The 902937-nt window shown below is 66.2% G+C and carries 832 protein-coding genes, 13 tRNA genes, 6 pseudogenes and 2 riboswitches (1 of these 853 only partly in view); of the genes and pseudogenes, 485 read left to right on the top strand and 366 right to left on the bottom strand.

The window, feature by feature from the left end; genetic code table 11:
- Window positions 1-178: 178 nt before the first annotated feature.
- From mscL to ACZK5G_RS17830, 3 genes are all read right to left on the bottom strand, one after another.
- Window positions 179-583 (bottom strand): large-conductance mechanosensitive channel protein MscL, encoded by a 405-nt coding sequence (gene mscL / locus ACZK5G_RS17840; RefSeq protein WP_032130206.1) that lies wholly within the window; start codon window positions 581-583, stop codon window positions 179-181.
- Window positions 584-638: 55 nt separating this feature from the next.
- Entirely contained in the window at window positions 639-1355 is a 717-nt protein-coding gene (locus tag ACZK5G_RS17835; RefSeq protein ID WP_032130205.1) for a fumarylacetoacetate hydrolase family protein, read from the bottom strand.
- 75 nt (window positions 1356-1430) lie between these two features.
- Window positions 1431-1712, bottom strand: coding sequence for a hypothetical protein (locus ACZK5G_RS17830; protein WP_005410817.1), 282 nt, complete (start codon window positions 1710-1712; stop codon window positions 1431-1433).
- A gap of 178 nt (window positions 1713-1890) precedes the next feature.
- On the opposite strand from ACZK5G_RS17830, the gene ACZK5G_RS17825 reads away from it, so the two are divergent.
- Window positions 1891-2226 (top strand): Rieske (2Fe-2S) protein, encoded by a 336-nt coding sequence (locus tag ACZK5G_RS17825; RefSeq protein ID WP_012511947.1) that lies wholly within the window; start codon window positions 1891-1893, stop codon window positions 2224-2226.
- Between the two features lie 500 nt (window positions 2227-2726).
- On the opposite strand, the gene ACZK5G_RS17820 is transcribed toward ACZK5G_RS17825, so the two are convergent.
- The 4 genes from ACZK5G_RS17820 to thiS all read right to left on the bottom strand — a co-directional run bounded on the left by ACZK5G_RS17820 (window position 2727) and on the right by thiS (window position 6484).
- Window positions 2727-4574, bottom strand: coding sequence for an SLC13 family permease (locus ACZK5G_RS17820; RefSeq protein WP_010481466.1), 1848 nt, complete (start codon window positions 4572-4574; stop codon window positions 2727-2729).
- Between the two features lie 27 nt (window positions 4575-4601).
- Window positions 4602-5336: a tRNA (guanosine(46)-N7)-methyltransferase TrmB gene (gene trmB, locus ACZK5G_RS17815; RefSeq protein WP_010481468.1), complete on the bottom strand. Its 735-nt coding sequence runs from the start codon at window positions 5334-5336 to the stop codon at window positions 4602-4604.
- Complete coding sequence (locus ACZK5G_RS17810; RefSeq protein WP_478464267.1) at window positions 5336-6130, bottom strand: thiazole synthase; 795 nt, start codon at window positions 6128-6130, stop codon at window positions 5336-5338. Before ACZK5G_RS17810 ends, trmB begins: the two co-directional genes overlap by 1 nt.
- A gap of 153 nt (window positions 6131-6283) precedes the next feature.
- Window positions 6284-6484, bottom strand: a complete 201-nt coding sequence (thiS, locus tag ACZK5G_RS17805; RefSeq protein WP_049401605.1) for a sulfur carrier protein ThiS — start codon at window positions 6482-6484, stop codon at window positions 6284-6286.
- 207 nt (window positions 6485-6691) lie between these two features.
- Between thiS and ACZK5G_RS17800 the strand changes: the two genes are divergently transcribed.
- The 3 genes from ACZK5G_RS17800 (at window position 6692) to ACZK5G_RS17790 (ending at window position 9455) form a co-directional block, all read left to right on the top strand.
- Window positions 6692-8545 carry an autotransporter domain-containing esterase gene (locus ACZK5G_RS17800; RefSeq protein ID WP_032128836.1) on the top strand — a complete coding sequence of 618 codons (1854 nt, stop codon included), beginning with the start codon at window positions 6692-6694 and terminating at the stop codon, window positions 8543-8545.
- Between the two features lie 128 nt (window positions 8546-8673).
- Window positions 8674-8747 (top strand) — tRNA-Gly (locus ACZK5G_RS17795).
- 303 nt (window positions 8748-9050) lie between these two features.
- Entirely contained in the window at window positions 9051-9455 is a 405-nt protein-coding gene (locus tag ACZK5G_RS17790; RefSeq protein WP_049425112.1) for a DUF805 domain-containing protein, read from the top strand.
- Window position 9456: 1 nt separating this feature from the next.
- On the opposite strand, the gene ACZK5G_RS17785 is transcribed toward ACZK5G_RS17790, so the two are convergent.
- A complete protein-coding gene (locus ACZK5G_RS17785) occupies window positions 9457-10431 on the bottom strand; it encodes a PoNe immunity protein domain-containing protein (protein WP_478464265.1) in 975 nt (324 codons plus the stop codon).
- Between ACZK5G_RS17785 and ACZK5G_RS17780 the strand changes: the two genes are divergently transcribed.
- On the top strand, window positions 10430-11611 hold the full coding sequence (locus tag ACZK5G_RS17780; RefSeq protein ID WP_478464263.1) for a hypothetical protein: 1182 nt from the start codon (window positions 10430-10432) through the stop codon (window positions 11609-11611). The two genes, ACZK5G_RS17785 and ACZK5G_RS17780, sit on opposite strands and share 2 nt — an antisense overlap.
- A gap of 125 nt (window positions 11612-11736) precedes the next feature.
- Here ACZK5G_RS17780 and ACZK5G_RS17775 read toward each other — a convergent pair whose 3' ends face one another.
- Window positions 11737-12159, bottom strand: coding sequence for an acyl-CoA thioesterase (locus ACZK5G_RS17775; protein WP_032128832.1), 423 nt, complete (start codon window positions 12157-12159; stop codon window positions 11737-11739).
- A 79-nt stretch (window positions 12160-12238) separates the two neighbouring features.
- A complete protein-coding gene (locus tag ACZK5G_RS17770; protein WP_223224661.1) occupies window positions 12239-12604 on the bottom strand; it encodes a hypothetical protein in 366 nt (121 codons plus the stop codon).
- 167 nt (window positions 12605-12771) lie between these two features.
- On the opposite strand from ACZK5G_RS17770, the gene rimK reads away from it, so the two are divergent.
- The 5 genes from rimK to ACZK5G_RS17745 all read left to right on the top strand — a co-directional run bounded on the left by rimK (window position 12772) and on the right by ACZK5G_RS17745 (window position 16951).
- Window positions 12772-13650 (top strand): 30S ribosomal protein S6--L-glutamate ligase, encoded by an 879-nt coding sequence (rimK, locus tag ACZK5G_RS17765; RefSeq protein ID WP_071229673.1) that lies wholly within the window; start codon window positions 12772-12774, stop codon window positions 13648-13650.
- 245 nt (window positions 13651-13895) lie between these two features.
- Window positions 13896-14372: a hypothetical protein gene (locus ACZK5G_RS17760; protein WP_010481495.1), complete on the top strand. Its 477-nt coding sequence runs from the start codon at window positions 13896-13898 to the stop codon at window positions 14370-14372.
- Window positions 14373-14461: 89 nt separating this feature from the next.
- Window positions 14462-14935, top strand: coding sequence for a hypothetical protein (locus tag ACZK5G_RS17755; RefSeq protein ID WP_032128830.1), 474 nt, complete (start codon window positions 14462-14464; stop codon window positions 14933-14935).
- Window positions 14936-14943: 8 nt separating this feature from the next.
- On the top strand, window positions 14944-15621 hold the full coding sequence (locus ACZK5G_RS17750) for a response regulator transcription factor (protein ID WP_005410804.1): 678 nt from the start codon (window positions 14944-14946) through the stop codon (window positions 15619-15621).
- Window positions 15584-16951 carry a sensor histidine kinase gene (locus ACZK5G_RS17745; RefSeq protein WP_032128829.1) on the top strand — a complete coding sequence of 456 codons (1368 nt, stop codon included), beginning with the start codon at window positions 15584-15586 and terminating at the stop codon, window positions 16949-16951. Before ACZK5G_RS17750 ends, ACZK5G_RS17745 begins: the two co-directional genes overlap by 38 nt.
- Before the next feature lie 161 nt (window positions 16952-17112).
- Here the strand turns inward: ACZK5G_RS17745 and coaE are convergent, their stop codons facing one another.
- Genes coaE through ACZK5G_RS17730 form a run of 3 tightly spaced genes read right to left on the bottom strand, consistent with a single transcriptional unit; the run spans window position 17113 to window position 19867 of the window.
- Window positions 17113-17724: a dephospho-CoA kinase gene (gene coaE / locus ACZK5G_RS17740; protein ID WP_049401612.1), complete on the bottom strand. Its 612-nt coding sequence runs from the start codon at window positions 17722-17724 to the stop codon at window positions 17113-17115.
- An 11-nt stretch (window positions 17725-17735) separates the two neighbouring features.
- Complete coding sequence (locus tag ACZK5G_RS17735; protein ID WP_032128827.1) at window positions 17736-18599, bottom strand: prepilin peptidase; 864 nt, start codon at window positions 18597-18599, stop codon at window positions 17736-17738.
- An 8-nt stretch (window positions 18600-18607) separates the two neighbouring features.
- Complete coding sequence (locus tag ACZK5G_RS17730; RefSeq protein ID WP_478464261.1) at window positions 18608-19867, bottom strand: type II secretion system F family protein; 1260 nt, start codon at window positions 19865-19867, stop codon at window positions 18608-18610.
- Between the two features lie 356 nt (window positions 19868-20223).
- Here ACZK5G_RS17730 and ACZK5G_RS17725 point away from each other — a divergent pair, with 356 nt between their 5' ends.
- From ACZK5G_RS17725 to pilB, 3 genes are all read left to right on the top strand, one after another.
- Window positions 20224-20652, top strand: coding sequence for a pilin (locus ACZK5G_RS17725; RefSeq protein WP_478464259.1), 429 nt, complete (start codon window positions 20224-20226; stop codon window positions 20650-20652).
- Window positions 20653-20739: 87 nt separating this feature from the next.
- The gene (locus ACZK5G_RS17720; RefSeq protein ID WP_478464257.1) at window positions 20740-21147 is read left to right on the top strand and encodes a pilin; all 408 of its coding nucleotides are present in this window, start codon (window positions 20740-20742) and stop codon (window positions 21145-21147) included.
- A 221-nt stretch (window positions 21148-21368) separates the two neighbouring features.
- Window positions 21369-23102 (top strand): type IV-A pilus assembly ATPase PilB, encoded by a 1734-nt coding sequence (gene pilB, locus ACZK5G_RS17715; RefSeq protein ID WP_478464255.1) that lies wholly within the window; start codon window positions 21369-21371, stop codon window positions 23100-23102.
- A 673-nt stretch (window positions 23103-23775) separates the two neighbouring features.
- Here the strand turns inward: pilB and ACZK5G_RS17710 are convergent.
- Both ACZK5G_RS17710 and ACZK5G_RS17705 read right to left on the bottom strand, forming a co-directional pair.
- Window positions 23776-25149 carry a sigma-54-dependent transcriptional regulator gene (locus ACZK5G_RS17710; protein ID WP_032128822.1) on the bottom strand — a complete coding sequence of 458 codons (1374 nt, stop codon included), beginning with the start codon at window positions 25147-25149 and terminating at the stop codon, window positions 23776-23778.
- 60 nt (window positions 25150-25209) lie between these two features.
- On the bottom strand, window positions 25210-26823 hold the full coding sequence (locus ACZK5G_RS17705) for a sensor histidine kinase (RefSeq protein ID WP_049401617.1): 1614 nt from the start codon (window positions 26821-26823) through the stop codon (window positions 25210-25212).
- A gap of 405 nt (window positions 26824-27228) precedes the next feature.
- Between ACZK5G_RS17705 and sucC the strand changes: the two genes are divergently transcribed.
- The 3 genes from sucC to ACZK5G_RS17690 all read left to right on the top strand — a co-directional run bounded on the left by sucC (window position 27229) and on the right by ACZK5G_RS17690 (window position 31152).
- Window positions 27229-28398, top strand: coding sequence for an ADP-forming succinate--CoA ligase subunit beta (sucC, locus tag ACZK5G_RS17700; RefSeq protein ID WP_004154430.1), 1170 nt, complete (start codon window positions 27229-27231; stop codon window positions 28396-28398).
- Between the two features lie 20 nt (window positions 28399-28418).
- Window positions 28419-29294 carry a succinate--CoA ligase subunit alpha gene (gene sucD, locus ACZK5G_RS17695; RefSeq protein ID WP_005410793.1) on the top strand — a complete coding sequence of 292 codons (876 nt, stop codon included), beginning with the start codon at window positions 28419-28421 and terminating at the stop codon, window positions 29292-29294.
- 223 nt (window positions 29295-29517) lie between these two features.
- Window positions 29518-31152: an NAD+ synthase gene (locus ACZK5G_RS17690; protein ID WP_032128820.1), complete on the top strand. Its 1635-nt coding sequence runs from the start codon at window positions 29518-29520 to the stop codon at window positions 31150-31152.
- A gap of 489 nt (window positions 31153-31641) precedes the next feature.
- On the opposite strand, the gene ACZK5G_RS17685 is transcribed toward ACZK5G_RS17690, so the two are convergent.
- Together ACZK5G_RS17685 and ACZK5G_RS17680 are read right to left on the bottom strand one after the other, a co-directional pair.
- Window positions 31642-32844 carry a lipase family protein gene (locus ACZK5G_RS17685; protein WP_478464254.1) on the bottom strand — a complete coding sequence of 401 codons (1203 nt, stop codon included), beginning with the start codon at window positions 32842-32844 and terminating at the stop codon, window positions 31642-31644.
- Window positions 32845-33034: 190 nt separating this feature from the next.
- Entirely contained in the window at window positions 33035-33922 is an 888-nt protein-coding gene (locus ACZK5G_RS17680; protein WP_029379759.1) for an outer membrane protein assembly factor BamD, read from the bottom strand.
- A 113-nt stretch (window positions 33923-34035) separates the two neighbouring features.
- Between ACZK5G_RS17680 and rluD the strand changes: the two genes are divergently transcribed.
- The 4 genes from rluD to ACZK5G_RS17660 are packed head-to-tail and all read left to right on the top strand — an operon-like array spanning window position 34036 to window position 36734.
- A complete protein-coding gene (gene rluD, locus ACZK5G_RS17675) occupies window positions 34036-35025 on the top strand; it encodes a 23S rRNA pseudouridine(1911/1915/1917) synthase RluD (protein WP_080291790.1) in 990 nt (329 codons plus the stop codon).
- A complete protein-coding gene (gene pgeF / locus ACZK5G_RS17670; RefSeq protein ID WP_478464252.1) occupies window positions 35025-35795 on the top strand; it encodes a peptidoglycan editing factor PgeF in 771 nt (256 codons plus the stop codon). The genes rluD and pgeF overlap by 1 nt, the downstream gene beginning before the upstream one ends.
- A 20-nt stretch (window positions 35796-35815) precedes the next feature.
- Window positions 35816-36322, top strand: a complete 507-nt coding sequence (locus ACZK5G_RS17665; RefSeq protein WP_478466531.1) for a DUF4166 domain-containing protein — start codon at window positions 35816-35818, stop codon at window positions 36320-36322.
- Entirely contained in the window at window positions 36297-36734 is a 438-nt protein-coding gene (locus ACZK5G_RS17660) for a thiol-disulfide oxidoreductase DCC family protein (RefSeq protein ID WP_132810675.1), read from the top strand. Before ACZK5G_RS17665 ends, ACZK5G_RS17660 begins: the two co-directional genes overlap by 26 nt.
- A gap of 72 nt (window positions 36735-36806) precedes the next feature.
- On the opposite strand, the gene otsA is transcribed toward ACZK5G_RS17660, so the two are convergent.
- From otsA to ACZK5G_RS17640, 4 genes are all read right to left on the bottom strand, one after another.
- Entirely contained in the window at window positions 36807-38171 is a 1365-nt protein-coding gene (gene otsA / locus ACZK5G_RS17655) for an alpha,alpha-trehalose-phosphate synthase (UDP-forming) (protein WP_032128815.1), read from the bottom strand.
- Window positions 38168-39949 carry a glycoside hydrolase family 15 protein gene (locus ACZK5G_RS17650; RefSeq protein ID WP_049398205.1) on the bottom strand — a complete coding sequence of 594 codons (1782 nt, stop codon included), beginning with the start codon at window positions 39947-39949 and terminating at the stop codon, window positions 38168-38170. Before ACZK5G_RS17650 ends, otsA begins: the two co-directional genes overlap by 4 nt.
- 39 nt (window positions 39950-39988) lie before the next feature.
- On the bottom strand, window positions 39989-40747 hold the full coding sequence (gene otsB / locus ACZK5G_RS17645; protein ID WP_032128814.1) for a trehalose-phosphatase: 759 nt from the start codon (window positions 40745-40747) through the stop codon (window positions 39989-39991).
- Window positions 40748-40893: 146 nt separating this feature from the next.
- Window positions 40894-43329, bottom strand: coding sequence for a TonB-dependent receptor plug domain-containing protein (locus tag ACZK5G_RS17640; RefSeq protein ID WP_478464249.1), 2436 nt, complete (start codon window positions 43327-43329; stop codon window positions 40894-40896).
- Window positions 43330-43543: 214 nt separating this feature from the next.
- On the opposite strand from ACZK5G_RS17640, the gene ACZK5G_RS17635 reads away from it, so the two are divergent.
- From ACZK5G_RS17635 to ACZK5G_RS17620, 4 genes are all read left to right on the top strand, one after another.
- Window positions 43544-44026 (top strand): DUF3574 domain-containing protein, encoded by a 483-nt coding sequence (locus ACZK5G_RS17635; protein WP_478464248.1) that lies wholly within the window; start codon window positions 43544-43546, stop codon window positions 44024-44026.
- A 36-nt stretch (window positions 44027-44062) separates the two neighbouring features.
- Complete coding sequence (locus ACZK5G_RS17630; RefSeq protein ID WP_478464246.1) at window positions 44063-44920, top strand: SH3 domain-containing protein; 858 nt, start codon at window positions 44063-44065, stop codon at window positions 44918-44920.
- Window positions 44921-45029: 109 nt separating this feature from the next.
- On the top strand, window positions 45030-46748 hold the full coding sequence (locus ACZK5G_RS17625; protein WP_478464245.1) for a thiamine pyrophosphate-dependent enzyme: 1719 nt from the start codon (window positions 45030-45032) through the stop codon (window positions 46746-46748).
- Window positions 46749-47385: 637 nt separating this feature from the next.
- Window positions 47386-48990, top strand: a complete 1605-nt coding sequence (locus ACZK5G_RS17620; protein WP_478464243.1) for a SulP family inorganic anion transporter — start codon at window positions 47386-47388, stop codon at window positions 48988-48990.
- Between the two features lie 78 nt (window positions 48991-49068).
- Here ACZK5G_RS17620 and ACZK5G_RS17615 read toward each other — a convergent pair whose 3' ends face one another.
- Both ACZK5G_RS17615 and ACZK5G_RS17610 read right to left on the bottom strand, forming a co-directional pair.
- Entirely contained in the window at window positions 49069-49779 is a 711-nt protein-coding gene (locus ACZK5G_RS17615) for a glutathione S-transferase (RefSeq protein ID WP_478464242.1), read from the bottom strand.
- Between the two features lie 95 nt (window positions 49780-49874).
- Entirely contained in the window at window positions 49875-50366 is a 492-nt protein-coding gene (locus tag ACZK5G_RS17610; RefSeq protein ID WP_049400792.1) for a hypothetical protein, read from the bottom strand.
- Window positions 50367-50520: 154 nt separating this feature from the next.
- Between ACZK5G_RS17610 and ACZK5G_RS17605 the strand changes: the two genes are divergently transcribed.
- Window positions 50521-51345 carry a DUF3014 domain-containing protein gene (locus ACZK5G_RS17605; RefSeq protein WP_478464240.1) on the top strand — a complete coding sequence of 275 codons (825 nt, stop codon included), beginning with the start codon at window positions 50521-50523 and terminating at the stop codon, window positions 51343-51345.
- An 11-nt stretch (window positions 51346-51356) separates the two neighbouring features.
- Here ACZK5G_RS17605 and ACZK5G_RS17600 read toward each other — a convergent pair whose 3' ends face one another.
- The 4 genes from ACZK5G_RS17600 to ACZK5G_RS17585 form a co-directional block, all read right to left on the bottom strand.
- Entirely contained in the window at window positions 51357-52481 is a 1125-nt protein-coding gene (locus tag ACZK5G_RS17600) for a cytochrome-c peroxidase (RefSeq protein ID WP_459001933.1), read from the bottom strand.
- A 40-nt stretch (window positions 52482-52521) separates the two neighbouring features.
- Entirely contained in the window at window positions 52522-55320 is a 2799-nt protein-coding gene (locus tag ACZK5G_RS17595; RefSeq protein ID WP_478464238.1) for a hypothetical protein, read from the bottom strand.
- Window positions 55321-55383: 63 nt separating this feature from the next.
- On the bottom strand, window positions 55384-56352 hold the full coding sequence (locus ACZK5G_RS17590; protein WP_459001929.1) for a FecR domain-containing protein: 969 nt from the start codon (window positions 56350-56352) through the stop codon (window positions 55384-55386).
- Entirely contained in the window at window positions 56342-56836 is a 495-nt protein-coding gene (locus tag ACZK5G_RS17585) for a sigma-70 family RNA polymerase sigma factor (RefSeq protein ID WP_478464235.1), read from the bottom strand. Before ACZK5G_RS17585 ends, ACZK5G_RS17590 begins: the two co-directional genes overlap by 11 nt.
- Window positions 56837-57089: 253 nt before the next feature.
- On the opposite strand from ACZK5G_RS17585, the gene clpB reads away from it, so the two are divergent.
- Window positions 57090-59675, top strand: a complete 2586-nt coding sequence (clpB, locus tag ACZK5G_RS17580; protein WP_049422955.1) for an ATP-dependent chaperone ClpB — start codon at window positions 57090-57092, stop codon at window positions 59673-59675.
- A gap of 72 nt (window positions 59676-59747) precedes the next feature.
- Here the strand turns inward: clpB and ACZK5G_RS17575 are convergent, their stop codons facing one another.
- The 3 genes from ACZK5G_RS17575 to ACZK5G_RS17565 form a co-directional block, all read right to left on the bottom strand.
- Window positions 59748-60548 carry a MipA/OmpV family protein gene (locus tag ACZK5G_RS17575; RefSeq protein WP_478464233.1) on the bottom strand — a complete coding sequence of 267 codons (801 nt, stop codon included), beginning with the start codon at window positions 60546-60548 and terminating at the stop codon, window positions 59748-59750.
- 140 nt (window positions 60549-60688) lie between these two features.
- Window positions 60689-61984, bottom strand: coding sequence for an ATP-binding protein (locus tag ACZK5G_RS17570; protein ID WP_478464231.1), 1296 nt, complete (start codon window positions 61982-61984; stop codon window positions 60689-60691).
- Complete coding sequence (locus ACZK5G_RS17565) at window positions 61981-62718, bottom strand: winged helix-turn-helix domain-containing protein (protein ID WP_478464229.1); 738 nt, start codon at window positions 62716-62718, stop codon at window positions 61981-61983. Before ACZK5G_RS17565 ends, ACZK5G_RS17570 begins: the two co-directional genes overlap by 4 nt.
- Window positions 62719-62899: 181 nt before the next feature.
- Between ACZK5G_RS17565 and ACZK5G_RS17560 the strand changes: the two genes are divergently transcribed.
- The gene (locus ACZK5G_RS17560) at window positions 62900-64186 is read left to right on the top strand and encodes an O-acetylhomoserine aminocarboxypropyltransferase/cysteine synthase family protein (protein ID WP_478464227.1); all 1287 of its coding nucleotides are present in this window, start codon (window positions 62900-62902) and stop codon (window positions 64184-64186) included.
- 391 nt (window positions 64187-64577) lie between these two features.
- On the opposite strand, the gene ybaL is transcribed toward ACZK5G_RS17560, so the two are convergent.
- Both ybaL and ACZK5G_RS17550 read right to left on the bottom strand, forming a co-directional pair.
- Complete coding sequence (ybaL, locus tag ACZK5G_RS17555) at window positions 64578-66275, bottom strand: YbaL family putative K(+) efflux transporter (protein ID WP_107431474.1); 1698 nt, start codon at window positions 66273-66275, stop codon at window positions 64578-64580.
- 169 nt (window positions 66276-66444) lie between these two features.
- Window positions 66445-68832 (bottom strand): TonB-dependent receptor plug domain-containing protein, encoded by a 2388-nt coding sequence (locus ACZK5G_RS17550; protein ID WP_032128541.1) that lies wholly within the window; start codon window positions 68830-68832, stop codon window positions 66445-66447.
- A 336-nt stretch (window positions 68833-69168) separates the two neighbouring features.
- Between ACZK5G_RS17550 and ACZK5G_RS17545 the strand changes: the two genes are divergently transcribed.
- Window positions 69169-71034, top strand: a complete 1866-nt coding sequence (locus ACZK5G_RS17545) for an ABC-F family ATP-binding cassette domain-containing protein (protein WP_478464225.1) — start codon at window positions 69169-69171, stop codon at window positions 71032-71034.
- 74 nt (window positions 71035-71108) lie between these two features.
- Here the strand turns inward: ACZK5G_RS17545 and ampR are convergent, their stop codons facing one another.
- A complete protein-coding gene (gene ampR / locus ACZK5G_RS17540) occupies window positions 71109-71972 on the bottom strand; it encodes a LysR family transcriptional regulator AmpR (protein ID WP_012511908.1) in 864 nt (287 codons plus the stop codon).
- Between the two features lie 175 nt (window positions 71973-72147).
- Between ampR and blaL2 the strand changes: the two genes are divergently transcribed.
- From blaL2 to ACZK5G_RS17525, 3 genes are all read left to right on the top strand, one after another.
- On the top strand, window positions 72148-73059 hold the full coding sequence (gene blaL2 / locus ACZK5G_RS17535; protein WP_049400784.1) for a L2 family extended-spectrum class A beta-lactamase: 912 nt from the start codon (window positions 72148-72150) through the stop codon (window positions 73057-73059).
- 85 nt (window positions 73060-73144) lie between these two features.
- Window positions 73145-74359: a cation:proton antiporter gene (locus ACZK5G_RS17530; RefSeq protein ID WP_478464223.1), complete on the top strand. Its 1215-nt coding sequence runs from the start codon at window positions 73145-73147 to the stop codon at window positions 74357-74359.
- 55 nt (window positions 74360-74414) lie between these two features.
- Window positions 74415-75056, top strand: coding sequence for a hypothetical protein (locus tag ACZK5G_RS17525; RefSeq protein ID WP_049422905.1), 642 nt, complete (start codon window positions 74415-74417; stop codon window positions 75054-75056).
- A 133-nt stretch (window positions 75057-75189) separates the two neighbouring features.
- Here ACZK5G_RS17525 and ACZK5G_RS17520 read toward each other — a convergent pair whose 3' ends face one another.
- Window positions 75190-75933: a DUF3011 domain-containing protein gene (locus ACZK5G_RS17520; protein WP_032128536.1), complete on the bottom strand. Its 744-nt coding sequence runs from the start codon at window positions 75931-75933 to the stop codon at window positions 75190-75192.
- A 158-nt stretch (window positions 75934-76091) separates the two neighbouring features.
- Here ACZK5G_RS17520 and aspS point away from each other — a divergent pair, with 158 nt between their 5' ends.
- From aspS to queC, 18 genes are all read left to right on the top strand, one after another.
- Entirely contained in the window at window positions 76092-77843 is a 1752-nt protein-coding gene (aspS, locus tag ACZK5G_RS17515) for an aspartate--tRNA ligase (RefSeq protein WP_478464222.1), read from the top strand.
- A 16-nt stretch (window positions 77844-77859) separates the two neighbouring features.
- The gene (locus ACZK5G_RS17510) at window positions 77860-78177 is read left to right on the top strand and encodes a hypothetical protein (protein WP_032128534.1); all 318 of its coding nucleotides are present in this window, start codon (window positions 77860-77862) and stop codon (window positions 78175-78177) included.
- A gap of 31 nt (window positions 78178-78208) precedes the next feature.
- Entirely contained in the window at window positions 78209-78730 is a 522-nt protein-coding gene (locus tag ACZK5G_RS17505; RefSeq protein ID WP_032128533.1) for a GNAT family N-acetyltransferase, read from the top strand.
- Between the two features lie 75 nt (window positions 78731-78805).
- Window positions 78806-79438, top strand: coding sequence for an esterase/lipase family protein (locus ACZK5G_RS17500; RefSeq protein WP_032128532.1), 633 nt, complete (start codon window positions 78806-78808; stop codon window positions 79436-79438).
- Between the two features lie 179 nt (window positions 79439-79617).
- Window positions 79618-80349, top strand: a complete 732-nt coding sequence (locus tag ACZK5G_RS17495; protein WP_032128531.1) for a YebC/PmpR family DNA-binding transcriptional regulator — start codon at window positions 79618-79620, stop codon at window positions 80347-80349.
- A gap of 105 nt (window positions 80350-80454) precedes the next feature.
- Window positions 80455-80976, top strand: coding sequence for a crossover junction endodeoxyribonuclease RuvC (gene ruvC / locus ACZK5G_RS17490; protein WP_032128530.1), 522 nt, complete (start codon window positions 80455-80457; stop codon window positions 80974-80976).
- A 13-nt stretch (window positions 80977-80989) separates the two neighbouring features.
- Window positions 80990-81583, top strand: coding sequence for a Holliday junction branch migration protein RuvA (ruvA, locus tag ACZK5G_RS17485; protein WP_005410756.1), 594 nt, complete (start codon window positions 80990-80992; stop codon window positions 81581-81583).
- Window positions 81584-81631: 48 nt separating this feature from the next.
- Window positions 81632-83551: a potassium transporter Kup gene (locus ACZK5G_RS17480; protein WP_032128529.1), complete on the top strand. Its 1920-nt coding sequence runs from the start codon at window positions 81632-81634 to the stop codon at window positions 83549-83551.
- 546 nt (window positions 83552-84097) lie between these two features.
- Window positions 84098-85138, top strand: a complete 1041-nt coding sequence (gene ruvB, locus ACZK5G_RS17475) for a Holliday junction branch migration DNA helicase RuvB (RefSeq protein ID WP_010481595.1) — start codon at window positions 84098-84100, stop codon at window positions 85136-85138.
- Window positions 85128-85559 (top strand): tol-pal system-associated acyl-CoA thioesterase, encoded by a 432-nt coding sequence (gene ybgC / locus ACZK5G_RS17470; RefSeq protein WP_071229045.1) that lies wholly within the window; start codon window positions 85128-85130, stop codon window positions 85557-85559. The genes ruvB and ybgC overlap by 11 nt, the downstream gene beginning before the upstream one ends.
- Before the next feature lie 10 nt (window positions 85560-85569).
- Window positions 85570-86349, top strand: coding sequence for a protein TolQ (tolQ, locus tag ACZK5G_RS17465; protein WP_006438802.1), 780 nt, complete (start codon window positions 85570-85572; stop codon window positions 86347-86349).
- 24 nt (window positions 86350-86373) lie between these two features.
- Window positions 86374-86802 carry a protein TolR gene (gene tolR, locus ACZK5G_RS17460; protein ID WP_049400778.1) on the top strand — a complete coding sequence of 143 codons (429 nt, stop codon included), beginning with the start codon at window positions 86374-86376 and terminating at the stop codon, window positions 86800-86802.
- On the top strand, window positions 86792-87847 hold the full coding sequence (gene tolA, locus ACZK5G_RS17455) for a cell envelope integrity protein TolA (protein WP_478464221.1): 1056 nt from the start codon (window positions 86792-86794) through the stop codon (window positions 87845-87847). The genes tolR and tolA overlap by 11 nt, the downstream gene beginning before the upstream one ends.
- 284 nt (window positions 87848-88131) lie before the next feature.
- Complete coding sequence (gene tolB, locus ACZK5G_RS17450; RefSeq protein ID WP_032128528.1) at window positions 88132-89451, top strand: Tol-Pal system beta propeller repeat protein TolB; 1320 nt, start codon at window positions 88132-88134, stop codon at window positions 89449-89451.
- Between the two features lie 64 nt (window positions 89452-89515).
- Window positions 89516-90034, top strand: coding sequence for a peptidoglycan-associated lipoprotein Pal (gene pal, locus ACZK5G_RS17445; RefSeq protein ID WP_032128527.1), 519 nt, complete (start codon window positions 89516-89518; stop codon window positions 90032-90034).
- A gap of 3 nt (window positions 90035-90037) precedes the next feature.
- Window positions 90038-90856, top strand: coding sequence for a tol-pal system protein YbgF (gene ybgF / locus ACZK5G_RS17440; RefSeq protein WP_010481611.1), 819 nt, complete (start codon window positions 90038-90040; stop codon window positions 90854-90856).
- A 217-nt stretch (window positions 90857-91073) separates the two neighbouring features.
- Window positions 91074-91775, top strand: a complete 702-nt coding sequence (gene queE / locus ACZK5G_RS17435; RefSeq protein WP_478464219.1) for a 7-carboxy-7-deazaguanine synthase QueE — start codon at window positions 91074-91076, stop codon at window positions 91773-91775.
- A 78-nt stretch (window positions 91776-91853) separates the two neighbouring features.
- Window positions 91854-92519 carry a 7-cyano-7-deazaguanine synthase QueC gene (gene queC, locus ACZK5G_RS17430; protein ID WP_032128525.1) on the top strand — a complete coding sequence of 222 codons (666 nt, stop codon included), beginning with the start codon at window positions 91854-91856 and terminating at the stop codon, window positions 92517-92519.
- Between the two features lie 52 nt (window positions 92520-92571).
- Here the strand turns inward: queC and ACZK5G_RS17425 are convergent, their stop codons facing one another.
- Window positions 92572-93528 (bottom strand): DUF2268 domain-containing putative Zn-dependent protease, encoded by a 957-nt coding sequence (locus ACZK5G_RS17425; RefSeq protein WP_478464218.1) that lies wholly within the window; start codon window positions 93526-93528, stop codon window positions 92572-92574.
- Window positions 93529-93705: 177 nt separating this feature from the next.
- Here ACZK5G_RS17425 and ACZK5G_RS17420 point away from each other — a divergent pair.
- Both ACZK5G_RS17420 and ACZK5G_RS17415 read left to right on the top strand, forming a co-directional pair.
- Window positions 93706-93781 (top strand) — tRNA-Lys (locus ACZK5G_RS17420).
- A gap of 162 nt (window positions 93782-93943) precedes the next feature.
- Window positions 93944-94921, top strand: a complete 978-nt coding sequence (locus tag ACZK5G_RS17415) for a DUF2971 domain-containing protein (RefSeq protein ID WP_478464216.1) — start codon at window positions 93944-93946, stop codon at window positions 94919-94921.
- 55 nt (window positions 94922-94976) lie between these two features.
- Here ACZK5G_RS17415 and ACZK5G_RS17410 read toward each other — a convergent pair whose 3' ends face one another.
- The 3 genes from ACZK5G_RS17410 to ACZK5G_RS17400 are packed head-to-tail and all read right to left on the bottom strand — an operon-like array spanning window position 94977 to window position 96545.
- Complete coding sequence (locus ACZK5G_RS17410) at window positions 94977-96029, bottom strand: tyrosine-type recombinase/integrase (protein WP_478466529.1); 1053 nt, start codon at window positions 96027-96029, stop codon at window positions 94977-94979.
- Window positions 96029-96241, bottom strand: a complete 213-nt coding sequence (locus ACZK5G_RS17405) for a DUF4224 domain-containing protein (protein ID WP_478466527.1) — start codon at window positions 96239-96241, stop codon at window positions 96029-96031. Before ACZK5G_RS17405 ends, ACZK5G_RS17410 begins: the two co-directional genes overlap by 1 nt.
- A gap of 7 nt (window positions 96242-96248) precedes the next feature.
- Window positions 96249-96545, bottom strand: a complete 297-nt coding sequence (locus tag ACZK5G_RS17400; protein WP_478464214.1) for a hypothetical protein — start codon at window positions 96543-96545, stop codon at window positions 96249-96251.
- On the opposite strand from ACZK5G_RS17400, the gene ACZK5G_RS17395 reads away from it, so the two are divergent.
- Genes ACZK5G_RS17395 through ACZK5G_RS17385 form a run of 3 tightly spaced genes read left to right on the top strand, consistent with a single transcriptional unit; the run spans window position 96511 to window position 98464 of the window.
- A complete protein-coding gene (locus ACZK5G_RS17395; RefSeq protein WP_478464212.1) occupies window positions 96511-97425 on the top strand; it encodes a hypothetical protein in 915 nt (304 codons plus the stop codon). The genes ACZK5G_RS17400 and ACZK5G_RS17395 overlap by 35 nt on opposite strands.
- A gap of 51 nt (window positions 97426-97476) precedes the next feature.
- The gene (locus ACZK5G_RS17390; RefSeq protein ID WP_121504505.1) at window positions 97477-97776 is read left to right on the top strand and encodes a hypothetical protein; all 300 of its coding nucleotides are present in this window, start codon (window positions 97477-97479) and stop codon (window positions 97774-97776) included.
- 43 nt (window positions 97777-97819) lie between these two features.
- Window positions 97820-98464: a hypothetical protein gene (locus tag ACZK5G_RS17385; protein ID WP_478464211.1), complete on the top strand. Its 645-nt coding sequence runs from the start codon at window positions 97820-97822 to the stop codon at window positions 98462-98464.
- Window positions 98465-99186: 722 nt separating this feature from the next.
- Here ACZK5G_RS17385 and ACZK5G_RS17380 read toward each other — a convergent pair.
- Window positions 99187-100077 (bottom strand): hypothetical protein, encoded by an 891-nt coding sequence (locus tag ACZK5G_RS17380; RefSeq protein WP_478464210.1) that lies wholly within the window; start codon window positions 100075-100077, stop codon window positions 99187-99189.
- A 425-nt stretch (window positions 100078-100502) separates the two neighbouring features.
- On the opposite strand from ACZK5G_RS17380, the gene ACZK5G_RS17375 reads away from it, so the two are divergent.
- Window positions 100503-100847 (top strand): hypothetical protein, encoded by a 345-nt coding sequence (locus tag ACZK5G_RS17375; RefSeq protein ID WP_478464208.1) that lies wholly within the window; start codon window positions 100503-100505, stop codon window positions 100845-100847.
- A gap of 269 nt (window positions 100848-101116) precedes the next feature.
- Here ACZK5G_RS17375 and ACZK5G_RS17370 read toward each other — a convergent pair whose 3' ends face one another.
- Complete coding sequence (locus ACZK5G_RS17370; RefSeq protein ID WP_032128523.1) at window positions 101117-101434, bottom strand: hypothetical protein; 318 nt, start codon at window positions 101432-101434, stop codon at window positions 101117-101119.
- A gap of 585 nt (window positions 101435-102019) precedes the next feature.
- On the opposite strand from ACZK5G_RS17370, the gene ACZK5G_RS17365 reads away from it, so the two are divergent.
- The gene (locus ACZK5G_RS17365; RefSeq protein WP_478464207.1) at window positions 102020-102871 is read left to right on the top strand and encodes an alpha/beta hydrolase; all 852 of its coding nucleotides are present in this window, start codon (window positions 102020-102022) and stop codon (window positions 102869-102871) included.
- A gap of 84 nt (window positions 102872-102955) precedes the next feature.
- Window positions 102956-103894, top strand: coding sequence for an alpha/beta hydrolase (locus ACZK5G_RS17360; protein WP_478464206.1), 939 nt, complete (start codon window positions 102956-102958; stop codon window positions 103892-103894).
- 107 nt (window positions 103895-104001) lie between these two features.
- On the opposite strand, the gene ACZK5G_RS17355 is transcribed toward ACZK5G_RS17360, so the two are convergent.
- The gene (locus tag ACZK5G_RS17355) at window positions 104002-104427 is read right to left on the bottom strand and encodes a response regulator (protein WP_478464205.1); all 426 of its coding nucleotides are present in this window, start codon (window positions 104425-104427) and stop codon (window positions 104002-104004) included.
- A gap of 94 nt (window positions 104428-104521) precedes the next feature.
- Window positions 104522-105289 (bottom strand): CPBP family glutamic-type intramembrane protease, encoded by a 768-nt coding sequence (locus tag ACZK5G_RS17350; protein WP_478464203.1) that lies wholly within the window; start codon window positions 105287-105289, stop codon window positions 104522-104524.
- Window positions 105290-105438: 149 nt separating this feature from the next.
- Here ACZK5G_RS17350 and ACZK5G_RS17345 point away from each other — a divergent pair, with 149 nt between their 5' ends.
- Window positions 105439-105759: a TFIIB-type zinc ribbon-containing protein gene (locus tag ACZK5G_RS17345; RefSeq protein WP_049463260.1), complete on the top strand. Its 321-nt coding sequence runs from the start codon at window positions 105439-105441 to the stop codon at window positions 105757-105759.
- Between the two features lie 113 nt (window positions 105760-105872).
- Here ACZK5G_RS17345 and ACZK5G_RS17340 read toward each other — a convergent pair whose 3' ends face one another.
- The 6 genes from ACZK5G_RS17340 to ACZK5G_RS17315 form a co-directional block, all read right to left on the bottom strand.
- Entirely contained in the window at window positions 105873-106385 is a 513-nt protein-coding gene (locus ACZK5G_RS17340) for a GNAT family N-acetyltransferase (protein WP_032128517.1), read from the bottom strand.
- A gap of 81 nt (window positions 106386-106466) precedes the next feature.
- A complete protein-coding gene (locus tag ACZK5G_RS17335; protein WP_478464201.1) occupies window positions 106467-107507 on the bottom strand; it encodes a copper resistance protein B in 1041 nt (346 codons plus the stop codon).
- The gene (locus tag ACZK5G_RS17330) at window positions 107504-109315 is read right to left on the bottom strand and encodes a copper resistance system multicopper oxidase (RefSeq protein ID WP_107431695.1); all 1812 of its coding nucleotides are present in this window, start codon (window positions 109313-109315) and stop codon (window positions 107504-107506) included. The genes ACZK5G_RS17335 and ACZK5G_RS17330 overlap by 4 nt, the downstream gene beginning before the upstream one ends.
- Window positions 109316-109390: 75 nt before the next feature.
- The gene (locus ACZK5G_RS17325) at window positions 109391-109774 is read right to left on the bottom strand and encodes a CopL family metal-binding regulatory protein (RefSeq protein WP_317218261.1); all 384 of its coding nucleotides are present in this window, start codon (window positions 109772-109774) and stop codon (window positions 109391-109393) included.
- 85 nt (window positions 109775-109859) lie between these two features.
- On the bottom strand, window positions 109860-111665 hold the full coding sequence (recQ, locus tag ACZK5G_RS17320) for a DNA helicase RecQ (RefSeq protein ID WP_478464199.1): 1806 nt from the start codon (window positions 111663-111665) through the stop codon (window positions 109860-109862).
- A gap of 425 nt (window positions 111666-112090) precedes the next feature.
- Window positions 112091-112639, bottom strand: a complete 549-nt coding sequence (locus ACZK5G_RS17315; RefSeq protein WP_006439098.1) for a Dps family protein — start codon at window positions 112637-112639, stop codon at window positions 112091-112093.
- An 86-nt stretch (window positions 112640-112725) separates the two neighbouring features.
- On the opposite strand from ACZK5G_RS17315, the gene hrpA reads away from it, so the two are divergent.
- Window positions 112726-116808 (top strand): ATP-dependent RNA helicase HrpA, encoded by a 4083-nt coding sequence (gene hrpA / locus ACZK5G_RS17310; RefSeq protein ID WP_478464198.1) that lies wholly within the window; start codon window positions 112726-112728, stop codon window positions 116806-116808.
- 53 nt (window positions 116809-116861) lie between these two features.
- Here the strand turns inward: hrpA and ACZK5G_RS17305 are convergent, their stop codons facing one another.
- Window positions 116862-117398, bottom strand: a complete 537-nt coding sequence (locus ACZK5G_RS17305) for a hypothetical protein (RefSeq protein WP_032130197.1) — start codon at window positions 117396-117398, stop codon at window positions 116862-116864.
- A 130-nt stretch (window positions 117399-117528) separates the two neighbouring features.
- On the opposite strand from ACZK5G_RS17305, the gene ACZK5G_RS17300 reads away from it, so the two are divergent.
- Window positions 117529-119685 (top strand): RelA/SpoT family protein, encoded by a 2157-nt coding sequence (locus ACZK5G_RS17300; protein WP_071229588.1) that lies wholly within the window; start codon window positions 117529-117531, stop codon window positions 119683-119685.
- 30 nt (window positions 119686-119715) lie between these two features.
- Window positions 119716-121281, top strand: a complete 1566-nt coding sequence (locus ACZK5G_RS17295; protein WP_478464197.1) for a tetratricopeptide repeat protein — start codon at window positions 119716-119718, stop codon at window positions 121279-121281.
- Here ACZK5G_RS17295 and ACZK5G_RS17290 read toward each other — a convergent pair.
- Window positions 121278-123377: a glycosyltransferase gene (locus tag ACZK5G_RS17290; protein ID WP_478464195.1), complete on the bottom strand. Its 2100-nt coding sequence runs from the start codon at window positions 123375-123377 to the stop codon at window positions 121278-121280. The genes ACZK5G_RS17295 and ACZK5G_RS17290 overlap by 4 nt on opposite strands.
- A 96-nt stretch (window positions 123378-123473) precedes the next feature.
- Here ACZK5G_RS17290 and mrcB point away from each other — a divergent pair, with 96 nt between their 5' ends.
- The 4 genes from mrcB (at window position 123474) to tsaB (ending at window position 129777) form a co-directional block, all read left to right on the top strand.
- Window positions 123474-125912 (top strand): penicillin-binding protein 1B, encoded by a 2439-nt coding sequence (gene mrcB / locus ACZK5G_RS17285; protein WP_049462627.1) that lies wholly within the window; start codon window positions 123474-123476, stop codon window positions 125910-125912.
- Window positions 125909-126448, top strand: coding sequence for a hypothetical protein (locus ACZK5G_RS17280; protein WP_080355139.1), 540 nt, complete (start codon window positions 125909-125911; stop codon window positions 126446-126448). The genes mrcB and ACZK5G_RS17280 overlap by 4 nt, the downstream gene beginning before the upstream one ends.
- A gap of 557 nt (window positions 126449-127005) precedes the next feature.
- Entirely contained in the window at window positions 127006-129054 is a 2049-nt protein-coding gene (locus tag ACZK5G_RS17275) for a DNA repair helicase YoaA (RefSeq protein ID WP_164081507.1), read from the top strand.
- A 9-nt stretch (window positions 129055-129063) separates the two neighbouring features.
- Window positions 129064-129777, top strand: coding sequence for a tRNA (adenosine(37)-N6)-threonylcarbamoyltransferase complex dimerization subunit type 1 TsaB (gene tsaB, locus ACZK5G_RS17270; protein ID WP_134950714.1), 714 nt, complete (start codon window positions 129064-129066; stop codon window positions 129775-129777).
- Window positions 129778-130286: 509 nt separating this feature from the next.
- Here tsaB and ACZK5G_RS17265 read toward each other — a convergent pair.
- Window positions 130287-131171, bottom strand: a complete 885-nt coding sequence (locus ACZK5G_RS17265) for a TonB family protein (RefSeq protein WP_032130099.1) — start codon at window positions 131169-131171, stop codon at window positions 130287-130289.
- On the bottom strand, window positions 131171-132118 hold the full coding sequence (gene gshB / locus ACZK5G_RS17260; RefSeq protein WP_121504664.1) for a glutathione synthase: 948 nt from the start codon (window positions 132116-132118) through the stop codon (window positions 131171-131173). The genes ACZK5G_RS17265 and gshB overlap by 1 nt, the downstream gene beginning before the upstream one ends.
- A gap of 240 nt (window positions 132119-132358) precedes the next feature.
- Here gshB and pilG point away from each other — a divergent pair, with 240 nt between their 5' ends.
- The 7 genes from pilG (at window position 132359) to ACZK5G_RS17225 (ending at window position 144329) form a co-directional block, all read left to right on the top strand.
- Complete coding sequence (gene pilG, locus ACZK5G_RS17255) at window positions 132359-132760, top strand: twitching motility response regulator PilG (RefSeq protein ID WP_005418455.1); 402 nt, start codon at window positions 132359-132361, stop codon at window positions 132758-132760.
- 17 nt (window positions 132761-132777) lie between these two features.
- Complete coding sequence (locus tag ACZK5G_RS17250; protein WP_478464192.1) at window positions 132778-133140, top strand: response regulator; 363 nt, start codon at window positions 132778-132780, stop codon at window positions 133138-133140.
- Window positions 133140-133670, top strand: a complete 531-nt coding sequence (locus ACZK5G_RS17245; protein WP_005410716.1) for a chemotaxis protein CheW — start codon at window positions 133140-133142, stop codon at window positions 133668-133670. Before ACZK5G_RS17250 ends, ACZK5G_RS17245 begins: the two co-directional genes overlap by 1 nt.
- 41 nt (window positions 133671-133711) lie before the next feature.
- Entirely contained in the window at window positions 133712-135748 is a 2037-nt protein-coding gene (locus ACZK5G_RS17240) for a methyl-accepting chemotaxis protein (protein WP_032130100.1), read from the top strand.
- A 100-nt stretch (window positions 135749-135848) separates the two neighbouring features.
- The gene (locus ACZK5G_RS17235; RefSeq protein ID WP_478464190.1) at window positions 135849-142541 is read left to right on the top strand and encodes an Hpt domain-containing protein; all 6693 of its coding nucleotides are present in this window, start codon (window positions 135849-135851) and stop codon (window positions 142539-142541) included.
- On the top strand, window positions 142528-143868 hold the full coding sequence (locus ACZK5G_RS17230) for a chemotaxis protein CheB (RefSeq protein WP_478464188.1): 1341 nt from the start codon (window positions 142528-142530) through the stop codon (window positions 143866-143868). Before ACZK5G_RS17235 ends, ACZK5G_RS17230 begins: the two co-directional genes overlap by 14 nt.
- On the top strand, window positions 143865-144329 hold the full coding sequence (locus ACZK5G_RS17225; protein WP_006385148.1) for a chemotaxis protein CheW: 465 nt from the start codon (window positions 143865-143867) through the stop codon (window positions 144327-144329). The genes ACZK5G_RS17230 and ACZK5G_RS17225 overlap by 4 nt, the downstream gene beginning before the upstream one ends.
- Window positions 144330-144437: 108 nt before the next feature.
- Here the strand turns inward: ACZK5G_RS17225 and ACZK5G_RS17220 are convergent, their stop codons facing one another.
- Both ACZK5G_RS17220 and bioA read right to left on the bottom strand, forming a co-directional pair.
- Window positions 144438-145175, bottom strand: coding sequence for a 16S rRNA (uracil(1498)-N(3))-methyltransferase (locus ACZK5G_RS17220; protein WP_478464186.1), 738 nt, complete (start codon window positions 145173-145175; stop codon window positions 144438-144440).
- On the bottom strand, window positions 145166-146557 hold the full coding sequence (bioA, locus tag ACZK5G_RS17215) for an adenosylmethionine--8-amino-7-oxononanoate transaminase (protein WP_478464184.1): 1392 nt from the start codon (window positions 146555-146557) through the stop codon (window positions 145166-145168). Before bioA ends, ACZK5G_RS17220 begins: the two co-directional genes overlap by 10 nt.
- A gap of 77 nt (window positions 146558-146634) precedes the next feature.
- Between bioA and nudE the strand changes: the two genes are divergently transcribed.
- From nudE to gcvH, 9 genes are all read left to right on the top strand, one after another.
- A complete protein-coding gene (nudE, locus tag ACZK5G_RS17210; protein WP_478464182.1) occupies window positions 146635-147198 on the top strand; it encodes an ADP compounds hydrolase NudE in 564 nt (187 codons plus the stop codon).
- On the top strand, window positions 147195-147998 hold the full coding sequence (gene cysQ, locus ACZK5G_RS17205; RefSeq protein WP_478464181.1) for a 3'(2'),5'-bisphosphate nucleotidase CysQ: 804 nt from the start codon (window positions 147195-147197) through the stop codon (window positions 147996-147998). Before nudE ends, cysQ begins: the two co-directional genes overlap by 4 nt.
- Window positions 147999-148011: 13 nt before the next feature.
- Entirely contained in the window at window positions 148012-148851 is an 840-nt protein-coding gene (gene mazG, locus ACZK5G_RS17200) for a nucleoside triphosphate pyrophosphohydrolase (RefSeq protein WP_049422149.1), read from the top strand.
- On the top strand, window positions 148848-149177 hold the full coding sequence (locus tag ACZK5G_RS17195) for a YnfA family protein (protein WP_032130110.1): 330 nt from the start codon (window positions 148848-148850) through the stop codon (window positions 149175-149177). The genes mazG and ACZK5G_RS17195 overlap by 4 nt, the downstream gene beginning before the upstream one ends.
- A gap of 245 nt (window positions 149178-149422) precedes the next feature.
- Window positions 149423-149725, top strand: a complete 303-nt coding sequence (locus ACZK5G_RS17190) for an Mpo1-like protein (protein WP_049422150.1) — start codon at window positions 149423-149425, stop codon at window positions 149723-149725.
- 66 nt (window positions 149726-149791) lie between these two features.
- Entirely contained in the window at window positions 149792-150751 is a 960-nt protein-coding gene (locus tag ACZK5G_RS17185) for an SPFH domain-containing protein (protein ID WP_478464179.1), read from the top strand.
- Between the two features lies 1 nt (window position 150752).
- Window positions 150753-151187, top strand: a complete 435-nt coding sequence (locus ACZK5G_RS17180; RefSeq protein WP_125895565.1) for an NfeD family protein — start codon at window positions 150753-150755, stop codon at window positions 151185-151187.
- A 488-nt stretch (window positions 151188-151675) separates the two neighbouring features.
- Window positions 151676-152788 (top strand): glycine cleavage system aminomethyltransferase GcvT, encoded by a 1113-nt coding sequence (gene gcvT, locus ACZK5G_RS17175; protein ID WP_032130056.1) that lies wholly within the window; start codon window positions 151676-151678, stop codon window positions 152786-152788.
- Between the two features lie 93 nt (window positions 152789-152881).
- Window positions 152882-153277, top strand: coding sequence for a glycine cleavage system protein GcvH (gene gcvH, locus ACZK5G_RS17170; RefSeq protein ID WP_005410701.1), 396 nt, complete (start codon window positions 152882-152884; stop codon window positions 153275-153277).
- Between the two features lie 292 nt (window positions 153278-153569).
- On the opposite strand, the gene ACZK5G_RS17165 is transcribed toward gcvH, so the two are convergent.
- Complete coding sequence (locus tag ACZK5G_RS17165; RefSeq protein ID WP_182266553.1) at window positions 153570-153869, bottom strand: hypothetical protein; 300 nt, start codon at window positions 153867-153869, stop codon at window positions 153570-153572.
- Between the two features lie 21 nt (window positions 153870-153890).
- Here ACZK5G_RS17165 and ACZK5G_RS17160 point away from each other — a divergent pair, with 21 nt between their 5' ends.
- Entirely contained in the window at window positions 153891-154571 is a 681-nt protein-coding gene (locus ACZK5G_RS17160; protein WP_182266552.1) for a histone, read from the top strand.
- A 119-nt stretch (window positions 154572-154690) separates the two neighbouring features.
- Here the strand turns inward: ACZK5G_RS17160 and ACZK5G_RS17155 are convergent, their stop codons facing one another.
- A complete protein-coding gene (locus ACZK5G_RS17155; protein ID WP_478464177.1) occupies window positions 154691-155584 on the bottom strand; it encodes a LysR family transcriptional regulator in 894 nt (297 codons plus the stop codon).
- A 114-nt stretch (window positions 155585-155698) separates the two neighbouring features.
- On the opposite strand from ACZK5G_RS17155, the gene ACZK5G_RS17150 reads away from it, so the two are divergent.
- Window positions 155699-156457 (top strand): SDR family NAD(P)-dependent oxidoreductase, encoded by a 759-nt coding sequence (locus ACZK5G_RS17150; protein ID WP_478464175.1) that lies wholly within the window; start codon window positions 155699-155701, stop codon window positions 156455-156457.
- 107 nt (window positions 156458-156564) lie between these two features.
- Here the strand turns inward: ACZK5G_RS17150 and ACZK5G_RS17145 are convergent, their stop codons facing one another.
- A complete protein-coding gene (locus tag ACZK5G_RS17145) occupies window positions 156565-157962 on the bottom strand; it encodes a serine hydrolase domain-containing protein (protein WP_032130059.1) in 1398 nt (465 codons plus the stop codon).
- 286 nt (window positions 157963-158248) lie between these two features.
- Between ACZK5G_RS17145 and ACZK5G_RS17140 the strand changes: the two genes are divergently transcribed.
- Both ACZK5G_RS17140 and ACZK5G_RS17135 read left to right on the top strand, forming a co-directional pair.
- Entirely contained in the window at window positions 158249-159577 is a 1329-nt protein-coding gene (locus ACZK5G_RS17140) for an NTP/NDP exchange transporter (RefSeq protein WP_478464173.1), read from the top strand.
- Window positions 159578-159655: 78 nt separating this feature from the next.
- Window positions 159656-160006 (top strand): DUF1304 domain-containing protein, encoded by a 351-nt coding sequence (locus ACZK5G_RS17135; protein WP_049401423.1) that lies wholly within the window; start codon window positions 159656-159658, stop codon window positions 160004-160006.
- 503 nt (window positions 160007-160509) lie between these two features.
- Here the strand turns inward: ACZK5G_RS17135 and ACZK5G_RS17130 are convergent.
- The 3 genes from ACZK5G_RS17130 to ACZK5G_RS17120 all read right to left on the bottom strand — a co-directional run bounded on the left by ACZK5G_RS17130 (window position 160510) and on the right by ACZK5G_RS17120 (window position 164444).
- Window positions 160510-160977, bottom strand: coding sequence for a hotdog fold domain-containing protein (locus tag ACZK5G_RS17130; RefSeq protein ID WP_049401422.1), 468 nt, complete (start codon window positions 160975-160977; stop codon window positions 160510-160512).
- Window positions 160978-161052: 75 nt separating this feature from the next.
- Complete coding sequence (locus tag ACZK5G_RS17125) at window positions 161053-163530, bottom strand: acyl-CoA dehydrogenase (RefSeq protein ID WP_032130064.1); 2478 nt, start codon at window positions 163528-163530, stop codon at window positions 161053-161055.
- Window positions 163527-164444: an alpha/beta fold hydrolase gene (locus ACZK5G_RS17120; protein ID WP_032130065.1), complete on the bottom strand. Its 918-nt coding sequence runs from the start codon at window positions 164442-164444 to the stop codon at window positions 163527-163529. The genes ACZK5G_RS17125 and ACZK5G_RS17120 overlap by 4 nt, the downstream gene beginning before the upstream one ends.
- 141 nt (window positions 164445-164585) lie before the next feature.
- Here ACZK5G_RS17120 and ACZK5G_RS17115 point away from each other — a divergent pair, with 141 nt between their 5' ends.
- Complete coding sequence (locus ACZK5G_RS17115) at window positions 164586-165188, top strand: TetR/AcrR family transcriptional regulator (protein ID WP_006464233.1); 603 nt, start codon at window positions 164586-164588, stop codon at window positions 165186-165188.
- A 137-nt stretch (window positions 165189-165325) separates the two neighbouring features.
- On the opposite strand, the gene ACZK5G_RS17110 is transcribed toward ACZK5G_RS17115, so the two are convergent.
- The 3 genes from ACZK5G_RS17110 to hslO all read right to left on the bottom strand — a co-directional run bounded on the left by ACZK5G_RS17110 (window position 165326) and on the right by hslO (window position 170320).
- On the bottom strand, window positions 165326-168079 hold the full coding sequence (locus ACZK5G_RS17110; protein ID WP_049420961.1) for a TonB-dependent receptor plug domain-containing protein: 2754 nt from the start codon (window positions 168077-168079) through the stop codon (window positions 165326-165328).
- A gap of 382 nt (window positions 168080-168461) precedes the next feature.
- Window positions 168462-169310 carry an XOO1806 family protein gene (locus ACZK5G_RS17105; RefSeq protein WP_049420960.1) on the bottom strand — a complete coding sequence of 283 codons (849 nt, stop codon included), beginning with the start codon at window positions 169308-169310 and terminating at the stop codon, window positions 168462-168464.
- Window positions 169311-169426: 116 nt separating this feature from the next.
- Window positions 169427-170320 carry an Hsp33 family molecular chaperone HslO gene (hslO, locus tag ACZK5G_RS17100; protein ID WP_071228203.1) on the bottom strand — a complete coding sequence of 298 codons (894 nt, stop codon included), beginning with the start codon at window positions 170318-170320 and terminating at the stop codon, window positions 169427-169429.
- Window positions 170321-170397: 77 nt separating this feature from the next.
- Between hslO and mtgA the strand changes: the two genes are divergently transcribed.
- Genes mtgA through ACZK5G_RS17085 form a run of 3 tightly spaced genes read left to right on the top strand, consistent with a single transcriptional unit; the run spans window position 170398 to window position 172615 of the window.
- A complete protein-coding gene (mtgA, locus tag ACZK5G_RS17095; protein ID WP_121504651.1) occupies window positions 170398-171147 on the top strand; it encodes a monofunctional biosynthetic peptidoglycan transglycosylase in 750 nt (249 codons plus the stop codon).
- A 57-nt stretch (window positions 171148-171204) separates the two neighbouring features.
- The gene (locus tag ACZK5G_RS17090; RefSeq protein ID WP_032130071.1) at window positions 171205-172224 is read left to right on the top strand and encodes a glycosyltransferase family 2 protein; all 1020 of its coding nucleotides are present in this window, start codon (window positions 171205-171207) and stop codon (window positions 172222-172224) included.
- Complete coding sequence (locus tag ACZK5G_RS17085; protein ID WP_019336409.1) at window positions 172184-172615, top strand: CBS domain-containing protein; 432 nt, start codon at window positions 172184-172186, stop codon at window positions 172613-172615. Before ACZK5G_RS17090 ends, ACZK5G_RS17085 begins: the two co-directional genes overlap by 41 nt.
- Before the next feature lie 491 nt (window positions 172616-173106).
- On the opposite strand, the gene ACZK5G_RS17080 is transcribed toward ACZK5G_RS17085, so the two are convergent.
- The 4 genes from ACZK5G_RS17080 to ACZK5G_RS17065 form a co-directional block, all read right to left on the bottom strand.
- Window positions 173107-175080: an AsmA family protein gene (locus ACZK5G_RS17080; protein WP_478464170.1), complete on the bottom strand. Its 1974-nt coding sequence runs from the start codon at window positions 175078-175080 to the stop codon at window positions 173107-173109.
- A gap of 83 nt (window positions 175081-175163) precedes the next feature.
- The gene (gene trhA / locus ACZK5G_RS17075) at window positions 175164-175802 is read right to left on the bottom strand and encodes a PAQR family membrane homeostasis protein TrhA (RefSeq protein WP_478464168.1); all 639 of its coding nucleotides are present in this window, start codon (window positions 175800-175802) and stop codon (window positions 175164-175166) included.
- 214 nt (window positions 175803-176016) lie between these two features.
- Entirely contained in the window at window positions 176017-177621 is a 1605-nt protein-coding gene (locus tag ACZK5G_RS17070) for a peptide chain release factor 3 (RefSeq protein WP_014038155.1), read from the bottom strand.
- Between the two features lie 66 nt (window positions 177622-177687).
- The gene (locus ACZK5G_RS17065; protein ID WP_478464167.1) at window positions 177688-178581 is read right to left on the bottom strand and encodes a M23 family metallopeptidase; all 894 of its coding nucleotides are present in this window, start codon (window positions 178579-178581) and stop codon (window positions 177688-177690) included.
- A gap of 149 nt (window positions 178582-178730) precedes the next feature.
- Window positions 178731-178849: riboswitch (SAM riboswitch) on the top strand.
- A 77-nt stretch (window positions 178850-178926) separates the two neighbouring features.
- On the opposite strand from ACZK5G_RS17065, the gene metX (ACZK5G_RS17060) reads away from it, so the two are divergent.
- From metX (ACZK5G_RS17060) to ACZK5G_RS17050, 3 genes are read left to right on the top strand one after another with little or no spacing between them, the layout of a single operon-like run.
- Entirely contained in the window at window positions 178927-179958 is a 1032-nt protein-coding gene (metX, locus tag ACZK5G_RS17060) for a homoserine O-succinyltransferase MetX (protein ID WP_049401407.1), read from the top strand.
- Entirely contained in the window at window positions 179955-181190 is a 1236-nt protein-coding gene (locus ACZK5G_RS17055) for an O-succinylhomoserine (thiol)-lyase (protein ID WP_478464165.1), read from the top strand. Before metX (ACZK5G_RS17060) ends, ACZK5G_RS17055 begins: the two co-directional genes overlap by 4 nt.
- Window positions 181187-182254: a homoserine dehydrogenase family protein gene (locus tag ACZK5G_RS17050; protein WP_032127793.1), complete on the top strand. Its 1068-nt coding sequence runs from the start codon at window positions 181187-181189 to the stop codon at window positions 182252-182254. Before ACZK5G_RS17055 ends, ACZK5G_RS17050 begins: the two co-directional genes overlap by 4 nt.
- A 48-nt stretch (window positions 182255-182302) precedes the next feature.
- On the opposite strand, the gene ACZK5G_RS17045 is transcribed toward ACZK5G_RS17050, so the two are convergent.
- Together ACZK5G_RS17045 and ACZK5G_RS17040 are read right to left on the bottom strand one after the other, a co-directional pair.
- Window positions 182303-183298 carry an alpha/beta fold hydrolase gene (locus ACZK5G_RS17045; protein WP_478464162.1) on the bottom strand — a complete coding sequence of 332 codons (996 nt, stop codon included), beginning with the start codon at window positions 183296-183298 and terminating at the stop codon, window positions 182303-182305.
- Window positions 183299-183420: 122 nt separating this feature from the next.
- Window positions 183421-184803, bottom strand: coding sequence for an L-serine ammonia-lyase (locus tag ACZK5G_RS17040; protein WP_049456519.1), 1383 nt, complete (start codon window positions 184801-184803; stop codon window positions 183421-183423).
- Between the two features lie 100 nt (window positions 184804-184903).
- Between ACZK5G_RS17040 and ACZK5G_RS17035 the strand changes: the two genes are divergently transcribed.
- Window positions 184904-185134, top strand: coding sequence for a glutaredoxin family protein (locus ACZK5G_RS17035; protein WP_032127830.1), 231 nt, complete (start codon window positions 184904-184906; stop codon window positions 185132-185134).
- Between the two features lie 60 nt (window positions 185135-185194).
- On the opposite strand, the gene ACZK5G_RS17030 is transcribed toward ACZK5G_RS17035, so the two are convergent.
- From ACZK5G_RS17030 to ACZK5G_RS17020, 3 genes are read right to left on the bottom strand one after another with little or no spacing between them, the layout of a single operon-like run.
- Window positions 185195-185767: a YceI family protein gene (locus ACZK5G_RS17030; protein WP_010482754.1), complete on the bottom strand. Its 573-nt coding sequence runs from the start codon at window positions 185765-185767 to the stop codon at window positions 185195-185197.
- A 3-nt stretch (window positions 185768-185770) separates the two neighbouring features.
- Window positions 185771-186343: a cytochrome b gene (locus tag ACZK5G_RS17025; protein ID WP_005410672.1), complete on the bottom strand. Its 573-nt coding sequence runs from the start codon at window positions 186341-186343 to the stop codon at window positions 185771-185773.
- A gap of 10 nt (window positions 186344-186353) precedes the next feature.
- Entirely contained in the window at window positions 186354-186986 is a 633-nt protein-coding gene (locus ACZK5G_RS17020) for a YceI family protein (protein ID WP_032127796.1), read from the bottom strand.
- A 165-nt stretch (window positions 186987-187151) separates the two neighbouring features.
- Between ACZK5G_RS17020 and ACZK5G_RS17015 the strand changes: the two genes are divergently transcribed.
- Together ACZK5G_RS17015 and ACZK5G_RS17010 are read left to right on the top strand one after the other, a co-directional pair.
- Window positions 187152-190697 carry a hybrid sensor histidine kinase/response regulator gene (locus ACZK5G_RS17015; protein ID WP_478464160.1) on the top strand — a complete coding sequence of 1182 codons (3546 nt, stop codon included), beginning with the start codon at window positions 187152-187154 and terminating at the stop codon, window positions 190695-190697.
- Window positions 190698-190793: 96 nt separating this feature from the next.
- Complete coding sequence (locus ACZK5G_RS17010; protein ID WP_107431908.1) at window positions 190794-194321, top strand: hybrid sensor histidine kinase/response regulator; 3528 nt, start codon at window positions 190794-190796, stop codon at window positions 194319-194321.
- A 470-nt stretch (window positions 194322-194791) separates the two neighbouring features.
- Here ACZK5G_RS17010 and mdtD read toward each other — a convergent pair whose 3' ends face one another.
- The 5 genes from mdtD to ACZK5G_RS16985 all read right to left on the bottom strand — a co-directional run bounded on the left by mdtD (window position 194792) and on the right by ACZK5G_RS16985 (window position 199437).
- Window positions 194792-196201 carry a multidrug transporter subunit MdtD gene (gene mdtD / locus ACZK5G_RS17005; protein WP_010482759.1) on the bottom strand — a complete coding sequence of 470 codons (1410 nt, stop codon included), beginning with the start codon at window positions 196199-196201 and terminating at the stop codon, window positions 194792-194794.
- 92 nt (window positions 196202-196293) lie between these two features.
- Entirely contained in the window at window positions 196294-197376 is a 1083-nt protein-coding gene (gene hemE / locus ACZK5G_RS17000; protein ID WP_019336385.1) for a uroporphyrinogen decarboxylase, read from the bottom strand.
- Window positions 197377-197402: 26 nt separating this feature from the next.
- A complete protein-coding gene (locus ACZK5G_RS16995) occupies window positions 197403-197642 on the bottom strand; it encodes a WGR domain-containing protein (RefSeq protein WP_329893292.1) in 240 nt (79 codons plus the stop codon).
- Between the two features lie 143 nt (window positions 197643-197785).
- Entirely contained in the window at window positions 197786-198898 is a 1113-nt protein-coding gene (gene aroB / locus ACZK5G_RS16990) for a 3-dehydroquinate synthase (protein ID WP_478464158.1), read from the bottom strand.
- Window positions 198895-199437 carry a shikimate kinase gene (locus ACZK5G_RS16985; protein ID WP_032127802.1) on the bottom strand — a complete coding sequence of 181 codons (543 nt, stop codon included), beginning with the start codon at window positions 199435-199437 and terminating at the stop codon, window positions 198895-198897. The genes aroB and ACZK5G_RS16985 overlap by 4 nt, the downstream gene beginning before the upstream one ends.
- Window positions 199438-199535: 98 nt before the next feature.
- On the opposite strand from ACZK5G_RS16985, the gene ACZK5G_RS16980 reads away from it, so the two are divergent.
- A complete protein-coding gene (locus ACZK5G_RS16980; RefSeq protein WP_005410663.1) occupies window positions 199536-199739 on the top strand; it encodes a dodecin family protein in 204 nt (67 codons plus the stop codon).
- Window positions 199740-199745: 6 nt separating this feature from the next.
- Here ACZK5G_RS16980 and ACZK5G_RS16975 read toward each other — a convergent pair whose 3' ends face one another.
- Window positions 199746-200573: a kinase gene (locus ACZK5G_RS16975; RefSeq protein ID WP_110713189.1), complete on the bottom strand. Its 828-nt coding sequence runs from the start codon at window positions 200571-200573 to the stop codon at window positions 199746-199748.
- A 40-nt stretch (window positions 200574-200613) separates the two neighbouring features.
- On the opposite strand from ACZK5G_RS16975, the gene pdxH reads away from it, so the two are divergent.
- From pdxH to ACZK5G_RS16955, 4 genes are all read left to right on the top strand, one after another.
- Window positions 200614-201213 (top strand): pyridoxamine 5'-phosphate oxidase, encoded by a 600-nt coding sequence (gene pdxH, locus ACZK5G_RS16970; RefSeq protein WP_180847988.1) that lies wholly within the window; start codon window positions 200614-200616, stop codon window positions 201211-201213.
- Window positions 201210-201677: an aminoglycoside 6'-N-acetyltransferase gene (gene aacA / locus ACZK5G_RS16965; protein WP_478464156.1), complete on the top strand. Its 468-nt coding sequence runs from the start codon at window positions 201210-201212 to the stop codon at window positions 201675-201677. The genes pdxH and aacA overlap by 4 nt, the downstream gene beginning before the upstream one ends.
- A gap of 358 nt (window positions 201678-202035) precedes the next feature.
- Window positions 202036-202449: a hypothetical protein gene (locus ACZK5G_RS16960; protein WP_182266533.1), complete on the top strand. Its 414-nt coding sequence runs from the start codon at window positions 202036-202038 to the stop codon at window positions 202447-202449.
- 153 nt (window positions 202450-202602) lie between these two features.
- Window positions 202603-203064 (top strand): DoxX family protein, encoded by a 462-nt coding sequence (locus ACZK5G_RS16955; protein ID WP_182266532.1) that lies wholly within the window; start codon window positions 202603-202605, stop codon window positions 203062-203064.
- A gap of 136 nt (window positions 203065-203200) precedes the next feature.
- Here the strand turns inward: ACZK5G_RS16955 and prpR are convergent, their stop codons facing one another.
- Window positions 203201-204784, bottom strand: a complete 1584-nt coding sequence (prpR, locus tag ACZK5G_RS16950; RefSeq protein ID WP_478464154.1) for a propionate catabolism operon regulatory protein PrpR — start codon at window positions 204782-204784, stop codon at window positions 203201-203203.
- Between the two features lie 153 nt (window positions 204785-204937).
- Here prpR and prpB point away from each other — a divergent pair, with 153 nt between their 5' ends.
- The 9 genes from prpB (at window position 204938) to pbpC (ending at window position 220804) form a co-directional block, all read left to right on the top strand.
- Entirely contained in the window at window positions 204938-205831 is an 894-nt protein-coding gene (gene prpB, locus ACZK5G_RS16945) for a methylisocitrate lyase (RefSeq protein WP_010482769.1), read from the top strand.
- A gap of 36 nt (window positions 205832-205867) precedes the next feature.
- On the top strand, window positions 205868-207025 hold the full coding sequence (gene prpC / locus ACZK5G_RS16940; RefSeq protein ID WP_014038133.1) for a bifunctional 2-methylcitrate synthase/citrate synthase: 1158 nt from the start codon (window positions 205868-205870) through the stop codon (window positions 207023-207025).
- A gap of 97 nt (window positions 207026-207122) precedes the next feature.
- Window positions 207123-209741: a Fe/S-dependent 2-methylisocitrate dehydratase AcnD gene (gene acnD / locus ACZK5G_RS16935; RefSeq protein ID WP_478464153.1), complete on the top strand. Its 2619-nt coding sequence runs from the start codon at window positions 207123-207125 to the stop codon at window positions 209739-209741.
- A gap of 100 nt (window positions 209742-209841) precedes the next feature.
- On the top strand, window positions 209842-210099 hold the full coding sequence (locus ACZK5G_RS16930) for a type II toxin-antitoxin system ParD family antitoxin (RefSeq protein ID WP_032127809.1): 258 nt from the start codon (window positions 209842-209844) through the stop codon (window positions 210097-210099).
- On the top strand, window positions 210086-210412 hold the full coding sequence (locus tag ACZK5G_RS16925; protein WP_317217258.1) for a type II toxin-antitoxin system RelE/ParE family toxin: 327 nt from the start codon (window positions 210086-210088) through the stop codon (window positions 210410-210412). The genes ACZK5G_RS16930 and ACZK5G_RS16925 overlap by 14 nt, the downstream gene beginning before the upstream one ends.
- 23 nt (window positions 210413-210435) lie before the next feature.
- On the top strand, window positions 210436-211614 hold the full coding sequence (prpF, locus tag ACZK5G_RS16920) for a 2-methylaconitate cis-trans isomerase PrpF (protein WP_478464152.1): 1179 nt from the start codon (window positions 210436-210438) through the stop codon (window positions 211612-211614).
- Window positions 211615-211765: 151 nt separating this feature from the next.
- Window positions 211766-213226 carry a bifunctional 2-methylcitrate dehydratase/aconitate hydratase gene (locus ACZK5G_RS16915; RefSeq protein WP_478464150.1) on the top strand — a complete coding sequence of 487 codons (1461 nt, stop codon included), beginning with the start codon at window positions 211766-211768 and terminating at the stop codon, window positions 213224-213226.
- A gap of 224 nt (window positions 213227-213450) precedes the next feature.
- Window positions 213451-218358: an alpha-2-macroglobulin family protein gene (locus tag ACZK5G_RS16910; RefSeq protein WP_478464148.1), complete on the top strand. Its 4908-nt coding sequence runs from the start codon at window positions 213451-213453 to the stop codon at window positions 218356-218358.
- Between the two features lie 64 nt (window positions 218359-218422).
- A complete protein-coding gene (gene pbpC, locus ACZK5G_RS16905) occupies window positions 218423-220804 on the top strand; it encodes a penicillin-binding protein 1C (protein WP_478464146.1) in 2382 nt (793 codons plus the stop codon).
- Between the two features lie 129 nt (window positions 220805-220933).
- Here pbpC and ACZK5G_RS16900 read toward each other — a convergent pair whose 3' ends face one another.
- Both ACZK5G_RS16900 and ACZK5G_RS16895 read right to left on the bottom strand, forming a co-directional pair.
- Entirely contained in the window at window positions 220934-221509 is a 576-nt protein-coding gene (locus tag ACZK5G_RS16900; protein ID WP_049421227.1) for a ferritin-like domain-containing protein, read from the bottom strand.
- Between the two features lie 29 nt (window positions 221510-221538).
- A complete protein-coding gene (locus ACZK5G_RS16895) occupies window positions 221539-222021 on the bottom strand; it encodes a peroxiredoxin (protein ID WP_032127816.1) in 483 nt (160 codons plus the stop codon).
- Between the two features lie 261 nt (window positions 222022-222282).
- Between ACZK5G_RS16895 and ACZK5G_RS16890 the strand changes: the two genes are divergently transcribed.
- On the top strand, window positions 222283-223176 hold the full coding sequence (locus ACZK5G_RS16890) for a DnaJ C-terminal domain-containing protein (RefSeq protein ID WP_106468840.1): 894 nt from the start codon (window positions 222283-222285) through the stop codon (window positions 223174-223176).
- A gap of 88 nt (window positions 223177-223264) precedes the next feature.
- On the opposite strand, the gene pilH is transcribed toward ACZK5G_RS16890, so the two are convergent.
- Window positions 223265-223636, bottom strand: a complete 372-nt coding sequence (pilH, locus tag ACZK5G_RS16885; protein WP_005410644.1) for a twitching motility response regulator PilH — start codon at window positions 223634-223636, stop codon at window positions 223265-223267.
- Window positions 223637-223724: 88 nt separating this feature from the next.
- On the bottom strand, window positions 223725-224720 hold the full coding sequence (locus ACZK5G_RS16880; RefSeq protein ID WP_478464144.1) for a YhdH/YhfP family quinone oxidoreductase: 996 nt from the start codon (window positions 224718-224720) through the stop codon (window positions 223725-223727).
- A 153-nt stretch (window positions 224721-224873) separates the two neighbouring features.
- Between ACZK5G_RS16880 and hflK the strand changes: the two genes are divergently transcribed.
- The 5 genes from hflK (at window position 224874) to ACZK5G_RS16855 (ending at window position 229851) form a co-directional block, all read left to right on the top strand.
- On the top strand, window positions 224874-226007 hold the full coding sequence (gene hflK / locus ACZK5G_RS16875; RefSeq protein WP_049401370.1) for an FtsH protease activity modulator HflK: 1134 nt from the start codon (window positions 224874-224876) through the stop codon (window positions 226005-226007).
- Entirely contained in the window at window positions 226004-226867 is an 864-nt protein-coding gene (gene hflC, locus ACZK5G_RS16870; protein ID WP_010482785.1) for a protease modulator HflC, read from the top strand. Before hflK ends, hflC begins: the two co-directional genes overlap by 4 nt.
- 67 nt (window positions 226868-226934) lie before the next feature.
- Window positions 226935-227120 (top strand): DUF2065 domain-containing protein, encoded by a 186-nt coding sequence (locus ACZK5G_RS16865; RefSeq protein WP_005410640.1) that lies wholly within the window; start codon window positions 226935-226937, stop codon window positions 227118-227120.
- Window positions 227121-227772: 652 nt separating this feature from the next.
- The gene (locus tag ACZK5G_RS16860) at window positions 227773-229065 is read left to right on the top strand and encodes an adenylosuccinate synthase (protein WP_014038120.1); all 1293 of its coding nucleotides are present in this window, start codon (window positions 227773-227775) and stop codon (window positions 229063-229065) included.
- 117 nt (window positions 229066-229182) lie between these two features.
- A complete protein-coding gene (locus tag ACZK5G_RS16855; protein WP_478464143.1) occupies window positions 229183-229851 on the top strand; it encodes a hypothetical protein in 669 nt (222 codons plus the stop codon).
- Here the strand turns inward: ACZK5G_RS16855 and ACZK5G_RS16850 are convergent.
- Window positions 229787-230461, bottom strand: coding sequence for a M23 family metallopeptidase (locus ACZK5G_RS16850; RefSeq protein WP_478464141.1), 675 nt, complete (start codon window positions 230459-230461; stop codon window positions 229787-229789). The two genes, ACZK5G_RS16855 and ACZK5G_RS16850, sit on opposite strands and share 65 nt — an antisense overlap.
- Window positions 230462-230465: 4 nt before the next feature.
- Window positions 230466-231428, bottom strand: coding sequence for a L,D-transpeptidase family protein (locus ACZK5G_RS16845; RefSeq protein ID WP_478464139.1), 963 nt, complete (start codon window positions 231426-231428; stop codon window positions 230466-230468).
- Window positions 231429-231663: 235 nt separating this feature from the next.
- Between ACZK5G_RS16845 and ACZK5G_RS16840 the strand changes: the two genes are divergently transcribed.
- Window positions 231664-233787, top strand: coding sequence for a methyl-accepting chemotaxis protein (locus ACZK5G_RS16840; RefSeq protein WP_478464138.1), 2124 nt, complete (start codon window positions 231664-231666; stop codon window positions 233785-233787).
- Between the two features lie 86 nt (window positions 233788-233873).
- Here ACZK5G_RS16840 and ACZK5G_RS16835 read toward each other — a convergent pair whose 3' ends face one another.
- Complete coding sequence (locus ACZK5G_RS16835; RefSeq protein ID WP_012511830.1) at window positions 233874-234161, bottom strand: hypothetical protein; 288 nt, start codon at window positions 234159-234161, stop codon at window positions 233874-233876.
- 132 nt (window positions 234162-234293) lie between these two features.
- Here ACZK5G_RS16835 and ACZK5G_RS16830 point away from each other — a divergent pair, with 132 nt between their 5' ends.
- A complete protein-coding gene (locus tag ACZK5G_RS16830; RefSeq protein ID WP_478466525.1) occupies window positions 234294-234995 on the top strand; it encodes an alpha/beta fold hydrolase in 702 nt (233 codons plus the stop codon).
- 9 nt (window positions 234996-235004) lie between these two features.
- Here ACZK5G_RS16830 and ACZK5G_RS16825 read toward each other — a convergent pair whose 3' ends face one another.
- Window positions 235005-235394 (bottom strand): hypothetical protein, encoded by a 390-nt coding sequence (locus ACZK5G_RS16825; protein ID WP_329893309.1) that lies wholly within the window; start codon window positions 235392-235394, stop codon window positions 235005-235007.
- 107 nt (window positions 235395-235501) lie between these two features.
- On the opposite strand from ACZK5G_RS16825, the gene ACZK5G_RS16820 reads away from it, so the two are divergent.
- The 3 genes from ACZK5G_RS16820 to ACZK5G_RS16810 all read left to right on the top strand — a co-directional run bounded on the left by ACZK5G_RS16820 (window position 235502) and on the right by ACZK5G_RS16810 (window position 238188).
- Complete coding sequence (locus ACZK5G_RS16820) at window positions 235502-236224, top strand: AraC family transcriptional regulator (protein WP_032127825.1); 723 nt, start codon at window positions 235502-235504, stop codon at window positions 236222-236224.
- An 82-nt stretch (window positions 236225-236306) separates the two neighbouring features.
- Window positions 236307-237674, top strand: a complete 1368-nt coding sequence (locus tag ACZK5G_RS16815) for an amino acid permease (RefSeq protein WP_121504626.1) — start codon at window positions 236307-236309, stop codon at window positions 237672-237674.
- A 103-nt stretch (window positions 237675-237777) separates the two neighbouring features.
- Window positions 237778-238188, top strand: a complete 411-nt coding sequence (locus ACZK5G_RS16810; protein WP_478464135.1) for a VOC family protein — start codon at window positions 237778-237780, stop codon at window positions 238186-238188.
- A gap of 92 nt (window positions 238189-238280) precedes the next feature.
- Here ACZK5G_RS16810 and gcvP read toward each other — a convergent pair whose 3' ends face one another.
- A complete protein-coding gene (gcvP, locus tag ACZK5G_RS16805) occupies window positions 238281-241148 on the bottom strand; it encodes an aminomethyl-transferring glycine dehydrogenase (RefSeq protein ID WP_478464133.1) in 2868 nt (955 codons plus the stop codon).
- Between the two features lie 62 nt (window positions 241149-241210).
- A riboswitch (glycine riboswitch) is annotated at window positions 241211-241313 on the bottom strand.
- A gap of 315 nt (window positions 241314-241628) precedes the next feature.
- Between gcvP and ACZK5G_RS16800 the strand changes: the two genes are divergently transcribed.
- From ACZK5G_RS16800 to ACZK5G_RS16790, 3 genes are all read left to right on the top strand, one after another.
- A complete protein-coding gene (locus ACZK5G_RS16800; RefSeq protein ID WP_049421272.1) occupies window positions 241629-242855 on the top strand; it encodes a multidrug effflux MFS transporter in 1227 nt (408 codons plus the stop codon).
- A gap of 141 nt (window positions 242856-242996) precedes the next feature.
- Window positions 242997-243893, top strand: a complete 897-nt coding sequence (locus ACZK5G_RS16795) for a siderophore-interacting protein (protein WP_478464131.1) — start codon at window positions 242997-242999, stop codon at window positions 243891-243893.
- A 69-nt stretch (window positions 243894-243962) separates the two neighbouring features.
- Window positions 243963-244355 (top strand): hypothetical protein, encoded by a 393-nt coding sequence (locus ACZK5G_RS16790; protein ID WP_008265644.1) that lies wholly within the window; start codon window positions 243963-243965, stop codon window positions 244353-244355.
- 119 nt (window positions 244356-244474) lie between these two features.
- On the opposite strand, the gene ACZK5G_RS16785 is transcribed toward ACZK5G_RS16790, so the two are convergent.
- The 4 genes from ACZK5G_RS16785 to ACZK5G_RS16770 all read right to left on the bottom strand — a co-directional run bounded on the left by ACZK5G_RS16785 (window position 244475) and on the right by ACZK5G_RS16770 (window position 251233).
- On the bottom strand, window positions 244475-246439 hold the full coding sequence (locus tag ACZK5G_RS16785) for a M2 family metallopeptidase (protein ID WP_111151353.1): 1965 nt from the start codon (window positions 246437-246439) through the stop codon (window positions 244475-244477).
- Between the two features lie 565 nt (window positions 246440-247004).
- A complete protein-coding gene (locus tag ACZK5G_RS16780; RefSeq protein WP_478464129.1) occupies window positions 247005-248654 on the bottom strand; it encodes a phosphoethanolamine transferase in 1650 nt (549 codons plus the stop codon).
- Complete coding sequence (locus ACZK5G_RS16775) at window positions 248651-249418, bottom strand: phosphatase PAP2 family protein (RefSeq protein ID WP_071229549.1); 768 nt, start codon at window positions 249416-249418, stop codon at window positions 248651-248653. The genes ACZK5G_RS16780 and ACZK5G_RS16775 overlap by 4 nt, the downstream gene beginning before the upstream one ends.
- A gap of 111 nt (window positions 249419-249529) precedes the next feature.
- Window positions 249530-251233: an ArnT family glycosyltransferase gene (locus ACZK5G_RS16770; RefSeq protein ID WP_285303557.1), complete on the bottom strand. Its 1704-nt coding sequence runs from the start codon at window positions 251231-251233 to the stop codon at window positions 249530-249532.
- 130 nt (window positions 251234-251363) lie between these two features.
- Between ACZK5G_RS16770 and ACZK5G_RS16765 the strand changes: the two genes are divergently transcribed.
- Entirely contained in the window at window positions 251364-252077 is a 714-nt protein-coding gene (locus ACZK5G_RS16765; protein ID WP_032129861.1) for a response regulator transcription factor, read from the top strand.
- Complete coding sequence (locus ACZK5G_RS16760) at window positions 252064-253350, top strand: sensor histidine kinase (RefSeq protein WP_478464127.1); 1287 nt, start codon at window positions 252064-252066, stop codon at window positions 253348-253350. Before ACZK5G_RS16765 ends, ACZK5G_RS16760 begins: the two co-directional genes overlap by 14 nt.
- Window positions 253351-253616: 266 nt before the next feature.
- Here the strand turns inward: ACZK5G_RS16760 and ACZK5G_RS16755 are convergent, their stop codons facing one another.
- Entirely contained in the window at window positions 253617-254006 is a 390-nt protein-coding gene (locus ACZK5G_RS16755; protein WP_049401346.1) for a VOC family protein, read from the bottom strand.
- A gap of 133 nt (window positions 254007-254139) precedes the next feature.
- Here ACZK5G_RS16755 and ACZK5G_RS16750 point away from each other — a divergent pair, with 133 nt between their 5' ends.
- Window positions 254140-255390, top strand: coding sequence for a DUF819 family protein (locus ACZK5G_RS16750; RefSeq protein ID WP_049421249.1), 1251 nt, complete (start codon window positions 254140-254142; stop codon window positions 255388-255390).
- A gap of 204 nt (window positions 255391-255594) precedes the next feature.
- Here the strand turns inward: ACZK5G_RS16750 and ACZK5G_RS16745 are convergent, their stop codons facing one another.
- Together ACZK5G_RS16745 and ACZK5G_RS16740 are read right to left on the bottom strand one after the other, a co-directional pair.
- Window positions 255595-255819, bottom strand: coding sequence for a YbdD/YjiX family protein (locus ACZK5G_RS16745; RefSeq protein ID WP_005410613.1), 225 nt, complete (start codon window positions 255817-255819; stop codon window positions 255595-255597).
- Window positions 255819-257900 carry a carbon starvation CstA family protein gene (locus tag ACZK5G_RS16740; RefSeq protein WP_049401342.1) on the bottom strand — a complete coding sequence of 694 codons (2082 nt, stop codon included), beginning with the start codon at window positions 257898-257900 and terminating at the stop codon, window positions 255819-255821. The genes ACZK5G_RS16745 and ACZK5G_RS16740 overlap by 1 nt, the downstream gene beginning before the upstream one ends.
- A gap of 215 nt (window positions 257901-258115) precedes the next feature.
- Between ACZK5G_RS16740 and ACZK5G_RS16735 the strand changes: the two genes are divergently transcribed.
- Window positions 258116-258967, top strand: coding sequence for a pirin family protein (locus tag ACZK5G_RS16735; RefSeq protein WP_478464125.1), 852 nt, complete (start codon window positions 258116-258118; stop codon window positions 258965-258967).
- 128 nt (window positions 258968-259095) lie between these two features.
- On the opposite strand, the gene ACZK5G_RS16730 is transcribed toward ACZK5G_RS16735, so the two are convergent.
- The 4 genes from ACZK5G_RS16730 to ACZK5G_RS16715 form a co-directional block, all read right to left on the bottom strand.
- On the bottom strand, window positions 259096-259554 hold the full coding sequence (locus tag ACZK5G_RS16730) for a hypothetical protein (RefSeq protein ID WP_032129855.1): 459 nt from the start codon (window positions 259552-259554) through the stop codon (window positions 259096-259098).
- 196 nt (window positions 259555-259750) lie between these two features.
- Window positions 259751-260470 (bottom strand): aquaporin Z, encoded by a 720-nt coding sequence (aqpZ, locus tag ACZK5G_RS16725; RefSeq protein ID WP_032129854.1) that lies wholly within the window; start codon window positions 260468-260470, stop codon window positions 259751-259753.
- Between the two features lie 121 nt (window positions 260471-260591).
- Complete coding sequence (locus ACZK5G_RS16720; RefSeq protein ID WP_032129853.1) at window positions 260592-261455, bottom strand: pirin family protein; 864 nt, start codon at window positions 261453-261455, stop codon at window positions 260592-260594.
- Between the two features lie 518 nt (window positions 261456-261973).
- Window positions 261974-264037: a 3-hydroxyacyl-CoA dehydrogenase NAD-binding domain-containing protein gene (locus tag ACZK5G_RS16715; protein ID WP_478464123.1), complete on the bottom strand. Its 2064-nt coding sequence runs from the start codon at window positions 264035-264037 to the stop codon at window positions 261974-261976.
- Between the two features lie 235 nt (window positions 264038-264272).
- Here ACZK5G_RS16715 and rpoE point away from each other — a divergent pair, with 235 nt between their 5' ends.
- From rpoE to recO, 9 genes are all read left to right on the top strand, one after another.
- Window positions 264273-264893 carry an RNA polymerase sigma factor RpoE gene (gene rpoE / locus ACZK5G_RS16710; protein ID WP_010482816.1) on the top strand — a complete coding sequence of 207 codons (621 nt, stop codon included), beginning with the start codon at window positions 264273-264275 and terminating at the stop codon, window positions 264891-264893.
- Window positions 264890-265771: a sigma-E factor negative regulatory protein gene (locus tag ACZK5G_RS16705; protein WP_032129851.1), complete on the top strand. Its 882-nt coding sequence runs from the start codon at window positions 264890-264892 to the stop codon at window positions 265769-265771. Before rpoE ends, ACZK5G_RS16705 begins: the two co-directional genes overlap by 4 nt.
- 74 nt (window positions 265772-265845) lie before the next feature.
- On the top strand, window positions 265846-267381 hold the full coding sequence (locus ACZK5G_RS16700) for a DegQ family serine endoprotease (RefSeq protein WP_032129850.1): 1536 nt from the start codon (window positions 265846-265848) through the stop codon (window positions 267379-267381).
- Window positions 267382-267560: 179 nt separating this feature from the next.
- Complete coding sequence (gene lepA, locus ACZK5G_RS16695) at window positions 267561-269354, top strand: translation elongation factor 4 (RefSeq protein WP_032129849.1); 1794 nt, start codon at window positions 267561-267563, stop codon at window positions 269352-269354.
- Window positions 269355-269408: 54 nt separating this feature from the next.
- Window positions 269409-270203, top strand: a complete 795-nt coding sequence (gene lepB, locus ACZK5G_RS16690) for a signal peptidase I (RefSeq protein ID WP_032129848.1) — start codon at window positions 269409-269411, stop codon at window positions 270201-270203.
- A 52-nt stretch (window positions 270204-270255) separates the two neighbouring features.
- The gene (locus tag ACZK5G_RS16685; RefSeq protein WP_010482821.1) at window positions 270256-270639 is read left to right on the top strand and encodes a DUF4845 domain-containing protein; all 384 of its coding nucleotides are present in this window, start codon (window positions 270256-270258) and stop codon (window positions 270637-270639) included.
- Window positions 270629-271309: a ribonuclease III gene (rnc, locus tag ACZK5G_RS16680; protein ID WP_032129847.1), complete on the top strand. Its 681-nt coding sequence runs from the start codon at window positions 270629-270631 to the stop codon at window positions 271307-271309. Before ACZK5G_RS16685 ends, rnc begins: the two co-directional genes overlap by 11 nt.
- Window positions 271306-272202: a GTPase Era gene (gene era, locus ACZK5G_RS16675; protein WP_010482823.1), complete on the top strand. Its 897-nt coding sequence runs from the start codon at window positions 271306-271308 to the stop codon at window positions 272200-272202. Before rnc ends, era begins: the two co-directional genes overlap by 4 nt.
- A gap of 18 nt (window positions 272203-272220) precedes the next feature.
- Entirely contained in the window at window positions 272221-272940 is a 720-nt protein-coding gene (gene recO / locus ACZK5G_RS16670) for a DNA repair protein RecO (RefSeq protein ID WP_032129846.1), read from the top strand.
- 575 nt (window positions 272941-273515) lie between these two features.
- On the opposite strand, the gene ACZK5G_RS16665 is transcribed toward recO, so the two are convergent.
- The gene (locus ACZK5G_RS16665) at window positions 273516-274244 is read right to left on the bottom strand and encodes a response regulator (protein WP_032129364.1); all 729 of its coding nucleotides are present in this window, start codon (window positions 274242-274244) and stop codon (window positions 273516-273518) included.
- Window positions 274245-274371: 127 nt separating this feature from the next.
- Here ACZK5G_RS16665 and rlmD point away from each other — a divergent pair, with 127 nt between their 5' ends.
- The 9 genes from rlmD (at window position 274372) to ACZK5G_RS16620 (ending at window position 281705) form a co-directional block, all read left to right on the top strand.
- The gene (gene rlmD / locus ACZK5G_RS16660) at window positions 274372-275706 is read left to right on the top strand and encodes a 23S rRNA (uracil(1939)-C(5))-methyltransferase RlmD (protein ID WP_049421257.1); all 1335 of its coding nucleotides are present in this window, start codon (window positions 274372-274374) and stop codon (window positions 275704-275706) included.
- 33 nt (window positions 275707-275739) lie between these two features.
- On the top strand, window positions 275740-276225 hold the full coding sequence (locus tag ACZK5G_RS16655; protein ID WP_478466524.1) for a CYTH domain-containing protein: 486 nt from the start codon (window positions 275740-275742) through the stop codon (window positions 276223-276225).
- 114 nt (window positions 276226-276339) lie between these two features.
- Window positions 276340-277035, top strand: a complete 696-nt coding sequence (locus tag ACZK5G_RS16650) for a DsbA family oxidoreductase (protein WP_049398295.1) — start codon at window positions 276340-276342, stop codon at window positions 277033-277035.
- 163 nt (window positions 277036-277198) lie between these two features.
- Window positions 277199-278206 (top strand): beta-N-acetylhexosaminidase, encoded by a 1008-nt coding sequence (gene nagZ / locus ACZK5G_RS16645; RefSeq protein WP_032129343.1) that lies wholly within the window; start codon window positions 277199-277201, stop codon window positions 278204-278206.
- Window positions 278206-278760: a hypoxanthine-guanine phosphoribosyltransferase gene (locus ACZK5G_RS16640; RefSeq protein ID WP_005410592.1), complete on the top strand. Its 555-nt coding sequence runs from the start codon at window positions 278206-278208 to the stop codon at window positions 278758-278760. Before nagZ ends, ACZK5G_RS16640 begins: the two co-directional genes overlap by 1 nt.
- A gap of 82 nt (window positions 278761-278842) precedes the next feature.
- On the top strand, window positions 278843-279589 hold the full coding sequence (locus ACZK5G_RS16635) for an S-methyl-5'-thioinosine phosphorylase (protein WP_010482830.1): 747 nt from the start codon (window positions 278843-278845) through the stop codon (window positions 279587-279589).
- An 88-nt stretch (window positions 279590-279677) separates the two neighbouring features.
- A complete protein-coding gene (locus ACZK5G_RS16630; protein WP_005410590.1) occupies window positions 279678-279884 on the top strand; it encodes a cold-shock protein in 207 nt (68 codons plus the stop codon).
- 102 nt (window positions 279885-279986) lie between these two features.
- Window positions 279987-281255, top strand: a complete 1269-nt coding sequence (locus ACZK5G_RS16625; protein ID WP_478464121.1) for an FAD-dependent oxidoreductase — start codon at window positions 279987-279989, stop codon at window positions 281253-281255.
- A gap of 180 nt (window positions 281256-281435) precedes the next feature.
- Window positions 281436-281705 (top strand): hypothetical protein, encoded by a 270-nt coding sequence (locus ACZK5G_RS16620; protein WP_032129345.1) that lies wholly within the window; start codon window positions 281436-281438, stop codon window positions 281703-281705.
- 1 nt (window position 281706) lies between these two features.
- Here ACZK5G_RS16620 and pdeM read toward each other — a convergent pair whose 3' ends face one another.
- The 4 genes from pdeM to ACZK5G_RS16600 are packed head-to-tail and all read right to left on the bottom strand — an operon-like array spanning window position 281707 to window position 287396.
- Complete coding sequence (pdeM, locus tag ACZK5G_RS16615; RefSeq protein ID WP_478464119.1) at window positions 281707-282348, bottom strand: ligase-associated DNA damage response endonuclease PdeM; 642 nt, start codon at window positions 282346-282348, stop codon at window positions 281707-281709.
- Complete coding sequence (locus ACZK5G_RS16610) at window positions 282338-284797, bottom strand: ligase-associated DNA damage response DEXH box helicase (RefSeq protein ID WP_478464117.1); 2460 nt, start codon at window positions 284795-284797, stop codon at window positions 282338-282340. The genes pdeM and ACZK5G_RS16610 overlap by 11 nt, the downstream gene beginning before the upstream one ends.
- On the bottom strand, window positions 284794-286401 hold the full coding sequence (locus ACZK5G_RS16605; protein WP_478464116.1) for an ATP-dependent DNA ligase: 1608 nt from the start codon (window positions 286399-286401) through the stop codon (window positions 284794-284796). Before ACZK5G_RS16605 ends, ACZK5G_RS16610 begins: the two co-directional genes overlap by 4 nt.
- A complete protein-coding gene (locus ACZK5G_RS16600) occupies window positions 286398-287396 on the bottom strand; it encodes a ligase-associated DNA damage response exonuclease (RefSeq protein ID WP_049421265.1) in 999 nt (332 codons plus the stop codon). Before ACZK5G_RS16600 ends, ACZK5G_RS16605 begins: the two co-directional genes overlap by 4 nt.
- A 113-nt stretch (window positions 287397-287509) precedes the next feature.
- Here ACZK5G_RS16600 and ACZK5G_RS16595 point away from each other — a divergent pair, with 113 nt between their 5' ends.
- Window positions 287510-289147: an acyl-CoA dehydrogenase family protein gene (locus tag ACZK5G_RS16595; RefSeq protein WP_049398306.1), complete on the top strand. Its 1638-nt coding sequence runs from the start codon at window positions 287510-287512 to the stop codon at window positions 289145-289147.
- Window positions 289148-289455: 308 nt separating this feature from the next.
- Here the strand turns inward: ACZK5G_RS16595 and ACZK5G_RS16590 are convergent, their stop codons facing one another.
- The 3 genes from ACZK5G_RS16590 to ACZK5G_RS16580 all read right to left on the bottom strand — a co-directional run bounded on the left by ACZK5G_RS16590 (window position 289456) and on the right by ACZK5G_RS16580 (window position 291665).
- Complete coding sequence (locus tag ACZK5G_RS16590; RefSeq protein ID WP_014647982.1) at window positions 289456-289866, bottom strand: hypothetical protein; 411 nt, start codon at window positions 289864-289866, stop codon at window positions 289456-289458.
- A 157-nt stretch (window positions 289867-290023) separates the two neighbouring features.
- Window positions 290024-290365 carry a hypothetical protein gene (locus ACZK5G_RS16585; RefSeq protein ID WP_004153024.1) on the bottom strand — a complete coding sequence of 114 codons (342 nt, stop codon included), beginning with the start codon at window positions 290363-290365 and terminating at the stop codon, window positions 290024-290026.
- 124 nt (window positions 290366-290489) lie between these two features.
- Window positions 290490-291665, bottom strand: coding sequence for a thiolase family protein (locus ACZK5G_RS16580; protein ID WP_032129351.1), 1176 nt, complete (start codon window positions 291663-291665; stop codon window positions 290490-290492).
- Between the two features lie 183 nt (window positions 291666-291848).
- Between ACZK5G_RS16580 and ACZK5G_RS16575 the strand changes: the two genes are divergently transcribed.
- Window positions 291849-294689 (top strand): S8 family serine peptidase, encoded by a 2841-nt coding sequence (locus ACZK5G_RS16575; RefSeq protein ID WP_182266504.1) that lies wholly within the window; start codon window positions 291849-291851, stop codon window positions 294687-294689.
- A gap of 44 nt (window positions 294690-294733) precedes the next feature.
- On the opposite strand, the gene ACZK5G_RS16570 is transcribed toward ACZK5G_RS16575, so the two are convergent.
- Window positions 294734-295831, bottom strand: a complete 1098-nt coding sequence (locus ACZK5G_RS16570; RefSeq protein ID WP_010482852.1) for a Glu/Leu/Phe/Val dehydrogenase dimerization domain-containing protein — start codon at window positions 295829-295831, stop codon at window positions 294734-294736.
- 278 nt (window positions 295832-296109) lie between these two features.
- Here ACZK5G_RS16570 and ACZK5G_RS16565 point away from each other — a divergent pair, with 278 nt between their 5' ends.
- Entirely contained in the window at window positions 296110-297186 is a 1077-nt protein-coding gene (locus ACZK5G_RS16565; RefSeq protein ID WP_478464114.1) for an HDOD domain-containing protein, read from the top strand.
- 3 nt (window positions 297187-297189) lie between these two features.
- On the opposite strand, the gene ACZK5G_RS16560 is transcribed toward ACZK5G_RS16565, so the two are convergent.
- From ACZK5G_RS16560 to ACZK5G_RS16550, 3 genes are all read right to left on the bottom strand, one after another.
- Entirely contained in the window at window positions 297190-298755 is a 1566-nt protein-coding gene (locus tag ACZK5G_RS16560; RefSeq protein WP_478464112.1) for a phospholipase D family protein, read from the bottom strand.
- A 93-nt stretch (window positions 298756-298848) separates the two neighbouring features.
- Complete coding sequence (locus tag ACZK5G_RS16555; RefSeq protein ID WP_032129355.1) at window positions 298849-299547, bottom strand: RNA pseudouridine synthase; 699 nt, start codon at window positions 299545-299547, stop codon at window positions 298849-298851.
- A 47-nt stretch (window positions 299548-299594) separates the two neighbouring features.
- Window positions 299595-300095: a M48 metallopeptidase family protein gene (locus ACZK5G_RS16550; RefSeq protein ID WP_005414217.1), complete on the bottom strand. Its 501-nt coding sequence runs from the start codon at window positions 300093-300095 to the stop codon at window positions 299595-299597.
- A gap of 62 nt (window positions 300096-300157) precedes the next feature.
- Between ACZK5G_RS16550 and ACZK5G_RS16545 the strand changes: the two genes are divergently transcribed.
- Complete coding sequence (locus tag ACZK5G_RS16545; RefSeq protein ID WP_032129357.1) at window positions 300158-300715, top strand: DUF2058 domain-containing protein; 558 nt, start codon at window positions 300158-300160, stop codon at window positions 300713-300715.
- Window positions 300716-300874: 159 nt separating this feature from the next.
- Window positions 300875-301141 carry a DksA/TraR family C4-type zinc finger protein gene (locus ACZK5G_RS16540; RefSeq protein ID WP_032129365.1) on the top strand — a complete coding sequence of 89 codons (267 nt, stop codon included), beginning with the start codon at window positions 300875-300877 and terminating at the stop codon, window positions 301139-301141.
- Window positions 301142-301288: 147 nt separating this feature from the next.
- On the opposite strand, the gene ACZK5G_RS16535 is transcribed toward ACZK5G_RS16540, so the two are convergent.
- Window positions 301289-302640 (bottom strand): IS3-like element ISStma2 family transposase gene (locus tag ACZK5G_RS16535; protein ID WP_478463888.1). Its coding sequence is split into 2 segments (ribosomal slippage): window positions 301289-302193 and window positions 302193-302640, totalling 1353 coding nucleotides; the frame shifts between segments, so codons are not numbered across the junction.
- 369 nt (window positions 302641-303009) lie between these two features.
- Between ACZK5G_RS16535 and ACZK5G_RS16530 the strand changes: the two genes are divergently transcribed.
- A protein-coding gene (locus tag ACZK5G_RS16530; RefSeq protein WP_478463888.1) for an IS3-like element ISStma2 family transposase occupies window positions 303010-304361 on the top strand; the annotation gives its coding sequence in 2 pieces (ribosomal slippage) (window positions 303010-303457 and window positions 303457-304361; 1353 coding nt in all).
- Window positions 304362-304516: 155 nt separating this feature from the next.
- Here ACZK5G_RS16530 and ACZK5G_RS16525 read toward each other — a convergent pair.
- Both ACZK5G_RS16525 and ACZK5G_RS16520 read right to left on the bottom strand, forming a co-directional pair.
- Window positions 304517-305110 (bottom strand): mechanosensitive ion channel family protein, encoded by a 594-nt coding sequence (locus tag ACZK5G_RS16525; protein WP_080291803.1) that lies wholly within the window; start codon window positions 305108-305110, stop codon window positions 304517-304519.
- A 35-nt stretch (window positions 305111-305145) separates the two neighbouring features.
- Complete coding sequence (locus tag ACZK5G_RS16520; protein ID WP_049398314.1) at window positions 305146-305325, bottom strand: hypothetical protein; 180 nt, start codon at window positions 305323-305325, stop codon at window positions 305146-305148.
- 126 nt (window positions 305326-305451) lie between these two features.
- Between ACZK5G_RS16520 and ACZK5G_RS16515 the strand changes: the two genes are divergently transcribed.
- The 3 genes from ACZK5G_RS16515 to ACZK5G_RS16505 are packed head-to-tail and all read left to right on the top strand — an operon-like array spanning window position 305452 to window position 307452.
- Complete coding sequence (locus ACZK5G_RS16515) at window positions 305452-306030, top strand: RNA polymerase sigma factor (RefSeq protein WP_032129359.1); 579 nt, start codon at window positions 305452-305454, stop codon at window positions 306028-306030.
- Complete coding sequence (locus tag ACZK5G_RS16510; RefSeq protein WP_285302907.1) at window positions 306027-306560, top strand: hypothetical protein; 534 nt, start codon at window positions 306027-306029, stop codon at window positions 306558-306560. Before ACZK5G_RS16515 ends, ACZK5G_RS16510 begins: the two co-directional genes overlap by 4 nt.
- 10 nt (window positions 306561-306570) lie before the next feature.
- Complete coding sequence (locus ACZK5G_RS16505; protein ID WP_478464111.1) at window positions 306571-307452, top strand: DUF4097 family beta strand repeat-containing protein; 882 nt, start codon at window positions 306571-306573, stop codon at window positions 307450-307452.
- A gap of 49 nt (window positions 307453-307501) precedes the next feature.
- On the opposite strand, the gene ACZK5G_RS16500 is transcribed toward ACZK5G_RS16505, so the two are convergent.
- The 3 genes from ACZK5G_RS16500 to ACZK5G_RS16490 all read right to left on the bottom strand — a co-directional run bounded on the left by ACZK5G_RS16500 (window position 307502) and on the right by ACZK5G_RS16490 (window position 309580).
- Complete coding sequence (locus ACZK5G_RS16500) at window positions 307502-307684, bottom strand: hypothetical protein (RefSeq protein ID WP_005410566.1); 183 nt, start codon at window positions 307682-307684, stop codon at window positions 307502-307504.
- A gap of 11 nt (window positions 307685-307695) precedes the next feature.
- Window positions 307696-307947 (bottom strand): YkgJ family cysteine cluster protein, encoded by a 252-nt coding sequence (locus ACZK5G_RS16495; RefSeq protein ID WP_005410565.1) that lies wholly within the window; start codon window positions 307945-307947, stop codon window positions 307696-307698.
- 271 nt (window positions 307948-308218) lie between these two features.
- Window positions 308219-309580: an Hsp70 family protein gene (locus tag ACZK5G_RS16490; RefSeq protein WP_032129362.1), complete on the bottom strand. Its 1362-nt coding sequence runs from the start codon at window positions 309578-309580 to the stop codon at window positions 308219-308221.
- A 192-nt stretch (window positions 309581-309772) separates the two neighbouring features.
- Here ACZK5G_RS16490 and ACZK5G_RS16485 point away from each other — a divergent pair, with 192 nt between their 5' ends.
- Window positions 309773-310108: a zinc ribbon domain-containing protein YjdM gene (locus tag ACZK5G_RS16485; protein ID WP_010482882.1), complete on the top strand. Its 336-nt coding sequence runs from the start codon at window positions 309773-309775 to the stop codon at window positions 310106-310108.
- A 6-nt stretch (window positions 310109-310114) separates the two neighbouring features.
- Here ACZK5G_RS16485 and ACZK5G_RS16480 read toward each other — a convergent pair whose 3' ends face one another.
- The gene (locus ACZK5G_RS16480) at window positions 310115-311269 is read right to left on the bottom strand and encodes a tetratricopeptide repeat protein (protein ID WP_478464109.1); all 1155 of its coding nucleotides are present in this window, start codon (window positions 311267-311269) and stop codon (window positions 310115-310117) included.
- A 228-nt stretch (window positions 311270-311497) separates the two neighbouring features.
- On the opposite strand from ACZK5G_RS16480, the gene ACZK5G_RS16475 reads away from it, so the two are divergent.
- From ACZK5G_RS16475 to ACZK5G_RS16460, 4 genes are all read left to right on the top strand, one after another.
- Window positions 311498-312100 (top strand): HD domain-containing protein, encoded by a 603-nt coding sequence (locus ACZK5G_RS16475; RefSeq protein WP_478464108.1) that lies wholly within the window; start codon window positions 311498-311500, stop codon window positions 312098-312100.
- A gap of 50 nt (window positions 312101-312150) precedes the next feature.
- Window positions 312151-312324: an oxidoreductase-like domain-containing protein gene (locus ACZK5G_RS16470; RefSeq protein ID WP_049398321.1), complete on the top strand. Its 174-nt coding sequence runs from the start codon at window positions 312151-312153 to the stop codon at window positions 312322-312324.
- Entirely contained in the window at window positions 312321-312938 is a 618-nt protein-coding gene (locus tag ACZK5G_RS16465) for a DUF998 domain-containing protein (protein WP_032130397.1), read from the top strand. Before ACZK5G_RS16470 ends, ACZK5G_RS16465 begins: the two co-directional genes overlap by 4 nt.
- Before the next feature lie 78 nt (window positions 312939-313016).
- Window positions 313017-314363: a virulence factor family protein gene (locus ACZK5G_RS16460; protein ID WP_478464106.1), complete on the top strand. Its 1347-nt coding sequence runs from the start codon at window positions 313017-313019 to the stop codon at window positions 314361-314363.
- 1150 nt (window positions 314364-315513) lie between these two features.
- Here ACZK5G_RS16460 and mprF read toward each other — a convergent pair.
- Window positions 315514-318078, bottom strand: coding sequence for a bifunctional lysylphosphatidylglycerol flippase/synthetase MprF (gene mprF / locus ACZK5G_RS16455; RefSeq protein WP_478464104.1), 2565 nt, complete (start codon window positions 318076-318078; stop codon window positions 315514-315516).
- Window positions 318079-318270: 192 nt separating this feature from the next.
- Between mprF and ACZK5G_RS16450 the strand changes: the two genes are divergently transcribed.
- Complete coding sequence (locus ACZK5G_RS16450) at window positions 318271-318618, top strand: RidA family protein (protein ID WP_005410556.1); 348 nt, start codon at window positions 318271-318273, stop codon at window positions 318616-318618.
- 151 nt (window positions 318619-318769) lie between these two features.
- On the opposite strand, the gene rnfB is transcribed toward ACZK5G_RS16450, so the two are convergent.
- The 9 genes from rnfB to ACZK5G_RS16405 all read right to left on the bottom strand — a co-directional run bounded on the left by rnfB (window position 318770) and on the right by ACZK5G_RS16405 (window position 327700).
- The gene (rnfB, locus tag ACZK5G_RS16445) at window positions 318770-319183 is read right to left on the bottom strand and encodes an Rnf electron transport complex subunit RnfB (RefSeq protein WP_080291848.1); all 414 of its coding nucleotides are present in this window, start codon (window positions 319181-319183) and stop codon (window positions 318770-318772) included.
- 25 nt (window positions 319184-319208) lie between these two features.
- Window positions 319209-319799 carry an HAD family hydrolase gene (locus ACZK5G_RS16440; RefSeq protein WP_049463206.1) on the bottom strand — a complete coding sequence of 197 codons (591 nt, stop codon included), beginning with the start codon at window positions 319797-319799 and terminating at the stop codon, window positions 319209-319211.
- Between the two features lie 76 nt (window positions 319800-319875).
- Window positions 319876-321957: a methionine--tRNA ligase gene (gene metG, locus ACZK5G_RS16435; RefSeq protein ID WP_478464103.1), complete on the bottom strand. Its 2082-nt coding sequence runs from the start codon at window positions 321955-321957 to the stop codon at window positions 319876-319878.
- 102 nt (window positions 321958-322059) lie between these two features.
- Complete coding sequence (locus tag ACZK5G_RS16430; protein ID WP_032130402.1) at window positions 322060-322503, bottom strand: DUF2147 domain-containing protein; 444 nt, start codon at window positions 322501-322503, stop codon at window positions 322060-322062.
- A 196-nt stretch (window positions 322504-322699) separates the two neighbouring features.
- On the bottom strand, window positions 322700-323104 hold the full coding sequence (gene gloA2 / locus ACZK5G_RS16425) for an SMU1112c/YaeR family gloxylase I-like metalloprotein (RefSeq protein WP_049463208.1): 405 nt from the start codon (window positions 323102-323104) through the stop codon (window positions 322700-322702).
- On the bottom strand, window positions 323101-324171 hold the full coding sequence (locus ACZK5G_RS16420) for a serine hydrolase domain-containing protein (RefSeq protein WP_478464101.1): 1071 nt from the start codon (window positions 324169-324171) through the stop codon (window positions 323101-323103). The genes gloA2 and ACZK5G_RS16420 overlap by 4 nt, the downstream gene beginning before the upstream one ends.
- Window positions 324172-324187: 16 nt before the next feature.
- A complete protein-coding gene (locus ACZK5G_RS16415; protein WP_478464099.1) occupies window positions 324188-326128 on the bottom strand; it encodes a DUF885 domain-containing protein in 1941 nt (646 codons plus the stop codon).
- Window positions 326129-326222: 94 nt separating this feature from the next.
- On the bottom strand, window positions 326223-327008 hold the full coding sequence (locus ACZK5G_RS16410) for a queuosine precursor transporter (RefSeq protein ID WP_049437362.1): 786 nt from the start codon (window positions 327006-327008) through the stop codon (window positions 326223-326225).
- On the bottom strand, window positions 327005-327700 hold the full coding sequence (locus ACZK5G_RS16405) for a DUF502 domain-containing protein (protein ID WP_005414135.1): 696 nt from the start codon (window positions 327698-327700) through the stop codon (window positions 327005-327007). The genes ACZK5G_RS16410 and ACZK5G_RS16405 overlap by 4 nt, the downstream gene beginning before the upstream one ends.
- Before the next feature lie 76 nt (window positions 327701-327776).
- Here ACZK5G_RS16405 and ACZK5G_RS16400 point away from each other — a divergent pair, with 76 nt between their 5' ends.
- On the top strand, window positions 327777-329093 hold the full coding sequence (locus ACZK5G_RS16400; RefSeq protein ID WP_478464098.1) for a hypothetical protein: 1317 nt from the start codon (window positions 327777-327779) through the stop codon (window positions 329091-329093).
- A 7-nt stretch (window positions 329094-329100) separates the two neighbouring features.
- On the opposite strand, the gene ACZK5G_RS16395 is transcribed toward ACZK5G_RS16400, so the two are convergent.
- The gene (locus ACZK5G_RS16395) at window positions 329101-329553 is read right to left on the bottom strand and encodes a DUF4442 domain-containing protein (RefSeq protein ID WP_032128978.1); all 453 of its coding nucleotides are present in this window, start codon (window positions 329551-329553) and stop codon (window positions 329101-329103) included.
- A gap of 223 nt (window positions 329554-329776) precedes the next feature.
- Here ACZK5G_RS16395 and ACZK5G_RS16390 point away from each other — a divergent pair, with 223 nt between their 5' ends.
- Both ACZK5G_RS16390 and ACZK5G_RS16385 read left to right on the top strand, forming a co-directional pair.
- On the top strand, window positions 329777-330229 hold the full coding sequence (locus ACZK5G_RS16390) for an REP-associated tyrosine transposase (protein WP_071228707.1): 453 nt from the start codon (window positions 329777-329779) through the stop codon (window positions 330227-330229).
- 267 nt (window positions 330230-330496) lie between these two features.
- On the top strand, window positions 330497-331462 hold the full coding sequence (locus ACZK5G_RS16385) for an IS110-like element ISStma4 family transposase (RefSeq protein ID WP_032130373.1): 966 nt from the start codon (window positions 330497-330499) through the stop codon (window positions 331460-331462).
- Between the two features lie 43 nt (window positions 331463-331505).
- On the opposite strand, the gene ACZK5G_RS16380 is transcribed toward ACZK5G_RS16385, so the two are convergent.
- The 3 genes from ACZK5G_RS16380 to trxA form a co-directional block, all read right to left on the bottom strand.
- On the bottom strand, window positions 331506-333128 hold the full coding sequence (locus ACZK5G_RS16380) for a CHASE2 domain-containing protein (RefSeq protein ID WP_049398692.1): 1623 nt from the start codon (window positions 333126-333128) through the stop codon (window positions 331506-331508).
- Window positions 333125-334825, bottom strand: coding sequence for a FecR family protein (locus ACZK5G_RS16375; protein WP_032128980.1), 1701 nt, complete (start codon window positions 334823-334825; stop codon window positions 333125-333127). The genes ACZK5G_RS16380 and ACZK5G_RS16375 overlap by 4 nt, the downstream gene beginning before the upstream one ends.
- Before the next feature lie 107 nt (window positions 334826-334932).
- Window positions 334933-335790, bottom strand: a complete 858-nt coding sequence (gene trxA, locus ACZK5G_RS16370) for a thioredoxin (RefSeq protein ID WP_049463215.1) — start codon at window positions 335788-335790, stop codon at window positions 334933-334935.
- A gap of 125 nt (window positions 335791-335915) precedes the next feature.
- Between trxA and ACZK5G_RS16365 the strand changes: the two genes are divergently transcribed.
- The 8 genes from ACZK5G_RS16365 to ACZK5G_RS16330 all read left to right on the top strand — a co-directional run bounded on the left by ACZK5G_RS16365 (window position 335916) and on the right by ACZK5G_RS16330 (window position 342806).
- Window positions 335916-336518, top strand: a complete 603-nt coding sequence (locus ACZK5G_RS16365; protein WP_164080896.1) for a DUF998 domain-containing protein — start codon at window positions 335916-335918, stop codon at window positions 336516-336518.
- A gap of 105 nt (window positions 336519-336623) precedes the next feature.
- Entirely contained in the window at window positions 336624-339266 is a 2643-nt protein-coding gene (leuS, locus tag ACZK5G_RS16360) for a leucine--tRNA ligase (protein WP_032128983.1), read from the top strand.
- Between the two features lie 136 nt (window positions 339267-339402).
- On the top strand, window positions 339403-339987 hold the full coding sequence (locus ACZK5G_RS16355; protein WP_032128984.1) for an LPS-assembly lipoprotein LptE: 585 nt from the start codon (window positions 339403-339405) through the stop codon (window positions 339985-339987).
- Window positions 339988-339996: 9 nt separating this feature from the next.
- Window positions 339997-341034, top strand: a complete 1038-nt coding sequence (holA, locus tag ACZK5G_RS16350; protein WP_032128985.1) for a DNA polymerase III subunit delta — start codon at window positions 339997-339999, stop codon at window positions 341032-341034.
- 3 nt (window positions 341035-341037) lie between these two features.
- Window positions 341038-341703, top strand: coding sequence for a nicotinate-nucleotide adenylyltransferase (gene nadD / locus ACZK5G_RS16345; protein WP_478464096.1), 666 nt, complete (start codon window positions 341038-341040; stop codon window positions 341701-341703).
- Between the two features lie 58 nt (window positions 341704-341761).
- Window positions 341762-342172, top strand: a complete 411-nt coding sequence (gene rsfS, locus ACZK5G_RS16340) for a ribosome silencing factor (RefSeq protein ID WP_005418109.1) — start codon at window positions 341762-341764, stop codon at window positions 342170-342172.
- A gap of 64 nt (window positions 342173-342236) precedes the next feature.
- On the top strand, window positions 342237-342707 hold the full coding sequence (gene rlmH, locus ACZK5G_RS16335) for a 23S rRNA (pseudouridine(1915)-N(3))-methyltransferase RlmH (protein WP_005418108.1): 471 nt from the start codon (window positions 342237-342239) through the stop codon (window positions 342705-342707).
- A gap of 22 nt (window positions 342708-342729) precedes the next feature.
- Window positions 342730-342806 (top strand) — tRNA-Asn (locus ACZK5G_RS16330).
- Window positions 342807-342938: 132 nt separating this feature from the next.
- On the opposite strand, the gene ACZK5G_RS16325 is transcribed toward ACZK5G_RS16330, so the two are convergent.
- The 4 genes from ACZK5G_RS16325 to ACZK5G_RS16310 all read right to left on the bottom strand — a co-directional run bounded on the left by ACZK5G_RS16325 (window position 342939) and on the right by ACZK5G_RS16310 (window position 349111).
- Window positions 342939-344360, bottom strand: a complete 1422-nt coding sequence (locus ACZK5G_RS16325) for a basic amino acid/polyamine antiporter (RefSeq protein ID WP_478464094.1) — start codon at window positions 344358-344360, stop codon at window positions 342939-342941.
- Window positions 344361-344498: 138 nt separating this feature from the next.
- Complete coding sequence (locus ACZK5G_RS16320; RefSeq protein ID WP_049482172.1) at window positions 344499-347315, bottom strand: TonB-dependent receptor domain-containing protein; 2817 nt, start codon at window positions 347313-347315, stop codon at window positions 344499-344501.
- Between the two features lie 191 nt (window positions 347316-347506).
- On the bottom strand, window positions 347507-348157 hold the full coding sequence (locus tag ACZK5G_RS16315; RefSeq protein WP_478464093.1) for an energy transducer TonB: 651 nt from the start codon (window positions 348155-348157) through the stop codon (window positions 347507-347509).
- 216 nt (window positions 348158-348373) lie between these two features.
- Complete coding sequence (locus ACZK5G_RS16310) at window positions 348374-349111, bottom strand: SIMPL domain-containing protein (protein WP_075677026.1); 738 nt, start codon at window positions 349109-349111, stop codon at window positions 348374-348376.
- Window positions 349112-349241: 130 nt separating this feature from the next.
- Here ACZK5G_RS16310 and ACZK5G_RS16305 point away from each other — a divergent pair, with 130 nt between their 5' ends.
- The 4 genes from ACZK5G_RS16305 to tldD are packed head-to-tail and all read left to right on the top strand — an operon-like array spanning window position 349242 to window position 356721.
- Window positions 349242-349850: a Maf family nucleotide pyrophosphatase gene (locus ACZK5G_RS16305; protein ID WP_478464092.1), complete on the top strand. Its 609-nt coding sequence runs from the start codon at window positions 349242-349244 to the stop codon at window positions 349848-349850.
- Entirely contained in the window at window positions 349843-351330 is a 1488-nt protein-coding gene (gene rng / locus ACZK5G_RS16300) for a ribonuclease G (protein WP_010482960.1), read from the top strand. Before ACZK5G_RS16305 ends, rng begins: the two co-directional genes overlap by 8 nt.
- A 30-nt stretch (window positions 351331-351360) precedes the next feature.
- Window positions 351361-355215 carry a YhdP family protein gene (locus ACZK5G_RS16295; RefSeq protein ID WP_478464091.1) on the top strand — a complete coding sequence of 1285 codons (3855 nt, stop codon included), beginning with the start codon at window positions 351361-351363 and terminating at the stop codon, window positions 355213-355215.
- Window positions 355216-355275: 60 nt separating this feature from the next.
- On the top strand, window positions 355276-356721 hold the full coding sequence (gene tldD, locus ACZK5G_RS16290; protein ID WP_277779229.1) for a metalloprotease TldD: 1446 nt from the start codon (window positions 355276-355278) through the stop codon (window positions 356719-356721).
- A 41-nt stretch (window positions 356722-356762) separates the two neighbouring features.
- On the opposite strand, the gene yjgA is transcribed toward tldD, so the two are convergent.
- Entirely contained in the window at window positions 356763-357350 is a 588-nt protein-coding gene (yjgA, locus tag ACZK5G_RS16285) for a ribosome biogenesis factor YjgA (protein WP_317218116.1), read from the bottom strand.
- 68 nt (window positions 357351-357418) lie between these two features.
- On the opposite strand from yjgA, the gene pmbA reads away from it, so the two are divergent.
- Both pmbA and ACZK5G_RS16275 read left to right on the top strand, forming a co-directional pair.
- The gene (pmbA, locus tag ACZK5G_RS16280; protein WP_414577665.1) at window positions 357419-358786 is read left to right on the top strand and encodes a metalloprotease PmbA; all 1368 of its coding nucleotides are present in this window, start codon (window positions 357419-357421) and stop codon (window positions 358784-358786) included.
- An 87-nt stretch (window positions 358787-358873) separates the two neighbouring features.
- Window positions 358874-359245, top strand: a complete 372-nt coding sequence (locus ACZK5G_RS16275; RefSeq protein ID WP_010482972.1) for a DUF4870 domain-containing protein — start codon at window positions 358874-358876, stop codon at window positions 359243-359245.
- 85 nt (window positions 359246-359330) lie between these two features.
- On the opposite strand, the gene ACZK5G_RS16270 is transcribed toward ACZK5G_RS16275, so the two are convergent.
- The 5 genes from ACZK5G_RS16270 to ACZK5G_RS16250 form a co-directional block, all read right to left on the bottom strand.
- Complete coding sequence (locus tag ACZK5G_RS16270) at window positions 359331-360209, bottom strand: polyprenyl synthetase family protein (RefSeq protein WP_049462723.1); 879 nt, start codon at window positions 360207-360209, stop codon at window positions 359331-359333.
- The gene (locus ACZK5G_RS16265) at window positions 360199-360459 is read right to left on the bottom strand and encodes an exodeoxyribonuclease VII small subunit (protein ID WP_005410522.1); all 261 of its coding nucleotides are present in this window, start codon (window positions 360457-360459) and stop codon (window positions 360199-360201) included. The genes ACZK5G_RS16270 and ACZK5G_RS16265 overlap by 11 nt, the downstream gene beginning before the upstream one ends.
- 36 nt (window positions 360460-360495) lie before the next feature.
- Window positions 360496-361782, bottom strand: coding sequence for a tRNA lysidine(34) synthetase TilS (tilS, locus tag ACZK5G_RS16260; protein WP_478464088.1), 1287 nt, complete (start codon window positions 361780-361782; stop codon window positions 360496-360498).
- 706 nt (window positions 361783-362488) lie between these two features.
- The gene (locus ACZK5G_RS16255; RefSeq protein WP_164080556.1) at window positions 362489-363034 is read right to left on the bottom strand and encodes a WG repeat-containing protein; all 546 of its coding nucleotides are present in this window, start codon (window positions 363032-363034) and stop codon (window positions 362489-362491) included.
- Complete coding sequence (locus ACZK5G_RS16250; protein WP_478464086.1) at window positions 363031-364737, bottom strand: alkaline phosphatase; 1707 nt, start codon at window positions 364735-364737, stop codon at window positions 363031-363033. The genes ACZK5G_RS16255 and ACZK5G_RS16250 overlap by 4 nt, the downstream gene beginning before the upstream one ends.
- A 154-nt stretch (window positions 364738-364891) precedes the next feature.
- Between ACZK5G_RS16250 and ACZK5G_RS16245 the strand changes: the two genes are divergently transcribed.
- Complete coding sequence (locus tag ACZK5G_RS16245) at window positions 364892-366226, top strand: dicarboxylate/amino acid:cation symporter (RefSeq protein WP_006381938.1); 1335 nt, start codon at window positions 364892-364894, stop codon at window positions 366224-366226.
- Window positions 366227-366482: 256 nt separating this feature from the next.
- On the opposite strand, the gene ACZK5G_RS16240 is transcribed toward ACZK5G_RS16245, so the two are convergent.
- Entirely contained in the window at window positions 366483-367256 is a 774-nt protein-coding gene (locus ACZK5G_RS16240) for a C40 family peptidase (RefSeq protein WP_014038011.1), read from the bottom strand.
- 131 nt (window positions 367257-367387) lie between these two features.
- On the bottom strand, window positions 367388-367966 hold the full coding sequence (locus ACZK5G_RS16235) for a C40 family peptidase (protein WP_065428014.1): 579 nt from the start codon (window positions 367964-367966) through the stop codon (window positions 367388-367390).
- Between the two features lie 73 nt (window positions 367967-368039).
- Between ACZK5G_RS16235 and ACZK5G_RS16230 the strand changes: the two genes are divergently transcribed.
- The 7 genes from ACZK5G_RS16230 to ACZK5G_RS16200 all read left to right on the top strand — a co-directional run bounded on the left by ACZK5G_RS16230 (window position 368040) and on the right by ACZK5G_RS16200 (window position 374704).
- On the top strand, window positions 368040-368522 hold the full coding sequence (locus ACZK5G_RS16230) for an FKBP-type peptidyl-prolyl cis-trans isomerase (protein ID WP_049398704.1): 483 nt from the start codon (window positions 368040-368042) through the stop codon (window positions 368520-368522).
- 116 nt (window positions 368523-368638) lie between these two features.
- On the top strand, window positions 368639-369883 hold the full coding sequence (locus ACZK5G_RS16225; RefSeq protein WP_478464085.1) for a DUF418 domain-containing protein: 1245 nt from the start codon (window positions 368639-368641) through the stop codon (window positions 369881-369883).
- Between the two features lie 3 nt (window positions 369884-369886).
- Complete coding sequence (locus tag ACZK5G_RS16220) at window positions 369887-371137, top strand: NAD(P)/FAD-dependent oxidoreductase (RefSeq protein ID WP_478464084.1); 1251 nt, start codon at window positions 369887-369889, stop codon at window positions 371135-371137.
- The gene (gene gorA / locus ACZK5G_RS16215; RefSeq protein WP_478464083.1) at window positions 371134-372492 is read left to right on the top strand and encodes a glutathione-disulfide reductase; all 1359 of its coding nucleotides are present in this window, start codon (window positions 371134-371136) and stop codon (window positions 372490-372492) included. The genes ACZK5G_RS16220 and gorA overlap by 4 nt, the downstream gene beginning before the upstream one ends.
- Window positions 372493-372680: 188 nt before the next feature.
- Window positions 372681-373601, top strand: a complete 921-nt coding sequence (locus ACZK5G_RS16210; protein WP_478464081.1) for a DMT family transporter — start codon at window positions 372681-372683, stop codon at window positions 373599-373601.
- Window positions 373508-373936, top strand: a complete 429-nt coding sequence (locus ACZK5G_RS16205; RefSeq protein ID WP_423173770.1) for an MGMT family protein — start codon at window positions 373508-373510, stop codon at window positions 373934-373936. Before ACZK5G_RS16210 ends, ACZK5G_RS16205 begins: the two co-directional genes overlap by 94 nt.
- 93 nt (window positions 373937-374029) lie before the next feature.
- Window positions 374030-374704, top strand: coding sequence for a rhomboid family intramembrane serine protease (locus ACZK5G_RS16200; RefSeq protein ID WP_032128229.1), 675 nt, complete (start codon window positions 374030-374032; stop codon window positions 374702-374704).
- 302 nt (window positions 374705-375006) lie between these two features.
- Here the strand turns inward: ACZK5G_RS16200 and ACZK5G_RS16195 are convergent, their stop codons facing one another.
- The 8 genes from ACZK5G_RS16195 to ACZK5G_RS16160 all read right to left on the bottom strand — a co-directional run bounded on the left by ACZK5G_RS16195 (window position 375007) and on the right by ACZK5G_RS16160 (window position 393073).
- Window positions 375007-376590, bottom strand: a complete 1584-nt coding sequence (locus ACZK5G_RS16195; protein ID WP_478464080.1) for a phytoene desaturase family protein — start codon at window positions 376588-376590, stop codon at window positions 375007-375009.
- 77 nt (window positions 376591-376667) lie between these two features.
- Complete coding sequence (locus ACZK5G_RS16190; protein WP_032128230.1) at window positions 376668-377162, bottom strand: VOC family protein; 495 nt, start codon at window positions 377160-377162, stop codon at window positions 376668-376670.
- A gap of 126 nt (window positions 377163-377288) precedes the next feature.
- Window positions 377289-379295, bottom strand: a complete 2007-nt coding sequence (locus tag ACZK5G_RS16185; RefSeq protein ID WP_049460715.1) for a M13 family metallopeptidase — start codon at window positions 379293-379295, stop codon at window positions 377289-377291.
- Between the two features lie 309 nt (window positions 379296-379604).
- Window positions 379605-381707, bottom strand: a complete 2103-nt coding sequence (locus ACZK5G_RS16180) for a M13 family metallopeptidase (protein WP_049398732.1) — start codon at window positions 381705-381707, stop codon at window positions 379605-379607.
- Window positions 381708-381897: 190 nt separating this feature from the next.
- Entirely contained in the window at window positions 381898-384750 is a 2853-nt protein-coding gene (locus ACZK5G_RS16175; protein WP_107431284.1) for a TonB-dependent receptor plug domain-containing protein, read from the bottom strand.
- A gap of 186 nt (window positions 384751-384936) precedes the next feature.
- Entirely contained in the window at window positions 384937-386964 is a 2028-nt protein-coding gene (locus ACZK5G_RS16170) for an alpha/beta hydrolase family protein (RefSeq protein ID WP_107431283.1), read from the bottom strand.
- A 169-nt stretch (window positions 386965-387133) separates the two neighbouring features.
- Window positions 387134-389941 carry a TonB-dependent receptor domain-containing protein gene (locus ACZK5G_RS16165; protein WP_049460709.1) on the bottom strand — a complete coding sequence of 936 codons (2808 nt, stop codon included), beginning with the start codon at window positions 389939-389941 and terminating at the stop codon, window positions 387134-387136.
- Between the two features lie 342 nt (window positions 389942-390283).
- Window positions 390284-393073, bottom strand: coding sequence for a TonB-dependent receptor plug domain-containing protein (locus ACZK5G_RS16160; RefSeq protein WP_478464078.1), 2790 nt, complete (start codon window positions 393071-393073; stop codon window positions 390284-390286).
- Between the two features lie 214 nt (window positions 393074-393287).
- Between ACZK5G_RS16160 and apbC the strand changes: the two genes are divergently transcribed.
- Together apbC and dcd are read left to right on the top strand one after the other, a co-directional pair.
- Entirely contained in the window at window positions 393288-394142 is an 855-nt protein-coding gene (gene apbC, locus ACZK5G_RS16155; RefSeq protein WP_026347084.1) for an iron-sulfur cluster carrier protein ApbC, read from the top strand.
- 77 nt (window positions 394143-394219) lie between these two features.
- Complete coding sequence (gene dcd, locus ACZK5G_RS16150; RefSeq protein ID WP_010483020.1) at window positions 394220-394792, top strand: dCTP deaminase; 573 nt, start codon at window positions 394220-394222, stop codon at window positions 394790-394792.
- 96 nt (window positions 394793-394888) lie between these two features.
- Here the strand turns inward: dcd and ACZK5G_RS16145 are convergent, their stop codons facing one another.
- Genes ACZK5G_RS16145 through ACZK5G_RS16135 form a run of 3 tightly spaced genes read right to left on the bottom strand, consistent with a single transcriptional unit; the run spans window position 394889 to window position 396162 of the window.
- Window positions 394889-395056: a LiaI-LiaF-like domain-containing protein gene (locus ACZK5G_RS16145; protein WP_005418011.1), complete on the bottom strand. Its 168-nt coding sequence runs from the start codon at window positions 395054-395056 to the stop codon at window positions 394889-394891.
- 15 nt (window positions 395057-395071) lie between these two features.
- Window positions 395072-395494, bottom strand: coding sequence for an HIT domain-containing protein (locus ACZK5G_RS16140; protein WP_049423811.1), 423 nt, complete (start codon window positions 395492-395494; stop codon window positions 395072-395074).
- The gene (locus tag ACZK5G_RS16135; RefSeq protein WP_478464076.1) at window positions 395491-396162 is read right to left on the bottom strand and encodes a dienelactone hydrolase family protein; all 672 of its coding nucleotides are present in this window, start codon (window positions 396160-396162) and stop codon (window positions 395491-395493) included. The genes ACZK5G_RS16140 and ACZK5G_RS16135 overlap by 4 nt, the downstream gene beginning before the upstream one ends.
- Window positions 396163-396478: 316 nt before the next feature.
- Here ACZK5G_RS16135 and ACZK5G_RS16130 point away from each other — a divergent pair, with 316 nt between their 5' ends.
- On the top strand, window positions 396479-396937 hold the full coding sequence (locus ACZK5G_RS16130) for a hypothetical protein (RefSeq protein WP_478464074.1): 459 nt from the start codon (window positions 396479-396481) through the stop codon (window positions 396935-396937).
- Window positions 396938-397182: 245 nt separating this feature from the next.
- On the opposite strand, the gene ACZK5G_RS16125 is transcribed toward ACZK5G_RS16130, so the two are convergent.
- The 18 genes from ACZK5G_RS16125 to ACZK5G_RS16040 form a co-directional block, all read right to left on the bottom strand.
- A complete protein-coding gene (locus ACZK5G_RS16125) occupies window positions 397183-397497 on the bottom strand; it encodes a hypothetical protein (protein WP_279907074.1) in 315 nt (104 codons plus the stop codon).
- Complete coding sequence (locus tag ACZK5G_RS16120; protein ID WP_478464072.1) at window positions 397494-398081, bottom strand: hypothetical protein; 588 nt, start codon at window positions 398079-398081, stop codon at window positions 397494-397496. Before ACZK5G_RS16120 ends, ACZK5G_RS16125 begins: the two co-directional genes overlap by 4 nt.
- Window positions 398078-398407 (bottom strand): hypothetical protein, encoded by a 330-nt coding sequence (locus ACZK5G_RS16115; protein ID WP_478464070.1) that lies wholly within the window; start codon window positions 398405-398407, stop codon window positions 398078-398080. Before ACZK5G_RS16115 ends, ACZK5G_RS16120 begins: the two co-directional genes overlap by 4 nt.
- A complete protein-coding gene (locus ACZK5G_RS16110) occupies window positions 398400-398750 on the bottom strand; it encodes an HNH endonuclease signature motif containing protein (protein ID WP_478466523.1) in 351 nt (116 codons plus the stop codon). Before ACZK5G_RS16110 ends, ACZK5G_RS16115 begins: the two co-directional genes overlap by 8 nt.
- A 128-nt stretch (window positions 398751-398878) precedes the next feature.
- Window positions 398879-399745 (bottom strand): phiTE_015 family protein, encoded by an 867-nt coding sequence (locus tag ACZK5G_RS16105; RefSeq protein WP_478464069.1) that lies wholly within the window; start codon window positions 399743-399745, stop codon window positions 398879-398881.
- Window positions 399742-401109, bottom strand: coding sequence for a reverse transcriptase domain-containing protein (locus ACZK5G_RS16100; protein ID WP_478464067.1), 1368 nt, complete (start codon window positions 401107-401109; stop codon window positions 399742-399744). The genes ACZK5G_RS16105 and ACZK5G_RS16100 overlap by 4 nt, the downstream gene beginning before the upstream one ends.
- Window positions 401106-401549 (bottom strand): four helix bundle protein, encoded by a 444-nt coding sequence (locus ACZK5G_RS16095; protein WP_478464065.1) that lies wholly within the window; start codon window positions 401547-401549, stop codon window positions 401106-401108. Before ACZK5G_RS16095 ends, ACZK5G_RS16100 begins: the two co-directional genes overlap by 4 nt.
- 26 nt (window positions 401550-401575) lie before the next feature.
- On the bottom strand, window positions 401576-402001 hold the full coding sequence (locus tag ACZK5G_RS16090) for an Lcl C-terminal domain-containing protein (protein WP_478464064.1): 426 nt from the start codon (window positions 401999-402001) through the stop codon (window positions 401576-401578).
- Between the two features lie 32 nt (window positions 402002-402033).
- Entirely contained in the window at window positions 402034-402594 is a 561-nt protein-coding gene (locus tag ACZK5G_RS16085) for an Lcl C-terminal domain-containing protein (protein ID WP_478464063.1), read from the bottom strand.
- Between the two features lie 27 nt (window positions 402595-402621).
- Window positions 402622-402816, bottom strand: coding sequence for a hypothetical protein (locus ACZK5G_RS16080; protein WP_478464062.1), 195 nt, complete (start codon window positions 402814-402816; stop codon window positions 402622-402624).
- Window positions 402817-402895: 79 nt separating this feature from the next.
- The gene (locus ACZK5G_RS16075; RefSeq protein WP_478464060.1) at window positions 402896-403132 is read right to left on the bottom strand and encodes a hypothetical protein; all 237 of its coding nucleotides are present in this window, start codon (window positions 403130-403132) and stop codon (window positions 402896-402898) included.
- Window positions 403132-403518 carry a hypothetical protein gene (locus tag ACZK5G_RS16070; RefSeq protein ID WP_478464059.1) on the bottom strand — a complete coding sequence of 129 codons (387 nt, stop codon included), beginning with the start codon at window positions 403516-403518 and terminating at the stop codon, window positions 403132-403134. Before ACZK5G_RS16070 ends, ACZK5G_RS16075 begins: the two co-directional genes overlap by 1 nt.
- Entirely contained in the window at window positions 403511-403678 is a 168-nt protein-coding gene (locus ACZK5G_RS16065; protein WP_478464057.1) for a hypothetical protein, read from the bottom strand. Before ACZK5G_RS16065 ends, ACZK5G_RS16070 begins: the two co-directional genes overlap by 8 nt.
- Window positions 403675-404001, bottom strand: coding sequence for a hypothetical protein (locus tag ACZK5G_RS16060; RefSeq protein WP_478464055.1), 327 nt, complete (start codon window positions 403999-404001; stop codon window positions 403675-403677). Before ACZK5G_RS16060 ends, ACZK5G_RS16065 begins: the two co-directional genes overlap by 4 nt.
- Window positions 403998-404219 carry a hypothetical protein gene (locus ACZK5G_RS16055; protein ID WP_478464053.1) on the bottom strand — a complete coding sequence of 74 codons (222 nt, stop codon included), beginning with the start codon at window positions 404217-404219 and terminating at the stop codon, window positions 403998-404000. Before ACZK5G_RS16055 ends, ACZK5G_RS16060 begins: the two co-directional genes overlap by 4 nt.
- On the bottom strand, window positions 404216-404431 hold the full coding sequence (locus ACZK5G_RS16050; RefSeq protein WP_032129802.1) for a hypothetical protein: 216 nt from the start codon (window positions 404429-404431) through the stop codon (window positions 404216-404218). The genes ACZK5G_RS16055 and ACZK5G_RS16050 overlap by 4 nt, the downstream gene beginning before the upstream one ends.
- Window positions 404428-404619: a hypothetical protein gene (locus ACZK5G_RS16045; RefSeq protein ID WP_180832851.1), complete on the bottom strand. Its 192-nt coding sequence runs from the start codon at window positions 404617-404619 to the stop codon at window positions 404428-404430. The genes ACZK5G_RS16050 and ACZK5G_RS16045 overlap by 4 nt, the downstream gene beginning before the upstream one ends.
- 434 nt (window positions 404620-405053) lie before the next feature.
- Window positions 405054-405551: a helix-turn-helix domain-containing protein gene (locus tag ACZK5G_RS16040; RefSeq protein WP_423167861.1), complete on the bottom strand. Its 498-nt coding sequence runs from the start codon at window positions 405549-405551 to the stop codon at window positions 405054-405056.
- A gap of 81 nt (window positions 405552-405632) precedes the next feature.
- Between ACZK5G_RS16040 and ACZK5G_RS16035 the strand changes: the two genes are divergently transcribed.
- The 15 genes from ACZK5G_RS16035 (at window position 405633) to ACZK5G_RS15965 (ending at window position 412647) form a co-directional block, all read left to right on the top strand.
- Window positions 405633-406064: a YdaS family helix-turn-helix protein gene (locus tag ACZK5G_RS16035; protein ID WP_478464051.1), complete on the top strand. Its 432-nt coding sequence runs from the start codon at window positions 405633-405635 to the stop codon at window positions 406062-406064.
- A gap of 109 nt (window positions 406065-406173) precedes the next feature.
- Window positions 406174-406704: a phage regulatory CII family protein gene (locus ACZK5G_RS16030; protein ID WP_478464049.1), complete on the top strand. Its 531-nt coding sequence runs from the start codon at window positions 406174-406176 to the stop codon at window positions 406702-406704.
- Window positions 406701-407012: a winged helix-turn-helix domain-containing protein gene (locus ACZK5G_RS16025; RefSeq protein WP_478464047.1), complete on the top strand. Its 312-nt coding sequence runs from the start codon at window positions 406701-406703 to the stop codon at window positions 407010-407012. Before ACZK5G_RS16030 ends, ACZK5G_RS16025 begins: the two co-directional genes overlap by 4 nt.
- A 1-nt stretch (window position 407013) precedes the next feature.
- Window positions 407014-407907 (top strand): helix-turn-helix domain-containing protein, encoded by an 894-nt coding sequence (locus tag ACZK5G_RS16020; RefSeq protein WP_032129810.1) that lies wholly within the window; start codon window positions 407014-407016, stop codon window positions 407905-407907.
- A complete protein-coding gene (locus ACZK5G_RS16015) occupies window positions 407897-408568 on the top strand; it encodes a hypothetical protein (protein ID WP_478464045.1) in 672 nt (223 codons plus the stop codon). The genes ACZK5G_RS16020 and ACZK5G_RS16015 overlap by 11 nt, the downstream gene beginning before the upstream one ends.
- On the top strand, window positions 408565-408759 hold the full coding sequence (locus ACZK5G_RS16010; RefSeq protein WP_164088793.1) for a hypothetical protein: 195 nt from the start codon (window positions 408565-408567) through the stop codon (window positions 408757-408759). Before ACZK5G_RS16015 ends, ACZK5G_RS16010 begins: the two co-directional genes overlap by 4 nt.
- 48 nt (window positions 408760-408807) lie before the next feature.
- Window positions 408808-409725 carry a DHHA1 domain-containing protein gene (locus tag ACZK5G_RS16005; protein WP_478464043.1) on the top strand — a complete coding sequence of 306 codons (918 nt, stop codon included), beginning with the start codon at window positions 408808-408810 and terminating at the stop codon, window positions 409723-409725.
- Window positions 409725-409943 (top strand): hypothetical protein, encoded by a 219-nt coding sequence (locus ACZK5G_RS16000; RefSeq protein WP_478464042.1) that lies wholly within the window; start codon window positions 409725-409727, stop codon window positions 409941-409943. The genes ACZK5G_RS16005 and ACZK5G_RS16000 overlap by 1 nt, the downstream gene beginning before the upstream one ends.
- The gene (locus ACZK5G_RS15995; protein ID WP_478464041.1) at window positions 409943-410320 is read left to right on the top strand and encodes a Ref family recombination enhancement nuclease; all 378 of its coding nucleotides are present in this window, start codon (window positions 409943-409945) and stop codon (window positions 410318-410320) included. Before ACZK5G_RS16000 ends, ACZK5G_RS15995 begins: the two co-directional genes overlap by 1 nt.
- Window positions 410317-410520: a hypothetical protein gene (locus ACZK5G_RS15990; protein ID WP_478464039.1), complete on the top strand. Its 204-nt coding sequence runs from the start codon at window positions 410317-410319 to the stop codon at window positions 410518-410520. Before ACZK5G_RS15995 ends, ACZK5G_RS15990 begins: the two co-directional genes overlap by 4 nt.
- A complete protein-coding gene (locus ACZK5G_RS15985) occupies window positions 410517-411131 on the top strand; it encodes a Lar family restriction alleviation protein (RefSeq protein WP_478464038.1) in 615 nt (204 codons plus the stop codon). The genes ACZK5G_RS15990 and ACZK5G_RS15985 overlap by 4 nt, the downstream gene beginning before the upstream one ends.
- Window positions 411131-411559: a hypothetical protein gene (locus ACZK5G_RS15980; RefSeq protein WP_478464037.1), complete on the top strand. Its 429-nt coding sequence runs from the start codon at window positions 411131-411133 to the stop codon at window positions 411557-411559. The genes ACZK5G_RS15985 and ACZK5G_RS15980 overlap by 1 nt, the downstream gene beginning before the upstream one ends.
- A 169-nt stretch (window positions 411560-411728) precedes the next feature.
- A complete protein-coding gene (locus tag ACZK5G_RS15975; RefSeq protein ID WP_478464036.1) occupies window positions 411729-412217 on the top strand; it encodes a glycoside hydrolase family 24 protein in 489 nt (162 codons plus the stop codon).
- A complete protein-coding gene (locus tag ACZK5G_RS15970; RefSeq protein ID WP_478464035.1) occupies window positions 412214-412528 on the top strand; it encodes a hypothetical protein in 315 nt (104 codons plus the stop codon). The genes ACZK5G_RS15975 and ACZK5G_RS15970 overlap by 4 nt, the downstream gene beginning before the upstream one ends.
- Complete coding sequence (locus ACZK5G_RS15965) at window positions 412525-412647, top strand: hypothetical protein (protein ID WP_262984405.1); 123 nt, start codon at window positions 412525-412527, stop codon at window positions 412645-412647. The genes ACZK5G_RS15970 and ACZK5G_RS15965 overlap by 4 nt, the downstream gene beginning before the upstream one ends.
- A 5-nt stretch (window positions 412648-412652) precedes the next feature.
- Here the strand turns inward: ACZK5G_RS15965 and ACZK5G_RS15960 are convergent, their stop codons facing one another.
- On the bottom strand, window positions 412653-412874 hold the full coding sequence (locus ACZK5G_RS15960) for a hypothetical protein (RefSeq protein WP_189719894.1): 222 nt from the start codon (window positions 412872-412874) through the stop codon (window positions 412653-412655).
- A gap of 75 nt (window positions 412875-412949) precedes the next feature.
- Between ACZK5G_RS15960 and ACZK5G_RS15955 the strand changes: the two genes are divergently transcribed.
- The 26 genes from ACZK5G_RS15955 (at window position 412950) to ACZK5G_RS15830 (ending at window position 438418) form a co-directional block, all read left to right on the top strand.
- Window positions 412950-413378: a hypothetical protein gene (locus ACZK5G_RS15955; RefSeq protein ID WP_478464034.1), complete on the top strand. Its 429-nt coding sequence runs from the start codon at window positions 412950-412952 to the stop codon at window positions 413376-413378.
- Window positions 413354-413632, top strand: coding sequence for an Rz1-like lysis system protein LysC (lysC, locus tag ACZK5G_RS15950; protein WP_189719893.1), 279 nt, complete (start codon window positions 413354-413356; stop codon window positions 413630-413632). The genes ACZK5G_RS15955 and lysC overlap by 25 nt, the downstream gene beginning before the upstream one ends.
- Entirely contained in the window at window positions 413629-413994 is a 366-nt protein-coding gene (locus ACZK5G_RS15945) for a DUF1064 domain-containing protein (protein WP_223276842.1), read from the top strand. Before lysC ends, ACZK5G_RS15945 begins: the two co-directional genes overlap by 4 nt.
- A gap of 162 nt (window positions 413995-414156) precedes the next feature.
- Complete coding sequence (locus ACZK5G_RS15940; protein WP_478464032.1) at window positions 414157-414447, top strand: hypothetical protein; 291 nt, start codon at window positions 414157-414159, stop codon at window positions 414445-414447.
- Complete coding sequence (locus tag ACZK5G_RS15935; protein WP_279923448.1) at window positions 414447-414770, top strand: HNH endonuclease; 324 nt, start codon at window positions 414447-414449, stop codon at window positions 414768-414770. Before ACZK5G_RS15940 ends, ACZK5G_RS15935 begins: the two co-directional genes overlap by 1 nt.
- A 151-nt stretch (window positions 414771-414921) precedes the next feature.
- Window positions 414922-415299 (top strand): hypothetical protein, encoded by a 378-nt coding sequence (locus ACZK5G_RS15930; RefSeq protein ID WP_235202906.1) that lies wholly within the window; start codon window positions 414922-414924, stop codon window positions 415297-415299.
- On the top strand, window positions 415256-417136 hold the full coding sequence (locus tag ACZK5G_RS15925) for a terminase large subunit (protein WP_478464029.1): 1881 nt from the start codon (window positions 415256-415258) through the stop codon (window positions 417134-417136). Before ACZK5G_RS15930 ends, ACZK5G_RS15925 begins: the two co-directional genes overlap by 44 nt.
- A gap of 8 nt (window positions 417137-417144) precedes the next feature.
- Complete coding sequence (locus ACZK5G_RS15920; RefSeq protein ID WP_201118937.1) at window positions 417145-418407, top strand: phage portal protein; 1263 nt, start codon at window positions 417145-417147, stop codon at window positions 418405-418407.
- Window positions 418385-419227: a head maturation protease, ClpP-related gene (locus ACZK5G_RS15915; RefSeq protein WP_478464028.1), complete on the top strand. Its 843-nt coding sequence runs from the start codon at window positions 418385-418387 to the stop codon at window positions 419225-419227. Before ACZK5G_RS15920 ends, ACZK5G_RS15915 begins: the two co-directional genes overlap by 23 nt.
- Before the next feature lie 11 nt (window positions 419228-419238).
- Window positions 419239-420489 (top strand): phage major capsid protein, encoded by a 1251-nt coding sequence (locus ACZK5G_RS15910; RefSeq protein WP_121504516.1) that lies wholly within the window; start codon window positions 419239-419241, stop codon window positions 420487-420489.
- Window positions 420490-420550: 61 nt separating this feature from the next.
- Window positions 420551-421021, top strand: coding sequence for a hypothetical protein (locus tag ACZK5G_RS15905; protein WP_478464026.1), 471 nt, complete (start codon window positions 420551-420553; stop codon window positions 421019-421021).
- 1 nt (window position 421022) lies between these two features.
- Window positions 421023-421502, top strand: coding sequence for a head-tail connector protein (locus ACZK5G_RS15900; protein WP_121504514.1), 480 nt, complete (start codon window positions 421023-421025; stop codon window positions 421500-421502).
- Window positions 421499-421834, top strand: a complete 336-nt coding sequence (locus ACZK5G_RS15895; RefSeq protein WP_189719887.1) for a phage head closure protein — start codon at window positions 421499-421501, stop codon at window positions 421832-421834. The genes ACZK5G_RS15900 and ACZK5G_RS15895 overlap by 4 nt, the downstream gene beginning before the upstream one ends.
- Window positions 421827-422330, top strand: coding sequence for an HK97-gp10 family putative phage morphogenesis protein (locus ACZK5G_RS15890; RefSeq protein WP_478464025.1), 504 nt, complete (start codon window positions 421827-421829; stop codon window positions 422328-422330). Before ACZK5G_RS15895 ends, ACZK5G_RS15890 begins: the two co-directional genes overlap by 8 nt.
- Complete coding sequence (gp17, locus tag ACZK5G_RS15885; protein WP_478464023.1) at window positions 422327-422689, top strand: tail completion protein gp17; 363 nt, start codon at window positions 422327-422329, stop codon at window positions 422687-422689. Before ACZK5G_RS15890 ends, gp17 begins: the two co-directional genes overlap by 4 nt.
- A gap of 78 nt (window positions 422690-422767) precedes the next feature.
- Entirely contained in the window at window positions 422768-423247 is a 480-nt protein-coding gene (locus tag ACZK5G_RS15880) for a phage tail tube protein (RefSeq protein ID WP_478464022.1), read from the top strand.
- Between the two features lie 124 nt (window positions 423248-423371).
- The gene (locus tag ACZK5G_RS15875) at window positions 423372-423746 is read left to right on the top strand and encodes a hypothetical protein (protein WP_478464020.1); all 375 of its coding nucleotides are present in this window, start codon (window positions 423372-423374) and stop codon (window positions 423744-423746) included.
- A gap of 77 nt (window positions 423747-423823) precedes the next feature.
- Window positions 423824-424039 (top strand): hypothetical protein, encoded by a 216-nt coding sequence (locus ACZK5G_RS15870; RefSeq protein WP_012511474.1) that lies wholly within the window; start codon window positions 423824-423826, stop codon window positions 424037-424039.
- Between the two features lie 2 nt (window positions 424040-424041).
- A complete protein-coding gene (locus ACZK5G_RS15865) occupies window positions 424042-426009 on the top strand; it encodes a hypothetical protein (protein ID WP_478464019.1) in 1968 nt (655 codons plus the stop codon).
- A 22-nt stretch (window positions 426010-426031) separates the two neighbouring features.
- On the top strand, window positions 426032-426775 hold the full coding sequence (locus tag ACZK5G_RS15860; protein ID WP_478464018.1) for a hypothetical protein: 744 nt from the start codon (window positions 426032-426034) through the stop codon (window positions 426773-426775).
- A 74-nt stretch (window positions 426776-426849) separates the two neighbouring features.
- Window positions 426850-427200, top strand: coding sequence for a hypothetical protein (locus ACZK5G_RS15855; RefSeq protein WP_478464016.1), 351 nt, complete (start codon window positions 426850-426852; stop codon window positions 427198-427200).
- Between the two features lie 83 nt (window positions 427201-427283).
- Complete coding sequence (locus tag ACZK5G_RS15850) at window positions 427284-431876, top strand: tape measure protein (protein ID WP_478464014.1); 4593 nt, start codon at window positions 427284-427286, stop codon at window positions 431874-431876.
- Window positions 431877-431882: 6 nt separating this feature from the next.
- The gene (locus ACZK5G_RS15845) at window positions 431883-436322 is read left to right on the top strand and encodes a hypothetical protein (RefSeq protein ID WP_478464013.1); all 4440 of its coding nucleotides are present in this window, start codon (window positions 431883-431885) and stop codon (window positions 436320-436322) included.
- 54 nt (window positions 436323-436376) lie between these two features.
- Entirely contained in the window at window positions 436377-436676 is a 300-nt protein-coding gene (locus ACZK5G_RS15840; protein ID WP_191862519.1) for a hypothetical protein, read from the top strand.
- A 43-nt stretch (window positions 436677-436719) separates the two neighbouring features.
- Window positions 436720-437364, top strand: a complete 645-nt coding sequence (locus ACZK5G_RS15835) for a hypothetical protein (protein ID WP_478464012.1) — start codon at window positions 436720-436722, stop codon at window positions 437362-437364.
- Between the two features lie 541 nt (window positions 437365-437905).
- The gene (locus ACZK5G_RS15830) at window positions 437906-438418 is read left to right on the top strand and encodes a hypothetical protein (protein ID WP_478464010.1); all 513 of its coding nucleotides are present in this window, start codon (window positions 437906-437908) and stop codon (window positions 438416-438418) included.
- Window positions 438419-438442: 24 nt separating this feature from the next.
- Here ACZK5G_RS15830 and ACZK5G_RS15825 read toward each other — a convergent pair whose 3' ends face one another.
- Window positions 438443-440068 carry a recombinase family protein gene (locus ACZK5G_RS15825; protein WP_478464008.1) on the bottom strand — a complete coding sequence of 542 codons (1626 nt, stop codon included), beginning with the start codon at window positions 440066-440068 and terminating at the stop codon, window positions 438443-438445.
- Window positions 440069-440114: 46 nt separating this feature from the next.
- Here ACZK5G_RS15825 and rimO point away from each other — a divergent pair, with 46 nt between their 5' ends.
- Window positions 440115-441473, top strand: coding sequence for a 30S ribosomal protein S12 methylthiotransferase RimO (rimO, locus tag ACZK5G_RS15820; protein ID WP_201116929.1), 1359 nt, complete (start codon window positions 440115-440117; stop codon window positions 441471-441473).
- A complete protein-coding gene (locus ACZK5G_RS15815; RefSeq protein WP_478464007.1) occupies window positions 441470-442306 on the top strand; it encodes a DUF3025 domain-containing protein in 837 nt (278 codons plus the stop codon). Before rimO ends, ACZK5G_RS15815 begins: the two co-directional genes overlap by 4 nt.
- A gap of 158 nt (window positions 442307-442464) precedes the next feature.
- Here the strand turns inward: ACZK5G_RS15815 and greB are convergent, their stop codons facing one another.
- Window positions 442465-442971, bottom strand: coding sequence for a transcription elongation factor GreB (gene greB, locus ACZK5G_RS15810; RefSeq protein ID WP_032128239.1), 507 nt, complete (start codon window positions 442969-442971; stop codon window positions 442465-442467).
- 78 nt (window positions 442972-443049) lie between these two features.
- Window positions 443050-444555: a helicase HerA-like domain-containing protein gene (locus ACZK5G_RS15805; protein WP_478056999.1), complete on the bottom strand. Its 1506-nt coding sequence runs from the start codon at window positions 444553-444555 to the stop codon at window positions 443050-443052.
- 122 nt (window positions 444556-444677) lie between these two features.
- Here ACZK5G_RS15805 and ACZK5G_RS15800 point away from each other — a divergent pair, with 122 nt between their 5' ends.
- Together ACZK5G_RS15800 and ACZK5G_RS15795 are read left to right on the top strand one after the other, a co-directional pair.
- Window positions 444678-446282: a transglycosylase SLT domain-containing protein gene (locus ACZK5G_RS15800; protein WP_071228772.1), complete on the top strand. Its 1605-nt coding sequence runs from the start codon at window positions 444678-444680 to the stop codon at window positions 446280-446282.
- A 24-nt stretch (window positions 446283-446306) separates the two neighbouring features.
- Window positions 446307-446654, top strand: coding sequence for a ribonuclease E inhibitor RraB (locus ACZK5G_RS15795; RefSeq protein WP_032128242.1), 348 nt, complete (start codon window positions 446307-446309; stop codon window positions 446652-446654).
- A gap of 91 nt (window positions 446655-446745) precedes the next feature.
- On the opposite strand, the gene asd is transcribed toward ACZK5G_RS15795, so the two are convergent.
- On the bottom strand, window positions 446746-447588 hold the full coding sequence (gene asd / locus ACZK5G_RS15790; RefSeq protein WP_006381472.1) for an archaetidylserine decarboxylase: 843 nt from the start codon (window positions 447586-447588) through the stop codon (window positions 446746-446748).
- Window positions 447585-448235, bottom strand: a complete 651-nt coding sequence (locus tag ACZK5G_RS15785) for an SCO family protein (RefSeq protein ID WP_006381470.1) — start codon at window positions 448233-448235, stop codon at window positions 447585-447587. Before ACZK5G_RS15785 ends, asd begins: the two co-directional genes overlap by 4 nt.
- Before the next feature lie 122 nt (window positions 448236-448357).
- On the opposite strand from ACZK5G_RS15785, the gene prmB reads away from it, so the two are divergent.
- The 10 genes from prmB to ACZK5G_RS15735 all read left to right on the top strand — a co-directional run bounded on the left by prmB (window position 448358) and on the right by ACZK5G_RS15735 (window position 459440).
- Complete coding sequence (prmB, locus tag ACZK5G_RS15780; RefSeq protein ID WP_478464005.1) at window positions 448358-449287, top strand: 50S ribosomal protein L3 N(5)-glutamine methyltransferase; 930 nt, start codon at window positions 448358-448360, stop codon at window positions 449285-449287.
- Entirely contained in the window at window positions 449284-450387 is a 1104-nt protein-coding gene (gene aroC / locus ACZK5G_RS15775; RefSeq protein ID WP_478464004.1) for a chorismate synthase, read from the top strand. Before prmB ends, aroC begins: the two co-directional genes overlap by 4 nt.
- A complete protein-coding gene (locus tag ACZK5G_RS15770; RefSeq protein ID WP_478464002.1) occupies window positions 450380-451417 on the top strand; it encodes a 2-hydroxyacid dehydrogenase in 1038 nt (345 codons plus the stop codon). Before aroC ends, ACZK5G_RS15770 begins: the two co-directional genes overlap by 8 nt.
- A gap of 92 nt (window positions 451418-451509) precedes the next feature.
- Window positions 451510-452538, top strand: a complete 1029-nt coding sequence (locus tag ACZK5G_RS15765; RefSeq protein ID WP_012511725.1) for an aspartate-semialdehyde dehydrogenase — start codon at window positions 451510-451512, stop codon at window positions 452536-452538.
- Between the two features lie 148 nt (window positions 452539-452686).
- Window positions 452687-454747 (top strand): FimV/HubP family polar landmark protein, encoded by a 2061-nt coding sequence (locus ACZK5G_RS15760; RefSeq protein ID WP_478464000.1) that lies wholly within the window; start codon window positions 452687-452689, stop codon window positions 454745-454747.
- Between the two features lie 26 nt (window positions 454748-454773).
- A complete protein-coding gene (locus ACZK5G_RS15755; protein WP_032128247.1) occupies window positions 454774-455136 on the top strand; it encodes a VOC family protein in 363 nt (120 codons plus the stop codon).
- Between the two features lie 32 nt (window positions 455137-455168).
- Window positions 455169-455939 carry a tRNA pseudouridine(38-40) synthase TruA gene (gene truA, locus ACZK5G_RS15750; RefSeq protein WP_478463999.1) on the top strand — a complete coding sequence of 257 codons (771 nt, stop codon included), beginning with the start codon at window positions 455169-455171 and terminating at the stop codon, window positions 455937-455939.
- Window positions 455936-456592, top strand: a complete 657-nt coding sequence (locus ACZK5G_RS15745) for a phosphoribosylanthranilate isomerase (RefSeq protein ID WP_019660598.1) — start codon at window positions 455936-455938, stop codon at window positions 456590-456592. The genes truA and ACZK5G_RS15745 overlap by 4 nt, the downstream gene beginning before the upstream one ends.
- A gap of 253 nt (window positions 456593-456845) precedes the next feature.
- The gene (locus ACZK5G_RS15740) at window positions 456846-457535 is read left to right on the top strand and encodes a hypothetical protein (RefSeq protein ID WP_478463998.1); all 690 of its coding nucleotides are present in this window, start codon (window positions 456846-456848) and stop codon (window positions 457533-457535) included.
- 48 nt (window positions 457536-457583) lie between these two features.
- Window positions 457584-459440 (top strand): C40 family peptidase, encoded by a 1857-nt coding sequence (locus tag ACZK5G_RS15735; RefSeq protein ID WP_478463996.1) that lies wholly within the window; start codon window positions 457584-457586, stop codon window positions 459438-459440.
- Window positions 459441-459488: 48 nt separating this feature from the next.
- Here the strand turns inward: ACZK5G_RS15735 and ACZK5G_RS15730 are convergent, their stop codons facing one another.
- Window positions 459489-460376 carry a LysR family transcriptional regulator gene (locus ACZK5G_RS15730; RefSeq protein ID WP_478463995.1) on the bottom strand — a complete coding sequence of 296 codons (888 nt, stop codon included), beginning with the start codon at window positions 460374-460376 and terminating at the stop codon, window positions 459489-459491.
- Between the two features lie 97 nt (window positions 460377-460473).
- Here ACZK5G_RS15730 and trpB point away from each other — a divergent pair, with 97 nt between their 5' ends.
- From trpB to glmM, 5 genes are all read left to right on the top strand, one after another.
- Window positions 460474-461691, top strand: coding sequence for a tryptophan synthase subunit beta (gene trpB, locus ACZK5G_RS15725; protein ID WP_032128250.1), 1218 nt, complete (start codon window positions 460474-460476; stop codon window positions 461689-461691).
- On the top strand, window positions 461688-462365 hold the full coding sequence (locus tag ACZK5G_RS15720; protein ID WP_032128251.1) for a hypothetical protein: 678 nt from the start codon (window positions 461688-461690) through the stop codon (window positions 462363-462365). Before trpB ends, ACZK5G_RS15720 begins: the two co-directional genes overlap by 4 nt.
- A gap of 1 nt (window position 462366) precedes the next feature.
- Window positions 462367-463176: a tryptophan synthase subunit alpha gene (trpA, locus tag ACZK5G_RS15715; protein ID WP_032128252.1), complete on the top strand. Its 810-nt coding sequence runs from the start codon at window positions 462367-462369 to the stop codon at window positions 463174-463176.
- A gap of 218 nt (window positions 463177-463394) precedes the next feature.
- Complete coding sequence (accD, locus tag ACZK5G_RS15710; protein WP_005410473.1) at window positions 463395-464270, top strand: acetyl-CoA carboxylase, carboxyltransferase subunit beta; 876 nt, start codon at window positions 463395-463397, stop codon at window positions 464268-464270.
- Complete coding sequence (gene glmM / locus ACZK5G_RS15705; RefSeq protein WP_010483073.1) at window positions 464270-465631, top strand: phosphoglucosamine mutase; 1362 nt, start codon at window positions 464270-464272, stop codon at window positions 465629-465631. The genes accD and glmM overlap by 1 nt, the downstream gene beginning before the upstream one ends.
- 81 nt (window positions 465632-465712) lie before the next feature.
- Here glmM and ACZK5G_RS15700 read toward each other — a convergent pair whose 3' ends face one another.
- The 3 genes from ACZK5G_RS15700 to ACZK5G_RS15690 are packed head-to-tail and all read right to left on the bottom strand — an operon-like array spanning window position 465713 to window position 469615.
- Entirely contained in the window at window positions 465713-466570 is an 858-nt protein-coding gene (locus tag ACZK5G_RS15700) for a polysaccharide deacetylase family protein (RefSeq protein ID WP_478463992.1), read from the bottom strand.
- A complete protein-coding gene (locus ACZK5G_RS15695; RefSeq protein WP_478463990.1) occupies window positions 466563-467708 on the bottom strand; it encodes a glycosyltransferase family 4 protein in 1146 nt (381 codons plus the stop codon). The genes ACZK5G_RS15700 and ACZK5G_RS15695 overlap by 8 nt, the downstream gene beginning before the upstream one ends.
- Window positions 467709-467728: 20 nt before the next feature.
- Complete coding sequence (locus ACZK5G_RS15690) at window positions 467729-469615, bottom strand: DUF3413 domain-containing protein (protein ID WP_478463988.1); 1887 nt, start codon at window positions 469613-469615, stop codon at window positions 467729-467731.
- A 195-nt stretch (window positions 469616-469810) separates the two neighbouring features.
- Here ACZK5G_RS15690 and ACZK5G_RS15685 point away from each other — a divergent pair, with 195 nt between their 5' ends.
- From ACZK5G_RS15685 to pnp, 28 genes are all read left to right on the top strand, one after another.
- Complete coding sequence (locus ACZK5G_RS15685) at window positions 469811-470746, top strand: isopenicillin N synthase family dioxygenase (RefSeq protein ID WP_032128257.1); 936 nt, start codon at window positions 469811-469813, stop codon at window positions 470744-470746.
- Window positions 470747-470840: 94 nt separating this feature from the next.
- A protein-coding gene (locus ACZK5G_RS15680) for an IS3 family transposase (protein WP_478463987.1) occupies window positions 470841-472075 on the top strand; the annotation gives its coding sequence in 2 pieces (ribosomal slippage) (window positions 470841-471192 and window positions 471192-472075; 1236 coding nt in all).
- A 537-nt stretch (window positions 472076-472612) separates the two neighbouring features.
- A complete protein-coding gene (gene tpiA / locus ACZK5G_RS15675; RefSeq protein ID WP_032128643.1) occupies window positions 472613-473368 on the top strand; it encodes a triose-phosphate isomerase in 756 nt (251 codons plus the stop codon).
- Window positions 473369-473399: 31 nt separating this feature from the next.
- A complete protein-coding gene (gene secG / locus ACZK5G_RS15670) occupies window positions 473400-473837 on the top strand; it encodes a preprotein translocase subunit SecG (RefSeq protein WP_010486424.1) in 438 nt (145 codons plus the stop codon).
- A gap of 51 nt (window positions 473838-473888) precedes the next feature.
- Window positions 473889-473973, top strand: a tRNA-Leu gene (locus tag ACZK5G_RS15665).
- Between the two features lie 111 nt (window positions 473974-474084).
- Window positions 474085-474441: an NADH-quinone oxidoreductase subunit A gene (locus tag ACZK5G_RS15660; RefSeq protein ID WP_008265012.1), complete on the top strand. Its 357-nt coding sequence runs from the start codon at window positions 474085-474087 to the stop codon at window positions 474439-474441.
- On the top strand, window positions 474432-474986 hold the full coding sequence (locus tag ACZK5G_RS15655; protein WP_005410463.1) for a NuoB/complex I 20 kDa subunit family protein: 555 nt from the start codon (window positions 474432-474434) through the stop codon (window positions 474984-474986). The genes ACZK5G_RS15660 and ACZK5G_RS15655 overlap by 10 nt, the downstream gene beginning before the upstream one ends.
- A gap of 33 nt (window positions 474987-475019) precedes the next feature.
- Window positions 475020-475769, top strand: a complete 750-nt coding sequence (locus ACZK5G_RS15650; protein WP_005410462.1) for an NADH-quinone oxidoreductase subunit C — start codon at window positions 475020-475022, stop codon at window positions 475767-475769.
- Window positions 475766-477073 (top strand): NADH-quinone oxidoreductase subunit D, encoded by a 1308-nt coding sequence (locus tag ACZK5G_RS15645; protein ID WP_006458796.1) that lies wholly within the window; start codon window positions 475766-475768, stop codon window positions 477071-477073. Before ACZK5G_RS15650 ends, ACZK5G_RS15645 begins: the two co-directional genes overlap by 4 nt.
- A 97-nt stretch (window positions 477074-477170) precedes the next feature.
- On the top strand, window positions 477171-477698 hold the full coding sequence (gene nuoE / locus ACZK5G_RS15640; RefSeq protein ID WP_006381132.1) for an NADH-quinone oxidoreductase subunit NuoE: 528 nt from the start codon (window positions 477171-477173) through the stop codon (window positions 477696-477698).
- A 4-nt stretch (window positions 477699-477702) separates the two neighbouring features.
- Window positions 477703-479043, top strand: coding sequence for an NADH-quinone oxidoreductase subunit NuoF (gene nuoF, locus ACZK5G_RS15635; RefSeq protein ID WP_006381131.1), 1341 nt, complete (start codon window positions 477703-477705; stop codon window positions 479041-479043).
- On the top strand, window positions 479040-481274 hold the full coding sequence (nuoG, locus tag ACZK5G_RS15630; protein WP_478463985.1) for an NADH-quinone oxidoreductase subunit NuoG: 2235 nt from the start codon (window positions 479040-479042) through the stop codon (window positions 481272-481274). The genes nuoF and nuoG overlap by 4 nt, the downstream gene beginning before the upstream one ends.
- Entirely contained in the window at window positions 481271-482365 is a 1095-nt protein-coding gene (nuoH, locus tag ACZK5G_RS15625) for an NADH-quinone oxidoreductase subunit NuoH (RefSeq protein ID WP_006381129.1), read from the top strand. Before nuoG ends, nuoH begins: the two co-directional genes overlap by 4 nt.
- A gap of 3 nt (window positions 482366-482368) precedes the next feature.
- Window positions 482369-482857, top strand: coding sequence for an NADH-quinone oxidoreductase subunit NuoI (gene nuoI, locus ACZK5G_RS15620; protein WP_006381128.1), 489 nt, complete (start codon window positions 482369-482371; stop codon window positions 482855-482857).
- A gap of 9 nt (window positions 482858-482866) precedes the next feature.
- Window positions 482867-483523, top strand: a complete 657-nt coding sequence (locus tag ACZK5G_RS15615) for an NADH-quinone oxidoreductase subunit J (protein WP_032128645.1) — start codon at window positions 482867-482869, stop codon at window positions 483521-483523.
- On the top strand, window positions 483520-483825 hold the full coding sequence (gene nuoK, locus ACZK5G_RS15610; protein WP_005417921.1) for an NADH-quinone oxidoreductase subunit NuoK: 306 nt from the start codon (window positions 483520-483522) through the stop codon (window positions 483823-483825). The genes ACZK5G_RS15615 and nuoK overlap by 4 nt, the downstream gene beginning before the upstream one ends.
- Before the next feature lie 7 nt (window positions 483826-483832).
- Entirely contained in the window at window positions 483833-486010 is a 2178-nt protein-coding gene (gene nuoL, locus ACZK5G_RS15605; protein WP_478463983.1) for an NADH-quinone oxidoreductase subunit L, read from the top strand.
- 23 nt (window positions 486011-486033) lie between these two features.
- Window positions 486034-487542, top strand: a complete 1509-nt coding sequence (locus ACZK5G_RS15600) for an NADH-quinone oxidoreductase subunit M (protein WP_032128647.1) — start codon at window positions 486034-486036, stop codon at window positions 487540-487542.
- Between the two features lie 15 nt (window positions 487543-487557).
- Entirely contained in the window at window positions 487558-489018 is a 1461-nt protein-coding gene (nuoN, locus tag ACZK5G_RS15595; protein WP_032128648.1) for an NADH-quinone oxidoreductase subunit NuoN, read from the top strand.
- A gap of 127 nt (window positions 489019-489145) precedes the next feature.
- A tRNA-Met gene (locus ACZK5G_RS15590) sits at window positions 489146-489222 on the top strand.
- An 84-nt stretch (window positions 489223-489306) separates the two neighbouring features.
- Window positions 489307-489383: transfer RNA gene (locus ACZK5G_RS15585), tRNA-Met, on the top strand.
- 356 nt (window positions 489384-489739) lie between these two features.
- Window positions 489740-490330, top strand: a complete 591-nt coding sequence (gene rimP, locus ACZK5G_RS15580) for a ribosome maturation factor RimP (protein WP_164080648.1) — start codon at window positions 489740-489742, stop codon at window positions 490328-490330.
- Between the two features lie 4 nt (window positions 490331-490334).
- Window positions 490335-491846, top strand: coding sequence for a transcription termination factor NusA (gene nusA, locus ACZK5G_RS15575; RefSeq protein ID WP_005410449.1), 1512 nt, complete (start codon window positions 490335-490337; stop codon window positions 491844-491846).
- Between the two features lie 92 nt (window positions 491847-491938).
- Window positions 491939-494584: a translation initiation factor IF-2 gene (gene infB / locus ACZK5G_RS15570; RefSeq protein ID WP_032128650.1), complete on the top strand. Its 2646-nt coding sequence runs from the start codon at window positions 491939-491941 to the stop codon at window positions 494582-494584.
- A 125-nt stretch (window positions 494585-494709) separates the two neighbouring features.
- Window positions 494710-495093: a 30S ribosome-binding factor RbfA gene (rbfA, locus tag ACZK5G_RS15565; RefSeq protein ID WP_005410447.1), complete on the top strand. Its 384-nt coding sequence runs from the start codon at window positions 494710-494712 to the stop codon at window positions 495091-495093.
- 107 nt (window positions 495094-495200) lie between these two features.
- Window positions 495201-496109, top strand: a complete 909-nt coding sequence (truB, locus tag ACZK5G_RS15560) for a tRNA pseudouridine(55) synthase TruB (RefSeq protein ID WP_478463981.1) — start codon at window positions 495201-495203, stop codon at window positions 496107-496109.
- A gap of 173 nt (window positions 496110-496282) precedes the next feature.
- Entirely contained in the window at window positions 496283-496543 is a 261-nt protein-coding gene (rpsO, locus tag ACZK5G_RS15555; RefSeq protein WP_005410445.1) for a 30S ribosomal protein S15, read from the top strand.
- Between the two features lie 151 nt (window positions 496544-496694).
- Window positions 496695-498803, top strand: a complete 2109-nt coding sequence (gene pnp / locus ACZK5G_RS15550; protein ID WP_125427128.1) for a polyribonucleotide nucleotidyltransferase — start codon at window positions 496695-496697, stop codon at window positions 498801-498803.
- Between the two features lie 120 nt (window positions 498804-498923).
- Here the strand turns inward: pnp and ACZK5G_RS15545 are convergent, their stop codons facing one another.
- Window positions 498924-499910 carry a tetratricopeptide repeat protein gene (locus ACZK5G_RS15545; protein WP_235202879.1) on the bottom strand — a complete coding sequence of 329 codons (987 nt, stop codon included), beginning with the start codon at window positions 499908-499910 and terminating at the stop codon, window positions 498924-498926.
- A 222-nt stretch (window positions 499911-500132) separates the two neighbouring features.
- On the opposite strand from ACZK5G_RS15545, the gene ACZK5G_RS15540 reads away from it, so the two are divergent.
- Complete coding sequence (locus ACZK5G_RS15540; RefSeq protein ID WP_164080650.1) at window positions 500133-501323, top strand: glycoside hydrolase family 18 protein; 1191 nt, start codon at window positions 500133-500135, stop codon at window positions 501321-501323.
- A gap of 90 nt (window positions 501324-501413) precedes the next feature.
- On the top strand, window positions 501414-501815 hold the full coding sequence (locus tag ACZK5G_RS15535) for a VOC family protein (protein ID WP_478463979.1): 402 nt from the start codon (window positions 501414-501416) through the stop codon (window positions 501813-501815).
- A 24-nt stretch (window positions 501816-501839) separates the two neighbouring features.
- On the opposite strand, the gene ACZK5G_RS15530 is transcribed toward ACZK5G_RS15535, so the two are convergent.
- Genes ACZK5G_RS15530 through ACZK5G_RS15520 form a run of 3 tightly spaced genes read right to left on the bottom strand, consistent with a single transcriptional unit; the run spans window position 501840 to window position 503969 of the window.
- On the bottom strand, window positions 501840-503399 hold the full coding sequence (locus ACZK5G_RS15530) for a PepSY-associated TM helix domain-containing protein (RefSeq protein ID WP_478463978.1): 1560 nt from the start codon (window positions 503397-503399) through the stop codon (window positions 501840-501842).
- 10 nt (window positions 503400-503409) lie between these two features.
- Window positions 503410-503673: a membrane protein gene (locus tag ACZK5G_RS15525; RefSeq protein WP_032128657.1), complete on the bottom strand. Its 264-nt coding sequence runs from the start codon at window positions 503671-503673 to the stop codon at window positions 503410-503412.
- Window positions 503673-503969: a hypothetical protein gene (locus ACZK5G_RS15520; protein ID WP_005410439.1), complete on the bottom strand. Its 297-nt coding sequence runs from the start codon at window positions 503967-503969 to the stop codon at window positions 503673-503675. Before ACZK5G_RS15520 ends, ACZK5G_RS15525 begins: the two co-directional genes overlap by 1 nt.
- 429 nt (window positions 503970-504398) lie before the next feature.
- On the opposite strand from ACZK5G_RS15520, the gene thrS reads away from it, so the two are divergent.
- From thrS to ACZK5G_RS15465, 11 genes are all read left to right on the top strand, one after another.
- A complete protein-coding gene (gene thrS / locus ACZK5G_RS15515) occupies window positions 504399-506300 on the top strand; it encodes a threonine--tRNA ligase (protein ID WP_478463977.1) in 1902 nt (633 codons plus the stop codon).
- 48 nt (window positions 506301-506348) lie between these two features.
- Window positions 506349-506891, top strand: a complete 543-nt coding sequence (gene infC, locus ACZK5G_RS15510) for a translation initiation factor IF-3 (RefSeq protein WP_005410437.1) — start codon at window positions 506349-506351, stop codon at window positions 506889-506891.
- Between the two features lie 266 nt (window positions 506892-507157).
- Window positions 507158-507355 (top strand): 50S ribosomal protein L35, encoded by a 198-nt coding sequence (gene rpmI / locus ACZK5G_RS15505; protein WP_005410436.1) that lies wholly within the window; start codon window positions 507158-507160, stop codon window positions 507353-507355.
- 11 nt (window positions 507356-507366) lie between these two features.
- Complete coding sequence (gene rplT / locus ACZK5G_RS15500) at window positions 507367-507726, top strand: 50S ribosomal protein L20 (RefSeq protein ID WP_006380762.1); 360 nt, start codon at window positions 507367-507369, stop codon at window positions 507724-507726.
- A gap of 193 nt (window positions 507727-507919) precedes the next feature.
- Window positions 507920-508915, top strand: coding sequence for a phenylalanine--tRNA ligase subunit alpha (locus ACZK5G_RS15495; protein WP_005417865.1), 996 nt, complete (start codon window positions 507920-507922; stop codon window positions 508913-508915).
- A gap of 85 nt (window positions 508916-509000) precedes the next feature.
- Window positions 509001-511397, top strand: a complete 2397-nt coding sequence (gene pheT / locus ACZK5G_RS15490) for a phenylalanine--tRNA ligase subunit beta (RefSeq protein ID WP_478463975.1) — start codon at window positions 509001-509003, stop codon at window positions 511395-511397.
- A 27-nt stretch (window positions 511398-511424) separates the two neighbouring features.
- Window positions 511425-511724, top strand: a complete 300-nt coding sequence (locus ACZK5G_RS15485; protein ID WP_005410432.1) for an integration host factor subunit alpha — start codon at window positions 511425-511427, stop codon at window positions 511722-511724.
- Window positions 511705-512061 (top strand): MerR family transcriptional regulator, encoded by a 357-nt coding sequence (locus ACZK5G_RS15480; RefSeq protein ID WP_005410431.1) that lies wholly within the window; start codon window positions 511705-511707, stop codon window positions 512059-512061. The genes ACZK5G_RS15485 and ACZK5G_RS15480 overlap by 20 nt, the downstream gene beginning before the upstream one ends.
- Before the next feature lie 68 nt (window positions 512062-512129).
- Window positions 512130-512206: transfer RNA gene (locus ACZK5G_RS15475), tRNA-Pro, on the top strand.
- A 117-nt stretch (window positions 512207-512323) separates the two neighbouring features.
- On the top strand, window positions 512324-512524 hold the full coding sequence (locus ACZK5G_RS15470; protein WP_014037933.1) for a hypothetical protein: 201 nt from the start codon (window positions 512324-512326) through the stop codon (window positions 512522-512524).
- Window positions 512521-512862 carry a low molecular weight protein tyrosine phosphatase family protein gene (locus ACZK5G_RS15465; RefSeq protein WP_032128660.1) on the top strand — a complete coding sequence of 114 codons (342 nt, stop codon included), beginning with the start codon at window positions 512521-512523 and terminating at the stop codon, window positions 512860-512862. Before ACZK5G_RS15470 ends, ACZK5G_RS15465 begins: the two co-directional genes overlap by 4 nt.
- On the opposite strand, the gene ACZK5G_RS15460 is transcribed toward ACZK5G_RS15465, so the two are convergent.
- Together ACZK5G_RS15460 and ACZK5G_RS15455 are read right to left on the bottom strand one after the other, a co-directional pair.
- Window positions 512841-513278, bottom strand: a complete 438-nt coding sequence (locus tag ACZK5G_RS15460; RefSeq protein WP_032128661.1) for a GNAT family N-acetyltransferase — start codon at window positions 513276-513278, stop codon at window positions 512841-512843. The genes ACZK5G_RS15465 and ACZK5G_RS15460 overlap by 22 nt on opposite strands.
- 58 nt (window positions 513279-513336) lie before the next feature.
- Entirely contained in the window at window positions 513337-513846 is a 510-nt protein-coding gene (locus tag ACZK5G_RS15455; RefSeq protein ID WP_478463973.1) for a DUF3011 domain-containing protein, read from the bottom strand.
- Window positions 513847-514086: 240 nt separating this feature from the next.
- Here ACZK5G_RS15455 and ACZK5G_RS15450 point away from each other — a divergent pair, with 240 nt between their 5' ends.
- Window positions 514087-514482: a hypothetical protein gene (locus tag ACZK5G_RS15450; RefSeq protein WP_012511691.1), complete on the top strand. Its 396-nt coding sequence runs from the start codon at window positions 514087-514089 to the stop codon at window positions 514480-514482.
- A gap of 24 nt (window positions 514483-514506) precedes the next feature.
- On the opposite strand, the gene ACZK5G_RS15445 is transcribed toward ACZK5G_RS15450, so the two are convergent.
- On the bottom strand, window positions 514507-515199 hold the full coding sequence (locus ACZK5G_RS15445) for an aspartate/glutamate racemase family protein (protein WP_478463972.1): 693 nt from the start codon (window positions 515197-515199) through the stop codon (window positions 514507-514509).
- Between the two features lie 86 nt (window positions 515200-515285).
- On the opposite strand from ACZK5G_RS15445, the gene ACZK5G_RS15440 reads away from it, so the two are divergent.
- The 5 genes from ACZK5G_RS15440 (at window position 515286) to ACZK5G_RS15420 (ending at window position 517601) form a co-directional block, all read left to right on the top strand.
- Complete coding sequence (locus ACZK5G_RS15440) at window positions 515286-515597, top strand: ArsR/SmtB family transcription factor (protein ID WP_042358872.1); 312 nt, start codon at window positions 515286-515288, stop codon at window positions 515595-515597.
- Window positions 515597-515947, top strand: coding sequence for an SRPBCC family protein (locus ACZK5G_RS15435; protein WP_478463971.1), 351 nt, complete (start codon window positions 515597-515599; stop codon window positions 515945-515947). The genes ACZK5G_RS15440 and ACZK5G_RS15435 overlap by 1 nt, the downstream gene beginning before the upstream one ends.
- A 37-nt stretch (window positions 515948-515984) precedes the next feature.
- Window positions 515985-516593, top strand: coding sequence for an ATP-dependent Clp protease proteolytic subunit (locus ACZK5G_RS15430; RefSeq protein WP_032128666.1), 609 nt, complete (start codon window positions 515985-515987; stop codon window positions 516591-516593).
- 98 nt (window positions 516594-516691) lie between these two features.
- A complete protein-coding gene (locus ACZK5G_RS15425) occupies window positions 516692-517333 on the top strand; it encodes a LysE family translocator (protein WP_032128667.1) in 642 nt (213 codons plus the stop codon).
- Window positions 517334-517427: 94 nt separating this feature from the next.
- Window positions 517428-517601: a DUF1328 domain-containing protein gene (locus ACZK5G_RS15420; RefSeq protein ID WP_006380555.1), complete on the top strand. Its 174-nt coding sequence runs from the start codon at window positions 517428-517430 to the stop codon at window positions 517599-517601.
- A gap of 22 nt (window positions 517602-517623) precedes the next feature.
- Here the strand turns inward: ACZK5G_RS15420 and ACZK5G_RS15415 are convergent, their stop codons facing one another.
- From ACZK5G_RS15415 to ACZK5G_RS15400, 4 genes are all read right to left on the bottom strand, one after another.
- The gene (locus tag ACZK5G_RS15415) at window positions 517624-517956 is read right to left on the bottom strand and encodes an SMR family transporter (protein WP_005410423.1); all 333 of its coding nucleotides are present in this window, start codon (window positions 517954-517956) and stop codon (window positions 517624-517626) included.
- A 13-nt stretch (window positions 517957-517969) separates the two neighbouring features.
- A complete protein-coding gene (locus ACZK5G_RS15410) occupies window positions 517970-518542 on the bottom strand; it encodes a TetR/AcrR family transcriptional regulator (protein WP_032128668.1) in 573 nt (190 codons plus the stop codon).
- Between the two features lie 86 nt (window positions 518543-518628).
- A complete protein-coding gene (locus tag ACZK5G_RS15405) occupies window positions 518629-518862 on the bottom strand; it encodes a DUF1653 domain-containing protein (protein WP_478463969.1) in 234 nt (77 codons plus the stop codon).
- Between the two features lie 12 nt (window positions 518863-518874).
- Complete coding sequence (locus ACZK5G_RS15400) at window positions 518875-519159, bottom strand: hypothetical protein (RefSeq protein WP_125894318.1); 285 nt, start codon at window positions 519157-519159, stop codon at window positions 518875-518877.
- A gap of 404 nt (window positions 519160-519563) precedes the next feature.
- Between ACZK5G_RS15400 and ACZK5G_RS15395 the strand changes: the two genes are divergently transcribed.
- The 3 genes from ACZK5G_RS15395 to ACZK5G_RS15385 all read left to right on the top strand — a co-directional run bounded on the left by ACZK5G_RS15395 (window position 519564) and on the right by ACZK5G_RS15385 (window position 520837).
- Window positions 519564-519770, top strand: coding sequence for a hypothetical protein (locus tag ACZK5G_RS15395; protein WP_049423877.1), 207 nt, complete (start codon window positions 519564-519566; stop codon window positions 519768-519770).
- Window positions 519771-519902: 132 nt separating this feature from the next.
- Window positions 519903-520466, top strand: coding sequence for a DUF3011 domain-containing protein (locus ACZK5G_RS15390; RefSeq protein ID WP_049401711.1), 564 nt, complete (start codon window positions 519903-519905; stop codon window positions 520464-520466).
- A 167-nt stretch (window positions 520467-520633) separates the two neighbouring features.
- Window positions 520634-520837: a hypothetical protein gene (locus ACZK5G_RS15385; RefSeq protein ID WP_005417823.1), complete on the top strand. Its 204-nt coding sequence runs from the start codon at window positions 520634-520636 to the stop codon at window positions 520835-520837.
- Window positions 520838-520989: 152 nt separating this feature from the next.
- On the opposite strand, the gene dxs is transcribed toward ACZK5G_RS15385, so the two are convergent.
- The 8 genes from dxs to ACZK5G_RS15345 all read right to left on the bottom strand — a co-directional run bounded on the left by dxs (window position 520990) and on the right by ACZK5G_RS15345 (window position 528115).
- Complete coding sequence (gene dxs, locus ACZK5G_RS15380) at window positions 520990-522897, bottom strand: 1-deoxy-D-xylulose-5-phosphate synthase (RefSeq protein WP_049462121.1); 1908 nt, start codon at window positions 522895-522897, stop codon at window positions 520990-520992.
- 105 nt (window positions 522898-523002) lie between these two features.
- On the bottom strand, window positions 523003-523668 hold the full coding sequence (locus tag ACZK5G_RS15375) for an HNH endonuclease (RefSeq protein WP_019336875.1): 666 nt from the start codon (window positions 523666-523668) through the stop codon (window positions 523003-523005).
- Between the two features lie 404 nt (window positions 523669-524072).
- Window positions 524073-525863, bottom strand: a complete 1791-nt coding sequence (locus tag ACZK5G_RS15370) for an acyl-CoA dehydrogenase C-terminal domain-containing protein (protein WP_478463967.1) — start codon at window positions 525861-525863, stop codon at window positions 524073-524075.
- Window positions 525864-525928: 65 nt separating this feature from the next.
- Entirely contained in the window at window positions 525929-526405 is a 477-nt protein-coding gene (locus tag ACZK5G_RS15365) for an LEA/WHy family protein (RefSeq protein WP_049401709.1), read from the bottom strand.
- 162 nt (window positions 526406-526567) lie between these two features.
- Window positions 526568-527119 (bottom strand): lipocalin family protein, encoded by a 552-nt coding sequence (locus ACZK5G_RS15360; protein WP_049401708.1) that lies wholly within the window; start codon window positions 527117-527119, stop codon window positions 526568-526570.
- Between the two features lie 96 nt (window positions 527120-527215).
- The gene (locus tag ACZK5G_RS15355) at window positions 527216-527791 is read right to left on the bottom strand and encodes a hypothetical protein (protein WP_107432594.1); all 576 of its coding nucleotides are present in this window, start codon (window positions 527789-527791) and stop codon (window positions 527216-527218) included.
- 99 nt (window positions 527792-527890) lie between these two features.
- A tRNA-Phe gene (locus tag ACZK5G_RS15350) sits at window positions 527891-527966 on the bottom strand.
- A gap of 73 nt (window positions 527967-528039) precedes the next feature.
- Window positions 528040-528115 (bottom strand) — tRNA-Phe (locus tag ACZK5G_RS15345).
- A gap of 334 nt (window positions 528116-528449) precedes the next feature.
- On the opposite strand from ACZK5G_RS15345, the gene ACZK5G_RS15340 reads away from it, so the two are divergent.
- Window positions 528450-529475, top strand: a complete 1026-nt coding sequence (locus ACZK5G_RS15340; protein ID WP_478463966.1) for an NADP-dependent oxidoreductase — start codon at window positions 528450-528452, stop codon at window positions 529473-529475.
- Window positions 529476-529554: 79 nt separating this feature from the next.
- On the opposite strand, the gene ACZK5G_RS15335 is transcribed toward ACZK5G_RS15340, so the two are convergent.
- The gene (locus tag ACZK5G_RS15335) at window positions 529555-530397 is read right to left on the bottom strand and encodes a bifunctional transcriptional activator/DNA repair enzyme AdaA (RefSeq protein WP_478463964.1); all 843 of its coding nucleotides are present in this window, start codon (window positions 530395-530397) and stop codon (window positions 529555-529557) included.
- Between the two features lie 132 nt (window positions 530398-530529).
- Between ACZK5G_RS15335 and ACZK5G_RS15330 the strand changes: the two genes are divergently transcribed.
- Entirely contained in the window at window positions 530530-531291 is a 762-nt protein-coding gene (locus ACZK5G_RS15330; protein ID WP_121504549.1) for an SDR family oxidoreductase, read from the top strand.
- Window positions 531292-531297: 6 nt separating this feature from the next.
- Here the strand turns inward: ACZK5G_RS15330 and ACZK5G_RS15325 are convergent, their stop codons facing one another.
- Window positions 531298-531783, bottom strand: coding sequence for a hypothetical protein (locus tag ACZK5G_RS15325; RefSeq protein ID WP_478463962.1), 486 nt, complete (start codon window positions 531781-531783; stop codon window positions 531298-531300).
- 161 nt (window positions 531784-531944) lie between these two features.
- Between ACZK5G_RS15325 and ACZK5G_RS15320 the strand changes: the two genes are divergently transcribed.
- A complete protein-coding gene (locus ACZK5G_RS15320) occupies window positions 531945-532115 on the top strand; it encodes a hypothetical protein (RefSeq protein WP_165929940.1) in 171 nt (56 codons plus the stop codon).
- Between the two features lie 62 nt (window positions 532116-532177).
- Here ACZK5G_RS15320 and ACZK5G_RS15315 read toward each other — a convergent pair.
- The 4 genes from ACZK5G_RS15315 to ACZK5G_RS15300 form a co-directional block, all read right to left on the bottom strand.
- A tRNA-Ala gene (locus tag ACZK5G_RS15315) sits at window positions 532178-532253 on the bottom strand.
- Between the two features lie 95 nt (window positions 532254-532348).
- The gene (locus ACZK5G_RS15310) at window positions 532349-533281 is read right to left on the bottom strand and encodes an alpha/beta hydrolase (RefSeq protein WP_478463960.1); all 933 of its coding nucleotides are present in this window, start codon (window positions 533279-533281) and stop codon (window positions 532349-532351) included.
- Window positions 533271-534164 (bottom strand): alpha/beta fold hydrolase, encoded by an 894-nt coding sequence (locus tag ACZK5G_RS15305; protein ID WP_478463958.1) that lies wholly within the window; start codon window positions 534162-534164, stop codon window positions 533271-533273. The genes ACZK5G_RS15310 and ACZK5G_RS15305 overlap by 11 nt, the downstream gene beginning before the upstream one ends.
- A gap of 20 nt (window positions 534165-534184) precedes the next feature.
- Window positions 534185-535240: a sugar phosphate isomerase/epimerase family protein gene (locus tag ACZK5G_RS15300; protein ID WP_478463957.1), complete on the bottom strand. Its 1056-nt coding sequence runs from the start codon at window positions 535238-535240 to the stop codon at window positions 534185-534187.
- Between the two features lie 101 nt (window positions 535241-535341).
- Between ACZK5G_RS15300 and ACZK5G_RS15295 the strand changes: the two genes are divergently transcribed.
- Window positions 535342-535923: a TetR/AcrR family transcriptional regulator gene (locus ACZK5G_RS15295; RefSeq protein ID WP_478463955.1), complete on the top strand. Its 582-nt coding sequence runs from the start codon at window positions 535342-535344 to the stop codon at window positions 535921-535923.
- 180 nt (window positions 535924-536103) lie between these two features.
- The gene (locus tag ACZK5G_RS15290; RefSeq protein ID WP_478463954.1) at window positions 536104-538434 is read left to right on the top strand and encodes a TonB-dependent receptor; all 2331 of its coding nucleotides are present in this window, start codon (window positions 536104-536106) and stop codon (window positions 538432-538434) included.
- Between the two features lie 88 nt (window positions 538435-538522).
- Here the strand turns inward: ACZK5G_RS15290 and ACZK5G_RS15285 are convergent, their stop codons facing one another.
- Together ACZK5G_RS15285 and rnd are read right to left on the bottom strand one after the other, a co-directional pair.
- The gene (locus ACZK5G_RS15285; RefSeq protein ID WP_478463952.1) at window positions 538523-540595 is read right to left on the bottom strand and encodes a DUF4034 domain-containing protein; all 2073 of its coding nucleotides are present in this window, start codon (window positions 540593-540595) and stop codon (window positions 538523-538525) included.
- Between the two features lie 119 nt (window positions 540596-540714).
- Window positions 540715-541794: a ribonuclease D gene (gene rnd, locus ACZK5G_RS15280; RefSeq protein WP_478463951.1), complete on the bottom strand. Its 1080-nt coding sequence runs from the start codon at window positions 541792-541794 to the stop codon at window positions 540715-540717.
- Window positions 541795-541878: 84 nt separating this feature from the next.
- Between rnd and ACZK5G_RS15275 the strand changes: the two genes are divergently transcribed.
- Both ACZK5G_RS15275 and ACZK5G_RS15270 read left to right on the top strand, forming a co-directional pair.
- Entirely contained in the window at window positions 541879-543765 is a 1887-nt protein-coding gene (locus tag ACZK5G_RS15275) for a formylglycine-generating enzyme family protein (RefSeq protein ID WP_049423890.1), read from the top strand.
- Between the two features lie 89 nt (window positions 543766-543854).
- On the top strand, window positions 543855-544751 hold the full coding sequence (locus ACZK5G_RS15270; protein ID WP_478463950.1) for a M48 family metallopeptidase: 897 nt from the start codon (window positions 543855-543857) through the stop codon (window positions 544749-544751).
- 139 nt (window positions 544752-544890) lie between these two features.
- Here the strand turns inward: ACZK5G_RS15270 and ACZK5G_RS15265 are convergent.
- The 3 genes from ACZK5G_RS15265 to queG form a co-directional block, all read right to left on the bottom strand.
- Window positions 544891-546242 (bottom strand): IS3-like element ISStma2 family transposase gene (locus ACZK5G_RS15265; RefSeq protein ID WP_478463888.1). Its coding sequence is split into 2 segments (ribosomal slippage): window positions 544891-545795 and window positions 545795-546242, totalling 1353 coding nucleotides; the frame shifts between segments, so codons are not numbered across the junction.
- Between the two features lie 469 nt (window positions 546243-546711).
- A complete protein-coding gene (gene xseA / locus ACZK5G_RS15260; protein ID WP_478463948.1) occupies window positions 546712-548043 on the bottom strand; it encodes an exodeoxyribonuclease VII large subunit in 1332 nt (443 codons plus the stop codon).
- 44 nt (window positions 548044-548087) lie between these two features.
- On the bottom strand, window positions 548088-549158 hold the full coding sequence (queG, locus tag ACZK5G_RS15255) for a tRNA epoxyqueuosine(34) reductase QueG (protein WP_478463947.1): 1071 nt from the start codon (window positions 549156-549158) through the stop codon (window positions 548088-548090).
- A 23-nt stretch (window positions 549159-549181) separates the two neighbouring features.
- Here queG and ACZK5G_RS15250 point away from each other — a divergent pair, with 23 nt between their 5' ends.
- The 6 genes from ACZK5G_RS15250 (at window position 549182) to ACZK5G_RS15225 (ending at window position 556718) form a co-directional block, all read left to right on the top strand.
- Window positions 549182-550666, top strand: coding sequence for an NAD(P)H-hydrate dehydratase (locus tag ACZK5G_RS15250; protein WP_478463945.1), 1485 nt, complete (start codon window positions 549182-549184; stop codon window positions 550664-550666).
- The gene (gene tsaE, locus ACZK5G_RS15245) at window positions 550663-551145 is read left to right on the top strand and encodes a tRNA (adenosine(37)-N6)-threonylcarbamoyltransferase complex ATPase subunit type 1 TsaE (RefSeq protein WP_478463943.1); all 483 of its coding nucleotides are present in this window, start codon (window positions 550663-550665) and stop codon (window positions 551143-551145) included. The genes ACZK5G_RS15250 and tsaE overlap by 4 nt, the downstream gene beginning before the upstream one ends.
- Window positions 551146-551227: 82 nt before the next feature.
- Window positions 551228-552790, top strand: a complete 1563-nt coding sequence (locus ACZK5G_RS15240; protein ID WP_032130507.1) for an N-acetylmuramoyl-L-alanine amidase — start codon at window positions 551228-551230, stop codon at window positions 552788-552790.
- A gap of 121 nt (window positions 552791-552911) precedes the next feature.
- Window positions 552912-554819, top strand: coding sequence for a DNA mismatch repair endonuclease MutL (gene mutL / locus ACZK5G_RS15235; RefSeq protein ID WP_478463941.1), 1908 nt, complete (start codon window positions 552912-552914; stop codon window positions 554817-554819).
- An 11-nt stretch (window positions 554820-554830) separates the two neighbouring features.
- Window positions 554831-555763 (top strand): DUF1684 domain-containing protein, encoded by a 933-nt coding sequence (locus ACZK5G_RS15230; protein ID WP_049401240.1) that lies wholly within the window; start codon window positions 554831-554833, stop codon window positions 555761-555763.
- Between the two features lies 1 nt (window position 555764).
- On the top strand, window positions 555765-556718 hold the full coding sequence (locus ACZK5G_RS15225) for a TraB/GumN family protein (RefSeq protein WP_285301632.1): 954 nt from the start codon (window positions 555765-555767) through the stop codon (window positions 556716-556718).
- Window positions 556719-556792: 74 nt separating this feature from the next.
- On the opposite strand, the gene phaR is transcribed toward ACZK5G_RS15225, so the two are convergent.
- The 3 genes from phaR to gluQRS form a co-directional block, all read right to left on the bottom strand.
- Window positions 556793-557332 carry a polyhydroxyalkanoate synthesis repressor PhaR gene (gene phaR, locus ACZK5G_RS15220; RefSeq protein WP_032130258.1) on the bottom strand — a complete coding sequence of 180 codons (540 nt, stop codon included), beginning with the start codon at window positions 557330-557332 and terminating at the stop codon, window positions 556793-556795.
- Between the two features lie 183 nt (window positions 557333-557515).
- On the bottom strand, window positions 557516-558256 hold the full coding sequence (phbB, locus tag ACZK5G_RS15215) for an acetoacetyl-CoA reductase (RefSeq protein ID WP_049423910.1): 741 nt from the start codon (window positions 558254-558256) through the stop codon (window positions 557516-557518).
- A gap of 17 nt (window positions 558257-558273) precedes the next feature.
- Window positions 558274-559194: a tRNA glutamyl-Q(34) synthetase GluQRS gene (gene gluQRS, locus ACZK5G_RS15210; protein ID WP_478463939.1), complete on the bottom strand. Its 921-nt coding sequence runs from the start codon at window positions 559192-559194 to the stop codon at window positions 558274-558276.
- A 93-nt stretch (window positions 559195-559287) separates the two neighbouring features.
- Here gluQRS and htpX point away from each other — a divergent pair, with 93 nt between their 5' ends.
- On the top strand, window positions 559288-560154 hold the full coding sequence (gene htpX, locus ACZK5G_RS15205) for a protease HtpX (RefSeq protein WP_053443316.1): 867 nt from the start codon (window positions 559288-559290) through the stop codon (window positions 560152-560154).
- Between the two features lie 749 nt (window positions 560155-560903).
- On the opposite strand, the gene ACZK5G_RS15200 is transcribed toward htpX, so the two are convergent.
- Window positions 560904-561731 carry an inositol monophosphatase family protein gene (locus tag ACZK5G_RS15200; protein WP_049401244.1) on the bottom strand — a complete coding sequence of 276 codons (828 nt, stop codon included), beginning with the start codon at window positions 561729-561731 and terminating at the stop codon, window positions 560904-560906.
- Between the two features lie 120 nt (window positions 561732-561851).
- On the opposite strand from ACZK5G_RS15200, the gene ACZK5G_RS15195 reads away from it, so the two are divergent.
- The 3 genes from ACZK5G_RS15195 (at window position 561852) to ACZK5G_RS15185 (ending at window position 565724) form a co-directional block, all read left to right on the top strand.
- On the top strand, window positions 561852-562622 hold the full coding sequence (locus ACZK5G_RS15195) for an RNA methyltransferase (RefSeq protein ID WP_049423915.1): 771 nt from the start codon (window positions 561852-561854) through the stop codon (window positions 562620-562622).
- 76 nt (window positions 562623-562698) lie between these two features.
- Window positions 562699-563601 (top strand): phosphate/phosphite/phosphonate ABC transporter substrate-binding protein, encoded by a 903-nt coding sequence (locus ACZK5G_RS15190; protein ID WP_032952775.1) that lies wholly within the window; start codon window positions 562699-562701, stop codon window positions 563599-563601.
- Window positions 563598-565724: a putative bifunctional diguanylate cyclase/phosphodiesterase gene (locus ACZK5G_RS15185; protein ID WP_032130248.1), complete on the top strand. Its 2127-nt coding sequence runs from the start codon at window positions 563598-563600 to the stop codon at window positions 565722-565724. Before ACZK5G_RS15190 ends, ACZK5G_RS15185 begins: the two co-directional genes overlap by 4 nt.
- Window positions 565725-565797: 73 nt before the next feature.
- Here the strand turns inward: ACZK5G_RS15185 and epmB are convergent, their stop codons facing one another.
- Window positions 565798-566814: an EF-P beta-lysylation protein EpmB gene (gene epmB, locus ACZK5G_RS15180; protein ID WP_049401246.1), complete on the bottom strand. Its 1017-nt coding sequence runs from the start codon at window positions 566812-566814 to the stop codon at window positions 565798-565800.
- Window positions 566815-566934: 120 nt separating this feature from the next.
- Between epmB and efp the strand changes: the two genes are divergently transcribed.
- The 5 genes from efp to ACZK5G_RS15155 all read left to right on the top strand — a co-directional run bounded on the left by efp (window position 566935) and on the right by ACZK5G_RS15155 (window position 571191).
- On the top strand, window positions 566935-567501 hold the full coding sequence (gene efp / locus ACZK5G_RS15175) for an elongation factor P (RefSeq protein WP_014037874.1): 567 nt from the start codon (window positions 566935-566937) through the stop codon (window positions 567499-567501).
- Window positions 567502-567698: 197 nt separating this feature from the next.
- Complete coding sequence (locus tag ACZK5G_RS15170) at window positions 567699-569042, top strand: TRZ/ATZ family hydrolase (protein ID WP_014037873.1); 1344 nt, start codon at window positions 567699-567701, stop codon at window positions 569040-569042.
- A 24-nt stretch (window positions 569043-569066) separates the two neighbouring features.
- Entirely contained in the window at window positions 569067-569783 is a 717-nt protein-coding gene (ubiG, locus tag ACZK5G_RS15165) for a bifunctional 2-polyprenyl-6-hydroxyphenol methylase/3-demethylubiquinol 3-O-methyltransferase UbiG (RefSeq protein ID WP_049401248.1), read from the top strand.
- Window positions 569780-570475, top strand: a complete 696-nt coding sequence (locus tag ACZK5G_RS15160; RefSeq protein ID WP_110712927.1) for a phosphoglycolate phosphatase — start codon at window positions 569780-569782, stop codon at window positions 570473-570475. The genes ubiG and ACZK5G_RS15160 overlap by 4 nt, the downstream gene beginning before the upstream one ends.
- Window positions 570476-570486: 11 nt before the next feature.
- A complete protein-coding gene (locus ACZK5G_RS15155) occupies window positions 570487-571191 on the top strand; it encodes a squalene/phytoene synthase family protein (protein ID WP_049401251.1) in 705 nt (234 codons plus the stop codon).
- A 97-nt stretch (window positions 571192-571288) separates the two neighbouring features.
- Here ACZK5G_RS15155 and ACZK5G_RS15150 read toward each other — a convergent pair whose 3' ends face one another.
- From ACZK5G_RS15150 to yidD, 4 genes are all read right to left on the bottom strand, one after another.
- Entirely contained in the window at window positions 571289-572809 is a 1521-nt protein-coding gene (locus ACZK5G_RS15150; protein WP_478463938.1) for a hypothetical protein, read from the bottom strand.
- A 112-nt stretch (window positions 572810-572921) separates the two neighbouring features.
- On the bottom strand, window positions 572922-573770 hold the full coding sequence (locus ACZK5G_RS15145; RefSeq protein ID WP_478463936.1) for a M23 family metallopeptidase: 849 nt from the start codon (window positions 573768-573770) through the stop codon (window positions 572922-572924).
- Window positions 573770-575116, bottom strand: coding sequence for a dihydroorotase (locus ACZK5G_RS15140; RefSeq protein ID WP_107432037.1), 1347 nt, complete (start codon window positions 575114-575116; stop codon window positions 573770-573772). Before ACZK5G_RS15140 ends, ACZK5G_RS15145 begins: the two co-directional genes overlap by 1 nt.
- Before the next feature lies 1 nt (window position 575117).
- Complete coding sequence (yidD, locus tag ACZK5G_RS15135; RefSeq protein WP_014037867.1) at window positions 575118-575372, bottom strand: membrane protein insertion efficiency factor YidD; 255 nt, start codon at window positions 575370-575372, stop codon at window positions 575118-575120.
- Between the two features lie 272 nt (window positions 575373-575644).
- Between yidD and dksA the strand changes: the two genes are divergently transcribed.
- On the top strand, window positions 575645-576874 hold the full coding sequence (gene dksA / locus ACZK5G_RS15130) for an RNA polymerase-binding protein DksA (protein ID WP_049401259.1): 1230 nt from the start codon (window positions 575645-575647) through the stop codon (window positions 576872-576874).
- Window positions 576875-577488: 614 nt separating this feature from the next.
- On the opposite strand, the gene ACZK5G_RS15125 is transcribed toward dksA, so the two are convergent.
- The 3 genes from ACZK5G_RS15125 to cysS are packed head-to-tail and all read right to left on the bottom strand — an operon-like array spanning window position 577489 to window position 580614.
- Window positions 577489-578736, bottom strand: a complete 1248-nt coding sequence (locus ACZK5G_RS15125; RefSeq protein WP_032129395.1) for an MFS transporter — start codon at window positions 578734-578736, stop codon at window positions 577489-577491.
- The gene (locus ACZK5G_RS15120; protein WP_005410372.1) at window positions 578733-579185 is read right to left on the bottom strand and encodes a SufE family protein; all 453 of its coding nucleotides are present in this window, start codon (window positions 579183-579185) and stop codon (window positions 578733-578735) included. Before ACZK5G_RS15120 ends, ACZK5G_RS15125 begins: the two co-directional genes overlap by 4 nt.
- A gap of 52 nt (window positions 579186-579237) precedes the next feature.
- Window positions 579238-580614 (bottom strand): cysteine--tRNA ligase, encoded by a 1377-nt coding sequence (gene cysS / locus ACZK5G_RS15115; RefSeq protein ID WP_032129396.1) that lies wholly within the window; start codon window positions 580612-580614, stop codon window positions 579238-579240.
- A gap of 188 nt (window positions 580615-580802) precedes the next feature.
- Between cysS and ACZK5G_RS15110 the strand changes: the two genes are divergently transcribed.
- From ACZK5G_RS15110 to ACZK5G_RS15060, 11 genes are all read left to right on the top strand, one after another.
- On the top strand, window positions 580803-581372 hold the full coding sequence (locus ACZK5G_RS15110) for a glycine zipper 2TM domain-containing protein (protein ID WP_032129397.1): 570 nt from the start codon (window positions 580803-580805) through the stop codon (window positions 581370-581372).
- A 318-nt stretch (window positions 581373-581690) separates the two neighbouring features.
- Window positions 581691-582701, top strand: a complete 1011-nt coding sequence (locus ACZK5G_RS15105; protein WP_032129398.1) for an N-acetylornithine carbamoyltransferase — start codon at window positions 581691-581693, stop codon at window positions 582699-582701.
- A gap of 119 nt (window positions 582702-582820) precedes the next feature.
- Entirely contained in the window at window positions 582821-584017 is a 1197-nt protein-coding gene (locus ACZK5G_RS15100; protein ID WP_478463935.1) for an argininosuccinate synthase, read from the top strand.
- Between the two features lie 152 nt (window positions 584018-584169).
- Window positions 584170-585258, top strand: coding sequence for an acetylornithine deacetylase (locus tag ACZK5G_RS15095; protein WP_049401151.1), 1089 nt, complete (start codon window positions 584170-584172; stop codon window positions 585256-585258).
- 75 nt (window positions 585259-585333) lie between these two features.
- The gene (locus tag ACZK5G_RS15090; protein WP_478463934.1) at window positions 585334-586662 is read left to right on the top strand and encodes an acetylglutamate kinase; all 1329 of its coding nucleotides are present in this window, start codon (window positions 585334-585336) and stop codon (window positions 586660-586662) included.
- A 3-nt stretch (window positions 586663-586665) separates the two neighbouring features.
- On the top strand, window positions 586666-587268 hold the full coding sequence (locus ACZK5G_RS15085; protein ID WP_197616056.1) for a GNAT family N-acetyltransferase: 603 nt from the start codon (window positions 586666-586668) through the stop codon (window positions 587266-587268).
- A complete protein-coding gene (gene argC / locus ACZK5G_RS15080; RefSeq protein ID WP_153855930.1) occupies window positions 587265-588218 on the top strand; it encodes an N-acetyl-gamma-glutamyl-phosphate reductase in 954 nt (317 codons plus the stop codon). The genes ACZK5G_RS15085 and argC overlap by 4 nt, the downstream gene beginning before the upstream one ends.
- 20 nt (window positions 588219-588238) lie before the next feature.
- Window positions 588239-589534 (top strand): argininosuccinate lyase, encoded by a 1296-nt coding sequence (argH, locus tag ACZK5G_RS15075; RefSeq protein WP_049461415.1) that lies wholly within the window; start codon window positions 588239-588241, stop codon window positions 589532-589534.
- Window positions 589534-589797, top strand: coding sequence for a YciI family protein (locus ACZK5G_RS15070; protein ID WP_032129404.1), 264 nt, complete (start codon window positions 589534-589536; stop codon window positions 589795-589797). The genes argH and ACZK5G_RS15070 overlap by 1 nt, the downstream gene beginning before the upstream one ends.
- Before the next feature lie 11 nt (window positions 589798-589808).
- Window positions 589809-590966 carry a glutamate 5-kinase gene (gene proB, locus ACZK5G_RS15065; RefSeq protein ID WP_478463932.1) on the top strand — a complete coding sequence of 386 codons (1158 nt, stop codon included), beginning with the start codon at window positions 589809-589811 and terminating at the stop codon, window positions 590964-590966.
- Complete coding sequence (locus tag ACZK5G_RS15060; RefSeq protein WP_478463930.1) at window positions 590963-592234, top strand: glutamate-5-semialdehyde dehydrogenase; 1272 nt, start codon at window positions 590963-590965, stop codon at window positions 592232-592234. The genes proB and ACZK5G_RS15060 overlap by 4 nt, the downstream gene beginning before the upstream one ends.
- Window positions 592235-592403: 169 nt before the next feature.
- Here ACZK5G_RS15060 and pgaD read toward each other — a convergent pair whose 3' ends face one another.
- The 10 genes from pgaD to ACZK5G_RS15010 form a co-directional block, all read right to left on the bottom strand.
- Window positions 592404-592874 carry a poly-beta-1,6-N-acetyl-D-glucosamine biosynthesis protein PgaD gene (gene pgaD / locus ACZK5G_RS15055; RefSeq protein WP_032129407.1) on the bottom strand — a complete coding sequence of 157 codons (471 nt, stop codon included), beginning with the start codon at window positions 592872-592874 and terminating at the stop codon, window positions 592404-592406.
- Window positions 592871-594127, bottom strand: coding sequence for a poly-beta-1,6-N-acetyl-D-glucosamine synthase (gene pgaC, locus ACZK5G_RS15050; RefSeq protein ID WP_010486660.1), 1257 nt, complete (start codon window positions 594125-594127; stop codon window positions 592871-592873). Before pgaC ends, pgaD begins: the two co-directional genes overlap by 4 nt.
- Window position 594128: 1 nt before the next feature.
- The gene (gene pgaB / locus ACZK5G_RS15045; RefSeq protein WP_478463929.1) at window positions 594129-596015 is read right to left on the bottom strand and encodes a poly-beta-1,6-N-acetyl-D-glucosamine N-deacetylase PgaB; all 1887 of its coding nucleotides are present in this window, start codon (window positions 596013-596015) and stop codon (window positions 594129-594131) included.
- 1 nt (window position 596016) lies between these two features.
- Window positions 596017-598044, bottom strand: a complete 2028-nt coding sequence (gene pgaA, locus ACZK5G_RS15040; RefSeq protein ID WP_478463928.1) for a poly-beta-1,6 N-acetyl-D-glucosamine export porin PgaA — start codon at window positions 598042-598044, stop codon at window positions 596017-596019.
- Window positions 598045-598387: 343 nt separating this feature from the next.
- Window positions 598388-599593 carry a CynX/NimT family MFS transporter gene (locus ACZK5G_RS15035; RefSeq protein ID WP_478463927.1) on the bottom strand — a complete coding sequence of 402 codons (1206 nt, stop codon included), beginning with the start codon at window positions 599591-599593 and terminating at the stop codon, window positions 598388-598390.
- A gap of 222 nt (window positions 599594-599815) precedes the next feature.
- Window positions 599816-599892 (bottom strand) — tRNA-Pro (locus tag ACZK5G_RS15030).
- Between the two features lie 140 nt (window positions 599893-600032).
- Window positions 600033-600109 (bottom strand) — tRNA-Pro (locus ACZK5G_RS15025).
- A 56-nt stretch (window positions 600110-600165) separates the two neighbouring features.
- A complete protein-coding gene (cydX, locus tag ACZK5G_RS15020; RefSeq protein WP_032129411.1) occupies window positions 600166-600279 on the bottom strand; it encodes a cytochrome bd-I oxidase subunit CydX in 114 nt (37 codons plus the stop codon).
- 54 nt (window positions 600280-600333) lie between these two features.
- Window positions 600334-601488 carry a cytochrome d ubiquinol oxidase subunit II gene (gene cydB / locus ACZK5G_RS15015; RefSeq protein WP_049401140.1) on the bottom strand — a complete coding sequence of 385 codons (1155 nt, stop codon included), beginning with the start codon at window positions 601486-601488 and terminating at the stop codon, window positions 600334-600336.
- Window positions 601489-601503: 15 nt separating this feature from the next.
- Entirely contained in the window at window positions 601504-603087 is a 1584-nt protein-coding gene (locus ACZK5G_RS15010) for a cytochrome ubiquinol oxidase subunit I (RefSeq protein WP_032129413.1), read from the bottom strand.
- A 228-nt stretch (window positions 603088-603315) separates the two neighbouring features.
- Between ACZK5G_RS15010 and cydD the strand changes: the two genes are divergently transcribed.
- Both cydD and cydC read left to right on the top strand, forming a co-directional pair.
- Window positions 603316-605061: a thiol reductant ABC exporter subunit CydD gene (gene cydD / locus ACZK5G_RS15005; RefSeq protein ID WP_478463925.1), complete on the top strand. Its 1746-nt coding sequence runs from the start codon at window positions 603316-603318 to the stop codon at window positions 605059-605061.
- On the top strand, window positions 605058-606731 hold the full coding sequence (gene cydC, locus ACZK5G_RS15000; RefSeq protein ID WP_132810503.1) for a thiol reductant ABC exporter subunit CydC: 1674 nt from the start codon (window positions 605058-605060) through the stop codon (window positions 606729-606731). The genes cydD and cydC overlap by 4 nt, the downstream gene beginning before the upstream one ends.
- 91 nt (window positions 606732-606822) lie before the next feature.
- On the opposite strand, the gene ACZK5G_RS14995 is transcribed toward cydC, so the two are convergent.
- The 11 genes from ACZK5G_RS14995 to ccmA all read right to left on the bottom strand — a co-directional run bounded on the left by ACZK5G_RS14995 (window position 606823) and on the right by ccmA (window position 615171).
- On the bottom strand, window positions 606823-607167 hold the full coding sequence (locus tag ACZK5G_RS14995; RefSeq protein WP_071229728.1) for a DUF1294 domain-containing protein: 345 nt from the start codon (window positions 607165-607167) through the stop codon (window positions 606823-606825).
- On the bottom strand, window positions 607168-608280 hold the full coding sequence (gene metX, locus ACZK5G_RS14990; protein WP_478463924.1) for a homoserine O-acetyltransferase MetX: 1113 nt from the start codon (window positions 608278-608280) through the stop codon (window positions 607168-607170).
- A gap of 138 nt (window positions 608281-608418) precedes the next feature.
- Window positions 608419-609399 (bottom strand): tetratricopeptide repeat protein, encoded by a 981-nt coding sequence (locus ACZK5G_RS14985; protein ID WP_478463922.1) that lies wholly within the window; start codon window positions 609397-609399, stop codon window positions 608419-608421.
- Window positions 609393-609842: a cytochrome c-type biogenesis protein gene (locus tag ACZK5G_RS14980; RefSeq protein ID WP_032129419.1), complete on the bottom strand. Its 450-nt coding sequence runs from the start codon at window positions 609840-609842 to the stop codon at window positions 609393-609395. The genes ACZK5G_RS14985 and ACZK5G_RS14980 overlap by 7 nt, the downstream gene beginning before the upstream one ends.
- A 4-nt stretch (window positions 609843-609846) precedes the next feature.
- Window positions 609847-610464, bottom strand: a complete 618-nt coding sequence (locus tag ACZK5G_RS14975; protein WP_134950781.1) for a DsbE family thiol:disulfide interchange protein — start codon at window positions 610462-610464, stop codon at window positions 609847-609849.
- An 8-nt stretch (window positions 610465-610472) separates the two neighbouring features.
- The gene (locus tag ACZK5G_RS14970; protein WP_071229731.1) at window positions 610473-612392 is read right to left on the bottom strand and encodes a heme lyase CcmF/NrfE family subunit; all 1920 of its coding nucleotides are present in this window, start codon (window positions 612390-612392) and stop codon (window positions 610473-610475) included.
- On the bottom strand, window positions 612393-612854 hold the full coding sequence (gene ccmE / locus ACZK5G_RS14965; RefSeq protein WP_014647764.1) for a cytochrome c maturation protein CcmE: 462 nt from the start codon (window positions 612852-612854) through the stop codon (window positions 612393-612395).
- Entirely contained in the window at window positions 612851-613039 is a 189-nt protein-coding gene (locus ACZK5G_RS14960; protein WP_032129786.1) for a heme exporter protein CcmD, read from the bottom strand. The genes ccmE and ACZK5G_RS14960 overlap by 4 nt, the downstream gene beginning before the upstream one ends.
- On the bottom strand, window positions 613036-613806 hold the full coding sequence (ccmC, locus tag ACZK5G_RS14955) for a heme ABC transporter permease CcmC (protein ID WP_049460760.1): 771 nt from the start codon (window positions 613804-613806) through the stop codon (window positions 613036-613038). The genes ACZK5G_RS14960 and ccmC overlap by 4 nt, the downstream gene beginning before the upstream one ends.
- Window positions 613807-613849: 43 nt before the next feature.
- Window positions 613850-614545 (bottom strand): heme exporter protein CcmB, encoded by a 696-nt coding sequence (ccmB, locus tag ACZK5G_RS14950; protein WP_032129785.1) that lies wholly within the window; start codon window positions 614543-614545, stop codon window positions 613850-613852.
- Window positions 614542-615171: a heme ABC exporter ATP-binding protein CcmA gene (ccmA, locus tag ACZK5G_RS14945; protein ID WP_032129784.1), complete on the bottom strand. Its 630-nt coding sequence runs from the start codon at window positions 615169-615171 to the stop codon at window positions 614542-614544. The genes ccmB and ccmA overlap by 4 nt, the downstream gene beginning before the upstream one ends.
- 188 nt (window positions 615172-615359) lie before the next feature.
- On the opposite strand from ccmA, the gene ACZK5G_RS14940 reads away from it, so the two are divergent.
- The 3 genes from ACZK5G_RS14940 (at window position 615360) to ACZK5G_RS14930 (ending at window position 617867) form a co-directional block, all read left to right on the top strand.
- Window positions 615360-616508 carry a pyridoxal phosphate-dependent aminotransferase gene (locus tag ACZK5G_RS14940; RefSeq protein WP_164135957.1) on the top strand — a complete coding sequence of 383 codons (1149 nt, stop codon included), beginning with the start codon at window positions 615360-615362 and terminating at the stop codon, window positions 616506-616508.
- Between the two features lie 14 nt (window positions 616509-616522).
- Complete coding sequence (locus ACZK5G_RS14935; protein ID WP_478463921.1) at window positions 616523-617329, top strand: amidohydrolase; 807 nt, start codon at window positions 616523-616525, stop codon at window positions 617327-617329.
- A 103-nt stretch (window positions 617330-617432) separates the two neighbouring features.
- Complete coding sequence (locus ACZK5G_RS14930) at window positions 617433-617867, top strand: hypothetical protein (RefSeq protein WP_032129781.1); 435 nt, start codon at window positions 617433-617435, stop codon at window positions 617865-617867.
- Here the strand turns inward: ACZK5G_RS14930 and ACZK5G_RS14925 are convergent.
- Window positions 617854-618147 (bottom strand): hypothetical protein, encoded by a 294-nt coding sequence (locus ACZK5G_RS14925; RefSeq protein WP_032129780.1) that lies wholly within the window; start codon window positions 618145-618147, stop codon window positions 617854-617856. The genes ACZK5G_RS14930 and ACZK5G_RS14925 overlap by 14 nt on opposite strands.
- 372 nt (window positions 618148-618519) lie before the next feature.
- On the opposite strand from ACZK5G_RS14925, the gene ACZK5G_RS14920 reads away from it, so the two are divergent.
- Window positions 618520-618909 (top strand): hypothetical protein, encoded by a 390-nt coding sequence (locus tag ACZK5G_RS14920; protein WP_230080608.1) that lies wholly within the window; start codon window positions 618520-618522, stop codon window positions 618907-618909.
- Between the two features lie 84 nt (window positions 618910-618993).
- On the opposite strand, the gene ACZK5G_RS14915 is transcribed toward ACZK5G_RS14920, so the two are convergent.
- Window positions 618994-620142, bottom strand: coding sequence for an MFS transporter (locus ACZK5G_RS14915; RefSeq protein ID WP_197615989.1), 1149 nt, complete (start codon window positions 620140-620142; stop codon window positions 618994-618996).
- Between the two features lie 90 nt (window positions 620143-620232).
- On the opposite strand from ACZK5G_RS14915, the gene ACZK5G_RS14910 reads away from it, so the two are divergent.
- On the top strand, window positions 620233-621021 hold the full coding sequence (locus ACZK5G_RS14910) for an AraC family transcriptional regulator (RefSeq protein ID WP_071229736.1): 789 nt from the start codon (window positions 620233-620235) through the stop codon (window positions 621019-621021).
- A 106-nt stretch (window positions 621022-621127) separates the two neighbouring features.
- Here ACZK5G_RS14910 and ACZK5G_RS14905 read toward each other — a convergent pair whose 3' ends face one another.
- From ACZK5G_RS14905 to ACZK5G_RS14895, 3 genes are read right to left on the bottom strand one after another with little or no spacing between them, the layout of a single operon-like run.
- A complete protein-coding gene (locus tag ACZK5G_RS14905; RefSeq protein ID WP_049401107.1) occupies window positions 621128-622777 on the bottom strand; it encodes a pseudouridine synthase in 1650 nt (549 codons plus the stop codon).
- Window positions 622770-623645, bottom strand: coding sequence for an SMC-Scp complex subunit ScpB (scpB, locus tag ACZK5G_RS14900; RefSeq protein WP_478463919.1), 876 nt, complete (start codon window positions 623643-623645; stop codon window positions 622770-622772). The genes ACZK5G_RS14905 and scpB overlap by 8 nt, the downstream gene beginning before the upstream one ends.
- A 13-nt stretch (window positions 623646-623658) precedes the next feature.
- Window positions 623659-624564 (bottom strand): segregation and condensation protein A, encoded by a 906-nt coding sequence (locus ACZK5G_RS14895; protein WP_006456456.1) that lies wholly within the window; start codon window positions 624562-624564, stop codon window positions 623659-623661.
- A gap of 375 nt (window positions 624565-624939) precedes the next feature.
- Between ACZK5G_RS14895 and ACZK5G_RS14890 the strand changes: the two genes are divergently transcribed.
- The 10 genes from ACZK5G_RS14890 to ACZK5G_RS14845 all read left to right on the top strand — a co-directional run bounded on the left by ACZK5G_RS14890 (window position 624940) and on the right by ACZK5G_RS14845 (window position 638826).
- On the top strand, window positions 624940-625239 hold the full coding sequence (locus ACZK5G_RS14890; RefSeq protein WP_032129789.1) for a YciI family protein: 300 nt from the start codon (window positions 624940-624942) through the stop codon (window positions 625237-625239).
- Window positions 625236-625511 (top strand): BolA family protein, encoded by a 276-nt coding sequence (locus tag ACZK5G_RS14885; RefSeq protein WP_434060509.1) that lies wholly within the window; start codon window positions 625236-625238, stop codon window positions 625509-625511. The genes ACZK5G_RS14890 and ACZK5G_RS14885 overlap by 4 nt, the downstream gene beginning before the upstream one ends.
- Before the next feature lie 149 nt (window positions 625512-625660).
- The gene (locus ACZK5G_RS14880; RefSeq protein ID WP_032129774.1) at window positions 625661-626698 is read left to right on the top strand and encodes a LacI family DNA-binding transcriptional regulator; all 1038 of its coding nucleotides are present in this window, start codon (window positions 625661-625663) and stop codon (window positions 626696-626698) included.
- A 76-nt stretch (window positions 626699-626774) separates the two neighbouring features.
- Window positions 626775-629861: a TonB-dependent receptor gene (locus ACZK5G_RS14875; protein ID WP_423175017.1), complete on the top strand. Its 3087-nt coding sequence runs from the start codon at window positions 626775-626777 to the stop codon at window positions 629859-629861.
- A gap of 250 nt (window positions 629862-630111) precedes the next feature.
- Window positions 630112-631716 (top strand): glucoamylase family protein, encoded by a 1605-nt coding sequence (locus ACZK5G_RS14870; RefSeq protein ID WP_032129772.1) that lies wholly within the window; start codon window positions 630112-630114, stop codon window positions 631714-631716.
- Between the two features lie 4 nt (window positions 631717-631720).
- Entirely contained in the window at window positions 631721-633061 is a 1341-nt protein-coding gene (locus tag ACZK5G_RS14865; RefSeq protein ID WP_478463918.1) for a sugar ABC transporter substrate-binding protein, read from the top strand.
- Window positions 633058-633939 carry a carbohydrate ABC transporter permease gene (locus ACZK5G_RS14860; protein WP_032129770.1) on the top strand — a complete coding sequence of 294 codons (882 nt, stop codon included), beginning with the start codon at window positions 633058-633060 and terminating at the stop codon, window positions 633937-633939. Before ACZK5G_RS14865 ends, ACZK5G_RS14860 begins: the two co-directional genes overlap by 4 nt.
- The gene (locus tag ACZK5G_RS14855) at window positions 633936-634772 is read left to right on the top strand and encodes a carbohydrate ABC transporter permease (protein ID WP_006378064.1); all 837 of its coding nucleotides are present in this window, start codon (window positions 633936-633938) and stop codon (window positions 634770-634772) included. Before ACZK5G_RS14860 ends, ACZK5G_RS14855 begins: the two co-directional genes overlap by 4 nt.
- Window positions 634769-637936 (top strand): discoidin domain-containing protein, encoded by a 3168-nt coding sequence (locus ACZK5G_RS14850; RefSeq protein WP_478463917.1) that lies wholly within the window; start codon window positions 634769-634771, stop codon window positions 637934-637936. The genes ACZK5G_RS14855 and ACZK5G_RS14850 overlap by 4 nt, the downstream gene beginning before the upstream one ends.
- Window positions 637937-637938: 2 nt before the next feature.
- Window positions 637939-638826: an endonuclease/exonuclease/phosphatase family protein gene (locus ACZK5G_RS14845; RefSeq protein WP_478463915.1), complete on the top strand. Its 888-nt coding sequence runs from the start codon at window positions 637939-637941 to the stop codon at window positions 638824-638826.
- Between the two features lie 545 nt (window positions 638827-639371).
- Here the strand turns inward: ACZK5G_RS14845 and ACZK5G_RS14840 are convergent.
- The gene (locus tag ACZK5G_RS14840) at window positions 639372-642656 is read right to left on the bottom strand and encodes an Rne/Rng family ribonuclease (RefSeq protein WP_478463914.1); all 3285 of its coding nucleotides are present in this window, start codon (window positions 642654-642656) and stop codon (window positions 639372-639374) included.
- A gap of 407 nt (window positions 642657-643063) precedes the next feature.
- Between ACZK5G_RS14840 and ACZK5G_RS14835 the strand changes: the two genes are divergently transcribed.
- Window positions 643064-644038, top strand: a complete 975-nt coding sequence (locus ACZK5G_RS14835) for an RluA family pseudouridine synthase (protein WP_049401092.1) — start codon at window positions 643064-643066, stop codon at window positions 644036-644038.
- Between the two features lie 504 nt (window positions 644039-644542).
- Here ACZK5G_RS14835 and zupT read toward each other — a convergent pair.
- From zupT to ACZK5G_RS14820, 3 genes are all read right to left on the bottom strand, one after another.
- A complete protein-coding gene (zupT, locus tag ACZK5G_RS14830; protein WP_006456115.1) occupies window positions 644543-645352 on the bottom strand; it encodes a zinc transporter ZupT in 810 nt (269 codons plus the stop codon).
- 98 nt (window positions 645353-645450) lie between these two features.
- Window positions 645451-645867 carry an energy transducer TonB gene (locus ACZK5G_RS14825; RefSeq protein ID WP_032129663.1) on the bottom strand — a complete coding sequence of 139 codons (417 nt, stop codon included), beginning with the start codon at window positions 645865-645867 and terminating at the stop codon, window positions 645451-645453.
- Window positions 645864-646214 (bottom strand): 4a-hydroxytetrahydrobiopterin dehydratase, encoded by a 351-nt coding sequence (locus tag ACZK5G_RS14820; RefSeq protein ID WP_006456031.1) that lies wholly within the window; start codon window positions 646212-646214, stop codon window positions 645864-645866. The genes ACZK5G_RS14825 and ACZK5G_RS14820 overlap by 4 nt, the downstream gene beginning before the upstream one ends.
- A 90-nt stretch (window positions 646215-646304) precedes the next feature.
- On the opposite strand from ACZK5G_RS14820, the gene ACZK5G_RS14815 reads away from it, so the two are divergent.
- Both ACZK5G_RS14815 and ACZK5G_RS14810 read left to right on the top strand, forming a co-directional pair.
- Complete coding sequence (locus ACZK5G_RS14815; protein WP_032129662.1) at window positions 646305-646904, top strand: NfuA family Fe-S biogenesis protein; 600 nt, start codon at window positions 646305-646307, stop codon at window positions 646902-646904.
- 10 nt (window positions 646905-646914) lie between these two features.
- Window positions 646915-648681 carry a hypothetical protein gene (locus ACZK5G_RS14810; protein WP_478463912.1) on the top strand — a complete coding sequence of 589 codons (1767 nt, stop codon included), beginning with the start codon at window positions 646915-646917 and terminating at the stop codon, window positions 648679-648681.
- Between the two features lie 833 nt (window positions 648682-649514).
- On the opposite strand, the gene ACZK5G_RS14805 is transcribed toward ACZK5G_RS14810, so the two are convergent.
- The gene (locus tag ACZK5G_RS14805; protein WP_368850381.1) at window positions 649515-649928 is read right to left on the bottom strand and encodes a barstar family protein; all 414 of its coding nucleotides are present in this window, start codon (window positions 649926-649928) and stop codon (window positions 649515-649517) included.
- Complete coding sequence (locus tag ACZK5G_RS14800) at window positions 649928-650386, bottom strand: guanyl-specific ribonuclease (protein WP_478463911.1); 459 nt, start codon at window positions 650384-650386, stop codon at window positions 649928-649930. The genes ACZK5G_RS14805 and ACZK5G_RS14800 overlap by 1 nt, the downstream gene beginning before the upstream one ends.
- A 219-nt stretch (window positions 650387-650605) precedes the next feature.
- Here ACZK5G_RS14800 and ACZK5G_RS14795 point away from each other — a divergent pair, with 219 nt between their 5' ends.
- Window positions 650606-651217, top strand: a complete 612-nt coding sequence (locus ACZK5G_RS14795; RefSeq protein ID WP_005410310.1) for a superoxide dismutase — start codon at window positions 650606-650608, stop codon at window positions 651215-651217.
- A 132-nt stretch (window positions 651218-651349) separates the two neighbouring features.
- Here the strand turns inward: ACZK5G_RS14795 and ACZK5G_RS14790 are convergent, their stop codons facing one another.
- Window positions 651350-652195, bottom strand: coding sequence for an endonuclease/exonuclease/phosphatase family protein (locus tag ACZK5G_RS14790; protein WP_478463909.1), 846 nt, complete (start codon window positions 652193-652195; stop codon window positions 651350-651352).
- 163 nt (window positions 652196-652358) lie between these two features.
- Here ACZK5G_RS14790 and ACZK5G_RS14785 point away from each other — a divergent pair, with 163 nt between their 5' ends.
- Window positions 652359-653924 (top strand): POT-type proton-dependent oligopeptide transporter, encoded by a 1566-nt coding sequence (locus ACZK5G_RS14785; RefSeq protein ID WP_032129657.1) that lies wholly within the window; start codon window positions 652359-652361, stop codon window positions 653922-653924.
- A gap of 7 nt (window positions 653925-653931) precedes the next feature.
- Complete coding sequence (locus ACZK5G_RS14780) at window positions 653932-654558, top strand: rhomboid family intramembrane serine protease (protein ID WP_010486760.1); 627 nt, start codon at window positions 653932-653934, stop codon at window positions 654556-654558.
- Window positions 654559-654601: 43 nt separating this feature from the next.
- On the opposite strand, the gene ACZK5G_RS14775 is transcribed toward ACZK5G_RS14780, so the two are convergent.
- Window positions 654602-654763: a hypothetical protein gene (locus ACZK5G_RS14775; RefSeq protein ID WP_165929939.1), complete on the bottom strand. Its 162-nt coding sequence runs from the start codon at window positions 654761-654763 to the stop codon at window positions 654602-654604.
- 209 nt (window positions 654764-654972) lie between these two features.
- Here ACZK5G_RS14775 and ACZK5G_RS14770 point away from each other — a divergent pair, with 209 nt between their 5' ends.
- The 3 genes from ACZK5G_RS14770 to cfa are packed head-to-tail and all read left to right on the top strand — an operon-like array spanning window position 654973 to window position 657329.
- Complete coding sequence (locus ACZK5G_RS14770; RefSeq protein ID WP_006455911.1) at window positions 654973-655275, top strand: GNAT family N-acetyltransferase; 303 nt, start codon at window positions 654973-654975, stop codon at window positions 655273-655275.
- A gap of 37 nt (window positions 655276-655312) precedes the next feature.
- On the top strand, window positions 655313-656194 hold the full coding sequence (locus ACZK5G_RS14765) for a DUF3298 and DUF4163 domain-containing protein (RefSeq protein WP_478463908.1): 882 nt from the start codon (window positions 655313-655315) through the stop codon (window positions 656192-656194).
- A 19-nt stretch (window positions 656195-656213) separates the two neighbouring features.
- Window positions 656214-657329, top strand: a complete 1116-nt coding sequence (gene cfa / locus ACZK5G_RS14760; protein ID WP_049398775.1) for a cyclopropane fatty acyl phospholipid synthase — start codon at window positions 656214-656216, stop codon at window positions 657327-657329.
- Between the two features lie 91 nt (window positions 657330-657420).
- Here the strand turns inward: cfa and ACZK5G_RS14755 are convergent, their stop codons facing one another.
- On the bottom strand, window positions 657421-659589 hold the full coding sequence (locus tag ACZK5G_RS14755) for a M3 family metallopeptidase (RefSeq protein WP_180846706.1): 2169 nt from the start codon (window positions 659587-659589) through the stop codon (window positions 657421-657423).
- Window positions 659590-659719: 130 nt separating this feature from the next.
- Between ACZK5G_RS14755 and ACZK5G_RS14750 the strand changes: the two genes are divergently transcribed.
- On the top strand, window positions 659720-660199 hold the full coding sequence (locus ACZK5G_RS14750; RefSeq protein ID WP_012511597.1) for a glutathione peroxidase: 480 nt from the start codon (window positions 659720-659722) through the stop codon (window positions 660197-660199).
- Between the two features lie 79 nt (window positions 660200-660278).
- On the opposite strand, the gene ACZK5G_RS14745 is transcribed toward ACZK5G_RS14750, so the two are convergent.
- The 5 genes from ACZK5G_RS14745 to ACZK5G_RS14725 form a co-directional block, all read right to left on the bottom strand.
- Window positions 660279-661058: a ferredoxin--NADP reductase gene (locus ACZK5G_RS14745; protein ID WP_478463907.1), complete on the bottom strand. Its 780-nt coding sequence runs from the start codon at window positions 661056-661058 to the stop codon at window positions 660279-660281.
- A gap of 79 nt (window positions 661059-661137) precedes the next feature.
- Window positions 661138-663009, bottom strand: coding sequence for an ABC transporter ATP-binding protein (locus ACZK5G_RS14740; RefSeq protein ID WP_285301831.1), 1872 nt, complete (start codon window positions 663007-663009; stop codon window positions 661138-661140).
- Between the two features lie 96 nt (window positions 663010-663105).
- Window positions 663106-663927, bottom strand: coding sequence for a hypothetical protein (locus ACZK5G_RS14735; RefSeq protein WP_478463906.1), 822 nt, complete (start codon window positions 663925-663927; stop codon window positions 663106-663108).
- 66 nt (window positions 663928-663993) lie between these two features.
- Window positions 663994-664443 (bottom strand): carboxymuconolactone decarboxylase family protein, encoded by a 450-nt coding sequence (locus ACZK5G_RS14730; protein WP_049398766.1) that lies wholly within the window; start codon window positions 664441-664443, stop codon window positions 663994-663996.
- 36 nt (window positions 664444-664479) lie between these two features.
- Window positions 664480-665376: an RNA polymerase sigma-70 factor gene (locus ACZK5G_RS14725; RefSeq protein WP_329893511.1), complete on the bottom strand. Its 897-nt coding sequence runs from the start codon at window positions 665374-665376 to the stop codon at window positions 664480-664482.
- A 147-nt stretch (window positions 665377-665523) separates the two neighbouring features.
- Here ACZK5G_RS14725 and ACZK5G_RS14720 point away from each other — a divergent pair, with 147 nt between their 5' ends.
- The 4 genes from ACZK5G_RS14720 (at window position 665524) to ACZK5G_RS14705 (ending at window position 668660) form a co-directional block, all read left to right on the top strand.
- Window positions 665524-667041 (top strand): fumarate hydratase, encoded by a 1518-nt coding sequence (locus tag ACZK5G_RS14720; protein WP_006377486.1) that lies wholly within the window; start codon window positions 665524-665526, stop codon window positions 667039-667041.
- Between the two features lie 119 nt (window positions 667042-667160).
- Window positions 667161-667556 (top strand): hypothetical protein, encoded by a 396-nt coding sequence (locus tag ACZK5G_RS14715; protein WP_478463905.1) that lies wholly within the window; start codon window positions 667161-667163, stop codon window positions 667554-667556.
- Between the two features lie 71 nt (window positions 667557-667627).
- Window positions 667628-667966 (top strand): hypothetical protein, encoded by a 339-nt coding sequence (locus ACZK5G_RS14710; RefSeq protein ID WP_121505096.1) that lies wholly within the window; start codon window positions 667628-667630, stop codon window positions 667964-667966.
- 58 nt (window positions 667967-668024) lie between these two features.
- Window positions 668025-668660: a glutathione S-transferase family protein gene (locus ACZK5G_RS14705; RefSeq protein WP_134952157.1), complete on the top strand. Its 636-nt coding sequence runs from the start codon at window positions 668025-668027 to the stop codon at window positions 668658-668660.
- A 71-nt stretch (window positions 668661-668731) separates the two neighbouring features.
- Here ACZK5G_RS14705 and arsC read toward each other — a convergent pair whose 3' ends face one another.
- The 3 genes from arsC to ACZK5G_RS14690 form a co-directional block, all read right to left on the bottom strand.
- Entirely contained in the window at window positions 668732-669073 is a 342-nt protein-coding gene (gene arsC, locus ACZK5G_RS14700; protein ID WP_478463904.1) for an arsenate reductase (glutaredoxin), read from the bottom strand.
- Window positions 669073-670233: a phospholipase A gene (locus tag ACZK5G_RS14695; protein ID WP_241888039.1), complete on the bottom strand. Its 1161-nt coding sequence runs from the start codon at window positions 670231-670233 to the stop codon at window positions 669073-669075. Before ACZK5G_RS14695 ends, arsC begins: the two co-directional genes overlap by 1 nt.
- Before the next feature lie 119 nt (window positions 670234-670352).
- A complete protein-coding gene (locus ACZK5G_RS14690; RefSeq protein ID WP_049398758.1) occupies window positions 670353-670838 on the bottom strand; it encodes a DUF456 domain-containing protein in 486 nt (161 codons plus the stop codon).
- A 236-nt stretch (window positions 670839-671074) separates the two neighbouring features.
- Between ACZK5G_RS14690 and ACZK5G_RS14685 the strand changes: the two genes are divergently transcribed.
- Entirely contained in the window at window positions 671075-671284 is a 210-nt protein-coding gene (locus ACZK5G_RS14685; protein ID WP_005410290.1) for a cold-shock protein, read from the top strand.
- Between the two features lie 71 nt (window positions 671285-671355).
- Here ACZK5G_RS14685 and ACZK5G_RS14680 read toward each other — a convergent pair whose 3' ends face one another.
- On the bottom strand, window positions 671356-671850 hold the full coding sequence (locus ACZK5G_RS14680) for a glycine zipper 2TM domain-containing protein (protein ID WP_010486804.1): 495 nt from the start codon (window positions 671848-671850) through the stop codon (window positions 671356-671358).
- A gap of 136 nt (window positions 671851-671986) precedes the next feature.
- Window positions 671987-672421, bottom strand: coding sequence for a cytochrome c (locus ACZK5G_RS14675; protein WP_049398757.1), 435 nt, complete (start codon window positions 672419-672421; stop codon window positions 671987-671989).
- A gap of 80 nt (window positions 672422-672501) precedes the next feature.
- On the opposite strand from ACZK5G_RS14675, the gene ACZK5G_RS14670 reads away from it, so the two are divergent.
- Window positions 672502-673329, top strand: a complete 828-nt coding sequence (locus tag ACZK5G_RS14670) for a tRNA threonylcarbamoyladenosine dehydratase (RefSeq protein WP_107433047.1) — start codon at window positions 672502-672504, stop codon at window positions 673327-673329.
- A gap of 72 nt (window positions 673330-673401) precedes the next feature.
- Here ACZK5G_RS14670 and ACZK5G_RS14665 read toward each other — a convergent pair whose 3' ends face one another.
- Entirely contained in the window at window positions 673402-674181 is a 780-nt protein-coding gene (locus tag ACZK5G_RS14665; RefSeq protein WP_478463903.1) for a TatD family hydrolase, read from the bottom strand.
- Entirely contained in the window at window positions 674178-674393 is a 216-nt protein-coding gene (locus ACZK5G_RS14660; RefSeq protein WP_040007412.1) for a DUF6116 family protein, read from the bottom strand. Before ACZK5G_RS14660 ends, ACZK5G_RS14665 begins: the two co-directional genes overlap by 4 nt.
- Window positions 674394-674556: 163 nt before the next feature.
- Here ACZK5G_RS14660 and ACZK5G_RS14655 point away from each other — a divergent pair, with 163 nt between their 5' ends.
- The 11 genes from ACZK5G_RS14655 to ACZK5G_RS14605 all read left to right on the top strand — a co-directional run bounded on the left by ACZK5G_RS14655 (window position 674557) and on the right by ACZK5G_RS14605 (window position 688111).
- Window positions 674557-675402: a glycine zipper 2TM domain-containing protein gene (locus ACZK5G_RS14655; RefSeq protein WP_478463901.1), complete on the top strand. Its 846-nt coding sequence runs from the start codon at window positions 674557-674559 to the stop codon at window positions 675400-675402.
- Between the two features lie 126 nt (window positions 675403-675528).
- Entirely contained in the window at window positions 675529-676071 is a 543-nt protein-coding gene (locus ACZK5G_RS14650; RefSeq protein WP_097049296.1) for a GNAT family N-acetyltransferase, read from the top strand.
- Window positions 676072-676246: 175 nt separating this feature from the next.
- Entirely contained in the window at window positions 676247-676903 is a 657-nt protein-coding gene (locus ACZK5G_RS14645; protein WP_094001026.1) for a glutathione S-transferase family protein, read from the top strand.
- 78 nt (window positions 676904-676981) lie between these two features.
- On the top strand, window positions 676982-679261 hold the full coding sequence (locus tag ACZK5G_RS14640; RefSeq protein WP_478463899.1) for a thiamine pyrophosphate-dependent enzyme: 2280 nt from the start codon (window positions 676982-676984) through the stop codon (window positions 679259-679261).
- Between the two features lie 3 nt (window positions 679262-679264).
- The gene (asnB, locus tag ACZK5G_RS14635) at window positions 679265-681208 is read left to right on the top strand and encodes an asparagine synthase (glutamine-hydrolyzing) (RefSeq protein WP_154264005.1); all 1944 of its coding nucleotides are present in this window, start codon (window positions 679265-679267) and stop codon (window positions 681206-681208) included.
- A gap of 66 nt (window positions 681209-681274) precedes the next feature.
- Window positions 681275-681835: an NADPH-dependent FMN reductase gene (locus tag ACZK5G_RS14630; protein ID WP_478463898.1), complete on the top strand. Its 561-nt coding sequence runs from the start codon at window positions 681275-681277 to the stop codon at window positions 681833-681835.
- 212 nt (window positions 681836-682047) lie between these two features.
- A complete protein-coding gene (locus ACZK5G_RS14625) occupies window positions 682048-683478 on the top strand; it encodes a replicative DNA helicase (protein WP_049398749.1) in 1431 nt (476 codons plus the stop codon).
- A gap of 173 nt (window positions 683479-683651) precedes the next feature.
- Window positions 683652-685895 carry a TonB-dependent receptor family protein gene (locus ACZK5G_RS14620; protein ID WP_478463896.1) on the top strand — a complete coding sequence of 748 codons (2244 nt, stop codon included), beginning with the start codon at window positions 683652-683654 and terminating at the stop codon, window positions 685893-685895.
- A complete protein-coding gene (locus tag ACZK5G_RS14615; RefSeq protein ID WP_478463895.1) occupies window positions 685895-687484 on the top strand; it encodes an alkaline phosphatase D family protein in 1590 nt (529 codons plus the stop codon). The genes ACZK5G_RS14620 and ACZK5G_RS14615 overlap by 1 nt, the downstream gene beginning before the upstream one ends.
- A gap of 169 nt (window positions 687485-687653) precedes the next feature.
- On the top strand, window positions 687654-687866 hold the full coding sequence (locus tag ACZK5G_RS14610; RefSeq protein ID WP_010486834.1) for a hypothetical protein: 213 nt from the start codon (window positions 687654-687656) through the stop codon (window positions 687864-687866).
- Entirely contained in the window at window positions 687863-688111 is a 249-nt protein-coding gene (locus ACZK5G_RS14605) for a hypothetical protein (protein ID WP_478463893.1), read from the top strand. The genes ACZK5G_RS14610 and ACZK5G_RS14605 overlap by 4 nt, the downstream gene beginning before the upstream one ends.
- A gap of 146 nt (window positions 688112-688257) precedes the next feature.
- Here ACZK5G_RS14605 and lpdA read toward each other — a convergent pair whose 3' ends face one another.
- The 7 genes from lpdA to purB all read right to left on the bottom strand — a co-directional run bounded on the left by lpdA (window position 688258) and on the right by purB (window position 699870).
- Window positions 688258-689694: a dihydrolipoyl dehydrogenase gene (lpdA, locus tag ACZK5G_RS14600; RefSeq protein ID WP_008264626.1), complete on the bottom strand. Its 1437-nt coding sequence runs from the start codon at window positions 689692-689694 to the stop codon at window positions 688258-688260.
- Between the two features lie 63 nt (window positions 689695-689757).
- Window positions 689758-690957, bottom strand: coding sequence for a dihydrolipoyllysine-residue succinyltransferase (gene sucB / locus ACZK5G_RS14595; RefSeq protein ID WP_189720887.1), 1200 nt, complete (start codon window positions 690955-690957; stop codon window positions 689758-689760).
- Window positions 690958-690997: 40 nt separating this feature from the next.
- Window positions 690998-693829, bottom strand: coding sequence for a 2-oxoglutarate dehydrogenase E1 component (locus ACZK5G_RS14590; protein ID WP_032129626.1), 2832 nt, complete (start codon window positions 693827-693829; stop codon window positions 690998-691000).
- A gap of 186 nt (window positions 693830-694015) precedes the next feature.
- Window positions 694016-694912, bottom strand: coding sequence for a GNAT family N-acetyltransferase (locus ACZK5G_RS14585; protein WP_478463890.1), 897 nt, complete (start codon window positions 694910-694912; stop codon window positions 694016-694018).
- A gap of 9 nt (window positions 694913-694921) precedes the next feature.
- The gene (locus tag ACZK5G_RS14580) at window positions 694922-696337 is read right to left on the bottom strand and encodes a ribosomal protein uL16 3-hydroxylase (protein WP_121505109.1); all 1416 of its coding nucleotides are present in this window, start codon (window positions 696335-696337) and stop codon (window positions 694922-694924) included.
- 248 nt (window positions 696338-696585) lie between these two features.
- Window positions 696586-697937, bottom strand: a protein-coding gene (locus ACZK5G_RS14575) for an IS3-like element ISStma2 family transposase (protein ID WP_478463888.1) whose coding sequence is annotated in 2 segments (ribosomal slippage) — window positions 696586-697490 and window positions 697490-697937 — 1353 coding nt in all. Because the reading frame shifts where the segments join, the coding sequence is not laid out codon by codon here.
- A gap of 565 nt (window positions 697938-698502) precedes the next feature.
- Window positions 698503-699870, bottom strand: a complete 1368-nt coding sequence (gene purB, locus ACZK5G_RS14570) for an adenylosuccinate lyase (RefSeq protein ID WP_478463887.1) — start codon at window positions 699868-699870, stop codon at window positions 698503-698505.
- A gap of 294 nt (window positions 699871-700164) precedes the next feature.
- Between purB and ACZK5G_RS14565 the strand changes: the two genes are divergently transcribed.
- The gene (locus tag ACZK5G_RS14565) at window positions 700165-701592 is read left to right on the top strand and encodes a class II fumarate hydratase (RefSeq protein WP_478463886.1); all 1428 of its coding nucleotides are present in this window, start codon (window positions 700165-700167) and stop codon (window positions 701590-701592) included.
- Window positions 701593-701671: 79 nt separating this feature from the next.
- Here the strand turns inward: ACZK5G_RS14565 and ACZK5G_RS14560 are convergent, their stop codons facing one another.
- From ACZK5G_RS14560 to ACZK5G_RS14535, 6 genes are all read right to left on the bottom strand, one after another.
- Entirely contained in the window at window positions 701672-702097 is a 426-nt protein-coding gene (locus ACZK5G_RS14560) for a hypothetical protein (RefSeq protein WP_125892130.1), read from the bottom strand.
- Between the two features lie 106 nt (window positions 702098-702203).
- Window positions 702204-702809, bottom strand: a complete 606-nt coding sequence (locus ACZK5G_RS14555) for a YggN family protein (protein WP_010480405.1) — start codon at window positions 702807-702809, stop codon at window positions 702204-702206.
- A 31-nt stretch (window positions 702810-702840) separates the two neighbouring features.
- The gene (locus ACZK5G_RS14550; protein WP_032130457.1) at window positions 702841-703728 is read right to left on the bottom strand and encodes a DUF4097 family beta strand repeat-containing protein; all 888 of its coding nucleotides are present in this window, start codon (window positions 703726-703728) and stop codon (window positions 702841-702843) included.
- Between the two features lie 25 nt (window positions 703729-703753).
- Entirely contained in the window at window positions 703754-704782 is a 1029-nt protein-coding gene (locus ACZK5G_RS14545; RefSeq protein ID WP_478463884.1) for a hypothetical protein, read from the bottom strand.
- Window positions 704779-705654 carry an ABC transporter ATP-binding protein gene (locus tag ACZK5G_RS14540; protein WP_032130455.1) on the bottom strand — a complete coding sequence of 292 codons (876 nt, stop codon included), beginning with the start codon at window positions 705652-705654 and terminating at the stop codon, window positions 704779-704781. The genes ACZK5G_RS14545 and ACZK5G_RS14540 overlap by 4 nt, the downstream gene beginning before the upstream one ends.
- On the bottom strand, window positions 705654-706013 hold the full coding sequence (locus ACZK5G_RS14535; RefSeq protein WP_006453095.1) for a GntR family transcriptional regulator: 360 nt from the start codon (window positions 706011-706013) through the stop codon (window positions 705654-705656). The genes ACZK5G_RS14540 and ACZK5G_RS14535 overlap by 1 nt, the downstream gene beginning before the upstream one ends.
- A 612-nt stretch (window positions 706014-706625) precedes the next feature.
- On the opposite strand from ACZK5G_RS14535, the gene ACZK5G_RS14530 reads away from it, so the two are divergent.
- From ACZK5G_RS14530 to ACZK5G_RS14505, 6 genes and pseudogenes are all read left to right on the top strand, one after another.
- A complete protein-coding gene (locus ACZK5G_RS14530) occupies window positions 706626-707213 on the top strand; it encodes a glutathione peroxidase (RefSeq protein ID WP_019337359.1) in 588 nt (195 codons plus the stop codon).
- A 96-nt stretch (window positions 707214-707309) separates the two neighbouring features.
- Window positions 707310-708287 (top strand): FKBP-type peptidyl-prolyl cis-trans isomerase N-terminal domain-containing protein, encoded by a 978-nt coding sequence (locus ACZK5G_RS14525; protein WP_478463883.1) that lies wholly within the window; start codon window positions 707310-707312, stop codon window positions 708285-708287.
- Window positions 708288-708310: 23 nt separating this feature from the next.
- A complete protein-coding gene (locus ACZK5G_RS14520; protein WP_478463881.1) occupies window positions 708311-709660 on the top strand; it encodes a UDP-glucose dehydrogenase family protein in 1350 nt (449 codons plus the stop codon).
- A complete protein-coding gene (locus tag ACZK5G_RS14515; protein WP_019660397.1) occupies window positions 709653-709892 on the top strand; it encodes a SlyX family protein in 240 nt (79 codons plus the stop codon). Before ACZK5G_RS14520 ends, ACZK5G_RS14515 begins: the two co-directional genes overlap by 8 nt.
- Before the next feature lie 10 nt (window positions 709893-709902).
- Window positions 709903-710592, top strand: coding sequence for a DUF2058 domain-containing protein (locus ACZK5G_RS14510; RefSeq protein ID WP_032127660.1), 690 nt, complete (start codon window positions 709903-709905; stop codon window positions 710590-710592).
- A gap of 47 nt (window positions 710593-710639) precedes the next feature.
- Window positions 710640-712712, top strand: a pseudogene (locus ACZK5G_RS14505) (acyltransferase family protein).
- A gap of 189 nt (window positions 712713-712901) precedes the next feature.
- On the opposite strand, the gene metH reads toward ACZK5G_RS14505, so the two are convergent.
- Genes metH through ACZK5G_RS14490 form a run of 3 tightly spaced genes read right to left on the bottom strand, consistent with a single transcriptional unit; the run spans window position 712902 to window position 717678 of the window.
- Window positions 712902-715586 (bottom strand): methionine synthase, encoded by a 2685-nt coding sequence (metH, locus tag ACZK5G_RS14500; RefSeq protein WP_478463879.1) that lies wholly within the window; start codon window positions 715584-715586, stop codon window positions 712902-712904.
- Window positions 715587-715643: 57 nt separating this feature from the next.
- On the bottom strand, window positions 715644-716735 hold the full coding sequence (locus tag ACZK5G_RS14495) for a homocysteine S-methyltransferase family protein (protein WP_478463877.1): 1092 nt from the start codon (window positions 716733-716735) through the stop codon (window positions 715644-715646).
- A 13-nt stretch (window positions 716736-716748) separates the two neighbouring features.
- Window positions 716749-717678 carry an ArsR/SmtB family transcription factor gene (locus ACZK5G_RS14490; protein WP_010480432.1) on the bottom strand — a complete coding sequence of 310 codons (930 nt, stop codon included), beginning with the start codon at window positions 717676-717678 and terminating at the stop codon, window positions 716749-716751.
- Window positions 717679-717831: 153 nt separating this feature from the next.
- Here ACZK5G_RS14490 and ACZK5G_RS14485 point away from each other — a divergent pair, with 153 nt between their 5' ends.
- Window positions 717832-718980, top strand: a complete 1149-nt coding sequence (locus ACZK5G_RS14485) for an acyl-CoA dehydrogenase family protein (protein ID WP_032127665.1) — start codon at window positions 717832-717834, stop codon at window positions 718978-718980.
- A gap of 45 nt (window positions 718981-719025) precedes the next feature.
- On the opposite strand, the gene ACZK5G_RS14480 is transcribed toward ACZK5G_RS14485, so the two are convergent.
- The 4 genes from ACZK5G_RS14480 to ACZK5G_RS14465 form a co-directional block, all read right to left on the bottom strand.
- Window positions 719026-719943 (bottom strand): hypothetical protein, encoded by a 918-nt coding sequence (locus tag ACZK5G_RS14480; RefSeq protein ID WP_285302645.1) that lies wholly within the window; start codon window positions 719941-719943, stop codon window positions 719026-719028.
- A 403-nt stretch (window positions 719944-720346) separates the two neighbouring features.
- The gene (locus ACZK5G_RS14475) at window positions 720347-723520 is read right to left on the bottom strand and encodes a multidrug efflux RND transporter permease subunit (protein ID WP_107433071.1); all 3174 of its coding nucleotides are present in this window, start codon (window positions 723518-723520) and stop codon (window positions 720347-720349) included.
- A gap of 15 nt (window positions 723521-723535) precedes the next feature.
- On the bottom strand, window positions 723536-724804 hold the full coding sequence (locus ACZK5G_RS14470; RefSeq protein WP_049422071.1) for an efflux RND transporter periplasmic adaptor subunit: 1269 nt from the start codon (window positions 724802-724804) through the stop codon (window positions 723536-723538).
- Complete coding sequence (locus tag ACZK5G_RS14465) at window positions 724804-725460, bottom strand: TetR/AcrR family transcriptional regulator (protein WP_032127669.1); 657 nt, start codon at window positions 725458-725460, stop codon at window positions 724804-724806. Before ACZK5G_RS14465 ends, ACZK5G_RS14470 begins: the two co-directional genes overlap by 1 nt.
- Before the next feature lie 250 nt (window positions 725461-725710).
- Here ACZK5G_RS14465 and ACZK5G_RS14460 point away from each other — a divergent pair, with 250 nt between their 5' ends.
- Window positions 725711-730687, top strand: coding sequence for an NAD-glutamate dehydrogenase (locus tag ACZK5G_RS14460; RefSeq protein WP_149909403.1), 4977 nt, complete (start codon window positions 725711-725713; stop codon window positions 730685-730687).
- Between the two features lie 111 nt (window positions 730688-730798).
- Here the strand turns inward: ACZK5G_RS14460 and ACZK5G_RS14455 are convergent, their stop codons facing one another.
- Complete coding sequence (locus tag ACZK5G_RS14455; RefSeq protein WP_478463875.1) at window positions 730799-732604, bottom strand: hypothetical protein; 1806 nt, start codon at window positions 732602-732604, stop codon at window positions 730799-730801.
- A gap of 284 nt (window positions 732605-732888) precedes the next feature.
- Here ACZK5G_RS14455 and ACZK5G_RS14450 point away from each other — a divergent pair, with 284 nt between their 5' ends.
- Together ACZK5G_RS14450 and ACZK5G_RS14445 are read left to right on the top strand one after the other, a co-directional pair.
- Window positions 732889-733662, top strand: coding sequence for an NAD kinase (locus tag ACZK5G_RS14450; RefSeq protein ID WP_006376667.1), 774 nt, complete (start codon window positions 732889-732891; stop codon window positions 733660-733662).
- A gap of 47 nt (window positions 733663-733709) precedes the next feature.
- Window positions 733710-734654: a 5'-nucleotidase gene (locus tag ACZK5G_RS14445; protein ID WP_005417414.1), complete on the top strand. Its 945-nt coding sequence runs from the start codon at window positions 733710-733712 to the stop codon at window positions 734652-734654.
- A gap of 135 nt (window positions 734655-734789) precedes the next feature.
- On the opposite strand, the gene ACZK5G_RS14440 is transcribed toward ACZK5G_RS14445, so the two are convergent.
- From ACZK5G_RS14440 to asnS, 12 genes are all read right to left on the bottom strand, one after another.
- Window positions 734790-735341 (bottom strand): DUF2939 domain-containing protein, encoded by a 552-nt coding sequence (locus tag ACZK5G_RS14440; RefSeq protein WP_071227460.1) that lies wholly within the window; start codon window positions 735339-735341, stop codon window positions 734790-734792.
- Between the two features lie 42 nt (window positions 735342-735383).
- The gene (locus ACZK5G_RS14435) at window positions 735384-736364 is read right to left on the bottom strand and encodes an aldo/keto reductase (protein ID WP_478463874.1); all 981 of its coding nucleotides are present in this window, start codon (window positions 736362-736364) and stop codon (window positions 735384-735386) included.
- Window positions 736364-737050 carry a DUF2461 domain-containing protein gene (locus ACZK5G_RS14430; protein ID WP_032127674.1) on the bottom strand — a complete coding sequence of 229 codons (687 nt, stop codon included), beginning with the start codon at window positions 737048-737050 and terminating at the stop codon, window positions 736364-736366. Before ACZK5G_RS14430 ends, ACZK5G_RS14435 begins: the two co-directional genes overlap by 1 nt.
- Entirely contained in the window at window positions 737047-738486 is a 1440-nt protein-coding gene (gene sbcB / locus ACZK5G_RS14425) for an exodeoxyribonuclease I (RefSeq protein WP_478056908.1), read from the bottom strand. The genes ACZK5G_RS14430 and sbcB overlap by 4 nt, the downstream gene beginning before the upstream one ends.
- Entirely contained in the window at window positions 738486-739853 is a 1368-nt protein-coding gene (locus ACZK5G_RS14420) for an FAD-dependent oxidoreductase (protein WP_049422075.1), read from the bottom strand. The genes sbcB and ACZK5G_RS14420 overlap by 1 nt, the downstream gene beginning before the upstream one ends.
- A gap of 31 nt (window positions 739854-739884) precedes the next feature.
- Window positions 739885-741159 (bottom strand): kynureninase, encoded by a 1275-nt coding sequence (kynU, locus tag ACZK5G_RS14415; RefSeq protein ID WP_032127677.1) that lies wholly within the window; start codon window positions 741157-741159, stop codon window positions 739885-739887.
- 219 nt (window positions 741160-741378) lie between these two features.
- Window positions 741379-741900 carry a 3-hydroxyanthranilate 3,4-dioxygenase gene (locus ACZK5G_RS14410; protein WP_032127723.1) on the bottom strand — a complete coding sequence of 174 codons (522 nt, stop codon included), beginning with the start codon at window positions 741898-741900 and terminating at the stop codon, window positions 741379-741381.
- A 19-nt stretch (window positions 741901-741919) separates the two neighbouring features.
- Complete coding sequence (gene can / locus ACZK5G_RS14405) at window positions 741920-742582, bottom strand: carbonate dehydratase (RefSeq protein ID WP_014037740.1); 663 nt, start codon at window positions 742580-742582, stop codon at window positions 741920-741922.
- A 72-nt stretch (window positions 742583-742654) separates the two neighbouring features.
- Window positions 742655-743293, bottom strand: coding sequence for an FMN-binding negative transcriptional regulator (locus ACZK5G_RS14400; protein ID WP_478463873.1), 639 nt, complete (start codon window positions 743291-743293; stop codon window positions 742655-742657).
- Window positions 743294-743300: 7 nt separating this feature from the next.
- The gene (locus tag ACZK5G_RS14395) at window positions 743301-743615 is read right to left on the bottom strand and encodes a hypothetical protein (RefSeq protein WP_478463872.1); all 315 of its coding nucleotides are present in this window, start codon (window positions 743613-743615) and stop codon (window positions 743301-743303) included.
- Window positions 743616-743622: 7 nt separating this feature from the next.
- Window positions 743623-743922 carry a hypothetical protein gene (locus ACZK5G_RS14390; protein WP_005417403.1) on the bottom strand — a complete coding sequence of 100 codons (300 nt, stop codon included), beginning with the start codon at window positions 743920-743922 and terminating at the stop codon, window positions 743623-743625.
- A gap of 30 nt (window positions 743923-743952) precedes the next feature.
- Window positions 743953-745347 carry an asparagine--tRNA ligase gene (gene asnS, locus ACZK5G_RS14385; RefSeq protein WP_049400203.1) on the bottom strand — a complete coding sequence of 465 codons (1395 nt, stop codon included), beginning with the start codon at window positions 745345-745347 and terminating at the stop codon, window positions 743953-743955.
- A gap of 128 nt (window positions 745348-745475) precedes the next feature.
- Between asnS and ACZK5G_RS14380 the strand changes: the two genes are divergently transcribed.
- The 7 genes from ACZK5G_RS14380 to zipA all read left to right on the top strand — a co-directional run bounded on the left by ACZK5G_RS14380 (window position 745476) and on the right by zipA (window position 752377).
- A complete protein-coding gene (locus ACZK5G_RS14380; protein WP_006376495.1) occupies window positions 745476-745814 on the top strand; it encodes a HesB/IscA family protein in 339 nt (112 codons plus the stop codon).
- A gap of 78 nt (window positions 745815-745892) precedes the next feature.
- Window positions 745893-746435 (top strand): CbrC family protein, encoded by a 543-nt coding sequence (locus ACZK5G_RS14375; protein ID WP_110712808.1) that lies wholly within the window; start codon window positions 745893-745895, stop codon window positions 746433-746435.
- A gap of 160 nt (window positions 746436-746595) precedes the next feature.
- Window positions 746596-747033, top strand: coding sequence for a 30S ribosomal protein S6 (gene rpsF / locus ACZK5G_RS14370; RefSeq protein ID WP_006452997.1), 438 nt, complete (start codon window positions 746596-746598; stop codon window positions 747031-747033).
- A gap of 11 nt (window positions 747034-747044) precedes the next feature.
- Complete coding sequence (gene rpsR, locus ACZK5G_RS14365) at window positions 747045-747275, top strand: 30S ribosomal protein S18 (protein ID WP_002804494.1); 231 nt, start codon at window positions 747045-747047, stop codon at window positions 747273-747275.
- Window positions 747276-747380: 105 nt separating this feature from the next.
- Window positions 747381-747830: a 50S ribosomal protein L9 gene (rplI, locus tag ACZK5G_RS14360; RefSeq protein WP_014037734.1), complete on the top strand. Its 450-nt coding sequence runs from the start codon at window positions 747381-747383 to the stop codon at window positions 747828-747830.
- Between the two features lie 259 nt (window positions 747831-748089).
- Complete coding sequence (gene smc, locus ACZK5G_RS14355) at window positions 748090-751593, top strand: chromosome segregation protein SMC (RefSeq protein WP_478463870.1); 3504 nt, start codon at window positions 748090-748092, stop codon at window positions 751591-751593.
- Window positions 751594-751639: 46 nt separating this feature from the next.
- Entirely contained in the window at window positions 751640-752377 is a 738-nt protein-coding gene (gene zipA / locus ACZK5G_RS14350; protein ID WP_006376490.1) for a cell division protein ZipA, read from the top strand.
- A 100-nt stretch (window positions 752378-752477) separates the two neighbouring features.
- Here the strand turns inward: zipA and ACZK5G_RS14345 are convergent, their stop codons facing one another.
- Entirely contained in the window at window positions 752478-753602 is a 1125-nt protein-coding gene (locus ACZK5G_RS14345; RefSeq protein WP_478463868.1) for a pyridoxal phosphate-dependent aminotransferase, read from the bottom strand.
- Between the two features lie 203 nt (window positions 753603-753805).
- Between ACZK5G_RS14345 and ligA the strand changes: the two genes are divergently transcribed.
- The 7 genes from ligA to ACZK5G_RS14310 all read left to right on the top strand — a co-directional run bounded on the left by ligA (window position 753806) and on the right by ACZK5G_RS14310 (window position 765341).
- Complete coding sequence (ligA, locus tag ACZK5G_RS14340) at window positions 753806-756277, top strand: NAD-dependent DNA ligase LigA (RefSeq protein ID WP_478466522.1); 2472 nt, start codon at window positions 753806-753808, stop codon at window positions 756275-756277.
- A 49-nt stretch (window positions 756278-756326) separates the two neighbouring features.
- Window positions 756327-756812: a GNAT family N-acetyltransferase gene (locus tag ACZK5G_RS14335; RefSeq protein ID WP_032127684.1), complete on the top strand. Its 486-nt coding sequence runs from the start codon at window positions 756327-756329 to the stop codon at window positions 756810-756812.
- Window positions 756809-757765 (top strand): EF-P lysine aminoacylase EpmA, encoded by a 957-nt coding sequence (epmA, locus tag ACZK5G_RS14330; protein WP_279912691.1) that lies wholly within the window; start codon window positions 756809-756811, stop codon window positions 757763-757765. Before ACZK5G_RS14335 ends, epmA begins: the two co-directional genes overlap by 4 nt.
- Before the next feature lie 142 nt (window positions 757766-757907).
- On the top strand, window positions 757908-758636 hold the full coding sequence (locus ACZK5G_RS14325; protein WP_032127686.1) for a DUF3011 domain-containing protein: 729 nt from the start codon (window positions 757908-757910) through the stop codon (window positions 758634-758636).
- 47 nt (window positions 758637-758683) lie between these two features.
- Window positions 758684-759748, top strand: coding sequence for an S-methyl-5-thioribose-1-phosphate isomerase (mtnA, locus tag ACZK5G_RS14320; protein ID WP_049400195.1), 1065 nt, complete (start codon window positions 758684-758686; stop codon window positions 759746-759748).
- Between the two features lie 218 nt (window positions 759749-759966).
- Window positions 759967-762681, top strand: coding sequence for a DNA gyrase subunit A (gyrA, locus tag ACZK5G_RS14315; protein ID WP_049400193.1), 2715 nt, complete (start codon window positions 759967-759969; stop codon window positions 762679-762681).
- Between the two features lie 131 nt (window positions 762682-762812).
- Window positions 762813-765341 carry a membrane-bound PQQ-dependent dehydrogenase, glucose/quinate/shikimate family gene (locus ACZK5G_RS14310; RefSeq protein WP_478463866.1) on the top strand — a complete coding sequence of 843 codons (2529 nt, stop codon included), beginning with the start codon at window positions 762813-762815 and terminating at the stop codon, window positions 765339-765341.
- Between the two features lie 43 nt (window positions 765342-765384).
- On the opposite strand, the gene ACZK5G_RS14305 is transcribed toward ACZK5G_RS14310, so the two are convergent.
- The gene (locus tag ACZK5G_RS14305; protein WP_032127690.1) at window positions 765385-766374 is read right to left on the bottom strand and encodes a zinc-dependent alcohol dehydrogenase family protein; all 990 of its coding nucleotides are present in this window, start codon (window positions 766372-766374) and stop codon (window positions 765385-765387) included.
- 119 nt (window positions 766375-766493) lie between these two features.
- Here ACZK5G_RS14305 and ACZK5G_RS14300 point away from each other — a divergent pair, with 119 nt between their 5' ends.
- From ACZK5G_RS14300 to ACZK5G_RS14290, 3 genes are all read left to right on the top strand, one after another.
- Window positions 766494-767399, top strand: coding sequence for a LysR family transcriptional regulator (locus tag ACZK5G_RS14300; RefSeq protein ID WP_164080416.1), 906 nt, complete (start codon window positions 766494-766496; stop codon window positions 767397-767399).
- Between the two features lie 219 nt (window positions 767400-767618).
- On the top strand, window positions 767619-769049 hold the full coding sequence (locus tag ACZK5G_RS14295; protein ID WP_478463865.1) for a serine hydrolase domain-containing protein: 1431 nt from the start codon (window positions 767619-767621) through the stop codon (window positions 769047-769049).
- Between the two features lie 62 nt (window positions 769050-769111).
- Window positions 769112-769336 (top strand): hypothetical protein, encoded by a 225-nt coding sequence (locus ACZK5G_RS14290; protein ID WP_285302566.1) that lies wholly within the window; start codon window positions 769112-769114, stop codon window positions 769334-769336.
- A 12-nt stretch (window positions 769337-769348) separates the two neighbouring features.
- Here the strand turns inward: ACZK5G_RS14290 and ACZK5G_RS14285 are convergent, their stop codons facing one another.
- The 4 genes from ACZK5G_RS14285 to ACZK5G_RS14270 form a co-directional block, all read right to left on the bottom strand.
- Window positions 769349-769741, bottom strand: a complete 393-nt coding sequence (locus tag ACZK5G_RS14285) for a DUF3037 domain-containing protein (protein ID WP_049400180.1) — start codon at window positions 769739-769741, stop codon at window positions 769349-769351.
- Window positions 769719-770495: a HipA family kinase gene (locus ACZK5G_RS14280; RefSeq protein ID WP_478463863.1), complete on the bottom strand. Its 777-nt coding sequence runs from the start codon at window positions 770493-770495 to the stop codon at window positions 769719-769721. The genes ACZK5G_RS14285 and ACZK5G_RS14280 overlap by 23 nt, the downstream gene beginning before the upstream one ends.
- Before the next feature lie 70 nt (window positions 770496-770565).
- Window positions 770566-771987 (bottom strand): XVIPCD domain-containing protein, encoded by a 1422-nt coding sequence (locus ACZK5G_RS14275; RefSeq protein WP_478463861.1) that lies wholly within the window; start codon window positions 771985-771987, stop codon window positions 770566-770568.
- Between the two features lie 12 nt (window positions 771988-771999).
- The gene (locus ACZK5G_RS14270; RefSeq protein ID WP_223224724.1) at window positions 772000-772506 is read right to left on the bottom strand and encodes a hypothetical protein; all 507 of its coding nucleotides are present in this window, start codon (window positions 772504-772506) and stop codon (window positions 772000-772002) included.
- 572 nt (window positions 772507-773078) lie between these two features.
- Here ACZK5G_RS14270 and ACZK5G_RS14265 point away from each other — a divergent pair.
- The 3 genes from ACZK5G_RS14265 to ACZK5G_RS14255 all read left to right on the top strand — a co-directional run bounded on the left by ACZK5G_RS14265 (window position 773079) and on the right by ACZK5G_RS14255 (window position 776574).
- Window positions 773079-773408 (top strand): hypothetical protein, encoded by a 330-nt coding sequence (locus ACZK5G_RS14265; protein WP_006376346.1) that lies wholly within the window; start codon window positions 773079-773081, stop codon window positions 773406-773408.
- Between the two features lie 167 nt (window positions 773409-773575).
- Window positions 773576-776038, top strand: a complete 2463-nt coding sequence (locus ACZK5G_RS14260) for a S9 family peptidase (protein ID WP_478463860.1) — start codon at window positions 773576-773578, stop codon at window positions 776036-776038.
- Window positions 776039-776253: 215 nt separating this feature from the next.
- Window positions 776254-776574: a hypothetical protein gene (locus ACZK5G_RS14255; protein WP_182266377.1), complete on the top strand. Its 321-nt coding sequence runs from the start codon at window positions 776254-776256 to the stop codon at window positions 776572-776574.
- 10 nt (window positions 776575-776584) lie between these two features.
- On the opposite strand, the gene ACZK5G_RS14250 is transcribed toward ACZK5G_RS14255, so the two are convergent.
- Window positions 776585-777568: a hypothetical protein gene (locus tag ACZK5G_RS14250; protein WP_478463859.1), complete on the bottom strand. Its 984-nt coding sequence runs from the start codon at window positions 777566-777568 to the stop codon at window positions 776585-776587.
- 138 nt (window positions 777569-777706) lie between these two features.
- On the opposite strand from ACZK5G_RS14250, the gene ACZK5G_RS14245 reads away from it, so the two are divergent.
- Together ACZK5G_RS14245 and ACZK5G_RS14240 are read left to right on the top strand one after the other, a co-directional pair.
- Window positions 777707-778672, top strand: a complete 966-nt coding sequence (locus tag ACZK5G_RS14245; protein WP_032127700.1) for a DUF2268 domain-containing putative Zn-dependent protease — start codon at window positions 777707-777709, stop codon at window positions 778670-778672.
- 49 nt (window positions 778673-778721) lie between these two features.
- On the top strand, window positions 778722-779510 hold the full coding sequence (locus ACZK5G_RS14240; protein ID WP_279912471.1) for an SGNH/GDSL hydrolase family protein: 789 nt from the start codon (window positions 778722-778724) through the stop codon (window positions 779508-779510).
- Here ACZK5G_RS14240 and ACZK5G_RS14235 read toward each other — a convergent pair.
- Window positions 779485-780369: a LysR family transcriptional regulator gene (locus ACZK5G_RS14235; protein ID WP_478463856.1), complete on the bottom strand. Its 885-nt coding sequence runs from the start codon at window positions 780367-780369 to the stop codon at window positions 779485-779487. The genes ACZK5G_RS14240 and ACZK5G_RS14235 overlap by 26 nt on opposite strands.
- A 105-nt stretch (window positions 780370-780474) precedes the next feature.
- Here ACZK5G_RS14235 and ACZK5G_RS14230 point away from each other — a divergent pair, with 105 nt between their 5' ends.
- Both ACZK5G_RS14230 and ACZK5G_RS14225 read left to right on the top strand, forming a co-directional pair.
- Window positions 780475-781605 carry an agmatine deiminase family protein gene (locus ACZK5G_RS14230; protein ID WP_478463854.1) on the top strand — a complete coding sequence of 377 codons (1131 nt, stop codon included), beginning with the start codon at window positions 780475-780477 and terminating at the stop codon, window positions 781603-781605.
- A gap of 68 nt (window positions 781606-781673) precedes the next feature.
- The gene (locus ACZK5G_RS14225; protein WP_183080245.1) at window positions 781674-782105 is read left to right on the top strand and encodes a hypothetical protein; all 432 of its coding nucleotides are present in this window, start codon (window positions 781674-781676) and stop codon (window positions 782103-782105) included.
- 37 nt (window positions 782106-782142) lie between these two features.
- Here the strand turns inward: ACZK5G_RS14225 and ACZK5G_RS14220 are convergent, their stop codons facing one another.
- Window positions 782143-782688 carry a thioesterase family protein gene (locus tag ACZK5G_RS14220; protein ID WP_049397600.1) on the bottom strand — a complete coding sequence of 182 codons (546 nt, stop codon included), beginning with the start codon at window positions 782686-782688 and terminating at the stop codon, window positions 782143-782145.
- Between the two features lie 69 nt (window positions 782689-782757).
- Here ACZK5G_RS14220 and ACZK5G_RS14215 point away from each other — a divergent pair, with 69 nt between their 5' ends.
- The 6 genes from ACZK5G_RS14215 to ACZK5G_RS14190 all read left to right on the top strand — a co-directional run bounded on the left by ACZK5G_RS14215 (window position 782758) and on the right by ACZK5G_RS14190 (window position 787004).
- Complete coding sequence (locus tag ACZK5G_RS14215; protein WP_049422101.1) at window positions 782758-783333, top strand: TetR/AcrR family transcriptional regulator; 576 nt, start codon at window positions 782758-782760, stop codon at window positions 783331-783333.
- Between the two features lie 52 nt (window positions 783334-783385).
- Entirely contained in the window at window positions 783386-783769 is a 384-nt protein-coding gene (locus tag ACZK5G_RS14210) for a nuclear transport factor 2 family protein (RefSeq protein WP_478463852.1), read from the top strand.
- Between the two features lie 153 nt (window positions 783770-783922).
- Complete coding sequence (locus tag ACZK5G_RS14205; RefSeq protein ID WP_197615087.1) at window positions 783923-784702, top strand: hypothetical protein; 780 nt, start codon at window positions 783923-783925, stop codon at window positions 784700-784702.
- 52 nt (window positions 784703-784754) lie between these two features.
- On the top strand, window positions 784755-785600 hold the full coding sequence (locus ACZK5G_RS14200) for an energy transducer TonB (RefSeq protein ID WP_478463851.1): 846 nt from the start codon (window positions 784755-784757) through the stop codon (window positions 785598-785600).
- Complete coding sequence (locus ACZK5G_RS14195) at window positions 785600-786472, top strand: hypothetical protein (protein ID WP_478463850.1); 873 nt, start codon at window positions 785600-785602, stop codon at window positions 786470-786472. Before ACZK5G_RS14200 ends, ACZK5G_RS14195 begins: the two co-directional genes overlap by 1 nt.
- A gap of 13 nt (window positions 786473-786485) precedes the next feature.
- Window positions 786486-787004 (top strand): hypothetical protein, encoded by a 519-nt coding sequence (locus tag ACZK5G_RS14190; RefSeq protein WP_478463848.1) that lies wholly within the window; start codon window positions 786486-786488, stop codon window positions 787002-787004.
- 46 nt (window positions 787005-787050) lie between these two features.
- Here the strand turns inward: ACZK5G_RS14190 and ACZK5G_RS14185 are convergent, their stop codons facing one another.
- The 6 genes and pseudogenes from ACZK5G_RS14185 to hutI all read right to left on the bottom strand — a co-directional run bounded on the left by ACZK5G_RS14185 (window position 787051) and on the right by hutI (window position 796222).
- Window positions 787051-789162 carry a TonB-dependent receptor family protein gene (locus ACZK5G_RS14185; protein WP_478463846.1) on the bottom strand — a complete coding sequence of 704 codons (2112 nt, stop codon included), beginning with the start codon at window positions 789160-789162 and terminating at the stop codon, window positions 787051-787053.
- A gap of 187 nt (window positions 789163-789349) precedes the next feature.
- Window positions 789350-790796: pseudogene (locus tag ACZK5G_RS14180) on the bottom strand (serine hydrolase domain-containing protein).
- 149 nt (window positions 790797-790945) lie between these two features.
- On the bottom strand, window positions 790946-792613 hold the full coding sequence (hutU, locus tag ACZK5G_RS14175) for a urocanate hydratase (protein WP_049399643.1): 1668 nt from the start codon (window positions 792611-792613) through the stop codon (window positions 790946-790948).
- Entirely contained in the window at window positions 792610-793464 is an 855-nt protein-coding gene (gene hutG, locus ACZK5G_RS14170) for an N-formylglutamate deformylase (protein WP_478463844.1), read from the bottom strand. Before hutG ends, hutU begins: the two co-directional genes overlap by 4 nt.
- Complete coding sequence (gene hutH, locus ACZK5G_RS14165) at window positions 793461-795002, bottom strand: histidine ammonia-lyase (protein WP_478463842.1); 1542 nt, start codon at window positions 795000-795002, stop codon at window positions 793461-793463. The genes hutG and hutH overlap by 4 nt, the downstream gene beginning before the upstream one ends.
- Entirely contained in the window at window positions 794999-796222 is a 1224-nt protein-coding gene (gene hutI, locus ACZK5G_RS14160) for an imidazolonepropionase (protein ID WP_478463840.1), read from the bottom strand. The genes hutH and hutI overlap by 4 nt, the downstream gene beginning before the upstream one ends.
- A gap of 67 nt (window positions 796223-796289) precedes the next feature.
- Here hutI and ACZK5G_RS14155 point away from each other — a divergent pair, with 67 nt between their 5' ends.
- The 4 genes from ACZK5G_RS14155 to ACZK5G_RS14140 all read left to right on the top strand — a co-directional run bounded on the left by ACZK5G_RS14155 (window position 796290) and on the right by ACZK5G_RS14140 (window position 799073).
- Window positions 796290-797660 carry a formimidoylglutamate deiminase gene (locus ACZK5G_RS14155; RefSeq protein ID WP_478463839.1) on the top strand — a complete coding sequence of 457 codons (1371 nt, stop codon included), beginning with the start codon at window positions 796290-796292 and terminating at the stop codon, window positions 797658-797660.
- Window positions 797661-797688: 28 nt separating this feature from the next.
- On the top strand, window positions 797689-798417 hold the full coding sequence (gene hutC, locus ACZK5G_RS14150) for a histidine utilization repressor (protein WP_049422110.1): 729 nt from the start codon (window positions 797689-797691) through the stop codon (window positions 798415-798417).
- 73 nt (window positions 798418-798490) lie between these two features.
- Entirely contained in the window at window positions 798491-798667 is a 177-nt protein-coding gene (locus tag ACZK5G_RS14145; protein ID WP_223224646.1) for a type II toxin-antitoxin system HicA family toxin, read from the top strand.
- Between the two features lie 28 nt (window positions 798668-798695).
- Window positions 798696-799073 (top strand): type II toxin-antitoxin system HicB family antitoxin, encoded by a 378-nt coding sequence (locus ACZK5G_RS14140; protein WP_232273989.1) that lies wholly within the window; start codon window positions 798696-798698, stop codon window positions 799071-799073.
- Between the two features lie 119 nt (window positions 799074-799192).
- On the opposite strand, the gene ACZK5G_RS14135 is transcribed toward ACZK5G_RS14140, so the two are convergent.
- From ACZK5G_RS14135 to ACZK5G_RS14125, 3 genes are all read right to left on the bottom strand, one after another.
- Window positions 799193-800203 (bottom strand): restriction endonuclease, encoded by a 1011-nt coding sequence (locus ACZK5G_RS14135; protein WP_478463836.1) that lies wholly within the window; start codon window positions 800201-800203, stop codon window positions 799193-799195.
- Window positions 800204-800439: 236 nt separating this feature from the next.
- Complete coding sequence (locus tag ACZK5G_RS14130) at window positions 800440-800931, bottom strand: phasin family protein (RefSeq protein WP_478463835.1); 492 nt, start codon at window positions 800929-800931, stop codon at window positions 800440-800442.
- An 80-nt stretch (window positions 800932-801011) separates the two neighbouring features.
- Window positions 801012-801287 (bottom strand): polyhydroxyalkanoic acid system family protein, encoded by a 276-nt coding sequence (locus tag ACZK5G_RS14125; RefSeq protein WP_005417302.1) that lies wholly within the window; start codon window positions 801285-801287, stop codon window positions 801012-801014.
- 125 nt (window positions 801288-801412) lie between these two features.
- Between ACZK5G_RS14125 and ACZK5G_RS14120 the strand changes: the two genes are divergently transcribed.
- The 4 genes from ACZK5G_RS14120 to aroA all read left to right on the top strand — a co-directional run bounded on the left by ACZK5G_RS14120 (window position 801413) and on the right by aroA (window position 806888).
- Window positions 801413-802219, top strand: a complete 807-nt coding sequence (locus ACZK5G_RS14120) for an FHA domain-containing protein (protein ID WP_478463833.1) — start codon at window positions 801413-801415, stop codon at window positions 802217-802219.
- Between the two features lie 942 nt (window positions 802220-803161).
- Entirely contained in the window at window positions 803162-804247 is a 1086-nt protein-coding gene (gene serC / locus ACZK5G_RS14115) for a 3-phosphoserine/phosphohydroxythreonine transaminase (protein WP_478463831.1), read from the top strand.
- A gap of 51 nt (window positions 804248-804298) precedes the next feature.
- Window positions 804299-805504 carry a prephenate dehydratase gene (gene pheA / locus ACZK5G_RS14110; protein WP_024956386.1) on the top strand — a complete coding sequence of 402 codons (1206 nt, stop codon included), beginning with the start codon at window positions 804299-804301 and terminating at the stop codon, window positions 805502-805504.
- A 76-nt stretch (window positions 805505-805580) separates the two neighbouring features.
- Window positions 805581-806888 (top strand): 3-phosphoshikimate 1-carboxyvinyltransferase, encoded by a 1308-nt coding sequence (gene aroA / locus ACZK5G_RS14105; protein WP_107432862.1) that lies wholly within the window; start codon window positions 805581-805583, stop codon window positions 806886-806888.
- A 326-nt stretch (window positions 806889-807214) separates the two neighbouring features.
- On the opposite strand, the gene ACZK5G_RS14100 is transcribed toward aroA, so the two are convergent.
- Complete coding sequence (locus ACZK5G_RS14100; RefSeq protein ID WP_478463829.1) at window positions 807215-807787, bottom strand: energy transducer TonB; 573 nt, start codon at window positions 807785-807787, stop codon at window positions 807215-807217.
- Window positions 807788-807906: 119 nt separating this feature from the next.
- Window positions 807907-808545 carry an energy transducer TonB gene (locus ACZK5G_RS14095; protein ID WP_121503608.1) on the bottom strand — a complete coding sequence of 213 codons (639 nt, stop codon included), beginning with the start codon at window positions 808543-808545 and terminating at the stop codon, window positions 807907-807909.
- A gap of 113 nt (window positions 808546-808658) precedes the next feature.
- Here ACZK5G_RS14095 and serS point away from each other — a divergent pair, with 113 nt between their 5' ends.
- Entirely contained in the window at window positions 808659-809939 is a 1281-nt protein-coding gene (serS, locus tag ACZK5G_RS14090; RefSeq protein ID WP_478463827.1) for a serine--tRNA ligase, read from the top strand.
- Window positions 809940-810081: 142 nt separating this feature from the next.
- On the opposite strand, the gene ACZK5G_RS14085 is transcribed toward serS, so the two are convergent.
- Both ACZK5G_RS14085 and ACZK5G_RS14080 read right to left on the bottom strand, forming a co-directional pair.
- Window positions 810082-810432 carry an SH3 domain-containing protein gene (locus ACZK5G_RS14085; RefSeq protein ID WP_478463825.1) on the bottom strand — a complete coding sequence of 117 codons (351 nt, stop codon included), beginning with the start codon at window positions 810430-810432 and terminating at the stop codon, window positions 810082-810084.
- Window positions 810433-810655: 223 nt separating this feature from the next.
- Window positions 810656-811243: an FMN-dependent NADH-azoreductase gene (locus ACZK5G_RS14080; protein WP_329893673.1), complete on the bottom strand. Its 588-nt coding sequence runs from the start codon at window positions 811241-811243 to the stop codon at window positions 810656-810658.
- A 122-nt stretch (window positions 811244-811365) separates the two neighbouring features.
- On the opposite strand from ACZK5G_RS14080, the gene ACZK5G_RS14075 reads away from it, so the two are divergent.
- The gene (locus ACZK5G_RS14075) at window positions 811366-812358 is read left to right on the top strand and encodes a LysR family transcriptional regulator (protein ID WP_005410175.1); all 993 of its coding nucleotides are present in this window, start codon (window positions 811366-811368) and stop codon (window positions 812356-812358) included.
- 81 nt (window positions 812359-812439) lie between these two features.
- On the opposite strand, the gene ACZK5G_RS14070 is transcribed toward ACZK5G_RS14075, so the two are convergent.
- Entirely contained in the window at window positions 812440-813510 is a 1071-nt protein-coding gene (locus ACZK5G_RS14070) for a DUF4241 domain-containing protein (RefSeq protein ID WP_478466521.1), read from the bottom strand.
- A gap of 124 nt (window positions 813511-813634) precedes the next feature.
- Between ACZK5G_RS14070 and ACZK5G_RS14065 the strand changes: the two genes are divergently transcribed.
- Window positions 813635-813724, top strand: a tRNA-Ser gene (locus tag ACZK5G_RS14065).
- Window positions 813725-813861: 137 nt separating this feature from the next.
- Here ACZK5G_RS14065 and ACZK5G_RS14060 read toward each other — a convergent pair.
- A pseudogene (locus ACZK5G_RS14060) lies at window positions 813862-814292 on the bottom strand (IS3 family transposase); the annotation flags it as partial.
- A 194-nt stretch (window positions 814293-814486) separates the two neighbouring features.
- On the opposite strand from ACZK5G_RS14060, the gene ACZK5G_RS14055 reads away from it, so the two are divergent.
- A complete protein-coding gene (locus tag ACZK5G_RS14055; protein WP_478463823.1) occupies window positions 814487-814741 on the top strand; it encodes a hypothetical protein in 255 nt (84 codons plus the stop codon).
- 15 nt (window positions 814742-814756) lie between these two features.
- Here the strand turns inward: ACZK5G_RS14055 and ACZK5G_RS14050 are convergent.
- The 3 genes and pseudogenes from ACZK5G_RS14050 to ACZK5G_RS14040 form a co-directional block, all read right to left on the bottom strand.
- Window positions 814757-815859 (bottom strand): IS3 family transposase gene (locus tag ACZK5G_RS14050; protein ID WP_181859227.1). Its coding sequence is split into 2 segments (ribosomal slippage): window positions 814757-815601 and window positions 815601-815859, totalling 1104 coding nucleotides; the frame shifts between segments, so codons are not numbered across the junction.
- 623 nt (window positions 815860-816482) lie between these two features.
- Window positions 816483-816656: pseudogene (locus ACZK5G_RS14045) on the bottom strand (integrase core domain-containing protein); the annotation flags it as partial.
- A gap of 32 nt (window positions 816657-816688) precedes the next feature.
- Window positions 816689-819439 (bottom strand): UvrD-helicase domain-containing protein, encoded by a 2751-nt coding sequence (locus ACZK5G_RS14040; RefSeq protein ID WP_478466520.1) that lies wholly within the window; start codon window positions 819437-819439, stop codon window positions 816689-816691.
- Window positions 819440-819618: 179 nt separating this feature from the next.
- Here ACZK5G_RS14040 and ACZK5G_RS14035 point away from each other — a divergent pair, with 179 nt between their 5' ends.
- Window positions 819619-820353 (top strand): hypothetical protein, encoded by a 735-nt coding sequence (locus ACZK5G_RS14035; RefSeq protein WP_478463821.1) that lies wholly within the window; start codon window positions 819619-819621, stop codon window positions 820351-820353.
- Window positions 820354-820421: 68 nt separating this feature from the next.
- Here the strand turns inward: ACZK5G_RS14035 and acuI are convergent, their stop codons facing one another.
- Window positions 820422-821411: an acrylyl-CoA reductase (NADPH) gene (acuI, locus tag ACZK5G_RS14030; protein WP_049398250.1), complete on the bottom strand. Its 990-nt coding sequence runs from the start codon at window positions 821409-821411 to the stop codon at window positions 820422-820424.
- Window positions 821412-821513: 102 nt separating this feature from the next.
- On the opposite strand from acuI, the gene ACZK5G_RS14025 reads away from it, so the two are divergent.
- The 3 genes from ACZK5G_RS14025 (at window position 821514) to ACZK5G_RS14015 (ending at window position 824539) form a co-directional block, all read left to right on the top strand.
- Window positions 821514-821861 (top strand): winged helix-turn-helix transcriptional regulator, encoded by a 348-nt coding sequence (locus tag ACZK5G_RS14025; RefSeq protein ID WP_049398249.1) that lies wholly within the window; start codon window positions 821514-821516, stop codon window positions 821859-821861.
- 460 nt (window positions 821862-822321) lie between these two features.
- Window positions 822322-823185 (top strand): Smlt3025 familytype IV secretion system inhibitor, encoded by an 864-nt coding sequence (locus tag ACZK5G_RS14020; RefSeq protein WP_032128614.1) that lies wholly within the window; start codon window positions 822322-822324, stop codon window positions 823183-823185.
- 31 nt (window positions 823186-823216) lie between these two features.
- Entirely contained in the window at window positions 823217-824539 is a 1323-nt protein-coding gene (locus tag ACZK5G_RS14015) for a Smlt3024 family type IV secretion system effector (protein ID WP_478463818.1), read from the top strand.
- Between the two features lie 71 nt (window positions 824540-824610).
- On the opposite strand, the gene ACZK5G_RS14010 is transcribed toward ACZK5G_RS14015, so the two are convergent.
- The 8 genes from ACZK5G_RS14010 to ACZK5G_RS13975 form a co-directional block, all read right to left on the bottom strand.
- Window positions 824611-824808 carry a hypothetical protein gene (locus ACZK5G_RS14010; protein WP_032128612.1) on the bottom strand — a complete coding sequence of 66 codons (198 nt, stop codon included), beginning with the start codon at window positions 824806-824808 and terminating at the stop codon, window positions 824611-824613.
- A gap of 62 nt (window positions 824809-824870) precedes the next feature.
- The gene (locus tag ACZK5G_RS14005) at window positions 824871-825302 is read right to left on the bottom strand and encodes an EF-hand domain-containing protein (protein WP_478463816.1); all 432 of its coding nucleotides are present in this window, start codon (window positions 825300-825302) and stop codon (window positions 824871-824873) included.
- A 26-nt stretch (window positions 825303-825328) separates the two neighbouring features.
- Window positions 825329-825724, bottom strand: a complete 396-nt coding sequence (locus tag ACZK5G_RS14000; protein ID WP_049398244.1) for a hypothetical protein — start codon at window positions 825722-825724, stop codon at window positions 825329-825331.
- Between the two features lie 90 nt (window positions 825725-825814).
- Window positions 825815-827779, bottom strand: a complete 1965-nt coding sequence (locus ACZK5G_RS13995; protein ID WP_478463815.1) for a MacB family efflux pump subunit — start codon at window positions 827777-827779, stop codon at window positions 825815-825817.
- Window positions 827776-828966, bottom strand: coding sequence for an efflux RND transporter periplasmic adaptor subunit (locus ACZK5G_RS13990; protein WP_478463813.1), 1191 nt, complete (start codon window positions 828964-828966; stop codon window positions 827776-827778). The genes ACZK5G_RS13995 and ACZK5G_RS13990 overlap by 4 nt, the downstream gene beginning before the upstream one ends.
- Window positions 828967-829101: 135 nt before the next feature.
- Complete coding sequence (locus ACZK5G_RS13985; protein ID WP_478463811.1) at window positions 829102-829518, bottom strand: hypothetical protein; 417 nt, start codon at window positions 829516-829518, stop codon at window positions 829102-829104.
- A gap of 323 nt (window positions 829519-829841) precedes the next feature.
- The gene (locus ACZK5G_RS13980; protein ID WP_032128607.1) at window positions 829842-831191 is read right to left on the bottom strand and encodes a sensor histidine kinase; all 1350 of its coding nucleotides are present in this window, start codon (window positions 831189-831191) and stop codon (window positions 829842-829844) included.
- Window positions 831191-831865, bottom strand: a complete 675-nt coding sequence (locus ACZK5G_RS13975; protein WP_032128606.1) for a response regulator transcription factor — start codon at window positions 831863-831865, stop codon at window positions 831191-831193. Before ACZK5G_RS13975 ends, ACZK5G_RS13980 begins: the two co-directional genes overlap by 1 nt.
- A 208-nt stretch (window positions 831866-832073) precedes the next feature.
- On the opposite strand from ACZK5G_RS13975, the gene ACZK5G_RS13970 reads away from it, so the two are divergent.
- On the top strand, window positions 832074-832355 hold the full coding sequence (locus ACZK5G_RS13970) for a hypothetical protein (protein ID WP_478463809.1): 282 nt from the start codon (window positions 832074-832076) through the stop codon (window positions 832353-832355).
- 56 nt (window positions 832356-832411) lie between these two features.
- Here ACZK5G_RS13970 and ACZK5G_RS13965 read toward each other — a convergent pair whose 3' ends face one another.
- On the bottom strand, window positions 832412-834553 hold the full coding sequence (locus ACZK5G_RS13965) for a TonB-dependent siderophore receptor (protein ID WP_478463807.1): 2142 nt from the start codon (window positions 834551-834553) through the stop codon (window positions 832412-832414).
- A gap of 73 nt (window positions 834554-834626) precedes the next feature.
- Window positions 834627-835271 (bottom strand): TetR/AcrR family transcriptional regulator, encoded by a 645-nt coding sequence (locus ACZK5G_RS13960; protein ID WP_049398239.1) that lies wholly within the window; start codon window positions 835269-835271, stop codon window positions 834627-834629.
- Window positions 835272-835353: 82 nt separating this feature from the next.
- Between ACZK5G_RS13960 and ACZK5G_RS13955 the strand changes: the two genes are divergently transcribed.
- On the top strand, window positions 835354-836883 hold the full coding sequence (locus ACZK5G_RS13955; protein ID WP_478463805.1) for an FAD-dependent monooxygenase: 1530 nt from the start codon (window positions 835354-835356) through the stop codon (window positions 836881-836883).
- 45 nt (window positions 836884-836928) lie between these two features.
- On the opposite strand, the gene ACZK5G_RS13950 is transcribed toward ACZK5G_RS13955, so the two are convergent.
- The 4 genes from ACZK5G_RS13950 to ACZK5G_RS13935 form a co-directional block, all read right to left on the bottom strand.
- Window positions 836929-837174, bottom strand: a complete 246-nt coding sequence (locus tag ACZK5G_RS13950; protein WP_049398237.1) for a hypothetical protein — start codon at window positions 837172-837174, stop codon at window positions 836929-836931.
- A 125-nt stretch (window positions 837175-837299) separates the two neighbouring features.
- Complete coding sequence (locus ACZK5G_RS13945) at window positions 837300-837569, bottom strand: hypothetical protein (protein WP_010484830.1); 270 nt, start codon at window positions 837567-837569, stop codon at window positions 837300-837302.
- Between the two features lie 103 nt (window positions 837570-837672).
- Window positions 837673-838149: a hypothetical protein gene (locus tag ACZK5G_RS13940; RefSeq protein ID WP_049398236.1), complete on the bottom strand. Its 477-nt coding sequence runs from the start codon at window positions 838147-838149 to the stop codon at window positions 837673-837675.
- Between the two features lie 93 nt (window positions 838150-838242).
- Window positions 838243-839481 (bottom strand): NADH:flavin oxidoreductase/NADH oxidase family protein, encoded by a 1239-nt coding sequence (locus ACZK5G_RS13935; RefSeq protein WP_478463803.1) that lies wholly within the window; start codon window positions 839479-839481, stop codon window positions 838243-838245.
- 89 nt (window positions 839482-839570) lie between these two features.
- On the opposite strand from ACZK5G_RS13935, the gene ACZK5G_RS13930 reads away from it, so the two are divergent.
- A complete protein-coding gene (locus tag ACZK5G_RS13930; protein WP_132810395.1) occupies window positions 839571-840050 on the top strand; it encodes a MerR family transcriptional regulator in 480 nt (159 codons plus the stop codon).
- A gap of 16 nt (window positions 840051-840066) precedes the next feature.
- Here the strand turns inward: ACZK5G_RS13930 and ACZK5G_RS13925 are convergent, their stop codons facing one another.
- Window positions 840067-841278: an MFS transporter gene (locus ACZK5G_RS13925; protein WP_478463801.1), complete on the bottom strand. Its 1212-nt coding sequence runs from the start codon at window positions 841276-841278 to the stop codon at window positions 840067-840069.
- 235 nt (window positions 841279-841513) lie between these two features.
- On the opposite strand from ACZK5G_RS13925, the gene ACZK5G_RS13920 reads away from it, so the two are divergent.
- The 14 genes from ACZK5G_RS13920 (at window position 841514) to ACZK5G_RS13855 (ending at window position 855546) form a co-directional block, all read left to right on the top strand.
- Window positions 841514-841771 (top strand): hypothetical protein, encoded by a 258-nt coding sequence (locus ACZK5G_RS13920; RefSeq protein WP_006374755.1) that lies wholly within the window; start codon window positions 841514-841516, stop codon window positions 841769-841771.
- 36 nt (window positions 841772-841807) lie between these two features.
- Window positions 841808-843487, top strand: a complete 1680-nt coding sequence (locus ACZK5G_RS13915) for a type IV secretory system conjugative DNA transfer family protein (RefSeq protein WP_121503589.1) — start codon at window positions 841808-841810, stop codon at window positions 843485-843487.
- A gap of 427 nt (window positions 843488-843914) precedes the next feature.
- Window positions 843915-844361, top strand: coding sequence for a hypothetical protein (locus ACZK5G_RS13910; protein ID WP_032129529.1), 447 nt, complete (start codon window positions 843915-843917; stop codon window positions 844359-844361).
- An 89-nt stretch (window positions 844362-844450) separates the two neighbouring features.
- Window positions 844451-845521 (top strand): VirB8 family type IV secretion system protein, encoded by a 1071-nt coding sequence (locus ACZK5G_RS13905; protein WP_107431646.1) that lies wholly within the window; start codon window positions 844451-844453, stop codon window positions 845519-845521.
- Window positions 845518-846297: a TrbG/VirB9 family P-type conjugative transfer protein gene (locus tag ACZK5G_RS13900; protein ID WP_106549093.1), complete on the top strand. Its 780-nt coding sequence runs from the start codon at window positions 845518-845520 to the stop codon at window positions 846295-846297. The genes ACZK5G_RS13905 and ACZK5G_RS13900 overlap by 4 nt, the downstream gene beginning before the upstream one ends.
- Window positions 846294-847559, top strand: coding sequence for a TrbI/VirB10 family protein (locus ACZK5G_RS13895; protein ID WP_478463799.1), 1266 nt, complete (start codon window positions 846294-846296; stop codon window positions 847557-847559). The genes ACZK5G_RS13900 and ACZK5G_RS13895 overlap by 4 nt, the downstream gene beginning before the upstream one ends.
- Window positions 847560-847573: 14 nt before the next feature.
- Window positions 847574-848617 carry a P-type DNA transfer ATPase VirB11 gene (virB11, locus tag ACZK5G_RS13890; RefSeq protein ID WP_478463797.1) on the top strand — a complete coding sequence of 348 codons (1044 nt, stop codon included), beginning with the start codon at window positions 847574-847576 and terminating at the stop codon, window positions 848615-848617.
- 3 nt (window positions 848618-848620) lie between these two features.
- Entirely contained in the window at window positions 848621-849604 is a 984-nt protein-coding gene (locus ACZK5G_RS13885) for a lytic transglycosylase domain-containing protein (RefSeq protein WP_071227599.1), read from the top strand.
- A gap of 73 nt (window positions 849605-849677) precedes the next feature.
- Complete coding sequence (locus ACZK5G_RS13880; protein ID WP_006374697.1) at window positions 849678-850088, top strand: TrbC/VirB2 family protein; 411 nt, start codon at window positions 849678-849680, stop codon at window positions 850086-850088.
- Window positions 850081-850389, top strand: a complete 309-nt coding sequence (locus ACZK5G_RS13875; protein WP_006374695.1) for a VirB3 family type IV secretion system protein — start codon at window positions 850081-850083, stop codon at window positions 850387-850389. The genes ACZK5G_RS13880 and ACZK5G_RS13875 overlap by 8 nt, the downstream gene beginning before the upstream one ends.
- Window positions 850390-850470: 81 nt before the next feature.
- Window positions 850471-852909: a VirB4 family type IV secretion/conjugal transfer ATPase gene (locus ACZK5G_RS13870; protein ID WP_032129524.1), complete on the top strand. Its 2439-nt coding sequence runs from the start codon at window positions 850471-850473 to the stop codon at window positions 852907-852909.
- Between the two features lie 59 nt (window positions 852910-852968).
- Window positions 852969-853766, top strand: coding sequence for a hypothetical protein (locus ACZK5G_RS13865; protein WP_478463795.1), 798 nt, complete (start codon window positions 852969-852971; stop codon window positions 853764-853766).
- A gap of 79 nt (window positions 853767-853845) precedes the next feature.
- Window positions 853846-854988 carry a TrbL/VirB6 family protein gene (locus tag ACZK5G_RS13860; protein ID WP_478463794.1) on the top strand — a complete coding sequence of 381 codons (1143 nt, stop codon included), beginning with the start codon at window positions 853846-853848 and terminating at the stop codon, window positions 854986-854988.
- A 24-nt stretch (window positions 854989-855012) separates the two neighbouring features.
- On the top strand, window positions 855013-855546 hold the full coding sequence (locus ACZK5G_RS13855) for a DUF4189 domain-containing protein (protein WP_478463792.1): 534 nt from the start codon (window positions 855013-855015) through the stop codon (window positions 855544-855546).
- A 472-nt stretch (window positions 855547-856018) separates the two neighbouring features.
- On the opposite strand, the gene ACZK5G_RS13850 is transcribed toward ACZK5G_RS13855, so the two are convergent.
- On the bottom strand, window positions 856019-856204 hold the full coding sequence (locus ACZK5G_RS13850; RefSeq protein ID WP_175392836.1) for a hypothetical protein: 186 nt from the start codon (window positions 856202-856204) through the stop codon (window positions 856019-856021).
- 229 nt (window positions 856205-856433) lie between these two features.
- Between ACZK5G_RS13850 and ACZK5G_RS13845 the strand changes: the two genes are divergently transcribed.
- The 7 genes and pseudogenes from ACZK5G_RS13845 to ACZK5G_RS13815 all read left to right on the top strand — a co-directional run bounded on the left by ACZK5G_RS13845 (window position 856434) and on the right by ACZK5G_RS13815 (window position 861451).
- Window positions 856434-856970, top strand: coding sequence for a DUF4189 domain-containing protein (locus ACZK5G_RS13845; protein ID WP_478463790.1), 537 nt, complete (start codon window positions 856434-856436; stop codon window positions 856968-856970).
- Window positions 856971-857014: 44 nt separating this feature from the next.
- Window positions 857015-857776, top strand: a pseudogene (locus tag ACZK5G_RS13840) (type IV secretion system protein); the annotation flags it as partial.
- 41 nt (window positions 857777-857817) lie between these two features.
- Entirely contained in the window at window positions 857818-858333 is a 516-nt protein-coding gene (locus tag ACZK5G_RS13835; RefSeq protein ID WP_126930121.1) for a DUF4189 domain-containing protein, read from the top strand.
- 493 nt (window positions 858334-858826) lie between these two features.
- Window positions 858827-859755 (top strand): annotated as a pseudogene (locus ACZK5G_RS13830) (TrbL/VirB6 family protein); the annotation flags it as partial.
- A gap of 276 nt (window positions 859756-860031) precedes the next feature.
- Window positions 860032-860331 (top strand): DUF4189 domain-containing protein, encoded by a 300-nt coding sequence (locus ACZK5G_RS13825; RefSeq protein ID WP_478466519.1) that lies wholly within the window; start codon window positions 860032-860034, stop codon window positions 860329-860331.
- A 163-nt stretch (window positions 860332-860494) separates the two neighbouring features.
- Window positions 860495-860896: a hypothetical protein gene (locus tag ACZK5G_RS13820; RefSeq protein WP_478463788.1), complete on the top strand. Its 402-nt coding sequence runs from the start codon at window positions 860495-860497 to the stop codon at window positions 860894-860896.
- A gap of 267 nt (window positions 860897-861163) precedes the next feature.
- Window positions 861164-861451 carry a DUF4189 domain-containing protein gene (locus tag ACZK5G_RS13815; protein WP_332838308.1) on the top strand — a complete coding sequence of 96 codons (288 nt, stop codon included), beginning with the start codon at window positions 861164-861166 and terminating at the stop codon, window positions 861449-861451.
- A 67-nt stretch (window positions 861452-861518) separates the two neighbouring features.
- Here ACZK5G_RS13815 and ACZK5G_RS13810 read toward each other — a convergent pair whose 3' ends face one another.
- Window positions 861519-861809, bottom strand: coding sequence for a hypothetical protein (locus tag ACZK5G_RS13810; protein ID WP_478463787.1), 291 nt, complete (start codon window positions 861807-861809; stop codon window positions 861519-861521).
- 268 nt (window positions 861810-862077) lie between these two features.
- Here ACZK5G_RS13810 and ACZK5G_RS13805 point away from each other — a divergent pair, with 268 nt between their 5' ends.
- The 3 genes from ACZK5G_RS13805 (at window position 862078) to ACZK5G_RS13795 (ending at window position 865051) form a co-directional block, all read left to right on the top strand.
- Window positions 862078-862614 (top strand): hypothetical protein, encoded by a 537-nt coding sequence (locus ACZK5G_RS13805; protein ID WP_032129521.1) that lies wholly within the window; start codon window positions 862078-862080, stop codon window positions 862612-862614.
- 57 nt (window positions 862615-862671) lie between these two features.
- Window positions 862672-863679, top strand: a complete 1008-nt coding sequence (locus tag ACZK5G_RS13800) for an XVIPCD domain-containing protein (protein WP_478463786.1) — start codon at window positions 862672-862674, stop codon at window positions 863677-863679.
- A gap of 97 nt (window positions 863680-863776) precedes the next feature.
- On the top strand, window positions 863777-865051 hold the full coding sequence (locus ACZK5G_RS13795; protein ID WP_478463785.1) for a hypothetical protein: 1275 nt from the start codon (window positions 863777-863779) through the stop codon (window positions 865049-865051).
- Between the two features lie 54 nt (window positions 865052-865105).
- Here ACZK5G_RS13795 and ACZK5G_RS13790 read toward each other — a convergent pair whose 3' ends face one another.
- Genes ACZK5G_RS13790 through ACZK5G_RS13780 form a run of 3 tightly spaced genes read right to left on the bottom strand, consistent with a single transcriptional unit; the run spans window position 865106 to window position 867781 of the window.
- The gene (locus tag ACZK5G_RS13790) at window positions 865106-866434 is read right to left on the bottom strand and encodes an XVIPCD domain-containing protein (protein WP_478463783.1); all 1329 of its coding nucleotides are present in this window, start codon (window positions 866432-866434) and stop codon (window positions 865106-865108) included.
- Window positions 866431-867084 (bottom strand): hypothetical protein, encoded by a 654-nt coding sequence (locus tag ACZK5G_RS13785; protein ID WP_423163059.1) that lies wholly within the window; start codon window positions 867082-867084, stop codon window positions 866431-866433. The genes ACZK5G_RS13790 and ACZK5G_RS13785 overlap by 4 nt, the downstream gene beginning before the upstream one ends.
- A 40-nt stretch (window positions 867085-867124) precedes the next feature.
- Window positions 867125-867781, bottom strand: a complete 657-nt coding sequence (locus tag ACZK5G_RS13780; RefSeq protein ID WP_478463782.1) for a hypothetical protein — start codon at window positions 867779-867781, stop codon at window positions 867125-867127.
- A gap of 258 nt (window positions 867782-868039) precedes the next feature.
- Here ACZK5G_RS13780 and ACZK5G_RS13775 point away from each other — a divergent pair, with 258 nt between their 5' ends.
- A complete protein-coding gene (locus tag ACZK5G_RS13775) occupies window positions 868040-868546 on the top strand; it encodes a GNAT family N-acetyltransferase (protein WP_478463781.1) in 507 nt (168 codons plus the stop codon).
- A gap of 22 nt (window positions 868547-868568) precedes the next feature.
- Here ACZK5G_RS13775 and ACZK5G_RS13770 read toward each other — a convergent pair whose 3' ends face one another.
- The 3 genes from ACZK5G_RS13770 to ACZK5G_RS13760 all read right to left on the bottom strand — a co-directional run bounded on the left by ACZK5G_RS13770 (window position 868569) and on the right by ACZK5G_RS13760 (window position 870107).
- Entirely contained in the window at window positions 868569-868775 is a 207-nt protein-coding gene (locus ACZK5G_RS13770) for a hypothetical protein (protein WP_478463780.1), read from the bottom strand.
- Window positions 868776-868833: 58 nt separating this feature from the next.
- A complete protein-coding gene (locus tag ACZK5G_RS13765) occupies window positions 868834-869271 on the bottom strand; it encodes an acetyltransferase (RefSeq protein ID WP_032129515.1) in 438 nt (145 codons plus the stop codon).
- Between the two features lie 68 nt (window positions 869272-869339).
- Window positions 869340-870107: an NAD(P)H-dependent oxidoreductase gene (locus ACZK5G_RS13760; RefSeq protein WP_478463778.1), complete on the bottom strand. Its 768-nt coding sequence runs from the start codon at window positions 870105-870107 to the stop codon at window positions 869340-869342.
- 78 nt (window positions 870108-870185) lie between these two features.
- Here ACZK5G_RS13760 and ACZK5G_RS13755 point away from each other — a divergent pair, with 78 nt between their 5' ends.
- The 5 genes from ACZK5G_RS13755 (at window position 870186) to ACZK5G_RS13735 (ending at window position 874082) form a co-directional block, all read left to right on the top strand.
- On the top strand, window positions 870186-870545 hold the full coding sequence (locus ACZK5G_RS13755) for a winged helix-turn-helix transcriptional regulator (protein ID WP_121503573.1): 360 nt from the start codon (window positions 870186-870188) through the stop codon (window positions 870543-870545).
- A gap of 75 nt (window positions 870546-870620) precedes the next feature.
- A complete protein-coding gene (tadA, locus tag ACZK5G_RS13750; protein WP_049422446.1) occupies window positions 870621-871145 on the top strand; it encodes a tRNA adenosine(34) deaminase TadA in 525 nt (174 codons plus the stop codon).
- 74 nt (window positions 871146-871219) lie between these two features.
- Complete coding sequence (gene orn, locus ACZK5G_RS13745) at window positions 871220-871792, top strand: oligoribonuclease (protein ID WP_012511426.1); 573 nt, start codon at window positions 871220-871222, stop codon at window positions 871790-871792.
- 159 nt (window positions 871793-871951) lie between these two features.
- Complete coding sequence (locus tag ACZK5G_RS13740; protein WP_478463776.1) at window positions 871952-872827, top strand: EcsC family protein; 876 nt, start codon at window positions 871952-871954, stop codon at window positions 872825-872827.
- 139 nt (window positions 872828-872966) lie between these two features.
- Window positions 872967-874082, top strand: coding sequence for an alkene reductase (locus ACZK5G_RS13735; protein ID WP_478463774.1), 1116 nt, complete (start codon window positions 872967-872969; stop codon window positions 874080-874082).
- 87 nt (window positions 874083-874169) lie between these two features.
- Here the strand turns inward: ACZK5G_RS13735 and ACZK5G_RS13730 are convergent, their stop codons facing one another.
- Together ACZK5G_RS13730 and ppsA are read right to left on the bottom strand one after the other, a co-directional pair.
- The gene (locus ACZK5G_RS13730; RefSeq protein ID WP_049462143.1) at window positions 874170-875063 is read right to left on the bottom strand and encodes a mechanosensitive ion channel family protein; all 894 of its coding nucleotides are present in this window, start codon (window positions 875061-875063) and stop codon (window positions 874170-874172) included.
- 136 nt (window positions 875064-875199) lie between these two features.
- Entirely contained in the window at window positions 875200-877578 is a 2379-nt protein-coding gene (gene ppsA / locus ACZK5G_RS13725; RefSeq protein WP_014037623.1) for a phosphoenolpyruvate synthase, read from the bottom strand.
- A 145-nt stretch (window positions 877579-877723) separates the two neighbouring features.
- Between ppsA and ppsR the strand changes: the two genes are divergently transcribed.
- From ppsR to ACZK5G_RS13700, 5 genes are all read left to right on the top strand, one after another.
- Window positions 877724-878545 carry a posphoenolpyruvate synthetase regulatory kinase/phosphorylase PpsR gene (gene ppsR, locus ACZK5G_RS13720; RefSeq protein WP_006452040.1) on the top strand — a complete coding sequence of 274 codons (822 nt, stop codon included), beginning with the start codon at window positions 877724-877726 and terminating at the stop codon, window positions 878543-878545.
- Between the two features lie 148 nt (window positions 878546-878693).
- A complete protein-coding gene (locus tag ACZK5G_RS13715) occupies window positions 878694-879203 on the top strand; it encodes a DUF1249 domain-containing protein (RefSeq protein ID WP_032130357.1) in 510 nt (169 codons plus the stop codon).
- A gap of 42 nt (window positions 879204-879245) precedes the next feature.
- Window positions 879246-879734, top strand: coding sequence for an NUDIX hydrolase (locus tag ACZK5G_RS13710; RefSeq protein WP_049462146.1), 489 nt, complete (start codon window positions 879246-879248; stop codon window positions 879732-879734).
- A 125-nt stretch (window positions 879735-879859) separates the two neighbouring features.
- A complete protein-coding gene (locus tag ACZK5G_RS13705; protein WP_478463773.1) occupies window positions 879860-880489 on the top strand; it encodes a DUF2239 family protein in 630 nt (209 codons plus the stop codon).
- A gap of 118 nt (window positions 880490-880607) precedes the next feature.
- Window positions 880608-881972, top strand: a complete 1365-nt coding sequence (locus tag ACZK5G_RS13700) for an MATE family efflux transporter (protein WP_478463772.1) — start codon at window positions 880608-880610, stop codon at window positions 881970-881972.
- 384 nt (window positions 881973-882356) lie between these two features.
- Here the strand turns inward: ACZK5G_RS13700 and ACZK5G_RS13695 are convergent, their stop codons facing one another.
- Window positions 882357-883007 carry a class I SAM-dependent methyltransferase gene (locus ACZK5G_RS13695; protein WP_182266321.1) on the bottom strand — a complete coding sequence of 217 codons (651 nt, stop codon included), beginning with the start codon at window positions 883005-883007 and terminating at the stop codon, window positions 882357-882359.
- Window positions 883008-883351: 344 nt separating this feature from the next.
- Between ACZK5G_RS13695 and ACZK5G_RS13690 the strand changes: the two genes are divergently transcribed.
- The 10 genes from ACZK5G_RS13690 to ACZK5G_RS13645 all read left to right on the top strand — a co-directional run bounded on the left by ACZK5G_RS13690 (window position 883352) and on the right by ACZK5G_RS13645 (window position 893529).
- Window positions 883352-883966, top strand: a complete 615-nt coding sequence (locus ACZK5G_RS13690; RefSeq protein ID WP_032130352.1) for a CDP-alcohol phosphatidyltransferase family protein — start codon at window positions 883352-883354, stop codon at window positions 883964-883966.
- 22 nt (window positions 883967-883988) lie between these two features.
- Window positions 883989-885065, top strand: a complete 1077-nt coding sequence (gene phaE / locus ACZK5G_RS13685) for a class III poly(R)-hydroxyalkanoic acid synthase subunit PhaE (RefSeq protein ID WP_478463770.1) — start codon at window positions 883989-883991, stop codon at window positions 885063-885065.
- On the top strand, window positions 885062-886129 hold the full coding sequence (locus ACZK5G_RS13680) for a class III poly(R)-hydroxyalkanoic acid synthase subunit PhaC (protein ID WP_182266320.1): 1068 nt from the start codon (window positions 885062-885064) through the stop codon (window positions 886127-886129). The genes phaE and ACZK5G_RS13680 overlap by 4 nt, the downstream gene beginning before the upstream one ends.
- A gap of 54 nt (window positions 886130-886183) precedes the next feature.
- Window positions 886184-886555 (top strand): YfeK family protein, encoded by a 372-nt coding sequence (locus ACZK5G_RS13675; RefSeq protein WP_478463769.1) that lies wholly within the window; start codon window positions 886184-886186, stop codon window positions 886553-886555.
- A 64-nt stretch (window positions 886556-886619) separates the two neighbouring features.
- Complete coding sequence (locus ACZK5G_RS13670) at window positions 886620-886823, top strand: PspC domain-containing protein (protein ID WP_108765471.1); 204 nt, start codon at window positions 886620-886622, stop codon at window positions 886821-886823.
- The gene (locus ACZK5G_RS13665; protein ID WP_134952084.1) at window positions 886820-887272 is read left to right on the top strand and encodes a hypothetical protein; all 453 of its coding nucleotides are present in this window, start codon (window positions 886820-886822) and stop codon (window positions 887270-887272) included. The genes ACZK5G_RS13670 and ACZK5G_RS13665 overlap by 4 nt, the downstream gene beginning before the upstream one ends.
- Window positions 887273-888028: 756 nt before the next feature.
- Window positions 888029-888244: a hypothetical protein gene (locus ACZK5G_RS13660; RefSeq protein ID WP_005410085.1), complete on the top strand. Its 216-nt coding sequence runs from the start codon at window positions 888029-888031 to the stop codon at window positions 888242-888244.
- A 207-nt stretch (window positions 888245-888451) separates the two neighbouring features.
- Entirely contained in the window at window positions 888452-890839 is a 2388-nt protein-coding gene (locus tag ACZK5G_RS13655; RefSeq protein WP_478463767.1) for a Tex family protein, read from the top strand.
- A 207-nt stretch (window positions 890840-891046) separates the two neighbouring features.
- The gene (locus ACZK5G_RS13650; protein ID WP_478463765.1) at window positions 891047-893236 is read left to right on the top strand and encodes a PAS domain S-box protein; all 2190 of its coding nucleotides are present in this window, start codon (window positions 891047-891049) and stop codon (window positions 893234-893236) included.
- A 62-nt stretch (window positions 893237-893298) separates the two neighbouring features.
- Window positions 893299-893529 carry a hypothetical protein gene (locus ACZK5G_RS13645; protein WP_049400551.1) on the top strand — a complete coding sequence of 77 codons (231 nt, stop codon included), beginning with the start codon at window positions 893299-893301 and terminating at the stop codon, window positions 893527-893529.
- Window positions 893530-893568: 39 nt separating this feature from the next.
- On the opposite strand, the gene ACZK5G_RS13640 is transcribed toward ACZK5G_RS13645, so the two are convergent.
- Window positions 893569-894657: a DUF5694 domain-containing protein gene (locus tag ACZK5G_RS13640; RefSeq protein ID WP_049461920.1), complete on the bottom strand. Its 1089-nt coding sequence runs from the start codon at window positions 894655-894657 to the stop codon at window positions 893569-893571.
- Between the two features lie 95 nt (window positions 894658-894752).
- Between ACZK5G_RS13640 and ACZK5G_RS13635 the strand changes: the two genes are divergently transcribed.
- Together ACZK5G_RS13635 and ACZK5G_RS13630 are read left to right on the top strand one after the other, a co-directional pair.
- Window positions 894753-895355 (top strand): GNAT family N-acetyltransferase, encoded by a 603-nt coding sequence (locus tag ACZK5G_RS13635; protein WP_478463764.1) that lies wholly within the window; start codon window positions 894753-894755, stop codon window positions 895353-895355.
- A gap of 255 nt (window positions 895356-895610) precedes the next feature.
- Window positions 895611-897437 (top strand): methyl-accepting chemotaxis protein, encoded by a 1827-nt coding sequence (locus ACZK5G_RS13630; RefSeq protein ID WP_478463762.1) that lies wholly within the window; start codon window positions 895611-895613, stop codon window positions 897435-897437.
- On the opposite strand, the gene ACZK5G_RS13625 is transcribed toward ACZK5G_RS13630, so the two are convergent.
- Both ACZK5G_RS13625 and ACZK5G_RS13620 read right to left on the bottom strand, forming a co-directional pair.
- Window positions 897434-898870, bottom strand: coding sequence for a GGDEF domain-containing protein (locus ACZK5G_RS13625; RefSeq protein WP_478463761.1), 1437 nt, complete (start codon window positions 898868-898870; stop codon window positions 897434-897436). The two genes, ACZK5G_RS13630 and ACZK5G_RS13625, sit on opposite strands and share 4 nt — an antisense overlap.
- A gap of 115 nt (window positions 898871-898985) precedes the next feature.
- Window positions 898986-899528 carry a GNAT family N-acetyltransferase gene (locus ACZK5G_RS13620; RefSeq protein WP_478463759.1) on the bottom strand — a complete coding sequence of 181 codons (543 nt, stop codon included), beginning with the start codon at window positions 899526-899528 and terminating at the stop codon, window positions 898986-898988.
- Between the two features lie 245 nt (window positions 899529-899773).
- On the opposite strand from ACZK5G_RS13620, the gene ACZK5G_RS13615 reads away from it, so the two are divergent.
- On the top strand, window positions 899774-900736 hold the full coding sequence (locus ACZK5G_RS13615; protein WP_478463758.1) for a tyrosine-type recombinase/integrase: 963 nt from the start codon (window positions 899774-899776) through the stop codon (window positions 900734-900736).
- Window positions 900737-900931: 195 nt separating this feature from the next.
- On the opposite strand, the gene ACZK5G_RS13610 is transcribed toward ACZK5G_RS13615, so the two are convergent.
- A complete protein-coding gene (locus tag ACZK5G_RS13610) occupies window positions 900932-901240 on the bottom strand; it encodes a hypothetical protein (RefSeq protein ID WP_478463757.1) in 309 nt (102 codons plus the stop codon).
- A 50-nt stretch (window positions 901241-901290) separates the two neighbouring features.
- On the opposite strand from ACZK5G_RS13610, the gene ACZK5G_RS13605 reads away from it, so the two are divergent.
- Window positions 901291-901773 (top strand): hypothetical protein, encoded by a 483-nt coding sequence (locus tag ACZK5G_RS13605; RefSeq protein ID WP_478463756.1) that lies wholly within the window; start codon window positions 901291-901293, stop codon window positions 901771-901773.
- A 5-nt stretch (window positions 901774-901778) separates the two neighbouring features.
- Here the strand turns inward: ACZK5G_RS13605 and ACZK5G_RS13600 are convergent, their stop codons facing one another.
- The 3 genes in view from ACZK5G_RS13600 to ACZK5G_RS13590 are tightly spaced (each overlapping or abutting the next) and all read right to left on the bottom strand, a layout consistent with a single transcriptional unit that may run on beyond the window.
- Entirely contained in the window at window positions 901779-901976 is a 198-nt protein-coding gene (locus tag ACZK5G_RS13600; RefSeq protein WP_478463755.1) for a hypothetical protein, read from the bottom strand.
- A complete protein-coding gene (locus tag ACZK5G_RS13595) occupies window positions 901969-902217 on the bottom strand; it encodes a hypothetical protein (RefSeq protein WP_478463754.1) in 249 nt (82 codons plus the stop codon). The genes ACZK5G_RS13600 and ACZK5G_RS13595 overlap by 8 nt, the downstream gene beginning before the upstream one ends.
- Window positions 902210-902937, bottom strand: the 3' portion of a protein-coding gene (locus ACZK5G_RS13590) for a hypothetical protein (protein WP_478463752.1). Its footprint extends 88 nt past the window's final position; the window shows 728 of its 816 coding nt (coding positions 89-816); its start codon lies beyond the right edge, outside the window; the stop codon is at window positions 902210-902212. Before ACZK5G_RS13590 ends, ACZK5G_RS13595 begins: the two co-directional genes overlap by 8 nt.

Below are 902937 nucleotides of genomic sequence, written 5' to 3'. Positions count from 1 at the left end.
AGCCCGGCGCATGGGCGGGAGGTCATGGCTGCTGCGAACGCTGTTTTCCGCCATGTCCGGCAAAGCGAAAGCCCCGCCGGGGCGGGGCCTTCGTGCAGTCGCGGTAGTGCCGGCCGCTGGCCGGCACCCGCATGTTCCGATGTTGCCGGCCAGCGGCCGGCACTACCGTTCTGCGACCTTACTTCTTCAGGCTGTCGCGGATCTCGCGCAGCAGCACCACTTCCTCGGCCGGTGCGGCCGGGGCGGCTTCCTGCTTGCGCGACAGGCGGTTGATCGTCTTGACCACCAGGAAGATGGCGAAGGCCACGATCACGAACTGGATCAGCGTATTGATGAAGTCGCCATAGCCGATCACCACGGCCGGGATTTCCTTGCCGTCGGCACCGATGCTGGCCGGTGACAACGTCCAGGCCAGCTGCGAGAAATCCACCTTGCCGATCAGCATGCCCAGCGGCGGCATGATGATCTTCTCGACCAGTGCGGTCACGATCTTGCCGAAGGCCGCGCCGATCACCACGCCGACGGCGAGGTCGATGACGTTGCCGCGCATCGCGAATTCCTTGAACTCGGTGAGCATTCCCATTGTTGTTTTTCTCCGGTGGGGGAAGTGGACAGCGCGCAGGGTAGCGCAGGTGATGTCAGCCGGCGATCACGCCGTGGCGCTCGGCCACGTTTTCCAGGCGGGCACTGAAGCGGTCGCCGGGCTTCAGCGCGGCCACTCCGGACGGGGTACCCATGAACACCAGGTCGCCGGCACGCAGCTGCCACAGCTTGGACAGCTCGTGCAGGATCTCCGGCACGTTCCAGATCATCTGGTCCAGCAGCGCCTGCTGGCGCACTTCGCCGTTGACCTCCAGCGACAGGTTCAGCGCGGCCAGGTCGCCGACTTCCTCGGCGTGGACGATTTCACTGATCGGCGCGGAAGCATCGAAGCCCTTGGCCGCATCCCACGGGTGGCCCTTGTCCTTGGCGGCGGCCTGCAGGTCGCGGCGGGTCAGGTCCAGTCCCACGGCATAGCCGTAGACCAGTGCCTCGGCGTCGGCCATGGCCAGCTCGCCCACGGGCGCGTCACGGCCAATCGCCACCACCAGCTCCACTTCGTGGTGCAGGTTGGCGGTTGCCGGGGGATAGGGAATGGCATCGTCGTGGCCGACCACGATCGCATCGGCCGGCTTGCTGAAGAACATCGGACGGCCGCGATCGTCGGCCGCCGGCACTGCTGCGCCCATTTCGCGGGCATGGTCGGCGAAGTTGCGGCCGACGCAGTAGATACGGTGCACGGGGAAGCTGCCGCCACCGGCTACCGGCACACGCGGCAGGGCTACGGCAGGGATCACATCGGAGACATCGGACATGCGGGCATCCAGGAAGGGCGTGCCCGCAGTCTAGAACGCATGGCGCCCGCCGTCAGCGGGCGCGGAGGCCGTGGATCAACGCGAGGCCGGCAGCACCGGCTTGCGCACCACGCGGTACTCGCCTTCGACCACGGTCGGATCGACCGGACGGGCAACGCCCGGCTTGCGCGAGGCCAGCAGCTTCCACGCCAGGCCGACCAGGATCATCGCCGCACCGACGAACACGCCGATGAACACCATCGCGGCCAGGATCGCCAGGCCGAGCAGGCCCACGGCAACACGCACCAGCGGGTGACGCGGCTTGCGCGGCGCGAACAGGGTGCGGAACTGGTTGAAGGCGGATGCGCGATTGAACATGGCGGCTCGATAGGCTGGGATCAGCGAAACCAGAGTATCGGGAGGTGCCACTGTCATTGAGTGAAAAACTCGTTAAATATAGCCTATGCTTATTACGAATCAATGACTTGTGTTCATGTTGCAGCCAGTCACCTGAGCGGGCGTGCGACAATGCGCGTTTACTGTCCGAGCCTTCGCCATGACTGCCGCCGCTGCCCTGATCGCCCTTGATGCCATTGCCGATGGCGCGTTTGCCGAGGTCGAGGCGGTGGTTGATGGCGATGCCGAATCGCTGGTGCTGTACCGCGACGGCGCGCAGGTGCGCGCGTTCCTGAACATCTGCCCGCACGCCGGCCGTCGCCTGGACTGGGCGCCGGGCCAGTTCCTGAAGAGCCGCGAGGGCCACCTGGTGTGCGCCGCCCACGGCGCCTCGTTCGCGCTGGACAGCGGCGACTGCATCGCCGGCCCCTGCAAGGGCGACCGCCTGCGCGCCGTGCCGGTGGACGTGCGCGACGGGCAGGTCTATCTGGCCTGAGGCCGGAAGCAGTCGAGCATGGCTCGACTCTACAAAGGCATCCACGAGCATCCACGCATGGCGTGGATCTACTGTGTCGACCAAGGTCGACACCTACCAAAGCGGTGCACGACGCCAGCGGTGCACGACGCCGTTCCGACAGATCGCAGAAATCTGTCGAAGGCGGGGTGGGTCCGGTTGCGGGGGCGTGAGCCGCATGGGCCCGAGGCATGCCTCGGGCGGGTTGGGCAGGACGCCCAACCCCGGTCTTGCCGTGTGCGCAGGAACGCGCACACGAGCAAGCGGCGACCGAGCTTACATGGGTGAGGGCGCTTTGCTTGCGAAGCACTGCTTCGCAAGCGCCCGAACGCACAGCCGCCAGCGGCTGGGCCGGGCCCCGGAGGGGGACTTGCAGCGTCCCCCGCAACCGGACCCACCCCGCCATCCCCCAGGAAACCAGCTTTTGACGTTGACGTTGCTTCTGCAGGTGCAGGGCGCAGCCCTGCCAACAAACCTCAACCTCAGAACATCAGGTTGATCATCAGCACCACTACGCAGGTGTAGATCAGTGACAACGGTCCGCCGACCCGCCACATCTCGCGCGGGGTGTAGTTGGCCGGGCCGGTGATCATCGAAATCACCGGGTTGGAGGCCGTCATCAGATTGTTGGACGCCGACAGCGCCACGATCAGCGCGAACGCCGTCGGGTTGCCGCCCGCCGCCAGCGCAAGGTTCACCGCAATGGGCACCATCACGATGGTGGCGCCCACATGGCTGATCACCAGCGAGAACGCCGTGGTCAGCAGCGCCAGCGCCACCTCCAGCACCCACACCGGGATGCCGGTGGGCAGCTTGTCGATGGTATGGCCGGCCACCCATGCCGCCGCGCCACTGGAATCCATCGCCCAGCCGAGCGGGATCAGCCCGGCCATCATGAACACCGTCTTCCAGTTGATCGAGGCGTAGGCCTCGTCCATGCGCAGCACGCCGGTCAGCAGCATGCCGGCCACGCCGGTCATCAGCGTCAGCGCCACCGGCAGCTTGCTGGTCAGCGCGATCAGGATGGTCAAGGCGAAGATCGCCATCGCGATCTTGAACTTGTGCGGGCGCTGCTCGCCGGTCGGGTAGTCGGTCACCACCACGAAGTCACGGCTGCGGGCGGCCTGCGCCAGGTCGGTCCAGATGCTGTGGAAGACCAGCATGTCGCCGGCGCGCAGCTGCACGTCGCGCACGTCCTCGCGGATCACCTGCTTGTCGCGGTTGATCGCCAGCAGGCTGATGCCGCGCTCCTTGCGCAGGCGCAGGTCGGCCGCGCTTTTGCCGATCACGTTCGAGGTCGGCGGCACCACGGCCTCGGAAATGCCGGCGCGGCTGGGGTTGAACAGGTCGCCCAGATGCTTCAGCCGCGAAGACATGCGCAGGAACTGGTTCTGCGCGAAATCGTTGATCTGCTCGCGCGGGCCCATCGCGCCGAGCACGCTGCCGACCCAGATGCGCATCTCCGCCGGTGGCGCCAGGCGGGTGTCATTGCCGGTTTTCAGGGCCAGCAGCAGCGGGGCATCGTGCAGGTTCTCGGCCTCGCCCAGGGTCATGCCCACCAGCGGGCTTTCGGCACTGACCACCAGCTCGAACACATCGCCTTCGATGCCATAGGTCTTGGCGAAGTAGCTCTCGGTGCGTGCGGGCGTGACCCCGTCGTTGACCAGGTTCTCTTCTTCGATCAGCTTGCGGTCGCCGTAGTAGCGGAAATACAGCAGCGAAGCGATCAGCAGCGCCACGCCGATCGGCAGCGGTGCGAACATGCGCAGCGGCTCGATGGTGGCCAGGCCGGAAGGCAGGTTGTTGTTGGCCGAGGCCAGCAGATCGTTCAGCAGGATCAGCGGTGAATTGCCGACCATGGTCAGCGCACCACCCATCACGATTGCCGCCGAAATGGGCAGCAGCAGGCGCTGCAGGGTCAACCCGGTGCGCGCGGCCAGTCGCGAGGCAACGGGCAGGTACAGCGCCATCACCGACGGGTTCTGCATGAAAGAGGAATTCAGGCCGGCAATTGCCGTGGTCATCATCAGCAGCCGCTGCTCGACGCCATGGCCGCGCCGCAGCAGCCACGCGGCCAGCCGGTTCAGCGCCCCGGTGCGGTCCAGGCCCGCACCGAGGATGGTGGTGGCGATGATGCTCATCACCGCGTTACCGGAGAAGCCGCCGAAGATTTCCTCCGGCGCGATCAGCCCGGTGACACCGAGCACCACCAGGACCACCAGCGCGACCACGTCGGCGCGGATGCGCTCGAACAGGAACATCGCCATCGTGAAGCCGACCAGCCCGAGCACGAGCTTCATGTCGTTGGTCAGCGTCAGCGCGGTATCCATGTGGGGCGCGGTGTCCTCAGGCGATCGTCAGGTGCGGTCGTACAGCAGGTCCCAGACGCCGTGGCCGAGCTTCTGGCCGCGGGTCTCGAAGTGCGTCTGCGGCCGCCAGTCCGGGCGCGGCACGCTGCCACGCGGGCCGGCGCGGTTGACCAGGCCAGCGGTGGCGTCGAGCACGTCCCACATCTGCTCGGCGTAGTCTTCCCAGTCGGTGGCGCAGTGCAGGCGGCCGCCCGGGCGCAGCTTGCGCACCAGCAGCTCGGCAAATGCAGGCTGCAGCAGGCGGCGCTTGTTGTGGCGCTTCTTGTGCCACGGGTCCGGGAAGTAGATGCGCACTTCATCCAGCGCGCCATCGGCAATCTCGTTCTGCAGCACTTCCACCGCATCGTGGTGGTACAGGCGCACGTGGTCGGCGTTGTCGTCGGCCAGCGCGTTCAGCAGCCGGCCCACGCCGGGCGCGTGCACTTCGATGCCGATGTAGTCACGCGACGGATCATGCTGGGCGGCGAAGCGCAGCGCGGCACCGTTACCGAAGCCGATTTCCAGCACCTTGTGCGCCGGGCGGCCGAAGGTGGCGTCCAGATCACGCGGCTGGCCGTTGTAGTCGATGCCGAAGCGCGGCCAGCGTTCGTCGAACGCGCGCTGCTGGGCAGGCGTGAAGCGGCCCTGGCGCAACACGAAGCTGCGCACCTCGCGGCGGCCCTCGCTCACGGTGAAGGGCTTGGGCGGGGCCTTGGAACCGGCGCTGTCGAAGGGATTGGTCATCAGCCGATCAACCCATCCACCGGGGAGGAGGCGCTGGCGTAGCGCTTGCGCGGGATGCGCCCGGCCAGGAAGGCCTCGCGGCCGGCCTCGACCGCCTTGCGCATGGCGCTGGCCATCAGCACCGGGCTGCGCGCACCGGCAATGGCGGTGTTCATCAGCACGCCGCCGCAGCCCAGCTCCATCGCGATCGCCGCATCCGACGCGGTGCCCACGCCGGCGTCGACGATGATCGGCACCTTGGCGTCTTCGATGATCTGCAGCAGGTTGTACTTGTTCTGGATACCCAGGCCCGAACCGATCGGCGCGGCCAGCGGCATCACCGCAGCGCAGCCGATCTCTTCCAGGCGCTTGGCCAGGATCGGGTCGTCGGAGGTGTAGACCATCACCTCGAAGCCGTCCTTGACCAGCTGTTCGGCGGCCTTGAGGGTCTGCACCACGTCCGGGTACAGCGACTTCTGGTCGCCCAGCACTTCCAGCTTGGTCAGGTTGTGGCCGTCCAGCAGTTCGCGCGCCAGCCGGCAGGTGCGCACCGCGTCTTCGGCGGTGTAGCAGCCGGCGGTGTTGGGCAGGATGGTGTAGCGCTCCGGCGGCAGCACGTCGAGCAGGTTCGGCTCGCCCGGGTTCTGCCCGATGTTGGTGCGGCGGATGGCCACGGTGACGATCTGGGCGCCTGCAGCCTCGGTGGCCAGGCGGGTTTCTTCCAGATCCTTGAACTTGCCGGTGCCGGTGAGCAGCCGCGAGCCATAGGTCTTGCCGGCGATCACCAGCGAATCGGGGGAGACATGAACGTTCATGGCGCGATTATCGCTTATCCGCCTGAAGATGGGATCACGCAATGGCGTGCAGCCAGCAGAAGGGTAAAGGTAGTGCCGGCCGCTGGCCGGCAGATGCAGGGTGCCTGACGGCGTCGGATTGCCGGCCAGCGGCCGGCACTACCCGGGATGGCCTCAGCCCCCGCCCAGCGCGTGCACGATCTCCACCACGTCGCCTTCGGCCAGGAGATGCTCGCCATGGCGGCTGCGGCTGACGATCTCGCCGTTGACCTCCACCGCCACCCGGCGCTGCAGCAGCTGCTCGGCCTCAAGCAGGTCGTGGAGGGTCGCCGAGGCGGGCAGGGTGCGGGGTTCGCCGTTGAGCTGGATGTTCATCCCCGCATTGTCGCTGATAGCCCGTCGGGATCGGAACGTTTGTAATTTGAACCGGGCGCCAGCTCCGGCACAGCAGGGTTCGGCGTGGTCAGGCGACAATCCATGCGGCGGCGCAGCGTGAGCAAACGGCGGCGCGGTGAAACCATTGACCGTGCGCCGGCGTACGTGCGCCGGATTCCAACTTGTTTACCCCACAGGAGTTCCTAGATGCAGCTCAGCAAACACCCGATCCGCTCCCTCATGGCGGCTGCGATCGCACTGGCCGCGCTGCCGGCCATGGCAGGCGAAAATCCGTACTCCAAGGCGGTGTTCTTCGGTGACAGCCTCACCGACGCCGGTTACTTCCGCCCGCTGCTGCCCGAGGCCACGCAGGGGCTCTCCGGCCAGTTCACCACCAACCCGGGCTGGGTGTGGTCGCAGCAGGTCGCCAATTACTACGGCCTCAACAAGGACCCCAACGGCAATGGCCAGAACGGCGACAACTACGCTGTCGGCGGCGCCCGCGTGTCGGTCGAAGGCAGCGGTGCCCTCGGCGCGATCCCGTCGTTGAAGTCGCAGGCGGCCCGCTACCTGGCGGCAAACGGTGGCAAGGCTGACCGCAACGCCCTGTATACCGTCTGGGGTGGCGCAAACGACCTGTTTGCCGCCGCCGGCGCTGCCGGTGCGGGTGCGCCGCCAGCCCAGGTGCAGGGCATCATTGGCGCGGCGGTCACCGACCAGATCGCGCTGGTCGGCGCCCTGAAGCAGGCCGGTGCCCAGTACGTGCTGGTGCCGAACCTGCCGGACGTGGGCATCACCCCGCAGTTCCGCGGCCCGAACGCGGCGGCTGCCACCGCCATGTCGGTCGGCTACAACAAGGCGCTGTATGGCGGCCTGAAGCAGGCGGGCATCGAGTTCATTCCGCTCGATACCTTCAGCATCCTGCGTGAAGTGACCGCCAACCCGGGCATGTACGGTTTCACCAACGTCACCGGCACCGCCTGCAAGATCAACCCGGCCAACACCACGGGCAGCATCATCGGCTGCAACCCGACCACCTACGTCAGCCCCGATGCGTACCAGACCTATCTGTTCGCCGATGGCGTGCATCCCACCGTTACCGGTCACCAGCTGCTGGGCCAGTACGCCGTCTCGGTGCTGGAGGCTCCGCGCCTGCAGCAGGTGCTGAGCCACTCGGCACAGACCGTCGGCCGTTCGCGTGCCGACCAGGTCAGCAACCACCTGGGCGCCCGTCCGGCCGATGGCCTGTCGTGGTGGGGTGGCGTGCGCGGTGACCTGCAGCGCTATGACCACGCCGACCTGTACGACGGCGTGGCGCCGGCCGGCCTGTTCGGTGTCGACTGGGCACGCAACGGCGTGGTGGTCGGCGGCTTCGCCGGCTTCGGTCGCATGAGTGCCGACTTCGGCAACAGCCGTGGCGACTTCACCCAGAAGGACACCACCGCCGGCCTGTTCGCTGCCTGGTATGGCGACCGCGTCTGGGTCAACGGCCAGGTCAGCTACACCTGGTTGTCGTATGACGTGAACCGCAAGGTCCAGCTGGGCCCGGCTACCCGCGAACACGGTGGCTCGCCGGACGGCAGCAACCTGACCGCTGCACTGAATGCCGGTTACGAGTTCGGCACCGAAGGTGGCTTCCGCCACGGCCCGATCGCTGCGGTGATCTGGCAGAAGGTCAAGATCGACGGTTACAGCGAAAGTGCTGCTGCGGGCACGCTGGCCACCGCGCTGGGCTACGACCGCCAGAACGTCGACTCGACCGTCGGCCGCATCGGCTGGCAGGCCCGCTTCGATGGCGGCACCGTCAAGCCGTACGTGCAGGTGACCTACGACCACGAGTTCGAGGACACCAAGCAGGCCAGCGCGTGGCTGCAGACCCTGCCGGAACTGGGCAGCTACCGCGTGCCGGGCCTGGACTTCGACAAGAACTACGCCACTGCCGTACTGGGTGCGCGCATGGACCTGTTCGGCCTGCAGGGCAACGTTGGCCTGAGCACCACGGCCGCGCAGAAGCGTGCCCGTGACGCGACGATCTTCGCCACCGTGGGTGGCAGCTTCTGATGAATGCAACATCCCGGGTACCGCAAGGTGCCTGGGATGCCTGCACGGCAGCGCCGGGCCATGCCCGGCGGGTGCGGCGACTACCATTGCGCAACACCGGCCGCTCCGCATAGACTTTCACCCGCAATGCGGGCGTAGCTCAATGGTAGAGCTGTAGCTTCCCAAGCTACTGACGTGGGTTCGATTCCCATCGCCCGCTCCATGTCTCCAGGGTGTTCACCCCAGGCAGACGCGGCGCAATCGTTGAACCACACCGAAGTCCAGCGTGTGGCTGCAGCGCCCTGATTTCTCTCTTCAATGCGTTGGACTGTGGCTTCTCCGAACCGCAGCCCAAGTGACTTGTTTACAAGGCGCATTGCAATCGCGTTCGAATCGTCGACGCTGGCTCCTGCAACCTCCGCTGTCTGCCGGGTCCGCCGGGCCGCAGGGTTCAGTTGGTGCTGGGCTTGGGGATGCTAAAAGATCGTTAACCCTTGCCTCCCATCGTCCGCTGCCCGGAGCGCGAATGATCCCCGCACTTTTGCCCCTCAGGCGTTGCTTTGATTTTTCAGGGCGATCCAACCGGAAGGAGTTCTGGTCGTACTCCCTGTCTGCTGCCCTTGTGGTGGCAGTGGGCTACACCTTGATGGACGGCGGATACTGGCTGACGGGCACCGTGCTGCTCGATGGGGAGGCCTTCGAGCCGTTCCGGACGCTGGGGTGGGTCATGACGGTCTGCGCGGTCATCGTCCTCCTTCCGCCCATGCTGGCCCTGGCCGTTCGACGACTGCACGACATCGACGAGTCCGGCTGGTACGTCGTGATCGCCTTCATCCCGTTGGGTGTGTTCGTCCTCTTCCCGGTCATGCTTCTGCCGGGCAACGAGGAAGAGAATCGATTCGGCGGTGTTTCCGGCCTGCCGGGTGCCTGACTCAACGCCGGGCGAAGTCCACCAGGTCGGAAGGGTAGTGGGGGCAGGTGCGTAGCGTGGCGTCGTCACCGCCATACAGCACCACCAGCGCAGCCACTTCAAATGCCCAGTAGCCCCACGCGTTCGGCCCGATCAGGCGCCGGGTCCGCTTCTGAGCCTTTGGCGGCAGCAGGAAGAAGTCGCGGTACTGCACCTGCAGGTAGCCGGCCAGCAGTGAAGGGTCGAACGCTTCACCGTCGCGCAGCGGCGCGAACAGCTCAGCGAACGGTCGCGGATGAAAGACCTCATCACTGGCTTCCACCAGGCCCAGCGCCGGCGCGCTGAGGTAGTCCAGCACGCGGTCGGTGTCGAAACAGAGCACCTTCTCCACCAGCGCCGGCAGGCGTTCCTGCGCATCCAGCAGCACGCCCAGTGACAACAGCTGCAGTGCGTATTCGTAGTGCTGCGTTGTACGCGATTGCAACGACGCAGCCAGCGCGATGTCGTGGCCTTGCTGTTGCAGGCTGTCCCGGGCAAGGGCCAGCAAACGCGCATGCTCGAGCCAGAGATCTGCTACGTCGGCATGCATCTGCTGCAACGCCGTGGGGGCGAAGCCGCGGTCAACGCCTTTCAGCAGCAGGTTGCTGCCGGTTTGTGCAACCGTCTCCCAGCCGTAGGCATGCTCCAGGGCCGCATGTCCCTGCAGCGGTTCCTCCATAGATTCACCGCCATTGCGCGCATGGCGTGCAAGCAAGGCCATGCCTGCGTTCCAGTCCGCCTGCCAATCCGGCAGGCGAAGCGTGCGGCGCGGCTGGCCCGGGGCCTTGGCCAGTGCTCTCCATCGCGGCAGCACGTCCTGCAGCAGATTCCGGCGATTCACGGCAGTCATCGATTCCATCATCAGCGAGAGTCTAGCGGCATTGCCGGCTCGAACCCCATTGCCTGGCAGAGCGTTGAAGGTTTGAATGGTGCACAGTCGCCGCCGCCCAGCCTGCATGACCGTTGATCGAATCGCCCTCCGCCGTTTCACCCAGTGGCTGCCGTTCCTGATATGGGTAGCGATCTGCGTGGTGTGGTGGTCGCCTTGGGGTGTGGTCGTTGGCCTGGCCGCATGCCTTGCCCTGGGCGGCGTGCTGCAGCACTTCGATCTGGTCGGCGATGCCGTAGGGGGCGCACTGCTGCGCTCGCGGGCGAAGCTGCCCTTCGCCCCCCGGCCGCCCACGCATGATGTCCTGTTGGATTGGGGCGAGCTGGGCATGGGCGGGCCGGCCTACGGCACCCTGATGCTGCGCGATGGCGCCATTGTCGAGGGCGTATCCACCGCAGGCAGCCACGATGCCAGCGGCGAGTGGCTGGCGCTGGCGGGCAGCGCGCTGCGTGTGGCCAGTGGCTACAGTGATCGCAGCGAAGCGGTGATCGTCTACGACGAAGCGGACAAGAGGGTGATGCACCTGCTGGCGATTGTTCCCAGCCTGTTCTGGCAGGAACTGCACGAGCGCCGGCAGCTTGGCGGGGATGCCGAAGCCGCGATGTGGTTGCGGGATATTCCCAGTCGATCGACCACGCTGCGCCCCTGCCGGGGTTTATGGCTGGAACAGGAGCATCCGGCGCTGGCCGCCGGGGTGCCGCAGGTGTTGCGGCATGTCCTGCCTGATGCCCGGGTGCTGCAGGCCATCCCGCTGCTTCCCGACGACCTGCGCCTGACTGCGCATCCGACCTTGTTCGCACGCATCTGCCCGTACGCGCTCTGTCTTGATGGCGAGCCCAGTGACCGTCACGCCTGCGATCTGGAGACGGTCATTGCCAGCCCGTCCGGACGATGCGTGGTGGTGGCGGGCAGCGTGCTTGATGGGGATCTGCGTCCCATCGAGGGCGTATGGCTCGTCCACTGGCAGGGGCGTTGGCAGGCCATTGGCCGCCGTGCGATGGGCGGCAGCGGCAAGACCCGGAGTGGGGCCTGGATCGATGTCATCGCGGTCGGCGATGACGGAACGCTTCGCTGCGAAGCCTATGAGGAACACTGGACGTTCGAGGCGATCAAACGCATCCCCACGCCACATACGGCATTGGCGCTGCCTGTGGAATGGCGGGAAACCGCATTGGCCGTGCGTGTCCGTGATGGGTGCTTCTCGCTGCGCCTGCCCCGCGCGGATCAGCGGCCCTCAGTCACGGGTTAGACTGCGTCGAATCAAACAAGGAGGTTCCGGCATGCGTCGTCGATGCAGGCCGGGAAAGCGCTGGAAAAGCTGAAGAAATGGGCTGCGGGCAGTACCGGGTGCGGATGACCGGCCTTCCGTATGGCTCATGCGCCTGCCGCCTGCACCTGTTGCGCATACTCCTCGGTAAACAGCCCTGACAATGCCCGGCGCTGCTCTGCATCGATGGCGCGCGAGGCGTTGGTTGTGTAGTCGAAATGCACCATCACGCAGCGCCCGCTGGCCACCAGGGCCTCGAACTGGAACGCCTGCTGCACGATCGACAGCGAGGAGCGGCCGATGTTTTCGATGCGGGTCTCGATGCGCACTTCGTGTCCCGGCTGTATCTGCTGCAGGAAGTCGATCTCGTAGCGGCGCAGGATCAGCGTCAGGTCGCGCATGCTGGCCTCGCGACTGAAATGACGGAAGATCTCCTGGCGACCTTCCTCGAACCAGACGGGCAGGGCGGTGTTGGTGACGTGGCCGAGTACATCCACTTCGGAGAAACGCGGAAGGATCGTCAACGGCATGAAGTCTCCGGGGTGTAGTGGGCGGGGTCTCCGGCGACGATGCTGCCATCGCCGGAGACAGTGCGGCGACTACCGGCTTTCAGTCTGAGTAGAAGCCGTTGCCGAGGGTGCCGGGCAGGCCGGGTTCCGGCCACGGCATCAGTGACGTGCAGGCGTCATACAGCGTGCAGAAGTCCTGCCGCAGTTGTGCAGGCACCCAGCTGCCATAGGAAACGTCGGTCGAGTCGCCCTGGCAGGCGTAGGAAACATCGATCCAGCGGGTATTGGCGTGTGAGGCAACGCCCTGGTGCTGTGTCTTGCCCGTGCAGTAGCGCAGGCCCTGGCCGATCAGGGTGTTGTTGGCATCGAAGTAGAGCCGGGAGACTGCGTGGGTGGGCGCAGCCTGTACGTGTGCGGCGCTCCCCATCAGGCCAAACAGCAACAACAGCGGAATTCCCATTCGCATCTGTGGTTCTCCTTGGGTTGTGCAAGCCGGCCGTGTCCTGTCCTGTAGCCGGCAACAACCATCTTCGCACAGCCCCGGCAGGCACGCAGATACGGCGGCCTGCAGGGCATCATCCGCCCGCCACACGCCCGCGCTATGCTGCGCGCCTGCCGTCCGATCCTGCCGCGATGAAGCTCGCCATCCTGTCCCGCAACAGCTCCCTGTACTCCACCCGCCGGCTGGTCGAGGCGGCGCGCGCGCGCGGCCACACCGTTCGCATCCTCGACCCGCTGCGCTGCTACATGCGCATCGCCGCCGATGGTTTTTCGATGCACTACAAGGGCCGGCCGATGACCGGCGTGGACATGGTCATCCCGCGCATCGGCGCCTCGATCACCCGCTATGGCACCGCCGTGCTGCGCCAGTTCGAGCTGATGGGCGCGCGTACTCCCAACCCGTCCGATGCGATCCTGCGTTCGCGCGACAAGCTGCGCGCGCACCAGTTGCTGGCAGCCAAGGGCATCGACATGCCGGTCACCGTGTTCGGCGACAACCCCGATGACACCGTCGACCTGCTGTCCATGCTCGGCCCGCCGCCGCACGTGGTGAAGCTCAACGAGGGCACCCAGGGACGGGGCGTGATCCTCACCGAGAAGGCCAGCGCTTCGCGTGGCATCGTCGAGGCCCTGCGGGGCCTGTACGCCAACTTCCTGATGCAGGAGTTCATCGGCGAAGCCAAGGGCGCCGACCTGCGCTGCTTCGTGGTCGGTGACCAGGTGGTGGCGTCGATGCAGCGCCAGGCGCCGGAAGGTGACTTCCGCTCCAACCTGCATGCCGGCGGCACCGCGGTGGCGGCCAAGGCCAGCCGCGCCGAACAGCAGGTGGCGGTGCGTTCGGCCAAGGCGCTGGGCTTGTCGGTCTGTGGCGTGGACCTGATCCGCTCCGCGCGTGGCCCGCTGGTGCTGGAGGTCAACTCCACGCCCGGGCTGGAGGGCATCGAAGCCGCCTGCGGGGTGGATGTGGCCACGCGTATCATCGAGCACGTCGAGAAGATCAAAAAATCATGATTAATCAATGACTTGAAATTCTCATGGGCAAATGAGGCCGGCTTTAACACGCCTTTAATCGGCGTCGGCGTAGCCTTCAGCGAACCGCAGCTCTGCCTCTCAGCAGGATCGGTATCGGGATACGACTTCAGACCCAGGCGGGGCACCGCCTGGGTCTTTTTTATGCCGCCGGAAGTCCCTTGTGGAGGCAGCGTGACGGCCGTAGAGTGGCGCCCATCGTTCCTGGATGGATCCGGAGGCTGGCGATGTACCGCATCACGATGATCGCGTTGTTGCTGGGGCTGTCTGGCGCTGTCTCCGCCAAGCCGGAGAAGACCGCCATACAGATGGACGGGCAGGCACCGGTGGCCGAGCAGGTCCGGCGCGTTGAGAAGGCCCTCGATGACGGCGAGTACAGCGAGATTTCCGCCGATGACCGCGCCCAGGTGCAGCAGGCACTGGCGCGCATCACCCAACGCATGGGCGACCACCGCACGCTTCAGGAGCTCCCGCCGCAGGTCCAGGCGGAGGTGTTCAACGACCAGGAGCGGATCAATACCGTTCTTGTCCGCGCCCACGAGGACAGCCGCCAGATCTGCCAGCACACCCGCACCACCGGCAGCAACATGCCTAAAAGCCGCTGCCTGACCGTGGCCGAGCGCCGCCGGATCGAAGAAAAGGGCAAGGCACTGCTCAACGACCAGCGCACCTTCAATAACTTCAACCCCGCCACCAACCACTAGGCCGTCCGGTGCCCCTGCGCGTGGCACTTGCTGGCGTGAAGGTGGTGCGAATACAGTCAACACTCAACTCAAACAAGGATTCGTTTGTCATGAAGTCCCTCCTGATGTCGGCGGTCCTGATCTCGGGCCTGACCCTGGCCACCGCCGCCTCTGCATCGAACCAGTCCGGTGAGGTCTTTGTCCCCGGCAAGCCGCTGCAGCAGCAGATCGAGCGCATCGAAATCGAACTCAACGATGGCGAGACCTACAGCGAACTGAAGCAGACCGACCGCAGCCGCGTACGCGAGGCGCTGGTGCGCATGCGTACGGCCGTCGAGCAGCATCCTGACCGCGATTCCATGCCTGAACAGGTACGAACCGATGTCTTCAACGACCAGCAGATCGTGAACACGGTTTTGACACAGGCACGTGAAGATAGTCGTCTAATATGCCAACGTGAAAAGGCCACGGGTTCGAACCGGTCCACGACGCAGTGCACTACCGTTGCCGAGCGCGCCCGGCGGAAGGACAAGGCACAGCGTGATATGGGCCAGGCCCAGCGCATCGGCAAATTCGTAAATTAGAGGTGACAGTGAGAATCCTGGTAATCGAAGACAACAGCGACATTGCGGCCAACCTGGGCGACTACCTGGAGGACCGGGGCCACACCGTGGACTTCGCGGCTGACGGGGTTACCGGTCTGCACCTGGCCGTGGTGCACGAGTTCGACGCGATCGTGCTGGATCTCAATCTGCCAGGCATGGACGGCATCGAGGTCTGCCGCAAGTTGCGCAATGAAGCGCGCAAGCAGACCCCGGTACTGATGCTCACCGCCCGCGATTCGCTGGACAACAAGCTGGCCGGCTTCGATTCCGGCGCGGACGACTACCTGATCAAGCCGTTCGCGCTGCAGGAAGTGGAAGTGCGTCTGAACGCCCTGTCGCGACGCGGCAAGGGCGTGCAGACCCGCGTGCTGGAAACCGGCGATCTGGAATACAACCTGGATACGCTGGAAGTGCGCCGCCAGGGCAAGCTGCTGCAGCTCAACCCGACCGCGCTGAAGATCCTGCAGGCGCTGATGGAAGCGGCCCCGGCCGTGGTGACCCGCCAGGAGCTGGAAACCCGTGTGTGGGGTGAAGAACTGCCCGATTCGGATTCCCTGCGCGTGCACATCCACGGCCTGCGTGCGGTGGTCGACAAGCCGTTTGAAGTGCCGCTGATCCAGACCCGCCATGGCATCGGATACCGCATCGCCACCCCGGAAGCCTGATTCGGTGGCAACCAAGGGGGAGCGCCGGCGCACGCCTTATCGGCGGCGCCTGCGCAGCCGCATCATCGTTTCGTTCGTGTTGTTGGGCTTCTGCCTGACGACACTGTTTGCGTTCGCCACCAACTGGGCCCGCCTGCGCGTGGAAAACCAGCTGGTGGAAGAGCTGATGAACCGCAACATCGACGAGTATGCGCGCCGCTATTACGAGCACCCCGGGCATAACCCGGACGCACCGGTACTGCAGATCAAGGCCTATGCCTATTCGAAGGACAAGTTCGACCGGGTGCGCGAAGAGCGCGCGCAGTGGGCGGGCTTCTCCGATGGCATCCACAGCGTCAGCGGCGATGAGCACGGCGAGCCGTACTCCTACAAGCTGGCCGTACGCAAGACGCCCGACGCCTGGTTCTTCCTCGCCTATGACATGACCGACAGCGTGCGCGGCGGCAAGCAGCTCAACCGCGCGCTGGTGCTGTCGGTGCTGGTGTTCAGCGTGCTGTCGCTGGTGCTGGGCTGGTGGTCGGCCTCGAAGGTGATGAAGCCGGTGTCGGATCTGGCCGCGCGGCTGCGTGCCTATCGCGGCGGCACCAGTGACCCCGAGCCGTTGGCGCCACGCTTCCCCGACGACGAAGTGGGGCAGCTGGCGCAGGCGCTGGACGACTATTCCTCGCGGCTGACCGAAGTGGTGCAGCGCGACCGTGAATTCAATGCAGACGTCAGCCATGAGCTGCGCACGCCGCTGGCAGTGATCCGTGGCGCCACCGAGCTGCTGCTGACCCGGCCCGGCCTGGACGAGAAGGTGCTGCAGCGCCTGCAGCGCATCCAGCGCGCCGAACAGCAGTGCAGCGATCTGATTGGCGCACTGCTGCTGCTGTCGCGCAACGAGCGCGGGCAGGGCACCAGCAACGTCGCCCGCGTGGCCGAGCAGCTGCTGGATGCACACCGTGCGCAGCTGGGGGGCAAGCCGCTGGAGCTGCTGCTGGAAGGTGAGCGCAATCTGGTGATCGACGCGCCCGAGGCGGCGTTGTCGGTGGCACTGGGCAACCTGATCGGCAACGCTGTGAAGTACTCGCAGGACGGCGAGGTGCGCGTGTTCGTCGGCACCAACTCGGTGTCGGTAACCGACAGTGGCCCGGGCCTGAGCGAGGAAGACGCGGCCAAGCTGTTCCAGCGTGGCTACCGCGGCACGCATGCCGGCCACTCGCAGGGCGGCGGCATCGGCCTGTCGATCGTCAGCCGCCTGTGCGACCTGTACGGCTGGCAGGTAAGCGTGCGCCCCGGCGGCCAGCGTGGCGTGATCGCCACCCTGACGTTCTCGCCGAAGCCGTTGTAAGCGGTAGGTGCCGACCTTGGTCGGCACAAACCCTGCGACCTTGCATCGCGCCCTGTGTCGCTTGTGCCACCACCGTGATCGCTGCCGCGCCCCGCGCGTGTAGATCCACGCCATGCGTAGATACGCTTCGGTAGTGCCGGCCGCTGGCCGGCAACCAGGCCTCAACCCCCGGCCAACCCCAGATACCGCGCATGCAGCTGTTCCACCTGCACCTGCAGGTCCTCCGGCTGCCCATCATTGACCACCACGTCATCGGCCAGCGCCAACCGCTGTGCGCGGCTGGCCTGCGCAGCAATCATCCGGTCGGCCAGCGCGGCATCAATGCCATCGCGCTGCATCAGCCGCGCATGCTGCACGGCTTCGGGCGCATCCACCAGCAGCACCCGGTCCAGCCACGGGTAGGCCTTCCGCCCACCGACCTCGGTCAGCAGCGGAATCGCGGCAATCGCATAGGGGCTCTCAGCCTGCTCGCACTGCTGTTGCATCAGCAGGCGGATGGCGGGGTGGGTGATGGCTTCCAGCGCCGTCCGCTCGGCCGGGTCGGCAAACACGTGGGCGCGCAGGCGCCCCCGGTCCAGGCTGCCATCGGCCAGCAGCATGTCGGCGCCGAAACGCTCGGCAATGCGGGCCAGGGCGGGGCTGCCGGCGGCCACCACGGCCCGTGCGGCCAGATCGGCGTCGGCCACCACGATCCCCAGCGCCTCAAAGCGCCGGGTCACCTCACTCTTGCCCGAGGCGATGCCCCCGGTCAGGCCAACCACATAGCGGCTCATGGGGACTCCCCTCAGCGCAGCCCGCTCATCACCAGGTATTGCTCCACCAGCGGCGCACCCCACATGAAGTACAGCCAGCCGGCGATGGCCAGATAGGGGCCGAACGGGATGGGCGTGGCCCGGTCACGGCCCCGGCTGTACAGCCAGATCGAGCCGATGATGGCGCCCAGCACCGACGACAACAGGATGATCGGCAGGATGCCCTTCAGCCCGCACCAGGCGCCCAGCGCCGCCAGCAGCTTGAAGTCGCCGTGGCCCATGCCTTCCTTGCCGGTCAGCTGCTTGAACAGCCACCAGACCGTCCACAGCGACAGGTAACCCACCGCCGCACCCACCAGGGCGGGCTTGGCCGGCATGTACAGGTTGTCGATGCTGCCTATCAGCCCCAGCCACATCAGCGGCAGGGTCAGCTGGTCGGGCAGCAGCTGGGTGCGCAGGTCGATGCCGGACAGGGCGATCAGGAAGCAGGTCAGCACGATGGCGCCGAAGCCCTGCCAGCCGAAGCCGAACTGCCAGACGCAGGCCAGCACCAGTACCGAGGTCAGCGCCTCCACCAGCGGGTACTGCAGCGAGATCGGCGCCTTGCAGTGGCGGCACTTGCCCCCCTGGATGATCCAGCTGAACAGCGGGATGTTCTCGTACCAGCTCAGCTTGTGCTTGCAGTGCGGGCAGTGCGACGGCTCCACCACGATCCCCGGAGGCGGGGGCTCATAGAAGTCCGGTTCCTCCAGGACTTCGCGCGCATCGCGCTTCCACTGCCATTCCAGCCGCTTGGGCAGCCGCAGGATGACCACGTTCAGGAAACTGCCCAGCAGCAGTCCCAGGGCGGCCGCGGCGGGGTAGCCGAGGCCGGGATGCTGGTCGAGAAATGCCATTGATACCTTTAGCCGACGACGGCGCCGAGTTTGAAGATGGGCAGGTACATGCCGACAACGATGCCGCCGACGATGGTGCCAATGAACACCATGATCATCGGTTCAAGCAAGCTGCTCAAGGCATCCACCGCATTGCTGACCTCCTGTTCATAATACTCGGCCACTTTGAATAGCATGGCATCCAAGGCGCCGGCCTCTTCGCCGATGCCGGTCATCTGGATCACCATGTGCGGGAACAGGTTGGTCTGCTTCATGGCCATATTGACCGGGTAGCCCACCGAGACATCGTCTCGCATGCGCAGCACGGATTCTTCATAGACTTTGTTGCCGGTGGCGCCAGCGACGATGCCCAATGCCTCCACCAAAGGTACGCCTGCCTTGAACGTCACTGCGGTGGTGCGGGAGAAGCGGGCGATGGCGCTGTTGTGCATGATCTGGCCGATCACCGGCACCTTCAGGATCAACCTGTCCATGGAGTGCCGCATCTTGGGCGAACGCTTGTAGGCCGCGATGAAGGTTACAACTGCAGCGGCCAGTATCAGTACCATCAACCACCACCATGACACCATGAACCGCGATAGATTGACGATCATCTGGGTGAAGGCGGGAAGCTCTGCGCCGAAGCCCTTGAACACGTCTTCGAACTGCGGCACCACCCATACAAGCAGGATGCCGCTGACAATCAAGGCCACTGCCAGCACCATGACCGGGTAGAATAGCGCCTTCTTGATCTTGCCCTTCAGAGACTCAATGTTCTCTTTATAGGTGGCGACGGTGTCGAGCACCGTTTCCAGCACGCCGGCGCCTTCACCAGCGCGGACCAGATTGCGGTAGAGGTCGTCAAACTGCACCGGATGCCTGCTTACTGCCTCATAGAGTGAAGAGCCGCCCTCGATATCTGTCCGAACCGTTTCCACCATCTTCTTCATGCGGGGGTTTTTATGCCCGCTGCCGATGATGTCCAAGGCGCCGACGATCGGAACGCCGGACTTCATCATGGTCGCCATCTGTCGGCTGAAGAACGCGATGTCCTTCGACGATATCTTGCTGCCGGCTGCGCCGAACAGTGGCTTGGGCTTGGGTTTGACGGTGCCGGGATTTATGCCCTGACGTCGCAGCTCTGCCCGAAGCAGATTCGCGTTCTTCGCGGCCTGCTCCCCCTTCATCTTCATACCCCGCTTGTCGGTCCCTTCCCAGACAAACGGCTGCAACTCCGTGGTGCTGCGCGCCACGGGCTCCTTCTTGATCGCACTGCGACTGACAGACATGTTGGCTCCCCAAGACCCGCCATCCCCAGGCGGGCGTCTAGCCGTTGATGGTAGCGGGTTCATTGCCGTCTGGGCAGGTTGTCAGCAGCCCAACTAGCAATTTCGTGCCCAGCGCCGACCAAAGGTGACGCACTGCGTCACATTGCCGCGTCCATCGCAGATTCGGATGCGGGGGGTTCCCATCCGCAAAATTGCTGCCATCATGGGCGCGGGGGAAATCTAGGGGGAGGCGTGCCGGGTTGGCACGCAACCTGCGTTGATCCACCCGCAGGGGGCAGGAGCCCGCTCAATCGGCTCCGGCCGGGACCGATCCTGCCTTCCGAAATCAACCACCACTATCTTGGGGATGTACCAATATGAAGAACCAGAAGGGCTTCACCCTTATCGAGCTGATGATCGTTGTTGCGATCATCGCTATTCTGGCTGCCATTGCGCTGCCGCAGTACCAGAACTATGTGGCTAGGTCGCAGTTTACCGCTGGCATGGCTGAGGTCTCGGCCGGCAAGACCGCTTACGAAACCAAGGTGAACGATGGTGTTACCACCGCGGCTGAGTACACCGATGTTTCTAATCTGGGCCTGAAGAATAGTGATCGTTGCACGATGAGCGCGACTGCTCCGAGCAACACCGGCGTTGGCACTCTGGTTTGCACCCTGAAGGGCAATCCGAAGGTGCTCGGCAAGAAGATCACTTTGGATCGCGATGCCAACGGCAATTGGTCCTGCAAATCTGATCTGGTCGCTGCTGACAAGCCGAAGTACGCTCCGGCCACCTGCCAGGGCTGATACGTAGCAACGAGTGAAGGAAGGCCCCGCATAGTCGGGGCCTTCTTAGTTTGTGGGGAATCCTGTTCGAGCCTATGGGGAGGCGCGATGCGTTGGCATGCCGGCTTTACTTTGATTGAACTCATGATCGTAGTTGCGATCATCGCAGTTCTGACCGCAATTGCCGTTCCTGTGTATCAAACCTACGTCGCCAGATCGCAGGTTGCGGCTGCCTTGGCCGATATTCGGCCCGGCAAGACTACGGTGGAATCTGTAGCCCAGGATAGTCGTAACGCAAATCTGGTCGATGCGGTTTTTGTTGGCCTGCACCCCACATCTCGATGCACTGCGGTGTCTGCAGTACTTGACGAGGCTGGGGTAGCCAGTATTGGCTGCACGGCCTCGGGAGCGCCTCCTGTGAAAGGAAAGATTCTGTTGCTGAAGCGAGGCGCCGATGGCATCTGGACCTGCGACGGCAGCGCCTTCGAAGCGCGCTATCGCCCAACGGGCTGCTGATCACACTTCAGCACTATGCTGGGATGTTGGCCGTCCCTTGACGGAGCTATCATCCCCGGGGGAGTCAGGATCGTGCCTGCCGGGCTGGGAGTGCCGGGCAAGGCAGTGTTGCTCATGGATTGGCGATGCCGTCGGCCGTTGGGTCGTGGCAGGTTCTGCTGCCCGGTGCCGTGCCCTTGGAAAGTGCCCGGTACTGCCAGACCCATGAGCCAAGGATTTCTATGAACGCCGTAACCACCGCCAATCTCGTCGGCATCACCGGTCTGGCCCGCCGCCTGGTCCAGGATGGTGCACTCGACGAGGCCTCCGCCCGCGACGCGATGGCCAAGGCCGCCGCGGCTCGACAGCCGCTGCCCACCTGGTTCGCGCAGAACAAGGTGGTTGGGGCGGCCCAGCTGGCAGCCGCCAACGCGGTCGAGTTCGGCATGCCGCTGTTCGACGTATCCACGTTCGACGCCAGCCAGAACGCCATGAGTCTGGTCAGCGAGGAGCTGCTGCGCAAGCACAACGTGCTGCCGCTGTTCAAACGGGGTGGCAAGCTGTTTGTTGGCACCAGCAATCCGACCCACTCGCTGGACGAAATCAAGTTCCACACCAATCTGGTGGTGGAGCCGATCCTGGTCGATGAGGACCAGATCCGCCGCACGCTTGAGCAGTGGCACGCCAGCCACGATGCCATCGGAAACGCACTGGGTGGCGATGACGAGGGCATGGGCAACCTGGATGTCGCGGCCGGTGACGAAGATCTCGGCGCCAGCAGCGGCGACTCCGGCATCGACGCCAAGGGCGACGACACCCCGGTGGTGAAGTTCGTCAACAAGGTGTTGGTCGATGCCATCCGCAAGGGCGCATCGGACATCCACTTCGAGCCCTACGAAGACGATTACCGCGTGCGCCTGCGCATCGACGGTCTGCTGAAGATGGTGGCGCGCGCGCCGGTGAAGTTGAACCAGCGCATCGCTGCGCGCCTGAAGGTGATGGCGCAGCTGGACATCGCTGAGAAGCGGGTGCCGCAGGACGGGCGCATCAAGCTGAACCTGTCCAAGACCAAGCAGATCGATTTCCGCGTCAGCACGCTGCCGACCCTGTTCGGTGAAAAGGTGGTGCTGCGTATCCTGGATGGCAGCGCGGCCAAGCTGGGCATCGACAAGCTGGGCTACGAGCCGGACCAGCAGAAGCTGTTCCACGACGCCATCCACAAGCCCTATGGGATGGTGCTGGTGACCGGCCCGACCGGATCCGGCAAGACGGTGTCGCTGTATACCGCGCTGGGCATCCTGAACGATGAGACGCGCAACATCTCCACCGCCGAAGACCCGGTGGAAATCCGCTTGCCCGGCGTCAACCAGGTGCAGCAGAACAACAAGCGCGGCATGACCTTCGCTGCGGCGCTGCGCTCGTTCCTGCGACAGGATCCGGACATCATCATGGTCGGCGAAATCCGCGACCTGGAGACGGCCGAGATTGCGATCAAGGCGGCGCAGACCGGCCACATGGTGCTGTCCACGCTGCATACCAACGATGCGCCGCAGACCATCGCGCGTCTGATGAACATGGGTATCGCGCCGTACAACATCACCAGCTCGGTGACGCTGGTGATCGCCCAGCGCCTGGCACGCCGGTTGTGCGGCAACTGCAAGCGACCGGCGAACCTGCCGGAGCACGCGCTGCTGGCCGAGGGCTTCACTCAGGCGCAGCTGGATGCGGGCATCCAGTTGTACGAGGCGGTGGGCTGCGATGAGTGCACCGAGGGCTACAAGGGCCGAACCGGTATCTACCAGGTGATGCCGATGACCGATGAGATCGCCACGATCGTGCTGGCCGGTGGCAACGCACTGCAGATTGCCGAGGCGGCGCAGCAGATCGGGGTGAATGACCTGCGGCAGTCGGCGTTGAAGAAGGCGGCAGCGGGTGTGACCAGCCTGGCCGAGATCAATCGCGTTACCAAGGATTGAGGTAAATCCACGCCATGCGTGGATGACGCGATGCATGGGGGTTGCCGGCCAGCGGCCGGCACTACCACGTTGGTGGGTAGATCCACTCCATGCGTGGATGGCGCGATGCATTGGGTTGCCGGCCAGCGGCCGGCACTACCGCGTTGGTGGGTAGATCCACGCCATGCGCGGATGGCGCGATGCATGGGGGTTGCCGGCCAGCGGCCGGCACTACCACGTTGGTGGGTAGATCCACTCCATGCGTGGATGGCGCGATGCATTGGGTTGCCGGCCAGCGGCCGGCACTACCGCGTTGGTGGGTAGATCCACGCCATGCGCGGATGGCGCGATGCATGGGGGTTGCCGGCCAGCGGCCGGCACTACCACGTTGGTGGGTAGATCCACGCCATGCGTGGATGACGCGATGCATGGGGGTTGCCGGCCAGCGGCCGGCACTACCGCGTTGGTGGGTAGATCCACGCCATGCGTGGATGACGCGATGCATGAGGTTGCCGGCCAGCGGCCGGCACTACCACGTTGGTGGGTAGATCCACGCCATGCGTGGATGACGCGATGTATTGAGTTGCCGACCAGCGGCCGGCACTACCGCGTTGGAGGGTGGATCCACGCCATGCGTGGATGCCGCGGCGGCGCACGCCAACCAAGGTTGGCGCCTACCAGGGCCGTTCGGCCCTTACTCCATCCCCAGCTTCTTCAGCTTGTAGCGCAGCGCGCGGAAGGTAATCCCCAGCTGCGCAGCCGTGCGGGTCTTGTTCCAGCGGTTCTCTTCCAGCGCGCGCTGGATGGCGCTGCGCTCCAGCTGCTCGATGTACGAGGGCAGGGCGGCACCGCCCGGCTGCAGGTCGGCCACGGCTTCGGCGGGAGCAGCGCCGCCGGGCGCACGCGGGGCGTGCTGCGGCAGGCGCAGGTCGTCGGCACCGATGCGGTCTTCTTCGGCCAGTGCAAGCGCGCGCTCCAGAATGTTCTCCAGCTCGCGCACATTGCCCGGGAACGCATAGTGGGCCAGCGCTTCCAGCGCCGACGGCGCCAGCAGCGGGGTGGCACGGCCGTGGCTGCGGGCCAGGCGTGCCAGCACGGCGGCTGCCAGCTCGGGCAGGTCCTGGCGGCGCTCGCGCAGCGGCGGCACCTTCAGTTCGATCACGTTGATGCGGTAGTACAGGTCGTGGCGGAAGCGCCCGTCCTCGACCAGCTCGGCCAGGTCACGGTGCGTGGCCGAGAGAATGCGCACGTCCACCGGTTCTTCGTTGGCCGCACCCACCGCACGCACCGACTTTTCCTGGATCGCGCGCAGCAGCTTCACCTGCATCTGCAGCGGCAGCTCGGCCACTTCGTCCAGGAACAGGGTGCCGCCGTGTGCAGCCTGGAACAGGCCCGGCTTGTCGGCATGGGCGCCGCTGAAGCTGCCTTTGCGGTGGCCGAAGAATTCGCTTTCCATCAGCTCGCCGGGAATGGCACCGCAGTTGACCGGCACGAACGGACCAGCCGCACGCGCGCCCTGGGCGTGGATGGTGCGCGCGACCAGTTCCTTGCCTACGCCCGATTCACCGAGGATGTAGACCGGCGCCTGGCTGCGCGCGACCTTGCCGATGGTGGTGCGCAGAACGTCCATGGCCGGCGAAGCGCCGAGCAGGCGTGCAGCCTGTTCGGTGGCGGGGCCGGGCGCAGGGCGTTCGGTGTTGTTGAGTTCCAGCGCGTGCTTGACCAGGCCGCGCAGCACCGAGATGTCCACCGGCTTGCTGACGAAGTCGAAGGCGCCGGCCTTCAGCGCTTCCACGGCCAGGTCCATGCTGCCGAATGCGGTGATCATCGCCACCGGTGTGCGCGGGTAGTGCTGGGCGATCTCGCTGACCAGCTCGATGCCGTTGCCATCCGGAAGGCGCATGTCGGTGATGCACAGGTCGTACGGGTTGCTGGCCAGCAGCTCGCGCGCTTCGGCCAGGTTGGCGGCGGTACTGATGCGCAGCCCCATGCGGCCGAGGGTCAGTACCAGCAGTTCGCGGATGTCGCGTTCATCGTCGACGACGAGGGCGCTGCGGGTTTCGTTCATGGGCGTGAAAGATAAACGAGGGGGCTGGAAGCGACAAATGTTTGACGCACAGAATTGGAATCAGGTGGGCAACAGCGTGTGCGGGCCGGGAAGCACCAGGCGGAAGCACGAGCCTCCTGCCGGCACCGGGATGTAGTCGAGCCGTGCCTGGTTGGCGCGGCACAACTCGCGGGCGATGTACAGGCCCAGCCCGGTGCCGTGCTCGGAGGTGGTGAAGAACGGACGGAACAGCTGTGCGGCCACGCTCTCGGGAATGCCGGGACCACGGTCCATCACGTCTATCACCGCGCTGCGCTCGTGCTGCGCCACGCGCAGGCGCACCCGTGCCGGTTGCTGGCCGATGCGGCCGTATTTCAGTGCGTTGTGCACCAGCACGGTGAGCACCTGGTACAGGTGTTTGCTGTCGACCTGCGCCATCACCGCCGTGTCGCTGATGATCGGTTCGATGCTGTCGGTTTCCAGCGTCTGGCCCTGCTTGTACTCCAGCACGAAGCGGCGCACGAAGGCGACCAGGTCGACGTTCTCGGGTGTGGCGCGCTCGCGCCGTGCCAGCCCCAGCACGCTCTCGACGATGCCGTTGGTGCGCTGGCATTGCTGGCGGATGATCTGCAGCAGGCGGCGGTCGCTTTCGTTGAAACCGGTGCCTTCCTCCAGCAGCTGCACGGCGTAGTTGATCGCCGCCAGCGGATTGCGGATTTCATGGGCGAGGCTGGCCGAGAAGCGGCCCATCGCCGACAGGGTGAGCGATTCGGCGCGCCGCGAGACCACGCTGGAGTCGTCCAGGAATACCAGCGCCAGTTCGCTGCCGGCCAGCAGGCGGGCGAAGCGCGGTTGCACTTCCGGCTGGTCGGGGTTGAGCTGCAGCGGCAGTTCGTCCTGCGCCCAGCCGTTGCGCCAGCGCTGCAGGCGGCGCGCCAGTTCCGGCGCGGCACTGGCCAGATCCAGGCGTCCCGTCTCACCGATGCCGTCGTTGTCGCCGAGCAGCATCGAGGCCGCTTCATTGGCCAGGGTGATGCGGTTGTCGGCGTCCACCACCAGCACGCCGGTGCGCATGCGGCGGATGATCAGTTCGTTGATCTGGAACAGGTTGGCCACTTCGTCGCCGCGCTGGTTGGCCAGCTGCTGGTTGCGGCGCGCGCGGTTGCCCACCTGGTAGCTGATGAAGGCCAGCGCCAGGTAGCTGGTGGCGAACATGGCCAGCTCGGCCAGCGTGCGGGTGGGATCACCGCCTTCGAGCACCTTCCAGAGGTATTCGGTACCGGTGGCCAGGCTGGCCGCAACCGCCAGGCCCAGGCCCCAGCTCAGCGGCAGCAGGGTGGCGGCGGCGGCGATGTTGAACAGCAGCGACATCGAGATGCCGGCGCTGGCACCGGGCAGGGCATGCGCCAGCAGGGTGGCGGCGATGATGTCCACCAGCACGCTGCTGACCACGATCGGGCGCAGCCAACGTTCGTTGCGGCCGATCGCCAGGGCCAGCAGCGACAGCAGCAGATAGATCGCCGCGACGGTATCGGCCAGACGCGGGTGATGGGCCTCGCCGACCATGCCGGACAGGGGGCTGTAGAGCAGGCCGGCGATGACCGCGGCGATCAGCACCCGGTACAGCGCGAAGAAGTACAGCTCACGCCGCGGAATCGATTCGATGCGGTCGATCAATGAAGCACTGGGTGACACGCCGGAACTCCCCTTCTGGCTGCCTGGGTCTGGAATCTGCGGCGGCCCTGCCTGGCATCCCCTGAAGCCGGGCGGGTTCGTCGCTTCTATGTGGCCTGCGGTGGAAGCCGCCGGGCAAGCCCGACACTACACACCTTGGTTGACCAGTATAGGGCCCCCGGCAGGACGCCGCCGGAGCCGCCCGGATCGCGCATTTGGCCTGCCGTGGATACCGGTGGTCAGCGCCGGCCCGGGCGCAACTGCCTGAATGGCGGTGGAAATCTGGCCGGGTGTGGCGTTTTGTACAGACTTCTTTGCGCCCCGGCGCCGGCTCGGCCACAATAGTGGGCCCGCCGCGGTCCATGCCGGCGCCCCGCCGGGGCCCTGAGGAATTGCGTGCGGTCGTTCCTATTCCCACGGTGACGCATGAATTTCCACGAATACCAGTCAAAACAACTGCTTGCCGAGTACGGCATCCCGGTCCCGGCCGGCAAGGTCGCTGCGACCCCGGACGAAGCGGTTGCCGCTGCCAACTCCCTGGGCCAGGGCCCCTGGATGGTCAAGGCGCAGATCCACGCTGGCGGCCGCGGCAAGGCTGGCGGCGTCAAGTTCTGCAAGACCACCGACGACGTGAAGGCCGCTGCGGCCAAGATGCTCGGCACCAAGATGGCCACCTACCAGACCGCTGGCGTTGAACTGCCGGTCAACCTGGTGCTGGTGACCACCGCCGGCGAGATCGTCAAGGAACTGTACCTGTCGGTGCTGGTCGACCGTGGCACCAAGACCATCACCTACATCGCCTCTTCGGAAGGCGGCGTGGAGATCGAGCAGGTCGCCGCTGAAACCCCGGAGCTGATCCACTCGCTGAACGTCGACTTCGTCGAAGGCGTGCAGGGTTACCACGGCCGTGATTTCGGCTTCAAGCTGGGCCTGACCGCCAAGCAGGCCGGCCAGTTCGCCAGCATCATGGTGAACCTGTACCGCCTGTTCAACGAAAAGGACCTGGCGCTGGTTGAAATCAACCCGCTGGCCATCCTGGACGACGGCAACCTGTACGCGCTGGACGGCAAGTTCGACAGCGACGACAACGCCGCCTTCCGCCAGAAGGCCCTGGTCGCCATGCGCGACAAGACCCAGGAAGATCCGACCGAAGTGATCGCTTCGGAGCTGGACATCAACTACGTCACCATGGACGGCAACATCGGCTGCATGGTCAACGGCGCAGGCCTGGCCATGGCCACCATGGACGTCATCAAGCTCAACGGCGGCGAGCCGGCGAACTTCCTGGACGTGGGCGGCGGTGCCAACAAGCAGCGCGTCATCGAAGCGTTCAAGCTGATCCTGTCCTCGGACAAGGTCGAAGGCATCTTCGTCAACATCTTCGGCGGCATCGTCCGCTGCGACATGATTGCCGAAGGCATCATCGCCGCCGTGAAGGAAGTGGGCGTCAAGGTTCCGGTCGTGGTGCGCCTGGAAGGCACCAACGTGGAAGAAGGCAAGCAGCTGCTGCGTGACAGCGGCATGGCCATCATCCCGGCTGACAACATCAACGATGGCGCCAAGAAGATCGTTGAAGCTGTCAAGAACGCTGCCTGATTCGACACCAAGGAATTCCCATGTCTGTTTTGATTAACAAGAACACCAAGGTGATCGTGCAGGGCTTCACCGGCCAGCAGGGCACCTTCCACGCCACTCAGATGATCGAGTACGGCACCCAGGTTGTTGGCGGCGTGACCCCGGGCAAGGGTGGCACCACCCATATCGACCTGCCGGTCTTCAACACCGTTGCCGACGCCGTGCAGAGCACCGGCGCCAACGCTTCGGTCATCTACGTGCCGCCGCCGTACGCGGCCGACGCGATCCTGGAAGCCGCTGCTGCCGGCATCAAGGTCATCGTCTGCATCACCGAAGGCATCCCGGTGCTGGACATGCTGCGCGTCAAGAACGTGCTGACCCGTTCGCATCCGGACACCGTGCTGATCGGGCCGAACTGCCCGGGCGTCATCACCCCGGGTGAGTGCAAGATCGGCATCATGCCGGGCCACATCCACCAGCCGGGCAAGATCGGCATCGTGTCGCGTTCGGGCACCCTGACCTATGAAGCGGTCAAGCAGACCACTGAAGTCGGCCTGGGCCAGTCCACCTGCATCGGCATCGGTGGTGACCCGATCAACGGCCTGAACTTCGTCGACTGCCTGAAGCTGTTCAACGAAGACCCGCAGACCGAAGGCATCATCATGGTTGGCGAAATCGGCGGTGACGCTGAAGAAGCCGGCGCCGAGTACATCAAGAACCACGTGAAGAAGCCGGTCGTCGGTTTCATCGCCGGTGCGTCGGCTCCGGCCGGCAAGCGCATGGGCCACGCCGGTGCGATCGCCTCGGGCGGCAAGGGCACTGCTGAAGGCAAGTTCGCCGCCATGGAAGCTGCCGGTGTTGTCACCGTCCGCTCGCCGGGCGACCTGGGCGCTGCCATCGCCAAGCTGGTGAAATAAGACCGCTTGTGTAGAGTCGAGCCATGCTCGACTGACGCTCTTGCTTCAAACAGAAAGGCCGCCTCCGGGCGGCCTTTCTGCGTCTGGTGCCCGGCCATCCAGGAAAGCCCATCCACGCATGGCGTGGATCTACTGAGCCGGGGCTGTCCACGCAGTGAGCGCGCCCGGCGCGCGCATGGCGCAGCGCTACAATGGGCACATTGCAACCACAGGCTGGATTCCCATGGCTTCGATCCGCATCGCGATGGCGCAGTTCGACTTCCCGGTCGGCGATGTCGCCGGCAACACCGAGCGCATCATCGAGATGATCGGCCAGGCGCGCGACGAGTACGGCGCCGAGCTGGTGATGTTCCCCGAGCTGGCGGTGAGTGGTTATCCGCCGGAAGACCTGCTGCTGCGCCCGGGCTTCCTGTACGAGTGCGAGCAGGCGATGGCCCGCATCGCTGCTGCCTGCCGTGGCATCACAGCCGTGGTTGGTTGGCCGCAGGCGGCCGGTGCGGTGGTCTACAACGCCGCCAGCGTGCTGCGCGATGGCCTGGTCGAGCAGACCTACCGCAAGCGCGAGCTGCCCAACTATGCGGTGTTCGACGAGCGCCGCTACTTCGATGTCGATCCGGATGGCGGCAGCTGCGTGTTCGAGGTCAACGGCATTCCGGTCGGCCTGCTGATCTGCGAGGACCTGTGGTTCGCCGAGCCGCTGGCCGACACCGTGCGCGCCGGTGCGCAGCTGGTGGTGGTGCCGAACGCCTCGCCCTACGAGCGTGGCAAGCATGCCCAGCGCGATGCGGTGCTGGCCGCACGCACCCGTGAGAGCGGGGCGGCGATCGCCTACCTCAACGTGGTCGGTGGCCAGGACGCGCTGGTGTTCGACGGCGCCTCGGTGGTGGCCGATGGCGACGGTACCGTGCACCCGGCCGCCGCCGCCTTCGTCGACCAGTGGCTGGTGGTGGAGTACGACGGTGAAAGCCGCCGCTTCATGCCGCACGTGTGGATGGACGATGGCGACGAGAGCATGGACGCGCTAGCCTGGCGTGCGGTGACCCGTGGCATCCAGGACTACTGCCGCAAGAACGGCTTCAAGAAGGTGTGGCTGGGCTTGTCCGGCGGCATCGATTCGGCGCTGGTGCTGGCCATGGCCGTGGACGCGATGGGCGCGGAAAACGTCACCGCCGTGCGGTTGCCGTCGCGCTATACCGCGGGCCTGTCCAACGACCTGGCCGCCGAACAGTGCCAGGCACTGGGCGTGAAGCTGGAGGCGGTATCGATCGAGCCGGCGTTCAAGGGCCTGATGGAATCGCTGGCGCCGATGTTCGAAGGCACTGCGCCGGACGTGACCGAAGAGAACCTGCAGTCGCGCAGCCGTGGCGTGATCCTGATGGCGCTGGCCAACAAGTTCGGTGGCCTGCTGCTGACCACCGGCAACAAAAGCGAATACGCGGTCGGTTACGCCACCATCTACGGCGACATGTGCGGTGGCTATGCGCCGCTGAAGGACCTGTACAAGACCGAAGTGTTCGGGCTGTCCAAGTGGCGCAACACCGTGGGCGGCGCGCCGGTGATCCCACCGGCCGTGATCAGCCGCCCGCCGTCGGCCGAGCTGCGCGAGAACCAGCTGGACCAGGATTCGCTGCCGGCCTATGACGTGCTGGACGGCATCCTGTACCGCTACATCGACCAGGAGCAGTCGCGCACGGAGATCGTTGCGGCCGGCTACGACGCGGCCGTGGTCGACCGGGTGCTGCGCCTGGTGCGCATCAGCGAGTGGAAGCGGCACCAGGCCGCGCCGGGGCCGAAGGTCTCGCGCCGGGCATTTGGCCGCGAGCGTCGTTACCCGATCAGCAACGGCTACAAGGGCTGAAGCTGCGGTTGGCGGGTAGTGCCGGCCGCTGGCCGGCAACCCCGCATACCGCGTATCCACGCATGGTGTGGCTCTACTGCGTTCGGTAGTGCCGGCCGCTGGCCGGCAACCCGCATACCGCGCATCCACGCATGGCGTGGATCTACTGCGTTCGGTAGTGCCGGCCGCTGGCCGGCAACCCGTATACCGCGCATCCACGCATGGCGTGGCTCTACTGCGTTCGGTAGTGCCGGCCGCTGGCCGGCAACCCCGCATACCGCGTATCCACGCATGGCGTAGCTCTACTCCGTTCGGTAGTGCCGGCCGCTGGCCGGCAACCCGCATACCGCGTATCCACGCATGGCGTGGCTCTACTGCGTTCGGTAGTGCCGGCCGCTGGCCGGCAACCCCGTACACCGCGCATCCACGCATGGCGTGGATCTACTGCGTTCGGTAGTGCCGGCCGCTGGCCGGCAACCCGCATACCGCGTATCCACGCATGGCGTGGATCTACCGGGCGTCCTCAAGCAGCTGTTCGAGGCTGGCAGTTTCCGCAGCGTCGTTGAAGCGTCCGTCCCCCAGCCGTGCCCGCACAAACGCCAGGCCATCCGCCGCCGCCGCGTCCAGCGTGCCGCGGTGGTCGACCGGGTAACGCCGGAACGCGACCGGCTCGCCTCGCAGGGCCAGGCCTGCGGCATACAGCAGGGTGGTCAGATAGGGCACATCGCGGTCCTCGCTGCCGTGGCCGAGCATCAGCGGTTGGCTGAAGCCGCGGCGCGGTACGCCGAGATAGTCGTACAGCACCGCCCAGATGCCCGGCACGCTGGTCAGCGGTGCAGTGAACATGCTGCCGGTATCCGCACCGTCCAGCGTGGCGGCCAGTTCGCCCAGGCACTGCTCGCGTGCCACTGCCACGCGGGCGCGGCCGGTGTCGCTGAGGACGCGGTCGATCTGCGGCGCGACCTGCAGCAGGCCATCAAGCAGGTACGCGTGATAGGCGTTGAGCGCGCCAGGATTGGCGGTGCGGTTGTCGGGCTTCATCACCAGCGCGGTCAGCTCGACTGCGGTAGGCGTGCCGGTGGTGAAGCTGCCACGGTAGTGCAGGGAAGGACCACCATAGGTGGGCGCCAGATGCCCGGCTGTGAGGGCTGCAGCGCCACCCTGTGAATGACCAACAGAGACCCAGCGCGGCGACAGCGCTGCGTTGCCCAGGTACTGGCGGCTGGCCTTGACCAGGTCGATGGCATTGCGCGCGGCCGTGCGGACGTGCAGATAGGCATGCTCGCCGGGGCTGCCGAGCCCCTGGTAGTCCGCGGCGACCACCGCATAGCCCAGGGCCAGGAACTGATCGAGGAAGCGCCCGTCGCGTTCGGGTTGGTAGGGGCCGGACACCGAGGGCGCGCAGCGATCGGCGATGCCCTGGGTGCCATGTGCCCAGGACACCACCGGCCAGCCGCCCGCTGGAGCCGCTCCGGCGGGCAGGTACAGCAGGCCGGTGCCTTCGGCCAGCTGGCCGCGAAGATCCGGGGTGCGGTAGTGGAGCTTGTAGGCCTGCGCAGCCTTGGACGGCACCCATGACGCGCGATAGGGGGCAGCAGACAGCAGATCACCCGGTGCACCCGGTGCGGCAGCCAGGGGGCCCGAGGACAGCGCCAGCACGGCGGTGGCGAGGAGGCAGGCGAGGGGGCGGAAACGGCGGGGCGGTAGGGTCATGGGGCGCTCCTTCACGGCCGGGATGGCCGTTGCGCCGCAGTGTGGAGGGCGTCGCCGGAGCGGGATGCGACCGGCGTCGCATCCGCCGGGAATTCGTAGAATTCCTAGTGTCGTGGTCCATGGGCGTACGAACCATCCACGCATGGCGTGGATCTACCGACAAAGAAAAGGCCCCTTTCGGGGCCCTCTCTTACTTCTTTTCCAGTCGCGCGTTGCGCTGGCCGGTGCTGGCGGATTTCTCGCCGGCGAACGGGTTCAGCTTGCGGATCATCCACGGGTACTTCGGCCACTTGCCTTCCAGCCACGGGTGGTCCGGCTGGTTCAGCTGCAGGACGCGGCGGGCATCGTCGGCCAGGGTCTTGTTGCCCAGGTGGGTGTAGGAATCGGCCAGCACAGCCACGGCGTCGTACTGGAACGCGCTCTGCGGGTAGGTTTCCAACAGGTAGTTGGCGCGGCCGGCGGCCGAGACCCAGGCGCCGCGGCGCATGTAGTACAGGGCGTTGTCCAGCTCATGCTGGGCGAACACGTCACGCAGCTCCAGCATGCGCTGGCGCGCATCGGCGGCGTAGCGGCTGTTCGGGTAGCGGTCCACCACGATGTTGAAGTCCGAATACGCCTGGTGCGGCGTGGACAGGTCGCGACGGCTGGCATCCAGAGACCATACGCGGCGCAGGAAAACCGTACTGCGGTTGGAGTTGGCCAGGCCGCGCAGGTAGTACAGGTACGCGATGTTGCGATGGGTCGGGTAGGTACGGATGAAGCGGTCGATGCTGGACACCGCGTCATCGTGCTTGCCGGCCTTGTACTGGGCGTAGGCGGTCTCGATCATCGCCTGCTCGGTGTACGGACCGTACGGATACTGGGCCACCAGGCGGCGGAAGCTGGCTTCGGCGCCGCTCCAGTTGCCACCCTGCATCAGCTTGTGGCTCTTCTCGTACAACTGTTCGACCGGCGTCCCTTCATCGGGGCGATCGCCCTTCTTGGCACCACGGTGGCAGCCGGTGGCGGCGATGACCAGCACCAGCAGCAGGGCGGTGAGGCGGACGGGCGCGGAGAGCATGGCGGAGCGTCGGATCATGGGGTCGAGGCGGGACGCGGCTGGAATACGAAGGGTCGATGATAGCCTAGTGTCCTGTCCAGCGACTGAAACCGGCCGCCGGGACCCCAAAATTTCAAAGAATGCCCCCTGCCATGTCTGAACAACCCTCTGAATCGGCCCGCCAGGCCATCGTCCCCGACACCGCTGCCGGCCGTCGTTTCGACGCCGTGGTGGCCGAACTGTTCCCCGAATACTCGCGTTCGCGCCTGACCGAGTGGATCAAGGCCGGTGAGGTGCTGCTGGACGGCGCCCAGGTGCGCCCGCGCGATCCGCTGCGCGGCGGCGAGCTCGTGACCCTCAATGTGGTGCTCGAGACCCAGACCGACGCCCAGCCGGAGGACATCCCGCTGGACGTGCTGTTCGAGGACGAGCACCTGCTGGTGATCAACAAGCCGGTCGGCCTGGTGGTGCACCCGGGCGCGGGCAACCACAGCGGCACCCTGGTCAACGCCCTGCTGTTCCGCGACCCGTCGGTGGCGGTGCTGCCGCGCGCCGGCATCGTGCACCGCCTGGACAAGGACACCAGCGGCGTGATGGTGGTGGCCAAGACCCTGGAAGCGCAGACCGCACTGGTCGAGCAGCTGGCCGCGCGCGACGTGCACCGCCAGTACCTGGCCATCGTGATGGGTGCGCTGGTGGCCGGCGGTACCGCCGATGCCCCGATCGACCGCCACCCACGCGACCGCCTGAAGATGGCCGTGCGCGAGGACGGCAAGGAAGCGATCACCCATTACCGCCTGCGCGAGCGCTTCCGTGCGCACACTGCGCTGGAGTGCCGCCTGGAAACCGGCCGTACCCATCAGATCCGCGTGCACATGGCGCACGTGCGCCATCCGATCATCGGTGACCCGCTGTACGGCGGTGCGCTGAAGCTGCCCAAGGGCGCCAGCGATGAGCTGGTAGCCGCGCTGCGCGGCTTCAAGCGCCAGGCCCTGCACGCCGAGACCCTGGAGTTCACGCACCCGATCACCGGTGAGCCGGTGCGCAACACCGCGCCGGTGCCGGACGACATGCTGCACCTGATGAAGGTGCTGCGTGAAGACAGCGAAGCCTTCGCCGCACGCGAGCGGGACCGCTGGTGATGGCCGCCGCGTTGCCTTTGCTGCAGGCGGACTGGCCGGCGCCTCCGGGCGTCCATGCGCTGACCACGCGTCGGCACGGTGCGGGCATTTCGCCGGCGCCGTTCGCGCAGTTCAACCTGGGCAACCGGCACGCGGCCGATGGTGATACCCCGGCCAACGTGGAGCACAACCGCCAGCTGCTGCTGCAGGGGCTGGCGCTGCCGTCGGCACCGCACTGGCTGCGCCAGGTGCACAGCAGTACCGTGCTGCGCTTCACAACGCCGCCAGTGCCAGGCGCAAGCGAACCGGTGGCCGACGCTGCGGTGACCTCGGTGCCCGGCGTGGTGCTGGCGATCCTGACCGCCGACTGCCTGCCGGTGGTGTTCGCCGCTGCCGACGGTAGCGAGGTGGGCGCCGCTCACGCTGGATGGCGCGGGCTGGCCGACGGCATGCTGGAAGCCACCGTGGCCACCATGCAGACCCCGCCCGCGCAGCTTCGCGCGTGGCTGGGCCCGGCGGCCGGGCCGGCCGACTACGAGATCGGCGAAGAGGTCTTCCACGCCTTCGTCGGCCATGATCCGGCGGCTGAGGCGGCGTTTGTGGCGACACGCCAGGGGCACTGGAAGGTGGACCTGTTCGCCCTGGCACGTCAGCGCCTGCAGGCGGCGGGCATGGACCCGGCGCAGGTGTATGGCGGCACGGTGTCGACGATGGCCGATCCCGACCTGTATTCGCACCGGCGCGACCGTCGCACCGGGCGCATGGCGACCCTGGCCTGGATCGCGCCCTGACCACGCCGTTGTTCGCGCGCGTGCTGGGGCCGGCCTTCGCCACCTTGGCCGCGCCGGTGCAGGCGCTGCATGCCGCGCCGTTGCCTTGCCGCTACGTGGGGCAGGCGCGCATCGTGAGAGGGCGGCACTGGCTGGTGCCGCTGCTGGCCGCGTTGGCGCAGTTGCCGAAGGACGGCGACGCGCTGCCCACCGAAGTGGCGTTCAGTGCCCACGGGCAGGGCGAGCAGTGGGCGAGGCGGTTTGGCCGCTGGCCGATGGTGTCGCGGCTGTGGGCGCACGAGGGGTACCTGCGCGAGCAGTTGGGCGCGGTGCGCTTCGAATTTGATCTGCAGGCCCGCGACGGTGGCATCGACTGGTCGGTGCGGCGGGTCTGGGCGTTCGGGCTGCTGCCGCTGCCGAGGCGCTGGTTTGGTGGTGTGCGTTGCCGCGAAGCCTGGCAGGGTGAGCGTTACACTTTCCTAGTCGATGTGACCTTGCCCTGGGCCGGAGCCCTGATCCGCTATGAAGGCTGGCTCGAACCGCAGTGATTCCGCCGCCGAGGCCGGCAGCGCGGTGATCGTGTTCGATGGCGTGTGCGCGCTGTGCAACCGCTGGGTGCGCTTCCTGCTGCGTTTCGACCGCAAGGGCCGCTACCGCTTTGCGGCGATGCAGGGCGCGCAGGGCAGCGCGATGTTGCGCGCGCACGGTCTGGACCCGCAGGACCCGATGTCGTTCCTGTTGCTGGACGAACAGGGCGCCTGGACCGATACCGATGCGATCCTGCGCGTGCTGGCGGGGCTGGGCGGCGTCTGGCGTCTGACCGGTGCATTGCGCGTGCTGCCGCGCAGCTGGCGTGATGCCGCGTACCGCGCGCTGGCCCGCAACCGCTACCGCTGGTTCGGGCGGCATGACGCCTGTTACCTGCCCGCACCGGAGCAGGCCGCGCGGTTCCTGGATTGAAGAAAAAAGGGGACGGAGGGGATTAAGTCGTTTGTGCACAAACGACTTAATCCCCTCCGTCCCCTTTTTCCCTCAACCCTCCAGCGCGTCCAGGTAGCTGCGTCGCCAGTGGTTGATGTCGTAGGTGCGCAGGTGCTCCATCATCGCGTGCCAGCGTTCCTTGCGCCTGCGCAGCGACATCGTTGCCGCGGTGGCGATGGCGTCGGCCACGCCGTCCAGATCATGCGGGTTCACCAGCAGCGCCTGCTTGAGTTCGTCGGCGGCGCCGGCCAGCAGCGACAGCACCAGCACGCCGGGGTCTTCCGGGTCCTGCGAGGCCACGTACTCCTTGGCTACCAGGTTCATGCCATCGCGCAGCGGCGTGACCAGGCCTACCGCCGCCGCCCGGTAGAAGCCGGTGAGGGTGGCGTGGGTGAAGTTCTGGTTGACGTAGCGCAGCGGCGTCCAGTCCGGTTCGGCGTGGCCACCGTTGATGTGCCCGGCGATCTGTTCCAGCTGGCTGCGCAGCTGCCGGTACTCGGTGACATCGCCGCGCGAGACCGGGGCGATCTGCAGGTAGGTCAGCGAGCCGCGCTGATCCGGATGGCGCTCCAGATAGCGCTCGAAGCCGAGGAAGCGTTCGGGCAGGCCCTTGGAATAGTCCAGGCGATCCACGCCGATCGCCAGCTGGCGGTCACGCAGGCTGTTGCGCAGGTTCTTCACAGCGGCCTTGGTGGCGGCGGTGCCGGCCTGTCGCGCGATCAGCTCGGTGTCGATGCCGATCGGGAACGCCGCCGCACGGAAGCGGCGCCCGCCCGGTGCTTCCAGCTCGCCGTTGTCGAGCACGCGGCCGCCGCCGAACAGGCGCAGGTAGGTCTGGAAGCGATCGGCGTCGCGCTGGGTCTGGAAGCCGACCAGATCGTAGGCATACAGCGCGGAAAACAGCCGCAGGTGGTCGGGCATGGCCTGCAGCAGATCGGCCGACGGCATCGGGATGTGCAGGAAGAAACCGATGCGGCAGCCGATGCCACGCTCGCGCAGCAGCGCACCAAGCGGGATCAGGTGGTAGTCGTGGATCCAGACGATGTCGTCCTCGCGCAGCAGCGGCGCGAGCTTGTCGGCGAACAGCGCGTTGACCTTATGGTAGGTCTCGCGGGTGCCCCGGTCGTAGTCGACCAGATCCAGGCGGAAGTGCAGCAACGGCCAGAGGGTGCGATTGGCGAAACCGTTGTAGTAGCCATCCACCTCGCGCTTGCTCAGGTCCAGGGTGACGAATTCGATGTCACCGTCCTTCTGTGTGTGCAGCGTGCCGCTGCCGTCGCGCACGCTCTTGCCGCTCCAGCCGAACCACATGCCGCCACGTTCCTTCAGCGCGGCCAGCAGGCCCACCGCCAGGCCGCCGGCGCGGTTCTCGCCCGGCACCGCCACGCGGTTTGAAACCACCACCAGACGACTCACGATGCCTCCTGCCAGGACCGCGACAGGCGCATTGCGGCGGTGATCAGGCCGACGTGCGAATAGGTCTGCGGGAAATTGCCCCAGGCCTCGCCGCTGTCGAAGGCCAGATCCTCCGACAGCAGGCCCAGGTGGTTGCGCTGTTTCAGCAGCAGCTCGAACATCCCGCGTGCTTCGTCCATGCGCCCAATCGCCGCCAGCGCATCGATGTACCAGAAGGTGCAGATGGTGAAGCTGGTTTCCGGCTCACCGAAGTCATCCGGCGCGACATAGCGGTACAGCGAGTTGCCATGCTTGAGGTCGCGCCCGATGGCGTCGACGGTGGCGATGAAGCGCGCATCCATCGCGTCGATGAAGCCGATGTCGGCCAGCAGCAGCAACGAGGCATCCAGCCGATGGCCACCAAAGGTATCGGTGAAGTGGCCCAGCTCCTCGCTCCAGGACTCGGCCATGATGCGCGCGTGGATGGTGTCGGCACGCTCGCGCCAGTAGTGGGCGCGGTCATCGCGCTTCAGGCGCACGGCGATCTTGCACAGGCGATCGCACGCCGCCCAGCACATCGCGCTGGTGTAGGTGTGCACCTCGGTGCGGCCGCGGAACTCCCACAGGCCGGCATCGGGTACGTCGTGCAGGGCGAACGCCTGTTCGCCCAAGGGTTCCAGGCGGGCGAAGGTATGCGCATCCCCGGGGTCCTGCAGGCGGCGGTCGAAGAACAACTGCGTGGACGCCAGCACCACGCTGCCGTAGACATCGTGCTGGCGCTGCACCCAGGCCAGGTTGCCGCGCCGCACCGGGCCCATGCCACGGTAGCCGGACAGGCTGGGTACTTCGTCCTCGTCCAGCTTGGCCTCGAAGCCGATGCCATACAGCGGCTGCAACGTGCCATCGGTGGTGGCCAGGTTGAAGATGTAGCCGAGGAACTGTTCCATCGTGCGCGTTGCGCCGAGGCGGTTCAGTGCGCGCACCACGAACGCGGCATCACGCAGCCAGCAGTAACGGTAGTCCCAGTTGCGCACGCTGCCGGGCGCTTCCGGAATGGAGGTGGTCATCGCCGCGATGATCGCGCCGCTGTCCTCGTACTGGCACAGCTTCAGGGTGATCGCACTGCGGATCACCGCGTCCTGCCATTCCAGTGGAATGGACAGGTAGCGCACCCATTCGCGCCAGTAGTCGCGGGTGCGCTGGAAGGCTTCCTGCACATAGCCACTGATCGAGCGGTTGAGCGATTCATCCACGCCCAGGATCAGGTGGATGGGATGGTTGAGCACGAACGGCAGGCCATCGCGGATGAAGCGCACCGGCACGTCGGTGGTCAGCCGCAGCACGTGTTCGGGCAGGATCCAGCGCACGTGGTTGCTGCCCCAGGTGGACTCGGGCACGCGTGCGCCCCAGTCGGCCAGTGGCCGTGCGTGCACGGTGATGCGTGGGCTGCCGGCCAGTGGTCGTACCTGGCGGATCAGGCTGACCGGTCGGTAGAAACGGTCGTTCTGGCGCCAGCGCGGGGCGAAATCAAGGATTTCCAGTTCACCACCGTGCGCGTCGCGCAGCACGGTACGCAGGATCGCGGTGTTGGTCAGGTATTCCTGCTCGCTGCTCGCGAAGTCCTCCAGCTCGATGGCGAAGTCGCCACCCGTCTGCTGGTTGGGGCCGAGCAGGGCACAGAAGGTGGGGTCGCCGTCGAAGGTGGGCAGGCAGCTCCAGACAACGCGGGCACGTTTGTCGACCAGGGCGCCGAAGCTGCCGTTGCCGACCACGCCCAGATCAAGATCGGGTTGGGTCATCACGCGGTACATCTCGGTTGCGGCCGTGGGGTGGCCGGGTCAATAGGCATTCTCACGCAGCCAGGCGTGCACACTGCGTATGTCGGGCAGCGCGAACACGGCTTTGCTGGGTTCCCGTTCGCCTACCAGTACGCTCCAGCCATGCTGGCCATTGGCGGCGTCGAAGCCGAACTCATCGGTCAGGTCATCGCCGAGGAACACCGGCAGGCGGCCGCGGAACGGCAGGTACTGCATCATCCGGCGCACGGCACGTCCCTTGTCGGTGCCGACCGGAACGAACTCGACCACATGGTCACCGGGCTGCAGGCGATAGCTGGCACGGCCACGCACATGGCGGTCGGCGAAGGCGCGCACATCACTTGCCGCGTGCGGCGCACCGCGCCAATGCAGCGCCAGGCCGACGCCCTTGTCTTCCACCAGCACGCCGGGATGGCCATGGGCAAAGCGCATCGCCTGCTGGTGCAGCGCGTGCAGCCACTCGGCGGTGTCGTCGTCGTGTTCGTCGCGCAGGACGCGACCGTCTTCGCCGCGCAGTTCGTGGCCATGCAGGCCGGCGGCGGGCAATTTCAGGGGAGCGAACAGTTGATCCAGCTGCTCAAGCGGGCGACCACTGACCAGTGCCACGGCACCTTCCAGGCGGTCGCTGATGCGGCCGATGGCTTCACGCACATCCGGCAGCAACTGCACGGCATCTGGGCGTGCAGCGAATTCGATCAGGGTGCCGTCGACATCGAGGAACAACGCGCAGGCGTCATCCAGCAATGGCGGTGGCGGACGCAGGGGGAGCGGTTCAGCCATGACGCCCAGCTTGCCAGCGTGGGCGTGTACGTGGGGTCGAGGGCAGGCTACGGATCTGGTAGTGCCGGCCGCTGGCCGGCACCGTCATGGCCCCTGGATGCACCCTGAGGTTGCCGGCCAGCGGCCGGCACTACCGGACTGATGAATCAGAACGTATAGCGGACGCGGCCGTAGTAGTACGCGCCATTGCTGCCGATCGGCGACAGCACGTCGTACGGCAGGTTGCCGAAGTAGTGGATATCGCTGTTGGATCGATCCGGGTAGTTGTCGGTCAGGTTCTGGCCGCCGATGGCCACGCTCCATTGCGGGGTGATGCGGTACTCCACTTCCGCATCCAGCTGCCATTCGGCCTGGTAGGTCTGGCGCGGGATGTAGCCATCACCGAAGTTGAACACGCGGGTGGCGCTGCCATAGCGGTTCACGCGGGTGCTAAGCGACCAGTGGTCGTTGCTCCATGCGGCCGAGAGACTGCCGCGCGTACGCGGGGTGGCATCGGTGAGGGTGTTGGTCTCTTCGATGCCGAACAGCATATAGTCCGGGTTCAGCGCGCGCAGCTGCGCCGGCGTGGCCAGCACGTTCTTCAGCGTGGTCTTCGTGTACGCATAGGTGCCGGTCAACAGCAGCTGGCCATCGCCCAGCGACTGGCGCCAGTTGCTCACCAGTTCGGCGCCGCGGGTGCGGGTGTCGGCGGCGTTGACGAAGAAACTGGCGCTCTGCAGGCCGCTGACGCCGTAGTTGGCCGCCACGTAGTCGGTCAATGCATCACCGGTGATGCTCTCCGACAGCGCGATGCGGTCGTCGATGTCGATCTGGAAGAAGTCCAGCGACAGGTCGAAGTGCTCGCCGATGCGGCTGGTGAAGCCCAGCGAGGTATTGATCGACTTTTCCGGCTTCAGGTTCTGCGCACCCAGGCCACGGGCGATCGGATTGTTGACCGACAACAGGCGGCCCTGCACCAGCTGGCCGCCGGCGTTGTAGCCGGTGGAGGTGGATTCGTAGCCGATCTGCGCCAGCGACGGTGCGCGGAAGTTGTTGGAGATGGCGCCGCGCAACGCGAACGCCGGGGTGAATTCATAGCGCAGTCCGAGCTTGCCGGTCAGTTCACCGCCGAAATCGTCGTTGTGCTCGTAGCGTGCGGCCAGATCGGTGGAGAACTTCTCGCCGAACTGGCTGGACAGGCTGGCGTAGGCGCTGGCCACGTCGCGCGACAGGCGCGCCGCATCCTGCGGGGTCAGGCCGCCACCGGCCTGCGAGCCGGTCGGGCGATCGGTGTAAGGGCCGGCGGCGTAGCTGGCCGGGTCGCCGGGACGGGTCTGGTAGCGCTCGTGCCGTGCTTCCACGCCCAGGCCCAGGGTGTGGCTGATGCTGTCGCTCTGGGTGAACACACGACTCAGGTCGAGGTTGCCCACGGTCTGTGCGTATTCGTAGTCGGCGGTCTTGAAGCGGGTCGGGCTGGTCGGGCCCAGCGACGCGTTGAGCGAATCACGCAGGCGGTAGGTGAAGTCGTTCTGGCCGTAATCCAGGCTGCCGTCGTAGCTCCATTCACCCCACTGGCCGCGCACGCCGGCCACGGCCTGCACGTCGCGGTTCTCGCCTTCGGAGATCGGCCGGTAACCGTTCGGATAGACCTGCTTCCAGTTGGCATCGCCATCGGGGTAGCGGAAGTAGTTCGCACCTTCGGTATCACGCTGGTTGAAGGTGCCGAACGCGTAGAACGTCGACGTCTGGCCTACCGGAATCTCAGTGTTCAGCCACAGGTTGATGTCCTTGCTCTTGCCATCGCCCAGCACGTAGTTGCGCTTGCCCTGCAGCGCCAGGTTGTCCGGCGTCTGGTCCCACGGCGGAATCTGGTCGAAGCCGGCGCGGTTGGTGCCGTTGCGGTGCTTGTACTCCAGGCCGACACGCAGGAAGCCGCCGTCCTCACCCAGCGAGGTGCCGACCTTGGCGCTGATGTTGCCGGTCTGGCCGTCGGTGAGGGTGCGGCCGATCGGCTTGAGGTCGGTGTGGTTGGCGCCGTAGCTGGCCTCGATCTCGCCACCGTCGCCGCCGTTGTCGAGGATCACGTTGATCACGCCGGCCACGGCGTCCGAGCCGTACAGCGCACCGGCGCCGTCGCGCAGCACTTCGATGCGCTTGATCGCGCTGACCGGGATCGAATTGAAGTCGACCGGCGTGGTGCCCTTGCCGATCTTGCTGTCGGTGTTGACCAGCGCGGTGTGGTGGCGGCGCTTGCCATTGACCAGCACCAGCACCTGGTCCGGCGACAGGCCACGCAGCTGTGCGGCGCGCACGTGGTCGGCGCCGCCGGAGTTGGACTGGCGCGGGAAGTTGAACGACGGCAGCAGGGCCTGCAGCGCACTGCCCAGCTCACCGTTGACCACGCCCGCCTTGCGGATGTCCTCGGCGGTGAGCACGTCCACCGGCGAGGTGGATTCGAGCACGGTGCGGTCGGCGGCACGGGTGCCGGTGACGATCACGGTGTCGAGGTTGGTAGCGTCCTGGGCCAGAGCCGGGACGGCGGTGGAGGAAAGCGCGAGGGCGATGGCGAGGCCGAGCGGCGACGCGGGCAGGCGGATGGACATGGGGGCTCCAGCAACAACGACGACGGGGAAGGGGGAGATAGTTTCACTTACATCCATCCGGATGAAGCGATATATTATCTTCGCGTGATGGCCGGTGCCGATGCAAGTCCCTGCCGGTCCGGCATGAGTTGATGCCCCGTTGGCATCAGCACGCCGGACCGGTGGCGCTGTACGCTGCCGGCTCGCCTTGTCCCCCTTCCCCGGAGCTGTACCAATGAAACACCTTGGCCTCGTCTTCGCCGTGCTGCTGGCCACCAGTGGCTGCGCCAGCCTGTCCTCTCAGGCGCCCAGCGCCTATGCCACGGCCACCACCGCCGAACTGAAGGGTGATGCCGCACGCCCGTCCGCCGGCCACGGCTGGGTGCGCAGTGAGCTGTACTTCGGCGTGGGCGAGGAGCAGGGCGCCGGCAAGCGTCCGCAGGCCGACACCATCAGCGAGACGCAGTGGCGCGCTTTCCTGGACAAGGAAGTGACCCCGCGCTTCCCGGATGGCCTGACCGTGTTCGATGCCTATGGCCAGTGGCTGTTCCGCGGCGATGCCTCGCCCAACCGCCTGCGCACCAAGGTGCTGGTGGTGCTGCACGAGGACACCCCGCAGCGCCGTGCTGATATCGAAGCGATCCGCCTGGCGTGGAAGCAGCAGACCAAGCATCAATCGGTGCTGTGGTCGCGGCAAGCGGTCGAGGTATCGTTCTGAGTTGAAGGTGCCGCCGCGGTGCCGCAGGGAGCGATGATGAACTACAGGGAATGCCTGCTGGGCCTGGTATTGGCAGGTGTGCTGGCACCGACGGCGCAGGCGCGTGGGGACGATAGCGAAACGCTACGCTTCCAGGTGGCCGCGCATGTGCAGGCGCATGCCGATCCCCAGCAGGACGGCAGCATCGCAGTGCAGCTGTCACCGTCAGGCAAGCGCCAGACGCTGGCGGGTGCGGCGGATGCCGATGGCAATTCGCGCTGGTCGCTGGAAGACGTCGATTTCGATGGATACCCGGAACTGGTCGCGCGTGCATCGGTGGGCATGGTCAACGAGGCGGTGGCGGTGTACCGCTTCGACCCGGCCAGTGCCGGGTTCCGCGCGCTGCAGGCCGACACCCACGGCAAGGACAGTTGCGGTGACCTGATGGGGTTGAGCGTGGATGCTGCCACTCGAACCCTGACCAGCAGCTGCCGCAGTGGCCCGATGTGGTACGCCGACCAGTACCGGTTTGCAGGTGCGAAGCTCTATCTCTACCGCAGCGAAAGCGTGCTGATGCTGGGCGACACGGTGAACGCCGCGCTGCATTGGGAACAGACCGACGAGCAGGGCCCGCTGGCGGTCTGGCGCACCTATGATCCCGCTGGTCGTGTGTTGGAGAGCGCCATCGGCGATGGCCTGGGCGCACCGCCGGATGGGCCGCTGCGTGGCCAGCAGGCCACCGTGGTGCCAGCGCGCCTGTTCCTGTTCGACCGACCCGGTGCGTCGAGCACCAAGCGTTACCTGGTGCAGGGGGACCGCGTAGAACTGCTGGATGAACAGGACGGTTGGGTGAAGCTGCGCTACCGCAACCCGAAGCAGGGCGCGGTGGTGGGCTGGATCAACGTTAAAGATTGACGAGACGTCTACCCGCAGTTTGCACATCGAGGCGATGGGCAACTTGCCCACAGGGGCATCACTTCTACGGGTCTAGCCTCGGATGCTCCCCCGTTCGAGGATGTATCCGATGAGCAAGCGCGTGGCAGAAATCGTGGTGGACGCCCTGCAGCAGGCTGGTGTCCGCCGTTGCTACGGCATCGTGGGCGATACGCTCAATCATGTGACTGATGCGATGCATGGCAGTGACATCGCCTGGGTGCACGTACGACATGAGGAAGTGGCCGCATTCGCCGCAGGCGCGGATTCGCTGGTCAGCGGCCAGTTGACTGCGTGTGCTGGCTCCTGCGGCCCGGGAGGCCTGCATTTCATCAATGGCATCTTCGAGAGCAATCGCAACCGCGCGCCGATGGTGCTGATCGCCAGCCAGATCGTCACCAGCGAGCTGGGCATGGAGTTCCCGCAGGAAGTGGACTTCAAGGCGGTGTATGGCAGCTGCACGGTGTTCTGCGAGCAGGTGCACAGTGCCGAACAGGCGCGCCGCGTGGTCACGCTGGCCTGCCAGGCCGCGATCAGTCGCCGCGGCGTAGCGGTGGTGATCCTGCCCGCCGATATCAGCCAGGCCGAAGTGAAGCACGACGTGCCGTTCTCGGTGCACTACACCCAGCCTGTGCTGCGTCCCTCCGACGCGGAACTGCAGCGTATCGCCGAGTTGTTGGGGCAGGGCAAGCGCATTGGTGTCTACGCTGGTGCCGGTTGCCAGGGCGCGCACGCGCAACTGCTGGAACTGGCCCGGCGCCTGCAGGCGCCGGTGGCGCACACCTCGCGCGCCAAGGATTTCGTCGAGCCGGACAACCCGTACAACATGGGCATGACCGGCATCTTCGGCATCGAATCCGGCTTCCACACGCTGATGGAGTGCGACACGCTGCTGCTGCTCGGCGCTGATTTCGCTTGGGGCCAGTTCTATCCGGACAAGGCCACGATCATCCAGGTCGACCGCGATGGCAGCCACCTCGGCCGCCGCCATCCGGTGAACCTTGGCGTGGTCGGTGATATCGCGCCGACGCTGGACGCCTTGCTGCCGATGCTGCCGCCGCGCGAGGACAGCAGTTTCCTGGACGAGTGCATCGAGCGCCGTGACAAGGCACTGAAGAAGCGCGAGAAGGAAGAGCAGCCCGGTGAGGGCGAGTTGATCCATCCGCAGCACCTGACCGCGCTGCTGTCGAAATATGCCACCGATGATGCGCTGTTCACTGCCGACGGTGGCTCGCCGATGGTGTGGGTGTTGCGCCACATCCGTGTCAACGGCCGCCGCCGCACGCTGACCAGCCTGCTGCACGGCACGATGGCCAATGCGATGCCACAGGCACTGGGCCTGCAGAAGGCGTTCCCGGGCCGGCAGGTGATCTCGCTGTCCGGCGATGGTGGCCTGGCAATGCTGCTGGGCGACCTGCTGACGGCGGTACAGGAGAATCTGCCGATCAAGGTGGTGGTGTTCAACAACGGTTCGCTGAATTTCGTCGAGCTGGAGCAGAAGGTGGAGGGGCTGCTGGACAACTACACCGACCTGAAGAACCCGGACTTCGGCCGCCTGGCCGAGGTGATCGGCTTCCACGGCCGCACGGTGACGCGCAGCGAGGATCTGGAGGAGGCGGTGCAGGACTTCCTGGCGCAGCGCGGCCCGGCGCTGCTGGACGTGCATACCAGCCGCGCCGAGCTGGTGATGCCGCCGCAGATCGAGGCCAAGCAGGTGGCCGGCACTGCGTTGTACGCGGCCAAGGCGGTGTTGAACGGCCGCTTCGACGACGTGAAGCATCTGCTGGTGGACAACTTCCTGAAGAAGTAGGGGGTTGGTTGATGCAGGGCTGCGCCCTGCACCCGCGGTAGTGCCGGCCGCTGGCCGGCAACACCAACAGCAGGAGCAGGTTTCTGAGGGATGGCGGGGTGGGTCCGGTTGCGGGGGACGCTGCAAGTACATCCATGTAAGCTCGGTCGCGCCATCCATGGCGCTCACGCCCCCGCAACCGGACCCACCCCGCCTTCGACAGATCATCGCTGCTGTTGGTAGGTGTCGACCTTGGTCGACACAGTAGATCCACGCCATGCGTGGATAGCGTGGAAATGATCGAATTGTTCTCGTAGAGCCGAGCCATGCTCGGCTCAGCGCGAAGCGACCCGCTTTTGCTTTTGATCTTTTGATTCTCTTCCGTGGCTGGCACGCGCAGGAAACTGTCAGGGGCCGTTCGGGATGGGCTGCGCAGGACCGTTGGCGCCATGGATGGCGCCATCGAGCCCCCAGGGACGGGTTTACGGCGTGTCCTGCGCAGCCCATCCCGACCGGCCCAACCCAGAAATCGCTGTCCGCGACCAACCCAGCCACGAGGGGCCCCGCCGTTGGCTGGAACCCATCATTCCACGACGGAATTGGCGCCCGGGCCCCGCTGGGCCTACCATCGGCGGTCCCCACCCCCACCACCCCTTCCATGTCCGCTCCCGCTTCCGCCGCACCGCGTCGCTGGTTCGTCTCCGGCGACTTCAACGGCTTCTTCGGCCTGGTCGTCGACAACCTCTCCATCCTCGGCTTCATCGCCATGGCCCTGGTCGGGATCTTCCAGTTCCCCGCCGACGTGGTGTTCGGCCGCATGTTCCCCGGCACCGCCTTCGGTGTGCTGGTGGGCAACCTGCTGTACACCCTGATGGCCCGCCGGCTGGCTGCGCGTACCGGTCGCGACGATGTCACTGCCATGCCGCTCGGCCTGGATGCACCGACCAGCATCGGCATGGCGTTGCTGGTGCTCGGCCCGGCCTTCATCGCCTTCAAGCAGCAGGGCATGGATCCGCACGAGGCGGGCATCGCCACCTGGCAGCTGGGCATGGCTGCGCTGGTCATCATGGGCGTGCTCAAGTTCGTGCTGTCGTTCTTTGGCGAAGCGGTCACTCGCGCGCTGCCGCGGGCCGCGCTGCTGGGCTCCATCGCCGGCATCGCGCTGGTGCTGATGGGCCTGCTGCCGCTGCTGGAAACGCTGCGCTCGCCGCTGGTCGGCTTCACCACGCTGGGCTTGCTGCTGTATGTGCTGATCGCCAAGGGCAAGCTGCCGGTGCGTGGCCCGGGCGTGCTGCTGGCCTTCGTGTTCGGCACCGTGCTGTATTACGGCCTTGGCCTGGCCGGGCTGGGCGCACCGGGCTTCCACGTGCCGGCGTGGGTGCCGCCGCAGGTGGTGCTGCCGCTGCCGACGCTGGGCTTCCTCGACGGCCTGCCCACCGCGATGACCTACCTGCCGCTGCTGCTGCCGTTCGGCCTGCTGATGGTGGTCGGTGGCATCAACGTGTCCGAAAGCGCACGCGCGGCCGGTGATGACTACCGCACCCGTGACATCCTGCTGGTGGAAGCGGTGGCTACGCTGGTGGCCGGTGTCTGCGGTGGCGTGGCGCAGACCACGCCGTACATCGGCCAGCCGGCCTACAAGCACATGGGCGCGCGCAGCGGCTACACGCTGCTGACCGGCCTGTTCGTCGGCATCGGCGGCATGCTCGGCATCATCTCCGGGCTGGTGCAGTGGCTGCCGCTGGCGGTGCTGGCACCGATCATCGTGTACGTGGCCATCGACATCACCACCCAGGCCTTCCAGGCCACGCCGCGCCACCATACCGGTGCGATGGTGTTCGGTTTCCTGCCGTCGGTGGCCTACCTGCTGGCGATCAAGGCGCCGGGTTGGATCGCCCCGGACCAGCTGCCGCAGCTGCTGACCAAGCTCGACGGCCATGGCCTGCCTGAGCTGGCGGTGATCTTCACGCTCGGCAACGGCTTCATCATCACCTCGATGCTGTGGATCTCGGCGGTGGCGGCGATGGTCGATGGTCGCCTGCGCCGCGCCTGCGGTTTCCTGCTGGTGGCGGCGGTGCTGACCCTGTTCGGCCTGATCCACTCGGTGGACCCGCGCGGTGGCATCTACCTGCCGTGGGATCTGGACGGCCTGGCGCGCATCATCAGCTGGCAGTTCGCCGGCGCCTATGTGGCATTGGCGCTGCTGCTGGGCCTGCTGTCACTGCAGAAGCAGGCGGTGAAGCCGCTGGGTGAAAACAGCTGACCCGTGGTAGTGCCGGCCGCTGGCCGGCATGCTCATGGAGCTCGGACGCATCGTGCAGTTGCCGGCCAGCGGCCGGCACTACCGCTCCCCATCCAGCTCGGGGTAATGGCGGAAGATGCCGTTGGTGTTGAACGGCAATCGCCGTTCCGAGTCCAGATAGGCGGCGATGTTCGGCCGCTTCGCCACCCGCTCCTGCAGCGCACGCAGCAGGGGCAGGGTCGGCGCCAGTGCCTGCATCCGGCGCGGGAACATGTAGTCCAGCCCGCTCAGCAGCTGGAACAGCGACAGATCCACATACGAATGTTCGCGCAGTGCATGACGGCCACCGTTGGCGGCCAGCACCTGCTCGAAGTAGCCGAGGAACTTCGGCAGCCGTTCGCTGCGCAGCGACGCGGCACGTGCCTTGGCCTCGGTCTTCTGCTCTTCGTAGTACTTCGATGCAGCGATCGGATGGTGGGTGTCATGCACCTCGGCCACCAGGTCGGCGATGGTCAGCTGCAACTGCAGCGCCTGCATCCGCCGCGAGGCTGCCTGTGGCACCAGGTCCAGCGTCGGGCCCAGGAAATCCAGGATTGCCGCGACCTGCGCGATGACCTGGCGACCGGCCTTCAGGAACGGCGGCGCGAAGGGCTGCGCACCTTCACTGCTGCCATCGAGAAACGGCTGCATCACTGCATCGCCGTGCACCCGCGCCATGTCGATGTAGTCGGCACCGGCATCTTCCAGCGCCAGCCGCACGAACTCGCCACGGCCCTGGATGCCGGTCCAGTAATACAGCGCGTACTGCATGGCTGTGTCTCCACGGGACAGGATGCATAGCGTCGCGCTGCTCGCGCAAAGCGGGCGTGAGTGCAATGCCTACCTGGCGTTGGATGTCGGAGTGTTCAGGCCGATGGCGCGACGGTGATGATGTCGTGTTCATTGACGCTGCCAGCCAGCGTGTAGCGATATCCCTTGGCCAGGACTTCAACGTAGCTGTCATGTGCGGCAAGGATGAAAAGCTGCAGGTCGTGGACATTGCGGGGATCGTAGTGCGCGAGCAGTGCCGCCAGGCCAGGATCGTGGATGACCCGGTAGAAGCCGGGGAAAGGGCAGAGACCGGTTTGCCGCCAGTGCGCGGTTTCATCGGCTGGTCCGGTTTCCTCGACGATCTCACCGTGGCGCATCTCGTGAAAATTTCCGCCCCGGCAACGCGCTTCATGGACAAGTTCGAAATCCACCTGCAGTGAGCGGTAACGCATGCCCGGCTGCGCTGCATAGTCCTCCAGCGTCTGTGCCTCCACGTTCACCTGTGCGCTCGCGTTCTGCTCTCGATACACCAGTGTCAGGTCGAGCGTGCTGATGCGGAAAGGCACCGGTTCCGGGCGAAGCTCCATGGGTCGTTCGTCGAAGGGGCTGGACTGCTCATTGGGCCGCCCGTCGCACTGCGCTGTCAACGCGTTTCCCGAACCTTACCGGAACGGGTGGGGAACCCACGGAAATCAGCCGGGTCACACCTTGTCCATGCGTGTGAGATCGAGGTGCTGCATCATGCAGAGTGGAAAAGCGGTTTGGCCCTGGGTGTTGGGCGTGGTGGTGATCGGTGGCGCGGGCGGTTGGCTGTTCCGCGACCAGCTGAAGAGCCTGGCGGACGGAGTTTCGGTGCCGGTGCAATCAACCCCGGCCAGTACCGGCGCACCGGCACAACCGAAGGCGGCCGCAGAACCCGCCCCAACACCACCCCCGATCAAGCATCCGCTGGATACCGAGGCGGCGGCCGACCCTGCGTTGCCCAAGCTGGCTGACAGCGATGCGGCGGCCTGGGGCGCGCTGAGCCAGTTGTTCCAGGGCGAAGGGCCGCTGACCCTGCTGCTGCGCGACCACCTGATCCAACGCCTGGTCACCCAGGTCGACAACCTGGACAAGCCCAGCGTGCCGCCGACCGCGCTGGCCGCGCGCCCGCTGCCGGGCAACCTGCAGGTCGAGCCCGGTGAGGGCGGCGAGCGGATCGCCGCCAGCAACGCGGCGCGCTATGCGCCCTACGTACAGGCCTTCACCGCGCTGGACCCGGCGGCAACGGCCACGTCCTACAAGCGCTTCTATCCGCTGATCCAGCAGGCTTACGTGGACCTTGGCCGGCCCGAGGGCTATTTCAACGACCGTCTGGTCACGGTGATCGACCACCTGCTGGAGACCCCGGAACTGGCCCAGGCGCCGCTGGTGCAGCGCGACGAACGGGGCCGCTATCGCTTCGTCGATCCCACCCTGCAGTCCCGCTCGATCGGGCAGAAGGCCCTGCTGCGCATGGATGTGGCGCAGGCAAGGGCCATCAAGCAGCAGCTGCGGGCGATCCGTACTGCGATCACCCGCGGCTGAGCCTGCAGGCGTCAGAGGGCCTGCAGGAAGGCTTCGATGTCCTGCAGGTCCCGCCTGCTGAGCCCGCGCGGACGCAGCAACGGATCGGGTGCCGGGAAGGGGGCTGCGTCTGGCGGGAGACCCGCCGGAGCCCGCGGTCGGGCACCGCCCACGTTGTAGAACGCCAGTACGCCAGACAATTTCGGGATCATGCCGTTGTGCATGTAGGGCGCTGTGGCGGCAACGCCACGCAGCGACGGTGTACGAAAACGGCCGCTGTCGGCGGGATCACCGGTGACCTCATAACGTCCCAGATCCTGCCGCGAACGCCCGTGGAAATGCAGGCCCAGGTTGTGGAAGCCGTTGTCGGTCAGCGCCGGTCCGTTGTGGCAGTTCATGCAACCGGCCTGCGTGCGGAACAGGTGCAGGCCACGCAGCTGGGCATCGTCCAGCGCACGCGCATTGCCAAGCAGGAAGCGATCGAAGCGACTGTTGCGTGGCGACAGGCTGCGTTCGAACGCGGCGATGGCCTGGCCGAGCTGCGCGGCATCGATGCGCGGCTGCGCGAACACCTCGTTGAACGCACGGCGATAGGACGCATCACGGCGCAGGCGACGTACCGCTCCCTGGGACGTGAAGCCCATTTCGATGGGATCGGAAATGGGATGCAGGGCCTGTTCCTCCAGCGACGCTGCGCGACCATCCCAGAACAAGGGCGCCGCATGCGCACTGGCCACCACGCTGGGTGCATTGCGGCGACCGGGCTGGCGGTCGTGGCCGAATGACACGCGACGGCCATCGGCCCAGCCCAGGTCCGGGTCATGGCAACTGGCACAGGCCAACTGTCGCGAGCGGGACAGGATCGGATCAAAGAACAGTCGACGGCCCAGCGCTACTTTTGCGGGCGACGATGGATTGTCTGGCGCATCAGCCGGGGCAGGCAACGGAGCCAGTTCCTGCCAGGCGACGCCGGGTTCCACCTCTGGCGCTGGCCACCGCATGCTGGGGTTGCTGTAGAGCGCGCGCAGGCAGGCGCTGTCCGGACGCGCGGGAAGCACGTCGGGGCACGGGGTATGACGCGCAGGTGCAGGCATGCCCGCGCCGCCCAGCAACAGGGCGGTGACGGGCAGTAACAGGTGCAGAGGATGCGGGCGCATCGTCAGCAGCGGCCCGGTGCGGGCACACTGGGCCGCCGGCTCAGAACGAGTAGCCCAGTTCCAGCCAGTAGCTACGGCCGGGCTCGTAGTAGGTCGTGGTTGCCGTGGTGCCGGAGATGCGGTTGCTGCGGTTGAGCACGTTCTGCACTTCCACCCGCACATAGACCTCCTGGTTGGCCTTTGCTGCGAACGCATACTGCAAGGTCGCATCCCACGTCCAGCCGCTGGGATTGCGGATGTCCTCGTAGACCACCAGCAGATCGTCGCCATGTGGCTCGTACCGGCTTGTCTTCAGCAGTCCCTCATAACCCGCACGGAAACTGAAGAAATTGGACCAGGTCAGGCCCGCAGCGGGAATTTCGGTGCGGGTGGCCAGTCGGGCCGACCACGGGCGCACGTAGTCGCGGGCTGGCAGGTCGTACCGATGGATGGCCTTGCCGTGGTAACTGATCAGCTCGTAGAAGTCGCCGATGGACGTGGGGGTGGTGGCGTCTTCGTAGGTGTTGTAGCTGCGGCGCGACTCGGTGTGGTCCAGGGCCAGCTGCGCCGTGGACTGCGTGCCCCACAGCGTCAGCGGTTGTTGCGGCGAAACAGATAGGGTGTAGGTGCTGCTGCGGCTGCGCCCGGCGTTGGCGTATTCGTACAGCACCGCCTTGTAGACGCCCTTGTCGTAGGTGTCGGTGATGCGCTGGCGGACGATGTCATCGCGGTTGCTGCGATCGACGTACTTGACGTTGATGTCCAGTCCGGCGAACTGCTGCCGCCATGCCAGCGACCACTCATCAGTGTAGGGTGTATCCAGGTCGGACACGCGATTTGCCGTGGTCGCGCGGGTGCCGGTCAGGCTCTCCCAAGGAGTGCTGCTGCTGGTGCGGGTCAGGTCTTCCTGCAGGCGCTCGCGGCCTTCGCTCAGCAGGTAGGTGAAGAAGTTGCGACCATAGTAGCGGTTGCGGCCCACGGTCAGCACGCTGTTGCCGGTGCCACCGACGTCCCACGACGCGGCAAATCGCGGCGAGATGTGGGTGCCTTTCCAGAAATCATTGCGGTCCAGGCGCACGCCCGGGCGCAGGCTGACATCGCCGATGCGGATGTCGTCCTGGACATAGGCATCCCATTCGGTGCCCGACACCTCGAACGCTCCGGCGTGGTAGAGCACCAGCTTGGAAAAGTACTGGCCTTTTCCCGCGGCGAGCACCGACGTTCTGGTGAACACGGGCGACAGCGAGCAGGAATCGGTGTCCTCCACGCCCGTGGTCAGCATGCAGCTGGTGGCGGTGCGTGGCGTCTGGTAGTTGTAGTGATCGTTCAGCCGCTCGTAGTCGGCGTTGCGTCGTTGCACACCCGCGCCGAACGTCAGGTGGTGCTCGGCCGTGCCCCACTGGAAACGTTCGCGGCTGGCAGAGAAGCGGTAGCCGATCTTGCGGTCGCGCTGGTCGATGTTGCCCCAGCTGCCTTCCTGGCTGTAGTTGCCGACACCCCAGTTCTTGTCTTCCGACGGAGCCCAGGTCTTGAAGTAGTCGTAATCGCTGCGGCGCGAGCTTTCCAGATCACTGTAGGTCAACGCGTTGCCGAACGACCACGTGCCGGTATCGTAGTCGGCGCGCAGTGATGCCACCGGCCCGCCCGACTTCAGGTTGAACCACGAATTGCGCGAGCTGTGAATGAAGTAGGCATCGTCGGTAGGCGAATAGCTGACGTTGGCGCGCAGCGTCAGTCCCTCGCCGTTGCTCCAGTCGGCGGCCAGCGTGGCGGCGGTGCTTTCACGCACCTGGGTACGTTTGAAGTCGTCGTTCGGACTCACCTTGCCGCCGTTGTAGGCGCGTAGCGGAATTTCCGAACGGGTGCGGGTGACCGTGCCGATCAGGCCGATGCCATTACGACTGCGCCCCTCCAGGCGTGCGCCGATCTTGTACTTGTCGTACTGCTGCTGGAAGGTGGGTAGCGCCGATTCCTCGAAATTCTCGGCTTGGCCCGGATGCATGATCAGTTCGTTCCACGCCGAACGGGCCATGCGGAACCACACCTTGCCCGACAGGCTGTCACCGGCGGTGCGGCTGCTCGCATCGATGACGCCACCGGTGAAGCCGCCGTAGGCCGCAGGCACGTTGCTGTCATAGACGGTGACTTTTTCCAGTAGGTCGGGGTCGACGGTGATGCCCTGTGCGGCGCTGGGAACGTTGATGGACGAGTAGGCATCGCCATTGTGGCCGGGTGCCACGTTGCTGGCCGGGTCAAGATCATTGTTGAAGTTCGCGCCGTCGATCAGGAACAGGTTCTGGTAGAACGGTGCGCCGTTGATCGAGAAGTCCACCGGACGGATCTCACCGCCGTTGCGCGCACTCCAGCCGGTGTTGCTGAACTGCACGGCAGGGTTGATGCGAAGCAGTGAGCCGAGGTCGCCGTTGCCCTTGGCATAGCCCTGCAGGTAGTCCTGGTCCAGGGTCATGCCTTCGGCATACAGGAAGTCGCGGGAGGCGACACTGCCGACCCGCAGCGGACGCAGCCGGCGGGTGGTCAGCGCGGGTGAAGGTGCGGGTTGCACGGTGTAGCTGCCATCGGCGCGGCGAACGGCGCGCAGGCCGCTGCCCTGCAGCAATGCGGCAAAGCCGGCGTCCACATCGAGTCCTTCCGCCGTCGTCGGTGCGTGGCGGCCACGGGTCAGGGCGGGGTCGAAGGACAGGGCAACGCCGTGTGCGGCGGCGAAAGTGCTCAGCGCACCGCCGAGCGGCTCGGCGCTATGCGGGACCGGCGCAGCGTCGGTGGGCGAGATCTGAGCGAAAGCCGGGGGGGCAGCGAGGGCGACGGCCAACAGGCTCAGGCGCAGGCGGGAAGAGGTCATGGGCATGGGCGAGGGGAAGAGGAAGGGTCTCATTCCCTCTGCCCCTTGAAACGGGAAAAAGTGTCATCCCGGTGTGTCGAGGCCGCGCAGCTGTATCCACAACCCGTGCTGGATCTGCAGGGCATAGGTGGCCGCGAGCATCGACAGGCACCGATCCAGGTCATCGGCCGGGTACGCGCCGGAAACCGGCATCGAGGCGATGGCCGGGTCCACGCGCAGCCAGCGCCGGTGATAGCGGCCAAGTTCCAGCATGAACTGCTGCAACGGCACCGCGTCAGCGGTCAGCATGCCGTGGATCCAAGTGTCGCTGCCGGCGCGTGCCGGGCCAGGTGATGGCAGCGAGGTCCGGTTCCAGCGCAGTTCCTGCCCGGCGTCGACCTGGCGATGGTGGCTGCCGGATTCGACCCTGACCGCGCCCTCACTGACTACCAGCAAGACATCGTCGTTGAACAGCCGCACGCTGAAGCGGGTGCCCAGCGCCCGCAGCGCGCCGAACGGCGTCGCGACCCGGAATGGTCTTGCCGGATGCTGGATGTCACGTGCGGTCTCCACCAGCATCTGGCCACGACGCAACCGCAGCAACCGTTGGGTACCATCAAACGCGATGTCGACGGCGGTATCGGTATCGAGGTGCAGCACGCTGCCATCATCCAGCACCCGCTGTGATCGTTCGCCCACGGCGGTACGGACGCTGGCATCCCACGCCGCGTCATCCCACAACCTCCATGCCAGCCAACCACCGAGTGGTGCAACCAGCAGTGCGGCAACGCTGCGCAGCACGGCGCGCCGGCCGGCAGACGCAGGCCGTTGCAGCGTGCGTTGGGCCAGCGGCGCAGGCACCTGGGCAGCCAATGCCAGCAAGCGTTCCGCACGCTGCCACGCGCGGGCATGTTCGGGATCGGCATCGTGCCAGCGCTGCCACCGCGCGCGCTGGGCCGCGCTGCCGTCCTCGTGCAGGCGCATCAGCCAGTCGGCTGCCTGCTCCAGTACGCGGGGCGGAAGTGCCGGTTCGGCGGTGGTCTCAGCCGGCATGCGCCAAGCAGCCCAGCAGTGCCCGTTTCATGTGCCGCTTCACCGTGGACAGCGACAACCCCAGCTGTTCGCTGATGGCTTCATAGCGGAGCCCATCGAACTGCGCCAGCAGGAACACCCGGCGCGCCATTGCCGGCAACCCGTCCAGCATCGCATCGATCTGCTGCAGGGCCTCACGTACCAGGGCCTGTTCTTCCAGCGAGGGCAGCACCGGCTCTGGGAACTGCGCCAGGTATTCCAGGTAGGCGCGCTCCAGCGCCTGGCGGCGGAACCAGTTGGCGGTCAGCCCACGCGCCACGGTGGTCAGGAACGCACGCGGCTCACGCAGCGCAGCGAGATCGCGTCCCTGCAGCAGCCGCGCGAAGGTGTCCTGGGTGAGATCGTCGGCCACATCGCGATTGCCCACGCGCCCGCTCAGCCAGCCGTGCAGCCAGACGCGATGATCGCGGTACAGCATGCCCAGTTGTTCGTGTCGGGGGCCCATGAAAGGGGATGCGTGGTCTTGATCGAAATGAGAATGATTCGCAAGTATCGCATCCGCGATGCCCGGATTCCAGTGCCAGGCGCGCAGTGGCTTGCGCAGGATCAACGCGCCGACCACACCCGCTCCGGCATGCTGGCCGCAGGCTGACTGGCCTCGGGGTGCAGTCGCAGCCACCCTTGAAACGGGGTGGGGCAACCGCATCTTTCCAGCATCGCCGGCGCGGGCCGGCCCTGATGACCGATGAGGATTCGCAATGCGGATGGACAAGCTCACCTCGCGTTTCCAGCAGGCGCTGGCAGACGCACAGTCGCTGGCCGTGGGCCGCGACAACAGCATCATCGAACCGGTTCACCTGTTCAGCGCGCTGCTGGACCAGCAGGGCGGCAGCACGCGCCCGCTGCTGGCCCAGGCCGGGGTGAACGTGCCGGTGCTGCGCGAGCGCCTGACCGAGGCGCTGGATGCACTGCCGAAGGTGTCCGGCCAGGCCGGCAACGTCTCGATGGGCAATGACCTGGGGCGCCTGCTGAACCAGACCGACAAGCTGGCCCAGCAGAATGGCGATGCCTTCATTGCCAGCGAGTGGTTCGTGCTGGCGGCGCTGGACGACGGCGGCACGCTGGGCATGGCGCTGCGCGCCGCCGGTGCCGACAAGACCCGCCTGCAGGCCGCCATCGACAAGCTGCGTGGCGGCGAGAACGTGCAGTCGGAGAATGCCGAGGAACAGCGGCAGGCGCTGGAGAAGTACACCATCGACCTGACCGCGCGCGCCGAGAGCGGCAAGCTCGATCCGGTGATCGGCCGTGACGAGGAAATCCGCCGCACGATCCAGGTGCTGCAGCGCCGGACCAAGAACAATCCGGTGCTGATCGGCGAACCCGGCGTGGGCAAGACCGCCATCGTGGAAGGTCTGGCCCAGCGCATCATCAACGACGAAGTGCCCGAGGGCCTGCGCGGCAAGCGTGTGCTGTCGCTGGACATGGGCGCGCTGATTGCCGGTGCCAAGTTCCGCGGTGAGTTCGAAGAGCGGTTGAAGGGCGTGCTCAACGACCTGGCCAAGAGCGAAGGGCAGATCATCCTGTTCATCGATGAGCTGCACACCATGGTCGGTGCGGGTAAGGCCGACGGCGCGATGGATGCCGGCAACATGCTCAAGCCGGCGCTGGCACGCGGCGAGCTGCACTGCGTCGGTGCCACCACGCTGGATGAGTACCGCAAGTACATCGAAAAGGATGCCGCGCTGGAGCGCCGCTTCCAGAAGGTGTTCGTGGGTGAGCCGTCGGTGGAAGACACCATTGCCATCCTGCGCGGGCTGAAGGAAAAGTACGCGGTGCACCACGGCGTGGAGATCACCGACCCGGCCATCGTCGCCGCTGCGACGCTGTCCAACCGCTACATCACCGACCGCCAGCTGCCGGACAAGGCCATCGATCTGATGGACGAGGCGGCCTCGCGCCTGCGCATGGAAATCGACTCCAAGCCGGAGGAGCTGGACCGCCTGGAACGCCGGGTGATCCAGCTGAAGATCCAGCGCGAGATGCTGAAGAAGGAAAAGGACGAAGCCTCGCGGCAGCGCCTGGCCGATCTGGAGAACGACATCGATGCGCTGGAGCGTGAGTTCTCCGACCTCAATGAAATCTGGAAGTCGGAGAAGGCCGCGCTGCAGGGTGCGACCAAGATCAAGGAGCAGGTCGAGCAGGCCAAGCTGGAGCTGGAAGCCGCGCAGCGCCGCCAGGATTTCGCCAAGATGAGCGAGATCCAGTATGGCCTGCTGCCGCAGCTGGAAAAGCAGCTGGCCGCTGCGCAGGAAGCCGAACACAGGGACTTCAAGCTGGTGCAGGACCGGGTCACCGACGAGGAGATCGCCGAGGTCGTGTCGCGCTGGACTGGCATTCCGGTCAACAAGATGCTCGAAGGTGAGCGCGACAAGCTGCTGCGGATGGAAGAGGTGCTGCACAACCGCGTGGTCGGCCAGGAGGAAGCGATCAAGGTCGTCTCCGATGCCGTGCGCCGTTCGCGTGCGGGCCTGTCCGATCCGAATCGCCCGGCCGGTTCGTTCCTGTTCCTCGGCCCGACCGGCGTCGGCAAGACCGAGCTGTGCAAGTCGCTGGCCGAGTTCCTGTTCGACAGTGCCGACGCGATGATCCGCATCGACATGAGCGAGTTCATGGAGAAGCACAGCGTCGCCCGCCTGATCGGTGCGCCCCCGGGCTACGTTGGTTACGAGGAGGGTGGCTACCTGACCGAGGCCGTGCGTCGCCGTCCGTATTCGTTGATCCTGCTGGACGAAGTGGAGAAGGCGCATCCGGATGTGTTCAACATCCTGCTGCAGGTGCTGGACGATGGCCGCCTGACCGATGGCCAGGGCCGCACCGTGGACTTCCGCAACACCGTCATCGTGATGACCTCGAACCTGGGCTCGCACCAGATCCAGGACATGAGCGCTGATGACAGCCCTGAGGCCTACACGCAGATGAAGGCGGCGGTGATGGGCGTGGTGCAGGCGCACTTCCGCCCGGAGTTCATCAACCGCCTGGACGACATCGTGGTGTTCCACCCGCTGGACAAGCAGCAGATCAAGCAGATCGCGCGCATCCAGATGCGTGGGCTGGAAAAGCGCCTGGCCGAACGTGGTTTGAAGCTGCTGGTGTCCGATGCAGCGTTCGACCTGCTTGGCAACGTTGGTTTCGATCCGGTGTACGGCGCACGTCCGTTGAAGCGGGCGATCCAGGCGCAGCTGGAGAACCCGCTGGCGCAGAAGATCCTGTCCGGTGCCTTCGTCAACGGCGACACCATTGAAGTCGGCAACGACGGCGGCCACCTGGTGTTCGCCAAGGCGTGATTCACACGGGGCGCTGCCTGATCGCGGCGCCCCGTTTCCTGCGGAGTACGCCGGGCCATGCCCGGCGCTCACTCAGAAGCGGTGCGTGTAGCCGCTCATCAGGCCGAACTGGTTGGGCTTCTGCACGATCGGGCTGTCGGCGGCGTCGCCAAGCAGTCGCGTGCCCTCGGCCGAGATGTACCAGTTGCCGTTGCGGCCCACGCGGTGGCTCCATTTCAGGCCAAGACCGGCGCTGACCAGCCCAGCCTTCGGCGTGTGCTGGGCAAAGCCGGTGCGCGCCGCCTGTTCCGGGCTGACGCCGTACCAGGTCTGCATGTAACCGCGATTGCCGTAGTCGGTGGAAACACTGCCGCTGACCACGCCACCGGCCAGGTCGAACAGCGGCATGCTCAGATTCAGATGGATCTGCTGGGTAGCCAGGCCGTTCTCGGCCTTGTCCTCGTCCTTGCGGGTGAACTGCCAGGCGCCGCTCAGCACGGCTTCGCCCAGCGTATAACCAGCGGTGAGACCGACCAGGGGACGGGTATCGATATCACCCATGCCGCGCAGGAAGTCCGAACCGCCGAGCAGGGAGTCCTTGTCGCGGCGGATGCCGCTGGCGCCGACGTAGGCACGCACACGGGTGTGCTCGCCAATGGACGTGCCCCAACCGATGCCACTGGTGCCCAGAAACCAGCCCCCCGGCGAGGTGACATCGAACGACAGCGACGGCGTCGCGCGGTATTCCTCGCTGCCGCTGTAGCGCGGCGTCACGCCACCACCAGCGGCGAGCTCGAAGGTCCAGTGGTCATCCTTGGCGTGGGCGATCGGCGCGGCGAACAGCGGCAGCAGGGCCAGGCACAGCATGGTGGGGGAACGGCGAAGCTGGGACATGGAATCTCTCGACAATGGGAGGAAAGCAGCGCGCGCATCCGGCGAGTGCTGCAGGGTCGCCAGCGTGGCGATATGCCGGCGACCGATCCCTCCGCAGTTGTGCGGGAGTTGTAATCAACTGTAATGGCGCCCGTGGGCGTTCAGCTGGCAGCCAGCGGCCAGTGCATTTCCAGGCGTGCGCCGCCGAGGCTGGCGCGACTGATGCGCAGCTCGCCGCCGTGGCGGGCCGCAATGCGGCCGACGATGGCCAGGCCCAGGCCGAAGCCGCCGGTATCACGGCTGCGGCTGTCATCCAGGCGGGTGAACGGGCGCATCACCTTTTCATGGTCGGCCTCGGCGATGCCCGGGCCGTCATCGTCCACGCGCAGGCAGGCGCGTCCGCCCACACCCACCAGCGACACTTCCACCTGCGAGCGCGCGTGGCGCAGCGCATTGCCTACCAGATTGCTCAGCGCCAGCTGCAGCAGCCGCGGTTCGGCATCCACCCGCGGCAACGCACTGGGCTGCACGCGCAGCGCCACGCCGGCTCGTTCGGCATCACGGCGTGCATCGGCCAGGCAGGCCTGCAGCCAGTCGTTGGCTTCAATGCGCTGCATCGGCTCGCCTTCGCCGGGATGCTCCAGACGCTCATAGGCCAGCAGTTCGCTGACCAGCCGGTTGAGTTCGGCCAGGTCGCCGTGCAGCCCCTGTGCCAGCCGTGTACGGCGTTCGTGATCGTCGCTGTCCTGCATCAGGTCCAGGCCGAAGGCCACGCGCGCGATGGGCGTGCGCAGTTCGTGCGATATGGCATGGGTGAGGTCGCGCTGGCGCTGCACCAGCTCGGCCACGCGCGCGGCCATGCGGTTGGAATGGTCGACGATGACGCGTATCTGCGAGCGTGGCGAAACCTGCGCGCGCGCCTGCAGATCGCCGGCACCGATGCGATCGGCGTGCACGCGCAGCGCGTCCAGATCGCGCCAGAGCAGGCGCACCCAGGCGTACAGGCACAGCCCGAACAGGGCTAGCATCACCGAATAGGCGATCAGGGTGAGATAGAGGGTCATCGACGGCTCGCCTGGCAGATGCAGGCGCAGCCAGGGGCCATCGGGATGCAGTGGATCAAGCGGCGCCAGTACGATCTCGAACTTCTGCCGGGAAATGAGCCCGTTGCGCTGCAGCTGTTCCTGTTCGCCGGCCGCGAGGGCCGGTGCTGACGGCAGCAGAGCCAATGCGATGCCATAGTGGGGTTGCCATTGCGCCAGCTGATCCTGCTGGGCGGCGGAGTCCTTTCCGTCCAACCCCTGCCGCAATGCATACAACTGGCCACGCACCTGCTCTGCGAACACACGCTGCTGGAACGGCAGGTAGATGCGATCGAAGATCACGTTGATCAGCAGCAGGGTGATCAGGAAGCTCGCGCCGACCACCAGCCACAGGCGCAGGAACAGCCGCTTCATGCCGTCCAGGCCGACGGATTGAACTGGTAGCCGCGGCCCCACACCGTCTTGATCCGCCGCGGTTCGCGCGCGTCATCGCCCAGCTTGCGGCGAAGCTTGCCGATGCTGACATCGACACTGCGGTCCAGCCCGTCGAAGCCGATGCCGCGCACCGCCTGCAGGATCTGGTCACGCGAGAGAATCTGCCCCGGCTGGCTGGCCAGCAGCCACAGGATCTCGAATTCGGTGGTGCCCATGTCCACCGGCTGGCCGTGCAGATGCACCTCGCGCTGCATGCGGTCGATCAGCAGCTCGCCGTGCATGAGGCGGCAGGGGCTGCCGGTGTTGCTGCTGCCATGGCGGCGGCGCAGCAGGGCGCGCAGGCGGGCCAGCAGCAGGCGCGGCTCGATCGGCTTGTGCACATAGTCGTCGGCGCCCGATTCCAGGCCGAGCACCTGTTCGATGTCGTCCTCGCAGGCGGTCAGCATCAGGATCGGCACATCGGAGAAGCTGCGGATCTGCCGGCACACATCGATGCCGCCAAGGCCGGGCAGCATCAGGTCCAGCATCACCAGTTCCGGCGCGTGCTGGCGGCAGGCTGCACCGGCGAGGTCGCCACGGGCCACATGCTGCACGGCGAAGCCATGTTCGTGCAGGTAGTCGCTGACCAGTTCGGCCAGGCGGCGGTCGTCCTCCACCAGCAGCACCGGGGTCGGCGAGCCGCTGGCGGCGGGTGTCCAGGGGGATGACTGCATGCGCTTGGGCCTCCGTGCCCGGGCAGGAGCGCCCGGCGGCGAAGCCTAGCAACGGCCCATGACGGCTGCCTGAATCGCGGCCAACCTGATAACCGGTGGTACTGGCGTCATCGCCAGCAGCTTTCAGCGCGTGGTTCTGGCTGGCCTATGGTGGCGGTTTCCCCGGATGGAGCCTGGCGCAATGAGCGACCCGCAGTGGCAACTGGAAACCCTGGCCGTGCATGGCGGCTACCGTCCCGACCCGACCACCCGTGCGGTGGCGGTGCCGATCTACCAGACGGTGGCGTATGCCTTCGATGACACCCAGCACGGCGCCGATCTGTTCGACCTGAAGGTGCCCGGCAACATCTACACCCGCATCATGAACCCCACCACCGACGTGCTGGAACAGCGCCTGGCCGCACTGGAGGGTGGCATCGGCGCGCTGGCACTGGCCTCGGGGCAGGCGGCGATCACCTATGCCATCCAGACCATTGCCGAGGCCGGTGACAACATCGTTGCCTCCAGTGCGCTGTATGGCGGCAGCCTCAACCTGCTGGCGCACACGCTGCCGCAGTACGGCATCCAGGCGCGCTTCGCCGACCCGGCCGATCCGTCCGCCTTCGCCGCGCTGATCGACGAACGCACCAAGGCGGTGTTCGTCGAATCGATCGGCAACCCGCGTGGCAACGTCACCGACATCGCGGCGATTGCCGAGGTCGCGCATACCGCCGGCGTGCCGCTGATTGTCGACAACACCGTGGCCACGCCGTTCCTGCTGCGCCCGTTCGAGCACGGCGCCGACATCGTGGTGCATTCGCTGACCAAGTACCTCGGCGGCCACGGCAACAGCCTCGGCGGCGCGATCGTCGATTCCGGCCGCTTCGACTGGGCTGCACAACCCCAGCGCTTCGCACGGCTCAACCAGCCCGACCCCAGCTATCACGGCGTGGTCTATACCGAAGCGCTGGGGCCGGCGGCCTACATCGGCCGCGCGCGGGTGGTGCCGCTGCGCAATACCGGCGCGGCGCTGTCGCCGTTCAATGCGTTCCTGATCCTGCAGGGCATTGAAACCCTGGCGCTGCGCATGGAGCGCATCAACGCCAACGCGCTGGCTGTCGCGCAGTTTCTGAAGTCACACGCAAAGGTGGCCTGGGTGCGCTACGCCGGGCTGGCCGACGACCCCGAGCATGCCGCCGCGCAACGTTACCTGGGTGGGCACGGCTCGGGCGTACTGACCTTCGGCCTGCCGGGCGGCCGTGAAGCCGGCGCACGTTTCCTCGATGCGCTGAAGCTGTTCACCCGCCTGGTCAACCTGGGCGATGCAAAATCGCTGGCCACCCATCCGGCCTCGACCACCCACCGCCAGCTGGATGCCGCCGAACTGGCCAAGGCCGGTGTCAGCGAAGACACCGTGCGGCTGTCGATCGGCATCGAGCATATCGGCGACCTGCGTGCCGACCTGGAGCAGGCCCTGGCTGGCGCCTGATAGCCGCACGCTTGGTCGTCATCGCCACAGGCGATCACCACCGGCACCGCGATGCGCTACGGTGGAACTGCCTCTCCAAGGCATGGCAACGTGGCGATCCAGATCCCCGGTCGATGCGGGTCGACCGGGGATTCTTTTGTTTCCGGGGTCAGATGCACCGCCGTGTCGACCAAGGTCGACACCTACCAACAGCCGCAGGAAATTGTCGAAGGCAGGGTGGGCCCGGTTGCAGGGGCGTGAGCGCCATGGATGGCGCGACCGAGCCTCCATGGACGGATTCACGGCGTCCCCTGCAACCGGACCCACCCCGCCATCCCACGGAATGCCAGCTTTTGCTTTTGTCGTTGCTTCAGCAGGTGCAGGGCTGCAAGCCCTGCCGCACCCACACTCCTCACACCACCGGAATACTGTGCTGTCCCAGCCCGCGATACGGCGGCGTGGCCATCACCATCTCGGCCAGCGAATAGGCCAGCTCGCGCTCTGCCATCACCGTGCCATCGGCACCGTGCTCCAGCAGGTGCTTCACCTCCGCATCGCTGTGCGCACGCGCCAGCAGGGTCAGATCCGGATTGATCGCACGCAGCTTGGCCAGCGCCTCACCGGCTTCCAGCGGCTGAGGAATCGCCAGCACCGCAATCTTCGCGCGTTCCGGATGCGCTTCGGCCAGCACGCGGTCGGCAGCAGCACTACCACGGATCGCCGCCAGGCCCTTGGCGTGCGCCTGTTCGACGTGCTCCTTGTTGTCATCGATCACCAGCACCGGCACGCCACGATCGCGCAGCACCTGCGCCAGCTCGCTGCCGACCCGGCCGTAACCAATGACGATGGCATGGTCATGCAGGTCACGCGAGGGGCCGGTGGCCTCTTCCGGCTCGGCGGCCTGGGGCGACTGCTCCTGCTTGGCCTGCCAACGGTCAAGCAGCCCGAACACCAGCGGGTTGAGCATGATCGACACCAGCGCACCGGCCAGGACCAGCGACTGGCCTTCCTTCGGCAGGATCTGCAGCGCGACGCCGAGGCCGGCGATGATGAAGGCGAACTCGCCGATCTGCGCCAGGCTGGCCGAGATGGTCAGCGCGGTGCTGGTCGGGTGGCCGAACGCACGCACGATGAAGAACGCGGCGGCCGACTTGCCGAACATGATGATCAGCACCGTGGCCAGCACCTGCCAAGGGTGCTGGACGAGGATGTTGGGGTCGAACAGCATGCCGACCGAGACGAAGAACAGCACCGCGAACGCATCGCGCAACGGCAGCGAATCATGTGCGGCCTTGTGGCTCAGCTCCGATTCGTTGAGCAGCATGCCGGCGAAGAACGCGCCCAGCGCGAAGGACACGCCGAACAGCATGGCCGAGCCGAACGCCACGCCCAGCGCGATCGCCAGCACCGACAGGGTGAACAGTTCGCGCGAACCGGTGCCGGCGATGCGTTCCAGGATCCACGGAATGACCCGGCGCCCGACCACCAGCATCACCGCCACGAACAGGCCCAGCTGCACGAAGGTCCAGCCGATGTCGGCCAGCACGCTGCCCAGCGAGTGCGATTCCTTGGCCGCATCGGGGCCGAACACACCGGCCATCACCGGCATCATCACCAGCGCCAGCACACAGGCCAGGTCTTCCACGATCAGCCAGCCGACCGCGATCTTGCCGCGCATGGTCTCCAGCAGGCGGCGCTCCTCCATCGCCCGCAGCAGTACCACGGTACTGGCGGTGGCCAGCGAGAAACCGAAGATGACGCCATGCAGGGCTGGCCAGCCCATCAGCGAGGCCACGCCCCAGCCGAGCAGGGTAGCGACCGCGATCTGGCCGATGGCACCGGGGATGGCGATGGCCTTGACCGCCATCAGGTCCTTCAGCGAGAAGTGCAGGCCGACGCCGAACATCAGCAGCATCACGCCCAGCTCGGCCAGCTGGTTGGCCAGCGCCTGGTCGGCGACGAAGCCGGGGGTGAACGGGCCTACGCAGATGCCAGCAACCAGGTAACCGACCAAGGGAGACAAGCGGAGCTTGTTGGCCAGCGCGCCGAAGATGAAGGCGAGCCCGAGGCCAACGGCAACGATGTTGATCAGGTCGGTGTCATGGTGCATCGGCACTCGCAGAAAAACGGGGGTATCCCGATTTTCACCGATGACGCCAGATACGGCAAACCTTAAATGCGAATGGGGTCAGATCCCTCTCCCGCAGGAAAAAGGATCTGACCCCACCAGGGAGTTGCCGGCCAGCGGCCGGCACCACCAGAGAGGCGCCCGCCAGCGCTTACCAGGTGTACTTGACCCGGCCGTACACGTACGCGCCGTTGAAGCCGAACGGCGAGTAGTTGCTGTACGGCAGCATGCCGAAGGTGGAGTTCTGCAGGTCTTCGGTGCGGTCCGGGTACTTGTCCAGCAGGTTGTCGGCGCCCACGGTCAGGGTCCAGTTGCTGCTCGGCTTGTAGCTGGCCGAGGCATCCACCACCCAGGCGTCGCCGTAGGTCTGGTCGCGCAGTGCGGTGGCCGAGTTGCGCACGGTGAATTTGCCGTAGCGGGTCGCGGCCAGGCCCAGTTCCCAGTGGTCCGAACGCCAGGTGCCGCTCAGGATCGCCTTGTCGCGCGGATAGCTGTCCTCGATGCGGCCGATCTCATCGCGGCCGATCAGCGACTGGGTCAGGCCCAGCGTGCCGAACACCGCCGGGGTGCCGCCGACGCGGCGCACTTCGGTGTCGTTGTAGCTGTACGCGGCGGTCAGTTCCAGGCTGCTGGCGCTGAAGGGCACCGTGTAGCTGGACACGAAATCGACACCGCGGGTGCGCGTATCCAGGCCGTTGGTGAAGTACGAGAACGCGGTCACCTGCGGCAGGCCCAGCGTGCCCAGCAGCGCGCTGGTGGCGGTGTTGGTGGTGATGCTGGACGACAATGCGATGCGGTCATCGATGTCGATCTGGTAGGCGTCGACGGTGATGTACAGGCGGTCGACCGGCTGCAGCACCAGGCCCAGGCTGTAGGAGGTGGAGGTCTCGGCCTTCAGCGGCGAGGCGCCCAGCGCCTGCGCAGCCGGGCTGGTGGTGGGGAAGGTGCCGCGCTCGACGAACACGCCGTTGAGGAACTGGCTGGTGACCGCCTGGTAGCCCTGCTGCGCCAGCGACGGTGCACGGAATCCGCTGGACGCGGTGGCCCGCAGCGCAACCTTGTCGGTGAACGCGTAGCGCGCCGACAGCTTGCCGGAGAAGCGGTCGCCGAAGTCCGAGTAATCCTCGTAGCGGCCGGTGATGCCGGCCGAGAACTTCTCGGTCAGGTCCGCTTCCAGGCCGGCATAGACCGCGTAGTTGTGGCGGTCGGCATGCACTTCATTGGTGGGGGTGAAGCCACCGAAGCCCTGCGCGCCACTGCCGGTGTACGAGTTCAGCTCGCCCGGCTTCTGGTCCCACTTCTCCTTGCGGTATTCACCACCGAAGGACAGCGTGACCGGGTAGGCCAGGCCCCAGTCCAGCGACTTGGTCAGATCGGCGTTGAAGATGTCCTGCTGGTACTTCAGCGTGCCGTCGTAGAACGAGCGCGGGCTGGTTGCGCCGAGGCTGTAGTTGATGCTGTTGCGGGTGTGGAAGTCGAGGGTGTTCTCGCCGTGGTTCAGGCTCAGGTCCCAGGTCCAGCCGTTGTCGGTGTTGCCCTTGACCCCGGCCACCAGCGAGCGGTCCTTGGAGTACTGGTTGATCTCCGGCACGAAGCCGTCCGGGTAGGTCTGCGCCAGCAGCGCGCTCTGCCCGCTGTGGTTGCGCGAGCGGTAGAACGCGAACGAGGTGATGTCGCGGTTGCTGAGCAGCGCGCTGGCGTAGCCGGTCACGCGGTCGCTGAAATCGAAGCTGGCGTTGACCGAAGCCGCAGTCGCATCCACGCGCGGGTCGCCCACGATGAAGGTCTTCTGGCCGATGCTCGGGAAGTTGCCGGTGTTCGGGGTGGTGCCGCGGTACGGGCCGGCGCGGTTGCTTTCGTCCTGCTGGCTGATCTGGCCGGCCACGTGCACGCGGCCACGGCCGTTGCCGAACTCGACGCCGGTATCGCCGGAGAGCTGGTACTTGTTGCCGTCACCGGCCGAGTACTGGCCGTAGTCCACCGCCAGGCTGCCGCCACTGCCGCTACCCTTGAGCACGATGTTGATGACGCCGGCGATGGCGTCCGAGCCGTACTGCGCCGACGCACCGTCGCGCAGCACTTCCACGCGCTCGATGGCGGCGATCGGGATCGCATTGATGTCCACCGCCGACGAACCACGGCCGATGCTGCCGTTGACGTTGATCATCGCCGAGGTGTGGCGGCGCTTGCCGTCGACCAGCACCAGCACCTGGTCCGGTGACAGGCCGCGCAGCTGCGCCGGGCGCACGCCGCTGGTGCCATCGGTCAGGGCAGGGCGCGGGAAGTTCAGCGAGGGCAGGGCGCGCGACAGCGCGGTGGCCAGCTCGCTGGTGCCGGTGGACTGCAGGGCTTCGGGGGTGATGATGTCGATCGGCGACTGCGATTCGGCCACCGTGCGGTCGGCCACGCGGGTGCCGGTGACGATCACCGTGTCCAGGGTGTTGGCGGCGGTGCCGGCCTGCTGGGCAGCGGCAACGAACGGAGAGCCACCGAGTGCGACAGCGACGGCGGCGGCGATCAGGCTGGTCTTGCGGGTCATCGGGACGGAGCTCCGGTTGGCGGGGGCGGCACCGGAATCGACATCACGGGGGTGAGGCGGACGGCGGTTGTTGCGGTGCGCAAAGCAGGAATTAACGGGATATTCAGTGCGTGTCAAATGCCGGTCATCGGAAAAAACGTTGCAGCAGCAACCATTTAGCCCGGATCGGCACTGGCGCGGGAGGGAGCCCGGGACGCGCGCGGCAAGGACGTGGGAGAGAGGAACGCCGGCCGCCGCGCATCCCGGGACGCGTCAAGTATTCGTTAACGCTAGAATTGCGTCGCAGGAACAGTGCTCACCAGCACATTCCATCTGGTTATATGGACGCCTCCCCCGATGATTTCCCTTCGTAATTTCGCCTTGCGCCGCGGCGAGCGGCTGCTGTTGTCCAATGTCGACCTGACCCTGCACGCCGGTTACCGGGTGGGTGTGGTCGGCCGCAACGGTGCTGGCAAGTCCAGCCTGTTCGCGGCGGTGAAGGGCGAGCTGGAGGCGGACAAGGGCGATGTCGATCTGCCCGGCAAGGTGCGCATCGCCAGCGTCGCCCAGGAAACCCCGTCGCTGCCCGACCCGGCGCTGAGCTTCGTGCTGGGCGGTGATACCGAAGTGGCCGCAGTGCTGGCCGCCGAGGCCGAGGCGACCGCCCGTGAAGACTGGGAAGCGGTGGCCGAGGCGCACACGAAGATGGCCGAGCTCAATGCCTACGACGCGGAAGCGCGCGCCGGCAAGCTGCTGCACGGCCTCGGTTTCCCGGCAGAGACCCACCACCGCGCGGTGTCCTCGTTCTCCGGCGGCTGGCGCGTGCGCCTGAACCTGGCCCGCGCGCTGATGATGCCAAGCGACCTGCTGCTGCTGGACGAACCGACCAACCACCTGGATCTGGACGCGGTGTACTGGCTGGAGCAGTGGCTGCTGAAGTATCCGGGCACCCTGCTGCTGATCTCGCATGACCGCGAGTTCCTCGACAACGTGGCCACCCACACCCTGCACCTGCACGGTGGCGGCGCCAAGCTCTACCCGGGCGGTTACACCGATTTCGAGCGCCAGCGCGCCGAACAGCTGCGCCAGCAGCAGATCGCGCACGAGAAGGAACAGGCCGAGCGTGCCCACCTGCAGAGCTTCATCGACCGCTTCAAGGCGCAGGCCAGCAAGGCCGCGCAGGCGCAGAGCCGCATGAAGCGCCTGGCCAAGCTGGCCGGCACCGAAGCGGTGCGTGCCGAGCGCGAGTTCCGCATCGAGTTCGCGCCGCCGGCCAAGCTGCCGTTCTCGCTGATCCGCCTGAACCACGTCGAGGCCGGCTACGGGAAGGACGCGGTGATCCTGCACAACGTCGGCTTTGGCCTGGAAGCGGGCCAGCGCATCGGCCTGCTCGGCCCCAACGGTGCCGGTAAGACCACCCTGGTGAAGACCCTGGTGGGTGAACTGGCACCGATCGTTGGTGAGCGCATGGCGCACCCGGACCTGAAGATCGGCTACTTCGCCCAGCACACGGTGGAGTCGCTGCACGAAGGCCAGTCGCCGATGGAGCATTTCCGCGAGATCGCCCCGGACGCACCGAACCAGTCGTTCCGCGATTTCCTCGGCAAGTGGAACTTCCCGGGCGACCGCGCGTTCGAGCCGGTGGATGGTTTCTCCGGCGGCGAGCGCGCGCGCCTGGCGCTGGCGCTGATCGCCTGGCAGCAGCCGAACGTGCTGCTGCTGGACGAACCGACCAACCACCTTGACCTGGAAATGCGCGAAGCGCTGGCTGAGGCACTGGCCACCTTCGAAGGCGCGATCGTGATGGTCTCGCATGACCGCCATCTGATCGGCCTGGTCTGCGATACCTACTGGCGCGTGGCCGATGGCGTGGTCGAGCCGTTCGACGGCGACCTCGACGCCTACGCGGCCTGGCTGCGCACCCGCCCGCAGGCGCAGGGCACCAAGGCGCGCATGGAACAGGTGGAAGAGCCGGTGGTGGTCAAGACCGCGCCGGTGGCTCAGGTGGTGCAGAAGAAGCCGGTGAACCCGCACAAGCTGGCCGCTGCCGAAGCCAAGGTGGCCGAGCTGGAAAGCGCCCTGGCCGAGCTCGACCGCCAGCTGGCCGACCCGGCCAACTACGCCGATGCCACCCGCATGGCGGTGATCGGCCGTGACCGCGAAACCGCTGCCGCCCAGCTGGAAAAAGCCGAAGCGACGTGGATGGAGCTGCTGGAGTCCTGATCACGCAAAAAAAGGGGACGGAGGGGATTAAGTCGTTTGTGGCACAAACGACTTAATCCCCTCCGTCCCCTTTTTCATCCCTGTGCCTGCAGCCATTCGCGGAACCGCTTCGCCGGCTCACGCTCGGCACGCGAGCGCAGCCGGGTCAGCCAATAGCGGCCCAGCTCCAGCGTGGTGCTGAATGGCTGCAGCAGGCGACCCTCGGCCAGTTCCTGCTCGAACATGCGCAGCGGCAGCAGCGCCACGCCGGCACCACCCACCGCGGCCATCGCCACCGTCAACGACGAATCGAACACCGGCCCACGGGCTTCCACGCCACTCACTCCTGCCGCCTGCAGCCAGCGCGGCCATTCGTCGCTGCGGTAGGAGCGCAGCAGGGGCAGGGTGCCCAGGTCGCGTGGCTGTTTGAGCCGCCGCGCCAATGCCGGTGCGCACAGCGGTGCAAACGGCGCGTCGAGGATCGCTGTGCAGGCCTGGCCCTGCCAGTCGCCATCACCGAAGCGGATCGCCAGGTCCAGGCCCTCGCCGGCCAGATCGATGCGGTTGTTGTGGGTCTGCAGTCGCAGCTCGATGTCCGGGTGCGCGGCCTCGAACGCAGCCAGCCGTGGCAACAGCCAACCGGTGGCGAAGGTGCCGACCACGCCCAGCGTCAGTACTTCACGTGCCGGGCCACCGGTGTAGCGCGCGATGCTGGCCGAGATGCGCTCAAACGATTCGTTGAGCACCGGATACAGCGCCGCGCCCTCCTCGGTGAGCGCCACGCCGCGCGGCAGGCGATGGAACAGGCGGATGCCGAGCCGGTCCTCCAGCCCGCGGATCTGGTGGCTCAGCGCGGCCTGGCTGACGCACAGCTCCAGCGCGGCACGGGTGAAGTTCTGGTGGCGTGCGGCCGCCTCGAAGGCACGCAGCGCGTTCAGCGGCAGGGTAGGGTGCAGCATCAGAGTAGTCGTGAGCCAGGGTGATGGCTGATCCTACCTTCCCAGTAGCCAGTTCAGAAGAATTAAAGGGTTGATTGCGACAGGTATTAATCCAGCTAATGCCTTCCGCTGATTTTTCGCGCTGGTCGCCTGCGTGCGAGGCTTCAATAATCGGGCGGTCCCCAGGAGAACCCGCATGCTCGCCCGTCGCCGATTCCTGCAGTTCAGTGGTGCCGCCGTTGCTTCCTCGCTTGCCCTGCCGTTGCTGGCCCGTGCGGCGGGCAAGACCGCCGCCAGTGCACCCACCGATGCCGCCCTCACCGCCGCCACCGACTTCGCCGCACTGGAAAAGGCCTGTGCCGGCCGCCTCGGCGTGACCCTGTTGGACACTGCGAGCGGTCGCCGCATCGGTCATCGCCAGGACGAGCGTTTCCCGATGTGCAGCACGTTCAAGAGCGTGCTGGCCGCCACCGTGCTCAGCCAGGCCGAGCGCAGGCCCGCGTTGCTGGACACGCGCGTGCCGGTGCGCGATGCCGATCTGCTCTCGCACGCGCCGGTCACCCGCCGCCACGCCGGCAAGGACATGACCGTGCGCGATCTGTGCCGTGCCACGATCATCACCAGCGACAACACTGCCGCCAACCTGCTGTTCGGCGTGGTCGGTGGCCCGCCCGCGGTGACTGCGTTCCTGCGCGCGAGCGGTGATGCGGTGAGCCGCAGTGATCGCCTGGAGCCGGAGCTGAACAGCTTTGCCAAGGGCGATCCGCGCGACACCACCACGCCGGCGGCGATGGCTGCGACCCTGCAGCGCGTGGTGCTGGGCGAGGTGCTGCAGCCGGCGTCGCGGCAGCAGCTGGCCGATTGGCTGATCGACAACGAAACCGGCGACGCCTGCCTGCGCGCGGGCCTGGGCAAGCGCTGGCGCGTCGGTGACAAGACCGGCAGCAACGGCGAGGACGCGCGCAACGACATCGCCGTGTTGTGGCCGCTGGCCGGCGGCACGCCCTGGGTGCTGACCGCCTACCTGCAGGCGGGTGCGATCAGCAACGAACAGCGTGCCACGGTGCTGGCGCAGGTAGGCCGCATCGCCGATCGGCTGATCGGTTGAGGTAACCGGGGTCATTCAGAAGTGGCTTGCCGGATCGGTTCGGCGCGCGCATCCTGCGCGCGTTCGAATCACACGGAAGTCCCCCATGAGCCATGAACTGATCTACCTGCTGCTGATCTTTGCGCTGCTGGTGATCCCGCGCGCGCTGCAGCGTTTCAGCCTGCCCGCGCCGCTGACCTGCCTGCTGTTCGGCATCATCGGCATGCTCTGGCTGGGCGACCAGGCGCACGACGCAGTGATCGGTCTGTTGGCCACACTGGGCATTTCCTCGCTGTTCCTGTTCGCCGGCCTGGAAGTGGATCTGCAGGCGCTGCGCCGTGGCATGTGGCCGCTGCTGGCGCATCTGGTGATCCGTACCGGCACGCTGTTCGGTGTGGGCTGGCTGGCCTGGCGCTACGCGGGGCTGCCGTGGCAGGCCGCCGGCCTGCTGGCGCTGGCGCTGCTGACGCCGTCCACCGGCTTCATCATGGATTCGCTGTCGCGGCTGGGCCTGAGCGAGGACGAGCGGTTCTGGGTGACCAGCAAGGCCATTGCCGGCGAACTGCTGGCGCTGGCGGCGTTGTTCATCGTGCTGCAGGCCGGCGACCCGGGGCACATGGCGCTGTCCAGCCTGGCCCTGCTGGCGATGATGGTCGGCCTGCCGCTGCTGTTCATCGCGCTGGGCCGCTGGGTGGCGCCGCACGCGCCGGGTTCGGAGTTCTCGCTGCTGGTGATGGTGGGCATGGTCGCGGCCTACATCACCTATCTGCTGGGCGTGTATTACCTGGTCGGTGCGTTCATCGCCGGTCTGGTCGCGCGCCTGCTGCACCAGCGCATGCCGCTGCTGGCCTCGCATGAGAACCTGCACGCGCTGCGCCTGTTCGCTTCGTTCTTCGTGCCGTTCTATTTCTTCAATGCCGGCACCAAGGTGCCCAGCGAAGCACTCAGTTTCGAGGCGCTGGGGCTGGGCATCGTGATCACCCTGGTGGTGCTGCCGCTGCGCATCGGCGTGGTCTGGCTGCAGCGCCGGGTGATGTTCGGCGAGAGCTTCCGCAGCAGCCTGCGGGTCTCGCTGGCGCTGGCCCCGACCCTCATCTTCACCCTGGTGCTGGCGGCGATCATGCGCGAGCGCTTCCAGATCCCGGCGGTGCTGTTCGGAGCGCTGCTGCTGTATGCGGCGCTGACCACGCTGCTGCCGTCGCTGGTGTTCCGCACGCCGTTCGATGTCGATCCGGTTGAACAGGAACCTGCGGGTGAAGGCGAAGCCGCGCCGGTGGCGGCCACCGAAACCCTGCCAGAGGCATCTGCAGTCGATCGCTGAGTGGATGCTGCGCGTGCGGTTTGCGCACTTCGGCCATGGCCGTTAGGGTTGGGGCATGAAACTGCCTGCCGTTGTCACCGCTTCCGCCCTCCTGCTCAGCCTTGCTGCGTGTTCGCAGCGCTCCGATACGGTCGCCCATGATCTGGCGACCGCACCGGCCGATGCCTTCATGGCCGCCATCGCCGCGCATTGCGGCCAGGCTTACGCCGGCAAGGTAGTGGAGGACACGCCGGCACCGACCGGCAAGGATCCGTTCGCCGGGCAGCGCCTGGTCATGCATGTGCGCGGCTGTGCCGATCCGGCGCACGAGCTGCGCATCCCGTTCCATGTCGGCGATGACCACTCGCGGACCTGGGTGCTGACCCGTACGGAAACCGGCCTGCGCCTGAAGCACGACCATCGCCACGAAGACGGCAGCCCCGACGCGATCACCCTCTACGGTGGCGACAGCACGCCGCCGGGCACCGCCGAGCGCCAGCAGTTCCCCGCCGACGCCGATTCGGTGGCGATGTTCCGCCGCGCCGACATGCTGGCCTCCACGCACAACACCTGGGCGATGGAGATTGATCCCGACCAGACCTTTGTCTACGAGCTGACCCGCCCGGAGGGCCGCCGCTTCCGCGTGCAGTTCGACCTGAGCAAGCCGGTTGCCCTGCCGCCTGCACCGTGGGGCGACGATAAAGCGTCCGCCCCGTGATCCCAGGGTCGGATCCCTCCTGCGGAGGGCCTCGACCCCAGAAAGGCCCTCAGTAGATCCACGCCATGCGTGGATGCGGGATACCGGACCGGGGCCAGAGCCCTGGCCGTCGGCCAGGGATCCGGCCGTGTACTTACCGCGTACCGAAACGCGCGCGGCAGCCGTTGCTCACCCACACCTGGCCACGTGAGTAGCCCCAGCTGCGGCCTTCCTGGCAGGCACTGCCGGACAGCTGCTGCTGCAGCACCGGACGGCCCTGACGCTCATCCCAGTCGCAGGTCTGCGAGCGGTTGTTGTTGCTGCTGCAGGTAACCGAGTAATTGCTGTTGCCGCCCCCCCAGCCACCGCCACCGCCGCCCCAGCCGCGGGCTTCGGCGAATTCGGCACGGCAGCCGCCACTGACCCAGACCGCGCCGTTGCGCACGCCCCAGGTACGCCCTTCGTTGCAGGGGCTGCCGGACAGCTGGCGGACCAGGCGGGCATTGCGCCAGCCGACCGGGCAGCTGCGCTCGCGGTTGTTCTGGCTCTCGCAGCGGATGGTCTCGCCAGGCCGGCCGTTGTTGCCGCCCCAGCCACCGCCATTGCCGCCGCCCCAGCCGCCGCGGGCCTCGACGAATTCGGCGCGGCAACCGTTGGTGACCCAGATGCTGCCGTTACGGCTGCCCCAGGTGCGTCCTTCATCGCAGTCCGAGCCGGACAGCTGGCGCACCAGCTGCGCATTGCGCCAGCCGGTGTTGCAGACCCGTTCGCGGTTGTTCTGGCTTTCGCAGCGGACCACGCCGCTCTGCGCATGCGCGGAAGGGGCGGGCAGGGCAAGGGTGCCCGCGGCACCCAGGCTGAGGGTTACGGCCAGGCTGGCCAGGGACAGCGGTTTCATGGCGGCATCCCATACGGTGGCAGGTGCCCGACTATAGGGAGGGGGGCGATCAAGCCGGTGTGACTGGCCGGATTTGCCCCGGCCGGGGCCTCGGCCGCAGAATACGAGGCTTTCCGGCCCCCATCCGGTGCCGGCGTTCTCCAGCGGAGCTTCCCCCCATGCGTACCCACTTCTGCGGCCTGGTCGATGAGACCCTGATTGGCCAGACTGTCACCCTCGCCGGCTGGACCGACGTGGCCCGTAACCAGGGCGGCGTCTGCTTCATCGATCTTCGAGATCATGAAGGCATCGTGCAGGTGACCGTGGAAGTCGACAACGCCGACGTGTTCGCCGTGGCCGCGTCGCTGGGCTACGAGGATGTGCTGCAGGTGGAAGGCGTGGTGCGTGCCCGCCACGCGGTGAACGACAAGATGCGCACCGGCAAGGTGGAAGTGATCGCCACCGCCATCACCGTGCTGAACAAGGCCGCGCCGCTGCCGTTCCACGCCCACGAGAATCCGGGCGAGGAAACCCGCCTGAAGTACCGCTACCTGGACCTGCGCCGCCCGGAAATGCAGCGCATGCAGCGCACCCGCATCAAGCTGGTGCAGGCCCTGCGCCGCCATCTGGACGAAAAGGGCTTCCAGGACATCGAGACCCCGATCCTGACCAAGGCCACCCCGGAAGGCGCGCGCGACTTCCTGGTGCCGGCGCGCATGCACCCGGGCGAGTTCTACGCCCTGCCGCAGAGCCCGCAGCTGTTCAAGCAGATCCTGATGGTGGCCGGCTTCGACCGCTACTACCAGATCGCGCGCTGCTTCCGCGACGAGGCCCTGCGTGCCGACCGCCAGCTGGAATTCACCCAGCTGGACATGGAATTCGCCTTCGTCCGCGAGCGCGACGTGCAGGATTTCGTCGAGGACATGATCCGCGCCATCTTCAAGGAAGTGGTCGACGTCCAGCTGGATGCCAGCTTCCCGCGCATGACCTGGGCCGAGGCAATGCGTCGCTACGGCTCGGACAAGCCGGACCTGCGCATCGTGCTGGAGCTGGTCGACGTGGCCGAGCTGGTCAAGGACAGCGAGTTCGCCGTGTTCACCGGCCCGGCCAATGACGCCGAAGGCCGCGTCGCCGCGCTGCGCATCCCGGGCGGTGCAGCGCTCAGCCGCAAGCAGATCGACGAATACGCAGCGCATGCCGCCAAGTACGGCGCCAAGGGCCTGGCCTACATCAAGATCGCCGACAACGGCGAAGTCAGCTCGCCGATCCAGAAGTTCTTCAGCGAGGAATCCTTCGCCGCGCTGGTCGCCCATGTCGGCGCCGGTAACGGCGACATCGTGTTCTTCGGCGCCGGTGGCTATAACAAGGTCTCGGACTTCATGGGCGCGCTGCGCCTGAAGGCCGGCAAGGACTTCGGCCTGGTCGCCGACGGCTGGGCACCGCTGTGGGTCACCGACTTCCCGATGTTCGAGTGGGACGAGGAAGAACAGCGCTACGTCGCCCTGCATCACCCCTTCACCGCACCGGCTGTGGACGACATCGCCGACCTGCGCGCCAATGCCCGTACCGCCGTTTCGCGCGGTTACGACATGGTGCTCAACGGCAATGAAATCGGCGGCGGTTCGATCCGTATCCATCGTCCGGACATGCAGAGCGCGGTGTTCGAACTGCTCGGCATCGGTGCCGAAGAGGCCCGCGCCAAGTTCGGCTTCCTGCTCGACGCGCTGAACTACGGCGCGCCGCCGCACGGTGGCATCGCCTTCGGCATCGACCGCATCGCCGCGCTGATGGCCGGCACCGAGTCGATCCGCGACGTCATCCCGTTCCCGAAGACCACCGGTGCACAGGATCTGATGACCGACGCGCCGTCGCCGATCGTCGACGCGCAGCTGGCCGAAGTGCACATCCAGGTTCGCCCCAAGACCAACTGATCAGGAGATCCAGGCAATGACCGAGTTTGCGTTTTCGCTGGAGTGGGAAAAGCTGGGCAATGAAGGCTCCGAGGCCACCCTGGTCACCGAGCGTGCGCGCGTGTTCGGTGGTTGGCTGGTTCGCGTCGGAACCAACCCGGCGGCGATGGCCCTGACCTTCGTCGCCGACGGCGAAGGCCGTTGGGACGGTGAAGACTTCGGCGTCGAGGATTACGAGGACGACGAAGAGGAAGAGTACGACGAGGACGAGGAAGGCGAAGAAGAGGACGAGGACGAAGAGGAGTACGAGGAAGAGGACGAGGAAGAAGAAGCGGAATCGCCTGAAAAGGCTTGACCCGCGCTTCGCCCTGACGTCAACTTCCTGCATGTATTCGATCCGCCGCGCTACCGTGGACGACGCGCCGACCCTGTCGGCGCTGGCCGCCCGCACGTTCACCGAAACCTTCGGCCATCTGTATCCGCCGCAGGACCTGCAGGCCTTCCTCGAGGAGGCCTACACGGTCGAGCGCCAGCGCGTGATCCTGGCCCACCCGGATTACGCGGTGTGGCTGCTGGAGCTGGACGGGGAGGCGGTCGGCCATGCCGCCGCCGGCCCCTGTGGCCTGCCGCACCCGGACGTGAAGCCCGGTGACGGCGAACTCAAGCGCCTGTACCTGATCAAGACGCAGCAGAGCTGCGGCTGGGGCAGCCGCCTGCTGGAAACCGCGCTGGCCTGGCTGGAACACGAAGGCCCGCGCACGCTGTGGCTGGGCGTGTGGTCGGAGAACTTCGGCGCACAGCGTTTCTACGCCCGCTATGGATTCGAGAAGGCCGGCGAGTACCTGTTCCCGGTCGGTGATACCCAGGACCTCGAGTTCATCCTGCGCCGCGCACCGCGCGCGACCTGACGTTCACCGCCGCTTGCTGCGCGCGCGTGTTCAATCACCGTACGTTTCCGCCCCGCTGACCGCCAGGCTGTTTGCATGACTCCCCCCGTATTGCTGCTGCATGGCATCTGGAATGCCCGTGCCTGGGTCGGGCCGCTGGCCTGGCGCCTGCGCGCGCGTGGTTTCCAGGTGCACGCGTTCGGTTACTCCTCGGTGTTCGGTGGCCCCGACGTGGCCGTGCCGCAGCTGCTGGAGCGGCTGGCCGATGCCGGCCCGTTGTCGCTGGTCGGCCACAGCCTGGGGGGATTGCTGGCGCTGGAGGCCTTGCGCCGCCAGCCGCAGCTGGACGTGCAGCGCGTGGTCTGCCTGGGCTCGCCGCTGCGCGGCAGTGGCACTGCGCGTTCGCTGTCCGAGCACGGCTGGGGCCTGGCGTTGGGGCGCAGCAGCGATCTGCTGCTCGATGGCCTGCCGGACTGGCAGGGCAGGGCCGAGGTTGGCCTGATCGCCGGTTCGGTGCCGCACGGCCTGGGCAGCCTGCTGGGCGCCATCGACGATGCCTCCGACGGTACCGTGGCCCTGGCCGAGACACGCCTGCCGGGCCTGGCCGACCATTGCGTGGTGCGCACCAGCCACAGTGGCCTGGTGGTATCGCCCGATGCCGCGCGGCAGACCGCGCATTTCCTGCGCCACGGCCAGTTCGATCACAGCCGCGACGCCGCCGCTGCGTAAGGCGGTTCGCCGGGCAGGGCGGTGCACTCTCGGTAGCGCCGGGCCATGCCCGGCGGCAGTAGATCCACGCCATGCGTGGATGGCGCCTTCCCGATATCCCTTCGGCCCTAGACACGGTTGCCGCCCCCGATCAGGTAGAATCCGCGCCTTGATCCTGAAGCAGCCAGACGGTAGCACCCATGGGTAGAGGCCCCTCCATCGAAGCCCGCAAGAACGCGTCCGACGCGAAGCGCGGCAAGATTTTCACCAAGATCATCCGCGAGATCGGCGTTGCCGCGCGCGGCGGTGGAGGCGACCCCAACAACAATCCGCGCCTGCGCGTGGCCGTGGACAAGGGCCTGGCCGTGAACATGTCCAAGGACGTGATCGAGCGCGCCATCAAGAAGGCTACCGGTGAACTGGAAGGCGTCGATTACGAGGAAATCCGCTACGAGGGCTACGCCCCGGGTGGCGTGGCCGTGATCGTCGACTGCCTGACCGACAACCGCGTGCGCACCGTGGCCGATGTCCGCCATGCGTTCAGCAAGTGCGGCGGCAACATGGGCACCGAAGGCTCGGTCGCCTTCATGTTCAAGCGCCTGGGCGTGCTCAGCTTCGCCCCGGGAGCCGACGAGGAAGCCATCACCGAAGCGGCCATCGAGGCCGGCGCCGATGACATCGTGGTCTACCCGGACGACGGCTCGATCGACGTGGTCACCAGCCCTGACGCGTTCAACGCGGTCAAGGATGCGATGGCCGCCGCTGGCCATGTCGCCGACCACGCCGAAATCACCTTCCGCGCGGACAACGACATCAAGGTCGAGGGCGAGGTTGCCCTGCAGGTCAAGAAGCTGCTGGACATGCTTGAAGACCTGGACGACGTGCAGGACGTGTACTCCAACGCCGAACTCGGCGCCGACGCCTACGCCTGAGCCGTCCTCGACGGCCTGGGCGCGGGCCGTTGAACGGTCACCGCGGACAGTCATGAGCCCATACGCCTGCCAGCGCCTCCCGTTCCGCCCCGCCAGGAGTGCAGCATGACCCGCATCCTCGGCATCGACCCCGGTTCGCAGCGGACCGGGGTCGGCATCATCGATGTCGACGCCACCGGCCGTGTCAGCCACGTGCACCACCAGCCGCTGGTGCTGCTCGGCGCCGACGATTTCCCGCAGCGCATGAAGCTGCTGGTGCTGGGCCTGGCTGACCTGTGCCGCGAGTACCAGCCGCAGGAAGTGGCCATCGAACGCGTGTTCATGGCCCGCAACCCCGATTCGGCGCTGAAGCTGGGCCAGGCCCGTGGCGCGGCGATTTCCGCCGTGGTGCTGCGTGACCTGCCGGTGCACGAATACGCCGCCAGCGAGATCAAGCTGGCGGTGGTCGGGCGCGGTGGCGCCGAAAAGCAACAGGTTCAACACATGGTCGGGCTCATGCTCAACCTGAAAACCAAGCTGCAGGCCGACGCGGCCGACGCGTTGGCAGTGGCGATCACCCATGCCCACGTAAGGGCAACGGCCAACCGCCTGGGGCTCAGTGCCCGCCAGGCGTGGGGCCGCAAATGAGGAGCTGCACGCAATGATCGGTCGACTGCGCGGCATCGTCGCCTACAAGGCGCCGCCGTGGCTGGTGGTGGACGTGAACGGAGTGGGCTACGAACTGGAGGCGCCGATGAGCACCTTCTACGACCTGCCCGAGCTCGGCCGCGAGGTCACCCTGTACACCCATTACTCGCAGAAGGAAGACAGCGTCTCGCTGTACGGCTTCCTGCGCGAAGGTGAGCGGCGCCTGTTCCGCGACGTGCAGAAGGTCAGTGGCATCGGCGCGAAGATCGCGCTGGCCGTGCTGTCCGGCGTCACCGTCGAGGAATTCGCGCGCATGGTCCAGGCCGGTGACATCACCGCGCTGACCCGCATTCCGGGCATCGGCAAGAAGACCGCCGAGCGCATGGTGCTGGAGTTGCGCGACCGCGCCGCCCAGTTCGGTGCCGGCGGCGCGCTGCCCACCGGCAGCGGCCCGGCCCCGGCCGATCCGCTGTCCGATGCCACCGTGGCCCTGCAGCAGCTGGGCTACAAGCCGGCCGAAGCGGCGCGCATGGCCCGCGATGCCTTCAACGAAGGTGACGAAGTGGCCACCGTGATCCGCAAGGCGCTGCAGTCGGCACTGCGCTGACCCGCCTTCCTTTCCCCAACCCACCGCCTGAGCTTCGCCAGGAGTCCCATGTCCAGCAGTCAAACCCCGCACGCGGCCGCCCCAGGCGGTCATGGTCACGCCCCTCCAGCCGGAGGCCTGGCGCTGATCATCGGTGCGATCGGCGTGGTCTTCGGCGATATCGGTACCAGCCCGCTGTACACCCTGAAGGAGGCGTTCTCGCCGCACTACGGGCTCAACAGTGACCACGACACCGTGCTGGGCGTGCTGTCGCTGGCGTTCTGGGCGCTGAACATCGTGGTCACGCTGAAGTACGTGACCATCATCATGCGCGCCGACAACGACGGCGAGGGCGGCATCATGGCGCTGATGGCGCTGACCCAGCGCACGCTGCGCAACGGGTCGCGCTCGGCCTATGTGGTCGGCATCCTCGGCATCTTCGGTGCCTCGCTGTTCTTCGGCGATGGCGTGATCACCCCAGCGATATCGGTGCTGGGTGCGGTGGAAGGCCTGGAAGTTGCCGCGCCAGGACTGCACGCCTTCATCGTTCCGATCACCGTGGTGGTACTGCTGGCGGTGTTCGCGGTACAGCGCTTCGGTACCGCGAAGATCGGCAAGCTGTTCGGGCCGATCACCTCGATCTGGTTCATTTCGCTGGCGGCGATCGGCATATACAACATCGTCGATGCACCGGAAGTGCTGAAGGCGTTCAACCCGTGGTGGGCAATCCGCTTCTTCATGGAGCATGGCTGGCACAGCATCTTCATCCTCGGTGCGGTGGTGCTGGCAGTGACCGGCGGTGAGGCGCTGTACGCCGACATGGGCCACTTCGGTGCCAAGCCGATCCGCCACGCCTGGTACTTCTTCGTGCTGCCGTGCCTGGTGCTGAACTACCTGGGGCAGGGTGCGCTGGTGCTCAACCACCCCGAGGCGGTGAAAAATCCGTTCTTCGAAGCGGTGCCGTCGTGGGCGCTGTATCCGATGATCATCCTGGCCACCATGGCCGCGGTGATTGCCTCGCAGTCGGTCATCACCGGCGCGTTCTCGGTATCGCGCCAGGCCATGCAGCTGGGCTACATCCCGCGCATGCGGATCAAGCACACCTCGCACGACACCATCGGCCAGATCTACATCCCGGGTATCAACTGGGGCATCGCGGTGATGGTGATCGGCCTGGTGCTGGCCTTCCGCAGCTCCTCCAACCTGGCGGTGGCCTACGGCATCTCGGTGTCGGCCACCATGCTGATCGACACCCTGCTGCTGGCCCTGGTGGCGCGCTCGCTGTGGCCGAAGGCGCGCAAGTGGATCCTGCCGCTGTGCGTGGTGTTCTTCGTCATCGACCTCGGCTTCGTCATCGCCAACGGCGCCAAGCTGCTGCAGGGCGCCTGGTTCCCGGTGGTGCTGGGCATCTTCCTGTTCACCATGATGCGCACCTGGCGCCGTGGCCGCGAGCTGCTGCGCGATGAGATCCGCAAGGACGGCATCCGCCTGGATACCTTCCTGCCGGGCCTGATGCTGGCGCCGCCGGTACGCGTGCCGGGCACCGCGGTATTCCTCACCGCCGACCCGACCGTGGCCCCGCACGCGCTGATGCACAACCTCAAGCACAACAAGGTGCTGCACGAGCGCAACGTGTTCCTGCACGTGGAAACCCTGCCCATTCCCTATGCGATGGAAGGGCAGCGGCTGAAGATCGAATCGGTGGGCGACGAGTTCTATCGCGTCTACGTGCGCTTCGGTTTCATGGAGACCCCGGACGTGCCGCTGGCGCTGATGCGCTCGTGCGACCACGGCGGCATCTACTTCGACCCGATGGACACCACCTTCTTCGCCAGCCGCGAAACCATCGTCGCCACCGCCAACCGTGGCATGCCGATCTGGCGCGACAAGCTGTTCGCGCTGATGCACAGGAACGCCGCCCCGGCCACGGGCTTCTTCCGGATTCCGGGCAACAGATTGGTGGAACTGGGCGCGCAGGTGGAGATTTAATCTCCACCTGCGCTACGTCCCACGATTTGCTGCGCAAACCGTGGGTCCCGCGCGCATTCCACCTTATCCCCCCGCCTGTCGGCGCGCCCCCTTGAACAACAAGGGGGCTCCACTTGCGGAGATGCCGCGCGCTTGAAGCTTGGCCCACTCTGCTCTCCAGTTTCCTCCACGCCTGGATCTATCGTGTCGACCAACGGTCGGCACCCACCAAAGCAGAACGCCGTTCCGACAGACCGCAGGAAACTGTCGAAGGCGGGGTGGGGCCGGTTGCGGGGGCGTGAGCCGCATGGATGCGGCGACCGAGCTTACATGGGTGAGGGCGCTTTGCTTGCGAAGCACTGCTTCGCAAGCGCCCGAACGCACAGCCGCCAGCGGCTGGGCCGGGCCCCGGAGGGGTACTTGCAGCGTCCCCCGCAAGCGGACCCACCCCGCCATTCCCCAGGAAGCCCGCTTCGGCTGTTGCTTTGGATGTTGCCGTTGCCGTTGCCTCTGCGGGTGCCGGGCGCAGCCCGGCCGAAACCCGCGCTTTTGCCGCATAATCAGCACATGACCGACGACCGCATCATCGGCGCCGGCGCCACCCGCGAGGATGACGCCGCCGACGCCAGCATCCGCCCCAAGCGCCTTGCCGACTACCTCGGCCAGGTGCCGGTGCGCGAGCAGATGGAGATCTACATCCAGGCGGCCAAGGGGCGCGGCGACGCGCTCGACCACGTGCTGATCTTCGGGCCGCCCGGCCTGGGCAAGACCACCCTCAGCCATGTCATCGCCAACGAGCTGGGCGTGGCCCTGCGGGTCACCTCCGGCCCGGTGATCGAGAAGGCCGGCGACCTCGCCGCGCTGCTGACCAACCTGCAGCCGCACGATGTGCTGTTCATCGACGAGATCCATCGCCTGTCGCCGGTGGTGGAGGAAGTGCTGTACCCGGCGATGGAAGATTTCCAGATCGACATCATGATCGGCGAGGGCCCCGCCGCCCGCTCGATCAAGATCGACCTGCCGCCGTTCACCCTGATCGGTGCCACCACCCGTGCTGGCCTTCTGACCGCGCCGTTGCGCGACCGCTTCGGCATCGTCCAGCGCCTGGAGTTCTACAGTGTCGAAGAACTGACCCGGATCGTGCGCCGTTCGGCGGCCATCCTGGCCATCGACTGCACGGCCGATGGGGCAGGGGAGATCGCGCGCCGCGCGCGTGGCACCCCGCGTATCGCCAACCGCCTGCTGCGCCGCGTGCGCGACTATGCGCAGGTGAAGGCCGGCGGCCACATCGACGAGGCCGTGGCCCAGGCCGCGATGAAGATGCTCAAGGTCGACCCGGAGGGCTTCGACGAGCTTGACCGGCGCCTGCTCAAGACCATGGTCGACTACTTCGACGGCGGCCCGGTCGGCATCGAATCGCTGGCGGCGGCGCTGTCTGAAGAGCGCGGCACGCTGGAAGACGTGGTCGAGCCGTACCTGATCCAGCAGGGCTTCCTGGTGCGCACCGCGCGTGGCCGCATGGCCACCCACAAGGCCTACCGGCACATGGGCCTGAAGCCGAAGAACCCGCCGCAGGACCTGTTCGCGGAGGTTCCCGATGTCGGTTGAGCCCCGATTCAGTTGGCCGACACGCATTTACTGGGAAGATACCGACGCAGGTGGCGTGGTCTACCACGCCCGCTACGTGGCCTTCATGGAACGGGCCCGGACCGAATGGATGCGTGCGCTGGGCTACGGCCAGGAGCGCATGCGCGCCGAGCACGGGATGGTCTTCGCGGTGCGCTCGATGCAGATGGATTTCATCAAGCCGGCACGGCTGGATGACACCCTGCAGGTGAGTGCCCGCCTGGTCCAGCTGAAGAAGGCCAGCATGGTCTTCGACCAGCAGATCCTGCGCGACGGCGAGCTGCTGCTGTCGGCGCAGGTCCGCATCGCCGCACTGGAAGCGGCCAGTTTCCGCCCGCGTGGCATGGACGAGGCCGTCCTTGCCGTGCTGCAACCCCACCTCCACCCCGAATCCGAACACTGAGGAACAACGGATGATCGCAACGCTCCTGGCCCTGCAGGCCACGGTCACCGAGGCACTGCCGGCCGACGTCAGCAATGCCGCGACACAGACCCTTGCCCAGGCCACCACTGGCGGCGGCATCAACTACCTCGAACTGATGGCCAAGGCCAGCCTGCCGGTGAAGATCATCGTGCTGCTGTTGCTGGTCGGCTCGTTCGTCAGCTGGGTGATCATTTTCCGCAAGGCCCGTGTGTTCAAGCAGGCCACCCGCGAAGCCGACGAGTTCGAGAACCGCTTCTGGTCCGGCGCCGATCTGGGCAAGCTGTACAGCTCGGCCACCGACCGCAGCCGCAATGTCGGCGGCCTGGAAGCCATCTTCGAAGCGGGTTTCCGCGAGTACACCCGCCTGCGCGACAAGCGTCGCCTGGATGGCCGTGCGCAGCTGGAAGGCGCCCAGCGCGCCATGCGCACCACCTACACCCGCGAAGTGGACCAGCTTGAGCGCAATCTGGAACTGCTGGCCAACATCGGCTCGACCGCCCCGTACGTGGGCCTGGTCGGTACCGTGTTCGGCATCATGGTGACCATGCACGACATGATCAGCAGCGGTGCGCAGGCGGGTATCGCCGCCGTTGCGCCGGGCATCTCCGAGGCACTGTTCGCCACCGCCATCGGCCTGTTCGTGGCGATCCCGGCGGTGTGGGCCTACAACCGCTTCACCACGCGCGTGGAGCGCATGTCGGTGCGGTTCGAGACCTTCGCCGAAGAGTTCAGCTCCATCCTGCAGCGCCAGAGCGCTGGCGACGAGTAAGCGCCTGACCCGGGAGTCCAAGCCATGTCCGCTGCCATCGGTCGCCGCAAGCGCCGCAAGCTGAAATCGGAAATCAACGTCGTTCCCTACATCGACGTCATGCTGGTGCTGCTGATCATCTTCATGGTCACCGCACCGCTGCTCACGCTGAGCTTCGACGTCGACCTGCCGCAGTCCAACGCCAAGGCGCTGGAGAGCAAGCAGGACCCGGTGATCGTCTCGGTGCGCCAGGACGGCCAGCTCAGCCTGAAGCTGCCCGACGCCAAGGACCCGACCGCCGTGTCGGCCGAGGAACTGGAAGGCCGCCTGGCCGGCATCGCCGCCCAGGACAAGGGCGTGCGCGTGATCGTCGCCGCCGACCGCGCCGTGGCCTATGAGAAGGTCATCGCCGCGATGGATGTGATCAAGCGCGCCAAGGTAGACAAGGTAGGCCTGGCCACCGATGCACGCTGACGCCCTGCCACCTCCGCATCAGCGCGAACCCGGCTGGGGCCTGCCCCTGGCGCTGGCGTTGCTGGTGCACCTGCTGGTTGCGCTGGTCTTCATCGGCGCCTGGCTGTGGTCGCCCGAGCGCAACACCGATGCCGCTGCTGGCGACCCGTCGGTCGAGGCCAGCCTGGCGCTGTCCGCGTCCGAGGCCTCCGCTGCACGCCAGGCCCTGCGCCAGTCGGAGAAGCTGGAGGACCTGCCGCCGCCGGTCGCCGAGCCGATCCCGGTCCCTGAAGACACCATTCCGCCGCCGCAGCCGATTCCCGAACCGCGCCCGCAGGACGCCCCCACGCCGCAGCAGCAACAGGCGCAGGAGCGTGTCGCGCAGCCGGACACCAAGGACCAGGAAGCGGTGAGTGCGCTGGCCATCTCGCAGGAGAAGGCCAAGCAGGAACAGGAAGCCAAGCGCCGCCAGGAGCAGATCGACCTGACCGAACGCAAGCGCCAGGAGGAAGCGGAGCAGAAGCTGCGCCTGGCCAAGCAGCAGGAAGCGGACGAGAAGAAGAAGCAGGCCGAGCAGGAGCGCGTGGCGGCTGACAAGGCCGAGGCCGAGAAGCAGAAGAAGATCGCCGAGATCCGTGCTCGCCGCGAGCAGGCCGAGAAGGAAGCCAAGCTGGCCGAGCGGAAGCTGCGCGAGGTCGCCGCCGCGCGCAATGCCGCCGGCAGTGCCGCTGCCGGTGCCAGTGGTGCCTCCCGGCCGGCCGCCGGTGGGGGTGGCAACAGCGATGATCTTTCGGCCAAGTACGCGGCCGCGATCCAGGCCAAGGTGCTGTCGCAGTGGGTGCGCCCGGATACGGTGCCGCTCGGCCAGCGTTGCCAGATCACCATCACCCAGATTCCGGGGGGCACGGTGATGCAGGCCAAGGTCAGCCCGAACTGCCCGTACGACGAGGCCGGCAAGCGTTCGATCGAGGCCGCCGTGCTCAACGCGCAGCCGCTGCCGTACCGCGGCTTCGAGTCGGTGTTCGCACGCACGCTCAACTTCACCTTTACCGCCCAGGATCGCTGAGGCGGGCAGGGCTGGGTGGCCATCGGGCCACCTGCGCCCACGGATGTCGCGCCTGCCTCTGGCGGGCCCGGTTTCGACCGGGCAGGCTGGGGGCTGCTGTGGAATACCACCCTGCGGGGCGGTGTGGCCGGGGCAGGCGGTGCGATGTTAGCCACGACGTTAACGGTGCGTGAGAGGACGGGCTGGAACTGACCCGGAATTCACGTACCCTTGGTTCATGATTGCGAAGCGGTTCACTCCCGCTTTGTTATCCCTCGTTCCGGTTTCCCCCTATTGAGCGCTCCATGAAAAAGATGCCTCGCTGGCTTGCCGTGTTTGCGGCCCTGTTGCTGCCCTTTGCTGCCGTCGCGCAGCAGAAGGGGCTGGATATCGACATCATCGGCGGCAATGCCTCCGCGCTGCCGATCACCATCGTGCCGATGCCCTACCAGGGTTCGGCGGCTGCACCGCAGACCGACGTCGCCGGCGTGGTCCGCGCCGACCTCGAGCGTTCGGGCCAGTTCCGCACGCTGCCGGAAGCACAGATCGTCGAAAAGCCCGTGCGGGGCGGCGATATCCAGTTCGCCACCTGGCGCGCGCTGAAGCAGAACTACATCGTGGTCGGCCGCGTGCTCGATGCCGGTGCCGGTGCCTACCGCGTCGAGTACGAGCTGTTTGACGTGCCCAAGGGCGAGCGCCTGCTGGGCCTGGCGATGACTGCCCGTGGCAACGCCATGCGCGACGTTGCCCACCAGATGGCCGACGCCATCTACGAAAAGATCACCGGTGTCCGTGGCGCCTTCTGGACCCGCATCGCCTACGTGACCGCCAGCGGCAAGGGCGACGCCATGCGCTATGCGCTGATGGTGGCCGACTCCGACGGCTACAACCCGCAGACCATCGTGCGTTCGGCCGAGCCGCTGCTGTCGCCGTCGTGGAGCCCGGATGGCAGCAAGCTGGCCTACGTCAGCTTCGAGCGTGGCAATTCGGCCATCTACATCCAGAACATCGGCACCGGTGCGCGTGAGCTGGTCACCAGCTTCCGCGGCATCAACAGCGCCCCGGCGTTCTCGCCGGACGGCCGCAAGCTGGCCCTGACCCTGTCGCGTTCGGGTAACCCGGAAATCTACGTGATGGACCTGGGCAGCAAGCAGCTGACCCAGCTGACCAACCACTTCGCCATCGATACCGAGCCGACCTGGGCACCGGACGGCAGCGCGGTGTACTTCACCTCCGACCGCGGCGGCCGTCCGCAGGTCTACAAGGTCGGTGCGGGCGGCGGCAGCGCCGAGCGCGTGACCTTCCAGGGCAACTACAATGCCAAGCCCTCGGTGTCCTACGATGGCAAGAAGATCGCCGTCGCCCAGGGCTCGGGCAACAGCTACAAGATCGCGATGATGGACAGCTCGCTGGGTTCGCCCCGCTGGAGCACGCTGTCCCCGGGTTCGCTGGATGAATCTCCGAGCTTTGCGCCCAACGCAAGCATGGTGTTGTACGCCGCCCGCGAGGGTGGCCGTGGTGTGCTGTACGCCGTTTCTGCCGATGCGCGCGTGCGCCAGCGGTTGGTTCTGGCTGACGGAGATGTGCGCGAACCGGCATGGTCCCCATACCGTACCCAGCGCTAAAAGAGTGTTAATATTTTCGCTGTCTTGAACCCCTCATCGGCCTAGGAGCCACAAAGGTATCGCCATGAACAAGTCCACCCGCGTTCTGCTTGTTTCCCTGCTGTCTGTGGCCGTCCTGGCCGGTTGCTCGAAGAAGGTGAAGGAAGAGCCGGCAGCCCCGGTTGACACCGGCACCTCGACCACCACCCCGACCGCTCCGTCGACCTCCGGCCTGTACGGCCCGGGCGACCTGGACACCGACGCTTGCCTGCGCCAGCGCGTTGTCTACTTCGACCTGGACAAGGAAGACGTGAAGCCGGAATTCCAGGCCATCATGGCGTGCCACGCCAAGTACCTGCGTGACCGTCCGTCCTCGCGCATCACCCTGCAGGGCCACACCGACGAGCGCGGTTCGCGCGCGTACAACCAGGCCCTGGGCGAGCGTCGTGGCAACGGCGTCAACTCGGCCCTGCAGGCCAACGGTGGCTCGGCTTCGCAGCTGACCGTCGTGTCCTACGGTGAAGAGCGTCCGGTCTGCACCGAGTCGAACGAGTCCTGCTGGTCGCAGAACCGTCGCGTCGAAATCGTCTACACCGCGCAGTAATCCATGCGTATTGGCATCAAACTGATGCTGGTCGTTGCGGCAGCCCTCGTGGCTGCCGCACCGGCGCATGCACAGCGACAGAGCCTGGCCGACCGCGTTGGCGCGATCGAGCAGCAGATGTACAACAACAGTGCCAACCAGGACCTGTTGAACCAGATCAATCAGCTGCGGCAGCAGGTCACCAGCCTGCAGGCCTCGATCGAGCAGTTGCAGCACGACAACGCCCAGCTCAAGCAGTCCGCCCAGGACCAGTACCTGGATCTGGACAGCCGCCTGAACCGGTTGGAAGGGGGCAATGCCGCCCCGGCCCTGCCGCCCGTTCCGGCGAGCGCGCCGAAGGCCGCCCCGGCCCCGGCAAAACCCGCAGCGGCGGCCACTTCCGAGCGGCCGCCTTCCGTCCATGGTGATGCCGGCAGCCTTGCCGCCACCGGCGACGAGCGCACCTCCTACAACGTCGCCTTCGATTCGCTGAAGGCCGGCAAGTACGATGATTCGGCGCAGCTGTTCCTGAGCTTCCTGCAGCTGTACCCGAACGGCGTCTACGCGCCGAACGCGCTGTACTGGCTGGGCGAGAGCTACTACGCCACACGCAATTTCCCGATGGCCGAGACCCAGTTCCGTGAACTGCTCTCGCGCTATCCGACCCACGACAAGGCCGCAGGCGGCCTGCTCAAGGTTGGCCTCTCGCAGTATGGCGAGGGCAAGGTCGACCAGGCCCAGCAGACGCTGGAGACCGTCGTGGCGCAGTACCCCGGCTCGGACGCCGCGCGCACCGCGCAGGACCGCCTGCAGTCGATCCGCCTCGGCAAGCAGATCCGCTGATCCGCTGACCGGGCGTACAATGGGTGCCCTGTAGAGCCGAGCCCACGCTCGGCTGCTTTCGTTTCCGGTTCAGCAAACCCGCCCGGATCCGGCAGCTCGCATTACCGGCTGGGCCACACCCGACCGGCTTCAGTTGTAGAGCCGAGCCATGCTCGGCTGCTTTCGTTACCGGCCACGGTAGCCCACCCGCCACGTGTCCCACCAAGAAGTCCCCGCCATGACCGCCGTTACCTCGTCCAGCGCCGCCGCCACGCCCAGTGAGATCGTGCAGTCGCCCCTGCCGCGCCTGAAGATCACCGAGATCTTCACCTCGCTGCAGGGCGAAGCCGATACCGCCGGCTGGCCGACCGTGTTCGTGCGCCTGACCGGCTGCCCGCTGCGCTGCCAGTACTGCGATACCGGCTATGCCTTCCACGGCGGCACCTGGTGGGACATCGACGACATCGTGACCGAGGTGCTGTCCCAGGGCGTGCGCCACGTCTGCGTGACCGGTGGCGAGCCGCTGGCGCAGAAGCGCTGCCTGGTGCTGTTGGAAAAGCTGTGCGATGCCGGCATGGATGTCTCGCTGGAAACCTCCGGTGCACTGGACGTCAGCGCGGTGGACCCGCGCGTGTCGCGCGTGGTCGACATCAAGACGCCGGGCTCGGCCGAAGTGGCGCGCAACCGCTGGGACAACCTGCCGTTGCTGACCGCCCGCGACCAGATCAAGTTCGTCATCTGCAACCGCGAGGATTACGACTGGGCCAAGTCCCTGTTGGCCGAGCACGATCTGGTGAAGCGTTGCACCGTGTTCTTCTCGCCGAGCAAGGGTGAGATCACCGCGCGCCAGCTGGCCGACTGGATCGTCGAGGACCGGCTGCCGGTGCGCTTCCAGATGCAGTTGCATAAAATCCTGTGGAACGACGAGCCGGGCCGATGAGCCCAGGCAGCGTTCCCTGATGTAGCTCCGGCGCGGGACAGCGTGCTGGCTTTCCCCTCCCAACCGGATGTTTTACCCATGAAGAAGGCAGTCGTGCTTCTCTCCGGCGGCATGGATTCAGCCGCCGTCATCGCCATGGCCCAGGAACAGGGCTTCGCCGTGCATGCCCTGAGCGTGCGCTACGGCCAGCGCCATACTTCCGAACTGGATGCCGCCGCCCGCGTGGCCAAGGCCCAAGGCGTTATCGCGCACAAGACCGTGGACGTGGACCTGCGCAGCATCGGCGGCTCGGCGCTGACCGACGACATCGACGTGCCCGAGGCCGGCGGTGCCGGCATTCCGGTCACCTACGTGCCGGCACGCAACACCATCATGCTGTCGCTGGCGTTGGGCTGGGCCGAAGTGCTCGGCGCCAACGACATCTTCTGCGGCGTCAATGCCGTGGACTACTCCGGCTACCCGGACTGCCGTCCCGAGTTCGTGGCCGCGTTCCAGGCGCTGGCCAACCTGGCCACCAAGTCGGGCGTGGAAGGCGCGGGCATCAAGGTGCACGCACCGCTGCAGTTCCTCAGCAAGGGCCAGATCGTCAGCGAAGGCGTGCGCCTGGGCGTGGACTTCGGCCTCACCGTGTCCTGCTACAACGCCGACGCCAACGGCGCCGCCTGCGGCCACTGCGATGCCTGCCGCCTGCGCGCGCAGGGCTTTGCCGAAGCCGGCGTCGCCGACCCGACGCTGTACGCCTGATCGCGCAATCACTCTCTCGGTGGGTGCGAACCGTTGGTTCGCACTCCTTGGCCTACCGCTGCCGCAACCACCCCGACGCGTCAATAAACGCCCGCACTGCCTCCGGATCGGCATAGTCCAGCTCGATCATCCGCGCGATCGCCGCCTTCTCATCGGCCTGCTGCCGCATGTACCCCTGCGCGATGCGATACCCGGCGTAATAGCCCACATCACTCACCCCGAACGGATTGCGGGCGCTGTTGTAGAGCCAGTTGTCGAGATTTTCCCCGTTCATCTCAGCAATGAAGCGTGTGCGGATTTCCGCTTCGTGTGTTGCGCCGTAGTCGTAGAAGGATAATGCCGGCCGGCGCCCGCTCAGCCGCTCCGCCACATACTCGGCCACACCCTCGCGCACCGCGTACTGGGCCAGGCTGCCGGTGGTCTCGCGTTGCTGGGTATGTACGTACTCGTGCAGGTTGTTCTGCGCGTTGTTCGCCCCCGGGCGGCTGTCGTAGAAGATCCGCAGGCGGCTGCGCATCGGCTCCGGCAGCTCGCTCACGTCCACGCGCTCATCGCCCAGCGCCATCTCCGCTCCGATCAGCACCTTGTCACCCAGCGTCGTGCCGCCGGTACGCAGAACTCCGACCGCATAGGTGATGGTGGCGGGGCGCAGGGCGGGGTAAAGCTCCCGGAACGCAGCCAGGTCCCGTTCCAGGGTGGCGCTGGCCTGCTGCGCGTTGGCGGTCAATGGCCGTACCGACGTCCAGAAGCGCGGCCACGTACGCATGGCCGTGGCGTATTCGCGGGCGGTGTAGTTGCGGACCTGCATCAGCGCATGCAGGCCGGGGCTGCCCGGATCGATGTAGCGCTCCTGCACCAGTGCGACCTGGCGTTCAACGTCGGGCTCGGTGCGCACCGCGTCATAGGTGGCCCAGAAGCGGCCGATATCATCGGTGACGACCTGGGGCGGGGCGGCCAGTGTTGCGCAGGGCAGCAGCAGGGCGGCAATGAGGCAGAAGGGCAGGCGCATCCGTGGCTCCGGGGAAGGATCACAGATGGGATGCGACGGAGGCCCGGAAGGTTTAAGCGGGCTCACCGGATCGGGTAGTGCCGGCCGCTGGCCGGCAACCTCATGCACCAGGGTTTCACCAGGCCCGGCAAAGTAGGGTAGAATGCCCACCCCGCCGAAAGGCTGGGGCAGTGCAATGGGCCGTTAGCTCAGTCGGTAGAGCAGAAGACTTTTAATCTTTTGGTCGAAGGTTCGAATCCTTCACGGCCCACCATTGCGACAGAAGGGTTTCGGAGCGATCCGAAGCCCTTTTTGCTTTCCGCAAAAGCGACTCTTTTCCGCAAAAGCCCCACAGTCGCCCAGGTCGCCGAATAGGGCTTGTTTGGGGGGAGCTGCTCTGCGAGAGTCACGGCATCAAGGAAGCCAAGAGGTCCGCATGAGCGCCAAACCAGCAGCCCAGATCCTCGAAGCCCTTTGGGAGCGCCTTCATTCCGATATCGACCCCTCGCAGCACTTTCCCCAGGTCACGCCTAAGCTGGCGCACTACACAAACCTTTTCACGGCCGAAGCAATCTTCAAGGGCGATGAGTTCTGGATGTCCCATCCTTTCCTTATGAACGATCGAGAGGAGCTACGTTGGGGGATTGAGAATGGCACTGATAGGTTCTTTGAAAGCAAAGCAATATCAGAGGCGGTGGCTTCGGAGGATCACCACCGAGTCGTCATTGAGGCCCTGCAGGATGCAAGGGATACCGACGGCACTAAACACTCGTATGACACGTACATTGCCTGCTTTAGCAAGCATGATCCAGGTGATAAAGACGGCCTCCTTTCGATGTGGCGCGCTTATGGCGCTGACGGCGGAGGTGTCGCTATCGTCTTCGATTCGTCGAAGCTGGCGGAAGATACAGACTCACCATTGATAGTCGCGCCCGTAGAGTACCGGTCGACTCAACAGCGCGTCCAATGGATGGATTGGGCAATCGCGCAGACCGCCGACGCGATCAAGGCCCTCGGGCCATCGGCTAATCGCTCTGATCTTGTAAGCGTGGTCCAGTATTACTACGCCCGTCTGCGCAGGGCAGCACTGTTCTCCAAGCACGAGTCTTTCAGTGAGGAGAAGGAGTGGCGAATTGTCTACGATCCAATTGCCGACAATTCGGGTGGCAAATACGACGAGCTAATGAGCTACGCAATTACTGCAAAGGGAGTTCAGCCAAAACTGAAGCTGAGGCTTGGCGCCAAATCCATCGGCAACCCTCTGCATTTGGAGGATATTGTTGAAGCGATAATTCTAGGGCCTACTGGAGGCTCGCTCATTGCCGAGCATGCGATGAGACGTTTGTGCAGAGCTGCTGGCAAGCCCAGGCTCGCCGACAAGGTCGTCAGTTCGAGAACTCCTTACAGGCCGTAGAAGGGGAGCGCTCGCCCACGCAGCGAGAGCTCACTACGCTCCACCGTCCGGCAGTTCATTTGGTTGGGGACACTTTCTCTCCCTTCCTTTTTCGAGTGTAACTCTCAGTCATAACAACCGAACGATGGCCCAACTGCTTCTGCGCTTGACGAATATCGCCAGCTGAATCAGCCTTGTCTGTACCAGCTTTAGCTCTCAGGTCGCGAAATTGAAAAGCCGCCGTGAGCACGCCAGCACGGGCGCGCGCTGCGTCAAACCGGCTTCGCAGCTGGCCCTTGCTCAGCGGCTGCCCGTACTCATCCAGCAGCAGTGCCGTGTGCACGATCACCGCACCATTCTGCTTGCCGCGGCGCTTGAATGTCCTGGCACCGAAGCGCGCCAGCAGCTCGGCTAGCTCACCCTCGATGGCAATCCGCAGCTTATGCTTAGTCTTGCTCTGGCTGATATGCAGGAAGCCATCGCGCACGTCTCGCCGATCCATGCTGAGAGCATCGGACGGGCGCTGGCCAGTCAGGTAGGCCAGATCCAGCGCATCGCGCAGCGGCTGATCTGCTGCATCCCACACTGCCCGGTATACGTCGTCCTCGACGTACACATCGCGGCCCGCTTCGCCGTAACCACGCACGCCCTTGCAAGGGTTTTCCGCGTCGGTGAAGCCCCATTCCCTACACTTGTTCCACAGATGGCTCAGCAACGCTTTCTCGCGGTTGGCGCTGACCATGGCCACCGTCCCGTTCTTCGTTCGCCAGTCCAGGTACTGCCGAACGTGAAGCGGCCGGAGCTTCGCCAGCGGCGCTGGTGGATTGCAGAAGAATTCTTCAAGCTTCGCCAGTTCTGCCAGGTTGACCTTTGCCGTTGATGCGCGCTTCTTGGGGATAACCAATTGCTTGTAGCGAGCCGCTGCATCCCGAAAGGTCACGATCTCCGGAACAGCCGCTTCGGTCGCCATCAGCTCCGCCCACTTGCGAACGGCCTCCGGGTAGCTTTTACCCAGCGGAGTTTCTCGCCGCGGCTTACCGCCATGGTCGAAGAAGTAATACGTGGTTTTTCCCCGCGGCCGCTTCCGCATGTGCGGGATCGCGCCCGGATCCTTTGAACGTCGTCCCATTACGCAGCAGGCCTCAATGCGTTGCTTGACCACCCACCTTCTACATCAGGTGTTTTCTTCGCTGACCCATCGACGGCCGACCACATCACCACCGGCCAGCCGGCAGCGTTGATGGTATGGGGGATTCCGTTCCGGGCCAGATTCTGGATCTGCCGACGCTTGGTGTGTGCGCCTGTCAGCTCCGCCACATCGCCGTGCGCGCCAGGGCGCATGATTTTGTCAGCCGTTGACACGGCGCACCTCCCGCGGCGAGCCCAGCAGTGGAAGCTGCAGCACATTCTGTGGCAAAGCCGGTTCCGCCTTGCGCGCGCTGCGCGCGGGGCGGTTGAGCCTGCGCCATGCAGCAATGGCCACGTCGGGCTCCGCGTGCTTGCTGGTGGACCTGCAGGCGCACTCGACCAAGTGGCCACCGCCGGCGGAAGCGCAGCGCTTGTCGTGGATGTGGCGCGCGCGGTGTCCGGCGGCGCAGTTCGGCAACCAGATGAAGACCCAGGTGCAGCAGGACGGGCAGAACATCGCCGCGAATGCTGAGGCGATCCGGGGTGTGAAGGCCAGCGTGGACGGTAAGGCGGACGCATCCATTGTCGAGACCATGCAGGTGACGGTCGGCAACCTGGGCGCAGGTGCGAACCTGATTCCCAACAGCACGTTCCCGGGCTGGAGCGCCGCGGGCTGGACCGTCCCCAGTGGCTTCGCCATCGCCAATCACGCAGGGACCAACTACATACCATTCGGCTACCAGTCTGCCTATTGCGGCATGCGGCCTGCTACTGGGGCCGTGGGCGACCGTTACTGGACCAGCGTCGGGCCCATGCCCGTCACCCCAGGTAAGCGTTACGCGCTAGCGGCACGGGCTAACCTGCACCGCTGTCGTGCCGCCTTCTACATTGAGTGGTACGACTCGGCGGGGGGTGTGATCGGGAACACGGCGGCGTCGGCCCCTTGGGTTAACCCGATTGGCGCGAACGGCCAGCACACGCCACTGCGCGTGGACCAGTACCCACGAGGGTACGTCATGGCGGCGGCCCCGGCAGGCGCAGTCACCGCAAGGGTGGTCATGATGATTGAGCGCATCGCCGACGCAGTCCCGTCTCAGTATTTCTGGGTTTTCGACCCGATTTTCTGCGAGGTGCCTGCGGACGCGACGGAGGTTCCGGCATATCGGCCGGGCGGGCTGGAGGCATCGGCTCGCTGGGGTATCGACGTGACCGCAGACGGCAAGGTGGCGGGTATCGGGCTGGCAGCTACTGGGCAGTCGTCGTCGTTCGACGTTTACGCCGACGTGTTCCGGGTGTCTGCGCGTGCTGGTGGCCAGCGCACGGAGTACAGCGACGGGAACTGGCGGACCTACTACCCGAATGGGCAGCTCGCCACGCGCATGGGCTGGTGGGCATAGCAAAGGGCGGGAGGCGACAACCTCCCGCCAATCATTAGAGGAGTTGAGCGCATGCCTGCGGGCATCCAGACCTTCAATCTCGACGGGTCGCTGGAGATTGATTACACGACCCGCTTAGGGCTGTTCATCGGCACGGTTCAGACCGACGCCGTGCACGGTAATTCGACTTGGGTTGGGCCACTGCCACCAGGGGATTTTCTCTTCTACGTGGTGCCGCCTCCGGCGCAGCCTGGCCGCACCCCAACCGTTTGGTACTCGGATGGCCGGGTGTATTGGGGAACGGATGTGGATGGCAACGGGCAACCAGTCTTCTCCCTGGTTCCGGCAACTGTCCTTTACGGGGTGCACTGAAATGCTAATAGGAGGGTTTGAGGCATACACCCCATCTGGAACGGTGCAGGTCCGAAGCGATCTGCTCAACTTCCATCTGCGCCACAAGTTCGATATCAACGAAGCTGGTGCCGTTGCGTACCAGGTGTCTGGGATCGTAGTAACCCGGTACGTCACGCGTGACTTCCAGGCCAAGAGCCCCGTGGTTGCGGTCACCGGTCCGAAAAACAATTTCGGACTCAGCGTGATTCTGACCAATCTCGGCGGCAACAACTGGCGAGTATCAGCCTACACGGGCTCATCGTTTGTGTTCGGTACGGTGTGGGTATATGACTCGGTTGTGACCGGAACGCCGGGCAACACCGGAATAGAGGTCTACCGAGAGCACACCGGCGAGCTGGCTTTCGCTTCCTGGGCGAAGCCCCTACGCATCATGGGCGTGACGACTGCCCCGTTCGGGGCGGCCGAGGGCGCCTACATGCAGGTCCCGGCTGGTCGGCGGTACGCGGTGATCTCGTCTCGTTCGTGTCAGCGGATCGAGCGTGGCGTGGGCTTCCGCTTGACCGGGCCGCAGGGGGACGGGACCGGTGCAGCGGGTTCGGGGCGCTTCTACTATGCCGGTGCGACTGCCCTGATCCCGCAGTCCGACAATGCGACACAGTTCAGCGCATCGGGCCACTTCGTGCTGATCGACGTGACCGGCCACTAAGCTGCAGCGTCACGGCGACTGAACGACGGGGCGTGTCAGATTGCGCCCATGTGCTATTCCGCCCAGATCACCGCCGCATATCAGAAGCTAGGGCCCCAAGAGCGACAGGCAAGAAAATGCCCCCTTGATTCAAGGGGGCAAAACTGCTGTCGGTGGGAGCTATGGATCAGCCGAATCCGCAGTCCACCATGCTGTCGTCGAAGGTCTCGCATCTGCGGATGCCGTTAGCCTCAGTACATGCGGTCCCCGTGCGAGGCCGAACAGAGCATTGCCCCCCTCCGAAGTCACCGCCGCCACCTACACCGCCGCCACCACCGCCACCGCCACCTGGAGGGGTTCTTGTTTGAGGGATGGGGGGATCACCTATGTAGTTTCCAGAATCATCAAGCGTGTATTTAACGCACGCAGTGCCATTACATACGGTGATTGTGTCGCCAGATTGTGGCTTCTCGGGTGCGCTTACCTTAACGTAGTTCTTTATTTCACTTAAGGTTCTGTTGGTGGGGAACGGGGAGCCGAGGTCGCAACCTCCGCAAAGTATAGAGTAGTTTGCGGATGCCGCGCTAAATGATCCAAAGCTAATGGATAGTCCTGCGGTCAGTGTGGCAATAATCAAAGCAGCGATCCATAGTTTTGATATATTGCTTCTGCGGCTGGGTGTGGGGCTCTTCAAGTCATGCGCTGTTTCCACGGTTAAATCCCTTTTGTGGTGGATTTCTTGATTAGAGGCAGCAATTATTGGTTATTTGAATGGATAGTCTGTTTGCGATTTCAACCTCCCTCGATGAAAGCGATTTGGATTCTCGAGAAATCAACTCTTGAAGGCTTGGGTTAGGCGCAAGTGAGTAAGCGGACTTGAAGTATGCCAACGATTGGGATGGGGATTTTTCGGTGAGGATGCCATTATCGAACGCGTTTCCAAGCGCCATCAAGGCATCTACGCTGCCTGTCGATGCAGCGTATTGGAGGTTTTGCATCGCCTCAATACGGTAGTTGGTTAGTCTTTCCGGATGGGATAGGTAATCTGAGCGATTTCCCAAGATGGATTTGGAATCCATCGCAAACATTATTTTGGCCTCGATCGATCCCTGGTCAGCAGCCCTCTTTAGCCACGGCTCGTATGAGAGTTCCGGATCGCTCAGCAATGCTTCGCAGCTGGCAAGGTTTTTCTCGAGCGAGCTCTTGTACTGTTCTTCAATTCCCTGTGATCTGTAGATTTGAAGGAGGGATAGGGGAGGGGTATCTAGCGCTGATTTGCACTGATTGACTGCTAGGTATATGTCATATGTCGCAGTTGCGTCCCCTGCCCTGGATCTCTGTAGGAGTGACTGTACATATTTCAGGGCGTCACCTTGAGGCGGCGATTGTGTTCGTGAAATCGAGTAAGCGTGGCCCCGATTTGGGATTACGACCTTAGGGTCAATTTTTGCTCTAGAAACGAGATGGGAAAGATCCTCGCGAACTGGCGATGCTGAGGAGTGCTCAAGCTCCTCATTTTTTAAGCTTGTGGGTTGGGGGGCGAGATTATTTGTAGGTTGCATTGAGTATGTGGCGACTGCGGCGGCTGCAAGTAGTGCGATGGCGGTGCCTACGTAAGCGGCGCTTCTTCTCATGCTGACATCCTCTTAAATACTTCTTTGGCGTCCTCATGCTCTGAACTCGGCTCCGTTTCGCCTTAGTTCTGCATTTCGCGGGCCAGGTCAATGCGTCTTTCTGATCGGGGCGCGCAAGGGAAACGCATAGGACGACTGTTGAATGGTTTGAAGCTCTCAATAGGTAGTCAAAAATGCAATAGGGAACATCCTTCCTCGCGTGTAGGGTTTTCCCTATGCGTCGAGGTTGCAGGCTAATCAACGCAGGTGGCCCGACAGTGCTGGCGCCGACTCTTCGGGCATTCTGACTGTACCGGATGCGAGGCCGCAGGCAGCTCAACCCGGGGGCGCTTGAGCAGCGCCGCGCCGGCGCCCATCCCGAACGATTCAGGCAGGTCACCGCCACGTTCGCAGGATCTGCGACGGTCGGTCGTATTCTTCCGGCCATGCCGCTCCCCGCCGACTTCTACTGGACGACTAGGTCGGCCAGCCACCCGAATGACACCCCGACTGTGATCGCCTGCCATGGGGTGTGGGTGGTGGCCATGGCTGAACGGGTGAACGATGGAATCTGGATTGCCTCGCTGGACCGGCACCGGCACGGCCCGGGAGGTCCGTTCCGCTGGTGCAGCAGCTACGCGCAGAGCCGGGCCGGCGCCGAACAATGGGTGGTCAGGCACGAGGCGAGGTTGCGCGAGGACGTGGCCTTGATCCGGGCCTGGCAGGAAAAGGTTCGGGGCAATCGGCTGGCCAAGGCCGACCAGGATCCGCCATTCGGATGGATGGGATAGGCCTCGTTGAGGCCGCTGGATGGGTTGGAAATCCGTTCCGCAAAATTCCCGGGGCCTTTGCGGCCCAAGGCTTTCAAGTGTCAGTTTCGAGGACTCAAGCGGAACGAATAGCGGCGTAACACATTGAAAGTAATGCAATTGTCCTGTGACTTTTAATCTTTTGGTCGAAGGTTCGAATCCTTCACGGCCCACCATTGCATCCAATGACCCAGGTCATTCAGAAAGGCACCGCAATGCGGTGCCTTTTTTGTGGCGCTCGTCCAAGGCAACTACTTCGTCCGCGCATTCTTCGCTTTAGCCGCCGCCGCGTCGGCAGCCTCCTGTGCGGCCGTTGCTGCCGCATTCGCAGAGCGTGCCGCCTCCGCTTTTGCGGCCTCGAAATAGGTGAGCCGCTGCAGGTTGGTTCTGCGTTCCAGTTCCATCGCTGCGGCGAAGCTCTCCGGATGCTTTGCAGCACAGGCCTCCTGCACCAGTTGCACGGCACGATCAGACAGCCCGGGCTGGATGTTGCCGAGCAGGCAATCGGCATACGGTACGGGCGCGGCCGGGCTGGCGGCCAGCGCGGCGATGAGCACGGCACTCAACATGCAAACCTCCTTGTAGGTTTCGAAGGGACTGGCGACCAGCCCGTCCCAAGTATGGACCGGTTCTGGGTACAACGGCGGGTACGCCGGCCGGACATCCCGGCACACCCGTTCCGCCAGCCTGCGGCAGGCGAAGAACAACCCATCGCCCCCCCTTCATCCAGATGGCAGTCGGGCGTGGCCATCGACCGGCAGCGCTCAGCGGCGTGCAGCATTTCCGCCACGGTCAGCATGCCAACGGCGGCACGCTTCTCGCGTGCCATCGCGGATGCGCTTGAGGCATCCCCAGAATGCGCATCCACGCATGGCGTGGATCTACTTTCGCCTGAGGACAATCGCTGCGATGACGGCTGCGATGCCGACCGGGATCAGGACGACCGCCAGAAGAATGATCCAGTGCCAAATGCTGAAGCCCCCCATGTCCCAACTCCTTGTAGGAAACGACGAATGCTAGCAAACGCGATTGCAGTCATTTCCCGATACAGTTCAAGCATCGCGCAGCGCCGTAGCATACGTGCAGGCTTGCCGAATCGGCCGACGCCTTGGCCTTGGCGTTATGCTCGGCACTTTCCCAGGATGGGCCGCTCCATGCGCTTGATCGTGCTGTCGCTGTTGTTGTCCGCCATCTCCGCCGCACCCTTGATGGCCGCCGAGCCGGCGCCGTCCGCACAGGCCGCCGCCGCAACCTCGCTGGTCATCGGCGAGACCTTCACCATTGAATCGAAGGCGCTGGGCGAAACCCGCCGCATCAATGTTTACCGCCCGCAACCCTGGGGTCTGGACCCGAAGGCACCATTGCCGGTGCTGTACATGGCCGATGGCGGCATCGGCGAGGACTTCCTGCATGTGGCAGGGCTGGTGCAGGTGCTGAGCGGCAACGGCAGCATGCGTCCGTTCCTGCTGGTAGGCATCGAGAACACCGAACGCCGCCGCGACATGACGGGCCCCAGCAGCGACCCACAAGACCAGAAGATCGCGCCCCGCATCGGCGGTTCAGCGGCCTACCGCAGCTTCCTGCGCGATGAACTGATGCCGCAGGTGCGCCAACGCTACCCGACCACCGACGAGCGCGCGCTGATCGGTGAATCGCTGGCCGGCCTGTTCGTGGTCGAGACGCTGCTGCAGGAGCCGACACTGTTCAACAGCTACATCGCACTGGACCCCAGCCTGTGGTGGAACCGGGGCACGATGCTGGCCGCTGCGGCCAAGCAGTTGCCGGCGGTGACGCGTGCGCAGCCGCGCGTGTTCCTGGCCAGCAGTGGGCAGCCGGAGCTGGCTGCGTCCGCCGCGCAGTTGGCCACGCTGCTGCAGCAGGCGTCGCCGTCGCCGCTGGTGAAGTACCTGCCGCTGCCGGAGGAAACCCACGCCACGATCTATCACCCAGCCGCCTTGCAGGCGCTGCGCACGCTGTTCCCGGCACCGCCGCCGGCCTCGCCCTGATCCGGCGTGGCACTGCACCGCATGACGTGTGAGGATGCGGTAGCGGCGCCACCTGAGGGCGTCGCCCGCAACGGGAGAGCGTGGATGCAGCGTGTGCGTGGATGGAGTGTGGCGGCCTGCCTGGCCGTGGGTGGCTGTGCGATGTCGGTGGCACCACCGGCAACGCAGAGTGACGCGAAGGAAAGCGCGGCAACGGCGGTGCCGGGCGTAGTGCTGCCGGATACCGAAGCGCTGCGCGTACATGACCCGGTGGGGCGCGACTACCCGATCTGGGTGGCGCTGCCGGCCGACTATGCGGCGCATCCGGAAAAGCACTATCCGGTGCTGTACGTGACCGATGCGCTGTACAGCTTCCCGCTGGTGCGCAGCGTGCGCAATCTGGTGGGGCAGCAGGGCGTCAACATCGAGAATTTCATCCTGGTCGGTCTGCCGCCGCAGGAAGGCCTGACTTCAAAGCAGAGCCGCTCGCGCGACTACACGCCCAGCAATCCGGCGCGCACGGTCGATGGCTATTACAGTGATGACGTCACCTACGGCGGTGCCGCGCACTACCGTGATTTCCTGGCGACACAGGTGCTGCCGATGGTCGATGCGCGTTATCGCACCGATCCCGCCCGGCGCATGTTCGCGGGTCATTCCTATGGCGCGCTGTTCGGGGCCTATGTGCTGACCACTCAACCGGACATGTTCAGCACCTACATCCTGTCCAGTCCTTCGCTGTGGTTCGACCAGCTTCTGCTGCCGCGCATGCAGGATGCCGCAGTCATCCCGACGCAACCTACGCGCGTGCTGCTGTCGGTGGGTAGCTACGAGACGGACAAGCCAGGGCCACGTTATTCCACCGGCAACGACATGCTGAGGCAGACCGCGGACTTCACTGCCCAGCTGAAGCGCACGGGGCGCAAGTTGAAGGTGGACAACGTGGTGATTGACGGCGAGGACCATCTCACGGTTTACCCGCGGGTGATCACTCGCGCACTGCTGGAGGTGATGCCGGGTGAAGGGCCGTACACCGGCGGTTGATGGAGGGCTGCATCCACGCATTGCGTGGATCTACCGGTGGTGTTGACGTGGATCCATGCCGAAGAGAAACGGAATCAGTAGATCCACGCCAGGCGTGGATGATTGCCTCAGGCCGCGCTGGCCTGCGGCGGCGGTATCAAGGTGGCATCTGCTGCATGGCGGAAACACAGGCGGATGGCATCGAGCAGCTCGCTCATGCTGTACGGCTTGGGCAGGAAGTGGATGCCGGCGCGCAGCTGCGGCAGCACGCGGTGCTGGTCCATGCCGGAGGTGACCAGGATCGGCAGCTGCGGCAGGTGCTCACGCACGCGGTTGGCGGTTTCGAGGCCGCTGATGCCGCCCAGGCAGACGTCGGTGAACAGCAGGTCGAACGGTTCACCGGCGTTGAGCAGGCCCAGTGCGGCCTCGGCGCTGCTGACAGCGGTGACCTGGCAGGCCTGGCTTTCCAGGGCGAGGCGACTGAGTTCCTGGGTTTCCTCGGCGTCCTCGATCAGCAGGACGCGCGGTTCCACAAAGCGCTTGGACAGCAACATGACGCGGCAACTCCGGACAACAGGGGGAGCGAAAGGCGCGCAAGTATGCGCAAGCCGGTAGTGAGCCCGGCGTGCACGGCAAGCTAAGTGGGCGTTACAGCTGTCCGCGCCGTTGGCGGCGCACGTACCAGGCCAGGATTGCGACCGCGAGCAGGGCGGTGCCGATGCGCAGGCTGGTGGCCTGCCAGCCGAGCGCGACGGCGTCATCAAGGCTGAACACATTCCAGGCCAGGTTCATCGAAACGTGCAGGACCAGGCCGCACCACAGGGTGTCACCGTCGAGGTGGTCGAGCCAGGCGAAGATGAAGCCGCCGAGGGCGATCACCGCGCCGACGAACAGCGCGATGCCGCCACCGTCGAACCCACCGAAGCCCAGCCAGTGCACCATGCCGAACAGCAGCGCCTGCGGCAGCGCGAGCAGCGGCCACGGACCACGCACGATCTTCACCAGCAGCACGAAGCCCAGGCCGCGGAACAGCACTTCCTCGGCCAGTGGGAACAGCACGGCCAGCATGGTGGCGTCCAGCGCGGTCAGCGCGGTGTTCGGGGTGCCGAGCATCGCCAGGCCCAGCCAGCACGGCAGGCTGGCCAGCAACACCCACATCGGGCCGCCCCAACCATTCCCGCGCAGCCCGAGGCTGGCCAGCAGGCCCATGCCACGGGGCCGCAGCAGCGTGGCCAGCAGTAGTGCCACCAGCACCGCCAGCGCGTTGTCCAGCAGGCTGCCGCCGTAGGGTATGGGCAGGGCGGGAATCGGAGTCCCTGCGGCCGCAGCGATATCGCGCAGGTTCAGGCCCAGGCCAACGCCCAGCAGGACCAGCAGCAGGCGCGCGGCGGTGGGCAGGCGGGACAACGCGGTCATGTACGCACTCCCTGCGGAACAGGGGCCCAGTGTGTGCGACTGCCGCCGCATCGGCGCGCGTCGGAAGTCCCTGTGCCATCGGTCATGCGTTGCCGCACAGTCATCACCGCACAGGTACAGTCGATGCAGGACCGACAGGAGTAATGCCGATGCTGTGCCCCGTGTGCAAGACCCAGACCCTGCAGATGGCCGAACGCCATGGCATCGAGATCGACTATTGCCCCGGCTGCCGGGGCGTGTGGCTGGATCGTGGTGAACTGGACAAGATCATCGAGCGTGCCGGTGCCGGTGCCGGTGCCGGTGCGGCCGTGCCGCCGCCCGCGCCTGTACAGCAGCATCCGGCATCCTCTCCGCCGCCGGTGATGCACCGTGATACCCGCCACTTGGGCCAGCGCTACGAGGACAATCGGGGCCACGGATACAAGAAAAAGAAGAAGGACAGCTTCCTGTCGGAGCTGTTCGACTTCTGAGGCGTTGTAGAGTCGAGCTTGCTCGACTGGCTCTTGTTACCAATAGTCGAGCAAGCTCGACTCTACGGATCAGGTGCAGTCGAGCATGGCTCGACTCTACATGGAGCGCGTGATCACGGCCGCCGCAGGATGAACTCGCGGTCGTGGGTGTCGCCGACGATGAAGTCGTACTCGCCAACCTTGCTGCAGCCGTAACGCGCATAGAAGCGCTGTGCGCCGAAATTCTCTTCCCACACGCCCACCCACAGGGTGCGGCGCTGCGGCTGGTCCAGCCAGGCCATGAACGCGTCCATCATGCGTGCACCATGGCCGCCGTTCTGGTGTGCGGCCAGGATGTAGAACCGCTTCAGTTCGATGTCGCCGTCGCGTGCATCCGTGTGCGGCAGGGTGTTGGCACCGGCGGCCAGATAGCCGACCACGGCGTCACCGTCCATCAACAGCCAGATGGCACTGCGTGGATCGGACAGTTCGATGCGCTGCGGCTCGCTGCTGTAGTGCGCCTGCAGGAAATCGTGCAGCTCCTGCGGCGGATAGGAATCGCCCCAGGTTTCGTTGTAGGTGGCAATCGCGATGGCCGACAGCGCGTCGACGTCGGCAAGGGTGGCGCGGCGGATCTGCAACGACATGGCGGTGCCTGCATTGGAACGTGGCGCAGTGTAGCCGGCCCCGGCGGCTGCCGGGGCTGGCCATTGCTCACGATCTGCTGCTCAGAACCACATGCGCACGCCAGCCACCCAGCGCGTGTCGCGCGCGTGGTCACCGGCATAGTCGGCGGTGTCACCAAACGTGCGTTCGTGGCTGATGCCGATGTAGGGCGCGAAGCGGCGGCTGAACTCATAGCGCAGTCGCAGCCCGGCTTCGACCTTGTTCAGGCCACGACCGATGCCGTACTCCTTCTCGTCCTTGGCCGCGACGGTGGCTTCCAGCAGCGGCTGCAGGATCAGGCGGTTGGTCAGCAGCACGTCGTACTCGACTTCGGCCTTGGCCAGCACCTGGCCGCCGGAGCCCATGTACAGCGTGGCCGAGCTCTCGAACTTGTACGGCGCCAGGCCCTGGATGCCGACCGCCGCCCACGTGCGCGAGTCGGCCGGGCGGAAGTCCTGGCGCACGCCGACCAGCACGTCCCACCATGGCGACACGCTGCGGCCATAAAGCGCTTCCAGCGACGACGATTCGGTGCGGCCACGGCTGCGTTCGCCATCGGTGCGCAGCCACAGGCGGTTGATGTTGCCGCCGATCCAACCGGTCGCCTCCCAGGCCTGGCCGTTGCTGCTCTTGCCATCCCAATGTTCCAGACGGTCGATCAGCAGCAGGCTGTTGATCTCTGGCGCATGCTCCATCGCACCATGGGCGATGGGCGGGAAGGCCGCGGCGCGGTCGGCATCGGTCGGCACCGGGATGGGTTCGCGCGGTTCGGTCGGTGCAGGCGATCCGTGGTCCATCGCGGCGTGGTCCATCATGGAATGATCCATCGTGGAATGGTCCATCGTGGAATGGTCCATCGTCGCCGGCTGCCTCGCGCCATGGTCTATCTTCGAGTGATCCATGGCTGAGTGGTCCATCGCGCCCGAATCCATCTTCGAATGATCCATCTTCGAATGATCGACCGGTTCGACCGGTGCCTTCACGGTCTTCGCGGGCGGATCCATCGCGGCCATGTCGTGACCAGCGTGCGACTGCGCGAACACCGGCAATGCAGCGGCCAGGCCCATGGCCAGCAGGCTGGGGGAAAGCAGTGAGCGGCTCATTCTTCGATCCTCACTTCGCGCATCATGCCCGCTTCCATGTGGTACAGCAGATGGCAGTGGTAGGCCCAGCGGCCGAGTGCATCGGCGCGCACGCGATAGCTGCGGCGGGTGCCCGGCGGCATGTCGATGGTGTGCTTGCGCAGCTGGAACTCGCCCTGTGCGTTTTCCAGGTCGCTCCACACGCCGTGCAGGTGGATCGGGTGCTGCATCATGGTGTCGTTGACCAGCACGATGCGCATGCGCTCGCCGTAGTTCAGCCGCAGTGGTTCGGCGCTGGCGAATGGGATGCCATCGAACGACCAGGAGAACTTCTCCATGTGTCCGGTCAGGTGCAGCTCGATCTCGCGGTTCGGCTCGCGGCCATCCGGGTCTTCGAACAGGCTGCGCATCGCACCGTAGGTCAGCACCTGGCGGCCGTTGTCGCGCAGGCCGATGCCGGGGTCGTCCAGCTTCGGTTCGGAGGCCGAGCTCTGCATGTCCACCAGCGGGTTGTTGCGTTCGCTGGCAGGGTGCTTCGGTGCCTTGCTGGCGGCATCGCCGCCGCCGTGCGCGCCGTGGCCCATGCTGGCGCCGCAGCCACCTTCCATGCTTTTCATCGCGGCCATGTCGTGACCGCCGTGGCCACCACTGCCCATGTCGTGACCCATGTCGCTCATCGTCAGCAACGGACGTGGGTCGCGCGCGGGAATCGGTGCCTGCAGGCCATGGCGAACCGCCAATGTTCCGGCGGCGTAGCCGGTGCGGCCCATGTCCTGGCAGAAGATGGTGAAGGCGTCCTGGCCGCTCGGTTCGACGATCACATCGTAGGTTTCGGCCGGGGCGATGCGGAACTCATCGATGCTCACCGGGTGGATGTACTGGCCGTCGGCAGCGACCACGGTCATCTTCAGGCCAGGAATGCGTACGTCGAAGTAGGTCATCGACCCGCCATTGATGAAGCGCAGCAGCACCTTCTCGCCGCTGCGGAACAGGCCGGTCCAGTTGCCGGCCGGGGCGGTGCCGTTCATCAGGTAGGTATAGGTGTGCGCGTTGATGTCGGAGATATCGGTGGGCGTCATCCGCATCCGGCCCCACATGCCACGGTCGGACAGCGCCGCCGACCAGCCGTCGCGTTTCGCGTCGCGCAGGAAGTCGGGCAGGGTGCGCTTGTAGTAGTTGTCGTGCTCGGCCAGCTTCTTCATGCGGCGGAACAGCGCGCCCGGGTCCATGTCGGTCCAGTCCGACAGCATGATCACGTGCTCGCGGTCGTGGTGGTACGGCGCCGGTTCGGCCGGGTCGATGATCAGCGCGCCGTACAGACCAGCCTGCTCCTGGAACATGGAGTGGCTGTGGTACCAGTAGGTGCCCGACTGCTTCAGCTCGAAGTGGTAGTGGTAGGTCTCACCAGGGCCGATGCCGTTGAAGCTCAGGCCGGGCACGCCGTCCATGTTGGCGGGCAGCAGGATGCCGTGCCAGTGGATCGAGGTCGGGTGGCGTTCCAGCGTGTTGCGCACGAACAGGTCGACGGTCTGGCCTTCGCGCCAGCGCAGGATCGGTGCCGGCAGCGAGCCGTTGACGGTGATCGCCGGGCGGGTGCGGCCGGTGAAATTGGCGAGCGATTCGCCGATGGCCAGTTCGATGCGGGTGTCGCTTAGCACGGCGGGGGCGCCGGCCAGCCGGGGGGCGGCCGTGGCGGCGGCGAGCGCGCGCTGCGGCACGCCGACAGCGGCGATGCCGGCAACCACGCCGCCGGCGGCCAGGCCCTGCACGAACAGGCGGCGCGACGGCATGGGCACAGCGCCCGGACCGGGGGGAATGCGGGTATTCATGGTGGTGACTCCAGACACGTAAAGACGCCGGCAGGCGGCCGGCTGCGGTGCGCAGGGCGCACGATGCGTGTGGAATCAGCCGATGGGAGGACGCGAGATCGGCGGCAGCGGCGGCGCCGGGCGGCCATTGGCCGGCATCGGCTGCGGGGCCAGCGACAATGCCGGGCCGGCCATGACAGGCAACGGCAGCACTACCAGCAGCGGGTGCTGGGCACAGCTGCGCACGCAGTCCTTGATCTGGCAATGAGCATCATGGGCGGGGGCCTTGGCCTGCGGAGCCTCGTCGGCCTGCATGCCGGCGTGGTGGTGGCAGTCGGCGGTGCCGCCATCAACGGCAGCGGCAGCGGCGTGGGCCATCCGGCCCATTTCCTCGTGACCGCTGGCCATGGCCGCGTTCAGCCCGTTGAGCAACAGGCTGAGCATGAGCACGACACGGAGCAGGGTCGAGGCCAGGGACATGGCGCTAATCTAGCTGCAAGTGATTGCGGATGCACTTCCGGCTGAATGGCCGGTTCAAGGTTGGACCAGCACCAATGTAGAGCCGCTACCCTTCTTCGCGCACGATCTCGACCAGGCGCGGGCCGTAGCGGCTCAGCTTGGTGCCGCCGATGCCGCCGACCCGGGCCAGTTCGTCCAGGCTGGTCGGGCGCTGTTCGGCGATGTTGCGCAGAGTGCTGTCGTGGAAGATCACGAAGGCCGGCACGTTCTGTTCGCGGGCCAGTTCGGCACGCAGGCCGCGCAGCGCGTTGAACAGCGCCAGATCCTGCGGCAGCACCGACAGCCCGGTGCGCTGCGCGCTGCGCTCGCGCCCGCTGGTGCTGCTGGCCGGGTCGCGGCGCATGCTGATCTGGCGGCGGCCGGTCAGCACGTCGCGGCTTGCATCGGTCAGGCGCAGGCCACCGTGGCCCTCGCTGTCCACTTCCAGCAGGCTGGCGGCGACCAGCTGGCGGAACACGCTGCGCCAGGTGCGCGCGTCGAGGTCGCGGCCGATCGCGTAGGTGCTGAGCTTGTCGTGGCCCTGCTGCTTGACCTTTTCGTTCTCGCTGCCGCGCAGGACATCGATCAGGTGGCCGACGCCGAAACGCTGGCCGCTGCGATAGACACAGCTCAGTGCCTTCTGCGCCGGAATGGTCGCGTCCCAGGAGGCGGGCGGGGTCAGGCAGTTGTCGCAGTTGCCGCAGGGCTGGGGATAGGTCTCGCCGAAACCGGCCAGCAGCACCTGGCGACGGCACTGCATCGACTCGCAGTAGCCCAGCAGGTGGTCCAGCTTGGACCGCTCCAGCTGCTTGCGCTCTTCGCCGGCTTCGGACTGCTCGATCATCTGCTTGAGCAGCACCACGTCGCCCAGGCCGTAGCACAGCCAGGCCTCGGCGGCCTCGCCATCGCGGCCGGCGCGACCGGTTTCCTGGTAGTAGCCTTCCATCGACTTGGGCAGGTCGGTATGCGCGACGAAGCGCACGTCCGGCTTGTCGATGCCCATGCCGAAGGCGATGGTGGCGCACATCACGATGCCATCCTCGCGCAGGAAGCGGCGCTGGTTGCTGGCGCGTACTTCCGGTGGCAGGCCGGCATGGTAGGGCAGGGCGTTGAAGCCCTGGCCGCAGAGGAATTCGGCGGTCTCTTCGACCTTGCGCCGCGACATGCAGTAGACGATGCCGGCCTCGCCGCGGTGGCCGCGCAGGAAGTCGGTCAGCTGCTTGCGGGCGTTGTCCTTCTGCACCACGGTGTAGCGGATGTTGGGGCGGTCGAAGGAGCTGACGAAGTGGCGTGCTTCCTGCAGATCGAGGCGCTCGGCGATCTCGCGCTGGGTCGGCGGATCGGCGGTGGCGGTGAGCGCGATCCGCGGGATCTGTGGCCAGCGCTCGTGCAGCACGGTCAGCTGGCGGTATTCCGGGCGGAAGTCGTGGCCCCACTGCGACACGCAGTGCGCTTCGTCGATGGCGAACAGGGCGATGCGGCTGCGCGACAGCAGCGACAGGAAGCGGCCGGTCAGCAGGCGCTCGGGGGCGACATAGAGCATGTCCAGCTCGCCCGCGAGCAGTTCGCGCTCGACGCGCCCGGCGGTCTCGACGTCCAGGGTGGAATTCAGGTACTCGGCGCGCACGCCGAGCTGGCGCAGGGCTTCGACCTGGTCCTGCATCAAGGCGATCAACGGCGAGATGACGATGCCACAACCGTCACGCAGCAGGGCCGGCACCTGGTAGCAGAGCGACTTGCCGCCGCCGGTGGGCATCAGCACCAGGGCATCATGACCGGCAGCCACATGCTCCACGATGTCCTGCTGGGGACCACGGAAATCGTCGTAACCAAAGACGCGTTGAAGCAGGTCGTGCGCGGGACGGGAAGCCATCCGGCTAGTTTACCCCGGCGGGGGTGTCTCGGCAGGGCTGCGCCCTGCACCTGCAGAAGCCTTCAAGCCAGAGCAACGTCAAAGGCAACAGCCGGCTCTGGGGTGATCCGTGGGTTGGCGGGGCGGTGTCGGATTGCGGGGACGCCGCAAGTACGTCCGTGTAGGCTTGGCAGCCGCATCCATGCGGCTGACACCCCGCAATCCGACACCGCCCCGCCTTCGACAGGTTCACGCGGCTGTTGGTAGGTGTCGACCTTGGTCGACACATCTGTCAGATATCGAATGAATTCATCCGTGTCGACCAAGGTCGACACCTACCAGAGCGGACCCACCCCGCCTACCCACAGGAAACCAGCTTTTGACGTTGATGTTGACGTTGATTCGGCGGGTGCAGGGCTGCAAGCCCTGCCGACCCCCCTCAATCCTTACTGGAGCAGCGAGCGCAGCATCCAGGCGTACTTCTCGTGGGTCTGCAGGCGCTGGGTCATCAGATCCTCGGTCGGCGCGTCGTCCCCCTTGGCCGCCACGTCCAGCACTTCACGTGCCGTACGGCAGACCGCTTCGTTGGCGACCACCAACTGGCGTACCATTTCACGCCAGTCCGCACTGTCGGTCAGGCCCGGTTCCTCGGCGATCGAGGTCAGCGCAGCGAATTCCCGGTAGGAGCCCGGGGCATTGAAGCCCAGCGCGCGGATGCGCTCGGCCACGTCGTCCAGTGCCGCCCACTGCTCGGTGTACTGCGTCTCGAACATGGTGTGCAGCGAGTTGAACATCGACCCGGTCACGTTCCAGTGGAAGTTGTGCGTCTTCAGGTAGAGCGTGAACGCATCGGCCTGGAAGCGCGACAGACCGTCGGCGATCTTCTTGCGGTCGCCCTGGGTGATCCCGATATCGATGTTCGGCGCCGACGGTGCCGCCGCTGCAAGCTTCTGCTTGCCGGTCTTGGCCTTGGTCGTGCTCTTGGTCTTCGCCATGGGGTTCCTCCTTGTGGAATCGTTGGCCTTCACAATAAACCGGTCGTGATGACTGGTCGCTTTCAAAGTTTTGAACGAACCGATTGATGAACTCTATCGATAAAAATCCATCACCCCGCCTGCGCCAACAGCGCGCCGCCATCGACGGCGCCATGAGCCGCGACCGGGGCCGTTTGCTGGGGATGCTCTCGCGTTGCCAGGCCAAGCCACAGGATGCGGCACTGGCCGCCACTTTCGAGCAGGCCTTGCAGGCGTCGGTGCAGCGCCGGATGACACGGGCGCAGCAGCAGCCGTCCATTACTCTGGACCCGCAGCTGCCGATTGCGCGTGAAGCCGACGCCATCATCGGGCTGATCCGCGACCACCAGGTCGTGGTGATCGCTGGTGAAACCGGCTCGGGCAAGACCACCCAGCTGCCGAAACTGTGCCTGGCCGCAGGCCGTGGCCAGGCCGGCATGATCGGCTGCACCCAGCCGCGACGGATTGCCGCACGTGCGGTGGCCAGCCGCGTGGCGCAGGAACTGCAGAGCGAACTGGGCCAGCTGGTCGGCTACCAGGTGCGCTTCAACGACAAGGTCAGCGAAGACAGCCGCATCAAGTTCATGACCGACGGCATCCTGCTGGCGGAAATTGCCAGTGACCGCTGGTTGTCGAACTACGACACGATCATCGTCGACGAGGCGCACGAACGCAGCCTCAACATCGACTTCCTGCTGGGCTACCTGAAGCAGCTGCTGCGCAAGCGCCCGGACCTGAAGCTGATCGTCACTTCGGCCACCATCGACACCGAACGCTTCGCCCAGCATTTCGACAATGCGCCGGTGATCAGCGTTGAAGGCCGCACCTACCCGGTGGAAGTGCGCTACCGCGCGCTGGAAGGCGAGGGCGAAGACCAGGGCGAACGTACCGTCAACGACGCCATCGTGTCGGCCATCGACGAAATCACCCGCCTGGATGCGCGCGGCGACGTGCTGATCTTCCTGCCGGGCGAACGCGAGATCCGCGATGCGCACCAGTCGCTGGAACGCCGCAAGTACCGCAATACCGAGGTGCTGCCGCTGTACGCGCGCCTGTCCAACCAGGACCAGGACCGGGTGTTCAACCCCGGACCGAACCGGCGCATCGTGCTGGCCACCAACGTGGCGGAAACCTCGCTGACGGTGCCGCGCATCCGCTACGTGGTCGATCCGGGCTTTGCCCGCGTCAAGCGCTACAGCCCGCGCAACAAGCTGGACCGCCTGCACATCGAGCCGATCTCGCAGGCCAGCGCCAACCAGCGCAAGGGCCGCTGCGGCCGTATCGCCGAGGGCATCTGCTACCGCCTGTATGCCGAGGCCGATTTCCAGGCGCGGCCCGAGTTCACCGATCCGGAAATCCGCCGCTCCAGCCTGGCCGGGGTGATCCTGCGCATGCTGCAGCTGGGCCTGGGCCGCATCGAAGAGTTCCCGTTCCTGGAAGCGCCGGATGAGCGCGCGGTGGCCGACGGCTGGCAGCAACTGACCGAACTGGGCGCGATCGACGCCGAGCGGCGCATGACCACCATCGGCAAGCAGATGGCACGCCTGCCGGTGGACGTGAAGCTGGCGCGCATGCTGGTGGCCGCGCAGGCTGCCGGCTGCCTGCGGCCGATGCTGGTGATCGCCTCGTTCCTGGGCATCCAGGACCCGCGCGAGCGCCCGCCCGAAGCGCGTGGCGCGGCCGACAGCGCGCATGCGCAGTTCGCCGATGGGCGGTCCGAATTCGTCGGCGTGCTGCGCCTGTGGGATGCCTATCGGCAGGCCCACGAAGACCTGACCCAGTCCAAGCTGCGTGACTGGTGCGGCCGCCACTTCCTTGGCTTCCTGCGCATGCGCGAGTGGCGCGAGCTGCATCGCCAACTGCGCCTGCTGTGCGAGGAACTGGGCTGGAAGGAAGAAGCCAACGAGGCCTCGATGGCACCGCTGCTGGCCGGCAGCAGCGCACCGGCCCCGGCGCGTGATGATGCCGCCGCAGTGAAAGCCACCCGAGGCCAGCTGCACCGTGCCGCGCGCCTGGCCCGCGAAGGCAAGGCCGAGGCCGTACCGGCGCCGGTAGCCGTGCGTGCGCAGAAGGAACAGGCGCCGGTGGGCGGCGGTTTCAGCGAGCGCGTGCGTGCCGCTGCGTACCAGACCCTGCATCGCGCGCTGGTGGCGGGCCTGCCGACGCAGATCGGCCACCGCACCGAGAAGGGAGATTTCCAGGCGCCACGCCAGCGCCGCTTCCTGCCGTTCCCGGGTTCGGCGCTGTCCAAGCGGCCGCCGCCGTGGCTGCTGGTGGCCAACCTGCTGGATACGCAGAAGGTGTGGGGCATGACCCTGGCGGCGATCGAGCCGGACTGGGTGATCGCCGAACTGCCGCACCTGCTGCTGCGCAAGCACTTCGATCCGCACTGGTCGCGCGCGCAGGGCCAGGTGCTGGCCTCCGAGCAGATCAGCCTGTTCGGCCTGGTGCTGGCGCCGAAGAAGCCGGTGCACTACGGTCGCATCGCGCCGGGCGAAGCGCACGACATCTTCGTGCGCCAGGCGCTGGTGACCGGCGAGATCAACACCCGCGCCAGCTTCGTGGCGGACAACCAGAAAGTGCTGGAGGTCGCCCGCGAAGAAGAAGCCAAGCTGCGCCGCGCCGGCATTGTCGCCGACGAGGACTGGCAGGCGCGCTGGTACCTGGACCGGGTGCCGCCGCAGATCCATTCGGCCGCGGGGCTGGATACCTGGTGGAAGGGGCTGGCGCCGGAACAGCGCAAGACCCTGCACTGGTCGCTGGTCGATCTGTTGCCGGGTGAGGGCAGCGAACAGGAGCGCTATCCGAAGTACCTGCCGCTGGGCCAGGCGCGCCTGCCACTGCATTACCGCTTCGAACCGGGTGCCGACGACGATGGCGTGACCCTGGACGTACCGCTGCACCTGCTCAACGCACTGGACCCGGTGCAACTGGGCTGGCTGGCGCCGGGTTTCGTCGCCGACAAGGCCTCGGCACTGATCCGCAGCCTGCCCAAGGCGATGCGCCGCAACTACGTGCCGGCACCGGACTTCGGCCGCGCGTTCTACGAGGCGTTCCCGCAGCCGAGTGCCGATGCCATTACCGGCGAACTGGCGCGCTTCCTGTCACGTGCGACCGGCGCAACGGTGACCGCGCTCGATTTCGAGCCTGGTTCGATCGAACCGCACCTGCACATGAACCTGCGGCTGCGCGACGAGCAGGGCAAGGTGCTGGCGACCTCGCGCGATCTGGATACGCTGCGCGCGAAGTTCGGTGGGCGTGCCGGCGATGCGTTCGCTGCACGCGCTGGGCGCGAGATGGCCGCCGATGGCCTGCGCACGTTCCCGGCCACGCCGATTCCGCTGCAGGTACCCGGTGAAGCAGGCGTGCCGGCCTATCCGGCGCTGCTGGACGAGGGCGACAGCGTGGCGCTGCGCATCTTCGCCGATCGCCAGCAGGCGCTGGAGGCCCATCCGCTGGGCGTGCGCCGTCTGCTGGAGATTGCCCTGGCCGAGAAGGTGAAGCAGGCACGCAAGCAGCTGCCGGTCGGTGCCAAGACCGGCCTGTTGTATGCGGCGATCGAGTCGCAGGAGCGCCTGCGTGGTGACCTGGTCGATGCGGCGATGAACGCGGTGCTGGCCGAGGGGCTGGAAGACATCCGCGATGCGGCAGCCTTCGAGCAGCGTCGTGAGCACGCGGCCAAGGCGCTGTTCGGCGAGGCCATGTCGCGGCTGAAGCTGGCCGAAACCATCCTGGCCCTGGTGGCGGAACTGAAGCCGATGCTGGAAGCACCGTTGATGGGCTGGGCGCGCGGCAATCTGGACGACATGGAAGCGCAGCTGGTCGGCCTGATCCATCCCGGCTTCCTGCGCGACACGCCGGCCGACGCGCTGGCACAGTACCCGCGCTATCTGAAGGCGATGATCCTGCGCACCGAGCGCGCCAAGCGTGATCCGCCACGTGACCAGGCACGCATGCTGGAACTGCATCCGTTCCTGGAAGCGCTGGCAGCGGGGGAGCAGCAGGGACTGCGCGAGCGCCCGCAATGGCAGGCCCTGCGCTGGGATCTGGAAGAGCTGCGGGTGTCACTGTTCGCGCAGGAGCTGGGTGCGCGCACCGGCATCTCGGCGAAGAAGCTGGCGCAGCGGGTGACCGCATTGCGCCAGGCGTGACGTCGTTGCTGCAGAGCCGAGCCCACGCTCGGCTCTGCAGCAACGTCACGGCGTTACTTGGTTCGGCGCACCTTCGGCTGGGTGTTCACGCCGTCGACCTTCAGGTACCACACGCCCATCACACCGGGCTTGATGCTGACGGCGGGGGACTGCTTGCGCACACCGGCCAGGGTGCTTGCATCGGTCTGCTCCCATTCCTGGCCGTTGTCCAGCACGTAGACGCGGCCCTTGCCGAAGCCGCGGAACTCGCCCTGCAGCACGCCGGTGATCGGCTCGCTGCTGCCGAAATCGAAGAAGCCGCGATTCTTCACGATCACTTCCTGACGGCCTTCCTCGCGCGCCGTTTCCCGTACGGCCGCAACCGCCTGGGTGGTGGCCGCTTCGACCTTGCCCTGCAGCCAGCGGTTCAGCGTGGCCAGTTCCTGCGCGTTGAGCTTGTCCAGGCCGGCCGCCTTGAACTCGGCCGGTGACATCTGCTGCTGCAGGTCACCCTCCACCACGCGCTGGGCCAGCGCAGGCGCCGACAGGGACAGCAACAGTGCGGCACAGGCCAGCAGCCGTAGGCGGAAACGCGGGACGATCGAGGACATGTCGGGACTCTCCTGGGTTTGCCCGCGAGTGTAGCGGCATGTCTTCATGCCGGGTGATGGTGGCCGCGGTGATTGTCCCTGAACGGCGCCGGCGCTAGTGTAGGGGCCTCTGTCTTACCTGCTCGATGCTGTGAACCGCGCTTCCGTCCCCGGCCTGGATGCCTTGTTGAACCGCCCCTCGGCAGCCGTGCTGCCTGCTCCGCTGCGCCAGGCCCTGCGCGGGCACTGGGAAGCGCAGGACTGCGACCATCAGATGCGCGCCAGCTGGTCGGTGCTGGGCGACACCCTCGACGCACTGGCGATGCTCTCGGCCGACGAAGGCGCGGTGGTCGCGGCCCTGCTGTTCGATCTGCCCGGCCTGCGCGCCAGCCTGGAGCAACTGCCGCTGGGCAACCACAAGGCCGCAGTGGTCGGCCTGCTGGATGGCCAGGATGCGGCCGATCCGGTGTGGGCGCTGCACGCCGGCCGCGAGGCCGGGCGCAACAGCGAAGGCCTGCGCCGCCTGCTGCTGGCGATCATCCGTGACCTGCGCGTGGTGCCCATCCTGCTGGCGCGGCAGCTGGCGCGCATGCGCGCGGCCGACAAGCTGGACGACGAGCAACGCCGCGCGCTGGCGCAGCTGACCCGCGACATCCATGCGCCGTTGGCCAACCGCCTGGGCATCTGGCAGCTGAAGTGGGAGCTGGAGGACCTGGCGTTCCGCCACCTGGAACCGGAGACCTACCGGCGCATTGCGCGGGAGGTGGACGAAACCCGCATCGCCCGCGAGCGTTACGTCGAGAACGTCAAGAAGGTGCTGTCGCGCGAACTGGTCGCGCAGGGCATCAAGGCCGAGGTCAGTGGCCGCCCGAAGCACATCTACAGCATCTGGCGGAAGATGCAGAAGAAGCGGCTGGCGTTCGACCAGCTGTACGACATCCGTGCGGTGCGCGTCATGGTCGACGATGTCGCCGCCTGCTACGCCGCGCTGGGCGTGGTGCATGCACTGTGGGCGCCGGTGCCCAGCGAGTTCGACGACTACATCGCCCGGCCCAAGGCCAACGACTATCGCTCGCTGCATACCGCCGTGGTCGGCCCGGAAGGGCGCACCATCGAAGTGCAGATCCGTACCCACGAGATGCATTCGCAGGCCGAGCTGGGCGTGGCCGCGCACTGGAAGTACAAGGAAGGCGGCAAGGGCGCGGAGAAGTCCTTCGACCGCAAGATCACCTGGATGCGCCAGCTGCTGGAGCAGGCGCAGGACGGGCAGGGCAATGAACTGGCCGGGGCACTCGATGCCGAGCTGACCGAGGACCGGGTCTATGCACTGAGCCCGAAGGACGAGGTGCTGGACCTGCCGCAGGGCGCCACGCCGCTCGATTTCGCCTACCAGGTGCACACGATGGTGGGCCATCGCTGCCGTGGTGCGAAGGTCAATGGCCGTATCGTGCCGCTGACCTACCGCCTGCGCAGCGGCGACCGCGTCGAGATCCTGACCGGCAAGGAGGCCGATCCGCGCCGCGACTGGCTGATGCCGGCCAACGGCTTCCTGGCCAGCAACCGCTCGCGCGAAAAAGTACGCAGCTGGTTCCACAAGCTGGACCGCGCGCGCAACGTGCAGGCCGGGCGCGAACTGCTCGAGCGCGAGCTGAAGCGTCTGGGCCTGCAGCATTCTGATCTGGCGGTGGCGGCGAAGAAGTTCCATGCCGACAGCGTTGACGACCTCTACATCCAGGTGGCGCTGGGTGACACCGGCCCGAACCAGGTCAGTCGTACCCTGCTGGAAGCCGAACGTGCAGCGAGCCAGCCGACGCCTGCGCCAGCCCTGCCGCGGCCGACCGCGCGCCGCGAGAACCTGGGCAAGTCCAAGTTCACCGTGCAGGGCGTGGGCAACCTGCTGGTGCAGCTGGCGCGTTGCTGCCAGCCAGTGGCCGGTGAACCGATCGTCGGCTACCTGACCCGTAGCCGGGGTGTCACCGTGCATCGTGCAGACTGTGCCGCGCTGGCCCGGCTGGCAGCCACCAGCCCGCAGCGCATCCTGCCGGTGGAGTGGGGCCAGGCCGGTGGCGGCTACGAAGTGGACGTGGTGGTCACTGCGGTCGACCGCCGCTGGCTGCTGAAGGACATCACCAACCTGATCGCCCAGGAAGACGCCTACGTGCTCGACATCCACAGTGACAACGTGCGCAACAGTGGCCGTGCCCACCTGCGCCTGCGCCTGAAGGTGAGCGACTACGGCCAGCTGTCGACCCTGCTGGGCAAGCTGGATGCGCTGCCCGGCGTGAGCGAGGCGCGTCGCCTCGGCTGAGCTTCACGCTGCCCCGGCTACCCTGCACGCATGGAACGCGAGCCTCCGCATCGCCCGCATGGCGCTGAACATCCTGCGCTGGACCGCGTCCGCCGCGAAGGCCGTTGGTGGTGGCTGCAGGCACGTCACGCGCGCCGGGTGTGGCGCTGGGCGCTGGTCGCGGCGCTGGCGGTGTTCGTGCTGCTGGTGCTGCTGCGCAAGCCGCTGGCCGACTGGTTCTGGGATGAGCCTCAGATTGAACAGTTGCTGGCCGAAGGCGATCGCGCACTGGCGGCTGGGCGGCTGAGTGCCGCCGATGGCAGTGGTGCGCGTGAGCGCTACCAGGCCGTGCTGGCGCTGGATGGTGATCGTCCGCAGGCCCGTGAGGGGCTGGCCCGTACCGGCGCCGCGGCCCTGCAGCAGGCCAGCGAAAAACTGCAGGCCAACGACCTCGAAGGCAGCGCGCAGGCGCTGGCACTGGCCCGGGAACTGCAGGTGCCGCAGGGCGATGCGGATGCCGTGGCACGCCAGCTGCAGGCCCGGCGCAGCGCAGGCGCCGGCATCGGTGCACTGCTGGCGCAGGCGCGCAACGCCTTTGCAGCGGGCCGGCTGGACGACGGTGACAGCAGCGCGCTGCCCCTGTTCCAGGGCATCCTGGTACTGCAGCCGGACAATCTGCCGGCGCTGGAAGGTCGCGAGGACGCACTGAGCGATCTGCTGCAGCAGGCCCGCATCCTGGCCGGGCGCGGCGAGCTGGCCGAGGCAGCCGCGATACTGCAGCGTGCGCGCCAGTTCGATGCCGGCCACGCCGATCTGCCCGCCAGCCAGGAAGCATTGGCACAGGCCGTCGACCAGCGCCTGCGCCAGGCCCAGCGCGCCTTGCAGCGTCGGCAGCTGGAATCGGCAGCGAAGGGATTCCTCGCCGTGCTGGCAGTGGCGGTTGATGATTCCAGTGCCCAGCGCGGCCGCGAACAGACCTTGCAGGCGGTGCTGGCACGCAGCCAGAAGCAGGCCGACGATTTCCAGTTCGAAGCGGCGCAGGCCGATGCCGCACTGGCAGCGGAACTGGGTGCTTCGCCGGCCGCGCAACAGCAGCTCGCGCAACGCCTGCAGCGCGCCCAACAGGCGCAGAAGGCGCTGCAGCAGCCGGCGGTCAGCAACACGCAGCGCGAGCGCCAACTGCGCGACCACCTGCGCAGGATCGAGCGCGCCGAACGTGCCGGGCAATGGATCAGCCCCCCCGGGCACAGTGCGTTCGACGCGTTGCGCGAAGCGCAGTCACTGGCGCCACGCGATGCACGGGTGAAGGCTGCCGCAGCGCGGCTGCTGCCTGCCAGTCGCCGCTGCTTCGACGACAACCTGCGGCAGAATCGCGTGCAGGCCGCAGGTGCCTGCCTGCAGGCGTGGCAGACCCTGTCGCCGACCGCGGTTGGACTTCCCTCGGCACGCCTGCGCCTGGCCCAGCGCTGGCTGGCGATCGGCAGCGAACGGCTCGGCAATGGAGACCTGGCGTTTGCCGCACACGCCGCCGAACAGGCACGGTTGCTGCAACCGGACCTGGCCGAGCTGCCGGCGTTCGAAGACCGCCTGCGCCGCGCCGGCGGTCGCCCGGATTAGGTGAAGAACACCCGCTGCACGGTCGCGCGGGCAGCGTCGAGGGAGAAGTGCTCTGCGATGTTGGCCAGGCCGGCGTCGGACAACTGCTGCCACAGCTGCGGATCCTGGTACAGGCGGACCACCGCATCGGCGAAGCCCGCCGCATCATCCGCCACCAGCACGTCCTGGCCCGGGTGCAGGTGCATTCCTTCCACGGCGCAGGTGGTACCTACCACCGGCTGGCCATGGGCCATGCTCAGGTTGATCTTGCCCTTCACGCCGGCGCCGAAACGCAGCGGCGCGATGGAAATGCGTGCGCCGTCCATGTAGGGCGTGATGTCCTCGACGAAACCGTGCATCTGCACGCCGGGTTGGCGTGCGGCCAATGCCAGCAGCGATTCCGGTGTGGCGGCACCGATGCAGTGCAGGCGTACCTCGGGCAGGCGGGCGCGGATGCCGGCAAAGACTTCGCCGATGAACCACTCCATGGCATCCAGGTTCGGCGGATGGCGGAAGCCGCCGACAAACACCAGATCATGGCGCTGTTCGAACGGTTTGCCGGCGCCGGCGACGTCGTGCAGGTTGGAGATCAGCTCCACCTGCACGGAAGGGGCGTCGGCCTGCAGCTGCTCGCGCTCGGCGGCACTGACCAGCACGGTGACGTCGCACTGCTCCATCACCGCCAGCTCGCTGGCGCGGGTGCGCTCGGCGGCGCGCAGCAACCCGGCATCACCGGCGACTTCGGCACCACGACGTTCGCGCAGGTAGTGCAGGTCCACGGTGTCGAACACGGTGCGGGCCTGCGGCGCATAGCGCTTCAGCAGCGGCAGGCACTCGTGGGCGACATGGTGGCGGACCAGCAGCGCCACGTGGAAACGCGCACCGTGCGTTCGCAGCCAGCTGGCGACGCCATCGAGGAACGGCGCATACCAGACTTCCACGCCCATCCGCTGCAGTGCTTCGGTGGCGGCACCGCCATGTTCGCGGCGGGTGGGAACAAACACCACATGAGCGCCGCCCTGCAGCAGCAGGCGGATCAGGTTCACCTGGCGCAGTGACGCCGAATCGCGATCCGGCTGGGGTACTTCCTCGTCCAGGATCAACACCTGGCGTCGGCCACGCAGCAGCAGCACGGGTGACGGCACTTCGCCCACCGCCGGATGGCGGGCCAGCTCGGTGGCCCAGCGGGCGGCGAAGATGGCCTGGTTGCGCACCTGGTAGGCCTTCACCCCGCTGCCGGTATCGGTGCCGTTGCTGGTGCCTTCATCGTGGATCACCCGGCTGGCTGGTTGCACCAGCACACGCAGGCCCTGGGCGCGAACGCGGAAGGCCAGGTCGGTGTCCTCGTAGTACGCCGGCTTGTAACGGGTATCGAAGCCGCCCAGCTGCTGCCAGAGGGCGCGCGGCAGCATCAGCGCCGCGCCGGAGCAGTAGTCGACGTCGCGCAGGCTGGCAAAGCGTGGGTCGTCCGCCGCCTCGAAACGGCCGTAGCTCCAGCCGCTGCCGTTAGCGAAGATCACCCCCCCTGATTCCTGCAGGCGGCCATCCGGGTACAGCAGCTGGCTGCCGACCAGACCGGCGTCGGGTGTGCTGGCGAACGTGTCCAGCAGGGCATCCAGCCAGCCCGGCTGTGGCACCGTATCGTTGTTGAGCAGCACCACATAGCGGCCGCGTGCGCGCGACACGCCATCGTTGCAGGCCTCGATGAAGCCGCCGTTGTACTCGCGCACTTCATAGCGCAGTCCGGCGACCTGCGGCATCCATTGCAAGGTGGCGTCGCTGCTGCCGTCATCCACGACCAGGATCTCGCACGCCGCCAGCGGCGGATGTGCCGCCAGGGCGCGCAGGCAGGCCAGGGTATGGCCGACGTGGTTGTAGACCGGGATGACGATACTCACTTCCGGCGTTTCGCTGAACGGCACCGTGAAGGGGGCGAAATCCTGTGCCGGCGGCAGGAACAGCGGCGTTCGCGGCGCAGGAACGGCGCGCTGGGTATGCACGCGGATGCGCTGCCAGGTCGCCCGCCACCCACGGGTACGCAGGCTGGCCAGGCTCCGGCGGGCCAGGCCCGTGAGGCGGTTGATCAGGTATCGGATCTCGGCCAGGGACATCGCCATCCGGTTGCAACTCCAGCTTAAGCAGGGGAACCCGGGAGAATTCGCCAGCCGCAGCGGCTGGGGTAGACTCGCCAGACCCTACATTCTCGCATTCCCGTGCCCCGACGCTACGATTCCGACGACATCGACGATTTCGACGACGACGACCAGCAGGACAACGGCCCGCTGTGGCGGCGCCGGCTGATCACCTGGAGCATGGCTGCGGTCGCGTTGGGATTGGGTTTCCTCATTCCCTATACGCTGTACCTGAACCAGCAGGTGACCCAGCGTTTCGGCGAGCTGCGCTGGCAGATCCCGACGCGCGTCTACGCGCGCCCGCTGGTGCTCACCCCCGGCAAGGCGATGGATGCGTCCACGCTGAAGACCGAGCTGGCCGCCTCCGCCTACCGCGATGACGGCCAGGGCAAGGAGCCGGCCACCTATGCGGTGAACGGCGGGCGCTTCGTCATCTCCAGCCGCGGCTACAACGACGTCGATGGCCGGGTTGCCCCGCGCCGGCTCGAGTTGTCACTGGCCGATGGTGCGGTCGCCTCGCTGCGCGACGCCGACAACCGCAAGGCCTTGAAGGCCGCGCGGTTGGACCCGGCCCGCATCGCCACCCTGTACGGCCAGAAGCAGGAAGAACGCCGCCTGATCCGCATGGACGAGGCGCCGGACCTGCTGGTGACCGGCCTGCAGGCGGTGGAGGACAAGGACTTCAACCGCCACCACGGCATCGACCTGTCCGGCATCGCGCGCGCGGTGTGGGTAACCATCCGCTCCGGTGGCCAGAGCCGCCAGGGCGCCTCTACGCTGACCCAGCAGCTGGCCCGCAGCGGCCTGCTCGGCATCGGCAAGGAGCAGACGGTTACCCGCAAATTCAACGAAGTGCTCTACGCGCTGATCATGGAAGCGCGCTACGACAAGCGCACCATCTTCGAGGCCTACCTCAACCAGGTGTACCTGGGCCAGCGTGGCAGCCAGGCCATCCATGGCATGTCCTCTGGCGCCGAGTTCTGGTTCGGTCGCGACCTGCAGTCGCTGGAGACCGAGCAGATCGCGCTGCTGATCGGCCTGGTCAAGGGCCCGTCCTTCTACGACCCGCGGCGCAATCCGGAACGCGCGCTGGATCGCCGCAACTTCGTGCTGGGCAAACTGCACGAAGCCACGCTGATCGATGACGCCGAGTACCAGCGTGCGTTGAAGGCCCCGCTGGGCGTGCCCAAGACGCCGGGCCTGGTTGCCGCCAACCGCTTCCCCGCCTATGTCGATCTGGTCCGCCGCCAATTGGGGCACGACTATCCGGAATCTGCCCTGCAGGGCGCCGGCCTGAGCGTGATGACCGGTATGTCGCCGTCCGCGCAGGCCTATGCCGAAGGCGCGGTGACCCGCACCATCAAGTCGCTGGAGAGCAAGCGTCGCCCCGAACTGCAGGCCGGCATGGTGCTGACCGACGTGCACAACGGTGACGTGCTGGCGGTGATCGGCAGCCGTGAAGTGTCCGAGGTCGGCTTCAACCGTGCGATCGAAGCACAGCGCCCGGTCGGCTCGTTGCTGAAGCCGTTCGTGTACCTGCTCGCGTTGGCGCAGCCGGACCGCTACTCGCTGGCCAGCTGGGTCGACGATTCACCGGTGACCGTCCAGCTCGGCCGCGGCCGCAACTGGAACCCGGGCAACGCGGACAACCGCAGCCACGGCACCGTGCGCCTGATCGACGCGCTGGCGCATTCCTACAACCAGGCCACGGTGCGCGTGGGCATGCAGGTCGGTCCCGAGCGCGTGACCCAGCTCATCCACGTGCTGGCCGGCATCAAGGCCGAGGCGAATCCGGCGGTGATTCTCGGTTCGACCGACCAGAGCCCGTACGCGATGGCCCAGCTGTACCAGTTCCTCGCGTCCGGTGGCGAAATCCAGCCGCTGCATGCGGTGCGTGGCGTGCTCGATCCGCAGGGCAAGCTGCTCAAGCGTTACGACAAGACCCCGGCACCGGCCCAGGAAGGCGACTCGATTGCCGCCAACCTGATCAGTGTCGGCCTGCAGCAGGTGGTTGCCAGCGGCACCGCGCAGCGGCTCAACGCCGATGGCCTCGGCCGCCTGCAGCCGGCCGGCAAGACCGGTACCACCAACGATGGCCGCGACAGCTGGTACGCCGGTTACACCGGCGATCATCTGGCGGTGATCTGGATCGGCAACGACCAGAACGAGCAGGCCGGCCTGTACGGTGCCACCGGCGCGATGCGGGTCTGGTCGGGCATCTTCCAGCGCCTGCCGAGTGCGCCACTGCGGGTCAGCAACAAGGGCCTGGACTGGCAGTCGGTGGCGCCGACCGGACTCAACAGCACGGATGAAGGCTGCCCGGGCGCGCGTCGTTTCCCGTTCGTGGTGGGCTATTCACCGGCCTATGCACCGTGTGCGCCGGCGGTGTCGCCGGACGGGCAGGGTGCCGAAGGCGAGGGCGGTGGCTGGCGTAGCTGGTTCGGCCTGGACCGCAAGCCTGAGCCGCCTGCTGAACCTGCCGCGGCGCCCGCCGCCGCCACTCCTCCCCCGAGCCGATGATGCCGATGAACATGCGATCCCTGCTGCAGCCCCTGGCCCTGACCGGCCTCAGCCTGGCCCTGGCCGCCTGCGTCAGCAGCGCACCGCCGGTGGCCAAGCCGCCGGTTGATACCACCACGCCGGCACAGCGCCTGGCTGCGGTGGATGCGGCCGCAGGTCCGGACGACAAGGAGCTGTCGGTGCAGCCGCTGCGTGATTCGCAGGTGGAAGACCTGCGGGTGACCGCACAGACGCAGCGCCAGGCCAACGACCTGGCCGGTGCCGCCAGCAGCCTGGACCATGCGCTGGAAATCGTGGCCGGTGACCCGGCGGTGTTGCAGGAGCGTGCCGAGCTGGCGCTGCTGCAGGGCCAATGGGCACAGGCGGAGACGTTCGCGCGCAAGGCGGTGGATCTGGGCTCGAAGACCGGGCCGCTGTGCCGCCGGCACTGGGCGACGATCGAGCAGTCGCGTCTGGCGCGCGGCGAGAAGGAGAACGCGGTGTCCGCGCATGCGCAGCTGGAAGGCTGCACCGTGCCGGGGATCAAGCGGTACTGAGGTATTCCACTCCATCGGGCGCTGCCCCCTCTGTGGCGCGCGCGCACTGATGGATGCGGGTGATGGGCCGGGTGGGTGGGGCGTGCAGGACACGCCGTAAACCCATCCCTGGGGGCTCGATGGCGCCATCCATGGCGCCAACGGTCCTGCACGCCCCACCCACCCGGCCCGCTATACATCGCGCGGGCCGCAGGCAAGAACAAAATCAAAATCAAAAGCGGGTCGCGCGCTGCGCGCGCTCGCGGTAATTCGTCCTCTTTTCCCGTTCCCTCAACCGCTTTTGACATCCCAGTCGAGCAAGCTCGACTCTACGAAGCGCGTGCCTCCGTCACCGGGGCACTGTCGAAGGTGGGGGACTGTGGGTTTGCGGGGTGTCCGCGGCATGGATGCCGCGGCCAAGCCCCCAGGGACGGGTTTACGGCGTCCCCGCAAACCCACAGTCCCCTGCCAGCCCTCGGTGCAACCCAGAGCCATGACCGCCGTTGCCGTTGCTGGTGCTCTGGCTCCGGCTTGAAACGGGTGCCGGGCAGCGCCCGGCCGGGTATCCTTTCCCTCTGATGTCCGACCTTGTCCATGCCAGCCGCGAAGCCCTCAGCGACGGCGGCGCGCTCGCCTCTCACCTGGATGCATTCGTCCCGCGTCCGGCACAGCTGCACCTGACCGAAGCCATCGCCGATGCGCTGCAGCAGCGTGATCTGCTGCTGGCCGAGGCCGGTACCGGCACCGGCAAGACGTTTGCCTATCTGGTGCCGGTGCTGCTGTCCGGGCTGCGTACCATCATCTCCACAGGCACCCGCGCGCTGCAGGACCAGCTCTACCATCGCGATCTGCCGCGCGTGCGCCAGGCGCTCGGGGTCGGCCTGCGCAGTGCGCTGCTGAAGGGGCGTGCGAATTACCTGTGCCGCTACCGCCTGCAGCAGGCGCGTGGAGAGCCGCGTTTTTCCAGCCCCGAACAGGCAGCGCAGTTCCAGCGCATCCTGGCCTGGTCCGGTCGCTCGGAGTTCGGTGACATCGCCGAGCTCGACGGGCTGGCCGACGACTCCCCATTGCTGCCGATGGTCACCTCCACCGTCGACAACTGCCTGGGCACCGATTGCCCGTTCTGGGATGACTGCTTCGTGGTGCGCGCGCGGCAACGCGCGCAGGCCGCCGACGTGGTGGTGGTCAACCATCACCTGCTGCTGGCCGATCTGGCGCTGAAGCAGGACGGCTTCGGTGAGCTGTTGCCCGGTGCACAGGCCTTCGTCATCGACGAGGCGCATCAACTGCCCGAATTGGCCGCGCAGTTTTTCGGCGAAGGCTTCGGCATGCGCCCGTGGCAGGAGCTGGGACGCGACTGCCTGGCTGAAGCACGCGGTGTGGGCGGCGCGCAGTCGGCGCTGCAGGAACCGGTCGACCAGTTGCAGCAGGCGCTGCTGGCGCTGCGTTCGGCGATGGAGGGACTGCCGCCGCGTGGCACGCAATGGCGCGCGCTGGCGATGCCACAGGTGCGCGACGGATTCGATACGGTGATGGCAGGGTTGGTGACCCTGGAGCAGGCATTGCAGCCGCTGCGCGAAGCGGCGGCGGGTCTGGATGCCTGTCATGCGCGGGCGCGCGAGGCGGTCTCGCGGCTCAGCCGCTGGTTGGGCGATGACGAGCCCACTCTCGACTTCGATACCGATCCGGCGGACACAGCCAGCGCGGCTGATGTGCTCTGGTACGAGCTCACGCCACGTGGTTTCCGCTGCCAGCGCACGCCGATGGATGTATCCGGCCCGTTGCGCGAGCATCGTGAGCGTAGTCGCGCGGCATGGATCTTCACCTCGGCGACGCTGACCGTGGGCGGTGGTTTCGACCACATCGCCACGCGCCTGGGCCTGGATGATCCGCACACGCTGGTGCAGCCAAGCCCGTTCAATTGGCCCGAGCAGGCGCTGTGCTACCTGCCCGAAGGCCTGCCCGATCCGGCGGCGCGCGGGTTTGGCACCGCGCTGATCCAGACCTTGCGGCCGGTGTTGCAGGCCTCGCAGGGCAGGGCCTTCCTGTTGTTCGCCTCGCACCGTGCATTGCGTGAGGCCGCCGAGGCATTGCGCGACGGGCCATGGCCGCTGTTTGTGCAGGGCGAGGCACCGCGCGCGACGCTGCTGCAGCGCTTCCGTGAATCCGGCAATGGCGTGCTGCTCGGCTCGGCCAGTTTCCGCGAGGGCGTGGATGTGGTCGGCGAAGCGCTGAGCGTGGTGATGATCGACAAGCTGCCGTTCGCGGCGCCGGACGATCCGGTGTACGAGGCGCGGCTGGAGGCGATCCGCAGCCAGGGCGGCAATCCGTTCCGCGACGAGCAGTTGCCGCAGGCGGTGATCGCATTGAAGCAGGGTGTCGGCCGCCTGATCCGCAGCGAGAGCGACCGTGGCGTGCTGGTACTGTGCGACCCGCGCCTGCTCAACCGGGGCTATGGCCGGGTCTTCCTCGATTCGCTGCCGCCGTTCCGGCGTACTCGCAGCCTGGCCGATGTGCAGGCCTTCTTTACGCCACAATGGGCGCCCGTGTCCGATGATGCGGCTGCCCCAGTCGCTGTTGCGACCGGCCCTGAGCCGGCGCCCGGTGCCACGTTCCCCCTGTTCTGACCCGATCCGATGAAACTGCTCGCCTTTGAAACCGCCACCGAAGCCTGTTCCGTTGCCCTGCATGTCGATGGGCAGGTGCTGGAACGCTTCGAGATTGCCCCGCGCCGGCACGCCGAACTGAGCCTGCCGTGGGCGGAGGCGCTGCTGGCCGAAGCCGGCATCAGCCGCCGCCAGCTGGACGGCATCGCGCTCAGCCGTGGCCCCGGTGCGTTCACCGGCGTGCGTCTGGCGATCGCCATTGCGCAGGGTATCGCGCTGGCCCTGGACCGCCCGCTGCTGCCGGTCTCGACGCTGCAGGTACTGGCGCTGCGGGCACCGACGGAAGAAACGCAGATCCTGTCAGCGATCGATGCGCGGATGGGCGAACTCTACGTTGCCCGCTTCGAGCGCGTGGACGGCCTGCCGGTGGCGCGTGATGCCGAGCGCGTATGCGCACCCGCTGCGGTATCGCTACCGGAAGGGCTGTCCGCCTACGGCGTCGGTACCGGGTTTGGTGCGGCCGAGGGTGCGCTTGTTACGCAGTTGGGCGCTGGCCTGCGCGGCGTTGATGCCACTGCGTTGCCGCGGGCGTCGGACGTGCTGGCACTGGCGGTGCCGGCCTTCGCGCGCGGCGAAGCCATCGCACCGGAGAAGGTCGAGCCGGCGTACCTGCGTGACAACGTGGCACTGACCCTGGTCGAGCAACAGGCCGCGCGCGAGGCGAAGGCGAAGGCCAACGGCTGAGCCCCTCGTGGCGGGGTTGGTTGATCGCGTAAATCAAAAGCCGCGCTTGGCCGGGCGGGGTGGGTTCGCGGGGGACGCCGTGAACCCGTCCCTGGGGGCTTAGCCGCGCCATCCATGGCGCGGATACCCCCGCGAACCCACCCCGCCCGACCTCTGACAGTTTCCGTGTGCGTCCGCCACGGAAAATCAAAAGAAAATCAAAGTCAAAAGCGGATCGTTTCGCTCGCATCCACGCATAGCGTGGATGTGTGTCGACCAAGGTCGACACCTACCAACAGCGGAGCGGGACGCGATGCGCCGGGATCTGTCAGAGGTGGGGCGGGGTGGCTGGGCAGGACCGTTGGCGCCATGGATGGCGCCATCGAGCCCCCAAGGATGGGTTTACGGCGTGTCCTGCCCAGCCACCCCGCCACACCAAATCCACAGTCCAACCGCCGCCTTTGACGTTGACGTTGACGTTGACGTTGACGTTCAGCGGGTCCCGGGCCGCAGGCCCGGGCAACAGAACCCTACCGATCGTCGTGCAGGGTGCCGCCCGGCAGGAACACCCACGTGCGCGTGACCTGCAGGATATCGATCTCATCCTCGGTCTTCGGCAACGGCGGGAACGGCTGCGCCAGCTTCACCACCCGCAGAGCCGCCTCATCCAGCAACGGCGTCCCGCTCGAACGCAGGATCCGGCTGCTTTCCACGCTGCCATCGCGGCGCACACCCACGCTGATCACCACCTGGCCACCCAGGCGGCGCTGCCGGGCCTCGTCCGGGTAGTTCAGGTTGCCGACGCGCTCGGCGCGATCGACCCAGGCACGCAGGTAGTTGGCATAGGCATATTCGCGCGTGCTGGCCGACACGAACTTGCGGTTCGGACGCTTGGCGTACTGCGCCGAGCGCAGGTGCACTTCGGCGGCCAGGCGCGCCATCTCCACGTCGCGCTGTTCGCGTGCGCTCAAGGGCGCATCCGGTTCGGGCTGATCCGGCGTGGGCCGGGACTGCGCCTGCGCCACCATTTCTTCGCCATTGCGGCTGCTGACCACCCGTGCCTGCGGCGGCGGAACCGGTGCGGCCGATTGCTGCTGCTGCGGAATCGGGCTGATTCCGGACTGGGCCTGCGGCACGATGCCGGCCTGGTTGTCACGCGGACGCTGTGCGCGGTCGTGTTCGCCACCGCCTTCCTGGTTGGCTGCGGCCAGGAAATCAGCCTGCTTCGGCGTCAGTGCGGTGCGGGTCTGGCTGAAGATCACTTCCAGCGTCGGCACCAGCGGTGCATCGCCCTTCACGGCGAAGCCCACGCCCAGGATCAGCAGGGCGTGGACCAGCACCGACAGCGCGATGGTCGCCCCCAGCCGTTGCGCTTCGCGCGGCGGCGGGGGCAGTACGGCAGGTGCGGCAGACATCAGCGCAGGCCGGCCTCGAGTGCGTCGAACAGGGTGCCGGCAATGTTCAGGCCGTACTGTGCGTCCAGTTCGCGCACGCAGGTCGGGCTGGTCACGTTGACCTCGGTCAGGTAATCACCGATCACGTCCAGGCCGACGAAGCGCATGCCGCGACGCTTCATCTCCGGCCCGACCTGGGCGGCGATCCAGCGGTCGCGCTCGCTCAGCGGGCGGCCTTCGCCGCGGCCACCGGCGGCGAGATTGCCGCGGAATTCATCACCCTGCGGGATGCGCGCCAGGCAGTAGTCGACGGGTTCGCCATCGACCAGCAGGATGCGCTTGTCGCCGGCGGTGATGTCGGGAATGAACTTCTGCGCCAGCGCCATCCTGTGGCCGCCGTCGGTCAGGGTTTCCAGGATCACATTCAGGTTCGGATCGCCCTGGCCGCTGCGGAAGATCGAGCGGCCGCCCATGCCATCCAGCGGCTTCAGCACGGCCTGGCCGTGTTCCAGGGCAAAGGCCTTCAGCGCCTTGGCATCGCGGCTGACCAGGGTCGGCGGGCAGCACTGCGGGAACAGCAGGGCGGCCAGCTTCTCGTTGTAGTCGCGCAGGCCCTGCGGGTTGTTGACCACGCAGGCACCGGCAGCGGCGGCCACGTCCAGCACCTGGGTGTCGTAGATGTACTCGGCGTCGACCGGCGGGTCCTTGCGCATCAGCACGATCTGGCCGGGACCGAACTCGGTACGGCTGAACGCACCCAGCTCATACCAGCCGACCGGGTCGTCGCGCACCTGCAGCGGTGCGGTCTGGGCCACCGCCACGCCACCTTCCAGGGCCAACCCGCCCGGGCGCACGTAGTGCAGGGCATGGCCGCGGCGCTGGGCTTCCAGCAACATGGCGAAGGTGGTGTCCTTGGCGATCTTGATGTGGGCGATGGGGTCCATCACCACGATGACGTTCAACGGCATGGGCGCACCTGTCTGGCAAGGCGTTGATGGTAGCGGCAACGCCGGTCGCGCGCCTCCCCGCCGTACTGCAACGCAGCGTCCGCCCGGCGGTCGCGCACGCATTGCGAAACCCGTCACGTTCAGGAGGGTGCCATGCCCCGCGCCATGGGGCGGCCTTGAAGCGGGCGCGGAAAGTGCGATATAGATACGCTTTCGTAGCGGCCCCCGCCAGAGATCGGGCCGTGCGCTTGGGGATAGGCAATGACTGAAAACACGACTGCGGGCGGGGAACTCGCAGGACTCCGGGTGATGGTCATCGATGATTCGAAGACCATCCGCAGGACTGCGGAAACGCTGCTCAAGCGCGAAGGCTGCGAGGTGGTCACCGCCACCGACGGCTTCGAAGCGCTTGCGAAGATCGCAGACCAGCAACCGCAGATCATCTTCGTCGACATCATGATGCCGCGCCTGGACGGCTACCAGACCTGTGCGCTGATCAAGGGCAACCAGCTGTTCAAGGCGACCCCGGTCATCATGCTGTCGTCCAAGGATGGCCTGTTCGACAAGGCGCGGGGACGCATCGTCGGCTCGGAGCAGTACCTGACGAAGCCTTTCACGCGTGAAGAACTGCTGGGTGCCATCCGCACATACGTCAACGCCTGACCAGGGGGAAAGGCACAATGGCTCGTATCGTTCTGATCGAGGATTCACCGACCGACCGCGCGGTGTTCACCCAGTGGCTGCGCCGTGCCGGCCATGAGGTGCTGGAAGCGGACAACGCCGAGGATGGACTGCAGCTGGTCCGCGACCAGGTGCCGCAGCTGGTGCTGATGGACGTGGTCCTGCCCGGCATGAGCGGCTTCCAGGCCACCCGCGCGATGGCCCGTGACGCGGCGATCAAGCACATCCCGGTGATCATCGTCAGCACCAAGGCGATGGAAACCGACAGGGCATGGGGCCTGCGCCAGGGCGCAGCCGATTACATCGTCAAGCCGCCGCGCGAGGATGAACTGATCGCGCGGATCAACGAACTGGTGGCCTGATGCGCTCGCCCTTCGACATTCTCGAAGCCTACGAACGGCGCAGCCTGGCCCATGCGGTGCAGCTGCCCGAACGGCAGTTCGCCCAGGACCTCTGGCGTGGCGTGGGCTACCGCGTCGGCCAGCGCCGGCTGGTGTCCGATTTCCGCGAAGTGGTGGAAATCGTGCCGATGCCGCCGGTCACCCCGGTGCCGTGCGCGCAGCCGTGGCTGCTGGGCGTAGGCAACCTGCGCGGCAACCTGTTCCCGGTGGTCGACCTGAAGTACTTCCTGGAAGGCACGCGTACCGTGCAGCAGGAAGGCCAGCGCGTGCTGATCATGCGCCAGGCCGGCGGCGACGTCGCGCTGACCATCGATGAACTGTTCGGCCAGCGCAGCTTCGAACTGGACCAGCAGATCGCGGCCGGCACGCTGGCCGAAGGACGTTACGGCCACTTCGTCGATCGCGCCTTCCACGCCGACGGCCACGACTGGGGCGTGTTCTCGCTCTCGCTGCTGTCGCGTACCCCTGAATTCCGGCAAGCCGCGGCCTGAGGCCGGGCATCGCCCCCTGCATTGAAGATCGAGGTTGAACGATGAGTACTGCTTCGGACGCCACCAAGACCGGCAAGCTGCGGCTGGGCGGCAGCAACCTCTGGTTGTTCCTGCTGCTGGCATCGATGATCCTGTTCGGCGTCAACACCGGCGTCGCCACCTGGCAGGGCAGTCGCCTGGCCGATGCCGGTTCCAAGGCAGCCGACCTGCAGGTGCTGTCGCAGCAGCTGGCCAACCAGGGCCGTGACGCGGTGGGCGGCAACGCGCAGGCGTTCACCGCCTTCAAGGCGACCCGCAACGCGATCGAACAGAACGTGTCGACCCTGCAGGGGCGCTACGGCAAGGAGCCGGGCGTGTCGGGTGCGATCGCCACCCTGGCCGAAACCTGGGCGCCGCTGGGCAAGCAGGCCGGGCAGCTGGTCGCCAGTGAACCGGCGGTGCTGGCGCTGGCCGGCAATGCCAACAACTTCACCGGCGCGGTGCCGGGCCTGCAGGCCCAGCTGAACGAGCTGGTGCGTGCGATGTCCGCCTCCGGCGCGCCGTCGTCGCAGGTGTACAGCGCCCTGCAGCAGGTGGTGGTGGCCGGCTCCATGGCCCGTCGCGTGACCGAAATGCGCGCCGGTGGCAGCGCCGCTGCCACCTCGGGCGATGCACTGGCACGCGACATCACCGTGTTCTCGCAGGTGCTCGACGGCCTGCGCAACGGCAACGAGGAACTGGGCATCACCGCCGTGCGCGGTGCCGCCGCCGTGGCCGCGCTGGAGCAGTCGCAGCAGAAGTGGGAGGCAATGAAGCAGGACGCCGATGCGATCCTGGCCAGCTCGCGCCAGCTGTTCGCCGCCCAGTCCGCCGCCACCGCGCTGGGCCAGGGCTCGGCGCACATGCTGGACGACAGCCGCAAGCTGTTCGAGGCGTTCTCCTCGTTCGGCTCGGTGTCCGATACCCGCCTGTTCCCGAACTTCTGGATCGGCGTGGTCTCCGGTGCGCTGTCGCTGATCGCGATCATCGGCTTCGTCTCCACCAACGTGCGCAGCCGCTCGCGCGAGCAGGAACTGCGTTACCAGACCCAGGTGGAATTCAACAGCCGCAACCAGCAGGCGATCATGCGGCTGCTGGACGAAATCTCCTCGCTGGGTGAGGGCGACCTGACCGTGAAGGCCTCGGTGACCGAGGACATGACCGGCGCCATCGCCGACGCGATCAACTACGCCGTCGACGAACTGCGCCACCTGGTGACCACCATCAACGACACCTCGGCCAAGGTCGCGCTGTCCACCCAGGAAACCCAGGCCACCGCCATGCAGCTGGCAGAGGCGGCGGGCCACCAGGCCAACCAGATCACCTCGGCCTCGGACCGCATCGGTGAAATCGCGGCGAGCATCGAACAGGTGTCGCGCAACTCGGCCGAGTCGGCCGACGTGGCACAGCGCTCGGTGGTGATCGCCGCCGAAGGTGCCGGCGTGGTGCGCGAGACCATCCAGGGCATGGACCAGATCCGTGACCAGATCCAGGAAACCTCCAAGCGCATCAAGCGCCTGGGCGAGTCGTCGCAGGAAATCGGCTCGATCGTGGAACTGATCAACGACATTTCCGAGCAGACCAACATCCTGGCATTGAACGCGGCGGTGCAGGCGGCTTCGGCCGGTGAAGCGGGCCGCGGTTTCGCGGTCGTGGCCGACGAAGTGCAGCGCCTGGCAGAACGCACTTCGGGCGCAACCCGACGCATCGAGAATCTGGTCCAGGCCATTCAGGCCGATACCAACGAAGCGGTCACCTCGATGGAACAGACCACCGCCGAAGTGGTGTCCGGTGCACGTCTGGCCGAGGACGCCGGCACCGCACTGACCGAAATCGAGCGCGTGTCCAATGCACTGAACACCCTCATCAAGAACATCTCCATCGCCGCCCAGCAGCAGTCGGCTGCGGCCTCGGACATCACCCGCACCATGGGCGTGATCCGGCAGATCACCGGCCAGACCTCGCAGGGTGCCGGGCAGACCGCCGAATCGATCGGTCATCTCGCGCAGCTGGCGGCCGACCTGCGTCGTTCGGTCGCCGACTTCAAGCTGCCGGCGTGACGCGGGCAGGGCGGCGAGCAAGGAACCAGTCGATGAAGCATTTCCATTCCCCACGCCAGAACTCGCGCGGCTTCCGCGCGGCGGCGAACGGAGCGCGTCCATGAGCAGTCTGCGCGATGCGATGAGCCACGCAGCGCTGGGCTGGGTCAAGCCCGAGCTGGACGAGACCCTGCGCCAGGTGCGCAACGAGGTCGAGTACTACGCGGAAGACCCGGCCGATGCCAGCCGCATGCGCATCTGCGCCGGCTACCTGCACCAGGTGCAGGGCACCCTGCGCATGGTCGAGCTGTACGCCCCGGCGATGGTGGCCGAGGAGCTGGAACAGCTGGCCAATGCCATCGGCGCCGGTAGCGTGGCTGATCGGGATGAAGCCTGCGCGACCCTGATGCGCGGCAGCGTGCTGCTGCCCGATTACCTGGAGCGCCTGCAGAACGGCCACCGCGACATTCCGATCGTGCTGATGCCGCTGCTCAACGAAATCCGTGCCGCGCGTGGCGAAGAGGGCGTGCATGACAGCGTGCTGCTGGCGTTCGCGCCGGACAGCGTCAGCGCCACCGAGGCCGAGCTGGACCATGCCCGGGGCAGCCTGAGCGGGCGCAACCGCGAGCTGCTGGATACCGTGGGCAGCGCGGTGAAGGAAGAACTGCTGCGCATCAAGGATGCGCTGGACCTGCACCTGCGTACTGGCGGTGCGCCCGAACAGCTGCAGACCCAGGCCAACGAACTTGGCGCCGTGGCCGATACGCTGGGCATGATGGGCCTGGGCGTTGCCCGCGGCGTGGTCGTGCAGCAGCGCGATGCGCTGCGTGGCGTGGTCGAAGGGCGCCAGCAGATCGACGAGAACCTGCTGCTGGATATCGCCGGCGCATTGCTCTACGTGGACGCGTCGCTGGACGACCAGGTCGCCCATCTGGGCGCCGGCGGCAGTGGCGAAGATGACCCCAGCGCGGTGGAGAACCGGCGCACGGTGGAGGTGCTGGCACATGAGGCCATCGCCAACTTCGCCGCCGCCCGCGAGCATTTCGTCGCCTTCATCGAAACCAGCTGGAACCATGCCGAGCTGCAGGACGTGCCGCGCCTGCTGGGCGATGTGTCCGGTGCGCTGCGCATGCTCGACCTGAACACCGCCGCCGATTACCTGCGCGGTGTGCAGCAGTACATCGAAGCCGAGCTGATCGGTCGCCAGCGCGTGCCCAGTGGCCGCCAGCTGGACACCCTGGCCGATGCCATGGCCAGCCTGGAGTACTACCTCGAGGCTCTGCGCGACCGCCGCCCGGGCCGCGAGGACATCCTCGACATCACCCGCAGCAGCCTTGAAGCGCTGCGCTATTGGCCGTTGCCGGACCGCAATGCAGTGGCGCCTGTTGCCGCCGCGCCGATTCCGTTCGCATCGCTGCTGGTGGACCGCGAGCCGATCGCGCTGCAGACCGAGCCGGTACAGCCGGAGCCCATCGAGATTCCGGTGCAGCCGGCCGCGCCCGCCGCCGGCACGGTGCCGGTGCCGCTGCCGGACTTCACCTTCGATCCGCCACCGGCCGCGCCTGCACCGGAGGTGGTGGACAACCGCCTGATGTTCGGGGCGCTGGGGAGTGTCGCCTCCACACCGCTGTCGCTGCATGACGACGCGGATGCACCGCTGGTCTTCGCCGCCTCCAGCGCGCCTGCGCCCGAGGTACCGCAATGGGATCTCGCACCGTTCCATCCGGACTCCGAGCCGACCGCGAGTGCCGAAGTCGAGCGCAGTCCGACCTTCGCCAGCTTCGACCCGGTCAGTTTCGAACGGGCCGAAACCAGCGTGGAACCGGCGCCGCAGTGGACACTGTCGGAGGCAACACCGCCGGCATTGGCCGATGTGGCTGTGATGAATGTCGAGGACGACGTCGACGCGTCGGTGCCCTTTGACACCGCTGACGTTGCCGCGCCCGTGTTCGACCCGGTGGCTGCCGAGCACGATGTGGTCGCCGCCGGTGACGACGTGGTGTTCCGTTTCGACGCCGATGCGCTGGACAATGCCGACGACGTGCTGTCGCTGCACGCGATGGAGACGCTGTCGCTGGACGACGACGCCGGATTGCACCCGGCGCTGGAGATCGTCGATCCCGCTGCATCCGTGCGGGTGGACGAAAGCCCTGTGGTTGCCGAAGCGGACGCGGTTCCGGCGGATGTGCAGGAGGACGTGCCCGCGCCGATGGCCGAGGTGCTGACGCCGGTCTCCGATGCACCGGCACCGGCGGTGTCGGTGATTGATATCGACACCATCGCGCCCATCGACTTCAGCGAAGCCGACGCGCAGTTCTTCGCCGAGCTGAGCGCCGCGGCGGCCGATTTCAATCCGCAGGCCATGGCGGCTCCGCCCGCTGCGGACATCCCGGTCGTGGCCGGCACCGAGACCGGCTTCGAGGCAGGCTTCGACGACGATGCCGAGAACATCGACGAGGACATCCGCGAGGTGTTCCTGGAAGAGTTCGACGACGAGCTGGCCAACCTGGGCACGCTGCTGCCGGCATGGCGCATGCAGCTGGACAACATGGACCGGCTGCGGCCGATCCGCCGCATCTTCCACACCCTCAAAGGCAGTGGCCGCCTGGTGGGTGCACGCACCCTGGGCGAGTTCGCCTGGAAGATCGAAGGCATGCTCAATCGCGTGCTCGATGGCAGCCGCCCGGCGACTCCGGCGGTGCTGGCGATGGTCGACAACGCCCATGCCGCGCTGCCGCAGCTGAACGCCGCGCTGCGCCATGGCCAGCGCATCAGCGTGGACCTGCAGGCGATGCAGGCCATTGCCGATCGGGTCGGTGCCGGCGAGGAGACCTTCTACGTGCCGTTGCCGGCTGCGGCCGCACCGGCAGCGACACTGGCCGAGTCCGAAGGCGAAGACGAAATCAGCCGCCTGCTGGAAGCCGAGGCCGCTGCGTCGGCGCAGGCCGATGCCACGGCGGTGGCGGAAGACGCCGGTACCCCGGCCAACATCGACAGCGTACTGCGCGAGATCCTTGAGGCCGAGGTCGAAGTCCACCAGGCGACCCTGCAGGAATGGCTGCGCTCGGCGCAGCAGGCACCGCAGCCGGTCAGCGACGCACTGCTGCGTGCGGTGCACACCATGAACGGCGCCTTCGCGATGACCGAAGTGCCGGAAATCACGGCGGTCACCGGCGGTGCCGAGTCCTACATCAAGCGTGCACTGGCCGCCGACGTGGTGCCTGGCGACGAGGGCGTAGCCGCACTGGATGCGACCGCGCAGGCGATCACCGCGACCATGGAGGCGCTGCAGGCCGAACAGCCGCGGATTGTTCCGCAGGGCGCGCTGGTGCAGCGGCTGCAGGCATTGGCCGGCGAGCTGCCGGAAGCGCGCTGGCCGCTGTTCGCGCTGGAAGACGAGGACGAAGAGGGCGTCGAGCTGGCGCCTGATGCCGAGCAGGCATCCGCGGCCGAAGCGCCGCTGGCCGGGCTGGACACGCTGGACGAAACCAGCATGCCGTCCGCTTTCGATGCGGCGACCGATTTCATTGCCGAGCCGCAGTCGCATGCCGAAGATGCGCTGGAACCGGTTCCAGCTGCAACCGGGCTGGAGGTGCTGGACGTCGCAGCCGACAGCGGCCTGGACGTGGGTGAGCTGACCGCCAGCGACGATCTTTCGCGTTACTTCGACGCCGGCTGGCCGTCGGTGCCGGGCGAAGGTGAACCTGCCGCGGACGACACCGGCGCGATTGAATCGATCCAGCCGATTGAACGTGCGCCTGATGTTGCCCAGCACGAATCAGATGCCGTGCCGGCGATCGCGACGGTCGACGACGCTGACCTGACCATGGCGGACGATCTGTCGCCGTACCTCGATGCCAGTGCGCTGCCGGTGGATGACCGCGACGCGGAAGAGTTGCCGGTGTCTGCGGAAGTTGACGCGATCGACCTGAATACGCCGTTGCCGTTTGATTCGGGCAGTGACGATGACAACGTCATTGACGACGCTGCTGCACTGCCACTCGACAGCGAGCTGTCGAGCCTGCAGGATGAAATGGCTGTGCCGGGTTTTGCAGAACCGGTCACGCTGGCAGCCGCGCTCGAGGCCGGCCTGCACGTGATCGAGGAGGAGCAGACCCTGGACGACGACGGGCAATGGCCCGTGATCGGCCTCCAGGCCAGCGAACTCGCGCCGGGTGAGGCAGATGCCTTTGCCGAGGATGCGGACGTCGGCGGGGAGGCGGCGGTCGGTGAAGGAGAGAGCGCCGATCAGCCGTCCCCGGCGACGGTGATTGAGGAGATCACCGCGGAGGCGCCGCAGGGCGGCACTGCTGCGGTGCGCTTCTTCGAAATGGAAGACGCACCGGGCCAGGGTACGGTCGATACCGATGCACAGGTTGCAGCGACCGACATCGTGCCGCGTGCGCCGCACCACGAGCAGGCACCTGTTGCGGCGGATGCCGAAGACGGCGCCGATGCACTCGACTTCAGCGTGTACGACCGCGAGCTGGTCGATATCTTTGTCGAGGAAGGCAAGGACCTGCTCGACCACTGCGATGGCCTGATCAGCGAACTGCGCGATGCACCGCAGGACCGCGAGGTGCTGGCCGGCCTGCAGCGTGACCTGCACACCCTGAAGGGTGGCGCACGCATGGCTGGCATCAACGCCATCGGCGACCTTGGCCACAGCATCGAATCGCTGCTGGAGGCGGTGGCCGCTGGCCGCACCGAGATCGAACGCCGCGACGTGCAGCTGCTGGAGCGTGGCTTTGACCGCCTGCACCAGCTGCTCACCCGCACCGGCGCGCACCGTGTGGTGGAGCCGGCGCAGGATCTGGTCGAAGCCTTCGAGGTCCGCACCACCATCGATATCGCCGCAGCCGCTGCGGCCGCGCGTGCGGCCAGCGAGATCGAGACCGTGCCCGCACAGGCCGCGGGCCCGCTGGCGACCCCGATCGAAGCGCCGCTGTCGGCTCCGCTTCCGGCCGAGGGCGTGATCGATGAAGATCCGCTGGCGCGTCCGCAGCAGGAGCAGGTGCGCGTGCGTGCCGACCTGCTCGACCGCCTGGTCAACCATGCCGGTGAAGTGGCGATCTACCGCTCGCGGCTTGAACAGCAGCTGGGTGCCTTCCGTGGTGCCATGGGCGAACTGGAGCGCACCAATGCGCGACTGCGCGACCAGCTGCGGCGTCTTGACCTGGAAACCGAGGCGCAGATCGTCGCCCGCTACCAGCGCGAGCAGGACCAGGCCGACCAGAAGTTCGATCCGCTGGAGCTGGACCGCTTCTCCACCCTGCAGCAGCTCAGCCGTGCGCTGAACGAATCGGCGGCTGACCTTGGCGGCCTGCAGGGCGTGCTCGATGATCTGTCACGCCAGTACGATTCGCTGCTGCAGCAGCAGTCGCGCGTCAGCTCCGAGCTGCAGGATGGCCTGATGCGCGCGCGCATGGTGCCGTTCGATGGCCTGGTGCCGCGCCTGCGCCGCGTGGTCCGCCAGTCCGGCATGGATACCGGCAAGCAGGTCCACCTGACCCTGGAAGGAACCCACGGCGAACTGGACCGCAACGTCCTCGACCGCATGGTCGCGCCGCTGGAACACATGCTGCGCAACTCCGTGGCCCATGGCCTGGAAGCGCCGGAACAGCGCCGCGCCGCCGGCAAGCCGGAGGAGGGCGAGATCGCCATCCGCCTGCACCGCGAAGGTTCGGAAATCGTGCTGGAAGTGGCCGATGACGGTGCTGGCCTGGACCGCGAGGCGATCCGCCGCCGCGCCATCGACCGTGGCCTGCTGGCCGCCGATGCGCAGCCGAACGAGCAGGAGCTGGACAACCTGATCTTCGCGTCCGGCTTCACCACCGCCGACCAGGTCAGCCAGCTGGCCGGTCGTGGCGTGGGCATGGACGTGGTGCGCAACGAAGTGCGCCAGCTCGGTGGCTCGGTCGACATCCAGTCGGTGCGGGGCCAGGGCGTGCGCTTCACCCTGCGCCTGCCGCAGACGCTGGCCGTCACCCAGGCGGTGTTCGTGCAGATCGGCGAAACCACCTTCGCGGTGCCGGTGGCCTCGGTCAGTGGTATCGGCCGCCTGTCGCGCGAGCGTTTCGAAGCCGCCGACAGCAGCTACCGTTACAGCGGTGAAGACTATCCGCTGTACGACCTCGGCAGCCTGGTCGGGCAGGCCCCGGCGCGTGCCGATGGCCAGGACCAGGTGCCGCTGCTGCTGGTCCGTGCCGGTGATCTGCGTGCCGCCGTGGCGATCGACCAGGTGCTGGGCAACCGCGAAATCGTGGTCAAGCCGGTCGGCCTGCAGATCGCGTCGGTGCCGGGCATCTACGGTGCCACCATCACCGGCGATGGCCGCGTGGTGGTGATCCTGGACGTGGCGCCGCTGGTGCGCCGCTTCCTCGCCAACCCGACGCTGCCTGTGCTGACCAACGCACCGCGCCAGGAGCGCCAGGTGCCGCTGGTGATGGTGGTCGACGACTCGCTGACCATGCGCAAGGTCACCGGCCGCATCCTCGAACGCCACAACTTCGAGGTCAGCGTCGCCCGCGACGGCGTGGAGGCGCTGGAGCGGCTGGAAGAGCGCGTGCCGGACCTGATGCTGCTGGATATCGAGATGCCGCGCATGGATGGCTACGAGCTCGCCACCGCGATGCGTGCCGACCCGCGCTACAGGGACGTGCCGATCGTGATGATCACTTCGCGCAGCGGTGACAAGCACCGCCAGCGCGCCTTCGAGATCGGTGTCCAGCGTTACCTGGGCAAGCCGTACCAGGAACTGGACCTGATGCGTAACGTGTACGACCTGCTGGGGATCGCCCGTGTCCGTGAGTGAAACCCAAGCGGCTCCGGCCGTGGCCCTGCTGGCTCGTCCCGGCGCGGCGCGTGAGCGCCTGCGTGAGGCGTTGTCGCACGCCGATGTGCAGCTGGTGCTGGAAGATGATCCCAACACGCTGGAGGCGCGGGTCCTGCAGGAGGCGCGCCCACAGTTCGTGGTGATCGCGCTGGAAGCCGCCATCGAGGACGCCTTGGAGCGCCTGGAAGCGGTGCTGTCCGCACCGGGTCTGACCCTGGTCTTCGACGAGGCCGAACTGGCTGCACGTCGTGATGGCTGGGAGGCTCAGCGCTGGGGCCGTCATCTGTCCGCCAAGCTGCATGGCCACCAGCAGGTGTTGCCGCCGGGGGCCGAAGAAGAACCCAGCCTGCAGCTGGAGCCGGGCCACCCGGCACCGCCACCGGCGCCGCAGGAAGAAGCGCTGCAGCCGCACCTGGAGCAGGCATTGAGCTGGGCCGACGAGGTCCCCGCTGACACTCTGTACTCGCCGCCTGCGCAGCTGCACGAACCGATCGCGCTGGAACAGGCGCTGGCGGCCTTGCAGCCGGTGGTGCCTGAGCGGCTGGAGGCCCCCGCACTGCCGTCGCTGGCAGAGACCGCGTCCGCAGCACCGCCGCTACCGCCGGTCTCCTTCGACCACACCGCCTGGTCGCTGGTCGAGGACGAGGCCGATGCCTCGGCAACCGCTCCGCACCACGCTGCCGTGGAGGCTCCGCTGCCTTCCTTCGATACCGGTCATCTGAGTCTGGTCGATCTGGACGCTGCTGCGCCCGTGGGCGCACGCGCCGGATCGCTGCTGGTGCTGGCCGGCATCGGTGGCCCGGATGCGCTGCGTCGCCTGCTCGGCGCGCTGCCGCCTTCGCTGAGCGTGCCCGTCCTGGTGCACATGCGCCTGGATGGCGGGCGCTACGGCAACCTGGTCAAGCAGATGGCACGCGTGTCGCCGTTGCCGGTGCAGCTGGCTGAAGCCGGCCAGCGTGCAACTCCGGGTGAAGTGCACGTGCTGGCCGATGACATCGGCGTGCAGGCAGCCAGTGACGGCCTGCATTTCGTCAGCGACGCGCAGGGCATTGCGATTGCCGCGCTGCCAGCTGACCACACCGCGCTGGTCCTGCTCAGCGGCGCTGACCTTGCGCATGTTGGTCCGGCGCTGGATCTGGCCGCCGCCGGTGCATGGGTGGCCGGGCAGGTGGGCGAGGGCTGCTACGACCCGGCTGCAGCCACGGCGGTGGTTGCTGCCGGCATGGTGGCTGGTGAACCGCAGGAACTGGCGCAGGCGATTGCCGTGCGCTGGGGTGAGCAGGACGACAACGGAGAAGCACCATGAGCTATGCCAGCAATGACGAAATCCGTGGCGTCCTGATCCAGGCCGGCAACGCGCGCGTGCTGCTGCCCAATGCCACCGTGGCCGAAATGATGTCGCGCGTGCCGGTGCAGCCGGTCTCCGATGCGCCGCGCTGGCTGGTCGGCGAGATCGGCTGGCATGGCTGGCAGGTGCCGCTGGTGTCGTTCGCGCGCCTTTCCGGGCTGGGCGAGGAAGCCGTGGGCGGCCACAACAAGGTGGTGGTGCTGAAGGCCCTCAGCGGCAACGCGCAACGCCCGTATTACGCCCTGCTGACGCAGAACTTCCCGCAGCTGATTTCGGTGCCGCGCGACGGGCTGCTGGCTGACGCCTCGGAAGAAACCCTGCCGGACATCGTGCACATGCGTGTGCTGCTGGGCGAGCAGAGCGCGCTGCTGCCGAACCTGGACGCGCTGGAAGCCGCCCTGGATTCGCTGGCGGCCTGATCGGACATCCGCCGGGCATTTTGAATTCCTGGTAGTGCCGGCCGCTGGCCGGCAACCGCATGATTCCGTGGAGGCCGGCCAGCGGCCGGCACTACCAGGAATCGGGCCTTACCCCAGATCCCCCAACCGTGCCTGCAACGCTGCAATCGCGGCCAGGCCGGCCGTTTCCGTGCGCAGGATGCGCGGGCCCAGCTGCAGGCCCTGGAATCCTGCCGCCGCCAACTGATCCCGGTCGCGCGGCGACCAGCCACCTTCCGGGCCGATCGCGATCACGATGCCGCCTGCCGGAGCGGCCGCCAGCGTCGACAAGCGATGTGTGCCCAGCGGGTCCAGGGTCAACCGCAGCGTATCCACCGGCAGTGCCGCTGCCGCCTGCGCCAGCGACAGCGGTGATCCCACCTGCGGAATGCGCGCGCGCCCGGACTGGCCGCAGGCCGAGGTCACCACATTGTTCCAGTGCGCCACGCGCTTCTCCGCCCGTGCTGCATCCAGCTTCACCTCGGTGCGCTCGGCGTTGACCGGAATGATCGCCGCCACGCCCAGTTCGGTGGCTTTCTGCAGGATCAGGTCCATCTTCTCGCCACGGGCGATGCCCTGCAGCAGGGTGATCGTCAGCGGCGATTCGTTGTCGATGGCCTGCACGGCGTCGATGCGCACCTGCACTTCGCGCTTGCCGGCCACGGTCAGCGTGGCGCGGTAGTCATGGCCGTCGCCGTTGAACAGCACACAGGTATCGCCCTCGCGCAGGCGCATCACCCGCACCAGATGGTTGGCGGTCTCTTCCGGCAGGGTCACGGTCTGGCCGCTGTGCAGCGCCAGGTCGATGGGGCAGCGGGTCACGCGCATGCAATCGCCTCGTCAATCGCCGCCAGCGTGGTATGTGCCAGCAGCTCCAGTTGTTCGTCATCCACGCAATAGGGTGGCATCCAGTACAGCACGTCGCCCAGCGGACGCAGCACCACGCCACGTTTCAGCGCGGCCTTGTAGGCGTGCAGGCCCAGCCGCATGGCCGGGTCGAACGGGGGGCGCTTGTTGCCATCGCGCGACAGCTCGAACGCCACCACCATGCCGGCCTGGCGCACGTCGGCCATGTGCGGGTGGTCGGCAAACGGAGCCGCCAGCGTGCCCATCACCGAGGCGATGCCCCGGTTGCGCGCGATCACATCGTCGTCGCGGAAGATGTCCAGCGTCGCCAGCGCTGCGGCGCAGGCCAGCGGGTTGCCGGTGTAGCTGTGCGAGTGCAGGAACGCACGCTCGCGCGAGTCATCAAGGAAGGTGTCGTACAGCGTCTGCGTGGCCAGTACCGCGGCCAGCGGCAGGAAGCCGCCGGTCAGGCCCTTGGACAGGCACATCAGGTCCGGCATCACGCCGGCCTGCTCGCAGGCGAACAGGGTGCCGGTGCGGCCGAAGCCTGTGGCGATCTCGTCGGCGATCATGAATGCACCGTGCGCATCACACAGTTCGCGAACCCGCTGCAGGTACACCGGGTCATGCATGCGCATGCCGCCCGCGCACTGCAGGCGCGGCTCCAGGATCACCGCACAGATCTCGCCCGGATGCTGGTCGAACAGTGTGGCCAGTCCATCCGCGGCCTGCCGCGCGCGATCTGCCGCACTCTGGCCCGGCTCGGCCAGGTAAGCGTCGGGCGAGGGCGCGAACAGGCCTTCGGCCAGCAGCGGCGCATAGACGCGGCGATACAGCGGGATGTCACCCAGCGCCAGCGCGCCCAGGGTCTCGCCGTGGTAGCCGTTCTCCAGCGCGATGAAGCGCGTGCGCCGCGGCTCTCCGCGGTTCTGGAAGTACTGGAATGCCATCTTCAGCGCCACTTCCACGCCAGCTGAACCGTTGTCGGCGTAGAACACCTTGGCCAGCGGCTCGCGGCCGGGCTGCCGCGGCGCCAGCGCCAGCAGGCGTTCGGCCAGGGTGATCGCCGGCTCGTGGCCGAAGCCGGCCAGCATCACCTGTTCCAGCTGCCCGGCCTGGGCGGCAATGGCACCGCCGATGCGCGGCTCGGCATGGCCGAACAGGTTGGTCCACCAGCTGCTGACCGCGTCCAGGTAGCGGTTGCCGTCGTGGTCGAACAACCAGGCGCCCTGGCCGCGTGCGATCGGGACCAGTGGCAGGGTGTGCGGATGCTCGCGCATCTGCGTGCACGGGTGCCACAGCACCTTGAGGTCGCGTTGCCGCCAGTGCTCGACCAGCGGGGAGGGGGTTGGGTCTGCTAGCATTTCGGGCTCATGAACATGTTGCTGCCTGCACATTCTATCGGCCCCGGCGCAGGCGCCGGCCGCCGCGGAGATTCCGCATGAACGATGACCGTGTCGGCCGTCGCTTGCCGATCATCCATCGGATCACCGATGAGGAGAACGGTCCCTTCCAGCGCCAGCACCTGGACCTGGAGTTCTCCAACGGCGAACGCCGCCGCTTCGAGCGGCTGGTCAGCCGGGGGCATGGCGCGGTGGTGGTGGTGCCGATGCTCGACGACGAGACCGTGCTGCTGGTACGTGAATACGCCGCCGGCATGCACCGCTACGAGCTGGGCCTGGTCAAGGGTCGGATCGACGCCGGCGAGACCCCCGAGCAGGCCGCGGACCGCGAACTGAAGGAAGAGGCCGGTTACGGCGCGCGCCGGGTGGATGTGCTGCGCGCGATGACCCTGGCCCCGACCTACATGAGCCACCAGTCGTGGCTGGTGGTGGCGCGCGACCTGTACCCGGAAAAGCTGGCCGGCGACGAGCCGGAAGAGCTGGAAGTCGTCCCGTGGAAGCTGGCCGAGCTGGACCAGCTGATGCTGCGCGAGGACTTCTCCGAGGGACGCTCGCTGGCGGCGCTGTTCATCGCCCGCCAGTGGCTGCAGGGATTGCGATGATCAAACTGACCACGGACCTGCGCGAGACCGCCATCGCCATTGCCCAGGAAGCCGGACAGGCCATCATGCAGGTCTATGCCGATGGCTTCGACGTGCAGCTCAAGGACGACAACAGCCCGGTCACCGCCGCCGACCTGGCCGCCAACCAGGTCATCGAGCAGGGCCTGCAGCAGCTGACCCCGGATCTGCCGATCCTGTCCGAGGAGTCGGCCCAGGTCACGTGGGAGCAACGCCGCCACTGGGGCGCCTACTGGCTGGTCGATCCGCTCGATGGCACCCGTGAGTTCGTCAAGCGCAACGGCGAGTTCAGCGTCAACATCGCGCTGATCTACCAGGGCGCACCGGCCTTCGGCGTGGTGCTGGCGCCGGTCACCGGCATCGTCTGGCATGCCATGCGTGGTGAGCTGGCATACCGTCGCCAGGGCCTGCACGACACCGTGCTGCGCACCCGCACGCCGGCCACCGCACCGCTGCGGGTTGCCGCCAGCCGCTCGCACCGCTCACCGGAAACCGAGGCGCTGCTGGCGCGCATGGGCCGCATCGAGACCATCGCGCAGGGCTCGTCGCTGAAATTCTGCCGGATCGCCGAAGGTGGCTTGGATGTCTATCCGCGTCTGGGCCCGACCTCCGAATGGGATACCGCCGCCGGCCAGTGCGTACTGCACGCCGCCGGCGGTGCGGTACTGTCGGCAGCGACCGGCAAGCCGTTCCGCTACAACCGCCGCGAGACCCTGTTGAACGGCGATTTCATTGCCCTTGGTGATACCAGCCTGCCGTGGCGCGACTGGTTGTCCGACTGACCCTGGAGGCCGCATGAGCGCGCATGACACCCCCATCGCCGGCAGTGCAGCCAGCAACGAACTGGAACGCCTGCTGGCGATCATGGCGCGCCTGCGCGATCCGCAGGGCGGCTGCCCCTGGGACCTGGAGCAGAACTTCGCGACCATCGCGCCGTACACCATCGAGGAAGCCTACGAGGTGGCCGATGCCATCGATCGGGGCGACCTCGATGATCTCTGCGATGAGCTCGGCGACCTGCTGCTGCAGGTGGTGTTCCATGCGCGCATGGCCGAGGAGCAGGGCGCCTTCGCCTTCGCCGAGGTCGCGCGCGCGATCAGCGACAAGATGCAGCGCCGCCACCCGCACGTGTTCGCCGATGTCAGCGTCGATGACGCCGACGGGGTGACGCGTAACTGGGATGCGATCAAGCGTGCCGAGCGTGCCGCCAAGGGCGAGCAGGACACCTCCGCATTGGCCGGCATCTCGCGTGGCCTGCCCGAATGGCAGCGAGCGGTGAAGCTGCAGTCGCGCGCGGCCAAGGTCGGTTTCGACTGGCCGGGCCCGTTGCCGGTGCTGGACAAGGCGGCGGAGGAACTGCAGGAGCTGCGCGAGGAGTTCGAGCGCGGCGATATTGCCGGCAACAAAGCGCGCCTGCAGGAAGAGCTGGGCGATCTGCTGTTCGTCTGCGCCAACCTGGCACGCCACGCCGATATCGATCTGGGTGCGGCGCTGCGCGGGGCCAACCACAAGTTCGAACGCCGCTTCCGTGCGATGGAAGCGCAGGCTGACGCCCAGGGTGGAGCGCTGGCGTCGATGGACCTGGATGCGCAGGAAGCACTGTGGCAGCACGCCAAGGCGGCGGAGAAGGCGTGAAGACGCTCGCGCTGTTCCTGCTGACCGCGCTGGCCGAAATTGTCGGCTGCTACCTGCCGTGGTTGTGGCTGCGCAAGGGCGGCAGCGTGTGGCTGCTGCTGCCGGCTGCCGCCAGCCTGGCCCTGTTCGCCTGGCTGCTGACCCTGCACCCGACCGCCAGTGGCCGGGTCTATGCGGCCTACGGTGGTGTCTACATCGGCACCGCGCTGTTCTGGCTGTGGCTGGTCGATGGCATCCGCCCCAGCCGCTGGGACCTGTTCGGCGCAGCCCTGTGCCTGGCCGGCATGGCGGTGATCATGTTCGGGCCGCGCACGCCCCCGGTGTAGCGTCGAGCCATGTTCGGCCGCTTCGGCTTTTGTAGCGTCGAGCCATGCTCGACGGCTTCCGCTCTTATGTAGCGTCGAGCCATGCTCGCCTGCAACTGGGAGGGCCAGTCGAGCATGGCTCGACGCTACAAAGGCAGCGCCACCGGATCATGCACTGCCTTGTCAGAATCGGCCACGCTGTCCAGGCCGCTTTCCCTCCCGGGAAGGCGCATGATGGCGGTGACCACGGCCCCCGGAACACGCACATGTCCCGCTTCGCCAGCTTCCGCGAGTTCTATCCGTTCTATCTCAGCGAGCACCGCCACCCGGTATCGCGCCGGCTGCACTTCGTCGGCAGCTGCGGCGTGCTGCTGCTGGTCGTTGCAGCGATCCTGCGCGGGCAGCCGGTGCTGTTGCTGGCCGCCCTGTTCTGCGGTTACAGCTTCGCCTGGGTCGGCCATTTCTTCTTCGAGAAGAACCGCCCGGCCACCTTCCAGCACCCGCTGTACTCGTTCATGGGCGACTGGGTGATGTTCGCCGACATCCTGCGCGGGCGCGTGCCCTGGTAGCTCCGCTGTGAATGTGGCCTTCACGCGCTATGCTGGGGCCTGGACGTCATAGATAAGGAAAGCAAGATGTTCCCGACCATGTTCTTTACCGTGGTACTGGCCTTCGTGGCCGTGGTGATCCTGTTCAAGGCAGTACGGATGGTGCCCCAGGGCTACGAGTGGACCGTCGAGCGCTTCGGGCGCTACACGCACACCATGACCCCCGGCCTGCATTTCCTGATCCCGATCGTGTACGGGGTGGGGCGCAAGGTGAACATGATGGAGCAGGTGCTGGACGTGCCCAGCCAGGAAGTGATCACCAAGGACAACGCCGCCGTGCGCGTGGACGGCGTGGTGTTCTTCCAGGTACTGGATGCCGCCAAGGCCGCCTATGAGGTGGCCAACCTGGAAGTGGCGATGATCGCCCTGGTGCAGACCAACATCCGTACGGTGATCGGTTCGATGGATCTGGATGAATCGCTCAGCCAGCGCGAGGTGATCAATGCCCAGCTGCTGAGCGTGGTCGACTATGCCACCAATCCCTGGGGCGTGAAGGTCAACCGCATCGAGATCCGCGACATCCAGCCGCCGCGCGATCTGCTGGATGCGATGGCGCGGCAGATGAAGGCCGAGCGCGAGAAGCGCGCGCAGATCCTCGAGGCAGAGGGTTCACGGCAGTCGGAGATCCTGCGCGCCGATGGCGAGAAGCAGGCCACCGTGCTGGAAGCCGAAGGCCGCCGCGAAGCCGCGTTCCGCGATGCCGAGGCGCGCGAGCGCCTGGCCGAGGCCGAAGCGATGGCGACCAAGGTGGTGTCGGCCGCGATTGCCGAGGGTGACGTGCAGGCGATCAACTACTTTGTCGCGCAGAAGTACGTGGAAGCGTTCAAGGAGCTGGCCAGTTCGCCGAACCAGAAGCTGGTGCTGATGCCGATGGAGGCCAGTGGCGTGATCGGTTCGATCGCGGGCGTGGCCGAACTGGCGAAGCAGGCGCTGGCCAGCCAGGACAACAAGGCCGCCGGCAAGCGGCCGCCGCCGCTCGGAGGCTGACATGCGCTGGGAAGTCGTCGGTTGGGGCGCGCTGGCGCTGCTGCTGTTCGCGGCCGAAGCGCTGGCGCCGGGTGCGTTCATGCTGTGGATCGGCATTGGCGCGGCGGCAGTGTTCGTACTGGTTGCGGTGTTCAGCGACATTCCACTGTTGTGGCAGGTGATCGCTTTCGTCCTGCTGAGTGTGGTCTCGATCCAGTGCTACCGGCGCTGGGGGAGGCCGCGGGCACGGCCCAGCGATGCGCCGTTGCTCAACCGCCGTGCCGAGCAGCTGGTCGGCCGGGAGGTGGTACTGCAGCAGGCTATCGTCGGTGGCCAGGGACGGGTCAGCATTGACGATGCGTCCTGGCAGGTGAGCGGTCCGGAGCTGCCTGCCGGTACGTGGGTACGGGTGGTGGCGGTGCAGGGCAGCACGCTGCTGGTCGAAGCGGTGGCCTAGGGGTTCCCAGCCAACGGCGGAGCCCCTCGTGGGTGGTCGCGGAAGGCGGTTCATGTGTCTGGGTCGGGCGGGTTGGGTTCGCGGGACACGCCGTAGACCCCGCTCCGCGGTCCGGCCCAGCCGCTGGCGGCTGCGCGTTCGGTCGCTTGCGAAGCAGTGCTTCGCAAGCAAAGCGCCCTCACCCATGGGGGCTCGATGGCGCCATCCATGGCGCCAACGGTCCCGCGAACCCAACCCGTCCGACCCCCGACAGTTTCCGTGCGCGTCCAGCCCACGGAAAAAGAAAAAGAGCAAAGAGCAAAAGCACTCGCTCCGACCCGCCCAGGCCGAGTCAATCCAGAGCCGATGAACTCAGGCTTTGCGCTCCAGCTGTAGAAAGCGGCGTCGGCCGCAGGCCGGCCAAACACCCCGCTGCGCTGCGGCGCGACCTGCGGGCGACCGATCTGGGATAATGGGGATTCTTGTTTCCTCTGCTGCCGGACCCGGTCATGACCCAGAAGACGCTGCTCAACGATACCCACCGCGCCCTTGGCGCCAAGATGGTCGATTTCGGGGGTTGGGACATGCCCATCCACTACGGCTCGCAGCTCGACGAGCACCACCTGGTTCGTCGCGAGTCGGGTGTGTTCGACGTCAGCCACATGACCGTGGTCGACCTGCGCGGTGACCAGGTCAAGCCGTTCCTGCGCCGCCTGCTGGCCAACTCGGTCGACAAGCTGAAGGTGACCGGCAAGGCACTGTACTCGTGCATGCTGAATCCGCGCGGCGGCGTCATCGACGACCTGATCGTCTACTACCTGGGCGACGATTTCTTCCGCATGGTGGTCAATGCCTCCACCCGCGAGAAGGACCTGGCCTGGCTGCGCGAGCAGGCTGCACCGTTCGGCGTCACCGTCGAGCAGCGCCCGGACCTGGCCATCCTCGCCGTGCAGGGCCCGCAGGCGCGCGACATCGTCATCGGCCTGGCCCGCGAAAGCGATCGCGCAGCGCTGGCCAAGCTGGGCCGTTTCGCCGCCCTGCAGGTGCAGTCCGATGACGGCGTCGAACTGTTTGTCGCCCGTACCGGTTACACCGGCGAAGACGGCTTCGAAATCCTGCTGCCGCAGGACGCCGTGGTCGCGTTCTGGAACCGCCTGCTGGCGGCGGGCGTGAAGCCGGCGGGCCTCGGCGCACGCGACACGCTGCGCCTGGAAGCCGGCATGAACCTGTACGGCCAGGACATGGACGAAGAGATCAGCCCGTACGAAGCGGCGCTGGCCTGGACCGTGTCGCTGGACGAAGGTCGCGACTTCATCGGCCGCGACGTGCTGGAAGCGCAGAAGGCTGCCGGCACCGCCCGCCAGATGATCGGTCTGGTGATGGACGAGAAGGGCGTGCTGCGCCATGGTCAGGCGGTGACCACCGCCGGCGGCCAGGGCGAGATCCTGTCCGGCACCTTCTCGCCGACCCTGGCCAAGGGCATCGCCTTCGCCCGTGTACCGGCCGGTGAACTGGGCGAGGTCACCGTCGACATCCGTGGCCGGCAGGTGCCGGTGCGCGTGGTCAAGTTCCCGTTCGTGCGCGAAGGCCAGGCCCAGCCCGGCGTGCTCGCCGACGCCTGATCCGAAACTGCCGATCGTCACTGACAGCAGTGGCGGCCGGTTGGTTACACTAGCCCCGTTTTTCCCACCCCTGCATATCTCTGGAGCAGTCCCATGAGCGAGATCCCCGGCGACCTCAAGTTCCTCAAGTCCCATGAGTGGGCCCGTGTCGAAGGCAATGGCCGTGTCACCGTCGGTATTTCCGACCACGCCCAGGGCCTGCTGGGTGACCTGGTCTACGTCGAACTGCCGGAAGTCGGCGCCGACGCAAAGGCTGGCGAGCAGATCGCCGTTGTCGAGTCGGTGAAGGCCGCCTCGGACGTCTACAGCCCGATCAGCGGCAAGGTCGTCGAGGTCAACTCGGCGCTGTCCGACAAGCCGGAAACCATCAATGAAGATGCCTACGGCGAAGGCTGGATGTTCGTGGTCGAACTGACCAACGCTGAAGAGGTCAACGAACTGCTGGATCCGGACGCGTATGCCGAAGCCCTGGAAAACGACGACCACTGAGTCGTCACTTCCGGGTTCTGGAACGGCCACCTTCGGGTGGCCGTTCTTGTTTTGGCGAGTGCGTCGGACTCATGACGGCGGGTTCGCTCTGCACCCTTGGCGTGGCATCAGCCGACAGACGAACGGTGCCGATCAGCGTGCGCAGTTTTGCGCAAATCCGCGTTTCCGCCCCGCGCCGAAGCGATCGAATGTGAAAACTTTTCGCCCCCCGTTGCGGCCCCGTTGTGCTGGCGTTGGCGACGGTGCGGGTGACCATCGGCGATGCACGTGCGCTGTTGTCCGGAACATGTGCCTATCTGCGCAGAGTGCTTATTTCAAGTGTTTTTTGTTCAGAGAGCGCATCGACTTCGTCGTATGCGGCGCGCGTGCGCGTCGCTTCAATGGTCGTTGCAGGGCGCGCACGGCGGTGGCGAGGGCGGCGTCCGGGATGGCGCGGATGTGAAAATTTTTCGCGGGGGTTGTTGACAGTAAAAAAAACCGTGATTAGGTTTCGCCTCAGCAGACCTTGCCTGCCCAACCGAGTGCGCAGAATCAATCGTCCGATGCGAAGCAGCCCCTTCAAGACCACCGCGACCCTGATGACGGTGGACATGGCCCCGCTTCCCCCGGAGAAATGCAAGGCAACTCCCGTTCCGATGTCCGCTCCGCCGATCGAGGCGGGCATTGCCGCATCCGTAACGGCGCGCCTGACGCGCCGGCGGTCCCCGCACGCAGCATCCGCGGGTTTGATCCACCTGGGCGTTTCAACTCCCTATCACTGACGAGGAGCCATCCCATGGCAACCAAGAAAGCTGCGAAGAAGAAGCCCGCCGCCAAGAAAGCGGTGAAGAAGGTCGCGAAGAAGGCCGCTGCCAAGAAGGCAGTGAAGAAGGTCGCGAAGAAGGCGACCGCCAAGAAGGCAGTGAAGAAGGCTGCGAAGAAGGTCGCCAAGAAGACCACTGCGAAGAAGGCAGTGAAGAAGGCGGCGAAGAAGGTAGCCAAGAAGTCCACTGCCAAGAAGGCCGTCAAGAAGACCGCGAAGAAGGCCGTCAAGAAGGTAGCCAAGAAGGCCACCAAGAAGACTGCCAAGAAGGCAACGGCCCGCAAGCCGGCCAAGAAGGTCGCGAAGAAGGCAACTGCCAAGAAGGCCGTCAAGAAGACCGCCAAGAAGGCAGTAAAGAAGACCGCGAAGAAGGCGACCAAGAAGGCTGCCCCGAAGAAGGCAGCGAAGAAGGTTGCCAAGCGCAAGCCGGCCGCCCGCAAGAAGAAGGCTGCTCCGGTCGCTCTGCCGGCAACCCCGGCGCCGCTGATCTAAGTACTTCCCGATAGCCGCATCCTGAAACCCCCTTCCCTGACTGCCCAGCGGGGAGGGGGTTTTTTTATGGGCCGTTTGTAGGGTCGAGCCGTGCTCGACTGCTTTTCTGACGGTCGACGCTAGCGGTGCGGCGCCGGTGGAAAGCGCTCCACCAGGAAGTCCAGGAAGCTGCGCAGGCGGGTCGAGTGGTAGCGATCGTGGGCGTAGACCACGTGCATCGGCCGACCGGTCTGGCCGAACTCAGGGAGCAGTTGCACCAGGCGTCCGGTGTCGATGTCGGCAGCCAGCAGCAGTGCCGACTGCAGCACGATGCCCAGCCCATGCAGCGCTGCCGTGCGCAGCGCTTCGCCGTTGTTGATCTGCAGCCGGCCGCCAGGCACACGCTCGAGTTCGCCAGCATCGGCCTGCAGCCACTGTGCGAGTGCGCTCGGTTCGAAGGACAGGCACTGATGCAGGGCGAGGTCCTGCAGGCTGCGAGGCGTGCCATGCCTGGCCAGGTACGCCGGCGATGCGCACATCATCAAGCGATACGGTGCCAGCGCACGCGCCACCAGCATGCTGCTGTCGGCCAGCGTGCCGATGCGCAGCGCCGCTTCGAAACCCTCCTCGGCGAGGTCGACCACGCGGTCGCTCAGCGTGACTTCGACCCGGACATCCGGATGGCGCGCCATGTATTCGGCCAGTGCCGGTACCAGTGCGTGCGTGCCGAAGATCACCGGCGCACTGATGCGCAACGTGCCCGCCGGTGCCAGCTGCTGGTGCTGCGCCTGTGCGTCCGTTTCTTCCACCAGCCGCAGGATCTCCCGGCAGCGGGTGTAGTAGTCCTCGCCGAAGGGCGTCATGTGCTGGCGCCGGGTGGTACGGCTCAACAGCTGCATCCCCAGCCGTGCTTCCAGCGCACGCAGGTGCTTGCCGGCCATCGTCGCCGAGATATCCATCGCCGCCGCAGCAGCGCTGAGGCTGCCCTTGTCCACGATCAGCACGTAGACCTGCATGCTCTCCAGCAGATTCATCTGACACCCCGGGTGTTGAATGCTGAAACCTGCGCGGAGTTTATCAATCAGGGGTGATCAAACAGCATGTACTGCACGGGCCGGATGTACCGGCTGGCGGATTGGGAGAACATCATGGATCTGGGGCTTGAAGGGCGTACCGCGCTGATCACCGGGGCGGGCAGTGGCATCGGTGCCGGTGTGGCCAGGCTGCTGGCGGCACAGGGAGTACGCATTGCGATCAGCGCACGGCGTGCCGAGCCGCTGCATGCACTGGCGGCAGAGATCGAATCTGCAGGCGCGCCGGCACCGATCGTCCTGCTGGGCGACCTCACCGATGCGGAGCAGGTACGCCACATTGCTGATGCAGCCTCGGCGGCACTGACGCGTGTCGACAGCCTCGTCAATGCGGCTGGAGGAGGCCGGCCGACCACGGTGGATGCGGGGGATGATGTCTGGGAGGAAGCCATGGCCTTGAACTTCTCTTCGGCACGACGCCTGACCCAGGCACTGCTGCCGGCGATGCAGGCGCAGGGCTGGGGGCGGGTGATCAACCTCAGCGGTTCAATGGAACCGCGCGCGGTGAATGCTGCCACGGCGGCGAAGGCGGCGTTGCATCTGTGGAGCAAAGGGCTGTCGTCGGCGCTGGCCTCACAGGGCATCACGGTCAATGCAATCGCGCCGGGACGCATCAACAGTGCTCAGATCCGGGACCGCCTGCATCCCACCGAGGAAAGCCGGCGTGAGTTCATCGAACGCAACATTCCGATCGGGCGTTTTGGCGATCCGGAGGAGGTGGCGCCGCTGGTGGCCTTTCTGGCCTCGCCCTTGGCCGGCTACATCACCGGCGCGGTGATTCCGGTGGATGGCGGCATGCACTACTTCGCGCATTAGCCTTCCGTTTGTAGAGTCGAGCGGTGCTCGACTGCTTTGCTCTACAACTGCCAACAAAAAGGGCGACCCGCAGGCCGCCCTTCGCACACACGGTGAAGCCCGCCAACTCAGCGCGGCGAGGCCACCGCACGGTTGCTCGAAGCACCCTTGCCCTTGCGCTTGTCCTGCTGCGCCGGGCTCGCGCCTTCGGCCATCAGGTTGTCGCTGCCGAAGTCGGTGTCCACGTCCAGCCAGCGCTGCGTCGGCAGGCCGAGCGCGGAATCGAGCACCGTCGGCAGCAGGCCGCTGGGCAGGCCGCTTTCGCCGTTCCACATGATGGCGATGCCGAGATCGCGTTCCGGTACCAGCGCGACCAGGCCGCGATAGCCCTGCACGGCACCGGCATGGAACACCACATCGTGGCCGGCGTAGTCGAAGGTGCGCCAGCCCAGTGCGTAGCCGGCCGAATGCAGGCGCTCGCGGCGCCAGCCCGAACGCATTTCGCCCGGGGTGTTGATCAGGCTCGAATGCAGGGTGGCCAGCAGCGGTGCCGGCAGCACGTCCGGGCGATGGCCGGTGTGGGCCAGCAGCCACTGCGCCATGTCGCTGGCGCTGGCGTTGACGCCGGCGGCCGGGGCGACGCGGTAGTAGGTCGGCTTCGGTGTCAGCGACACCCAGCCATTGCGGCTGCGCACGTGCGGACGCGCCCAGCGCGAGCTGGCCTGGATGCCGGCCAGGCCGAGGCTGGCATCGTTCATGCCCAGCGGCTTGAAGATGCGGCGCTCGACCGACTGCTCGTAGAAGCTCCCCGAGGCGGCATAGACGACGTCGCCGATCAGGCTGAAGGCCACGTTCTGGTAGGCGTAGCAGTCGCCCGGCAGGCACTTCAGGCTGGTATTGGCCAGCTTCTGGGTGAGTGCGTAATACTCGGCGTTGCCTTCGATGTCGCGGTCGTAGGCGTTGTACGGCAGGCCGACGCGATGGCTGAGCACGTCGGCCACGGTCAGGCGATCGGTCGCTTCCGGAGAGTTCAGGCGGAAGCCCGGTACGTAGTCGGTGACCTTGCTGTCCCAGCGCAGCGTGCCATCGTTGACCAGCAGTCCGGCCATGGTGCCGGCGAAGGCCTTGGACAGCGATGCCAGGCGGAACACGGTGTGGGCGTCGACCGGCAGCGGGTTGTTGACGTCGGTAACGCCATAACCACGCGCGCTGAGTACGCGGCCACCCTGCACGATGGCCACGGCCATGCCGGGCACACGCTCGCCATAGGTGAGCTGCTGCGCCATCGATTCGATGTTGGCCACGTTGAAGCCGGCCGCCGGCAGCTGCACCTGCGGCACCAGGCCGGTGCGGTAAGCGGCGGGCTGGGTGTGGGCGACGGCGGTGGCGGCGGATTCGATGTTGGCCGGCATCGGCGGCAATGGCGGCGGGGTCTGCGCGGTGGTGGACAAGGCAACGGGCATCAACATGCCCAGCAAACCGGTGGCCGCCGAACGGATCGGACGACGCAGGCTGTTCTTTTTCATCGTGGAGACCCGTGCGCGACTGCTGATGGCGATTCTAGCGCCGCTTTTCCCTTGTGCACAAACAAAGCGAAGATGAATGCGCATCTCGTTGAAAAAGTTGGAATTTTGACGCCCCGAAAGCATGTGTCGGAACGTGTCGTCCCGGCGGGGCCGTGACACTGCGTTGCGGCGTTCTGCGTGGTTGCTGCTGGCGATGTTGCAGTGCATTGGCTAACGTACGCGCTTCACCGCCCCCGGAGCCTGCCATGCCGCTGTCCAACCGCCGTCTTCTGGCGAGGGACACCGCGTGAGCGCGGTGAAGGGCAAGGGGCCGTTGCGTGGGCTGACGGCGGCACTGCGTGAGTCGCCGGCGCTGTGGTGGTCGTTCCTGTACTTCTTCTGCCTGCTCAGCGGCTACTACGTGCTGCGCCCGGTGCGGGAGGCGATGGCCGCCTCGGCCGACCTGGAAACGGTGTTCCCGTCGATGCTGATCGCCTGGTTCGCCAGCCATGGCATCGCGCTGAAGGATTTCGTCCTGCAGTTCCTGTTCTCCTGCGTGTTCGTGATCATGCTGGTGCTGCAGCCGGTGTACGGCTGGCTGGTCAGCCGCTTTCCGCGGCGGGTATTCCTGCCGGCGGTGTATGGGTTCTTCATCGTCACCCTGCTGGGCTTCTACGCGCTGTTCGACAGCAACGTGCCGGGGCGCGGCATGGCCTTCTTCCTCTGGGTGATGGTGTTCAACCTGTTCGCGGTGGCGGTGTTCTGGAGCTTCATGGCCGACGTGTTCTCCAACGCGCAGGCGCGGGCGTATTACGGCTACATCGGCGCGGCTGGCACCATCGGCGCGTTCCTGGGCCCGCTCATCACCAGCGCGCTGGCACAGCGTGTGGGCATCGCCAACCTGATGCTGGTGTCTGCGGGTTTCCTGATTGTCTGCTTGTTGAGCATCTGGCGGTTACGGCACTGGGCGGTGCTGCGCGAACGCGAGCAGCAGCTGGTCTCGGGCGAGAAGCCGATGGGCGGCAGCGTGCTTGACGGCCTGAAGCTGATCGCACGCGAGCCGCTGCTGCGCTGGCTGGCCGTGCTGGTGGTGTTCGGCGTGGGCGTGGGCACCCTGTTGTACAACCAGCAGGCCAGCATCGTGCGCGCGGCCTTCAACGACCCGGCTGCCAGCACCGCGTTCTTCTCGCGCATCGACCTGGCGGTGAACGCGCTGACGCTTCTGTTGCAGTTGAGTCTGACTCGCTGGCTGTTGTCGCGCCACGGCATAGCCCCGGCCCTGCTGATTCCCGCGTTCGCCATCCTGATCGGCTTCTCGGTGCTGGCCGCATCGCCGCTGCCGATGATGGTGGCGGTGGTGCAGGTGCTGACCCGCGCCAGTGAATTCTCGCTCTTCAAGCCGGCACGCGAAACCATCTACACCCGGGTGGACCGCCAATGGCGCTACAAGGCCGGTGCGGCCATCGACACGGTGGTCTACCGTGGTGCCGACCTGAGCTTCACCTGGGTGCACAAGGGCTTGTCGCTGTTTGGTTCACACGTGGTGTTCATCGGTGGCGTGGTGGCTGCCGCGTGCATGACCGCCGCCGCATTCGGTGTGCTGCGCGAAGAAAAGAAGCTGCCGCGCGACCGCTGAGCCGCGCGGGGTCGGCTCCCTCTCCCACGGAGAGGGCTCTGACCCCATCACCCCATCCATCTATCCAAGGAACCGCCCATGTACTGGATCGCACTCGCCCTGACCCTGCTGGTCGCCCTGCTGCACGTCTATTTCCTGGTCCTGGAAATGTTCCTGTGGACGCGCCCGCTGGGCCTGAAGACCTTCCGCAACACGCCCGAGAAGGCAGAGACCACGCGCGTGCTGGCGGCCAACCAGGGCCTGTACAACGGCTTCTTGGCGGCGGGCATCGTGGTGGGGCTGGTGATCGATCAGCCGGTGCTGGTGACGTTCTCGCTGGCCTGCGTGGTGGTGGCCGGGTGCTATGGCGCGTACAGCGTGAGCCGGCGCATTTTCATGATCCAGGCCGTACCGGCGATTCTGGCGTTGGTGTTTCGCGCGCTGGCGTAGTTTCCAGCCAACGGCGCAGCCCCTCGTGGGGTGGTCGCGTAGAGCTGTTCATGTGATTGGTGGGGCGGGTGGGCCGTGCAGGGGACGCTGCAAGTACGTCCATGTAAGCTCGATGGCGCCATCCATGGCACCAACGCCCCTGCACGGCCCACCCGCCCCACCCCTGACAGTTTCCGTGCGCGGCCAGCCCACGGAGAAGAAAAAGAAGATCAAGAGCAACAGCAACAGCGGGTCGCTGCGCTCGTGGGTTCTGCGCGCATGAAAAAAGCGGCCGATGGGCCGCTTTTGCTTTTGTTCTTCTTTTTTCTCTTTCGTGGGTGGACGCCGCAGAGATCTGTCAGAGGCTGGAGGGGGGGGCCGGGCGGGGTATCCGCGCCATGGATGGCGCGGCTAAGCCTCCACGGACGGATTCACGGCGTCCCCGCCTGGCCCCACACCTCCAGCCCAACCGATGAACGGCCTTCAGCGTCCACCCACGAGGGGCTGCGCCGTTCGCGGGAACACTACTTCACCGGCGACAGCCACATGTCGATCACCGCGCTGAACACCTCGGTGCCCACACGGTCGCGCACGCTCACCGTCACCGGCAGCGCGTAGCCTTCAGCCGTCGCCACGATCGGCTGCGCCGGCAGCGCCACTGCATGCAACATGCCGCGTGCCTTGGCCAGGTACTGCACCTGCATGCCCTTCGGGATCCAGCGCATGCCCTTCGGCAGCGAGGCATCGACCATCAACCCGGCGGTCAGCTCGGCCAGGTTGCACATCGCGATCGCGTGCACCGTGCCGATGTGGTTGCGCACCTTGCGGCGGTCGGCCAGCGTGCCTTCGCAGCGGCCGTGCTCCAGACGGGTTATGCGTGGCGCAATGCTGGCGAAGTAGGGCGCCTTGAAGCACACCGCGCGTGAGAACAGCCAGTTGCCGGCAGGCCAGCGCTGCAGGCGGTGGTAAAGCGAGAGCAGGGGCGTGGACATGGTTGATGTTCCGGTCGGCGGATAAAGCGACGGCGGGCCGAGGCCCGCCGTCGTGGCAACGCGTGTCGCGGGCGATCAGGCCGCCTGCGAATGGGGGTCCTTGTGCTGGCGGTCGTAGTAGCTGGCCGCGCGCAGTTCGTGGGTGTCGAAGTCGTCCACGGTGATGGTGTCCAGGGTCAGCGTACGCAGTTCTTCCAGCAGGCTGCGCTCGTCCTGGGTGATCACGCCTTCGGCCACGGCCTCGTCCAGCTGGCTCTTGAAGTCCAGCGCTTCGATGCCCTTGCTCTTCAGCGCCTTCAGGAACTTGCGCTCCACCGGCTCGGCCATGATCGCCTTGCTCAGGTAGCTGTTGATACGGCCGCCCGGGTTGTTCTCGCACGGGGTCAGGAACACGCCGCTGGCCAGACGGTCGCGGGCTTCGTTCGGCGCCATCAGCAGAGCGGCAACACGGCGGCTCAGGCGGTCGCCGGGGGCCTCGGCACGACGGCCCAGCGGGAAGATCAACGCCCACATCAGCCAACCGATCGGACGGATCGGGAAGTTGCGCAGCGCGGCCGACAGCGATTCTTCGATCTTGTGCACGCTGTCATGGAAGGCCCAGGCCAGCAGCGGCTGGTCGGCCTGCGGTGCGCCTTCGTCGTGGTAGCGCTTGAGCATGGCGCTGGTCATGTAGACGTGGCTCAGCACATCGCCCAGGCGGCCGGACAGCGATTCCTTGAACTTCAGCTTGCCGCCGAGGGTCATCATCGAGATGTCGGCCATCAGCGCCAGGTTGGCCGAGTAACGGTCCAGCTTGCGGAAGTAGCGGCGGGTGTAGGCGTCACCCGGGGCAGCACCGAAGCGTGCACCGGTCAGGCCGAACCAGAACGAACGCACGGCATTGGAGAGGCCATAGCGGATGTGGCCGAACAGGCTGCGATCGAACTCCTGCAGACCGGCACGGGTATCCGGATCCTGCGCGGCCTTCATTTCCTTCAGCACCCACGGGTGGCAGAGGATCGCACCCTGGCCGAAGATCAGCAGGCTGCGGGTCATGATGTTGGCGCCTTCCACGGTGATCGCGATCGGCGCGGCCTGCCAGCTGCGGCCGGCGAAGTTGCGCGGCCCCAGGATGATGCCCTTGCCGCCGATCACGTCCATCATGTCCGAGATCACTTCGCGGCTCATGTTGGTGCAGTGGTACTTGGCGATCGCCGACGGCACCGACGGCACGTCACCACGGTCAACCGCCGCGGCGGTGGCCTGCGACAGCGCACTGATCTTGTAGGCCTTGCCGCCGATGCGGGCCAGCGCTTCTTCCACGCCTTCGAAGCGGCCGACCGACAGGCCGAACTGCTTGCGGATGCGCGCATAGGCGCCGGTCACCGCGGCACCGGCCTTGGCACCGCCGCTGGCGGTGGACGGCAGGGTGATCGAGCGGCCCACGGCCAGGCACTCGTTGAGCATGTTCCAGCCCTTGCCGGCCATGGCAGCGCCACCGATCAGCTGGGTCAGCGGGATGAACACGTCCTTGCCGCGGATCGGACCGTTCTGGAACGTCGAGTTCAGCGGGAAGTGGCGACGGCCGATTTCAACGCCGGCGGTGTCGCGCGGCAGCAGGCCCAGGGTGATGCCGATGTCGCGGGTATCGCCGATCAGGCCATCCGGATCGTACATGCGGAAGGCCAGGCCGATCAGCGAAGCGACCGGGGCCAGGGTGATGTAGCGCTTGTCGAAGGTCAGCTTGACGCCGAGCACCTGCTCGCCGTTCCACTCGCCCTTGCAGACGATGCCGTAGTCCGGAATGGAGGTGGCGTCGGAGCCGGCGAACGGACCGGTCAGGCCGAAGCACGGCACTTCGCGGCCATCGGCCAGGCGCGGCAGGTACTGGTCCTTCTGTTCCTGGGTGCCGTAATGCACCAGCAGTTCACCCGGGCCCAGCGAGTTGGGCACGCCGACGGTGGAGCTGACCACCGAAGACACCGACGCCAGCTTCTGGATCACCTTGTGGTGGGCCAGCGCAGAGAAGCCCAGGCCGCCGTATTCCTTCGGGATGATCATGCCGAAGAACTTGTTCTTCTTGATGAAGGCCCACAGTTCCGGCGGCAGGTCAGCGTGGACGTGGGTGATTTCCCAGTCGTTGACCATGGTGCACAGCTCTTCCACCGGGCCATCGAGGAAGGCCTGTTCTTCGGCGGTCAGCTGCGGCTTGGGATAGTTGAGCAGGATGTTCCAGTCCGGATCACCGGTGAACAGTTCACCCTCGAAACCGACCGAGCCGGTTTCCAGCGCGATGCGCTCGGTCTGCGACAGTGGCGGCAGCACCTTGCGGAACACCTTCATCATCGGGCCGGTCAGCAGCGGCTTGCGGATGAACGGCAGCAGCAGCGGCACGGCGATGACGGCCAATACAGCGGCTGCGACGATCGTGGCGGTCTGGTTGACGTAGGGAATGAACCAGCAGGCGGCCAGCAGGGCCACGCTGATCAGCGTCCAGGTAACCAGCCGCATGCGGTGGTAGGCGACGAACGCGCCTGCCAGCAGCAGGGCGAGGAAGGGAAGAACGATGCTCATGAGCGTGCTCCGGTGACGTGCTCGTTTGTGGCGGACGAAGCCGCAGCGTCTGCTGCGGGCAACACGTCCAGATAGTCCAACACAGTAGCGGTAAAGGCGTCGTTGTCATCGCCGGCTACCATGTGCGTGGCCTGCGGCAGCTGTACATGGCGCGCGTGCGGCGCCAACGCCAGGAATTCGGCCACGGTCTGCGGCGTGACCAGGTCGCTGCGACCGCCGCTGACCAGCAGCAGCGGGCACTTTACCTGGCGCGCGGCTTCGGCCAGTGCGTCCTGGTGCTGTTCGCTGTCGCGGGCCAGTTCGGCCACCAGGCGCGGATCCCAGTGCCAGCGCCAGCGGCCGTGACCGTCTTCGCGCAGCAGCGCGCGCAGCGACTGCTCGGATTTGCGCGGACGGTGCGGCATGTAGGCCGAGATCACGTCGGCGGCCTGGCTCAGCGAGGCGAATCCGTCGGGATGGGCGGTCATGAAGGCGAGGATGCGCTCGACACCGGCGGTATCCCAGCGCGGGGTGATGTCGACCAGCACCATCGCCGAGAACAGGCCCGGCCAGCGCGACTCGGCCAGCAGACCGAACAGGCCCCCCATCGAGGCCGCAACCAGCACCGGCGGGCGTGGCTGTTCGCCAGCCAGCACGATCAGGTCATCGGCGAACTGTTCGCCGTGATAGGGCAGGTCGGCGGCATTCCAGTCCGAATCGCCGTGACCACGTGCGTCATAAGCCAGCGTCTGCAGGCCGGCTGCAGACAGGGCACGCGCGGTGGCATTCCAGGCGTGACGGGTCTGGCCGAAACCGTGCGCGAACAGCACCCGGCCACGACGACCGTGGTCGCTGGCAGTGGCGGCGAGGCGGGCACCATGGGCCGCCTCCAGGTGCAGGTCATGGAACGCAGCGGGAGTAGGGGACGTAACCATACTTGCTAGTATGGATCGCTTGTGAGGGAAGTCAATACTGCATCGTATGGTGCGGTGCGGCAGCCCTGCGGGAGAGCCCTTTGACGGTTTCGCCCGCAACGGCGTACTGCAACGAACCCCGGCGTATGGTTAAATCAGCCCATGAATCAACCTGACGCTTCCGCCGGCGAACCGCGCGCCGGCCGCAACAGCCGCCTGAGTGCCGAAGACTGGGCCCAGGCGGCCCTCGACCTGATTGCTGAACAAGGCGTAGGCGCCGTTGCGGTGGAACCGCTGGCGCGGCGCCTCGGCGTGACCAAGGGCAGTTTCTATTGGCATTTCCCCTCGCGTGACGCCTTGCTGCAGGCCGCGCTGGAACGCTGGGAACTGTTCGAACAGGAACAGGTGTTCGGCAGCCTGGAAGACGTACCGGACCCGCGCGTGCGCCTGCGCCAGCTGTTCCAGATGGTGGCGCATGAAGTGCAGCCGCACATCATCTACAGCGAGCTGCTGAAGGCACTGGACCATCCGATGGTGCGTCCGGTGATCGACCGCGTGTCGCAGCGCCGCCTCGACTATCTGATCGCCTCGTTCCGCCAGGCAGGGCTCAGCTCGACCGATGCGCGCCACCGCGCACGCCTGGCCTACGCGGCCTATGTCGGCTTCCTCCAGCTGTCGCTGCAGCTGCAGCAGCCCAAGCAGGCGCGCGAGGATTTCGAGGCCTATGTCGAGCATCTCATCGAGACGCTGATTCCGAACGGTTGAGCGTCGTTGCTGCGTTGAATGCAGAAAGGCCGCGGCAATGCCGCGGCCTTTTCCGTTGGTGCTGCCGCAATCTGGCAGGCACAAAAAACAACGGCCCCTTGCGGGGCCGTTGCTGCATCAGCTGATCAGTGGATCGATCAGAACTTCTGCTTGTACTGCATGTACATGTAGCGGCCCGGCAGGTCGTACTGCGGGTCGAACATGTTGTACGAGGTGTAGTACGAAACCGGCGGGCCCTTGTCCCACGCGTTGTTCAGGCCGACCATGATGGTGCCCTTCCACGGCGTGTTGTAGCGGAACTGGATGTCGTGGTAGGTCGTGGCACCAATGTGGTTCGTTCCCTTCGCGCCATCAGAGCAGTATGCGAAGGTTTCCGGTTCCTTGACTGGATCAAACGGGCACGGTTCGGTCATGCCGGACTTGTAACGGATGCCGTAGTTGACCCCGAAGTCCCCGTAGGACCAGTCGACATACAGATTGGAACGGATGCGCCAGTAAGGGTCCTGATCGCGGTAGCGACCCTGACGACCATCAACCGGGGAATCCGGGGTCGATTTGGTGTCCCACTTGGACAGGTAGGTGCCGTCCAGAGTGATGGTGAACTGGCCGATCGAAGTTTCCGGCAACTTGTACAGGATGCCCAGATCCCAACCTTCCACCTTGTACGACGCCAGGTTCTGCAGCGGCATGTTGACGTTGGTGATGGTGTAACGCTGGTTGGTGCTGCCGTAGTTTGGATCGCGGGTGATCAGGCCGCAGTAGGCCGCCTGCTGCTGAGGTGTGCCGCCGTAGCAGTTGCTCATGATGTCCTGGATCGCCGGACGGGTGATGGCGTCTTCAACCTCGATCTGCCACCAGTCCAGAGTGACGTTCAGGCCGGTGACGAAGCTCGGGCTCCATACCAGGCCCAGCGTCTTGCTGGTCGACGTCTCAGGCTTCAGGTTCGGATTGGCCTGCCAGGTGAACGGCACAACCGTCTGCTTGCGGCCCGCACCGGCGCCAGGCTGCACGAAGCCAGCTGGAACACCCTGTGCGGCACATTGCGCAGCAACCGCACCGGTACGCAGGCCTGCGTTGGAGGAGCAGGGATCGATGTAGCTCTCGAACGAGTCAGCATCGCCGCGATACAGGTTGTTGATGCTCGGGGCGCGGAAGCCTTCCGAGTAGTTACCGCGGATCATCAGGTCGTCGATCGGCTTCCAGCGGAAGCCGAACTTGTTGTTGGTGGTGTTGCCGAAGTTGCTGTAGTCGGAGTAGCGCGATGCCACGCTGAAGTCCAGCAGCTTCGCGCCCGGCAGATCGGCCAGCACCGGGATCGACAGTTCCACGAAGAACTCGTTCAGGTCGTAGGCACCCTTGGTCGGTGCAGCACCGTTGCCGGTGCTCAGGCCCGAGGCAATGAAGGCGTCCGGATCAAACTGACCGGTTTCCTTGCGGTACTCGTAGCCGGCAGCGAAGCCCAGCGCACCGGCCGGTAGCTGCACGATCTCACCGGAGATGTTGGCGTAGTAACCCTTCGACACAAGGCTCGCTGAGTCATGTGCGGTGAAGGACACGTAGTCCAGCGCTTCCTGCGAGACCGAACCCAGACCACCCAGCGCATTGATCGGCACGCACCCGGCGATGACGGCACCCGCCGAGTTCAAGCATGCGGGCTTGCCATCGCGCAGTGCCGACGGACCGTAGGCTTCTTCCAGGCGCTGCACATTGAACAGACCGTAGGTCAGATCGTTCTGGTCGGTCTTGTCGTAGCGGTAGCCGACATCCCAGTCGAAGTTGCGGCCGGCGAACTCGAAGAAGCCTTCGAAACCACCGTAGAAGTGCCAGTTCTTGACGTTCTGGTTGAACGAACGGCCACCGGATTCATTGAAGCGACGATTGACGCCCTCCAGTTCGACGCCATACGGGTTGTACATGCTGTCCGCGCTCAGGTCCATGCCAGTGACCGGCATGGCGGCCAGCAGCTGCTCGGACTTGCGCTCGTTGTACATCGCCTCGGTGCGGAAGGTGATGTTGTCAGTCAGGTTGTACGAACCCAGCACGAACAGCGAGGTGCGCTCATTCGGGGTCAGCAGGTAGTTGTCCGGCGCGGTGTTGTAGCCATGGATGTTCGGATCAAACGGGGTTTCAACACCGTTGAGGATGATGTACTGCTCGTCGTTGCGCGTGTAGTTGCCGGGGATGCCGGTCGCGCTCTGACCGCTGTAGAACGGCGGGCCGCCGGCGGAGATCTTGCGGTCACCGGCCATCACGGACTTTTCGTTGACGTAGGACGCACCGACGGTAATCGAAGCGCGGTCGGTGACGGTACCCAGAGTGAAGTCGTACGCTTCACGCTCACCGTCGCCGGCGCTGTACTGGCCCTTATAGGCATTGACTTCAGCGCCGTCGAAGTTCTGCTTGGTGATGATGTTCACCACGCCGGCGATCGCGTCCGAACCGTAGATGGTCGATGCGCCGTCCTTCAGGACGTCGATGCGCTCGATCATCGCGGTCGGAATGGTGTTCAGGTCGACGCTGCCATCCAGGCCGGTGGTCCAGCGACGGCCATTGACCAGTACCAGGGTGCGCTCGGAACCCAGGTTGCGCAGGCTGACGCCGGCCGAACCGTCACCGCCGTTGTTGTAGGTACGGTTCAGGGCGGCGCCGTTGGCGGCAACGCGCTGCAGGATGTCGGCGACCGAAGTCACGCCCTGCTTGTCGATGTCGGCGCGGGTCAGGCTCAGGACCGGCTGCGAGGTTTCGATGTCGGTGCTCTTGATGCGCGAACCGGTGACCGAGATGCGGTCAAGGTTGGTCGCTTCCTGGGCCTGGGCGGTGGCAGTGGACGCCACACCGGCAACGAGCGCGACCAGAACGGCATCGCGCAGCTTGTTGGACTGGAAATTCATTGGCTCTCTCTCTCCAAGAAATCTTGGCTGGGTTAATGCCCGGCGGGGGAGCGAAAAGCGCTCCCAAATCGCGAGGCTGAGCCGATAGTAGCGGGCGTTCGCCAAGAATTAAAGCTGCGTTAATCAAGTCTATGATTTTGGTAAAAATGAAAATTGATGCACGAAATCAAGGGGTTGAATCGCAGATGACATCACTCTGTCTCGTTTGTTAGCGCAAAGTGACGAAAAAAGTTTCCGTTGATGTGTATCGCAGTATGTCGACGTGAATTGCGCGGTATCCAATTCGTCGAAAAGCGCTCTGCGTGTATCACGAACGCGCATACGCAACGGGCGCCTTTCGGCGCCCGGGAGAAGTCACTGCAGGAAGACCCAGGAGGTGGGGTCAGAGATCCTGTTCGTAACGCACATACGGCACGGTGCCGTCGTCATTGCTTTCATTGCGCGGGGAGAACGGATTCTTGCCGCGGCTGATCACGTTCTCGGCGCCAACGGTAAGTTGGCCAGACCACGGGGTACGCCAGGTCAGGCCGATGCCCAGGCCCTCCCACTTGCCGGGCTTGCCCGGCACGTCGATCACGCGGCCGATGATGCTGCCGGTGAAATTGCCGTACCCGGCGCCGATGCTCAGGCTCTTGCTGTCCCAGCGGTCGACGATGGACGGTGCGGCGTCGGCCAGCGGCACCAGGCGCGCCTTGGCGTAGGTACCGGCAATCGAGACAAAACCCTCGCGGCCGATGTTCTTCTGCGCGAATACGGTCAGGTCGTTCTGCTCGGCGCGCAGCGAGGGGGTCTTGTTCGGGCCGGACAGCCACGCCGGCAGCGTTTCACGGCCGGTGCCGGCGGTGATGCCGAGACGGCTGCTGCCGCGGTTCAGCGCGGCGGTACCGGTGAAGCGGCGGCTGTTGAGGTCGTCGTCGTCACCCAGGCTGGCCAGCATGCAGTGACTGGCCAGGCCGCTCATGCTGGTCCCGCTGCTGCTGTTGCAGAGCAGGCCCAGCGAATCGCCGGAGGACAGGCCGAAGGCCGCATCCAGCGAGTTGCGGCCGAAGTGCCAGCGGGCGCCGGCGGCCTGTTCACCGGTGGGCTCCAGGTACAGCAGGGCCTCGACCTTGCCGCTGCCCTTGTTCCATACCGGCAGCACGGTCCGGGTGTCCTTGCTCTGCGCGTGCACGCCCGTGATCGCGCCAAGGGCGATCAGCAGGGCCAGCGGTAGACGCAGGAAGGTACGCATCGGACCAGTTCAGACAGGGACGGACAACGGAAGTTCCCGCGGAGACGGGAACTTGATCCTAGGGTGTTTATGAATTCTTAACAAGCCTTGATCCCCCCAGATGCAAGACAAGCCGTTTACTGAAGCCGTTCAGGCGCCGGTACAGTCCCCTCGGCACCGTGGAACAGTATGCCGAACTCCGTCAAAGGAAAGTGATACTCCCGCCCGCAGAATTCGCAACGGACCTCGACGGCGCCGGTGTCCGCGGCTGCGGCACGGGCCTCGTCCTCGCCCAGCGACTGCAGCATCGACGCGACCCGCTCGCGGGAACAGGAGCAGGCGAAGGACAGCGGCTTGCCGCCCATCAGTTCCGGCTTCTCTTCGTGGAACAGGCGATGCAGCAGCTGCTCGGCCGGGGTCGCCAGCAGCTCGGCCTTGCCCAGGGTCTCGAACAGGGCGCTGGCACGCGCCCAGCCGTCCTCGTCACCCTCGTCGCCCGGCAGCTTCTGCAGCAGCAGGCCGGCGGCGCCGTTGCGGTCGGCGGCCAGCAGCAGGCGGGTCGGCAGCTGTTCGGACTGGCGGAAGTAGTCCTCGAAGGCCTCGTCCAGCTCCGGTGCGGTCAGCGCGACCAGGCTCTGGTAGCGCTGCGGCTCGCGCGGGTCCAGGCCCGGGTTCTCGATGGTGATCGCGAGCAGGGCGTCATCACCCAGGCTGGACAGGTCGCGCGGCGCATCGGTGCCCTCGCTGAGCTGGGCGATGCCGCGCAGGGTACCGGCGGCGGTGCACTCGGCAAACAGGGTGCGCAGCGCGGTGCTGCTGCGCAGCTGGATCGAGAGGCGGCCATCGATCTTGGTGTGGCCGGTGAACAGCGCCGAGGCCACGCAGGCCTCGCCGAGCAGTTCGGCGGCGGTATCCGGGTACTCGGCGTGGGACAGGATCTCCTGCCAGGTCGCCTGCAGGCGCACGTGGACGCCACGGACGCCAGCGTCGGGAAGCAGGAAGCGGATCAGGGAATCGGGGTTGGCGGTCATCGGCTCACATCGCGCGTAAACGAGGGCGGTTGCCGGATAATGCGCCGACAACCGGATAGAAGAAGGATGCACCAGTAATGGGGGCAGGGGGAGAGCAGCACAAGGTGGAGGCCATCGCGGAAGTCCCGCGGCGCAGGCGCTGGCGCTGGAAACGGCTGCTCTGGCTGCCGCTGCTGCTGGCCGCTTTCAGCTGCCTGCAGGTACTGGTGCTGCGGTTCATCGACCCGCCGGTATCCACGGTCATGCTGTGGCGCTATGGCGAGGCATTGGGGGAGGCCGACTGGTCCTATCGCCTGCACTACCAGTGGCGCGACCTGGACCAGATGGCAGCGAGCCTGCCGATCTCGTTGGTGGCCGCGGAGGACCAGCGCTTCCCCGACCACAACGGCTTCGACCTGCAGGCAATCGAGAAGGCCCGCGACCACAATGCCAAGGGCGGGCGCCTGCGGGGGGCCAGCACGATCAGCCAGCAGGTCGCCAAGAATCTGTTCCTCTGGCAGGGCCGCAGCTGGGTACGCAAAGGCCTGGAAGTCTGGTACACGGTGCTGATCGAAGCACTGTGGCCGAAGGAGCGCATCCTGGAGATGTACGCCAACATCGCCGAGTTCGGCGATGGCGTGTATGGCGCGCAGGCAGCGGCGCAGACGTTCTGGGGCAAGGATGCGTCCCGGTTGAGTCCGGCCGAGAGTGCACGGCTGGCGGCGGTGTTGCCGGCACCGCGGCGCTACAACGCGGCAAAGCCCGGGCCGTACGTGCAGCGGCGCGCGGCATGGATCCAGCGCCAGGCTCGGCAGCTGGGCGGCGCGGCGTACCTGTCGGAAGACTGAGGACACCTGCCATCGGGGCGGCAGGCCGTGCACCTGCAGGCGACGTACAATCCGGGCATGAACCGCGAACGCCTTACTGTCGTCATCGCCGCCTACAACGAGGAGCAGGCGCTGCCGTGCCTGCATCCCCGCCTGTGTGCGGTGCTGGACGGAATGCCCGACATCGATGGCCACATCCTGTATGTGGACGATGGCAGCCACGACGGTACCTGGCAGGTGATCGCAGGATTGGCGCAGGACGACGCGCGCGTATCGGCGTTGAAGCTGTCGCGCAATTTCGGCAAGGAGGCCGCGCTGACTGCCGGCCTGGATCTGGTGCGCGACGGCGCGGCGATGATCCTGGATGCCGATGGCCAGGACCCGCCGGAACTGGTGCCGCAGTTCGTTGCGCGCTGGCGCGAGGGCCATGACAACGTCTATGGCACGCGCATGGCCCGCGATGGCGAAGCCTGGATCAAGCGCGCCACGGCGGCGGCGTTCTATCGGGTGATCGGTCGCCTGTCACGCACGCCGATCCCTGCCGACACCGGTGATTTCCGTCTGTTGTCGCCACGCGCGCTGAGTGCGCTGCGCGAGATGCGTGAACGCCACCGCTTCATGAAGGGCCTTTTCAGCTGGGTCGGATTCAAGCGTATTGCTGTGCCCTACCACCGTCACGCGCGGGTGGCCGGCTCCAGCAAGTTCAGCCTGTGGCGGCTGTGGAACTTCGCGCTGGAGGGCATCACCGGGTTCTCGACCGTTCCCCTGCGGGCGGCGACCTACATGGGCCTGGCAACGGCGGCGGTGGCCTTTGTATTCGGCGTGTGGGTGATTGCCAAGGCGGCCCTGTACGGTGACCGCGTGGCGGGTTGGCCGACGATGATGGCGGTGATCCTGTTCCTGGGCGGGGTGCAGTTGATCGCGCTGGGCCTGATCGGCGAGTACCTGGGACGGCTGTACGAGGAATCCAAGCAGCGCCCGTTGTACCTGGTTGACGCGTGGCTAGCATCCGCCGTGGCAGACTCGGCCCTGCAACCCACCCTCGGAGGGCAGGCAGATGACCACGGTACGGCAACTGTTGGACGGCAAGTCTCCTGAAGTACATGCGGTCGCGCCGGATGCGGCGGTGATCGATGCGATCCGGTTGATGGCGGAAAAGGGCATTGGCGCGGTGCTGGTGATGGACGGTCCGCGGCTGGTCGGGATCCTTTCGGAGCGCGACTACGCGCGCAAGATCGTGCTGCGTGATCGTTCGTCGCGGGATACGGCGGTGGCCGAGATCATGACGGCGAAGGTGGTGACGGTCTCGCCGGGCGAGCAGGTGGAGCACTGCCTGCAGCTGGTGACCGACTACCGCATCCGCCACCTGCCGGTGGTGGAGGGGGCACAGGTGCTGGGGGTGATTTCCATCGGCGACCTGGTGAAGTCGGTGATCGATGCGCAGCGGCGCGAGCTGGATCAGCTGCAGCAGTACATCGTGGCAGGGTGAGTTGTTCGCTGGCGGGCCTGCGGCCCGCCGGCCCGCTTTTCGAAGCTCAAAGCCAAAGCCAAAGCCAAAGCAGCGCCTTCCTGCTACGTCGGAGGGCGGAGGGCATGGCCGTGCAGGACACGCCGTAAACCCATCCATGGGGGCTCGATGGCGCCATCCATGGCGCCAACGGTCCTGCACGCCCATGCCCTCTGCCTCTGGATACATTGCCGCGAGCGTGGTGAGATTCGCCGCAGACGATCTGCTTTTGGTAGCTGCCAACCTTGGTTGGCAACAGCTTTTGAATTTGCTTTTTTCTTCTGACTTTGAATTTCCGCTCTCGTTCCGCGCGCAGGAACCTGTCCGGAGCCGAAGCAAGGCGGCAGGCAGGACCGTGAGGCGCATGGATGCGCCGACCGAGCCTACAGGGACGTATTTACGGCGTGTCCTGCCTGTCGCCTTGCTCCGGCTCTACGCGCGGGAAAAGAGGCGCCGCGAACAACGCTGTAAACCTACTTCGCATACTGCCCGCCGCAGTCGGCATCCTTCCCCGGCCCCAGTTCGATGGTCGCCAGCAACGCCGCCGGCGGGGCAATGCTGCCCAGTGCCAGGGCCACCGCGCCACGAATCCCCAATGCCTTGAAGTCCGGGCGGAACGAGGGATCCTTGAAGGTGCCGGAGATGTGCAGCGGCGAGCGCAGTACCAGGATGCTCTTGTCCTTCGGGCGCGGTTTCAGCAGCAGGTCCAGGGTCTCGTCGCGCAGGCTGACCGTGCCTTCGCCGATGAGGATCGTATCGGTAGTGTCCACCGCCAGCGCCTGGCTGGTCATCAGGCCGTCGCGCACGCCGAAGTCGGCGAAGGCGCAGCGCAGGGGAATCTGTTTGTCGCCGGTCACCAGGAATTTCAGCGATTCGGTGATGTCCAGCCCTGCCAGTTCCATCACCAGGTTGCCGACATGGCCGCGGCCCATCGCCAGGCCGACCTTGCCACTGCTGCTGCCGAGCATCGCGGCGATCGAGTTGCCGCGGCCGCTCAGGTCCACCTCGCCGCCGATGCCGCCCTTGGCCTGCTCGGCCAGTTTCGCGTCCGGAAACAGCTGGCCGAGCTGCACGCCGCGCACGCTGGCCTTCAGGGCGGTGCTGATCTGCGGACGGCGCGCGTCCATGCGGATCGTGCTGCGGATATCGCCTCCGGCCACGCCGAAGTTCAGCGGGTCCAGCCGCAGTACGCCGTCATCCAGCAACAGGTGCGCATCCATGTCATCCAATGGCAGCGATGGCGCGTTGATGCGGTGGGCTTTCCAGCGCACGTCGGCATCCATCGCGCGCAGCTTGCCGAGGTTGTAGGGCGTGTCGGGCAGCACGCGTGCGCGGGCGGCAACCCGTGCGGCCTCGGCCTTCTGTTCGGCGTTGGCGGTTTCGCCGCGGCCGGTTTTCGGTGGGGCACCGACGAAGCCGGCAAGGTCATCGAAGTCCAGGCGCTTGGATTCCAGCGTGGCGGTCAGCCGCGGCCGCGCACCGCCCACTTCGAACTGCAGATTGCCACCGAGGTCGCTGTCGCCGACCTTGCCGGTGAAGGCGTCGTAGCGCCAGACGTTGTGGTCACGCTTGAGCCGGCCGTTCAACGCATAGGGTGGCGACGGCGGAATGGCAATGCCGAGCAGCGGATAGAGGTCGGCGAGGTCCTGGCCGCTGAGCGCAAACTGCAGATCGAACACGCGCAGCTGGAAGGGATTGGTCAGCGTGCCACTGGCTACCGCGTGGGTGGCGCCTGCTCGGCCATCGAGATGGATGCGGAACGGATGGTCGCTGTCGGTCAGCTCCAGCGGTGATTCCGTGCCGCCACGCAGGGTGAACGGATTGCCCTGCCAGTGTCCCTTGCCCTGTACCAGCAGCGGTGGCGCCGCATCGGCCTGTTTCGGCTGGGCGCTGCGCACGTTCACGCGGATATCGGTACGGCCGAGCGCGTCGAGGAACTGCAGGCGACCGTCATCGATGCGCAACCGTTTGAGCTGCGGGCTGGTCCCACCGGCGCTGCCACCGAGGAAATTCCAATTGCCCGGGTCGCCCTTGCGCGGCGCTGTTTCCAGCAGCACGTCCGGCCGGGTCAGGCGTACTTCGGGCAGCTGCACGCTGCCGCGCAGCAGCGGCCACACCCGCACGTCGATCTCGACGCGGTCTGCGGTGGCCATATCGGGTTGCTTCGCCCAGCTGGCATTTGCGAAGGTGATCGCATCGGCGCGGATCGTACTGGTGCGGCCGAGGTCGACATCAAGGTTCCCGATGTGCAGCGCACGGCCGGTGCGTGCCTGCACCGCGCGCTCAACCGGCCCCTTGAACCAGTTCCAGTCCCACAGCGCGATCAGCAGCAGGAGTGACGCCAGCAGGAAGATCAGGATCGTGAGCCAGCGCCGGCCTCGTGGGCCGGGGCGGCGGAGGCGCCAGCGGGTCGTGCGCTTTGCGTCAGGGGAGGCGGCAGCATTCACGCCGCCATGGTTGCCCCCTCTTCGTGGACAGGGCGCGAAGCGTCCATGTGCGTGGTGTGCACACGCCGCGTTCGAACGCTGGTTTACAGCACCTGCATGGTGACCGCGACGAAGTGGCAGACGCTGCCACCGATCACGAACAGGTGCCAGATCGCATGCGAATACGGGATCGATTCACGGTGGTAGAAGTAGGTCCCCAGCGTGTACGACAGGCCACCGGCGAACAGCCAGGTGAGGGTGCCGCCGTCGATCGAAACCCACATCGGCTTGATCGCCACGACCACCAGCCAGCCCATGGCGATGTAGATCACCGTTGAGAGCACCTTGAAGCGGCCGGTGTAGAACAGCTTGAACACCACGCCGCCCAGCGCCAGCGCCCAGATCGCGGTGAACAGGCCCCAGCCCCACGGACCACGCAGGCCGATCAGGGTGAACGGGGTATAGGTGCCCGCGATCAGCACGTAGATCGCGCAGTGGTCGAACACCTTCAAGCGGCCCTTGGCGACCGGATGCTGGATGGCGTGATACAGGGTGGAGGCGGTGTACAGCAGCAACAGCGCGATACCGAATACGATCGCACTGGCCAGCTGCCAGCCGTCGCCGTAGATCGCAGCCAGGGTGATCAGCACCGCGCTGGCGGCCAGGGCGAACACCGCGCCCAGGCCATGGGTCAGGGCGCTGGCGATTTCTTCACGGATCGAAGCAATGGACGTCGTGGACATGGGCATGGGCATCGTTCACGGGGAGGGGGACCCGCGTCCCCCTATCATCGCCGCGATGGCCGCCGTGTGCACGCCCGTCACCGTATGGTGGGTGAATCCCTGCGTTGCGCCGATGAATCCGTGAGCGGCAGATCCACGCCATGCGTGGATGAACCAGCCGCGACGGCCGGGGGCAGAGCCCTTTCCTTGCGGAAAGGGATCCGGCCCGCTGGCATCAGCCCACCGAAACCGTATGCGCCGCTTCGCGGGTGGCCGAGAAGCGCACGTCCGGCGAGCGTTCCTGCGCCAGCTGCAGGTTGACCCGGGTCGGTGCCAGGTAGACCAGGTGGCCGGCTGCATCCAGCGCCAGGTTCAGCGCATTCTTCTCGCGGAACTCTTCCAGCTTCTTCTCGTTGCTGCAGTGGACCCAACGCGCAGTGGTCACGCTGACCGGCTCGAACGTGGCTTCCACGCCGTACTCGTCCTTCAGGCGGTAGGCGGCCACGTCGAACTGCAGCACGCCGACCGCACCCAGGATCAGGTCGTTGCTGGTCAGCGGGCGGAAGAACTGGGTCGCACCTTCTTCGGACAGCTGGGCCAGGCCCTTCTGCAGCTGCTTGAGCTTGAGCGGATCGCGCAGGCGTGCGCGGCGGAACAGTTCCGGCGCGAAGTTGGGGATGCCGGTGAAGGTGACCGCTTCGCCTTCGGTGAAGGTATCGCCGATGGAAATGGTGCCGTGGTTGTGGATGCCGATCACATCACCCGGCCACGCCTCGGCTGCGATCTCGCGGTCGCTGGCCATGAAGGTCAGCGCGTTGGCCAGCTTCATTTCCTTGCCGGTGCGCACGTGGAAGGTCTTCATGCCGGCGCTGAAGCGGCCCGAGCAGACCCGCATGAACGCCACGCGGTCACGGTGCTGCGGGTCCATGTTGGCCTGGATCTTGAAAACGAAGCCGGTCAGCTTGTTCTCTTCCGGGGCGATCTCGCGGCCGGTGGTGGAACGCGCCTGCGGCGACGGGGCATGTTCGACGAAGAAGTCCAGCAGCGGCTGCACGCCGAAATTGTTCACGCCCGAGCCGAAGAACACCGGGGTCTGCTTGCCGGCGCGGTAGGCGTCCAGGTCGAACGGATGGCTGGCGCCCTGCACCAGTTCCAGTTCGTCGCGCAGGTCGGCCAGCATCTGTGCACCGATCTTCTCGGCCAGGCCGGGCGCATCGATGGACGGGAAGATGGTCGAGTCCTGGCGGGTGAAGTTGCGGCCCGGTTCGTACAGGTGCACTTCGCCGGTCAGCAGGTGGACCACGCCCTTCAGGCGCTGGCCCATGCCGATCGGCCAGGTCACCGGCGCGCACTGGATGCCCAGCACGGTTTCCACTTCATCCAGCAGCTCGATCGGGTCCTTGCCCTCGCGGTCGAGCTTGTTGATGAAGGTCATGATCGGGGTGTCGCGCAGGCGGCAGACTTCCATCAGCTTGATGGTGCGCTCTTCCACGCCCTTGGCCACGTCGATGACCATCAGCGCCGAGTCCACCGCGGTCAGCACGCGGTAGGTGTCCTCGCCGAAGTCGGCGTGGCCGGGGGTGTCGAGCAGGTTGACGATCTTGCCTTCGTACGGGAACTGCATCACCGAGGAGGTGACGGAGATGCCGCGCTCCTTTTCCAGCGCCATCCAGTCGGAGGTGGCGTGGCGGGCGGCCTTGCGGCCCTTGACCGAACCGGCCATCTGGATCGCGCCTCCGAACAGCAGCAGCTTTTCGGTCAGCGTGGTCTTGCCGGCGTCAGGGTGGGAGATGATGGCGAAGGTGCGGCGACGCGACGCTTCGTTGGCGACTTCGGACATGGCAGTGGCGCCCGCCCGGGGCGCTTTTCAAAGAGATAAGCGCCCGATTATACCGGCCGGGGCCGTTCAGCGCCCGATGCCGCCCTCGACCTCGTCCTGGCGGGCGAACTGCAGTTGGCCCTGTTCGGCGAAGATGCGTGCCGGCACCGAGCGCAGGCCCATGCCGCGGTTGACCTGCACCACGAAGTGCAGGTGCGGCGCGCTGCTGAAGCCGCTGTTGCCGGACAGGCCGAGCGGCTGCCCGGCCCCCACCGCCTGGCCGCGACGCACGCGCATGCCGCCGGCCTGCAGGTGGCCGTACAGCGCCATGCTGCCGTCGCTGTGCAGCACACGGATGAAGTTGGCGCGGGCACCATCACGTTCGCGGTCCTGGCCGTTGCCACGGAAGCCATCCTGGATCTGCATCACCGTGCCCTCGCGCGCGGCCAGCACCAGGGTGCCCTCCGGCAGCGCGAAGTCGACCGCGTCGCGGTTTTCCTCGTCATCGTGGCTGAATCGGCCCTGTGGCGCCTGGTCCACGCGTGGGCGGGTCGTATCGAACGGCAGGCGGTAGGCGACATCCTCGGCCTGTGCGGCCGGATTGCCGGGCACCGACTGCAGGCGCAGGTCCAGGGGGCGGCCGTTGGACGGGGCGGGCAGGTGGCCGACCACCAGGCTGCTGTCGCCCTGGATCAGCGACTGCACCGGCAGGCCTTCGACCGGGCGTCCGGGCGCGGCGCGCAGTTCGACCTGCAGCGGACCGGCCAGTGCGTTGTCGACCCGGGCCTGCCAGTGCTCGCCGAGCGGCTGCAGGCGCAGCTGGGCCATCGGCGCAGCGCTCTGCGCGGTCTCGCCACGGGAGGGCGGAGCGGCCGGGGCGGCCTTGGGCACCAGTCCCCAGCCCTGGCGCCAGTCACCGGCGCTGGCCGTCGTGCTCGCCAGCAGGGACATCAGCAGGCAGGTCAGGGGCAGGCGCAGCATCAGTGGTTCCAGAGGGTAGGGACCGCCGGGACTGTAGCCGATCCTGAACAGGACGACCGCGACCGCCTTCGCATAGTCGCGTTGAAAATATTCATCGCTTTATCCGCATGAAGGGATTGACAGTGTCGGAAAGGGCTGGCATCGTGGCTCCACCATCGAGACCGGCAGAGGGACAGGCCCTTTGAAGCCGGGGCAGCCCGCGGATGCGAAAGCGTCTGCGTAGGTGCCAAATCCTGCGGGGACCGTGGCGTCCACCGAAAGATGGTTCGAACCATGCACCACACGTGCATCTCGAACGCGGGCCCCGCGAAGGCTCGATGGCCGATTCCCCAACCGGATCCCGCCATGAGCTTCGCCGCCAGTACCGCGCTTCGCCCCGAACCCTTTGTCCCCGTCAGCGTGCCGGTCGAAGACCGCGTGCATGCCGAGCGCGGTGAGTTCGCCGCGGTGCTGTCGATGCGTCACGCCGGCCCCAGCCCGGTGCGCCTGCGCTATGAGTGGGTCGGCCCGGCCAATGCGCCGGTGGTGGTGCTGGCCGGTGGCATTTCCGCCCATCGCCACGTGGCGTCCAATGCACAGTTCAGCGAGAAGGGCTGGGCCGAAGACCTGGTCGGCAGCGGGCGCGCGCTGGATCCGCAGCAGCTGCGTGTACTGGCCTTCGACTTCATCGGCGCCGACGGTGCACTGGATGTGCCGATCGATACCGCCGACCAGGCCGATGCACTGGCGCTGCTGCTGGACCATCTCGGCATCCGCACGCTGAAGGCGTTCGTGGGCTACTCCTACGGGGCGCTGGTCGGCCAGCAGTTCGCGATCCGCCACCGTGCACGCGTGCGCCAGTTGGTGCTGGCCAGTGGCGCGCATCGCCCGCATCCGTATGCCGCCGCCTGGCGCGCATTGCAGCGCCGCGCGGTCGCGTTGGGCCAGCTGCAGTGCGGCGAAGACCACGGTCTGGCGTTGGCCCGGCAGTTCGCCATGCTCAGCTACCGCACCCCGGAAGAGTTCGGCGAGCGCTTCGATGCCGCGCCGGAAGTGATCAATGGCCGCGTGCGCGTGGCCGCCGAAGACTATCTCGACGCTGCCGGTGCGCAGTACGTCGCGCGCACGCCGGTGACTGCTTACCTGCGCCTGTCCGAATCGATCGACCTGCACCGCGTCGACCCCACCGCGATCCTGCCGCCGACCGTGGTGGTGGCCGTGGAGGGCGACCGCCTGGTGCCGCTGGCCGACCTGGTCGGCCTGGTCGAAGGGCTGGGCCCGCGCGGCAGCCTGCGCGTGCTGCGCTCGCCCTATGGCCACGATGCCTTCCTCAAAGAAACCGATCGCATCGACGCGATCCTCGCCACCGCCTTCCGCACCTCTGGAGAGTCCGCATGAGCCTGCACGCCAACGAGCCGTCCTGTAGTCGCACCACTGCCGCCGTCCGTGCCGGCATCGATCGGGACACCGCACATGGCGCGGTCACGCCGCCGATCGTGCTGTCGTCGAACTTCAGCTTTGAAGGTTTCGGCAACAAGCGCCAATACGACTACACGCGCAGTGGCAACCCGACCCGCGACCTGCTGGGTGAAGCGCTGACCGAACTGGAAGGTGGCGCCGGCGGCGTCATCACCGCCACCGGCATGGGCGCGATCAACCTGGTGTTGAACGCGCTGCTGCAGCCGGGCGACACCCTGGTGGTTCCGCACGATGCGTACGGCGGCAGCTGGCGCCTGTTCAACGCGTTGGCGAAGAAGGGCCACTTCGAGCTGGTCACCGCCGACCTGACCGATCCGCGCGCGCTGGCGCAGGCGCTGGCCACGCAGCCGAAGCTGGTGCTGGTGGAAACCCCGTCCAACCCGCTGCTGCGCATCACCGACCTGCGCTTCGTCATCGAGGCCGCGCACAAGGCCGGTGCGCTCGTGGTGGTCGACAACACCTTCCTGTCGCCGGCGCTGCAGCAGCCGCTGTCGTTCGGTGCGGACCTGGTGCTGCATTCCACCACCAAGTACATCAATGGCCACAGTGATGTGGTGGGTGGTGCGGTGGTCGCGCGCGATCCGGCACTGCATGAGCAGCTGGTGTGGTGGGGCAACGCACTGGGCCTGACCGGTTCGCCGTTCGATGCCTTCCTGACCCTGCGCGGCCTGCGCACGCTGGATGCGCGCCTGCGCGTGCATCAGGAAAACACTGCTTCGATCGTTGCCCTGCTGGACCAGCATCCGGCAGTCGGCGCGGTGTACTACCCGGGCCTGGCCGATCACCCGGGCCACGCCATCGCCGCGCGCCAGCAGAATGGCTTCGGCGCGATGCTGTCGTTCGAACTGGCGCACTGCGCCGGCGATGATCCGCATGCGGCGGTGCGTGCGTTCGTCGATGGCCTGCGCTGTTTCACCCTGGCCGAATCGCTGGGTGGCGTCGAGAGCCTGATCGCGCACCCGGCCACCATGACCCATGCAGCGATGACCGCCGAAGCGCGCGCGGCCGCCGGCATCAGCGAGGGCCTGCTGCGCCTGTCGGTCGGCATCGAGGCCGAGCGTGACCTGCTGGCTGATCTCGGCGCAGCGCTGCAGCGCGCCGAAGCCGTGATCGATGCGGCTGCGCGCCGCAAACAGGTGGTGGATGCATGAGCGCGCTCGCCGCTGACATTCCTGCGCTGGGCGTGGGACGCCTGGCGCTGCTCGGCACCGGCACGGTGGGCTCTGCCTTCGTGCAGCGCTACCAGGCGTTGCAGGCACGCGGGTTGGAACTGCCCAGCGTGCAGTGGCTGGCCAATTCGCGCACCGCACTGGCGATCGACCGTGATCTGGCGTTGCCGCTGGAGCTGGCACGACGCGCACCGCGTGACGGTCTCAGCTCACCGCCATGGGCGAGCGCCGAAGGGCTGGAACGGGGTGACGTGGTGGTCGATGCCACTGCCAGCGAAGATGTGGCCGCACGTCACGTGCAGTGGCTGGCGCGTGGGGTGCACGTGGTCACCGCCAACAAGCTGGGCCGCGGTGCGCAGCTGGCACGTGCCACGGCCATCGCCGAGAGCTGCGCAGACAGTGGCGCACGCTATGGCGACAGCGCCACCGTCGGTGCCGGCCTGCCGTTGCTGAGCAGCCTGCGCGCGCTGGTAGCCGGTGGCGACCACATCCACGCCATCGAGGGCGTGCTGTCCGGCTCGCTGGCGTGGCTGTTCCATCGCTATGACGGCCAATCGCCGTTCTCGGCGGCGGTGCGCGAGGCGCTGGCGGCCGGTTATACCGAACCGGACCCGCGTCTGGATCTGTCCGGCGAGGACGTGCGCCGCAAGCTGCTGATCCTGGCGCGCAGCAGCGGGCTGGCGCTGGATGCTTCGCAGGTGCAGGTGGATTCACTGGTGCCTGAAGCGCTGGCAGCGCTGCCGCTGGAGGATGCGGTGGCTGCGCTTGAGCAGCTGGATGCGCCGCTGCAGGCGCGCTGGCAGCAGGCACGCGACAATGGTCGTGTGCTGCGTTTCGTCGGCCGCGTTGATGGCGAGGGTGCGCAGGTAGGCCTGCGCGAGTTGCCGGCCGATCACCCCTTGGCGCAGGGTGCAGGCACCGACAACCGCGTGGCCATCCACAGTGATCGCTACCGCCGCCAGCCGTTGCTGATCCAGGGGCCGGGCGCGGGTGCGGAAGTCACTGCGGCCGCGTTGCTGGATGACGTGCTGCGGATCGTGGGTTGATGTCCGTGCTGCTGCGCTCGCCGGGCCATGCCCGGCGGGCCCGCAATCTCAACGCGACCTCAACGCCTTCAACAATGCCGCATTGAACTGCTTCGGGTCCTGCACCTGCGGCGAATGGCCCAGTTCGGCGAACTCGACCAGCGTCGCGCCCGGAATGGCCGCCGCCGCTGCTCTGCCCAGCACCGGATAATTGCCCAGCGTCGCCTTCACCGCAGGCGGCGCCAGGTCACGGCCGATCGCGGTGCGGTCCTTCTGGCCGATGAACAACGTGGTCGGCACCTGCAGATTCTTCAGTTCGTAGACCACCGGCTGGTTGAACACCATGTCCGATGCCAGTGCCTGGCTCCATGCAACGACCTGCTTGCCCGGGCCTTCATACATGCCCGACTGCATCCGCGCCCACGTTTCATACGCCGGCTTCCACTTGCCGTCGTAGTACACGTCCAGCTGGTAGCGGCGGATGCTGTCATAGCTGATGTTCATTTCGCCGGCGTACCACGTGTCGACGCTGCGCCAGGGAACACCCAGCGCCTTCCAGTCTTCCAGCCCGATTGGATTGACCAGTGACAGGCTGCGCAGGTCCTGCGGGAACATCAGCGCGTAGCGCACCGCCAGCATGCCGCCCATCGAATGACCGACCAGGTGCACCGGTACATCCCCCAGTTGCAGTTGTTGCAGCAGGGCATGGGTGTTGGCGGCCAGCTGCGCGAACGAATACTGGTAGCGTTCGGGCTTGCTGGATTTGCAGAAGCCCACCTGGTCCGGGGCGATGACCCGGTAGCCGGCGTTCAGCAGCGGTGCGATGGTCTGTTGCCAGGTGGCTGCGCAGAAATTCTTGCCGTGCAGCAGTACCACCACACCGATGGCGCGGCGCTTGGGCAGGACATCCAGATAGGCCATCTCCACAGGCTGCCGCTGTGATTCCAGCGCGAACGTTTTGACTGGATAGCCGTAGTCGAAACCCTCCAGCCGCGGCCCGTAAGTGGGCGCGGCCAGCGCGGACAGCGGCAGGCAGGCAAGCAGGGCAGCAGCGATCACGCGCATGGGGCCAATCCGGGGTAGGGGAGCCCCGAGCCTAACCGGAACGCGGTGACGGTGTCGTCCGATGTTGAGCCGGGCTCATGCCCGGCTGCAGGGTAGAGCCAGGCCATGCCTGGCTGCGGCCATCAGCACTCGATGACGTTCACCGCCAGGCCACCGCGGCTGGTTTCCTTGTACTTGTCCTGCATGTCGCGGCCGGTATCGCGCATGGTCTTGATCACCTTGTCCAGCGACACCTTGTGCTTGCCGTCGCCGCGCATCGCCATGCGCGAGGCATTGATCGCCTTCACCGCACCCATCGCATTGCGCTCGATGCACGGGATCTGCACCAGGCCGCCGATCGGGTCGCAGGTCAGGCCCAGGTTGTGTTCCATGCCGATTTCCGCAGCATTCTCGATCTGGCTCGGGTTGCCGCCCAGCGCCGCGACCAGGCCGCCGGCCGCCATCGAGCAGGCCACGCCCACTTCGCCCTGGCAGCCCACTTCGGCACCGGAAATCGAAGCGTTTTCCTTGTACAGGATGCCGATCGCCGCCGAGGTCAGCAGGAAGTCGAACACACGCTGCTCGTTGGCGCCCGGGCAGAAACGGTCGAAGTAATGCAGCACGGCGGGCAGCACGCCGGCCGCACCGTTGGTCGGCGCGGTCACCACGCGACCACCGGCGGCGTTTTCTTCGTTCACCGCCAGTGCGTACAGGTTGACCCAGTCCAGCGTGGTCAGCGGATCGCGCATCGCCGCTTCCGGCTTCGACGACAGCTCGCGGTACAGCGCCGGTGCACGACGGCCGACCTTCAGGCCACCCGGCAGCACGCCTTCCTCGCGGATGCCGCGCGCGACGCACGACTGCATCGCGCTCCAGATCTCGCGCAGGTTGGCGCGGATCTCGTCTTCGCTGCGCCAGCACTTCTCGTTCTCGAACATCAACTGGGCAATGCTCAGGCCGCTGCGTGCGGTCTGCGCCAGCAGCTCGTCGCCGCTCTTGAACGGGTAGGGCAGCGGGGTCTCGTCGGGCACGATGCGGTCATCGGCCGCGTCGTCCTGGTTGACCACGAAGCCGCCACCGACCGAGTAGTAATCGCGGGTGGCGATCACTTCGTCGTCGGCGTTGTACGCGGTGAAGCGCATGCCGTTGGTGTGGTACGGCAGCTTCTGGCGCTTGTTCATGCCGAGGTCGCGCTTCTCGTCGAAGGCGATCTCGTGCTGGCCCATCAGCTGGATGCGCTTGCTGCTGCGGATGCGCTCCAGCGTGGCCGGGATGATGTCCGGGTCGATCAGGTTCGGCCGCTGCCCTTCCAGGCCGAGCAGGATCGCCTTGTCGGTACCATGGCCGCGGCCGGTCAGCGCCAGCGAGCCATAGACATCGGCGCGGATGCGCGCGACCTCGTGCAGGCGGCCCGGGTCGAGCAGCCAGCGGTGGATGAATCGCTCGGCGGCCTTCATCGGCCCGACGGTGTGCGAGGAGCTCGGGCCAATGCCGATCTTGAAAACGTCGAACGTGCTGACAGCCATGGTTGCCGTACTGCGGGTACCGGAAGAGACCGCTATTCTAGCGGTTCACGCCGCACTTCAATGGCTGCGGCGCAGCATTTCCACCAAGGGGACCCTGCCGGTGTTGACTCTGTTCCAGCGTGACGACTGCCACCTGTGCGACATGGCGCTGGCCGAGCTGGCCAAGGCCCGGGCGCCGGAATTCGAATCGGTGTTCCTGGATGACCAGCCAGCGCTGGAATCGCGCTACGGCGCGCGGGTGCCGGTGCTGCGCGACGAGCGCGGCGACCGTGAGCTGGACTGGCCGTTCGACGCGGCTGCGGTTCAAGCCTGGCTGGCCGTCGAACGGTAGTGCCGGCCGCTGGCCGGCACTACCGGAGATGATGGCCGGGGCGGTGCCCCGGCCCGTTGATCATTTCGCGTCGAACTTCACGATCGTGCTGATCGCGGTTTCGTCCGGGATGGTCTTGGTGTCGGCCCAGTCACCGCTGCCGACGCCGAAGTCCAGGCGCTTGACGGTGGCCTTGCCGGTCAACACCGGCTGGGTGCCCGGCTTCCAGGTGAAGGTAAGGGTGACCGGCTTGCTGACGCCGCGCAGCTCCAGCGTGCCGTCGGCGGCGAACTGGTCGTTGCCCACCGCACGGAAGCCCTTGGCGGTGTAACGCGCAGTGGCGAACTTGCCGACGTTGAAGAAGTCGGCGGTCTGCAGGGTCGAGTCGCGGTCGCTGTTGCCGCTCTTGGCACCGGCCAGCGGAATCACCACGTCCAGCGAACCGGCGGCCGGGTTGGCCGGGTCGAAGCTGAGCTTGGTGGCAAAGCCCGGGAAGCTGCCGGTGAACACTTCGCCGTCGTACTTGGTGGCGAACACCAGGATCGAGCCGGCGCCGGGGGCCTGCGCGTAGTCCGCGGCGAGCGCCGGGGCGGTGGCCAGCATGCCGGCCAGGGCGGCGGCCACGGCGGCCGGAGTGGTCAGTTTCAGGTTCATCGGTCAGTCCTTCTGAGGGGAGGCGAGCCAGCCGCGCGGCAACATGCGGGACAGCGTTGCATCGCGCTGGAACAGGTGGTGGTAGAAGGCAGCGCCGGCATGGGCCAGCACCACCGCGATCAACAGCCAGAAGCCGTATTCGTGGATGGCGTGGGACACCGCGACGACCTGCGGATCCGGGCCACTCAGCTTGGGCACATCAACCAGGCCGAACCAGCGGAACGGGCGCAGGCCACTGGCCGAGTCGTACAGCCAGCCCGACAGCGGGATGGCGAACATCAGCACATACAACAGCACGTGGGTGGCGCTGGCGATGCGCTCCTGCCAGCTGGGCACGCCCGGCACCGGCTTGGGGGCGCCGGCGTACAGGCGCCAGCCGAGGCGGAACAGCACCAGCGCCAGTACGGTGATGCCGATCGACTTGTGTGCGGTGTAGACCCAGAAGTACTTGGGCGTCTTGGGCAGTTCGCCCATGGTCAGGCCGACCACGCCCAGGGCGAGGATCAGCAGTGCGATCAACCAATGCAGGATCTGGCTGACACTCCCCCAGGCGGCGGGGGTGTTCTTGGCGGTCATGAAAGGTCCTCTAGCGGGCCGTCTTGGGGTCGGAGTGCGGAACGGGAGCGGGAGTTCCCGGGGCGTCGCTGCGGTCGAGGGTGGCTTCAGCCTCGATCCTCAGCTGTACTGCATCACCGATGACGCCCGGCCAGGCGGTGATGCCGAACGCGCGCCGGCTCAGCGTGGTGCTGGCGGAAAAACCGGCGGTGCGTCGGAACGGGGGAAGGGGGTAGCGCTTGATGGCGTTGAGGGTCACGTCCAGGGTGACTTCCTGGCTGACGCCGCGCAGGGTCAGGGTACCGATCACGTGCGCACGCTTGGCATCGATCGGTTCGACCCGGCTGGAGACGAAATGTGCCTTCGGGAAACGCTCGCCATCCAGAAGGCTGCGGGCCAGCGTGGCCTGGTTCCATTTGGCATCACCAAGGTCCAATCGCGACACGGGGACCTCGACATCCAGTGTGGCCTCGCGCCAGTTGTCGGGATCGAACTGCAGGCGGCCCTCACTGCCGGAGACCGTACCCATCGCCTGCGAGTAACCCGCGTGGTCGATGGTGAACAGCACACGCGTATGCACCGGATCGAGGCGATAGGTATCTGCATCCGCCCAGGCGGGGGCGGTGGCGAGCAGCATCGGCAGCAGGGCCAGGCAGGGACGCATCGATGGCGTGCTCCGGAAGGGGGACGTTGCGATCATACGCACAGCCCCCCGCCAACGTTGCGTGCATGGCTGCAACAGTTCGTGGTGGGTCCACCGGTGGAAACAGGCTGTTGCAGCCATGAACCCGGCCCTGTGTGACAATCGGGACAGGACAGGGGGTTCAGGATGACGAGCGGTTGGCGCCTGTGGTGCCGAGGCATGGCGGGAATGGGGCTGCTGCTGATGGCGTTCGCCACGGCGGCCACGGCCCTCGACATGGCGGAAACACCGCGCCTGCGCCGTTTCGGTGCAGCTGAAGGCATGCCCTCGCGCATGGTGCTGGCGCTGGCCGAGGACCGCCAGGGCCATATCTGGGCGGCCACCGATGGTGGCCTGGTGCGCTATGACGGCGGCAACCTGCGGGTCTGGGAACATGATCCGGAGCAGCCGGGCTCGCTGCCCGGCAACGAGATCGAGACCCTGCTGGTCGATCCCCTGGACCGCGTCTGGGTCGGCATCAATGGCAAGGGCGTGGCCCGGCTGGATGCCGACCGCGAACGCTTCAAGACCTTCGATGCGGTCAACGGCCCCTGCATGAGCCAGTTCTGGACGCTGGCCTACGCCGAGGATGCACTGTGGATCGGCACCAGTGGCCATGGCGTCTGCCGTTTCGGTGAAGACGGCAGCCTGCGCTTCTTCGAGCATGATCCGGCCCGTCCTGGCGGGTTGCCCAGCAATACCATCTACAGCAGCCTTGTCGACGCGCAGGGGCGACTGTGGATCGGCACCGAGGCGGGCATTGCGCGCTGGAACGGGACTGGATTCGAGGCTGTCGCGCCGCGCGAACTGGGGGCGCTGAGTGTATTGCGGCTGAGCCGCGACCCCGATGGCTCGATCTGGGCCGGCAGCCAGAATGACGGCCTCTACCGTATCGACGCGCAGGACCGGGTCAGCCGTCCGCGCTGGGCCGACAGTGCACACCTGCGTTCGGCACTGGTGCTGGCCGATCGCCAGGGCGGTTACTGGGCGGGCACCTCCGATGGCCTGTTGCGTGGAGATGCCAGCATGCTGCGGCGGCTCGACGGCGACCGCGGCAGTGGCTTCCTCACTGCCCAGAGCGGTGTGCTTGATCTGATGCAGGACCATGAGGGCGGATTGTGGGTGGCGCTGCTGACCCAGGGCCTGGCCTACCTGCCGCCGGACTGGCGCCGGTTTTCGATCTGGAACCAGCTTGACGGCAAGCCGCTGGACAGCCAGTACCTGCTGAGTGCAGCCAGTGATGGCCGGAATTACTACGTCGGCTCAGCGCATGGCGTGTACCAGCTGGACGCGCAGGGAGTACTGAAGTTGCTGGCCAGCGATCGCGAGATCGGCAGCGGGGCGGTGTGGTCGGTGCTGCCGCGGCCGGACGGGCGCCTGTGGCTGGGGCGTGCCGGCCGCATCAGCGTGTACGACCCGGCCACCCGCGCGCTGCACGATTGGCATATCGATGGGGGAGCCGATCTGCGCCAGCGCATCGATCTGATGCGGCAGGCCCCCGATGGCACGGTCTGGCTGTCGGTGATGAACCTGGGCCTGCAGCAGCGCAGCGCCGATGGCCGCGTGCTGCGTAGTTATCCGCTGGAGGATCTCCGCAAGACCGCCGATTCACCGGTCGAGCAGATCCGCTTTGATGCCCAGGGCAAGGCCTGGGTGATGGGCGACATGGGGATCTGGCGTGAACAGGCCGGGCGCTTCGAAGCGGTGCCGGGCGTTTCGCGCGGGTTGATCTACGATCTGGTGTGGGTGGATCCACAGCAGCTGTGGCTGGCCCGGCAGGGGGCTTTGGAACGCTACCAATGGGATGGCATGAGCCTGCGCCTGATCCAGCGCATCGATGGCAGTGCTGGCGTACCCTCGGTCAGCATGGGAGGACTGGCGCTGGCCGAAGACGGCCGCCTGTGGGCGACCACGCCACGTGGCCTGCTGCGGTGGGACCCGAAGACGCGCCGCCTGCAGCAGTTCAACGAACGCGATGGCCTGCCCGACGCCGAGTTCACCAGCAGGCCGCCGGCGGTGAATGCCGATGGTCGCGTGCTCGCGGTGGCCCAGACCGGCCTGGTCGTGTTCGATGTGAATGCTGCCGATGCGGTGCTGCCGCCGTCGTCGCTGGTGATCGCCGAGGTCCGCGTGCGGCGTGATGATTCCCGCGGCTGGCAACCGCTGCCGACCACCGGCACGCTGTTGCTGGGGCCGGATGATCGTGATCTGCAGATCGATGCGCGACTGCTTTCCTATGCCAATCCGCAGGGCAACCGTTACCGCTTCCGGGTGCAGGGCTACGACCAGAACTGGGTGGAGCAGGGCGGTGACGGCCAGCGCACGCTGTCGCGGCTGCCGACCGGCAGCTACGTCATTGAAGTCCAGGCGGCAACGGCCAGTGGCACGTGGACGCCTTCACAGCGGTTGCAGGTGAAGGTGCTGCCGCCCTGGTGGCGCAGCGGCATGGCGATCTTCGGCTACCTGCTGATCGGCTCGCTGCTGCTGCTTATCCTGGTGTGGTCGATCCGTGCGCGCCTGCGCCGCCGCCAGCAATGGCAGTTGACCGTGCACAAGCAGCAACTGGCAGAGCAGGCCTCCCAGGCCAAGAGCCGGTTCCTGGCCACGCTGGGCCATGAGGTGCGCACGCCGATGACCGGTGTGCTCGGCATGAGCGAGTTGTTGCTGGCCACCCCGCTGGATGCGGTGCAGCGCAGCTATGCAGGCTCGATCCAGCAGGCTGGCAGCCACCTGCTGCGGCTGGTCAATGACGCACTGGATCTGGCCCGCATCGAGGCCGGCCGGCTGGAGCTCGACCTGCGCCCGTTCGATCTGGCTGGCCTGCTCGACCAGGTGCAGGCGTTGATGGAGCCGATGGCGAAGCAGCGCAACCTGGGGTTCCAGCGTGGGGGCGATCCGCTGGGGCCGATCAGCGTCAGCGGCGACGAGATGCGCGTGCGGCAGATCCTGCTCAACCTGCTGGGCAATGCAATCAAGTTCACCGAGCGCGGGCACGTCGGCCTGGCCGTGCGCCTGGAAGAGAACGGTGGCGGACTCTGCTTCGAAGTGCATGACACCGGCCCGGGCATCAACGCCGAACAGCAGGACCGCCTGTTCCATCGCTTCGAACAGGCGGACGGCCCGCGCACCGCGTCGCGCTATGGCGGCAGCGGGTTGGGCCTGGCGATCTGCCAGGAGCTGGCCGTGGCCATGAACGGACGCATCGAAGTGGACAGCCAGCCGGGCAAGGGCGCGCGATTCCGGGTGTGGTTGCCGCTGCCCTGGATCCGGCAGGCCGCCAATGCGCCGGGCGAGTCGCCGGTGCTGCCGGTGCTGCCGCCGCTGCGCATCCTGCTGGTGGAAGATGACGCGACCGTGGCCGAGGTCATCGCCGGCCTGCTGCGTGGCCGTGGTCACGACGTGGTGCACGTGCTGCATGGCCTGGGCGCGCTTTCGGAGATTGCCACCGATGGTTTTGACGTGGGCCTGCTCGATCTCGATCTGCCCGCGCTGGACGGCACCGCCATCGCTCGCCAGCTGCGCACCATGGGCTATGAACTCCCCCTGGTGGCGGTCACCGCGCGCTCCGATGCCTACGCCGAGACCCAGGTCCTGGCGGCTGGGTTCGATGGCTTCCTGCGCAAGCCGGTGACCGGTGACATGCTGGTGACTGCCATTGCCCAGGCGCGCGCAAAACGACAAACCGCCCTTTGAATGCGCCAGCGCCGGGCGTGAACGGCGCGACTTTCGGTTTACCATGCCGACGCCCGTAGTGCGGGAATCATCAGAAGCAGCGTGAGGAGGCAATCGGTGGTGTATCTGCGGGCGGCGATGCTGCTGCTGGTCCTCCTGTGCTGCCTGTCGCCCGCTGCGGCGCAGCCGGTGCCACCGAGCCCGCGTCAGGTGACGGTGTTCGACGGCTTGCCGTCCAATACCGTGAACCGCATGGCCGAGGATCGTTACGGTTACCTCTGGATCGCCACCAACGACGGTCTGGCCCGCTACGATGGGCGCAACTACCGGATCTGGCGTTCGGAAGACGGCCTGCGCGACAACCGCATCTGGACGGTGCTGGTCGATGCCCGCAACCAGCTCTGGATCGGCACCGAGAACGCCGGTCTGGTACGGATGTCGGCCGATCGTCGCCAGCTGCATTTCTACGACCGCAGCAGCCAGCCGTTGATGGGCACCAACACGGTCTGGAGCCTGGCCACCACGCCGGATGGTTCAGTCTGGTTCGGCACCCACGAAGGTGGTCTGTACCGCCTGGACAACCAGGACCGGCTGCAGCGCTTCCTGCCCGAAGCGAACAACCCACGCAGTCTGCCGGCCGCATCGGTGCCCTATCTGGCAACCCTGGCCGATGGCAGCCTGTGGATCGGCACCAAGCATGGCGTCGCGCGCTGGACCGGCACGGACTTTGAACGGGTTGGTGCCGGCATTGTTCCCAGCCTGCTGATCAATGGCCTGACGGCCGAGCCCGATGGCAGCCTCTGGATCAGCACGATGGCCGGTGCCATCGTGCGTCGTCCCGATGGTCGTTTCGAGGCACCGTCCTGGAAGCTGCCCGAAGGCGAACAGGTGCTGGGCATGATGCTGCGCGACGAGCAGGGCGGGCACTGGCTGGACACCCGCACCGGCCTTGGCCGCGCGGTCGATGGCCAGTACCAGGCCGTGCCGCTGTACAGCGCGGTGGCGCGTGGCCCGGTACGCCCGAACTGGACCGGCGCCTACGAGGATCGCGAGGGGGGCATCTGGCTGGCCAGCACCAACGCTGGCCTGTGGCACCTGCTGCCGCGCTGGTGGCAGTTCTCGGTGCTGTCGCGGCTGGAGGACGACCCGCGCTCGCTGCGCAATGCCTTCGTGCTGGGTACCAGCCCGTCCAGCAACGGCGGCATCTGGACGGTCGGCAGCCACGGCGCGCTGGACCGCTTCGATCCGAAGACCGGCCGCATCGAACAGCACCGCACCTGGGTCAACGGCATGCACTGGCTGACCTCGGTGCGCGAGGATCGTCGCGGCCAGGTCTGGATCGGCTCCAACGACGCGCTGCTGCGCTACGACCCGAAGCGGCGTGATCTGCGCCGCTGGGGCCGGGATGCCGGCGCCGACGCGACCATGGAAGGGGTCATCGAATCGATGATGACCTGTGATGGTGACAGCCTCTGGCTGATGCTGCCGTCGGGTCTTCAGCAGCGCGATCTGGATGGGCGCCTGCGGCGCCAGCTGGACAATGGCCAGCGCGGATTGCAGCAGGGCCAGCTCAATCTCGATGTGGAATGCGGGCCGCAGGACCATATCTGGCTGGCCAGCAGCCGAGGCCTGCTGCAGTGGCTGCCGGAAAGCGAGCGCTTCCAGCCGGTGCCGGGCGCACCGGCGACCGCGATCCATGCACTGCACGTGGGCAGCGATGGCCAGGTCTGGCTGTCCGAGGATGGCCGCCTGTCGCGCTACCGCTGGAGCCAGGGCCGGCTGGAGCGGCAGGCCGTGATCGGTGCCGAGCAGGGCTACCCGGCGATCTCCGCTTCGGGGCTGGTGGTCGATGCACAGGGGGTGGCGTGGGCAACCAGCGCGCGTGGCCTGGTGCGCATCGGCGCCGATGGCCAGAGCGTGCGCCTGTATGGCGTGCATGACGGCCTGCCGAGCCAGGAATTCCGCGAGCACACGCTGGTGATGTCGGGAGACGGCCATCTGGTGGCGGGTACGCCGGCCGGTGTGGTGGTGTTCGACCCGGAGCAGGTGCGGCCCTCGATGCGGCGTGCGCCGCTGGTGATCGAGCGGGTGGAGGTGCGCCGCAACGAGCAGGTGCTGGACCTCACCCACGACACGCCGTTGCAGATCGCCGATGGCGACCGCGATCTGCGCATCGTCGCGCGCCTGTTGTCGTTCGCCGATTCTGCGTCCAATACCTATCGTTACCGATTGGCCGGCTATGACCCGGACTGGGTGGAAGTGGGACCGGCCGGTGAGCGCCTGTTCTCGCGGCTGGCACCGGGCAGCTATCGGCTGGAAGTGCAGGCGCGGTCGGCCGACCATGTCTGGTCACGGGTGCAGAGCCTGGAATTCCGCGTGCAGCCACCGTGGTGGCGCAGCCTGTCCGGCCTGCTGGTGCTGGCCTCGTTCGCGCTGCTGCTGACCAGCTGGTTCGCCTGGCTGTACCGTCGCCGCCTGCAGCGTCGCCACGCCTATCAGCTGGCGCTGCACAAGCAGGAGCTGGCCGAACAGGCGTCGGCGGCCAAGACCCGCTTCCTGGCCAACCTTGGTCATGAGATCCGCACGCCGATGACCGGTGTGCTCGGCATGAGCGAGCTGCTGCTGTCCTCACCGCTGGATCCGCAGCAGCGCGGCTATACGCAATCAATCCGCCACGCCGGCGAGCACCTGCTGCATCTGGTCAATGATGCGCTGGACCTGGCGCGGATCGAATCGGGCCGTCTGGAGTTGCAGTCCAAGCCGTTCGCGCTGAGCTGCCTGCTGCAGGACCTGGCGGCGCTGATGGGCCCGTTGGCTGCACAGAAGGGCCTGCGCTTCACCCTCGACAACCAGTTGCCGCCCGGCCTGCAGGCCACCGGCGATGCGATGCGGGTACGGCAGATCCTGCTGAACCTGCTCTCGAATGCGGTCAAGTTCACCAGCCGCGGCACCATCACCCTGCACGCGCGCAGCGACGCCGAGCTGCGATCTCTGCATTTCGAAGTGCGCGACACCGGCCCCGGCATCAGCCAGGAGCAACAGCAACGCCTGTTCCGCCGCTTCGAGCAGGCCGATGGTGCACGTACCGCGGCGCAGTACGGCGGCAGTGGCCTGGGCCTGGCGATCTGCCGCGAACTGGCGCACGCGATGCAGGGGCGGATCCAGGTGGAGAGCCAGCTCGGTCGCGGCACCTGCTTCGGCGTGACGTTGCCGTTGCCGATGGTGGTCGATGCCGATGCCGAAGCAGATGGTGAAACGCACCGCGAGGACGCGGCCAACATGCCGCCATTGCGGGTACTGCTGGTGGAGGACGACGCGACTGTGGCCGATGTGGTGCGCGGGCTGCTGAGTGCGCGCGGGCACGAGGTGGTACATGCGGGCCATGCGCTGGCGGCACTGCGTGAGATCAGTGCCGGTGATTTCGACGTCGGCCTGCTGGATCTCGACCTGCCGGGCCTGAGCGGCTTCGAGCTGGCCCAGCATCTGCGCAACCAGGGCTACATGCTGCCGCTGCTGGCGGTGACCGCGCGTACCGACCCGGACCTGCAGCAGCAGGTGGAGGCGGCCGGCATCGGTGGCTTCCTGCGCAAGCCGGTGACCGGGGAACTGCTGGTGGAAGCGATCGCCCGGGTGATGGGAAGGTAGGTTCGGCAGGGCCTGCGGCCCTGGTACACGCCATCGCATGCGCGCTGTCGCTCCCACGCTTCGCTGCGCGAAACGCGGGCCCCTCTTACCAGCGCCCATACCCCCGCCGCTTCGCGGCCGCCCCCTGACTCAGGGGGCTCTCCTCCAGACCCGTCGCGGTCTCCAGTAGATCCACGCCATGCGTGGACGAATCTCTGTCAGATATCAAAATGGATCTGACCCCATGTACATTTCGATATCTGACCGATGTGTCGACCAAGGTCGACACCCACCAACAGCAGCGCCCATCTGTCAGAGGTGGGGCGGTGTCGGATTGCGGGGTGTCAGCCGCATGGATGCGGCTGCCAAGCCTACAGGGACGTACTTGCGGCGTCCCCGCAATCCGACACCGCCCCGCCATTCCACGGAATGCCCGCTTTTGACGCTGACGTTGATTCGGCGGGTGCAGGGTGCAACCCTGCCGAACCCCCTCACTCCGCGACGTGCTCGACCTGCCGTGGCTCCGGCTTGGTGTCCGGCAGCTGCCAGAAGATCATCGTCGAGGTCAGGGTGATCGCGCCCACGCACAGGAACGTCGCATGCAGTGCCGCGGTGGCGCTGTTGCTGTCCAGGTGATTGCCGAACGCGGCCAGCAGGCTGCCGGCCGCCGCGGCACCGAAACCGGCGGCGAGCATCATCACCATCGACAGCAGGCTGTTGCCGGAACTGGCGAACTCGCGGTCCAGATCCCGCAGCGTCACGGTGTTCATCACGGTGAACTGCAGGGAATTGACCGCACCGAAGAAGGCCAGCTGCAGCAGGCGCCAGGCCAGGTGCTGGCCGGGTGTCATCAGGATGAAGCTGGCCATCGCCAGGCCAACCAGCACGGTGTTGACCATCAGCACGCGGCGGTAGCCGTAGCGCTCGACCAGCTTCACCGCCAGCTTCTTCGACACCATGCCGGCCGCCGCCACCGGCACCATCATCAGGCCGGCGTTCATCGGGCCAAGGCCCAGGCCGACCTGCAGCAGCAACGGGATCAGCATCGGCATGGCGCTGCTGCCGATGCGCGAGAACAGGTTGCCAAGGATGCCGATGCGGTAGCTGGGCACGCGGAACAGGGCCAGCGAGAACAACGGCGCGGTGGAGTTGGCGGCATGCAGCCAGTAACCGACCAGTGCGGCCAGGCCGGCCACGGTCATCAGCATCACCAGCGCATGTGGCGTTCCGAGCCCGGAGATGCCGTCCAGCGCCAGCGACAGCACCACCATCGCAAAGGCCAGCATGATGTAGCCGCGCAGGTCGAAACGGGTGCGATGGCTGGCGTAGTGGTCGGGCATGATCTTCATCGCGGCGATGAAACCGATCACGCCGATCGGCAGGTTGATCAGGAACACCCAGTGCCACGACGCGATCTCGACCAGCCAGCCACCCAACGTCGGGCCGATCAACGGGCCGACCAGCGCGGGGATGGCGATGAAGCTCATCGCGCGCAGGAAGTCCTCGCGTGGCACCGAACGCATCACTGCCAGGCGGCCGACCGGCAGCAGCATCGCACCGCCGATACCCTGCAGCACACGTGCCCCAACCAGCTGGTGCAGGTGCTGGGCCAGCGCGCAGGCCAGCGAGCCGAGGGTGAACAGGATGATCGCTACCAGGAAGGTACGACGCGTGCCGTAGCGGTCGGCAATCCAGCCGGAGGCAGGGATGAAAGTGGCCACTGCCAGCGCGTAGCTGAACACCACCGACTGCATCTGCAGCGGGCTCTCGCCCAGGCTGGCCGCCATCGCCGGCAAGGCCGTGTTGACGATGGTCGAGTCCAGCATCTGCATGAAGATCGCCAACGAAACCAGCCACAGCAGGGGGCGCTGGCGGTTGTAGGTCGATGGCGATGTGGACATGGGGTGCGGCCGGTGCAGCGTGGGGGACGCCATGATCGCGCACTGCGGGTCACGGCGCGATCAACATCGCGCCGCAACCGCATGGGCATTGTTCAGCGCTGGCTGTGCGCGTGCACCGCGTCGACCAGCACCTGCACGTGCGCCGGGTCCATGTCCGGCGACATGCCGTGGCCGAGGTTGAACACATGGCCCTCGCGCGAACCACCGTTGCCGGCGGCATAGGTGTCGAGCACGCGTGCTGCAGCGGCGGCGATCGCATCCGGCGAGGCGTACAGCGTGGTCGGGTCAAGGTTGCCCTGCAGGGCGACGCGGCCACCGGTGCGGCGCATCGCTTCGTCCAGGTCCAGGGTCCAGTCCAGGCCCAGCGCATCGGCGCCGGTCTGCGACAGCGCTTCCAGGTGCAGGCCGGTGCCCTTGCCGAACAGGATCAGCGGCGTGCGCTCGCTGCCTTCGCCGCGCTCCAGGCCCTCGGCAATCCGCTGCAGGTAGCGCAGCGAGAACTCGCGGTACATCGACGGCGACAGCACGCCACCCCAGGTATCGAATACCTGCAGCGCCTGTGCACCGGCCGCGCGCTGCGCGCCGAGATAGGCGATCACCGCCTCGGTGGTGACCTCCAGCAGGCGGTGCAGGGCCTGCGGATGGTTCAGTGCCATCGCCTTGATCCGCGCGAAGTCCTTGCTGCCGCCGCCTTCCACCATGTAGCAGGCCAGCGTCCACGGGCTGCCGGAGAAACCGATCAGCGGCACCTGGCCGTCCAGCTCACGGCGGATCAGGCGCACCGCGTCCATCACGTAGCCCAGGTCCTGTTCCATGTCCGGCACCGCCAGCCTGGCGATGGCCGCTTCATCACGCACCGGGTGGCGGAACTTCGGGCCTTCGCCTTCGACGAAGTACAGCTCCAGGCCCATCGCATCGGGAATGGTGAGGATGTCCGAGAACAGGATGGCCGCATCCAGCGGGAAGCGGCGCAGCGGCTGCAGGGTAACCTCGCAGGCAATCTCCGGATTCTTGGCCATGGCCAGGAAGCTGCCGGCCTTGGCCCGGGTCGCGCGGTACTCCGGCAGGTAGCGGCCGGCCTGGCGCATCAGCCAGACGGGGGTGCAGTCCACCGGTTCGCGGCGCAGGGCGCGCAGCAGGCGATCGTTGCGGAGAGGGCTGGTCACGATGGGCATTCCTTGGACGAAAGTTGGCAGCGGCGTCAGTCGCCGTGCGAGAGGATCTGGAAACCGAGATGCAGTTCGGCATCGCGGGCCTTCTCGAAGGCATGGCGGGCTTCGTCGGCCTGCAGGAACAGCTCGCGCCGCAGCTGCGAGCGGCTGCCGACGCGGCCGCTCTCGCGCAGCAGTTCCCAGCCGCCGAACAGATCCGGCTGCAGGCTCAGGCGCAGGAAGCGCGGTGCCTGCGCACCGGCGTCGGGATGTTGCAGGTAGACGTGCATGGCGCCGATTGTAGCGGGGCCAGGGTGACCCCGGCCGCAACGCGGTGGTGCCGGCCGCTGGTCGGCAATGTCATCAACGGGGAAGCCGGCCAGCGGCCGGCACTACCAGGCTGCGCGGCAGGATTGCCGGCCAGCGGCCGGCACTACCGGGCCGACAGTACCTTCAGCACCGCCGCCTCATCCACGTCCGGCACCACTTCGGCGCGGCCCATGCCACGCCACAGCACCAGGCGTAGGCGGCCGGCCACGTTCTTCTTGTCCAGCCGCATGCGGCCGAGCAGGGCCTGCGGGTCCAGTCCTGCGGGGATCGCCACCGGCAGGCCGAGGCGTTCCAGCAATGCCTGCAGGCGCGCACGGTCGGCGTCGTCTGCCAGCCCCAGGTCGGTGGACAGCTTCGCCGCCAGCACCATACCCACCGCCACCGCCTCGCCGTGGTTCAACGCATCGCGGCCGGGGGCGGAGTAGCCCTGTTCGGTCTCGATGGCGTGGCCGAAGGTGTGGCCCAGGTTGAGAAGGGCGCGCTCGCCCTTCTCGAACGGATCGCGCTCGACGATGGCGGCCTTGTGCCGGCAACTGCGCGCGATGGCTTCAGCCAGCACTGCATCCTCGCTGGCGAGCAGTGCATCGGCATGCTGCTGCAGCCATTCGAAGAACACCGCGTCGCCCAGCGCGCCGTACTTCACCACTTCGGCCAGGCCGGCGCGCAACTCGCGCGGCGGCAGGGTGGCCAGCACGCGGGTATCAGCGATCACCGCGCGCGGCGGATGGAACGCGCCGACCAGGTTCTTGCCGGCTGGAATGTCGACCGCGGTCTTGCCGCCCACCGACGAATCGACCATCGCCAGCAGGGTGGTCGGCAATTGCACGCAGTCCACGCCGCGCATCCAGCAGGCGGCGGCGAAACCGGCGAGGTCACCGACCACGCCGCCGCCGAGGGCGAACACACAGGCGTCGCGGGTGGCGCCGATCGCGGCCAGCGCTTCGATCGCGCGGCCGAATTCGGCCAGGGTCTTGGAGGCTTCGCCGGCGGCCAGCACGTGCTCGCCGACGATCAGGTCGGGGCGTGCGGCTAGCAGCGCCTGCTTCACGGCGGCCAGGTAGCGCGGAGCCACTTCGCTGTCGCTGAGCAAAAGCACGTGGCGGCCGCGCACATGCGAGGCCAGCGCGGAGCCGTCGGCCTGCGCGCCAGCGCCGATGGTGATGGAGTAGGGGCGGTCGCCGCCAACGGCGACCTGCAACAGGGCGGGGGAAGTCATGCGGTCAGGTCCTGGCGCTGCCATTGCGTGGCCAGCTTGACCACCAGGTGGGCGGTCGCGTCGGCAGCGGTATACGGGTCGGTATCGAGGGTGAGGTCGGCCAGTTCGCGGTACAGCGGGTCGCGGTGCGCGGCCAGATCGTGCAGCACCTGCTCGCGGTCCGGGCGCTGCAGCAGTGGCCTGCCTTTGTCGCGGGCCAGGCGTTCCAGCTGCGCGGCCACGCTGACCCGCAGGTAGACCACGAAGCCGCGCTGGGCGATCAGCGCACGGTTGTCCGGATCCAGTACGGCGCCGCCACCGGTGGAGACCAGCTGGCCGCGGCCTTCCAGCACACGGGCCAAGGCTTCGCGCTCATGGCTGCGGAAGCCGGTTTCACCCGAGTGCTCGAAGATGGTCGGGATGCTGGCGCCGGCGGCATCGACGATGGCCTGGTCGACATCGACGAAGTCCAGCGTGAAGCGCTCGGCCAGGCGGCGGCCGATGCAGGTTTTGCCGGCGCCCATCGGGCCGATCAGGATCAGGTTCGGAGCAGGATTCATGCCCTCTGATGCTAACACCTCCGTGCCCTTGCCTTTACGTTCTTCACGTCAGGGTAGGCGTTCCTGCGGGGTCTCCCGCGCCAGCCGGAGTACAGGTCATGACGGTCGCCAAGGTCATCGAAATCACCGCCTCCTCGCCCAAAAGCGTGGAGGACGCCGTGCGCAGCGGGCTGAAGAAGGTCTCCGAGACGGTCAAGGGCATCCAGGGCGCCTGGGTGAACGAGACCAAGGTGGTCACCAATGGCAGCGGCGAGATCACCGAATGGCGGGTCAACCTGCGGGTGACGTTCCTGGTGGAATAGGCGCGCTCAGCGCACGTCCTGTACCTGGCGCTGGCCGTCCAGCACCACCACGTGGTCGGCCAAGGCGGGCAGGGCGTGCAGTGCCTGCCGGCTGACCCGCTCGTAGTACTGCACGAAGCGCTCCAGCTGTGGCCGGCTCATGCCGTGCCGGCCCGGCTGCGCGGCCTGCAGGTTCTGTTCCTGCTGCCAGCGCCAGCGCGGTACCACCGAAAAATCCGGTGGCTGCAGGAACCACAGGCGGTCGCAGCGCTGCCACAGCGCCGGGTAGTCTCGGGCCAGCGCCTGGTTGCACCAGCGACGCCATCGGCCATCGGCGTCGGCCTCGCGTTCCAGCGCGTTCAGCGGGCTGTCCAGCGCGTCGTCGTCCTGCGCGGGCGTGCCCAGGAACCAGCCTTCGAATACCAGCAGGTCCAGCGTTTGTTGCAGCTGCGGCCATTGCGCTTCGGGCAGGCGTTCGTCGGCCAGCTTGTCGAAGCGCGGCATGGCGAAGGGCTGGCGTGCGGCCACCGCGTCCAGCACGGCATGGGCCAGCGGCAGGTCGTGGGTGCCGGGCGGGCCGCGGGTGATCAGCAGCGGATGCACCTGGCGGGCCAGTCGCTGGCGCTGCGCACGGGTGAGGTAGACATCATCGATCGACAGCGTGGCCGCGTTCAGGCCGCGTGCCTGGGCACGCGCCACCACCTGCGCGGCCAGCGTCGATTTGCCGCTCCCCTGCAGGCCGCTGATCGCCAATACTGGAACCGCTGCACCGCTGCCCAGCGCATCATCCAGCGCCTGTTCGGCCAATGTTTCGGGGAATCCTTTCACCTGGGGCATATACGCAGCAGCGGCCATGCAGCCACAATAGCCCAATCCGTGTGAGAAGAACGCAATCATGAGCGACCTGTACGCCGAAGCCCTGTCCACGTTTGCCGGCCTGTTCGAAGAGGCCAAACAGAGCCGCGAGGTCGAGCCGAACGCGATGACCGTGGCCACCGCCGATACGCAGGGCCGTCCCTCGGCGCGCACCGTGCTGCTGAAGGCCTTCGACGAGCGTGGCTTCGTCTTCTACACCCACCTGGACAGCCACAAGGGCCAGGAGCTGCAGGCCAATCCGCAGGCCGCACTGCTGTTCCTGTGGCGCAGCCTGCGCGAGGCCGGCATCCAGGTGCGCATCGAAGGCCGTGTCGAGCAGGTTGCCGATGCCGAGGCCGACGCCTATTTCGCCAGCCGCCCGCGCATGAGCCAGATCGGTGCCTGGGCCTCGCAGCAGTCGAAGACGTTGGCGACGCGCGAGGAATTCGACGCGCGCGTGGCCGAGATCGAAGCCCGCTTCGAAGGCAAGGACGTGCCGCGTCCGGACGGCTGGAGCGGCCTGCGCGTGGTGCCTGACCGCATCGAGTTCTGGTACGGCGCGCAGTTCCGCCTGCACGAACGCTGGTGCTATGAAGCCGGTGCCGAAGGGCGCTGGAGCAAGCGCCTGCTGTACCCGTGATCGACAGCGCGCCCACCATCCGCCAGGCCACGCCGGCCGATGCGGCCGCGTGGGCGCAGTTGCGTCTCGGCCTGTGGCCCGATGCCGATGATCCGTTGGAGGAACTGGCGGAGTCGCTGGCCGATGCCGAAGGCGCGGTATTCCTCGCTTGTCTGGCCGGTGGCGAAGCGGTGGGCTTTGCCGAAGTACGCCTGCGCCATGACTATGTGAATGGCACCGAGTCTTCGCCAGTCGGCTTCCTGGAAGGCTGGTACGTGCAGCCTTCTTGGCAGGGCCATGCCGTGGGCCGTGCGTTGCTGATGGCAGTGCAGGACTGGACGCGTGCGGCGGGCTGCAGTGAGCTTGCGTCTGACAGCCGCGTGGAGGATGTGCACGCGCATGCTGCGCACCGCGCCTGCGGCTTCGAGGAAACCGAGCGCGTGGTGTATTTTTGCATGGCACTGGATGCCGAACCGCCTAGGTAGCCCATGCTTTTGTAGAGTCGAGCCATGCTCGACTGATGTTGCTTCAGTACCGCACTCGAGCAAGCTCGATTCCACTGGAGCTGGCTGTCGCATTCGGACCGGCTCGCTTCATCTGTGACCACTTCGTCATCGCGGCCCTTCGAAGGATGCATCCAACGAGTTGGGACGCCACTCGACCTGAAGTTGCCTCTCTGCAGTGCTTTTTGCTGCGCTGGCGAGAGAGCTAGTGTTCCCGCTTGTTCTCGCAGAGATCGAAGTAAGGTCGTCTGATTGCAGCTGATAATTCACCGTAGTGTGAAGAGAATGCATAGTTGCGCCTTTGGCGGTCGCGAACTGATGAAAGCTGAGGAGAAGTGGAGTGTCGAAGTTGGCTTTGGCCTTCGTGTCGTTTGCCTTTCTCGTCCTCCAATCGGGAAGAGCGGAATCGAAGGATCTGGACTATCGGTTGGTACTGACGGCGGATACCGGGATTGTGGATGGGCAGGTAGTGCGCTATCTGACAATGTTTGAGGACGCCTGTCTTACCGTGCAGAACCTTGTGCCTGGCGATGTAGCGAAGGTTAAGGTCGAGAAAAGGCTCTGCAATCTGGAGGGCAAGGACATTGCTGCTGAATTTGTTGATGTTAAATTCAAGCGCGGCGTGTTCACCGACGATGGACTATTTTTCGAGGTTAGCGCGACTCCCTTCAGACCTTTGGGTGAGAGAAGGCTCTATTGCCAAGTAAAGTTTGATGGTGGTGAGGCTGAGCAGCTGTCTTGCGAAGATAGGTAGTCTGATTAGTGAGGTACGGGCCTCCTGTTGAACTGAAGGGCTGTTGCAGAGCGCGCGCATTCTGGGTTGTCGCATTCGGACCGGATCGCTTCATCTGCGAGCAGGCCCGCAACCGGCACACTCAGCGGGATACCCTCGACTTCCGGAGTTTCCATGCCTTCTTGGCGTTGCATGTTTGCCGTGCCATCCCCGCGTGTTGGCATGGAAGCACTCCTGCTGCTGCTCGCCCGCATTGTCGCCGGGGTGATGTTCTGTGTGTCCGGCTGGAACAAGGTGTTCACCGATGCGGGACGCGAGCGGATGGTGCATACGCTGGTCGATGCGGGGATTCCGTTCCCGGTGTTCAGTGCGCCGGTGCTGGGCGCGATTGAATGGATTGCCGGCGGACTGCTGGTGCTGGGGCTGCTGAGCCGCCCTTCGGCATTGCTGCTGGCGGGCATCTGCGCGGTGGCCGCATTGACGGATGGCATCGCACGCATTCCCGCAGGATTGAGCGTGCCGGATTGGTTGAGCTGGTTCTTCTACCTGAGCGAAGTGCCGCTTGGAGTGCTGCTGCTTTGGATTGCGGCGGTGGGTAGCGGCCGGTTCGCCATCGAGGCGCGTTGGGTACGGTGAGTGCGCCTCGTCCGCGCGCAGCCGGAGTGCGCCTGTAGCATTTGGTGTGTTCCGGTAGATCCACGCCATGCGTGGATGAGATGCTTGACGGAAGAGCGGTGCGAACCAAGGTTCGCACCCACCAGGCAACGAGTGGTTACAACCCCTCCGCGCGCAGCCAGCGCCACAGCGTGGTGCGTGAGACGCCCAGCGCCTGCGCCATCCCCTCGCGATCATTGCGATGTTCCTGCAGCAGCGTCTCCAGCTGCGCACGCGGCGGGCGCTTGCCGTTGCTTTCCACCGGCAATGCCGCGACACCTTCATTCATAAGTTCGGGGGCCAACTGCAGCAGTCGTGCAGCATCAATCAGGCCTTCTCCTGGCTGCCAGTGGATGCGCAGGCGATCCACCAGATTACGCAGCTCACGCACGTTGCCGGGCCACTCGGCGGTGGTCAGTACCGCCAGTGCATGCTCATCCAGTGGCGCATCGATGCCGCGCAGCTGGCGGAAGAAGTGCTGTGCCAGCAAGGGGATATCCGCGCGCCGCGCACGCAGCGAGGGCAGGGCGATACGCAACGCGGCCAGGCGGTAGTACAGGTCGCGCCGGAAGCTACCGGCTGCCGCGCGCTGTTCCAGCGACTGCAGGGTCGCGGCCACCACGCGCAGGTCCACCGGTGTCGGTTCGGTGGCACCCACGCGCAGCACTTCACGTTCCTCCAGCACACGTAGCAGGCGAGTCTGCAGTGGTAGCGGCAGTTCGCCGATCTCATCCAGGAACAGCGTACCGCCGTCTGCGGCCTCGACCAGGCCGACACGGCCGCCACGACGCGCACCGGTAAAAGCGCCATCGCTATAGCCGAACAGTTCCGCTTCCAGCAGTGATTCGCTGATGGCGCCGCAGTTCAGCGCCACGAAGCGTCCGCGACGACCGCTGGCGGCGTGCAGCTGGCGCGCCACCAGTTCCTTGCCGGTGCCGGTTTCGCCGCTGACCAGCACGGTGCTGTCATGTGGGGCGTAGAGCGCGATCTGCGCGCGCACCCGCGCCATCGCGTCGCTGTCGCCGAGCAGTTCATGCGCATCGGAACGCGCTGCCGGGCGCCGGCGTGGGGCAGGGCGGTTGCTGCCGGAACTTGCCAGAGTCTGGGTCAGTTCCAGCGCATGTTCGAACGCCTGTCGCACCGAGTCGGCCGAATACAGCAGCACGCCGGGCAGTCCGGCCTGTTCGGCGTGGTCGATGGCCATGCCGGTGCCGACGATCACTTCGATGCCGTTGGCGCGCAGGTCGGCGATGCAGTCGCGCGCGTCCTCGCGGGTGACGAAGCGCCGATGCTCGATATCCAGGCCGAAACTCTGCTGGAAGTTGCTGAACACCGGCACGTCGCTGGCGTGGGTGACCAGGCCGATGCGGCTGGCGATGCGTCGCGCGCGCGCCAGCGCCTCCATCAGGTCGAAGCCGTTGGCCTGGATCGGCACCAGTGGCAGCTCCAACCGGCCGCGCAGCCAGGCGGCGTTGGAGCCGCCGGCAATCACCACATCGCAATGCTCGCGGCGCAGGCGCTGGCCGATCACCTCCACCGCTTCCTCGAAGCCGAGGTTGATCTGCTCGATGCGCGCGCGGCGGTCGAACTCGGGAATGACGTCGCCGAGCAGGCCGGTCAGTCGCGAGACGCTGACCGTCCAGATCACCGGGCGGCCGGGGTCGGCATCGGCATGGCGCAGGGGTGAGCGGGGCAGGTACATGGCGGCGGGTTCAGACGGGGTGTTTCATGATACATCTGTTTCAATGTTTCATTTGTTTCGCGGTTGCGTGTCGGTCATCCCCGTGAAATCAATCGCTTGCAGCTTGGCATGGTGCTTGCGCCTACCCATCCGTTCTTCAACCTGGATTGCCGCATGACCGCTTCCACCCCTTTCTCCGCCGGTGCCCGCTTCCGTGAGGCCCTGGCTGCCGAATCGCCGCTGCAGGTGATCGGCGCGATCAACGCCAACCATGCCCTGCTGGCCAAGCGCGCCGGCTTCCGCGCGATCTACCTGTCCGGTGGCGGCGTTGCCGCGGGCTCGCTGGGCCTGCCGGACCTGGGCATCAATACCCTGGAAGACGTGCTGGTGGACGTGCGCCGCATCACCGATGTCTGCGACCTGCCGCTGATGGTCGACATCGACACCGGCTTCGGCCCGAGCGCGTTCAACATCGCGCGCACCGTGAAATCGCTGATCAAGGCCGGCGCGGCCGCCTGCCACATCGAAGACCAGGTCGGCGCCAAGCGCTGCGGTCACCGCCCCGGCAAGGAGATCGTCTCGCAGGGTGAAATGGTCGACCGCGTGAAGGCGGCCGCCGATGCCAAGACCGATCCGGACTTCTTCCTGATCGCGCGCACCGACGCCATCCAGGTGGACGGCGTGGACAAGGCTATCGAGCGCGCCATCGCCTGTGTCGAGGCCGGTGCCGATGGCATCTTCGCCGAGGCTGCCTACGACCTGGACACCTACCGCCGCTTCGTCGACGCGGTGAAGGTGCCGGTGCTGGCCAACATCACCGAATTCGGCGCCACCCCGCTGTTCAGCCGCGATGAACTGGCCTCGGCAGGCGTCGCGATCCAGCTGTTCCCGCTGTCGGCGTTCCGTGCCGCCAACAAGGCTGCCGAGAACGTCTACCAGGCGGTGCGCCGCGATGGCCACCAGCGCAATGTGGTGGAGACCATGCAGACCCGCGAAGAACTCTACGACCGCATCGGCTACCACGCCTTCGAGCAGCAGCTCGATGCACTGTTCGCCGCCAAGAAATAAGCAGTACCCTGCACCATCAAGTTTTCGGAGGGAAACATGAACGATACGACCGCAACCCCGACCTTCAAGCCGAAGAAGTCCGTCGCCCTGTCCGGCACCGCCGCCGGCAACACCGCGCTGTGCAGCGTGGGCCGTAGTGGCAACGATCTGCACTACCGTGGCTACGACATCCTGGACCTGGCCAACACCAGCGAGTTCGAGGAAATCGCCTACCTGCTGGTGCACGGCAAGCTGCCGACCCGCGCCGAGCTGGTTTCGTACAAGGCCAAGCTGAAGTCGCTGCGCGGCATTCCGGCAGCAGTGAAGGCGGCGCTGGAAGAACTGCCGCCGTCGGCACACCCGATGGACGTGATGCGCACCGGCGTGTCCGTGCTCGGCTGCGTGGCGCCGGAGAAGGACGATCACAACCATCCGGGCGCGCGTGACATCGCCGACAAGCTGATGGCCTGCCTCGGTTCGATGCTGCTGTACTGGTACCACTGGAGCCACAACGGCCGCGCCATCGACGTGGAAACCGACGACGACTCGATCGGTGGCCACTTCCTGCACCTGCTACATGGCGAGAAACCGCAGGAATCGTGGGTGAAGGCGATGCATACCTCGCTGATCCTGTACGCCGAGCACGAGTTCAACGCCTCGACCTTCACCTGCCGCGTCATCGCCGGCACCGGCAGCGACATGTACAGCGCGATCTGCGGTGGCATCGGCGCGTTGCGCGGCCCGAAGCATGGCGGCGCCAACGAAGTGGCGTTCGAAGTGCAGAAGCGCTACGACAACCCGGATGAAGCCGAGGAAGACATCAAGGCGCGCGTTGAGCGCAAGGAAGTGGTGATCGGTTTCGGCCACCCGGTCTACACCGTCTCCGATCCGCGCAACAAGGTGATCAAGGACGTGGCCCGCGAGCTGTCCGAAGAGCAGTCCAGCATGAAGATGTACGACATTGCCGAGCGCCTGGAATCGGTGATGTGGGACATCAAGAAGATGTTCCCGAACCTGGACTGGTTCAGCGCCGTCAGCTACCACATGATGGGCGTGCCGACCGCGATGTTCACCCCGCTGTTCGTGATCGCCCGCACCGCCGGCTGGAGCGCGCACATCGTAGAACAGCGCATCGACGGCAAGATCATCCGCCCGAGCGCCAACTACATCGGTCCGGAAGACCGCGACTTCGTCGCCATCGACAAGCGCGTCTGATCCACCTGCTGTACCCATCCGGCCGGCCCCGTGCCGGCCGGATGCTTTCGCCGCCGCACCGCCGGCACCCGGCCCGCCTCAAGCACTCCGCCAGCCCATGAATACCGATTACCGCAAGAACCTCCCCGGCAGCACGCTGGATTATTTCGACGCGCGCGCCGCTGTCGATGCAATCCAGCCCGGCGCCTATGCCACCCTGCCATACACCTCGCGCGTGCTGGCCGAGAACCTGGTGCGCCGCTGCGATCCGGCTACGCTTGGCGATTCGCTGAAGCAGCTGATCGAGCGCCGCCGCGACCTCGACTTCCCGTGGTTCCCGGCACGCGTGGTCTGCCACGACATCCTCGGCCAGACCGCACTGGTCGACCTGGCTGGCCTGCGTGATGCGATCGCCGACAAGGGTGGCGACCCGGCCAAGGTCAATCCGGTGGTGCCGGTGCAGCTGATCGTCGATCACTCGCTGGCGGTGGAGTGCGGTGGTTTCGATCCGCAGGCGTTCGAGAAGAACCGCGCCATCGAAGATCGCCGCAACGAAGACCGTTTCCACTTCATCGATTGGACCAAGCTGGCGTTCGAGAACGTGGACGTGATTCCGCCGGGCAACGGCATCATGCACCAGATCAATCTGGAGAAGATGTCGCCGGTGGTCTACGTGCAGGACGGCGTGGCCTTCCCGGATACCTGCGTGGGTACCGACAGCCATACCCCGCACGTGGATGCACTGGGCGTGATCGCGATTGGTGTTGGCGGCCTGGAAGCCGAGAACGTGATGCTGGGCCGCGCCTCGTGGATGCGTCTGCCGGACATCATCGGTGTCGAGCTGACCGGCAGGCCGCAGCCGGGCATCACCGCCACCGACGTGGTGCTGGCGCTGACCGAGTTCCTGCGCAAGGAGCGCGTGGTCGGTGCGTATCTCGAATTCTTCGGCGAGGGTGCTGCGGCACTGACCATCGGTGACCGCGCCACCATTTCCAACATGTGCCCGGAGTACGGCGCGACCGCCGCGATGTTCTACATCGACGGGCAGACCATCGATTACCTGCGCCTGACTGGCCGCGAGGAATCGCAGGTGGCGCTGGTGGAGAACTATGCCCGCACCACCGGCCTGTGGGCCGATGATCTGGCCACCGCGCAGTACGAGCGCGTGCTGCGCTTCGATCTGTCGACCGTGGTGCGCAACATGGCCGGCCCGAGCAATCCGCACCGTCGCCTGCCGGTGGCCGAACTGGTCGAGCGCGGCATTGCTGATGCGGCCAAGCTGGAAGCGGGCAAAGTCGAACAGGCGCAGGGGTTGATGCCCGATGGCGCGGTGATCATCGCCGCCATCACCAGCTGCACCAACACCTCCAATCCGCGCAACGTGATCGCCGCCGCGCTGCTGGCGCGCAAGGCCAACGAACGTGGCCTGCTGCGCAAGCCATGGGTGAAGTCGTCGCTGGCGCCGGGCTCGAAAGCGGTGCAGCTGTACCTGGAAGAATCCGGCCTGCTGCCGGACCTGGAGAAGCTGGGCTTCGGCATCGTTGCCTTCGCCTGCACCACCTGCAACGGCATGAGCGGTGCGCTGGACCCGAAGATCCAGCAGGAAATCATCGATCGCGACCTGTATTCCACCGCCGTGTTGTCGGGCAACCGCAACTTCGATGGCCGCATCCACCCGTATGCGAAGCAGGCCTTCCTGGCTTCGCCGCCGCTGGTGATCGCCTATGCCATCGCCGGCACCGTGCGCTTCGATATCGAGAAGGACGTGCTGGGCGTGGACACCGACGGCAACGAGGTGCGCCTGAAGGACATCTGGCCGAGCGACGCCGAGATCGACGCGGTGGTGAAGGCCTCGGTGAAGCCGGAGCAGTTCCGCCGCGTCTACAACCCGATGTTCAACGTGCGCGTGGAGCACGGTGCGGCGGTCAGCCCGCTGTACGACTGGCGCCCGCAGAGCACCTACATCCGCCGTCCGCCGTACTGGGAGGGCGCACTGGCCGGTGAGCGCACGCTGTCTGGCATGCGCGCGCTGGCGGTGCTGCCGGACAACATCACCACCGACCACCTGTCGCCGTCCAACGCGATCCTGGCGTCCAGTGCCGCCGGTGAGTACCTGGCGAAGATGGGCCTGCCGGAAGAGGACTTCAATTCCTACGCGACCCACCGCGGTGACCACCTGACCGCGCAGCGCGCTACGTTCGCCAATCCGAAGCTGTTCAACGAGATGGTGCGCAACGACGATGGCAGCGTGAAGCAGGGCTCGCTGGCGCGCGTGGAGCCGGAAGGCAAGGTGATGCGCATGTGGGAAGCGATCGAGACCTACATGGACCGCAAACAGCCGCTGATCATCATCGCCGGTGCCGACTACGGCCAGGGCAGCTCGCGTGACTGGGCCGCCAAGGGCGTGCGCCTGGCTGGCGTGGAGGCGATCGTGGCCGAAGGCTTCGAGCGCATCCACCGCACCAACCTGATCGGCATGGGCGTGCTGCCGCTGGAGTTCAAGCCGGGCACCACCCGCCTGACCCTGGGCATCGACGGCACCGAGACCTTCGATGTGATCGGCGAGCGCACCCCGCGCGCCGAGCTGACCCTGGTCATCCACCGCCGCGACGGCCAGGACGTGCTCGTGCCGGTCACCTGCCGCCTGGACAGCGACGAGGAAGTGGCGATCTACGAGGCCGGCGGCGTGCTGCAGCGCTTCGCCCAGGACTTCCTGGAAGGCGCCAAGGTGGCGTGATGCCGGACTGAATGCCTGCCCCCGGAGGCCGGGGGCGGGCTTGTCCGACACCAGGGCAGGGCGCACACTGACCTGGCAAAAACTGCCAAAGGAGAGTTTCATGGCCACCATGAACATTTCGCTGACCGATCCGCTCAAGCAGTTCGTGGACGAGGAAGTGCGCGAAGGCGGCTACTCCAGTACGTCGGATTATGTGCGTGACCTGATCCGCCAGCGTCAGCGCAGCAAGGCTGAAGCGCTGCTCAAGCAGTTGATTGCCGAGGGGCTGGCTTCTGGGCCTGCCGTTCCGGTGACTGCGGCCACATTCGAGCGGATGCGTCGCGAACTGACCGAAAGGATGGAGCGTGAAGGCGATTGAATGGAGGCCCCGGGCCGAGACAGACGCAGCCGACGCCGCGCTGTGGTACGCACGACAGGGAGGGCTGGCACTGGGTCAGCGCTTTCTCGCCGAGCTGGAGGCCACGCTTCAACGTATTGCGATGTTCCCTGCGTCAGATTCCGTCCGCCATGCCGACCTCGCCGCACAGTTGCCGGCACTCCTGCGCTTCATGCAGGTTCCGGGCTTTGAACGCTATCTCGTCTACTACCTCGATCTGCCGGACCGCGTGGACGTCATGCGGGTGTGGTGCGTTGATCGTGGCCTTGACGCACTGATGCAAGACATTTCCTGAAATCCAAACGCTTGGATCCGACGATGAATTTTCTTCCGCAACTCCGAATTCCCGCCACCTACATGCGCGGCGGCACCAGCAAGGGCGTGTTCTTCCGCCTGCAGGACCTGCCCGAGGCCGCGCAGGTGCCGGGCGCCGCGCGTGACGCGCTGCTGATGCGCGTGATCGGTTCGCCCGATCCGTATGGCAAGCAGACCGATGGCATGGGCGGCGCCACCTCCAGCACCAGCAAGTGCGTGATCATCTCCACTGCCTCTGTGCCGGATCACGATGTCGACTATCTGTACGGTCAGGTGGCGATCGACACCGCCTTCGTCGATTGGAGCGGCAACTGCGGCAATCTCAGCACTGCGGTGGGTCCGTTCGCAATCGCCAACGGTTTGATCGATCCGGCCCGGGTACCGCGTGACGGCCTGTGCACCGTACGCATCTGGCAGGCCAACATCGGCAAGACCATCATCGCCCACGTGCCGATGCGCGATGGCGAAGTGCAGGAGATCGGCGATTTCGAGCTGGACGGCGTGACCTTCCCGGCGGCCGAGATCCAGCTGGAATTCATCGATCCGTCCGATGACGGCGATGCGGGTGCGATGTTCCCGACCGGCAATCTGGTCGATACCCTGGAAGTGCCCGGCGTGGGCAGCTTCGAGGTGACCATGATCACCGCTGGCATCCCGACGATCTTCCTCAACGCTGCCGATCTGGGCTACAGCGGCACCGAGCTGCAGCCGGCGATCAACGAGGACAAGGCCGCACTGCAGAAATTCGAGACCATCCGTGCACATGGCGCGCTGCGCATGGGGCTGATCAAGAACCTGGAAGATGCGGCGACCCGCCAGCACACGCCGAAGGTGGCCTTCGTGGCGCCGGCGCAGGACTATGTGTCATCCAGCGGCAAGGCCATTCCGGCCTCGGCCATCGACCTGCATGCGCGCGCACTGTCGATGGGCAAGCTGCACCACGCGATGATGGGCACCGCCGCCGTGGCGATCGGCACTGCCGCGGCTATTCCGGGCACCCTGGTCAATCGTGCGGCCGGCGGCGGCGAACGCGAAGCGGTGACCTTCGGTCATCCCTCCGGCACGCTGCGCGTGGGTGCGCAGGCCGGCCTCGTTGACGGCCAGTGGACAGTAAGCAAGGCCATCATGAGCCGCAGTGCCCGCGTGCTGATGGAAGGCAAGGTGCGGGTGCCGGCCGAGTAACCCGCAGGTCGGCGCTGGCATCACACGCTTCGGTAGATGCCAACCTTGGTTGGCATGGCATTGGCACCGCCCGGGCAATGTCCAGCGCCAACCACGGTTGGCGACTACCGGGAGGCGCGGCCTGACCCGCTTTCTGAAGAGGAGATCGACGATGTCCGACAACCCCACCCCATCCAACGAGCGTGCAGCGTGGGATGCGCTGCTGGTGGACATCGTCGATTACGTGCGCGACGCACGCATCGACTCACCGCTGGCGTTCCAGACCGCGCACCACTGCCTGCTCGACACGCTGGGCTGCGGTTTGGAAGCGCTGTCCTTCCCGGCCTGCAGCAAGCTGCTCGGTCCTCTGGTGCCGGGCATCAGCGTGGTCAACGGTGCGCGCGTGCCGGGTACGCACTACGTGCTGGATCCGGTGCAGGCCGCCTTCAACCTGGGCGCGATGGTGCGCTGGCTGGATTTCAACGACACCTGGCTGGCCGCCGAATGGGGCCACCCGTCGGACAACCTGGGCGGCATCCTCGCCGTCTGCGACTGGCTGGGACGCAACGCGCAGGCCCTGCGCCGCCCGCCGCCGACCGTGCACGACGTGCTGCTGGCGATGATCAAGGCGCACGAGATCCAGGGTGTACTGGCCCTGCAGAATTCCTTCAATCGGGTCGGGCTGGACCATGTGGTGCTGGTCAAGGTCGCCACCACCGCTGTGGTGGCGCAGCTGCTCGGGCTGGATCGCGAACGCATGCTCAATGCAGTGTCGCTGGCCTGGGTCGATGGCCAGGCGCTGCGGACCTACCGGCACGCGCCCAACACCGGTTCGCGCAAGAGCTGGGCCGCCGGCGATGCCACCAGCCGTGGCGTACGCATGGCGCTGATCGCGGCAACGGGTGAAATGGGCTATCCGAGCGTGCTCAGTGCACCGACCTGGGGCTTCGAGGCTGTGTCCATGCATGGACAGGCACTGACGCTGGAGCGGCCGCTGGGCAGCTATGTGATGGAGAACGTGCTGTTCAAGATCAGCTACCCGGCCGAGTTCCACGGCCAGACTGCGGTGGAGGCAGCGATCGCGCTGCACCAGCAATTGCGCGCGATGGGGCGGCAGGTCGAGGATATCGCGCACATCGCCATCCGCACCCAGGAAGCCTGCATCCGCATCATCGACAAGAGAGGCCCACTGCACAATCCGGCCGACCGCGACCACTGCGTGCAGTACATGATCGCCATCGCGCTGCTGCATGGGCGGCTGGTGGCCGAGGACTATGAGGACGACGTCGCCGCCGATCCGCGCATCGACGCGCTGCGCGCAAAGATGGCCTGCCACGAGGATCCGCAGCTCAGCGCCGACTATCTGGACCCGGACAAGCGCAGCATCGCCAACGGCCTGAGCGTGCGCTTCAACGATGGCAGTGAACTGCCGGAAGTGCTGGTGGAGTACCCGCTTGGCCACGCCCGACGCCGCGGAGAAGGCATTCCGCTGCTGATGGACAAGTTCCGCCGGCACCTGGCCCATCGCTTCCCGACCGCCCAGCAGCAGCGCATCCTGGCCGCCTCGCTGGACCCGGTGGCGCTGGCGGCGATGCCGGTGACCGATTACGTGGATCTCTATCTGCCGGGGTAGCAACGCTTTGGTGGATCTGACACCACGCCTGCTTGCCAGGCACGTGGCTCGGCTCGCTTTGGTAGGTGCCAACCTTGGTTGGCACGGCCGACGCCAACCGAGGTTGGCGGCTACCGGTTCCGCCGGCCAGCGGCCGGCACTACCCGCCCGGGCAATTGCCGAATCCGCGTCAACACCTTGACGCGGCCTGCCTATAATGGCCACCTCGATCAAGGAGTGACGACATGAGCGGTCCGGCACGGCGGAAGCGGTGGGGATGGGCGGCGGCGGTACTGGCAGGAGGCCTGTTGCTGGGCCTGGCCGGTTGCCGCAACGACAGCGGGCAGCTGCCCAAGGCCAGCGGTGAAGCGATCACCACCCAGGCCGAGCAGGTGAAGGAATTCACCCTGCTGCGTGCCTACCCGGACCAGAAGAATGACGGCCTGTCGCTGGCGCTGGAGTTCTCGCGCCCGCTGGTCGGCACCCAGGATTTCGACAAGCTGGTGCGCTTCGAAGAGAAGGTCGGCACCGACGACAGCAGTTGGACGTTGTCCGATGACGGCCTGACCCTCCGCTATCCGTTCGTCGAGGCTGGCAAGGAGTTCAGCCTGGTGGTCTCGCCCGACCTGCTGGCCGCCGATGGCAGTCGCCTGGGCAAGGAACTGAAGCAGAAGGTGTTCAGCGGCGAGCTGAAGCCGGTGGTCGGCTTCGCCTCGCAGGGCAGCGTGCTGCCGGCCAAGGACAGCCGTGGCCTGCCGGTGGTCTCGGTGAACGTGCCCGAGGTTGACGTCGAATTCCTGCGCGTGCGCGAGAAGGACCTGCCGACCTTCTTCAGCCAGTACCAGCGCGGCGGCCGCCGTGGCAGCTGGGAGCTGAGCAGCGACTACGAACGCAGCCCGATCAACAAACTGGCCGAGCCGGTCTACGTCAACCGCTTCATCCTCGGCGGCAAGAAGAACGAGCGGGTGCTGACCTACCTGCCGACCCAGGACATCAAGGAACTGCAGGAGCCGGGCCTGTACTTTGCCCTGCTCAAGCGCACCGGTGACTACGAAGGCGAGTTCGATACCGCGTTCTTCTCGGTCAGCGACATCGGCCTGCATACCCGTGCCTACAAGGACAAGCTGTTCGTGCACACCGCCGGCCTCAAGGACGGCGCGCCGCTGAAGGGCATCGACCTACGCGTGCTGGATGCCAAGGGCGAAGTGGTGCTGAAGGGCAGCACCGACGGCAACGGCAATGCGCTGCTGAACTACACGCTGGATGCCACTCACGTGCTGGTCGCCAGCACGGGCAAGGACACCAGCTTCCTGCCGTTCAACCAGCCGGCGCTGGACCTGAGCGAATTCGCCGTGGCCGGCCGTGACAATGCCTGGTTCGACGTCTATGCCTGGTCCGGGCGCGACCTGTATCGCCCGGGCGAAACCGTGCGCCTGTCCGCCCTGCTGCGCGACAACGATGGCAAGCCGGTCAAGGCTCAGCCGGTGTTCCTGCGCCTGAAGCAGCCCGACGGCAAGACCTTCCGCGAGACTCGCCTGCAGCCGGGCGAGCAGGGCTACATCAACTTCGAGCAGGTGATCCCCGCCGAGGCGCCGACCGGGCGCTGGCAGGTCGAGTTCCGCACCGATCCGGCCAGCAAGGAAGCGATCCAGGGCATGACCCTGCGCATCGAGGAGTTCCTGCCCGAGCGCATGAAGCTGGACCTGGACAGCGCGCAGAAGACGCTGAAGCCGGGCGAGGACCTGCGCCTGCAGGCCAATGGTGCCTACCTGTACGGTGCGCCGGCGGACGGCAACCGTTTCACTGCGCGCATGGCGGTGGCCGCCGAGCAGCAGCCGGTCGAAGGCCTGCCGGGCTACTTCTTCGGTGACCCGACCCTGCAGCTGCCGCGCGAAGCCAAGGACGTGATCGACATCACGCTGCCGGCCAACGGCCAGCTGCGTGAGGATGTGGCATTGCCGGAAGAGGCCGCCAAGGCCAAGGCACCGATCGCCGTGGTGCTGTCCGGCAGCCTGTATGAAACCGGTGGCCGTACCGTCACCCGCACCCTGAAGCGGGTGATGTGGCCGGCCAACGCGCTGGTCGGCGTGCGCCCGCTGTTCAACCCCGAGGATGGTGCCGACTCCAACGGCAATGCACGCTTCGAGTTGATGCGCGTGGATGCTGCGGGCACACCGCAGCCGGCCAAGGGCCTGAAGATCACCCTGGTGCGCGAGCTGCGCGACTACCACTGGACCTTCAACGACAACCGCTGGGACTACGATTTCACCCGCCGCTTCGAGAACAAGGAAACGCGCACCGTCGACGCCGGCAGCAGCGCGGTCGCCTTCGATTTCCCGGTGGAGTGGGGCGAGTACCGGGTGGACGTGTTCGATCCGTCCACCGGCCTGACCAGCCGCTACCCGTTCCGTGCCGGCTGGAGCTGGGGCGACGACAACCGCGGCCTGGACGCGCGCCCGGACAAGGTCAAGCTGGGCCTGGACAAGACCGGCTACAAGGCCGGTGACACGCTGGAGGTGACGGTGACCCCGCCGCATGCCGGCAAGGGCATCCTGATGGTCGAGACCGACCGCATGCTGTACGTGCAGGACATCGACGCCAAGCCGGGTTCGACCTTCAAGATTCCGGTCACCGCCGATTGGGAGCGGCACGACGTCTACATCACCGCGCTGGTGTTCCGTGGCGGCAGTGCGCCGAGCAAGATCACTCCGGCCCGTGCCGTGGGCGTGGTGCATGTGCCGATGGACCGCAAGGGCCGCACCGTGGCCGTCGGCCTGGCAGCGCCCAAGCAGATGCGACCGGAGCAGGACCTGCCGGTGACGGTCAGCGCGCCGCAGCTGGCTGGCAAGATGGCGCACGTCACCGTCTCGGCGGTGGACGTGGGCATCCTCAACATCACCCGCTTCCCGGTACCCGATGCCGGTGCGCACTTCTTCGCCCAGCGTCGCCTCGGCATTGATGCCTATGACATCTACAGCCGGGTGATCGAGAGCTTTGACGGCGGTGCCGGCAAGCTGAAGTTCGGTGGCGACATGGCGCTGCAGGCGTTGCCGCAGGCCAAGCGCCCGACTGCGCGCGTGCAGACCGTGGACCTGTTCTCCGGCCCGGTGCAGCTCGATGCCAAGGGCATCGCCCGCATCCGCCTGAAGGTGCCGGACTTCAACGGCACGCTGCGGGTGTCGGCACTGGTCTACAGCGATGACCAGTACGGCAAGCGCGATGTGGAAACCGTGGTGCGCGCGCCGATCCTGGCCGAAGCCAGCATGCCGCGCGTGCTCGCCCCGGGCGACCGCAGCACCGTGACCCTGGACGTGCAGAACTTCACCGGCAAGCCGGGCCAGTTCAACGTGAAGGTGGAAAGCGAAGGCCCGCTGAACCTGGGCGAGGGCAGCCGCAGCGTGCAGTTGAATGCCGATGCCAAGACAACGCTGAGTTTCCCGCTGTCCGCGCGTGAGGGCCACAGCGTGGCCAAGGTGCGCGTACGTGTGGACGGCAACGGCTTCAAGGCCGACCGCCGCTACGAACTGCCGGTGCGTGCCGCGTGGCCGCAGGTGCTGCGTTCGCAGGTGCGCACGCTGGATCCGCTGGCAGCGGTCAGTCTCGACAACAGCCTGACCGATGGCCTGATGTCCGAGTCGGTGAATGCCCGCCTGCTGGTCAGCCCGCTGCCGCCGATCCCGTTCGCCAGTGCGCTGCAGGGCGCGCTGAACTACCCGTACGGCTGTGCCGAGCAGACCACCAGCAAGGGCTACGCCGCGCTGATCCTGGACCAGGCGACGTCGTCGATGCTCGGTGCCGATGGCCTGGATGCCAAGACCCGTCGCGAACGCATGGAAGGTGCGTTCGGTCGCCTGGCGTCGATGCAGGTGGCCAACGGCAACTTCTCGATGTGGGGTGACGACGGCTACGTGAACCCGTGGCTGACGCCTTACATCACCGAGTTCCTGCTCGATGCCAAGGACGCCGGCTTCGCGGTGCCGGACAACGTGCTGCAGAAGGCACTGAACCGGCTCAGCGAGGACCTGCTGTCCGGCGGCAACCAGTTCTACGGCCAGGACGACCGCGAGAAGCTGAAGTTCGCCAACCAGGCGTATTCGGGCTACGTGCTGGCCCGGGTCAACCGTGCGCCGCTGGGCACCCTGCGCACGCTGTACGACAACGAGCGCAGCAAGGCGGTCGGCGGCCTGTCGCTGGTCCATCTGGGCGTGGCGCTGTCGCTGCAGGGTGATGCCAAGCGTGGCCAGGCCGCGCTGACCGCAGCCTTCGCCAAGTCCAGCAGCGAACGCCCGTCCTACTTCGGCGACTACGGCAGCGCCATCCGTGATGACGCGCTGATGATCGCGCTGACCCACGAAAACAAGCTGGCCAAGCCGGCCTGGGATGCGCGTGCGCTGGATCTGGGCCGTGGCCTGAATGCGCGCCGCAATGCCGGCTGGATGTGGCTGAGCACGCAGGAACAGGTAGCGATCGCCCGCCTTGGCAAGGCACTGGCCGCCAATCAGAAGGCGCTGGTGGCCGGTGAGCTGGTGATCGGTGGCAACACCGAAGCCATCGGCGAGCGCAAGCTGTTCGGCCGCAATTTCAGCGCCAGCGAACTGGCCAGTGGCGTGCGCTTCACTCCGCAGGGCCAGCCGCCGATGTTCGCCAGCATCGACGTGGCTGGCATCCCGCGCAGTGCGCCGGCACCGGACAACAGCGTGCTGGGCATTGAGCGCAGCTACTTCGGCACCGATGGCAAGCCGTGGTCGCCGCGTCCGCTGAAGGAAGGCGAAGCGCTGATCGTGCGCGTCACCGTCACCGCCGACACCACGATGCCCGATGCACTGCTGACCGACCTGCTGCCGGCCGGCCTGGAGATCGAGAACTTCAACCTGGGCGATGCCAAGCAGTGGGCCGACGTAGTGGTTGATGGCATCACCATCAGCGACCGCGGCGAAGCTGCCGACACCAAGCACGAGGAGTTCCGCGACGACCGCTATGTGGCTGCGCTGAAGCTCTCGCGTGGCAGCAAGGCCAACGTGTTCTATCTGGTGCGTGCGGTGACCCCGGGTACCTACTCGGTGCCGCCGCCGCTGGTGGAGGACATGTACCGGCCGCAGCTGCGTGGCGTCGGCCGCAGCAACCCGACCACGATCACGGTGGTACAGCCGTGACCGCGCGGACGGGCCGCGACGGCGCGGCCCGTCCCGCTGGCAAGCTCCAATCCGGCACGCTGCAATGAAGAAGACGATGTCGATCCGGCTGGCGGCCCTGCGCCGCCGGTTGCGGCCGCTGTGGCCGTGGCTGCGCTGGGGCACGGCCGCCACGCTGGCGCTGCTGCTGGTGCTGGATTTCGCCTTCCCGCCGCCGCTGCCGAAGCAGCGCGATACCAGCACCCTGGTGGTGGCTGCCGACGGTACGCCGCTGCGTGCGTTCGCCGATGCCGAGGGCGTGTGGCGCTATCCGGCATCGATCGACAGCGTCTCGCCGCTGTACCTGCAGGCGCTGCTGACCTACGAAGACCGCTGGTTCTGGCGCCATCCGGGTATCAACCCGCTGGCCATCCTGCGTGCCAGCGGCCAGCTGCTGCGCGGTGGTCGCATCGTTTCCGGCGGCTCGACCCTGACCATGCAGGTCGCGCGCATCCTCGACCCGCATACGCGCACGCCCTGGGGAAAGCTCAAGCAGATGCTGCGCGCGGTGCAGCTGGAAGTGCATCTGAGCAAGCAGCAGATCCTGGCCCTGTATCTGGAGCGCGCGCCCTACGGTGGCACCATCGAGGGCGTGGAAGCGGCCAGCTGGGCCTATCTGGGCAAGCCGGCGGCGCAGCTGTCACATGCCGAGGCCGCCTTGCTGGCGGTACTGCCACAGGCACCGAGCCGGCTGCGCCCGGACCGCCACCCGGAAGCCGCGCAGAAAGCGCGCGACAAGGTGCTGTCACGCATGGCCGAACTGGGCGCGTGGACGCCGGAGGAAGTGCAGGATGCGCGCATCGAGAACGTGGTGGCACGCTCGCTGCGACCTCCGTTGCACGCCGCGCTGCTGGCGCAGCGCCTGCATTCGGCGCATCCGGGCCAGGCGCGCATCCAGAGCAGCATCGACATCGGCCTGCAGCGCACGCTGGAAGAACGCGTGGCGAGCTATTTCTCGACACTGCCCGAGCGTACTTCGGCGGCCTTGCTGGTGGTCGACAACCAGTCTCTGCAGGCGCGTGCCTACGTCGGTACGTTGTCCTTTGGTGACCGCCAGCGGCTCGGCCACGTCGACATGGTGCAGGCCTGGCGGTCGCCGGGCTCCACGCTCAAGCCGTTCCTGTATGCGATGGCGCTGGACGATGGCCTGATCCATTCGGAAAGCCTGCTGGTCGATGCGCCACAGAGTTTCGGCAGCTACCGGCCCGGCAATTTCGACATGGCCTTCAATGGGCCGATTGGTGCCTCCAGTGCATTGCGGCTGTCACTCAATGTGCCCTCGGTGGACCTGCTGCAGCGGGTCGGGGCCGCGCGCTTCGCCGCGCGCCTGTCGCACTCCGGCATCCAGCTGCGCTTCCCGCCGGGCAGCACGCCCAACCTCTCGCTGATTCTGGGCGGTACCGGTGCGCGGCTGGAAGATCTGGTCGGTGCGTTCGCCGCGCTCAACCGCAACGGCATCGCCGGGCGTGTGCGCTACACCGATGACGAACCGATGATCGAGCGGCGATTGGCCTCGCCCGGCGCCAGCTGGATCGTGCGCGAAATGCTGGAATCGAACCCGCGCCCAGGCTACAGCGCTGGCACCTTCGATGTTGGCGGTCGCCCGCGCGTGGCCTGGAAGACCGGCACCAGTTACGGGTACCGCGATGCGTGGGCAATCGGCAGCACGCGCCACTACACCGTGGGCGTGTGGGTGGGCCGGCCGGACGGCACACCGCTACCGGGCCAGTACGGCGCGGTGACCGCGCTGCCGCTGATGTTCGAAGTGGTGGACAGCCTGCCGCGCCAGCGCGGCGATTCGGCTGCTGCACCGATGCCGGCCAGTGTCAGCCAGGAAGACATCTGCTGGCCGACCGGTGAACGCGCCGTAGGCCTGCCGACGGCACTGTGCCAGCGGCGGATGTCGGCCTATCTGCTGGACGGCGCGGCACCACCGACCTTCCCCGAGCGCGAGGCGCGGCGCTGGCAACCGGGCCGGCAGCGTTACCTGGCTGATGCGCGGACCGGACTGCGTGTATCGGCCGATTGCCGTAATCCACATGAGGAAGTAGCGCGCGAGATCGCGCGCTGGCCGGCGTTGTTGTCACCGTGGCTGCCCAAGGCCACACGCGCTGCCTCGCAGTTGCCGGCGCTGTCGCCGGATTGCCGCGACGACGGGCGTGAGGCCAGCGTGGCCCTGCACATCGATGGCCTCAATGATGGCGCTGCACTGGCGCGTGCACCCAATGCCGAACATGGCGTGCGCCTGCAGCTGCGCGCGCTGGGCAGCGAGCAGGCGGTGGACTGGCTGCTGGATGGCCGTTGGATCGCGCAGACCCGTGGCGCGCAGTTGATGCAGCGCGAGTTCGCCGAGCCGGGCGCACACACCCTGACCGCGCTGGCGGCGGATGGCGCGTGGACGCAGGTGCGGTTCAACGTTCTCAGGTAGATGCCGACCTTGGTCGGCGCGCGGTCCAACGCCAACGACACCGCCGTGCTCTGGTAGGTGCCAACCTTGGTTGGCACGCGATAAATGCGCCCACCAAGGTGGGCATCTACCAAGGCGTATGCGGGGCCGCTATTCCCCGATCCACCCATCCAGCAGGTCGGCGAATTCGTCGGCGTGTTCCTCTTCCTGCGCCAGTATCTCTTCAAGGATGCGCTTGGTGGTGGTATCGCGGTCGCCGATGAAGTTGATCATCTCGCGGTAGCTGTCGATGGCGATGCGTTCGGCCACCAGGTTCTCGCGCACCATGTCGCGCAGGTCGCTGCCTTCCTTGTACTCGGCATGCGAGCGCGCGGTCAGCGTATCGGGGTTGAAGTCCGGCTCACCGCCGAGCTGGACGATGCGCTCGGCCAGCTTGCCGGCGTGCGCCTGTTCCTGCTGTGCATGCTCGAGGAATTCGGCTTTCACCGCGTCGGCCAGCATGCCCTTGGCCATGAAGTAGTGCCGGTAGTAGCGCAGCACGCATACGTACTCGGTGGCCAACGCATCGTTGAGCAGCTTGATCACGACCTTGCGGTCGGCGCTGTAGCTGTCGGTGATCGCACCGTCTTCGATGTTGCGCCGAGCGCGTTCGCGCAGGGTCTTGCGGTCACTGATACCGGGCACCTTTGCGGCAGGCTTTGCGGCTTTGGCTGGCTTGGTGGACATGGCTGGCCGTTTCCTCTTGCGGTGGAAGATCAGGTTGGCAGGTGCTCCAGCACGTATTCGGCCGAAGACACTTCGAACTGGCCGGGCTGCTCGATCCAGGCCGCACGCACCACGCCATCCACCACGTACAGGGCGAAACGGCGTGAGCGGATGCCCATGCCCGAGGCGCTGGCGTCGAGCTCCAGGCCGAGCGCACGGGTCAGTTCGGCATTGCCGTCGGACAGCATCAGCAGGCCGTCGGGCACGCTCTGGTCGGCGGCCCAGGCCTTCATCACGAACGGGTCGTTGACCGCCATGCAGTAGACATCGATGCCGCGCTGGCGGAACGCCTGGAATTTCTCGACGTAGCCGGGCAGGTGGCGCGCCGAGCAGGTCGGGGTGAACGCGCCGGGCACGGCGAACAGCACCACCTTGCGTGCGTCGAACAGCGAATGCGTATCGAGCGTTTCGATGCCCTCGCGGATGCGCTTGAGGGTCACTTCCGGAATGCGGTCGCCGACATGGATGGTCATGGGGAACTCCTTGCTGGGGCAGGCTAGTGGGCCGGATGGGACAGGGGCGTCAAGACATTGGAAAACCCGTGTGCAGGCCCCATCTTCAGGCTTTGCGGCAGGGGCTTCCAGCCACAGCGTGGCGCAGGGGGATGGCAGCCGCATTGCGCAGGATCAGTCGGCCTCACCGGGGCCGCACGAGGGGCGGCGTAGCATCGCCGGCGCGTAGAATGAACCTGGGGCGGCGCCACCGGCGCGGCCGAAGCAGATCGAGGTAGCTGGATGGAATTCAAGGATTACTACGCCACCCTGGGGGTGGAACCGAGCGCGGGCGAGGCGGAGATCAAGACCGCCTACCGCCGGCTGGCACGCAAGTACCACCCGGACGTCAGCAAGGAGGCCGGGGCCGAAGACAAGTTCAAGGCGGTCAACGAGGCCTACGAGGCGCTGCGCGATCCGGAAAAGCGCGCGGCCTACGACCAGCTGCGCGCGCAGGGCTATCGCCCGGGCGAGGAGTTCAACGTGCCGCCGAACTATGGTGGTGCTGGCGGTTTCAATTTCGAGGAAGTATTCGGCGGTGGCGGCCCCAATGGCGGCTTCAGCGACTTCTTCGAGAGCCTGTTCGCGCGCCAGCGTGGCGGTGGTGGTGCTGGTCCGGGGCCGGGCTTCAGCAGCCAGGGCCACGCGCCCAACCGCGACACCCGCGCCAAGCTGTCGGTTCCGCTGGAAGCGGCCTACAGCGGCGACAGCCTGCGCATCACCGTCAACGGCAAGCAGCTGGACGTGCGCGTGCCCAAGGGTATCCGCCCGGGCCAGGTGATCCGCCTGGCGGGGCAGGGCAACCATGGCGGCAACCTGCTGCTGGAAGTGGAATACGCCGCCCACCCGCAGTTCGAGGTTGATGGCCGCAACATCCTCTATACGCTGCCGGTGACCCCGTGGCAGGCCGCGCTGGGTACGAGCATCAGCGTGCCGACCCTGGGTGGAGCGGTGGAACTGAAGATTCCGGCCGATTCCGATGCCGGCCGCAAGCTGCGCCTGCGTGGCCGTGGGCTGCCGGGCAATCCGGATGGCGACCAGATCGTCGAGATCGAGATCGTGGCCCCGGCCGCGACTGACGAGGCGCAGAAGAAGGCGTACCGGAACCTGGCCAAGGCCTTCGGCGAGACCATTTGAAGGTAGTGCCGGCCGCTGGCCGGCAACTTCATTGCCCGGGACGGTGATGCGTGGTTGCCGGCCAGCGGCCGGCACTACCGCGCGTGTCTCAGCCCTGCCCGGCGAACACCCGCTCCAGCACCTCGGACAGCTCGTCTTCCGAGAACGGCTTGGTGATGTAGGCCTTGGCGCCCTGGCGCATGCCCCACATGCGGTCGGTGTCCTGGTCCTTGGTGGTCACCAGGATCACCGGGATATGCCGGGTCGCCTCGTCGCGGGCGAGGGTGCGGGTGGCCTGGAAGCCATTGAGGTTGGGCATCACCACGTCCATCAGGACCAGGTCGGGCAGCTCGGCCTTGGCGGTTTCGACCCCGGCGGCGCCATCGGTGGCGGTCAGGATCTGGTGCCCGAGCTTCTCGACGATGCGCTGTATCCCCAACAGCTGCGACGGTGAGTCGTCGACGATCAGAATGCGTGCCATGTTGTTCCCCATGTAATGCCCGCAGTGTAGTGCGGGCCCATTACTGGCGGGAGGGGCGCATCTGCCGTCCGTCGCCTGCCTGCGACGTTCAGTCGATCCGCACCACGGTGCGGCCCAGCGAACCGCCCGCCAGCATCCGTTCGAACACGGCAGGAAGGCCATCGAGGCCGACTTCGGCGGTGCAGATGCGGTCCAGCTGCTGCGGCTTCCAGTCACTGCCCAGCCGCGACCACACTTCTTCGCGCAGCCCGCGCGGTGCATTGGCCGAGGACACGCCCAGCAGTGACACGCCGCGCAGGATGAACGGCATCACCGTCATGTCCAGCGTCGGGCTGGCTGCCAGGCCGGCACTGACCACGCTGCCGTAGGGCACCGTCTGTGCCAGCAAGCTGGCAAGCATGTCGCCTCCGGCATTGTCGAGGCCCCCGCCGAAGCGGGCCGACTGCAGTGGGCCGGTATCGGCCAACGCCTCACGTGGCAGCACTTCGGCGGCGCCGATGCCATGCAGGAAGTCCGACTGCTCTGGCTTGCCGCTGACCGCGTGCACGGTGTAGCCGGCGCGGCTGAAGATCGACAGCGCCAGCGCGCCGACACCACCGCTGGCGCCGGTGACCGCCAGTGGGCCGAGCTCCGGTGTCTGCCGGTTGTCCTGCATGCGCAGCAGCGCCAGCGCTGCCGTGAAGCCGGCGGTGCCCAGCACCATCGCCTCACGCGGGGTCAGCCCGGCCGGCTGGGCGATCACCGCACGCGACTCCAGCCGCACATACTGGCTGTAGCCGCCATCGCGGGTCTCGCTGAGGCCGCAGCCGGTGGCCAGCACCGCATCGCCTTCACGCCAGTCCGGGTCGGTGCTGGCGACCACGGTACCGGCCACGTCGATGCCGCCCACCAGCGGGAAACGGCGCAGGATCCTGCCCTTGCCGGTGCCCGCCAGCGCGTCCTTGTAGTTGACCGAAGACCAGTGAGCGCGGATCAGTACCTGGCCGGGGTTGAGGTCGTCGACATTGAGCTGGGCCAGGCCGCTGCGGTAGCCGGCGTCGTCGTTTTCGATGCGGAAGGCGGTGAACGGGGTGGTGGGGGCCATCGGCGTTGCCTGACTTCGAGGAAAACGCCACCTTACCCCGTTGCCCCCCTTTCGATCCTGCCGATCCGCCCCATCTTGTATGATCGGTAATGGTTTCACGGCTGGTGGTGCGGGAAGGGCCCGCGCCGCAGCCCAAATCTTGATGGAGCGTGCATGGCCTGGAATACACCCGGCGGCAACAAGGGCGGACAAGGCCCCGAGGACAATCGACGCGGGCCCTTCGGGTCGCGCGGCGGTGGCAATGGTGGTGGCTGGGGCGGACTGCCCGGGCCGCTGAAGGACCTGTTCGACGGTGGCATCATGCGTTGGGTGGTGGCAGCCGTGGTGTTGCTGGTGCTGTTCTCCAGCTTCCAGCTGATCGGCGAACAGCAGCGTGGCGTGGTGCTGCGCTTCGGCCAGTTCTCGCGCATCCTGCAGCCCGGCCCGAACTTCAAGCTGCCGTGGCCGATCGAATCGGTCACCAAGGTCAATGCCACCGAGATCAAGACCTTCTCGATCCAGGTGCCGGTGCTGACCCGCGACGAGAACATCGTCAACGTCTCGCTGAACGTCCAGTACCGCATCGACGACCCGCAGCAGTACCTGTTCGGCACGGTCGATGCCAACCAGGTGCTGGAGCAGTCGGCGCAGAGCGCGGTGCGCGAGGAAGTCGGTCGTGCCGACCTCAACGCCGTGCTGAACAACCGTGGCCCGCTGGCCGTGGCCGCCGAGGAGCGCCTGCAGGCACTGCTGAAGGCGTTCAAGACCGGCCTGACCGTGACCGGCCTGACCCTGCAGGACGCCCGTCCGCCGGAAGAAGTGAAGCCGGCCTTCGACGAGGTCAACGGTGCCCAGCAGGTCAAGGAACGCTTGATCAACGAAGCCCAGGCCTACGCCGCCAAGGTCGTGCCGGAAGCCCGGGGCCAGGCCTCGCGTGCCCGTACCACCGCCGAAGGCTACAAGCAGGCCGTGGTGTCCAAGGCCGAGGGTGACGCGCAGCGCTTCAGCCTGTTGCAGGCCCAGTACAAGGACGCCCCGGAAGTGACCCGCAAGCGCCTGTGGCTGGAGACCGTGCAGCAGGTGCTGAGCGAGAACCGCAAGGTGATCGGTGGCGATGGCCGCCAGCTGATCTACGTGCCGATGACCGGCGATACCCGTCCCACCACCTCGGCGCCGCCGGGAGTGACCAATCCGGAGGTGGTGATGCCGTCGCTGCCGGGTGCAGCGGCGGAAGCTTCCCGTGATCCGGGCCGGCCGGTGGGCCGCCCGACCGGGCGACCGAGCGGCCGTGAGGAGGGCAGCCGATGAAGAGTCCTATCTGGATCGCCGTGATCGTGGCGGTGGTGCTGGGCCTGCTCGGCTCGGTGTACGTGGTCCGCGAGGACCAGACCGCCATGGTGCTGAACCTGGGCAAGGTGGTGCGTTCGGACATCAAGCCGGGCCTGCACTTCAAGGTGCCGGTGGTGGAAACGGTGAAGGTCTTCGACCGCCGCTTCCAGGTGCTCGACACCGCCCCGGCGCGTTACTTCACCGCCGAGCAGAAGGACGTCAGCGTCGACTTCTTCGCCATCGGCTACATCTCCAACGTGGGTGACTACTTCCGTGCCACCGGTGGCGATCCGCGCATCGCCAACGCCCGCCTGGCACCGATCATCACCGACTCGCTGCGCAACCAGATCAACTCGCGCACCCTGCAGCAGCTGGTCTCCGGCGACCGCAGCGAGCTGATCGCCGAGCAGCTGAAGGGGATCAACGAAGCGGTGGCCGGCCTCGGCATGCAGATGATCGACCTGCGCATCAAGCAGGTGGACCTGCCGACCGACAGCCAGGTGATCAATGATGTGTACGAGCGCATGCGCGCCCAGCGCAAGCAGGAAGCGGCCAAGCTGCGTGCGGAGGGCGAGGAGCAGTCGCTGACCATCCGCGCCCAGGCCGACCGTGACAGCACCGTGCTGATCGCCGAAGCCGAGCGTGATGCCCAGCGCCTTCGCGGTGAAGGCGACGCCGATGCGGCGCGCATCTACGGCAAGGCCGGCTCGGCCGACCCGTCGTTCTATGCGTTCTACCGCAGCCTGGAGGCCTACCGTGGCTCCATGACCGACGGCAACGGCGTGATCGTGCTCGACAAGAACGACCCGTTCCTGCAGTACCTGAAGAACGACCGCTGAGGTCGCAGGGCAGTACCCCACGGGGCCCGGCCAGATGCCGGGCCCCGTGCTTTTTCCGGAGTCCCCCATGAAAGATCTGTTCGCCGCCGTCTGCCTGGTGGCGGTGCTGGAAGGCCTGTTCCTGTTCGTCGCCCCGTTCGCCTGGAAGCGCATGGCCGAGCGCCTGCTGGACCTGCCCAGCCCGGCCCTGCGCAGCTTCGGCGGGCTGGTGCTGCTGGCCGGCCTGAGCCTGCTGTGGTGGGCGCGGCATTGAAAGGGTAGTGCCGGCCGCTGGCCGGCAACCTGGGATTGCCGGCCAGCGGCCGGCACTACCGGGAGGCGCCTGACCGGCCGGTACATGCGTGACCCGGCTCTGGTAGATGCCAACCTTGGTTGGCATTGCCGGCCAGCGGCCGGCACTACCGGGAGGTGCCTGACCGGCCGGTACATGCGTGGCCCGGCTCTGGTAGCTGCCAACCTTGGTTGGCATTGCCGGCCAGCGGCCGGCACTACCGGGAGGCGCCTGACCGACCGGCACATGCGTGGCCCAGCTCTGGTAGATGCCAACCTTGGTTGGCATTGCCGGCCAGCGGCCGGCACTACCGGGAAGCGCCTGACCGGCCGGTGCATGCGTGGCCCGGCTCTGGTAGATGCCAACCTTGGTTGGCATTGCCGGCCAGCGGCCGGCACTACCGGGCGGGGCGGCTGACCGGCCGGTGAAGCCGTCCGTCGGAAAGGTGGCACCCGACCCCGGAAACCCGGATAATGCACAAAAGCCGGACGGGCCTCCCCGTTCGGCTTTTTCCGTGTCTGGGCCTTCCATCGCCGGCTGCTCCCCGTTTGGAGCCGCCCTCCAGGTGCTGGCCAGCCCCGCCACGGTTCAACCGTCCGCGGCCCCGATGGCCGCAACATATGAGGAGCCCGTCATGGGTCAGTCTGTCGTAGTGTTGGGTGCCCAGTGGGGCGATGAAGGCAAGGGCAAGATCGTCGATCTGCTCACTGAGGAAATCGGCGCCGTCGTGCGCTTCCAGGGCGGCCACAACGCCGGCCACACCCTGGTCATCAACGGTAAGAAGACCGTCCTGCACCTGATCCCGTCGGGCATCCTGCGTGACGATGCGCTGTGCCTGATCGGCAACGGCGTGGTGATCTCGCCGGCCGCGCTGCAGAAGGAAATCGCCGAGCTGGAAGCCTCCGGCGTGGAAGTGCGTTCGCGCCTGAAGATCTCCCCGGCCGCGCCGCTGATCATGCCGTACCACATCGCCCTGGACCAGGCGCGCGAGCGCGCTGCCGGCGGCAAGGCGATCGGCACCACCGGCCGTGGCATCGGCCCGGCCTACGAAGACAAGGTGGCGCGTCGCGGCATCCGCATCGCCGACCTGCATTACCCGAAGCAGCTGGAAGAACTGCTGCGCACCGCGCTGGATTACCACAACTTCGTGCTGACCAAGTATCTGAACACCGATGCGGTCGATTTCCAGAAGACCTTCGACGAAGCGCTGGCCTTCGGCGAATACGTGCAGCCGATGAAGTCCGACGTGGCCGGCATCCTGCACGACCTGCGCAAGCAGGGTAAGCGCGTGCTGTTCGAAGGCGCGCAGGGTGCGCTGCTGGACATCGACCACGGCACCTACCCGTACGTCACCAGCTCCAACACCACCGTCGGTGGTGCACTGGCCGGTTCCGGCGTCGGCGCCGATTCGATCGACTACGTGCTGGGCATCGCCAAGGCCTACGCCACCCGCGTCGGCGGCGGCCCGTTCCCGACCGAACTGGACGACGAAGTCGGCCAGGGCATCCGTGACCGCGGCGCCGAGTACGGTGCCTCGACCGGCCGTCCGCGTCGCTGCGGCTGGATGGACATCGTCGCGCTGAAGCGCGCCGTGGCCATCAACGGCATCAGCGGCCTGTGCATCACCAAGCTGGACGTGCTGGATGGCATGGAAAAGCTGAAGGTCTGCATCGCCTACGAATACAACGGCAAGCGCACCGAGTACGCGCCGCTGGACGCGCAGGGCTGGGAAGACTGCACCCCGGTGTACCTGGAGTTCCCGGGCTGGAGCGAGAACACCCACGGCATCACCAACTGGGACGACCTGCCGCCGGCCGCACGTGCCTACCTGCGTTCGCTGGAAGAGCTGGCCGGTTGCCCGATCAGCATCGTCTCCACCGGCCCGGACCGCGACCACACCATGGTCCTGCAGGATCCGTTCGCCTGAGGTAGCGCCGGGCGCTGCCCGGCGTAGGTGACAGGAAGAGCCCCGCGAAAGCGGGGCTTTTTCGTTACTGTGTCGGCACGGCCAGCAGGGAAATGACGTGATGACCTGGATGTCAGCGTGAAGGGTGTAACGGTGGTGCGGATCACCCTGTGGGTGCTGTGGAGCCTGTGGGCGCTTGCCTGCGCGGTGCTGGTGCTGGGCGCGATCGCCAACCACATGGCCTCACGCACGCAGGTGCTGCCTGTGGTGCTGAGCCCGGGTGCGACGGCCGAGGTCACGGTCTACCGCTTCATCGATGACCAATTGCGGCTGCGCCTGCGTTACGCGGATGACGGTACTTCCACGGCGATCGATCCTGAGGTGCGCCTGCGCGTGGAAACCCCGACAGATCAGACCGACTTCCGCGCCGAAACGCGTTCGGGCGTGCCGGGTTCCGGCATCACCCGCGCGCTGGAATCGGTTGTGCCTGCTGGATTTGCCGCCTCGTACTTCGGTTATGGCCGGGGGGATGCGCTGCCGCGCGGGCGTTCGTGGCTGCGGGTGACCGTTCTGGAGGTCGAGCCCGCGCTGGCGGGGCGCGTGGCCTCGGTGGAACTGCTGCCACCGATGGACGTACTGAAGCTGACCGACCTGGACTACGCGTGGCTGTGGCCGTTCTTCTTCTGGAAGGTGGCGGCGTTGTTCCTGCTGATTCCGGGCGCTGCCCTGGTGGCATTCACCATCACCTTGCGGCGCTGGCAGCGTCAGGCGTCGAAGCCGCCTGTTTCAACAGCGGATACGGATTGATCGACTCTCCCTTCCACCACTGTTTTTCCGGGCCCAGCAGGTGCACCTCGAAGTGCAGGTGCGGGGCCTCGGCGCTGGCGTTACCGGTGCTGCCCACGTAACCGATCACCTCTCCGCGCTTGATCACCTGCTTCTCCGCCAGGCCATCGGCGTAGCGCTGCAGATGCGCGTAGTAGTAGCACCAGCGCCCGCTGGGCTCGAACTGGTAAATCGTCAAGCCGCCGCGCTCGCTGTCGAACAGTTTTTCAACCGTTCCATCGGCCACCGCCAGCACCGGCGTACCGGTATCGGCCATGATGTCGATGGCATCGTGTACGCGGCCCTCGCTGCGTGCATCGGTGAAGGTATCGCGCAGCTGGGACGCATGGATACCCTGCACCGGCAGCAGCAGACCGGACGGTGCATCCGCAGTCTGCGCGGCCGACGGCGCGGTGTTGGCGGGTGGGGCTGTTGCGGGTGTCGCTACAGATTCCTTCGCCGGCGCCGCTGCCAGTGCCGATTGCGCTTGAGGCAGCGGGGCGGGTACCGGATCACCTGCATCGCGGTGCAGCCACCAGCCTGCACCCAGCCCCAGCAGAACGCCCAGCACGATCAGTTGCGAAAGGCGCATCGGCTCACTCCTGCATCACCACGGGTACCGAGGTATCCACGGCATCGGCCACGCGCAGCGCATCCCAGTTGGTCATGCGCACGCAGCCATGCGATTCGGTCTTGCCCACATGGCCGGGTTCGGGCGTGCCATGCAGGCCGTAATGCGGCTTGGACAGATCGATCCAGACCCGCCCGACCGGATTGTTCGGGCCCGGTGGCAGGGTGGCCTTCTTTTCGCCCTTGCGGGCATCCCAGAACAGTTTCGGGTTGTAGTGGAACGGCGGGTCGCGGTAAACGCCCAGGATCTTCCATTCGCCGATCGGTAACGGGTCGTGCTGGCTGCCCGACGACACCGGCACCTGTGCGATCACCTTGCCCTGCGCATCCAGCAGCTGCAGCGTGGAATCGGATTTGTCGACCACGATCTTCGCCGCCTTCGGCAATGCGGCCAGTGCGATGTTGGGTACCTGGATGCGGCTGCCAGCCTTGGTCAGGTCCACGCCGGGATTGAGCACTTTCATCAGCTCAGGGGAGGCATGGAAGCGCTCGCCGAGGGCTTCTTCCACACTGCCGTAGCCCAGCGATGTGAGCTTGGCCTGGGCGGCGGGCCCTTTCGGAGTGGCCTGGAACGGACCGGCGACATCCTCAGCAGTCAGCGTGTAGCTGGCCAACGGCCCAACGGTATCGGCCTGCAGGGCCTTCCAGGTGGTGTCGTCCAGTTCACCCGTTACGTCCAGCCCATGCGCTGCCTGGAAACCCGACACCGCGCGTCGCTGGTTGCTGCCCACTTCGCCATCGATCTGGCCAGGGGAGAAATTCGCGCGATCCAGCAGCACCTGGGCGTGCAGGGCGGAGTGGGGTGCCACATCCGGCCCGGCTTTCTCGGCAATGGGGGCAGGTAGTTCGGGCGGCGTCGCCTGCGCGAAGGCTGGCGACGCCAGCAGCGAGAGAGCGAGCAGGGTGGATCGGGACACGGGCAAGGGCATTGGGATCTCCAGCAGGTCACGCCACCACCTTGCCCGCAGCCGCCGCCGAGCCACCGTGAAAGGGATCTGATGCCCGCATGAGCAGCCATGGGTATTGCAGCTGTGTCCAGCGCGCAGGTGCTGCTGCGCCGGGGGCTCACCAAGGTGAACGGTGGCCGACGCCGTCGACGGATGGCGATCAAGATTGCCTGCCGGGCCGCCGATAAGGGCGCATCCCCCCGTTTTGGATACCCCCATGAACTACTTGAGGAACGTCAGGGTTGCCTGGCGTCTTGGGCTGGGCTTTGGCCTGTTGCTGCTGCTGGTTGCCGCCGTGGTGGCCACCGGCGCCACCGCCAGTGTCGTGCAGAAGCGCGCGATGCAGCAGGTGGTCGACGTCAGCGTGGCCAAGGTGCGCCTGCTGTCGCAGATGCTCGATGCCAACAACCAGATGATGGTGGTGCGCCGCGAGATGCTGATCCGCCAGGGCGACGACCGTGGCCACGACGAGCAGCGCATCGCCGATCTGGTGAAGCGCTACGAGGCCAGCTGGACCGCCTATCAGGCGCTGCCCAGCGACGCCGACGGCAAGGCCATCGCTGAAACCATCGCCGCCAAGCGTGCCATTGCGCGCCCGCTCAACAAGCAGACCAGCGAACTGATGGAGCAGGGCGACTACCCGGGCGCCGTAGCGCTGACCCTGGGCCCGGTGCAGGAAGCGGCAAACGGCTGGAACAAGGCGCTGTCCGATGGCGTGGACTTCGAAGAGAAGGAAAGCCGTGATGCCGCCGCCGAGGCGATCCGCCTGGGTGAGCGCAGCCTGCTGCAGCTGCTGGTGCTGGGCGGCGTCGCGCTGCTGGTGGGCATCGGTGCCTCGGTGATGATCGGCCGCAGCCTGACCGGTCCGCTGGCCCGCGCGGTGAACCTGGCCGAGCGCCTGTCCAAGGGACAATTGGACCAGGAGTTCCGCCTTGGCGGCCGTGACGAACTGACCCAGCTGGGCGAGGCGATGGCCAGCGTGCGGCAGAGCGTGCAGGCGGCGATCGGCGCACAGCTGCAGATGGCTGAGCAGCATGAGGCGGGCGCGATCCGCTATCGCATGGACGCCAGCGCCTTCCCCGGTGACTTCGGCCGCATGGTGCAGGCCACCAACAGCCTGGTCGAATCGCACGTGCAGGTGGAGCTGCTGATGGCCGAAGTGATGCAGCGCTACGCCATCGGCGACCTCAGCCGCGACCTGCCCGACTACCCGGGCGAGAAGGGCACGCTGACCCGTACGTTGGCCGCGGTGAAGCAGAGCCTGATGGCGATCAACGCGCAGATCGATGAACTGGCCCGCGCCGCACGCGCCGGTGATTTCAGCATGCGTGGTGATGCCGCTGCGTTCCAGTACCAGTTCAAGGCGATGGTCGAACACCTCAACGGCATGATGGCCAGTTCGCAGGCCAGCATCGCCGATGTCTCCGACGTGCTGCGTGCGATCTCGCACGGCGACCTGACCGCACGCATGGATGGCGAGTACGACGGCGTGTTCGCACGCATGCGTGACGACGCCAACACCACCACCGCACAGCTGACCGGCATCGTGCGTGGCATCCAGGTGGCTGCCGACAGCATCAACAACGCGGCGCAGGAACTGGCCGCCGGCAACAACGACCTGTCGCGCCGTACCGAGCAGCAGGCAGCCAATCTGGAAGAAGCGGCCGCATCAATGGAGGAACTGACCTCCACCGTGCGCCAGAACGCCGAGCTGGCGCGTCAGGCCGACAGTGAAGCGCATGCCGCGGGTGCCGCCGTACGCGAGACCGAGCAGGCGATGGCACAGATGGCATCGGTGATGGGCGAGATCGACCAGTCCTCGGCACGCATCTCGGAAATCTCCACGGTGATCGACGGCATCGCGTTCCAGACCAACATCCTGGCGCTGAATGCTGCAGTGGAAGCCGCGCGTGCAGGCGAGCAGGGCCGTGGATTCGCCGTGGTTGCCAGCGAAGTGCGCACGCTCGCGCAGCGTGCCGGTGTCGCCGCCAAGGAGATCAAGGAGCTGATCGAAGACGCCGCTGCGAAGGTGAAGAGCGGCCTGGCAGTGACCGTTGAATCGGAAGCCGCGATCGCGCGCGTGGCACAGGCAAGTTCGCGCACCACCCAGCTGATGAGCGACATCGCAGCGGCCAGCAAGGAACAGGCCGCCGGCATTGAGCAGGTCAACCAGGTGGTGGTGCAGATGGACCAGGTGACCCAGCAGAACGCTGCGCTGGTGGAAGAAGCCACCGCTGCCAGTCGCGCGCTGGAAGAACAGGCGCATGCACTGACCACGTCGGTGTCGGTGTTCAAGGTGGAAGGCGCAGCAGCTTCCGCCGTGACGCGTCGCGCAGCCTGAGCAGACTGCTGAACCCGTGACAGGAATACGGCCGCCCTGAGCGGCCGTATTCCCATTGCCTGCTCAGACAGGCCGACACACCGCCATCATTGTTCAAGAACACTGCCGAGCATGGCCCCCACCGCATACAGCACGACCAGGGTAGGGGGCATCACCAGCAGGTAGACGGTCGTCCAGGTCTTTCCGGATAGCCACCCACCCATGCCGATGACGTTGAGTGCTGCGGTCTGCAGCATCACCGGCAGCTGCATGAGGATGTAGGCGCTCTTGGGGTCGCTGTTGGCCTGGGCATCGAGCACCAGCCAAGTGGTCAACGCGAGATAGAGTGCGCATACGGCTAGGCCGGTCCAGCTGAGCCAGCGTGACTTGCGCATGCCGCCTTCTCCGTTCCGTCTGGACTACCAGCGTAGCGCCGCGTGCGCCGCCGTGCACTTCCTTGGGCCGAGCCAATGAGTGAAGCTGCAGGCGGGGAGCCGTGCGAAGAAACTTGATGGGTGATCAACGTGATGAATGCAGTGATGCTGCCGGTCGTGATGCTGCCAGGCCTGGATGGCACCGGCCTGCTGTCGGCGCACTTCGTAGAGGCGATGCAGGCGCGGGGCATGCAGATGCAGGTACTGCCGATGCCCGCGCAGGGGCCACAGGACTACACCACGTTGGCGTCGACTCTGCGCCCGCGGCTTCCTGCATCTCCCTTTGTGCTGTTGGCCGAATCGTTCGCCGGGCCACTGGCCATCGAACTGGCGGTGGCCGGGCAGCCTGGATTGCATGGGTTGGTACTGAGTACGACCTTCGCACGGCGGCCGGTACCGCTGCCTGCGGCGAGCGCACAGATACTGGCTCCAGCGTGGCCCTTGCCGCCACTCGCATTGATGGCCCGGTTGTTGCTGGGGCAATGGCGGACGCGCGCGAACCTGCATGAGCTGCGCCTCGCAATCGCGCAGGTGCCGGCTGCAACCCTGCGCCAGCGTGCTGCGGCGACGCTGCAGGTGGACGTTCGTGCACTGCTGCCGGAACTCGTGTTGCCGACGCTTTGCCTGCATGCCCAGCAGGACCGCCTGCTGTGGCCGCCCAGCGTGGCCGAGCTGCAGGCCTTGTTGCCCGATGCCCGCCATGTGTCGTTGCAGGGGCCACATCTGCTGCTGCAGGCGCGCGCTGATGCAGCTGCAGCCGAAGTTGCCGCGTGGATGAGGACGCTGTCGCCCTGATTGAAGGGCTCAGCCGCGCGCGCGGGTACGTGCTGCTTTCTTCGCCGCCACCTTGCGCACGGTCTTCTTCGCCGCACGGGTCTTCGCCGCCTTCTTTGCGGCAGCGCTGCGTGAGGCGGTGGTGCTGGCCTTCTTGGCCGTCGTCTTCTTTGCTGCCTTCCTCGTGGCCGCCTTGCGGGCCGGGGCCTTCTTCGCTGCTGCCTTCTTCGTAGCGGCCTTCTTCGCCACCTTGCGCCCACTGCCGCTGCGCTTGCCACCGCCATCCTGCTTGTTCACAGTGGCCCAGGCGATGCGCTCTGCGGTGCTTTCGCTGGCACCGCGCTCGCGCTCGCTCTCTTCGATGTGCTCGGCCTGGCGCTTCTGCTTTTCGGTATAGGCGGACTTGTCACCGCGGGGCATGGCCGGTTCTCCGGTGGGGGCTGGCCCCACGGTGGGCCTGGCGGCGTTAAGCGCAAGTCCCGCAAGGGTGATCGCACCGGCAAGGGCGCCTCGGCTATGCTTGCCCCATGCGAGTCGAGCCCGCCGACATCGAAGCCCTGTTCGACGCCATCCCGGATGTGCTGTTCTTCATCAAGGACCTTCAGGGGCGTTACACCCACGTCAACCAGACCATGCTGCGGCGGCTGGGTCTGCGTGCGCGCAAGGACGTGATCGGGCGTACTGCGGCCGAGATCTACCCGACCGGCCTCAGTGCGGACTACGTCGACCAGGACGCCCGCGTGCTGTCCGGTGAGGTGATCGAGAACCTGATGGAGCTGCACCTGTTCGCCAACCGCGAACCGGGCTGGTGCCTGACCTGCAAGCGCCCGCTGGTGGTCGATGGGGCCATCGAGGGCCTGATCGGCATATCCCGCGACCTTGGCCAGAAGGACAGCCTGGGCACCCAGTACGAGCAGTTACGGCTGGCTCTGGCCCACCTCAATGCGCACTACGCCGAGAACGTGCGCATGCAGACCCTGCTGGATATCACCGGTTTCTCGCTGTCCAAGCTGGAGCGCAGCTTCCGCAAGGTGTTCCAGATGACCCCGCAGCAGGTGCTGACCCGGCTGCGGATCCAGATGGCCATGCACCTGCTGCACGGCGACGACAGCATCGCCTGCATCGGCCAGGCCTGCGGTTTCAGCGACCAGAGCGCCTTTACCCGCAAGTTCAAGGCTGAAACCGGTTTCTCGCCGCGCGCCTACCGCGCCCGTATTGGTGGCAACGTCGGCGAGCCGGCGCTGGCCTGAGCCGCCTGCTGCGCTGTGCCTATCCCCGTGGGCACGGGACAGGGTAAGGTGTCGCCCCTGTAGCCCGCCGCCAGCCCCGCCGATGCCCAACTCGATTCCGACCGCTTCGCCGTCCCGCCTCGGACATTCGCTCAAGCCCCGCCAGCTGATCATGATGGGTCTGGGCAGCGCCATCGGCGCCGGCCTCTTCCTCGGCTCGGGCGTGGGTGTACAGGCGGCCGGCCCGGCAGTGCTGGTGTCGTATCTGGTCGCTGGTGCGCTGGTGATCATCGTGATGAACGCACTGGGCGAGATGGCGGCGGCCAAGCCGACCAGTGGCGCGTTCTCGGTCTATGCCGCTGATGCCATGGGAGCCACCGCCGGCGCCACCGTGGGCTGGCTGTGGTGGGTGCAGCTGGTGATCGTGATCGCCGCCGAGGCGGTAGGCGCGGCCGGGCTTCTTGCCACGGTCTGGCCGGCGATACCGGTACCGATGGCGGCGCTGGCCTTCATGCTGTTCTTCACCGCGATCAATCTGCTCGGGGTGAAGAACTTCGGCGAGTTCGAATTCTGGTTCGCCATCCTCAAGGTGGCGGCGATCCTGGCCTTCATCGCCATCGGTGTGGCGCTGCTGATGGGCTGGCTGCCGCAGGTGACCTCGCCGGGCCTGAGCAACTTCACCGAACACGGCGGCTTCGCACCGAAGGGCCTGGCCGGAATCGGTGCGGCGCTGCTGGTTGTCGTTTTTGCCTTTGGCGGTACCGAGATCGTAGCCGTGGCGGCGGCCGAAACCGAAGATCCCGAGCGCAGCATTGCTCGTGCCATCCGCACCGTGGCCTGGCGCATCCTGGTGTTCTACATCGGCTCGCTGAGCGTGATCATCGCTGTGGTGCCATGGACCAGCGAGGCACTGAAGTCGCCGTTCGCCGCCGTGCTGGATATCGCCCGAATCCCGGGCGCGGGTACAGCCATCACCCTGATCGCCGTGATCGCGCTGCTGTCGGCGCTCAATGCCAACCTCTACGGTGCCTCGCGCATGATGTATTCGCTGGCGCAGCGCCGCGAAGCGCCGGCCGTGTTGGGCTGGACCGATCCGCGCCAGGTGCCGGTGATCGCCGTGCTGGCCAGCGTGCTGTTCGGTTTCGCCGCCACGGTGATGGAGCTGCTGTTCCCGGACCGGGTGCTGCCGGTGCTGCTGAACATCGTCGGTTCCACCTGCCTGCTGGTGTGGACGCTGTCGCTGGTGTCGCAGCTGGTGCTGCGCCGCCGCGCGGATCGCCTGGGTACCCGCCTGCCGTTCCGCATGGCCGGCTTCCCGTGGCTGACCGTCTGTGCGCTGGCGATCCTGGCACTGATCTTCGGCCTGCTGCTGAGCGAGTCGCACACCCGCCTGCAGTTCCTGTCGATGGTGGCACTGACTGCCACGATCGCCGCCAGCAGCGCCATCGCCCGGCGCATGCGCGAGGCGTGACTGAAGCTGCCGGCCAGCGGCCGGCACTACCACGGGGGCTGCACATCCGCCGTGCCATCCTGATCGTGTGGGCCGTTCGCGGCCCGTCGACCAGGAGTACCGCATGCTGCGCAGCCGCCCCTTCCTGATGTTCACCGGCCAGGCCGAAGCGGCCCTGGCTCTGTATGCCGAGGCCTTCGCCGATTTCCGCCTGCTGGCAATGCAGCGCCATCCGGACGGCGCCGGTGCCGGCGTGCGCGGGCAGGTCCGCCAGGCCATCTTCCTGCTCGGTGGAACCCACTACCTGTGCTTCGACAGCCTGGACGTGCACGATTTCACCTTCTCACCGTCGATCTCGCTGTTCGTGGAGTGCTCCGGCGCCGAGCAGTTCGAGCGTGCCGCACGCGTGCTGGGTGAGGGCGGCCATTGGTTGATGCCGGTAGGCGACTATGACTTCAGCAACCGCTACGGCTGGGTGCAGGACCGCTTCGGCGTGTCGTGGCAGTTGAGCCTGGGGCAGATGCCGGATCCGTGATCGGATGTTTGTGGGTGTGGACCTTGGTCCATACGCGCTTATGAAAACGGCCCGCTTGCGCGGGCCGTTTTCTTTACCGATGCAGCGAGGAATCACGCCTCGACTTCATCATCCTTGTAGGCATCGACCGGGATGCAGGCGCACATCACGTTCTTGTCGCCGTACACGTTGTCCACGCGTGCCACCGGCGGCCAGTACTTCTGCAGCTTCAGGCTCGGCAGCGGGAACGCAGCCAGTTCACGCGGGTAGGCGTGGGTCCACTCGCTGGCGGTCACCGCGGTCGCGGTATGCGGCGCGTTCTTCAGCGGGTTGTCCTCGCGGTCCAGGCGGCCGTCTTCGATTGCGGTGATCTCTTCGCGGATCTGGATCATCGCGTCGATGAAGCGATCCAGCTCATGCAGCGATTCGCTCTCGGTCGGCTCCACCATCAGCGTGCCGGCCACCGGGAAGCTCAGGGTCGGGGCGTGGAAGCCGAAGTCGATCAGGCGCTTGGCCACGTCCTCGGCGCCGATGCCGCTGGTCTTCTCCAGCGGGCGCACGTCCAGGATGCACTCGTGTGCCACCAGGCCGTTGCGGCCGGTGTACAGGGTCTTGAAGTGCGGGGCCAGGCGCTTGGCGATGTAGTTGGCGTTGAGCTGCGCGACCTGGGTGGCCTTGCGCAGGCCGTCGCGGCCCATCATCGCGATGTACATCCAGCTGATCGGCAGGATCGAGGCGCTGCCGAAGCTGGCCGCGCTGACCATGCCGACCGGGCCGTTGTCACCCAGCTTGCCCGGCAGGAACGGGGCCAGGTGCTCCTTGACCGCGCACGGGCCGACGCCCGGGCCGCCACCACCGTGCGGGATGCAGAAGGTCTTGTGCAGGTTCAGGTGCGAAACATCCGAACCCCACTTGCCCGGCTTGGCCACGCCGACCAGGGCGTTCATGTTGGCACCGTCGGTGTACACCTGGCCGCCGTGCTTGTGGATGATCTCGCAGATCTCCACCACCTCTTCCTCGAACACGCCGTGCGTGGACGGGTAGGTCATCATGATCGCGGCCAGGCGGTCGCTGTACTTCTCGGCGTTGAGGCGGATGTCCTCGACGTCGACGTTGCCGTTGGCATCGGTCTTGGTCACCACCACCTTCATGCCGCACATCTGTGCCGAGGCCGGGTTGGTGCCGTGCGCCGAGTCCGGAATCAGGCAGATATCGCGATGTTCCTCACCGCGCGAGCGGTGGTAGGCGCGGATCGCCAGCAGGCCGGCGTACTCGCCCTGCGCGCCGGAGTTCGGCTGCAGGCTGACCGCGTCGTAGCCGGTGCATTCCACCAGCATCGCTTCCAGCGTGTCGATCAGTTCCTTGTAGCCCAGCGCCTGGTCGGCCGGCACCAGCGGGTGGATCTGCGAGAACTCCGGCCAGGTCACCGGAATCATCTCGGCGGTGGCGTTGAGCTTCATGGTGCACGAGCCCAGCGGGATCATCGTGCGGTCCATTGCCAGGTCCTTGTCGGCCAGCGAACGCAGGTAGCGCAGCAGCTCGTGCTCGCTATGGTGGGTGTTGAACACCGGGTGGGTCAGGAACGCGGACTGGCGCAGCAGGCCGGCCGGCAGCGCATCGGCAGTGCTGGCATCCAGTGCGTCGACGTCCAGCGAGGCACCGAACACGGCAGCCACGGCGACGATGTCGGCGCGGGTAGTGGTCTCGTCCAGGCTGATGCCGACCGAGTCGCTGTCGATCGCGCGCAGGTTGTAACCGGCGGCGCGTGCCTTGGCGTGGATCTCATCGGCATGCACGCCGGTGACATGCAGGGTGTCGAAGAAGTCACCACCGACCTGCACGCCGGCGTTGCGCAGCGCGGCGGCCAGGATCGAGGCCAGGCGATGGGTGCGGCGGGCGATGCGGGTCAGGCCGTCCGGGCCGTGGTAAACGGCGTACATCGAGGCCATCACTGCCAGCAGCACCTGTGCGGTGCAGATGTTGGACGTGGCCTTCTCGCGGCGGATGTGCTGCTCGCGGGTCTGCAGGGTCAGGCGGTAGGCCGGGTTGCCCTGCGCGTCGATCGAGACGCCGATCAGGCGGCCCGGCATCGAGCGCTTGTAGGCATCACGGCAGGCCATGAAGGCGGCGTGCGGGCCACCGAAGCCGAACGGCACGCCGAAACGCTGGCTGTTGCCGACCACGATGTCCGCGCCCCATTCGCCCGGAGCGGTCAGCAGGGTCAGGGCCAGCAGGTCGGTGGCCACGGCCACCAGGCCGCCGCGCGCGTGCACGGCATCGACCAGCGCCTTGTAGTCGCCGACCTGGCCGAAGGTATCCGGATACTGCAGCAGCAGGCCGAAGGCTTCCGCTTCCAGCGCTTCGGCCGGAGTGCCGACGCGCAGCACGATGCCCATGGGCTCGGCGCGGGTGCGCAGCAGCTCCAGGGTCTGCGGGTGCACGGCGTCGTGCACGAAGAAGGTGTCCGACTTCGACTTGGCCGAACGCTTGGCCAGGGTCATCGCTTCAGCAGCGGCGGTGGCTTCGTCCAGCAGCGAGGCGTTGGCGATTTCCATGCCGGTGAGGTCGGCGCACAGGGTCTGGAAGTTGATCAGCGCTTCCATGCGGCCCTGCGAGATTTCCGCCTGGTACGGGGTGTAGGCGGTGTACCAGGCCGGGTTTTCCAGGATGTTGCGCAGGATCACGTTCGGCGTGTGGGTACCGTAGTAGCCCTGGCCGATGAAGCTGCGCAGCACGGTGTTCTTGTCGGCGATCGCACGGATCTTCGCCAGTGCCTGCACTTCGGTCATCGATTCCGGCAGTGCCAGCGGCACCGGCGACTTGATCTTGGCCGGTACGATGGCATCGGTCATGCCATCCAGCGACGCGTGGCCGACGACATCGAGCATCTGCGCGATCTCGGCGTCGTTGGGGCCGATGTGGCGCTCGACGAACGCATTGTGGTGCTCGAGCTCACGCAGGGAAGGGGTGTTCTGGGACATGGCGAAGGATCCGTCAGGAAAGGGCACACGCACGGGCACAAGCCGCCGGTCGGCGGTCTGCGGGGCGCCCCTCTGTCCTTTTGCCTGAGAGTTTAAAAGCGCGGCGGACCGCAGCTTCGTGCCCCTTCGGCGCCGGATCGAACCGGTCTCTCCAGAGTTCTGTTACGGGTGGTATCGGGCCTGAGCGATTACGGGCGTTGCGCCTTCGGCAGCGGTGTTCCGCTTCTCCCACCGTGTTGCCCGCTGATTATAGCCCGTTGCGGGCCCGCCGGCCGCCTCCAGGCATGGCCGCCTCCAGGCATGGCCGCCGCGCCTGAATGGCCGATGGCCCGGCCGTGCGTTTTGTGCACCGCTGCATGGCATCGGGCGCAATCCCCACCTATGATGGGCGGATACCCGAATTCATCTGGCGCCGTCCCTGCAGAAGGGGACCGGCGCCCGCCGTGCGTGCCGCGCATGGCCCTGCCGGACGCCTTCCCCATGACCGCCGCTGTTGCTCCCTCCACCCGCCGCATGGCCCTGCTGCTCGCCGGTCTGGCCATGTTCGGTCCGTTCTCGATCGACACCATCTTCCCGGCGTTCCCGCAGCTGGCCCAGCGCCTGGCGGTGGACGAAGTGGCGGTGCAGCAGACCATCAGCGTGTACCTGCTGTTCTACGGCCTGATGAGCCTGGCGCACGGCCCGCTGTCCGATGCCTGGGGCCGCAAGTGGGTGATCCTCGGTGGCCTGGTGGTGTTCGTCGGCGCCTCGGTCGGCTGCGCGCTGTCCACCGACCTGACCACGCTGCTGGCGTTCCGCGCGCTGCAGGGCCTGTCGGCGGGTGTCGGCATGATCGTCGGCCGAGCGGTGATCCGCGACCTGTACCACGGCCATGACGCGCAGCGCCTGATGAGCCAGGTGTCGATGCTGTTCGGCATCGCCCCGGCCATCGCACCGATCATCGGTGGCTGGATCCTGCTCAGTGGTGCCGGCTGGCCGCTGATCTTCTGGTTCCTGGTGGTGTTCGGGCTGGTCCTGCTGGCGGCCACTGCACGCTACCTGCCGGAGACCCATCCGGTTGAAGCGCGCGTGCCGTTGTCGCCGCGCACGTTGATGCGTGATTACCTGCGCATCGGCTTCAACCCGCGCTTCCTGCGCCTGGCGCTGGCCGGCAGCATCGGCTTCGGTGGCATCTTCCTGTACATCTCCTCGGCGCCGGTGTTCGTGATGCAGCACCTGCATCTGGGCGAGGGCGGCTTCGCCTGGCTGTTCATCCCCACCATCGGCGGCATGACCACCGGTTCGTTCCTGTCAGGGCGCATGGCCGGGCACACCACGCCCACCCGCCAGGTCGCCATCGGTTTCGGCCTGTGCGCGCTGTCGGTGCTGTTGAACGTCGGCTACGTGGCGCTGGCCCCGCAGTTCGTGCTGCCGTGGGCGGTGCTGCCGATCTTCCTGGGCGGCATGGGCATGGCGTTGATCTTCCCGATCCTGGCGCTGGCGGTGCTGGACATGTACCCGCACCAGCGCGGCCTGGCCTCGTCGCTGCAGGCCTTCGTGCAGCTGATGATCAGCACCGTGGTGGCCGGCGTGGTATCGCCGCTGCTGAGCGCCAGCCCGCTGCACCTGGCGTTGGGCCAGGCTGCGTTCTTCGGTGCTGGTTTCGTGTTCTGGTACTGGGAACACCAGCGTGAACGTGCAGCGCAGGCAGTCTGCACGGGTCACTGAGCAGCGTGCAGGGGTAGGGCAGGCCGCGACGCCGGCAGCGCTTGCGACGGGAAACCACCGGACTAGGCTGGGCACTCCAGCCAGCCGGTGCACGGGTGCACGACAGCCAGCCAATCCGATGTCGTTGCATGAGGTTCCCCCATGGCTGCGCAGCAGACCTACCGCCTGTTCGAGGTGGCGCTGAAGGAGCGCCGCGTTCTCTCCCCTTCCCTGGACCGCATGGTGTTCACCGGTGCCGACGTGGCGCGGATGAAGACCGAAGGCCCGGACCAGCGGATCAAGGTGTTCTTCCCCTTGCCCGGCCAGGACCTGCCGCAGGTCCCCAGCGGCGAGGACTGGTACCCGCGCTACCGGGCGCTGCCGGATGATCAGCGCCCGCCGATGCGCACCTACACCATCCGCCAGCTGCGCGCCGAGCAGGGCGAGGTCGACGTCGATTTTGTCATCCACGGCGTGACCGGTCCCGCCTCGCGCTGGGCCATGCATGCCCGGCCGGGCGACCGCGTGGTGCTGCTGGCCCCGGATGCCGACTGCGCCGACAGCAGCGAGGGCTGGGAATGGAAGCCGCCGGCCGGCGTTGGTCAGGTGCTGCTGGTGGCTGACGAGACCGCGCTGCCGGCAGTGGCCGGCATTCTCGAGGAACTGGCGGCCATGGTGGATCCGCCGCGCACGCTGGCCCTGCTGGAAGTGGCGCAGGCCGGCGATGCGGTTCCCCTGAAGGCGCCGGCCACGGCCGAGCTGGTCTGGTTGCCGCGCGGGCAGGCGGCGTACGGGCAGCCCCTGCTGCAGGCAGTCCAGGCAAGGTTGGCTGCGGCCTCGGGTGTGGCTGCCGGTGATGCGCTGGAGGAGATCGACGTCGATACGCAGATCCTCTGGGAGCAGGCCGATAGCCGCGTGGCTGGGCCGCTGTACGCCTGGGTCGCAGGTGAGGCCGGGGCCGTGATGGCGATCCGTCGCCATCTGGTCCGTGATTGCGGGCTGGACCGCCGCGCGATCACCTTCATGGGGTACTGGCGGCACGGCAAAGTGCTGGACTGAGGCGACGTGAAGCAGCGCTGCGGGCGGGGTGCGCTATCCTTGCGCCCCCCTTCGCAGCGGTACCGCACCATGTCCACCAGTTCCAAGACCCGCCGCGACCAGCGCCGTCGCCAGGAAAAGCAGGCCGCCAACAAGGCCGCCGCGCAGGCATCGCCGGTGGAACCGCATGCCGAGCTGCGCGATGCGCAGCGCACCCTGCTGGCCGGTGTCGTGCGCCGTGACGGCGAATGGGTGCTGGGCATGGACGGCCGCATCGCTGGCCACAGCGAGAGCGCTGCGCAGGTGCTGGCGCTGATCATGCAGGCCGGTGAACTGCACGAGCGCAACGGCACGCCGGTGCGCCTGATGTACTCCGATGCGCTGCGCGATGCCGCGCAGGCCGAAGCGAAGGAGAAGGGCCAGACCTTCGAGGAATTCAAGGCCGAGCTGGCCGCAGCGATGGCCGCAAAGAAGAACAGCTGACAGGCATTTCGGTAGAGCCGGCCGCTGGCCGGCTGCCAGACAGATGTCCACCGTGCAGTTGCCGGCCAGCGGCCGGCACTACCGGAAAGGGGCGGATCCTTGCGGACCCGCCCCTTTTCTCATTTCGCCGCCGGGGCCGCGTTGGCCTGCCAGCCGCACATCTGGCCTTCGTTCTGCTGCTTCAGCCACTCGTTGACCGGGGTGAAGTACTCGATCATCGGGCCGGCATCGAGCTTGTCGGTGCCGGTCAGCTCCTTCAGCGTGGCCTGCCACGGCTGACTGGCACCCTTGCTCAGCATCGCCCAGTACTTCTGGCCGGCTTCCTTGTTGCCGTAGAAGGTGCACTCATGCAGCGGGCCCTTGTAGCCGGACGCGTCGCACAGGCCCTTGTAGAACTGGAACTGCAGGATGCGCGCCAGGAAGTAGCGGGTGTACGGGGTGTTGCCCGGCACGTGGTACTTCGCGCCCGGATCGAAGAACTCCTCGCCGCGGGTGCTGGCCGGTGCCACGCCCTGGTACTTGGCCTTCAGGTCCCACCACGCCTTGTTGTAGTTGTCGGCGGTGATCGAGCCATCGAACACGCCCCAGCGCCAGCGGTCGATCATCAGCCCGAACGGCAGGAACGACACGCCCGACAGCGCCATGCGCATCTGGTTGTTGATGACCGCTTCGCGGCTTTCGGTCGGCGCATCAACCAGGCCGATCGAGCTGAGGTACTTGGGCGTCATCGCCAGCACGATGGTGTCGCCGATCGCTTCATGGAAGCCATCGTTGGCACCGCCCTGGAACAGCGGCGGCAGCGGGTTGTAGGCCAGGTCGTAATAGATGTGGCCCAGCTCGTGGTAGATGGTGGTGAAGTTCTCTTCGTTCGGCTTGATGCACATCTTGGTGCGCACGTCGCCTTCCATGTTCATGTCCCAGGCGCTGGCGTGGCAGACCACGTCGCGGTCATCGGGCTTGATGAACTGGGTCTTTTCCCAATACGACTGCGGCAGCGACGGCATGCCCAGCGACACGTAGAAGTCCTGGGCGCGCTCGGTCATCTGCCTGGCGGTACGCAGTTCGGCCTCGCGCTGTGCCTTGTACTGCGCCGCTACGTTGGCATCCTTGCCGGCCTTGGCCAACGCCGCGCTCAGGTTGGTCTGGTACTGCTTTTCAAGCGCTGCAGTGATGTCCAGGCTGCCGGCACCCGGATACGGCTCCAGCTGGTCCCACAGATTCGACCAGTCCTGCTGCCACATGTTGCCCAGCAGGTGTGCGGCGATCAGGCCATTGCCCACTTCCGCCTTGTCCTTGCCGTAGGTCTTGTCCAGCTTGCCGCGTGCGTAGCAGTGCAGCTGCTCGTACATCGGCTTGACCTGTTCCCACAGGCGATCGGTTTCCGGGCCGATCTGCTCCGGCGGCATGTCGTAGCCGCTGCGCCACATCTGGCCGGCATCGGTGAAACCCATGCCCTTGGCGCCTTCATTCACCAGGCCGACGAACTTCTGGTAGTCGCCGCGCATGCTCTTGGTGGTGCTGTGCCAGCCCTGCCAGGCGTCGAGCTGCTTGTCGTAATCGCGGCTGCGCGCCAGCACCTGTTCCAGCTCGCCCAGCTGGCGGCAGGAGTTGGGATCGTTGGCATCGGTGCAGTACTTGCCGGCACCGTAGCTGCCTTCCATGCGGGTGGCGATCTGGGTCAGCTCGGCCAGCTTGGCCGGGTCACGCGGTGCCGGCATCGAGGACATCAGCTTCAGCAGGTGGATCGCGCGCTTGCTGTCCTCGCTCATCGGCTTGCCGTCGAACTTGGCGGCCTGTTCGATCCAGCTGTTGAGCTGGGTCAGCGAGCGCTCGTTGGCCTTGGCCGCGATGCGTTCCGAATCACTGTTGATGTAGGTGGAGGACAGCCACTGCGCCGAGGTCATCTCCGGGTAGGCGGCCTTGAATTCGGCATTGATGCGGGCCACGAACTGGTCGGCGGTTTCGCCGGCCGGGGCGCTGCTGCTGGCGGTATCGGTGCCTGGCGCAGCTTCCTTCTTGCAGGCGGCCAGGGCCAGCGTGGCGGCGGCGATTGCCGAGGCCAGCAGGAGATGACGGTGTTTCACGGGCGGTCCTTGGGTGGTGAACGACGGCCGAAGGCTAGTGGGCCGTCGCCGCCACCGCAAGTGGCGGAAGTCGGTTGGGTTCGGCAGGGCTGCGCCCTGCACCCGCCGAAGCAACGGCAAAGGCCGAAGCAACAGCAGAAGCGGGCGATCCGTGGTTTGGCGGGGCGGTGTGGACTTGCAGGACACGCCGTAAACCCGTCCATGGGGGCTCGATGGCGCCATCCATGGCGCCAACGGTCCTGCAAGCCCACACCGCCCCACCTCTGACAGTTCCCCGCGATCTGGTAGATCCACGCCATGCGTGGATGGAATCTGTCAGATATTCGAAATTGATCGATTGAGATTCAACAGGTCGCAGGAAACTGTCAAAGGCGGGGTGGGTCCGGTGGCGGGGGTGTCAGCCGCATGGATGCGGCTGCCAAGCCTCCAGGGACGGATTCACGGCGTCCCCCGCCACCGGACCCACCCCGCCATCCCACGGAATGCACGCTGTTGCTGTTGCTTCGGCCGTTGCGGTTGCAGTTGCCTCTGCAGGTGCAGGGCTGCAAGCCCTGCCGAACAACCCTCAACCCTCGCAGTTGGCGAACACGTCGCGGTCGCGCTCGTACAGCGAGGTCTTCACCTGCATCAGGCCCAGCACCGACGGGAACAGGTTGTCATGATCGGTATAGGCCGCCGAACGCTTGCGCAGGCACTGCAGGTCCAGCCCGCGGCTGCTGGCGAAGCCCTGCGAGAACCACATCGTCATCGGTACCCGGGTCTGCTCGGCCGGGGCGATGGCGTAGGGCACGCCATGCAGGAACAGGCCCTTCTCACCCAGCGACTCGCCGTGGTCGGACAGGTAGATCATCGCCGTGTCGTAGTCCTGCATGCCCTGCAGCGTACCGATGGTCTTGGTCAGGAAGTGATCGGTGTACAGCACGGCGTTGTCGTAACTGTTGGTGATCTCTTCGCGCGAGCAGCGGCCGATGTCGCGGGTATCGCAGGTGGGGGTGAAGCGGCGGAACGCGGGCGGGTAGCGCTCGAAGTAGGCCGGGCCGTGGTTGCCCAGCTGATGCAGCACCACGACGCGGTCGCCCGGCTTTGCACGTACCTGGGTGGCCAGGTCCTGCAGCAGGATTTCATCCATGCAGCGGCCGTCAGCGCACAGGCCCGGGGTGGTCGCATCGGACAATGACTGGAAGTCCAGGCCTTCGCACACGCCCTTGCAGCCGGACTGGTTGTCACGCCACAGCGGCGCGATACCGGCACGGTTCAATACGTGCAGCAGCGACTGGTGCGCGCGGATCTTCTTCTCGTCGTAGTCGTGCCGGCCCCATGGCGAGAACAGGCACGGCAGTGAAACCTCGGTGCTGGTGCCGCACGAGTGCATGTCCGGGAAATTGATCACGCTGGCCTGCGCCAGTTCCGGGGTGGTGTTGCGGCCACCGTTGAGCCCCCAGTTCTGCGCGCGCACCGTCTCGCCCATGACGATCACCAGCAGGCGCGGCTTGCTGGCCGGCGCGCGCGGGGTAGCCTTGGCATCGATGCCGATCGGCAGCTTCGGCGCGCGCTGCACCGGGTTGTCGCCGCGCAGTGCACGCGGCATGCCCAGCAGTACGTTGGCCGGTGTCGCGAGGTAGCGCACTTCGCGCTGGTTGCGCATCAGTGCCGAGACGTCCTGGAACGAGATCAACGCGCCGCCGACCGCAGTCACCGCCGCCACCACCAGGAAGCCGAGGCGCCACAGCAGGTTGCGGCCCCAGCTGCGGCGACGCAGCTGCACACGCCACAGCACGATCATCGGCAGCACCGCCAGCAGCAGTACCGGCCACAGCAGTGACACGGTCATCAGCTCGCGGCTTTCCTTGGGATCGGTCGCCAGCACGTTGCGCAGCATGTCCGCATCCAGGTAGATGTGGTAGCGGCTCATGTAATGCGCAGCGAATGCGGTCACCAGCAGCAACAGGCTGATCACCACCTTGGCGTTCCAGCGCCAGACCAGGATGCCCAGCAGCACGCCGTGCGCACCCAGCAGCAACAGCAGCAGCGACAGCGCGTAGCGCAGGCTGCCCGGATGGCTGGCCATCGCGCTGTGCCAGAACAGGCCATTGCCTGCCACTGCGAAGAACAGGCTGGTCAGTGCGATCAGTGCTTCGGTGGACAACTGCGGCCGCCAGCGGCGAAGGTTCGCCAACGCGGGAAGGCGGGCGGGGCGTTGGACCGATGCACTCATGCGTTTGCCTCCTGGCGGTGGGGACGGTCCAGCTGACGGCGGGCCAGGACGCGTTTGACGATCAGATACAGGCCCAGCGAAAGCAGCCAGCAGATCAACGCAGTAGCAACGTCATGCGAAAGGAAATGCGCGCCCCGCAGCTGCTGGCTGACGCCGAATACCAGGCCGGTGCCAAGGCCGATCCACAACCCGGCCCAGCGCCATGAAGGGCGCCACAGCAAGGCGAAAAAGTACAGGGACAACCATGCATAACCTGCGCTGGCGTGGCCGGCCGGGAAGCAGGCCTGCGCGGCCATGCCTGCGGGGCGCGCCGTGAAAAGCCCGATGAACGGCTGGTGGCCGCCGTAGCGCAGCAGGTCCCAGGGGCATTCCATCGGCACCAGCGACTTCAGCAGGGAGATCACACCTGTGCCCAGGGCCATGGCAATCACGACATAAAGCAGCGCCCACCGCAGGGTGCGATCGCGACCCTTTCGCCAGTGGTGGAAGCACAGCAGGATCGCCACGAGCGCAGCAGCCGTGCTCAGCCACTTGCCGGCCTTGTGCACCACCGTGCGGGTGACCCAGGCGTCCTGTAGCGCCCAATGGCCACCCTCAAGGCGGAACAGGTGATCGGCCACCCATTGGTCGCCGCCGAAACCCATCAGCAGCGTAAACACGGGCAGACCAATTGCGACAGGCAGCCAGAGGTGAGTTACGGCGAATTTTGACGCCAGTGGCGATGTCGCAAGCGGCGCTACCGAATCAAGGGGACGGACGGGCATGCTGGGAAAGGGCGGGTCGGGAATCCGCGGCCATGCTCGTCACCTGGATGTCGGAGAAGGGTCGGACGCTCGTTCGTGCCGGGTTAATGCTTGTCCGGCACGTGTCAGCGTTCAGTCTTCTTCGGCGGTCGCGCCGGCCCGTTCGGCGTGGCATTCCGCGTCCCACGCGGTACCGGGAAGCAGTTGCCAGCGATTCCTGTTGGCAATACCGATATCGATCACCTTGCCCGGGTCCACGCACGGGCTCATCGCATCGTCCAGCACCAGCAGCCAGCGCTTGCCCGGTGCCTCGGCCAGCCACGGGCCGGCGTCGTGCCACTGCTCGGCCCAGGGCCGCTTGAAGCCGAACTCGCGCACCGGCCGGTCGGCCTGCAACAGGTTCTGCTCGCGCCAGGCCACCAGCGCCAGTTCGGCGTCGGGTCCGATCCGCGCGCCCACCCGGCGCATCAGTGCCGACGCCGAAGCGAAGGGGTCCAGTGCAGGCATCAGCACCAGGCCGTAGAGCATCCACAGCATGCCGTGGGTCAGCAGTACCAGCGTCGCGGCACGGCGTACCCGCAGCCACACGATCAGCGTGGCCAGGGCAATGGCGAAGGTCAGCAGGCCATCGCCCAGCACCGGCAGCAACGTCTCGGGCATGGCGCGGCGTTGCAGTTGCGCCAACGCCCATGGGTGCTCGGTCATCAGCATCACGCCGAGTACGCCGGTGGCCAGCATCAGCACCACGCTGTAGCCGAACAGGTAGCGGCGCACGCACACGCGGCGCAGCAGGCCGGGCAGCAGCGGCGCCACGGCCAGTGCCATCGCCGGCAGCATCGGCAGCAGGTACACCTCGCGCTTGCCCGGGCTGGCACTGAAGAACACCAGTACCAGTACGGCCCAGCCCAGCAGCAGCCACTGGCGGCGATCGCCACGACGGATGCGGCGCCACCAGGGCTTGAACAGCATCGGCAGCAGCAGGCTGCCCGGCAGCCACAGGGTCAGGATCACCTGCAGGTAGTACCAGGCCGGCTGCCGGTGGTGCCAGGCATTGGCGTAGCGGGTGCCGGTCTGCTTGAACAACAACTCGTGCGCGTAGGCCTGCAGTTCGGCGCTGGGCGTATGCAGCAGGGCCCAGCCCAGCGGCGCCAGCCACACGCCCACGCCCAGCAGGAACGCCGGGATCAACCACAGCAGCGTTGCCGGGTGCGGACCCTCCACACGGTGCCCGCGACGGCGTTGGTACAGCCACCAGCCGAACCAGGGCAGCACCAGCAGCAGCGGCAGGAAACCCACGCCCTTGGTCACCGTGCCGACACCGGCGGCGAAACCGGCCAGCCACAACGCGGGCAGGTTGCGACGTTCGCACAGGTGCCGCATCAAGCCCCACAGGGCGACGGTGGTCATCCCCACCAGCACCATGTCGATCTGCGCACGCTTGGCCATCAGCCCGAACTGCAGCGTGCAGAACAGCGCCGCGAGGGCATAGATGGAATGCCGCGGCGACCACAGCCGCCGTGCCAGATCCGACACCAGCCACAGACTCAGCAGGGCGCCCAGCAATGACGGCAGCAGGAACGACCATTGCCAGCTGCCGACCACCTCGTAGGCGGCCGCCTGCAGCCACATGAACACCGGTGGTTTCTCGGCATACAGCTCGCTGCCACGATGCGGCAGCAGCCATTGCCCGCTCTCGACCATGGTCCGTGCGGCCAGCACGAAGCGCGGCTCGTCCGGTGGCTGCGGCTGCCGAAGGCCGATGCCCGCTGCCAATGCAGCAATGATCAGCAGCCACAACAGGGGCAGGCGCCAACGGCGGGGCAGGGCTACGGGCACGGCAGGCTCCGGGAGCAAAACGGCCATTCTGAGGTGGCGGGGGTGGGAAAAGCGTCAGAAGGGGGCGGGACGACCGCATTCCGACATGGGCGGCGCTACCATGGTACGAACTTCCGTGGATGTTTCGTGCATGCGTCTGTTGGTGATCGAGGACAACCGCCAGCTGGTGGCCAACCTGTTCGACTATTTCGAGTCGCGCGGGCATGTGCTGGACGTGGCCCCGGATGGCATCACCGGCCTGCACCTGGCCGGCAGCCACCCCTACGATGCGGTGATCCTGGACTGGATGCTGCCGCGCATGGAGGGACCGGAAGTGCTGCGCCGGCTGCGTGCCGAGCACGCGTCGGAGGTGCCGGTGATCATGCTGACCGCGCGCGATGAACTGCCGGACAAGATCGCCGGTTTCCGCGCCGGTGCCGACGACTACCTGACCAAGCCGTTCGCCCTGCCCGAGCTGGAGGTGCGGCTGGAAGCGCTGCTGCTGCGTGCGCAGGGCCGCAACCCGCGCAAGCGCCTGCAGGTGGGCGACCTGGTGCTGGACCTGGCGACGCTGGAGGCCCAGCGTGAGGGCCAGGTGCTGCACCTGTACCCGGCCTGCCGCAAACTGCTGGAAGTGCTGATGCGGGCCAGCCCGGGTGCGGTGACGCGACAGCAGCTGGAGTTCGCCCTGTGGGGCGACGAGCCGCCGGATGGCGACCTGCTGCGTTCGCATGTCTACGAGTTGCGTCGCAGCGTTGACGGTCCGTTTGCCGAGAAGCTGATCCACACCCTGCCGCGTGTGGGTTACCGGTTGGCGGTAGTGGAGGGTGCCGACGCCGGCAGGAATGCTGATGAGGGCGCGTAAGCCGGGGCCGTTGTACCGGCGCGTGGTGTGGTGGTTGCTGGGCTATCTGGCGCTGCTGTCGATCGCGGTGTTCAGCGTCGGCAACTACGTGCACGAGCACGCCGAGCATGCTGCCTGGCGCGCGCTGCTCAACTCCGAGCTCGACAGCATCGTCGAGCATGTCGAGCACGAACCGCACTATCGCTGGCAGGATTCGGACACGCTGAGCCTGTACCGCTTCGACGCGGTCAACCTTCCCGATAGCCTGCGTACCCTGCATCCAGGGCTGCACGACGGCGTAATGGTCAAGGGCCGCGAGACGGCGGTGATGGTGCGTGAAACCCAGTCGATGGGACGGGTCGCGCTGGTACTGGACATCTCCGACTTCCATGACCTGGAACAGTTCGCCACGCGCTGGGTGATGCTGGCCGGGGTGATCATGATCTTCGTTACCGTGCTGATGGCTTCGTTCGGCATGGAGCGGATGGTGCGTCCGCTGAGCCTGCTGGCACAACACATCGCCGCGCTCAGGCCGGGCGTGCAGGGGCAGCGCATCGAGGTCGACCCGCGCGGCAGCTCAGAGCTGCACACCATTGCCAATGCGCTGAACGATTACCTGGACCGCAACGAGCAGTTCGTCGAACGCGAGCGGGTCTTCATCAGCACCGCCAGCCACGAATTGCGCACGCCGATTGCGGTGATGACCGGTGCCGCCGAACTGGCGCTGGAACAACCGGGCCTGCCCGAGCGCGCGCGCCAGCAGATGCAGCGGGTACTGCGCACCGCGCAGAGCGTGGAGCAGCTGATCGAACTGCTGCTGGTGCTGGCGCGTGATCCGGCGCGACTGGCGGCGCGTGCCGAGCGCATCGCGCTGGACCAGCTGCTGCCGGAGATCGTCGACGACCATCGCCACCTGCTGGGCGACAAGGACCTGAGCATCGGCATCCAGGCCGCACCGGTGGACATCATCGCGCCGCTGGCGGTGGTGCAGGCAGCGATCGGCAACCTGCTGCGCAACGCCATCGAGAACAGTGGCCGTGGCCACATCGAATTGCGCCTGAGTTCGTCGGCGGTGCTGACCCTACAGGACCCGGGACATGGCATGAGCCCGGAAGAGATCGCGGCGATCCATGCGCGGATGGCCCGTGGCGAACGCGCCGATCGTGGCGGCGGCATCGGACTGGATCTGATCGCGCGGCTGTGCGAGCACCTGGGCTGGACCCTGCAGTTGCAGCCCTGCGAGCCGCGTGGCACGCGTGTCACGCTTGATTTCGGTGCCTCGCGACCGCGCTGATCCGGCCGTTCGTGTAAATGCCAACCTTGGTTGGCATGCCGTTCGTCGACCAAGGTCGACGCCTACCCAGGCGGTGGCTGTCCGTGTCCTGGTAGATGCCAGCCCTGGTTGGCATGCCCTGGCGGTGGCTGGCCGTGCTCTGGTAGATGCCAACCTTGGTTGGCATGCCCCGGCGGTGGCTGGGCGTGCTCTGGTAGATGCCAACCTTGGTTGGCATGCCGTTCGTCGACCAAGGTCGATGCCCACCCAGGCAATGGCTGTCCGCTTCAACGCCCGTTCGGTCGCGCCACGTGCTGGTCGATCAGGATCACGTTGCCGTCGGGATCGGCCAACTGCAGATAGCCCGTACCCTGGCCATCAGGATCGGTGCGGACCGCCAGTTCGATGCCCCTGGTATCCAGCTCTGCCTGCAGCTCACGCACATCCTGGAAGTGGGGCAGTTCCTGCTTGTGCTGGTCCCAGCCGGGGTTGAAGGTCAGCAGGTTGCCCTCGAACATGCCCTGGAACAGCCCGATCACCGTGCCGTTGCTGCGCATCACCAGCCAGTTCTGTGCCGGATCGCCGCCGGTGACCGAGAAGCCCAGGGCTTCGTAGAAGGCACGGGAGGCCGCGAGATCCTTCACCGAGAGGCTGACCGAAAAGGCACCAAGCTGCATGAGTGGGCTCCCTGACGGGATGGGGGGTGTCGGCACTGCAGCATGACCGGGCGTGAAGACAATGTTAATCTCGATCTGCGCCGCCTTATGCGGCGCTTTTTTTTCTCCGCTCTTTCGATCGACAGAGGATCCCATGCCGACCGAACCCGCTACTGCCCTGATCAGCAACGATATCGTTGGACTGGGCCTGATTGCCGCCACCCTGGCCCTGATCTTCTGGGCCGCCAGTGGTCCAACCCCGCTGCTGAAGAAGATCTTCGCCTGGGTGCCGGCCCTGCTGCTGTGCTATTTCATCCCCGCCGTCTACAACACCGCCGGTGTCATCGATGGCCACAACACCTCGCTGTACAACCCGGTCGCGCGTGACGTGCTGCTGCCGGCCGCGCTGGTCCTGCTGACCCTGTCGATCGACCTGAAAGGCGTCATCAAGCTCGGCCCGAAACTGCTGATCGTGTTCTGTGCCGGTACCGCCGGCATCATGCTCGGCGCCATCGTTTCGTTCCAGCTGATGAAGCTGATCCATCCGGAAACCGTGGCCGGTGATACCTGGGCCGGCATGGCGGCGTTGGCCGGCAGCTGGATCGGTGGCGGCGCCAACATGGTCGCCATGCGCGAGGTGTTCGGCACCGATGCCACCACCTTCGGCCAGTTCGCGGTGGTTGACGTGGCCTGTGCCAGCCTGTGGATGGCGATCCTGCTGTTCCTGGCCAACCGCGCACAGCAGATCGACACCCGCAATGGTGCCGACACCCGTGCCATCGACGAGATGAAGGCGCGCATCAGTGCCTACGAGGCGCAGAACGCGCGTATTCCCAGCATGACCGACCTGATGGTGATCGTTGGCGTGGCACTGGGCGGCGTTGGCCTGGCCCATGCCATCGCCGCGCCGCTGGCAGGCTGGTTCAAGGCCAATGTCAGCTGGGCCAGCCAGTTCAGCCTGGACAGCCAGTTCGTCTGGGTGATCCTGCTGTCCACGGCGATGGGCCTGGGCCTGAGTTTCACCCGTGCGCGCCGGCTGGAAGCGGCAGGCGCTTCGCGGCTGGGCACGGTGTTCCTGTACTTCCTGATCGCCTGCATCGGCATGCAGATGAACCTGCTGTCGCTGCTGGATCGGCCGTGGCTGTTCCTGCTCGGCGCGATCTGGATGGCTACGCATGTGCTGGTGCTGTGGGTAGTGGCCAAGCTGCTGCGCGCGCCGCTGTTCTTCTTCGCCATTGGTTCGCAGGGCAACATCGGCGCAGCCGCTTCGGCCCCTGTGGTGGCGGCGGCGTTCCATCCGACGCTGGCGCCGGTGGGCGTGCTGCTGGGTACGGTGGGTTATGCCACCGGCACGGGCCTGGCCTACGTCACCGGCCTGATCCTGAAGTGGATGGCCACCGGCTGAGTTCGGACCGCCCTGGCGTCATGCTTCCGTAGATCCACGCCATGCGTGGATGCATTTCATGGGTCTCCATGAACAAGGAAGGGGTCAGATCCGTTTCCCGGAGGAAACGGATCCGACCCCGGACTCAACTCGATATCTGCCAGGCTTCATCCACGCATGGCGTGGATCCACTCAACGTCACTCGAGCGCTGTTGAACCGGACCCTCAACAGCAGCGGCCACCGTTGCGTCCGCCATAACGCGCTTCCTGGCGCTCGCGGAAGAACGTCTTGTAGTCCATCGGCTCCTGGTCCGGATGTTTTTCCAGCATGTGCCGGACGTAGTTGTCGTAATCAGGAATGCCACAGCACAGTCGTGCGGTCTGCACCAGGCGCCGCCAGATGCGGCGGTGCGCCTGGTACTGGCCGGCGGGAACCAGTTGGGTACTCATCACAGATCCACCATTTCATGCGGCTTCAGCGCCACGTACGGGGTCTCGCGGTCGGTACGCTGCGGGTTGCGGCGTGCAGCCAGGATGGTCTTGATCGAATACACCAGCACCGCGCCCACCACCAGCAGGAACAGCGCGGTCAGGCCGGTGTTGACGTAGGCGTTGACCACGATCTGCTTCATCTGCGCCACCGACTTGGCCGGTGCGGTGATCGTGTCGCTGGCGAGCGCGGCCTGGAATTTGTGCGCCTGGGCCAGGAAGCCCTGTGCCGGGTTGCTGTCGAAGATCTTGATGAAGCCGGCGTAGGTGGTGCAGATCAGCAGCCACACCGCCGGTACCGCAGTCACCCATGCATAGCGGTCACGCTTCATCTTGAACAGCACCACCGTGCCCAGCATCAATGCGATGCCGGCCAGCATCTGGTTCGAGATGCCGAACAGCGGCCACAGCGTCTGGATGCCGCCGAACGGATCGACCACGCCGGTGTAGAGCAGGTAGCCCCACAGCGCCACGCAGCCGGCGGTACCGATGATGTTGGCGGTCCACGATTCGGTCTTCTTCAGGGCCGGCACGAAGTTGCCCAGCAGGTCCTGCAGCATGAAGCGGCCCGCACGGGTACCGGCGTCCACCGCGGTGAGGATGAACAGCGCTTCGAACAGGATCGCGAAGTGGTACCAGAACGCCATCATCGCGTCGCTGCCACTGGGAATCGCTTCGTGCAGGATCTGCGCGATGCCTACCGCCAGTGTTGGCGCGCCACCTGCACGATGCAGGATGGTGGGTTCACCAATGGCCGCCGCGGTCGCGGTCAGCTGCTCGGGGGTGATGGTGAAGCCCCAGGTGTTGGTGATGTAGTGCGCGGCCGAGGCCGCATCGGCACCGATCACCGCCGCCGGGCTGTTCATCGCGAAATAGATGCCCGGATCGATGATCGAGGCCGCCACCAGCGCCATCACCGCGACGAACGATTCCATCAGCATGCCGCCGTAGCCGATGTAGCGCATGTGCGCTTCATTGGCCAGCAGCTTCGGCGTGGTGCCGGAGGAAATCAACGCGTGGAAGCCGGAGACCGCACCGCAGGCGATGGTGATGAACAGGAACGGGAACATGCCGCCCTTCCACACCGGACCGTCGCCGCTGGCGGCGAACTGGGTCAGCGCCGGCATCTTCAGTTCCGGCATCACCACCAGGATGCCGATGGCCAGCGCGATGATGGTGCCGATCTTGAGGAAGGTCGACAGGTAATCACGCGGGGCCAGCAGCAGCCACACCGGCAGCACCGAGGCGACGAAGCCGTAGCCGATCAGCATCCAGGTGATCTGGGTGCCGGTGAAGGTGAACGCCGGGCCCCAGACCGGGTCGGCGGCGACCTTGCCGCCGTACCAGATCGCGGCGAGCAGCAGGATCAGGCCAACCACCGAGATCTCGCCGATCTTGCCGGGGCGGATGTAGCGCATGTACACGCCCATCAGGATCGCGATGGGCATCGTCGCAATCACCGTGAACATGCCCCACGGGCTTTCGGCCAGCGCCTTGACCACCACCATCGCCAGCACTGCCAGGATGATGATCATGATCAGGAACGCACCGAACAGCGCGATGGTGCCGGGCACCTGGCCCATCTCTTCTCTTACCAGGTCACCCAGCGAGCGGCCATTGCGGCGGCTGGACAGGAACAGGACCATGAAGTCCTGCACCGCGCCGGCCAACACCACGCCCACCACCAGCCACAGCAGGCCGGGCAGGTAGCCCATCTGCGCGGCCAGCACCGGGCCGACCAGCGGGCCGGCGCCGGCAATGGCGGCGAAGTGGTGGCCGAACAGCACGTGTTTGTTGGTCGGGACGTAGTCCAGGCCATCGTTGTTGATCACCGCCGGGGTGGCCCGGGTCGGATCCAGCTGCATCACCTTGTTGGCGATGAACAGGCTGTAGAAGCGATAGGCGACGAGGTACAGCGACACCGCCGCGACGACGATCCACAGGGCATTGATGTGTTCGCCGCGGCGCAGCGCCACGGTACCCAGACAGAACGCGCCGAGCAGAGCGAGTACCGCCCAGCCCAGTTTGGAAAACCCTTTCATGAGGTGCTCTCTCCCGGAAAGACAGACAAAGAGTCCTGCTTGCCCACGACAGGGTCAATTGGCACAGGACGAATCGGCGGTAGTACTTTGGTCGTACGGCGGCTGCGCTGACGTGCAGCGAACATCAGGGATGGAACAATCGGTTGCGGAGCCATCCATTGGCCTACGGCCGTGTGGCGTCCATCTTCAGTGGCACCCATCCAACAGGAGTCGCCATGAGCTTTCCCGAACCGGTCCGCGTACTGCGCACCATCCGTGGCATGCCCACCTCCGACGGTGCCGGCGTGCGCCTGACCCGCGTCATCGGCGGCCCGACGCTGCCCGACCTGGATCCGTTCCTGCTGCTTGATGAGTTCGGTACCGACCGCGCCGAGGACTACATCGCCGGCTTCCCGGAACACCCGCACCGTGGTTTCGAGACCGTCACCTACATGCTCGACGGGCGCATGCGGCATCGCGACAACCATGGCAACGAAGGCCTGCTGACCCCGGGCAGCGTGCAGTGGATGACCGCTGGCCGTGGCCTGGTGCATTCGGAGATGCCCGAGCAGGAAAGCGGGCAGATGCGCGGGTTCCAGCTGTGGGTGAACCTGCCGGCGAAGGAGAAGATGACCGAGCCGAAGTACCAGGAATTCGCACCCGAGCGCATTCCCGTGGTGCACCCGGAGCCGGGCGTGGATGTGAAGGTGATTGCCGGCAGCGTGGACGGCACCGATGGCCCGATCGTGCAGCCGGCCACCGATCCGCTCTACCTCGACATCACGCTGGCGCCCGACCGGGCCTGGAGCTATGCGCTGCCGGAGGGGCACAACGCGTTCGCCTACGTGTTCGAAGGTGCGATGACCGTGGGTGAGCAGGACGCCGCGCGCGACGTTGCACGCCAGGAACTGGCGGTGCTGGGCGGTGGCGAGCAGTTGCACCTCTCGGCCGGCAGCGAAGGTGCGCGGTTGATCCTGGTGGCTGGCCGTCCGCTGCGCGAACCGGTGATGCGCCACGGGCCGTTCGTGATGAACACGCGGCAGGAACTGATGCAGGCCTTCGTCGATTTCCAGGAAGGCAAGTTCTGAGAGAGTGCCGGCCGCTGGCCGGCAGCAGCCTCGGACAAAGGCGGATCGGGGTGCCGGCCAGCGGCCAGCACTACCGTCGGATCGGCTCGCATTGCGGGGATGCTGCCAGGCAGTCATCCCCGTCACCTTCAGCGCCCCGCGGCCACGGCCGACGGAGTCAGGCTCATGCCCTGCGCCAGCTGCTGCAGCGAGCCCAGTTCCTGCGCGCTGTCCGGATACAGCGAAATCTGCGCGTAACGCCCTTTGTCGAGCTTGACCACACTGATGCGACGCTCGGCATAGCCGGGCGGCTGCTGGCCACCCAGATCGGGCTGGTACCAGTACAGCGATTCACCGCCGAAGCTGCCCTTTTCCTGGCGCAGCGAGCGGTTCAATGGAAGGTTGGGATCGCGCGCACTGAGCATCAGGCTCAGTACCTCGCGGCCATCGCCGGTGCTGGCGCGGCAGACCAGGAAATCGGCCTGTGCCTGCTGTTGCCACTGCAGGCCGCTGCTGGCCGGCAATGAAGGACATTCGGTGGGAGCCTGCGCGGCGGCCTGGGCCACCGCGAACAGCAGGCTCGACAACACTACAGGCGCGAACTTCATGCATCCCCCAAGGTGGTGTGTCGTTGGCTCCGCCGGATGGACCGGCAGCCTTGGCATCCCATCCCCGGATGCCGCCCCGGCCGGCATGTGCACGGACGGTCAACTCAACCTTAACGGAACGTGAGCGATCGCACAAATCGCGGTTACACGCGTAACCATTGCGGCCGATGGTCGGCCGCAATGGTCCGCACAGGCCTCAGCGGTCGTTGCCGATCCACTTGTAGATGATGCCGCCGATCGCGCCGCCCAGCAGCGGGGCGACCCAGAACAGCCACAGCTGGCTGACCGCGCCGCTGCCGGCGAAGAAGGCCACCGCCGTGGAACGGGCCGGGTTCACCGAGGTGTTGGTGACCGGGATGCTGATCAGGTGGATCAGGGTCAGCGACAGGCCGATCGCCAGCGGGGCGAACCCGGCCGGTGCCTTGCCGTGGGTGGCGCCCATGATCACGATCAGGAACACGGCGGTCAGCACCACTTCGCACAGGAAGGCCGCGGCCACGCTGTAGCCGCCGGGGGACAGCGCGCCGTAGCCGTTGCTGGCGAATGCACCGGCCTGGCTGCCATCAATGGCGAAGCCGCTGGCGCCCGATGCGATCTGCAGCAGGATGAAGCCGGCCAGCAGGCCGCCGGCGACCTGGGCGATGATGTACGGGATCAGGTCCTTGGTCGGGAAACGACCGCCGGCCCACAGGCCGACACTGACCGCCGGATTGAAGTGCGCGCCGGAGATATGGCCGAACGCATAGGCGCCGGTCACCACGGTCAGGCCGAAGGCCAGCGCAACGCCGAGGAAACCGATACCCAGCGGATTGCCGTCACCGCCGAACTTGGCGGCCAGCACGGCACTGCCACAGCCACCCAGAACCAGCCAGAACGTGCCGAGGAACTCGGCGGACAAGCGTTTACCCATGCTCATGTGTTGCACTCCTTTGACGGTCGAAAGTGTGATTTATGTCACATTTCAATGATCAGCGGGTGACTGTAGTGTCAACGCCGGGTGCAGGGATACACCTTCGGATGTGTGCAACACACGATGTTCAGTACTGCGGCAGCGGGATGAATTCCTTGTCGTCGCCCGGAATGGTGCCGAAGCGGCCGGCCTCCCAGTCGTGCTTGGCCTGTTCGATACGTTCCTTCGAGCTGGACACGAAGTTCCACCACAGGTGACGCGGGCCATCCAGCGGCTCGCCACCGAACAACATCGCCTTCACCGGCGTCTTTGCGCGCAGGCGGCCACGCGCACCAGCCTCGGGGATCACCAGGTGCTGGGCAGGGATGTCCACGCCATCCAGCTGCGCGTCGCCTTCGAGGATGTACAGCGCGCGCTCGCGGTGGCCGTTGTCGATATCGATTTCCGCATCCGGGTCGAGGTCGATCGCCACGTTGAGCGTATCGGCGAACACCTTCACCGGCGATTCTTCGCCGTAGGCGCGGCCGGCAATGACGCGCAGCCATGCGCCATTGCGGCGCTGCTCCGGCAGGGTGGCGGCGGCATGGTGGTAGAACGCCGGTTCGATTTCCTCATGCGATTTCGGCAGCGCCACCCAGGTCTGCATGCCGTGGATGGGGTTGTCATGGTCGCGGTCCGGCTGCGGCGTACGCTCGGAATGGGCGATGCCGCGGCCGGCGGTCATCCAGTTGACGTCACCGGGACGGATCACCTGATCCGAACCCAGCGTGTCGCGGTGGCCGATCGCGCCCGACCACAGGTAGGTGACGGTAGCCAGGCCGATATGCGGATGCGGGCGCACGTCGATGGCGGTGCCGGGGTGCATGAGTGCCGGGCCCATCTGGTCGACGAACACGAACGAGCCGATGCTGCGCGCCTGCAGGGTGGGGACCGCGCGACGGACTTCGAGTCCGCCGATGTCGTGCACGCGCGGGGCGATGATGGTGGTCATGCGGGCGTTCTCGCTGGCAGGGATCAGGTGGGCAGCATCGCATGCAGCGGTGACGGGGACATGCCCCGTATGGGTAACAGGTTGTTCCGTAGAGTGGAGCTTGCTCGACTGGGGTTCCAGCCAACGGCGCAGCCCCTCGTGGCTGGTTGCTTGGCCGTGTAAAGCAAAAGCCGCGCTTGGCCGGGCGGGGTGGGTTCGCGGGGAACGCCGTGAATCCGTCCTTGGAGGCTTGGCCGCGGCATCCATGCCGCGGACACCCCCGCGAACCCACCCCGCCCGGCCTCTGACAGTTTCCGTGTGCGTCCAGCCACGGAGAAGAAAAAAGAAAATCAAAGTCAAAATCAAACGCCGGTCGCTGCGCTCCTGGTGGCAACCAAGGTTGCCACCCACCAGTTCGTAGTGATCCACACCGCCCCGCCCAACAAACAGAAAAGCCAGAGCCGGCTGTTGCTCCGGCTCTGGCTTCGGCTGTTGCTGTTGCCTCTGCGGGTGCCGGGCCGCAGGCCCGGCCGATCAACTCACACCACCGGTTCGCGCAGGGCGGGGTTGTCCCAGCCCGGGCGCGGTGCGAAACGGTCACCATGGCGCTGCTGCAGCGCCTTCAACCGCTCGACGATCGCGTCGGCACCCACCGCGCGGATGTGCTGGATCGGACCACCGCGGAACGGTGCGAAGCCGGTGCCGAAGATCACGCCGGCATCCAGCAGGTCCGCATCGGCCACCACGCCTTCGTGCAGGCAGGCCACCGCTTCGTTCAACAGCGGCAGGATCAGGCGGTCCTCCAGATCGGCCGGGGCCTGGTAATCGCTGGCCACGTCCGGCTTCTTCGGCTTGCCGTTCTCCCAGGTGTAGATGCCCTGGCCATCCTTCTTGCCGCGCTTGTCCGGTTCCACCGTCTGCAGCGCGGCCGGAATCTGCAGGCCCAGGAACGGTGCCAGTTCGCGGCCGACACCGGCGGCTACGTCCAGGCCCACGGTATCGATCAGTTCGATCGGGCCCATCGGCATGCCGAACTTCACCGCCGCCCTGTCGATCACCGGGCCCGGGATGCCTTCGGCGTAGGCAGTGGCGGCTTCCAGCATGTACGGGAACAGCACGCGGTTGACCAGGAAGCCCGGGCTGCCGGCCACCGGCACCGGGAACTTGCCCAGTGCCTTGCAGAACGCGGCCAGGCGACGTTCGGTCTCAGGCGCCATGCCGTCGTGATGGATGATCTCCACCAACGGCATCTGCGCGACCGGGTTGAAGTAGTGCAGGCCGGCGAACTGTGCCGGGCGCTGGATATGGTCGCGCAGTTCCACCAGCGGAATCGACGAAGTATTGGTGGTCAGCAGCGCGTCCTGCTTCATCTTCGGTTCCAGCGTCTGGTACAGCGCACGCTTGGCTTCCGGGTTCTCGATGATCGCCTCGATCACCAGGTCGGCCTCGGCCACGCCGCTGCCTTCCAGGTCGGCACGCAGGCGCGCGGCCACCGCGGGACGCTTGCTCTCGTCGCGTACCTTCTTGGCGAACAGCGCCTGCGCGCGCTCCATGGCCGGGTCGATGAAGCGCTGCTCGCGGTCCTGCAGGGTGACCTCGAAGCCCTTGTAGGCGGCCCATGCAGCAATATCGCCGCCCATCACGCCGGCACCGACCACGTGCACGTGGCGGATGCCCGAATCACCACCGCCCAGGCCCTTCAGGCGCTCGGTAAGGAAGAAGATGCGGATCAGGTTGCGCGCGGTGGGGGTGCTGGCCAGTTTCACCACGGCGCGACGTTCGGCATCCAGGCGTGCCTGCACCGGCTTGCCACCGCTGCGCTGCCAGGTGCTGATCAGCGCATACGGCGCGGGGTACTGGTCCTTCTTCGCCTTGCGTGCCACCTGCTTGACCATCTGCGGCGCCAGCAGCGTGCGTGCCAGCCAGGTGTTGGTCGCCCATGCCGTCGCGCGCTGCTTGAACGGGCGGGTGGTGCCGGACAGCGCCAGCGCTACGGCCGTGTCGAGCACCACCGCCGGTGCCACCACCTTGTCGACCAGGCCGATGCCACGTGCAGCCGAGGCCGACAGGGTGCGGCCGGTCAGCATCATGTCCATCGCCGCCGGTGCGCCGACCAGCTGAGGCAGGCGCGCGCTGCCACCCCAGCCCGGGAAGATGCCCAGCTGGGTCTCCGGTAGGCCGATGCGGGTGCTGCTGTCATTGGAGGCCACGCGGTAGCGGCAGGCCAGCGCCAGCTCGGTACCGCCGCCCAGGCAGTGGCCGTGGATGGCTGCCACGGTCGGGCAGGGCAGTTCAGCCAGCTTCTGGTAGGTGGCCTGGCCGCGACGGATGGCGTCGTTGACGGTGCCGCGGCGGTCGAACTCCTGGAACTCCTTCAGGTCGGCACCGGCAATGAAGCCGGCCTTCTTCAGCGACTGGATCACCACGCCCTTGGGCGGGTCCAGTGCAATGCGCTCGAGCAGGTCGCCCAGTTCCAGCAGCACGTCCTGCGACATGGCGTTGACGCTGCTGTCCTGACGATCCAGGGAGAGAACCACCACGCCGTCGTCGCGGATCTCGGGGTGCCAGTGGCTGAAGCGGAGACCATCGAAGCCTGAGAGCATGGACGTTCCATCCGGTTGTGTATGGAGAAGCGGCTATGATCCAGAGGTTGTTTCCCCCGCGTCAAATCCCAATAGCAGGGGAGTGGCGACCCCGGATCCATGGCCGTGGACCGGGACGCTAACGGAACGGTGGTTAAAAGCTGGTGCGGCGCCAGGTGATCGGCGACTGAACTTTTCCCGGGATTGGCAGTCTCATTGCCCGACGTCGGTTGGGCTGACAGGAGTGCGGCCCCTCATGGCCGATGTTGATACACCTCAGGAGCTGGATCTGGAACTGGTCCGGCGCGTGCAGCACGGCGAGAGCGCCGCGTTCGATGTCCTGGTGCGCAAGTACCAGCATCGCGTGGTGGCCCTGGTCGGTCGCTACATCGCCGACTGGAGCGAATGTCAGGACGTCGCCCAGGACACTTTCATCCGTGCGTACCGCGCGATCGGAAGTTTCCGCGGCGATGCCCAGTTCTCAACCTGGTTGCATCGAATCGCCGTGAATACCGCCAAAAACTACCTGGCTTCACACAATCGCCGGCCGCCGACCGATGACATCGACATCGGTGACGCCGAACAGTTCGACAGCGGGACGCGCCTGCGCGACACCGATACGCCCGAACGCGAGTTGATGCGCCAGGAACTGGAACAGACGGTGATGAAGGCCGTCAATGCGCTGCCGGAAGAACTCCGGTTGGCGATCACCCTGCGCGAGGTGGAAGGCCTGAGTTACGAAGATATCGCGCAGAAAATGGGGTGCCCGATCGGCACCGTGCGTTCACGGATCTTCCGGGCGCGCGAGGCGATCGACACCGAACTCCGGCCGCTGTTGGACATCGGCAGCGCCACCCGTGAGAAGAGCCGCGTATGACCAGTAATCCGTTCAACGAATCGCAGAACCACCAATCGCCCGCCGGGCAGCGCCTGGACCAGCGCCATCGCGAACAGCTGTCGGCCCTGGTCGATGGCGAGCTGGGCGCCGACGAAGCGCGCTTCCTGCTGCGCCGGATGGAGCACGACCCCGAGCTGGCCGGCTGCCAGGAACGCTGGCAGCTGCTGGGTGACGTGATGCGCGGGCAGGCCTCGGCGCTGGCGCCGGCCGGCTTCAGCGCGGCCGTGGCCGCCGCCATCGCTGCCGAACCGGCGCCGCAGGCCGAGCCGCGCCGCGAGGTGCGCCGCAGCGGTTGGCGGGCCTGGGGCGGTGGCGCCGCACTGGCCGCCTCGGTGGCGGCGGTGGCGCTGTTCATGGGCGGCGAGAAGCTGAAGGAAGCCACCCCGGGCGAGCCGTTGGCACCGCAGGTGATCGCCAGCCAGGCCGAACTTGCGCCCGCGCCGACGACGCCGGCTCCGGTAACCGAAGCCTCGGTGGATACCGCCGCAATGGCCGTGGCCGGTGTACCGGCAGTGGCCATGGCCGCGGCCAGCCGACGCCAGGACACCCGTCGCGCCAGCGCTACCCGCAGCCAGCAGGCTGCGCGTGCCGCCCAGCGCGAGGACATGCCGCAACGCGCCGTGGCCGCCGCACAGGCGCCGCTGACCCCGACCGTGCCGGCCAATGCCAGCCGCAACATGCCGTTCGGTGAGGTTGGTGGCCTGCAGGCGCGACCGTGGCCGCGCTCCAGCCTGGCGCCCGCTGCCGGTGGCGCGCTCAATGCGAGCTTCCCGGCCCACGCCGGGGGCGCCGCGTTCTACCCGTTCGAGCCGCGCCTGCAGGACGACCTGCCGGTGCCGCCGCGCCCGCGCGACTGAGCCGGGCGCTTTCACGCCCCGCCGCCGGCGGGGCCCTTATTCCTCTTTCCATCCGATCCGGAGGTTGCCGTCCGATGACTCCCCGACTCCGCACGCAGGCCATGGGCCTGCTGGCCCTGACCCTGCCGTTGGTGGCCTGCGCGCAGGCCCCGGCTCCGGCCGCCCAGACCCAGGCCGCGCCGGCCGCCGCGCCGCGGGCCCCGGCCCAGCCGCTGGTCACGGGCCTGCCTGACTTCACCAATCTGGTCGAACAGGTCGGGCCTGGCGTGGTCAACGTCGACACCACCATCGTCCGCAACAACCGCCAGGCCTCGCGGGGCCCGATGGGCGGCGACGATGACATGCCGGAGTTCTTCCGCCGCTTCTTCGGCCCGGATTTCCCGATGCCGGGGCAGGGCCCGGGCGGTCCGGACGGTGGCCCCAGCATCAAGGGCCGCGGCATGGGCTCGGGCTTCATCATCTCGCCCGATGGCTATGTGCTGACCAACTACCACGTGGTGGCCGATGCCAGCGAGGTGAAGGTCAAGCTGGGTGACCGCCGTGAGTTCACCGCGAAAGTGGTGGGCAGCGACCAGCAGTACGACGTGGCACTGCTGAAAATCGACGGCAAGAACCTGCCGACCGTGCGCGTTGGCGACTCCAACTCCCTCAAGCCGGGTCAGTGGGTGGTCGCGATCGGTTCGCCGTTCGGCCTCGACCACTCGGTCACTGCCGGCGTGGTCAGCGCCCTCGGCCGCAGCACAGGTGGTCCGGACCAGCGCTACGTGCCCTTCATCCAGACCGACGTGGCGATCAACCAGGGCAACTCCGGTGGCCCGCTGCTGAACACCCGTGGCGAAGTGGTCGGCATCAACTCGCAGATCTTCTCCGCCTCGGGCGGCTACATGGGCATCAGCTTCGCGATCCCCATCGACCTGGCGATGAGCGCGGTCGAGCAGATCAAGAAGACCGGCAAGGTCACCCGTGGCCAGCTCGGCGCGGTGGTGCAGGAAATCGACGGGCTGAAGGCGCAGGCGATGGGCCTGCCGGACAGCCGCGGCGCCCTGGTCAACCAGATCGTGCCGGACTCGGCTGCAGCCCGGGCCGGGGTGAAGATCGGTGATGTGATCCGTTCGGTGAACGGCGCGCCGGTCAACAGCTGGTCCGACCTGCCGCCGCTGATCGGCGCGATGGCACCGGGCAGCCGGGTCACCCTGGGTGTGATCCGTGATGGCAAGCCGCGCGACCTCAGTGCCACCCTGACCGCACTGACCGAAGACGGGCAGGCCGGTTCGCGTGGCCCGGCCACCGGCGACAGCGATGCGGCTCCGCAGGCCGGCGCCAATGCCCTGCTGGGGCTGGACGTCAGTGACCTGACCGCACCGCAGCGCAAGCAGCTGGGCCTGGAATCGGGCGAAGGCGTGCGCATCACCGGGGTCAAGGGCCAGGGCGCGCGTGATGCGGGCCTGTCTCCGGGCATGGTGATCCTGCAGGTGGCCAGCACCCAGGTCGGCAGCGTGGACGCGCTGAACCGTGCGCTTTCCAGCTACAAGAAGGGTGACGTGGTGATGCTGCTGGTGCGCACCGGCAGCGGCAACAGCGCGTTCGTCGCGGTCAAGGCCGGCCAGTAAGGCCTGCCGGGGCCGCTTCGGCGGCCCCTGCTTTTCCCCGAAGCCCCGCCCTGGCGGGGCTTCGGCCATTCCGGGCCCGGTCCGATGAGGCCGTTTTCGCGGGCGGGCGCCGGGCATGCGATAATCGACCGTTACCCTGACGACGCCGCGCGCCGCCGCCACCTATGTCTTCTGATTCGATGCGGAACATCCGCAACTTCTCCATCATCGCCCATGTCGACCACGGCAAGTCCACGCTGGCCGACCGCATCATCCAGCTCTGTGGTGGCCTGCAGGCCCGCGAGATGGAGGCGCAGGTGCTCGACTCCAACCCGATCGAGCGCGAGCGTGGCATCACGATCAAGGCGCAGTCGGTGTCGCTGCCATACCTGGCCAAGGACGGGCAGACCTACCACCTGAACTTCATCGACACCCCCGGCCACGTCGACTTCTCCTATGAAGTCAGCCGCTCGCTGGCCGCCTGCGAAGGCGCGCTGCTGGTGGTCGATGCGGCCCAGGGCGTGGAAGCGCAGTCGGTGGCCAACTGCTACACCGCCGTGGAGCAGGGCCTGGAAGTGGTGCCGGTGATCAACAAGATCGACCTGCCCACCGCCGACATCGAGCGTGCCAAGGCCGAGATCGAGGCCGTGATCGGCATCGACGCCTCCGACGCCGTGCCGGTCAGTGCCAAGACCGGCCTGAACGTGCAGGACGTGCTGGAAGCGATCGTGCATCGCATCCCGCCGCCGAAGCCGCGCGACACCGACAAGCTGCAGGCGCTGATCATCGACTCCTGGTTCGACAACTACCTGGGTGTGGTCTCGCTGGTGCGCGTGATGCAGGGCGAGATCAAGGCAGGTGACAAGCTGCAGGTGATGTCCACCGGCCGCAACCACCAGGTCGACAACGTCGGCGTGTTCACCCCGAAGCGCAAGGTGCTGCCGGCGCTGCGTGCAGGTGAAGTGGGTTGGGTCACCGCCAGCATCAAGGACGTGCACGGTGCGCCGGTTGGCGACACCCTGACCCTGGCCGGCGACCCGGCACCGAAGCCGCTGCCGGGCTTCCAGGAAATGCAGCCGCGCGTGTTCGCCGGCCTGTTCCCGGTCGATGCCGAGGACTACCCGGACCTGCGCGAAGCGCTGGACAAGCTGCGCCTGAACGATGCCGCGCTGCGTTTCGAGCCGGAAAGCTCCGAGGCGATGGGCTTCGGCTTCCGCTGCGGCTTCCTCGGCATGCTGCACATGGAAATCGTGCAGGAGCGCCTGGAGCGCGAATACAACCTGGACCTGATCAGCACCGCGCCGACGGTGGTGTATGAAGTCCTGAAGACCGATGGCTCGATCATCAACATGGACAACCCGGCCAAGCTGCCGCCGGTGAACCAGGTCGAGGAGATCCGCGAGCCGATCATCCGTGCCAACGTGCTCACCCCCGAGGAGTACATCGGCAACATCATCAAGCTGTGCGAAGAGAAGCGCGGCAGCCAGATCGGCATCAACTACCTGGGCAGCCAGGTGCAGATCAGCTACGAGCTGCCGATGGCCGAGGTGGTGCTGGACTTCTTCGACAAGCTGAAGTCGGTCAGCCGTGGCTATGCCTCGCTGGACTACCACTTCGTGCGCTTCGACGCAGGCCCGTTCGTGCGCGTGGACGTACTGATCAACGGTGACAAGGTCGATGCACTGTCGCTGATCGTGCACCGCAGCCATGCCGACCGTCGCGGCCGCGAACTGTGCGAAAAGATGAAGGACCTGATCCCGCGCCAGATGTTCGACGTGGCCATCCAGGCCGCCGTTGGCTCGCAGATCATCGCCCGTACCACGGTCAAGGCCATGCGCAAGAACGTGCTGGCCAAGTGCTATGGTGGCGACGTTTCGCGCAAGAAGAAGCTTCTGGAAAAGCAGAAGGAAGGCAAGAAGCGCATGAAGCAGGTCGGCCGCGTGGAGATCCCGCAGGAAGCGTTCCTGGCCGTGCTGCAGATGGACAACAAGTAAGCCCGCACCGGCCCTGCGGGGCCGGTCGTCTGGTGACGTTGCAAAGGACCCTGAATGAAACTGTTTGAGATCCTCCTGGTCGTGCTGACCCTGGCCTCGGGCCTGATCCTGCTCGCGGACAAGCTGTACCTCGCCAAGCGTCGCGCCCAGCGCGCGGGCCTGCTCGATTCCGAGCCGGTGCTGGTGGACTACTCGCGTGCGTTCTTCCCGGTGCTGGCGATCGTGCTGATCGTGCGCAGCTTCATTGCCGAGCCGTACAAGATCCCGTCCAGCTCGATGATGCCGAACCTGCTGATCGGCGATTTCATCCTGGTCAACAAGTTCTCCTACGGCCTGCGCCTGCCGATCAGCAACACCAAGTTCGTGCCGGTGGGCGAGCCCTCGCGTGGTGACGTGGTGGTGTTCCACTTCCCCGGCCATGGCGAGAACGATCCGGCCAAGGGCGAGAACTTCATCAAGCGCGTGATCGGCGTGCCGGGCGACACCGTGGTCTTCGAAGGCGACGGCGTGATCCTCAACGGCGAGCCGCTGAAGTACGACAACAAGGGCATCTACGCCGGCCACAAGGGCCAGGGCGAGGGCGCCAACCTGCTGGTCGAGCACCTGCCGGGCCGCACCCACACGGTGCTGGAGACCGACTATCCGCGTGGCCAGGGCCAGTGGACCGTGCCGGCCGGCAAGTACCTGGTGATGGGCGACAACCGCGACAACAGCGATGATGGCCGTTTCTGGGGCCTGCTGCCGGAAGAGAACCTGCGTGGCAAGGCGTTCCTGATCTGGCTGAACTGCCAGGGCTGGTTCTGCAAGGATGGCTTCGAGCCGTCGCGGATCGGCTCGAGCATCAACTGAGCGGGCACCAACTGAGTATTTTCACATCCAACGCGTATCTGGGGAGAACGCAATGAAGACGATGAACACGCAGCGTGGCATGACCCTGACCTCGTTCCTGACGGTCCTGATCGTGGTTGGCTTCTTCCTCTACATCGGCATGAAGCTGTTCCCGATGTACCAGGAGTACTACGCGGTGCGCTCGGCGATGAAGAGCCTGGCCAACGAGCCGGGCGTGGGCAGCATGGAGCCGGCGCGCATCCAGGACCTGTTCTTCAAGCGCCTGTACATCAACTATTCGGACAACGTGAAGCCGGCCAACGTGAAGTTCGACCGTCGCGACAATGGCTGGACCCTCAAGGTCAACTACGAAGTGCGCCGTCAGCTGATCGGCAACCTCGATGTGGTTGGCAAATTCGATTCTTCCCAGGACCTGACACGAAGCGGTGCCCAGTAAATTCATCCAACGTGGCGACCTGATCGGTCATGCCTTCAGCGACCCGGCCCTGCTCAAGCAGGCGCTGACGCATCGCAGTGCCGGTGCGCCGCACAACGAGCGCCTGGAGTTCCTCGGCGACAGCATCGTCAACATGATGGCGGCCGAGGCGTTGTACCGACGCTGGCCCAAGGCTGACGAAGGCGCGATGACCCGTGCCCGTGCCGAGCTGGTGCGTGAAGGCGCGCTGGCGGTGATCGGGCGCACCCTGGAACTGGGCGAGCGGCTGACGCTGGGCCCCGGCGAAATGAAGTCCGGTGGTCATCGCCGCGATTCGATCCTGGCCGACGCGGTGGAAGCCGTGGTGGCCGCGATCTACCTGGATGCCGGCTTCGAGGCCTGCCGGGCGGTGGTACTGCCCTGGTTCAGCGCTTCGATCGAGGCACTGCCGGCTTCCGGCCGGCCCGAGAAGGACCCCAAGACCCGCCTGCAGGAATGGCTGCAGGCTCGACAGAAGGCGTTGCCGCAGTATGAACTGGTGTCAGAATCCGGTGACGACCACGCCAAGCACTTCCGGGTACGCTGCAACGTAGCCGACCCGGCCGCCAGCACCGAGGGCGAAGGCGCCTCGCGGCGGCTTGCCGAACAACAGGCGGCTGCAGCCGTCCTAGAACAACTGGATTCCAAGTGAGCGAACAAACTTCCCATCATTGCGGCAGCGTGGCCGTCATCGGCCGCCCGAACGTGGGCAAATCGACCCTGACCAATGCCCTGGTCGGGGCCAAGGTCAGCATCGTTTCCAACCGCCCGCAGACCACGCGCCATCGCCTGCTGGGCATCGCCACCTATCCGGAAGGCCAGCTGGTGCTGGTCGACACTCCCGGCCTGCACAAGGTGCAGAAGCGGGCGATGAACCGGGTGATGAACCGCGCCGCGCGCGGTTCGCTGGAAGGCGTCGATGCCGGCCTGCTGGTGATCGAAGCCGGTCGCTGGGACGAGGAAGACAGCCTGGCCTTCAATGTTCTGCGCGACGCCGGTATCCCGGTGGTGCTGGTGGTCAACAAGATCGACCGGCTGAAGGACAAGGGCGCGCTGTTGCCGTTCCTGCAGGAAGTCACGGCCGGCCGCGATTTCTCGTCGGTGCATCCGATCTCGGCGCAGAAGCGCAACGGCCTGGAAGCACTGGTACGCGACGTACTGGCGCTGCTGCCGGAAGCGCCGCCGATGTTCGGCGAAGACGAGATCACCGACCGCAGCCAGCGCTTCCTGGCCGGCGAACTGGTACGTGAACAGCTGATGCGCCAGCTCGGCGAAGAGCTGCCGTATGCCACCACCGTGGAAATCGAGCGCTTCACCGAAGATGGCAACCTGCTGCGCATCGGTGCGGTGATCTGGGTCGAGCGCGAGGGCCAGAAGGCGATCGTGATCGGCAAGGGTGGTACCCGCCTGAAGGAGATCGGGGCCAAGTCCCGCCTGCAGATGGAGCGCCTGTTCGGGGCCAAGGTGTTCCTGGAGACCTGGGTGCGCGTGCGTGAAGGCTGGTCCGACGACGAGGCCGCACTGAAGGCCTTCGGTTACGAGTAAGTCGTTGCAGTCGCTTCGATGATGATCGAGGACGACACCGGCTTCGTGCTGCATGCACGGGCCTATCGCGAGACCAGCCTGCTGGTCGAAGTGCTGAGCGCGCAGCATGGCCGGATCGGCCTGCTCGCGCGTGGCGTATCCACCGCCAAGGGACAGGTGCTGCGCGCGGCCCTGCAGCCGCTGCAGTGGATCCGCTTCAGTGCCCAGCAGCGGGGCGAATTGGCCCAGCTGCGGGGTGCCGAGGCACTGGATGCTGCCCCGCGCCTGGTCGGCCAGGCGATGCTGGCCGGCTTCTATCTGAGTGAATTGACCCTGCGCCTGGCCCCGCGCCAGGACCCGCTGCCGGAGTTGTACCTGGCCTACGGCGAGGCACGCGCGCGGCTGGCCGTGGGCGCCGGCCTGGCCTGGACCCTGCGCCGGTTTGAGCGCGAGCTGCTGTCTGCGCTGGGCCTGGGTTTCGATCTGGACAGCGCCAGCGACGGCCAGCCGATCGACCCGGCCGCGCGCTACGAACTGGACCCACAGGAAGGCGCGCAGCGCCTGCTCAGCGAGCGCGGTGGGGAACGCCGGGCGGCCGCGACGGGTTCTGCGCTGCTGGCGCTGGCCGCCGATGAAGAGCCCGATGCCGCCGACCTGGCCAGCCTGCGCCTGCCGATGCGGCGGGTGCTGGCCCATCACCTGGGGCCGCGCGGCCTGAAGTCCTGGGAAATGCTCGAGCAGCTCGCTCCCAGGCGTTGAGGGGTGTTCGGCAGGGCTTGCAGCCCTGCACCTGCCGAGGCCAAGGCACGAGCAACAGCAACAGCAACAGCGTGCATTCCGTGGGATGGCAGGGGGGGGCCGGTTGCGGGAGACGCCGTAAACCCGTCCATGGGGGCTTGGCCGCGGCATCCATGCCGCGGACACTCCCGCAACCGGACCCACCCCGCCTTCGACAGTTTCTCGCGAGCTGTCGGAACGGCACTCTGCTCTGGTGGGTGTCGACCTCGGTCGACACAGTAGAGCCACGCCATGCGTGGATGCGTTTCGATTTCAATTCGAAATATTTGATTCCGATTGAGATTCATCCACGCATGGCGTGGATCTACCAGCCGTCACCGGGAATCTGTTGGGGGTGGGGCGGTGTGGGTGGGCAGGACCGTTGGCGCCATGGATGGCGCCATCGAGCCCCCATGGACGGGTTTACGGCGTGTCCTGCCCACCCACACCGCCCCGCCCAACAAGCAGAAAGCCAGAGCCGCTCTGGCTCTGGCCTTTGACGTTGCCCTGGCTTGAAGGCTTCGGCAGGTGCAGGGCGCAGCCCTGCCGAGCAACCCTCAATGCAGCAGGGCAGCCACCGCGTCGCGGAACCCCGCCTGGGCCTGCCCGGACTCCGGCGCATGATGCAACTGGCGCACCGCCCGGCCCAACCGCGCCGCGCCCACGAAGCCACAGCTCGCCTGCAGCCGATGCAACTGGCTGCGCAGCTGGCGCTCGTCATGCTGGTCCACCGCCTGCTCGACCGCATCGCGTACGCCCGGCAGCTCGGCCAGGAACAGCTCGCGCAGCGCGATCAGGTGGTTGCGCTGGCCATTGAGCGCGGCCAGTGCCGCAGTCTCGTCCCAGTCCTGTACCTGCAGCTCGACCGCGGCCGGCGCCTGGGCCATGACGATCCCGGCCGGGCTGTTGACCAGGGCGCGGCGCACCGCCTTCAGCAGCTGGTCGCGGCCCAGCGGCTTGACCAGCGTGTCGCTGAAACCGGCCTCGCGCAGGCGCGCATGGATCGAGGTATCACCGTCGGCGGTATGCGCCAACGCCGGGGTGTCGGGATGTGAACGGCGCAGTTCGCGCAGCAGCTGCGCGCCGTTGCCGTCAGGCAGGTTGACGTCGATCAGCCACAGGTCATGCGCGCCGGGCTCGGCGCTGGCCAGGGCACTGGCCAATGAGTCTGCGGTGTCCACGTCCGCCGGTAACGTTTCCAACGCCGCCTTGAAAAAACCGCGGCTGATGATGTCGTCCTCGACAAGCAGGAAGCGGGGCCGGCTGGCCCGCGGGGTCATCTGCATCAGGGCTGCCTCCATGTCAGCTGTTGCAATCATCAAGCACAGCGGCGGCGGGCGCAAGCGGGTCCGGACCCTGCCGGTCAGGATCTGCGACAATACGCCCCCATTTTTGCCCGCAGCCTGTTGCCACGTGGCCCGATCCCGCTCCCGCATCGACCGTACCCCGTTCCAGACCGAGATCCTCGACCTCAGCCATGATGGTCGCGGTGTCGCCCGCCGTGAAGGCGAGGGCGGCAAGGTCACCTTCGTCAGCGGCGCCCTGCCGGGCGAGGTGGTCATGGCCGAACAGACCGCCCGCAGCCGCCATTTCGACGAAGCGCGTACGGTGGAAGTGCTGCAGGCCTCGCCGCAGCGCGTCACCCCGAAGTGCCCGCACTTCGGCACCTGCGCCGGCTGCGTGCTGCAGCACCTGGACGAAGACCAGCAGATTGTCGCCAAGCAGCGCGTGCTGATGGACAACCTGGAGCGCATCGGCCACGTGAAGCCGGGCACCGTGCTGGCGCCGCTGGTCGGCGAGAGCTGGGGCTACCGGCGCAAGGGTCGCTTCTCGGTGCGCCGGGTCGAAAAGAAGGACAAGACCCTGGTCGGATTCCGTGAACAGGATCCGCGATTCGTCGCCGACCTCAGCCAGTGCCTGACCGTGATCCCCGAGATCGGCACCAAGGTCGAGGCGCTGTCCAGCTTCATCGAATCGCTCGATGGCAAGCGTGACATCCCGCAGATCGAATTCATCGCTGGCGACCAGGCCGTGGTCCTGACCGTGCGCCACCTGCAGCCGCTCAGCGATGCCGACCGCGTGGCCTGGGCCGCCTTCGGCCAGCAGCATGGCTTCGTGATCTACCTGCAGTCCGGTGGCGTGGATACCGTGCAGCCGCTGGACGGGCAGGGCGTGCCGCTGTCGTTCCGGCTGGCGCCGTGGGACGTGGAGCTGGCGTTCCGTCCGTTGGACTTCATCCAGGTCAACGCCAAGCTCAATGAGAAGATGATCGCCCACGCCCTGGACCTGCTGGAGCCGGGTGAGGACGAGCGTGTGCTGGACCTGTTCTGCGGCCTGGGCAACTTCACCCTGCCGCTGGCGCGCCGCGTGCGCGAAGTGGTCGGTGTGGAAGGTGATGCTGGCCTCGTCGCGCGGGCCCGTGAGAATGCCGAGCGCAACGGCCTGACCAACGCCCAGTTCTTCAGCGCCGACCTCACCCAGGACCAGCGCAGCACGCCGTGGATGCGCCAGGGCTTCGACAAGCTGCTCTTGGATCCGCCGCGCTCGGGCGCGATCGAAGTGCTGCAGCAGTTGCCGCTGAAGCAGTTCAAGCGCATCGTCTACGTCAGCTGCCACCCGGGTTCGCTGGCACGCGATGCCGGCTATCTGGTCAACGAACAGGGCTTCACCCTGGTCAGCGCCGGTGCCATGGACATGTTCCCGCACACCGCACACGTGGAAAGCATCGCGGTATTCGAGAAGCGCTGATCGGCTGTCATGCCCATCGCGCATAATGGCGCGATGGGCATCGAAATCGAACGCAAATTCCTCGTCAGCAGTGATGGCTGGCGCGCCGCCGCGCACCGGGTGATCCCGATGGCGCAGGGCTACATCAACGACATGGGCGCGCTCGACCGCGGCACCCAGAACGCCTCGGTGCGCGTGCGCATCGAGGGCGACCACGCCGCGCTGAACCTGAAGTCGCGCACCATCGGCCACACCCGCCAGGAGTTCGACTATCCGATCCCGGTGGACGATGCTCGCGCACTGCTGGCGCTGTGCGTGGGCGGCCTGATCGACAAGCGCCGCCATCTGGTCGAACACGTCGGCCTGACCTGGGAGGTGGACGAGTTCCTCGGCGACAACGCCGGCCTGGTAGTGGCTGAGGTTGAGCTGGACAGCGCTGACCAGACCATCGACCTGCCGGACTGGGTGGGTGCCGAAGTCACCGATGATGCCCGCTACTACAACGTTGCCCTGGCCAGCCACCCGTATTCAGAGTGGTGAAACCGCCCAAAAGGGGACGGAGGGGATTAAGTCGTCTTTACCCCATCTGTGCGGAAAACGACTTAATCCCCGCCGTCCCCTTTTATCGAGGGTGTCGGCCCCCATGTGGAAAGGATGAGAATCGACATCTACTCCGACGTGGTCTGCCCCTGGTGCTGGATCGGCAAGCATCGTTTCCAGCAGGGCGTGCAGTTGCTGGGCGCCAACGCGCCTGAACTCGATATCCACTGGCAGCCGTTCCAGCTCGACCCGGATGCTGACGCCACCCCGGTGCCGCTGCGCGAGGCCTATGTGCGCAAGTTCGGCGGCGTTGAGCGTACCGAACAGATCCTCGGCCAGACCCAGACCACCGCGCGGGCCGAGGGCCTGCCGATGGACTTCAGTCAGGGCCAGGTGCGGGTGACCACGCTGCCGGCGCACCGGGTATTGTGGCTGGCGGGCGAGCACGGCGTGCAGGATGCGGTGGGCGAAGCACTGTTCCGCGCCCACTTCGAGCACGGCCAGAACCTGGCGGACCCCTCGGTGCTGATCAAGGCGGGCGCGGCAGGCGGCCTCGACGCGGGTGAAATCACGCAGATGCTGGCCTCCGACCGCGGCTTGGCCGAGGTCGAAGCCAAGCTGGCGCAGGCTCATGCATTGGGCGTTTCTTCGGTGCCGACCTTCGTCATCGATGGGAAGTGGGCCATTTCCGGGGCGCAGCCCCCCGAGGCCTTCGCCAACGCCCTGCGCCAGATCGCCGCCGAGCAGGGCGCGCCTGCGGCCCCGGCTGACGGCGACGAGGCCTGCGGTCCGGACGGCTGCAAGGTCTGATCGGATCCGAAAAGGGGACGGAGGGGATTAAGACGTATCCAGCCCGTAGGGGCCGATTGCGGCTTAATCCCCTCCGTCCCCTTTTTCTGACCACTGCGCCTGTCGGCCGGTTCTGCGACAATGCGGCACTGCGCCATGCGGGCGCGCGTTGTGGAGATCGACCATGCTGCTGATCGGCGTTGCCGGCACCGAACTGACCGCCCAGGAACGTGACTGGCTGCAGCACGATGCCGTGGCCGGAGTGGTGCTGTTCAAGCGCAACTTCGCCTCGCGCCAGCAGGTGACCGATCTGAGCGCGGCGATCCGCGCTGCCGCGCCGCGCCCGCAGCTGATCTGCGTGGACCAGGAAGGTGGCCGCGTGCAGCGTTTCCGCGAGGGCTACAGCGAGTTGCCGCCACTGCAGGACATCGGGGCGATGTACGCCACCGACCCGCAGCAGGCGCTGGCCCTGGCCGAGCAGCACGCCTGGCTGATGGCCAGCGAAGTGCGCGCCAGCGGCCTGGACCTGAGCTTCGCGCCGGTGGTCGACCTTGGCCGTGGCAACCGCGCCATCGGCAACCGCGCCTTCAGTGAAGACCCGCAGGTGGTGGCCGCGTTCACCGCCGCCTACGTGCGCGGCATGCATGCGGTCGGCATGGCCGCCACGCTCAAGCATTTCCCCGGCCATGGCACCGTGCTGGAAGACACCCACGTGGATACCGCGATCGACCCGCGCGCGCTGGACGAGCTGCGCGCCCAGGACCTGGTCCCGTTCCAGGCCGGCATCGCCGCCGGTGCCGACGCGGTGATGATGGCGCACGTGATCTATCCACAAGTGGCACCGGAACCGGCCGGCTATTCGCCGCGCTGGATCCAGGACATCCTGCGCGGCGAGCTCGGCTTCCGCGGCGTGGTGTTCTCCGATGACATCGGCATGGCCGCCTCGCACAGTGCGGGCGGCGTGCCGGCGCGCGTGCACGCGCATCTGGATGCCGGCTGCGACGTGGTGCTGGTCTGCCACCCGGAACTGGTCGATGAAGCCCTGCACGCGGTGCAGGGACGCTCCCTCAATACTGCTGCGCTGCTGGGCCTGCTGGGCCGCGGCGCGCTCGGCTGGGACGGCCTGCTGGCCGATGCCCGCCATGGCGACACCCAATCCCGTCTGCTTGAAACCCTTGGAAGAACCGTCTGATGCCCAACCTCACCATTTCCCAGGCCCTGGCCCAGGCTGACCTGCTGGTCGACCGCCCCACCATCGACAAGGCCATCGCTGGTATCGCCGACGCCATCGCGCGCGATTACAAGGGCGAGGTGCCGCTGTTCCTGTCCATCATGCACGGTGCGCTGCCGTTCGCCGGCCAGCTGGCGCTGGAACTGGGCGCGCGCGGCCAGGACGTGCAGTTCGATTACCTGCACGCCACCCGTTACCGCGGTGAAACCACCGGCGGCGACCTGGTCTGGAAGCACAAGCCGGCCACCTCGCTGTTCGGCCGCCGCGTGCTGCTGGTCGACGATATCCTCGACGAGGGCTACACCCTGCAGGGCGTGCGCACCTGGTGCCTGGAACAGGGCGCGACCGACGTGCGCATCGCCGCGATGACGGTGAAGAAGCACGACCGCGCGCTGCCGGACGTGACTGCCGACTACGCCGGCATCGAACTGCCGGACCGTTACGTGTTCGGCTTCGGCATGGACGTCAACGAAACCCTGCGCTGCGTGCCGGCCATCTACGCGATGAAGGAATAACGGCGCAGCCGCCCGCGGCGCGTCTTCTTCTGCCGCCGGCATCCTCGGGTGCCGGCGTTCGTCTTTTCATGGAGTGCTTCGAATGCAACAGATCGCCCTGGCCGTGATCGGCGGTACCGGTGTCTATAACCTGGCCAAGCTTGACGACGTGCAGACCCACGAGGTCGACACCCGCTTCGGCCGTCCGTCGGGCCCGGTGCGCGTTGGTACGCTGCTTGGCCATCGCGTGGCATTCCTGGCGCGGCATGGCGAAGGCCATTCGCTGCCGCCGCACAAGATCAACTACCGCGCCAACCTGGCCGCGCTGCAGCAGCTGGGCGCGCAGCGCGTGCTGGCGTTGAACACGGTGGGGGGCATCACCGAACACTTTGGTCCGCGCGTGCTGGCCTGCCCGGACCAGATCATCGACTACACCTGGGGCCGCATCAGCACGATCTGTGAGGAAGAAGGCACCGACGTGGTCCACGTTGATTTCGGCCACCCGTACACACCAATGCTGCGCAGCAAGATCCTGGCTGCGGCCAAAGTGACCGGCGTCACGGTCCATGACGGTGGCTGCTACGGCGCAACACAGGGCCCGCGCCTGGAAACCATCGCTGAAATCGCCCGTATGCGCCGCGACGGCTGCGATCTGGTGGGCATGACCGGCATGCCGGAAGCCGCCCTGGCACGCGAGCTGGGGCTGGATTACGCCTGCCTGGCGATCATCGCCAACTGGGCTGCCGGCTGTGGTGATGGCGAGGAGATCACGATGGCCGAAGTGCTGGCCAACGTGCAGGCGGCCGGCAACGGACTTCCGGAACTGGTGGGCGAATTGGCACGGGGGTGATTGTCTTCCCCGAGCAAGCTTTGCATACTCAGCTTGTGCGCGGGTTCAGCGTACACCACCCATTCATTGCATAAGGTCTCGCATCACCATGCCGAACGGTACCGTCAAGTGGTTCAACGACGCCAAGGGATTTGGCTTCATCTCGCCGGAGGATGGCAGCGCCGACGTGTTCGCGCACTTCTCCGCCATCAACTCCAAGGGCTTCCGCAGCCTGCAGGAAGGCCAGCGTGTCACCTATGACGTGACCCAGGGCCCGAAGGGTGCCCAGGCTTCGAACATCACGCCGGCCGAGTGATCCACTCGACAGTGCGTTGAAAACCCCGCTTCGGCGGGGTTTTTTTTGCGCGGATTGCCCGCGACCCGCTCGCGATCCACCCGCCTCGGGCACAATGCGGCCATGACGGAACGACTGCGCATCGCCGTGATCGGCTACGGCACCGCTGGACAGGCAGTGTCCATCCTGCTCACCCGTGACGGCCACGAGGTGGAGATCTTCGAACGCGTGCCCACGCCGGGGCCGGTGGGTGCCGGTTTCCTGCTGCAGCCCAGCGGCCTGCAGGTACTGTGGCAGATGGGCCTGCTTGATTCCGTGCGCGCACATGCCGCGCCGGTGCACCGCCTGTATGGCGACACGCCGTGCGAGCGCGCGGTGATGGACATGCGCTACGAGGGACTGGATGCGCGCCTGCACGGCCTGGGCATGCAGCGCGGGGCCTTGTTCTCGCTGTTGGACGAGGCGCGTGCAGGCGAGGGCCAGCTGCATGCCGGTACCACCATTACCGGGGTGGATGCCGAACACGGCCGTCTGCGCGACAGCGACGGGCGCACGCATGGCCCGTTCGACCTGGTAGTGGTCGCCGATGGCGCCGCGTCGACGCTGCGCGGCACGATCGGCGGCGGTGCCGGGCTGGATCGCGTGTATCCGTGGGGGGCGCTGTGGTGCTTGCTGCCGGCCGAGGACTGGCCGCACGTGCAGGAGCTGCGGCAGCGTTACGTGGCCGCGCGCAAGATGATCGGACTGCTGCCGGTCGGCACGCGCCCCGGTGATGACACGCCGCGCCTGAGTTTCTTCTGGAGCCTGCCACGCGCCGACTTCGAACGCTGGCAGGCCGATGGCATGACGCCCTGGCTGGATGAACTGCATGCACTGTGGCCGCAGGCCAGTGCGCGCTTCGCCCATCTGCGTGATGCCGGCCAGTTGGCGCGCGCGGTCTACCGTGATGCGGTGATGACGCGCTGGCACCACGGCCGCATGGTGCTGGCCGGTGATGCCGCGCATGCGATGAGCCCGCAGCTGGGGCAGGGCGTGAACATGGCGCTGTTGGACGCGCTGGCGCTGCGCGATGCGGTGCGCACCTACGGCGGCAGCACGGTCGCGCTGCAGGCCTACCAGGCGCAACGCAGGGCACACGTTGCGGTGTACCAGCGCTGGAGTCGTTGGCTGACGCCGCTGTTCCAGTCCGACCGCGACGCCTGGGCGAAGGCGCGTGACGTGCTGCTGGGGCCGATGGGGCGCCTGCCCGGTGGCCGTGGCCACATGCTGCGCGTGCTCAGTGGCACCCAGCACGGCTGGTTCGGTGCACTTGCACTGGATCCGGCGTTCGTCGACGCACTGGCCACTGCAGCGGAAATGCCTCGTATCAACGCGATTTCGGCCAATGCGTGAAGCGCGTCGTCACCTGAATTAACGGTTGCCTCACCGCCGATATGCGAGAAGTAGGTTGCACGCGATTGCGCGTCGCCCGTTTTCCTTTCCGTGATCAACATCGCGCGTGGCCCGGGCGGCGCTGCCGTTGCGGCCTGTTGCGGCCCGGACGTGCCGCCTGTTGTTGAAGAGGAGGACGCCATGTTGTTCGCGGTCGAGGAGCTGGAATCGGAAATCTGCAAGCTGCGCGGATTGCTGCAGATGCTGCACGAGGACCAGCCCGACGTACTGGAGGACGTGTTCGAGTTCCATGTCGGCAGCCTGATCAGTCATGCATCAGCGGAGCACCACGCGCGCATCCGCACCTGCGCGCAGGAAATGCTGGCGGCGATCCAGGCGTTGCCGCGACGACGTGAGGGTGACACGCCTGATTTCCAGTTGATGCCGCAGCTGGGCATTCGTCCGGCCTGATTCAAGCCACCGGCAGTTGCACCAGGCCGTTTTCCACGCAGGCGACCCTTTGCTCGCCGCGGGCGGGCACGGGCACGATGCCGGCAGTGAACGCGGAGAAGGCCGGCAGCACCGTCATCCGCTCACGCAGCCAGAACGCGGGGAAGCGCCGTCGCAATGGCGGCAAGGCGACCTGCGGATGCAGATGCCCGGCGATCACATGCAGCCCTGCATCGGGCATCGGCTCATGGCGAAGCAGGAACGGCTGCAGCCGTACTTCATCGTGGATCTGTACCTGCAACTGAGCATGCGGCAGCTGGCGGTCGTGATTGCCACGCAGGACATGCACGTCCAGCGAAGCATTGCGTTCGCGCCATGCCAGCCATTGCTGGTACCACGCAGCGCGATGCGCCGGTCCATGCAGGATGTCACCCAGGATCCACAGCTCGCGACAGGCATGCCTGTCCAGCAGCCCCTGCAGGCGTTGCAGGTCTTCGCCGGTGCCGCCGCTGGGCAATGCGATGCCGGCGCGGCGGAATACATCGGCCTTGCCCAGGTGCAGGTCGGCGATCAACAGCGCCTGCCGCGCGGGCCAGTACAGCGCACGCGCGCCAAGCAGAATCAGCGATTCGCCGGCGCGCAGCAGCGGCAGTTCATCGGCCATGGCGGCGCTCCAGCTGCTGCGCCGCACGTTGCACGCGGGTGCGCCAGTCCTCGTTGCTGAACTGCCCGCGCTGGCGTTCGGCCCATAACGGGAAGCCCAGTGGCGTGAGTGATGTCGGGTGCTGCACCGAGAGGGCCTGCATGCCGATCCTTGCCAGGACCTGCTGTAGTCCCGGCAGGTCCAGGCTGTCATGCAGCACTTCGCGTTCGGCCAATGCCAATAGCAGGTGACCGGGGTCATGCTCGCGCAGTACGTCGTAGAGCAGGCCTGCCGAGGCCTGCAGTTGGCGCAGTGATCGCGGCATACCGCCGGGCAGGCTGGGGACCAGCAGGCCCGCTACGCGTGCGATGCCACGGAACTGGCGGCGCGCCAGCTCGCCCAGGTTCACCGCGGCACGCAGATCGTCCAGCAGCTGATCGGCGGTGAACAATGCTCGCCATTGCGCCGCATCCAGTTCGATCGCCTGCGCCGGTGCCAGCACCAGGCCATGATCGTTCACCGCGTAGCCGATGCTGTTGCGCTGCCGGCGGGTACAGCGCAGTGCCAGCAAGGCGGCCAGCGCCTCGTGCACGTGACGGCCGGCAAAAGGGTAGACGAACAGGAACTGGCCGTCGCGGCGCCGCACCTCTTCCACCAGCAGATGCTCTGGTCCGGGAAGCGTCGACAACTGCTGCTGCAGTGCCAGCAAGGGGGACAACCAGCGTGATTCGGCACTGTCGTCGGCGCCGGACAGTACCCACTCCAGCTCGCGGCCGAGCGGCATCGACAGTGGCAACTGGCCTCCCTGCCAGCGCGGCACCACACCATCACCGCGCCCTCGTGCCAGCCGCACGAAGGCGGTCATGTCGCGCAGCTGCACCAGTTCCAGCAGGCGCCCGGCGAACTGGAAACGGTCGCCGCGACGCAGGCGGCTGGCGAACTGTTCCTCCACGGCACCCAGGCCACCACCGCGCAGGAACTGCACGCGCACGCTGCCATCGCTGCTGATGGTGCCGATCGACAGCCGATGGCGCAGTACCTGGCGGCGATCGTGCATGCGGTAGTAGCCGTCGGCATCACGCACGACCTTGTGGAAATCGGGGTACTGGGCCAGGGCCTGGCCACCCTGCACGATGAACGTCAGCACGGCCTGCCATGCGTCGTCGCCGAGAGATGCGAAGGCATGGGTACGCCGTACCTGCGCCAGCAGCGCATCGCTGTCGAAGCCACCGGCCAGCGCGCGGCTGACCGCATGCTGGGCCAGTACATCCAGCGACAGCGTCGGCGGCCTGCGCGCTTCGACCACGCCTTCGGCCAATGCACGGCGCACCGCGGCGTATTCGGCCAGCTCCAGCGCATGGCTGGGCACGCACAGGATGGAACCGCTGGCACCCGGGCGGTGACGCGCACGTCCCGCGCGTTGGCGCAGGCGGGCCACGCCCTTCGGGCTGCCCAGCTGCAGTACCTGCTCAACCTCGGGGAAGTCCACGCCGAGGTCGAGGCTGGAGGTGGCAACCACGCAGCGCAGCGCGCCCGCGCGCAGGCCATCCTCGACCTGCTGGCGCAGCGCTGGATCCAGCGAGCCATGGTGCAGCGCAAGCGTGTCCGGGGCTTCCGGCCAGACCGCGGCCAGCGCCTGATGCCACAGTTCTGCCTGCGCACGGGTGTTGGTGAACAACAGGCTGCTGCGTGCCCGCATCAACGCGTCCAGCACCCGCGGCAGCTGCGCCAGGCCCAGATGCCCGGCCCACGGAAAACGTTCGCCGGGTTCCGGCAGCAGGCTGCGCACGCTGATCGCGCGCGGGCGCACGCCCTGCACGATCGGCGCGTCGGGCTGCCCGGGCAGCAGCACGTCGCGCGCCTCATCCAGGTTGCCCAGCGTGGCCGAAAGCCCCCACAGCTGCGCTGCAGGCGCAGCTTCGCGCAACACCGCCAGGTTCAACTGCAGCAGCACACCGCGCTTGTTGCCCAGCAGCTCATGCCATTCGTCCACCACCACGCAGCGCAGCTGGCGCATGCGCGGCAACGTATCCGGATAGCTCAGCAGCAGCGCCAGTGATTCGGGCGTGGTGACCAGTACGTCGATGCGGCCTTCGCGGGCCTGGCGCCGCTCGCGGTTGCTGGCGTCACCGCTGCGCAGGCCGACACGCCATCCCAGTCCCAAGCCGTCGACGACGGCCTGGAGCGCGCGTGCGGTATCACTGGCCAACGCGCGCAAGGGCGTTACCCACAGCACCTGCAATGGGCGCACCGCACTGGCGCGGCGGGGCGAGGGCGGTGGATCGATCAGCGCCTGCAGCAACGGCCCGCCGAACATCGCCAGCGTCTTGCCGCTGCCCGTGGGCGTATGCAGCAACCCGGATTCGCCGGCCAGGTAGTGGCGCCACATCGCGCGCTGGAAGGGCAGTGAGCGCCAGCCGCGTGCCGCGAACCAGTCTTCCAGCCTGCGCAGTGCCTGGCTGCGGGTCATCGCGCCAGCGCCTGCAGGCTGGCCAGCTGATCGGCCTCGCTGGCAGGCTTGTCGTGGCGCCAGCGCAGGATGCGCGGAAAACGCACGGCGATCCCCGATTTGTGCCGGCTGCTGCGGTTGACCGCTTCGAAACCCAGCTCGAACACCTGTTCGGCGCGTACGCTGCGCACCGGCCCGAAACGTTCGCGGGTGTTGGCGCGGATCCAGCGGTCAAGCGCGAGGATCTCCTTGTCGTCCAAGCCCGAATACGCCTTGGCCACCGGCACCAGCGTGTCGCCGTCCCAGACGCCGAAGGTGTAGTCGGTGTACAGCGTGCTGCGCCGCCCATGGCCAGCCTGTGCGTACAGGAGCACCGCATCGATGGTGAGCGGATCGACCTTCCATTTCCACCAGTCACCGCGGCGTCGCCCAGCCAGGTAGGGCGAGCCGCGTCGTTTCAGCATCAGCCCTTCCACGCCACGTTCGCGTGCCACATCGCGCATCGCCGCCGCCTGCGCCCAGTCGACGGCGGCAACGTCGGGCGACAGCTGGATCCGCACATCGTCCAGTGCACCGATGACCGCGGCAAGCCGCGTACGCCGTTCCTGCAACGGCAGCTCACGCAGATCCGCGCCATCGTGCTCCAGCAGGTCATAGGCGAGCACGCGTACCGGCGTGTTGCGCAGAGTCGCTGCTCCTGGCTTGCGACGCTGGATGCGGGTCTGCAGGGCGGTGAATGCGCGCGGCAGGTTGGCGGTCTCGTCCCAGGCCAGCAGCTCTCCGTCCAGCACGCAGCCCTCCGGCAACGCCATCGCGGCGTGCTCGATCTCGGGGAAGCGGCCATCCAGTCGTTCCTCGCCACGGGACCACAGCGCGACTTCGCCACGCCGGCGCAGCAGCTGCAGGCGTATGCCATCCCATTTCCATTCCAGCAGCCAGTCGTCGATCGCGCCGAGGCGTTCGGCAGGATCGCCTTCCAGAGGGGAGGCGAGGAAGAAGGGGTAGGGCTGCTGGCGGTCGGACGGCAGCTCGTCCGGTGACAGCAGTTGAGCCAGCAGCCCGGGCGAGGGGATCCACTCGCCGAGCATGCGCTGGGCGATGCGTGCGATGTCCAGGCCGGACCGTTCCGCCAGTGCCTGCTGTACCAGTCGCTGCGAAACGCCAACGCGCAGGGCGCCGGTCAGCAGCTTGTTGAACACCAGGCGTTCGCTGCTGCACAGCTGCCGCCACCCGGCGACGACCGCAGCGCGGCGTACTGCCTCGGGTTGGTTGGCCACGGCCAGCAGATGCTGTTCGATCCATTCGGCCAATGGCCGGTCGAGCGAAGGCTGCGCTGGATCATCCAGCAGAAGCGTCAGTGTCTCGGCCAGGTCACCGACCTGGGCATAGCTGTCCTCCACCAACCATGACGGCAGTGCCGATTCTTCGGCAATCCAGGCGCGCAGTTCGCCACTGGCGGCGATCTTCCGGCGTGCACCGCCCACCTTGCCGCCGCTGAGCAGGTACAGCGCCCACGCCGCATCATGCGCACGCGCGTGGCGGAAGTAGTCGACCAGCGCCGCACGCTTGTCCAGTGTCGCGGTGCTGCGGTCCAGGCGCTGGTAGAGCGCAGCGAAGGCCTTCATTCCTCGCTCCCGAAATCGGTGCGGAAGGCTTCGGCAGCCACGCCGCGCTCGCGCAGGAACGGAATCAACGCATCGGTATTGCCATGGGTAGCGATCACCCGCTGCGCGCCTGTCTGTTCGATGGTCTGCAGCAGTGCTGGCCAATCGGCGTGATCGGAAATGACGAAACCGCGATCGACATTACGGCGCCGCCGATTGCCGCGCAGCTGCATCCAGCCGGATGCGAAGCCCAGCTGGTGGCGGCCGAAGCGGCGCATCCAGGGCGTACCCGCAGCCGACGGCGGCGCGAGGATCAGCTGGCCGGCGGCATCAGGCTGGCGGCCCTGCTCGGCCACGGTGAGCGTCTCCAGCATCGGCACCCCGGCCTGCCGGTACACCGCCACGCCATTGGCGATGGCGCCGTGCAGCCAGGCTGGTCGATCGTCCAGCGGCAGCAGCTCGGCCAGCACCCGCTGTGCCTTGCCCAATGCGTAGCACAGCAGGATCGCGGCTTCGCCACGTTGTTCGCATTCGCGGCGCCACGCCACGATCTCTGCAGCCACCGCCGGCGTGTCCGGCCAGCGGTAGATCGGCAAGGCAAAGGTGGCCTCGGTGATGAAGGTATCGCAGGGCACCACTTCGAACGGCGTGCAGGTGGGATCAGGCTGTCGCTTGTAGTCGCCGGAGGCTACCCATACCTGCTGCCCGTCGTCGATGCGTACCTGTGACGAACCGAGCACGTGGCCGGCCGGATGCAGCGATATCTGCACCTGCCCCAGGCGGAACGGCACACCCTCGGCATGCGCCTGCACCGGCACGTCACCCAGGCGCCAGCGCAGGATCGGCAGGCTGCCTTCGCTGCAGTGGTACTCCCCCATGCCCGGGCGGGCATGGTCGCCGTGGCCATGGGTGATGACCGCGCGCGCTACCGGTCGCCACGGGTCGATATGGAAATCGCCGGCGGCGCAGTACAGCCCCTCCGGGCGCAGCACCACCAGATCGTCGTTGCCTGCCATGCGGTCACTGTGGCCTGCGTCTCGTGCAGGGGGTGAGAACCGGCCTGAACACGGGCTTGGCAGGCGATGCGGCACAATCGGGCCGCAGACCTCTTGCCGCCAGGATGGACCGGATGAGTGGACCCAGCTTCAGCAGCAACGCACCGTATGAAACCCATGTGGTGTTGAACCAGCCGCCGCCGTTCGCAGGGCGACAGTTGTGGACCGACGACGTGGCGCTGATGGAGGCCGTACAGCGCGAAGGCGCCGCCAGCTTCGCGCCGCGACTGGGTGTCTATGGTGCACTCGCCGGTGATGAACTGTACCGGCTGGGCTTCGATGCCAACCGTGATCGTCCGCGGCTGCGCACGCATGATGCACAGGGCCATCGCATCGACACCGTGGAGTTCCATCCGGCCTATCACCAGTTGATGGACACGGCAAAATCGCACGGCGTCGCTGGATTGTCCTGGCATGAGCCGCAGCCCGGCGCGCACGTGGCACGAGCGGTGTTGAGCTACCTGCATCACCAGGCCGAGGCGGGCACCAGCTGCCCGTTGACCATGACCCATGCGGCAGTGGCGGTACTGCATTCGCAGCCGCATCTGGCCGAGTGGGCGCGCAAGGCCGCTGCGCCGGTCTATGACCCGCGCGACGTGCCGGTGGCGGACAAGGCCGGCATCACCCTGGGCATGGGCATGACCGAGAAGCAGGGCGGCTCGGATGTCCGTGCCAACAGTACGCGCGCCGAACCGATCGATGGCGAGCGTTACCGTCTGGTCGGCCACAAGTGGTTCTTTTCCGCACCGATGTGCGATGGCTTCCTGGTGCTGGCGCAGGCGCCGGGAGGCCTGACCTGCCTGCTGATGCCGCGCCGGCTGGCCGATGGTGACCGCAATGCGTTCCGGTTGATGCGGCTGAAGGACAAGCTCGGCGATTGGGCCAACGCTTCCAGTGAGGTCGAGTTCTGCGGCGCACAGGCATGGCGCGTGGGCGAAGAGGGGCGCGGCGTGGCCACCATCATCGGCATGGTGATGATGACCCGCCTGGACTGCATGCTGGGTGCAGCGGCGGAGATGCGCATGGCGCTGGCGCAGGCGCTGCACCACGCACGTCATCGACGTACCTTCGGCAAGCTGCTGGTCGAGCACCCGCTGATGACCAACGTGCTGGCTGATCTGGCGCTGGAGTCGGAAGCGGCCACGGTGTTGGCGATGCGGATCGCGCGCGCGGTGGATCGCGCCGGTGTGGATGCCAATGAAGCCGCGATGGCGCGGTTGGGGACGGCGCTGGGCAAGTACTGGCTGTGCAAGCGCGCGCCGGCCTTTGTCAATGAAGCGCAGGAATGCCTGGGCGGAGCGGGCTACGTGGAGGAGTCGATGCTGCCGCGCCTGTACCGGCAGGCACCGTTGAATTCGATCTGGGAGGGCAGCGGCAACATCCAGTGCCTGGATGTGCTGCGTGCGCTGGCGCGCGAACCGGAGGCGATGGCGGCGCTGCGCGGTGAGCTGGCATCGGTGGCTGACCGTGATGGGCGCTATGCAGCGGCATTGCAGCGTTGGGCAGCGGCACCGCCACCGGAGGAAGCGCAGGCGCGGCTGTTCTGCGAGCGCACTGCGCTGCTGCTGCAGGCGGCGCTGCTGCTGCGTGCGCGCAGCCCGATGGCGGAGGCATTCGTGCGTAGCCGGCTGGAAGGGGAGCACGGGCTGGCGTTCGGGACGCTGCCGGCGGGGGTGGAGCTGACGGCGATGCTGGCGCGCGCGCTGCCGTAGGAGGCGGCCAACGGCGGAGCCCCTCGTGGTGGGCGCTGATACTGATGGGTGGGCCGCGCGGGTAGATCGCGCAGGGGGCGCTGCAAGTACGTCCATGTAAGCTCGGGCGCGCCATCCATGGCGCTTACGCCCCTGCGCAACCTACCCGCGCGTCCGTGGACACTTTCCGTACGCGTCCAGCACGGAATCAACAGAAAGAGCAGAGAGCGAAAAGCAGAAAAGCCGCGGCAGTGCCGCGGCTTTTCCTGTGCAGCCGAGCCGATGCTCGGCTGGTCGGTAGCGCCGGGCCATGCCCGGCGAACGAACCGTTAGTGCTTGGCTTCTTCCTTGGCGGCGTTGGCCTTGGCGTCATTGGCGACATCGCGGGCCTTGTCGGCGACCTTCTGTGCGGCGTTCGCAGTGGCGTCGCTGGCATGTGCGGCGGCATCGGTTGCGGCGTCCTTGGCCTTGTCGGCGGCGTTGGCGGTGGCGTCTGCAGCCTTGTCCAGCGCCTGCTGGGTATCGGCGGCGGCCTGCTCGGACGCGGCAGCGGTCTTGTCGGCGGCGTCGCGGGTGGCTTCGGCGGCCTTGTCCACGGCGTCACGGGCGGCAGCGCCTGCGCTGTCGGCAGCCTGCTGTGCGTCCTGCTTGGCCTGTTCGGCTTCCGGGCCCTTGCAGGCGGCCAGGGCCAGCAGCAGGGAGGCGGCCAGCAGGGTGGTGGTGATCGGACGAATCTTCATGGCGGTCTCCGGTACTGCAATGGATGGGGACGCCAGCCTATTCATGCCGTTGTGAAGACGGGGTCGCGATGCAGCGGCTCAGTCGCGCGCATTCGAAAAAAGAAAAAGCCGCTGGCGAACCAGCGGCTTTTCCAGAACAGCGTGAAGAAAGAAGTTATTACTTCTTGGCTTCTTCAGCAGCGTCCTTGGCCTTCTCAGCGGTGCCTTCAGCAGCCTTGGCAGCGTCAGCAGCGGCGCCGGCAGCGGCGTCGGTGGCAGCAGCGCCAGCCTGGGCAGCAGCGTCAACCGAAGCGTCAGCAGCGGTGGCGGCGGTGTCAGCGGCCTGCTGGGCAGCGTCGGCGGTCTGGGCGCCAGCAGCGGCGGCCTGGTCGGCAGCAGCCTGGGCTTCGGTGGCGGCTTCGTTGGCCGAAGCAGCGGCGTCCTGGGCAGCTTCCTGCTTCGAGCAGGCGGCCAGGGCCAGAGCCAGGGACATCGCGACCAGCAGCTTGTTGATGCTCATTGTGTGAATCCTCGTCGTTAGAATTAGGCAACGCGCATGCTGCGCGCCGACAACATGATGACAAGCCAAGATTGGGTGTCAAGCGATCCCGCATTCATTTTTGCGAAATCATCGTTAAATCTTTTTAAATCAATTCGATGGCGATTGCGGTTGCTTCGCCGCCGCCGATGCACAGGGTGGCAATGCCGCGCTTGCCACCGCGCGTGCGCAGGGCGTTGACCAAGGTCACCACCAGGCGTGCACCGGAGGCACCGATCGGATGGCCCAGCGCGCAGGCACCGCCATTCACGTTGAGCTTGTCGTGCGGGATGCCCAGTTCGCGCATCGGCGCCATTGCGACCACGGCAAAAGCCTCGTTGATTTCGAACAGGTCGACCTGGTCCAGCGACCAGCCGGTCTTGTCCAGCAGCGTGTGCAGCGCGCCGATCGGGGCGGTGGTGAACCACTCCGGCTCCTGCGAATGGGTCGCGTGGCCGACGATGCGCGCCAGCGGGGTGATGCCGCGAGCGGCTGCATCTTCCTCGGTCAGCAGGACCACTGCAGCAGCGCCGTCGGAGATGCTGGAGGAACTGGCGGCGGTGACGCTGCCGTCCTTCTTGAAGGCCGGGCGCAGGGTCGGGATCTTGGCGATGTCCGAGCGGCCCGGCTGCTCGTCGGTGGCGACCTCGACCTCGCCCTTGCGGGTGGCGACCTTCACCGCGACGATTTCATCGGCGAACGCACCGTTGGCCTGCGCCGCCTGCGCGCGCTTGACCGATTCGATGGCGTAGGCGTCCTGCTCTTCGCGGCTGAACTGGTATTTGTCCACGGCGCATTCGGCGAATTCACCCATCGCCTTGCCGTCATAAGCGTTGACCAGGCCATCGTGGGCCATGTGATCGACCGCCTGGAAGTTGCCGAAGCGGTTGCCGGTGCGCGAGTTCGGCAGCATGTGCGGCGCGTTGGACATCGATTCCATGCCGCCGGCGACAACGATGCTGGCCGAACCGGCCTTGATCAGGTCATGACCGAGCATGATGGTCTTCATGCCCGAGCCGCACACCTTGTTCAGCGTGGTGGCACCGGTCGACAGCGGGATGCCGGCAGCGATCGCCGCCTGGCGGGCGGGCGCCTGGCCGAGGTTGGCCGGCAGCACGCAGCCCATGAGGACTTCGGAAACGTCGCTGGCCGGGATGCCCGACTGTTCCAGGGCGGCAGCGATGGCGGCCGCGCCGAGGGTCGGGGTCGGCACGCCGTTGAACTGGCCGAGGAAGGAGCCGATGGCGGTGCGCTTGGCGGCGGCGATGACGATGTTGGACATGGCAATCTCGTTGATGCGTAAGCAATGTTCGGAAAGGAGACCGGGGGCCGTTGGATGTGCCCCGGTTTCCCGGCAGACTGCGTGGGGGTCGACCCAAGTATAGAGGGTCGGGGAGGGCCGCCGCTGGGCGCGGCCGCACGCCTGCCGGGATGAAGGCAGGACAACGTTCATGGGAAGGAATCGATGGAACGCACGATGATGGTGAGGTCTGCCCTGGGAACCGCGCTGGTGGTAGCGCTGACGGCCTGTGGTGGAGGTGGCGGGGGCGGCAACGTGCGCATCGATACCCCGCCACCACCGCCGCCACCGACTACCCCGCCACCGACGACGCCACCCCCGGTCAAACCGCAGGAGCCGGCCTTCGACGCGCATCTGTCAGTCACCAATGCGCGCGCCGCACAGGCTGCCGGCCTGACCGGCCAGAACGTGCGCATCGGCATCGTCGACTCCGGCGTGCAGCGCAATGCGGTGGCGTTGAATGGCCGGGTGCTGGCCAACCTCAACTACATCGATCCGGCCAGGAACAATCTGGGTGTCGATGATGTGGTCGGCCACGGCACCGCCGTGGCCAGCCTCGCCGCCGGCGCGGCAACGGGCTCCTGGCCGGGTGGCATCGCGCCAAAGGCGCAGATCGTGTCGGCACGGATCATTGCCGACAAGCCGCCCGTCGATGACGGCAGCGGCAAGGGCAATTCCTTCAGCGGCCCGCTGGGCGTGGCCCAGGTCCACCAGGACCTGATCAGCTACAACGTGAAGGTGATGAACAATTCGTGGGGCGGCCTGTACTGGACCGACCTGCCGACCACCGCGCAGGTGGCCGCCGAATATCGCCCCTTCGTGATCAACCATGGCGGGCTGGTGGTGTTCGCCGCGGGCAATGACGGCCGCAGCGAGCCGAGCAGCCTGGCCGCACTGCCCAGCCAGCAGGGCGTGGCCGGCACGCTGCCGGCTGCCGACCTGGAGCGCGGCTGGCTGGTGGCCACCGCCGTGGATCCGTATGCGCCCGGTACGCTGGCCAGCTATGCCAATGCCTGTGGCCAGGCGGCCCGCTACTGCCTGGCGGCGCCCGGCAGCGCGGTCTACCCCGATGCCAACGGTGGCAGCTACTACTGGAACTACGGCACGTCATTCGCGGCGCCCTTGATTTCCGGTGCGGCGGCGCTGGTCTGGGAGCGCTTCCCGTACTTCAGCAACGATCTGGTGCGGCAGACCCTGCTGGGTACCGCCAAGGACATCGGTGCGCCGGGCGTGGATCCGGTGTTCGGCTACGGCCTGCTCGACATCGGTCGTGCGATCAACGGTCCGGGTCGTTTCGACTGGGGTGATGTGGTCGCCAACGTGGATCTGGCCTCGACCGGCTCGGCGTGGCGCAACGATATCGTCGGCAGCGGCGGGCTGGTCAAGCAGGGCGGGGGCACCCTGGTGCTGGCCGGCAACAACAGCTACACCGGTGCCACCCGCATCGAACGCGGCATCCTGTCGCTGCAGAACGGTGGCGTGATCCGTTCCAACGTGACCATCCTCGGCCAGTCCGATCCGGATTCGACCGGCCTGCAGTTCAATGGCGGCACGCCCCGCGTGATCGGCAATGTGGTCAACGGCAGCAGCGTATTCCTCACCACCGGCAACACCACCGGCACCATCGAGGGCAACTACACCCAGCAGGCCGGCGCACAGTTGATGATCGCACTGGGCGCCAATGCGCTGCAGGTCACCGGCAATGCCGCCATCGACGGTGGCGTGCGCGTGCATGGCTTCGTTTCCGGCTACGTGCCACAGAACGGCAGCCGGCAGGACCTGATCCATGCGGCAGGCGGACTCAGCGGCACCTTCAGTACGCCGGCTACCTCCAGCGGCCTGCAGGGGCTGTCATTGCTGCAGAGCAGCTACGGCTATGACAGCAACAACGCGTGGTTGAACCTGACCCAGGTCAGCGTCACCGCAGCGGCCAGCGGGCTGGGGGCGTCCGCCCAGGCGGCAGCACAGCGCCTGGAAGGTGCATTCGCAGCGCTGGACAAAAACACAGGCCTGCAGGGATCGGCCTTTGGTGCAGCGGCCGGTGCCCTGCAGTGGACCGGCGGTGGCCCGCAGGGCCTGGCCGCCAGCCTGCAGAGCCTGTCCGGTCAAGCGCATGCGCGAGCCGAAGCAGCGACCTTCGACAGCATCGACATGTCGCGGCGTGCGATCGCCGAGCGCTTTGATCGTGTACAGGCCGCACCGCGCCTGCGCGGGAGCTGGCAGAGCGCGCTGGGTGAGGCGGGGCAGGGCAGCTTCGCCGGCAACGCTGCCGACAGCCGGGGCTGGATGGCCGGCCAGGATCTGCCACTGGGCAGCAACGGCCTGATGGGCGTGGCGTTTGGCGAGACCCGCAGCACTGGTGGCAGCAGTTTCGGCGGTGATCGTGGGCGTGATCGCCAGGCGCAGGCACAGTTGTATGCCGGCTGGAATCTGGGACGTGGCTACGCGCTGGCCCAGGTGGGGAGCGGACAGTTCACCCGCGCGCTGGATCGTCAGCTGCTGCTCGGTGCGGGTGCCTATGGCGTCTCCGCGCGGTACGGCGGCCGTTTCAGCAGTGCCAGCGTGGAGGGCGGGTACCGGCTGGGGCGTGCGGGCGCATCGATGACGCCCTACGTCGGTGCCAGCACCACGCGTGTGGAGACCGACGCCTTCAATGAACTCGGCGGCTTTGGTTTCGGCCTGCGGGGCGATGCCAACCGCGTGCAGCGCAGCCAGATGCTGGCCGGTATCCGCGGCGAGCGCGGCTGGGGGCGTTGGACGCTGCGTGGGCATGCCGAATGGCAGCAACGGCTTGATGGTGCGGATGCGGACTGGCAGGCCAGTTTCGTCGGCGTCGATGCCTGGGCGCCGTTGGCGGGCTGGAACGCGCCGCGCGGCAGTGCGTTGATCGGCGTGGCGCTGGAATCGTGGTGGGGCCGCAATGGCCGCCTGAGCCTGGGCTTTGACCAGCGCGTTGGTGGCGAAGGTGCGCGGCAGGCCGCCTTGCGCTACAGCACCGGCTTCTGAAGGACGGCTCGCGCCGGGTCATGCCCGGCGCGACATCGGCGGGTTCAACCGCCGCGCAGGTTGCCCAGGCGCGGGGTGCTGCGGCCCAGCGGCATCTTCAGCTTGCCGATCGACAGGATGCGGCTTTCGGCGATGCGGTCGGCGGCACGCTGCGGCGCGATGTTCTCGCGCTGCGACAGTTCGAAGATGCGGGTGAGGTTGTGGTAGATGCTGCGGATCAGGCGCATTGCGCGTTCGCGGTTGTAACCGTCGATCTCCAGCGACACGTTCATCACGCCACCGGCGTTGACTGCATAGTCCGGCGCATACAGGATGCCGCGCGCATGCAGCTCGTCGCCGATCTCCAGGCTCGACAGCTGGTTGTTGGCGGTGCCGCAGATGATCTTCGCCTTGATCCGCGGCAGCGTGTCGGCGTTGATCGCACCTTCCAGCGCGCACGGTGCGAACACGTCGGCGTTCACCTCGTGGATCTCATCCGGTTTGACCGCTTCGGCGCCGAAATCGCTGACCGCGCGATCAACCAGCGCGCTGTCCAGGTCGGTGACGTACAGCTTGGCACCGCGGTCGCGCAGCAGCTTCACCAGTTCCATGCCGATGTGGCCCAGACCCTGCACGGCGATGCTGGTCTTGCCCACTTCCTCATGGCCGAACTTGAAGCGCATCGACGCCATCAGTGCCTGCAGCGCACCGTAGGCGGTGAACGGGGCGGGATCGCCGGAGCCACCATGGACCTGGTGCACGCCGGTCACGAACTGGCTTTCCAGGTAGATGTTCTCCATGTCGTTGACGTCGGTTCCGACGTCCTCGGCGGTGATGTAGCGCCCGCCCAGCGAATCGACATAGCGGCCGAAGGCACGGAACAGCACCTCGGTCTTGTCCACTTTGGGGTCGCCGATGATCACCGCCTTGCCGCCACCCACGTTGAGGCCGGCCAGTGCATTCTTGTAGGTCATCGTCCGGCTCAGCCGCAGCGCATCGGCCAGCGCCTCGTCGGTGCTGGCGTAGGGGCGCATGCGCACGCCGCCCAGGGCCGGGCCGAGGGTGGTGTTGTGGATGGCGATGATCGCCTTCAGGCCGGCGTCGTGGTTGTGGCAGAACACCACCTGTTCGTGGCCGGTGGTGGCGAGGGTTTCGAATAGCATGGCGTCTCCGATGGCGCGATCAGCGGCGAACTGCAGCGAACGGCCAGTGAACGGTAGGGTCCCAAAACAAAAAAAGCGACGTCGTCGGTGCAGGGGGACGGGTCGCGCGGCGCCATTCTAGTCCATTCCCCCGGCCGGTGCCGTCGACATCGGTGGCCTTCCGGTTAAAGAAGATGAAAGTTCGGCCGATGCTGCGACGACGGCGGGTGGCCGGATTCGCGTGAAGAGGCAGGGCGGTCAGTGACGGCAAGGGCACCACAACGACAGGGCGGGCGGCGATGACGCCGGCCTGGTGGCGATCACTGCGTGGCTGGCTGGCGCGCTCGACCGGGACGGCACCGTCCCGGTTGGCGGCGGCGTCGCGGCAGGCGGTGGCGGCGGCTGCGGCCAGCCTGCAGGGCGAGGCTCTGCCCTCGGCCGAGATCGCTGCACATCTGCAGCGTGGCCTGCATGCACTGGCCCTGTACCCGCGCCTGGCCGGTGAATCCACGGCGGTGCAGGCCGCGGGGTTGGGCGAGGCGGTGGCGCGCGCGCTGCAGGACCGGGACTGGGCGGCCCGTCAGCTGCCGCGCCGCCCGCAACTGCTGCCGCAGCTGATCCAGACGGTCAACGACGATGCTGCGTCGGCGCGGGTGATGGCGGCGATCATCGGCCAGGACCCGGTGCTGACCGGCAACCTGCTGCGCATCGCCAACAGCCCGGCCTACAAGGTGCACGAGCGCCCGGTGGAAAGCCTGCAGCGGGCGGTGACGCTGGTCGGTACCGAAGGCGTGCGACAGATCATCAGCGCAGTTCTGGTGCAGCCGGTGATGCAGGTGCAGTGCGGGGTGTTTCCGCAGTTCAGCACGATCATCTGGGAGCACGCACTGCTGGCCTCGCGCGCAGCCGCTGACCACGCGCGCACGGTCACTTTCGGCGATGCCTTCGCCGCCCAGTGGCTGGGCCTGGTACAGGGGCTGGGGGCCGCGCTGGTGATGCGCCAGCTGCTGCAGGAAGCGCAGGCACGAGATGAAACGGTGGAACCGGCGCTGGCGCTGCAGCTGCTCCAGCAGTGGTCGCTGCCGTTGGCGCAACGCGTGGCCGCGGCCTGGGAGCTGCCTGAGCCGGTGCACCAGGCGCTGGCGCCCGAGGCGGATGGCCCGCTGGCCGACAGCCTGCGCCTGGCCAGCGCGGCCGCAGCGGCCAGCCTGCTGTGCCGGCACGGACATGCCAGCCAGAGCCGCATGCTGGCCCTGCTTGAACAGTTGCCTTCGGCGCCGCCGCATGCGCTGCGCTGGATCTGGCGGCGCCTGCATGGGCGCAGCGTGGAAACACGGGATGACGCCGGACAGGAAGAGGCGGGTCCTGCGCCCTGAGCGCTACAGCTGCGATTCCACCGGCAGCCAGCTGATCACCCGCGCGGTCCAGCGCTTGCCCAGGCTGGCCCCGGGTTCGGCCTCCACCCAGTGCGGCGGTGGCTGCCGCTGCAGCCAGCGCAGGTCATCATCGCGCCCCAGCGCCAGCCACCAGCTGTGCTCCGGGCCGGCCAGGCGCAGGTACTCGTCGCGCAGCTGTGCACCGAGCGCCGGGTCATCGAACAGCACGCCCATTTCGGTATTGAGGTAGGCCGAACGTGGGTCGAGGTTGAACGAACCGACGAAACCGCGGCGGTCATCGACCACGAATGCCTTGGTGTGCAGGCTGGCGCCGCTGCTGCCGAACAGGCTGGCATCCAGCTGGCCGTGTGCCTTCAGTTCGTACAGCTGCACGCCGGCCTTCAGCAGCGGCACCCGGTAGCCCATGTAGCCGCCGTGTACCGCTGCCACATCGTTGGCGGCCAGTGAGTTGGTCACCACGCCCACCTGCGCGCCGCGTGCGGCCAGCGCCGACAGCGCCTCGACCCCATCGTAGCCGGGCACGAAGTAGGGCGAGATCAACAGCGCACTGCGCCGCGTGCTGCGCAACTCGTCGCTGAGACGGCTGACCAGCCAGCCGCGGCGATCGTCATCGCGGTGCTTCATCGGCGGATCGGAAGCGATGCGCACGTTCGCGCTCCAGTGCAGCGGTTCCGGGCTGGGCCGCTGCAGCGCGCGCGACTCGGCCACGCGTTGCAGGTAGGGCTGTGCCTTGGCATGCATGGCATCCAGGTCCGACTGCCGTACCAGCTGCTGCAACTGTGCATCGGTATACGAGGCCAGTGCGGAAATCGGGATCGCCGTGCTGCTGTTCCAGTAGTCGTCGAAGATCTGGTTGGCCTGCTGCACGGCGGGGCCGGCCACCACCAGATCCAGGTCCTGGAAGTTCACATCGTCGCGCGCGCTGAAGTATTCCTCGCCGATGTTGCGGCCACCGACGATCGCGATGCGGCCGTCGGCGATCCAGCTCTTGTTGTGCATGCGGTGGTTCACGCTGAAAGCGCGTTGCACCAGCTCCAGCGTGCGCGCGATGCCGCTGCGGTTGCGGAACGGGTTGTACAGGCGGATCTCGATGTTCGGATGCGCATCGAGTGCCATCATCAGCGCGTCCTTGTCCTTGGCGTTCATGTCGTCAAGCAGGATGCGCACGCGCACGCCGCGCTCGGCGGCGTCGTACAGCGCCTTGGCCATCAGATGGCCGATCAGGTCGTCGTGCCAGATGTAGTACTGCAGGTCCAGGCTGCGGCCTGCGTGCGCGGTGATCATCGCGCGCGCGGCGAAGGCATCCATGCCATCACTGAGGAACGCCACGCCGGACTGCCCGGGGTGTGCGTCCTGCAGCGGCACGATCTGCTGGTCGATGCGGGTCTGCGCCGGCTGCAGTGGCAGCACATGCGAAGGTGCGCCCTGTGCCTGCGGGGTGAGGTGGTCGGCCAGCAGCAGCCCGGACAGGACCAGCAGCAACAGCGCGGCGAGGATGATCGCAGCGACGCGCAGCAGGCGTCGCCACAGGGGCTTGGGCAGGCTCATGCCCCGATGGTAGATCCACGCCGTGCGTGGATGAAAGCCAATAGACCCGCTGCAGTAGATCCACGCCATGCGTGGATGGCAGGGACTTCGCGGTCAGAACCGCTCGTCGCTGCCCAGATAACGCCACTGCCCCGCAGGCAGCGGTCCCAGTGCCACGCGGCCAATCCGCAGCCGACGCACGGCCGCGACCTGCAGGCCGGCAGCGGTGACCGCCACGCGCAGGCCCTTGGCCGTCAGGCCCTTGCCGGCGAAGCGCAGGCGCTGCTCGCTCTGCCAGCTGACCTTGGCGCCGCCCGATTCCTGCTGCAGCCGCGCCATCAGCCACGGGCCGCGCTCGGGACCGCCTTCGGCCACTTCGATCAGGTATTCCTGTTCGGTGCGGCCCAGATTGCGCTGCAGATGGGCCAGCGTGGCCGGGTCCTGGCTGACCACCACCAGGCCGCTGTCGCTGGCCGGAAGCGAGGCGGCCAGCTGCAGGCCGTGGAAGTGACGCTGAAGCGGACGGATGTCGCTGGCATCAAGTTCGCTGCGGCTGTCACTGCTGACCAGCGCGCACAGGGTTTCAGCGGCAACGCCTGCCGGCTTGTGCAGCAGCATGCTGACCCGCTCGGCCTTTTCATCACTGGCCTGCTCGGCCACGACGATCACCGCGCTGTCATCGACCGGGCGCTGCGGCTGCTCGACCACCTCGCCATTGACGCTGACCCAGCCGCCTTCGATGTAGCGCCGCGCTTCACCGCGCGGGATGCCGAGCAGGGCGGACAGGCGTTTGTCGAGACGGATCGGTTCCATGGCGGAAAGGTCAGGCAGGGGGCGCGCAGTGTAGCCGCTGCGGCCGGTCAGCGCTGGCCGCGGTTGGCCAGCTCGGTCAGGTACAGGCGGGTATCGAACTCCAGCTGCAGGTACTCCGGCTCCATGTGCTGGCACAGCTGGTAGAAGGCCTTGTTGTGATCGGCTTCCTTCAGGTGGGCCAGTTCATGCACCACGATCATGCGCAGGAACGCCGCTGGTGCCTGGCGGAACACGGTGGCGATGCGGATCTCGCGGCTGGCCTTGAGGCGACCGCCGTGCACGCGGGAGATGGCGGTATGGGTGCCCAGCGCATGCTTGATCACTTCCAGCGTGTTGTCGTAGCAGACCTTGTTGAGCGGCACCGACTTGCGCAGGTAGCGGTCCTTCAGCTCCTGCGTGTAGTCGTACAGCTGGCGGTCGCTGCGCACCTCGTGCGGATCGGGATAGCGCTGCTGCAGCCAGGGGCCGAGCTTGCCCTGCGCCAGTAGTTCACTGACCTGGGCGACCAGGGGTTCGGGATAGCCGGTGAGGTACTTCAGGACTGCCATGCAGGGGCGGCGGGGCGTCGGTAGAATGGGGCATCCAAGATTACACGCGGTACGCATCGACCATGGCAAAGCCCAACGCGCTGCAGGAACAATTGCTCAAGGCCGGCCTGGCCAAGAAGTCGCAGGCCAGCGCTGCCGCGAGCGCGCAGGCCAAGGCCCGGCAGGGCAAGGCCGAATCGACCTCGGCCGATGTCCAGCGCGAGGCTGAACGGGCCCGCGCCGAGAAGGTCGAGCGCGACCGCGCACTGGCCGCCGAGCGCAATGCCCAGGCCAGGCAGGCTGAACAGAAGGCCCAGGCCCGGCAGATCATCACGGCCCATGCCGTGCCTCACAAGGGCGACGACGAGTACCGCTTCAGCGATGGCGCGGCGATCCGCACCCTGCTGATCGACCCCAAGCTGCGCAAGGCGCTGTCGGTGGGCGTGCTGGTCATCGTTGCCCACGGCGAGGGCTACGCCCTGCTGCCGCGCGCCGCTGCCGAAAAAGTGCGTGAACGCGCCCCGGAGGCGATCATCGTCGACCACGGCCAGCCGGGCTCGACCGCCGAGATCTCCACCGGCAATGCCGAGGACGACGCCTACTACGCGCAGTTCCAGGTGCCGGACGACCTGGTCTGGTAAGCAAAAAGGGGACGGAGGGGATTAAGCCGCAAATGGCCTGATCCGGCCCGTCTGCCTTCTGCTCGGCTTGCTGAAGGCCCGCCGGTCATGGCCCGGCGCTACCGTTTACTGCGCGGTGTAGCGTCCCCATATCAGGCGACACACCTGCGGAGGATGGCCATGGCCACCGGTTGGGCGGGAGACGGCGCGGTCCAGGACCAGATCGACGCCACCGTCGACGATGCGATCGCCCGCGCGCGGCGCCAGCTGCGCGAGGGGCCTGGTCTGGAACATTGTGAGGAATGCGACGCGCCGATCCCGTTGGCGCGGCGCCAGGCCGTGCCCGGGGTACGGCTGTGCGTGGCGTGCCAGCAGGCGCATGATGACGAAGCGCAGGCGCATGCCGGCTACAACCGGCGCGGCAGCAAGGACAGCCAGCTGAGGTAAGGGGTGTTTTATTGCAGGGCTGCGCCCTGCACCTGCAGAAGCAACGTCAACATCAAAGGCTGGCATTCCGTGGGTTGGCAGGGCGGTGTCGGAGTGCGGGGACGCCGTGAACCCGTCCATGAAGTGACCCCCGAGACTTGGACGGGGTCAGGCGGCCGATTGGGCCTGCTCCCGGTACTTTACCGGGCTCAGACCTTTCAGTTTCAGTTTGATGCGCTCTTCGTTGTAGTACTGGATGTATTCCACCAGCCCAGCTTCCAGACTCTCGATGCTGTCAAAGCTGTTCAGGTAGAAGAATTCCGACTTCAGCGTCCCAAAGAAGCTCTCCATCGCCGCATTGTCCAGGCAGTTGCCGCGCCGGGACATGCTTTGTTTCAACGAGTGCTTTTCCAGCATGTGCCGGTAGTTTTCATGCTGGTACTGCCAGCCCTGGTCGGAGTGGATCATGGGGCGCTCATCCGGGGGAAGCTTCTTGATGGCCTCCTCCAGCATTTGGCCCACCAGATCAAATACGGGCCGACGCTTGATCTGATAAGCCACGATTTCACCGTTGTAGAGGTCCATGATCGGCGACAGGTACAGCTTCATGCCCTGCACCTTGAACTCGGTCACGTCAGTCACCCACTTCTGGTTGGGGCGCTCGGCATGGAACTGGCGATTGAGGTCATTGCCAACCACAACATTGGCCGCCCCCTTGAAGGCCTGGTAGCGCTTCACACGCACCCGCGATTTCAGTCCCATCTCCCCCATCAGGCGCTGAACCCGCTTGTGATTGGTCCGATGACCCTGATTGGCCAATTCCAGCGTCACCGTGCGATAGCCATAGCGCCCTTGGCTTTGATCGTAGATTGCACGGATGCGCTCGCACAGGGCTGCCTCATCCTGATCCGGATGGGCCAGGACATGGTTCTGGTAATAGAACGTACTGCGTGACAGCTCAGCTGCTTCGAGCAGAAGCGACAGCGTATGAACCTGCCTCAATCCCTGGACGGCTTGCGCTTTGCGTCCTGCGCCGCCTGCTCTTCCCGGATCAAGGCATCGAGTTTTTTTAGGTAGTCGGTCTCCGCACGCAGATAGGCGACTTCCTTGAGCAGCTCATCGCGGCTCATATCCTCAGGTGGCTTGGACGAACGGGTCTTTTTCATCGGCTTTCGGGGCGGCGGCGGAGGGGGTGCCAACGCTTGGGCACCGCCTTGAGCATACAGGCGCCGCCATCGCCCCACCGCGCCGGCATCGCCAATTTGAAAGTAGGTGGTGGCCTCCCGCCCGGACATGCCGTCCTGGCTCATTTTCTCCAGGACAGCCAGTTTGAACGGGAGGTCATAGGACCGGGCATGGCGATGAAATCCCCGCCAACCATGCAGCCGATAGGTCGCCACCCAGCGCCTGACCGTGGAGAACTCCAGGCCGTGGCGACGGGCAATGGCTTTGACCGATGTGGAGGTCTTGCAGGCCTCTTTGGCGACCTGCAGTTTGAAACGCGCGTCGTATTTGTTCATGTATCCCTCGGGGTTGGATCTGGTGTCCAACTCCCGGGGGTCACTTCACCATGGGGGCTTGGCCGCGGCATCCATGCCGCGGACACCCCGCACTTCGACACCGCCCCGCCTCTGACAGATTTCCGCGATCTGTTGGAACCCGCTGCTGATGCCGACCGTTGGTCGGCACGGGGTCGGATTCAATTTTGACTATCGATATCTGACAGATGTGCCGACCAACGGTCGGCACCCACCAACAGCGCGCGGAAATCTGTCAGAGGTGGGGCGGTGTGGGTTGGCAGGACCGTTGGCGCCATGGATGGCGCCATCGAGCCCCCATGGTGAAGTGACCCCCGGGAGTTGGACACCAGATCCAACCCCGAGGGATACATGAACAAATACGACGCGCGTTTCAAACTGCAGGTCGCCAAAGAGGCCTGCAAGACCTCCACATCGGTCAAAGCCATTGCCCGTCGCCACGGCCTGGAGTTCTCCACGGTCAGGCGCTGGGTGGCGACCTATCGGCTGCATGGTTGGCGGGGATTTCATCGCCATGCCCGGTCCTATGACCTCCCGTTCAAACTGGCTGTCCTGGAGAAAATGAGCCAGGACGGCATGTCCGGGCGGGAGGCCACCACCTACTTTCAAATTGGCGATGCCGGCGCGGTGGGGCGATGGCGGCGCCTGTATGCTCAAGGCGGTGCCCAAGCGTTGGCACCACCTCCGCCGCCGCCCCGAAAGCCGATGAAAAAGACCCGTTCGTCCAAGCCACCTGAGGATATGAGCCGCGATGAGCTGCTCAAGGAAGTCGCCTATCTGCGTGCGGAGACCGACTACCTAAAAAAACTCGATGCCTTGATCCGGGAAGAGCAGGCGGCGCAGGACGCAAAGCGCAAGCCGTCCAGGGATTGAGGCAGGTTCATACGCTGTCGCTTCTGCTCGAAGCAGCTGAGCTGTCACGCAGTACGTTCTATTACCAGAACCATGTCCTGGCCCATCCGGATCAGGATGAGGCAGCCCTGTGCGAGCGCATCCGTGCAATCTACGATCAAAGCCAAGGGCGCTATGGCTATCGCACGGTGACGCTGGAATTGGCCAATCAGGGTCATCGGACCAATCACAAGCGGGTTCAGCGCCTGATGGGGGAGATGGGACTGAAATCGCGGGTGCGTGTGAAGCGCTACCAGGCCTTCAAGGGGGCGGCCAATGTTGTGGTTGGCAATGACCTCAATCGCCAGTTCCATGCCGAGCGCCCCAACCAGAAGTGGGTGACTGACGTGACCGAGTTCAAGGTGCAGGGCATGAAGCTGTACCTGTCGCCGATCATGGACCTCTACAACGGTGAAATCGTGGCTTATCAGATCAAGCGTCGGCCCGTATTTGATCTGGTGGGCCAAATGCTGGAGGAGGCCATCAAGAAGCTTCCCCCGGATGAGCGCCCCATGATCCACTCCGACCAGGGCTGGCAGTACCAGCATGAAAACTACCGGCACATGCTGGAAAAGCACTCGTTGAAACAAAGCATGTCCCGGCGCGGCAACTGCCTGGACAATGCGGCGATGGAGAGCTTCTTTGGGACGCTGAAGTCGGAATTCTTCTACCTGAACAGCTTTGACAGCATCGAGAGTCTGGAAGCTGGGCTGGTGGAATACATCCAGTACTACAACGAAGAGCGCATCAAACTGAAACTGAAAGGTCTGAGCCCGGTAAAGTACCGGGAGCAGGCCCAATCGGCCGCCTGACCCCGTCCAAGTCTCGGGGGTCACTTCATGGACGGGTTTACGGCGTGTCCTGACCACCCACACCGCCCCGCCATCCCACGGAATGCCGCTCTTGATCTTGCTTCGGCTTCGGCCTCTGCAGGTGCAGGGCGCAGCCCTGCAAAGAAGAACCTCCCTCAGCCGTCGCCCTGGATGCCGCCGGGGGCCTGCGCCGGGTCGCGCCAGCGGCGCACCGTGCGCTGGAAGAACAGGTTGTTCGGCAGCTGCAGCACCGTGCCCTCGTGGCCGTCGCCGGTTTCCTGCAGCGTGGTGTAGATCAGGTTCACGTCGATCACCCGGCCCTTCAGGCCCGGCTTCTCGCCGTTTTCCAGCACCTCGATGTAGTCGTGCAGGCGGAACGGGCGGGTGGTAAAGATCAGCAGCGTGCAGAAGATGTTGGACAGCACGCTCCACGCCGCGAAGAAGGCCACCGCGCCCACGGCTGCAAAGCCGGTGAACGCGGTCCACAGCACCGACGGCTTCGCGCCGAGCAGGCTGAGGATGTACAGCAGGGCACTGAAATAGACCACGAAACTGGTGATCCGGCGCGCGCCCATCACCATTTCCGGCGGCAGCGTGTAGTGCTCGGCAAAGCGGCGGATCAGGCGACGGGCGAGCACGCGCAGGAGCCATGCGACCAGCAGCACCAGTACGATCTGCAGGGCGACGCCGGCGTAGTTCAACCACGGGTGGGTCCAGGCGGGCAGGTGATCCTTCAGCGACAACATCATGGGGCGAAAACAGGCGGCGGGAACGGCCCCTGATGTTACCCGGCGCGTGCGGGGGATTCGACCGCCGGGTTCCAGGCCACGCACACCAGCTCCTGGCGGTGCTGCTGCAGGCAGGCGCGGCCATTGTCGGGACGCAGCTGCAGTGACAGGCCCAGCGCCTGCAGCAGGACACAGGCGGTGATCACCAGCAGGGCGGCGCAGGATGGGCTGGACATGGCAGGACTCCTGTACGGCAATTTCGCGAAGGACCTTTCATGGATGCAGCAGCCACCCAAAAGGTTGCATGCCATCGATCATCGATCGGCTCTAAACCTTTTCCCGGGTCGCCGCATCCAAGCGATATGCTCGACACCACCATGCCCGCGCCGCCTGCCGCCAACGACGCCGTCGATGAACCCGCCCTGGTGCGGGCGGCGGCCGCCGGAGATACCGCTGCCTATGAACTGCTGTACCGGCGCCACGCGCCCCGTGTATTCGCTGTGCTGTGGCGGCTGTGTGGCGGCCAGCAGGCACGCGCCGAGGACGCGCTGCAGGAAGCGTTCCTGCAGGCGTGGAAGGCGCTGCCGGGCTTCCGTTTCGAGAGCAGCCTGTCGACCTGGCTGCACCGGCTGGGCGTCAACGCGGCACTGATGGAGCTGCGCGGACGTGCGGGCGGGCAGGATCACGACAGCCTCGACGAAGTGGACGGAGGGTTGCAGGAGCTGGCAGTGCACGATCGTTGCGCCGGCACCGAACGCGACCTCGAACGGGCACTGTCGACACTGCCGCCACGGGCACGTGCGGTACTGGTACTGCACGACATCGAAGGCTGGAAACACCAGGAAATCGCCGAACAGCTGCAGATGGCCGTCGGCAGTTCCAAGGCACAGTTGCATCGTGCGCGCGGCCTGTTGCGCGCACGGCTGGGAGACATGACATGAGTACACACGACCACGATTCCGACCACGATCTGCTGGCCCGGCTGCGCGCGCTGCCGACCGAACGCGGCGTACCCACCGATGGCTGGGCACGCCTGTCGGCGCAGCTGCCGCCGCGTGAACCGCAGGCGGCACCTGCGCCGGGCGACAACGTGGTGGCCCTGCCAGCGCGCTCGCGGCGTCGCTGGTGGCTGCCGGTCGGTGCGGCATTGGCGGCCAGCCTGGTGCTCTACGCGGTGGCGCCGTGGCGCCATGCGCAGCCGGACGCGCCGGTGCCGTCTACCCTGCAGCTGCAGGCGGCGGTGATGACCGAGCAGTACCAGCAGGCCGTCGCTTCGCTGCCCGATGGGCGGGCGCCGGAATGGCAGCCGGCGCTGCACGAACTGGATGAAAGCGCAGCGCAGATCCGTGCCGCCTTGGCGCAGGACCCGCGTGCGCCGCACCTGCTTGGCCAGCTCAAGCGCACCTACGCGCTGCGGCTGGAATTGACCCGGCAGGCGGCCTATGCCGCCGAGTCCGGCTTGACGACCTGAGGAGACCCCCATGACCCGAACCCTGATTTCCTGCTGTGTCGCGCTGCTGCTGGCCCCTGCCGTGGCGCTGGCCGACACCCGCATCGACGAGCGCCACACCCTGGCCACGGGCGGTCGCATCGAGCTGAGCAATGTGGCCGGCAAGGTGACCGTGCGTGGCTGGGACCGCAATGACGTGCAGCTCACCGGCACGCTCAGCGACGGCCTGCAGCTGCGTCAGGAGAAAAGTGCCAACCGTGTGCGCTGGGAGATCGAATACCCGCGCCGCAGCAGCAATGGTGGCGCGACGCTGGTACTGAACGTGCCGCGCTCGGTGGAGCTGCTGCTGAGCACGGTCAGCGCCAGCCAGGACATCAGTGGCATCGATGTGCGACGGCTGCAGGCCGACACGGTCAGCGGCAGCCTGAGCGCGGCTGGCCGCAGTGGCGACAGCAAGCTCAACACGGTCAGCGGCAGCGTCAGCGCACGCCTGCAGACGCCGAAGCTGGACGTGAACACGGTCAGTGGCCGGATCGAGGCCGGCGGCGGCGTGTCCGGTGATATCGGTGCGCAGACGGTGTCCGGCCGGGTCGAGGTGGACGCCGGGCGCGTGCAGCGGCTGGCGGTGGAGACCGTCTCGGGCAGCATCGATCTGGCAGCGGCCGGGTTGGCTCCCGGCGGCCGCATCAACCTCGAATCGGTCAGTGCCTCGGTCACGCTGAGCCTGCCGCGCACGGTGTCGGCACAGCTGTCGGTGAACAGCTTCAGTGGTTCGATCAACAGTGACGCCGGGCAGGTGGAGCGGCCGCGCTATGGGCCGGGCAGCCACCTCGATACGCGTCTGGGCGGCGGTGATGGTGACATCCGCATCCAGTCGCATTCGGGCAGTGTGCGGGTACGCCTGGACCGCTGAACGCGATCCGGCAGGCCGCGGCGGCAGCGCCGCCGCGGACGGTACTGGGTCAGCTGGCTTTCTTCAGCGCCCAGGTGGTGCCGAGGACTTCGATCTTGCCACCGGCCTTGCGGAACGCTGCCAGGTCCGAAGCGATCGAATCGCTGCTGACCACAGTGCTGGCGGCCGCGCCCTTGCGTTCGCTGCGGATGCTGTTGCTGGCCTTCGCGGGGGTCTTTGCCTTGCGGGGCATGGTTGCTCCTGTCAGGTGGAAGGGGAGGAAAGCGCCCAGGCATCGGCCTGGCGCAGGTAGTCCTGCCGCTCGCGGCGGCAGTCATCGCCGCCCATCGAAAACTGGCGGCAGATCGCCGGGCGCTGCGAATAGATCGTGCAGCGCAGGTGATAGGGATCGATCGCTGCGCACCAGCCTTCCTCGTTGCGCGCCATCACGGCACGGCCGTGGGTGTCGCGTGACAGGAACTGGCCGGGCACGTGGTCGCCGGGCTGCAGCAGCACGGGCAGCCGGCAACAGACCGCGTCACAACGGCGGCAGTCGATGGGTGCAGGTGCTGCGTCAGGTTGTAAGGCCACAGGGGCCTGGCGGGTGCCCAAAGCGGGTCTCGATGGCGGCTCAGGTGCTGCGCGGACCATGAACGAGCCAGGAAGGCATGGCCGCTAGGCCCGCGGGGCGGGCCAGGCTGCACTGTGGACACACACCGGCGTGGCCGGCGGAAGGTGCAGCGTGGTTCTAGCCGACCAAGAGTAACTTAGGCCGCGTAACGTTTTGTTAATCCTGGCTGGCTGCCGCCAGCGCAAGGCCCTGGACCACGCCCAGCGAGGGCTCGCCGTGGACCATGCGGGCCCCCGGGAAGGCCTCGGCCACGGCCTGGCGCAGGTAGCCGGCACGGGACATGCCACCGGTCAGGAACACCGCGTCCGGGTCGCCGCCGATGTCGCTGCGGACCTGGGCCAGCAGCTCGCGGATCTGCTCCAGGTAGCCATGGGCGGCGGCGGCCAGGCCGTCGGCGCTGCTGTCGGCATGCAGGTCGCGGGCGATGTAGTCCAGCGTGCTGCGGTGTTCGCTGGCGGCGCTGAGGGCAATCTTGGCGCGTTCGACATCGCGGTACAGGCGGGCGGTGTTGCCGGTGTCCTGCAGGGCCTGCAGGCGCGCGCCCCACGGTTCGTCGACATGGTCGTATTTGTGCTGGCGGAAGTCGCGCTGGCGCGTCATGTCCTGCACGGTGGCGGCTTCCACGTAGTGGTGGGCGGGCACGCGGGTGATGCCGCGGCCGAACAGCGGCATGTAGCTGGACAGGCTCAGCGCCAGATCGATGTCGGTACCGCCACGGGCGATACCCCAGGCGCGGTGGATGCGCGGCGCAGCATCGCCACCAACCTCGGCGTGGGCGATATCGGTGGTACCGCCGCCGATGTCAACGATCACCGCCTGGTGCCGCTCGCGGCTTTCGGCGTGGTAATGCATGGCCGCCGCGGCCGGTTCCTCGAGGAAATCGATCTGGTCGAAACCGGCCTGGGTGGCGGCTTCGCGCAGGATGTCCAGTGCCTGATCGTTGCCGGCCGCGCCGATCGAGCTGCGGAACTGCACCGGGCGGCCGAGCAGGGCGGCACGCAGCGGCTGGCCAAGCTGGGCGCTGGCGGTCAGGCGGATGTGCTCGAGGATGTGCGCGGCGATGCCGGTGATGGTCTGCTTCGCGCGCGGGTGCAGGTTGTATCCCAGCATCGACTTCGGGCTCTGCACCAGGTTGCCTTCGTGTTCCTCGAAATAGGCTTCCAGCGCGTCGTCGCCGTAGACCGCGTTCTGCAGCAGGTCGCTGGCGCTGCGCTCCTTGCCGGCGCGGGCTTCCATCCATTCCCGGCGCAGTGCGCGCAGGGCTTCGCGGCGCAGCGCCTGCGGCGTGCGTTCCTGGCCGGCGGCGCGGGCCGCGCGCGCGGCGCTGTCGATCATCTGCTGCAGCTCGTGTTCCTGGCCGGCGTCGAGCTGGAAGTCGTCCGGGTCGGGCACCACGCCAGGGAAGTACACGCTGGTGCGGAACTGCTCGGCGTCGCCGAAGCGGATCGGCAGCAGTTTCCCCTCATGCACGATGGCGGCGGCGGAGTTGCTGGTACCGAAGTCGATGCCGAGGCGCATGGGGAGTTCCGGGGGGCGATCAGGGGCCGCGCACTCTGCTGCAGTTCGTCGCCGACTGCAAGTTCCTGCGGCCTTCTGTTCTGGGTGGGGGTTCCGGATCGGGTCATGCGAGCCGCCGGGCGCTGGCCGGAAAAGGGCAGGGAGCCAGGCGGTTACAATGGCGGCTGTTGATTCACTTTGAGGTACTTGCTGATGTCTTCTGCCCCCGCCTGCCCGCAGTGCACCCTGGAAAACACCTACGCCGATGGTGCGCTGTGGATCTGCGCCGACTGCGGTTTCGAATGGACCGCCGAGGAAAGCGCCGGTTCCACCCTGGTCGTGCGTGACAGCAACGGCAACACCCTGCAGGCCGGCGACACCGTCACCGTGATCAAGGACCTGAAGGTCAAAGGCTCCTCGATCCCGCTCAAGCAGGGCACCGTGATCCGCAACATCCGCCTGGTCGAGGATGACGCCGAGCACATCGAAGGCAACTCGGACAAGATCAAGGGCCTGGTCCTGAAGACCTGCTTCCTCAAGAAGGCCTGATCGCCTTCAGCGCTTGGCCTGCTGCTGCGCGCGCCAGCGGGCCAGGCTGTCCAGCTTGGCCTGGTAGCGCGCCTGCTCCGGCGCGCCCCCCAGTTCCTGCGCACGCAGCAGTTCGCGATCGGCGCGCTTGAGCTGGCCAGCCAGGAAATAGACGCGTGCCAACCCGAAGTGGAACTGATGCGCGGTGTCATACAGGCGCACGGCCTGCCGGTAATAGCGGATCGCCTGGTCCAGCTGGCCGGCACGTTCGGCCTTGGCGCCGAACATGTACTGCGCGAACGGGTCTTCGCGCTGCACCGACTTCAACCGGCGCTCAAGTGACTGTGCCTGCGCGGTCAAGCCCAGGCTGCGGAACAGCGCGGAGGCATTGGTCAGTGCGGCATCCTGGCGGCCTTCCAGCTGCAGCGATCGGTCCAGCGCCTGCCGCGCCGCCTCGTTGTTGCCTTCGCGGTGGTCGAGCACGCCGAGGTTGTTCCACACCGGAGCGAACCCGCTGTCCTGAGCCAGGGACGCGTCGAAGAATGCACGCGCGCCGACGAAATCACCGTCGGCGAGGCGCTCCGCACCCCGGTTGTTGTAGAAATGCGCCAACGCCCGCGCACGGCTGACGGGAACCGGCCCGCGGCGGTCATAGAGCACATTGCGGTCCAGATCGACGGTACCGAAGCGCCCACCGACGTCGACACCGGCGTTGACGTGGCCGACGCTGTAGACCACGCCCGCATCCTGGTCCTGGTACCAGGACACCACCTGCCCGACTTCCTGCACGCGGGCCTGGATGCCAGCCTCCCGCGCAAGCGTCACGAACAGCAGGGTGAAGGCCAGGCAGTTGGCGCGGCGGTGCTGCCAGATATCGCTGACGGTGTAGGTCGCATTGGCGTCGTACTGCAGGTCCAGCCCGTGCTGGTCGAAGATCATCTCCACGAGCGCCTGCAGCCGCTGGTCGCGGGAGTAGCTGCGCTGGATCACCTGCTTCTGGAGCATCGCGCGCAGGTCCGCGGGAATGGCGAACACTTCTTCCGGGGTCGGCACACGTGCGGCCGACACGGTGATGGTCGGGGTCGTCACCACATCGGCGGGCGGTGCCTGGCCTTCGCCGAAGGCAGGAGCACAGAAGGCCAGCAGCGAAAGAGTGAGGCAATGGGCGGCAGAACGGTACATGACGGTTCCCGGCAGCGGCGGGCGCTCCCGCCTGTGGCGAGTGTATGCCCATGGATGTCCGGCTGCAGCGACCGTTGGTCGGCGCCGCGTTCATCCACAACCGGTGTGGACCAGCGCTCGACAAAGCTGTGGACAACTGGCTCCGGGCCCCGCCCGGCAAGCGTTGTGAGTGCGTGGTGAAAAAACCGCCAGCTTGCCCGGCGCCGGCACAGGCGGGATGATCCGGTCATGGACTTCTCACCGCTGACGCTTGCCCCGGCGCAGTGGCAGGCGCTGCAGGACAGCTATGCAACGCCGCCACGGGCCTACCACCACTTCGGCCATGTGCGCGCGGTGCTGCAGCACTGCCAGGAGGTCGCCGATGGCCCCGGCTGGAAGCATCCGGCCGAGATCTATCTGGCCGTGCTCTATCACGATGCGATCTACCAGGCGGGGCGCAAGGACAATGAGGCGCGTTCGGCGCAGCTGGCTCTGCAGGCGATCACACAGGCGCCAGAGCTTGCCACTGTCGACGCCGCTCGCGTGGAGCAATTGATCCTGCTGACCGCCCGCCACGGCGCGCTTGGTCCGGAGGATGTGGATGCCGAGGCGGCGCTGTTCCTGGACTGCGACATGGCGATCCTGGCCGCGCCGGAACCGGTGTTCGCTGCCTATGACCGTGGCGTGGCCGAAGAATACAAAGGGGTGGTGCCGGGCTTCCTGTACCGTGCCGGCCGTCGCCGCTTCCTGCAGGGCCTGCTGCGCGCTCCGCGGATCTTCCTCAGCGAGTTCTTCCATCAGCGCCTGGACGCGGCCGCCCGTGACAACCTGCGACGTCAGCTGGGCGTTTGAGCCGGCCCGGTACACTGGTGACCTGTTTCCAATGATTGCCGTTTCCGACCGTGTCCGTCCCTGATCCCGATCCCCGCCCGCTGCCACCGGAAGAACCCGGCCCCAACGAATGCTGCGGCAGTGGTTGCCCGCTGTGTGTGCTGGACCTGTATTCCGATGAGCTGCAGCGCTACCGCAAGGCGCTGGCCGAGTGGAAGACGCGGCATCCAGAGGCCGCACCATGAGCCGTGCACGCCCGGCGGCGGTGCTGGCGCTGGTGGCACTGGTGCTGTTCGTGGCCACCGCGCTGTGGACCCAGGTCGCGCGCAGTGATCTGGACTGGGTGCGGGCGACCTTGAGCCTGTACCTGCACGGGCCGTGGGGGCTGGCATTGCGCGCTGCCTACTGCCTGCTGGCGCTGGCCATTGCGGCGCTTGGCATTGCGCTGTATCGCGGCAGCATCGGCCCGCGGCGCAGTGCGGCCGCACCATTGCTGTTCACGGTTTCCGCGCTGGGCCTGGCGACGGTCGCCATCGGCGACAGCTGGCTGCCTGAAGCAACACCGCTGCTGGCACCGTTCATCCATGGGCTGGCAGCCAACACGGCGTTCCTGTGTGCCAGCGTCGGCATGCTGCTGCAGGCCTGGTATCTGCGCCGCGAACCGGGTTGGCAGTCCGCTGCGGGCCTGCTCTGGGGCTGGGCATGGCTGGCCTTTGTGCTGCTGTGGCTGCATGTGCTGTGGCGTGGTGGTCCACCGCGTGGGCTGGGACAGAAAGTGGTGATCGCGGTGATCGTTGGCTGGCTGCTGTATCTGGCGATGGCGCTGTACCGTCGCAGCCGTCGGGCCGCAGCCCACTGAATCCCCAACGGCCTGCGCCGGTACGTGCCGTGCACGCGGCGGCGGCGTATCGTGTGCGCATTCCATCGGGGATGCGATATGAAGCGTGCAGGGCTGGGCAGGGCAATGGGTGTGGTACTGGCGCTGGCCGCGCTGCCGGCAACGGCGGCCGTGACCCCGCAGCAGTTCAGCCATGGGCGGTTCGAGCAGATTCCGGTGCACATGCCATCCGGCACGCCGCAACGGGTGGTGATCTGGTTCCACGAACCCACGGCCGGTGGTGACACCAGCCGCCTGCCGATCGAGGCCCTGCGTGCCGATGGCGCGCTGGTCGCGGCAGTGGACATTGCGCACCTGCGCGGTGTGCTCAAGCGCGAGGGGGACCCGACCTGTTCGTTCGGTTCCGGTGACGTCGAGAATTTCTCACGTTGGCTGCAGGCCTCGCTGCATCTGCCCGGCTACCACCTGCCGCTGGTCGGCGGTGATGGCGAAGGTGCCGAGATGGCCTATTCGCTGGCAGCGCAGGCCGATACCCAGGTGTTTGCCGGTGTACTGACCACCGGCTTCTGCCCGGACCACAACCACCAGCGCATGGTCTGCGGCGATGGTGTGAAGCACGACAGGCTGCAGCCGGCCGAACTGAATTTTCCGTGGTTGAGCGCGGCCGGTGACCGCGGCTGCAAGGTCGGCCAGGCCAGCGCGTTCGTGCAGCAGGTCGCGATGGCACGCGAGTTCAAGCGCACCGCGCGCGGTGATGCGTCACCGGGCCTGGTGGCTGCGGCACGGGTGATCGGCGCGCAGGCCGGCGTCAGCCTGGCACCGCCGCCTGCTGCACTGAAGGGCCTGCCCGTGGTGGAAATGCCGGCGACTGGCAGCGGCGATACGCTGGCGGTGTTCGTCTCCGGTGACGGTGGCTGGGCTGGCCTGGACAAGAACGTGGCGTCGTCACTCAACGAGCATGGCGTGGCGGTCGTCGGCATCGATTCGCTGCGCTACTTCTGGAGCGAGCGCACACCGAAGGGCTTTGCGGGCGACCTGCAGAAGATCATCGACCACTACCGCCAGCAATGGCACCGCGACAAGGTGATGTTGATCGGCTTCTCGCAGGGCGCCGACGTGCTGCCGGCCACCATCAACCAGCTCGACGCTGGCACCCGTGAGGCGCTGGAGCGCATCGTGCTGCTGTCGGTGGGCAGGAAGGCCGACTTCGAATTCCATGTCAGCAACTGGCTGGGCGGTGGCGGCGACGGCCTGCCGATCGCACCGGAAGTGGCCAGGCTGCCGGCGGAAAAAACGCTGTGCGTGTACGGCGACAAGGATGAGGACGCGCTGTGCCCGGATCTGCCGGCCAATGACGGCGTGAGGAAGGTGGAGCTGCCGGGCGATCACCATTTCGGTGGCGATTACGACCGCCTCGCCGAAGTGATCCTGAAGGGTGGGGTGTAGCGTTTGGTAGACGCCGACCTTGGTCGGCGCTGGGGCTGAAGGCGCCGCGGGATGAGCGTGTCGACCAAGGTCGACACCTACCAGGCGCATGTAGCGTCGAGCCACGCTCGACGGCTGCTGGTAGACGCCAACCTTGGTCGGCGCTGGGGCTGAAGGTGCCGTGGAATGAGCGTGTCGACCAAGGTCGACACCTACCCGGCGCATGTAGCGTCGAGTCACGCTCGACGGCTGTTGGTAGACGCCAACCTTGGTCGGCGCTGGGGCTGAAGGCGCCGCGGGATGAGCGTGTCGACCAAGGTCGACACCTACCAGGCGCATGTAGCGTCGAGCCACGCCCGACGGCTGTCGGTAGACGCCGACCTTGGTCGGCGCTGGGGCTGAAGGCACCGCGGGATGAGCGTGTCGACCAAGGTCGACACCTACCAGGCGCATGTAGCGTCGAGCCACGCTCGACGGCTGTTGGTAGACGCCGACCTTGGTCGGCGTCGGGGCTGAAGGTGCCGTGGAATGAGCGTGTCGACCAAGGTCGACACCTACCGGGCGCATGTAGCGTCGAGCCACGCTCGACGGCTGTTGGTAGACGCCGACCTTGGTCGGCGCTGGGGCTGAAGGCGCTGCGGAATGAGCGTGTCGACCAAGGTCGACACCTACCAGGCGCATGTAGCGTCGAGCCACGCTCGACAGCTGTTGGTAGACGCCGACCTTGGTCGGCGCTGGGGCTGAAGGCGCCGCGGGATGAGCGTGTCGACCAAGGTCGACACCTACCAGGCGCATGTAGCGTCGAGCCACGCTCGACGGCTGTTGGTAGACGCCGACCTTGGTCGGCGCCGGGGCTGAAGGCGCCGCGGGATGAGCGTGTCGACCAAGGTCGACACCTACCAGGCGCATGTAGCGTCGAGCCACGCTCGACGGCTGTTGGTAGACGCCGACCTTGGTCGGCGCCGGGGCTGAAGGTGCCGTGGAATGAGCGTGTCCACCAAGGTCGACACCTACCAGGCGCATGTAGCGTCGAGCCACGCTCGACGGCTGTTGGTAGACGCCGACCTTGGTCGGCGCCGGGGCTGAAGGTGCCGCGGGATGAGCGTGTCGACCAAGGTCGACACCTACCGGGTGGCAGGTAGCGCCGGGTCATGCCTGGCGGATCGCGGCTTCAATTCCGCCGCGGATCCAGCGAGATCAGGCGCGTGGCATCCAGCAGCGCGGCCGGCAGATGCATGCCGCCGGGCGCGGCGAGATAGCGCGGCCGCCACTGCGGATCGAACTTCGATTTGAAGCGGCGCAGGCCACTGAATCCGTAGAAGCGTTCGCCGTGCCGCGCCAGCAGGCCGGCCAGTCGGTTCCAGCGACCGGCCAGCCGATGCTGTGCCAGCCCGGACAACGGTGCCATGCCCAGCGAGAAACGCGCATAGCCCTGCGCGCGGCCCCACAGGAACAGTTCGATGAAGAGGAAGTCCATCGTGCCCTTCGGTGCTTCGTTGACGTGGCGCATCAGGTCGACCGACAGCTCGGCGCCGGCCGGTGCCTGCCACAGGTTGGCGAACGCCACGATCTGGCCCTCGGCCTCGACCAGCGCCACCGGGAAGCGCACCAGGTAATCCGGGTCGTAGCTGCCCAGCGAGAAGCCCTTCTCATCGCCGGCCTTGTCTTCCAGCCATGCGTTGGAAATTGCGTGCAGGCGCGGCAGCAGGCTGGGAATTTCCTCCACCGGTGCCACGCGGAAGGACAGGCCACCGCGCTTGCCCCGGTTCCAGGCTTGGCGCAGATCGGCGCGTTCGCGGCCTTCCAGGCCGAAGTCATGCAGCGGCACCATCGCTTCCTCGCCCAGCTTGACCAGGCCCAGGCCCAGGTCGAGGTAGGTCTGCCAGTAGGTCTCGCCCACCTGGTAGAACACCGGGCGCAGGCCCAGCCGGTCGGCTTCCTCGCGGAAGCGCCAGATCAACGCGCGCGCCACGTCAGGCGGGCCGACCGGATCGCCCATCGCGATCAGCGAACCGCCGTAGCGTTGCATCATCACGAAGCCCTGTTTCGCGTCATCGCGCAGCACCGCCTTGTCGGCGGTCAGTACCAGGCAGGCCTGGGTATCGGTGGCACCGGCCAGTACCGGCGCCAGCGACTGCAGCGTGGCCTCATCGGCGGGTTGCAGCGGGCTGCGCGTGCTGTGCAGCAACCGCGCCAGGCCGAACATCACCAGCGCGATGGCCACCACCAGCAAGGCACGCAGCGCGCGCGGCGCGTTGCCGGACACCGCGAACTGCCACCACAGCTCGTTCTGGTACTCGACGTGGCTGTAAGTGAAGAACAGCAGCCAGGTGACCGCCACCAGCACCAGGCCGAGATTGCGCAGCCACGGCCACGACCAGGCTTCGTCCAGCAGGGCACCCTGGCGGTAGAACTCGCGGCGTGCGGCCCACAGTGCCATCGCCACCAGCACTGCCGAGACCGCGATCAACAGCTGGCCACCACGCAGCCACAACGGCAACGGGGTGACCACGCACACCACCATCGCCAGCATCCACGCCGCATGGCTGCGCCGGGCCAGGCCCTGGCCGATCAGCAGCAGTGCAACGCCGCTGAGGCTGCCGATCAGATGGGATGTTTCCAGGATCGGCAGCGAGGCATTGACCAGGTGACGGCGAGGCGTCGGCAGCGTGCCGTCGATGACCAGCGCGGCGCCGATGCTGAACACCGCCAGCGCGATGATCTGCGGCAGCCACGGGCGCAGCGCGTTCCAGCCGGCGCGGGTTGCGCCGGCACTGGCCTGCAGCGGCTGACGCAGTGCCGGCGCGAGCGCGAGGAGCGTGGCCAGCACCAGCGGCAGTACGTAGTAGGTGACGCGGTAGATCAGTGCAGCCGCCAGCACCGCAGCCGGTGCCACCTGTGGCAACAGCTTCAACAGGCTCCATTCGAATACGCCCAGGCCCGCGGGAACCGTCGAGACCAGGCCGGCCAGCACTGCCACCAGGTACAGGCCGACGAAGCCCGGCAGGCCGGTCGGCGTGGAGTCCGGCAGCAGCACGTAGAACGCGGCACTGGCCAGCACCAGCTCGATGACGCTGAGGACGGTGACACCGATCATGGTGCGGCGGTCGGGCAGCCACAAGGCATGACCGAACACACTGAACTGCCGTCCTTCGCGGCCGACCAGCAGCACGGTGCCGAGATAGGCGAGCAACGCGACGATGCCGACGATACGTACCGCATTGGGATCCAGCGGCAGCGCCAAGGCTGCGGCAGCCGGTTCCATGCACAGCGCCACACTGATCAGCAGCCATGCACCGAACACGAAACCGAGCGTACTCATCAGCACCACCTGGCCGATCTGCGCCAGGTCCAGGCCGGCGCTGCGGTAGCCGCGCAGGCGTACCGCGCCGCCGGTCAACGCGGCAAAACCCACGGTCTGGCCCAGCGTGTGCGCAAGGAAGGCGGTGATGCCGACGCGCGCGGGGTGCACGCGGATGCCGCTGCGACGCAGGCCGATGGCATCGAAACCGATCAGGCAGGCGTAACTGGCCAGGCCGAGTACCACGGTGAGCGCGATCTGCGTGCCGCTGAGCTGCCGGAACGCCTGGCGGATGGCGCGATAGCCGTGCTCGTCGAACTCGTTGGCCAGGCCGTGCAGGGCCAGGGCGAGGATCAGCAGGGGGATGACGATGGTGGCAACCCGCTTCCAGGTTGGCGTGGAAGAGGCAGTGGTGGAATCGACGGGGGCGGTCATCGGCGCAAGGGTGCGGCAGGAGGGGCGAGGGCGGTGTCAACGCGGGCGTGGCGCATCGTGCGCCTGTCATCGTCATTTGACCAGTGGGACCGTCGGAGTCCGGTAGTGACGTGTCGCGGAGGATGCCCGTGCACCCACCGTCGACCGGTTTGGAGGACAATGCAGGCCTGATCAACCGCAGGAGCCACGCCCATGATGGAGCGTTACGACGTCGGACCGCGCATGTCCGAAATGACCGTATACAACAAGGTCGCCTATCTCTCCGGCCAGATTCCGGAAGACACCAGCCAGGACATCACCGGCCAGACCCGGCAGGTGCTGGCAGAAATCGACAAGCTGCTGGCGTTGGTCGCCAGTGACCGCCAGCACGTGCTGCGCGCCGAGGTGTTCCTGGCCGACATGGCCGACTTCGACGGCATGAACAAGGCGTGGGATGAGTGGGTGGTCGAGGGTGCGACCCCGGCGCGTGCCACGGTCGAGGCCAAGCTGGCCCACGCTGACTGGAAGGTCGAGATCGTAGTGACGGCGGCGGTACCGTAGCGGCAGGCAAGGTCAGGTCCCACCAGCGGAGGGTAGAGTCGACGGTTAGTCGACTATCGCGCGCAGCGCGGGGTTTTGCGCCGCCGGAACGAAGAGCAGTCGACTAACAGTCGACTCTACCCCGCCGCTCCACTGCCGGTTGGTCTGGTGGCTACGTTGGCACCAGCTCGATGCAGTCCACCGGGCACGGTGGAATGCACAGCTCGCAACCGGTGCACAGATCGGCAATGACCGTGTGCATGTACTTGGCGCCACCGACGATGGCATCCACCGGGCAGGCCTGGATGCACTTGGTGCAGCCGATGCAGTCGGCTTCCACGATCAATGCCACCTGCGGCGCCTTGTGCTCGCCGCGCGAACGATCAAACGGAATGGCGGGTACGTCCAGTACCTGCGCCAGTGCGCGCGCGCCAGCGTCGCCGCCCGGCGGGCAGCGGTCCACGCCTGCCTCGCCGCGCGCCATGGCCTGCGCGTACGGGCGGCAGCCGTCGTAGCCGCATTGCCCGCATTGGGTCTGCGGCAGCAGGCGGTCGAGGCGTTCGGTCAGGGGAGGAATCAGGCTCATGCGTGGCGAAGGCTGCGCGTTGGGGTTACTTCAAGGGTTTGCCACGGAACCAGCGCTCGTGGGCCAGCGCCAGCATCGGCTTGTCTTCGGAACTGTCACCGTAGGCATGGATGCGCACGTAGCGTGACAGATCGAACTGGCGGCGGATGTGCTCGACCTTGCGCGGGCCACAGTCGCCACCGGCATAGCGACCTGTGAGACGGCCGTCCTGGCTCTCCAGCCGGTTGCAGATCAACTGCAGGCCCAGCTGTTCGCACCACGGCCGCAGATACAGGTCCAGCGAGCCGGACACGATCACCACGGTGTGCTGCTGTTCCTTGTGCCAGCGGATCTGCTCCAGCATTTCCGGGCGCACCACGTCGGGCAGGAACTCACGCGAGAAGCCGGCGGCCAGCGTGGCGATGTCATCGCTGTGGCGGTCGCTGAAGGTCAAACGGGTGACGCGCGCGCGGATGCGCTCGGCCGAGATCAGCTTCAGCTTGTACGCGGCCAGCCACGGGCCGACCTTCCACCACGCCTGTGCCAGCTGTTCGGCCGTGGCCACGCGGCGCAGGAAACGGCCATAGGTATCGCAGGTGGTCACGGTGTGGTCGAAGTCGAACAGCGCCAGTTCCATTCCGTTGCCTCCCATCGCGTTGCCCCGAGGCCGGTGCTGCCGGCGGGCGTGGCCGCAACCACGCCCGCTGCGGGCATCAGCGGACCGGCATGCCCGGCTGCGCGCCGCTGTCGGCGTCCAGCAGCGCCAGCGCGCCGCCGTCGAAACCGGCCGACAGGATCATGCCTTCGCTCAGGCCGAAGCGCATCTTGCGCGGGGCCAGGTTGGCGATGAACACCACACTGCGGCCGACCAGCTTCTCCGGCTCGCCGTAGCTGGCGCGGATGCCGGAGAAGATCTGGCGCTTGCCCAGCTCGCCGGCGTCCAGTTCGAAGCGCAGCAGCTTGTCAGAACCTTCCACGAACTCGCAGACCAGCACCTTGCCGATGCGCAGGTCGAGCTTGGCGAAATCGTCGATGCCGATGTAGGCCGGAGCATCGGCACCCTTGGCTTCGTCCTTGGCCGGTGCCGGTGCGGCCGGCTTGGCGGCGTCGGTCTTGGCGGCGGGGGCGGCAGCGGCGGCCGGCTGCAGGGTGTCCTTGGAGGCGTCGATCATGGCGTCAATCTTCTTCGGGTCGATACGGGTGAACAGCGGGGTGTACTCGGTGATGCGGTGGCCCAGCAGCGGCTGCGCCAGTTCGGTCCAGTCGGTCACCGGCGCGGCCAGGAAGGCCTCGGCCTGCGCAGCGGTGGCCGGCAGCACCGGCTTCAAGGCGGTGACCAGCACGCGGAACAGGTTCAGGCCCTGGCTGCACACGGCCTGCAGCTGCGCGTCGGCGCCATCCTGCTTGGCGATCACCCACGGCTTGACGTCGTCGATGTAGCGGTTGGCTTCGTCGGCCAGGGTCATGGTCAGGCGGATCGCCGCGGCCGGATCGTTGCGCTCGTAGGCTTCACGGATCGGCGCCAGGCCGTCGACGAAGCGCTGGTACTGCGCCGCATCGGGCAGCTGTGCGGCCAGCTGGCCGTCGAAACGCTTGCTGATGAAGCCGGCGCAGCGGCTGGCCAGGTTGACGAACTTGCCGACCAGGTCGGCGTTGACGCGGGCGATGAAGTCACCCAGGTTCAGGTCGAGATCGTCGACGCCACCGCCGGACTTGGCGGCGTAGTAGTAGCGCAGCGCTTCCGGCTCCAGGCCGGCGTCGAGGAAGGTACGCGCCATCACGAAGGTGCCGCGCGATTTGCTCATCTTGGCGCCGTCTACGGTCAGGTAGCCGTTGACGTGCAAGCGGGTTGGCGCGCGGTGGCCGGTGCCATGCAGCACCGCCGGCCAGAACAGGCCGTGGAAGTTGACGATGTCCTTGCCGATGAAGTGGTGCAGCTCGGTGGCGGTGCCGGCGCGCAGGTGCGCTTCGAAGTCTTCGCCGAGCTTGCCGCACAGGGTCTGGAAGCTGGACAGGTAGCCGATCGGCGCATCCAGCCAGACGTAGAAGTACTTGCCCGGCTGGCCCGGAATCTGGAAACCGAAGTACGGTGCGTCGCGCGAGATGTCCCACGCGCGCAGGCCACCTTCGGCATTGAGCCACTCACCCAGCTTGGCCTTCACGCCCGGCAGGGCGACATCGCCGGCCAGCCATTCGCGCAGGAATGCATCGAAGTGGCCCACCTCGAAGAAGAAGTGCTCCGAATCGCGCATTTCCGGCGTGGCACCGGAGATGACCGAACGCGGCTCCTTCAGGTCGGTCGGCGCATAGGTGGCGCCGCAGACTTCGCAGTTGTCGCCGTACTGGTCGGGGCTGCCGCAGTTCGGGCAGATGCCCTTGACGTAGCGGTCGGGCAGGAACATGCCCTTGGCCGGGTCGTAGAACTGCGCCACCGAGCGGCGGCTGATGTGGCCGGCCGCTTCCAGCTTCAGGTAGAACTGCTCGGTCAGCGCCTGGTTGGCCGCCGAATTGGTCGAGTCGTAGTGATCGAAGGCCACGCCGAAGGCGGCGAAGTCACGTTCGTGACTGGCCTGGATGTTGGCGATGAAGGTTTCCGGGGTGACCCCGGCCTTCTCCGCGGCCAGCATGATCGGCGTGCCGTGGGTATCGTCGGCGCAGACGAACCAGGCCTTGCCGCCACTCATTCGCCGCGCACGCACCCAGATGTCGGCCTGGATGTAGCCGACCAGGTGGCCCAGGTGGAGCGGGCCGTTGGCGTAGGGCAGGGCGGTGGTGACGAGCGCGGTACGGGTCATGGTCGCGGGGTGCAGCCGAGGGGAACCGCAGATTATCGCATGCCTGCAACGAGGTGACCCGGCCGGGGCCGGGTCACGGGGGTACGGCGCGGGCCTGGGGGCTTACTCGCGCTGCCAGGTCTGCGCGCGGCAGATGAAGGCGATGCAGCCGGACACGTCCAGCTTGGTGCCACCCGGCTGCAGCTCCATCTTCGACTTGTAGGTCTTGCCGTTGGCCGGGTCGAGGATGGTGCCGCCGGACCACTTGTTGGCGCCGTCGGCCTTCAGGTTCCAGAGGATGGTCATGCCCTTCACCGGCTTGTTCTTGTTGGCGCCTTCACAGCCGTCGCAGACCGGGTTCGGGCCCTTGTCCGAGTGCAGGATGTCGACCACCTTGCCGGTCAGCGTGCCGTTGGCGGCCTGGCTGATCTCGACGATCGACTTCACCTTGCCGGTCTTGTCGTCGATGGTCTTCCAGCGGCCGGCGGCGCCGTCGGCGGCCTGTGCCGACAGGGCGGCCAGGCACAGCGGCAGTGCCAGCAGCAGGGTCTTGAAGGTGTTGCGCATGGTCCCCTCCCAGGGTTCATTCCGGCACGCTGCCGGCATGGGTCGACTGTATACCCATTCGGCGGGGTATGGGGAAGGGGGGCTTTGCAGGGCTGCGCCCCGCCTCTGACAGATTTCTGCGGCTGTTGGTAGGTGTCGACCTTGGTCGACACGGTAGATCCACGCCATGCGTGGATGAATCTCGATTGAAGAACGCTCAACCGACTTCGTACAGCTCCAGCGGCAGGTCGTCGGGGTCGGCGAAGAAGGTGAAGCGGCGGCCGGTGTATTCGTCCACGCGGATCGGTTCGCACACCACGCCATGCGCAGCCAGACGCTGGATGAAGGGTTCCAGCCGGGCGACGCGGAACGCGAGGTGGCGCAGGCCCTGGGCTTCCGGGCGGCTGGGACGGGGCGGCGGCGAGGGGAAGGAGAACAGTTCCAGCTGGCCACCGTCGGGCAGGGCCAGGTCCAGCTTCCAGGAATCGCGCGCGGCACGGTGGTTCTCGGCCAGCACGCGCAGGCCGAGGATGCGCACGTAGAAGTCCTTCGAGCGTGCGTAGTCGCTGCAGATCAGTGCGGCGTGGTGGATGCCCAGCAGGGCGTCGGCATCGCGGGTCATTGCAGGGTGTCCAGCCAGCGCTGGGCGATCTTCAGCGCCAGCGGATAGGGTTCGGGGTCGTTGCGGTTGGTCAGCACGATCACGGTCAGGTGCTTTTCCGGATGGCGCACGATCACGTTGCGGAAACCGATGCTCTCGCCGCTGTGCCATTGCACCGGCCCGTTCAGGCGCCAGCCGAAGCCGTAGTGCGGCACGTCGGCTTCAGGCGTCGACGTGGCCGGGCTGAACATCGCGCGGCGCGAGGCCTTCGACAGCAGGCGGTCGTCGTACAGCGCCGCATCCCAGCGGGCCAGGTCGTCCAGCGAGGAATAGATGCCGCCATCGCCGAGCACGGCGCTGGTGGTGCTCTGGTCGGTGCGTTGCCAGCGACCGTCGATCCAGCTGTAGCCATAGGCACGTGCTGGCACCGTATCGACACCGTCCTGGTGGGCCACGGTGTGGGCCATGCCCAGCGGCGCGAAGACGCGCTGCTGCAGGAAGGCGGCGAAATCCTGGCCGGAGGCGCGGCCGACGATCATTGCCAACAGTGCATAGCCGCTGTTGCTGTAGCGGTACTGCGTGCCCGGTGCGAAGTTCAGCCGGTCCTGGCGCGACAGCAGGGCCAGCACATCGGCATCGTGTACCTGCCGTGTGTCCGCCGGGTCCATCAGGTCTTCGTAGTCGAGCAGGCCGCTGGTGTGCGAGAGCAGCTGGCGGATCGTGATGGCCGCTGCAGCCGGCGGCAACTCGGGCAGCCACTGCCGGGCCGGCTGGTCGAGCCCAAGCCGGCCATCCTCCACCAGCAGCAGTACCGCCGCAGCGGTGAACTGCTTGCTGACCGAGGCCAGCCGGAAGTTGCTGGCCGGGGTGACTGCGGTGCCGTCTTCCAGCACCGCCAGGCCGTAGCCGCGGCGGAACACCGGTTGCCCGTCATGCAGCACCAGCACAGCGGCGCCGGGCACCTGGCCGTCGTAGGCCTGCATCAGGCCGTCGATGCCCGCATCCGGTGGGGTCAGCACCGGTGCGGCGGAGGTGGCCAGCGGCAGCAGGCCCAGCACGGCGGCGAACAGGGCGATGGCAGGGCGCATGGCGGCTCCGGAGGGGTCAGGGTGAAGGCGCGGGCGTGGCGCTGGCCGGCTGCGCCATCCAGCGCTCCATCTTGCGGTCCAGCACGTCCAGCGGCATCGAGCCATCCTTCAGCAGTTCGGCGTGGAAGCGGCGCAGGTCGAAGGCGGCACCCTGGCGTGCCTTGGCCTTGTCGCGCAGGGCGACAATGGTGGTCAGGCCGGCCACGTTGGACAGCGCCTGGCCGGGCTGGGCCATGATCCGCTCGACTTCGGCGTTGGCGTCATCGCTGCTCATGTCCACGGTCTTCTGCAGGTATGCCACGGCCTGCTGCTTGCTCCAGCCCTGGGCGTTCACGCCGGTGTCGGCCACCACGCGGGCAGCGCGCAGCAGGCGCGAATACAGGTAGCCGATGCGATCGTAGGGATCGGTGTAGATGCCCAGGTTCTCACCCAGTGTTTCGGCATACAGGCCCCAGCCTTCGACGAAGGCGAGATCGCCACCCAGGCGGCGGAAGCGCGGCAGCTTGGCCAGCTCCTGCTGCAGGCCCAGTTGCACGTGGTGGCCGGGGATCGCTTCATGCAGGTACTGCACCGGCACGTTCCAGCGCTTGCGGCTGGCCAGGTCGCGGGTGTTCACGTACAGCACGCCCGGTTGCCCGGCCGCAGACGGCTGGTAGGCCGCTGCTGCGGCGGTCAGTGCACGCTCCGGTTCCACCGCGCGCACGTCCAGCGTGGACTTGGGCAGGGTATCGAGCACCTGCGGCAGGCGTGCGTTGACCTGCTGCTGCACCTGGCGATAGCGGTTGATCAACGCATTGGCGTCGCCGTACTGGAACTGGCGGTCGTTACGCATGCTGCGCAGCAGCTTGGCCGGCGTGCCGCGCAGCTTGGCGTCCTTCATCACCGTGGCGATCTGCGCCTGCAGTTCCTGCACGCGCTGTTCGCCCAGCGCGTGCAGCTGCGCGGCGGTCTGGTCGCTGGCCGTGGTCTGCACGATCAGGTTGGCGTACCAGGCCTGGCCATCGGGCAGCGCGCCGAGGCCACTGCTGGCACGCGTGGCGGGCAGGTATTCGGTGGCGATGAAGCCGCGCAGGGCGCGGTAGGCCGGCATGATGCGCAGTTCGATCATGCGCTTGTATTCGGCGCTGATGCGCGCCTTGTCCTCGGCCGCGATGGTGTTGGGCATGGTGCGGATCGGCGACCAGAAGATGCTCTCTTCAGCGGTCGGCTTGATCACTGCATCCAGCTGCGGCAGCACTTTTTCCATCAGGTCGCGTGGCTGCACCACGCCGGCCTTCATGCCCTGGCGCATGTTGTCGATGGCCTGGTCGAACAGCTCGGGAATGCCCAGCGAACGGCGCGACCAGGTGTCGTAGTCCTGTACGGTGTTGAACGGCTGCGCGCCGGCACCTGCACCGAGGATCGCCATGATGCTGCCGACGTTGTAGTACTGGCTGATCGGCATCATCCAGCTCGGGTAGCACTCGGCGGCCAGCGAAGCGCGCGCGTCGCGCACGAAGATCTCGTAGCTGAGCAGGTCCTGGCCCTGCAGGCCGTCGCTGCCGAGTTTCTCGACCTTGCCCAGCCACTCGGTGGTGAAGTCGTGCGATTGCTGGCGCCACGCGGCGGACAGGATGTTGGGCAGCTGGTCGTTGTAGCGGGCCTCGCCCTGGAAGGTTGCCTGCAGCGGATTCAACCGCATCGAGGCATCCCAGTATTCGTCATACAGGCGCTCCAGCTGCACCTGCTTGGGTACGGCGCGGGCCGGTGCGACCGGACGCGGCGTGGCGCGGCGCGCCGAACTGCCACGGGCCGGCGCGGTAGCGCGGGCAGGCCGGGCCTTGGGCTTGGCGGCCTGGCGGGTCTGCGCGGCGGCAGGGCGGCTGGCCTTCTTTTTCGCTGCTTCGGCCGACGGCACGGCGCTGAACAGGAACAACGCGGCGATGGCGGCGGCCAGGGCGCGGGTGGGATGCGGCATCAGGAGCTTCCGTGGAACACAGACCGTGGAGCTTGCACGATCCGGCCGCGTACGGCCAGCGTGAAGGCGCAGTCAGCTTTTTGTTGCTGGGGCTTCAGTCAGCCGCAGCGGCGGCGCGCAACGATGCGGCTCGCTCGGCACCCAGATAGCGGGTGATGGCACGCCGCATCAGGTACAGCAACGGAATCAGGGCGATCGCAAAGCCCATCTTGTAGATGTAGTTGACACTGCTGACCGCCAGGAACAGCGAGGTCGGCCAGTGCTGCGGGCCCAGCACGAAGGCGATCCAGATCACCACGAAGCTGTCCACCACCTGCGAGATCGCGGTCGATCCGGTCGCACGCAGCCACACGTGGCGTTCGCCGGTGGCCTGGCGGATGCGGTGGAACACCGCCACGTCGATCAGCTGGCCAAGGAGGAAGGCCACCAGCGAACCGGCGATGGTCCACATGCCCTGGCCGAACACGGCTGCGAACGCGGCCTGGTAGTCGGGCACACCGTGGCCATCCATCGACGTGACCCACCAGCTGGCCGGCGCCAGCGAAATGGCCGCGAAGGCGAACAGGAAACCGTAGCCGATCAGCACCACCGCCAGCCACGAGATGAAGCGCACGCCGCGCTTGCCGAAAAACTCGTTGATGGTGTCGGTCATGATGAACACCACCGGCCACAGCAGGGTACCGGCGGTGAAGCTGAGCGAGCCGGTCTGGCCGAACAGGTTCCAGTTCAGCGGGGCGATGCCCAGGGTGTCTTCCAACGCGAAGATCTTCACCCCGATCAGCTCGGCCAGCACCGCATTGCCGCAGAAGAACGCGGCCAGCACGATGAACAGCAGGACCGCGCGGTCCTGCAGCGGGCGCTCGATCGGCGCCGGGGTCATTCGGTGCGTTCGCCGGTGCGTTCGCCGGCGCGGGTGAACGGCACGCTGGACGGTGCGACGGCGCCGCCGGAAATGATGAAGCTCATGGCCTGGTCGACGGTCCAGTCAGTCGGGGTCAGCAGTTCCACCGGCACGATTTCCAGATAGCCCGAGGTCGGGTTCGGCGTGGTCGGTACATACACCGCGGCCAGCTCACGGTCGGTGCCGTGTTCCTTGATCACGCGGGTGACCAGTCCGACCGATTTCATGTCGCGGTGCGGGAAGTCGATCAGCACCACGCGCTGGGTGCTGCCCGGTTCGGTCTGCAGCATGTCCAGCAGCTTCTTTGCGCTGTCGTAGATGATGCTGGCCAGCGGAATGCGCTTGATGACCGCGCCCACCCAGCGCAGCAGGCGTTGGCCGAGCACGCGGCGGCTGGCCACGCCCACCGCCAGGATCACCAGCAGGGTGGCCAGCAGGGCGATGGTGTCCTGGATCCATTCGGCGCGGACCCAGCCGAGGTAGTGCGGGAAGCTTGTCGCGATCTGCTCGGACAGCGGTACCACCAAGGGGCTGGAAATGCCCGACAGCAGCACGAACACGAACTTGACCACGACCCAGGTCAGCCAGATCGGCAGCAGGGTGAGCAGGCCGGTCAGGAACAGGCGCTGCAGGGAGGGGCGGGGGACCAGGGCGGGGGCTTCGAGCGACATGCGCGCATTGTAGCGGTCACTGCCGGTCGATTACGCTGGGGAATCGACTGCGGCAACGGCACATGGAAGGGAAGCTGTGTTGAAGATTCTGCGCGGACTGGGCTGGACCCTGGCAGGCCTGCTGGTGCTGGCCATCGTGGTGTGGTGCGCCTCGCGCATGTGGCCGGTGCCCGAATCGCGGCTGCAGGCGCAGCAGCGACTGGAAGCACGCCTGCCGGCGACCGGCCACAACGGTTATGCCCTGTTGTGGACGCTGCCGTTCGACGATCTGGATGCCCGCCAGCGCGAGCAGGCGTTGGCCGAGGACGTGCGCCGTTGGGAGGCCGACCTGCGGGGCAGCAGCGGCGGCCAGACACACCTGGTGGCCAACCATGCCGAGCTGCGCTCGCGGCCCGGTGCCAGTTGCGGGCCGGCCGCCAGCGGCTGCCTCGCCCAGGTCCGCGCGGACCCGCAACGCTTCGTGGAGGCCCATGCTGGGCACCAGCAGTTGCATGCGCGGCTGGATCAGCTGGCCGAAGCGGACTACTTCATGTCGCCGTTCCCGCCGAAGGGCGAGGGCGTTCTGGTTCCGTTGCCGACCTATGGCGTGGTGATGGACGCCACCAGTGCACGCGCGCTGGCGTACGTGCAGGGCGATATCGACGGTGCCCTGCGAGGTGCCTGCCGTGGCTTGCAACTGGGCCGGCGGCTGTTGCCCGGCAGCAGCTATCTGGTCGAGAGCATCATCGGTGCCAGCCTGGTGCAGGCCAATGCCCAGCTGCTGGCCGACATGCTGGTCGAACTGCCGGCCGACCACCCCTTGCCGGTGGAGTGCGAACAGGCCATGCAGCCGCTGCGGGCCGAGGAACAGAGCCTGTGCCGTGCCATGCAGGGTGAGTACGCGATGAGCCGGGCGGCGATCGAGACATCGGCGCGGGAGTTCGGCGGCGTGCTGGTGCTGGATCGCAGCAGCACCCTGGCCCGCGTGGCCGGCAATCTCGGCTGGGCCTGTGGCGCGGCAGCCACATCGGCGCTGGAAGCGGATCGCCCGTTGCCAGTGCCGGCGCCACCGCAGCATGACTTCGGCTGCCTGTCGAACGTCATGGGCTGCGTGCTGACCGATATCGCCGCGCCGATCTATCCTGCCTATTCGTCACGGCCACAGGATGCTGCGGCGATGGTGCGGCTGCTGGGGGCGCAGCGTTGGCTGCGGCAGCAGACGGATGATCCGGTGGACGCACTGCAGAGGCTGCCGGTGCAGTTCCGCTCGCCGGTGCGGGCGCCGCAGCTGTCGGCCGACGGCCGCCACCTGCAGGTGCCGCGTCGCTGTCCAGCGCGCAGCGCTGAAGAGAACCCGTGGCTGTCGGTGCCGTTGCAGAAGGAATCGGCTTCGACTGCTGCGGGACGCGACTGAAGCGCGCTCAGCGTGCGTGCGGCTTCAACCGCAGGTAGACCTGCTTGCGCACCTGGGCGACCACCTCGCCGCTTTCATCGACGACATCATTGCTGAACCATCTCAGCACTTTGTCACCAGCGGCCGCTTCGGCGCGCAGTTCGTCCAGCAGTGCGTCATCGATGCGGAACGACGTACGTACGGTGCCTCTGCCGGGCTTGAGGAAATCGATGGCACCGGCACGGTCCCACACGTAGTAGTCGCGGCCGAGGATGTGCAGCAGGCCAAGCATCCAGAACGGATCGGTCATCGCAAACAGGCTGCCGCCGAAATGCGTGCCGACGTAGTTGCGGTTCCAGGGCCGCATGCGCAGTTCGACGTCGATCTGCCGGTAGTCCGGCGAGACCCGGGTGACGTGGATGCCGGTGAACAGGAACGGCGGCCAGAGATTGATACCGAAGCGGAACAGGCGGGCGTTCATGCGGGTCCGGGGGCGCAGGGCGAGGCGCCCAGTCTAACCATTCGCATGCGTATGTTGCACCCCGGGCGAGCGTCCGCACAATTCGGGCGTGGTCCGGCGAATTGTAGAGTCGAGCTTGCTCGACTGCTTTCAGGGGCCGCAGCGAATACGCTCGACGCCATCCGATAGCTATTTCAGGGTTTTCCCGATGGGTACGGCTCGGTCCCCGGTCCATGCTGTTTACATGCCCAGCCCTGCCTTGTTGCGCGGTCGATTTTCCGCAATCGGATGCTTCTACGTAGTCACCACTGTCACTGCGGGTCGTCGACGCATCTTTGCAGATACGCGACACGCGGCGACCCTGATGGACGGCCTTCGTGACAGTGACCGCCGTGGACTCACGCGATCATTTGCCTGGGTGGTAATGCCCGATCATCTGCACTGGGTCATGCAGCTGCGTCAAGGAACCCTGGGGCGATGCATGCAGTCACTGAAGTCCAGAGTGGCCATTGCAGTCAATGCGCACTCCGATGAAGAACTGCCGGTGTGGCAGCGGGGCTACTACGATCATCTGATCCGGAATGAGGAGGATGTTCGGCAACAGTCACTGTATGTACTGGCCAACCCCGTGCGCGCGGGCCTGACATCGCGGCTGGGAGACTATCCGCTTGCGTGGTGTCGCTGGCCGCTGGAATGAGGCGGAGGCAGTCGAGCAAGCTCGACTCTTGTGTCTTGGATCGTGCCCTGATCAGGCACAATCCCCCGGTGACCCGGGAGGCTCCGATGACGCTGCCTCGGCTCTTAAGCCTTCGAGCTTGCAAAGTAGATTCAGCGCGTCGGCGGCCTGACACCGCCATGGAACTTGAACGGTATCTTAGGCCCGCCATCGGGTGAGAGCCTGTACTCACAAGGGCAAGTCTGGCGGCTTCCGATCACGATCGTAAGTTCAAGCTGGAGCGAAATCATGCAATTTATCGGCATCGACGCAGCCAAGGCGACTTTTGACATCGCCCTGCCTCTATCTCACGGCAAGTATCGAACCAAGGCCAAACTCCCCAATACGCCAAAGGGTTTTGATGAGCTTCTGGCTTGGCGCGCCAAACATGCGCCGAACGCGGCGGTAGGTATGGAGGCTACAGGCATCTATCACGAGGCCTTGGCTCAAGCACTGGTGGAGGCAGGGGTCGTGGTTCATGTGGCCAATCCCGCCCGAGTAAAGGCGTTTGGGCAGGCGGAGGGGATGCGGACCAAGACTGACCGCAGCGACGCCAAGCTGATTGCCCGTTTTTTTGAGGCACAACGCTCGGAAAAGCTATATCCCTACGTTCCACCGACGCCCTCGGAGGTGAAGCTGCGCGCCTTGGTACGGCGTCGAGATGACCTCCAGGAAATGCTGCAGATGGAGCACAACCGCCTGGACGTTGCCGATATCTCGGTCCAGCAAGGGATCAAGGATGTGATCCGGACGTTGGAAGAGCAGATCAAGCAGGTCCAGAAGGCGATTGAGGACCATATCGATAACGATCCGGACCTGCGCCGGCGTCATCAACTGCTTACCAGCATCCCCGGTGTAGGCAACACCAGCAGTGCCCAGCTGTTGGCCATTCTGGGGGATCTAAGCAAATACAGCGACGTGCGCCAGGTGGTTGCCCACGCGGGCCTGAATCCGGCCCAGCGTCAATCAGGAAACTACGAAGGCAAATGCCGGATATCACGCGTCGGCGACGCCAATTTCCGCAAAAAGCTGTACATGCCGGCGCTGACCGGGAAGACCCACAACCCCACACTGAAGTCCTTTGCAGACCGGCTCAGCGCGAAAGGCAAGCCCTTCAAGGTCGTCATGTGTGCAGTGATGCGCAAGCTCATCCATCTGATTTGGGGCGTACTGAGAAGTGGCCGACCCTTTGAGCCTGACGTCGCCCTTGCCTAGGCGAGGGCGACACGGTATCTACAGGTGGTGTGCATGTCCTGCTTCATGCGCCGTCGATGACATACCCGTCGCGGCCGTTGGCCTTGGCCTGGTACAACGCGGTGTCGGCGCCTTCGACGAAATGGTGTGGTTGCAGCGTTCCGTCGGGTACGCGGGTGAACACGCCGATGGTGAGGGTGACGCCTGCTTCGCTGCCGTCACCGGGCGCCGGCAGTGCACGCACGCAGGCGATCAGGTCCTCGATGACCTGGCGCGCGCCCTCGGCCGGGGTATCGGGCAGCACCAGTGCGAACTCGTCGCCACCGTAGCGCGCGGCCATGTCGCGAGGGCGTCGCGCATGCGCACCGATCAGGCGTGCAACATCGCGCAGCACGCGGTCGCCGACCTGATGGCCGTGGCGGTCGTTGTGGCGCTTGAAATGGTCAACGTCGATCAGTGCGAGGCTCAAGGACTTGCCACTGCGTCGCGCGGCATCGCATTCCTGTTGCAGCGACTGCTCGAAACGCAGGCGATTGCCGAGACCGGTCAGCGCATCGCGGTTGGCCAGGCGGTGCCAGGCCGAGACGCGCCAGGTCGCCCAGGCCAGCAGCACCAGCAGGATGCCCAGCATGGCGCTGGCCGGTGCCCACCACAGGTCACCGGCGCGCAACAGCAACCAGCTCAGCAGCGGTGGAAGCGGCAGCGAGCACAGCGCCGCGAGCCATGGCAGGCGCAGGCCGAGCAGGATCACGCACAGTGCCACCAGTACGCCACTGATGGCGTGCTGCCAGAGGCGGGGCAGCAGGTCGATCTGCTTGTGCTGCAGCAGCATCGAAGCGATGTTGGCCTGGTACTCACTGCCGCTCATCCAGAACTCGCGGGTGGTCGGGGTCAGCAGCCGCGGTGCGATGCCGCTGGCGGTCATGCCCACCACGATGCGGCGGCCGTGCAGCATCGCCATGTCCACGTGACCATCCAGCACATCGGCATAGGACACCTGCGGCAGGCGTTCGGGCGGTCCGGCATAACGCACCCGCACGTAGTCGTTGCGCCGCCATTGATAGGGCGAACCGATCTCCGGGTCGGGGTCGGGCAGGCCGTGCACCGCGCCCGCCGGCAGGTCGGCCAGCGCCAGGCCCAGTGCTGGCCAGTGGGCCTGGCCGATGCCGGCACGCAGGTACACGCCGCGCGCGACACCATCGCCATCCACTTCCACATCGGTGTGGCCGATCGCTGCGGCACTAGCCGCGATCTGCGGAATCGGCAGCATTTCCTCGGCCATGCGGTCGCCGGCGGCCGGTGCCGCGAGTACCGGCAGCACCACCCGGCCGTTGCGGCGTATCGCGGCGGCCAGTTCATCGTCCTGGCGGCTGTCGCGACGATCAGGTTCGGACAGCATCAGGTCCAGTGCGACGCGCTCGGCACCGGCATCGGTCAGCCGGTCGAGCAGGCGGGCATGGATCGAGCGGGGCCAGGGCCATTGGCCGATGCGCTGCAGGCTGCCCTCGTCGATGGCCACGATCAGCACGCTGGGGTCGGGGCGGTAGTCCCAGTTGCCGACCATGGCGTCGTAGGCCGCTTCGTCCTGTCGCCACAGCCACTGGCCCTGGCTGGCGATCACCGTCAACACCCCGGCCAGCAGTGCCAGCAGGATCCGCTTCGGCCACGGCAGCGGCGAGCGCCTCATAACAACAGCAACAGCAGCAGGGCACCACCACCGGCGCCGTAGCACAGGCGGCAGGGCAGCTTGATCTGCTGGGCCGGTGAGTACTCACCCGCATGACCATCGTCGTCGATGTACTGCACACGCACATGCAGGGTGCCGCTCCACGGCCGCTTGAAGCTGACCTGCGGCTCGCTCACGGTCTGGTCGACCAGGGGCGCCCTGAAGTCGCCACGACGGTCCACCTGCACCCGGTACTGCTGGCCTTCGCTGCCGGCCTGCCAACGCAGGGTCAGTTCGCCATGCGCGGCCTCAGGCGGCTGCAGGGCAGGGTCGACCGGTTCATTGCTCAGTTGCAGGGGCAGGGCCTGGCCGTAGCGGCCCTGATGGCCGTTGCCGTCGCGCGACGCCACCCGCCAGAAGTACTCGCCGGGCGGCAGCGGCTGCGCCAGGCGCAGGTCGGTACCTGGGGTGCTCTGTTCCTGCAGTGGCTGCACGAAGCTCGGCTCGGTGGCGATCTGCAGCACGCTGCTGCGCGCGCCCGGCGCCTGGCTCCAACGGAAGCGCGGGCGGTCACTGTTGACGGTCTGCCCATGCAGGGGGGCCACGGTGAGCGGCGGCGGGGGCTGGTCGCTGAGTTCGAAATCGGCGCTGGCGTCGAGGCCTTCCACGCCCTGTGCATCCACCGCGCGCAACAGGATGCGCAGCTGGCCGGGGGGCAGGTCACCGATCGCCAGCCGGGTGTCGGCGGTGGTGGCGGCAAACAGCAGGATTTCCGGCGTCGCTGCCTGTACAACTTCCACGCGGTAGCGCGCGGCGCCGTCGACGGGGTCCCAGGCAAGCAGGGTCGGCAGGGGCGCCAGGCGCACCTCGTCGCTACGCAGCTGCGGCGCTGGAAGAAGGGCGGAGACAGCGTCCGGTGCGGCATCGGCGCTGCTGCTGCGGCTGGCCTGTCCAGGCTGGACCAGGCGCTTGCCGTGGGTGTTGCCGACCTGCACCTTGCCCTGCAGTACTTCGGTGGCAGCCACCTGGCCGGTGTCACCGGCGCTGACCCGGAAGACGGTGCCGCGCACGCTGCTGGTCGCCGTAGGTGCATCGATGATGTAGCGCGAGGCCGGGCCACGGGCAGGTGTTACCCGATTGCTGGCGCGGCCCTGCTGCAGGCGCAGGCGGGTATCGACCATGCCGGTGTGGCCGTAGCGGCTGAGCTGGTCCAGGCGCAGCCGGGAGTACTCGCGCAGCTGCAGGCGCGAGGCGTCAGCGAATTCAAGCGTGACGCTGGAGTCGCCTTCGGTCTGCACGGTGTCACCGATGCGAAGTTGTTCCCCTGCGAGTATCGCGCGCGAGGCACTGCCATCGGCGCCTGACAGTTCGACCTTGCCGCGCACCGACAGCACGCGGGCAGGTGCCGGTTCGATGCGCAGCCAGCTGATCGGGAAGCGCAGCAGCTGCCCCGGTGGCAGCTGGTAGGGGTTGTCGATGCGGTTGTGCTGTTGCAGCTGCTGCCAGCGCACCGAGGGCTTGAGGTACAGGCCTCCCAGATCCCACAGGGTATCGCCGGGACGGACCCGGTAGTTCCAGTCCTGGGCGGCGGCCATGGCCGGCAGGAAGAGAAGAGCGCAGAGCAGCGCGCCCTGGAAGCGCATGGCGAACGACAGCGAGCGGACGAAGGTCACAGTTTGCAATCCCGGCAATGCGGGGGCGCAGCTGCAAGACCCCATGGCCCCGACCTCATCCCCCCGAACGGATCGTGGCGACCGTACGGCCGCCATCCCGCGCATTATTGCCCGCGTTCAGTGCAGGGATTCTGAACGAAGTGGGTTCCCGTTCAGAACAGCAGGGAGGCCATCCGGCGGCGGTACTGGCCGACCAGGTCCTCGTCGGAGATCACATTGAAGGCGTCGATCAGGGCCTTGCGCGGCAGTCCGTCCTCGAACGTGCGGTCGATCCGCAGCATTTCCAGGAACTGGGCCAGCGCGGCTTCGTCGTGGCCACCGAGCAGCAGCTGTACGCCACGCAGGTGGCGTGCCTTGAGGTCCTTGCCATCGGCGGCGATGCGCGCGTCCAGCACTTCGGCGGCCGGGGCGTCCTTCAGGGCCGAGGCGAAGGCCAGCCGGGCGCGTGCACGCACGGCACGGTCGTCGGTGGCCAGGTTGGCGGGCAGGCCATCGATCAGCAGACCGGCTTCATCCACACCACCGATCTGCAGCAGGGCCAGCGCCAGGTCGAGCTTCAGCTCGTCCTTGTCCGGCTCGGCGGCGATCTGCGCGCGCAGCACGTCCACCTGCGCCTGCGGGTCCAGCGGCGCTTCGTCTTCGGCGACGGCGTCGCCGATGTCGGCCGGCACGATGCCGTGCTGGGCCAGGAATTCACGCAGCTGGCCTTCCGGGATGGCCCCCGGGAAGCCGTCCACCAGCTGGCCGCCCTTGACCAGGAACACGGTCGGCACCGAGCGGATCTGGAAGGCGGCGGCGATCTGCTGTTCCTTGTCGACGTCGACCTTGGCCAGTTCGAAGGCGCCGTTGTACTCGGCAGCCAGCTTTTCCAGCATCGGCCCGAGGGTCTTGCACGGCCCGCACCAGGTGGCCCAGAAGTCGACCAGCACCGGCGTCTGCAGCGACTTCTGCAGGACTTCGGCCTCGAAGGTCGCAGTGGTGGCGTCGAATACGTAGGTCGTCTCGGTCATGGGGGGAAGCATCGTTTGGCGTCTGGAGACTGATTCTATGGTGACGATCGATGCCGGTCTCAACCCGGGTTGTAGTAAATGCCTGACAATGCCGCCTTCCTGTCGCCGTCCTTTCCGGAGCCTGCATGTCGTCCCTGTCCCCGTTGCTGCGCCTGTCCGGTCTGGTCGCCGCACTGCTGTTCGTGCTGGCGGTGCTCGGTTTCGGCGCCGGCCTGGATGGCTACGCACAGGCTCGCCACCCGGTGGCGCTGCTGGGAGCACAGGGGGTGCCGCATGCGCTGGCCTTCAATCTGCTGGGCTTGGTGCTGCCGGGCCTGCTGGCGGTGGTTGTGGCCGAGTGCCTGCGCCGTGGGCTGCCGGCAACCGCCGGCTGGGCGCCGCGGGTGGGCAGCCAGATGCTGCTGCTGGCCGGGTTGGCGTTCGCCGCGATGGGGCTGCTGCCGCTGGATGTGGATGACCTGCACGGGCCGGCCAGCCAGCTGCATGCCAGCGCCTGGATGATCTGGGTGCTGGGCTTCGTCGCCGGCACCCTGTTGCTGGGCACGTCGCAGTTGCGCCAGGCGCATGGCCGCGCGCTGGGCGCAGTGGCGCTCGCCTGTGGCGTACTGGCCGCGCTGGCGGCGTTTGCCCTGCAGGGCGTGTTGGCGGCGCCGCTGGCACAACGGCTTGCGTTCGCCTGCTGGACGGCCTGGCTGGCCCTGGCCCTGCCGTTGTCGCGGCCGCGCTGAGACCGGCCTCGGGCGCTCGCGGAGCCGGCCTTCAGCGGGCGGGATTGGAGACGTTTGCCGCACTGCGGTACGCTGTACCGCTTTGCCGCCGCATCCGCGTGTTCCATGACCAGCGCTGAAACCAACGCCTACGACCCGCAGCAGGTTGAATCCGCCGCCCAGCAGTACTGGGACGCCACCCGTGCCTTCGAAGTCGACGAGACTTCGGACAAGCCGAAGTACTACTGCCTGTCGATGCTTCCGTACCCGTCCGGTGCGCTGCACATGGGCCACGTGCGCAATTACACGATCGGCGACGTGATCAGCCGCTACAAGCGCATGACCGGCCACAACGTGCTGCAGCCGATGGGCTGGGACGCGTTCGGCCTGCCGGCGGAAAACGCCGCGATCAAGAACAAGACCGCACCGGCGGCCTGGACCTACAAGAACATCGAGCACATGCGTGGCCAGTTCAAGGCCATGGGCTATGCCGTTGACTGGTCGCGCGAGTTCGCCACCTGCCGCCCGGACTACTACGTCCACGAGCAGCGCATGTTCACCCGCCTGATGCGCAAGGGCCTGGCCTACCGCCGCAATGCGGTGGTGAACTGGGACCCGGTCGACCAGACCGTGCTGGCCAACGAGCAGGTGATTGACGGCCGCGGCTGGCGCTCCGGCGCCCTGGTCGAGAAGCGCGAGATTCCGCAGTGGTTCCTGCGTATCACCGATTACGCCCAGGAACTGCTGGACGGCCTGGACGAGCTGGACGGCTGGCCGGATTCGGTCAAGACCATGCAGCGCAACTGGATCGGCCGCTCCGAGGGCCTGGAAATCCAGTTCGACGTACGTGACGTTGACGGCGGCGTGCTGGATCCGCTGCGCGTGTTCACCACCCGTCCGGATACCGTGATGGGCGTGACCTTCGTGTCGATCGCCGCCGAACATCCGCTGGCGCTGCATGCGGCGAAGAACAACCCGGAACTGGCCGCGATGCTGGCCGACCTGAAGCAGGGTGGCGTGTCCGAGGCGGAACTGGAAACCCAGGAAAAGCGCGGCATGGACACCGGCCTGCGTGCGCTGCATCCGGTCACCGGCGAGCCGGTGCCGGTGTGGGTCGCCAACTTCGTGCTGATGGGCTACGGCACCGGCGCGGTGATGGCTGTGCCGGGTCATGACCAGCGCGACAACGAAGTGGCCAACAAGTACGGCCTGCCGATCAAGCAGGTGATCGCACTGAAGGATGCGCGCACCGAAGAAGAGCGCACCTGGGATGGCAGCCGCTGGCAGGACTGGTACAGCGACAAGAGCCGTGCCTTCGAGCTGGTCAACTCGGCCGAGTTCGATGGCCTGGATTTCCAGGGTGCCTTCGAAGCCCTGGCCGAACGATTCGAGCGCAAGGCGCAGGGCCAGCGCCGCGTCAACTACCGCCTGCGCGACTGGGGCGTGAGCCGCCAGCGCTACTGGGGCTGCCCGATTCCGGTGATCTACTGCGCCAAGTGCGGTGCGGTGCCGGTGCCGGAAGAACAGCTGCCGGTGGTGCTGCCGGAGGACGTGGCATTCTCGGGTACCGGTTCGCCGATCAAGACCGATCCGGAATGGCGCAAGACCACCTGCCCGGACTGCGGCGGCGCGGCCGAGCGCGAGACCGACACCTTCGACACCTTCATGGAGTCGAGCTGGTACTACGCCCGCTACACCTCGCCGGGTGCCCGTGATGCCGTCGACAAGCGCGGCAACTACTGGCTGCCGGTCGACCAGTACATCGGTGGCATCGAGCACGCGATCCTGCACCTGATGTATTTCCGCTTCTATCACAAGCTGCTGCGCGACGCGCGGATGGTGGACAGCAACGAACCGGCGCGCAATCTGCTGTGCCAGGGCATGGTGATTGCCGAGACCTACTACCGCCCGAACCCGGATGGCTCGAAGGACTGGATCAACCCGGCCGATGTGGAAGTGCAGCGCGACGAGCGCGGCCGCATCACCGGCGCGACCCTGATCGCCGACGGCCAGCCGGTGGTGGTCGGTGGCACCGAGAAGATGTCCAAGTCGAAGAACAACGGCGTGGACCCGCAGGCGATGGTCGACAAGTACGGCGCCGACACCGTGCGCCTGTTCTCGATGTTCGCCGCGCCGCCGGAACAGTCGCTGGAGTGGAACGAAGCCGGCGTGGATGGCATGGCCCGCTTCCTGCGCCGCCTGTGGGCCCAGGTGCAGAAGCATGCCGCCGATGGCGCCGCTCCGGCGCTGGATGTTGCAGCACTGGATGCCAACCAGAAGGCACTGCGCCGCAAGACCCACGAGACCATCGGCAAGGTCGGTGACGACTATGGCCGCCGCCACAGCTTCAACACCGCCATTGCCGCGGTGATGGAACTGATGAACGCGCTGGCCAAGTTCGAGGACGGCAGCGCGCAGGGGCGCGCGGTGCGCCAGGAAGCGCTGCAGGCCATCGTGCTGCTGCTCAACCCGATCACCCCTCACGCCAGCCATGCCTTGTGGCAGGTGTTGGGCCATGGCGAGACCCTGCTGGAAGACCAGCCGTTCCCGCAGGCCGATGCCGGTGCGCTGGTGCGCGACGCACTGACCCTGGCCGTGCAGGTCAACGGCAAGCTGCGTGGCACCATCGACGTGGCAGCCGACGCCGCGCGCGAGCAGGTCGAGGCACTGGCCCTGGCCGAGCCCAACGCGGCCAAGTTCATGGAAGGCCTGACGGTGCGCAAGATCATCATCGTGCCGGGCAAGATCGTGAACATCGTCGCCGCCTGATGTACCCCGTACCGGCCACCCGCGTGGTGGCCGGTACCATTCCGGTGCAGGGCCCGGCGTTTGATGGCCCTGCATTCACGCGGCTTCGGGCACGCTGTGTGTTGCCGTGATCGCCCGGCTCCGCCAGACTGTCTCCATGACCCGAATCCTGCTTGCCCTCGTTCTTGTCCTCGGCCTTGCCGGCTGCGGTTTCCATCTGCGCAACAAGCTGATGCTGCCGACCGACACAGCACCGGTGAAGGTGGTTTCCACTGCGCCGTACAGCGAACTGGTCAAGCTGCTCAACCGCAGCCTGCTGGCCTCAGGCGCCAGGCTGGCCGATGAGGACAGCAAGGAGCCCAGCGCCCAGCTGCAGGTACTGTCCGAGCGCTGGGGCGACCTGCCGATCGCCATCGACTCGCAGGGCCGTGCGCAGGAATACAGCCTGCGCTACGCGGTGATCTTCATCTTCCGTCGCGAAGACGGCAGCGAACTGGTGCCGCAGCAGGTGATCGAGCTGTCGCGCGACTACGTGTCGCCGCCGACCGACGCCACCGGTACCACCACCGAACGTGAAATCCTGGCCAATGAACTGCGCCGGGAAATGTCCGCCTCGATCATCCGCCGCATCGACAGCGTGGTGCGTGCCGAGATCGAGAAGGGCGGCAGCCTGTCGGCGCCGAAGGACAAGCCCATCGAAGGCGCGGTACCGGCCGAGCCGGTCCCCGCAGCCAAGCACTGAGCCGCGCGCATGGAACTGCGTCCGGAGCAGCTGGCCAGCCAGGGCGCTGATACCGCGCTGGCGCCGGTCTACCTGATTGCCGGCCCGGAAACCCTGCGCGTGCTGGAGGCGGCCGACGCCATCCGCGCACGTGCGCGCGCCTCGGGCATTGGCGAACGTGAAGTGTTCGACGCCGATGGGCGTGATTTCGACTGGAACCAGCTCGACGCCAGTTTCAATGCCCCCAGCCTGTTCAGCGCCCGTCGCCTGGTCGAGGTGCGCCTGCCCAGCGGCAAGCCGGGCAAGGACGGTGCCGAGGTGATCAGCCAGTTCTGCGCCAATCCGGCGCCGGACGTGGTGTTGATGATCACCGCCAACGAATGGAGCAAGGCGCACCAGGGCAAGTGGGCCGAAGCGGTCAACCGCATCGGCGTGCTGTCGGTGGCGTGGGCGATCAAGCCGCACGAACTGCCGGACTGGATCGAGCGCCGCCTGCGTGGCAAGGGCCTGCGCGCGGACCCGGCCGCCGTGCAGCGCCTGGCCGAGCGGGTGGAAGGCAACCTGCTGGCTGCCGCCCAGGAAATCGACAAGCTGGCGCTGTTGGCCGATGGCCAGCCGCTGGATGTGGAGCGCATGGAGTCGCTGGTGGCCGATGCCGCCCGCTATGACGTGTTCCGGCTGGTGGAGGCGACATTCTCCGGGCAACCGCCGGCGGTGCTGCGCATGCTGGCCGGCCTGCGAGGCGAGGGTGAGGCGGTGGCCGCGTTGATGCCGATGGTGATCCGCGAGCTGCTGGCCGGTGCTGGCCTGGCCCGGGTGCAGGCCCGTGGTGGCAACCTGGCCGCCGAAATGAAATCGCGCGGCATCTGGGAATCGCGGCAGGCGCCGTACAAGCGCGCGCTGCAGCGGCATCCGGAAAGCAAGCGCTGGGAGCGCTTCGTGGCTGAAGCGGGGCTGGTCGACCGTATCGCCAAGGGGCGGGCCGACGGCGATGCCTGGCTGGCGCTGGAGCGCCTGCTGGTGGCTGTGGCCGAACCGCGTGCCGTGCGCCTGCTGGCGCGGGCCTGAGCGATGAGCCTGCGGATCTACTACGGGGGCACCTTCGATCCGGTGCACCTCGGGCACCTGGCGATCGCGCGGGCTGCCCGTGATGAACTGCAGGTTGCCGTGCGCATGCTGCCGGCCGCAGATCCGCCGCACCGTGCCGTGCCCGGCGCCACGGCCGAGCAGCGCTGCACCATGCTGTCGCTGGCCATCGGCGACGAACCGGGCCTGCTGCTGGACCGCCGCGAGCTGGATCGCGCGGCGCGTTTCCCCGGTCGGCCGTCCTACACCGTGGACACCCTGCGCGAGCTGCGCGGCGAGCTGGGGCCGAGCCGGCCGCTGGCCTGGCTGGTCGGCGCCGACAGCCTGCTTGGCCTGTCCCGCTGGCACGAATGGGAGGCGTTGTTCGGGCTGGCTCATTTCGTGGTGGCGGAGCGCCCGGGTAGTCCGTTGCAGGCCGCGGTGGATGGCGAGCTGGGCCGGGCGCTGGAAGGGCGTTGGGCCGACACCGAGCAGGCCCTGTTCGCCAGCCCGGCCGGGCGCATCCTGCGCCTGCACCACCCGCTGCGCGAGGAATCGGCCAGCGCGGTGCGCTCGCAGATCGCCGCCGGCGGCCCCTGGCGCGCCCTGCTGCCACCCAGCGTGGCGGACTATGTGGCTGCACACGGGCTGTACCGCCCGGCCAGGCCGTGAATGGCGCAGCGGCGCCATCCCCGTATAATCGCCCCCACGTTTATCGAGTCGATCCACTTTGAGCAACCAGACCCAGCCCCAGACCATCAAGGTCGATCTGCCCAGCCCGCCGCCGTCCGTGCCGGAACTGCTGGCCAGCGTCCGCCAAGCCACCGAAGACCTGAAGGCCAAGGACCTGGTCGAGATCGACGTGCGCGGCCGGTCCAGCGTTGCCGACTACATGATCGTCGTTTCGGGCACCTCGACCCGCCACGTCAAGTCGATTGCCGACGAAGTCGTGCGCTTCGCCAAGAACATCGACGTGATGCCGCTGGGCGTGGAAGGCGAGCGCGAAGCCGAGTGGGTGCTGGTCGATCTGGGCGACGTGATCGTCCATGTGATGCTGCCGCGCGTGCGTGAGTTCTACGCCCTCGAGCGCCTGTGGACCGTCGGTGACCAGCCGCCGTCCAGCGACGACGAAGTGGCCTGAGCCACGCGTTGATGCATCCCTTCGACGGCGCCGATGGCGCCGTCGACGTTTTGGAGGACCGTTGATGAAAGCCCGCCTGATCGCCACCGGTGAACGCGCCCCCAGCTGGGTGGCGCAGGGCTTCGCCGAGTACCAGAAGCGGCTGTCGCACTGGCTGCCGTTCGAGCTGGTGGAAATCGAGCCCGGCCTGCGCGGCAAGGGGCGCGATCCGCGCCGCGCCACTGAAGACGAAGGCAAGCGGGTGATCGCTGCGCTGCCGAAGAATGCCTATGTGGTGGCGCTGGACGTGCCGGGCCGCCAGCTCAGTTCCGAACAGCTGGCGCAGCGCCTGGAACACTGGCGCGGGCAGGGAAGGGACCTGGCGTTCCTGATCGGTGGCCCGGAAGGGCATTCGCCGGAGGTGTCCGCGCTGGCCGATGAGAAGTGGTCGATCGGCCCGCTGACGCTGCCGCATATGCTGGTGCGCCTGGTGGTGGCCGAGCAGCTGTATCGGGCTGCCGCAATGATTGCCAATCACCCCTACCATCGCGCGTGAAGAGTGGTTATACTAGTCGTCTGCCCGAATAGCTCAGCCGGTTAGAGCACTTGACTGTTAATCAGGGGGTCGTTGGTTCGAGTCCAACTTCGGGCGCCACCTTGAAAAACCTGCATCGCGAGATGCAGGTTTTTTTTTGCGTCTTTGTAGGGGCGAGCTTGCGCGACTGCTGTTGTGGAGCCGAGCCATGCTCGGCTGCTGCGGATGAACCAGCCGAGCCTGGGCTCGGGTCTACAGCGTGAGATTGCCTCGCCAGAACGCCACCAGCGTGGTGATCGCCACGATCAGGATCGCAGCGAACAGCATCCCCTCCCAACGCGTGAATACCTGTTCGCCGCGTTGGCGCCGGGTCAGTGCGAACAGCACCACACCGGGCACGTACAGCAGCACCGACAGCAGCAGTTTGTCCAGGCCACCGGCATACACCAGCCACAGCGCATAGGCGCTGGCCAGCAGTGCGACCACGAAATCGCGCCAGCGCACGCCTGGTTCACCGGCATAGGCCTGCCCACGCCAGGCCAGCTGCGCACCGAACGCGGTGGACAGGAAGTAGGGCACCAGGCTCATCGACGCGGCCAGCAGCACCAGCCCGGTATAGCTGCCGGAATTGACCAGCACCAGCAGCAGGAACAACTGGATCAGCCCGTTGCTCAACCACAGTGCATTGGCCGGCACGCCGCGCGCGTTCTCACGCCCCAGGAAGGCCGGCATGGTGCCGTCACCCGCGGCGGCATAGAGCACTTCGGCGCACAGCAGCACCCAGGCCAGCAATGCACCGAGAACGGAGATGATCGAACCGATGATGATCACCGTCGCGCCCCATTCGCCGACAATGGCTTGCAGCACATAGGCCATCGACGGATTAGGCAGTCCGGCCAGTTCCGCCTGCGACAGCACGCCCATCGACAACAGGCTGACCAGCACCAGCAGCAGCCACACGCCGAGGAAGCCGATCACCGTGGCGCGACCCACGTCGGCACGGCGTGCGGCGCGCCGCGAGTAGATGCTGGCGCCCTCGATGCCAATGAACACCCACACGGTCACCAGCATCATGCCGCGCAGCTGCTGGCCGAGGTCGCCGAGTGCAGGCGCGCCGAGGAAATCGGCGCGGAACACGTCCATGCGGAACGCGCCGGCGGCCAGGACCAGGAACAGGGCGATCGGCAGCAGCTTGGCCACGGTCACCAGGCCGTTGACGATGGCTGCAGTGCGCAGGCCACGCAGCACCAACAGGTGTACGGTCCACAACAGCAATGACGATGCGGCCACGGCGGCCGGGGTATTGCCTTCGCCGAACACGGGCATGAAGTGGCCCAGGCCACTGAAGATCAGTACGAAGAAGCTGGCGTTGCCGAGCACCGAGGCGACCCAGTAGCCCCACGCAGCTGAGAAGCCGATGTAGTTGCCGAAGCCTTCGCGCGCATATGCGTAGATGCCGGTATCGAGATCAGGCCGGCGGTTGGCCAGGGCCTGGAACACGAAGGCCAGCATCAGCATGCCGGCGCCACTTACCGCCCAGCCGATCAGCGCCGCAGCCGGGCCGGCGCTGCGCGCCACGTTCTGTGGCAATGAAAAGATGCCGGCACCAACCATCGAGCCGACCACCAGTGCGGTCAACGCGGGCAGGCCCAGGCGTTGCGAAGTCGCGGCCATGCAGATCCCCTGCGGCGGTGATGCCGCGTGCACACGGTAGCCATGTGCTCGTGAACATGCCTGCAAGAGCCGCAATGACGAAGGCCCGGGCAGGTGCCCGGGCCTTCGAAGTTGCTGCGTTGAAAGGTGTTGCCTGTATTACTTGAAGGTGTACTTGGCACCGACGGTGAAGTAGCGGCCCAGCGCACCAGAGAAGTGCATCGGGTTGTAGTTCACGCCGCCATATGTGGTCGGATCGAGAGGAGCGATACGGTCGAATACGTTGGCCACGGAGGCGTTGAGTTCGAAGGCGTCTGTAATGTTCCAGCGCCCCGACAGGTCGAACGTGGTGAAGGAGGAGATCTTCGTCACCGGCGTGCCATCTGCATAGAACGCCTGATACGTGCCGCCGCGCTTATCGGTGTTATCCATCTTGCCGATGTAGTTGGCAACGCCGCTGACGCTCCACGGCCCCTGCCGCCAGGTGGTACCGAAGTTGATCTTGTCCTTCGGCGTGCCGATGCAGTTGGTGACGTCGCAGTTGCCGTGGGTGCCGGCATAGTCGACGGTCTCGGTGCCCTCGGTTCGCTCGAACTTCAGGATATGGCTCCATTGCAGGTCCAGCTCCAGCTGGCCAGGGCCGATGTCGAACGTTTGGCGGATATCGGTATCGATGCCCCGAACACGCGAGGAGTTGGCATTCACATACGCTGTATTGACCGCCAGGATGTTGCCGCTGTTGGGCACGCCACCGATGTTGTTGATGTCACGTACGACGTTGCCGGCCCTGATCGCTGCCGTAGTGCTGCCCTGGGCGATTTCATTGGTGCGCTTGATCTGCCATGCATCGACGGTCATCGAAGTCGAAGACGTTGGTTGCAGCACGATGCCCACAGAGTAACTCTTGGATTCCTCCGGCTTCAGATCCTTGTTCGGGCGGGTGATGATCGCCACCGTACGGGCAGGGACATTGCATTCGGTAGGGTCAATTTCGCAGCGCAGCGGGTCGGTTGCGTTCGAGAATGCAGCCAGACCACCGTCACCGTTTTCGGCGGGGTTCGGCGCGCGGAAACCTTCGGCATAGCTGGCCCGCAGAGCGATCCAGTCGGCCGGCGTCCATTTAACGCCGAGCTTCGGTGTGGCTTTGCCTTCTCCGCTTTCGTACTTGTCGTAACGCAGCGCGCCTGACAGTTCCAGCTGTTCCAAGACCGGTGCGGACAGTTCGACGTAGCCAGCGTAAACGTTCTGCGTGCCGTCATAGGCAGAATAGCCCAAGCCGATGATGTCACCCGTGTCGGTGTAGGTCTGCGGCGTCAGGCTGTTGCTGGTCTTGCGCCATTCGGTGCCGATCGCCAGGCCCAGTGGGCCGCCCTTGAGATCCATCAGGCTGCGCGACACGGTGAAATCGAACATATCCAGACCGGATTTTGCACGGGCGCTGATGGTCGGTGAGATGTAGTCGTAAAGCGCCTGCGAGTTCAGATTGGCGTTGTCACCGATGCGCCACACGCCGCCTGCGCAGTTCGGGTTGCCCAGTGCGCACTGCACAGCGCTGTAGCGTAGGAAGCCGGTGCGCTTGTTGACCAGGTCGGTTGCCGAATGTAGATAGGCGGTATCGTAGCTCCAGTCACCCCAGTTTCCCTTGACACCGACCAGGAATCGGTTGAACTCGTTGGTGTTGTTGGTTACACGCGGACCGACATCCCATGCTGCATAGCGCAGCCTGGACGCTTGGCCGGGGATCGGATTGTCAGGATGGTCCGGGCCAAGCACGGTGGCTTTGGACCCACTGTTCGCTGTGACTACGCCACCTGGGAAACCCCAGGTGCCGGCCGCGCCCGATGGCGTGTTGCTGAAAATCGTTTCCTTCTTCGAGTAGCCGATTTCGGTGTAGATCTCGCCGCCTTCACCAAACGCGAAAGTGGCGCGACCGAACACGTTGATGTACTTCTCTTCCGGGGTCAGGTCGCGATACTGCTGTGCCGGATCCCACAGGCAGCCTTGAGCCTGTGCACTGGCGTCTGACTGGCCAGGAATGGTGGTGAGGTTCGCACAGCCCGGCAGCGCAACCAGGAAGGCAGGGTTTTCCTCGGTTGCATTGCGGTCGTCGAACACAGAACCATTGGGGCCAACGCCGCCTGCCGTGCCATTGGACAGATACGCGCCGCCTAGGAACTGCGAATCGGCTGCATCGTAGCCCCACGGGCGAGTATCGCCGGTTCCGATCCACTTGCGGTTCTTGCGATCGCTGATCTTGATGGCATCGGTCTTGCCGACGTCCAGGCTGAAGAATGCGTTCCAACCATCGCTGGCCAAGTCGCCGGTACCAGCGGTAAGGGTTGCCTTCTTGGAATCTCCATCGCTGTCGCCGGACAGACCATACGACGCACGCAGGATGGCGCCCTGAAAGTCACTGCGCAGGATGATGTTGACTACGCCTGCGATGGCGTCGGAGCCATAGATCGCCGAGGCGCCGTCTTTCAGTACTTCCACACGCTCGACGGCATCAAGCGGAATGGTGCTGAGGTCGGTGAAGACCTTCTGGCCGTCATCAGCCAGGCCGTAGGTCGCCATGCGGCGGCCGTTCAACAGCACCAGCGTGGAACCCGCACCGAGGCCGCGCAGCGAAATGCCGGCGCCACCGCCTGCGAAGCCGTTGCCGAAAGTCTTGGGAATCGAGCCTGCACCGTCAGCGGTGATGGTCTGCAGATACTCCGCCAACGTGGTCTTGCCCGTACGGTCGATTTCCTGGCGGGTCACCACCTGCACCGGGGACGGTGTTTCAGTGTTGGTGCGCGGGATGTTCGAACCGGTGACCGTGATGCGGTCCAGGTTGGTGGCCTTTTCCTGCGCGAAAGCGGAGGTGGAAGCCACGGCGCCAACCAGCAGCAGCGTGCCGCCGGTAAGGATATGGGTGATGGACGATGCCAGGGTGGTGCGGCGGCGGCTGGCGGGCCGTTGGATCAGGTGTTTCACAGCTTCTCTCCTAACTGGAAAACCGTAGCGTTGAGGGCTGTCTCCGGAAGATTCCGGGACGGACCAATCTAGGTTTCCGACAGGTGACGAAGTCGTGAATTTTTGCTTAATCAATAACAGTTGATCCTGTTCCGTCCGTACCCGCCCGGACGGAAGCGCCGGCCCGGCAAGCAGCCGGGCCGGCGATCACCTCAGTCCGGCAGCGAGAACTGCACCGGCACCATGCCGATGGCCGGCACGGCCACGCCATCACGCTGGGCCGGCTCGAAGCGCCAGTGCCTGAGCACCTGCTGGCGTGCGGCCTGGTCCAGGCTGCGCGAGCCACTGCTGCGCTCGATGCTGACCACCGCCGGCTGCCCGAGGGAGTCCACCTCTACCCGCAACAGCACCGTCCCCTGCTCGCGGTTGCGCAGTGCCGCCAGCGGGTAGGCCGGCGGCGGGGCGCTGCGGTACTGCAGCTGGGCGCCGGCCAGAGGCGTGGAGGTGTCGATGCTCGGTGCCAGCTGGGGCGGGGCCGGTTCGGCGGCCGGCAGTGCGATGCCCTGGGTCTCCTCCACGGTCGCGGTGGGTGCAGGCAGTGGCGGTGCTACCGGCTGCGTCCGGGGTTTCGGCACCACCTGGACGATCTCTTTCGGCAGGATCGGAACCGGCGGTGTGGGCGGTGGCGGGATCTTCTCGATCAGCCTGACCGCAGTCTTGTCACGTGGGACCTGCACGGCCTGGTAGGTCGCCGGGATCAGCAACATCAGCAGCGCGATCAGATGCAGGGCGATGGCCGCGCTCCAGGCGGCAACGCGGGCGGGGTCGAAGTGCGGGGATGCAACGGGATACGTACGAACCATGGTCCACCTCCATGCCAGTGACGAAGTCCTCAACGCACCAGAGCCCGTGGCGGGGTTGCCGCACGCGGCTGGCAGTCCATCAGTAGCGCGACATGGCGGCCACTGCCTAGAGGTAGGGGCGGCATCGTTGGGCTGGCCTTCAGCCAATGCCGGTTGCGGGCATGAAAAAGGCGGATCCCCTGCGGGATCCGCCTTTGTTGGCAATGGCGAACGGAATCAGCGACCCAGTTCGAACACCACGTCCAGGTTGACCGAGACGGTCGACTCACCTGGTGCGACCGGGGTGGCCTTGTCCATCGCCGCACCGGCCGACATGGTGCGCATCATCTGCATCGGGCGGAAACCGCCGTTGCTGTTCTCGGAGATGCTGACGATGCGGCGCACCTGCAGGCCCAGGGACTTGGCATAGGTCTGGGCACGGGCCTGGGCCTTCTTCAGGGCAGCCAGGCGGGCTTCGTCATAGACCGGTTCCGGCTGGTCGATCTCGAAGCTGGGGCCGTTGATCTGGTTGGCGCCCTGCGCGGCCAGCGCATCGAGCACCTTGCCGAGCTTGGCGATGTCGCGGACCTTCAGGCTGACCGTGTTGCTGGCCTGGTAGCCGGTGATCTTCGGCGCCTCATTGTCGGCATAGCGGTACTGCGGGTTGAGGCTGACGCCGCTGGTCTGCACATCGCGCTCGGCGATGCCGGCGGCCTTGATCGCGGCCAGCACCTTGTCCATCTGCTGGGCGTTCTGGCGCATGGCGCTGTTGCCGTCGGCGGCCTGGGTAACCACGCCGGCCGACAGGGTGGCCACGTCCGGTACGCGGGTGGCTTCGGCATTGGCCGAGATGTTCAGCAGGGTGCCTTCGGCCGCGGCGGCGATCGACGGCGACGACGGAGCGGCATGGGCGGTCATCGAGGTTCCAAGGGCAAGGGACAGGGCAAGCAGCAGCGGGGTGGCGGTCAGGCGCATGGGATCTCCTTGTTGTGGCAGTGAGGGTGGTGTCGTAGCGATGAACGCGCTGTGAGCCTGTTCGGGGTTGTACGCGTTCCGTAACGGGTTGCCGACGATTCAGGTGGCGGCCTCAGGTTATGCTGTGCCGATGCTCTATCTTGCTTCCCGCTCCCCCCGACGCAACCAGCTGCTGGCCCGACTCGGACGCCCCTTCCAGGCCCTGGACCTGGAGGTCGTCGAGCAGCGCGCGCCCGCTGAAAGCGCCGAACAGTATGTCTGCCGGGTCGCCGCCGACAAGGCGCGCGCCGGGTTGGCCCGGGTGCTGGCCGATGACCCGCAGGCGCGCGTGCTCGGCTCGGACACCGAGGTGGTGCTGGATGGCGACGTGTTCGGAAAGCCCACTGACGCCGCCGATGCGCGGGCGATGCTGGCGCGCCTTGCCGGGCGTACCCATCAGGTGATGACCGCCGTGGTGGTGGTCGGCGCGGACGGGCTGGACAGCGAACTGGTCATTTCCGAAGTGACCTTCGCCCCGATCGACGCTGCCGACATCGCCGCCTACGTGGCCACCGGCGAGCCGTTGGACAAGGCCGGGGCCTACGCCATCCAGGGCGGGGCCGAGCGCTGGATCGAACATCTTTCCGGCAGCTACTCCGGCGTCATGGGGCTGCCATTGCTGCATACCGATCGTCTGCTGGCGCGCTGCGGCGTGCCGGCCATAACTGCCGATGCCGCCAGGGAGGCCGCCGATGTCTGAGGAAATCCTGGTCAATGTGACCCCGCGCGAAACCCGGGTCGCGGTGATCGAGAACGGCATGCTGCAGGAACTGCACATCGAGCGCGGTTGGCGCCGGGGTGTGGTCGGCAACATATACAAGGGCAAGGTGCAGCGGGTGATGCCCGGCATGCAGGCGGCCTTCGTCGAAGTCGGGCTGGAGCGTGCCGCGTTCCTGCATGCCAACGACGTGGTGCGGCCGGCGCCGGTGGCCAGTGCCGATACCGAGAACACCACGCTGCCGCCGCCATCCAGCGTGCCGATCGTCGAGCTGCTGCGCGACGGCCAGGACATCGTGGTGCAGGTGGTGAAGGACCCGATCGGGACCAAGGGCGCACGCCTGACCACCCAGATCAGCATTCCCTCGCGCTACATGGTGCTGCTGCCGCAATCCAAGGTGGTGGGCGTTTCCGCACGCATCGAGGATGAAACCGAGCGCGCCCGCCTGAAGGCGCTGGTGACCGAACTGTCGGCGCAGCACGGGGGCTACGGCTACATCGTGCGTACCAATGCCGAGGGCCAGCCGGCAGAGGCCATCGCCGAGGACATCGCCTACCTGTCGCGCGTTTGGAACGTGGTCGAGCGTCGTGGCCGCGAAGCGGCCTCGTGCAGCAACATCTATGAAGACCTGAGCCTGCCGCTGCGATCGGTACGCGACCTGATCCGCAAGGACGTTGACAAGGTGAAGGTGGACTCCAAGGAGACCTTCGCGCAGTTGCAGGCCTTTGTTGCCAAGTACATGCCGGTGCTGGCCGAGAAGATCGAGCTGTACAGCGGTGATCGCCCGATCTTCGACATGTTCGGGGTGGAGGACGAGATCGGCCGCGCGCTGGACAAGCAGGTGCCGCTGAAATCCGGTGGCTACCTGGTGATCGACCAGACCGAGGCGATGACCACCATCGACGTCAACACCGGTTCGTTCCTCGGCCAGCGCAACCTGGAAGAGACGGTGTTCCGCACCAACCTGGAAGCGGCACAGGCGGTGGCACGGCAGCTGCGGCTGCGCAACCTGGGCGGCATCATCATCATCGATTTCATCGACATGGACGATGCCGAGCATCGCCGCCAGGTGCTGCGCACCCTGGAAAAGGCGCTGGCCCGCGACCATGCCAAGACCACGGTGTACGACTTCTCGCCACTGGGCCTGGTGGAGATGACCCGCAAGCGCACGGTGGAAAGCCTGGAGCGCCAGCTGTCGGAGACCTGCCCGCAGTGCAGCGGCCGCGGCAGCATCAAGACCACCGAGACGGTGACCTACGAGATCTTCCGCGAGATCACCCGTGCCGTGCGCCAGTTCGATGCCGCGCGCCTGCTGGTGATCGCGTCGACCAAGGTGGTCGCGCGCATCACCGACGAGGAATCCGCGGCGGTGGCCGAGCTGGAGGAATTCCTCGGCAAGAGCATCCGCTTCCAGGCGGACGAGCAGTACCTGCAGGAGCAATTCGATGTCGTTCTGCTCTGATCCTCGCCGGCCGCAGGCCGGCGGTGGCCGATGAGCGCGCCGCCGCGCCTGCGACTGCGAAGGATCCGCCGTCATTTCATTGCCGCCTGCGCGGTGGGCCTGGTCGGGCTTGCACTGCTGGTGGGCACCCTCAGCCAGCTGCTGCCGCTGGCCGAGCGCCATCCCGACAGGATTGCCGCCTGGCTGAGCGAACGCGCTGGCCAGCCGGTGCGTTTCGACCAGCTGCAGACCGCCTGGACCCGGCGTGGTCCGCTGCTGCAGCTCAAGGGCCTGCGCATCGGCGCCGGCCAGGGCCTGGCGATCGGCGAGGCCGAGGTGCTGGTATCGATGTACAGCGGCCTGTTGCCTGGCCGGTCGCTGACCGAGCTGCGCCTGCGTGGCCTGGCGCTCGACCTGCAGCAGGGCGAGGACGGTCGCTGGTCGGTACGCGGCCTGCCGCAGGCCGCCAATGGCGGGGACCCGCTGGATGCACTGCGCCGGCTGGGCGAACTGCAGGTGATCGGAGGCCGCCTGGGCGTGCATGCGCCGGGGCTGGGGATCGACACCACGCTGCCACGCATCGACGTGCGCCTGCGGGTCAACGGCGACCGCCTGCGTGTAGGCGTGCGTGCCTGGGCCCAGACCGAAGCGCTGCCGTTGACGGCGGTGCTGGACGTGGACCGCGTGCGCGGCAATGGCCAGGCCTGGCTGGGCGCCGATCCGGTCGATTTCCATGCCTGGTCGCCGCTGCTGGCGGCCGGCGGTGTGCGCCTGCGCGAAGGCAAGGGCGAACTCAACCTGTGGCTGACCCTGCGCGATTTCGCGCCGGTGGCGGTGACCACCGATTCGGACCTGCGTGATGTCCGCATCGATGGCGCACCGATGCCCTCGATGGCGGCTCCGCAGCTGCAGCTGCAGCGGTTGCAGGCACGCCTGCGCTGGCAGCGCCAGGCTGATGGCTGGGCGTTGCAGGTGCCGCGCCTGCGCCTGAAAACCGAAGAGGGCGAGCAGCAGCTCGATGGCCTGCAGCTGCAGCTTGGCAAGCAGCTGCGGGTCCGTTCTGGCGAAGTGCAGGCCGGCACCGCGCTGCGTGCGCTGGCCCTGAGCGATCGTCTCGAACCGGGCCTGCGTCGCTGGCTGTTCCTGTCCAGGCCGCAGCTGGATGTGGGCGAGTTGCAGCTGGCGGGCGATCGCGATGGCCCGCTGTGGGCGCAGGGCGAACTGCAGTCGCTGGGCTTCGCCAGCGTGGGCAATTCGCCCGGCCTGCGCGGCCTGGGCGGGCGCTTCGAAGGCGACGCGGATGGCTTCAGCCTGCAGTTGCAGCCGCAACGGCAGCTGCAGTTCGATTGGCCGACCGGCTTTGGTGTGCGTCATGACCTGCATCTGGCGGGACAGGTGGTGGGCTGGCGCGACGAGGGCGGTGGTTGGCGTATCGGTACTGCGGCGATGCGCGTGGAAGGCACCGACTATGCGGCCGACGTGCGCGGCGGGGTCTGGTTCCAGGGGGACGGTACGCGGCCGTGGCTGCAGCTGGCGGCCAAGCTGGACGACGTGCCGATGACCGCGGCCAAGCGCTTCTGGATCCACTCCAAGATGAGCAAGGGCGCCACCGACTGGCTGGACATGGCGCTGGCCGGCGGCCAGGTGCGCAATGGCATCGGCCTGGTCAGTGGCGACCTGGACGACTGGCCGTTCGACAACAACGATGGCCGCTTCGAGGCCACCGGCCATATCACCAACGGTGACATCCGTTTCCAGCACGATTGGCCGTTGATGAGCCAGGTCGACGCCGATATCGCCTTCATCGGCCCCGGCTTCGACATGCATGGGCGCGGCGATCTGGCCGGTGTGGCTGTGCAGAAGTTCGAGGCGGGCATTCCGGATTTCGGGCAGCAGCCGCTGTATGTGCGCGCCGATGCGCAGAGCGAGGCGGGCAAGCTGCTGGCGATGCTGCGGCAGAGCCCGCTGCACAAGGATTATGGCGACACCCTGGACAACCTCACTGCTGCCGGCCCGGCGCATGTGACCTTCGATCTGCTGCAGCCACTGCACCACGATGAAGGTGGCGGCCACCTGCAGGGGACGGTCGATCTGGCCGGCGTGAAGCTGGTCGACAAGCGCTTCCAGCTCGCCTTCGACAACATGCAGGGACAGGCGCGCTACAGCAATGGCGGTTTCGATGCCGAGGCACTGTCGGTGCGCCACCTCGGCCAGGACGGTCGCCTGAGCCTGCGTGCCGGTGGCTACGTGCACGACAGCAGACTGGCCTTCGAATCGCAGCTGTCGGCCACGCTGGATGCTGGCGTGCTGATCGACCGCGCGCCGGAGATGGCGTGGCTCAAGCCCTACATCACCGGAACCTCGCCGTGGACCATCGCGGTCAGCCTGCCCAAGGTCGCTCCAGGGGCGCCTGCGCCGCCCAGCGAGCTGCGGTTGAGCTCCGATCTGGTCGGGACCCGGCTGGACCTGCCGGCGCCGCTGGACAAACCGGCTGCCGAGCCGTTGGCGACCACCGTGGCTGCACAGCTGCCGATGGGGGCCGGCCGCATCGACGTTGCGTTCGGCCAGCGCCTGGCGCTGGCCGCACGCAGCCACAACAACCAGACCGGCGTGCAGGTCACGCTGGGCAGTGATCATGTCGATCCTGAGCCGCCGCCGAGCGGGCTGACGGTCAATGGCCGTAGCCCGACCCTGGATGCGCTGGAGTGGATCAGTCTGGCGCGGGGTGGCAGTGATGACGACGCCATGCCGCTGCGTGCGGTGGACGTGCAGGTCGGCCAGTTGAAGCTGATCGGTGGCGTGTTCGAGCAGACCCGGTTGCAGCTGCGCCCGGGCGCGCAGGCACTGGATGTGCGCCTGGACGGCCCGTCGCTGGCCGGGCGCCTGACCGTCCCCAATGCAGATGGCGGCACCATCAGTGGCCAGCTCGACCGCGTGCACTGGCAATCCCTGCCGGCGGCTCCGGGTGCATCGGCCGCACCGGCACGGGTACAGGCCGGCGCCAACGACATGGACCCGGCCAAGCTGCCGCCGTTCGCGCTGGACATCGCCGACCTGAAGTTCGGCAAGGTGGTGCTGGGCCAGGCGGTACTGCGTACGCGGCCGCTGGCCAATGGCCTGAACGTGGACGAGCTGCGCTTCCGTGCGCCCGACCAGGAGATCGACATCAGCGGTCGCTGGCTGGGCCGCACCGGTGGTGGCCGCACCGAGCTGACCGCACAGGTGCGCAGCGAGGACCTGGGCGGATTGATGCAGAACCTCGACTACGGCGGCCAGCTGCGTGGCGGTTCCGGCCAGGCGCAGCTGCAGGCCACGTGGAGTGGGGGGCCGTCGGACTTCCAGCTGGGCAACCTGCAGGGCCGCCTGGACCTGCACGCGCGCAACGGCCAGCTGCTGGAGCTGGAACCGGGAGCCGGCCGGGTGCTGGGCCTGCTCAGTGTCACCCAGCTGCCGCGGCGCCTGATGTTCGACTTCCGCGACTTCTTCTCCAAGGGCTTCGCGTTCAACCAGATCGACGGCAGCATGCAGTTCGGCCAGGGCATGGCACGCACCGACAAAGTGCTGATCGAAGGCCCGGCAGCCAACATCACCATCCGCGGCCAGGCCGACCTGCGCAACCAGCAGTTTGACCAGACCATCGACGTCAACCCGCGTGCAGGCAATCTGCTGACCGTGGTGGGTGCGGTCGCCGGTGGCCCGGTGGGGGCGGCGCTGGGCGCGGCCACCAATGCGGTATTGTCCAAGCCATTGGGCGAGATTGGCGCCCGTACCTACAAGGTGACCGGTCCATGGAAGGAACCGAAGGTGGAAGTGATCGAGCGCAGCCGCGACAAGGCTCCGCCACCCGTACCGGCACCGGCGCCGGCCATTCCGCCGACCGTCACCGGCCTGCCGCGCTCGCGTTGAGCGCGGCTTTCCTGTTCACGGGGCTTGCCTGAGCGCCCCCGCATCCCCAGATCGAGAACCATGACTGATATCGCCCTGACGCTTGCCCAAGACCGCCTGCTGCGCCCCGGCGGCCTGGATACCGCTGGCCTGGAGCGCACCTTCGGCCAGCTGCTCGGCCCCGGTGTGGACTTCGGCGACCTTTATTTCCAGCATGCCCGCCGCGAGAGCTGGAGCGTGGAAGACGGCATCGTCAAGGACGGCGCCCATTCCATCGAGCAGGGCGTGGGCGTGCGGGCGATTTCCGGCGAGAAGACCGGCTTCGCCTACTCCGACGACATCCATGCCGATGCGCTGCTGACGGCGGCGCAGTCGGCGCGTGCGATCTCGCGTGAAGGTGGCGCCCAGTCCGGGCGGTCGCTGCTGCGCGGCAACGCGCGCGCGCTGTACCCGGCGCTGGACCCGATCGATGGCATCGGCAACGAGGCCAAGGTCGAGGTGCTCAAGCGCCTGGATGGCTACCTGCGTGCCGCCGATCCGCGCGTGAAGCAGGTCATGGTCAGCCTGTCCGGCGGCGTCGATACGGTACTTATCGCCCGCAGCGACGGTGTGCTGGGCGCTGACGTGCGCCCGTTGGTGCGCCTGAACGTGCAGGTGATCGTGGAGCACAACGGTCGCCGCGAGTCCGGCTATGCCGGCGGTGGTGGCCGCTACGGGTATGAGGAGCTGTTCGCGGACGGTCGCCCCGAGGCCTTTGCCCGCGAGGCGCTGCGCCAGGCGCTGGTGAACCTGGACGCCGTTCCGGCACCGGCCGGGGTGATGCCGGTGGTGCTTGGTCCGGGCTGGCCCGGCGTGCTGCTGCACGAAGCGGTCGGCCACGGCCTGGAAGGCGACTTCAACCGCAAGGGCACCAGCGTCTACGCGGGCCGCATCGGCGAGCGCGTTGCCGCCCCGGGCGTGACCATCGTCGATGACGGCACGCTGGACGGACGCCGTGGTTCGTTGAACATCGACGATGAGGGCCACCCGAGCCAGTGCACCACCCTGATCGAGGACGGCATCCTGGTCGGCTACATGCAGGACAGCCTCAACGCACGGCTGATGGGCATGGCGCCGACCGGCAACGGCCGCCGCGAATCGTTCGCGCACCTGACCATGCCGCGCATGACCAACACCTACATGCGCGCCGGCCAGCACGACCCACAGGAAATGATCCGTTCGGTGAAGAAGGGCCTGTACGCAGTCAACTTCGGTGGCGGCCAGGTCGACATCACCAGCGGCAAGTACGTGTTCTCGGCCACCGAGGCCTACCTGATCGAGGATGGCCGCATCACCGCGCCGGTGAAGGGTGCGACGCTGATCGGCAACGGTCCGGAAACCATGCAGAAGGTGCGCATGGTCGGCAACGATCTGGCCCTGGACGAGGGCGTGGGCATCTGTGGCAAGGACGGGCAGAGCGTGCCCGTGGGTGTCGGCCAGCCCTCGCTGCTGATCGAGGGCATCACGGTCGGCGGTACCCAGGCCTGAGCCGGGCGATGGCCAGCGCCACCGCCCAGGCCGACGCGGACTCAGTCCTCGTCGGCTTCGTCGCTGTCGACGGGGGCGGCGTCTTCGGCGCTGGCCTTCAGGCCCAGCGCGGCCGGCAGCATCAGGGCGCGCAGCACCTGGAAAATTTCGCGGTAGGCGCGCGGCGGCTTGTTCTTGGCCTTCTCGGCCTGCGCATTGCGCACCAGCGTGCGCAGTTGCTGGCGGTCGGCCTGCGGGTAGTCGTCCAGCAGTGCAGCCAGCGCCTTGTCACCCTCGGCCAGCAGGCGCTCGCGCCAGTCTTCCGCGCGGTGCATCATCGCCACTTCACGGCGACCGGTTTCGCTGTTGGCGTCCAGCGCATCGCGGATCGCATCCAGCGTGGCGTCTTCTTCGCGGCGCATGTGCTTGGCCAGGAACGCCAGCTGGCGCTTGTGGGCGATGTGGGCGGTGATGCGCTTGCACTCGGCGATATGCGGCAGCAGGTCTTCCGGGATCGGCAGGCGTGCCAGCTGCGCCGGGGTCAACGACACCAGCTTCTCGCCCAGGGCCAGAACGTCGAGCGCGTCGCGCCGGTTCTGGCTGCGGCTCTTGTCGTGGAATTCACCGGTTTCTTCGTCGCGTCCGCGCATCGTTCCTACCTGATCTCAAAAAAAGTCGCCCGGCGTGATGCCGGGCCCAACCCGTACAGGATAAAGCATTGAACGTGATCGCCCCTGAAGTCGCTGTCGGCGACGACAGCCTGGCCCGGCTGGAACGGCTGGCCGACCTCTCCCAGCAGCTGCTCGACCGCGCCCGTGCGCTGGGCGCCAGCCAGGCCGAGGTCAGCTGCAGCGAGGATCGTGGCCTGGAGGTCAATGTCCGCCTTGGGGAGGTGGAGACCGTGCAGTCCACCCGTGACCGCGGTATCGCCGTCACCGTCTATTTCGGCCAACGCAAGGGCAGCGCCAGCACCGGCGACCTGAACGAGGCCAGCCTTGCCGCCACGGTCGAGCAGGCCTGTGCGATCGCCCGGCACACCGAAGATGACCCGGCTGCCGGCCTGGCCGAGGCCGCACTGATGGCCACCGATTTCCCGGATCTGGATGCCTGGCACCCCTGGGCGCTGCAGGCCGACGAGGCGGTGGACCTGGCCCTGGCCTGCGAGAACGCAGGCCGTGAGGCCGATGCGCAGATCCGTAATTCCGACGGCGCCTCGGTTTCGAGCATGCAGAGCCTGTCGGTGTACGCCAATTCGCATGGCTTTTTCGGCCGTGAGCGTGGCACCCATCATTCGGTGGGCTGTGCGCTGATCGCCGGCCAGGGCGATGGCATGCAGCGCGATGGCTGGTACACCAGCGCGCTGGCCCGCGAGGATCTGGAAGAGGTGGGCCTGGTCGGTCGTCGTGCTGCCGAGCGCACCGTCGCCCGCCTGCAGCCTCGTTCGATGGCCACCGGCAGCATGCCGGTGCTGTTCGCCCCGGAAGTGGCGCGCAGCCTAGTTGGCCACCTGCTGTCGGCGGTGTCCGGCGGTGCGCTGTACCGCCAGGCCAGCTTCCTGCTGGACAGCGTTGGCCAGCAGCTGTTCCCGGACTGGATGCAGATCGAGGAACTGCCCCACCTGCGCCGTGGCCTGCGCTCGGCCGCCTTCGACGGTGACGGCGTGGCCACGCGTGCTTCGGCCCTGGTCCGTGACGGCGTGCTGCAGCGCTATGTGCTGGGCAGCTACTCGGCACGCAAGCTGGGGCTGCAGACCACCGCCAATGCCGGTGGCGTGCACAACCTGCAGCTGGCCGCCAACGCGGGCTCCCTGCAGGACATCGCCCGGCAGATGGGAGATGGCCTGCTGGTGACCGAATTGATGGGGCAGGGCGTGAACGGGGTGACCGGCGACTACTCGCGCGGTGCCGGCGGCTTCCGCGTCGAGAATGGTGAGATCCAGTACCCGGTGGATGGCGTCACCATCGCCGGCAACCTGCGCGAGATGTTCAGCAGCATCGAAGCGGTCGGCAGTGACGTCGACCCGCGCTCGCACATCCGGACCGGTTCGATCCTGCTGGGGCGGATGACCATCGCCGGTAATGATTGATGGCGTCGATGGCGTAAGCTATGCCCGCCTGACGCAACCAGCTTGGTGCTGGTGGGTCAAGACCACCCAATGAAAAGGAGTTTTGTCGTGAGCGAATTCGATAACGTCCCGCCGCCGCCGGCCACCACCGACGTGCCGGCCGACCAGCGCACCATGGCCCTGGCCGCGCACCTGCTGGGCATCTTCACCGGCTTCATCGGCGCGCTGATCATCTGGCTGATCAACAAGGATGACGCGGGCAAGGCCTTCGTGACCGACCAGGCCAAGGAAGCCCTGAACTTCCAGATCACCGTGACCATCGCCATGGTCATCAGCATGATCCTGACCATCGTGATCATCGGCGTGTTCCTGGCCCCGATCGTGGGCATCATCAGCCTGGTGTTCAGCATCATCGCAGCGGTCAAGGCCAACAACGGCGAAGCCTACCGCTACCCGTTCGCACTGCGCCTGATCAAGTAATACCGGCGGCATGCGGAATTGAAAACGCCCGGCATTGCCGGGCGTTTTCATGTGCGGGGAGCGACGGGCGGTGCCCGGCGAGCGATCAATGATCGCGTTCGACCGCCAGCGTCGCCAGTGCACGCAGTGCATCGGCCTCTTCGCCGTACCCGGCCAGGATCGCCTGCATGCGTGCCGCGAGTTCGTGCAGCTGGGCCTTCGCCCCGTCCAGGCCGAGCAGGGCAGGGAAGGTGCTCTTGTCCTGCGCCTGGTCCTTGCCGGCGGTCTTGCCCAGCTGCTCGGAACTGGCCTCGACATCGAGGATGTCATCGCGTACCTGGAAGGCCAGGCCGAGTGCGTCGGCGAAGCTGTCCAGCTGGGCCAGCTGAGGTTCGTGGGCCTGGCCGCACAGCGCGCCCATGCGCACCGCCGCACGGATCAGCGCGCCGGTCTTCAGGGCATGCATGCGGGTCAATGCCGCCAGCGTCTGCTGCTGGCCGGTGGCATCGATATCCAGCGCCTGGCCGCCGCACATGCCAGCGGCGCCGGACGCGTGGGCCAGGGTCTGCAGGCAGGCCACGCGCAGCGTGGCCGGCAGCGGTGCATCGGCCAGCAGGCCGAAGGCACGGGTCTGAAGCGCGTCGCCTGCCAGAATCGCGGTGGCTTCATCGAAGGCGATGTGGGTGGTCGGCTTGCCGCGACGCAGCGCGTCGTCATCCATTGCCGGCAGGTCGTCATGCACCAGCGAGTAGGCGTGGATGAGTTCGACGGACATGGCGGCCGCATCCAGGCTTTCCGGCTGCGCACCGAACAGGTGGCCACTGGCGTAGACCAGCAGCGGGCGCATGCGTTTGCCACCGCCCAGCACCGAATAGCGCATGGCCTGGTGCAGGCGCTGCGGTGCTTCGGCAGGCGAGGGCAGCGCGGCGTCGAGCTGGCTTTCGATACGGTCGCGCCAGCGCGCGAACAGAACCTCAGCCGTCATGGCTGGGCGGATCGAAAGGCTCGGATGCTTCCGGCTGCGCCGGATCGCTGAGCAGGCGCACGCGCAGCTCGGCCTGCTCCAGCGCCTGCTGGCACTGGCGATACAGACCGACGCCACGTTCGTAAGCACTGAGCGAAGCTTCCAGGCTCAGCTCGCCGGTTTCCATCTGCTCCACCAACTGCTCCAGCGATTCGAGCGACTGCTCGAACTGGGCGACCGGGGAGGCGTTTTCGGGGGACTTCTTGGCCATGCGGCAAGTGTGGACGGGCCGCGCGCGGGGGTCAATTCACCAGCCGCCCGGGCGCCACTGCAACTGCGCGCCATGCGCCTGCAGCCAGGCCTGCAGCGGTGCGGCGATGACCACGTCGGCGGCGGCCAGCAACTGCGGGCCATCAAAGATCAGCGGCAGCTGCGCGCGTCGCCAGGGGGCGAGGTGTTCGCGTTGCAGGCAGTCCTTCAACGCGTGCGAATGCTGGCGACCGGGCAGCAGAATGCGCTCACCGCCCACGCGTGCACGGACCTGCAGCGGGCGATCGAAGGCCGGGGTGCCCTGCAGGCGCAGCTGTCCACCATCGGGCAGTGCCAGCGGTGCGCGTCCATCCCATTCGGCCTGCCACCCGAGGGGAAGCGCAGGCAGCCGGGCCGGCAGCAGGTAGGCGTGGTCGCGCCACTGTTGGATCGCGTGATCGTGCCAGCGCACCCGCGCCTGGCGATCGTTGTCGGCCGGCAGCAGCTCGTCCAGCGCCTGCTGCAGCACGGTGGCCGGCAGCGGTGCCGCGTCGTGGCCGGCCAACCAGGCACGCAGCACGCGTGCGGCACGGCCCGTTGAGACCTGGCGAAGCAGCTGCAGCGACAGCACGCGTGGAGCGACTTCCAGGTGTGCGATCAGCTCGGCGTCTTCCTCGTCAAGCAGTTCGCGGGTCTGCCCGCAGTGCGTTGCGCTGCCCGCCATCGCCGCAGCGGCATGCGGCCAGCGCTGGCGCAACAGCGGCAGCACCTGCAGGCGCAGGAAGTTGCGATCGGCGTGGTCGTCGGCGTTGCTGGGGTCTTCGATCCAGTGCAGTGCATGTTGGTGGGCATGGTCGATCAGCGCACTGCGCGGTACCGCCAGCAGCGGGCGCCACAAGGGATGTTCGCCAAGGCGGCTGTGCGTGGACATCGCCGCCAGGCCATCAACGCCGGAAGCGCGCAGGGCGCGCAGCAGGAAGGTCTCGGCCTGGTCGTCCAGGTGCTGCGCCAGTGCCAGCGTTTCGCCGTCGCGCAGTTCCGCCGCGAACGCGGCGCGTCGTGCCTGCCGCGCCGCGCCTTCAAGGCCGAGGCCCGCGCGGTTGTCGACCTGCACGCGATGCACGGCCAGTTCGATGTCCCAGGCCTCGCATTGCTGCTGGCAGTGCAGCACCCAGTCATCCGCATCGGGCTGCAGGCCGTGGTGCACGTGCACCGCGCGCAGCGCCGTGCCGGAAGCTTGCGCGCAGCACCACAGCCAATGCAGCAGCACGGTGGAGTCGACACCACCGCTGTAGCCCACCAGCAGCGGCGCATCCAGCGGAACGAGGGCAGGGAATTCAGTCACGGCGGCAAGTATAGGGTTGGTCGGCAGGGCTGCGCCCTGCACCCGCTACAAGCAACGGCAACGGCCGAAGCGACAGCAGAAGCGGGTTTCCTGAGGGTTGGCGGGGTGGGTCCGGTTGCGGGGGCCGCTGCAAGTCCCCCTCCGGGGCCCGGCCCAGCCGCTGGCGGCTGTGCGTTCGGGCGCTTGCGAAGCCGTGCTTCGCAAGCAAAGCGCCCTCACCCATGTAAGCTCGGTCGCCGCTTGCTCGTGTGCGCAGTCCTGCGCACACGGCAAGACCGGGGTTGGGCGTCCTGCCCAACCCGCCCGAGGCATGCCTCGGGCCCATGCGGCTCACGCCCCCGCAACCGGACCCACCCCGCCTTCGACAGAATGCCGCGATCTGCCAGAACGGCGTCGTGCACCGCTTTGGTAGGTGTCGACCTTGGTCGACACAGTAGATCCACGCCATGCGTGGATGACTCATTCGATATCTGACAGATGTGTCGACCAAGGTCGACACCTACCAACAACCGCGGAGATCTGTCAGAGGCGGGGCACTGTGGGTTTGCGGGGTGTGAGCCGCATGGATGCGGCGATCAAGGCTACATGGACGTACTTGCGCCGTCCCCGCAAACCCACAGTGCCCCGCCATCCCACGGAATGCACGCTGTTGCTTCGGCCGTTGCCGTTGCGTCTGCAGGTGCAGGGCGCAGCCCTGCCGAAAACCCTACTTTACCCGACGACCCGAACGGTCGATGCGGAACCGCTCTCCGCCTTCCATCGGCGTGTGGCCATCGGCATCCGGCGTGCCGCGCCGGCAGCCATTGCAGACTTCGGCCACGCCATCCTGGAATGGCCAACCGAAATCGAAGGTGCCGGGCACCACCTGGCGGAACTTCAGATCGAAGTAGGCCACGCGGTTGCCGACGCGGGCGCGCAGCAGGCCTTCCTGCGGCGTTTCCGGACCGTTGTCCCAGGTCAGTACCGGCAGGCTGCGGCCTTTGCGGTTGACGTAGTGGAAGCCCTGGTCGGCGTACACCACGGCCAGGCCATGGTCGTCGTAATTCAGGTCCTTCAAGGTGTCGGCACTGATCTTCGGCCGGTGATCGACCACTTCGCAGTTGGGCAGCGGCCACAACCCGTGTTCGTCGGTCAGCAGCTTGCACGCCGGTGCCTGTGCCGCTGCATTGGCACTGACCAGCACGCCAAGCAGGACCAGCGACCGCGCGAAGCGGCCGCTGGCAGGAGCAGGGTAGGCCTGCCTCACGATCACTTGGCCTCGGCCTTGCGCTCGAATGCGGTCGGCGCCGGCAGCTGTACCGGCACGCCCTTGTCGTCGCAGGTGCCGGCCTGGCACAGGCGCTCGCGCAGGGCCGGGGTGGCCTGCACGATCATGTGGTAGATCGCGTTCTGTTCCAGCGTGCCGCGGATCGCCTTGCTGCCCGGGCCGCGTGCCCAGATACCGACGTCTTCGCCGCCGTGCGACTCGGACTTCATCGGCACCAGTGCTTCCTGCATGTAGTCCGGATGCTCGGTGTCGACCTCGCGCAGGTTCGGGCGGCCATTGGCCGGCTCGAACGTGCTGGGATTGTGCGGATAGCGTTTGGTGCCAGCCGGCTGCTGGTTGCTGCTGCCGGTGTGGCCCGGGCCGTTGGCGTAGCTCAGGGTGGTATACGGCTGGCCGGTGCCGTCCAGCGCGTAGTCCAGCTTGCCGGCGCCGTCTTCGCCACCCTTGTCCTTCACCTTGCCCAGGATCGGGTTGCCGCGCGCCGGGTAGCCGACGAAGTTCAGGGTGTGCGAGTGGTCGGCGGTGACAATGATCAGGGTGTCATCGGCCGAAGTCAGTTCGTTGGCCACGCGCACCGCGTCGGACAGCGCCACGGTCTCGGTCAGGGCACGGTAGGCGTTGCCGCTGTGGTTGGCGTGGTCGATGCGCGCGCCTTCGATCATCAGCACGTAGCCTTCCTGGTGCTTGGCCAGGTTCTTGATGGCTGCCGCCGTCAATTCGGCCAGGCTCGGCTCACCGCCCGGATCCTGCGGGCGCTCGTACTCGTAGCGCATGTGGTCCGGCTCGAACAGGCCAAGAATGGCCGGAGCGTTGGCGGCGGCGGCCAGCTGCTTGCTGTTCCACACGTAGGCACCCTGCGGGTGCGCCTGCTGCCATTCCTGCACCAGGCTGCGGCCATCCAGGCGCTGGCCGACCTTGTCGTCGTATTCCGGATCGCGTTCTTCCACGGTGGTGAATTCACCGCGACCGCCGCCGAGGGCGACCAGCGGGCCACGGCCATAGCGCGAGGTGGACAACAGCTGCTGGGCGATGTCCTTGCAGCCGGCGGCCTTCGCGGCTTCGGTCAGGTCGGTGTCGTTTTCCCAGTTGCGCTCGGGCGAGTGCGCGTAGGTGGCGGCCGGAGTGGCATGGGTCAGGCGTGCGGTGGACACCACACCGGTGGCCAGGCCGGCGCTGTCGGCCAGCTGCAGCCAGGTCAGCAGGCCCTTGGACAGGCTGTCGGCGCAGTCGGTGCGGCTGCCGGCGCTGACGCCGATCGCGCCCATGTGGGTCTTCACGCCGGTGGTGATGGCGGTCATGGTGCCGGCCGAATCCGGGGTCTGCGAATCGGTGTTGTAGGTCTTGCTGAAGGCCGTGGCCGGGAAGCGCTCCCAGGACAGCAGGTTCTCTTCACCCGAGCCGCCCTTCTGCTGGCCTTCGTAGATGCGCGAGGCGGCCACCGTGGTCAGGCTCATGCCGTCGCCGAGGAACAGGATGACGTTCTTGGCCTTGCCGGACATCGCGCCGTTGGCGGCGGCCTGGGCGGCGCCGCTGCGGTACCACCACTGCGGGGTCTCGCCGGCCGGATGGGCAACGGGGTCGACAGCGACCTTCAGGCCGGCCGGGGCGGACGCGGGGGTGGTGCTGGCGCAGGCGCCCAGCAGCAGGGTGGTGGCGCAGGCGGCCAACAGGGAGACGGAACGGCGCATGGACGCTGGGATCTCACAAACTGTAACGGGACGTTCATTATGCCCGCCCTCGCAAGGCACGCCGATGACACACTGATTTGCCGGCCGGGCGGTCGTTCCGCGGGCCGCCTTGGGCTATCGTGCCAGCATCCCTTCCTTCCCCTCTGGATTGCCTATGAAGCTGGTCTCTGCCTGGCTGCGGATTCCATTCTGGCAGCGCGTGGTCGGTGGCTTCGTGCTCGGCGCGCTGGCCGGCTGGGCGCTCGGCCCGGCCGCGGAAACGTGGTTCGGCCCGCTCGGCGAGCTGTACGTCACCCTGATCAAGATGATCGCCGTGCCGCTGGTGTTCTTCGCGGTCATCAACGCAATCTCGTCGCTGCACGGCCAGAAGTCGGTCGCCGCGCTCAGTGGCCGCACCTTCCTGTGGTTCGTGATCACCGCCGCGTTGGCGGTGTGCGTCGGCCTGGGCGTGGGTACCGTGCTGCAGCCCGGCGCCGGTGGCCTGCAGCTGTCGATGGCCAGCAACTACGTGCCGCGCGAAGTGCCCAGCGTGGTGCAGGTGCTGCTGGACGTGGTGCCGGCCAATGTCTTCTACGCGCTGTCCGGCATCGGCACCAAGGTCAATGCGGCCGGTGAAACCGTGCTGGCTGCCGGTCGCGGCTCGATCCTGCCAGTGATCTTCTTCGCTGGCCTGGTGGGCTTTGCCATCGTCAAGCTGGGCGAGAAGGTGACCGAGGCGCGCAAGCTGGTCGGGCAGATGAGCGACATCATGATCCAGGTGACCCGCTTCGTGCTGGAAGTCACCCCGATCGGCACCTTCGGCCTGATTGCTGGCCTGGTCGGCAGCTACGGTTTCGAGAAACTGCTGCCGCTGGGCCACTTCGTGCTGGCGCTGTACGTGGCCTGCGCCCTGCACATCGTGGTGGTCTACAGCGCACTGCTGCTGGCGCACGGCCTGAACCCGCTGAAGTTCTTCCGTGGCGCGGCGCCGGGCATGCAGGTCGCCTTCGTCAGCTCGTCCAGCTTCGCAGCGATGCCGGTGGCGCTGCGCTCGATCACCCACAACCTGGGCGTGAACAAGGACTACGGTTCGTTCGCGGTGCCGCTGGGTGCCAGCATCAAGATGGATGGCTGCGGCGCGATCTACCCGGCGCTGTGCGCGGTGTTCATCGCGCAGTACAGCGGTGTGCCGCTGACCCCGGAGCAGTACGTGGTGGTGCTGATCGCCTCGGTGCTGGGCAGCTTCGGTACCGCCGGCGTGCCGGGTACCGCGGTGATCATGGCCACGGTGGTGCTGAGCGCAGCCAACCTGCCGCTGGAGACCATCGGCTACCTGTATGCCATCGACCGCATCCTGGACATGATGCGTACGATGACGAATGTGACGGGCCAGATGCTGGTGCCGGTGATCGTGGCCAAGGAAACCGGCCTGCTTGACCAGGCGGTGTATGACAACCCGTCCAGCAATGTGGGTGTGGATGATCCCGACCCGACACCGCCACGCGCCTGAGGTTGCGTGGAGATGAAAGGCCCGCCCTGAACGGCGGGCTTTTTGTTTTGGAGCTGACTGGCGCGGTGCCGATCAGGGTAGGTCCCCGGTAGATCCACGCCATGCGTGGATGGCCGCAGTGCCGACCAACGGTCGGCACCCACTGGGGCAGGTGGCGCAGTGCCGGCCAAGGTCGGCACCCAGTGGGGGCGCAAACAAAAAAGCCGCTGCAGGGCAGCGGCTTTCTCGTGTCAGGCGGCGCGGTGGCGCCAGCGGGTCAGAGATCGACCCGGCGGGCCTGCATGAACTTGTTGCCCCAGTAGCCGCTGAGCAGGGTATCCACGCGGACGTCCTTGCCCGAGCTCGGCGCGTGCAGGAAGCGGCCGTCGCCGACATAGATGCCGACGTGGTCAACACGGCCCTTGCGGCCGAAGAACACCAGGTCACCGGCAGCCAGCGCGGTGCGGTCGTTGATCAGTTCGGCGTTGTCATCGTGGGCCATCTCGCGCGAGACGCGCGGCAGCTCGATGCCCAGGGCCGAACGGAACACATAACCGACCAGGCCGCTGCAGTCGAAACCGCTGTCCGGATTGCTGCCACCCCAACGGTACGGGGTGCCCAGCAGGGTCATCGCGCGGCGCAGCAGCGACTGCACCTTGCCGTTGTCGGCGGCGGTGCCGACAACGCTGCCATTGGCGGCGCTGCTGGTGTCGTAGTTGGCGAGCAGGCGGCTGAGGTCGCCGGCCACCACGGCCGAGCGGTCCATCAGCGGAATGGTGTCGTTGGCGGCCAGGTGCGGCAGCAGAGCGGCCAGCGTGGCGCTGGCGGCGGCATCGACGCGGCTGCGCTGCGGAGCGGCAGCCTCGGCCTTGGCGGCCGGTCGGGTGGTGTTCTCGGCCACCGGGGCCGGGGTCACATCGGAACGGTTCGGAGCAGTCTGCGACCAGGCCGGAAGGCTGGTCAGACACAGTGCCAGGCCAAGCAACAGCGGGCGGGCACTACGTGAAGATACGGAAGTCTGGCCTTCGCTTTTCAGGTCGTCAGTCGTCACGCGTCGGTCACAGGAAAAAAACGATGGGGCATCATGCCCTGTAAAAGCGGCAATAAGTTAAAAATTCCGTTAGTAAACCGTTAGTTTCAGGGTGATGCGCGTCACAGTTTTGAACATATCGCCTGTTCATTTTAGCGAAGGACACGTTTCGCGCCGGTGTAGTGGTCCTTCCAGTAGGGGCCGCTGAGCGAGTCCAGGCGCACGGTGCCGCCGGTGCTTGGCGCGTGCACGAAACGCCCTTCACCTACATAAATACCGACATGGGTGACGCTGCCGCGGCTGCCGAAGAACACCAGGTCGCCGGTGGCCAGGCGCTGCGGGTCGATCTTCGGGCCCTGTACCGCCGCCAGGTCGCGCGAGGTGCGCGGCAGTTTCAGGTCCAGCATCTCGCGGTAGACGTAGGCCACCAGGCCGCTGCAGTCGAAGCCGGAGTCGGGGGTATTGCCGCCATAGCGATAGGGGGTGCCGACCAGGCTGATGGCTCGCATCAGCACCGAGTTGGCCGCCTCGGGATTGTCCGGCACGGTCTTCGGCCAGTTCGCGGTCGGCGGGGGCGGCGCGGGTCGGGTGGCCTTGCCGCCGCCGCAGGCGGTCATCAGCACGGGCAGGGCCAGCAGCAGGGCCGGGGCGAGGAGCCGGCGCAGGCCGGACGAAACTGGCGTGATGTGCATGATCTCCGGATAATGCGCCACCTTAGGATTGGCCGTCATGATGGCGGCGTCCCCGCCGGGCGACAACCCGCCCCAACCCGCCTGCCTCCGGCAGATCCAGACAGAGTTGCGCATGAAGATCGAAAAAGACCGCGTTGTCCGCTTCCACTACACCGTTTCCGAAGTCGGCCAGGAGCCGATCGAATCGTCCAAGGACCGCGGCGAGCCGCTGGCGATCCTGATCGGCCACGGCAACATCATCCCGGGCCTGGAAAACGCCATGATGGACAAGGAAGCCGGCGCGACCTTCAGCGTCGACGTCAACGCTGCCGATGCCTACGGCGAGCGACGTGAGGGCCTGTCCCAGCGCGTGCCGAAGAAGCACTTCGGCAACACCAAGCTGGCTCCGGGCCAGCAGGTCGTGCTGCAGACCAACTTCGGCCCGCGTGCGGTGACCGTGCAGAAGGTCGGCATGAGCGTCGTCGACGTCGACCTGAACCATCCGATGGCCGGCAAGGACCTGCACTTCGACGTGGAAATCGTCGATGTGCGCGAAGCCGGCAAGGAAGAAATCGACCACGGCCACGTCCACGGCGACGGCGGTCACCAGCACTGATCGCAGCGCGATCGTGATGGCAGCGCGATCGTGATGGCAGCAACGGCCCGCTTCGGCGGGCCGTTGCGTTTGTGGAACACGACGCGGCCATCCATGGCGCGCAGGCCGGCGGCATAATGGCGGACCCGCCCGACGGACGCCCTGTGAACGCCGCTTCTCCTTCCCTGCAGCCGGTGGCTTCCGGCGAACGCATCGCCGTGCTTGACGTGCTGCGCGGTGCTGCGCTGCTGGGCATCCTGCTGATGAACATCGAGGCCTTCAGCGGGCCGCTGGACCTGGCGTTCACCGGCATCGACGTGCATTGGCAGGGCATCGACTACTGGGCCGATGCCTTTGTCTACGTGTTCGTGCAGGGCAAGTTCTTCACCCTGTTCTCGTTGCTGTTCGGTGCCGGCTTCGCGGTGATGGCGCAGCGCGCTGAGGCCGCCGGGCGCGACTTCACCCCGTTCTACCTGCGCCGCAGCGCTGGCTTGCTGCTGATCGGTCTGTGCCATGCACTGCTGGTCTGGTCCGGCGACATTCTGGTGATGTATGCACTGATCTCGTTGCCGCTGCTGGCCTGCCGCGAGGCGCCACGCAGCTGGCTGCCGTGGATGGGGCTGATGGTCTACCTCGGCGGTGTGGCGATGATGCTGCTGGTCGGCGCGATGGTGTCGATGGCTTCGGCCGAAGATGTGCAGGGCATGCTTGCCGAGGCGCAGCGGAGCATTGAGCTGCAGCGGCAGGTGTACGGGCAGGGCAGCTGGGCGCAGGCCAATGTGCAGCGCCTGAATGAGTTTGGTACGTCGATGGGGGCGCTGCTGATCACCGGCCCGGAAGTGCTGGGCATGTTCCTGATCGGCAGCTGGTTCGCCGGCAGTGGCGCGCTGGCGGCGCCGGAGCGCTTCCCGCGGCTGTACGCGTCGCTGCGCTGGGTCGCGTTGCCGCTGGGCCTGCTGGTCACGTTGATCGGCGTTGCCTGGAAACCCTACCTGGCACCGGGCGCCTACAACCTTCCGGTGACGGCGGCGATGGGCCTGGTGACCATAGGCGGCCTGCCGATGTGCCTGGGCTATCTGGCGTGGATCGTGCATTGGCGCACGCGGCTGGCCTGGCTGGCGCCGGTGGGGCGCATGGCGCTGACCCATTACCTGGCACAGTCGTTGGTCTGCACGCTCCTGTTCTATCACTACGGCCTGGGATGGTTCGAGGTGATGCCTCGCAGCGTGCAGCTGCTGTTCGCACTACTGCTGTTCGCTGTGCAGGTGGGCATTTCGCACGCGTGGTTGCGCCGCTTCCGTTTCGGGCCGATGGAATGGCTGTGGCGTGCGATGACCTACCGGCAGTGGCCGCCGATGCGGCGCGGGGCCGGGCAGGGCTGATCGATGCAGGGCGCGCGCGAGGATGTGATCGTGGTCGGCGCCGGTGCCATTGGACTGGCCGTCGCGCTCGCGCTGCGCGCACAGGGCCGGCAGGTACGCGTGATCGACCGTGGGCGTGTCGGCGGCGCGACCTCGCATGGCAACTGCGGCACCATCACCCCCAGCCACGCGCCGCCGCTGCCAGCGCCTGGTGTACCGTTGCGCGCGCTGCGCTGGATGCTCGATCCGCGTGCGCCGTTGTACGTGCGTACGCGACTGGACCCTGCATTGTGGCGCTGGCTGCTGCAGTTCAGCGCACGCTGCAATGCCCGCGACTGGCTGCAGGCCACGCGCGCCCGCGCTGCGCTGCTGAATGATTCCCGGCTGCGCCTGGCACAGTGGGTGCAGGTGCATGCGCTGGACTGCGAATTCGATACCCGCGGTCTGGACTACGTGTTTGGCGATGCCCGCAATTTCGATCACCACGCCGCTGAGTGTGAGGCACTGAACGCGCAGGGCATCGCCACCGCGCGCATCGATGGCGCCGACTATGCGCGCGACAATCCAGCTTTCCATGATCGCATTGCCGGCGCGATCCACTTCCCCGGCGATGCGCAGCTGCGTCCGGACCGCTACACCGCCGAACTGGCGCGCGTGCTGCGTGCACAGGGCGTGGTGATCGAAGAGCACTCGGACGTGCAGGATTTCAGCACCGACGCGCAGGGTGTGCGCGTGCACGTCGGCGAACGCACGCTGCACGCACGCGAGCTGGTGCTGGCCACCGGGCCGTGGTCGCCGCGCTGGGCACGGCAGCTGGATCTGCGCGTACCGATCCAGCCCGGCAAAGGTTACTCGCTGACCTGGTCGCGACCGGTGCAGGTGCCGCAGCGCCCGGTGGTGCTGAAGGACCATTCCGTGTTCGTGATTGCCTGGCGCGACGCGCTGCGCCTGGGTGGCACCATGGAATTCGCCGGTGCCGAACCGCAGCTGCGCACGGCCCGCCTGCAGGCCCTGCAGCAGGCCGCCGACCACTACCTGCGCGCGCCGCGCGGTGCGCAGCTGCAGGAGCAGTGGTGCGGGTGGCGCCCCATGAGCGTGGACGACGTGCCGTTGATCGGCCGCGCGCCCGCGCATCCTCACGTCTGGCTTGCAGCGGGGCATGGCATGCTCGGCATCAGCATGAGCGCCGGCACCGGCCAGCTGATCGCCGATCTCGTCTGCGGCCGCACGCCAGCGATCGATCCTGCCCCTTACCGACCCGAGCGATTCCGATGAGCACTGCACCCTATGATTACGACCTGATCGTCCTTGGCGGCGGCTCCGCCGGCCTGGCTGGTGCGATCCGTGCCGCGCAGCATGGCAAGCGTGTGGCCATGCTGGAGCCCGGTGAGCTGGGCGGGACCTGCGTCAATGTTGGCTGCGTGCCGAAGAAGGCGATGTGGCTGGCGGCCGACCTGCACGAGCGCATCGGCCTGGCCAGTGCGATGGGCTTCGATGTTCAAGCGCGCCCGGCGCTGTCGTGGAAGGAACTGGTAATCCATCGCCAGGCCTACATCAGCAACATCCATACCAGCTACCACAAGCGCCTGGACGAAACCGGCGTAGTGCGCATTCCGGCACGCGGCCATTTACTGGATGCGCACACCGTGGCCTGCAGCGATGGCGTGCGTTACAGCGCCGAGCACATCCTGATCGCCACCGGCGCACACCCGTTGCGTCCGGACATTCCCGGCGCGGAACTGGGCCTGGTCTCCGACGATTTCTTCGACCTGCGTGCCGCGCCGGCCGAGGTGGCGATCATCGGAGGTGGTTACATCGCAGTGGAACTGGCCGGCCTGCTGCAGGCACTGGGCAGCAGGGTGAGTCTGCTGGTGCGCGGCAAGCGGCTGCTGGAGCGCTTCGACTATGAGTTGACCGATCAGCTGGCCGAGAACCTGAAGCAGCAGGGCGTGCGCATCCATTTCGGCTATCGCCTGCGCGAACTGCAGCGCGATGGCGAACGCGTACGTGCGTTCGGCCATGACGGCCCGCTCGACAGCGTGTTCGACGCGGTGTTCTTCGCCACCGGCCGCCGCGGCAACAGTCGTGATCTGGGCTTGGAAGCGCTCGGCATCGGCATTGGCGAACACCAGCAGGTGCAGGTGGACGAATGGCAGACCACCAGCGTGCCGAGCGTGCACGCGGTGGGTGATATCGCCGGCAAGGTCGGCCTGACCCCGGTGGCGGTGGCTGCTTCGCGACGGTTGATGGATCGCCTGTTCGGTGGTCGCCCGCAGTCGAAGATGGATTACGAGAACGTGGCCAGCGTGGTGTTCTCGCACCCGCCGCTGGGTGCGGTGGGCATGAGCGAGGAAGAAGCGCGCGCGCGTTTCGACCAGGTGAGCGTTTACCACAGCCGTTTCCGACCGATGCTGCAGGCGCTGGCCAACGGTACACAGCGCAGCCTGTTCAAGATGGTCTGCGCCGGCCCGGAAGAACGCGTGGTAGGTATCCACCTGCTGGGCGAAGCGGCCGACGAGATCCTGCAGGGTTTCGCGGTGGCGGTGAAGATGGGCGCGACCAAGGCCCAGTTCGATGACACCGTGGCGATCCACCCGACCTCGGCCGAGGAAGTGGTGTTGATGCGCTGACCTGCGGTTGCTGCAGAGCCGAGCCCATGCTCGGCCGTCGCTCTTTGTAGAGTCGAGCCATGCTCGACTGCGGTGGAAAGACAGTCGAGCATGGCTCGACTCTACAGGGCGGGCACCGGACGCCCCCATGCGACAATGGCCGCCCCCGCGCTTTCCCCAGCCGCTCCGAGCGGCCCGCCGTCGTCCTGATGTCCAATCCCGCTTCCCGTATCGCCACCGCCTCCCCACGCATTGCGCTGGGGGGGATCGGCCTGGCCGCGATCGGCGCCATCGCTGCTTCCGGCAAGGCGATCATCGTCAAGCTCGGGCTGCGTCACGGCGTGGATGCCACCACGCTGCTTGCCCTGCGCATGCTGATGGCGCTGCCGCTGTTCGTTTTGATGGCGCTGTGGGCCACGCGTCGGGCCGAACCACTGTCCTGGGCCGACCGAGCCCGCGTGCTGTGGCTGGGCTTCACCGGCTACTACCTGTCCAGCCTGCTCGACTTCCAGGGGCTGCAGTACATCAGCGTGACGCTGGAACGGCTGATCCTGTACTTGAACCCGACCCTGGTGCTGCTGATCAACGTGCTGCTGGCGCGCCAGCGGCCGGGCCGATGGCAGATCGGCGCGCTGGTGCTGAGTTATCTGGGCGTGCTGCTGGCGTTCGGCCATGACCTGCAGCGCGAGGGTGGGCAGATCATCGTTGGCAGCCTGCTGGTGCTGGGCAGTGCGCTCAGCTATGCGCTGTACCTGTTCGGCAGCGGGCAGGTGGTCGCGCGTATCGGAGCGGTGCGGCTGACCGCTTACGCCAGCTGCGTGGCCAGCGTGCTGGTGCTGCTGCATTTCGCGGTGACCCATCCGCTGCCGTTGTTGTGGCAGGCGCCTGCGGCGGTGCAGTGGTTGTCTCTGGTCAATGCCACCGTGTGCACGGTGCTGCCAGTGCTGGCGATCATGCTGGCGGTGCAGCGCGTGGGTTCGTCGCTGGCCGCGCAGGTCGGTATGCTGGGCCCTGTTTCCACCATCGTGATGAGCCTATGGCTGCTCGACGAACCGATGGGGCCGGCGCAGATCGCCGGCACCGTGCTGGTGCTGATCGGCGTTCTGCTGGTAACCCGCCTGCGGCGCTGACGCCTGAGCAGGCGCGCGCGCGCATCCTGGCGGTGATCCGCGCGATCCCGGCGGGGCAGGTGATGGGCTATGGGCAGGTGGCGCTGCGCGCGGGCCTGCCCGGGCGTGCGCGCCTGACCGCGCGCATCCTGGGCCAGAACGACGACCCGGACCTGCCTTGGCACCGCGTGTTGCGCTCGGATGGGCGCATTGCCATGGAAGAAGGGTCGGCCGGCTGGCGCGAGCAGTCACAGCGGTTGCGCGCCGAGGGCGTGCGGGTGGAGAACGGCCGGGTGCGGATGCCGGCGGCTGATCCGGCGGCAGCACTGGATGCCGCTGTGTGGGGTCCGGGCTGAGCACCGCTGGCGACTGAACAGGCCGCGCCTGCCGGTCGCCAACAAGACACGGTGCTGCGGCTATGATGGAGGCCGTTCCATGCCGGTGCTCCCATGTTCCCGCGACTGCCAACCGTCACCAAGGCCCTGCTGATCGCCAATGCGATCCTGTTCCTGCTGCAGCAGCCGTTCCTGCTCGGCATGCAGACCTTCGAGCCCTTCATGCTGCAACCCCTGCAGCAGGGCTTCGACGCATTCTCGCCGGGCGGCAACTTCCAGCCTTGGCAGCTGCTGACCTACGGCTTCCTGCACGGCAGCTTCGGCCATCTGTTCTTCAACATGCTGGCGGTCTTCATGTTCGGCGCGCCGCTGGAGCAGACCTGGGGCGAGAAGCGCTTCCTGCTGTATTACCTGGTGTGCGTGGCCGGTGCCGGTGTCTGCCAGCTGCTGGTGGGTACGCTGCTGGAAAACCCGGCCACGGTGCTGGGCGCTTCCGGTGGCGTGTTCGGCCTGCTGCTGGCCTACGGCATGCTGTTCCCCAACCAGCGGGTGATGCTGCTGTTCCCGCCGATCCCGATGAAGGCGCGGACCTTCGTGATCCTGTTCGGCGTGGGCGAGCTGGTGCTGGGCATGACCGGCTGGCAGCCGGGCGTGGCCCACTTCGCACACCTCGGCGGCATGCTGTTCGGCTGGTTGCTGATCCGTTACTGGCGCGGACAATCGCCGTTCAACAAGCGCCGCCCGCCCGGCCCACCGAAGCGCCCGAACCATCTGCGCAGCGTGAAGTGAGGCGCGATGCGCCTCGCTTCACGCGGGTAGGTGCCAACCTTGGTTGGCACGCTTTGAATGGGATCATTTGACGCGGTAGGTGCCGACCGTTGGTCGGCACGCCTTGTCCCACGCGGGTAGGTGCCAACCTTGGTTGGCACGCTTTGAATGGGATCATTTGACGCGGTAGGTGCCGACCGTTGGTCGGCACACCTTGTCCCACGCGGGTAGGTTGGCACGCTTTGAATCGGATCATCTGACCCGGTAGATGCCAACCTTGGTTGGCGTCCGCTCTGCCACTCTGTGCCAACCAAGGTTGGCACCTACCCATCCTGCAACACCACCTGCGCGGCATTGTGCCCGGGCGCACCGGTCACACCGCCACCGGGATGGGTACCCGACCCACACAGATACAAACCCGGAAGGGCGCCGCGGTAGCCGGCCTGGCCGACCATCGGCCGCGCCGAGAACAACTGGTTGGCACTCAGTGCACCGTGGAAGATGTCACCGCCGACCAGGCCGAAGGTGCGTTCCAGATCCAGCGGCGACAGCACCTGCCGACCGAGCACGCTGCCGGCAAAGCCGGGCGCATACCGTTCGACGGTGGCAATCATCAGGTCCGCCACAGTCTCACGGTGATCATCCCAGTGGCGCCCGTCGGGCAGTACCGGCGCCACGTGCTGGCAGAACAGGCTGGCCACATGCTGCCCGCGCGGCGCCAGTGAATCATCCAGCGTGCTCGGAATCAGCATCTCTACGATCGGTTCGCGCGACCAGCCTTCGCGGCGCGCATCCAGCCAGGCGCGGTCCATGTAGTCCAGGCTGGGGGCCATGATGATGCCGGCGCTGAGGTGATCGCCGGGGCCGGGCAGGGCACGGAAGTCCGGCAACCGCGACAGCGCCACGTTCATCCGGAAGGTGCCGGAACCACAGCGCCAGTTCGTCATGCGTTCGCGTGTGGCAGCGGGTACCTGCGTCGGCTCCAGCAGCTGTTCGTACAGCAGCTTCGGATTGACGTTGGCCACCACCGCGCGTGCACGCAGGGTTTCGCCGTTGACCAGTTCCACCCCCACGGCGCGGCCTTGTTCGGTCAGTACCTGTTGCACACCGGCATCCACGCACAGTTCGGCCCCGGCCTCGCGCGCCGCGCTGGCGATGGCCTGGCTGATCGCGCCCATGCCGCCGATCGCGTGGCCCCACGCACCCTTTACGCCATTGCACTGGCCGAATACGTGGTGCAGCAGTACGTAGGCACTGCCCGCTGTATACGGGCTTGCGTAGTTGCCGACGATGCCATCAAAGCCGAACAGCGCCTTGATCGGCTCGCTCTCGAACCAACGGTCCAGGTACTCCGCCGCCGACAGCGTGAACAGGTCCAGCAGTTCCTGCCGCAGTGGCGCATCCAGCGCCGCCAGTTCGCGGCCGAGTTTCCCCATCTGCCATAGTGCGGGCAGCGCACGCCAACCGCCTGCTACACCCAGGTCGGGCGGCGCGCGCAGGGCCCATGCGCGCAATACGTCGGCGAAGATTTCCAGGCGTGCCTCGTACGCGGGCAAGCGCTGCGCATCCCGCTCGGAGAACTTCGCCACCTCGGCCTGAGTGCGGCCAGGAGCCGACAACAGATAGCGGTCGTCGGGCAATGGCAGGAAGTTGTTGGCCGGACGCGCGACGATGCGCAGCCCATGCGCATGCAGCTGCAGGTCGTCGATCACCTTCGGCTGCAGCAGCGAGACCGTGTACGAGGCGACTGAATTGCGGAAGCCGGGATGGAATTCCTCGGTGACTGCAGCTCCGCCAAGAACGCCGCGACGTTCCAGCACCAGCACCTTCTTTCCGGCACGCGCCAGATAGGCCGCGCAGACCAGGCCGTTGTGGCCACCGCCAACGATGATCGCATCCCAGGTCATCTGCACCTCGGAAAAAAGGGGACGGAGGGGATTAAGTCGCAATTCGCATGGGGTCACCGGCAATGGGGAAAAACGACTTAATCCCCTCCGTCCCCTTTTTTGATCGCTGCTTCGATGGTGGCGATGTCGATCTTCTTCATCGGCATCATCGCGTTGAATGCGCGCTTGGCCAGTGCCTTGTCCTGGCTGGTCACCGCTTCGATGAGCATGCGCGGGCTGATCTGCCAGGAGATGCCCCAGCGGTCCTTGCACCAGCCGCATTGGCTCTCCTGGCCACCGTTGCCGACGATCGCATTCCACAGGCGGTCGGTCTCGGCCTGGTCCTCGGTCTGGATCTGGAAGGAAAACGCTTCGCTGTGCTTGAACGCGGTGCCGCCGTTGAGGCCGACGCAGGGGATGCCGCAGACCGTGAATTCAACGGTCAGTACGTTGCCTTCCTTGCCGTCCGGATAGTCACCGGGGGCGTGATGCACGGCGGTCACCGCGCTGTCGGGCAGGATACTGGCGTAGAAGGTGGCGGCCTCGAGCGCGCCGTTGTCATACCAGACACAGATCGTGTTCTTGTGTGCCATGTCGGGGCTCCACGTTGGACGAAGCCGCAGCGATAGCATGCGCGGTGTTAATCCGGGATCGTGCTGCACCTGCAAAAAAGGAGGGCGCCCGAAGGCGCCCTCTGCGTTACCCGTGTGGCAGCTGGATCAGCGCCAGACCTTGATCTGCTCGGCTTCACTGCGCTGCATCGGCTGGCCGGCCTTGCAGCTGAAGGTGGCGCCGAAGGCCGGCAGGTTGGCCAGCGTGCCGTTGCTGCGCCACAGGCCCGGTGCACGGATGTCGGCGGTCAGGCGACGTACGGCCTCGTTCGGCGCCAGCTGCTGCGCCCACAGCGCAGACCAGGCGCGGAAGAAGCCCTGCTGCTGGGCCTGCTTGGCCTTCGGCTCCTGCGCGACATACGCCGCCCAGGCCAGTTCCAGACCGGCGATGTCGGCCAGGTTCTCTTCCTGGGTGAGCGTGCCGTTGACCTTGGCACCCTTCACGCCCGGGAAGTCGTAGGCGCTGTACTGCGCGGCCACGCGGTTACCGAGCAGGGTCCAGGCGGTCTTGTCGGCCGGGGTCCACCAGCTGCGCAGTTCACCCTTGGCGTCGACCAGAGCGCCCTTTGCATCGATCGCGCGGGTCAGCTCGTGGCCGACCAGGCCACCGAAGCTGCCGAACTTGTCGGCGGCGTCGGCCTTGGCGTTGAACACCGGGCCCTGCAGGATCGCGGCGGTGACGATCAGGCGGTTCTGGGCCAGATCGTAGGCCAGCGAAGGCTGCTGCGGCAGCACGTCCCAGCGACGGTCGGCATTGCCCTTGCCGATGCGCTTCATTTCCTCGCGATGGCGCCAGGTCGAAGCAATCAGCATGTTGCCACCGAACGAACCGCGGCCCATCGGCTGCACGCTGTAGTCGAGGTCGCGCAGCGGGGTGCCGATCTCGATCTTCAGCGCAGCCAGCTTGGCCTGCGCTTCGGCCTTGGCTTCGGTGCTCATCCAGCTGCTGTTCTTGACCGCTTCGATCTGCACTTCGCGCACCTTGTCGACGATCCACGCCGCCTGGCGACGATCTTCGGCGGACAGGTAACGGGCAGCGTATTCGCGACCGACCATCGGGCCAGCGGCTACGTTGATCGCCTCCAGCACGTCTTCCCAGCGCTGCGGCGGCAGGGTTTCGCCACGCAGCACGCGGCCGCGGAATTCGAACTCGGCATCGCGGTAGGCCTTGGACAGGTACGGTGCCATCGAGTCGCCCACGCGCCAGCGCAGGTAGGCCTTCCACTGGTCCGGCTTGAGCTTGGTGACCATGCCGTCGAGCTGCTTGAACAGGCCCGGGTCGGCCAGCGAGACCAGGTCGTCATCCACGCCCTGTGCCTTCAGGAAGGCATCCAGCTGCAGGTTGCGGTAGCGGCTGTTGAGCTCCTTGGTGGAGATCGGCGCGTAGTTGTTGAACGGGTTGTTGATGCCGGCCAGCGACTGCGCATTGCGTGCCAGCTCGGTTTCCAGCGCGATCACCGCCTGCGACTCGGCATCCAGCTTGGCCGCCGGGGTGCCGGTCAGCGCCAGGATCTGCTTGACGTAGTTGCGGTAGCGGCCCATCAGCGCCACGGTGTCGGCGTCGGTGCGGGTATAGAACGCCGGATCCGGCAGGCCCATGCCGCCCTGCATGAAGTAGCCGATGTGACGGTCCAGCGCTTTCAGATCGACGTCGGGGCCGAAGTTGAATGCCACCGGGATGCCGACCTGGTGCAGTGCGGCGATCGAGGCCGGCACATCCTTGGCCTTCTTGATGGCGTTGATGCGGGTCAGCAGCGGGGCGATCGGGTTGGAGCCGTCTGCTTCCACGGCCGCTTCGTCCAGGCCACTGGCCCAGAAGTCACCCAGCAGCTTCTGCACGTTGCCCTGCGGCGCCTTCATCGCTGCGTCGAGCAGTTCACGCTGCTGCTGGCGGCTGCGGTCGACCAGCTGGCCCAGCGCGGTGGTGGCGCCGGTCTGCGGCACCGGGTTGGCCTTCAGCCAGCCTGCATTGGTGGCGTCGTAGAAGTCGCTGCACTGGGCACTGACAGCCGGGGCACGCGCGGCCTTTTTCTTGGCGGCGAAGGCATCGTGGGTCGGGACCAGAGTCGCCAGGCTGATGCCCAGGGCGATGGCAAGCGGACGGAAATTGGGCATGTGGAACGAATCCGTGATGGATTGAGGGCGCGCGCACTATAGCAAGCCGCGCATGGGCGCGGCATGCACGCATCACGGCGCATCCGCCGGGCATGGCCCGGCGCTACCGGGTGTGTGGCATCGACATCGCATGCACGCATCACGGTGGCTCCGCCGTGCCGTGCGCCGACCAAGGTCGGCATCTACCAACGGCGTGGGCCTGCACAGGCGCAGCAGATCCACGCCATGCGTGGATGACGGGCGCGGCAAAAAAACAAAGGCCCGGGAATTCCCGGGCCTCTGCAGGTCTACCTTGGCATCAGCCAGGGCTTACCAGATCACCACCTGCTGCTCGCCGGCGCGGGCCATCGGCGAACCGGCCTTGCACTGGAAGGCCGCGGCAAAGGTCGGCAGGTTCGACGGCGCACCCATGGCGCGGAACTGCGCCGGCGCGTGCGGGTCAGTGGCCAGGCGGACCTTGGCGTTTTCCGGGGTGTACTTGGTGCGCCACACGGTGGCCCAGTTGAAGAAGAAGCGCTGGTCGCGGGTGAAGCCATCGACCTTTGCATCTTCCTTGCCGGCGGAGGCCTTCTGCAGCGCGTCGTAGGCGGTAGCCAGGCCGCCCAGGTCGGCGATGTTCTCGCCCAGGGTCAGGTGACCGTTCACGGCCTGGCCGTCGACCTTGTACTGGTCGAACTGCTTGACCAGCTTGCCGGTCAAGCCTTCGAAGTTCTTCTTGTCAGCGGCGGTCCACCAGTCTTCCATGTTGCCGGTCGGCCCGAAGCGTGCACCCTGGTCGTCGTAACCATGGGTCATTTCGTGGCCGATCACCGCACCGATGCCGCCATAGTTCAGTGCGTCGTCGGCCTTCGGATCGAAGAACGGCGGCTGCAGGATGGCGGCCGGGAACACGATCTCGTTCTGCAGCGGGTTGTAGTAGGCGTTGACCGTCTGCGGGGTCATGCCCCACTCGGTCTTGTCCACCGGCTTGCCGATCTTGGACAGGTTGAACTTGTAGTTGAACTCACTGGCTGCGCGCACATTGCCCAGGTAGCTGTCGCGCTGGGTCTGCAGGCCCGCCCAGTCACGCCACTTGTCCGGGTAACCGATCTTCGGGGTGAAGGTTTCCCACTTGGCGATGGCCTTGGCCTTGGTTTCATCGCTCATCCAGCTCAGGCCCTGGATGCGTTCCTTCAGCGAAGCGGCCAGGTTCTTCACCAGCTCTTCCATCTTCGCCTTGGCTTCCGGCGAGAAGGCAACCTTCACGTACAGCTGGCCGAAGGCTTCACCGGCGTCGTTCTCGATGGTGCCCAGCACGCGCTTCCAGCGCGGCTTCTGTTCCTTCTGGCCGTTGAGGGTCTTGCCGTAGAACTCGTAGTTCTCCTGCACGAAGGCATCGGCCAGGTACGGCGAGGCGCTGTCCACGGTGTGGAAGCGCAGGTAGGCGCGCCACACCGACGGATCGGTATCGCCCAGCGCCTTGCTCACTTCCTCATGGAAGGCCGGCATGGCCAGCGAGAACTTCTCCGGCGCGGCTACGCCCTGCGACTTGAAGAACTCGGTCCAGCTGAAGTTCGGGGTCAGCTTGTCGGCGTCAGCCAGGGTGACCGGGTTGTAGTACAGCTCGACGTTGCGCGACAGCTCCACGCGCGACTTGGAGGCCTTGGCCAGGCGGGTCTCGAACTTGACCACGTCCTCGGCCTGCTTGGCAGCGTCGGCAGCGGCGACGCCGGACAGCTCCAGCACCTTGGCGACGTGTGCCTGGTAGGCCTTCAGCTTGTCGGCGTTCTTGGCATCGGTGTAGTAGGTGCTGTCCGGCAGGCCCAGGCCGCCCTGGCTGGCGTAGGCCAGGTTGACGGCCGAGTTCTTGAAGTCGGCTTCGGCGCCGAAGCCGAACAGGACGTTGTCACCCTTGGCCGCGCTGCTGCGCAGGTAGTCGGCGATGGCCGCCTTGTCCTGCAGGCCGTCGATCGCGGTCAGGTCGGCCTTCAGCGGCTCGATGCCCTGGGCATTGATCTTGGCTTCGTCCATGCCGGTGGCCCACAGGTCGCCGACGATCTTCTCGATATGGTTCGGGTTCTTGACCTGCGCGACCTGTTCAGCCAACTGGTGCTGTACGGCCACCGAACGCTCGTCGAGGATGGTGAACGCGCCCCAGCTGGTGCGGTCGCCCGGAATTTCATTGGCGGCCAGCCACTTGCTGTTGACGTAGTCGCCGAAGGCGCCACAGGCGTCCTTGCTGGCATCCAGATCGCTGGGCTGGAAGGCGTTGTAGGCCGGCAGCTTGCTCTCGTCCAGCGTGTAGTTGGTGGCTTCGGCCGCAGCCGGCGTGGAGGCGGTGGCATCCTTGGCCGGGGTTTCGTTCTTGCCGCAGCCGACCAGCGCGGCCGAAACGGCCAGGGTCAGCAGCACGATCTTGGGAGTACGGGTCACTTTGATGGCCTCCAGGCCGAGTGAGTCAGGGAAGGGCCGCGGGGACGGCCGTGGGCCGAACAATACGCCGCCGGCCTGCCCTGCAAGGGTGTCGAAGGTCATGGCCGGGCGCAAGGGGGCCGCTTCGTGGCCCGGAAAAGACAGACCCGGCAAAAGCCGGGTCTGTCGGGGTACTGCGATCAGGCGTGGATCAGAACTTGTACTTCAGACGCACGAACGGGGTGCGGCCGTAGTAGTCGTACTGGGTGGCGAAGGCCGGTACGTTGCCGTAGCGGGAATCGGCGACACCGATGGAAACCAACGGCGGGGTCTTGTTGAAGATGTTGCTGACGCCCACCAGGATTTCCCAATCGGCCTGCGCGTAGCTGACCGAAGCGGTGTGGTAGATGCGCGAGTCGGCCACGATGTCACGATAGGAGTTCGGACGACCCTGGTAGGTGAACACCGGGCTCAGATCGATGTCTTCGGTCTTGTGGATGTAGGTGGTCAGCCAGTTGTACGACCAGTCACCGCGGGTCAGGCTCAGCGCCAGGTTGCCCACCACCTTCGGACGGCCGATGTCACCCAGCAGCTCCGAGGATTCCAGGCCGCTCGCAGCTGCGCTGGAGAACACTTCCTGGGTGTCTTCGATCGTGTAGGTGACCTGGGTCTCGGCCGAGAACTTGCCGAACGAGAAATCGTGGTCGAAGTTTGCGGTCAGGTCGTAGCCACGGGTGCGCTGCTTGTTGATGTTGATGAACTTGTTCTGGATCTGGGTCACCGCATACGGCTGGGTAGCACTGGCCGGATTGCGGGTCAGCAGATCGCAGTAGCTGTTCGGGTACACCGTGCCGCCGTAGCAGCCACGCATGACGTTGGTGCTGCCCAGCTGCGCGATTTCATTGCTCACTTCGTAGTCGAAGTAATCGATGGCCACGCTCAGGTTGGCGAAGGTCGGGGTGAACACGATACCGGCGGTCTTCGCACGCGAAGTTTCCGGAATCAGCGAATTACCACCGCCCTGGCGGTACACCGTGCCGCTGCTGCCGCCGCCGGCATAGTCGGCCGGGATACCTGCGGCCGCACAGTTGGCCTGGTAATTGGTATTGGAGCTTTCACCCCAGCGTACGCACGGATCGTTCGCCTGCTGGAAGAAACCAGTCTCGTTGCCAAGGTACAGCTCGTACAGGCCCGGCGCGCGGTAGGAGGTGCCGATCGAACCGCGCAGACGCAGCGACGGAATGACCTGCCAGTTCAGGCCGACCTTCCAGACATTGTCCGAATCGGCAACGTTGTCGTACTTGAACACGCGACCCGAGGCGTTCAGGCTCAGCGATTCCACCGCCGGCAGGCCCTTCAGCAGTGGCACGTCGAACTCGACGAAGGCTTCCTTGACCTTGTCGTTGCCCTTGGTCACATCAGCCGAGGACGAGCCCCAGATGTCGCCAGTGCGGGACAGTTCGCTCGGCTGGTCGTTGAGCGAGTAATAGCGGTATTCCAGGCCGCCCGCAAAACCGACCGCACCGGCCGGCATCTCGAACAGGTCGCCGCTGACGATGGCGTTGATGGTAGCCTGCTTGTAAGTGGTCTTGCCCCAGTCCCACGCACCGAGCTTGTCGACCAGCTCGTCGACCTTGCGGCCGCTCAGGTAGTCCGGGTCGAAGTAGTTCACCGCCGGCGGCGCGTCGGTGTAGTCCAGGTCGCCGCTCTTGGAGGCCTGGATGGCCAGATTGCCGTACTTGCCACTGGAGTGGCTGAAGTTCGCGTTGACTTCCCACGCCCAGGTGTCGGTGCCCTTGAACAGGCCGTCAAGCTTGGTGGCGGCGTAGAAGTAATCGACGGTGACATCCTGCTGGGACTTGAACAGCATCACCGGGTTGGCGACGATCTCGGTACCCGGGATGTAGGCATACGGGAAGAACTGGCGCCAGGAGAACGTCTCGGTTTCGCGACGGTTGAACAGGAACTGGGTCTTCCAGTTGACCGAATCGAAGCCGAAGTCGGTGGCCACGTAGGCGGTCTTCCGCTCCTGCTTGTTGATGATGTGGCCCTGGCCCCAGCGCGCGAAGTTCACCGGCTCATCGAAGAAGGCCTGGCCGCGCGCGTAGCTCTGGGTCTTGCGCGGGCGGTAGCCCGGCAGCGGGCCGACAGTGGTGCCATCACCCGACGGCACATAGCGGGTGCTGCCGATGTCGACCACGTTGTGCAGCATGTTGACACAGTTGGCCAGCGGCGTACCGGCATTGAGCGAACGATCTTCGCGGTCGATGCGGTTGCCGTCGGCGTCCTTGACCAGGTCGTTGCTGCAGTTGAGGAAGTCGCGGTCGCCACGGGTCAGCTCGTTGTGCTGATACCACTCGACGGCAGCGATGATGCTGCCCTTCTCGAAGTTCCAGCCATTGGCAAGCGACGCCGAGAACACTTCACCGCCGCCTTCGGTCGGGACGCGGCCGGTAACGGTCAGCTCCGGGCGCTCGATGTTCTTCTTGGTGATCAGGTTGACCACACCGGCCACGGCGTCGGAACCATAGATCGAGGACGAACCGTCCTTCACGATCTCGGCACGCTGCAGGATGGCGGTGGGAATGACGTTCAGGTCGAAGGCGCCGACGGCGCCACGGGTACCGGCCGGGCCGGGGCGCTGGCCATCGAGCAGCACCAGGGTGCGGTTGGCGCCCAGGCCGCGAAGCGACACGGTCTGTACGCCGGTGCCGCCGTCCACGACGAAGCCGCCGAACTGGTGGGTGATCTGGGTTTCGGCCGAACCGATGGCCGACTTCTGCAGGAACTCGGCCACGTTGACCTGGCCCTGCTTCGCATTGGTTTCGGCGTTGATCGTGAACACCGGCGAAGTGGTCTCGTAGTCCGCACGGCGGATCAGGGAGCCGGTGACCGTAACCTTGTCAAGATCGGTTGCGCGGGTGGAAGCGCTTGAGCTGCTTGACGCCTTTGCTTCCTGCTGGGTGGATTCCTGGGCCAGAGCCGGTGCGACCTGCAGGCAGGCCAGCACAGCAAGAGTCAACGGGACGCGGCTTGGCTTTGATTGGCGGTTGGCGTTGCGCATTTCGTTTTGATCCCCACTTGTTATGCTTCGGTTAATGGAGTGTATGAGTCGCGTAAAGTAAATGCAACATGAATATTAAAATCTCTTAACTTGCTGTTGTTATGGGGAAATTCAGTATTTGGGGCATGAAAAAGCCCCTGCCTGGCCGGCAGGGGCTTGGTGAAAGCGAGGGTGCCCGGGGAGGGATCAGAGGCCGCCGGGGCCGCAATCCTTGCTCAGGTAGTCGGCCATGAGCGTCAATGTCGTCCGGAAGTGCGCGGGGTACCACGGCATGCTGTGCGGCATGTCGGGGATCAGCTCGAACCGGGCTGGGACCTTGCCCTGTACGCCGTTGTAGAAGTTCCTCGCATGGAAGGACGGCGTGCGTACGTCACGGTCGCCGACGAAGGTCAGCAGAGGAATCGTGGCCTTCGCAGTGTTCTGCATCGGGTCCATGCCCTTCACCGTGCGCCCCTGCAGAATGCGTTGCAGGCGGTTCTGGCTCCAGGAGGTGCCCAGCCGGCCAAGATCGGTGACCGGGGCGCCAGCGATGGCGCACTGGTAAGGGGAGGGGCTGCGCACTGTCGCGGCGGCAGCCGCGAAGCCGCCGTAGGAATAGCCGAAGATCGCGATACGGTCCTTGGCGGCGATGCCCTGTGAGACCAGCCAGGCGGCGCCGTCATCCTTGTCGTCCTGCATCTTCTGGCCCCACTCGGCGTCACCTGCCAGCCAGAGCTTGCGGCCAAGGCCGGCGCTGCCGCGGTACTGAGGACGCAACACGGCGTAGCCGCGCGAAGTGAAGAACGGCACCCAGCCGGATGCATCCCAGCCGGTGTAGTCGCGTGCCCACGGCCCGCCGTGCGGATGAACGAGTGCCGGCAGCGGGCCGTCGCCCTGCTTCCAGCCCGGCGGGAGATCCAGAATCGCTGGAATCTGCAGCCCATCGCGTGCGGTGTAGGTCACCCAGCGTTGTTCACCGATCTGCTTGCTGTCCACCCAGGGGCGCTCGCTGCCCAGCGGCACGACATTCTTGCGATCGGCCAGGATGAAGTAGCTCTTCGGGTTGCGGTTGCTTTCCGTGGTGAACAGGACGCGCGAAAGGTCGTCGTTGTAGCCGGTGATGTAGATGCTCAGGCCGGGATAGGCTTTCTGCAGGCCCTCCTGCAGGGCCTTCATCTGCGGATCCACGTACACGGCCTGTCGCTGCGGACCGTCGATATAGAAGCCGAGGACCTGGTTGAAGTTGCTCTTGCGCGTGCCCAGGATCAGTGAACTGATCGAGAAGGATGGATGGGCGGCCAGAGGCTCCTTGTCGAACTCCTTTTTGGCAGGATCGTACAGTCGCGCCTGCACCAGATCCGAGAACTGGTCGGTCAGCACGTACAGCTTGCCGCTGTCATCGTCTATGCCGACGACTTCCACCGTATAGCGTTCGCTCAGTCGGGTGGTCAGGGGGGCGTGCACTTCGAACTGGCCGGCGCTGTTCTTGATCAGAATGCGTTGTTCGAAATCGTCGGAGCCGGCGGATTCGACCTGGGTCTGGGTAAGGACTTCACCTGTGCGGGGATGGAACAGGCCGGGTGACGTGCGGGAGCTGCCTTTGAACAGCAGTTCGGTCTGGCCCGTGCGCAGGTTGAAGCGGTAGTAGTTGGCCTGCAGCGTGGCCTCATTGAGCTGGCTGATGATGACCCTGTCTGCATCCAGCGGCAGCCCATGGACGAGCGAGGCGGTACCCGCAAGTTCGAGGCAGCGAAGGGTCTCGGGGCTGACCCCGAGCGTGCGGGTGTTGTTGGCGAACGCCTCGTCGAACTTGGTCTGGGTGGCGTCGGTGAGGTAGGCCTTGGTCAGGAAGGTCTTGGTGGCTCCCGTACTGTTGCCTTCACCGCAGCCGCCGAGTTTGCCTGTCCATTCCTGGCGCCCGATGACGAGGTTGCGTCCCGCCTTCAGTGCGCTTGCCGCGATGAACTTCATCCGGTCACCGGATGGCGTGATGGCGACCGGACCGGCGCCGAGGTTATCCAGGTTCCAGTTGGCCAGGGCGGTATCGCTGTTGTCGCTGCCGGGCGCGGCGACGATCGCGACCAGCTGCTTGCCGTCGGCGCTCATGGTGACCGACTGGATGGTGGGGATCTTGGCGAAATCCTCGGCTGGCAGAGGGCTTGCGAGGGCAGGGGCAATGCACAGCGCCGCCAGTGCGGCGGCGCCAAGGCGGGCGGGGGACAAGCGCAGTTCCATGGTCGGCAGGGTCCTTGTGGCGGGCACATCAATATGACCTGAAGATGAACGAAGACGTGAATCCAGTCAACTTGGCGTGAATGCCCGGGCGCGCGTCACGCCCTGGAGGGGCGACCAGCAAAAAAAGACCCCGCCGGGGGCGGGGTCTTTGGTGCGGCAAGGGCCTGGATCAGTGATCGCCGAACTCGTACTTGGCCTGCACATAGATGGCACGCCCGTAGGCGTTGTACAGGTAATTGTTGTACGGCTGGCCGCTGGTGCCGGCGAAGCTGAAGCGCTGGTTGTCCGGCATCTTGTTGAACACGTTGTTGACCATCAGCGACAGGGTCAGGTTGTCCAACGCACGGTAGTTCACGCTCAGGTTGTAAGTGGTGTAGGAGCCCCACTTGCCTGCCTTGTAGCCGGAGCTGTGGACGTAGTCGTAGCCATTGCCCACGTACGCCATGTAGTTCGGCGTCTTGCCAATGTAGTTGGCGTACAGGGTGGTGGTCCACTTGTCCTTGGCCCAGCCGACCGAACCATCGGCGCGCACCTTGGCGTACGAGTCGTATACCCACATCGCGTATGGGTCACGCAGCAGGTCCAGGAACTCATCGCCCGGCTGCGGCTGCAGTTCGCGCTTGAGCATGTCGGTGTAGTTGCCCGAGAACTGAAGCGAACCGAAGCGGCCCATGTCGTGCACGTACTTGAAGCTGGCGGTCAGCGCTTCCAGGTTCTGGCGGGCGACGTTCATCTTCGGGGTGTAGATCTCGTCCAGCACGCCGGACGCATCGCGGGTGATCCAGTCGTTGACGTTCTGGCAGCTGGCCGAGGTGTTGTTGGCCTGGCCGCCACGGCAGTAGTACTCGGCCAGCAGCAGCTGGTCGGAGCTGAGCGTATCGACCTCGTTCTTGATCTTCCAGTTGTAGTAGTCCACCGACAGCGACAGGTTGTTGATCGGTGCCCACACAACACCTGCATTCCAGACGTCGGCGGTGATCGGCTCCAGGTCCGGGTTACCGGCGCGGGTGCCGAACACCGAGACGCTGTCATACGGGCAACCGGTGGTGTTGGCCGGGTCGTAGCCCAACTGGCCGCAGCGGTAGTAGTCGGTGGAGCCGTTGGCGTAGTAGCCGCTACGGCCCTGGAACGCGTCGGACAGCGTCGGAGCGCGGAACGCCGTACCGTACTTGCCGCGGAACAGCAGGCTTTCGATCGGACGGAACTCGACGCCGATGCTGTAGGTGGACTTGTCGACGGTGTTGCTGCCGATCTTGAAGGCGTCGTAGCGACCGGAACCGGTCACCGTCAGCATGTCATGCAGCGGCAGGCGCAGTTCGCCGGTCACCGCATAGTTGCTGCGGTGGCCAGCACCGGAGACCGCCGTGGTGCCCCAGACGCTGCCATCCATCAGGCCCGGATCGGGGCTGTAGTCCCAGCCTTCGCTTCCACCTTCAACGACCACGGCCAGGCCGGCGTCGCCGCCGGGCAGCTTGAACAGTGATCCATTGGTGACCTGTGCACGGGCCAGGTTCTGCCAGGTGCGGCTCTGGCTGTAGCTGTAGCCGGTGAAGGTCTGGAAGTCACCGGCCGGCAGCGGCGCGTAGAAGGCTTCCCAGTTCGGGCTGTAGATGTCGTAGCCGGTGCTGGTGGTTCCCAGCACCGGGCCGAGCACGCGCTGTTCGAAGTAATCGTTGATCGGGTCATTCCAGCGCACGAAGTTGCGCTCGGTCAGCTTGTACTCGCCGCGGGTGAAGCTGAGGCTGTAGTCCCAGTTGCCGGCCGTGCCGCGGCCGCCCAGCGTCACCTGATAGGCCTTGTTGCGGTCGGTGTTCATGATGTCGCGGTAGCCGGCGCCGCCGATGTCTTCCGGGGCGAACACGCGCTGCAGGTTCATGTACTGGCCGCTGGCCTGGTCGTAGAAGCGGCCCCAACCGGAAGAGGTGCCCCACCAGGTGTAGCCGGAACCCGTCGCGTACTTGACCTCTTCCAGGCTGTACAGCGCATCGCCGAACAGCTGGAAATTGTCATTCACGTCGAAGGTGGCAGAGCTGTAGATCTGCGCGCTTTCCTTGCCGTTCTTGATGGTCTTGTAGCCGGTGCCATAGGTCGAGCCGCATGCCTGGCCGGTGGGCCGGGTGCCGAGCACGGTGGTGCCATCGAACTGCCCGGCGACGTTGGCGCACAGGTTCGGGTCCATCATCGCGTAACGGTTGTTGTTGGCCGGCAGCAGCACCAGGAAATCGTTGGAGACGTACTGCGGGCTGTAGCCGTCGGGATTGTTGACCTTGGTCAGATCGCGTTGGTAGCCCCAGATCGGGCTGGTCTTTTCGTACTGCACATTGACCAGCGCGTGGAAGCGGTCATCGACACCATTGAAGCCGCGGGCGCCGCTGAAGCGGAAGCTGTTGCCGCCGCCTTCGCTGTAGGCGCCGCCACGGACGTTGAGGACGCCACCATCCATGCGTTCCTTGAGGATGATGTTGACCACGCCAGCGATCGCATCGGAGCCATACAGTGAGGACTGGCCGCCCGGCAGGATCTCGATGCGCTCGACGATGTCGATCGGAATGCCGCTGATGTTGTTGAACGTATCGCCGCCGTTGTACAGCGCCGGATACGAAAGCATCGGGCGGCCGTTGATGAGGTACTTGGTGTAACCCGGGCTGAGGCCGAACATGCCGGCGGCTTCGGCGCCCTGGGTGAACGAGGCCGAGGTCTGGCCACCCTGCAGGCCGCCAGTGGACAGCGAGGACTGCTGCAGGACATCGGCAACGCTGGTGAAGCCGCGGGTCTGGATGTCTTCGGCGGTCACGGTCAGGACCGGTGTGTGGTTCTCGATCTCGGTCTGCGGAATCAGCGAACCGGTGACCGTCACGCGGTCAAGCTGGGTCGGTGCGTTGCCGCTTTGCGCCAGGGCCGTGCCGGAGGCGAGCAGTGTGCCGAGCAGGGCGAGCGTCAGTGGGTGGCGCGAGAGTGTGGAACGATGGCGAGACATGGAAAATCCCCGTAGTGAGCGATGTCTTGGCTACCGGCTTCCGTGTCGGCTTAACGATCTGTTCAGTTGCATTCCATTCAGCCGGACCGTAACACGCACTTAACGCAGTGAACACACGATCGTCATTTCGTCAATCGGGCTTTTGCCTGAAAAATGGCGATATATCAATGACTAACGCCAATTGTTTTGGAGTGTTTCAAAAGATGGCGATATGAAGGGCATTCTTTCGTAGTGCATTTGCTGCTTCTGCATCAATGCCTTACCGAAGGCTTCCTGGAACCAAAAAAAAGGCCCCGCCGAAGCGGGGCCTGGTCCAGACACGAAGCCCGGAAAACGACGGGATCAGAAGTTGTACTTGACCTGGGCCGAGATCTGGCGGCCGTAGACGCTGTAGAAGCCGTCATTGAACGGGGTCGATTCGTTGCCCGGGTAGTTGTAGCGCTGGCCTTCCGGCAGCTTGTTGAACACGTTGTTGACCATCAGCGACAGGACCAGATCTTCCTGTGCCTGGTAGTTCATGCTCAGGTTGTACGTGGTGTACGAACCCCACTTGCCGGCCTTGGCGCCGGAGGAGTGGACGTAGCCGTAGCTGCGGCCGGTGTAGGCCAGGTAGTTCGGGGTGCTGCCGACGTAGTTGGCGTACACGGTGGTGGTGAACTTGGCGATGTTCCAGGCCACCGACAGATCGCCGCGGACCTTCGCGAAGTTGTCGTAGTACCACATGTTGTACGGATCGCTCAGCAGATCCAGCTTGGCGGCACCCGGCATCGGCTGCACTTCACGCTTCAGCATGTTGGTGTAGTTGCCGGAGAACATCAGCGAGCCGAAGCGGCCGATATCCTGCTGGTACTTGGCCGCCACGGTCACCGCTTCTAGGTTCTGGCTGGCAACGTTGAGCTTCGGCGTGTACACGCGGGTCAGGTTGCCACCGGCATCGCGGGACACCCAGTTGGTCACGTCACCGCAGCTGGCCGAGGTGTTGTTCGGCAGGCCGTTGTGGCACTGGTACTCGGCCAGCAGCAGCTGGTCGCTGCTGAGGGTCTTGACCTCGTTCTTGATCTTCCAGTTGTAGTAGTCGGCCGACAGCGAGAAGTTGCTGACCGGAGCCCACACCACGCCTGCGCTCCAGACGTCGGCGGTGATCGGCTTCAGGTCCGGGTTGCCGGACTTTTCGCTGTACACCGAGGTGTTCTTGTAGAACGAGCAGGCCTCGTCACGCAGGCCGTAGCCCAGCTGGCTGCAGCGGTAGTAGTCGTTCTGGCCGGACGAGTACGAACCGCTCATGCCCTGGAAGGCATCGGACAGGGTCGGCGCGCGGAAGGCGGTACCGTACTTGCCACGCAGCAGCAGGCTCTCGATCGGACGGAATTCCAGACCGATGCTGTAGGTGGCCTTGTCGACGGTCTTGTCGGCGATCTTGAAGGCGTCATAGCGGCCCGACGCGCTGACGGTCAGCTTGTCGTGCAGCGGCATGCGCAGCTCGCTGGTGACCGCGTAGTTGCTGCGGTGGCCGGCGCCGGCGACGGCGGTGGTGCCCCACACGTTGCCCTTGACGAACGCCTGGTCCGGCGAGTAGTCCCAACCTTCGCTGCCACCTTCCAGCACGACGGCCAGGCCGGCGTCACCGCCCGGCAGGCTGAACAGCGAGCCGTTGGTCACCTGCACGCGGCCCAGGTTCTGCCAGGTCTTGCTGCGGTGGGTACCGTAGCCGGTGAAGCTGGCGAACTGGTCCGGAGTGATCGGCGAGTAGAAGGCCGCGTAGTCCGGGTTGTAGATGCCGAAGCCGCCAGCCGAGGTGCCCAGGCGCGGGCCCAGTACGTTTTCGCGGAAGAAGCCATCGATCTTGTCCTTCCAGCGCACGAAGCGGTTCTGGTCCAGGCGGTACTCACCACGGGTGAAGCTGGCGCTGTAGTCCCAGTCGCCGACCATGCCCTTGCCGCCCAGGGTGACCTGGTAGGCACGGCTTTCGTCGGAGTTCATGATGTTGTTGTAGTGGCCCGGGCCGATTTCTTCCGGCGCGAAGGCGCGCTGCAGGTTCACGACCTTGCCCAGGCCCTGGTCGTAGAAGCTGCCCAGGCTCGACTTGGTGCCCCACCACAGGGCGCTGGAGCCGGAGGTGAACTCGGTCTTTTCCTTGCTGTACAGCACATCGGCGAACAGCTGGAAGTTGTCGTTCACGTCGAAGGTCATCGACGAGTAGAACTGGCCGCTGTTCTTGCCGTTCTTCAGGGTCTTGTAGCCGGCGCTGTACACCGAACCGCAGGACTCGCCCGACGGGCGCTGGCCGACCACAGTGGTGCCGTCATACAGCCCAGCGACGTTCGCGCAACGGCTCGGGTCCATCATCAGCAGCTTGTTGTCAGCGTTGGTGATGACGGCGAAGTCGTTCGACGGAACCTGGGCGGTGTAGCCGACCGGGTTGTTCTGGCGGGTGATGTCGCGCTGGTAGCCCCAGATCGGGCTGCCGTTCTCGATCTGCACGTTGAACAGTGCATGGAAGCGGTCGTCGAAGGCGTTGATGCCCTTGGCGGCGCTGAAGCGGATGTTGCTGCCACCGCCTTCGGTGTAGGTGCCGCCACGGAGGGTCATGGTGCCGCCGTCCATGCGCTCCTTCAGGATGATGTTGACCACACCGGCGATTGCGTCCGAGCCGTACAGCGAGGACTGGCCGCCCGGCAGCACTTCGATGCGCTCGACGATGTCGATCGGAATGCCGCTGATGTTGTTGAAGGTTTCGCTGCCGTTGTACAGCGCCGGATACGAGAGCATCGGGCGGCCGTTGATCAGGTACTTGGTGTAGCCCGGGTTCAGGCCGAACATGCCGGCAGCTTCGGCGCCCTGGGTGAACGAACCCGAGGTCTGGCCACCCTGCAGGCCGCCGGTGGTCAGCGACGACTGCTGCAGCACTTCAGCAACACTGCTGAAGCCGCGGGTCTGGATGTCTTGGGCGGTGATGGACATCACCGGGGTCTGGGTTTCAACCTGGGTCTGCGGGATCAGCGAACCGGTGACGGTGATCTTGTCCAGGTTGGTCGCCTTGTCCTGGGCCATTGCCGGGGCGGCGGCCATCAGAGCGGAAATCAGGGCGACGGCGAGCGTGTTGCGACGTGCGGTGTTGCTTACGTAGTTCATGTAGTTCCATTGGAGAGCAAAAACAAAAACGGCACTGCGCATGCGCCATCGCGCGGGCTGGAAATGCCAGCTCCGCAGCCCAAAACAGTGCGGGTCGAACGTAACATGAACTTAACAATCTGTGCACGAATCTGTAGCAATCCTGAATTTCAGTCAGGTTACGTCCAGCTTGTATGATGCTCGGTTATTCCCCCTGACCCCGCCGGTGCTCGTTGTGAACAGTTCTCCCCGCCGTCCCCATGCAAGCCAGGTCCAGAAGGGACTTACGCCGCATGCCCGCATCCGCAACGTGATCGCGGTTGGTTCGGGCAAGGGCGGCGTCGGCAAGTCGACCACTGCGGTCAATCTGGCCGTGGCCCTGCAGCAGCTCGGCGCACGCGTGGGCGTGCTTGATGCGGACATCTACGGGCCGAGCGTGCCGGCCATGCTGGGCCTGTCCGGTCGCCCGGAAAGCCCCGACAACAAGAGCATCGAGCCGCTGCGTGCGTTCGGCGTGGACACCATGTCGATCGGCTACCTGATCGAAGAAGACACGCCGATGATCTGGCGTGGACCGATGGCCACCTCGGCGATGACCCAGCTGTTCAATGACACCCTGTGGGATGACCTGGACTACCTGCTGATCGACCTGCCACCGGGCACCGGTGACATCCAGCTGACCCTGACCCAGAAGATCCCGCTGGCCGGCGCGGTGATCGTCACCACCCCGCAGGACATCGCCACGCTGGATGCGAAGAAGGCGCTGAAGATGTTCGAGAAGGTCGAGGTGCCGGTGCTCGGCATCGTCGAGAACATGGCGGTGCATACCTGCAGCAGCTGCGGGCATGTCGAGCACCTGTTCGGCGAGGGCGGCGGCGAGCGCATGGCCGCGCAGTACGGCGTGCCGTTGCTGGGTTCGTTGCCGCTGCAGATCGGCATCCGCGAGCAGGGCGATTCCGGTACCCCGATCACCGTGGCCCAGCCGGATTCGGTCCCGGCCCAGGCCTACCGCCATGCCGCCCAGCGCCTGATCGAGGAGGTTGGCAAGCGTCCGCGTGCCTCGATCCCGATCCTGTCGTCGCTGCTGTAAGTGCCAGGGCAGGGGCCGCCGGCGACGCCCGGCCCCCTGCTAGAATCCTCGCGCCCCCTCGTACCCCAGGACAAAGCATGAGCATCAAGAGTGACCGTTGGATCCGCCGCATGTCCGAGCAGCACGGCATGATCGAGCCGTTCGAGGCCGGGCAGGTCAAGCAGGCCAACGGCGAGCGCATCGTCAGCTATGGCACCTCCAGCTACGGCTACGACGTGCGCTGCTCGCGCGAGTTCAAGGTGTTCACCAACATCAACTCGACCATCGTCGATCCCAAGCACTTCGATCCGGGCAGCTTCGTGGATATCGTCGGCGATGAATGCATCATCCCGCCCAACAGCTTCGCGTTGGCGCGCACCGTGGAGTACTTCCGCATCCCGCGCGACACCCTGGTGGTGTGCCTGGGCAAGAGCACCTACGCGCGCTGCGGCATCATCGTCAACGTGACCCCGCTGGAGCCGGAGTGGGAAGGCCACGTCACCCTGGAATTCAGCAACACCACGCCGCTGCCAGCGCGCATCTACGCCAATGAAGGCGTGGCGCAGATGCTGTTCTTCCAGGCGGCCGCCGATGACATCTGCGAGACGTCGTACCGCGATCGTGGTGGCAAGTACCAGGGCCAGACCGGCGTGACCCTGCCGCGGACCTGAGCGGCGCGCCATCGCATGACGAAAACGCCGGGCATGCCCGGCGTTTTCATGGGTGCGGCCACACGCTGCGCTCGCCGGGCATGGCCCGGCGCCAGCTTATTTCCCGCGACCGAACAGCATCGCGATGCCCACGCCCACCAGTGCCACCGGCCACCAGGTCAACAGCAGCTTGGACAGGTTCAGGTGCGTCCAGCCGAGGTTGCTGGCGAGCATGAACAGGCCGATCAGGATCAGCAGGACGGCGGCAACGAGGTTGAATCGCATCGGGTCGGCAAACGCTCAGGACTGGGCTGGATATCCTAGCCGTTCCTTCCAGTAGGCGACATGCTGGTCCAGCGCACCCGGCTCGTAGCGGTGCGCGGGGCCACTGCCCCAGACCGGGCCCGGCCACGCGGGGTCGCCGTCATGGCGGCCGATCACATGGAAGTGCAGCTGGCGCACGATGTTGCCCAGCGCCCCGATGTTGATCTTTTCCACCCCGTCGGAGCCCTTCAGGGCCTTGCAGGCGCGGTTGAGCTCGGTGCGCAGCTTGTCCTGCTGCTCGCCGTCCAGCTCGATCCACTCGGTCACCCCGGCCAGGCGCGGTACCAGCACCAGCCAGGGGAATCGTTCGTCGTTCATCAGCCGCACTTGCGACAACGGTCCTTCCGCCACCAGCACGCTATCGGTGGCCAGGCGTGAATCGAGTTCGAATTCGCTCATCCAAGATGCTCCGAGAAGAAGTCCAGGGTGCGTTGCAGCGCCAGGGTGGCGCTGTCTGGATCATACGCATGTCCGACCTCCCGGTTGAAGGCGTGGTCGGCCGGATAGACGAAGGTGGCCATCTGCGGCAGCTTCTCGCGATGGGCCTGCACGGCCTCCGGCGGAATGCTCTTGTCCTGGGCACCGAAGTGGAAGATCACCGGGGCCTTGGGTGTCTCATCCAGGAACTGGACGTTGCGCGCACCGTAGTAGCTGACCGATGGCAGGCCCAGGCGCAGGGCCGACAGCATCGCCACCGTGCCGCCCCAGCAGTAGCCCACCGTGCCGACCTTGCCGTAGGGGGCCAGCCGGGTCGCTGCGGCACGGACCACCTCCAGCGCCTTCTTCATGCCCAGTGCGGTCACCCGTTCCAGGCCCTGCTTCACGCCGTCGGCGTCATAGGGCAGGGCGTCCGGATCGGCTTCTGTGCCGTCAATCAGGTCGAAAAAGGACGGCGCCAGCACCGCATAGCCTTCGACCGCGAAGCGCTCGGCCACGCCGCGGATGTGCGGGTTGGCGCCGAAAATTTCCTGCACCACCACCAGCCCGCCACGCGGGGTGCCCTCCGGCAGGGCGTGCCAGGCCCGTACCGGGCCGTGATGCGTATCCAGGGTGATCCACTCGGCCATCGTTTCCATCTCGTTGCGGGGAACAGAACCGCATTGTCGGCGCTGCGTGGGTTAGCGCGGTGTCAGCGGCTGTGCGTGATCGGGCGGCTGGCCATTCAGAGCGCGGCCGCCAACCCCGGTATACTGGCGCCCTTTCAGGCCCCGGCCCCCAGGAACCCCTGCCACGACGGCAGGGGCCCAGGCCCCCAGAGTCCCGCGATTCCATGTCCCAGCTGAACCCCAAAGTCGGCTTCGTCAGCCTTGGCTGCCCGAAAGTGCTCTGAAATAGACTATTGAGGCGCTAGAATCCATCGGTCAACTCAATGTGGGAACAGGGATGAATTCATCGAACCCAGCGGATTGGATGGGCCCCGTCTATGACTGGATGCGCGCAGAAAGAATCGACAAGAACGGCCCGGTAATCGTCGATGCAGTGATTGCAGGTGTCGGACAAGTCGTGCGCCCTACGCGCGAAACGGTGGTCGAGGTGCTCGAAACTCTTACCCGCGCTGGTGCCTTGGCACGTCAAGGCTCCAACTATAAGGTTACGGAAGACGGGGAGCGGAGACTCTACCCTGGCACCGATGCTGACCATGTCCGCCGCGTCGTGGCTGATCTCATCAATTACATGCATCAGAACGATCCTGTGCGAGTTTTCAAGCTACAGGAGTATCAGTCGGAAATTCGCCAGCGTCTCAACCCCAAGGAAGCTAAGGTTGTGAACACGGCGATCCAGATTCTCGTCTCCGAAGGATTCTGGATCCCCTTGGGCCGTGACTCCTACGAGTTGTCCTAGTAGCGGGCTAACTTCCCAGCGTCCCTTACGGGCGCTTTATTGCCCGAAGGTGTCCATGGCCCCGTAGATGATTGCGGTACGCCTCTACTGACACTGCCCAGGCGGCCTTCGCTACTTCTGGCCCGGCCGCAATCACTCGCCCACGACTGTCGATCACCGCGAGCTGGGCCGGCCGGCCCTCGCCGTCGGTGACCGTGATCCCTTCAAAGATCACGGCACCGATAGTCGGCGGTGCTTCGATCTTTTCAGCTGCGCCCATGGCGACCCCCTATCGCGCGCTGTTGCTGCGATTGTTCGGCCAAGCCCAGTTTGAACTGCACCACGTTGTCGGCGACGGCCGGCGCTGGCGACGGCCGCGCGCTGCGCGCGGGGCGGTTGAGCCTGCGCCATGCAGCAATGGCCGCGTCGGGGTCGGCATGCTTGCTGGTCGACCTGCAGGCGCACTCGACCAGGTGGCCGCCGCCGGCGGAGGCGCAGCGCTTGTCGTGGATGTGGCGCGCGCGGTGTCCGGCGGCGCAGTTCGGCAACCCTTCCGGGTGGCTGATATGTTCCTGGGTCATGGCTTGTTGCACTCCTCGATGTGGGCTTCGAGCTTTTCGATCAGGAAGGTGGCTTCGGCGGCCCTGCGGCGGCGTTCGTGCGTGCTGATCGGCATGGGCCCGGCGTCGCGGATCCACTTCAGCGGCTCAAGGAGCCAGCTCGCCTCTACCGGGAGCCGGGTGCGCGGGTCGACTTTCTGGATCAGCGGCTCACAATCCGGCCCGGCCCAATCCTCGCTGTCGCCGCAGCGGACGCACACGCGCCCCCGGAATTCATGCAGCTTCTCCGGTTGGATCACGCGCGGGGTTTCGAATAGGGCGCGGACAACGAGCCCACGCTGGTGGGCGGCGTAGACGTGCCCAGCGTCGGCTTGGACCCAGCAACCCGGACCCACGTCCTTTTTGTTGCGATACTCCCAGCGGACAGGCTGGGCGGAGTAGAGCGCGGTCATCAGGGTGTCGGCCCACGCGCGCACCTGGTTGGCGGCAACGGTGCCGCCGGCGGGATCGACACGCCGCATGGCAGCAACGACCGCAGCGACAGGCGACGATGCCTTGGTGGCCTCCACAACGGTGGCCGGGGAAACGGGCAGTGGTGCGGTCATGCGAACAGGTCCAGTTGGGCCGGCTGCGCCGGCGGTGGTGCAGGTTCATCACGCAGTAGGTCGGCCATGCGGAACGTCACGGCCCACGCGTCGGTGTGGCGGATCAGGTACTGGTTTTCCTGGCACACCGAGATCTTTCCGGCGGAGATCAGATAGCCGGCGTGCGCCAGCCCCGTGAATCCTTCGTACTCGATGCGCAGGATCTGCTCTCGACGCCAGCCAGCGCGCAGCTTGCGGTCGAGGATCGAGCTGGCGAAGGCACGCAGCTGCTCCGGCTGCATCAGGCTGCGGTCCTCCATTGCAGCGGTGAGCAGCTGGTCAGCCATGTTTGCGCGCTCCAAGCTGAAGGTGGCGCCACAGATAGCCCCGCCGAATTCCAATCACAGTGCCCCTGCTGACCCCGTAGGTACGCGCAACCTTCGTGTTGGACCTGTTGTCTGCGTGAATGGAGCGGACTTCTGGCTCCGTAAGCTTCACAGCAGAGTTGTGTTCTCCAGCGGCCTTTCGTGCGCGTCCCTTGCGAGCCATATCCGCATTGTTGTCAGCCTTAGTGCCTGCGAACAGGTGATCAGGATTGCAGCAAGGAGGGGTATCGCATTTGTGGCAGATCACTGCCCCATCGGGGATTGGACCCTTGAATGCCTCGTAGAAGAGGCGAGACACGGTCATTGGCTTCTTTCCTGAGCTTCCGATGCGCCCATATCCGCTGGTGCTCCATGAGCCGAGCCAGAGCCAGCACCCAGATTCCGGAACAGGGATGTAGTTGGAGGCCACATAGTCGGTCATTCGTGGATGGCTCATTTGCCCACCGCCTGGCTGTCTGCCTGGTCCTGGTAGAACTCATGGGCGCGATCCAGCTCAGCGCGGATGTAGTCCTGCCACCAGCCAACATCGCCGCCACCACCGTCACCCAGCAGGCCAGCGTCGTAGCGATCCAGCTGCATACCCAGGTCCACGGCCTGCGTGGGCGGGGTGGCGCTTACTGGCGTCACCAGCCAGTATCCGTTCGGGAAACCATGGGTTTCATGCAGGCGATCAGCAGCAGCCTGCGCCTGTTCGCGCTCTGGCCAGAACCAACGTTCATCGGTTTCCCACGATCCTTTGAACAGAACAAGCTTGTCCTGCTGCTCGTACAACACGAAACCCACCGGCTCCTGCCCCACCGCCTGGCCACCGCCAACGGTCAAGGAATCCTTGTCGGTTGCCCCCACCGGCTGGCGGCCGCCCTTCTCGATGCAGAATTCCGTTGCTTCGCCCAGAGCAACGCTATCCGGTTGCTTGGCAGGCTGGCGGGCGGCGAGTGCTTCTTCCACCAGCGCAAGCGCAATGCTCAGGCCAGTGACCATGCTGCCGGAGATAGTGCCGGTAATCGGCGGGGCAGGGAGGTTTGCCCCCGCTCCTCGCAGTCGCTCTGCGATCACGCGCAGAGCATCCTCCTGACCACCCGGGGAGGGCTGGGCGGAGAGGGCGGCTCGCCATGCTGCCCAGCACCAGTCGGTATTGAGGTCGGCATAATCACCCTTCATGCCGTCAGCTGAACATTTTGCGGTGTCCAATTCCCGCTCTTCGGCCCACGCCTCAAACCGCGCCCGCTCTGCCTGGTCCCCCAGCCTCACCCTCCCACCGGGCTGCACGTCCGCCAGGGACTTGATATCGCTACTCATGCCTGTTGCTCCTTGTGCTGGTGCCACTTGATCGAATGGATGCGCCGCTCTGCCTTGTGGCTGAACCGTCGCGGACGGGCTGCTGAGCGCAGCCAGGGGAATCGGGTGTGGACGCGATGCATCAGTCGGTGGCTGCTGGCGTGCTGCAGATGGCCAGCGAAGCTGGCAATGCGGTTGGACAGCTCACGGAAGTCCGCTGGGGTGCCGCGCAGCTTGTCGCCCTGGACGTGCCTGCCTTCCCACTCGGCCAGCGCGGTGTGCAGGTGACCAACCACTCGGCGTCGAGCCAGGGCATGAGTCGGGTAGATCACGTATCCCAGGAAGTCCAAGCCGTCAGTCAGGCGGCAGAGCTTCTGCTCGGCCTTCAGGCGCAGCCCGAGCCGGTCCTGCAGGAAAGCCTCGATCTGGTCGCGCCAGGCGGCCAGCTGCTCGCGGTCGTGGTGGAACAGCACGAAGTCATCGACATAGCGCAGGTAACGCTTGGCCTTGAGGACGTGCTTGGCGAACTGGTCCAGCGCGTCCAGGTAGACATTGGCGAAGAACTGGCTGGACAGGTTCCCGATGGGCAGGCCGCGCCCGGCCGGGGCGTTGGCCAGCCGCTTGTGCGGCGGCACCTGTGCCTGCTCTGCGGCGGTGGCGCGGTACTGGACGCCGGCATGCAACGGCGACCGGCGCAGCAGAGCATGGGTGGCCCGCTGGACGATCAGCGGTGCACCACGGCGCCGCAGCCGGCTGCGCAGCATCCTCCACAGGGTTGGCCGGTGGATGCTGTTGAAGAAGTTGGCCACGTCCAGCTGCAGATACCAGCCGCCACTCTGACCGCTGTGCACCTGGCGCACGAACTGCTGGGCCCGGCGAACGGCCGCGTGGCTGCCGCGGCTCTTGCGGTTGGCGTAGCTGTCGTGGATGAACGTCGGCTCCCATAGCGCTTCCAGCTGCGGCACCAGCCAGTGGTGCACTACGCGGTCGGCGAAGTCCGGCGCATGGATTTCGCGAGCTTTCGGGCGGGTTGCCACGAAGCACGTCGAGGGCCGTGGCTCCCAGCGGCCGGCCAGCAGCTCGCGCTGCAGCTGCAGCAGCCCATCAGCCCAGCGGTGGTCAAAGCGCAGCTGGTTGAAGCTCGGAACCTTCTGGCGGCGCGCACGCCGCCATGCCTGGTACAACTCCTGCAGGCCTACCTCTCCCTGAAACTCACCGGCACGACGCACGGCCAACGCGAACCCGTTGTTGTTGCGGTGGTTGTTGTTGACGTTGCCGTTGTTGAAATTGACGTTCCACGCGGACGCCGAGGACCAGGCGGCCGCCTCCCCATACACTTTCGACCAGGCCGCGCAGCCCGGATGCGGATAGCGCGGCTTCGTCATGAGTTGGCCCCCGCGAGGGCGGTACGGGTACTCAGTTTCTTGCCACGCTGCGCGGCGCCATCGGCTTGCGCATTCTGGGCATGGGAGGAGCTAGCCAGGTGACGGCGCCAGCCGCCAGCCTGGGAGCCCAGCTGTTCTGCCAGGCGGATAAGCATTTCGAACTGGCGGAAGCTGGCGAAGGCGCCAACCCCCTTGCCAATCTGCAGGAGCTGCTTGAGGGCATCGATATCCCGCACCAGCACCACCACCCATCGCGCCTGCTCAGCGCGCTCACGCCAGGCGTTGTTGGCGTTGATGAACACCTGCTGGGCACGCGCGCGGAGGTCGCTACCGATCTGATAGCGGTGGTAGCGGGCGAACCGTCGCACGGCGTTCTCGATCTCGACCGCCATGCGTTCGGCGGCCTTGATGATGGGTGGGGGCTGGAATCGGGAAGTCATCGAGAAAGCCTCAGCAGAAAATCAAATCACTGACCGGCACGACGCACGGCCAACGCGAACCCGTCGGAGCCGCGGGGGTTGCTGCCGACGAGGCCGCCGTAGAAATAGACGAGCCACGCGGACGCCGAGGACCAGGCGGCCGGGGTCTTCGACCAGTACCAGTCGTTCTGGATGCCCTTGAAGAAGTCGGTGTTGATGGCCGGCGAGTAGCGGCTGCGGTCGATCAGCAGCTGCAGCTCCTCGATGGTCGGCAGATCCCAGTCGGTGTGGCCCAGCACGTCCAGGGCTTTGGCGGCGGCCTCACATTCGGCGTGCGGAACGTCGCTGTCCACGATGCTGGTGGCGGTGAACGTCAGACCGTAGTCGGGCAGGAACACGGCGACGTGGTCAGTGGAATCGTCCGGCAGCTGGTTGCGGTCGGGGCCGATCTTCTTGAGGGTGATGGGGTTCATGGTTGCTCCAGGGAAAGGATCAAAAGGGCCAATTACTGACCGGCACGACGCACGGCCAACGCGAACCCGCTGAAGTCGCGGCGGCCGTAGCTGACGTAGCCGCTGCTGAAATTGACGAACCACGCGGACGCCGAGGACCAGGCGGCCGCCGTGCTGGTCCAGTGCCAGCGCGACAGCACGCCGGGGAACAGGGCGGTATCGATTGCCGGCTCGTGGCGGGTTTCGTCGACCAGGGCGGACAGCTCGGCACGGGTGGGCAGGCGCCAGTCGTCGTGGCCGAGCAGACGCAGCTCGCTGCAGGCCTTCTCGCAGTCGGCCTGGCTCATCGGGTCGCCGTCGTTGTCGCCGATGGACTTCACCGCCCACATCAAGCCGGTGGTGTGGTCGATGACAGCTACGTGGTCGGTGCGCGGGTCGCCACCGGCGGCGCGGGTGCCATCGGCAAAGAGCTTCGTGTGGCCGATGGCCACCACGCCCTGAGCAGCCACCTGCTCGGCGGCGAGTTCCATAAAGCCGTTGATGGAGACGGGAGAGAGGGAGAGCTGGATTTCAGCATCGCCCTTGGTGCGGATGGTGATGGCGTTCAACGTCATTTCCTCGCGTTGCTGTGGTGACCGCTTTCAGGCGGCGCGGGTTGGACTGCAGAGAGCTGCCAGGGCTTCCAGCCGCTCCGCCTCGGCGGTGTAGTGGGCTGCTCGCTCCTGGCGGACCTTGTGGGAGAACTGCAAGTCAGTCAGCGCATGCTCGGCCGCGTCGCGGTTGGCCTTTGCGAGGCGCGCCGGGTCGTGGTCGAAAATGTCGAGTTGGTTGCGCATGCGGTTCCCTGTGATGGGTTGCCGGCTGTGTGGAAGTCCCGCCGGCGTGGGAGACCGGTTGCGCCGGCCGGGCGGTTGCTCAGTGCGTGTCGTCGGCGGGCAGGGCACGGCGGCGCGCGGTGCGGCGCTGCATTTCGGCGCGGAAGGCGGGCCAGCAGCGGCGTGCGTCCTTCCAGCCGTGCCAGCCGAAGTACGCGATGCCGCCCAGCGCCAACAGCACGAAGGAGTCGGCACCGGTGTAGATGGCGCGCGCGAGCAGCGCCATCAGGGAACCGACGATCACGGCGCAGTAGAAGGGCAGGGCCAGGTGGCGCATTACTCCGCTTCCTCGGTCAGGCCGTAGTCGGCGAAGCGGTGGAAGCTGGGGTTTTTCACTTCCCAGTAGACGGCGCTGTCCGCGCTGCGAACCCACGCGCCGGTCAGCTCCGCCAGCTCGGCCTTCTTCTCGGCGGAAACGCTCGTCAGGAACGCGTCTGCGGCATCGCCGACGATCTGGAACATGGCGTCCTGCAGCTGGCCGATCAGGTGGCCAACATCGACCAGGCGGCCGGCATCGACATAGTTGTTCTCGCCGACCTGTACGCCATCCACGTCCTGCCCGCTCAGGGTGTCGAATGCGTCCTGCATAGCCTCGTCAATCGAACCGAAGTCGCCGATGTAGGTCTCGTCGTTGCTGGACCAGCTGTAGGTGGGCTTATCCATGGCTCTGCTCCTGGGTGGCGCCAACGGCGTCCGGGTTGTTGATGGCGATATCGGCGTTGCCCTTGATGACGCCGGTGGCGTCGACAGCGGCGAGGCCGTTGGGGGAGGGGATGTGCGGGATGCCGATCTGCATCTGCGCGAAGAAGTCCTGGTCGGTCATGAGGAGACGCCAGTGGCCTTCTTGATGGCAGCCTGCATTGCGTCGAGTACGCTGCTGGGTTCGTCGGATTTGACGACGTTGTGGCGATAGAACGACTCCGCCATCTTCAGAGCGGCAAGCAGCTCGGGCGCGGCAGCGATAAGGCGGGCGTTGGCTTCGCTCGGTTCTTGGGTCGCTGGATCGATGATGTCCGAGGCGATTGCTACGTCGTCGGCAACGCCGCGATTCAGCACGTAGTACTCATCGATCACGAATCCAGACGGGCCTCCGTGGCCACCGTGGCAGACCTCCCACGGCGCCGGGGTATGCTTCGCAGCGGTCACGCGGCACCGCCTTTGACGCGGGCGAGGGCGGCGCGAAGGTCGGACAGATCGCCGGTGCCAGCACAGCATCGGCGCGCTTCGTCCATCAGCTCATCGATGGCTGCGCCGGCCTCCTGCAGAGCATCGGCGTAACGACGAGTGTCTGCACCGTCGTCAGCGGCGCCGTGCAGCGCGCTGACTGCGTGGCGGATTGCCGCGATGTTGGAGGGGGCGCTCATGCAGCACCTGCCTGTGCGCGCGCTGCGCGACGAGCGGCGGCGACAGCACCTGCAGCGCTCTTGCCCTGCCGCAGGACGGCATTGGCTGCATAGCTGGCGGCTGCGATGACTTGGTTGGGGAGGAGGCCCCAGCGGCGCCCGGCGCGGGCGACGATGCCGGCGGCTGCAGCGGCGCGCTGAGCGTTGGAGTGGTGGGCGAGGGCGGCGCTCATGCGGCGGCGTCCTGGCTTTCGCCGCGCAGCTGATGTGCGGCGTGCTGAATCTCTACCGAGAGGTGGTCGGCCTCTTCCAGTTCAATGTAAAGGCTGGCAGCGCCGACCTTGATGGCGACCATGCCTACTGCGGGCATAGCGACTACGGTGGGTGGCGCCTTGCTAACGCCGAGGGACAGGGTTGCCATTGTGTGATCTCCTGCGCCGGCCCCGGGCTGGGGCGTTGGTGAGCGGCGCAACTAAGATCACACACTGTGATTATTTGTGCAACACGATACGTGATGTTCGAGGGCCTAAATTCTGAACGGCCCGAATTTCGTTCAGAATTCGACAGGAAGGCTAGTCAAACGTTTGCCGGATCAAGCCAGCATCTTCAAATGAAACGTCGTCCCTGATGCATTCTCGGGCGCGGTCCAGGGCACGGTGAAGCTCAATCAGGTCTTCGTCGCCTAGATCGTCAATGGAAGCATGCCCTAGGGTTGCTTGGTCGATGATCAGTTGCACCCCGAAGGGGCGGTATGTCTTGGCAAGGCTGCGGATCATCCGCAGGTGACTTTCGCGCGCGACTGCATCGAAGTGCGTCGATCGCTTTCCGACAACCGCGTGGAGCGCGGGCTTTCTGTCAGGCGCGGCGCTTATCCGTTCGACCAGCTTGTGCAGTAGCGCGTCCGTTTTGCTCATTTCTTACAGCTCCCCTGTGTAGATCGCGCTTTTCGCGCCATGCCGCAAAATCCACCAGGTTGCGCTGATCTGCAGGACGTTCGTCTGCCAGGATCCATTCGTATACGTCAGCGAAAAGATCTGCCTCGGACTCAATGTCAAAAGCCTTGCCAAGCGTGCCGAACGCCTTGTCCAGGAACTGGTGGGTTTCGGCAAGGATTGCAGGATCGGGTCGCGGGGACTGAGACGCCGGGGCCTCCCCAAAAAGGGACGCGATACTGACCCCTAGCGCCGCAGCTAGAAGGGGTACTTCCGAGACCTTGGGCTCACGCGCGCTGGCCGCCGACGACTCGTAGTTGGCAATACGACTTTGGCCCGACCAGCCGCACGCGAGTGCCAAGGCTTCTTGGGTCATGCCGGCTTTGAGCCGAGCGGCGCGGAGGTTGTCGGAGAAGGCCATACCGGGATTCTTCACGGTATGTGATAAGGCGCTAACACGAATTGTGTTGCGCGAAGGATCACGATATGTGATTCTCCCCGAATGGACGCACTCGACAGAGCCGTGAAAGCCGCCGGCGGGGTCACATCCCTTGCCTCCCATCTTGGTGTTCGCCAGAGCGCTGTCAGCAATTGGCGCTCGCGGGGGCGCGTGCCGCCAGCCATGGCCATCCCCATCGAATCGGTCACGGGCGTTTCGCGCCATGACCTCTGCCCGGAAATCTTCGGACCGTTCGCCGGGCTGGCCCCGGTCACGAAGCGGGATCTTCTCGCCAAGCTCGGTCTGGCCAGCGACGCGCATCTTGCTGTTGTGTTGGCGTTGCCTGTGGACCGCGTTGCTGCTTGGGAGCTGGACGCAGCTGTGCCTGCCTTGCCAAGCGTCCTGACCGTCCTGAGCGCCGCCGTTGTCGCTTCTTCGCCCTGCGTCGATGCGGACCCCGACGTTGGCCGCATCGGTCCTGTCGACACCGCCTGAAAGGCCATCCCTGGCCGTCGTCCCTGAGTTGTTGATCTCCATGGCGCCCATCGTGCGCCACCCGGGCCCAGCCCGAAACCTTGAAACACAGCCTTCCCCAAGGTGACCCATGACCTGCCGTACATCTGCACTCAACTGGCTCGACGTTCTCTACAACTCGGTGCGCAAGACGCCCGGCGGTGTGGTGGACGCAGCCGCTTTCTTGGCCGACCGCCGCGGCAAGTCGATGCACCCGGAGACGCTGCGCGCGAAGCTGCGCGGGTTGGAGGGTGAATCGGTGACGATGGAAATCGCCGAACTGCTGACCGAGTGGATGCAGGAGAAGGCCGGGGGTAGCGACTACGCCCTGGACTGGATGCAGGCACTGGCCGGGCAGTTTGGAATGGCCGTGGCCACCGTTCCGCCGCCGCCGGAGGGTGGCTGGTCGGACGAGATCGGCGCAATCCAGACGAAGCTGCTGGAGATCACCACGCGGGTGGGGCGCTTGTCGGGCACTGCGGTGGAGGCCATGGAAGATCGCCACATCGATAGCGACGAAGCCAGGTTGATGGTGGAAGAGGCCAACTCGCTGATCACGATGGCGCACCGGCTGATCCGCAATGTGTCGCGCGCTGCAGCGAAGGGGAGGGCGCGTCGATGAACCATCCGGCCCGCTCCACTGATCCGCAGTCCAGCCACATCGCCGCCGCCGACCTTGTCTCTACCGGCAAGCTGCTGGACCAACAGACCATGGCCGCAGTCGCCGTCCAGCGTCATCCCGGTCAGAGCAGTCTGCACCTCGCGGCGCTGCCCGGCCTTGACCGCCACATGCTTGGTCGCCGCCTTCCTGAGCTGGCCCGAGAGGGCCGCATCTGGCGTGGGCCGACCGCTCCGTGCGCCACCACCGGCAAGCCCGCGTGCACCTGGTGGCCGGTGGCGCCGGGCGAAAACATGACGCTGGGGCTCTGACATGTCGACGATCATCATGTCGCAGTGCTGGCCGCTGCAGGGCCTGAGCGTGACGCAGAAGGCTGTGCTGATCTCGCTGGCTGACCAAGCGAACGACGACGGCGTGTGCTGGCCGGCGGTCGGCACCATCGCCGCGCGCTGCTGCATGTCGGCGCGCGCTGTGCGCAGCGCCATGGATCACCTGGAGGCCGTGGGCCTGCTGGCGCGTGATCGCCGATTCAACAGCAGCACGGTCTATTCGGTTACGCCGGCCAAATTCAACGCTGCCGCTGCGCCGTCCAAGGGCACCCGCAAGACTGGAAAGAACGGTACTGCACCGGGCGCAGGTGCTGCGCCCCATGCAGGGGGTGCGCCCGGTGCAGGTGGGGATGCGCCCGCTGCAGGAGGGGATGCACCGGGCGCAGGTCTGGAGGTGCGCCCCGTGCCGCCTAACCGTCATATAACCCCCATTGAACCGTCAGATGAACCGCCAATTGCGCCGCCGGTGGCGACGCCGCCGACGAAGGCGGAGCTGGAGGAGCAGATGCAGCTGGCCTGCAAGGCGACGTGGGCCGCCTACCGGGCCGCCTACCGCATCCGTCACGGCGTGGACCCTGTCCGCAACGCCAAGGTCAACACCAACGTTCGGGATCTGGTGAAGCGGCTGGGCCGGGAAGAGGCGCCGCAGGTGGCGGGCTGGTTCCTGAGCGTCAACGAGAACTACGCCGTGAAGCGGATGCACGACCTGGGCGTGCTGCTGGCCGGGGCCGAGGCGTACCGCACGCAGTGGGCGACCGGGCGGCAGGTGACCGACACCAGCGCCCGGCAGCAGGACCAGACGCAGGCCAATGCCAACGCGGCCGACGACGCCAAGGCGCTGCTGCGCCGCTTGAAGGGGAACGCGAATGCTCAGTGATGCTGATCAGGACAGGCTGGTCGAAATGCTGGTGGCCACGGCCGAGGTGATGGGCGAGCAGATCCGCCCGGCCGCTGCCGCTTACATGGTCACCGATCTGGCGACCTATCCGCTGCAGGTGCTGGCCAACGCGCTGACTGCCTGCCGACGAGAGGTGAAAGGCAAGCTCAGCCTGGCCGCGATCATGGAGCGGATTGACGACGGGCACCCGGCACCCAACGAAGCCTGGGCCGTGGCCATCCGCGCCGCTGACGAGGCGGTGACGCTGGTGTGGACCGAGCAGACCCGGGACGCATGGACCGCGGCGCTGCCGCTGGTGGAGGCCGGCGACAAGATCGCAGGCCGGGCTGCATTCCTGGAGGTCTATACCCGGTTGGTGAAGGAGGCGCGCGCTGCAGGCGGTTGCGCCGTCTACCAGCCGTCGCTGGGCCATGACTCCGGCGCACGGGACGCCGCACTGCAGCAGGCGGTCAATGCTGGACGCCTGGCGCAAGAGCAGGTCGCCGAATACCTGTCGCTGCCGCCGGCGACGCCCGCGTTCAATCCGCTGGCGCTGCTGGCTGGCCGAGTGGAGGCGAGTCCGCAGGCGAACGAGCGCGCTCGGAAGCGGCTGGCCGAGATTGCCGAGCTGCTCGGTTCCGCTCAGGACGCCGCGGCATGAGGCAGGACCACGTCGAACTGGAGGTGCGCCCGGTGTCCGAGCCGGTGGCGGTGGCCGGCTGGTATCTGGCCTATGGCTACGGGATCAAGCCGCTGGTGCTGTACGCGACCCGTGGCATGACCGTGTGGCGCGACGGCATGCGCCAGATCCCGATCACCCGATATGCCGGCCCTGTGCCGGAACTGCGCTGACGCGCGCTGTCTTCGACCTTTCAAGGACAAGAATCGATGAAACCTCTTGTGATCTACCACGCGAACTGCGCCGATGGCTTCACGGCAGCATGGGCTGTGCGACAAGCCATGGATGCTGACTTCCATCCCGGTGTTCACGGCGCGGCACCTCCCGATGTAGCCGGCCGAGACGTGATCCTGGTGGACTTCAGCTATAAGCCGGAAGTTCTGATGACTCTGCGCACCTCGGCGCGCTCGATCTTGATCCTCGACCATCACAAGAGCGCCGAGGCGGATTTGCCGAGGTGCGACAGCGGCCAGATGGATGCGTTGACCTGTTTCCGGCTGGATGACGCGGCCTGGACGGCTCCGAAGACCTGGGCGTACTACCAACAGTGCGTGCAACAGGATCAATGGGAGGGCGCGCCGCATGCCCTGATCTACGCACTGTTCGACATGGACCGCAGCGGCGCCGGCATCGCTTGGGATTTCTTCCATCCTGGCAAGGACCGGCCGGCGCTGATCGACCACGTGGAGGATCGCGACCTGTGGCGCTTCGCCTTGGAAGGCACGCGCGAGATCCAGGCTGCGGTATTCAGCTACCCGTACCAATTTGAGGTATGGGACCAGCTGATGAAGGCGCCGGTATTCGGGCTGTACCAGCAGGGCGTAGCGATCGAGCGCAAGCACCACAAGGACGTGGCCGAACTGGTGGAGGTGGCGAAGCGCCAGATGGTGATCGGCCATTACGACGTGCCGGTGGCCAGCCTGCCCTACACCCTGGCGAGCGACGCGGGTCACCTGATGGCCAAGGGCCATCCGTTCGCCGCCTGCTACTACGACAAGGCGGAGGGCCGGGTGTTCAGCCTGCGCTCGACCGACGACGGCGTGGACGTGAGCGAGGTGGCGAAGCTCTATGGCGGTGGCGGCCACGCGCGCGCTGCGGGGTTCACCGTTCCGCGCGACCACGAGCTGGCGCGCTGCTGATGGACTTCACCAACTACAACACGCGCAGCCGGTACGCCAAGGAAATCAACGCCGGCTACTCGGCACGGCTGAACGGACAGCGCCTGAGCGACAACCCGCACCTGGTCTGGATCGAATGCGAGACCGAGGACGGTGCTAACCGCAGGGCGGGGCCGCTGAGCGAGAAGGCGGAAGCCTGGCAGCACGGTTGGTGGCTGGCCGACGAGGGCGCGCGCTGATGTGGTGGTCAATGTCGCTCGGGCCGCCTCCCACTCGAGAGGAAAGGGCCCGGATGGAGCTGGCAAAGACGGGCCCTTGCATGGCCTGTCTGGCGCTCCAGATGCAGGAGCTGCTGGAGCCGGAGCTGGTGGTCTACGGCTGCGACTACAACCACGCCAAGAGCGGGAACGTGCGGCGCGGTCACATGTTCGGCTTCGCCCTCTGCAAATGGCACCACCAGCGGCATCCGATGGAGGGGAGCACCTTCGCGACGATGCGCCAGATCTACGGCCCGAGCCTGATGGATGGCTCGCGGACCTTCCACGAGACGTACGGCTCCGACGACGAGCTGATTGCAAACCAGACCCACATCAACGAACTGAGGGCGGCAGCATGAGTAAGACGAAGGCCATTGCGCCGAGGATCAACCCCCAGCGTGCGCCACGCGAGCGGCGGATGGACCACAACACCGTTTCCCGACCCAAGCGGCTGAAACCCGAGAAGAACGCGACCGGTCCGTCCGAGACGGTGGAGCAGTTCCAGGCGCGCGGCGGGCAGGTGCAGCGCCTGACGGCCAGCTGGGAGCAGCGAGCATGACCGCCGTCGCGTTGAAGCCGTGCCCGTTCTGCGGTTGCCGGCAGGTCCGTATCGTTGAGTTTGTGGACGGCGATGGTGAGCGGGTGTCGGCAGTCGGATGTGAAGGCTGCGGCTGCAATGGAACCCCGCACGTCCCACTTATGGACGATGCCCGTCCTGCTGCGATCGCCTCCTGGGAGCGCCGCGCGCTGCCATCGCCTTCGGAGATCACGCCCGAAGTGGCGGAGCCCGGGTCGGCAACCACGCAGGCGTTCGGTCTCCTGGATCGCGTATTGCCCTATCTGAGGGGTGAAGCCGATTGCTATGAGGACGATGGAAGCAATGAGCCGTTGGAGCTGCTACGGGAGATTGAGGCCTTCATGGCTTCCCCTGTCCCGGATGAGAGTGCCAAGGTGTCTGCCAAGTTGGCATTTGACGGGACAGGGGAAGCCCCTTCCGAGGCGCTGGGGATGGCGGTTCAATGGAAGCCGATCGCCGAGGCGCCGCAGGACGGCACGCGGCTGATGCTGTGGGACTCGGTGAGCAGGCGGCCGGTGTTCGGGAGCTGGCGCGGTGACAACCCGGCGATCACGCACTATGCGGCCGAGCCGGCCGGCCCGGAGGTGCTGTGATGCAGATCGATACCTTCGGTGCATACGTAAGGGGCGAGCTTGAGTACTGGGGCAGGGAGTGCGCACTGCACCGTGATAGCGGCCACCCGGGCAGCAATGCGCAGAGCATGCTGGCGGTGTTGATCGACTACCACGGGGACATGCCCGGCCGCGCGCAGGGGTTCAAGCCGATGGAGACCGACCCACGGGCGCAGCGCATTGAGGATCTGGTGAACGTTATCGCCAAGGACAACATGGCGATGGCCTGCACGCTCCGTGCGTACTACTGCGGGCGAGGTCGCAAAAAGGTGGAGCGTTTCGAAGTAGCGCTGCAGCTACTGGAAAGGGCGGGCGAGCGCGCGCTGCACGTCAAGGCGTATCTGGACCTTGTTCGGCGGGGCGAGGACCGCATGCACGGGATGCTGGTTGGGCTGCAAATTGCTGCCTAACGCGCGCGCGATACCTCTTGACAGGTGCCACCTGCAAGGGGTCTAATTCAGGCACGATGACATAGAAGCCTCCGGCGCAAGCCGGGGGCTTTTTCTTTGCCCGCTCCCGGACCGGATCAACCCTCGCGCCAGGCCGGCAGATGGGCGGGCGCCTTACGAAGAGATGGCGATGGCACAGATCACTCCCCAACAGGCCGGCGGCGTGAACGTCGTGGCCTTCCTCGACATGCTGGCGTGGTCCGAAGGTACGGACAACGGCAAGCAGGCCACCAAGGACCGCGGCTATGACGTGATCGTCGGCGGGCAGTTGTTCAAGAGCTACGCCGACCATCCGCGCGTGCTGGTGGATCTGCCGAAACTGAAGATCCAGTCCACGGCAGCCGGCCGCTACCAGCTGCTGCGCCGCTATTACGACGCGTACAAGAAGACGCTGGGCCTGAAGGACTTCGCGCCCCTGAGCCAGGACCTGATCGCGCTGCAGCAGATCGGGGAGCGCCGCGCGCTGCCGCTGATCCAGGCGGGCAAGATTCCCGAAGCCATCAATGCGGTTCGCAACATCTGGGCGAGCCTGCCGGGCGCTGGCTACGGTCAGCACGAACACAAGCTTACCGACCTGTTGGCCGTGTACCGGAAGGCCGGCGGGACGGTGGCGCCATGATCGGGGTCGACGTGGATTGGCAGGCAATCGGCACGGCCGTTGGTGGCCTGATGGTCGGCGCCGGCGGTGTAGCGCTGTGGTGGCGCAAGCAGTTCGTAGAGACAGCCAGGGAAGGGGCCGAGGTCAACGTGATCCAGTTGATGCGCGAGGAAATGACCCGGCTGGGTGAGCGGGTTGGCCGCATGGAGGCCAGGGAGCTGCGGCTCATCCGCCACATCTACCGGCTCGAAGGGCTGATGCGTGCGGCCGGCCTGGAGCCGCCGCCGTTCGACCCGGATAGCGACACGATAAGAGCGGGAGGTTCGGAATGAACGACAAATGGAATCCGCGACTGTGGTTGCGGAACTGGCTGATGAAGCCTAGTCGGACGGAACGTAAGAAGTTTGAGGGCAGGGCGCTGAGCGACTATCTGCGCAGCGCCCTGCACTGAATTGCTTAATAGCCTGAGTACTGCTCAATCAAGGCCTGGGCGTCCCGTAGTTCAGTGATCGCATACCTGAGCGCTGCTTCGAATGTCAGAACCTGCCGTTCTTCCCCCGCGAACATGATCACTTCCAGGTCGTTTGGGTTGGTTGCGATCTGGGTGTTGTCGCGGATCTCCCTGGCGCGCGCGCTGAGCATAAGCGCACGAAGGTCCCTCAGATAGTCCTCTTCCATGTTGCCCTCCTTGGGCTGTGTCGGTCGCACGCACAGCGTACCCCAGGGAGGGCGACCTATTCATGCAGGTGCCCAATGCCGGACCCACTACGACCATACGCCGACCTGCTCAAACTGCTGGCGGTACTTGCGCTGGCTGGTGGCCTGTTCGTGGCCGGCTGCCAGCGCGGTGAAGATCGCCAGTCCGCCAAGGACCGGGCCACCATCGCCCAGGCCGACAAGGCACGCGCTGCAGCAGAGGCTGACGCGGCCGAGAATCTGCGCGCGGCCACCGCCGCTGGCCAGTTGCTGCAGGAGGTGAACCGGCAGACCCAGGCATCGATCGATGAAGCGGCCCGGCAGCGAGCGGCAGCCAATGAGGCCGCGCGCCGGTCGGAGGCGGCAGCAGCCGAGAGTAAGCGCCGGGCAACAGCGGCGGAGCGCGCGCTGCAGGACGCGAAGAACCAGCCGGGATGCCGGCAACAGCTGGAGCAGAAGCTATGCGACGCCATTCCATTGCTGTGATCCTTGCCGCGGCGCTGCCGCTGTGCGGGTTCGGCAGCTGCAGCAAGATCAGCAAGCCGGACATTCCGCAGGTGGTGTACGTCACGGTGGAGAGGCCAGTGGCGCCGCCGGCCGAACTGACCCCGCCCTGTCCGATCACCAGGGCGCAGGATCGGTCCGTGGAGAAGGTGGTGTCGGCCTACAACGCCAACATTCTGAGCCTGCAGCAGTGCAATAAGCAGCTCGGCGAGATCCGGCAGTTGGGTGCTGAATGAAGGCGGCCCAGAACAGCGGGATGCGCGCCATGCTTGCGAAAGGCAGGCTCAAGGCAGGGCAGCTCAACAATACCGAGAGGGCATATGAGGTTCGCCTAGATGCGATGAAGGCAGGTGGCCAGATTCTCTGGCATCGCTTCGAAGGGTTGAGGCTCCGGCTTGCGGACAACACGTTCTACACGCCGGACTTCGTGGTCATGGCTGCCGATGGCGTCATTGAGTGCCATGAGGTGAAGGGCTACTGGCTGGGGGATGCGCGGGCCAAGATCAAGGTTGCCGCGGTGATGTATCCGTTCCGCTTCATTGCGGTGAAGGCCAAGCCAAAGAAGGACGGCGGCGGCTGGGCAGTGGAGGAGTTCTGATGGCTTCGACAGTGCGCGCGGCAGTACGCATGCGGTGGTGGCTTCGTTGCTACCTCGCCGCAGTGATGTGGTTCGCCCGGGCAACCGGGATGGAGCCGGACTGGAACCGGGTTGAATGGTGGATACGCCGCGGCCTAGTGCTGCAAACGACGAGGGTTGCTGATGGACGTTGCACGGATTGAGGCGCTGGCAGCTGAGCTGGCCACCGAGCGGGCTGCGCGCGCTGCTGCTGATGCAGCCTTGGCTACCCGCATTGACGGCAGCACCGACGCACGTATCGATCGCTTGATCGGGGCCATCGAGACACTGGGCAAGCAGATCGGCGAGTTGGCGATGCACAACTGGCTGCTGGTGCAGGCCGTGGCCAAGCTGCTGGGTGAGGAGGCTGGCGCACCGGTGCAGGACGAAGGTGCCGAGCCCGAGCGAGTCGACCTGGATGGGAAGCCGTACTGATGAGCGCTCGTGGGCTGGCAGGCAACCGGCAAGCCAAGCGCGCCTTGCCGACGAACAGTCGAGCCTGGCGCGCGCTGCGAGAGACCATTCTGGTTCGGGACCTGTACCGATGCCAGGAGCAGGGCTGCGGTGTTCTCTGCAGCGGGCGAGGCCAAGCCCACGTCGACCACGTGGACGGTGACCCCAACAACAACGCCCCGGAGAACCTGCGGACGATGTGCATCAGCTGCCATAGCCGGAAGACGGCCCGCGAGGACGGCGGCTTTGGAAACGCCCAGCACGTGGTTGTGGGGTGCGACGCCGACGGGTGGCCGATCAAGTAGGCCAACAGCCGCGGCGCGGAGTTATCCACAGAAAGCTGAATGAAAAGGGGAGGGGGGCTCAAAAGTTTGGGCCGATCGCCCGGCGATACGTGCGCCCCCCCTTCTTCGCGCATCCACAGTTGGAAAGACGACCCCCCGACCGGGGCAGAAAATGGCAAATCCAAGGACACCAGCCGCAAAAGCGGCAGTTTCTGGCGCAGCGGCCAAGAACCCAAAACGGCACAAGGACCGCAAGACGCCGAAAAAGGCCAAGGCGGTCGGGCCTCCCTACAAGGGGATGACCAAACCGCAGATCGCGGTATGGCGTGAGCAGGTCGAAAACATGCCGTGGCTGCATGCCGGCCACCGGTTGTTGCTGCGCCAGGTCTGCATCTTGGCGGCTCGGATGGAGACCGACCCCGAGATGGGGGTTTCGGCCCTTCAGGCGCTGGGCTCCCTGCTTTCCAAGCTCGGCGCAACGCCGGTTGACGAGACAAAAGTGAATCATGGCGGCGAAGAGGACGAAGACCCGGACGACAAGCACTTCTAACTGCCGGACCAGCGAGTACCCGCTGGCGGTGGTTGAAGGGCGAATCGTGGCGGGCCCCCACGTGCGAAATGCCTGCCGGCGACACCTGAAAGACCTGGAGGACGCTCACGAACGTGGTTTGTACTTCGACCGGGAAGCCGCCGACAAGAAGATCGCCTTCTTCGAAGAGGTGCTGCGCCTGAGCGAAGGCCAGTTCGAGGGCAAGCCGTTCAAGCTGCACCCCAGCCAGGCATTCAAGATCGGCAGTCTGTTCGGCTGGAGGCAGGCGGACGGCGCCCGGCGCTTCCGCCGCGCGTACATCGAGGAAGGCAAGGGGAACGGCAAGTCGCCGATGGCTGGCGGAATCGCGCTCATCGGGCTCTGTGCCGATCAGGAGGCTGGCGCCCAGGTATACGCGGTGGCCTCGCACAAGGATCAGGCCGGCATTCTGTTCCGGGATGCCGTCAAGATGGTGAAGGCGTCACCGGCGCTGAAGAAGCGGCTGGAGTTCTCGGGCGGTGAGGGCAAGGAATACAACATCGCCCACCACAAGTCGCAGAGCTACTTCCGACCGGCGTCTCGTGACGTTGGCAAGACTGGATCGGGCTACCGGCCGCACTTCGTCCTGGCCGACGAAGTGCATGAGATGGCGGACGGCAAGATCATCGAAATGATGGAGAACGGCTTCAAGTTCCGCCGTTCCCCGCTGCTGTTCATGATCACCAATTCGGGCAGCGACCGGAACAGCGTTGCCTGGGCAGAGCATGAGCATGCGGTCAAGGTGGCTGCTGGCCACCACGAGGCCGTGAACGATCCGACCTTCGTCGGAGACGTCATTGATGACCGTACGTTCTCGTTCGTGTGCGGGCTTGATGAGGGCGACGAGCCGCTCGAGGATCCGGCCTGCTGGGTGAAAGCAAACCCGATGCTGGGTATCACCATCACGGATGAATACCTGCAGGGCCGGGTCGACCTGGCCAAACAGATCCCGAGCAAACTCAACGAGATCCTGCGACTCAACTTCTGCATGTGGACCGACGCCGACCAGGCGTGGATGAGTCGCGAAATTGTCGAGCCTGCGATGCAGTCGTTCGACAGGGCGCAGCACCATGGCAAGCGCCTCCATCTCGGGCTGGACCTGTCGCAGAACCGCGACATTACGGCTCTTGGTGCGGTAGTGGAGACCGGATCGAAGGAGGTCCTGGTAGAGGTTGAGGGCAAGAAAACCCTGGTCAACAAGCCAACGTTTGATGCGTGGGTGGAGGCGTGGACGCCGGGAGATACGGTCAAGGCTCGCGAACTGCGCGACAAGCTTCCCTACAGCACGTGGATTGCAAAGGGTCACTTGCACGCCCCGAAGGGGCAGACGATCAGCTACCGGCACGTCGCGCAGACGGTGGCCGAGTACGACCGGGACTTCGAAGTTGTCCAAGTGGCTTACGACCGGTACGCGTTCCGACAGTTCGAAGAGGAAGTGAAAGAGCTGGGGCTTTCCGTCTCGTTCGTTGAGCACCCGCAGGGTGGCCTGAAGAAGGGCAAGCCCACGGAGGCTGCAGTAAAGGCAGCTGCCGCCGCCGGCAAGCCGCCGCCGGAAGGCCTCTGGATGCCCGGATCGCTCCGGTTGTTCGAAGAAGCCCTTCTGGAAGGGCGCGTCCGCTTGCTCGGAAACCCTGTGCTGGTGTCCGCAATCATGTCGGCCGTCATCGAGAGCGACAAATGGGAGAACCGCTGGCTGTCCAAGGCGCGTTCAGTCAACAAGATCGACGCCGCGGTGGCGGTAGTGATGGCCTTCGGCTCCGCACATTCATCGGTCGCGCCCGCCTCTGTCTATGAGCAGCGGGGCATCCGATTCTTATAGGAAACGCAATGTCCAGGTTCAACGAAGAAGACCTTAAGTCGCTGGACCGGCTCTGGAATCCACCGCCGGCGGCGCCACCAAGTGCACGCGCTGAGGCCGGCCAGTTCGCGGGAATGAATGATCCGGCACTGCTGGAGTTCATTCGATCACAGGGTGGCCACGGTGGCGGTGGCTACCAGTTGCGCAACATGGCAGTGCTCCGCTGCCTGTCTCTGATCTGCGGGACCATCGGCATGCTGCCGCTGAACCTGGTTGAGTCGGGTGGGAAGAAGCGGATAGCCACCGAGCATCCCGCGCACCGCCTGCTGAAGATCAAGCCGAATCCATGGCAGACGCCGCTGGAGTTCAAGCGGCAGATGGAGCTGGCCCGGCAGCGGCACGGGGATGCCTACGCGCGGATCGTGTGGTCAGCAGGCCGGCCAATCCACCTTATCCCGCTGGATTCCCCAGCGGTGCGGGCGGAGCTGGGCGACGACTGGCGCATGCTCTACCGGTTCAACAGCAAGAAGCGTGGCGAGGTCATCCTCAAGCAGGAGGAAGTGCTGCACATCCGCGACCTATCCGTGGACGGCGTGACGAGCCTGTCCAGGATGAAGCTGGCAGATCGGGCTATTCGCCTGGCTCTGGATGCGGAACAGGCAGCAAGCCGGATCTTTGAGACCGGCAACATGGCCGGCGGCGCCATTGAGGTGCCAAATGCGCTCAGCGACGTGGCCTACGAGCGCATGCGCACGTCTCTCGACACCGAGTATGCCGGCGCCGCCGCGGCACAGCGCTGGATGCTGCTGGAGGAGAACGCCAAGGCCAACAAGTTCGGCAGCACCGCCCAAGAGGCCCAGCACGTCGAGAACCGCAGCGCACAGGTGGAGGAGGTGGCCAGGCTTTACGGCGTCCCCCGACCGCTCCTGTTCCTCAGCGACACCAGCTGGGGCACTGGCATCGAGCAGCTGGGGATCTTCTTCCTGCAGTACACGATGTTGGAGCACTTCACCAACTGGGAGCAGGCGGTCGCGCGATCGCTGATCGACGAGCGGGACCTGGAGCGCTACCAGCCTAAGTTCAACGTGCGGGCGCTGATGCGCGGCACGCTCAAGGATCAGGCCGACTTCTTCAAGGCCGCCCTTGGATCGGGTGGTACGGCACCGTTCCATACGCAGAACGAGGTCCGCGACCTGCTGGATTACCCCGAATCGGATCAGCCCGGGGCCAACGACCTGATCAACCCCATGACACAGAAGGGAAAGAGCAATGAGCCTCCGGCAGCTGCCTGAAATCCGTGCCGAGCGACGGCTCGGCGCCGCCCAGTTCGACATGCGCCCCGACGCGCTCGAGCGCTGGGAGCCCGAAGTTCGCGCCGCCGGCAACGACGCGAACAGCATCTCGATCTATGACTCGATCGGCGAAAACTGGGAGGGCACTGGCGTCACCGCCAAGCGGATCAGCGCCGCCCTACGCGCCATCGGCGAGAAAGACGTGGTGGTGAACATCAACTCGCCCGGCGGCGACTTCTTCGAAGGTGTCGCGATCTACAACCTGCTGCGCGAGCACCAGGGCAGGGTGACAGTCCAGGTCATGGGCCTGGCCGCGTCGGCGGCGTCGGTGATCGCGATGGCCGGCGACGAGATCCTGATGGGTGACGGATCGTTCCTGATGATCCACAACGCTTGGGCGGTGGCCATCGGCAATCGGCACGATATGGCCGACGCGGCAAAGCTGCTGGAGCCCTTCGACACGGCCATGGCCAAGGTCTACGCGGCCCGCTCGGGCGTCACCGAGGCCGAGGCGGCTCGGATGATGGACGAGGAGACCTGGATCGGTGCCGCCCAGGCGGTGGAAGACGGCTTTGCCGATGGTCTGCTCGATGGAGCTGCCGCCACCAAGGATGCCAAGCAGGCATCGGGTGGGCGCAAGGCTCTGGCTTTGGTCGAAGCGGCGATGGCCAAGGCCGGCCACTCCCGATCCATGCGACGCGACACCCTGAAATCGCTGTTCAACGGCAAGCCGAGCGCTGCCGGGAACGCTACGCCGAGCGCTGGCGGCAACGAAACCTCGGCCCTGCTGCAGGGCCTTCTCGACAACATCAAATCCTAAGAGGCCAACACATGACCAAGATGACCCACGGCCGCGTCCCGCGCGGCCTCGTTTCCGTGCACGCCGATGGCGGCAGCCAGCCTGACGTGAAGGCGCTGGTGGAGTCGCTGAACAAGGCATTCGCCGAGTTCAAGGCCGAGCACACCAAGCAGCTCGAAGAGATCAAGAAGGGCAGCGCCGATGCACTGCAGGCCCTGAAGGTCGACAACATCAATGCCGATATCACCCGCCTGCAGGCTGCGGTCGACCAGGCCAACACCCAGATGGCCGCGTTCCAGATGGGTGGTGGTAGCGCCGGCAGCGGTGTCGCCGATGCCGAGTACACCGATTCCTTCCGTGCCCACTTCCGCAAGGGTGAAGTGCAGGCGGCCCTGAACAAGGGCGCGGCCGATGAAGGCGGATACCTGGCCCCGGTCGAATGGGATCGTTCGATCACCGACCGACTGGTCATCGTGTCGGATATGCGGCAGTTGGCCAACGTGCAGCCCTGCTCCGGTGCGGGCCTGACGAAGCTCTACAACACCGGCGGCACTTCGTCGGGCTGGGTGGGCGAAGAAGATGCCCGCCCGGAGACCGCAACGGCGAAGCTGCGTCCGCTCAGCTTCGGCTGGGGCGAGATCTACGCCAATCCGGCGGCAACCCAGCAGCTGCTGGACGATGCCGAGATTGACCTGGAGGCATGGCTGGCCGGCGAGGTCGAGCTGGAGTTTGCCAAGCAGGAGGGCGATGCGTTCTTCTCCGGCAATGGCGTCAACAAGCCGTTCGGCATCCTGACCTACGTGGACGGTGGCGCCAACGCGGCCAAGCACCCGTTTGGTGCGATCAAGGTGGTGAACAGCGGCGTGGCGGCCGGCATCAACGGTGACAGCATTCTGGACCTGGTCTATGACCTGCCGTCGGCATTCACCGCGGGCGCCAAGTTCGCGCTGAACCGCAAGACCCAGGGTGTGGTGCGCAAGTTGAAGGATGCGCAGGGCAACTACCTGTGGCAGCCGTCGCTGGTGGCCGGCCAGCCGTCGACCCTGGCCGGCTTTGCGGTGCAGGACGTGGCCGCGATCCCGGATGTGGCAGCAAACGCCATCGCCGCGCTGTTCGGCGACTTCAAGCAGACCTACACCGTGTACGACCGCAAGGGCGTGCGCGTGCTGCGCGACCCGTACACCAACAAGCCCTACGTGATGTTCTACACCACCAAGCGCGTGGGCGGCGGTGTGCACAACCCGGAGCCGATGCGCGCCCTCAAGATCGCGGCTTCGGCCTGATCACCCACCCGTCGGGCGGCCTCGCGCCGCCCGGCATTCACCCTGTGATCGAGGAGCCGCAATGGCAAAGTTCATCAAGCCCTTCCGTGGAGTGCCGGAAGGCGAGATCTATCCCGTCCAGTTCGTTGCCGGGGATGACTGCCCGCCCGAGCTGGAGGCCGGCGCACTATCTGTCGGTGCGCTCAGCCTGATGGCAGACACACCGGCCCCGATCCTGCTGGGATCCAGTGTTCAGCCGGAGAGCTTCGAGCTTTCCGACGGCAGTGTCCTGTCGTTGGGCGATGTGGTTCGCCGCGCACACGTAGCCTCGGGGCTGTCGGTGGAGGACTGGAACGCGCTCGATAGCACCGCACGCGAGGCGCGGATCGCCGATACCGTCGACAAGCTGTCCGGCGAGGACGACAAGGGCCAGGTCGCTGCCGAAGACAAGCCCGCCTTGATGGCGCAGCTTGAAGCTGCAGGTGTCCCGTTCGACAAGCGCTGGGGGGCGGAGAAGCTGGCCGCTGCTCTGGCTGAAGGGAAGAAGGACTGATATGCCCGTCGTCTCACTCGCACAAGCCCGCTCGCATGTGCGAGTTGAGGCCGATTACCCCGAGGAACAGCTGCAGGCCGCCATTGCCGGCGCGCAGGATGCAGCGCAGGCATACCTCAATCGGCGGATCTACAAGGACGCCGACGCCTTGGCTCTGGCACGGAGTGGCTATCCAGCCGCAATGAAGGGCGCTGCGCTTGCAAAAAGCCAGGCGCTGGGAGACGCGGTGTTCATTGAGGATAGCGACGAGCGCACTGCCGCAATAAGGCTGGCGGTTGTCGCCCATCGCGAGGCGACAGCCGAGGCGGAGGCCTGCGTCCATGGCGTTGTTGTGAATCCAAGCATCTTCTCTGCCATCCTGCTGACGCTCGGTCACCTCTACGCGAACCGCACGGACGTGATCGTGGGAGCCCAGGCGGTCGAGCTACCCAACGGCGCCAAGAGCCTGCTGCGCCCATACCGAAGGGTGATGATGCCATGACGCTTCTAGATGGCGATCTGCAGCACCGCATTCGCTTCGAGCGCAAGACCGATTCGCGCGATCCACTGGGCGGCCCAGGTAAACCGGTGTGGGTCGAGGTTGTGAGCGTGTGGGCCAAGGCCACCAACAATCTTGCGGCAACGACAGAGGCGGTCGCCGCCGGCGCAGATCGTTACCGGGAGCAGGTTCGGTTCGATATCCGCCCCCGTGACATTGATCCTCAGTGGCGGATCGTGTTCCGTGGGCGCGCCTTCGATATCAAAAGCATCGCACCCAGCAACGACCGTAGTGAGGTGGCGATCATCGCCTTAGCGGGGTTCAGCAATGACTGAGCAAGTGTCAATTCAGGGGCTGGATGGCCTGTTGCGCTCGCTGCGGGAAGCCCCCAAGGCGATCCAGGGAAGGGCGGTCCAAGCCGGCATGCGCAAGGGCGGCAACGTCATCCGGGACGACGCCAGGCGCCGCGCACCGAAAGCGTCGGGGTTCATGGCCTCGCAGATCGTCACCCGCCGGGCCAACTCCAAGAGCCGACAGCGCGCAGGTGTAGGCCAAGGCGGCGAGTACTTCACCGTAGGCGTTAAGACGGGGCGCCGCCGCAAGTACGCCAACACCAAGCGCAATCAACGGCGTGGGCGGACCGGTAAAACCTATGTCGATAGAGGCTGGGCCTACTACTGGCGGTTCATAGAGTTCGGCACAAAGAACATGCGGGCGTCTCCGTTCCTCACGCCAGCAGGCGAGGCCAAGGGCCCGGAAGCGGCTCAAGTGGTCATCGACGAGACCTGGGCGGCGCTGGACAAGCAACTGAAGAAGGATGGCTGGCGATGATGGTTCCCCTGATCCAATCGCTGCTGGAAGGCGATCCGACCGTCCGGCAGCAGCTCGGCGACCCCGTCCGCCTATTTCTGGGCAGTGCGCCCCAGAACACGCCGCTCCCTTACGCCACGTGGGAGGTGGTCAACGGCTCGCCAACCGCGATGCTGTCCGAGCCGCCGCCGGCTGACGGCTGGCGGGTCCGCATGACCGTATGGGGCGAGGTCCTCACCCAAGCCAACGGCGTTGCCGTCGCCATCCGCGATGTGGTCGAACGCGTGGGCAGCATCGAGTCGTACAACCCGACGCCCGACAGCGACGGCACGGATTCGATAGGCATTTCATTCGACGTGCGGCTCCTGCAGCTGCGCTGATCCACACAACGGCAACCCTTCGGCCCCGCAAGGGGCCTTTTTCATGCCCGGCGACGGGCACAACGCAAGGAAACCCCTATGGGACAGGTAATCAAGTCGAAGCACTCCCAGTTGTTCGTCGCCACCGATGCGACTGAGGTCACCAAGGTGACCCGACTCCGCTCGGTTGGCTTCCCCGATGGCCAGGCCTCGGAGATCGATATCTCCGACTACGACGACGACTGGGACCAGTTCGTCGCCGGGCGCAAGCAGACCGGCAGCACCAGCATCGAGATCATCTACGACAGCGAAGATCACGAGAAGCTGGAAGATCTCCACAAGACCGGCGCTGTCGTGAACTGGCTGGTGACCGCGCCGAAGTCGGAAACTGAAGGAGCGGCGAAGCCGGTCGCAGTCGCCGGCAAGATCACCCCGCCCAGTGACGTGCTGTCCAAGCGGTTCGACGGCTTCGTCCAGAACTTCGCGGTGACCAGCCAGGACAACGACGTCTGGAAGGCCACGATCACCATCCGCGGCTCCGGCGCAGTCACTACCCACCGGCCTTCGGTGGGCGGCTGACCGTCGCAACGGCGCTCTCTCTCGGCCCGCTTCGGCGGGCCTTCTCTTTGGCAGGGCGCGCGGATCCTCCGCGTGTTAGCCGTGCGCGGCCCGCGCGCCCTGTCGCCATTCAAGGAAACGGCCAATGAGCAAGACCAGCGAAACCACCGATACCCAGCCGCAGCAGCCCGTGAGCCTCCTGCAGTCATTCACCGACCTGGGCATGTTCGCCTCCAAGGACGTGCACGCTGACGCGATCACCCTGCCGAACGGCGACAAGGCACAGTTCCACGTGCGCGAGCTGCCGGACGCGGAGTTCCGCAAGCTGTGGGGCGAGGGCGACCGCGCCAAGCTGATCGCGGCAACCATCTGCGACGAGGACGGCAAGCCGGTCATGAACGTGACGCAGGCCGCCCAGCTCAAGCCGCTGGTGGCTGCTGAGCTGCAGCGCGTGGCCATGAAGCACTCCGGGTTCGGCGACGACGCCGCCCAGGCGCGGGCCGACGCGGGAAACGGCTAAGGCAGCGTGGCGAGGACTGGTTCTGGAAGGTCCTCGCCGGTCACCTGCACCGGCCGGTTTCGGAGTTGCGGGCCACCATGTCACGGCGCGAGTTCCTGGAATGGTGGGAGTTCCACAAGCGGAACCCCATCGACCCCGTGAGCCTGCACATCAAGCCCGCTGCCTTCGCCGCGTACATCACCGCCTCGCACAGCCAGGGCGGGACCAAGCGCTCCTTTCAGCACTACCTCGACGCCCTCGTGCCACGGTCCGATGAGGACGAGGCGCAGGACTGGTTCGACGGACTGGGATGACCATGACCGACACATTCGGGCGGTTCGCCGCCACGCCCATTGGCCCGGTACTCGCTTCGCGAGATGGCGGGCTCACCCTGGCCACCACCGGCGCCACCACGCTGGCCAGTCACGCGCGTTCCGACTTCAGCCTTGATGCCGGGACGGTGGGCGTGGAGTTTGCTGTGTGGGGTGATGACGCCGTTGCAGCACTCGTAGGATTCGCCACCGGCCCGGCAGCGCTGAACAAGGCGCTGGGTTCAGACCTCGCCAGTATCGGCTGGGACCTCGCCGCCGGGCGGCTGCTGCAGGCAGGCGGTGCGATCGCAACGGGCCTTCCGACAGTGGCCCATGGCGACATTGTCGGGCTGCAGGTGGTGTTCTCGACCCCTCGCCAGCTGCGGCTCTACCTCAACGGCGCGCAGATCCTGGTGCGCGAGCTGCAATTGTCCGGTCCGCTGTTCTTCGCCGCTTCGCTGGGCGCTTCGAAGGCTGGCGGGCTCTGCCTGGCTGTCAATGCCGGGCAGTGGGGGCCGCGAAGCGAGGCGGCGGCCGCTGGCTGGCGGTTGCCCACTGCGTCCGTCAGTCCGACCCGGCTGGCCGACGTGGACTGGCTGTCCGCGCCCGGCGACAGCCCGGCCAATGCCCGTTACGAGGGGTTGGTGGCCGAGGGCGTCAGCCTGATTCAGGAGCTTGCGTTCTGGCCGTGGGGCGGTGATCCGGTGTCCCAGGCAGCGGCCGCCGAGTGCGTCGTGGTGGACGCGGAAGGCTTGCTGGACGGGATGGCGGGTACTGGTGCCTCTGGCAGTTCGGTGCAGATCCTGCTGGCACCCGAGAGCGGCATGCGGGCCGACGCGGTCCCAGCCTTCCGTTGCGCGATCGAGCAGATCGAGATCAACGATGATGGCACCAAGACGCTGCACCTGCGCGATGCGCACGACTACCTGGACGAGACGATCAACCGGGGCGTGTTCCTGCCGAATGTCGCGTCACTGGCGTGGAAGCCCCAGCCGGTGGTGATTGGCGCGGTGGCCAGCATCCCGGCCATGGGCGCCAATTCGGACGCAACATCGATGTTCGTCGCTGACAGCCGGGTCTACGTCAATGCGGTGATGGACCGCGGTGACCTGATGGAGATCAACACCTACAACGAGGCGCCGGACGGGCAACAGCTGCTGCTGAAGTCGCCACCGGTGACGCCGGTGGTGGTTGACGCCTCCAGCGTCGGCGCGGGCATGATGCCGGCGCGGCTGGAGCAGGCGGTGGGTGATGTGATGGCCCGGTTGGGCCGAGCGGCGTGGTCGGCCAGCGACTGCGCGGTGATCGACCAAGCCACGGGCTACATGGGGATCGGCTACTACGCGGGCACAGCCATCACCGGCCGCGCGGCGCTGAATTCCCTCCTGCCCAGCTACGGCGCCGGCTGCTATCAGGATCCTGCTGGCGTGTTGCGCTTTGTCCGCGTGACCGCGCCCGAGACACATGCCGGTGCGTTCGCCTTCGACCTGTCGGAGGATGATCTGGCGGCTGATCTGGTCATGGTGCCCGACGATGCGCCAAACCTGACCCGACGCATGGCCTACCGGCCCAACGGCCAGGCGCTGGGCGCATCGGACCTGGTCACCGACGTTGTCGACGTGCCCCAGTCCCGACGCGATGAACTGACCGGCCTCTATCGGGGGCAGGTGTATGGTGCGGGTCCGCTGCACGCCCACTACCAGCGGGCAGAGGCTGCCGACCCGGTCATCTCGTTGTTCTGGCACGCGGCCGATGCGCAGCAGGAGATTGAGCGCGTTCTGGGCATGTACCAGGTGCAGCGCCACTTCTACCAGCTCGCCGTCCGTGGTGATCAGGATCTGGCGCCGCTTCCCGGGCAGATCGGCCGGCTTACCTACGGTCGATACGGCCTCGAGGACGGCAAGCCGGTGCTGGTGCGTCGGGTAGAGCGCAACCCTGCCACGGGGGACGTGGTGCTGACGGTGTGGGGATGATGACGTGTTGATTGGATATGGCATGCCGGCAGTCACGACAGTGACCCTGACCGGTGGCACGTGGTTGAGTGCGGATCAGGGCTCGGCGCTCTTCGACGGCAAGCCTGGCAGGGCCTCGCGGATCCGGCGCACAGGCTCGCTGGCGATCACGATCACCCTGGCCGACGCTGTCGTCCCGGGGATCATCGCGATTCTCGGCCTCAACATTCCGCCGGGCGTGCAGGTCAGCGCTGCCGGCGCGACCGGGACCACTGTGCGTCTGCCGGGCGGCAGCGTCTGCGCTTGGCTGTTCCCGCAGGCCAGCGCCCTGGTCTCGGTGGTGTCCGTGGAGATTGCCACCACCGCCACCAACGTGGACGTGGGCGAGATTGCGATCTTCCGGGCGGTGGACGTTGGTATCAAGGACGGCTGGGCCGTGGCCACTATCGACGCCAGCGTTCATGCCCGGACCAAGGGCGGCCAAGTCAATACGGTTCCCGGGGCGCTGTACCGCCGCCTGACCTGCACTCTGTCCGGCCGTTCCACGCCGGTTGTGCGCGGCAACGGTCTCGGCGGCATGGATTGGGAGACGATCGGGGCCGCTCTGTCGGGCCGGCGGCGCTCCTGTGTTGTGCCCCAGTACCGGGATATGGTCACGAAGGCGTTTGATCCGGCGCTGGCGGCGCGGTCCGCCCTCTATGGCTTCTCGACCCAGCTGCCCAGTGCCGAGAACATCAGCCGGCAATACTTCTCGGGATATATGGAGTTCGAGGAGGTGCCGGCGTAGCGGTTTGTTGCGGCCCGGGGAGAATGCGAGAATCCTCGAAGGACACTGATACGAGGATCGCAATGAGAACCCCAATGACCCTGGCCACGGTCGCCATTGCTCTTGCTGCCGGGGTTCTCCTCGTGTCCTGCGGCGGCGTTCCACCCGAACAACTTGCGTATCGGGAGGCGAGCAAGAATTGCCGCCAGTGGATCAAGGAGTCTGCCAAGAATCCATCCTCTGCCAAGATCCCCGATCCGAGTTCGGTACACCGCGCAGGTGACCAAATAGAAGTCCTGTGGGGGCATGGTGATGGTTTGACGCTGATGAACGGGTTTGGTGCAAACGTAGACACGACCGCACGATGCGTCATGTCTTTGGACGGCCATTTCCTGAAAGAGCTGGTAATCAATGACGAAGTAATCCGACGATCATCCCCCAACTGATCGTTCGCCAATAGGAGCCGCCCAACAGGGCGGCTTTTTTCTTGTCGGCCCGCCATGTGCGGGCCTTTTTTGTGGACGATGGCATGAGCCTTTACACACTTACCGTAGACCTGTTGCTTAAGTCGGGCTCCTTCGAGCGAGATAGTGGTAAGGCCGCGCGCGTGGTCAAGCGCGACATGGAAACCATTCAGTCGTCCATGTCTGACGCCACCCGCCGCGGCGCGGATGAGGTATCTGCGGGCTTCCGGCGCGTGGCGATCGAAGCCGTGGGGATGACCTCTGCACTGGCAGCAGTAAAGGCGGTCATTGGCAAGGCCGATGAGTGGACCAACCTGAACAACCGGCTCCGTCTTGTAACCAAAGACCAGGCGGCGTTCGTTGCTGCTCAGCAGGACGTGGTCCAGATTGCGAAGGCGACGCGGCAGCCTTTGGGGGCAACAGCCGAGCTCTATCAGCGAATCGCCATGAATCAGGACGCGCTGGGCCTGTCCGGCGCCGGCCTGGCGCGCGTGGTTGAGACCATTAGTAAGACGATGGTGATCAGCGGCAGCAGCGCTGCTGCCGCTGAAGGAGCGCTCATCCAGCTGGGGCAGGCGTTCGCTTCCGGTGCATTGCGCGGCGAGGAACTGAATTCAGTTCTTGAGGGCGCACCGGCGCTGGCCCAAGAGATTGCCAAGGGGCTAAACGTCCCGATGGGTAAGCTTCGCGAGCTGGGGCAGGCCGGCAAGCTGAGCGCCGACCAGGTCATCAAGGCCCTGGAGCGCCAAGCGGGCGCTGTTGACCAAGCCTTCGGAAAGATGGACGTGACCGTAGGGCAGTCCCTGACCCTACTCAACACCAACCTATCGGAGATGATCGGCCGCGCCGACGACGCCACTGGCGCGTCTCAGGCGCTCGCTGCAGGCATTGGCTTGCTGGGTAGCAACCTTCAGGCGGTCGCTGTTGCCAGTGCAGCAGTTGCCTCGGGGCCTCTGCTGAAGGCCCTTCTCGCGCGGGTCGCGGCAGCGAACGCCGGGGTAGCCGCCGATAGGGCAGCTGCCGCTCAGAATCTGGCTGCTGCACAGCAGCTCGAGCTACGGACCCGTGCAGCTATGCTCGATGCGGAGGCGGAGGTGCGCCGCGCTGCTGCAATCGGAGGTAGCGTATCGGTGAGCAGCAAGGCCGCCGCAGCGACGCTGGAGCACCGGCAGGCGACCCTATTGCTGGCTCAGGCGCAAACGCAGGCTGCAGCTGCCAATGCAGGATGGCTGGCGCGTGCTGGGTCCTCGACTCTCGCCATGCTGGGCGGTCCGGCGGGCATTATCACGATGCTGGCAACCGCCGCAGCTGGCTGGTTGATCTTCCGGGATAACACCAATACTGCAGCGGCGGCGCTCATTGACTTCGGCGGAGCGGCCGATACTGCGATCGAGAAGTTTCGCTTGCTCAATCGGCAGCAGCAGGCTGGCGAGATTCTCCGCTTGCAGAAGGAGATCGACGCGAACTACCGCACCATCACGGGGTCCATCACCGAGATGGTCGCAGCGGCCACAAACTTTGCCACTGCTGGCCAGGCGTCTGCATTCATTCAAGAAACCGAACGCCTGGATTCCGCATTCAAGGCGGGGAAGATCAGCGCGGATGAGTTCGCGAGCAGGCTAGACGCGGCGTGGAAGGCAATGATCGAAGGCTCTCCGGCGGCTGCAGCGGTGGCCAAGAGCCTCACGGAAGAGACCGCCGCCGCTGCGACTGCTGGGAGGGAGGTCGATCGCAAGCGGGCGATCTTGGATGCGTTCACTGGCAGCAGCACTCAGGCGAAGGGTGCCACCGACGCGCTGTCGGGCTCGTTCAATGTCCTGGGGGACTCGGCCGGCGCTGCTGGGAAGCGGATCGCGTCGGCGATGCAGTCGCTGCCTGGCCAGCTGGCGCGCGTTGGCAAGAGCGCGGCAGAGGTGGCAAAGCTGGACGTGGGCGACTGGTTCAAGGAGGTCCAAGCCAGCGGCGTCGACTTCTCCAAGCGCGACGACCCGAAGGTCAAGCAGTACCTTGAACAGGGCGCCCAGTACATCCGGCTGCAGACCGAGCTGGCCGCGGCGCAGAAGAACTTCACCGAGTCGCGCAAGGCTTCGTCGGCCGCAGAGCGTGCGGGCGCGAAGGACCGCAAAGCCGACGCGGAGGCAATCAAGCGCTACGGCGAGCAGGCGGCGATGGCTGCCGCGACCATGGCTGGCCCACTGGCTGAGGCCACCGAGCGCCAGAAGCAGCTCGAGGACAAGCTGAAGGAAGCGCTCAAGGAAGGGCGCATTGAGCGTGCCGCGTACAACACGCTCGTGCTGGAGTCGCAGAAGGCGTTGGAGCAGTCCAGCGCTGAGATCAAGAAGGCCCTGGCCAGTCCGGAATCGCTGCTGGCGACCATGGACGCCGAGGTGGCCATGCTCGGCAAGGTCGGGCGTGCGCGAGAGCTGTCGCGCCGGCAGATGATGAACGAGCGCGACATGCGGCAGGAGCTGCAGAAGGCGGTGGAAGCTGCTGGTGGCAAGGAAGCGCTGGCACTGTCCAAGGGGGCCGCGAGCTACGAGCAGTACGAGCAGTCCATGCTGGCCGCTGCGCGGGCATCGGCAGATCTGTCCATGCGCGCCGAGGAGGCAGCGGCCAACGTCGAGGCATGGGCCGCGATCGTGGTGGGCGGGGTGAGCGATGCGGCAGATGCCATGGCGGACTTCGTTGCGGGCGGCATGCGCGACTTCGACAACCTGTGGGACGACCTGAAGGACGCCGCCAAGCGCGGCCTGCGCGATCTCGCCCGCGAGTTCCTGCAGCAGAAGCTGGTGATCCCGATCCAGACGCAGATCCTCAATGGGATGAGCGGTCAGGGCGGTGGGCTGAACCTGCAGAGCTTGATGGGGTTGTTCGGCGGCAACGGCTCGGCGGCGGGAGGTCAGAACCTGAGTACGGTGGCCGGCCTGCTCTCCAAGGGGCAGGGCCTGTTCGGCTTCGGTCGTTCGGCAGGTGCCGCGGCGGGAACCCTGACAGGCTTCGGCGACGTGACCAGCATGGCCGGGATGACCGGTTCCAGCTTCTCGGGGCTGATTGGCGGCGGGAGCGCCGGCGCCGGTGCTGGTGCTGGTGCAGGAGCTGGTGCGGCCGGCTCGGCGGCTGCGGCGGTGCCGATCATCGGCTGGATCGTGGCCGGCATGATGAAGAACGCCCAGCTGTTCGATCAAGGCTGGAACATCGCCAACGGTGAGAGTTGGGCCGGCAAGATCGCCACAGCCGGTGCGGTGGGGCTGGCCGACAAGGGGTTCCGTGCCCTGGGCTTCAACGACAAGGTCGCTTCGATCCTGTCTGGCTCCAGCATCCACGCCAAGCTGTTCGGTCGACAGGCGCCCAAGGTCACAGGCCAAGGCATCACCGGCAGCTATGGCTTCGGCGGCTTCGACGGCCAGAGCTATGCGGATATCAAGGCCAAGGGCGGCCTGTTCCGCAGCGACAAGAAGTGGACGCAGTTCGGCGCGCTAGATCCTGGCATCGATCGCACGTTCGATATGGCCGCGCGCCAGGTGCGTGGTGCTGCCACCGATCTGGCCAAGCAGTTGGGTGTGGACCTGACCCAGAAGCTCGGCAGCGTGCGTGTAGACCTGGGCAAGCTCCAGTTGTCGGCGGACTCCACCGAGGCCAAGGCGCAGCTGGAGGCTTACCTCGCCGACATGACCAATCGGTTGTATACCGAGGCGGTCAAGGCGGCAGGGTTCGGTGGCCAGCTCGACGGCTACTTCGAGTCGGCGGACGTGTTCACCGCGCTCAGTGCGTCGATCGCGCTGGCAGTCGGCAATGCCGATGAGCTGGGCCGAGCACTCAACGGGCTGGAGGTCGACAAGGTCAACAAGGCGGTCGACTACTTCCAGGACCTGGCCGGCGTCGCCGGCACGGACTTGGCCACCCAGGTGCAGAAGGTGACCGGGCTACTCGGCAACTACGCCAGCCTCATGGCCGACGTGAGCACCCAGCTGATGACGGCCAACCTGACGCAGTACCAGTCGCAGGCGTTGTCGATCGAGCGCACGTATCGCCAGCAGGTGAAGTCGGCCAATGACTACGCCAAGGCGCTCGGCTTGTCCGGAGCCCGCGCGGAAGACCTGGCCAAGATCGAGGCGCTGCGTGCCACCAACATGGGCAAGCTGCAGTCGCAGATCGACAAGGACAAGAAGGCCATGCAGTACGGCCTGTCGATCAGCGATCTTTCGCCGCTGACGGACCAGGAGAAGCTGGGCGAGGCGATGAAGGAGCTGGAGCGGGCGGTGTCCGGAGGCGACGCCAGCGCCGCACAGGCGGCCGCTCAGGCCGCGCTGGGCTTTGGTCGGAACCTCTACGCCAGCGGGCAGGACTACAACAGCCTGTACGGCCGCGTGACGGGCCTGATCGATGGCATGAAGGTCGGAGACCTCAATCAGCAGGACGGCACCAGCATGGGGGCGCTGGCAGACGCCATCGAGGCGCTGCCGGACAACTTCAGCCGGGCCGTGTTCGACCTGGTCGTGAACAACGACGCTCAGACGCAAACCACTGCCGCAGTACAGCAGAGCAACGCTCTGCTCGCCGAGCAGAACCAGCTGCTCCGCCAACTCGTGTCTACCACTACCCAGGGCGTACGCAACGCCAGCAGTTCAGCGCTGCGCGAAGCACTCAACGCGAGGTAATCAGCAATGCAAGCAAGAAAACTCACGCTGGTGGAAATCGGCGTGGGCGGGCTGCCGTCCGCGTCTCCGGTGGCACCGCGCTTTTCCACGTGGTTTCCGGTGCCCTTCAAGGCGCCGGACGTGCCGCCGGCGAACGGGGTTACCCCCACGCCGGTGGCCGACGGCGTCGTGCTCGAATGGGACGCCGTCAATCTGGAGGGCGTGGTCTACGTCATCTCGCGCAGCGAGAGCCAGGATGGCCCGTGGACGGAGATCCACCGCACCACCGAGACGCGGTACGTCTACAGCGACGGCAGCGGCAAGACCTGGTGGTTCCAGATCACCCCCACCGTTCGCGGCAAGACAGGCACCGGAACCGTGGTGGGCGTTGTTCCGCCCACCACCTCCAAGGACCTGGCTGAGCAGCAGGCCAAGCTGGCGGCGGAGATCAGTGCCCGCATCCAAGCGATCGCAGACGAGGCGGCGGCCCGCGCCGCCGGGCTGGCACAGGCGGCGCAGGACTTGGTCGCCGAAGCGCTGCTGCGGCAGCAGGGCGTGACCGAGGCCATGCAGGCGATCAGTGCGGAGGCCCGGGCGCGAATCGATGCGCTCCTGAATGAGAAGCTGGAGCGCGAGGCGGCGATCAGCCATGAGCAGCAACTGCGGCAGAGCGCCGATGAATCGCTGGCGCGCGCAGTGTCAGAGGTTGCGGCCGGCAGCGGCACGCAGTTCGACAGCATCAAGCTCTGGCCGTTCAACCAGACCACCGAAGGGTGGACGGGCAACGGTGCCCCTACGCTTGTGGATGGCTGGCTGCGCCCCGCAAACCACGCCACGGCGCCGTGGGTACAGTCGCCAGTGGCGCTGGCCGTGGACGGAAGCGCATACCGCTTCGTGAAGCTGCGCGTGAAGCGCGTGGGCTCGCCGGTGTGGAGCGGGTTCCTGCAGTGGATCACCGCCACCGACCAGGCGTGGAACACGCAGAAGCGTGCGGCCATCCCGGAACCAGCGTGGGACGTGAATGGCGTGGCCACAGTCGACGTGCAGGACATTGCTTGGTGGCCGGCCACGGTTGATGCGATTCGCCTGCAGCTGGGGGCGGCGCAGACCGTCGCCAACTACTACCTGATCGACTACATCGCCGTGGGGCGTCCGCAGCCGGGTGCGTCTGTGGCGCTGGTGCAGGAGGAAACCCAGGCCCGGATCACGGCAGACGCGGCCGAGGCCACCCAGCGCACCGCACTGGCCGTGCAGATGCGCGGGAACTACACGGGAACGGATCCGCTGCAGCTGACCGCTGGACTGGCCTACGAGGAGCTGAAAGCCCGAGTGGCTGCGGACTCGGCGCAGGTGCAGCGCATCAGCACGATGGAAGCTCGCATGCCGGTCGGCACCGGTTCGCTGGCAACCGCGGCATCGGTGACGGCGCTGCAGGAGGCCACCGCGACCACCACCAACGCGTTGGCGCAGTCGATCACGACGATCAACGCCACGTTGCCGTCGATGATTTCGCAGGGAAGCAACCTGGTCGTGAACGGTGGCTGGCAGGCTGGCCGTGATGTGGGTTGGTCCTACAGCAGCCCGACCATGTTGGTTGCTGCAACGGAAGGTCGTGCAGGAGGTGCAGCGTTTCGTGCAGACGGTGTAAACGGCGTGCGCACTGCCGTAGCAAACGGGATTCTGCCGGGCGGCCGGGACATGGAAGCAAAGCCTGGCAAGAAGTATCGCTATGGCTGCTGGTACAGAACCACTGCTGATTTCAACGGCACGCCTGACAACAGCAAGTTGCGGCTGGGTACGCAGACGGCGGCACTTGTTGGCGGTGCAACGCCATTCTTGCCGGGGAAGAGCGAATGGACCTACCTGGGAGCGGTCTATACCGTTGCGGAGAACACGTCCATCACGGCGTTGCAGCTGTCGCTCACCATGAATCACACGGCTGGTACGTTGTGGGTCGACGACGTAGCGCTGGAGGAAGTGACCGAACTTCTCGCGAACGCTCAAGCGATCTCGGACCTCAGCACCAGCGTGACGCAGTTGGGCAACACTGTCACGTCGCAGGCTGGACAGCTGACGGCGCTTCGCAGCGACCTGACCGGCGTTTCCGGGAGGACCGACGCCAACGCATCTGCCCTGCAGAACCTCACGACGCGCGTGACGACGGCGGAGGGCAAGATCGATTCGACTTCGACCAGTGTCACCAAGCTGCAGTCGGAGATGAAGGCCAGTTTGGCCGGTGGTGGTGGGATGTTCCCATCGGGGACGTTTGAGCAGTTCGCGGATGGCCATTTGCTGTCCCAAGGCTATGGCACGACGTTCACCGTCAACACGTCGGCAAAGCGCAATGGAAATCGTGGCCTGTTGATTCAGGTGCCGTCTGACGCACGCCCTGATCTGAATGCCGATTGCTATCCGGTCACCGAGTTCATTCCCCTCGTCGGAGTTCGACGCCTGTACGTCGAGGCATGGGCAGCACTTTCCTCTGGTAGCGCTGAGATTCCGCCCGACAACAAGAGCAATCTGCGCATTGGAGTTCAGACCTCTGCCGCAGGTGTTGGCGGTACGAGCAATGTTTGGACGACTGTGAATTGGGGTGTCGCCAGTCTGTCGAAAACCTCGTGGACGAAGGTGAGCGGTTACGTGACGACCAACGCGTCTGCGGCACAGGGGCGCTTGTTCGTTTCTCTCCCTGGTCACGCGACCGACCCCAAGTCCCAACGCGTGATCGGGTCGATTCTGCTGCTGGATGACATTGTCATCACCGATGTAACTGAGGCCTATGGTGCACAGCAATCTTCGGAGGCGAACGCGCAAGCCATCACCGGGCTGGCCTCCAGGGTAACGAGCGCCGAGAACACTTTGGTCAGCACAGCAAGCCAGGTCACCGATCTAAATACCACCATCACCACCACGTTCAACCGCGGCGACAACATCAACACCAATTCCGGTTTCGACGGCGGCATGTCCCCGTTCGTGAAGACGAACACGGGCGCTACCGGTGGTGACATTGTGTGGTCCAACGGTGCGGGGCAGATCGGCTCGGCGGTAGACGTGACCGTGGTACAGAACGCGACCCAGTCGCCAGGTCTGTTCGCCAACGGTAATCGCTGGTCGGGTATGAAGGCGGGCACCGGCCGCCGCATGCGCACCGTCGTTGTTGCTCGGGCAATCTCGGGCACTGCGTCGATTACGGCTCGCTGCCGCGTGCGTACGGGTGGGGTGGCTGGTGAGGGTAGCAATGACCAGACAACCCCGAACCTGACCCCGGAGTGGCAGCGGTTCCAGCTAGAGCACCCCATCGGTGACGATCGTACGGAAGTCCTGTCCCACGTGTGGGTGACGAACCGTGCCGGGTCTACGGGCCCGGCCCGAGTCTTAATTGATCGGATCGAGTTCTACGACATTACCAACGAGGTCAAGATCACCGCCAATGCTGCTGCAACGGCAGGCCTCACCACGGCGGTGAACCAGCAGGGCAGCAAGCTGGACGCGACTGCGCAGGACCTGGTGAGCCTGAAGACGCAGGTGGGTGATGTGTCGGCCAGCGGCTTCAACGAGCTGAAGACCCAGGTCACGCAGCAGGGGCAGACGCAGTCGGCGCAGGCGCAGCAGATTACGGGCATCCAAACGTCGCTTGCTGGTAAAGCTGAGGCATCCGTGGTTCAGACCATGGATGCACGGGTCAAGACGTTGGGCGGTGGTGGAAACTTGCTGCGTACAGCGACGATGGAGGGCTCGTTGAGCCCGGCATGGTTTACCCGTTGGGCTGACGGCCCGTGGCGTCGAAACAACATTGAGTTTCAGGACGGCCGCGTCCCTGCAGGTATGCGGGCTATGGTCCACTATGCCCCTGCTGGTGGCGTCAATAACGGCTGGGGTTGCGGAACCTGTCAGACGGTTCCTGCAGAGCCGGGTAAAACATACATGGCGTCGGCGTACTTCAACAACTACCGGATGCGTTCCCGCGTGACTGTGTTCTTTGTGGACGCGAACGGTAACGTGATCGGGTCGGAGTATGCATCCCCGCTGGTAGACAACTACGGAGCATCCAGCACCTTGGGGGATTACAAGCGCGTGTTTGTTCGCTCGGGCGTGTGTCCACCAAACGCGAAAACGGTTTGGCTCCAGATCGCGTCTTGGACGACGACCGACATCGCCAACGATGCCGCCATGTGGTGTGTTAATCCGATGCTGGAGCAGTGTGCACCGGACGCCACGGCACCGTCGCCGTGGTCTGCCGGCGGTATGGAAGCCAGTGCCCAGTGGGGCGTGAACGTTCGTGCCGACAAGAAGATCGGTGGTGTGCAGCTCTCAGCTACGGGTGAGATATCTGCCTTCGATGTTCTTGCGGACATGTTCCGGGTGTCGTCGCCGGGTGGCGGACAGCGCACGGAGTACAGCGACGGGAACTGGCGCACCTACTACCCGAACGGGCAGCTGGCCACGCGCATGGGCTGGTGGCAATAGCGAAAAGGCGGGAGGGGCAAACGTCCTCCCGCCAATCAATAGAGGAGCAGAAGCATGCCTGCAGGCATCCAGACCTTCAATCCCGACGGGTCGCTGGAGATCGATTACACGACCCGTTTGGGGTTGTTCATCGGCACGGTTCAGACCGACGCCGTGCATGGAAATTCGACGTGGGTCGGGCCGCTGCCACCAGGGGATTTCCTCTTCTATGTGGTGCCCCCACCAGCCCAGCCTGGCCGCACGCCAACCGTTTGGTACTCGGATGGCAGGGTTTACTGGGGCACGGATGTGGATGCCAACGGGCAACCAGTCTTCTCCCTGGTTCCGGCAACTGTCCTTTACGGGGTGCACTGAAATGCTAATAGGAGGGTTTGAGGCATACACCCCATCTGGAACGGTGCAGGTCCGAAGCGATCTGCTCAACTTCCATCTGCGCCACAAGTTCGATATCAACGAAGCTGGCGCCGTCGCGTACCAGGTGTCTGGGATCGTAGTAACCCGGTACGTCACGCGTGACTTCCAGGCCAAGAGCCCCGTGGTTGCGGTCACGGGTCCGAACAACAACTTCGGGCTCAGCGTGATTCTGACCAATCTCGGCGGCAACAACTGGCGAGTGTCGGCCTACACGGGCTCATCGATTGTGTTCGGCACGGTGTGGGTGTACGACTCGGTTGTGACTGGAACGCCGGGCAAGACCGGAATCGAGGTGTACCGAGAGCATACCGGGGAGCTGGCCTTCGCTTCCTGGGCGAAGCCCCTACGCATCATGGGCGTAACTACTGCCCCGTTCGGGGCAGCAGAGGGCGCCTATATGCAGGTGCCGGCTGGTCGGCGCTACGCGGTGATCTCGTCTCGTTCCTGTCAGAGGATCGAGCGCGGTGTGGGTTTCCGGTTGACCGGGCCGCAGGGGGATGGAACGGGCGCAGCCGGGTCGGGGCGCTTCTACTATGCCGGCGCGGCTGCCCTGATCCCCCAGTCCGACAATGCGACGCAGTTCAGTGCATCCGGCCACTTCGTGCTGATCGACGTGACCGGCCATTGAAGTTCGTACAGGCAGCGTCCAGCCGGAGGTTCTGTCGTGCTTCGGTTGAACGCCATGCCACGGGTTGCAGCAGATCCTCGCGGTTGTTCCGCGGCGTGTTCACCGCGCGAGTGAAGACGTTCCAGGCTTCTGAGAGGCATGGGGGGCTGAAGCAGGCGGGGGAAAACAGAGGCACGACGAGAGATCTCTACCGAAAATCCTCCAGTCGGCTACGACTGATCGCCTGCCGGCTATCGCAGTTCGGACAGCTAATGACCGCGGCTCCGTTTACGTCGTGAAGGTTGCGTTCAGCTGTAGCGACGAACCATCGTCGACATAACATGCATGCAGCATCGATACGTGTGACTTGGATTAGGGTCCCGTCGGCCTCTCGGACCCCAGTCACCTGATTAATCTGGAAAAGGCCGGTGTCGGGCATGACTACGTGAACAGGTGGTGGGTGAAGTCGATCATGCCCGATCTGAGACGTTATTCACATTCATCAGGCCCCCTTCTTGGACGTGCAAGCACAGCCGACCCAACGGTACGAGGTTACCCGAGGGTGCCGACCTGGCAGGGCAGCCATCCTAAGCTTTGCCGGATCCGGGGCCGCAGGCAGCTCAACCCGGGGGCGCTTGAGCAGCGCCGCGCCGGCGCCCATCCCGAACGATTCAGGCAGGTCACCGCCACGTTCGCAGGATCTGCGACGGTCGGTCGTATTCTTCCGGCCATGCCGCTCCCCGCCGACTTCTACTGGACGACTAGGTCGGCCAGCCACCCGAATGACACCCCGACTGTGATCGCCTGCCATGGGGTGTGGGTGGTGGCCATGGCAGAACGGGTGAACGATGGCATCTGGATTGCCTCGCTGGACCGGCACCGGCACGGCCCGGGAGGACCGTTCCGCTGGTGCAGCAGCTACGCGCAGGGCCGGGCCGGCGCCGAACAATGGGTGGTCAGGCACGAGGCGAGGTTGCGCGAGGACGTGGCCTTGATCCGGGCCTGGCAGGAAAAGGTCCGCGGCAACCGACTGGCCAAGGCTGACCTTGATCCGCCGTTCGGCTGGATGGGGTAGGGCTATCTGCCTTGGTTACACGGTCTAAGGCAAGGGGCTATCTGGCAGGGCAAGGATCTCTTCGCCTCCCCGCCATTCGCCCGTCTGGCGATCCACATGAAGAATGCGCGCGCTGCCGCGTTTCGCCACCAACACCAGGTCTATGGTCCCCTTCCAGGACCGAGTCTGCTCCGGCTCGGTTCCCCGGTGGTAGATCGAGATACGCTCGAAGGTGTCGGCCACCAGCTGGCGGGCCTTGGTTCGCGCGTCATAGTCCAGCGCTTTCACACCCTCCTGTAGTTCGGCCCACGCTTTGGCCACGGCCGGTGTGGGCGAGCTGGCGACTGCTGCCATTTCGTGCTCCAGCGCCTCTACCTCGGCCTGCTGGTCGGCCAGCTCCGCTTCCATCTCTCTCGCACGGCGCATGAATGCAGCCGGAGCCTCTCCAGCGTCATCGGCCAGCATGGCATCGGTGATCCGCTCAATCTTCGCGGTAGTGTCAGCTACCCGCGCACGCGCGACGGCCAATCTGCCGCCCAGCGCCTCTGATCTATCCCCACCCTCGAACAACCGGGTCAGATTCATCTGGTCCGCGCAGTAACTCATGATCGCGTGTTCAATAGGTACGACGCTGCAGCTGCCAGCAACGGCGCAGCCCATGCCCTGGGAGTTGCCCACGCATATCAACCGCCGGTGCCCGTGCTGCGGTCCGCCGTCTTCGCGGCGACCGCGGTTCATCAGGTTCTGCGCGACCATTGCCGACCCGCAGTAGCCGCAGTATGAGATCCGCAAGCCGGTGATCAGGCCGGGAATCTCCCCAGTGCCCTTCTGTTTCGCCCGCTGCTCGGTCGCCTGCTGCAGGTCCGCGAACTGCTCGGCGCTCAGGAGGGGCGGGTAGTACCCGGCCAGGCGGTACTCTTCACCATCGATCTCCAGGACTTTTTCACCGATCAGGGCCCTGTTTCGCAGGATCCGGTAGAGCTGGCCGGCCGGGTTGCCGCCGTTGGTCAACTGCAGGCCCTCTTCAGCAAGGGTGCGCATGATCCTGACGGCTCCGTGGCCGTCCCTGAACATGCGGATTGCCAGCTTTACCGCCTCGGCGCGCTCGGGCACGAGCTGAAACGTCTTGCTCTCCGGGTCCAGCCGGGTCCAGCTCGGGTCCTTGCCGTTCCTGATGACGCCGCGCCAGGTCCCGTCCTGCCAACCCTTGCATTGGCGGTGGATGGCAGCGCGCACGCGCTTGCTCTTGGTGTCCGATTCCTCGTGCGCCCGAATCATCACCAGCAGGCTGTAGACAAGGTCCATGGGCTGGGCCTTGAGGCCGGCGCGGTTGTACTCGCGGCCGTCGCTGGCGGTTACCACCGTGATCCCGGCATTGATGATCTGCGCCAACTGGGCTTGCGCTTGGATGGGCTCTGCGCGGCTCAGTCGGTCGAGCCCCTCAACGATCAGGACCGATCCGGCCGGGATTCGGCCCTCATCGATCGCGGCCAAGAAGACACCCAGCGCCCCCTTGGTTACGTGCCGTTGGTGGTAGGCGGAAAGGCCTTCATCCTGCATAGATAGAGCGGCATCTAGTGCCATCCCATGCTCGGCCGCCCAGCGCTTGGCATACTCCAGCTGCCGGTCGGCACTGCTGCCGGCAGCCTGCTTCGGGTCACTGAAGCGCAAGTAGCTGTAAACTCTCGCCTTTGTAGCCATAGCGCCAGGTAGAGCAGTGTCGGATCGTAGAAGTATAGGGTTTATTTCATTGGGGTGCCCGAAGGCCCTTGTCGATTCCGAACGCATCCTTACCCAGCTCCGCTCGGAAGGCTACGACATCGTGCCGTCCTACGATTCGGCCGACGTGGTGGTGGTCAACACCTGCGGCTTCATCGATTCGGCGGTGACCGAGTCGCTGGACGCGATCGGCGAGGCGATGAACCAGAACGGCAAGGTCATCGTCACCGGCTGCCTGGGCAAGCGCCCGGAGCAGATCCGCGAGGCGTACCCCAACGTGCTGGCGGTGTCCGGCCCGCAGGACTACCAGAGCGTGATGGAAGCGGTGCATGAAGCGCTGCCGCCCAAGCACGATCCGTTCGTGGACCTGGTGCCCGACTACGGTATCAAGCTGACCCCGCGCCACTACGCCTACCTGAAGATTTCCGAGGGCTGCAACCACAAGTGCAGCTTCTGCATCATTCCGTCGATGCGCGGCAAGCTGGTTTCGCGCCCGGTGGATGAAGTGCTGCGTGAAGCCGAGCGCCTGGTGCGTGGTGGCGTGCGCGAGCTGCTGGTGGTTTCGCAGGACACCTCGGCCTACGGCGTGGACGTGAAGTACGCCGAGAAGATGTGGCGCGACAAGGCCTACCAGACCCGCCTGAAGGCGCTGTGCGAAGGCCTGTCCGAGCTGGATGCGTGGGTGCGCATGCACTACGTCTACCCGTACCCGCACGTGGACGAGGTGGTGCCGCTGATGGCCGAAAACCGCATCCTGCCGTACCTGGACATCCCGTTCCAGCACGCCAGCCCACGCATCCTGCGCCTGATGAAGCGCCCCGGCGCGGTCGAGAAGACCCTGGAGCGCGTGCAGAACTGGCGCCGTATCGCGCCGGACATCACCGTGCGTTCCACCTTCATCGTCGGCTTCCCCGGCGAGACCGAGGCCGAATTTGAAGAGCTGCTGTCGTTCCTCGACGAAGCGCAGCTGGACCGCGTCGGCGCGTTCGCCTATTCGCCGGTCGAGGGTGCCACCGCCAACGACCTGCCGGATGCGGTTCCGGAGGAAGTGAAGCAGGAACGCCTGGCCCGGTTCATGGAGAAGCAGGCGCAGATTTCCGCCGCACGCCTGGAGGCCAAGATCGGTACCGTGCAGCAGTGCCTGGTCGATGCCATCGAGGGCGATATCGCCGTGGCCCGCTCCAAGGCGGATGCGCCGGAGATCGATGGCCTGGTGCATATCCAGAATGCCGACCAGGTGCCGCTGCGCGTGGGCGAGTTCGTCGACGTGGACATCACCGAGAGCGACGAGCACGACCTGTACGGTGACGCGCTGCCGGCCGCCACCCGCCCGGCATTCGATCTCAAGATGCTGTGACCGCGGCGACGGCCGCCGCCGGTGACGGCAGCGGCGTCCGCCGCTTCGTACCGCCGCCGCGTGCGGCGGTCGATCCACAGGTGTTCGCGCACCCGGTGTTTGCCGGATTGCGCGACGTTCGTGATCTGTTGGAAGGCCCGGAGTGGCCGTCCATTGCAGCGCTCGAGGCACGTCTCGCGCTACCGGGCAAGCAGCTGGTCGAGCAGGATGCCACGCTGCTGGCCGACGGCCTGCACTACGAAGCCCGCATCGCACAGGGCCGCATCGCCACCCGCGCCGACAACTGGCATGACCTGTTCAACGCACTGGTGTGGGCCCACTACCCGCAGCTCAAGCAGGCGCTCAATGCGCAGCAGTGCCGGCATATCGAGGCGATGCCGCCGGGTCAGCGCAACCGCGCGCAGGCGGCACTGACCCAGTTCGACGAAACCGGCGTGATCGTGCGCGTGCGCGATCACACGCTGCTGGCTGCCTGGGATGTGCACGACTGGTGTGCGCTGTTCGAATCGAGACACTGGCTGAGCGGCGACATCGCCATCGCTGCGGTATTCGGGCACGCGCTGATGGAGCAGGCGCTGCTGCCGGGCCGCCGGCTGGTGGGCAAGTGCGTGGTGGTGCACGGCAAAGCCGATGACACCTGCGTTGACGCAGTGACCGCGGCCATCGCCGAAGGCAGGGCAGTGACCGATCCCCTGCAGTTGCGTCCGCTGCCGTTGGCTGGAGTTCCGGGCTGGCACGAGAGACAGGACGCCGACTTCTATGCAGATGCCGAGTACTTCCGCCCGTTGCGTGCCGGCCGCCAGTATCCGCCGCCGTTGCACGGGGCTATGTAGAGTCGACTGTCAGTCGACTGCTCTTCGTTCCGAGGCCGTGAACGCCTGACAGATGGCTTCGGCGAGTCATCATCCGCGATTGAGGATCGCGGTGCGTTTGCCGTCCGGCTGCGGAGGTTTGTGCCGCGCTTCGCGCGGTAGTCGACTGACAGTCGACTCTACAACGGCTCGTATTCCACCCCGATTACCGCAAAGGTGAACTGGCCGCCGGGCAGCTCCACCGAGAATTCATCATCCAGCCGCTTCTTCAGCAGTGCACGTGCCAGCGGCGAATCGATGCTGATCCAACCCAGGCCTGCGTCGGTCTCATCCGGGCCGACAATGCGATAGCGGCTGGTGTCGCCACTGTCCACGTTCTCCAGTTCCACCCACGCACCAAAGAACACCGCCTGCGGATCGGTCGGCGTGGTGTCGACCACGCGCAGCGATTCCAGCCGCTTGGTCAGGTAGCGCACGCGGCGGTCGATTTCACCCAGCTGCTTCTTGCGGTAGGTGTACTCGGCGTTCTCGGAGCGGTCGCCTTCCGCGGCAGCGGCGGCCAGCGCCTTCACCACCTCCGGGCGGCGCACACGCCACAGCTCATCCAGTTCGGCCTTCAACCGGGCGTGGCCGGAGGCGGTGATCAGGGCGGTACTCTTTTCTGCAGGGGGGCGCCAACGCGACATGTGGTGCAACTTCTTTTCAGGGGAACGATGGGGCCGGGTCCTTTCCACAGGAAAGGCCTCCGACCCCGGGAGGGCAGGTCAGCGTTTGCCGCCGAAGATGCCGCCCAGCAGGCCGCGCACGATCTGGTTGCCCAGCTTGGTGCCAACGGTACGCGTGGTCTGCTTGGCCATGGTCTCGATCATGCCCTGGCGGCGCTTGGTGCCGAAGATCGCATCCTTGATCGCCTGGCCGAAACCGCCTTCCTGCGCTTCGTCCTGCTCGCGGCTGCGGGCGGCGGGAGCCTGCGCCTGCTCGACTGTTTTCTGCGCACGCTGGGCCAGCAGCTCGGCGGCCGATTCGCGGTTGATCGCGGTGTCGTAGCGGCTGCCGACCGGGCTGCCGGCACGCACCTGGGCGCGCTCGGCCTCGGTGATCGGCCCCATCCGGCAGCGCGGCGGTGCGATCATCGTCTGCTGCACCGGCATCGGCACGCCCTTGTCCTGCAGCGTGGAGACCAGTGCTTCGCCGGTGCCGAGCTGACTGAGCACCTTGGCCACGTCCAGCTTCGGATTCGGCACGAAGGTCTCGGCAGCGGTCTTCACCGCCTTCTGGTCGCGCGGTGTGAACGCACGCAGTGCGTGCTGCACGCGGTTGCCGAGCTGGCCGAGGATGTTGCCCGGTACGTCGTCGGGGAACTGCGAGCAGAAATACACGCCCACGCCCTTGGAGCGGATCAGGCGCACCACCTGCTCGATGCGCTGCACCAGCGAGGCCGGTGCGTCGTCGAACAGCAGGTGGGCCTCGTCGAAGATGAAGACCAGCTTCGGCTTGTCCAGGTCGCCCACCTCCGGCAGCTGCTCGAACAGCTCCGACAGCAGCCACAGCAGGAAGGTGGAATACAGCTTGGGCTTGAGCACCAGCTGGTCGGCGGCGAGGATGCCGATCACGCCGCGGCCGTCGTGATTGACCCGCATGATGTCGGCCAGTTCCAAGGCCGGTTCGCCGAAGAAGTTCTCGCCGCCATCCTGCGCCAGGCGCAACACCGAGCGCTGGATCGCAGCGATGGACTGCGCGCTGACCAGGCCGTACTCGGTGGAGATGTCCTTGCGTTCCTCGGCAACCAGGCCGAGCAGGGCGCGCAGGTCGTCCATGTCCAGCAGCAGCAGGCCACGGTCGTCGGCCAGCTTGAACACGATGTCGAGCACGCCGGACTGGGTGTCGTTCAACTCGAGGATGCGTGCCAGCAGGGTCGGGCCCATTTCGCTGACCGTAGTGCGTACCGGGTGGCCGAGCTTGCCGTACAGGTCCCAGAAAATCGTCGGGCTGGCGGCCGGTGCGTAGTCGGCCACGCCGATCTCGGCGGCGCGCTTGAGCAGGTTCTCGGCACCGGTGCCGGGCACGGCCAGGCCGGACACATCGCCCTTCACATCGGCCAGGAACACCGGCACGCCCAGCCGCGAGAAGCCCTCGGCCAGGGTCATCAAGGTCACGGTCTTGCCGGTACCGGTGGCGCCGGCCACCAGGCCGTGGCGGTTGCCGAGTTTCGGCAGCAGGGTGACGGCAATATCGTCGGTGATGCCTTTGCCGAGCAGAATCGGATCCATGGTCCAGCCCTTGTGGTGAATAGCCCAATGTTAACCGCCGGCGGTGACGGGCCGAAGGTCGGCTTGCCCGGACCTTGGCGGCGCCGCTACTCTGCCTGCCTGTTTCGCACACAGTGCCATCAATGCCCGTTCCTGTCCTGATTTCCCGCGGTTGGCCGCTGCTGGCCCTGGCCGGCCTGGTTTCCCTGGCGCCCGACGCCCATGCGCAGCGGGTTTCGGCCCGGGACAAGGTGAAGGTGGATGCGCTGCAGCAGCGCATGACCGCCGCCGAGAAGCGCTACAGCGATGCGCTGCTGCTGGTCGCCAATGCCGACCCCAAGGGCAGCAACGAGGCGGACGCCGCGCTGGAGGACATGGAAGATGTCCTCAACGACTGCGTGAAGCAGAAGGGCTGCCAGATGGGCACCCTGCTGGCCAGCTACAAGCGCCTGCTCAAGCATGATGCTGATGCCGCTGCCAGCGATGACGTGGCCGATGAGGGTGGTGACCGCCTGGAAGCCGACCCCGACCATATCGGCCCGCTTACCGCCGACGTGCCGGAGGCCGCGCGCGCTGCAGCGCTGCTCAACGACAAGCGACATGCCTTCGACACCATGGTCGAGTACAACCCCGCCGTGCAGGCCGGCATCCGCCGCTGGTTGACCGACATGCGCCCGGCGCTGCTGACCAGCTACGAGAACTACCAGAACCTGCGCGCGGTGATGTGGCCGGAGTGGGAAAAGCGTGGTCTGCCGGAGGCGCTGCTGTTCGGCATCATGGCCAAGGAGTCCAACGGCCGTGTGCATGCCTCCTCGCGTGCCGGCGCCGCCGGGCTGATGCAGTTCATGCCGGCCACCGGCCGCCGCTTCGGCCTGGGCCCGGACGGCACCGGCTTCGACACGCGCTTTGACGCACGCAGTGCCGCCGAGGCCAGCGCCAGTTATCTCAACGAGCGCCTGCGCGAACTGAACAACAACGTGGAAATGTCGGTGGCCGCCTACAACGGTGGCGAAGGCCGCGCCGCGCGCGTGTTCAAGCAGAGCGGTGGCCAGAGTTTCTGGACCGACAGCGTCTACAACCAGTTCCCCGGTGAAACCAAGGACTACGTGCCGATGGTGATCGCCGCGGCCTGGATCTTCCTGCACCCGCAGCAGTACGGTGTGGAGCTGCCGAAGATCAGTGCGCAGCCGGCCACGCTGCGCCTGGCCAAGTCCACCACCATCTACGAACTGACCATCTGCCTGGGCAGCCACGGCACCCGTGATGGCTACATGCGCGCGCTGCGCAATCTCAACCCGCGCTATGAGGCCGATGGCTGGATTCCGGCCGGCACGCTGATCAACGCCACCACCCGCATTGCCGGCCTGTACCAGCGCAACTGCGTCAGTGGCCCGCGTGCCGACCTGGCCCGCACCCTGATCACCGCCGATCTGAACGCGGCGATCAAGCGCCCGACCGCCGCCAGCTACACCGGCAGCGTGGCCGTGGGCGGCGTGGTGCCGGTGGCCGACGCCGCGGCCTCCACCAGCGTGCCGACCACACCGGTCGCTCCGGTAGCCACGCCGCGCCCGGCGGCACGGCCGAAGCCGGTGCGCAGCCACAAGGTGGGCCGGGGTGAGACCCTGGGCGCCATTGCCGCGAAGTTCCAGTGCGACGTGCCGACCCTGGCCCGCGCCAACGGCCTGAAGGCCCCGGCCTACAGCCTGCGCCACGGCCAGACGCTGAAGCTGCAGGGCTGCGACAAGTAATCCCCCACGACCTCTGGAACCCACATGGATCTCGAAGACACCCGCAACCTGTTCGCCAACCTCCGCGAAAACACCGACTGGGACATCAACGGCCCGTTGCTGTGGGGGTACTTCTTCGTGCACTCCACGGCCGAGCCGTTGCAGGCACTGGCAGAGCACCTGCAGGCGCAGGGCTACACCTTCGTGGAACTGTTCGAACAGGAGCCGGAAGAGGGCGACGCGCCGTTCCACGTGCTGCACGTGGAGCGTGTGGAGATCCACGACGAAGCCTCGCTGGACCGCCGCAACCAGGAATTCGCTGCGCTGGCCGCGGAAAAGGGCGTGGAAGACTACGACGGCATGGACGTCGGCCCGGCCCCGGCCCTGCAGTAACGCGCATACCGGTAGTGCCGGCCGCTGGCCGGCAATGCTCGTCGCGTTGGATCAACGGAGATGCCGGCCAGCGGCCGGCACTACCGAAGCCTCAGCGCAGCTTCGCCAGCGCCTGGCCCAGCTGCACCGGGCTTTCGGCGCCCAGCTGCGGGGCGAACTCGGCCACGCCCGGCGGCAGCAGCACGATCACGGTCGAGCCGTAGTTGAAGCGCGCCATCTCGGCGAAGCGCTCCAGCTGGATGCCCTGGCCGCGGTAGTCCTTGCGGGTGATGCGGTCACCGTAGGCCGGAATTTCTTCGCCGCTCCACACGGTTTCCACACCGGACACCAGCAGCGCACCGACCATCACGCTGACCATCGGGCCGAAGCTGGTGTCGAAATGGCAGACCAGGCGCTCGTTGCGCGCGAACAGGCGCGGCACGCCGTTGACGGCGGCCGGGCCGACGCTGAACAGGCGGCCGGGCACGTGCACGGTTTCGCGCAGGGTGCCGGTCCACGGCATGTGCACGCGGTGGTAGTCGCGCGGCGACAGGTACACGGTGGCGTACAGGCCGTCGTTGTACGGCTTGGCGTCCTCGTCACTGCCCAGCAGTTCGGCGGCGGTGAACGACTGGCCCTTGGCCTGGAAGATGCGGCCGGCCTCGATCCTGCCGAGCTGGCTGATGCGGCCGTCGGCCGGCATCACCAGGCTGCGCGGATCGGCATCGGCCACGCGCGCGCCCGGCTTCAGTGCACGGGTGAAGAACTGGTTGAAGGTGGCATAGCTGCGCGGGTCCGGGTTGGCCGCTTCGTCCAGATTGACGTTGAACTTGCGGGTGACCGTGTCGATCAGCCAGCGCGACACGCGCGGATCGTCCGAGTACGCCAGCGAACGCGCCATCGAGGACAGCAGGCGGTGGGGCAGGGCGTACGTCAGGGCGGTGGTGAGGCTCATGGGGCGGTTTTCTCGGTCAGCTTCTGCAGGTCGCGGGCAATGGCCGGCGCGTTGAACGGGGGCCGCACCAGGCCGGCAAGGCGGCCCTGCGGGTCGAGCACGGCCAGGCTGGCCGAGTGCTCGACGGTGTAATCCTCGGGGTTCTCGTCGAAGTGCTTGCCCGGCACCTTCTGGAACACGAAGCCCAGCGAGGTGGCGAAGCGCTCCAGCGAGGGCACATCGGCGGTGGCGGCCAGAGTGTCCTTGTGGAAGCCGTGCACGTACTCGCCGAGGCGGGTGGCGCTGTCACGGTCCGGGTCGACCGAGATGAACAGCACGCGCGGGCGCAGGCTGTCGGGCAGGGCCTCCCACTGGTTCTGCGCGCCGGCCAGCTCGGCCAGGGTGGTCGGGCAGACGTCCGGGCAGAAGGTGAAGCCCAGGAACACCAGGGTCCAGTGACCCTTCAGTTCGCCCGGGATCAGGCGGGTGCCGTCGGACTGGGCCAGATTGAAGTCGGGCAGTTCGCGCGGCTGCGGGTACAGGGTGATCGCTTCGGTGGCCGGGGCATTGGCCGGCGGCTTCGGCGCGAACACCTGCTGGGCGGCCAGCAGGCCGAGACCCGCCGCCAGGGCGATCAGCAGGATGATGCCGGCGTTGCGATTGAACATGGGAGCCCCCGCGCGAAGTGGGCTCCATCATACCGGCTGCGGCCCGATCGTTTCTGCCGCAACGGATGCCGCCGCGGGCGTCAGTCCCTATAATCGGGGGCCACTTTGCCCGCAGTACCGCCATGACCGCTGAAACGGCCGCCGAACTCCACACGATCATCGATCTGATCCGCTACGGCACCAGCCGTTTCAACGAAGCCGGGCTGACCTTCGGTCACAGCTACGACAATGCGCTGGACGAGGCCACCCAGCTGGTGCTGCACAGCCTGCACCTGCCGCACGACCTCGGCCCGGCGTACGGCCAGGCGCGTCTGCTGCAGGAAGAGAAGGTGCGTGTGCTGGAACTGTTCGAGCGTCGCATCGACGAACGCATCCCGGCCGCCTACCTGACCGGTGAGGCCTGGTTCGCCGGTCTGAGCTTCAAGAGCGACAAGCGCGCCCTGGTGCCGCGCTCGCCGATCGCTGAACTGATCGAGTGCGGCTTCGAGCCGTGGTTGGCCGGCCGCGATGTCAGCCGTGCGCTGGACCTGTGCACCGGTTCGGGCTGCATCGCCATCGCCATGGGCCACTATTACCCGAACTGGGAAGTGGACGGTGTCGACCTGAGCGACGACGCGCTGTCGCTGGCCGAGGAAAACAAGGAACGCCTGCAGGCGCACAACGTGACCCTGCTCAAGTCGGACCTGTTCAACGGCCTGACCGGTCGCCACTACGACCTGATCGTCACCAACCCCCCGTACGTCACCAACGACGAGACCGATGCCCTGCCGCAGGAATACTCCTACGAGCCGGAGATGGGCCTGCGTGCCGGCGACGACGGCCTGGACCTGGTGCTGAAGATCCTGCGCGATGCGCCGCTGCACCTGAGCGAAGACGGTCTGCTGATCTGTGAAGTGGGCGAGTCCGAGCAGCACCTGATCAAGCTGCTGCCGGAAGTCGACTTCGCCTGGATCGAATTCAAGGTTGGCCAGATGGGCATCTTCGCGGTCGAATGCCGCGAGCTGATCGCCCACAGCGCGCGCATCACCGAACTGGCGGCGCAGCGCCCGTGAGTTCCAATTCGTTCGGCAAGCTGTTCACCGTCACCACGTTCGGCGAGTCGCACGGGCCGGCCATCGGCTGCGTGATCGATGGCTGCCCTCCGGGGCTGGCGCTGGACGCGGCCGAATTCGCCCACGACCTGCAGCGTCGCGCTACCGGCAAGAGCCGGCACACCTCAGCGCGCCGCGAGGCGGACGAGGTCGAGATCCTGTCCGGCGTGTACGAGGGCCTGACCACCGGCACGCCGATCGCCCTGCTGATCCGCAACACCGACCAGCGCAGCAAGGACTACGCCAACATCGGCCAGCAGTTCCGGCCGGGCCATGCCGACTACAGCTACTGGCACAAGTACGGCATCCGCGACCCGCGCGGTGGCGGCCGTTCTTCCGCGCGCGAGACCACCATGCGCGTGGCCGCCGGCGTAGTCGCCAAGAAATGGCTGGCCGAGCGCTTCGGCGTGACCGTGCGCGGCTACCTGTCGCAGCTCGGCGAGATCACCCCGGCCGGTTTCGACTGGTCGGCGGTGGAAGACAATCCCTTCTTCTGGCCGCACGCCGCACAGGTGCCGGAACTGGAGGCGTACATGGATGCGCTGCGCAAGTCCGGTGATTCGGTCGGTGCGCGCGTGGACGTGGTGGCCGACAACGTGCCGCCAGGCTGGGGCGAGCCGATCTACGGCAAGCTCGACGGTGACCTGGCCGCCGCGCTGATGAGCATCAACGCGGTGAAGGGCGTTGAGATCGGCGACGGTTTCGCCAGCGCCGCACAGAAGGGCACCGAACACCGCGACCTGCTGACCCCTCAGGGGTTTGCCAGCAACCACGCTGGCGGCATCCTCGGTGGCATTTCCACCGGCCAGCCGGTGGTCGCGTCGATCGCGTTGAAGCCGACCTCCAGCCTGCGCCTGCCGGGCCCGTCGCTGGACACGGCCGGCAACGTGGTCGAGGTGGTCACCACCGGTCGCCACGATCCCTGCGTCGGCATCCGCGCCACTCCGATCGCCGAGGCGATGGTGGCGATGGTGCTGATGGACCAGGCGCTGCGTCATCGCGCGCAGTGCGGCGATGTCGGCACGATCACCCCGCGCATTCCCGGGCAGATCGATGGCTGACACGCGGCCGACCGTGTGGGTGAGCCAGCCGCTGATCGACGCGGCCATCGCGCCGCTGCGCGATCGCGTGCAGCTGCGCAGCACCGACACCGTCACCGCTTGGTCGCCCGACCAGATCGCCGAACAGCTGGCCAGCGCCGACGGCGCCATCATCACCCTCAACGAGCGCATCGGCGCGGCCCAGGTGGCCGATGCCGCGCAGCTGCAGGTGATCGCCAATGTCGGTGTCGGCTACAACAACCTGGACGTCGACGCGCTCAGTGCGGCCGGCATCCTCGCCAGCAATACCCCGGACGTCCTGACTGAAACCACCGCCGATCTCGGTTTCGCTCTGTTGATGGCCACCGCGCGCCGCATCACTGAATCCGAGCGCTGGCTGCGCGAAGGCCAGTGGCAGCAGTGGTCGTTCCAGACCATGCTCGGTGCCGACATCCACGGCAGCACGCTGGGTATCCTCGGCATGGGCCGCATCGGCCAGGGCATCGCCCGCCGCGGCGCGCATGGTTTCGGCATGAAGGTGCTGTACCACAACCGTTCGCAGCTTCCGGCCGCGACCGAAGCGGAGGTGGGGGCCCGTTATGTGGACCTGGACACCCTGCTGGCGCAGTCCGATCACCTGCTGCTGGTGCTGCCGTATACCCCGGCCTCGCACCACCTGATCGATGCCGCCGCGCTGGCGAAGATGAAGCCGTCGGCGACGCTGGTGAACATCGCACGTGGTGGCCTGGTCGATGAGATCGCGCTGGCCGATGCACTGGCCAGCGGCCGCCTTGCTGCAGCGGGTCTGGATGTGTACGAAGGCGAGCCAAAGGTACGCCCCGAACTGCTGGCGCTGCGCAACGTCGTGCTCACTCCGCACATCGGCAGCGCCTCGCTGGCCACGCGCACGGCGATGGTACAGCTGGCCGTGGATAATCTGGTTGCCGGGCTCGGCCTGGACGGCGGCCCGTCGCGCATGCCGAGCGCGATCAACGCAGAGGCGGCGATGGCCGCGCGCGTGACTCTGGGCAAAAAAACCGGGAAACGATAGGGAACCTCCGCGCGCCCCGCTTGAGGAGGTTCCCCGAACCCAGCTGTCGTGCGTGTTTTTTCCCCATCCCCGTTTTCGTGAGAGTTTCCCCCATGAGCAATGCACAGCGCAGTTTCCACGTCGCCGTCGTCGGTGCCACCGGTGCGGTCGGCGAGACCATGTTGTCGATCCTGGCCGAGCGTGATTTCCCGGTCGGCACCCTGAGCGTTCTCGCTTCCGAGCGTTCGGCCGGCGGCGAGATCGAGTTCAACGGCCAGAAGGTCAAGGTCCAGGACCTGGCCACCTTCGATCCGAGCGGCGTCGAGATCGCGCTGTTCTCGGCCGGCGGCAGCGTGTCCAAGGAATACGCACCGAAGTTCGCCGCCGCCGGTGCGGTGGTGATCGACAACTCCTCGGCCTTCCGCTACGACGATGACGTGCCGCTGGTGGTGTCCGAGGTCAACCCGGAGCAGGTCGCCAACCGTCCGCGCGGCATCATCGCCAACCCGAATTGCTCGACCATGCAGATGCTGGTGGCGTTGGCACCGCTGCACCGCAAGTACGGCATCGAGCGCATCAACGTCTCCACCTACCAGTCGGTGTCCGGCGGTGGCCGTTCGGCAACCGAGGAGCTGGGCAAGCAGACCGGCCAGCTGCTGAGCTTCCAGGAAATCGATCCGCAGCGCTTCCCGGTGCAGATCGCCTTCAACCTGATCCCGCACATCGACGACTTCCAGGACAATGGCTTCACCAAGGAAGAGATGAAGCTGATCTGGGAGACCCGCAAGATCCTCGGTGACGACAGCATCCTGGTGAACCCGACTGCAGTGCGCGTGCCGGTGTTCTACGGCCACTCCGAGTCGGTCGCGATCGAGACCCGCGACAAGGTGACCGTCGCAGAAGCGCGCGCGCTGCTGGAGCAGTCGCCGGGCATCGAAGTGGTGGATCGTCACGAAGCCGGTGGTTACCCGACCCCGGTCACGCATGCGTCGGGCACCGACGCGGTGTACGTTGGCCGCATCCGTGAGGATCTGTCGCACCCGCGCGGCCTGAACCTGTGGATCGTGTCGGACAACGTGCGCAAGGGCGCGGCGTTGAATGCCGTGCAGCTGGCCGAGCTGGTCGCTGCCGAACAGCGCTGATCACAGCGGTTGCCTCACCGGTAGTGCCGGCCGCTGGCCGGCATTGCCGTGATGGGGGCGTGCGTGTATGCCGGCCAGCGGCCGGCACTACCGAAGGTCTTCCATCGGTGGGTGCGGACCCCGGTCCGCACGCTTTATAGTGTCGCCCATGAATAAACGGGCCAAGGGCGCAAAGCGCCCGCTCACCTATCTGTCCGCCGCACTGCTCGCCCTGGCCAGCAGTTCGGCGCTTGCCCTGGGGTTGGGCGACATCCGGGTCCTGTCCAAGCCGGGCCAGCCCCTGCTGGCCGAAATCCCGGTGGTCTCGGCGGACCCGTCCGAACTGGAAAACCTGCGCGTGGCGCTGGCCTCACCGGTCACCTTCGAACGTGTCGGCCTGCAGCGGCCAACCGGACTGGTCAGTGAACTGCAGTTCGAACTGACCCGCGACACGCAGGGCAGGGCGGTGGTGCGCGTCACCTCGCAGGCGCCGGTGGAGACGCCGTCGCTCAGCTTCCTGATCGAAGCCGACTGGGGCCAGGGCCGCCTGGTGCGTGAGTACTCGGCACTGGTCGATGCGCCGCCCAGTGCGTTGGCCGTGGCCGAGCCGGAAATCGTCGCGCCGGCCGGTATGCTCTCCAATACCATCGTGCGCGAACCTGCACCGGCTTCGGCTTCGGTGCCAGCAGCAGAGACGCCCACGACGCCGCCACCAGCGGTGGCGCCAGCACCGGCACGCCCGCGTGCGGCCTCCGCGCCGGTTGCTGCACCGGCGGCCGATGGCAGCATCACCGTGCAGCGCGGGCAGACCCTGTCGCAGATCGCCAGTGCGGTGGCACGTGGCAACCAGGTCAGTCGTGACCGCGCGATGATCGCCCTGCTGCGTGCCAATCCCGAAGCCTTCATCCGCGGCAACGTCAACCTGCTCAAGCAGGGTGCGGTGCTGCGCATGCCCGGCAGTGATGCGCTTGCTGCGGTCGACGCTGCCGAAGCGGCGACGCTCGTGCGCGAGCATGCCGCGCAATGGCGGCAGGCGCGTACCGTGCCGCAACCGGTGGGCATGGCCGCACCGGTTGCCAAGGCGGCAGCCACGAATGCTTCTTCCCCGGCTGCGGCCAATGGGGCACGACTTGAGATCGCTCCGGCGCTGGCGTCCGACGCCGCGCATGTGGGCACAACCACCGGCACCGCTGCCGGCAGCGAGGGTGACATGCTGGGCAACGAACAACTGCGCCAGGCGCGTGAGGACATCGCCACCCGCGATGCCGAGATCGGCGAGCTGAAGCAGCGCGTGGCCGACCTGGAAAAGCTCAAGGAACAGCAGCAGTCGCTGATCGCGATGAAGGACAACGACCTGGCCGCCGCGCAGCAGCGCCTGGCGCAGGCACCGGATGCCCGCGATGCGGCAACGCCGTGGTACTGGCTGGGGCTGCCGGTCCTGCTGCTGGCGGCGGGCGCCGCCTGGCTGCTGCGTCGTCGCAAGCCGTCGCCGCTGCCGCCGCTGCGTGAGGAAGACGATGCCGCCGGCCTGGCCGCAGCGGTGCCGGCGGGTGCGGCGCTGGATACGCTGGCCGAGCAGTCCTCGTGGTCATCGGCTGTTGCCGGCAACGGCCGCCAGGAACCGGCGATGCCCGACTGGGCGACCGAAACCGAAGTGCACGACGTAGTGGTCGCCGAACCCGTCGCCGAGCACGCGGTACGGGCCGACTGGCAGGCCGACACGCTGCGCGACGAGGACGCGGTGGCCTTGCCCGAAGCGGTGACCGATCTGCCGCGCTGGGACGATTCCGCAACCACCGCCGACGAGGCTGTCGTCGCCGTGCCGCTGCAGGACGAACGCGTTGTACCGCAGGCGCCGGCCGAAGTGGCGGTGCCGGACTACGCACTGCATGCCGAACAGCAGCCGCAGTTCCGCGGCGTGTTCGATCTGCCGGCCGACGCGCATGACAACGAGGCGCCGGCGGATGCCGCTCATCCCGAAGCCATCGACGGCATCGACCATGGCAGCATCGAGGCCTCTCATTCCGACGACATCGCGTCGAGCGCGGCCGCGCCTGCCGGCGACGCCGGCTGGTCGCCACGTGCCGGCCAGGAGCGCCTGGAACTGGCCATTGCCTACCTCGATCTGGGCGACGCGCAGACGGCGCGCACGCTGTTGCTGGAAGTCGCCGAAGGCGGTGACCTGCACAGCCAGGCCCAGGCCCGCGAACTGCTGGAGCGCCTGCCGTGACCGAACCTGCCGACAAGGACCTTGCCATGAGCCGCGAACGCCGCATCGACTACGTTGAATTCGCGTCCAGCGACCCGGCTGCCAGCCGTGCCTTCTTCGAGAAGGTGTTCGGCTGGTCGTTCGTCGACTACGGCAGCGACTACACGGCGTTCGACGATGGCCGCCTGCAGGGCGGCTTCTTCCGTGGCCAGCCGCAGCGGGCCAGCGACAGCGGTGCACCGCTGCTGGTGCTGTATGCCGACGCACTGGCACCGGTCGAGGCCGCCGTGCGCGACGCCGGCGGCGAGATCGTGCGCGCGGTGTTTTCTTTCCCCGGTGGCAGCCGCTTCCAGTTCGTCGAGCCCGGTGGCAACGAACTGGCGGTCTGGTCCGAACGCGATCCGGCCTGAGCGCCGCCCCATCCGCAACATCGAGGTAGCACATGCGTTATGCGCTTGGCGTCGAGTACGACGGCAGCGATTTCAGGGGCTGGCAGAACCTGGGCGAGGGTGGTCCCAGCGTGCAGGCCAGCCTCGAGCAGGCCCTGTCATCGGTGGCTGATGCGCCGCTGCAGGTGGTCTGCGCCGGCCGCACCGATGCCGGCGTGCATGGCCAGTGCCAGGTCGTGCATTTCGATACCGACGTGGTGCGCGATCCGCGCGCCTGGATGCTCGGCACCACCACCCGCCTGCCGCGCGCGATCGCGGTGCGCTGGTGCGTGCCGGTGGCCGATGATTTCCACGCCCGCTTCTCCGCGCGTGCGCGCCGCTATCGCTATCGGCTGCTCAACCGCGAGGTACGGCCGGCGCTGGACCGGCAGACCCTGAGCTGGGAGCGCCGTGCGCTGGACGAGACCCTGATGCACGCCGCCGGCCAGGCATTGCTTGGTGAGAATGACTTCAGCGCGTTCCGTTCGGTGCAGTGCCAGGCGCTGCATGCGCGGCGTGAACTGCAGTCGCTGCAGGTCAGCCGTCATGGCGAAGTGATCGAAGTCGCAGTACGTGGCAATGCATTTCTTCATCACATGGTCCGCAATATCGTCGGATCGTTGATCCTGGTGGGCAGCGGCGAAAAACCGGTGGAATGGATCGCCGAACTGCTGGCCGGGCGCGACCGCACCGTAGCTGGTCCCACCGCACCGCCGCAGGGCCTGGTGTTCCTTGGGCCCCTGTACCCCGACAACTGGCATCTGCCCGCCGAGGTCACGCTATGAGCCGTTCCTACTACCGTACGCGCATCAAGTTCTGTGGAATGACCCGTGCCGGCGACGTCCGCCTGGCCGGTGAGCTGGGCGTGGACGCAGTGGGTTTCATCTTTGCCCGCGAGAGCAGCCGCCGGGTTGCACCGGCCGAGGCCCGCGCGATGCGCCAGGCGATCGCGCCGATGGTCGACGTGGTGGCGCTGTTCCGCAACAACAGCAAGGAGGAAGTGCGCGAGGTGCTGCGTACGGTACGTCCGACCCTGCTGCAGTTCCATGGTGAGGAAGACGAAAGCTTCTGCCGCAGCTTCAACATGCCGTACCTGAAGGCGATCGCCATGGGCGGCCGTGAAGAGGTCAACGCCCGCACCCTGCAGCTGCGCTACCCCAGCGCTGCCGGCTTCCTGTTCGACAGCCACGCCCCGGGTGGCGGTGGCGGCACCGGCGTGGCGTTCGACTGGGGCCGCGTTCCGACCGGGTTGCACCGGCCGTTCCTGCTGGCCGGTGGCCTGAACCCTGAGAACGTCTACGATGCCGTGCTGGCGACGCTGCCGTGGGGCGTGGACGTCTCCAGCGGTATCGAGCTGGAGCCGGGCATCAAGGACGGCTACAAGATGCGCACCTTCGTCGAAGAAGTGCGTCGCGCGGATTGCACCGTTCTGGAGTGATCCGCGTCACCTGAGGGGTCACCCGGAATGTCATCGTCGACGGTGCATTCCGCCGCGCCGTGAAGGCGGGCGAATCCTGAATGCGATGAGCTTCACGCTTTCGGTTGATTCAGGTTCCAGCGCCAAAAAGTCGACACCCCCCGAACATCTGATCGGACACAATGCGCCCAGCCTGTCTTGGCTGGGTGCGATGCCGTGTGCGTGTCGCTGGCCGCACCCTTGAGATACGCCCTACCTTTCGAACGAGGACGCAATGGATATGCCCCATCTCTCTTCCCGCCGTATCCGCCTGGCCCGCCTGACGCTCGTGCCCGGCCTGCTGCTTGCCTTGGGCGCGTGTGCGGCCGGTGACTCATCCGCCCCGACCGCATCGGCACCGGCCGCTGCCGCACCGGCAGATGCACCTGCCACAGCACCGGCCACGGTTCCGGCGGCAGCACCGGCAGCCGACGGCCTGGCTGCGCTGATCCAGGCCAGTGGCGTGAAATGCAGCAACGCCAGTAGAGGCAGCGGCTGCACGGCGGGCGATGTGGACAGCGGTGATTTCTACGATGTCGAACTGTCGCCGGACTGTGGCGACCAGGGTTTCTTCGCTGGCGTAGCCGATGCCAAGGGCGTGGAGACGTTGAGTGCGGTGCCATCCACCGGCAGCAAGGCCAGCGTGACCGCGAAGCTGTCGAAGGGGCAGCTGGTCTGCGTGCAGGGCATCGGACGCACCGGACAGAATCCGCTGTTCTATTACGTCGTTGCGGTTCCCGCTGCGACGGTCGGCAAGTGCAAGGGCAACACGTTGTGTGACACCTATGGCGACAGGCCGATCACTGGCCTGGCGACCACGGGGGGCGAGGCCTGCCATGCGGCGGCGCCGGGACGTTACGCCGGGAACTGCGCACAGGGCTGGGTCAGTGCGGACGTGCTCGACGTGTTTTCCAACGGAATGTAATCACCGCCAGGGGAGCGGTCCAATCAACCACTGGCAAAGGAACAGCTCATGTCGGATCCAAAAATCACCCGGCTGGTCAGCAGCGTAGGTACCACACGCACGCTGGAAATGGACGATGGCAGTGTCGTCGAACGATCAGGCGGCAGCGTCTCGTGGCGCAACAACAATCCTGGCAATCTCAAGTTTGAATTTGCCGGCAGCGCGGACAAGACGGTGACCAATCCGCGTACCCGCGAGCAGGCGCTGGAATCGGCGCAGGGGCGCTACAAGGGCGTGGTCGATCTCGACCAATGGGGCAACGCGATTTTCGAAAGCTATGAAGCCGGCCGGGTAGCGAAGATCCAGCTGCTCGAACGCCGGTTCGGCGACAAGACCGTGGAGGAAATGCTGCCGAGCTACTCCACCAAGGATTACAGCGGCACCACCCACCACAAGGAGCAGGCGGCCACCATCTATGCCGAAGGCGATCGCCAGGGGGTCGACCTGCGCTCGAAGACCGTCGGCCAGATGAGCGTGCGCGAGCGTGAAGTGCTGGCCGACGGCATCCGCCGTTTCGAGGGCTGGCAGCCGGGTGAGGTTGCCACGCAGCAGCCTCCCACGCGCACACCGGCGGCTGCGCCCGTGCAGACCCAGACCCAACCGCAGGTACAGACGCCTTCGGCGGCGGCGCCCGCTGCGGGCCAGGCCGCGGCTGCAGTCGGCAGTGCCGCGCTCTACAACGAGGCCTATCAGCATTTCATGGCCTCAGGCCGCCAGTACGAATACGGGCGCCCGGACCATCCGCGCCCGGGTCGCGACAGCAGCCGGCTGGAGCGTGACCTCGATGGTGACGGACGCTTCGGCGTGGATTGCTCGGCGTTCGTATGGCGCGGCCTGAAGAACGCGGGTTACGACGTGCGTGGCGAGAACGCTGCGGGGTTCACTACGTCGACGCTGTTCAATGGTGCGAACACCACGGCTTACGCACGCGAGCATTTCGATGTGACCTCGGCTGCCGAAGCACGCAAACCGAACGGATCGCTGAAGCAGGGCGACATCCTGATGTTCTCCTCGTCGCAGGGCCAGCATGTCGGCATTTTCAAAGGCTACGACGCGCAGGGAAACATCCAGTTCATCGGTTCACAGGGAAGCACCGGGCCAGCCGAGGTCACCATCCGGCCGGGCGGGTACTGGGATGGCGGAAGCACCCGCATCGTTGGTGCGCTGACACCGAAGCCGGAATTCCAGGTGCGCGCGCCGCTGCACGGCAATGGCGAACCTGCGCTGTCCCGGCCAACCGCCACCGTGCAGCCGGCTGCATCACACGCGGCGGCCAGCGAGGTGATGAAGCAGGGGCAGCGTGGCGCCGACGTGCAGGCGTTGCAGCAGACTCTCAACCAGCTCGGTGTGCGTGATGCGCAGGGCCATCGGTTGTCAGAGGATGGTCGTTTTGGTGATCACACCCGCGAAGCGGTGATCGCGCTGCAGAAACAGCAGGGGCTGGTGGCCGATGGAATTGTCGGTCGCCAGACCGCTGCCGCGCTGGCGGCGGGCCGTGCGCAGGGCCATGAACCTGCAGCGGCTGTACCGAAGGGGCCGTCGCTGAACGATGCATCGCATCCGGACCACGCACTGCACAACGCCGTCCGCAGCAAGCTTCCCAGCGTGTTTTCCGAAGAGGCTGCCGCCAATATCACCCTGCATGCAAAGCAGAACGGAATCGACGCGGCCGACAAGCTGCAGAGCATCACGGTGCAGGATGGCAAGGCGTTCGTGATGGGCACGACGCCGGGCTTCCGCACCGCGGTGGACCTGGCCCAGGCGCCGCCGTCGCTGGAGCAGACCAGTGCCAAGCTGCTGGCAGATCCTTCGCACCAGCAGCAGGTGCATGAGGAGCAGCAGCGGGTCGCGATGGGCGGTCGCTGAGGCCTGTGTTGCCGGCTCCGGGCGGTGAACGCCGCCCGGGGCCTCGTCTCATTGCAGCTGTGCTGCTGCCCAGTCGGCCAGGGCGTCCACCCGTGCATCGGCCGGGCCATCCGGCCGCGCCAGCACCCAGAAGCCGCCGGTGGCGGTAAACCCCCACGGTGCGACCAGCCGGCCTGCTGCCAGATCTTCGGCCACCAGTGGCTCCGGTGCGATCGCCGGGCCCAGCCCGGCCACGGCTGCTTCCAGCAGGTAGTACAGATGTTCGAAAGCGGTGCCCAGCTGCAGCTTCGCGGTGTCCAGATCGTGCGCCTGCGCCCACGCCGGCCACGCCTGCGGCCGTGAGCTGGTGTGCAGCAGCGTTTCCTGCAGCAGCGCCGAGGGCGGTACCTGCCGCAGGCGCTGCGCGGCCGGATGCGAGGGTGCCACCACCACGCCGACCCGTTCCGGCGCCAGCTCACGCACCTGCCAGCCCCGTGGCCACGGCCCCTGCGCCAGCAGCAGCACGGCATCCAGCGCCGCCTGTGCTTCGGTGAAACTGCCATCCAGCGCCGACCACTGCAGGCGCACGCCGGGCAGGGCGACCTGCAGCACGGGCAGGCGCGGGATCATCCAGCGCGCCAGTACGCTGCCGCTGCAGCCCAGCACCAGTGCTGGGGCCGCCGTCGGCCGGCGCAGCTCGCGCACGCAGTCTTCGATGCCGCTGAACGCCTCGCTGCACGCGGCCTGCAGTCGCGTGCCCGCAGCGGTCAGGCGCAGCCCGCGGCCGGCACGCTGGAACAATGCCAGGCCGAGATGATCCTCCAGCAGCTTCAGTTGCCGGCTGACCGCGCCGTGGGTGACATGCAGGTCCTGCGCGGCGCGCCCAACCCCGCCCAGACGGGCGGTGGCCTCGAACGCACGCAGCGCATTGAGGGGAGGCAGCAGGGAACGACTCATGTGAGATTTCCTGACGATATGCGCCAGATAATATCCATTTTCCGGTCACGACCCGTGCGCTAGAGTATCCACCTGTCTCGAACCAGCGGTCGCTTCCATGTCTGCCTCCCCCATTGCCGACTACCACGCCTTCCCGGATGCCCAGGGCCACTTCGGCCGCTACGGTGGCAGCTTCGTCGCCGAAACCCTGGTCGGCCCGCTGCAGGAACTGGCCCAGGCCTATGACCAGGCCCGCCAGGACCCCGAATTCCAGCTGGCCTATGACCGCGACCTGGCCCATTACGTGGGCCGGCCGAGCCCGATCTACCACGCCCAGCGCCTGAGCGACCATGTCGGCGGTGCGCAGATCCTGCTCAAGCGCGAGGACCTGAACCACACCGGTGCGCACAAGATCAACAACACCATCGGCCAGGCGCTGCTGGCCGCGCGGATGGGCAAGAAGCGCATCATCGCCGAGACCGGTGCCGGGCAGCATGGCGTGGCCAGTGCCACCGTTGCCGCGCGCTTGGGCCTGGAATGCGTGGTGTACATGGGCGCCACCGACATCGAGCGGCAGAAGATCAACGTCTACCGAATGAAGCTGCTCGGTGCGACGGTGGTGCCGGTCACCTCCGGCTCGGCCACCCTGAAGGACGCGCTCAACGAAGCGATGCGCGATTGGGTGACCAACGTGCAGGACACCTTCTACATCATCGGCACCGTGGCTGGTCCGGATCCGTACCCGCGCATGGTGCGCGATTTCAACGCCATCGTCGGCCGCGAAGCACGCGAGCAGATGCTGGCCGAGTACGGCCGCCTGCCGGATGCGATCACCGCCTGCGTCGGCGGCGGCAGCAATGCCATCGGCCTGTTCCATGCCTTCCTCAATGATCGCCAGGTCGAGATCGTCGGCGCCGAAGCTGCCGGTGATGGCATCAGCACCGGGCGCCACGCTGCATCGATCGCGGCGGGTCGGCCGGGCGTGCTGCACGGCAACCGCACCTATGTGCTGTGCGACGACGACGGCCAGATCATCGAGACCCACTCGGTGTCAGCCGGCCTGGACTATCCGGGTGTCGGGCCGGAGCACGCGTTCCTGGCCGATACCGGCCGCGCACGCTACCTCGGCATCACCGATGAGGAAGCGCTGCAGGCCTTCCACCTGCTGGCGCACACCGAAGGCATCCTGCCGGCACTGGAGTCCAGCCATGCGCTGGCACAGGCGATCAAGCTGGCGCGTGAGCGACCGCGTGACCAGATCGTCCTCTGCAATCTGTCCGGCCGTGGCGACAAGGACGTGCATACCATCGCCGCGCGCGAAGGGCTGGTGCTGTGAGCGCGCGGCTGCGGAACAGCGGCGTGCTGCTGCTGGCGCTGGGCTTGGCCGCGTGCCAGCCGCCGGAGCCGCCGGTGCTGGCACCGGCCGCCAAGGCCACCACGCAGCCTGTGCAGCAGGCCGCCAACGATGATCTTGACCCGATGGCGCGTACGCCGATCGACGATCCGCCGTCTGTGGAAGATAAGGACAGCGATGACGCGCCCGCGGTGGCCTCGGTGGCGCTGGACCATGCCGGCGAGGTGCTGATCGGCCAGCATATGACCGATCTGAAGGCACTCGGGCCGTGGACCGCGCAAGGGGCGGTCGAAGCCATCGGCGGCAGTTGCGAGTACTACGACGGCAAGGGGCTGCCGCCGGGCGTGTCGATGATGACCGATGAAGATCGTGTCGTCCGTTTCGATCTCGGCCTGGATCCGGAGAGCGGGGCGCCGACCCAGCAGCCCGGGCCGTTCGGCCTGCGTGTCGGCATGACCCGCGCCCAGGCCATGGCCCAGTTCCCGAAGCCGCCGGTATCCAGCCCGCATGCCTACGACGGTGACCAGGGCGAGTACCTCACCTGGCAGGACCCGGGCTCGGCCCTTGGCATCCGCGTGGAACTGTTTGAAGGGAGGGTCATCCAGATGTACTGGGGGACCAGCGATGCGATTGAACTGATTGAAGGATGTGCCTGAGATGCCTGTATCCCGACTCGATGCCTGTTTCCAGCGACTGCGCGAGCAGCAGCGCAAGGCGCTGATTCCCTTCATCACCGCCGGTGATCCCTCGCTGGAGGCCACCGTGCCGGTCATGCACGCGCTGGTCGATGCCGGTGCCGATGTGATCGAACTGGGCGTGCCGTTCTCCGACCCGATGGCCGACGGCCCGACCATCCAGCGCAGCTCCGAGCGCGCGCTGGCGCGTGGTGCTGGCAGCCGCTACGTGCTGCAGGCCGTTGCGCAGTTCCGCGAGCGTGACGCTCAGACGCCGGTGGTGCTGATGGGCTACCTGAATCCGGTGGAGATCCATGGCTACGCGGCCTTCGCAACGGCAGCCGTGGAGGCCGGTGTGGACGGCGTTCTGCTGGTCGACCTGCCGCCGGAAGAAGCCGGCGAAGCGCAGCAGGCCTTCGATGCAGCGGGCCTGGCACTGGTCCTGCTGGCGTCGCCGACTACCAGCGAGGCGCGCGCCGACAAGCTGCTGGCGCTGGCCCGTGGCTACCTCTACTACGTCAGCTTTGCCGGTGTCACCGGCGCGTCCGAGCGCCTGGACAGCGATGCCGCCAGTGCCCGCCTGCAGGCGTTGCGCGCGCGTGCTTCGGTGCCGGTGGTGGCCGGCTTCGGCATCAAGGATGCCGACAGTGCTGCGGCGATGGCCCGCCAGGCCGACGGCGTGGTGGTCGGCAGCGCGCTGGTGGCGGCGCTGGCCGAAGCGGGCTCGGCTGAAGAGGCCGCACAGCGCGCTCGAACCTTCCTGGCTCCGCTGCGGCAGGCTCTGGACGCCTGAGGGGTAGTGCCGGCCGCTGGCCGGCACACGCCTGGGCCGCGTGTGCGACAAGGGTTGCCGGCCAGCGGCTGGCACTTCCCCGCACCTAAACGTACGTCCCAGCATGGTTTTTTCCGGCGGCCCCGTGTCCGGCAAGGGGGTGCACGGGCGGGGAAAGCGGAGCTAGACTGTCCGCCTTTGCGGCCCTTGGGCCGCCCTGAACGGAAGTGTCCTCCCGCATGAGTTGGCTCAGCAAGTTGATGCCGTCCGGCATCCGCACCGACAACACCCCCAGCAAGAAGCGCAGTGTCCCCGAGGGCCTGTGGGAAAAGTGCAGCAACTGCGGCAGCGCGTTGTACCGTCCGGAACTGGAAGAGAACCTGGAGGTCTGCCCGAAGTGCGGCCACCACATGGCGATCCGCGCACGTGCGCGCCTGGCCGCCCTGTTCGACGCCGACAGCACCACCGAGATCGGTGCGCGCCTGGGCCCGACCGACCTGCTCAAGTTCAAGGACCAGAAGAAGTACAGCGAGCGCATCAAGATCGCGCAGAAGAACACCGGCGAATATGACGCGCTGATCGCCATGCGCGGTCTGCTCAAGGGCCGTGCACTGGTGGCCTCGTCCTTCGACTTCGCCTTCATGGGTGGCTCGATGGGCTCGGTGGTGGGTGAGCGTTTCGCGCTGGCCGCCGAAACCGCGGTCGAGATCGGCGCCCCGTACGTGTGCTTCTCGCAGAGTGGCGGTGCGCGCATGCAGGAAGGCCTGTTCTCGCTGATGCAGATGGCCAAGACCTCGGCCGCGCTGGGCAAGCTGCGTGAAGCGGGCCTGCCGTACATCTCGGTGCTGACCCACCCGACCACCGGTGGTGTGTCGGCCTCGTTCGCGATGCTGGGCGACATCAACATCGCCGAACCGCAGGCGCTGATCGGCTTCGCCGGCCCGCGCGTGATCGAGCAGACCGTGCGCGAGAAGCTGCCGGAAGGCTTCCAGCGCTCGGAGTTCCTGTTGGAGCACGGTGCCATCGACCAGATCTGCGACCGCCGCGAAATGCGCGACCGCCTGTCCGATCTGCTGGCAATGCTGGGCCGTCAGCCGGCGCCGGAGGTGGCGTGATGGGAGGCCGCAAGTACTTCGGTACTGATGGCATCCGTGGGCGGGTCGGCCAGGGCGTGATCTCGGCCGACTTCGTGCTGCGCCTGGGCAATGCCCTGGGCCGTGTCCTGGTCGCCCAGCGCGGCCAGGATGGGCGCCGGCCGATCGTGGTGATCGGCAAGGACACCCGCATTTCCGGTTACATGTTCGAAGCGGCACTGGAAGCCGGCCTGGTCGCCGCCGGCGCCGACGTACAGCTGCTGGGGCCGATGCCGACCCCGGCGGTGGCGTTCCTGACCCGCACGCTGGGCGTGGACGCCGGCATCGTCATCAGCGCCTCGCACAACCCGCATTACGACAACGGCATCAAGTTCTTCTCGGCCCAGGGCGAGAAGCTCGACGATGCCACCGAACTTGCCCTGGAAGCGGCGCTGGACATTCCGTTCACCACCGCCGAATCGGAGAAGCTGGGCAAGGCATCGCGTGCGCGTGAAGCGGTCGGCCGCTACATCGAGTTCTGCAAGGCCAGCGTGCCGCGCGCGTTCGATCTGCGTGGCGTGCGCCTGGTGCTGGATTGCGCACACGGCGCCACCTACCAGATCGCACCGCTGCTGTTCCGCGAACTGGGGGCCGAGGTGATCGGCATCGGTGCCGAGCCCAACGGCGTCAACATCAACGCCGGTGTGGGTTCCACCCATATCGACAACCTGGCGGCCAAAGTCCGCGAGACCCGTGCCGATCTCGGCATCGCGTTCGATGGTGATGGCGACCGTGTGCTGATGGCCGACGACCAGGGCAACCCGGTCGACGGTGACGACCTGCTGTACATCCTGGCCCGCGCCTGGAAGGACGAAGGCCGCCTGCGCGGCCCGGTGGTCGGCACGCTGATGAGCAACTACGGCGTGGAGAAAGCTTTCGCCGATCTGCAGATCCCGTTCGTGCGCAGCAACGTTGGTGACCGCTACGTGCACCAGGCATTGGTCGAAGGCGGCGGTGTACTCGGTGGGGAAGCGTCGGGCCATCTGCTGTGCCTGGACCGGGCCACCACCGGTGATGGCATCGTCAGCGCTCTGCAGGTGCTGGTCGCGCTGCGCAACAGTGGGCAGACCCTGCGCCAGGCACTGAAGGGCCTGGTGCGGGTGCCGCAGAAGACCGTCAACGTGCGTCTGGGCAATGTCTCGGCCAAGGCCACGGTGCAGTCTGAAAGCGTGCAGTCCGCGCTGGCCGTGGCGCAGCAGGCCGTAGCCGGCCGTGGCCGCGCGTTCCTGCGGCCGTCCGGTACCGAGCCGGTGGTTCGGGTCACCGTGGAAGCCGATGACGCTACGCTGATGCAGCAGACGCTGGACCGCTTGTCCGCTGCGGTGCGTGAAGCCGCCAGCTGAGGCGACTGCACATCCGTACAAAGAAAGCGCCCCGGAATTCCGGGGCGTTTTCTTTTGCGGCTGCCCGGGAGGATGGCGTGCTCAGGGCCCCGGCACCATCTTCTTCTGGCGTGCCTTGAACCCATTGAACAGCGGCGCGATCAGCGGGTTGTAACTCAGGCGGATGCGCTTGCGCAGCCAGTTGGCCGGGCGGTTGCGGATCGCGAAACGATAGATGCGTTCCGGGTCGCCACCGATCACGTTGCGGCCGAACGGGTGGGTGGTGTGCAGGTAGCGGAAGCCCTGCTCGCGCGCCACTTCGATGTGATCCTGGTCGAAATCACCGTACGGCCAGCACAAGGTATCGGACACGTCGCCAAGCTTGTCCTGCAGGACTTCGCGCGAGATCGCCAGATCCCGGCTCAGGCCCGCGCGGCGCTGCGCACGGTCCAGATCGTCACGGCGCAGCCAGCGGGTGTGGGTATGGGTGTGGCAATGCACTTCGAAGGTGCCGGCGGCGATGGCCGCACGTGCTTCGCTCCAGCGCATCATCACGTCGTCACTGCGGTCCTGCTCGTAGATCGCCGCTTCGCAGCCGCGATGGTCCGGCGTCGAAGGCAGCGTCGCTCCGGCAATGCCGGCATGCGGACGTTCCGGGCCTTCGCCCATCCAGCCGGTGACCACGAACACCACGGCATGCATGCCGTACTGCTGCAGGATCGGATGGGCATACACCCAGTTGTCCAGGTAGCCATCGTCGAAGGTGATGACGATCGACTTGCGCGGCACCGGCTTGCCGGCCAGGAAGCCGGCGTACTGGTCCAGCGTCAGTGAGGTCCAGCCATTGCCTGCCAGCCACGCGATCTGGCTTTCGAAGTTTTCCGGCGACACGGTGATCATGCCCGGCGAAGGGCTGACATGGTGGTGCATCAGCACCGGAACGGTTCGCGCATCAGCCATGTCCCAGCTCCTTCAGCCACTGGTGGTAGTAGTGTTCGGTGGCTTCACCGTGGCCGTCCGGCGTGAAGCGGTGTGCGCCGTGCATCCAGTCCCAGCCAGCGCGGCCCATCTGCCGCCGCCGTTCCGGGTCGTCCACCAGCAGGCGCAAGGCACCTGTCAGGGCGGCATTGTCTCCCAAACGGGTGAGGATCGCATTGCTGCCATCGACCACCATCTCCGGCACGCCACCCACCCGCGTGGCTACGATCGGTACGCCCACATAAGCCGCTTCCAGGAACACGGTGCCGGCCGCTTCCTTGTGCGAGGCCAGCGCGAAGATGTCGAAGCCGGCCATCAGCCGGCAGGCTCCATCGCGGTAGCCGAGCAGGTGCACCTGGCGCTGCAGGCCGTGCTCGGCGCACATCGCCCGCAGTCGTTCCGTCACGGCCTGGCCATCACCGACGATCACCAGGTGCAGGTCCGGGTTGGCCTTGCACAGCGGGATCATCGCCTGCAGCAGGTCGGCATGGCCCTTGGGCTCGCGCAGTACCGCCACGCAGCCGACCACGATGTCCTGTTCGCCGAAACCGAGCTCGGCACGCACCTGCGCGCGCGCGTCCTGCAGGCACTGCCAGGGATCGGTCTTGCGGATCTCGCTCCAGCGCGGCGGAACCGCAATCGGCGGCACGATGCCGATGCGCTCGGCCGGAATGCCACGGTCGGCCAGCAGCTGCTTGACGAAGCTGCTGACGGTCAACACCCGGTGCGGAAGCCCGGTATAGGTCAGCAGCGAATTGACCGGGCTCATCAGGTGGCGCGAGCGCACCACCAGCGGCGTGCCACCCAGGCGTGCACCGGCGGCGGCGATCAGCGCATCGCGGCGGCTGGTGGTGTTGACCACGTCGTAGCGTTCGCGGCGCACCAGTCGCGATACCGACCACACGCCGCGCAGCAGGCGTGCCAGGCCTCCCATGCGCAGCGTATGCACGGTGAAACCGTCGTCGCGTGCCAGTGTGGCCAGGCGCGCATCGGGCTGGCACAGCAACGACACTTCATGGCCACGCGCGCGCATCACCTGCATGTGCCGGAAGATGTAGATCTCCTGCCCGCCCATTCCCTTGGCGGCTTCGGTATGCAGGATGCGCAGCGGACGGTTCATGCAGGATCGGTCCTTGAAGTTCAGCGGTTGCGGAAGCGGGTCAGCGCTTCCCATGCGGAGCGGATGGCGGCGGCGTCCGGCGCCTGCTGCGGCAGCGGACGGTAGTGCCGGTCGAGCGCGGTGGCGTTGCCGAACTTGTCGAACACGTAGATGGCATCGCCATGGCGTACCGCGCGCTGCGACCAGCTCTCCACCACCAGCGCACGTTCGCTGGTGGTGGGCGCGGCCAGCAGGTCCTGGCCAGTACTGAAGTCGCTCAGTGCGTTCTCGCAGCCCAGTGCGTGGCGCATCAACGTCGGCACCCAGTCCTCATGCGAACTGGTGCGCATCTCATGGCCGCTGGCCTGGCCTGGCCAGTGCAGCACGAACGGCACCTGCAGCTGGTAGTCGGAGAAGTTGCCGTTGTGGCCCCAGTAGTTCAGCTTGAGGTCGTTGAACTCTTCGGCATGGTCACCGGTGACCAGCACGATGGTGTTCTCGGCCAGGCCTTGTGCGCGAAGGTCGTCCAGCAGCGAGCCGATCAGGCTGTCGGCGTAGTGCACGGCGGTGCGGTAGCGGTTGAGCTCCGGCGTCGGGTCGTGGTCCGGGCCGAAGGACAGGAAGTCGATCTCCTTGGCCATCGGCGTGGCCACCGGCGGGTAGCTGGCGGGCAGGTGGTAGCCGGCGTGGGTGGAGTCGAGGAACACGAAGCCGAACCACGGGTGCTGCGCGGCCTGGCTGGTGCGGATGTCGTTCTGCAGCGCGGTGACGATGGCTGCGTCACGCTTGTCGGGCGTCAGGGCGGAGGGGCCCTGGTGCAGCTGGTCGCGTACGTCGGCGAAGGCGGTGCGGTCGAACTCCGGGCTGTACAGCGGCGCGCTGCCGTACAGGTGCAGGTCGTAGCCCTGCTGGCCCAGCACCTGGAACAGCTGCGAGCCGCGCTGTTCGTCCAGCATGCTCTGCCAGTAGCCGCCGGGCAGGCCGTAGAGCAGGCCGAACAGGCCGTAGCGGGTGGCATTGCCGGTGCTGAAATGCTGGTCGTACACGCGCGAAGCCTGGGCCAGTGCCGTCGTATTGGGCATCAGCTGCGGCGTCATGGCGTCCTGGCGCAGCGACTCCAGCACCACCATCAGCACATTCGGCCGATGCGGGTTCTGGCAGCGCAGGGGCTGCAGCGGATACAGCAGCTGCGCATGGCGCGGGTCAGGCAGGCCAGCCTGCTGTTCGCTGACAACGCCCAGTTTGCGCATGAAGCTCTTGGCGGTGATCGGCTGCGCCCAGGGCAGGTAGTTCCACTGCGCGATGACGTCACGGTCGCCGCGGGCATCGTAGTAGGCGGTGGCGACCTGGCCCCCCCCCATCAGCAGAGCGACCACCGCCCAGGCCTGCAGGACCCGGCGGCGGCGGGGCAGGGCGGGCAACAGCTTCCAGCATGCCCAGGCCAGCAGGCCTTCGGCGGCGAAGATGGCGGCGACCAGCAGTCCGGCCTGCAGCCAGGTTTTCCAGGACAACGCGACCTGGTCCTGCAGCGCGCCGCCGAACACCATGTTCACCACCATGGCATTGAGGTGGAACCGATACAGAGTGAAAACCTTCGCATCAACCAGCAGCAGGCACAGCCACAGGCCCTGCAGCAGCACGGCGCTGATGCTCAGCGTGCGCGCGCTGCGCGGCCACAGGCCCAGCAGCAGCGGCAGCAGGCCTGCGAGGGCACCGAAGGCGAGCAGATGCCCCGGCAGAGCGACGGACAGGTAAACCAGGCCGATTGCGCCACCGGGGTTGTCGGCCAGCGGTACGTTGCCGAGCGTGATCGCCATCGCCAGCAGCGCGTTGCCGGCCACGAACAGCGACCACCAGGCCAATCGGCGCCAGTGACGTGCCGGGCCGGAGGGCAGGGAGGTGTTGGCAGAAGGAGCAGCAGGGCGCATGAAGGACGGAGGCGGCAGGTGGAACAGGGGCGGGAGTCCCGGTTGTGACGGAATCGTTAATCCGCGCGCGGGTTGCGCATTGTATCGGTTTGTTTCTTCGTATCGAGTGGCGTCCCCCGGGCGATCTGTCACAATGTTCAGGTGGGCCATGAATGCGCTGGCCCTTCCAGACCCAACGACAAGCCAGGAACCGCTGTGAGCCAGATCCCCACCCTCGACATCACCCGTTTCGACAGCGACCGCGAGGCCTTCGTGGCCGAGCTGGGCGCGGCCTACCGCCAATGGGGATTCGCGGGCATCCGCAACCACGGCATCCCGCAGGCCGACATCGACGCGGCCTACGATGCCTTCAAGGCCTTCTTCGCCCTGCCGGAGGAGGTCAAGCGCAAGTACCACGTGGCCGGCAGTGGCGGCGCCCGCGGCTACACCCCGTTCGGCGTGGAGACCGCCAAGGGCTCCAAGCATTTCGACCTGAAGGAGTTCTGGCACATCGGTCGCGAGATCGCCGACGACTCCAAGTACCGCGACGTGATGGCGCCGAACCTGTGGCCGACCGAGGTCGAGGGCTTCCGCGAGCGCGGTTACGGCCTGTACCAGGCGCTGGACAACCTGGGTTCGCGCGTACTGTCGGCGCTGGCCCTGCACATCGGCCTGCCGGAAGACTTCTTCGCCGACAAGACCAACTTCGGTAACTCGATCCTGCGCCCGATCCACTACCCGCCGATCACCACCGACGACATCCCGAACGTGCGCGCCGGCGCGCATGGCGACATCAACTTCATCACCCTGCTGGTCGGCGCCAGCGCCGCGGGCCTGGAAGTGCAGTCGCACGAGGGCGAGTGGGTGCCGTTTACGTCAGATGCGGATACCATCGTGGTCAACATCGGCGACATGCTGCAGCGCCTGACCAACCACGTGTACCCGTCGACCATCCACCGCGTGGTCAATCCTCCGGGCGAGCTGGCGCGCCAGCCGCGTTACTCGGTGCCGTTCTTCCTGCATCCGAACCCGGACTATCTGATCGACGTGCTGCCGTCCTGCATCACCCCGGAGAATCCGAGCCGGTACCCGGAGGCGATCACCGCCCATGGCTTCCTCGAGGAACGCCTGCGCGAGATCAAGCTGAAGTAATGAGAAGTGAGGCCGCCGAAAGGCGGCCTTTTTCTTTAGCATGACCCGTCCTGAATTGGGTTGACACCTTTTCCCTCTGGAAAAGGAATGTTCAATGAAATCAACAATCAGGCGCAGTCAGCGGGATTACTCGCTGGCCTTCAAGTTGTCTGTGGTCGATCAGGTCGAGCGTGGAGAACTGACCTATAAGAAGGCTCAGGAGCGATACGGTATCCAAGGCAGCAGCACGGTTCTGAAGTGGCTTCGCCGCCATGGTCGGCAGGATTGGTCAGGTGGTGCATCATCTGCCCCCATGACGACTTCTCCCAAAAGTGGACCGGCCACGCCGCTGACGCCGGAACAACAGATCAAGGCCCTGCAGGTCCAGTTACGGGAGGCCAACGAGAAAGCACAGCTTTTCGAAGCCATCGTGGATGTCCTCAAAGAGGATTACGGGGTGCGCATCGTAAAAAAGCCTTCAGGCAAGTCCTCACGCAAGGGCGCCTCAAAGGCGTAAGCGTGGCAAGGGCTTGCCGCCATTTCGGCATCAGTCGACAGGCGTTCTATCAAGCGGGGTGCCGGCATCAACGACGACGCGCCAGCGAGACCAAAGCACTGGCGCTGGTGAGCGATTGCCGCGTGCGGCAGCCACGGATCGGGACGCGCAAGTTGCACTATTTGATCGAACCGAAGCTGCAGGCGGCGGGAATCACCATGGGACGTGACCGGTTGTTTGACGTACTTCGGGAAGCGCGCCTGCTGGTACCGAAACGTCGGGCTTATCACAAGACTACCGACAGCCATCATCGCTTTCGCAGGCATCCGAATCTGCTCAAACCTGGCCAAGGATGCGTAATACCAACCGGTAGCGAGCAGGTGTGGGTGGCGGACATCACCTATCTGCCGACGCAGGGGAAGTTCGTGTATCTGAGCCTGGTCACCGATGCCTGGTCGCGCAAGATCGTGGGCTGGAGCGTGCATGAAACGCTACAGACAGAGCAGGTAGCTCAGGCGCTGGAGATGGCGCTGAAAGGGAGAAAGACACCGCAGAAGCTGATCCATCACTCTGATCGTGGAATCCAGTACTGCTCGGATTACTACCAGAAGATCCATGCGCGGCACGGCCTGATCTGCTCGATGACCGACGGCTACGACTGCTATCAGAACGCTCTGGCAGAGCGAGTCAACGGGATCCTCAAGTGCGAGTTCCTGCTTCATCGCCCACGGGACCTGGGGCAAGCCCGCCAGATGGTGGCTGAGGCCGTAGACATCTACAACGCTGAGCGCCCCCACCTGTCCCTTAAAATGCAGACGCCCGATGCGATGCATCGGGCGTCTTTGGCCGCCTGACGGCGGCCGGACCATCCACCCATCGGTGTCAACCTATGGCAGGACGAGTCATTGCTTTTGATCTTCTTATTTCTTTCCGTGGCGGGCGGAACCGCCGGAATGTGTCAGAGGCCGGGCGGGTGGGGCTGCGCAGGGGCGTGAGCCGCATGGGCCCGAGGCATGCCTCGGGCGCGTCGGGCAGGACGCCCAACCCGGGTCTTGCTCGTGTGTGCAGGACAGCGCCCACGAGCAAGCGGCGACCGAGCTTACAGGGGTGAGGGCGCTTTGCTTGCGAAGTACTGCTTCGCAAGCGCCAGAACGCACAGCCGCCAGCGGCTGGGCCGGGCCCCGGAGGGGGACTTGCAGCGCCCCCTGCGCAGTCCCGCCCGCCCGGCCAAGCCCCAAGTCCAACCGGGCTCTCCGCGACCAACCCAACCCCACCCCCGCCACGAGGGGCTGCGCCGTTGGCTGAAAATCCATGTAACCGCTTACACGGAAACGGATTTTTGCCGTAACGGGTATCATGACCGGCTGACTTCACACAGGAGCCACCCGCTCATGCGCCGCAAGATCGTCGCCGGAAACTGGAAGCTGCATGGCAGCCGTCAATTCGCCAATGAACTGCTGGGGCAGGTCGCCGCCGGGCTGCCGCTGGAGGGGGTGGACGTGGTGATCCTGCCGCCGCTGCCGTACCTGGGCGAGCTGGTCGAGGACTTCGGCGAGACCGGCCTGGCCTTTGGCGCGCAGGACGTGAGCAGCAACGAGAAGGGCGCCTACACCGGCGAGGTCTGCGCCGCCATGCTGGTCGAGGTCGGCGCCCGCTATGGCCTGGTCGGCCATTCCGAGCGCCGCCAGTACCACCACGAAAGCAGCGAGCTGGTCGCGCGCAAGTTCGCCGCCGCCCAGCACGCCGGCCTGGTGCCGGTGCTGTGCGTGGGCGAGACCCTGGAACAGCGCGAGGCCGGGCAGACCGAAGCGGTCATCGCCGGCCAGCTGGCGCCGGTGCTGGAGCTGGTCGGCGCGGCCGGTTTCGCCAAGGCCGTGGTCGCCTACGAGCCGGTCTGGGCCATCGGTACCGGCCGTACCGCTACCAAGGAGCAGGCGCAGCAGGTGCACGCGTTCATCCGTGGCGAAGTCGCGCGTATCGATGCTAGAATCGCTGATTCACTGCCCATTGTTTACGGCGGTAGCGTGAAGCCCGACAATGCCGGGGAACTGTTCGCGCAGCCGGATGTCGATGGTGGGCTGGTCGGCGGCGCCTCCCTGGTGGCCGCGGACTTCCTGGCCATCGCACGGGCGGCGGCCGCGAACTAATCCTAGAAGTTTTGTCCGAGGGCGGTTTCCAATGCTGATGTTGATCCTCAATGTCGTCTACGTGCTGGTCGCTGTGGCCATGATCGCGCTGATCCTGATGCAGCGTGGCTCGGGTGCGGCGGCGGGTTCGGGCTTTGGTGCCGGTGCCTCGGGTACGGTGTTCGGTGCGCGCGGCGCCTCGAACTTCCTGTCCAAGTCGACCAAGTGGCTGGCTGTCGTGTTCTTCGGTATCAGCCTCTTCATGGCCTGGTATGCCGGTCATGGCAGCCGCCCGGCGGCCGACCAGGATCTGGGCCTGATGTCCGCCCCGGCGGCAGTCGCTCCGGCGGCTCCGGCGGGCGAACTGCCGGCCGTTCCGAAGGCCGATGCGGTCCCGGCCGCCCCGGTTCCGGCCGCGAATGTGCCGGCTCAGGCGGAATCTTCGGTTTCTGGTGAAGAAAAGCCTTCGGAAGGCTCCCAGAAAGACTGAAGCCGGTTACAATACGCGGCGCATCGGGAAGATAGTCTGATGTGATCGTTTGCCCAGGTGGCGGAATTGGTAGACGCACTACCTTGAGGTGGTAGCGACGCAAGTCGTAGGGGTTCGAGTCCCCTCTTGGGCACCATTTGTAAGTAAAGCGGGTTCGTCTGGCGCGCAAGGCGCCAGGCAGATTCCCGTCCACTCCCCCATGCCAAAGCGCCTGCAGGCGCGGCGGCAGAGGCAAGAGAGAATCGCTGTGCTGGCCGAATATTTGCCGTCTCTGCTGTTTCTGATCGTTGCCACCGGTATCGGCATTACGCTGATGCTGGTTGGTCGATTCCTCGGTCCCCGCCGCCCCGATCTGGAAAAGCTGTCGCCGTACGAGTGCGGCTTCGAGGCCTTCGAAGACGCGCGCATGAAGTTCGACGTGCGCTACTACCTGATCGCGATCCAGTTCATCGTCTTCGACCTGGAAATCATCTTCATCGTGCCGTGGACCCAGGTCTTCATGGAGCTGGGTGCCCGTTCGCTCATCACCATGGGCCTGTTCGTCGGCATGCTGTTCCTCGGTTTCATTTACGTCTGGAAGAAGGGAGCGCTGGAATGGGAGTGATTCAGACTCTCGATGGCCTCATGAACAACCCCACGCCGGAAGGCCGGGTTGATGACATCCTGCGGCCGGAGGGCGACAACCCGCTGCTGGAAAAGGGCTTCGTCACCACCAGCGTCGATGCACTGCTGAACTGGGCGCGCACCGGCTCGATGTGGCCGATGACCTTCGGTCTGGCCTGCTGCGCGGTCGAGATGATGCACGCCGGCGCCGCGCGCCTGGACCTTGACCGCTACGGCGTGGTGTTCCGCCCGTCGCCGCGTCAGTCCGACGTGATGATCGTGGCCGGTACCCTGGTCAACAAGATGGCCCCGGCGCTGCGCAAGGTCTACGACCAGATGCCGGACCCGAAGTGGGTCATCTCGATGGGTAGCTGCGCCAATGGTGGCGGCTATTACCACTACTCCTATTCTGTGGTGCGCGGCTGTGATCGCGTGGTGCCGGTGGACGTCTACGTCCCGGGCTGCCCGCCGACCGCCGAGGCGCTGGTGTACGGGATCCTGCAGCTGCAGAAGAAGATCTGGCGTACACAGACCATCGCCCGCTGACCCCTTCACCTGACAAGAGCGCGCCAAGCCCCCATGGCAGAGCAAGCATCCTTCATCGACCGACTCTCCGCACGTTTCGCAGGTGCGAAGGTCATCGTGGTCGAACCCCGCGGCGAAGTGACGCTGGAAGTGCCTGCCGCCGAGTGGCACGCCACCGCCCTGGCGCTGCGTGACGAGTTTGGTTTCGAGCAGGCCGTGGATCTCTGCGGCGTCGACTACCTCGGTTATGGCTCCGACGAATGGGACACCGCCGACGTGTCCTCGCAGGGCTTCAGCCGTGGCGTCGAAGGCAAGGCCCAGGGCCGTTTCGCGTGGGGCGAGTTCCCCACCGAGGAAAACGGCGCCGACGGTGCCCGCCCGCAGCACATGCCGACCCAGCGTTTCGCCGTGGTCGCCCAGCTGCGTTCGTACCAGCACAACCTGATGATGCACCTGCGCTGCTTCGCCCCTGACGAAGCGCTGCCGGTGGTGTCCTCGCTGACCGGCATCTGGCCGGGCCTGAACTGGTTCGAGCGCGAAGCGTTCGACCTGTACGGCGTGATCTTCGAAGGCCACCCGGACCTGCGCCGGATCCTGACCGACTACGGTTTCGTCGGCCATCCGTTCCGCAAGGACTTCCCGCTGATCGGCAATGTCGAAGTCCGCTACGACGAAGAAAAGAAGCGCGTGATCTACGAACCGGTCACCTCGGTGGAGCCGCGTGTCGGCGTGCCGCGCGTGATCCGCGACGACGCCCGTCTGCAGACCGCAGAAGGTGAGCGCGCGCAGGAGGCAGTGAAGTGAGCCACGTACACCAGGCCGGCGAAGCCTTCGCCAGCAACGCCGCCGAAAGCCGGCAGGAAATCCGCAACTACACCATGAACTTCGGCCCGCAGCATCCGGCCGCGCACGGTGTGCTGCGCCTGATCCTGGAAATGGACGGCGAAACCATCATGCGCGCCGACCCGCACGTGGGTCTGCTGCACCGTGGTACCGAAAAGCTGGCCGAGTCCAAGCCGTTCAACCAGTCGATCGGCTACATGGATCGCCTGGATTACGTGTCGATGATGTGCAACGAGCACGCCTACGTGCGCGCGATCGAGACCCTGATGGGCATCGAAGCGCCGGAGCGTGCGCAGTACATCCGCACCATGTACGACGAAATCACCCGCATCCTCAACCACCTGATGTGGCTGGGTTCCAACGCGCTCGACCTGGGTGCGATGGCGGTGATGCTGTACGCCTTCCGCGAGCGCGAAGAGCTGATGGACTGCTACGAAGCGGTCTCCGGCGCGCGCATGCACGCGGCGTACTACCGTCCGGGCGGTGTCTACCGCGACCTGCCGGACCACATGCCGAAGTACAAGGAATCGCGCTGGCACAAGGGCAAGGCGCTGAAGCAGCTCAATGCTTCGCGCGAAGGCTCGCTGCTGGACTTCCTGGAGAACTTCACCGTCGAGTTCCCCAAGCGCATCGACGAATACGAAACCCTGCTGACCGACAACCGTATCTGGAAGCAGCGTACCGTCGGCATCGGCGTGGTCACTCCGGAACTGGCCCACCAGTGGGGCATGACCGGCGTGATGCTGCGTGGCTCGGGCATTGCCTGGGACCTTCGCAAGAAGCGTCCGTATGCCAAGTACGATGCCGTCGATTTCGACATCCCGCTGGGCAAGGAAGGCGACTGCTACGACCGCTACCTGGTCCGCGTTGCCGAAATGCGCGAGTCCAACCGCATCATCAAGCAGTGCGTGGCTTGGCTGAAGGCCAACCCCGGCCCGGTCATGGTCAAGAACTTCAAGGTCGCTCCGCCCAAGCGCGAGGACATGAAGGACGACATGGAAGCGCTGATCCACCACTTCAAGCTGTTCAGCGAAGGCTATTGCGTGCCGGCCGGTGAAACCTACGCTGCAGTGGAAGCGCCCAAGGGCGAGTTCGGCTGCTACCTGGTTTCCGACGGCGCCAACAAGCCGTTCCGCGTGCACCTGCGCGCACCGGGCTTCGCCCACCTGTCCTCGATCGATTCGATCGTGCGCGGCCACATGCTGGCCGACGTGGTGGCGATGATCGGTACCTACGACCTGGTGTTCGGCGAGGTTGACCGGTAATGCCGTCCGCCACGCCAACGCCCGCTGCAGGCAGCCGGCGCAAGCCGGCGCCGCAGTTTCTGGAATTTCACGTTATGCATTTCGCTGAGGTCGGCCGATGAAGGCGACAGGTAATTTCGAGGCGGCGCGCGACGTCGACCCGATGGTGGTGCTGAGCGACAAGACCCGCGCTCACATCGATCACTGGCTGTCCAAGTTCCCGCCGGACCGCAAGCGCTCTGCCGTGCTGCAGGGCCTGCATGCGGCCCAGGAGCAGAACGAGGGCTGGCTGACCGACGAACTGATCGCCGGCGTGGCCAAGTACCTCGACCTGCCGCCGGTGTGGGCCTACGAGGTCGCCAGCTTCTACTCGATGTTCGAGACCGAGAAGGTGGGCCGCAACAACGTGGCCATCTGCACCAACATCAGCTGCTGGCTCAATGGCGCCGAGGACATCGTCCGCCATTGCGAGAAGAAGCTGGGCATCAAGCACGGTGAATCGACCCCGGACGGCCGCGTCTACCTCAAGCGCGAGGAAGAGTGCCTGGCCGGTTGTGGCGGCGCGCCGATGATGGTCATCAACGGTCACTACCATGAGCGTCTGACCCTGGAAAAGGTCGACGAGCTGCTGGACGGGCTGGAGTAAGGGCATGGCACATCACCACGAATCCAAGGGTCCGGTCGGCCCCGCGCCGCTGCCGCACCAGGTGGTCTACACCACCCTGCATTACGACACCCCGTGGTCGTACGAAAGCTACCTGAAGACCGGTGGCTACGCCGCCCTGCGCAAGATCCTCGAAGAGAAGATCCCGCCGGAGCAGGTCATCGAGATGGTCAAGGCCTCGGGCCTGCGTGGCCGCGGTGGCGCAGGCTTCCCGACCGGCCTGAAGTGGTCCTTCATGCCCAAGGGCAACATGCAGAAGTACATCCTCTGCAACTCGGACGAATCCGAGCCGGGCACCTGCAAGGATCGCGACATCCTGCGCTACAACCCGCATTCGGTGGTGGAAGGCATGGCGATCGCCTGCTACGCCACCGGTTCGACCGTGGGTTACAACTACCTGCGCGGTGAGTTCCACCACGAGCCGTTCGAGCACTTCGAGCAGGCCCTGGCCGACGCCTATGCAAATGGCTGGCTGGGCAAGAACGTGATGGGCTCGGGCGTGGACATCGACATCTACGGTGCGCTGGGCGCCGGCGCGTACATCTGCGGCGAAGAAACCGCGCTGATGGAATCGCTGGAAGGCAAGAAGGGCCAGCCGCGCTACAAGCCGCCGTTCCCGGCCAACTTCGGCCTGTACGGCAAGCCGTCGACGATCAACAACACCGAAACCTATGGTTCGGTGCCGGCGATCATCCGCAACGGTCCGGAGTGGTTCAAGGGCCTGAGCCTGACCGCCAACGGCGGTCCGAAGTGCTTCTCGGTGTCCGGCTGCGTGCAGAACGGCGGCAACTTCGAAGTGCCGCTGGGCACCAAGTTCCACGACCTGCTGGAAATGGCCGGTGGCCTGCGTCCGGGCCGCACCCTCAAGGGCGCGATCCCGGGCGGCGTGTCGATGCCGGTACTGACCGCGGCCGAGCTGCAGGATCTGCCGATGGACTACGACACCATCCGTGCGCTGGGCTCCGGCCTGGGTTCGGGTGCGATCGTGGTGCTCGACGACAGCGTCTGCTGCGTCAAGTTCGCCTGCCGCATCAGCCAGTTCTTCCACAAGGAATCGTGCGGCCAGTGCACCCCGTGCCGTGAAGGCACCGGCTGGATGCACCGCGTGCTGGAGCGCATCGTCGCCGGCAAGGCCACGATGGAAGACCTGCACCAGCTGAAGGCGGTGGCCGGCCAGATCGAAGGCCACACCATCTGTGCGTTCGGTGAAGCGGCTGCATGGCCCATCCAGGGCTTCCTGCGCCAGTTCTGGGACGAATTCGAGTACTACATCGTCAACGGTCATTCGATGGTTGACGGCAAGAAGGTGGAGGCAGCCGCCGCATGAGCGCGCAACCCGTAAACCCGAACGTGCCACCGGATCACGTGACCATCGAAATCGATGGCAAGTCGCTGGTCGTGCCCAAGGGTTCGATGATCATCCAGGCGGCCGACAAGGCCGGCATTTCGATTCCGCGCTTCTGCTACCACGAGAAGCTGCCGATCGCCGCCAACTGCCGCATGTGCCTGGTGGACGTGGAAAAGTCGCCGAAGCCGGCGCCGGCCTGCGCCACCCCGGTGATGGATGGCATGAAGGTCGCCACCCGCAGCGAGAAGGCACTGAAGTTCCAGCGCTCGGTGATGGAGTTCCTGCTCATCAACCACCCGCTGGACTGCCCGATCTGCGATCAGGGCGGCGAGTGCGAGCTGCAGGACGTGTCGCTGGGCTATGGCCGTTCGGTCAGCCGCTTCAACGAGCGCAAGCGCGTGGTGCCGGACGAGGACATGGGCCCGCTGGTCGCCACCGAGATGACCCGCTGCATCCAGTGCACCCGCTGCGTCCGCTTCACCGCCGACGTTGCCGGTACCTACGAACTGGGTGGCATGTACCGCGGTGAGAACCTGCAGATCGGTACCTTCGACGGCAAGCCGCTGACCACCGAGCTGTCCGGCAACGTCGTCGACGTCTGCCCGGTCGGCGCGCTGACCAACAAGGTGTTCCAGTTCCGCGCCCGCCCGTGGGAACTGACCGCGCGCGAATCGCTGGGCTACCACGACGCGATGGGTTCGAACCTGTTCCTGCACGTGCGTCGCGGCGAAGTGCTGCGCACCGTGCCGCGCGACAACGAAGCGGTGAACGAGTGCTGGCTGTCCGACCGTGACCGCTACTCGCACCAGGGCCTGTACAGCGAAGACCGTGCGGTCAAGCCGCTGCGCAAGGTCAATGGCGAGTGGAAGGAAGTGAGCTGGGCCGAAGGCCTGGCCGCGGCCGCCGAGATCCTCAAGGCCAACCAGGGCGACAACCTGGGCGTGCTGGTGCACCCGTCCACCTCGAACGAGGAAGGTGCGCTGCTGGCCCGCCTGGCCAAGGGCCTGGGCTCGAGCAACATCGACCACCGCATCAACAACCGCGATTTCTCCGACGCCGCAACCGCCGAAGTGTTCGGCCTGCCGCTGGCCGAGATCGAAGGCGCCGACCGCATCGTCGTTCTGGGCAGCAACATCCGCCACGAACTGCCGCTGCTGCACGCCCGCCTGCGCAAGGCGCAGACCACCAACGGCGCGAAGATCCACGTCGTCAACCCGGTGGACTTCGACTTCGCCTTCAGCATCGCCGGCAAGCAGATCGTCGCGCCGTCGAAGTTCGTCGACGCGCTGGCCAACGCCGAGCTGCGTTCGGCGGTGCAGGGCGGCAACAACACCGTGCTGATCGTCGGTGGCATCGCCGAAAACCATCCGCAGGCTGCCGCGATCCGCGCCGCCGCGCGTGACTTCGCCGCTGCGACCGGTGCCAAGCTGTGCCGCATCCCGCAGGGTGCCAACGCCGTTGGCCTGACCCGCGCAGGCGTGCTGCCGGCCGGCAAGGACGTCGCCGCAATGCTGGCGCAGCCGCGCCAGGCCTACGTGGTGTACGGCCTGGAGCCGGGTCTGGACTTCGCCGACGCCCCCGCCGCGCGCAAGGCGCTGGTCGGCGCCAAGGTGGTGGCCTTCAGCCAGTTCGCCTGCGTCTCCACCCGCGACGTTGCCGACGTGATCCTGCCGATCGGTGCGCTGCCGGAAATCGACGCCACCCTGACCAACCTCGATGGTCGCGAGCAGTCGGCGCGTGCCGGCGGCAAGCTGCCGGGCGAGGCCCGTGAGGGCTGGCGCGTGCTGCGCGCACTGGGCGGAGACATGGCGCTGGCCGGTTTCGACTTCACCGACCTGGCCGGCCTGCGTGCCAGCCTGGCCCCGGTGTCGGTCGCCGTTGCCGCCTCGGCACAGCCGGTGGTTGCCGGCGAAGGCCTGGAAGTGGCTTCGACCGCCGCGATCTACCGCACCGATGCGGTGGTCCGTCGCGCCCCGGCGCTGCAGTCGCATCCGCTCAACAACGCCCCGCGCATCGTGCTGAACGCTGAAGATGCCGCTCGCCTGCAGCTGCAGGAAGGGCAGATGGCCAAGGTCGGCACCGATGCCGGCAAGGCCACCCTGCCGGTGGTGATCGACGCCCGCGTCGCTGCGGGTTCGGTCTGGATTGAATCGGGCCACGGCGCGACCGCGCCGCTGGGTGCCGCTCGCGTAACGGTGGTGGCTGCATGAACGAATTGCTGTTGAACGCGGTCGACCCGCTGCACCAGTGGCTGCTTGGCCTCGGTGACATCGGCGCGCTGATCTGGATCATCCTGAAGATCCTGGTGATCACCGTTCCGGTGATCATCTCGGTGGCCTTCTACGTGGTCTGGGAACGCAAGCTGATCGGCTGGATGCACGTCCGCCACGGCCCGATGTACGTGGGCATGGGCATCTTCCAGGCCTTCGCCGACGTCTTCAAGCTGCTGTTCAAGGAAGTGGTCCAGCCGAGCAGCGCCAACAAGGCGATCTACCTGCTGGCCCCGCTGATCACCCTGGCCCCGGCCTTCGCGGCCTGGTCGGTGGTCCCCTTCGATTCGCAGATCGTGCTGTCCAACGCCAACGCCGGCCTGCTGTACCTGCTGGCGATGACCTCGCTGGGCATCTACGGCATCATCCTGGCCGGTTGGGCATCCAACTCGAAGTATGCGTTCCTGGGTGCGATGCGCGCCTCGGCGCAGATGATCAGCTACGAAATCGCCATGGGCTTCGCCCTGGTCGGCGTGATGATCGCGTCGGGCAGCCTGAACCTGAGCAACATCGTGATGGCGCAGGCTGGCAATTCCGGTTTCTTCGACTGGTTCCTGCTGCCGCTGTTCCCGCTGTTCGTCATCTACTGGGTGTCGGGCGTTGCCGAAACCAACCGCGCGCCGTTCGACGTGGTGGAAGGTGAATCGGAAATCGTCGCTGGCCACATGGTCGAGTACTCGGGCGGTGCGTTCGCGCTGTTCTTCCTGGCCGAATACGCCAACATGATCCTGATCAGCTTCCTGATCTCGATCTTCTTCCTCGGCGGCTGGCTGAGCCCCATCCAGGGCTGGGTCAACTTCGGCGACGTCTCGCCGCTGGTCGACTGGATCTGGAAGGGCGGTGCACCGTGGCTGTTCGTCAAGGTGTTCTTCTTCGCCAGTGCCTACATCTGGTTCCGTGCCAGCTTCCCGCGCTTCCGCTATGACCAGATCATGCGCCTGGGCTGGAAGGTCTTCATCCCGCTGGCCATTCTGTGGATCGCGGTTACCGCCGTCATGGTGTTCTTCGGCGTGATTCAAAAGGGCGTCTAAGTGATGAACAGGATTACCCATTACTTCAAGAGCCTGCTGCTGCTCGAACTGCTGGGCGGCCTTTGGCTGACGCTGAAGTACAGCTTCAAGCCCAAGTACACGATGATGTACCCGATGGAGAAGTTCCCGCAGTCGCCGCGCTTCCGTGGCCTGCACGCCCTGCGCCGTTACCCCAACGGTGAAGAGCGCTGCATCGCCTGCAAGCTGTGCGAAGCGGTGTGCCCTGCATTGGCCATCACCATCGACTCGGCCAAGCGCGAAGACGGCACCCGCCGTACCACGCGCTATGACATCGATCTGTTCAAGTGCATCTTCTGCGGCTTCTGCGAAGAAAGCTGCCCGGTGGACTCGATCGTCGAAACCCACATCCTCGAGTATCACTTCGAGAATCGTGGCGAAAACATCGTTACCAAGCCGCAGCTGCTGGCCCTGGGCGACCGTCTCGAGTCCGAGATCGCCGAGCGTCGCGCCGCCGATGCCGCTTACCGCTGAGGTCGAGAGATGGATTGGGTAAATATCGCTTTCTGGGTGTTCGCCATCGCGGCAACGGTTTCGGCCGGTGCGGTGATCAGCGTGCGCAACCCGGTTCACGCCGTGCTCTGCCTGGTGCTGACCTTCTTCTCCATTGCCTGCGTATGGCTGCTGGTCGGCGCCGAGTTCCTCGGCGTGGCGCTGGTGCTGGTCTACGTCGGCGCGGTGATGGTGCTGTTCCTGTTCGTGGTGATGATGCTCGACATCGACCCCACCAAGCTGCGTGAGGGCTGGGTCCGCTACCTGCCGGTCGGTCTCATTGTTGCCGTGGCGATGCTGGTGCAGATGCTGATCCTGATCGGCGTGAAGGGCAGGGCGGTCAACCCGTTCCCGGCCGACAACGCCGCTGCGGTCGCTGCCGACAGCTCCAACGTCACCTGGCTGGCGCGTACGCTGTTCACCGAGTACCTGCTGCCGTTCGAGTTCGCCGCCGTCATCCTGACCGTGGCCGTGGTTGCCGCCGTGATGCTGACCCTGCGTCGCCGTACCGGCGTGAAGAGCCAGAACCCGGGTGAGCAGACCATGGTCAAGGCCGGCCAGCGCCTGCGCATGGTCAAGATGGGCGCCGAAGCGCCGGTCGTGCACAGCAACAGCAAGCCGGCCGCCGGCGAGGAGACCCAGCCGTGATTACCCTTGGCCACATCCTTGCGCTGGGCGCGGTGCTGTTCGCCATCAGCCTGGCCGGCATCTTCCTCAATCGGAAGAACGTCATCGTCCTGCTGATGTCGATCGAACTGATGCTGCTGTCGGTGAACATCAACTTCGTCGGCTTCTCGCGTCAGCTGGGCGATCCGTCCGGCCAGCTGTTCGTGTTCTTCATCCTGACCGTCGCCGCCGCGGAAGCCGCCATCGGCCTGGCGATCCTGGTGACCCTGTTCCGTACCCGCCGCACGATCAATGTCGGCGAAGTCGATTCGTTGAAGGGCTGATCCACAGATGGAAATCACTCTCTCCAAGAGTCTGTTGATCGCAGTGGTGCTTGCACCGCTGTTCGGCAGCATCATCGCCGGCCTGTTCGGTCGCCAGGTCAAGCGCTTCGGCGCGCAGACCATCACCATCCTCGGCGTCGCGGTTGCCTGCGGCCTGTCGATGTACACGCTCTACCAGCTGCTGTGGGGCGGTGCGCAGCCGTTCAACCAGAACATCTACACGTTCTTCGAAGTCGGCCAGTACTCGGCCCACGTCGGTTTCATGGTCGACAAGCTGACCGCGATGATGATGGTGGTGGTGACCTTCGTGTCGCTGCTGGTCCACATCTACACGATCGGCTACATGCAGGACGATCCGGGCTACCAGCGGTTCTTCAGCTACATCTCGCTGTTCACCTTCTCGATGCTCACCCTGGTGATGAGCAACAACTTCCTGCAGCTGTTCTTTGGCTGGGAAGCGGTGGGCCTGGTGTCGTACCTGCTGATCGGCTTCTGGTTCAAGCGCCCGACCGCGATTTTCGCCAACATGAAGGCGTTCCTGGTCAACCGCGTTGGTGACTTCGGCTTCCTGCTCGGTATCGCCGGCGTGCTGTGGGTGTTCGGCACCCTGGACTACTCGCAGGTGTTCTCGCAGGCCGGCATGCTGGCTGACCCGCGCGCCCAGCTGCAGATCTGGGACGGCACCATGTTCGGCATGCAGCTGCTGAACGAGCCGGTGATCTGGTCGATCGCCACCGTCATCTGCATCTGCCTGTTCATTGGTGCCATGGGCAAGTCGGCCCAGGTCCCGCTGCACGTGTGGCTGCCGGACTCGATGGAAGGCCCGACCCCGATCTCGGCACTGATCCACGCCGCGACGATGGTGACCGCCGGTATCTTCATGGTCACCCGCATGTCGCCGCTGTTCGAGCTGTCGCAGACCGCGCTGAACTTCATCCTGTTCATCGGTGCCACCACCGCGTTCTTCACCGGCCTGATCGGCATCGTGCAGAACGACATCAAGCGCGTCGTCGCGTACTCCACGCTGTCGCAGCTGGGCTACATGACGGTTGCACTGGGCGTGTCGGCGTACTCGGCCGCCGTGTTCCACCTGATGACCCACGCCTTCTTCAAGGCGCTGCTGTTCCTGGGTGCCGGCTCGGTCATCATCGCGATGCACCATGAGCAGGACATGCGCAAGATGGGCGGCCTGCGCAAGTACATGCCGATCACCTTCGTCACCATGTGGATCGGTACCCTGGCCCTGGTCGGTACGCCGTTCTTCTCCGGCTTCTACTCGAAGGACACCATCATCGAGGCGGCCGAGATCCACGCCCACATGCAGAACAGCTGGGTGGCCACCTATGGCTACTGGGCAGTGCTGGGTGGCGTGCTGGTGACCAGCTTCTACAGCTTCCGCCTGCTGTTCCTGACCTTCCACGGCAAGGAGCGCTTCCGCGACGTGCATGATGATCACGGCCATGCCCATGACGATCACCACGCCGCAGATGCGCACCCTGCTGATGCCCATCATGGGGACGCGCACCATGACGACCACGGCCATGGCCACGGTCCGCATGAGCCGCACGAAACCCCGTGGGTGGTGACCCTGCCGCTGATCCTGCTGGCCATTCCGTCGATCGCCATCGGTTTCTTCAGCATCGGTCCGATGCTGCACGGCACCGACTGGGCCGGCCACCATGCGCACGAGGCCATCAAGGGTCAGGCGCAGACGTTCTTCACCGGCATCGTGAACTTCTACGATCCGGCCAAGAACACCGTTGGCTTCCTGGGCGAAGAGTTCCATGGTCCGGTGGCGTTCGCGCTGCACGGCATGATGCTGCCGCCGTTCTGGCTGACCCTGGCGGGCTTCCTGCTGGCTGCACTGTTCTACCTGTGGAAGCCGGACCTGTCGGGCAAGGCGCGCAAGACCTTCGCCCCGCTGGTGTCGGTGCTGGAAAACAAGTACGGCTTCGACAAGCTGTGGATCGATGGCTTTGCCGGTGGCAGCGTCAAGCTGGGCAAGGTCGCACGCTGGATCGACAGCAACATCGTCGACGGCGTGGTCAATCTTTCGGCACGTGTTGTGGACGTCGCAGCCGGCGTGCTGCGTCGTACCCAATCCGGTTTCCTCTATCACTACGCCTTCGCGATGATCATCGGCCTGATTGCCCTTCTGGGCGTGCTGATGCATTACCTGCGTTGATGACCTGTACGGAATAAGAAGACGTGTCGAACTGGCCTCTACTCAGTGTCCTCATCTGGCTGCCGATCATCGGTGGTGCCCTGATCCTTGCGATCCGTGATGCGCAGACCGCCCGCTGGGCGTCGCTGGGCGTAGCGGTACTGACGTTCGTGGCGAGCCTCTCGCTGCTGAGCGGCTACAACGCGGGCATCGACGGTCTGCAGTTCGTCGAGACCCATGCCTGGATCCCGGCGTACAAGATCGGCTACAACCTGGGCGTGGACGGCATCGCCGTGGCGCTGATCCTGCTGACTACCCTGGTCAGCGTGCTTGCCCTGATCGGCGCCTGGAGCGCCATCGACAAGCGCGTCAACCAGTACGTGGCCGCCTTCCTGATCCTGGAAGGCGTCACGGTCGGTATCTTCTCGGCCACGGACGCGATGCTGTTCTACGTGTTCTTCGAGGCGATGCTGATCCCGATGTTCCTGATCATCGGTGTCTGGGGTGGCCCGCGTCGCATCTACGCCGCGCTGAAGTTCTTCCTGTACACCTTCCTCGGCTCGGTGCTGATGCTGGTGGCGCTGATCTACCTGTACATGAAGGGCGGCAGCTTCCAGCTGGCCGACCTGTACGCGCTGCCGCTGTCGGCCAAGGAACAGACCTGGATTTTCTTCGCCTTCCTGATCGCCTTCGCGGTCAAGGTGCCGATGTTCCCGGTCCACACCTGGCTGCCGGATGCCCACGTGGAAGCGCCGACCGCCGGTTCGGTGATCCTGGCCGCCATCGCCCTGAAGATCGGTGGCTACGGTTTCCTGCGCTTCAACCTGCCGATCGTCCCGGACGCGTCGCAGGAATGGGCGTGGCTGGTGATCGCGCTGTCGCTGATCGCGGTGATCTACGTCGGCCTCGTCGCCCTGGTGCAGGACGACATGAAGAAGCTGATCGCCTATTCGTCGATCGCGCACATGGGCTTCGTCACCCTGGGCACCTTCATCGCGTTGTGGCTGGTGCGTGAAGCCGGCAACGCCGATGCCGCACGCCTGGGCCTGCAGGGCGCCATGGTGCAGATGATCTCGCACGGCTTCGTGTCCGGCGCAATGTTCTCCAGCGTTGGCGTGCTGTACGACCGCATGCACAGCCGCCGCATCGCCGATTACGGCGGCGTGGTCAACGTGATGCCCTGGTTTGCGACCTTCGCCATGCTGTTCTTCATGGCCAATGCGGGCCTGCCGGGCACCAGCGGATTCGTCGGCGAGTTCATGGTCATCCTCGCGGCCTTCCAGCGTAATCCGTGGATCGCGCTGGGCGCGGCCACCACCCTGATCATCGGCGCCGCCTACACCCTGTGGCTGTACAAGCGCATCTTCTTCGGTGAAGTGGCCAACAGCCATGTTGCCGAACTGAAGGACATCAACGGCCGCGAATGGCTGGTGCTGGGCGTGTTCGCCATCGGCGTGCTGGCCCTGGGCATCTACCCCAAGCCGCTGACCGACCTGATGGAGCCCTCGATCGCGAAGCTGGCGATGCAGATCGCATCCAGCAAGCTGCTGTAATTCCAGGATTTGATGATGACCACCTCGCCGCTGCTGCCATTGACCGCCGCTGACCTGCCACCGCTCGCTCCCGAGCTGGTGCTGATCGGCAGCGCCTTCGCCCTGATGATCCTCGACCTGTTCGTCAGCAACCGGAACAAGATCGTCACCCACCTGTTCTCGCTCGCTGCGCTGGCCGTGGTGTTGTTCATGCTGGCCACCGGCGTGGGCGGGCAGGGGGAGGTCTTCCATGGCATGTTCGTGCGTGATACCGCCGCGGACGTGATGAAGACCGGGATCGTGCTGCTCAGCGGCCTGACCCTGGTCTACGGCTGGCGCTACCTGCGCGACCGCAACCTCTTCCAGGGCGAGATCCCGGTGCTGATCCTGTTCGGCACCGCCGGCATGATGATCCTGGTCTCGGCCGGCAGCCTGCTGATGGTCTACCTGGGCCTGGAACTGCTGGCGCTGTGCTCCTACGCGCTGGTTGCCAGCAACCGTGAGAACGGCCTGGCCTCGGAAGCGGCGATGAAGTACATCGTGCTGGGTTCGCTGGCTTCTGGCCTGCTGCTGTACGGCATGTCGCTGATCTACGGCGCCACCGGCAGCCTGCACCTTGACGTCATCCGCGAGGCCATCCCGCACTCGGAAGAGCGCGTGCTGCTGATCACCGGTGCGGTGTTCATGATCGCCGGCGTCGCCTTCAAGCTGGGTGCCGCGCCGTTCCACATGTGGCTGCCGGACGTGTATCAGGGTGCCCCGGCACCGATCGCACTGTTCATCAGCTCGGCGCCGAAGCTGGCCGCCTTCGGCATGGCCTACCGCTTGCTGGAAATGGGCGTGGGCCCGCTGTCGACCGAACTGCAGCTGCTGATCGCCGGCCTGGCCGCGGTCTCGCTGGTCATCGGCAACCTGATGGCCATCGCGCAGAGCAACCTCAAGCGCATGCTGGCGTTCTCTACCGTCTCGCACATCGGCTTCCTGCTGATGGGCATTGCCGGTGGCGGTTCGCAGGGCTATGCCGCCGCACTGTTCTATGCACTGGCCTACGCCATCATGTCGACCGCCGCCTTCGGCGCGATCATCGCGCTGTCGCGTGCCGGCTTCGAAGCCGAGAACATCGAAGACTTCAAGGGCCTCAATGCCCGCAACCCGTGGATGGCCGGCCTGGTGCTGTGCATCATGGCGTCGCTGGCCGGCATCCCGCCGTTCCTGGGCTTCTGGACCAAGCTGGCGGTGCTGGGCGCGGCAGTCAACGGTGGCCTGCTGTGGCTGGCCATCCTCGGCGTGCTGTGTGCCGTGGTCGGCTGCTTCTACTACCTGCGCGTCATCAAGGTCATGTACTTCGATGAGCCGGTGGGCGAGGCCATGCCGCGCAGCAACGACCGCGTGCTGGGCCTGGTCCTGGGCGTGAACGCGCTGGCGCTGCTGGCGCTGGGCCTGGCATGGAACCCGATCATGGTCTGGTGCCAGCAGGCATTTGCGCATCTTGCATAAAAGTTGACACAAAGCTGCGCGATTCGTGTAATATGCGCAGCCTGAGTTGTCACTGCAGCGGTTCAGCCAGAACATCGTTGCGGTAGCCCTCCTCGAAAGAGCAGGGCAGCAGTTCAAACACTTCCGGTGCGGGGTGGAGCAGTCTGGCAGCTCGTCGGGCTCATAACCCGAAGGTCGCAGGTTCAAATCCTGCCCCCGCTACCAACACATCGAATCGGCGCCAACCAGTTCGATGAATGAGGAAAAGCTTGCAGGTTTTGAAGTTATGCCTCATAATTCCGCTTCTGATGCGGGGTGGAGCAGTCTGGCAGCTCGTCGGGCTCATAACCCGAAGGTCGCAGGTTCAAATCCTGCCCCCGCTACCAAGTAAAGAGATCGCCTTCGAAGTCCTGCTTCGAGGGCGTTTTTCTTTGCGGCTCTGGTTGATCCGCCGGGCCATGCCCGGCGAGCGAAGCGGCCGGTTTCAGGCGGGTCCAAGCCTTGCACCAGCGCGGTGCAGTCGCTATCATCAGCGGCCTAGCAATACCCCTGAAGGCGGCCTCCCAGCGGGAGTCCGGACCCGGAAGGAGGGCCGCAACCGGCAGGCACTGCAGGTTGCAACCGGAATCCAGTCACCGGAGTCTTTCCGGAAAAGGGGCCCAGCGGGCCCTTTGTCGTTTCCGGGGCGTCATGTTTCCATGCCGGCCAAGGCCGGCACCCAACCAAGAGATCAAGGCAGGCTGTGAGCGACAAGGCAACCGACATCGCGAATCTGCTCGCCCCGACCGTTGTGTCGCTGGGCCTGGAGCTGCTGGGCGTTGAGTATCTGCCGGCCCCCGGCGGTGCGACCCTGCGCCTTTACATCGACGTGCCGCTGGCTGAACAGCCCGAGCGCATCATCAATGTCGACGACTGCGAGCGGGTCAGCCGCGAAGTGTCGGCACAGATGGACGTCGAAGACCCGATCAGCGGCAACTACACGCTGGAAGTGTCTTCGCCGGGCGTCGATCGTCCGCTGTTCAACCTGGAGCAGTTCGGCCGTCACCTCGGCGAAATGGCCAAGGTCACGCTGAAGCTGCCGCAGGACAACCGTCGCCGCCTGCAGGGCCGCATCGAAGCCATCGACGAGACCGCAGGTGCCATCACCTTCATCGTCGACAAGGCCGAAGTGGTCGTGTCGGCCGACAACATCGACAAGGCACGGATCATGCCCGACTGGGTGGCGCTGGGGCTGGCCCCGAGCAAGCCGACCGGTCCGGCACCGAAGCGTCCGAAGCCGAACAAGAATTCTTCTTCCAACGAGCCGGCGGCAAAGAAGCCGCGCGCGGAGTGAGCCAATGAGCAAGGAACTGTTGCTGGTAGTCGACGCAGTCGCCAACGAGAAGGGCGTGCCGCGTGAAGTGATCTTCGATGCCATCGAGGCCGCCCTGGCCTCGGCAGCGAAGAAGCGCTATCCCGACGAGGAAGTGCTGACCCGCGTGGTCATCGACCACAAGGATGGCAGCTACGAAACCTTCCGCCGCTGGGAAGTGGTGGCCGATGACGTGGTCATGGAATCGCCGGACCGCCAGATCCGCCTGATGGACGCCGTCGATGAAGCCGAAGGCGTGGACGTCGGCGACTACATCGAAGAGCAGATCGAGAACCCGGATTTCGGCCGCATCGCTGCCCAGGCCGCCAAGCAGGTCATCGTCCAGCGCGTGCGCGAAGCCGAGCGCCAGCAGGTCGTGGATGCGTGGAAGGATCGTGTGGGTGAGCTGATCACCGGCGTGGTCAAGCGCGCCGAGCGCGGCAACATCTATGTCGACCTCGGTGGCAACGCCGAAGGCTTCATCCCGAAGGACAAGGGCATTCCGCGCGACGTGCTGCGCGCCGGTGACCGCGTGCGCGGCTACCTGGCCGAAGTGCGCTCGGAGCCGCGTGGCCCGCAGCTGTTCATCAGCCGCGCCGCCCCGGAATTCATGATCGAGCTGTTCAAGCTGGAAGTGCCGGAAGTCGGCCAGGGCCTGGTGGAGATCAAGGCCTGCGCCCGGGATCCGGGCGACCGCGCCAAGATCGCCGTGCTCGCCCACGACCAGCGTACCGATCCGATCGGTGCCTGCATCGGCATGCGCGGTTCGCGCGTGCAGGCCGTGTCCAACGAGCTCAATGGCGAGCGCGTGGACATCGTGCTGTGGAACGACAACCCGGCCAACTTCGTCATCAACGCGATGGCGCCGGCCGAAGTGCAGTCGATCATCGTCGATGAAGACAAGCACTCGATGGACCTGGCTGTCGCTGAAGACCGCCTGGCCCAGGCGATCGGCAAGGGCGGCCAGAACGTGCGCCTGGCCAGCCGCCTGACCGGCTGGCAGCTCAACGTGATGACCCAGGACCAGGTCACCGCCAAGTCGGAGGCCGAGCAGGCTTCGGCCCGCCAGCTGTTCATGGACAAGCTGGAAGTGGACGAGGAAATCGCCGGCATCCTGGTCAGCGAAGGCTTCGGCACCGTCGAGGAAATCGCATATGTCCCGGTCGGCGAACTGCTGGCCGTGGAAGGTTTCGACGAAGACATCGTCGAAGAGCTGCGCGCTCGTGCCCGCGATGCGCTGCTCAATGAGGCCCTGGCAGTCGAGGAAGGCCTTGAAGACGGCCAGCCGGCGCAGGACCTGCTGTCCCTGAAGGGCATGGACGAAGCCACCGCGTATGCGCTGGCCGGCCACGGCGTGCGCACCAGTGAGGACCTGTCCGACCTGGCCGCCGACGAGGTCATGGACTTCGGCATCGAAGGGCTGGATCAGGCGCGCGCCGCTGCGCTGATCCTGGCCGCACGTGCCGAGGAGATCGCCCGACTGGAACGCGGCGAATGAGCCGGCAATGAACAGGGCCCTGAGCCGCTCAGGGCGTAGAATCCGCGCCACCTCCAGATGCGGGGGGGCGCCCACAAGATCATAGGATCCGAATGTCGCAGCAAACCACCATCCGCAAGCTTGCCGAACTGGTCAACACGCCGGTCGAAAAACTGCTGGAACAGCTGGCCGGTGCCGGCATGAAGTTCAGCGGTCCCGACCAGGTCGTGACCAGCACCGAGAAGGTGAAGCTCCTGGGCTTCCTTCGTCGTTCGCACGGCAAGCCCGAGCAGGCCCCGGAAGAAACTGATCAGTCTGCAAAGAAGATCACGCTCAACCGCCGGAAACAGCAGGAAGTGACGGTCAGTTCCGGTCGCAGCAAGACGACCGTGAATGTCGAGGTGCGCCAGAAGCGTACCTACGTCAAGGATGGTGCTCGCGCCATGACCCCGGACGAAGAGCGCGCCGACATCCTGCGCAAGCTGGAAGAGTCGCGTGCGCGCAACCTTGCCGAACAGCAGGCCCTGGCCGAGAAGGATCGTCTGCGCGACGAAGCCATCGTCCGTGCCCGTGAGGAAGAGGTTGCGGCCAAGGAACGCGCAGAGGCCGAGAAGAAGGCCGCCGAGGAAGCTGCGGCCGCCGCCAAGGCTGCCGAGGCGCTGGCGGCCAGCAAGCCCAAGCGCGCTCCGATCGATGAAACCGCGCCGCGCCCGCCGCGTGCTCCGGCCGCCGCTCCGGCTGCGCCGCGCAGCGCTCCGCCGCCGCCGCGCAACGACGACCGCAACAACCGCAGTGCGCCGCGCAACGAGCGTGGCCCGGGCGACCGTTTCGCCGGCCAGATGCACCTGTCGGCTGCCGACCGCGCGCGTCGTGGCAACAGCAACAACAGCAACACCCGTGGTCGTCCGGGCGGGCGTAACCAGGCCGGTGGCCGTCGCGACATGTCGCGCGGTGGCAACAATGCAGGTCCGCACGCCTTCGAGCGTCCGACCGCGCCGGTGGTGCGTGAAGTGGCGATCGGCGACACGATCACCGTGGCCGACCTGGCGCAGAAGCTCGCGCTGAAGGGCGGTGAGGTGGTCAAGGCGCTGTTCAAGATGGGCGTGATGGCCACCATCACCCAGTCCATCGACCATGACACCGCCGCGCTGGTGACCGAAGAACTCGGCCACAAGGCGATCCGTGCCAACGACAACGACGCCGAAGACGCACTGCTGGCCTCGACCGGTGAAAACCAGGGCGAAGCCACCCAGCGTCCGCCGGTGGTCACCATCATGGGCCACGTCGACCACGGCAAGACCTCGCTGCTGGATTACATCCGCCGCACCAAGGTCGCCACCGGCGAAGCCGGCGGCATCACCCAGCACATCGGTGCCTACCACGTGGATACGCCGAAGGGCGTGATCAGCTTCCTGGATACCCCGGGCCACGCGGCATTCACCTCGATGCGTGCGCGCGGCGCCAAGCTGACCGACATCGTGGTGCTGGTCGTGGCCGCCGATGACGGCGTCATGCCGCAGACCAAGGAAGCGATCCAGCACGCCCGTTCGGCGGGTGTGCCGCTGATCGTGGCGATCAACAAGATCGACAAGTCCGACGCCGACCCGATGCGGGTCAAGAACGAACTGCTGTCCGAGCAGGTCGTGGCCGAAGACTTCGGTGGTGACACCCAGATGGTGGAGATCTCGGCCAAGACCGGCCTGGGCATCGACGACCTGCTGGACGCCATCTCGATCCAGGCCGAACTGCTGGAACTGAAGGCCGTCGACGAAGGCCGCGCCTCGGGCGTGGTGATCGAATCGTCGCTGGACAAGGGCCGTGGCCCGGTCGCCACCGTGCTGGTGCAGCAGGGCCGCCTGAAGAAGGGCGACTACCTGGTGTGCGGCATCCAGTACGGCCGCGTGCGTGCGCTGTTCGACGAAACCGGCAAGCAGCCGGAGTTCGCCGGCCCGTCCATTCCGGTGCAGGTCCTGGGCCTGTCCGGCGTGCCGGAAGCGGGTGATGACTTCGTGGTCGTCGAGGACGAGCGCCTGGCCAAGGACGTTGCCCAGCAGCGTGAGACCAAGCGCCGTGAATCGCGCCTGGTCGCCACCGCCGGCAGCCGCATGGAAGACATCATGGCGACCCTGGGCAAGGGCGAGGGCCAGCAGGTCCTCAACCTGGTCATCAAGGCTGACGTGCAGGGTTCGGTGCAGGCCCTGAGCCAGGCACTGGTCGCGCTGTCCAACGAAGACATCCGCATCAACGTGATCCACTCCGGCGTGGGCGGCATCACCGAATCGGACGCCAACTCGGCGGCCGCTTCGAAGGCCACCGTCATCGGCTTCAACGTGCGTGCGGATGCTTCGGCCCGTCGCATCATCGAATCCAACGGCGTCGACCTGCGTTACTTCTCGATCATCTATGACGTGATCGATCAGGTGAAGCAGGTGGCTTCCGGTCTGCTGGGCGTGGAGATCCGCGAAGAGATCATCGGTATCGCCGAGGTCCGCGACGTCTTCCGCAGCTCCAAGCTGGGCGCGGTGGCCGGCTCGATGGTCATCGAGGGCGTGGTCAAGCGCAACAAGCCGATCCGCGTGCTGCGCGACAGCGTGGTGATCTTCGAGGGCGAGCTGGAATCGCTGCGTCGCTTCAAGGAGAACGTCGAGGAAGTCCGCAACGGTACCGAATGCGGTATCGCGGTGAAGGCCTACAACGACGTCAAGCCGGGTGACCAGATCGAGTGCTTCGAGCGTATCGAAGTGCCGCGCACCCTGTAATTGCTGCAACGGACCAGCCCTCACGGGCCGGTCCGCCCCCTGGTGGGGCCCGATCAAGGTCGGGCCGCTCCTCCTGGTAGGACCCGACCTTGGTCGGGTCACATTTGAATCGAGAGCCCGACCGCGTGCCCAAGACTTTCCATCGAACCGACCGTGTCTCCGCCCAGCTGCGCCGTGAACTCGGCACCCTGGTGCACAACGCTGTGCGCGAGCACGGGTTGCCCTCGGTGAGCGTGTCCGACGTGGAAATCACCCGCGACATGGCCCATGCCAAGGTATTCGTCACTGCGCTGATGCCGGAACGTTCGGCTGAAGCCGTGGCCGGCCTGAAGGAGCTGGGCTATCGCCTGCGCATGGACCTGGCCCGTGCGATGAAGCTGCGCCACGTGCCGGAGCTGCATTTCCACTACGACGACTCGGTCGACCGTGGTGAGCACATCGACAACATCCTGCGCGATCTGCCTGATACGTTGGCCGCTGAGAAGCGTCGCGAGAGCGACGAAGAATAACCGCGCGACGCCGGGCATGCCCGGCGTCGTTGCATTCCGGCTGCGCGATGTCTGATGCAGACCGCGCTGCAGCAGTCGAGCATGGCTCGACTCTACAAAATCCTGTCATGACCCGAATTCAGTTCCGCCGCCTGGATGGCATCCTGCTGCTCGACAAGTCGACCGGCATGAGCTCCAACGCCGCCCTGCAGGTGGCGCGCCGCCTGTTCCGTGCCGATAAGGGTGGCCATACCGGCAGCCTCGATCCGCTGGCCACCGGCCTGTTGCCGCTGTGCTTCGGCGAGGCGACCAAGATTGCCGGTCTGCTGCTCGGCTCGGCCAAGGCCTACGACGCCGAGATCATGCTGGGCCAGACCACCGACACTGACGATTCCGAAGGCCAGGTGCTGTTGCAGCGCCCGGTGCCTTCGATCAGTGCCGAGGCCCTGCAGGCGGCGCTGGCGCCGCTGACCGGCAGCATCCGCCAGCGTGCTCCGATCTATTCGGCACTGAAGCAGGGTGGGGAGCCGCTGTATGTGAAGGCCCGCCGTGGTGACGTCATCGAAGCGCCGGAGCGTGAGGTGCAGGTGCATGCCATCGAGGTGCTGGAGCAGCAGCCCGAGCGGTTGCGGCTGCGCGTGACCTGCGGCTCCGGCACCTACATCCGCAGCCTGGCCCGCGACCTGGGCGAGGCGCTGGGCTGCGGTGCCCACATCAGCGCGTTGCGCCGGCTCTGGGTCGAGCCGTTCCATGAACCGGCGATGGTCACCCTGGACCAGCTGCGGGCGATGGTCGAGGCCGGTGACGAGGCCGGGATGGACGCGCTGCTGCTGCCGCTGGCGGCCGGCCTGGCTGAATACCCGCGGGTCGACCTCGATGCCGACCAGGCCCACCGCTTCTGCGTCGGCCAGCGCCAGCGCGACCTGTCCTGGCCGCATGGCCTGGTGGCCGTGTTTGGCCCGGACGATGCTGTCCAGGGCCTGGGCCAGGTCGATGACAGTGGCCTGCTGGCTCCGCAGCGTCGTTTCAACCTCTGACCTGGGCCGGGCGGTTCAGCCCCGGACCTTGTCCCGGAAGCCCCCGACCGTTACAATTTCGCGGCCGTTTTCCGGCAGCCTGCCTCGCGCAGGTTTCATCCTCGTAGTCCACGGCGAGCCTGGCGGTGCGCGAAGCGCGTTCCTGCCGGCCACGCATCACAGAGAAAAAAGAAATGTCGATCGACACCCAGAAGGTCATTGAAGACAACAAGCGCAGCTCGGCTGACACCGGCTCCCCGGAAGTCCAGGTTGCACTGCTGACCGCCCGCATCGAACTGCTGACCGGCCACTTCAAGACCCACAAGAAGGACCACCACAGCCGCCGCGGCCTGCTGCAGATGGTCAACCGCCGTCGCAGCCTGCTCGACTACCTGAAGAAGAAGGACGTCGAGCGTTACAAGGCCCTGATCGAGAAGCTTGGCCTGCGTCGCTAAGCAACGAATCCCCCGCGGCGCAGCGATGCGCCGCGGTTTTGTTTTGTAGCACCGCAATCCCCGATTCAGGCCGGAACGATCCGGCCACCCGCTGGCGGCAAGGGTCGCCGACGGTCCAAATTCGCAGACAGCATCCCCAAGGACACCCTCCGTGGCAAAAATCACCAAAACCTTCCAGTACGGCAAGCACACCGTCACGCTCGAGACCGGCGAAGTCGCCCGTCAGGCCAGCGGTGCCGTCATCGTCAAGATGGACGACACCGTACTGCTGGTCACCGCCGTCGCCGCCAAGAGCGCGCGCGAAGGCCAGGACTTCTTCCCGCTGACCGTCGATTATCAGGAAAAGTTCTACGCCGGCGGCCGTATCCCGGGTGGTTTCTTCAAGCGTGAGGGCCGTGCGACCGAGAAGGAAACCCTGATCTCGCGTCTGATCGACCGTCCGATCCGTCCGCTGTTCCCGGAAGACTACAAGAACGAAGTGCAGATCATCGCCACGGTCATGTCGTTGAACCCGGACGTGGACGGCGACATCCCGGCCCTGATCGGCGCCTCGGCTGCCCTGGCCCTGGCCGGCACCCCGTTCATGGGTCCGATCGGCGCTGCCAAGGTCGGTTACAAGAACGGCGAGTACATCCTGAACCCGACCGTCAGCGAACTGGCTGACTCGCAGCTGGAACTGGTCGTCGCCGGTACCTCCAACGCCGTGCTGATGGTCGAATCCGAAGCCGCGCTGCTGTCCGAAGAAGTGATGCTGGGCGCCGTGACCTTCGGTCACCGCGAAATGCAGAAGGTCATCAACGCGATCAACGAGCTGACCGTCGAAGCCGGCACCAAGCCGTCGACCTGGGAAGCTCCGGCCAAGAACGACGCGCTGATCTCCGCCCTGAAGGAAGCCATCGGCCCGCGCCTGGGCGAAGCCTTCCAGGTGCGCGACAAGCTGCAGCGCCGCGACGCCATCTCGGCGATCAAGAAGGACGTGGTCGAAACCCTGGCTGGCCGCGTGGCCGCTGAAGGCTGGAACCCGGCCGAGCTGTCGAAGGAATTCGGCGAGCTGGAATACCGCACCATGCGTGACTCGGTGCTGGACACCAAGGTCCGTATCGACGGCCGTGCGCTGGACACCGTCCGCCCGATCGCCGTGAAGACCGGCGTACTGCCGCGTACCCACGGTTCCTCGCTGTTCACCCGCGGCGAAACCCAGGCCATCGTGACCATCACCCTGGGCACCGCCCGTGATGGCCAGGTCATCGATGCCGTTGCCGGTGAGTACAAGGAAAACTTCCTGTTCCACTACAACTTCCCTCCGTTCTCGGTGGGTGAGTGCGGCCGCATGATGGGCCCGAAGCGCCGCGAAATCGGCCACGGTCGCCTGGCCAAGCGCGGCGTGCTGGCTGTCATGCCGTCGCTGGAAGCCTTCCCGTACACCATCCGCGTCGTCTCGGAAATCACCGAGTCGAACGGTTCCTCGTCGATGGCATCGGTCTGCGGTTCGTCGCTGGCCCTGATGGACGCCGGCGTGCCGGTGAAGGCGCCGGTTGCCGGTATCGCCATGGGCCTGGTCAAGGAAGGCGAGCGTTTCGTCGTCCTGTCCGACATCCTGGGTGACGAAGATCACCTGGGCGACATGGACTTCAAGGTGGCCGGTACCGCTGAGGGCATCTCCGCCCTGCAGATGGACATCAAGATCGAAGGCATCACCGAAGAGATCATGAAGCAGGCCCTGCAGCAGGCCAAGGCTGGCCGTCTGCACATCCTGGGCGAAATGGCCCACGGCCTGACCGCTCCGCGTGAAGAGCTGTCGGACTACGCGCCGCGCCTGCTGACCATCAAGATCCACCCGGACAAGATCCGCGAAGTGATCGGCAAGGGTGGCTCGACCATCCAGGCCATCACCAAGGAAACCGGCACCCAGATCGACATCCAGGACGACGGCACCATCGTCATCGCCTCGGTCAACGCCATCGCTGCCCAGGCCGCCAAGGCCCGCATCGAGCAGATCACCTCGGACGTCGAGCCGGGCCGCATCTACGAAGGCAAGGTCGCCAAGATCATGGACTTCGGTGCGTTCGTCACCATCCTGCCGGGCAAGGACGGCCTGGTCCACGTGTCGCAGATCTCCAGCGATCGCGTCGAGAAGGTCGGCGACGTGCTGAAGGAAGGCGATGTGGTCAAGGTCAAGGTGCTGGAAGTCGACAAGCAGGGCCGTATCCGCCTGTCGATGAAGGCCGTTGAAGAAGGCGAAGCCGCCAGCGCCGAATAATCGGCGGTAGGTGTCAACCTTGGTTGACACGCTCCTGGAATCGCTGAAATGAAAAAGCGGGCTTCGGCCCGCTTTTTCTTTGCCTGGAATCCTGTGGATGAGGACCGTTGGTCCTTGCACTTACGCGTCTTCTTCGTCCTCACCCAGCCACCAGACCTGGCCTGGCTCCGGGTCGCTCATCGGGTGCTCGCGCTGTTCGATGGCCTCCAGCACCCGGCCGGGGGCTGCAGCGACCCACACCGCCATGAGCTTTTCCACCGCAGCCCGGCCCTGTGCGGCCACGCCGAGGTCACGTTCGCGTCTCCATTGGTCTTCATCTGGCGCCTCATCACCATGCTGGTGCGGCGTGCCGTAGCTGCAGCGGCGGCACAGCCGGCGCACGGTAGCCGTCCAGTCCTCGACCATGCCGATGCCGGGCAGGGTGATTGCCTCCAGCGCAGCGATGTCATCGGCCGAATCGCACTGCACGAACACGGTGAAGGTCGCCATGTCCGATGCCTGAAGGCGCTGCATTGCATTGAACACCGGCACCTCGTGTTCGCTGTACGTACGGCGGCCGGTCGAGGCGCCGTCGTGCAGCACGATGTCGCCGAAGCGAAAGCCGCTTTCGGGCAGCGGTACGTTGTCGATGCGTGCACGCACCGGATCAATGCGGCTCATATACACCACTTCGGCATCCGACCACGGTGCCAGGCGCACGCAGGCCACGCCGAAGTGGCCCTCGATCGGGCCCTCGCCTTCGGGCAGGGTGATGCCACAGCGGGTCCACTGGCGTCGTGCTTCGGCCCAGTCCGCCATGCCGGTGGCGGCGATGCCGGCATTCCAGGCAGTGGCGACATCGAATTCCCCACGCAGCTGCTCCGATTGCAGGTTGTCCTGCAGTGAGGCAGCCCAGTCGCGCAGATACTTGTGCGCCAATCCGCGCATGTAATGCAGGTACGGCACTTCGGGGGCGAGTGCGATCAGCTCGCCGAACAGCGCCACCGCCTGTTGCAGGTCGCCTTCGCGGAAGGCGCCGTAGGCGCGTGCCTCCAGGGCCTGGCATTCGTCGAGGGTTTCGTCGTCCAGCAGGTCGCCGTCGTCGAGGTTGTCGTGGTCGGTGCTCATGTCCATGCGCGGTTGAAGGTCCGCGGCTACCTTAGCCGATGCGCGAGCCCGCGAAGGCGGCGTCGGCGTGTGTCCTGCTGCAGTGCATGAGGGTCGTTGCATGACTGGCGCGTTGTCGTCATCCGGCGGGATGCACCTGTCCACTGGACGACATGCCACGACAACCGTCCCACAGCCCCATCCGTTTGCTAACGTGGCTGCGCCTTCGAACCGGGAGATCCCATGTTCCGCCAGACTGTGGCTGCCCTTGCCGTGCTGATTGCCGGTGCTTTGCCCATAGCCGTGCATGCGGCACCCGCGCAGCCGCCGATCTTCGGTGCCTACTACCCCGGTGGTTCGGCCGAGCGCTACCCGGTGTCGAGCATTCCGGCCGAGCGCCTCACCCACCTGTTCTACGCGTTCTCCACCATCGAGGACGGGCGCTGCACGATCGGTGCGGAAGCGCCGAAGAATTTCGCGGCGCTGGCCGAGCTGAAGAAGGCGCACCCGCATCTGCGCACGCTGATCTCGATCGGTGGCTGGGGGGCAGGTGGATTCTCCGATGCAGCGCTGACCGAGGGCAGCCGCAAGCGCCTGGTCGACTCATGCATGGCGCTGTTCTTCGATCGTCATGCTGGCAGTTTCGATGGCGTGGACATCGACTGGGAGTTCCCTGTCAGTGGCGGACCGAAGGAGCTGGCACACCGCCCGCAGGACCGCGCCAATCTGACCCGGCTCGCGCAGGCGTTCCGCGTGGCCCTTGATGCGCATGGCCGCAAGGCGGGGCAGCCGATGCTGTTGACCGCCGCACTGGCCGCCGGTCGCCTGCAGACCGATGGCCCCTACGATCCAGCCGCAAGCTATGACCTGCCGGCGCTGGCCAAGGTGTTCGATTTCATCAACCTGATGAGCTACGACATGGGCACCGGCTTCTCGGCGGTGTCGACGTTCAATGCGCCCCTGCATGAAGTGCCGACCGATCCGCTGGCGCCGGAACTGCGGCGCTGGAACAACGTTGCCGGCGCGGTGCAGTACTACCGCGAGCGCGGGGTGCCAGCCCACAAGCTGGTGCTGGGTGTGCCGTTCTACGGGCGCGGCTTCAAGGTCACCGGCGATGCGCCGGATGGGCTGTACCAGTCCTACAGTGCACCGGCCGATGCCGGCGACTGGCGCGTGATCAAGGCGCGCTATCTCGACCAGCCGGGCTGGACGAAGCACTGGCAGCCACAGGCGCAGAGCCCGTGGCTGTACAACGCCGAGCAGAAGGTTTTCATCAGCTATGAAGACCCGCGCTCGATCGGCCTGCGTGCGCAGTTCGCCCGCGAGCAGGGCCTGGCCGGCGTCTTCATGTGGGAGCTGACCGGCGACGACGAACAGGCCAGCCTGCTCAACGCCATGCTGGGCCCCTGGCAGAAGGCACGCATCGGCGATTGAGCTGCATCAGGCGATGTCCGGCGCAACGCCGCAACGCCATCGGCCCGACCCCGCACAGCATGTCCATGCCCGCAGCGTTACGCTGCGGGCATGATCCATCTCGAACGCCTGGACCACCTGGTCCTCACTGTCGCCGACATCGAACGCAGCTGTGATTTCTACCAGCGCGTGCTCGGCATGCAGATCGTGCACTTCGGCACGGGCCGCACCGCGCTGCAGTTCGGCCAGCAGAAGATCAACCTGCATCCGGCCAGCGCCCCGCTGCAACCGCATGCGCTGCGGCCCACGCCGGGCAGCGCCGATCTGTGCCTGGTCACGCGCACGGCGACGACCGATGTGCTGGCCCACCTGCAGGCGCAGTCCGTTGCAGTGGAGGAGGGGCCGGTGGCACGTACTGGCGCGCTGGGGCCGGTCGAATCGGTGTACTTCCGCGACCCTGATGGCAACCTGATCGAAGTGAGTCGTTACCCGGATCCGGCGGACCTTCGGTAGCGCCGGGCCATGCCCGGCGACGGCTCAGTTGGCCCAGACGCTGTTGGGGTCGCCGTTGCGGGCGCGGCGTTGGCTGGCCACAGCCAGGCGGGCGAAGCCGAAGGCCATGGCCAGCGCGATGGCATCGACCCAGAACAGCGGCCAGTGGCCACGCGCGGCCGCACGCCACAGCCAGTCACCATTGAGCGCGCCATGCAGGATCGGCACCAGTGCGGTACTGATCGCCGCCGCCCACAGCAGTTCGCGTGCCGCCTGCGCCGGGCGTCGCAGCGCGGCCCACAGCGCACAGGCCGCCCAGCTGCCGAAGCAGGCCCAGCGGATGCCGTGGTCGACCGCGGACGGTGCCAGCCGCTCCAGCACCAGTGCGGTGACGAACGCCACCGAAATCGCAACGCACAGCCCGATGCAGACGCCGACCGTGGCCCGTGCCATGTTCACCCCGGCACGCGGTTGCTGCGGCTGGCGACGCTTGCGCCGCGATTCGATCCACAACAGGTTGCCGGAGTAGAACAGGAAGGCACCGCCAAGGCCGAGCAGGAAGTACAGCCAGACCACTACGCCGTTGCCGAACTCGCCGAAGTGCAGGGCATAGGCCGCGCTGAGCGTGGCGTGGTTGGCGTCGCGCTGGCCGGGCAGCTGCGAGGCCAGGACGTTGCCGGTGGCCACGTCCAGTGCCACCGCGCCGAGCGGGCCGAGCGTGCCGGTGGATTCGCCGGTGATCTCGATGGTGGCGTTGGCATCGCCGGCGTTGGCCAGCTTCAGGTAGGCCGGTTCGAAATTGGCCACGCCCTGTGCGCGGGCCACTTCAAGCGCGCGTGCATGCAGCAGGCGCAGGCTGCCAGGCGGTGCCGGGATGCCGCTGGCGTCGCGCACCGGCGCGGTGTCCATTGCGGTCGGTACCGCCTGCAGGGCCTTGCCGTCGTAGATCAGCGGGTTGAGCAGGGCCATCTGCACGAACACCAGGCAGAGCAGGGCACCGGTCACCGCGAACATCAGATGGAAGGGCAGGCTGAGCACGCCGATCACGTTGTGCGCGTCCTGCCACAGCTGCTTGAGGTTGCGGCCCGGGCGCAGTGCGAACAGATCACCGAACAGCTTTGGCAGGTGGATCACCAGGCCGCTGAGCAGTGCCATGCCATACAGCAGGCTGACGATGCCCATCACGTAGATGCCGGCCACCGGCAGGCCGAGGCTGTAATGCAGCTCGTTGACCAGTTCGGCCAGCCCGGTCTGTGGCGGCGTCGGGCTGCCGGCGATCTGTCCCGGCCAGGCGTAGCGCCAGCTGCCGTCATCGGCCTGCCAGTAGGCCAGTGGCTGCGGGTGTTCGGTGCCGGGGAAGGTCATGCCGACGTGGCGGTGCGCTTCCGGATGCGCGGCAAGCACGTCTTCCAGCAGGTACTGCGCGTCGTCCAGGCCGGCGGGGAGTGCGGTGGCTGCACCGGGCGTCTGCCACAGCGGCAGGTCGTGGTGGAACAGGGTCAGCGCACCCGCGTAGAAGGCCACGAACAGGCCGAAGCCGGCAACCAGGCCGACCCAGGTGTGCAGGGTGGTGAACGTGCGCAGCGTCTGCGAACTGAACTTCATGGGAAAGGTCTCATTGCACCGCGCCGGTCAGGCGCAGCAGCCCGAGCACGGCAAAGCCGGCGGCGGCGCTGCCGGCCAGCACCAGCCAGGCGCGCAGCGCGCTGCGGAAACTGAACGCCCACAGGGCGGCCAGCATCCACAGCGGGATGAAGGCGATGAGGGTCGGCACCAGCGCCCGTTGCCACGGGCCGGGCGGCAGCCACGCCAGCAGGCCGGTGACGGCGGCGGCGAGGAGGAAGCCGGCGATGATGCCGGCAAGGGCACGCGGCCACATCAGGGCGACTCCGTACCGGGGCGGTGCCAGGCCGCCAGCGCCGGCAGCAGCATGGCGGCCAGCATCCAGGTGCACAGCATCGCCACCAGGCCGGCGGCAAAACCAAGCTCGGCCATCCACAGCCACAGCGCGGCGGCAGCGGCGACCAGGCCGATCTGGCGGCCAAGGCGGCCGGCACGGCGCAGGCGCGGCCAGCGGCAGTGCGGCGAGGCGGCATAGAACGCCAGCGCCGAGAACATCGCCGCCAGCATGCCCAGGCTGCAGAAGCCGAGCGTGGAAAGGCCGACGGTGATCATCGCGGGCGGCCAGCGTGGCAGCGGGCCGGCGAACGCGGGGCACGGGCGGGGCCGGCGGGAGCCGGTCGGAGCGGGTGGCGCATCACGGGGTCCTGGGGGAAAGCGGGCAGGCTGGCACAGGGCGGCCTGCGCCGACATGGTAATCATTGCAATTTCACGCCGCCAGCGAGACCCATTCAGCGGACCGTACGGTAGGCCTTGGGCTTTCCCCTGCGCTGGTTTAAGATCAGCGTAGAACCCTGACTGGAACAAGGTGGCCCGCGCCCAGCGTCGGCCGAGCGTGCGACATGAGCACTACCACCGCCCACTGTTGACCTGCCCCCGAAGGCCCTGTGTTCCAGGCGCCCTCGCGGCGCTTTTTTATTGCCCGGGCGCCGCCCCGGGAACGCTTTCCAGCCCGCCCAGCGGGCCCCGCACGAAGCCACTGCGATGATCAACATTACTCTTCCCGACGGCAGCCGCCGCGAATTCGAAAATCCCGTCAGCGTCATGGAGGTCGCCCAGTCGATCGGCGCCGGCCTGGCCAAGGCCACCATCGCCGGTGCCGTGGATGGCGTGCTGGTCGATGCCAGCGACGTCATCGACCACGATGCCAGCCTGCGCATCATCACCGCCAAGGACGAGGAGGGCGTTGAGATCATCCGCCACTCCTGCGCCCACCTGGTCGGCCACGCCGTCAAGCAGCTGTACCCGGACGTGAAGATGGTGATCGGCCCGGTGATCGCCGAGGGCTTCTACTACGACATCTACTCCGAGCGCCCGTTCACCCCGGACGACATGGCCGCGATCGAGAAGCGCATGGGTGAACTGATCGCCCAGGACTACGACGTCATCAAGAAGGTGACGCCGCGCGCCGAAGTGATCGAGATCTTCAGGGCCCGTGGCGAGGACTACAAGCTGCGCCTGATCGAGGACATGTCCGACGACATCCAGGCGATGGGCATGTATTACCACCAGGAATACGTGGACATGTGCCGCGGCCCGCACGTGCCGAACACGCGCTTCCTGAAGGCCTTCAAGCTGACCCGCATCTCCGGCGCCTACTGGCGCGGTGACGCGCAGAACGAGCAGCTGCAGCGCATCTACGGCACCGCCTGGGCCGACAAGAAGCAGCTCGAGGCGTACATCAAGCGCATCGAAGAAGCCGAGATGCGCGACCACCGCCGCATCGGCAAGCAGCAGGACCTGTTCCACCTGCAGGAAGAAGCGCCGGGCCTGGTGTTCTGGCACCCGAAGGGCTGGGCACTGTGGCAGGTGGTCGAGCAGTACATGCGCAAGGTGTACCGCAAGACCGGCTACGGCGAAGTGCGCTGCCCGCAGATCCTGGACGTGAGCCTGTGGCAGAAATCCGGCCACTGGGACAACTACCAGGACGCGATGTTCTTCACCGAATCGGAGAAGCGCACCTACGCGCTCAAGCCGATGAACTGCCCGGGCCACGTGCAGGTGTTCAACCAGGGCCTGCACAGCTACCGCGACCTGCCGATCCGCTATGGTGAGTTCGGTGCCTGCCACCGCAACGAGCCGTCCGGCGCGCTGCACGGCATCCTGCGCGTGCGTGGTTTCACCCAGGACGACGGCCACGTGTTCTGCACGGAAAACCAGGTCGAGGCGGAAGTGACCGCGTTCCACCAGCAGGCGCTGGCGGTCTACCAGCACTTCGGCTTCGATGAGATCCAGGTCAAGATCGCGCTGCGTCCGGAATCGCGCCTGGGCGATGACGCCACCTGGGACAAGGCCGAGGGCGCGCTGCGCTCGGCACTGTCCAGCAACGGGGTGGAGTGGCAGGAGCTGCCGGGCGAGGGCGCCTTCTACGGCCCGAAGATCGAGTACCACCTGAAGGACGCGATCGGCCGTACCTGGCAGCTGGGCACGATGCAGGTCGACTTCATGATGCCGGGCCGTCTGGGCGCCGAGTACGTGGACGAGAACAGCCAGAAGAAGCACCCGGTCATGCTGCATCGCGCCATCGTGGGCTCGATGGAGCGCTTCCTGGGCATCCTGATCGAGCACCATGCCGGCCAGTTCCCGACCTGGCTGGCGCCGACCCAGGTGGTGGTGGCCAACATCACCGACGCTCAGGCCGAGTACGTCTCGGGCGTGACCAAAACCCTTGCGGAGCAAGGCTTCCGCGTCAGCTCGGATTTGCGTAACGAGAAGATCGGCTATAAAATCCGCGAGCATACGTTGCAGCGCGTGCCCTACCTGCTGGTCATTGGTGACCGCGAGAAGGAAAATGGGGCTGTGGCGGTGCGTACGCGTTCTGGCGAAGACCTGGGCAGCATGAGCCTGCAGGCCTTCATCGAGCGGCTCCAGGCCGAGGGCGCGTAAGCAAAGGTCCGGTCCGGGGGCACAGGCACCCGGACCGGTTCGATACCCTTGGGAGAACGTAATATCAGCACCCCTGACAACAAACAGAACCGCAAGAATCAGGAAATCCGAGTGCCGCGCGTCCGCGTGATCGGCAGTGACGGAGAAATGATCGGCGTGTTGTCGCGCGACGAAGCGCTGTCCATGGCCGAAGATGAAGGCCTGGACCTGGTCGAAATCCAGCCGCAGGCCGATCCGCCGGTCTGCAAGATCATGGACTTCGGCAAGTTCAAGTTCGAAGCGCAGAAGAAGGCCAGCGAGGCCAAGAAGAAGACCAAGCAGGTCGAGATCAAGGAAGTGAAGTTCCGTCCGGTCACGGACGAGGGCGACTACCAGATCAAGCTGCGCAAGATGCGCGGGTTCCTCGAGGATGGTGACAAGATCAAGGTCAACATCCGTTTCCGTGGCCGTGAAATGAGCCACCAGGAACTGGGCCGCGAAATGGCCAACCGGATCGAGACCGATCTGGGCGAGGACATCGTCATTGAATCCCGTCCGCGCCTGGAAGGGCGTCAGATGGTCATGATGATCGCGCCGAAGAAGAAGACCTGAGGCCTGACGGGCCGCCTTCCGGGGCGCCTGGCTGAATGGTTCAGGGTAGAGGGACGCCATGGGCGTCCCTTTGCTTTTGCAGGAAGCCGGTGAATTGCCGGCGAAAGGGTTGCAGGGGCTGGTGGCAGGGCGGTTTTGCCTGTATCATGCCCGGCTCGACCCACCCAGGACGGGTCGTACGCCGATCATGGCAGGACGGAAAGAGCGGCCCAGGCCGCCGCCAGATCAGTCAGAAACCAGGGTCATATCCCATCAAGGACATTGCAATGCCCAAGATCAAGACCAACCGGGCAGCGGCCAAGCGTTTCCGCAAGACCGCCTCGGGCAAGTACAAGTGCGGCCACGCCAACCGTAGCCACATCCTCACGAAGAAAGCGACCAAGCGTAAGCGTAATCTGCGTCAGACGGGCCATGTCCGTGCAGAAGACGCAGGCCGTCTGGACCGCATGCTCCCTTACCTCTGAGGAACTGAAAAATGGCACGAGTTAAGCGTGGCGTACAGGCGCGTCGCCGCCACAAGAAGATTCTGGATCTCGCCAAGGGCTATTACAACGCCCGTCGCAAGGTCTTCCGCGTCGCCAAGCAGGCGGTCATCAAGGCACAGCAGTACGCCTACATCGGCCGTAAGCAGAAGAAGCGCAACTTCCGTTCGCTGTGGATCACCCGTATCAATGCGGCTGCCCGCATCAACGGCCTGAGCTACAGCCGCTTCATGAACGGTCTGCTGAAGGCCGGCATCACCCTGGATCGCAAGGTCCTGGCTGACATCGCCGTGCACGACGCAGCCGGCTTTACCGCGCTGGCCGAAAAGGCCAAGGGCGCGCTGGCGGCATAAGTCCTTCCCGATGCCGTAACCGTTCACTCGGAACGGTGTCAGGTCAAGGCAATGCATGGGGAAGGGCGCAAGTCCTTCCCCATTCTTTTTTGGGTCCCGGCGAGGCCATGACGGCAGCGCGGGGACGGCGGTGGCGACAGGGGTCGGCCCTTCGCGCATCGCGATGGCAGATCGACTGGAGTTCCGGCCCCCCATGAGCGACATCCAATCCCTCACCACCCAGGCGCTGGCCGATGTGGCCGCCGCACAGAGCCCCGACGTGCTGGAACAGCTGCGCGTGGCCCTGCTTGGCAAGAGTGGCAGCATCACCTCGCAGCTCAAGCAGCTCGGCGCCCTGCCGGCCGACGAGCGCAAGGCCGCCGGTGAAGCGATCAACCAGGCCCGCGACGCGCTGACCCGCGCGCTGGGCGAGCGCAAGGCGCTGCTGGAAGACGCGGCACTGGATGCGCGCCTGGCCGCCGAAGCCATCGACATCACCCTGCCGGGCCGCAATGGCGACCGCGCCGGCCTGCATCCGATCACCCGCACCCTGGAGCGCATCACCGGCATCTTCGGCCGGCTGGGCTACGAGCTGTCGGAAGGGCCGGAGATCGAGGATGACTGGCACAACTTCGAGGCGCTGAACTTCCCGCCGCACCATCCGGCGCGCGCCATGCACGACACCTTCTACTTCGGCGACGGCCGCCTGCTGCGCACGCATACCTCCGGTGTGCAGGTGCGCTACATGGGCGACCACGCGCCGCCGCTGCGCATGATCGCCGCCGGCAAGGTGTACCGCAGCGACAGCGACCAGACCCATTCGCCGATGTTCCACCAGGTGGAAGGCCTGCTGGTGGACGAGCATTCGACCTTCGCCGACCTGAAGGGCACGCTGGCCGAGTTCGTGCGCGCCTTCTTCGAGCGCGACTTCGAGATGCGCTTCCGTCCCAGCTACTTCCCGTTCGTTGAACCGGGCGCGGAAGTGGACATCGCCTGGCAGCAGCCCGATGGCAGCACCCGCTGGCTGGAAGTGCTCGGCTGCGGCATGGTCCATCCGAACGTGCTGCGAAACGTCGGCATCGATCCGGAGCGCTACACCGGCTTCGCCTTCGGCATGGGCGTGGAGCGCTTCGCGATGCTGCGTTACGGCGTCAACGATCTGCGCGCGTTCTTCGAGAACGACGTGCGCTTCCTCAAGCAGTTCGCGTAAGCGCCGGTCCGTAGAGTCGAGCTTGCTCGACTGCTTCTAAATTCGCAGGCCCAGGCGCATGCGCCGGGCCCACCAGGGTGACACCATGAAATTCTCCGAAAACTGGCTGCGCAGCCACGTCCCGACCCGCGCTTCGCGCGATGAACTGAGTGCGGTGCTGACCGCCATCGGCCTGGAAGTGGAAGAAGTGACCGCGCTGGGCGAAGGCCTCGAGCACGTGGTCGTGGCGCGCATCGTCGACGCCGTACGCCATCCGGAAGCCGACCGCCTGCAGGTGTGCAAGGTCGATGCCGGGCAGGGCGAGCTGCTGCAGATCGTGTGCGGCGCACCGAACGCACGTCCGGGCCTGGTTGCGCCGCTGGCGATGGTCGGCGCGCAGATTGGCGAGCTGAAGATCAAGCCGGCCAAGCTGCGCGGTGTCGAGTCCAACGGCATGCTGTGCTCGGCCAGGGAGCTGGGCCTGGACAACGATGCCTCCGGCCTGCTGGAGCTGCCGGATGACGCACCGGTCGGCCAGGCTCTGGTCGAGTACCTGGGCCTGCCGGACGCCAGCATCGAGATCAAGCTGACCCCGAACCGCGCCGACTGCTTCAGCCTGCGCGGTATCGCCTACGACGTCGCCGCCGCCACCCGCAGCGACGTGCTGGATTTCACCACCGAGACGATTCCCGCCATCGGCAACCGTGAGCTGGCCATCCAGCTCGACGCCGGCGCCGAAGCACCGCGTTACCTGGGCCGCGTCATCGAAGGTGTCAACGCCGCCGCCGAGACCCCGCTGTGGATGGCCGAGCGCCTGCGCCGCAGTGGCGTGCGCCCGGTCTCGCTGCTGGTCGACATCACCCAGTACGTGATGCTCGAGCTCGGCCAGCCGATGCATGCCTACGACCTGGGCACCCTGCAGGGCAGCATCGCCGTGCGCCGTTCGCGTGCCGGCGAGAGCCTGAAGCTGCTGGACGGCCGCGATGCTGCGCTGGACGACAGCTTCCTGGTGGTCACCGACGCCGATCGTGCGGTCGGCCTGGCCGGTCTGATGGGCGGCTTCGACACCCGCGTCACCGACGCGACCACCGCCGTGTTCCTGGAGGCCGCGCATTTCGCGCCGGCCGCGATCATGGGCCGTGGCCGCAAGCTGGGCCTGCACACCGATGCCGGCCACCGCTTCGAGCGCGGTGTCGACCCGGCACTGCCGCGTACCGCCATCGAGTACGCCACCCGCCTGGTGCTGGACCTGGCCGGCGGTACCCCGGCGCCGGTCACCGAGGCCGTGCGTGAGGCCGATCTGCCGCAGCCGGCAACCATCGTGCTGCGCCGCGCCCGCATCACCCGCGTGCTCGGCATCACCATCGACGATGCGGAAGTCGAGCGCATCCTGCGCGCGCTGGGCATGGACGTGGTTGCCACCGCCGACGGCTGGCAGGTCACGGCGCCGAGCCGCCGCTTCGACATCGCCATCGAAGAAGACCTGATCGAAGAGCTGGCGCGCATCCACGGTTACGAGCAGATCCCGACCACGCTGCCGGGCGGCGCCTCGCGCGTGGCGATGCCGAGCGAGACCCAGCTGGACGCGCTGAGCGTGCGCCGCCAGCTGATCGCCCGTGACCAGCAGGAAACCGTCAATTTCGCTTTCGTCGACGATGCGCTGCTGAGCCAGTGGCAGCTGCGCGACGGCCTGGTACCGCTGGCCAACCCGCTGTCGGCCGAACTGGCGGTGATGCGCCCGTCGCTGCTGCCAGGCCTGGTCGCCACGTTGGGCCGCAACGCCGCCCGCCAGATCGGCCGCGTGCGCCTGTTCGAACTGGGCCGCGTGTTCGCCCAGCAGGCCGGCGACGCGTCGCTCGGCGAAAGCCGGCCGGCGCCGCTGGAGACCCCGCGCGTGGCCGCTGCGGTCTGTGGCGATGCACAGGCACTGCAGTGGGGCCTGCCGGCCCGCAAGGTCGATTTCCATGACCTGAAGGGCGATCTGGAATCGCTGGCGGCTGCCAGTGGTGCGGTACTGGAGTTCCGCCCGTCGGCCCGCCCCTACGGCCACCCGGCCCGTTCGGCCGAGGTGTTCCGCGATGGCGTGGCGATCGGCTGGATCGGCCAGATCCACCCGCGTCTGGCCAAGGCAATGGACATCGAAGCCGACGTCTATGCCTTCGAACTGGACCTGGAGCCGCTTACCGCCCGCCGCCTGCCGCGTGCCGGTGAACTGTCGCGCTTCCCGGCAGTGCGCCGCGACCTGGCATTCCTGGTGCCTGAACAGGTGGCCTGGACCGATCTCGCGGCCACCGTCCGCCAGGCTGCTGGTCCGCTGCTGCGCGACCTGAACCTGTTCGACCGCTACGTCGGCCAGGGCGTCGAGCCGGGATTCAAGAGTCTCGCTATGGGCTTGATTTTGCAGGACAAGTCGCGCACTCTGACGGACCGCGACGTGGATGCGGTGGTGGCCGAGGCGGTCACTGCCATCGAGCGTGAACATCACGCCCGGATCCGCGGCTGAGCGGGCAGCACTCGGGGGTAGCAGGCAATGGCATTGACCAAGGCGGAGATGGCGGAAAAGCTGTTCGACGAAGTCGGTCTGAACAAGCGGGAAGCCAAGGAATTCGTCGACGCGTTTTTCGATGTGCTGCGTGAAGCATTGGAACAGGGACGTCAGGTGAAGCTGTCGGGCTTCGGTAATTTCGATCTGCGGCGCAAGAACCAGCGCCCGGGTCGCAACCCCAAGACCGGCGAGGAAATTCCGATTTCCGCCCGTACGGTGGTCACCTTCCGTCCGGGCCAGAAGCTCAAGGAGAGGGTGGAAGCTTATGCTGGATCCGGGCAGTAACCGCGAACTACCGCCGATCCCGGCCAAGCGCTACTTCACCATCGGTGAAGTCAGCGAGCTGTGCGACGTCAAGCCGCACGTCCTGCGCTACTGGGAAACCGAGTTTCCCAGCCTTGAGCCGGCCAAGCGCCGAGGCAACCGCCGCTACTACCAGCGCCACGACGTGCTGATGGTGCGGCAGATCCGCAGCCTGCTGTACGAACAGGGCTACACCATCGGTGGTGCACGCCTGCGTCTGGACGGTCCCGATGCCCGCGAGGAATCGGCGCTGAGCAACCAGATCATCAAGCAGGTGCGCATGGAGCTGGAAGAAGTGCTGCAGTTGTTGCGCCGCTGATCCCATTTCCATCGTAATCCGCTATACTTCACGGCCCGCCGCACTGGCGGGCACATCGCAGCATCAGTCGGGGCGTAGCGCAGCCTGGTAGCGCATCTGCCTGGGGGGCAGAGGGTCGTCGGTTCGAATCCGGCCGTCCCGACCACTGTGATGAATCAAGAAGCCTGCGCAGCGATGCGTGGGCTTTTTTGTGCGTGCGGTGTATGCTGCGCGCCACTCGTACTACCGCGGCTGCTGAACCCGGTACTCACGAGAACACATCATGGAATCTGCAAGAAACCGTGCCTGGCGTCGCAGCCAGGCCCGCAACCGTGGTGGCGACCGCGCCACGACCGCCTACAGCTACAAGCCCGAGAAGAACTGGAAGCTGCTGTACACGCGCGATGCCAAGCTCGCGCGCGCACGCCAGCTGGGCTTCACCTATCCGGTGCTCAGCGCCCGCCAATTGCAGGAACAGGAATGATCAACCTGCTGTTCGTCTGCAGCCGCAACCAGCTGCGCAGCCCGACCGCCGAAGCCATGTGGCGACGGCGGCCCGGCTTCACTGCGCTGTCGGCCGGCACCAGCCCGCATGCACGACGCCCCATCGGCCCGGCGGACATCCGCTGGGCCGATGTCATCTTCGTGATGGAGGCCAAGCATCAGCATCGACTGCAGGCCGCATACGCGCGCCTGCTGGAACACAAGCGCCTGCATTGCCTGGATATCCCGGACGACTATCGCTGCATGGATCCCGTGCTGATGGATCTGCTGGATACCAAGGTGACCGCGTATCTCGATCAGCTGCCGGCAAAGCGGTAGATCAGCTCCGGGTCGCCGTCATCCAGTCCATGCACGATGCCGCTGTCGATGAAGCCCGATGCAACGAGCAGGCGCTGCATGGCGATGTTGGAGGCATTGGTCGAGGTGAACAGCTTGCGTTGTCCACGCTGTGCAATCGCGTGCCGCAGCAGTGCGGCGCCGACGCCCTGGCTGCGCCGCTCGCGCGCGACCATCAGCATTTCGACGAAGCCTTCGCCGAAGAAGTGCTCATGGAGGGTCATGTAGCCAACGATCTCGCGCTCCTGCTCGGCAACATGCACGTTGCCCCGCGCCAACCACTCGCCAATCTGTTCCGCCCGTCGAGGGTCGCTTGCCGCCACGCTGTCGAGTGCGATCAGCGCGGAGGCATCGGCGGGCGTCGCGTCGCGGAGGCGCAGCGCAGTCGCAGCGGGCATGGTCGGGCTCCTGACAGGAGGGCTCAGTCTATCGCCGCAGCCAGCGCGTGCTCGGCAGTCAATACACGCGGAACTCGGCCCGGCAGCCGTCGCTGACCCACACGCCGCGGCGGTCCCAGCCCCAGTTCTGGTCCTCGATGCAGGCCGTCACCGACTTCTGCTTGATCAGGCGCACCTCGTGGCGCACACGGATGCGGCATTCCTTGTCCTTCTTTTCGTAGGACTCGCAGACCAGGCGCTCGCCATCATCGTCACGGTCCCTGCCGCGGCCCGGCCAGCGTCCGCGCCCATAGCCGTCGGCGACGAACTCGGCGCGGCAGCCGTCGGTCACCCACAACGTGCGGCGGCTCTGGCCCCAGTTCTGGTTCTCCACGCAGCGGGTGACCGACAGTTGCCTGGCCAGGCGCATCGGGCCCTCGATCGGGCATTGCGCGGTCTTGTTGAACTGCGATTCGCAGCGCAGCGCCGGAATGTGATCGGTGTCGTAGTCCTGTGCGGCCACGCTGGTGGCGGCCAGCAGCAGGGCAAGGGAGGTGCCGGTGATCGTCAGCAGCAGGCGATGGGACATGTGCAGGCTCGGTGGGGATGGGGCGGCAAGAATGGCCCAGTCCGGGGCTGCCGGAACGCTTCGTTCCGAAGATGGCTCAGTGGCGGTTTAGTAGTACGCGCGGGCCCATGCAGAGGCTTACATCCCGTATCATCGCTGCACATCCGATCGCATCGGTTTACACCCTCTTACATGTCTCCCACGCCGGTCGGCACAGCCTGTGGCTGTTGTCACTGGCATGCGGCCGGCGCGTGGAGGAGGATGCGCGGACCACGACGACCACAGGGGGTTGCGTTGATCAGCAGTACCGTCATTCATCGCTCGGCCGACGCAGGTGGCGCCGAGGTGCGGGTCCTGGACACCACGTTCAAGGGCAAGCATGTGTTCATTGCCTGGGGCCTGCGCGGGCCGGAACTGACCCGCAGCGCGGACCCGGCTGCCACCGTGGCCGCACGCAAGGCGCTGCACGCGGTTGCCGGCCACAGCGAGGGGCCGCGCAGCCCGGAAGTGTTCATCGCCAACCAGTCGGCGGTGGCGATCACGGTCTATCGCCTGCTTACCGAGGCGCGCTCCGGCGATGCCATCTTTTTCCTGTGCGATTCACAGGCGGTGGTCGAGTGGCTCATCACCGCGCTGGAAGTGCAGGGCGCGGACTGATTCCGCGCTCCGGCGCGCATCGATTCAGGCCAGCGCCGCGTCCACCGCAGCCCGTGCGTGCAGTGCAGTGGTATCGAACAGCGGCACTGCGCTGTCTTCCGGCCCTACCAGCAGCATGATCTCGGTACAGCCCAGGATGATGGCTTCGGCACCGCGCGCCACCAGGCGCGCGATCACGCCGGCGTAGACCTGCCGCGAGCGTTCGCGGATCACACCGGCAATCAACTCCTGGTAGATGATGTCGTGCACGCTGCGACGATCATCGGCTTCGGGTACCAGTACCTCCAGCCCGAAGCGCTCCTGCAGCCGGCCGCGGTAGAAGTCCTGTTCCATGGTGAAGGCGGTGCCGAGCAGGCCCACCTTGCGTGTGCTTGCCTGCACGATGGCCTGGGCGGTGGGGTCGGCGATATGCAGCAGCGGCAGTGGGCAGACCGCCTCGATGCGGTCGGCCAGCTTGTGCATGGTGTTGGTGCAGATCAACAGCAGATCGGCGCCACCGGCCTGCAGGCGCCGTGCAGCGTCGGCCATATGGTCGCCCAGCGCATTCCAGTCGCCGTCATGCTGCAGCTGCTTGATGCCGGCGAAATCCACCGACCACAGCAGCAGCTGCGCCGAATGTGCGCCACCGAGGCGCTGCCGCACGTCCTCGTTGATGAGCCGGTAATACTGCGCCGAGCTTTCCCAGCTCATGCCGCCGATCAGGCCAAGGGTCTTCATGCACAGCTCCATGCCGGGGAGCCGTCATTGCAGCACAGCCGATGCGGGAGTTGCACTACACATTAGTGGTTGCTAATGTATTGGTCATGATCGAGAACGCCCTCTTCAAAGCGCTGGCCGACCCCACCCGCCGCCACATCTTCGAAAAGCTGGCCGAGGGCGGGCAGCATGCCAGCGCGCTGCGCGAGGGCATGGCGATCAGCCAGTCTGCGATGTCCCAGCACCTGGCGGTGCTGCGCGATGCCGGGCTGGTGAGCGAACAGCGCCAAGGCCGTTTCGTCCACTACGAGGTCGATCCGCGCGGGCTGGCGCACATCGGCAACTGGCTGCAGCGCTACCGGGCCTACTGGCCCGCGCGGATGGATGCCTTGCAGGATCTGCTGAAGGAGATGGACTGATGGACGATGTTCTGAACGAAGCGGCTCCCGCGTTGGTGATGGAGCAGTGGCTGCCAGCGCCACCGGGACGGGTCTGGCGCGCACTGTTCGATCCGGCGCTGCGTGAGCGCTGGTTGCCTGCGGCCGATCTTGCCGATCCGCAGCCCTGCCTGTGCGAGGAGGGGCGGGAGCTGGGATTCCGCCTGCGCGATGCACAGCCTCCGCATCTGCACAGCCTGGTGTGTTTCCAGCTGCGCGCGGATGACGGTGGGGGGACGGTGCTGACCATCGTGCATCGGCTCACCGACCTGCGCGCGCTGCTGCCGTTGGCCGCCAACGACGATCATCGCACCATGATGCGCGCGGCCTGAGCCGGCGCCTGGATCAAACGCTACAGGGAGCAGGCACATGCGGGACAGAATGCAGCTGATACCAATGGTGGTGGAACGCAGCGAGCGCGGTGAGCGCTCCCATGACATCTACTCGCGGCTCCTGCGCGAGCGCATCATCTTTCTCAACGGTGAAGTCGATGACACTGTGTCGGCGCTGGTCTGCGCGCAGCTGCTGTTCCTGGAATCGGAAAACCCGGAGAAGCCGATCCATCTGTACATCAACTCGCCGGGTGGGGTGATCTCCAGCGGCCTGGCGATGTACGACACCATGCAATACATCTCGGCCCCGGTGCATACGCTGTGCATGGGCACCGCGCGGTCGATGGGTTCGTTCCTGTTGATGGCCGGCGAGCCCGGTCACCGCGCGGCGTTGGCCAATGCCAGCCTGCATGTGCATCAGCCGCTGGGCGGGGTGCAGGGCCAGGCGTCGGACATCTTCATCCATGCCGAGGAAATGCAGCGCACCAAGCAGCGCATCACCCGGCTGTATGCGCAGCATTGCGGACGCAGTGTCGAGGAGGTCGAGCAGACCCTGGACCGCGATCGTTTCATGAGTGCCGAGCAGGCATGCGAATGGGGCTTGATCGACCAGGTACTGGTACGGCGCGACGCGCTTGCGGCCTGAGCCTGCCTCTGTAACCACCGCATCCATGCTGCGCTGTGTGTGCCGCGCCAGGCCGGCGCACTCTATGCTGGTGGGATCTTCTGAAGTGGATGTCCGATATGGCCCTGCATACCTGGTGGTGGTTCCTCGCCACGGTGTTCGTTCTGTGTGGTACGCCGGGGCCGAACATGCTGCATATCCTCGGTCGCAGCGTCGGGCTCGGCTTTCGCGGTAGCGTGCCGGCGATGGCTGGCTGCCTGCTGGCGATGCTGCTGGTGCTGGCGGCCTCCGCAGCAGGCCTGAGTGCGCTGCTGCATTCCTCGCCGATGCTGTTTGAGGTGCTGCGCTATCTGGGCGTGGCCTATCTGGCCTGGCTGGGCCTGAAGGCATGGCGTGACAGTTGCCGGCCGGCACCACCGGTGACGGTCGATGCCGCGCTGCCGGTTGCGGCGTCGCTGGGCGCGTGGAAGGTGTTCCGCGGTGGCCTTCTGGTGGGCCTGAGCAATCCCAAGCTGCTGCTGTTCGCTGCGGCGTTCCTGCCGCAGTTCGTCGACCCGTCGCGTGGCCAGGCGCTGCAGTACAGCGTGCTGGTCGCCACCTTCGCCGGCTGCGAACTGTTCTGGTACGTGATGTATGCCGCCGGTGGCCATGGCCTGCGCCGATGGTTGGCCAAACCCTTCGCGCGGCGCTGGTTCGAGCGGCTGGTGGGCAGCGTTTTCCTGGCCTTTGCAGTGGCCCTGCTGCGTTTCCGCCCGCGCTGATTCACGCCGCGCACGCGGCCTGTTCACGACTGCCGCATCGGCTACGGCCTAGCCTGATCATCCAGTACGCAGTCCCCACGGGGAAAGGTTTGACATGATCAAGTGGGCCATCATCTTCGCCATCATCGGCGTCATTGCGGGCGTGCTCGGCTTCGGCGGCATTGCCGGCGCCGCGGTCGGCATCGCCAAGTTCCTGTTCTGGGCCGGCATCATCATCGCCGTGGTGCTGTTCCTGCTCGGCATGACCGTAGCGAAGAAGGTCAGCTAGCGTTGATCGCGCAGCAGCGTACTCAGTGTGCGCTGCTGCGCGAGAACAGATTGATCACCAGTACGCCAGCACAGATCAGGCCGATGCCGATCAACGCCGGTGCATCCAGGCGCTGCTTGAACACCACCAGCCCGATCAGCGAGATCAGCACGATGCCGACGCCGGACCAGATCGCGTAGGCGATGCCGGTCGGGATCGACTTCATGGTCATCGACAGCAGGTAGAAGCACAGTCCATAGCCGACCAGCGCGCCCAGTGTCGGCGCCAGCCGGCTCATGCCGTCGGATGCCTTCAGCAGCGACGTGGCAATTACTTCCAGCACGATGGCAGCGGCAAGGTAGAGGTAGGGATTCATTGAGCGCTCCTGCTTACTGCGGGTCGCATAGTTTCAGGGCCTGTTCGGCCATCGCCAATGCGTTGGCGCGTTCTTCCTCGTCCAGCGGTCGCCCATAGGCCGTGGCCCAGTAGCCATCGGCAGCGCAGCGCGCCGCATACAGTCGGGGATCGTTGGCTTCGCCGGCGAACTCGGCCAGCATCGCACGCTTCCAGGTACGCCAATGCGCGAGCAGGGCTGGTTCCATCAGGTTGCCCAGGGTCAGGCCGATGTCGTTGTCCTGTTCCTGCTGCAGCAGATGCTCGAAATTGGCCTGCACATAGGCGCGGCTGAAACGACCATGCCCTTCGGGGTTTTCCTGCAGCAGGGCACGTACCCGCGCTTCGAATTCGCCGATGAGCGCTCCGATGGCTTCATCCACCAGTGCCTGCTTGCTGCTGAAATGATGGAACAGTGCACCCTTGCTGACACCGGCGGCCTGCGCGACGTCCTGCACGGTCAGCGCGGCGAGGCCATCTCGGCCGATCACTTCAATGGTGGCCTGCAGCAGTGACTGGCGCACGCTGTCGGGCGCCTTGCGGCGCGAGCGGGAGGGGGATGCGGACATGGCGGGAAGAAACCGACTGGACGGTACGATTGTAACGCAGGCCCGTGGCGTTACCGCGCTGCCGGCCAGGGCCGGCAGCGGAACCGTCATGCGTCGATGCGGGCGAAACGCGGCTGCGGTCCGTGTTCGCCCGGTACCTGTTCGACGAACATGGCATACGGGCGCACCCACAGGCCGCCTTCGCCATAGAGCGCGCGATACAGCACCAGTGGCTCCAGCGTCTCGCTGTTGCGGACGATATCGAGCACTTCGTACTCGCCGCCCTTGAAGTGGCGGTAGCGACCCGGGGCCAGAGTAGGTAGCGGGCTCAGCTCAGCCATGGGGTGTGCGCCTCACTTGCGTGCCGGGCTGGCCGGCTTCGCGCAGTAGGCATCGATGGCCTCGGCGGTATTGGCCAGGCCCTGTGCCTGTGCCAGTTCCCACGGGCGTTCGCAACGCTGGCTGTGCTCGCACCACTGGTAGCCGGCCGAACCAATGCATCCGTGGGCATCGCGATCGCCGCCCACCTTCGGTATCGCAGACGAGGTGGTCGCCGCATCGGCACGTGCGGCGGCGTCGTGCTGGTTGGCGCACGCGGTCAGCACCAGCAGGGCTGGAATCAGAAGAAGCGCTTTCATCGGGCGGGCTCCGTGCCTAAAGCGACAGTGTCTGTCGCAAATAGCCGTCCAGCAAGCGCTCAGTGCATGGCGGCGCGGATCAGCTCTTCAATCAGCACCAGATAGCTGGCCACGAAATAGAACTTCAGCAGCGTCCAGCGCTGCTGCGAGAAGAAGGTGCGCATGTGGAAGGGGCCCCTGTTGGTGACGGTAGTGTGAAGCTCCGTCAACTCCGTGACAAGGGTCACGGAACGCCTTCACTAAACAGCCTCAGGGATGTGAGGGTTGGGAAGCGCCCGACCGAATCCTGAGGCATTTTCGTACAAATCTGATGGGCCATCTCCGACGCGATCGATAGCCTGAGGGTGTACTGGCACGTGGCCCTGCCGCCTGTCACCGCCTCTTTCCTTCCGCAGGAGCTTCTCATGGTCTTTACTGTCCAATGCACTGCCCGGCACTGGTCCGTGTTGCATCCGAAGGCGGGTGACGCCACCCGTTACGCCCGCGGTGCCGATGCCTTCGACGCGGCCGCTGCGCTGGCCCTCGAGCACCATCGTCGCACCGGCCAGCGCAGCACGGTCCGGGTCGAGGCGCTCGGCAGCACCGTGGATGCGCTCCATATCGGGGAGTGACGCCACCGGCCGAGGCGCAGTCAGCCACGGTTGAGTTGTTTGAATGGGGAAAAAACCGCCGTGGGGCGCCCCCCTGTGCGCCGCGCCACGAATCCCGGATGCTTGCGCCATCGTATTCATCCGGAGATTCCGATGGGCAAGGCACTCACCTGGCGCACCCTGGCCTGCACGCTGCTGCCGATGCTGGCGGCCGCAGGCGGCGCGCAGGCGCAGAGCTATGGCTACGGTTATGACGACGATCGCTATGGCGGTCGTGATGGCGGTGGCATCGTCCGCTGCGAATCGATCAAGAACCGCAGCAATGAATGTCGTCTGGAAGGTCGTGCCCGGATGATCCGCCAGTTGTCCGGTTCGCCGTGCGTGGAAGGCGAGACCTGGGGGCAATCGCGCTACGGTGTGTGGGTCACCCAGGGCTGCCGTGCCGAGTTCGTTGGCGAGTACCGCCGTGGCGGTGGCTGGGGTGGTGGCCATGGCAACGGCTGGGGCAACGGTGGCAATGGCTGGGGCGGGGGTGAGGTGATCACCTGCCATTCCAACGGCCACCGCCAGGAGTACTGTGATGCCCGCATCCGTCGTGGTGTGCGCCTGGTGCGTCAGGATTCACGCAGCGCCTGCATCGAGGGCCAGACCTGGGGCTGGAACCGTCGTGGCATCTGGGTCAGCGACGGCTGCCGGGCGCAGTTCCAGGTGAATTGAGCTCGCCCATCGAAAATCAGAATAATCTGATACAGCTCACATTTTGAACGTCGTATCTTCTGTGATCAGGGCACCCCTGCGTGCCCCTGATCCGTCGCGATGAAGTCTGCCGTAACCGGCACGCCCGTCCCGCCACCGTCGATACGCTGCCTCAAGGAGTGAGCTGCATGTTGATCCGCCTGCAATGCGAGCAACGCCAATGGCGCGTGCTGCACCCGGACCGGCCGGAACCGATCGAGTTCCGCGATGGTGCCCGGGCCTACGATTTCGCTGAAACCCTTGCACGCCTCCACTTCGTCGACACCGGGCAGCGCGCTGCGGTGCGGGTGGAGGCCAGCGGTGCGTTCGTGGAAGCGGTCAGCTACGGCTGAGGGTTGGGGTTTCCGGCCAGATCATCGTTCCGGAGCCCGCTAGCCACGCACAGCGTGGATCTACTTTGCATCTGTCTCCACGCATGGCGTGGATCGACCCCTGTTCCGCAGTAGATCCACGCCATGCGTGGATCTACTGGTGGTGACCGGCCTCAGCCTGCTGCGCTGAGCGGCGGGGTCCCGGCAGCCAGCTGCGGCCAGCGCTTGAGCACCGCCGCGCGGATGCCCGCCGCATCGATACCGGCTTCGGCCAGCAGGTCCTCACGGCTTGCGTGGTGCTGGTAACTGTCGGGCAGGCCCAGGTGCAGGATCGGGCGCAGTACGCCTTCGGCGTTGAGCAGTTCGCCGACGCCGGAGCCGGCGCCGCCGGCCACCACGTTGTCTTCGATCGTGACCAGGCCCTCGTGCTGGGCGGCCACGGCCAGCACCAGCTCGCGGTCCAGCGGCTTGATGAAGCGCATGTTGACCACGCTCAGACCCAGTTCGCGGCCGACCTGCTCAGCGGCGGCCACGGTGCTGCCGAAGGCGAGCAGCGCGACGCGGCTGCCCTGCAGGCGCAGCTCGCCCTTGCCGATCGGCAGGGTGGACAGGTCGGTACCGGCGGCAACGCCGGTGCCGGTGCCGCGCGGATAGCGCACGGCGGCCGGGCCCGGGTGCTGCAGGCCAGTGCTGAGCATCTGCCGGCACTCGGCTTCATTGGACGGAGCCATCACCACCAGGTTCGGCACGCAGCGCAGGAAGCTCAGGTCGAGGTTGCCGGCATGGGTGGCGCCGTCCGGACCGACCACGCCGGCGCGGTCGATCGCGAACAGCACGTCCAGGTCCTGGATGGCCACGTCATGCACCAGCTGGTCGTACGCGCGCTGCAGGAAGGTGGAATAGATCGCCACCACCGGCTTGCCGCCCTGGGTGGCCATGCCGGCGGCGAGGGTGACCGCGTGCTGCTCGGCAATTGCCACGTCGAAATAGCGCTGCGGGTATTCCTTGCTGAAACGCACCAGGCCGGAGCCTTCGCGCATCGCCGGGGTGATGCCGTACAGGCGTGGCTCGGCAGCGGCGGCATCGCACAGCCAGTCGCTGAACACATCGGTGTAGGTCGGCTTCTTGGCACCGGCCTTGGCCACCAGTCCCTTGTCCGGATCGAACGGGCCGACGGCGTGGTAACCGATCTGGTCGCCTTCGGCCGGCTCGTAGCCCTTGCCCTTGGTGGTCATCACGTGCAGCAGCTTCGGGCCCTTGGAGGCGCGCAGCGTCTTCAGCGTGGACAGCAGGGCGGGCATGTCGTGGCCGTCGATCGGGCCGGTGTAGTGGAAGCCCATTTCCTCGAACATCGTGGACGGCACGAACATGCCCTTCCAGTGTTCTTCCCAGCGCTTCACGAAGCGCGCCGGATTGTTCTTCTTGTCGCCGAGGATCTTCTTGCCGCCTTCGCGCAGCGCATTGAGCGTGCGGCTGCCGGTGGCACGGCCGAGCATCTTGGTCAGGCCGCCGACCGCCTCGGAGATCGACATGTTGTTGTCGTTGAGGATCACCAGCAGGTTCGGCTCGGGCTCCATGCCACCGGCGTGCATCAGCGCTTCGAACGCCATGCCGGCGGTCATTGCGCCATCACCGATCACTGCAACGACCTGGCGGTTGTCGCCTTCGGACTGGCGGGCGATGGCCATGCCGAGTGCGGCCGAGATCGAGGTCGAGGAGTGGCCGACGCCGAAGGTGTCGTACTCGCTCTCTTCGCGCTTCGGGAACGGCGCGACGCCGTCCTTCTGCTTGACGGTGTGGATCTCGTCGCGGCGACCGGTCAGGATCTTGTGCGGGTAGGTCTGGTGACCGACGTCCCAGACCAGCTGGTCCTGCGGAGTCTGGTACAGGTAGTGCAGGGCCACGGTGAGTTCGATCACGCCCAGGCCGGCGGCGAAGTGGCCGCCGCTCTTGCCCACCGACTCGATGAGGTAGGCGCGCAGTTCGTCGGCGACCGCCCTCAATTCGGATTCGTCGAACGTGCGCAGGTCATCCGGTGTCTGGATGCGCGCGAGGCGGGGATAGCGGGCAGAGTCGATCATCATGTTCGCACTTGTTCTGAACGCCCATTTTCGCCCTCAAACGGGGGTGGGGCAAGCAAACGCCGCCGCCCGTGACAGGACGGTGAGGGTTGCATTTTCAGCGATTCAGGTGCTCAGTTTTGACCGCTTGGGCAATTGCGCCTTCAGGAAGGCCATCTGGTCGGCCAGGATGTTGCGGTTGGACAGGATCAGATGCTCGATCCAGCTGGGCCGGTAAGGCACCGCCAGCAACGGCATTCCGGCCTGCTGGGGGGTGCGGTCGCTCTTGCGCGAGTTGCAGTGGAAGCAGGCGGTGACCACGTTTTCCCAGCAGTCCAGGCCACCCTTGGACAGCGGCATGACGTGGTCGCGGGTGAGCGTGGGGCGGTTGAACTGCTGGCCGCAGTACATGCACAGGTGTGCGTCGCGGGCGAACAGGGCCGGGTTGGTCAGGTTCGGCGTGGGGTCGATCGCGCGGGAGCGGGCGTGGCCGCGGGCGGCGATGATCGGGTGCAGGTCCATGCCGCTCTGCAGTCCGCTGAAGCGGTTGGTACCGCCGTGGATGTGCAGGCAGGGATCGCCGAGTGTCCAAGCGACGGCTTCGCGGGCGTAGAGGCACGCCGCATCCTGCCAGGTGATCCAGTCCAGTACGCGTCCGTGGGCATCAAGCGAGAGCAGCCGGACCGAACCGGGGCGATGCAGCGTCGTGGCGTTGGGCGATGCTTCGGCGCCCGGAGCAGAAAACGGAGCTCCGGCTTCGATCAGACCCAAGCGTGTAGTGTCTGTCTCCATCGGGAGAACAGCTTATACCTGAATGTTGACGATTTGTGTATCGCCTGTCGGCGATACGCAAATCGCAACGATTCAGGTCCGCGCATTCCTCCTATCCCCCGCGCCGTTGGCGCGCCCCCCTTAACAAAGGGGGGCTCTTCTCCAGAGAGATCCCGGTGGTTTCCATCCACGCGTGGCGTGGATCTACCGTGTCGACCAAGGTCGACACCCACCAGCAGCAGAAATCTGTCGAGGGCGGGGTGGGTCCGGTTGCGGGGGCGTGAGCCGCATGGATGCGGCGACCGAGCTTACATGGACGTACTTGCAGCGCCCCCAGCAATTGGACCCACCCTGCCATCCCTCAGGAAGCCGGCTGTTGCTGTTGCTCCAGCCGTTGCCTCCGCGGGTGCCGGGCGCAGCCCGGCTCAGGCGCCGAAGCGCTCGTCGTCCATCGCCATCAGCGGGGCGGCGCCGGCCTGGATCGCGGCGGCGTGGGCGAGGGTGCGCGGCAGCACGCGGGCGAAGTAGAACCGTGCGGTCTCGCGCTTGCCCTGGGCGAAAGCGGCGCCGTGCGCGCTGGCATCGGCGGCCGCCACGCTGCGGGCCCACCAGTAAGCCAGCACCACGTAACCCGAATAGAACAGGTAGTCGTAGCTGGCCGCGCCGAGTTCGTCCGGATTGGCGGCCGAACGCTGCAGCACATCCATGGTCAGCTTGCCCCATTCGGCGGCCTTGGCGCGCAGCGGGCCGATGAACTCGGCCAGCGCTTCGTTGCCTTCGTTGGCCTTGGCGAACGCCTCGATCTCGGCCAGCATCAACTTCAGGCCGGCGCCCTGGCTGGACGCGGTCTTGCGGCCGATCAGGTCCAGCGCCTGGATGCCGGTGGTGCCTTCATACAGCGTGGTGATGCGGGCATCGCGGGCCAGCTGCTCCATGCCGTGCTCGCGGATGTAGCCGTGGCCACCGAAGCACTGCAGGGCGTTGTAGGTGTTCTCGATGCCCCATTCGGTCTGGCAGGCCTTGGAGATCGGGGTCAGGAAGCTCACCAGGGTGTCGGCGCGCTCGCGCTCGGCGGCGTCCTCGGCGTGGTGGGCGACGTCGATCAGGGTGGCGGCGTGCAGGGCCAGCAGGCGGCTGCCCTCGACCAGTGACTTCACCGTCAGCAGCATGCGGCGCACATCCGGATGGACCAGGATCGGGTCAGCCGGCTTGTCCGGGAACTTGGCGCCGCTCAGGGCGCGCGACTGCAGGCGCTCACGGCTGTACTTCAGTGCGTTCTGGTAGGCGCGCTCGGACAGGCCGATGCCCTGCAGGCCGACGCCCAGGCGCGCGGTGTTCATCATGGTGAACATGGCCTGCAGGCCCTTGTGCGGCTGGCCGACCAGGTAGCCCTGCGCACCATCGAAGTTCATCACGCAGGTGACCGACCCCTTGATGCCCATCTTGTGCTCGATCGAGCCGCAGCGCAGTGCGTTGCGCTCGCCGACGTTGCCCTCGCGGTCGACCTTGAACTTCGGGGTGACGAACAGCGAGATGCCCTTGGCACCCGGGGGCGCGTCAGGCAGCTTGGCCAGCACCAGGTGCACGATGTTGCCGGTCAGGTCGTGCTCGCCGGCAGTGATGAAGATCTTGGTGCCGGTGATCGAGTAGCTGCCATCGGCATTCGGCTCGGCCTTGGTCTTGAGCAGGCCCAGGTCGGTGCCGCAGTGCGGTTCGGTCAGGCACATGGTGCCGGTCCAGCGGCCCTCGATCAGCGGCTTCAGGAAGGCCTCGTGCTGCCAGGCCTCGCCGTGCTGCTTCAGCGCTTCGATGGCGCCGTGCGAGAGCAGCGGGAAGTTGCCCCAGGCCAGGTTGGCGGCGTTGATCATCTCGTTGAGCGGCACGCCCAGGGTGTGCGGCAGGCCCTGGCCGCCCAGCTCCGGCGAGGCGGTCAGGCCGGTCCAGCCGCCATCGACGAACTGGTCGTAGGCCTGCTTGAAGCCGGGCGGGGTGGTCACTTCACCGGTGGCCTGGTCGAGTACGCAGCCGATCTCGTCGCCGACGCTGTTGAGCGGGGCCAGCACGGTGGCGCTGAAGCGGCCGGCTTCTTCCAGCACGGCATCGACCACGTCGGCGGTGGCGTCGGTGAAGCCCAGGCGGGCGAACAGGGGTTCGACCTTGAGCACATCGTGCAGGGCGAAACGGAGGTCGGAAAGCGGGGCGGTGTAGCTGCTCATCGGTACGTCTCGATTTGATCAGGGACAGGGGGAGCGGCGCCGGGCGCCGCGGCGGAAAGCGGGAGTCAGCGCAGCACGCCCGGCAGGCCCGGGGCCTGGTTGAGGGTGCTGCGGCTGCTGATGTCGAAGCTGCGCTGCTTCTTTTCCTGCGGCGTTGCTGCCACCGTTCCCTTCAGGCCATAGGCCAGGGTGCGGTTGCTGGCCAGCGCATCGGCCACCACCAGGCGTGCGGCCGAGCTGGGCACCAGATCGACCTGGATGACGTCGGCCGAGGTGCCGCCGATGGAAATGCCCGGCTTGGCCTGCAGGGTGCCGGCGTCGCTGTCGCCGACGGTCAGCGCCAGCGCGACGTCATCGAAGGTCATGGGCATGGAGCTGTAGTTCTGCAGGCGCAGGGCTACGGTCCAGTTGCCGTCGGCGCGCACGGTCAGCTGCTGCAGGCTGGCCGCCGGTTCCGAAACACGCTTGACGATGCCGTTGTTGCAGGCAACAAGGGCGAGGGTGCACAGGACGATCAAGGCGATACGGAAGCGGTGGAGCATGGGCGCAGGTCCTCTGGAGGGGTGCGTTGGATAAGCATACTACGGCGTATGGTCGTTTGGATCGCCTGTGGCGACCCGTCGCAGAGGGTAGCGCGTGAAGATGGCGGCCGGGCGTGCGCGGCGCCGGATGGCGCGCGCGTGGTGCGCCGGATGCGGCGCGGTTCAGTCGGCGGGCGTATCGCGAATCGGAGCCATCAGGCGCAGTGGGCCGAGGTCGTAGCCCATCGTCTCGGCTTTCTCTTTCAACTGTTCGAACCGGGTGCGATCCATTTCCGGCAGGCGCGAGAGGATCCACAGGTACTTACGGTCCGGCTCACCGACCAACGCCCACTGATAGTCCGGGTCCAGTGCCAGGACCCAGTAGTCGGCCCAGACCAGCGGCACCCAGCTCAGCCAGTCCGGCACGAAGCGCACCTGCAACTGGCCGGGATGGCCGGCAACCGGGCGTGCAACGCCTTCAGCAACCACGCGTTCTCCGTCGCCGTTGCGGCAGGCATTGGTGACACTGATGCGGCCATCGCGGCGCAGCCCGTAGTTGGCGGTGATCTCGCCGACGCACTGCTTCTGGAACGACACCGGAAGATGCGCGATCTCGTGCCACTGGCCTGCGTAGCGGTCGATGTCCAGCGTGTCGACTGCGCGCACCGGTTCGGCGGCGATCACCGGGGAGGCGGCCAGCAGCAGGCAGGCGAGCAGGGTGGGGCGCAGAGGCATCGGCAGGCTCCAGGCAGGAGTCTGGAGCTTAGGCGAGCGGCCACGGGCGCGTGTAAAGGTTCCATGCGCCGGCACCATTGCCGTCGTCGGTTGCGGCTACTGCTCGAACGGGCGTTGACTGCGCTCGTCGCCGTCAAAGGTAAGTGTCCGCGTATGCAATGTGCCGCTGCCCATATCCCATTTGAAGGTGTCCAGCCCTCCGCCGCCAGTTCCCTTGGAATGCAGGCGTACTGCGCCGCGGGTCAGATTGTCGGTCAGCAGCAGTTGCGCGGAGCCGTCGGCGTCCACACGGAGTCCGGCCCGGTCCCGCCACCGGTCCTCGCCCTGTCCCTTCGGGGCGTCCAGAGCAAGAGCGACGCTGTTGTCCTCGAACGTGCTCAGGCCGCCTCGCTCGGCGCCGGAAGCGTCGAAAATCAGGATGCCGGCAGCGCGGCTTCGTCGCCCTTCTTCTACGCTGTCCTGGCCAATCTCCACCCGTACCACGCCGTGCTCGTCGAGTACCTGCAGCTGCCGCGTGCTCAAATGATCGACGTGTAATGGGGCATCGCGCTGCGAAAGCAGCCAGGCCGTGACTGCGGCCAAGCCAAGCAACAATACGGACAGCCCGGCAACCAGCCATTGCAGGCGACGCAGCGATTGCCGTAGTTGGGACAGGGAAGGGGTGTCATCCATGTCATCAGTGCTCCATGCAGTGAACCAAGAACGGTACTACAGAGACGGCAGGCACGGTCGCGCAAAAAAAAGACCTGCATTTCTGCAGGTCTCTGAAGATGGTGGCCGAAGACGGAATCGAACCGCCGACACGGGGATTTTCAATCCCCTGCTCTACCAACTGAGCTACTCGGCCAAATTGTGTGGCAACCGTGATCAAACCCGGTTTCCGGAAAAAAAAGACCCGCATTTCTGCAGGCCTTCGAAAGTGGTGGCCGAAGACGGAATCGAACCGCCGACACGGGGATTTTCAATCCCCTGCTCTACCAACTGAGCTACTCGGCCACATGTTTCGTTGCAGCGAGGTCGCTGCCAAGGACGCGTATATTACGGAGGTCGGCTGCCTTCGGCAAGCGTTTTGCCAAGATTTCTTCACATTGCCGTCTGCGCGCTCGCAAGTGCTTGATCCTCCGTTCTGGGGCGGGGCGTGGCCAGTCGATCATCGTCTGCGGTGGAAATCAGCAGATCGCCGCGATCGCCAAAGCTGCAAGGGCAAGGGCTGCGCCGGACCTGCGCCGGTCCGGGCGATGGAACGCTGTTTTCGTGGCCGCCATCGGGGATGGCTGCGGCGTAGTGTCGGCACTCCTTTCCTGATGCTGGCAACAGCAGAGACCTGGCCATGTCCGATCCCTCGACCACCTCCCGCATCGTGCTTGCGTCGCGTCCGCAGGGGGCGCCAAGTGCAGCCAACTTCCGCCTGGAACAGGTTGCGTTGCCGTCATTGGCCGATGGCGAGGTGCTGCTGCGCAACCGCTACCTGTCGCTGGACCCGTACATGCGTGGACGCATGGACGAGGGCCCCTCGTATGCCGCGCCGGTGGCGGTGGGCGCGGTGATGGAAGGGCAGACCGTGGCCGAGGTGCTGCAGTCCAACGCCGAGGGCGTAGCCGCAGGTGAGCTGGTGCTGGCGCCGGGGGGCTGGCAGACCCACGCGGTGCTGCCGGCCAAGGCACTGGGGCGCCGCCTGGACCCGGCCGGACTGCCGCTGAGTACCGCGCTGGGCGTGTATGGCATGCCCGGCTTCACCGCCTATTCCAGCCTGCATGAAATCGCCCGTTTGAAGCCGGGCGAGACGCTGGTGGTGGCTGCCGCGACCGGGCCGGTGGGCGCGACCGTGGCCCAGCTGGCCAAGCTGCAGGGCGCGCGCGTGGTCGCCATCGCCGGCGGCGAAGCCAAGCGTGCCTATCTGCAGACGCTGGGCGTGGACGTGGCGCTGGATCATCGCGCCGCTGATTTCGCCGCGCAGCTGCGTGCGGCGGTGCCCAAGGGTATCGACGTGTATTTCGAGAACGTAGGCGGGCACGTGCTGGATGCAGTGCTGCCGCTGCTCAACGACTTCGCCCGCATTCCGGTGTGCGGCACCATCGCCACCTACAACGAGCGGGGCGTCGAGCAGCCCGGCCCGGACCGGTTGCCCGCACTGTTCAGCCAGATCCTGCGCCAGCGCCTGACCGTGCGTGGTTTCATCGTGCACGACTTCAACCACCTGTGGCCGGAGTTCGAACGCGAGATGCCGCAGTGGCTGCGCGACGGCCGCATCCAGTACCGCGAGGATGTGGTGGAAGGGCTGGAGAATGCACCGGAGGCGTTCTTCGGGCTGTTGCAGGGGCGCAACTTCGGAAAGCTGGTGGTGAAGCTGGATTGAGCGTTCGCCGGGATTCGCCGGGCATGGCCCGGCGCTACCGCGCGGTGTGCCGACCAAGGTCGGCAGCTACCGGGTTGCATCAGCCGTTGGCTGCCTTTTCCCGGCGCAGCAGTTCGCGCTTGCGCGCTACGCCCCAGGCATAGCCGGACAGGTCGCCATCGCGGCGCACCACGCGGTGGCAGGGCACGGCCACCGCCAACGGATTGCTTGCGCATGCGCGTGCGACGGCACGGCTTGAGCGCGGCGCGCCGATACGCGCGGCGATGTCGGCATACGAGGCGGTCTGGCCACGTGGGATCTGCTGCAACGCCTGCCACACGCGCTGCTGGAAGGCGGTGCCGCGGATATCCAACGGCAGCGTGGCGCCCCGCGTCGGATCCTCGACCAGGCCTACGACCTGTGCCACCAGTTGCTCGTAGCCCTGGTCGGCGCCGACCAGTTCGGCTTGGCGGAAGCGTTGCTGCAACGACTGCAGCAGTGTCTCCGGATCGTCGCCGAGCAGGATCGCGACCACGCCGGTCCCGCTGCTGGCCACCAGCACGCTGCCCAGTGAGCTTTCGGCAAGCGCGAAGTGGATGACTTCGCCGCGCCCCCCTGCGCGCCATTGCTTGGGCGTCATGCCCAGCAACTTCGGTGCGTTCTCGTAGAAGCGTCCACTGGAACCGAAGCCAGCATCGTGGAAGGCGTCGGTGATGCGTTCCTGTTGTTCCAGCCCGGTGCGCAGGCGGTCGGCGCGCAGCGCGGCGGCGTACTGCTTGGGGGTCAGCCCGGTGGACTGCTTGAACAGGCGATGCAGGCGCGTCGGGCTGCAGCCAGCAATATCGGCCAGTTCCTGCAGCGAGGGTTCGTCGAGGCTGGTCTGCAAGTGGCGGCAGACCCGTTCGATGCGGTCATCGAGGGCGGTGGTGGCGGTACTGTCCATGGCCGGATTCTGGCATGTGCCAGTGCTGCGGAAACTCCGTTTCCTGCACTCACCTGTGAGGCCCGGAAACGGAGTGTTGGCGGGCCGAACGCACGGCATCGTGGCGGCCACTTCACAACCGGTACCACGACCATGCGCCTGAACAACAAGATCGCTCTCATCACCGGTGCCAGCGCCGGTATCGGCCGCGCCAGCGCGCTGCGCTTCGCTGCCGAAGGAGCAAAGCTGGTGCTCAACGCACGGCGGCCGGAGCCGCTGCAGGCGCTGGCCGAGCAGATTCGCGCTGCCGGTGGCGAAGCCGTGGTGCATGCCGCCGACGCGGCCAACCCGGGCACGGCGCAGGCGCTGGTCGATCTGGCCCAGCAGTCATTCGGCGGCCTGGACATCGCGCTCAACAATGCCGGCATGCTCGGCCCGGGCGTGCCGGCGGCGGAGTTTCCGGTGGATGCCTGGCGCGAGGTGATGGCCACCAATCTCGACGCCGCCTTCCATGCGGCACGCGCGCAGCTGCCGGCACTGCTGGCGCGCGGCGGCGGCTCGCTGGTGTTCGTCGGTACCTTCGTCGGCCACACCGTGGGATTCCCGGGAATGGCGGCCTATGCGTCAAGCAAGGCCGGGCTGATCGGCCTGAGCCAGGTGATCGCTGCCGAATACGGTGCGCGCGGCGTGCGCAGCAACGTACTGCTGCCCGGTGGCACCGATACGGAGATGGGCCGGCAGGCCGCACCGACCGGCGATGCCCGCGACTTCGTGCGCTCGCTGCACGCACTCAAGCGCCTCGCCGAGCCGGAGGAGATCGCCAATGCGGCGCTGTTCCTGGCCAGCGATGAGAGCAGTTTCGTTACGGGTACCGCGATGCGCGTGGAGGGTGGGGTGTCGATCACCCGTACCTGAGCGCGGTCACGTGCGTGGTGAGTAGCGAATGCCGCTGCTGGCCATGAAGCCTTTCGGATCGAAACGGGCCCAGGCTTCGCCCCAGTTGAACCGGGCTTGGCCGCCGCTCAGCTTGCGACCCAGCGCCGCACCCAGCGTGCGGCGCATGAAGGCGACTTCTGCATCGATCGCTGCCTGGGTTGGCCAGCCGTCTTCCAGTGTTGCACCGGGTAGATCGACGCCCATCGTCACCATGTCGAGCTGTTGCCCGTGGAAGCACAGGCTGATGCCAGCGGGCGCACCGCCCAGGCTGAGCCGGTGCAGGCTCAACCAGTGATAGCCGGTGCCGACATCACGCTCCCCAGTTACCAAGGCGGTAAAGGCGATGCGCGCTTCATCCAGTGAGAGCGTGGGGCAGATCAAGGCCGGCAGATTGCCGAGCTGGATGCTGCCGTCGGTCGCATCGAGGCGCATCGGCACGGCGTGTGCTGCGTGCTGGGCAGAAGAGGGCATGGCATACCGGTGGGCGTGGTGCCTCGGATTCTGGCTGCACGGGGGCCGCAGCGGCAAGCCAGTGCCTGCACATGACGTTGGCACAGGACTGACCTGTGGCTTACCCGGCAACCTCTAGCGTGATGGGCAACGTTGGCGTTCCGCCGGCGAGGGAGATTTCAATGAACGAGCGAGGCAAGGATCAGGACCCGAAGCAGGGCATCCAGGAAAGCCGCCAGGACAGGAAGCAGGATGACGTGGCCAAGCAGCGGCCGGGGCAGCGCGATCAACAGGTGCGCGATACGCACTCGCGCAGCCCGCAGCGCAAGGACGGCGGCGAGGAGCCGGCCTGAGCCGGGGGTGCTGAAAAGAAAAAACCCGCAGATCACGGAGATCTACGGGTTCTTCTGAATAGTGGTGGAGCCAAGGAGGATCGAACTCCTGACCTCGTCATTGCGAACGACGCGCTCTCCCAGCTGAGCTATGGCCCCACGGCAGGGTTTCAGTGTAGCGCTGCCTGCCGGGCTTGCCAAGCGCCGGGCCGGGACGGCGGCAGGCGTGGATCTGCCGCCGTCCCCCAGCCGGTTCAGGCCAGCGCCTGGCGCAGCAGATCGCCCGCGCGCTGTATCGCCATGCCGGTGGAAGCGGCCACGCCCTGCAGGTGGATGCAGGCGTGGATCATCCCCGGCAGCCGCTCCAGCATGCAGTCGACACCCGCAACCTGCAGGCGGTGCGCGTACTGCTCGGCCTCGTCGCGCAGCGGATCGTGCTCGCAGCTGAGTACGGAGGCAGGCGCCAGCCCCTGCAGGTCGGTTGCGTGGGCGGGCGAGGCCAGTGCCGGCGGTGGATCCAGATCCATCCCACTCAGATAGGCCTGCCAGCAGCGCTGCATCAGTTCGGCGCTGAGGTAATAGCCCGTGGCGTAGTCGCGGTAGGAACCGCTGCCCATGCCGGCATCCAGCGCCGGGTACAGCAGCAGTTGGTGGCACGGTTGCGGCAGGCCCCGTTCGCGCAGCAGCAGGCAGCAGGCGGCGGCGAGGTTGCCGCCGGCGCTGTCGCCACCGATCGCCAGCCGCCGTGGGTCCAGGCCGAGGCGCTCGGCGTTGTCCTGCAACCACCGCCAGGCGTCGGCGACGTCATGCAGTGGAACCGGGAACGGGTGCTCCGGCGCCAGCCGGTAGCCCACTGCGGCGATCACGCAGCCACTGGCATTGGCCAGCGCACGGCAGGGGCCGTCATAGACCGCCAGCGAGCATTGGAACCAGCCGCCGCCGTGGGCGAACAGCAGAGCCGGTACCGGTCCATCGGGAAGCCCTTCCGGCGTGTAGAAACGCAGCTCCAGCGCATGCCCGTCGCGCGCGATTACCGTGTGTTCGATCACATGCGCAACCGGCTGTGGTGCTCCCTGCAACTGTGGCAACGCGCTCTCGCTGATCGCCCGCAGTTCGCGCAGGTCTTCCGGCAGCGCATGGGCGGCGACGGCGTCGACAAACTCCTGCAGCGCCGGTTCAAGCAGCATGGCGTGCCTCCTGCAGGAACGGCAGCAGCTGTGCAAGGAACGCCTGCGGCGCTTCTTCCATGATGAAGTGGCCGCAGCCCGGCACGATGCTGCCGCGCACATCATCGGCATGCGGTTGCAGGGTCAGCATCGGGGCATCGCCAGTGGCGTGTTCGGCGCCGATCGCCAGCACTGGCATCGGCAAACGGTGCTGCGCACGCTGCTTGTTCTGGCGGATCGTTTCCGGAATCGCGCGGTACCAGGCAAAGCCGGCGCGCAGTGCACCGGGCCGACTGTAGGCGGCAATGTAGGTATCGGCGGCCACCGCATCACGGCGGTACGACCAGCGGTCGAACATGAATTCCAGGTAGGCGCGCTCGCGCCCCGTAATCAGTGCTTCCGGCAGGTCGGCCACCTGGTTGAACATGAAGTGCCAGAGGAAGATGTTGTCAGCCGGTGCGGCGAAGATGCCCGGTTCCGGCGCCAGGCCGGGAATCACCGCTTCGGTGACCGCCAGCTGGCGCACGGCCTGCGGCTGATCGCTGGCCAGCGCATAGGCGATCCACATGCCGATGTCATGTCCGACCACCTGGTAACGATCGTGGCCCAGTGCCTGCATGGTCTGGTGCAGGACGGCGGCGGCACTCCCAGTGTCGTAGCCGTGGGCAGGGCGGTCGGATTCGCCGATGCCCGGTGGATCGACCGCGATGGCTTCGAAACCGGCTTCGGCCAGCGCATGCAGCACGTGGCGCCAGGCATACCAGGTCTGCGGCCAACCGGGAATCAGCAGCACCGGCTCGCCATGGCCGGCGGAAACACAATGCACGCGCTGGCCGTCGATACGCAGGTAGTGATGGCGCAGGGCATCGTCGCCGGCAGTGCCAGCGGAAGAAAGGGTGTTCATGGGGGTTGCTCCGTTGGGGCTCAGGCGATGCCGAGCATCTGCTGCATCTGTGTGGTGCTGATCGGTGCACCGGCGAAGTCGTCGAAGATCTTGTCGGTGACCGGAATGATGTGGTCGCGGATGAACGCGGCACCTTCGCGCGCGCCGGCTTCCTGGTCCTTCAGGCAGCACTCCCATTCCAGCGTCGCCCAGCCCGCGTAGTCGTACTGGGCCAGCTTGGAGAAGATCGACTTGAAGTCGACCTGGCCGTCGCCCAGCGAGCGGAAGCGGCCGGCGCGCTCGGTCCAGTCGGCATACCCGCCATAGATGCCCTGGCGGCCGCTCGGGCGGAACTCCGCATCCTTGACGTGGAACATGCGGATCAGCGGGTGGTAGATGTCCAGGTACTCCAGGTAGTCCAGCTGCTGCAGCACGAAGTGGCTGGGATCGAACAGGATGCGGCAGCGCGGGTGCTGGTCGACGCGTTCGAAGAAGCGCTCGAAGCTGGTGCCGTCATGCAGGTCTTCGCTGGGATGGATCTCGTAGCAGAGGTTGACGCCGTTGTCCTCGCAGGCATCGAGGATCGGCCGCCAGCGTCGTGCCAGTTCGTCGAACGCTGCGTCGATCAGGCCCGGCGGGCGCTGCGGGAACGGGAACAGATATGGCCACGCGAACGAGCCGGAGAAGGTGCCCATGTCCTGCAGGCCGAGACGGCGTGACGCGCGGGCGGCCAGGTGCAGCTGCTGCTGCGCCCATTCGCTGCGCGCCTTCGGATTGCCGCGCAGTGCTTCCGGGGCGAAGCCATCGCAGAGCTCGTCGTAGGCCGGATGCACGGCCACCAGCTGGCCGAGGATGTGGGTGGTCAGTTCGCTGACCTGCAGGCCGTGCCCGGCCAGGGTGCCGCGGAGGTCGTCGCAGTAGTCCTGGCTGTCGGCAGCTGTGGCCAGGTCGAACAGGCGTGCATCCCACGCGGGAATCTGCAGGGCCTTGAAGCCGTGGCCGGCGGCCCACGCGGCAATGCTGGCGAGGCTGTTGAACGGGGCCTGGTCGCCGGCGAACTGCGCCAGGTGCAGGCTGGGGCCCTTGAGGGTCTGCATGTGTTGCTCCACTTGTTTGTCGATCAACAAAGAATAGGCGCGACCCTCGCGGTGGTCAACACCCGCGTTACACTGCGCGCCTCACTGGAGCAGGCAGGCAGATGGCAGGGCGACCGCGCGAATTCGACAGGGACCAGGCGTTGCGCAAGGCGATGCTGCTGTTCTGGCAGCACGGCTATGAAGGCACGTCGATGTCGGCACTGGTGGAAGCACTGGGCATCGCCTCTGCACGCATCTATGCCGCGTTCGGCAGCAAGGAGCAGTTGTTCCGCGAAGCCGTTGCGCTGTACGAGGAAGGCGAGGGCGGCTTCGCGCCGCGCGCGCTGGAGCAGGCCACGCTGCGCGAGGCGATCGGGTCCATGCTGCGTGACGCCGTGTTGACCTACACCCGGCGCGGGCGGCCACACGGTTGCCTGGTGGTGTCCTCGGCCAGCAGCGTGTCGCCCGATGGCGAGGGCGTACGGGACTGGCTGGCCAGCCATCGTCGCCAGCGTACGGCGGCGATCATTGTGCGGCTTCAGCAGGCGCAGGCCGAAGGGCAGCTGGCCGGCGATGTGGCGGTGCAGGCACTGGGCGATCACTTCGCCACGGTGCTGCACGGCATTTCGGTGCAGGCCCGTGACGGCATCAGCCGCGAGCGGCTGCTGGCGATGGTCGATGTGGCGTTGACCCCGCTGCCCTGAGTCAAGCCTTCAGGGCGTGCGGAATGCCCGGTGACTGTGCCGAAACCGCTTGTTTCGCCGGGTTTGGGTGCTGCGCAACGAAATCGTAACAATTTGGGGGATAATGGCGGCTTGCGCAGTTATCCTCCTTTTTGCCGCCCGGCTCGCGCAGGCCGCACGGACGCCTCCTCAGAGCATTTCATGCCCTCCCATTCCGATTCCCGCCGCCTGTCGGGTATGTCGTCTTCCTTCGTTTCCTTCCGCCGCCACCCGCTGGCCCTGGCCTGTGCTGGCCTGGCCCTGGTCGGCAGCTTCGGTGCCGCCGCGCAGGATAGCGCGCCGACCCCGACCGGCCTGGACACGATCACCGTGACCGCCGAACACCGCGAGCAGAACCTGCAGGAAGTGCCGGTCTCGGTCGGCGTGGTGCAGGGCGAGCGCATGCGCGACTTCACCGCCGGCGGCGACGACACCCTGCTGGCACTGTCCGGCCGCGTGCCGAGCCTGTATGCGGAAACCACCACCGGCCGCATCTTCCCGCGCTTCTACATCCGCGGCCTGGGCAACATCGATTTCTACCTGGGTGCCTCGCAGCCGGTGTCGATCATCCAGGACGACGTGGTGCTGGAACACGTGGTGCTGAAGTCCAACCCGGTCTATGACGTGGACCAGGTGGAAGTGCTGCGCGGCCCGCAGGGCTCGCTGTTCGGCCGCAACACCACCGCCGGCATCATCAAGTTCGATACCCTGAAGCCGACCCAGGACTACACCGGCCGCGTCAGCGCCAGCTATGCGACCTACAACAGCGTGTCGATCGACGGCGGCTTCGGCGGCCCGATCAACGACATCGCCTCGTTCCGCGTGTCGGCCCTGTACCAGCACCGCGATGACTACGTCGACAACACCTACAAGGGCCCGAGCGCCGACGGCACGGTCAGCCCGAAGAAGAACGCCATGGGCGGCTTCGATGACCGCAACGTGCGTGCGCAGCTGCTGCTGACCCCGAGCGACCAGTTCTCGATCCTGGCCTCGGCCCACGCCCGTGATTACGAGGGCACCTCGACCCTGTTCCTGCGCGGTGCGCTGACCAAGGGCTCGAACAAGACCGACGTGCCGCGCGACAAGGTCGCCTACGACGAAGCCGACAACAACCCGCAGGCCTACAAGACCTACGGTGGTTCGGTGAAGGCGCGTTACGACTTCGGCGCGATCGACTTCACCTCGATCACCGCCTACGAAACCACCTCCGGCTACAGCCGCGGCGACACCGACGGCGGCGCTGCGGTGAACTTCCCGGTCAACGGCGTGCCGAACGGCTACGGCCAGTCGATGGGCCGCATCCGCGACCTGGACCAGTGGACCCAGGAGTTCCGCCTGGCCAGCCATGACGACAGCGCCCTGCAGTGGCAGGCCGGTGCGTTCTACTTCAGCGGCAGCGACACCACCGACTTCTACCAGCGCGCGTGGTTCCTGCAGGGCGCGGCACGCAACCCGAACAACTGGGTGCGCCTGCGCAACAAGAACACCTCGTGGGCCGGTTTCGGCCAGATCAGCTACGCCTTCACCGACAAGTTCACCGTTACCGCCGGCCTGCGCCAGACCAAGGACGAGAAGCACACCCGTCTGCTGAAGACCGCTGATACCGCCGCCGGCGTGGTCACTTACAAGGGCCGCACCGACGTCAAGATGTCCGATACCACCCCGAGCTGGGATCTGAGCGCGATGTACCAGATCACGCCGGACGTGAGCGTCTACGCCAAGGTCGCACGCGGCTTCCGCGGCCCGACCATCCAGGGCCGTTCGGCGGTGTTCAATGCCGATTTCACCACCGCCGATTCCGAGACGATCCTGTCCTGGGAAGCGGGCGTGAAGAGCAGCCTGTGGGACAACCGCCTGCGCCTGAACGCCACCGCGTTCACCTACACCGTCAACGACATCCAGCTCAACGGCAATGATTCGGACGGCAACGGCGTGCTGTTCAACGCCGACAAGGCCAAGGCCTACGGTTTCGAAGCCGACATGGAGCTGCGCCCGATCCCGAACCTGACCCTGAGCGCCGGCCTGAGCCTGCTGCACAGCGAGATCAAGGACAAGCGCGTGTATGCGCAGGTCTGCGGCCTCAACGGCCAGGTGGTGTGCACGGTGAATGACCCGACCATCAAGGTCGGTGCCAACACCTTCGCCCAGATCGACGGCAACCCGCTGCCGAACGCGCCGAAGTACAACGTCAACCTGGCCGCCCGCTATGACTTCCCGGTCAGCGATGCCGGCACCATGTTCGTCTCCACCGACTGGAACAAGCAGGGCTACACCAGCTTCGTGCTGTACGACAGCAAGGAGTTCAACTCCAAGGGTGACTTCGAGGGTGGCCTGAAGATCGGCTACTCGGGCAACTACGGTGCCTACGAAGTGGCGCTGTTCGCGCGCAACATCACCAACGAGAAGAACCTCAAGGGTGTGATCGAGAACTACATGGCCGCGGTCTACAACGAGCCGCGCACCGTGGGTGTCTCGCTGAACATGAACTGGTAATGCGCTGTCGCGGTGGCGGGCCGTCCCGCCATCGCGCTGCTGGAATGAAAAGGGCGGCCCGGATTACCGGGTCGCCCTTTTCGTTGCTTCAGACCGCAGTGAGGTTGCTGTCCTGGCTGCGCTGGCCGAAGGTCAGGGCCCAGGTGGCGCTGTCCACCTGCTGGCGGTCCTGTTCCTGCTGCTTGCGTGCGCGGCTGGCACCGAACCAGCGACCCTCGCCGTTGATCAGCGGCGCCATGCGCACCACGTCCACATACTCCGGATCGATCTCGCTGGCACGCTGCAGCCAGGTCAGGGCGAGGAATGCATTGGCCGGGACGCCGTTGCCGACGTGGTAGATGTCGGCCAGGTAGCCTGATGCCCACAGCTTGTCGTCGTCGTCACCGCGCCACCACAGCGGAATCAATGCGCGCTCGACCGCTTCGCGTTTGTGCGCGTCATTCTGGCCATCCAGCGCCAGGCAGGCCAGGTTGCGGCAGGTCGGGCCCCACACCCGCTCGCCGGCCTCGGCCTCATCCAGGCAGCGCAGGTACAGCCCGCGCGCACGCGCTTCATTCTCCGCGCCGCCTGCGGCGACGAGGCGCACGGCCAGGTTGTAGGTGGCGATCAGGTCGCCGCCTTCCACCGCACGCTCCTGCCAGTAGGCGGCCTTTTCCGCATCGGCGAACTGCGGTTGGTCGCGGCCACCGAGGCGGCCCTTGTACAGGTCGCACAGCGCCGACATCGCACCAGCGTCACCGGTTTCAGCCATGCGCTGCAGCAGTGACAGGCCCGCGGCCTGCGAAACATCACAGAACAGGTTGGCGGCGAACGTCACCGCCGAGGTGTTGTCCTGCTGCGCAAGCTTCAACGCGCGCTGCAGCAGGATACTGGCGCGCGTCGGGTCGCTGGCCTGGCCGAGCAGGCCATGCTCGATGGCGGTAGCGGCCCAGAGCAGGCCGATCGCCGAATCGCCTTCGCGCGCGGCATAGTCCACCACCTGTGCGAACAGTGCTTCGGCACCGTCGACATGGGCGAACCAGGTGCAGGCCTCGAGGTTGCTGAGCCCCTCATGCAGGACCACATCGCGGTCCAGTGCCCATGCCTGCTGCAGATCTTCAAGCACCGCCTGCATGTGGTGCGGATCCCACTGCACGACGTCTTCGATGTCTTCAACGCGGCCAAGCCGGTAGCGCAGCCCGGCACGCTGGGCCAGCACCTGCGCGCGCAGGTTGCGGTCCAGGTGCCAGTCGAGGATCTGCGCGTACGCGCGCTCGTGCGCGGCCACGGCGTCGGCATCCTCGCGGTGGGGCAGATCGCCCATCCAGTCCTGTTCCTTGTGCCAGCGCAGCGCGTTGCTCTGCGCCAGTTCCAGGCCACGGCACCAGCCACCCTCGATGAAGTTCTCCATCGCCTCATGGCTGCCGCCCCAGCGCGGGTACAGGAAGTACAGGGTGTCTTCCAGCGTGGCCAGATCGTCCGGGCGCTGCTCCAGCACCAGGCGCATCCAGTACGCCAGCGGTGCGTCGAAATCGTCCTGGCTGCGCTCGCGCAGCAACGGGGGCAGCGTATCCGGCAGCGTCTGCAACGGCGCACCGAAGCGCGACAGCAGCTGCAATGCCTGTGGCCAGGCTTGAGGGTAGTGCTCGGCCAGCGCGGCGTCATCGGATGCGGCGGGCTCCCCGGCCTGCAGCGCACGCAGCCAGTTCGGTTCGCGCAGGTAGCTGGTGATGCGCTTGATGCCATCCAGCGCCAACGCAGGTCGTGGCGACAGCGGAATCGCCTGCAGGTAGGCATGCACGGCATGATCGCGGGCCAGCTGCGCCGCCAGCCATTGGCTGTCTTCCACCAGCGCGGCCACATCGGCGCTGCGCAGGGCACCGGCCGCTTCTTCCCAGCAGGCACCGAGGCGCAGATGGGCGTAGTAGCTGTGGGGGGCGGCGGCGACCCACTGCTGTGCCTGCTGCAGGCGCTCATCCAGGGTCAGGGTAGGATCCTGCAGGTTGCGCAGGCGCCAGCGGATGCCGGGGAGTGGCCGTTCGCCGCCCAGCCAGGCTTGTTCGTGCGGCGCCAGCTGCGCGTCCAGTTCGGAGTAGCGCTTCGCCTGCAAGGCAGCGCGCGCCCCTGTGCGCCACGCCAGGTCCTCGGCGGAGAGGCCGTTCTTCGCAACTCCATTTGTCATCTGATGCAATCCAACATTGGCGGGGACGCTATTGGACAGTCCCGCGCTCGCGTCGGCAAGCGTGGCAGATGCTCATTCTGTGTGTTGCGGGCGCCGGCGCAGTGCCGGCGCCCGCAGTGTCAGCGTGCCGGCAGCAGCGCCTGCAGTCGCGATTCCAGTTCCTGCTGGCGCCAGCCGGCCAGTGCGGCGGGCCATTGGCGACATTCCAGATAGCTTTCCAGGTGCTTGCGCGAGGCAAGGATGCCATCCGGCAGTCCCAGTTCGCGGCTGCGCTCGGCCACCGCGTCCTGCAGCTTCTTCACCGCCTGCTTGTTGCTGTCGTTGGCGGGTAGCGCCAGCGGTGCCCCGGCCTCATCGGCCAGCGGTGTGGACAGCGCCTGCCAGACCGCGCCGGCAAGCTTGCGCGGTGCCTTCGGGAACTGCTCGAACAGCTTGCCCAATGCAGCCTCGTCGGCCGGTGGCGTGCGCGCCAGGGTGGCGGCCAGTTCGTTGTCCAGGATCCAGCTTCGCGGGCGGTCGCTGTTGCGTGCCTGCACATCACGCCAGCGCAGCAGGCGCAGCAGGCGGTGCTGTGCGGCCGCGTCGAGGAACTGCGCCGAGCGCATCGCCAGATGCGGCCAGCGGTCTTCGTCATTGGCGACGCTGGCCAGCAGGCGCTCGCCATCGTCGTGCAGCCACTGCTGGCGGCCGAGTGCCTGCAGCTTGGCATCAATGGCGTCATGCAGCGCGAACAGGTGCTCGACGTCGTCGGCGGCATACTGCAGCTGCGACTCTGAAAGCGGGCGGCGCATCCAGTCCGAACGGGTTTCGCCCTTGGCCAGGGCGACGCCGGTGATTTCCGCCACCAGCTTCTGGTAGCCCATGCCGCCGCCGATGCCTGCCAGCGCAGCACCGATCTGGGTGTCGAACAGCGGCCGTGGCAGCACGCCGCACGCCCACTTGAAGGCGACCAGGTCTTCGCTGGCGCTGTGCATCACCTTGGTGATGGATTCATCGGCCAGCCACGGCGCCAGCGCCTCGGTCATGCCGGGAATCAGCGGGTCGATCAGCAGGATGTCCTGCCCGACCGCCATCTGTACCAGGGCCAGCTGCGGCCAGAAGGTGCGCTCACGGATGAATTCGGTATCCAGGCCGATGCGGGTCGGGCGCTGCTGGAAGTACGCATCCAGCTCGGCGGGGGTGGTGATCCAGGTTGCCACGGGTCAGGGCCTACTACTCGGGTTTGCTCAGGCAGGGGAGAATAGCCTAACGTCGGTGCGCGTCCGTGCCGAAGGAGGCTCTGCTTGCGTTTTTCGTTGTCGCCCGTGCTGTGCACCGCCCTGGCCTTGGCCCTGGCCGGCTGCACGCCGTCGCCCCCCACGGCAACGGACCGGAGTGCCGGGGAACAGGCGCGCCCGTCCGCGGACGCAGACAGCGACGAGCGCCCGCAGGCCGGGCAGGGCAGCGTGACCATCGCCGGTGAGGATGCCGCCGAGGATGTACAGCAGTGGACGCCGCCGCGGGTGGACCGCCAGGGCCGCAGCCTGGCCCAGTTGCGCCGCGCCGCCGAGCAGGCGTTCGCCGAAGGACGGCTCTATGAGGATGCCGATGCCGCCATCCCGCTGTGGCTGGCGGTACAGGAAGAGGATCCGGATGACCGCCAGGCCCGCCAAGGCCTGCAGCGCGCCCGCCAGCGCCTGCAGCAGCAGGCGGATGCGTTGCTGGTGCGGCCGCTGAAGCAGCGCGAGGCGCTGGCCGAGGCCAGCCGCCAGGCGCTGGTGCTGCTGACGCTGGCGCCGAAGGACGAGAAGGTGCGTGCGCTGCAGGGACGGGTGGAGCTTGCCCAGCGGGTCGTGGCCTATAACCGCGCCGGCGAAGAGGACCTGCGCTCGGACCGGATCGGCGAGGACGGGGACGGGGCCATCGGCAACTTCCGTGAGGCACTGGCACTGGATGAGGACAACAGCCGCGCACGGCAGGGACTGGCCGCGGCCGAAAGTGGACTGATCCGCCGCGCCGAAGACGCGGCACGCACGCGCGATTTCGCCAGCGCCGGCACCTGGCTGGCCGAAGCGAGCAAGGTGCGCGACTCTTCGCCCACCATCGCCGACGCGTTCGAGCGCATCGAGCAGATCCGTGCGGCGGCATTGCTGCAGCTGCGCGATGACGGCCTGCGCGACCTGTCCACGCCGCAGGGCCTGAAGCCGGCGCGCGAGAAACTGGCCGAGGCCCTGCGCATCGCCCTGCCGGGAGACGCGGTGGTGGCCCAGCTGCGTGAGCGTATCGACCTGGCCACCCACTACGGCAGCTTCCGCCCTGGGCAGGTGTTCAGCGACGCCATGCGCGATGGCGGACGCGGGCCGCAGATGGTGGTGGTGCCGCATGGCGGTTTCCAGATGGGCGCCGGCGATGCCGAGCCGGGCTCGAGCGATGCCGAGCGACCATCGCACTATGTGCGCTTTGATCGAGGCTTTGCGATGGCGATCACCGAGGTCACGGTCAGCGATTTTCAGCGCTACGTGAAGGCGACCAATGCGCGCCCACGGGCGACGCGGCGCGGCCATTCGGTGGTCTATGACGAACGCAGCGGCAACTTCATCCGCCGCAGCGGCGTGGACTGGCGCTCGGATTACGACGGTGGCCGCGCGATGGCCAATTCGCCGGTGATGCACGTCAGCATCCGCGATGCCGAAAACTATGCGGCGTGGTTGTCCGAGCAGACCGGGCGCAGCTACCGGTTGCCCAGTGAAGCAGAGTTCGAGTATGCGCTGCGCGGTGGCAGCAGTGGTCGTTACCCCTGGGGCGATGCCGGCACGCCGCCGCCGGGCAGCGGCAATTTCACCGGCAGCAAGGACGTGTCGCCGTCCGGGCGGCATTGGCACAACGCCTTCATCGGCTATGGCGATGGCTGGTGGGGGCCGGCACCGGTAGGGAGTTTCCAGGCCAATGCCTTCGGCCTGCACGACATGGGCGGCAATCTCAGCGAATGGGTGGCCGATTGCTGGCATGCCAGCTACCGGCGCGCGCCCTCCGATGGCGCCGCCTGGTTCAACCCGGGCTGCCGCGCACGGGTGATCCGGGGCGGCAACTGGGCCAATGCGCCGGAGCAGACCCGTGCCGCCTGGCGGCAATCCCAGGACTCGGATACCACCAACGCGCGCATCGGCTTCCGCCTGGTACGCGGCATCTGATCGGCGGCCGGCTTCACCCGTTGCTGGCATCGGCGCACTAAGATTGCGCCGTGCCCGCCGGCCGGCGGGGCCTGCTGGAAGCCGACCCGATGCGCAATGATCCCTTCTCCCGCTCGCCGCAAGGCCCGCAACGGCGCGGCCTGTTCGGCAACATCCGCTGGTGGGTGCTGTTGCTGGCCGCCGGCTATGCGGTCTTCTACTGGTTTTCCAACCGCACGGTGGATCCGTATACCGGCGAGAAGGTGATGATCGACAGCAGCCTGGATGCGCGGCAGGAGACCGCTTTGGGGCTGCAGGCCTACCAGCAGATCCTGTCGCAGGAACGGCCGATGGATCCCAATGCGCCGATCGCGCGCGATGTGCGCGACATCGCCCAGCGGCTGATTGCCAAGGTCGATGTGGTGGAGACCGCGCTGGCCCAGGAGCACGGCGTGCAGCCGGCGCATTTCGCGCGGGATTTCCAGTGGGAAGTGAATGTGATCCCGTCCGAGCAGGCCAATGCGTTCTGCCTCCCGGGCGGCAAGATGGCGGTCTACACCGGGCTGGTGCCGGTGGCGCGCACCCGTGATGCGATGGCGGTGGTGATGGGCCATGAGATTGCCCATGCGCTGCTGCGCCACGGTGCACAGCGGATGGCCCAGCAGAAGCTGACCCAGATCGGGCAGGTGGCCGGCGCCGCCAGCGGCATGGATGCGCAGCAGCAACAGATGATGATGTCGGCGATGGGTTATGGGTATCTGCTGCCGTATGCGCGCAGCCACGAGACGCAGGCCGATGAAGTGGGGCTGATGCTGGCCGCAGCGGCGTGCTTCGATCCACGCGAGGCGGTGCCGCTGTGGCAGCGCATGGGCCAGGCCAGCGGTGGCCAGGCGCCGCCGGAATTCTCCTCGACCCATCCCAACCCGGGTACCCGCATCCAGAACCTGCAGGCGTTGATGCCGAAGGCGCTCGAGTACCGGCAGGAGTTCTGCGAGCAGGCAAAGTAGAGGGTTGTTCGGCAGGGCTGCGCCCTGCACCTGCCGAAGCAACAGCAACAGCGTGCATTCCGTGGGATGGCGGGGTGGGTCCGGTTGCGGGAGACGCCGTAAACCCGTCCATGAAGTGACCCCCGAGACTTGGACGGGGTCAGGCGGCCGATTGGGCCTGCTCCCGGTACTTTACCGGGCTCAGACCTTTCAGTTTCAGTTTGATGCGCTCTTCGTTGTAGTACTGGATGTATTCCACCAGCCCAGCTTCCAGACTCTCGATGCTGTCAAAGCTGTTCAGGTAGAAGAATTCCGACTTCAGCGTCCCAAAGAAGCTCTCCATCGCCGCATTGTCCAGGCAGTTGCCGCGCCGGGACATGCTTTGTTTCAACGAGTGCTTTTCCAGCATGTGCCGGTAGTTTTCATGCTGGTACTGCCAGCCCTGGTCGGAGTGGATCATGGGGCGCTCATCCGGGGGAAGCTTCTTGATGGCCTCCTCCAGCATTTGGCCCACCAGATCAAATACGGGCCGACGCTTGATCTGATAAGCCACGATTTCACCGTTGTAGAGGTCCATGATCGGCGACAGGTACAGCTTCATGCCCTGCACCTTGAACTCGGTCACGTCAGTCACCCACTTCTGGTTGGGGCGCTCGGCATGGAACTGGCGATTGAGGTCATTGCCAACCACAACATTGGCCGCCCCCTTGAAGGCCTGGTAGCGCTTCACACGCACCCGCGATTTCAGTCCCATCTCCCCCATCAGGCGCTGAACCCGCTTGTGATTGGTCCGATGACCCTGATTGGCCAATTCCAGCGTCACCGTGCGATAGCCATAGCGCCCTTGGCTTTGATCGTAGATTGCACGGATGCGCTCGCACAGGGCTGCCTCATCCTGATCCGGATGGGCCAGGACATGGTTCTGGTAATAGAACGTACTGCGTGACAGCTCAGCTGCTTCGAGCAGAAGCGACAGCGTATGAACCTGCCTCAATCCCTGGACGGCTTGCGCTTTGCGTCCTGCGCCGCCTGCTCTTCCCGGATCAAGGCATCGAGTTTTTTTAGGTAGTCGGTCTCCGCACGCAGATAGGCGACTTCCTTGAGCAGCTCATCGCGGCTCATATCCTCAGGTGGCTTGGACGAACGGGTCTTTTTCATCGGCTTTCGGGGCGGCGGCGGAGGGGGTGCCAACGCTTGGGCACCGCCTTGAGCATACAGGCGCCGCCATCGCCCCACCGCGCCGGCATCGCCAATTTGAAAGTAGGTGGTGGCCTCCCGCCCGGACATGCCGTCCTGGCTCATTTTCTCCAGGACAGCCAGTTTGAACGGGAGGTCATAGGACCGGGCATGGCGATGAAATCCCCGCCAACCATGCAGCCGATAGGTCGCCACCCAGCGCCTGACCGTGGAGAACTCCAGGCCGTGGCGACGGGCAATGGCTTTGACCGATGTGGAGGTCTTGCAGGCCTCTTTGGCGACCTGCAGTTTGAAACGCGCGTCGTATTTGTTCATGTATCCCTCGGGGTTGGATCTGGTGTCCAACTCCCGGGGGTCACTTCACCATGGGGGCTTGGCCGCGGCATCCATGCCGCGGACACTCCCGCAACCGCACCCACCCCGCCTTCGACAGATTCTCGCGACCTGCAGTAGATCCACGCCATGCGTGGATGCTCTTCGATCTCAATTCGAAATATTCGATTCCGATGGAGATTCATCCACGCATGCGTGGATCTACCGTGTCGACCAAGGTCGACAACTACCAACAGCCACCGGAATCTGTCAGAGGTGGGGCGGTGTGGTTGTGCAGGACCGTTGGCGCCATGGATGGCGCCATCGAGCCCCCATGGATGGGTTTACGGCGTGTCCTGCACAGCCACACCGCCCCGCCATCCCACGGAATACTCGCTTTTAACGTTGACGTTGACGTTGCCTTGGCTTGAAGCCTCTGCAGGTGCAGGGCGCAGCCCTGCCGAACACCCCTTTACTTGACCTGCACCTCGATCACGCCGTCGCCAACGCGGGCCTGCAGGGCGTCACCCGGCTGCACCTGGCCGACGTGCCGCACCAGGGCACCGTCGTCGCTGCGGGTCAGGATGCTGTAGCCACGTGCCACAGTCGCCAGCGGGCTGACCGCTTCCAGCGAACGCGCCAGCCCGCGCAGGCGCAGTGCATCGCGTTCCAGCAGGCGCTGCATCGCAATCTGCGGGCGCCCGCGCAGGGCTGCCAGGCGGCGCTGCATCGCGTCGAGCTGGCGTTGCGGATGGTGCCCGCGCAGCACCGCCGCCGCATGGCGCAGGCGTGCGGCACGGCGTTCCTGCTGCTGGTTGAACGCGGCATGCAGGCGCCGGCCCAGATCGAGCTGGCGGCGGCGCAGCAGGTCCAGCCGCGCCTGCGGGCTCTGTGCGTTCAGGCGCAGCAGGGCGCGGTCGGCGCGCTGCATCGCCTGCTGCATCGCATGCCGTTGCAACTGCACCATGCGGGCGGCCGTGCGGCGCAGGCGCAGGGCCAGTTCGCGCTGGTCGGGTACCAGCAGCTCGGCCGCCACCGACGGCGTCGGTGCGCGCAGGTCGGCGGCAAAATCGCTGAGGCTGAAGTCGGTTTCGTGTCCCACCGCCGACACCACCGGGGTGCGGCTGGCGGCGATCGCTCGGGCCAGGGCTTCATCGTTGAAGGCCCACAGGTCTTCCAGCGAGCCGCCGCCGCGGGTCAGCAGGATCACGTCGTAGCGGCCACTGGCGTCGGCGGCCTGCAGCAGGCGGGTGATCTGCGCGGCGGCACTGCTGCCCTGGACCAGGGTCGGCAGCAGGTCCACTTCCAGCAGTGGGAAGCGGCGGCCGAGCACGCTCAGCACGTCGCGTACGGCGGCACCGGTGGGCGAGGTGATCACTGCCAGGCGCTGCACGTGCGCCGGCAGCGGCCGCTTGCGTGCCGGGTCGAACAGGCCCTCGGCCTCCAGGCGTGCCTTCAGCTCCTCGAAGGCGCGGCGCAGCGCGCCTTCGCCGGCTTCTTCCATGTGGTCCAGCACCATCTGGTACTCGCCACGGGCGTCGTATAGCGTCACCTTGCCGCGCACCAGCACGCGCATGCCTTCGCGCGGCACGAACTTCAGGTACTGCGCCTTCATCCGGAACATCGCTGCGCGCAGCTGCGCACGTGCGTCCTTCAGGGTGAAATACATGTGCCCGGAGGCAGGGCGCGCCACGCTGCCCAGTTCGGCCTCGACCCAGATCGCCGGGAAGCTGCCTTCCAGCAGGTCGCGGGCCAGGGTATTGAGCTGGCTGGGGGTGAGGATGTCGTTGTTGCGTGGCTGCATGGGAACGGCGTGCTGCGGGCGGAACGGGGGCTCAGGATCGCACGTCAGCGCACCGTATGCTGGCCCAGCGCCCACTGCACGTGTTCACGCACCAGCGGCGAGGGATCATCGATGCGGGTGTGCAATGCGGCGAGCGCTTCGGCCGAGGGCGGTGCATTGCCCAGTGCTACGGCGATGTTGCGCAGCCAGCGCTCGTGGCCGCTGCGCCGGATCGGGCTGCCTTCGGTGCGGCGCAGGAACTCGGCTTCATCCCAGGCGAACAGCTGGTCCAGCCGCGCGGTATCGAGGTTGTTGCGCGCGCGGAAATCGGCTTCGTCGGTACGCTTGGCGAACTTGTTCCAGGGGCAGACCAGTTGGCAGTCATCACAGCCGTAGATGCGGTTGCCGATCAACGGCCGCATCTCTTCGGGAATGGCGCCGTCGTGCTCGATGGTCAGGTAGGAGATACAGCGCCGCGCGTCCAGCCGCTGCGGGCCGGTGATGGCCTGGGTCGGGCAGACATCGATGCAGCGCGTGCAGGTACCGCAGTGTGCCGTGGCCGGTGCATCGATCGGCAGCGGGATATCGATGTAGATCTCGCCGATGAAGAACCAGGAGCCGCCATGGCGATCGATCAGGCAGGTGTGCTTGCCGATCCAGCCCAGGCCGGCATTGCGCGCCAGTGCGCGTTCCAGCACGGGCGCCGAATCGACGAATACGCGGTAGCCCAGCGGTGCCACTTCATCGTTGATCTGCGTGGCCAGCTTCTGCAGGCGGTTGCGCATCAGCTTGTGGTAGTCGCGACCCAAAGCGTAACGGGCCACGTAGGCGCGGCCTGGGTCGGCCAGGGTTGCCCAAGCCTCGGTGTCGTCCTTGTGGCTGTAGTCCATGCCCACCGAGATCACCCGCACGGTGCCGGGCAGCAGTTCGGCCGGGCGCGCGCGCAGGGTGCCGTGGCGCGCCATCCAGTCCATCGTGCCGTACAGGCCCTGGCCCAGCCAGTCGGCCAGGTGCGCTTCATCCTCGCCCAGCTCGATGCCGGCGATGCCACAGCGCTGGAAGCCATGCGCACGGGCGAGTTCGCGGATGCGCTGCACGGCCTGGGCCGGATCGACAGGGGCGGGGACGGGGGACATGTGCACCAGTATAAAATCCCCGCATGGCCAACCTTGCCGATCTGTTCGATTCCGCTGCCGCGCGTGCGCTTGATGCGCAGGCCTCGGCGCTGGCCGCCGAGGGCGGTTGGGGCCTGATGGCACAGGCCGGCCAGGCCGCCTGGCAGTGCCTGCTGCAGCATTGGCCGCAGGCGCAGCGGATCGGCGTGGTGGTTGGTGCGGGCAACAACGGCGGCGACGGCCATGTGCTGGCCCGCCATGCGTTGCAGGCCGGACGTGAGGTGACGGTGATCGCCTTGCCGGGGAAGCCACCGTCAACCGCGCTGGCACAGCGTGCAGCATCGGAATTCACATCCGACGGCGGCACCCTCACCGATTTCGACGGCGCGCTTCCCGAGGCCGATATCTGGGTCGATGCCCTGTTCGGGCTGGGCTTCGATCGCGTGCCGGAGGGCGTGGCGAAGACGCTGATTGCCGCGCTCAACGCGCAGGCGGCACCGGTTCTGGCGCTGGACGTCCCCAGTGGCGTGGATGCCGACCGCGGCGCCGTACCGGGCGAGGCGGTGAGGGCGGCGCTGACCGTGCAGTTCATCGTGCCGCATCGCGGGCTGTACACCGGCGATGCGCTGGACCATTGCGGGCGGAAGGCGCTGGCGCCGCTGCAGCTACCCGCGGCCGCATGGCAGGGCGTGTCACCCGCTGCGCAGCTCTGGACGCAGGTGCGCCTGCCAGCCCTGCTGCCGCCGCGCCGCACCAATACCCACAAGGGCGAATCCGGGCACGTGCTGTGCGTCGGCGGCAACCATGGCAGCGGCGGCGCCATCTCCATGGCGGCTGAAGCGGCGTTGCGCGCGGGTGCTGGATTGCTGAGCCTGGGCACCCGCCGCGACCACGTTGGCCCGTTGCTGGCTCGGCTGCCCGAGGCCATGACCCATGCACTGGAAGATGGTGACGCGCTGCCGGCACTGCTGGACAAGGTCAGGGTGGTGGCGATCGGCCCCGGTCTGGGCCAGGACGAATGGGCGCGCGCACTGTTTGCGCGGGTGCTGGCCAGCGCCAGGCCACTGGTGGTCGATGCCGATGCACTGAACCTCCTGGCGCAGGATCCGCGCGCGCTGCCCGACGCCATCCTTACGCCACACCCGGGCGAGGCCGCGCGCCTGCTGGGTTGCAGCACGTCTGACATCCAGGCCGATCGCTTCACCTGCGCACAGGCACTGGCCGAGCGCTTCCACGCCGTGGTGGTGCTGAAGGGCGCCGGCAGCATCGTCGCAGCGCCGGGGCAACGGCCACGACTGATCGCGGCTGGCAATCCCGGCATGGCCGTGGGTGGCATGGGAGACCTGCTGACAGGCATCATCGCCAGCCTGCGTGGGCAAGGCCTGGCCGCCTTCGATGCCGCTGCCGCTGGTGCGCTGTTGCATGCGCTTGCCGGCGACGTCGCTGCCGCCGACGGCGCGCGCGGCCTGCTTCCAACTGATCTGCTGTCGCCGCTGCGGCGACTGGCCAACCCGGAACTTTCCCGATGATCGATTTCTTCCTTGCCGACAGCGATGCCACTGAACTGCTCGGGCAGTGGCTGGCCGCCACCCGACCGCGGCAGGCGCTGGTCGAACTGCGCGGCGACCTGGGCGCCGGCAAATCCACCACCGCCCGCGCACTGCTGCGCGCACTGGGCGTGCAGGGGGCGATCCGCAGCCCGACCTACACCCTGGTCGAGCGCTATCCGCTGGCCAGCGGTGGCGAGGCCTGGCATCTGGATCTGTACCGGATCGGCCAGGCCGGCGAGCTCGATTTTCTCGGGCTGGACGAGGGCAGCGCGGTGTTGTGGCTGGTGGAATGGCCGGAACGCGGCGCTGGCGCGCTGCCGCCGACCGACCTGGTGGTGGCGCTGGAGATCGAGGGGCAGGGGCGTCGCGTCCGTCTCACTGGAGCCAGCGACGTCGGACATGAATGGCTGGAACGGCTCCCCCAAGGGGGCGACTTGCAGGCCATTTCTGTCGGCTGACGAGAACAAACACCGGCAGGTTACGGATTATTAAGGAAAAAGGTGTTGCATTCCGTTCAGCGCGGTGATTGAATCCTGAGCCATGCGCCCGGGGAACCGTCTCATTGCCATCTGTGCCGCCGTCGGACTGAGTCTGGCGAGCGTCAGTGCGTGGGCCGGTGAGGTCCGTCAGGTCCTGCTGAATACCGGCGCCACCGGCACCCGTGCTGAGATCTCGCTGGTCGGCAGCGGCGGTTACAAGACCTTGTCGCTGGCCGGACCGAACCGCCTGGTGGTCGATTTCCCGGACTCCAGCGCCATACGCAACCTGAAGATGCCGGCTGCACAGGGCGTGGTCACGGCCGTGCGTACCGGACAGCCGGTGCCGGGTACCTTCCGTGTCGTTTTCGACCTCGCTGAATCCGTGGCGCCGTTCCGCCCGCAGATGCAGCGCGAGGGCAATGAATCCAAGCTGGTGATCGAATGGCCGGGTGATGGCCCGGCCGTGGCCGCCAGCCGCCCGCCAGCGACGCCGGCGGTGCAGCCGCAGGCACCGGTCAACACGCCCGCACCGACGCCGGCCGAGAGCGCGCAGTCGCGCAACGACGCCGCGCGCGCCACCGCGCTGTTGACCGCGCAGGTACAGCAGCAGGCCAGCGCCGCCGCTGCCACACCGGCCACTCCGACCCCGGCCCCGTCCACTGCACCGGCCCAGGTCGCGGCAGCGGGCACGGCTGCCAGCAGCACGCCGTCCGCATCGCCGGCTGCGATCCTTGCCGGCCAGCGTACCGCCGCCGTGGTAACCACGCCGCCGGCCACAGCGCCTGCACCGGTTCCGACCACGGTGGTGCCACCGCGTCCGGCCATGCCCAGCGATGCCTCGCGCATCCGCATGCAGGCTGGCATGCGCCACCTGGTGGTGGCCATCGATCCAGGCCACGGCGGCCAGGACCCCGGTGCGATCGGCCCGACCGGCAAGCGCGAGAAGGATGTGACCCTGGCCGTAGCGCGTGAGCTGGCCCGTCAGGTCAACGCGACGCCGGGCCTGAAGGCCTACCTGACCCGCGACAGCGACGTGTTCATTCCGCTGCCGATGCGCGCGCAGAAGGCGCGTGCGAACAAGGCCGACATCTTCATTTCGATCCATGCCGATGCGGCGGAAAACCGTTCGGCCACGGGCTCGTCGGTGTACGTGCTGTCGACCAAGGGCGCTTCTTCGCAGCGCGCCCGCTGGCTGGCGGACAAGGAAAACGCGGCCGACCTGGTCGGTGGCGTGCGCCTGCAGCAGACCGAAGGCACGCTCGCCAACGTGCTGCTGGATCTGGCCCAGAGCGGCTACATGAAGGCGTCCGAGGACGCGGCCGGCCATGTGCTGGGTGGCCTGAAGCGGATCGGCAACAACCACAAGCCGAACATCGAGCGCGCCAACTTCGCGGTGCTGCGTACTTCGGACATGCCGGCGATGCTGGTGGAAACCGCGTTCATTTCCAATCCGGATGAAGAGCGCCGCCTGATCGACCCGGCCTACCAGCGCAAGATCGCCGGTGCGGTACTGGACGGTGTGCACACGTTCTTCAGCCGTCAGCCGCCGCCGGGCACGTTGTATGCCGCCCGGGCCCAGGCCGAGATCGACGCCGCCGGCACCATGGCCGGCGGCAGCAAGTAACCCGCCGAAGGCGGGTTACTGCTTTCTGTAGAGTCGAGCGGCGCTCGACTGGGCCTTCCCGGTAGCCCGTCAGTCGAGCATGGCTCGACTCTACCCTCGGCCGCTCCGTTATCATCCCCGCATGACGTCTGCTACCCATCTGCGCCCGATCCGGCCGTTGCCGGAGATCCTCATCAACCAGATCGCCGCTGGCGAAGTGGTCGAACGTCCCGCGTCGGTGGTCAAGGAGCTGGTCGAGAACGCGATCGATGCCGGCGCCAGCCGCGTTGATATCGATCTTGAGGAGGGCGGTGTCCGCCTGATCCGCATCCGCGACAACGGCAGTGGCATCGCGCCGGAACAGCTGCCGCTGGCGGTATCGCGCCACGCCACCAGCAAGATCGCCGATCTGGACGATCTTGAATCGGTGGCCACGCTCGGTTTCCGGGGTGAAGCGCTGCCATCGATCGCCTCGGTCAGCCGCTTCACCCTGTCCTCGCGTCGTGCACATGACGAACACGGTTCGGCGCTGCAGATCGAAGGCGGCAAGATCGGCGAAGTGACGCCGCGCGCGCATGCGCCGGGCACCACGGTGGAAGTGCGCGAGCTGTTCTACAACGTACCGGCGCGGCGCAAGTTCCTGCGCGCCGAGCGCACCGAGCTGGGCCATATCGAAGAATGGCTGCGTTCGCTGGCGCTGGCGCGGCCGGATGTCGAACTGCGCGTCTCGCACAACGGCAAGGCCTCGCGCCGCTACAAGCCGGGCGATCTGTACTCCGATGCGCGATTGGCCGAAACGCTGGGCGAGGATTTCGCCAACCAGGCCGTTCGCGTCGACCACAGCGGTGCCGGCCTGCGCCTGCACGGCTGGATCGCGCAGCCGCATTATTCGCGCGCCAGCGCCGACCAGCAGTACCTGTACGTCAACGGCCGCTCGGTGCGCGACCGCAGCGTCGCCCATGCGGTGAAGATGGCCTATGGCGATGTGCTGTATCACGGCCGCCAACCGGCCTACGTGCTGTTCCTGGAGCTTGACCCGACCCGCGTCGACGTCAACGTGCACCCGGCCAAGCACGAGGTGCGCTTCCGCGACTCGCGGCTGGTGCATGATTTTGTCTACCGCACGCTGAAGGATGCGCTGGCCGATACCCGCGCCGGCATGTCGGTGCAGGACATCGGCGCCGGCTCCGCGCATCCGGTGGATGCAGGCGCGGCACCGATGCTCTCCAGTGCGGGTGCCTCCGGTTTCGGTCTGGTACGCGGTGCCGCACCGGGTGCCGGTTCGAGTGGTGGCGGTGGTGGATTCTCGGGTTGGCGCCCGCAGCAACCGCTGGGATTGCAGGTGGCCGATGCACCGGCGGCTTATGCCGCGTTGTATGCCGCACCGGCCGGCGCCGAACGCGGTGCTGCGCTGCCGCCGATGCCGACCGAGAACGGGCTGCCGGTCACCAGTGCCGACGCTGGCGTGCCACCGCTGGGCTACGCGATCGCGCAGCTGCATGGCATCTACATCCTGGCCGAGAACGCCGAAGGCCTGATCGTGGTCGACATGCATGCGGCACACGAACGCATCGGTTACGAGCGGCTGAAGAACGCGCACGATGGCATCGGCCTGCAGTCGCAGCCGCTGCTGGTGCCGATCACGCTCGCAGTGGGCGAGCGCGAAGCCGACACCGCCGAGAATGAAAGTGAAACCCTGGCCGCACTGGGCTTCGAAGTGACCCGTGCCGGTCCCGGTGCGCTGCACGTGCGCAGCATTCCGGCGCTGCTGGCGCATGCCGAACCGGAAGGCCTGCTGCGCGACGTGCTGACCGACCTGCGCGAACACGGCCAGAGCCGGCGCGTGGCCAGTGCACGCGACGAACTGCTGTCGACCATGGCCTGCCATGGCGCGGTGCGCGCCAACCGGCGCCTGACCGTGCCGGAAATGAACGCGCTGCTGCGCGACATGGAAATCACCGAGCGGTCCGGCCAGTGCAACCACGGCCGGCCGACCTGGGCCCGTTTTTCGCTGGCGGAGATCGACCGCTGGTTCCTGCGCGGACGTTGAGGGGAGCATCGATGCGTTATCGGGGAATGGGCGGCCTGCTGGCCGCTTTGGTGTTGGCCGCCTGCAGCCCGGCGACGCCGCCGGCACCGGCCTCGGCCGCGGAGGATCCGTCCTATGCCGCCGAGCAGCAGCAGTGGCGGGTGGCACGCTATCAGGACCTGACCCGGCCCGATGGCTGGACCGCGCTGGTCGGCCTGCACTGGCTGCAGAACAAATCCCACTTCGTCGGCAGCGGCGCGACCAATGGCATCCGCCTGGCGGTTGGGCCGGACAAGCTGGGCCTGCTGCGCCGTGAAGGCAGCCAATGGTGGTTCACACCCGAAGCCGGCGTGGATGTCAGCCATGATGGCCAGCCGGTGCGCGGTCGCATCCGCATCGACACCGACAAGGATGCGCAGCCGACGCTGCTGGCTTTCGATGGCGGCAAAGGCCAGCTCAGCATCATCCGCCGCGGTCCGCGCGATGCGCTGCGGGTCAAGCACGCCGATGCGCCGGCACGTCGCGATTTCGGTGGGCTGGAGTACTGGCCGGGCGGCCCGGACTGGCAGGTGCAGGCGCGCTTCATCGCGCACCCGCCGGGCAAGACCCTGCCCATCGTCGACATCACCGGCCTGACCACCGAAATGCCCAATGCCGGCGCGGTCGAGTTCCAGCGCGATGGCCGCAGCTGGCGGCTGGAGGCGATCGGTGCGCCGGGGCAGCCGCTGTTCCTGATCTTTGCCGATCGCACCAGTGGCCGTGGCAGCTATCCGGCCGGTCGCTATCTGGATACCGATGCCCCCGCTGCCGATGGCACCGTGCGCATCGATTTCAACCATGCCTACAACCCACCGTGTGCGTTCACCGCCTACGCGACCTGCCCGTTGGCGCCACCCGAAAACCGGTTGGACCTGCGTGTGGAAGCGGGCGAGAAGGCGTACCACCTGCCTGAAGGAGAAGGCTGATATGCCGATCAGATCCCTGTTGCGTGCCTCCGTTCTGTTGGCGGCCTGTGCGCTGGCACCGCTGGTTGCAGCGCGTACCGTGCAAGCCGATACCACTGGCGCAGCGGCGGCCAAGCCGCCGGTGCCGTTGCTGTGGAAAGTGACCGGTCCGGGCGATTCGCGCCTCTACCTGCTCGGTTCCTTCCACCTGCTGAAGCCGCAGGACTACCCGTTGTCGCCCGATGTCGAACAGGCGTTCGAGGCTTCGCAGCGGGTCGTGTTCGAACTGTCGCCGGAAGACATGCAGTCGCCACAGTTGGCCAGCCGCATGGTGCAGGCTGCGGTGCGCACCGATGGCAGCGAGCTCAAGCGCGATCTCGATGCCGCGACCTGGCAGAAGCTGCAGGTGTTCGCCACCGAAAACAAGCTGCCGCTGGCGCAGATGCAGGGGATGAAGCCGTGGTTTGTCGGCCTGAGCATTTCGGTCGGGCAGATGCAGAAGCTGGGCCTGGACCCGGCACTGGGCCTGGACCGTCACTTCATGGAGCGTGCGCAGAAGACCGGGCGCAAGACTGCGGGACTGGAAGACATCGACACCCAGATCGGCATGCTCGACGGAATGACGCTGCAGGAACAGCGGCAGATGCTGGCCGAAGCGCTGGACCAGGCCGGCAAGGCCGACGAGCAGGCACGCCAGCTGCACGACGCCTGGCGCCGCGGTGACGAGCGCGTGCTGTGGACCCGGATGGCGGCGGAAATGCGCCAGCAGTATCCGCAGCTGTATCAGCGCATCAACACCGGCCGCAATGACGCCTGGGTGCCGAAACTGCTGCCGTACCTGCAGGCCGGGCAGGGCGGTACGCTGGTGGTGGTAGGCACGCTGCACCTGCTGGGCAACGACGGCGTGGTCGAGAAGCTGAAGGCGAAGGGTTACAAGGTCGAGCGCGTATGCACGGGGTGCAAGGCGAAACGCTGACGTATCGTTGGCGCGATGCCAAACAAAACGGCGCGCCAGGGGCGCGCCGTTTTCGTATCAGCCGATGCTGCAGCTCAGCGGCGGGTCTTGCCGCCGGTGCCGGTGCCCGGTTCGTTCGGCTTGTTGCCGGTACCTGCGCCGGTTCCCGTTCCGGTGCCGCCCGGACGCGGGCCACCGAAGCCCGTGCCCATGTTGCGCTGGAATTCCTGCCACAACTCCAGGTTGCGCTCGGTCAGCTGGTTCATCATCGCCCACGGGGTCTGCCCCAGCAGGTTGCCCATCTGCTGGCGGAACTGCTGCTGCTGGTCGAGGAAGACCTGCATGCTGCGCTCCAGGTAGTTGCCCATGAAGCCCTGCAGGGAATCGCCGTAGAAGCGGATCAGCTGGCTCAGCAGCTGGGTGGACAGCATCGGTTCGCCGTCCTGTTCCTGGTCGGCGATGATCTGCAGCAGGACCGATCGCGTGAGGTCGTCGCCGCTCTTGGCGTCGCGGACTTCGAAGTCTTCACCGTCCAGGATCAGCTGGCGCACGTCCTCGATGGTGATGTAGCTGGAGATCTCGGTGTCGTAGAGACGGCGGTTCGGATACTTCTTGATGATGCGGGTCGCAGCCATGAAGCGGTACTCGTCACAGTAGACGCGCAGCATGGCGCAGTGCAGCAGCCGTTGCAACCGCCTCAGCCCCCGCCAGGCTTGGCTTTCGGCGGCGATCATGTTGCGCAACAAGGGTTTGCGTGCTGCGCAGCATGACCATCGGCAGGGGCCGGCGGCGTTCGCCGCGATGGCCCGCTGCGCGGCTTACCAACCCATATGGTGGCCGCCGTTGATGTCCAGGTTGCTACCGGTGATCCACGAGGCTTCATCGGCGACCAGGAACGAGACGCCGTAGGCGATTTCCTCCGGCTTGCCCAGACGTCCGGTGGGGATGTCGGCGATGATCTTGGCACGCACCTCCTCCGGCACCGCCATCACCATGTCGGTAGCGACGTAGCCGGGCGAAATGGTGTTGACGGTGATGCCAAAACCGGCGTTCTCGCGGGCCAGCGAGATGGTGAAGCCGTGCATGCCGGCCTTGGCCGCCGCGTAGTTGGCCTGACCGTACTGGCCCTTCAGGCCGTTGATCGAGCTGATCTGGATGACCCGGCCCCAGCCGCGGCGGCGCATGCCCTCGATGACCGGCCGGGTGACGTTGAACACCGAATTGAGATTGGTGTTGATCACATCGTGCCACTGGTCCGCGCGCATGCGGTGGAAGGTGGTGTCGCGGGTGATGCCGGCGTTGTTGACCAGGATCTCGACCGGACCCAGTTCGGCCTCGACCGCGCGCACCAGCGCTTCGGCGCTGTCCGGATCGGAGACATCGCCCGGGAAGATCGACACGCTGTAGCCGCGTTCGGTCATCGCCTGCTGCCAGGCGCGGGCCTTGGCCTCGTCGCGGTAGTTGGTGGCGACCCGGTGGCCCTGGTCGGCCAGGCGTTGGCAGATGGCGGTACCGATGCCGCCGGTTCCGCCGGTGACCAGTGCGACGCGAGATGTCATGGAGTGCTGTCCGGGTATCAGGTGGGGGAAGGGTGATTCTGCAACATCGGCGCGGAAAGTGCGCCGGCCGGCAACAGGATGTCGCTACGCGACAACCGCGCCGGGTCGAAGGCCCGCCGAGCGGCGGCCAGCAGCGCGTCCAGATCGTGTGCCTGCGCCAGCGCCTCAGGGGCTTGGCCGAGCAGCTGCCAGAGCTGGCGCAGCACCGGCAGCGGGCGTTCGCTATCCACCGGCAGCGCCGCCAGTGACTTGGACAGCTTGTGGCCCGGCGTATCCAGCAGCAGCGGCAGGTGCCAGTAGCGCGGCACCGCCAGACCCAGCGCCTGCTGCAGCAGGATCTGCCGTGCGGTGGAGTCGAGCAGGTCGGCACCGCGCACCACTTCGGTCACGCCCTGCGCGGCGTCATCGACCACCACCGCCAGCTGGTAGGCCCAGCAGCCATCGGCGCGGCGCAGCACGAAGTCGCCGACCTCGGCATGCACGTCCTGCTGCTGCGGGCCGCGCAGGCCATCGTCGAAGTGCACAAGGCTGCCGGGCGGCACGCGGAAGCGGACGGCCGGGTCCGGTCGTGGTTGCCGGGCGACGCAGCGGTGATGGATGCCGCCGCTGGCGGCAAGGTCGCTGCGGCTGCAGTGGCAGACAAAGGCCTGGTCGCTGGCGAGCAGTTCATCCAGCGCGGCCTGGTAGGCCTCGCCGCGCGTGCTCTGCCAGAGCACCGGGCCATCGTGGGCCAGGCCGAACGCGGCCAGCACCTGCAGCTGTGATTCCGCTGCACCGGGCACGGTGCGCGGCGGGTCGACGTCTTCGACGCGCAGCCGCCACAGGCCGCCGTGATGGCGGGCGAGCAGCCAGCTGCCGAAGGCGGCGAGCAGGGATCCGGGGTGGAGCAGGCCGGTCGGCGAAGGGGCGAAGCGGCCGCAGGGAATGGGGGAGGTCATGCTGGCTGAATCGTCGGTCAGGTTGGCGCTTGAATTCAAGCTGACCGCACCGCAAATTGATCGATATCGACCCCTTCCGAGCCGGAATTTCCCATGTTCACCCGTATTGCCCTCTTCCTGGCCACGAACTTTGCCGTGCTGATCCTGGCCAGCATCGTGATGTCGCTGTTGGGAACCGACCCCAGCAAGATGAGCGGCCTGCTGATCATGGCCGGCATCTTCGGTTTCGGTGGCTCCTTCATCTCGCTGCTGCTGTCCAAGTGGATGGCCAAGCGCTCCACCGGCGCGGTGGTGATCACCGAGCCGCGCAACCAGACCGAGCGCTGGCTGCTGGCCACCGTCGAGCGCCAGGCCAAGGCGGCCGGCATCGGCATGCCGGAAGTGGCCGTGTACGAAGGTCCGGAGATCAATGCCTTCGCCACCGGTGCCAACCGCAACAACGCGCTGGTGGCGGTGTCCACCGGCCTGCTGCACAACATGAGCGAAGACGAAGCCGAAGCGGTGCTGGGCCACGAGATCGCCCACGTCGCCAACGGTGACATGATCACCATGGCGTTGCTGCAGGGTGTGCTGAACACCTTCGTGATCGTGCTGGCGCGCGTGGTTGGCGGCATCATCGACAGCGCGCTGTCGGGCAACCGCGAAGGCGGCGGCCGCGGCTTTGCGTACTACATCATCGTGTTCGTGCTGGAGATGGTGTTCGGCCTGTTCGCCACCATGATCGCGATGTGGTTCTCGCGCCATCGCGAGTTCCGCGCCGACGCAGGCGGTGCCTCGCTGGCCGGCCGCCAGAAGATGATCGCCGCGCTGGAGCGCCTGCAGCTCAACCACGGCCAGAGCACGCTGCCGACCCAGATCGCGGCGTTCGGTATTGCCGGTTCGACGGCGAAGAAGCTGTTCATGAGCCACCCGCCGCTGGAAGAGCGCATCGCCGCGCTGCGGGCGTCGACGGTGGCGTAAGCGTCCGCTTCCAAGGCAGTGCAGGAACGCCTGGCCTCGCGCCGGGCGTTTTTGTTTGCGCGCGCACGCATCGGTGGTGCCGGGATCATTTCCGCGACCGCGGAGGGGTGTCACTTTCTTTGCTCGTGCAAAGAAAGTAACCAAAGAAACACGCCGCCGGGGCGCGAGCCGATGCTGCGCATCGGTACCCTGCGCTCCTCGGTCCGTCGAGGGACGGTGCGGGAACTCGCTGCGCTCAGACACCCGCACCTCTTCGCCCTCGCCGGACCTGCGGTGCTCGGCTCGCTCAAGGCGGACCCAAGGTCAAATGCCACAGCAGCACCCGGTTGACCCACGCCACGCGTGGATGCTGTTGCCGTTGATCTTGACCTTCCAGTCCGCCTTGAGCGAGCCGAGCATCGCAGGGGAATCAGGGGCGAAGAGGCGCCGGTGTTTGAGCGCAGCGAGTTCGGCGCCGTCCCCTGATTCGCCGAGAAGCGCAGGGTACCGGCGCGTAGCGACGGCTCGCGGCTGGCGGCGTGTTTCTTTGGTTACTTTCTTGATGGCGCACATCCATGTGCGCCACCCTACGGGCCGGCTACGCCGTTCCGCGCTGCTCCTGCAGCGCGGTGCACGAGCAAAGAAAGTGACACCCCTCCGTGGTCGCGGAAATGATCCCCAGGCATCGCCTGGCGCGCCAATGCGTCGGCGCACAAACGAAAACGGCACCCTCGCAGGTGCCGTTTCAGTGAGCCGCGTTGCCGGGACGCTTAGAACTTGGCGTCGAACTCGGCGGCGTAGCCGGTGTTCACCAGCACCTTCTGCAGCGACTCGGCCACCTTCAGGTTGCCGGCCACGATCTGGTGGGTCTCCGGACCGCGGTTGTCCATGCGGCCCAGGGTCGCGCCCTTGAAGTCGCAGACCTTGCCACCGGCCTCGCGGACCAGCAGCAGGCCGGCAGCGATGTCCCATGCCTTCACGCCGGCTTCGAAGTAGGCGTCGGCGCGGCCGCAGGCCACGTAGGCCAGGTCCAGTGCCGCCGAGCCGGTGCGGCGGATGTCTTCGCCGTGTACCAGCAGGGCGTCGACCGCCTTCAGCTGGGCGCTGGCGCGGTTGCGCTCACGCGGCGCGAAGCCGGTGTGGATCATGGTGCCTTCCAGATCCTTGCGTTCGGCCACGCGGATGCGGCGGTCGTTCAGCACGGCGCCGGCGCCACGGCTGGCGGTGAACAGTTCATTGCGCAGCGGGTCGAAGATGACCGCATCGGTCGGCTCGCCATTCTCGACCAGGGCGATCGACACGCAGTAGTGCGGCACGCCGCGCAGGTAGTTGCTGGTGCCGTCCAGCGGGTCGATGACCCACATGTGGCGACGCTCGCCCTGCACGCCGCCTTCCTCGCCGAATACACCGTATTCGGGGTAGGCGCGCTTGAGTTCCTTGACGATGACCTTTTCCGCGTCCGCATCCACTTCGCTGGCGTAGTCCATCCGGCCCTTCTGCACCACGTTCAGTGCCTCGAGCTTGTTGATGTTGCGCAACAGGACGTTGCCGGCGAGGCGGGCGGCCTTGACCATGACGGTTACGGCGGGTTTCTGCATGGCGTGGGCTCCCGGAAAGGCAGAAGAGATGGACTGGCGGGGGAAAAGAGCGGGTCCGGCGCAGTGGCCGGCCGCACAGTTTACCATTGGTCATCGTCCAGCTCGACCTTTTCCCTGTTCATGTCCCAGTTTCCTGCCGCCACCCGCCTCCGATTCGTCCTGGTCGGTACCCAGCACCCCGGCAACATGGGCGCCGCCGCCCGCGCCCTGAAGACCATGGGCCTGGCCCGCCTGGTGCTGGTTGCCCCCGAAAAGCCACTGGACGAGGAGGCCTTCCGCCGCTCGGCCGGTGCCGAAGACGTGCTGGGGGATGCCCCGGTGGTGGCCACCCTGGCCGAGGCGGTGGCCGATTGCCGCCTGGTGCTGGGCTGCACCGCCCGCGCACGCCGCGTCCAGCTGGAGGAGTACCTGCCGGCCGATGCCGCCGCCCGCGCGGTGGCCAAGGCCGGCGAGGGCGCCGAGGTGGCGCTGGTGTTCGGCCGTGAGCGCACCGGCCTGACCAACGAGGAACTGCAGCTCTGCCATGCAGCGGTGCACATCCCGTCCGACCCGGAGTTCAGCTCGCTCAACCTGGCTGCCGCCGTGCAGGTGCTGGCCTATGAAACGCGAATGCAGCTGCTGGGCGCGCAGCCGGCCACCGATGCCGAGCCCGGCTTCCGCGAACAGGCGGCCAGCCACGAGCAGATGGAGAGCTTCTTCGCCCAGCTTGGCGACACGCTGGACGAGATCGATTTCCACAAGGGCCGCGCCCCGGAATCGGCGATGCGCAAGCTGCGCCGCCTGTTCCTGCGCAGTGAGCCGAGCGAGCAGGAAGTGCGCCTGCTGCGCGGCATCCTCGCCGACACCCAGCGCATGGCGCGACTGGCCCAGGCAGGCGGCAAGGACAGCTGACGACGTTCTCATTTTTTCGGGTAGTCTGTCCGGATACCCAGGGGGGATGAAGCCTGTGTCGGGTCTGCGAAAGGCAATGCAGGGGGGACTGCTGAGCCTGGCCATGGTCCTGCTGGCCGGGACGGTGCGTGCAGCACCGGACCCGGTGCTGGTGCTGGGCCGGATCAGCGATGATCCCAAGGCCCATTACGAGCAGCTGCAACCATTGCTGGACTACGTGGTGGCGCGCATGCACGACGTTGGCATCAAGGAGGGGAGGATCCTGATGGCACGCGACCCGCAGCAGATGGCCAGCTATCTGCGGCGGGGCAGGGTCGACTGGGTCACGGAAACCTCCGGTACGGCGGTGGCGCTGGGCCAGCGCAGTGGCGCCCGTCCACTGCTGCTGACCGAGCGCAACGGCGTGCGTGATTACCAGACGGTGTTCTTCGTGCGCCGCGACAGCCCGATCCAGCGCGTGCAGGATCTGCGGGGCCATCGCCTGGCCCTGCAGAACACGGCGTCCACCAGTGCCTATCTGGTGCCGGTGATGACGTTGCTGCAGGAGGGCCTGTCGCCCCAGATCCTGGCCGGAGCATGGGACATGCCGGGCCGGGACAGTGTGGGTTACGTATTTGCACGCAGCGAGCTGAACATCGCGACGTTCGTGCACAAGGGGGTGGTTGACGTGGGGGCGGTGAGCAGCGTGGACTGGAACGACGAGCGGCGGATGCCGGCAGCGTTCCGGCGCGACTTCCGCGAGCTGCTGCGCACCGAGCCCTACCCGCGTGCGGTGGAGATGGTCCGCGCCGACCTTGATCCACGCGTGCGCGATCGCCTGCAGGAAGTACTGCTGCAGGCAGCCAGCGACCCGCAGGCACAGGGGGCGCTGCATCGGTTTTTTGGCACTTCCGGGTTCCACCGCGTCGATGCGCATGCGCAGCAGCGGTTGGATGAATTGAAACAAGGATTGACGCGCGTGCGGATGGAAGTGGAATGAAGTGGCTTGGCTCGGGGATGCAGGCCCGGTTCCTGCTCGCGATGGGCGGGGCGATGGTCGTGGTGATCGCGATCCTTGCGGTGTTGTTGGGGCGGCAGGCCGCGATGCAGGGCGAGGTGCGCAACCTCAGCGGCGGCGTCATCCATGAATTGTTCGACCGCAGCGTGCGCAGCCGCGGCGAGGCGATGGCGCGTGAGCTGTCCGACGCGCTGGCCAACCCGTTGTACTACCGTGACCTGGACCAGGTGGGCGTACTGGTGCGCAGTACCGCGCGCCAGCCCGTGGTGCGCTATGTACTGGTGTTCGATGAACGCGGCCGGCTGGTACACGATGGCTCGGTCGAGGTGTCTGGATTCGGTCAGCCGATGGCCGATCCACTGGCACCCAAGGCCGCGGCCGCGCAGATGCTGGTCGTGCAGGAGTCACCGAAGGTGCTCGACAACACCATGCCGATCATGATCGGCAACCAGCGCATTGGCGGCGTCCGGGTCGGCATGGCGCTGGATGAGGTGCAGCAGCGCGAGCAGGCGGCCAACGCCACCCTGGGCGAGCGCCTGCAGCAGGTTGGCAGCCGTCACCTGGGCTGGCTGCTGCTGATGCTGGGCCTGCTGGTGGTGATCGGCGTGGTGGTGATCCTGTACGTGCAGCGCACCCTGGTCGCGCCGATCCGTGATCTTGCCGTCGCCGCCCGCCGCATCGAGGCCGGTGACTACCAGACACCCCTGGCCGAGAACACCCGCGACGACGAGGTCGGCGAACTGGTCCGCGGTTTCGCCCGGATGCGCGATGCGATCGCACGCCATGACCGCGAAGTGCGGCGCATGGCCTATACCGACGCGCTGACCGGGCTGACCAACCGGCTGGCATTCCGCGAGGCGCTTGATCATCGGTTGATGGCGGCCCGTGCCGCCAATCACCGGCTGGGCCTGCTGTTCGCCGATATCGACGATTTCAAGCGGGTCAATGACACCCTTGGCCACGAGGCCGGCGATGAGGCATTGCTGCAGTTCGCCCAGCGTATCGGCCGTGCGGTCACCGAGGCCGGGGGCGATGAAGCCCTGCTGGCCCGCTTCGGCGGCGACGAGTTCGTGATCCTGGTCGGCGACGGTGATGTGGCCGCCAACGCGCGGCTGCTGGCCGAAGTGCTGGTGCGCGAGCTGGGCAAGCCGCTGGTGGTGCAGGGCAGGGAACTGTTCCTGGGCACCTCGATCGGCGTGACCCTGTTCCCCGACGATGCTGCTGATGCGACCACGCTGCTGAAAAACGGCGACATCGCCATGTACCAGGCGAAGATGGCCGGCAAGAACTGCTATCGCTATTACAGCCGGGCGATGGACCATGCGGTCGAGCGTCGCGTGCATATGGAACAGGAGCTGCGCGGCGCCTGGGAGCGCGGTGAGCTGCGCCTGGCCTACCAGCCGATCTTCCGCATGCGCGACCGCCGCATGGTCGGCGTTGAAGTACTGCTGCGCTGGCAGCATCCGACCCTGGGCACGATCCCGCCCTCGGTGTTCATCGAGGTGGCCGAGCAGAGTGGCCTGATCGAGATCATCGGCCCGAAGGTGCTGCGTGCGGCCTGCATGGAGGCCTCGCAGTGGCCGCGCGGGGCAGCGGGCGATGATCTGTTCGTGTCGGTCAACGTGTCACCGCGGCAGCTGCGTGGCGGCGAACTGCCGGCACTGGTCGCGCAGTGCCTGCATGAGTCCGGGCTGCCGGCGTCGCGCCTGCACCTGGAGCTGACCGAAACCGCCGTGATCGGCGACGAGATGGTTGCCGCGCAGCTGCTGGACAAGCTGCACCGCACCGGCGTGAAGGTGTGGCTGGACGATTTCGGTACGGGCTTCTCCGGGCTCAGTCATCTGCGCCAGGTGCCCGTGGACGGCGTGAAGATCGACAAGAGCTTCGTTGCCGACATGCAGCGCGATCCCGACGACCTTGCGCTGACCACGGCGATCATCGCCATGGCCCACGCGCTGGGCATCACCGTGGTGGCCGAGGGCATCGAGCAGCAGGCACAGTTCGAGCTGCTGGCGCAGCGCGGCTGCGACCTTGGCCAGGGCTACTGGCTGAGCCACCCGGTGACCGCCACCGAAGTGGTGCGGATGATCGAATCGGGCGTCTGACCTCCAAAAAGGGGACGGAGGGAATTAAGTCGCAAATGCATAAGCGACTTAATTCCCTCCGTCCCCTTTTTTGTTACAGCGGGCGCTTGCTTGGGTCGCCGGGCAGTTCGCGCACCAGCTTGGGGATCAGGTAGCCGGACAGGCGTGCGGTCAGGCCGGCAATCAGCGCCTTGGCCTGGGTGTCGTCCACTTCGAAGTGGGCCACGCCCTCGACCCGGTCCAGCTGGTGCAGGTAATAGGGCAGCACGCCAGCAGCAAAGCTGCGCTCGCTCAGGTCCTGCAGGGCCTGCACGCTGTCGTTGACCCCGCGCAGCAACACGGCCTGGTTCAGCAGTTGCGCACCGGTGCCACGCAGGCGCGCCATCGCTGCGTCCACGCTGGCGTCGAATTCATTGGCGTGATTGGCGTGGACCACGATCGCCAGCGGCCAGGGCAGGCTGCCCAGCCAGGAGACCAGTTCATCGTCCACGCGCTCCGGCAGCACGATCGGCAGCCGGGTATGGATGCGCAGGCGGCGGATGTGCGGTATCTGGCGCAGGGCGTCGGTCAGTTCCACCAGCTTGTGCGTGGCCAGCGACAGCGGGTCACCGCCGGACAGGATCACCTCGTCGATGTCCGGGTCGGCGGCGATGGCGGCTACGGCCTCCTGCCAGCCGCCCTTGGCGGCGTTCTCCGCGCCATAGTCGAAGTGGCGGCGGAAACAGTAGCGGCAGTTGATCGCGCAGCTGCCGGTGGCGACCAGCAGGGCGCGGCCACGGTACTTCTGGATGACGCCGGTGGCCTTCTTGGCGGCGCCATCGCCCACCGCATCGAAGCTGAACCCGGGCGCCGGGTGCATTTCCTCGTCGATCGGCAGCACCTGGCGCAGCAGCGGGTCGGCCGCATCGCCGGGGCGCATGCGGGCCACGAAGCCCTCCGGCACGCGCAGCGCGAACTGGGCCATGGCCGCCTCCGAGACACCCAGCGCGGCCGGGTCCAGCTGCAGCCGGGCCAGCAGGGCGTGCGGGTCGCGCAGCGCCTGGCGCCAGAGCTGCTGCCAGCGCGCGGGCGCACCTGGCGACTGGGGCCGTGGGAAGGCGGAAAGCTGCATGGAGAGGGGGCCTGCGGTTATCATGGGGGCAGAAAAACAGTCGCCCACCGGCATCCGGTGGGCTTTCCATTCTAACGGCTCGCCGCACCCGCGGCGTTTTTGCCACTCAGGAGTTTACGCATGGCCAGCTACGGCATGAACGACGTCAAGAACGGGATGAAGATCCTGGTCAACAACCAACCGGCCGTCATCATCGACACCGAATACGTCAAGCCGGGCAAGGGCCAGGCCTTCACCCGCGTGAAGTACCGCCTGATCAAGGACGGCCGTACCCAGGAAGTCACCATGAAGTCGACCGACTCGCTGGATGCAGCCGACGTCGTCGATACCGACATGAACTTCATGTACAGCGACGGCGAGTACTGGCACTTCATGGACCCGGAATCCTTCGAGCAGGTCCAGGCCACCAAGGCCGGCATGGGCGGCGCCGAGAAGTGGCTGAAGGGCGAAGAGTCCTGCGTGGTCACCCTGTGGAACGGTGAGCCGATCTTCGTGCAGCCGCCGAACTTCGTTGAACTGAAGATCACCGAAACCGATCCGGGCGTCCGTGGCGACACCTCGGGCGGCGGCGGCAAGCCGGCCACCCTGGAAACCGGCGCCGTGGTACGCGTGCCGCTGTTCGTGAACCAGGAAGAAGTGATCCGCGTCGACACCCGTTCGGGCGAATACTCCGCACGCGTCAAGTAATCCGGCGCAGCCGGATCATGGTAGTGCCGGCCGCTGGCCGGGTACGCGCCATCGCATTCGCGCTGGCGCTCCCATGATCTGCTTCGGCAGATCATGGGCCCCGCTTCACGAGTCTCCAGACCCCGCCGCTTCGCGGCAGCCCCTGACTCAGGGGCGTGTCCCCCAGAAGTATCTCGCCCCACAGCCAGTGAGCCCGCATGAGCGATAGCCCGCACCTCCCCGAAGCCTGCGACCTGCTCATCGAAGCCGGTTACGTCGTTCCGATCGAGCCGCACGCGGTGGTGCTGGAAGACCATGCCGTTGCCGTGCGTGGCAGTGAAATCGTGGCCATCCTGCCGCGTGCCGAGGCGCGTGCGCGGTTCCGTGCCACCCAGGTGGTCAGTCGCCCCGAGGCTGCGCTGATGCCGGGCCTGGTCAACGCGCACACGCACAACCCGATGACGCTGCTGCGTGGCGTCGCCGACGACCTGCCGCTGATGACCTGGCTGCAGCAACACATCTGGCCGGTGGAAGCGGCGGTGATCGGCCCCGAATTCGTTGCCGACGGCACCACCCTGGCCATCGCCGAGATGCTGCGCGGCGGTACCACCTGTGCCAACGAGAACTACTTCTTCGGCGACGTGCAGGCCGCGGTCTACAAGAAGCACGGTTTCCGCGCGCTGGTGGGCGCGGTCATCATCGATTTCCCCACCGCCTGGGCCAAGACCGACGACGAATACTTCGCCAAGGCCGGTGAACTGCACGACCAGTGGCGCACCGATCCGCTGATCGGCACCGCGTTCGCACCGCATGCGCCGTACACGGTCAACGATGCCAACTTCGAGCGGGTGCGGATGCTGTCCGACCAGCTCGACATGCAGGTGCACCTGCATACCCACGAGACCGCGCAGGAGATCAACGATTCGATCAAGCTGCACGGCCAGCGCCCGCTGGCGCGGCTGGATCGGCTCGGCCTGGTCAACGACCGCCTGATCGCGGTGCACATGACCCAGCTGACCGATGCGGAAATCCACCTGTGCGCCGAGCGCGGCGTCAGCGTGGTGCATTGCCCGGAATCGAACCTGAAGCTGGCCTCCGGTTTCTGCCCGGCCTGCGCCCTGCAGCGCGCCGGCGTGAACCTGGCGATCGGCACCGATGGCTGCGCCAGCAACAACGACCTGGACATGTTCAGCGAGAACCGCACCGCGGCGATCCTGGCCAAGGCCGTGGCCGACGATGCCACCGCGCTCGATGCGGCGACCACGCTGCGCGCCTCCACCCTGGGTGGCGCCCGCGCACTGGGCTTCGGCGACCGCATCGGTTCCATCGAAGTCGGCAAGCAGGCCGACCTGGTCTGCGTCGACCTGTCCGCGCTGGAAACCCAGCCGCTGCACAACGTCCTGTCGCAGCTGGTGTACGCCACCGGCCGCCAGCAGGTCAGCGACGTCTGGATTGCCGGCAAGCCGAAGCTGGTGCAGCGCGAGCTGGTCGGCATGGACCTGCCGGGCATCATCGCCAACGCGCGCCAGTGGCGCGAGCGCATCCGTCATATCCGCGCCTGAACCCCGGCGCCGCAAGGACCCCTCATGACTGCCCCCCACGCTTCCTCCAATTTCGATCAGGCCGAGCTGGACAAGTTCGCCGCGCTGGCCAACCGCTGGTGGGACGCTGACGGCCCGCAGAAGCCGCTGCATGCGCTGAACCCGGTGCGCCTGCAGTACGTGGCCGATCGCGTGCCGCTGCGCGGTGCGCGCGTGCTCGACATCGGTTGTGGTGGCGGCCTGTTGAGTGAAGCGCTGGCCCAGGCCGGTGCTGACGTCACCGCCATCGACCTGGCCCCGGAACTGGTCAAGGTCGCGCGCCTGCATGCGCTGGAAAGCGGCGCCAAGGTCGATTACCGGGTGCAGGCTGCCGAAGATCTGGCCGCCGAGCAGCCGGGCAGCTTCGATGTGGTCACCTGCATGGAAATGCTCGAGCACGTGCCCGACCCGGGCGCGATCATCGAGGCCTGCAAGCGCCTGCTGAAGCCGGGCGGCCACCTGTTCCTGTCGACCATCAACCGCACCGCCGCCGCCTTCGCGGTGGCGATCGTCGGCGCCGAGTACGTGGCGCGGCTGCTGCCCAAGGGCACGCACCACTACCAGGAATTCATCAAGCCGGCCGAGCTGGCGCGCTGGCTGCGCGAGGCCGACATGCAGCTGGTGGATGTCAGCGGCATGGCCTACGAGCCGTGGCGCAACCAGGCCCGCCTGAGCAGCCGTACCGACATCAACTACCTGGCCTACGCGGTCAAGCCGGCATGACCGCGGCCCGCTTCCCGCGCGCGGTGTTGTTCGATCTGGACGGCACCCTGCTGGACAGCGCGCCGGACTTCGTCGCCACCTGCGACGCGATGCTGGCCGAGCGTGGACGCGCACCCATCGATCCGGCCGCGCTGCGCCCGGTGGTGTCGAAGGGCTCGCGGGCGATGGTCTCGGCTGCGTTCCCGGAACTGGACGTTGCCGCACGTGACGCGCTGATCCCGGAATTCCTGCAGCGCTACGAAGCATTGATCGGCCAGCACGCAGTGCTGTTCGATGGCGTGGCCGGCATGCTCGCCGCGTTGGACGATGCCGGTACGGTGTGGGGCATTGTCACCAACAAGCCTGAATATCTGGCGCGCTTGATCCTGCCGCAGCACGGCTGGCAGCAGCGCTGTGCGGTACTGGTGGGTGGTGACAGCCTGGCCGAGCGCAAGCCGCACCCGCTGCCGTTGCTGCACGCCGCGCAGGCCATCGGCATCGCCGCCGAAGACTGCGTGTACGTGGGCGACGACGAGCGCGACATCATCGCCGCGCGTGCCGCGGCCATGCCGTCGGTGGCGGCGTTGTGGGGCTATCGCCTGCACAGCGACGATCCGCTGGCCTGGCAGGCCGACGTGCTGGTCGAGAACGCCGAACTTCTGCAACTGGCCAGCCTCTGGCCGACCCGGCCGGCAGCCCCGGCCCAGCCGTAAGGAATCACGTAGTGAGCAGTACCGCGCTGGACAGTTTCCTCGACAAGTGGCGCAGCCGTTGGCCGGAATGGTCGGTGGCCGCCCCGTTCGTGGCCGAATCGCAACGCGAGCTTGCGGTGGCGTGGTTCGCGCTGCTGCAGGAATTCGACGACATGCTCAACACCAGCGGCGACCCGTTGCCGGCCGACGCCAAGCTGGCGTGGTGGGGCGAGGAGCTGCGCAGCTGGGCCGCGCATCGTTCGCGCCATCCGCTGGGCCGCCTGCTGGAGCCGGTGCGTGCGCCGTGGGCGCAACTGGCCGAAGCGCTGCCCGATCTGGTTGAAGCGCGTACCGTCGCGCTGGATGCGGCCGGCGCCGAGCGCGCGCTGGCGAACTACGCTGAAGCCGTGGCTGCGGTGGAGGCAGCCCTGTTCGCGGACAAGCCGCGCACCGGCGCCGGTCGTGCGGTGCAGCTGCAGACCCTGGCCCAGCGCCTGCAGGATGCCGGCGTAGCCGGTGTGCCGCGCAGCCTGCTGGACGGTGATGCCAGCACGGCCGCACAGCGCTGGGCGCAGCATCTGTTGAAGGGCTGGGGCAGCCGCGTGCCCGGCCCGCGCCCGCGCCGCGTGTGGTCCAGCCTGGCGCGTGCACGCCTTGCCGCGCAGGCGGCAGGCAAGCCGATCGAAGCCACGCCGGTACGCACCCTGCTGCGTGTGTGGTGGGCTGCGCGCGGCTGATCGATTGCCCTGGCTGCCGGCCGCTGGCCGACAGCCAGGGTGATGCAGGATTCATGGGGTTGCCGGCCGGCGGCCGGCGCTACCCTTCCAGGGCGCCTCAGAACGTCCTGACCTCGTTCATTGCTTCGCGCAGTACGTCGCGCTGCAGCGGCATCGTGCCCAGTGTGCGCTTCGCTTCCACGGCATCGATGATGCCCATCCACGCCATGTAGATCTGCTCGCGCTCTTCGGTTTCGATGAAGCCGCTGCGGCGGTCCAGTGCGTTGAAGCCTTCGGTGTAGTTGCGGCCGATCTGCGCCAGCGCTGCGGTCAGTTCTGCAGCAGCGCGGTCATCGGTGGCCAGCTTCAATGCATCCGTACAGGCTTTGCGATACAGCGTGGTTGCCTTCTTCGCCTGCGCAGTGCTGATGTGCGTGCTTCCCTCCCAGTCGCGGAAGGGGTTGTCGAGATTTGCGGCCAGCCATTCGGGCTTGCGCAGCTGGCCCACATCCAGATCCAGGCCTTCTGCCACCTCGCCCTTGTAGGCCTTCCTGATGGCGGTGCCAAGATCGGCCGGTAAGCTGTGCAGCCACAGCCGGCACAAGCGCGGCCAGCATTCCGGTGCCGGAAACACCGAACCAGCAGGCGGAAAGAGATCGCTGCCGCTGAGGGTGTGCAGCTGCTGCAGATTGCCGAGGCACTGCAGCTGATGCAGCAGGCAGGGGGCGCCGTTGATCGCGAGCGATTGCAGTTGCGGGAACTGCTGGGCAATGCGTGCGAAGTCGAGTTCGCGCACCTCCCGCAGCTGCAGCTCACCGAGCTGCGCCAGGCCCAGGCCTGGCAGCAGCGGATCGGTGCTGATGAGGGTCAGCCAGCGGCCCTCGTCCTCGGCGTGGATGATCAGCGCGGGATCGATGCTGCCGATCAGCGTCAGGCGATCCAGCTGCGGGTTGAGGTGGAGCGAGCGCAGGCCGGTGACATCGATCGTCATCTGCAGGAGCCGGGTTCCTCGCACATCGACGTCGGTCTGCTGCAGGCCACTGATCTGCAAGGTATGGATCAACGGCCGTGTACGCAGCCACGGCAGCAGGCCCGGCACCGGTGTGCTGATCTCCAGCTGCGTGAGCAGCGGCAGGGCATCGAATACAGCCAGTGACGGCGCACGGTTCAGGGTCGCGCTGTCCAGTTGGCGGGTACAGCGACGCACCGGAAAGGCATCGCTTTCCAGTACCACGCTCTGGTCTTGCGGCGCGGACATCGCGGCGTGGAAGGCGCGCACGGCATCGGTATCCAGCGCATCCCACTTGCGTTGCCCGACCCATTCGGCGCCATCCGGCCAGCTGCCGTAAGCCTTCGGATGATCGGCGATCAGCGGCTCGCGCCAGCCCACCTGCTGGAAATCGCGCGGGACGCGCTTGCCTACCCAGCGGTGCAGGATCGCGGGCGCCGCACGGAACGGGCTGAAGCGGGCAGGTTGCATGGCTGCAACGGCGGCGGCATCCGGCAGGGCACTGCCCACCCAGTCCAGTGCAAGGACGGCGAAGCTGCCGTCCTCCGTATTCTGGTGGGTGAGCTGGTAGGCCACGTAGGCGCCCAGGCGTGCATTGTGGACGACGTGGATATCACCCGTAGCGGGCATGCAACGTTCCTTGTTTCCATGCGTCGAAACATCACGGTAGCGCCGGCCGCCGGCCGGCATCCAGATTCGCCGCGAAGATCATGGGGTTGCCGGCCAGCGGCCGGCACGACCGTTATTTGCGTTCCAGCACCAGCAGTGGATCGATACGGGTATCGAACCAGTTCATGCCCCAGTGCAGGTGCGGGCCGGTGGCACGACCGGTGGCGCCGACCGCAGCGATCACCTGGCCTTGTTCCACACGGTCGCCAACTTTTACGTCGATGCGCGACAGGTGCAGGAAGTTGGAGCTGACACCGAAACCGTGGTCGAGCAGCAGCGTGCCGCCGGTCAGGTACAGGTCGGGGCCGGCGAAGGTGACGATGCCGGCGGCCGGCGCCTTCACCGGCGTGCCGGTCGGTACCGCGATGTCCATGCCGGAATGACCGGCACCGGGCTGTCCGTTATAGACGCGGGCATTGCCGAAGCGACCACTGATGCGGCCCTGCACCGGCCAGATGAAGGTCTGGGTGAAGTCGGTGCGGTCGTCATCGCGGGCACGCGCGGCAGTCACCTGCGCCTGTTCGCGCTTGATCCGCTCGGCAATCGCCGGCGGCGGGTTGACCGTCTTCGGCGGCACGCCGTTGACCCGCTCGGTGGGCCAGTCGCGCGGGGTCACCGCAATGGTCGCGGTCTCGCTGCCACCGTCAGGGCGTTGCACCTGCACGCGCAGCGGACCCTTCTCGTCGCGGCCGATGCCGAACACCACGCTGCCATAGCCGCTCACCCGCAGTTGGCGGCCGGCGTACTGCACGCGGCTGCCGGCGGGTACCTTGCCGATCACCAGTGCGCCCTGCGATGCGCTGGCCGGGAACACCACCCGGCTGTCGATCAGGCTGCCGATGCCGTCCTGTGCCTGCGCCGGCGGTGCGGTGAACAGGGGCGCGGCCAGCAGCAGCGCCCCGATCAGAAGTGCGGAGCGCATCAGCGGTCGTAGGTCATGCGCTGGCCGGCCGGCTCGCCCACCAGTTTGCTGCCGTCCCACACCAGTTGGCCATTGACCCAGGTGGAGGCCACGCGCGAGCGGAAGGTCGTGCCTTCAAACGGCGACCAGCCGCACTTGGACAGCACGTCCTCGCGCTTGACCGTGAACGGCACGTCCTCGACCAGCACCAGGTCGGCGAAGTAACCCTCGCGCAGGAAGCCACGTTCTTCCACGTCGAACAGCTGTGCCGGTGCATGCGCGAACTTCTGCACCACCTGCTCGCGGGTCAGCTTGCCTTCGTGCACCCGTTCCAGCGCGGCCACCAGCGCGTACTGCACCAGCGGCAGGCCCGACGGCGCCTGTGCGTAGGGCTTCTGCTTCTCTTCCCAGGTGTGCGGCGCGTGGTCGGTGGCCAGGACGTCCAGCACGTCATCGGCCAGCGCGGCGGTGATCGCCTCGCGGTCGGACACTTCCTTGATCGCCGGGTTGCACTTGATCAGGTTGCCCTTGGTCGCATAGTCCGGGCGCGCGAAGTGCAGGAAGTGCACGCAGGTTTCGGCGGTGATCTGCTTGCGGCTGCCGTCGGCGCGGATCAGCGGACCCTTCTCGAACAGCGCCAGCTCATCGGCGGTGGAGATGTGCAGCACATGCAGGCGGGTGCCGTGCTTGCGCGCCAGCGACATCGCCAGACGGGTCGACTTGATGCAGGCCTCGCGCGAGCGGATGTCCGGATGCATGTCCGGGGTCAGCGCGTCGCCGTATTTCTCCTGGAAGGCCTTCAGGTTGGCGTCGATCATCGGCGTGTCTTCGCAGTGCGTGATGATCGGCGTCGGGCATTCGCGGAAGATCGCGTCCAGCGTTTCCGGATTGTCCACCAGCATGTTGCCGGTGGAGGCGCCCATGAACACCTTCACGCCCGGGGCCTTCTTCGGGTCCAGCGCACGGATGGCGTCCAGGTTGTCATTGCTGGCGCCGTGGTAGAAGCCGTAGTTGGCCCAGGCGCGGCCGCGCGCGAGCTCGTATTTGGCTTCCAGGATGGTCGAATCCAGCGTCGGCGGATTGGTGTTCGGCATGTCCATGAAGCTGGTCAGGCCACCGGCCACCGCAGCCGCCGATTCGCTGGCGATGTCGCCCTTGTGGGTCAGGCCCGGTTCGCGGAAGTGCACCTGGTCGTCGATCATGCCAGGCAGCAACCAGCGTCCGGCTGCGTCCACCACCTGCTCGCCGTCGCGCGGCGCCAGCCCGTTGCCGATCTGCGCGATGCGGCCGTTCTCGATGCGCAGGTCGCCGTCGAAGGTGCGGCCTTCGTTGACCATGCGGGCGTTGGTGATGAGGGTGGAGGGCATGTCAGTGTTTTCCTGTGCAACGGCAAGAGGGGGCGTTGGGGGACTCGGGCACGGGGTCGAAGCCGCCGGGATGGAACGGGTGGCAGCGGCCCAGCCGGCGCGCAGCCAGCCAGCTTCCGCGCAGCGGGCCGTGCCGCGAGATGGCGTCCATCGCGTATTCAGAACAGCTCGGCACGAAACGGCAGCGTGGCCCCAGCAGGGGGCTGATGAAGCGCTTGTAGAAGCGCAGCAGGGCAATGAGCAGGCGCGAGATCACCCAGTCATCTTATGCCAGTTGGCATGAAGGCCGCATTTGTGCAGGATGGGCCGTTGGTCGCATGTCGCCGATGGCCTGCGACCGGTACCAGCGCCTTCGGGTGCTGGCCAGGTTCCGTACCGCGCAAGGCGGTCCGTGTTCGTCGGACTGCCTCCAAGGGCGCCTTGACTCCAGGACTGAATGGAGCAGGGGGTCGAGGTTGCTGCTGCGGGTCGGGTAGGCTATAAAGGCCCGCTTTCCCGGGCCCCGGGGAATCCAAGGAAGAGCGTTTCGTGGCTGCTAAAAAAACTGCAAAGAAGGCCGCAACGGCCGCCAAGAAAACCGCCAAGCCTGTTGTGAAGAAGTTGGCGGCAAAGCCCGTTGCCAAGAAACCGGCCAGCAAGCCGGCGACCAAGGCAGCGTCCTCGCAACCGGCGGCCAGGAAGGCCACCGCAAAGAAAACGCCGGTCAAGGCAACCAAGCCGGTGGCGAAGAAGGCTGCTGCGCCCGCCAAGGCCAAGCCTGCCGCTGCCAGCAAGAAGGCGCCGGTGGTGAAGAAAGCCGCCAGCAAGGCCGCGCCGGTGAAGAAGGCCGCCGCCAAGCCGGTGGCGAAGAAGGCAGCAGCCAAGCCGGCGCCGAAGGCGGTGGTGAAGAAGGCTGCGGCCAAGCCGGTCGCCAAACCTGCAGCGAAGAAGGTTGCTGCGGCTAAACCGGTGGCCACGCCTGCCGCTGTAAAGAAAGTCACCAAGAATGTTGCCGCGCCGGCCGCAAAGCCGACCCCGGCCCCCGTAGTGAAGTCCGCACCGAAGCCTGCCCCCAAGCCGGCTCCGGCCAAGCCTGTCCCGGCCAAGACCGTGGCAGTGGCAGCAGCCCAACCGGCCCCCAAGCCGGCCCCGGCCGCCGCTCCTGCTGCTTCGAAGGCCCCGCAATCCAAGAATCCCGTGCCCGTTTCGAAATCGCCTGCCAAAACCGCCGTGAAATCCGATTCCGCCCCGAAGACCGTGTCGCGCCCTGTCGGCAAGGTTGCCGTGGCCGTCGCCGCCCGCTCGGCGGCACCGGCCCCGCGCAGCAAGTACAAGGTGGTCGAGTACAAGACCGACGAGGCCACCGGCCGCCCGATCCTGCCGGCTGGCTACAAGCCGTCCTCGGAAGAGGAATACATGAGCCCGCTGCAGCAGGAGTATTTCCGTCAGCGCCTGCAGAACTGGCGCGCGGACCTGGTGGAAGAGTCCAAGCAGACCATCGAGAACCTGCGCGAGGAAGTGCGTGACATCGGCGACGAAGCCGAGCGCGCGACCCGTGAGACCGAGAACTCGCTGGAACTGCGTACCCGCGACCGCTATCGCAAGCTGATCGGCAAGATCGACAGCACCCTGAAGCGCCTGGAAGCGGGCGACTATGGTTACTGCGTCGACACCGGCGAAGAAATCGGCCTGGAGCGCCTGGAAGCGCGCCTGACCGCCGAACGCACCATCGACGCCCAGGAGCGCTGGGAGCACCTGCAGAAGCAGCAGGGCGACTGATTCCTGATCGTTGTCTGGTCATGCGAAAAACCCGGCCTCGGCCGGGTTTTTTGTTGGGTGTGGTTGGCAGTGTAGAACGGCGCCTTCCGGGTATCGGAGGGAGCCTGCGGGTGGGGCCGGGCAGGACACGCTGCAAGTACATCCCTGTAAGCTCGGCCGCGGCATCCATGCCGCGGACGGTCCTGCCCGGCCCCACCCGCAGGCTCTCTACGGTTTCCTGCGTGCGCGGTTGCTGTAAAGCCGAGCTCATGCCCGGCTCGGGCCGAAGCCGGAGGGCAAGGAAGAGCAAAAGCAAAAGCAGCCAAGCATGGCTTGGCTCTACCAAGGGCGGTCATGCGTGCGCTCGCGGCTGTTGGGTCCGCCTTGTAGCGAGCCGAGCACCGCAGGGGAATCAGGGGCGAAGAGGCGCCGCTGTTTGAGCGCAGCGAGTTCGGCGCCGTCCCCTGATTCACCGAGGAGCACAGGGCACCGGCGCGCAGCGCCGGCTCGCGGATGGCGGAGCGTTTCTTTGGTTACTTTCTTTTCGCGAAAAGAAAGTGACAAGCCCAATCATCGAGGGAGAGCAACGGCCCCCAGCCAAACGCCCGGCGCCGCCGAATCCGCTGTTCGCAGCATCACTGCAGGTCGCGAAGATTCAGTTTCCGCAACGTCGGGTTCTTCCACGCCGTGATCCCGGCCACGCTCAGCACCGCGAACCCACCCAGCACCACTGCCGGCACCAGGCCGAGCAGCTTTGCCATCGTGCCGGCATAGAACGCGCCCAGTTCGTTGGACGAACTGATGAAGATGCCGTTGATCGACGACACCCGGCCGCGCATTTCTTCCGGTGTGGCCAGCTGCAGGATGGTCGATCGGATCACCACCGACACGCCGTCGAAGGCCCCGTAGAACAGCAGGATCAGCGCGGACAGCCAGAAGTGCTGCGACAGCCCGAAGCTGATCACGCACAGGCCGAAGCCGGCCACCGCGAACAGCAGCACGCGGCCGGCATTGCGGTGCAGCGGGTGGCGCGCCAGCCACAGGCCAACGCAGACCGAGCCCAGCGCCGGCATTGCGCGCAGGATGCCCAGGCCTTCCGGACCGTGGTGCAGGATCTCGTGCAGGAACGCCGGCAGCATCGCCACCACGCCGCCCAGCAGCACCGAGAACATGTCCAGCGCCATCGCCCCGACCATGATCCGGTTGCCGACCACGAAGCGCGCGCCTTCAGCGATGCTCTTGAAGATCGGGGCGGCCGGACCGGTATGCACCGGTTCTTCCACCTTCAGCGTGGCCAGGCAGGCCATCGCCACCAGCGCGAAGCCCGTGGCCACCGCGTAGGACAGGCCCTTGCCGCCGAAGCCGACCAGCACGCCGCCCAATGCCGGACCGGCCACCATGCCGGCCTGGAACACCACGGCGCCGAGGCCAGCGCCACGTGCGAACTGGTCACGGGCCAGCACGCGGGCGAACAGGGCGTTGTAGATCGGCGACAGGAAGGCGCGGACCATGCCGGTCAGCGCAATGGCCGCATAGATCGGCCACACGCCTTCGAACGGCAGCCAGCCCTTGGCCACGCCGGTCAACACCAGCGCGGTGGCGATCAACCCGGAGCAGGCGACCATGCCGAGCCGGCGGCGCGGCAGGTGGTCGACCAGATAACCGGCGAACGGTGCGACGCAGAAGAACGGCAGCACCTCGGCCAGGCCAACCAGGCCCAGCGAGAACGGATTGCGGGTGACTTCGTAGATGTGCCAGCCGACGGTGACCGCGACCACCTGGTAGGACAGCATCGCGAAGATGCGGTAGGCCAGCAGCTTGGCGAAACCGGGCCGGGACAGCAGCCCCAGCGCGGTGTCTTCGGCCGTGGCGGGTTCACTCACGACGGGTCGCGCTGCAGCTGGGCCTGCGCGGTCTCGCGGATGAAGGCCAGCATCGCCGCCACGCCGTTGCTGCGGGTGGGCGAGAGGTGGCGGGCCAGGCCGATGTCCTGGATGTAGCTGGGCTCGGTATCCAGGATCTCCTGCGCCGAGCGCCCGGAGTACACGCGCAGGGCCAGGAAGATCAGGCCGGAAACGATTGCCGAATCACTGATGGCGTGGAAGCGCAGCGACTGCGCATTGCCTTCCGGCACGATCCAGACCATCGACTGGCAGCCGAGCAGGCGGTGCTCTTCGGTCTTCCATTCGTCCGGGAAGGCGGGCAGCTTACGGCCGAGGTCGATCAGATACTGGTAGCGCTCGGACCAGTCGCCGAAGAAGCCGAATTCCTCGGCGATGGCGGTCTGGGCCTCGGCGGCGGTGGGTTCAAGCGGGAACGGAGAGTCGGTCACAACAGTCTCTACAGTGGAGCGTGGCCGGCGGACCGGCCACGGGGCAGGTGGGTCAGCCGCGCTTGCGTGACCAGCGCACGCCCTGCGGGGTGTCTTCCAGCACGATGCCTTCGGCGGCCAGCTGGTCGCGGATGGCATCGGAACGGGCGAAATCGCGCGCCTGCTTGGCGGCGGCACGCTCGTCGATCAGGCCCTGGATGCGGGCATCTTCGCCATCATCGCTGGCCGCGGTGCCGAACCACTGCGCTGGATCGGCCTGCAGCAGGCCCAGGGCCAGGCCGGCACCGAGCAGTTCGCCCTTCAGGCGCGCCTGTTCGGCCGGGTCGGTGGCCCGGCGTGCATCTGCGGCGATGCGGGCCACTTCGGCCAGTGCCTGCGGGGTGTTCAGGTCGTCATCCAGGGTTGCCTCGACCGTGGCCGGGATCGCCACGACCGCCTCGACCGACGCCAGCTCGCGCAGCGTGCCGTACAGGCGGTCCAGGGTGCGCACCGACTGCTCGATGAGGCCATCGGACCAGTCCAGCGGCTGCCGGTAGTGGGCCGACAGCAGGGCCAGGCGCAGCGCTTCCGGCGGGTGCTGGCGGACCAGATCGTGCACGCGTTCGATGTTGCCCAGCGACTTGCTCATCTTGGCGCCGCCGAAGTTGAGCATGCCGTTGTGCAGCCAGAAGCGGGCGAAGATCTTGCCGCCGTGGGCGCATTCGCTCTGCGCAAGCTCGTTCTCGTGGTGCGGGAACTGCAGGTCGACGCCGCCGGCATGGATATCGATGGTCTCGCCCAGGTGGGCGGCGGCCATCGCCGAGCATTCGATATGCCAGCCCGGGCGGCCACGGCCCCAGGGAGACTCCCAGCCAGGGAGGTCATCGCTGGACGGCTTCCACAGCACGAAATCGCCCGGGTCGCGCTTGTACGGGGCCACGTCGACGCGAGCGCCGGCCAGCATCTCTTCCGGGTCGCGGCGCGAGAGCTTGCCGTAGCCTTCGAAGCTGGCCACCGCGAACAGCACGTGGCCTTCGGCGGCGTAGGCATGACCATTGGCGATCAGCTGCTCGATCATGGTGATGATCTGCGGGATGTGCGCGGTCACTTCCGGCTCGATGTCCGGCGGCACCACGCCCAGCGCGGCCATGTCTTCACGGTAGGCGGCGGCGAACCTGTCGGTGATGGTGCTGATCGGCACGCCCTGCTCACGCGCGGCGTTGTTGATCTTGTCGTCCACGTCGGTGATGTTGCGCGCGTAGCGCAGGCCACCGAAACGGCGTCGCAGCAGATCGGCCAGCACCCCGAACACTACCGGGCCACGGGCGTTGCCGATGTGCACGTAGTTGTAGACCGTCGGGCCGCACACATACAGGGTCGGACAGGCCGGGTCGAGCGGGGTGAACGGTTCGAGCTGGCGAGTCAGGTTGTTGTGCAGGCGCAGGGTCATGGGGCTGTGGCTGGGGGACAAGCCTGTGATTTTAGAACGTGTCGGCCCCCTTTGGGGGCACCGCCTGCCACCGGTGGACGCCGGGTCCAACCAGGGTGGGGTGGGCAGGAGCAGCGTGGACGGGTAATGTTCAGCCCCTTGCGCTCGCCACTGCCTACACTATTGCCGTGTCCTTGCTCCCTTCGCCAATGAAATCCACCGCGTTGCTGACCCTGGCCTGCCTGTCGGCGCTGGCCGCCGTGGCCCAGGCGCAGGAGGCCGAGCCCCGCAACCGGGTGGTGATCGTGGAGAACGTGAAGTTCGACTACGCGCAGGTACTGAACGTCGAACCCGTGTTCCAGACCCTGCGCGCGACCCGTACCGAAGAACACTGCGAGCCGGTCTCGACCCGGACCCTGGCACCGGTCAATGTCACTGGTGAGGAGCCGGTCGAGGACAAGGGCCGGATCAGCCGCTTCTGGGACTCGGTACGCTCGATGTTCAAGCGCAGCGATGAAGAGGTCTCCGAGGACACCGCCGCCGAGTCACCGGCCCCGGCGCCGGCACCGGCCAACAATGGTCCGATGCTGACCCGCGACTGTCGCATCGTGCCGGTGGGACGTGAATTCCGCCGGCCCATCGCCTACGACGTGGACTACGTCTACAAGGGCACCAAATACCGCTCGCGGCTGCCGGAAGATCCCGGCAACCGGCTCAAGATCCGGGTGTCGATCACCCCCTGGGTCGGCCCCGAGCAGGGCGCCGCCGGCAATCCCTGATTCTGCCACCCCGGCCCCTTGCGTCGGCCCCGGCCGCATGCAAAGATGGATGACCATGAAGCTCACCGACTTCCAGCACGACAGCAGCGCAGCCCGACAGGCGTCGGGCATGACCTCGCGTGCGCGTCGACCGGAACCCCACATCCTCGCTGGGTAACCGGAGCTTTTTGCTGTTCGTCCGAAAAAAACCCAGCCCGCCGGCTGGGTTTTTTCGTTTCTGCGTCATGAAAGCTGCAACTGCAACCTTTTCGTTCCACCTTTGCTTCCTGTTTTCCCTTCCACCGCGTCGAACCCGGCGCCGCCACGCAAGGAAAGATGATGTCCCCCAAGCACTTCCTGAACACCCAGGACTGGAGCCGCAGCGAGCTCGACGCGCTGCTGACCCAGGCCGCGCTGTTCAAGCGCAACAAGCTCGGCGACCAGCTCAAGGGCAAGTCGATCGCGCTGGTGTTCTTCAATCCGTCCATGCGCACCCGCACCAGCTTCGAACTGGGTGCGTTCCAGCTGGGTGCCCACGCGGTGGTGCTGCAGCCGGGCAAGGATGCGTGGCCGATCGAGTTCAACCTCGGCACGGTGATGGACGGCGATACCGAAGAGCACATCGCTGAAGTGGCCAAGGTGCTGGGCCGTTACTGCGACATCATCGCTGTGCGCGCATTCCCCAAGTTCATCGACTGGGCCTACGACCGCCAGGACATCGTCCTCAACAGCTTCGCCAAGTACTCGCCGGTGCCGGTCATCAACATGGAGACCATCACCCACCCGTGCCAGGAGCTGGCCCACATCATGGCCCTGCAGGAGCACTTCGGCACCCAGGACCTGCGCGGCAAGAAGTACGTGCTGACCTGGACCTACCACCCCAAGCCGCTGAACACCGCAGTCGCCAATTCGGCGCTGACCATCGCCACCCGCATGGGCATGGACGTGACCCTGCTGTGCCCGACCGCCGACTACATCCTCGACGACCGCTACATGGGCTGGGCCGAGCAGAACGTGGCCGAGAGCGGCGGCTCGCTGAAGATCAGCCATGACATCGACAGCGCCTACGCCGGTGCCGACGTGGTCTACGCCAAAAGCTGGGGCGCGCTGCCGTTCTTCGGCAACTGGGAACCGGAAAAGCCGATCCGCGACCAGTTCAAGCACTTCATCGTGGACGAGCGGAAGATGGCGCTGACCAACAACGGTGTGTTCAGCCACTGCCTGCCGCTGCGCCGCAACGTGAAGGCCACCGACGCGGTGATGGATTCGCCGCAGTGCATCGCCATCAACGAAGCCGAAAACCGCCTGCACGTGCAGAAGGCGATCATGGCGGCGGTTGCCGGGCGCTGAATCAAGCAAGGGGTAGAGCCGACCGTTGGTCGGCTGCTCCCGCAGCGGCGCATCCAACATTTCAGCCGACCAGCGGTCGGCTCTACCGAATTCCCATCCCCCAAGTGGACCTGATCCCCATGAGCAACAAAGATGTCGTTCTCGCCTTCTCCGGCGGCCTGGATACCAGCTTCTGCGTGCCGTACCTGCAGGAGCGCGGCTACAACGTGCACACCGTGTTCGCCGACACCGGCGGCGTGGATGATGAAGAGCGCGATTTCATCGAGAAGCGCGCCGCCGAACTGGGCGTGGCCAGCCACCAGACCGTCAACGGTGGCCCGGCCATCTGGGAAGGCTTCGTCAAGCCGTTCGTGTGGGCCGGCGAGGGCTATCAGGGCCAGTACCCGCTGCTGGTCTCGGACCGCTACCTGATCGTCGATGCCGCGCTGAAGCGTGCCGCCGAACTGGGCACCAACATCATCGCCCACGGCTGCACTGGCATGGGCAACGATCAGGTCCGCTTCGACCTGGCCGTGAAGGCCCTGGGTGACTACCAGATCATCGCGCCGATCCGCGAGATCCAGAAGGAACACACCCAGACCCGCGCCTACGAGCAGAAGTACCTGGAAGAGCGCGGCTTCGGCGTGCGTGCCAAGCAGCAGGCCTACACCATCAACGAGAATCTGCTGGGCCTGACCATGTCCGGCGGCGAGATCGACCGTTGGGAAGCTCCGGGCGAGGGCGCCCGTGGCTGGTGCGCACCGCGCAGCGAGTGGCCGGAGCAGGCGCTGAACGTGACCCTGAAGTTCGTCGAGGGCGAAGCCGTCGAACTGAACGGCAAGGCGTTGCCGGGCGACCAGATCCTGGCCCAGCTCAACAAGCTGTTCGCCCCGTACGGCGTTGGCCGCGGTGTCTACACCGGCGACACCGTGATCGGCCTGAAGGGTCGCATCGTGTTCGAGGCCCCGGGCCTGGTGTCGCTGCTGGCCGCGCACCGCGCGCTGGAAGATGCCGTGCTGACCAAGCAGCAGAACCGCTTCAAGCCGGACGTGGCGCGCAAGTGGGTGGAGCTGGTCTACGAAGGCTTCTACCACGACCCGCTGAAGACCGACATCGAGGCCTTCCTGAAGTCCTCGCAGGCCAAGGTCAACGGCGAAGTGGTGCTGGAAACCCGCGGCGGCCGCGTCGATGCAGTGGCGGTGAAGTCGCCGCACCTGCTCAACACCAAGGGCGCCACCTACGCGCAGTCGGCCGACTGGGGCGTGGAGGAAGCCGAGGGCTTCATCAAGCTGTTCGGAATGAGCTCCACTGTCTATGCGCAGGTCAATCGCGGTTGACCTGTGACGGGGGTGCCGGCCGCTGGCCGGCGCCTCGCAACGTCAATGGAGGGTAGTGCCGGCCGCTGGCCGGCTCGTGGCACGGCTGGATCATTGCGGAGCCGGCCAGCGGCCGGCACTACCGATTTCGAACCCTACGGATATTCAGACACATGCTTGAACAGACGCTCGATCACCTGCAGGCCCTGGTGTCCTTCGACACCCGCAACCCGCCGCGTGCGATCACCACCGGTGGCATCTTCGATTACCTGCGCGCGAACCTGCCCGGCTTCAACGTCGAGGTGATCGACCATGGCGCCGGTGCGGTCAGCCTGTACGCCGTGCGTGGTACGCCGAAGTACCTGTTCAACGTGCATCTGGATACCGTGCCGGATTCGCCGCACTGGAGTGCCGACCCGCACGTGATGCGGCGTCTGGACGACCGTGTGGTCGGCCTGGGCGTGTGTGACATCAAGGGCGCCGCCGCTGCACTGGTGGCCGCGGCCAACGCCAGTGATGGCGATGCCGCGTTCCTGTTCTCCAGCGACGAAGAAGCCAACGATCCGCGCTGCATCGCCGCGTTCCTGGCCCGTGGCCTGCCGTATGAAGCGGTGCTGGTGGCGGAGCCGACCATGAGCGAAGCGGTGCTGGCGCATCGTGGCATCAGTTCGGTGCTGATGCAGTTCGCCGGCCGCGCCGGGCACGCGTCGGGCAAGCAGGATGCGGCCGCCAGTGCGCTGCACCAGGCCATGCGCTGGGGCAACCGCGCGCTGGACCATGTGGAATCGCTGGCCTCGGCGCGCTTTGGCGGACTGACCGGCCTGCGTTTCAACATCGGACGCGTCGAAGGTGGGATCAAGGCCAACATGATCGCACCGGCTGCCGAAGTGCGTTTCGGGTTCCGTCCGCTGCCGTCGATGGACATCGATGGCCTGCTGGCGACCTTCGCCGGTTTTGCCGAACCGGAAGCCGCACTGTTCACCGAAACCTTCCGTGGCCCCAGCCTGCCGGCCGGTGACATCGCCGAGGCCGAGAACCGCCGCCTGCTGGCACGCGACGTGGCCGATGCGCTGGAACTGCCGATCGGCAACGCGGTGGACTTCTGGACAGAGGCCTCGCTGTTCTCCGCTGCTGGCTACACCACGCTGGTGTTCGGCCCGGGTGACATCGCCCAGGCCCACACCGCCGATGAGTTCGTGACGCTGGAGCAGCTGCAGCGCTACACCGACGCCGTGCACCGCATCATCGCCGCCGGCGCCTGATCGACCCCACAACGCCGCCCGGCCCTGGCCGGGTGGAACTGCAACGCGGCGACCGCCGCCTGTGACGAAACCGAAATGTCTCCTGCCCTCCAGCCCCACCGCCAGACCCGCCAGACCATCGTGCGCCTGCTTTCCAGCATGGCCAGCGCGAAGGAGATCAGCCAGTACCTCAAGCGCTTTTCTCAGTTGGATGCCAAGCGCTTTGCCGTGGTCAAGGTCGGCGGCGCGGTGCTGCGCGACGATCTCGACGCGCTGACCTCTTCGCTGTCGTTCCTGCAGGAAGTCGGCCTGACCCCGATCGTGCTGCACGGCGCCGGCCCGCAGCTGGATGCCGAACTGTCGGCCGCCGGCATCGAAAAGCAGACCGTCAACGGCCTGCGCGTGACCTCGCCGGAGGCACTGGCGATCGTGCGCCGGGTGTTCCAGCAGTCCAACCTGCGCCTGGTCGAAGCCCTGCAGCAGAACGGCGCGCGTGCCACCTCGATCACCGGCGGCGTGTTCGAAGCCGAGTACCTGGGCGTGGACACCTACGGCCTGGTCGGTGAAGTGACGCGGGTCAACCTGGCGCCGATCGAGGCCAGCCTGCGCGCCGGTTCTATCCCGGTCATCACCAGCCTGGGCGAAACTGCGGGTGGCCAGATCCTCAACGTCAACGCCGACTTCGCCGCCAACGAGCTGGTGCAGGAGCTGCAGCCGTACAAGATCATTTTCCTGACCGGCACCGGCGGCCTGCTGGACGAGCAGGGCAGCGTGATCGATTCGATCAACCTGTCCACCGAGTACGACCACCTGATCGCGCAGCCGTGGATCCACGGCGGCATGAAGGTGAAGATCGAACAGATCAAGGACCTGCTCGACCGCCTGCCGCTGGAATCGTCGGTGTCCATCACGCGCCCGGCTGACCTGGCCAAGGAACTGTTCACCCACAAGGGCTCGGGCACGCTGGTGCGCAAGGGCGAGAAGGTGCTGCGCGCCACCGCGTGGAACGAGCTGGACCTGCCACGGCTGAAGGGCCTGATCGAATCCAGCTTCGGCCGCACGCTGGTGCCTGACTATTTCCAGAAGACCACGCTGCTGCGCGCCTATGTCAGCGAGAACTACCGCACCGCGGTGATCCTCACCGACGAAGCCGAGGGCGTGTACCTGGACAAGTTCGCCGTGCTCGATGATGCACAGGGTGAAGGCCTCGGCCGCGCGGTGTGGAACGTGATGCGGGATGAAACGCCGCAGCTGTTCTGGCGTTCGCGCAATGGCAACCCGATCAATCACTTCTACTATGCTGAATCCGATGGCTGCTACAAGCAGGGCCATTGGAAGGTGTTCTGGTACGGCGCCGATGGCATCGACCGGATCAGCACCTATGTCGACCACTGCGCCCAGCGCGCACCGAGCCTGCAGGGCTGAATGATGGACCATTCCGATCACTGGACTACGATTCCCACCCTGCGCGGCCAGCACGTGACACTGCAACCGCTGCAGCCCGAGCATGTGCCTGGCCTGCGCGCCGCCGTGGAGGGCAGTGGCCTGGACCAGCTCTGGTACACCCAGGTGCCTTCGCCGGAGCGGGTCGAGCACTATGTGCAGGCCGCGCTGCAGGCGCAGGTGGAAGGCAAGGTGCTGCCGTTCGTGATCCTCGACGCGGCGGGTGACATCGTGGGTACCACCCGCTTCTACGACCTGGATGCCGGCGTGCCCAAGCTCAGCCTGGGCTACACCTGGTACGCACCGCGCGTGCAGCGTACCGGCGTCAACACTGAAACCAAGCTGTTGCTGCTGCAGCACGCCTTCGAAACCATGGGCTGCATCAGCCTGGTGCTGGAAACCAGCTGGTTCAACTTCACCTCGCGCACCGCCATCGCCCGCCTCGGCGCCAAGCAGGACGGCGTGCTGCGCAACCACAAGCGGCACGCCGACGGCACGCCGCGCGACACCGTCATCTTCTCCATCATCGATACGGAATGGCAGGGCGTGAAGCGCCACCTGCAGTACCGCCTGGACAGCCACGCATGAACGATTCGACTTTCACCCTGGGCATCGTCGGCGCCCGTGGCCATACCGGTGCCGAGCTGATCAAGCTGGTGGCCGCACACCCGCGGCTGAAGCTGGCCTTCGTGTCCTCGCGCGAACGCGCCGGGCAGCGCCTGTCCGACCACCATCCGGAGTTCCAGGGCGAGCTGCAGTACGAGAACCTGGACGCCGACGCGGTGGCCGCCAAGGGCGTGGACGCGGTGATCCTGGCCCTGCCCAACGGCCTGGCCGCACCGTTCGTGGCCGCACTGGACGCGGCGAAGCCGGACACCGTCATCGTCGACCTGTCGGCCGACTACCGCTTCGACAACAGCTGGTACTACGGCCTGCCGGAGCTGACCCGAGGCCGCTACAACGGCCAGAAGCACATCAGCAACCCGGGCTGCTATGCCACGGCGATGCAGCTGGCGGTGCATCCGCTGCTGGACCTGCTGGCCGGCCCGCCGCAGTGCTTCGGTGTGTCCGGCTATTCCGGCGCCGGCACCACGCCGTCGGACAAGAACAACGTCGAACTGCTCGCCGACAACCTGATGCCGTATGCGCTGACCAACCACGTGCACGAGCGTGAAGTGTCGGTCCAGCTGGGCGTTGCGGTTGAATTCATGCCGCATGTCGCGCCGCATTTCCGGGGCATCACGCTCACCGCCAACCTGTGGCTGAACCGCGTGCAGACCCGCGAACAGATCGTCGAGCGCTTCCAGCAGGCCTATGCGGGCGAACCGCTGATCGAGGTAGTGGATGAAGCGCCGTGGGTCAGCCGCATCGCCGGCCGCCACGGTGCGCAGGTCGGTGGCTTCACCCTGGCCCCGGGCGGCAAGCGGGTGGTGGTGGTGGCGACCCTGGACAACCTGCTGAAGGGCGCGGCCACCCAGGCCATGCAGAACCTCAACCTCGCGCTGGGCATCGACGAACTGACGTCGATCCCGCACTGAACACGTATTCCGGAGCCCCCATGGCAGACCTTCTTTGGCAGAAGCCCGGCGTCGCCGTCGACGCCCAGATCCAGACCTTCCTCGCCGGCGATGACGTGATCCTCGATCGCGAATTCTTCCTGCACGACATCGCCGCCAGCGCCGCGCATGCACAGGGCCTGCAGCACATCGGCATCCTCAGCGCCGATGAACTGGCCGGCCTGCTGCGCGAGCTCGACGTGCTGGCGCAGGACTTCCGTGAAGGCCGCTTCGTGCTGGACACGCAGTACGAAGATGGTCACTCGGCGATCGAGGCGCGCCTGACCGAACGCCTCGGCGATGCCGGCCGCAAGATCCACACCGGCCGCAGCCGCAATGACCAGATCCTGGTCGCCACCCGCCTCTGGCTGAAGGAGAAGCTGCAGCGTGTGGCCCAGCTCAGCGCCGAGGTTGCCAAGGTCGCGCTGGACCGTGCGCAGGCCGAGAAGGATCTGCCGATCCCCGGCTACACCCACATCCAGCGTGCCGTGGTGTCCTCGGCCGGCATGTGGTGGGCCGGCTGGGCCGAGGCCTTCATCGACAACGCCATCCGCGCGCGCGACACCCATGCGCTGGTCGACGCCAATCCGCTTGGCACCGCCGCCGGCTACGGTGTGAACCTGCCGCTGGACCGTGAGCACACCACGGCCGCGCTCGGTTTCGCCCGCATGCAGATCTCGCCGATCTACGCGCAGCTGTCGCGCGGCAAGTTCGAACTGGCCGCGCTGGAAGCGCTGGGCGGCGCCACGCTGGACCTGCGCCGCATTGCCTGGGACCTGTCGCTGTTCACCAGCGCCGAGTTCGGCTTCGTCGCGCTGCCGGCGCAGTACACCACCGGCAGTTCGATCATGCCCAACAAGCGCAATCCGGACGTGATCGAGCTGATGCGCGCGACCCACGCCAGCGTCGCCGCCGCGCGTACCGAGATCGAGCAGCTGCTGTCGCTGCCGTCGGGCTATCACCGCGACCTGCAGTCGTCCAAGGGCGCCATCTTCCACGGCTTCGGTCGCGGCCTGTCGGCGCTGGAACTGCTGCCGGCGCTGCTGGCCAACCTGGAATGGCGCGACGACAAGGTTCGCGCGGCAATCGACTCGGGCATGTACGCCACCGATGTGGCGGTGGAAGCGGCGGTGGCCGGTGTGCCGTTCCGCGAGGCCTACAAGGCTGCTGCCGCCGGTGCCGACAGCGCAGGGCAGGGGCGTACCCCGGAAGGCAGCCTGGCCGCACGCGTATCGCCGGGTTCGGCCGCCGACCTGCGCCTGGACGAACTGCACGCGCGCTGGCAGGCGCTGTCCTGATGGCCGGCACCGTCTACCTGGTGCTGGCCATGCGCCGGCCCGATTTCAACGCCGCCGCCGTGCAGCCGCACCGTGACTTTCTCGATGCGTTGCAGGCACAGGGCAAGCTGCAGCTGACCGGCGGTTTTGCCGATGGCAGCGGTGGCGCCTATGTGCTGTGCAACGTGGACAGCCTGGCGCAGGCGCAGGCCATCGTCGCCACCGATCCGCTGGTGACGATGCAGGCCTCCGCGCTGACCGTGCACGAATGGAACACCCGCTGAGAGCCTGACCGATGATCCAGCACGCTGCCCACGTCGCCTCGCCGTTCCCGCAACAGGCGCTGCCGCCGTGGCGGCGTGCGGTGCTGAAAGTCGGCAGCAGCCTGCTGGCCGCCGATGGCGGCGGCCTGTCACCTCGCCACGCGCTGGGCCTGGCACAGTTCGTGTCGGCCAATGTACTGGCCGGGCGTGAGGTGGTGATCGTCTCCTCCGGTGCGGTTGCGGCGGGGCGCGCGATCCTGCCGCGGGCCGATGAACCCGGTGCGGCGATGGCGGCGCGGCAGGCCCTGGCCGCGCTCGGCCAGGCGCAGCTGATCGGGCTCTGGCAGCGCTTCTTCGAGCGCCCCGTGGCGCAGGTGCTGCTGACCCACGACGACCTGCGCAACCGCCGCCGCTACCTCAACGCACGCGCCACGCTCAATGAGTTGCTGCGGCTGGGCGCGTTGCCGGTGGTCAACGAGAACGACACCGTGTCGGTGGACGAACTCAAGCTCGGCGACAACGACAACCTGGCCGCCACCGTGGCCGCGCTGGTCGATGCCGATGCACTGTTCATTGCCACCGACATCGACGGCCTGTACAGCGCGGACCCGCGCATCGTGGCCGATGCGCGGCCACTGCACGACGTGCCGGAACTGAGTGACGAGGTGCTGGCGATGGCCGGCGGCGCAGGGTCGCGCGCCGGTACCGGCGGCATGCGGACCAAGCTTGAGGCGGCGGCCAAGGCGGGTCGTCTCGGCATCGAGACCTACCTTTTCAACGGCCGCAGCAGCGACGTGGTGCGTGCACTGGCGCAGGACCGCCTGTTCGGCACCCGCATCCACGCCGCGCGCAGCCGCGAGGCGGCCCGCAAGCACTGGCTGCGGCATGCACCGCTGACCGAAGGCGCGATCGTGATCGATGCCGGTGCGGCACAGGCCATGCGTGAGAAGGGCGCCTCGTTGCTGCCCGGTGGCATCACCGGTGCGGAGGGCGCGTTCCGGCGTGGCGATATGGTGCAGGTGTGCTGGAATGCACCACAGGGCCGTGTCTGCATCGCCCGCGGTGTCAGCCAGTACGCCGCCGATGATGTGCGCCGGATCGCCGGTCGCCATTCGCGCGACATCGAGGCCGTGCTGGGCTACAACTACGGTGGCAGTGTCGTCCATCGCGACGATCTGGTGCTGCCATGACCGGTTTGAAGGACACCCCGATGAGCGAAATCGAAGCGCAGGCGCGTGCCTGCCGTGACGCGGCCCAGATCGTTGCCGGCCTCGACAGTGCGGCCCGCAGCACGCTGCTGCTGGCAATGGCCCAGGCACTGGAAGTGAATGCCGGGCTGATCCTGGCCGGCAATGCGCGTGACCTTGCTGCCGCGCGTGACAAGGGCGTTGGCAGTGCCATGCTCGACCGCCTGGCGCTGGACCCGGCACGCCTGTTCGCGATGGCCGAAGCCGTGCGTGAGGTCGCTGCGCTGCCCGATCCGGTCGGCCAGGTCACCCGCGACGATGTGCGTCCAAACGGCATCCGTGTGCAGAAGGTGCGCGTGCCGCTGGGGGTGATCGCGATGATCTACGAGGCGCGCCCGAACGTGACCGCCGAAGCGGCCGCGCTGTGCCTGAAGGCCGGCAATGGCGTGATCCTGCGCGGTGGTTCCGAGGCGATCCACTCCAACACCGCCATCGCCCAGGCGCTGTCCGGCGCATTGAAGGCCAACGGCGTACCGCCGGCTGCGGTGACCGTGCTGACCGACCTGCGCCGCGAAGCGATGCTGGGACTGCTGCAGTTGCATGAGCTGATCGACCTGGCCATTCCGCGTGGCGGCGAAGGCCTGATCCGCTTCGTCGCCGAGCATGCGCGGGTGCCGGTGATCAAGCATTACAAGGGCGTGTGCCATCTGTTCGTGGATGCCAGCGCCGACCTCGGCAAGGCCATTGACCTGCTGGTGGATGGCAAGTGCAGCCGCCCTGCAGCCTGCAACTCGCTGGAAACGCTGCTGGTGCACCGCGAGGTGGCCGAAGCGTTCCTGCCGCGCGTGGCGCAGGCGCTCGGCGAGCGCGGCGTGCAGCTGCGCGCCGATCCACTGGCGCAGCCGCTGCTGCCGGGCAGCATGTTGGCCACTGAAGACGACTATGCCGCCGAGTTCCTCGATCTGGTACTGGCGGTGCGCGTGGTTGACGATCTCGACGCTGCCATTGCGCACATCCGTGCCTACACCTCCGACCATACCGAAGTGATCGCCACCGAAGACGCGGGCAACGCCGAGCGCTTCGTCACTGCGCTGCGCTCGGCGGTGGTGATGGTCAATGCGTCCTCGCGTTTCTCCGACGGCGGCCAGCTGGGCCTGGGCAGCGAGATCGGCATCTCCACCACGCGCCTGCACGCGTACGGCCCGATGGGGCTGGAGGCACTCACCGTCGAACGATTTGTCGTGCGCGGTGAAGGGCAGACCCGCACGTAGATCCACGCCATGCGTGGATGCTCTTCGTGGTAGACCCCGGTGCCGACCAAGGTCGGCACCCACCAGAGAGAACGCCGACCAAGGTCGGCACCCACCAGAGAGAACGCCGACCAAGGTCGGCATCTACCAAAGCAAGTGCCGACCAGGGTCGGCACCCAGGGCAATCGAGTTACACCACCTCGCGGCGGATGCCGATCGGCCGCGCGTGATCGTCCATGTGCAGCGTGGCGGCCTTGCAGCCCAGCAGGCGCTCGGCCAGCCCGGTGCTGGCCCCCAGGTCGGCGGCCACTTCGTTGAGGCTGGCCAGCGGCCGCGGCAGGCGCCGGTCGTGGCCGCGGAAGCGCGCGCGGTTGTACTCGGCCCAGCCGATCAGCAGTACGCTGGCGCACAGCAGCATCAGCGGCAACGCCACCAGCACATAGGGGTCGAACTGGCTTTGCCGTTCGTACAGCTGCTGCCAGGCCAGCTGGCCGCCGACCAGCCACGACACCAGGGTGACCAGTGGGGCCCACAGGTAGAAGTAGAACCCCCAGAACGCCAGGGTGACGAAGCCCCAGGCGGTGCGCTGGAAGCGTGGTTGGCGATGCGGCTTGCGGATCATCCGCGAGTCGAAGCGGTTGGACGGGCGTTGTGCGTTCATCGGATCCCCCGATCGGGACTGGTCCAGGTGGCGCGCTTGCTGCGACGGCGCAGCAGGGTTTTCGGCAACGCCACCAGGGTGGTGGAAAGGCTGATCAACCAGTACGCCATCGGGTACCAGATGACCCAGAAGTAGTTGCGTCCAATCTGTGTTTCGTAACGACGGTCGATGATCAGGCTGCTGGCGAACTGCAGCAGGCAGACCAGGGCCAGGATCACGCCATGCCACTCCGGCAGCAGGCTGGCGATATGCAGTTGCGGGGGCAGTTCGATGAACTTGCCCAGCGCCCACAGCACCACGATGAACAACATGGTGTAAGCCCAGATCACGCTGAGCACGTACTCCAGCAGTACGCCCCACATGCGCCGCTCCTTCCAGTGCAGCAGCGAGCGGGCGTGGCGCAGCATCACCTCCACGCCGCCCTGGGCCCAGCGCAGCCGCTGCCGCCACAGCCCCTTCAGGGTTTCCGGCATCAGGATGAAGCATAGTGCGTTGGGTTCGTAGCGGATGTCCCAGTGCGCACGCTGCAGCCGCCAGCTGATGTCGATGTCTTCGGTCACCATGTCATCGGACCACCAGCCGACCTGGTGCAGGGCGGTGCGGCGGAAGCCGGCGATCACGCCGGAGATGGTGAAGATGCGCCCGTACACCCGCTGCGCGCGCTTGATCATGCCGATGATCGAGGAGAACTCGGCCACCTGCAGGCGTCCGAGCAGGGTGGAGCGGTTGCGGATGCGCGGGTTGCCGGTGACCGCGCCGACCCGGTTGCCACTCACCAGGTGCCAGATCATCCAGTGCAGCGCGTGTTCTTCCAGCATCGCGTCGCCGTCGATGCACACCAGGTATTCCGAGCGTGCGGCGAGCGCCCCCATGCGCAGCGCATTGGCCTTGCCGAGGTTGCGGTCCAGGTGCAGCACGCGCAGCCGTGGGTGCTTTGCCGCCAGGGCGTCCAGCCGCGCACCCGTGTCGTCGCTGCTGCCGTCGTCGATGGCGATCACCTCATAGTCGGCCGGGTAGCGCTGTGCCAGCGCCGCGCCGAGTGTGTCGTCGAGGTTCGCCGACTCGTTGTGGCAGGGAATCAGCAGGCTCGCGAACGGTGGATCGACCATCAGCGGCGGGTCGTTGCGTGGGCGCGAATGGCGTTCGCGCCGGAAGTAGTAATACAGGCCGCCCGACATCCAGAAGAATGCCATCACCATCGGGTAGTAGAAGGCGAACTGGAACAGGACCTGCAGCAACGGATGCATGTCCATGTCACTTCTCCGGGTACGGGAAGTTGCCGGCGGACATTGCCGCGCGGGCATCGCGGGTGGAGGGCTGGTCGGCGATGAAGTCGTCCGGGTACCAGGCGAAGTGGTGCACGCCCTGCGCCTGCAGCTGGCGGATCTGCGCGCGCAGGCGCTCGGCGGGAATCGGTTGCCCGCTGCGCCAATCGACGGTCTGCAGTTCGAACAGGGTGTGCTGCAGCTGTGGGTCATGTGCACGCACCGCGGCCAGCAGCTGGTCGAGCCAGCGTTCCGGATGCTTGCTGCCTTCCATCCACGGCATCGCCATCAGTGCGGTCTGGTCGTAGGCCTTGTTGAACAGGTCCAGGCGCTGCGCGAACCAGGCTTCGCTCTGCGGGCGCAGCACCGGCTCCGCGTACAGGTTGCGCACCGTGGCCAGCTTCGGCCGCCAGCGCTGCGCGCTGTTGCGCAGCGCCAGGGTGAAGTTGATCAACGCCTGCGTGCGTGCGCTGCCCCCATCGCCGGGCGCCAGCGTGGGCAGCTCGGTGTCGCGCAGATAGCCATCGTCATGGAACAGCAGGCCCTCGAAGTAGGAGTTGACCGCCAGATCCTCGTAGAGGTCGAGCATGACCTGGCGCGCCTGGGGATTGGTGAAGTCCAACCGGTACATGCCATCGGCATCGCCGTTGCGGATCGCCAGCGCCTTGCGCTGCACCGGGTCGGGCAGCTCGAAGCCGAGTACCGGCAGCCATGCGTAGACCTTCACCCCCGCACGCGATTTCAGCTGCCAGGCGACGCGACTGAACAGGTCCGCGCGCATCGGTATGTGGCGGTTGGGGAAGTACAGTGCATCGGCGGTGTTGTTGCCGTCCGGATCGGCGAACGCCTGCAGGTAGACGTGCGTCGGTGCGATGCGCTTGACCCGCTCGATCAGTGCATCCAGATTGCGCGCCTGCTGTGCGGGCTCCGGGTCGTAGACATCATCCAGGTCGATCTGCAGGGCACGGATGCCATCGAGTGCGACGTCGCGGCGCAGCTCGTAGGCCAGCCCTTCCACGGTCGGGTTGTCGCTGACCAGGAAGCGCGCCAGGCCATGCAGGTCGCTGGCCACCGGCGTGCTGCGGCCCTCCAGATCGAAGGACACCGGCATGCCCAGCTGCTCGGCGATGTCGTTGCTCAACTGGTTGTAGGCCGCGTATGGCCAGACGATGGCGCGCGGGCGCACGCCCAGATGCTGCTCGATGCGCTGCACGCTGCGCGAGAGATCGGCGCGCAGGCGTTGCGCGTACTGCGCCTCGCTCTCATAGCTGCGCGTGGCGGGGTTGTAAACGCGGGTCACGACAGCCGGGGTGGAGTTCCCCTGTGGGTTGGCGAGCACCCCGTGGTGCAGGTCGTCGGTATGGCTGGCCACTTCGATCAGGCCGCTGTCGTGCATCTGCTTCAGCTGTGCCCAGGTGATGAAGTCGTCGCGGCCGAACGGCCGGTAGCCATAGTCGATGGTGCGGCCAGGTGTCATGTCCACGTAGTCGGTGATCACCGCCACCAGCGCCGGATAGCGGTAAGCCTGCAGCAACGGGAAGGCCTTGTCGTAGACGCTGCGCAGGCCGTCATCGAAGGTCAGCAGTACCGGTTTCGGTGGCAGCGTGGCGCGTCCCCGGGAGGCGTCGATCACCTGCGACAGCGACACCGGGTGGTAACCGTGTGCCCCCAGCCAGTCCAGATGGGCGGCGAAGTTCTGCGTGCTCACCGCATAGGTATCGGCATCCCCCTTGGCTGCGACCTGGTCGCGGATGTCGTGGTAGCTGAGGATCAGCAGGCCGTTGTCGATCGCATCGAGATGCAGGGCCTGCTGCGCGAAGGCCGGCGGCGCAGCCGACAGCAGCAGGAGCACGATCAGGCGCAGGATGCGGGTCATGTCAGTCTCCCCAGCGCAGTGCGGCTTCGAAGCCGATATGGCGTTCGCGATGGCCGTCGTAGACCGGCCGCGACCAGCGCACGCCATACTCGAACACGCGGCCCTGGCCCAGCTGCCACTCGTGCATGTATGACACCGACGGCACCAGTGCACTGCCGAAGCCGTCCTGCCAGTAATCGCCCAGCGAGACGGTCAGCCGGTGGCGGAAGTGGCGTTCGTAGTGGCGCCACAACTGCTGGTCGATGCGCAGGCCGATCTCGACCATGCGATCACGCTTCGGGTTGAAGTAGGGAGCATCATCACGGCTGCCGCGACTGGTGTAGGCACTGCTCAGGCCATCGATCAGCCACCGTGGGCGTGTCAGCAGCCGCTGCTCGACGCTGGTGCTGAACAGTTCGCGATGGTTGCCATCGTCGTAGCGGAAGCGGCTGGCGCCGAACATCCAGTGCGTGCGTTCGCTGCGCCGGTAGTCGACCTGCGCGCTGACGCTGTCGGCAGTGATGCCGGCCACGCGCGCCTGCATTGATGCATCCGGATCATTGCGTGCGGCGGTCAGTCCGGCATGCCAGTGGTCGTTGAACTGCCAGCCCGCGCCGACGCGCAGGCCGGTATCACCGATGTGGTCGTTGGCGCGCAGCACTGCAGCTTCCGCATCCAGACGGCCGAATCGGTAGCGTACGCCCGCGCCCAGCCACAGCGGGTCGATGCGCTGATCCTGGAAATCGACCGAGCGCCGGTCGGCGAAGGCGAACAGCCGCCAGCGATCGTCTAGTACGGGTGTCTGGACTTCCATGCCATAGCGGCGGTCGTCGTTGCCCAGTGGCGAGGTGCCACCACCGCCGGAACTGCGTCCGATGTCGGTCCATGCCTTCAGCTGCCAACCGCGGTGCGCGCGCCAGGCCTGGTCCATGCGTTCGACGGCGGGCTGGGTGGGGTAGCGCGCGACCAGATCGTCGTGCAGCGGTCGCGCCAGGTCATCGCGTTGCAGGGCGACGTAGGCTTCCTGCATGCCCAGCCGTGGCTCGATGTCGCGCGGGTCCAGCGCATGCGCCATCTGTTGCCGTTGCAGCGCCCTGCGTGGCCAGCCGCGCATCATGTACACGCTGCCCAGCGCGCTCTGCAGGCCGCCGTTGCCCGGTGCGATGTCGACCATCGATTCCAGATCGCGCTGCGCGGTGGGCAGGTCACCGCTGTAGGCGCGCACCATCGCCAGGTTGAGGTCGGCTTCGTAGCGCGACCAGTTTGGATACGGCGACTTGCCGTTGCTCCAGCGCCAGGCAGGTTCCTTGTCGCGCCACGCCTGCAGCAGGTCGACGGCCTTTTCCTGCTGCTCGCTTTCCAGGTAGGCGTAAGCCAGTTCCGAATGCGAGGCGTCGCGCGTCGGATCGCCTGCGACGGCCGCCTGCAGCACCGGAATGGCTTCTTCCGGATGCAGCGTGCCCATCAGCGAATCGCCGACCGCAGGCAGAACATAGTCGGGCAGGGCATGGCCTTCAGCCTGCAGTGCGCGGGCTTCCTCTCGCACCTGCGCATGGCGGCCCAGCCGGTTGAGCAGGATCAGCCGGTCCATGCGGATGCGCAATGGCGCCTGCTCAGGTGGGGTGCCTTCGCTGCCCAGGTAGCGCTGCATGCGCGCCAGGGTCGATTCGGCTTCTTCCAGCCGGCTGTCTTCGCTGCTGCTGTAGGCCAGGCTCCAGACCACCAGCTTGGCCAGGTAGTCGCCTTCGATGCGTTGCTTCTGAGCAGCGTCGAACAGTTGCGGGCGCTGCTGGTACAGCTCCCAGGCGCGCCAGGCATTGCCGATGTCGCCCAGGGTCAGGACGCGCAGCTTGAACAGCAGGTCGTCGTTGGGCTGCTGCTGGCTGGCGCGCTCGATCGCGCCGAGCGCATCCAGCCAACGGGCCTGGTCGCGGTAGCGGCCGATCTCGGCCAGGGCCGCCTCGCGGTCAGGCGGGGCAGCGCTGCTGGCCCAGGCCAGGGCGGTACAGGCAAGGCCGACGCAGAGCGCCAGCCGGCGGTGGACAACCATTGGGGACCCCCTTGGCTTCCGAACCAGACAACCTGAAAAATGTGACGCACATCACATGCCAGATTTTGGGATGGCCGTGGCCTGCGTCACTCCCCTCGCGAACTCCCATCCAGCAGGGATGGGCGAAACCAGGACAGCGACCTGCAATGTCTTGTCTGAAACGAGAGTCCCCCGCACACCGAGTGGTGGCCTGGGCGGCGCTGCCGCCCCCATGCCCGATGCCGGCACGCGGCAAGGATGGGCATTCGTGGGCACTATCCGCCCGGAATTGTCAGCCCGGCGTCAAAATGCGCAGACGGGCTGACGAGCGGTAGGTGGGGCCGGTTGCGAGGCCCCACGTGGCTTACCAGAGGTCTTCCAGCTTGCGCGGCTTGCAGGCCACCCAGGAGGCGCACAGCATCAGGGTGGCGCAGCCGAACAGGAAGCTGAATGGGATCGTCCAGCCGTTGCTGACGGTGTGCAGCCAGCCGACCAGGAACGGCCCCAGGCAGCTGAAGCTGTAGCCCACGCCCTGCATGAACCCGGACAGCGCGGCCGAGCCGGTGGGGGTGCGGGTGCGCAGGTTGATCAGGGTCAGCGCCAGCGGGAAGGTGGACGGACCGACGCCGAGCAGGCAGGCCCACAGCAGCGGCGCCTTCATCGGGGCCACAAGCAGGCCGGTGAAGGCGATCACGAACGAGAAGAAACCGATCAGCACCAGCGGGAACGGGTTCTGCAGGCGCACCGCCATCGACGGAATGACCAGCGACGGCAGCAGGCCCAGTGCCGAGAACACGGCGACCATCACGCCGCCGAACGCGGGCGTGCCACCGGCCTCGACCACGATGCGCGGCAGCCAGGTGAACATCGAATAGGTCATCAGCGAGGTCATGCCGAACATGAGCGTCATGCTCCAGCCCAGCGACGTGCGCCAGACCTTGCCGTGCGGCTGTGCGGTGGGATCGGTGGCGTCGGCCTGGGGCTTCGGTGCGCGCTTGGCCAGCAGCAGCCACGGCAGGGCGGCGGCCAGCGCCAGCAGCGCCCACATGCCCAGCGACACGCGCCAGCCCGCAGCATTCGCCACCGGCACTGCCAGCAGCGCCGGCAGCATCGTGCCCAGCTGCAGCACGCTGATGTACAGCGTGCTCATGGTGCCAACCTTGTTGGCGAAATAGCGCTTCACCAGCGGCGGCACCACCACGTTGCCGATGCCCATGCCGGCCAGTGCAACCACCGAACCGAGCAGCAGCGTGCCGACGTTGCCGGCGCTGGAACGCAGCAGCAGGCCGGCCATCGCCATCACCATCGCCAGCAGCGTGGTGCGTTCCAGGCCCAGGCGCCGCGCCAATGCCGGCGTGGCCACGCCGAACAGCGCGAACGAGGCGGTCGGCAGCATGCCCAGCACGCCGGTCATGGTGGTGCCGAAGCCGAACTGCTGGCCGAGCACGTCCAGCAGCGGGGTGATCGAGGTGACCGCAGTGCGCAGGTTGACCGCTGCCAGCAGGATCGCGGCAAACGCGAGGACACGGCCGTGCAGCAGCGACGGCGAATCGGAAGGGGAGGAACTCATCGGTGGTCCTTGCAGGTGTCGCACGCCGCAGCAACGGCATGCAGCGCCGGCATCGGTCTACGCCGAAGCGGCAGGTGGGGGTGGGGGCTGCAGGAGGGCCGGCAGCGCGGCCATTGTACGTGCGCTGCGCGGCAAGGTCCCGTCACGCGGGCGGCCTGGCGCTTGATACAAAAAAACCCGGAGGACAGTGATGTCTTCCAGGCTTCTTGGTGACCACCGAAGTGGTCGGGGAGACAGGATTCGAACCTGCGACCTCTACGTCCCGAACGTAGCGCTCTACCAGACTGAGCTACACCCCGAAGGGAGCCGCCTATTCTAGCGATTCACCCCGATGGCGGCAAGGGGTGAATGCTGTTTTCTTCACACTGCCGAAGCAGTGCCACTTCAGGGAACAAAAAAGCCTGGACGACTTCACCAGGCTTCAATGCGACCACTTGAGTGGTCGGGGAGACAGGATTCGAACCTGCGACCTCTACGTCCCGAACGTAGCGCTCTACCAGACTGAGCTACACCCCGAAGGAGCCGCCTAAGATACCGTGTGAAGGCCCTGTCGGCAACCCTTTTTTACAGTTTCAATGCACGTCGTTGTCGGTGCGGGCGCTTTCGCGCGCTTCGAACCACATCCCGTTGAGGATGGCCACGACCGAGGCCAGTCCGGCACCGAGAATCCAGGCGAAATACCACATGGTCAATCTCCTATGTTCAAGGGATGTGCCGACCGTGGGCCGGCACACCGGCAATCAGTAAGCGTTGGGGTTGTCGCCCATTTCCTCGACCGTCGTCTTGCCCTTCAGTACGCGGTACACCCAGGTGGTGTAAGCGATGATGATCGGCAGGAAGATGGCCGTGGCCAGCAGCATGACCCACAGCGTCAGATGGCTGGACGAGCTGTCCCAGACAGTCAGGCTGGAGGTGGGCTGGCTGGAGGACGGCAGCAGGAACGGGAAGATCGCAAAGCCGACGGTCAGGATGATGCCGGCGATCGAGGCGCCCGAGGCGATGAAGGCCAGGCCACCACGACGTGCGCGCAGCAGTACCGCGCTGGCCAGTGCGCCCAGCAGGCCCAGCACCGGGAACACCAGCGTCGCCGGCATGGAGCTGTAGTTGCGCAGCCAGCCACCGGCGGCCGTGCCCAGTTCGGCGGTCTTCAGCAGCGGATTGGTCGGGCCATCGGTGACCACCTGCGAGGTGATCTGGTAACCCGGCAGGCCGAAGGCCACCCAGGCACCGGCCACGGCGAACAGCACGAAGCTGATGATGGCGGCGACGCTGCCGTAACGTGCGGCACGTTCGGCCACCGGGCCGTCGGTCTTGATCACCAGCATGGCCGCACCATGCGAAACCAGCATGGCCACGCTGATCAGGCCGGCGATGAGCGCGAACGGGGTGAGCAGGCCGAAGAACGAACCGGTGTAGGTCACGCGCAGGGTGTCATCGAAGTGGAACGGCACACCCAGCAGCACGTTGCCCACGGCGACGCCGGCAATCAGGCCCGGCAGCAGGCCGCCGATGAACAGCACGCGGTCCCAGTTGTCGCGCCAGCGCTTGGACGGCAGCTTGCTGCGGTACTTGAAGCCGACCGGGCGCAGGATCAGCCCGAACAGCATCGCAAACACCGCCAGGTAGAAGCCGGAGAAGCTGACCGCATACAGCGGCGGCCATGCGGCGAAGATCGCGCCACCACCCAGCACCAGCCAGACCTGGTTGCCTTCCCACACCGGGCCGACGGTGTTGATCACCAGCCGGCGTTCTTCATCGGTCTTGGCCACGAACGGCAGCAGCGTGCCGACACCAAGATCGAAACCATCCATCACGGCCCAGCCGATCAGCAGGATGCCGAGCAGCAGCCACCAGATCACGCGGAGCGTGGTGTAATCAAGTGCAATGAATTCCATCTGGATTCTCCTGCCTCAGGCCTGGCCGGGGGCGACTGCATTGGGGGAAGCGGGGCGGATATCGGCCTGCAGCGAGGGCAGGATGTCGTCCGGACCCTTGCGGACCGCCTTCAGCATCAGCTTGATCTCGATGATCAGCAGCACCGTATACAAGCTGGTGAACACCGCCAGCGTGGTCAGGATTTCATGCAGTGCCAGGCCCGATGCCGCGTAGAAGGTGGGCAGCACACCATCCACCGCCCACGGCTGGCGGCCGTACTCGGCGACGAACCAACCGCACTCGATCGCGATCCACGGTGCCGGCAGCGACCACACGGCCAGCTTCAGGAACCAGCGCTTGTCCTGGAAGTTGTTGCGGCACGAGAAGTAGAACGCCAGTGCGAAGAAGGCGATCAGGTAGAAGCCCAGGCCCGCCATGATGCGGAAGGTCCAGAACAGCGGGGCCACGCGCGGGACGGTATCCATCGCGGCCTTGGAGATTTCCTCCGGCGTCGCGTTGAGGATGTCTTCGCGGTAGCGCTTCAGCAGCAGGCCGTGGCCGAGATCCTGCCAGTGGCGATCGAACATCTCGCGTGCTTCGAGGTCGTTCCGGTTCTTCTTCACGCGTTCCAGTGCGCCATAGGCGATCTGGCCGCCGCGGATGCGGTGCTCGGCACGCTCCACCAGTTCCAGGATGCCCGGGATCGGCTGGTCCAGCGAACGGGTGGCGATCAGGCCCATCAGGTACGGGATCTTCACCGCGTAGTCGTTCTGGTGGGTGTCCTGGTTGGGAATGCCGAAGGCGGTGAAGTCGGCCGGTGCACGCTCGGTTTCCCACATTGCTTCGATCGCGGCCAGCTTCATCTTCTGGTGTTCGCTGGCGGCGTAACCACTCTCGTCACCCAGCACCACCACCGACAGCGAGGACAGCAGGCCGAAGGCTGCGGCCACCGCGAACGAACGGCGGGCCATGTCCCGATGCTTGTTGCGCAGCAGGTACAGGGCGCTGATCGACATCACGAAGATCGCACCGGTCACGTAGCCGGCACTGACGGTGTGCACGAACTTGGCCTGGGCCACCGGGTTCAGCAGAACCGCAGCGAAGTCGACCACTTCCATGCGCATCGTTTCCGGGTTGAACACCGCACCGGTCGGGTTCTGCATCCAGCCGTTGGCGATCAGGATCCACACCGCCGACAGGTTGGTGCCCAGCGCCATCAGCCAGGTCACAGTGAGGTGCTTGACCGGGCTCAGGCGCTTCCAGCCGAAGAAGAACAGGCCGATGAAGGTCGCTTCCAGGAAGAACGCCATCAGGCCTTCGATGGCCAGCGGCGCACCGAAGATGTCGCCCACGTAGTGGCTGTAGTACGACCAGTTCATGCCGAACTGGAACTCCATCACCAGGCCGGTGGCCACGCCGATGGCGAAGTTGATGCCGAACAGGGTGCCCCAGAACAGGGTCATCTGCCGCCAGACCTGCTTGCGGGTCATCACGTACACGCTCTCCATGATGGCCACCATGAAGGACAGGCCAAGCGTGAGCGGTACGAATAGGAAGTGGTACATCGCGGTCAGAGCGAATTGCAGCCGCGACAGTTCTACGACTGTCTGATCAATCATGGCCTGGCTACCTCGTTGGATAGTGCCGTTGCAGGTGGCGGGAAGGGTGGTCTACGGGGTGAATGATGTGACCGACTACTTCAAACAGCCTTGATCCAGATCAATGTATGAATGGGTATTCAGGAGGATCGTATGCCAACCCGATGAAGACTGCGACCGCCGGCCGCAGGGGGAGGCTGTTGCCTGCGCCTACAATGCCGTGTCTCCCCTGTTACCCGTGAAGACCCCTTGAGCGCTGCCGAAACGACCCCTGACGGCCTTTCCCCGGAAGCCGAAACGACCCGCCAGCGGCGTGCCCGCACCGCCTGGCTGGCCGATCTTGCGCGCTCCGCTCGAGGTCGCCAGCGGCTGGCGGCGCTGTGCATCAGCCTGTCCGGCGCGCTGCTGATCGGCCAGGCCGCTGCCATCGCCTGGCTGGTGCAGCAGGTGCTGGTGGAACGCGCACCGCTGGCGTCGGGCCTGCCGGAGCTCGCTGGGCTGGCGGTGATCCTGGTGCTGCGCACGCTGCTGGGCAGCGCCACCCAGGCGGCTGCCGGTGATGTGGCCGATGCCGCGCGGTTGGCGCTGCGCGAGCGTGTGTTCGCGCGCCTGCTTGGACATGGGCCGCTGTGGCTGCGCCAGCGCCGCACCGGCGAGCTGGGCGAACTGATGCTGCATCACGGTGATGCGATCGAGAGCTATTACAGCGGCTTCCTGCCGGTACGCACCGAAGTGGTGGTGGTGCCGCTGCTGATCCTGGCCGCAGTGGCCTGGGTGGATTGGGTGGTGGCGCTGATCCTGCTGTTCACCGCACCGCTGGTGCCGTTCTTCATGATGCTGGTGGGCTGGGGCGCTGAAGCCGCCGGCCGTGCGCAGCTGGGCGAGCTGGCGCGGATGAGCGGCCACTTCGCCGACCGCATCAAGGGTCTGGGCCTGCTGCGCCTGTATGGCCGCGGCGAGGTCGAACTGGACGGCATCGCGGCCGCCGCCGAAGGCGTGCGCGTGCGTACGATGAAGGTGCTGCGCATCGCCTTCCTGTCGTCCACGGTGCTGGAATTCTTCGCCTCGGTGAGCGTGGCGATGGTTGCGCTGTACCTGGGCCTGAGTTATCTGGGCCTGATGACGCTGCATGCAGCAGTGCCGACGCTGGGCGCCGGGCTGTTCTGCCTGCTGCTGGCGCCGGAGTTCTACGCGCCGCTACGGCGGCTGGCCGCGCACTACCACGACCGCGCCAACGCGCTGGCCGCTGCCGCCGAAGTAGAGCGCCTGCTGCAGTCGCTGCCCGGGGAGCAGGGCTTGATCGAAAGCGAGGTTGCACCGTTGGCGGTGGAACCGGCCGAGGCTGCCTTGCCGCCGCTGCAGGCGCAGGGGCTGGTGCTGCGCCCGCTGGGTGCGCCGCATGATGTGCTGCAGGATCTGGACGTGCTGCTGGAACCGGGCCAGCGCCTGGCCCTGGTCGGCCCCAGCGGATCCGGCAAGAGCACGTTGCTGGAAGCGCTGGCGGGGTGGTTGCCGCCGCGTGCCGGCAAGCTGCAGCTGCGGCCCGGCGTGCAGGTGGCGTACGCCAGCCAGCGGCCGTACCTGTTCCACGGCAGCATCGCCGACAACCTGCGGCTGGCCGATCCCGGTGCCAGCGATGCGCGGTTGCGCGCAGTGGCCGAGGCCTCGCAGGTGCTGCAGTTCGCGCAGCGCCTGCCGCAGGGGCTGGATACCGTGATCGGCGAGCGCGGCTTCGGCCTGTCCGGTGGTGAAGCACGCCGCATCGGCCTGGCCCGCCTGCTGCTGCGCGACCCGCAGGTGCTGCTGCTGGACGAACCCACTGCGTTCCTCGATGCCGATACCGAAGCCGCGCTGCTGCGCAGCCTGGCCGCCTATGCACGCGGCCGCAGCGTGGTGGTCGCCACCCACAGCCCTGCGGTGATCGCCTGGGCTGACCGTTGCCTGCTGTTGCCGGAAGGCCGCCTGGTCGAGCCGGCACAGGCGGTGCGCGCATGAGCCGTTCGCCTGATTCGCTGCGCGCGGTGTTCCTGCGCCATCGCCCGCGCCTGCTGCTGACCGTGCTGTTGCTGTGGATCACGATGCTGGCCGGTACCGCCCTGCTGGGCCTGTCCGGTGGCTTCCTGACCGCCGCTGCGCTGGCCGGTGCGGCCGGGCTGGCGCAGGGCTTCAACTTCTTTTCGCCGTCGGCCGGCATCCGCGGCCTGACCATGGCGCGCATCGTGTCGCGCTACTTCGAGAAGCTGGTCGGCCATGATGCCACGCTGCGCATCGCCCGCGATCTGCGCGTGTGGTTCTTCCGCCGCGCGCTGCCACTGGCACCGGCGCGGCTGGGGGCCACGCGTACCGGCGAACTGCTGGCACGCCTGCTGGGTGACATCAATGAGGTGGATGGCCTGCTGGTGCGTGCGATCGGGCCGCTGGTGGCGCTGGGTGCGCTGTCACTGGTGGCGATCGCCTCGGCCGCGGTGATCCTGCCGTCTGCGGCGGTACTGCTGGCGGTGCTGGCGTTGCTGATCGCCTTCGGTGTGCCGTGGCTGGGCGTGCGTGGTCGCGACGATGAGGAGGCCGACCGTGCCGCGCATCGTGCTGCCCTGCGTACCGCAGCCTTCGAAGGACTGGAGGGCGCGGGTGATCTGGCCGCGTTGCATGCCGATGCAGCGTGGCAGTTGAAGGTGCGCGTGGCGGCAAAACAGCTGGCTTCGCGGGATCGTCGTCGGCGCTGGCGCCTGATCGCGGCCTCGACCCTGCATGGCCTGGTCGCCGGGCTGGGCCTGGTGGCGATGCTGGCGTTGGCCCTGCATGCGGCCGAACAGCAGCGCATCGCGCCGGAAATGGCGGCGGGTCTGGTGTTCCTCACCGTGGCACTGATCGAACTGTGGGCCGGCATGGGCCTGGCCTGGCAGTCGCTGCAGTCCGGGCGCATCGCCGCCGATCGCCTGCAGGCCATCGTCGAGCAACCGCCGACGGTGGAGGACCCGCAGGCGCCGCAGGCGGTGCCGCAGGCCGCGCGCGTGCATTGGGATGACGTGCACTTCCAGTGGCCCGGTGCGGCGCGGCCGGTGTTGTCCGGCCTGCAGCTGACCCTGGCGCCGGGCGAGCGGATCGCGATTCGCGGCGACAGCGGCAGTGGCAAGACCACCCTGTCGAGCCTGCTGCTGCGGCTATGGGATCCGCAACAGGGACGGTTGACCTACGGGGGCCGCGACCTGCGTGATTTCGCCCAGGCCGACTGGCACCGGCAACTGGCGTGGCTGCCGCAGAACGCGCCGGTGTTTGCCGGCAGCGTGGCCGAGAACCTGCGACTGGGTGATCCCGATGCCAGTGACGCAGCGTTGTGGGCGGTACTGCGTCGCGTGCGCCTGGGCGAGTGGGCCGAGCGCAACGGTGGCCTGCAGACCTGGGTGGGCGAGAACGGCGCGACGATGTCGGCCGGCCAGGCACGACGCCTGGCGCTGGCGCGCGCGCTGCTGCGCAATGCGCCGATCCTGCTGCTGGACGAACCGACCGAAGGCCTGGACGTGGATACCGCACGTGCGTTGCTGCAGGACCTCTCCGGGTTGCTGGACGGGCGCAGCCTGCTGATGATCACCCACGACGACCTGCCCGACGGCGTGGTGGATGCGCAGTACCGGTTGCGTGATGGGGTTCTGGTGCGCGAAGCGTGAATGGTAGTGCCGGCCGCTGGCCGGCAACCTCATGGCGCTTGATATGGATACGGAATTGCCGGCCAGCGGCCGGCACTACCCATTCGAACGGTTACCGCGAGAACTCGCGCAGCATCACCGCGATCGAGGCCACGTTGGCCAGCACGCACAGCCAGAACACCCACTGGAATTCGGCTTTGCGATGCTTGTGGCGGAACAGCGCCTGGCCCAGCAGCGCGCCAGGCCAACCGCCGGCAAAGGCCAGCAACTGCAGTGTGCGCTCGGGAATACGCCACTGCTTTCGCTGCGCCGCGCGCTTGTCGTGGCCGTACAGGCCGAACGACACCGCGCTGGCGAGCAGGCACCAACCGCCCAGCCACAGCGGCAGCACGCCGCTGACCGTCAGTGCGATCAACGCACCGAATGCGGCCAGCGCGAGGTTACGCCGCCATGCCACTTACAGCGCGTCGAGGAAGCTGCGCACGGCCGGGCCGAAACGCTCGAAATCGACGAGGAAGGCGTCATGGCCCTGCGGCGACTCCAGGCCGATGAAGCGCGCATCGGCACCGCCGGCGCGCAGGCCGTCGGCGACCTGTTGCTGCTGCTGCACCGGGAACAGGATGTCGGTGTTGGCGCCGATCGCCAGCGCCTTCTCCACCCGGATCTTCGCCAGCCCGGCCAGCACGTCGCCGTCGGCATACTCAGCCAGGTCGAACCAGTCCATCGAACGGCTCAGGTACAGATAGCAGTTCGGATCGAAGAAGCGCACGAAGCGCCGTGCATGGCCTTCCAGATAGCTTTCCACCTGGAATTCGAGGCCGAACGGATCGTCGTCGGCCTGGTCCGAATCCAGCCGCACGCGGCCGAAGCGGCCATCCCATTCCAGTGCCGAACGGTAGGTGATCACGCCCAGCTTGCGCGCCATGCGCATACCGGACTCGGGATACTCGGCATCGTCGTAGTGACCGCCATTCCAGCGCGGATCAAGGCGGATCGCCTCGCGCTGCAGCGAACGGATCGCGATCGAGAACGGCAGTGCCTGCGCACTGCCGGAAATGTTGACGTGGCTGCGCGCAATGCCCGGGTGCAGCATCAGTACCGCGAGTGCGGTCATGCCGCCCATTGAATTGCCGACCACGCAGGCCAGCTGTTCGATGCCCAGTGCACGCACGACTTCGATCGCGGCGCGTGCGCCGTCTTCGATCGACAGCTCGGGGAAGTCGAGGCGATACGGTTGGCCCGTGGCCGGGTTGAGCGATGCCGGGCCGGTCGAACCCTTGCAGCTGCCCAGCGAGTTCACGCACACCACGTACCAGCGGTCGGTATCGATCGGCTTGCCGGGGCCGACCATGCCTTCCCACCAGCCCGGTGCGGGGTTGGCGTCATTGGCCGCGGCGTGTGCATCCGGCGACAGGCCGGTCACGATCAGGATCGCATTGCTGGCGTCGGCGGCCAGCGTTCCCCAGGTTTCATAGGCCACGCGTGCGCCATGCAGGGCGCCACCGCGCTTGAACGGGAACGGCGAGGGCAGGGCGTGGAAGCGGGTGCCGGGCGGGATGAATTCGGTCATGCAGCCATTCTAGCGGGGCCGCATGTGGAGCTGGCGACACGCTGGTTTCCATCGGCGATGCACCCGGTGGTGCCGGCCGCTGGCCGGCAACCTCATGAATCTGGATGCACCCACGTGGTTGCCCGCCAGCGGCCGGCACTACGGGAACCGCAGCTCCACCACGCCTTCATGCGGCAGGCTCACCTTCACCGGCACGCTCTGCAGATCGTCCTCGCCGCGGTTGGCACTGCCGCTGCGCGAGATGCGTGCCAGCACTTCCACTTCGCGATGCGCGGACAACGGTGCGGTCGGCATCGGGCTGTCTGCGTCGCCCAGCCCGACCGTGGCCGGGAAACCGGCCAGAGGCAGCTTGCGTGCGGCCACCGGCATCGGCGGTCCACCCACGGCGCGGGCCAGCACGAATACCTGGGTGCTGGCGGGCCACTCGGCGTTGTTCAGCGCAGGCAGTTGCACGCGCACCTGCAGCAGCGCCGGTGGCGCCGCAGCGGGCGCCTGGCCGGCGGCTTCGCGGGCGATGGCGATCTGCGCCTGCAGCGCCTGCGCGGCGCCGGGCTCAAGCCGTGGCAGCAGGCCGCTCCAGATGTCGGCAGCCTCGGCATTCTTTCCGCGCTGGCGCAGGGCGATGCCCAGCAGCCAGCTGGCGCGCTCCGCATCGGGCGCCAGCGCACGAGCCTGCTGCAACCAGGCCATCGCGGTGTCATCGAACTGCTTGCCGGCATCGGCCTGCGCACGTGCCTGCGCCGCTTCCACCAGCACGCCGGGGTCTTCCGGGGCGAGAGCGGCAGCACGTGCGAAGGCATCCGCTGCGGCTGCGGCGTTGCCCAGTTCGGCCTGCGACCGGCCCAGCAGCGTCCAGCCATCGGCTCGCTGCGGGTCTCGCTTCAGTGCATCCTGCAGGGCCTGCACGCCATCGCGCAGGGTGGCTACCGACGGGGTCGGTTGTACCTGTGCGGCACGCGGATCACCAACCAGCAGATACAGGCAGGCACCGGCCACGCCCAGCGCGAGCACGCCCACCACGAAACCGCGGCGACCGTGGTGGCGCAGCGGCCACAGCACCAGCGCCGCCATCAGTGCGGCCACCAGTCCAGCCAGCATCGCCAGCCAATGGCTCACCATCCGTCTCCTTCATCGGTCTTGCTGGCGGGGGCGGCAGCAACCGTGCGGCCACGGCGGCGGACGATGCCCAGTACCACCAGCGCGCCGGCGCCAAGCACCAGCAGCGGACCGCCCCACAGCAGCCAGGTGCCCGGCTGCAGAGGCGGTTGATAGAGCACGAACTCACCGTAGCGCGCGACCAGGAACTGCTTGATCTGTGCGTCGTCGCGGCCCTGCTGCATCAGCTGCAGCACCTCGCGGCGCAGGTCCTGCGCGATCTGCGCGTTCGAGTCGGCCAACGACTGGTTCTGGCACTGCACGCAGCGCAGCTGCGCGGCCAGGTCGTGGAAGCGGCGTTCTTCGGCGCCATCGCGGAACTGCAGTGGCTGCGGATCATGCAACGGCTGCTGTGCCAGCACGGCCAGCGGCAGCATCAGAAGCAGCAATGCCAGCAGCCAGCGCATGGGCTCAGGGCGCCGTGTGCAGCGTGCTGCCGGCATTGCCCTGGGCCTTCTCGATCTTCTCCAGTGCCGGGATCAGCTTCTCGTCGACCACGCGCTGGGTCATCGCACCGCTGTACTTCCAGCGCACGACGCCGCTGCCATCGACCAGGAAGGTCTCCGGTGCGGCGGTCACGCCCCAGTCGATCGCGGTGCGGCCTTCCACGTCGCTGAGCACGACCATGAACGGGTTGCCCAGCTGTTCCAGCCAATGCAGGGCATCGGTCGGTTCATCCTTCCAGTTGTAGCCGATCACGCGCACGCGCTTGCTCTCGGCGAAACGGGTCAGCACCGGGTGTTCCTCGCGGCAGGCCGCGCACCAGCTGCCCCACACGTTCAACAGGTAAGGCGCGCCGCGCAGTTCGTCGCTGTGCACGATCATTTCCGGGTCGTGCAGCACCGGCAGCGCGAACGCCGGCGCCGGCTTGTCGATCAGCGCAGATGGCAGCACGTCGCGCTGCGGGTCACCCGATTTCATCACCCCGTAGATCATCAGCCCGAGCAGGCCGAAGAAGAACAGCACGCCGATCACGATGGCTACCGGCGGCAGCGGGCGGGAGGGGCGCGGGGCGGGGGACTCGGACATGGAAACTCCTACGGACGACGGAAGCGGCGGTCGGCGGCGGTGATGAATCCGCCCAGGGCCATCAACAGCGCGCCCAGCCAGATCCAGCGCACGAACGGCTTGATGTGCACCCGGACCGCCCATGCATTGTTGCCCAGCGGCTCGCCCAATGCCACGTAGACATCACCATCGAGGCGTGCATCGATGCCGGCCTCGGTCATCACCTGGCCGCCGCTGGCGTACTGGCGCTTTTCCGGATGCAGCAGGGCCAGCTCGCGGCCGTTGCGGAACACGCGCAGGTGGCCGCGGTCGGCGATGAAGTTCGGTCCTTCACGATGGTCCACGCCCTCGAAGCGCACCTCGTGGCGGCCGACCACCACCTGTTGGCCCGGTGCCAGCGCCACTTCACGCTGTACGTTCAGGGCTTCCACCAGCAGCGCACCGGCCAGGAACACGGCGATGCCGGCATGGGCGACGATCATGCCGAGCATTTCGGCGGTGAAGCGGCCATTGCCGCGCAGTCGCTGCCAGACGAAACGTGCGGTACCGAACCCGACCCAGACCGCGGCAGCCACACCGAGACCGGCCTTCCAGCCGTTCTGCGGCGCCTGCCACCAGGCCAGCGCACCCAGCAGCACCGCCAGCCCCAGCCAGGGTGCCAGCAGCGCGAACGCGCGCGAGGGCTGGTCGCGTTGCCACTTCACCAGCGGGCCGAACGGCAGCAGCAGGATCATCGGTGCCATCAGCAGCAGGAACAGGCTGCCGAAGTAGGGCGGGCCGACCGAGATCTTGCCCAGCGACAGTGCATCGGCCAGCAACGGATACAGTGTGCCGAGCAGCACCATCGCGCAGGCGGTGGCCAGCAGCAGGTTGTTGGCCAGCAGCAGGGTCTCGCGTGAGGTGGCGGTGAAGCCACGGCGCGGATCGTCGGCGTCCACGCTCAGCTGGCTGGCACGCAACGCGTAAAGCAGCAGGCTGCCGCCGACCAGCACCGACAGGAACACCAGGATGAACAGGCCGCGCGAGGGATCGGCGGCGAACGAATGCACGCTGGTCAGCACGCCGGAGCGCACCAGGAAGGTGCCCAGCAGCGACAGTGCGAAGGCGGCGATCGCCAGCAGCAGGGTCCAGCTGCCGAAGGTGCCGCGCTTTTCAGTGACGGCCTGCGAATGGATCAGTGCCGCACCGACCAGCCACGGCATGAAGCTGGCATTTTCCACCGGGTCCCAGAACCACCAGCCGCCCCAGCCCAGCTCGTAATACGCCCACCAGCTGCCCAGCGCGATGCCCAGGGTCAGGAAGCCCCAGGCGACGTTGGTCCACGGCCGCGTCCAGCGCAGCCAGCGCGCGTCGACGCGGCCTTCCAGCAGTGCCGCCACCGCGAACGCGAACGGCACAGCAAAGCCCACGTAACCGATGTAGAGCATCGGCGGATGGATGATCAGGCCCGGGTCCTGCAGCAGCGGGTTGAGATCACGGCCTTCCAGCGGGGCCGGATTCAGGCGCAGGAACGGGTTGGAGGTGAAGATCAGGAAGGCGAGGAATCCGACGCTGACGATGCCCATCACCGCCAGTACACGCGCCTGCACCGGTGCCGGCAGGTGCCGCGAGAACAGCGCCACCGCGCCGGTCCACAGCGCCAGCACCAGTGCCCACATCAGCAGTGATCCCTCGTGCGCACCCCACACCGCCGAGTAGCGGTAGATCATCGGCAGCAGCGAATTGGAGTTCTCGGCCACGTAGCGCACCGAGAAGTCCTGCTGCACGAACGCAGCGGTGAGCACCGCGAAGGCGCCGGCGAGCAGCAGCAGTTGTGCGAAGGCGGCTGGCCGTGCCACCGCCATCCATGCCGTGTTGCCGCGATGCGCGCCGACCAGCGGCAGGCCGGCCTGCAGCAGCGAGGCCAGCAACGCGCACAACAACAGGATCTGACCCAGTTCGGGCAGCACTCAGCGCACCTCGGGTGCCGTCACCGGCACGTCATGCTTGCGATGGGCGTCGCCCATCTTGTCGGCCACTTCCTTGGGCACGTACTTCTCATCGTGCTTCGCAAGCACCTCGTCGGCGACGAAAGTGCCGTCCTGCAGTCGGCCGCTGGCGACCACCGCCGTGCCTTCGGCGAACATGTCCGGCAGGATCCGCGAGGTGGTCACTGCCAGTTGCGCGTCGCCGTCGGTCACTTCAAAGCGGGCCTCCAGCGAGCCGACCGGTCGGTTGAAGGAGCCTTTCACCACCATGCCGCCGAGGCGGAACCGCGACTGCGCATCGACATCGCCGCGCAGCACTTCCGAAGGCGTGTACAGGTAGGCGATGTTGCGTTCCAGCGCCATCGCCACCAGCGCGGTGGCCAGCCCGGAGGCGAGCAGGGCCAGCAGCACCCAGACCAGGCGGCGACGTTGTACCGGCGTCATCGTTCCAGCTCCGTCGACAGCGGCGCCGCAGCGTCCTGTTTGACGGCGCGGGTCTGCTGCCGCTGCTGGCGTGCCAGCGCCAACCGGCGTGCCACGCGCAGGCGCAGCCACGAACCGATGGCATCGGCGCCGAGTACCAGCACGAACACGGCGTAGGCGCCGATCACATAGGGCAGGTGGGTCATGATTGGGCCTCCCCGGCCGCACGTGCGGCATCGACGCGACCACCGACCCAGGCCTTGCCGGCCTCGCGGTCGAGATTGTCGGCGCGGGCCTTGGCCAGCACCGAACCAGCGAACCAGAACTTGGTGCCGATCACCATCCACCACAGTGGCGCGATCATCGCGCTGCTGATCGCCGATTCACCGAACACGTTGATCGACTGGCGCTGGTGCAGGCCGCCCCACCAGTCCACCGAATAGCGGATCACCGGCAGCAGGCTGACACCGACGATGGCCAGCAGGCCGGCCGCGCGTGCAGCGCTGCGGCGGTCCTCGATGGCGTGGTACAGGCCGATCACGCCCAGGTACAGGAACAGCAGCACCAGCTCGCTGGTCATGCGCGGGTCCCAGTCCCACCAGGTGCCCCAGGTGCCCTTGCCCCAGATGCTGCCAGTGAGCAGGGTGATCAGGGTGAAACCGGCACCCATCGGTGCGCAGGCCATGGCCAGGATCTCGCAGACCTTGATCCGCCAGATCAGGGCGATGGCGGCATACAGCGCCATCAGCGCGAACACGAACAGGCTCATCCAGGCGCTGGGCACGTGGATGTAGAGGATGCGGAAGCTGTCCAGCTGCTTGGCTTCCGGCGGCACCACCAGCAGCGCCTGCCACATGCCGACCAGCAGCACCGGCACCGCCGCGAGGTAGAACACCCGCGACCAGCGGGCAGCGAATCGGTCGAACGTGGGGGGCGAACCGAGTTGGTGGAACCAGCGGACAATCGGATTCATGCGTGGCGGCTATCCAGCAGGGGTGGATTGGCTCTCAGCTCGGTCAACTCAGAGAAATACGTATTGCAGCGGCGGTGGCCAACGGCGCCAGCACCAGCGCGACCAGCAGGCCGGCGCCCAGCATCAGCAGCGCACCGACCGGATCCTGTCCGCGTCCCGCCGCTGCCAGGCTGCCTGCACCGAACACCAGCACCGGCACGTACAGCGGCAACGACAGCAACGCCACGAGAATACCAGAGCGCCGGATGCCTACGGTCAGTGCAGCGACCACGCCACCGATCAGGCTCAGCAACGGTGTTCCCAGCAGCAACGATGCCAGCAACATCGGCAGCTGGTCATGCGGCAGATGCAGCATTTCGGCCAGCAACGGGCTGACCACGATCAGCGGCAGCGCAGTGGTGGCCCAGTGCAGCAGCACGCGCACCAGCACCAGCCAGGCCAGCGGCACCGGCGCCAGCAGCCATTGCTCCAGCGAGCCGTCTTCGGCATCGGAGCGGAACAGCGAATCCAGCGACAGCTGGCCGGCCAGCAGTACCGCCAGCCACAGCACCGCGCCGGCGGTGGCGGCCAGTAGTTGCGGTTCGCGGCCCTGGGCGAGCGCGAACAGCACCACCACCAGTACCGCGAACAGCAGCGGCTGCAGCGCATCGCCGCGGCGGCGCCAGAGCAGGCGCAGGTCGCGCTTGAGCAGGGCCGCTGCGGTCTGCCACAGGCCCGGTTCGGTGCCTGGCGCGATCATGCGGTACCGCCGAGGTCGAGCTGGCGGGTACGCACCGGCGGTGCGGCATAGGCGCCGTGGGTGGTGACCAGCGCCGCGCCACCGGCGCGGAGGTGCGCGGAAATCATCCGGTTGACCAGGGTGATGCCCTCCAGGTCGAGGTTGGCATAGGGTTCGTCGAGCAGCCACAACGGCGCCGGTGACAGCCAGATGCGTGCCAGTGCCAGCCGCCGCTTCTGCCCGGCGGACAGATGCCGAACGAGAGTGTCCTCATAACCGGCCAAGCCGACGATGGCCAGCGCGTTGCCCGGCATCTGCCGTGCGCGACGGCCGTGCAGGCCACACAGGAAATGCAGGTTCTCCAGCGTGTCCAGATCGGGCTTCAATGCGGGCAGGTGGCTGAGGTAGGCGACGTAACGCGCGCGCTCGGCATTGCCGGCCGGCCTGCCATCGATCTGCACCTGCCCGGCACCAGGCCGGGCCAGGCCCGCCAGCACGCGCAGCAGGGTGGTCTTGCCGGCGCCATTGCCGCCCTGAACCAGCAGGGCTTCGCCGGCGTCCACATGGAAGTCCAGCGGGCCGAACACCGGCTCGTCATTGCGGGAAAAGCTCAGGCCGCTGGCGGCCAGCAATGCAGGGGTGTTCAAGGGGCAAAGGTCTTCATGCCGGAGTGCGGCGGCAATTGTAGCGGTGAATGCCCGTGGTAGTGCCGGCCGCTGGCCGGCAATTCCCCAGGGGGCCAGTCGCGTGGGCCGAGGTTGCCGGCCAGCGGCCGGCACTACCGTCGCGCGGATTGCGTAAACTCGGATCCCTTGTTCCCCCACAGCCCAGGCCGATGCAACCCACCACCAAGCTGCCCAAGGTCGGTACCACGATCTTCACCGTGATGTCCCAGCTCGCCGCCGAACACGGCGCAGTCAACCTCGGTCAGGGGTTCCCGGACTTTTCCGCACCGCAGCGCCTGATCGATGAAACCGCCAGGGCGATGGCCGCCGGGCTGAACCAGTACCCGCCGATGACGGGTGTGGCGCCGCTGCGCCAGGCCATCGCGCAGAAGGCGCTGGACTGCTACGGCGCGCAGGTCGACGCGGACAGCGAAATCACCGTCACCAGCGGCGGCACGGAGGCCATCTTCAACGCCATCCATGCCGTGGTGCGTGCGGGCGAGGAAGTGATCGTGCTCGACCCGGCGTATGACTGCTATGAACCGGCGATCGATCTGGCCGGCGCCAGGGCCGTGCATGTGTCGCTGGATCCGCAGACCTTCGCCGTCGACTGGGACCGCGTGCGTGCGGCGATCACCCCGCGTACCCGCATGCTGATTGTCAACACCCCGCACAATCCGTCCGGTGCGATGCTGTCGGCGCAGGACATGCAGGCGCTGGCCGAGCTGCTGCGCGGCACGCAGATCTACCTGATCTCCGATGAGGTGTACGAACACATCATCTACGACGGTCGCCGCCACGAGTCGGCGCTGCGCTACCCGGAACTGCGCGAGCGCGCGTTCGTCATCTCCAGTTTCGGCAAGACCTACCACTGCACTGGCTGGAAGATCGGCTATGCGATCGCCCCGCCGGCGCTGACCGCCGAGTTCCGCAAGGTGCACCAGTACAACACCTTCACCAGCTTCGGCCCGGCGCAGTACGGCTTCGCCGCGATGATCCGCGATGAGCCCGAACACCACCTGGAGCTGGGTGCGTTCTACCAGGCCAAGCGCGACCGCTTCCGCGAGCAGCTGGCCAGCACCCGGCTGAAGGCGCTGCCGGTGCCGGGCGGTTACTTCCAGCTGGTCGACTACTCGGCCATCAGCGACCTGCCGGACCATGAGTTCGTGAAGTGGCTGACCATCGAGAAGGGCGTCACTGCCATTCCGCTGTCGCCGTTCTACGAGAACCCGCCGGCCGGCCAGCGCCTGGTGCGCCTGTGCTTCGCCAAGAATGAAGCAACGATGGACGCGGCGATCGAACGCCTGCGCCTGCTCTGAGCGGAGGCGTGAACATGCAGGACCTGCGCATTTCCCTCGTCCAGGGCGACACCCGCTGGCATGACCCGGCGGGCAACCGTGAGCACTACGGCGCGCTGCTGGCACCGCTGGCCGGCAACACCGACCTGGTGGTCCTGCCGGAGACCTTCACCAGTGGCTTTTCCAATGAAGCCATTGCCCAGGCCGAAGGCATGGACGGCCCGACCGTGGCCTGGGTGCGCGAACAGGCCAAGGCGCTGGACGCGGCGGTGATCGGCAGCGTGCAGCTGCGTGATGGCGAAGGCGTCTACAACCGGCTGCTGTTCGCCACGCCCGACGGCGAGCTGCAGTACTACGACAAGCGCCACTTGTTCCGCTATGGCGGCGAGCACGAGCGCTATGCGGCCGGTCGCGGGCGCCTGAGCGTGGAATGGAAGGGCTGGCGGATCAATCCGCAGGTCTGCTACGACCTGCGTTTCCCGGTGTTCTGCCGCAACCGCTACAACGTTGAACGTCCACAGCAGCTGGATTTCGACCTGCAGATATTCGTCGCCAACTGGCCGTCGACACGTGCCTATGCGTGGAAGACACTGCTGCGTGCACGTGCGATCGAGAATCTGTGCTTCGTTGCCGCGGTGAACCGTGTCGGCGTCGATGGCAACCAGCTGCACTATGCCGGCGACAGCGCGGTGATCGACTTCCTCGGCCAGCCGCAGGTGGAAATCCGCGAGCGCGAACAGGTGGTCACCACCACCATCTCGGCCGAGGCGCTGGCCGCACACCGCGCGCGCTTTCCGGCGATGCTTGATGCCGATGCCTTCCACCTGGACGAGCAGGCCTGAGCGACGGCCTGAACGCCGCCGCACCAGCGCGCGCGCCTGCATTCAACGTGCACGCGCGCGCTGCTAGATTCGCCGCCAGTCCGACCGAACTGGAAGTCCTGCCATGAACACGTCCTTCGCCCTGCTGCTGGCGCTGTCCGCCGCATCGCTGGCCCCGGCCGCGCACGCCGCCGGCAACCTCGACTGCGAGCTGCGCTACAACCTCTCCGGCTGGTCGCTGATCTACAAGACCGCCTCCGGCAATGGCACGGTCACCTGCAGCAACGGCGCCAGCATGCCGGTGCGCATCCAGATGAAGGGCGGCGGCCTGACCGTGGGCAAGTCGAAGATCACCAACGGGCGTGGCAGCTTCACCGGCGCGGTCAGCGTCAACGAACTGCTGGGTACTTACGCCTCGGTCGGCGCGCATGCCGGTGCGGTGAAGTCCAGTAACGCACAGGTGATGACCAAGGGTGATATCTCGCTGGCCCTGTCCGGTACCGGCAAGGGCTGGGACCTGGGCGTGGACGGCACCGCGTTCACCCTCAGCCGGCGCTGAGGCGCGACGGCTCGGCAGATCCCCAGCTGATGCGGATGTAGTGCTGTTCGGAATCGCTCAACAACCGTTCGACACCGAAACCATTCTTGAGCAGTTGTGCGGTCACGTCTTCGACGAGCTGCTCGCTGGCCATCACCTGGCTGAAGCCGAACACGAGATAGCGGCGGCCATTCTCCGAGCCGATCTGGATCGAGTTGTCGAGGTCGCGGTAGAACTGTTCGATCGGGCGCTTGGCGGCATCGGCGTTGGCGCGGGCCTGTTCGGCGGTAATGGTGATCATGGGCATCTGCCTGGTGTGAGAGAGCGCGCACGATAGCCAGCGCCCTGATGTGAATTCCGGGCGTGGCGCACAATGCCTTGTGTTTGCAGCAATTCCTAACATGCGGTGTGAGCGTCGATCCGCGCCGGAAAAGTGCCGCGCGGCGGTGAGCATCCTGCATCGACATGAAGTCATCGGGCAGGGATAGGGGCCAACCGCAGTGGAGGCGGTGCAACGCACCGCCCAGAGCGGGTCCTGCAGCTATCCGACGCTGTGGGCGCGCAGTGCATTTACGTTTCCTTGACCCTGCAGTAACCCCGCAATGCCTAACAGGGACGTCCCAGCGATTCTGCTGGGATCATTGGAGACGCTGGAATGGAGTTCAGAACGTCCGTGCTGCTCGTGGCCCTCATCGCCACGCCCGCCATCGCCCACGCCGAGGTCTGCCTGTCTGACAGCGGACTCGTTGTGCCGTGTCCTAGCCTGTTGCCGCATCCGGTGACGGCCAGATTCGAGATCGGCACCCTGCCGCGTGTGGCTGGCTCGCCGTCGGAAATCTACATCACAGGCGGCGGCCAGGTGGATGGAACGAGTAATTTCTCGGTCTATGCCAATGGTCAGTTCCTGTGCCGTACCAATGACAATTACGACGGTGGCAACACCACGCCCATCCGCCATTGCACCGCGACCATCGCAACACCCGGGACCTATGTGATCTCGGCGTCGCGCAACAGTCCTGGCAACTTCCTCGCGCCGATGGACGAAGTGATCAACGTGCAGTAACCCGCTGTTCGCTGATCCAGGCCCCGGGGCAGGGACCTCGGGGCCCCTGCTGCTCGCGTGGCAGCAGGAGCGAGTCCTTCATCGTTACGATCGGCAGCCAGGCCTTCCGCCGTCGACTGACCGATCCCGCTGCAGCCACAAGGCCAGCAGGCCACACACGATGAGGGTCGGTGCCAGCAGCTGCACTGCACCGACCAACGCCATTGCCGCGCCGATCAACAGGTAGTAAAGCAGGCCGAACAGCGCGCCTGCGCTGCCGAGACAGTGTGGATAGCCGCGCAGGGCCTGGCCGAGCACATTGGGAATGGCAAGGCCGAAGCCAGTCACCACCGGCACCATCGCCGCGACCAGGGCAGGGTGATCATGCAGCAGCGCGGCCAGCAGGCCTCCCGTCAGAACCAGGCCTGCGGCGATGCGGATGCGCGTGGTTGCGGCAACGCCTGCACGCAGCAGGCGGCCATTGCCCCACGCGCCCAGTGCCGAGCCCAATGCCAGCACCGCGCCGCTGGCGCCGAACCAGGTGGCTGGCCAGTGCAGGCGCGCAAACAGGAAGGGGCCGAGTGCATACCAGCTGTACATCGCCACGTTGAAGGCCATCACCAGCAACGCGTGTGACCAGATCCAGCGATCGTGCAGCAGTTCCCGCAGCAGCGGCAGCATGGGCGTGTGCGGGATATGTGCAGGGCGGCTTTCGCGCAGGCCAGCCAGGCATGCGACTGCCAGCAGGACAGCTATCAGCAGCAGGCCGGACTGTACGCCGAGATAGCCATTGGCGGCGACCAGCAGCGTGCCCAGTGCAAGACCGATGGCCGGGCTCAGGGCCAGGGCCATGCCGATCCAGGAGAATGCCTGGGCCAACGCTGGCCCCTGCAGATGGTCGCGCAGCACGGTCTGGGTCACCACCGAAGCGGCGGCGGCGCCGACTGCGGCCAACGCCTGGGCCAGCAGCACGTGGCCGAAGCTGCCAGCCACCAGCCCGCCCAATGCGCCCGCTGCGAAAACGCCGAGGCCACAGAGAAGGGCAGGGCGACGACCGATACGATCGGCCAGACGCCCCCACAGCAGCACGCCTGCAGCGAAGCCGAACAGGTACAGGCTCATGGCCTGGCTGGCGGCACTCGGCGGCAGGGCGAAGCGTTCGGCCAGATCGGCCAGGGCCGGGCTGTACAGGGTCTGTGCCAACTGCGGAAACATCAGCAGTGCAATGGTGAGCAGCAACAGGCGGCGCGACATGCGGGCGCTCCAGGAACAGGGCCGCGCATTGTGGTCGCGTCCGCAATGGCGCACTCTGTATATCCTGTCATCGAATACATGAAATAAGACATGGCCTGGTTGCAGCCGGATGCACACTTCGACGCCGATGCCTGGGGCGCTCCGGTGCTGGGTATCGCGGCCTCATTGGCGGATCACGACTCGGGTTGGCACCAGCATGCGCGCGCGCAGCTGCTGTACACCCGGCAGGGCTGTACGCGCCTGACCTACGGTGATCGCATCAGCCTGCTGCCGCCCGCGCGCGCAGCGTGGATTCCGGGTGGGCTGCGCCATCGCGCGCAGATGCGCCAGGCGGTCGACTACCGTTCGTTGTACTTCGATGCCACCCTGTCGGCCCAGCTGCCCCGCCAGCCGGCCATCATCGGCGTGGGCCCGCTGCTGCAGGCCTTGCTGGAGCCGATCGCGCAGGCACCGTTCGACCATGACTGGCAGTCGCCGCGCGCACACCATCAACTGGCGTTGTGCGTGCTGGAAATCGTCGCTGCACCGGTGGCGCCGATGGACCTGCCTCTGCCGCGTGATCCGCGGATCGCACGTTGTCTGCCGCTGGCCGAACAGTTGCCGCCCGAACTGGGCGAATTGGCCGCGCGTGCGGACCTGAGCGTGCGTACCGTTGGCCGGCTAATGCAGCGTGATACCGGCATGAGCTACCAGGCCTGGCGCCAGCAATGGCGCCTGATGCGGGCCATGGAGCTGCTGCTGCTCGGCCATCGCGTCGCGCATGTGGCGCAGGACACCGGCTTCTCCGCCGAGAGCCCGTTCATCGCCTTCTTCCGCAGCATGACCGGCACCACACCCGCCGCGTTCCAGCGCCACGCAAAAGGGGACGGAGGGGATTAAGTCGCTTTCGCCCCTTTGAGGCAAAAACGACTTAATCCCCTCCGTCCCCTTTTTAAAGAAAAACCCCGGCCGGAGCCGGGATTTTTCATTTCAGTCGGATCGCTGATCAGCCGCCGCGCGGGCCGCTGCGGCGCGGGCCGCCCGGACCGCGGTTGCCACCGGGGCCGCCCGGGCCACGATTGCCACCCGGACCACCGGGACCACGGTTACCGCCCGGGCCACGGTTGTTGCCACCGCCCGGACCGCGACCGCCCGGACGGGCGCCCTGCGCCGGCTTCGGGCTGCCATACGGGTTGAAGCCCGGGGTGGCGTGGTCGGACGGGAAGCTCGGGGCATTGCCCGGATGGCCGTACGGGTGCTTGTTGCCCTGGCCCTGCGAGCGGTTGCCCGCGCCGGCCGGACGACCCTGGCCGCCTGCGCCGCCACGGCCTTCACCGCCGAAGCCGCCACGGCCCTGGCCGCCACCGGCGCCTGCGCCCGGGCCCTTCGGCTTGCCGTACGGACGGCCCTGGCCGCCTGCGCCCGGACCACGGGCACCCGGGCCACGTGCGCCCGGACCGGCATTGCGATGGCCGCTCGGGCCGGTGCTCACGCCATCCGGCACGTACCAGGTGCGGAACGCGGCCGGGTTGCCTTCCGGCAGCGAACGGTCGTTCTTCTGGGCACGCTGCTTGAACGGCTTCTGCGACTGCTTGGCCGCCGCTTCGCCGCTGACCGTCAGGCCGCCCTTGAAGCCGCCACCCTTGCCGCCGCGACCACGGCCGCGGTCTTCGCGCACGTTGTCGAAGCGACGCAGCTCGCGACCTTCGTCAGCGGTGTTGTGGCCGTTGACGTAGGCGTTGCCGCGGCCACCCTCGCGCACGCGCACGGTGGTCTTGGCGGCGCGGCGCTGGCCGATTACCGGCTGCAGGGTCAGTGCCGACGGTGCGCCTTCTTCCAGCTTCAGCTGCGCACGCAGGGCTTCCACCTGGGCGGTGCCCAGTTCCACCGAATGGCCGCGGGCCAGTTCGCGCGGCAGGCTCACCTTGCCGTAGCGGGTGCGCTTCAGGCGGCTGACCTGGCAGCCCTGCGACTCCCACAGGCGACGCACTTCGCGGTTGCGGCCTTCCTTCACCACGACACGGAACCAGTCGTGCGAGTCGGTGCCGCCGATGCGTTCGATCTCGTCGAACTTGGCCGGACCGTCTTCCAGTGCCACGCCACGGGTGAGGCGATCGACGATGGCGTCGGAGACCTTTTCCTCGCCTTCCGGTGCGCGCACGCGCACCACGTATTCGCGTTCGACCTCGAACGACGGGTGCATCATGGCGTTGGCCAGTTCACCGTCGGTGGTGGCCAGCAGCAGGCCGGTGGTGTTGATGTCGAGGCGGCCGATCGCGATCCAGCGCGCGCCCTTCAGCGGCGGCAGCGATTCGAACACGGTCGGGCGGCCTTCCGGATCATCGCGGGTGGTCACTTCGCCTTCCGGCTTGTTGTAGACCAGCACGCGCGACGGCTCGGCCAGGGCGGTGGCGACGAAGCCACGGCCATCCAGTTCGATCTTGTCGCCGCTCTTGACCGACATGCCGGTCTGCGCGACTTCACCGTTGACCTTGACCAGGCCTTCGGCGATGCGCTGTTCCAGCGCGCGGCGCGAGCCGAGGCCGGCCTGTGCCAGCACCTTGTGCAGGCGTTCTTCCAACTTGAACTGTTCGGAGGTGGCTTCGCGCTTCAGCGAGAGCTTGTTCAACGACAGCTTGCGAGGGGTGTCACTCATCAGTTTTGCTCCGGCCGACGGTTTCGAGGTCGGCCTCTGGTTCGGAATCGGCTTGGTCAACAGCCACGGTCGTCATCGCGACGGCGTTGTCTTCGCGTTCGTTCACTGGCACCGCGCGCTCGCCCGGCGCGGAATCGGGGTGCCCATCATCGAGGGGCGAAGGTGCTTGCTCATCGGAAGCCGGCGCAGGGGCTGCGTCGGCGGAATCGGGGGTGTCACTGCCGGCCAGGCCGGCATCATCGTTCGCGGCAGCGCCTTCGTCGCCGGCCGAGATGTCAGGACCGTCGGCGCTTGCCGTTGCCGGTGCATCGCGGTCCAGGGACAGCTGGGGTTCCAGCTCGCCCAGGTCCTTCAGTTCCGACAGTGGCGGCAGTTCATCCAATCGCTTCAGGCCGAAATAATCCAGAAAGCCCTTGGTGGTGCCGAACAGCGCCGGCTTGCCGGGTACGTCGCGGTGGCCGACCACGCGGATCCACTCGCGTTCTTCCAGCGCCTGGATGATGTTGCTGCTGACCGCCACGCCGCGCACCTGCTCGATCTCGCCGCGGGTGATCGGCTGCCGGTAGGCGATCAGCGCCAGGGTTTCCAGGGTGGCGCGGGTGTAACGGGTCTTGCGTTCGGTCCACAGCCGGCTGATCCAGCCATGCACTTCGCCGGTGACCTGGTAGCGGAAGCCGGAGGCGACCTCGACCAGTTCCACGCCGCGGCCTTCGCAGGCTTCGCGCAGCCGTTCCAGTGCGCGTTCGATGCTGCCCGGCGGTGCCGGTTCCTCTTCCGGGAACAGGTCCTTCAGCTGGGCCAGGGTGAGCGGCTGGCTGGAGGCCAACAGGGCACCCTCGACAATGCGGTCGATCAGCGATTGATCCATCGGCAGTCAGCGCTCACTCGTCCGCATTGGCGGCGTCGTTGTCGTCGAACTCGCTGCTGAACTGCAGCGGGGCGTTGGTGTTGCCGGCGGCCAGCGATTTCACGTAGATCGGCGCCAGCGGTTCTTCCTGGACGATGTCCAGCAGCTGTTCCTTGGCCAGTTCCAGCACCGCCAGGAACGTGACCAGCACGCCCAGCTTGCCTTCTTCGGCCGTGAACAAGCCTTCAAAACGATAGAACTTGCCATCTTCCAGGCGTCCCAGCACTTCGCCCATGCGTTGCCGCACGCTCAGTGCCTCACGCTTGATGGCGTGGCCGCTGAACAGCTCGGCGCGCTTGAGCACGTCGTGCAGCGCCAGCAGCATCTCCTTCAGGTCCACCGGCGGCGGCAGTTTCACCGTAGCGCGTTCGGGCATGAAGGCATGGGCCAGGCTGGTGTCGCGGTCCTGGCGGGGCAGGGCGTCGATGTCCTCGGCGGCCTGCTTGAAACGTTCGTATTCCTGCAGCCGGCGCACCAGCTCGGCGCGCGGGTCGGCCTCATCGCCTTCCTCGCTGACCGGGCGCGGCAGCAACATGCGCGACTTCACCTCGGCCAGGATCGCCGCCATCACCAGGTACTCGGCGGCCAGCTCGAAGCGCAGCTCGCGCATCACGGTGATGTATTCCACGTACTGCCGGGTGATCTCGGCGACGGGAATGTCCAGGACATCCAGGTTCTGGCGGCGGATCAGGTACAGCAGCAGGTCCAGCGGGCCTTCGAAGGCATCCAGGATGACTTCCAGCGCGTCCGGCGGAATGTACAGGTCCTGCGGAATCTGCAGGACCGGTTGCCCATGCACCACGGCCAGCGGCATTTCCTGCTGCTGGGGGGCGGGCGGCCGGGTTGGCGGGTTCGCGTCGAGCGCGAGTTCGGAAGTCATCTAATGGACATCAGGATTGCAACGGACCAGTCGCGGCACCGGGTTCGCCGGGCCAACGCCACGGAGCCCCAGGGCACCAGACACGCCGGGATCGGCGCGATTCCACACATATCAAACAGCAGGACGCGCCGCAGGAAACGGCAGCGACGGAACTACGGGGAGGTCGTCTACGTGGCCCGGCCAGGTGGTCCGGTTTGAAGCAGCGGGACGGTCGTCGGGGGCTGCGTTGGCCGCAAAAACCGACGGGCTGCTGCATCCAGCCACGTGCAATGGAGTCTAGGGTAAGCCTTTGTTGCGCCAGTGTCCAGCCGGGCCGGGGCAGGGGCCGCATTGGCTAGAATCTGCGGACCCGACAACGCAAGCGAGGAAATGCCGGTGTGGTATGTGATCGAAGGGTATGACGGCCAGGATGTGCTGGCGCAGCGGCTGCAGGCGCGGCCGGAACACCTGGCGCGGTTGCACGCGCTGCGCGACGAGGGACGCCTGCTGCTGGCCGGCCCCTGCCCGGCGGTGGACAGTGAAGACCCCGGCCCGGCCGGTTTCAGCGGCTCGGTGGTGATCGCGCAGTTCGAGTCGCTGCTGCAGGCCCAGGCCTGGGCCGACGCCGACCCGTACGTGGCCGCCGGCGTCTACACCCGCGTGCAGGTGCGACCGTTCCGGAAGGTGTTGCCGTGAACGCGGAACGGATCTCGCGAATGCGTGATGCGCTGCAGCATGCGCTGGCGCCGAGCGTGCTCGAGATCGAGGACGACAGCCATCGCCACGCAGGCCATGCCGGTGCGCGCGATGGCCGCGGCCATTTCAACGTACATGTGGTCAGTGAACGCTTCGCCGGACTGGGCCCGCTGGCCCGGCATCGCGCGGTGTACGCCGCGCTGGGGACGATGATGGAGACCGATATCCACGCGTTGTCCATCCGCGCGCAGACCCCGTCAGAACAGGGCTGAGCCCTTGTCCCACGCTGTCCTGGCGGGTCCCTGCGGGGGCTCGCTGCAGACAGATTTCCATGTCCATTTCGGGACATTCGCCTAACGGACTGTTTACAAGCCCAGATGGAAACGCTTACATTCCGCGCCAATGCTGGTAGGTCCAAGCCGTGGAGGGCGGCTTCGTGAACAAGGCAGCTATCACAATCAAAGACGTCGCTCGCGAAGCCCGGGTCTCCGTGGCCACGGTTTCCCGCGCGCTCAACGGGCATGAAAATGTCGCCGAACCGGTCCGCCAGCTTGTGCTGGAGGTGGCCGCACGGCTGCGTTACACCCCGCACGCCGCCGCCCGCAGCCTGAGCAGCCGGCGCACCAATACGGTGGGCGTGGTACTGCCTGACCTGTACGGCGAATTCTTCTCCGAACTGATGCGTGGCATCGACAATGTCGCCCGTAGCCGTCGCCAGCACCTGCTGGTGTCCAGCTACCACGGTGACCAGGAGCAGCAGGGCGCGGCCCTGCGCGCCATGCGCGGCCGCGTCGACGGCCTGCTGGTGCTCTCGCCCTATGCCGAGAGCCCCGGTTTCCTGACCGACAACCTGCCGCAGTCGTTGCCGACGGTGTTGATCAACACCTATCTGCCCGGGCAGGACCACCCGGTGCTGAGCATCGACGACCATGCCGGTGCGATGGCGATGACCCGCCATCTGCTTGACGCCGGCCACCGTCGCATCGCTTTCATTTCTGGCCCGGATCTCAACTTCGACGCGCGCGAGCGCCTGCGCGGCTTCCGTGACGCGCTGGCGGCTTTTGGCGGTGGCGCCGAGGGCATCGAGCTGCCCGGTGATTTCGACGAAGCTTCCGGCCATCGCGCCGGTCAGGAGTTGCTGGCAGCCGGAGCGCTGCCTGATGCCGTGTTCGCCGCCAACGACATGATGGCCCTGGGATGCCTGTATGCATTCACGCAGGCCGGTGTCCGTGTTCCGACCGATGTCGCCCTGGCGGGTTTCGATGACATTCCACTGGCGCGTTTCGTCCACCCGTCGCTGACCACCATGCAGGTCAGCATCGCCGAGCTCGGCGACCGGGCCATGACGCGCCTGCTGCAGTTGATGGACGGCACCTCCACGGACGGGACAGGGGACAAGCAGACCCTGGTTCCCCGCTTGATAGTTCGCGATTCCACCACTCCGCCATCGGGCCATTGAAGCCAGAGGCGTTCCTTCTTTTTTGATTGATCGCAGGGACCGCGCGAGCGGTTACCGCCACCCGGAGATTGAGTTGATGATGCACACCACCTTCCGCACGCCGGCACGCCGGCTGCTGAGCACCGCACTGGTCAGCTGCCTGATGCTGGCCGCCGCTCCGAACGTCATGGCGCAGTCGGCCAATGCCAGCCTGCGCGGCCAGGTTTCCGGCGCCCAGGCCGGCGCCGAAGTGACCGCCACCAACCTGGCCACCGGCACCGTCCGTCGCGGCACCGTCCGTGCCGATGGCAGCTACTCGCTGATGGGCCTGGACCCGGGCACCTATGACGTGGTCGCCAACGGCCAGTCGCAGAAGGTCACCGTCACCGTGGCCTCGACTGCTACCCTGAACTTCGCCGGTGCCGCCAGCAGCACCCCGGGTTCGACCACGGCCACCAACCTGGACACCGTCAACGTTGTCGCACCGACCCTGCTGCAGGAAGTGCGCACGTCCGAAGTCGGCAAGACCGTCAGCCTGCAGCAGATCCAGACCACGCCGCAGGTCTCGCGCAACTTCCTGGAGTTCGCTGATGCGGTGCCGGGCATGATTTTCACCCGCGATGCCAAGGGCAACACCTCGCTGCGTGGCGGTGCCACCAACTCCGACGGCACCAACGTCTACATCGATGGTGTGGGCCAGAAGAGCTACGTGAAGGGTGGCGGCATTTCCGGCCAGTCCGGCAGTGCGGGCAACCCGTTCCCGCAGCTGGCCATCGGTGAGTACAAGGTCATCACCGGCAACTACAAGGCCGAGTACGGCCAGGTGTCCAGCGCCGCGATCACGGCTGCGACCAAGTCGGGTACCAACGAGTTCAAGGGTGAGACCTTCTACCGTTATACCAACGAAAGCATGCGTGCGATGACCCCGGCCGAACGCCAGCCGGGCAAGAGCAAGGAAGACTCGGCCGAGAAGGAATACGGCTTCGCGCTGGGTGGCCCGATCATCAAGGACAAGGCCCATTTCTTCGTCACCTATGAAGCCAAGCGCTTCGATCTGCCGGTGACCATCGCGCCGGACGGTGCCGTCACTCCGTCGGCCGCCAATCTGCCCGCCGATGGTCTCGCAGGTCTCGGCCCGGCCAGCCAGCCGTTCCAGCAGGACCTGATCTTCGCCAAGATCGACTTCGAGCCGACTGACAACGATCGCATCGAACTGACCTTCCAGGACCGCGACGAAACCCAGCAGCAGTTCAGTGGCCAGACCGCGAAGGTACACGGCAAGGTCGTGGACAACACCGACCGCCGTTATGCGCTGCGCTGGAACCACAGCGGTGAGCGTTTCTACAACGAGTTGATGGTGACCCACGAGGAGGCCTTCAACAATCCGCTGCCGTTGACCATGGGCAACGGCATCATCTACACCGCACCGGATTTCGGCGACTCGGACGCCAACCGCCCGCAGGAGAAGACACTCGTCCAGGTTGGCGCGGCTGATGCCTTCGCCTCGCAGGTGAAGGGCCAGAAGGGCTGGGCGATCGAGGACAACCTGACCCTGGACGGCCTGCAGTGGGCGGGCGACCACACCATCAAGATGGGCGCCAAGTACAAGCAGATCGACCTGTACGCTTCCGACGCGGCGCAGATCAACCCTCAGTTCTCCTACACCATCGACAACCCGGCGTTCCCCTCGAGCACGCCGTATAAGGCGCAGTTCACCAAGGCCAGCACCGGCGTCACCGGCGTGCAGTCCGAGGTGCGTGCCAAGGTCAAGCAGATTGGCCTGTTCATCCAGGATGACTGGCAGGTCAACGATCATCTGCAGCTGAACATCGGCCTGCGCTGGGACTACGAAAAGAACCCGGTCTACACCGATTTCGTGACCCCGCCGGAGGTCGTGAAGGCGCTGTTCTCGCAGGATCCGAACGCGCCGGCGGGCGTGTCCCAGACCTATGCGCAGACGCTGGCGCTCAGCGGGCTGAACGTCAACGACTACATCAGCACCGGCCACAACCGCAAGAACTTCAAGAACGCCTGGCAGCCGCGCCTGGGCTTCTCGTATGACGTCAATGCCGACGAACGGCACGTGTTCCATGGTGGCGCCGGCCGTTCCTATGACCGCGACCTGTTCGACAACCTGGCACTGGAAACCACCAAGCTGGCACTGCCGCAGCCGACCGTTTACTTCCGCAACCCGGCCACCGGCAACTGCATGTACGGCCAGACTCCGTGCTTTGACTGGAACCCGAACCTGATGAACGGCATCGAGAACGTGCAGGCACTGCTGGGTTCCACCAGCAATGAAGGCATGGAAGTCGATCTGCTGAACAACAACATGAAGGTGCCGTACGCCGACCAGTTCAGCCTGGGCATGAGCAACCAGTTCGGTGAGTGGCTGACCGACGCGACGATTTCTCGCACGCTGACCTATGATGGGTTCGCCTTCACCCTGGGCAACCGCTTCAACAACGGCAACTTCTTCGATAACCAGATGCTGTGTGGTGCCAAGGAGCCGACCTACGGCCAGCCGTGGAACTGCAACATTCCGGGCTTCGGCAGCCTGATCATCGGCCAGCAGGGTATCAAGACCCGTTCCACCCAGGTGCTGCTGTCGGCGCAGAAGCCGTACAGCAAGGAAAGCGGTTGGGGCACCTCGATCGCCTATACCTGGACCAACGCGCGTCACAACCGAAACATCAACGAGCATTACTCGTTCGATCGCGGCACCATCGGTGAGTACCCGACCATCAAGTCCAACGGCGCGCCGCGCCATCGCCTGGTGGTCACCGGCTCGTATGACGGCTTCTGGGGCATCACCTTTGGCGGCAAGCTGACCCTGGCCACGCCTACCCCGGGCAATGACTGGTCCTGCATCGCGCAGGCTGGCACTGCCAACTGCCTGCCGACTCCGGCCGCGGGTACTCCGGGTGGCAATGGCCGCTTCCTGCTCGGTGGCAAGATCTTCGGCTACCGCTCGCTGGACCTGCAGGCGACCAAGACCTTCAAGCTGGCCGGCGATACCGAGCTGTATGCGCGTATCGACATCATCAACGTGCTCAACTTCGACAACTTCTCGAACCTGAACTACGTGAAGAGCGATGGCAAGCTGCTGGTGAGCTACAACGAGACCGGCGATGTGATCGGCACCCCGCGTCAGGTGAAGGCCGAAGTGGGCTTCCGCTTCTAAGCGGATCCGCCTGATGCACGACCCCGTTGCCGCCGCTCCGCCGGCGGCATCGGCTGCTTGAAAACGGCAATGGCCGGCCCCGTGCCGGTCCATTGCCCATGCCGCTGCCGGCCAGGCGGCAGCGGCATGGGCAATGATCGCGGTGTCAAACCACGTTTTTCGTGGTTTTTTCAGAACGCATCTTGTAAACGATTTCAGATCATTGGACGGTATGCTTTCCCATCGATCAGACCACCGGAGAAATCGCGCCATGCAGGCACGCCATCTGTTGTCCGCCGCAGCGTTGAGCCTGGCCGTGGCCGCCTGCCAGCCGGCCCAGCAGGAACCTGCCAAGCCGCGGCCGCCGGTGATCCTGATCGAGGCCGACGCACCGCCGCGGCCGATGAAGCCGGTGCTGCCGCCGTTGTTCGATGACATCGAGCGCCGTACCTTCCAGTTCTTCTGGGATACCACCAACGAGATCAACGGCCTGACCCCGGACCGCTATCCGTCGCGACCGTTCGCCAGCATCGCCTCGGTCGGCTTCGCGCTGACCGCCTATCCGATCGGCATCGAGAACGGCTGGGTCAGCCGCAACCAGGCGATCGACCGCACCCTGACTACGCTGAAGTTCTTCCGCGACGTGCCGATGGGGCCGCAGCGCACCGGCAAGGCCGGCTACAAGGGCTTCTACTACCACTTCCTGGACATGCAGGAAGGGCGTCGCTACGACAGCTGGGTTGAACTGTCCTCGGTGGATACCGCGCTGTTGATGATGGGCGTGCTGTTCGCCCAGTCGTACTACGACGGTGACGATCCGCGCGAGAAGGAGATCCGCCAGATCGCCGACACGTTGTACAAGAAGGTCGACTGGCCGTGGCTGCAGCAGCGTGCGCCGCTGATCTCGATGGGCTGGTTCCCGGAGAGCGGCTTCATCGACCACGACTGGATGGGCTACAACGAGGCGATGATGGTCTACATCCTCGCCCTGGGTTCGCCGACGCACCCGGTCAGCCCGGATGCGTGGACAGTGTGGACGCGCACCTACGACAACGACTGGGGCGTCTACCAGGGCCAGGAATACCTGTCCTTCGGCCCGCTGTTCGGCCACCAGTACAGCCATGTCTGGATCGACTTCCGCGATATCCAGGACGCGTACATGCGCGAGCGCGGCAGCACCTACTTCCTCAACAGCCGCTCGGCTGCGCTGGCCCAGCGCGAGTACGCCATCGCCAACCCGATGCAGTGGAAGGACTATGGCGAGAACGTATGGGGCCTGACCGCCAGCGACGGCCCGCAGAACACCACCCAGGAGTACCGCGGCGAGCAGCGTCAGTTCCGCCACTACTCCTCGCGCGGCGCCGGCCTGCGCGAGAACTTCGATGACGGCACCATCGCCCCCACCGCCGCGATCGCCTCGGTGGTGTTCGCGCCCGAGCAGGTGATCCCGGCCACGCTGGAAATGCACAAGCGCTACGGCGACTACATCTATTCCAGCTACGGTTTCCTCGATTCGTTCAACCCCAGCTTCAACTACGACATCCCGATCAAGACCGGTCGCCTGGTGCCGGATCGCGGCTGGGTCGCCAGCGATTACATCGCCATCGACCAGGGCCCGATCCTGACCATGATCGCCAACTACCGCGATGACTTCGTCTGGGAAGTGATGAAGAAGAACCCGTACATCCGCAAGGGCCTGGAACGGGCCGGGTTCAGCGGTGGCTGGCTGGCACCGGAAGGTTCGTTCCAGCCGCTGGAACTGCAGAAAGACGAAAAGGCCGCGGCGGCACGCGCGGTGGGTATCGCCGAATCACGCGCGGCTGCCGCGCAGGAACAGAAGAACAATGCCAACCGCAATACAGGCCAGGGCAAGTAACCCGATGCCGAACTGGATCGACCGCCTGCGCCGCTGGGCGCTGCCTGCCTTGGCCGTGTTGGCCGTGGCCGGCTGCGCCCGTACCGAACCGGGCCCCACCACCGTGCGCTTCTGGGCGATGGGCCGCGAAGCCGAGGTGGTCAGCGAGCTGATCCATGAATTCGAGGCCGAGAATCCGGGCATCAAGGTGGATGTGCAGAACATCCCGTGGACGGCCGCGCACGAGAAGCTGCTGACCGCGTTCGCCGCCGACGGCCTGCCGGACGTGTGCCAGCTGGGCAACACCTGGGTGCCGGAGTTCGCCGAACTGGACGCGCTGACGCCGCTGCAGCCGTTCGTGCAGCGTTCGTCCGTGGTCGACCCGAAGGACTATTTCCAGGGCATCTGGGATACCAATGTGATCCACGGCGAACTGGTAGGCGTGCCGTGGTATGTCGATACCCGCCTGATCTACTACCGCAAGGACCTGCTGGCCAAGGCCGGCTACGACCACCCGCCGCGCACCTGGCAGGAGTGGGACGAGCAGATGGCGGCGATCAAGCGCATGCAGGGCCCGAACCGCTATGCGGTGCTGATGCCGATCAACGAGTTCGAGCAGCAGCTTTCGCTGGCACTGCAGCAGCCTGATCCGTTGCTGCGCGATGACGACACCCGCGGCAATTTCGCCAGCCCGGGCTTCCGTCGCACGCTGGCCTTCTATGCCAACATGTTCGAGCAGGGCTGGGCGCCGAAGATGTCCGAGACGCAGATCTCCAACGTCTGGGATGAGTTCTTCCGCGGCTTCAACGTGTTCTACATTTCCGGCCCGTGGAACATCCGCGAGTTCAAGAAGCTGCAGCCGAAGGAACTGGAAGGGCAGTGGGGTACGGCCGCGCTGCCGGGTCCGGACGGCCCGGGCGCCGGTATTGCCGGTGGTACCAGCCTGGTGATCTTCCGCAAATCGCAGCAGAAGGAGGCGTCGTGGAAGCTGATCGAGTTCCTGTCGCGACCCGAAATCCAGGCGCGCTTCCATTCGATCATCGGCGACCTGCCGCCGCGCCGCAGTACCTGGAACGCGCCGTCGCTGGCCAACGATCCGCTGGCCGCTGCGTTCCGTGACCAGCTGGAGCGGGTCAAGCCGACGCCGAAGGTGCTTGAGTGGGAGCGCATCGTGCAGGAAATGCGCATCGTCACCGAGAAGGTGGTGCGTGGTGGCCTGGCGCAGGACAAGGCCGTGGAAGAGCTGGACCAGCGCGTGGACAAGGTGTTGGCCAAGCGCCGCTGGATGCATGAACAACAACGCCTGCAGCAGCGCGTGCCGTCGCCGCAATCGAGCAGTGCCGTGGCCGCCGGGAGCGCGCAATGAAACGTACCTCGCTTGCCGGCTGGGTTTTCGCCGGTCCCTCGCTGATCGTGCTGGGCATGTTCTTCGGCCTGCCGGTCGCCTCGGCGCTGGCGCTGAGCGTGACCGATTTCGACCTGTATGCCTTGGCCGACAGCAGCAACCTGCGCTTCGTCGGCCTCGGCAACTACATCGATCTGCTGCAGACGCCGATGTTCTGGAAGTCGCTGTGGAACACCACCTACTTCGTGTTGATCGGCGTGCCGTTGTCGATCGGCGTGTCGCTGGGCGCAGCGATGCTGCTGAATGCACCTGCCGCGCGTTTCAAGGCGCTGTTCCGCACCGCGCTGTTCGCGCCGGTGGTGACCACACTGGTGGCAGTGGCGGTGATCTGGCGCTACCTGTTCCATACCAGCTACGGCCTGGTGAACTACGGCCTGGGCCACCTGGGCATCAGCCCGATCGACTGGCTGGGTGATCCCAACTGGGCGATGCCGACCATCATGCTGTTCGCAGTGTGGAAGAACTTCGGCTACAACATGGTGATCTTCCTGGCCGGCCTGCAGGCCATCCCGCATGACCTGTACGAGGCCGCCCGCATCGACGGTGCCTCGCGCTGGAAGCAGTTCCTGCACATCACCCTGCCGATGCTCGGCCCGGTGCTGCTGGTGGTCGGCGTGATCACCGTGTCCGGCTACTTCCAGCTGTTCGCCGAACCGTATGTGATGACCCGCGGCGACCCACTGCAGAGCACCGTCAGCGTGCTGTATTTCATGTTCGAGGAAGGCTTCAAGTGGTGGAACCTGGGACGCGCCTCCGCGGTGGCGTTCCTGCTGTTCCTGATCATCCTGGCGGTGACCACCGTGATGCTGCGTTTCGGCCGCAAGAGGCAGTTGGTATGAGTCGTGAAATCGGCCAGTCGCGCTGGTACCCGTGGTTGATCAATGGTGCGTTGCTGGTGCTGGCCCTGGTCAGCCTGGCACCGCTGCTGTGGATGCTCTCGGTTTCGTTCATGCCACAGGGCGAGGCGACCCATTTCCCGCCGCCGCTGCTGCCGTCCAGCATCACCACGCGCAACTACCATGAGTTGTTCGCGCGCACCGGCATGGGCGGCAACTTCGCCAACAGCCTGCTGGTGTCGGTCGGCATCACCCTGGGTTCGCTGCTGCTCAACACCATGGCCGGCTATGCCTTCGCCAAGCTGAACTTCGTCGGCCGCGAGCGCCTGTTCCAGGTGCTGATGGCGGCGCTGGTGATTCCGGCCCAGGTGGCGATGCTGCCGCTGTTCCTGCTGATGAAGCAGCTCGGTCTGGTCAACAGTTTCGGCGGCGTGATCGTGCCGGCGCTGGCCAGCGTGTTCGGCATCTTCCTGGTGCGCCAGTACGCGCGTTCCATTCCGGACGAACTGCTGGAAGCGGCCCGCATCGACGGGGCAGGGGAGCTGCGGATCTTCTTCCAGATCGTGCTGCCGATGCTCAAGCCGGTGCTGGTGACCCTGGCGATCTTCACCTTCATGGGCGCATGGAACGATTTCATGTGGCCGTTGATCGTGTTGACCGACCAGGAGCACTACACTTTGCCGGTGGCGCTGGCCACCCTCTCGCGCGAGCACATCATGGACGTGGAAATGATGATGGCCGGCGCGGTGGTCACCGTGGTCCCGGTGCTGGCGCTGTTCCTGGTGCTGCAGCGGTACTACATCCAAGGTCTGTTGCTGGGGAGCGTCAAAGGATGAAGCGAGCGATCGCCGTTGGACTGGGCCTGTTGTGGACCTCCCTGGCGATCGCCGCACCACCGGCGCTGCCGGCACCGAAGGTGCTGGACGACTTCGACGACATCGCAGCCTGGAAGCTGGTGCTGTCCGACCAGGTCAGCGGTTCGCTGCGACCGGTCAGCGGCGCCGGTGGTGGCCGCGCGCTGTGCCTGGACTATGACTTCCACGATGTCTCCGGTTACGTCGGCATCCGCCGCGCGCTGAACATCGACTACCCGGTCAATTACCGTTTCGGTTTCCAGCTGCGCGGTGATTCACCGGGCAACGACCTGCAGTTCAAGCTGATCGATGCCAGCGGAGACAACGTCTGGTGGGTCAATCGTCCCGGCTACAGTTTCCCCAAGGCGTGGACGCCGGTCGAGTATCGCCGTCGCCAGATCGACAAGGCGTGGGGGCCGTCGCCCGAGAAAGAGATGGCACGCAGCGCTGCGGTCGAGTTCACGATCTACAGCAAGGTCGGCGGCCGCGGCACAGTGTGCTTCGACAAGCTGACCCTGCAGGGCCTGCCAGCCCAGGATGACTCGGCGCTGGTGCCGTCGGTGATCGCCGATACCGCCACCGCGCTGCAGGACCGCATGATCGACGGCAAGAGCGATACGTTCTGGATCAGCGGTGGCGTCAAGCAGCAGACCATCAGCCTGGACCTGCACAAGAGCCGCGAGATCGGTGGTGCGGTGATCGACTGGCTGCCGAACCTGGAAGCCCGCCGCTACACCGTGCGCACCTCCGAGGATGGCCGCGACTGGCGCACCGTGCGCGAAGTCACCAGTGGTGCCGGTGGCCGCGACTGGCTGGCGCTGCCGGACACCGATGCGCGCTACGTGCGCTTCGATCTGCAGGACGGCCCGAACTGGCGCTACGGCATCCGCGACATCGCGCTCAAGCCGCTGGCCTTTGCTTCCACCCCGAACGCATTCCTGTCCTCGGTCGCCGCCGACCTGCCACGCGGCTCGCTGCCTCGTGCCTATGTGGGCGAGCAGCCGTACTGGACCCTGCTCGGCCTTGATGGTGGCCAGGAACAGGCATTGATCAGTGAGGATGGCGCACTGGAGCCGGCCAAGGGCAGCTTCAGCATCGAGCCGTTCATCCGCCTCGATGGCAAGCTGCTGGACTGGTCGAAGGTGGCCATCACCCAGTCGCTGCAGGATCACTACCTGCCGATCGCCAACGTCGACTGGGTGCATGAGAAGGTCGGCCTGGCAGTGACCAGCTTCGTGCAGGGTACGCCGGAGCGCGCGCAGCTGATCGGCCGCTACCGCCTGAGCAATCCGGACAAGGTCGCGCACGAGTACACCCTGGCGCTGGCGATCCGCCCGTGGCAGGTCAACCCGCCCACCCAGTTCCTCAACACCGTCGGTGGTTTCAGCCGCATCGATGCACTGGATGTGGGTGAGCAGCTGGTGCGGGTCAACGGTGAGCCGCGCATCTACCCGCTGCAGGTGCCGGACGCGCGCTTTGCCAGTACGTTCGACGGCAAGCTTGATGCGATGCATCTGGAAAGCGGCACGTACCCGGCGACCACAGCGGTGAAGGACAGCACCGGCATGGCGTCGGGTGCGCTGATGTACACGATCAAGCTGGAGCCCGGCCAGAGCCGTGAAGTGGCGGTGGTGCTGCCACAGACCGGTGGCTGGGCACCGCAGGCGCTGGACGTGGCCAAGGCGCAGGCGCAGGTGGCCCAGCTGTGGCGCAAGAAGCTGGGCGTGGTCTCGCTGCAGGTGCCGGCTGCGGGCCAGGCGCTGGTGGATACCCTGCGCACCGCGGTCGCGCACATGCTGATCTCGCGCGTCGGCCCACGCCTGCAGCCGGGCACGCGTTCGTATGCGCGCAGCTGGATCCGCGATGGCGCGATGATTTCCGAGGGCCTGCTGCGCATGGGCCGCAGTGATGCGGTGCGCGACTACATCAACTGGTATGCGCCGTATCAGTTCGAGAACGGCAAGGTGCCGTGCTGCGTCGATGCCCGCGGCAGCGACCCGGTGCCGGAGAACGACAGCCATGGCGAGTTGATCTACAGCATCGCCGAGTACGGGCGCTACACCGGCGACAGCACTTTCACCGAGCTGATGTGGCCGCATGTGCAGGGCGCCTACGGCTACATGGAGCAGCTGCGCGCCAGCGAGCGCACCGAGGAGAACCGCGCACGCAACCCGGCCTTCTACGGCATGATGCCGGCCTCGATCAGCCACGAAGGCTATTCGGCCAAGCCGATGCACTCGTACTGGGACAACTTCTGGGCACTGCGCGGCTACAAGGACGCAGCCCTGCTGGCGACCCAGCTGGGCAAGGTCGAGGCGATGCAGATCGCCGAGTCGCGCGACCAGTTCCGGGATGATCTGCAGGCCTCGCTGCTGTCGGCGATGCAGCAGCACAACATCGACTACCTGCCGGGCTCGGCCGAGCTGGGTGACTTCGACGCGACGTCGACGACCATCGCGCTGGCCCCGGGCGGCGAACAGGGCAGGTTGCCGCAGCAGGCGCTGGAGGCGACCTTCGAACGCTACTGGAACGAGTTCGTTTCCCGTCGCGACGGCAAGCGCGAGTGGAAGGACTACACCCCGTACGAGTGGCGCAACGTGGCCGCGTTTGTGCGCCTGGGCTGGCGCGATCGCGCTTGGCAGGCCACCGAGTTCTTCTTCAAGGACCGCGCACCGCAGGCCTGGAACCAGTGGGCCGAAGTGGTTTCGCGCACGCCGCGCAGGCCGTTCTTCGTCGGTGACCTGCCGCATGCCTGGGTGGCCTCGGACTTCGTGCGCTCGGCCTTGGACATGTTCGCCTACAACCGCGACATGGACGAGTCACTGGTGCTGGCCGCCGGCGTACCGACCGCGTGGCTGCAGGGCGAGGGCATCGCCGTGCAAGGCCTGCGCACGCCGCAGGGCCAGCTCAACTACCGCCTGCAGCGCAGCGACAAGCAGCTGGTGCTGGAGGTGCAGCCGGGCCTGGTGCCACCGGTGGGAGGCGTGGTGTTGCCGTGGCCATACGCCGGTGATCCGGGCGAGGCGAGTATCAACGGCGAAGCAGCCGAGTGGGTCAACAAGGAACTGCACGTGCACCAGCTGCCGGCGCGGGTTGAGATCGACATACCGAGCGCAGTGCGCCGCGCCGAGCGCAAGGGGCAGTAACGATGAAGCAACAGGGGGCAAGGGTGCGCACGTCGGTGCGTGCCCTGGGGCTGGCAATTGCATTGGCAGTGCCGGGCGCGGTGATGGCGGCCGAGCCGGCTGCCGCGAACGTGGCGCCCGACGTTGCCAGCGCAGCGGGTATGAGCATGGTCACCTTCAACCTGCATCATGACCGCGAAGACTGGCCGAGCCGGCGCCGCACCATCCTGGCCGAGCTCAAGCGCCTGCAGCCGGATGCGGTTGCCCTGCAGGAGGTGATCCAGCGCCGCAACGTGCGAAACCAGGCGCAATGGCTGGCCAGCCAACTCGGCTACAAGTACGTGTTCGTGTCCACCGATCCGGTCGGGGCACCCAAGCGCTACGGCAATGCGCTGCTGACCCGGCGGCCGATCCTCGCCCGTGGTGATCATCTGCTGCTGCCGTTGGACGACTACCGCACCGTGGCTCACCTGCGCATCGACGTCGACGGCACGCCGGTGAACGTCTACGCCACGCATCTGAACGAGCGCGGCGATGAGAGTGGGCAGCGCATCCGTCGCACCCAGGTCGAGGACCTGCTGCGCTTCATCACCACGACGTCGGCCGGTGCGCCGGTGGTGATCGCGGGCGACTTCAATGCGCTGGTGGATGCCGGCGACCTGAGCGAGCTGCGCAGCCTCTACGGCGACAGCTACGGCAGCGTGCACGTCAATACCGACCTGTCCGGGGTCAGTACGCTCAACCGCCACTATTACCAGGCGCCGTCGCGGATCGACCACATCTTCTTCCAGCAGGACGAGATGGTCGCGCGCGAGGCGAAGCTGCTGTTCGACCAGCCCGATGACAGCGGACGCTGGGCCTCGGACCACTACGGCGTGTGGACCCGCCTGCAGTTCGCACCGAAACCCTGACGGAGCAGGCTCCGGTAGGTGCCAACCTTGGTTGGCACGGACGTGTCCGCGTGCACTGAATCAACGGCGCCAACCAAGGTTGGCCTCTACCAAAGCAGTGACCGTGCGCGGGATGTGCGCTGGTTGGCCTCCACCAAAGCAGTGACCGTGGACGGGGTGTGCCCTGGTGGGTGCCAACCTTGGTTGGCACGGACGTGTCTGCGTGCACTGAATCAACGGCGCCAACCAAGGTTGGCTTCTACCAAAGCAGTGACCGTGCGCGGGGTGTGCCCTGGTGGGTGCCAACCTTGGTTGGCACGGACGTGTCCGCGTGCACTGAATCAACGGCGCCAACCAAGGTTGGCCTCCACCAAAGCAGTGACCGTGTGCGGGGTGTGCCCTGGTAGGTGCCAACCTTGGTTGGCACGAACGTGTCTGCGTGCACTGAATCAACGGCGCCAACCAAGGTTGGCCTCTACCAAAGCGAAGCCAGCGCCAAACGCACACACAAAAACGGCGGGGATCATTGATCCCCGCCGTTTCGTTTTCACGCGATCAAGGAGCGATCAGTTCGCCGGCGGCGTGCGCTTGGCGGCCTCTTCGTCTTCTTCATCGGTCTTGGCTTCTGCGGCCTGGGCCGCAGCGTCGGCATGGCCATCGGCGACCGGGTCGATCGACGGCGTCACCACCGCTTCGGCGACCGGGGCAGCGGCCTCGATCGGCGCGGCTTCCACCGCCACCGGAGCGACCGGCTGTTCGGCGGCCACGACGGGCTCGACGACCGGCTTGGCTTCAACCACCGGCGTGGCCTCAACGGCCACCGGCTTGGCTTCAACCACCGGCGCGGCCTCAACGGCCACCGGCTTGGCTTCAACCACCGGCGCGGCCTCAACGGCCACCGGCTTGGCTTCAACCACCGGCGCAGCCTCGACCGCCGCCGGCTTCGCTTCGATCACCGGAGCGGCTTCAACCACCGGGGCGGCTTCAACCGCGACCGGCTTTGCTTCGGTCACCGGCGCGGCAGCGGCTACCGGCTGGGCCGGGGTCGCGGCGTCGATGGCATCGAGCATGCTGGTCTGCACCGGCGAGGACACCGCTTCGGTCTTCGCAGCAGCTTCGACCGGGGCCTGCACTTCAGCCACGACCGGGGCGGCGGCTTCGACCACAGCGCTGCTCACCACGGCAACCGGTGCGGCGGCAACAGCGGCGGCAGCACGGACCGGCTTTGCGGCGTCGGCAGCGGCCGGTTCGGCTTCGTCATCGAAGTCGAACTCCGGCTGCGAACGGGCCGGCTGCGCAGCAGCGACCGGCGCAGTGCCGGCAGTGCTGTCGACGCTCGGCTCGGCGCCGTCGGCGTCGTCACCGTCGTCACCATCGTCCTGGTCATCGCCCAGAGCGTCGCTGCCGGCGGCGTTCTCGGCGCCACCGCGACGACGGCGACGGCCACCGCGACGGCCGCGACGACGGCGGGTCGCGCCTTCGCCGGTCTGCTCGCCATTGGCGTCGGTTGCAGCCTCTTCACCGGCAACCGCAACCACCTCGGTCTCGCTGGCGGCGTTGGCAGTGGTGTCGACCGGTGCTGCGGCTTCGGCCGGAGCGGCGGCCACCGGCGCAACCGGTGCGGTCGCTTCCTGCGCGGTCACCGTATTGGCGGCGACCGCCGTGGCGGCCACGGCTGCAGCCGCGGTCACGGCTTCGGCCGGTGCTTCGGCGGCGTTGCGCTGCGGCTTCTCGGCCGGCTTGTCACCGTCCTGCTGCGGGCGCGGCTGCTTCGGCTGCTTCAGCTTCGGCTGCTGCGGGTTCTGGCCCTGCTGCTCGTTGCGCGGCTTGTTCTGCTGCTGCGGCTGGTGCTGGCCATCCTTCTGCTGCGGCTCCTTCTGCTTGCCCTGCTGCGGCTGCTGCTGGGCATTGCCGTTGTTACCGTTGCGGCCGTCCTTGCTGCGCTGCTCACCGCGCTCCTTGCGGTTGCCGCCGTCCTTCTGCTGCTGCGCGTTGCCGTTGCCGCCGTTGCCACGGTTGTCGTCGCGACGGTCCTTGCGGTCCTTGTTGCGATCCTTGTTGCGGTCCTTGCGGCCGCCGTCCTGCTGCTGGCGGGCGACCGGAGCCGCCGGTGCCGGTGCCGGCGCCGGTTCGCCACCGAACACGCGCTTGAGCCAACCGATCACGCCGCCGCTCGGGGCCGCTGCAACCGGCGCTGCCACGACCGGGGCCGGTGCCGCTGCGGCCGGCTCCACTTCCTCGCGCACCGGAGCGGGGGAGGTGTGCTTGACCTGGGTCACCGCCGGCGGCGGGATGTTCAACTGGCCCTTGGTCAGGGCGTGCACCGGCAGCTTGCGCGGGGTGCCGCGCTGGTAGCTGGGCTTGTTGCTCTCTTCACCCAGCTCGTTCTCACGCAGGCGGGTGACGGTGTAGTGCGGGGTGTGCAGCTGCTCGTCGGCGACGATCACGATCGGCGCCTCGTGGCGCTGCTCGATCTCACGCAGGGCGCTGCGCTTTTCGTTCAACAGGTAGTTGGCGATCTCCACCGGGGCCTGCACCAGCACCTGCCCGGTGTTCTCCTTCATCGCATGCTCTTCGGCGACGCGGATGATCGACAGCGACAGCGACTCGACGCTGCGCATGCGGCCGTGGCCGTCGCAACGCGGGCAGACGATCTGGCTGGACTCGCCCAGGCTCGGGCGCAGGCGCTGGCGGCTCATTTCCAACAGGCCGAAGCGCGAGATGCGGCCGACCTGCACGCGCGCACGGTCGTACTTCAGCGCGTTGGCCAGGCGGTTCTCGACCTCACGCTGGTGCTTGTTGGAGGCCATGTCGATGAAATCGATCACCACCAGGCCGCCCAGGTCACGCAGGCGCAGCTGGCGGGCCACTTCCTCGGCCGCTTCCAGGTTGGTCTGGAAGGCGGTGTCCTCGATGTCGCTGCCCTTGGTGGCGCGCGAGGAGTTCACGTCGACGGCGGTCAGCGCTTCGGTCTGGTCGACCACGATCGAGCCGCCCGACGGCAGGCGCACGTTGCGCTCGTAGGCGCCTTCGATCTGCGATTCGATCTGGAAGCGGTTGAACAGCGGGATGTCGTCCTTGTAATGCTTGAGCTTGCGCAGGGTCTGCGGCATCACCTGCTGCATGAACTCGCGGGCGTGCTCGTACATCTCCTCGGTGTCCACCAGGATCTCGCCGATGTCGGCGCGCAGGTAGTCACGCAGGGCGCGCACGATCAGGCGCGATTCCTGGTAGATCAGGAACGGGGCCGGCTTGCTCAATGCGGCTTCGGCGATGGCGCGCCAGACGTTGAGCAGGTAATCCAGATCCCACTGCAGCTCTTCCGCATCGCGGCCGACGCCGGCGGTACGGATGATCACGCCCATGTCGTCGGGGATGTTCAGCTTGTCCAGGGCGTCCTTCAGGGCGGCCCGGTCTTCGCCCTCGATGCGACGGGAGACACCGCCGGCGCTGGGCGAGTTCGGCATCAGCACCATGTAACGGCCGGCCAGCGAGATGAACGTGGTCAGGGCGGCGCCCTTGTTGCCACGCTCTTCCTTGTCGACCTGGACAACGATCTCCTGGCCTTCCTTCAGCAGTTCGCGGATGCCGGCCTTGTTGTGGTCGACACCGGCCTGGAAGTAATCGCGGGAGATTTCCTTCAGCGGCAGGAAGCCATGGCGGCCGCCACCGTATTCAACGAAGGCCGCTTCCAGCGAGGGCTCGATGCGGAAGATCCGGCCCTTGTAGATGTTGGACTTCTTCTGTTCCTTCGACGGCTGCTCGATGTCGATGTCATACAACGACTGGCCATCCACGATGGCAACACGCAGCTCTTCAGCCTGCGTGGCGTTGATCAGCATTCGCTTCATTGTTGCGTTCCTCGCAAGCGGCTACCGCGCGGAACGCCATGGGGTTTCGCCTCTGGACACGGTTCGCCGCCCATTCGCGCAAGCGCGGGGAGGGCGGCTTGGGTTTCCAGCGCTACGACACCACGGCAGGCCGCGGGAGCGCTTCACTCTTATGGGTTTTGGGGTGTTACAGGCCGCAGGCAGCTGTCAGCCAGGCTGGAGCGCCACGCGGGACATGTTCAGCACGGTTGCGTGTCAGGCATCCGGCGATGGCCGGGAAGGCCGGTGAGCCGCTAACATGGCCGCCCCGCGGGCGGTGGTCGCGCACTGTGCCGGATTCGTCGGAAGCTGGGCTTCTGGCCCTGAGTAACTTCCAACGAAATCAATCCCTTATCTCGCCCCCCGAGTGTAACAGAATAAACAGCCTGATGACTGCCCAAGACCCCACCAAACCCGCTGGCGACAAGCCTTCCGTGCGCATGATCACCGTTCCCGCCGACCGTGCCGGCCAGCGCCTGGACAACTTCCTGCTCGGCCAGCTGAAGGGTGCCCCGCGCAGCCTGGTCTACAAGCTGGTGCGCAGCGGCCAGGTACGGGTGAATGGTGGCCGCGCCAAGGCCGAACGCAAGCTCGAGGCGGGTGATGAGGTGCGTGTGCCGCCGGTCCGTCTCACCGAAGAGGGAGACAAGGCCGGTCCGCCGGAGGCGTTCATGCGCCGCCTGGAGCAGGCCATCGTCTTCGAGGATGCCCGCCTGCTGGCCCTGAACAAGCCGACCGGCGTGGCCAGCCACGGCGGCAGCGGCATCAGTTTCGGTGCCATCGAGACCCTGCGCGCCCTGCGCCCGGGCCAGACCCTCGAGCTGGTCCACCGGTTGGATCGCGACACCTCGGGCCTGCTGATCGTGGCCAAGAAGCGCTCCGCGCTGAGCGAACTGCAGGCGCTGCTGCGTGAAGATCACGGCGCCGGCATCCGCAAGCGCTACCTGACCCTGCTGGCCGGGCGCATGCCCGACGGCGTGATGACGGTCGATGCGCCGCTGCACGTGGGCCTGCGCCAGGGCGGCGAGCGCCATGTGCAGGTCAATGCGATCGGCAAGGAATCGATCAGCCACTTCCGTGTGCTGGAGCGTCGCGGTGGTCATTCCTACTGCGAAGTCCGCATCGAGACCGGCCGTACCCACCAGATCCGCGTGCATGCCCAGCATCTGGGGCATCCGGTGGCCGGAGACGACAAATACGGCGATCCTGCGGTCAACAAGCGGCTTCGTGAGCAGATCGGGCTGAAGCGTCTGTTCCTGCACGCGGCCTCGCTGGAGTTCGCGCTGGACGACGGCAAGAGCCCGTACGTGCTGAACGCGCCGCTGGCCGATGAGCTGGTCGAGGCGCTGGACCGGCTGCGCTGACGGCGGTTCGGCGGCGCCGGGTGCTTGGTCGGCGCCGTCGCTTCCCTGCGATGAGTGGGCTTGTCACTTTCTTTGCTCGTGCAAAGAAAGTAACCAAAGAAACACGCCGCCATCCGCGAGCCGGCGCGGAACTCGCTGCGCTCAGACACCCGCGCCTCTTCACCCTCGCCGGACCTGCGGTGCTCGGCTAGCTACAAGGCGGACCAGACAGCCGCAGCGTAGACCCATACCCGCACGTAGCCTTTGTAGAGTCGAGCGACGCTCGACTCGCGCGCGCAGCGCGGGCTTCGCTTTCTTATTCTTTCATCGCGTGGCTGGCACGCACAGAAAAATGACGGGGCACGGGCGGGGGCGGCTTGCAGGGGTGTCCGCCGCATGGATGCGGCGGCCAAGCCTTCATGGATGGATTCACGGCGTCCCCTGCAAGCCGCCCCCGCCCGTGACCTCTCGATGCTGCGGGACGTACCAGCCGCGAGGGGGCTCAGCCCGTTGGCCGCAAACCCCTCACCACTTGAACAGCACCAGGCTGATCGCCAGCGTGCCCATGCCTGCCACCAGCCCGTAAACCGTCTCGTGGCCCTTGGCATAGCGCTTGGCCGCCGGCAGCAGTTCATCCAGCGCCAGGAACACCATCACGCCGGCGATCAGCCCGAACACCCAGCCGAAGGTGGCGTGCGACAGTGATCCGGACAGCAGCCAGTAGCCCAGCGCCGCACCCACCGGTTCGGCCAGGCCGGACAGCAGGCTGGCACTGAACGCGTAGAACTTGTTCTGGGTGGCGAAGTACACCGGCACCGCAATGGCGATGCCCTCGGGAATGTTGTGGATGGCGATGGCGAAGGCCAGCGGCATGCCGACCGACGGACTCTCCAGCGTGGCAAAGAAGGTTGCCAACCCTTCCGGGAAATTGTGCGCGGTGATCGCGATCGAGGTCAGCAGGGCAACCCGCTTCAGGTACTCGCGGCTGTTCTCGCGGAACGCCGGGTCCTGCTTGTCCAGGCTGTCATGCGGGTTGGGGATGAAGTGGTCGATCAGCACGATCACGATCACGCCCAGCAGGAAGGCCAGAGTGCCGTAGGTGAAGCCGGTGCGCTCGCCATAGGCCAGTGCGAACGAGGCAATGGACTTGTTGAGGATCTCCGACAGCGACACATAGACCATCGCACCGCCGGCGAAGGCCAGGCCGAAGGCCAGCAGGCGCGGGTTGGGGCGGCGCGAGAACAGCACCAGCAGGCTGCCGATGGCGGTGGCCAGGCCGGCCGCGAGGGTGACCGCCAGTGCGATCCAGACATTTTCGGGGGGAATCTGCAGCATGTACCGACGCGGTCCTGGTCAACAGACAACCGCCCCGGATGAACCCGGGGCGGGGAGGGCGAGGCGGGCGTCGGCTGGCCTCGTCGGGGCGCGCGCGATCAGCCGCCGCGGCGCAGGCGTTCTTCGATGGCGAAGCACTGGTCCGGCTTCGGCTGCGGCGGGTTGAAGCTCACCGGCACCTGGATCGTGGCCGGCACCGGCTGGCCGTTGCGGGTGGCGGCATTGAACTGCCAGCCCTGTACGGCGGTCCTGGCCAGCTCGTCCAGCTGGGGGTTGCCGGCGCCGGTCAGCAGAGCCACTTCGCTCGGCTTGCCGTCGGTGCCGATGGTCACCTTGAAGGTGCTGGTGCCGCCCACACCCATGCAGGCCAGCTCAAGCGGGTACTGCGGCGGCGGTGTCTTCACCGCAGCCACTTCGGTGGGCGGCGGCGGTGGTGGTGCCGCTGGTTCGGACGCGCCACAGCCGGCCAGGCCGGTCGCAGCGATCAGGGACAGGCTCAGCAAACGTACGTTCATGGCAGTTGCTCCGTCAGGGCCGAAGTCTTCGCCGCACAGATGAAGTCGTTCTCGCTCAGGCCGCCCACATCGTGGGTGGAGAAGCGCACGACCGCGCGGTCGTAGTGCACGCCCAGGTCCGGATGGTGGTCCTCGCGATGGGCGATCCAGGCCAGCGCGTTCACGAAGGCCATGGTGGCGTAGTAATCCTTGAAGCGGAAGGTGCGCGACAGGGCCTGGCCGCCCTCGCTCAGCTCCCAGCCGGGAATCTGCGGCAGCAGTTCGGCCAGGCGGGCTTCGCCAAGCTTGTGATCGCTGCCTTTGCGCGGCACGCAACGGGCCTGGGCCAGTGGAATCAGGTCGGCCATGGGAATCTCCACCTCGTGTTGACTGAACAATGCGCCGGACGGTGTATAAACCGAATGAGCGGTTGACGCTTACTTGGCTAGAATAGCCTGATGATCCAGATCTCCGACACTGCCCAGACCCATTTCCGCAAGCTGATCGAACGCGAGGGCGTGCCCGGCATGGGCGTGCGCTTGAGTGCGGTCGAGCCTGGCACCCCGCGCGCCGATGCCCGGCTGGAGTTCGCTGAACCGACCGACCTGCTCGGTGACGAGTGGGCGGTGGACTGCGATGGCTTCACCCTCTACGTCGATGCGAGCAGTGTCGGCTGGCTCGATGGCGCCGAGATCGACATCGTCGCCGGCACCGCCGGTACCCAGCAGTTGACCATCAAGGCGCCGCGCATCAAGGGCGAGGCCCCCGGCGATGCCGCTTCGCTGGTCGAGCGCGTGCACTGGGTGGTGGAAAACGAAGTCAATCCGCAGCTGGCCTCGCATGGCGGCAAGGTGGCCGTGCAGGAAGTCTCGTCCGACGGCGTGGTGCTGCTTCGCTTCGGTGGTGGCTGCCAGGGCTGTGGCATGGCCGACGTGACGCTCAAGCAGGGCATCGAGAAGACCCTGATGGGCCGCGTGCCGGGCGTGACCGCCGTGCGCGACGCGACCGACCATGACAGCGGCCACGCGCCGTATATCCCGCGCGGCAACGTCGCCTGACCGCTGACGCGTGCCTCTGACCCGGGCCGAGCAACTCATCGAACTGCTGCTGGCCCGCCAGCAGCCACGCGCCGTCCTCGAGAAGTCCACGCGCCTGCCCTATGGCTGGGCGCTGTGGCTGCGCTCGCTGGGCCCGCTGCCGCGGCCGTTCCACGCCCGCGAAGTGATTGCGGTATTGCTGCCGCGCCCGCTGCCTGGAGCGCCGGGCCAATCACCCCGGCTGTCGCCGTGGCAGGCGCTGCGCCGGTTGTTCTGGCAGGACTGGGACGCTGCGCCGCGCGATCAGCGCTGGATGCGCTGGACCTCGGCGTTGGCCAGCGCGCTGCTGCACCTGCTGTTCTTCATGCTGCTGCTGTGGGTTGCGGTGATCCGCACCACGGCACCGGAAGCAGAGGGCGCCGAAGGCGAGCGTGTGCAGGTGGAATTCGTCGGCCGCGCCTCCCAGGAGGGCGGAGGCGATCAGCCGGGTGCCGAGGCGGCTGCGGCTGCACCGGCCGGCCAGGTTGCCGCCGGCCAGGCAGCAGGGGCCGCGACTGCACCTGAGCCGCGTCCTGCGGCCGCGTCGGCGCCTGCGCCTGCACCGGCTCCAGCACCGGCAGCCAGCGTGCCGTCGCCGCCGGCCGAAGCCGAGCCGGCCCCGCTTGCGGCCCCGCCACCGTCGCCGGTGCAGGCCACCGAAGTGGCGCAGGCCAGCACGGATTTCGTGGTGCCGCCGGTCAGCGTGCCGCGCACCGAGGTCAGCATCGTGCCGCGTGACACCACGCCCACGGTGCGCGAGCGCAGCGTGCAGCCGGTGCAGGCGCCGCCAACCCCAACCGCGATGCGTGCGCCGCAGATCGCGGTGCGGACGCCGCAGCTGCGTGACATCCCGGTGCAGGAGCGCGAAGTCAGTACGGTCGATGCACCGGCGGTGTCGCAGCCACTGCGCACGGCCGATGTGCAGGTGCGCGTGCCGCAGCGCGACGTACAGGTGCGCGAGCGTGAAGTGCAGGCGGTGGTCGATCCGCAGGTGCGGATGGCGACCGTCGCCGGTCGTGAACCGGCAGTGCATGCGCCGGCGGGGCGTGACGTACAGGTGCGCGAGCGCGAAGTAGCCTCGGCACCGGTGGCAGCCCCTTCGTCTTCCAGTGGCAATGCACCCGCGGCAACGCCCGCGCCGGCGGCCAATGGCAGCGCGACGCAGGCGAGCAGCAGCGCCGCGCGGCCTGCTGCATCCAGCACGACCCCGGCCCAGGCCGGAGCGCGCCCGGCCCCCAATCCGGGCAACTGGGCCACGCCCGCCAAGGGCGATGACTGGGGTGCATCGAGCCGCAACCAGGACGGCGCCGACAAGGGCTCCCGCCAAGCCAGTACCAGCGGCAAGGGCAGTGGCCTGTTCAATGCCGATGGCAGCGTCCGCGTGCCGGGCCAGGAAGGCGAGGGGCGTGCCGAGCGCGGTGCGCCAGGTGGCGCCAACGACGGCTGGAGCAAGGAACGCATCGCGCAATCGGGCACCTGGCTGAAGCGACCGCCGTACGACTACACACCTACCTCGTTCGACAAGTACTGGGTGCCGCAGGAATCGCTGCTGGCCGAGTGGGTGCGCAAGGGCGTCAAGGCAATGGAGATTCCGTTGCCGGGTACCAGCACGAAGATCTCCTGCGTGATCTCGATCCTGCAGGCCGGTGGTGGCTGTGGCCTGACCAACCCCAACATGCAGGACCAGCCAGCGGTGGCACGACCGCCGCCGGACATCCCGTTCAAGAAAGAGCTGCAGGAAGATAACGGGAGCCGCTAACGGCTCCCGTTGTCCACGCATGTTTTCTTATCCCCGCGCCGTTGGCGCGCCCCCTTGAACAACAAGGGGGCTTTTCGATGGACCCATCGCGGGATGTGACGGCCATGCTGGCGCGCTTTGGTAGGTGCCAACCTTGGTTGGCACAGAAGCGCCGACCAAGGTCGGCATCTACCGGAGCACGTGTGCCGACCAGGGGCGGCCTCTACCTGGGTGGTGACCTCTCGCGCTCTGCGACAGAAACACCCAGAACGGCACGTCTCCGCCAACCTGCTGGCCGGCTCGCACTTTGGTAGGTGCCAACCTTGGTTGGCACAGAAGCGCCGACCAAGGTCGGCATCTACCGGAGCACGTGTGCCGACCAGGGTCGGCCTCTACCTGGGTGGTGACCTCACGCGCTCTGCGACAGAAACACCCAGAACGGCAGGTCTCGGCCGACCTGCTGGCCGGCTCGCGCTTTGGTAGGTGCCAACCTTGGTTGGCACAGAAGCGCCGACCAAGGTCGGCATCTACCGGATGCACGTGCGCCGACCAAGGTCGGCATCTACCGGATGCACGTGCGCCGACCAGGGTCGGCCTCTACCTGGGCGGTGACCTCACGCGCTCTGCGACAGAAACACCCAGAACGGCACGTCTCGGCCGACCTGCTGGCCGGCTCGCGCTTTGGTAGGTGCCAACCTTGGTTGGCACAGAAGCGCCGACCAAGGTCGGCATCTACCGGATGCACGTGCGCCGACCAAGGTCGGCATCTACCGGATGCACGTGCGCCGACCAAGGTCGGCATCTACCGGATGCACGTGCGCCGACCAGGGTCGGCCTCTACCTGGGTGGTGACCTCACGCGCTCTGCGACAGAAACACCCAGAACGGCACGTCTCGGCCAACCCAGTCGCGGCTGGCTTCGTCCATTACGTCCAGCAACGTGTCGAAATCCTTCTGCGTGGAGGCGCGCAACGTATCCACGTCGGCCAGGAACAGCGCGTAGCCGTTGGCCGGCAGCCACTGCAGGTCGCGCAGGTTGTCCGACAGGGCATCCCAGTTGCCGCCGAAGCCTGCCGGAAAATCCATCTGTGCGGCCAGCCGGGCCAGCAGGGTGCGCTTATCGGCCACGCCTTCCAGGTCGATGCGGATCACCTTCAGCCCGGCATCGCGCATCGCAGCGGCCAGTGCGCCGATGTCGTCGCTGTCGATGGCGTAGACGCCGGCATTGTTGATGTCATGCAGGCCGAGGCCGAAATCATCGTGGCTCATCACTGCGCTCCCTGGGCCGGTACGGTGAAGCTGCGGAACGATTCGTAGTGGTCGTCGGTGTAGTACCACGCCTCCGGCGGATCGCCACCGGTGACGATGCGGCGCGTGCCGCGGGTACGCGCACCGGGGGTGTCGACGGTGTATTCGCGGTAGTAGCCGCGCGGGCGCTGCGGCAGCTGCTGCTCGCGGTTGCCGAAGGTGCTGCCGTCCTGGCGGTGCGGGAACGGGCCGCCACGCTGGATCAGGGCGATGGTCTGCCGGGCTTCAGCGGGCAGGAATGCGGGCAGGCTGCTGTCGTTGCCGGTTGCGGGCGTGGCCGTGGCCGGCGCGCGCGCGGCAGGCGCACCCTGCAGGTCGGGCGCGAACTGCGGCGCCGGCGGGCGCTGCATGAAATGGTTGGCGACCAGGCCGAGCAGCAGCAGGGCGATGGCGGTGATCAGCAGCCGGGGGTTGCGCATGGGCAGGGGCGGGCGAGGGTGGTGCGGGCACTGTAGCGCCTGTGCGCTGCACGGTGCATGAGGACGCCGTCGCGTCACTGCTGCGTAACAATTGCCGTCATGCTCACTGGCAGGACGCAATTTCCTTTACATCCCCCTTGGTAATCTGGCGGTCTGTCCCCATCATTCACCGCGCAACGCCCGACACCGTCGGGTGCCCTCGCAATCAGGAGATGCATCATGGCCTATACCCTGCCCAAGCTGTCCTACGCCTACGACGCGCTGGAACCGCATATCGATGCGGCGACGATGGAAATCCATCACACCAAGCATCACCAGACCTACATCAACAACGTCAACGCGGCGCTGGAAGGCACCGAGTACGCTGACCTGCCGGTCGAAGAACTGGTGAAGAAGCTCAAGTCGCTGCCGGAGAACCTGCAGGGTCCGGTGCGCAACAACGGTGGCGGCCATGCCAACCACTCGCTGTTCTGGACCGTGATGGCTCCGAATGCTGGCGGCAACCCGGTGGGCGACGTGGCCAAGGCCATCGACAAGGACCTGGGCGGCTTCGACAAGTTCAAGGACGCCTTCACCAAGGCGGCGCTGACCCGTTTCGGCAGCGGCTGGGCGTGGCTGAGCGTGACCCCGGACAAGAAGGTCGTGGTCGAGAGCACCGGCAACCAGGACAGCCCGCTGATGGAAGGCAACACCCCCATCCTCGGCCTGGACGTGTGGGAACACGCGTACTACCTGAAGTACCAGAACCGTCGTCCGGAATACATCGGCGCGTTCTTCAACGTCATCGACTGGAACGAAGTCGAGCGCCGTTACCAGGAAGCGATCGCCTGATCGCGGTAACGGGATGAACTGAGAAGGCCGGGGGAGACCCCGGCCTTTTCTGTTGCAGGATTCATTCGGTAGTGCCGGCCGCTGGCCGGCAATCGTGTGGTACCCGAGGAGCCGGCCAGCAGCCGGCACTACCTATTCCGCGGTGGCCGTATCACCCTGCAGCCGCAGCGTAGCCATCACGCCCAGGCGCAGGCCGGGCAGGTCGCCGTCGGCTGGCAGCAGGATCGGCTGCTGGCGGATGCCGCCGAAGTGCTTGACCTGGAACAGCACATCCAGGCCATGGCCACTGCTGCCACCGCCACTGGCCGCAGGCGCCTCGGCGCGGCCGCCGGGATTGCGCCGGGCCGGCTGGAAGCCGGGCGTGCTGCGCACCAGTTCCACTGTGTTGGCGGAGAAATCGCCGGCGATCAGGCTGGGCATGCCCTCGGCGGTGGCGCCGATCCAGGTCATCAGGTCGCTGGTCTGATGCTGGCGGGCGGTGGCCTCGTCCGGGTCCGGGCGCAGCCGTGCCACATAGATGTTGACCAGTGCCTCGCCCAGCTTCAGCCGCATCATGCCGGCGGCGCTGAAGGTGCCGGGTGGGTGCAGCAGGGTCACGCCATCCTCGCTGACCGGCAGCCGGGTCAGCATCGCGTTGCCATGCCGCAACGGCTGGCTGGGCGGATCGGCGGTAACGAAGTCGCAGCTGTAGCGCAGACGGCTGGCCAGCCAGCAGGCCGGATTGCGGCCCTGCTGCTGCAGCACCTGCTGCACCGAGATCACGTCCGGCTGCAGCTCGGTCAGCAGTTGCGCGACCTGCTCGCGGCGCTGCTTCCATTGCGCGTCATCGCGGCTGGGCAGTTCCAGCGCGGCCACGGTCAGTTGCCGGGGCTCGTTCTCACTGGCGGCGGCCGGCGCCTGCGGGCGCGCCTGTGCCTGCAACGCCATCAGCAGCACCAGGCAACTGAGCAGGAGACGGGCGGGGGCGAGGGGGCGCATAACGATAAGTTTACGCTTTTGTCGTGCAGGTGCCGTGACTTCCGGCACGGAGTGTCGCTGCCTGCCATGGATTGGCACCGTTGTCATGCAGCCCTGCAGCGTGCTTCGCAAGCCCTGCTTCCGGTAATCTTGCGCCTTTCGCTTTGCAGGATTGCCTTACAGGATGAGCCACGACGCAGTTGCCCCCATCGCCGGCCAGGGAAAGATGCCGCGCCAGATCCCGTACATCATCGGCAATGAGGCCTGCGAACGGTTCAGTTTCTACGGGATGCGCAACATCCTGGTGCAGTTCCTGATCACCTCGCTGCTGCTGCAGGAAATCACTGCGGAAGGCCGTGCCGGTGAAGCCAAGGACATCATGCACAGCTTCATGATCGGCGTGTATTTCTTCCCGCTGCTCGGAGGCTGGCTGGCCGACAGGTTCTTCGGCAAGTACCACACCATTCTCTGGTTCAGCCTGGTCTACTGTGCCGGCCACCTGTGCCTGGCGCTGTTCGAGAACAGCCGCGAGGGCTTCTTCCTCGGCCTGGGCCTGATCGCGCTCGGTGCCGGTGGCATCAAGCCGCTGGTGGCCTCGTTCATGGGTGACCAGTTCGACCAGAGCAACAAGCACCTGGCCAAGATCGTCTTCGACGCCTTCTACTGGATCATCAACTTCGGCTCGCTGTTCGCCTCGCTGCTGATCCCGCTGGTGCTGAAGAACTGGGGCCCGCAGTGGGCGTTCGGCATCCCGGGCATCCTGATGTTCATCGCCACCTTCGTGTTCTGGCTGGGCCGCAAGCGCTACGTGCTGGTGCCGCTGCCGCCGAAGGATCCGCATTCGTTCGCCAACGTGGTGCGTACCGCACTGACCACGCGCGTGGCCGGCCAGGGCCGTCCGGGCCTGGTGATCGCCGTGCTCGGCCTGGTGCTGGCAGTGGCCTCGTTCGGCCTGGTTGGCTCGCTGGGCATTGTCATCTGCCTGTGCCTGGCGCTGGTATCGATCCTGGCCGGTATCGGCGGTGGCACCTGGCTGCAGCTCGATCGCGCCCGTGGCCAGCATCCGGCCGAAGCCGTCGAAGGCGTGCGCTCGGTGCTGCGGGTGCTGGTGATCTTCGCGCTGACCACGCCGTTCTTCTCGCTGTTCGACCAGAAGGCCTCGACCTGGGTCCTGCAGGGCCAGCAGATGCAGATGCCGAGCTGGTTCACCGCCTCGCAGATGCAGGCACTGAACCCGCTGCTGGTGATGATCCTGATTCCGTTCAACAACCTGGTGCTGTACCCGGCCCTGCGCCGCTTCGGCTTCGAGCCGACCGCGCTGCGCCGCATGACCGCCGGCATCGCCTTCAGCGGCCTGGCCTGGATCGTGGTCGGCGGCATCCAGGTGGTGATGGACGGGGGCAACGCCATGTCGATCTTCTGGCAGATGCTGCCGTATGCGCTGCTGACCTTCGGTGAGGTGCTGGTCTCGGCCACCGGCCTGGAGTTCGCCTACAGCCAGGCGCCGCAGGCGATGAAGGGCGTGGTGATGAGCTTCTGGAACCTGACCACAACCATCGGCAACCTGTGGGTGCTGCTGTCCAACGCGGCGGTGCGCAACGATGCGGTGACCCACAAGATCGCCAGTACGGGCCTGAGCGAGGCGGCGTTCCTGATGTTCTTCTTCGCCGGTTTCGCCTTCGTCGCGGCGTTGGCCTTCGGTTGGTACGCGAAACGCTATCGTATGGTCGACAACTACCGTAGCGCCTGAGCCTGACATGACCCCCGTCAATCTGCTGTTGATCGCCATCACCGCCATCCTGTCGTGGATGGCGTTCAACAACCGCAAGCTGGCCGACCGCCTGATCCTGTGGCCGCCGGCCATCGACCGTCACCGCCAGTACGACCGGCTGGTGACCTATGGCTTCATCCACGCCGACTGGTCGCACCTGATCTTCAACATGATCACCCTGTTCTTCTTCGGGGGATTCATCGAGAGCGTGATGGTGCAGCTGACCGGCAGCTACCTGACCTACCCGGCGTTCTACATCGGTGCGCTGCTGGTCTCGATCCTGCCCAGCTACCTGAAGAACCAGAAGAACCCGAACTACCTCAGCCTGGGTGCGTCCGGTGCGGTGTCGGCGGTGCTGTTCGCCTTCATCCTGATCAAGCCGTGGTCGATCATCCTGGTGTTCTTCATCCCGGCGCCGGCCATCGTCTACGCCGCGTTCTACGTCGGCTACAGCATCTGGATGGACAAGCGCGGCGGTGACCGCATCAACCACAGCGCGCACCTGGCAGGCGCGGCGTTCGGCGTGATCTTCATGCTGGCCATGCAGCCGAGCATCTTCACTCACTTCCTGCGCGAACTCTCCAACCCGACCTTCCGCCTCGGCGGCGGTTGATGACGGGAGCGGGGCGGATCGGCAGCGATCCGCCCCCGCTGTTTCAGAGCGTGGGCTGCTGACCGTAGGTATCCAGCAGGCGGGCGAACACTTCTTCGCCGATGCGCTGGAAATCCTGGTCCTGGGTCTGCCCCTCCACCGCCAGTTGCAGCAGGCCCTCCAGCAGGGCGCGGTCGGTATCTGAATGGGAATCGCTGGGGTGCATCGGAGCCTCCGCGGTGGTGCGCATGATCAACGGTCGCAAGGGCCGTGCCAGCCTGGTCGTACCCCTCCACAGGCGATAGCGGCCGCCAGCGCTCCAGCTTGAGGGTCGCAAACTGACGTGAATGGAACGGACTTGCCCCTGTTCAGGCTTCACGCGATCATGGCGCCCGGCTGCGCACCATCCACGCAGTCGCCGCAGGAGACAGTTCCATGGCTTCGGTCACGCCCCCCGGTCTGGCCTACGAGGTCGAACACGACCTGGCCAATCATCGCTTCACCGCCCGTGTGCGCGGACAGCTGGCGGTGCTGGACTACCAGATCAAACGCAGGCGCATGGTCATCACGCATACCGAGGTGCCCGAGCCGATTGCCGGCCGAGGCATCGCCGGTGAGCTGACCCGTGTGGCGCTGCGTTTTGCCCGTGAGCAGAAGTACAAGGTGGTGCCGGCGTGTTCCTACGCCGAGGCCTTCCTGCAGCGGCATGAGGAGTACCACGACCTGCTCGTTGGCTGAACGCCAGCGGGTCACGCTTCAGCCATGGCAGGCGATGATGTACAAACATGAACAGGGGATCCCGATGAAGATTGGAAACAACCGGCCACTGCACGGCAGCGTGCTGGCCGGCGTGGTAAGCGTGCTGTTGCTGGCCGGTTGCCAGCGTGAGAGCGAGCCGGCACCGGCGACCGACGCGGCGCCTGCCGCCGAGGCCACCGCCGCAGGTGAAACGCCGGCCACGGAAGCGCCGCTGGACCTGCGCGACGTGATCGAGAACAACGAGCGCGAAGTGGTGGGTATCAGCTACCCGGCCGGCATCGACCGCTACCCGGGCCTGGCCCGCGCCCTGCAGAGCTATGCGACGAGTGCGCGCAGTGACCTGCAACAGGCGCTGGACGGGCTGGGCAATGACAAGCCGACCATGCCGTACGAGCTGTCGCTGAGCTTCGAGAAGCTGCTGGAAACCCCGCAGCTGGTGGTGGTCAGTGCCGATGGCAGCCGCTACACCGGTGGCGCCCATGGCGAACCGCTGGTGGCCCGATTCGTGTGGCTGCCGCAGCATCAGCAGATGCTCAGCGCCGAAAAGCTGGTGGCCGATGCCAAGGGCTGGAAGGCGATCAGCGATTTCGTCGCCGACCAGCTGCGTGAACGCGTGGCCACCCGCCTCAGCGGTGAGGACATGGATCCGGCCCAGCTGCAGGAATCGCTGCGCAACGCATCGCGCATGATTGCCGACGGCACCGGCCCGCAGGCCGACAATTTCAGCCAGTTCCAGCCGCTGACCGACGACAGGGGGCAGATCACCGCGCTGCGCTTTGTTTTCCCGCCGTACCAGGTGGGTCCATACTCGGACGGCACCCAGACCGCCGATGTACCGGCGGCGGTGCTGTTGCCGCACGTGGCCAAGGACTACGTGGAGCTGTTCGCACGCGGTTGACCGCAGTCGAGGAGGTGGCGTGGATACAGGGTTGCAGGAGCGGGTCGCCGGCCTGCTGCAGGAAGCCGGGGTCCGCATCGGCGGTTCCCAGCCACAGGATATCCAGGTGCATGACCCGCGCTTCTTCGCGCGGGTCATGGCGCACGGCTCGCTTGGCCTCGGCGAGAGCTACATGGACGGTTGGTGGGATGCCAACGTCCTGGATGAATTCCTTGTCCACCTGATGCAGGCGCACCTGGACGAACGGGTGCACGGTTGGCGCGAAGTGGCCGATGCACTGAAGGCGCGCCTGTTCAACCTGCAGGTGGGACAGGGCAGCTACGAGGTGGGCCGCCGCCACTACGACCTCGGCAATGATCTCTACCAGGCCATGCTGGGCCAGCGCCTGGTCTATAGCTGTGGCTACTGGCGCAATGCCGGCGATCTCGACGCCGCGCAGGAAGCCAAGCTTGACCTGGTCTGCCGCAAGCTGGGCCTGCGCCCGGGGCAGCGTGTGCTGGACATCGGCTGTGGCTGGGGCGAAGCCCTGAAGTTCGCCGCCGAGCGCTACGGTGTCAGTGGCGTCGGCGTGACCATTTCGCAGGAGCAGGCCGAGTTCGCCCGCGAACTGTGCGCCGGCCTGCCGATCGAGATCCGCCTGCAGGACTACCGCGAACTGCACGAGCCGTTCGATGCGATCTTCTCGATCGGCATGTTCGAGCACGTCGGCGACAAGAACTACGCCAGCTTCTTCGAGGTGGCCAGGCGTTGCCTGTCGCCGCGCGGCCTGCTGCTGCTGCACAGCATCGGCACCAACATCTCGCGGCATCGTACCGACCCGTGGATCGCGCGCTACATCTTTCCCAACTCGATGCTGCCATCGGCGGTGCAGATCACCAAGGCGTTCGAGGGCCGCTTCGTGCTGGAGGACTGGCACAACTTCGGCACCGATTACGACCTGACCCTGCAGGCCTGGCGGCGCAACGTGGAAGCGGCGTGGCCGCGGCTGGATGCGCGCTACGACGAGCACTTCCGGCGCATGTGGCGCTTTTACCTGGCTGGGTCGATGGCCACCTTCCGTTGCCGGCACGCGCAGCTGTGGCAGCTGGTGCTGTCGCCGGAAGGCGTGCCGGGTGGGTACGTGGCGCCACGTTGACAGCCAGTAGATCCACGCCATGCGTGGATGCCCCAACAAAAAACCGCCCGGTCTCCCGGGCGGTTTTCGTTTCAGGCTACCGCGCGGGCGATCAGTTGCCGGCGCCGGTCAGGCCACGCTTTTCCAGCAGCGGTTCGATCTGCGGCTCGTGGCCGGCGAAATCGCGGAACAGCTGCATGGCATCCACGCTGCCGCCCTTGGACAGCAGGGTGGCGCGGAAGTGGTCGCCGTTCTTGCGGCTCAGGCCGCCGTTGTCCTTGAACCACTTCTGGGTGTTGGCGTCGAGCACTTCCGACCAGATGTAGGCGTAGTAGCCGGCCGAGTAGCCGCCCATGATGTGGCTGAAGTACGGGGTCTTGTAGCGCGGCGGAACCGGCGCGTAGTAGATGCCGTCCTTCTCCAGCGCGGCGCGCTCGAAGGCCATCACGTCCTTGGCGGCCGGCACCTGGTCGGCGCCGATCTGGTGCCAGCGCTGATCAAGCATGGCCGCGCCCAGGTACTCGGTGGTGGCGAAGCCCTGGTTGAACTTGGCCGCTGCCAGCACCTTGTCCAGCAGTGCCTGCGGCATCGCCGAACCATTCTGGTAGTGCTTGGCGTAGTTCTTCAGGATGACCGGGTTGTCCGACCACATTTCGTTGACCTGCGAGGGGAACTCGACGAAGTCACGCGGCACCGAGGTGCCCGAGAAGTACGGGTACTTCACGTTGGAGAACATGCCGTGCAGGGCGTGGCCGAACTCGTGGAAGGTGGTGTTCACCTCGTCCCAGGTCAGCAGGGTCGGCTGGCCGGCCGGCGGCTTCGGGATGTTCAGGTGGTTGGCGACCACCGGCTTGAAGCCGGTCAGCTTGGACTGCGAGACGTAGGAGTTCATCCACGCACCGCCGCGCTTGGAGGCGCGTGCATACGGGTCGAAGATGAAGATCGCCAGCTGGCTGCCGTCAGCGTCGAACACGTCGTAGACGGTGACGTCATCGTGGTAGACCGGCAGGTCGGTGCGCTGCTTGAAGGTCAGGCCGAATTCCTGGCCGGCGGCGTAGAACACGCCGTTCTCCAGCACGTTCTTCATCTCGAAGTACGGCTTCAGCTGCGACTCGTCGAAGTTGTACTTGGCCTGGCGCACCTTCTCGCTGTAGAAGGCCCAGTCCCACGGCTCCAGCTGGAAGGTCGGCTTGCGCGCGGCCTTCTGTTCCTTGTCGATCATCGCCTGCAGATCGGCGGCTTCGCGCTTGGCGTTGGCCACGGCGGCCGGAGCCAGCTTGCCCAGCATTGCGTTGACCGCTTCCGGGGTCTTGGCGGTCTGGTTGGTCAGGTTGTAGGCGGCGAAGTTCGGGAAGCCCATCAGCTTGGCCTTGTCGGCACGCAGCTGCATGATGCGCGAGACCAGCGCGGTGTTGTCGAACTCACCGCCGCGGCTGCCGCGGGTGGTCGAGGCTTCGTAGATCTTCTGGCGCAGGGCGCGGTTGGCCAGGTTGGTCAGCGGCGGCTGGCCGGTGGTGTTGAGCAGGGTGATCACGTACTTGCCTTCCAGGCCACGGGCCTTGGCGGCTTCGGCGGCGGCAGCGATCTGCTCCTTGGACAGGCCGTCCAGCTCCTTGACGTCGTCGACGGTGATCGCCGAAGCGTTCACTTCCGACTGCACGTTCTGGCTGAACTTGGTGCCCAGGTTGGCCAGCTCGGCGTTCATCTCCTTCAGCTTGGCCTTGTCGGCGTCGGACAGCTTGGCGCCTGCACGCACGTAGTTGTCGTAGTACTTCTCGACCAGACGCACGCCTTCGGCGTCCAGGCCCAGCTGGCTGCGGGTGTCATACAGCGCCTGGATGCGGGCGAACAGCTTGCCGTTCAGCGCGATCGCATCGCTGTGCGCGGCGAACTTCGCCGAGTAATCAGCCTGCAGCTTCTTGCGGGTGTCGTTGGTATCGGCGCCGACCAGGCTGAAGAACACGGTGGTCGCACGGTCGAGGATGTCACCGCTCTTTTCCAGGGCGATGATGGTGTTGTCGAAGGTCGGCTTGGCCTTGTTGTTGGCGATCGCCTCCACTTCCTTCAGCTGCTGCGCCATGCCGGCGTCGAAGGCCGGGGCGAAGTCGCTGTCCTTGATCTTGTCGAACTGCGGGAAGTGCAGCGGCAGCGGGCTTTCGGCGAAGAACGGATTGGCCTGCTGGGCATGGGTGCTGGCAGCCGGGGTGGCGGCGCCGGCCGAGAAGGCGGGCAGGGCAAGGCCGAGGGACATGGCCACGGCAAGGGCAAGGCGAGTGGTCAAGGTAGGAACTCCGGTAAGGCAAACAAGGGCCCGAGGGTAACCCGGCCGGCGGCGCCCGCACTTGTGTCAAAAGGCATGTTGCCGGGGCCGGGCGCGGGTACCATGCATTCACCGCCCACGGCCCGCTGCCATGACCACTGCCTACGACTTCAGCTTCCGCGACCTCGACGGCCAGCCGCAGGCCCTGGCCCGGTACCAGGGGCACCCGTTGCTGCTGGTCAATGTCGCCAGCCGCTGTGGCTTCACCCCGCAGTACACCGGGCTGGAACAGCTGTGGCAGGAGTATCGCGAGCGTGGCCTGGTGGTGATCGGGTTCCCATGCAACCAGTTCGGTGCACAGGAGCCCGGCGACGCCGCGCAGATCCGCCAGTTCTGTTCGCTGGACTACCCGGTCAGCTTCCCGCTGTCGGAGAAGATCGAGGTCAACGGCGAGGGGGCTGATCCGTTGTGGGCATGGCTGTCACGCGAGAAGCGCGGCCTGCTGGGTAGCGCCCGCATCAAGTGGAATTTCAGCAAGTTCCTGGTCGACCGCCAGGGGCAGGTGGTGTCGCGGCATGCGCCCACCACCAGGCCGGAGCAGCTGCGCGGCGAGATCGAAGCGCTGCTGTGAGATGAACCCAAAAAGGGGACGGAGGGGATTAAGTCGTTTGTGCACAAACGACTTAATCCCCTCCGTCCCCTTTTTTTGTTTATTTCTCGACGAAGGCGCGTTCGAACACGTAGTGGCCCGGCTGGCCGATACGCGGCGAGACCTGGAAGCCACGGGCATCGAGCACGCTGCGCAGGTCGGCCAGCATCTGCGGGCTGCCGCAGATCATCGCGCGGTCGTTCTCCGGGCTCAGCTCGGGCAGGCCGAGGGTGCGCTGCATCTCGCCGCTTTCCATCAGCTGGGTCAGGCGGCCCTGGTTGGCGAACGGCTCGCGGGTGACGGCCGGGTAGTACAGCAGCTTGTCACCGATCATCTCGCCCAGGAATTCGTGCTCACGCAGTTCCTTCTCGAAGTAATCGCGGTAGGCCAGGTCCTTCTCGTAGCGCACGCCGTGGCAGAGGATCACCTTCTTGAAGCGCTCGTAGGTTTCCGGGTCCTTGATGACTGACAGCCACGGCGCCATGCCGGTGCCGGTGCCCAGCAGGTACAGGTTCTTGCCGGGGTGCAGATCGCTGATCAGCAGGGTGCCGGTGGGCTTCTTGCCGACCAGCACCTTGTCACCCGGCTTGATGTGCTGCAGGCGCGAGGTCAGCGGGCCGTCCTGCACCTTGATGCTGAAGAACTCCAGATGCTCTTCCCAGTTGGCGCTGGCGATGGAATACGCGCGCAGCAGCGGCCGCGCCTCGGTTTCCAGGCCGATCATCACGAACTGGCCGTTCTCGAAGCGGAAACCGCTGTCGCGGGTGAGGGTGAAGCTGAAGTAGGCATCGGTCCAATGACGGACCTCAAGCACCGTTTCGGCGCCAAAAGCGGAGGACATGGGCGTATCTATCGGAAGTCGTCGGGGTGATTCTATCTCAAATGAGACAGGTTCTCATTAGGCGGAACGAGAGGCGTTCTCAGCGGTAGCCGGCCGCCTGCAGCTCGAACAGTTCGGCGTAGCGGCCGCCCTGGGCCATCAGCTCTTCATGGGTGCCGCTGGCCTCGATCCGGCCATCGGCCAGCACCAGGATGCGATCGGCCATGCGTACCGAGGAGAAACGGTGGGAAATCAGCACTGCGGTGCGATTATCCGCCAGTTCCCTGAATCGCTGGAACACCTCGAACTCACTTCGCGCATCCAGCGCCGCCGTTGGCTCATCCAGGATCATCACCTGCGCATTGCGCATCCATGCACGGGCGATGGCGATCTTCTGCCATTGGCCACCGGACAGGTCCACGCCCTGCTTGAAGCGGCGGCCGATCAGCTGGTCGTAGCCGCCGGGCAGGTCGTCGATCACTTCCTCGGCCATGCCGCGCCGTGCGGCGTCGGCGATGCGCGCCTGGTCGTCCATCGCCTCGACCTGGCCGACGCCGATGTTCTCGCCGGCGCTGAGGTTGTAGCGCACGAAGTCCTGGAAGATCACCCCGAGATTGGCGCGCAGGTCGTCCAGGTCGTAGTCGCGCAGGTCGCGCCCATCGAGCAGGATGCGGCCCTCGTCCGGTTCGTACAGCCGCGCCAGCAGCTTCACCAGTGTGGTCTTGCCAGCGCCGTTCTCACCGACCAGCGCCAGTACTTCGCCAGCCTGCAGCTGGAAATCAAGATGGCGCACCGCCCATTGCTCGGCATCCGGGTAGCGGAAGCCGACGTTCTCGAACACGAAGCCCTGGCGGATCGGCTGCGGCACGCGCACCGCACCTTCACGCGAGTGGATTTCCGGCTGGATCTGGAAGAACGAGAACAGGTCATCCAGGTACAGCGCCTGGCTGGCCACTTGCGAGAACCCGATCAACAGGCCCTCCAGCAGCTGGCGCAGGCGCAGGAAGCTGCCGGCGAGGAAGGTCAGGTCGCCGATCGAAAAGTCGCCGCGCACCGTGCGCCAGGCGATGTAGGCGTAGGCGGTGTAGTAGCCCAGCGTGCCCAGTGCGGCCAGCAGCGTGCCCCAGAACGCGCGGCGCCGGGCCAGGGCGCGGTTGGCCTGGAACAGCGCCACCGACAGGCGCCGGTAGCGCTCCACCAGGAAGCGGTGCAGGTTGTAGATCTTCACTTCCTTGGCCGTTTCCACGCTGGCACCGAGCTGGCGCAGGTAGTCGAGCTGGCGGCGCTCGGGCGTCCACTGGAAGTTGAGGCTGTAGCCGGCCGCGTTGAAGTGCGATTCGCCGATGAAGGCCGGCACCAGTGCCAGCGCCAGCAGGAGGATCAGCCACGGCGCGTAGACCAGCAGGCCGATGGCGAGGCTGGCCACGGTGATCGCGTCCTGTACCTGGCCGAACAACTGGCTCATCAGGTTCATCCGGCCCATGGTCTGGCGTCGCGCACGGTCCAGCTTGTCCTGCAGGTCCGGGTCCTCGAAGTCCTCCAGATCCAGCGTTGCCGCGTGTTCCATCAACCGGATGCTGGTGACGTTGGCGAATAGTTCCGAGAGCAGTGCATCGGCGTAGCTGACCAGCCGGCCGAGCAGATCCGAGGCGATGGCCAGGCCGAATTCCAGCGCCAGCAGGCCCAGCAGCGGATTCAGTATGCCGCTGGACAGTGCTTCGCCCAGCGGCGGGAAGCCAGCGTCGTGCTGGCTCAGGTGCAGGGCGCTGTCGATGATCAGCTTGCCGACGTAGAGCATCGCCACCGGCAGCAGCGCACGGATCAGGCGCAGGCCAAGGCTGGCCAGGGTGAGCGCGGGGCTGGTCTTCCAGACCATGCGCAGGAACGGTGGCAGGTTGCGCATCGCCCTGAAGCGCTGGCGCAGGCTGGGTTTCTTCGCGGCGGCAGCGCCAGCGGTGGGGGTAGCAGGCATGTGCGTATTGTGCGCGCCCTGCGCGTGGCGGAGGCATGAACGGGGCGCATGCCTGCCATGCGCCGGCAGGGCAGCGCGTCGGCGCCGCCTGCGCGCTCAGTCCAGCGCAGCCAGCAGCGCAGGATGGTGAGCGAACCAGAAGCGCAGGGCCCCGCTGTCGATGCCGTAGGCGCCTTTCCAGAAATCGACGGGATAGCTCCAGTCCGAAGAGCGCGAGGTGCGCGGTGCCAGGCCGACCCGGGTGAAGCGTTGCGCCAGGCCGGGATGCTCGGGGGTCTGCAGCAGCCCGGCATGGCCCAGGGCATCCAGCAGGTGACGCGCCTGCTCGACGGACAGTTTCAGGCCCGGCAGCGCGCGCACGCGTTTGACGATGGTCGACGGGGTGTCCTTGGCGTCGCTCTCGTGGTGCAGCAGCCGCAGCAGTGCCACCAGTGTGCTCATGTCGCCGGGCGCCCGTCTGGGCGTCAGATTGTGTTGTTCCAACAGGAAGGTGATGGCGTTTACGCTTCCGCCGAGCACAACCCCGATGTTGTGGCGGACGCGCGCCCAGGTGGTCGGGTCGAATCTGCCTTCGCGGACCTGGCCGCAGACCGCACAGGCGAGGCTGGGGTGTGGCTGCTCCTGATGCCTGGGGAAGTGCACCATGAACGCATACGCCGACAGCCCGGCGCGCAGGTCGCTGCGGTTCTCCTGCACGCCGAGGATGAAGTTGTCTGCCACATGCTGGCGGTCGGCGCGGGCATAGGCGGCGAACATCCGCACCTGGAGGGCCTCATGGCCCGGATATTCGACGGGCCACAACAGTCCATGCCGTTCAAGCGTCGACAGGAGTTCGGGCGGCGCGGTGTCCCGCTCCCGGTACTGGGTCAGCGCCTTCAGCGCCTCCTTGCTGGGCGTGTCGGGGGCTTCGTCGGCCATGACGTTCGGATGCTTCCTGCGGGGCAGGTACAGTGCCCGGCGGTCCAGGCACTGTCAACGAAGCGCTCAGGGCAGCGGCGGCAGCAGCCCGGCGCCCAGCCGGTTCCAGGCATTGATCACCGCGATGCCCATGCTCAGGTCGCTGATGCCCTTCTCATCGAAGTGCGGTGCCAGTGCATCGAACGCCGCCTGTGACGGTGCACCGTCGGTCAGCCGGGTCAGTGCCTCGGCCCAGCCCAGCGCCGCACGCTCGCGTGCATCGAAGAAACGGCTTTCGTGCCAGGCGGGCAGGGTATCGAGCTTGCGCGGCTCGATGCCGCCCTTGCGCAGCGCCGTGCCGTGCATGTCCATGCAGTAGCCGCAGCCGTTGAGCTGCGACACGCGCAGGAACACCAGTTCCATCAGGGTCGGATCAATCGAGCTGTCATGCACCGCCTGGCTGGTGGCCAGCAGGCCCTTGAAGGCTTCGGCGGCCAGGCGGGTGTAAGGGACGCGGGGAGATGCGTGGTCGGACATTTTCGGCTCCACGGCGGCCACGATGGCCGCCTTTCATTACAAGGACGCCGTGCCGTCACCGCGCGTGACAACGTCCGGCAACTTTTCCGGATTCAACACGCTGTACACGTTGGCGATGCGGCCATCGACCACCTCGATGGTGGTGACCGAGTGCAGGCGATCGCCCTGGAAGCGCAGGATCGCAGGCTCGCCGTTGACGTAGCCCAACTGCGCCGGATGCGCCGCGCCACGGCGGGCGATGGCCCAGAACAGGCGGCCGATGCGCTCGGCGCCCAGCAGGGGCCGCACCGCCGCGGTAACCACGCCACCGCCGTCGGAAACCAGTACCGCGTTGGCGTGCAGCAGGGCCTGGATCGCTTCGCTGTCGCCACGCTGGGAAGCGTCCATGAAGCGCGCCAGCAGCTGCCGGTGCTGGCTGGCGTCGGCGTTGAAGCGCGGCCGCCCGGCCTGCAGGCGCTGCCGGGCACGATGCACCAGCTGCCGGCAGTTGGCCTCGCTGTGGCCGATCAGGTCGGCGATCTCACGGTAATCGTGGTCGAAGGCTTCCTTCAGCAGGAAGGCGGCGCGTTCCTCGGGGCCGAGCTGTTCAAGCAGGGTCAGGAAAGCCACCGAGACATCGTCGGCAAACGCATGCAGCTGGGCGGGGCCGGGCGCCGGGTCGGGCTCCAGGGTGACCGCCAGTGGCTCGGCCAGCCACGGGCCGACGTAATGCACGCGCTCGCGCTTGGCTGCGCGCAGCCGGTCCAGGCCGAGCCGGGTGGTGGTGGTGACCAGCCAGGCTTCGGGGTCGCGGACGGCCGCCGGGTCGGCGCCGGACCAGCGCAACCAGGCATCCTGGACCACGTCTTCGGCGTCGGCGCGACTGCCGAGCAGGCGGTAGGCCAGCGCCATCAGGCGCGGACGGTGGGTCTGGAAAGCGGTTTCAGCGTTCATGTGGGCAAGGACGCCGCAGTGGCGCGTGGCGTGACAGAGGGTGTGCGTGGATAGTGCAGGCCAGCGGCCGGCACTACCACCCTGCGGCCGGGGGAGGGGGTAAAATGGGGGGATTACCCCCGCCAGCCTCCAGCAAGCGAGCAAGTCGTGACATCGATCAAGCAGGAAGACCTCATCCAGTCCATCGCCGACGCGCTGCAGTACATCTCGTACTACCACCCGGTCGACTACATCAAGAACCTTGCCGCCGCCTACGAGCGCGAGGAGTCGCCGGCCGCGAAGGAAGCGATGGCGCAGATCCTGATCAATTCGCGCATGTGCGCCGAAGGCCACCGTCCGATCTGCCAGGACACCGGCATCGTCACCGTGTTCCTGGAAATCGGCATGGACGTGCGTTGGGACGACGCCACCATGGGCGTGGAAGACATGGCCAATGAAGGCGTGCGCCGCGCCTACATGCACCCGGACAACAAGCTGCGCGCTTCGGTGCTGGCTGATCCGGCCGGCAAGCGCATCAACACCAAGGACAACACCCCGGGCGTGGTCAACGTCAAGGTGGTGCCGGGCAACACCGTCGACGTCATCGTCGCCGCCAAGGGTGGTGGTTCGGAAGCCAAGACCAAGTTCGCCATGCTCAACCCGTCCGATTCCATCGTCGATTGGGTGCTGAAGACCGTGCCGACCATGGGCGCCGGCTGGTGCCCGCCGGGCATGCTCGGCATCGGCATCGGCGGCACCGCCGAGAAGGCGATGCTGCTGGCCAAGGAAGCGCTGATGGAGCCGATCGACATCACCGAGCTGCAGGCCCGTGGTGCGTCCAACCGCATTGAAGAGCTGCGCCTGGAGCTGTACGAGAAGGTCAACGCGCTGGGTATTGGCGCGCAGGGCCTGGGTGGCCTGACCACCGTGCTCGACATCAAGATCAACGATTACCCGACTCATGCGGCCAACCTGCCGGTGGCGATGATCCCGAACTGCGCGGCCACCCGCCATGCGCACTTCACCCTGGATGGCAGCGGTCCGGTGATGCTGGACCCGCCGTCGCTGGAGGACTGGCCGAAGCTGACCTACGATTCGTCCAAGGGCACCCGCGTGGACCTGGACACGATCACCCCGGAGGACGTGGCCAGCTGGAAGCCGGGCCAGACCCTGCTGCTCAACGGCAAGCTGCTGACCGGTCGCGACGCCGCGCACAAGCGCATGGTCGACATGCTCAACAAGGGCGAGGAACTGCCGGTCGATCTGAAGGGCCGCTTCATCTACTACGTCGGCCCGGTCGATCCGGTGCGCGACGAAGTGGTGGGCCCGGCTGGTCCGACCACGGCGACCCGCATGGACAAGTTCACCCGTCAGGTGCTTGAACAGACCGGCCTGCTGGGCATGGTCGGCAAGGCCGAGCGCGGCCCGGCGGCCATCGAGGCGATCCGTGACAACAAGTCGGCCTACCTGATGGCGGTAGGCGGTTCGGCCTACCTGGTGTCCAAGGCGATCAAGGCGGCCAAGGTGGTTGGCTTTGCTGACCTGGGCATGGAGGCGATCTACGAGTTCACCGTGCAGGACATGCCGGTGACCGTGGCCGTCGACTCCACCGGTGAATCGGTGCACAAGACTGGTCCGCGTGAGTGGCAGGCCCGCATCGGCAAGATTCCGGTGGTGGTGGAGTAATTCCTCCCGTTCCGGTCCAGACAACGGCGCCCGTGTGGCGCCGTTGTTGCATGCAGCCTGCCCGTGGATGATGTGCTCTGCTAACGTGCGCTGTCTGACGTATTGGAAGGGAGTCCATCGTGCTGCAGTGGTCGCGTGTTTTCGTATTGCTGGTCGTTGCGCTGGCGTGCAGTGCCTGCGGGCCACGTTATTTCGTCGAACCGCCAACCCACGAAGCGGGGAGGATCTGCGCGTCGGTCTGCGAGAGCCAGAAGGCGACGTGCGACTTCCACAACCGCGCCCGCGCGGAATCGGATCAGCGCAGCTGCGAAAGCGAGAAGAGCCGGATCATCAGCCGTTGCAGTGGTATCGCCGACGACAAGCAGCGGCACAACTGTGAAGGGGGCAACGGCGCCGGCACCTACTGCGGTTCCCCGGCGCTTCCTTCATGCAGTGCTCCGTACGCCCAGTGCCTGCTCTCCTGCGGCGGCACCGTGAATGAAGTCCGCACCGACACCGGTGTTCCCGTGTACTGATGGGGGCGTCGGTGCCTGCACGCGCAACCGTAGTCTGCTAGGGTCGGCACACCCCAGCACTGGATGTGCCCATGCGCCTGCATCGATCCCTCGCGGCTGTGTTCCTGCTGGCCCTGGCCGGCTGCAGTACCCCGGCGTCGTACGAAGGCGCGGATTTCCCCGCATCAGCGCAATGCCGCGTGCAGTGCCAGGCCGGCTATCGCAGCTGCATGGCGCAGAATGACTCCCTCGGCAGCCGCCAGAGCAATTGCGAGCAGCAGGTGGTGCCGGCGCCGGACAAGCGCTGCAAGGATGTGGACAACCCGGACCTGCGCCGTGCCTGCGAACTGAAGGCGCATGACTGCACGATGCGCGCGCCGATGATGTCCTGTGGCGAACGCCGGGATTCCTGCATGAGCATCTGCGGCTGAGCAGCGACCGCGCGCGCGGGTGCATAATCGGCGGATCCACCCGCACAGGATCCGCCGCATGAGCACCACGCTGTATGGTTCGACCAGTACCGCCGCCCTAGTGGTGCACTGGCTGCTGATCGAGCTGGGTATCGAGCACGAACTGGTACTGCTGGATTTCGACACGCGCGAGCACAAGTCGGCGGAGTATCTGGCGCTGAATCCGGCCGGTGTGGTGCCGACGCTGCTGATCGATGGCTTGGTACTGACCGAAGCGGCGGCGATCGCACTGTATCTGGCTGACCGCCATCCGGAGGCCAACCTGCTGCCCGCACTGGGCACGCCGCAGCGCGCCGATGCCTACCGCTGGATGTTCTGGTGTGCCAATACGCTGCAGCCGGCCTATCGTGCCTGGTTCTATCCGCATGAAATGGCGGGCGAGGCAAATATCGAAGCGAGCCGCGAGATGGCCCGTCAGCGCCTTGAGGCGGCCTGGCAGCAGGTCGCCACGCACCTGCAGGCGCATGGCCCCTACCTGCTGGGCACCACGCCCTGCGTGGTCGACTACATGCTGGTGATGCTGATGCGCTGGTCGCGCAACATGCCGAAGCCCAGCGACACCTGGCCTGTGCTCAAGGCACATGCCACGTCGATGAAGGCGCGCCCGGCGTTCGCCGAGGTGTACCGCCGCGAAGGCATCACCGACTGGCGGTAAACAGAAAAGGGGACGGAGGGGATTAAGTCGTTTGTGCACAAACGACTTAATCCCCTCCGTCCCCTTTTCCGTTACAGGATCTCCAGCACCGTTTCCGGTGGACGGCACAGCCGGGTGCCCTTGGGCGTGCGCACCACGGGGCGGTTGATCAGGCGCGGGTGTGCGGCCATCGCGGCCAGCAGCGTGGCCTCGTCCGCATCTTCCAGGCCCAGTTCGGTGAACTGTGCTTCCTTGCTGCGCACCAGCGCCTGCGCGTCCAGGCCGGATTCGGCCAGCACCTGGCGCAGTGTGGTCACATCGGGTGGATTGCCCAGGTACTCGATCACCTCCGGATCGAAGCCCGCATCGCGGATCAGCTTCAATGCGCTACGCGAGTTGCTGCAGGCCGGGTTGTGCCAGATCGTCACGTCCATCAGAACCACTCCAGCAGCGACACGCCCACGCCCACGTAGGTGGCCTTGTGGTTGTAGTCGATCAGGCTCTCGCCATAGCCGTCGAAGACCTGCACATGGCCGCGCAGCAGGTTGCTGATCGGGAAGCCGTAATCCAGCTGCAGGGCGCCGTGCGAACGGCTGCCGGTGCGCAGCGAGTGGCGCGCCATCAACGAGACTTCGTGGCCGTTGCGGTTCCAGGTCAGGGTCGCATCACCGCGGCCCATGTAGTCCTCGATGTCCGGATTGTTGTCGTCGCTGCGGGTCTCGGGAATGCGGTACCACGGCCGCAGCACCAGCGCCCAGTTCTCGCGGTCGAGGCCGATGTTGAGCATGACCCGGTTCCAGCTGCGCGACAGCGGATCGGCGCGGCCGTTGGACTGGTGGTTCAGTGCGATGCCGGTCATGCGGCCGCGCCAGCCACCGATCGAGTAGCCGTTGCGGAACACCATCATCACTTCCGGCTCGTAATTGGTTTCGCGGAACGGGCGCGAATCCTCGCCGTTGTAGGCCTGCCAGCGCGAGCTCTGGGTATAGCCGGCCCAGATGTCGCCGTTGTCGCCGAACAGGTTCTCGGCGATCTTGGTCTTGAAGCTGATCTGGAACTTCAGTTCGGCGCTGTCCAGCACCTGCGGCGTGGTGACCGTGTTGGCCGGGTTCGGCGAATGCGGCGTGGTGTTGCGGTCGCTGGTCCAGAACGCCGGCAGCAGGTACACCGGCTTGTAGGCACGCAGCTGGAATGGGCCGAGCTTGGAGTCCTCGGCCAGTTCCCAGCGGCTGTCCAGCAGCGAACCGCGGCCGGCATTGGCCAGCGCGCTGTCCGGCGCAGCGGGGCGGAACAGGTCGCTGACCCGCTCGCGCAGTTTCTCTTCGCCCTGGCTCACGCGTGCGGTCTGGCGTTCTTCGCGACGGGCCTGCGCGGCCGCCTCGGCAGCGGCATCGGCGGCGGCCGTGGCCTGCGGCGTATGCGCGAACAGGCGGTCATAGCAGGCCAGGCGCGCCGCGTCAGTGGTGATGGCGGCACACGCCGCCGGCGAGGTATCGGTGCTGGGCACGAATTCCTGCGCGGCCAATGGGGCACTGGCCAGCGCCAGCGCCAGCGCCAGCGGCGCAAGGCGGGGAAGCAGCGGGGGGAGGGTCATTCCAGCAGGCCCTTCGGTGAATACGGGAATCGCACAGTGTGGCGGCTGTACCGCATCGCGGCCAGCCCCCACGGTTTATGCACGGCCACCGCGTGCGCGCGGCGTGAAGACGGTGCGGGTTACAGGAACCAGGCGAAGGCGAACAGGCCCAGCATCGCGATCACCACCGCCAGCTTCAACGCCAGGCCGAGCAGGATGCCGAGCCAGGTGGCCAGACCCACCTTGGTCGAGCGGCCCAGTTCACGGGTGTGCCAGTACTCGCCGGCCAAGGCGCCGATCAGGGGCCCGGCAAAGAGACCGATCGGCATGAAGAACAGCCCGACGATGCTGCCGACGAACGTGCCCCACAGCGCCTTGCGGCTGGCACCGACCCGCTGCGCACCCACCACTGTGGCCAGCACGTCCACCAGCAGCGAGAGCAGGGTCAGTACGCCCAGCGCGACCAGGGTCGGCCAGCCGACGTGGGCGAAGCCGTCGGCCCATGCCGCCAGCAGCAGTCCGATGAACACCAGCGGGATGCCGGGGAGGGCCGGAAGGATGATTCCGGCGATGCCGACGAGGACAAAAATGACCGCTAGCAGATATAAGATGAATGAGAGTCCCATGCTGTCCCGTATGGTGGTCGTTTTGGGGTTGACAGTGAAAGATTTTGCCAGTTGCTTTTTCGTTTTGGGCGGGTTAAGTTGCAGTCGCTGAGCTTGGCAAGGTCACCGTGGATCGTGGCCTGATGAAGCAAGATCTTCCCGATCCGCTGCATCGATGCACCTCGCTTCCCCCTTGCTTGTCAGCCGCCCACCAGGCGTTTCCTACAACAAGAGAGAGTCACCAGGGAGTTAGTGAGATGTCTGATCGCGAGACCGGTACCGTCAAGTGGTTCAACGATGCAAAGGGCTTCGGCTTCATCAGCCGTGAAAACGGCGAAGACGTGTTCGTGCACTTCCGTGCCATCCAGACCCAGGGCTTCAAGAGCCTGAAGGAAGGCCAGAAGGTCACCTTCACCGTCGTGCAGGGCCAGAAGGGCCTGCAGGCCGACGCCGTTCAGCCGACCTGATCGCGCTGCATACCGTCAAATGAAAAGGCCCGCGCAAGCGGGCCTTTTCTTTGCCGTCGGCCCGATGCAGGTCAGCGCAGGATGACCTTGCCGTTGACCACGCGCACGTAGGTGTTCTCGCGGATGCCGCCGAGGTCGCGCTGGTTGACCACGATGGTGCGGCCATCGTCCATGCGCACGCTGATGTCGTAGGTATCGCTGGTCACGTTCTTCTGGATCTGGTTGCCGGCCAGTGCGCCACCGACCGCGCCTGCAGCGGCGGCGATGTTCTTGTTGCCGCGGCTGCCGCCGGTGTGGTCGGAGATCTCGTGGCCGGCCACGGCGCCGACGATGCCGCCCAGGATCGCGCCGGTCGCGCTGGGCGCGGTACGGCCGGACTGCACGGTGTTGATGCGGGTCACGATGCCGCAGTCGGCGCAGCGGCCCTGGTTGTAGCCACCATTGTTGCCGTAGCCGCCATTGTTGTAGCCGTTGTTGTAACCACCACCGCCGTAGCCGGGCGAGGTGGCACAGCCAGCCAGGGCAAGGGTAGCGATGGCGCTGGCGGCGATGAGCTGGATCTTCATGGGGCGTCTCCTGGCCGTGAAGGCGGGTGTCTGGGGTGGTACTGCGTCATGCAGCAGGGTGGACGAATCGTCCCCTTTTGAACGTGAACAAGGCGCCAACCGCGCAGGCCTTGTCCGGCTGCAGGATGAATGCGGCTCAGCGGAAGTCCTGGTGGCAGGCGCGGCAGTCGGCCTGCACCGTTTCCACCACCCGGGCCAGGGCCGTGCAGTCGCTGGGCGGCGCCGCCAGAGCGGCGTTGAGGTTGCCGCGCAGCTGGCTGGCATGCTGCTGGAACTGCGCGCTGTCCTTCAGCCCGGGAAAGGCCAGGTCCAGGTCGTTGGACAGCAGGCGCATCGCCTGCAACCGCGGCACGCTGTCGGCCAGGCTGCAGCGGTTCTGCTGCTGGGCCTGCTGCAGCAGCTGTGATTGCCGTTGCATCACCTGCATCAGGCTGTCCGGGAACGGATCGCGGCGGGCCTGCAGGGCGCGGCCGACCATCACCGTGGCGATCAGGCCGATCAACAGGCCCAGGCCGAGCACGAACAGATAGCGGTAGGCGGTGGACGGGCGGCGGGGCGGGCTGGCGTTCATGGCGGGCTCTCCGGACGTGCAACGGTGGGTTCGATGCCGGCGCGCTGCAGGCGCTGGCGCCTGCACGTTAAAATAGCCGGATGAACGAACAGGTCAAACAACGCTTCGCCGGCATCGAACGGCTGTATGGCGTGGGCGCACTTGAGCGCCTGCAGAGCAGCCGCGTGGCGGTGGTGGGCATGGGGGGCGTTGGCTCGTGGGTGGTGGAGGCATTGGCCCGTTCGGCGGTCGGTCACCTGACCCTGATCGATGCCGATGACATCTGCGTGTCCAACACCAACCGGCAACTGCCGGCGATGGAAGGCAACTACGGCCGCAACAAAGCCGAGGCGATGGCCGAACGCTGCCGCGCGATCAACCCGGACATCGAGGTCGATGCCGTACAGGCGTTCCTGACGGTGTCGAACATGGCCGAACTGCTCGACCGTGGCTTTGATCTGGTGATCGATGCCTGCGACAGCTTCCGGGTCAAGGTCGAGACGATTGCCTGGTGCCGCCGCCGCAAGCTGCCGCTGCTGACCGTGGGTGCCGCCGGTGGCCGCACCGATCCCACCCTGGTGCGCATCCGCGATGTCTCGCGCACCGAGCACGACGCCATGCTGGCGTTGATCCGCAAGAAGCTGCGCAGCGAGTTCAACTTCCCGAAGAATGCCAAGCGCTACTTCGGCGTGCCGGCGGTGTATTCGCTGGAGAATGTGAAGTACCCGCAGGCCGATGGCAGCGTCTGTGGCATCCGCCCGAACCTGGGCGCTGATGCGGCATTGAAGCTGGACTGCGGCGCGGGCCTGGGTGCGGCGACCCACATCACCGGTGCGTTCGCGTTCGCGGCGGTCGGCAAGGCGCTTGAAATGCTGCTGGAGCCGAAGAAGGTGAAGGCCGAAGTGGTCGAGGATCACGCTGACGCGTGATCGGTAGCGCCGGCCGCTGGCCGGCAACCCGGAATGATTGAATCAGCGCAGATGCCGGCCAGCGGCCGGCACCTACCGTTGCATTGCGGGCAGCGCGAACAGCCGCCGCGCGTTCTCCGTCGTGGCCTGGGCCACCGCGTCCAGCTCCATCCCGCGTAGCGCCGCCACGTGGCGGGCGATGATCGCCAGCCGTGCCGGTTCGTTGCGCTGGCCGCGGATGCCGGCATCAGGCTGGTCCGGCGCATCGGTCTCCAGCAGCAGCTGCTCCAGCGGCATCTGACGGACCAGTCGCTGCAGGCGCTGCGCGCGATCGTAGGTCAGCGGGCCGCCCAGGCCCAGCAGGAAACCCTGCCTGTGCAGCTGCGCGGCCTGTTCCGGGCTGCCGGAAAAGCTGTGCACCACGCCGCGCAGGCCACCGATGCGGCGGATCGCGGCAATCACCGCGTCCACCGCGCGCCGCGCATGCACGATCACCGGAAGATCGAACTCGCGGGCCAGCTCCAGCTGGCCAATGAAATAGGCCTGCTGCGCCTCGGCATCCAGCCCCTCAACGAAGAAATCCAGGCCGCATTCGCCGATCGCGCAGGGGCGTTCGCGTTCGATCCACTCGCGCAGCAGCGGCAGGTGCCCGGGCTGGTGCTCGGCCAGGAACATCGGGTGCAGGCCGTAGGCCGGGTACAGCCCCGGCGCCTGCCGGCAGACCTCGCGCAGCGTTGGCCAGCTGGCGGCGGTCACCGCGGGCACGACCTGCTGGCGCACGCCCGCGGCCTGCGCACGATCGATCACCGCAGCGCGGTCATCGTCGAAGGCGCTGGCGTCCAGATGGCAGTGGCTGTCGACCAGCAGGCTCAACGCTGTTCCAGCGGCGGCGGCGGGGTGGCGTTGCGGCTTTTCCAGTTGGCCAGCAGCAGCGTGCCGAAGCCCAGTACCAGCTCATCGACGAACGGGATCGGGTCGGGAATGAACAAGGTCAGCACGAACAGGCCGGCCGTGAGCTTGAACAGGGTGGGGTAGCGCAGCCGGCGCGCCCATTGCAGTACCGGCAGCAGCATCGCGTTGGCCATGGCGGGAATCCTCGTGGGTAACATGCAAACGCTACCACGGGCCCAGCATTTCCCGATGCTGAATGGGTTACAGCAATGAGCAGGAAATGTGGAGATTCCGTTCAGGCAGCCCATGCTGCAATCTGGCCCGAGAACGTTGCGGATGGTCCGCAAGGAGCAGGTCATGAAAAGCACAACTACAACTGTCCTGGTCGCAGCGGGCGCGCTGCTGGTCGGTGGCATCGCCACCGCCGCCTTCATGAAGAGTGGCGACACGTCGCCCGATTCCATCAGCGCCGGAACCCCCAATGCCGAATCGCGCCTGGCCGATGGCAATGCCATTGACGACGGTGCGCGTGGTGACAAGCTAGACCCGTCGGCGCCGCGCGGCCTGGAGTACGCCGACGTGCTGAAGGTCGACCCGATCACCGAGAAGCAGAAGGCCTATGCCACCGTGATCGGTACCGATCCGGTCCGCGAGACCTCCACCACCCAGACCCCGCATGAGGTCTGCCAGGACGTGACGGTGCAGGAGCGCCTGCCGGAGCGTGACGGCAATGTCGGCGGCACCGTGGTCGGTGCTGTGGTGGGTGGCCTGCTGGGCAACCAGGTCGGCGGCGGCAATGGCAAGAAGGCCGCGACTGCAGCCGGCGCGGTGGCCGGTGGCTTCATCGGCAACCAGATCGACAAGCGCCATGTGGGGGGCCGCGTGGTCAACCGCACCGAGCGCCAGTGCCACACCGAGACCGCGACCTCCGAGTCGAGCCGCGTCACCGGCTACAACGTGACCTACCGCAACGAGGACGGCACCACCGGCACCATGCGCATGGCCAGCAAGCCGGGTAACCGCATCGCCATGGGCAATACCGATGTGGTCAAGGGTTACAACGTGACCTACCGCTACGATGGCGCCGAGAAGACCGTGCGCATGGACAACAAGCCGGCCAGCGATCGCCTGCCGGTGGTCGACGGCCAGCTGGTCACGCAGACCGCTGCTGCCGGTGCCACCGCGGCTGGCACGCGCCAGTAATCCAGACGCAGCATGCAGTACCTGACGGGCCGGCTTATGCCGGCCCGTTTCGTTGCAGCCCGCGAAATTCATCCGCGCGGGGCGCGAATCCACCATCATGGACGCTTCCTTCGACATGGAGCCGGCATGAGCATCTTCGACCTGCGCATCGAAACCGAGCGCCTGATCCTGCGCCCGCTGTTGCGCGAGGACTACGAACCGTATCTCGCGTTCTGCGCCGACGAGGAAACGATGCGCACCCTCGGTGGCGTGCAGCCGCCGTCGGTGGCCTGGCGCGGCTTCTGCAGCCTGGCGGGCGCCTGGCAGCTGTTCGGCTTCTCGATGTTCAGTGTGATCGAGAAGTCCAGCGGTGACTGGATCGGGCGGATGGGGCCCTGGCAACCGCAGGACTGGCCCGGTACCGAGGTCGGCTGGGGCATCCGCCATGCTAGCTGGGGCCGGGGCTATGCGCCGGAAGCCGCAGTCGCCGCGATCGACTGGGCATTCGACACGCTCGGATGGGACGAGGTGATTCATACCATCGCCGAGAACAACGACAACTCGCGGGCGGTCGCGCGCAAGCTCGGCAGCACGCTGCTGCGGATGGGGGAGTTGCCAGCGCCGTACAACGACAAGCCGATGCAGATCTGGGGCCAGTCGCGCGATCAGTGGCGGCAGCGCGCGCGCTGAGCCTTGCCCGGTAGTGCCGGCCGCTGGCCGGCAACCGTGTTGCGGCAGATTCGCGCGATTGCCGGCCAGCGGCCGGCACTACCGTGTTGCCATGCTGCACCCGCGCTTGGCATTCACAGACGCGCTTGCCAGACTGCACGCAGCCGGCCGCCGGCCGGATGTGATGGAGCAGGCAATGGTGGAAGAGCGCGTCCCGCTGACGGTGCATGGCATGTCGGTCTCGGGCAATTGCCACAAGGTCCGCCTGCTGCTGGAGCAGCTCGGCAGCCGCTACCGCTGGGTGGAAGTGGACAGTGCCCACGGCCAGACCCACACCCCCGAATTCCTGGCGCTCAACCCGAATGCCAAGGTGCCGCTGATCGTCCGCGACGATGGCCGCGTGTTGACCGAATCCAACGCGATCCTGTTCTGGCTGGCCGAGGGCACGCCGTACCTGCCTAGCGACGGCTGGGAGCGCGCGCAGGCGTTGAGCTGGATGTTCTTCGAGCAGTACACGCACGAGCCCTGCGTGGCAGTGGCGCGCTTCATCCGTGGCTGGACCCCAGCTGATTCACCGCGCCGCGCCGAACTGCCACGCCTGCACGAGCGCGCCGCCACCGCGCTGGCAGTAATGGAGCAACATCTGCGCGAAGCGCAGTGGTTCACCGGCAGCGGATATGGCATCGCCGATATCGCGCTGTTCGCCTACACCGACGTCGCAGGCGAGGGTGGTATCAGCCTGCAGCCATTCCCGGAAGTGCGTGGCTGGCTGCAGCGCGTGCGTGAACAACCGCGCTTCCTGCCGATGCCGGCGGTGACTGCCGAAGTGCGCTCGCGATTCGAGGCTGCGTGACTCTCACCAGGGTGACCCCCACAGGGTAGCGCCTGGCCAACGCCGGGCGGAATGCAACAACGACACGGAGGGTGTTCGATGTTCGCTGTGGTTCCAGATCCGATTCCCGCACGCATGCGCGTGCTCAACCGCGCCGAAGTGTGCGACGTCAACTTCCTCGATGCGGTGCGTGGCTGGCGCGGCACCCCGCGTCCGCGCCCGGCACCGGATGCGCCGATCCTGCCGGGCAGCACGCTCACTGCCGCAGCGTTTGGCGAGCTGTTCGATTCGCAGCTGGCCAGCCGCCAGCTGGACCTGATGGCACGCGTGCTGCGCGTGCAGAACAAGGTCTTCTACACCATTGGTTCCTCCGGCCATGAAGGCAACGCGCTGCTGGCGCGGGCCTGCCGGCATACCGATCCAGCCTTCCTGCACTATCGCTCTGGTGCCTTCATGGCCGAGCGTTCGCGCCAGGTGCCGGGCGTCGATCCGCTGCGCGATGCCGCACTGTCTTTCGCCGCCAGCGCCGATGACCCGGCCAGCGGGGGCCGCCACAAGGTGTGGGGCAGCAAACCGTTGTGGGTGCTGCCGCAGACCTCGACCATCGCGTCGCACCTGCCGAAAGCGTTGGGCACCGCGCTGGCCATCGAGAGCGGCAAGCGCCTGGGGCAGCCGTTGCCGATCCTGGCCGACAGCATCGTGCTGTGCTCGTTCGGCGACGCCTCGGCCAACCATGCCACCGCGCAGACCGCGTTCAACACCGCGATGTGGTCGGCCTACCAGAAGCTGCCGGCGCCGATCCTGTTCGTCTGCGAGGACAACGGCCTGGGCATCTCGGTGAAGACGCCGGAAGGCTGGATTGCCGAGCGCTTCAGCCGCCAGCCGGGGCTCGACTATTTCTTCGCTGATGGTCTCGACCTGGCCACCGGGCACGCCCAGGTGCAGGCGGCGGTGGAGCACTGCCGGCGCACGCGGCGGCCCACCTTCCTGCATCTGCGCACCACCCGCCTGATGGGCCACGCCGGCACCGATTTCGAGGTGGAATGGCGCGCGCTGCCGGAGCTGTGCGCGGCCGAGGCGCAGGATCCGCTGCTGCGCTCGGCGCAGATCGCGATGGAGTCGGGCTGGATGGATGCGGCCACCATCGAGGTCGCCTACGAAACGATGCGCGCGCGCTGCATGGCCGCGGCGGCGGATGCCGAAGGCCGCCCGACGCTGCAGTCGCTACAGGAGGTGATGGCGCCGCTGGCACCGTACACGCCGGCGGCGGTGCAGGCCGAAGCGCGGCGCGAGGTGCCCGCCGATGCGCGCGAAGCGCTGTATGGCGGTGCGGAGGCCCTGCCCGAGCGGCAGGCACCTCGGCACCTCGCCATCCAGATCAACCATGGGCTGCAGGAACTGCTGGCGAAGTATCCGCAGAGCCTGCTGTTCGGCGAGGACGTCGCGCAGAAGGGCGGTGTCTATACCGTCACCAAGGATCTGCTGCGCCGCTTCGGCCCACGCCGGGTGTTCAACACCCTGCTGGACGAAACCATGATCCTGGGCATGGCGCAGGGCCTGGCCAACATGGGCATGCTGCCGATTCCGGAGATCCAGTATCTGGCCTACCTGCACAACGCCATCGACCAGGTGCGCGGTGAAGCGTGCTCGCTGCAGTTCTTCTCCAATGACCAGTACCGCAACCCGATGCTGGTGCGGGTGGCCGGGCTGGGCTACCAGAAGGGCTTCGGTGGCCACTTCCACAACGACAATTCGATCACCGCGCTGCGCGACATTCCCGGCCTGGTGGTCGGTTGCCCGTCGCGCGGCGACGATGCGGTGATGATGCTGCGCACGTTGGCCGCGCTGGCGCGGGTGGACGGGCGGGTGGCGGTGTTCCTGGAGCCGATCGCGCTGTACATGAGCAAGGACCTGCATGCGCCGGGCGATGGCCAGTGGCTGTTCGACTACCCCGCCCAGGGCCAGGCGCTGGTGCCGGGCGAAGGGCGGGTCTATGTGCCGGAGGCAGGCGACCTGGTGGTCTACACCTATGGCAACGGCGTGCCGATGGCGCTGCGCGCGGCGCGGGCAATCGAGCAGCAGCTGGGCTGGCAGGTGCGGGTGGTCGACCTGCGCTGGCTGGTGCCGCTGGATGCCGGCTTCATCGCCAGTCAGGCGGCCAGTGCGCGGCGGGTGCTGGTGCTGGACGAGGGCCGCCATAGTGGCGGGGTGGGCGAGGGCGTGGTCACCGCCCTGGTCGAGGCCGGCTTCGGCCACCTGCCATTGCGCCGGGTCTGCGGTGCCGATACCTATACGCCGCTGGCGGGGGCAGCAATGTTCGGGCTTCCAAGCGACAATGCGGTGATTGGCGCCGCCCTTGAACTGGCGCAGGAACCTTGATGCATGTGTGGATTGGCGGGAATGTTGTTGCCGGCGCCGGTGGCGTCGGCCGAGGTGCTGCAGGCGCAGGTCCTGGCCATGGGCGAGGCGCTGCACCACCGCGGGCCGGATGATGGCGGCAGCTGGGTCGATGCCGGGGCCGGCATCGCGCTGGCGCACCGTCGGCTGAGCATTCTCGACCTGTCGCCGCTGGGCCACCAGCCGATGGCCTCGTCTGATGGCCGCTACGTGATGGCTTACAACGGCGAGGTCTACAACTTCGCCGCCCTTCGTGCCGAACTGGAGCCGCTGGGACACGCCTTCCGTGGGCACTCCGACACCGAGGTGCTGCTGGCAGCGATTCTGCAATGGGGCATGGAAGACACCCTGCAGCGCTGCAACGGCATGTTCGCCATTGCGCTGTGGGACCGCCAGGAGCAGTGCCTGTGGCTGGCCCGCGACCGTGTCGGCAAGAAGCCGCTGTACTACGGCTGGGCCGGCGACACGCTGGTGTTCGGTTCGGAACTGAAGGCGCTGTGGCAGCACCCGGCCTTCGACAACGACATCGACCGTGACGCCCTGACCCTGCTGCTGCGGCTGGATTACATTCCGGCGCCGCACAGCATCCACCAGCGCTGCTACAAATTGATGCCGGGCCGCGTGCTGCGCCTGGATGCGGAGGCCGTAGCGGCGGGTGCGGCCGCGCACCGGCCGGAACAGGCGCAGCGCCCGTACTGGGATGCGCGTGCGCGCATGCAGGCGGCGCTGGCTGCGCCGTTCCAGGGCCGCATCGAGGAAGCCGAGGAGCAGCTGGACGGGCTGCTGCGTGACGCGGTGGCGCTGCGCATGGTGGCCGACGTGCCGGTGGGCGTGTTCCTGTCCGGCGGCACCGATTCGTCGCTGGTGGCCGCGCTGATGCAGGCACAAAGTGGCCAGCCGGTGCACAGCTTCAGCATCGGGTTCACCGGTTCGGGCCACGACGAGGCGCCGCTGGCCAAGGAACTGGCCGCGCATCTGGGCTGCGACCACACTGAACTCTACGTCAGCGGTGCCGATGCGTTGGCGGTGGTGCCGCAGTTGCCGGCGATGTTCGACGAACCCTTCGCCGATGCCTCGCAGGTGCCGACCGCGCTGGTCGCCCGCCTGGCGCGGCAGGGCGTGACCGTGGCGCTGTCCGGCGATGGTGGCGACGAGCTGTTCTTCGGCTATACCCGCTATGTACGCGCGCTGCGCAACTGGCAGATGCTGGGCCGTGTGCCGGGGCCGCTGCGGCGCTGGATGGGCGCGCGCTCCCAGCAGCAGGGCGAGGCCTCGCGTACCGGCGGCCTGGCCGCGCTGTTGGCAGAATCCGGCGCGCGTGGCATCGGTGACGTGTACCGCAACCGCATCTCGCGCTGGCGCGACCCGGCGGCGGCAGTGCCGGGGGCGCAGGCCGCGGGCAGCTTCTACGACCTGGCCGACCCGTTGCACGGTGCCGGCACACCGGCCGATGCGATGATGCTGGCTGATTACGTGACCTACCTGCCGGATGACCTGCTGTGCAAGGTCGACCGCACCTCGATGGCGGTCAGCCTGGAAGCCCGCGCACCGCTGTTGGATTCTCGCGTGGCCGAGTTCGCCTGGTCGCTGCCGCTGGGCTTCAAGCGCAGTGAAACCACCAGCAAGGTGCTGCTCAAGCGCGTGCTGGGCCGTTATGTGCCGCAGTCGATGGTGCACCGGCCCAAGCGTGGCTTCGGCGCGCCGGTCAGTGACTGGCTGAAGGGCGACCTGCGGCCGTGGGCCGAAGACCTGCTGCAGCCCGCGCGGCTGGAGCAGGAGGGCGTGCTGTCGGCGGCCGCGGTACAGCCGCTGTGGCAGCAGTTCCTCGGCGGCCAACGCAAGTGGCATACCCATCTGTGGAACGTGCTGATGTTCCAGGCCTGGCAGGCGCATTGGCGGCAGGTGCGCGCGGGCGTGACCGGCGGCTGATCTTCACCGGCATGCAAGGGCCCGGCGACTAGGCTGGGCCTCCCGCACCGTGAGGAGTATGTCCCGATGTCCGTCCCCACCATCGCCGTGTTCGTCGGCAGCCTGCGCAAGGATTCCTGCAACCGCAAACTGGCCCATGCGCTGGAGAAGATTGCCGGCGACCGTGCGCGCTTCCAGTACGTTCAGATCGGTGATCTGCCGCTGTACGACCAGGACTTCGATGGCCACTATCCGGCGCAGGGTACCCGGCTGAAGGACCAGGTCCGTGCCGCCGATGCGGTGCTGTTCGTGACCCCGGAATACAACCGGTCGGTGCCGGGCGTGCTGAAGAACGCCATCGATATCGGCTCGCGCCCCTACGGTGACAGCGCGTTTGCCGGCAAACCGGCGGCGGTGATCGGCGCCTCCATCGGCCAGATCGGCACCGCCGTGGCCCAGCAGCACCTGCGCAACAGCCTGGCCTTCCTGGACATGCACGTGCTCGGCCAGCCCGAGGCGTTCATTCATTTCAAGGACGGCCTGATCGATGCCGATGGCACGGTCCACAATGGAGGCACGCAGAAATTCCTGCAGGGCTACGTGGACCGGTTCCTGGCGCTGATCGCGGTTCACGTCAAGGGCGATTGACGCCAGCGGTTGCCAGCCCCATCTGCGATAATGTCCGCTCGGGTGCCGCAATGGCGCCCGTCGCAGGCAGTGCGACGCCCCCACGCCAGTCTGGCCAGGCACCGGCGGATATCCCCCGTTTCTCCACGGCTTATCCACAGGCTTGTCCATGGCCGCCGGGGTCGGCGCATGCCTACACTCGTCCGGCCCACTTTCGCAGGAAACACCGCAGCATGTCCGCTCGCCCCGGCTTCCGTTCCAACCGCAGAGAGCGCGGTGAAGGCTTCGATCGCGATCGCGACGAGTCGCGCATCGACCAGTTGCGGGTACCGCCCCATTCGGTGGAAGCCGAGCAGGCGGTGCTGGGTGGCCTGATGCTGGCCCCGGAGGCCTATGACCGGGTCAATGACCAGCTGACCGAAGGCGATTTCTACCGCCGCGACCACCAGATGATCTATCGCGCGATCCGTGAGCTGTCCGAGCGCGAGCGGCCGTTCGATGCGGTGACCCTGGGCGAGTGGTTCGAATCGCAGGGCAAGATGGAACTGGTGGGCGATGGTGCCTACCTGATCGAACTGGCCAGTACCACGCCGTCGGCGGCCAACATCGTGGCCTACGCCGAGATCGTGCGTGACAAGGCGGTGCTGCGGCAGCTGATCCAGGTGGGTACCGACATCGTCAACGACGGCTTCCAGCCCGAGGGACGCGAGAGCAGCGAGCTGCTGGCCTCGGCGGAAAAGAGCGTGTTCGCCATCGCCGAACAGGGCGCACGCGGCCGTACCGATTTCGTGGCGATGCCCGGTGCATTGAAGGATGCCTTCGAAGAGCTGCGCAGCCGCTTCGAGAACGGCGGCAACATCACCGGCCTGCCGACCGGCTACAACGATTTCGATGCGATGACCTCCGGCCTGCAGCCGACCGACCTGATCATCCTTGCCGCGCGCCCGGCCATGGGCAAGACCACCTTCGCACTGAACATCGCCGAGTACGCGGCGATCAAGTCGAAGAAGGGCGTGGCGGTGTTCTCGATGGAAATGTCGGCATCGCAGCTGGCGATGCGCCTGATTTCCTCCAACGGCCGCATCAACGCACAGCGCCTGCGTACCGGCCAGCTGGAAGACGAGGACTGGAGCCGCGTCACCAGCGCGATCAAGATGCTGAAGGAAACCAAGATCTTCATCGACGACACGCCTGGCGTGTCGCCGGAAGTGCTGCGTTCCAAGTGCCGCCGCCTCAAGCGCGAGCATGATCTGGGCCTGGTGGTGATCGACTACCTGCAGCTGATGAGCGTGCCGGGCAACAGCGAAAACCGCGCGACCGAAATCTCGGAGATCTCGCGTTCGCTGAAGGGCCTGGCCAAGGAACTGCACGTGCCGGTGATCGCGTTGTCGCAGCTCAACCGCTCGCTGGAAACGCGTACCGACAAGCGCCCGGTGATGGCCGATCTTCGCGAATCGGGCGCAATCGAGCAGGATGCGGACATGATCGTCTTCATCTACCGCGACGATTACTACAACAAGGAAAATTCGCCGGACAAGGGCCTGGCCGAGATCATCATCGGCAAGCACCGTGGTGGCCCGACCGGGTCGTGCAAGCTGAAGTTCTTCGGCGAGTACACCCGCTTCGACAACCTGGCCCACGACTCGGTCGGTTCATTCGAATAGCCGTAGTGCCGGCCGCTGGCCGGCAACCACCCCACGGCCGGCAAACCATTCGAAACGCCGAACGTCCGTATGTGGCGTGTAAATGACATGTAACGCGACGCTTTTACGATTCCGCCGCTGCTGCCCTTCGACGCCGCCCTTCGGCGTCCAGCGTGCCCAAGGAATCCGCCCCCATGCCGTCCCACGCTCCGCTTCGCCGCAATCTGCTGGCCCTGCTGGTCTGTGCTTCGCTGCCGTCGCTGGCTGTCGCTGAAACCGCCCCCGCCACCGACGCGCAGTCGGCCACCACCCTTGACTCGATCTCGGTGATCGGCCGCGGTGAAGCGCGCCAGGTGCAGCGCGTGACCGCCGAGGACATGAAGGTGCTGCCGCCGGGTGCCAATCCGCTGAAGCTGCTTGCGACCAAGCCGGGCGTGCATTTCGAATCGGCCGATGCCACCGGCGCCTACGAATGGTCCACCACCATCAGCCTGCGTGGCTTCAACCAGAACCGCCTGGGCTACACCCTTGATGGCATCCCGCTGGGCAACATGGCCTATGGCAACAGCAACGGCCTGCACATCAGCCGCGCGGTGATCAGCGAGAACCTGGGCGGTGCGGAGGTCTCCACCGGCATCGGCGCACTGGGTACGCCGTCCACCAGCAACCTCGGCGGCGTGTTCCAGTTCTACTCGATCGATCCGTCCACCGAGTATGGGGTCGTGCTGGCACAGAGCTTTGGTAGTGACAGCGCACGCCGCAGCTATGCACGCCTCGATACCGGCGAGCACCAGGGCTTTGCCGCCTACCTGTCCGGCGTGTATTCGGAAGGTGACAAGTGGAAGGGCAAGGGCTCGCAGGAGCTGAAGCAGTTCAACGGCAAGGCCACCTACAACTTCGGAACGGACAGCAGGATCACCGCGCTGTTCAACGCCTCGCGCCGGGTCGAGGCCGATTACCAGGATCTGTCGCTGGAAATGATCGATCGCCTCGGCTGGGACTGGGACAACTACGCGCCGGACTGGGATCGCGCCGTCGCCGCTGCACGCGGCAGATTCAGCGGCGGCGTCAACAGCCCGTGGGATGCGTACTACTCCGGTCACGGCCTGCGCAATGATGACCTGTCCAGCATTGCCGGCGATTTCGGCCTGAACGAGTCGATGCGCTTGAAGGTCAATGTCTACAACCACAGCAACCGTGGCCAGGGCCACTGGTTCAGCCCGTCCAATCCGTCCAACCCGGGCACCAGCCGCGAGATCCCGATCTCGATCCGCACCACCGAGTACGCGATCGACCGTACCGGCGTGACCTCGGCGTTCACCTGGAACGTCGGTGGCCACGAACTGGAAGCGGGCCTCTGGTACGAGGACAACGGCCACAGCGTGCAGCGCAACTTCTACTACATCGACGGCCCGATCACCGACGACTTCTTCCTGCGCAACCCGGACCAGCGCGTGTGGCACCAGCGCTACACCACCATCACCCGCCAGTTCTACGTGCAGGACCGCTTCCGCCTGTTCGATGACCGCCTGACCATCGACATCGGCGCGAAGTCGCCGCATACCCGCACCAGCGTGCGCACGCCGCTGGGCAGCTATGCCAACAACAGCAGCCTGACCTCGAAGAAGGGCCTGCTGCCGCAGGCCGGCTTCAACTTCAAGCTCAACGAAGGCAACGAGATCTTCGGTTCGTTCGCCAAGAACATCGCCGCCTATGCGCTGGGCGTGGGCAGCCCGTTCAATGTGCCGCAGGCCGCCTTCGATGCCAGCGCGAAGAACCTGAAGCCGGAACAGTCGCGCACCATCGAGCTGGGTTGGCGTGGCTACGGCCGCGGCTATGAAGCCTCGGTGGCGGTGTACGACGTCAAGTTCGACAACCGCCTGCTGGCCATCGCGCAGTGCGTGGGCATCCTCGGTTGCCCGGCACTGTTCTCCAACGTTGGTTCTGTGACCAGCCGCGGCGCCGAGGCGACCCTGCAGCTGAAGCCGATGCAGGACCTGACCTGGTCCAATGCGCTGTCCTGGAATGACAGCACCTACGACAACGACTACGTGAACAACGGCGTGGTGCCGACCCGCGGCAAGACGACCGTCGACACCCCGGAATGGATGTTCGCCAGCACCCTGGCGTGGACCCCGGGCCCGTGGGACCTGCGCCTGGCCGCCAACCATGTTGGCAAGCGCTATGTGACCTATACCAACGATGTGTCGGTGCCGAGCTACTGGCTGGTCAACGCCTCGGCGGCCTATGACTTCGGCAAGCTCGGCCCGGCGCAGAACCTGACCGTAGCGCTGAACCTGACCAACCTGACCGACAAGCGCTACCTGTCCTCGATCAACACCAACGGTACCTACGCCGCTGACCCGACCCGCAGCCTGGCGACCATGCAGGTCGGCGCGCCGCGCCAGGTGATGGCCACCGCTACCGTGCGCTTCTGATGCGCGGGCCTGTCGATCCTGAAAGCCGTCGTCGCCTGCTGCGCATGGCGTGGCAGGGCACGGGGGCGGCGATCGCGCTGGCGGCGATGCCGGGGCTGGCCACGGCCGGCCCACGGCCGCGGCTGGGGCGCGATCCGTTCACCCTCGGTGTCGCCGCCGGTGATCCGGATCCACAGGGGGCCGTATTGTGGACGCGGCTGGCACCGGACCCGCTCAATGGCGGCGGCATGCCGTCGCGGGCGGTGCCGGTGCGCTGGTTCGTGGCCGAGGACCCGGGCATGCGCCTGCTGGTGCAGCGGGGGACTGCGGCCGCGGTGCCCGAGCTGGCGCATTCGGTGCACGTGGAGGTCAACGGCCTGCGCCCAGGCCGCGACTACTACTACCGTTTCGCCTGCGACGGCGATGAGGAAAGCGCGGTCGGCCACTTCCGCACCGCGCCGCCGCTGGACACGCAACTGCAGCAGCTTCGGTTGGCCCTGTGCACCTGCCAGGCCTGGAACAGCGGCTACTACCCGGTCCTGCGCGATATCGCGCAGAGCGATGTCGACCTGGTGCTGCATGCCGGGGACTACCTGTACGAATACAGCCCGCTGCAGAACGCGCGTGGTCGTGCGCTGGATGCGCAACGCTTCAGTGGCGAGACCGTCAGCCTGGAGCGCTACCGTGACCAGTACGCGCTGTACAAGCTCGATCCGGATCTGCAGGCCGCGCATGCCGCACACGCGTTCGCGGTGATCTGGGACGACCATGAAGTACAGAATGATTACTCCGGCATCCACCCGGAAAAACCCGGCGTATCAACGGAGGACTTCATCATCCGCCGCGCCGCCGCCTACCGCGCGTTCTACGAGCATCTGCCGATGCGCAGCACACCTGCGGGCAACGGCGGCCTGCGCGTGCATCGGCGCCTGCGTTACGGCGATCTGGCACAGCTGACCCTGCTCGATTGCCGCCAGTTCCGCCCGGCCAATCCCTGTGGCGTGGGCGAGTCGCCGCGCTGTGATGCTGCACTGGATCCGCGCATGAGCATGCTCGGCACGGGCCAGGAGGCGTGGTTCGCGCAGTCGATGGCGGCCGCGCAGGGCACGCGCTGGAACGTGGTGGTGCAGCAGTTGCTGATGGCGCAGCTGCGGCTGGACGGTGGCACGCCACGCGAGCGCTTCTGGAATGACGCCTGGGATGGCTATCCCGCCGCACGTAACCGGCTGCTGCAGGCGATGCAGGCAGGCGGGCAGGGCAATGCCATCGTGCTGGGCGGCGACTGGCATTCCACCTTCGTCAACGACCTGAAGCTGGATTTCGACGCGGCCAGTGCGCCGGTCGTGGCCACCGAATTCATCGCCCCGGCGATCAGCAGTGGCGGCGACGACACGCCATACGGGCCGTACTACGGGCCGTCGATACCGCAGAACCCGCATATCCGTTACTTCGACGGTGACCGCCGTGGCTGGTGGAAGCTGCAGCTGAACCGGCAGACCGTGGACGCGGAACTACGCTTCGCCGACAGCGTGCTGCGTGCGGACGCTGCGGTGCGCACCGCGGCGCGTTTCCAGGTGACCCACGGCCGCCCGGGCGCGGTCCCGGTGTAAATCCCTGCGGTAGTGCCGGCCGCTGGCCGGCAATCTCCTGAATCTCCGGTTTCCCCACAATCGGTTTCATCGCCCCCAGCCCGGGTTTCGTCGCAAACCGTTTGCGGGCGGCCAGGGCGGGGCGCCAAGGTGTCCGCAGGCGGCAGGGTGCCGCCACAAGGAGACCGTGATGAAGACCTTGTTCGCGCTCGGTGTGTGGTGCCTGCTGTTCGTGCTGTGCTGGCCGCTGGCGATCCTCGCCCTGATCGCTTGGCCGTTCGTGTGGCTGCTGAGTCTGCCGTTCCGCCTGGTCGGCATCACCTTCTCGGCCCTGTTCGCCTTCCTGCGCGCGCTGTTCATGCTGCCGGCGCGCCTGCTCGGTGGCCGGGCGGTGGCTGCATGAGGACGGTGCTGCTGATGGGTCTGGTCCTGCATGCGGGGCCGGTACTGGCCACACCTCCAGCGCCACCCTCGGTGTGGCTGGAACGCCAGCAGACCGCCGCGGCTGATGAGGCGAACGCTGCAGCGGTCTCCGTGCAGAAAGCCAAGGAGCGCTGCAGGGTCGCGAAGGAATGGAAGGTCGGCGAGACGGTGGTGCAGCACCGGGTCTGTGAGGATCCACCAAAGAAGCCGGCTGGAAAGGTGTAGCGCCGAGCCGATGCTCGGCTCTTTTCCCGGGATAGCCGAGCGTGGGCTCGGCTCTACATCATCAGCGCAATCAAAAAAACCCGCCGAGGCGGGGTTTTTTGATTGCTGGAGTGTGCCGGCCAGCGGCCGGCACTACCAGCGAACGATCAGTTCGCCTTGTGGATGGCGCGCTTGCTGACCGCCATCGCGGCGTCGTGGATCACTTCCGACAGCGACGGGTGGGCGTGGCAGATGCGGGCCAGGTCATCGGCCGAGCCGCTGAACTCCATGGTCAGCACACCTTCGTGCACCAGCTCGGAGACGTTGGCGCCGACCAGATGCATGCCGAGGATGCGGTCGGTTTCGGCATGGGCCAGGATCTTCACGAATCCTGCCGGCTCGATCATCGCCACGGCACGGCCGTTGGCGGCGAACGGGAAGCTGCCGGCCTTGTACGGAATGCCTTCGGCCTTCAGCTGTGCTTCGGTCTTGCCGACCCATGCCAGCTCCGGCTCGGTGTAGATGACCCACGGGATGGTGTCGAAGTTGACGTGGCCCGGCAGGCCGGCGATCAGCTCAGCCACCGCGATGCCTTCCTCGAAGCCCTTGTGTGCCAGCATCGGGCCGCGCACGCAGTCGCCGACCGCCCACACGCCGTTGACGCCGGTGTGGCAGTGCGCGTCGACTTCGATCTGGCCGCGCTCGTTGATCTTGACGCCGGTGCCTTCGGCCAGCAGGCCCTTGGTGGCGGCGCGACGGCCAACGGCCACCAGCAGCTTGTCCACGGTCAGGGTCTTTTCGCCTTCGCTGTCGGTGTAGGTGACAACGACTTCCTTCTTCTTGCCCTTGCCGGTGATCTCGGTCTTGGAGACCTTGGCGCCGAGGCGGATGTCCAGGCCCTGCTTCTTGAATTCCTTGGCAGCGGTCTTGGCCACTTCGGCGTCGGCCACGGCCAGGAACTCCGGCAGTGCTTCCAGGATGGTGACTTCAGCGCCCAGGCGCTTCCACACGCTGCCCAGTTCCAGGCCGATCACGCCGGCGCCGATCACGGCCAGGCGGTTCGGCACTTCGGTGAAGTCCAGGCCGCCGACGTTGTCGACGATGGTCTCGCCGTCGAACTTGGCGAACGGCAGTTCGATCGAATCCGAACCGGCGGCGATGATGACGTTGGTGCCCTTCAGCTCGACGATGGAACCGTCATGCTGGGTGACCTTGACCACGTTGCCCGGCTGCAGTTCGCCGAAGCCGTAGTAGGCGGCGACCTTGTTGGCCTTGAACAGCATGCCGATGCCGCCGGTGAACTGCTTGACGATCTTGTCCTTGCGGCCAACCATCGCCTCGACGTCGATCTTGGCATCCTTGAAGCTGATGCCGTGGTCGCCAAAGATGTGGCCCATGTTCCAGAACTGGCGCGAGGAATCCAGCAGCGCCTTGGACGGGATGCAGCCCACGCGCAGGCAGGTGCCGCCCAGCGCCGGCTTGCCGTCCTTGCCCAGCGCTGCGTCGATGCAGGCGGTCTTCAGGCCCAGCTGGGCCGCGCGGATGGCAGCGTGGTAACCGGCCGGGCCGGCACCGATGACGACGACGTCGAATTGTTCAGCCATTGAATTATTCCTTGATGCATTACCAGAACCCCTCCGCGCAGGCGCGGAGGGGCGGGAGGTGTCTTACAGGCCGAACAGCATGCGGCCCGGGTTTTCCAGCTGGTTCTTGATGTCCACCAGGAACTGCACCGAGTCCTTGCCGTCGATGATGCGGTGGTCGTACGACAGCGCCAGGTACATCATCGGCGCGATCACGACCTGGCCGTTCTGGGCGATCGGACGCTCCTTGATGGCATGCATGCCCAGGATGGCGCTCTGCGGCGGGTTGATGATCGGGGTCGACAGCAGCGAACCGAAGGTGCCGCCGTTGGTCACGGTGAAGGTGCCGCCCTGCAGTTCTTCCAGGCTCAGCTTGCCGTCACGCGCCTTCTTGGCGTAGTCGGCGATGGTCTTCTCGATGTCGGCGAACGACATGCGCTCGACGTTGCGCAGCACCGGCGTGACCAGGCCCTTCTCGGTCGACACGGCGATCGAGATGTCCGAGTAGCCGTGGTAGATGATGTCGTCGCCGTCGATCGAGGCGTTGACCAGCGGGAAGCGCTGCAGGGCATTGGCCGCGGCCTTCACGAAGAAGCTCATGAAGCCCAGCTTGATGCCGTGGGCCTTGACGAACTCGTCCTGCAGTTCCTTGCGCGCCGCCGACACCTTGGACAGGTCGACTTCGTTGAAGGTGGTCAGCATGGCGGTGGAGTTCTTCGACTCCATCAGGCGCTCGGCGATGCGCTTGCGGATGCGGGTCATCGGCACGCGCTCTTCCGGACGTGCGCCACCGGCCTTGCCGGCGCCGCCGTTGCGGGCGAAGTTGACGATGTCTTCCTTGGTCACCGCGCCGCGACGGCCGGTGCCGTCGACGTCGGCCGGGTTCACGCCTTCGGTGATGGCGGTGAAGCGGGCGCCCGGCGGCAGGGTGTCGGCGGCCGACTTGGCAGCCGGGGCCGGAGCAGCAGCGGCGGCCGGAGCGGCAGCGGCCGGAGCGGCCTCGGCCTTCTTCTCTTCAGCGGCCGGAGCCGGGGCAGCAGCGACGGCGCCTTCCTCGATGATCGCCACGACCTGGCTGGAGGTCACGGTCGAGCCTTCGGCGTACTTGATTTCCTTGAGCACGCCGTCGACCGGCGACGGCACTTCCAGGACGACCTTGTCGGTTTCCAGGTCAAGCAGGTTTTCGTCGCGCTTGACGGCGTCGCCCACCTTCTTGTGCCAGGTGGCGATGGTGCCGTCGGCGACGGATTCGGGCAGTACCGGGGCTTTGACTTCGGTGGCCATTGCGGGAGCTTCCTGGTTTGTCTTCTAAATAGGGGGAGGATTATTCAGCGAACGTGTCGTTGAACGGGTTGACCAGTGCATCGGCGACCAGCTGCTGCTGTTCGCGGACGTGGTCAGCCATGTGACCGGCAGCCGGCGAAGCCGAACGTGCGCGACCGGCGTAGTGCAGGTTCTGGCCATCGGCCAGGCAGAACTGCAGGTGGTGGCGGATCTGATACCACGCACCCTGGTTCTGCGGTTCTTCCTGCGTCCACACCACGTCGGTGGCCTTGCCGTACTTCTTCAGTTCGGCAGCCAGCAGCGCACGCGGGAACGGGTACAGCTGCTCCACGCGGATGATCGCCACGTCGTCCTGGCCACGCTTGGTCTGGTCTTCCAGCAGGTCGTAGTAGACCTTGCCCGAGCACAGCACCACGCGCTTGACCTTCTTGGCGTCCGCGTTGGCGTCGCCGATCAGGTGCTGGAACTCGCCGTTGGCCAGTTCGTCCAGGGTCGACACGGCCAGCTTGTGGCGCAGCAGCGACTTCGGCGACATCACCACCAGCGGCTTGCGGGTGGTCAGGTGCTGCTGGCGACGCAGCATGTGGAAGGCCTGCGCCGGGGTCGACGGCACCACCACCAGCATGTTCTCCAGTGCGCACAGCTGCAGGAAGCGCTCCAGGCGCGCCGAGCTGTGTTCCGGGCCTTGCCCTTCATAGCCATGCGGCAGCAGCAGAGTCAGGCCGGAGATGCGGCCCCACTTGGCTTCACCGGCGGCGATGAACTGGTCGATGACGACCTGGGCACCGTTGGCGAAGTCGCCGAACTGGCCTTCCCAGATGCACAGCGTGTTCGGATCGGTGGTGGAGAAGCCGTACTCGTAGGCCATCACCGCTTCTTCGCTCAGCAGCGAATCGATGACGGTGGCCTTCTCCGGCGAATCCACCAGCTGCCGCAGCGGCATGTAGTAGTTGTCGGTCTTCTGGTCGTGCAGGATCGCGTGGCGGTGCGTGAACGTACCGCGACCCACGTCCTGGCCGACCAGGCGCAGGGCACTGCCTTCGTCGAGCAGGGTGGCGTACGCCAGGTTCTCGGCAAAGCCCCAGTCGCCCGGGATCTCGCCAGCGGCCATCTTGCGGCGGTCGTCGTAGACCTTGGCCACGCGCGAGTGCAGCTGCACTTCGTCCGGAATGGTGTTGATCAGCTTGGCCAGCTCGACCAGCTTGTTCTTCTCGACCTTGGTCGAGATCGGGTCGGACAGCTTGCCTTCCAGCAGCTTCGGCCAATCGACGAACAGCGGGCTGGTCGGCGGGGTCTTCTCGACCTTGGCCAGCTCGGTGGTCACTTCACCGGCATCCAGCTTCTCGCGGTAAGCATCGACCATCGCCTTGCCGGCACCGGCGGCGATCACGCCCGCCTTTTCCAGCTGCTCGGCGTACATCTCGCGGGTGGTGGCGTGCTTGCGGATCACCTGGTACATCAGCGGCTGGGTGATCGCCGGTTCGTCGGCCTCGTTGTGGCCCCAGCGGCGGTAGCACATCAGGTCGATGACCACGTCCTTGGCGAACTTCTGGCGGAACTCGAAGGCCAGCTGCGCGGCGAACACAACGGCTTCCGGATCATCGCCGTTCACGTGCAGCACCGGGGCGGCGATCATCTTCGCCACGTCGGTGGCATAGCGCGTGGAACGCGTATCCAGCGGGTTGGAGGTGGTGAAGCCGACCTGGTTGTTGACCACGATGTGCACGGTGCCGCCGACGGCGAAGCCGCGGGCCTGCGACATCTGGAACAGTTCCATGACCACGCCCTGGCCGGAGAAGGCCGCGTCGCCGTGGATCAGGATCGGCATGACCTGCTTGCGCGCGGTGTCCTTGCGGCGCTCCTGGCGCGAACGCACGGAACCGGCCACGACCGGGTCGGCGATTTCCAGGTGCGACGGGTTGAACGCCAGCGCCAGGTGCACCGGGCCGCCATCGGTGGCGACGTCGGCGGAGAAGCCCATGTGGTACTTCACGTCACCGGCCGAGGCGTGCTCGTCGTGCTCGAACTTGCCTTCGAATTCGTCGAACAGCTTGCGCGGGTTCTTGCCCAGGGTGTTGACCAGCACGTTCAGGCGGCCGCGGTGGGCCATGCCGATCACCACGTCCTTGACGCCATCCTTGCCGGCGCTGCGGATGATGGTGTCCATCATCGGGATCAGCGAGTCGCCGCCTTCCAGCGAGAAGCGCTTCTGGCCGACGTACTTGGTGTGCAGGTAGCGCTCCAGGCCTTCAGCCGCGGTCAGGCGCTCCAGGGTGCGGCGCTGGGTATCAGCGTCCAGCTGGTAGTTGCCACCGGCCAGTTCCAGCTTCTTGTAGATCCACTGGCGCTGCTCGACCTCGGAGATGTGCATGAACTCCGCACCGATCGAGCCGGTGTAGGTCGCCTTCAGGCGTGCCAGCAGGTCGCGCAGCTTCATGCGCGGCTGGCCACCGACGCCGCCGGTGCTGAACTCGCTGTTGAGGTCGCCATCGGACAGGCTGTGGAACGGCAGGCCCAGGTCCGGGGTGTTGACCGGTGCGGCCAGGCCCAGCGGATCGAGGCGGGCGTCCAGGTGGCCGCGCGAACGGTAGGCAGTGATCAGACGACCGACATTGCGCTCGCGCTCGTCGCCTGCACCGTTGCCGGTACCGGCCTTCAGCGCATCCTTGGCCGCGTCCGCAATGTGGGAGATGACGGCCGAGTGCGGAATGTCACCTGCTTCACGGCCCTTGAAGCCGTCGAAGTAGGTTTTCCATTTGGGATCGACACTATCCGGGGAGACCAGGTACTGCTCGTACAGGTCCTCGACATAGGAGGCGTTGCCGCCGGCGAGTTGCGAAGATTGCGCAAACTGCTTCAGTTGATTGTCCACGATGGAGGGTGTTGATTCGCTTTGTGGGGTATGGCTTCAGAAGGACCCGGCAGGAAGATGAATAGCCCTGCGCGGGCGCGTTCAAACAGCCAAATTGTACCCCCAACCGGACACGAAGGGGCAGCACCAGAGGTATCGCGCGTCCCCCGGTGCCGGTTCCAGACAGGTTGAGTCAGTCCGCTCCGCTCAGATGCCGAGCGCGCGCAGTTCGCTGCAATCACGCGAACGGTCCCAGACGCGCTGCAATTGCTGCTCGAACGGCTGCGAACGTGCCGGCAGCGCGATGCCGGCTTCGCCGTCGAGGCGATGGCCGATCAGACGAAAGTAGAAGTCGCCCGCATCGTTGAGCAGACAGGCCGAGGCCAGTGCACGGTCGACCGGGTCGGTGACCTCGCGGAACTGGATCACGCTGGGCAGGCGCTGGGCCAGCGCCAGCAGCGGCGCCCCGCTAGATGCGATCGCGGCGGCGTCGTGCACGATCACCCGCAGCTGCTTGTCGTGGCGGGCGGTGACGAAGCGGCGCAGGGCGGCCTGTACCGGGGGCGCGTCGAGCAGCCCGGGGTCCAGCTGGCGGCTGTGCAGCCATAGCTGGCGACGGGCGCGGTGGATGATGGCCGTGGTGATGGCCACCGCCTCGGCGCGGCTGTCGATGGCGCTGGCCGCGCCCAGCCGGCGGCGCATCTGCTGGTGGCCGATGCCGGCCTCCTCGAACACCTCGCCTTCGGGCAGGAAACCCTGGCGGGCATAGAAGTCACGGGCGGGCAGCTGGGCGTGCAGATGCAGCTCGGCCAGGCCGAGCCGGCGCCCGGCCTCCACCAGTGCTTCCAGCAGGGCCCCGCCGACCCCGTGGCTGCGATGGCTGGCCAGCACCGCCATGCGGCCGATGCGGCCATCCGGGGCCAGCCGGCCCGTGCCGACCGGCTGGTTGTCACTGTCCAGCGCCAGCACATGGGCACTGACCGGGTCCAGCCCATCGCGTTCCAGCTCGGCGGCGATGCCCTGTTCCTGCACGAACACGCGTTGGCGCACCTCGTGGATGGCAACGTGGGCATCGGCGTGGCTGACCTGCTGGACCCGGATCATGGTGGCGACTCAGGCGCGGCCAGCACCGCTGTCGTCTTCCTCGTCGTCCTCGAAGTTGACGATGACCTCGATGCCGTCGTCGTGCACGGTCACGGAGTGGACATCGTCGGACACCGCGTCGGCGTCGATCGCATCCACGCGGTCGCGGCCTTCGACGACCTCGCCGAGCACCACGGCATCCTCGCCGTCGTCCTCGTCTTCGGCCTCGTATACCTCATTCGGGTCGATCAGCTGGAACACCCCACCGACCAGCAGCTGCTGGACCACGGCACGGCCCTTGTCGGACAGGCCGCGATAAGCGGCGGCGTCCAGCTGTTCGGTGCCAGCCAGGCGCTGCGCGTCCTTCACCGGCAGCGCGAAGTCCTGGCCGCTGACATACAGGCTGGCGCCACGCTTGGCCCGGCGCCAGGCCAGCCGGGCCCACGGGTGGCGCTGCAGCAGCAGGCCCGATGCCAGGGCCTGGACCACTTCTTCCTGTGCCGGTGCGGCCTGGTGGGCCATCACTTCGCCGGCCGCGCGGTAGGTGGTGATGAAGCGGCCGAACCAGTCGCCCAGCTTGTCCGGGTCGTTCATGCGGATGGCGTTGAGCGCGGTGATCACCCGCGCCATCGCCACCGTGTCGATTTCGTTCGGGTCGGCCGGCACCTTCAGGTCGGCATCCTGGTAGCGGATGTTCTCGTCGGCATCGGCGATCAGGGTGTCCAGGTAGTCGCTGATCAGCTCGGCCGAAGACGGCGCGCGCATGCCGAACGAGAATGTCAGGCAGGGATCTTCGGCGACGCCGTGGTGCGGCACGTTCGGCGGCAGGTACAGCATGTCGCCCGGCGCCAGCACCCAGTCGTGGGTCGGCTTGAACACCTTCAGCAGCTTCAGCTCCACGTCGGGGCGGAAGCCCAGCGGCGGCTGCTTGCCCTTGATCGATTCGCTGGCATCGATCTGCCAGCGGCGATGGCCATGGGCCTGCAGCAGGAACACGTCGTACTGGTCGACATGGGCGCCGACCGAGCCGCCGGTGGCGGCGAAGCTGATCATCACGTCATCCATGCGCCAGCGCGGCAGGAAGCTGAAGTGCTCGATCAGGGCGCGCACGTCCGGGTCCCACTTGTCCACGTCCTGCACCAGCAGGGTCCAGTCGTGGTCGGGGAGGGCGGGGAACACGTCTTCCTGGAATGGACCGGTGCGTACGCGCCAGCCGTCCTGGGTCTTGTCGTGCTCGATCAGGCGTGCCAGCACGCCTTCCTCGCAGGCCAGCCCGGCCAGGTCTTCCGGCTGCACCGGGGTCTGGAAGTTGGGGAAGGCGTTGCGGATCAGCAGCGGGCGTTTCTGCCAGAAGTCGCGCAGGAAGGTGGCCGGCGCCATGCCCAGCGGCTGGCCGGGGCGGGCGGTGACTTCGATGAGGGGGGCGGAGGACTTGCGGGCGGCCATGGGGGAATCCTTGCAGCGGAAAGCGGGAGGCGCGGCGCGGCGGGCCGCCTGAGATCTCCATTGTCCGCCGTTCGTGGGCATTGCGCACGTGCGCGGGTTTGTCGCGGGGGTTCCGGCCAACGGCTGAGCCCCTCGTGGCGGGGTCTGGTCGCGTAAAGCGCTGGCTTCATGGGCTGGGCCGGGCGGGGTGGGTTCGCGGGACACGCCGTAAACCCATCCATGAAGTGACCCCCGAGACTTGGACGGGGTCAGGCGGCCGATTGGGCCTGCTCCCGGTACTTTACCGGGCTCAGACCTTTCAGTTTCAGTTTGATGCGCTCTTCGTTGTAGTACTGGATGTATTCCACCAGCCCAGCTTCCAGACTCTCGATGCTGTCAAAGCTGTTCAGGTAGAAGAATTCCGACTTCAGCGTCCCAAAGAAGCTCTCCATCGCCGCATTGTCCAGGCAGTTGCCGCGCCGGGACATGCTTTGTTTCAACGAGTGCTTTTCCAGCATGTGCCGGTAGTTTTCATGCTGGTACTGCCAGCCCTGGTCGGAGTGGATCATGGGGCGCTCATCCGGGGGAAGCTTCTTGATGGCCTCCTCCAGCATTTGGCCCACCAGATCAAATACGGGCCGACGCTTGATCTGATAAGCCACGATTTCACCGTTGTAGAGGTCCATGATCGGCGACAGGTACAGCTTCATGCCCTGCACCTTGAACTCGGTCACGTCAGTCACCCACTTCTGGTTGGGGCGCTCGGCATGGAACTGGCGATTGAGGTCATTGCCAACCACAACATTGGCCGCCCCCTTGAAGGCCTGGTAGCGCTTCACACGCACCCGCGATTTCAGTCCCATCTCCCCCATCAGGCGCTGAACCCGCTTGTGATTGGTCCGATGACCCTGATTGGCCAATTCCAGCGTCACCGTGCGATAGCCATAGCGCCCTTGGCTTTGATCGTAGATTGCACGGATGCGCTCGCACAGGGCTGCCTCATCCTGATCCGGATGGGCCAGGACATGGTTCTGGTAATAGAACGTACTGCGTGACAGCTCAGCTGCTTCGAGCAGAAGCGACAGCGTATGAACCTGCCTCAATCCCTGGACGGCTTGCGCTTTGCGTCCTGCGCCGCCTGCTCTTCCCGGATCAAGGCATCGAGTTTTTTTAGGTAGTCGGTCTCCGCACGCAGATAGGCGACTTCCTTGAGCAGCTCATCGCGGCTCATATCCTCAGGTGGCTTGGACGAACGGGTCTTTTTCATCGGCTTTCGGGGCGGCGGCGGAGGGGGTGCCAACGCTTGGGCACCGCCTTGAGCATACAGGCGCCGCCATCGCCCCACCGCGCCGGCATCGCCAATTTGAAAGTAGGTGGTGGCCTCCCGCCCGGACATGCCGTCCTGGCTCATTTTCTCCAGGACAGCCAGTTTGAACGGGAGGTCATAGGACCGGGCATGGCGATGAAATCCCCGCCAACCATGCAGCCGATAGGTCGCCACCCAGCGCCTGACCGTGGAGAACTCCAGGCCGTGGCGACGGGCAATGGCTTTGACCGATGTGGAGGTCTTGCAGGCCTCTTTGGCGACCTGCAGTTTGAAACGCGCGTCGTATTTGTTCATGTATCCCTCGGGGTTGGATCTGGTGTCCAACTCCCGGGGGTCACTTCACCATGGGGGCTCGATGGCGCCATCCATGGCGCCAACGGTCCCGTGAACCCACCCCGCCCGGCCCCTGACAGTTTCCTGCGCGGCCCGCCACGGAATGGAAGAAGAAGATCAAAGGCAAAAGCGGGTCGTGCGCTGCGCTTGCTCATGCTCCTGTAGAGCCGAGCCCATGCTCGGCTTGCTGTTGGAACAAGCAGCCGAGCATGGGCTCGGCTCTACAATCAGCCAAAAACAACAGAGGGACGCGGCGAAGCCGCGTCCCTCTTCCAAATTCCGTCCCGACAACCCAATGCTCTTCGATCCGTCACCGGGAATCTGTCAGAGGTGGGGCGGGTTGGGTTCGCGGGACCGTTGGCGCCATGGATGGCGCCATCGAGCCCCCAAGGACGGGTTCACGGCGTCCCCCGCGAATCCAACCCGCCCCGCCAAGCACGGCAAAAACCCAGAGCCGCTCTTGACGTTGATGTTGCCGTTGCCTGCCGCAGGCAGCGCCCGCGGCCGCCGCCGCAAAGGAAACTCCTTAAATCTTCTTCGCCAGCGACTCGGCCAGGCCGGTGTAGCTGCCCGGGGTCATCTCCAGCAGGCGCTGCTTCGCATCCGCCGGCAGCTCCAGCCCCTGCACGAACGCCCGCATCGATTCCGCCGTGATGCCCTGGCCGCGGGTCAGCGCCTTCAGCTGCTCGTACGGGTTCGGCAGGCCATGGCGGCGCATCACCGTCTGCACGGCTTCGGCCAGCACTTCCCAGGCCGCGTCCAGATCGGCATCCAGGCGCTGCGGGTTCACTTCCAGCTTGCCCAGGCCCTTGGCCAGCGAATCCAGCGCCACCTGGCTGTGGCCGAACGCGGTACCCAGTGCACGCAGCACAGTGGAGTCGGTCAGGTCACGCTGCCAGCGGCTGATCGGCAGCTTTGCGCTGAAGTGCTCGAACAGCGCGTTGGCAATGCCGAAGTTGCCTTCCGCATTCTCGAAGTCGATCGGGTTGACCTTGTGCGGCATCGTCGACGAGCCGACTTCGCCTTCCTTCAGGCGCTGCTTGAAGTAGCCCAGCGAAACGTAGCCCCAGATGTCACGGGCCAGGTCGATCAGGATGATGTTGGCGCGGCGTGCGGCATCACCGATCTCGGCGATGTTGTCGTGCGGTTCGATCTGCGTGGTGTACGGGTTGAACACCAGGCCCAGGCCGGTCACGAAGCGCTCGGCGAAGGCCGGCCAGTCCACGTCCGGGTAGCTGGCGATGTGGGCGTTGTAGTTGCCCACCGCGCCGTTGATCTTGCCGGTCAGTTCGACCGCAGCGATCTGCCTGCGCTGGCGCTCCAGGCGGGCGACCACGTTGGCCAGTTCCTTGCCCAGGGTGGTGGGCGAGGCGGTCTGGCCGTGGGTGCGCGACAGCATCGGCTGGCCGGCCTGGGCGTGGGCCAGGCTGCGCAGGCTGTTGGCGATGCCGTCCAGGGTCGGCAGCAGCACGTCGCGGCGGGCCTGTTCCAGCATCAGGCCGTAGCTGAGGTTGTTGATGTCTTCGCTGGTGCAGGCGAAATGCACGAATTCCAGCGCCGGGGCCAGCTCGGCGTCGTCCTTCAGCTGTTCCTTGATGAAGTACTCCACCGCCTTGACGTCATGGTTGGTGGTGCGTTCGATCTCCTTCACGCGCGCGGCCTGGACCGGGCTGAAGCTGGCGGCCAGGGCGCGCAGGCGGGCGACGGCGGCGTCGGAGAACGGGGCCAGTTCGACGATGCCCGGCTCGGCGGCCAGGGCCAGCAGCCACTCCACTTCGACCGTGATGCGGGCCTTGATCAGGCCGTACTCGGAGAAGATCGGGCGCAGGGCGTCGACCTTGCCGGCATAGCGGCCATCGAGCGGGGACAGGGCGAGCAGGGCGGAATCGGACATGTCGGCAGGGCTGGGGCGAGCGGCGGGGGCCATATTCTACGACGTGCCGGTGAGGGAGTGCCGGCCGCTGGCCGGCAACCACGCCCGGCCCACGATTCCATGGATTGCCGGCCAGCGGCCGGCACTACCCCTTGCGCGTGCAGATCGGCCCTGCGGATGAAACGATCTGGCCCGCCCTCGTCATCCCACGCTGCGGGCAAGGGAGTATCGTTGGCGCAGCCGCCAGCCCGGGAAGCGACACCCTGCCAGCCGCCGCTTCCCTTTCCCCAACTGAAGTAGTGCGGAGTTGATGCAATGAGCAAAGCTGCAAGCAAGGGTTTCAGAATCGAACACGACAGCATGGGCGAGCTGCAGGTGCCTGCGGACGCCCTGTGGGGCGCCCAGACCCAGCGTGCCGTGCAGAACTTCCCGGTGTCGGGCCAGCGCATGCCGCGCGGTTTCATCCGTGCCCTGGGCCTGGTCAAGGGCGCCGCCGCGGGCGTCAACGCAGAACTGGGCCACCTGCCGAAGAACGTGGCCAGGGCCATCCAGACCGCTGCCGCCGAAGTGGCCGCCGGCAACTGGGACGCGCAGTTCCCGATCGATGTCTACCAGACGGGTTCTGGCACGTCGTCGAACATGAATGCCAATGAGGTCATCGCCACCCTGGCCAACCGTGCCGGCAAGGCGGGCAAGACCAGTGTGCACCCCAATGACCACGTCAACCAGGGGCAGAGCTCCAACGACGTGATTCCGACCGCGTTGCGGGTGTCGGCGGTGTTGGCGACGCATGAGCAGCTGCTGCCGGCGCTGGTGCACCTGCGCAAGACCCTGGACAAGAAGGGCCGCAGCCTGCGCAAGGTGGTCAAGACCGGCCGCACCCACCTGATGGATGCGATGCCGCTGACCTTCGAGCAGGAATTCGGCGCGTGGTCGGCGCAGCTGGCGTCGGCGCAGGAGCGTATCGAAGACAGCCTCAAGCGCGTGCGCCGGCTGCCGCTGGGTGGCACCGCCATCGGCACCGGCATCAATGCCGATCCGCGCTTCGGTGCACAGGTGGCCAAGGCACTGAAGCAGCAGACCGGTTTCAAGTTCGACAGTGCCGAGAACAAGTTCGAAGGCCTGGCCGCACAGGACGACGCGGTGGAGCTTTCCGGTCAGCTCAATGCGCTGGCGGTGGCGCTGATCAAGATCGCCAACGACCTGCGTTGGATGAACGCCGGTCCGCTGGCCGGGCTGGGCGAGATCGAACTGCCGGCGCTGCAGCCGGGCAGCTCGATCATGCCGGGCAAGGTCAACCCGGTGATTCCGGAAGCGACGGTGATGGCCTGTGCACAGGTGATCGGTCACCACACTGCGATCACCGTGGCCGGGCAGACCGGCAACTTCCAGCTCAACGTCACCCTGCCGCTGATCGCAGTGAACCTGCTCGATGGCATCGGCCTGCTGGCCAACGTGTCCACCCTGCTGGCCGACAGTGCGATTGCCGGGCTGAAGGTGCGCGAGGACCGCGTTGCCGAGGCGCTGGCGCGCAACCCGATCCTGGTTACCGCCCTCAACCCGATCATCGGCTACGAGAAGGCTGCGGCGATTGCCAAGCGTGCGTACAAGGAACAGCGCCCGGTGCTGGATGTGGCGCTGGAGGACAGTGGACTGGAGGAGGCCGAGCTGCGTCGCCTGCTGGACCCGACCGCGCTGACCGCCGGTGGCATCCAGGCGGGGGGCGGTGGCGCCGGCGGCTGATCGGCCGGTTGGGTAGCGCCGGGCCGTGCCCGGCGCTACCGGGTCAACGAAGAACGCCGCCCTCGGGCGGCGTTTTTCTTCAACGACGGTCGGCGACGATGTTGCCGAAGGTGTCGGTGTAATCCTTGAACTCCGGGATGCGCTGGATCAGGTCCGCCGGAATCACGTCCATGCCCTCCGGCGGCTGGATCTTCACCGGCTGCATGTTGGGATCGGCCGGTGCGGCCACCAGGGTGTTCTGGCGCAGCACCTGCAGCTTGCCGAACATGGTCTGCAGCATCTGTTTCTGCCCGTCGTCCAGCGGAATCTGGATCTCGTCCATCTTCATCGTGCCGTCGGCGAGGATGATGATGTTCGGCGCGGGCGGGCGACGCACGGTGACCATGCCTTCGCTGACGGAAATCTTGGGCTTGCCACGCTCGGCGCGGTGGTTGCGGTACTCCTGGTCACAGCCGGCCAGGCCAAGGCAGAGCAGGGCGGTCAACAGCAGAAACAGCTTCTTCATGACATTCGGTTCGGGGGCGTCCGGGGCCGCCATTGTAAGCCGGGCGGCGCACTACGGCCGGCAGCCAGACGCCGCTGCCGGCCGGGTGCGCTGATCTGTCACAGGCCTAGCGCTGGACCACGGTGTCCTTGCCGCAGTCGTCCACGTCGCCCTGGTCCATGGTCGCGTAGGGCTTGAATGCCGGCAGTTCACGTGCGAGCGCCTGCTGGCTGGCCAGCATCGCCGGAAGGCGGTCGCAGATGCGCTTGGCCTGGGCTTCGATCTTCTCGGCTTCGGCATTGATGCGCTTTTCGACACCTTCGCTGTCGCCACTGAAAATGCCCTTCAGCGCTTCGCCGGCAGCACTGGCACCCAGTTTGGCGCCGGCCAGGCCGACATCCATGCCGTCCATCGCGATGGCGACCACGTGGCCGCGGTAGTCCTGCAGATGACGGCGCTGGATATCGTTGGCGGCGATCTCCTTGCCCGCGATCAGCAGGCGGCCATCCGGCGTGATCTCCGCACGCGGCTGCTTGTCCGCCGAGATCTTGATGTTGCCCTGGGCGATATCCTTGCGGGCATCGTCCATGGCGTTCCTGACGGTCTCGCCGACGCCGCCTGTGGCTTCGGCCACACTCTTGCCAACGGTCTTGTCGGGTGCTGACGACGTGCCGCCGCAGGCGATGAGCGGCAGGGACAGCAGCACAGCGGGCAACAGGCGCAACAGGTTCATGGTGTTCCCCTGGTAGTGTCTGGAAGAGGGTTTACTTGCTGCGCGGCAGAGTGACCCGGCCGCTGACGTTGCGATGATCGACGTCACCGCTGCCGCTGTGGTCGACGGTCAGCGTGCCGCGCACGCCGTCGACGTTGATGTCGCCCGAGCCGTGGCTGCGGACATGCACGTTGCCGCCGATGTCGGCCAGATCGACCCCGCCGGAGCCGACCACGCCCACTTCAACGCTGCCCTGCACGCGCTTGAACTCGATATCACCCGAGCCCACGGTATCCAGCCGCGCGTTGCCACGCACATCGCTGATCTTCAGGTCACCGGAGCCGACGGTACCGGTGCTGGCATCGCCGCTGATGTTGCGTACGGTGACGTCGCCGGAACCCAGCGACAGCAGATTCAGGGAGCTGCCGCCATCGATGTTGAGGTCGCCCGAACCCACTGCAGCGTGGATGCTGCCGCGGGTACCGCGGACCACGGCATCACCGGAACCCACATCCACGCTCAGCGACTGTGCGTTCTCCACGCTGGCATCGCCCGAGCCGATCTTGAACTGCAGCGGCATGTTGTCCGGCACGCTGCCACGGATATCCAGCCAGGCGTAGCTGTTGCCCAGGCTGATGCCGCTTTGGCGGCCGTCGCGGCGCAGGCTCACCACCAGCTTGTCGCCGACCTTGCGCTGCTCCAGCACCAGCTGGTCCAGCCATTCCTGGCTGGACGCGCAGGCGCGGCCGTCCAGCTGGCCGCCGCCAGCGCTGGCGACCACCTTCAGGTCATGCTGATTGACCTCGAACACCACCGTCCTGGCACCAGCCACGTCCAGCTTCAGTGCGCGGGCGGCAGTGAACTTGCAGTTCGGAGCATCGGCGGCCAGCGCCGACAACGGCAACAGCAACAACGCAGAACAGGCGAGCAAAGAACGCATGGGTGGTGCCTCCGGATGGATGGGATCAGATCTCGCCGGCGCGCTTGCGCAGGCGGATGGCAAGGAAGATGAACGCTGCACCGACGACGGCGCCGATCCACAGCTCCGGCATCGCCAGCGACTTCAGCTGCGAGGTGGGGGACATCAGGCTGACGACCGAGTCCAGATCGCGGCGCGATGCTTCGTCGGCGCCGAGGCGATACAGCAGGTCCATGCCGGGCACGCCGCCCAGCAGCAGGCGGCCGACGATGTTCTGCCAGAACCAGCCGGTGGTCAGGCCGAACAGCGGCATCATCTTGGTGGAGCTGACAATGATGCCGGCAAACAGCGGCAACATTACCGCCCACAGGAACGGCTTGCTCCTGGCCCATGCCGAGCACAGCAACAGCCAGCCGGCGGTGGGCAGGGCCCACAGGGCATAGACCGGAATCCAGGCCAGGTGCCCAGCGGCCAGGATCAGCGGGCTGGCCGGGCCCCAGATCAGGGTCATCGGGCTGCCGCCGTGCAGCAGTGCGACGGCGCTGATGATCAGCATGAAGCCAAACATGGTGAGGATGCCGGCGATGACCGCGATCAATGGTGCCACGATCAGTGCGCTGATCACCTTGGACAGCACGGTCTGCGTGTCCGACAGCGGCAACGACTTCCAGAACAGGATGCTGCGGTCACGGCGATCGTCGTAGAGGGCGCCCAGGCAGTAGAAGAACACGACGAAGGCCAGCACCACGAACGGCCAGCTTGAACTGAGTACCAGAGTCAGGTCCAGGCCGTTGCCAAGATCAGCAAGGTCCTTGGCACTGATGTCACGGGTGAGCAGGGCCAGGTTCAGGCCGTTGATGTTCACGTTCTCGCCATCGATGTGCAGGCCGCCGTCGCGTGCTGCACGGTTCAGCGCGAACAGGCCGAAGGCAATGCCGGCGATGCTCATCACCAGTGAGATCAGGCCCGCGATCAACGGGGCATACAGGAAGCCGCCGCGGTTCTCCCAGTACTCGCGCTTGAGCAGCCAGCGCAGGGTGCCGATCGGGCTGACGGGGTGGTTGACGGCATTCATGCGTAGGTCCCCTTCATGATGGCGACGAACAGGTCGGCCAGGCCCGGGATGCGGGTCTCGCCGAGAGAGGAAAGCTGGGTGCGCGGCACGCCATCGAACAGCATCACTGTCTTGCCGAACGCCAGGCTGCGCTCGTCGATCGGCTTCAGGGCGCGCGCGGTGTCCAGCTGGTCGGCATTGACCAGCAGCTCGGTATAGCGCTGGCCGACGTCGTCCATTTCCGCGTCGAGCACGATGCGGCCATCACGGATGAACATGACGTCGCTGAGGATGTGCTCGATCTCCTCCACCTGGTGGGTGGTGACGATGATGGTCTTCTGTTCGTCGAAATAGTCTTCCAGCAGGCGCTGGTAGAACTCCTTGCGGTACAGGATGTCCAGGCCCAGGGTGGGCTCGTCCAGCACCAGGATGCGGGCATCGATGGCCATCACCAGTGCCAGGTGCAGCTGCACGATCATGCCCTTGGACAGTTCGCGCACGCGCTGCTTCGGCTGCAGCTTGGTGTTGGCCAGGAAGCGCTCGCAGCGGGCACGGTCGAAGCGCGGGTGCACGCCGGCCACGAAATCGATCGCCTCGCGGACCTTCAGCCAGCGCGGCAGCACGGCGACGTCGGCAATGAAGCAGATGTCGTTCATCAGTTCGTCGCGGTGCAGTCGCGGGTCGCGGCCGAGCACGCTCAGTTCACCCTCCACCGAGGTCAGCCCAAGAATGGCCTTCAGCGCGGTGGTCTTGCCGGCGCCATTGGGCCCGATCAGGCCGACGATGCGTCCGCTTGGAATGCTGAAACTGGCGTTGTCGAGGGCGACTGTGGTCTTGTAGGCCTTGCGCAGGCCTCGGGCGGTGATGACCGACTCACTTGCAGTGCTATTCATCAGACTTTCCCCTGGGGCAGCAATTCGTCGAGGCTCAGGCCCAGGCGCTGGATGCGCTCCAGAACCGCCGGCCATTCTTCGTTGAGGAAACGGTCGCGCTCGCTGCTGCGCAGCTGCGTGGCCGCCTGCTCGGTCATGAACATGCCCAGGCCGCGGCGCTTCTCGACCAGGCCTTCGTCGGCCAGCTCCTGGTAAGCGCGCGAAACGGTGATGGGGTTGAGTTGATAGTCGGCGGCCACCTGGCGCACCGAAGGCAGGGCATCGCCCGGCTTGAGGATTCCGTCGAGCATCATGGCGATCACGCGCTCCTTCAACTGACGGTAGATGGGAGCGCCGTCGCTCCACTGGATGTCGCTCATGTTCAGCTCCGTGGGGTCAGCGGCTGGGCGAACGAGAAATACGGCATGGACAGCGCGCTGTGCAGCCGACGCGGGGGAGGGGGGGAGGAGGGGGCGTTCCCTGCGGGGGAGAGAGTCGCGTCCTGCGCACTTTCAGCAGCGGCGGAAACAGGGGCGGTGGGCGTGGCCCACCAGGCCAGCACGAGCAGGGTCGAAACAGCGACGGCCGCGGGTGCGGTGAGGTTGCGACGGATCCGGACGTTCATGGCTTCCCCCTGTCTCAGGTGACTGGTGTTGTATGCAACTATAACACCGGCACGCCTACGTGCAACCCCTTGCCGTCCCCAACTGATGGCAGGGGTGGTCAGATTGCTGAAACATCCCTTTAGTCGATTGATTTAAAAGGGAAATGAATCTTCTGCAGGGGGCTTTTCGGGCCGGCCTTCCATTCAGTGATGTCCATGCTATGTCACCACTGCGCCTTCGATGGCGCCCGGGCAGCACATTCGCCACGCCGCGCAAAGCCCGGGGGGACCTGTGCCATCAGGGGCTCCAGAGCCCGGTGCTATAGTTCGGCCGATTCCCGGCCAGCACTGGCCGGGCCTTGTGAATGGCTACCGCGGACCGCCTCTGATGCCCCTGCCGACCGTTTCCCCGTGCCGCCTGCGCGGCCTGTCCCTGCTGGCCCTGATGGTGGCCGGCGCCGCCGGTTCCGCCAGTGCGCTGGCGGCCGACCTGCTCGATCTGGAATACCGGCCGTTGGCCAGCAAGCAGCAGGTGAATCTGCAGCAGCGCTATCACGGGCAGGTGCTGCTGGTGGTCAATACCGCCAGCAAGTGTGGCTACACGCCGCAGTACGAAGGGCTGGAGGCGCTGCAGAAGCGCTATGCAGGCCGCGGTTTTGCGGTGCTGGGCTTTCCTTCCAATGACTTCAAGGGCCAGGAACCGGGTGACGAGAAGCAGATCCAGGACTTCTGCACCCTGACCTACGGCGTCAAGTTCCCGATGTTCGAGAAGGTGCATGTGGTCGGCACGCAGGCCACGCCGCTGTACCAGCGGTTGACCGCAGCGACCGGCGTTGCGCCGGCCTGGAACTTCCACAAGTACCTCGTGGGCCGCGATGGCAAGGTCATTGCCCAGTTCGCCAGCAAGGTGACGCCGGACGATCCGCAGCTGACCGCGGCCATCGACAAGGCGCTGGCGGCAGCCGCCACGCATTGATATCCAGCACGCATGCCTCGACATCGACGGCATGCGTGCGACAATGTTTCTTTTCGCGCCGACGTCGGCGCCCAGACACTTCCAGGAATGCAGCGAATGAAGATGGGAATGCGCGGCGCCGCGGCGTCGGTTCTGATTCTGGCGATGGGCACTTCGGGTGTCGCTCTGTCGCAACAACCGGCTGCCCCCGCAGCCGCCAAGGAGACCGCAACCTTGAATTCCCCCAAGCAGAAGCTCGGCTACGCCATCGGCCTTGATGTCGCCAAGTCGTTCACCCCGATCGCCGATGAGATCGATGTGGCCGCCCTGCGCACCGCCGTTGAGCGTTCGTTCGAGGGCCTGCAGCCGCAGATCACCCAGGAACAGGCCAAGGCCACCGATGCCGCCCTGCGCCAGGTCGTGATGGCCCGCAGCGGCCAGCAGGTGCCGGGCGTGGCACCGGGCTCGCAGCCGCCGAAGGTCGACCGCGTCAAGGTGTCGCAGATGATCGGCTCCTACTCGGTGGGTCCGTCGCTGGCGCAGCTGAAGGACGATATCGATGTCGCCTCGTTGTTTGACGCAATCAGCACCGGCCTGACCAAGGGCCAGCCGAAGATGACGGAAGCTGACGCGACCGCCACCATCCAGGCCTTCATGGGTGCCAAGCAGGCTGAAATGCAGGCCAAGGCCGCCCAGGCTGAGCAGACCAACCGCACGGAAGGCAACGCATTCCTGGCCAAGAACAAGACCCAGCCGGGCGTGGTGACCACCTCGTCGGGCCTGCAGTACCAGGTGATCCGCCCGGGTAGCGGCGAGCGCCCGCTGCCGAGCAGCAAGGTGCGCGTGAACTACGAAGGCAAGCTGCTCAACGGCACCGTGTTCGACAGTTCCTACGGCCGCCAGCCGGCCGAGTTCGGTCTGGACCAGGTGATCAAGGGCTGGACCGAAGGCGTCGCGCTGATGCCGGTCGGTTCGAAGTACCGCTTCTGGATCCCGGGCGAACTCGCCTACGGTGAGAACGGCACCCCGGGCGGCCCGATCGGCCCGAACGCGACTCTGACGTTCGACGTCGAGCTGCTGGGCGTTCTGCCGTAAGTCATTCAGGAGCGAATACGGATATGCGCGTTGCGATTTTTGGTACCGGCTACGTTGGACTGGTGACCGGTACCTGCCTGGCCAATGTTGGTCATCAGGTGGTCTGTGTCGATATCGACCAGGCCAAGGTGGATGGCCTCAACCAGGGCATCATCCCGATCTATGAACCCGGCCTGGAGCCGATGGTGAAGGCCAACCATGCCGCAGCGCGGCTGGCGTTCACCACGGATGCCGCGGCCGCCATCGATCACGGCCAGGTGGTGTTCATCGCCGTTGGTACGCCACCGGACGAGGATGGCAGTGCCGATCTTCAATACGTGCTTGCCGTAGCCCGGACCATTGGTCGGCACATGAGTGTGCCGACCGTGGTGGTGAACAAGTCGACGGTGCCGGTCGGCACCGCCGACAAGGTGCGTGCCGCCATTGCCGAAGAGCTGGCCGCGCGTGGCGCGGACATCGCCTTCGACGTGGTGTCCAACCCGGAATTCCTGAAGGAAGGCGATGCGGTTGCGGACTGCATGCGCCCGGACCGCATCATCATCGGTGCGGCGAACGAAGAGTCGGTGGCGGTGATGCGTCGCCTGTACGCGCCGTTCAACCGCAACCACGACCGCGTGGTGGAAATGGACGTGCGTTCGGCCGAACTGACCAAGTACGCCGCCAATGCGATGCTGGCGACCAAGATTTCGTTCATGAATGAAATCGCCAACATCGCTGAACGCGTCGGTGCCGATGTCGAGCAGGTCCGCCAGGGCATTGGTTCGGATCCACGCATCGGCTGGCACTTCATCTATCCGGGTGCCGGTTACGGCGGCTCGTGCTTCCCCAAGGACGTGCAGGCATTGGCCCGTACCGCCCAGCAGTATGGCCTTGAGCCGAAGCTGCTCAATGCGGTTGAAGCGGTCAACGATGCGCAGAAGGGCCATCTGTTTGCCCTCATCCAGCGTCATTACGACAAGGGCGAGGACGAGGGCGTGCGTGGAAAGACCTTCGCCGTATGGGGTCTGGCCTTCAAGCCGAACACCGACGACATGCGTGAGGCCTCCAGCCGTCGACTGCTGGCGCAGCTGTGGGAAGGCGGTGCGACGGTGCGTGCCTACGATCCGGAGGCGATGCACGAGTCGCAGCGCATCTTCGGCGAACGCGATGACCTGGTGTTCTGCAACAGTGCCGATGAAGCGCTGCAGGGTGCCGACGCGCTGGTGGTGGTCACCGAGTGGAAGCAGTTCCGCAGCCCCGACTTCCAGAAGCTGCGCGAGCAGCTGAAGGATGCGGCGGTGTTCGACGGCCGCAACCTGTATGAGCCGGGCGAAGTGGAAGCCGCAGGTCTTGCGTACTACGGCATTGGCCGGGGGCGCTCGTTGCATGTCTGATCTGCCCACTGAACGCGAGCAGGCGCTGGAAGCGCGCCTGGTCGAGCTGGAAATGCGCGTGTCCTTCCAGGAACAGGCGCTGGCCGAGCTGAGCGACGCGCTGGCTGATGCCCGCATGCAGGGCATGCGCAACGCCGATGTGCTGCGCGTGCTGCTGGAAGACCTGGGCAAGGTCCGCAACGCACTGAATTCTTCCGATCCGGCGAGCGAACCGCCGCCGCCGCACTACTGATCCGAATCCTATGAGCGATACCCTCCGCGACCAGCTGATGGGCCTGGGCTTCAAGCCCGCGCCCAAGCCCGAGCGCAAGAATGATGGCCCCCGCCGTGATGGCCGCCCGCAGGGCAAGGGTGGCAACGGCAACGGCAATGGAAAGCCGCAGGGCGCAGGCAAGGGCGAGCACAAGCCCGGTGAGCGTCGTGGGCAGGGCCATGGCGCGGGCAAGCCCGGCGGGCATGCGCGCGGTGGCCAGGGCCAGCAGGGCCCGCGCAAGCCGCGCAGCACCGAAGAGATGGACCTGGCCAAGGCCTATGCCATCCGGGCGCAGCGGGAGAAGGAAGAGCGCATCGAGACCGAGCGCCTGAAGCAGGAAGAAGCACGCGTGCGCCGCGAGGCGAAGGCCAAGCTGGAAGAACTGCTGAAGGACAAGAGCCTCAACGCCGAGGCAGCGGACATCGCCCGCCACTTCCCGTATGGCGGCAAGATCAAGCGCATCTATGTGACCGCCGAACAGCTGACCGCGCTCAATGCCGGTGAGCTGGGTGTGGTCCAGCTCAATGGCCGCTACCTGCTGGTAACGGCCGACGTGCTGGCACAGTCCGAGGCGGTGTTCGCCGCCTCGGTGGCGCTGAAGGTCGATCCGAATGCGCCGGCCGAGGAAGATCCGTATGCGGATCCGCAGTACCAGGTGCCGGACGACCTGGTCTGGTAAAGGCGCAACCACCGCGGACGGCACTGCCCCCGCGGTTGGGGGAAGGGATGACCGCTGATCCAAGCCGTGGCTACGTGCCGCACATTGACGGCCTGCGCGCGATTGCCGTGCTGGCCGTCATCGTGTTCCACCTGGACCCGGCCTGGTTGCCGGGCGGGTTCACCGGCGTAGACGTGTTCTTCGTCATTTCCGGGTTCGTGGTCAGCGCGTCGGTGCACCGGCTGCCGCCGTAGTCGCTGTGGCAGTCGATGCTGCGCTTCTATTCGCGACGCATCCGCCGCATCGCACCTGCGCTGATCAGCTGCCTGCTGTTGACCGCCGTCGGCAGCGTGCTGTTCATTCCCGAGTCCTGGCTCAGCGAGGCCAGTGACAAGACCGGGCTGATGGCATTCTTCGGCTTCAGCAACTGGGTGCTGGCGCTGATCGGCAACGATTATTTCGCGCCCAAGGCCGAATTCAATCCCTATACCCATACCTGGTCGCTGGGCGTGGAGGAGCAGTTCTACCTGCTGTTCCCGCTGCTGTTCCTGGCCTGGGCGCGCGGCGTGCGCGGGCGTTGGATCAGCCTTGGCCTGTTTGCCATGGTCAGCGCGGCGTCGCTGCTGCATGCGGCGGTGCTGGGCCTGCGCGAGGCGCCGCCATCGTGGGCGTTCTACGCCACCACTACGCGGCTGTGGCAGCTGGGTGTTGGCGTACTGCTGTTCCAGCTGCTGCATGTTCGCCAGCCAGTGGATGCGGTGACGACGATTGCACTGAAGCGCGCTGTGCCCGTGTTCTCGCTGCTCGCGATGGTGGCGCTGGCCTTGCTGTGCTGGGCATTGTGGACCGCACGGGCCGGACGTTCGCCGTGGCCTGATGGCCTGCTGCCGACCTTTGCTGCGGCAGGCCTGCTGTGGGCGCTGCATCATCATCCCCGGTCCTGGGTGGCACGCCTGTTGGCCAGCAGGCCGATGCGCTCCATCGGCCTGCTGTCGTACTCGCTGTATCTGTGGCACTGGCCGGTACTCGTGCTGATGCGCTGGACCGTGGGCCTGCAGACACCCCTGCAGATGAGCGCTGCGATGGCGCTGGTGCTGCTGCTGTCGTGGTTGTCGTGGCGCTGGGTGGAGCAACCGTTCCGGGGCCCCTTGGCGCAGCGTCTGCGCCCGGGTCGCTGGGTGCTGGCAGGTTCGGCTGTGCTGCTGGTCGCGGCCGGCACCCAGACGCTGCTGTACCTGCAGGCACCGCGGATATCACTGAGCACGGTCAGTCGGCATCCCGGCGACTGGTATCCCAACGGCAAGAGCGTGGCAGGCGACTATCCCGACTGCAGCCTGGTGACCACCAAGCGACGCTTCGAAGGTGGCAGCATGCGGACCTATGCGCGTGGTGACTGCGATCGGCCGGTGCGTGCCGGTGCGCCGAAGCAGGTGTTCGTTGCTGGCGATTCGCATGCAATGGCCTACATCGAGCTGCTGCAGCGGCTGGCGCTTGAGAGTGGCTCGGAGGTGATTCTCTACGGTCGTGGTGGATGCCCGCAGGTGAGCCTGCAGAAGTGGCGCGGCGCGGGTGCCGGTTGCAGTGATTTCGACGCAGCGATGCTCGCCGATGTCACGCAGCGTGCGCAGCCAGGTGATGCCGTGGTGCTGGTGTCGCTGCGGATACCGCGCTTGTCCGATCAGTTCGTATTGTTCGATGCGCAGGCGCAGCTGGCGGGCGAGCTGACCCCGGAAGCCACTGCAGGACGCGAAGCCGAAGTGGCCGAGGCGATCACCCAGTGGAAACCGTTGGCCGAGCGCGGTGTGCGAATTGTGCTGGAGGCGCCCAAACCGGTGCTGCCGGCGCCGCCGTATCGCTGCTCTGACCGCTTCAATTCACGCAACGAGGTCTGCCGCAACGGCCTGGACAGCACGCGTGAGGCGATGGAAACGCTGCGTGCGCCGATGCTGGGCAGCCTGCAGCAGGTGGTCGATGGCCTGCCAGGGGGTGTGCTGTGGGATCCGATGCCGGTGCTGTGTGATGACGTGCTGTGCCCGGCGCAGCGCGATGGCCGGCCGTTGTTCTTCGATGGCGATCACCTCAGCGCGCATGGCAACCGTGTGCTGCTGCCGTCGCTGCAGCAGGTACTGCTGCAGCAGTAGGACCGGCTCCGGCGTGCGCGGATCAGTGGCAGGCTCGGTGCGAAGAAGCACAGCAGTGCGCCGACCAGGGCAAACGACACCGGACGAGAAACTGTCAAAGCCCAGGGCAATGATGAAGCGAAAAGGGGACGGAGGGGATTAAGTCGTTTGTGCCCAAAACGACTTAATCCCCTCCGTCCCCTTTCTGTGTCATTCGGGGTCGTAGTCGAGGTTGGAGGCCAGCCAGCGCTCGGCCTGGGCGCGGTCCACGCCCTTGCGGCGGGCGTAGTCGCTGACCTGCTCGCGGCTGAGGCGGCCGACCACGAAGTACTGGCTCTGCGGATGGCTGAAGTAGTAGCCCGAAACGGCCGCCGTAGGCAGCATCGCGAAGCTCTCGGTCAGTTCCATGCTGGCGTTGGCTTCGGCCTGCAGCAGGTCGAACAGGCGTCGCTTTTCGCTGTGCTCCGGGCAGGCGGGGTAACCCGGTGCCGGGCGGATGCCACGGTACTGCTCGTCGATCAGCGCCTCGTTGTCCAGCGTCTCGGCGTGCTCATGGCCCCAGAATTCGATGCGCACGCGCTGGTGCAGGCGCTCGGCCAGCGCTTCGGCGAAGCGATCGGCGAGGGCCTTCAGCAGGATCGCGTTGTAGTCATCGTGGTCGGCTTCGAAGCGCGCTACGTGCGCGTCGATGCCGATGCCGGCAGTGACGGCGAAGGCGCCGATCCAATCCTGCCTGCCGCTGTCGGCCGGGGCGATGAAATCGGCCAGGCAGAAATCCGGGCGCTCGGCCGGCTTGTCCACCTGCTGGCGCAGGAAGTGCAGGGTGGTCTCGCCCTGCGGGTGCTGCACGCGCACGTCGTCGCCGATGCTGTTGGCCGGCCACAGGCCGAACACGGCCTTGGCGGTCAGCCATTTCCCATTGACGATGCGCTCAAGCATCGCGCGGGCGTCCCTGTACAGATCGCTGGCCTGGGTGCCGACGATTTCGTCGGTGAGGATGGCCGGGAACTTGCCGGCCAGCTCCCAGGCCTGGAAGAACGGCGTCCAGTCGATGTAGTCGACCAGTTCGGCCAGCGGGTAGTCGTCAAATACGTGCAGGCCGGGCTGGTTCGGTGCCGGCGGCGTGTAGCTGTCCCAGCCGCCCTGGAATTTCTGCCCACGCGCGTGTTCCAGCGAAACCAGGCGCTTGGCATCGCCACGGTTGCGATGGCGCGCGCGGATCTCGGCATAGTCGGCCTCGTTGGCGGCTACGAAGGCCTCGCGCAGGTCACGCGAGATCAGCGACTGGGCCACGCCGACCGCGCGCGAGGCGTCCTTCACCCACACCGTGGGCGCCTTGTAATGTGGGTCGATCTTCAGCGCGGTGTGCGCGCGCGAGGTGGTCGCTCCACCGATCAGCAGCGGCAGGTCGAAGCCCTGGCGCTGCATCTCCCGGGCCACGTGGCTCATCTCTTCCAGTGATGGAGTGATCAGGCCGGACAGGCCGATCAGGTCGGCGTTGTGCTCGCGCGCGGCATCAAGGATCTTCTGCGCCGGCACCATCACGCCAAGGTCGACCACCTCGAAGTTGTTGCAGGCCAAGACTACGCCGACGATGTTCTTGCCGATGTCATGCACATCACCCTTCACCGTGGCCATGATGATCTTGCCGTTGCTCTTGGCGGTGTCGCCACTGCGCGCCTTCTCGGCCTCGATGTAGGGCAGCAGGTAGGCCACGGCCTTCTTCATCACGCGCGCGGATTTCACCACCTGCGGCAGGAACATCTTGCCGGCGCCGAACAGGTCGCCGACCACGTTCATGCCATCCATCAACGGACCTTCGATCACGTCCAGCGGGCGGCTGGACGCCTGCCGGGCCAGTTCGGTGTCTTCTTCCACGAAGGCATCCAGGCCGTGCACCAGCGCGTGCGCCAGGCGCTGCGCCACCGGCTTCTCGCGCCAGGCGAGGTCTTCGGTCTTCGCCGCGCCCTTCTTGCCCTTGTAGCGCTCGGCGATTTCCAGCAGGCGCTCGGTGGCATCGCTGCGGCGGTTGAGGATCACATCCTCCACGCGCTCGCGCAGTTCCGGTTCCAGTTCGTCGTAGATCGGCATGGCGCCGGCGTTGACGATGCCCATGTCCATGCCGGCGGCAATGGCGTGGTACAGGAACACCGAGTGGATGGCCTGGCGCACCGTTTCGTTGCCGCGGAACGAGAACGAGACGTTGGAAACACCGCCGGACACATGGCAGTGCGGCAGCGTCTGCTTGATGATGCGGGTGGCTTCAATGAAGTCCACCGCATAGTTGTCGTGCTCTTCGATGCCAGTGGCGACGGCGAAGATGTTCGGGTCGAAGATGATGTCCTGCGGTGGGAAGCCGATCTCGTCGACCAGGATGCGGTAGGCGCGGGTGCAGATCTCGACCTTGCGTGCGCAGGTGTCAGCCTGGCCGCTTTCGTCGAATGCCATCACCACCGCGGCCGCGCCATAGCGCAGGACCTTGCGTGCGTGCTCGCGGAACAGCGCCTCGCCTTCCTTCAGCGAGATCGAATTGACCACGCTCTTGCCCTGCAGGCACTTCAGGCCGGCCTCGATCACGCTCCACTTGGAGGAGTCGACCATCACCGGAATACGGGCGATGTCCGGCTCGGACATGATCAGGTTGAGGTAGCGGGTCATCGCCGCTTCCGAATCAATCAGGCCCTCGTCCATGTTGACGTCGAGGATCTGCGCGCCGCTGGCCACCTGCTGGCGGGCCACGTCCACCGCTTCTTCGTAGCGGCCTTCCTTGACCAGCTTGCGGAACTGCGCGCTGCCGGTGACGTTGGTGCGCTCGCCGACGTTGATGAACAGAAGGTCCGGAGTGATGACCAGAGGTTCCAGGCCGGACAGGCGGGTAGGGCGGACAGGCGTCATGGCAGGCGTCAGCTCAACAGCAATAGGGCGGGAAGTGCGGAACGGTGGCGGCGACATTCATGCGGCCTGCTCCTGGATACCGGGCAGGGCGCGCGGCGGCAGCCCGGCCACGGCCTCGGCGATTGCGCGGATATGGTCAGGGGTGGAGCCACAGCAGCCACCGACCAGGTTCAACAGGCCATCCTCGGCGAAACCGCGCAGGGTGCTGGCCATGTCCTCGGGCGTCTCGTCGTACTCGCCGAAGGCATTGGGCAGGCCTGCGTTGGGGTGCGCGCTGACGTAGCAGTCGGCGACCTGCGAAAGGGTTTCCACGTGCGGGCGCATCGCGTCGGCACCCAGTGCGCAGTTCAGGCCGATCGACAATGGGCGCGCATGCGCGAGCGACGCGTGGAAGGCCTCGGCGGTCTGCCCGGACAGCGTGCGCCCAGAGGCATCGGTGATGGTGCCGGAGATCATCACGGGCAACCTTGCGCCGCGTGCATCGAAGGCCTCCTCCAGTGCATACAGCGCGGCCTTGGCATTGAGCGTGTCGAAGATGGTCTCGACCATGATGGTGTCGGCGCCGCCGTCGATCAGGCCGTCAATGGCTTCGCGGTACGTGTCGCGAAGCTCGTCGAAGCTGGTGTTGCGAAAGCCCGGATCGTTGACATCGGGACTGATCGAGGCGGTGCGGCTGGTCGGGCCGATCACCCCGATCACGAAGCGTGGCTTGCCTGGTGTGGTTGCGGCTACTGTATCGCAGCAGGTGCGTGCCACCGCTGCGCCAGCCTTGTTCAATTCGTACACCAGGTGTTCGAGGTGGTAGTCGGCCTGGCTGACCGACGTGGCGTTGAACGTGTTGGTCTCGACCAGATCCGCGCCCGCTTCGAGGTAGGCGGTATGGATGTCGGCGACGATCTGCGGCCGGGTCAGCAGCAGCAGATCGTTGTTGCCCTTCAGGTCATGCCCTTCCTGCACGGCGTGGTCGCAAGCGGGGCCATGCACATGATCGTAGCCACCGGCGAAGCGCTCGCCCCGGTAGTCGTCTTCCTGCAGGCCATGGCGCTGGATCATCGTACCCATCGCGCCGTCGATGATCAGGATCCGCTCGCGCAGGGCGTCGAGCAGGGCGTTGGCACGATCAGGATGCATCCAGGGCAGGGCAGGCATGGCGGTCTCGGGCTCAGGGCTTGTTGGCGATCAGCGAAATCACTTCGAAGTGCGGCGGACGCTTTTCGCGGGTGACTGTCTCCAGGCTGGACACCTGCAGGCCGGCCTTGTCGACGAACCTGCGCAGCTCCTTGTCGCTGAAGCCGAGGTTGACGTGGCCGTAGGCCTCCACCGCCGCCTTGTGCTCGTGGCGGGCCAGGCTGCACAGCAGCAGGCGGCCGCCAGGGCGCAGCACGCGTGCGGCTTCGGTCACCGCCTGCGCCGGTTTGCTGGCGTAGGTCAGCGCATGCATCAGCACCACCAGGTCGAAGCTGCCGTCCTTGAACGGTAGCGCATGCATGTCGCCCTCGCGCACTTCCACATTGGGCAGGCGGCGCAGGCGCTCGCTGGCGGCGGCAACCACGCGCGCGCTGGTATCGATGCAGATGTAGCGCTTGGCATGCGGGGCGACGAGTTCGGCCAGCACGCCGTCACCGGAGGCGATGTCCAGCACGTCGCCGGTCTCCAGCAGCGGCAACGCGGTACGCGCGAGGGCTTCCCAGGTGCGGCCGGGAGAATAGTGGCGCTCCATGTCGCCGGCCACGCTGTCGGCCCAGTTCTGGTCGGAGGCACGGTGGGCCAGCACGGCGGCGACACGTTCAGCGTCCTGCCGCAGCAACGGGTCGTCGCTTCCATTGCTCAAGGCATGCCACAATGCACGCTGCGCCGGGTCCAGCTGGGCCTCGTCGAAGCGGTAATAGGCCGACACGCCCGCACGGCGGTCGCGGACCAGGCCGGCTTCCTTCAGGCGCGCCAGGTGGGTGGACACCCGCGGCTGTGCCAGCCGGGTGATCGCCGACAGTTCGGCCACGGTCAGTTCCTCCTGCTCCAGCAGCGCCAGCAGGCGCACGCGGGTGGCATCGGCGAACACCTTGAGGCGGGTCGACCAGTCTTCCAGATCCATAAATATCTACCTATCGCGATATAGAGATATATTCGCTGAGAACGCCTGCCGCGGTCAAGTCGCTGGCGTACGGAAACTGGCGGGCCCCGGTACAATCGAGGCACCTGGGCGCGCGGTGCGCGGCCCATAACTTCATGTACCCGGGAGGGTGTTGTGGATTTCAGCTTTACTGAAGAGCAGTTGATGCTGCAGGACGTGGCGCGGCGCATCGCGCAGGAAAAGATCGCCCCCAGCGCGGAGCACCATGACCGCACCGGCGAGTTCCCGCTGGACAACATCCGCCTGCTGGGCGAAAACGGCCTGATGGGCATCGAAGTGCCGACCGAATACGGTGGCGCGGGCATGGACCCGGTGGCGTACGTGTTGGCGATGGTGGAGGTCGCCGCCGCCGACGCTGCCCACTCGACCATCATGTCGGTCAACAACTCGCTGTTCTGCAACGGCATCCTCACCCACGGTACCGAGGAACAGAAGCAGACCTACGTGCGTGCCATCGCCGAAGGCGAGGCCATCGGCGCGTTCGCGCTGACCGAGCCGCAGTCCGGTTCGGACGCCACCGCCATGCGCTGCCGTGCAGTGAAGCAGGCCGATGGCACCTTCGTCATCAACGGCAAGAAGAGCTGGATCACCTCCGGCCCGGTGGCCAAGTACATCGTGCTGTTCGCAATGAGCGAGCCGGAAAAGGGCGCGCGCGGCATCACCGCCTTCATCATCGATACCGACAAGGCGGGCTTCGGTCGCGGCAAGACGGAGCCGAAGCTCGGCATCCGCGCTTCGGCCACCTGCGAGATCGAGTTCAACGACTACGTGGCGCAGGCTGAAGACGTGCTGGGCCAGGAAGGCGAGGGCTTCAAGATCGCCATGAGCGTGCTCGATGCTGGCCGCATCGGTATCGCCTCGCAGGCCATCGGCATCGCCCGTGCCGCCTATGAAGCGACCCTGGAGTACGTGAAGGAGCGCAAGGCGTTCGGCGCGGCCATTGGTACCTTCCAGATGACCCAGGCCAAGATCGCCGACATGAAGTGCAAGCTGGACGCAGCGCTGCTGCTGACCCTGCGCGCGGCGTGGGTGAAGGGCCAGGGCAAGCGCTTCAGCACCGAAGCGGCGGTGGCCAAGCTGACCGCCTCGGAAGCGGCGATGTGGATCACCCATCAGGCCGTGCAGATTCATGGCGGCATGGGATATTCGAAGGAAATGCCGCTGGAGCGCTACTTCCGTGATGCCAAGATCACCGAGATCTACGAGGGCACCTCGGAAATCCAGCGCCTGGTGATTGCCCGCAACGAGACCGGGCTGCGCTGATGGACCCGACGGGGCGGCGATTGCCGCCCCGTTTCTTTTGTACGATCAACGTGGCAATCGGCAAACAATATCCTTTCCATTCCATTCACAGACGATCTGAAGTGATTCCTGTGGCATTCCCGGATGCATGGTCACGCCATAGAGCCGGGCCGAGTCCACCCATCGTTCGAGCTCGTCGTGATCGTCAAAGCGATAGCTGCCGATGAAGTTCCGGGCCAAATCCGGATCGGTTGCCGCACCATCCGGAATCTTGTTGCCCTTGGCGTCAAGGCTTTCACCTTGCACATAGCGGGCTCTATCAACCGCAGAAGGCGTGATGACCAGCGTGGTTTTTGAACCATCGCGCCATGTGATCCGATAGATGGCGCTGTCAATGCCGATGGTCTTGCTGACGAAGCTCAGTCCGATCGACGAAAGGAACGTCGCCATGCTGTTCCAGGCGGCCGACGAAGTCGTTGCGCCTGTGAACGCCTTGCCAATATCACCTTCCAGTCTTGATCGCTCAGTGGCCATCTGAACGACATCGTAGGCGTTGAGGCTCTTGTGCTCTTCCGGAAAGCTTATGCCGTTGGCGAATTGCGGATCATCTGGATGCACCTCGTACTGGATTCCTCTTCCGGCCCACTGCCGCGGCGCGAACTGTACGGTTGGCACGTTGTTGTCGAGCATGCCCATGATTCGATTGAAGGATGCGTTGATTGGCCCGGGAATCTGCGCCCTTGTTGCGCGGTAGCGACGTAGCTCGCGATCGTATTCCACATCGAAACCATGAATCCGGCGCTGCTGGAAGTCGGCGACGATGGTGGGCCCCGTGCCCGAGGAAAGTGCCAATGCGCGCGGGTCACGACAGTTGTCGCAGACGAGGACGCCCTTGGCGCGGGCTTCCTGGATACTGCCGGCTGCAAACAACGTGCTGAGCAGCAGAGCGGTGCGGCTGAAGAATCGTAGAGCTTTTCCATCCATGATTTGTCTCCTGGGACGGCATCGGATCGATTGCCGTAGAAACATCTGGATAGCAACGATCAGGACGTATCGGACCTCTGCGCGGCCAGAAATCCAACGTTGGGGTTGTCTGCGAACCCGGGAGACGCCTTGAGCGCGAGTGTGGCGTGCGATCCCATACGGTGCAGCGGTCCGGTGTTCGCAATGTGGGCTGGATGCGACCTGCCTCCGGCGCCACCATAGGCACCGTGGTTGCACTGCTGCGCTGACACGTGGCACTGCAAAGCGCCAACCAAGGTTGGCGACTACCGGGTCAGCCGCAGCATTGGCAGGTGCCAACCTGGGTTGGCGAAGCATCTACCATGCGGCAAGAAAAAAGGCCCCGGATCGCTCCGGGGCCTTTTCGTTTCAACCCACCGCCGGATCAACGATCCGGGCGGTGCGCGGCTTCCGCGTCGCGCTGGCGCTCCATGAATTCCTTGGAGGACTCATCCAGCTTGTCACCCAGCATGCGGCGCACGACCACGAAGAACACCGGGATCATCAGCAGGCCGAGCAGGGTGGCGAACAGCATGCCGCCGATCACGCCGGTGCCGATGGCGTGGCGGGAGTTGGCGCCGGCGCCGGTGGAGATCGCCATCGGGATCACGCCCATGATGAACGCGAACGAGGTCATCAGGATCGGGCGGAAGCGCAGGCGGGCCGCTTCGATGGTGGCATCGCGCAGGGTCTTGCCTGCTGCGCGCTGCTCCACCGCGAACTCCACGATCAGGATCGCGTTCTTCGCGGCCAGGCCGATCACGGTGATCAGGCCGATCTTGAAGAACAGATCGTTCGGCAGGCCACGCAGCATCGACAGGCCGAGGGCGCCAAGCACGCCAAGCGGCACCACCAACAGCACCGCCACCGGGATCGACCAGCTTTCATACAACGCGGCCAGGCACAGGAACACCACCACGATCGACAGCACCAGCAGCAGCGTCGCCGCGTTGCCGGCCAGGATTTCCTGGTAGGACATGCCCGACCAGTCGTAGCCGAAGCCAGCCGGCAGATCGTCGTTGACGATGCCTTCCATGGTCTGCATCGCCTCACCCGAGCTGGTGCCCGGTGCCTGCGAGCCGACGATGTTGATCGCCGAGTAGCCGTTGTAGCGGCTCAGCGACGGCGGTGCCGACACCCATTCGGACTTGACCACCGTATTGAGCGGGATCATCGAACTGGTGCCATCGGCGTTCTTGGTCAGGCTGGACGGGCTGTAGAAGCTCTTCAGCGATTCCTGGCCGGTGCGGTACGGACCATCGGCCTGCATGGTCACGCGCTTGATGCGGCCTTCGTAGAAGAAGTCGTTCACGTACACCGGGGCCAGCATCAGCTGGATGGTGCTGTACACGTCCGACACCGACATGCCCATCGACTGCGCCTGCACGCGGTCGACATGCAGCTGCAGCTGCGGGGCGTTTTCCAGGCCGTTCGGGCGTACGCCCACCAGATGGTCGGGCTTCTGCGCAGCCTGGCCAAGCAGGATGTTGCGCGCCTGGGTCAGCTGCTCGTAGCCGGCACCGCTGCGGTCCTGCAGCCACATGTCGAAGCCGCCGAACTGGCCGAGGCCCTGCACGGTGGGCAGGTTGACCACGAAGATCTGCGCTTCCTTGATGCCGTAGAACGCGCCGTTCATGTTCTGGATGAACTCGGGCGCGGTGAACTTGCGTTCCTCCCATGGCTTCAGGCGGATGAAGCCCATGCCCACGTTCTCGCCGGAACCGACGAAGCTGAAACCGGCCACCTGCAGCATGCCTTCATAGCCGTCCTGCTTTTCCAGGATGCCACGCATCTGCGCGAACACTTCGTTGGTCTGGCCCTTGGTCGAGCCCGGCGGCAACTGCACGATCGCCAGCGCATAGCCCTGGTCTTCTTCCGGCAGGAAGCTGCCCGGCATGCGGGTGAACAGGAAGCCGCACAGTGCGGTCAGCACCACGAACAGGATCATCCAGCGCGGTGCATGGCGCACCGCCGAAGTGATGTGCCCCACATAGGTATGGCTGATCTTGTCGTAGTACTTGTTGAAGGTGCGGTAGATGATGTTCGGGTTGTCGTTGTGCGTCGGCTTGAGGAAGGTCGCGCACAGCGCCGGGGTGAAGCCCAGAGCCAGGAACGCCGAGAACGCCATCGAGATGGCGATGGTCAGCGCGAACTGCTTGTAGATCTCACCGGCGGCACCGCCCTGCAGGGCGGACGGGATGAACACCGCGGCCAGTACGACGGTGATCGCCACCACCGCGCCGGTGATCTGGGTCATCGCCTTCTGCGTGGCCGGCTTCGGCGCCAGGCCTTCCTCGGTCATGATGCGTTCGACGTTCTCGATCACCACGATCGCGTCATCGACCACGATGCCGATCGCCAGCACCATCGCGAACAGGGTCAGCTGGTTGATCGTGAAGCCGATCATCCACATGCCCAGGAAGGTGCCGAGCAGGGCCACCGGGATGACCAGGGTCGGGATCAGCGTGGCGCGGAAGTTCTGCAGGAAGATCAGCATCACCAGGAACACCAGGAACACTGCTTCAAACAGTGTCTTGACCACTTCCTGGATGGAGATCTTGACGAAGGTGGTGCTGTCGTACGGCGAGAACCAGGTCACCCCGGACGGGAAGCTGGGCTGCAGCTCGTCCATCTTGGCGCGCACCGCATCGGCCACGTTCAGGGCGTTGGCGCCCGGCAGCAGCTGGATGGCGAAGGCACCGGTCGGCTTGCCGTTGTACTGGGTGTCGAAACCGTAGTTGTTGGCACCGAAGGCAACGCGGGCGATGTCCTTCATCAGCACCCGCGAACCGTCCGGATTTGCCCGCAGGATGATGTTCTCGAACTCCTGCGGCGAGCTGAAGCGGCCCTCGGCCGAGACCGTGGCGGTGAAGTGCTGGCCTTCCGGCGACGGGTCCGAACCCAGCGCACCGGCGGCGAACTGCACGTTCTGCGCGCGCACCGCCGCCAGCACCTGGCTGGCCGACAGGCCATAACCCTGCATCTTCTCCGGGTTGAGCCAGATGTTCATGGCGTACTCGGAACCGAACTGCTGGGTGCTGCCGACGCCGGGAATACGCGAGACCTGGTCGAGCACGCGCGAGCCGACGATGTCGTTCAGGGCGTCACGGTTGATGGCCGGCGTATCGGACTGCAGCGCGATCACCATCAGGAAGCCAGCGTTGGCCTTGGCCACCACCACGCCCTGCTGGGTCACTTCCGAAGGCAGGCGTGGCGTGGCCAGCGAGACCTTGTTCTGCACCTGCACCTGGGCGATGTCCGGATCGGTACCGGTCTCGAAGGTCAGGGTGATCTGCGCACGGCCGTTGGAGGCGGACGATGAGCTGAAGTACAGCAGGTGATCGATACCGGTCAGCTGCTGCTCGATCACCTGGGTGACCGATTTCTCGGTGGTGTCCGCACTGGCGCCCGGGTAGGTCGCCGAGACGGTGACCTGTGGCGGGGCGATGTTGGGGTAGGACTCCACGCCCAGGTTGAGGATCGCGATCACGCCGCTGAGCGAGATCAGGATCGCAACCACCCAGGCGAAGACCGGATGTTCGATGAAAAATTTAGGCATGACGGAAGGTTCCCGTTACTGCTTGTTCGAATCGGTGGCGGCCGGCTTGGCCGCATCGGCCTGCTCGGGCTTGGCCGCGTCGGCCGGTGCCTTGCCTGCGGCCGGTGCTGCGCCCGCCGGAGCGGCGCCGCCTGCGGCAGGCTTGCCGTTGGCGTCCTGCCCCGGGGTCCACGGCTTGGCGACTGCCGGTGCACCTTCCTTGACCTTCTGCACGCCGGCCACGATCACCTTGTCACCGGCGGCCAGGCCGTCGCTGACCAGCCAGTTGCCGTTCTGCGCGCCATCGGTCTTCACGTTCTTGCGCACCACCTTGCCGTCGGCACCGACCACCATCACGTAGCCGCCGGTGGTGTCGCGCAGCAGCGCCTGCTGCGGCACCAGGTAGGCGTTGTTGCGCTCGCCGAGGTTGGCCTGGAAGCTGACGAAGGCGCCGGGCAGCAGGATCTGCTGCGGGTTCGGCAGCAGCGCGCGCAGCGACACCGCGCCGGTGGCCGGGTCGACCGTGGTCGAAGAGAAGTCCAGCGTGCCCGGTTCGCTGTAGGTGCTGCCGTCGGCCAGCTTGACGTTGACCGTAGCCTTGCCGTCACCAGACAGCGCCAGCGCACCCTTGGCCTGCTGCGCGCGCAGCTGGGTCAACTCGTCCACGCTCAGCGAGAAGTTGACGTACAGCGGGTCGAGCTGGTCGACGGTGGTCAGCAGGGTCACATCGCCCTGGCCGACCAGTGCGCCTTCGGTGACCTGCTGCTTGTTGGCCACACCGCTGATCGGCGCGGTCACTTCGGTATAGCCCAGGCTGATGCGCGAAGAGGTCACCGCCGCTTCGGCCTGCTTGACCGCGGCCAGCGCGGTGCGCTCGGCCGATTCGGCGTTGTCCAGGTCGGACTTGGAGACGAACTGCTGCGGCGCCAGCGAACGCGCGCGGTCCGCGGCCACCTTGGCATTGGCGTAGGTGGCGCGGGCCGAGGCCAGCTGGGCCTCGGAGGCATTGAGCGAAGCACGCAGCGGCGCCGGGTCGATCAGGAACAGGGGCTGGCCCTGCTTGACCTGCGAGCCTTCCTGGTAGACGCGCTTGAGCAGTACGCCCGGCACGCGCGCACGCACGTCGGCGCTGCGGAACGGCGACAGGCGGCCGACCAGCTCACGCTGCAGCGGCAGGGTCTGCGGCTTGGCGTCGATCACGCCCACCTCCGGCGGCGGGGGCGTCTGCTGTTCCGGCTTCTTGCAGGCAGCCAGCGCGACAGCAACGGCGCACGTCAAGGCAAGGGTGCGGAGTGGGGCGGTCATCAGGAGGAACTCCGGGGTTGGTTTGAAGACGGGGCCGCCGACGGCTGAGGCGCGAAGGCGCGCAGGAAGCTGTCGACGGAGAACTCTGCCCACCGCCGACGCAGCTGCGCGTCATCACGATGGGGGGTATGGAAACGCTGTTTGTCGAAATCCTGACCGGCGATCATGCTCAGCAGCAGTTCGGCCATGAAGTGCGGGTCGTCATGCCGGAGCTGGCCACGCATGCAAACGGTTTCAATCCATTCAGCAAGATGAAGCGTCAGCGCGCCGGCGCCATGCCGGTACAGCGTACGCGCCTCTTCGGGAAACTGGGCCGCGTCGGCGGCGATCAGCCGACAGGCCTGCCCTACGTGCGGTTGGTTGAAATGCTCCAGGAAGTCGGTGGCGAACTGGAGCAGGCTGGCACGCAGGTCGTCAGTGCGGAGTGCACGAACCATGGCTCCGGTAGCGTGGCCGACATGGCGCTGCATCACCCGGCGCAGCAGTTCCTGCTTGTTGCCGTAGCGCGAGTACAGGGTCTGCTTGGAGCAGCCGGCATGCTGGGCCACCGCGTCCATGCTCATCTGCATGCCCTGCTGGGCCAGCAGCTCGCGCACGGCATCGAACACGCGCTCATCGCGTGCGTCGAGGGCAACGGGGAGGTAGGCCGGGTTCACGCGGTGGACTATACCGTCCAGTTCAGGATTGTGGAATCGAATCGGCGTCGCCGCGTGTGTCTTCCGGTAACACGCTTTGCCGATCCTGTCGGCAGTGCTGAAGCGCGCACCAGCACCATACCGGTGCGAACTGAATAGGCGTCTAAACCGCAGCAAACCCGAATCTGGTTATTCCGTCCTGCAGCAAGGCCTTTTCGTGCGGTAGGGCTACAATTTCATTTTCCCAACTGAGCAAGCGCATCGCTCTGCCATGAAACCGCAAAAAACCGCAGCCAAGACCGTGAAAAACAAGACCAAACCAGCAGAGTCGGAGGTCGCAGTGACCGCTGGTTTCTCCCTGGAGCCGGTGTACACGGCATTGCGCAAGCGTTACCCCGCGGCCGCACAGGCCGAAGCGGTGGCCTTCGCCACTGACTTCTACAAGCGCATGGAGTCGGACGAGTTCCCGCACCACAGCGCTGAAGAGTGGGCCGCTCTCGCGGCTGAGACGCTGGAATTCGCCCGTGCCCGCAAGGCCGGCAAGGCCAACGTCCGCGTGTTCAATCCGACCGCGAAGGCCAACGGTTGGGAATCGCCGCACACCGTGCTGCAGATCGTCAACGACGACATGCCGTTCCTGGTCGACACCGTCACCATGTCGCTGGCCGAACAGGGCGTGGGCGTCCACGTGCTGGGCCACCCGGTGCTGCGCTTCACCCGCGACAAGGCCGGCAAGCTGGTCAAGGTCGGCGAGGGTGATGCCGAGTCGGTGATGCTGCTGGAGATCGACCGCCAGCCGGCCGAAGCCATGGCGGCCATCGAGCAGGCCATCAGCAAGGCGCTGGACGAAGTGCGTGCGATCGTGCGCGACTGGCAGCCGATGAAGGACAAGGCGCTGGCGCTGGCCGACGACCTGGGCAGCCGCCAGCTGCCGGTCGACGACGCGTCGCGCAAGGAAGCACAGGAATTCCTGCGCTGGGCCGCCGACAACCACTTCACCTTCTTCGGCTACCGCGAGTACCGCGTCGAGAAGCAGGGCAAGGAAGAGGTGCTGGCGCCGCTGAACGACACCGGCCTGGGCCTGATGCGCGGCAAGGACAAGTCCGCCGCACGTCCGGTCAAGACGCTGGCCGCGCAGGGCCTGAACACCACGTCCGGGCTGAAGGACGCGCTGATCCTGACCAAGACCAATGCCCGTTCGCGCGTGCACCGCGCCGGCTACATGGACTACATCGGCGTGCTGGAATTCGACGCCAAGGGCAAGATCATCGGCGAGCAGCGCTTCCTCGGCCTGTTCACCTCCAGCGCCTACAACCGTCGCCCGTGGGAAATCCCGCTGGTGCGCCAGCGCCACGAGCACGTGATGAAGCAGTCGGGCCTGGCCTCGGCCAGCCACAGCGGCAAGGCCCTGCGCCATATCCTGGAAACCCTGCCGCGCGAAGAACTGTTCCAGTCCAGCGAGGACGAACTGTTCCGCACTGCCATGGGCGTGCTGGGCCTGCAGGAGCGCGTGCGCAGCCGCCTGTTCCTGCGCCGTGACAAGTACAGCCGTTTCATCTCCGCGCTGGTCTACCTGCCGCGTGAGCGCTTCAACACCGACGTGCGCCTGCGCATCGAAGCGATGCTGAAGGACGCGCTGCACGGCGAGTACGTGGACAGCTCGGTGGTACTGGGCGAATCGCCGCTGGCCCAGGTGCACCTGATCGTGCGCCCCAAGCCGGGCGAAATGCTGGACGTCGATACCGCCGAACTGGAGCAGAAGCTGGCCCAGGTGCTGCGCAACTGGCAGGACGACCTGCGCGAAGCGCTGGTGACCCGCCACGGCGAAACCGAAGGCCTGCGCATCGCTGCCCGCATCGGCAAGGCACTGCCGGCCGGCTACATCGAAGACAACAGCACCGCCGTTGCCGCCAACGATGTCAGCCAGCTCGATGCCCTGACCGGCCCGGACGACCTGCGCCTGAGCCTGCAGGCCGTGCCGCGCGAAAGCGGCGATGGCCTGCGCCTGAAGCTGTATCGCCAGCTGGACGACATTCCGCTGTCGGACGCGCTGCCGATGATGGAAAACATGGGCCTGCGCGTGATCGCCGAGCGTCCGTACCGCCTGTCGGTCGACAACGCGCCGGTGTACGTGCAGGACTTCGAGGTCGAGTCGACCGCCGGCGCGATCGATGCCGCCAGCGTCGATGAAGCCTTCGGCGAGACCTTCGCCCGCGTCTGGCACGGCGATGCCGAGAACGACGGCTTCAACCGCCTGGTGCTGGCCGCTGGCCTGCACTGGCGCCAGGTCGCCATGCTGCGTGGCTACTGCAAGTACCTGCTGCAGACTGGCGTGCCGTTCTCGCAGGCCTACGTGGAAGGCACCTTCGCGCGCTACCCGCTGCTGGCCCGCCTGCTGGTCGAGCTGTTCGAAGCCCGCTTCGATCCGGCTACCGGCCATGAGAGCAAGGACGATATCGCCGCCGGCCAGGCCCAGCTGAAGGCCCACTTCGATGTGCTGGCTGCTGGCGACGACGCCACCCTGAAGGTGCTCAAGACCGTGGTCGACGCCCGCAAGGGTGACCGCGACGCGCAGATGCAGGCCGCGCGCGATGCGCTGCTGAAGCTGATGGACCGCGTGTCCAGCCTGGACGAGGACCGCATCCTGCGCTCGTTCATGGGCGTGATCGACGCGACCCTGCGTACCAGCTACTACCAGACCGATGCCAACGGCCAGCACGGCCATGTCATCAGCTTCAAGTTCGATTCGGCGCTGGTGCCGGACCTGCCGAAGCCGCGCCCGTACCGCGAAATCTTCGTCTACGGCCCGCGCGTGGAAGGTACCCACCTGCGCTTCGGCGCGGTCGCCCGTGGTGGCCTGCGCTGGTCGGACCGTCGCGAAGACTTCCGTACCGAAGTGCTGGGCCTGGTCAAGGCGCAGATGGTCAAGAACACCGTCATCGTGCCGGTCGGCGCGAAGGGCGGCTTCTTCGCCAAGACCCCGCCGGTGAACGGCGACCGCGACGCGATCTTCGCCAACGGCGTGGCCTGCTACAAGCTGTTCATCCAGGGCCTGCTGGACATCACCGACAACATCGTCAACAACAAGATCGTGCCGCCGGTGGATGTCGTGCGCCACGACATGGACGATCCGTACCTGGTGGTGGCTGCCGACAAGGGCACCGCGACCTTCTCCGACATTGCCAACGGCCTGGCCATCGCGCACGGCTTCTGGATGGGCGATGCGTTTGCTTCCGGTGGTTCGGTGGGTTACGACCACAAGGGCATGGGCATCACCGCACGCGGTGCATGGGAGTCGGTCAAGCGCCACTTCCGTGCGCTGGGCCGTGACAGCCAGAGCCAGGACTTCACCGCGGTCGGCGTCGGCGACATGTCCGGCGACGTGTTCGGCAACGGCATGCTGCTGTCGCGCCACATCCGCCTGGTCGCTGCGTTCGATCATCGCCACATCTTCCTGGACCCGAACCCGGATGCAGCCACCACGTTCGTCGAACGTGAGCGCCTGTTCACCGTGCCGCGTTCGAGCTGGGCGGACTACGATGCCAAGCTGATCAGCAAGGGCGGCGGCGTGTACCCGCGCAGCCTGAAGTCGATCGAGATCACCCCGCAGGTGCGTGAAGTGCTGGGCCTGGACGAGAACGTCAAGGCGCTGTCGCCGAACGACCTGATGAGCGCGATCCTGAAGGCACCGGTCGACCTGCTGTGGAACGGCGGCATCGGTACCTACGTCAAGGCCGCCAGCGAGCAGCACAGCGATGTCGGCGACCGTGCCAACAACGCCCTGCGCGTGAACGGTGGCGAGCTGCGCTGCAAGGTGGTGGGCGAGGGCGGCAACCTGGGCATGACCCAGCTGGGCCGCATCGAAGCTGCCCAGGCAGGCGTGCTGCTCAACACCGACTTCATCGACAACTCGGCCGGTGTCGACACCTCCGACCATGAAGTCAACATCAAGATCCTGCTCAACGATGTGGTGCGGGCGAAGAAGCTGACCGTCGAGCAGCGCAACAAGCTGCTGGCCTCGATGACCGATGAAGTCGCCGAGCTGGTGCTCAACGACAACTACCGCCAGAACCAGGCGCTGAGCCTGATGGAGCGGATGGCAGTCAAGCGCCTGGGTTCCAAGCAGCACTTCATCCGTACCCTGGAGCAGCAGGGCCTGCTTGATCGCCAGATCGAGTTCCTGCCGTCCGATGCCGAGCTGTCGCAGCGCAAGGCACGCGGCCAGGGCCTGACCCGTCCGGAGTTGTCGGTGCTGCTGTCCTACTCCAAGCTGGTGGCGTTCGCCCAGCTGCTGGATTCGGACATTCCGGAAGATCCGTACCTGTCCAAGGAGCTGCAGCGCTACTTCCCGACCCCGCTGCAGAAGAAGTACGCCGACGCAATGGAGCGTCACCGCCTGAAGCGCGAAATCATCGCCACGGCCGTGACCAACCAGACCATCAACCGCATGGGCGCCACCTTCCTGATGCGCATGCAGGAAGACACCGGCCGTTCCATCGCCGAGGTCGCCAAGGCCTACACCATCAGCCGTGAAACGCTGGATGCGCGCGCGCTGTGGGCACAGATCGATGCCCTCGACGGCAAGGTGCCGGAGTCGGTGCAGATCGACGCACTGGAAGTGATCTGGAAGCTGCAGCGCTCGTTCGTGCGCTGGCTGCTGTCGCGCCCGGGTGCGATGCCGGGCATCACCGAAGCGGTCAACCGTTACCAGGGTCCGTTCAACGACATCCGCGTTGCGTCGGGTGTGCTGCCGGATTCGCAGCGTCCGACCTACGAAGCCCTGGTGGCCGAGTGGAAGGAAAAGGGCCTGCCGTCCGCGCTGGCGCAGCAGCTGGCCGAACTGCACTTCCTGGAGCCGGCGTTCGACATCATCGAGCTGGCCCGTACCCGCAAGCTGAAGCCGGTGGACGTGTCCAAGGTCCACTTCCGCCTGGGCGATGCCCTGCAGCTGCCGTGGCTGTTCGAGCAGGTCGACGCGCTGGAGGTCAATGGCCGTTGGCACGCCGTGGCACGTGGCGTGCTGCGTGACGAGCTGGCCGCCAACCACCGCAACCTGGCGGGCCAGGTGCTGGGCACCAAGGGCAGCAGTGCTGAAGCGAAGGTGGCGGCCTGGATGGGTCGCGACGACAACAGCCTGCGCTTCACCCTGGCGATGCTGGCCGAACTGGCCGAGCAGAAGACCCTGGACTACCCGACCGTCTCGGTCGCGGTCCAGCGCTTGGGCCAGCTGGCCGCACATGGTGCGTAAGTGATGTAACGCCGGGTTATGCCCGGTGTGCGTAAAACGGAACGGCCCCGCGAAAGCGGGGCCGTCTTGTTTTACAGCACATGCCGACCATCGGCCGGCAATCCGTGCAGACTACGGCCAGCGCTCTTCGCCGTAGCGGGCGATTTTTGCCGCAACGCCATTCATGTGCTGCACTTCATCGCGTTGGCTGGCATTGATGGCGCGGCTGCCATCCTCCAGTACGTGAGTCGCGGTCGGGTAGACCGGCAGCAGATTGCCAGAACCAATCACAGGCACGGCCTGCTTGCCATGAATTTGCATGCCGAGAGCTTTGCCGACTTCTTCGCGCAGGACATTTTTCGAACACAGCACGTTGCTTGCAATCACGAAGTGCTTGTCTACGGTGGAATGATACGAACCACTACAGCCACCGGCGATCCCTCCCACGTAGGCGCCATCAGCAAGGACATGTCGCCCAAGATCCTTGAACACCGTCTGTTGCGCGAACCACTGCGGAATCTCTTGGGTAGGCATTCCGGCCGGCAGCGGGTGCCCGTACTTGACCAAGGCTGCCTCGCGCAGAAGAAACGTAGCGCCAGAGTTCAGCAGGGCCTCGTTGGTCGTCCTGAGGCTCTCACGCATCAGCTCCATTGCGTTTTCTCTTTCGCTGCCCAGTCCCGTGTCGGGAACCAGTACGACATCGAGGGTGATAGTTTCCCTCACCCAGTGGATGCGACCGCCATCCACCCGGGCGCGGAAAACCGCTTGCTCGCGGCGCTTCAATGTCTCGATTTTACTGCCGTAGACCTCGGTTGCTGCATCATCCGTGTTCTCTACGATCACTCGTGCGTTGTCCCAGACGTTGCTTTGGCGCGTCGGTAGAATCACTGTCTTGCCCTGGGTCGTGATACGTGTCAGCCATGAATTGGCACTCTCCAACCTGCCATTGCTGAGCTGGCTTTCATCAAGTTGCTGGGCGGAATAGTTCAGTGGATGCCACTTGCCGCTACCGGGGCCATTGTCATCGAGATAGATGGCTTCCACCGACTGGCCCGGCTGGAGCTCCAAGTACGTGTTGCTGTTGCCAAAGATGTTGGACGTCGCCAACTTGATGGCGCGCGGTATGTCTTCGTGGACGGATAGAGTGCGACGATCACGGTCGTGGGCGACAGTTGGGAATCTCAGCCCGCGGGGCTGGTCTGTTGGCTTCAGCTCGACATGGGTACGTGGCCATTCGGGCGTGTCCAGGCTCCTGTCAATGCTGACCGGAACGGGGCTGGCGTAATCAAGCTTCCATTTGCGATGGTTCGGGTCGAACACGAAGTGATGCACATCACCGGTCCCCAGCTTCATCTGCGCATCGGGGAACAGCGTGTTGTTGCCCATGATCCGGGTAGGCCACGTCGCATGGTTGGTGACGGCAATCGTGTCATAGGGAAGATTGGGCTGGCTGGGCAACCCGATCTCGCCGGCCCACTGGCCGTCGTACAGCGAGACTTTGGTGATGAATTTGCGGCCCATGGCGGGCACCCACCAGCGCTCGGTATTGTGAGGAATCAACTCCCGTACGTCGCCGATGACTTCCCATCCCTGTTCGCGCTTGTCCAGGTCCACCCATTTCGAGGCAGGGATGATCATGCGGTTGGCATCCGGTGGCAGATGCGAGAACTTTCCGATGAGTTCGAAGTTCTGGTCTTTGCCAGCGGCGTTGGAGATCAAGAAGGACATTTCCCCTGGCTGGGACTGATGTGAAGGCAGCCGTGCCCGCTCCATCCAGTCCTTGGCGCTTACTGTGAAATCCACATGGGAGTACCTGTCAGGTAGTTGCTCCTGGTAGTTGATCCTGCTGGGTGTCAGGTGGGCGCTACCGGACTGCGCGAGGCTGTTGCCTGCTGGCAGCAACGCCGCCAGGGCGATTGCGAGGTGGTGGATTCTCATGGGCTCTCTCTTGGATAGACGGCCGATCCGCGACGTGCCCTGCGGGCCTGCGCCAACGCTGGGTGTGCCAGGCGAACCTGATCGGCACATCAATGGTCATGAGAGTGGTATGAGAAGCCTATCGGACGATATCGAGATGTCGTTGCTGTCGCCGGGAAGGGCTCGATCCTGCTGCACCGCTGAAACCTTCATTGAGTTGGATGAGGGTGCCCCATCCGGCCTGCGGTTGCGCTGTCCGGGGGGCGAGGTATGCTTTGCCCAGCCCTTCCGGATCTGCCGCGCTGATGAGCGACACCCCCCGCATCGCTTTCCTGGCCAGCACCACCGAGCCCGCGCAGATGGCCCGCGCGGCGATGGTCTCGCGCTATGGCGATCACGCGCCGGAGCAGGCGGACGTGCTGTGCCCGCTGGGCGGCGACGGTTTCATGCTGCAGACCCTGCATCGGCACGGGCACCTGGGCAAGCCGGTGTTCGGCATGAAGCTGGGCACCGTCGGCTTCCTGATGAACCAGTATCGTGGCGACGATGACGTGCAGGCCCGCATCGCCCGTGCCGAACCGGCCAACCTGCGCCCGCTGGAAATGGTGGCGCTGACCGAGTCGGGCACCAGTACCGGTTCGCTGGCCTACAACGATGTGTCGTTGCTGCGCCAGACCCGGCAGGCGGCGCATATCGGCATCGACCTCAACGGCCAGGAACGTGTGGCCGAACTGATCGGAGACGGCGTGCTGGTGGCCACCCCGGCAGGCAGTACCGCCTACAACTATTCCGCGCACGGACCGGTGCTGCCGCTGGGCTCGCATACCATCGCGCTGACGCCGCTGGCCCCTTACCGGCCGCGACGCTGGCGCGGGGCGATCCTCAAGGCCGACACCGAGGTGCGTTTCCGCGTGCTTGATCCGTACAAGCGCCCGGTCAGCGTTACAGCGGATTCGCACGAGACCCGCGACGTGGTCGAGGTGACCATCCGCGAGTCGAAGGACCGCCGCGTGACCCTGCTGTTCGACCCGGAGCACAACCTGGAAGACCGGATCCTGAGCGAACAGTTCGTTTTTTGACGACAATAGGCGGCCGGCCCCGCCGACCGCTTGAAGGACCCCCACCGATGGGCGACAACTCCCCCCGTTTGCTGACCGTCGCGGTGACCTCGCGCGCCCTGTTCGACCTCGAGGAAAGCCATGCGCTGTTCGAGAGCGATGGCGTGGCGGCCTATGCCGAATTCCAGCGCCAGCACGAGGACGATATCCTCGGGCCCGGCGTGGCCTTCCCGGTGGTGCGCAAGTTGCTGGCGCTGAACCAGGGCGCCAGCCCGGAGAACCCGCGGGTCGAGGTGATCCTGCTGTCGCGCAATTCGGCCGATACCGGCCTGCGCATCTTCAATTCGATCCAGCACTACGGCCTGGGCATCATCCGCGCAACGTTCACCGCCGGCGAGCCGACCTGGCCGTACGTGAAGCCATTCGGCACCGACCTGTTCCTGTCGGCCAACCCCGAATCGGTGCGCAGCGCGCTGCGCCATGGCATCGCGGCGGCGACCATCCTGCCCAAGCCGCCTGGCGAAACCGCCGCCGCGGCGGCCGACCAGATCGATACCGGTCGCCCGGCCGGCCAGCTGCGCATCGCCTTTGACGGTGACGCCGTGATCTTCGGCGACGAGAGTGAGCGCATTTCGCGCGAGCAGGGCGTGGAAGCCTTTGGCCGCCACGAACGCGAGCGCGCCCGAGAGCCGCTCAGCGGCGGGCCGTTCCGTGGCTTCCTGTCGGCGCTGCACACGCTGCAGGAAGTGTTCCCGGCCGGAGACAGTGCACCGATCCGTACCGCGCTGGTCACCGCGCGATCGGCACCGGCGCATGAGCGGGTGATCCGCACCCTGCGCGAGTGGGGCGTGCGCCTGGACGAGGCGCTGTTCCTCGGAGGGCGCCACAAGGGGCCGTTCCTGCAGGCGTTCGGTGCCGACATCTTCTTCGATGATTCGCAGCACAACATCGACAGCGCCCGAGAGCATGTAGCCGCCGGCCACGTGCCGCATGGCGTTGCCAACGAGGGGTGAAACCATGCCGGGTGGGTGCCAACCGTTGGTTGGCGCCGTCCTGGATCCGTGCCCACCAAGGTGGGCATCTACCAGAGCGCTGTACCCCGGTAGTCGCCAACCTTGGTTGGCATTGCCGTCAGGCCACGGGTCCCGTCAAGGGCTGCCCGACATCCCCAGCTGCAGGTCCACCACTTTCCAGCGCAGGCCCTGCGGTTCCAGCACCACCTTCATCGGAGGCTGGCCGGGGCCGCGATCGACATCGATCACGAAGCGGTCCAGCGCTTCGAAATGATGTTCGGCATGCTTCAGCGGCCGCGCGGGTTCGGTCGCGCCGAAGGCATCGCCGCCCTGCAGTTCATTGCGGCCGCGCTTCCACAGCACGTGACCCTGCAGCATCGCGCCGATCCCGGTCGGGGTCACCATGGTGTCCACCGCGGCACCACCAAGCTGGTCGCCCAGCCCGTACAGCAGGGCACCGAACGGGCTGGCCGCCACATCCGGGCCGGCCTGGCGCACCAGATAGTCATTGAGCTGCGCGCGCAGGCTGCTGCGCACGCGCGGGAAATCGACGTAACGCTCCAGGCGCGCGGTGTCGCGTTGCTCAATGGCCTTGGACAGGCCATTGACGGTCATGTACGGGCCGCCGAACCACCAGGCGGCCAAGGCCAGGACCAACAGCCCAACGAGTGCGGTGAGTTTCTTCATGCCGCCCAGACTGCCGCAACCGCAGCAGCATGGGGTGAAGACTCAATGACTGGGAGATCCGCGGCCATCACCGAAGGCGTCCACCAGCTGCTGGCGTTCGGCTGCGGTCAGTGCCTCAAGCCGCGTCGCCAGAACTTCGTCCAGGCTGCCGGTGCGGGTGGTACCCAGGATGCCACTGGCTACGCCGGGATGGCCGAGGGCGTAGGCAAACGCGGTCTGGGCCGGGCGCTGGCTGCGGATGGCGGCGAGTGCCTTCCGCATGTTGCGTGCGCTGCGCATCAGTTGACGGCTGCTCGGTTTGAGCCAGGCCCTGGCCAGGTACCAGGCATCCGCCGGTCGTGGCAGGCGTGGGCGTGGTGGCAGCAGATGGCCCTGCGCCAGCACGGTGCCGGCCAGTACGCCGATGCCCACCGCGTGCAACTGGTCGATGAGGGGTTCACGGTCCTGCTGCAGGGCGTTGTAGTCCAGAAGCACCACGTCGAACAGCGTGGGATGGTCGATCATCCAGCGCAGGGTCGATGCCGTGTGCGTATTGATGCCGGTGTGCCGGATCAGCCCGCGTTCGCGCAGGCGTTGCAGCGCGGCCAGCAGGTCATCGTTGATGTCGTGCTGGCTGGCACCGTGCAGCTGGTAGATATCCAGGTAATCCAGGCCGAGGTTGCGCAGCGAGGCCTCGCAGCTGGCAGTGATGGCTGCCGGCGAGAAATTGCGTTGCTCGGCGCCGCTGACGCCGGCCTGGCCGGTCAGTGTGCCGCCCTTGCTGGAAATCACCAGCGACTCGCGCGGGTATCGCTTCAGCAACGGGCGCAGGATGCGGCCCAGCCGCGGCTCGGCGTGGAAACCGGAATAGTTGTGGCCGGTGTCCAACAGGTTCACGCCCTGTGCCAGTGCATGCTCGACCACGTGCGCGGCCGACTGTTCCGGGAAGCGGCGATGCCCCCAGAAGCCGGAGCAGCCCAGGCCCACCGGCGAAATCGGCAGGCCGGTGCGGCCCAGCGTGCGGCGTTGCTGTGCCAACGGCATCAGAATTCCAGGTCCAGCGCCGCGCACAGGTAGTCGACGAACGGGCCGAGCGCGGCCAGGTCCTTGCCCAGCGTGGACAGCAGGCGCGGGCCGGTCATGGTGGCGTCGTCCAGCGAGCGCCACATCACCCAGTTGCGGTGCTTGAGGTCATCGATGAATTCGAAGTCGGCCGGGAAGCCGCGCGGCGGCCGCACCAGCTTTTCGCTCTCCTCGAAGTCGAAGCGTTTGCGCAGGGCCGGTGCATGCGCGGCGGCCTTCCAGCTGCCGGGGTTGTCGAGGATGAAATGGCGCACGCGGCGCTGGGTCTCCGGTTCCGGATGCCACAGGCCGGCACCGACGAAGCTCTCGCCCGGCTGCAGGTGCACGTAGAACGAGGGCGCGGCCACCTCGCGGCGGCGCTCATGGAACAGGCGTGCACCCTGCCAGGTCTTGTACGGGGATTTGTCGTTGGAGAAGCGCGCGTCGCGATGGATGCGGAACAGCGAGCCGCCGACGCCGCGGGTATCGGCGCGGAAGTGGTCGCTGACCTCGGCCAGCGCCGGCTGCAGGTCACCCAGCAGGCGCAGGAATGGCTGCCGCACGTGGTCTTCATACTGCTGACGGTGGTCGTTGAACCACGCCTTGTCGTTGTGCCGCGCCAGGCTGCGCAGGAACTTGAAGCTGGCGTCCGAAAAATAGGTACTCACAGGGTCTCCTGCAGGTGCTGGCCCCAGTCGCGCAGCGATTGCAGCAGGGCCTGGCGCCGCGCATCTTCGGGCGCTTCGGCGGCCAGTGCATCGAGCTGCTGCTGGTACTGGGGCAGGTTGAGTTCGCCCAGCCCGCCGTCTCCGAGCAGGCGCTGGCGGCGGTAATCCTGCCAGCGCTGGCGTTCAGCCGGCGCGAGGCTGTCGGGATGATTGCGCGCGCGGTAGCGGAACAGCAGCTCCGGCAGGCGCGGGTCGCGGAAGCGGCCTTCCAGTGCGGCCAGCTGCTCCGGCGCGGTGGTGCGTGCCAGCGCAAGCAGCGGCTTGTCGCCATTGCCGAGGAAGCCGTCGTAGAGCGAGGCATCGACATCGGCCACGGTGGCGGCGCGGGGCTGGTTGTAGACCTGCCGGGCCTTCTCGGCCAGCTGCGGGGCGAACGCGCGCAGGCGTTCCACTTTGGCCTCGATCGCGGCCACGTCCAGGCCGAGGCGCGCGTGGTCATCGGCGCGCAGGTGGTTCCAGGCGATCAGCGCGGGCACCTTGTTCAGGTGCACTTCCTTCAGCGGCACCCGCGCCACGCCTTCGGGCAGCTCGCTGGCGCGCATGTACAGGCGCTGTGCGATCACCTCGGCCGGCAGTTCCAGCAGATCGTCGATCTCGCCTTCCAGGTCGAACACGATCACCCGGTTGTTGATGGTCGGGTGCGCGGCCAGCGGCAGCACCGGGGCCGCGCACAGGCGACTGGCCGGGTAGCGCATGGAAATGTGCAGTACCGGCTTCATCGCGGCCACGTCCAGCAGGCTGCCGACGAAGCGTTTGTCGCGCAGCTTCAGCGCGTACTCCCACAGCCGTGGCTGCGACTGCTTGAACAGGCGTGCCATGCCGATGGTGGCGCGTACGTCGGACAGCGCTTCGTGCGCATCGCCTTCGCGCACGTTGTTGGCCTCGGCCAGGTGCTCGAGCTTGAACGAGGTGGCGCCATCCTCGCGCAGCGGCCACTGGATGCCGTCCGGGCGCATCGCGCGCATCAGCCGCAGCATGTCCAGCAGGTCCCAGCGCGAATTGCCGTTGCGCCACTCGCGTTCGTACGGGTCGTGGAAGTTGCGGAACAGGCCGTAGCGGACGAACTCATCGTCGAAGCGCAGCGTGTTGTAGCCCAGCGCACAGGTGCCGGGGCGCGACAGCTGCTCGTTGATGCGATCGAAGGCCTCGGCCTCGCTGATGCCCTCGGCCAGTGCCTGCTGCGGGGTGATGCCGGTGACCAGGGTGGCCATCGGCGAGGGCAGCAGGTCATCGGCCGGGCGCACGAAGAAGCTGACCGGCGTGTCGATTTCGTTGAGATCGGCGTCGGTACGGATCGCGGCGTACTGCGAGATGCGCGTGCGCCGCGGGTCCTGGCCGAAGGTTTCCAGGTCGTAGAACAGGAAGCTGTCAGCCATCAGTGCGCGCCCTCCAGGACCGGTAGCTGGGCGTGGATCTGTGCTTCCAGTGCGGTCCAGTCGATGTTGTCCAGTGAATCGTGACCGGCGGTGGCGGCCACCAGCATGTCGCGCTGCAGTTCGGTGCGGCGCAGCGCCTCGGCGTACGGCGTGTGCAGGAAAGTGACCATCGTGTAGTGCGGTACGAAGCGGGTCGGCCAGCGCCGCTGCAGTTCCTGTTCCAGCTCGCGCTGCAGCAGGAAGGCGGGATCGGCCACGCGGTCGCGCATCTCCAGGTAGTTTTCCAGTGCCATCTGCTGGATTGCGCGCGCATTTGGCTTTCGCTCGGCTTCGAACGCGGCGAACGCGCCTTCCAGATCATCGGCCTCCATCAGGTGACGGGCCAGCGCAACGCAGTCCTCGAACGCGCAGTTCATACCCTGGCCATGGAACGGCACCATCGCATGCGCGGCGTCGCCGATCAGTACGGCGCGGCCCTGCTGGTGCCAGCGTTCCAGAGTGAGCGTGCCAAGCAGGCCCGGCGGGTGCTGCTCCCAGTCCGCGCGCAGGTTCGGGATCAACGGCAGGGTGTCGGCGAACTCGCGCGCGAACAGCGCCTCGGCCTGCGTGCCGGTGTTGACGGTGGCGAAGCTGGGATCGCCCTGGTTGGGCAGGAACAGCGTGACGGTGAAGGTGCCTTCGTGGTTGGGCAGGGCGATGCACATGTAGTGGCCGCGCGGCCAGATGTGCAGTGCATTGCGCTCGATGCGGAAGCTGCCATCGGCAGCCGGCGGGATCTCCAGCTCCTTGTAGGAGTGGTCGAGGAAGGCGATGTCCTCACCCAGCGGCGCGCGCCGGTTCATCGCCGCACGCAGTGCCGAACCGGCACCGTCGGCACCGATCAGGGTGTCGAAACGGATGTCGTGCGGGCTGTCGTCACGGTCATCGATGAAGCGTGCGTAACCCGCATCGAAATCGACGGTGTGCAGGCGGCGATGGAAGTGCACGGTGGCGCCGGCCTGTTCGGCCAGCTCCAGCAGCGTGGTGTTCAGGTCGCTGCGGTGGATCGACCAGATCACTTCGCTGTCGTCGCGGCCATAGCGCTGCAGCTGCGGTTCGCCCTCGCGCGGGTGCACCATGCGCCCGCGCATCATCACCGCGCGCGCCATCACCTCGTCTTCCACGCCCGCCTGACGCAGTGCGTTGCGCCCACGCTCGGCCAACGCCAGGTTGATCGAGCGGCCGCTCTCGTAGTCGGCCACGCGCGGATCGCCGCGGCGTTCGTACAAGGTGATGCGCCAGCCCTGGCGTGACAGCAGGATGGCCAGCAGGGACCCGGCAAGGCCGGCACCGATAATGCTCAACGAGCGGGAAGCGTGTGCGATCAACGAACTGTCCAGCAGTAGGGGAGGGGCCGGCTTAGAGGCCGGCCCAGGCTTCCACTTCCTCGACGAAGTGGTGCACGTCCAGGTAGCGGTTGTAGAGCGGCGTGGGCGAGATGCGGATCACGTCGGGCTCGCGCCAGTCGCCGAGCACACCGATACCGCGCAGATGCTCGAACAGCGCACGGCCGCGCTCGCGGCCACCGATCACACGCAATGACAGCTGGCAGCCACGGCGCTGCGGCTCGGCCGGGGTGATGATGTCGAGCACGCCGGACAGGCGTGCGCGCACCAGTGCTTCGAGCATGCCGGTCAGTGCCAGCGACTTGCTGCGCAGCGCCTCCATGCCGGCGCGCTCGAACAGGTCCAGCGAGGCGCGCAGCGGCGCCAGGCCGAGGATTGGCGGATTGCTCAGCTGCCAGCCTTCGGCACCGATGGCCGGCGTGAACTGCGGCGCCATCTGGAAGCGGGTGGATTCCTCATGGCCCCACCAGCCGGCAAAGCGCGGCAGGCTGGTGTCGCGGTGATGGCGCTCGTGGACGAAGGCGCCGGCAACCGCGCCCGGGCCGCTGTTGAGGTACTTGTAGTGGCACCACACGGCGAAATCAGGGGCCACGTCATGCAGGCGCAGCGGCAGGTTGCCGACCGAGTGTGCCAGGTCGAAGCCGATACGCGCGCCCTGCAGGCGTGCGGCGCGGGTGATCGCATCGAGGTCGAAGGCCTGGCCGGTGCGGTACTGCACGCCGGGCCACAGCACCAGCGCCAGGCGTGAACCGTGCTCGGCGATGGCATGCTCGATCGCGGTCAGTGAAATCGTGCCGTTGGCCTCGTCCGGCTGCACTTCCACCAGGCACTCGGCCGGGTCGAAACCATGGAAGCGGATCTGTGCTTCCACCGCGTGGCGATCGGTCGGGAATGCGCCGGCTTCCATCAGGATCACCGGGCGCTCGGCCGTGGGCCGGTAGAAGCTGACCATCATCAGGTGCAGGTTCACGCTCAGCGTGTTCATTGCAACCACCTCGCTGGGCAGCGCACCGACCACGCGGGCCAGCTGCGCGCTCACCAGGCGGTGGTAGGACAGCCACTGCGTCGGGCCGGTGAAGTGGCCTTCCACCGCCAGCTCACCCCACTGCTTCATCACTTCCTGCACGGCCGCCTGCGCGCCACGCGGCTGCAGGCCCAGCGAGTTGCCGACGAAGTAGGTCTGCTCGCCGCCGCCATGGCGCGGAATCAGGAATTCATTGCGCAGCGGGCGCAGCGGATCGGCTGCGTCCAGGGCAATGGCGTGGGTGCGGCTGAGCAGGTCGGACATGGTCGGGCAACAGGCTGCAACGGGACCGCCAGTGTAGCGCCTGGGCCAGGGCCCGGTAGCGGCCAACCTAACGCCGGTGCCGCATGGCCCGGTTGTCGCCAACCTTGGTTGGCGCACGTACAAGCAAGCGCCCACCAAGGTGGGCATCTACAAGGTGGGCATCTACCAGAGCGGGGGCGAGCATGCGCCCACCGAGGTGGGGAACTACCGTTCGATGGCTCAGCCGACCGCTGGCGCCGGCAGCGGGTCCACGTGCCCGCACTCGCTGCAGGTACGCAGTTCCAGGCTGGCGTGATAGCGCGCAAACACCTTGGGCAGGTCGGTCTCGATGTTCTGCAGCGGGAAATACTCTTCGTGCAGCTTGTGGTTGCAGCGTTCGCAATGCCAGATCACGCCGTCCATCTCGTGCGGCAGGCGCTTGCGCTCGACCACCAGGCCGATACCACCGGGCGGGCGCCGCGGCGAGTGCGGCACCTTTGCCGGCAGCAGGAAGATCTCGCCGGCGCGGATCGGAATGTCGCGCACCGCGCCGTCTTCCTGCACCTTCAGCACCATCTCGCCTTCGAGCTGGTAGAACCACTCCGGGCCTTCGTCGTAGTGGAAGTCGGTACGCGAGTTTGGCCCGCCCACCACCATCACGATGAAGTCGCCGTTGTCGATCATCTTGTTGCCCACCGGCGGCTTCAGCAGGTGGCGGTTTTCTTCGATCCAGGCGTGCAGGTTGATCGGCGAAGCGAGCATGGTGGTCATCCGTAAGGGATCAGTCGCGCTTGCCCTTGCGCGGGACGTAGGACAGGGCCTTTTCATAGGCGGGCTGCAGCTCTTCCTGCGAACCGACGTCGATGCCCATCTCGCGCACGCGTCCGTCCTTCAGGCTGTAGACCCAGCCGTGCACCATCAGCTTCTGGCCGCGGGCCCAGGCGTCCTGCACGATGGTCGAGCGGCACAGGTTGGCCACCTGCTCGATCACGTTCAGTTCGCACAGGCGTGCGTGCTTGAGCTCGTCGGTCTCGATCGCATCGAGGATGCCGGTGTGCTTCTGCATCACGTCGCCAACGTGGCGCAGCCAGTTGTCGGCCAGGCCGACGCGGGTGTTGTGCAGGCAGGCATGCACGCCGCCGCAGCCGTAGTGGCCGACGATCAGGATGTGCTTCACCTTCAGCTGGTCCACCGCGTACTGCACCACGCTCAGGCAGTTCAGATCGGTGTGGGCGACCACGTTGGCGACGTTGCGGTGCACGAACACTTCACCCGGGGCCATGCCGATGATCTGGTTGGCCGGCACGCGCGAATCGGAACAGCCGATCCACAGGTATTCGGGGTGCTGCTGCTTGGCGAGCTGGTGGAAGAACTCGGGGTCTTCCTTCTCGATGCGGTCGGCCCAGTCGCGGTTGTTCTGCAGCAGCTTGTGGATGTCTTTCATGTATGGGTCCCTGGCGTCGGGTGGGGGCGCGCCGCAACCATCCGGCTGCGGCGCTGCGGGAATCTGGGGCGTTCAGTCGCTGCGGGCGGCCTGTTCGCGGTGCCAGCGCATCCACTGCGCCAACTCGGTGGAATAGGGGGTGCCCAGTTGTTCCAGTTCGGCGATCACCGCGCGCTGGTTCGCATCGGGATGGTTCTGGCTCAGCTTGAGCTTCAGCTGCACCTGTTCGACCTGGAAACGGAAGCCGACGATGGCGCGCAGCTCCGGGCCATGTTCGGCACGCGTGGGATCGAACTGCCAGGCCTGGCCGACACTCGCTTCGAAGCGGTCGCTGATCGCGCCGACCAGTTCGGCCAGCGCCTCGGTATCGTCGAAGGTCTGCAGCTGGCCACGCAGCTCGGCAGCGGCGTAGTTCCAGGTGGGTACCCGCGCAGCGGGCTCCTTGTCCGGATACCAGCTGGCCGAGACGTAGCCATGCGGACCATCGATCAGTACCTTGGCCGCGCCGCGGTGGCGCGACTGCGGGTTGGCGCGCGCCCAGTGGCCGCGCAGTTCGATCTGGTCGCCGTCACGCCGGTACAGCACCGGCATCCGGGTCAGCTCCGGCAGGCCATCGCTGCCGGGCGTAAGCACGGTAACGAACGGGTCGCGCGCCAGCAGGCGGTCCAGCCAGAGCAGGTCGGTCTCGGCGAAGGCGCGCGGGGTGAACATGCAGGGGTCAGGCGCGCCCGCCCAGCGACTGGATCATGCGGCCGCGCAGGCCCTCATCGCTGTCGGCCTGCGGCGGCTGCACTTCGTGCAGGCTGAAGCCGCGCACCAGCGCGTCTTCCTCGTCTAGGCCGCCGTACTCGACGAATTCGGCGTCGAACAGCTGCGAACGCGCGGTGTCTTCGCTGTCATAGCTCAGCGTGTTGCCATCGCTGTCGAGCACTTCGGCGGTGCCGGCCGGGCGCACGCGCAGGCGCGCCCAGATCAGGGTGTTGCCGAGGCTGGCCAGCCACCAGCTGTCGCGCGAGGCGGTGATGTCATTCATGGATGTGTTACCAGAGCGAGGCCAGCCAGAGCAGGGCGGCCATGCCCAGTCCGGCCAGCAGGGTCAGCAGCGATACCCAGGCCGGCGTCGCCAGCCCGGACAGCGAGCGGTCCGGCTGCTGGCGATAGTCACGGCGCAGCAGCCAGGCCAGGGCATCGGGCTTGAGGAAGGCACCGCTGCCGAAGCGCTCGGCGAGCGCCGGATGGCGATCGCGTACGTGCACCAGGGTCAGTGGCCAGAAGATCACGAAGGCACTGAACCCGGCCACTGCAACGCCGACGAAACAGAGGGCGAAGAACAGGGTCATGGGAGCGGTACCTCCGTGGTCGTGTGGGGCTTAGAAGTCCGCGCTGCCCGGGGCGCGCGGGTAGGGGATCGCATCGCGGATGTTGGACAGCCCGCAGACGTACACCACCAGGCGTTCGAAGCCCAGGCCGAAGCCGGCGTGCGGCACCGAACCATAGCGGCGGAAATCGCGATACCAGCTGTAGTGCTCACGATCCAGGCCGAACTGGGCCATGCGCGCGTCCAGCACGTCCAGGCGCTCTTCGCGCTGGCTGCCGCCGATGATCTCGCCGATGCCCGGGGCCAGCACGTCCATCGCGGCAACGGTCTTGCCGTCGTCGTTCAGGCGCATGTAGAAGGCCTTGATGTGCTCCGGATAGTTGGTCACCACCACCGGACGGCCGACGTGTTCCTCGGTCAGCCAGCGCTCGTGCTCGGTCTGCAGGTCCAGGCCCCATTCCACCGGGAAGTCGAACTTCTTGCCGGACTTCTGCAGCAGGCTGACCGCATCGGTGTAGTCGATGCGCTCGAACGGCGCATTGATGAAGTCTTCCAGCTTGGTGATCGCGTTCTTGTCCACGCGCTCGGCGATGAAGGCCAGGTCGTCGCCACGCTCGTTCAGCACCGCGCGGAACAGGTACTTCAGGAACTCTTCGGCCAGGCGCGCGTCTTCGGCCAGGTCGGCGAAGGCGATTTCCGGTTCGATCATCCAGAACTCCGCCAGATGGCGGGTGGTGTGGCTGTTCTCGGCACGGAAGGTCGGGCCGAAGGTGTAGACCTTGCTCAGCGCCAGGCAGTAGGCCTCGACGTTCAGCTGGCCGGACACGGTCAGGAAGGTTTCCTTGCCGAAGAAGTCGCGGCTGAAATCGATCGCGCCCTTCTCGTCACGCGGCAGGTTCACCATGTCCAGGGTGGACACGCGGAACATCTGGCCGGCGCCTTCGGCGTCGGAGGTGGTGATGATCGGGGTGCTGATCCAGTTGAAGCCGTTCTCGTGGAAGAAACGGTGCACGGCCTGGGCCAGGCAGTTGCGGATGCGGGTGACCGCGCCGAACAGGTTGGTGCGCGGGCGCAGGTGCGCCACTTCGCGCAGGAACTCCGGCGACATCGGCTTGGGCTGGATCGGGTAGGTGAGCGGGTCTTCGACCCAGCCGACCACTTCCAGCGTGCTGGCCTGGATCTCGAACGACTGGCCCTTGCCCTGCGACTTCACCAGGGTGCCGGTGGCGATGACCGAGCAGCCGCTGGTCAGGCGCTTGATCTCATCGAAGTTGGCCAGGCTGTCGCCGGCCACGACCTGGATCGGCGCGAAGCAGGAGCCGTCGCTCACATTCACGAAGGCCAGATTCGCTGAACCGCGCACCGTGCGCACCCATCCGCGTACCGTGACTTCGCCGCCTTCCGGGATCTTCCCGGCAAGCGCATGTTCAACGCTGACCACCGTCATGACTTGAATCCTCTGCTGATCGACTCGATCTGTGAACACGGGAGTTTACCGGTTGCAGCGTTCTGCTTGCGAGGCATTTTTCGTGGCAACGGCTCCTTATAATGTCCCCGTACCTCTGGAGTAGCCCCATGGCCGTCAGCCTGACCCCCATTGCCTTCGAGCGCGTGCAGCGCTTTGTCGCCCAGACCCCCGGCGCGCTGGGCCTGCGTTTCGGCGTGACCAAGACCGGTTGCTCGGGCTGGGGTCACATCACCGACCTGGCCCGCGACGAGCGCGAGGGCGATACCGTGTTCGACCAGGACGGCGTGAAGATCTACGTCGACGCCAAGAGCCTGGCGCTGGTGGACGGCACCGTGATCGACTTCGGCAAGCACGGCCTGAGCGAAACGTTCACGTTCAGCAACCCGAACGCCACCGCCGAGTGTGGCTGCGGCGAGAGCTTCACCACCGACGCCGACAAGGCCTGAGGGCTGGTTCTGGCGTCCGCCGGGCATGGCCGGGCGCTGGTAGATGCCGACCTTGGTCGGCAGGGAAGGGATCCACGGATGGAACGACCGCTTTTCATTTATCACCCCAACGCCTACGCCCTCTCCTTCGAAGAGGTCGACGGGGTCTGCGACTGCTGTGGTCAGCCGCGCACACTGCGCTACCGGGGGCCGTTCTACTCCGTTCTGAGCCCCGATTACCTGTGCCCCTGGTGCATTGCCGATGGCAGGGCAGTGGCCAGTTACGAGGGTGAATTCACCGGCTGGAGCGATATCGAGGGGGTATCCCCGGATCCGGCCGATCCGCCGCCGACCATCGCCCGCGAGCTGCTGCTGGAGATCTGCGAGCGCACCCCGGGCTACTCGTCCTGGCAGCAGTCGGTCTGGCTCAGCCATTGTGAGCGGCCCTGCGCCTTCCTCGGTTACGCCGGTAGCGAGGACCTCCAGCCCATCCTCGACGAGGTCCGGCCCGACGTGGTTGAGGTCAACCCGCGCGACGCCGACTGGGTGCTGGAACACCTGAGCCGGGACGGGGAGATGATTGGCTGCCTGTTCCAGTGCCTGGAATGCGGCCAGCACCGCCTTCATGTGGATCTGGGGTAGCCCGGTTCAGGTTGCCCTGTGGCCCGCCGGTTGCCCGGCCACCCCATCTGCGCCATAATGCGCGGCTTCCTGCCTTCCTGGCGGGAATCCTTGCCCCACCGCGGTCTCAACGGCGGGGGGCTGTCCGGCCGCGAGGCCACATCCGAAAGGTAGAAAAAACATGAGTCGTCATTACGAAATCGTGTTCATGGTCCACCCGGACCAGAGCGAGCAGGTCCCGGCCATGATCGAGCGCTACAAGTCGCTGGTCGAGAACGGCAACGGCACCATCCACCGTCTGGAAGACTGGGGCCGCCGCCAGCTGGCGTACCCGATCCAGAACCTGGTGAAGGCCCACTACGTGCTGATGAACATCGAAGCCGACCAGGCCGTTCTGAACGAACTGACCGAAAGCTTCCGCTTCAACGACGCCGTGCTGCGCAACCTGGTCATCAAGCGTGACGAGGCTGACACCGAGCAGTCGCTGATCATGAAGAGCAAGGACGAGAAGGGTGACAAGCCGGAGCGCGGTGAGCGCCGTCGTCGTGACGACGAAGAAGGCGAGTCCACCACCACCGCTGACAACGAAGCCGGCGACGACGCCGCTTCCGCCGCCTAAGGAGCCTTCCCATGTCCAAGTTCTTCCGTCGCCGCAAGTTCTGCAAGTTCACGGCTGAAGGTGTGAAGGAGATCGACTACAAGGATCTCAACACCCTGCGCCAGTACCTGACCGAGAACGGCAAGATCGTGCCGAGCCGCGTCACCGGTACCAAGTCGAAGTACCAGCGTCAGCTGGCGACCGCCGTCAAGCGCGCTCGCTTCCTGGCCCTGATCCCGTACACCGACAACCACGACGTCTGATGCCCGGCGGGGCGGCCCGGTGCCGCCCCCGCTGTGCCAGCTATTCGGACAGCCTTTGTTGCGGGGCATCGCCTCGCTAACGAATAACTTATCTGGAGCAATACCATGCAGCTGATCCTCCTGCAGAAAGTCACCAACCTCGGCAACCTGGGCGACCTGGTCGACGTGAAGCCGGGCTACGGCCGTAACTTCCTCGTGCCGCAGGGCAAGGCCGTTCCGGCCACCGAGAGCAACAAGGCCGAGTTCGAAGCCAAGCGCGCCGAATACGAAGCCAAGGCCCAGGCCATCCACGCCGACGCTGACGCCCGCAAGGCCAAGCTGGAAGGCGCGAGCGTGACCATCCCGGCCAACGCTTCGACCGAAGGCAAGCTGTACGGCTCGGTCGGCGCCCGCGAAATCGCCGATGCCTTCACCGCTGCCGGCCTGCCGGTCAGCAAGAGCGAAGTCATCCTGGGCGAAGGCGCCTTCCGCAACATCGGCGAATACGACGTGCTGGTCCACCTGCACGCCGACGTCGAGACCACCGTCAAGGTCGTCGTCGTCGCCGAAGCCTGATCCCACGCCGCAAGGCCTGGAATCACCGCAGAACGGGCGCCCGCAAGGGTGCCCGTTTTGTTTTATGGCGCCGTTTCACGGCGTCGGGCCACGTCCGGCCGACGGGGTGAGGTTGGACAATGTTCCACGCCCATTCGTAGAACACGGCCACATCGGTATACTCAGGGCGTCACACCCGTTCCACGGGCATTGATTTCAATGGGATCAATGACTTGGAGGGTAAACGCAGGCCGCTTGCCGGCCCCAGTCCGGAACCCCTATGCGTCTTTCCACGATCAAGCTGTCCGGCTTCAAGTCGTTCGTCGATCCGACCACCCTGCACCTGCCGACCAACATGACCGGCGTGGTGGGGCCCAATGGCTGCGGCAAGTCGAACATCATCGACGCCGTGCGCTGGGTCATGGGCGAGAGTTCGGCCAGCCGCCTGCGTGGCGACTCGCTAACTGACGTGATCTTCTCCGGCTCCAATGCCCGCAAGCCGGTGTCGCAGGCCACGGTTGAGCTGATCTTCGACAACTCCGACCACACAATCTCGGGCGAGTACGCCTCGTTCAACGAAATCTCGGTCAAGCGCACGGTCAGCCGCGACGGCACCAGCAACTATTACCTCAACGGCACCAAGTGCCGCCGCCGCGACATCACCGACCTGTTCCTCGGCACCGGCCTGGGCCCGCGCAGCTACTCGATCATCGAACAGGGCATGATCAGCCAGATCATCGAGGCGCGCCCGGAAGACCTGCGCGTGTACCTGGAGGAGGCGGCCGGCATCTCCAAGTACAAGGAGCGCCGCAAGGAAACCGAGACCCGCATCCGCCACACCCGCGAGAACCTGGACCGGCTGGGCGACCTGCGCGACGAGATCAGCAAGCAGCTCGAACACCTCAAGCGCCAGGCCAAGCAGGCCGAGCAGTACCAGGCCCTGCAGGAAGAGCGCCGGGTCAAGGATGCCGAGTGGAAGGCCCTGGAGTTCCGCGGGTTGGACGGTCGCCTGTCCAAGCTGCGCGAAGGGCTGTCGCAGGAAGAGACGAAGCTGCAGCAGCTGATCGCCGACCAGCGTGACGCCGAGGCCCGCATCGAGACCTCGCGCGTTCGACGCGAAGAGGCCGCCGATGCGCTCAACACCGCGCAGGCTGCGGTCTACCAGGTCGGCAGCACGCTGGCGCGCCTGGAACAGCAGATCCAGCACCAGCGCGAACTGTCGCAGCGCCTGCACAAGGCGCGCGACGAGACCCGTCAGGCGTTGGCGGAACTGGGCCAGCACATCAGTGGTGATGAGGCCAAGCTGATGGTGCTGCGCGAAGCGGTGGAGGCCGCGACCCCGCAGCTGGAAGAGCTGCAGGAAGAGAACGAGATCAAGCAGGAAAGCCTGCGCGAGGCCGAAGACCGGCTGGCCAGCTGGCAGCAGCGCTGGGAGCAGCACACCTCGCAGAGTTCGGAAGCGTCGCGCGCCGGCGATGTCGAGCGCACGCGCGTGGACTACCTGGACAAGCAGATCCTCGACGCTGATCGGCGTCGTGAAGCGCTGGCCGCCGAACGCGCCGGCCTGGACGTGGACGCGCTGGAAGAAGCCTTCGAGCAGCTGCACCTGCAGCACGACACGCAGAAGACTGTGCTGGATGAATTGAGCGAAGACGTCGAGCTGCGCAAGCAGGGCGTGGCGGCCGTGCAGGAACAGCAGCGCAATGGCCAGAACGAACTGGCCGAACTGCGCAAGCAGGCCAACGGCCTGCGCGGTCGCCTGGCTTCGCTGGAAACCCTGCAGCAGGCCGCGCTGGGCCAGGAGCAGGGCGCTGCCGTGGCGTGGCTGAAGGCGCGTGGGCTGGATTCGGCAGCGCGTGTCGGCGAACGCCTGGACGTTGATGCCGGCTGGGAAAACGCGGTGGAAAGCGCGCTGGGCCAATTGATCGAAGGCGTGCTGGTTGATGATCCGGCCAGCCTGGTCGATGCGCTCGGCGAACTTGGCGAGGGCCACGTCGCACTGGTCGCCAACGATGGCGCGGACCTGAAGGTCGCGCCGACCTCGCTGGCGGCCCGCGTGCGTGGCCCGGCCGCGATCCGTCGCCTGCTTGCGCACCTGCATGGTGCCAAGGACCTGTCCGAGGCGAAGGTGTTGCAGGGCACTCTTCCGGAAGGCGATTCGATCATCACCCAGAGCGGCGAGCGCCTGGGCCAGGGCTGGCTGCGCGTATCGCGCTCCGGTGCTGCCCAGCAGGGCGCGCTGCTGCGCGAACGTGAGATCAACGAGCTGCGCGAGCAGATCGAGCAGCTGCAGGACCGCGAGGCCGAGCTGGAAGAACAGCTGAGTGGTTTCCGTGAGCAGTTGCAGGCCGCTGAGCAGCAGCGCGAAGACGCGCAGCGTGGGCTGTACCAGGCCCATCGTGCGGTCTCTGAACTGGCTGGCCAATTGCAGGGACAGCAGGGCAAGGTAGAGGCGGCGCGCACGCGCATCGACCGCATCGAAGGGGAACTGAAGCAGTTGCAGGAAACGCTGGAAGCCAACAACGAGCAGGCGCGTGAAGCGCGCTCGCGGTTGGAAAACGCGGTCAGCAGCATGGGCGACCTGGAATCGACCCGGCAGCGGCTGGAGGGTGAGCGCCGCCAGTTGACCGAGGCCCGCGACCTGGCCAGAGACGCCGCGCGAGCGGTGCGCGAGCGCTCGCACTCGCTGGCCCTGACCCTGGAATCGCAGCGGGCGCAGCTGGCTTCACTGAGCCAGGCGTTGGAACGCATGGGTACCCAGCGCGGGCAGCTGGATTCGCGACTGGGCGAACTGCATTCGCAGCTGGACGAAGGTGATTCGCCGGTCGAGTCGCTGCAGGCCGAGCACCAGAACGCACTGGAAGAGCGCGTGCGGGCTGATCGCGTGCTGACCGAAGCGCGCACGCTGCTGGACGGCATCGACGCCGAGCTGCGCAATTACGAGCAGACCCGTCACCAGCGCGACGAACAGGCGCTGGCCCAGCGCGAGCGTATTTCGCAGCGCAAGCTGGACCAGCAGGCGCTGGTGCTCAGCGCGGACACCCTGCAGGGCGCGGTGGAGAAGGCCGGGTTCGTGCTGCAGGACGTGCTCAACGCACTGCCCGAGGACGCCCGCCTGGGTGACTGGGAGCAGGCCGTGCACCAGATCGATGGCCGCATGCGCCGGCTGGAGCCGGTCAACCTGGCCGCCATCCACGAGTACGGCGAGGCTTCGCAGCGTTCGGACTACCTGGATTCGCAGCACACCGACCTGACCACCGCGCTGGAAACCCTGGAAGATGCGATCCGCAAGATCGACCGCGAGACCCGCGGTCGTTTCAAGGACACCTTCGATCGTGTCAACGCTGGCGTGCAGGCGCTGTACCCGCGCCTGTTCGGTGGCGGCCACGCCTACCTGGAACTGACCGGTGAAGACCTGCTCGACACCGGTGTGACCATCATGGCGCGTCCGCCGGGCAAGCGCGTGTCCAGCATCTCGCTGCTGTCCGGCGGCGAGAAGGCGATGACCGCGGTGGCGCTGGTGTTCGCCATCTTCCAGCTCAACCCCGCGCCGTTCTGCCTGCTGGACGAGGTGGACGCGCCGCTGGACGAAGCCAACGTCGGCCGCCTGGCCAACATGGTCAAGGAAATGAGCGAAAAGGTGCAGTTCCTGTTCGTCAGCCACAACAAAGCGACGATGGAGGCCGCGCACCAGCTGTCGGGCGTGACCATGCGCGAGCCGGGCGTCAGCCGCCTGGTCAGCGTGGACCTGGAAGAAGCCGCGCGATTGGCGGGCGCGGCCTGACGTGCCATCCTAGTTACCTGAATGAACTAGCCGGAGAACCTATCGAATGTCCGACACGGCACTGTTGCGCATCGGCATCCTGGCCGCCGGCCTGCTGTTGATCGCCGCGATCTTCCTGTTTGGCCGTCCGAAAAAGAAGCCCCAGGGGCGCCGCGTGGAAGGCGCGGAACCGACCAGCGGCGAGCGCCGCGAGCCGGTACTGGGCGAAGACGGCGTCGCCGTGGCCGATGGCCGCGTCGAACCGGGCATGGGCACGGAAGGCGAGCAGGCCGAACTTGGTCTGGGCGAAACCGACCCGGGCGCCAGTGATCTCGGCAAGCGCGCCACCCAGGATTTCGACAAGATCGTCTCCTTGTTCGTGGCTGCCCGGGCCGGCGAGCAGCTGCGTGGTGAGGACATCGTGGTGGCGGCTGAGAAGACTGGCCTGGTGTTCGGCCACATGAACGTGTTCCACCGCCTGGTGGAAGGCCACCCCGAGCGCGGCCCGATCTTCTCGATGGCCAGCATCATGAAGCCGGGCAGCTTCGACATGGCCAACATCCGTGCCATGGAAACCCCGGCCATCGCCTTCTTCCTGACCCTGCCGGCGCCGCTGACCGCGCTGGACGCCTGGGAGAAGATGCTGCCGACGGTGCAGCGCATGGCTGAACTGCTGGATGGCGTGGTGCTCGATGACAGCCGCAATGCCCTGGGCCGCCAGCGCATCGCACACATCCGTGACGAGCTGCGCGCCTACGACCGCCAGCACCAGGCCCCGCCGCTGACCAAGACCCCGCGCTGGTAAAGGCATTTTTTCGGTGTGCCGACCAACGGTCGGCACCCACAACAGTAGATCCACGCCATGCGTGGATGGGGCGAACCAAGGTTCGCCCCCACCAACAGGATCAGGCCGGCACGCCGGCCACCTTCGCGAACGCATGGCGGAACGCGGCCATTTCTTCTTCGGTGCCGACGGTCACGCGCACGCGCTGTGGCCAGATCGGCCAGCTGCGTCCGATCACCACGCCGTTGTCCGCCATCGCCTTGGCGAACGCGCTGCCATCGCGTTGCACGTCGACCACGAAGCAGTTCGCTTCCGACGGCACGCAGCTGAAACCACGCTTGCCCAGCCACGCGATGGTGGCCTGGCGCACCTTGGCATTCTGCAGGCGGCGCTGCGGAATCAACTGCGGATCGCGCAGGCTGGCCAGTGCCGCCGCCAGCGCCGGCACCGGCAGCGGGTTGTCGCCGAGGCTGGCCAGCTCGCGCAGGCGGTCGGGATGTGCGGTCGCCACGCCCAGGCGCAGGCCGGCCATGCCATATAGCTTGGAGAACGTGCGCAACACGATCAGGTCATCGCGCTGCGCCACCTGCGCGATCAGGCTCGGCTGTTCGCTGTACTGCAGATACGCCTCGTCCAACAGCACGCGGGTGGAAGCGGGTTTGTGGGCCAGCAGCCAGGCGAGCTCATCCTGTGGGCTGATCGAACCGGTCGGGTTGTTGGGGTTGCACACATACAGCAGCCCGGTCGGGCGTGCGTGTGCGGCGGCGACCATCGCACGCAGGTCGTGTGCACCGTCCTCGCGCAGCGGCACTTTCTGCACGTGTGCACCGTGTGCGGCGGCGACCTCGCCCAGCGTCTCGAAGGTCGGGTCGGCCACTACCAGCCCCGCCTGCGGGCCTGTCCATAGCACGGCGGCGCGGTTCAGCGGCTCGCTGGAGCCCGGATACAGCCGCACGTGATCAGCCGGGATGCGGGCCTGTTCGATGAAGGCGTCGCGCACCTGGCCCGCCAGTTCGAAGCGGTAGCGGCCGCAGCTGGCGATGCTGTCGCGCGCCGCCTGCTGGGCGGCGGGCGAGGGGCCGTACGGGCATTCGTTGAAGTTCAGTAGTACGGCGCCTTCGGCAGGGGCTGGGGCGGCGGCTGTCGCGGGTTGGGCATGGCCGAGCTGCGGCAGCCCGGTGCCGGCGACGGCGAGGCCAGCACCAGCCAGTTGCAGGAAGCGTCGACGGGAGGCAGGCAGGGTCACGGGTGGGATTCCGAGGGGCAACCGTCTCACGCTAGCGCTGGTGGGGGTGCGCCGCAAGCCGTCTTTTGTAGAGTCGAGCTTGCTCGACTGCTTTGGCCTTGCATGAAGGCCAGTCGAGCAAGCTCGACTCTACAAAAGGCGGCGGCGTTACAGGGCCTGACGGTCGGGCGCGGTAGAATCCCCGGCCATCCCAGAACCACCGGATCCCGATGAGCCCCAGCCCCGCCGAACGCGCCGAAGATCTTCGCTGGCAGATCGCCCAGGCCAACCGCGCCTACCATGAGCTGGACGCGCCGGAGATCCCCGACGTCGACTACGACCGGATGGTGCGCGAGCTGGAAGCGCTGGAGCGCGAGCATCCGGAGCTGGCCCGTACCGACAGCCCGACCCAGCAGGTCGGTGCGCGCCCGTCCGGCCGCTTCCCGGAAGTGCGCCACGCGGTGCCGATGCTGTCGCTGTCCAATGCCTTCAGCGACGAGGAGGTGGCGGATTTCGTACGCCGCATCGACGAGCGCCTGGGCCGTCGCAGCCTGCGGTTCTCGGCCGAGCCGAAGATGGACGGCCTGGCGATCAGCCTGCGCTATGAGGACGGTCATTTCGTGCTCGGCGCGACCCGTGGCGATGGCAGTACCGGCGAGGACGTGACCGCCAACCTGCGCGAGATCGGTGACATTCCCAAGCGCCTGCACGGCAAGGACTGGCCGGATGTGCTGGAAGTACGCGGCGAGGTCTACATGGCCCGCGCCGACTTCGAGGCCTACAACGAGCGTGCGCGCCAGCAGGGCGGCAAGGTGCTGGCCAATCCGCGCAACGCGGCGGCCGGTTCGCTGCGCCAGCTCGATCCGAAGATCAGTGCGCAGCGCAGGCTGAGTTTCTTCGCCTACGGCACCGGCGAAGTGCAGGGCGGCGAGCTGCCAGACACCCATTCGGGCACGCTGGCCCAGCTCGGTGCCTGGGGCTTCCCGGTCAGTGAGCTGTGCAAGGTGGTGGAAGGCACCGACGGCCTGCTCGGCTACTACCGCGATATCGGTGAGCGCCGCGATGGCCTGCCGTTCGATATCGATGGCGTGGTCTACAAGCTGGATGACCGCGCCGGCCAGCAGGCCATGGGCTTCGTTTCGCGTGCGCCGCGCTGGGCCATCGCGCACAAGTTCCCGGCACAGGAACAGAGCACTACGGTAGAGGCGATCGAGATCCAGATCGGCCGCACCGGTGCTGCCACACCGGTTGCGCGGCTGGCACCGGTGGCGGTGGCCGGCGTGATCGTGTCCAACGCCACGTTGCACAACGCCGACCAGATCGCACGCCTGGATGTGCGCGTGGGTGACAGCGTGATCGTGCGCCGCGCCGGTGATGTGATTCCGGAAGTGGTCAGCGTCATCCTTGATCGCCGCCCGCCGGGCACCACGCCGTGGCAGATGCCGACGCGCTGCCCGGTGTGCGGCTCGGAAATCGTGCGCGAGGAAGGTGCTGCCGCATGGCGCTGCTCGGGCGAGCTGTCCTGCCCGGCGCAGCGCAAGGAGGCCATTGCCCATTTCGCCTCGCGTCGCGCGATGGATATCGATGGCCTGGGTGACAAGTACATCGAAACCCTGGTCGACGCCGGCATCGTCAGAAGCGTGGCCGATCTGTACCGGCTCAACCGTGACCAGCTGCTGCATCTGAAGCTGGTGCTGGATGCCGAGGACCCTTCCGCACTGGCGGCTGCGCTGAAGCTGCACCTGCCCGCCGAAGGCAGTGGTGCGGTGCTCAATGCGGTGCTCAAGCTGGATGGCAACGATCCGGGCTGGCGCGCACAGGCGCTGGCACAGCCGGCCAGCTTCGAATGGAACACGAAGAAGATCGCCACCAAGTGGGCCGACAACCTGATCGCGGCGATCGACGCCAGCCGTGCGGCCACGCTGGAGCGCCTGCTGTTTGCGCTTGGCATCGAGCACGTGGGTGAGAGCACGGCCAAGGCGCTGGCGCAGTGGTTCGGTGACCTGGAGCTGATCCGCCACCTGCCGTGGCCGCTGTTCAAGCGTGTGCCGGACATCGGCGGCGAAGTGGCGCGTTCGCTGGGTCATTTCTTCGAGCAGCAGGGCAACCAGCAGGCCATCGATGACCTGCTGCAGGTCGGTCAGGTGCGCATCAGCGATGTGCATGCGCCCAGTGCCAAGCTGCGCGAAGGGCTGGATCTGGCGCAGCTGCTGGTCGAATCGGAAATCCCGGGCATCACCCGCCTGCGCGCCGAAAAACTGGTCGCTGCGCTTTCCGGCGCGCAAGCAGTGCTCGACGCCGAGCATGGCCAGTTCGTCAACGCCGGCCTGCCCGATGACACTGCACGCGGCCTGGCTGCGTGGCTCGATGCAGATGGCCATGGCGCGATGCTGCTGGCGGCCGAGAAGGCGATGCAGCAGATCCTGGCCAAGGCGCCGGCGCTGGCCGAGATCGTGGCCGGCCCATTGGACGGGCAGACCGTGGTGCTGACCGGCACCCTGGCCCAGCTCACCCGCGATGCCGCCAAGGAACGCCTGGAAGCGCTGGGTGCCAAGGTCTCCGGCAGCGTGTCGAAGAAGACCAGCTTCGTGGTGGCCGGTACCGAGGCCGGCTCCAAGCTGGACAAGGCGCAGTCGCTGGGCGTGCCGGTATGGGACGAAGACCGCCTGCTGGCCTACCTCGCCGAACACGAATGATGACCCCGCCGGGTGCCTGGCGCCCGGCATGAAACACAAGGGAACACCGATGCAGACCGCTCCGCTGGATTTCCGCCTGGCCACCCGTGCCGACGAAGAACTGTTGATCGCGTTGATGCGCGAGTTCTATGCCGAAGACAAGATCGACTTCGACGACGCGCGCGTGCGTCGCGGCGTGGACGCGCTGCTGGCCGATCCGCGCAATGGCGAGGTGCTGCTGTGGCTGGACGAGGCCGCCGAGGTGGTCGGCTACGCAGTGATCGCGATGGGTTTCAGCCTGGAGCAGGGCGGCCACTTCATGTTGCTGGACGAGCTGTACCTGAGCCACCGCGCGCGCGGCCGCGGCCGCGGCAAGCAGGCGCTTGCCATCTGCGAACAGCGCGCTCGCGGGCGTGGCGTCAGCCGCCTGCGGCTGGAAGTGAACCACCACAACGAACTGGCCCGGCGCCTGTACCTGGCCAGTGGCTACATCGATGACACCCGCGATCTGCTGACCCTGCCGCTGGATCATCCGCGCCCGGAGGGCATCCTGTGAGCGAGGCCCTGCTGCGCGCGCTGCAGCAGCGTGCCGCGCTCAACGCGCTGGTGCGCCGCTTCTTCGCCGATCGCGATGTGCTGGAGGTGGAGACGCCGATCCTGTCGGTGGCCGGCAACACCGAGCCGAACATCGACAGCTTCCATACCGATTTCACCGGCCATGTCGATGCCGGTGGCCGCCGCCGTTGGCTGCGCACCTCGCCGGAGTATCCGCTCAAGCGCCTGCTGGCGGCGGGCGTGGGCGACTGTTACGAACTGGGCCGGGTGTTCCGCAACGGCGAGGCGGGCGGCCGCCACAATCCGGAATTCACCATGCTGGAGTGGTACCGGGTCGGTTGGGACCACCATCGTCTGGTGCAGGAAACCGCCGAGCTGGTCGGCCAGGCGCTGGCCCTGGTCGGGCGCAGTGCGACGCTGCGTGTGCTCAGTTACCGCGAGCTGTTCCAGCAGTACGTGGGTGTGGATCCGTTCGATGCCGATGAGGCCGCGTTGCGTGCCGCGCTGGGCGAGGTACATATCGACCCGGTCGGGCTGACCCGCGATGACTGGCTGGATCTGCTGATGACCCATCATATCCAGCCGCATTTCGATGACGCAGTGATGACCGTGGTCCACGATTGGCCTGCCAGCCAGGCCGCACTGGCGCGCATTCGAGCCGGCACGCCGCCGCTGGCCGAGCGTTTCGAGCTTTATCTGGGGGCCGTGGAACTGGCCAACGGCTATCACGAACTGAACGACGCGCACGAACAGCGTGCGCGATTCCAGCGTGACCTGCAGCGACGCCATGAGCGGGGCCAGGTGCAACCGTCCGTGGATGAGGGGCTGCTGTCGGCGTTGCCATCGATGCCTGCCTGCGCTGGCGTGGCGGTGGGTGTCGATCGGTTGTTGATGGCGATGAACCGCACGCCGCGTATCGCCGATGTGCTGGCCTACGACTTCGCCCACGCGTGAGCGCGGTGCGCACGTTCCTGAACATCGAAGACTGAACGGAATTCCGCGTTTCCGCGCTTGCTTCGGTAAGCAGGATGATGCTCTTATCACGGCAGATGCCGGACACTGGCACGCAGTTCATCCATTCCTGCTGGGGAAGGCTTTGGTCAAGTGGTTTGCGGTTGTCGCTGCACCGGTGTACTCCATCGCGCTCTGGGGTGCCTGGCTGCCGTCATCGGCGTCGGCCCAGCAGGCGGGCTATGACGGCGAAGTGGTGACCTGCGAATCGCGCGACATGGGCTGGGTGCATTGCGATATCGACGTCAGCAATGGCATCGACCTTGTGCGCCAGTTGTCCAGCAACAGTTGCATCCGTGGCAGCGAATGGGGCACCGACCGCAGTGGCGTGTGGGTCACCCTTGGCTGCCGCGCAGAGTTCCGTGCGCGTCGTGCGGAAGGTGCAGCGCCTGCGGCAACGGAAGGCAAGCGCCTGGTCCGCCGTGTGGTGCGCTGCGAATCCAATGGCCGCCCGCAGAGTTGCCCGGTGCGCCTGGACGGGGCGCCGGTGCGCCTGCTGCGCCAGCTGTCGGTGCTGCCGTGCCGCGAAGGGCAGGGCTGGGGCTACAAGCGCAATGAAGTCTGGACCAGCCGTGGTTGCCAGGGCGATTTCGAAGTGGCTGACGAGGACGGCCGTTTTGTCGACGTGCCACGCCGCCTGACCTGCGAGTCGAAGTCGAAGAAGCGCCGCTTCTGTGGGGCGAGCATTTCGGTCGGCGCGGTCGTTACCGAGCAGTTGTCCAGCACCCCGTGCGAGGAAGGCAACACCTGGGGCTGGAACCGCAACGGGATCTGGGTGGACGGCGGCTGCCGCGCCGAATTCTCGGTGAATTGAGCCCGGGCAGGCTCCAACCACGCGGGGCGTGGCCCTACAATGGGCCCATGAACACTGCCTCCGACATCGACTACGCCCGTTATGACCACATCCGCCCGATCCTCTGGACCGGAGATGCCCTGCAACTGCTGGACCAGCGCAAGCTGCCGTTCGTGGTCGAGCACGTGGTCTGCCATGACAGTGACGAAGTTGCCAGCGCCATCCACGCGCTGACCGTGCGTGGCGCGCCGGCGATCGGCATTGCCGCAGCCTGGGGTGTTGTGCTGGCGGCGCGGGACGTGCAGGCCGCTGATGGCGCGCATGCGCTTCAGCAGTTGGAGCCGGCGCTGCAGCGCCTGAACGCATCGCGCCCGACCGCCGTCAATCTGGCCTGGGCGCTGGCGCGCATGCGTCGCTGCCTGAACGTCGCCGGCGCCGACTGGAAGGCCCTGCTGGAAGCCGAAGCGCAGGCCATTGCCGAGGAGGACCTGGCCGCCAACCGCCACATGGGCGCGCTGGGCGCGGGCCTGATCGAGGCCGGCAGCGGCGTGCTGACCCACTGCAACACCGGCTCGCTGGCCACCGCCGGCTTCGGCACGGCACTGGGCGTGATCCGTGCCGGCATGGCCCAGCACCGCATCGCCCGCGTGTTCGCCGGCGAGACCCGTCCGTGGCTGCAGGGCGCACGCCTGACCGTGTGGGAACTGCAGCAGGATGGCATCGACGCCACCCTGATCGCCGATTCGGCGGCCTCGCACCTGATGAAGACCGGTGCGGTGCAATGGGTGATCGTCGGTGCAGACCGCATCTGCGCCAACGGCGATACCGCCAACAAGATCGGCACCTATCAGCTGGCCATCGCCGCTCGCCACCACGGGGTCAAGTTCATGGTGGTGGCGCCGTCCTCGACCGTGGACATGGAGACCGTGGATGGCAGCCAGATCGAGATCGAGCAGCGCGACCCGGGCGAGCTGTACGGCGTGGGCGGTACCCGCACCGTGGCCGAAGGCATCGCCGCCTGGAACCCGGTGTTCGACGTCACCCCGGGTGAACTGATCGATGCCATCGTGACCGAGCGCGGGGTGATCCTGAACCCGACCATCGAGAACATGCGCGCCGCCTTCGGCGGGTGAGGCACAGGGGAGGGGGCAGCGTGACCTCCGCCCCCGGTAGTGCCGGCCGCTGGCCGCGCCCCCCCTAAGTTCCTGATTTGTGCCGGTAAAATCCCCGTAAATGGAGGCAGGGGACGGCCTGTTGTGGTAGTATCCACAGGTTGAATCGAGGTTCCGGCACGACCCCCTCCCGCAGAGGGCTGCGCCGGACTGGACCGCTACCAGACAACGGAACCCGAATGGCAGAAAACGCCAAGGAAATCATCCAGGTCAACCTGGAAGACGAGATGCGCAAGAGCTACCTCGATTACGCCATGAGCGTGATCGTGGGCCGCGCGCTCCCGGATGCGCGCGATGGCCTCAAGCCGGTGCATCGCCGCGTGCTGTTCGCGATGAACGAACTCAACGCGCACAGCAACAAGCCCTACTTCAAGTCGGCGCGTATCGTCGGTGACGTCATCGGTAAGTACCACCCGCATGGCGATCAGTCGGTGTACGACACGCTGGTGCGCCTGGCACAGCCGTTCTCGCTGCGTTACATGCTGGTCGATGGCCAGGGTAACTTCGGCTCGATCGATGGCGACTCCGCCGCGGCGATGCGATACACCGAAGCGCGCATGTCGCGCCTCGCGCATGAGCTGATGGCGGACATCGACAAGGAAACCGTCGATTTCCAGCCCAACTACGACGAGAAGGAACTGGAGCCGACGGTCATGCCGACCCGGTTCCCGAACCTGCTGGTCAACGGTTCGGCCGGTATCGCGGTGGGCATGGCGACCAACATCCCGCCGCACAACCTGAGCGAATCGATCAACGCCTGCATCGCGCTGATTGATAATCCGGAAATCGATGTCGACGGCCTGATGGAGTACATCCCGGGCCCGGATTTCCCGACTGCCGGCATCATCAATGGCACTGCCGGCATCGTCGCTGGCTATCGCACCGGCCGCGGCCGTGTGCGCATCCGTGCCAAGGCCGATATCGAAGTGGCCGACAACGGCCGCGAATCGATCATCGTCACCGAAATTCCTTACCAGGTGAACAAGGCGCGTCTGATCGAGAAGATCGCCGAGCTGGTCAAGGAAAAGAAGATTGAAGGCATCAGCGAGCTGCGCGATGAGTCCGACAAGGACGGCATGCGCATCTACATCGAGATCAAGCGCGGTGAATCTGCCGAGGTTGTGCTGAACAACCTGTACCAGCAGACCCAGATGGAATCGGTGTTCGGCATCAACATGGTGGCGCTGGTCGATGGCCGCCCGCAGTTGATGAACCTCAAGCAGATGCTGGAGGCGTTCGTCCGCCACCGTCGCGAAGTGGTCACCCGTCGCACCGTGTTCGAGCTGCGCAAGGCGCGCGCCCGTGCCCACGTGCTGGAAGGCCTGACCGTTGCGCTGGCCAACATCGACGAGATGATCGAGCTGATCAAGACCTCGCCGAACCCGAATGAAGCACGCGAGCGCATGCTGGCGCGCGTGTGGGAGCCCGGCCTGGTCGGTGCGATGCTGGGTGCCGCCGGTGCCGAAGCCTCGCGCCCGGAAGACCTGCCCAAGGGCGTGGGCCTGATCGAGGGCGGCTACCAGCTGACCGAGATCCAGGCCACCCAGATCCTGGAAATGCGCCTGCACCGCCTGACCGGGCTGGAGCAGGACCGCCTGACCGACGAGTACAAGCAGCTGCTGGAAGTGATCGCCGGGCTGATCCACATCCTGGAAGATCCCGACCGCCTGCTGCAGGTGATCCGCGAGGAGCTGGTCAACGTCAAGGCCGAGTTCGGCGACGAGCGTCGTACCGAAATCCGCCACAGCGAAGAAGACCTGGACATCCTCGACCTGATCGCGCCGGAAGACGTGGTGGTCACCGTGTCGCATGCCGGTTACGTGAAGCGGCAGCCGGTGAGCGTGTACCGCGCACAGCGCCGAGGCGGCCGCGGCCGCAGTGCGGCAGCGACCAAGGAAGAGGATTTCATCGAACAGCTGTGGCTGGTCAACACGCACGATACGCTGCTGACCTTCACCAGCTCGGGCAAGGTGTTCTGGCTGCCGGTCTACCAGCTGCCCGAAGCCGGTTCCAACGCCCGCGGCCGTCCGATCATCAACTGGATCCCGCTGGAGCCGGGCGAACGCGTGCAGGCCGTGCTGCCGGTGCGCGAATACGCCGATGGCCAGTTCGTGTTCTTCGCCACCAAGAACGGTACGGTCAAGAAGACCCCGCTGGGCGAGTTCGCCTTCCGCCTGGCGCGCGGCAAGATCGCGATCAACCTCGACGAGGGCGATGCCCTGGTCGGCGTCGGCCTGACCGACGGCGAGCGCGACATCCTGCTGTTCGCCTCCAACGGCAAGACCGTGCGCTTCGGTGAAGACAAGGTCCGCTCGATGGGCCGTACCGCAACCGGCGTGCGTGGCATCAAGATGCCGGCCGGCGAGGAAGTGGTCAGCCTGATCGTGGCCGAGAGTGCCGGTGGCAGCGAGGACGAGAACGAGGACGACAACGGTGTCGAGGAAACCGCAGCCAATGGCGATGCGGTGATCGACGGCGCCGATGACGCCAGCGTGCAGTACATCCTCACCGCCACCGAGAACGGCTACGGCAAGCGCACCCCGCTGCCCGACTACCCGCGCAAGGGCCGTGGCACGCAGGGCGTGATCGGCATCCAGACCACCGAGCGCAACGGCAAGCTGGTCGCCGCGGTGCTGATGGGCTCCAGCGACGAAGTGCTGCTGATCTCCGATGGTGGCACCCTGGTGCGTACGCGTGGCTCGGAAATCAGCCGCGTCGGCCGCAACACCCAGGGCGTGACCCTGATCCGCCTGTCCAAGGACGAGAAGCTGCAGGCGGTGGAGCGCATGGATGCCTCGATCGACGAGGACGAGGACGAGGTGGCCGTCGCCGCCCCGGCCGCGACCGACGGCGCCCCGGCTGCTGCCAGCAGCGAGGACGCCGCGCAGGAGTGATCCTGCCGCGAGCCTGATGTGCCCGACGACGCCGGCCCTGTGCCGGCGTCGTCGTATCCGGATGCCGCACATACGCGCGCGCTTCACGCAGGCGGTGGGATAACGGCGCATGCTGCCCCCGGAGATCGACGATGTCCGCCACGCCGCAGTCCGCTCCTGCCCCTGTTCGCGCCTCCCGGCACCCCCTTGTCACCGTGCTGTCGCTGCTGCTGGTCGTGCTCGGCCTGGTCATCGGCGGGCTCGGTGCGTGGCTGCTCAGCCTTGGCGGCTCGGCGTACTACGCCATCGCCGGGCTCGGCCTGCTGGCCAGCGGCATCCTGTTGTTCGGAAACCGCCGCAGCGGTGCATTGCTGTACGCGCTGGTGTTCATCGGCACGCTGCTGTGGACCTGGTGGGAGTCAGGCAGCGACTACTGGCGCTGGGTGCCCCGGCTGGGCCTGGTGACCGCACTCGGCATCGTGCTGGCCTTGCTGGCGCCCACCTTGCACGAGCCGGTCTCCAAACGCCTGTCGCGCAGCGTGGCGGGTGTGCTGATGCTGGTGTTCGTGGCCGCCTTCGGCCTGGCCTTTGCGCCGCATGGTGAAGTGGATGGGCATCAGCCGTTCCCGGAAGGCGCGGTCAGCGCCGGACTGGAACCTACGCGTGATACCACGGGCCTGCAGCCGGCTGACCAGCCCGCCGAGGGCGACTGGCCGGCGTGGGGCCGCAGCAATGCCGCCACCCGCTATTCGCCGCTGCAGCAGATCACCCCGGCCAATGTGGCCTCGTTGCAGCCAGCCTGGCAGTTCCGTACCGGCGATATGCCCAAGAAGCGCTGGGGCGCGGAAACCACGCCGCTGAAGATCGGCGATCGCCTTTACCTGTGCACCGCGCGCAACCGCCTGATCGCACTCGATGCCGCCAGCGGCAAGGAACTGTGGCGGTTCGATCCCAAGGTGAAGGACGCCTCGATTCCGTACACCGCCGCCTGCCGTGGGGTGAGCTACTACGAGCAGTCCCGCACGCCGACCATTGCCGATGCGGCATTGGCCGATGTCGCCGCCGATCTGGCGCTGCCGGAGCCGCTGCCCAGCGTCACCCGCAGTGCTGCACCGGGCAGCCGTCCGGCGTGCTGGGCACGCATCATCGAAGGCACGCTGGACGGCCGCATCATCGCGGTGGACGCGGACAGCGGCCGCCCCTGCGCCAACTTCGGCAACAACGGCCAGGTCGACATCACCCTGGGCATGGGCGAGGTGCCACCGGGTTACGTGTCGATCACCTCGCCACCGGCGATCGTGCGTGGCGTGATCGTGACCGGTCACCAGGTGCTGGACGGGCAGCGCCGCGATGCGCCGTCGGGTGTGATCCAGGCCTACGATGCCATCACCGGCAAGCTGCGCTGGGCGTGGGACATGGACCAGCCCGAGCGCAGCGGTCTGCCGCCGCGCGAGCAGACCTATACGCGCGGCACGCCCAACATGTGGACCACCGCCACCGGTGATGAGGCGCTGGGCCTGGTCTACCTGCCGCTGGGCAATTCCGCGGGTGACTACTGGAGCGGCTCACGCACGGAAAACCAGAACCGCTATGCGACGTCACTGGTGGCGATCGACGTGGCCACCGGCAAGCCGGTCTGGCATTTCCAGGCGGTGCGCAAGGATGTGTGGGACTACGACCTCGGTTCGCAGGCCAGCCTGATCGACTACCCGACGGCGGCCGGCAAAGTGCCGGCGATCCTGCTGCCGACCAAACAGGGCGACATCTACATCCTCGACCGCCGCAACGGCCAGCTTCTGACCGCGGCCGAAGAGCGCAAGGTGCCGGTGGGCGGCGTCGAACCCGAGCAGCGTTCACCCACGCAGTTGTTCTCGCTGTACCACACGCTGCGTCGCGAGCATGAGCTGACCGAACGTGACATGTGGGGCATCACCCCGATCGACCAGCTGGTCTGCCGCATCCAGTTCCGCAAGGCCTACTACGAAGGGTTCTACACGCCGCCGAGCAGCGAGCGCCATTCCATCGAGTACCCCGGCTACAACGGCGGCTCGGACTGGGGCAGTGTGTCCATCGATACGCGCCGCGGCGTGATCGTGGCCAACTACAACGACATGCCGAACTACAACCGGCTGGTGTCACGCGCGGAGGCCGACCGGTTGGGCTGGCTGCCGCGCGAAAAGATCCGGTTCGACAAGGGCGGAGCAGAAGGCGCGGGTGACCCGCAGGTGGGCACGCCCTACGCCATCCAGGTCAATGCCGGTTGGCGCCTGCCGTTCACCGGTCTGCTGTGCAAGCAGCCGCCCTATGGCGGCATCCGTGCCATCGACCTGCGCACCGGCAAGCTGCTGTGGGACCGTCCATTCGGCAGTGCGCGCGGCAACGGACCCTTCGGCATCCGCTCCGGCCTGCCGATCGAGATCGGCACACCGAACAATGGCGGTTCGGTGGTGACCGCCAGCGGCCTGATCTTCATCGCTGCCGCCACCGATGACCTGCTGCGCGCCATCGAACTGAGGACCGGCAAGGAGTTGTGGCATGCCAAGCTGCCCGCGGGAGGCCAAGCCAATCCGATGGTGTACGAGCAGGGCGGGCGCCAGTACGTGGTGATCATGGCCGGCGGCCACCATTTCATGGAAACCCCGAACGGCGATTACGTGATGGCGTTTGCGTTGCCCAGGTAACCGCAACGGGGGCGGTGGGCCGCCCCCGTTGCATGACGCTGGATCACACCGTCACTACCACCTTGCCGATCTGCTCGTTCGATTCCAGGTAACGGTGTGCGTCCTGGATCTGCGCGAACGGGAACACCCTGGCGATCTTCGGTGCCAGCGTGCCCTTGTCCAGGCCATCCACGATGAATGCCTTCGCGCGGGCCAGCGCGGCATCGTCGGAAACGATCTCCGAGTACAGGTAGCCTTTCAACGTCAGCGACTTGCCCAGCACGTTGAACAACGGGAACGGCGTGGGTTCGCTGCTCAGCGCGCCGTATTCCAGCAGGATGCCGCCACGCGCCATCGCTTCGGTCAGCGGCACGAACTGCGGGCCACCGATCGGATCGAACACCACGCGGGCACCTGCGCCGCCGGTGATGCGCGCCACTTCGGCCACCAGATCCTGTTCCTGGGTGGCGATGACATGGGCGGCACCGGCGTCGAGCAGGGCCTGGCGCTTGCCCGGGCCACGGGTCACAGCGATCGGCGTGGCGCCGACTGCATTGGCGATCTGGATGGCGGCCAGGCCGACGCTGCTGCTGGCGGCGGTGATGATGACGAAATCCCCGGCGGACAAGTGCGCCTGCTCCAACAGCGCCCCCCAGGCGGTGACGTACTGCATCCACACCGCGGCGGCCGTTTCAAAGTCCAGTGCCTGCGGATGCTTGACTACCAGTCGTGCCGGCACGTTGGCCAGTTCGCCGTAGGTGCCCCAGCGCGCGATATCCAGCGGCGGCACTACGCTGACCGCATCGCCCGCAGTGAATCCGCTCACTGCACTGCCGACGGCTTCAACCACGCCGGCCGCTTCGTAGCCCAGGCGGCTGGGGAACTGCGCTTCCTGCAGGTAGGCGCCGTTACGGAACATCACCTCGGCGCGGTTCAGGCCGATCGCCTTCACCCGGATCTGGACTTCGTCAGGGGCGGGGGCGGGAACGTCGATATCGTCGATGCGCAGTACATCGGCAGTGCCATATTCGTGGATGCGGACAACCTGGCTCATGGGGGGCTCCGAGGAAGGGCCAGCGAGGGCGCCGGCGAAAGGGTGAGCGCTACTGTGCGCGTAGTCTGCATCCAGAATAAGGGGTAATCTTGCGTTTCATTGAAAAACAATTGTTTGCAATGGACCTGATCGTTCCCCTGCGGACCTTCGCCAAGGTGGCCGAGGTCGGCTCCTTCGCCGCCGCTGCCGAGGCACTGGACCTGTCGCCGCAGCTGGTCGGCAAGCACATCCAGGCGCTGGAGCAGCATCTGGGGGTGCGCCTGCTCAACCGCACCACGCGCAAGCAGAGCCTGACCGACTTCGGCCAGGCCTATCTGGCGCGGGCGCGGGTGATCCTGGAGGAAGTGGAGGGGGCCGAGCAGCTGGCCGAAGTGGCGCGCGGGCGGCCGATGGGGCGCCTGCGCATCAGTGCGCCGGTCACCTTCGGCGTGCACGCGCTGGGCCCTGCGGTGGTGGCCTACATGCAGCAGTACCCGGACGTGCAGGTCGATCTGAACCTGTCCAACAGTCTGGTGGACATCGTTGAAGACGGCTACGACCTGGTGTTCCGCACTGGCGATCTGGCCGACAGTGGGCTGGTGGCGCGGCGGTTGGGGCCGTATCCGCTGGTCCTGTGTGCCTCGCCGGACTATCTGGCTTCGCGACCGGCCATTGCCCATCCCAATGACCTGAGCCGCCACGAGTGCCTGGGCTTCGCGCATTCGATCATCCGCACCCGCTGGAGCTTTCGCGATACCGATGGCGGCGTGCTGACCGTGCCGGTGTCCAGCCGCTTCATGGTCAACCAGGCCGAGCCGCTGCTGACCGCCGCCATCGGAGGGCTGGGGCTGATCCTGCAACCGCACGAAATGCTGGCCGGAGCATTGGCGCGTGATGAGCTGGTGGAAGTGCTGCCGGACTACGTACCGGTGTCGACCTGGATCAACCTGGTGTATCCGCGCGATCGCCAGCTGACGCCCAAGCTGCGCAGCTTCCTGGACTTCTGCGTGGCGCGATTCAGCGAACAGACGATGGCAAGGCGATAGCGGGGCCATCGGGTAGCAGGGTTTCCATCAACTGCGAAGGATCACGCATTCACGTTGCATCCGGGGCTGTGCGCATTCCACCACGCAGGCGGAGTGGATGGCGTCGCATCGAAGCATTCAGCGTCACTGTTGAGGTGTTGCGGCTGAGTCCCTGGCGTCGATGCGGCGGCCGCATCCTTGGTCTAGGATGCGGCCAGGAATCCCCGCAAAGGAACTGCCATGAGGGTTGTTGGACGCCTGTTTCTCTGCAATGCACTGGCCTGCTCGGTTCTACTGGTTACCCCGGTTTTTCCAGCAATCGGCGCTACATCTTCCGAGCGTGCACATCCACGTGCGCAGGACGCCATCGATGACTGGCTGGTGGCCTTCAACGCTGGCAGCCTCGAGCAACTGCAGGCGTTCGCTGATACCTACGCGAAGAAGGAAGGCAGCAGCCCCAAGGACTATCTCGAGTTCCGCGAGAGCACCGGCCCGCTGCGTGTGCTGGAAACACGCCAGAGCGCGCCCGGTCACGCGAAGGTGCTGGTGATGGGCCAGCTGAACGAGCGCGCGATGTGGGTGACGGCCAGCATGGACCCGGACAATCCGGCGCACCTGAAGCAGTTCCAGATCGAAGGCACTGAAACGCCGGACAAGTTCAAGCCGGAGAGGGTTGCTTTGCCTGCCCTGATGGCCGATGCCACAGCAAGGCTGGAGGCGCTGCGGGCCCAGGACGCGCTGTCGGGTGCGTTGCAGGTGGCACGGAACGGCAAGGTGCTGCTGGACTGGCGCGGTGGCAATGCCGATCGCACCGCTGGCATTCCAGTGGGCGTGGATACGCAGTTCCGCCTTGCGTCCTCCAACAAGATGTTCACCGCAGTGGCCATACTGCAGCGGGTGCAGGAGGGCAAACTCAGTCTCGATGACACGATCGGCAAGCACCTGCCGGACTATCCGAACAAGGCCGTTGCCAACAGCGTGACGGTTCGCCAGCTGCTGACCCATACCAGTGGCCTGGGTGATTTCTTCGGCGACGATTTCGAGCAGTATTCCGCGTCGCTGAAGACGCTGGATGACTATGTGCAGCGCTTTGCCAAGGATGCACCGCAGTTCACGCCCGGCAGCCAGGACAGCTACTCGAACTATGGCTTCATCGTGCTTGGGCGGATCATCGAGGCCGTCTCCGGGCAGTCGTACTACGCCTATGTGGAGCAACACATCCTGCGCCCGGCAGGCATGACCGGCACCGGCTTCGAACCGGAAACAGTGACGGTGCCACAGCGTGCGGTCGCCTATACGAAGCAGGATGGGCAATGGGTGCGTGAAACGAAGTCGCTGCCCTGGCGCGGCATGTCAGCCGGTGGTGGCTACAGCACGGTGAGCGACATGGTGAAGTTCGCCGAGGCGCTGCGCAGCGGAAAGCTGGTCTCACCTGCATTGCTGCAGCAGGCCACCACGGCGCAGAACCACAAGGGCTGGTACGGGTTCGGCTTCGTGGTGCAGGGCGAGGGCAGGGAGCATCAGTACGGCCACGAAGGCGGTGCGCCCGGATCGAACAGTGCCATCGTGGTGCTACCCGCGCAGGGCTATGTGATCGTTGGGCTGGCCAATGTCGATCCGGATGCGATCGGCAATGTGGTCAACTACATCGCGCGAAGAGTGCCGTTGTAGTCCCGAGCGACTATGCCACAGCGATGTTGACGCTGGGGCAGGTGGCGGACCAGAATCGGGCCATGAGCCGACTCCTTCCCGTGGTGTGTCTGGTCGCCAGCATGGTGCTGCTGCTGCGTGGGGTGCACGTGATACTCAAGGGTGTTCCGGCCATGGCCAGCGAAGGTGCCAGTGCTGCGTATGCACAAGGCTACCTGCATGGGCAAGCGGCAGCCGGGTGGGTGTTGATTGCCGCTGCAGTAGCCTGTGCGCTCATTGCCTGGCACAGGGCGCGCGCCCGGAAGTGAGAGACGGGCGCGTCAGCGCGGCACCCGCACCATCTTCGTCATCAAGTGTTCCACCACACCCGCCGGGTCCGCCGTGCGGCCCACATGCGTGCTCGACATCTGCACGACCGAGCTACGCTTGGCGGTGAGGAAATGGAAGCGCGCGCGCGCCGGCAGCTGCGCGATCGGCCCGGCGCTGGCATCGCCGCGGCAGATCGCCACGATCGCATCCAGCCATGGCTGCAGCGCCTCCTGGTCCAGCGCTGGCGCGAAGGCGTGCAGGCGTGCCGGATCGATCTCGATGGCCGCTTCCAGATGACGCGCACCGGGACAGGAGACGATCACCCCGACGTTGATGAATTCCTCGCGCTCCACCCGCGGTACCACGCGGATGACGGCGTAGTCATACGTGTGCAGCGTGGGCACGGATGGCCTCCTGCACGAACACCGCACGCACCTTCAGGCGGTGCTTGAGGTAGTTGATATAACCCTGCCGGTAGGCCTGCGGGCTGTCGAACGCCGGTTCGTCCACCAGCCAGCTGTCCGGCACCAGGCCGACGATGCGCTCGATCTCGGCATCGGTCAGGCGCGCGGCCAGTTCGGCATCCACCTCGGCGATGCGGCTGGCGAACGACAGCAGCACATGGTCGCGGATCAGCACGAACGGCTTCTCGCAGGCATCGCCGGCGTTGGCCCAGTCGTGATGGAAGTACATGGCCGCACCGTGGTCGATCAGGTATAGCTTGCGCTGCCACACCATCAGGTTGGGGTTGCGCGTGGTGCGATCGACATTGCTGGTGAACGCATCGAACCAGACGATGCGCGATGCCAGGTCGGCATCCACCGGCATCGCTGCCGGGTCGTAGTTGATCGCGCCGGGCAGGTAGTCCAGGCCCAGGTTCAGGCCCTCGCTGGCGCGGATCAGCTCCTGGATCTCCGGGTCGGGCTCGGTGCGGGCGAACTCGCGGTCCAGCTCGACGAACAGGATCTCCGGAATCGGCAGGCCCAGCGTGCGCGCCATCTCGCCGGCGATCAGCTCGGCGATCAGCGCCTTCGGGCCCTGGCCGGCGCCACGGAACTTCAGCACGGCCATGCCGTCGTCGTCGGTCTCGACCACGGCCGGCAGGGAGCCACCTTCCCGCAAGGGGGTGATGTAGCGGAGGGCATGTACGGTGCGCATGCGCGCATTCTAGCGTGGGTGCCGCCAAGGGAGCGCCGGGCGCGTCCCGGCGGCTCCATGTCGTTCCCCGTCAGTGCGTCAGCGCGCCGCGCTGCTGCTCCTGCACGCGGACCTGTTCCTGCGTGGCCTGATCGGCCTGCCGCTGGTTGACCACGGCAAGCGTATCCAGGCTGTCCTGCACAGGGCGCTGGGCGGCCTCGGCAGTGGGTGATGAGGCGCGCAGCGAGGCCGGATCATCCAGCGGCCCCTTCACCACAAAGATGTTCTGCGCCGCGCCCGCACCCTCGGTCTGGCGGCTGAGCACCACATGGTCGACCCGGTCCAGGCCGTTTTCGCGGGCCAGCACCAGCAGGCTGGCACTCAGGCGCTCGCTGGACGCATCGAAACTGCGTCCGTTGGCAGCATCCAGCTCAGCTACCTTGCCGCGGATCTGCTCGTGCAGCGAACGGTCACGGCCTTCCGCAAGCAGCGTCGGTAAGCCATCGCCCTCCACCGCATGCTGTGTGGTGATCGGCACATGCGTATGCGTGCCCTCAGTGTGGTCGAAGTAACGCAGCGTCGACGGCGAGGTACTGGTATCGAAGTAGGGCTGGCGTGGGGGCGAGCCCTCGCCGAGGTTGAGCCCGTTCTGCTCCAGCAGGCGCTCGTCCAGGCCCAGCTTCTTCATGTTCACTTCCATCCGGCTGACGCCATCGGGCGCTGGATTCGCGGCCTCGTATCCGCTGGCCAGTCCGATCGCCAGGGCGCCGTAGAAATTCTGGTAGTCCGAATTCCCATGATGGCCCAGGCCGGTGCTGACGCCCTGATCGTAATAGTGCCTGGCCATTCCCTCGATGTTGGCTGCGGTGGGGGAGATGGTCAGGTCCGCATTGAGGATCAGCTCCGGGTGCGGGGCATAGGTGATCGGCGGGCCGGGTCGCGACTGGATGACATCTGTCGAGCGGGTGCTGGCTTCATACAGGTCGCGCAGGGTAGCGTCCGGGTTGTTGGCACGTACCTGGCTGACAAGCGCATTCCAGCCTGCGATGTTCGAAGAAGCCTCATCGCGGCGGTTGGCCGCGAGCAGGGTGCCGATGGCCTCGGTGTAATCATGGCTCGTTGTACGGCCCGCGATCTGCTCCACGTCGGCTTCGAACTGCACGTAGGCGCGCTCGACATCAGCATCGTTGAAGCCGTGCTGGATCTCGTGACCGAGCACAAAGGCAACCTCGGCCGCGTCGAACCGGTCCGGCGCCGCCGGGGTCGACAAGCTGCTGGCGGGCAGGTTGATGGATTTCGTGCCGGTCTCGTAGGTACCACCCGCATTGCTTGTGGCGGGCAACAGTTCGAAGCGTTCCAGATAGCCTGCCGCGATCGCTGCGTCCACCTGCTTCGCCAGCACGGGCGAGCCCGCGATGACGCTGCGCAGGTTGTCGACCTGGTCGCTGGTGACGTCGGTCTTGCCGGCGAACTCGCCCAGCAGGCGTTCCGTTTCTGCGGAAAGGATCGTCATTGATGGCTCCCCTTACTGCACGGTGACAAGACGCACGCAGGCATGCGTGGCGTCGCCGAGGGCGTGAGGGTTCTCGGGCATGGTGTCGACCTTGATGCTCAGCTGCGGTCGATCGAAGCGGTCGTAGATCACCCGGCCGTGTTCGCCGCGCACCGTCTCGCGCTTGAAGCCTGCGGCATCCAGTGCGGAAGCGAAGTGGTTGAAGTCGACCTGGCAGATCGCCGCAGCCGAGGCCTTGCGATCGCTGCTGGTGTCCATGAAGTTCAGGTCCAGCCGCGCGTCGGCAGTGCCGGCCCGCTGCACTTCCAGTCCATAGCCCCATTCCGGTGTCAGCGTACCGCCATAGCCGAAGTGGCCGGGGCCGAAGACCTGCGCCGGCGCCTGCATTGCCGCGGACAGGCGCTCGGCGGTGAGCTCGCGGGTGGAGGTCGTGACCTTGATCAGGTCCAGCAGGCGCAGCAGCAACTGCTCGGCATTGAGCGGGGAGGGCGAAGTGGTCTCGGATACGGCGGGGGCCATGGTGTCGGTTCCTTGAGAAGTCGGCGTGCGGTCGGCGGCATGTGCGCAGGCGCAGAGCGCGGCCGCTGAAAGTGCGAGCGTCCACGGTCGTATGAATGCGTACCGGGGCATGTGCGTTCCTTGCAGATTGAAGGCTGACCCTAGGGCCAGCCGGATGAAGCAGAGGTTAAGCGTAATCGAGGCATCCGAATGCGTTACAAAAGGTGAACGGGTGCGCATTCTTCACTTGACCATTCCGCGCGCGATGTCAGCATCGGGTCCATGGAGCATCAACTTCGCGTGTGACCTTCAACAGGAGGCCGTCATGCAACAACTGCGCAGCTGTCACGCTTTACCCTGCATGCAATGCAACGCGTGGTGTTGACCCTGGTCTGATACGGCCACTTTGCCGGCACGGATGGCCGCCACCCACAGCATCTGCAACTGTTCACCCGATGCGGTCCCGGCATGCTCTTGCCGGCCCTGCAACACAGACATACGCCCGCCAGGTTGTCCCCTGCGTTGCCCGATGGCCTTCGCAGCGCGGAGGCTGGCTTGTCCATGATGATCCTGCAGGCTTTGGAGGTGCACCGATGAGCGACCAATACGAACGAATGCTGCCGGCCCTGGACGATGCCAAGGTCGAGGAAATGATCGGAAAACTGGTGCTGGTCGGGGTGACCCGCTACGGCGGCGACGGCCAGGTGCAGGGACTGGAGCAGTACGCGGGAACGGTGCTGCGCATCAGTGCCGATGAAGGCGTGGTGCTGGCCGACGAGAACGATGGCCACGAGCGTTACCTGCCGCCGATGCTCGACCAGTACCTGCCGGCCCAGCCGGGAGAGTACCGGATGAGCAACAGCGGCATGATCGTGGTCGACCCGGACTATCTCACCGCCTGGGACCTGCACGCCCAGCAGTAGTGCCAGGCCATGCCTGGCAGGTGCCGGCAGCTCCCCGGCACCTGCCGGAGCTGCACTTTGCCCCATCCGGCCACTAGCCCTTCCGGCCCATTCACGACAACCCCTGCGGTGCTAGATTCGGGGCCATGCCCGATTCCGGGTACCCATTCACACCCCAGGGGATAAGGATGCTGATCCGTCAAACCTCTCTGGCAGCGGCAGTTGCCGTTGCCACCGTCGGCCTGCTGGCCGCTGGCCCGGCGCTTGCCGATTACGCGAAGCCGCCGGAGCACCTGCTCAAGGTGCTGAAGGCACCGCCGCCGCCGGCACCGAACGTGGCCCCGGGCGGCCAGCGCCTGCTGCTGACCACCGCGCAGACCTACCCGTCGATCAGCCGCGTCGCCCAGCCGTACCTGAAGCTGGCCGGCGTTCGCCTGGAGCCGAAGAACCGCAGTCGGCATGACACCCCCGGCGGCTACGGTATTCCGGCCTGCGTGGCCGACTTCACCCTGGTCGATATCGGCAGCGGCAAGGAGACCAAGGTCAACCTGCCGCAGGGCTGCGCCACTGGCGCGCTGTGGTCGGCCGATGGCAGCCACTTCGCCTTCCAGAATGCGGTCGATACCAGCGTGCAGCTGTGGGTGGGCGATGCGGCCACCGGCCAGGTGAAGCAGGTGCCGAACGTGCAGCTGAATCCGATCTTCGGCTACACCGTGCAGTGGCTTGGCGGCAGCCAGAACCTGCTGGTGAAACTGGTGCCGGCCAATCAGGGTCCGGCGCCGTCCAACGGTGGCGTGCCGACCGGTCCGGATGCGCAGGAATCGCTGGGCAGCAGTGGCGAGAGCAGCACCTACGAAGCCCGCGACACCCTGACCAGCGTGCATGATGAAAAGCTGTTCGCCTACTACGGCGCTTCGCAGCTGGCCGTGGTCGATACCGCCGCGGGCAGCGTGCGCCCGGTGGGGCAGCCTGCGCTGTTCAACGAGGTCAGCGCCGCGCCCGATGGCGTGCACGTGCTGACCGAGTCGATCAAGGCGCCGTACTCACATGCGGTGACCTATCAGCGCTTCGCCAATGATGTGGCGGTGCTGGACGTGAGCAATGGCCGCAGCACGTCGATCGCCAGCCTGCCGCTGGCGGATCGCGTGCCGGTGCACGGCGTACCGGAAGGCCCGCGCGGTTTCGACTGGCGAGCCACCGATCCGGCGACCCTGGTCTATGCCGAAGCGCTGGACAAAGGCGACTGGAAAGTCAGCGTGCCGCACCGTGACCGCGTGCTGATGCTGAAGGCCCCGTTCAACGGCAAGCCGATCGAGATCACCCGTACCGCGCAGCGATTCGAGGGCTTCGCGTGGACCGCCGATCCGGCCGTAGCCTTCCAGTACGAGAACGACGAGAACCGCCACTGGATGCAGACCCGCATCGTCAACGTGGACCAGCCGAAGAAGGAAGGTCGCCTGCTGTGGGACATGTCCAGCGATGAGCTGTACGGCAATCCCGGCAACCTCGTGTTCACCCGCCTGCCGAATGGCGCGCAGGTCGTGCGCCGTGAGGGCAACCACGTGTTCCTCAGCGGCCGTGGCGCCTCGCCGCAGGGCGATCGTCCGTTCCTCGACCGCCTGGACCTGGGCACGCTGAAGAGCGAGCGCCTGTTCCGTAGCAGTGCCGACGCCTACGAACAGTTCCTCGGCTTCAGCAACACGCCGGGGCGCTACCTGACCTGGCACCAGTCGGTGATCGATCCGCCGAACGCCTTCATCCGCCAGCAGGGGGAGGCAGTGGCCGATGCGAAGACCGGCGAGGCGCAGTTCGCGTCCACCGCGACCGCGCTGACCAAACTGGTCGACCCGACCCCGGAAGTGCGCCAGATCAAGAAGCAGCTGGTGACCTACAAGCGTGCCGATGGCGTGGACCTGTCGTTCACCCTGTACACGCCGCCGGGCTACAAGGAGGGCCAGCGCGTGCCGGCGATCCTGTACGCCTACCCGGCCGACTTCGCCAATGCTGCGCAGGCCGGCCAGGTGTCCGGTTCGCAGCAGACCTTCACCCGTCTGCAGCCGTACCGCCTGATGCTGCTGGCCGGCTACGCGATCATCGACAACGCCTCGTTCCCGATCGTGGGCGACCCGAAGAACGCCTACGACACCTACCTGGAGCAGCTGGAAGCCGACGCCAAGGCAGCGGTGGACAAGGCCGTGGACATGGGCGTGGTCGACCGCAACCGCATCGGCGTGACCGGTCACAGCCATGGCGGCCTGATGACCGCCAACCTGATCGCGCACACCAACCTGTTCAAGGCTGGTGTGGCGACCAGCGGTTCGTACAACAAGACCTTTACCCCGTTCGGCTTCCAGAACGAGCGTCGCTCGGTATGGCAGGCGCAGGACGTGTACCTGAAGGCCTCGCCGTTCTTCTATGCCGACAAGATCAAGCTGCCGCTGCTGCTGGTCCACGGCGAGGACGACGCCAACCCGGGCACCGAGCCGTTCCAGTCGCGCAAGCTGTACCAGGCGATCCGCGGCAACGGTGGTACCACGCGTCTGGTGATGCTGCCGAACGAGCCGCACTGGTACACCGCGCTGGAATCGAACGAGCAACTGGTGTCGGAGATGCTGAACTGGTTCGACACCTACGTGAAGAACGCCAAGTAGCGTCTTGCGAGCTCGACTGCTTTGCACGAGGCCGCCTTCGGGCGGCCTTCCTGCATCCTGTAGAGCCGCGCCATGCTCGGCTGCTGTTCGCATGTAAACAGATGCACGTGCTCTGCAATCAACTGTGGAGACTCGGTAACGACGTGTTACCGGCACATTCGCATGCCACGCAAATGGTCTAGGCTGAACCTGATCGCTCGTTCCAGGTCGGTGCAATGAAAGCCATTCTCCTTGCTGCAACGTTGTCGTTGGCCCTGGTTTCAACGGCATATGCTCAGTCGTTTCCTGCTGAGCTGACGCAATTGGGCATCATCGCCGGCATGCCTTACGCCAAGGCCAAGCGCCTGCTGGATGCTGCAGGCTGGCAGGCGAAACCTGCGCAGGGCGCGCCGGAGTCGCTGGAGGGCTTTCCGGAAGTCGGATGCCAGAAGGACGGAAAGCAGTGTGCGACGACCTTCGAAAAGGACGGTCAACAGATCGCGGTGCGGCTGGGCACTACCCTGGCAGGGCAGCCGTTCGTGCAGAGCGCTGACTGAGCACCCGCCCTCACGCCAGCGGTAGGCGGTCCTGCGCGTGGGATAACCCGTCATGCAGGTCGCGCACGTGCTCGGCCTTGGCATGCACCCGGGTGGTATCGCCGAAACTGCGTAGATAAGCGCAGGCTGCGAAGCCGGCGCTCTTCTTTTCGTACTCGGCAATCCAGGCCAATCGATCCGGATTGTTGGCCTGTTCGGATGACCACGCGGCCACTGGCGGGCGGATGCGGTACTTCAGGCCGACGCGCCACGGCTTCGGTGTCAGTCGCGCACGGAAGCAATGCTGCAGCCGGCACATGCGCGCGTACAGGGTATCGGTGCCCAGTGCCTTGAAGAATGTCTGCAGCTGCTCGTCCTCCGGGGAGAACGTGGCATGCATCGCCAGTACGCGCAGTCCCGCAGGCGTCCGGTAGGCGCGCAGATGCCAGTGGGGGTGTTGTTCGCTGAAGGCTTCCACGCGTCGCAGCGCCAACCCCTCGGCGCCCCCGGCGGCGGCCAGCCGCTGCCTGCGGCGCATCAGCAATGCCGCATTGACCAGAACCACCGCCGCCACGCCCAGCACCAGTCCCACCAGCCAATGCCACAGCAGCGTGCCGGTGACGGCGCCGGCAAGCAGCACGACCGCCGCAACGATGGCCGGCATCACGCAGCCGGCTGGCGGCTGCGCATGGTCGATGTCGGCGAACAGTACGTCCGGGCTGTTGAGGCACAGTGCGCCATAGCTGTTGCGGGTGATGACGACGTCGCCGTCGCGCAGCACGATCTGCTCGCGGATCGGCACGCCTTCCACGCCGTAGTTGCTGCGCACTTCGCGACGCGGCAGCACCTGTCCGGCGAGGATGGCATTGAGGGCTTCATTAGCGCGGCGGTCGGCGTGCACCTGCGCCTCGGCAGGGCCTTCGTCGGACCAGCCGAAGCGGCGCACCACCACCGGCCGGCCACGGAAACGGGCCTGCAGGCGGGCTTCGGCCCAGTAGGCGGGAACGATCATCATCGCGGGGTGCTCTATCTTCCGTGGCAGGTGCCAACGCGAGTCTGGCACAGCGCCGGGGTGCCCGCATCTGCTTGCTGCGGCGGCCGGGCCGGAGTGATAGATTGCGCGCTTCGCATGCACTCCACCAAGGACGGAGCGATGTCCATGATCCTGCGCGGCCTGTTGGCCCTGGCCTGTGCCGGGGTGGTTGGCATGGCCACGGCGGCGGCACCGGCCGGGCCGCAGATTGTCACTGACGATGTCAGCCGCTTCTACGCGCTGTACGACAACGCAGGTGGCAAACCCAGCGTTGCGCAGTTGCGTGGCTACATGGCCGAGGGTTCGGCGGGCCTGGCCGAGCTGGCCAAGGCACGCCGGGTCACCCCGGAGCGCATTGCCGAGTCCATCGCCAGCCAGCCGGAGCTGTATGTGCAGGGGCGAAGCTGCCTGGCCGAACTGCCGGCGGTGAAACAACGTCTGACGCAGGTGTTTTCCAACCTGCAGGCCATCTATCCGCAGGCTGCGTTTCCGCCGGTGACCATCGCCGTCGGCCGTGGTCGTCCGGTAGGGTTGACCTCGAAAAGCGGCGTGATCATCGGCCTGGAAGCGCTGTGCGCAGCCGATTTCATGAATCCCAATGTGCAGGACCGCTTCGTGCATGTGATCGCGCACGAGTACGTGCACATCCAGCAGACCGGCCTGACCGACTTCGAGCCGGGCGACCCGCATGCGACGGTGCTGCGTGTTTCGTTGGGCGAGGGCATTGCTGAGTTCATCGCCGAACTGATTTCCGGCAACGTCGGCAACGGGCGCCATGCGGCCTGGACCCGTGGTCGGGAAGTGCATATCGAAAGCGCATTCGCGCTGGATCTGGACAGCACCGATCTGTCGCCGTGGCTGTACAACTACAAGCCCGGTTCGCAGGAGCCCTATGACCTCGGGTACTGGGTGGGATACCGCATCGCCAAGGCCTATTACCTGCAGGCCAAGAACAAGCGTGACGCGGTGCGTGCGCTGATCCAGCAGGACAACCCGAAGGCGATCCTGGCCGCCAGCGGCTGGACGCCGGGTATGTGGATGCCGGCGAAAGTCACGGGTGTGGCGGCGCGTACGGCTGCACGCTGAGCACAGGGTGGGGCGTTAGACTGCTGAAGATGATTTCAGGAGTACCCGCATGCGTGGACCTGTTGAGCTTGCCACTGCCACTGTCGTGACGTTGGGCCTCGCGTTGGCTTCTCCGCTGGGCGCCGCTGAGGCCGTCGCAGTCAACCCGCTACTGCAGACGCCCATCGACCAGCTACGCCCCGACGAAGTGCGCTTCATGCAGCAGCGCCTGGCCGATTGGCCGGAGCTGCAACGCTATCGTGATGCCAATGCGCGCCTACCTGATGCGGTGCCCGGCCAGCCGCGCGTGGTGTTCTTCGGTGACTCCATCACCGAGGGCTGGGGCAGGGAAGGCAGTGCCGGTTTCTTCCCCGGCAAGGGCTGGCTCAACCGCGGCATCAGCGGCCAGACCACGGCGCAGATGCTGGTGCGTTTCCCGCAGGACGTACTGGCACTGAAGCCACAGGTGGTGGTGATCCTGGCCGGCACCAACGACATTGCAGGCAACACTGGCCCATCCACGCAGGCGATGATCGAAGACAACCTGCACGCGATGGTGGACCTTGCCCGTGCACATGGCATCGCCGTAGTGCTGGCATCAGTGCTGCCGGTCAGCGATTACCCGTGGCTGCCGGGCACAGCGCCTGCGCCCAAGGTGCGTGCATTGAACACGGCATTGAAGCGCTATGCCGATGCACAGCAGCTGGTCTATCTGGACTACTACACGCCGATGGCCAATGCGATCGGCGGACTGGACCCGCAGTTGGCGGACGACGGCGTGCATCCTACGGCGAAGGGCTATGCGGTGATGGCGCCGTTGGCCGAGGCGGCGGTCAAGCGCGCGCTGCAGCAGAAGTAGCTTCTGCGGGCAGACTCGCCAGCAACCACTCACAGAAACTGATCACCAGCGGATCGGTTGCACTCTCCTCATGTACCAGCCAACTCCAGCGTGGGCCGCGCACGCGTGCATCATCCAATGGTTGCAGCAGGCCTTGTTCGCAGGCTCGGGCTGCCAGCAGCTCGCTGACCAAGGCGATACCCAGCCCTTGGCACGCGGCATCCAGCAACTGCCCGGGCTCGGAGAAATTCATTCCCTCGCGACGCTGGCCCACGTCGGCGCCACCCTGTACCTGCCATTGGCTCCAGTCCATCTCGCGCTCGCCATGCAGGGTGAGGCGTTCGTGCGCCGGTGTGGCGAGCAGGGCCGGATGGCAGGCTGGATAGAGACGGTCCTGCAGCAGCACGCGGTGCTGGCACTGCGCCTGTGAGTCGAGGTCATCACGTACCGCTACGTCCAGCGTCTGCGTGGTCATGTCCGGCGCTTCCTCGCTGGTCAGCAGCCACAGATCGGCGTCGGGATGCAGCCGGTGGAAGCTGGCCAGGCGTGGCACCAGCCAATGCCGGGCGAAGGCCGGGCTGGTGTTGACGATCAGTTGATTGGGCTTGCGGTACTGATCGAGCCGGCGGATGCCGCTGGCCAGCTGCCGCAGCAGGGATTGGGTGGTTTCCAGCAGGTCGATGCCGGCGTCGGTGAGGGTGACGCTGCGGCCCTGCCGGAAGAACAGTGGTTGTTGCAGCGACGCCTCCAGGCCCCGGATCTGCTGGCTGATGGCCGACTGGGTCAGGTGCAGTTCCTCCGCCGCACGGTGGAAACTGCCCAGCCGGGCCGCAGCCTCGAAACCCCGTAGCGCGTTCAGTGGTGGCCAGTGCTTGAGCATTTCAGATAAGTAAAACTGTTCAATTGATGGCTGAATCTATCGTTTGTTCTTATGTGTCGGCAAGCGCAGCATAGCGCCCATCCCACACCGGCCATGGAGCCTGTCATGAGCAACCGTCGTCACTTCCTCACCCAGCTGGCGGGCGCCGCCGGCCTTGGCGGCCTGGCTGCTCTGGGCCTGGCCGGGCTGCCGGGTCGCGTGGCTGCAGCAGGGCCAGGTGCGGGGACTTGGCGCATGCCGGACGAGCACGGCCCACAGGAACGCGTGTTCCTTGCCTTCGCCGCGCAGCCGCGGGTGTGGGGCGCGCAAGCCGATGCGGTGAACACCGCCGTGGCGCGGTTGGCCTGTACCATCGCGCGCCACCAGCCGGTCAGCGTGCTGTGCCGCCCGGCGCAGTTGAAGCAGGCGCAGGATCGCTGTGGCCGCGACAACATCGAGTTCCTCGAGGTGCCGCTGGATGACATCTGGGTGCGCGACTATGGTGGGTGCTTCGTCACCGATGACAAGGGCGGCCTGGGCCTGGTCGACTTCAACTTCAACGGCTGGGGTGGCAAGCAGAGCGCGCGCAACGATGGCGCGGTGGCGCCGTGGCTGGCGCAGGTGACTGGCGCGACGCTGCTGGAAAGCGATCTGGTGGGCGAGGGCGGTGGCATCGAAGTCGATGGCCATGGCACGGCCATCCTCACCGAAAGCTGCTGGGTCAACCGCAATCGCAATCCGGACTGGTCGCGCGCGGATATCGAGGCCGAGCTGAAGCATCACCTGGGCCTGCGCAAGGTGATCTGGCTGCCCGGCATCGCCGGCAAGGACATCACCGATGCGCACGTGGACTTCTATGCGCGCTTCGTACGCCCGGGCGTGGTGATCGCCAATCTGGACAACGATCCGGAGTCCTACGATTACGACCTGACCCGCGAGCATCTGCGGATCCTGCGCGGGGCCACCGATGCCGATGGCCGTCGCCTGCAGGTGCATACGCTGCCGCCGCCGCTGGACGGACGCGACAACGTGCATACGCGCGACAACGACGATCTGGCGATGGGCTACATCAACTACCTGCCGATCAACGGCGCAGTGGTCGCGCCGCAGTTCGGAGACGACGAAGCCGATGGATTCTGCCGCGAACTACTGGAAGACATGTATCCCGGCCGCGTGATCGAGCAGGTGGATATCGATGCCATCGCCGGTGGCGGTGGCGGCATCCATTGCGTGACCAAGAACATGCCGAAGGTGTAGTCCACTGTTGCGTTGACGCGCCGGAGGTCATGTCATGATGCTCCAGGTACACATGGTCGGGGGAACAGATGGATCTGGATACGGGCATATGGAGTGGATTGGTGGGCGGCAGTATCGCCACGATGATTGCACGGCGAGCTGCCGGTCGACTTCCCAGTCACTACCGCGGCCGTAGTCTGGTCTACCTGCGACGCCGCCATCGCGCTTCCATCTGGAGTGCAAACGCGCTTTTCCTGCTCGGGTTGATCAGCGGCCTGTTGATCTGGCCGTTGGGTCACTACGCCAGTACAGATTCACTTCCATTGCTGCTGGCAGCCGGCATGAGTTGCGGTCTGCCGCTGTTGGCGCTGCTGCTGATTCCCTGGATGACCCGCCGTCCGATCCGTGAGGCATGGGTGATCTTCGGCTATTCGCAGGGTGGGCCGGTGTGGTTGATCTACTCGATCCTGCTGGCAGGCGTCGCCTGTGGTGTGGTCGGAGTTTTGCGGCTGCCGGACTGAGGCGGCAGCACCTGCATGGCGCGCACATCCAGCGCGCTCAGGCGTCGTCCTGCTTCAACGCCGCATCGGCAGCCAGCAGCGCCTCGGCGGCCGCACTGAGCGGCGGCGACGGCGGGGCGACCACGCCGATCGCTTCCATCATCTTCGGCATGCCCAGGAACTGCCGCGCGCGGCGGTCGTAGATACCGGTGACCAGCAGCGCACGGGTGGCGATCTTCTGCTCGGGCCCGATCAGTACGCGTTGCTCCATGATGCCGCGCGAGCCGACCCAGCCCACCAGCCGCGTTTCCAGGGTGAAGCGCTGGAACGGCTTCAGCTCGCGGCGGAACTGGATGGTGCCGGCGCCGACGATCGGTGCCCACTTCTCGCGCAGCGCCACCCGTCCCAGGCCCATGCGCAGGATCAGGTCCAGCCGGCCCAGGTCGAAGATGTTCCAGTAGCGGCCGTTGGTCATGTGCAGGTTGCTGTCCAGGTCATTGGGCAGTACCCGGAACTGCAGCCGCGAGACCCCGAATGGGGCCTCCAGCTTGGGCCGGAACAGGCTGCACAGCAGCAGATGGAGCAGGCGGAACCAGAGATTCATGGTTATGACGACTGTTATAGAATCGCCGGTACGCTAATCTATGACGACTGTCCTGGCAAGGAGCCTGCCGTGAGCCCGCGTCCCTCTGATGCGCCACAACGCGTGATTGATGCTGCGGCACAGATGCTGGCGCGCGTGGGTCTCAATGCCACCAGCATCCGTGAGGTCACCAAGCTGGCCGAGGCACCGCTGGGCTCCACCTATCACCACTTTCCCGGCGGCAAGCAGGAGCTGTTGGCGCGTGCCACCCATATGGCCGGCGACAAGGTCGAAGCGTTGTTGGTGGAGCTGCTGAAGGGCGGGGCGGTGCAGGGCCTGCAGCAGTTCCTGACGATGTGGCGCGAGCGCCTGCTACGCACGGATTTCCGCGCCGGCTGCCCGGTGTTGGCCGCTGCGGTGGAGGAGCCGGTTGACGCGGTGCACAGCCAGCCGCGCGCGGCAGCTGCAGAGGTATTCGCGCGCTGGCAGGGCCATCTGGCCGCGGCGTTCGTCGCCGACGGCCACGATCCGGCCGCCGCGGGTGGGCTGGCCAGTCTGGTGATTGCCAGCGTGGAAGGTGCGGTGGCGATGTGCCGCGCTCTGCAGGACATCGCCCCGTTCGACCAGGTGGCCGCGCAGTTGTTGAAGGCCGCCGCGCGGCCTTGATCCGGCGGCACGGTCGCGGGAGACTCGGCGCAGGCCCTGACTGGACGCCGCCATGGACGAATCGCACTGCCGCCACCTGATTGAGCACTACCTGCAGGCCTACAACCGCTTCGACATCGACGCCATGCTGGCGGTGCTGGCGCATAACGTGCGTTTCGAGAACCACAGCGGCAGCCAGCTGACGATGGTCACCGAAGGCATCGATGCCTTCGGCGAACTGGCACGGCAATCGGCGCCGTTGTTCCGCGAGCGCGAGCAGCGGTTGCTCGAGTTGACCTTCGAGGATGGCATGGCGCTGGCCAGGATCGGCTGGCGTGGCGTGTTCGCGCATGACATTCCCGATGGTCCCAGTGCGGGCACGGAACTGGCCCTGCAGGGACGCAGCGAGTTCGCTTTTGAGGACGGTCGCATCGTGCGGATCATCGACCGCAGCTGAGGATCGATGGCATAGGCCCGCCGTCTGGACAGCGGACCTGCCCGCGGTAGAATCCGCCCACCACCGCTTACGCGTGCCCGGCAAGGATGTCCGCATGCAGTATCAGGTTTTCGAGCTTCCACGCTGCACGATCTGCGGCATCCAGCGGCGCCGATGAAACGCACCCGTTTCTTTACACGCAGCCCATTGAAGCTGCCGGCTAATCGCGGCAGTGAAGTCGTGCGCGCGCGGCAGCATCTGCAGCAGCTCGGCTGGCCGCGCCTGCAGATGGCGCTGATCGTGGCCCTGACCGGTGCGGCCGGTTTCCTCGCCTCGCACCTGCTGCGTCTGGCCGGTATCGACGCGATGCTGCTGCGCTACCCGATGGCCGTGCTGCTGGCCTATGGCGTATTCCTGCTGCTGATGTGGATCTGGATCCGCTGGCGCTGGGACAACGTGCTGGATGGCCTGTCGCCGGATGTGGGCAGTGGCAGCCCATCGCCTCGCGGAAGTGCCGTGGAACCACCGTGGAGCGGCGTCGGTGGCCGTTCTGGAGGTGGCGGCGCGTCAGCTTCGTGGAATGAGTCGGCGCGGGTCAACGGCGACGATGCCGGTGAGCTGCCGTTGACCGGCCTGGCCGAAGACGAAGCAGGCCTGCCGTTGCTCGCGATCCTCGGCCTCGTCGCGCTGGTGGCGACCGTTCTGCTGGCCAGCGTGTGGATTGTGTGGTCGGCGCCAGTGCTGATGGCTGAGCTGCTGGTGGACGCGGCCATCGCCGGAGGCCTGTACCGGCGCATGCAGGGCATGCAGGAGCAGGGATGGTGGCGGGTATGCGTGACGCACACGATCTGGCCGCTGCTCGGGTTGCTGCTGTTCTTTGCTGTGCTGGGTTGGCTTGCGCAGGCGCTGGCTCCAGGAGCGACCCACCTGCTGCAGGTCATTCAAGCAGTGTAGCGCCACGTTCCCGGCCGATATCCCAACCTGCTTCATTTCTTCGAGGAGCTTCATGCGACAGCGCATTGCACGGAAGCGCATCCTGACGACAGCGGTCGTCCTGTTCGTGGCTGCTGGCGCAGCGCTGATGGCCAGCGTGCGCCCGCAGTGGCGGCAGGATGTCAGCCCGCCTCCGATCAATCTGGGAACGGCACGGATGCAGGCCGAGGTGATGGCAGAGCTCATCGACCTGCGACCGACACCGCCAGGAAAGCCGCCAGTACCACCGATTCCAATGAAGGCAGTCTCCTCCCAGATGCTGACCGGCAACAGTGGGTTCGCGACCGCGGAGGTGCCACTGGCAGATGTCGCGCCAGCACACTTCGAGCCGCGCGGCTGGGAACCCGACATGCCATTTGCAGTGATGGAATGGACTGCGCCTTCCTGCGGTGAAGGAGACCCCGTCCCGGTCTGCCAGGTTCGTCACAGCGTCGTCGAGTGGCGCGATGATGACAGTGCGGCGTCCTTTCAACTTCAGCAGCATCTGGAGGCGATGCTGCAGGTTGCGAACCGCCGGGCTGTACGCGTACCCGACCTCGCGTTTGAGCTTGCGCATGTGCGAGCGCAACGGATGACGTGGGACGAGCTTCAGCAACGGCGCGCACGCGGCGTCGAGGGATGCACGGGTGGCCCGGGCAATCCGGATCTGTGCGTTGTCTATCTGCAGCGCCCTGTGTTCAGCCTGGACGGGAACTGGGCAATGGCATCGATCGCCTCGGATCTGTGCAGTGGAGGAACGGCGATGCGCGCCCTCTACCTTCTGCACCGCAGCAAGGGCGGATGGGAGCGTGTTCGAGTGGATCCTGTCCGCTATATGAGCTTTGGCCACGGCCTGTGGCCCGCGTTGCCGGAGTCGTGATGACAGATACCTCGTTCAAGCCGGACCGTGACTGCCAACAACGGATCGTCTGGCGACGCATTGCGTCGTTGGCGGCGGCGCTGTCGGCTTTGGCTCTCATGGCCGGAGTCTGCAGCCTGCGCCCGAAGTGGCAGCAGGCGATCGGTCCGCCATTGGTCAACCTGGGAACGGCGCAGATGCAGGCGGAGGCGATGGCGCTGGCGATCCGGCAGAGGCCGCCTTTCTCCCCTCCACCTCCGCCAGAGCCGCAGCCAACACCAGTTCTGCCATCGCCGCTGAGCGAGGTGCCCACCGCACCGCAGACGCCGTCCACGCGCGTCGATCGATGGCGCCCGCAGGAGCAGCCACAGTTGACCGACCCGGTGGGGGAGGACATCTACGTGATGGAGCAGACCTTGCCCTATTGCTGGCCGGGCAGCAGTGCCTCCACCTGCCAGGAGGTGGACGATCTGGTCCTGCCGCTGGACGATTGGTGGCCGCAGGACATCCATGCGCTGCGGTTGCAGCTGCAGGCGGACCTGGTTCCCGCCAATCGCCGTTCCACGCCAGTGCCTGCGGCCGCATTGGCCGGTGCGCAGCGGATGGACAGCGCGGGGCTTCGAGCGCTGCGGGAGCAGGGGTGCGGGGCAACGGTGCATCGGCCGACTCGGACATACGACCACGTCGTCTATCTGACCCGGCCCGTTTTCAGCGTCGATGGGCAGTGGGCTATGATCGCGGTCGCCTGGGATTCGTGTTCCGACGATTTCGTCTACCGGGAGCTTGTCGTACTGCATCGGGAACAAGGACGCTGGATGGCCGAACCCCCGGAACGGGGTCTGGGCGGCGTATGGGACGGCCGCGTACTGCGGCCCTGGACGTACAACCACTGACGAGGAAGAGCGCATGGATGTCGCTGCACGCAGGAACAGGATGTTGTTTCGTTGGATCATGGTGACGCTGCTGGCTGTGTTGTTGCCGTTTGCAGCACTGGCACAGCCTGCAGCCGGGCAGGCCGATGGCGCCGAAGCCGCTACTGCCGCGGAAGAGGCGCAATGCCGCGCCTGCACTTATGAGCGTATTGGGCCCAAGGTCGATATCGGCCTGGTGGCCCTGATTTCGCTGCTGGTGGTGGGCCTGCTGGTGGCGGTATCCCGCGAATGGGGCACTACCTCGCAACGATGGACCTGCCGCACGCTGGCCCTGTTGCTGGTGGGTGTCGGTGTGGCGTTGCTGTGGTGGGCTGGCAGCATCGTCTACCTGGGCTACAACCCGTGGCAGGAAATGGCTGCCCCCGTCGATGGCTCGCTCACCTCGACACTGCTCACTACCTCACCGAAGTGGCTGGCGGCGCTGGTGTTGATTGGTTTCGCACCTTCCATCTGGAAGCGCAGCGAGCGCTTGCCCGCGTGGCGCATCAGCTGACATTGAAACGGCGGCGCTGGATCACCCCCGGCGCCGCCTGCGGTCATCAGTCAAAGCGCAAACGCACACCAGCGTAGATGCCACGGCCTTCGCCCGGTGTCGAGCGGGCGACATCCTTGCCGGCATCGTTGTAGCCCGGCGTGACCGTGGCGGCGTAGTGGCGGTTGCCGATGTTGCGCATCTCCGCCCAGGCCTGCCAGCGACCGCCGGGTGCGTCGTAGCCGATGCGGCTGCCGAAGATCACATGGCTGTCGGCCCAGTAGCTGTTGGCGTAGTCCACGGCGATGCGCGAGGCGTATTCGGTATTGAGCGCAGCGTACAGGCCGGACGCGTGATCGAAGCGCAGCTCGGCCTGGTAAGCGTGGCGCGGCAGGCCGGGCAGGCGGTTGCTGCCGAAACGCGCATCGTGGCGATAGCGGAAGTCACTGAAGGTGTACGCCTGGCGCAGCGACAGGCGGCCCGGCGCTGCCTGCCACAGCGTGCTGTCCAATCCGGCTTCGATGCCGCGGTGTACGGTGGGGCTGGCGTTGTTCTCGGCGATGAACAGGTTCGGCACCGGTTGCAGCTCGACGCTCAGCAGTTCGTGGTTCACGTGTGCGTAGTAGCCGGTCAGTTCCCAGCGACCCAGCGCCGCGTCACCGCGCGCGCCCAGTTCCAGCGTTGTGGCGGTCTGGTTCTGCATCGGCACCGGCGCGCGTTGGCGGCCGGTAGACGGGCCATTGCCCGACCCGAAGTACTGGTTCGAGCCCCAGATCATCGACCACGGGTGCGGCGCCTCCACCGAACGGCTGAGGTTGCCGAACCACTGGGTCTGCGCGCTGTGCTGCCAGGTGAAGCCCAGTCGCGGCGCGTAGTCCCAGTCGTGGTCGCGCAGGCGGCCGCCGCTGCTCGGCCAGGTCACCTGTACATTCCGACGGGTGTTGATCAGTGCCAGCCCGGTCTGCATGCGCAGGCGGTCATTGAAGGTGAGGGTGTTGCCGACGTGCAGCGTGCTGTCGGTGCCGTGGTGGCGGAAGTCACGCGTGCGCGTGCCGGTGGCATAGCCGTTGCTGGCAAAACGCAGCGACTCGCGCACATCGGCGTCCAGATCGTGGGTGACGCGCAGGCCGACCGTGGTTTCGCTGTCCAGGCCGAACAGCCGGTGGCGGTGGCGGTAGTCCAGCGTGGCGTTGAGGTTGGCGTAGTCCAGCTGCTGGCGGTACAGGCTCTCGTTCAAGTCCATCGGGTACGTGTGATAGACCAGTCCCGCCTGCAGCGAGGAATCCTCATCGATCTCCAGCGTGGTGACGTTGCCCACCCACGTGCTGCCGGGCTGCGGGCGACGTGCATCGATGGCCAGGTTGGCTGGGTTCGCCGCGTGCGGGTCATTGCGGATCTGGTCGCGGGTCAGGCGACCGGGTGTTTCGTGATTGGTTTCGCGGTAGCGCACGAAGAAGCGCGTCTGCAGGTCGGGCGTGATCTGCCAGCCGATGTTGGCCATCGCGCCCTTGCCGTCGCCGTGCGCATGGCGCTGATAGCCATCGAACTCGGTATCGGTGTAGGCCAGGAAGTAATCGACATCGCCACTGACGCCGCCCCAGCTGATGCCGCGCTTCTGGTAGCCACGGCTGCCGGCTTCGTAGTGCAGTTGCACGCCCGCCGAATCACGCCCGCTGCGGCTGATGTAGTCGATGGCACCGCCCAGTGCCAGCGCGCCACGCTCGAAACCGTTGGCGCCGCGCAGGACTTCCACGCGCGACAACCACAGCGGTTCCAGCAGTTCGTAGGGCGTGCCGCCTGGGCCGGTCAGTGGCAGACCGTCGATCGACACCGCAATGCCCGAGGCGTGCGCGCCCGGGCCACGGTTGATGCCCGAGCCCCGGATCGAGATCTTGGTGCCCTCGTTGCCCGGCGACTGCGCGCTGATGCCTGGCTGGTAGGCCAGCACATCGGCGCTGCTGGACAAGCGGCTGTCCCCCTTGGCTACGTCAATCACGTTGCCGGCGCCGGGTACGCGCTTCAGCGCCTCGCGCGCCTGCGCGCTGGCATCGGCGGCAGCGGTGACCTGCACCGCATCCAGCGTGGTGGCCTGCGGGGCCGCAGCGGCGGTGGAGGAGAGGCCAAGAGAAACGGCCAGGAACAACAGCGACGGGGCGGGGCGGTACGGCGAGAGCGACATGCGGGAATGCTGTAAACCACGAAAGTGGCGCGCAAGTTAACAGGTCGGCGGCGTCACGTCACCCATCGGCGGCGTATGGCCGCCCGCGCTCCTTGTAGAGTCGAGCTTGCTCGACTGTCTTTCGCTTTCTGTAGAGTCGAGCCTTGCTCGACTGCCTCTGTGTCCCGGAGTCGAGCACGGCTCGACTCTACAGAGCCGGCTTCGCCAGCGCCTTGGCCTTTGCATACAGCCGATCGGCCGCTTCCTTCTCACCCAGCGCCGCATGGCATTCCGCCAGGCTGTCCCACGCATTTGCCGAATCCGGATACAGCTCGGTGTTGAGAGCAAATACCTTTACTGCCTTGCGTGCCCCGAGGCTCTCGCGGATCGCGTAACCATCGGCATTGATCGCGCGTTCCAGTTCACTGGCAGCAACCTTGTTGCTGTCGCGCAGCCAGCGATGCACAGCTTCGGCCGCGCCAGCGCTGTCATCCAGCGCATACGCGATCAGCCGCTCGGACAGCACCGCATGCGGGAACTCCCGTGGGGCGGCGACCGCCATCATGCTCTCCACCAGCGTGCTCGACCAGACATTGCGGGTGCTGCCGTTGGTCAGGTACACGAACACCCAGTAGCCGTTGGCCAGCGTGCCCTTGTAGGCCAGCCGCGCACGTACACGGGTGCCGCCATCGTGGCCGACCTGGGTGTAGCCGTCGCTGCGGGTGGTGTCCCAACCGGTGGAGAAGAAATTGCTGCCACCGCCGGCCAGTTTCTGCGGCTGCCAGAGTTTTTCCAGGGTCGCCGTGCGCAGCAGCTTGCCGGTCGCCAGCGCCTGCAGGAAACGGTTCATGTCGCCCACGGTGGTCTGCAGGTCGGCGTGTCCCCAACCGTAGTTCGGCCCGAGTTCGGCCAGGGTCTTCATTGGCCGGCTGCAATGCGCCGTCTTTGCCGATGTACGGCACCGCCGCGCGCTGCGCCGGCACGCTGGTGATGCCCCACGAGGTACTGGTCATCTTCAATGGCAGCAGGATGCGTTCGCGCGCGATGGCCGGGTAGGGCTTGCGGTAATGCGCTTCCAGCAAGGCGGTCAGCACCAGGTAGTTGGCCTGGGTGTACTGCACGCGGCTGCCGGTGACAAACTGCATCGGTGTCGCGCCGGCCACCTTCAGCGCTGCTGCAAGGTCCGGCGCCACTCCGGTGTAGCCCTTGCTCACCCAGCGGTTGTCCACCCGGTCGTAATACTCGCCGATACCCGAGCTGTGGTTGAGGAAATCGCGTACGTGAATGGTCTGCCATGCTGATGGCAGGTCCGGCACATAGCGACTGGCCGGCGCATCCAGATCCACCTTGCCCTGATCCACCAGTTGCATCACCAGCGTGCTGGTCAGCAGCTTGGCCATCGACTGCGCGGCGAAGATGGTATCGACGGTGGCCGGTGCATGCGTGGCCGGGTCGCGCTCGCCGCTGGCGCCCTGGTAGAGCACTTGGCCATTGTGTGCGACCAGTACCGCCTGGCCGGCGATGCCGTAGCGCTCGCGGTTGCTCTGCAGTTGGGCGCCGAGCCGGGAAGAGAGGCCGGTAGGGACGTCACGCGCCGAGGCGGGCAGGGCGATGGCCAGGGCGCAGAGCAATGCAGCAGCAAAGGTGCGGTACATCGCGGTGATCCGTCAGCGGTGATGGCGCATGTTGGTCACGGCGGGAGAGCGGGTCAAGGGCACCGATTCCCGCATCAGGGAGAGCCGGCCAGCGGCCGGCACTACCCTACGTTTCCGGTAGTGCCGGCCGCTGGCCGGCACCCCTGCGATCAGCCCAGGATTCCTGGCAGATCCAGCCCCTTTTCCTTCGCGCAGTCGATCGCGATTTCATAGCCTGCATCGGCATGGCGCATCACGCCGGTGGCTGGGTCGTTCCACAGCACGCGGCCAATCCGCTTGGCTGCGGCCTCAGTGCCGTCGCAGACGATCACCATGCCGGCGTGTTGCGAGAAGCCCATGCCGACGCCGCCACCGTGGTGCAGCGATACCCAGGTCGCGCCGCTGGCGGTGTTGAGCAGGGCGTTCAGCAGCGGCCAGTCGGAGACCGCATCCGAACCGTCGGCCATCGCTTCGGTTTCGCGGTTCGGCGAGGCAACGCTGCCGCTGTCCAGGTGGTCGCGGCCGATCACCACCGGCGCCTTCAGCTCGCCGTTGGCCACCATCTCGTTGAAGGCCAGGCCGAGGCGATCGCGGTCACCCAGGCCGACCCAGCAGATGCGCGCGGGCAGGCCCTGGAACTTGATCTTCTCGGCAGCCATGTCCAGCCAGCGGTGCAGGTGCGGGTTGTCCGGAATCAGTTCCTTCACCTTGGCATCGGTCTTGGCGATGTCTTCCGGATCGCCGCTCAGTGCGGCCCAGCGGAACGGGCCGATGCCGCGGCAGAACAGCGGGCGGATGTAGGCCGGCACGAAACCGGGGAAGTCGAAGGCATTGGCCACGCCTTCCTCCAGTGCCATCTGCCGCAGGTTGTTGCCGTAGTCCACGGTCGGCACGCCCAGCGCGTGGAAGCCAAGCATGGCGCGGATGTGGTTGGCCATCGACGCGCGCGCGGCTTTCTCCACTTCCTTGGGCGCGGAGACACGTTTCTCATCCCACTGCTCGACCGTCCAGCCCTGCGGCAGGTAGCCGTTCACCGGGTCGTGCGCGGAGGTCTGATCGGTCAGCAGGTCCGGCTTCACGCCGCGCTTGAGCAGTTCAGCCAGTACGTCGGCGACGTTGCCGAGCAGGCCCACCGACTTCGGCGTACCGGCCTTGCACGATTCATCGATCAGCCGCAGCGCTTCGTCCAGGTTGTCGGTCCAGGTATCCAGGTAGCCGGTGCGCAGGCGCATGTCGATGCTGCTCTTGCGGCACTCGACGGCCAGGCAGGACGCGCCGGCCATTACGGCAGCCAGCGGCTGCGCGCCACCCATGCCGCCCAGGCCGCCGGTGAACAGCCACTTCCCGGTCAGGTCGCCACCGAAGTGCTGGCGTCCCATTTCCACGAAGGTCTCGTAGGTGCCCTGTACGATGCCCTGCGCGCCGATGTAGATCCAGCTGCCGGCGGTCATCTGGCCGTACATGGCCAGGCCCTTTTTATCCAGCTCGTTGAAGTGGTCCCAGTTGGCCCAGCGCGGCACCAGGTTGGAATTGGCGATCAGCACGCGCGGCGCATCGGCATGGGTGCGGAACACGCCCACCGGCTTGCCCGACTGCACCAGCAGGGTCTGGTCGTCGTCCAGGCGCTTGAGCGTCTCGACGATGGCATCGAAGCTCTCCCAGTCGCGCGCGGCGCGGCCGATGCCGCCGTACACCACCAGTTCCTGCGGGCGCTCGGCCACGTCCGGGTGCAGGTTGTTCATCAGCATGCGCAGCGGCGCTTCGGTCAGCCAGCTCTTGGCGTTGAGCGTGGTGCCGGTCGGCGCGGCAATGGTGCGGGTCGGGTCGTTGCGGGTCATGCGGCGCTCCGGTTCGTAGCGAATTCAAGGCAGGCGTTGAGCACCTGCGCCAGGGTATGGCGCAGCGGTGCGGCGTGGTCGGGGTCGAGCGGGGTGGGCCAGCTGTGTTCGTCCACCTGGTCCGGCAGGGGTTCGTGCATGTAGCCGCGGCAGGCCAGCTCCATCTGCAGGCTGTGCACGCCGCCGGCGACGTTGCTGTAGTGGCGGGTAATCCAACCGCCCTTGAAGCGGCCGTTGCGCACCTGGCTCATGCCGCTGATCTTCAGCAGGTTCTCCACCACATCGCTCAGCGCGTTGTCGCAGGAGGTGTCCGGAGCGCCGGAGGGACCGGCGGTGCCGAGATTGAACTGCGGCAGCTCGCCGTCGAACAGGTGCGGGATATGCGAGCGGATCGAGTGCGCGTCGTACACCACCACGGTGCCGTGGCGTGCACGCAGGCGTGTGATCTGCGAAGCCAGCGCATCGTGGTAGGGCAGGAAATACGTGTCGCGGCGACGGGCGATTTCCGCGTCATCCGGTTCCCGGCCGGCGTGGTACAGCGGCTGGTTGTCGAAGGTGGTCAGCGGGCACAGGCCGGTGGTGTTCTGGCCTGGGTACAGCGACACACCGCTGGGGTCACGATTGAGATCGATCACCGAACGCGAGATCGCCGAGCGCACCGTGGTCGCGCCCATGCCGCGCACGAAATCGTACAGTTCGTGCACCCACCAGTCGGCGTCGCGACGGGCCAGCCACGGCGAGTGGTAGTCGCCGATCAGGTCGTGCGGCAGCTCGCTGCCGGTATGCGGAAAGCTGACGATCAGCGGGGCATCGCCTTCGTGCACCGTCAGCCATTCGGGATGGGCACTCATGCCTGCGGTTCCACGGTCGGCAGCAGCTCCGCCAAGCCCTGTGCCAGCGCGCCGCTGCGCACCAGGTTGGTGGCGGTCACCATGTCCGGGTGGAAGTAGCGGTCTTCTTCCAGCGTCGGCACCTGTGCACGCAGGGTGGCGCGCACGGATTCCAGCGCGGCACTGGAGCGCAGCGGTGCGTGGAAGTCGCAGCCCTGCGCGGCGGCCAGCAGCTCGATGCCGATCACGTTGGCGGCGTTCTCGGCCATCTGCATCAGGCGGCGTGCACCGTGCGCCGCCATCGACACATGGTCTTCCTGGTTGGCCGAGGTCGGGATCGAATCGACGCTGGCCGGGTAGGCGCGCTGCTTGTTTTCCGATACCAGCGCGGCGGCGGTCACCTGCGGGATCATGAAGCCGGAATTCAGGCCCGGGCGCGGGGTCAGGAACGCCGGCAGGCCGGACAGCGCCGGGTCGACCAGCATCGCCAGGCGGCGCTCGCTGATCGAACCGATCTCGCACACCGCCATCGCCAGCATGTCGGCGGCGAAGGCGACCGGCTCGGCATGGAAGTTGCCGCCGGAAAGGGCTTCGCCGGTATCGGTGAACACCAGCGGATTGTCGGACACGCCGTTGGCTTCGATTTCCAGCGTGGTCGCGGCCTGGCGCAGGATGTCCAGCGCCGCGCCCATCACCTGCGGCTGGCAGCGCAGGCAGTACGGGTCCTGCACGCGCACGTCGTTGTCACGATGCGATTCGCGGATGTCCGAGCCCTGCATCAACGTGCGCAGAGTGGCGGCAGTGGCGATCTGCCCGCGCTGACCGCGGATGGCATGGATGCGCGGGTCGAACGGGGTATCCGAGCCCTTGGCCGCTTCCACCGACAGCGCGCCGGTGACCAGCGCGGCCTGGAACACGGTCTCGATCTCGAACAGGCCGGCCAGCGCATAGGCGGTGGAGAACTGGGTGCCGTTGAGCAGGGCCAGGCCTTCCTTCGCGCCCAGCTCGATCGGCTGCAGGCCGGCACGTGCCAATGCATCGGCTGCCGGCAGGCGCTCGTCACCGATAAAGGCTTCACCCACGCCCAGCATCACGCTGGCCAGGTGCGAGAGCGGCGCCAGGTCACCCGAGGCACCCACCGAGCCCTGTGCGGGCACCACCGGCAGCACGCCCTTGACCAGCATTGCTTCCAGCAGCAGCAGGGTTTCCTCGCGGATGCCCGAAGCACCCTGCGCCAGGCTGACCAGCTTCAGCGCCATCATCAGGCGCACCACGCTGGCGGGCATCGGCTCGCCAACACCGGCGGCGTGCGAGAGCACGATGTTCCGCTGCAGGGTGGCCAGGTCCTCGCGCTCGATGCGCACGCTGGCCAGCTTGCCGAAGCCGGTGTTGATGCCATAGACCGGCGCGCCCTTGGCGACGATGGCAGCCACGGTCGCCGCACTGGCACGCACCACCGGCAGCGCGGCCGGGTCCAGTGCAAGCGGCGCACCGCGATAGGCCTGCCGCCACTGGGCGAGGGTGACATGGCCGGGGCGAAGAACCAGGGTGTTGCTCATGTGTTGCTCCAGGAGGCAGGCAGGTCGGGCTGTCCGCGCACCACGCGCGCGTGCAGCGGGTTGAATCCAATGCGATAGACCAGGTCGGCGGGGGCGTCGATGTCCCAGATCGCCAGGTCGCAGTCCAGGCCCACGGCCAGGCGGCCGATTCGGTCGCCACGGCCCAATGCGCGCGCCGCCTCACGGGTGAAGCCGGCGATGCATTCGTCCACGGTCAGGCGGAACAGGGTCGCGCCCATGTTCATCGCCAGCAGCGGGCTGGTCAGTGGCGAGGTACCGGGGTTGCTGTCGGTGGCCAGCGCCAACGGCACGCCGGCCGCACGCAGCGCCGCGATCGGTGGCAGGGTGGTATCGCGGGTGAAATAGAAGGCACCGGGCAGCAGCACCGCCACGGTCCCGGCCGCGGCCATCGCGGCGATGCCGGCATCGTCCAGGTGTTCGATATGGTCGGCCGAGAGTGCACCGAAGCTGGCGGCCAGTTCGGCGCCATGCTGGTTGCTCAGCTGCTCGGCGTGGATCTTCACCGCCAGCCCGTTGGCGCGCGCCGCTTCGAAGACCTGCCGCGCCTGCGCCGGCGAGAAGGCGATGTTCTCGCAGAACACATCCACCGCTTCGGCCAAGCCTTCGGCGGCGATGGCCGGAATCATCACGTTGCACACTTCGTCGGTGTACTCCTGTGCTTCACGGCCCGGCGGAATCGCGTGCGCACCGAGGAAGGTGGTCACCACGTTGACCCTGCATTCCTCGCCCAGCGCACGCGCCACCTGCAACTGCTTGCGTTCGTCGGGCAGGGTCAGGCCGTAGCCGGACTTGATCTCGAGGGTGGTCACGCCCTCGGCGCGCATCGCCAGCAACCGTGGGCGGCTTTCGCGGGCCAGCTGTTCCGGCGTGGCGGCGCGGGTGGCGCGCACGGTGGAGACGATGCCGCCGCCGGCACGGGCGATGTCGGCATAGCTGACGCCCTGCAGGCGCTGCTCGAACTCGTTGGCGCGGTTGCCGGCGTAGACCAGATGGGTATGGCAGTCGATCAGGCCGGGCGAAATCCAGCGGCCTTCGCCGTCGATGCGGGTGGTTGGCTGCAGGTGGGCATCGCTGCCGGCCGCGCCGACATGGACGATGCGGCCATCGGTGCAGGCCAGGACGCCATCGCGGATGACACCCAGCCCTTCGCCATCCAGGGTGATCAGGTGAACGTTGGACCAGAGGGTATCGACGTGCATGGCATCCACAACGCGGCTGTGCTTATATGTCTATACAATATAGGCGTCCATTTCGGGTTGTCCAGCCATGTCCGATTCGCGTTCCCCGCACAGTTTCCATGCCGCCCACGCCCTGCTGGTCGAGGGTTGGGCCCGCGATGTCCGCCTGCAGGTGCAGGACGGTCGCATCACGGCGATCAGTACGGGGCAGGGCGCGCAGGCGGGTGACACCCGCGTCGGCATCCTGGTGCCGGGCCTTCCCAATCTGCACAGCCATGCCTTCCAGCGCGGCATGGCCGGGCTGACCGAGATCGGCGGCGGCGACGGTGACAGCTTCTGGAGTTGGCGCGAGCTGATGTACCGCTTCCTGGCCCATCTGCGCCCGGACGCGGTGCAGGCCATCGCCGCACAGGCCTACATGGAAATGCTGGAAAGCGGCTTCACCCGCGTCGGCGAATTCCATTACCTGCACCATGATGCTGACGGCCGGCCGTATGCCAACCGTGCCGAGATGAGTGCGCGGATTGCGGCGGCGGCCGACCAGACCGGCATCGGCCTGACCCTGCTGCCGGTGTTCTATGCGCATGCCGATTTCGGCGGGGCGGCACCGAATCCTGCGCAGCGTCGGCTGATCCACGACGTGGACGGCTTCGCACAGCTGCTGGAGGCCGCAAAGCCGGCACTGACCGCGCTGCCCGACGCGGTGCTCGGCATTGCCCCGCACAGCCTGCGTGCAGTCACCGGCGAGGAATTGAGTGCTTTGCTGCCGCTTACCGACGGCCCGGTGCACATCCACATCGCCGAACAGGTGCGTGAAGTGGAGGCCTGCCTGGCCTGGAGCGGCCAGCGCCCGGTGCAGTGGCTGTACGACCATGCGCCGGTGGATGCGCGCTGGTGCCTGGTGCATGCCACCCACATCACCGACGATGAGCGCGCCGCCATCGTGGCCAGCCAGGCGGTGGCCGGCCTGTGCCCGATCACCGAAGCCAACCTTGGCGACGGCCTGTTCCCGATGCAGGCGTTCGCGCGCGAGGGTGGGCGCTTCGGTGTCGGCTCCGATTCCAATGTGCTGATCGACGCGGCCGAAGAACTGCGCCTGCTCGAGTACGGTCAGCGCCTGACCCTGCGCGGGCGCAATGTGCTGGCCCCGGATGCCACCCGCAGCACCGGCCGCTTCCTGTTCGAGGGTGCGCTGCAGGGCGGTGCACAGGCGTTGGGCGTGGCCGCCGGGCTGCAGGTTGGCGCCAGTGCCGACCTGGTCGAGCTGGATGCCGCACACCCCGCGCTACAGGCGCGGCAGGATGACGCATGGCTTGACAGCTGGGTGTTCGCCGCACGTAATGGCGCGCTGCGATCGGTCTGGCGCCATGGCCGCCAGTGCGTGGCCGACGGCCGCCACCTGCAGCGCGAGGCGATCACCAGCGCCTTCGCTGCCGCCCTGCGCGGCGTGCTGGGCTGATCGCATCCCGCCACCGAGACCCCATCACGTGAAGGCCAGCAAGTCCGCCACGCTCAACCAGCGTATCCGCAGCGATCTGGAAAGCCGCATCCTCAGCGGAGAGTGGGCGCCGGGCTTCCGTATTCCGTACGAACACGAGCTGATGGAGCAGTACGGCTGCTCGCGGATGACCGTGAACAAGGTGCTGACCGCGCTGGCCGAGAGCGGCATGATCGAGCGTCGCCGCCGCGCTGGTTCGTTCGTGGCGCGGCAGCCCCCGCACCTGGAGCAGGTGGCGCTGGAGATTCCTGATATCGCGATGGAAGTGGGTTCGCGTGGCCATCAGTACGCCTATCGTCTGCTGCAGCGCGACCTGCGCCTTGCAGATGCCGGCAATGCCGGTGAAGTCGAGCTGGCCGGCAGCGAAATGCTGCTGGCGATGCGCTGCCTGCACCTGGCCGACGGCCGCCCGCTGGCGCTGGAGCATCGTCTGATCAGCCCGGTGGGCGTGCCCGAGGTGCTGGAGGTCGACTTCAGTACCACCGCGCCGGGCAGCTGGCTGCTGCAGAACGTGTCGTGGACCCGCGCCCAGCACCGCATCAGTGCCTGGGGCGCGGACACCGCCACCGCCAAGCTGCTGGACGTGAAGCCCGGCACCGCCTGTCTGGTGATCGAGCGCCTGACCTGGCGCGGCGAACAGCCGATCACCCGTGTGCGCCAGGTGTTCCTCGGCGATGCCTGGGACCTGGTGGCGCGCTTCGCGCCTGGCGCAAGGTAGGGTCGGCCCCGCTCGGGACACGCTGTCGCCTTGAACTCTGTCGAGGCGTGTGTACGATGTGTATCGTCCCCGTATGAAGAGCAGGGACCTCATCCGGGATCTGGAGGCGGCAGGTTGGACCTGTCGCCGGATTCGCGGATCCCATCATGTATTCGTGCACCCGCAGCACCCCCACATCATCACCGTGCCTCACCCAAGGAAGGATCTGGGGAAGGGCTGGTGCAGGCGTTGCGGAAGCTCGCAGGACTGACGTAGGAGGGCCCATGCGATATCCAGTCTTGATCGAGGCAGGCGATGAGCGCACCGCGTGGGGTGTAGTCGTTCCGGATCTACCGGGGTGCTTCTCGGCGGCCGACACGCTTGAGGATGCGCTCAGCGCTGCCGAGGAGGCTGCGCTCGCCTGGATTGATGCGGCCCTGGATGACGGGCGCTCGATTCCGACACCTTCCGCGCCACAGAAAATCGCCGCCGAGGCATCCAAGGACATCCGTTGGATTCTTGCGTACATCTGCATTGATCCGGCCCTGCTGGACGACACCATCGAGCGGGTCAATATCAGCCTGCCACGCCGGATCCTGGCGAGGCTGGATGCGCAGGCCAGAGCGGCAGGTGAATCGCGCTCCAGTTACATCGCCCATCTCGCAGCATTGGGCTGAGCAGGCGCCATGTAGAGCCGAGCCATGCTCGGCTGCTGTTGGCGCGATGCGCGATGAGTCGAGCGTGGCTCGACGCTACAGAGGCATCCACGCATGGCGTGGATCTACAGACACCCCAATCAATACGTAGCGCACTGCCGCCAGCGTACGGGCTCATCCACGCCAGGGCGGGCGTTGAGCTGGATGCGCACGTTACGCAGGGCGGGGTAGTGCAGCACTTCCTCGCAGACCTGCGGCCACACCGCGTCCAGCTCGCCGGTGCGGTTGATCGCCAGCGTCTGCCGGGTCAGCCAGACACCGCTGGCGATGCCGGGTTTGCCGGCCAAGGCACGGGACAGATCGGCCTGGAAGCGCTCCAGCGTGGCGGCATCCGGGTTGGGATTGCTGCGCGCATCGGTTGAGGGTGTGGCCGGCGCAGGCAGCGTGGTCGGCGGCGTGGTGGCGGGGGCCGGCGCCGGTTCGGGCGCCGCTTCAACCGCAGGCGCGACCGGCGCGGGGGCGACCGCCGCCTCGGCAACGGGCGGGGCGTCCTGCACATGCAGCCCTTGCAGGCTCAATCCCACCAGCAGGCCCAGCGTCACCGCGGCGAGCGCGGCTATAGCAATGCGGCGCAGGGCTTCATGGCGGGCGCTGGCGCGCACACGGGTTTCGATTTCCGCCGGTAGATAGGGCTGCAGCAACGGCCACAGGCGCGGGCCGTCCAGCACCTCGACCGCCTGCTTTTCGGCGGCGCTGCGGCCGTCGCGTTCCATCCGGCCTTCGGTCAGCAGCACACCGCCGCGGGCGCCGGCCAGGCGCGCGGCCGCGCCCAGTTCGTTCACCGCGGCGGTGCCGATGCGATAGGCCAAGCCGTGCTTGCACGAGACCAGCCAGCTGTTGGGGCCGTCGCTGAGCAGGAAATCGCTGCTGGGCTCACGGGATTCCTCGCCTGGGTCATCCAGTTCGCGCAGGCCGCGCTGCTCGCGCAGCATGCGCTTGACCAGTACCGAGAACTCGCGCCAGTGCATGCCCGCCAGGGCCTGCAGGCCGAGTTGCATCTCCTTCTGCCGCCGCTTGATCCACCACAGATAAACAACAGCCAGGGAACAGGTAAGCAGGGCCGACAGCAGGGCCAGGATCCAAGGGAGCATGCAGGAGGTGCGCGGAAGGGGCGAATGCGAAGGCGACAGTGTAAAGGTCGCGCCGTGCCGCTGAGTCAGGAGGTTCCTGACAGGAAGCGTGATGGAGCACGCAATTCGGAATACCGCGGGCACGAAAAACCCGCCAATCCTGAAGCCGTGAGGGGAGGGAACAAACGGCAGCCGAAGCGATTGGCGGGTTGCTCGCGATTGTCAATCAAAATTTATTGCATTGCAACAATGTCCGGTCAGGGTACGCTGCCTGGCGACTGATGGCTGCCCGGTGCAGGTGCATCAGTGCCCGAAGCGTCGCGATTTTCCAGCTTGGCCAGGCGCGCCTGCAGTGCGTCGATGCGCGCCTCCAGCGCAGTCACCTCGTCGGCGGTGGGCACGTGCAGGCGCTTGAGTACGCCCTGCACCTGGTCGTCGAAGGCTTTTTCGACCTTGTTCCAGGTACCGGAAGCCTTCTCGCGGGCCTCGTCCAGCGACGTTTCAACGTTGTCGCGCCAGCCCGGGCCCTGTTCGCCGTTGCGTTTACGGCGGCGGGCTTCCCAGGCTTCGCCTTCCTTCACCAGGCCGTCGAAGAAGCGGCTGCCTTCGGCCTGTGCACGGCCAAGAGCGCCCAGGCCGGCCAACCAGACCTGCTGCGCCGAGTCACTCAGCTTGCGCGAGAAGCGCTCGGCCTGGTCACCGAAAGAGGCGTCGTCGTTGCGGCGGTCGTCGTTCTCGTAGTGGTTCATCGCACTTCCCGTGGGAGTTGGGCCTGCCCCGAGAGTAGCGCGCGCTGGCGTTGCACGGCCGTGATGGCCGCCGCCGGGGTTCAGCCCAGCTTTTCCTTCAGCACGCGCTGGATCTCGCCTTCGACCATGCCCTTCATCGCCGACAGCAGGAAGCCCAGCTTGGCCGTGACGCGCACGGCGCCCGGCTGCAGTTCGATCGCACCGTCCACGCCGCTGCCGGAGAAATTCAGTACGTCGGCAGTCCAGGACGACTTCAGGCCGAAGCGCTCGGACAGCTTGGCGGCGACCTGTTCGATCGCGGCGCGCGCCTGTGCATCGGGCAGGGCGTGGGCGTGGCGGACATCGATGGTGGACATGCAGGCTCCTGGCGCAAAGCGGGGATGATCAATGAGGGCGAGCATTGTGCGCATCGAGGGCCTTCGCGCCAAGCACTCATCGTGGGTTCTTCTTCGTGGGCGACCAACCTGCTAGGCTGCGCCGCGTGCAGAACCTGCTTGTTCACTTCAGCCAACAACAACAGCCCGACCAGCCGCTGCGGCCCGGGGTGCAACGCATCGTGCGCCAGGCCAATGGCAGTGTGAGGCTCGGCGACGCCGGCCACGGTGCCCTGCTGCTGGCGCAGTTCTGCGTGGATGATCGCGGCCTCTGGCTGCAGGTCGGCAACGGTATCCGCGGCATTCATGTGAACGGTCGCCCGGTGCGGCGCATGGCGCTGCTGCGTGCGGGCGATGCGGTGTATGTGGACGGCGTGGAAATGGTCCTGCAGGGCGAGGTGGAGAGCCTGCTGCAGGCCCCCGCACCGAACAGTGGTGACGGTACCAATGAGCAGCAGCGCCTGCTGCGCGGTGTCGGTGGCCTGCACCATGGCCGCAGCTTCACGCTGTCGCGGTCCCGCCTGATCGGCCGCGGTGGCGACGCCGACATCGAGATCAATGAGCCGGCCTTCGCCGAACAGCACGCCCGCGTGGAAGTGCATGGCGAGCGCGTGCTGCTGCGTGACCTGGGCAGTGCCGATGGCACACGGGTCAACGGTGTGGCCGTGCGCCACTGCTGGCTGCAGGCAGGCGACCAGGTGGTGTTCGATGGCCAGCACCGGTTCGTGCTGGAAGTGCCGCATGACCCGCGCCGGCGCCCGCTGCCGGATGAAGACGAGTCCAGCCAGGACGCCGAGCAGGCGCAGGTGCTGCCGGCCGCGCCGCGCAAGGTCCGGCGCTGGCCGTGGCTGCTGGTGAGTGCGCTGCTGCTGGCTGCACTGCTCAGCCTGCTGCTCTGGTTCGGCGCGCGCTGATCTGAACCGGCCGTATCCGCTCTGGTAGGTGCCGACCTTGGTCGGCACGCTCCTTCGGCGGGGATGACGCCTGACGGCGTACGCCGACCAAGGTCGGCGACTACCGGGGCATTGCTCCTGGCCTGAGTCCGCTGGATCCGCTCTGGTAGGTGCCGACCTTGGTCGGCACGCTTCTCCGGTGGGCATGACGCCTGACGGCGTACGCCGACCAAGGTTGGCGACTACCGGGGCATTGCTCCTGGCCTGAGTCCGCTGGATCCGCTCTGGTAGGTGCCGACCTTGGTCGGCACGCTCCTTCGGCGGGGATGACGCCTGACGGCGTATGCCGACCAAGGTCGGCGACTACCGGGGCATTGCTCCTGGCCTGAGTCCGCTGGATCCGCTCTGGTAGGTGCCGACCTTGGTCGGCACGCTCCTTCGGCGGGGATGACGCCTGACGGCGTACGCCGACCAAGGTCGGCGACTACCGGGGCAATGCTCCTGGCCTGAGTCCGCTGGATCCGCTCTGGTAGGTGCCGACCTTGGTCGGCACGCTCCTTCGGCGGGGATGACGCCTGACGGCGTACGCCGACCAAGGTCGGCGACTACCGGGGCATTGCTCCTGGCCTGAGTCCGCTGGATCCGCTCTGGTAGGTGCCGACCTTGGTCGGCACGCTTCTCCGGTGGGCTTGACGCCTGACGGCGTACGCCGACCAAGGTCGGCGACTACCGGGGCATTGCTCTTGGTCTGAGTCCGCTGGATCCGCTCTGGTAGGTGCCGACCTTGGTCGGCACGCTCCTCGGCGGGGATGACGCCTGACGGCGTACGCCGACCAAGGTTGGCGACTACCGGCGCCTTGCTGGCGGCCAATGGATTCCAATGAAACCAAATTTCCCTTGCCGCACAAGGCCGCAAGGCTGGTGCACTGCGGCATACTAGGGGTCTTGCCCCACAGGTGTGACATGACGCGCGCGTTCAACTTCAGTGCCGGCCCTGCAACCTTGCCGGAATCGGTCCTGCGCCAGGCGCAGGCGGAAATGCTGGACTGGCACGGTACCGGTGCCTCGATCGTGGAAATGAGCCATCGCGGCGCGGAGTTCATGTCCGTGGCCGCCGAGGCCGAGGCCGACCTGCGTCGCCTGCTCGATATCCCCGAAGACTATGCGGTGCTGTTCCTGTCCGGTGGTGCCACCACCCAGCAGGCGCTGATCCCGCTCAACTTCGCCACCCCCGGCCAGCGTGCCGATTACGTGGTCAGTGGTCACTGGGGCAAGACGGCGGTCAAGCAGGCCGGTGTCTACGTTGATGTCAACATTGCCGCCAGCAGCGAGGCCGATGGCTACCGCACGCTGCCGCCGCGTGCCGACTGGCAGCTGTCACCCGATGCCGCCTACGTGCACATCACCGCCAACGAGACCATCCACGGTGTCGAGTTCCGTGATGTGCCCGATACCGGCAACGTCCCGTTGATCGCCGATTTCAGCTCGTCCATCGCCAGTGAACCGCTGGACGTGCGCCGTTATGGCGTGATCTACGCCGGCGCGCAGAAGAACCTCGGCCCGGTCGGCATTGCGGTGATGATCATCCGCCGCGACCTGCTTGAACGCAGCGGACAACCGCGTGCGGACATTTTCGATTACCGCTCGCACGTCGCCCGCGATTCGATGCTCAACACCCCGCCGACCTGGAACTGGTATCTGGCCGGCCTGGTGTTCAAGTGGATGCTGGCCGAGGGCGGCGTGGCCGAGTTCGCCAAGCGCAATGCCGCCAAGGCAGCGCTGGTGTACGGCGCCATCGACGGCTCCGGCGGCTTCTACCGCAACGAGGTCGCACACGCGGCCCGTTCGCGGATGAACATCCCGTTCTTCCTGCCTGATGCCGAGCTTGATGCCCGCTTCGTCGCCGAAGCCAAGGCCGCCGGCCTGCTGGCGCTGAAGGGCCACAAGGTAGTGGGTGGCATCCGCGCCTCGCTGTACAACGCCATGCCGCTGGCCGGGGCCGAGGCGCTGGTCGCCTTCATGGCCGATTTCCAGCAGCGTCACGGTTGAGCAATGAACGGCGCGCACCGTCGGGTGCGTGCCCCGCAACAGGGAATTCCGATGGCAAGCAGCAAATCCAGCAAGAAGGTGCCGAAGAAGGCCGAACCGGCCAAGGACAGCGCCTCCACCAAGGCCAAGGGCAAGAGCACGTCCAAGGCTGCGTCGAACCCGGCACCCACCCTGGCGCCGCTGGCGCTGGCCGATGTGCGCTCGAAGATCGACCAGATCGACCGCGACATCCAGAGCCTGATCGCCGAGCGCGCCCGCTTCGCCCACCAGGTCGGCAAGGCCAAGGGCAAGCTCGCCGCCGCCGTCGACTACTACCGTCCCGAGCGCGAAGCGCAGGTGCTGCGCATGGTGGTGGACCGTAATGAAGGCCCGCTCAGCGATGAGCTGCTGGTGCACGTCTACCGCGAGATCATGTCGGCCTGCCTGGCCCAGCAGGAGCCGCTGAAAATCGGCTACCTCGGCCCGGAAGGCACCTTCAGCCAGCAGGCCGTGCTCAAGCACTTCGGCCGCTCGGCGCTGGGCCTGCCGATGGCCAGCATCGAAGAAGTGTTCCAGGAAGTGGAAGCGGGCAACGCCGATTTCGGCGTGGTGCCGGTGGAAAATTCGGGGCAGGGCACCATCCAGATCACCCTGGACATGTTCCTGACCTCCAACCTGAAGATCTGTGGCGAGGTGGAACTGCGCGTGCAGCAGTACCTGATGTCGCGCAGCGGCCGCATCGAGGACATCGAGCGCATCTATGCGCACCCGCAGTCGTTCATGCAGACCTCGGCCTGGCTGCGCGCCAACCTGCCGAAGGCCGAGAAAATTCCGGTGTCGAGCAATGCCGAAGGTGCGCGCCGTGCGCGCAACGCCGATGACGCGGCGGCCATCGGTGGCGAGAGTGCCGGCCACGTGTACGGCCTGAAGAAGGTGGTCACCAAGCCGATCCAGAACGACGCCGACAACACCACCCGCTTCCTGGTGGTGGGTCGCAACATCTTCCCGACCTCCGGCCACGACCGCACGTCGGTGCTGGTGTTCATCCATGACAAGCCCGGTGCGCTGTTCGACGTGCTCAGCCCGTTCGCCCGCCACGGCATCAGCATGAACCGCATCGAGTCGCGCCCGTCGCACCACGGCAAGTGGGAATACGGCTTCTTCATCGACCTGGCCGGCCATATCGACGACGCGCCGATGCAGGCCGCGCTGGCCGAACTGGAAGCGCACTCGGCACAGATCAAGGTGCTGGGTTCCTATCCGGTGGCCGTGCCCTGAGTGCTGCTGTGGCGGCTGCGGCCGCTGCCCCCTGATGCATCGCCGGTGCTGCCGGCGTTTACGGAATGATCGAACGATGAGCAACGCGCAACACTGGATCGCCCGCAAGGGCCAGCCGCTGCAGGGCAGCCTGACCATTCCCGGCGACAAGTCGGTCTCGCACCGCTCGGTGATGTTCGCCGCGCTGGCCGATGGCACCTCGCATATCGAAGGTTTCCTGGAAGGCGAGGACACCCGCGCCACTGCGCGCATCTTCGGCCAGCTGGGCGTGCGCATCGAAACCCCCAGCCCGTCGCAGCGCATCGTGCACGGCGTCGGTATCGACGGCCTGAAGGCGCCGGATGCGCCGCTGGACTGCGGCAACGCCGGTACCGGCATGCGCCTGTTGGCCGGTCTGCTGGCGGGCCAGGCATTCGACTGCACGCTGATCGGCGATGAGTCGCTGTCCGGCCGCCCGATGCGCCGCGTGACCGGCCCGCTGTCACAGATGGGCGCGAAGATCGACACCCAGGAAGACGGGACGCCGCCGCTGCACGTGCATGGCGGGCAATCGCTGCACGGCATCGACTTCGCCTCGCCGGTGGCCAGCGCGCAGATCAAGTCGGCGGTGCTGTTGGCCGGCCTGTACGCGCAGGGCGAAACCCAGGTGACCGAACCGCACCCGACCCGTGACTACACCGAGCGCATGCTGTCCGCGTTCGGCGTGGACATCGAATTCTCGCCCGGCAAGGCACGCCTGCGTGGTGGCCAGCGCCTGCGCGCGACTGACATCGTGGTGCCGGCGGACTTCTCTTCGGCTGCGTTCTATCTGGTTGCGGCCAGTATCATTCCCGGCTCCGAGCTGCGCCTGAAACAGGTCGGCCTGAACCCGCGCCGCACCGGCCTGCTGCACGCGCTGCGCCTGATGGGGGCGGACATCACCGAAGAAAATCCGGCCGAGCAGGGCGGTGAACCGGTGGCGGATCTGGTGGTGCGCTACGCTCAGTTGAAGGGCGCACGCATTCCGGAAGCACTGGTGCCGGACATGATCGACGAGTTCCCGGCGCTGTTCGTGGCCGCTGCGGCCGCCGAAGGCCAGACCGTGGTGAGCGGTGCGGCCGAGCTGCGGGTGAAGGAATCCGACCGCCTTGCCGCGATGGCCACCGGCCTGCGCGCGCTGGGCATGCAGGTGGATGAAACCGAAGACGGCGCCACCCTGCACGGCGGCGTGCGCCTGGGCAGTGGCACCATCGAAAGCCACGGTGACCATCGCATCGCCATGGCCTTCGCCATCGCCGGCCAGATCAGTGACGGCGAAGTGCGCATCAACGATATCGCCAACGTCGCCACCTCCTTCCCGGACTTCGATGGCCTGGCGCGCAGCGCCGGGTTCAACCTGGCCTGATCGGGAGCGCATCCGCCGGGTCATGCCCGGCGGATCGCATTGCCTGGTAGGTGCCGACCTTGGTCGGCACGCTCACATCACCCGGTAGCTGCCAACCTTGGTTGGCACGCTCATATCACCTGGTAGGTGCCAACCTTGGTTGGCACGCTCATATCACCCGGTAGGTGCCAACCTTGGTTGGCACGCTCATATCACCCGGTAGGTGCCGACCTTGGTCGGCACGCTCACATCACCCGGTAGGTGCCGACCTTGGTCGGCACGCCTTTCCGCATAAAAAGACGGAGGCCGAAGCCTCCGTCGAAACATCACGAACCCCTCGTCCGCGATCAACGCTGCTCGGTGCGGAAATCCACCGGGACCCGCACCACGCTTGCTACTGCGCGGCCGTCATGCACCGCAGGCTGGAACTTCCAGTTCTGCACGGTGTTCAGCACCGCACGCTCCAGGTCGCGGCTGCGCTCGCCGCTGCGCGAAACGATCGCAGCGTTGGCGACATTGCCGCGGGTGTCAACATTCAGGCTGGCGATCACGCTGCCCTGCACGCCACTACGCAGTGCAGCAGCGGGGTAGGTGGGCATGCGGTTGCTGGCCAGAGGGCGTGCTTCGCGATTACGCGCGACCGGCGCAGTCTTGTGCTGGCTGGAGGCCGGGGCGGCCTGGCGCGTTGCAGGTGCTGCTGCATCGGTCACCGCAGCCTGCTCAGGGGCGGGCAACATGCGCTCACCGACCGGTGCCGGCGCCACATCCTCCTGGTTGGAATGGCGCAGCCACAGCAGGGCGGCCGCAAACATCGCCACAATCAGTGCGATCCACATCCAGGGCGACGTGGGCTTGTGCTGCACGCTCGAATCCTGCTGCAGCTGCGGCGAATGAAGGTCTTCGTGGGTGGTGGCAGTCATCGCAAACTCCTTCCGTCAACTGACGACGTGGGAAGTGTTGCCCGAGCCATGGACGGGAAGTGTCAGCGCTGCGTCAACGCCACCGGCAGGGTTCAGTTTGCCTGCCGGGAAGCGTTCAGTTACTGCGTCTTGAAGTCGAACGGTACTTCAATGCTGCCGGGCACGGCCTGGCCATTGCTCTGCGCCGGGGTGAAACGCCAGCGGCGCACCGCGTCGGTGGCGGCACGGTCGAGGTCGCGTGAACCACTGCGCTGGATCACTGTGGCGTTGTTGGGATAGCCGGTGGCGTCCACGTCCACGCGTACCACCACGGTGCCGGTTTCGCCGGCGCGCAGGGCGGCGGCGGGGTACGACGGCGGCGGCGACTGGCCGGCAATCGGCATCGGCTGGCTGTTGCCGGTCGCGGCCGGCGCTGCGCCCGGGGCGGCCGGGGCCGGCTCGGCGATCGGGGCGGGTGGCGGCGGAGCGGTTTCGACCAGCTTCGGCGCTTCCTCCTCCACCGGTGCCGGCTTGGCGTCAGGCATGTCGCTGGAACCGGCTGCAGCGGCCAAGGGTTCCGGCAGGGGCTCGACCTGGGCGGTTTCCTGCGGGGTCTGTGCGGCCGGGTCGGCGCGGAAGAACTCCTTGTCACGGCCGGTCAGCCAGACCAGCACGAACAGCAGCACGCCCACGCCGAAGGCGATGCCGGCGATCTTCAGGGCGTTGCGCGGGATATGCACAGTGAACGACTTGGCGGACGACGAGCGGGGTGCAGACATGGACCGGACCAGTACGGAATAGCCCGATTCTGCCACGCCGGGAATGAACCGGGCGGCAGAAATCCGTATAACAAGCGATAATCCCATCCCTGATACCCACCACGACACCTGCCATGCTTGATCCAGCCCTGCTCCGCCACCAGCCCGCCGACCTCGCCGAACGCCTGCGCACCAGCCGCGGCTTCGAGCTCGACGTGTCTGCCCTGGAGTCCCTGGAGGCCGATCGCAAGCGCATCCAGGTGCGGACCCAGGAGCTGCAGAGCCTGCGTAACAGCCGTTCCAAGGCCATCGGCCAGGCCAAGGCCAAGGGCGAGGACGTCTCGGCCATCATGGCCGAGGTCGCTGCCTTCGCCGACGAGCTGAAGGCCTCGGAAGTGGCGCTGGACGAGCTGCGCGAGAGGATCGACGCCATCTCGATGGGCATTCCGAACCTGCCGGCCGATGACGTGCCGGCCGGTGCCGACGAGAACGACAACGTCGAACAGGCGCGCTGGGGAACCCCGCGCCAGTTCGACTTCAAGGTGCTCGATCACGTCGAACTGGGCGCCCGCAACGGTTGGCTGGACGGCGAAACCGCCGCCAAGCTGTCCGGTTCGCGCTTCACCGTGCTGCGCGGCCCGATTGCGCGCCTGCACCGTGCGCTGGCGCAGTTCATGGTCGACCTGCACACCGGTGAGCACGGCTACGAGGAAACCAACGTACCGCTGCTGGTCAACGCCGACTCGCTGCGCGGTACCAGCCAGCTGCCGAAGTTCGAGGACGACCTGTTCAAGACCGCCGTGGGTGATTCCACGCGTTACCTGATCCCGACCTCGGAAGTGCCGCTGACCAACATCGTGCGCGACGAGATCGTCGACGCCGAGCGCCTGCCGCTGCGCATGACCGCCCACTCGATGTGCTTCCGCGCCGAGGCCGGCAGCGGTGGCCGCGACGTGCGCGGCATGATCCGCCAGCACCAGTTCGAGAAGGTCGAGCTGGTCTCGATCAGCCGCCCGGAAGACAGCGACGCCGAACACCAGCGCATGACCCGTTGCGCCGAAGTGGTGCTGGAAAAGCTGGGCCTGCCGTACCGCAAGGTGCTGCTGTGCACCGGCGACATGGGCTTCTCGGCCATCAAGACCTACGACCTGGAAGTCTGGCTGCCGTCGCAGGAGACCTACCGCGAGATCTCCTCGTGCTCGAACTGTGGTGACTTCCAGGCCCGCCGCATGCAGGCCCGCTGGCGCAACCCGGCCACCGGCAAGCCGGAGCTGGCGCACACGCTGAACGGCTCGGGCGTGGCGGTGGGCCGCGCGATGATCGCGGTGATGGAGAACTACCAGAACGCCGACGGCAGCATCACCGTGCCGGAGGCCCTGCGCCCGTACATGGGCGGCCTGGAAACCATCGGCTGATAGCCTGATGGGGTGGGTGCCATGCTTGCATGGCACTGCTCTGGCTCTGGTGGGTGCCATGCTTGCATGGCACCGTATCCACGCATGGCGTGGATCTACAATGCGGGCTACATCCACGCCATGCGTGGATGAACCGCCGCGATCACTCCGCAGCCCGCAGCTTCTCCAACGGCACCCATCCCGGTTCGCCGGTTCCCGGCACGCACCACGCCCAGCCATTGAGCGTGCGCTCGCCACGCAGCAGCTGCCCGGGATCCACATCCAGTTCCCGCGCGCAGTAGTCTTCCGTGGCAAATGCGCCACCCTGCGCGTCGCGGCTGATTACCGGCGCCGGCACGAATCCCGGCTGCTGGCCCTCTGCCTCGCACAGGAACCAGTCTTCCCAGCCTTCGGGCCCTTCATAACGTTCGCCCACCACCAGCGCCTGGCCACGGCGCAGGGTGATCGGGTGCGGAAATTCGCTGCGATGTGCAGTGGTCACGATGTAGTTCATGGCCCCAGCCTAACGTTCTGGTGAGCGTCGCGCATGGCAGCGTATCCACGCGCACGTGCGGTAGAGCCACGCCATGCGTGGATGACATAGCGCTCAGTCCATACGCCACAAAAAAACGGCCCCGCAAAGCGGGGCCGCCAGGGTGGGCCGGGATGGGGGAGGGGATCCCGGCCCGCGTTCAGCGCCCAGACGAGGAGAGAGCGGCGCCGAACGCTGGAACGCGTTACGCCGCGGCGGCCGCGGCCGCTTCGTGCGACGGCAGCGCAGCCAGTGCGCCAGCAATGGCGTCTTCGCGGTGCTGCGGCGAGTAGGCGATGCCTTCGGCGCGTACGAACTCGACATCGTTGATGCCCCAGAAGGCAAACGTCTGGCGCAGGAACGGCTCCTGGAAGTCCGCGGGCGAATCGGTGTAGATGCCGCCACGGCTGCTGGCGATGATCACCCGCTTGCCACCGGCCAGGCCGACCGGGCCGTTCTCGGTGTACTTGAAGGTGCGCCCGGCCACGGCCACGCGGTCGATCCAGGCCTTCAGGGTGGACGGAATGCTGAAGTTGTACATCGGCGCGCCGATCACCACGATGTCGGCCGCCAGGAACTGCTCGAGTACCTGTTCAGCATCGGCGGCTTCGGCAGCGTCGGCCTTGGCAAGCGATCCGCTGCGCAGGTGCGGTACCGGATTGGCGTCAAGATCGCGATAATCAACCTGCAGGCCGTCGATCTGCTGCGTGAACTGGGCCACCACGGCGGCGGTCAGGTGGCGGGAGACGGAGTTGTCGCCAAGCACGCTGGCGTCGATGTGCAGAAGCTTCATGGCAGTACCTATGTTCGGGAGAGGTGGCGGACTTGCCGCCGACGGAGAGAACGATAGGTTGTTGCAAAGGCGGGATAAAGGTGGTTGAATGCCACGTATTGTTCTAGATATGGAACTCGGGCATGCATGACCTGAATGATCTGTACTACTTCGCGATGGTGGTCGACCATGGCGGATTCGCCGCCGCCGAGCGTGCACTGGGTATCCCCAAGTCGCGCCTGAGCCGCCGCATCAGCCAGCTGGAAACCGACCTGGGCGTTCGCCTGCTGCAGCGCTCCACGCGTCGTTTCGCCGTCACCGATGTCGGCACCAGCGTGCACCGCCACGCGCAGACGATGCTGGCCGAGGCACAGGCCGCACGCGAAGTGGTGGACCGCCTCAGCGCGGAACCGCGCGGCGTGGTGCGCGCCAGCGTGCCGGTATCGCTGGCGCAGATGCAGCTGCCCAAGCTGCTGCCCAAGTTCCTTGAGCAGTACCCGAAGGTGCGCCTGCAGTTGAACATCAGCAACCGCCGCGTGGACATCATCAACGAAGGCTACGACGTGGCCCTGCGCGTGCGCTCGCGCCTGGACGACGATGGCAGCCTGGTGATGCGCAGCTTCGGACAGGTGCAGGAACTGCTGGTGGCCAGCCCGAAGTACCTGGATCGCGCCGGCCGGCCGAAGGATCCTGAAGAGCTGACCCAGCACGTCACCCTAAGCATCAGCGAAGACGAAGCACGCCAGCGCTGGGAGCTGCATGGCCCGGAAGGCGAAGTGCGCCGGGTCGACCTGCAGCCGCGCGTGGCCGGCTTCGACTTCCCGCTGCTGCAGAGCATGGTGAAGGACGGTTTCGGCATCACCATGCTGCCGGAAACCGTGTGCGCCGATGCGGTGCGCAACGGCGAACTGGAAGTGGTGCTGCCGGACTGGTCGCTGCCGCAGGGCGTGTGCCATGCCGTGTTCGCCTCGCGCCGCGGCTTGCTGCCGGCGGTGCGCGTGTTCATCGACTTCCTGGCCGAGCACCTGCCGCCGCAGCTGGAGGCCTCGCGCCTGGATTGCGGTGGCGCCTGTGAAAAGGCCAAGGAGCGGATCAAGGCCAGTGCGCTGGGCGCGCTGGCGGTGGACGCGGGCTGAGGCACCTGGCCGCAACTGCACCGCCGATCTGTGAAACGGTAGCGCCGGGCCATGCCCGGCGTTGCTGCTTTCCGGCCCCGGTCACTTCCGGCCGAACAGCCGATCCCAGAAGCTGCGCCGCGGCGGTGCGGTCGGTGTGGGCTCGGCAACGACCGGCGCTTCCAGCACCGCCATCAGTTCCGCGCTGCGTGGCTTCTTCAGGAAGCGGGCGTAGTCCACGTAGCTGGTCACCTTGCTCATGTGCAGGCGCTCCGGCATTGCCGGCAACGCGCCGCCCTGCAGCAGCACCCGCAGTGCCTGTGGACGGTCCAGGCGGATCGCCTCGAACAGGGCGGTGCCGCCGCAACCGGGTTCGATCTGGTTGGCGCGCTGTGGCGCATCCTTCAACAGCTCTCGCAGCGCATCCGGGTCGTCGCGGTCCACGGCCGCTACAACCCGTGCCAGCGCTTCAGCTTCTTCGGGTGGAAGGCTGTCGCGATAGGCCTGGTCGGCGATCTCGCGCTCGTCGCGCCCATCACCGCCCTGGATGCACAGGAAGTCGGTGACCAGGGCGACCGGAATGCCGGACGTATCCAGCGCCCAGTAGCTCGGATAGACGCCGTCGCCCCAGCCGCTGGTGAATACGACCAGGCCGTGTGGAGAGTCCTCGCCCCAGGGGCGGTACTCGGCGCCTTCATCCAGGCCGTCATGGTCGATCAGCGCATCCGACCATTCGCTGTCTTCGTCGCCATCGGTCTGTTCGATCAGGGCCAGCAGTGCCTGCTGAGTGTTGGTATCCATGAAGCAGCCGATGCCGGCGTCGACCGGATAGCCAATGAAACTGTCCTCATCCAGGCCGGTCAGGTCCTGCGTGGTCCAGCGTGCCATCTGCCAGTGCAGGGCAGACGCAGTGAGGGCTTCGCGAGGCTTGAACCAGACCACGGCCAGCGCCGGGCGGCCGCTGTGCACGATGATTTCGACCGGATGCCGGCCTAGGGGGGCGGTGTAGTCGGCCAGCGCCGGCGCCTCGGCCTGGACCAGCGGATCGCAGACCACCAGATGCCCACTGCTGACCGGCAGATGCCCGGCGAACGTGCGGTGCAGGGCCACTGCGGCCAGCTGGGTGTCGCCCAGCAGGGTGGTGCGCAGGTTGGCCAGATCGAGGTGGGCCATGGGGGCTCCGATTGCAGTGAAGGCCCCACCGTGCCGGATGCGAAGGGCGGGGGCAAGGGTGGTCTTGGGCAAATGCTCTTCACGTGCGAGAATACGCCGCTGCCCGGGCGACCGGGACCCGATTGGAGAGATGGCCGAGCGGTTTAAGGCACCGGTCTTGAAAACCGGCGAAGGGTCAAACCTTCCGTGGGTTCGAATCCCACTCTCTCCGCCAAGACAATGTCTAAGACGCTGTTTGCAGCGGCTTTTTTGTTCTACGTTGCTCGTTCCATGTTTTTGCCCGCATTCTGTGGATTCGTTGTTTCGGCGCTGAAGCGGTCTATGTCCGCTTTCAACCATGCCGCACGCGGCCCACTTGGTTGCCGGCTCCGGTGCGAGAACATTGCGCTCAATCAGATCACTCACGCCTGGCGGCGTCACGGCCGCACCTGCACGCCTCCCGCGACGCGGGTGCGAGGCCAGCCGTGCAGGCCGTTGGCTGTCATCAGGCGCGCCATTCGTTGGAGGCTGGCAGTCTAGCCCTCTTCAGCCAGGTCTTCGCACATGCGGCCAGCCCCCAACGTGCCGCGGCTGCCTTCGTGTAGTTCGCGTATCCGTACGAGCGGCGCTCATTGTCGACTTGCCGGGCGCTCGCAGGGTGCTTTACCCCACTCGTAGTAGCGGCTGGCCGATACCCTCACGCAGCGGCCCATCAGTCGAATCGGAAACCCATCGCGGCGTCGTTCGATTACCCGATTGCTCAGGATGCCTCCGTTGCAAAGAACGTTGCCGCATCTCGAGAAAATCGCGTTCCGTTTGCTTGCGACACGAATTGATGTCTGGACGGATCTGATCTGGCAAGGAGCTGGAAAAGCCATGGAACTCAAGGACGCGGTATCAAGTTCACTGCGACCAGGCCGACTATTGCATTTCTGGGTAGAAGTGCGATTGCTTCTCCACTTCGGTAAATGGAGCTGTCATCAGCGAGGAGTTGGGTTTGAATCTGGATCTTTCGAAGTGGTCGCTTCTGGAAAAGTTGAGCGACTTCCCATTTGTGCTCAGGATGAGCGCGTTCGCCTTGGCTTCGGACTTCGCGTCAGCGATGATTTGGCACAAGAGCATTGTTGAGCTTTCACTGCGCGAGCTGACGGAGCGCCCCGGTCTTGCCCTCGTTTTGATTGTGATCTTCGGGCTTGCAATATCTGTCGGTGCAGTGATGGTGCAGATAGTGGTCCTGACCTGCTCGGTTTAATCGAGACAGTTTTAACTAGAAGACAGCGGGTTGCAGGTTGTGACGGGGTTGCTGCTTGAACTCCGTCGGAGTCAAGTATTGCAGGCTGCTATGGGGTCGCACCTCGTTGTAGTGAACGCGCCAGGCTTCGATCAGCACGGCGGCCTCGCGGCGCGAGCGGAACCACTCGATGGACAGGCATTCGTCGCGCAACTTGCCGTTGAAGCTTTCGTCTGTGCCGTTCTGCCACGGCTTGCCGGGGTCGTTGAGCACGGTGGCGATGCCCGAGTGGGCGATCCACTCCAGAATGGCGTGGCTGACGAACTCCGGCCCGTTGTCCGAACGCATGAACAGCGGCGCGCCGTGCAGGCTCACCAGCCGCGACAGCACTTCGATCACGCGCCTGGAGCGAATGGCCCCGGCCACGTCGATGGCAAGGCACTCTCGGGTGTATTCGTCCACGACGGTCAGGCACTTGATCTGTTGACCACTGGCCGTGGTGTCGAAGACGAAGTCATAGGCCCAGACCATGTTGGCCTTGAAGGGCGTATGAATGCGCGGGCGTACCGAGGCGATGCGCTTGCGTGGACGCTTTCGGGGCACCAGCAGTCCCGCCCGGCGCCACAAGCGATGCGTACGCGACCAACTCAGCTCGAAGCCCTTGCGGCGCAAGAAGATGCGGATGCGGCGGTAGCCGTATCTTGGGTACTGCGCCGAGAGCTCCCGCATCGCAGCGAGCACCGGCGCATCCCTGGCCGGCAGGCGCAACTGATAGCTCGGCGTGGCCCGGGACATTCCGATCAGCCCGCAGGCGCGGCGCAGACTCAGGCCCCGTGCACGCACGAAGTCCAGTTGCTCGCGCCGCGCCAGCGGGCTCACCATTTTTTTGCGTTGATCTCCTTGAGGATCTCAATGTCAAGATCGCGCTCGGCCAGCAGCTTCTTCAAACGGCTGTTCTCAAGCTCCAAGGCCTTGAGGCGTTTGACATCGGCTGCTTGCATCTGCCCGAAGTGCTTGCGCCAAGCGTAGATCGTGGCGTCGCTGACCTTGTGTTTCTTGGCGGCCTCCGCCACCGTCGTGCGATCTGCCTCGCGCAGGATCGTCACCATTTGCTCTTCTGAGAATCGACTCTTCTTCATGGGCTCATCTTCCGATTGGAGCCATCTTCCTAGATATCAATGTCTCGGAGAAACCGGGCAGGTCAGTCCAGTTCGGCCTCATTCCTATCGCTCTTGCGATCCAAGAGCGGCTTCCGGTCGACGAGCGGGATGACTCGTCGCCGCCCATGGGATACGTCACGCAATTTCAGGCAATGAAGCACCTCATGGTACATCCGGACCATCAATGGTTAGCCAGACTTGAGGCCTGCTTGGCAAAGCACCGGGAGGAAGAGCGAGCTTGGTTGGTGACGGTGCGAAATAGCATTGCATGCATGGCACTGAGTGCTGCGAGTTGGTGTTGGGCGGACCAATCACTACTCTCAGTGTGGGCTGACCGTTGGATTTGGACTTATCTGGTTGTCCTCTTGCTCCTGGGGACGCCCTTGATGCTATTCATCTGGAGGGGCTTTGACAGCGAGCCACTCATGTACTGGCCTGATCTCTATGACGTCTTGCGAGCGAAGCGAGAGGAAAACACAAGAAAGCCGGCTTTTGTGAGTCGTGCTTCATCACGAAGATAGACCCCGCTCCCAACATCCGACGTCCCCCGCTTTCAGTAGCGGGGTCCTTTGGAGTCCAGATTTCTTCGTAGTGGCTTTGGCCGCCAACTGTTGGGCATAGGCCGCCGGTGTCAGGTCGCCCATGAGCTTCGCCGGTCGCTCCTCGTTGTATTTCGCTCGCCAGATCTCGAGCTCGAAGTGGGCATGCAGCAGTTTGGGAAAACTGCGCTCGTTGAGGCATTCGACGTAAGGGCGGCCGCTGAACCTCACGACGTAGACGGTCGCCCTCCGGGACGAATCCGGACAAACTAACGACGTCCATCCTTCGGCTTGTTGTGGCACAACGGATAACTTGAGCACGACCGGAAAGCCCCATGCGGCCCATTGCGGTCCACAAACACGCCCACCTTGCACACTGGGCAGCGTTCTTCATTGATGGCCGCGCCTGAAATTGCGGTCACTTTCACTGCCCCGTCCTTCACCAGCTCGTCCAGGAACGGCGAGTGCTTCCCCTGCAGGGTGAACATGGCCACCGACCGCCGCGCACGCGTCAGCGCGACATAGAACAACCGCCGTTCTTCGCTCAGCGGATAGGTATCCCCATCCGGCATCGCCAGCGAAAGCACCGGGTCATCCGCGCGCAGGCTCGGGAAGCTGCGGTTGATCATGCCCGGCAGGATCACGTAGTCCGCTTCGCGCCCCTTCGATCGATGTGCGGTCAGGAACTCGACCTCCATCGTGCTGCCGAAGGCTGTCTTCCAATCCGAAGGCATCGCGCTGCGATCGGCGCGGTAGCGCCCCAGGATGAAGACCGTCACGCGCCCGTTGCGCCCTTGCGGCACCGCCCCGGACAACAACTGCTGATGCAGCTTGGCGAGGTACTGGCGAACGCCATCCTGCACCTCCTCACGCCGATTCATCTGGAACGCCTGCAGCACCGGGCCCATGGCCGTTGCAGCTGAGCGAACTGCTTTGGCGATCTGCGCGGGATTGCGGCTGATGAAGCGGCTGGACACATCGCAGAGCGCCTGTGGGCAGCGGAACGTCTGTTCCAGTTTCAGCACCTGGCCATGGCCCATCCACTCGCGGAATCCGGTCATCACCGAAACGTCGGCCCCGGCGAAGCGGTTGATCGATTGCCAGTCATCGCCCACCGCAAACAGATGGCGGCCTGGTTGGCTGACCAGCGCACGGCAGAGGCGTGCGCGGGCGCGCGAAGCGTCCTGGAATTCATCGGCCATCACCAGATCGTAAGGCGATTCGTAGCGGCCCTGTTCCAGCAGTCCAGCGGCCATATTGAGCATGTCTTCGAAGTCGATGCCACGCTCGTCAGCCAGCGCGTTGTCCCAGGCCTGGAAGACCGGCCCGGCGATTTCCAGGAAGCGACGGTGCCGCTCCTTGAACTGGTCTTCGGGCATCTGCCGCAGGCGTGCGGCCATATCGTCCAGCGTCAGGCAGTTGCTCTTGGCGTGGGCAATGAAGGTGCGCATCAAGCCGATCAGGTCCGCATCGGGCATCGGCTTGGCGCCCTGATCGGGCAGCTCGCGGTCCGGGTTCGGGTCGAGCTCGATGTCGCACTCGCCAAGCTTCTCTGCGAGATCCAGCAGGGCATGCCCGCTGCGCAGGCCAAAGGATGTCGTCTCGACAAGGGCCGTGCCGCGCGCCACATGCTGCTGGCGCTTCCAGTGCATCCCTTCGCTGTAGTTGGCAAAGTGCTTCGGCGGCTGGCCATCGGTATCCAGCGCAAAGTGCTCGTGATACAGCCCGGCGTCCGGATAGTAGAAGTCCGGGCGATACTGGCGATGGGTGTCTGTCGCGGTATCGAACTCGTAGCGCCGCTCGTAGTCGTACGTCACGCCGTTGTAGAAGAGCCAGTCGGCGATCACGCACTCTTCCAGGCTCTTCACCCGTTCCCCCTGCAGGGTGCGGATGTAGGGCGTGCCATCGCGGTCGTAGCCGTCGGCCTCCATTTCCGCGCCGAATGGCGGCAGGTCGCGCCCGAACACCAGGCGGAACATGTCCCATTGGGTGCGGAAGTGGGTCGAGCGGTCCTTCAGGTCGTCCACCAGTTCGGACAGCTTGTTGAAGCCCAGCGTGGCGTCAGTGGTCCATTCGGGGATGTCGGGCTTGCGTCCGGTGGCTTTGGCGACGATGGCCAGGCCGAGGGCGTGGAAGGTCCGGGCTTCAACCACGGTGTCGCCCATGCCGAGCCGGTCGAAGCATCGCTGCGCGCGCTCCTCCAGCTCCTTGGCAGCGTCCTTGTTGAAGGCGAGCATCACGATGCGTTCGGGTGCGACAAAGCCGCGGTCAATGGCATAGGCGGCCTTGGCGACCATGGTGGAGGTCTTCCCGGAACCGGCCGCGGCCACGACCTGGACCCGGTTGTCGAAGCAGATGACGGCGCGGGACTGTTCCTCGGTCAGCGGCTTGCTCTCGACCCGGTCCAGGAAGTCCTTGGCCAGCACCAGCTCCCGCGTCGCCATGGTCGCATTGGCGTCCCCCCATACGGCGGGCCAATCCAGCTGCCAGTCGTGCAGGGCATCCAATGCGGCACGATGGCTATGGGAGTGCAGGTCGTCGTGCACATCCTCATCAAGGAACAGCCGTTCCAGCTCGACCGGCGACAAGGGCAGGGTGGGGCGCTCGGCCAGCAGGATGTGCTGCTGTTCGTGGGTGATCCAGCGGCGGCCGGCGGTGCCCCGGTCAGTGAGGGCGTCGGCCTCGGCCAGCCACGATTGGATCTGCTCCAGGATGTCCTCGAAAAGCGCCTTGCGCCCGCGTGTGGTGCGCGCGAAGAGCACCTGCTGGACAGCAGCCGCGAGGCGGGAAGCCTGGCCGTTGGGCAGGCCGTCCACGGACAGCGTTTCGCCGTCCTCGCTCTGCAGCGCAACCCTGGCCCAGAACAGGCCCGGAAGAATCCGCACACGCTGGTCATCATCGATGTGTTGGCGGTACTGCCGGCCTTCAATCAGAAGCTCGACATGCTCGCCATCCAGCCGCAGCCGCCAGTCCGGCGAGCGGGTCACACGCTGGCCCCAGCCCGAGGGGCGCCATTCCATAGACATCCAGATACTGCCTTGCGTACGTCACTGGGCGTAAAGTGCCCTTACAGCCCCATGATAAGGGGGCTTGATCAGGCGCGTGACTGTTGCCGTGTGGTCGGAGTGGGTTAGGCTGTCGCCATGCCGTAGCGGATGGCTCCGACTACTCCGTGGATGGCGCCCCGGGAAGGAATCCAATGCCTGCAGGAATGTTCTCTACATCTGGCCGCAACTGCCTTCTGGCTGTTGTACTGTCTTTGGCAGCACTGCCTGCGGCGGCGCAATCGTCCACCCCATCACTGTTCTGTGGCTTCTGGACTGAGGAAGCGGACGGAACATGGAGTGTGTCCCGGGAGGTGGACGCAGCAACGGGTGCCACGGCATCGCGCGACACGTACGAATGGACGTCAAACAGCACGCCATTCGGCACTGGCATGGCCAGCAGCTGGACCCTGAATTACTACTGGCCACAAGACGCGACGCGCCAGAAGGCTGTTCCAGAGGCTGAGGTCGTAGTGGTCATGCGTTTCCGTTTTGACGCCAAGGAAATCGGCCAGGAGCCGAAGGATCCCGGACACACCTGGATACACCTGTATCGGTCGGAAGATCCGAACAAGCAGTTTTCGGTCTACTCCACCAGCCTGACAGGCAATATGGACTGGAATCGCCTCCGAAACGGAAACCTCGGCGGAAGGGCTTTTCTGTCTTTGGATACGCTGCTGGCTTACGGTACGGGCCTGGAAAAACTGGTGTGGCACATCCGCGGTGCGCCTAACGCTCTGGGTGTGACGGAAAGTTACGCCAAGGGCGTGCTGCCCATCGCGACGATGCGCAGCAAGCTGGCGAAGATTCCGAAGCTACGTGCTGAACTGGACCGGAAAGCGGGGAAGTTCCGCAGCGAATGCAAGCTGCCGATTGAAGTTTCAGAATAGCGCTGCATTGACGCACAGCACGGCATCGGCCCCGCGGCGGCAGCGTGCCACCGCGGGACTGCCTGCCGTCACGCATTCACATCCACAACAATCCGCCCACGCACCTTGCCCGGAATGATCTGGTCGTAGACGTCCAGCACGCCGGCAAGCCCGATCAACTGCACGGTGCTTTCCAGCTTCTGCGGGTCCAGATCGGTGGCAAGACGATCCCAGGCGCGCTGGCGGACGGCCTGCGGCGCATTCACCGAATCCACGCCGGCAAGCGTCACGTTGCGGAGAATGAAGGGCAGCACCGAGCCATGCAGATCATCACTCTGCGCCAGCCCGCAGGCGGCCACTGCGCCACGGTATTTCGTCTCGGCAATGGCGTTGACGAGGGTGGGGCCGCCCGCCACATCGACCACGCCGGCCCAGCGCTCGGCACTCACCGGCCGCTCGCGCGGGGCTGAAAGCTGCGCGCGGTCGATGATCTCGGCGGCGCCCAGGCTGTGCAGATACTCGGCGTGTTCAGGTCGCCCGGTGGCAGCCACTACGCGATAGCCAAGCTTGGACAGGATCGCCACCGCAATCGAGCCGACGCCGCCGTTGGCGCCGGTGACCAGCACATCGCCCTTCCCGGGCGTCACGCCTGCATCTTCCAGTGCCAGCACGCACAGCATGGCGGTATAGCCTGCTGTGCCGATGGCCATGGCGTCGCGGGTGCTCAGGTTGGCGGGAATCCTGTTGAGCCATTCGCCGCGAACACGGGCACGCTGGGCGAGGCCGCCGTGGTGGCCCATGCTGAGATCCCAGCCGTTCAACACCACGCGGTCACCGGGTTGGAAACCGGCATTGCCCGATTCCAGTACAACGCCAGCCAGATCGATGCCAGGGATCAACGGGAACGTCCGGATCACCGGGCGCGTGCCGGTGAGGGCCAGCGCGTCCTTGTAGTTCAGCGTGGAGTACTCGACCTGCACCAGCACGTCGCCATCCATCAGGTTGGCTTCATCGAAATCGACCAGCTCCGTGGAAACGCCGTCGTTGGTCTTGCGGGTCAGCAGTGCCTTGAAACTCATGGTGCGGTCTCACGTTCAGTGGATGAGCCCATGCTAGGCTCGCACCGTTATCGCAACAAGAACGATGATTTTCCGTAGGTACTATGGTTTTCCGGAGTATGCATGCGTAGCAGGCGTTGGGACGGCAAGAGCGGTTGCGCGGTGGAAGTCACGCTGTCGGTGATGGGCGGCGTGTGGAAGCCGATCATTCTGTTTCACCTGATGACAGGCAAGCGACGCTTCATGGAGCTGACGCGGCGTGTGCCCAACGCCACCCAGTCCATGCTGACCAGCCAGCTGCGGGAACTGGAGGCTGACGGCGTGGTGATCCGCCACGTGTACCCGGAAGTGCCACCGAAGGTGGAATACGAACTGTCTGAATTCGGGCGCACGCTGGTGCCGGTACTCCTTGCCATGCGCGAGTGGGGTGAAACCTATCGCGGCCATAAGAGCGAGGACGCCAACAGCTGAAGGATGAAGGGGCCGCGTACGTGCTTTCGCTGCGCGCGCACTTCGGTTTCGCCAACGGCCGCGGTCACCAGTGGGCAGCGTGTGTCTCGATGGACGTGTCGTGTATGGCTGGATAGGGTGTCCAGATAGCGCACGCCAGCCGGGCACGTTTGCTGGCGAAGTGCATCAGTCGATGGATAACCCGCCATGCCGTGACGCTACCGGCTGGCCCTGGCCACCCGCAGCGCGTCGGGCATCACTGCGCTTACCGCCTTGCTGCATGCCGCGCATGTGGCGCGGGAGAGCGACGATCCCGCGTGCTACCCGTCCGCAGCGCTGGTCGACGGGCTGTTCAACGCCTGCCAGGCCCTGTCGCTGCAGCTGGAATGCTGCCTGGTTCCGTGAAAGACCGCGATGCGGTTCCTGTTCCGTTGACGCCCGCTTGCCTATAGTGGCCCAGGAGCCCTGCAATGGAATGCCCATGCACGTGATGTCCCCCCGCCGTTGTCTGCCGCTGGCACTTGCCGTCGCAGTGAGTGCCAGCGCGTGTGCACGGCCGCCGTCCACCGAGAATGAAAGGAATCCCGCCATGTCCGGCGCAACCCAGACCGGCCGCACGATCAACGGCCACACCTATACCGATGCGCCCGTGGACGTGAAGCTCGGGCCGAATACCTTCCGCATTCCGGCCAATTATCTGGACAGCCAGATCGCACCGTGGCCCGGAGAAGGTGTGACCCTGGTCATCGAATGGCCGGACATGAAGCCGACGCCGCCGGGCGCCCGGGCGAACCCACGTACGAATGATTTCCGGAAGGAGATTCCCATTCGGATCAACTACGTTGATCGGGTTCCCGTCGAAACACTGCTCTCAAGGCTGTCGTCAAATGAAGCCATCACGGAGGAGGGCTCTGTGGAAAGGGAGGATCCCAGGGACCGTCTCGATCAACGCGTTGCACAGCCGGAGACCTTGGGTCTGACGCCCTATGCAATCGATGAAGCGAAGATGGTGTTGTACGCGAAGAAGCATGAGGCGCGGTACGGGAAGCCGCCTGTCCGCAATCCGGCCTATGAGAGAGACTGGTACATCGCACGCCAGGGCGATGGCCGGATCAGCTCGTTCATCAAATGTGACGGCGAGGAATTCCGACGCGATGGCGTGCGGTTGGAGGGGGGCGAGGTGATCAGCGAGCCGGGAGAAGTGGCAGCGGGCTGCGTTCACTATTTCGTGGACATCGACAACAGGCTGTCCATCAGCCTGGACTACAAGAGAGCGTTTCTGAAGGACTGGAAGCGTATGGAAGAGGCCGTCAGGGATGTCATCGCGCGCACCCGGTCCAAGTGATCGGTGGTTCAGGGAAGAGAAGGGGTAAGGCATGAGTGGATTGACCGAACACGATCTCAGAATCCTTGGCAGCTATGCCAGAGATGGCAACCGCGAGCTTTACTGGAACTACCTGTCGCAGCTGCCGGGCGCCGATGGGTACGGGACACTGGCGCTGGGTGTTGTACGCAATGACAGCCTGCCGGGGCGCGTAGCGAACAGCTATGCACAGAGCTACGCGAAGACCCAGCAGGAAGAGGGATCCCGTTTCTCGAATGCACAGTTGACCGAGCGGCAATGGGAGTCCTTCGGGCAGACCCTGCTCGAAAGAGATCTTGAACTGCGGCGGCAGTGGATGAACGAACGCCGCCCAGACCTGGCACTGAATCTTCCCGGCAAGGATGTGATGCTGGCGCACGATCGTGCGTTTGAACGGCATGAACTCGACCCCAATTGCTGGACCCCGCGCGTGCTGCTGGAAGCGGCCGAACAGAAGAGCGGCCCCGCGAAGCTGGAACAGATCTGGACCAACATGCTCAACAACGACTATGCCGGGGGCCCCCGCGTAGGCAACACCAGCGTCGATGCCATCAGCCAGATGGGATGGACGAAGGGTGGCCAGTACCTGACCCGGTTGAGCGTGCTGGAAGCCACCCAGGTACTGGAGGGCCGCTCAGCGGTCGATCCGAACATCATCGGTGGCAACAGCTATTACGCGATGTACTTCGAAGCGGACAGAAAATGGGCCAGCGTCAATGCGGGCAGCGGTCACATGTCGCTGCGCGAGATCACCGATCCCGCCCGTATCGCTGAACTCAACGACGCGCGCGAGGTTCGTCTGGAACGCCAGGAAAAACGTACCCAGTTCCACCCGGACGACCCGTATCGGACCATTACCCGCAGCCCGCTGACCGCAGCGGTGGACGACGTGCCGGATCCCTCACAGGCGCTGACCCGCCTGGCGGACATCGGCCCAGGCCATCGCGAGTACGCACTGATGCAGCAGGTGCGCGAAGGCGTTGCCGCGATCGATGCCAGCGCCGGGCGTACCCACGATGAGAACAGCGAGCGTCTTGTGGCGAGCGTGATGGCCTTGGCCCGCCGCAACCAGCTTGAACGCGCCGATCACGTGCTGCTGAGCGCCCAGACGGCCGACGTTCCCGCAGGGCGGAACGTGTTCGTGGTGCAGGGCGAGATGAACGATCCCGCCCACATGCGCGTCTCGATGCCCACTGACGTGGCGGTGCAGACCCCGGTTGCGCAGTCGCTGCAGCAGATCGAGGCCGCCAGCCTGGACCGCCAACCGGCGGCTGTGCAGCGGCAGCAGGACATTGACGTGCAGGCTCGCGAGAGCCCTGCGATACGGATGGGGTGAAATCACAGCGCCTGGCAGCCAATGCCAGCCCCCGAAAATGGGGGCCAGCACACATCACGGCAGTGCGTGACTTACGGGATGGTGCAGCCGCTGTTCCGCAGGCAGCGGGCAAAAGCCGGGTAGCACACCTTCTCGCCATTGCCCGCTGCGAGGCAGGCCTCGTACGCGGTGTAGCACGGGGTACAGCGGGACTGCGCGGAGGCACTGCCGATTCCCAGGGTCAGTGCAGCAGCCGCAATAGCAACAGACAGCTTGAATCCAATCTTCATGCTTCACTCCGTTGATAGCCCTCCTTGGGCACCTCGGAGGCTAACGTGGGAAGAGGGTGTATTCAACCCGCACCGCGCCCGGATGGGTATCCATCTTCAGCGCCCCGCCCTGGATTTACTTTTGCTGGCGCGTCTGCAGTCTGAGCGGCCACCATGGCTTGTTGCATCTCTTTCAGCGACAGATAGCCATCACCATCGGTGTCCAGGCCCGCGAAGTACTTCGCGATCTCCGGCACCACGTTGGCTTCCTCCTTGCTGATCCTGCCGTCTTTGTTCCTGTCCATCGCGGAAAACGCGGCGTCGATGGAATCGGCCTGCTTGCTGAAACGTTCCTGCTGAAATGTCGCGTACTCGGTCTTGTCGACGCGTCCGTCGTTGTTGGCATCCATGGCGGTGAATGTGGCGTCGATGTAGGCCTGCTTCGGGTCGGCCGGTGAGGCCTGGGCCAGCAACGGGGCAGTGCACAGGGCGATCAACAGAGTGATCCTGGTCATGGGTGATTCTCCTTGAGAATTGCAGATCAGCGGCAGGGATAGGTGTAGCCGTCGGCGCCGCGATAGGTGTCGTTGCGGCGGTCGTAGTTGCCGTAGCGGTTCATGCAGTAGTCGGCGCGCTCGCGGGTCTCACGCTCACGTTTGGCGGCAGCGGCAATCACGCCGGCCACCACCGCTGCACCTACCACGCCCACCACGACACCGGCGGTCTTGGCATCGTGCCGGCGCTCGCGTTCGCGCTCATGATTCCGCTCACGTTCGCGCCGTTCCCATGCATCGCGCTCCCGATCGCGGTAGTCCTGGTTCCACTGCGGGTTGTAGCGGTCGCCACGCTGCGCATGGGCGTCGCCGGCGTACGGCATCAACACCAGCTGCGCAGCGACCGCCAGAATCAGCGCGGTTCTTCCTGTCTTCAGAAACATCGTCCAGCTCCTGTGCGGACATCGTTGGTAGCCGTAGTACACCCCGCAGACATTGCGCGAACCTGCCGTCAGAGCGAGCAATTGCAGCGGCTATCGAACCAGCGCCTCCACAGGATCCAGCTGTGCGGCACGGCGTGCCGGCAGGAAGCCGAAACCAACGCCGATCAGGCTGGAACACACGAATGCAGCCAGAATCGAATTGACGGAGAACACCAGGCTGAAGCCCGCATCGGCCAGCTCCATCACCGCGCCCAGCGCCAGCGCCACGCCGATGCCGAGCACGCCACCGAGCAGGCAGACCAGCACCGATTCGATCAGGAACTGCTGCAGGATGTCGCTGCGTCGCGCGCCCACCGCCATGCGCACGCCGATCTCGCGGGTTCGCTCGGTCACCGAGACCAGCATGATGTTCATGACCCCGATTCCGCCCACCACCAGTGCGATGGCAGCGATGGAGCTGATCATCATGGTCAGGATGCCGGTGGTCTGTTCAATGGATCTACGGATCTGCGCGTTGTTGCTCATGTAGAAATCGGTGCTGCCGTGGCGGCGAGTCAGCAGTCGCGCGATGGCCTGCTCAGCCGCTTCCATGCTGATCGCATCCGAGACGCGCACGGTGATGCTGGAGACGTGGCTCTGCCCCAGTACGCGCGCCATTGCGGTGGTGTAGGGCAGCCATACCCGCAGCAACGATGCATCACCAGTGGTGCCGGCATCCTTCTTCACCACACCCACCACGCGCACCGGGACATTGCCCAGCAGCAGGGTCTGCCCGATCGGATTGTCGGTCGCGGCGAAGAAGCGTGCGCGGGTATTGGCGTCGATCACCACCACCTGCTGGTAGCCGACCACGCCGGGTGGACCGAAGAAGGCGCCCTCGCCGAGCTTCAGGCCATGCACGCGGAAGTACTGCTCGCTGACGCCCTGCACCTGCACACTGGCGGAGCGATTGCCGCGCAGGGCGGTGCCGCTGGTGGCAACACCCGGGGTGGCGCTGTCCACGAATGGCTGCCGGGCCAGGGCCACGCTGTCGCCGGGAGTGAGTGTTTCCACCCGCGCCGAGTGCAGGTCGCCAAAACCGGAACCGGGATAGATCTCGATGGTGCTGGTACCCAACGAGGAGATGTTGGACAGGATGGCCTGCCGTGCACCGGTGCCCAGTGCTACCACCGCCACGACCGAAGCAATGCCGATGATGATTCCGAGCATGGTCAGGAAGGTGCGCATGCGGTGGGCGTTCATCGCGCGCAGTGCCATGCGGAAGGCTTCAGCGAACCGGTCCCGCCAGACCTGCCAGCCGCTGCTACCCACGGATTGGGGCGCGGCTGGCGTCGCCACGCCCGCTGCCAGAGCTGTACCGGTTGCACGATCATCCACGATCCGCCCATCGCGGATTTCGATGATGCGCTGCGCATGCTCGGCCACGGCCATGTCATGCGTGACCAGCACCACAGTATGGCCCTCGGCGTGCAGCTCGCCGAGGATTTTCATCACCTCTTTTCCGGAATGCGTATCCAGCGCACCCGTGGGTTCGTCGGCGAAGATCACCGCGCCACCATTCATCAGCGCACGCGCAATCGAAACGCGTTGCTGCTGGCCGCCCGAGAGCTCGCCAGGGAGATGCTGCATGCGCTCGCCCAGACCCAGCCGCGACAGCAGGGTGGCTGCCCGTGCATGGCGTGCTTCGGCAGGCATGCCGGCGTAGATCGCAGGCACCTCCACATTGCTCAATGCAGTCAGATCGGTCAGCAGGTGGTAGCGCTGGAAGATGAAGCCGAAGTGCTCGCGGCGTAGTTCGGCCAGTTCATCAGGCGACATCTGCGCGGTCTCGCGCCCGGCGATCTGATAGACGCCAGCGGAAGGGCGATCCAGGCAACCCAGGATGTTCATCAGCGTGGACTTGCCCGAACCGGATTGGCCTACGATGGCCACCAGTTCACCTGCGTGAATATCCAGGTCGATGCCGTCGAGTACCATCAGTGTCTGCTCGCCCGCGGCAAATTCACGGCGTACACCGCGAACGCGCAGCAGTGGCTCGGTCATGGTCGTACTCATTTGGGCTGAGCGGGTGCGCTGGTGGCTTCGACGTTGGCCTGCGCCAGCACGACCTGTTCGCCTTCCCTCAGCCCGTGGCGTACTTCCACCTGGATCTGGTCATCCAGCCCGGTGATGATGCGCCGCGCGCTGGCGCGGCCGTCGGCACCACGGACCTGCACGCTGTAGCTGCCATCGACGGCGCGCGCACCCAATGCGGCCGAGGGAATGGTCAGTACATCGTTGGCGCGGCCCAGCACGATGCGAACCTGCGCGGTCATGTAGCTGCGCAGGCGGCCATCGGCGTTGTCCACGTCGAACTGGCCGTTGTAGTACATGGCCGTGCGGCTGCCACCCGACACCGCCGGTGCGGCGAGGCTGGAACTGTCTTCGTTGGTGATCGATTCCGGTGCTGGCGCTATATCCCGAAGCCTGCTGCTGTAGCGGCGACCGGCATCACCAAGAATGGTGAAGAACGCCTCCTGCCCAACAGCGGTGTGTACGACGTCAGCCTCGGAGATCTCGGCGTATACCGTCATCACGTCCTGATTGCCCAGCATCACGATGGTCGGTGCGCTCTGCACCGCATTCACGGTCTGCCCCTGGCGCGCGACCACGGCCAGTACGGTGCCGTCGGTGGGGGCGGTGATGCGGGTGTACTCTAGGTTGGTCTGCGCGACATCGACGTCGGTCTGTCGGCGCGCAACTTCACCGTCCAACGCGGCGATCTGTTCACGGGTGGCGTCGACCTTGGCCTTGGCTGCATCGAAGTCGGCGCGGGCCACCAGCTGCGCGGCAGCCAGTTTCTGCTGCCGATGCAGTGTCAACTCGAACTGGCGCAGGTCGGTGGCCAGTGCATCGCGGTTGGCGCGCGCAGTGCGCTGTGCGGCCTGCGCGCTCAGCAATGCATTGCGCTGAGTACGCGAATCGATATCGGCGATGGGGTCGCCGGCTTTCACTTTGTCGCCCAGTTTCACATGCAGGGTGTCGATGCGGCCGGAGACCTGCGCACCCACGCTGACCAGCCGCGAGGGCTTCAGCGTGCCAGTGGCTTCCACCACCTGTTCGATGTTGCCGCGAACGACCGGCGCAACCTGCAGGTTCGGAGGTGGTGCGGGCCGCAACCATGCAAACAGAATCAGCGCGCTGCACAGCAGGGCGGCAGCAATCATGAGCGCCCGGCGGCGCTTGCGTGGTGCGGCGCTCATCGTCGCAGCATCCAATAGAGACAGGTCATCGCGGGTCCTCGTGGCAGAAGAGACACACGTCTGGCGTGGCAGACGGGGTTGGTCGTCGAGTCTCGATGCGCTGGGTTGCGTGAACCTTGCGGGGCTGTCGCTGTGTCAGCGTGCGGCAGGAAGGGCGAGCAATGCTACGGCGATGAACTGCAGGGCGCTACCGAGAACCAGCAGTGCATTGCGCAGCCGGTGACCTGACAATCGCGCACCGAAGAGTTGACTCACCACGCCGGCCAACAACCAGAAGAATGCTGGAACAGGCAGCTTCGTCATCCCTGCACCGATGCTGATCAGCAGCGCGCTGGCAATCATTATCCCAGCGGCATGATCATCCAGAGCGCGCAGCAGTGGTGACATCGGGCGCGAGGTTGCCGCGCGCCATGCCGCCAACCCATGCAGCGCGGCATGCACGGCAACGAACAGGAGCACGGCAGCGGCCGCCGCAGCGCTGGCGTGCCTATACGTTGAAGCGACCAGTGCAATGCCGGGCAGCAGCAGGAACAGGGCGCCGAACAGCCGCATCAATACACCTGCGCGCTCGGCTTCGGGAACTGCCCGCAGCCAATGCGGCCAATGTTCCATGCCGAGCGCGCGGCCAGTACGCGGGTGGCGATTCCATGCGGCAGCGGTAAGGCCCGGCGAATTCCGCGGTGGTACAGTGCGCGTGGAAGAGGACGGTGGCGGAACTCCCTGGGTCACATGCAGGCTTCCTGTCAGATCGGAACGCGGTGGCACGGCAGGTGCCACACCCCGATGCTGTCCAGCGAACATTGCCGCAACCTTGCCTGTCCTCGCTACCGGCATCGCATGGACAGGTGCCAGTTACACAGGTGCACGCGGTGTGTTCAGTGCTCCAGCGGTGGCGCGCTGGTCACGCCCGGGTGCAGTGGAAACTCAACACGGATCAATGCACCACCGCCAGGCGCATCCAGAATCGTGACGTGGCCGCCGTGGCGGTCGATCACCTGGCGCACCAGGTTCAACCCCAGGCCCGCGCCTGTCTGCCGCGGCCGCAGCCGCTGGAAGGGTTCGAAAACCCGTTCGCGCTGGTCGACCGGTATGCCGGGGCCGTCGTCCTCGACCTCCAGGCAGCTGCCCTGAACGCGCACGATGATCTGGCGTCCGCCATGTTCGGCAGCATTCAGCACCAGGTTGGAGATTACCCGCTCCACTGCGCCGGTCTCGCCGAACACCGGGAAGTGCGATTCCACCGCCACGGCTACGGTCTTGTCCGACTGGATCAACAGCGGCGCCAGATCGGCGGCCACCCGTTTGGCCACCCGCGCCAGGTTGATGGTTTCCTTCGGCCCGTCTTCGTCCATGCGGTGCAGATCCAGCAACTGCTCTGCCAGCGTCGCCAACCGTGCCACTTCCACGGCCAGGTTGCGCGAGGTGGCGTCGTCGGCCGCATCGACCTTCACCCTCAGAATCGCAATGGGGGTGCGCAGCTCATGCGCGGCGGCGGCGATGAAGCGGCGTTGCCGCTCGTGCCCCTCGTCCAGCCGCTCCAGTGCTTCATTCACCGCCGTCACCAACGGAGCGATCTCCACCGGCACCGCGGTTTCTGTCAGGCGGACACCGCGCCGACTGGCGGAGATGTTGCGGGCTTCCTGGGCGATGCGCTCCACCCCGGCCAGGGCTCGTCTCACGATGATCGGTGTCAGGACGATGGTGGCCAGGCCCAGCAGCAGGAAGATCGGCAGGGTGATGATGTGTGCCGCCAACGCCATCTGCCAGGTCAGCGTATCGGTTTCGCCATGGGCCATGATGGTCAGCTTGCCGGCCGGCCCGCTGTGCTGGCGGACCACGACGGCCAGGCCATCGCTGCGGTCGCGCCCGCGCAGGTCGCCAAAGGGGATGCCATCCAGTGCGCCTACCAGCGAGGCATAGGCCGGCGGCACAGGCCCGAACGTAACGTGGTGGCCGTGCTCATCCTCGGCGATGAACCATGCACCGGGAACGACCTTCAGCAGTTCGGCCAGTTCCGGCGTGTTCTGCACGTAGAGGTCGCCGTTGCGGTCGCGGTGCACCGCGTCGGCCGCCACCGGCGCGAAGGTCTGGATGGTGTAGTAGCCACCGCTGTCGGCACGTATCAGCACCATCAGCAGCGCGAAGAACGCCACCAGCAACGCCAGCAGCTGATAGATCAGCGTTTTGACGATCAACGGGCGCTTCAGCGAGGGACGACGCGCCATTACTTGGCTTCCCGCATCAGATAGCCGACGCCGCGGATGGCGTGTATCTCTACTCCTGCATCGGCATCGGCCAGCTTGCGGCGAAGGCGCGAGACGTGAGAGTCGAGCGTATTGGAATGGATGCCGTCATCGAATCCATACACTGCCATCTCAATCGACTCGCGCAGCACGGTGCGCCCCAGCCGCCGGGCCAACGCGGTCAGCACACGGATCTCGCGGCGCGGCAGCTCAAGCCGTTGCCCGCCCACACTGGCTTCACCCGATGCCGGGTCGAACACCAACCGGCCGATGCTGACCAGTTCCACCTGCATGCCGCTCGGCCGGCGCCCTGCAGCGCGGATGCGGGCGAACAGTTCCTCAAGTGCGAAGGGCTTGGTCAGATAGTCGTCCGCGCCCTCATCCAGGCCGGCGATGCGGTCCGGCAGCTGCCCCAGCGCGCTCAGCACGATGATCGGCACCCCTGGGTTGCGCTCACGCAGCAGGGAAATCAATCCCAGCCCGTCACCGTCGGGCAGGGTGCGGTCCAGCAGCACCAGATCGTGCGATCCGCACAGGGCCGCTTCGCGGGCCAGTGCCAGCGTGTTGGCCAGGTCCACCACGTAGCGCTCGCGCTGCAGGGCGGATTTCAGGGTGGCGGCCAGTTCGGCTTCGTCTTCGATCAGCAGGATGTGCATCGGCAGGGCTTGGGCAGGAAGGGCGTGGCAGGGCGGTTCGGCACGCGCCGGCACCGTATTACAGGAACATTGCGTGAACATGGCGTGCCTTCCCGATCTTCCGCACGGCTGTGGTGACGCAGGAAACACGCTGTCGGCGCAAGGTTCGCGCAATCCAGGCACTCCAGCCTTGGCGCCCACTCGCTGCCCCCCAATCCCTGGAGTACCCATGAAGTTGTTCGTTCCGTTGTTGCTCGTGGCCGCGTTGAGTGGCTGTTCCACCGCGAAGATGACCGTTACCCCTGATGGCCGGCGCGGCGTCTCCATCGACTGCAGCGGCTCCAGTTCCTGGAGTGGCTGCTACGAAAAGGCCGGGCAGATGTGCCCAGGCGGCTATGTAGTCTTCAGCAAGGATGGCGACGACGGCAGCGCCATCGCGGTGGGCAACAAGAACGGCTTCACTTCCACCCAGATGGCCACCCGCTCGATGCTGGTGGCCTGCTCGCACTGACACCAAAAGGGGAGGTGGGTTGCCACCTCCCCATCATCACCGCTCCCAGCCCTGCGTCAGAAGCTGTAAGCCGCCTGCATATACACCCGCCGTGGCTCGCCCGGGAAATGCCCGTTGCGTTCGATGAAGCCACTGGCCGCGTACACCTTGTCGAACAGGTTCTTGACGTTGGCCTGGAACTGCCACTGCTTCCATGTGGTCTTCCAGCTCATGTCGAACACGGTGTAAGCCTTGACCGTCTGCCCGTCCAGACTGACGCGCTCACCCACATGGTCAGCACCAAAGCCGATGGCCGAATTGATCGACGGCAGGTCGTAGCGCGTCCACAGACCCAGCTTGTTGCGCGGCGCATTGGCGAATCGGTCGCCGGAAGCGTTGGTGATGCCGTTCGGGCCTGCGTCCTTCACCCGCGCATCGTTGTAGGCGTAGGTCAGATTCAGCACCCAGCGCTCGCTGAGGTCGGCCAGCAGATCCAGCTCCATGCCGGTACTGCGCACCAGGCCCAGCGCGGCCAACTGGTTCACGCCACCGATCACTTCGCCGGTGGCCTGCACGATATTGCTGCGGTCGATCCGGTAGGCGGCCATGTTCAAGGTCACACGGTCGGCCAGCAGGGACTTCATGCCCACTTCCCACTGCTTGCTGCGTTCTGCATCGAACGGCCCGCCAGCGGCCGGGTTCTGGTTGGCAGCACTCTGCGGTACGAAGCCGCTGGCCACATTGGCGTAGACATTCAGGCCTTCGCGGACGGTGAACGTGCTGCCCAGCCGCCAGCTGAGGTCGTTGCCGTCCACACTGCTGCCGGCAATGCGGTCGTCGTCCTTGAAGCCATCCCAGCGCAGCCCGGCCAGCACATGCCAGCGTGTGCCCAGTGCCAGCTCGTCCTGCAGATAGCCGCCATAGCGCATGCTGCGGGTGGACGTGCTGCGCCAGGGCAGGGCCGCCAGGTTGTAGTCGTGCCAGGTACTGGCGCCGTACACGGGGTTGAACAGGTCGATACCGCGCACCGGCCCCGCACCACGGGCAAGGTCGGCGCTGCTGGGGGTCTGTGCAGTGAAATCCGCATCCAGCTGGTACACATCGGCACCGAACAACACCTTGTGCTCGACGGTGCCGGTGGTCACCCGCCAGACTGCATTACCGTTGGCAGTGAATGCTTCGTTGTCGCGGATCTGGTTGCGCAGCTGGCGGGTCATCCACTCGGCCACGCCATCGCGGTCACGATCGATCAGGCCCATCGGCTCGTGGTACATCTGGTGCTCGTTGTTGCTGAACCAGCGAGCGGCGAAGTCCACATCCAGATTGTCACGTGGTGCGAAGCGGTACTGCGCCAGCGCCACTTTGGCGCGCATGTCGAGGAAGTCGCTGGCCTCGTTGTGGTTCCAGCGGCGGTCGGTCAGGAAGGTGCCCGCATCATTCACCGGCACGCCGCGCAGGCGGTTGCCGCCGAGGTTCTGGGTGATGTCGGTGAACTGCAGCACCAGCTCGCCGGTCTGGCCGATGTCGAAGGCCAGCGAGGCGTCGCCGATCACGCTTTCGCTGTCGGTGTTCCAGCGCACGCCCTTTTCACTGTCGGCATACAGCCCGGCGCGATAGCGCACGCTGCCGGAGGCATTCAACGGCCCGGTACCCTCGATCGATCCGGCACGGAAGTTCTTGTCGCCCAGCTGGATCTCGATGTTGCGTCCGGCACTGGCTTTCGGTTTGCGGGTTACATAGTTGATGACGCCGCCTGCATCACCACCGCCATACAGCGCACCTGCCGGTCCCTTCAGCACTTCCACGCGCTCGATGTTGAACAACTGCGGGACCGAGAAACCTGCATACGGGTCGCCGCGCAGGCCGTCATACAGCACGTTCTCCTGGCGGAAGCCGCGCAGGGTCACCCCGGCATAGCTGAAGTAGCTGATGCCGCTGATGCTGCGATAGAGGTCGGTCACCTGACGCGCGGCCTGATCGTCGATCAGTTCACGCGGGATGACCTGGATCGATTGTGGGACCAGCTCCAGCGGTGTATCCGTGCGGGTGCCGACCGCAGCATCGTCCACCCGGTACAGGGTCTGTGCACGTCCGCGAACTTCGACCTTGTCCAGGTCCTTTGGCGCGGCAGTGGAGGGCTCGACAGCATGGGCAAGGGTTGCCAGGGGCAGGGTCAGTGCCAGGCACAGGGCGCGTTGCAGGGGCATTGGAAAAGGCATCGGGAGAGGGGGCGTGTCTGCAAATGAGAAAGATTAGCATTTGCAACACTTCGTGACCTATCCCCCGAATGCGCTATGGACGCGCGCCGGGGTCCGTATACGGGGTGCCCGCCAAGGCCACCAGTACCCCGGTGGCGCCGCGCACGATCAGCTGCAGCATGGCCTCACGCGGGTCCTCGCCCTGCAGTTGGCTTGCCAATCCCTTCTCATAGGCCGCCACCATCGACGCCAGCAGCATGGCCGCGCCCAATCGCGCTTCGGCGTCATGTTCTGGCCGGCCGGCAGCGTCGGCCATCAATCGCGCCAGGTCGTCAGTCAACTGCGCCTGCAGCCGTCGCGCGTGCGCGACCAGTACCGGGCTCTCCGCCACGGTGCCCCAGAAGGCGGCAGCGCCGGCATTGATGCGCAGCAGCGGATGGCCAGCCTCCAGCAACTCGCGCACCAGCGACTGGAAGGCCGCCAGCGGGGTCATGCCGCTGCGCGCCATCATGCCCTCGCGCAGCAGCATGCGCGCCTCCTCATCGCGATCGAACACCAGGTCTTCCTTGCTGGCGAAGTAGTTGAAGACCGTCTTGCGTGAGACGCCCGCGGCTTCGGCGATTTCGGACATGGAGACGGCCTCGAAGCCACGCCGGATGATCAGCTCGGTGGCGACGTCCGAAATCGCTTGTCGCGTCTCGGCCTTGCGCTGTTCGCGACGACCTGGAGGCGGGGTCATGGGCGGTTCACTTGTGGAAACGTACACCGAGTGTAACATTTGACCCGCCAGAGCGCCGACCCGGCGCTCACAAGGATTCCCCATGCTGTACGACGTCGTCATTGCCGGTGCTGGCCCGGTGGGCCTGTTCCTGTCCTGTGAACTGGCCCAGGCCGGGTGTTCAGTGCTGGTGCTGGAACAGGCCAGGTCCGCCGGTTCGCCGTTGAAGCGCTTGCCATTCGGGCTGCGCGGCTTGAACGCCCCTACGCTGGAGGCATTGGATCGGCGCGGCCTGTTGGACGCGGTCGCCGCGACACAGGTGCTCAAGCCCGAGAAGGGGGCGCCGCCGCCCGGCACCGCCCATTGGCTCGCTCAGCCGCGGGCGCTGGGCGGCCACTTCGCCGGAATACCGTTTGCCTTGGACGACGTCGACCGCACGCGCTGGACCTGGCGCCTGCCGTCGCCGGTGGGCACCCAGATGGCGGTGGAGCTGCAGGCCCTGGAAACGGTCTTGGCCGAACGTGCGACCACGCTGGGCGTGCGCATCGAACGCGGGCGTGCGGTACAGGCGGTGCGCGCCGGTGCAACCGAAGTGGAGATCGAGACTGCTGACGGGGCGGTATGTGGTCGCTGGCTGGTAGGTTGCGATGGAGGCCGCAGCACCGTGCGCAAGCAATGCGGTTTCAGTTTCATCGGCACGGATCCCGAATTCACCGGTCATTCGCTGCAGGTCGATCTGGAAGATCCCGGCGTGCTGACCCCGGGCCGTCAGTACACCGCGCAGGGCATGTGTAATTTCAATCCCCCCGGTGTGCTCGCGCTTGCCGATTTCGATGGCGGTGCCGGGCATCGAAAACCTCTCGCGCTGGATGAAGCGCAATCGCTGCTGCGACGTGTGTCTGCCCGCGACGTGACCATCACCGCGCTGCATCTGCACAGCACCTGGACCGACGGTGCGCGCCAGGCCAGCGCCTATCGCAACGGCCGCGTGCTGCTGGCAGGCGACGCTGCGCACGTGCATTCCCCGTTGGGAGGGCAGGGCCTGAATCTGGGCATCGGCGATGCGATGAACCTGGGCTGGAAACTGGCCAGCGTGATACGCGGTGACGCTGACGTGGCGCTGCTGGACAGCTATCACGCGGAACGGCATCCAATTGGCGCCAACGTACTGGACTGGTCGCGCGCGCAGGTTGCGCTGATGCGTCCTGGAGCCGGTTCGCGCGCGTTGGCGGCGGTCATGGCCGATCTGGCCGGCACCCGCGATGGCGCCACCTATCTGGCCGAACGGGTCTGGGGCGTGTCGCAGCAGCTCGATCTGGGCGATGGCCATCCATTGGCCGGTCGCAGCGTGCCGGACTTCCTGCTGGCCGATGGCCGCCGCATGGGAGAGGTGCTGAGGACGGGGCAGGGGGTGTTGCTTGTGCTCGATGAGAACGGCGCTTCGTACAACCCCGTCGACCGTTGGCGACAGCCGTTCACCCGCATTGCCTCGGCAGTGGACGATGCGCTCGGCCTGGGGGCGGTACTGGTGAGGCCCGATGGAATTGTCGCGTGGGCCTGCGATGCGGGAGGTGATCAGGCAGGGTTGCGCCAAGCGTTGCAGCGCGGGTTCGGACTGCCGGAGGCTGACTGACGTACAGGGCGGAGGCGCAGCCGATGTGGGCTGCGCCGGGTGCGGTTACAGATCCTTCTTCTTGCCGCTCAGGTCGATCGGCCTGTCACTGCCCTTGCGCTCGCTCGACCACACTTCCATGCTCTTGTTGCAGCGGCTCTCGCGGGCAGCCACTTCGCGCGGCAGGTCCTTCAGATGCGGCGACTCCTGGCAGGCCTGATGCATGTTGCTGTCGTCATAGGTTGCACAGGCGCTGAGCGAGGCCAGAGTGATGGCGACGAGGGTGGTGCGGAGCAGGGGCTGCAGGTTCATGGGAGGGTCTCGGGTGGTGCCGGGCTGGCCATGGAATTCAAATCCGTGACACCGGGCGCAGACAATCCGACCAATCACACTTGTTATTCTATAACAGATGCGCGATAGTCCGGCGCCTCCTGCTGTCAGGCGACGCAGATCATCAGCATCATGCTCAGCGCCAGCATCAGCACGAATACGCGCCGGCTGAGCGCAAGGCAGGCCAGGCAGGCGGCCAGTGCCCAGGCAGCCAGCAGCGCGCAGGCCAGCAGCCACAGCCCGATCACCATCAAAGAGCCACTCGCCAGCGCTGACAGTGCGATCGCCTTGAACAGCGTCACGCCCAGCACACTGCCGAGCACGCCAGCCTGCAGAGCGATGGCATCGTGACGGGCAGGGGCGGGCGGGTGGTGCATGTCGGCGGCGTTCGTTTGCTGCAAGGGAGGCGCAGCCACTGTGCCCGATCACATATCCACGCCATGTGTTTTTCGCGCACGCGATGCAGGGCCGATGCAGGCCTCAGTCGAACTCTCCCTCGGCCGATTCCAGCCGTTGCCGGTAGGCAGCGCGGTGCTGATACAAACGCTGGCATTCGGCCGACCTGTGGATGCGGCTGCCGGGTTCGTTGGCTACCGAGTCGCACATCCGCGCAATATGGTTGTTCTCTGCCAGCTCGGTGACGAAGAACACGGCGGTGATGCCGGTACCGAGCAGCACCACGTAGAGCAGTCGGCTGAGCCAGCGCGACAGCTTGCGCTCGAAGTGCTGCTGGATGGTCAGGTCGAAGCGGATGATGCTGAGCACGATCCAGATGATCGCAACCAGGAAGCAGAGCGTGGGCAACAGGCCGCGCCAGAGCCCGGCCTCGTAGACCGATTCGTTGTAGTGGACAGCGGCCCCGGCACCGGCGATGGCGATGGCAAGTGCCCAGTTGCGGCCCAGCGAGAGCAGGTCATCGAGCAGCTTCTCGCGGTTCCTGGTTGATCCTGCTGCCACGTGGGTTCCATCTCCATGCTGCGACCGGCGGCGGACTGCCGCCGGCCCTGCAGATGGTGGAGCATCGCTGCGGCGATGAGAAGACCGCGCGGCTCAATGTGCGATGGCGCGGGCGCTGATCCAGCGCCGGTAGCGGCGGGTCCGACACTTTGCGGCCGCCTGTGCCAGCAGCAGTGCCCACGCCGGTGAAACCGTGGGTGCGGTGGGGCGGCGCCGGCTCAACCGGCCCAGCTGATACTTCACTGCCGCCATGTGCGCGCTGGCCGCCAGCGGCTTGCTGCGCCAGTTGATGTTGCGCAGCGTCGGCACCGGGTCGCGGCCCTGCTGCCAGTGCTGTGGCAGATCCGGCTCGATCGCCAGTGCGGTGGCGATGCCGACCATGGCTACGCCGCTGGCCAGTACCTGTTCTGCCACCTCGCGGCGGCGGATGCCGCCGGTGACCATCAACGGCATCGTTGCCACCGTGGCGATCTCGCGTGCGAATTCGAGGAAGTACGCTTCGCGGGCCACGCTGCGATCGTCGCGTGCGGCGCCGGTCATGGCCGGTGCTTCATAGCTGCCGCCGGACAGTTCGACCAGATCCACGCCGAGGGGGGCCAGCATCTCCACCACTTCGCGTGCGTCCTCGGGCGAGAAACCGCCGCGCTGGAAATCGGCGGAGTTGAGCTTCACCGCCACCACGAATGTGGGTGCCACCGCCGCGCGTACACCCTGCACGATCTCCAGCAGCAGGCGCGCACGGTTTTCCAGGCTGCCGCCCCACTGGTCCTCCCGCCGGTTCGACAGCGGTGACAGGAACTGGCTGAGCAGGTAGCCGTGCGCGGCATGGATCTCCACCCCACTGAAACCGGCACGCTCGGCCAGTTCGGCACTGTGGATGAAGCGCGCGATCACCGAGTCGATGTCGTCCTCGGTCATCGCCTTCGGCGGCGCGAACTGCTTGGACAGCGCGCCCATCTGCAATGCAACGGCCGAAGGCGCGAGCGCGGGTTGACCGAGTGCGGCCGGCATCTGCCGCCCCGGGTGATTGATCTGCATCCACATCTGCGCACCCCGCGAGCGGGCAGTGTCCGCCCAGGCAGTGAAGCGGTCGAGGTGGCGGTCATCCTCCAGTACCACGCCGCCGGACCCAGTCATGGCGCGCCCATCGACCATCACGTTGCCGGTGATGATCAGTCCGGCGCCGCCGTCGGCCCAGCGCTGGTACAACTGCAGCAGCGCTTCGGAGGGAGCGTGGTCAGCGTCGGCCATGTTTTCCTCCATCGCCGCCTTGGCGATGCGGTTGCGGATGACGGCACCGGAGGGCAGTGCCAGGGGCGAGAACAGCGACATCGGACAGCTCCAGGACAGGGGAATGGGGCTACGCTAACCTTCAAGTTTGATTGAAGGTCAACAGGCTTCCATGTCGAGGATTCAGGCAGATGAAGATCGGTGAGCTGGCCCGCCGCACGGGCCTGGCAGCGTCGCGCATCCGCTTCTACGAAGAGGCCGGGTTGTTGGTGGTCCAGCGCCAGGCCAACGGCTACCGCGATTATCCGGAGCAGGCGGTGCTGCTGCTGGAACTGATCACCGGTGCGCAGCGCGCCGGTTTCAGCCTGGAAGAGATCCGCGCGCTGTTGCCGCCGGACATGGGCCAGTGGCAGCACGAGGCACTGATCACGATGCTGCAGCAGAAGGTGGCCGACATCGAAGCGCTGCAGTTGCGGCTGGCAGAGAGCCGTGCGCACCTGCTGGCCCTTATCGAGGACATCCAGGCGCGGCCGGAGGGCATTGATTGCGCGGCCAACTCGCGGCGGGTGCTGGACCGCGTGAAGCGTGGTGAGCTGGCGCGGCCGACCCTGGCGGCCGGCGACGTGGCGATGCTGCGACCGGATCGCCGCCGCCGCATGGGCAACGGCTGACGACCCGGCGCGGTGTTCAGTGGCTGCCTGTGACGGTGATCTTGCGCTTCTTGTCCACCATCACCGCCACGCACCACAGCAGCAGGCCGCCGATCGCGGTGGCTGCACCGACGTAGCCAGTGCTGGCCGGGCTGAAGCCGGCGCTGATCGCCATGCCGCCCAGCCACGGGCCGAGCGCGTTGGCGGTATTGAAGGCGGCATGGTTGGAGGCGGCGGCCAGCGTCTGGGCTTCGCCGGCCACGTCCATCAGGCGGGTCTGCAGCACCGCAGCCAGCGCACCCATTGTGCCGACGGTGATGATCATCGGGCCGATGGTCCACACTGACTGTGCGGCCAGCGGATACAGCAGCAGCATCACGATCGACCACAGCAGCACCACCGCGGCGGCCTTGAAGTGGAACTTGTCCACCAGCCAGCCACCGGCGATGTTGCCGATGATCGCGCCGATGCCGAACACGCCCACGGCCAGCGGCATCCACGATTCGGCCACGCCGGTGACCTGCACCAGGGTCGGCGCCAGGTAGGTGAACACGCAGAACATGCCGGCGAAACCGACCGCGCCGATCGCCAGTGCCAGCCACACCTGGGTGGTGTTGAAGGCACGCAGTTCGCGCATCGGCGAGGTGCGCACCTCGTCCGGATCGGGCAGCAGGAAGCGCGCGATCATTGCCACGGTGGCGATGGCCAGCACGCTGACCAGGGCAAAGGCGGTGCGCCAGCTCAACTGCTGGCCCAGCCAGGTGGTCAGCGGGTTGCCGATCAGGATCGCGATCGACAGGCCCAGCAGCACCCGCGACATCGCCTGGCCGCGCTGGCCGGCCGGACTGATCGCGGCGGCCACCAGCATCGCCACGCCGAAGTAGGCGCCATGCGGCAGGCCGGCAACGAAACGTGCGATCAGCATCGTGCCGTAGTTCGGGGCCAGGGCGCTGGCCAGGTTGCCGACGGCGTAGAAGCCCATCAGCGCCAGCAGCAGCTTGCGGCGCGGGAAACTGGCGCCGACGAAGGCGAGGATCGGCGCGCCGACCACCACGCCGATGGCGTAGGCGCTGATCAGGTGGCCGACCTGGGTTTCGCTGATCGACAGGCCACGGCTGATCTCCAGCATCAGGCCCATGCTGGCGAATTCACTGGTGCCGATGGCGAAGCCGCCCAGTGACAGGGCAAGGATGATCAGGGTGCGCTGACGGGGCGTCAGCCGCGCAGCCAGGGAAGAGTTGGGGCTCATGCGGGGGCGCGATGGGGGCGGGGAGCCGTGCATTGTACTGCTGCACCGCAACAGCAGCAGCCATGCTGAGGGTAAATCAGCGTTTGATCCGTGGGGTTGCGGCAAGCCGGGCACAGGCTCGGTACGAAAGCAGGTTCGGCGCATTGTTGTCGGCGTCCTGCATGTAATGACGACATGGACGTCGGCATGATGCGAAACACAGGGGCTGCGGAGTGCTGGAACAAGGAGAATGTCGATGCAGGAATTCAGGCATGTGCTGGAGACGCGCGGCCGCTATCAGCTGGTAGCGGTGTCCTACGCGCCGGTGTACGCTCCGGGCGATGTGGTCGGCCATGCGGTCGTCGCCGACGATGGGGATCGTCTGACCGACCTGATGTCGCTGGCCGAAGCGCGCCAACGCCTGCAGGCACTGGTGCGTGAAGAGGGCGAAGAGCCCGGGCTGGAGAACGAAAACCACCTGCGGAAGAAGGCGTCGCGCTGGCGCCGCCGCTAGGCCGTCGCGCCCTTGTGCGCATCATGGAGGATCCGGGTGTTGCCCAGTAAGAAGTATCTGCTCATCGCCATCATCACGCTGGCGACCCTGCTGCTTGGTTTCGTGTTTTCCGGTTACCTGACCCTGTTGTTGCTGGGGTTGGACACCAAGCTGTTCACCTGGAACACGTACTACCAGTATTACCACGCCATTGGCCAGCCGCAGGTCGCGCCGTTCGTGGGCAAGATCAAGTGGGCCGGCTATCTCGGTTTCGGCCTGCCGCTGCTGGTGCTGCTGGTGACCGGCCTGGTGCTGCTTCTGAAAAAGGACAAGCGCTCGTTGCACGGCGACGCGCGCTTTGCCACCGGCGCCGACCTGTCCAAGCACGGCATGTTCAAGAAGACCGGCCAGAGCATCGTGGTTGGCAGCCATGGCGGCAAGCTGGTGCGGCTGGATGGCCAGCAGTTCGTGATCCTTGCAGCGCCCACCCGTTCAGGCAAGGGCGTGGGCGTCGTCATCCCGAACCTGCTGGAGTACGGCGAATCGCTGGTGGTGCTGGACATCAAGCAGGAGAACTTCGACCTGACCAGTGGCTGGCGTGCCAGCCAAGGGCAGGAGATCTACCTGTTCAATCCCTTCGCTGAAGATCGGCGCACGCACCGCTGGAACCCGCTCAGCTATGTGTCCGATGACCCGGCGTTCCGTGTCTCGGACCTGATGAGCATCGCCGCGATGCTGTATCCGGATGGTGCCGAGGACCAGAAATTCTGGGTCAGCCAGGCGCGCAACGCGTTCATGGCCTTCACCCTGTATCTGTTCGAAAACTGGGACGACGAGCGCAGCAGCGGTTTCCCGGGCGGCTCGGGCACGCCCACGCTGGGCGCTGTCTACCGGTTGTCGTCGGGGGACGGCACCGATCTGAAGAAGTACCTCAAGGCATTGTCGGAGCGGTCGTTCCTCAGCGCCAACGCGCGTTCGGCGTTCGCCAACATGCTGTCCCAGGCCGACGAGACCTTCGCTTCGATCCTGGGCACCTTCAAGGAGCCGCTCAATCCCTGGATCAACCCAGTACTGGACAAGGCCACCAGCAGCAACGACTTCCTGCTGACCGATGTCCGCAAGAAGAAGATGACCATCTACATCGGCATCCAGCCCAACAAGCTGGCGGAGAGCCGGCTGATCATCAACCTGTTCTTCAGCCAGCTGATCAACCTCAACACCAAGGAACTGCCCAAGTCCAACCCGGACCTGAAGTACCAGTGCCTGCTGTTGATGGACGAATTCACCTCGATCGGCAAGGTCGAGATCATCGCCTCGGCGGTGTCCTACATGGCCGGCTACAACATCCGCCTGCTGCCGATCATCCAGAGCATGTCCCAGCTTGATGCCACCTACGGCCGGGAAGTGTCACGCACGATCATCACCAACCACGCACTGCAGATCCTGTACGCGCCGCGCGAGCAGCAGGACGCCAACGACTACTCGGACATGCTGGGCTACACCACCGTCCGCAAGAAGAACGTCACCCATGCCCGTGAGAAGACCCACAACTTCACCGAAGAGCGGCGTGCACTGATGCTGCCGCAGGAGCTGAAGGCGATGGGGCCGGACAAGGAAGTATTCCTCTACGAGGGCATACCGCATCCGGTGAAGTGCGACAAGATCCGCTATTACAAGGATCGCTATTTCACATCGCGGCTGCTGCCGAAGGTCGACGTTCCGATGCTTAACGTCTAATTCACGTCGCTAAATTTGTGACGTAGATTCATATTCACCGACGTGAAACCGTGAGCTGAGTCAAAAATTCGGCATCTGTTCATGGATTTTCAGACTTGTCTGACATGGAATTGACGCGTGGTTGTGTAACTCTGTGTGCGTCATCCAGAAGTGTGTGCTGGATGGCAAAAGTTGTAACGCAGGGTGGCCAGGAGTTTGTGCCATGGAAACAAGGATGGTTTCGACGTTGGTGAGGGTGTGCGGGTGTGTCGTCGGCAACGTCTGGCGGCCCCGCGACCTGGTTGGCAGCTTTCGGGCTGCAGGGGAGCCGGGGCAGGTGTGCTGCATGCCAGCGCGTCTCCCCGATTCCGGCGTGCGCCATGCAGCGCCGGACGGCCAGGGAACCAACGCTCGGGACTGCTTTTTCGTACGTCAAAGTGAAGCCCGTATGAATCAGGCGTTTATCGCGAAAATCTCCATCGCCGCAGTCGCGGCGCTGATGGTGGCAGGGTGTGCCACCAAGTCCGCCCCCGATTTCGGTGGGCGCTGGAAGCCGGTCAACCGCTTTGCCGTGGCGACGACTGAGATCCCGCTGTATTCCAGCTACGTCTACCAGGCCTCGCCGATGGATGGCACGCTAAAAGCCATGCTCGAGCGCTGGGCCAAGGATTCCGGACGAACACTGGACTACCGCCTCAGCTCGGACTTCACGCTGTATGGCGCGGTCTCGAAGATCGACACCACCAATGCGCAGCAGGCCGTGATCGATCTGACTTCGGCGTATTCGGCGCAAGGCATCTCCGTCTCCATTGTTGGCAACCAGATCGTTGTGCAGAGCGCTGGCTCGACGCCCACCGCGTCGGCGCAGGGCGCTGATTCCAACAGCGGCACCTGAGTCCACCTCGAAACCATCGAACGTGCCGCTCCCCGCGCCTGTCGCAGGGGCTCCATGCCCATTGATGTTTCAGCAGTACGGAAGAATCCATGTTCCGCAAGAAGGATCCCGGCAACAGTCCCAAGGTCGAGCAGTCGGTCGCCAAGGCGGTCAGCTACGAGATCACCGTGGCCGACATGGCGCGTCGCAGCGAGCGCCGTGCCTGGTGGGTCGCCACGGGCTCGTTGCTGATGTCGCTCGCACTGGCGGGCGGCTACTACTACATGCTGCCGCTGAAGGAGAAGGTGCCGTTCCTGGTGATGGCCGATGCGTACACGGGTACCGCGACGGTCGCACGCCTGAGCGGGACCTTCCAGGGCGAGACGATTACCAGCAACGAAGCGATCAATCGCAGCAATGTGGCCCAGTACGTACTGGCGCGCGAGTCGTACGACTCGGCGGTGATGGGCCTGCGCGATTGGGAACTGGTGTTCGTGATGTCCACCGATCCGGTGGCGCAGTCCATGCGCGTGCGCTATGCCGGCAACAACCCGCAGAACCCGTTCGTGATGTATGGCCGCGAGCGTGCCATCCGGGTCAAGATCCTCAGCATCACGCCGCTGGGCGCCGAAGCGAACGGCAGCTTCCGCGGCGCTTCGGTGCGCATCCAGCGCAGCCTGCTGGACAAGCGCACTGGCGTTGCCACCTACCTGGACAACCAGCTGGTGACGATGCGCTTCGGCTACAACCAGAACCTGGCGCTGTCCGAGCAGGATCGCATCCTCAATCCGCTGGCCTTCCAGGTCACCGAGTATCGCGTCGACAACGACTATTCCCGTGGCGTCCCGGTGCCGGATGACGGCGCCATGCAGGCGCAGGCGCAGCAGGCTGCACAGGCCGCGCAGCAGGCCCAGGGTGTCTACGATCCCAACAACCCGGCCGCGGCCACGATGATCGACCCGGCTACCGGCCAGCCGGTCGCGGTTCCGGCCAACAGCCAGGTGCCGGGCCAGCCTGTACAGGGTCAACCCATGCCGGGCCAGCCTGTACAGGGTCAACCCATGCCGGGTCAGCCGGTGCAGGGGCAAGCAATGCCGGGGCAGGCCGTGCCCGGACAGCCGGCCATGAGGCCGGCGCCGAACAATTCCACCGGAACTGCTGATGGAGCAAGCAACCGATGAGTAGTCGAAATATCAGGGGAAGCGCGCTGGCGCTGCTGTCGATGTTGTCGTTGCTGTTCTCAGCAGCGGCGATGGCGCAGGCGGTTGACCACTACGAGTACGAGAAGGACCGCATCTATCCGGTTCGCACCGGTCTGGGCCTGACCACCCAGATCGAACTGAGCCCGAACGAGAAGATCCTCGACTACAGCACCGGCTTCAGCAGCGGCTGGGAGCTGACCCGTCGTGAGAACGTGTTCTACATCAAGCCGAAGAACGTCGACGTCGACACCAACATGATGGTGCGCACCGAGACTCATTCCTACATCTTCGAGCTGAAGGTGGTGGCCACCGACTGGCGCCAGCTGGAACAGGCCCGTCGTGCAGGCGTGCAGTACAAGATCGCCTTCGTCTATCCGAACGACACCGTGTTCGGCGTCGCCCAGGAGGCGGTCGAGGAAGAGGCCAAGCCGTTGTTGAGCTCTGAACTGGCCAAGGACCGCCAGTACAACTTCAACTACTCCTATTCGACCAGCAAGGCGAAGAAGATGGGGTGGCTGATCCCGGTCAACGCCTATGACGACGGTCGTTTCACCTACCTGAAACTGCCGAATTCGCCGGAGTACAAGACCGGCATCTTCCCGGCGGTGTTCGGTCGCGAAACGGAATACGGTGAAGACTTCGTGGTCAACACCACGGTTGAAGGCAATACGCTGATCGTGCACGGGACCTACCCGTACCTGGTCATCCGCCACGGCGACTTCGTCGTCGGCCTGCGAAGGAACGTGAAGAAATGAGCCAGCAGAACACTCCCGGAAACGACCCGAACAACGGACGCGACGAGAGCCAGAGCCCGTACGGCGCACAGGGTGCCTCGGACGCGCAGTCGAACCCGTACTTCGGCACGACCCAGGCCGAGCCTGCGCCGGATCTGGATGCGGCCGCGCCGCAGCTGCGCTCGGCTGAAGAGCAGCGATTGAACCGCAAGGCGCTGCTGTTCCTGGGCGGTATCGTGGTGCTGCTTGTTGCCATGGGCTTCCTGCTGTTCCGCAAGGGCCAAGACAAGGACGATGCGCCGAAGGTGCCGGATGTTGCGCGCGCGAGCACGCCAACACTGCCGGATGCTGTCCAGACCGATCCGGGTCCGGCGCAGGCAATGCAGCCCGTTGATCCGATTCCGATGTTGCCGCCGCCTCCATTGGGGCCGAGCCGCCCTGAGCCGCCAGTGACGTTGGAAGATCGCTCCGCGGGCCCTCGTGGTCCGACGCTTGCCGAACGTCGGATGGGTGCCAGTGCCGACGGTTTCGTTGGCAATGGCAGTTCACAGGATGAGGAGCGCTCGCAGCAGGCGGGCATGGACGAATACACGCGGGCAATGCTGCAGCAGATGAACGGGCAGCAGAATGCAGCGCCAGCGCGCGTGCGTCGTGGCCCCGACGTGGATGACGTGTCCAATGCCAGCTACATCCGCAGCCCCGATGCGCTGCTGGTGCGAGGAACCTATCTGCGCTGTGTACTGGAAACCCGCATCATCACTGATATCGCGGGCTACACCTCGTGCCTGGTGACAGAGCCGGTGTACTCGATCAACGGCCGCAATCTGCTGCTGCCGAAGGGCTCCAAGATCTATGGCGCCTATGGCGGTGGTCCTACCGGCAAGCGGGTGGAAGTGATCTGGGACCGCATCACCACGCCGAACGGTATTGACGTGGCCATGTCCAGCCCGGGCGTGGATCAGCTGGGTGGCGCCGGTCATCCGGGCCAGTACAGCGCGCACTGGGGTAGTCGTATCGCCTCGGCGCTGATGATCAGCTTGCTGGCTGATGCGTTCAAGTATGCCGCCGCCGAACATGGCCCGGAGACCACCACGGTGGCCAACAACGGCATGACCATCCAGTCGCCCTATGAGAGCGCCACCGCGCGCACCATGGAACGCCTGGCCAACGAGTCGCTCAGCCAACGTCGCCCGCCGACCGTGACCATCAACCAAGGCACCATCGTGAATGTGTACGTCGCCAAGGACGTCGACTTCACGAGCGTGCTGCATCCTCGCCGGTAACCCAACGAACGATCATGGACGCTGAAGTGTCACCCCTTGCCCTCGTCTCCAGCGATTTCCTGCGCTATCAGTACGAAGTGCTGGGCATCGCCGAGTACATGACTTCCCCGGAAGTGACGGAAATCTGCATCAACCGTCCCGGTGAGCTGTACCTGGAAACCCGGGCGGGGTGGCAGCGGGTGGATGTGCCGAGCCTGACCTTCGAGCGGGCCCGGCAGTTCTGCACGGCGGTGGTGAACGAGAGCAACACCGGCCAGCGCATCACCGATGCCGATCCGGTGGTCTCGCTCACGTTTCCCACCGGCCAGCGTGCCCAGTTCGTGATTCCGCCGGCGTGCGATGCAGGCAAGGTGTCGATCACCATCCGTCTGCCGTCCAAGCACACCAAGTCGCTCAGCCAGTATCACGAAGATGGGTTCTTCGACCAGATCCTGGAAAGCGATGGCAGCATCAGCGAGCAGGATCGCGAGCTGCTGGAGCTGCGTCAGCAGCGCGAGTACGCCGAGTTCTTCCGGCGTGCGGTGATGTACCGCAAGAACATCGTGGTATCCGGTGCGACCGGTAGCGGCAAGACCACCTTCATGAAAGCGCTGGTCAATCATATTCCGGACAACGAACGCCTGGTCACGATCGAGGACGCGCGCGAGCTGTTTCTGACCCAACCCAATGTGGTGCACCTGCTGTACTCCAAGGGTGGGCAGAGCACCAGCAATGTCAGTGCCAAGAGCTGCATGGAAGCCTGCCTGCGCATGAAGCCCGAGCGCATCATCCTGGCCGAGCTGCGCGGTGACGAGGCGTTCTACTTCATCCGCAACTGCGCATCGGGCCACCCGGGTTCGATCACCAGCTGCCATGCAGGCAGTCCGGAGCAGACCTGGGACCAGTTGGCCCTCATGGTGAAGGCCTCCACCGAAGGTTCGGGCCTGGAGTTCAACGTGATCAAGCGACTGTTGATGATGACCATCGACATCGTCGTGCATATCAAGGCGCACGCCGGTTCGCGCTACATCACCGGTATCGATTTCAATCCTGGGCGTGCCCAGGGGCAGGAGGGCTGAAGGATGCTGCCAGGACTGGAGATGATGGCGTGCCCGGAGATGGCGGTGTCGATGGACGTGATGCAGCACGTCATCAACGTTGAATCGTCACGCAACCCTTATGCCATCGGCGTAGTCGGTGGCGCTCTGGTGCGCCAGCCCAAGGCGCTGGACGAGGCACTGGCGACGGTTCGGATGCTGGAAGAGAAAGGCTACAACTTCTCCATCGGGCTGGCCCAGGTCAACCGCTATAACCTGGGCAAGTACGGTCTGGATTCCTACGAGAAGGCTTTCCAGCAATGCCCGAACCTGCAAGCGGGTTCTCGGATCCTCGCCGAGTGCTACAAGCGCTCCGGTGGTGACTGGGGCAAGTCATTCAGTTGCTACTACTCGGGCAATTTCGAGACTGGCTTCCGCCATGGCTATGTGCAGAAGGTCTATGACTCGATGCGCCGTGGGCAGCAGCTTGCCAGCAATGGTGTTGCACCGATCGACGTGGTGAGTCGCGGCGAACGCCGCAGCGTGAAGGTCGAGCATCACCCGCAGCTCGCTTCGCCGGCGCAGGCGCGCATCGTTGCGCAGGCGAGTGGCCCGGTGTACGTGCCGTCGGAAGACCCGGCACGTGCGTATGTCGTGTATCCGTCCACCGGTGCAATGGCGCGGGGCAGCCTGCTGAACATCGCCGACCAGGCGCTTTCCAAAGTGGTACTGGGCTCGGTGGATCGGATGATGCAGCCGCAGGCGCAGCCCACCCAAGGGGCCGCCTATCCGCAGCAACAGGCCGGTGGCATGCCGCAGCAGCTGCCTCAGCAGGGTCCGGCGCAGGCGATGGCCATGCCGCAGCAGTTGCCAGGTGCTGCAGGTGGCAGCAACGAGGGCCCTGTGATGTTGCGGCCCTGGAATGAGCGCAATCAGCCAGTGGCCGGCAATGGCAGTTCATATAACGCACCGGCACAGTCCGCACCGGTGCAGCAGATTCCCGCAGGGGATGCGGCCTTCGTGTTCTGACGAAGTCGTGGTACGGCCAGTCCCCCGGCTGGTCGATTCAGTTGTGTTAGTCCATCAACAAGGAAATCAATCCATGAAGCGATCCAATCTCGACCTCGTCCAGGCCCAGCGCACGCTGAAGACCCTGCTGATGGCCACTCTGTTCGTCGGCGCACTGTTTGCCCCGCAAGTCTTCGCCAACGGCGCCACCGACTTTGGCGGCACCGACAAGAAGGTCTGCAGCTTCTTCAACAACATCAACGGCCTGCTGAACATCGCCTCGATCGCCGTGGTCACCATCGCGGTGATCTTCGCTGGTTACCAGATCGCCTTCGCGCATAAGCGCATCGCTGACGTCGCCCCGATCCTGATCGGTGGCGTGCTGATCGGCGCCGCAGGCCAGATCGCGCGCATGCTGCTGGGTGATGGCAGCGACGGCAAGTGCGGTGGTGGCACCAGCACCTCCTACCTGATCAACCACGTGATCCAGTACTACAGTGCATAAGAACGTCGTGTTCCGCGGCTGCACGCGTCCAGCGATGTTCCTGGGCGTTCCCTACCTGCCATTCTTCATGGTGGCAGGCGGGCTGTTGCTGCTCAGCATGTACACGAACTTCTGGTTCCTGCTCACCATTCCGGTGGCGGTCTTCATCATGCGGCACATGGCCAAGCGTGACGAGATGATCTTCCGTCTGCTGGGCCTGCGCCTGATGTTCAAGCTGAAGGTGCGCAACGTGCAGGAGCACGATGGCATGTGGGTGCTCAACCCCAACCATTACCGCAACAAGCCGGCCCGAATGGATTGAGGTCCGGATCCGGCCTGGCGGGCATCCGCGCCCGCCAGGTCTCTTGAAACTTCTTGGCAGTACCTCTTTGGAAGCAGTCGTATGTTCAGCCCTGACACCTCCATCAGTGAGTTCATCCCGTTGTCGTCGCATGTCGCCCCGAACGTGGTCAAGACCACGGGCGGCGACTACCTGCTGACCTGGCATCTGGAAGGGCTGCCGTTTGTCGGCCGAGAGGAGTGGGAGCTCGAGCATCGCCACAACACGTTCAACCGTCTGCTGCAGACGTTGCGCGCGCCTGACTTTGTCAACGTCGCTTTCTGGGTGCACGACATCCGTCGCCGTCGCACGTTGAAGGGCAAGAGCAACTACAGGCAGCGCTTCAACCAGGACGTTTCCGACCAGTACATGGGCATGCTGTCCTCGCAGCGCATCATGCAGAACGAGCTGTACCTGACCATGATCTATCGCCCGGTGGTGGCGGGCAAACGCTTCGTCGAAAAGTCGGCGAACGTGGAGAAGCTGCGCGCCGAGCAGGAGCAGGCGGTAGAGAAGTTGATGGAACTGGCCGGCAACGTCGAGGCCGTGATCCGCGACTACGCGCCGTATCGCCTGGGTATGTACGAAGCCAAGAATGGCGTGGTGTTCTCGGAAACGCTGGAGCTGTTCGGTTACCTGATCAATCGCATCGACGAGCCGGTGCCGGTGCTGTCGGCACCGATCAAGGATTACCTGCCGGTCAGTCGCCACATGTTCTCGGCCAAGACCGGCGATTTTGCGATCAATACTCCCAACGGTGCCAATCACTACGGCGCCATTCTGAACATCAAGGAGTATGCCGAGGGGACTTACCCGGGCATCCTCAACGGCCTGAAGTACCTCGACTACGAATACGTCATCACCCATTCGTTCAGCCCGATGGGGCGCCAGGACGCGCTGAAGGTGCTCGACCGCACCAAGGGCATGATGATCTCCTCCGGCGACAAGGCGGTCAGCCAGATCGTCGAGCTGGACCAGGCCATGGATCAGCTGTCGTCGGGCAACTTCGTGCTGGGTGAATACCACTTCATCATGGCGGTCTACGGCGACACCCAGGCCAAGCTTTCGCAGAACGTCGCCTCGACCCGCGCCGAGCTGTCCAACGCCGGGTTCGTATCGACCAAGGAAGACCTGGCGGTTACCTCGTCGTTCTATTCGCAGCTGCCGGGTAACTGGCGCTATCGCACACGCCTGGCCAATGTCAGCTCGCTGAACTTCCTGGGCCTGTCGCCGCTGCACAACTTCGCCACCGGTAAGCAGCACAACAACCCGTGGGGCGACTGCGTCACCACGCTGCAGACCACCAATGGCCAGCCGTACTACTTCAATTTCCATGCAACCCATCCCTCGGAGAATTCGCTGGGTGAGAAGGCGATCGCCAATACCATGGTGATCGGCAAGTCCGGTACCGGTAAAACCGCGCTGATCAACTTCCTGCTCAGCCAGGTGCAGAAGTACGAGCCGTCGCCGACCATCTTCTTCTTCGACAAGGACCGCGGCGCGGAGATCTTCGTGCGCGCCTGCGGTGGCAACTATCTGGCCCTGGAGAACGGCGCGCCGACCGGCTTCAACCCGTTCCAGTGCGAGAACAACGAAGCCAACCTGCAGTTCCTGGCTGACCTGATCAAGGTGCTGGCCGGCAAGCGCGAGTACAGCGCCCGTGAGGAAGAGGATATCTACCGCGCGGTGGAGAGCATGCTCGATACGCCGATGCACCTGCGCAGCATGACCAACTTCCAGAAGAGCCTGCCCAATATGGGCGACGATGGCCTCTACGCGCGCATGCGCCGCTGGACCTCGGGCAACTCGCTGGGCTGGGTGTTCGATAATCCGATCGATACCGTTGACCTGAGCAAGGCCAACATCATCGGCTTCGACTACACCGACATCATCGACAATCCTGAAGTGCGCGTGCCGGTGATCAATTACCTGCTGCACCGCCTGGAGTCGCTGATCGACGGTCGTCCGCTGATCTATGTGATGGACGAATTCTGGAAGATCCTGGACGGCGAAGGTGGCCTGAAGGAGTTCGCGAAGAACAAGCAGAAGACCATCCGTAAGCAGAACGGTCTCGGCATCTTCGCTACGCAGAGCCCGGAAGATGCGCTGAAGAGCGATATCTCCGCCGCCCTGATCGAGCAGACCGCTACCCTGATCCTGCTGCCGAACCCGAATGCCAGCAAGAGCGACTACATGGACGGCCTGAAGCTGACCGAGGCCGAGTTCAGGGTGGTGACTGCACTGGACGAGCGCTCGCGCTGCTTCCTGGTCAAGCAGGGCCATGCCTCCAGCGTGTGCCAGCTCAACCTGCGCGGCATGGACGACATCCTGTCGGTGATCTCGGCTTCGACCGACAACATCGATGTCATGCATCGGGTTCTGCAGACGGCCGCGGTCCGCAATCGCGTCACTGTAGACGAGCTCAGCCCGGAGCAGTGGCTGGAAGATTTCTACAAGAACCGGAAGGGGTCGGGAAAGGAACCCCGGTCCGACGCGGCCTGATGGCCGTGCGAGCAGGAGACAGGCAAGTGGACGTCAATCAGAACAACAGGAGTTTTCCCATGAACAACGTCAAGCGTCGGGCCGGCGCCCGCAAGGTACTCAAGCCGATGGCCAAGGTGCTCGGCGTTGCCTTGGTCCTCTCAGCGACCAATGCGGGCGCCATCGGCCCGGTGCAGGAAACGGGTCCTGCGCTGTGGCAGCACATCCTCAATCAGATCAATACGTACCAGGCCCGTTTCCAGGAGAAGTACCAGTTCGTCAAGGAGAACACCCAGTGGGCACGGGACTGGGCGCAGACGATCAAGGAGTACCAGGAGACGATGGTCCAGATCCAGGGCATCGTGAATTCCTTCGGGTTGCCGGATTCCGCCCCGCTGACGCCGGTGCCACCCAATTATCTGGTTGCCGAGACCTGCGGAATCGGCACCGACCTGAAGACTCTCGCGACCCGGGTCGTTTTCAATTTCAAGGGCGATTGGAAAGATCAGCAGCAACAGATCTGCGTGAACATCCGGATGATGCAGAACCGCAAGTACAACGATGCGGTGGACTTCATGCTCAAGACGATGCCGTCGTTCTTCGATAGCCTCGATGCAATCGAGAAGCAGCGAAATGTCAGCAATCTGCTCGGCAACGTCAACGCAACGCAGAACGACACGTTGCGCACCGCGAACGACATGGCAGCCAAGGCAAAGTCCTTCGAGGCACAGCAGAAGGCTTACGATGCCTACATCGAGGTGATGGAAGCCAATCAGAAGGTCGTCGCACAGGCAGCGCTGAAGGGCGACCCGATGAAGACCATTGCCAGTGATCTGGTCAAGACGGCGGCGCTGAAGGCAGCGCTGTCTATCGACTGATGCATGGAATGGAGCACCAAGGGTGCGCGCGTCTGCGTCGCCCCTCATGTGATTGCAGTATTACCAAGGGAATGTGGGTATGACGATCAGGTCGATTGCCAACTTTGATTTTTCGGGCGGATTCCAGGATCTGATGGGGCACGTCGCGCGTGTCCAGTCGATTGGCGATTTCGTGTTCTTCAAGCTGATCCTGGACTACCTGCGGGACAGGATCGGCAAGTTCGGCTTCGACCTGATGGACAACATGATGGCGTGGGTGGGCGGCATCGCGCTGACCCTCATGACCTTGTGGGTGCTGATCCAGGGCTATCGAATCGTTACAGGCCGCAGCCGCGATTCGATGATGGTCCTGGTAACCAACATGGCGCGCGCAGCGTTGATTGTTGCCGTTGCCACCAGCATGGGCATGTTCGGGCGCGATCTTCATGAGTTCCTGACCGAGGACGTGAAGGGGCTGATCACCCATGTTGTCACTGGCAAGGATCAGAAGCCGGAAGAGCAGATCGACAAGAGTCTGGCTTGGATGCAGGTGGCGCTGTCCAGCATTGATGGCATCAAGATTCTGAATGATCCTGGATTGCAGGAAGACAAGACCCGGGCCATGTGGTTCATCGGCCTCGGCACAGGTGGTCCAGCGGTAACTGCGGGTTCAATGCTTCTGCTCTACGAAGTAGCAATGGCGTTGTTCATCGGATTCGGACCGTTGTTCATTCTTTGCCTTCTGTTCGACCAGACCAAGCAGTTGTTCCAGCGATGGCTGTTCTATGGCATCGGAACCATGTTCTCCATGGCGGTATTGGCAGCCATGGTCTCGATTGCGCTGGACATGGTGATTCGCGTGTCCGCCTCGTTCTGGGTGACGGCGCTGGTGAACAAGTTCCCGCTGATGGGCGCGTCCAGCGACGGCATGACCAGTCAGGCGATGCAGCAGGGTGGCATGGGATTGATCCTGACGACCCTGATTCTGACTGCGCCCCCAATGGCGGCCATGTTCTTCCAGGGCACCTTGGGTAGCTTCATGGCATATTCGCAGATAGGTGGAGGCGCGGCTTCAACTCCAAGTTCGGATGGTCGCCCGCCAGGCACTTACACGCCTCCTTCGCCATCCAAGGGCGAAGGACATTCGAGTCATCAGGATGCTGGCGTCACTGTAAGGAACTCTGCTCCAAGCACTTATACGCCCTCTACCCAGAGGCAGGGACAATATGGCTTGGCGGACTAACGGTTCTGACTTAGGTTAAAGGGTATGTGTCATATGAGTACTGACTGGTCAACTCAAGTTCTTCGGTTTGCGCTCGCATTGACCCTGTTCTTTTTTGGGGTGGGTCTAGCCTTCGCAGAAGGGAGGTGTCCTCCGGGCCAGTATCCGATTGGAGGGCAAGGGGTCGGCGGATGTGCGCCTATTCCTGCCGGTGGATCCGGGTCTGAAAGCCCGCGTCCAACTGGTCGATGGATTAAGACTTGGGGAGCCTTTGCCTCCTCGCCGTCCGGTATCGCCGGTGCGGCAAGTGGGTGGAGGAAGAAGGGCGACGCGTCAAACGCGGCAGTGAGATCCTGCTCTGATTCGGGCGGGAGGGATTGCAGGGTGAAGTTTACATATAAGAATCAGTGTGGGACGGCGGCTGTCTCGAAAACGGGCATCGGCGGGACGTTCTATTCTGCGGCTGCCACAAAGGAAGAGGCGTCAAGTCTGTCCCTGGCGCAATGTGGTGCTGCGTCCCAGGAGAGGTGTGAGGTTGTCATGTCCAATTGCACCGAGCCGGAGTTTGAGAAGTTTTGAATCACTGCCCGCATTTTCAGATGATGCGGCAGTAGAATTGCCCGCCATTGAGCGGGTCATTTCTTTTCTGCGCCGATCGAATCGCAAGTCCTAATCACGTGATCGGACCTCCGTACGGGTGTCAGCCTGAGCCTCATCTTTCTCACTATGGAGCTGCGTTGAAACATTCGACGTCCAACGCCTGTCGCACTTTGGTAGATGGATCTGAGTGCCTTGGGGTCATCACGAGGTGAACTCTCGAAGCTGAACTCGGGAGTTCGGTCCCGCGCTCGAAGTGCAGTCGTGGTAGAACGAGCCGACAGCCAGATCGCCAGTGCGTCAGGGGTGTCTGTCTCCAGGTGAGACTACTGATTGGCGATTGAGCCAAGTAGACAGCGACTCACGGTTATCGCTTTCTTTTTTAGTCAAAAGCGCTTCTCAATCAGAGTCCAGTTCAACGAGCAATCTCTCCTCGAAGTAGGCTGCGTGTGCGTCAAAAATGCTGACGCATCTGGGCCTCAAACGCAGGAGCATTTTCGTCGATGAGGACTCTGGCGACGAGCATTGCGGGTGACGCTGCGCGGCGCAGAAGGGCGGCATGGGCTTGATCCTGATGGACACTATTCTGACTATCCCCAATGGCGGCCATGTTCTTCCAGGGCACCTTGGGTAGCTTCATGGCATATTCGCAGGTAGGTGGCAGCCCGGTTGCGCAGGCGCCGGGTCCGAGCGGGCAGCCGCCGGGTAGTTATTACACGCCGGACAAGCCGTCGACGAGCGGTGGCAGTCAATCGGGTGGATCGACTTCAGTTGGGAGCAATGTCGTAGTCACTGGCAGCAACTCCACAGTTGGGTCAGGCAATTCTGATACTGGTCGTAAAGGCTTAGCTTCGAACTAGAGGCCGGAAATGAAGTCAATTCGTGTCTATTCAGGTGTAGTACTCCTGCTGGGTGTGGGAATCATTGCCTGCCAATTGCCACAGACGGCCAATGCAGAAGGTAGGTGTCCTCCTGGTCAGTATCCAATTGGCGGTCAGGGAGTCGGCGGCTGTGCTCCCATCCCAGGTGGTACCACTGGAGCAGGCCAAGCGTCGCCTGTTGCGACAGGGCGTTGGATCAAGACTTGGGGGGCCATCGCTTTAGCGAAGGGGGGCGATGTCGGCGTGGCTCTCGGTAAGCGAAAGAAGAGGGATGCGGCTTCGGAGTCCCTTGCTAATTGCGCACAGCGGGGGGCTACGGATTGCAGCGTGGTATTGGAGTTCAATAATCAATGTGCAGCATTCGTATCCCCCAGTGATGCAAGATTTGGTGGCTCCACGTTTGCGCGTGCGGCATCTGTTGATGCTGCGAGTAAGATGGCTGTGGATGCGTGCTTAAAACAGGGAAGCGATGGCTGTAAAGTGATTTATTCTGGATGCACCGAGCCTGAGTTTGAGGCCTTCTGAGGTTGCGCTTATGAGTTTCTGGCTGAAAACGTAGAAATGCCTGATTAGCCGGAAAAGACCAGGCACCGGAAGAGCAGATCGACAAGAGTCTGGCTTGGATGCAGGTGGCGCTGTCCAGTATTGATGGCATCAAGATTCTGAATGACCCTGGATTGCAGGAAGACAAGACCCGGGCCATTTGGTTCATCGGCCTCGGCACCGGCGGTCCAGCGGTAACTGCGGGTTCAATGCTTCTGCGCTACGAAGTAGCAATGGCGTTGTTCATCGGATTCGGGCCGTTGTTCATTCTTTGCCTTCTGTTCGACCAGACCAAGCAGTTGTTCCAGCGATGGTTGTTCTATGGCATCGGAACCATGTTCTCGATGGCGGTGCTGGCGGCAATGGTGTCGATCGCACTGGACATGGTAATTCGCGTGTCCGCCTTGTTCTGGGTGACGGCGCTGGTGAACAAGTTCCCGCTGATGGGCGCGTCCAGCGACGGCATGACCAGTCAGGCGATGCAGCAGGGCGGCATGGGATTGATCCTGACGACCCTGATTCTGACTGCGCCCCCAATGGCGGCCATGTTCTTCCAGGGCACCTTGGGTAGCTTCATGGCATATTCGCAGATAGGTGGCAGCCCTGTTGCGCAGGCGCCGGGCCCGAGTGGGCAGCCGCCGGGTAGTTACTACACGCCTCCGGCTCCAGAGAAGGGGAGCACCGGGCATGGAGCAAGCGGAGTGGGGCAGATGGGTAGATCAACTGGATCTCCACATGTTGCCGATACGCCGTCGGATACAGGCCGATTTGCCAAGGCACCTATTTAGCTCGCGGAGTTGCGCGTTGTCTGTGTAAGGAGAGTTGCCTGATGAGAATGATCCATTTGCTAGCGCCGTTGGTGTTCATGTTCGCCACATCGGCCCTTGAGGCTCGGGCTGAGGGGCGATGTCCTCCTGGGCAGTACCCGATCGGAGGGAAGGGAGTCGGTGGTTGCGCCCCGATTCCTGGAGGCGAAGGTGCAGCTACCAGTGGGCCCAGAGCGACGGGTAAATGGATCAAGACTTGGGGCGCAATATCATTGGCGCCGTCGGGCGCCTCTGGCTCCTCAACTGGGCGGGTACGGAAGACGGAGGCCGCTGAGGAAGCGCAGAGGAAGTGTGCTGAATCCGGCGGAGTGGGATGTAAGGTTACAATTACATATAAGAATCAATGCGTGGCCGCCGTTGTCGCCAGCTCGGGCACAGGTGGAACCACGCAGTTTGGTACCGGTGCAACGATCGAGAGTGCCACAGAGTTTGCCTCCCGCCTCTGTGCCTCGAAAGGAGGGAGCGATTGTGCTGCCGTCTATTCCGCTTGCTCTGAGCCGATCTTCGAGGAATTCTAAAAATCCTATCGCGAGTCTGTGGTCGTCCGACTGGCGTTCTGGCACAGTCCTTTATGGAAAGAATCTGGAAGATTTAATGTCAGGCAGGTCGAAATGGTGAGGTGCCCGGTAGTTGCGCGCTGACTCGGGCGTTTGGTGTAGAGGCGAATCGGCTTCCGTAACTCGGGTGCGTGATGGCGGAAGGATGAGTGACAGCGGATCAGATGCTGGATCTCGCATCGCCCAGGGATTGAGTGCGAGGCGGCTTGGAGACCAATCCTCAATGGCAAGGGGATTGGACGTGAAAAGGCGTCGTTCCGACCTGCGGTGAGGAAGTTTGGTGGCATGAAAGCACTTGACACCAAGCGACTCGAGAGTCTGGGGTGAGAGCCTGCGGCTGAAGAAGCTGCACGCCGAGAAGTTTGATCGAGAACGACGGCATCCAGAATGCGATGCGAAAGGCGCATCTTTCTTAGGGGGGGATGCCCGTTTGCTGCGCTGTGGAAAAGGGCCGCAAGACTACCGGATAATCACCGGCCGCAGCCGCGACTCGATGATGGTCCTGGTAACCAACATGGCGCGCGCAGCGTTGATTGTGGCCGTTGCCACCAGCATGGGCATGTTCGGGCGCGATCTTCATGAGTTCCTGACCGAGGACGTGAAGGGGCTGATCACCCACGTTGTCACTGGCAAGGATCAGAAGCCGGACGAGCAGATAGACAAGAGTCTGGCTTGGATGCAGGTGGCGCTGTCCAGCATTGATGGCATCAAGATTCCGATGACCCTGGATTGCAGGAAGACAAGACCCGGGCCATGTGGTTCATCGGCCTCGGCACAGGTGGTCCAGCGGTAACTGCGGGTTCAATGCTTCTGCGCTATGAAGTAGCAATGGCGTTGTTCATCGGATTCGGGCCGTTGTTCATTCTTTGCCTTCTGTTCGACCAGACCAAGCAGTTGTTCCAGCGATGGCTGTTCTACGGCATCGGAACCATGTTCTCGATGGCGGTGCTGGCGGCAATGGTGTCGATCGCACTGGACATGGTAATTCGCGTGTCCGCCTCGTTCTGGGTGACGGCGCTGGTGAACAAGTTCCCGCTGATGGGCGCGTCCAGCGACGGCATGACCAGTCAGGCGATGCAGCAGGGCGGCATGGGACTGATCCTGACGACCCTGATTCTGACTGCGCCCCCAATGGCGGCCATGTTCTTCCAGGGCACCTTGGGTAGCTTCATGGCATATTCGCAGATAGGTGGCAGCCCGGTTGCGCAGGCGCCGGGCCCGAGTGGGCAGCCGCCGGGTAGCTACTATTCGCCGGCCCAGACAAAGGATCATTCCAGTGCTTCATCGGTCAGTTCAGGCCACGGCGCGACTTCTGGTTACGGTATTGGGCGATCAGGTGAGATCAAGCAAGATACTGGAAAGTATGGGCAGGCTGGTGCCTAGCGTGAAATGACAGTGTCGATTGATAGAGGTGTAAGTATGAAGTGCATTGTCGTGCTTTTGCTGCTCGTTATTTCTAATGTGGCGTTGGCAGAAGGGCGGTGCCCCCCAGGTCAGTACCCGGTGGGAGGGCAGGGCGTAGGAGGTTGTGCGCCAATTCCGGGCGGTCAAACTGGTGGTGAGAGCAATGGCCCCACGCCAACTGGCAAGTGAGAAACCCGATGGGGTGCTTTGGCGCAAGACGCAGACCATCAAGTAGGCCAGAATTTGGCGATTGGTGTGGCAGAGGTCAAAAAATCAAAGAGAGAAGCCAGGTCTCTCGCGCTCTCTGAATGTCAGCGCATGGGGGGGCAGAAGTGTAAAGTTATTCTTGAGTACCACAATCAATGCGCCGCGCTAGCCGGCCCGGTGATTGGCTCAGTACCCCTGGCCGACGTGACAACCGTGGCGTATCGATCACCTAATGAAGAGGATGCGAAGGCGGAATCAGTGCGCCGTTGTGAATCCGAGGGTAAGGGGCGCAGTTGTACCGTTATCTACTCTGCGTGCAGCATGTCTGAGTTTAAGCCTTTCCGATGATGGAATCCTCGCGTTGGGTGAGCTTTGTTGCACGCCGAGGTTCTGCTTATTTGTTTTAGATGTGGCCTGCTGAGAAGCGGGCTATTTCTATTTCTCACTTCCGCCTAAGACATCGACTTTGCCTTTGGGGTTGGAATCGCTGGCCATAGGTATGGTGATTCGCGTGTCTGCGTCGTTCGGGGTGACAGCGCTGGTGAACAAGTTCCCGCTGATGGGCGCGTCCAGCGATGGCATGACCAGTCAGGCGATGCAGCAGGGCGGCATGGGATTGATCCTGACGACCCTGATTCTGACTGCGCCCCCAATGGCGGCCATGTTCTTCCAGGGCACCTTGGGTAGCTTCATGGCATATTCGCAGATAGGTGGCAGCCCTGTTGCGCAGGCGCCGGGCCCGAGTGGGCAGCCGCCGGGTAGCTACTACTCGCCGGATAAGCCGGAGAAGGGGCGTACTGCAGACGCCGGTGACTACAGTAATCAGTCAACAAGCCGCATGACATTGCCGCAGTCGGATGCAACAAGGATTGCGGAGACTGGCCAGCGAGCTGCTCATCCTGGTAGACAGTGATTTCAGGCGTATTGGAGAGTTAACGTGAAGCGCATTGTGATCTCCCTCTTTTGGATTTGTTCTGCTTTGTTCTTGCTTGTGACAGCAGATGTCCAAGCGGAGGGGCGCTGCCCGCCCGGACAGTATCCGATTGGCGGACAGGGGGTTGGTGGATGTGCGCCAATACTGGGCTCCAATGGAGGCGCTGCGGGGTCCAGTGGTCCGGTCGCGACAGGCCGCTGGATCAAAACCTGGGGAGCTATTGCAACCGCAGTAAGCACGGGCGATATGGGGGCATCAGTCGGAAGGCGTTCAAAGCAGGAAGCTGTGTCCGAGGCGCTTTCCCGTTGCGCGACCCATGGCGCTAGAGATTGCAAAGTCGGAACTACCTATAAGAACCAGTGCGTTGCATATGCTGATCCCGAGAGGGGGAGTAAGGGGCGCGTCTCCTATTCGGTTGCAGGCTCCAAGGAGGAGGCTACAAATCGAGTTTTGTCCCATTGCGCGGACATCGGTGGTGGGCAGTGCAAAGTTCTATATACAGATTGTTCTGAGCCGATCTTTGAGTCGTTCTAGTCTCATGGTTGCCGTGACATCCCGCCGAGATCGAGTGGCGCGACGGTCCTAGTGGGCAAATGTTCTTTTACTGCGCTGTGGAGAAGTGTTGCAAGGCTATCGAATCGTTACAGGCTGCAGCCGCGACTCGATGATGGTCCTGGTAACCAACATGGCGCGGGCAGCGTTGATTGTGGCCGTTGCCACCAGCATGGGCATGTTCGGGCGCGATAAGCAGCGCACGCTTTCCGCGCAACTTCAGGCCGGCGGGGCTGCGGGAGGCGATGCATCCCCGGCGCCATCCACCGCGGATCTGTTTTTCGGATAAGCCACCATTCACGTTAACTGCGCTTTTTCTGTGATCAAGTGCGCTTTTCATCCCAAGCTCCCTTCGACGAGCCCCGCCTCCTCGAAGTAAGCTGCGTGCGCGTCAAAATCCCGACGCATCGGTGCCATCGAACGCAGGAGCTTTTCCGTCCATGAGGACTCTGACGACCCACGATGCGGATGTTGATTGCGACCATCGCAGACGCCGCAGGGCCGGGGCTATCATCCGCCATGGTGGACACCGGAGCCTGCAGCGCAGCGCATGGTTTCCCGGTCGTCGCGCGGGTACTGGAAAGTCAGGATTGAAGGAGTCGCAGGGGATGCAGAAGGGGAGTGGCGTACACATGGACAATGCCTTGGCGTTCGTTCCGTCCGGCGCGAACCTGCTGGAGGCGGTACGCGGCGATCTCACCGGCAACGGGATCGACGACCAGTTGCTGGTGATCGATCAACCGGCACCCGACGGCTTGGTGCCCGGCGAGCACGGTCCTAACCGGGTGTTGTTGCTGCTGCTGGGTGACGCCGCGGGCCGATGGCAGTTGGCCGCGCGCAACGACAAGCTGGTGCCGTGCTCCACCCGTGGGGGCATTGCCGGCGACCCCTTCGCGTACGTGACCATCGAGGATGGCGCGTTCAGTGTGATCACCAACGGCGGGAGCCGTGAGCGCTGGAGCAGCATCTACACGTTCCGCTACGTTCCGGCCGACGAGGCCTGTTGGGTGCATGGCGTGCAGCGCAGGGTGGTCGACACCGAGACCGAGGCCAGTCATACACGCGATTTCTCGGCGGCCGAACTTGGTCGGGTGCGGTTCGAGGATTTCGATCCGTCCGTTGTCGCCGACGTGAGCTTGCCCTGAGTGCCATGCCTGTGAGGAGGCGGGAGTACCCAACGATGATCGAGCAGGAGTTTCACCGTGTCGCAGGATAGAGAGTCGCAGTTGCTGCGGCAGGCCACGGAGGCCGGCATCACCTCGTCCCGGGAACTGGCCAACTTCATGGCGCAGGCCGGGCACGAGTCCCGTGGCCTGAGCCGGCTCAATGAAAGTTTCAACTTCACCCGGGGTATCTCGCAGATCCCGGTGGAAGCGGCGTGGCGCAATGGCAACGCCGCGCTGGAGAGCGCCCGCCAGGAGGCGTTGCGCGGCCGTCCGGAGAATCTGGCCGAGCTGATGTACGGCGGGCGCATGGGCAATGATGCGCCCGGCGACGCATTGAAGTATCACGGTCGCGGCTATCTGCCGCTGGTCGGCAAGGAGAATTACGAGCGTGCCGGCAAGGCGCTGGATCTGGATCTGGTGAATCAACCGGAGCTGGCCGCGCAGCCTGAGCATGCGGGCCGTATTGCGGTGTGGCAGTGGCAGACGCGCGTGCCGGAGGCGGCGCGCGAGGATGTGCGCGAAGCGACACGCGCGATCAATGGTGGCCTGAACGGCATCGAGGCCCGCCAGCAGCGGTTCGATGTGTGGCAGCAGAAGCTGACACCTGATGTGATGGCGCGGCTGGAGCGGGGCGAAGTAGGGGCGCCGGCGCAGCAGGCCACCCTGCGCGACATGTCGCAGCCGGGCGAGCCGGGACACGCCCTGTTCCAGGGGGCACGCCAGCACCTGCAGCAGATGGGGGCGCAGAGCGGACTGCGCAGTGAGCAGGAACTGGACAACGCCGCCGGCGCGCTGGCGTTGAGCGCGCAGAAGGCCGGCCTGTCGCGTATCGATCATCTGCTGGCGGGCAACGACGGGCGCACGCTGTTTGCGGTGCAGGGCGCGCTGGGAGATCCGGCGATGCTGCGTGCGTCCGTTGACCGGGAGCAGGCCGCCCAGCAGCCGCTGGCGCAGAGCAGCCAGCAGTTGGCTGCCAGTGTCGCCCAGCAGGACCCGGCGGCCGCGCTCGCCCGCGAGCAGGAGCAGCGTTCTCGATCCCTGTAACACCTGATGCCGGCGGGCAGGGGACCCGCCGGCGCTTTACGTGCGACGCGTGGCGCCCTGTGGCGCCGATATGGAAACCCACTCGGAAGGACACCACATGCGAATCGTTCCCTCGAATGCCCGGCACGTCGCTGCCCGCTGCGATGCATCCGCGCGCCGCCTGCCGCCGCTCTGGCTGCTGTCACTTGGACTTGCCGCAGCGTCGGCACAGGCTCAGGCTCAGGAGACAGCGGCGCCCGTCGTGGAGGCGCCCATCGCCGCCGAGGCGATCGTTGACGCGCCTGCAGGGATGGCACCTGTTGCAGCGCCCATGGCCACCGAAACCGTTGTCGCGGTGCCGGCTCCCGATGTACCGGCTGCCGTGACACCTCCTGCGACACCAGTGGTGGACGCGCAGCCGGCGCCGGCTGCAGACCCGACGCCTGTGCCCGTTGCACCCGCAGCGGCGGCGCCTGTCGCTGCACCGCCTGCCGTCGTCGAGCCAGCCGTCCCGGCGGTAGCTCCCGCGCCACCCGCCTTGGTCATCGCGCCGTTGCCGCCCGAGCAGGCGACCGAGCGTGCGCTTGGTGCCCGCTGCCCGGTGGATCTTGCTGGGCGGCTGGCGGCCCAGGGCGAGCTGCTGATCGGCGCCTGCCAGGGCACGATGCCGGCGCATCTGGCCGCGCTGCTGGTCGCGCTGCCCCAGCAGGACATCCACCTGCCGCGCAGCTGGCGCGAGCGTGAGGTGCAACAGAAGGTTTGGTTCAAGGCGGTGCCGGGCTACGGCCAGCGCCCGGACTTCATCGCGCGGATGGGCGACATCTGGGTGCGCTCGCTGGAAGGACGCGACGCCGACAGCACGTTCTACCTGGTGTCGGCACCGTTCACCTGCAGCGACCGGGTCGCCAACCGCGATGAGTACGGCGCGGAGCCGGTACGTGTGCCAGCGGGTGACTGCCGCGAGGCCTATGTGGCCCAGCGTGTGTACCAGGTTCGCGGGGACGCCGCGCCGAGGGATGTGACCGCCGATGCCATGCCGGCCATGCCCCAACTGACGGAGGCCGATCGTGCACGGCAGCTGTCGCGCGAGGGCCGGATCAGCCTGGACCACAGCAAGTTGCAGTATGGCCCGGCCATGCGCTGGTTCGTGCAGTACCCGGAGACGGCGCAGAAGGGCGGTCCGCGTGCCTACAGTGACTGGAACCGCGAGCACCTGGCCTTCGTGGTCTGGACTGGGGATCGCTTCGAGCTGCGTGAGAAGGTCGCGCGGGCGCAGTGGCCCTGTGATCCGGTAGCACCGGGCGATCGCGCCTGTGGTGGCTTCCCGGATTCCGGGCCGGATCTGTTCGTGATCGCCGGTGCGTCCGCGCCGGTCGCGGCCTCCAGCCCCTGAGGCAGAGGGCCGAAGTGACGCGGGAGCTGGATTGACCGGCTCCCGCGCTGTTCATCAGGCCTGCATGCTGCGGGTCTGGTTCTGCTGTTGTTCCAGTTGTTGATCGCGGTCCTGTGCCAGGCGCTGTCCCGCAGCTTGCTGATCAATGCGCTGGCTGCTCTGCTCCAGCGGGGTGTTCATCGCCACGGCCGTGTCCACCGACACGCGCAGATGCGCCGGGTCGCCGCCCTGGCCCTGCACCGCGAAGCTGCGCGAGGCGTCGGCATTCATCACCACCTCGTCGATGCGCTTGCCGCCTGCAGCGTGCATCTCCGCCGCCAGGCTACCGGCCAACTGCGTACTCATCACATCCGGCACGCGGCCGACGCGAACGTCCTGCGCATGCACGCCACGGATCGCGTCGTTGAACAGCGGGTTGCCCAGGTGATTGGCATCGTCCATGCGCAGCATGCTGGTGTGATGGCCGTTCTTCTCTGCTTCGCGGCGTGCTGGTTCACCGGGCTGCAGCGGGCCGCGGATGTGGTCGTACAGATCGATGGCGCCGCCAGGGATGCCGCGTGCCGCGCGGGTGACGCCACGACGCAGTGATTCCACGTCGTCGCGGTACTCCTCGATCATCTTGGCGTTGTCTTTCGCCAGCTTCTGCGTTTCCGGGTGCTTCAGCACCGAGCCTTCGTCGAGAAAGTTGCCCAGCTTGTGTGCGCCGAACGAGTTGGTTGCCGCGATGATCGGGCGGTCCGGAATCAGATCACGCAGGGCATGATTGCTGAAGCCATTTGCCGCGAGCGTCTTGATCTCATCGGGCTTGGCGTAGATGCGGACCTGGCCGAAGTGCGGCGAGGCAGCGCTGACCGGATCGGAGGCCATGACGTGGTTGATCATGGTGTTGCCGCCTTCCGGAATGCGGTAGCTGAGGCTGACCGCGCCGTAGGCATTGAAGGTCTCGCCCTTGACGTTGAAGTGGTGCGAGGTGATCTGGGCCAGGGCACCGCCGAGGGAGTGGCCTGTGACGGTAACTTCGGGCGGACGTTGTCCGAGATCCTGCCCTTCCTTCTTGGCATAGGCGAGGGCGCGTTGAGTCAGCGCGATGGCGTCCGGAGCCTGCACGTTGGTGCGGGCAACGACCATGCCACCATCGGTCAGAATTGCATCGCGTGCGATCTGTTCGGTGCCGCGATGTGCGACGACAATTTCATGGGTGTCGACTCGCTGGTAGATCGTTCCCTGATAGCCGTTCAGTCGATTATCGACGTGCTCGAGGATCTTGTACTCATGCCCGTTGATCGCTACGAGCTCTTCCTTGCCAGGAGCGCGTCGACCGACCGCACGGTCCTTGTACACGTCGTCGGAAATGCCCGCGTAGTCTTGGCTGCTGAGGCTCATTGGCGGACCTCATTGGCTTCAAGTGAAGCCGAGAACAGCGCATTCTGAAGTTCAGGGCGGAATTTGGTGGGATCTTCCTGCCCGCTTGCGCCGTAGTCAGGAATCTCGTTCACGCGCGGATAGTCTGCACGAGGATAGTGGCGAGTTTCGGTCTCGCCTTTGACGAACGGCGCTGCCTCAATGAACGACAGGAAGCGCGTTTCACCCTCGGCGCCAGTGGCTTTCAGCATCGCACCGGCGCCGCTGAATTCCCACTTGCAGACGCCACGGCCGTAGTAGTCCTCGTCCAGCATGCGATCAAGGTACACGGTGCCGCGGTACTCGCCGTCGGCGACCTTGCGCAGCTCCACCGGCTCCTGGCTGGTGATGCGTGCGGCGGTACCGGTGGCCGGTTCGATGTGCCCGCACTGGTCTTCGTTGGTCACGTCGTACTGCGCGACACCTTCAACCACCGCGAACTCACCGGGTGCATCCTTCAGGCGAAGTACCAGTTCATAGGCCTTGCGCGGGCTGGGGTTGAGCTTGGCGAGGCCGCGCCCACCCTGGGCGACATCGGCTTCAGCAGCGGCACGTTCCTGGTTCATGGCGGTCTCCGGGTTGCAGGCGGTCAACAGAAGCAGAGCAAGGCACGGAATCATCTTGTGGCGCAATGTCGGCCTCCTTGGGGGTAGGGGTTGTGGAACTGGCGGCTCATGGCATGAGCTTCTGCACAGTGGTGGTGGTTGAGAACAGCGCGTCGCGCAGCTCTTCCTTGTACTCCGAAGGATTCTCTTTGCCGCTGGCAGGGTAGTTGGCAGCAAGCTCGGCGCGAGGATAGGCAACCCTCGGATAATAGAGAGTCAATGGGCTCCTCGCGTCCATGCGCTCCTTGTCGATGAACGTCAGGAATCGCGTATCCGCCTCGCCGGTCGTAGCGCGCAACATCGCACCGACTCCCGTCAGCGCCCAATGGCAGACACCACGCCCGTAGTAAACCTCGTCCTGCATGCGGTCGAGGTAGAACGTGCCGCGGTATTCGTTCTCGCCCACCTGGCGCAGTGCGATAGGTTCCTGACTGGTGATGCGGCCCGCAGTGCCCGTTGCAGGTACGATCCGCCCACATGCTGCATAGTTGCGTGCGTCGTACTGGGCAACGCCCTCGACCACCGCGAAGGGACCGGGGGCATCCTTCAGTGTCAGCACCAGCTCGTAGCCTTGCTGCGGTGATGGGTTGAGTTTGGCCAGGCCGCGCCCACCAGCGGCGACGTCGCGCTCGGCATCAGCATAGGGCGAGCATGCGGCCAGTGGGATAAGGGCGAGCAACGCCAGCAGCGGCTGCCTTTTCCTTTCAGGGAGCGCTACTCCCATGGCCTGATCCTGCATCGTGCGTCCATGTCCATATATCCTTCCTGGGTGACAGGTTTCTCGATTATGGAGCGTGTCAGGAACGCTGCGCCACCGCCGCGACGGCTTTTTGACGCGCGCGATGCGGTGTATTCCGGCGAATCGATTGCAGCACAGGGGATTCGGGCGTCGCGTTGGCCTTGCTGGCAGGGGCTGCTCGCGGTTGAATCTGCGACGTAAATCAATAATTCACGCACTCATCACATTATCAAAGGCGTTCTCTTGAACTGCATGATCCGCACCGAAACCACGGCTGACCACGCCGCCATCCATGCACTCACCTCGGCCGCCTTCCGCGAAGCCCCGCACAGCAGCCACACCGAGCAGTTCATCGTCGACGCCCTGCGCGCCCGCGGGGAGTTGAGCATTTCGCTGGTCGCCGAAACTCAGGGCCAGGTGGTCGGCCACATTGCCCTGTCGCCGGTGACGGTCAGCGATGGCAGCACGGGCTGGTTTGGCCTGGGCCCGATCTCGGTAGTGCCCGCGTGGCAGGGGCAGGGCATCGGTGCGGCCCTGATGCACGCCGCACTTGAAGCACTGCGTCAGCAGGGTGCACATGGCTGTGTATTGCTGGGCGAGCCGGCCTATTACGGGCGCTTCGGCTTCCGTGCCGAGCCGGGCCTGGTGTTGCCGGGCGTGCCGGCGGAGTACTTCCAGGCGCTTTGCCTGCAGCCTCCGCTGGCTCAGGGCGAGGTGCAGTACTCACCGGCCTTCGAGGCGACAGCCTGAGCCACGGCGGGCGTGCGCCCGCTCAGGGCGCGCGCCAGACGGTCGGTTCGGGTTGCGGTTTCGGAATGCGGTAGCCGCCGATATGCTCGAGAAGTTCATTGGTACGACGCTGCTCGACCAGTACCTCACGCAGCAGGTTGCGCACGGCGAAGATGGCGAACGGCACCAGGATCCAGGCCAGGCTGATGCCCAGCGCAAACAGGGTCAACAGGGCTTTTGCACCATCCATGTACGGCATTCCTTGATCGAAAGCAGCCACGCTAACACGCAGCTGCTGCCAACGGATGTCAGGCCTTATGCCGAAGGTGGATCAGCGGATACGGGCGGCCCTGCGAATCCAGCGGCGAACGACCGGTTTCGACAAAGCCCATGCGCAGGTAGAAGCCCACGGCCTGCGCGTTCTGTGCGTTGACGTCGGTGCTCAGCTGCGGGTGCAGGGCCAGTGCGTGCTGCAGCAGCTGCCGACCGATACCGGTGCCGCGCACGTCCGGATCGATGAACAGTGCTTCCATGTGGGTGCCGTCGATCAGCATGAAGCCCAGCGGCCGATCCTGTGCATCGACAGCAACGGTCATCGGCGCCTGCGGCAGGAAACCGGCGACTTCGGCATCGATCGCCAGGCGATCTTCAGTGCTGAGGAAGTCGTGGGTGGCGTCGACGGCGCGGCGCCAGAGATCGACAAGGGCGGCGCCGTCGTCGGCGCGAGAGGGACGGAGGGTGGTCATGTGTTCACCAAGGTGCTTGACAGGAATACGCATTGTGAAGCTTTCCGGCCGTGCCTGCAGGTGCGGGTTCATCCGGCGATGCGATGGCGGATGAAGGGACAGTAGGCAGTCGCTTCCGCGCGCAGCGCCACACCATCCTCGAAGTCCTCACTGTTGTTGAAGGGCACGGTCGGCCACTGCCGCCATCGCGACAGTCGCTCGCGGTAGGAAAGGGTGGCTGCAACCAATGCTTCGTCGTGGGCCTGCACGCGTTCCGCTGCAAGCCCTGAGCGCACGCCGTGCACCATATGCGGCTCCATCACCTCGAAGCCGACGTAGCGCAGGCTGTACATCAACGGCCACAGCAACAGCCGGGTATCGCCTTCGCGGCCATCGACCGCGCACGCCCGCGCCGAAGAGCCGGTGGTGACGCTCAGCAACGCACGCTTGCCCTGCATCACGCCGCGCTCGTGGCGTTGCCGGCTGTTGTACATCGGCCCGTAGACCAGCACGCGGTCCAGCCAGCCCTTGAGGATGGCCGGCGCCGCAAACCACCACAGTGGGAACTGCAGGATCACCAGGTCCGCGGCCTGCAGCAGCTGCAGGTGATGCCGCACATCGGCGGGCAACTGGTCGTGTTCGGCGCTGTAGCGTTGTTCGCGCTGGGCATCGAAGCGCTCGGGCTGCAGGCGCCGTGGATGGTGCCAGGCCGCTTCCAGCGGATCGAAGCCTTCTGCATACAGGTCGACCATGTCCACCTGCAGATGGTCGTGCCGCAGCTGCTCGGCCGCCTGCATGGCCAGGTGGGCATTGAAGGAACGGGGTTCGGGGTGGGCCAGCAGGATCAGGGCGCGCATGGGGCGAGGTGTTCGTGGAGTGTGCGACCATCCTCGCGATGCCGGCATGCCCCGGCAATTACGCACTTTGAGGTAACCATGGCCTTTCCCGGTGATGTCTATGCCGCCGACTGCTCGGCGCGCGATGCGCTGGCACTGATCTCCGGCAAGTGGGTGATGCTGCTGCTGCCGGCATTGGCCGAGGGCCCGCAACGCAATGGTGCGCTGCTGCGGAAGATCGAAGGCATCTCGCAGAAGGTGCTGACCCAGACCCTGCGGCAGCTGGAGCGCAACGGCCTGATCGAGCGCTGCGATCTGGGCGGCAAGCCACTGCACGTGGAGTACCGGTTGACCGAGGTTGCGTGCAGTCTGGTCGACACCCTGACCGCGCTGGACCGTTGGGCCGAGCACAATTTCCCGGCGCTGGACGCTGCCCGCGAGCGCTTCGACGCGCGCTAGCGGCGCCTGCACGGCTGCGGGCGTACAATGCGGCCCCGGCGGCCATCCTGGCCCTGCAGACACGCGAGAACCGCCATGACCGACGCCCTGGGTGTGCCGGTGCACGACACCGACGAACACTGGATGCGCCACGCGCTGGCGCTGGCCGAGCGCGCACAACGCGAGTTCGACGAGATCCCGGTGGGTGCAGTGCTGGTCGGTGCCGACGGCCAACTGCTGGGCGAGGGCTGGAACCTCAACATCGCCTCGCATGACCCCAGCGCACACGCCGAGATCGTGGCCATGCGGGCGGGCGGAAAATTGCTGGCGAACCATCGCCTGCTTGGCAGCACGCTGTATGTGACCCTGGAGCCGTGTGCGATGTGCGCAATGGCGATCGTGCACGCGCGCGTTGCACGGTTGGTCTACGGTGCCAGCGACCCCAAGACCGGTGCCTGCGGCAGCGTGTTCGACCTCATTGGCGATGCCCGCCACAACCACCGGGTGGAGATCCACGGTGGGGTGCTGGCCAAGGAAGCCAGCATGCGCCTGACCAACTATTTCCGCGCCAAGCGCGGCAAGCCTCCGCTGCTGCTGGAAGACCACGCCGGCGAGGGCTGAGGGGCTAAAGGGTATGATGGGCGCCTCTTTCCATCACCGGTAGGCCGCGCGCCTGCCCAGCAACGAGGCGACACATGGCGGACAACGGCGCGGCCAACGAACGACTGATCTGGATCGACCTGGAAATGACCGGGTTGGATACCGACAACGATTCGATCATCGAGATCGCCACCGTAGTCACTGACGCCCAGCTCAACGTGCTGGCCGAAGGTCCGGAATTCGCCATCCACCATCCGCTGGAAACGCTGGAAGCGATGGACGAGTGGAACCGCAACCAGCACCGCCGTTCGGGCCTGTGGCAGCGCGTGGTGGACAGCACGGTGACCCTTGCCCAGGCTGAGGCGCAGACGGTGAATTTCCTGGCGCAGTGGATCCCGGCCGGCCTGTCGCCGATGTGCGGCAACTCCATCTGCCAGGACCGCCGCTTCCTGCACCGCCAGATGCCGCGCCTGGAGAAGTACTTCCACTACCGCAACCTGGACGTGTCCACGGTGAAGGAGCTGGCCAAGCGCTGGGCGCCGACCGTGGCCGCTGGCGTTGGCAAGAACAGCAACCACACCGCGCTGAGCGACGTGCACGATTCGATTGCCGAGCTGCGCCACTATCGCCAGTTCATGGGGGCGCTGTCGGGGTTGCCCACGGCCTGAACAACGACGCCGGGCATGGCCCGGCGCTACCGGGTGACACGCGAACTGGTAGTGCCGGCCGCTGGCCGGCAATTCAGCGGCCTTCGTGAGGTGTATCAGGTTGCCGGCCAGCGGCCGGCACTACCCTCCGTTCAACTCCCTGGCGCTAAGATCGGCGCCATGAACGAGCCCATCCTGCTTCCCCGCGACATTGCCCACGACGCCCGCGACTGGTCTGACCTGCAACGGGCGGTGGCCCTGCTGGAAGCGCCGACCCTGACCGCGCGCATGGCCAATCTGGTCGGCACGCCGCTGGAGTTCGCGGTGAAGGCGCTGCCCAACTCGGTCTCCAACCGCATCCATGGCGCCGTGCAGGCGGCGCTGACCAAGTCGGCGCAGGCAGCGCTGTGGAGCATGGACAACACCCCCGGCAAGGGGGCGTCCACCCGCTGGCACAAGTTGGCCGCAGCGACCTCCGGTGCGGTGGGCGGCGCCTTTGGCTTTGCCGCGCTGTTCATCGAACTGCCAGTGTCGACCACCATCATGATGCGCGCCGTGGCCGACGTGGCTCGCAGCGAAGGCTTCGACCTGTCCGAGTTCAGTACCCGCCAGGCCTGCCTGGAGGTGTTCGCGCTGGGCGGCAACTCGCCGCGCGATGACGCCAGCGAGACGGGCTATTACCTGGCCCGCGGCTTCACCACCGATGTGATGCGCCATCTGTCGGCCGAGCTGGCCGGGCGCGTGGTGACCGGCCGCGATCTCACCCTGGGCGTAGCGCCGAAGGAAGCCGGCAAGCTGCTGGCGAAGATGGTGGAGAAGGTGGCGGCGCGCTTCGGCGTGGTGGTCACCGAGAAATTCGCCGCACAGGCGGTGCCGATCGTGGGTGCCGCTGCCGGTGCGACGTTGAACACCATGTTCACCGACTACTACCAGGACATGGCGCGCGGCCACTTCATCGTGCGCCGGCTGGAGATCAAGTACGGCGAAGACGTGGTGCGCACCTGTTATGACCGCGTGGCGCATGGCACGATCAGGATGGAACCCCGCCTGGAGTAGATCCACGCCATGCATGGATGAGCCTTCATGCCAGGCCATCCTTGCCTGCCGGGCACAACTGTTTTGCCATAACACGCCTGTTGCCTTTCGCAGGCGGTCCCCATTCTTGCTGGCACTCCCCCCGCAAGAGATGTCCGTCATGTTGTTCACCTCCCACCGCCTGGGCGCCTTGACCCTGCCCAACCGAATCGTCATGCCGCCGATGACCCGCTCGCGCGCTGCCGACGGCAACGTTGCCACCGCGGAAATGGCCGTCTACTACGCGCAGCGGGCCAGCGCGGGCCTGATCGTCAGCGAAGGGACCCAGATCAGCCCGCAGGGCCAGGGTTATGCCTGGACCCCGGGCATCCACAGTGGCGAGCAGGTGCAGGGCTGGCGCCAGGTGACCGACGCCGTGCACGCTGCGGGCGGTCGCATCTACGCCCAGTTGTGGCACGTGGGTCGGGTCTCGCACGTCGCGCTGCAGCCCGGCGGTGCCGCGCCTGTGTCGTCGTCGGCGCTGCTGGCCGAGGGCGTGAAGGTGTTTGTCGACCCCACCGGCGCCGGCCCGAAAGCGGGCGTGGGCGAGATGATCCAGCACTCGATGCCGCGCGCGCTGGCCGAGGCCGAGATTCCGGGCATCATCGCCGATTACGCGCAGGCCACCCGCAATGCGCTGGCCGCCGGCTTCGATGGTGTCGAGCTTCACGGTGCAAATGGCTATCTGATCAACCAGTTCATCGACTCGCAGGCCAACCAGCGCAGCGACGGCTATGGCGGCTCGCTGCAGAACCGGCTGCGTTTCCTGCGCGAGGTCGTGCAGGCGGTGACTGCAGAAGCCGGTGGTGAGCGCGTTGGCGTGCGCCTGGCGCCGCTGACTACCCTGCAGGGCGCGGTGGACGATACGCCGCAGGCCACCTACCTGGCGGCGGCACACCTGCTGGGCGAGCTGGGCGTGGGCTACCTGCACATCGCCGAGGCCGACTGGGATGACGCACCGCTGATGCCAGTGGCGTTCAAGCAGGCGCTGCGCATGGTCTACCCAGGCACCCTGATCTACGCCGGCAAGTACACCGCCGAGCGCGCCGAGCAGGCACTGGCTGAAGGCTGGGCCGACCTGATCGGCTTCGGTCGCCCGTTCATCGCCAATCCCGACCTGCCCGAGCGCCTGCGTCTGGGGGCGGAGCTGAACCCGCCGGATCGCGCAACGTTCTTCGGCGGTGGTGCGGTCGGGTTCACCGATTACGCGACGCTGGAAGAAAGCGTCGCCGCCTGATCCCGGAGGTTGCCGGCCAGCGGCCGGCACTACCAGGGTGCGCGGGGCAGGGTAGTGCCGGCCGCTGGCCGGCATTTCTGTTTGTGATCAGGGCTTGTCGCGCACCAGCGCGTCGGCCTCGACCACGCCGCCATCCTTGCCATGCAGGTACAGGTGCATGTCCTGCTGCGGATACGGGATGTTGATGCCGGCCTTGTCGAAGCCCAGCTTGAGCTGTTCCAGCAGCGTGACCTTGGTACCGAACCAGTCGGCCGACTTCACGTAGCAGCGGATGCCAAGATTGATCGCGTGCGCGCCCAGTTCGTACACCACTACGTCCGGTGCCGGTGTCTGCAACACGCGCGGGTCGGCCTTCATCAGCGCCAGCGCGGTGTCGCGCGCCAGCTGGATGTTGTCTTCATAGCCGATGCCCACCACCAGTTCGACGCGGCGGGTCGGCTCGGCGGTCAGGTTGATGATCGGCGCAGCGGTGATCAGCGTGTTCGGAATGGTGGTGTGCTGATTGTCGGCACCGGTGATGACGGTCTGGAAGATGCGCACTTCGCGCACCGTGCCGGTCTGTCCGGCCACCGTCACTACATCACCGACGCGGAACGGGCGCAGCGTCACCAGCATCACGCCCGAGGCGATGTTGGACAGCGAATCCTTCAGTGCCAGGCCAACCGCAAGCCCGGCGGTGCCGAGCACAGCCAGCAGCGGGGTGATCTGCACGCCCAGCGTGCCGATCGCCAGTACCACCACGATCACCAGCGACGCGGCGTACACCACGTTGCGCAGGAAGTTGCCCAGCATCGGGTCCACGCCCATGCGCGCGGTGGCGCGTGGCATCGCGTTGGACAGGCGTCGCGCCACCCACATGCCGACCAGCAGCACCACGATCGCGGCCAGCAATGGCACGCCGTAGGTCTCCAGCAGGCGTTCCCAATCGAGCGAGTGGAACCAGGGTGTTGCGGCGGGGGCGGGTGGGGCAGTGGCAATCATGCGGGCTCCTTTGCAGCGGGGGAGGTGGCGCGCGCAGACGCCAGAAACAACAAGCCCCGCAGAGGCGGGGCTTGCATGCAGCTGAAGTATGGGCCGGCGCCGATGAAAGCGACGTCAGCCCTCAGCAATCACGGTCTCAGCCGTTCGCCTTCAGCTTGGCCAGGCGCAGCCAGGTATCGACCACGGTGTCCGGGTTCAGCGACACCGACTCGATGCCTTCCTGCATCAGCCATTCGGCCAGATCCGGATGATCGGACGGGCCCTGGCCGCAGATGCCGACGTACTTGCCCTTGGCACGTGCCGACTTGATCGCCATCGACAGCAGCTTCTTCACCGCCGGGTTACGTTCGTCGAACAGGTGCGCGACGATCGACGAATCGCGGTCCAGGCCCAGGCTGAGCTGGGTCAGGTCGTTGGAGCCGATCGAGAAGCCATCGAAGATTTCCAGGAACTCATCGGCGAGCAGTGCGTTGGACGGCACTTCGCACATCATGATGATCTTCAGGCCGTTCTCGCCCTGCTTCAGGCCGTTCTGTTCCAGCACCTCGATGACCTTGCGGCCTTCTTCCAGGGTGCGCACAAACGGAATCATGACCCACAGGTTGTCCAGGCCCATTTCGTTGCGCACGCGCAGCACGGCCTTGCACTCCAGCGCGAAGGCGGCCGAGAAACTCGGATCGACGTAACGGCTGGCGCCGCGGAAGCCGATCATCGGGTTCTCTTCGTGCGGCTCGTAGTTGCTGCCGCCGATCAGGTTGGCGTACTCGTTGGACTTGAAGTCCGACAGGCGCACGATCACGGCGTTCGGTGCGACCGAGGCGGTGAGGGTGGCGATGCCTTCGGCCAGGCGATCCACGTAGAAGCTGACCGGATCACCGTAACCGGCGATCTTCTCGTCGATCTTCTTCTTGGTTGCCGCATCCTGGCGGTCGTATTCCAGCAGCGCGTTCGGGTGGATGCCGATGTGGCTGGCGATGATCATTTCCAGACGGGCCAGGCCGATGCCGGCGTTCGGCAGCTGGCCGAAGTCGAAGGCACGTTCCGGGTTGGCCACGTTCATCATGATCTTCAGCGGTGCCGGCGGCATGTTGCCCAGATCGGTGGTGGTGCGCTCGAAGCCCAGCTTGCCTTCGTAGATGAAGCCGGTATCGCCTTCAGCGCAGCTGACGGTGACCAGCTGGCCATCTTCGATGACCTTGGTGGCGTTGCCCGAACCGACCACGGCCGGCACGCCCAGCTCGCGCGCGATGATCGCGGCATGGCAAGTACGGCCACCGCGATTGGTGACGATGGCCGAAGCGCGCTTCATCACCGGTTCCCAATCGGGATCGGTCATGTCGGCGATCAGCACGTCGCCCGGCTGCACGCGGTTCATGTCGTCCAGCGTCTTCACCACGCGGGCCACGCCCGAACCGATCTTGGCACCGACGGCGCGGCCCTCGGCCAGCACGTTGCCGCCCTTTTCAGTCAGCGCGAAACGCTCGATCTGGGTGGCATGGCTGCGCGACTTCACCGTTTCCGGGCGCGCCTGCACGATGAACAGCTTGCCGCTGACACCGTCCTTGGCCCACTCGATGTCCATCGGGCGGCCGTAGTGCTTTTCGATGACCAGCGCCTGCTTGGACAGTTCCTGCACGTCCTCGTCGCTGATCGAGAAGGTGTTGCGCAGTTCGACCGGGGTGTCCTCGATCCTGACGCGCTCACCCGGAACATCCGAATACACCATGCGGATGGCCTTGCTGCCGAGCGAGCGGCGCAGGATCGCCGGCTTGCCGGCCTGCAGGGTGGGCTTGTAGACGTAGTACTCGTCCGGGTTGACCGCGCCCTGCACGACCATTTCGCCCAGGCCGAAGGACGAGGTGACGAACACCACATCGCGGAAGCCGGACTCGGTGTCCAGGGTGAACAGTACGCCGGAGGAACCGACGCCCGAACGCACCATCAGCTGCACGCCGGCGGACAGGAACACGTCTTCATGCTTGAAGCCGTGGTGCACGCGGTAGGCGATGGCACGGTCGTTGTACAGCGAGGCGAACACTTCCTTGACCTTGTGCACGACGTCGTCGGCACCGGTGACGTTGAGGAAGGTTTCCTGCTGGCCGGCGAAGGAGGCATCCGGCAGATCCTCGGCGGTGGCCGACGAACGCACGGCCACGGCCACGTCGCCGCCGCCATTGTCGGCGCTCAGCTGGGCGTAGGCGGTGCGGATGTCCTGGTCCAGCTGCGGCTGCAGCGGGGCATCGATCACCCAGGTGCGGATTTCCTTGCCCGCTGCGGTCAGCGCGTTGACGTCCTCGACGTCCAGCGTGGCCAGCTTGTCGAAGATGCGCTTGGACAGATCGTTGTGCGCGATGAAGTCCTTGAAGGCTTCAGCGGTGGTGGCATAACCGCCCGGCACCGAAACGCCCAGACCGGCCAGGTTGCCGATCATCTCGCCCAGCGACGAATTCTTGCCGCCTACGCGGGCCAGATCGGCCAGACGCAGTTCGTGCAACCACAGGATGTTCTCGTTCAAGCGCGATGCTCCGTTTGGCCATCGCCCGAGGCGGGCTGGAATGGCCGCGTCCGTAGGAAGAAGCCGATATGATGCCGGGCAGAGTACCGTCGGCACAAGCTTGTGCTGGCGGCCTTTTTAGGCTTCGTAGGGGGTAAAAGCGCGCATGTCGACCATCCGTCCGGTGTTCTATGTTTCCGATGGAACCGGTATCACCGCTGAAACCATTGGGCATAGCCTGCTCACCCAGTTCTCCGGGTTCAGCTTCATTACCGATCGCATGTCGTTTGTCGACGACCCCGAAAAAGCGCGTGAAGCCTGTGCCCGGATCCAGGCGGCAGGGGAGCGGTACCAGGTCCGGCCGATCGTGGTGAACTCCTGCGTGGACCAGAGCCTGAGCCTGATCCTGGCCGACAGCGGGGCGCTGATGCTGGATGTGTTCGCACCGTTCATCGAGCCGCTGGAGCGTGAACTGGCCAGTCCGCGCCTGGCCCGGGTCGGCCAGGCCCACGGCATGGTCGATTTCGACACCTACCACCGCCGCATCAACGCGATGAACTTCGCCCTGACCCATGACGACGGCATCGCGGTGAACTACGACGATGCCGACGTGATCCTGGTGGCGGTGTCACGCGCCGGCAAGACGCCCACCTGCATCTACCTGGCCCTGCATTACGGGGTGCGCGCGGCCAATTACCCGCTGACCGACGAAGACCTGGAAAGCGACCGCCTGCCGCCACGCCTGCGCAACTACCGGCGCAAGCTGTTCGGCCTGACCATCGACCCGGACCGGCTGCAGCAGATCCGCCAGGAGCGCCGCCCGAACTCGCGCTACGCAAACCTGGACACCTGCAAGCGCGAGGTGGCTGCGGCCGAGGTGATGTTCCAGATGGAGCGGATCCCGACCCTGAGCACCACCCATACCTCGATCGAGGAGATTTCCAGCAAGGTGCTGGCCACGCTGGGGCTGCAGCGCGAGCTGTATTGATCCTCATCTGGTAGAGCCGGCCGCTGGCCGGCTGGTGGATGAACCCTCGGCCGCGATGCAGGGCTGCCGGCCAGCGGCCGGCACTACCCAGGGGTTGGCTTGCACGTGCGCGCCCCCACGTTGAAGCACCAACGTGTAGGATCGACCCATGGCCCGAGCCTTGCCCCGCACCGAACGCATTCCCCGCCTGAGCCGGCTGAGCTGGCTCATGGGCCTGTACGCGGAAAACTACCGCCATCTGGTGCGTCTGTTCGAACCGGCCGGACTGGTGGCGGGCAGCTACATTTCCTCGATCGGCGACGGCCTGGATGTCCGCCTGGACGTGATCGAGTGCCACCGCTACACGGTGGAACTGCGCCTGACCTACGACCTGGCCGACCCGGTCACCGGTGAGCCGGATCCGTCGGCCTATGTGCGTCTGTACCGTGACGCGCGCCAGGCCGAGACCACCCATTGCTACGTCGGCCGCCGCTGGCAGGACACGATGGGCCTGTACCCGCCGCCGGCGGAGCTGATCAGCCACCGCATGCGGATGAACACCTTCCTCGGCAAGTGGCTGGAATACCTGGCTGAGCGTGGCCACGGTGTCGCCACCCTGCGCCGCGATCCCGACGGCGCCAGTGCGCCTGCCGAGCGTCGCCTGTCGCTGGTGCGCTGATCGGCCATAATCCACGGCTGACCTGCCGCTGGATGCTGCCCCATGCCGTACACCCCGATCGTCGCCACCCTGGGCTATGTGCTGTCGCCTGATCGTCGCCAGGTGCTGATGATCCACCGCAATACCCGTCCCGGTGACCACCACCTGGGCAAGTACAACGGCCTGGGCGGCAAGATCGAAGCGGACGAGGATGTGGCGGCCAGCATGCGCCGCGAGATCGCCGAGGAAGCCGGCATCGACTGCACCGGCATGCGCCTGCGCGGCACCATCAGCTGGCCAGGCTTCGGCAAGCACGGCGAGGATTGGCTGGGTTTCGTGTTCGTCATCGATGGATTCGAGGGCACCCCGCACGGCGGCAACCACGAAGGCACGCTGGAGTGGGTGGACCTGGACAAGCTGGACACCCTGCCGATGTGGGAGGGCGACCGCAACTTCCTGCCGCTGGTGTTCGACGCCGACCCGCGCCCGTTCCACGGCGTGATGCCGTACAAGGACGGGCGTATGGTGAGCTGGTCCTTCAGCCGCCTGTGAGCCGGGAAATCGGGTAGCTGCCAACCTTTGGTCGGCACGCTCTTCTGGCAAATTAATACCCGGGCAATATTGACGGCGGAGAATTACCCGGGCAATATTCGCGCATCGCCTCTGATGCCGTTGCCATGCCTGCGTCCCGACTTCCTCCCTTCAGTTGTTTCGACGGCCATCGCCTGGTCGCTTCCGGTACGCCGGAAGTGGCCGCGCTGGCGTTGAAGCAGCTGCGTGTCGACAACGCTGCCGGTCCGCTGCTGGTGTTCGACAACGCCACCGGCCGCACCCGTGATTTCGATACGCGTGGCAGCGACGCAGAACTCCGGGCGCGGGTAAACGAAGCGTTTCCCGCCGCCGTGGGGACGGATGCCGACGTCACTGCCGAAGAGGCGCCCGCAACCCCACGTGGCCGTGGCCGCCCCAAGCTGGGTGTGGTCGCCCGAGAAGTGACCTTGCTGCCGCGCCATTGGGCGTGGCTGGCCGAGCAGCCTGGCGGTGCCTCGGTGGTGCTGCGCAGGCTGGTGGAGGCGGCCAGCCGTGCCGGTGCTGACAAGGACCGCCAGCGTCGTGACAGCGAGCGTGCCTATCACTTCCTGCAGGCCATCGCCGGTGACCTGCCGGGTTTCGAGGAGGCGATCCGTGTCCTGTTCGCGCATGACCGCGCGGGCCTGGAAGCGGCGTTGCGGAGTTGGCCCGCGGATGTGTGCGCCCACGCTCTGCGCCTGGCCTTCGACGATCCTGCGGACCACGCCGACGGCTGAGCCATCGCGCCGTTGCTGAGCGACGGCCCCACCTGACCGCGGGTCCAGGCCCGCTTCCCCTGTGCGTGCTTTGCTGGCGGAAACGCCGGGCAGGGCGGCGCCTTGCCCAGAGAACCCCATGAGCCCCCCTGTACATCCGATACCTCCGGCAGCACCCCCGCTGTGGCGCACCTATCTGACCCTGCTGCTGCCGATGCTGCTGACCAATGCGCTGCAGCTGGCCGCAGGCACGCTGGACAACATCTACCTCGGCCATCTGCTCGGCACACAGGCAGTGGCTGCAGCGGCTGCGTTCTTTCCGGTCTTCTTCCTGCTGTTGGCCCTGGTAATGGGCCTGGCGACCGGTGCGATGGTGCTGATCGGCCAGGCCTGGGGCGCGGGCCGCCCGCAGCAGGCACGCGCCGTGGCTGGCAGCGCGGTGGCGCTGATCCTGCTGCTGTCGGTGCTGGTGATGGCTGTGGGCGGCGGCTTCGCGCCACAACTGCTGGTGGCGTTGGGCACGCCGGCAGCGGTCCTCAGTGAGTCCATTGTCTACGCACGCGTGCTGTTGCTGACGGCACCGGTGTTCTTCCTGCTGTGGCTGGCCACTGCGGTGAGCCGCGCGGTGGGCGATGCGAAGACACCGCTGCATGCGCTGCTGCTGGCAACGGTGGTCGGCCTGCTGTGCACGCCGCTGCTGATCCTCGGCTGGGCCGGCCTGCCGCAGCTGGGTTCGGCCAGTGCGGCAGTCTCGGCGGCGTTTGCCTCGCTGCTGGCCCTGGCCTGGCTTATGTGGCGCTGGCAGAGGATGGGGCACCCGTTGGCGCCGGGACGTGAGCTGCTGCGTGCCATCCGTTTCGATGGCGTGCTCATCCGCGCGATGCTGCGCATCGGCGTACCGTCATCGCTGCAGATGCTCAGCCTGGCCATTGCCGAAATCGTGTTGCTGGGCTGGATCAACCGCTACGGCTACACGGCCACGGCCGCCTACGGTGCGGTCAACCAGTTGATGAGCTGGGTGCAACTGCCTGCGATGTCGCTGGGCATTACCGCCACCATCCTCGCGGCGCATGCGATGGGCGCGGGGCGTACGGCACGGCTGCCCGCCATCGCTCGCACCGGTGTGCTGCTTGGGCTGGCGATGCTGAGCGTGGTGGTGCTGCTGGTGATGGCGCTGGCGCCCTGGCTGACCGGGCTGATCCTGGCGGCCGCAGAGGTGCGCGAATTGGCCGCATCGCAGCTGCGCACGGTGGTATGGGGCGTGCTGGCGATGGGAGGCAGCGCGGTGCTGGTCGGGGTAATGCGCGGCAGCGGCACGGTTTTGCTGCCAGCGTTGCTGGGCATGGCAGCGGTACTGCTGCTGGAGCTGCCGTTGGCGATGTGGTTGCAGGCGCGGCATGGTTTGGCCGGCCTGTGGTGGGCGTGGCCGCTGGGGTTGCTGGCGATGCTGGTGATGCAGGTGTTCTGCTTCGCGCGTTGGCGGCGCCGGGTGCAGGCTGGGTAGTGCCGGCCGCTGGCCGGCAACGCGGAACGGTCCGGGCAGCCGGCCAGTGGCCGGCTCCACCACGCGGTCGGAACACAGTCGTTGCGGCGGCTGCGGTGGGCCGACCACTGGTGATGCAGGTGTTCTGTTTCGCTCGCTGGCGGCGGGTGCAGGCTGGGTAGTGCCGGCCGCTGGCCGGCAATCCGGAATGCCGGGGCAGCCGGCCAGCGGCCGGCTCTACCACGCGGTCGGATCACAGTCGTTGCGGCGGCTGCGGTGAGTCGGCCACTGGTGATGCAGGTGTTCTGTGTTGCTCGCTGGCGGCGGGTGCAGGCTGGGTAGTGCCGGCCGCTGGCCGGCAATCCGGAATGCCGGGGCAGCCGGCCAGCGGCCGGCTCTACCACTTCAGCGCCGCTGTGCCAGCAGCAGATGGAAGTGCTTTTCGCGGATCTGGCCGTCATTGCCGGCTGCAGATTCCCGGTGGCTGCGCCAGGCCGAGACGCGGAAGCCCGATACCCGCAGCGCCAGCTCCACCGCGTCCAGCTCATGCAGTTGGAAGTCGGCAGCAAATGGCAGGCTGCGCATGAAGCTGGCGTCGCCAAAGGCCAGGCACAGGCGGCCGCCCCGGCGCAGCACCCGCGCCAGCTCGTCCAGCACCGGCGCCAGGTTCGGCCAGAAGTACAGGGTGTTGACCGCCAGCGCGGCATCCATCGAGGCATCGGCGACCGGCAGCGCATGAGCGTCGCCGTGTCGCATCGCGGCACGCTCGGCCAACCCGGCGCTGGCCAGGCGCTGGTTGCCGGCCTCGACCATGGCGGTGGACAGCTCAATACCCAGATAGTGGCTGTCGGTGGCCTGCAGCATCAGCGGCGCGAAGGCCGCATTGCCGGGGCCGATCTCCAGGACCCGTTCGCCAGTGCCGACGGCCAGCAGCCCGATCGCGGCCAGGTTGAGTGCGCCGTTGCTGCGGTTCATCGAGTCAGCCACCGCCAGCGCGGCCTCGCCATGGGGCTGCCGCAGCTGTGCGGCCAGAGTGGGAGCATCCAGCATCATCATCGTCCGTTGCAGAGTTTCGGACGTGGCGGCGGCGGGTCCGCCGGTGACCATAGCGCCGACCTTGTGGCTTGGGAAGTAGGGAAACCCCGCTTCGGGGTGATGAGGAAATGTCCAGCGTCGCAGTCGGTGAGATCTGGTTGTCCACAGGGGGTGTGGATTACGCGTGGGCAACTTTGTGGATAAGCCGCGACAGGCGCCACCCCCCTAGGCTGTCAAGATGGGTGGCGAAAAATTCACCGCCGGTGAGGACAGGTGAGGGAGCGGTGAAGGCTGGGGCCTGCCAACGCTGTCGCCAGCGGCGGCGCTCGCGGTAACCTGTGGGCCTTGATGCTCCGTGAGACTCCATGAAACGTCACTTCTCGATGCTGCGCGAATTCCAGCTGGCCGACTGGTTCACCCTGGCCAATGCTTTCTGCGGCACCGGTGCGGTCTTTGCCGCAATGCGCTTCCTGCAGGACGGCGAGCGCGGCTACCTGCTGTTCGGCATGGCGTTGATCCCGCTGGCTTTCATTTTCGACGCCCTCGACGGGCGCATCGCGCGCTGGCGCAAGTCCAGCTCCACCCTGGGCCGCGAGCTGGACTCGCTGTCCGACGTGATCTCCTTCGGTGTGGCCCCGGCGGCGCTGGCCTACGCCTGCGGCATGCAGGGCGGCTGGGACTGGCTGGTGCTGAGCTATTTCGTCTGCTGCGGCGTCAGCCGCCTGGCGCGCTACAACGTCACCGCCGAGGCGCTGGCCGGCGACGAGGGCAAGGTCGCGTATTTCGAGGGCACCCCGATCCCGACCAGCCTGGTGCTGGTGATCGTGCTGGCGATCGCCGCCGGTACCGATGCCATCGGCCAGAACATCTGGTTCGGCCAGTGGCAGATCGGCCCGTGGCAGCTGCACCCGATGGTGCTGTTGTTCGCCCTGTCCGGGTCGCTGATGATCAGCAAGACCCTGCGTATCCCCAAGCCATGAGCCAGCCCTGCGGAGGCCTGCGATGACCAGCTCGGCCCACGACGCCGGCAGCAGTGATTTCGAAACCCTGGCCCGGCAGTACTTCGGCGCCTGGGGCGATGCCCTGCGCCATGCGAGCACGCCCGGCGCACCGGCTGGTGACGACCCCGGCAGCTGGCAGCGGTTGTTCGACTGGTGGGGCCAGCTGTTGCCCGAGCAGGGGCAGGGCGCGCCGGAAGATGCCGTGCGCCGCTTCCGCGAACAGGCGGGCAGCTGGTACGGCACCATGCAGGAAGTGGCCGCGCGTTTCGCCGGCCGCGACGCCAGCAGTGCCGACGTGGCACAAGCCTGGCGCGAGGCGGTGCAGGGGCAGGGCGACGGCATGCTGCAGTGGATGCTGCAGGGCGCCCGTGGCAGCACCCACGCTGGCGCCGCTGTACCGGAGTTTGCCGCCTGGCTGCAGCAGTTCCAGCTGCAGGCCGGTCCGTGGCTGCAGAGCCCGGCGTTCGGGCCCGGCCGCGAGCACCAGGCGCGCTGGCAGGCGCTGCTGCGGGCGCAGGAGGAATACCAGCAGCATTCACGCGCCTACGTCGATCAGATCAAGCAGGCACTGGACGAGGCCTTCGCGCTGTTCGAGCAGCGCCTGGCCGAGCACGAGCAGCCGGGCAGCCAGCTGACCAGCGCCCGCGCGATGTTCGACCTGTGGATTGAAGTGGCCGAGGAGGCCTACGCCAAGGTCGCCATGTCCGAACCGTTCCAGCAGGTGTATGCCGCGCTGGGCAACGCTCAGATGCGCCTGCGCGCCGGCCTGCAGCGCGAGGTGGAACAGATGAGTGAACGGATCGGCCTGCCGACCCGCAGTGAGATGGACGCCGCGCACCGCCGCATCGCCGAGCTGGAGCGCAGCCTGCGCCGCCTGCAGGCACAGGTGGCGGCCATGGCCGGTACGGGCGAGGTCGATCCGGTGGCACAGCCGGCGCCGGCGAAGGTGAAGCCGGTCGCGCGCAAGGCCGCGAAGAGGGCCGCGCCGGCAAAGAAGGCGGCTGCGAAAAAGGCGCCTGCGAAGAAGGCTGCACCAAAGGCAGCGCCCCGTACTTCCACGCGGACGCGTGACCGATGAAAGGACCGCTGGGCTTCAACGCCGATGACCTGATGCAGGAAACCCTGGCCATGCAGCGCAAGCTGATGGAAGGGCTGAAGCTGCTGCCGCAGGTGGAAGACGTGGACTATGGCGTCACCGCCCGCGAGGAAGTCTGGCGCGACGGCAAGGTGGTGCTGTACCGCTTCGTCGGCGAACAGGCACCGACCCGGCGCACGCCGCTGCTGATCGTCTACGCGCTGGTCAACCGGCCGTACATGGTCGACCTGCAGGCCGACCGTTCGCTGGTGCAGAAGCTGCTGGCGCTGGGGCAGGACGTCTACGTGCTGGACTGGGGCTACCCGGATCGCTCGGAGCGCTTCCAGACCCTGGAGGACTACCTGCTGCGCTACATCGATGGCGCGGTCGATACGCTGCGCGCGCGCAGTGGCGGACCGGTCGACCTGCTCGGCATCTGCCAGGGCGGCGTGTTCGCGCTGTGCTACGCCGCGCTGCGCCGGCAGAAGCTGGGCAAGCTGATCACCATGGTCACCCCGGTCGATTTCCACACCGCCGACAACATGCTCTCGCACTGGGCGCGGCAGGTGGATGTGGACCTGTTGGTTGACACGCTGGGCAACATCCCGGCCGACCTGATGAATGCCAGTTACCTGATGCTCAAGCCGTTTCGCCTCAACGTGCAGAAGTACGTGGGCCTGCTCGACATCCTCGATGACAAGGCCGCGCTGGAGGATTTCCTGCGGATGGAGAAGTGGATCTTCGATTCACCGGACCTGGCCGGCGAGGCGTTCCGCGACTTCATCAAGCAGTTCTACCAGGGCAACGGGCTGATGAACGGCACGGTGCGGATCGGCGAAGAGGCGGTGGATCTGTCGAAGGTGACCCTGCCGGTACTGAACATCTACGCCGAGCAGGACCATCTGGTGCCGCCGGATGCCTCGCGCGCGATGCGTGGACGCCTGGGCACCGAGGATTACACTGAGTCCAGTTTCCGTGGCGGCCATATCGGCATCTACGTGTCCGGTCGCGCGCAGCGCGAAGTGCCGGCCACGATCGATGGCTGGCTGAAAGCGCGCGACGTGTAAGGCTTGCTTCGCTTTTGTAGAGTCGAGCTTGCTCGACTGCCTTGGAGAATAATGATGTCGCAACGGTTCACGCTGCTGCTTGCCACGCTGCTGCTGGCAGTACCTGTTGCCCACGCCGCACCCAGTACGGATGCACGCCGGGAGATCGCCCAGCTGATCTCCAGCCTGGACGGCTCCCAGTGCCGGTTCCAGCGCAATGGCAGCTGGTACGACGGCAGCGATGCGCGGTCGCACCTGCAGCGCAAGTACGATTACCTGCTGAAGAAGAACATGGTGGACAGCGCAGAGCAGTTCATCGAGCGCGCCGCCAGCCAGAGCAGCATGAGCGGCAAGCCCTATCGCATCCAATGCCCGGGGCAGCCTGAACAGACCGCGGCCGCCTGGTTCGGCGCCCGCCTGCAGGCCCTGCGCCACCGCACGCCGTAGACATAGGGGCGGTGTAGAGTCGAGCCATCTCGACTGCTTTTTCCCGTAGCCCAGGAGAACCGCCATGAACACCGCGCCGCGCACGCTGTCGCGTTCATTGAACGACCGCATGATTGCCGGCGTGATGGGCGGCATCGCCCACCGCTTCGGCTGGAACCCCACGCTGGTGCGGATCGTGTTCGTGCTGGTCTCGATCGGCTCGGCGGCCTTCCCCGGCATCCTGGTCTACCTGATCCTGTGGCTGCTGATTCCCAACGAGGCCGATTGAAGACTCCCGTGACGCCCTGGCCGGTCTGGCTGCGCGCGCTGCAGGTGCTGGGTGCGGTGTGGACGTCCCCCAATTCACTGCTCGGCCTGATCGGTGGACTGGCCGGCATGCTCGGCGGCGCGACGCTGCGCTGGAGCGGCCGTGACTGTGCGCTGGTTTTCGATCGCTGGCCGTGGGGGCCGGGTGGGGCGATCACCCTGGGCAACGTGATCCTCCACACCGGCCATGACCTGGGCATTTCCTGCCGCACCTATGCCCATCAGGCGGGGTGGGGCGTGGAGCCGCTGATCCGGCTGGATGACCACGAACGCGCGCACGTCTACCAGTACATGGTGCTGGGGCCGCTGTACCTGCCGGTGTACCTGCTGTGTGGCGGGGTGAGTGCGCGCAACCCGTTCGAGCGCGCGGCCGATCATTTCGCCCGGTTCGGGCGTGGCTGGTGGCCGTAGGTTCCAGCCAACGGCGCAGCCCCTCGTGGCTTGGTCGCGGAATTTGTTTCATGTGATTGGGTCGGGCGGGGTGGGGTCGCGGGACACGCCGTAAACCCGTCCCTGGGGGCTCGATGGCGCCATCCATGGCGCCAACGGTCCCGCGAACCCACCCCGCCCGACCCCTGACAGTTTCCGTGCGCGTCCAGCCACGGAGAAGAAAAAGAACAGCAGAAGCGGGTCGCGCGCTGCGCTTGCTCGCGAGCCGAGCCTGCGGTCGGCTTCGCGGACTGGTCTGAAAGCAGCCGAGCGTGGGCTCGGCTCTACAAAAAGCGGCCAGCCAGGCTGCTTTTGCTTTTGATCTTCTTTTTTCTTCTCCGTGGGTGGTAGACGCAGCAGAAATCTGTCAACGGCCGGGTGGGTGGGGCTGGCGGGGTATCCGCGGCATGGATGCCGCGGCTAAGCCCCCAGGGACGGGTTCACGGCGTCCCCGCCAGCCCCACCCACCCGGGCAGCCCACAGGAAACCGGCTTTCCGCGATCATCCCAAACCACCCACGAGGGGCTGCGCCGTTGGCTGGAAACCCCCGATTCGTTAGCCGGAAGTTAAAGATCCGTAAGCATTCTGCTGCGATCCCGCAGTCATCTGCATGCAACCGATCGTCATTAGCCTTCGTGACGTTCCAGTCAGGTTCGACGCGGTAAGCTCTCCCTCGATGAGCTCGCAGCATCGCTCATCGAGTGCAGTACGCAGTAGCAATTTGGAGGAATACATCACATGGCAATCGTTCTTTATGTCGGTGGTAGCAAGGATGGCGAGAAGGGCGTGGTGCCCTACGGCTTCAGCAAATCCCGCGCCGACACCGCGCTGGGGCCGGAGTTCTACACGGAGCGGTTCATGGAACTGCAGGGTGTCGGCAAGGTCCGCCTGATGGCCCTGGAAGGCATGCGTGACGAGATCGTCATGCAGCGCGCCGCCCGCCACTACCGCTGACCTCCGCAACACGCGGCAGGGTGCGCCCACCATCGCGCGCCCGCGCCGGCATCCCAGCCCAGGGCCAGTCCGAGCCCTCTTTTCGCCAGGATGCCGGCGTCCACTCCGGCCCCGCCGCTGAACCTCGCCCCCTGTCAATGCCTTGTCCGGCTCCGTCGTGGATTGCCAGAATGGGGTCTTCCCGTAACGCGGCACAGACCTGAAGCAATGCACGACGCCAAGAACGCCCAGAGCGCGCTCGCCCAGCAGATCGCCCAGACCATCGCCGACGAGATCGGTGCCCAGTCCGCCCAGGTACGTGCCGCCGTCGGCCTGCTCGACGAGGGCGCCAGCGTTCCGTTCATCGCGCGCTACCGCAAGGAAGTGACCGGGGGCCTGGACGACACCCAGCTGCGCAACCTGGAAGTGCGCCTGACCTACCTGCGCGAACTGGAAGACCGTCGCGCGGCGGTGCTGGCCAGCATCGGTGAGCAGGGCAAGCTCAGCGACGACCTGCGCAACGACATCCTGGCCGCCGACACCAAGAGCCGGCTGGAAGACCTGTACCTGCCGTACAAGCCCAAGCGCCGTACCCGCGCCCAGATCGCCCGCGAGGCCGGTCTGGAACCGCTGGCTGATGGCCTGCTGGCCGACCCGACGCAGGACCCTCAGGTCTTCGCGGCTTCCTTCGTCGACACCGACAAGGGCGTGGCCGACACCAAGGCTGCGCTGGAAGGCGCCCGCGCGATCCTGATGGAGCGCTGGGGCGAAGATGCCGCGCTGGTCGGTGAGCTGCGCACCTGGCTGGGCGAGACCGGCGTGATCCGTGCCCGCGTGGCCGAGGGCAAGGAAACCGAAGGCGCCAAGTACCGTGACTATTTCGAACATGCCGAGGCACTGGCGAAGATTCCCTCGCACCGCTTGCTGGCGCTGTTCCGTGCGCGCCGCGAGGAGATCCTGTTCCTGGAACTGGACCCGGGCAGCGAGGCCGAGGCCGGTCACCAGTACGCCGAAGGACGTGTGGCGCGCAAGGCCGGCATCGCCGATCAGGGCCGTGCCGCCGACCGCTGGCTGCTGGATGCCTGCCGCCTGACCTGGCGTGCCAAGCTGCACACCCATCTGCTGCTGGACCTGTTCAACCAGGCTCGCGAAAAGGCCGAGGCCGAAGCCATCGCAGTGTTCGGCGACAACCTGAAGGACCTGCTGCTGGCCGCCCCGGCGGGCCCGAAGACTGTACTCGGGCTGGATCCGGGCATTCGTACCGGCTGCAAGATCGCCGTGGTTGATGCGACCGGCAAGCTGGTCGCCACCGACACCATCTACCCGCACGAGCCGCGCCGCCAGTGGGAGCAGTCGCTGCAGACGATCAAGCAGCTGTGCGCCAAGTACAACGTGGAACTGATCGCGATCGGCAACGGCACCGCCAGCCGCGAAACCGACAAGCTGGCCGGCGAAGCGATCAAGGCGGCCGCGAACCCGAAGCTGCAGAAGGTAGTGGTCAGCGAGGCGGGTGCGTCGGTGTACTCGGCGTCCGAGTTCGCGGCCAAGGAATTCCCGGGGCTGGACGTGTCCCTGCGTGGCGCGGTGTCCATCGCGCGCCGTCTGCAGGATCCGCTGGCCGAACTGGTCAAGATCGAACCCAAGGCGATCGGTGTCGGCCAGTACCAGCACGACGTGGACCAGTACCGCCTGGCACGGGCGCTGGATGCGCGGGTCGAGGACTGCGTGAATGCCGTGGGCGTGTACGTGAACACCGCTTCGGCCGCGCTGCTGTCGCGCGTGTCCGGCCTGTCGTCCACGGTGGCCGAGAACATCGTGCGCCATCGTGACGACAATGGCCCGTTCAAGCGTCGCAAGGACCTGCTGAAGGTCGCGCGCCTGGGCGAGAAGACCTTCGAGCAGTGCGCCGGCTTCCTGCGTATCGCCGATGGTGACCAGCCGCTGGACGCCTCGGCGGTGCACCCCGAAGCCTACCCGGTGGTCGAGCGCATCGTGGCCAGCACCGCGCGCCCGATCAAGGCGCTGATCGGTGATGGCAGCTTCCTGCGCGGCCTGAAGGCAGAACAGTTCACCGACGACACCTTCGGCGTGCCGACCGTGCGCGACATCCTGAAGGAACTGGAAAAGCCGGGTCGTGACCCGCGTCCGGAGTTCAAGGCCGCGCGCTTCGCCGAGGGCGTCGAGGACATCAAGGACCTGCGCGAGGGCATGGTGCTGGAAGGCGTGGTCAGCAACGTCGCGGCCTTCGGCGCCTTCGTCGATATCGGCGTGCACCAGGATGGCCTGATCCACATCTCGGCGCTCTCCGATACCTTCGTGAAGGACCCGCGCGACGTCGTCAAGGCCGGCGATATCGTCAAGGTCAAGGTGCTGGAGGTGGACGTGGCGCGCAAGCGCATCGCCCTGACCCGGCGCCTGGACGACACCCCCGGCCAGGCCACCAGCCGCCCGGGCCAGCGTGATGACCGCGGCCAGGGGCAGGGGCTGCGCCGCGACGCAGGCGGCCAGAACCGCGGGCCAAACCGGGGCCAGGGCAATGGCGGCCGTTCCGCTCAGTCCGCGCCCCCGGCCAACAACGCCCTGGCGGAGGCCTTCGCCCGCGCCAAGCGCAGTTGAGGACCGTGTCCCCCGTCACGCTTGATTCGTGGCGGGGGACTTGTCGATTTTCCCCGTGATTGCGCACACTTGCGCCTGAGGGGGGCGTTTGGCCTCCCCGCTGTCGCTGGGGAGGGCCATGACGCCAGCAGGACCCGTTGTCTTCGTTGAGGGCTGCAGCGCTGTGCTGCGGCTGCTGCCCGCCTGTGCGGGCCGGGGACCGGATTGATGGCGGGCCAGGGAAACAACGGCAACGGGCTGCTCGAGCGGCGCCTGCAGGAACTGGCAGAGGAGCGCCGGCGCCTGGCCATGATCATCGACGGCACCGCTGCCGGTACCTGGGAATGGAACGTGCAGACCGGCGAAATGCGGGTCAATGCGCGCTGGGCGGAGATTGTCGGCTATCGCCTGGAAGAGCTGGAGCCGGTGTGCCAGAAGACGTTCCTGAAGCTGGTCCACCCCGACGACATCGTCCTGTCCGACGCGGCACTCGAGGATCACTTCGAAGGCCTCAGCGACAACTATGTCTGCCTGCTGCGCATGCGCCACAAGAATGGCCAGTGGATATGGATCCACGACCGTGGCCGCGTGTTCGAATGGGACGGGCAGGGACGACCGCTGTGGATGGCCGGTGCGCACGCCGACGTGACCGAGCTGCAGCAGGCGCGGCAGGATGCGGCCGAGAGCCGGCAGCGATTGCAGGCCGTGGTCGACGCGTCCGATGAGGTGGCGGTGATCGCGACCGATACCGAAGGCACCATCACCCTGTTCAATACCGGCGCGGAACGCCTGCTGGGTTACAGCGCGGAAGAAGTGGTCGGCCAGCGGCGACTGGGTGATTTCCACGATCCGGACGAGCTGGCGGCCTGGCTGCGTCCGCTGGCGGCTGCGGACGGAAGCCTGCCGGGCGCGTTTGAAGCACTCAGCGCCCGCGCCGATGAGCAGACCTATTCACGGCAGTGGACACTGCGGCGCAAGGATGGCCAGCCACGCCAGGTGCGCTTGTCGATCAGCCGCATGGATGGTGCCGGCGGCGCGCGGATCGGCTATGTCGGCATGTCCATCGACATCACCGAGATCCTGCAGGCGCGCGCCGAAGCACGCCTGTCGGCAGAGAAATTCGCCGGTGCGTTCACGTCGGCGGCGCTGGGCATGGCGCTGGTGTCGCTGGAAGGACGCTGGCTGGACGTCAATGACGCACTGTGCCGGATCCTGGGCTACCCCCGCGAAGAACTGCTGCAGGTTGATTTCCAGCGCCTGACCCACCCCGATGACCTGCAGACCGACCTGGCCCTGGTGCAGGATCTGCTGGCCGGGCGGCGCAGCCACTACCACCTGGAAAAGCGCTATCTCGATCGCGACGGCAAGGTGATCTGGGCGCGGCTGTCGGTGTCGCTGGTGCGCACCGAGCACGGTGAACCGCTGCATTTCGTGTCGCAGATCCAGGACATCAGCGCCCAGCGCAGCAGCGAGCAGCGCCTGTTCGAGAGCGAGCAGCGCAGCCGTATCACGCTTGATGCGGTTGCCGACCTGGTGCTCAGTGTCAGCCTGGATGGCCGTATCGACTACGCCAATGCCGCCGCAGTACGCACCCTGGCGGGTGATGGCGCGCTGTCGCTGGCCGGGCACAAGGTGCAGGACGTGCTGGCACTGACCACCGAATATGCGCCCGGCTCGGTACTGGATGTGTCGGTCCTGCTGGACCCGGAAAGCAATGCGGTGGACCTGCACGCCGATCTTCTGCTGCGCCTGGGCACGGCCACGATCCCGGTCGACCTGACCCGTGCCTGGCTGCGCGATGATGAAGGTCATGTACGCGGTGCAGTGTGGGTACTGCGTGATGACACCCAGCAGCGCGCGCGCCAGCGCGAAGCGCGCCATCTGGCCGAGATCGATCCGCTCACCGAGCTGAGCAACCGTCGCGGCTTCGAGGTGCATCTGCAGCAGGCGATCACCCGCGTCGAGCGAACTGGCCAGGCCGCGTCGTTGATGTACATCGACCTGGACCGCTTCAAGCCGGTCAACGACACCTGGGGCCATCTGGCTGGCGATGCCGTGCTGTGGGCGGTGGCCAGCGTGCTGCGCCACGGTGTGCGCGATTCGGACGTAGTGGCGCGTCTGGGCGGCGACGAATTCGCAGTGATCCTGTCCGGCTGCACGCCGCGTCGTGCCGCGCGCATCGGCGGTGAACTGCTGCACACCCTGGCATCGCTGTCGATTCCGTGGGACCGGGACCGCCTGCATGTGGGTGCCAGCATCGGTATCGCGCCATTGGCGGGTGGGATGAGCGTGGACCAGGCCGTGGCAGCGGCTGATGCCCAGTGTTACCGGGCCAAGGCAATGGGTCGCAACAACGTACAGGTGCAGGGCGAGGCCAGTGAGCTGCCCGGCGATGATTCCGAAGCCGCCGAGGGCTGATCTCAGCCTGTGAGAGAGCGTGCGCGAATACTGCGCGCTCATCCACTCATGCAGGTGATCCCATGAAGGTCTGGAACCCGGTTGCGATGCGGGCCTACGCCCCGGCGATGGTTGGCTGGTGCCTCGCGCTGGCTGCCTGCCTGCGTGCGGAACAGCTGCGCGGCGACCTTCACGCGCAGGCCCTGCTGCCGGTACTGCAGGGCGGCGCGGTCGCCCTGCTGGTGTTCACGCTGTCCTGTATCGGTGCCGCCAGCATCGTGCTGTGGCGGACGGGCAGGAACGCGGTGGAGTGATGCGGTGGATGGTCACCGCATCCTCCACGTCATGTTGCGTCAACGCAGTACTTCATCCGAACTGACCAGCTGCACGTCATGCATCAGGTTGAGGTAAGCCTCGTAATAGCCCTTGTGCGAGGCACCGACGATGGTCAGCATGCGGGTGCCTGGATGCTGGCCCAGGATGTCGCGCATGTTGGCGACCATGCGCAGGTTGCGGGTTTCCCAGTAGCCCACGTAGTTGCGGCCGAAGCCTTCCGGCGAGGGCTCGACGAGGGTCGCGCCGAAATCGCTGTTGAAGGCCACCATCGCGGCCTCGGGTGTGTTGTAGGCGCGATACATTGCGAGCAATCCATCCGGTTGAGCAAGATTGGCCTCCAGTCGTTCATCGGCCGCCCTGCGCGCTTTGACGAAGGAATTGTCCCAGGCACCGCGTATGGCGGCAGCGTAGGCCTTCTGCTGCGATTCCGGTGTTGGCGAATCTGCAGTGTGGTCGTCGACCGACCACAGGCGCTCCAGCCCCAGGCGTGCCGCAAGTACGCCGGCCACCAGTCCGGCCTCGTTGCGGCGGGCCATGCGCGTGTCGAGGAACTGCACCAGTTCCGGTGTCAGGCTGTCCGAAGCACGTCGCTCTTCCCTGGACAGCCGCAGCCATTGGACGACTGCCGAGCTGCTTTCGCCCGCGGCCAGGAACACGGCGGCCAATCGGCGCCGCTGGGCAGCGGTCGGCGCCTTCGGCCAATCCGCAAGCAGGCGTTCCATCTCCACGTTGGCGCTGGGCACGTCCAGGCCGGTGGCGGCCTGCGCCGGTGCCGGATCGACGCAGTAGTCCGCTACGCTCTCCGCGTATCGGGCCGGATTGCGGCGCATGAAGTCACACTGCAGGCCGGACAGGTTCTCCACCGCGATCGCGGTGGGCCGCCAGGCTTCCAGGCGCTGCAGCAGAGGTTCCAGCATCGCCGGCGTGAAGGTCTCCGGCAGGCTGGACAGGTGCGGGCTGCCCAGCACCAGCACTTCGTTCGGGCGTCCTGCGGGTGGTCCCTTCAGCTGGTCGGGGTGGAAGGCGGGTCGATAGGCGGCGTCGTTGGCCAGCGCGCTGCTGCTGCACAGGGCCAGGAAGAGAAGGCTGGCAAAGCGAGGGAACATGCGATCTCCATGTCGATAAGCATCCTGCGGGACCTTCATGCTGGTCATTTTCTCCTGCTGGGGAATCCCGCATTGGTCATGTAAACCTTTCTGCCTTGAGCTGCATCCTTCTGCTGAGCGATGCTGCACGCAATGCCCAGGCGATGCAGAAGATGACATTGGACGACCGGACCATCGACAGTCCGCGGCTGCACCTCCGGCCATTCACGCCCGGTGACGCCGACGAGGCATTTGTGGCAATCACACCCGGGCTGACCCGCTATATGGCGTTTGAGCCGCCACCCTCGAAGGAGGCGTTTGCTGCCGTCTGGCGGACGTGGCTGCTTACCATCGCCGACGGGACCGACATCACGTTGGTGATCCGCAGGCGCGGGGATGGGGTATTCCTTGGCCTGGCAGGCCTGCATCGAGCCCGTGAAGCAGAACCCGAACTGGGCATCTGGATCGCAGAAGTGATGCATGGGCACGGCTATGGCCGCGAGGCAGTGGCGGCGGTGTGGTCGGCGGCCTCCGGGCGCCTGCGCTGTGCTGCGTTCCGCTACCCGGTGGCGGAACGGAACCGGTCCAGCCGTGCACTGGCTGAGTCCCTTGGTGGGCAGGCTGTGGCACGTGAGCAGGGCGTGAAGTACACGGCAATCGTCTACCGCATTCCGGCTGCAATGCACAGAGTTGCGACGGACGTCGCGGAATCCCGCTAAAGCGGCCGACGGCGTCGCCGATACTCCCTCTGGATCCCGCTCCAGTCACCCGCCGCAGGACCCCAGGCTGCCCCCGACGGGCGGTCCGCGCAGTGTGTTCCGCCGCTTCCAGATGCCGATCGCACCGGCAGCAGACGTTCTTGGCAGTCGCTCGAGAGGTGCCCGTTGGCACCTGTAGTCCCTGGCAACTGATGTTGCCGCCGGGCATCCCGCCCGTCGGGTCACAACCGCTTACCGGACACCGAGGATCAGACAATGCTCATTCCAGGCTTCACGGCAGGCGCGCAGGCGCCGGCCGAGCTGCATACCCGTTGGTCGCCGTGGCGTGCGCTGCTTGGCGTGCTGGCGCCGCAGCAACGCACCAGCACAGAGGCGGCGATGACCGACCGCACCGAGCTGGAAGCGCAGGTGGCCGCGCTGCATCGCGTGCAGGCCATCATCGAGTTCGCGCTCGACGGCACCATCATGCGGGCCAATGACAATTTCCTGCAGGCGATGGGTTACCGGCTGGAGGAGATCCAGGGCAAGCATCACTCCCTGTTCGTCGACCCCGAGCAGGCGCGCAGCGCGGAATACCGCGACTTCTGGGTGCGCCTGGGGCGTGGCGAATATGACGCCGGACAGTACCGCCGCTTCGGCAAAGGTCAGCGCGAGATCTGGATCCAGGCTTCGTACAACCCGGTGCTGGACCGCCAGGGGCGGCCGTACAAGGTGGTCAAGTTCGCGACCGACATCACCGCGCAGAAGCTGCAGGCGGCCGACTCGGCGGGGCAACTGGCCGCGATCGCCAAATCGCAGGCGGTGATCGAGTTCAGCATGGATGGCCGCATCCTGTCGGCCAATGACAATTTCCTGGCCGCTACCGGCTACAGCCTGGACGAAGTGCGCGGGCAGCACCATTCGTTGTTTGTCGAGCCTGAGCATCGCAGCAGCGTCGAGTATCGCCAGTTCTGGGAGAAGCTCGGGCGCGGCGAATATGACGCCGGCCAGTATCGGCGCCTGGGCAAGGGCGGGCGCGAGGTCTGGATCCAGGCATCCTACAACCCGATCCTGGACCTCAATGGCAAGCCGTTCAAGGTCGTCAAGTACGCCACCGACATCACCGCGCAGGTGCACGAGAACCAGGCCATGCAGCGCGCCGTGGCGCAGACCCGCGAGGTGGTGGCTGCCGCCAAGCAGGGCGATCTGACCCAGCGCGTGGCCACCGCCGACAAGAACGGGTCGATCGCCGAACTGTGCGAAGGCGTGAATTCGCTGGTCGAGGCGATGGCCGCGATCATCGGCCAGATCAAGTTCGCCGCGGACACCATCGCAGTCGGCGCGACCGAAATCGCACAGGGCAACAGCGACCTCTCGCAGCGTACCGAGCAGCAGGCGGCCTCGCTGGAGGAAACCGCTGTGTCGATGAAAGGCCTGGCCGAGACCGTGCAGCGCACGGCCACCAACGCGCGCCAGGCCAGCCAGCTGGCCGGCGGAGCGGCCGACGTCGCCGCTCGAGGCGGCACTGTGGTGCATGAAGTGGTCGAGACGATGGCGGTGATCAATGCCTCGTCGCGGCGCATCGTCGACATCATCGGAGTGATCGACGGCATCGCCTTCCAGACCAACATTCTCGCGCTGAACGCAGCGGTGGAGGCTGCGCGTGCCGGTGAACATGGCCGCGGCTTTGCCGTGGTTGCCACTGAGATCCGCGAGCTGTCGCAGCGTTCGGCCAGCGCAGCCAAGGAGATCAAGCACCTGATCGATGAGTCGGTTGCCAATGTGGGCGCCGGCACGGCGCAGGTTGAGAGCGCGGGCCGTACCATGGATGAAATCGTGACCAACGTGCGCCGGGTCAGTGACCTGATGACTGAAATCAGCACGGCCTCGCAGCAGCAGAGCGACGATATCCAGCAGATGAATCATGCGGTCGACCTGATCGATCAGGGCACCCAGCAGAACGCGGCCCTGGTCGAGGAGGCGTCGGCGGCGGCGCGCAGCATGGAAGAGCAGTCGGCGCAGCTGCTGCAGACCGTGGCCAGTTTCCGCGTGCAGGGCGGGGCCGGGCACCGGCACGGAACAGCGGGGCTGCACGCGGTCTAGGCGCGGCGACCGGACGGGTCTTCCTTGCTATCGGTGTCGCCGCGTACGCAGTTGCGTCCGGCATGTTTGGCGCGATACAGGGCCTGGTCGGCGCGTTCGACCAGGTCGCGCGGATCGCGGTCTTCGCCGGGTGCCTGCCAGGCCACGCCGATGCTGATGGTGACGGTGGCCTCGGGGGCGGGCAGGGCTGCGGCTTCAACCGAAGCGCGCAGCCGTTCGCCCAGGCCCAGTGCGTGGGCGGCATCGGGCGAGGGCAGGGCGGCGATGAACTCTTCGCCGCCATAGCGCGCCAGCAGATCGTCACCTCGTTGCAGGCAGCCATCAAGAATGGCGGCGACCGACTGCAGGCGACGATCGCCCTCCGGATGGCCATAGGTGTCATTGAGCCGTTTGAAGTGGTCGATGTCGATCATCAGTACCGCCAGCCCGAGTCCCTGGCGGCGTGCGCGGCCACGGGCATTGCCAAGAGATTCGTCGAAGATGCGGCGGTTGCCCAGCCCAGTCAGCGGATCGCGCCGCGCCAGCGTTTCCAGCTCATCGCGCTGGCGCTGGATCTCCACCTGGCTCAGCACGCTGCGCAGGGCATAGCCGAGCATGGCACCAATGAAGCCCACCGTGGCCAGGGTGGGCTGCAGGCGCGCGACCAGCAGCGCCACCATCATCAGCAGCAAGGGCAGCATCAACGGCACGCCGGCGTCGACGATGCGGCGCAGGCTGCGCGATACCTCCACCGCCGGATAGCGGCGCTTGCTGGCGGCCATGACGGCCAGCACCACGAACAGTCCGCTGATCAGCAGGTCCCCCCAGTTGCCGTCAGGCAGCTGCGGCTGGTAGGTGTTGATGTAGAACGCCAGCAGGAAGTAGCCCAGCGCGTAGATCGCAAGTGTCCGGAAGAAATCGCGGCGGTCGGGATTGTCCTCGGCCAGGAAGCGGATCAGCGCGAAGCAGAACACCAGGCTGTTCTGTAGGTTGCTCATGGCGTTCAGGCACTGCGTCCACAATGCGGCGTTGAAATGCGCCATCGCCCGCGTGTGCCCGAAGTACAGCAGCCACAGCAGTGCGATGATCAGCAGGTCCACCGCGCGGATGCAGCGATTGCCGCCGCCCGGGCTGGCGGCCACGTAGGTCAGGGGGATGCGGTAGAACACGTACAGGATCAGCGAAGACACGGTCATCTGCGCAGGATCGAGGCCGGCCACATTGCGGTACAGCAGCGCGAGCAGGGCCAGCGAGAACAGGCCCACGGCAGCGCCCAGCGTCCGCCATTTGCAGGCCGCCTGGCGGCTGTCACGCGCACGCCGCACGCAGGCCAGTGCAGCCAGCAACGGCGCAGTGATCAGCATCAGGTAGGAGCCGACCGGGTCCTGCGGGCCAACAAAGGCAATGACGAGCGCGTGCGTGACCAGAAAAAACAGTGCCGCACGCAACGTCATGCATTCCCCCGCCCCCAGCTCCGGCTGGGATCACGATAGGCAGAAGCATGTGTGGCTTGCAAGAAAAGTGTGCGCTGCGTCTATTTCGAAGCTTGTTGGAAGTCGCAGTTGTGTTTCAGCATGGTGACGCGGAGCCTTCGACGCGGGCGTACATCCAGAAGTCACGGGGCTGTCCTCGAACCCGCCGGTAAGCGCGCAGCAGGCCTTCGCGCTGCATGCCGAGGCGTTCCAGCACGGCGATCGAGCGGGCGTTGCTGTCCAGGACAGTCGCCTGGATTCGGACCAGAGCGAGTGCGGCATGGCCCCATTCGAGCACCGCGCGTGCTGCGTGCGTGGCCAGTCCCTGACCCTGCCAGCGCGGATCGAGATCATAGGCAAGTTCGCCGCGGCCATGCGACAGGTCGATTCCGTTCAGGCCAACGGTGCCGATCAGCTGGCTGTCGGCGCCCACCAGCGCCCAGCGCTGGTCCGTTGCCGTGGGCAGGTAACCGGCGATCTGGCAACGCAGTGCCCTTTCGGAAACGTCGCCCCAGCTGGTGTGCTCGGTCACGCCCGGCAGCGAGAGATAACGGGCCCAGGCGGCAGCATCATCCACGTGCAGTGGACGCAGCCGTGCGGGCAGGGTGGCAGGGAGCGTAGGCAGGGCGGGCGTTGGCATCGTCGCCAGTGTCGGCGCCCGGGCCCTGAAAATGCAAAAGGCCAGGTCGGGGACCTAGCCTTTGATGCAGTGGTGCCGGTGAAAGGCACTACGGCACGTTTCCCGCTCAATCCCGCTAAGGACCGAATAGGGACTATATCCAACGGATTCAGTGGCTTGCGCGCGCTGCGCGAATTGCTCTAATCACGTGTTGGCCCGTGCCTGCCCGATAGCGTTACGCCAGAATTACGCCGAACATTGGCGGCATGGCATCTATCCAACGACGCGGCACCTCCTGGCGTGCCGAGATCTACAAGGACGGTCGACGCGAGTCGAACACCCTCCCCACGAAGGCGCAGGCGGTCCAGTGGGCGCTGATGCGCGAAGCCGAGCTGACGGGTGCACGCCTCCCAGAGAATACCGTGAAGGACGCCCTGCGCCGCTATGCCGATGAGGTGGCTCCTAAGCACAAGGGTGCGCGGTGGGAGCTGGCCCGGCTGGGACTTCTGGAGCGGGATCCCCTGGCGCTCGTACGTCTGCCCGCTCTGCGGCCAATCCACCTGGCCGAATGGCGCGAGCGCCGCTTGGGCCAGGTCGCGCCCGCCTCCGTCCGGCGCGAGATGAACCTGCTGCAGTCGGTGTTCAAATCCTGCCGGAAGGATTGGGGGTGGCTGAACGGTGACCCGATCAAGGACGTGGACCGGCCGCAGGCGCCGGCGAGCCGGAAGCGCAGGGTGGCCCAGGAGGAGATCGACCGGCTGACGCTGGCGCTGGGATACGACGGCGGCGTGCCGGAGACGGCTCAGCACCGGGTGGCGTTGTGCTTCATGTTCGCCTTGGAGACGGCCATGCGCGCTGGCGAGATCTTGGGTATGAAGTGGTCCGATGTGTCGGCCAAATCCGTGACCTTGCCGAAGACCAAGAACGGCGACGTTCGCCGTGTGCCAATGTCAGCCCGCGCGCGGGAGATCATCAGCCTTCTGCCGCAGGACGCAGATAGCGTTTTCGATCTGGACCCCGGTACGCGAGACACCCTGTTCCGCCGCGCGCGGGATGCCGCTCAGATCGAGAACCTGCACTTCCACGACAGCCGCGCAGAGGCGATCTGGCGGCTGTCGAAGAAGCTGGACGTGATGGAGCTGGCCCGGGTCATTGGCCACCGGGACCTGAAGAGCCTCTTGATTTACTACCAGACCGACGCCGACGAGCTGGCTGACCGGCTCGGTTAGCTTGGCGCCACGCCAGCACCTCGCCGGCAATCCATGTGGCCGGGCGCATGCTGATTCGGACGGGGAAGTCCGGTCTGCAAGCGACGGTTTCCAGCACCGTTCGCGCAGCTAGGCCGAGCAGACTACCGACTTCCTCGGCACCGATGGCTCGCAGCTCGAATGGGATGTTCTCGGCAGCGCCCATAATTCCCTCCCTCAGATCGACGCCAGCGCCGCGCGCTGGGTCTTCGGCTTGCGCTCGGCCAGGCCGAGCTGAAACTGCAGCACGTTGTCCGTTGCCGCAGGCGCGGCGGTGGGGCGCGCGCTGCGCGGAGCGCGGTTCAGGCGACGCCATGCCGCAATGGCCGCATCAGGCTCGGCATGCTTGCTGGTCGACCTGCAGGCGCACTCGACCAGGTGGCCACCGCCGGCGGAAGCGCAGCGCTTGTCGTGGATGTGGCGCGCGCGGTGTCCGGCGGCGCAGTTCGGCAACCCTTCCGGGTGGCTGATATGTTCCTGGGTCATGTGTCAGCTCCATTGGAAACGTGGTTGATTGCAGGCATACACTGGCGTGCATGAGTCAATATGCGAATTCGACGCATGCGGAGTTGTGGCTCCGCGCCAAGGCTGAGGCGGGCGCTCTGCGACAGAGCGCTGACGTTCAGGACTTGGTATTGGCCAAGCGGCCGACGACTCATTGGCAGCGGCAGCAGATCCGGGCCGCCATGGCTCCTGGCGCTGACCGGTCGCTGGCCGACCTTCTGGATGCACTGGCCAGCCAGATACACCACGGCAAACACATTCCCGGCGATGCCGAGCAGCTTCTGCAGGATCCGGCCACCAGCCTTCTGTCGGTGTTCGGCCCGAAGCTGGCCGAGCATCAGCGCAATGCGCGACACCTGGTGGTGCTGGAGGCGGCGAACGTGGTCCTGCGTAAAGACTCGTCGGCTTGGCTGCATGGTGGACAGGCGGGGCAAACGCCACACGAGCGATCGCTGGCCAGCAACGGCGGTTTGGCCGCTGTGCTGCAGGAGCTGGAAGCCCGTCGGAAGCGGTAGGGCGGTCATGCGAACAGGTCCAGTTGGGCCGGCAGTGCCGGTGCGCGCGGCGGTGCCGGCAGCGGGGCGGGGGCAGAGGCGCGCATGCGCGCGCGCTGTGCCGCGTTGAAGGCGAACCAGAAGCCGTGGCCGTGCCGGCGTGCGCGGCACTCCGAGAGGAGCACGCGCGCGGTGTGCTTGGCCTGGTTTAAGCCCTCAGCCATTGGAGGTGTCCTTTTTGCGGGCATCGGCCACCGCCGCCCTCATGTCGCGGCGGACGGTTTCAGCCAGGTGGGCGAGGTTGTGTGCAAGCTGGAACGCGTCGGCCAGCACGCCGCAGGCCTGGTTCTTCAGTTGCCACACGATGTGGCGCTCGGGATCGTCGGTCCCTATGTCGCGGTCCATGCCAGACACTTCGGCGAGGGCGGCCACGGCGCGGTCGTTGAGGCTCGGATGCTCAGCCATTGCGCACCGGCAGGCTGTCGATCAGGGGCAGCCAGCCGACCGGCGTGCCCTTGCCTTCGGTGAAGTGGTCGTGGGTCCAGCACCAGCCGGCGAACTGCCAGCCAATGCGTTCATCCTCACCAACGTTGTCGTTATTGCACGCGCCGATGGTCCACGCCGGTTCGGCGGTGTCCTCGGTGGCGTTCTCTTCGAACTTCACCAGCAGGCGAACCATGGTTCCATCCCGGGGCGCGGTATCCATCGCACGCGGCACCAGGTCCAAGGACCGCGTGGTCTGGCCGATAGCGGGAGCGGTCCCGTCCAGCAAGATGCAGCCCTCTTCCTCGGCGTCCACGCATTCGCAGTAGAGACCGGGCCCGCTGTGGCCCGATTCCATTGAGAAAATCCGGACAAGGCTGCGGTCTTCGAACGGGACATCCAATTCGGGGTCGCCCGCCATCAACAGCGCTTCATGCAGCTGGCACGCGGTCAGCGAAATTCCGGCCGCGTTGTAGGCCGGCTGCTGGCGCGCTGGCTGGCTGGCGGCCAAGTTCATAGCCGCATCGATGGCGGTGCTGTTTGCGCTGTAGCTTCGAACGCGGAAGTACTCGAGGAGGTCGTTTCTGCGTCGACGCGTATCTGCGTCGGCGTGATCCTCACAGAGCCACTGATACCTCAGTGCATCCACGCGCAGCGCGTCGGCCTCGGCGCGCAGGCGAGCGATTTCGGTCTCGTGGTCGG

It is taken from the genome of Stenotrophomonas sp. 62841_Sma (assembly GCF_056482945.1).
The sequence above is the reverse complement of the archived record's forward strand: the minus strand, read 5'-3'. Positions and strand labels throughout refer to the sequence as shown.

Bases quoted from the DNA above. Each gene is read 5' to 3' on its own strand.
- mscL (WP_032130206.1), bottom strand. From the start codon at position 583: ATGGGAATGCTCACCGAGTTCAAGGAATTCGCGATGCGCGGCAACGTC.
- ACZK5G_RS17835 (WP_032130205.1), bottom strand. From the start codon at position 1,355: ATGTCCGATGTCTCCGATGTGATCCCTGCCGTAGCCCTGCCGCGTGTG.
- ACZK5G_RS17830 (WP_005410817.1), bottom strand. From the start codon at position 1,712: ATGTTCAATCGCGCATCCGCCTTCAACCAGTTCCGCACCCTGTTCGCG.
- ACZK5G_RS17825 (WP_012511947.1), top strand. From the start codon at position 1,891: ATGACTGCCGCCGCTGCCCTGATCGCCCTTGATGCCATTGCCGATGGC.
- ACZK5G_RS17820 (WP_010481466.1), bottom strand. From the start codon at position 4,574: ATGGATACCGCGCTGACGCTGACCAACGACATGAAGCTCGTGCTCGGG.
- trmB (WP_010481468.1), bottom strand. From the start codon at position 5,336: ATGACCAATCCCTTCGACAGCGCCGGTTCCAAGGCCCCGCCCAAGCCC.
- ACZK5G_RS17810 (WP_478464267.1), bottom strand. From the start codon at position 6,130: ATGAACGTTCATGTCTCCCCCGATTCGCTGGTGATCGCCGGCAAGACC.
- thiS (WP_049401605.1), bottom strand. From the start codon at position 6,484: ATGAACATCCAGCTCAACGGCGAACCCCGCACCCTGCCCGCCTCGGCG.
- ACZK5G_RS17800 (WP_032128836.1), top strand. From the start codon at position 6,692: ATGCAGCTCAGCAAACACCCGATCCGCTCCCTCATGGCGGCTGCGATC.
- ACZK5G_RS17790 (WP_049425112.1), top strand. From the start codon at position 9,051: ATGATCCCCGCACTTTTGCCCCTCAGGCGTTGCTTTGATTTTTCAGGG.
- ACZK5G_RS17780 (WP_478464263.1), top strand. From the start codon at position 10,430: ATGACCGTTGATCGAATCGCCCTCCGCCGTTTCACCCAGTGGCTGCCG.
- ACZK5G_RS17785 (WP_478464265.1), bottom strand. From the start codon at position 10,431: ATGCAGGCTGGGCGGCGGCGACTGTGCACCATTCAAACCTTCAACGCT.
- ACZK5G_RS17775 (WP_032128832.1), bottom strand. From the start codon at position 12,159: ATGCCGTTGACGATCCTTCCGCGTTTCTCCGAAGTGGATGTACTCGGC.
- ACZK5G_RS17770 (WP_223224661.1), bottom strand. From the start codon at position 12,604: ATGCGAATGGGAATTCCGCTGTTGTTGCTGTTTGGCCTGATGGGGAGC.
- rimK (WP_071229673.1), top strand. From the start codon at position 12,772: ATGAAGCTCGCCATCCTGTCCCGCAACAGCTCCCTGTACTCCACCCGC.
- ACZK5G_RS17760 (WP_010481495.1), top strand. From the start codon at position 13,896: ATGTACCGCATCACGATGATCGCGTTGTTGCTGGGGCTGTCTGGCGCT.
- ACZK5G_RS17755 (WP_032128830.1), top strand. From the start codon at position 14,462: ATGAAGTCCCTCCTGATGTCGGCGGTCCTGATCTCGGGCCTGACCCTG.
- ACZK5G_RS17745 (WP_032128829.1), top strand. From the start codon at position 15,584: ATGGCATCGGATACCGCATCGCCACCCCGGAAGCCTGATTCGGTGGCA.
- coaE (WP_049401612.1), bottom strand. From the start codon at position 17,724: ATGAGCCGCTATGTGGTTGGCCTGACCGGGGGCATCGCCTCGGGCAAG.
- ACZK5G_RS17735 (WP_032128827.1), bottom strand. From the start codon at position 18,599: ATGGCATTTCTCGACCAGCATCCCGGCCTCGGCTACCCCGCCGCGGCC.
- ACZK5G_RS17730 (WP_478464261.1), bottom strand. From the start codon at position 19,867: ATGTCTGTCAGTCGCAGTGCGATCAAGAAGGAGCCCGTGGCGCGCAGC.
- ACZK5G_RS17725 (WP_478464259.1), top strand. From the start codon at position 20,224: ATGAAGAACCAGAAGGGCTTCACCCTTATCGAGCTGATGATCGTTGTT.
- ACZK5G_RS17720 (WP_478464257.1), top strand. From the start codon at position 20,740: ATGCGTTGGCATGCCGGCTTTACTTTGATTGAACTCATGATCGTAGTT.
- pilB (WP_478464255.1), top strand. From the start codon at position 21,369: ATGAACGCCGTAACCACCGCCAATCTCGTCGGCATCACCGGTCTGGCC.
- ACZK5G_RS17710 (WP_032128822.1), bottom strand. From the start codon at position 25,149: ATGAACGAAACCCGCAGCGCCCTCGTCGTCGACGATGAACGCGACATC.
- sucC (WP_004154430.1), top strand. From the start codon at position 27,229: ATGAATTTCCACGAATACCAGTCAAAACAACTGCTTGCCGAGTACGGC.
- sucD (WP_005410793.1), top strand. From the start codon at position 28,419: ATGTCTGTTTTGATTAACAAGAACACCAAGGTGATCGTGCAGGGCTTC.
- ACZK5G_RS17690 (WP_032128820.1), top strand. From the start codon at position 29,518: ATGGCTTCGATCCGCATCGCGATGGCGCAGTTCGACTTCCCGGTCGGC.
- ACZK5G_RS17685 (WP_478464254.1), bottom strand. From the start codon at position 32,844: ATGACCCTACCGCCCCGCCGTTTCCGCCCCCTCGCCTGCCTCCTCGCC.
- ACZK5G_RS17680 (WP_029379759.1), bottom strand. From the start codon at position 33,922: ATGATCCGACGCTCCGCCATGCTCTCCGCGCCCGTCCGCCTCACCGCC.
- rluD (WP_080291790.1), top strand. From the start codon at position 34,036: ATGTCTGAACAACCCTCTGAATCGGCCCGCCAGGCCATCGTCCCCGAC.
- pgeF (WP_478464252.1), top strand. From the start codon at position 35,025: ATGGCCGCCGCGTTGCCTTTGCTGCAGGCGGACTGGCCGGCGCCTCCG.
- ACZK5G_RS17660 (WP_132810675.1), top strand. From the start codon at position 36,297: ATGAAGGCTGGCTCGAACCGCAGTGATTCCGCCGCCGAGGCCGGCAGC.
- ACZK5G_RS17650 (WP_049398205.1), bottom strand. From the start codon at position 39,949: ATGACCCAACCCGATCTTGATCTGGGCGTGGTCGGCAACGGCAGCTTC.
- otsB (WP_032128814.1), bottom strand. From the start codon at position 40,747: ATGGCTGAACCGCTCCCCCTGCGTCCGCCACCGCCATTGCTGGATGAC.
- ACZK5G_RS17640 (WP_478464249.1), bottom strand. From the start codon at position 43,329: ATGTCCATCCGCCTGCCCGCGTCGCCGCTCGGCCTCGCCATCGCCCTC.
- ACZK5G_RS17635 (WP_478464248.1), top strand. From the start codon at position 43,544: ATGAAACACCTTGGCCTCGTCTTCGCCGTGCTGCTGGCCACCAGTGGC.
- ACZK5G_RS17630 (WP_478464246.1), top strand. From the start codon at position 44,063: ATGAACTACAGGGAATGCCTGCTGGGCCTGGTATTGGCAGGTGTGCTG.
- ACZK5G_RS17625 (WP_478464245.1), top strand. From the start codon at position 45,030: ATGAGCAAGCGCGTGGCAGAAATCGTGGTGGACGCCCTGCAGCAGGCT.
- ACZK5G_RS17620 (WP_478464243.1), top strand. From the start codon at position 47,386: ATGTCCGCTCCCGCTTCCGCCGCACCGCGTCGCTGGTTCGTCTCCGGC.
- ACZK5G_RS17615 (WP_478464242.1), bottom strand. From the start codon at position 49,779: ATGCAGTACGCGCTGTATTACTGGACCGGCATCCAGGGCCGTGGCGAG.
- ACZK5G_RS17610 (WP_049400792.1), bottom strand. From the start codon at position 50,366: ATGGAGCTTCGCCCGGAACCGGTGCCTTTCCGCATCAGCACGCTCGAC.
- ACZK5G_RS17605 (WP_478464240.1), top strand. From the start codon at position 50,521: ATGCAGAGTGGAAAAGCGGTTTGGCCCTGGGTGTTGGGCGTGGTGGTG.
- ACZK5G_RS17600 (WP_459001933.1), bottom strand. From the start codon at position 52,481: ATGCGCCCGCATCCTCTGCACCTGTTACTGCCCGTCACCGCCCTGTTG.
- ACZK5G_RS17595 (WP_478464238.1), bottom strand. From the start codon at position 55,320: ATGACCTCTTCCCGCCTGCGCCTGAGCCTGTTGGCCGTCGCCCTCGCT.
- ACZK5G_RS17590 (WP_459001929.1), bottom strand. From the start codon at position 56,352: ATGCCGGCTGAGACCACCGCCGAACCGGCACTTCCGCCCCGCGTACTG.
- ACZK5G_RS17585 (WP_478464235.1), bottom strand. From the start codon at position 56,836: ATGGGCCCCCGACACGAACAACTGGGCATGCTGTACCGCGATCATCGC.
- clpB (WP_049422955.1), top strand. From the start codon at position 57,090: ATGCGGATGGACAAGCTCACCTCGCGTTTCCAGCAGGCGCTGGCAGAC.
- ACZK5G_RS17575 (WP_478464233.1), bottom strand. From the start codon at position 60,548: ATGTCCCAGCTTCGCCGTTCCCCCACCATGCTGTGCCTGGCCCTGCTG.
- ACZK5G_RS17570 (WP_478464231.1), bottom strand. From the start codon at position 61,984: ATGAAGCGGCTGTTCCTGCGCCTGTGGCTGGTGGTCGGCGCGAGCTTC.
- ACZK5G_RS17565 (WP_478464229.1), bottom strand. From the start codon at position 62,718: ATGCAGTCATCCCCCTGGACACCCGCCGCCAGCGGCTCGCCGACCCCG.
- ACZK5G_RS17560 (WP_478464227.1), top strand. From the start codon at position 62,900: ATGAGCGACCCGCAGTGGCAACTGGAAACCCTGGCCGTGCATGGCGGC.
- ybaL (WP_107431474.1), bottom strand. From the start codon at position 66,275: ATGCACCATGACACCGACCTGATCAACATCGTTGCCGTTGGCCTCGGG.
- ACZK5G_RS17550 (WP_032128541.1), bottom strand. From the start codon at position 68,832: ATGACCCGCAAGACCAGCCTGATCGCCGCCGCCGTCGCTGTCGCACTC.
- ACZK5G_RS17545 (WP_478464225.1), top strand. From the start codon at position 69,169: ATGATTTCCCTTCGTAATTTCGCCTTGCGCCGCGGCGAGCGGCTGCTG.
- ampR (WP_012511908.1), bottom strand. From the start codon at position 71,972: ATGCTGCACCCTACCCTGCCGCTGAACGCGCTGCGTGCCTTCGAGGCG.
- blaL2 (WP_049400784.1), top strand. From the start codon at position 72,148: ATGCTCGCCCGTCGCCGATTCCTGCAGTTCAGTGGTGCCGCCGTTGCT.
- ACZK5G_RS17530 (WP_478464223.1), top strand. From the start codon at position 73,145: ATGAGCCATGAACTGATCTACCTGCTGCTGATCTTTGCGCTGCTGGTG.
- ACZK5G_RS17525 (WP_049422905.1), top strand. From the start codon at position 74,415: ATGAAACTGCCTGCCGTTGTCACCGCTTCCGCCCTCCTGCTCAGCCTT.
- ACZK5G_RS17520 (WP_032128536.1), bottom strand. From the start codon at position 75,933: ATGAAACCGCTGTCCCTGGCCAGCCTGGCCGTAACCCTCAGCCTGGGT.
- aspS (WP_478464222.1), top strand. From the start codon at position 76,092: ATGCGTACCCACTTCTGCGGCCTGGTCGATGAGACCCTGATTGGCCAG.
- ACZK5G_RS17510 (WP_032128534.1), top strand. From the start codon at position 77,860: ATGACCGAGTTTGCGTTTTCGCTGGAGTGGGAAAAGCTGGGCAATGAA.
- ACZK5G_RS17505 (WP_032128533.1), top strand. From the start codon at position 78,209: ATGTATTCGATCCGCCGCGCTACCGTGGACGACGCGCCGACCCTGTCG.
- ACZK5G_RS17500 (WP_032128532.1), top strand. From the start codon at position 78,806: ATGACTCCCCCCGTATTGCTGCTGCATGGCATCTGGAATGCCCGTGCC.
- ACZK5G_RS17495 (WP_032128531.1), top strand. From the start codon at position 79,618: ATGGGTAGAGGCCCCTCCATCGAAGCCCGCAAGAACGCGTCCGACGCG.
- ruvC (WP_032128530.1), top strand. From the start codon at position 80,455: ATGACCCGCATCCTCGGCATCGACCCCGGTTCGCAGCGGACCGGGGTC.
- ruvA (WP_005410756.1), top strand. From the start codon at position 80,990: ATGATCGGTCGACTGCGCGGCATCGTCGCCTACAAGGCGCCGCCGTGG.
- ACZK5G_RS17480 (WP_032128529.1), top strand. From the start codon at position 81,632: ATGTCCAGCAGTCAAACCCCGCACGCGGCCGCCCCAGGCGGTCATGGT.
- ruvB (WP_010481595.1), top strand. From the start codon at position 84,098: ATGACCGACGACCGCATCATCGGCGCCGGCGCCACCCGCGAGGATGAC.
- ybgC (WP_071229045.1), top strand. From the start codon at position 85,128: ATGTCGGTTGAGCCCCGATTCAGTTGGCCGACACGCATTTACTGGGAA.
- tolQ (WP_006438802.1), top strand. From the start codon at position 85,570: ATGATCGCAACGCTCCTGGCCCTGCAGGCCACGGTCACCGAGGCACTG.
- tolR (WP_049400778.1), top strand. From the start codon at position 86,374: ATGTCCGCTGCCATCGGTCGCCGCAAGCGCCGCAAGCTGAAATCGGAA.
- tolA (WP_478464221.1), top strand. From the start codon at position 86,792: ATGCACGCTGACGCCCTGCCACCTCCGCATCAGCGCGAACCCGGCTGG.
- tolB (WP_032128528.1), top strand. From the start codon at position 88,132: ATGAAAAAGATGCCTCGCTGGCTTGCCGTGTTTGCGGCCCTGTTGCTG.
- pal (WP_032128527.1), top strand. From the start codon at position 89,516: ATGAACAAGTCCACCCGCGTTCTGCTTGTTTCCCTGCTGTCTGTGGCC.
- ybgF (WP_010481611.1), top strand. From the start codon at position 90,038: ATGCGTATTGGCATCAAACTGATGCTGGTCGTTGCGGCAGCCCTCGTG.
- queE (WP_478464219.1), top strand. From the start codon at position 91,074: ATGACCGCCGTTACCTCGTCCAGCGCCGCCGCCACGCCCAGTGAGATC.
- queC (WP_032128525.1), top strand. From the start codon at position 91,854: ATGAAGAAGGCAGTCGTGCTTCTCTCCGGCGGCATGGATTCAGCCGCC.
- ACZK5G_RS17425 (WP_478464218.1), bottom strand. From the start codon at position 93,528: ATGCGCCTGCCCTTCTGCCTCATTGCCGCCCTGCTGCTGCCCTGCGCA.
- ACZK5G_RS17415 (WP_478464216.1), top strand. From the start codon at position 93,944: ATGAGCGCCAAACCAGCAGCCCAGATCCTCGAAGCCCTTTGGGAGCGC.
- ACZK5G_RS17410 (WP_478466529.1), bottom strand. From the start codon at position 96,029: ATGGGACGACGTTCAAAGGATCCGGGCGCGATCCCGCACATGCGGAAG.
- ACZK5G_RS17405 (WP_478466527.1), bottom strand. From the start codon at position 96,241: ATGCGCCCTGGCGCGCACGGCGATGTGGCGGAGCTGACAGGCGCACAC.
- ACZK5G_RS17395 (WP_478464212.1), top strand. From the start codon at position 96,511: ATGAAGACCCAGGTGCAGCAGGACGGGCAGAACATCGCCGCGAATGCT.
- ACZK5G_RS17400 (WP_478464214.1), bottom strand. From the start codon at position 96,545: ATGTTCTGCCCGTCCTGCTGCACCTGGGTCTTCATCTGGTTGCCGAAC.
- ACZK5G_RS17390 (WP_121504505.1), top strand. From the start codon at position 97,477: ATGCCTGCGGGCATCCAGACCTTCAATCTCGACGGGTCGCTGGAGATT.
- ACZK5G_RS17380 (WP_478464210.1), bottom strand. From the start codon at position 100,077: ATGAGAAGAAGCGCCGCTTACGTAGGCACCGCCATCGCACTACTTGCA.
- ACZK5G_RS17375 (WP_478464208.1), top strand. From the start codon at position 100,503: ATGCCGCTCCCCGCCGACTTCTACTGGACGACTAGGTCGGCCAGCCAC.
- ACZK5G_RS17370 (WP_032128523.1), bottom strand. From the start codon at position 101,434: ATGTTGAGTGCCGTGCTCATCGCCGCGCTGGCCGCCAGCCCGGCCGCG.
- ACZK5G_RS17365 (WP_478464207.1), top strand. From the start codon at position 102,020: ATGCGCTTGATCGTGCTGTCGCTGTTGTTGTCCGCCATCTCCGCCGCA.
- ACZK5G_RS17360 (WP_478464206.1), top strand. From the start codon at position 102,956: ATGCAGCGTGTGCGTGGATGGAGTGTGGCGGCCTGCCTGGCCGTGGGT.
- ACZK5G_RS17355 (WP_478464205.1), bottom strand. From the start codon at position 104,427: ATGTTGCTGTCCAAGCGCTTTGTGGAACCGCGCGTCCTGCTGATCGAG.
- ACZK5G_RS17350 (WP_478464203.1), bottom strand. From the start codon at position 105,289: ATGACCGCGTTGTCCCGCCTGCCCACCGCCGCGCGCCTGCTGCTGGTC.
- ACZK5G_RS17345 (WP_049463260.1), top strand. From the start codon at position 105,439: ATGCTGTGCCCCGTGTGCAAGACCCAGACCCTGCAGATGGCCGAACGC.
- ACZK5G_RS17340 (WP_032128517.1), bottom strand. From the start codon at position 106,385: ATGTCGTTGCAGATCCGCCGCGCCACCCTTGCCGACGTCGACGCGCTG.
- ACZK5G_RS17335 (WP_478464201.1), bottom strand. From the start codon at position 107,507: ATGAGCCGCTCACTGCTTTCCCCCAGCCTGCTGGCCATGGGCCTGGCC.
- ACZK5G_RS17330 (WP_107431695.1), bottom strand. From the start codon at position 109,315: ATGAATACCCGCATTCCCCCCGGTCCGGGCGCTGTGCCCATGCCGTCG.
- ACZK5G_RS17325 (WP_317218261.1), bottom strand. From the start codon at position 109,774: ATGTCCCTGGCCTCGACCCTGCTCCGTGTCGTGCTCATGCTCAGCCTG.
- recQ (WP_478464199.1), bottom strand. From the start codon at position 111,665: ATGGCTTCCCGTCCCGCGCACGACCTGCTTCAACGCGTCTTTGGTTAC.
- ACZK5G_RS17315 (WP_006439098.1), bottom strand. From the start codon at position 112,639: ATGGCGAAGACCAAGAGCACGACCAAGGCCAAGACCGGCAAGCAGAAG.
- hrpA (WP_478464198.1), top strand. From the start codon at position 112,726: ATGAACTCTATCGATAAAAATCCATCACCCCGCCTGCGCCAACAGCGC.
- ACZK5G_RS17305 (WP_032130197.1), bottom strand. From the start codon at position 117,398: ATGTCCTCGATCGTCCCGCGTTTCCGCCTACGGCTGCTGGCCTGTGCC.
- ACZK5G_RS17295 (WP_478464197.1), top strand. From the start codon at position 119,716: ATGGAACGCGAGCCTCCGCATCGCCCGCATGGCGCTGAACATCCTGCG.
- ACZK5G_RS17290 (WP_478464195.1), bottom strand. From the start codon at position 123,377: ATGGCGATGTCCCTGGCCGAGATCCGATACCTGATCAACCGCCTCACG.
- ACZK5G_RS17280 (WP_080355139.1), top strand. From the start codon at position 125,909: ATGATGCCGATGAACATGCGATCCCTGCTGCAGCCCCTGGCCCTGACC.
- ACZK5G_RS17275 (WP_164081507.1), top strand. From the start codon at position 127,006: ATGTCCGACCTTGTCCATGCCAGCCGCGAAGCCCTCAGCGACGGCGGC.
- tsaB (WP_134950714.1), top strand. From the start codon at position 129,064: ATGAAACTGCTCGCCTTTGAAACCGCCACCGAAGCCTGTTCCGTTGCC.
- ACZK5G_RS17265 (WP_032130099.1), bottom strand. From the start codon at position 131,171: ATGTCTGCCGCACCTGCCGTACTGCCCCCGCCGCCGCGCGAAGCGCAA.
- gshB (WP_121504664.1), bottom strand. From the start codon at position 132,118: ATGCCGTTGAACGTCATCGTGGTGATGGACCCCATCGCCCACATCAAG.
- pilG (WP_005418455.1), top strand. From the start codon at position 132,359: ATGACTGAAAACACGACTGCGGGCGGGGAACTCGCAGGACTCCGGGTG.
- ACZK5G_RS17250 (WP_478464192.1), top strand. From the start codon at position 132,778: ATGGCTCGTATCGTTCTGATCGAGGATTCACCGACCGACCGCGCGGTG.
- ACZK5G_RS17245 (WP_005410716.1), top strand. From the start codon at position 133,140: ATGCGCTCGCCCTTCGACATTCTCGAAGCCTACGAACGGCGCAGCCTG.
- ACZK5G_RS17240 (WP_032130100.1), top strand. From the start codon at position 133,712: ATGAGTACTGCTTCGGACGCCACCAAGACCGGCAAGCTGCGGCTGGGC.
- ACZK5G_RS17235 (WP_478464190.1), top strand. From the start codon at position 135,849: ATGAGCAGTCTGCGCGATGCGATGAGCCACGCAGCGCTGGGCTGGGTC.
- ACZK5G_RS17225 (WP_006385148.1), top strand. From the start codon at position 143,865: ATGAGCTATGCCAGCAATGACGAAATCCGTGGCGTCCTGATCCAGGCC.
- ACZK5G_RS17220 (WP_478464186.1), bottom strand. From the start codon at position 145,175: ATGCGCGTGACCCGCTGCCCCATCGACCTGGCGCTGCACAGCGGCCAG.
- bioA (WP_478464184.1), bottom strand. From the start codon at position 146,557: ATGCTAGCAGACCCAACCCCCTCCCCGCTGGTCGAGCACTGGCGGCAA.
- nudE (WP_478464182.1), top strand. From the start codon at position 146,635: ATGAACGATGACCGTGTCGGCCGTCGCTTGCCGATCATCCATCGGATC.
- cysQ (WP_478464181.1), top strand. From the start codon at position 147,195: ATGATCAAACTGACCACGGACCTGCGCGAGACCGCCATCGCCATTGCC.
- mazG (WP_049422149.1), top strand. From the start codon at position 148,012: ATGAGCGCGCATGACACCCCCATCGCCGGCAGTGCAGCCAGCAACGAA.
- ACZK5G_RS17190 (WP_049422150.1), top strand. From the start codon at position 149,423: ATGTCCCGCTTCGCCAGCTTCCGCGAGTTCTATCCGTTCTATCTCAGC.
- ACZK5G_RS17185 (WP_478464179.1), top strand. From the start codon at position 149,792: ATGTTCCCGACCATGTTCTTTACCGTGGTACTGGCCTTCGTGGCCGTG.
- ACZK5G_RS17180 (WP_125895565.1), top strand. From the start codon at position 150,753: ATGCGCTGGGAAGTCGTCGGTTGGGGCGCGCTGGCGCTGCTGCTGTTC.
- gcvT (WP_032130056.1), top strand. From the start codon at position 151,676: ATGACCCAGAAGACGCTGCTCAACGATACCCACCGCGCCCTTGGCGCC.
- gcvH (WP_005410701.1), top strand. From the start codon at position 152,882: ATGAGCGAGATCCCCGGCGACCTCAAGTTCCTCAAGTCCCATGAGTGG.
- ACZK5G_RS17165 (WP_182266553.1), bottom strand. From the start codon at position 153,869: ATGTCCACCGTCATCAGGGTCGCGGTGGTCTTGAAGGGGCTGCTTCGC.
- ACZK5G_RS17160 (WP_182266552.1), top strand. From the start codon at position 153,891: ATGCAAGGCAACTCCCGTTCCGATGTCCGCTCCGCCGATCGAGGCGGG.
- ACZK5G_RS17155 (WP_478464177.1), bottom strand. From the start codon at position 155,584: ATGAATCTGCTGGAGAGCATGCAGGTCTACGTGCTGATCGTGGACAAG.
- ACZK5G_RS17150 (WP_478464175.1), top strand. From the start codon at position 155,699: ATGGATCTGGGGCTTGAAGGGCGTACCGCGCTGATCACCGGGGCGGGC.
- ACZK5G_RS17145 (WP_032130059.1), bottom strand. From the start codon at position 157,962: ATGAAAAAGAACAGCCTGCGTCGTCCGATCCGTTCGGCGGCCACCGGT.
- ACZK5G_RS17135 (WP_049401423.1), top strand. From the start codon at position 159,656: ATGTACTGGATCGCACTCGCCCTGACCCTGCTGGTCGCCCTGCTGCAC.
- ACZK5G_RS17130 (WP_049401422.1), bottom strand. From the start codon at position 160,977: ATGTCCACGCCCCTGCTCTCGCTTTACCACCGCCTGCAGCGCTGGCCT.
- ACZK5G_RS17125 (WP_032130064.1), bottom strand. From the start codon at position 163,530: ATGAGCATCGTTCTTCCCTTCCTCGCCCTGCTGCTGGCAGGCGCGTTC.
- ACZK5G_RS17120 (WP_032130065.1), bottom strand. From the start codon at position 164,444: ATGGTTACGTCCCCTACTCCCGCTGCGTTCCATGACCTGCACCTGGAG.
- ACZK5G_RS17115 (WP_006464233.1), top strand. From the start codon at position 164,586: ATGAATCAACCTGACGCTTCCGCCGGCGAACCGCGCGCCGGCCGCAAC.
- ACZK5G_RS17110 (WP_049420961.1), bottom strand. From the start codon at position 168,079: ATGAATTTCCAGTCCAACAAGCTGCGCGATGCCGTTCTGGTCGCGCTC.
- ACZK5G_RS17105 (WP_049420960.1), bottom strand. From the start codon at position 169,310: ATGCGTACCTTCCTGCGTCTACCGCTGGCCCTGCTGATCGCCCTTGGC.
- hslO (WP_071228203.1), bottom strand. From the start codon at position 170,320: ATGACCGCCAACCCCGATTCCCTGATCCGCTTCCTGCTTCCCGACGCT.
- mtgA (WP_121504651.1), top strand. From the start codon at position 170,398: ATGGGGGCAGGGGGAGAGCAGCACAAGGTGGAGGCCATCGCGGAAGTC.
- ACZK5G_RS17090 (WP_032130071.1), top strand. From the start codon at position 171,205: ATGAACCGCGAACGCCTTACTGTCGTCATCGCCGCCTACAACGAGGAG.
- ACZK5G_RS17085 (WP_019336409.1), top strand. From the start codon at position 172,184: ATGACCACGGTACGGCAACTGTTGGACGGCAAGTCTCCTGAAGTACAT.
- trhA (WP_478464168.1), bottom strand. From the start codon at position 175,802: ATGTCCACGACGTCCATTGCTTCGATCCGTGAAGAAATCGCCAGCGCC.
- ACZK5G_RS17070 (WP_014038155.1), bottom strand. From the start codon at position 177,621: ATGTCCGAAGTCGCCAACGAAGCGTCGCGTCGCCGCACCTTCGCCATC.
- ACZK5G_RS17065 (WP_478464167.1), bottom strand. From the start codon at position 178,581: ATGCTGCGCCTGCCCCTGACCTGCCTGCTGATGTCCCTGCTGGCGAGC.
- metX (WP_049401407.1), top strand. From the start codon at position 178,927: ATGAGCTTCGCCGCCAGTACCGCGCTTCGCCCCGAACCCTTTGTCCCC.
- ACZK5G_RS17055 (WP_478464165.1), top strand. From the start codon at position 179,955: ATGAGCCTGCACGCCAACGAGCCGTCCTGTAGTCGCACCACTGCCGCC.
- ACZK5G_RS17050 (WP_032127793.1), top strand. From the start codon at position 181,187: ATGAGCGCGCTCGCCGCTGACATTCCTGCGCTGGGCGTGGGACGCCTG.
- ACZK5G_RS17045 (WP_478464162.1), bottom strand. From the start codon at position 183,298: ATGCGCGTGATCGCTGCTGCCCTGCTTGCCTGCCTGCCGCTGTCCGCG.
- ACZK5G_RS17040 (WP_049456519.1), bottom strand. From the start codon at position 184,803: ATGGCTGTCAGCACGTTCGACGTTTTCAAGATCGGCATTGGCCCGAGC.
- ACZK5G_RS17030 (WP_010482754.1), bottom strand. From the start codon at position 185,767: ATGAACCTGAAACTGACCACTCCGGCCGCCGTGGCCGCCGCCCTGGCC.
- ACZK5G_RS17025 (WP_005410672.1), bottom strand. From the start codon at position 186,343: ATGACCGCCAAGAACACCCCCGCCGCCTGGGGGAGTGTCAGCCAGATC.
- ACZK5G_RS17020 (WP_032127796.1), bottom strand. From the start codon at position 186,986: ATGCGTCCCTGCCTGGCCCTGCTGCCGATGCTGCTCGCCACCGCCCCC.
- ACZK5G_RS17015 (WP_478464160.1), top strand. From the start codon at position 187,152: ATGACGAGCGGTTGGCGCCTGTGGTGCCGAGGCATGGCGGGAATGGGG.
- mdtD (WP_010482759.1), bottom strand. From the start codon at position 196,201: ATGTCCACATCGCCATCGACCTACAACCGCCAGCGCCCCCTGCTGTGG.
- hemE (WP_019336385.1), bottom strand. From the start codon at position 197,376: ATGCCCATCGTGACCAGCCCTCTCCGCAACGATCGCCTGCTGCGCGCC.
- ACZK5G_RS16995 (WP_329893292.1), bottom strand. From the start codon at position 197,642: ATGCACGTCTACCTGCAACATCCCGACGCCGGTGCGCAGGCACCGCGC.
- aroB (WP_478464158.1), bottom strand. From the start codon at position 198,898: ATGACTTCCCCCGCCCTGTTGCAGGTCGCCGTTGGCGGCGACCGCCCC.
- ACZK5G_RS16985 (WP_032127802.1), bottom strand. From the start codon at position 199,437: ATGAATCCTGCTCCGAACCTGATCCTGATCGGCCCGATGGGCGCCGGC.
- ACZK5G_RS16980 (WP_005410663.1), top strand. From the start codon at position 199,536: ATGACGGTCGCCAAGGTCATCGAAATCACCGCCTCCTCGCCCAAAAGC.
- ACZK5G_RS16975 (WP_110713189.1), bottom strand. From the start codon at position 200,573: ATGGCCGCTGCTGCGTATATGCCCCAGGTGAAAGGATTCCCCGAAACA.
- pdxH (WP_180847988.1), top strand. From the start codon at position 200,614: ATGAGCGACCTGTACGCCGAAGCCCTGTCCACGTTTGCCGGCCTGTTC.
- ACZK5G_RS16955 (WP_182266532.1), top strand. From the start codon at position 202,603: ATGCCTTCTTGGCGTTGCATGTTTGCCGTGCCATCCCCGCGTGTTGGC.
- prpR (WP_478464154.1), bottom strand. From the start codon at position 204,784: ATGTACCTGCCCCGCTCACCCCTGCGCCATGCCGATGCCGACCCCGGC.
- prpB (WP_010482769.1), top strand. From the start codon at position 204,938: ATGACCGCTTCCACCCCTTTCTCCGCCGGTGCCCGCTTCCGTGAGGCC.
- prpC (WP_014038133.1), top strand. From the start codon at position 205,868: ATGAACGATACGACCGCAACCCCGACCTTCAAGCCGAAGAAGTCCGTC.
- acnD (WP_478464153.1), top strand. From the start codon at position 207,123: ATGAATACCGATTACCGCAAGAACCTCCCCGGCAGCACGCTGGATTAT.
- ACZK5G_RS16930 (WP_032127809.1), top strand. From the start codon at position 209,842: ATGGCCACCATGAACATTTCGCTGACCGATCCGCTCAAGCAGTTCGTG.
- prpF (WP_478464152.1), top strand. From the start codon at position 210,436: ATGAATTTTCTTCCGCAACTCCGAATTCCCGCCACCTACATGCGCGGC.
- ACZK5G_RS16915 (WP_478464150.1), top strand. From the start codon at position 211,766: ATGTCCGACAACCCCACCCCATCCAACGAGCGTGCAGCGTGGGATGCG.
- ACZK5G_RS16910 (WP_478464148.1), top strand. From the start codon at position 213,451: ATGAGCGGTCCGGCACGGCGGAAGCGGTGGGGATGGGCGGCGGCGGTA.
- pbpC (WP_478464146.1), top strand. From the start codon at position 218,423: ATGAAGAAGACGATGTCGATCCGGCTGGCGGCCCTGCGCCGCCGGTTG.
- ACZK5G_RS16900 (WP_049421227.1), bottom strand. From the start codon at position 221,509: ATGTCCACCAAGCCAGCCAAAGCCGCAAAGCCTGCCGCAAAGGTGCCC.
- ACZK5G_RS16895 (WP_032127816.1), bottom strand. From the start codon at position 222,021: ATGACCATCCATGTCGGCGACCGCATTCCGGAAGTGACCCTCAAGCGC.
- ACZK5G_RS16890 (WP_106468840.1), top strand. From the start codon at position 222,283: ATGGAATTCAAGGATTACTACGCCACCCTGGGGGTGGAACCGAGCGCG.
- pilH (WP_005410644.1), bottom strand. From the start codon at position 223,636: ATGGCACGCATTCTGATCGTCGACGACTCACCGTCGCAGCTGTTGGGG.
- ACZK5G_RS16880 (WP_478464144.1), bottom strand. From the start codon at position 224,720: ATGGCCCCCACCACCCCGTTCACCGCCTTCCGCATCGAAAACGACGAC.
- hflK (WP_049401370.1), top strand. From the start codon at position 224,874: ATGGCCTGGAATACACCCGGCGGCAACAAGGGCGGACAAGGCCCCGAG.
- hflC (WP_010482785.1), top strand. From the start codon at position 226,004: ATGAAGAGTCCTATCTGGATCGCCGTGATCGTGGCGGTGGTGCTGGGC.
- ACZK5G_RS16865 (WP_005410640.1), top strand. From the start codon at position 226,935: ATGAAAGATCTGTTCGCCGCCGTCTGCCTGGTGGCGGTGCTGGAAGGC.
- ACZK5G_RS16860 (WP_014038120.1), top strand. From the start codon at position 227,773: ATGGGTCAGTCTGTCGTAGTGTTGGGTGCCCAGTGGGGCGATGAAGGC.
- ACZK5G_RS16850 (WP_478464141.1), bottom strand. From the start codon at position 230,461: ATGCGCCTTTCGCAACTGATCGTGCTGGGCGTTCTGCTGGGGCTGGGT.
- ACZK5G_RS16845 (WP_478464139.1), bottom strand. From the start codon at position 231,428: ATGCCCTTGCCCGTGTCCCGATCCACCCTGCTCGCTCTCTCGCTGCTG.
- ACZK5G_RS16840 (WP_478464138.1), top strand. From the start codon at position 231,664: ATGAACTACTTGAGGAACGTCAGGGTTGCCTGGCGTCTTGGGCTGGGC.
- ACZK5G_RS16835 (WP_012511830.1), bottom strand. From the start codon at position 234,161: ATGCGCAAGTCACGCTGGCTCAGCTGGACCGGCCTAGCCGTATGCGCA.
- ACZK5G_RS16830 (WP_478466525.1), top strand. From the start codon at position 234,294: ATGAATGCAGTGATGCTGCCGGTCGTGATGCTGCCAGGCCTGGATGGC.
- ACZK5G_RS16825 (WP_329893309.1), bottom strand. From the start codon at position 235,394: ATGCCCCGCGGTGACAAGTCCGCCTATACCGAAAAGCAGAAGCGCCAG.
- ACZK5G_RS16820 (WP_032127825.1), top strand. From the start codon at position 235,502: ATGCGAGTCGAGCCCGCCGACATCGAAGCCCTGTTCGACGCCATCCCG.
- ACZK5G_RS16815 (WP_121504626.1), top strand. From the start codon at position 236,307: ATGCCCAACTCGATTCCGACCGCTTCGCCGTCCCGCCTCGGACATTCG.
- ACZK5G_RS16810 (WP_478464135.1), top strand. From the start codon at position 237,778: ATGCTGCGCAGCCGCCCCTTCCTGATGTTCACCGGCCAGGCCGAAGCG.
- gcvP (WP_478464133.1), bottom strand. From the start codon at position 241,148: ATGTCCCAGAACACCCCTTCCCTGCGTGAGCTCGAGCACCACAATGCG.
- ACZK5G_RS16800 (WP_049421272.1), top strand. From the start codon at position 241,629: ATGACCGCCGCTGTTGCTCCCTCCACCCGCCGCATGGCCCTGCTGCTC.
- ACZK5G_RS16795 (WP_478464131.1), top strand. From the start codon at position 242,997: ATGGCTGCGCAGCAGACCTACCGCCTGTTCGAGGTGGCGCTGAAGGAG.
- ACZK5G_RS16790 (WP_008265644.1), top strand. From the start codon at position 243,963: ATGTCCACCAGTTCCAAGACCCGCCGCGACCAGCGCCGTCGCCAGGAA.
- ACZK5G_RS16780 (WP_478464129.1), bottom strand. From the start codon at position 248,654: ATGAGTGCATCGGTCCAACGCCCCGCCCGCCTTCCCGCGTTGGCGAAC.
- ACZK5G_RS16775 (WP_071229549.1), bottom strand. From the start codon at position 249,418: ATGCCCGTCCGTCCCCTTGATTCGGTAGCGCCGCTTGCGACATCGCCA.
- ACZK5G_RS16765 (WP_032129861.1), top strand. From the start codon at position 251,364: ATGCGTCTGTTGGTGATCGAGGACAACCGCCAGCTGGTGGCCAACCTG.
- ACZK5G_RS16760 (WP_478464127.1), top strand. From the start codon at position 252,064: ATGAGGGCGCGTAAGCCGGGGCCGTTGTACCGGCGCGTGGTGTGGTGG.
- ACZK5G_RS16755 (WP_049401346.1), bottom strand. From the start codon at position 254,006: ATGCAGCTTGGTGCCTTTTCGGTCAGCCTCTCGGTGAAGGATCTCGCG.
- ACZK5G_RS16750 (WP_049421249.1), top strand. From the start codon at position 254,140: ATGCCGACCGAACCCGCTACTGCCCTGATCAGCAACGATATCGTTGGA.
- ACZK5G_RS16745 (WP_005410613.1), bottom strand. From the start codon at position 255,819: ATGAGTACCCAACTGGTTCCCGCCGGCCAGTACCAGGCGCACCGCCGC.
- ACZK5G_RS16740 (WP_049401342.1), bottom strand. From the start codon at position 257,900: ATGAAAGGGTTTTCCAAACTGGGCTGGGCGGTACTCGCTCTGCTCGGC.
- ACZK5G_RS16735 (WP_478464125.1), top strand. From the start codon at position 258,116: ATGAGCTTTCCCGAACCGGTCCGCGTACTGCGCACCATCCGTGGCATG.
- ACZK5G_RS16730 (WP_032129855.1), bottom strand. From the start codon at position 259,554: ATGAAGTTCGCGCCTGTAGTGTTGTCGAGCCTGCTGTTCGCGGTGGCC.
- aqpZ (WP_032129854.1), bottom strand. From the start codon at position 260,470: ATGAGCATGGGTAAACGCTTGTCCGCCGAGTTCCTCGGCACGTTCTGG.
- ACZK5G_RS16720 (WP_032129853.1), bottom strand. From the start codon at position 261,455: ATGACCACCATCATCGCCCCGCGCGTGCACGACATCGGCGGACTCGAA.
- ACZK5G_RS16715 (WP_478464123.1), bottom strand. From the start codon at position 264,037: ATGCTCTCAGGCTTCGATGGTCTCCGCTTCAGCCACTGGCACCCCGAG.
- rpoE (WP_010482816.1), top strand. From the start codon at position 264,273: ATGGCCGATGTTGATACACCTCAGGAGCTGGATCTGGAACTGGTCCGG.
- ACZK5G_RS16705 (WP_032129851.1), top strand. From the start codon at position 264,890: ATGACCAGTAATCCGTTCAACGAATCGCAGAACCACCAATCGCCCGCC.
- ACZK5G_RS16700 (WP_032129850.1), top strand. From the start codon at position 265,846: ATGACTCCCCGACTCCGCACGCAGGCCATGGGCCTGCTGGCCCTGACC.
- lepA (WP_032129849.1), top strand. From the start codon at position 267,561: ATGCGGAACATCCGCAACTTCTCCATCATCGCCCATGTCGACCACGGC.
- lepB (WP_032129848.1), top strand. From the start codon at position 269,409: ATGAAACTGTTTGAGATCCTCCTGGTCGTGCTGACCCTGGCCTCGGGC.
- ACZK5G_RS16685 (WP_010482821.1), top strand. From the start codon at position 270,256: ATGAAGACGATGAACACGCAGCGTGGCATGACCCTGACCTCGTTCCTG.
- recO (WP_032129846.1), top strand. From the start codon at position 272,221: ATGATGATCGAGGACGACACCGGCTTCGTGCTGCATGCACGGGCCTAT.
- ACZK5G_RS16665 (WP_032129364.1), bottom strand. From the start codon at position 274,244: ATGCAGATGACCCCGCGGGCCAGCCGGCCCCGCTTCCTGCTTGTCGAG.
- ACZK5G_RS16655 (WP_478466524.1), top strand. From the start codon at position 275,740: ATGGGCATCGAAATCGAACGCAAATTCCTCGTCAGCAGTGATGGCTGG.
- ACZK5G_RS16650 (WP_049398295.1), top strand. From the start codon at position 276,340: ATGAGAATCGACATCTACTCCGACGTGGTCTGCCCCTGGTGCTGGATC.
- nagZ (WP_032129343.1), top strand. From the start codon at position 277,199: ATGCTGCTGATCGGCGTTGCCGGCACCGAACTGACCGCCCAGGAACGT.
- ACZK5G_RS16640 (WP_005410592.1), top strand. From the start codon at position 278,206: ATGCCCAACCTCACCATTTCCCAGGCCCTGGCCCAGGCTGACCTGCTG.
- ACZK5G_RS16635 (WP_010482830.1), top strand. From the start codon at position 278,843: ATGCAACAGATCGCCCTGGCCGTGATCGGCGGTACCGGTGTCTATAAC.
- ACZK5G_RS16630 (WP_005410590.1), top strand. From the start codon at position 279,678: ATGCCGAACGGTACCGTCAAGTGGTTCAACGACGCCAAGGGATTTGGC.
- ACZK5G_RS16625 (WP_478464121.1), top strand. From the start codon at position 279,987: ATGACGGAACGACTGCGCATCGCCGTGATCGGCTACGGCACCGCTGGA.
- ACZK5G_RS16620 (WP_032129345.1), top strand. From the start codon at position 281,436: ATGTTGTTCGCGGTCGAGGAGCTGGAATCGGAAATCTGCAAGCTGCGC.
- pdeM (WP_478464119.1), bottom strand. From the start codon at position 282,348: ATGGCCGATGAACTGCCGCTGCTGCGCGCCGGCGAATCGCTGATTCTG.
- ACZK5G_RS16610 (WP_478464117.1), bottom strand. From the start codon at position 284,797: ATGACCCGCAGCCAGGCACTGCGCAGGCTGGAAGACTGGTTCGCGGCA.
- ACZK5G_RS16605 (WP_478464116.1), bottom strand. From the start codon at position 286,401: ATGAAGGCCTTCGCTGCGCTCTACCAGCGCCTGGACCGCAGCACCGCG.
- ACZK5G_RS16600 (WP_049421265.1), bottom strand. From the start codon at position 287,396: ATGGCAGGCAACGACGATCTGGTGGTGCTGCGCCCGGAGGGGCTGTAC.
- ACZK5G_RS16595 (WP_049398306.1), top strand. From the start codon at position 287,510: ATGAGTGGACCCAGCTTCAGCAGCAACGCACCGTATGAAACCCATGTG.
- ACZK5G_RS16590 (WP_014647982.1), bottom strand. From the start codon at position 289,866: ATGAAGATTCGTCCGATCACCACCACCCTGCTGGCCGCCTCCCTGCTG.
- ACZK5G_RS16585 (WP_004153024.1), bottom strand. From the start codon at position 290,365: ATGAGCATCAACAAGCTGCTGGTCGCGATGTCCCTGGCTCTGGCCCTG.
- ACZK5G_RS16580 (WP_032129351.1), bottom strand. From the start codon at position 291,665: ATGTCCAACATCGTCATCGCCGCCGCCAAGCGCACCGCCATCGGCTCC.
- ACZK5G_RS16575 (WP_182266504.1), top strand. From the start codon at position 291,849: ATGGAACGCACGATGATGGTGAGGTCTGCCCTGGGAACCGCGCTGGTG.
- ACZK5G_RS16570 (WP_010482852.1), bottom strand. From the start codon at position 295,831: ATGCTATTCGAAACCCTCGCCACCACCGGCCACGAACAGGTGGTGTTC.
- ACZK5G_RS16565 (WP_478464114.1), top strand. From the start codon at position 296,110: ATGACGCCGGCCTGGTGGCGATCACTGCGTGGCTGGCTGGCGCGCTCG.
- ACZK5G_RS16560 (WP_478464112.1), bottom strand. From the start codon at position 298,755: ATGAGCCTGCCCAAGCCCCTGTGGCGACGCCTGCTGCGCGTCGCTGCG.
- ACZK5G_RS16555 (WP_032129355.1), bottom strand. From the start codon at position 299,547: ATGGAACCGATCCGTCTCGACAAACGCCTGTCCGCCCTGCTCGGCATC.
- ACZK5G_RS16550 (WP_005414217.1), bottom strand. From the start codon at position 300,095: ATGGCAGTCCTGAAGTACCTCACCGGCTATCCCGAACCCCTGGTCGCC.
- ACZK5G_RS16545 (WP_032129357.1), top strand. From the start codon at position 300,158: ATGGCAAAGCCCAACGCGCTGCAGGAACAATTGCTCAAGGCCGGCCTG.
- ACZK5G_RS16540 (WP_032129365.1), top strand. From the start codon at position 300,875: ATGGCCACCGGTTGGGCGGGAGACGGCGCGGTCCAGGACCAGATCGAC.
- ACZK5G_RS16525 (WP_080291803.1), bottom strand. From the start codon at position 305,110: ATGATGTTGTCGCTGAAGGATCACCTGCCCGCCTGGACCCACCCGTGG.
- ACZK5G_RS16520 (WP_049398314.1), bottom strand. From the start codon at position 305,325: ATGTCCAGCCCATCCTGCGCCGCCCTGCTGGTGATCACCGCCTGTGTC.
- ACZK5G_RS16515 (WP_032129359.1), top strand. From the start codon at position 305,452: ATGCTCGACACCACCATGCCCGCGCCGCCTGCCGCCAACGACGCCGTC.
- ACZK5G_RS16510 (WP_285302907.1), top strand. From the start codon at position 306,027: ATGAGTACACACGACCACGATTCCGACCACGATCTGCTGGCCCGGCTG.
- ACZK5G_RS16505 (WP_478464111.1), top strand. From the start codon at position 306,571: ATGACCCGAACCCTGATTTCCTGCTGTGTCGCGCTGCTGCTGGCCCCT.
- ACZK5G_RS16500 (WP_005410566.1), bottom strand. From the start codon at position 307,684: ATGCCCCGCAAGGCAAAGACCCCCGCGAAGGCCAGCAACAGCATCCGC.
- ACZK5G_RS16490 (WP_032129362.1), bottom strand. From the start codon at position 309,580: ATGCGCCTCGGCATCGACTTCGGTACCAGCAACTCCGCCGCCGCCATC.
- ACZK5G_RS16485 (WP_010482882.1), top strand. From the start codon at position 309,773: ATGTCTTCTGCCCCCGCCTGCCCGCAGTGCACCCTGGAAAACACCTAC.
- ACZK5G_RS16480 (WP_478464109.1), bottom strand. From the start codon at position 311,269: ATGTACCGTTCTGCCGCCCATTGCCTCACTCTTTCGCTGCTGGCCTTC.
- ACZK5G_RS16475 (WP_478464108.1), top strand. From the start codon at position 311,498: ATGGACTTCTCACCGCTGACGCTTGCCCCGGCGCAGTGGCAGGCGCTG.
- ACZK5G_RS16465 (WP_032130397.1), top strand. From the start codon at position 312,321: ATGAGCCGTGCACGCCCGGCGGCGGTGCTGGCGCTGGTGGCACTGGTG.
- ACZK5G_RS16460 (WP_478464106.1), top strand. From the start codon at position 313,017: ATGAAGCGTGCAGGGCTGGGCAGGGCAATGGGTGTGGTACTGGCGCTG.
- mprF (WP_478464104.1), bottom strand. From the start codon at position 318,078: ATGACCGCCCCCGTCGATTCCACCACTGCCTCTTCCACGCCAACCTGG.
- ACZK5G_RS16450 (WP_005410556.1), top strand. From the start codon at position 318,271: ATGATGGAGCGTTACGACGTCGGACCGCGCATGTCCGAAATGACCGTA.
- rnfB (WP_080291848.1), bottom strand. From the start codon at position 319,183: ATGAGCCTGATTCCTCCCCTGACCGAACGCCTCGACCGCCTGCTGCCG.
- ACZK5G_RS16440 (WP_049463206.1), bottom strand. From the start codon at position 319,799: ATGGAACTGGCGCTGTTCGACTTCGACCACACCGTGACCACCTGCGAT.
- metG (WP_478464103.1), bottom strand. From the start codon at position 321,957: ATGACCCGTACCGCGCTCGTCACCACCGCCCTGCCCTACGCCAACGGC.
- ACZK5G_RS16430 (WP_032130402.1), bottom strand. From the start codon at position 322,503: ATGCGCAACACCTTCAAGACCCTGCTGCTGGCACTGCCGCTGTGCCTG.
- gloA2 (WP_049463208.1), bottom strand. From the start codon at position 323,104: ATGACCCGCGATGCCGACGCCCTGCTGGGCATCCACCACGCCGCACTG.
- ACZK5G_RS16420 (WP_478464101.1), bottom strand. From the start codon at position 324,171: ATGCGCCCTGCCATCGCCCTGTTCGCCGCCGTGCTGGGCCTGCTGCCG.
- ACZK5G_RS16415 (WP_478464099.1), bottom strand. From the start codon at position 326,128: ATGCCGCATCCCACCCGCGCCCTGGCCGCCGCCATCGCCGCGTTGTTC.
- ACZK5G_RS16410 (WP_049437362.1), bottom strand. From the start codon at position 327,008: ATGACCCCGGCGCCGATCGAGCGCCCGCTGCAGGACCGCGCGGTCCTG.
- ACZK5G_RS16405 (WP_005414135.1), bottom strand. From the start codon at position 327,700: ATGTCGCTCGAAGCCCCCGCCCTGGTCCCCCGCCCCTCCCTGCAGCGC.
- ACZK5G_RS16395 (WP_032128978.1), bottom strand. From the start codon at position 329,553: ATGAACGCCCGCCTGTTCCGCTTCGGTATCAATCTCTGGCCGCCGTTC.
- ACZK5G_RS16390 (WP_071228707.1), top strand. From the start codon at position 329,777: ATGCCCAGCCCTGCCTTGTTGCGCGGTCGATTTTCCGCAATCGGATGC.
- ACZK5G_RS16385 (WP_032130373.1), top strand. From the start codon at position 330,497: ATGCAATTTATCGGCATCGACGCAGCCAAGGCGACTTTTGACATCGCC.
- ACZK5G_RS16380 (WP_049398692.1), bottom strand. From the start codon at position 333,128: ATGAGGCGCTCGCCGCTGCCGTGGCCGAAGCGGATCCTGCTGGCACTG.
- ACZK5G_RS16375 (WP_032128980.1), bottom strand. From the start codon at position 334,825: ATGGGGTCTTGCAGCTGCGCCCCCGCATTGCCGGGATTGCAAACTGTG.
- trxA (WP_049463215.1), bottom strand. From the start codon at position 335,790: ATGACCGAGACGACCTACGTATTCGACGCCACCACTGCGACCTTCGAG.
- ACZK5G_RS16365 (WP_164080896.1), top strand. From the start codon at position 335,916: ATGTCGTCCCTGTCCCCGTTGCTGCGCCTGTCCGGTCTGGTCGCCGCA.
- leuS (WP_032128983.1), top strand. From the start codon at position 336,624: ATGACCAGCGCTGAAACCAACGCCTACGACCCGCAGCAGGTTGAATCC.
- ACZK5G_RS16355 (WP_032128984.1), top strand. From the start codon at position 339,403: ATGACCCGAATCCTGCTTGCCCTCGTTCTTGTCCTCGGCCTTGCCGGC.
- holA (WP_032128985.1), top strand. From the start codon at position 339,997: ATGGAACTGCGTCCGGAGCAGCTGGCCAGCCAGGGCGCTGATACCGCG.
- nadD (WP_478464096.1), top strand. From the start codon at position 341,038: ATGAGCCTGCGGATCTACTACGGGGGCACCTTCGATCCGGTGCACCTC.
- rlmH (WP_005418108.1), top strand. From the start codon at position 342,237: ATGAAAGCCCGCCTGATCGCCACCGGTGAACGCGCCCCCAGCTGGGTG.
- ACZK5G_RS16325 (WP_478464094.1), bottom strand. From the start codon at position 344,360: ATGGCCGCGACTTCGCAACGCCTGGGCCTGCCCGCGTTGACCGCACTG.
- ACZK5G_RS16315 (WP_478464093.1), bottom strand. From the start codon at position 348,157: ATGGTTCGTACGTATCCCGTTGCATCCCCGCACTTCGACCCCGCCCGC.
- ACZK5G_RS16310 (WP_075677026.1), bottom strand. From the start codon at position 349,111: ATGCGCCTGACCGCCACCCCGCTGCTGCTTGCCCTGTCCCTTGCCCTT.
- ACZK5G_RS16305 (WP_478464092.1), top strand. From the start codon at position 349,242: ATGCTCTATCTTGCTTCCCGCTCCCCCCGACGCAACCAGCTGCTGGCC.
- rng (WP_010482960.1), top strand. From the start codon at position 349,843: ATGTCTGAGGAAATCCTGGTCAATGTGACCCCGCGCGAAACCCGGGTC.
- ACZK5G_RS16295 (WP_478464091.1), top strand. From the start codon at position 351,361: ATGAGCGCGCCGCCGCGCCTGCGACTGCGAAGGATCCGCCGTCATTTC.
- tldD (WP_277779229.1), top strand. From the start codon at position 355,276: ATGACTGATATCGCCCTGACGCTTGCCCAAGACCGCCTGCTGCGCCCC.
- yjgA (WP_317218116.1), bottom strand. From the start codon at position 357,350: ATGCGCGGACGCGACGAAGAAACCGGTGAATTCCACGACAAGAGCCGC.
- ACZK5G_RS16270 (WP_049462723.1), bottom strand. From the start codon at position 360,209: ATGACGGCTGAGGTTCTGTTCGCGCGCTGGCGCGACCGTATCGAAAGC.
- ACZK5G_RS16265 (WP_005410522.1), bottom strand. From the start codon at position 360,459: ATGGCCAAGAAGTCCCCCGAAAACGCCTCCCCGGTCGCCCAGTTCGAG.
- ACZK5G_RS16250 (WP_478464086.1), bottom strand. From the start codon at position 364,737: ATGCGCCGTTCCGTCTCCCTGTTGGCCGCCTGCGCCACCACCCTGCTG.
- ACZK5G_RS16245 (WP_006381938.1), top strand. From the start codon at position 364,892: ATGAAGCTGGTCTCTGCCTGGCTGCGGATTCCATTCTGGCAGCGCGTG.
- ACZK5G_RS16235 (WP_065428014.1), bottom strand. From the start codon at position 367,966: ATGACGGCCAATCCTAAGGTGGCGCATTATCCGGAGATCATGCACATC.
- ACZK5G_RS16230 (WP_049398704.1), top strand. From the start codon at position 368,040: ATGAAGATCGAAAAAGACCGCGTTGTCCGCTTCCACTACACCGTTTCC.
- ACZK5G_RS16225 (WP_478464085.1), top strand. From the start codon at position 368,639: ATGGCGGACCCGCCCGACGGACGCCCTGTGAACGCCGCTTCTCCTTCC.
- ACZK5G_RS16220 (WP_478464084.1), top strand. From the start codon at position 369,887: ATGCAGGGCGCGCGCGAGGATGTGATCGTGGTCGGCGCCGGTGCCATT.
- gorA (WP_478464083.1), top strand. From the start codon at position 371,134: ATGAGCACTGCACCCTATGATTACGACCTGATCGTCCTTGGCGGCGGC.
- ACZK5G_RS16210 (WP_478464081.1), top strand. From the start codon at position 372,681: ATGTCCAATCCCGCTTCCCGTATCGCCACCGCCTCCCCACGCATTGCG.
- ACZK5G_RS16205 (WP_423173770.1), top strand. From the start codon at position 373,508: ATGGCTGCTCGACGAACCGATGGGGCCGGCGCAGATCGCCGGCACCGT.
- ACZK5G_RS16200 (WP_032128229.1), top strand. From the start codon at position 374,030: ATGTTCCCGCGACTGCCAACCGTCACCAAGGCCCTGCTGATCGCCAAT.
- ACZK5G_RS16195 (WP_478464080.1), bottom strand. From the start codon at position 376,590: ATGACCTGGGATGCGATCATCGTTGGCGGTGGCCACAACGGCCTGGTC.
- ACZK5G_RS16190 (WP_032128230.1), bottom strand. From the start codon at position 377,162: ATGGCACACAAGAACACGATCTGTGTCTGGTATGACAACGGCGCGCTC.
- ACZK5G_RS16185 (WP_049460715.1), bottom strand. From the start codon at position 379,295: ATGCCCAATTTCCGTCCGCTTGCCATCGCCCTGGGCATCAGCCTGGCG.
- ACZK5G_RS16175 (WP_107431284.1), bottom strand. From the start codon at position 384,750: ATGCGCAACGCCAACCGCCAATCAAAGCCAAGCCGCGTCCCGTTGACT.
- ACZK5G_RS16170 (WP_107431283.1), bottom strand. From the start codon at position 386,964: ATGGAACTGCGCTTGTCCCCCGCCCGCCTTGGCGCCGCCGCACTGGCG.
- ACZK5G_RS16165 (WP_049460709.1), bottom strand. From the start codon at position 389,941: ATGTCTCGCCATCGTTCCACACTCTCGCGCCACCCACTGACGCTCGCC.
- ACZK5G_RS16160 (WP_478464078.1), bottom strand. From the start codon at position 393,073: ATGAACTACGTAAGCAACACCGCACGTCGCAACACGCTCGCCGTCGCC.
- dcd (WP_010483020.1), top strand. From the start codon at position 394,220: ATGAGCATCAAGAGTGACCGTTGGATCCGCCGCATGTCCGAGCAGCAC.
- ACZK5G_RS16145 (WP_005418011.1), bottom strand. From the start codon at position 395,056: ATGCGATTCAACCTCGTTGCCGCCGTCCTGCTGATCCTGATCGGCCTG.
- ACZK5G_RS16140 (WP_049423811.1), bottom strand. From the start codon at position 395,494: ATGAGCGAATTCGAACTCGATTCACGCCTGGCCACCGATAGCGTGCTG.
- ACZK5G_RS16135 (WP_478464076.1), bottom strand. From the start codon at position 396,162: ATGGCCGAGTGGATCACCCTGGATACGCATCACGGCCCGGTACGGGCC.
- ACZK5G_RS16130 (WP_478464074.1), top strand. From the start codon at position 396,479: ATGAATTCATCGAACCCAGCGGATTGGATGGGCCCCGTCTATGACTGG.
- ACZK5G_RS16125 (WP_279907074.1), bottom strand. From the start codon at position 397,497: ATGACCCAGGAACATATCAGCCACCCGGAAGGGTTGCCGAACTGCGCC.
- ACZK5G_RS16120 (WP_478464072.1), bottom strand. From the start codon at position 398,081: ATGACCGCACCACTGCCCGTTTCCCCGGCCACCGTTGTGGAGGCCACC.
- ACZK5G_RS16115 (WP_478464070.1), bottom strand. From the start codon at position 398,407: ATGGCTGACCAGCTGCTCACCGCTGCAATGGAGGACCGCAGCCTGATG.
- ACZK5G_RS16110 (WP_478466523.1), bottom strand. From the start codon at position 398,750: ATGACCGTGTCTCGCCTCTTCTACGAGGCATTCAAGGGTCCAATCCCC.
- ACZK5G_RS16105 (WP_478464069.1), bottom strand. From the start codon at position 399,745: ATGAGTAGCGATATCAAGTCCCTGGCGGACGTGCAGCCCGGTGGGAGG.
- ACZK5G_RS16100 (WP_478464067.1), bottom strand. From the start codon at position 401,109: ATGACGAAGCCGCGCTATCCGCATCCGGGCTGCGCGGCCTGGTCGAAA.
- ACZK5G_RS16095 (WP_478464065.1), bottom strand. From the start codon at position 401,549: ATGACTTCCCGATTCCAGCCCCCACCCATCATCAAGGCCGCCGAACGC.
- ACZK5G_RS16090 (WP_478464064.1), bottom strand. From the start codon at position 402,001: ATGAACCCCATCACCCTCAAGAAGATCGGCCCCGACCGCAACCAGCTG.
- ACZK5G_RS16085 (WP_478464063.1), bottom strand. From the start codon at position 402,594: ATGACGTTGAACGCCATCACCATCCGCACCAAGGGCGATGCTGAAATC.
- ACZK5G_RS16080 (WP_478464062.1), bottom strand. From the start codon at position 402,816: ATGCGCAACCAACTCGACATTTTCGACCACGACCCGGCGCGCCTCGCA.
- ACZK5G_RS16075 (WP_478464060.1), bottom strand. From the start codon at position 403,132: ATGCGCCACCTGGCCCTGCCCTTCTACTGCGCCGTGATCGTCGGTTCC.
- ACZK5G_RS16070 (WP_478464059.1), bottom strand. From the start codon at position 403,518: ATGGATAAGCCCACCTACAGCTGGTCCAGCAACGACGAGACCTACATC.
- ACZK5G_RS16065 (WP_478464057.1), bottom strand. From the start codon at position 403,678: ATGACCGACCAGGACTTCTTCGCGCAGATGCAGATCGGCATCCCGCAC.
- ACZK5G_RS16055 (WP_478464053.1), bottom strand. From the start codon at position 404,219: ATGAGCGCCCCCTCCAACATCGCGGCAATCCGCCACGCAGTCAGCGCG.
- ACZK5G_RS16050 (WP_032129802.1), bottom strand. From the start codon at position 404,431: ATGAGCGCCGCCCTCGCCCACCACTCCAACGCTCAGCGCGCCGCTGCA.
- ACZK5G_RS16045 (WP_180832851.1), bottom strand. From the start codon at position 404,619: ATGGCAACCCTGTCCCTCGGCGTTAGCAAGGCGCCACCCACCGTAGTC.
- ACZK5G_RS16040 (WP_423167861.1), bottom strand. From the start codon at position 405,551: ATGGCCTTCTCCGACAACCTCCGCGCCGCTCGGCTCAAAGCCGGCATG.
- ACZK5G_RS16035 (WP_478464051.1), top strand. From the start codon at position 405,633: ATGGACGCACTCGACAGAGCCGTGAAAGCCGCCGGCGGGGTCACATCC.
- ACZK5G_RS16030 (WP_478464049.1), top strand. From the start codon at position 406,174: ATGACCTGCCGTACATCTGCACTCAACTGGCTCGACGTTCTCTACAAC.
- ACZK5G_RS16025 (WP_478464047.1), top strand. From the start codon at position 406,701: ATGAACCATCCGGCCCGCTCCACTGATCCGCAGTCCAGCCACATCGCC.
- ACZK5G_RS16020 (WP_032129810.1), top strand. From the start codon at position 407,014: ATGTCGACGATCATCATGTCGCAGTGCTGGCCGCTGCAGGGCCTGAGC.
- ACZK5G_RS16015 (WP_478464045.1), top strand. From the start codon at position 407,897: ATGCTCAGTGATGCTGATCAGGACAGGCTGGTCGAAATGCTGGTGGCC.
- ACZK5G_RS16010 (WP_164088793.1), top strand. From the start codon at position 408,565: ATGAGGCAGGACCACGTCGAACTGGAGGTGCGCCCGGTGTCCGAGCCG.
- ACZK5G_RS16000 (WP_478464042.1), top strand. From the start codon at position 409,725: ATGGACTTCACCAACTACAACACGCGCAGCCGGTACGCCAAGGAAATC.
- ACZK5G_RS15995 (WP_478464041.1), top strand. From the start codon at position 409,943: ATGTGGTGGTCAATGTCGCTCGGGCCGCCTCCCACTCGAGAGGAAAGG.
- ACZK5G_RS15990 (WP_478464039.1), top strand. From the start codon at position 410,317: ATGAGTAAGACGAAGGCCATTGCGCCGAGGATCAACCCCCAGCGTGCG.
- ACZK5G_RS15985 (WP_478464038.1), top strand. From the start codon at position 410,517: ATGACCGCCGTCGCGTTGAAGCCGTGCCCGTTCTGCGGTTGCCGGCAG.
- ACZK5G_RS15980 (WP_478464037.1), top strand. From the start codon at position 411,131: ATGCAGATCGATACCTTCGGTGCATACGTAAGGGGCGAGCTTGAGTAC.
- ACZK5G_RS15975 (WP_478464036.1), top strand. From the start codon at position 411,729: ATGGCACAGATCACTCCCCAACAGGCCGGCGGCGTGAACGTCGTGGCC.
- ACZK5G_RS15970 (WP_478464035.1), top strand. From the start codon at position 412,214: ATGATCGGGGTCGACGTGGATTGGCAGGCAATCGGCACGGCCGTTGGT.
- ACZK5G_RS15965 (WP_262984405.1), top strand. From the start codon at position 412,525: ATGAACGACAAATGGAATCCGCGACTGTGGTTGCGGAACTGGCTGATG.
- ACZK5G_RS15960 (WP_189719894.1), bottom strand. From the start codon at position 412,874: ATGGAAGAGGACTATCTGAGGGACCTTCGTGCGCTTATGCTCAGCGCG.
- ACZK5G_RS15955 (WP_478464034.1), top strand. From the start codon at position 412,950: ATGCCGGACCCACTACGACCATACGCCGACCTGCTCAAACTGCTGGCG.
- lysC (WP_189719893.1), top strand. From the start codon at position 413,354: ATGCGACGCCATTCCATTGCTGTGATCCTTGCCGCGGCGCTGCCGCTG.
- ACZK5G_RS15945 (WP_223276842.1), top strand. From the start codon at position 413,629: ATGAAGGCGGCCCAGAACAGCGGGATGCGCGCCATGCTTGCGAAAGGC.
- ACZK5G_RS15940 (WP_478464032.1), top strand. From the start codon at position 414,157: ATGGACGTTGCACGGATTGAGGCGCTGGCAGCTGAGCTGGCCACCGAG.
- ACZK5G_RS15935 (WP_279923448.1), top strand. From the start codon at position 414,447: ATGAGCGCTCGTGGGCTGGCAGGCAACCGGCAAGCCAAGCGCGCCTTG.
- ACZK5G_RS15930 (WP_235202906.1), top strand. From the start codon at position 414,922: ATGGCAAATCCAAGGACACCAGCCGCAAAAGCGGCAGTTTCTGGCGCA.
- ACZK5G_RS15925 (WP_478464029.1), top strand. From the start codon at position 415,256: ATGGCGGCGAAGAGGACGAAGACCCGGACGACAAGCACTTCTAACTGC.
- ACZK5G_RS15920 (WP_201118937.1), top strand. From the start codon at position 417,145: ATGTCCAGGTTCAACGAAGAAGACCTTAAGTCGCTGGACCGGCTCTGG.
- ACZK5G_RS15915 (WP_478464028.1), top strand. From the start codon at position 418,385: ATGAGCCTCCGGCAGCTGCCTGAAATCCGTGCCGAGCGACGGCTCGGC.
- ACZK5G_RS15910 (WP_121504516.1), top strand. From the start codon at position 419,239: ATGACCAAGATGACCCACGGCCGCGTCCCGCGCGGCCTCGTTTCCGTG.
- ACZK5G_RS15905 (WP_478464026.1), top strand. From the start codon at position 420,551: ATGGCAAAGTTCATCAAGCCCTTCCGTGGAGTGCCGGAAGGCGAGATC.
- ACZK5G_RS15900 (WP_121504514.1), top strand. From the start codon at position 421,023: ATGCCCGTCGTCTCACTCGCACAAGCCCGCTCGCATGTGCGAGTTGAG.
- ACZK5G_RS15895 (WP_189719887.1), top strand. From the start codon at position 421,499: ATGACGCTTCTAGATGGCGATCTGCAGCACCGCATTCGCTTCGAGCGC.
- ACZK5G_RS15890 (WP_478464025.1), top strand. From the start codon at position 421,827: ATGACTGAGCAAGTGTCAATTCAGGGGCTGGATGGCCTGTTGCGCTCG.
- gp17 (WP_478464023.1), top strand. From the start codon at position 422,327: ATGATGGTTCCCCTGATCCAATCGCTGCTGGAAGGCGATCCGACCGTC.
- ACZK5G_RS15880 (WP_478464022.1), top strand. From the start codon at position 422,768: ATGGGACAGGTAATCAAGTCGAAGCACTCCCAGTTGTTCGTCGCCACC.
- ACZK5G_RS15875 (WP_478464020.1), top strand. From the start codon at position 423,372: ATGAGCAAGACCAGCGAAACCACCGATACCCAGCCGCAGCAGCCCGTG.
- ACZK5G_RS15870 (WP_012511474.1), top strand. From the start codon at position 423,824: ATGTCACGGCGCGAGTTCCTGGAATGGTGGGAGTTCCACAAGCGGAAC.
- ACZK5G_RS15865 (WP_478464019.1), top strand. From the start codon at position 424,042: ATGACCGACACATTCGGGCGGTTCGCCGCCACGCCCATTGGCCCGGTA.
- ACZK5G_RS15860 (WP_478464018.1), top strand. From the start codon at position 426,032: ATGCCGGCAGTCACGACAGTGACCCTGACCGGTGGCACGTGGTTGAGT.
- ACZK5G_RS15855 (WP_478464016.1), top strand. From the start codon at position 426,850: ATGACCCTGGCCACGGTCGCCATTGCTCTTGCTGCCGGGGTTCTCCTC.
- ACZK5G_RS15850 (WP_478464014.1), top strand. From the start codon at position 427,284: ATGAGCCTTTACACACTTACCGTAGACCTGTTGCTTAAGTCGGGCTCC.
- ACZK5G_RS15845 (WP_478464013.1), top strand. From the start codon at position 431,883: ATGCAAGCAAGAAAACTCACGCTGGTGGAAATCGGCGTGGGCGGGCTG.
- ACZK5G_RS15840 (WP_191862519.1), top strand. From the start codon at position 436,377: ATGCCTGCAGGCATCCAGACCTTCAATCCCGACGGGTCGCTGGAGATC.
- greB (WP_032128239.1), bottom strand. From the start codon at position 442,971: ATGTCGCGTTGGCGCCCCCCTGCAGAAAAGAGTACCGCCCTGATCACC.
- ACZK5G_RS15805 (WP_478056999.1), bottom strand. From the start codon at position 444,555: ATGGATCCGATTCTGCTCGGCAAAGGCATCACCGACGATATTGCCGTC.
- ACZK5G_RS15800 (WP_071228772.1), top strand. From the start codon at position 444,678: ATGCCCGTTCCTGTCCTGATTTCCCGCGGTTGGCCGCTGCTGGCCCTG.
- ACZK5G_RS15795 (WP_032128242.1), top strand. From the start codon at position 446,307: ATGGATCTCGAAGACACCCGCAACCTGTTCGCCAACCTCCGCGAAAAC.
- asd (WP_006381472.1), bottom strand. From the start codon at position 447,588: ATGAGCCTCACCACCGCCCTGACGTACGCCCTGCCCCACCGCCTGCTG.
- ACZK5G_RS15785 (WP_006381470.1), bottom strand. From the start codon at position 448,235: ATGTTCAATCGCAACGCCGGCATCATCCTGCTGATCGCCCTGGCGGCG.
- prmB (WP_478464005.1), top strand. From the start codon at position 448,358: ATGACCGCTGAAACGGCCGCCGAACTCCACACGATCATCGATCTGATC.
- ACZK5G_RS15770 (WP_478464002.1), top strand. From the start codon at position 450,380: ATGGCTGACACGCGGCCGACCGTGTGGGTGAGCCAGCCGCTGATCGAC.
- ACZK5G_RS15765 (WP_012511725.1), top strand. From the start codon at position 451,510: ATGAGCAATGCACAGCGCAGTTTCCACGTCGCCGTCGTCGGTGCCACC.
- ACZK5G_RS15760 (WP_478464000.1), top strand. From the start codon at position 452,687: ATGAATAAACGGGCCAAGGGCGCAAAGCGCCCGCTCACCTATCTGTCC.
- ACZK5G_RS15755 (WP_032128247.1), top strand. From the start codon at position 454,774: ATGAGCCGCGAACGCCGCATCGACTACGTTGAATTCGCGTCCAGCGAC.
- truA (WP_478463999.1), top strand. From the start codon at position 455,169: ATGCGTTATGCGCTTGGCGTCGAGTACGACGGCAGCGATTTCAGGGGC.
- ACZK5G_RS15745 (WP_019660598.1), top strand. From the start codon at position 455,936: ATGAGCCGTTCCTACTACCGTACGCGCATCAAGTTCTGTGGAATGACC.
- ACZK5G_RS15740 (WP_478463998.1), top strand. From the start codon at position 456,846: ATGGATATGCCCCATCTCTCTTCCCGCCGTATCCGCCTGGCCCGCCTG.
- ACZK5G_RS15735 (WP_478463996.1), top strand. From the start codon at position 457,584: ATGTCGGATCCAAAAATCACCCGGCTGGTCAGCAGCGTAGGTACCACA.
- ACZK5G_RS15730 (WP_478463995.1), bottom strand. From the start codon at position 460,376: ATGAGTCGTTCCCTGCTGCCTCCCCTCAATGCGCTGCGTGCGTTCGAG.
- trpB (WP_032128250.1), top strand. From the start codon at position 460,474: ATGTCTGCCTCCCCCATTGCCGACTACCACGCCTTCCCGGATGCCCAG.
- trpA (WP_032128252.1), top strand. From the start codon at position 462,367: ATGCCTGTATCCCGACTCGATGCCTGTTTCCAGCGACTGCGCGAGCAG.
- accD (WP_005410473.1), top strand. From the start codon at position 463,395: ATGAGTTGGCTCAGCAAGTTGATGCCGTCCGGCATCCGCACCGACAAC.
- glmM (WP_010483073.1), top strand. From the start codon at position 464,270: ATGGGAGGCCGCAAGTACTTCGGTACTGATGGCATCCGTGGGCGGGTC.
- ACZK5G_RS15700 (WP_478463992.1), bottom strand. From the start codon at position 466,570: ATGGCTGATGCGCGAACCGTTCCGGTGCTGATGCACCACCATGTCAGC.
- ACZK5G_RS15695 (WP_478463990.1), bottom strand. From the start codon at position 467,708: ATGAACCGTCCGCTGCGCATCCTGCATACCGAAGCCGCCAAGGGAATG.
- ACZK5G_RS15690 (WP_478463988.1), bottom strand. From the start codon at position 469,615: ATGCGCCCTGCTGCTCCTTCTGCCAACACCTCCCTGCCCTCCGGCCCG.
- tpiA (WP_032128643.1), top strand. From the start codon at position 472,613: ATGCGCCGCAAGATCGTCGCCGGAAACTGGAAGCTGCATGGCAGCCGT.
- secG (WP_010486424.1), top strand. From the start codon at position 473,400: ATGCTGATGTTGATCCTCAATGTCGTCTACGTGCTGGTCGCTGTGGCC.
- ACZK5G_RS15655 (WP_005410463.1), top strand. From the start codon at position 474,432: ATGGGAGTGATTCAGACTCTCGATGGCCTCATGAACAACCCCACGCCG.
- ACZK5G_RS15650 (WP_005410462.1), top strand. From the start codon at position 475,020: ATGGCAGAGCAAGCATCCTTCATCGACCGACTCTCCGCACGTTTCGCA.
- nuoE (WP_006381132.1), top strand. From the start codon at position 477,171: ATGAAGGCGACAGGTAATTTCGAGGCGGCGCGCGACGTCGACCCGATG.
- nuoF (WP_006381131.1), top strand. From the start codon at position 477,703: ATGGCACATCACCACGAATCCAAGGGTCCGGTCGGCCCCGCGCCGCTG.
- nuoG (WP_478463985.1), top strand. From the start codon at position 479,040: ATGAGCGCGCAACCCGTAAACCCGAACGTGCCACCGGATCACGTGACC.
- nuoH (WP_006381129.1), top strand. From the start codon at position 481,271: ATGAACGAATTGCTGTTGAACGCGGTCGACCCGCTGCACCAGTGGCTG.
- nuoI (WP_006381128.1), top strand. From the start codon at position 482,369: ATGAACAGGATTACCCATTACTTCAAGAGCCTGCTGCTGCTCGAACTG.
- ACZK5G_RS15615 (WP_032128645.1), top strand. From the start codon at position 482,867: ATGGATTGGGTAAATATCGCTTTCTGGGTGTTCGCCATCGCGGCAACG.
- nuoL (WP_478463983.1), top strand. From the start codon at position 483,833: ATGGAAATCACTCTCTCCAAGAGTCTGTTGATCGCAGTGGTGCTTGCA.
- nuoN (WP_032128648.1), top strand. From the start codon at position 487,558: ATGACCACCTCGCCGCTGCTGCCATTGACCGCCGCTGACCTGCCACCG.
- nusA (WP_005410449.1), top strand. From the start codon at position 490,335: ATGAGCAAGGAACTGTTGCTGGTAGTCGACGCAGTCGCCAACGAGAAG.
- infB (WP_032128650.1), top strand. From the start codon at position 491,939: ATGTCGCAGCAAACCACCATCCGCAAGCTTGCCGAACTGGTCAACACG.
- truB (WP_478463981.1), top strand. From the start codon at position 495,201: ATGACCCGAATTCAGTTCCGCCGCCTGGATGGCATCCTGCTGCTCGAC.
- rpsO (WP_005410445.1), top strand. From the start codon at position 496,283: ATGTCGATCGACACCCAGAAGGTCATTGAAGACAACAAGCGCAGCTCG.
- ACZK5G_RS15545 (WP_235202879.1), bottom strand. From the start codon at position 499,910: ATGAGCACCGACCACGACAACCTCGACGACGGCGACCTGCTGGACGAC.
- ACZK5G_RS15540 (WP_164080650.1), top strand. From the start codon at position 500,133: ATGTTCCGCCAGACTGTGGCTGCCCTTGCCGTGCTGATTGCCGGTGCT.
- ACZK5G_RS15535 (WP_478463979.1), top strand. From the start codon at position 501,414: ATGATCCATCTCGAACGCCTGGACCACCTGGTCCTCACTGTCGCCGAC.
- ACZK5G_RS15530 (WP_478463978.1), bottom strand. From the start codon at position 503,399: ATGAAGTTCAGTTCGCAGACGCTGCGCACGTTCACCACCCTGCACACC.
- ACZK5G_RS15525 (WP_032128657.1), bottom strand. From the start codon at position 503,673: ATGTGGCCGCGTGCCCTTGCCGGCATCATCGCCGGCTTCCTCCTCGCC.
- ACZK5G_RS15520 (WP_005410439.1), bottom strand. From the start codon at position 503,969: ATGATCACCGTCGGCCTTTCCACGCTCGGCTTCTGCAGCCTGGGCATG.
- thrS (WP_478463977.1), top strand. From the start codon at position 504,399: ATGATCAACATTACTCTTCCCGACGGCAGCCGCCGCGAATTCGAAAAT.
- rpmI (WP_005410436.1), top strand. From the start codon at position 507,158: ATGCCCAAGATCAAGACCAACCGGGCAGCGGCCAAGCGTTTCCGCAAG.
- rplT (WP_006380762.1), top strand. From the start codon at position 507,367: ATGGCACGAGTTAAGCGTGGCGTACAGGCGCGTCGCCGCCACAAGAAG.
- ACZK5G_RS15495 (WP_005417865.1), top strand. From the start codon at position 507,920: ATGAGCGACATCCAATCCCTCACCACCCAGGCGCTGGCCGATGTGGCC.
- pheT (WP_478463975.1), top strand. From the start codon at position 509,001: ATGAAATTCTCCGAAAACTGGCTGCGCAGCCACGTCCCGACCCGCGCT.
- ACZK5G_RS15485 (WP_005410432.1), top strand. From the start codon at position 511,425: ATGGCATTGACCAAGGCGGAGATGGCGGAAAAGCTGTTCGACGAAGTC.
- ACZK5G_RS15480 (WP_005410431.1), top strand. From the start codon at position 511,705: ATGCTGGATCCGGGCAGTAACCGCGAACTACCGCCGATCCCGGCCAAG.
- ACZK5G_RS15470 (WP_014037933.1), top strand. From the start codon at position 512,324: ATGGAATCTGCAAGAAACCGTGCCTGGCGTCGCAGCCAGGCCCGCAAC.
- ACZK5G_RS15465 (WP_032128660.1), top strand. From the start codon at position 512,521: ATGATCAACCTGCTGTTCGTCTGCAGCCGCAACCAGCTGCGCAGCCCG.
- ACZK5G_RS15460 (WP_032128661.1), bottom strand. From the start codon at position 513,278: ATGCCCGCTGCGACTGCGCTGCGCCTCCGCGACGCGACGCCCGCCGAT.
- ACZK5G_RS15455 (WP_478463973.1), bottom strand. From the start codon at position 513,846: ATGTCCCATCGCCTGCTGCTGACGATCACCGGCACCTCCCTTGCCCTG.
- ACZK5G_RS15450 (WP_012511691.1), top strand. From the start codon at position 514,087: ATGCGCGGACCACGACGACCACAGGGGGTTGCGTTGATCAGCAGTACC.
- ACZK5G_RS15445 (WP_478463972.1), bottom strand. From the start codon at position 515,199: ATGAAGACCCTTGGCCTGATCGGCGGCATGAGCTGGGAAAGCTCGGCG.
- ACZK5G_RS15440 (WP_042358872.1), top strand. From the start codon at position 515,286: ATGATCGAGAACGCCCTCTTCAAAGCGCTGGCCGACCCCACCCGCCGC.
- ACZK5G_RS15435 (WP_478463971.1), top strand. From the start codon at position 515,597: ATGGACGATGTTCTGAACGAAGCGGCTCCCGCGTTGGTGATGGAGCAG.
- ACZK5G_RS15430 (WP_032128666.1), top strand. From the start codon at position 515,985: ATGCGGGACAGAATGCAGCTGATACCAATGGTGGTGGAACGCAGCGAG.
- ACZK5G_RS15425 (WP_032128667.1), top strand. From the start codon at position 516,692: ATGGCCCTGCATACCTGGTGGTGGTTCCTCGCCACGGTGTTCGTTCTG.
- ACZK5G_RS15420 (WP_006380555.1), top strand. From the start codon at position 517,428: ATGATCAAGTGGGCCATCATCTTCGCCATCATCGGCGTCATTGCGGGC.
- ACZK5G_RS15415 (WP_005410423.1), bottom strand. From the start codon at position 517,956: ATGAATCCCTACCTCTACCTTGCCGCTGCCATCGTGCTGGAAGTAATT.
- ACZK5G_RS15410 (WP_032128668.1), bottom strand. From the start codon at position 518,542: ATGTCCGCATCCCCCTCCCGCTCGCGCCGCAAGGCGCCCGACAGCGTG.
- ACZK5G_RS15405 (WP_478463969.1), bottom strand. From the start codon at position 518,862: ATGGCTGAGCTGAGCCCGCTACCTACTCTGGCCCCGGGTCGCTACCGC.
- ACZK5G_RS15400 (WP_125894318.1), bottom strand. From the start codon at position 519,159: ATGAAAGCGCTTCTTCTGATTCCAGCCCTGCTGGTGCTGACCGCGTGC.
- ACZK5G_RS15395 (WP_049423877.1), top strand. From the start codon at position 519,564: ATGGTCTTTACTGTCCAATGCACTGCCCGGCACTGGTCCGTGTTGCAT.
- ACZK5G_RS15390 (WP_049401711.1), top strand. From the start codon at position 519,903: ATGGGCAAGGCACTCACCTGGCGCACCCTGGCCTGCACGCTGCTGCCG.
- ACZK5G_RS15385 (WP_005417823.1), top strand. From the start codon at position 520,634: ATGTTGATCCGCCTGCAATGCGAGCAACGCCAATGGCGCGTGCTGCAC.
- dxs (WP_049462121.1), bottom strand. From the start codon at position 522,897: ATGATCGACTCTGCCCGCTATCCCCGCCTCGCGCGCATCCAGACACCG.
- ACZK5G_RS15375 (WP_019336875.1), bottom strand. From the start codon at position 523,668: ATGGAGACAGACACTACACGCTTGGGTCTGATCGAAGCCGGAGCTCCG.
- ACZK5G_RS15370 (WP_478463967.1), bottom strand. From the start codon at position 525,863: ATGAGCAGCTACACCGCCCCGCTTTCCGACCTCCGTTTCGCCCTGCAC.
- ACZK5G_RS15365 (WP_049401709.1), bottom strand. From the start codon at position 526,405: ATGCTCCACCGCTTCCGTATCGCCTTGATCGTCCTGTGCACCCTCGCC.
- ACZK5G_RS15360 (WP_049401708.1), bottom strand. From the start codon at position 527,119: ATGCCTCTGCGCCCCACCCTGCTCGCCTGCCTGCTGCTGGCCGCCTCC.
- ACZK5G_RS15355 (WP_107432594.1), bottom strand. From the start codon at position 527,791: ATGGATGACACCCCTTCCCTGTCCCAACTACGGCAATCGCTGCGTCGC.
- ACZK5G_RS15340 (WP_478463966.1), top strand. From the start codon at position 528,450: ATGTCCGATCCCTCGACCACCTCCCGCATCGTGCTTGCGTCGCGTCCG.
- ACZK5G_RS15335 (WP_478463964.1), bottom strand. From the start codon at position 530,397: ATGGACAGTACCGCCACCACCGCCCTCGATGACCGCATCGAACGGGTC.
- ACZK5G_RS15330 (WP_121504549.1), top strand. From the start codon at position 530,530: ATGCGCCTGAACAACAAGATCGCTCTCATCACCGGTGCCAGCGCCGGT.
- ACZK5G_RS15325 (WP_478463962.1), bottom strand. From the start codon at position 531,783: ATGCCCTCTTCTGCCCAGCACGCAGCACACGCCGTGCCGATGCGCCTC.
- ACZK5G_RS15320 (WP_165929940.1), top strand. From the start codon at position 531,945: ATGAACGAGCGAGGCAAGGATCAGGACCCGAAGCAGGGCATCCAGGAA.
- ACZK5G_RS15310 (WP_478463960.1), bottom strand. From the start codon at position 533,281: ATGCTGCTTGAACCGGCGCTGCAGGAGTTTGTCGACGCCGTCGCCGCC.
- ACZK5G_RS15305 (WP_478463958.1), bottom strand. From the start codon at position 534,164: ATGAACACCCTTTCTTCCGCTGGCACTGCCGGCGACGATGCCCTGCGC.
- ACZK5G_RS15300 (WP_478463957.1), bottom strand. From the start codon at position 535,240: ATGCAGACCCTCAAGGGCCCCAGCCTGCACCTGGCGCAGTTCGCCGGC.
- ACZK5G_RS15295 (WP_478463955.1), top strand. From the start codon at position 535,342: ATGGCAGGGCGACCGCGCGAATTCGACAGGGACCAGGCGTTGCGCAAG.
- ACZK5G_RS15290 (WP_478463954.1), top strand. From the start codon at position 536,104: ATGCCCTCCCATTCCGATTCCCGCCGCCTGTCGGGTATGTCGTCTTCC.
- ACZK5G_RS15285 (WP_478463952.1), bottom strand. From the start codon at position 540,595: ATGACAAATGGAGTTGCGAAGAACGGCCTCTCCGCCGAGGACCTGGCG.
- ACZK5G_RS15270 (WP_478463950.1), top strand. From the start codon at position 543,855: ATGCGCAATGATCCCTTCTCCCGCTCGCCGCAAGGCCCGCAACGGCGC.
- xseA (WP_478463948.1), bottom strand. From the start codon at position 548,043: ATGCAGCCACGCAACAACGACATCCTCACCCCCAGCCAGCTCAATACC.
- queG (WP_478463947.1), bottom strand. From the start codon at position 549,158: ATGTCCCCCGTCCCCGCCCCTGTCGATCCGGCCCAGGCCGTGCAGCGC.
- ACZK5G_RS15250 (WP_478463945.1), top strand. From the start codon at position 549,182: ATGGCCAACCTTGCCGATCTGTTCGATTCCGCTGCCGCGCGTGCGCTT.
- tsaE (WP_478463943.1), top strand. From the start codon at position 550,663: ATGATCGATTTCTTCCTTGCCGACAGCGATGCCACTGAACTGCTCGGG.
- ACZK5G_RS15240 (WP_032130507.1), top strand. From the start codon at position 551,228: ATGCGCCCGGGGAACCGTCTCATTGCCATCTGTGCCGCCGTCGGACTG.
- mutL (WP_478463941.1), top strand. From the start codon at position 552,912: ATGACGTCTGCTACCCATCTGCGCCCGATCCGGCCGTTGCCGGAGATC.
- ACZK5G_RS15230 (WP_049401240.1), top strand. From the start codon at position 554,831: ATGCGTTATCGGGGAATGGGCGGCCTGCTGGCCGCTTTGGTGTTGGCC.
- ACZK5G_RS15225 (WP_285301632.1), top strand. From the start codon at position 555,765: ATGCCGATCAGATCCCTGTTGCGTGCCTCCGTTCTGTTGGCGGCCTGT.
- phaR (WP_032130258.1), bottom strand. From the start codon at position 557,332: ATGGCTGCGACCCGCATCATCAAGAAGTATCCGAACCGCCGTCTCTAC.
- phbB (WP_049423910.1), bottom strand. From the start codon at position 558,256: ATGACATCTCGCGTCGCACTGGTCACCGGCGGAACCGGCGGCATCGGT.
- gluQRS (WP_478463939.1), bottom strand. From the start codon at position 559,194: ATGACCTCCCCCATTCCCTGCGGCCGCTTCGCCCCTTCGCCGACCGGC.
- htpX (WP_053443316.1), top strand. From the start codon at position 559,288: ATGTTCACCCGTATTGCCCTCTTCCTGGCCACGAACTTTGCCGTGCTG.
- ACZK5G_RS15200 (WP_049401244.1), bottom strand. From the start codon at position 561,731: ATGCAGAAACCCGCCGTAACCGTCATGGTCAAGGCCGCCCGCCTCGCC.
- ACZK5G_RS15195 (WP_049423915.1), top strand. From the start codon at position 561,852: ATGTCCCAGTTTCCTGCCGCCACCCGCCTCCGATTCGTCCTGGTCGGT.
- ACZK5G_RS15190 (WP_032952775.1), top strand. From the start codon at position 562,699: ATGCAGGGGGGACTGCTGAGCCTGGCCATGGTCCTGCTGGCCGGGACG.
- ACZK5G_RS15185 (WP_032130248.1), top strand. From the start codon at position 563,598: ATGAAGTGGCTTGGCTCGGGGATGCAGGCCCGGTTCCTGCTCGCGATG.
- epmB (WP_049401246.1), bottom strand. From the start codon at position 566,814: ATGCAGCTTTCCGCCTTCCCACGGCCCCAGTCGCCAGGTGCGCCCGCG.
- efp (WP_014037874.1), top strand. From the start codon at position 566,935: ATGGCCAGCTACGGCATGAACGACGTCAAGAACGGGATGAAGATCCTG.
- ACZK5G_RS15170 (WP_014037873.1), top strand. From the start codon at position 567,699: ATGAGCGATAGCCCGCACCTCCCCGAAGCCTGCGACCTGCTCATCGAA.
- ubiG (WP_049401248.1), top strand. From the start codon at position 569,067: ATGACTGCCCCCCACGCTTCCTCCAATTTCGATCAGGCCGAGCTGGAC.
- ACZK5G_RS15160 (WP_110712927.1), top strand. From the start codon at position 569,780: ATGACCGCGGCCCGCTTCCCGCGCGCGGTGTTGTTCGATCTGGACGGC.
- ACZK5G_RS15150 (WP_478463938.1), bottom strand. From the start codon at position 572,809: ATGCCCGCTACGGGTGATATCCACGTCGTCCACAATGCACGCCTGGGC.
- ACZK5G_RS15145 (WP_478463936.1), bottom strand. From the start codon at position 573,770: ATGCGCTCCGCACTTCTGATCGGGGCGCTGCTGCTGGCCGCGCCCCTG.
- ACZK5G_RS15140 (WP_107432037.1), bottom strand. From the start codon at position 575,116: ATGCCCTCCACCCTCATCACCAACGCCCGCATGGTCAACGAAGGCCGC.
- cysS (WP_032129396.1), bottom strand. From the start codon at position 580,614: ATGACCCTGCGCCTGCACAACAACCTGACTCGCCAGCTCGAACCGTTC.
- ACZK5G_RS15110 (WP_032129397.1), top strand. From the start codon at position 580,803: ATGAAATCCACCGCGTTGCTGACCCTGGCCTGCCTGTCGGCGCTGGCC.
- ACZK5G_RS15105 (WP_032129398.1), top strand. From the start codon at position 581,691: ATGTCCCCCAAGCACTTCCTGAACACCCAGGACTGGAGCCGCAGCGAG.
- ACZK5G_RS15100 (WP_478463935.1), top strand. From the start codon at position 582,821: ATGAGCAACAAAGATGTCGTTCTCGCCTTCTCCGGCGGCCTGGATACC.
- ACZK5G_RS15095 (WP_049401151.1), top strand. From the start codon at position 584,170: ATGCTTGAACAGACGCTCGATCACCTGCAGGCCCTGGTGTCCTTCGAC.
- ACZK5G_RS15090 (WP_478463934.1), top strand. From the start codon at position 585,334: ATGTCTCCTGCCCTCCAGCCCCACCGCCAGACCCGCCAGACCATCGTG.
- ACZK5G_RS15085 (WP_197616056.1), top strand. From the start codon at position 586,666: ATGGACCATTCCGATCACTGGACTACGATTCCCACCCTGCGCGGCCAG.
- argC (WP_153855930.1), top strand. From the start codon at position 587,265: ATGAACGATTCGACTTTCACCCTGGGCATCGTCGGCGCCCGTGGCCAT.
- argH (WP_049461415.1), top strand. From the start codon at position 588,239: ATGGCAGACCTTCTTTGGCAGAAGCCCGGCGTCGCCGTCGACGCCCAG.
- ACZK5G_RS15070 (WP_032129404.1), top strand. From the start codon at position 589,534: ATGGCCGGCACCGTCTACCTGGTGCTGGCCATGCGCCGGCCCGATTTC.
- proB (WP_478463932.1), top strand. From the start codon at position 589,809: ATGATCCAGCACGCTGCCCACGTCGCCTCGCCGTTCCCGCAACAGGCG.
- ACZK5G_RS15060 (WP_478463930.1), top strand. From the start codon at position 590,963: ATGACCGGTTTGAAGGACACCCCGATGAGCGAAATCGAAGCGCAGGCG.
- pgaD (WP_032129407.1), bottom strand. From the start codon at position 592,874: ATGAACGCACAACGCCCGTCCAACCGCTTCGACTCGCGGATGATCCGC.
- pgaC (WP_010486660.1), bottom strand. From the start codon at position 594,127: ATGGACATGCATCCGTTGCTGCAGGTCCTGTTCCAGTTCGCCTTCTAC.
- pgaB (WP_478463929.1), bottom strand. From the start codon at position 596,015: ATGACCCGCATCCTGCGCCTGATCGTGCTCCTGCTGCTGTCGGCTGCG.
- pgaA (WP_478463928.1), bottom strand. From the start codon at position 598,044: ATGGTTGTCCACCGCCGGCTGGCGCTCTGCGTCGGCCTTGCCTGTACC.
- ACZK5G_RS15035 (WP_478463927.1), bottom strand. From the start codon at position 599,593: ATGAGTTCCTCCCCTTCCGATTCGCCGTCGCTGCTGCACGGCCGTGTC.
- cydX (WP_032129411.1), bottom strand. From the start codon at position 600,279: ATGTGGTATTTCGCCTGGATTCTCGGTGCCGGACTGGCCTCGGTCGTG.
- cydB (WP_049401140.1), bottom strand. From the start codon at position 601,488: ATGGAATTCATTGCACTTGATTACACCACGCTCCGCGTGATCTGGTGG.
- ACZK5G_RS15010 (WP_032129413.1), bottom strand. From the start codon at position 603,087: ATGATTGATCAGACAGTCGTAGAACTGTCGCGGCTGCAATTCGCTCTG.
- cydC (WP_132810503.1), top strand. From the start codon at position 605,058: ATGAGCCGTTCGCCTGATTCGCTGCGCGCGGTGTTCCTGCGCCATCGC.
- metX (WP_478463924.1), bottom strand. From the start codon at position 608,280: ATGACCGAATTCATCCCGCCCGGCACCCGCTTCCACGCCCTGCCCTCG.
- ACZK5G_RS14985 (WP_478463922.1), bottom strand. From the start codon at position 609,399: ATGGTGAGCCATTGGCTGGCGATGCTGGCTGGACTGGTGGCCGCACTG.
- ACZK5G_RS14980 (WP_032129419.1), bottom strand. From the start codon at position 609,842: ATGCGCTGGCTGCTGGCATTGCTGCTTCTGATGCTGCCGCTGGCCGTG.
- ACZK5G_RS14975 (WP_134950781.1), bottom strand. From the start codon at position 610,464: ATGTCCGAGTCCCCCGCCCCGCGCCCCTCCCGCCCGCTGCCGCCGGTA.
- ccmE (WP_014647764.1), bottom strand. From the start codon at position 612,854: ATGACGCCGGTACAACGTCGCCGCCTGGTCTGGGTGCTGCTGGCCCTG.
- ACZK5G_RS14960 (WP_032129786.1), bottom strand. From the start codon at position 613,039: ATGACCCACCTGCCCTATGTGATCGGCGCCTACGCCGTGTTCGTGCTG.
- ccmC (WP_049460760.1), bottom strand. From the start codon at position 613,806: ATGAATCCGATTGTCCGCTGGTTCCACCAACTCGGTTCGCCCCCCACG.
- ccmB (WP_032129785.1), bottom strand. From the start codon at position 614,545: ATGATCGCGCCAGGCACCGAACCGGGCCTGTGGCAGACCGCAGCGGCC.
- ACZK5G_RS14940 (WP_164135957.1), top strand. From the start codon at position 615,360: ATGCAACCCACCACCAAGCTGCCCAAGGTCGGTACCACGATCTTCACC.
- ACZK5G_RS14935 (WP_478463921.1), top strand. From the start codon at position 616,523: ATGCAGGACCTGCGCATTTCCCTCGTCCAGGGCGACACCCGCTGGCAT.
- ACZK5G_RS14930 (WP_032129781.1), top strand. From the start codon at position 617,433: ATGAACACGTCCTTCGCCCTGCTGCTGGCGCTGTCCGCCGCATCGCTG.
- ACZK5G_RS14925 (WP_032129780.1), bottom strand. From the start codon at position 618,147: ATGATCACCATTACCGCCGAACAGGCCCGCGCCAACGCCGATGCCGCC.
- ACZK5G_RS14915 (WP_197615989.1), bottom strand. From the start codon at position 620,142: ATGTCGCGCCGCCTGTTGCTGCTCACCATTGCACTGCTGATGTTTCCG.
- ACZK5G_RS14910 (WP_071229736.1), top strand. From the start codon at position 620,233: ATGGCCTGGTTGCAGCCGGATGCACACTTCGACGCCGATGCCTGGGGC.
- ACZK5G_RS14905 (WP_049401107.1), bottom strand. From the start codon at position 622,777: ATGAGTGACACCCCTCGCAAGCTGTCGTTGAACAAGCTCTCGCTGAAG.
- scpB (WP_478463919.1), bottom strand. From the start codon at position 623,645: ATGGATCAATCGCTGATCGACCGCATTGTCGAGGGTGCCCTGTTGGCC.
- ACZK5G_RS14895 (WP_006456456.1), bottom strand. From the start codon at position 624,564: ATGACTTCCGAACTCGCGCTCGACGCGAACCCGCCAACCCGGCCGCCC.
- ACZK5G_RS14875 (WP_423175017.1), top strand. From the start codon at position 626,775: ATGATGCACACCACCTTCCGCACGCCGGCACGCCGGCTGCTGAGCACC.
- ACZK5G_RS14870 (WP_032129772.1), top strand. From the start codon at position 630,112: ATGCAGGCACGCCATCTGTTGTCCGCCGCAGCGTTGAGCCTGGCCGTG.
- ACZK5G_RS14865 (WP_478463918.1), top strand. From the start codon at position 631,721: ATGCCGAACTGGATCGACCGCCTGCGCCGCTGGGCGCTGCCTGCCTTG.
- ACZK5G_RS14860 (WP_032129770.1), top strand. From the start codon at position 633,058: ATGAAACGTACCTCGCTTGCCGGCTGGGTTTTCGCCGGTCCCTCGCTG.
- ACZK5G_RS14855 (WP_006378064.1), top strand. From the start codon at position 633,936: ATGAGTCGTGAAATCGGCCAGTCGCGCTGGTACCCGTGGTTGATCAAT.
- ACZK5G_RS14850 (WP_478463917.1), top strand. From the start codon at position 634,769: ATGAAGCGAGCGATCGCCGTTGGACTGGGCCTGTTGTGGACCTCCCTG.
- ACZK5G_RS14845 (WP_478463915.1), top strand. From the start codon at position 637,939: ATGAAGCAACAGGGGGCAAGGGTGCGCACGTCGGTGCGTGCCCTGGGG.
- ACZK5G_RS14840 (WP_478463914.1), bottom strand. From the start codon at position 642,656: ATGAAGCGAATGCTGATCAACGCCACGCAGGCTGAAGAGCTGCGTGTT.
- ACZK5G_RS14835 (WP_049401092.1), top strand. From the start codon at position 643,064: ATGACTGCCCAAGACCCCACCAAACCCGCTGGCGACAAGCCTTCCGTG.
- zupT (WP_006456115.1), bottom strand. From the start codon at position 645,352: ATGCTGCAGATTCCCCCCGAAAATGTCTGGATCGCACTGGCGGTCACC.
- ACZK5G_RS14825 (WP_032129663.1), bottom strand. From the start codon at position 645,867: ATGAACGTACGTTTGCTGAGCCTGTCCCTGATCGCTGCGACCGGCCTG.
- ACZK5G_RS14820 (WP_006456031.1), bottom strand. From the start codon at position 646,214: ATGGCCGACCTGATTCCACTGGCCCAGGCCCGTTGCGTGCCGCGCAAA.
- ACZK5G_RS14815 (WP_032129662.1), top strand. From the start codon at position 646,305: ATGATCCAGATCTCCGACACTGCCCAGACCCATTTCCGCAAGCTGATC.
- ACZK5G_RS14805 (WP_368850381.1), bottom strand. From the start codon at position 649,928: ATGAGCCACGATGATTTCGGCCTCGGCCTGCATGACATCAACAATGCC.
- ACZK5G_RS14800 (WP_478463911.1), bottom strand. From the start codon at position 650,386: ATGCGCAACCCCCGGCTGCTGATCACCGCCATCGCCCTGCTGCTGCTC.
- ACZK5G_RS14795 (WP_005410310.1), top strand. From the start codon at position 650,606: ATGGCCTATACCCTGCCCAAGCTGTCCTACGCCTACGACGCGCTGGAA.
- ACZK5G_RS14790 (WP_478463909.1), bottom strand. From the start codon at position 652,195: ATGCGCCCCCTCGCCCCCGCCCGTCTCCTGCTCAGTTGCCTGGTGCTG.
- ACZK5G_RS14785 (WP_032129657.1), top strand. From the start codon at position 652,359: ATGAGCCACGACGCAGTTGCCCCCATCGCCGGCCAGGGAAAGATGCCG.
- ACZK5G_RS14780 (WP_010486760.1), top strand. From the start codon at position 653,932: ATGACCCCCGTCAATCTGCTGTTGATCGCCATCACCGCCATCCTGTCG.
- ACZK5G_RS14775 (WP_165929939.1), bottom strand. From the start codon at position 654,763: ATGCACCCCAGCGATTCCCATTCAGATACCGACCGCGCCCTGCTGGAG.
- ACZK5G_RS14770 (WP_006455911.1), top strand. From the start codon at position 654,973: ATGGCTTCGGTCACGCCCCCCGGTCTGGCCTACGAGGTCGAACACGAC.
- ACZK5G_RS14765 (WP_478463908.1), top strand. From the start codon at position 655,313: ATGTACAAACATGAACAGGGGATCCCGATGAAGATTGGAAACAACCGG.
- ACZK5G_RS14750 (WP_012511597.1), top strand. From the start codon at position 659,720: ATGACCACTGCCTACGACTTCAGCTTCCGCGACCTCGACGGCCAGCCG.
- ACZK5G_RS14745 (WP_478463907.1), bottom strand. From the start codon at position 661,058: ATGTCCTCCGCTTTTGGCGCCGAAACGGTGCTTGAGGTCCGTCATTGG.
- ACZK5G_RS14740 (WP_285301831.1), bottom strand. From the start codon at position 663,009: ATGCCTGCTACCCCCACCGCTGGCGCTGCCGCCGCGAAGAAACCCAGC.
- ACZK5G_RS14735 (WP_478463906.1), bottom strand. From the start codon at position 663,927: ATGGCCGACGAAGCCCCCGACACGCCCAGCAAGGAGGCGCTGAAGGCG.
- ACZK5G_RS14730 (WP_049398766.1), bottom strand. From the start codon at position 664,443: ATGTCCGACCACGCATCTCCCCGCGTCCCTTACACCCGCCTGGCCGCC.
- ACZK5G_RS14725 (WP_329893511.1), bottom strand. From the start codon at position 665,376: ATGAACGCTGAAACCGCTTTCCAGACCCACCGTCCGCGCCTGATGGCG.
- ACZK5G_RS14710 (WP_121505096.1), top strand. From the start codon at position 667,628: ATGCGCCTGCATCGATCCCTCGCGGCTGTGTTCCTGCTGGCCCTGGCC.
- ACZK5G_RS14705 (WP_134952157.1), top strand. From the start codon at position 668,025: ATGAGCACCACGCTGTATGGTTCGACCAGTACCGCCGCCCTAGTGGTG.
- arsC (WP_478463904.1), bottom strand. From the start codon at position 669,073: ATGGACGTGACGATCTGGCACAACCCGGCCTGCAGCAACTCGCGTAGC.
- ACZK5G_RS14695 (WP_241888039.1), bottom strand. From the start codon at position 670,233: ATGACCCTCCCCCCGCTGCTTCCCCGCCTTGCGCCGCTGGCGCTGGCG.
- ACZK5G_RS14690 (WP_049398758.1), bottom strand. From the start codon at position 670,838: ATGGGACTCTCATTCATCTTATATCTGCTAGCGGTCATTTTTGTCCTC.
- ACZK5G_RS14685 (WP_005410290.1), top strand. From the start codon at position 671,075: ATGTCTGATCGCGAGACCGGTACCGTCAAGTGGTTCAACGATGCAAAG.
- ACZK5G_RS14680 (WP_010486804.1), bottom strand. From the start codon at position 671,850: ATGAAGATCCAGCTCATCGCCGCCAGCGCCATCGCTACCCTTGCCCTG.
- ACZK5G_RS14675 (WP_049398757.1), bottom strand. From the start codon at position 672,421: ATGAACGCCAGCCCGCCCCGCCGCCCGTCCACCGCCTACCGCTATCTG.
- ACZK5G_RS14670 (WP_107433047.1), top strand. From the start codon at position 672,502: ATGAACGAACAGGTCAAACAACGCTTCGCCGGCATCGAACGGCTGTAT.
- ACZK5G_RS14660 (WP_040007412.1), bottom strand. From the start codon at position 674,393: ATGGCCAACGCGATGCTGCTGCCGGTACTGCAATGGGCGCGCCGGCTG.
- ACZK5G_RS14655 (WP_478463901.1), top strand. From the start codon at position 674,557: ATGAAAAGCACAACTACAACTGTCCTGGTCGCAGCGGGCGCGCTGCTG.
- ACZK5G_RS14650 (WP_097049296.1), top strand. From the start codon at position 675,529: ATGAGCATCTTCGACCTGCGCATCGAAACCGAGCGCCTGATCCTGCGC.
- ACZK5G_RS14645 (WP_094001026.1), top strand. From the start codon at position 676,247: ATGGTGGAAGAGCGCGTCCCGCTGACGGTGCATGGCATGTCGGTCTCG.
- ACZK5G_RS14640 (WP_478463899.1), top strand. From the start codon at position 676,982: ATGTTCGCTGTGGTTCCAGATCCGATTCCCGCACGCATGCGCGTGCTC.
- asnB (WP_154264005.1), top strand. From the start codon at position 679,265: ATGTGTGGATTGGCGGGAATGTTGTTGCCGGCGCCGGTGGCGTCGGCC.
- ACZK5G_RS14630 (WP_478463898.1), top strand. From the start codon at position 681,275: ATGTCCGTCCCCACCATCGCCGTGTTCGTCGGCAGCCTGCGCAAGGAT.
- ACZK5G_RS14625 (WP_049398749.1), top strand. From the start codon at position 682,048: ATGTCCGCTCGCCCCGGCTTCCGTTCCAACCGCAGAGAGCGCGGTGAA.
- ACZK5G_RS14620 (WP_478463896.1), top strand. From the start codon at position 683,652: ATGCCGTCCCACGCTCCGCTTCGCCGCAATCTGCTGGCCCTGCTGGTC.
- ACZK5G_RS14615 (WP_478463895.1), top strand. From the start codon at position 685,895: ATGCGCGGGCCTGTCGATCCTGAAAGCCGTCGTCGCCTGCTGCGCATG.
- ACZK5G_RS14610 (WP_010486834.1), top strand. From the start codon at position 687,654: ATGAAGACCTTGTTCGCGCTCGGTGTGTGGTGCCTGCTGTTCGTGCTG.
- ACZK5G_RS14605 (WP_478463893.1), top strand. From the start codon at position 687,863: ATGAGGACGGTGCTGCTGATGGGTCTGGTCCTGCATGCGGGGCCGGTA.
- lpdA (WP_008264626.1), bottom strand. From the start codon at position 689,694: ATGGCTGAACAATTCGACGTCGTCGTCATCGGTGCCGGCCCGGCCGGT.
- sucB (WP_189720887.1), bottom strand. From the start codon at position 690,957: ATGGCCACCGAAGTCAAAGCCCCGGTACTGCCCGAATCCGTCGCCGAC.
- ACZK5G_RS14585 (WP_478463890.1), bottom strand. From the start codon at position 694,912: ATGATCCGGGTCCAGCAGGTCAGCCACGCCGATGCCCACGTTGCCATC.
- ACZK5G_RS14580 (WP_121505109.1), bottom strand. From the start codon at position 696,337: ATGGCCGCCCGCAAGTCCTCCGCCCCCCTCATCGAAGTCACCGCCCGC.
- purB (WP_478463887.1), bottom strand. From the start codon at position 699,870: ATGTCCGATTCCGCCCTGCTCGCCCTGTCCCCGCTCGATGGCCGCTAT.
- ACZK5G_RS14565 (WP_478463886.1), top strand. From the start codon at position 700,165: ATGAGCAAAGCTGCAAGCAAGGGTTTCAGAATCGAACACGACAGCATG.
- ACZK5G_RS14560 (WP_125892130.1), bottom strand. From the start codon at position 702,097: ATGAAGAAGCTGTTTCTGCTGTTGACCGCCCTGCTCTGCCTTGGCCTG.
- ACZK5G_RS14555 (WP_010480405.1), bottom strand. From the start codon at position 702,809: ATGAACCTGTTGCGCCTGTTGCCCGCTGTGCTGCTGTCCCTGCCGCTC.
- ACZK5G_RS14550 (WP_032130457.1), bottom strand. From the start codon at position 703,728: ATGCGTTCTTTGCTCGCCTGTTCTGCGTTGTTGCTGTTGCCGTTGTCG.
- ACZK5G_RS14545 (WP_478463884.1), bottom strand. From the start codon at position 704,782: ATGAATGCCGTCAACCACCCCGTCAGCCCGATCGGCACCCTGCGCTGG.
- ACZK5G_RS14540 (WP_032130455.1), bottom strand. From the start codon at position 705,654: ATGAATAGCACTGCAAGTGAGTCGGTCATCACCGCCCGAGGCCTGCGC.
- ACZK5G_RS14535 (WP_006453095.1), bottom strand. From the start codon at position 706,013: ATGAGCGACATCCAGTGGAGCGACGGCGCTCCCATCTACCGTCAGTTG.
- ACZK5G_RS14530 (WP_019337359.1), top strand. From the start codon at position 706,626: ATGCCCCTGCCGACCGTTTCCCCGTGCCGCCTGCGCGGCCTGTCCCTG.
- ACZK5G_RS14525 (WP_478463883.1), top strand. From the start codon at position 707,310: ATGAAGATGGGAATGCGCGGCGCCGCGGCGTCGGTTCTGATTCTGGCG.
- ACZK5G_RS14520 (WP_478463881.1), top strand. From the start codon at position 708,311: ATGCGCGTTGCGATTTTTGGTACCGGCTACGTTGGACTGGTGACCGGT.
- ACZK5G_RS14515 (WP_019660397.1), top strand. From the start codon at position 709,653: ATGTCTGATCTGCCCACTGAACGCGAGCAGGCGCTGGAAGCGCGCCTG.
- ACZK5G_RS14510 (WP_032127660.1), top strand. From the start codon at position 709,903: ATGAGCGATACCCTCCGCGACCAGCTGATGGGCCTGGGCTTCAAGCCC.
- metH (WP_478463879.1), bottom strand. From the start codon at position 715,586: ATGACGCCTGTCCGCCCTACCCGCCTGTCCGGCCTGGAACCTCTGGTC.
- ACZK5G_RS14495 (WP_478463877.1), bottom strand. From the start codon at position 716,735: ATGCCTGCCCTGCCCTGGATGCATCCTGATCGTGCCAACGCCCTGCTC.
- ACZK5G_RS14490 (WP_010480432.1), bottom strand. From the start codon at position 717,678: ATGGATCTGGAAGACTGGTCGACCCGCCTCAAGGTGTTCGCCGATGCC.
- ACZK5G_RS14480 (WP_285302645.1), bottom strand. From the start codon at position 719,943: ATGGATGGAAAAGCTCTACGATTCTTCAGCCGCACCGCTCTGCTGCTC.
- ACZK5G_RS14475 (WP_107433071.1), bottom strand. From the start codon at position 723,520: ATGCCTAAATTTTTCATCGAACATCCGGTCTTCGCCTGGGTGGTTGCG.
- ACZK5G_RS14470 (WP_049422071.1), bottom strand. From the start codon at position 724,804: ATGACCGCCCCACTCCGCACCCTTGCCTTGACGTGCGCCGTTGCTGTC.
- ACZK5G_RS14460 (WP_149909403.1), top strand. From the start codon at position 725,711: ATGAAACCGCAAAAAACCGCAGCCAAGACCGTGAAAAACAAGACCAAA.
- ACZK5G_RS14455 (WP_478463875.1), bottom strand. From the start codon at position 732,604: ATGAGAATCCACCACCTCGCAATCGCCCTGGCGGCGTTGCTGCCAGCA.
- ACZK5G_RS14450 (WP_006376667.1), top strand. From the start codon at position 732,889: ATGAGCGACACCCCCCGCATCGCTTTCCTGGCCAGCACCACCGAGCCC.
- ACZK5G_RS14445 (WP_005417414.1), top strand. From the start codon at position 733,710: ATGGGCGACAACTCCCCCCGTTTGCTGACCGTCGCGGTGACCTCGCGC.
- ACZK5G_RS14440 (WP_071227460.1), bottom strand. From the start codon at position 735,341: ATGAAGAAACTCACCGCACTCGTTGGGCTGTTGGTCCTGGCCTTGGCC.
- ACZK5G_RS14435 (WP_478463874.1), bottom strand. From the start codon at position 736,364: ATGCCGTTGGCACAGCAACGCCGCACGCTGGGCCGCACCGGCCTGCCG.
- sbcB (WP_478056908.1), bottom strand. From the start codon at position 738,486: ATGGCTGACAGCTTCCTGTTCTACGACCTGGAAACCTTCGGCCAGGAC.
- kynU (WP_032127677.1), bottom strand. From the start codon at position 741,159: ATGTCCGACCTGCTCAGCCGCACCCACGCCATTGCCCTGGACGCAGCC.
- ACZK5G_RS14410 (WP_032127723.1), bottom strand. From the start codon at position 741,900: ATGCTCGCTTCGCCGATCAACCTGCACGCCTGGATCGAAGAAAACCGC.
- can (WP_014037740.1), bottom strand. From the start codon at position 742,582: ATGAAAGACATCCACAAGCTGCTGCAGAACAACCGCGACTGGGCCGAC.
- ACZK5G_RS14400 (WP_478463873.1), bottom strand. From the start codon at position 743,293: ATGTTCACCCCGCGCGCCTTCGCCGAGACCGACCTGCTCTGGCTGGAC.
- ACZK5G_RS14395 (WP_478463872.1), bottom strand. From the start codon at position 743,615: ATGAATGACATCACCGCCTCGCGCGACAGCTGGTGGCTGGCCAGCCTC.
- ACZK5G_RS14390 (WP_005417403.1), bottom strand. From the start codon at position 743,922: ATGACCCTGTTCTTCGCCCTCTGTTTCGTCGGCGTTGCAGTGGCCGGG.
- asnS (WP_049400203.1), bottom strand. From the start codon at position 745,347: ATGACGGTGGTCAGCGTTGAACATGCGCTTGCCGGGAAGATCCCGGAA.
- ACZK5G_RS14380 (WP_006376495.1), top strand. From the start codon at position 745,476: ATGGCCGTCAGCCTGACCCCCATTGCCTTCGAGCGCGTGCAGCGCTTT.
- ACZK5G_RS14375 (WP_110712808.1), top strand. From the start codon at position 745,893: ATGGAACGACCGCTTTTCATTTATCACCCCAACGCCTACGCCCTCTCC.
- rpsF (WP_006452997.1), top strand. From the start codon at position 746,596: ATGAGTCGTCATTACGAAATCGTGTTCATGGTCCACCCGGACCAGAGC.
- rpsR (WP_002804494.1), top strand. From the start codon at position 747,045: ATGTCCAAGTTCTTCCGTCGCCGCAAGTTCTGCAAGTTCACGGCTGAA.
- rplI (WP_014037734.1), top strand. From the start codon at position 747,381: ATGCAGCTGATCCTCCTGCAGAAAGTCACCAACCTCGGCAACCTGGGC.
- smc (WP_478463870.1), top strand. From the start codon at position 748,090: ATGCGTCTTTCCACGATCAAGCTGTCCGGCTTCAAGTCGTTCGTCGAT.
- zipA (WP_006376490.1), top strand. From the start codon at position 751,640: ATGTCCGACACGGCACTGTTGCGCATCGGCATCCTGGCCGCCGGCCTG.
- ACZK5G_RS14335 (WP_032127684.1), top strand. From the start codon at position 756,327: ATGCAGACCGCTCCGCTGGATTTCCGCCTGGCCACCCGTGCCGACGAA.
- mtnA (WP_049400195.1), top strand. From the start codon at position 758,684: ATGAACACTGCCTCCGACATCGACTACGCCCGTTATGACCACATCCGC.
- gyrA (WP_049400193.1), top strand. From the start codon at position 759,967: ATGGCAGAAAACGCCAAGGAAATCATCCAGGTCAACCTGGAAGACGAG.
- ACZK5G_RS14310 (WP_478463866.1), top strand. From the start codon at position 762,813: ATGTCCGCCACGCCGCAGTCCGCTCCTGCCCCTGTTCGCGCCTCCCGG.
- ACZK5G_RS14305 (WP_032127690.1), bottom strand. From the start codon at position 766,374: ATGAGCCAGGTTGTCCGCATCCACGAATATGGCACTGCCGATGTACTG.
- ACZK5G_RS14300 (WP_164080416.1), top strand. From the start codon at position 766,494: ATGGACCTGATCGTTCCCCTGCGGACCTTCGCCAAGGTGGCCGAGGTC.
- ACZK5G_RS14295 (WP_478463865.1), top strand. From the start codon at position 767,619: ATGAGGGTTGTTGGACGCCTGTTTCTCTGCAATGCACTGGCCTGCTCG.
- ACZK5G_RS14290 (WP_285302566.1), top strand. From the start codon at position 769,112: ATGAGCCGACTCCTTCCCGTGGTGTGTCTGGTCGCCAGCATGGTGCTG.
- ACZK5G_RS14280 (WP_478463863.1), bottom strand. From the start codon at position 770,495: ATGCGCACCGTACATGCCCTCCGCTACATCACCCCCTTGCGGGAAGGT.
- ACZK5G_RS14275 (WP_478463861.1), bottom strand. From the start codon at position 771,987: ATGACGATCCTTTCCGCAGAAACGGAACGCCTGCTGGGCGAGTTCGCC.
- ACZK5G_RS14270 (WP_223224724.1), bottom strand. From the start codon at position 772,506: ATGGCCCCCGCCGTATCCGAGACCACTTCGCCCTCCCCGCTCAATGCC.
- ACZK5G_RS14265 (WP_006376346.1), top strand. From the start codon at position 773,079: ATGAGCGACCAATACGAACGAATGCTGCCGGCCCTGGACGATGCCAAG.
- ACZK5G_RS14260 (WP_478463860.1), top strand. From the start codon at position 773,576: ATGCTGATCCGTCAAACCTCTCTGGCAGCGGCAGTTGCCGTTGCCACC.
- ACZK5G_RS14255 (WP_182266377.1), top strand. From the start codon at position 776,254: ATGAAAGCCATTCTCCTTGCTGCAACGTTGTCGTTGGCCCTGGTTTCA.
- ACZK5G_RS14250 (WP_478463859.1), bottom strand. From the start codon at position 777,568: ATGATGATCGTTCCCGCCTACTGGGCCGAAGCCCGCCTGCAGGCCCGT.
- ACZK5G_RS14245 (WP_032127700.1), top strand. From the start codon at position 777,707: ATGTCCATGATCCTGCGCGGCCTGTTGGCCCTGGCCTGTGCCGGGGTG.
- ACZK5G_RS14240 (WP_279912471.1), top strand. From the start codon at position 778,722: ATGCGTGGACCTGTTGAGCTTGCCACTGCCACTGTCGTGACGTTGGGC.
- ACZK5G_RS14235 (WP_478463856.1), bottom strand. From the start codon at position 780,369: ATGCTCAAGCACTGGCCACCACTGAACGCGCTACGGGGTTTCGAGGCT.
- ACZK5G_RS14230 (WP_478463854.1), top strand. From the start codon at position 780,475: ATGAGCAACCGTCGTCACTTCCTCACCCAGCTGGCGGGCGCCGCCGGC.
- ACZK5G_RS14225 (WP_183080245.1), top strand. From the start codon at position 781,674: ATGGATCTGGATACGGGCATATGGAGTGGATTGGTGGGCGGCAGTATC.
- ACZK5G_RS14220 (WP_049397600.1), bottom strand. From the start codon at position 782,688: ATGAATCTCTGGTTCCGCCTGCTCCATCTGCTGCTGTGCAGCCTGTTC.
- ACZK5G_RS14210 (WP_478463852.1), top strand. From the start codon at position 783,386: ATGGACGAATCGCACTGCCGCCACCTGATTGAGCACTACCTGCAGGCC.
- ACZK5G_RS14205 (WP_197615087.1), top strand. From the start codon at position 783,923: ATGAAACGCACCCGTTTCTTTACACGCAGCCCATTGAAGCTGCCGGCT.
- ACZK5G_RS14200 (WP_478463851.1), top strand. From the start codon at position 784,755: ATGCGACAGCGCATTGCACGGAAGCGCATCCTGACGACAGCGGTCGTC.
- ACZK5G_RS14195 (WP_478463850.1), top strand. From the start codon at position 785,600: ATGACAGATACCTCGTTCAAGCCGGACCGTGACTGCCAACAACGGATC.
- ACZK5G_RS14190 (WP_478463848.1), top strand. From the start codon at position 786,486: ATGGATGTCGCTGCACGCAGGAACAGGATGTTGTTTCGTTGGATCATG.
- ACZK5G_RS14185 (WP_478463846.1), bottom strand. From the start codon at position 789,162: ATGTCGCTCTCGCCGTACCGCCCCGCCCCGTCGCTGTTGTTCCTGGCC.
- hutU (WP_049399643.1), bottom strand. From the start codon at position 792,613: ATGACCCGCAACGACCCGACCCGCACCATTGCCGCGCCGACCGGCACC.
- hutG (WP_478463844.1), bottom strand. From the start codon at position 793,464: ATGAGTGCCCATCCCGAATGGCTGACGGTGCACGAAGGCGATGCCCCG.
- hutH (WP_478463842.1), bottom strand. From the start codon at position 795,002: ATGAGCAACACCCTGGTTCTTCGCCCCGGCCATGTCACCCTCGCCCAG.
- hutI (WP_478463840.1), bottom strand. From the start codon at position 796,222: ATGCACGTCGATACCCTCTGGTCCAACGTTCACCTGATCACCCTGGAT.
- ACZK5G_RS14155 (WP_478463839.1), top strand. From the start codon at position 796,290: ATGTCCGATTCGCGTTCCCCGCACAGTTTCCATGCCGCCCACGCCCTG.
- ACZK5G_RS14145 (WP_223224646.1), top strand. From the start codon at position 798,491: ATGAAGAGCAGGGACCTCATCCGGGATCTGGAGGCGGCAGGTTGGACC.
- ACZK5G_RS14135 (WP_478463836.1), bottom strand. From the start codon at position 800,203: ATGCTCCCTTGGATCCTGGCCCTGCTGTCGGCCCTGCTTACCTGTTCC.
- ACZK5G_RS14130 (WP_478463835.1), bottom strand. From the start codon at position 800,931: ATGAACCACTACGAGAACGACGACCGCCGCAACGACGACGCCTCTTTC.
- ACZK5G_RS14125 (WP_005417302.1), bottom strand. From the start codon at position 801,287: ATGTCCACCATCGATGTCCGCCACGCCCACGCCCTGCCCGATGCACAG.
- serC (WP_478463831.1), top strand. From the start codon at position 803,162: ATGACGCGCGCGTTCAACTTCAGTGCCGGCCCTGCAACCTTGCCGGAA.
- pheA (WP_024956386.1), top strand. From the start codon at position 804,299: ATGGCAAGCAGCAAATCCAGCAAGAAGGTGCCGAAGAAGGCCGAACCG.
- aroA (WP_107432862.1), top strand. From the start codon at position 805,581: ATGAGCAACGCGCAACACTGGATCGCCCGCAAGGGCCAGCCGCTGCAG.
- ACZK5G_RS14100 (WP_478463829.1), bottom strand. From the start codon at position 807,787: ATGACTGCCACCACCCACGAAGACCTTCATTCGCCGCAGCTGCAGCAG.
- ACZK5G_RS14095 (WP_121503608.1), bottom strand. From the start codon at position 808,545: ATGTCTGCACCCCGCTCGTCGTCCGCCAAGTCGTTCACTGTGCATATC.
- serS (WP_478463827.1), top strand. From the start codon at position 808,659: ATGCTTGATCCAGCCCTGCTCCGCCACCAGCCCGCCGACCTCGCCGAA.
- ACZK5G_RS14085 (WP_478463825.1), bottom strand. From the start codon at position 810,432: ATGAACTACATCGTGACCACTGCACATCGCAGCGAATTTCCGCACCCG.
- ACZK5G_RS14080 (WP_329893673.1), bottom strand. From the start codon at position 811,243: ATGAAGCTTCTGCACATCGACGCCAGCGTGCTTGGCGACAACTCCGTC.
- ACZK5G_RS14075 (WP_005410175.1), top strand. From the start codon at position 811,366: ATGCATGACCTGAATGATCTGTACTACTTCGCGATGGTGGTCGACCAT.
- ACZK5G_RS14070 (WP_478466521.1), bottom strand. From the start codon at position 813,510: ATGGCCCACCTCGATCTGGCCAACCTGCGCACCACCCTGCTGGGCGAC.
- ACZK5G_RS14040 (WP_478466520.1), bottom strand. From the start codon at position 819,439: ATGGAATGGCGCCCCTCGGGCTGGGGCCAGCGTGTGACCCGCTCGCCG.
- ACZK5G_RS14035 (WP_478463821.1), top strand. From the start codon at position 819,619: ATGCCTGCAGGAATGTTCTCTACATCTGGCCGCAACTGCCTTCTGGCT.
- acuI (WP_049398250.1), bottom strand. From the start codon at position 821,411: ATGAGTTTCAAGGCACTGCTGACCCGCAAGACCAACGACGGCGTTTCC.
- ACZK5G_RS14025 (WP_049398249.1), top strand. From the start codon at position 821,514: ATGCGTAGCAGGCGTTGGGACGGCAAGAGCGGTTGCGCGGTGGAAGTC.
- ACZK5G_RS14020 (WP_032128614.1), top strand. From the start codon at position 822,322: ATGCACGTGATGTCCCCCCGCCGTTGTCTGCCGCTGGCACTTGCCGTC.
- ACZK5G_RS14015 (WP_478463818.1), top strand. From the start codon at position 823,217: ATGAGTGGATTGACCGAACACGATCTCAGAATCCTTGGCAGCTATGCC.
- ACZK5G_RS14010 (WP_032128612.1), bottom strand. From the start codon at position 824,808: ATGAAGATTGGATTCAAGCTGTCTGTTGCTATTGCGGCTGCTGCACTG.
- ACZK5G_RS14005 (WP_478463816.1), bottom strand. From the start codon at position 825,302: ATGACCAGGATCACTCTGTTGATCGCCCTGTGCACTGCCCCGTTGCTG.
- ACZK5G_RS14000 (WP_049398244.1), bottom strand. From the start codon at position 825,724: ATGTTTCTGAAGACAGGAAGAACCGCGCTGATTCTGGCGGTCGCTGCG.
- ACZK5G_RS13995 (WP_478463815.1), bottom strand. From the start codon at position 827,779: ATGAGTACGACCATGACCGAGCCACTGCTGCGCGTTCGCGGTGTACGC.
- ACZK5G_RS13990 (WP_478463813.1), bottom strand. From the start codon at position 828,966: ATGAGCGCCGCACCACGCAAGCGCCGCCGGGCGCTCATGATTGCTGCC.
- ACZK5G_RS13985 (WP_478463811.1), bottom strand. From the start codon at position 829,518: ATGCGGCTGTTCGGCGCCCTGTTCCTGCTGCTGCCCGGCATTGCACTG.
- ACZK5G_RS13980 (WP_032128607.1), bottom strand. From the start codon at position 831,191: ATGGCGCGTCGTCCCTCGCTGAAGCGCCCGTTGATCGTCAAAACGCTG.
- ACZK5G_RS13975 (WP_032128606.1), bottom strand. From the start codon at position 831,865: ATGCACATCCTGCTGATCGAAGACGAAGCCGAACTGGCCGCCACCCTG.
- ACZK5G_RS13970 (WP_478463809.1), top strand. From the start codon at position 832,074: ATGAAGTTGTTCGTTCCGTTGTTGCTCGTGGCCGCGTTGAGTGGCTGT.
- ACZK5G_RS13965 (WP_478463807.1), bottom strand. From the start codon at position 834,553: ATGCCTTTTCCAATGCCCCTGCAACGCGCCCTGTGCCTGGCACTGACC.
- ACZK5G_RS13960 (WP_049398239.1), bottom strand. From the start codon at position 835,271: ATGACCCCGCCTCCAGGTCGTCGCGAACAGCGCAAGGCCGAGACGCGA.
- ACZK5G_RS13955 (WP_478463805.1), top strand. From the start codon at position 835,354: ATGCTGTACGACGTCGTCATTGCCGGTGCTGGCCCGGTGGGCCTGTTC.
- ACZK5G_RS13950 (WP_049398237.1), bottom strand. From the start codon at position 837,174: ATGAACCTGCAGCCCCTGCTCCGCACCACCCTCGTCGCCATCACTCTG.
- ACZK5G_RS13945 (WP_010484830.1), bottom strand. From the start codon at position 837,569: ATGCACCACCCGCCCGCCCCTGCCCGTCACGATGCCATCGCTCTGCAG.
- ACZK5G_RS13935 (WP_478463803.1), bottom strand. From the start codon at position 839,481: ATGTCGCTGTTCTCGCCCCTGGCACTGCCCTCCGGTGCCGTCATCCGC.
- ACZK5G_RS13930 (WP_132810395.1), top strand. From the start codon at position 839,571: ATGAAGATCGGTGAGCTGGCCCGCCGCACGGGCCTGGCAGCGTCGCGC.
- ACZK5G_RS13925 (WP_478463801.1), bottom strand. From the start codon at position 841,278: ATGAGCCCCAACTCTTCCCTGGCTGCGCGGCTGACGCCCCGTCAGCGC.
- ACZK5G_RS13920 (WP_006374755.1), top strand. From the start codon at position 841,514: ATGCAGGAATTCAGGCATGTGCTGGAGACGCGCGGCCGCTATCAGCTG.
- ACZK5G_RS13910 (WP_032129529.1), top strand. From the start codon at position 843,915: ATGAATCAGGCGTTTATCGCGAAAATCTCCATCGCCGCAGTCGCGGCG.
- ACZK5G_RS13905 (WP_107431646.1), top strand. From the start codon at position 844,451: ATGTTCCGCAAGAAGGATCCCGGCAACAGTCCCAAGGTCGAGCAGTCG.
- ACZK5G_RS13900 (WP_106549093.1), top strand. From the start codon at position 845,518: ATGAGTAGTCGAAATATCAGGGGAAGCGCGCTGGCGCTGCTGTCGATG.
- ACZK5G_RS13895 (WP_478463799.1), top strand. From the start codon at position 846,294: ATGAGCCAGCAGAACACTCCCGGAAACGACCCGAACAACGGACGCGAC.
- virB11 (WP_478463797.1), top strand. From the start codon at position 847,574: ATGGACGCTGAAGTGTCACCCCTTGCCCTCGTCTCCAGCGATTTCCTG.
- ACZK5G_RS13885 (WP_071227599.1), top strand. From the start codon at position 848,621: ATGCTGCCAGGACTGGAGATGATGGCGTGCCCGGAGATGGCGGTGTCG.
- ACZK5G_RS13880 (WP_006374697.1), top strand. From the start codon at position 849,678: ATGAAGCGATCCAATCTCGACCTCGTCCAGGCCCAGCGCACGCTGAAG.
- ACZK5G_RS13870 (WP_032129524.1), top strand. From the start codon at position 850,471: ATGTTCAGCCCTGACACCTCCATCAGTGAGTTCATCCCGTTGTCGTCG.
- ACZK5G_RS13865 (WP_478463795.1), top strand. From the start codon at position 852,969: ATGAACAACGTCAAGCGTCGGGCCGGCGCCCGCAAGGTACTCAAGCCG.
- ACZK5G_RS13860 (WP_478463794.1), top strand. From the start codon at position 853,846: ATGACGATCAGGTCGATTGCCAACTTTGATTTTTCGGGCGGATTCCAG.
- ACZK5G_RS13855 (WP_478463792.1), top strand. From the start codon at position 855,013: ATGTGTCATATGAGTACTGACTGGTCAACTCAAGTTCTTCGGTTTGCG.
- ACZK5G_RS13850 (WP_175392836.1), bottom strand. From the start codon at position 856,204: ATGAAGCTACCCAAGGTGCCCTGGAAGAACATGGCCGCCATTGGGGAT.
- ACZK5G_RS13845 (WP_478463790.1), top strand. From the start codon at position 856,434: ATGAAGTCAATTCGTGTCTATTCAGGTGTAGTACTCCTGCTGGGTGTG.
- ACZK5G_RS13835 (WP_126930121.1), top strand. From the start codon at position 857,818: ATGAGAATGATCCATTTGCTAGCGCCGTTGGTGTTCATGTTCGCCACA.
- ACZK5G_RS13815 (WP_332838308.1), top strand. From the start codon at position 861,164: ATGGGGGCATCAGTCGGAAGGCGTTCAAAGCAGGAAGCTGTGTCCGAG.
- ACZK5G_RS13810 (WP_478463787.1), bottom strand. From the start codon at position 861,809: ATGAAAAGCGCACTTGATCACAGAAAAAGCGCAGTTAACGTGAATGGT.
- ACZK5G_RS13805 (WP_032129521.1), top strand. From the start codon at position 862,078: ATGCAGAAGGGGAGTGGCGTACACATGGACAATGCCTTGGCGTTCGTT.
- ACZK5G_RS13795 (WP_478463785.1), top strand. From the start codon at position 863,777: ATGCGAATCGTTCCCTCGAATGCCCGGCACGTCGCTGCCCGCTGCGAT.
- ACZK5G_RS13790 (WP_478463783.1), bottom strand. From the start codon at position 866,434: ATGAGCCTCAGCAGCCAAGACTACGCGGGCATTTCCGACGACGTGTAC.
- ACZK5G_RS13780 (WP_478463782.1), bottom strand. From the start codon at position 867,781: ATGGGAGTAGCGCTCCCTGAAAGGAAAAGGCAGCCGCTGCTGGCGTTG.
- ACZK5G_RS13770 (WP_478463780.1), bottom strand. From the start codon at position 868,775: ATGGATGGTGCAAAAGCCCTGTTGACCCTGTTTGCGCTGGGCATCAGC.
- ACZK5G_RS13765 (WP_032129515.1), bottom strand. From the start codon at position 869,271: ATGACCACCCTCCGTCCCTCTCGCGCCGACGACGGCGCCGCCCTTGTC.
- ACZK5G_RS13760 (WP_478463778.1), bottom strand. From the start codon at position 870,107: ATGCGCGCCCTGATCCTGCTGGCCCACCCCGAACCCCGTTCCTTCAAT.
- ACZK5G_RS13755 (WP_121503573.1), top strand. From the start codon at position 870,186: ATGGCCTTTCCCGGTGATGTCTATGCCGCCGACTGCTCGGCGCGCGAT.
- tadA (WP_049422446.1), top strand. From the start codon at position 870,621: ATGACCGACGCCCTGGGTGTGCCGGTGCACGACACCGACGAACACTGG.
- orn (WP_012511426.1), top strand. From the start codon at position 871,220: ATGGCGGACAACGGCGCGGCCAACGAACGACTGATCTGGATCGACCTG.
- ACZK5G_RS13740 (WP_478463776.1), top strand. From the start codon at position 871,952: ATGAACGAGCCCATCCTGCTTCCCCGCGACATTGCCCACGACGCCCGC.
- ACZK5G_RS13735 (WP_478463774.1), top strand. From the start codon at position 872,967: ATGTTGTTCACCTCCCACCGCCTGGGCGCCTTGACCCTGCCCAACCGA.
- ACZK5G_RS13730 (WP_049462143.1), bottom strand. From the start codon at position 875,063: ATGATTGCCACTGCCCCACCCGCCCCCGCCGCAACACCCTGGTTCCAC.
- ppsR (WP_006452040.1), top strand. From the start codon at position 877,724: ATGTCGACCATCCGTCCGGTGTTCTATGTTTCCGATGGAACCGGTATC.
- ACZK5G_RS13715 (WP_032130357.1), top strand. From the start codon at position 878,694: ATGGCCCGAGCCTTGCCCCGCACCGAACGCATTCCCCGCCTGAGCCGG.
- ACZK5G_RS13710 (WP_049462146.1), top strand. From the start codon at position 879,246: ATGCCGTACACCCCGATCGTCGCCACCCTGGGCTATGTGCTGTCGCCT.
- ACZK5G_RS13705 (WP_478463773.1), top strand. From the start codon at position 879,860: ATGCCTGCGTCCCGACTTCCTCCCTTCAGTTGTTTCGACGGCCATCGC.
- ACZK5G_RS13700 (WP_478463772.1), top strand. From the start codon at position 880,608: ATGAGCCCCCCTGTACATCCGATACCTCCGGCAGCACCCCCGCTGTGG.
- ACZK5G_RS13695 (WP_182266321.1), bottom strand. From the start codon at position 883,007: ATGATGATGCTGGATGCTCCCACTCTGGCCGCACAGCTGCGGCAGCCC.
- ACZK5G_RS13690 (WP_032130352.1), top strand. From the start codon at position 883,352: ATGAAACGTCACTTCTCGATGCTGCGCGAATTCCAGCTGGCCGACTGG.
- phaE (WP_478463770.1), top strand. From the start codon at position 883,989: ATGACCAGCTCGGCCCACGACGCCGGCAGCAGTGATTTCGAAACCCTG.
- ACZK5G_RS13680 (WP_182266320.1), top strand. From the start codon at position 885,062: ATGAAAGGACCGCTGGGCTTCAACGCCGATGACCTGATGCAGGAAACC.
- ACZK5G_RS13675 (WP_478463769.1), top strand. From the start codon at position 886,184: ATGTCGCAACGGTTCACGCTGCTGCTTGCCACGCTGCTGCTGGCAGTA.
- ACZK5G_RS13670 (WP_108765471.1), top strand. From the start codon at position 886,620: ATGAACACCGCGCCGCGCACGCTGTCGCGTTCATTGAACGACCGCATG.
- ACZK5G_RS13660 (WP_005410085.1), top strand. From the start codon at position 888,029: ATGGCAATCGTTCTTTATGTCGGTGGTAGCAAGGATGGCGAGAAGGGC.
- ACZK5G_RS13655 (WP_478463767.1), top strand. From the start codon at position 888,452: ATGCACGACGCCAAGAACGCCCAGAGCGCGCTCGCCCAGCAGATCGCC.
- ACZK5G_RS13650 (WP_478463765.1), top strand. From the start codon at position 891,047: ATGGCGGGCCAGGGAAACAACGGCAACGGGCTGCTCGAGCGGCGCCTG.
- ACZK5G_RS13645 (WP_049400551.1), top strand. From the start codon at position 893,299: ATGAAGGTCTGGAACCCGGTTGCGATGCGGGCCTACGCCCCGGCGATG.
- ACZK5G_RS13640 (WP_049461920.1), bottom strand. From the start codon at position 894,657: ATGTTCCCTCGCTTTGCCAGCCTTCTCTTCCTGGCCCTGTGCAGCAGC.
- ACZK5G_RS13630 (WP_478463762.1), top strand. From the start codon at position 895,611: ATGCTCATTCCAGGCTTCACGGCAGGCGCGCAGGCGCCGGCCGAGCTG.
- ACZK5G_RS13625 (WP_478463761.1), bottom strand. From the start codon at position 898,870: ATGACGTTGCGTGCGGCACTGTTTTTTCTGGTCACGCACGCGCTCGTC.
- ACZK5G_RS13620 (WP_478463759.1), bottom strand. From the start codon at position 899,528: ATGCCAACGCCCGCCCTGCCTACGCTCCCTGCCACCCTGCCCGCACGG.
- ACZK5G_RS13615 (WP_478463758.1), top strand. From the start codon at position 899,774: ATGGCATCTATCCAACGACGCGGCACCTCCTGGCGTGCCGAGATCTAC.
- ACZK5G_RS13610 (WP_478463757.1), bottom strand. From the start codon at position 901,240: ATGACCCAGGAACATATCAGCCACCCGGAAGGGTTGCCGAACTGCGCC.
- ACZK5G_RS13605 (WP_478463756.1), top strand. From the start codon at position 901,291: ATGAGTCAATATGCGAATTCGACGCATGCGGAGTTGTGGCTCCGCGCC.
- ACZK5G_RS13600 (WP_478463755.1), bottom strand. From the start codon at position 901,976: ATGGCTGAGGGCTTAAACCAGGCCAAGCACACCGCGCGCGTGCTCCTC.
- ACZK5G_RS13595 (WP_478463754.1), bottom strand. From the start codon at position 902,217: ATGGCTGAGCATCCGAGCCTCAACGACCGCGCCGTGGCCGCCCTCGCC.